The organism is Pseudomonas sp. S2_B07 (genome assembly GCF_054668435.1).
This window is the reverse complement of the sequence record NZ_CP162769.1, coordinates 628,763-1,546,246: the sequence shown is the minus strand read 5'-3', so window position 1 is coordinate 1,546,246 and position 917,484 is coordinate 628,763. Positions and strand designations below refer to the sequence as shown.

817 protein-coding genes, 11 tRNA genes and 34 pseudogenes (2 of these 862 only partly in view) are annotated in these 917,484 nt (G+C 59.1%); 422 read left to right on the top strand and 440 right to left on the bottom strand.

The genetic code is table 11. From position 1 onward, the window contains the following. The 6 genes from fadB to AB4N43_RS07185 all read left to right on the top strand — a co-directional run. Positions 1 to 1,696, top strand: partial view of a fatty acid oxidation complex subunit alpha FadB gene (gene fadB / locus AB4N43_RS07210; protein ID WP_027921690.1) — the 3' portion only. It extends 452 nt beyond the left edge of the window; 1,696 of the gene's 2,148 nt are visible here — the last part of the coding sequence; the start codon falls outside the window, past its left edge; it ends in the stop codon at positions 1,694 to 1,696. Positions 1,697 to 1,728: 32 nt separating this feature from the next. Beyond that, positions 1,729 to 2,904, top strand: a complete 1,176-nt coding sequence (gene fadA, locus AB4N43_RS07205; RefSeq protein ID WP_008007076.1) for an acetyl-CoA C-acyltransferase FadA — start codon at positions 1,729 to 1,731, stop codon at positions 2,902 to 2,904. 99 nt (positions 2,905 to 3,003) lie between these two features. Next, positions 3,004 to 3,234 carry a DUF1653 domain-containing protein gene (locus AB4N43_RS07200; RefSeq protein WP_027921689.1) on the top strand — a complete coding sequence of 77 codons (231 nt, stop codon included), beginning with the start codon at positions 3,004 to 3,006 and terminating at the stop codon, positions 3,232 to 3,234. Positions 3,235 to 3,354: 120 nt separating this feature from the next. Beyond that, the gene (gene topA, locus AB4N43_RS07195) at positions 3,355 to 5,982 is read left to right on the top strand and encodes a type I DNA topoisomerase (protein WP_027921688.1); all 2,628 of its coding nucleotides are present in this window, start codon (positions 3,355 to 3,357) and stop codon (positions 5,980 to 5,982) included. 141 nt (positions 5,983 to 6,123) lie between these two features. Further along, positions 6,124 to 6,648 (top strand): DUF6586 family protein, encoded by a 525-nt coding sequence (locus AB4N43_RS07190; RefSeq protein ID WP_027921687.1) that lies wholly within the window; start codon positions 6,124 to 6,126, stop codon positions 6,646 to 6,648. 152 nt (positions 6,649 to 6,800) lie between these two features. Then, positions 6,801 to 7,034, top strand: coding sequence for a hypothetical protein (locus AB4N43_RS07185; RefSeq protein WP_027921686.1), 234 nt, complete (start codon positions 6,801 to 6,803; stop codon positions 7,032 to 7,034). 93 nt (positions 7,035 to 7,127) lie between these two features. Here the strand turns inward: AB4N43_RS07185 and sulA are convergent, their stop codons facing one another. Together sulA and lexA are read right to left on the bottom strand one after the other, a co-directional pair. Next, the gene (sulA, locus tag AB4N43_RS07180; protein WP_027921685.1) at positions 7,128 to 7,601 is read right to left on the bottom strand and encodes an SOS-induced cell division inhibitor SulA; all 474 of its coding nucleotides are present in this window, start codon (positions 7,599 to 7,601) and stop codon (positions 7,128 to 7,130) included. A gap of 10 nt (positions 7,602 to 7,611) precedes the next feature. Further along, a complete protein-coding gene (lexA, locus tag AB4N43_RS07175; protein WP_007944149.1) occupies positions 7,612 to 8,220 on the bottom strand; it encodes a transcriptional repressor LexA in 609 nt (202 codons plus the stop codon). 229 nt (positions 8,221 to 8,449) lie between these two features. On the opposite strand from lexA, the gene AB4N43_RS07170 reads away from it, so the two are divergent. The 3 genes from AB4N43_RS07170 (at position 8,450) to AB4N43_RS07160 (ending at position 11,076) form a co-directional block, all read left to right on the top strand. Next, on the top strand, positions 8,450 to 9,157 hold the full coding sequence (locus tag AB4N43_RS07170; RefSeq protein ID WP_059181302.1) for a TetR/AcrR family transcriptional regulator: 708 nt from the start codon (positions 8,450 to 8,452) through the stop codon (positions 9,155 to 9,157). A 170-nt stretch (positions 9,158 to 9,327) separates the two neighbouring features. Continuing rightward, positions 9,328 to 10,326, top strand: coding sequence for a beta-N-acetylhexosaminidase (nagZ, locus tag AB4N43_RS07165; RefSeq protein WP_172825946.1), 999 nt, complete (start codon positions 9,328 to 9,330; stop codon positions 10,324 to 10,326). Between the two features lie 12 nt (positions 10,327 to 10,338). Beyond that, on the top strand, positions 10,339 to 11,076 hold the full coding sequence (locus AB4N43_RS07160; RefSeq protein ID WP_027921682.1) for an S-methyl-5'-thioinosine phosphorylase: 738 nt from the start codon (positions 10,339 to 10,341) through the stop codon (positions 11,074 to 11,076). A 116-nt stretch (positions 11,077 to 11,192) separates the two neighbouring features. Here the strand turns inward: AB4N43_RS07160 and AB4N43_RS07155 are convergent, their stop codons facing one another. Genes AB4N43_RS07155 through mfd form a run of 3 tightly spaced genes read right to left on the bottom strand, consistent with a single transcriptional unit; the run spans position 11,193 to position 17,924 of the window. Continuing rightward, the gene (locus tag AB4N43_RS07155) at positions 11,193 to 13,886 is read right to left on the bottom strand and encodes a DEAD/DEAH box helicase (RefSeq protein WP_027921681.1); all 2,694 of its coding nucleotides are present in this window, start codon (positions 13,884 to 13,886) and stop codon (positions 11,193 to 11,195) included. A gap of 11 nt (positions 13,887 to 13,897) precedes the next feature. Next, positions 13,898 to 14,464 carry a CsiV family protein gene (locus AB4N43_RS07150; protein ID WP_059181301.1) on the bottom strand — a complete coding sequence of 189 codons (567 nt, stop codon included), beginning with the start codon at positions 14,462 to 14,464 and terminating at the stop codon, positions 13,898 to 13,900. A gap of 10 nt (positions 14,465 to 14,474) precedes the next feature. Continuing rightward, positions 14,475 to 17,924 (bottom strand): transcription-repair coupling factor, encoded by a 3,450-nt coding sequence (gene mfd, locus AB4N43_RS07145; RefSeq protein WP_027921679.1) that lies wholly within the window; start codon positions 17,922 to 17,924, stop codon positions 14,475 to 14,477. 363 nt (positions 17,925 to 18,287) lie between these two features. On the opposite strand from mfd, the gene AB4N43_RS07140 reads away from it, so the two are divergent. Further along, positions 18,288 to 19,751 carry a glyceraldehyde-3-phosphate dehydrogenase gene (locus tag AB4N43_RS07140; RefSeq protein WP_027921678.1) on the top strand — a complete coding sequence of 488 codons (1,464 nt, stop codon included), beginning with the start codon at positions 18,288 to 18,290 and terminating at the stop codon, positions 19,749 to 19,751. A 160-nt stretch (positions 19,752 to 19,911) separates the two neighbouring features. Here the strand turns inward: AB4N43_RS07140 and tcuC are convergent, their stop codons facing one another. Beyond that, on the bottom strand, positions 19,912 to 21,210 hold the full coding sequence (gene tcuC, locus AB4N43_RS07135) for an MFS transporter (protein ID WP_059181300.1): 1,299 nt from the start codon (positions 21,208 to 21,210) through the stop codon (positions 19,912 to 19,914). Positions 21,211 to 21,369: 159 nt separating this feature from the next. Here tcuC and AB4N43_RS07130 point away from each other — a divergent pair, with 159 nt between their 5' ends. Next, entirely contained in the window at positions 21,370 to 22,419 is a 1,050-nt protein-coding gene (locus tag AB4N43_RS07130) for an FAD:protein FMN transferase (RefSeq protein ID WP_050590134.1), read from the top strand. A 208-nt stretch (positions 22,420 to 22,627) separates the two neighbouring features. Further along, a complete protein-coding gene (gene sthA, locus AB4N43_RS07125; protein WP_007907752.1) occupies positions 22,628 to 24,022 on the top strand; it encodes a Si-specific NAD(P)(+) transhydrogenase in 1,395 nt (464 codons plus the stop codon). A gap of 42 nt (positions 24,023 to 24,064) precedes the next feature. On the opposite strand, the gene AB4N43_RS07120 is transcribed toward sthA, so the two are convergent. Together AB4N43_RS07120 and AB4N43_RS07115 are read right to left on the bottom strand one after the other, a co-directional pair. After that, positions 24,065 to 24,787 carry a glycerophosphodiester phosphodiesterase gene (locus AB4N43_RS07120; RefSeq protein ID WP_027921675.1) on the bottom strand — a complete coding sequence of 241 codons (723 nt, stop codon included), beginning with the start codon at positions 24,785 to 24,787 and terminating at the stop codon, positions 24,065 to 24,067. A gap of 14 nt (positions 24,788 to 24,801) precedes the next feature. Then, positions 24,802 to 25,380, bottom strand: coding sequence for a PilZ domain-containing protein (locus tag AB4N43_RS07115; RefSeq protein ID WP_027921674.1), 579 nt, complete (start codon positions 25,378 to 25,380; stop codon positions 24,802 to 24,804). A gap of 94 nt (positions 25,381 to 25,474) precedes the next feature. Here AB4N43_RS07115 and AB4N43_RS07110 point away from each other — a divergent pair, with 94 nt between their 5' ends. The 3 genes from AB4N43_RS07110 to AB4N43_RS07100 all read left to right on the top strand — a co-directional run bounded on the left by AB4N43_RS07110 (position 25,475) and on the right by AB4N43_RS07100 (position 28,723). Continuing rightward, positions 25,475 to 26,725, top strand: coding sequence for a lipoprotein-releasing ABC transporter permease subunit (locus AB4N43_RS07110; protein WP_027921673.1), 1,251 nt, complete (start codon positions 25,475 to 25,477; stop codon positions 26,723 to 26,725). Between the two features lie 7 nt (positions 26,726 to 26,732). Beyond that, positions 26,733 to 27,416: a lipoprotein-releasing ABC transporter ATP-binding protein LolD gene (gene lolD, locus AB4N43_RS07105; protein ID WP_167360488.1), complete on the top strand. Its 684-nt coding sequence runs from the start codon at positions 26,733 to 26,735 to the stop codon at positions 27,414 to 27,416. Between the two features lie 62 nt (positions 27,417 to 27,478). Continuing rightward, positions 27,479 to 28,723 carry a lipoprotein-releasing ABC transporter permease subunit gene (locus tag AB4N43_RS07100; protein WP_027921671.1) on the top strand — a complete coding sequence of 415 codons (1,245 nt, stop codon included), beginning with the start codon at positions 27,479 to 27,481 and terminating at the stop codon, positions 28,721 to 28,723. Positions 28,724 to 28,849: 126 nt separating this feature from the next. On the opposite strand, the gene AB4N43_RS07095 is transcribed toward AB4N43_RS07100, so the two are convergent. Together AB4N43_RS07095 and AB4N43_RS07090 are read right to left on the bottom strand one after the other, a co-directional pair. Next, on the bottom strand, positions 28,850 to 30,199 hold the full coding sequence (locus AB4N43_RS07095) for a heavy metal sensor histidine kinase (RefSeq protein WP_027921670.1): 1,350 nt from the start codon (positions 30,197 to 30,199) through the stop codon (positions 28,850 to 28,852). Continuing rightward, positions 30,199 to 30,879, bottom strand: coding sequence for a heavy metal response regulator transcription factor (locus AB4N43_RS07090; protein WP_027921669.1), 681 nt, complete (start codon positions 30,877 to 30,879; stop codon positions 30,199 to 30,201). Before AB4N43_RS07090 ends, AB4N43_RS07095 begins: the two co-directional genes overlap by 1 nt. Positions 30,880 to 31,034: 155 nt before the next feature. On the opposite strand from AB4N43_RS07090, the gene copI reads away from it, so the two are divergent. Then, a complete protein-coding gene (gene copI / locus AB4N43_RS07085; RefSeq protein WP_410922272.1) occupies positions 31,035 to 31,559 on the top strand; it encodes a copper-resistant cuproprotein CopI in 525 nt (174 codons plus the stop codon). A 61-nt stretch (positions 31,560 to 31,620) separates the two neighbouring features. Beyond that, entirely contained in the window at positions 31,621 to 32,451 is an 831-nt protein-coding gene (gene queF, locus AB4N43_RS07080; RefSeq protein ID WP_027921667.1) for an NADPH-dependent 7-cyano-7-deazaguanine reductase QueF, read from the top strand. Between the two features lie 84 nt (positions 32,452 to 32,535). On the opposite strand, the gene AB4N43_RS07075 is transcribed toward queF, so the two are convergent. Together AB4N43_RS07075 and AB4N43_RS07070 are read right to left on the bottom strand one after the other, a co-directional pair. Next, positions 32,536 to 32,799 carry a DUF4404 family protein gene (locus AB4N43_RS07075; RefSeq protein WP_027921666.1) on the bottom strand — a complete coding sequence of 88 codons (264 nt, stop codon included), beginning with the start codon at positions 32,797 to 32,799 and terminating at the stop codon, positions 32,536 to 32,538. A 109-nt stretch (positions 32,800 to 32,908) separates the two neighbouring features. After that, positions 32,909 to 33,529: a hypothetical protein gene (locus AB4N43_RS07070; protein ID WP_027921665.1), complete on the bottom strand. Its 621-nt coding sequence runs from the start codon at positions 33,527 to 33,529 to the stop codon at positions 32,909 to 32,911. 200 nt (positions 33,530 to 33,729) lie between these two features. Between AB4N43_RS07070 and AB4N43_RS07065 the strand changes: the two genes are divergently transcribed. Continuing rightward, positions 33,730 to 34,419: an MlaA family lipoprotein gene (locus AB4N43_RS07065; RefSeq protein ID WP_027921664.1), complete on the top strand. Its 690-nt coding sequence runs from the start codon at positions 33,730 to 33,732 to the stop codon at positions 34,417 to 34,419. A gap of 60 nt (positions 34,420 to 34,479) precedes the next feature. On the opposite strand, the gene AB4N43_RS07060 is transcribed toward AB4N43_RS07065, so the two are convergent. Next, the gene (locus tag AB4N43_RS07060; protein ID WP_027921663.1) at positions 34,480 to 34,779 is read right to left on the bottom strand and encodes a PilZ domain-containing protein; all 300 of its coding nucleotides are present in this window, start codon (positions 34,777 to 34,779) and stop codon (positions 34,480 to 34,482) included. Positions 34,780 to 35,055: 276 nt separating this feature from the next. Here AB4N43_RS07060 and rssB point away from each other — a divergent pair, with 276 nt between their 5' ends. Together rssB and rssC are read left to right on the top strand one after the other, a co-directional pair. Beyond that, complete coding sequence (rssB, locus tag AB4N43_RS07055; protein ID WP_027921662.1) at positions 35,056 to 36,237, top strand: two-component system response regulator RssB; 1,182 nt, start codon at positions 35,056 to 35,058, stop codon at positions 36,235 to 36,237. Further along, positions 36,237 to 36,719 carry an anti-sigma factor antagonist RssC gene (rssC, locus tag AB4N43_RS07050; protein WP_007943680.1) on the top strand — a complete coding sequence of 161 codons (483 nt, stop codon included), beginning with the start codon at positions 36,237 to 36,239 and terminating at the stop codon, positions 36,717 to 36,719. The genes rssB and rssC overlap by 1 nt, the downstream gene beginning before the upstream one ends. Before the next feature lie 72 nt (positions 36,720 to 36,791). On the opposite strand, the gene tal is transcribed toward rssC, so the two are convergent. Then, positions 36,792 to 37,718: a transaldolase gene (gene tal / locus AB4N43_RS07045; protein WP_059181295.1), complete on the bottom strand. Its 927-nt coding sequence runs from the start codon at positions 37,716 to 37,718 to the stop codon at positions 36,792 to 36,794. Between the two features lie 283 nt (positions 37,719 to 38,001). Here tal and AB4N43_RS07040 point away from each other — a divergent pair, with 283 nt between their 5' ends. Beyond that, positions 38,002 to 38,406: a hypothetical protein gene (locus AB4N43_RS07040; protein ID WP_228758657.1), complete on the top strand. Its 405-nt coding sequence runs from the start codon at positions 38,002 to 38,004 to the stop codon at positions 38,404 to 38,406. 19 nt (positions 38,407 to 38,425) lie between these two features. On the opposite strand, the gene AB4N43_RS07035 is transcribed toward AB4N43_RS07040, so the two are convergent. After that, on the bottom strand, positions 38,426 to 39,397 hold the full coding sequence (locus AB4N43_RS07035; protein ID WP_059181294.1) for a glycosyl hydrolase family 5: 972 nt from the start codon (positions 39,395 to 39,397) through the stop codon (positions 38,426 to 38,428). 271 nt (positions 39,398 to 39,668) lie between these two features. On the opposite strand from AB4N43_RS07035, the gene AB4N43_RS07030 reads away from it, so the two are divergent. The 8 genes from AB4N43_RS07030 to AB4N43_RS06995 all read left to right on the top strand — a co-directional run bounded on the left by AB4N43_RS07030 (position 39,669) and on the right by AB4N43_RS06995 (position 49,228). Then, positions 39,669 to 40,109, top strand: a complete 441-nt coding sequence (locus AB4N43_RS07030; protein ID WP_027921658.1) for a low molecular weight protein-tyrosine-phosphatase — start codon at positions 39,669 to 39,671, stop codon at positions 40,107 to 40,109. 44 nt (positions 40,110 to 40,153) lie between these two features. Beyond that, the gene (locus AB4N43_RS07025; protein WP_460154202.1) at positions 40,154 to 42,382 is read left to right on the top strand and encodes a polysaccharide biosynthesis tyrosine autokinase; all 2,229 of its coding nucleotides are present in this window, start codon (positions 40,154 to 40,156) and stop codon (positions 42,380 to 42,382) included. Between the two features lie 104 nt (positions 42,383 to 42,486). Beyond that, the gene (locus AB4N43_RS07020; protein WP_027921656.1) at positions 42,487 to 43,569 is read left to right on the top strand and encodes a glycosyltransferase; all 1,083 of its coding nucleotides are present in this window, start codon (positions 42,487 to 42,489) and stop codon (positions 43,567 to 43,569) included. Between the two features lie 15 nt (positions 43,570 to 43,584). After that, positions 43,585 to 44,697, top strand: coding sequence for a polysaccharide pyruvyl transferase family protein (locus tag AB4N43_RS07015; RefSeq protein WP_059181292.1), 1,113 nt, complete (start codon positions 43,585 to 43,587; stop codon positions 44,695 to 44,697). Further along, the gene (locus AB4N43_RS07010; RefSeq protein WP_460153637.1) at positions 44,694 to 45,914 is read left to right on the top strand and encodes an MATE family efflux transporter; all 1,221 of its coding nucleotides are present in this window, start codon (positions 44,694 to 44,696) and stop codon (positions 45,912 to 45,914) included. The genes AB4N43_RS07015 and AB4N43_RS07010 overlap by 4 nt, the downstream gene beginning before the upstream one ends. After that, the gene (locus AB4N43_RS07005; RefSeq protein WP_027921653.1) at positions 45,914 to 47,017 is read left to right on the top strand and encodes a hypothetical protein; all 1,104 of its coding nucleotides are present in this window, start codon (positions 45,914 to 45,916) and stop codon (positions 47,015 to 47,017) included. The genes AB4N43_RS07010 and AB4N43_RS07005 overlap by 1 nt, the downstream gene beginning before the upstream one ends. 12 nt (positions 47,018 to 47,029) lie before the next feature. After that, on the top strand, positions 47,030 to 48,067 hold the full coding sequence (locus AB4N43_RS07000; RefSeq protein ID WP_027921652.1) for an acyltransferase family protein: 1,038 nt from the start codon (positions 47,030 to 47,032) through the stop codon (positions 48,065 to 48,067). 24 nt (positions 48,068 to 48,091) lie between these two features. Continuing rightward, a complete protein-coding gene (locus AB4N43_RS06995) occupies positions 48,092 to 49,228 on the top strand; it encodes an SGNH/GDSL hydrolase family protein (protein ID WP_460153635.1) in 1,137 nt (378 codons plus the stop codon). 4 nt (positions 49,229 to 49,232) lie between these two features. Here the strand turns inward: AB4N43_RS06995 and AB4N43_RS06990 are convergent, their stop codons facing one another. Beyond that, entirely contained in the window at positions 49,233 to 49,640 is a 408-nt protein-coding gene (locus AB4N43_RS06990; protein ID WP_059181289.1) for a phosphohexomutase domain-containing protein, read from the bottom strand. 72 nt (positions 49,641 to 49,712) lie between these two features. Next, a complete protein-coding gene (gene galU, locus AB4N43_RS06985; protein WP_027921649.1) occupies positions 49,713 to 50,546 on the bottom strand; it encodes a UTP--glucose-1-phosphate uridylyltransferase GalU in 834 nt (277 codons plus the stop codon). A gap of 308 nt (positions 50,547 to 50,854) precedes the next feature. On the opposite strand from galU, the gene galE reads away from it, so the two are divergent. From galE to AB4N43_RS06955, 6 genes are all read left to right on the top strand, one after another. Then, positions 50,855 to 51,877, top strand: coding sequence for a UDP-glucose 4-epimerase GalE (gene galE, locus AB4N43_RS06980; RefSeq protein ID WP_027921648.1), 1,023 nt, complete (start codon positions 50,855 to 50,857; stop codon positions 51,875 to 51,877). A gap of 136 nt (positions 51,878 to 52,013) precedes the next feature. Continuing rightward, complete coding sequence (locus tag AB4N43_RS06975; protein ID WP_027921647.1) at positions 52,014 to 52,253, top strand: hypothetical protein; 240 nt, start codon at positions 52,014 to 52,016, stop codon at positions 52,251 to 52,253. Positions 52,254 to 52,339: 86 nt separating this feature from the next. Further along, positions 52,340 to 53,449: a polysaccharide biosynthesis/export family protein gene (locus tag AB4N43_RS06970; RefSeq protein ID WP_456107245.1), complete on the top strand. Its 1,110-nt coding sequence runs from the start codon at positions 52,340 to 52,342 to the stop codon at positions 53,447 to 53,449. Positions 53,450 to 53,463: 14 nt separating this feature from the next. Next, entirely contained in the window at positions 53,464 to 54,129 is a 666-nt protein-coding gene (locus AB4N43_RS06965) for a YjbF family lipoprotein (protein ID WP_027921645.1), read from the top strand. After that, positions 54,126 to 54,887, top strand: coding sequence for a capsule biosynthesis GfcC family protein (locus AB4N43_RS06960; RefSeq protein ID WP_027921644.1), 762 nt, complete (start codon positions 54,126 to 54,128; stop codon positions 54,885 to 54,887). Before AB4N43_RS06965 ends, AB4N43_RS06960 begins: the two co-directional genes overlap by 4 nt. Then, the gene (locus AB4N43_RS06955) at positions 54,884 to 56,962 is read left to right on the top strand and encodes a YjbH domain-containing protein (RefSeq protein WP_460153632.1); all 2,079 of its coding nucleotides are present in this window, start codon (positions 54,884 to 54,886) and stop codon (positions 56,960 to 56,962) included. Before AB4N43_RS06960 ends, AB4N43_RS06955 begins: the two co-directional genes overlap by 4 nt. 178 nt (positions 56,963 to 57,140) lie before the next feature. Here AB4N43_RS06955 and AB4N43_RS06950 read toward each other — a convergent pair whose 3' ends face one another. The 4 genes and pseudogenes from AB4N43_RS06950 to AB4N43_RS06935 all read right to left on the bottom strand — a co-directional run bounded on the left by AB4N43_RS06950 (position 57,141) and on the right by AB4N43_RS06935 (position 61,125). Next, positions 57,141 to 58,535 (bottom strand): undecaprenyl-phosphate glucose phosphotransferase, encoded by a 1,395-nt coding sequence (locus AB4N43_RS06950; protein ID WP_027921642.1) that lies wholly within the window; start codon positions 58,533 to 58,535, stop codon positions 57,141 to 57,143. A 356-nt stretch (positions 58,536 to 58,891) separates the two neighbouring features. After that, positions 58,892 to 59,565, bottom strand: a pseudogene (locus tag AB4N43_RS06945) (winged helix-turn-helix domain-containing protein). Positions 59,566 to 59,594: 29 nt separating this feature from the next. Further along, entirely contained in the window at positions 59,595 to 60,197 is a 603-nt protein-coding gene (locus tag AB4N43_RS06940) for an EAL domain-containing protein (RefSeq protein WP_194939778.1), read from the bottom strand. A 187-nt stretch (positions 60,198 to 60,384) separates the two neighbouring features. Further along, positions 60,385 to 61,125, bottom strand: a complete 741-nt coding sequence (locus AB4N43_RS06935; protein WP_460153630.1) for a winged helix-turn-helix domain-containing protein — start codon at positions 61,123 to 61,125, stop codon at positions 60,385 to 60,387. Positions 61,126 to 61,611: 486 nt separating this feature from the next. Between AB4N43_RS06935 and AB4N43_RS06930 the strand changes: the two genes are divergently transcribed. Continuing rightward, on the top strand, positions 61,612 to 62,445 hold the full coding sequence (locus AB4N43_RS06930; protein ID WP_460153628.1) for an undecaprenyl-diphosphate phosphatase: 834 nt from the start codon (positions 61,612 to 61,614) through the stop codon (positions 62,443 to 62,445). A gap of 47 nt (positions 62,446 to 62,492) precedes the next feature. Here AB4N43_RS06930 and dusA read toward each other — a convergent pair whose 3' ends face one another. Next, the gene (dusA, locus tag AB4N43_RS06925; RefSeq protein ID WP_081743876.1) at positions 62,493 to 63,488 is read right to left on the bottom strand and encodes a tRNA dihydrouridine(20/20a) synthase DusA; all 996 of its coding nucleotides are present in this window, start codon (positions 63,486 to 63,488) and stop codon (positions 62,493 to 62,495) included. Between the two features lie 180 nt (positions 63,489 to 63,668). On the opposite strand from dusA, the gene AB4N43_RS06920 reads away from it, so the two are divergent. Further along, a complete protein-coding gene (locus tag AB4N43_RS06920) occupies positions 63,669 to 64,328 on the top strand; it encodes a hypothetical protein (RefSeq protein ID WP_123434357.1) in 660 nt (219 codons plus the stop codon). Between the two features lie 47 nt (positions 64,329 to 64,375). Here the strand turns inward: AB4N43_RS06920 and AB4N43_RS06915 are convergent. From AB4N43_RS06915 to AB4N43_RS06900, 4 genes and pseudogenes are all read right to left on the bottom strand, one after another. Then, a pseudogene (locus AB4N43_RS06915) lies at positions 64,376 to 64,579 on the bottom strand (hypothetical protein); the annotation flags it as partial. Positions 64,580 to 64,800: 221 nt separating this feature from the next. Further along, positions 64,801 to 65,424, bottom strand: a complete 624-nt coding sequence (locus AB4N43_RS06910) for a hypothetical protein (RefSeq protein ID WP_460153626.1) — start codon at positions 65,422 to 65,424, stop codon at positions 64,801 to 64,803. Position 65,425: 1 nt separating this feature from the next. Beyond that, positions 65,426 to 65,965: a hypothetical protein gene (locus tag AB4N43_RS06905; protein ID WP_460153624.1), complete on the bottom strand. Its 540-nt coding sequence runs from the start codon at positions 65,963 to 65,965 to the stop codon at positions 65,426 to 65,428. 600 nt (positions 65,966 to 66,565) lie between these two features. Then, entirely contained in the window at positions 66,566 to 67,171 is a 606-nt protein-coding gene (locus AB4N43_RS06900; RefSeq protein WP_027921636.1) for a transglycosylase SLT domain-containing protein, read from the bottom strand. A gap of 287 nt (positions 67,172 to 67,458) precedes the next feature. Here AB4N43_RS06900 and AB4N43_RS06895 point away from each other — a divergent pair, with 287 nt between their 5' ends. Then, a complete protein-coding gene (locus tag AB4N43_RS06895; RefSeq protein WP_460153622.1) occupies positions 67,459 to 67,677 on the top strand; it encodes a hypothetical protein in 219 nt (72 codons plus the stop codon). Between the two features lie 122 nt (positions 67,678 to 67,799). Here AB4N43_RS06895 and AB4N43_RS06890 read toward each other — a convergent pair whose 3' ends face one another. The 6 genes from AB4N43_RS06890 to AB4N43_RS06865 form a co-directional block, all read right to left on the bottom strand. After that, entirely contained in the window at positions 67,800 to 68,585 is a 786-nt protein-coding gene (locus AB4N43_RS06890; protein WP_460153620.1) for a transporter substrate-binding domain-containing protein, read from the bottom strand. 75 nt (positions 68,586 to 68,660) lie between these two features. Continuing rightward, on the bottom strand, positions 68,661 to 69,605 hold the full coding sequence (copD, locus tag AB4N43_RS06885; RefSeq protein ID WP_027921633.1) for a copper homeostasis membrane protein CopD: 945 nt from the start codon (positions 69,603 to 69,605) through the stop codon (positions 68,661 to 68,663). A gap of 3 nt (positions 69,606 to 69,608) precedes the next feature. After that, positions 69,609 to 69,980, bottom strand: coding sequence for a copper homeostasis periplasmic binding protein CopC (gene copC / locus AB4N43_RS06880; protein ID WP_027921632.1), 372 nt, complete (start codon positions 69,978 to 69,980; stop codon positions 69,609 to 69,611). A 38-nt stretch (positions 69,981 to 70,018) separates the two neighbouring features. Next, a complete protein-coding gene (locus AB4N43_RS06875) occupies positions 70,019 to 70,906 on the bottom strand; it encodes a copper resistance protein B (protein ID WP_027921631.1) in 888 nt (295 codons plus the stop codon). A gap of 11 nt (positions 70,907 to 70,917) precedes the next feature. Beyond that, positions 70,918 to 72,624 carry a copper resistance system multicopper oxidase gene (locus tag AB4N43_RS06870; RefSeq protein WP_059181228.1) on the bottom strand — a complete coding sequence of 569 codons (1,707 nt, stop codon included), beginning with the start codon at positions 72,622 to 72,624 and terminating at the stop codon, positions 70,918 to 70,920. A gap of 106 nt (positions 72,625 to 72,730) precedes the next feature. Then, on the bottom strand, positions 72,731 to 73,435 hold the full coding sequence (locus AB4N43_RS06865) for a murein L,D-transpeptidase catalytic domain family protein (protein ID WP_027921629.1): 705 nt from the start codon (positions 73,433 to 73,435) through the stop codon (positions 72,731 to 72,733). Positions 73,436 to 73,516: 81 nt separating this feature from the next. Here AB4N43_RS06865 and AB4N43_RS06860 point away from each other — a divergent pair, with 81 nt between their 5' ends. Continuing rightward, positions 73,517 to 75,268, top strand: a complete 1,752-nt coding sequence (locus tag AB4N43_RS06860) for a L,D-transpeptidase family protein (protein ID WP_460153616.1) — start codon at positions 73,517 to 73,519, stop codon at positions 75,266 to 75,268. A 40-nt stretch (positions 75,269 to 75,308) separates the two neighbouring features. Here the strand turns inward: AB4N43_RS06860 and AB4N43_RS06855 are convergent, their stop codons facing one another. Further along, positions 75,309 to 75,776, bottom strand: coding sequence for a hypothetical protein (locus AB4N43_RS06855; RefSeq protein WP_027921627.1), 468 nt, complete (start codon positions 75,774 to 75,776; stop codon positions 75,309 to 75,311). 308 nt (positions 75,777 to 76,084) lie between these two features. On the opposite strand from AB4N43_RS06855, the gene AB4N43_RS06850 reads away from it, so the two are divergent. Beyond that, complete coding sequence (locus AB4N43_RS06850; protein ID WP_460153614.1) at positions 76,085 to 77,656, top strand: sensor domain-containing diguanylate cyclase; 1,572 nt, start codon at positions 76,085 to 76,087, stop codon at positions 77,654 to 77,656. Between the two features lie 141 nt (positions 77,657 to 77,797). Then, on the top strand, positions 77,798 to 79,204 hold the full coding sequence (locus AB4N43_RS06845) for a DUF1254 domain-containing protein (protein ID WP_027921625.1): 1,407 nt from the start codon (positions 77,798 to 77,800) through the stop codon (positions 79,202 to 79,204). Positions 79,205 to 79,258: 54 nt separating this feature from the next. Here the strand turns inward: AB4N43_RS06845 and AB4N43_RS06840 are convergent, their stop codons facing one another. Then, on the bottom strand, positions 79,259 to 79,564 hold the full coding sequence (locus AB4N43_RS06840) for a hypothetical protein (protein ID WP_081743874.1): 306 nt from the start codon (positions 79,562 to 79,564) through the stop codon (positions 79,259 to 79,261). Positions 79,565 to 79,833: 269 nt separating this feature from the next. Then, positions 79,834 to 79,908 (bottom strand): annotated as a pseudogene (locus tag AB4N43_RS06835) (GNAT family N-acetyltransferase); the annotation flags it as partial. A 131-nt stretch (positions 79,909 to 80,039) separates the two neighbouring features. On the opposite strand from AB4N43_RS06835, the gene xth reads away from it, so the two are divergent. Both xth and AB4N43_RS06825 read left to right on the top strand, forming a co-directional pair. Then, positions 80,040 to 80,834, top strand: coding sequence for an exodeoxyribonuclease III (gene xth / locus AB4N43_RS06830; protein ID WP_059181225.1), 795 nt, complete (start codon positions 80,040 to 80,042; stop codon positions 80,832 to 80,834). Between the two features lie 111 nt (positions 80,835 to 80,945). Then, entirely contained in the window at positions 80,946 to 81,773 is an 828-nt protein-coding gene (locus AB4N43_RS06825; RefSeq protein ID WP_460153612.1) for an arylamine N-acetyltransferase family protein, read from the top strand. A gap of 33 nt (positions 81,774 to 81,806) precedes the next feature. Here AB4N43_RS06825 and AB4N43_RS06820 read toward each other — a convergent pair whose 3' ends face one another. Further along, the gene (locus AB4N43_RS06820; RefSeq protein ID WP_059181223.1) at positions 81,807 to 82,139 is read right to left on the bottom strand and encodes a BrnA antitoxin family protein; all 333 of its coding nucleotides are present in this window, start codon (positions 82,137 to 82,139) and stop codon (positions 81,807 to 81,809) included. A gap of 3 nt (positions 82,140 to 82,142) precedes the next feature. Beyond that, positions 82,143 to 82,444: pseudogene (locus AB4N43_RS06815) on the bottom strand (BrnT family toxin). 57 nt (positions 82,445 to 82,501) lie between these two features. Between AB4N43_RS06815 and AB4N43_RS06810 the strand changes: the two are divergent. The 3 genes from AB4N43_RS06810 (at position 82,502) to sorB (ending at position 86,186) form a co-directional block, all read left to right on the top strand. Further along, the gene (locus AB4N43_RS06810) at positions 82,502 to 84,019 is read left to right on the top strand and encodes a nucleobase:cation symporter-2 family protein (protein WP_027921619.1); all 1,518 of its coding nucleotides are present in this window, start codon (positions 82,502 to 82,504) and stop codon (positions 84,017 to 84,019) included. A gap of 250 nt (positions 84,020 to 84,269) precedes the next feature. Continuing rightward, positions 84,270 to 85,529 carry a SorA family sulfite dehydrogenase catalytic subunit gene (gene sorA / locus AB4N43_RS06805; protein WP_460153610.1) on the top strand — a complete coding sequence of 420 codons (1,260 nt, stop codon included), beginning with the start codon at positions 84,270 to 84,272 and terminating at the stop codon, positions 85,527 to 85,529. 9 nt (positions 85,530 to 85,538) lie between these two features. Next, positions 85,539 to 86,186, top strand: coding sequence for a SorB family sulfite dehydrogenase c-type cytochrome subunit (gene sorB / locus AB4N43_RS06800; protein WP_460153608.1), 648 nt, complete (start codon positions 85,539 to 85,541; stop codon positions 86,184 to 86,186). A 21-nt stretch (positions 86,187 to 86,207) separates the two neighbouring features. Here sorB and AB4N43_RS06795 read toward each other — a convergent pair whose 3' ends face one another. From AB4N43_RS06795 to AB4N43_RS06745, 11 genes and pseudogenes are all read right to left on the bottom strand, one after another. Next, complete coding sequence (locus AB4N43_RS06795; RefSeq protein WP_027921616.1) at positions 86,208 to 87,278, bottom strand: protein-glutamate methylesterase/protein-glutamine glutaminase; 1,071 nt, start codon at positions 87,276 to 87,278, stop codon at positions 86,208 to 86,210. Next, positions 87,250 to 87,769: pseudogene (locus AB4N43_RS06790) on the bottom strand (chemotaxis protein CheD); the annotation flags it as partial. The gene AB4N43_RS06795 and the pseudogene AB4N43_RS06790, both read right to left, overlap by 29 nt. Further along, the gene (locus tag AB4N43_RS06785) at positions 87,766 to 88,572 is read right to left on the bottom strand and encodes a CheR family methyltransferase (protein WP_407692645.1); all 807 of its coding nucleotides are present in this window, start codon (positions 88,570 to 88,572) and stop codon (positions 87,766 to 87,768) included. The gene AB4N43_RS06785 and the pseudogene AB4N43_RS06790, both read right to left, overlap by 4 nt. Before the next feature lie 108 nt (positions 88,573 to 88,680). Then, positions 88,681 to 89,211 carry a chemotaxis protein CheW gene (locus tag AB4N43_RS06780; protein ID WP_410922257.1) on the bottom strand — a complete coding sequence of 177 codons (531 nt, stop codon included), beginning with the start codon at positions 89,209 to 89,211 and terminating at the stop codon, positions 88,681 to 88,683. Between the two features lie 12 nt (positions 89,212 to 89,223). After that, positions 89,224 to 90,102, bottom strand: a pseudogene (locus tag AB4N43_RS06775) (methyl-accepting chemotaxis protein); the annotation flags it as partial. Positions 90,103 to 90,564: 462 nt separating this feature from the next. Then, positions 90,565 to 91,680, bottom strand: a pseudogene (locus tag AB4N43_RS06770) (PAS domain-containing protein); the annotation flags it as partial. 178 nt (positions 91,681 to 91,858) lie between these two features. Then, positions 91,859 to 94,066 (bottom strand): chemotaxis protein CheA, encoded by a 2,208-nt coding sequence (locus AB4N43_RS06765; RefSeq protein ID WP_460153605.1) that lies wholly within the window; start codon positions 94,064 to 94,066, stop codon positions 91,859 to 91,861. A gap of 23 nt (positions 94,067 to 94,089) precedes the next feature. After that, positions 94,090 to 94,416 carry an STAS domain-containing protein gene (locus AB4N43_RS06760; RefSeq protein WP_460153603.1) on the bottom strand — a complete coding sequence of 109 codons (327 nt, stop codon included), beginning with the start codon at positions 94,414 to 94,416 and terminating at the stop codon, positions 94,090 to 94,092. 22 nt (positions 94,417 to 94,438) lie between these two features. Next, positions 94,439 to 94,807: a response regulator gene (locus tag AB4N43_RS06755; protein ID WP_027921610.1), complete on the bottom strand. Its 369-nt coding sequence runs from the start codon at positions 94,805 to 94,807 to the stop codon at positions 94,439 to 94,441. A 12-nt stretch (positions 94,808 to 94,819) separates the two neighbouring features. After that, a complete protein-coding gene (locus AB4N43_RS06750) occupies positions 94,820 to 95,485 on the bottom strand; it encodes a methyl-accepting chemotaxis protein (protein ID WP_371258929.1) in 666 nt (221 codons plus the stop codon). Positions 95,486 to 96,532: 1,047 nt separating this feature from the next. Next, entirely contained in the window at positions 96,533 to 98,050 is a 1,518-nt protein-coding gene (locus AB4N43_RS06745) for an efflux transporter outer membrane subunit (protein ID WP_460153601.1), read from the bottom strand. Positions 98,051 to 98,137: 87 nt separating this feature from the next. On the opposite strand from AB4N43_RS06745, the gene AB4N43_RS06740 reads away from it, so the two are divergent. The 3 genes from AB4N43_RS06740 (at position 98,138) to AB4N43_RS06730 (ending at position 103,140) form a co-directional block, all read left to right on the top strand. After that, on the top strand, positions 98,138 to 98,758 hold the full coding sequence (locus AB4N43_RS06740; RefSeq protein ID WP_460153600.1) for a TetR/AcrR family transcriptional regulator: 621 nt from the start codon (positions 98,138 to 98,140) through the stop codon (positions 98,756 to 98,758). 177 nt (positions 98,759 to 98,935) lie between these two features. Beyond that, the gene (locus tag AB4N43_RS06735; RefSeq protein WP_027921608.1) at positions 98,936 to 100,057 is read left to right on the top strand and encodes an efflux RND transporter periplasmic adaptor subunit; all 1,122 of its coding nucleotides are present in this window, start codon (positions 98,936 to 98,938) and stop codon (positions 100,055 to 100,057) included. Then, complete coding sequence (locus AB4N43_RS06730) at positions 100,054 to 103,140, top strand: efflux RND transporter permease subunit (RefSeq protein WP_460153598.1); 3,087 nt, start codon at positions 100,054 to 100,056, stop codon at positions 103,138 to 103,140. The genes AB4N43_RS06735 and AB4N43_RS06730 overlap by 4 nt, the downstream gene beginning before the upstream one ends. A gap of 425 nt (positions 103,141 to 103,565) precedes the next feature. Here the strand turns inward: AB4N43_RS06730 and AB4N43_RS06725 are convergent. Beyond that, a tRNA-Asn gene (locus tag AB4N43_RS06725) sits at positions 103,566 to 103,641 on the bottom strand. A gap of 228 nt (positions 103,642 to 103,869) precedes the next feature. Here AB4N43_RS06725 and AB4N43_RS06720 point away from each other — a divergent pair. Beyond that, entirely contained in the window at positions 103,870 to 104,100 is a 231-nt protein-coding gene (locus AB4N43_RS06720) for a hypothetical protein (RefSeq protein WP_027921605.1), read from the top strand. Here the strand turns inward: AB4N43_RS06720 and AB4N43_RS06715 are convergent. Together AB4N43_RS06715 and AB4N43_RS06710 are read right to left on the bottom strand one after the other, a co-directional pair. Next, entirely contained in the window at positions 104,097 to 104,297 is a 201-nt protein-coding gene (locus AB4N43_RS06715) for a hypothetical protein (protein WP_027921604.1), read from the bottom strand. The genes AB4N43_RS06720 and AB4N43_RS06715 overlap by 4 nt on opposite strands. Positions 104,298 to 104,536: 239 nt before the next feature. Further along, positions 104,537 to 105,733: an amino acid aminotransferase gene (locus AB4N43_RS06710; RefSeq protein ID WP_027921603.1), complete on the bottom strand. Its 1,197-nt coding sequence runs from the start codon at positions 105,731 to 105,733 to the stop codon at positions 104,537 to 104,539. A gap of 338 nt (positions 105,734 to 106,071) precedes the next feature. On the opposite strand from AB4N43_RS06710, the gene uvrB reads away from it, so the two are divergent. Beyond that, complete coding sequence (gene uvrB, locus AB4N43_RS06705; protein WP_027921602.1) at positions 106,072 to 108,087, top strand: excinuclease ABC subunit UvrB; 2,016 nt, start codon at positions 106,072 to 106,074, stop codon at positions 108,085 to 108,087. Between the two features lie 89 nt (positions 108,088 to 108,176). Here the strand turns inward: uvrB and AB4N43_RS06700 are convergent, their stop codons facing one another. Together AB4N43_RS06700 and AB4N43_RS06695 are read right to left on the bottom strand one after the other, a co-directional pair. Then, the gene (locus AB4N43_RS06700) at positions 108,177 to 109,727 is read right to left on the bottom strand and encodes an MDR family MFS transporter (protein ID WP_027921601.1); all 1,551 of its coding nucleotides are present in this window, start codon (positions 109,725 to 109,727) and stop codon (positions 108,177 to 108,179) included. Continuing rightward, a complete protein-coding gene (locus tag AB4N43_RS06695; protein ID WP_027921600.1) occupies positions 109,717 to 110,766 on the bottom strand; it encodes an HlyD family secretion protein in 1,050 nt (349 codons plus the stop codon). The genes AB4N43_RS06700 and AB4N43_RS06695 overlap by 11 nt, the downstream gene beginning before the upstream one ends. Positions 110,767 to 110,985: 219 nt before the next feature. Between AB4N43_RS06695 and gltX the strand changes: the two genes are divergently transcribed. From gltX to AB4N43_RS06645, 10 genes are all read left to right on the top strand, one after another. Then, positions 110,986 to 112,467 (top strand): glutamate--tRNA ligase, encoded by a 1,482-nt coding sequence (gltX, locus tag AB4N43_RS06690; RefSeq protein ID WP_460153595.1) that lies wholly within the window; start codon positions 110,986 to 110,988, stop codon positions 112,465 to 112,467. Positions 112,468 to 112,758: 291 nt separating this feature from the next. After that, positions 112,759 to 112,834: transfer RNA gene (locus tag AB4N43_RS06685), tRNA-Ala, on the top strand. 79 nt (positions 112,835 to 112,913) lie between these two features. Next, positions 112,914 to 112,989 (top strand) — tRNA-Glu (locus tag AB4N43_RS06680). Between the two features lie 53 nt (positions 112,990 to 113,042). Beyond that, positions 113,043 to 113,118, top strand: a tRNA-Ala gene (locus tag AB4N43_RS06675). Between the two features lie 80 nt (positions 113,119 to 113,198). Then, positions 113,199 to 113,274, top strand: a tRNA-Glu gene (locus AB4N43_RS06670). Positions 113,275 to 113,458: 184 nt separating this feature from the next. Then, positions 113,459 to 113,998 (top strand): TetR/AcrR family transcriptional regulator, encoded by a 540-nt coding sequence (locus AB4N43_RS06665; RefSeq protein ID WP_027921598.1) that lies wholly within the window; start codon positions 113,459 to 113,461, stop codon positions 113,996 to 113,998. A gap of 31 nt (positions 113,999 to 114,029) precedes the next feature. After that, positions 114,030 to 114,863 carry an alpha/beta fold hydrolase gene (locus tag AB4N43_RS06660; RefSeq protein ID WP_059181212.1) on the top strand — a complete coding sequence of 278 codons (834 nt, stop codon included), beginning with the start codon at positions 114,030 to 114,032 and terminating at the stop codon, positions 114,861 to 114,863. A gap of 48 nt (positions 114,864 to 114,911) precedes the next feature. Beyond that, positions 114,912 to 115,367 carry an acyl-CoA thioesterase gene (locus AB4N43_RS06655; protein WP_027921596.1) on the top strand — a complete coding sequence of 152 codons (456 nt, stop codon included), beginning with the start codon at positions 114,912 to 114,914 and terminating at the stop codon, positions 115,365 to 115,367. Positions 115,368 to 115,520: 153 nt separating this feature from the next. Then, on the top strand, positions 115,521 to 116,480 hold the full coding sequence (locus AB4N43_RS06650; RefSeq protein WP_460153593.1) for a tRNA dihydrouridine synthase: 960 nt from the start codon (positions 115,521 to 115,523) through the stop codon (positions 116,478 to 116,480). Positions 116,481 to 116,600: 120 nt separating this feature from the next. Further along, positions 116,601 to 117,047 carry an Hsp20 family protein gene (locus tag AB4N43_RS06645; protein ID WP_007943514.1) on the top strand — a complete coding sequence of 149 codons (447 nt, stop codon included), beginning with the start codon at positions 116,601 to 116,603 and terminating at the stop codon, positions 117,045 to 117,047. A gap of 78 nt (positions 117,048 to 117,125) precedes the next feature. Here AB4N43_RS06645 and AB4N43_RS06640 read toward each other — a convergent pair whose 3' ends face one another. After that, the gene (locus AB4N43_RS06640) at positions 117,126 to 120,404 is read right to left on the bottom strand and encodes a sensor domain-containing protein (RefSeq protein ID WP_059181211.1); all 3,279 of its coding nucleotides are present in this window, start codon (positions 120,402 to 120,404) and stop codon (positions 117,126 to 117,128) included. A 69-nt stretch (positions 120,405 to 120,473) separates the two neighbouring features. Then, positions 120,474 to 121,364 (bottom strand): LysR family transcriptional regulator, encoded by an 891-nt coding sequence (locus tag AB4N43_RS06635; protein WP_027921593.1) that lies wholly within the window; start codon positions 121,362 to 121,364, stop codon positions 120,474 to 120,476. A 142-nt stretch (positions 121,365 to 121,506) separates the two neighbouring features. Between AB4N43_RS06635 and leuC the strand changes: the two genes are divergently transcribed. The 23 genes from leuC (at position 121,507) to AB4N43_RS06520 (ending at position 146,850) form a co-directional block, all read left to right on the top strand. Then, positions 121,507 to 122,925 (top strand): 3-isopropylmalate dehydratase large subunit, encoded by a 1,419-nt coding sequence (gene leuC, locus AB4N43_RS06630; protein ID WP_027921592.1) that lies wholly within the window; start codon positions 121,507 to 121,509, stop codon positions 122,923 to 122,925. Between the two features lie 11 nt (positions 122,926 to 122,936). After that, positions 122,937 to 123,581 carry a 3-isopropylmalate dehydratase small subunit gene (gene leuD / locus AB4N43_RS06625; protein WP_027921591.1) on the top strand — a complete coding sequence of 215 codons (645 nt, stop codon included), beginning with the start codon at positions 122,937 to 122,939 and terminating at the stop codon, positions 123,579 to 123,581. Positions 123,582 to 123,727: 146 nt separating this feature from the next. Continuing rightward, positions 123,728 to 124,495, top strand: a complete 768-nt coding sequence (locus AB4N43_RS06620) for a class I SAM-dependent methyltransferase (protein ID WP_027921590.1) — start codon at positions 123,728 to 123,730, stop codon at positions 124,493 to 124,495. 52 nt (positions 124,496 to 124,547) lie between these two features. Next, the gene (leuB, locus tag AB4N43_RS06615) at positions 124,548 to 125,630 is read left to right on the top strand and encodes a 3-isopropylmalate dehydrogenase (protein WP_194939771.1); all 1,083 of its coding nucleotides are present in this window, start codon (positions 124,548 to 124,550) and stop codon (positions 125,628 to 125,630) included. 66 nt (positions 125,631 to 125,696) lie between these two features. Further along, a complete protein-coding gene (gene asd, locus AB4N43_RS06610; RefSeq protein ID WP_027921588.1) occupies positions 125,697 to 126,809 on the top strand; it encodes an aspartate-semialdehyde dehydrogenase in 1,113 nt (370 codons plus the stop codon). A 266-nt stretch (positions 126,810 to 127,075) separates the two neighbouring features. Further along, entirely contained in the window at positions 127,076 to 128,086 is a 1,011-nt protein-coding gene (locus AB4N43_RS06605; protein WP_059181208.1) for an aspartate-semialdehyde dehydrogenase, read from the top strand. Between the two features lie 208 nt (positions 128,087 to 128,294). Next, complete coding sequence (locus tag AB4N43_RS06600; RefSeq protein WP_460153589.1) at positions 128,295 to 130,928, top strand: FimV/HubP family polar landmark protein; 2,634 nt, start codon at positions 128,295 to 128,297, stop codon at positions 130,926 to 130,928. 307 nt (positions 130,929 to 131,235) lie between these two features. Then, a complete protein-coding gene (truA, locus tag AB4N43_RS06595) occupies positions 131,236 to 132,060 on the top strand; it encodes a tRNA pseudouridine(38-40) synthase TruA (RefSeq protein ID WP_027921585.1) in 825 nt (274 codons plus the stop codon). Between the two features lie 63 nt (positions 132,061 to 132,123). Further along, positions 132,124 to 132,747 carry a phosphoribosylanthranilate isomerase gene (locus tag AB4N43_RS06590; RefSeq protein WP_027921584.1) on the top strand — a complete coding sequence of 208 codons (624 nt, stop codon included), beginning with the start codon at positions 132,124 to 132,126 and terminating at the stop codon, positions 132,745 to 132,747. A 209-nt stretch (positions 132,748 to 132,956) separates the two neighbouring features. Continuing rightward, positions 132,957 to 133,877, top strand: coding sequence for an acetyl-CoA carboxylase, carboxyltransferase subunit beta (accD, locus tag AB4N43_RS06585; protein ID WP_027921583.1), 921 nt, complete (start codon positions 132,957 to 132,959; stop codon positions 133,875 to 133,877). Beyond that, on the top strand, positions 133,874 to 135,181 hold the full coding sequence (gene folC, locus AB4N43_RS06580) for a bifunctional tetrahydrofolate synthase/dihydrofolate synthase (RefSeq protein ID WP_027921582.1): 1,308 nt from the start codon (positions 133,874 to 133,876) through the stop codon (positions 135,179 to 135,181). The genes accD and folC overlap by 4 nt, the downstream gene beginning before the upstream one ends. Next, the gene (locus tag AB4N43_RS06575; RefSeq protein WP_059181205.1) at positions 135,165 to 135,818 is read left to right on the top strand and encodes an SPOR domain-containing protein; all 654 of its coding nucleotides are present in this window, start codon (positions 135,165 to 135,167) and stop codon (positions 135,816 to 135,818) included. Before folC ends, AB4N43_RS06575 begins: the two co-directional genes overlap by 17 nt. A 274-nt stretch (positions 135,819 to 136,092) precedes the next feature. Next, entirely contained in the window at positions 136,093 to 136,653 is a 561-nt protein-coding gene (locus AB4N43_RS06570; protein WP_027921580.1) for a CvpA family protein, read from the top strand. A 41-nt stretch (positions 136,654 to 136,694) separates the two neighbouring features. Beyond that, on the top strand, positions 136,695 to 138,200 hold the full coding sequence (purF, locus tag AB4N43_RS06565) for an amidophosphoribosyltransferase (protein ID WP_010456022.1): 1,506 nt from the start codon (positions 136,695 to 136,697) through the stop codon (positions 138,198 to 138,200). 64 nt (positions 138,201 to 138,264) lie between these two features. Further along, the gene (locus AB4N43_RS06560) at positions 138,265 to 139,476 is read left to right on the top strand and encodes an O-succinylhomoserine sulfhydrylase (protein WP_059181204.1); all 1,212 of its coding nucleotides are present in this window, start codon (positions 138,265 to 138,267) and stop codon (positions 139,474 to 139,476) included. After that, a complete protein-coding gene (locus tag AB4N43_RS06555; protein ID WP_194939767.1) occupies positions 139,473 to 140,249 on the top strand; it encodes an SDR family oxidoreductase in 777 nt (258 codons plus the stop codon). Before AB4N43_RS06560 ends, AB4N43_RS06555 begins: the two co-directional genes overlap by 4 nt. Before the next feature lie 181 nt (positions 140,250 to 140,430). Further along, a tRNA-Val gene (locus tag AB4N43_RS06550) sits at positions 140,431 to 140,506 on the top strand. Between the two features lie 53 nt (positions 140,507 to 140,559). Further along, positions 140,560 to 140,636, top strand: a tRNA-Asp gene (locus AB4N43_RS06545). A 92-nt stretch (positions 140,637 to 140,728) separates the two neighbouring features. Next, positions 140,729 to 140,805, top strand: a tRNA-Asp gene (locus AB4N43_RS06540). Positions 140,806 to 141,275: 470 nt separating this feature from the next. Further along, positions 141,276 to 144,107, top strand: coding sequence for a xanthine dehydrogenase family protein molybdopterin-binding subunit (locus AB4N43_RS06535; RefSeq protein ID WP_027921577.1), 2,832 nt, complete (start codon positions 141,276 to 141,278; stop codon positions 144,105 to 144,107). Continuing rightward, positions 144,100 to 144,639: a (2Fe-2S)-binding protein gene (locus AB4N43_RS06530; protein WP_027921576.1), complete on the top strand. Its 540-nt coding sequence runs from the start codon at positions 144,100 to 144,102 to the stop codon at positions 144,637 to 144,639. Before AB4N43_RS06535 ends, AB4N43_RS06530 begins: the two co-directional genes overlap by 8 nt. A gap of 2 nt (positions 144,640 to 144,641) precedes the next feature. Then, a complete protein-coding gene (locus AB4N43_RS06525; RefSeq protein WP_460153586.1) occupies positions 144,642 to 145,877 on the top strand; it encodes a c-type cytochrome in 1,236 nt (411 codons plus the stop codon). A 1-nt stretch (position 145,878) separates the two neighbouring features. Next, positions 145,879 to 146,850 (top strand): XdhC family protein, encoded by a 972-nt coding sequence (locus AB4N43_RS06520; RefSeq protein ID WP_460153584.1) that lies wholly within the window; start codon positions 145,879 to 145,881, stop codon positions 146,848 to 146,850. Between the two features lie 49 nt (positions 146,851 to 146,899). On the opposite strand, the gene AB4N43_RS06515 is transcribed toward AB4N43_RS06520, so the two are convergent. Next, entirely contained in the window at positions 146,900 to 148,183 is a 1,284-nt protein-coding gene (locus AB4N43_RS06515; protein ID WP_027921573.1) for an NAD(P)/FAD-dependent oxidoreductase, read from the bottom strand. Positions 148,184 to 148,366: 183 nt separating this feature from the next. Here AB4N43_RS06515 and AB4N43_RS06510 point away from each other — a divergent pair. Beyond that, positions 148,367 to 148,443, top strand: a tRNA-Val gene (locus tag AB4N43_RS06510). Between the two features lie 90 nt (positions 148,444 to 148,533). Here the strand turns inward: AB4N43_RS06510 and AB4N43_RS06505 are convergent. After that, the gene (locus tag AB4N43_RS06505) at positions 148,534 to 149,160 is read right to left on the bottom strand and encodes a tyrosine-type recombinase/integrase (protein ID WP_460153582.1); all 627 of its coding nucleotides are present in this window, start codon (positions 149,158 to 149,160) and stop codon (positions 148,534 to 148,536) included. Between the two features lie 6 nt (positions 149,161 to 149,166). Beyond that, positions 149,167 to 149,316: a hypothetical protein gene (locus AB4N43_RS06500; protein WP_460153580.1), complete on the bottom strand. Its 150-nt coding sequence runs from the start codon at positions 149,314 to 149,316 to the stop codon at positions 149,167 to 149,169. 248 nt (positions 149,317 to 149,564) lie between these two features. Between AB4N43_RS06500 and AB4N43_RS06495 the strand changes: the two genes are divergently transcribed. Both AB4N43_RS06495 and AB4N43_RS06490 read left to right on the top strand, forming a co-directional pair. Next, positions 149,565 to 149,924: a hypothetical protein gene (locus AB4N43_RS06495; protein WP_460153578.1), complete on the top strand. Its 360-nt coding sequence runs from the start codon at positions 149,565 to 149,567 to the stop codon at positions 149,922 to 149,924. 430 nt (positions 149,925 to 150,354) lie between these two features. Next, positions 150,355 to 151,983: a hypothetical protein gene (locus AB4N43_RS06490; protein ID WP_460153577.1), complete on the top strand. Its 1,629-nt coding sequence runs from the start codon at positions 150,355 to 150,357 to the stop codon at positions 151,981 to 151,983. A gap of 132 nt (positions 151,984 to 152,115) precedes the next feature. Here AB4N43_RS06490 and AB4N43_RS06485 read toward each other — a convergent pair whose 3' ends face one another. After that, positions 152,116 to 152,403: a hypothetical protein gene (locus AB4N43_RS06485; RefSeq protein WP_460153575.1), complete on the bottom strand. Its 288-nt coding sequence runs from the start codon at positions 152,401 to 152,403 to the stop codon at positions 152,116 to 152,118. A gap of 462 nt (positions 152,404 to 152,865) precedes the next feature. Here AB4N43_RS06485 and AB4N43_RS06480 point away from each other — a divergent pair, with 462 nt between their 5' ends. Together AB4N43_RS06480 and AB4N43_RS06475 are read left to right on the top strand one after the other, a co-directional pair. After that, positions 152,866 to 153,288 carry an RDD family protein gene (locus AB4N43_RS06480; protein ID WP_460153573.1) on the top strand — a complete coding sequence of 141 codons (423 nt, stop codon included), beginning with the start codon at positions 152,866 to 152,868 and terminating at the stop codon, positions 153,286 to 153,288. A 62-nt stretch (positions 153,289 to 153,350) separates the two neighbouring features. Continuing rightward, positions 153,351 to 153,545 (top strand): hypothetical protein, encoded by a 195-nt coding sequence (locus AB4N43_RS06475; RefSeq protein ID WP_027921571.1) that lies wholly within the window; start codon positions 153,351 to 153,353, stop codon positions 153,543 to 153,545. A gap of 62 nt (positions 153,546 to 153,607) precedes the next feature. On the opposite strand, the gene AB4N43_RS06470 is transcribed toward AB4N43_RS06475, so the two are convergent. Beyond that, a complete protein-coding gene (locus AB4N43_RS06470) occupies positions 153,608 to 154,360 on the bottom strand; it encodes a carbonic anhydrase (protein ID WP_059181192.1) in 753 nt (250 codons plus the stop codon). 457 nt (positions 154,361 to 154,817) lie between these two features. Here AB4N43_RS06470 and AB4N43_RS06465 point away from each other — a divergent pair, with 457 nt between their 5' ends. Then, positions 154,818 to 155,273, top strand: coding sequence for a DUF2214 family protein (locus tag AB4N43_RS06465; protein WP_027921569.1), 456 nt, complete (start codon positions 154,818 to 154,820; stop codon positions 155,271 to 155,273). 188 nt (positions 155,274 to 155,461) lie between these two features. Here AB4N43_RS06465 and csrA read toward each other — a convergent pair whose 3' ends face one another. Beyond that, the gene (gene csrA / locus AB4N43_RS06460; protein WP_007938114.1) at positions 155,462 to 155,656 is read right to left on the bottom strand and encodes a carbon storage regulator CsrA; all 195 of its coding nucleotides are present in this window, start codon (positions 155,654 to 155,656) and stop codon (positions 155,462 to 155,464) included. Positions 155,657 to 155,906: 250 nt separating this feature from the next. Between csrA and AB4N43_RS06455 the strand changes: the two genes are divergently transcribed. Then, the gene (locus tag AB4N43_RS06455; RefSeq protein ID WP_027921568.1) at positions 155,907 to 156,272 is read left to right on the top strand and encodes a sporulation protein; all 366 of its coding nucleotides are present in this window, start codon (positions 155,907 to 155,909) and stop codon (positions 156,270 to 156,272) included. A 67-nt stretch (positions 156,273 to 156,339) separates the two neighbouring features. On the opposite strand, the gene AB4N43_RS06450 is transcribed toward AB4N43_RS06455, so the two are convergent. The 3 genes from AB4N43_RS06450 to AB4N43_RS06440 all read right to left on the bottom strand — a co-directional run bounded on the left by AB4N43_RS06450 (position 156,340) and on the right by AB4N43_RS06440 (position 158,582). Further along, complete coding sequence (locus AB4N43_RS06450; RefSeq protein WP_059181191.1) at positions 156,340 to 157,029, bottom strand: endonuclease; 690 nt, start codon at positions 157,027 to 157,029, stop codon at positions 156,340 to 156,342. Between the two features lie 4 nt (positions 157,030 to 157,033). Further along, positions 157,034 to 157,324, bottom strand: coding sequence for a DUF1654 domain-containing protein (locus tag AB4N43_RS06445; RefSeq protein ID WP_032833378.1), 291 nt, complete (start codon positions 157,322 to 157,324; stop codon positions 157,034 to 157,036). 169 nt (positions 157,325 to 157,493) lie between these two features. Then, positions 157,494 to 158,582, bottom strand: a complete 1,089-nt coding sequence (locus tag AB4N43_RS06440) for an asparaginase (RefSeq protein ID WP_027921565.1) — start codon at positions 158,580 to 158,582, stop codon at positions 157,494 to 157,496. Positions 158,583 to 158,930: 348 nt separating this feature from the next. Between AB4N43_RS06440 and AB4N43_RS06435 the strand changes: the two genes are divergently transcribed. The 8 genes from AB4N43_RS06435 (at position 158,931) to AB4N43_RS06400 (ending at position 166,571) form a co-directional block, all read left to right on the top strand. Next, positions 158,931 to 159,377 (top strand): hypothetical protein, encoded by a 447-nt coding sequence (locus tag AB4N43_RS06435; protein WP_460153570.1) that lies wholly within the window; start codon positions 158,931 to 158,933, stop codon positions 159,375 to 159,377. A gap of 188 nt (positions 159,378 to 159,565) precedes the next feature. Beyond that, a complete protein-coding gene (locus tag AB4N43_RS06430) occupies positions 159,566 to 160,522 on the top strand; it encodes a substrate-binding domain-containing protein (protein WP_460153568.1) in 957 nt (318 codons plus the stop codon). Positions 160,523 to 160,577: 55 nt separating this feature from the next. Beyond that, positions 160,578 to 162,131: a sugar ABC transporter ATP-binding protein gene (locus AB4N43_RS06425; protein ID WP_027921562.1), complete on the top strand. Its 1,554-nt coding sequence runs from the start codon at positions 160,578 to 160,580 to the stop codon at positions 162,129 to 162,131. Next, positions 162,128 to 163,105: an ABC transporter permease gene (locus AB4N43_RS06420; RefSeq protein WP_027921561.1), complete on the top strand. Its 978-nt coding sequence runs from the start codon at positions 162,128 to 162,130 to the stop codon at positions 163,103 to 163,105. The genes AB4N43_RS06425 and AB4N43_RS06420 overlap by 4 nt, the downstream gene beginning before the upstream one ends. A gap of 3 nt (positions 163,106 to 163,108) precedes the next feature. Then, the gene (locus AB4N43_RS06415; protein WP_027921560.1) at positions 163,109 to 164,128 is read left to right on the top strand and encodes a LacI family DNA-binding transcriptional regulator; all 1,020 of its coding nucleotides are present in this window, start codon (positions 163,109 to 163,111) and stop codon (positions 164,126 to 164,128) included. Between the two features lie 57 nt (positions 164,129 to 164,185). Further along, complete coding sequence (rbsK, locus tag AB4N43_RS06410; protein WP_059181189.1) at positions 164,186 to 165,103, top strand: ribokinase; 918 nt, start codon at positions 164,186 to 164,188, stop codon at positions 165,101 to 165,103. Continuing rightward, positions 165,100 to 165,504: a D-ribose pyranase gene (gene rbsD, locus AB4N43_RS06405; RefSeq protein ID WP_059181188.1), complete on the top strand. Its 405-nt coding sequence runs from the start codon at positions 165,100 to 165,102 to the stop codon at positions 165,502 to 165,504. Before rbsK ends, rbsD begins: the two co-directional genes overlap by 4 nt. Before the next feature lie 38 nt (positions 165,505 to 165,542). After that, a complete protein-coding gene (locus AB4N43_RS06400; RefSeq protein ID WP_027921557.1) occupies positions 165,543 to 166,571 on the top strand; it encodes a nucleoside hydrolase in 1,029 nt (342 codons plus the stop codon). 32 nt (positions 166,572 to 166,603) lie between these two features. Here the strand turns inward: AB4N43_RS06400 and AB4N43_RS06395 are convergent, their stop codons facing one another. Beyond that, the gene (locus AB4N43_RS06395) at positions 166,604 to 166,816 is read right to left on the bottom strand and encodes a hypothetical protein (protein ID WP_027921556.1); all 213 of its coding nucleotides are present in this window, start codon (positions 166,814 to 166,816) and stop codon (positions 166,604 to 166,606) included. Between the two features lie 132 nt (positions 166,817 to 166,948). On the opposite strand from AB4N43_RS06395, the gene AB4N43_RS06390 reads away from it, so the two are divergent. Continuing rightward, positions 166,949 to 167,254 carry a hypothetical protein gene (locus AB4N43_RS06390; RefSeq protein ID WP_460153564.1) on the top strand — a complete coding sequence of 102 codons (306 nt, stop codon included), beginning with the start codon at positions 166,949 to 166,951 and terminating at the stop codon, positions 167,252 to 167,254. A gap of 164 nt (positions 167,255 to 167,418) precedes the next feature. Next, on the top strand, positions 167,419 to 167,739 hold the full coding sequence (locus AB4N43_RS06385) for an I78 family peptidase inhibitor (protein WP_027921554.1): 321 nt from the start codon (positions 167,419 to 167,421) through the stop codon (positions 167,737 to 167,739). A gap of 72 nt (positions 167,740 to 167,811) precedes the next feature. Here AB4N43_RS06385 and AB4N43_RS06380 read toward each other — a convergent pair whose 3' ends face one another. Continuing rightward, positions 167,812 to 168,024, bottom strand: a complete 213-nt coding sequence (locus tag AB4N43_RS06380; protein WP_003179963.1) for a cold-shock protein — start codon at positions 168,022 to 168,024, stop codon at positions 167,812 to 167,814. A 281-nt stretch (positions 168,025 to 168,305) separates the two neighbouring features. Next, the gene (locus AB4N43_RS06375; RefSeq protein ID WP_460153562.1) at positions 168,306 to 168,614 is read right to left on the bottom strand and encodes a hypothetical protein; all 309 of its coding nucleotides are present in this window, start codon (positions 168,612 to 168,614) and stop codon (positions 168,306 to 168,308) included. A 384-nt stretch (positions 168,615 to 168,998) separates the two neighbouring features. Between AB4N43_RS06375 and thrS the strand changes: the two genes are divergently transcribed. The 9 genes from thrS (at position 168,999) to AB4N43_RS06330 (ending at position 176,454) form a co-directional block, all read left to right on the top strand. Continuing rightward, complete coding sequence (thrS, locus tag AB4N43_RS06370) at positions 168,999 to 170,921, top strand: threonine--tRNA ligase (protein ID WP_010455934.1); 1,923 nt, start codon at positions 168,999 to 169,001, stop codon at positions 170,919 to 170,921. After that, entirely contained in the window at positions 170,921 to 171,472 is a 552-nt protein-coding gene (gene infC, locus AB4N43_RS06365) for a translation initiation factor IF-3 (protein ID WP_172435341.1), read from the top strand. Before thrS ends, infC begins: the two co-directional genes overlap by 1 nt. A gap of 60 nt (positions 171,473 to 171,532) precedes the next feature. Beyond that, positions 171,533 to 171,727 carry a 50S ribosomal protein L35 gene (gene rpmI, locus AB4N43_RS06360; RefSeq protein ID WP_008145659.1) on the top strand — a complete coding sequence of 65 codons (195 nt, stop codon included), beginning with the start codon at positions 171,533 to 171,535 and terminating at the stop codon, positions 171,725 to 171,727. Positions 171,728 to 171,754: 27 nt separating this feature from the next. Beyond that, positions 171,755 to 172,111 (top strand): 50S ribosomal protein L20, encoded by a 357-nt coding sequence (gene rplT / locus AB4N43_RS06355; RefSeq protein ID WP_007905879.1) that lies wholly within the window; start codon positions 171,755 to 171,757, stop codon positions 172,109 to 172,111. A gap of 109 nt (positions 172,112 to 172,220) precedes the next feature. Beyond that, positions 172,221 to 173,237, top strand: coding sequence for a phenylalanine--tRNA ligase subunit alpha (pheS, locus tag AB4N43_RS06350; RefSeq protein WP_007905876.1), 1,017 nt, complete (start codon positions 172,221 to 172,223; stop codon positions 173,235 to 173,237). A gap of 26 nt (positions 173,238 to 173,263) precedes the next feature. Beyond that, positions 173,264 to 175,645, top strand: coding sequence for a phenylalanine--tRNA ligase subunit beta (pheT, locus tag AB4N43_RS06345; RefSeq protein ID WP_410922228.1), 2,382 nt, complete (start codon positions 173,264 to 173,266; stop codon positions 175,643 to 175,645). A gap of 3 nt (positions 175,646 to 175,648) precedes the next feature. Then, positions 175,649 to 175,951, top strand: a complete 303-nt coding sequence (gene ihfA, locus AB4N43_RS06340; RefSeq protein WP_002553164.1) for an integration host factor subunit alpha — start codon at positions 175,649 to 175,651, stop codon at positions 175,949 to 175,951. Beyond that, positions 175,932 to 176,288 carry a MerR family transcriptional regulator gene (locus tag AB4N43_RS06335; protein ID WP_003179985.1) on the top strand — a complete coding sequence of 119 codons (357 nt, stop codon included), beginning with the start codon at positions 175,932 to 175,934 and terminating at the stop codon, positions 176,286 to 176,288. Before ihfA ends, AB4N43_RS06335 begins: the two co-directional genes overlap by 20 nt. 89 nt (positions 176,289 to 176,377) lie before the next feature. Continuing rightward, positions 176,378 to 176,454, top strand: a tRNA-Pro gene (locus AB4N43_RS06330). Between the two features lie 89 nt (positions 176,455 to 176,543). Here the strand turns inward: AB4N43_RS06330 and AB4N43_RS06325 are convergent. Beyond that, positions 176,544 to 176,909: pseudogene (locus AB4N43_RS06325) on the bottom strand (site-specific integrase); the annotation flags it as partial. Between AB4N43_RS06325 and AB4N43_RS06320 the strand changes: the two are divergent. Further along, a pseudogene (locus AB4N43_RS06320) lies at positions 176,909 to 177,313 on the top strand (NlpC/P60 family protein); the annotation flags it as partial. The pseudogenes AB4N43_RS06325 and AB4N43_RS06320 sit on opposite strands and share 1 nt — an antisense overlap. A 768-nt stretch (positions 177,314 to 178,081) precedes the next feature. On the opposite strand, the gene AB4N43_RS06315 reads toward AB4N43_RS06320, so the two are convergent. Further along, positions 178,082 to 178,345 (bottom strand): protein L, encoded by a 264-nt coding sequence (locus tag AB4N43_RS06315; protein WP_460153559.1) that lies wholly within the window; start codon positions 178,343 to 178,345, stop codon positions 178,082 to 178,084. 109 nt (positions 178,346 to 178,454) lie between these two features. After that, complete coding sequence (locus tag AB4N43_RS06310) at positions 178,455 to 179,327, bottom strand: serine protease family protein (RefSeq protein WP_460153557.1); 873 nt, start codon at positions 179,325 to 179,327, stop codon at positions 178,455 to 178,457. Between the two features lie 1,155 nt (positions 179,328 to 180,482). Between AB4N43_RS06310 and AB4N43_RS06305 the strand changes: the two genes are divergently transcribed. The 3 genes from AB4N43_RS06305 to AB4N43_RS06295 all read left to right on the top strand — a co-directional run bounded on the left by AB4N43_RS06305 (position 180,483) and on the right by AB4N43_RS06295 (position 182,568). Next, positions 180,483 to 181,688, top strand: a complete 1,206-nt coding sequence (locus AB4N43_RS06305) for a hypothetical protein (RefSeq protein WP_460153556.1) — start codon at positions 180,483 to 180,485, stop codon at positions 181,686 to 181,688. Positions 181,689 to 181,814: 126 nt separating this feature from the next. Next, on the top strand, positions 181,815 to 182,237 hold the full coding sequence (locus AB4N43_RS06300; protein WP_460153554.1) for a hypothetical protein: 423 nt from the start codon (positions 181,815 to 181,817) through the stop codon (positions 182,235 to 182,237). A 43-nt stretch (positions 182,238 to 182,280) separates the two neighbouring features. Continuing rightward, positions 182,281 to 182,568, top strand: coding sequence for a tail assembly protein (locus AB4N43_RS06295; protein WP_460153552.1), 288 nt, complete (start codon positions 182,281 to 182,283; stop codon positions 182,566 to 182,568). Between the two features lie 3 nt (positions 182,569 to 182,571). Here the strand turns inward: AB4N43_RS06295 and AB4N43_RS06290 are convergent. The 3 genes and pseudogenes from AB4N43_RS06290 to AB4N43_RS06280 all read right to left on the bottom strand — a co-directional run bounded on the left by AB4N43_RS06290 (position 182,572) and on the right by AB4N43_RS06280 (position 185,076). Then, positions 182,572 to 183,675: pseudogene (locus AB4N43_RS06290) on the bottom strand (IS3 family transposase). Between the two features lie 143 nt (positions 183,676 to 183,818). After that, positions 183,819 to 184,385 carry a hypothetical protein gene (locus tag AB4N43_RS06285; protein WP_460153550.1) on the bottom strand — a complete coding sequence of 189 codons (567 nt, stop codon included), beginning with the start codon at positions 184,383 to 184,385 and terminating at the stop codon, positions 183,819 to 183,821. Between the two features lie 295 nt (positions 184,386 to 184,680). Continuing rightward, on the bottom strand, positions 184,681 to 185,076 hold the full coding sequence (locus AB4N43_RS06280) for a hypothetical protein (RefSeq protein ID WP_050590122.1): 396 nt from the start codon (positions 185,074 to 185,076) through the stop codon (positions 184,681 to 184,683). 161 nt (positions 185,077 to 185,237) lie between these two features. Between AB4N43_RS06280 and AB4N43_RS06275 the strand changes: the two genes are divergently transcribed. The 3 genes from AB4N43_RS06275 (at position 185,238) to AB4N43_RS06265 (ending at position 186,089) form a co-directional block, all read left to right on the top strand. Further along, positions 185,238 to 185,456: a hypothetical protein gene (locus AB4N43_RS06275; RefSeq protein WP_027921477.1), complete on the top strand. Its 219-nt coding sequence runs from the start codon at positions 185,238 to 185,240 to the stop codon at positions 185,454 to 185,456. 211 nt (positions 185,457 to 185,667) lie between these two features. Continuing rightward, positions 185,668 to 185,964: a DUF2513 domain-containing protein gene (locus AB4N43_RS06270; protein WP_027921476.1), complete on the top strand. Its 297-nt coding sequence runs from the start codon at positions 185,668 to 185,670 to the stop codon at positions 185,962 to 185,964. 49 nt (positions 185,965 to 186,013) lie between these two features. Continuing rightward, positions 186,014 to 186,089: transfer RNA gene (locus AB4N43_RS06265), tRNA-Met, on the top strand. Positions 186,090 to 186,408: 319 nt separating this feature from the next. On the opposite strand, the gene AB4N43_RS06260 is transcribed toward AB4N43_RS06265, so the two are convergent. Continuing rightward, positions 186,409 to 187,524: a Gfo/Idh/MocA family protein gene (locus tag AB4N43_RS06260; RefSeq protein ID WP_460153547.1), complete on the bottom strand. Its 1,116-nt coding sequence runs from the start codon at positions 187,522 to 187,524 to the stop codon at positions 186,409 to 186,411. Between the two features lie 179 nt (positions 187,525 to 187,703). Next, complete coding sequence (locus tag AB4N43_RS06255) at positions 187,704 to 188,624, bottom strand: MurR/RpiR family transcriptional regulator (RefSeq protein WP_027921474.1); 921 nt, start codon at positions 188,622 to 188,624, stop codon at positions 187,704 to 187,706. Positions 188,625 to 188,934: 310 nt separating this feature from the next. Here AB4N43_RS06255 and AB4N43_RS06250 point away from each other — a divergent pair, with 310 nt between their 5' ends. The 11 genes from AB4N43_RS06250 to AB4N43_RS06200 all read left to right on the top strand — a co-directional run bounded on the left by AB4N43_RS06250 (position 188,935) and on the right by AB4N43_RS06200 (position 203,250). Next, a complete protein-coding gene (locus AB4N43_RS06250; protein ID WP_460153545.1) occupies positions 188,935 to 190,872 on the top strand; it encodes a bifunctional 5-dehydro-2-deoxygluconokinase/5-dehydro-2-deoxyphosphogluconate aldolase in 1,938 nt (645 codons plus the stop codon). Between the two features lie 149 nt (positions 190,873 to 191,021). Next, positions 191,022 to 191,915, top strand: coding sequence for a myo-inosose-2 dehydratase (gene iolE / locus AB4N43_RS06245; RefSeq protein ID WP_460153543.1), 894 nt, complete (start codon positions 191,022 to 191,024; stop codon positions 191,913 to 191,915). Continuing rightward, positions 191,912 to 192,721 (top strand): 5-deoxy-glucuronate isomerase, encoded by an 810-nt coding sequence (gene iolB, locus AB4N43_RS06240; RefSeq protein ID WP_410921868.1) that lies wholly within the window; start codon positions 191,912 to 191,914, stop codon positions 192,719 to 192,721. Before iolE ends, iolB begins: the two co-directional genes overlap by 4 nt. A gap of 44 nt (positions 192,722 to 192,765) precedes the next feature. Then, positions 192,766 to 194,268: a CoA-acylating methylmalonate-semialdehyde dehydrogenase gene (locus tag AB4N43_RS06235; RefSeq protein ID WP_460153541.1), complete on the top strand. Its 1,503-nt coding sequence runs from the start codon at positions 192,766 to 192,768 to the stop codon at positions 194,266 to 194,268. A gap of 25 nt (positions 194,269 to 194,293) precedes the next feature. Continuing rightward, positions 194,294 to 195,115: a TIM barrel protein gene (locus tag AB4N43_RS06230; protein WP_027921469.1), complete on the top strand. Its 822-nt coding sequence runs from the start codon at positions 194,294 to 194,296 to the stop codon at positions 195,113 to 195,115. Positions 195,116 to 195,251: 136 nt separating this feature from the next. After that, entirely contained in the window at positions 195,252 to 197,183 is a 1,932-nt protein-coding gene (iolD, locus tag AB4N43_RS06225) for a 3D-(3,5/4)-trihydroxycyclohexane-1,2-dione acylhydrolase (decyclizing) (RefSeq protein WP_410921869.1), read from the top strand. 40 nt (positions 197,184 to 197,223) lie between these two features. Beyond that, complete coding sequence (locus tag AB4N43_RS06220; protein ID WP_027921467.1) at positions 197,224 to 198,234, top strand: bifunctional inositol 2-dehydrogenase/D-chiro-inositol 1-dehydrogenase; 1,011 nt, start codon at positions 197,224 to 197,226, stop codon at positions 198,232 to 198,234. 63 nt (positions 198,235 to 198,297) lie between these two features. Further along, positions 198,298 to 199,350: a Gfo/Idh/MocA family protein gene (locus AB4N43_RS06215; RefSeq protein WP_460153538.1), complete on the top strand. Its 1,053-nt coding sequence runs from the start codon at positions 198,298 to 198,300 to the stop codon at positions 199,348 to 199,350. Between the two features lie 154 nt (positions 199,351 to 199,504). Then, complete coding sequence (locus AB4N43_RS06210) at positions 199,505 to 200,431, top strand: sugar ABC transporter substrate-binding protein (RefSeq protein ID WP_027921465.1); 927 nt, start codon at positions 199,505 to 199,507, stop codon at positions 200,429 to 200,431. 70 nt (positions 200,432 to 200,501) lie between these two features. After that, the gene (locus AB4N43_RS06205; RefSeq protein WP_460153536.1) at positions 200,502 to 202,067 is read left to right on the top strand and encodes a sugar ABC transporter ATP-binding protein; all 1,566 of its coding nucleotides are present in this window, start codon (positions 200,502 to 200,504) and stop codon (positions 202,065 to 202,067) included. A 160-nt stretch (positions 202,068 to 202,227) separates the two neighbouring features. Then, positions 202,228 to 203,250: an ABC transporter permease gene (locus AB4N43_RS06200; protein WP_027921463.1), complete on the top strand. Its 1,023-nt coding sequence runs from the start codon at positions 202,228 to 202,230 to the stop codon at positions 203,248 to 203,250. 74 nt (positions 203,251 to 203,324) lie between these two features. Here AB4N43_RS06200 and AB4N43_RS06195 read toward each other — a convergent pair whose 3' ends face one another. The 11 genes and pseudogenes from AB4N43_RS06195 to AB4N43_RS06145 all read right to left on the bottom strand — a co-directional run bounded on the left by AB4N43_RS06195 (position 203,325) and on the right by AB4N43_RS06145 (position 212,087). Then, positions 203,325 to 203,726, bottom strand: a complete 402-nt coding sequence (locus AB4N43_RS06195) for a hypothetical protein (protein ID WP_059181166.1) — start codon at positions 203,724 to 203,726, stop codon at positions 203,325 to 203,327. Beyond that, the gene (locus tag AB4N43_RS06190) at positions 203,723 to 204,085 is read right to left on the bottom strand and encodes a P-II family nitrogen regulator (protein WP_460153533.1); all 363 of its coding nucleotides are present in this window, start codon (positions 204,083 to 204,085) and stop codon (positions 203,723 to 203,725) included. Before AB4N43_RS06190 ends, AB4N43_RS06195 begins: the two co-directional genes overlap by 4 nt. Further along, positions 204,082 to 205,866, bottom strand: coding sequence for a DUF1538 domain-containing protein (locus tag AB4N43_RS06185; RefSeq protein WP_460153532.1), 1,785 nt, complete (start codon positions 205,864 to 205,866; stop codon positions 204,082 to 204,084). The genes AB4N43_RS06190 and AB4N43_RS06185 overlap by 4 nt, the downstream gene beginning before the upstream one ends. Before the next feature lie 141 nt (positions 205,867 to 206,007). Further along, positions 206,008 to 206,442 (bottom strand): annotated as a pseudogene (locus AB4N43_RS06180) (response regulator); the annotation flags it as partial. Between the two features lie 75 nt (positions 206,443 to 206,517). Further along, a complete protein-coding gene (locus AB4N43_RS06175) occupies positions 206,518 to 207,018 on the bottom strand; it encodes an outer membrane beta-barrel protein (RefSeq protein ID WP_027921460.1) in 501 nt (166 codons plus the stop codon). A 295-nt stretch (positions 207,019 to 207,313) separates the two neighbouring features. Beyond that, positions 207,314 to 208,276: a helix-turn-helix domain-containing protein gene (locus AB4N43_RS06170; protein ID WP_027921459.1), complete on the bottom strand. Its 963-nt coding sequence runs from the start codon at positions 208,274 to 208,276 to the stop codon at positions 207,314 to 207,316. Next, a complete protein-coding gene (locus AB4N43_RS06165) occupies positions 208,273 to 208,644 on the bottom strand; it encodes a hypothetical protein (RefSeq protein WP_050590121.1) in 372 nt (123 codons plus the stop codon). Before AB4N43_RS06165 ends, AB4N43_RS06170 begins: the two co-directional genes overlap by 4 nt. A 584-nt stretch (positions 208,645 to 209,228) precedes the next feature. Beyond that, entirely contained in the window at positions 209,229 to 209,708 is a 480-nt protein-coding gene (locus AB4N43_RS06160; RefSeq protein ID WP_027921458.1) for a hypothetical protein, read from the bottom strand. Next, on the bottom strand, positions 209,705 to 210,538 hold the full coding sequence (locus AB4N43_RS06155; protein WP_027921457.1) for a transcriptional regulator: 834 nt from the start codon (positions 210,536 to 210,538) through the stop codon (positions 209,705 to 209,707). The genes AB4N43_RS06160 and AB4N43_RS06155 overlap by 4 nt, the downstream gene beginning before the upstream one ends. 302 nt (positions 210,539 to 210,840) lie before the next feature. After that, positions 210,841 to 211,302 (bottom strand): hypothetical protein, encoded by a 462-nt coding sequence (locus tag AB4N43_RS06150; protein ID WP_027921455.1) that lies wholly within the window; start codon positions 211,300 to 211,302, stop codon positions 210,841 to 210,843. Between the two features lie 104 nt (positions 211,303 to 211,406). Further along, positions 211,407 to 212,087, bottom strand: a complete 681-nt coding sequence (locus tag AB4N43_RS06145) for a DUF3313 domain-containing protein (RefSeq protein WP_027921454.1) — start codon at positions 212,085 to 212,087, stop codon at positions 211,407 to 211,409. A 285-nt stretch (positions 212,088 to 212,372) separates the two neighbouring features. On the opposite strand from AB4N43_RS06145, the gene AB4N43_RS06140 reads away from it, so the two are divergent. The 7 genes from AB4N43_RS06140 to AB4N43_RS06110 all read left to right on the top strand — a co-directional run bounded on the left by AB4N43_RS06140 (position 212,373) and on the right by AB4N43_RS06110 (position 218,764). After that, a complete protein-coding gene (locus tag AB4N43_RS06140) occupies positions 212,373 to 213,353 on the top strand; it encodes a quinone oxidoreductase family protein (protein WP_027921453.1) in 981 nt (326 codons plus the stop codon). A 13-nt stretch (positions 213,354 to 213,366) separates the two neighbouring features. Next, the gene (locus AB4N43_RS06135; protein ID WP_027921452.1) at positions 213,367 to 214,215 is read left to right on the top strand and encodes a TauD/TfdA dioxygenase family protein; all 849 of its coding nucleotides are present in this window, start codon (positions 213,367 to 213,369) and stop codon (positions 214,213 to 214,215) included. 84 nt (positions 214,216 to 214,299) lie between these two features. Further along, positions 214,300 to 215,352, top strand: a complete 1,053-nt coding sequence (locus AB4N43_RS06130) for a beta-keto acid cleavage family enzyme (RefSeq protein ID WP_027921451.1) — start codon at positions 214,300 to 214,302, stop codon at positions 215,350 to 215,352. Positions 215,353 to 215,443: 91 nt separating this feature from the next. Next, the gene (locus tag AB4N43_RS06125; protein WP_460153528.1) at positions 215,444 to 216,775 is read left to right on the top strand and encodes an MFS transporter; all 1,332 of its coding nucleotides are present in this window, start codon (positions 215,444 to 215,446) and stop codon (positions 216,773 to 216,775) included. Beyond that, positions 216,772 to 217,434: a DsbA family oxidoreductase gene (locus AB4N43_RS06120; RefSeq protein WP_027921449.1), complete on the top strand. Its 663-nt coding sequence runs from the start codon at positions 216,772 to 216,774 to the stop codon at positions 217,432 to 217,434. Before AB4N43_RS06125 ends, AB4N43_RS06120 begins: the two co-directional genes overlap by 4 nt. Continuing rightward, positions 217,431 to 217,757 (top strand): Rieske (2Fe-2S) protein, encoded by a 327-nt coding sequence (locus AB4N43_RS06115; RefSeq protein ID WP_027921448.1) that lies wholly within the window; start codon positions 217,431 to 217,433, stop codon positions 217,755 to 217,757. The genes AB4N43_RS06120 and AB4N43_RS06115 overlap by 4 nt, the downstream gene beginning before the upstream one ends. After that, positions 217,754 to 218,764, top strand: coding sequence for a YeiH family protein (locus tag AB4N43_RS06110; protein WP_027921447.1), 1,011 nt, complete (start codon positions 217,754 to 217,756; stop codon positions 218,762 to 218,764). The genes AB4N43_RS06115 and AB4N43_RS06110 overlap by 4 nt, the downstream gene beginning before the upstream one ends. 320 nt (positions 218,765 to 219,084) lie before the next feature. Here AB4N43_RS06110 and AB4N43_RS06105 read toward each other — a convergent pair whose 3' ends face one another. The 3 genes and pseudogenes from AB4N43_RS06105 to AB4N43_RS06095 all read right to left on the bottom strand — a co-directional run bounded on the left by AB4N43_RS06105 (position 219,085) and on the right by AB4N43_RS06095 (position 221,706). Beyond that, complete coding sequence (locus AB4N43_RS06105) at positions 219,085 to 219,315, bottom strand: DUF7683 domain-containing protein (RefSeq protein WP_027921446.1); 231 nt, start codon at positions 219,313 to 219,315, stop codon at positions 219,085 to 219,087. Continuing rightward, positions 219,312 to 220,289: pseudogene (locus AB4N43_RS06100) on the bottom strand (colicin E3/pyocin S6 family cytotoxin); the annotation flags it as partial. The pseudogene AB4N43_RS06100 and the gene AB4N43_RS06105, both read right to left, overlap by 4 nt. A 382-nt stretch (positions 220,290 to 220,671) precedes the next feature. Continuing rightward, positions 220,672 to 221,706: an AraC family transcriptional regulator gene (locus AB4N43_RS06095; RefSeq protein ID WP_027921443.1), complete on the bottom strand. Its 1,035-nt coding sequence runs from the start codon at positions 221,704 to 221,706 to the stop codon at positions 220,672 to 220,674. 353 nt (positions 221,707 to 222,059) lie between these two features. Between AB4N43_RS06095 and AB4N43_RS06090 the strand changes: the two genes are divergently transcribed. The 8 genes from AB4N43_RS06090 (at position 222,060) to AB4N43_RS06055 (ending at position 234,341) form a co-directional block, all read left to right on the top strand. Further along, complete coding sequence (locus tag AB4N43_RS06090; RefSeq protein WP_460153524.1) at positions 222,060 to 222,626, top strand: RBBP9/YdeN family alpha/beta hydrolase; 567 nt, start codon at positions 222,060 to 222,062, stop codon at positions 222,624 to 222,626. Between the two features lie 128 nt (positions 222,627 to 222,754). Continuing rightward, positions 222,755 to 224,758 (top strand): DUF1302 domain-containing protein, encoded by a 2,004-nt coding sequence (locus AB4N43_RS06085; protein WP_410921878.1) that lies wholly within the window; start codon positions 222,755 to 222,757, stop codon positions 224,756 to 224,758. Positions 224,759 to 224,799: 41 nt separating this feature from the next. Further along, the gene (locus AB4N43_RS06080) at positions 224,800 to 226,158 is read left to right on the top strand and encodes a DUF1329 domain-containing protein (protein ID WP_059181159.1); all 1,359 of its coding nucleotides are present in this window, start codon (positions 224,800 to 224,802) and stop codon (positions 226,156 to 226,158) included. Positions 226,159 to 226,306: 148 nt separating this feature from the next. Then, a complete protein-coding gene (locus AB4N43_RS06075) occupies positions 226,307 to 227,395 on the top strand; it encodes a WD40/YVTN/BNR-like repeat-containing protein (protein WP_460153522.1) in 1,089 nt (362 codons plus the stop codon). A gap of 15 nt (positions 227,396 to 227,410) precedes the next feature. Beyond that, on the top strand, positions 227,411 to 229,948 hold the full coding sequence (locus AB4N43_RS06070) for an efflux RND transporter permease subunit (protein ID WP_027921438.1): 2,538 nt from the start codon (positions 227,411 to 227,413) through the stop codon (positions 229,946 to 229,948). A gap of 6 nt (positions 229,949 to 229,954) precedes the next feature. After that, the gene (locus tag AB4N43_RS06065; protein WP_460153520.1) at positions 229,955 to 231,733 is read left to right on the top strand and encodes an acyl-CoA dehydrogenase C-terminal domain-containing protein; all 1,779 of its coding nucleotides are present in this window, start codon (positions 229,955 to 229,957) and stop codon (positions 231,731 to 231,733) included. 101 nt (positions 231,734 to 231,834) lie between these two features. Further along, positions 231,835 to 233,478: a fatty acid--CoA ligase gene (locus AB4N43_RS06060; protein WP_027921436.1), complete on the top strand. Its 1,644-nt coding sequence runs from the start codon at positions 231,835 to 231,837 to the stop codon at positions 233,476 to 233,478. Between the two features lie 539 nt (positions 233,479 to 234,017). After that, positions 234,018 to 234,341, top strand: coding sequence for a hypothetical protein (locus AB4N43_RS06055; RefSeq protein ID WP_027921435.1), 324 nt, complete (start codon positions 234,018 to 234,020; stop codon positions 234,339 to 234,341). A gap of 248 nt (positions 234,342 to 234,589) precedes the next feature. Here AB4N43_RS06055 and AB4N43_RS06050 read toward each other — a convergent pair whose 3' ends face one another. Together AB4N43_RS06050 and AB4N43_RS06045 are read right to left on the bottom strand one after the other, a co-directional pair. Continuing rightward, positions 234,590 to 234,796: a hypothetical protein gene (locus AB4N43_RS06050; RefSeq protein WP_027921434.1), complete on the bottom strand. Its 207-nt coding sequence runs from the start codon at positions 234,794 to 234,796 to the stop codon at positions 234,590 to 234,592. 291 nt (positions 234,797 to 235,087) lie between these two features. Next, entirely contained in the window at positions 235,088 to 235,828 is a 741-nt protein-coding gene (locus AB4N43_RS06045) for a hypothetical protein (RefSeq protein WP_027921433.1), read from the bottom strand. Between the two features lie 310 nt (positions 235,829 to 236,138). Between AB4N43_RS06045 and AB4N43_RS06040 the strand changes: the two genes are divergently transcribed. Both AB4N43_RS06040 and AB4N43_RS06035 read left to right on the top strand, forming a co-directional pair. Next, the gene (locus AB4N43_RS06040; RefSeq protein ID WP_027921432.1) at positions 236,139 to 236,354 is read left to right on the top strand and encodes a TOBE domain-containing protein; all 216 of its coding nucleotides are present in this window, start codon (positions 236,139 to 236,141) and stop codon (positions 236,352 to 236,354) included. Positions 236,355 to 236,433: 79 nt separating this feature from the next. After that, positions 236,434 to 237,453, top strand: coding sequence for an ABC transporter substrate-binding protein (locus tag AB4N43_RS06035; protein WP_460153518.1), 1,020 nt, complete (start codon positions 236,434 to 236,436; stop codon positions 237,451 to 237,453). 69 nt (positions 237,454 to 237,522) lie between these two features. Here the strand turns inward: AB4N43_RS06035 and AB4N43_RS06030 are convergent, their stop codons facing one another. The 3 genes from AB4N43_RS06030 to AB4N43_RS06020 all read right to left on the bottom strand — a co-directional run bounded on the left by AB4N43_RS06030 (position 237,523) and on the right by AB4N43_RS06020 (position 240,492). Further along, complete coding sequence (locus AB4N43_RS06030; protein ID WP_059181157.1) at positions 237,523 to 238,155, bottom strand: DsbA family protein; 633 nt, start codon at positions 238,153 to 238,155, stop codon at positions 237,523 to 237,525. A 104-nt stretch (positions 238,156 to 238,259) separates the two neighbouring features. Continuing rightward, a complete protein-coding gene (locus AB4N43_RS06025) occupies positions 238,260 to 239,159 on the bottom strand; it encodes a LysR family transcriptional regulator (RefSeq protein ID WP_059181156.1) in 900 nt (299 codons plus the stop codon). A gap of 115 nt (positions 239,160 to 239,274) precedes the next feature. Next, positions 239,275 to 240,492 (bottom strand): MFS transporter, encoded by a 1,218-nt coding sequence (locus AB4N43_RS06020; RefSeq protein WP_059181155.1) that lies wholly within the window; start codon positions 240,490 to 240,492, stop codon positions 239,275 to 239,277. Positions 240,493 to 240,732: 240 nt separating this feature from the next. On the opposite strand from AB4N43_RS06020, the gene AB4N43_RS06015 reads away from it, so the two are divergent. The 7 genes and pseudogenes from AB4N43_RS06015 to AB4N43_RS05985 all read left to right on the top strand — a co-directional run. Then, entirely contained in the window at positions 240,733 to 242,004 is a 1,272-nt protein-coding gene (locus tag AB4N43_RS06015; protein ID WP_460153515.1) for a c-type cytochrome, read from the top strand. Continuing rightward, positions 242,001 to 242,477, top strand: coding sequence for a (2Fe-2S)-binding protein (locus AB4N43_RS06010; protein WP_460153513.1), 477 nt, complete (start codon positions 242,001 to 242,003; stop codon positions 242,475 to 242,477). Before AB4N43_RS06015 ends, AB4N43_RS06010 begins: the two co-directional genes overlap by 4 nt. Beyond that, entirely contained in the window at positions 242,467 to 244,695 is a 2,229-nt protein-coding gene (locus AB4N43_RS06005) for a xanthine dehydrogenase family protein molybdopterin-binding subunit (RefSeq protein ID WP_460153511.1), read from the top strand. The genes AB4N43_RS06010 and AB4N43_RS06005 overlap by 11 nt, the downstream gene beginning before the upstream one ends. Positions 244,696 to 244,855: 160 nt before the next feature. Then, the gene (locus AB4N43_RS06000) at positions 244,856 to 246,040 is read left to right on the top strand and encodes an FAD binding domain-containing protein (protein ID WP_460153509.1); all 1,185 of its coding nucleotides are present in this window, start codon (positions 244,856 to 244,858) and stop codon (positions 246,038 to 246,040) included. 30 nt (positions 246,041 to 246,070) lie between these two features. Continuing rightward, on the top strand, positions 246,071 to 247,183 hold the full coding sequence (locus tag AB4N43_RS05995) for an alkene reductase (RefSeq protein ID WP_460153507.1): 1,113 nt from the start codon (positions 246,071 to 246,073) through the stop codon (positions 247,181 to 247,183). Between the two features lie 145 nt (positions 247,184 to 247,328). Then, positions 247,329 to 247,868: pseudogene (locus AB4N43_RS05990) on the top strand (XdhC family protein). A 69-nt stretch (positions 247,869 to 247,937) separates the two neighbouring features. Continuing rightward, a pseudogene (locus AB4N43_RS05985) lies at positions 247,938 to 248,006 on the top strand (hypothetical protein); the annotation flags it as partial. Between the two features lie 21 nt (positions 248,007 to 248,027). Here AB4N43_RS05985 and AB4N43_RS05980 read toward each other — a convergent pair. The 4 genes from AB4N43_RS05980 to AB4N43_RS05965 form a co-directional block, all read right to left on the bottom strand. Further along, positions 248,028 to 248,453, bottom strand: a complete 426-nt coding sequence (locus AB4N43_RS05980; RefSeq protein WP_027921429.1) for a hypothetical protein — start codon at positions 248,451 to 248,453, stop codon at positions 248,028 to 248,030. A gap of 126 nt (positions 248,454 to 248,579) precedes the next feature. Beyond that, a complete protein-coding gene (locus AB4N43_RS05975; RefSeq protein ID WP_027921428.1) occupies positions 248,580 to 248,993 on the bottom strand; it encodes a VOC family protein in 414 nt (137 codons plus the stop codon). A gap of 181 nt (positions 248,994 to 249,174) precedes the next feature. Further along, positions 249,175 to 249,777 (bottom strand): TetR/AcrR family transcriptional regulator, encoded by a 603-nt coding sequence (locus AB4N43_RS05970; RefSeq protein ID WP_027921427.1) that lies wholly within the window; start codon positions 249,775 to 249,777, stop codon positions 249,175 to 249,177. Then, a complete protein-coding gene (locus AB4N43_RS05965) occupies positions 249,764 to 250,615 on the bottom strand; it encodes a 3-hydroxybutyryl-CoA dehydrogenase (RefSeq protein ID WP_027921426.1) in 852 nt (283 codons plus the stop codon). Before AB4N43_RS05965 ends, AB4N43_RS05970 begins: the two co-directional genes overlap by 14 nt. 166 nt (positions 250,616 to 250,781) lie before the next feature. Between AB4N43_RS05965 and AB4N43_RS05960 the strand changes: the two are divergent. After that, positions 250,782 to 251,797: pseudogene (locus tag AB4N43_RS05960) on the top strand (AraC family transcriptional regulator). A 19-nt stretch (positions 251,798 to 251,816) separates the two neighbouring features. On the opposite strand, the gene AB4N43_RS05955 reads toward AB4N43_RS05960, so the two are convergent. The 3 genes and pseudogenes from AB4N43_RS05955 to AB4N43_RS05945 all read right to left on the bottom strand — a co-directional run. Beyond that, positions 251,817 to 252,722 (bottom strand): hypothetical protein, encoded by a 906-nt coding sequence (locus AB4N43_RS05955; protein WP_460153504.1) that lies wholly within the window; start codon positions 252,720 to 252,722, stop codon positions 251,817 to 251,819. A gap of 3 nt (positions 252,723 to 252,725) precedes the next feature. After that, a pseudogene (locus AB4N43_RS05950) lies at positions 252,726 to 252,857 on the bottom strand (integrase core domain-containing protein); the annotation flags it as partial. Between the two features lie 72 nt (positions 252,858 to 252,929). Further along, positions 252,930 to 253,037, bottom strand: a pseudogene (locus tag AB4N43_RS05945) (DUF6932 family protein); the annotation flags it as partial. A 219-nt stretch (positions 253,038 to 253,256) separates the two neighbouring features. Here AB4N43_RS05945 and AB4N43_RS05940 point away from each other — a divergent pair. Next, positions 253,257 to 255,071 (top strand): ABC transporter ATP-binding protein, encoded by a 1,815-nt coding sequence (locus AB4N43_RS05940; protein WP_027921423.1) that lies wholly within the window; start codon positions 253,257 to 253,259, stop codon positions 255,069 to 255,071. Here AB4N43_RS05940 and AB4N43_RS05935 read toward each other — a convergent pair. The 3 genes from AB4N43_RS05935 to AB4N43_RS05925 all read right to left on the bottom strand — a co-directional run bounded on the left by AB4N43_RS05935 (position 255,043) and on the right by AB4N43_RS05925 (position 258,478). After that, positions 255,043 to 255,978 carry an alpha/beta hydrolase gene (locus tag AB4N43_RS05935; protein ID WP_460153502.1) on the bottom strand — a complete coding sequence of 312 codons (936 nt, stop codon included), beginning with the start codon at positions 255,976 to 255,978 and terminating at the stop codon, positions 255,043 to 255,045. The two genes, AB4N43_RS05940 and AB4N43_RS05935, sit on opposite strands and share 29 nt — an antisense overlap. 231 nt (positions 255,979 to 256,209) lie before the next feature. Then, entirely contained in the window at positions 256,210 to 257,208 is a 999-nt protein-coding gene (locus tag AB4N43_RS05930; protein WP_027921421.1) for an NAD(P)H-quinone oxidoreductase, read from the bottom strand. A gap of 58 nt (positions 257,209 to 257,266) precedes the next feature. Continuing rightward, the gene (locus AB4N43_RS05925; RefSeq protein ID WP_027921420.1) at positions 257,267 to 258,478 is read right to left on the bottom strand and encodes a YbfB/YjiJ family MFS transporter; all 1,212 of its coding nucleotides are present in this window, start codon (positions 258,476 to 258,478) and stop codon (positions 257,267 to 257,269) included. 113 nt (positions 258,479 to 258,591) lie between these two features. Here AB4N43_RS05925 and AB4N43_RS05920 point away from each other — a divergent pair, with 113 nt between their 5' ends. Next, the gene (locus AB4N43_RS05920; protein WP_059181146.1) at positions 258,592 to 259,467 is read left to right on the top strand and encodes a LysR family transcriptional regulator; all 876 of its coding nucleotides are present in this window, start codon (positions 258,592 to 258,594) and stop codon (positions 259,465 to 259,467) included. 60 nt (positions 259,468 to 259,527) lie between these two features. On the opposite strand, the gene AB4N43_RS05915 is transcribed toward AB4N43_RS05920, so the two are convergent. Next, a complete protein-coding gene (locus AB4N43_RS05915; RefSeq protein ID WP_059181145.1) occupies positions 259,528 to 260,250 on the bottom strand; it encodes a pirin family protein in 723 nt (240 codons plus the stop codon). 345 nt (positions 260,251 to 260,595) lie between these two features. On the opposite strand from AB4N43_RS05915, the gene AB4N43_RS05910 reads away from it, so the two are divergent. Both AB4N43_RS05910 and AB4N43_RS05905 read left to right on the top strand, forming a co-directional pair. Continuing rightward, positions 260,596 to 261,546 carry a GlxA family transcriptional regulator gene (locus AB4N43_RS05910; protein WP_027921417.1) on the top strand — a complete coding sequence of 317 codons (951 nt, stop codon included), beginning with the start codon at positions 260,596 to 260,598 and terminating at the stop codon, positions 261,544 to 261,546. A gap of 185 nt (positions 261,547 to 261,731) precedes the next feature. Further along, complete coding sequence (locus AB4N43_RS05905) at positions 261,732 to 263,216, top strand: ATP-binding protein (RefSeq protein ID WP_410921888.1); 1,485 nt, start codon at positions 261,732 to 261,734, stop codon at positions 263,214 to 263,216. Here the strand turns inward: AB4N43_RS05905 and AB4N43_RS05900 are convergent. Next, complete coding sequence (locus AB4N43_RS05900) at positions 263,181 to 265,985, bottom strand: ATP-binding protein (protein ID WP_460153499.1); 2,805 nt, start codon at positions 265,983 to 265,985, stop codon at positions 263,181 to 263,183. The two genes, AB4N43_RS05905 and AB4N43_RS05900, sit on opposite strands and share 36 nt — an antisense overlap. Before the next feature lie 409 nt (positions 265,986 to 266,394). Here AB4N43_RS05900 and AB4N43_RS05895 point away from each other — a divergent pair, with 409 nt between their 5' ends. Beyond that, on the top strand, positions 266,395 to 266,970 hold the full coding sequence (locus AB4N43_RS05895) for a flavodoxin family protein (protein ID WP_027921414.1): 576 nt from the start codon (positions 266,395 to 266,397) through the stop codon (positions 266,968 to 266,970). Between the two features lie 32 nt (positions 266,971 to 267,002). Further along, positions 267,003 to 267,827, top strand: coding sequence for an alpha/beta fold hydrolase (locus AB4N43_RS05890; protein ID WP_027921413.1), 825 nt, complete (start codon positions 267,003 to 267,005; stop codon positions 267,825 to 267,827). Positions 267,828 to 267,885: 58 nt separating this feature from the next. On the opposite strand, the gene AB4N43_RS05885 is transcribed toward AB4N43_RS05890, so the two are convergent. After that, positions 267,886 to 268,326, bottom strand: coding sequence for a helix-turn-helix domain-containing protein (locus AB4N43_RS05885; protein ID WP_059181142.1), 441 nt, complete (start codon positions 268,324 to 268,326; stop codon positions 267,886 to 267,888). A gap of 208 nt (positions 268,327 to 268,534) precedes the next feature. Here AB4N43_RS05885 and AB4N43_RS05880 point away from each other — a divergent pair, with 208 nt between their 5' ends. The 10 genes from AB4N43_RS05880 (at position 268,535) to AB4N43_RS05835 (ending at position 278,223) form a co-directional block, all read left to right on the top strand. After that, positions 268,535 to 269,521, top strand: a complete 987-nt coding sequence (locus AB4N43_RS05880) for an MBL fold metallo-hydrolase (protein WP_027921411.1) — start codon at positions 268,535 to 268,537, stop codon at positions 269,519 to 269,521. Between the two features lie 47 nt (positions 269,522 to 269,568). Next, positions 269,569 to 270,489, top strand: coding sequence for a LysR family transcriptional regulator (locus AB4N43_RS05875; RefSeq protein WP_027921410.1), 921 nt, complete (start codon positions 269,569 to 269,571; stop codon positions 270,487 to 270,489). A gap of 191 nt (positions 270,490 to 270,680) precedes the next feature. Beyond that, complete coding sequence (locus tag AB4N43_RS05870; protein WP_460153495.1) at positions 270,681 to 272,441, top strand: hypothetical protein; 1,761 nt, start codon at positions 270,681 to 270,683, stop codon at positions 272,439 to 272,441. A 201-nt stretch (positions 272,442 to 272,642) separates the two neighbouring features. After that, positions 272,643 to 273,059, top strand: a complete 417-nt coding sequence (locus AB4N43_RS05865; RefSeq protein WP_059181138.1) for a DoxX family protein — start codon at positions 272,643 to 272,645, stop codon at positions 273,057 to 273,059. Then, positions 273,052 to 273,645, top strand: a complete 594-nt coding sequence (locus AB4N43_RS05860) for an antibiotic biosynthesis monooxygenase (RefSeq protein WP_410921891.1) — start codon at positions 273,052 to 273,054, stop codon at positions 273,643 to 273,645. Before AB4N43_RS05865 ends, AB4N43_RS05860 begins: the two co-directional genes overlap by 8 nt. Continuing rightward, complete coding sequence (locus AB4N43_RS05855; RefSeq protein ID WP_059181136.1) at positions 273,642 to 275,480, top strand: amidohydrolase; 1,839 nt, start codon at positions 273,642 to 273,644, stop codon at positions 275,478 to 275,480. Before AB4N43_RS05860 ends, AB4N43_RS05855 begins: the two co-directional genes overlap by 4 nt. Before the next feature lie 69 nt (positions 275,481 to 275,549). Continuing rightward, complete coding sequence (gene ycaC, locus AB4N43_RS05850) at positions 275,550 to 276,176, top strand: isochorismate family cysteine hydrolase YcaC (RefSeq protein WP_027921406.1); 627 nt, start codon at positions 275,550 to 275,552, stop codon at positions 276,174 to 276,176. A 203-nt stretch (positions 276,177 to 276,379) separates the two neighbouring features. Then, positions 276,380 to 277,276: a LysR family transcriptional regulator gene (locus AB4N43_RS05845; protein ID WP_460153492.1), complete on the top strand. Its 897-nt coding sequence runs from the start codon at positions 276,380 to 276,382 to the stop codon at positions 277,274 to 277,276. A gap of 182 nt (positions 277,277 to 277,458) precedes the next feature. Continuing rightward, positions 277,459 to 277,590, top strand: a complete 132-nt coding sequence (locus tag AB4N43_RS05840; protein WP_460153490.1) for a hypothetical protein — start codon at positions 277,459 to 277,461, stop codon at positions 277,588 to 277,590. Positions 277,591 to 277,731: 141 nt separating this feature from the next. Continuing rightward, the gene (locus AB4N43_RS05835) at positions 277,732 to 278,223 is read left to right on the top strand and encodes a hypothetical protein (protein ID WP_194939971.1); all 492 of its coding nucleotides are present in this window, start codon (positions 277,732 to 277,734) and stop codon (positions 278,221 to 278,223) included. Positions 278,224 to 278,388: 165 nt separating this feature from the next. Here the strand turns inward: AB4N43_RS05835 and AB4N43_RS05830 are convergent, their stop codons facing one another. Further along, complete coding sequence (locus tag AB4N43_RS05830; protein ID WP_027921403.1) at positions 278,389 to 279,576, bottom strand: type II secretion system F family protein; 1,188 nt, start codon at positions 279,574 to 279,576, stop codon at positions 278,389 to 278,391. A gap of 12 nt (positions 279,577 to 279,588) precedes the next feature. Continuing rightward, the gene (gene gspG / locus AB4N43_RS05825) at positions 279,589 to 280,023 is read right to left on the bottom strand and encodes a type II secretion system major pseudopilin GspG (protein ID WP_059181132.1); all 435 of its coding nucleotides are present in this window, start codon (positions 280,021 to 280,023) and stop codon (positions 279,589 to 279,591) included. Positions 280,024 to 280,218: 195 nt separating this feature from the next. Here gspG and AB4N43_RS05820 point away from each other — a divergent pair, with 195 nt between their 5' ends. The 20 genes and pseudogenes from AB4N43_RS05820 (at position 280,219) to AB4N43_RS05725 (ending at position 302,574) form a co-directional block, all read left to right on the top strand. After that, positions 280,219 to 280,827 carry a lytic transglycosylase domain-containing protein gene (locus tag AB4N43_RS05820; RefSeq protein ID WP_027921401.1) on the top strand — a complete coding sequence of 203 codons (609 nt, stop codon included), beginning with the start codon at positions 280,219 to 280,221 and terminating at the stop codon, positions 280,825 to 280,827. Between the two features lie 205 nt (positions 280,828 to 281,032). Continuing rightward, a complete protein-coding gene (mnxG, locus tag AB4N43_RS05815) occupies positions 281,033 to 286,855 on the top strand; it encodes a manganese-oxidizing multicopper oxidase MnxG (RefSeq protein ID WP_027921400.1) in 5,823 nt (1,940 codons plus the stop codon). Positions 286,856 to 286,949: 94 nt separating this feature from the next. Further along, positions 286,950 to 288,902 carry a cytochrome D1 domain-containing protein gene (locus AB4N43_RS05810; protein ID WP_460153486.1) on the top strand — a complete coding sequence of 651 codons (1,953 nt, stop codon included), beginning with the start codon at positions 286,950 to 286,952 and terminating at the stop codon, positions 288,900 to 288,902. 13 nt (positions 288,903 to 288,915) lie between these two features. Further along, the gene (locus AB4N43_RS05805; RefSeq protein WP_027921398.1) at positions 288,916 to 289,572 is read left to right on the top strand and encodes an SCO family protein; all 657 of its coding nucleotides are present in this window, start codon (positions 288,916 to 288,918) and stop codon (positions 289,570 to 289,572) included. Continuing rightward, positions 289,569 to 290,189, top strand: coding sequence for an SCO family protein (locus AB4N43_RS05800; RefSeq protein WP_027921397.1), 621 nt, complete (start codon positions 289,569 to 289,571; stop codon positions 290,187 to 290,189). Before AB4N43_RS05805 ends, AB4N43_RS05800 begins: the two co-directional genes overlap by 4 nt. Before the next feature lie 7 nt (positions 290,190 to 290,196). Continuing rightward, positions 290,197 to 291,747, top strand: a complete 1,551-nt coding sequence (locus tag AB4N43_RS05795) for a cytochrome c/ABC transporter substrate-binding protein (protein WP_460153484.1) — start codon at positions 290,197 to 290,199, stop codon at positions 291,745 to 291,747. 13 nt (positions 291,748 to 291,760) lie between these two features. After that, positions 291,761 to 292,717, top strand: coding sequence for a peptidylprolyl isomerase (locus AB4N43_RS05790; protein ID WP_194939712.1), 957 nt, complete (start codon positions 291,761 to 291,763; stop codon positions 292,715 to 292,717). A gap of 218 nt (positions 292,718 to 292,935) precedes the next feature. Then, a complete protein-coding gene (locus AB4N43_RS05785) occupies positions 292,936 to 293,469 on the top strand; it encodes a response regulator (RefSeq protein WP_059181129.1) in 534 nt (177 codons plus the stop codon). 85 nt (positions 293,470 to 293,554) lie between these two features. Next, entirely contained in the window at positions 293,555 to 295,261 is a 1,707-nt protein-coding gene (locus AB4N43_RS05780) for a GspE/PulE family protein (protein WP_027921393.1), read from the top strand. Further along, positions 295,242 to 296,045 (top strand): hypothetical protein, encoded by an 804-nt coding sequence (locus tag AB4N43_RS05775; protein WP_027921392.1) that lies wholly within the window; start codon positions 295,242 to 295,244, stop codon positions 296,043 to 296,045. The genes AB4N43_RS05780 and AB4N43_RS05775 overlap by 20 nt, the downstream gene beginning before the upstream one ends. A gap of 1 nt (position 296,046) precedes the next feature. Further along, positions 296,047 to 296,592 carry a PilN domain-containing protein gene (locus AB4N43_RS05770; RefSeq protein ID WP_027921391.1) on the top strand — a complete coding sequence of 182 codons (546 nt, stop codon included), beginning with the start codon at positions 296,047 to 296,049 and terminating at the stop codon, positions 296,590 to 296,592. Next, positions 296,579 to 297,127, top strand: coding sequence for a type IV pilus inner membrane component PilO (locus AB4N43_RS05765; RefSeq protein ID WP_027921390.1), 549 nt, complete (start codon positions 296,579 to 296,581; stop codon positions 297,125 to 297,127). Before AB4N43_RS05770 ends, AB4N43_RS05765 begins: the two co-directional genes overlap by 14 nt. Then, a pseudogene (locus AB4N43_RS05760) lies at positions 297,127 to 297,641 on the top strand (hypothetical protein). Before AB4N43_RS05765 ends, AB4N43_RS05760 begins: the two are co-directional and overlap by 1 nt. Then, entirely contained in the window at positions 297,638 to 299,512 is a 1,875-nt protein-coding gene (locus AB4N43_RS05755; RefSeq protein ID WP_027921388.1) for a secretin N-terminal domain-containing protein, read from the top strand. The pseudogene AB4N43_RS05760 and the gene AB4N43_RS05755 overlap by 4 nt, the downstream one beginning before the upstream one ends. A 2-nt stretch (positions 299,513 to 299,514) precedes the next feature. Continuing rightward, positions 299,515 to 299,988 carry a type II secretion system protein gene (locus AB4N43_RS05750; RefSeq protein WP_027921387.1) on the top strand — a complete coding sequence of 158 codons (474 nt, stop codon included), beginning with the start codon at positions 299,515 to 299,517 and terminating at the stop codon, positions 299,986 to 299,988. A 4-nt stretch (positions 299,989 to 299,992) separates the two neighbouring features. Next, a pseudogene (locus tag AB4N43_RS05745) lies at positions 299,993 to 300,366 on the top strand (type II secretion system protein). Continuing rightward, on the top strand, positions 300,341 to 300,880 hold the full coding sequence (locus AB4N43_RS05740) for a type II secretion system protein (protein WP_027921385.1): 540 nt from the start codon (positions 300,341 to 300,343) through the stop codon (positions 300,878 to 300,880). The pseudogene AB4N43_RS05745 and the gene AB4N43_RS05740 overlap by 26 nt, the downstream one beginning before the upstream one ends. Continuing rightward, on the top strand, positions 300,877 to 301,269 hold the full coding sequence (csgE, locus tag AB4N43_RS05735) for a curli production assembly/transport protein CsgE (protein ID WP_027921384.1): 393 nt from the start codon (positions 300,877 to 300,879) through the stop codon (positions 301,267 to 301,269). Before AB4N43_RS05740 ends, csgE begins: the two co-directional genes overlap by 4 nt. Next, entirely contained in the window at positions 301,266 to 301,685 is a 420-nt protein-coding gene (locus tag AB4N43_RS05730; RefSeq protein WP_027921383.1) for a curli assembly protein CsgF, read from the top strand. Before csgE ends, AB4N43_RS05730 begins: the two co-directional genes overlap by 4 nt. A 30-nt stretch (positions 301,686 to 301,715) precedes the next feature. Further along, a pseudogene (locus AB4N43_RS05725) lies at positions 301,716 to 302,574 on the top strand (CsgG/HfaB family protein). Between the two features lie 563 nt (positions 302,575 to 303,137). Here the strand turns inward: AB4N43_RS05725 and AB4N43_RS05720 are convergent. The 5 genes from AB4N43_RS05720 to AB4N43_RS05700 all read right to left on the bottom strand — a co-directional run bounded on the left by AB4N43_RS05720 (position 303,138) and on the right by AB4N43_RS05700 (position 309,384). Next, the gene (locus AB4N43_RS05720) at positions 303,138 to 303,395 is read right to left on the bottom strand and encodes a hypothetical protein (RefSeq protein ID WP_059181127.1); all 258 of its coding nucleotides are present in this window, start codon (positions 303,393 to 303,395) and stop codon (positions 303,138 to 303,140) included. 369 nt (positions 303,396 to 303,764) lie between these two features. Next, positions 303,765 to 305,213: a curlin gene (locus AB4N43_RS05715; protein ID WP_027921381.1), complete on the bottom strand. Its 1,449-nt coding sequence runs from the start codon at positions 305,211 to 305,213 to the stop codon at positions 303,765 to 303,767. Positions 305,214 to 305,240: 27 nt separating this feature from the next. Beyond that, positions 305,241 to 305,702, bottom strand: coding sequence for a curlin (locus AB4N43_RS05710; RefSeq protein ID WP_027921380.1), 462 nt, complete (start codon positions 305,700 to 305,702; stop codon positions 305,241 to 305,243). Positions 305,703 to 305,761: 59 nt separating this feature from the next. Then, positions 305,762 to 308,002 (bottom strand): Ig-like domain-containing protein, encoded by a 2,241-nt coding sequence (locus tag AB4N43_RS05705; RefSeq protein WP_460153477.1) that lies wholly within the window; start codon positions 308,000 to 308,002, stop codon positions 305,762 to 305,764. Between the two features lie 35 nt (positions 308,003 to 308,037). After that, complete coding sequence (locus tag AB4N43_RS05700) at positions 308,038 to 309,384, bottom strand: hypothetical protein (RefSeq protein ID WP_059181125.1); 1,347 nt, start codon at positions 309,382 to 309,384, stop codon at positions 308,038 to 308,040. A 289-nt stretch (positions 309,385 to 309,673) separates the two neighbouring features. Between AB4N43_RS05700 and AB4N43_RS05695 the strand changes: the two genes are divergently transcribed. The 5 genes from AB4N43_RS05695 to AB4N43_RS05675 all read left to right on the top strand — a co-directional run bounded on the left by AB4N43_RS05695 (position 309,674) and on the right by AB4N43_RS05675 (position 318,141). Then, on the top strand, positions 309,674 to 311,122 hold the full coding sequence (locus tag AB4N43_RS05695) for a sensor histidine kinase (protein ID WP_059181124.1): 1,449 nt from the start codon (positions 309,674 to 309,676) through the stop codon (positions 311,120 to 311,122). A 186-nt stretch (positions 311,123 to 311,308) separates the two neighbouring features. Beyond that, on the top strand, positions 311,309 to 314,116 hold the full coding sequence (locus AB4N43_RS05690; RefSeq protein WP_460153474.1) for a multicopper oxidase domain-containing protein: 2,808 nt from the start codon (positions 311,309 to 311,311) through the stop codon (positions 314,114 to 314,116). Continuing rightward, positions 314,113 to 315,147, top strand: coding sequence for an SCO family protein (locus tag AB4N43_RS05685; protein WP_410921903.1), 1,035 nt, complete (start codon positions 314,113 to 314,115; stop codon positions 315,145 to 315,147). The genes AB4N43_RS05690 and AB4N43_RS05685 overlap by 4 nt, the downstream gene beginning before the upstream one ends. A gap of 101 nt (positions 315,148 to 315,248) precedes the next feature. Further along, on the top strand, positions 315,249 to 316,742 hold the full coding sequence (locus AB4N43_RS05680; protein ID WP_027921374.1) for a sensor histidine kinase: 1,494 nt from the start codon (positions 315,249 to 315,251) through the stop codon (positions 316,740 to 316,742). Beyond that, a complete protein-coding gene (locus AB4N43_RS05675; RefSeq protein WP_027921373.1) occupies positions 316,711 to 318,141 on the top strand; it encodes a sigma-54-dependent transcriptional regulator in 1,431 nt (476 codons plus the stop codon). The genes AB4N43_RS05680 and AB4N43_RS05675 overlap by 32 nt, the downstream gene beginning before the upstream one ends. A 3-nt stretch (positions 318,142 to 318,144) precedes the next feature. Here the strand turns inward: AB4N43_RS05675 and AB4N43_RS05670 are convergent, their stop codons facing one another. After that, positions 318,145 to 318,528, bottom strand: a complete 384-nt coding sequence (locus AB4N43_RS05670; RefSeq protein WP_027921372.1) for a hypothetical protein — start codon at positions 318,526 to 318,528, stop codon at positions 318,145 to 318,147. 167 nt (positions 318,529 to 318,695) lie between these two features. On the opposite strand from AB4N43_RS05670, the gene AB4N43_RS05665 reads away from it, so the two are divergent. Further along, positions 318,696 to 319,505, top strand: coding sequence for a class I SAM-dependent methyltransferase (locus tag AB4N43_RS05665; RefSeq protein ID WP_460153471.1), 810 nt, complete (start codon positions 318,696 to 318,698; stop codon positions 319,503 to 319,505). Between the two features lie 13 nt (positions 319,506 to 319,518). Here the strand turns inward: AB4N43_RS05665 and AB4N43_RS05660 are convergent. The 19 genes and pseudogenes from AB4N43_RS05660 to AB4N43_RS05570 form a co-directional block, all read right to left on the bottom strand. Then, positions 319,519 to 319,743, bottom strand: a pseudogene (locus AB4N43_RS05660) (addiction module antidote protein); the annotation flags it as partial. A 227-nt stretch (positions 319,744 to 319,970) separates the two neighbouring features. Next, positions 319,971 to 320,813, bottom strand: coding sequence for a glutathione-dependent disulfide-bond oxidoreductase (yghU, locus tag AB4N43_RS05655; protein ID WP_194939708.1), 843 nt, complete (start codon positions 320,811 to 320,813; stop codon positions 319,971 to 319,973). Between the two features lie 170 nt (positions 320,814 to 320,983). Further along, positions 320,984 to 321,676 (bottom strand): GNAT family N-acetyltransferase, encoded by a 693-nt coding sequence (locus tag AB4N43_RS05650; RefSeq protein WP_027921369.1) that lies wholly within the window; start codon positions 321,674 to 321,676, stop codon positions 320,984 to 320,986. A gap of 156 nt (positions 321,677 to 321,832) precedes the next feature. Continuing rightward, a complete protein-coding gene (locus AB4N43_RS05645) occupies positions 321,833 to 322,627 on the bottom strand; it encodes a ChbG/HpnK family deacetylase (protein WP_027921368.1) in 795 nt (264 codons plus the stop codon). Then, on the bottom strand, positions 322,599 to 323,813 hold the full coding sequence (locus tag AB4N43_RS05640; RefSeq protein ID WP_460153468.1) for a GNAT family N-acetyltransferase: 1,215 nt from the start codon (positions 323,811 to 323,813) through the stop codon (positions 322,599 to 322,601). Before AB4N43_RS05640 ends, AB4N43_RS05645 begins: the two co-directional genes overlap by 29 nt. Positions 323,814 to 323,817: 4 nt before the next feature. Beyond that, a complete protein-coding gene (locus AB4N43_RS05635; RefSeq protein ID WP_059181118.1) occupies positions 323,818 to 324,504 on the bottom strand; it encodes a GNAT family N-acetyltransferase in 687 nt (228 codons plus the stop codon). Positions 324,505 to 324,587: 83 nt separating this feature from the next. Continuing rightward, complete coding sequence (locus tag AB4N43_RS05630) at positions 324,588 to 326,507, bottom strand: hypothetical protein (RefSeq protein WP_194939707.1); 1,920 nt, start codon at positions 326,505 to 326,507, stop codon at positions 324,588 to 324,590. Beyond that, a complete protein-coding gene (locus AB4N43_RS05625) occupies positions 326,504 to 327,808 on the bottom strand; it encodes a lipopolysaccharide biosynthesis protein (RefSeq protein WP_194939706.1) in 1,305 nt (434 codons plus the stop codon). The genes AB4N43_RS05630 and AB4N43_RS05625 overlap by 4 nt, the downstream gene beginning before the upstream one ends. Continuing rightward, entirely contained in the window at positions 327,805 to 328,806 is a 1,002-nt protein-coding gene (locus AB4N43_RS05620) for a polysaccharide deacetylase family protein (protein ID WP_460153465.1), read from the bottom strand. Before AB4N43_RS05620 ends, AB4N43_RS05625 begins: the two co-directional genes overlap by 4 nt. Before the next feature lie 12 nt (positions 328,807 to 328,818). Then, the gene (locus AB4N43_RS05615; protein ID WP_027921362.1) at positions 328,819 to 329,955 is read right to left on the bottom strand and encodes a glycosyltransferase; all 1,137 of its coding nucleotides are present in this window, start codon (positions 329,953 to 329,955) and stop codon (positions 328,819 to 328,821) included. Then, on the bottom strand, positions 329,948 to 330,916 hold the full coding sequence (locus tag AB4N43_RS05610) for a glycosyltransferase (RefSeq protein ID WP_027921361.1): 969 nt from the start codon (positions 330,914 to 330,916) through the stop codon (positions 329,948 to 329,950). Before AB4N43_RS05610 ends, AB4N43_RS05615 begins: the two co-directional genes overlap by 8 nt. Then, the gene (locus AB4N43_RS05605; RefSeq protein ID WP_460153463.1) at positions 330,913 to 332,280 is read right to left on the bottom strand and encodes an O-antigen ligase family protein; all 1,368 of its coding nucleotides are present in this window, start codon (positions 332,278 to 332,280) and stop codon (positions 330,913 to 330,915) included. Before AB4N43_RS05605 ends, AB4N43_RS05610 begins: the two co-directional genes overlap by 4 nt. Further along, positions 332,277 to 333,371: a glycosyltransferase family 4 protein gene (locus AB4N43_RS05600; RefSeq protein WP_027921359.1), complete on the bottom strand. Its 1,095-nt coding sequence runs from the start codon at positions 333,369 to 333,371 to the stop codon at positions 332,277 to 332,279. The genes AB4N43_RS05605 and AB4N43_RS05600 overlap by 4 nt, the downstream gene beginning before the upstream one ends. Continuing rightward, a complete protein-coding gene (locus tag AB4N43_RS05595; RefSeq protein WP_027921358.1) occupies positions 333,368 to 334,960 on the bottom strand; it encodes a GumC family protein in 1,593 nt (530 codons plus the stop codon). Before AB4N43_RS05595 ends, AB4N43_RS05600 begins: the two co-directional genes overlap by 4 nt. Before the next feature lie 17 nt (positions 334,961 to 334,977). Continuing rightward, positions 334,978 to 336,006: a polysaccharide biosynthesis/export family protein gene (locus tag AB4N43_RS05590; RefSeq protein WP_027921357.1), complete on the bottom strand. Its 1,029-nt coding sequence runs from the start codon at positions 336,004 to 336,006 to the stop codon at positions 334,978 to 334,980. 22 nt (positions 336,007 to 336,028) lie between these two features. After that, the gene (locus AB4N43_RS05585; RefSeq protein WP_027921356.1) at positions 336,029 to 336,676 is read right to left on the bottom strand and encodes a CpsD/CapB family tyrosine-protein kinase; all 648 of its coding nucleotides are present in this window, start codon (positions 336,674 to 336,676) and stop codon (positions 336,029 to 336,031) included. Continuing rightward, the gene (locus AB4N43_RS05580; RefSeq protein ID WP_027921355.1) at positions 336,677 to 337,423 is read right to left on the bottom strand and encodes a sugar transferase; all 747 of its coding nucleotides are present in this window, start codon (positions 337,421 to 337,423) and stop codon (positions 336,677 to 336,679) included. Beyond that, positions 337,420 to 338,478, bottom strand: a complete 1,059-nt coding sequence (locus AB4N43_RS05575) for an NAD-dependent epimerase (protein WP_027921354.1) — start codon at positions 338,476 to 338,478, stop codon at positions 337,420 to 337,422. The genes AB4N43_RS05580 and AB4N43_RS05575 overlap by 4 nt, the downstream gene beginning before the upstream one ends. Beyond that, entirely contained in the window at positions 338,475 to 339,827 is a 1,353-nt protein-coding gene (locus AB4N43_RS05570; RefSeq protein ID WP_460153458.1) for a UDP-glucose dehydrogenase family protein, read from the bottom strand. The genes AB4N43_RS05575 and AB4N43_RS05570 overlap by 4 nt, the downstream gene beginning before the upstream one ends. Positions 339,828 to 340,215: 388 nt before the next feature. Here AB4N43_RS05570 and AB4N43_RS05565 point away from each other — a divergent pair, with 388 nt between their 5' ends. The 6 genes from AB4N43_RS05565 (at position 340,216) to AB4N43_RS05540 (ending at position 347,402) form a co-directional block, all read left to right on the top strand. Next, positions 340,216 to 341,913, top strand: coding sequence for a sulfatase-like hydrolase/transferase (locus AB4N43_RS05565; protein WP_460153456.1), 1,698 nt, complete (start codon positions 340,216 to 340,218; stop codon positions 341,911 to 341,913). 190 nt (positions 341,914 to 342,103) lie between these two features. Further along, entirely contained in the window at positions 342,104 to 342,772 is a 669-nt protein-coding gene (locus tag AB4N43_RS05560) for an ABC transporter ATP-binding protein (RefSeq protein ID WP_027921351.1), read from the top strand. Between the two features lies 1 nt (position 342,773). Beyond that, positions 342,774 to 345,245 carry an ABC transporter permease gene (locus tag AB4N43_RS05555; RefSeq protein WP_460154201.1) on the top strand — a complete coding sequence of 824 codons (2,472 nt, stop codon included), beginning with the start codon at positions 342,774 to 342,776 and terminating at the stop codon, positions 345,243 to 345,245. After that, positions 345,235 to 346,299, top strand: coding sequence for a lipocalin-like domain-containing protein (locus AB4N43_RS05550; protein WP_460153454.1), 1,065 nt, complete (start codon positions 345,235 to 345,237; stop codon positions 346,297 to 346,299). The genes AB4N43_RS05555 and AB4N43_RS05550 overlap by 11 nt, the downstream gene beginning before the upstream one ends. Before the next feature lie 62 nt (positions 346,300 to 346,361). Beyond that, a complete protein-coding gene (locus AB4N43_RS05545) occupies positions 346,362 to 346,604 on the top strand; it encodes a hypothetical protein (protein WP_027921348.1) in 243 nt (80 codons plus the stop codon). Positions 346,605 to 346,814: 210 nt separating this feature from the next. Continuing rightward, positions 346,815 to 347,402: a hypothetical protein gene (locus tag AB4N43_RS05540; RefSeq protein ID WP_460153452.1), complete on the top strand. Its 588-nt coding sequence runs from the start codon at positions 346,815 to 346,817 to the stop codon at positions 347,400 to 347,402. A gap of 321 nt (positions 347,403 to 347,723) precedes the next feature. Here the strand turns inward: AB4N43_RS05540 and AB4N43_RS05535 are convergent, their stop codons facing one another. The 14 genes and pseudogenes from AB4N43_RS05535 to AB4N43_RS05470 all read right to left on the bottom strand — a co-directional run bounded on the left by AB4N43_RS05535 (position 347,724) and on the right by AB4N43_RS05470 (position 361,692). Further along, the gene (locus AB4N43_RS05535; protein ID WP_027921346.1) at positions 347,724 to 347,993 is read right to left on the bottom strand and encodes a hypothetical protein; all 270 of its coding nucleotides are present in this window, start codon (positions 347,991 to 347,993) and stop codon (positions 347,724 to 347,726) included. Positions 347,994 to 348,010: 17 nt separating this feature from the next. Further along, positions 348,011 to 348,286, bottom strand: coding sequence for a DUF6124 family protein (locus AB4N43_RS05530; protein ID WP_460153450.1), 276 nt, complete (start codon positions 348,284 to 348,286; stop codon positions 348,011 to 348,013). A gap of 691 nt (positions 348,287 to 348,977) precedes the next feature. After that, positions 348,978 to 349,040, bottom strand: a complete 63-nt coding sequence (locus tag AB4N43_RS05525; protein ID WP_460154200.1) for a hypothetical protein — start codon at positions 349,038 to 349,040, stop codon at positions 348,978 to 348,980. 144 nt (positions 349,041 to 349,184) lie between these two features. Then, positions 349,185 to 349,688, bottom strand: a complete 504-nt coding sequence (locus AB4N43_RS05520) for a DUF2247 family protein (RefSeq protein WP_081743841.1) — start codon at positions 349,686 to 349,688, stop codon at positions 349,185 to 349,187. 1,012 nt (positions 349,689 to 350,700) lie between these two features. Continuing rightward, positions 350,701 to 350,934 (bottom strand): hypothetical protein, encoded by a 234-nt coding sequence (locus AB4N43_RS05515; RefSeq protein WP_460153448.1) that lies wholly within the window; start codon positions 350,932 to 350,934, stop codon positions 350,701 to 350,703. 435 nt (positions 350,935 to 351,369) lie between these two features. After that, a complete protein-coding gene (locus AB4N43_RS05510) occupies positions 351,370 to 351,684 on the bottom strand; it encodes a hypothetical protein (RefSeq protein ID WP_460153446.1) in 315 nt (104 codons plus the stop codon). A gap of 160 nt (positions 351,685 to 351,844) precedes the next feature. Further along, on the bottom strand, positions 351,845 to 352,315 hold the full coding sequence (locus AB4N43_RS05505) for a hypothetical protein (RefSeq protein WP_460153444.1): 471 nt from the start codon (positions 352,313 to 352,315) through the stop codon (positions 351,845 to 351,847). Then, positions 352,312 to 352,578 carry a hypothetical protein gene (locus tag AB4N43_RS05500; RefSeq protein WP_460153442.1) on the bottom strand — a complete coding sequence of 89 codons (267 nt, stop codon included), beginning with the start codon at positions 352,576 to 352,578 and terminating at the stop codon, positions 352,312 to 352,314. The genes AB4N43_RS05505 and AB4N43_RS05500 overlap by 4 nt, the downstream gene beginning before the upstream one ends. A 28-nt stretch (positions 352,579 to 352,606) precedes the next feature. Continuing rightward, a pseudogene (locus tag AB4N43_RS05495) lies at positions 352,607 to 352,840 on the bottom strand (hypothetical protein); the annotation flags it as partial. 202 nt (positions 352,841 to 353,042) lie between these two features. Then, positions 353,043 to 353,468 (bottom strand): hypothetical protein, encoded by a 426-nt coding sequence (locus AB4N43_RS05490; RefSeq protein ID WP_460153441.1) that lies wholly within the window; start codon positions 353,466 to 353,468, stop codon positions 353,043 to 353,045. Beyond that, positions 353,465 to 358,276, bottom strand: a complete 4,812-nt coding sequence (locus AB4N43_RS05485; RefSeq protein ID WP_460153439.1) for an RHS repeat-associated core domain-containing protein — start codon at positions 358,274 to 358,276, stop codon at positions 353,465 to 353,467. Before AB4N43_RS05485 ends, AB4N43_RS05490 begins: the two co-directional genes overlap by 4 nt. Then, complete coding sequence (locus tag AB4N43_RS05480; RefSeq protein ID WP_460153438.1) at positions 358,273 to 359,058, bottom strand: DUF4123 domain-containing protein; 786 nt, start codon at positions 359,056 to 359,058, stop codon at positions 358,273 to 358,275. Before AB4N43_RS05480 ends, AB4N43_RS05485 begins: the two co-directional genes overlap by 4 nt. After that, complete coding sequence (locus AB4N43_RS05475; RefSeq protein ID WP_460153436.1) at positions 359,003 to 361,045, bottom strand: type VI secretion system Vgr family protein; 2,043 nt, start codon at positions 361,043 to 361,045, stop codon at positions 359,003 to 359,005. The genes AB4N43_RS05480 and AB4N43_RS05475 overlap by 56 nt, the downstream gene beginning before the upstream one ends. A gap of 131 nt (positions 361,046 to 361,176) precedes the next feature. Beyond that, positions 361,177 to 361,692, bottom strand: a complete 516-nt coding sequence (locus AB4N43_RS05470) for an Hcp family type VI secretion system effector (protein WP_007948242.1) — start codon at positions 361,690 to 361,692, stop codon at positions 361,177 to 361,179. 416 nt (positions 361,693 to 362,108) lie between these two features. Here AB4N43_RS05470 and AB4N43_RS05465 point away from each other — a divergent pair, with 416 nt between their 5' ends. Next, entirely contained in the window at positions 362,109 to 362,786 is a 678-nt protein-coding gene (locus AB4N43_RS05465; protein ID WP_059181102.1) for a type 1 glutamine amidotransferase domain-containing protein, read from the top strand. 49 nt (positions 362,787 to 362,835) lie between these two features. On the opposite strand, the gene hglS is transcribed toward AB4N43_RS05465, so the two are convergent. The 3 genes from hglS to AB4N43_RS05450 all read right to left on the bottom strand — a co-directional run bounded on the left by hglS (position 362,836) and on the right by AB4N43_RS05450 (position 366,824). Beyond that, positions 362,836 to 364,221, bottom strand: a complete 1,386-nt coding sequence (hglS, locus tag AB4N43_RS05460) for a 2-oxoadipate dioxygenase/decarboxylase HglS (RefSeq protein ID WP_027925203.1) — start codon at positions 364,219 to 364,221, stop codon at positions 362,836 to 362,838. 178 nt (positions 364,222 to 364,399) lie between these two features. After that, on the bottom strand, positions 364,400 to 365,347 hold the full coding sequence (locus AB4N43_RS05455) for an alpha/beta fold hydrolase (protein WP_027925204.1): 948 nt from the start codon (positions 365,345 to 365,347) through the stop codon (positions 364,400 to 364,402). A gap of 22 nt (positions 365,348 to 365,369) precedes the next feature. Next, positions 365,370 to 366,824, bottom strand: a complete 1,455-nt coding sequence (locus AB4N43_RS05450) for a flavin-containing monooxygenase (protein ID WP_059181101.1) — start codon at positions 366,822 to 366,824, stop codon at positions 365,370 to 365,372. A gap of 192 nt (positions 366,825 to 367,016) precedes the next feature. On the opposite strand from AB4N43_RS05450, the gene AB4N43_RS05445 reads away from it, so the two are divergent. Together AB4N43_RS05445 and AB4N43_RS05440 are read left to right on the top strand one after the other, a co-directional pair. Further along, positions 367,017 to 368,087 (top strand): diguanylate cyclase, encoded by a 1,071-nt coding sequence (locus tag AB4N43_RS05445; protein WP_027925206.1) that lies wholly within the window; start codon positions 367,017 to 367,019, stop codon positions 368,085 to 368,087. A gap of 117 nt (positions 368,088 to 368,204) precedes the next feature. Further along, on the top strand, positions 368,205 to 369,440 hold the full coding sequence (locus AB4N43_RS05440; protein WP_460153432.1) for a M20/M25/M40 family metallo-hydrolase: 1,236 nt from the start codon (positions 368,205 to 368,207) through the stop codon (positions 369,438 to 369,440). A gap of 122 nt (positions 369,441 to 369,562) precedes the next feature. On the opposite strand, the gene AB4N43_RS05435 is transcribed toward AB4N43_RS05440, so the two are convergent. The 7 genes and pseudogenes from AB4N43_RS05435 to AB4N43_RS05405 all read right to left on the bottom strand — a co-directional run. Next, on the bottom strand, positions 369,563 to 370,432 hold the full coding sequence (locus AB4N43_RS05435; RefSeq protein ID WP_027925208.1) for an isocitrate lyase/PEP mutase family protein: 870 nt from the start codon (positions 370,430 to 370,432) through the stop codon (positions 369,563 to 369,565). 196 nt (positions 370,433 to 370,628) lie between these two features. Further along, a complete protein-coding gene (locus AB4N43_RS05430; protein ID WP_172825910.1) occupies positions 370,629 to 370,805 on the bottom strand; it encodes a hypothetical protein in 177 nt (58 codons plus the stop codon). Next, a complete protein-coding gene (locus tag AB4N43_RS05425; protein ID WP_194939691.1) occupies positions 370,802 to 371,482 on the bottom strand; it encodes a transposase in 681 nt (226 codons plus the stop codon). The genes AB4N43_RS05430 and AB4N43_RS05425 overlap by 4 nt, the downstream gene beginning before the upstream one ends. Continuing rightward, positions 371,479 to 372,264 carry a hypothetical protein gene (locus AB4N43_RS05420; RefSeq protein ID WP_460153429.1) on the bottom strand — a complete coding sequence of 262 codons (786 nt, stop codon included), beginning with the start codon at positions 372,262 to 372,264 and terminating at the stop codon, positions 371,479 to 371,481. Before AB4N43_RS05420 ends, AB4N43_RS05425 begins: the two co-directional genes overlap by 4 nt. 273 nt (positions 372,265 to 372,537) lie before the next feature. Then, positions 372,538 to 373,572: an arginine N-succinyltransferase gene (astA, locus tag AB4N43_RS05415; protein WP_027925211.1), complete on the bottom strand. Its 1,035-nt coding sequence runs from the start codon at positions 373,570 to 373,572 to the stop codon at positions 372,538 to 372,540. Positions 373,573 to 373,633: 61 nt separating this feature from the next. Then, the gene (locus AB4N43_RS05410) at positions 373,634 to 374,650 is read right to left on the bottom strand and encodes an arginine N-succinyltransferase (protein WP_027925212.1); all 1,017 of its coding nucleotides are present in this window, start codon (positions 374,648 to 374,650) and stop codon (positions 373,634 to 373,636) included. Between the two features lie 251 nt (positions 374,651 to 374,901). Continuing rightward, a pseudogene (locus AB4N43_RS05405) lies at positions 374,902 to 375,033 on the bottom strand (MurR/RpiR family transcriptional regulator); the annotation flags it as partial. 340 nt (positions 375,034 to 375,373) lie between these two features. On the opposite strand from AB4N43_RS05405, the gene AB4N43_RS05400 reads away from it, so the two are divergent. Both AB4N43_RS05400 and cobF read left to right on the top strand, forming a co-directional pair. After that, entirely contained in the window at positions 375,374 to 375,946 is a 573-nt protein-coding gene (locus tag AB4N43_RS05400; protein WP_027925214.1) for a histidine phosphatase family protein, read from the top strand. Continuing rightward, entirely contained in the window at positions 375,946 to 376,701 is a 756-nt protein-coding gene (cobF, locus tag AB4N43_RS05395) for a precorrin-6A synthase (deacetylating) (protein WP_460153426.1), read from the top strand. The genes AB4N43_RS05400 and cobF overlap by 1 nt, the downstream gene beginning before the upstream one ends. A gap of 114 nt (positions 376,702 to 376,815) precedes the next feature. On the opposite strand, the gene ftrA is transcribed toward cobF, so the two are convergent. Next, positions 376,816 to 377,790, bottom strand: coding sequence for a transcriptional regulator FtrA (ftrA, locus tag AB4N43_RS05390; protein WP_410921925.1), 975 nt, complete (start codon positions 377,788 to 377,790; stop codon positions 376,816 to 376,818). 99 nt (positions 377,791 to 377,889) lie between these two features. Between ftrA and AB4N43_RS05385 the strand changes: the two genes are divergently transcribed. Continuing rightward, a complete protein-coding gene (locus AB4N43_RS05385; protein WP_460153424.1) occupies positions 377,890 to 378,324 on the top strand; it encodes a rhodanese-like domain-containing protein in 435 nt (144 codons plus the stop codon). Here the strand turns inward: AB4N43_RS05385 and AB4N43_RS05380 are convergent, their stop codons facing one another. Beyond that, complete coding sequence (locus tag AB4N43_RS05380; RefSeq protein WP_027925218.1) at positions 378,325 to 378,975, bottom strand: type 1 glutamine amidotransferase; 651 nt, start codon at positions 378,973 to 378,975, stop codon at positions 378,325 to 378,327. 245 nt (positions 378,976 to 379,220) lie between these two features. Between AB4N43_RS05380 and AB4N43_RS05375 the strand changes: the two genes are divergently transcribed. The 3 genes from AB4N43_RS05375 (at position 379,221) to AB4N43_RS05365 (ending at position 382,239) form a co-directional block, all read left to right on the top strand. After that, positions 379,221 to 380,000 carry an ABC transporter substrate-binding protein gene (locus AB4N43_RS05375; protein ID WP_027925219.1) on the top strand — a complete coding sequence of 260 codons (780 nt, stop codon included), beginning with the start codon at positions 379,221 to 379,223 and terminating at the stop codon, positions 379,998 to 380,000. Between the two features lie 203 nt (positions 380,001 to 380,203). After that, on the top strand, positions 380,204 to 381,316 hold the full coding sequence (locus tag AB4N43_RS05370; protein ID WP_027925220.1) for a M14 family metallopeptidase: 1,113 nt from the start codon (positions 380,204 to 380,206) through the stop codon (positions 381,314 to 381,316). 206 nt (positions 381,317 to 381,522) lie between these two features. Beyond that, on the top strand, positions 381,523 to 382,239 hold the full coding sequence (locus AB4N43_RS05365) for an alpha/beta hydrolase (RefSeq protein WP_027925221.1): 717 nt from the start codon (positions 381,523 to 381,525) through the stop codon (positions 382,237 to 382,239). A gap of 3 nt (positions 382,240 to 382,242) precedes the next feature. On the opposite strand, the gene AB4N43_RS05360 is transcribed toward AB4N43_RS05365, so the two are convergent. The 5 genes from AB4N43_RS05360 to AB4N43_RS05340 all read right to left on the bottom strand — a co-directional run bounded on the left by AB4N43_RS05360 (position 382,243) and on the right by AB4N43_RS05340 (position 385,794). Next, the gene (locus AB4N43_RS05360) at positions 382,243 to 382,815 is read right to left on the bottom strand and encodes a DcrB/PsbP domain-containing protein (protein WP_410921926.1); all 573 of its coding nucleotides are present in this window, start codon (positions 382,813 to 382,815) and stop codon (positions 382,243 to 382,245) included. 79 nt (positions 382,816 to 382,894) lie between these two features. Next, positions 382,895 to 383,221, bottom strand: a complete 327-nt coding sequence (locus AB4N43_RS05355) for a putative quinol monooxygenase (RefSeq protein ID WP_059181094.1) — start codon at positions 383,219 to 383,221, stop codon at positions 382,895 to 382,897. Between the two features lie 43 nt (positions 383,222 to 383,264). Next, on the bottom strand, positions 383,265 to 383,936 hold the full coding sequence (locus AB4N43_RS05350) for a glutathione S-transferase family protein (RefSeq protein ID WP_194939688.1): 672 nt from the start codon (positions 383,934 to 383,936) through the stop codon (positions 383,265 to 383,267). Positions 383,937 to 384,018: 82 nt separating this feature from the next. Continuing rightward, the gene (yddG, locus tag AB4N43_RS05345) at positions 384,019 to 384,942 is read right to left on the bottom strand and encodes an aromatic amino acid exporter YddG (RefSeq protein WP_059181093.1); all 924 of its coding nucleotides are present in this window, start codon (positions 384,940 to 384,942) and stop codon (positions 384,019 to 384,021) included. Between the two features lie 57 nt (positions 384,943 to 384,999). Continuing rightward, positions 385,000 to 385,794, bottom strand: coding sequence for a hypothetical protein (locus AB4N43_RS05340; RefSeq protein ID WP_460153421.1), 795 nt, complete (start codon positions 385,792 to 385,794; stop codon positions 385,000 to 385,002). A gap of 204 nt (positions 385,795 to 385,998) precedes the next feature. Here AB4N43_RS05340 and AB4N43_RS05335 point away from each other — a divergent pair, with 204 nt between their 5' ends. Beyond that, positions 385,999 to 387,318 (top strand): Nramp family divalent metal transporter, encoded by a 1,320-nt coding sequence (locus AB4N43_RS05335; protein ID WP_027925227.1) that lies wholly within the window; start codon positions 385,999 to 386,001, stop codon positions 387,316 to 387,318. A gap of 258 nt (positions 387,319 to 387,576) precedes the next feature. Here AB4N43_RS05335 and AB4N43_RS05330 read toward each other — a convergent pair whose 3' ends face one another. From AB4N43_RS05330 to AB4N43_RS05320, 3 genes and pseudogenes are all read right to left on the bottom strand, one after another. Continuing rightward, positions 387,577 to 388,758, bottom strand: a complete 1,182-nt coding sequence (locus AB4N43_RS05330) for an acetyl-CoA C-acetyltransferase (RefSeq protein ID WP_059181090.1) — start codon at positions 388,756 to 388,758, stop codon at positions 387,577 to 387,579. Between the two features lie 11 nt (positions 388,759 to 388,769). After that, positions 388,770 to 389,435: a CoA transferase subunit B gene (locus AB4N43_RS05325; protein WP_027925229.1), complete on the bottom strand. Its 666-nt coding sequence runs from the start codon at positions 389,433 to 389,435 to the stop codon at positions 388,770 to 388,772. A 36-nt stretch (positions 389,436 to 389,471) separates the two neighbouring features. After that, a pseudogene (locus AB4N43_RS05320) lies at positions 389,472 to 390,169 on the bottom strand (CoA transferase subunit A). 174 nt (positions 390,170 to 390,343) lie between these two features. On the opposite strand from AB4N43_RS05320, the gene AB4N43_RS05315 reads away from it, so the two are divergent. After that, a complete protein-coding gene (locus AB4N43_RS05315) occupies positions 390,344 to 391,243 on the top strand; it encodes a LysR family transcriptional regulator (RefSeq protein ID WP_027925231.1) in 900 nt (299 codons plus the stop codon). A gap of 129 nt (positions 391,244 to 391,372) precedes the next feature. On the opposite strand, the gene AB4N43_RS05310 is transcribed toward AB4N43_RS05315, so the two are convergent. Both AB4N43_RS05310 and AB4N43_RS05305 read right to left on the bottom strand, forming a co-directional pair. Further along, complete coding sequence (locus AB4N43_RS05310; protein ID WP_027925232.1) at positions 391,373 to 392,212, bottom strand: NAD-dependent protein deacetylase; 840 nt, start codon at positions 392,210 to 392,212, stop codon at positions 391,373 to 391,375. A gap of 88 nt (positions 392,213 to 392,300) precedes the next feature. Continuing rightward, positions 392,301 to 393,347, bottom strand: coding sequence for a class I SAM-dependent methyltransferase (locus AB4N43_RS05305; protein ID WP_027925233.1), 1,047 nt, complete (start codon positions 393,345 to 393,347; stop codon positions 392,301 to 392,303). A 368-nt stretch (positions 393,348 to 393,715) separates the two neighbouring features. Here AB4N43_RS05305 and AB4N43_RS05300 point away from each other — a divergent pair, with 368 nt between their 5' ends. From AB4N43_RS05300 to AB4N43_RS05290, 3 genes are all read left to right on the top strand, one after another. Further along, the gene (locus tag AB4N43_RS05300; protein WP_460153417.1) at positions 393,716 to 395,038 is read left to right on the top strand and encodes an acetamidase/formamidase family protein; all 1,323 of its coding nucleotides are present in this window, start codon (positions 393,716 to 393,718) and stop codon (positions 395,036 to 395,038) included. Between the two features lie 144 nt (positions 395,039 to 395,182). After that, on the top strand, positions 395,183 to 396,022 hold the full coding sequence (locus AB4N43_RS05295) for an HvfB family MNIO-type RiPP peptide maturase (protein WP_460154199.1): 840 nt from the start codon (positions 395,183 to 395,185) through the stop codon (positions 396,020 to 396,022). Then, positions 396,015 to 396,770, top strand: coding sequence for an HvfC family RiPP maturation protein (locus tag AB4N43_RS05290; RefSeq protein ID WP_194939682.1), 756 nt, complete (start codon positions 396,015 to 396,017; stop codon positions 396,768 to 396,770). Before AB4N43_RS05295 ends, AB4N43_RS05290 begins: the two co-directional genes overlap by 8 nt. 42 nt (positions 396,771 to 396,812) lie before the next feature. Here AB4N43_RS05290 and AB4N43_RS05285 read toward each other — a convergent pair whose 3' ends face one another. The 5 genes from AB4N43_RS05285 to AB4N43_RS05265 form a co-directional block, all read right to left on the bottom strand. Further along, positions 396,813 to 397,757 carry a phosphatidate cytidylyltransferase gene (locus AB4N43_RS05285; RefSeq protein WP_027925237.1) on the bottom strand — a complete coding sequence of 315 codons (945 nt, stop codon included), beginning with the start codon at positions 397,755 to 397,757 and terminating at the stop codon, positions 396,813 to 396,815. Continuing rightward, on the bottom strand, positions 397,754 to 398,353 hold the full coding sequence (locus tag AB4N43_RS05280) for a lysophospholipid acyltransferase family protein (RefSeq protein WP_027925238.1): 600 nt from the start codon (positions 398,351 to 398,353) through the stop codon (positions 397,754 to 397,756). The genes AB4N43_RS05285 and AB4N43_RS05280 overlap by 4 nt, the downstream gene beginning before the upstream one ends. Then, positions 398,340 to 398,972, bottom strand: a complete 633-nt coding sequence (locus AB4N43_RS05275) for a CDP-alcohol phosphatidyltransferase family protein (RefSeq protein ID WP_410921931.1) — start codon at positions 398,970 to 398,972, stop codon at positions 398,340 to 398,342. Before AB4N43_RS05275 ends, AB4N43_RS05280 begins: the two co-directional genes overlap by 14 nt. Before the next feature lie 94 nt (positions 398,973 to 399,066). Beyond that, positions 399,067 to 400,377, bottom strand: a complete 1,311-nt coding sequence (locus tag AB4N43_RS05270) for an ATP-binding protein (protein ID WP_194939681.1) — start codon at positions 400,375 to 400,377, stop codon at positions 399,067 to 399,069. Further along, positions 400,374 to 401,114 carry a response regulator gene (locus tag AB4N43_RS05265; protein ID WP_027925241.1) on the bottom strand — a complete coding sequence of 247 codons (741 nt, stop codon included), beginning with the start codon at positions 401,112 to 401,114 and terminating at the stop codon, positions 400,374 to 400,376. The genes AB4N43_RS05270 and AB4N43_RS05265 overlap by 4 nt, the downstream gene beginning before the upstream one ends. A 307-nt stretch (positions 401,115 to 401,421) precedes the next feature. Between AB4N43_RS05265 and AB4N43_RS05260 the strand changes: the two genes are divergently transcribed. From AB4N43_RS05260 to AB4N43_RS05250, 3 genes are all read left to right on the top strand, one after another. Continuing rightward, positions 401,422 to 401,685, top strand: coding sequence for a DUF2790 domain-containing protein (locus AB4N43_RS05260; protein WP_027925242.1), 264 nt, complete (start codon positions 401,422 to 401,424; stop codon positions 401,683 to 401,685). 48 nt (positions 401,686 to 401,733) lie between these two features. Beyond that, positions 401,734 to 401,988 (top strand): hypothetical protein, encoded by a 255-nt coding sequence (locus AB4N43_RS05255; protein ID WP_027925243.1) that lies wholly within the window; start codon positions 401,734 to 401,736, stop codon positions 401,986 to 401,988. Positions 401,989 to 402,139: 151 nt separating this feature from the next. Beyond that, positions 402,140 to 403,351, top strand: a complete 1,212-nt coding sequence (locus tag AB4N43_RS05250; RefSeq protein ID WP_059181082.1) for a cytochrome c biogenesis protein DipZ — start codon at positions 402,140 to 402,142, stop codon at positions 403,349 to 403,351. A gap of 9 nt (positions 403,352 to 403,360) precedes the next feature. Here the strand turns inward: AB4N43_RS05250 and AB4N43_RS05245 are convergent, their stop codons facing one another. Further along, positions 403,361 to 404,353, bottom strand: a complete 993-nt coding sequence (locus tag AB4N43_RS05245; protein WP_027925245.1) for an AraC family transcriptional regulator — start codon at positions 404,351 to 404,353, stop codon at positions 403,361 to 403,363. A gap of 181 nt (positions 404,354 to 404,534) precedes the next feature. Here AB4N43_RS05245 and AB4N43_RS05240 point away from each other — a divergent pair, with 181 nt between their 5' ends. Next, entirely contained in the window at positions 404,535 to 404,804 is a 270-nt protein-coding gene (locus AB4N43_RS05240; RefSeq protein ID WP_460153413.1) for a DUF4242 domain-containing protein, read from the top strand. Positions 404,805 to 404,840: 36 nt separating this feature from the next. Beyond that, the gene (locus AB4N43_RS05235; RefSeq protein WP_460153411.1) at positions 404,841 to 405,653 is read left to right on the top strand and encodes a class I SAM-dependent methyltransferase; all 813 of its coding nucleotides are present in this window, start codon (positions 404,841 to 404,843) and stop codon (positions 405,651 to 405,653) included. Positions 405,654 to 405,781: 128 nt separating this feature from the next. Here AB4N43_RS05235 and AB4N43_RS05230 read toward each other — a convergent pair whose 3' ends face one another. Further along, complete coding sequence (locus tag AB4N43_RS05230; RefSeq protein ID WP_027925248.1) at positions 405,782 to 406,168, bottom strand: DUF488 domain-containing protein; 387 nt, start codon at positions 406,166 to 406,168, stop codon at positions 405,782 to 405,784. 6 nt (positions 406,169 to 406,174) lie between these two features. Beyond that, on the bottom strand, positions 406,175 to 406,897 hold the full coding sequence (pcsA, locus tag AB4N43_RS05225; RefSeq protein WP_027925249.1) for a phosphatidylcholine synthase: 723 nt from the start codon (positions 406,895 to 406,897) through the stop codon (positions 406,175 to 406,177). Positions 406,898 to 407,158: 261 nt separating this feature from the next. Between pcsA and AB4N43_RS05220 the strand changes: the two genes are divergently transcribed. Next, positions 407,159 to 407,884, top strand: a complete 726-nt coding sequence (locus AB4N43_RS05220; protein ID WP_460153409.1) for a tellurite resistance TerB family protein — start codon at positions 407,159 to 407,161, stop codon at positions 407,882 to 407,884. Positions 407,885 to 408,018: 134 nt separating this feature from the next. Here AB4N43_RS05220 and AB4N43_RS05215 read toward each other — a convergent pair whose 3' ends face one another. Then, positions 408,019 to 408,453, bottom strand: a complete 435-nt coding sequence (locus AB4N43_RS05215; protein WP_460153408.1) for a cupin domain-containing protein — start codon at positions 408,451 to 408,453, stop codon at positions 408,019 to 408,021. A gap of 192 nt (positions 408,454 to 408,645) precedes the next feature. Between AB4N43_RS05215 and AB4N43_RS05210 the strand changes: the two genes are divergently transcribed. The 3 genes from AB4N43_RS05210 to ligD are packed head-to-tail and all read left to right on the top strand — an operon-like array spanning position 408,646 to position 413,604. Beyond that, positions 408,646 to 410,022, top strand: a complete 1,377-nt coding sequence (locus AB4N43_RS05210) for an iron-containing redox enzyme family protein (RefSeq protein ID WP_460153406.1) — start codon at positions 408,646 to 408,648, stop codon at positions 410,020 to 410,022. 10 nt (positions 410,023 to 410,032) lie between these two features. Continuing rightward, positions 410,033 to 411,028 carry a methyltransferase gene (locus tag AB4N43_RS05205; protein ID WP_194939676.1) on the top strand — a complete coding sequence of 332 codons (996 nt, stop codon included), beginning with the start codon at positions 410,033 to 410,035 and terminating at the stop codon, positions 411,026 to 411,028. Then, on the top strand, positions 411,025 to 413,604 hold the full coding sequence (gene ligD / locus AB4N43_RS05200; RefSeq protein ID WP_460153405.1) for a DNA ligase D: 2,580 nt from the start codon (positions 411,025 to 411,027) through the stop codon (positions 413,602 to 413,604). The genes AB4N43_RS05205 and ligD overlap by 4 nt, the downstream gene beginning before the upstream one ends. Before the next feature lie 69 nt (positions 413,605 to 413,673). Here the strand turns inward: ligD and AB4N43_RS05195 are convergent, their stop codons facing one another. The 5 genes from AB4N43_RS05195 to AB4N43_RS05175 all read right to left on the bottom strand — a co-directional run bounded on the left by AB4N43_RS05195 (position 413,674) and on the right by AB4N43_RS05175 (position 418,756). Continuing rightward, complete coding sequence (locus tag AB4N43_RS05195) at positions 413,674 to 414,354, bottom strand: DUF3313 domain-containing protein (protein WP_027925255.1); 681 nt, start codon at positions 414,352 to 414,354, stop codon at positions 413,674 to 413,676. Positions 414,355 to 414,404: 50 nt separating this feature from the next. After that, positions 414,405 to 415,673 (bottom strand): OmpP1/FadL family transporter, encoded by a 1,269-nt coding sequence (locus tag AB4N43_RS05190; protein WP_027925256.1) that lies wholly within the window; start codon positions 415,671 to 415,673, stop codon positions 414,405 to 414,407. Between the two features lie 68 nt (positions 415,674 to 415,741). Next, on the bottom strand, positions 415,742 to 417,355 hold the full coding sequence (locus AB4N43_RS05185; RefSeq protein ID WP_027925257.1) for an arylsulfatase: 1,614 nt from the start codon (positions 417,353 to 417,355) through the stop codon (positions 415,742 to 415,744). Between the two features lie 225 nt (positions 417,356 to 417,580). Next, positions 417,581 to 418,039 carry a glycine zipper 2TM domain-containing protein gene (locus tag AB4N43_RS05180; protein WP_460153402.1) on the bottom strand — a complete coding sequence of 153 codons (459 nt, stop codon included), beginning with the start codon at positions 418,037 to 418,039 and terminating at the stop codon, positions 417,581 to 417,583. A gap of 39 nt (positions 418,040 to 418,078) precedes the next feature. Next, complete coding sequence (locus AB4N43_RS05175; RefSeq protein WP_027925259.1) at positions 418,079 to 418,756, bottom strand: DUF3313 domain-containing protein; 678 nt, start codon at positions 418,754 to 418,756, stop codon at positions 418,079 to 418,081. A 276-nt stretch (positions 418,757 to 419,032) separates the two neighbouring features. Here AB4N43_RS05175 and AB4N43_RS05170 point away from each other — a divergent pair, with 276 nt between their 5' ends. Next, entirely contained in the window at positions 419,033 to 419,851 is an 819-nt protein-coding gene (locus AB4N43_RS05170) for a DUF2092 domain-containing protein (RefSeq protein WP_027925260.1), read from the top strand. 16 nt (positions 419,852 to 419,867) lie between these two features. Next, positions 419,868 to 420,656, top strand: a complete 789-nt coding sequence (locus tag AB4N43_RS05165; RefSeq protein WP_460153400.1) for a hypothetical protein — start codon at positions 419,868 to 419,870, stop codon at positions 420,654 to 420,656. Positions 420,657 to 420,700: 44 nt separating this feature from the next. On the opposite strand, the gene AB4N43_RS05160 is transcribed toward AB4N43_RS05165, so the two are convergent. After that, entirely contained in the window at positions 420,701 to 421,102 is a 402-nt protein-coding gene (locus AB4N43_RS05160; RefSeq protein WP_460153399.1) for a hypothetical protein, read from the bottom strand. A gap of 49 nt (positions 421,103 to 421,151) precedes the next feature. Further along, complete coding sequence (locus AB4N43_RS05155; protein WP_027925263.1) at positions 421,152 to 421,721, bottom strand: RrF2 family transcriptional regulator; 570 nt, start codon at positions 421,719 to 421,721, stop codon at positions 421,152 to 421,154. A gap of 247 nt (positions 421,722 to 421,968) precedes the next feature. On the opposite strand from AB4N43_RS05155, the gene AB4N43_RS05150 reads away from it, so the two are divergent. Beyond that, on the top strand, positions 421,969 to 423,171 hold the full coding sequence (locus AB4N43_RS05150; RefSeq protein WP_460153398.1) for an NAD(P)/FAD-dependent oxidoreductase: 1,203 nt from the start codon (positions 421,969 to 421,971) through the stop codon (positions 423,169 to 423,171). Between the two features lie 62 nt (positions 423,172 to 423,233). Here AB4N43_RS05150 and AB4N43_RS05145 read toward each other — a convergent pair whose 3' ends face one another. From AB4N43_RS05145 to AB4N43_RS05135, 3 genes are all read right to left on the bottom strand, one after another. Beyond that, positions 423,234 to 423,665, bottom strand: coding sequence for a nuclear transport factor 2 family protein (locus AB4N43_RS05145; protein WP_460153396.1), 432 nt, complete (start codon positions 423,663 to 423,665; stop codon positions 423,234 to 423,236). Between the two features lie 114 nt (positions 423,666 to 423,779). Next, a complete protein-coding gene (gene grxC, locus AB4N43_RS05140; RefSeq protein WP_059181074.1) occupies positions 423,780 to 424,031 on the bottom strand; it encodes a glutaredoxin 3 in 252 nt (83 codons plus the stop codon). A 30-nt stretch (positions 424,032 to 424,061) separates the two neighbouring features. Beyond that, positions 424,062 to 424,580 carry a carboxymuconolactone decarboxylase family protein gene (locus AB4N43_RS05135; RefSeq protein ID WP_059181073.1) on the bottom strand — a complete coding sequence of 173 codons (519 nt, stop codon included), beginning with the start codon at positions 424,578 to 424,580 and terminating at the stop codon, positions 424,062 to 424,064. A 135-nt stretch (positions 424,581 to 424,715) separates the two neighbouring features. Between AB4N43_RS05135 and AB4N43_RS05130 the strand changes: the two genes are divergently transcribed. The 3 genes from AB4N43_RS05130 to AB4N43_RS05120 all read left to right on the top strand — a co-directional run bounded on the left by AB4N43_RS05130 (position 424,716) and on the right by AB4N43_RS05120 (position 427,520). Then, positions 424,716 to 425,546, top strand: coding sequence for an AraC family transcriptional regulator (locus tag AB4N43_RS05130; RefSeq protein ID WP_059181072.1), 831 nt, complete (start codon positions 424,716 to 424,718; stop codon positions 425,544 to 425,546). An 87-nt stretch (positions 425,547 to 425,633) separates the two neighbouring features. Further along, complete coding sequence (locus tag AB4N43_RS05125; protein ID WP_460153394.1) at positions 425,634 to 426,845, top strand: helix-turn-helix domain-containing protein; 1,212 nt, start codon at positions 425,634 to 425,636, stop codon at positions 426,843 to 426,845. Between the two features lie 36 nt (positions 426,846 to 426,881). Further along, positions 426,882 to 427,520, top strand: coding sequence for a Vgb family protein (locus AB4N43_RS05120; RefSeq protein ID WP_027925270.1), 639 nt, complete (start codon positions 426,882 to 426,884; stop codon positions 427,518 to 427,520). On the opposite strand, the gene AB4N43_RS05115 is transcribed toward AB4N43_RS05120, so the two are convergent. Beyond that, positions 427,517 to 427,786 (bottom strand): hypothetical protein, encoded by a 270-nt coding sequence (locus AB4N43_RS05115; protein ID WP_027925271.1) that lies wholly within the window; start codon positions 427,784 to 427,786, stop codon positions 427,517 to 427,519. The two genes, AB4N43_RS05120 and AB4N43_RS05115, sit on opposite strands and share 4 nt — an antisense overlap. A 349-nt stretch (positions 427,787 to 428,135) precedes the next feature. Here AB4N43_RS05115 and AB4N43_RS05110 point away from each other — a divergent pair, with 349 nt between their 5' ends. Together AB4N43_RS05110 and AB4N43_RS05105 are read left to right on the top strand one after the other, a co-directional pair. Then, positions 428,136 to 429,221 (top strand): hypothetical protein, encoded by a 1,086-nt coding sequence (locus AB4N43_RS05110; protein ID WP_410921947.1) that lies wholly within the window; start codon positions 428,136 to 428,138, stop codon positions 429,219 to 429,221. 2 nt (positions 429,222 to 429,223) lie between these two features. Beyond that, positions 429,224 to 429,577, top strand: a complete 354-nt coding sequence (locus tag AB4N43_RS05105) for a DUF1428 domain-containing protein (RefSeq protein ID WP_027925273.1) — start codon at positions 429,224 to 429,226, stop codon at positions 429,575 to 429,577. A gap of 15 nt (positions 429,578 to 429,592) precedes the next feature. On the opposite strand, the gene AB4N43_RS05100 is transcribed toward AB4N43_RS05105, so the two are convergent. Continuing rightward, positions 429,593 to 429,787, bottom strand: coding sequence for a PIN domain-containing protein (locus tag AB4N43_RS05100; RefSeq protein WP_027925274.1), 195 nt, complete (start codon positions 429,785 to 429,787; stop codon positions 429,593 to 429,595). A 61-nt stretch (positions 429,788 to 429,848) separates the two neighbouring features. Here AB4N43_RS05100 and thpR point away from each other — a divergent pair, with 61 nt between their 5' ends. Beyond that, positions 429,849 to 430,388, top strand: a complete 540-nt coding sequence (gene thpR, locus AB4N43_RS05095) for an RNA 2',3'-cyclic phosphodiesterase (RefSeq protein WP_460153390.1) — start codon at positions 429,849 to 429,851, stop codon at positions 430,386 to 430,388. A gap of 256 nt (positions 430,389 to 430,644) precedes the next feature. Here thpR and AB4N43_RS05090 read toward each other — a convergent pair whose 3' ends face one another. The 5 genes from AB4N43_RS05090 to AB4N43_RS05070 all read right to left on the bottom strand — a co-directional run bounded on the left by AB4N43_RS05090 (position 430,645) and on the right by AB4N43_RS05070 (position 435,893). Then, on the bottom strand, positions 430,645 to 431,742 hold the full coding sequence (locus AB4N43_RS05090; RefSeq protein ID WP_027925276.1) for a polyamine ABC transporter substrate-binding protein: 1,098 nt from the start codon (positions 431,740 to 431,742) through the stop codon (positions 430,645 to 430,647). An 86-nt stretch (positions 431,743 to 431,828) separates the two neighbouring features. Next, entirely contained in the window at positions 431,829 to 432,713 is an 885-nt protein-coding gene (locus AB4N43_RS05085; protein WP_027925277.1) for an ABC transporter permease subunit, read from the bottom strand. Then, positions 432,710 to 433,591, bottom strand: coding sequence for an ABC transporter permease subunit (locus AB4N43_RS05080; protein ID WP_170219144.1), 882 nt, complete (start codon positions 433,589 to 433,591; stop codon positions 432,710 to 432,712). The genes AB4N43_RS05085 and AB4N43_RS05080 overlap by 4 nt, the downstream gene beginning before the upstream one ends. A gap of 29 nt (positions 433,592 to 433,620) precedes the next feature. Next, positions 433,621 to 434,763: a polyamine ABC transporter ATP-binding protein gene (potA, locus tag AB4N43_RS05075; protein ID WP_027925279.1), complete on the bottom strand. Its 1,143-nt coding sequence runs from the start codon at positions 434,761 to 434,763 to the stop codon at positions 433,621 to 433,623. A 368-nt stretch (positions 434,764 to 435,131) separates the two neighbouring features. Beyond that, the gene (locus AB4N43_RS05070) at positions 435,132 to 435,893 is read right to left on the bottom strand and encodes a gamma-glutamyl-gamma-aminobutyrate hydrolase family protein (RefSeq protein ID WP_027925280.1); all 762 of its coding nucleotides are present in this window, start codon (positions 435,891 to 435,893) and stop codon (positions 435,132 to 435,134) included. Between the two features lie 284 nt (positions 435,894 to 436,177). Between AB4N43_RS05070 and AB4N43_RS05065 the strand changes: the two genes are divergently transcribed. The 4 genes from AB4N43_RS05065 to AB4N43_RS05050 all read left to right on the top strand — a co-directional run bounded on the left by AB4N43_RS05065 (position 436,178) and on the right by AB4N43_RS05050 (position 441,487). Next, the gene (locus AB4N43_RS05065) at positions 436,178 to 437,554 is read left to right on the top strand and encodes a glutamine synthetase family protein (RefSeq protein WP_027925281.1); all 1,377 of its coding nucleotides are present in this window, start codon (positions 436,178 to 436,180) and stop codon (positions 437,552 to 437,554) included. Between the two features lie 204 nt (positions 437,555 to 437,758). Next, on the top strand, positions 437,759 to 439,249 hold the full coding sequence (locus AB4N43_RS05060) for an aldehyde dehydrogenase (protein ID WP_059181066.1): 1,491 nt from the start codon (positions 437,759 to 437,761) through the stop codon (positions 439,247 to 439,249). Between the two features lie 72 nt (positions 439,250 to 439,321). Further along, a complete protein-coding gene (locus AB4N43_RS05055; protein WP_027925283.1) occupies positions 439,322 to 440,605 on the top strand; it encodes an NAD(P)/FAD-dependent oxidoreductase in 1,284 nt (427 codons plus the stop codon). 333 nt (positions 440,606 to 440,938) lie between these two features. Next, positions 440,939 to 441,487, top strand: coding sequence for a cupin domain-containing protein (locus AB4N43_RS05050; RefSeq protein WP_007946335.1), 549 nt, complete (start codon positions 440,939 to 440,941; stop codon positions 441,485 to 441,487). Between the two features lie 131 nt (positions 441,488 to 441,618). On the opposite strand, the gene AB4N43_RS05045 is transcribed toward AB4N43_RS05050, so the two are convergent. The 11 genes from AB4N43_RS05045 to AB4N43_RS04995 form a co-directional block, all read right to left on the bottom strand. Then, positions 441,619 to 443,097, bottom strand: a complete 1,479-nt coding sequence (locus AB4N43_RS05045; RefSeq protein ID WP_460153387.1) for a hypothetical protein — start codon at positions 443,095 to 443,097, stop codon at positions 441,619 to 441,621. A gap of 221 nt (positions 443,098 to 443,318) precedes the next feature. Next, positions 443,319 to 443,609, bottom strand: a complete 291-nt coding sequence (locus AB4N43_RS05040; protein ID WP_027925285.1) for a hypothetical protein — start codon at positions 443,607 to 443,609, stop codon at positions 443,319 to 443,321. Between the two features lie 487 nt (positions 443,610 to 444,096). Next, on the bottom strand, positions 444,097 to 444,315 hold the full coding sequence (locus AB4N43_RS05035; protein ID WP_027925286.1) for a PLD nuclease N-terminal domain-containing protein: 219 nt from the start codon (positions 444,313 to 444,315) through the stop codon (positions 444,097 to 444,099). Between the two features lie 168 nt (positions 444,316 to 444,483). Then, a complete protein-coding gene (locus tag AB4N43_RS05030; RefSeq protein WP_410921955.1) occupies positions 444,484 to 445,899 on the bottom strand; it encodes a purine-cytosine permease family protein in 1,416 nt (471 codons plus the stop codon). Between the two features lie 320 nt (positions 445,900 to 446,219). Further along, on the bottom strand, positions 446,220 to 447,368 hold the full coding sequence (argE, locus tag AB4N43_RS05025; RefSeq protein WP_460153385.1) for an acetylornithine deacetylase: 1,149 nt from the start codon (positions 447,366 to 447,368) through the stop codon (positions 446,220 to 446,222). After that, positions 447,365 to 448,042, bottom strand: coding sequence for a DUF1028 domain-containing protein (locus AB4N43_RS05020; protein ID WP_460153383.1), 678 nt, complete (start codon positions 448,040 to 448,042; stop codon positions 447,365 to 447,367). The genes argE and AB4N43_RS05020 overlap by 4 nt, the downstream gene beginning before the upstream one ends. Before the next feature lie 162 nt (positions 448,043 to 448,204). Further along, entirely contained in the window at positions 448,205 to 448,621 is a 417-nt protein-coding gene (locus AB4N43_RS05015) for a RidA family protein (RefSeq protein WP_027925290.1), read from the bottom strand. A gap of 21 nt (positions 448,622 to 448,642) precedes the next feature. Then, positions 448,643 to 449,989: a flavin-containing monooxygenase gene (locus AB4N43_RS05010; protein WP_371258958.1), complete on the bottom strand. Its 1,347-nt coding sequence runs from the start codon at positions 449,987 to 449,989 to the stop codon at positions 448,643 to 448,645. Between the two features lie 143 nt (positions 449,990 to 450,132). Next, complete coding sequence (locus AB4N43_RS05005) at positions 450,133 to 450,558, bottom strand: hypothetical protein (RefSeq protein WP_027925292.1); 426 nt, start codon at positions 450,556 to 450,558, stop codon at positions 450,133 to 450,135. A gap of 122 nt (positions 450,559 to 450,680) precedes the next feature. After that, positions 450,681 to 451,154 carry a copper chaperone PCu(A)C gene (locus AB4N43_RS05000; protein WP_410921959.1) on the bottom strand — a complete coding sequence of 158 codons (474 nt, stop codon included), beginning with the start codon at positions 451,152 to 451,154 and terminating at the stop codon, positions 450,681 to 450,683. Beyond that, positions 451,154 to 451,759, bottom strand: a complete 606-nt coding sequence (locus AB4N43_RS04995; protein ID WP_460153380.1) for an SCO family protein — start codon at positions 451,757 to 451,759, stop codon at positions 451,154 to 451,156. The genes AB4N43_RS05000 and AB4N43_RS04995 overlap by 1 nt, the downstream gene beginning before the upstream one ends. A gap of 390 nt (positions 451,760 to 452,149) precedes the next feature. On the opposite strand from AB4N43_RS04995, the gene AB4N43_RS04990 reads away from it, so the two are divergent. Continuing rightward, complete coding sequence (locus AB4N43_RS04990) at positions 452,150 to 452,953, top strand: membrane protein (protein ID WP_027925295.1); 804 nt, start codon at positions 452,150 to 452,152, stop codon at positions 452,951 to 452,953. A 39-nt stretch (positions 452,954 to 452,992) separates the two neighbouring features. Here the strand turns inward: AB4N43_RS04990 and AB4N43_RS04985 are convergent, their stop codons facing one another. The 3 genes from AB4N43_RS04985 to AB4N43_RS04975 all read right to left on the bottom strand — a co-directional run bounded on the left by AB4N43_RS04985 (position 452,993) and on the right by AB4N43_RS04975 (position 454,841). Next, the gene (locus AB4N43_RS04985; protein WP_460153378.1) at positions 452,993 to 453,733 is read right to left on the bottom strand and encodes a hypothetical protein; all 741 of its coding nucleotides are present in this window, start codon (positions 453,731 to 453,733) and stop codon (positions 452,993 to 452,995) included. Between the two features lie 221 nt (positions 453,734 to 453,954). Next, positions 453,955 to 454,203, bottom strand: coding sequence for a hypothetical protein (locus tag AB4N43_RS04980; RefSeq protein ID WP_460153376.1), 249 nt, complete (start codon positions 454,201 to 454,203; stop codon positions 453,955 to 453,957). A 170-nt stretch (positions 454,204 to 454,373) separates the two neighbouring features. After that, positions 454,374 to 454,841, bottom strand: coding sequence for a hypothetical protein (locus AB4N43_RS04975; RefSeq protein WP_460153375.1), 468 nt, complete (start codon positions 454,839 to 454,841; stop codon positions 454,374 to 454,376). Between the two features lie 178 nt (positions 454,842 to 455,019). On the opposite strand from AB4N43_RS04975, the gene AB4N43_RS04970 reads away from it, so the two are divergent. Further along, the gene (locus AB4N43_RS04970; protein ID WP_460153374.1) at positions 455,020 to 455,688 is read left to right on the top strand and encodes an ATPase; all 669 of its coding nucleotides are present in this window, start codon (positions 455,020 to 455,022) and stop codon (positions 455,686 to 455,688) included. A gap of 14 nt (positions 455,689 to 455,702) precedes the next feature. Here AB4N43_RS04970 and AB4N43_RS04965 read toward each other — a convergent pair whose 3' ends face one another. The 4 genes from AB4N43_RS04965 to AB4N43_RS04950 all read right to left on the bottom strand — a co-directional run bounded on the left by AB4N43_RS04965 (position 455,703) and on the right by AB4N43_RS04950 (position 458,880). Then, entirely contained in the window at positions 455,703 to 456,584 is an 882-nt protein-coding gene (locus tag AB4N43_RS04965; protein WP_460153372.1) for a glycoside hydrolase domain-containing protein, read from the bottom strand. A gap of 290 nt (positions 456,585 to 456,874) precedes the next feature. Then, positions 456,875 to 457,066 (bottom strand): hypothetical protein, encoded by a 192-nt coding sequence (locus AB4N43_RS04960; protein WP_027925300.1) that lies wholly within the window; start codon positions 457,064 to 457,066, stop codon positions 456,875 to 456,877. Continuing rightward, positions 457,063 to 457,872, bottom strand: a complete 810-nt coding sequence (locus tag AB4N43_RS04955) for a DUF2092 domain-containing protein (RefSeq protein WP_027925301.1) — start codon at positions 457,870 to 457,872, stop codon at positions 457,063 to 457,065. The genes AB4N43_RS04960 and AB4N43_RS04955 overlap by 4 nt, the downstream gene beginning before the upstream one ends. A 126-nt stretch (positions 457,873 to 457,998) precedes the next feature. Next, positions 457,999 to 458,880: a serine hydrolase domain-containing protein gene (locus tag AB4N43_RS04950; RefSeq protein WP_460153370.1), complete on the bottom strand. Its 882-nt coding sequence runs from the start codon at positions 458,878 to 458,880 to the stop codon at positions 457,999 to 458,001. Positions 458,881 to 459,006: 126 nt separating this feature from the next. On the opposite strand from AB4N43_RS04950, the gene AB4N43_RS04945 reads away from it, so the two are divergent. Continuing rightward, the gene (locus AB4N43_RS04945; RefSeq protein ID WP_059181053.1) at positions 459,007 to 459,795 is read left to right on the top strand and encodes a DeoR/GlpR family DNA-binding transcription regulator; all 789 of its coding nucleotides are present in this window, start codon (positions 459,007 to 459,009) and stop codon (positions 459,793 to 459,795) included. Positions 459,796 to 459,966: 171 nt separating this feature from the next. Here AB4N43_RS04945 and yghX read toward each other — a convergent pair whose 3' ends face one another. Both yghX and AB4N43_RS04935 read right to left on the bottom strand, forming a co-directional pair. Continuing rightward, positions 459,967 to 460,854, bottom strand: coding sequence for a YghX family hydrolase (yghX, locus tag AB4N43_RS04940; protein ID WP_460153368.1), 888 nt, complete (start codon positions 460,852 to 460,854; stop codon positions 459,967 to 459,969). Between the two features lie 91 nt (positions 460,855 to 460,945). Beyond that, positions 460,946 to 462,709, bottom strand: coding sequence for an L-lactate permease (locus AB4N43_RS04935; RefSeq protein ID WP_027925305.1), 1,764 nt, complete (start codon positions 462,707 to 462,709; stop codon positions 460,946 to 460,948). A 200-nt stretch (positions 462,710 to 462,909) separates the two neighbouring features. On the opposite strand from AB4N43_RS04935, the gene AB4N43_RS04930 reads away from it, so the two are divergent. Beyond that, positions 462,910 to 463,146, top strand: a complete 237-nt coding sequence (locus AB4N43_RS04930) for a hypothetical protein (protein WP_027925306.1) — start codon at positions 462,910 to 462,912, stop codon at positions 463,144 to 463,146. A gap of 31 nt (positions 463,147 to 463,177) precedes the next feature. Here AB4N43_RS04930 and AB4N43_RS04925 read toward each other — a convergent pair whose 3' ends face one another. Continuing rightward, positions 463,178 to 464,029: a CAP domain-containing protein gene (locus tag AB4N43_RS04925; protein ID WP_027925307.1), complete on the bottom strand. Its 852-nt coding sequence runs from the start codon at positions 464,027 to 464,029 to the stop codon at positions 463,178 to 463,180. Between the two features lie 139 nt (positions 464,030 to 464,168). Between AB4N43_RS04925 and AB4N43_RS04920 the strand changes: the two genes are divergently transcribed. Beyond that, entirely contained in the window at positions 464,169 to 464,789 is a 621-nt protein-coding gene (locus tag AB4N43_RS04920) for a cell wall hydrolase (protein ID WP_027925308.1), read from the top strand. A gap of 27 nt (positions 464,790 to 464,816) precedes the next feature. On the opposite strand, the gene AB4N43_RS04915 is transcribed toward AB4N43_RS04920, so the two are convergent. Next, positions 464,817 to 465,311, bottom strand: a complete 495-nt coding sequence (locus tag AB4N43_RS04915; protein ID WP_460153365.1) for a PaaI family thioesterase — start codon at positions 465,309 to 465,311, stop codon at positions 464,817 to 464,819. Between the two features lie 312 nt (positions 465,312 to 465,623). On the opposite strand from AB4N43_RS04915, the gene AB4N43_RS04910 reads away from it, so the two are divergent. From AB4N43_RS04910 to AB4N43_RS04900, 3 genes are read left to right on the top strand one after another with little or no spacing between them, the layout of a single operon-like run. Beyond that, a complete protein-coding gene (locus tag AB4N43_RS04910; RefSeq protein ID WP_460153363.1) occupies positions 465,624 to 466,673 on the top strand; it encodes an isopenicillin N synthase family dioxygenase in 1,050 nt (349 codons plus the stop codon). A 1-nt stretch (position 466,674) separates the two neighbouring features. Next, positions 466,675 to 467,622, top strand: coding sequence for a hypothetical protein (locus tag AB4N43_RS04905; RefSeq protein ID WP_460153361.1), 948 nt, complete (start codon positions 466,675 to 466,677; stop codon positions 467,620 to 467,622). Positions 467,623 to 467,661: 39 nt separating this feature from the next. Continuing rightward, positions 467,662 to 468,741, top strand: a complete 1,080-nt coding sequence (locus AB4N43_RS04900) for a putative urea ABC transporter substrate-binding protein (RefSeq protein WP_410921970.1) — start codon at positions 467,662 to 467,664, stop codon at positions 468,739 to 468,741. A gap of 41 nt (positions 468,742 to 468,782) precedes the next feature. Here AB4N43_RS04900 and AB4N43_RS04895 read toward each other — a convergent pair whose 3' ends face one another. After that, on the bottom strand, positions 468,783 to 472,277 hold the full coding sequence (locus tag AB4N43_RS04895) for a hypothetical protein (RefSeq protein ID WP_194939658.1): 3,495 nt from the start codon (positions 472,275 to 472,277) through the stop codon (positions 468,783 to 468,785). A 262-nt stretch (positions 472,278 to 472,539) separates the two neighbouring features. On the opposite strand from AB4N43_RS04895, the gene AB4N43_RS04890 reads away from it, so the two are divergent. Beyond that, positions 472,540 to 473,478: a GlxA family transcriptional regulator gene (locus AB4N43_RS04890; RefSeq protein ID WP_410921973.1), complete on the top strand. Its 939-nt coding sequence runs from the start codon at positions 472,540 to 472,542 to the stop codon at positions 473,476 to 473,478. Positions 473,479 to 473,565: 87 nt separating this feature from the next. Beyond that, positions 473,566 to 474,534: a nitrilase-related carbon-nitrogen hydrolase gene (locus AB4N43_RS04885; RefSeq protein WP_460153359.1), complete on the top strand. Its 969-nt coding sequence runs from the start codon at positions 473,566 to 473,568 to the stop codon at positions 474,532 to 474,534. Positions 474,535 to 474,606: 72 nt separating this feature from the next. Here AB4N43_RS04885 and AB4N43_RS04880 read toward each other — a convergent pair whose 3' ends face one another. Genes AB4N43_RS04880 through AB4N43_RS04870 form a run of 3 tightly spaced genes read right to left on the bottom strand, consistent with a single transcriptional unit; the run spans position 474,607 to position 476,137 of the window. Next, complete coding sequence (locus AB4N43_RS04880) at positions 474,607 to 475,305, bottom strand: dienelactone hydrolase family protein (RefSeq protein WP_027925316.1); 699 nt, start codon at positions 475,303 to 475,305, stop codon at positions 474,607 to 474,609. 55 nt (positions 475,306 to 475,360) lie between these two features. Then, on the bottom strand, positions 475,361 to 475,876 hold the full coding sequence (locus AB4N43_RS04875) for an HvfX family Cu-binding RiPP maturation protein (RefSeq protein ID WP_027925317.1): 516 nt from the start codon (positions 475,874 to 475,876) through the stop codon (positions 475,361 to 475,363). A 57-nt stretch (positions 475,877 to 475,933) separates the two neighbouring features. Next, complete coding sequence (locus AB4N43_RS04870; protein ID WP_027925318.1) at positions 475,934 to 476,137, bottom strand: HvfA family oxazolone/thioamide-modified RiPP metallophore; 204 nt, start codon at positions 476,135 to 476,137, stop codon at positions 475,934 to 475,936. 284 nt (positions 476,138 to 476,421) lie between these two features. Between AB4N43_RS04870 and glsB the strand changes: the two genes are divergently transcribed. From glsB to AB4N43_RS04855, 3 genes are all read left to right on the top strand, one after another. Continuing rightward, positions 476,422 to 477,330 carry a glutaminase B gene (glsB, locus tag AB4N43_RS04865; RefSeq protein ID WP_460153356.1) on the top strand — a complete coding sequence of 303 codons (909 nt, stop codon included), beginning with the start codon at positions 476,422 to 476,424 and terminating at the stop codon, positions 477,328 to 477,330. Between the two features lie 74 nt (positions 477,331 to 477,404). Beyond that, positions 477,405 to 478,907, top strand: coding sequence for an aldehyde dehydrogenase family protein (locus AB4N43_RS04860; protein WP_027925320.1), 1,503 nt, complete (start codon positions 477,405 to 477,407; stop codon positions 478,905 to 478,907). A 74-nt stretch (positions 478,908 to 478,981) separates the two neighbouring features. Further along, complete coding sequence (locus AB4N43_RS04855; protein WP_027925321.1) at positions 478,982 to 479,323, top strand: BON domain-containing protein; 342 nt, start codon at positions 478,982 to 478,984, stop codon at positions 479,321 to 479,323. 50 nt (positions 479,324 to 479,373) lie between these two features. Here the strand turns inward: AB4N43_RS04855 and AB4N43_RS04850 are convergent, their stop codons facing one another. Both AB4N43_RS04850 and cynS read right to left on the bottom strand, forming a co-directional pair. Further along, a complete protein-coding gene (locus AB4N43_RS04850) occupies positions 479,374 to 480,033 on the bottom strand; it encodes a carbonic anhydrase (RefSeq protein WP_194939654.1) in 660 nt (219 codons plus the stop codon). A gap of 144 nt (positions 480,034 to 480,177) precedes the next feature. Beyond that, a complete protein-coding gene (gene cynS / locus AB4N43_RS04845; RefSeq protein WP_027925323.1) occupies positions 480,178 to 480,645 on the bottom strand; it encodes a cyanase in 468 nt (155 codons plus the stop codon). A gap of 121 nt (positions 480,646 to 480,766) precedes the next feature. On the opposite strand from cynS, the gene cynR reads away from it, so the two are divergent. Beyond that, entirely contained in the window at positions 480,767 to 481,639 is an 873-nt protein-coding gene (cynR, locus tag AB4N43_RS04840) for a transcriptional regulator CynR (RefSeq protein WP_460153353.1), read from the top strand. 70 nt (positions 481,640 to 481,709) lie between these two features. Here cynR and AB4N43_RS04835 read toward each other — a convergent pair whose 3' ends face one another. The 4 genes from AB4N43_RS04835 to AB4N43_RS04820 form a co-directional block, all read right to left on the bottom strand. Next, complete coding sequence (locus tag AB4N43_RS04835; protein ID WP_027925325.1) at positions 481,710 to 482,039, bottom strand: hypothetical protein; 330 nt, start codon at positions 482,037 to 482,039, stop codon at positions 481,710 to 481,712. A gap of 524 nt (positions 482,040 to 482,563) precedes the next feature. Next, a complete protein-coding gene (locus AB4N43_RS04830; protein ID WP_027925326.1) occupies positions 482,564 to 483,061 on the bottom strand; it encodes a GNAT family N-acetyltransferase in 498 nt (165 codons plus the stop codon). A gap of 53 nt (positions 483,062 to 483,114) precedes the next feature. Then, positions 483,115 to 483,744: a glutathione S-transferase family protein gene (locus AB4N43_RS04825; protein WP_027925327.1), complete on the bottom strand. Its 630-nt coding sequence runs from the start codon at positions 483,742 to 483,744 to the stop codon at positions 483,115 to 483,117. Positions 483,745 to 483,857: 113 nt separating this feature from the next. Beyond that, complete coding sequence (locus AB4N43_RS04820; RefSeq protein WP_027925328.1) at positions 483,858 to 485,807, bottom strand: DNA topoisomerase III; 1,950 nt, start codon at positions 485,805 to 485,807, stop codon at positions 483,858 to 483,860. 265 nt (positions 485,808 to 486,072) lie between these two features. On the opposite strand from AB4N43_RS04820, the gene AB4N43_RS04815 reads away from it, so the two are divergent. Further along, complete coding sequence (locus tag AB4N43_RS04815) at positions 486,073 to 486,441, top strand: DUF427 domain-containing protein (RefSeq protein WP_460153350.1); 369 nt, start codon at positions 486,073 to 486,075, stop codon at positions 486,439 to 486,441. A gap of 51 nt (positions 486,442 to 486,492) precedes the next feature. Here the strand turns inward: AB4N43_RS04815 and AB4N43_RS04810 are convergent, their stop codons facing one another. Together AB4N43_RS04810 and AB4N43_RS04805 are read right to left on the bottom strand one after the other, a co-directional pair. Continuing rightward, positions 486,493 to 488,115, bottom strand: a complete 1,623-nt coding sequence (locus tag AB4N43_RS04810) for an MFS transporter (protein ID WP_460153348.1) — start codon at positions 488,113 to 488,115, stop codon at positions 486,493 to 486,495. Between the two features lie 163 nt (positions 488,116 to 488,278). Continuing rightward, positions 488,279 to 489,928, bottom strand: a complete 1,650-nt coding sequence (locus AB4N43_RS04805) for a GMC family oxidoreductase (RefSeq protein WP_460153346.1) — start codon at positions 489,926 to 489,928, stop codon at positions 488,279 to 488,281. A 121-nt stretch (positions 489,929 to 490,049) separates the two neighbouring features. On the opposite strand from AB4N43_RS04805, the gene AB4N43_RS04800 reads away from it, so the two are divergent. The 7 genes from AB4N43_RS04800 (at position 490,050) to AB4N43_RS04770 (ending at position 496,455) form a co-directional block, all read left to right on the top strand. Next, entirely contained in the window at positions 490,050 to 490,934 is an 885-nt protein-coding gene (locus AB4N43_RS04800) for a LysR family transcriptional regulator (protein WP_027925332.1), read from the top strand. Between the two features lie 76 nt (positions 490,935 to 491,010). Next, entirely contained in the window at positions 491,011 to 491,226 is a 216-nt protein-coding gene (locus AB4N43_RS04795) for a DUF4287 domain-containing protein (RefSeq protein WP_027925333.1), read from the top strand. Between the two features lie 474 nt (positions 491,227 to 491,700). Beyond that, complete coding sequence (locus AB4N43_RS04790) at positions 491,701 to 492,063, top strand: DUF6124 family protein (RefSeq protein WP_460153343.1); 363 nt, start codon at positions 491,701 to 491,703, stop codon at positions 492,061 to 492,063. A gap of 98 nt (positions 492,064 to 492,161) precedes the next feature. After that, positions 492,162 to 492,539 carry a c-type cytochrome gene (locus AB4N43_RS04785; protein WP_310259227.1) on the top strand — a complete coding sequence of 126 codons (378 nt, stop codon included), beginning with the start codon at positions 492,162 to 492,164 and terminating at the stop codon, positions 492,537 to 492,539. 623 nt (positions 492,540 to 493,162) lie between these two features. Then, the gene (locus AB4N43_RS04780) at positions 493,163 to 494,035 is read left to right on the top strand and encodes a TauD/TfdA dioxygenase family protein (RefSeq protein WP_218186582.1); all 873 of its coding nucleotides are present in this window, start codon (positions 493,163 to 493,165) and stop codon (positions 494,033 to 494,035) included. Positions 494,036 to 494,141: 106 nt separating this feature from the next. Next, positions 494,142 to 494,621, top strand: coding sequence for a 2,4'-dihydroxyacetophenone dioxygenase family protein (locus tag AB4N43_RS04775; RefSeq protein ID WP_027925336.1), 480 nt, complete (start codon positions 494,142 to 494,144; stop codon positions 494,619 to 494,621). Between the two features lie 184 nt (positions 494,622 to 494,805). Next, positions 494,806 to 496,455 (top strand): 3-(methylthio)propionyl-CoA ligase, encoded by a 1,650-nt coding sequence (locus AB4N43_RS04770; RefSeq protein WP_460153341.1) that lies wholly within the window; start codon positions 494,806 to 494,808, stop codon positions 496,453 to 496,455. A gap of 107 nt (positions 496,456 to 496,562) precedes the next feature. Here AB4N43_RS04770 and AB4N43_RS04765 read toward each other — a convergent pair whose 3' ends face one another. Then, the gene (locus AB4N43_RS04765; RefSeq protein WP_081744000.1) at positions 496,563 to 497,624 is read right to left on the bottom strand and encodes an alpha/beta fold hydrolase; all 1,062 of its coding nucleotides are present in this window, start codon (positions 497,622 to 497,624) and stop codon (positions 496,563 to 496,565) included. A 358-nt stretch (positions 497,625 to 497,982) separates the two neighbouring features. On the opposite strand from AB4N43_RS04765, the gene AB4N43_RS04760 reads away from it, so the two are divergent. Next, complete coding sequence (locus AB4N43_RS04760) at positions 497,983 to 498,996, top strand: AraC family transcriptional regulator (RefSeq protein ID WP_027925338.1); 1,014 nt, start codon at positions 497,983 to 497,985, stop codon at positions 498,994 to 498,996. A gap of 158 nt (positions 498,997 to 499,154) precedes the next feature. Here the strand turns inward: AB4N43_RS04760 and AB4N43_RS04755 are convergent, their stop codons facing one another. Then, a complete protein-coding gene (locus AB4N43_RS04755) occupies positions 499,155 to 500,165 on the bottom strand; it encodes a YeiH family protein (protein WP_460153339.1) in 1,011 nt (336 codons plus the stop codon). Positions 500,166 to 500,262: 97 nt separating this feature from the next. After that, positions 500,263 to 501,588, bottom strand: a complete 1,326-nt coding sequence (locus AB4N43_RS04750; RefSeq protein ID WP_027925340.1) for an MFS transporter — start codon at positions 501,586 to 501,588, stop codon at positions 500,263 to 500,265. A gap of 151 nt (positions 501,589 to 501,739) precedes the next feature. Between AB4N43_RS04750 and AB4N43_RS04745 the strand changes: the two genes are divergently transcribed. Both AB4N43_RS04745 and AB4N43_RS04740 read left to right on the top strand, forming a co-directional pair. Next, on the top strand, positions 501,740 to 502,771 hold the full coding sequence (locus AB4N43_RS04745) for an AraC family transcriptional regulator (RefSeq protein ID WP_194940119.1): 1,032 nt from the start codon (positions 501,740 to 501,742) through the stop codon (positions 502,769 to 502,771). 286 nt (positions 502,772 to 503,057) lie between these two features. Further along, positions 503,058 to 503,915 carry a TauD/TfdA dioxygenase family protein gene (locus AB4N43_RS04740; RefSeq protein ID WP_027925342.1) on the top strand — a complete coding sequence of 286 codons (858 nt, stop codon included), beginning with the start codon at positions 503,058 to 503,060 and terminating at the stop codon, positions 503,913 to 503,915. 79 nt (positions 503,916 to 503,994) lie between these two features. Here the strand turns inward: AB4N43_RS04740 and AB4N43_RS04735 are convergent, their stop codons facing one another. Further along, a complete protein-coding gene (locus tag AB4N43_RS04735; protein WP_027925343.1) occupies positions 503,995 to 505,068 on the bottom strand; it encodes an NAD(P)/FAD-dependent oxidoreductase in 1,074 nt (357 codons plus the stop codon). A 663-nt stretch (positions 505,069 to 505,731) separates the two neighbouring features. Here AB4N43_RS04735 and AB4N43_RS04730 point away from each other — a divergent pair. Beyond that, positions 505,732 to 506,703 carry a transporter substrate-binding domain-containing protein gene (locus tag AB4N43_RS04730; protein WP_256218463.1) on the top strand — a complete coding sequence of 324 codons (972 nt, stop codon included), beginning with the start codon at positions 505,732 to 505,734 and terminating at the stop codon, positions 506,701 to 506,703. 205 nt (positions 506,704 to 506,908) lie between these two features. Here the strand turns inward: AB4N43_RS04730 and AB4N43_RS04725 are convergent, their stop codons facing one another. The 7 genes from AB4N43_RS04725 to AB4N43_RS04695 are packed head-to-tail and all read right to left on the bottom strand — an operon-like array spanning position 506,909 to position 513,254. Beyond that, positions 506,909 to 508,327 carry an ATP-binding protein gene (locus tag AB4N43_RS04725; RefSeq protein WP_027925347.1) on the bottom strand — a complete coding sequence of 473 codons (1,419 nt, stop codon included), beginning with the start codon at positions 508,325 to 508,327 and terminating at the stop codon, positions 506,909 to 506,911. Beyond that, positions 508,324 to 508,986, bottom strand: a complete 663-nt coding sequence (locus AB4N43_RS04720; RefSeq protein WP_027925348.1) for a response regulator — start codon at positions 508,984 to 508,986, stop codon at positions 508,324 to 508,326. Before AB4N43_RS04720 ends, AB4N43_RS04725 begins: the two co-directional genes overlap by 4 nt. 11 nt (positions 508,987 to 508,997) lie before the next feature. Further along, positions 508,998 to 509,642 carry a tetratricopeptide repeat protein gene (locus tag AB4N43_RS04715; RefSeq protein WP_027925349.1) on the bottom strand — a complete coding sequence of 215 codons (645 nt, stop codon included), beginning with the start codon at positions 509,640 to 509,642 and terminating at the stop codon, positions 508,998 to 509,000. Then, positions 509,639 to 510,448, bottom strand: a complete 810-nt coding sequence (locus tag AB4N43_RS04710) for an SDR family oxidoreductase (protein WP_059181038.1) — start codon at positions 510,446 to 510,448, stop codon at positions 509,639 to 509,641. Before AB4N43_RS04710 ends, AB4N43_RS04715 begins: the two co-directional genes overlap by 4 nt. Continuing rightward, the gene (locus tag AB4N43_RS04705; protein ID WP_027925351.1) at positions 510,435 to 511,109 is read right to left on the bottom strand and encodes a TenA family transcriptional regulator; all 675 of its coding nucleotides are present in this window, start codon (positions 511,107 to 511,109) and stop codon (positions 510,435 to 510,437) included. Before AB4N43_RS04705 ends, AB4N43_RS04710 begins: the two co-directional genes overlap by 14 nt. Then, the gene (locus tag AB4N43_RS04700; protein WP_027925352.1) at positions 511,106 to 512,587 is read right to left on the bottom strand and encodes an AMP-binding protein; all 1,482 of its coding nucleotides are present in this window, start codon (positions 512,585 to 512,587) and stop codon (positions 511,106 to 511,108) included. Before AB4N43_RS04700 ends, AB4N43_RS04705 begins: the two co-directional genes overlap by 4 nt. After that, the gene (locus tag AB4N43_RS04695) at positions 512,577 to 513,254 is read right to left on the bottom strand and encodes a thermostable hemolysin (protein WP_027925353.1); all 678 of its coding nucleotides are present in this window, start codon (positions 513,252 to 513,254) and stop codon (positions 512,577 to 512,579) included. Before AB4N43_RS04695 ends, AB4N43_RS04700 begins: the two co-directional genes overlap by 11 nt. A gap of 205 nt (positions 513,255 to 513,459) precedes the next feature. Here AB4N43_RS04695 and AB4N43_RS04690 point away from each other — a divergent pair, with 205 nt between their 5' ends. After that, on the top strand, positions 513,460 to 514,032 hold the full coding sequence (locus AB4N43_RS04690) for a cytochrome b (protein WP_460153334.1): 573 nt from the start codon (positions 513,460 to 513,462) through the stop codon (positions 514,030 to 514,032). A gap of 302 nt (positions 514,033 to 514,334) precedes the next feature. Here the strand turns inward: AB4N43_RS04690 and AB4N43_RS04685 are convergent, their stop codons facing one another. Then, complete coding sequence (locus AB4N43_RS04685) at positions 514,335 to 514,769, bottom strand: DUF2721 domain-containing protein (protein ID WP_032833640.1); 435 nt, start codon at positions 514,767 to 514,769, stop codon at positions 514,335 to 514,337. A 243-nt stretch (positions 514,770 to 515,012) separates the two neighbouring features. Next, a complete protein-coding gene (locus AB4N43_RS04680) occupies positions 515,013 to 517,538 on the bottom strand; it encodes an arylsulfatase (RefSeq protein ID WP_460153332.1) in 2,526 nt (841 codons plus the stop codon). A 191-nt stretch (positions 517,539 to 517,729) separates the two neighbouring features. Between AB4N43_RS04680 and AB4N43_RS04675 the strand changes: the two genes are divergently transcribed. After that, positions 517,730 to 518,845 (top strand): formylglycine-generating enzyme family protein, encoded by a 1,116-nt coding sequence (locus tag AB4N43_RS04675; RefSeq protein WP_410921987.1) that lies wholly within the window; start codon positions 517,730 to 517,732, stop codon positions 518,843 to 518,845. A 120-nt stretch (positions 518,846 to 518,965) separates the two neighbouring features. On the opposite strand, the gene AB4N43_RS04670 is transcribed toward AB4N43_RS04675, so the two are convergent. Then, positions 518,966 to 519,562, bottom strand: coding sequence for an eCIS core domain-containing protein (locus tag AB4N43_RS04670; protein WP_027925356.1), 597 nt, complete (start codon positions 519,560 to 519,562; stop codon positions 518,966 to 518,968). Between the two features lie 174 nt (positions 519,563 to 519,736). On the opposite strand from AB4N43_RS04670, the gene AB4N43_RS04665 reads away from it, so the two are divergent. After that, positions 519,737 to 520,213 carry a VOC family protein gene (locus AB4N43_RS04665; protein WP_059181033.1) on the top strand — a complete coding sequence of 159 codons (477 nt, stop codon included), beginning with the start codon at positions 519,737 to 519,739 and terminating at the stop codon, positions 520,211 to 520,213. A gap of 88 nt (positions 520,214 to 520,301) precedes the next feature. Here AB4N43_RS04665 and AB4N43_RS04660 read toward each other — a convergent pair whose 3' ends face one another. After that, positions 520,302 to 521,405: a DNA alkylation repair protein gene (locus AB4N43_RS04660; RefSeq protein ID WP_027925358.1), complete on the bottom strand. Its 1,104-nt coding sequence runs from the start codon at positions 521,403 to 521,405 to the stop codon at positions 520,302 to 520,304. A gap of 25 nt (positions 521,406 to 521,430) precedes the next feature. Further along, positions 521,431 to 522,042 carry a glutathione S-transferase gene (locus AB4N43_RS04655; RefSeq protein ID WP_460153328.1) on the bottom strand — a complete coding sequence of 204 codons (612 nt, stop codon included), beginning with the start codon at positions 522,040 to 522,042 and terminating at the stop codon, positions 521,431 to 521,433. A gap of 366 nt (positions 522,043 to 522,408) precedes the next feature. Between AB4N43_RS04655 and AB4N43_RS04650 the strand changes: the two genes are divergently transcribed. The 3 genes from AB4N43_RS04650 (at position 522,409) to AB4N43_RS04640 (ending at position 524,941) form a co-directional block, all read left to right on the top strand. Then, entirely contained in the window at positions 522,409 to 522,813 is a 405-nt protein-coding gene (locus tag AB4N43_RS04650; RefSeq protein WP_007907888.1) for a TraR/DksA family transcriptional regulator, read from the top strand. Between the two features lie 160 nt (positions 522,814 to 522,973). Beyond that, the gene (locus AB4N43_RS04645; protein WP_407692643.1) at positions 522,974 to 524,617 is read left to right on the top strand and encodes a methyl-accepting chemotaxis protein; all 1,644 of its coding nucleotides are present in this window, start codon (positions 522,974 to 522,976) and stop codon (positions 524,615 to 524,617) included. A 120-nt stretch (positions 524,618 to 524,737) separates the two neighbouring features. Further along, positions 524,738 to 524,941: a hypothetical protein gene (locus AB4N43_RS04640; protein ID WP_059181031.1), complete on the top strand. Its 204-nt coding sequence runs from the start codon at positions 524,738 to 524,740 to the stop codon at positions 524,939 to 524,941. Between the two features lie 9 nt (positions 524,942 to 524,950). Here the strand turns inward: AB4N43_RS04640 and AB4N43_RS04635 are convergent, their stop codons facing one another. The 3 genes from AB4N43_RS04635 to AB4N43_RS04625 form a co-directional block, all read right to left on the bottom strand. After that, entirely contained in the window at positions 524,951 to 525,190 is a 240-nt protein-coding gene (locus AB4N43_RS04635; protein WP_027925362.1) for a DUF2789 domain-containing protein, read from the bottom strand. A 130-nt stretch (positions 525,191 to 525,320) separates the two neighbouring features. Continuing rightward, positions 525,321 to 525,551, bottom strand: a complete 231-nt coding sequence (locus tag AB4N43_RS04630) for a hypothetical protein (protein ID WP_027925363.1) — start codon at positions 525,549 to 525,551, stop codon at positions 525,321 to 525,323. Positions 525,552 to 525,709: 158 nt separating this feature from the next. Continuing rightward, positions 525,710 to 525,958, bottom strand: a complete 249-nt coding sequence (locus AB4N43_RS04625; RefSeq protein WP_081744002.1) for a hypothetical protein — start codon at positions 525,956 to 525,958, stop codon at positions 525,710 to 525,712. A gap of 431 nt (positions 525,959 to 526,389) precedes the next feature. Here AB4N43_RS04625 and AB4N43_RS04620 point away from each other — a divergent pair, with 431 nt between their 5' ends. The 4 genes from AB4N43_RS04620 (at position 526,390) to AB4N43_RS04605 (ending at position 528,688) form a co-directional block, all read left to right on the top strand. Continuing rightward, positions 526,390 to 526,839, top strand: coding sequence for a hypothetical protein (locus AB4N43_RS04620; protein ID WP_172825907.1), 450 nt, complete (start codon positions 526,390 to 526,392; stop codon positions 526,837 to 526,839). Next, on the top strand, positions 526,839 to 527,042 hold the full coding sequence (locus AB4N43_RS04615) for a hypothetical protein (RefSeq protein WP_460153325.1): 204 nt from the start codon (positions 526,839 to 526,841) through the stop codon (positions 527,040 to 527,042). Before AB4N43_RS04620 ends, AB4N43_RS04615 begins: the two co-directional genes overlap by 1 nt. A 117-nt stretch (positions 527,043 to 527,159) precedes the next feature. Next, positions 527,160 to 528,176, top strand: coding sequence for an ABC transporter substrate-binding protein (locus tag AB4N43_RS04610; RefSeq protein ID WP_194939629.1), 1,017 nt, complete (start codon positions 527,160 to 527,162; stop codon positions 528,174 to 528,176). A gap of 74 nt (positions 528,177 to 528,250) precedes the next feature. Next, entirely contained in the window at positions 528,251 to 528,688 is a 438-nt protein-coding gene (locus AB4N43_RS04605; protein WP_027925367.1) for a DUF3995 domain-containing protein, read from the top strand. Between the two features lie 55 nt (positions 528,689 to 528,743). Here the strand turns inward: AB4N43_RS04605 and AB4N43_RS04600 are convergent, their stop codons facing one another. Further along, the gene (locus AB4N43_RS04600; RefSeq protein ID WP_059181027.1) at positions 528,744 to 529,403 is read right to left on the bottom strand and encodes a methyltransferase family protein; all 660 of its coding nucleotides are present in this window, start codon (positions 529,401 to 529,403) and stop codon (positions 528,744 to 528,746) included. Positions 529,404 to 529,455: 52 nt separating this feature from the next. Continuing rightward, a complete protein-coding gene (locus AB4N43_RS04595) occupies positions 529,456 to 530,403 on the bottom strand; it encodes a GlxA family transcriptional regulator (protein ID WP_460153323.1) in 948 nt (315 codons plus the stop codon). 124 nt (positions 530,404 to 530,527) lie between these two features. Here AB4N43_RS04595 and AB4N43_RS04590 point away from each other — a divergent pair, with 124 nt between their 5' ends. Next, the gene (locus AB4N43_RS04590; RefSeq protein WP_027925370.1) at positions 530,528 to 531,319 is read left to right on the top strand and encodes an SDR family NAD(P)-dependent oxidoreductase; all 792 of its coding nucleotides are present in this window, start codon (positions 530,528 to 530,530) and stop codon (positions 531,317 to 531,319) included. Between the two features lie 65 nt (positions 531,320 to 531,384). Further along, complete coding sequence (locus AB4N43_RS04585) at positions 531,385 to 532,314, top strand: pyridoxal-phosphate dependent enzyme (protein WP_410921991.1); 930 nt, start codon at positions 531,385 to 531,387, stop codon at positions 532,312 to 532,314. A gap of 52 nt (positions 532,315 to 532,366) precedes the next feature. Here AB4N43_RS04585 and AB4N43_RS04580 read toward each other — a convergent pair whose 3' ends face one another. The 6 genes from AB4N43_RS04580 to AB4N43_RS04555 form a co-directional block, all read right to left on the bottom strand. Further along, positions 532,367 to 532,684, bottom strand: coding sequence for a DUF2388 domain-containing protein (locus AB4N43_RS04580; RefSeq protein WP_027925372.1), 318 nt, complete (start codon positions 532,682 to 532,684; stop codon positions 532,367 to 532,369). Between the two features lie 95 nt (positions 532,685 to 532,779). After that, complete coding sequence (locus AB4N43_RS04575) at positions 532,780 to 533,553, bottom strand: hypothetical protein (RefSeq protein ID WP_027925373.1); 774 nt, start codon at positions 533,551 to 533,553, stop codon at positions 532,780 to 532,782. A 105-nt stretch (positions 533,554 to 533,658) separates the two neighbouring features. Then, positions 533,659 to 534,021 (bottom strand): DUF2493 domain-containing protein, encoded by a 363-nt coding sequence (locus AB4N43_RS04570; protein ID WP_460153320.1) that lies wholly within the window; start codon positions 534,019 to 534,021, stop codon positions 533,659 to 533,661. Beyond that, positions 534,009 to 535,664, bottom strand: a complete 1,656-nt coding sequence (locus tag AB4N43_RS04565; protein ID WP_410921992.1) for a Na/Pi cotransporter family protein — start codon at positions 535,662 to 535,664, stop codon at positions 534,009 to 534,011. The genes AB4N43_RS04570 and AB4N43_RS04565 overlap by 13 nt, the downstream gene beginning before the upstream one ends. 157 nt (positions 535,665 to 535,821) lie before the next feature. Next, positions 535,822 to 538,542: a magnesium-translocating P-type ATPase gene (gene mgtA, locus AB4N43_RS04560; RefSeq protein ID WP_460153318.1), complete on the bottom strand. Its 2,721-nt coding sequence runs from the start codon at positions 538,540 to 538,542 to the stop codon at positions 535,822 to 535,824. A 304-nt stretch (positions 538,543 to 538,846) separates the two neighbouring features. Then, positions 538,847 to 539,110, bottom strand: coding sequence for a hypothetical protein (locus tag AB4N43_RS04555; RefSeq protein WP_027925377.1), 264 nt, complete (start codon positions 539,108 to 539,110; stop codon positions 538,847 to 538,849). A 360-nt stretch (positions 539,111 to 539,470) separates the two neighbouring features. Between AB4N43_RS04555 and AB4N43_RS04550 the strand changes: the two genes are divergently transcribed. Both AB4N43_RS04550 and AB4N43_RS04545 read left to right on the top strand, forming a co-directional pair. Further along, positions 539,471 to 540,604: an NAD(P)/FAD-dependent oxidoreductase gene (locus AB4N43_RS04550; protein WP_460153316.1), complete on the top strand. Its 1,134-nt coding sequence runs from the start codon at positions 539,471 to 539,473 to the stop codon at positions 540,602 to 540,604. Positions 540,605 to 540,743: 139 nt separating this feature from the next. Beyond that, a complete protein-coding gene (locus AB4N43_RS04545; protein ID WP_410921995.1) occupies positions 540,744 to 541,340 on the top strand; it encodes a DinB family protein in 597 nt (198 codons plus the stop codon). Here the strand turns inward: AB4N43_RS04545 and AB4N43_RS04540 are convergent. Then, positions 541,252 to 542,181: a LysR substrate-binding domain-containing protein gene (locus tag AB4N43_RS04540; RefSeq protein ID WP_027925380.1), complete on the bottom strand. Its 930-nt coding sequence runs from the start codon at positions 542,179 to 542,181 to the stop codon at positions 541,252 to 541,254. The genes AB4N43_RS04545 and AB4N43_RS04540 overlap by 89 nt on opposite strands. A gap of 420 nt (positions 542,182 to 542,601) precedes the next feature. Here AB4N43_RS04540 and AB4N43_RS04535 point away from each other — a divergent pair, with 420 nt between their 5' ends. The 4 genes and pseudogenes from AB4N43_RS04535 to AB4N43_RS04520 all read left to right on the top strand — a co-directional run bounded on the left by AB4N43_RS04535 (position 542,602) and on the right by AB4N43_RS04520 (position 545,744). After that, on the top strand, positions 542,602 to 542,967 hold the full coding sequence (locus tag AB4N43_RS04535) for a DUF6124 family protein (protein WP_194939624.1): 366 nt from the start codon (positions 542,602 to 542,604) through the stop codon (positions 542,965 to 542,967). A gap of 261 nt (positions 542,968 to 543,228) precedes the next feature. Beyond that, the gene (locus tag AB4N43_RS04530; protein WP_194939623.1) at positions 543,229 to 543,492 is read left to right on the top strand and encodes a hypothetical protein; all 264 of its coding nucleotides are present in this window, start codon (positions 543,229 to 543,231) and stop codon (positions 543,490 to 543,492) included. A gap of 1,345 nt (positions 543,493 to 544,837) precedes the next feature. Then, a pseudogene (locus tag AB4N43_RS04525) lies at positions 544,838 to 545,044 on the top strand (transposase); the annotation flags it as partial. Between the two features lie 223 nt (positions 545,045 to 545,267). Further along, entirely contained in the window at positions 545,268 to 545,744 is a 477-nt protein-coding gene (locus tag AB4N43_RS04520) for a hypothetical protein (protein ID WP_460153313.1), read from the top strand. 569 nt (positions 545,745 to 546,313) lie between these two features. Here the strand turns inward: AB4N43_RS04520 and AB4N43_RS04515 are convergent. Continuing rightward, positions 546,314 to 547,210 (bottom strand): LysR substrate-binding domain-containing protein, encoded by an 897-nt coding sequence (locus tag AB4N43_RS04515; protein WP_027923255.1) that lies wholly within the window; start codon positions 547,208 to 547,210, stop codon positions 546,314 to 546,316. A 117-nt stretch (positions 547,211 to 547,327) separates the two neighbouring features. On the opposite strand from AB4N43_RS04515, the gene AB4N43_RS04510 reads away from it, so the two are divergent. From AB4N43_RS04510 to AB4N43_RS04500, 3 genes are read left to right on the top strand one after another with little or no spacing between them, the layout of a single operon-like run. Continuing rightward, positions 547,328 to 548,350, top strand: a complete 1,023-nt coding sequence (locus tag AB4N43_RS04510; RefSeq protein WP_460153311.1) for an aldo/keto reductase — start codon at positions 547,328 to 547,330, stop codon at positions 548,348 to 548,350. Continuing rightward, positions 548,347 to 549,144 (top strand): SDR family NAD(P)-dependent oxidoreductase, encoded by a 798-nt coding sequence (locus tag AB4N43_RS04505; protein WP_027923257.1) that lies wholly within the window; start codon positions 548,347 to 548,349, stop codon positions 549,142 to 549,144. The genes AB4N43_RS04510 and AB4N43_RS04505 overlap by 4 nt, the downstream gene beginning before the upstream one ends. Positions 549,145 to 549,167: 23 nt before the next feature. Then, a complete protein-coding gene (locus AB4N43_RS04500; RefSeq protein WP_460153309.1) occupies positions 549,168 to 549,578 on the top strand; it encodes an SRPBCC family protein in 411 nt (136 codons plus the stop codon). A 58-nt stretch (positions 549,579 to 549,636) separates the two neighbouring features. Here the strand turns inward: AB4N43_RS04500 and AB4N43_RS04495 are convergent, their stop codons facing one another. Both AB4N43_RS04495 and AB4N43_RS04490 read right to left on the bottom strand, forming a co-directional pair. Beyond that, positions 549,637 to 551,034 (bottom strand): sensor histidine kinase, encoded by a 1,398-nt coding sequence (locus AB4N43_RS04495; RefSeq protein ID WP_059181017.1) that lies wholly within the window; start codon positions 551,032 to 551,034, stop codon positions 549,637 to 549,639. Continuing rightward, entirely contained in the window at positions 551,012 to 551,695 is a 684-nt protein-coding gene (locus tag AB4N43_RS04490) for a response regulator transcription factor (RefSeq protein ID WP_027923260.1), read from the bottom strand. The genes AB4N43_RS04495 and AB4N43_RS04490 overlap by 23 nt, the downstream gene beginning before the upstream one ends. Positions 551,696 to 551,973: 278 nt before the next feature. On the opposite strand from AB4N43_RS04490, the gene AB4N43_RS04485 reads away from it, so the two are divergent. Beyond that, positions 551,974 to 552,903: a membrane protein gene (locus tag AB4N43_RS04485; protein ID WP_027923261.1), complete on the top strand. Its 930-nt coding sequence runs from the start codon at positions 551,974 to 551,976 to the stop codon at positions 552,901 to 552,903. 309 nt (positions 552,904 to 553,212) lie between these two features. Beyond that, on the top strand, positions 553,213 to 553,752 hold the full coding sequence (locus AB4N43_RS04480; protein WP_027923262.1) for a hypothetical protein: 540 nt from the start codon (positions 553,213 to 553,215) through the stop codon (positions 553,750 to 553,752). 131 nt (positions 553,753 to 553,883) lie between these two features. On the opposite strand, the gene AB4N43_RS04475 is transcribed toward AB4N43_RS04480, so the two are convergent. Further along, the gene (locus AB4N43_RS04475; protein WP_027923263.1) at positions 553,884 to 555,695 is read right to left on the bottom strand and encodes a monovalent cation:proton antiporter-2 (CPA2) family protein; all 1,812 of its coding nucleotides are present in this window, start codon (positions 555,693 to 555,695) and stop codon (positions 553,884 to 553,886) included. A 428-nt stretch (positions 555,696 to 556,123) separates the two neighbouring features. On the opposite strand from AB4N43_RS04475, the gene AB4N43_RS04470 reads away from it, so the two are divergent. Further along, the gene (locus AB4N43_RS04470; protein WP_059181016.1) at positions 556,124 to 556,432 is read left to right on the top strand and encodes an RcnB family protein; all 309 of its coding nucleotides are present in this window, start codon (positions 556,124 to 556,126) and stop codon (positions 556,430 to 556,432) included. A gap of 3 nt (positions 556,433 to 556,435) precedes the next feature. Here AB4N43_RS04470 and AB4N43_RS04465 read toward each other — a convergent pair whose 3' ends face one another. After that, positions 556,436 to 557,509, bottom strand: coding sequence for a sensor domain-containing diguanylate cyclase (locus AB4N43_RS04465; RefSeq protein WP_027923265.1), 1,074 nt, complete (start codon positions 557,507 to 557,509; stop codon positions 556,436 to 556,438). Positions 557,510 to 557,666: 157 nt separating this feature from the next. Here AB4N43_RS04465 and AB4N43_RS04460 point away from each other — a divergent pair, with 157 nt between their 5' ends. From AB4N43_RS04460 to AB4N43_RS04450, 3 genes are all read left to right on the top strand, one after another. Further along, complete coding sequence (locus AB4N43_RS04460; protein WP_460153305.1) at positions 557,667 to 558,401, top strand: hypothetical protein; 735 nt, start codon at positions 557,667 to 557,669, stop codon at positions 558,399 to 558,401. A 35-nt stretch (positions 558,402 to 558,436) separates the two neighbouring features. Beyond that, the gene (locus AB4N43_RS04455) at positions 558,437 to 558,955 is read left to right on the top strand and encodes a hypothetical protein (protein ID WP_194939617.1); all 519 of its coding nucleotides are present in this window, start codon (positions 558,437 to 558,439) and stop codon (positions 558,953 to 558,955) included. A gap of 70 nt (positions 558,956 to 559,025) precedes the next feature. Then, entirely contained in the window at positions 559,026 to 559,364 is a 339-nt protein-coding gene (locus tag AB4N43_RS04450; RefSeq protein ID WP_027923268.1) for an FKBP-type peptidyl-prolyl cis-trans isomerase, read from the top strand. Between the two features lie 8 nt (positions 559,365 to 559,372). Here the strand turns inward: AB4N43_RS04450 and AB4N43_RS04445 are convergent, their stop codons facing one another. The 4 genes from AB4N43_RS04445 to AB4N43_RS04430 all read right to left on the bottom strand — a co-directional run bounded on the left by AB4N43_RS04445 (position 559,373) and on the right by AB4N43_RS04430 (position 562,643). Continuing rightward, complete coding sequence (locus tag AB4N43_RS04445) at positions 559,373 to 559,717, bottom strand: pyocin S6 family toxin immunity protein (RefSeq protein WP_324188009.1); 345 nt, start codon at positions 559,715 to 559,717, stop codon at positions 559,373 to 559,375. Between the two features lie 190 nt (positions 559,718 to 559,907). After that, a complete protein-coding gene (locus AB4N43_RS04440) occupies positions 559,908 to 560,243 on the bottom strand; it encodes a hypothetical protein (RefSeq protein ID WP_059181013.1) in 336 nt (111 codons plus the stop codon). Continuing rightward, on the bottom strand, positions 560,240 to 561,481 hold the full coding sequence (locus AB4N43_RS04435) for an S-type pyocin domain-containing protein (RefSeq protein WP_460153303.1): 1,242 nt from the start codon (positions 561,479 to 561,481) through the stop codon (positions 560,240 to 560,242). Before AB4N43_RS04435 ends, AB4N43_RS04440 begins: the two co-directional genes overlap by 4 nt. A 130-nt stretch (positions 561,482 to 561,611) precedes the next feature. Further along, on the bottom strand, positions 561,612 to 562,643 hold the full coding sequence (locus tag AB4N43_RS04430; RefSeq protein WP_460153301.1) for a D-cysteine desulfhydrase family protein: 1,032 nt from the start codon (positions 562,641 to 562,643) through the stop codon (positions 561,612 to 561,614). Positions 562,644 to 562,760: 117 nt separating this feature from the next. Here AB4N43_RS04430 and AB4N43_RS04425 point away from each other — a divergent pair, with 117 nt between their 5' ends. Next, complete coding sequence (locus AB4N43_RS04425) at positions 562,761 to 563,645, top strand: LysR family transcriptional regulator (RefSeq protein ID WP_027923273.1); 885 nt, start codon at positions 562,761 to 562,763, stop codon at positions 563,643 to 563,645. A gap of 107 nt (positions 563,646 to 563,752) precedes the next feature. Here AB4N43_RS04425 and AB4N43_RS04420 read toward each other — a convergent pair whose 3' ends face one another. Further along, positions 563,753 to 564,859, bottom strand: a complete 1,107-nt coding sequence (locus AB4N43_RS04420) for a cytochrome P450 (RefSeq protein WP_460153299.1) — start codon at positions 564,857 to 564,859, stop codon at positions 563,753 to 563,755. An 82-nt stretch (positions 564,860 to 564,941) separates the two neighbouring features. On the opposite strand from AB4N43_RS04420, the gene AB4N43_RS04415 reads away from it, so the two are divergent. Next, complete coding sequence (locus AB4N43_RS04415) at positions 564,942 to 565,697, top strand: ArsR/SmtB family transcription factor (RefSeq protein ID WP_027923275.1); 756 nt, start codon at positions 564,942 to 564,944, stop codon at positions 565,695 to 565,697. Between the two features lie 100 nt (positions 565,698 to 565,797). Here AB4N43_RS04415 and AB4N43_RS04410 read toward each other — a convergent pair whose 3' ends face one another. From AB4N43_RS04410 to AB4N43_RS04390, 5 genes are all read right to left on the bottom strand, one after another. Further along, positions 565,798 to 566,817, bottom strand: coding sequence for a branched-chain amino acid aminotransferase (locus AB4N43_RS04410; protein WP_027923276.1), 1,020 nt, complete (start codon positions 566,815 to 566,817; stop codon positions 565,798 to 565,800). Positions 566,818 to 567,005: 188 nt separating this feature from the next. Further along, positions 567,006 to 568,391 carry a dihydrolipoyl dehydrogenase gene (gene lpdA, locus AB4N43_RS04405; protein WP_460153296.1) on the bottom strand — a complete coding sequence of 462 codons (1,386 nt, stop codon included), beginning with the start codon at positions 568,389 to 568,391 and terminating at the stop codon, positions 567,006 to 567,008. Between the two features lie 3 nt (positions 568,392 to 568,394). Then, positions 568,395 to 569,669 (bottom strand): dihydrolipoamide acetyltransferase family protein, encoded by a 1,275-nt coding sequence (locus AB4N43_RS04400; protein ID WP_059181007.1) that lies wholly within the window; start codon positions 569,667 to 569,669, stop codon positions 568,395 to 568,397. Continuing rightward, positions 569,670 to 570,728 (bottom strand): alpha-ketoacid dehydrogenase subunit beta, encoded by a 1,059-nt coding sequence (locus AB4N43_RS04395; RefSeq protein ID WP_027923279.1) that lies wholly within the window; start codon positions 570,726 to 570,728, stop codon positions 569,670 to 569,672. A gap of 1 nt (position 570,729) precedes the next feature. Continuing rightward, on the bottom strand, positions 570,730 to 571,965 hold the full coding sequence (locus AB4N43_RS04390; protein WP_027923280.1) for a 3-methyl-2-oxobutanoate dehydrogenase (2-methylpropanoyl-transferring) subunit alpha: 1,236 nt from the start codon (positions 571,963 to 571,965) through the stop codon (positions 570,730 to 570,732). 185 nt (positions 571,966 to 572,150) lie between these two features. Here AB4N43_RS04390 and bkdR point away from each other — a divergent pair, with 185 nt between their 5' ends. After that, entirely contained in the window at positions 572,151 to 572,639 is a 489-nt protein-coding gene (gene bkdR / locus AB4N43_RS04385) for a Bkd operon transcriptional regulator BkdR (protein WP_027923281.1), read from the top strand. Between the two features lie 174 nt (positions 572,640 to 572,813). On the opposite strand, the gene AB4N43_RS04380 is transcribed toward bkdR, so the two are convergent. Next, positions 572,814 to 573,677, bottom strand: coding sequence for an MBL fold metallo-hydrolase (locus AB4N43_RS04380; protein WP_027923282.1), 864 nt, complete (start codon positions 573,675 to 573,677; stop codon positions 572,814 to 572,816). A gap of 162 nt (positions 573,678 to 573,839) precedes the next feature. On the opposite strand from AB4N43_RS04380, the gene AB4N43_RS04375 reads away from it, so the two are divergent. The 3 genes from AB4N43_RS04375 (at position 573,840) to nahK (ending at position 578,519) form a co-directional block, all read left to right on the top strand. Further along, entirely contained in the window at positions 573,840 to 574,646 is an 807-nt protein-coding gene (locus AB4N43_RS04375) for a sulfite exporter TauE/SafE family protein (protein ID WP_059181005.1), read from the top strand. Between the two features lie 146 nt (positions 574,647 to 574,792). Continuing rightward, positions 574,793 to 575,956 carry a nitric oxide-sensing protein NosP gene (gene nosP, locus AB4N43_RS04370; protein WP_027923284.1) on the top strand — a complete coding sequence of 388 codons (1,164 nt, stop codon included), beginning with the start codon at positions 574,793 to 574,795 and terminating at the stop codon, positions 575,954 to 575,956. Then, positions 575,886 to 578,519, top strand: a complete 2,634-nt coding sequence (nahK, locus tag AB4N43_RS04365; protein WP_460153291.1) for a hybrid sensor histidine kinase/response regulator NahK/ErcS' — start codon at positions 575,886 to 575,888, stop codon at positions 578,517 to 578,519. The genes nosP and nahK overlap by 71 nt, the downstream gene beginning before the upstream one ends. A 128-nt stretch (positions 578,520 to 578,647) precedes the next feature. On the opposite strand, the gene AB4N43_RS04360 is transcribed toward nahK, so the two are convergent. The 6 genes from AB4N43_RS04360 to AB4N43_RS04335 all read right to left on the bottom strand — a co-directional run bounded on the left by AB4N43_RS04360 (position 578,648) and on the right by AB4N43_RS04335 (position 583,869). After that, on the bottom strand, positions 578,648 to 579,313 hold the full coding sequence (locus tag AB4N43_RS04360) for a response regulator transcription factor (RefSeq protein ID WP_027923286.1): 666 nt from the start codon (positions 579,311 to 579,313) through the stop codon (positions 578,648 to 578,650). A gap of 56 nt (positions 579,314 to 579,369) precedes the next feature. After that, positions 579,370 to 579,927 (bottom strand): PQQ-dependent catabolism-associated CXXCW motif protein, encoded by a 558-nt coding sequence (locus AB4N43_RS04355; protein WP_059181004.1) that lies wholly within the window; start codon positions 579,925 to 579,927, stop codon positions 579,370 to 579,372. A gap of 225 nt (positions 579,928 to 580,152) precedes the next feature. Continuing rightward, positions 580,153 to 580,944 (bottom strand): ABC transporter permease, encoded by a 792-nt coding sequence (locus AB4N43_RS04350; protein ID WP_460153289.1) that lies wholly within the window; start codon positions 580,942 to 580,944, stop codon positions 580,153 to 580,155. Then, complete coding sequence (locus tag AB4N43_RS04345) at positions 580,941 to 581,672, bottom strand: ATP-binding cassette domain-containing protein (RefSeq protein ID WP_027923289.1); 732 nt, start codon at positions 581,670 to 581,672, stop codon at positions 580,941 to 580,943. Before AB4N43_RS04345 ends, AB4N43_RS04350 begins: the two co-directional genes overlap by 4 nt. Further along, entirely contained in the window at positions 581,669 to 582,643 is a 975-nt protein-coding gene (locus AB4N43_RS04340) for a YVTN family beta-propeller repeat protein (protein WP_027923290.1), read from the bottom strand. Before AB4N43_RS04340 ends, AB4N43_RS04345 begins: the two co-directional genes overlap by 4 nt. A 41-nt stretch (positions 582,644 to 582,684) precedes the next feature. Continuing rightward, positions 582,685 to 583,869, bottom strand: a complete 1,185-nt coding sequence (locus tag AB4N43_RS04335) for an ABC transporter substrate-binding protein (protein WP_059181001.1) — start codon at positions 583,867 to 583,869, stop codon at positions 582,685 to 582,687. A 405-nt stretch (positions 583,870 to 584,274) separates the two neighbouring features. Between AB4N43_RS04335 and pedF the strand changes: the two genes are divergently transcribed. The 13 genes from pedF (at position 584,275) to AB4N43_RS04270 (ending at position 597,653) form a co-directional block, all read left to right on the top strand. Further along, complete coding sequence (gene pedF, locus AB4N43_RS04330; RefSeq protein ID WP_410922009.1) at positions 584,275 to 584,736, top strand: cytochrome c-550 PedF; 462 nt, start codon at positions 584,275 to 584,277, stop codon at positions 584,734 to 584,736. 4 nt (positions 584,737 to 584,740) lie between these two features. Then, on the top strand, positions 584,741 to 585,616 hold the full coding sequence (locus tag AB4N43_RS04325; protein WP_460153286.1) for a substrate-binding periplasmic protein: 876 nt from the start codon (positions 584,741 to 584,743) through the stop codon (positions 585,614 to 585,616). Between the two features lie 9 nt (positions 585,617 to 585,625). Then, a complete protein-coding gene (locus AB4N43_RS04320; RefSeq protein ID WP_027923294.1) occupies positions 585,626 to 586,387 on the top strand; it encodes a quinoprotein dehydrogenase-associated SoxYZ-like carrier in 762 nt (253 codons plus the stop codon). A 16-nt stretch (positions 586,388 to 586,403) separates the two neighbouring features. Continuing rightward, a complete protein-coding gene (locus tag AB4N43_RS04315; RefSeq protein WP_460153284.1) occupies positions 586,404 to 587,342 on the top strand; it encodes a quinoprotein relay system zinc metallohydrolase 1 in 939 nt (312 codons plus the stop codon). Between the two features lie 143 nt (positions 587,343 to 587,485). Further along, positions 587,486 to 589,261, top strand: a complete 1,776-nt coding sequence (locus AB4N43_RS04310) for a PQQ-dependent methanol/ethanol family dehydrogenase (RefSeq protein ID WP_027923296.1) — start codon at positions 587,486 to 587,488, stop codon at positions 589,259 to 589,261. Between the two features lie 247 nt (positions 589,262 to 589,508). Continuing rightward, positions 589,509 to 591,029: an acetaldehyde dehydrogenase ExaC gene (exaC, locus tag AB4N43_RS04305; RefSeq protein ID WP_059180998.1), complete on the top strand. Its 1,521-nt coding sequence runs from the start codon at positions 589,509 to 589,511 to the stop codon at positions 591,027 to 591,029. A gap of 256 nt (positions 591,030 to 591,285) precedes the next feature. Beyond that, the gene (pqqA, locus tag AB4N43_RS04300; protein WP_003253598.1) at positions 591,286 to 591,357 is read left to right on the top strand and encodes a pyrroloquinoline quinone precursor peptide PqqA; all 72 of its coding nucleotides are present in this window, start codon (positions 591,286 to 591,288) and stop codon (positions 591,355 to 591,357) included. Between the two features lie 55 nt (positions 591,358 to 591,412). Further along, entirely contained in the window at positions 591,413 to 592,327 is a 915-nt protein-coding gene (pqqB, locus tag AB4N43_RS04295) for a pyrroloquinoline quinone biosynthesis protein PqqB (RefSeq protein WP_410922013.1), read from the top strand. A 117-nt stretch (positions 592,328 to 592,444) separates the two neighbouring features. Next, a complete protein-coding gene (gene pqqC / locus AB4N43_RS04290; protein ID WP_027923299.1) occupies positions 592,445 to 593,197 on the top strand; it encodes a pyrroloquinoline-quinone synthase PqqC in 753 nt (250 codons plus the stop codon). After that, on the top strand, positions 593,194 to 593,466 hold the full coding sequence (pqqD, locus tag AB4N43_RS04285) for a pyrroloquinoline quinone biosynthesis peptide chaperone PqqD (protein ID WP_027923300.1): 273 nt from the start codon (positions 593,194 to 593,196) through the stop codon (positions 593,464 to 593,466). The genes pqqC and pqqD overlap by 4 nt, the downstream gene beginning before the upstream one ends. Next, positions 593,444 to 594,586 (top strand): pyrroloquinoline quinone biosynthesis protein PqqE, encoded by a 1,143-nt coding sequence (gene pqqE / locus AB4N43_RS04280; RefSeq protein ID WP_460153281.1) that lies wholly within the window; start codon positions 593,444 to 593,446, stop codon positions 594,584 to 594,586. Before pqqD ends, pqqE begins: the two co-directional genes overlap by 23 nt. 192 nt (positions 594,587 to 594,778) lie before the next feature. Then, positions 594,779 to 595,942 carry an alcohol dehydrogenase-like regulatory protein ErcA gene (gene ercA / locus AB4N43_RS04275; RefSeq protein ID WP_059180994.1) on the top strand — a complete coding sequence of 388 codons (1,164 nt, stop codon included), beginning with the start codon at positions 594,779 to 594,781 and terminating at the stop codon, positions 595,940 to 595,942. Beyond that, positions 595,926 to 597,653 (top strand): PAS domain-containing hybrid sensor histidine kinase/response regulator, encoded by a 1,728-nt coding sequence (locus AB4N43_RS04270; protein WP_027923303.1) that lies wholly within the window; start codon positions 595,926 to 595,928, stop codon positions 597,651 to 597,653. Before ercA ends, AB4N43_RS04270 begins: the two co-directional genes overlap by 17 nt. Before the next feature lie 5 nt (positions 597,654 to 597,658). On the opposite strand, the gene AB4N43_RS04265 is transcribed toward AB4N43_RS04270, so the two are convergent. The 6 genes from AB4N43_RS04265 to copC (AB4N43_RS04240) form a co-directional block, all read right to left on the bottom strand. Next, complete coding sequence (locus AB4N43_RS04265; RefSeq protein ID WP_460153280.1) at positions 597,659 to 598,531, bottom strand: aldose 1-epimerase; 873 nt, start codon at positions 598,529 to 598,531, stop codon at positions 597,659 to 597,661. Positions 598,532 to 598,708: 177 nt separating this feature from the next. Continuing rightward, positions 598,709 to 599,599 carry an SMP-30/gluconolactonase/LRE family protein gene (locus AB4N43_RS04260; RefSeq protein ID WP_460153278.1) on the bottom strand — a complete coding sequence of 297 codons (891 nt, stop codon included), beginning with the start codon at positions 599,597 to 599,599 and terminating at the stop codon, positions 598,709 to 598,711. 35 nt (positions 599,600 to 599,634) lie between these two features. Next, positions 599,635 to 600,456, bottom strand: coding sequence for an NAD-dependent epimerase/dehydratase family protein (locus AB4N43_RS04255; RefSeq protein WP_027923306.1), 822 nt, complete (start codon positions 600,454 to 600,456; stop codon positions 599,635 to 599,637). Between the two features lie 246 nt (positions 600,457 to 600,702). Then, positions 600,703 to 602,001, bottom strand: coding sequence for an OprD family porin (locus AB4N43_RS04250; RefSeq protein WP_027923307.1), 1,299 nt, complete (start codon positions 601,999 to 602,001; stop codon positions 600,703 to 600,705). Between the two features lie 157 nt (positions 602,002 to 602,158). Continuing rightward, a complete protein-coding gene (gene copD / locus AB4N43_RS04245; protein ID WP_460153275.1) occupies positions 602,159 to 603,019 on the bottom strand; it encodes a copper homeostasis membrane protein CopD in 861 nt (286 codons plus the stop codon). Between the two features lie 3 nt (positions 603,020 to 603,022). Next, positions 603,023 to 603,385: a copper homeostasis periplasmic binding protein CopC gene (copC, locus tag AB4N43_RS04240; RefSeq protein ID WP_059180991.1), complete on the bottom strand. Its 363-nt coding sequence runs from the start codon at positions 603,383 to 603,385 to the stop codon at positions 603,023 to 603,025. 138 nt (positions 603,386 to 603,523) lie between these two features. Here copC (AB4N43_RS04240) and AB4N43_RS04235 point away from each other — a divergent pair, with 138 nt between their 5' ends. Further along, positions 603,524 to 604,144: a TetR/AcrR family transcriptional regulator gene (locus AB4N43_RS04235; protein WP_027923310.1), complete on the top strand. Its 621-nt coding sequence runs from the start codon at positions 603,524 to 603,526 to the stop codon at positions 604,142 to 604,144. Positions 604,145 to 604,257: 113 nt separating this feature from the next. Here AB4N43_RS04235 and preA read toward each other — a convergent pair whose 3' ends face one another. The 3 genes from preA to hydA form a co-directional block, all read right to left on the bottom strand. Next, entirely contained in the window at positions 604,258 to 605,532 is a 1,275-nt protein-coding gene (gene preA, locus AB4N43_RS04230) for an NAD-dependent dihydropyrimidine dehydrogenase subunit PreA (protein WP_027923311.1), read from the bottom strand. Beyond that, positions 605,533 to 606,900, bottom strand: coding sequence for an NAD(P)-dependent oxidoreductase (locus AB4N43_RS04225; protein ID WP_460153273.1), 1,368 nt, complete (start codon positions 606,898 to 606,900; stop codon positions 605,533 to 605,535). It lies immediately after the preceding gene. A gap of 155 nt (positions 606,901 to 607,055) precedes the next feature. Beyond that, a complete protein-coding gene (gene hydA, locus AB4N43_RS04220) occupies positions 607,056 to 608,495 on the bottom strand; it encodes a dihydropyrimidinase (RefSeq protein WP_460153271.1) in 1,440 nt (479 codons plus the stop codon). 541 nt (positions 608,496 to 609,036) lie between these two features. Here hydA and AB4N43_RS04215 point away from each other — a divergent pair. The 6 genes from AB4N43_RS04215 (at position 609,037) to AB4N43_RS04190 (ending at position 615,466) form a co-directional block, all read left to right on the top strand. After that, positions 609,037 to 610,521, top strand: a complete 1,485-nt coding sequence (locus AB4N43_RS04215) for an NCS1 family nucleobase:cation symporter-1 (protein WP_027923314.1) — start codon at positions 609,037 to 609,039, stop codon at positions 610,519 to 610,521. 151 nt (positions 610,522 to 610,672) lie between these two features. Continuing rightward, a complete protein-coding gene (locus AB4N43_RS04210; RefSeq protein ID WP_027923315.1) occupies positions 610,673 to 611,956 on the top strand; it encodes a Zn-dependent hydrolase in 1,284 nt (427 codons plus the stop codon). A gap of 94 nt (positions 611,957 to 612,050) precedes the next feature. Next, positions 612,051 to 612,485 (top strand): carboxymuconolactone decarboxylase family protein, encoded by a 435-nt coding sequence (locus tag AB4N43_RS04205; RefSeq protein ID WP_194939607.1) that lies wholly within the window; start codon positions 612,051 to 612,053, stop codon positions 612,483 to 612,485. Between the two features lie 3 nt (positions 612,486 to 612,488). Continuing rightward, positions 612,489 to 613,382 (top strand): RNA polymerase sigma factor SigJ, encoded by an 894-nt coding sequence (sigJ, locus tag AB4N43_RS04200; RefSeq protein WP_410922020.1) that lies wholly within the window; start codon positions 612,489 to 612,491, stop codon positions 613,380 to 613,382. A 137-nt stretch (positions 613,383 to 613,519) separates the two neighbouring features. Next, on the top strand, positions 613,520 to 615,016 hold the full coding sequence (locus AB4N43_RS04195; RefSeq protein WP_027923318.1) for a helix-turn-helix transcriptional regulator: 1,497 nt from the start codon (positions 613,520 to 613,522) through the stop codon (positions 615,014 to 615,016). Positions 615,017 to 615,214: 198 nt separating this feature from the next. Further along, positions 615,215 to 615,466 carry a DUF1652 domain-containing protein gene (locus AB4N43_RS04190; RefSeq protein ID WP_027923319.1) on the top strand — a complete coding sequence of 84 codons (252 nt, stop codon included), beginning with the start codon at positions 615,215 to 615,217 and terminating at the stop codon, positions 615,464 to 615,466. Between the two features lie 474 nt (positions 615,467 to 615,940). Here AB4N43_RS04190 and AB4N43_RS04185 read toward each other — a convergent pair whose 3' ends face one another. From AB4N43_RS04185 to AB4N43_RS04135, 11 genes are all read right to left on the bottom strand, one after another. After that, complete coding sequence (locus tag AB4N43_RS04185) at positions 615,941 to 616,708, bottom strand: SDR family oxidoreductase (protein ID WP_027923320.1); 768 nt, start codon at positions 616,706 to 616,708, stop codon at positions 615,941 to 615,943. A gap of 44 nt (positions 616,709 to 616,752) precedes the next feature. After that, a complete protein-coding gene (locus AB4N43_RS04180) occupies positions 616,753 to 617,820 on the bottom strand; it encodes a phosphotransferase family protein (protein WP_027923321.1) in 1,068 nt (355 codons plus the stop codon). A gap of 144 nt (positions 617,821 to 617,964) precedes the next feature. Beyond that, entirely contained in the window at positions 617,965 to 618,930 is a 966-nt protein-coding gene (locus AB4N43_RS04175; protein ID WP_027923322.1) for a 2-hydroxyacid dehydrogenase, read from the bottom strand. A 103-nt stretch (positions 618,931 to 619,033) separates the two neighbouring features. Beyond that, on the bottom strand, positions 619,034 to 619,633 hold the full coding sequence (locus AB4N43_RS04170; protein WP_194939605.1) for a TetR/AcrR family transcriptional regulator: 600 nt from the start codon (positions 619,631 to 619,633) through the stop codon (positions 619,034 to 619,036). Between the two features lie 30 nt (positions 619,634 to 619,663). Next, positions 619,664 to 620,047, bottom strand: coding sequence for a tautomerase family protein (locus AB4N43_RS04165; protein WP_027923324.1), 384 nt, complete (start codon positions 620,045 to 620,047; stop codon positions 619,664 to 619,666). Between the two features lie 131 nt (positions 620,048 to 620,178). After that, entirely contained in the window at positions 620,179 to 621,651 is a 1,473-nt protein-coding gene (locus AB4N43_RS04160; protein ID WP_059180980.1) for an aldehyde dehydrogenase family protein, read from the bottom strand. Continuing rightward, a complete protein-coding gene (locus AB4N43_RS04155; RefSeq protein ID WP_460153267.1) occupies positions 621,644 to 622,471 on the bottom strand; it encodes an ABC transporter permease in 828 nt (275 codons plus the stop codon). Before AB4N43_RS04155 ends, AB4N43_RS04160 begins: the two co-directional genes overlap by 8 nt. Position 622,472: 1 nt before the next feature. Beyond that, complete coding sequence (locus AB4N43_RS04150; protein ID WP_046031379.1) at positions 622,473 to 623,390, bottom strand: ABC transporter permease; 918 nt, start codon at positions 623,388 to 623,390, stop codon at positions 622,473 to 622,475. 31 nt (positions 623,391 to 623,421) lie between these two features. Next, complete coding sequence (locus AB4N43_RS04145) at positions 623,422 to 624,564, bottom strand: ABC transporter substrate-binding protein (protein WP_460153265.1); 1,143 nt, start codon at positions 624,562 to 624,564, stop codon at positions 623,422 to 623,424. A gap of 39 nt (positions 624,565 to 624,603) precedes the next feature. Continuing rightward, the gene (locus AB4N43_RS04140; protein WP_059183012.1) at positions 624,604 to 625,719 is read right to left on the bottom strand and encodes an ABC transporter ATP-binding protein; all 1,116 of its coding nucleotides are present in this window, start codon (positions 625,717 to 625,719) and stop codon (positions 624,604 to 624,606) included. A 105-nt stretch (positions 625,720 to 625,824) separates the two neighbouring features. Continuing rightward, the gene (locus tag AB4N43_RS04135) at positions 625,825 to 626,634 is read right to left on the bottom strand and encodes a response regulator transcription factor (protein ID WP_460153262.1); all 810 of its coding nucleotides are present in this window, start codon (positions 626,632 to 626,634) and stop codon (positions 625,825 to 625,827) included. 353 nt (positions 626,635 to 626,987) lie between these two features. Here AB4N43_RS04135 and AB4N43_RS04130 point away from each other — a divergent pair, with 353 nt between their 5' ends. Further along, a complete protein-coding gene (locus tag AB4N43_RS04130) occupies positions 626,988 to 628,268 on the top strand; it encodes an HAAAP family serine/threonine permease (protein ID WP_027923347.1) in 1,281 nt (426 codons plus the stop codon). A gap of 94 nt (positions 628,269 to 628,362) precedes the next feature. Beyond that, complete coding sequence (locus AB4N43_RS04125; protein ID WP_460153260.1) at positions 628,363 to 630,015, top strand: SulP family inorganic anion transporter; 1,653 nt, start codon at positions 628,363 to 628,365, stop codon at positions 630,013 to 630,015. Between the two features lie 93 nt (positions 630,016 to 630,108). Here AB4N43_RS04125 and acnB read toward each other — a convergent pair whose 3' ends face one another. Next, on the bottom strand, positions 630,109 to 632,709 hold the full coding sequence (acnB, locus tag AB4N43_RS04120) for a bifunctional aconitate hydratase 2/2-methylisocitrate dehydratase (RefSeq protein WP_027923349.1): 2,601 nt from the start codon (positions 632,707 to 632,709) through the stop codon (positions 630,109 to 630,111). Positions 632,710 to 633,116: 407 nt separating this feature from the next. Between acnB and AB4N43_RS04115 the strand changes: the two genes are divergently transcribed. Further along, positions 633,117 to 633,587: a DUF1289 domain-containing protein gene (locus AB4N43_RS04115; protein WP_027923350.1), complete on the top strand. Its 471-nt coding sequence runs from the start codon at positions 633,117 to 633,119 to the stop codon at positions 633,585 to 633,587. Positions 633,588 to 633,706: 119 nt separating this feature from the next. Here the strand turns inward: AB4N43_RS04115 and AB4N43_RS04110 are convergent, their stop codons facing one another. Further along, positions 633,707 to 634,567, bottom strand: coding sequence for a universal stress protein (locus tag AB4N43_RS04110; RefSeq protein WP_410922049.1), 861 nt, complete (start codon positions 634,565 to 634,567; stop codon positions 633,707 to 633,709). A gap of 162 nt (positions 634,568 to 634,729) precedes the next feature. On the opposite strand from AB4N43_RS04110, the gene AB4N43_RS04105 reads away from it, so the two are divergent. Further along, positions 634,730 to 635,338, top strand: a complete 609-nt coding sequence (locus AB4N43_RS04105; RefSeq protein WP_027923352.1) for a MiaE family protein — start codon at positions 634,730 to 634,732, stop codon at positions 635,336 to 635,338. Positions 635,339 to 635,356: 18 nt separating this feature from the next. On the opposite strand, the gene AB4N43_RS04100 is transcribed toward AB4N43_RS04105, so the two are convergent. After that, a complete protein-coding gene (locus AB4N43_RS04100; RefSeq protein WP_460153257.1) occupies positions 635,357 to 635,845 on the bottom strand; it encodes a GFA family protein in 489 nt (162 codons plus the stop codon). Between the two features lie 37 nt (positions 635,846 to 635,882). After that, positions 635,883 to 636,308, bottom strand: coding sequence for a PaaI family thioesterase (locus AB4N43_RS04095; protein WP_460153255.1), 426 nt, complete (start codon positions 636,306 to 636,308; stop codon positions 635,883 to 635,885). A 230-nt stretch (positions 636,309 to 636,538) separates the two neighbouring features. Here AB4N43_RS04095 and AB4N43_RS04090 point away from each other — a divergent pair, with 230 nt between their 5' ends. From AB4N43_RS04090 to AB4N43_RS04080, 3 genes are all read left to right on the top strand, one after another. Beyond that, positions 636,539 to 637,423: a LysR substrate-binding domain-containing protein gene (locus AB4N43_RS04090; RefSeq protein WP_027923355.1), complete on the top strand. Its 885-nt coding sequence runs from the start codon at positions 636,539 to 636,541 to the stop codon at positions 637,421 to 637,423. 100 nt (positions 637,424 to 637,523) lie between these two features. Next, on the top strand, positions 637,524 to 638,648 hold the full coding sequence (gene aguA / locus AB4N43_RS04085) for an agmatine deiminase (RefSeq protein ID WP_460153254.1): 1,125 nt from the start codon (positions 637,524 to 637,526) through the stop codon (positions 638,646 to 638,648). A 2-nt stretch (positions 638,649 to 638,650) separates the two neighbouring features. Next, on the top strand, positions 638,651 to 639,748 hold the full coding sequence (locus AB4N43_RS04080; RefSeq protein WP_027923357.1) for an extracellular solute-binding protein: 1,098 nt from the start codon (positions 638,651 to 638,653) through the stop codon (positions 639,746 to 639,748). Between the two features lie 115 nt (positions 639,749 to 639,863). On the opposite strand, the gene AB4N43_RS04075 is transcribed toward AB4N43_RS04080, so the two are convergent. Genes AB4N43_RS04075 through AB4N43_RS04065 form a run of 3 tightly spaced genes read right to left on the bottom strand, consistent with a single transcriptional unit; the run spans position 639,864 to position 642,404 of the window. Continuing rightward, positions 639,864 to 640,481: a DNA-3-methyladenine glycosylase family protein gene (locus AB4N43_RS04075; protein ID WP_027923358.1), complete on the bottom strand. Its 618-nt coding sequence runs from the start codon at positions 640,479 to 640,481 to the stop codon at positions 639,864 to 639,866. Positions 640,482 to 640,486: 5 nt separating this feature from the next. Further along, positions 640,487 to 641,290: an isocitrate lyase/PEP mutase family protein gene (locus AB4N43_RS04070; RefSeq protein ID WP_027923359.1), complete on the bottom strand. Its 804-nt coding sequence runs from the start codon at positions 641,288 to 641,290 to the stop codon at positions 640,487 to 640,489. 31 nt (positions 641,291 to 641,321) lie between these two features. After that, the gene (locus tag AB4N43_RS04065) at positions 641,322 to 642,404 is read right to left on the bottom strand and encodes a bifunctional transcriptional activator/DNA repair enzyme AdaA (protein WP_027923360.1); all 1,083 of its coding nucleotides are present in this window, start codon (positions 642,402 to 642,404) and stop codon (positions 641,322 to 641,324) included. Between the two features lie 118 nt (positions 642,405 to 642,522). On the opposite strand from AB4N43_RS04065, the gene AB4N43_RS04060 reads away from it, so the two are divergent. Then, entirely contained in the window at positions 642,523 to 642,942 is a 420-nt protein-coding gene (locus AB4N43_RS04060) for a VOC family protein (protein WP_460153252.1), read from the top strand. A 495-nt stretch (positions 642,943 to 643,437) separates the two neighbouring features. Continuing rightward, the gene (locus AB4N43_RS04055) at positions 643,438 to 643,830 is read left to right on the top strand and encodes a DUF6124 family protein (RefSeq protein WP_027923362.1); all 393 of its coding nucleotides are present in this window, start codon (positions 643,438 to 643,440) and stop codon (positions 643,828 to 643,830) included. A 207-nt stretch (positions 643,831 to 644,037) separates the two neighbouring features. Here AB4N43_RS04055 and tspO read toward each other — a convergent pair whose 3' ends face one another. The 3 genes from tspO to AB4N43_RS04040 form a co-directional block, all read right to left on the bottom strand. Continuing rightward, on the bottom strand, positions 644,038 to 644,478 hold the full coding sequence (tspO, locus tag AB4N43_RS04050; RefSeq protein WP_027923363.1) for a tryptophan-rich sensory protein TspO: 441 nt from the start codon (positions 644,476 to 644,478) through the stop codon (positions 644,038 to 644,040). Between the two features lie 171 nt (positions 644,479 to 644,649). Continuing rightward, positions 644,650 to 645,270: a LysE family translocator gene (locus AB4N43_RS04045; protein ID WP_460153250.1), complete on the bottom strand. Its 621-nt coding sequence runs from the start codon at positions 645,268 to 645,270 to the stop codon at positions 644,650 to 644,652. 90 nt (positions 645,271 to 645,360) lie between these two features. Further along, positions 645,361 to 646,257: a DMT family transporter gene (locus AB4N43_RS04040; protein WP_194939577.1), complete on the bottom strand. Its 897-nt coding sequence runs from the start codon at positions 646,255 to 646,257 to the stop codon at positions 645,361 to 645,363. An 87-nt stretch (positions 646,258 to 646,344) separates the two neighbouring features. On the opposite strand from AB4N43_RS04040, the gene AB4N43_RS04035 reads away from it, so the two are divergent. The 5 genes from AB4N43_RS04035 (at position 646,345) to AB4N43_RS04015 (ending at position 651,513) form a co-directional block, all read left to right on the top strand. Beyond that, positions 646,345 to 647,676, top strand: coding sequence for an aminotransferase-like domain-containing protein (locus AB4N43_RS04035; protein WP_460153248.1), 1,332 nt, complete (start codon positions 646,345 to 646,347; stop codon positions 647,674 to 647,676). 150 nt (positions 647,677 to 647,826) lie between these two features. After that, on the top strand, positions 647,827 to 648,795 hold the full coding sequence (locus AB4N43_RS04030) for a tripartite tricarboxylate transporter substrate binding protein (RefSeq protein ID WP_027923367.1): 969 nt from the start codon (positions 647,827 to 647,829) through the stop codon (positions 648,793 to 648,795). 1 nt (position 648,796) lies between these two features. Next, positions 648,797 to 649,291, top strand: coding sequence for a tripartite tricarboxylate transporter TctB family protein (locus tag AB4N43_RS04025; protein WP_027923368.1), 495 nt, complete (start codon positions 648,797 to 648,799; stop codon positions 649,289 to 649,291). Between the two features lie 24 nt (positions 649,292 to 649,315). Continuing rightward, positions 649,316 to 650,824, top strand: a complete 1,509-nt coding sequence (locus AB4N43_RS04020; protein WP_027923369.1) for a tripartite tricarboxylate transporter permease — start codon at positions 649,316 to 649,318, stop codon at positions 650,822 to 650,824. Between the two features lie 101 nt (positions 650,825 to 650,925). Then, positions 650,926 to 651,513: a LysE family translocator gene (locus AB4N43_RS04015; protein WP_027923370.1), complete on the top strand. Its 588-nt coding sequence runs from the start codon at positions 650,926 to 650,928 to the stop codon at positions 651,511 to 651,513. 17 nt (positions 651,514 to 651,530) lie between these two features. Here AB4N43_RS04015 and AB4N43_RS04010 read toward each other — a convergent pair whose 3' ends face one another. The 3 genes and pseudogenes from AB4N43_RS04010 to AB4N43_RS04000 all read right to left on the bottom strand — a co-directional run. Then, positions 651,531 to 655,178 carry a hypothetical protein gene (locus AB4N43_RS04010; protein WP_460153245.1) on the bottom strand — a complete coding sequence of 1,216 codons (3,648 nt, stop codon included), beginning with the start codon at positions 655,176 to 655,178 and terminating at the stop codon, positions 651,531 to 651,533. Between the two features lie 176 nt (positions 655,179 to 655,354). Next, a complete protein-coding gene (locus AB4N43_RS04005; protein WP_059180968.1) occupies positions 655,355 to 656,188 on the bottom strand; it encodes an AraC family transcriptional regulator in 834 nt (277 codons plus the stop codon). 108 nt (positions 656,189 to 656,296) lie between these two features. Continuing rightward, positions 656,297 to 656,464, bottom strand: a pseudogene (locus tag AB4N43_RS04000) (VOC family protein); the annotation flags it as partial. A 255-nt stretch (positions 656,465 to 656,719) separates the two neighbouring features. On the opposite strand from AB4N43_RS04000, the gene AB4N43_RS03995 reads away from it, so the two are divergent. From AB4N43_RS03995 to AB4N43_RS03975, 5 genes are all read left to right on the top strand, one after another. After that, on the top strand, positions 656,720 to 656,968 hold the full coding sequence (locus AB4N43_RS03995; protein ID WP_027923373.1) for a hypothetical protein: 249 nt from the start codon (positions 656,720 to 656,722) through the stop codon (positions 656,966 to 656,968). Positions 656,969 to 657,319: 351 nt separating this feature from the next. Further along, positions 657,320 to 657,775: a (2Fe-2S)-binding protein gene (locus AB4N43_RS03990; RefSeq protein ID WP_027923374.1), complete on the top strand. Its 456-nt coding sequence runs from the start codon at positions 657,320 to 657,322 to the stop codon at positions 657,773 to 657,775. Positions 657,776 to 657,799: 24 nt separating this feature from the next. Beyond that, positions 657,800 to 659,968, top strand: coding sequence for a xanthine dehydrogenase family protein molybdopterin-binding subunit (locus AB4N43_RS03985; RefSeq protein WP_460153242.1), 2,169 nt, complete (start codon positions 657,800 to 657,802; stop codon positions 659,966 to 659,968). Position 659,969: 1 nt separating this feature from the next. Next, complete coding sequence (locus AB4N43_RS03980) at positions 659,970 to 660,548, top strand: hypothetical protein (RefSeq protein WP_059180966.1); 579 nt, start codon at positions 659,970 to 659,972, stop codon at positions 660,546 to 660,548. 74 nt (positions 660,549 to 660,622) lie between these two features. After that, entirely contained in the window at positions 660,623 to 661,228 is a 606-nt protein-coding gene (locus AB4N43_RS03975) for a GGDEF domain-containing protein (protein WP_460153240.1), read from the top strand. Here the strand turns inward: AB4N43_RS03975 and AB4N43_RS03970 are convergent. Further along, positions 661,219 to 662,496 carry an amidase gene (locus AB4N43_RS03970; RefSeq protein WP_460153239.1) on the bottom strand — a complete coding sequence of 426 codons (1,278 nt, stop codon included), beginning with the start codon at positions 662,494 to 662,496 and terminating at the stop codon, positions 661,219 to 661,221. The two genes, AB4N43_RS03975 and AB4N43_RS03970, sit on opposite strands and share 10 nt — an antisense overlap. Beyond that, the gene (locus AB4N43_RS03965; protein WP_460153237.1) at positions 662,493 to 662,918 is read right to left on the bottom strand and encodes a VOC family protein; all 426 of its coding nucleotides are present in this window, start codon (positions 662,916 to 662,918) and stop codon (positions 662,493 to 662,495) included. Before AB4N43_RS03965 ends, AB4N43_RS03970 begins: the two co-directional genes overlap by 4 nt. A 114-nt stretch (positions 662,919 to 663,032) precedes the next feature. Here AB4N43_RS03965 and AB4N43_RS03960 point away from each other — a divergent pair, with 114 nt between their 5' ends. Then, positions 663,033 to 663,899, top strand: a complete 867-nt coding sequence (locus AB4N43_RS03960; protein ID WP_027923380.1) for a LysR family transcriptional regulator — start codon at positions 663,033 to 663,035, stop codon at positions 663,897 to 663,899. 162 nt (positions 663,900 to 664,061) lie between these two features. On the opposite strand, the gene fabI is transcribed toward AB4N43_RS03960, so the two are convergent. The 8 genes from fabI to gloB all read right to left on the bottom strand — a co-directional run bounded on the left by fabI (position 664,062) and on the right by gloB (position 674,766). Further along, the gene (gene fabI / locus AB4N43_RS03955) at positions 664,062 to 664,856 is read right to left on the bottom strand and encodes an enoyl-ACP reductase FabI (RefSeq protein WP_027923381.1); all 795 of its coding nucleotides are present in this window, start codon (positions 664,854 to 664,856) and stop codon (positions 664,062 to 664,064) included. 24 nt (positions 664,857 to 664,880) lie between these two features. Beyond that, on the bottom strand, positions 664,881 to 666,488 hold the full coding sequence (locus tag AB4N43_RS03950; protein WP_194939571.1) for an ABC transporter ATP-binding protein: 1,608 nt from the start codon (positions 666,486 to 666,488) through the stop codon (positions 664,881 to 664,883). Between the two features lies 1 nt (position 666,489). Further along, a complete protein-coding gene (locus AB4N43_RS03945) occupies positions 666,490 to 667,509 on the bottom strand; it encodes an ABC transporter permease (RefSeq protein WP_027923383.1) in 1,020 nt (339 codons plus the stop codon). Position 667,510: 1 nt separating this feature from the next. Further along, a complete protein-coding gene (locus AB4N43_RS03940; RefSeq protein WP_027923384.1) occupies positions 667,511 to 668,584 on the bottom strand; it encodes a microcin C ABC transporter permease YejB in 1,074 nt (357 codons plus the stop codon). Between the two features lie 4 nt (positions 668,585 to 668,588). Next, positions 668,589 to 670,430 (bottom strand): extracellular solute-binding protein, encoded by a 1,842-nt coding sequence (locus AB4N43_RS03935; protein ID WP_027923385.1) that lies wholly within the window; start codon positions 670,428 to 670,430, stop codon positions 668,589 to 668,591. Beyond that, on the bottom strand, positions 670,427 to 672,259 hold the full coding sequence (locus tag AB4N43_RS03930) for an extracellular solute-binding protein (RefSeq protein WP_460153234.1): 1,833 nt from the start codon (positions 672,257 to 672,259) through the stop codon (positions 670,427 to 670,429). Before AB4N43_RS03930 ends, AB4N43_RS03935 begins: the two co-directional genes overlap by 4 nt. Before the next feature lie 194 nt (positions 672,260 to 672,453). Further along, positions 672,454 to 673,899 carry a transglycosylase SLT domain-containing protein gene (locus tag AB4N43_RS03925; RefSeq protein ID WP_059180962.1) on the bottom strand — a complete coding sequence of 482 codons (1,446 nt, stop codon included), beginning with the start codon at positions 673,897 to 673,899 and terminating at the stop codon, positions 672,454 to 672,456. 99 nt (positions 673,900 to 673,998) lie between these two features. After that, positions 673,999 to 674,766 carry a hydroxyacylglutathione hydrolase gene (gene gloB / locus AB4N43_RS03920; RefSeq protein ID WP_059180961.1) on the bottom strand — a complete coding sequence of 256 codons (768 nt, stop codon included), beginning with the start codon at positions 674,764 to 674,766 and terminating at the stop codon, positions 673,999 to 674,001. A 65-nt stretch (positions 674,767 to 674,831) separates the two neighbouring features. On the opposite strand from gloB, the gene AB4N43_RS03915 reads away from it, so the two are divergent. The 5 genes from AB4N43_RS03915 (at position 674,832) to AB4N43_RS03895 (ending at position 680,091) form a co-directional block, all read left to right on the top strand. After that, positions 674,832 to 675,590 (top strand): methyltransferase domain-containing protein, encoded by a 759-nt coding sequence (locus AB4N43_RS03915; protein WP_027923389.1) that lies wholly within the window; start codon positions 674,832 to 674,834, stop codon positions 675,588 to 675,590. A gap of 90 nt (positions 675,591 to 675,680) precedes the next feature. Continuing rightward, a complete protein-coding gene (gene rnhA / locus AB4N43_RS03910) occupies positions 675,681 to 676,133 on the top strand; it encodes a ribonuclease HI (protein WP_008028618.1) in 453 nt (150 codons plus the stop codon). A 158-nt stretch (positions 676,134 to 676,291) separates the two neighbouring features. Then, positions 676,292 to 677,050, top strand: a complete 759-nt coding sequence (dnaQ, locus tag AB4N43_RS03905; RefSeq protein WP_027923390.1) for a DNA polymerase III subunit epsilon — start codon at positions 676,292 to 676,294, stop codon at positions 677,048 to 677,050. A gap of 156 nt (positions 677,051 to 677,206) precedes the next feature. Then, positions 677,207 to 679,462, top strand: coding sequence for an Orn/Lys/Arg family decarboxylase (locus AB4N43_RS03900; RefSeq protein ID WP_027923391.1), 2,256 nt, complete (start codon positions 677,207 to 677,209; stop codon positions 679,460 to 679,462). A 14-nt stretch (positions 679,463 to 679,476) separates the two neighbouring features. Then, positions 679,477 to 680,091 (top strand): GNAT family N-acetyltransferase, encoded by a 615-nt coding sequence (locus AB4N43_RS03895; RefSeq protein ID WP_027923392.1) that lies wholly within the window; start codon positions 679,477 to 679,479, stop codon positions 680,089 to 680,091. Here the strand turns inward: AB4N43_RS03895 and AB4N43_RS03890 are convergent. Both AB4N43_RS03890 and AB4N43_RS03885 read right to left on the bottom strand, forming a co-directional pair. Next, positions 680,057 to 680,950, bottom strand: coding sequence for a LysR family transcriptional regulator (locus AB4N43_RS03890; RefSeq protein ID WP_027923393.1), 894 nt, complete (start codon positions 680,948 to 680,950; stop codon positions 680,057 to 680,059). The two genes, AB4N43_RS03895 and AB4N43_RS03890, sit on opposite strands and share 35 nt — an antisense overlap. A gap of 88 nt (positions 680,951 to 681,038) precedes the next feature. Beyond that, positions 681,039 to 681,299: a hypothetical protein gene (locus tag AB4N43_RS03885; RefSeq protein WP_027923394.1), complete on the bottom strand. Its 261-nt coding sequence runs from the start codon at positions 681,297 to 681,299 to the stop codon at positions 681,039 to 681,041. A 176-nt stretch (positions 681,300 to 681,475) separates the two neighbouring features. On the opposite strand from AB4N43_RS03885, the gene AB4N43_RS03880 reads away from it, so the two are divergent. Beyond that, positions 681,476 to 682,036, top strand: a complete 561-nt coding sequence (locus tag AB4N43_RS03880; protein ID WP_460153230.1) for an NADPH-dependent FMN reductase — start codon at positions 681,476 to 681,478, stop codon at positions 682,034 to 682,036. Between the two features lie 109 nt (positions 682,037 to 682,145). Here the strand turns inward: AB4N43_RS03880 and AB4N43_RS03875 are convergent, their stop codons facing one another. Next, positions 682,146 to 682,805: a TetR/AcrR family transcriptional regulator gene (locus AB4N43_RS03875; RefSeq protein WP_027923396.1), complete on the bottom strand. Its 660-nt coding sequence runs from the start codon at positions 682,803 to 682,805 to the stop codon at positions 682,146 to 682,148. A 55-nt stretch (positions 682,806 to 682,860) separates the two neighbouring features. Between AB4N43_RS03875 and AB4N43_RS03870 the strand changes: the two genes are divergently transcribed. After that, on the top strand, positions 682,861 to 683,964 hold the full coding sequence (locus AB4N43_RS03870) for a DUF2855 family protein (RefSeq protein WP_460153228.1): 1,104 nt from the start codon (positions 682,861 to 682,863) through the stop codon (positions 683,962 to 683,964). A 161-nt stretch (positions 683,965 to 684,125) separates the two neighbouring features. Further along, entirely contained in the window at positions 684,126 to 685,409 is a 1,284-nt protein-coding gene (locus AB4N43_RS03865; protein WP_027923398.1) for an arsenic transporter, read from the top strand. A gap of 38 nt (positions 685,410 to 685,447) precedes the next feature. Here the strand turns inward: AB4N43_RS03865 and AB4N43_RS03860 are convergent, their stop codons facing one another. Then, on the bottom strand, positions 685,448 to 686,398 hold the full coding sequence (locus tag AB4N43_RS03860; protein ID WP_460153226.1) for a DUF1853 family protein: 951 nt from the start codon (positions 686,396 to 686,398) through the stop codon (positions 685,448 to 685,450). Positions 686,399 to 686,506: 108 nt separating this feature from the next. Here AB4N43_RS03860 and AB4N43_RS03855 point away from each other — a divergent pair, with 108 nt between their 5' ends. The 9 genes from AB4N43_RS03855 to AB4N43_RS03815 all read left to right on the top strand — a co-directional run bounded on the left by AB4N43_RS03855 (position 686,507) and on the right by AB4N43_RS03815 (position 699,346). After that, positions 686,507 to 687,397 (top strand): NAD(+) kinase, encoded by an 891-nt coding sequence (locus tag AB4N43_RS03855; RefSeq protein WP_027923400.1) that lies wholly within the window; start codon positions 686,507 to 686,509, stop codon positions 687,395 to 687,397. Continuing rightward, positions 687,394 to 688,368, top strand: a complete 975-nt coding sequence (locus AB4N43_RS03850; protein WP_371258947.1) for a metallophosphoesterase — start codon at positions 687,394 to 687,396, stop codon at positions 688,366 to 688,368. Before AB4N43_RS03855 ends, AB4N43_RS03850 begins: the two co-directional genes overlap by 4 nt. Next, positions 688,365 to 689,234 (top strand): rhomboid family intramembrane serine protease, encoded by an 870-nt coding sequence (locus tag AB4N43_RS03845; protein WP_027923402.1) that lies wholly within the window; start codon positions 688,365 to 688,367, stop codon positions 689,232 to 689,234. The genes AB4N43_RS03850 and AB4N43_RS03845 overlap by 4 nt, the downstream gene beginning before the upstream one ends. A 34-nt stretch (positions 689,235 to 689,268) precedes the next feature. Beyond that, the gene (locus AB4N43_RS03840; protein WP_027923403.1) at positions 689,269 to 689,529 is read left to right on the top strand and encodes a YeaC family protein; all 261 of its coding nucleotides are present in this window, start codon (positions 689,269 to 689,271) and stop codon (positions 689,527 to 689,529) included. Next, positions 689,526 to 690,356, top strand: a complete 831-nt coding sequence (locus tag AB4N43_RS03835) for a DUF2797 domain-containing protein (protein WP_027923404.1) — start codon at positions 689,526 to 689,528, stop codon at positions 690,354 to 690,356. The genes AB4N43_RS03840 and AB4N43_RS03835 overlap by 4 nt, the downstream gene beginning before the upstream one ends. Before the next feature lie 10 nt (positions 690,357 to 690,366). Then, entirely contained in the window at positions 690,367 to 693,024 is a 2,658-nt protein-coding gene (pepN, locus tag AB4N43_RS03830; RefSeq protein ID WP_460153223.1) for an aminopeptidase N, read from the top strand. A gap of 360 nt (positions 693,025 to 693,384) precedes the next feature. Continuing rightward, positions 693,385 to 694,913 (top strand): IS3 family transposase gene (locus AB4N43_RS03825; protein ID WP_460153221.1). Its coding sequence is split into 2 segments (ribosomal slippage): positions 693,385 to 693,844 and positions 693,844 to 694,913, totalling 1,530 coding nucleotides; the frame shifts between segments, so codons are not numbered across the junction. A 979-nt stretch (positions 694,914 to 695,892) separates the two neighbouring features. Then, the gene (locus tag AB4N43_RS03820) at positions 695,893 to 696,945 is read left to right on the top strand and encodes a WD40/YVTN/BNR-like repeat-containing protein (protein WP_027923406.1); all 1,053 of its coding nucleotides are present in this window, start codon (positions 695,893 to 695,895) and stop codon (positions 696,943 to 696,945) included. Between the two features lie 25 nt (positions 696,946 to 696,970). After that, on the top strand, positions 696,971 to 699,346 hold the full coding sequence (locus AB4N43_RS03815; RefSeq protein ID WP_027923407.1) for an efflux RND transporter permease subunit: 2,376 nt from the start codon (positions 696,971 to 696,973) through the stop codon (positions 699,344 to 699,346). A gap of 180 nt (positions 699,347 to 699,526) precedes the next feature. On the opposite strand, the gene AB4N43_RS03810 is transcribed toward AB4N43_RS03815, so the two are convergent. After that, on the bottom strand, positions 699,527 to 700,246 hold the full coding sequence (locus tag AB4N43_RS03810; protein ID WP_027923408.1) for a FadR/GntR family transcriptional regulator: 720 nt from the start codon (positions 700,244 to 700,246) through the stop codon (positions 699,527 to 699,529). A 121-nt stretch (positions 700,247 to 700,367) separates the two neighbouring features. Next, positions 700,368 to 702,104, bottom strand: a complete 1,737-nt coding sequence (locus tag AB4N43_RS03805; RefSeq protein WP_027923409.1) for an IlvD/Edd family dehydratase — start codon at positions 702,102 to 702,104, stop codon at positions 700,368 to 700,370. Positions 702,105 to 702,297: 193 nt separating this feature from the next. Here AB4N43_RS03805 and AB4N43_RS03800 point away from each other — a divergent pair, with 193 nt between their 5' ends. The 9 genes from AB4N43_RS03800 to AB4N43_RS03760 all read left to right on the top strand — a co-directional run bounded on the left by AB4N43_RS03800 (position 702,298) and on the right by AB4N43_RS03760 (position 709,267). Next, complete coding sequence (locus tag AB4N43_RS03800) at positions 702,298 to 703,620, top strand: MFS transporter (RefSeq protein ID WP_027923410.1); 1,323 nt, start codon at positions 702,298 to 702,300, stop codon at positions 703,618 to 703,620. A 150-nt stretch (positions 703,621 to 703,770) separates the two neighbouring features. Further along, positions 703,771 to 704,763, top strand: a complete 993-nt coding sequence (gene araD1, locus AB4N43_RS03795) for an AraD1 family protein (RefSeq protein ID WP_460153217.1) — start codon at positions 703,771 to 703,773, stop codon at positions 704,761 to 704,763. A 10-nt stretch (positions 704,764 to 704,773) separates the two neighbouring features. Further along, the gene (locus tag AB4N43_RS03790; protein WP_460153215.1) at positions 704,774 to 706,354 is read left to right on the top strand and encodes an aldehyde dehydrogenase (NADP(+)); all 1,581 of its coding nucleotides are present in this window, start codon (positions 704,774 to 704,776) and stop codon (positions 706,352 to 706,354) included. A gap of 200 nt (positions 706,355 to 706,554) precedes the next feature. Continuing rightward, on the top strand, positions 706,555 to 706,851 hold the full coding sequence (locus tag AB4N43_RS03785) for a DUF5629 family protein (RefSeq protein WP_059180950.1): 297 nt from the start codon (positions 706,555 to 706,557) through the stop codon (positions 706,849 to 706,851). Next, entirely contained in the window at positions 706,838 to 708,013 is a 1,176-nt protein-coding gene (locus AB4N43_RS03780; protein ID WP_460153213.1) for a lactonase family protein, read from the top strand. The genes AB4N43_RS03785 and AB4N43_RS03780 overlap by 14 nt, the downstream gene beginning before the upstream one ends. 156 nt (positions 708,014 to 708,169) lie before the next feature. Then, on the top strand, positions 708,170 to 708,349 hold the full coding sequence (locus AB4N43_RS03775; RefSeq protein WP_027923415.1) for a hypothetical protein: 180 nt from the start codon (positions 708,170 to 708,172) through the stop codon (positions 708,347 to 708,349). A 210-nt stretch (positions 708,350 to 708,559) separates the two neighbouring features. Next, positions 708,560 to 708,685, top strand: a complete 126-nt coding sequence (locus AB4N43_RS03770; RefSeq protein WP_256218381.1) for a hypothetical protein — start codon at positions 708,560 to 708,562, stop codon at positions 708,683 to 708,685. Between the two features lie 115 nt (positions 708,686 to 708,800). Beyond that, a complete protein-coding gene (locus AB4N43_RS03765; protein ID WP_027923416.1) occupies positions 708,801 to 709,013 on the top strand; it encodes a hypothetical protein in 213 nt (70 codons plus the stop codon). Further along, on the top strand, positions 709,010 to 709,267 hold the full coding sequence (locus AB4N43_RS03760; RefSeq protein ID WP_027923417.1) for a hypothetical protein: 258 nt from the start codon (positions 709,010 to 709,012) through the stop codon (positions 709,265 to 709,267). The genes AB4N43_RS03765 and AB4N43_RS03760 overlap by 4 nt, the downstream gene beginning before the upstream one ends. 74 nt (positions 709,268 to 709,341) lie before the next feature. Here AB4N43_RS03760 and AB4N43_RS03755 read toward each other — a convergent pair whose 3' ends face one another. From AB4N43_RS03755 to AB4N43_RS03710, 10 genes and pseudogenes are all read right to left on the bottom strand, one after another. Continuing rightward, the gene (locus AB4N43_RS03755; RefSeq protein WP_027923418.1) at positions 709,342 to 709,938 is read right to left on the bottom strand and encodes a glutathione S-transferase; all 597 of its coding nucleotides are present in this window, start codon (positions 709,936 to 709,938) and stop codon (positions 709,342 to 709,344) included. Then, positions 709,935 to 713,576, bottom strand: coding sequence for an AAA family ATPase (locus AB4N43_RS03750; RefSeq protein ID WP_460153210.1), 3,642 nt, complete (start codon positions 713,574 to 713,576; stop codon positions 709,935 to 709,937). The genes AB4N43_RS03755 and AB4N43_RS03750 overlap by 4 nt, the downstream gene beginning before the upstream one ends. Next, positions 713,573 to 714,817, bottom strand: coding sequence for an exonuclease SbcCD subunit D C-terminal domain-containing protein (locus AB4N43_RS03745; protein WP_460153208.1), 1,245 nt, complete (start codon positions 714,815 to 714,817; stop codon positions 713,573 to 713,575). Before AB4N43_RS03745 ends, AB4N43_RS03750 begins: the two co-directional genes overlap by 4 nt. Before the next feature lie 255 nt (positions 714,818 to 715,072). Next, positions 715,073 to 716,713, bottom strand: coding sequence for a BatD family protein (locus tag AB4N43_RS03740; RefSeq protein WP_027923421.1), 1,641 nt, complete (start codon positions 716,711 to 716,713; stop codon positions 715,073 to 715,075). Positions 716,714 to 716,717: 4 nt separating this feature from the next. Further along, positions 716,718 to 718,448, bottom strand: a pseudogene (locus tag AB4N43_RS03735) (tetratricopeptide repeat protein); the annotation flags it as partial. Next, complete coding sequence (locus AB4N43_RS03730; protein WP_027923423.1) at positions 718,445 to 719,524, bottom strand: vWA domain-containing protein; 1,080 nt, start codon at positions 719,522 to 719,524, stop codon at positions 718,445 to 718,447. The gene AB4N43_RS03730 and the pseudogene AB4N43_RS03735, both read right to left, overlap by 4 nt. Beyond that, positions 719,517 to 720,011, bottom strand: coding sequence for a DUF4381 domain-containing protein (locus AB4N43_RS03725; protein WP_027923424.1), 495 nt, complete (start codon positions 720,009 to 720,011; stop codon positions 719,517 to 719,519). Before AB4N43_RS03725 ends, AB4N43_RS03730 begins: the two co-directional genes overlap by 8 nt. Then, the gene (locus tag AB4N43_RS03720) at positions 720,008 to 720,952 is read right to left on the bottom strand and encodes a DUF58 domain-containing protein (protein ID WP_027923425.1); all 945 of its coding nucleotides are present in this window, start codon (positions 720,950 to 720,952) and stop codon (positions 720,008 to 720,010) included. The genes AB4N43_RS03725 and AB4N43_RS03720 overlap by 4 nt, the downstream gene beginning before the upstream one ends. Before the next feature lie 5 nt (positions 720,953 to 720,957). Continuing rightward, positions 720,958 to 721,917 carry an AAA family ATPase gene (locus AB4N43_RS03715; RefSeq protein ID WP_027923426.1) on the bottom strand — a complete coding sequence of 320 codons (960 nt, stop codon included), beginning with the start codon at positions 721,915 to 721,917 and terminating at the stop codon, positions 720,958 to 720,960. A 290-nt stretch (positions 721,918 to 722,207) separates the two neighbouring features. Beyond that, positions 722,208 to 722,561, bottom strand: coding sequence for a hypothetical protein (locus AB4N43_RS03710; RefSeq protein ID WP_059180946.1), 354 nt, complete (start codon positions 722,559 to 722,561; stop codon positions 722,208 to 722,210). Positions 722,562 to 723,063: 502 nt separating this feature from the next. Between AB4N43_RS03710 and AB4N43_RS03705 the strand changes: the two genes are divergently transcribed. After that, on the top strand, positions 723,064 to 727,965 hold the full coding sequence (locus tag AB4N43_RS03705) for an NAD-glutamate dehydrogenase (protein WP_059180945.1): 4,902 nt from the start codon (positions 723,064 to 723,066) through the stop codon (positions 727,963 to 727,965). Between the two features lie 75 nt (positions 727,966 to 728,040). Here the strand turns inward: AB4N43_RS03705 and AB4N43_RS03700 are convergent, their stop codons facing one another. From AB4N43_RS03700 to pdxR, 4 genes are all read right to left on the bottom strand, one after another. Beyond that, entirely contained in the window at positions 728,041 to 728,751 is a 711-nt protein-coding gene (locus tag AB4N43_RS03700) for a hypothetical protein (protein WP_027923429.1), read from the bottom strand. Between the two features lie 227 nt (positions 728,752 to 728,978). Continuing rightward, complete coding sequence (locus AB4N43_RS03695) at positions 728,979 to 729,392, bottom strand: cupin domain-containing protein (RefSeq protein ID WP_194939978.1); 414 nt, start codon at positions 729,390 to 729,392, stop codon at positions 728,979 to 728,981. Positions 729,393 to 729,576: 184 nt separating this feature from the next. Beyond that, positions 729,577 to 729,870: an antibiotic biosynthesis monooxygenase family protein gene (locus AB4N43_RS03690; protein ID WP_027923431.1), complete on the bottom strand. Its 294-nt coding sequence runs from the start codon at positions 729,868 to 729,870 to the stop codon at positions 729,577 to 729,579. A 123-nt stretch (positions 729,871 to 729,993) separates the two neighbouring features. Further along, positions 729,994 to 731,427, bottom strand: coding sequence for a MocR-like pyridoxine biosynthesis transcription factor PdxR (pdxR, locus tag AB4N43_RS03685; protein ID WP_027923432.1), 1,434 nt, complete (start codon positions 731,425 to 731,427; stop codon positions 729,994 to 729,996). A 206-nt stretch (positions 731,428 to 731,633) separates the two neighbouring features. Here pdxR and AB4N43_RS03680 point away from each other — a divergent pair, with 206 nt between their 5' ends. The 3 genes from AB4N43_RS03680 to AB4N43_RS03670 all read left to right on the top strand — a co-directional run bounded on the left by AB4N43_RS03680 (position 731,634) and on the right by AB4N43_RS03670 (position 733,776). Next, a complete protein-coding gene (locus tag AB4N43_RS03680; protein ID WP_027923433.1) occupies positions 731,634 to 732,074 on the top strand; it encodes a carboxymuconolactone decarboxylase family protein in 441 nt (146 codons plus the stop codon). 87 nt (positions 732,075 to 732,161) lie between these two features. After that, positions 732,162 to 733,082: a LysR family transcriptional regulator gene (locus tag AB4N43_RS03675; protein ID WP_027923434.1), complete on the top strand. Its 921-nt coding sequence runs from the start codon at positions 732,162 to 732,164 to the stop codon at positions 733,080 to 733,082. 172 nt (positions 733,083 to 733,254) lie between these two features. Beyond that, positions 733,255 to 733,776: a GNAT family N-acetyltransferase gene (locus tag AB4N43_RS03670; RefSeq protein ID WP_059180943.1), complete on the top strand. Its 522-nt coding sequence runs from the start codon at positions 733,255 to 733,257 to the stop codon at positions 733,774 to 733,776. A 1-nt stretch (position 733,777) separates the two neighbouring features. Here the strand turns inward: AB4N43_RS03670 and AB4N43_RS03665 are convergent, their stop codons facing one another. Further along, a complete protein-coding gene (locus tag AB4N43_RS03665; protein WP_027923436.1) occupies positions 733,778 to 734,470 on the bottom strand; it encodes an aspartate/glutamate racemase family protein in 693 nt (230 codons plus the stop codon). 76 nt (positions 734,471 to 734,546) lie between these two features. Here AB4N43_RS03665 and AB4N43_RS03660 point away from each other — a divergent pair, with 76 nt between their 5' ends. Both AB4N43_RS03660 and AB4N43_RS03655 read left to right on the top strand, forming a co-directional pair. Further along, the gene (locus AB4N43_RS03660) at positions 734,547 to 735,317 is read left to right on the top strand and encodes a helix-turn-helix domain-containing protein (protein ID WP_460153203.1); all 771 of its coding nucleotides are present in this window, start codon (positions 734,547 to 734,549) and stop codon (positions 735,315 to 735,317) included. Between the two features lie 70 nt (positions 735,318 to 735,387). Then, positions 735,388 to 735,897: a hypothetical protein gene (locus AB4N43_RS03655; RefSeq protein ID WP_027923438.1), complete on the top strand. Its 510-nt coding sequence runs from the start codon at positions 735,388 to 735,390 to the stop codon at positions 735,895 to 735,897. A gap of 54 nt (positions 735,898 to 735,951) precedes the next feature. Here the strand turns inward: AB4N43_RS03655 and AB4N43_RS03650 are convergent, their stop codons facing one another. Both AB4N43_RS03650 and ccoN read right to left on the bottom strand, forming a co-directional pair. Continuing rightward, complete coding sequence (locus AB4N43_RS03650; RefSeq protein WP_027923439.1) at positions 735,952 to 736,173, bottom strand: hypothetical protein; 222 nt, start codon at positions 736,171 to 736,173, stop codon at positions 735,952 to 735,954. 15 nt (positions 736,174 to 736,188) lie between these two features. Continuing rightward, a complete protein-coding gene (gene ccoN / locus AB4N43_RS03645) occupies positions 736,189 to 737,616 on the bottom strand; it encodes a cytochrome-c oxidase, cbb3-type subunit I (protein ID WP_410921485.1) in 1,428 nt (475 codons plus the stop codon). A gap of 292 nt (positions 737,617 to 737,908) precedes the next feature. Between ccoN and AB4N43_RS03640 the strand changes: the two genes are divergently transcribed. Then, positions 737,909 to 738,877, top strand: coding sequence for a hypothetical protein (locus AB4N43_RS03640; protein WP_027923441.1), 969 nt, complete (start codon positions 737,909 to 737,911; stop codon positions 738,875 to 738,877). 90 nt (positions 738,878 to 738,967) lie between these two features. Here the strand turns inward: AB4N43_RS03640 and AB4N43_RS03635 are convergent, their stop codons facing one another. Then, positions 738,968 to 741,322: a tetratricopeptide repeat protein gene (locus AB4N43_RS03635; protein ID WP_460153200.1), complete on the bottom strand. Its 2,355-nt coding sequence runs from the start codon at positions 741,320 to 741,322 to the stop codon at positions 738,968 to 738,970. 215 nt (positions 741,323 to 741,537) lie between these two features. Between AB4N43_RS03635 and AB4N43_RS03630 the strand changes: the two genes are divergently transcribed. Beyond that, positions 741,538 to 742,209 (top strand): DUF3313 domain-containing protein, encoded by a 672-nt coding sequence (locus AB4N43_RS03630; protein ID WP_027923443.1) that lies wholly within the window; start codon positions 741,538 to 741,540, stop codon positions 742,207 to 742,209. A 121-nt stretch (positions 742,210 to 742,330) separates the two neighbouring features. Here AB4N43_RS03630 and AB4N43_RS03625 read toward each other — a convergent pair whose 3' ends face one another. From AB4N43_RS03625 to AB4N43_RS03595, 7 genes and pseudogenes are all read right to left on the bottom strand, one after another. Continuing rightward, the gene (locus AB4N43_RS03625) at positions 742,331 to 743,353 is read right to left on the bottom strand and encodes an HAD family hydrolase (protein ID WP_027923444.1); all 1,023 of its coding nucleotides are present in this window, start codon (positions 743,351 to 743,353) and stop codon (positions 742,331 to 742,333) included. 114 nt (positions 743,354 to 743,467) lie between these two features. Further along, positions 743,468 to 743,614, bottom strand: a complete 147-nt coding sequence (locus AB4N43_RS03620; RefSeq protein WP_155953725.1) for a hypothetical protein — start codon at positions 743,612 to 743,614, stop codon at positions 743,468 to 743,470. 78 nt (positions 743,615 to 743,692) lie between these two features. Then, complete coding sequence (locus AB4N43_RS03615; RefSeq protein WP_059180938.1) at positions 743,693 to 744,640, bottom strand: SphA family protein; 948 nt, start codon at positions 744,638 to 744,640, stop codon at positions 743,693 to 743,695. A gap of 12 nt (positions 744,641 to 744,652) precedes the next feature. Then, complete coding sequence (locus tag AB4N43_RS03610; RefSeq protein WP_059180937.1) at positions 744,653 to 746,059, bottom strand: DUF1254 domain-containing protein; 1,407 nt, start codon at positions 746,057 to 746,059, stop codon at positions 744,653 to 744,655. A gap of 27 nt (positions 746,060 to 746,086) precedes the next feature. Continuing rightward, complete coding sequence (locus AB4N43_RS03605; RefSeq protein ID WP_027923447.1) at positions 746,087 to 747,538, bottom strand: DUF1254 domain-containing protein; 1,452 nt, start codon at positions 747,536 to 747,538, stop codon at positions 746,087 to 746,089. 9 nt (positions 747,539 to 747,547) lie between these two features. Beyond that, positions 747,548 to 748,100 (bottom strand): annotated as a pseudogene (locus tag AB4N43_RS03600) (hypothetical protein). Between the two features lie 326 nt (positions 748,101 to 748,426). After that, the gene (locus AB4N43_RS03595; protein WP_059180936.1) at positions 748,427 to 748,852 is read right to left on the bottom strand and encodes a YciI family protein; all 426 of its coding nucleotides are present in this window, start codon (positions 748,850 to 748,852) and stop codon (positions 748,427 to 748,429) included. Between the two features lie 258 nt (positions 748,853 to 749,110). On the opposite strand from AB4N43_RS03595, the gene AB4N43_RS03590 reads away from it, so the two are divergent. From AB4N43_RS03590 to AB4N43_RS03545, 10 genes are all read left to right on the top strand, one after another. Next, positions 749,111 to 752,398, top strand: coding sequence for a hypothetical protein (locus tag AB4N43_RS03590; RefSeq protein WP_460153196.1), 3,288 nt, complete (start codon positions 749,111 to 749,113; stop codon positions 752,396 to 752,398). Between the two features lie 319 nt (positions 752,399 to 752,717). After that, positions 752,718 to 753,347, top strand: coding sequence for a hypothetical protein (locus AB4N43_RS03585; protein ID WP_460153194.1), 630 nt, complete (start codon positions 752,718 to 752,720; stop codon positions 753,345 to 753,347). Between the two features lie 104 nt (positions 753,348 to 753,451). Further along, positions 753,452 to 754,165, top strand: coding sequence for a hypothetical protein (locus AB4N43_RS03580; protein WP_460153192.1), 714 nt, complete (start codon positions 753,452 to 753,454; stop codon positions 754,163 to 754,165). A 316-nt stretch (positions 754,166 to 754,481) separates the two neighbouring features. Then, positions 754,482 to 754,982 (top strand): thiol peroxidase, encoded by a 501-nt coding sequence (tpx, locus tag AB4N43_RS03575; RefSeq protein WP_027923449.1) that lies wholly within the window; start codon positions 754,482 to 754,484, stop codon positions 754,980 to 754,982. A gap of 179 nt (positions 754,983 to 755,161) precedes the next feature. Next, complete coding sequence (locus AB4N43_RS03570; protein ID WP_059180933.1) at positions 755,162 to 756,478, top strand: MdtA/MuxA family multidrug efflux RND transporter periplasmic adaptor subunit; 1,317 nt, start codon at positions 755,162 to 755,164, stop codon at positions 756,476 to 756,478. Then, positions 756,475 to 759,579 carry an MdtB/MuxB family multidrug efflux RND transporter permease subunit gene (locus AB4N43_RS03565; protein ID WP_194939986.1) on the top strand — a complete coding sequence of 1,035 codons (3,105 nt, stop codon included), beginning with the start codon at positions 756,475 to 756,477 and terminating at the stop codon, positions 759,577 to 759,579. Before AB4N43_RS03570 ends, AB4N43_RS03565 begins: the two co-directional genes overlap by 4 nt. Then, a complete protein-coding gene (locus tag AB4N43_RS03560; RefSeq protein ID WP_027923452.1) occupies positions 759,576 to 762,683 on the top strand; it encodes an efflux RND transporter permease subunit in 3,108 nt (1,035 codons plus the stop codon). Before AB4N43_RS03565 ends, AB4N43_RS03560 begins: the two co-directional genes overlap by 4 nt. Further along, complete coding sequence (locus tag AB4N43_RS03555) at positions 762,680 to 764,161, top strand: efflux transporter outer membrane subunit (protein WP_027923453.1); 1,482 nt, start codon at positions 762,680 to 762,682, stop codon at positions 764,159 to 764,161. Before AB4N43_RS03560 ends, AB4N43_RS03555 begins: the two co-directional genes overlap by 4 nt. A gap of 153 nt (positions 764,162 to 764,314) precedes the next feature. Then, positions 764,315 to 766,396, top strand: a complete 2,082-nt coding sequence (locus tag AB4N43_RS03550) for a putative bifunctional diguanylate cyclase/phosphodiesterase (protein ID WP_027923454.1) — start codon at positions 764,315 to 764,317, stop codon at positions 766,394 to 766,396. 298 nt (positions 766,397 to 766,694) lie between these two features. Continuing rightward, on the top strand, positions 766,695 to 767,441 hold the full coding sequence (locus AB4N43_RS03545; RefSeq protein WP_027923455.1) for an SDR family oxidoreductase: 747 nt from the start codon (positions 766,695 to 766,697) through the stop codon (positions 767,439 to 767,441). A gap of 130 nt (positions 767,442 to 767,571) precedes the next feature. Here AB4N43_RS03545 and mapR read toward each other — a convergent pair whose 3' ends face one another. The 3 genes from mapR to AB4N43_RS03530 form a co-directional block, all read right to left on the bottom strand. After that, positions 767,572 to 768,981: a GntR family transcriptional regulator MpaR gene (mapR, locus tag AB4N43_RS03540; protein WP_027923456.1), complete on the bottom strand. Its 1,410-nt coding sequence runs from the start codon at positions 768,979 to 768,981 to the stop codon at positions 767,572 to 767,574. Between the two features lie 88 nt (positions 768,982 to 769,069). Next, a complete protein-coding gene (ccoG, locus tag AB4N43_RS03535) occupies positions 769,070 to 770,500 on the bottom strand; it encodes a cytochrome c oxidase accessory protein CcoG (protein WP_460153188.1) in 1,431 nt (476 codons plus the stop codon). Between the two features lie 195 nt (positions 770,501 to 770,695). Continuing rightward, on the bottom strand, positions 770,696 to 770,929 hold the full coding sequence (locus AB4N43_RS03530; RefSeq protein ID WP_027923458.1) for a DUF3203 family protein: 234 nt from the start codon (positions 770,927 to 770,929) through the stop codon (positions 770,696 to 770,698). 121 nt (positions 770,930 to 771,050) lie between these two features. Here AB4N43_RS03530 and AB4N43_RS03525 point away from each other — a divergent pair, with 121 nt between their 5' ends. After that, positions 771,051 to 771,551 carry an MgtC/SapB family protein gene (locus AB4N43_RS03525; protein WP_027923459.1) on the top strand — a complete coding sequence of 167 codons (501 nt, stop codon included), beginning with the start codon at positions 771,051 to 771,053 and terminating at the stop codon, positions 771,549 to 771,551. A gap of 10 nt (positions 771,552 to 771,561) precedes the next feature. Here the strand turns inward: AB4N43_RS03525 and AB4N43_RS03520 are convergent, their stop codons facing one another. Beyond that, a complete protein-coding gene (locus tag AB4N43_RS03520) occupies positions 771,562 to 771,726 on the bottom strand; it encodes a hypothetical protein (protein WP_172825905.1) in 165 nt (54 codons plus the stop codon). Between the two features lie 197 nt (positions 771,727 to 771,923). Between AB4N43_RS03520 and AB4N43_RS03515 the strand changes: the two genes are divergently transcribed. The 3 genes from AB4N43_RS03515 to glgB all read left to right on the top strand — a co-directional run bounded on the left by AB4N43_RS03515 (position 771,924) and on the right by glgB (position 779,651). Beyond that, a complete protein-coding gene (locus AB4N43_RS03515; RefSeq protein WP_027923460.1) occupies positions 771,924 to 773,918 on the top strand; it encodes an alpha-1,4-glucan--maltose-1-phosphate maltosyltransferase in 1,995 nt (664 codons plus the stop codon). A gap of 157 nt (positions 773,919 to 774,075) precedes the next feature. Continuing rightward, positions 774,076 to 777,417: a maltose alpha-D-glucosyltransferase gene (gene treS / locus AB4N43_RS03510; protein ID WP_460153185.1), complete on the top strand. Its 3,342-nt coding sequence runs from the start codon at positions 774,076 to 774,078 to the stop codon at positions 777,415 to 777,417. A gap of 2 nt (positions 777,418 to 777,419) precedes the next feature. After that, positions 777,420 to 779,651: a 1,4-alpha-glucan branching protein GlgB gene (gene glgB / locus AB4N43_RS03505; RefSeq protein ID WP_027923462.1), complete on the top strand. Its 2,232-nt coding sequence runs from the start codon at positions 777,420 to 777,422 to the stop codon at positions 779,649 to 779,651. A 126-nt stretch (positions 779,652 to 779,777) separates the two neighbouring features. On the opposite strand, the gene AB4N43_RS03500 is transcribed toward glgB, so the two are convergent. From AB4N43_RS03500 to AB4N43_RS03415, 18 genes are all read right to left on the bottom strand, one after another. Then, positions 779,778 to 780,851 carry an autotransporter domain-containing protein gene (locus AB4N43_RS03500; RefSeq protein WP_027923463.1) on the bottom strand — a complete coding sequence of 358 codons (1,074 nt, stop codon included), beginning with the start codon at positions 780,849 to 780,851 and terminating at the stop codon, positions 779,778 to 779,780. Positions 780,852 to 781,167: 316 nt separating this feature from the next. Next, positions 781,168 to 781,956 (bottom strand): endonuclease/exonuclease/phosphatase family protein, encoded by a 789-nt coding sequence (locus AB4N43_RS03495; RefSeq protein WP_460153182.1) that lies wholly within the window; start codon positions 781,954 to 781,956, stop codon positions 781,168 to 781,170. Between the two features lie 102 nt (positions 781,957 to 782,058). Then, positions 782,059 to 782,817, bottom strand: coding sequence for a PIG-L deacetylase family protein (locus AB4N43_RS03490; protein WP_059180926.1), 759 nt, complete (start codon positions 782,815 to 782,817; stop codon positions 782,059 to 782,061). 125 nt (positions 782,818 to 782,942) lie between these two features. Then, positions 782,943 to 783,602, bottom strand: coding sequence for a glycosyltransferase family 2 protein (locus AB4N43_RS03485; protein ID WP_027923466.1), 660 nt, complete (start codon positions 783,600 to 783,602; stop codon positions 782,943 to 782,945). After that, complete coding sequence (locus AB4N43_RS03480; protein WP_027923467.1) at positions 783,599 to 784,198, bottom strand: SAM-dependent methyltransferase; 600 nt, start codon at positions 784,196 to 784,198, stop codon at positions 783,599 to 783,601. Before AB4N43_RS03480 ends, AB4N43_RS03485 begins: the two co-directional genes overlap by 4 nt. Further along, the gene (locus AB4N43_RS03475; protein ID WP_027923468.1) at positions 784,195 to 784,953 is read right to left on the bottom strand and encodes a PIG-L deacetylase family protein; all 759 of its coding nucleotides are present in this window, start codon (positions 784,951 to 784,953) and stop codon (positions 784,195 to 784,197) included. The genes AB4N43_RS03480 and AB4N43_RS03475 overlap by 4 nt, the downstream gene beginning before the upstream one ends. Beyond that, positions 784,950 to 785,930: an acyl-CoA dehydrogenase family protein gene (locus tag AB4N43_RS03470; protein ID WP_460154198.1), complete on the bottom strand. Its 981-nt coding sequence runs from the start codon at positions 785,928 to 785,930 to the stop codon at positions 784,950 to 784,952. The genes AB4N43_RS03475 and AB4N43_RS03470 overlap by 4 nt, the downstream gene beginning before the upstream one ends. A gap of 1 nt (position 785,931) precedes the next feature. Next, positions 785,932 to 788,091, bottom strand: a complete 2,160-nt coding sequence (glgX, locus tag AB4N43_RS03465; RefSeq protein WP_027923470.1) for a glycogen debranching protein GlgX — start codon at positions 788,089 to 788,091, stop codon at positions 785,932 to 785,934. Between the two features lie 103 nt (positions 788,092 to 788,194). Then, complete coding sequence (locus AB4N43_RS03460; RefSeq protein WP_194939987.1) at positions 788,195 to 788,527, bottom strand: DUF2934 domain-containing protein; 333 nt, start codon at positions 788,525 to 788,527, stop codon at positions 788,195 to 788,197. Between the two features lie 21 nt (positions 788,528 to 788,548). Continuing rightward, positions 788,549 to 791,326 (bottom strand): malto-oligosyltrehalose synthase, encoded by a 2,778-nt coding sequence (locus tag AB4N43_RS03455; RefSeq protein WP_460153179.1) that lies wholly within the window; start codon positions 791,324 to 791,326, stop codon positions 788,549 to 788,551. Next, the gene (gene malQ, locus AB4N43_RS03450; protein WP_460153177.1) at positions 791,323 to 793,401 is read right to left on the bottom strand and encodes a 4-alpha-glucanotransferase; all 2,079 of its coding nucleotides are present in this window, start codon (positions 793,399 to 793,401) and stop codon (positions 791,323 to 791,325) included. The genes AB4N43_RS03455 and malQ overlap by 4 nt, the downstream gene beginning before the upstream one ends. Beyond that, positions 793,398 to 795,194: a malto-oligosyltrehalose trehalohydrolase gene (treZ, locus tag AB4N43_RS03445; RefSeq protein WP_027923474.1), complete on the bottom strand. Its 1,797-nt coding sequence runs from the start codon at positions 795,192 to 795,194 to the stop codon at positions 793,398 to 793,400. Before treZ ends, malQ begins: the two co-directional genes overlap by 4 nt. 13 nt (positions 795,195 to 795,207) lie before the next feature. Continuing rightward, positions 795,208 to 796,794 (bottom strand): glycogen synthase GlgA, encoded by a 1,587-nt coding sequence (gene glgA / locus AB4N43_RS03440; RefSeq protein ID WP_027923475.1) that lies wholly within the window; start codon positions 796,792 to 796,794, stop codon positions 795,208 to 795,210. A 565-nt stretch (positions 796,795 to 797,359) separates the two neighbouring features. After that, a complete protein-coding gene (locus AB4N43_RS03435; protein ID WP_194939990.1) occupies positions 797,360 to 798,313 on the bottom strand; it encodes a D-2-hydroxyacid dehydrogenase family protein in 954 nt (317 codons plus the stop codon). Between the two features lie 13 nt (positions 798,314 to 798,326). Then, positions 798,327 to 799,352, bottom strand: coding sequence for an alpha/beta fold hydrolase (locus AB4N43_RS03430; RefSeq protein WP_059180921.1), 1,026 nt, complete (start codon positions 799,350 to 799,352; stop codon positions 798,327 to 798,329). 85 nt (positions 799,353 to 799,437) lie between these two features. Then, the gene (locus AB4N43_RS03425) at positions 799,438 to 799,872 is read right to left on the bottom strand and encodes a YqaA family protein (protein WP_027923478.1); all 435 of its coding nucleotides are present in this window, start codon (positions 799,870 to 799,872) and stop codon (positions 799,438 to 799,440) included. Next, positions 799,872 to 800,318, bottom strand: a complete 447-nt coding sequence (locus AB4N43_RS03420; RefSeq protein WP_027923479.1) for a DUF411 domain-containing protein — start codon at positions 800,316 to 800,318, stop codon at positions 799,872 to 799,874. The genes AB4N43_RS03425 and AB4N43_RS03420 overlap by 1 nt, the downstream gene beginning before the upstream one ends. A gap of 232 nt (positions 800,319 to 800,550) precedes the next feature. Then, positions 800,551 to 802,542, bottom strand: coding sequence for a methyl-accepting chemotaxis protein (locus tag AB4N43_RS03415; RefSeq protein ID WP_027923480.1), 1,992 nt, complete (start codon positions 802,540 to 802,542; stop codon positions 800,551 to 800,553). A 381-nt stretch (positions 802,543 to 802,923) separates the two neighbouring features. Here AB4N43_RS03415 and AB4N43_RS03410 point away from each other — a divergent pair, with 381 nt between their 5' ends. Then, positions 802,924 to 803,454: a hypothetical protein gene (locus tag AB4N43_RS03410; RefSeq protein ID WP_027923481.1), complete on the top strand. Its 531-nt coding sequence runs from the start codon at positions 802,924 to 802,926 to the stop codon at positions 803,452 to 803,454. A 44-nt stretch (positions 803,455 to 803,498) separates the two neighbouring features. Here the strand turns inward: AB4N43_RS03410 and AB4N43_RS03405 are convergent. Then, positions 803,499 to 803,618 (bottom strand): annotated as a pseudogene (locus tag AB4N43_RS03405) (aldo/keto reductase); the annotation flags it as partial. On the opposite strand from AB4N43_RS03405, the pseudogene AB4N43_RS03400 reads away from it, so the two are divergent. Then, a pseudogene (locus AB4N43_RS03400) lies at positions 803,606 to 804,334 on the top strand (LysR substrate-binding domain-containing protein); the annotation flags it as partial. The pseudogenes AB4N43_RS03405 and AB4N43_RS03400 sit on opposite strands and share 13 nt — an antisense overlap. On the opposite strand, the gene AB4N43_RS03395 reads toward AB4N43_RS03400, so the two are convergent. Genes AB4N43_RS03395 through AB4N43_RS03375 form a run of 5 tightly spaced genes read right to left on the bottom strand, consistent with a single transcriptional unit; the run spans position 804,323 to position 811,410 of the window. Beyond that, positions 804,323 to 805,258: a GNAT family N-acetyltransferase gene (locus tag AB4N43_RS03395; RefSeq protein ID WP_027923484.1), complete on the bottom strand. Its 936-nt coding sequence runs from the start codon at positions 805,256 to 805,258 to the stop codon at positions 804,323 to 804,325. The pseudogene AB4N43_RS03400 and the gene AB4N43_RS03395 sit on opposite strands and share 12 nt — an antisense overlap. Next, complete coding sequence (locus AB4N43_RS03390; protein WP_059180918.1) at positions 805,258 to 806,547, bottom strand: phenylacetate--CoA ligase family protein; 1,290 nt, start codon at positions 806,545 to 806,547, stop codon at positions 805,258 to 805,260. The genes AB4N43_RS03395 and AB4N43_RS03390 overlap by 1 nt, the downstream gene beginning before the upstream one ends. 53 nt (positions 806,548 to 806,600) lie before the next feature. Then, a complete protein-coding gene (locus AB4N43_RS03385; RefSeq protein WP_460153172.1) occupies positions 806,601 to 809,015 on the bottom strand; it encodes an aldehyde dehydrogenase family protein in 2,415 nt (804 codons plus the stop codon). A gap of 1 nt (position 809,016) precedes the next feature. Continuing rightward, on the bottom strand, positions 809,017 to 810,147 hold the full coding sequence (locus tag AB4N43_RS03380) for a LuxE/PaaK family acyltransferase (RefSeq protein WP_059180916.1): 1,131 nt from the start codon (positions 810,145 to 810,147) through the stop codon (positions 809,017 to 809,019). A gap of 21 nt (positions 810,148 to 810,168) precedes the next feature. Further along, positions 810,169 to 811,410: an MdfA family multidrug efflux MFS transporter gene (locus AB4N43_RS03375; protein WP_027923488.1), complete on the bottom strand. Its 1,242-nt coding sequence runs from the start codon at positions 811,408 to 811,410 to the stop codon at positions 810,169 to 810,171. Positions 811,411 to 811,968: 558 nt separating this feature from the next. On the opposite strand from AB4N43_RS03375, the gene AB4N43_RS03370 reads away from it, so the two are divergent. Continuing rightward, positions 811,969 to 812,157, top strand: a complete 189-nt coding sequence (locus AB4N43_RS03370) for a hypothetical protein (protein ID WP_027923490.1) — start codon at positions 811,969 to 811,971, stop codon at positions 812,155 to 812,157. Here AB4N43_RS03370 and AB4N43_RS03365 read toward each other — a convergent pair. Beyond that, positions 812,147 to 812,548, bottom strand: a complete 402-nt coding sequence (locus tag AB4N43_RS03365; RefSeq protein ID WP_027923491.1) for a fe2+ zn2+ uptake regulation protein — start codon at positions 812,546 to 812,548, stop codon at positions 812,147 to 812,149. The two genes, AB4N43_RS03370 and AB4N43_RS03365, sit on opposite strands and share 11 nt — an antisense overlap. Before the next feature lie 226 nt (positions 812,549 to 812,774). On the opposite strand from AB4N43_RS03365, the gene pvdQ reads away from it, so the two are divergent. Next, on the top strand, positions 812,775 to 815,120 hold the full coding sequence (gene pvdQ / locus AB4N43_RS03360) for a bifunctional acylase PvdQ (protein ID WP_460153169.1): 2,346 nt from the start codon (positions 812,775 to 812,777) through the stop codon (positions 815,118 to 815,120). 75 nt (positions 815,121 to 815,195) lie between these two features. Here pvdQ and AB4N43_RS03355 read toward each other — a convergent pair. Both AB4N43_RS03355 and AB4N43_RS03350 read right to left on the bottom strand, forming a co-directional pair. Next, a pseudogene (locus tag AB4N43_RS03355) lies at positions 815,196 to 816,176 on the bottom strand (FecR family protein); the annotation flags it as partial. A gap of 95 nt (positions 816,177 to 816,271) precedes the next feature. Then, positions 816,272 to 821,124 (bottom strand): annotated as a pseudogene (locus tag AB4N43_RS03350) (dermonecrotic toxin domain-containing protein). Between the two features lie 226 nt (positions 821,125 to 821,350). Here AB4N43_RS03350 and AB4N43_RS03345 point away from each other — a divergent pair. Further along, positions 821,351 to 822,388: an Ldh family oxidoreductase gene (locus AB4N43_RS03345; RefSeq protein ID WP_059180913.1), complete on the top strand. Its 1,038-nt coding sequence runs from the start codon at positions 821,351 to 821,353 to the stop codon at positions 822,386 to 822,388. A gap of 103 nt (positions 822,389 to 822,491) precedes the next feature. Here the strand turns inward: AB4N43_RS03345 and AB4N43_RS03340 are convergent, their stop codons facing one another. Next, a complete protein-coding gene (locus tag AB4N43_RS03340) occupies positions 822,492 to 822,809 on the bottom strand; it encodes an ElaB/YgaM/YqjD family protein (protein WP_027923496.1) in 318 nt (105 codons plus the stop codon). A gap of 165 nt (positions 822,810 to 822,974) precedes the next feature. Between AB4N43_RS03340 and AB4N43_RS03335 the strand changes: the two genes are divergently transcribed. Beyond that, the gene (locus tag AB4N43_RS03335) at positions 822,975 to 823,229 is read left to right on the top strand and encodes a hypothetical protein (protein WP_027923497.1); all 255 of its coding nucleotides are present in this window, start codon (positions 822,975 to 822,977) and stop codon (positions 823,227 to 823,229) included. A gap of 9 nt (positions 823,230 to 823,238) precedes the next feature. Here AB4N43_RS03335 and AB4N43_RS03330 read toward each other — a convergent pair whose 3' ends face one another. Next, positions 823,239 to 824,147 carry a LysR family transcriptional regulator gene (locus AB4N43_RS03330; protein WP_194939999.1) on the bottom strand — a complete coding sequence of 303 codons (909 nt, stop codon included), beginning with the start codon at positions 824,145 to 824,147 and terminating at the stop codon, positions 823,239 to 823,241. 84 nt (positions 824,148 to 824,231) lie between these two features. Between AB4N43_RS03330 and AB4N43_RS03325 the strand changes: the two genes are divergently transcribed. After that, the gene (locus AB4N43_RS03325) at positions 824,232 to 825,155 is read left to right on the top strand and encodes a carbon-nitrogen hydrolase family protein (protein WP_460153167.1); all 924 of its coding nucleotides are present in this window, start codon (positions 824,232 to 824,234) and stop codon (positions 825,153 to 825,155) included. A gap of 110 nt (positions 825,156 to 825,265) precedes the next feature. Here AB4N43_RS03325 and AB4N43_RS03320 read toward each other — a convergent pair whose 3' ends face one another. The 3 genes from AB4N43_RS03320 to AB4N43_RS03310 all read right to left on the bottom strand — a co-directional run bounded on the left by AB4N43_RS03320 (position 825,266) and on the right by AB4N43_RS03310 (position 828,281). Continuing rightward, positions 825,266 to 825,754, bottom strand: a complete 489-nt coding sequence (locus tag AB4N43_RS03320; RefSeq protein ID WP_027923500.1) for an LEA/WHy family protein — start codon at positions 825,752 to 825,754, stop codon at positions 825,266 to 825,268. Between the two features lie 53 nt (positions 825,755 to 825,807). Continuing rightward, the gene (locus AB4N43_RS03315) at positions 825,808 to 827,283 is read right to left on the bottom strand and encodes a nucleobase:cation symporter-2 family protein (RefSeq protein ID WP_027923501.1); all 1,476 of its coding nucleotides are present in this window, start codon (positions 827,281 to 827,283) and stop codon (positions 825,808 to 825,810) included. A 98-nt stretch (positions 827,284 to 827,381) separates the two neighbouring features. After that, positions 827,382 to 828,281 carry a LysR family transcriptional regulator gene (locus AB4N43_RS03310; RefSeq protein ID WP_460153164.1) on the bottom strand — a complete coding sequence of 300 codons (900 nt, stop codon included), beginning with the start codon at positions 828,279 to 828,281 and terminating at the stop codon, positions 827,382 to 827,384. A gap of 100 nt (positions 828,282 to 828,381) precedes the next feature. On the opposite strand from AB4N43_RS03310, the gene AB4N43_RS03305 reads away from it, so the two are divergent. Both AB4N43_RS03305 and speB read left to right on the top strand, forming a co-directional pair. Further along, positions 828,382 to 829,473, top strand: coding sequence for a polyamine ABC transporter substrate-binding protein (locus AB4N43_RS03305; RefSeq protein ID WP_460153162.1), 1,092 nt, complete (start codon positions 828,382 to 828,384; stop codon positions 829,471 to 829,473). A 17-nt stretch (positions 829,474 to 829,490) separates the two neighbouring features. Next, entirely contained in the window at positions 829,491 to 830,450 is a 960-nt protein-coding gene (speB, locus tag AB4N43_RS03300; protein WP_059180910.1) for an agmatinase, read from the top strand. Between the two features lie 115 nt (positions 830,451 to 830,565). Here speB and AB4N43_RS03295 read toward each other — a convergent pair whose 3' ends face one another. After that, the gene (locus AB4N43_RS03295) at positions 830,566 to 831,618 is read right to left on the bottom strand and encodes an aldo/keto reductase (RefSeq protein ID WP_059180909.1); all 1,053 of its coding nucleotides are present in this window, start codon (positions 831,616 to 831,618) and stop codon (positions 830,566 to 830,568) included. A gap of 216 nt (positions 831,619 to 831,834) precedes the next feature. On the opposite strand from AB4N43_RS03295, the gene AB4N43_RS03290 reads away from it, so the two are divergent. The 5 genes from AB4N43_RS03290 (at position 831,835) to AB4N43_RS03270 (ending at position 835,387) form a co-directional block, all read left to right on the top strand. After that, positions 831,835 to 832,551, top strand: a complete 717-nt coding sequence (locus AB4N43_RS03290) for a helix-turn-helix transcriptional regulator (protein ID WP_059180908.1) — start codon at positions 831,835 to 831,837, stop codon at positions 832,549 to 832,551. A 52-nt stretch (positions 832,552 to 832,603) separates the two neighbouring features. Next, positions 832,604 to 832,945: a nuclear transport factor 2 family protein gene (locus AB4N43_RS03285; protein WP_027923507.1), complete on the top strand. Its 342-nt coding sequence runs from the start codon at positions 832,604 to 832,606 to the stop codon at positions 832,943 to 832,945. 129 nt (positions 832,946 to 833,074) lie between these two features. Beyond that, on the top strand, positions 833,075 to 834,193 hold the full coding sequence (zapE, locus tag AB4N43_RS03280; RefSeq protein WP_410921511.1) for a cell division protein ZapE: 1,119 nt from the start codon (positions 833,075 to 833,077) through the stop codon (positions 834,191 to 834,193). A gap of 18 nt (positions 834,194 to 834,211) precedes the next feature. After that, positions 834,212 to 834,793 carry a DinB family protein gene (locus AB4N43_RS03275; RefSeq protein WP_460153158.1) on the top strand — a complete coding sequence of 194 codons (582 nt, stop codon included), beginning with the start codon at positions 834,212 to 834,214 and terminating at the stop codon, positions 834,791 to 834,793. 102 nt (positions 834,794 to 834,895) lie between these two features. Further along, a complete protein-coding gene (locus AB4N43_RS03270; RefSeq protein ID WP_027923510.1) occupies positions 834,896 to 835,387 on the top strand; it encodes a GNAT family N-acetyltransferase in 492 nt (163 codons plus the stop codon). 50 nt (positions 835,388 to 835,437) lie between these two features. Here AB4N43_RS03270 and AB4N43_RS03265 read toward each other — a convergent pair whose 3' ends face one another. From AB4N43_RS03265 to AB4N43_RS03250, 4 genes are all read right to left on the bottom strand, one after another. Further along, positions 835,438 to 835,647, bottom strand: a complete 210-nt coding sequence (locus AB4N43_RS03265; RefSeq protein ID WP_027923511.1) for a hypothetical protein — start codon at positions 835,645 to 835,647, stop codon at positions 835,438 to 835,440. A 93-nt stretch (positions 835,648 to 835,740) separates the two neighbouring features. Then, positions 835,741 to 837,975, bottom strand: coding sequence for a TonB-dependent siderophore receptor (locus AB4N43_RS03260; RefSeq protein WP_027923512.1), 2,235 nt, complete (start codon positions 837,973 to 837,975; stop codon positions 835,741 to 835,743). Between the two features lie 168 nt (positions 837,976 to 838,143). Then, complete coding sequence (locus AB4N43_RS03255; RefSeq protein ID WP_027923513.1) at positions 838,144 to 839,880, bottom strand: phosphoethanolamine transferase CptA; 1,737 nt, start codon at positions 839,878 to 839,880, stop codon at positions 838,144 to 838,146. A gap of 194 nt (positions 839,881 to 840,074) precedes the next feature. After that, positions 840,075 to 840,257: a DUF6026 family protein gene (locus tag AB4N43_RS03250; RefSeq protein ID WP_081743948.1), complete on the bottom strand. Its 183-nt coding sequence runs from the start codon at positions 840,255 to 840,257 to the stop codon at positions 840,075 to 840,077. A gap of 274 nt (positions 840,258 to 840,531) precedes the next feature. Between AB4N43_RS03250 and gnd the strand changes: the two genes are divergently transcribed. The 3 genes from gnd to AB4N43_RS03235 are packed head-to-tail and all read left to right on the top strand — an operon-like array spanning position 840,532 to position 843,859. Further along, positions 840,532 to 841,512, top strand: coding sequence for a phosphogluconate dehydrogenase (NAD(+)-dependent, decarboxylating) (gene gnd, locus AB4N43_RS03245; RefSeq protein ID WP_027923514.1), 981 nt, complete (start codon positions 840,532 to 840,534; stop codon positions 841,510 to 841,512). Next, positions 841,509 to 843,032, top strand: a complete 1,524-nt coding sequence (zwf, locus tag AB4N43_RS03240; RefSeq protein ID WP_027923515.1) for a glucose-6-phosphate dehydrogenase — start codon at positions 841,509 to 841,511, stop codon at positions 843,030 to 843,032. The genes gnd and zwf overlap by 4 nt, the downstream gene beginning before the upstream one ends. Then, positions 843,029 to 843,859, top strand: a complete 831-nt coding sequence (locus AB4N43_RS03235; RefSeq protein ID WP_027923516.1) for a Cof-type HAD-IIB family hydrolase — start codon at positions 843,029 to 843,031, stop codon at positions 843,857 to 843,859. The genes zwf and AB4N43_RS03235 overlap by 4 nt, the downstream gene beginning before the upstream one ends. A gap of 112 nt (positions 843,860 to 843,971) precedes the next feature. Here the strand turns inward: AB4N43_RS03235 and nhaB are convergent, their stop codons facing one another. The 3 genes from nhaB to AB4N43_RS03220 form a co-directional block, all read right to left on the bottom strand. After that, positions 843,972 to 845,474 (bottom strand): sodium/proton antiporter NhaB, encoded by a 1,503-nt coding sequence (nhaB, locus tag AB4N43_RS03230; RefSeq protein ID WP_460153155.1) that lies wholly within the window; start codon positions 845,472 to 845,474, stop codon positions 843,972 to 843,974. Between the two features lie 73 nt (positions 845,475 to 845,547). Beyond that, positions 845,548 to 846,834 carry an NHL repeat-containing protein gene (locus tag AB4N43_RS03225; protein ID WP_059180902.1) on the bottom strand — a complete coding sequence of 429 codons (1,287 nt, stop codon included), beginning with the start codon at positions 846,832 to 846,834 and terminating at the stop codon, positions 845,548 to 845,550. A 270-nt stretch (positions 846,835 to 847,104) separates the two neighbouring features. After that, on the bottom strand, positions 847,105 to 847,371 hold the full coding sequence (locus AB4N43_RS03220; RefSeq protein WP_027923519.1) for a hypothetical protein: 267 nt from the start codon (positions 847,369 to 847,371) through the stop codon (positions 847,105 to 847,107). A gap of 344 nt (positions 847,372 to 847,715) precedes the next feature. Here AB4N43_RS03220 and AB4N43_RS03215 point away from each other — a divergent pair, with 344 nt between their 5' ends. Further along, entirely contained in the window at positions 847,716 to 849,041 is a 1,326-nt protein-coding gene (locus AB4N43_RS03215) for a sigma-54 dependent transcriptional regulator (RefSeq protein WP_194940004.1), read from the top strand. Positions 849,042 to 849,110: 69 nt separating this feature from the next. Here the strand turns inward: AB4N43_RS03215 and AB4N43_RS03210 are convergent, their stop codons facing one another. The 9 genes from AB4N43_RS03210 to AB4N43_RS03170 form a co-directional block, all read right to left on the bottom strand. After that, on the bottom strand, positions 849,111 to 850,424 hold the full coding sequence (locus tag AB4N43_RS03210) for a transporter (protein ID WP_027923521.1): 1,314 nt from the start codon (positions 850,422 to 850,424) through the stop codon (positions 849,111 to 849,113). Positions 850,425 to 850,469: 45 nt separating this feature from the next. After that, entirely contained in the window at positions 850,470 to 851,213 is a 744-nt protein-coding gene (locus AB4N43_RS03205) for a hypothetical protein (RefSeq protein WP_027923522.1), read from the bottom strand. 44 nt (positions 851,214 to 851,257) lie between these two features. Next, the gene (locus AB4N43_RS03200) at positions 851,258 to 851,938 is read right to left on the bottom strand and encodes a C39 family peptidase (RefSeq protein WP_027923523.1); all 681 of its coding nucleotides are present in this window, start codon (positions 851,936 to 851,938) and stop codon (positions 851,258 to 851,260) included. Positions 851,939 to 852,001: 63 nt separating this feature from the next. Continuing rightward, complete coding sequence (locus AB4N43_RS03195; RefSeq protein ID WP_460153153.1) at positions 852,002 to 853,021, bottom strand: heme utilization protein; 1,020 nt, start codon at positions 853,019 to 853,021, stop codon at positions 852,002 to 852,004. A gap of 63 nt (positions 853,022 to 853,084) precedes the next feature. Continuing rightward, the gene (locus tag AB4N43_RS03190) at positions 853,085 to 853,663 is read right to left on the bottom strand and encodes a hypothetical protein (RefSeq protein ID WP_027923525.1); all 579 of its coding nucleotides are present in this window, start codon (positions 853,661 to 853,663) and stop codon (positions 853,085 to 853,087) included. 1 nt (position 853,664) lies between these two features. Next, on the bottom strand, positions 853,665 to 854,120 hold the full coding sequence (locus tag AB4N43_RS03185) for a hypothetical protein (protein WP_027923526.1): 456 nt from the start codon (positions 854,118 to 854,120) through the stop codon (positions 853,665 to 853,667). A gap of 356 nt (positions 854,121 to 854,476) precedes the next feature. Further along, positions 854,477 to 855,001 carry an AAA family ATPase gene (locus AB4N43_RS03180; RefSeq protein WP_194940382.1) on the bottom strand — a complete coding sequence of 175 codons (525 nt, stop codon included), beginning with the start codon at positions 854,999 to 855,001 and terminating at the stop codon, positions 854,477 to 854,479. After that, positions 854,998 to 855,561 (bottom strand): nicotinamide riboside transporter PnuC, encoded by a 564-nt coding sequence (gene pnuC / locus AB4N43_RS03175; RefSeq protein WP_027923528.1) that lies wholly within the window; start codon positions 855,559 to 855,561, stop codon positions 854,998 to 855,000. Before pnuC ends, AB4N43_RS03180 begins: the two co-directional genes overlap by 4 nt. A 228-nt stretch (positions 855,562 to 855,789) precedes the next feature. Continuing rightward, complete coding sequence (locus AB4N43_RS03170) at positions 855,790 to 857,424, bottom strand: methyl-accepting chemotaxis protein (RefSeq protein WP_027923529.1); 1,635 nt, start codon at positions 857,422 to 857,424, stop codon at positions 855,790 to 855,792. A gap of 293 nt (positions 857,425 to 857,717) precedes the next feature. On the opposite strand from AB4N43_RS03170, the gene AB4N43_RS03165 reads away from it, so the two are divergent. Both AB4N43_RS03165 and AB4N43_RS03160 read left to right on the top strand, forming a co-directional pair. Then, positions 857,718 to 858,548, top strand: a complete 831-nt coding sequence (locus tag AB4N43_RS03165; protein WP_027923530.1) for an undecaprenyl-diphosphate phosphatase — start codon at positions 857,718 to 857,720, stop codon at positions 858,546 to 858,548. After that, positions 858,545 to 858,975: pseudogene (locus AB4N43_RS03160) on the top strand (DUF1294 domain-containing protein). The gene AB4N43_RS03165 and the pseudogene AB4N43_RS03160 overlap by 4 nt, the downstream one beginning before the upstream one ends. Here the strand turns inward: AB4N43_RS03160 and AB4N43_RS03155 are convergent. Then, entirely contained in the window at positions 858,972 to 859,331 is a 360-nt protein-coding gene (locus AB4N43_RS03155; RefSeq protein WP_027923532.1) for an MmcQ/YjbR family DNA-binding protein, read from the bottom strand. The pseudogene AB4N43_RS03160 and the gene AB4N43_RS03155 overlap by 4 nt on opposite strands. After that, positions 859,328 to 860,236, bottom strand: a complete 909-nt coding sequence (locus AB4N43_RS03150; protein WP_059180897.1) for a LysR substrate-binding domain-containing protein — start codon at positions 860,234 to 860,236, stop codon at positions 859,328 to 859,330. The genes AB4N43_RS03155 and AB4N43_RS03150 overlap by 4 nt, the downstream gene beginning before the upstream one ends. 129 nt (positions 860,237 to 860,365) lie before the next feature. Between AB4N43_RS03150 and AB4N43_RS03145 the strand changes: the two genes are divergently transcribed. Together AB4N43_RS03145 and AB4N43_RS03140 are read left to right on the top strand one after the other, a co-directional pair. Continuing rightward, a complete protein-coding gene (locus AB4N43_RS03145; protein WP_007949372.1) occupies positions 860,366 to 860,977 on the top strand; it encodes an FMN-dependent NADH-azoreductase in 612 nt (203 codons plus the stop codon). Between the two features lie 250 nt (positions 860,978 to 861,227). Next, positions 861,228 to 862,265 (top strand): alpha/beta hydrolase family protein, encoded by a 1,038-nt coding sequence (locus AB4N43_RS03140; RefSeq protein ID WP_027923534.1) that lies wholly within the window; start codon positions 861,228 to 861,230, stop codon positions 862,263 to 862,265. A 23-nt stretch (positions 862,266 to 862,288) separates the two neighbouring features. On the opposite strand, the gene AB4N43_RS03135 is transcribed toward AB4N43_RS03140, so the two are convergent. Both AB4N43_RS03135 and AB4N43_RS03130 read right to left on the bottom strand, forming a co-directional pair. Then, entirely contained in the window at positions 862,289 to 863,476 is a 1,188-nt protein-coding gene (locus AB4N43_RS03135; protein ID WP_460153150.1) for an MFS transporter, read from the bottom strand. Between the two features lie 190 nt (positions 863,477 to 863,666). Then, complete coding sequence (locus AB4N43_RS03130; RefSeq protein WP_080943075.1) at positions 863,667 to 865,256, bottom strand: ABC-F family ATPase; 1,590 nt, start codon at positions 865,254 to 865,256, stop codon at positions 863,667 to 863,669. 494 nt (positions 865,257 to 865,750) lie between these two features. Between AB4N43_RS03130 and lpxO the strand changes: the two genes are divergently transcribed. Next, entirely contained in the window at positions 865,751 to 866,650 is a 900-nt protein-coding gene (gene lpxO / locus AB4N43_RS03125; protein WP_194940007.1) for a lipid A hydroxylase LpxO, read from the top strand. Positions 866,651 to 866,781: 131 nt separating this feature from the next. On the opposite strand, the gene ku is transcribed toward lpxO, so the two are convergent. Continuing rightward, positions 866,782 to 867,630, bottom strand: a complete 849-nt coding sequence (ku, locus tag AB4N43_RS03120) for a non-homologous end joining protein Ku (RefSeq protein WP_460153147.1) — start codon at positions 867,628 to 867,630, stop codon at positions 866,782 to 866,784. A gap of 189 nt (positions 867,631 to 867,819) precedes the next feature. On the opposite strand from ku, the gene AB4N43_RS03115 reads away from it, so the two are divergent. Then, on the top strand, positions 867,820 to 868,170 hold the full coding sequence (locus tag AB4N43_RS03115) for a hypothetical protein (protein ID WP_059183009.1): 351 nt from the start codon (positions 867,820 to 867,822) through the stop codon (positions 868,168 to 868,170). 25 nt (positions 868,171 to 868,195) lie between these two features. Continuing rightward, a complete protein-coding gene (locus tag AB4N43_RS03110) occupies positions 868,196 to 869,347 on the top strand; it encodes a PQQ-dependent sugar dehydrogenase (protein WP_460153145.1) in 1,152 nt (383 codons plus the stop codon). 44 nt (positions 869,348 to 869,391) lie between these two features. On the opposite strand, the gene AB4N43_RS03105 is transcribed toward AB4N43_RS03110, so the two are convergent. Further along, the gene (locus AB4N43_RS03105) at positions 869,392 to 870,501 is read right to left on the bottom strand and encodes a GNAT family N-acetyltransferase/peptidase C39 family protein (protein WP_059183008.1); all 1,110 of its coding nucleotides are present in this window, start codon (positions 870,499 to 870,501) and stop codon (positions 869,392 to 869,394) included. A gap of 92 nt (positions 870,502 to 870,593) precedes the next feature. On the opposite strand from AB4N43_RS03105, the gene AB4N43_RS03100 reads away from it, so the two are divergent. From AB4N43_RS03100 to ilvA, 3 genes are all read left to right on the top strand, one after another. Next, a complete protein-coding gene (locus AB4N43_RS03100) occupies positions 870,594 to 872,168 on the top strand; it encodes a RimK family protein (RefSeq protein ID WP_460153143.1) in 1,575 nt (524 codons plus the stop codon). Between the two features lie 7 nt (positions 872,169 to 872,175). Next, entirely contained in the window at positions 872,176 to 873,099 is a 924-nt protein-coding gene (locus tag AB4N43_RS03095; protein WP_460153141.1) for a magnesium transporter CorA family protein, read from the top strand. A 330-nt stretch (positions 873,100 to 873,429) separates the two neighbouring features. Beyond that, positions 873,430 to 874,443, top strand: a complete 1,014-nt coding sequence (gene ilvA / locus AB4N43_RS03090) for a threonine ammonia-lyase, biosynthetic (protein WP_081743949.1) — start codon at positions 873,430 to 873,432, stop codon at positions 874,441 to 874,443. Between the two features lie 12 nt (positions 874,444 to 874,455). On the opposite strand, the gene eco is transcribed toward ilvA, so the two are convergent. Beyond that, positions 874,456 to 874,938 carry a serine protease inhibitor ecotin gene (gene eco, locus AB4N43_RS03085; RefSeq protein ID WP_027923544.1) on the bottom strand — a complete coding sequence of 161 codons (483 nt, stop codon included), beginning with the start codon at positions 874,936 to 874,938 and terminating at the stop codon, positions 874,456 to 874,458. A 284-nt stretch (positions 874,939 to 875,222) separates the two neighbouring features. Between eco and AB4N43_RS03080 the strand changes: the two genes are divergently transcribed. After that, positions 875,223 to 875,486 (top strand): DUF1652 domain-containing protein, encoded by a 264-nt coding sequence (locus AB4N43_RS03080; RefSeq protein WP_027923545.1) that lies wholly within the window; start codon positions 875,223 to 875,225, stop codon positions 875,484 to 875,486. Here AB4N43_RS03080 and AB4N43_RS03075 read toward each other — a convergent pair. Together AB4N43_RS03075 and AB4N43_RS03070 are read right to left on the bottom strand one after the other, a co-directional pair. Beyond that, positions 875,483 to 875,878 (bottom strand): hypothetical protein, encoded by a 396-nt coding sequence (locus AB4N43_RS03075; RefSeq protein ID WP_027923546.1) that lies wholly within the window; start codon positions 875,876 to 875,878, stop codon positions 875,483 to 875,485. The two genes, AB4N43_RS03080 and AB4N43_RS03075, sit on opposite strands and share 4 nt — an antisense overlap. Positions 875,879 to 875,968: 90 nt before the next feature. Continuing rightward, positions 875,969 to 876,229 (bottom strand): DUF2790 domain-containing protein, encoded by a 261-nt coding sequence (locus AB4N43_RS03070; protein WP_059183004.1) that lies wholly within the window; start codon positions 876,227 to 876,229, stop codon positions 875,969 to 875,971. Between the two features lie 505 nt (positions 876,230 to 876,734). Between AB4N43_RS03070 and AB4N43_RS03065 the strand changes: the two genes are divergently transcribed. Then, a complete protein-coding gene (locus AB4N43_RS03065) occupies positions 876,735 to 877,031 on the top strand; it encodes a hypothetical protein (RefSeq protein WP_027923548.1) in 297 nt (98 codons plus the stop codon). Between the two features lie 447 nt (positions 877,032 to 877,478). Here AB4N43_RS03065 and AB4N43_RS03060 read toward each other — a convergent pair whose 3' ends face one another. The 19 genes and pseudogenes from AB4N43_RS03060 to AB4N43_RS02970 form a co-directional block, all read right to left on the bottom strand. Beyond that, a complete protein-coding gene (locus tag AB4N43_RS03060) occupies positions 877,479 to 878,450 on the bottom strand; it encodes a tetratricopeptide repeat protein (protein WP_027923549.1) in 972 nt (323 codons plus the stop codon). 437 nt (positions 878,451 to 878,887) lie between these two features. After that, a pseudogene (locus tag AB4N43_RS03055) lies at positions 878,888 to 879,386 on the bottom strand (DUF2931 family protein); the annotation flags it as partial. Between the two features lie 18 nt (positions 879,387 to 879,404). Next, on the bottom strand, positions 879,405 to 880,058 hold the full coding sequence (locus AB4N43_RS03050; RefSeq protein WP_027923550.1) for a DUF2931 family protein: 654 nt from the start codon (positions 880,056 to 880,058) through the stop codon (positions 879,405 to 879,407). A gap of 21 nt (positions 880,059 to 880,079) precedes the next feature. After that, entirely contained in the window at positions 880,080 to 880,730 is a 651-nt protein-coding gene (locus AB4N43_RS03045) for a DUF2931 family protein (RefSeq protein WP_027923551.1), read from the bottom strand. Positions 880,731 to 880,748: 18 nt separating this feature from the next. Next, the gene (locus tag AB4N43_RS03040; RefSeq protein WP_027923552.1) at positions 880,749 to 881,402 is read right to left on the bottom strand and encodes a DUF2931 family protein; all 654 of its coding nucleotides are present in this window, start codon (positions 881,400 to 881,402) and stop codon (positions 880,749 to 880,751) included. After that, on the bottom strand, positions 881,395 to 884,889 hold the full coding sequence (gene tssI, locus AB4N43_RS03035) for a type VI secretion system tip protein TssI/VgrG (protein ID WP_460153136.1): 3,495 nt from the start codon (positions 884,887 to 884,889) through the stop codon (positions 881,395 to 881,397). Before tssI ends, AB4N43_RS03040 begins: the two co-directional genes overlap by 8 nt. 412 nt (positions 884,890 to 885,301) lie before the next feature. Beyond that, positions 885,302 to 886,486 (bottom strand): hypothetical protein, encoded by a 1,185-nt coding sequence (locus tag AB4N43_RS03030; RefSeq protein ID WP_410921527.1) that lies wholly within the window; start codon positions 886,484 to 886,486, stop codon positions 885,302 to 885,304. A 228-nt stretch (positions 886,487 to 886,714) separates the two neighbouring features. Continuing rightward, the gene (locus AB4N43_RS03025; RefSeq protein ID WP_460153135.1) at positions 886,715 to 887,653 is read right to left on the bottom strand and encodes a carbohydrate kinase family protein; all 939 of its coding nucleotides are present in this window, start codon (positions 887,651 to 887,653) and stop codon (positions 886,715 to 886,717) included. A 13-nt stretch (positions 887,654 to 887,666) separates the two neighbouring features. After that, positions 887,667 to 889,163 (bottom strand): xylulokinase, encoded by a 1,497-nt coding sequence (gene xylB / locus AB4N43_RS03020; RefSeq protein ID WP_460153133.1) that lies wholly within the window; start codon positions 889,161 to 889,163, stop codon positions 887,667 to 887,669. A gap of 60 nt (positions 889,164 to 889,223) precedes the next feature. Continuing rightward, positions 889,224 to 890,696, bottom strand: coding sequence for a mannitol dehydrogenase family protein (locus AB4N43_RS03015; RefSeq protein WP_460153131.1), 1,473 nt, complete (start codon positions 890,694 to 890,696; stop codon positions 889,224 to 889,226). 15 nt (positions 890,697 to 890,711) lie between these two features. Beyond that, entirely contained in the window at positions 890,712 to 891,815 is a 1,104-nt protein-coding gene (locus tag AB4N43_RS03010; protein WP_059182997.1) for an ABC transporter ATP-binding protein, read from the bottom strand. Between the two features lie 33 nt (positions 891,816 to 891,848). Further along, entirely contained in the window at positions 891,849 to 892,679 is an 831-nt protein-coding gene (locus AB4N43_RS03005) for a carbohydrate ABC transporter permease (RefSeq protein ID WP_027923248.1), read from the bottom strand. A gap of 10 nt (positions 892,680 to 892,689) precedes the next feature. Further along, entirely contained in the window at positions 892,690 to 893,589 is a 900-nt protein-coding gene (locus AB4N43_RS03000) for a carbohydrate ABC transporter permease (protein ID WP_228758773.1), read from the bottom strand. A 206-nt stretch (positions 893,590 to 893,795) separates the two neighbouring features. Continuing rightward, positions 893,796 to 895,106: an ABC transporter substrate-binding protein gene (locus AB4N43_RS02995; protein ID WP_027923246.1), complete on the bottom strand. Its 1,311-nt coding sequence runs from the start codon at positions 895,104 to 895,106 to the stop codon at positions 893,796 to 893,798. Between the two features lie 211 nt (positions 895,107 to 895,317). Continuing rightward, the gene (locus AB4N43_RS02990; protein WP_027923245.1) at positions 895,318 to 896,223 is read right to left on the bottom strand and encodes an AraC family transcriptional regulator; all 906 of its coding nucleotides are present in this window, start codon (positions 896,221 to 896,223) and stop codon (positions 895,318 to 895,320) included. 79 nt (positions 896,224 to 896,302) lie between these two features. Further along, positions 896,303 to 897,184: a PI-PLC domain-containing protein gene (locus tag AB4N43_RS02985; RefSeq protein WP_027923244.1), complete on the bottom strand. Its 882-nt coding sequence runs from the start codon at positions 897,182 to 897,184 to the stop codon at positions 896,303 to 896,305. 126 nt (positions 897,185 to 897,310) lie between these two features. Then, complete coding sequence (locus AB4N43_RS02980; protein WP_460153127.1) at positions 897,311 to 898,177, bottom strand: phospholipase; 867 nt, start codon at positions 898,175 to 898,177, stop codon at positions 897,311 to 897,313. Positions 898,178 to 898,321: 144 nt separating this feature from the next. Then, positions 898,322 to 899,617: a glycosyltransferase gene (locus AB4N43_RS02975; RefSeq protein WP_460153126.1), complete on the bottom strand. Its 1,296-nt coding sequence runs from the start codon at positions 899,615 to 899,617 to the stop codon at positions 898,322 to 898,324. A 62-nt stretch (positions 899,618 to 899,679) separates the two neighbouring features. Then, positions 899,680 to 900,039 carry a response regulator gene (locus AB4N43_RS02970; RefSeq protein WP_460153124.1) on the bottom strand — a complete coding sequence of 120 codons (360 nt, stop codon included), beginning with the start codon at positions 900,037 to 900,039 and terminating at the stop codon, positions 899,680 to 899,682. A 260-nt stretch (positions 900,040 to 900,299) separates the two neighbouring features. Here AB4N43_RS02970 and AB4N43_RS02965 point away from each other — a divergent pair, with 260 nt between their 5' ends. The 5 genes from AB4N43_RS02965 (at position 900,300) to AB4N43_RS02945 (ending at position 906,844) form a co-directional block, all read left to right on the top strand. Then, positions 900,300 to 903,791 (top strand): response regulator, encoded by a 3,492-nt coding sequence (locus AB4N43_RS02965; RefSeq protein WP_194940017.1) that lies wholly within the window; start codon positions 900,300 to 900,302, stop codon positions 903,789 to 903,791. Next, positions 903,791 to 904,624 carry a CheR family methyltransferase gene (locus AB4N43_RS02960; RefSeq protein WP_027923239.1) on the top strand — a complete coding sequence of 278 codons (834 nt, stop codon included), beginning with the start codon at positions 903,791 to 903,793 and terminating at the stop codon, positions 904,622 to 904,624. The genes AB4N43_RS02965 and AB4N43_RS02960 overlap by 1 nt, the downstream gene beginning before the upstream one ends. Next, entirely contained in the window at positions 904,621 to 905,214 is a 594-nt protein-coding gene (locus AB4N43_RS02955; protein WP_027923238.1) for a chemotaxis protein CheB, read from the top strand. Before AB4N43_RS02960 ends, AB4N43_RS02955 begins: the two co-directional genes overlap by 4 nt. Beyond that, positions 905,208 to 906,389 carry a hybrid sensor histidine kinase/response regulator gene (locus AB4N43_RS02950; RefSeq protein ID WP_059182994.1) on the top strand — a complete coding sequence of 394 codons (1,182 nt, stop codon included), beginning with the start codon at positions 905,208 to 905,210 and terminating at the stop codon, positions 906,387 to 906,389. Before AB4N43_RS02955 ends, AB4N43_RS02950 begins: the two co-directional genes overlap by 7 nt. 77 nt (positions 906,390 to 906,466) lie before the next feature. Next, complete coding sequence (locus AB4N43_RS02945) at positions 906,467 to 906,844, top strand: response regulator (protein WP_027923236.1); 378 nt, start codon at positions 906,467 to 906,469, stop codon at positions 906,842 to 906,844. A 28-nt stretch (positions 906,845 to 906,872) separates the two neighbouring features. Here AB4N43_RS02945 and AB4N43_RS02940 read toward each other — a convergent pair whose 3' ends face one another. From AB4N43_RS02940 to AB4N43_RS02930, 3 genes are all read right to left on the bottom strand, one after another. After that, positions 906,873 to 908,528, bottom strand: a complete 1,656-nt coding sequence (locus tag AB4N43_RS02940; RefSeq protein ID WP_410921530.1) for an ATP-binding protein — start codon at positions 908,526 to 908,528, stop codon at positions 906,873 to 906,875. Between the two features lie 14 nt (positions 908,529 to 908,542). Further along, complete coding sequence (locus AB4N43_RS02935) at positions 908,543 to 910,045, bottom strand: ATPase domain-containing protein (RefSeq protein WP_027923234.1); 1,503 nt, start codon at positions 910,043 to 910,045, stop codon at positions 908,543 to 908,545. A 144-nt stretch (positions 910,046 to 910,189) separates the two neighbouring features. Next, positions 910,190 to 911,245: a tetratricopeptide repeat protein gene (locus AB4N43_RS02930; protein ID WP_460153120.1), complete on the bottom strand. Its 1,056-nt coding sequence runs from the start codon at positions 911,243 to 911,245 to the stop codon at positions 910,190 to 910,192. Positions 911,246 to 911,429: 184 nt separating this feature from the next. On the opposite strand from AB4N43_RS02930, the gene AB4N43_RS02925 reads away from it, so the two are divergent. The 3 genes from AB4N43_RS02925 to AB4N43_RS02915 are packed head-to-tail and all read left to right on the top strand — an operon-like array spanning position 911,430 to position 914,725. Continuing rightward, positions 911,430 to 913,565: an FUSC family protein gene (locus AB4N43_RS02925; protein ID WP_460153118.1), complete on the top strand. Its 2,136-nt coding sequence runs from the start codon at positions 911,430 to 911,432 to the stop codon at positions 913,563 to 913,565. Continuing rightward, positions 913,555 to 913,755: a DUF1656 domain-containing protein gene (locus tag AB4N43_RS02920; RefSeq protein WP_460153116.1), complete on the top strand. Its 201-nt coding sequence runs from the start codon at positions 913,555 to 913,557 to the stop codon at positions 913,753 to 913,755. The genes AB4N43_RS02925 and AB4N43_RS02920 overlap by 11 nt, the downstream gene beginning before the upstream one ends. Before the next feature lie 4 nt (positions 913,756 to 913,759). Next, complete coding sequence (locus AB4N43_RS02915; RefSeq protein WP_460153114.1) at positions 913,760 to 914,725, top strand: HlyD family efflux transporter periplasmic adaptor subunit; 966 nt, start codon at positions 913,760 to 913,762, stop codon at positions 914,723 to 914,725. Between the two features lie 116 nt (positions 914,726 to 914,841). Here the strand turns inward: AB4N43_RS02915 and AB4N43_RS02910 are convergent, their stop codons facing one another. Both AB4N43_RS02910 and AB4N43_RS02905 read right to left on the bottom strand, forming a co-directional pair. Then, the gene (locus AB4N43_RS02910) at positions 914,842 to 916,263 is read right to left on the bottom strand and encodes an efflux transporter outer membrane subunit (protein WP_027923229.1); all 1,422 of its coding nucleotides are present in this window, start codon (positions 916,261 to 916,263) and stop codon (positions 914,842 to 914,844) included. Further along, positions 916,260 to 917,484: the 3' end of an efflux RND transporter permease subunit gene (locus AB4N43_RS02905; protein WP_027923228.1), read on the bottom strand. It continues 1,970 nt past the right edge of the window; 1,225 of the gene's 3,195 nt are visible here — the last part of the coding sequence; its start codon lies off the right edge, out of view; its stop codon occupies positions 916,260 to 916,262. The genes AB4N43_RS02910 and AB4N43_RS02905 overlap by 4 nt, the downstream gene beginning before the upstream one ends.

The following is a 917,484-nucleotide window of genomic DNA, read 5'->3' as shown; positions in this document are numbered from 1 at the left end:
CACTGTGCGTCTGCCGCGCCTGATCGGTGCCGACAACGCCATCGAGTGGATTGCTGCAGGCAAAGAAAACCGTCCTGAAGACGCGCTGAAAGTCGGCGCAGTGGACGCAGTGGTTGCCCCTGAGAAACTGCAGGAAGCGGCCCTGGAACTGATCAAGCGCGCCATCTCCGGCGAGTTTGACTACAAGGCCAAGCGTCAACCGAAGCTGGAAAAGCTGAAGCTGAACGCAATCGAACAAATGATGGCTTTCGAAACCGCCAAAGGTTTCGTAGCCGGTCAGGCTGGCCCGAACTACCCGGCACCGGTTGAAGCGATCAAGACCATCCAGAAAGCCGCGAACTTCGGTCGCGACAAAGCGCTGGAAGTTGAAGCCGCCGGTTTCGTCAAACTGGCCAAGACCTCTGCCGCGCAGAGCTTGATCGGTCTGTTCCTGAACGATCAGGAACTGAAGAAAAAGGCCAAGGCCTACGACGAAATCGCCAAAGACGTGAAGCAGGCTGCCGTATTGGGCGCCGGCATCATGGGTGGCGGTATCGCTTATCAGTCGGCCTCCAAAGGGACGCCGATCCTGATGAAGGACATCAACGAGCACGGCATCGAGCAAGGCCTGGCTGAAGCCGCCAAGCTGCTGGTCGGCCGCGTTGATAAAGGTCGCATGACCGCCGCAAAAATGGCTGAAGTGCTCAACGGCATTCGTCCGACCCTGTCCTACGGTGATTTCGGTCACGTGGACCTGGTGGTTGAAGCGGTCGTCGAAAATCCTAAGGTCAAGCAAGCCGTGCTGGCTGAAGTCGAAGACAAGGTCAAAGAGGACACCATCCTCGCGTCTAACACCTCGACCATTTCCATCACCTTGCTGGCAAAAGCTCTCAAGCGTCCGGAAAACTTCGTCGGCATGCACTTCTTCAACCCTGTGCACATGATGCCGCTGGTTGAAGTGATCCGTGGCGAGAAGTCCAGCGAGCTGGCTGTTGCCACCACCGTTGCCTACGCCAAGAAAATGGGCAAGAACCCGATCGTCGTCAACGACTGCCCGGGCTTCCTGGTCAACCGTGTACTGTTCCCGTACTTCGGCGGTTTCGCCAAACTGGTCAGCGCCGGTGTGGACTTCGTCCGTATTGACAAGGTCATGGAAAAATTCGGCTGGCCAATGGGCCCGGCGTACCTGATGGACGTGGTCGGCATCGACACCGGTCACCACGGTCGTGACGTAATGGCTGAGGGCTTCCCGGACCGCATGAAAGACGACCGCCGTACCGCGATCGACGTGCTCTACGAAGCCAAACGCCTGGGCCAGAAGAACGGCAAGGGCTTCTACGCCTACGAGACTGACAAGCGCGGCAAGCAGAAGAAAGTCGCCGACCCATCGGTGCTGGAAGTGCTCAAGCCGATCGTTTACGAGCAGCGCGAAGTCACTGACGAAGACATCATCAACTGGATGATGATCCCGCTGTGCCTGGAAACCGTGCGTTGCCTGGAAGACGGCATCGTCGAAACCGCTGCCGAAGCCGACATGGGTCTGGTCTACGGTATTGGTTTCCCTCCATTCCGTGGCGGTGCGCTGCGCTACATCGATTCGATCGGTGTTGCCGAGTTCGTTGCCCTGGCTGACCAGTACGCTGATTTGGGCGCGCTGTACCACCCGACCGCAAAACTGCGTGAAATGGCCAAAACCGGCCAACGGTTCTTCGGTTAAGCGTCCCAACACTTGAGCGAGAGTGAAATTTTATGAGCTTGAATCCAAGAGACGTCGTGATTGTCGACTTCGGTCGTACTCCGATGGGCCGCTCCAAGGGCGGCATGCACCGCAACACCCGCGCCGAAGACATGTCGGCGCACCTGATCAGCAAATTGCTGGAACGCAACGTCAAGGTTGACCCGAGCGAAGTCGAAGACGTGATCTGGGGCTGCGTAAACCAGACCCTGGAACAGGGCTGGAACATCGCGCGCATGGCGTCCCTGATGACTCAGATCCCGCACACTGCTGCCGGTCAGACCGTCAGCCGCCTGTGTGGCTCGTCGATGAGCGCGCTGCACACTGCTGCGCAAGCGATCATGACCGGCAACGGTGACGTGTTTGTCGTCGGCGGCGTCGAGCATATGGGCCACGTGAGCATGATGCACGGTGTCGATCCGAACCCGCACATGTCTCTGTACGCGGCGAAAGCCTCGGGCATGATGGGCCTGACCGCTGAAATGCTGGGCAAAATGCACGGCATCACTCGCGAACAACAGGACGCTTTCGGCGTGCGCTCCCACCAGCTCGCCCACAAGGCGACCCTGGAAGGCAAGTTCAAAGACGAAATCATCCCGATGCAGGGCTACGACGAGAACGGTTTCCTGAAACTGTTCGATTACGACGAAACCATTCGTCCGGAAACCACCCTGGAAAGCCTGGCGGCTCTGAAGCCAGCGTTCAATCCGAAGGGCGGCACCGTGACTGCAGGTACTTCGTCGCAAATCACCGACGGTGCCTCGTGCATGATCGTGATGTCGGCGCAGCGTGCTCAGGACCTGGGCATCCAGCCTATGGCCGTGATTCGTTCGATGGCAGTGGCAGGTGTGGATCCGGCAATCATGGGCTATGGTCCAGTACCGGCTACACAAAAAGCACTGAAGCGCGCGGGACTTGGCATTAACGATATCGACTTCTTCGAGCTCAACGAAGCTTTCGCCGCACAGGCCCTGCCAGTGCTGAAAGATCTGAAAGTGCTCGACAAGATGAACGAGAAGGTTAACCTGCACGGCGGCGCAATCGCCCTGGGTCACCCGTTCGGTTGCTCCGGTGCACGTATCTCCGGCACGCTGTTGAACGTGATGAAGCAAAATGGCGGCACCTTCGGGGTGGCTACCATGTGCATTGGTCTCGGCCAAGGCATCTCCACCGTCTTCGAACGCGTTTAAGCGATCCGTTGACGGAAGCCGGGGCCAAGTGCCCCGGTTTTTGTTTTTCTGAAATTATTTTTGTTTTTATTTTGAAAAGATTTGAGTGAGGGCCAAACCATGCCGATACAACCTGGGCTCTACCAACATTACAAAGGTCCGCAGTACCGCGTATTCAGTGTCGCGCGGCATTCGGAAACCGAAGAAGAAGTGGTCTTCTACCAAGCCCTGTATGGCGATTACGGCTTTTGGGTGCGTCCCTTGAGCATGTTCCTGGAGTCGGTCGAAGTTGACGGCGAACAGGTGCCACGCTTTGCTTTGGTGCAAGCCGAACCGAGCCTTTTTTCGTAGCCATAAGTTGAGTGCGCGCAAAACCCTGCGCTTGACCTCACCTTGTAGCCACTATATATAGCGGTGCCGCGTCAGGCGCCAACCGCCTTTCACTTCTAGAATTCAGGAATTTTCTGATCCATGGGCAAATCGCTGGTCATTGTGGAATCCCCGGCTAAGGCCAAGACCATCAACAAGTATCTGGGTAACCAATACGTGGTGAAGTCGAGTATCGGCCATATCCGAGACCTGCCCACCAGCGGTTCGGCTAGCGCCAGCAAAGAGCCAGCCGCCAAGCGCGGCAAGGCTGCCGCGGGTGAAGGTCCGGTGCTCACGCCGAAAGAGAAAGCGCGCAAGCAGCTGGTCTCGCGCATGGGTGTCGATCCCGATCATGGCTGGAAAGCCAAGTACGAGATCCTCCCGGGCAAGGAAAAAGTCATCGAAGAGCTGCGCCGGCTCGCCAAAGATGCTGACACCATCTATCTCGCAACCGACTTGGACCGCGAGGGGGAAGCCATTGCCTGGCACCTGCGCGAAGCCATCGGTGGTGACGACAGCCGCTACAAGCGCGTGGTGTTCAACGAAATCACCAAGAAGGCGATTCAGGAAGCCTTCTCCAAGCCGGGCGAGCTGGACATTGACCGTGTAAATGCCCAGCAGGCGCGTCGTTTCCTCGACCGCGTGGTGGGTTACATGGTTTCGCCTCTGCTGTGGGCCAAGATCGCCCGTGGCCTGTCCGCCGGTCGCGTGCAGTCGGTTGCGGTAAAACTGGTGGTTGAGCGCGAACGCGAAATCCGCGCGTTCAATCCGGAAGAATACTGGGAGGTCCACGCTGACCTCGGCACCGCCAAAGGCGCAACTGTGCGCTTTGACGTGGCGCGCGAGAAAGGCGAGGCCTTCAAGCCGCTTAACGAAGCCCAGGCCATGGCTGCACTGGAAAAGCTCAAAGCTTCCAGCTACAGCATCGCCAAGCGCGAAGACAAACCGACCAGCAGCAAGCCGTCGGCTCCGTTCATCACGTCCACCCTGCAACAGGCAGCGAGCAACCGCCTGGGCTTCGGCGTGAAGAAAACCATGATGATGGCCCAGCGTCTGTACGAAGCCGGCTACATCACTTACATGCGTACCGACTCCACCAACCTCTCGGCCGATGCCGTGACGATGGCGCGCACTTATATCGAAGGCGAATTCGGCAAGAAGTACCTGCCGGAAACCCCGAACGTCTACAGTAGCAAGGAAGGCGCACAAGAGGCTCACGAAGCGATTCGTCCCTCCGACGCCAACACCGAGCCAAGCAAGCTGTCGGGCATGGAGCGTGATGCAGAGCGGCTCTACGAGCTGATCTGGCGCCAGTTCCTCGCCTGCCAGATGCTGCCGGCGCAATACCTGTCGACCACCGTCACCGTGGGTGCCGGCGATTTCGAGCTGCGTGCCAAGGGCCGCATCCTCAAGTTCGACGGTTACACCCGTGTGATGCCGCAAATTGCCAAGCCGGGCGATGACGACGTGCTGCCAGACATGGCTCAGGGCGACGCGATGAAGCTGATCAAGCTTGATCCGACCCAGCACTTCACCAAGCCGCCTGCACGTTACTCGGAAGCAAGCCTGGTTAAAGAAATGGAAAAACGCGGCATCGGTCGTCCTTCGACCTACGCGGCGATCATTTCGACCATCCAGGACCGCGGCTACGTCGCGCTGCACAACCGTCGTTTCTATTCGGAAAAGATGGGTGACATCGTCACCGAGCGTCTGTCCGAGAGCTTCTCCAACCTCATGGACTACGGCTTCACCGCCGGCATGGAAGAGAACCTCGATGACGTGGCCCAGGGTGAACGTGACTGGAAAAACGTGCTGGACGAGTTCTACGGTGACTTCAAGAAAAAACTCGAAGTAGCCGAAAGCGCCGAAAACGGCATGCGTGCCAACCAGCCGGTCATGACCGACATTCCGTGCCTGACCTGCGGCCGTCCAATGCAGATTCGTACGGCGTCGACTGGCGTGTTCCTCGGCTGCTCGGGTTACAGCCTGCCGCCGAAAGAACGCTGCAAGGCCACCGTCAACCTAGTGCCGGGTGATGAAATTGCCGCGGACGACGAGGGTGAATCGGAATCCCTGGTGCTGCGTGGCAAGCATCGCTGCCCGATCTGCAGCACGGCGATGGACGCTTACCTGCTCGATGAGAAGCGCAAGCTGCACATCTGCGGTAACAACCCGGATTGCTCGGGTTACGAAATCGAAGAGGGCACCTATCGCATCAAAGGCTATGAAGGTCCGAGCCTGGAATGTGACAAGTGCGGCAGCGAGATGCAGCTCAAGACCGGCCGGTTCGGCAAGTTCTTCGGTTGCACCAACCCGACTTGCAAGAACACCCGCAAGCTGCTGAAGAGCGGTGACGCGGCGCCGCCGAAGATGGACCCGGTGAAGATGCCTGAGCTGAAATGCGAGAAGGTCAACGACACCTATATCCTGCGCGACGGGGCTTCCGGCCTGTTCCTGGCGGCCAGCCAATTCCCGAAAAACCGCGAGACTCGTGCTCCGCTGGTCATGGAAATTGTGCCGCACAAGGATGAGATCGATCCGAAGTACCACTTCCTCTGTGAAGCGCCGAAGAAAGATCCGGACGGTCTCCCTTCCGTGATCCGTTACAGCCGCAAGACCAAAGAGCAGTATGTGCAGACAGAAGTCGACGGTAAGCCGACTGGCTGGAAGGCGTACTACGACGGCGGCAAGTGGACGGTTGAAGACAAGCGTCCGGCAGCCAAGGCTTAAATAGAGCAGTACACAAAAGGCCGCATGACAACCCTCGGGTTTTCATGCGGCCTTTTTGTTTTGTGCTTGCGGTCGCCGCGGGTGATCCACGACACTGTCTGACCTGCGTGAAGCAATTATTTCGTTGTGGAGGCTGCCGTCATGGCCCACGAACTTTATACCCGTACCAATCAGAAGATTTATTTCGCCGGCCTGTCGCTGGAAGCGCTCGCCAAGGCAGAAGAGGGGCGGGCAATGAACTCGCTGGCGCTGATCCAGGCGGGGCGCGAATCGGCGTTGTTTCACCTGTACGGTGCCTTGCTTGGGCTGTGCCATGAAATCGCCGGGTTCTATCGCTTGCCACAGGCCAATGCGCCTCGGGCTGAGTTGTTGCTGACTCGCGAAGTCCTCGAAGCCATCGCGATTCCTGAAATGGCGGAGATGGTCGAGCTCGCGCAAAACCCTGAAACCTGGTTGGCCAAATTGCTGGCGGCCCATGCGGCGTTGTTTCAACCGCCGCGCGCGCCGCACAAGCCTAAAGGCGACGTGACTCAGCCGCTGATCCTGGCCGTTAATCTGGATGCAGAAGAGGCGCCTGAAGAATTGAGCCGGGAAGAGCTGGAAAGCTGGCGTCAGAACCTGAAAGGTCTGGCGATCCGGTTTCGCGAAGGATTGAACGAGTGCTGAAGGATTAAGCGTAAAGACGGATGCCCCGACAGGGTGTCCGCTCAGGGATGAGTGCAAAAAGATATTTCATTGCCATGACATCTGGTCAACTTGCTGAGCGAAGCCTGACCGATGCCTATATAATCCCCGCCTTTCGTGGAGAACAGACCTTTATGCCAACGTCCTTTCTAGAAATTGTCGAGTTACCAGACGGCCGTATCGAGCTGCGCAGGGCCGAGGACGAGGGTTCTCTGGTTACTTTGGATTTCTCCGAGGATGCCAAGGCGTTCCTGCAAGGCCAGTACGTGGAAGTCGCCAAGGCGATGTTGAGCGTCGGCGTTCAGATGGCGGGACGCCTGGTTGAAGGCGAATTTGAAAAGGATCAGGGAACTCGCGTCCTTCATTGATCCCGCCCGTCGGTTTTTACGGGTACCGCTACAGGTCGGCTTCTCTATCCTTGGAGAAGCCTTGCGCAGATCAAGGCGCGCATTGTTTCTCTGTTAACCCAATCGAATGTTCAAGCTCTGTGCGTCCCCGGTCCGGGCGGCGCTGATCAACTGTTGCCGTGATGTTGTGTTCAATGGGTTGAGCCAGCTGACCACTGTGTGGCTGCGGCCCAGGCGCAAGGCTTCGCAGGTCAACTGCTGAGCGCTTTGGGTGCCGCGAGGTTGCAGCAGCAGAATGCGTTCGCGATTGAGGCCGGCGTCCCGCAGCCAGGCCTGGGTCAGGCTCGCTGGTGGGGCAATCAGTGTCAGCCAGCGTGCGTCCTGGTCTTGGCTCAATTCCCTGAGAATCGGTGCCAGAAGGTTCAGGCAGTTTCCCGCTGCACCACGTAGCGACAGCTCACTGAAGACTTCGGGCTCGGCGCTCCAGGGCGACTCGACCACGTCTTTCAGGATCGGCGCCAGGGGTTGCGCCATGAATGCCTCGAACAGTGGCAGTTGGGCTTGCTGTGATGTGTGTGGGAACTGCATAAAGCCTCCTTTAGCGGCGAATCACGCCGACACTCAAGCCTTCAATCACCAGTTCCTGATCTTTCAGGTTCACTTCGATAGGGGCAAATTCAGGGTTTTCGGCAATCAACCAGACCTTGCTGCCATCACGCTTGAAGCGCTTGACCGTCACTTCATCGCCGATACGTGCGACCACGATCTGACCGTTACGGGCTTCACGCGTGGTGTGTACGGCCAGCAGGTCGCCGTCGAAAATACCGACATCCTTCATGCTCATGCCATGAACGCGCAGTAAATAGTCGGCGCGCGGATGGAAGAAAGCAGGGTTGATGTTGCAGGACTCTTCGATGTGCTGCTGGGCCAGAATGGGAGCGCCGGCAGCCACTCGACCAATGATCGGCAGGGTGGATTCATCAGCCTTGGCTTCGAAACCTGGAATACGAATGCCACGGGAAGCGCCCGGGGTCATCTCGATGGCGCCTTTGCGGGCCAGTGCCTTAAGGTGTTCTTCCGCTGCGTTGGGTGATTTGAAGCCCAGTTCCTGAGCGATTTCCGCGCGAGTCGGCGGGTAGCCGTTGTCTTCGAGGCAGCGTTTGATGAAGGCCAGAATCTCTGCTTGGCGTGGCGTCAGCTTTAGCATTTTGGTCGCTCTGTCTTTTTATACAGTGACTGGGATTATATACAGTGGAAGCGTCTTGGCAATGCCCCTTTTTTTATCGACCGCCGGACGGTCGAGCGACCCGCTGATTGAAGCTTTGCCGTTGTATGGTTAAATAGCTGACCGACCATTCCCAAAACGAACGGCCAAGCTTGACAATACACAGGCTGAAACGTATGTTTCAAACAAGTGTTTGTCAGGCGGAGTAGCCATGGCCCAGTCGGAAACCGTTGAACGCATTCTTGATGCTGCCGAGCAGTTGTTCGCGGAAAAAGGTTTCGCTGAAACCTCATTGCGTCTGATCACCAGCAAGGCCGGTGTCAATCTGGCGGCGGTGAACTATCACTTCGGCTCCAAGAAGGCGCTGATCCAGGCGGTCTTTTCGCGCTTCCTCGGACCGTTCTGCCTGAGCCTTGATAAAGAGCTGGAGCGGCGTCAGGCCAAGCCTGAAAACAAGCCGACCCTCGAAGAGCTGCTGGAAATCCTCGTCGAGCAAGCCCTGGTGGTACAGCCACGCAGCGGCAACGATCTCTCTATCTTCATGCGTCTGTTGGGTCTGGCATTCAGTCAGAGCCAAGGCCACTTGCGCCGTTACCTGGAAGACATGTACGGCAAGGTGTTCCGCCGCTACATGATGCTGGTCAACGAAGCCGCGCCGCGCATTCCGCCGATCGAACTGTTCTGGCGCGTGCACTTCATGCTCGGCGCTGCGGCGTTCAGCATGTCGGGCATCAAGGCCTTGCGCGCGATTGCCGAGACCGATTTCGGCGTCAACACCTCCATTGAGCAAGTGATGCGCCTGATGGTGCCGTTCCTGGCCGCAGGCATGCGTGCGGAAACCGGCGTGACCGACACCGCCATGGCCACCGCTCAGCTGCGTCCACGTAGCAAATCAGTCCCGGCTGGCGCCAAGGTTTAACCGCACACGGGTGGGCGCGGCAGCTGACATCCGCTAAGCTAGCCGCCCATGCCGACTCTCGTTCTGAACCCGTTCCCCATTCGTATCGCCGACCTGCCGGGCATCGCCCATGGCGGCGAATACGTGCGGGCCGGGTTTCTCGTTATCAAGGAATCTCTATGACTGCTGGCCTGCAAGGCTCGTTGATGGTGGACGTCGCCGGTACCTGGCTGACGGCTGAAGATCGCCAATTGTTGCGCCAGCCCGAAGTGGGCGGCCTGATCATTTTCGCTCGTAACATCGAAACTCCGCGCCAGGTGCGCGAGTTGAGCGCCGCGATTCGTGCCATTCGTCCCGATCTGTTGCTGGCGGTGGATCAGGAGGGCGGCCGCGTTCAGCGTTTGCGCCAAGGTTTCGTGCGCCTGCCAGCCATGCGTGCCATCGCCGACAATCCGAACGCTGAATACTTGGCCGAGCAATGTGGCTGGATCATGGCCACCGAAGTGCTGGCCGTCGGCCTCGACCTGAGTTTTGCCCCGGTGCTGGATCTGGATTATCAACGCAGTGCTGTCGTCGGCACCCGTTCATTTGAAGGTGATCCCGAGCGCGCAGCACTTCTGGCCGGCGCATTCATCCGCGGCATGAACAGCGCCGGCATGGCGGCCACCGGCAAGCATTTTCCCGGTCATGGCTGGGCCGAAGCTGATTCCCACGTCGCCATTCCGAATGATGAGCGCAGCCTCGACGAGATTCGCGCCAATGACCTGGTGCCGTTCGCCAAACTGAGCAAGCAATTGGCCGCTGTCATGCCGGCTCACGTGATTTATCCACAAGTCGACTCCCAGCCTGCCGGCTTCTCCCGGCGCTGGTTGCAGGACATCCTGCGCGGCGAGTTGCAATTCGATGGCGTGATCTTCAGCGACGACCTGTCGATGGCCGGCGCCCATGTGGTGGGCGATGCCGCCAGCCGTATCGAAGCTGCGTTAACCGCTGGCTGCGACATGGGCTTGGTGTGCAACGACCGCGCCGCTGCGGAATTGGCGCTGAGCGCAGCCCAGCGCCTGAAGGTCAAGCCGTCGGAGCGAATTGCGCGGATGCGCGGCCAGTCCTACGCCAATACCGAATACCGGCAGAACCCGCGCTGGCTGGCGGCTGTCGGTGCGCTCAAAGACGCTCAACTGATTGAATAAGGACTTTACGTTATGACGGTTTACGCGATTATCGGTGGCACCGGCCTGACTCAACTCGAAGGCCTGAGCATTCGTCAGTCACTGGCGGTGGACACTCCTTATGGTCCGCCTTCGGCCGAGGTTCATATCGGCGAATACGCCGGTAAGGAAGTGCTGTTCCTCGCGCGTCATGGTCATCCGCACCGTTTGCCGCCGCATCAGGTGAACTACCGCGCCAACCTCTGGGCATTGAAGCAGGCCGGCGCCGAAGCGATTCTCGCGGTCAACGCCGTGGGCGGCATTCATGCGGCGATGGGCACCGGGCATTTTTGCGTGCCGCATCAGCTGATCGACTATACCAGTGGCCGTGAACACACCTATTTCGCCGATGATCTGGAGCACGTCACCCACATCGACTTCAGCTATCCCTACAGCGAACCGTTGCGTCAGCAGTTGATCGCGGCGCTGGCGGCTGAAAGCGTGGGTTACAGCAGTCATGGCGTGTATGCCTGCACCCAGGGCCCTCGGCTGGAAACCGTTGCTGAAATCGCGCGACTTGAGCGTGATGGCTGCGACATTGTCGGTATGACCGGCATGCCGGAAGCGGCACTCGCGCGTGAGCTGGAACTGGATTACGCGTGCCTGGCGTTGGTGGTGAATCCGGCAGCAGGTAAGTCGACGGCGGTGATTACCATGGCCGAGATCGAGCAGGCGTTGCATGACGGGATGGGGAAGGTGAAGTCGACGTTGGCGCGGGTGTTGAAGGGGTAAGACAGCCTTTACACCGAGTTGACTCCATCGCGGGCAAGCCGCGCTCCCACAGATTCAGTGATTTCCTGTGGGAGCGTGGCTTGCCCGCGATGGCTATGAAACCGGCAACGCAAATTTCAGCGCTTTTCGAGCTTATCCGGCAACGGCGCAAACAACGCTTCAATATCATCACTCTGCAACTTCCAGTCCCCGGTCTTGCGTCCATCCAGTACGCCAGCCGCCAGGTCGGATTTTTCTTTCTGCAGATGCTGAATCTTCTCTTCCACCGTGCCTCGGGCAATCATCTTGTAGACGAATACCGGTTTTTCCTGGCCGATACGATACGCCCGGTCAGTCGCCTGATTTTCCGTCGCCGGGTTCCACCACGGATCGTAGTGAATCACCGTATCCGCTTCGGTCAGGTTCAAGCCAACACCACCAGCCTTCAGGCTGATCAGAAAAATCTGACGCTTGCCGCTCTGAAAGTCCTTCACGGGTGCGCGTCGGTCGCGGGTTTGTCCTGTCAGCAGTGCATACTCGACGCCGCGTTTCTTCAGTTCGACTTCGATAAGCGCCAGCATCGACGTGAACTGCGAGAACAACAGAATCCGTCGACCTTCTTCAAACAATTCATCAAGCATTTCCATCAGGCTGTCGAGCTTGCCTGATGTGCTGCCACGCGTCGGCAGTACGGCATCGTTGACCAGGCGTAAATCACAGCACACCTGACGCAGTTTCAGCAGCGCCTCCAGAATGATGATCTGGCTGCGCGCCACCCCTTTGCGGGTGATCTCGTCGCGGACTTTCTTGTCCATCGCCAGGCGCATGGTTTCATACACATCGCGCTGGGCTTCGTTGAGTTCGACCCAGTGAATGATCTCGGTCTTCGGCGGCAATTCCGTCGCGACCTGTTCCTTGGTCCTACGCAAAAGGAACGGTTTGATCCGGCCATTGAGGTGCTGAAGCCTGACTTCACTGGCACGCTTTTCAATCGGCACCCGGTAATCGCGGTTGAAGCTTTTCACGTCGCCCAGCCAACCGGGCAGCAAGAAGTGGAACAGCGACCACAGCTCGCCGAGGTGGTTTTCCAGCGGTGTGCCGCTCAGGCACAAACGCTGGCGTGCGTTCAGCTCGCGGGCTGCCTGGGCCGCCTTGCTATTGGGGTTCTTGATGTACTGGGCTTCATCCAGCACCAGCACGTGCAACGGCTGCGCGGCCAGGCGTTCGACGTCCTTGGGCAGCAACGCATACGTGGTCAGGATCAGGTCGTAGTCAGCCAACTGGTCGAAATGCTTTTTGCGACTGGCACCGTACAGTGCCAGCACTTTGAGTTGCGGCGTGAAGTGCGCCGCTTCGTCGAGCCAGTTCGGGATCAGGCTGGTGGGCATCACCACCATGCAGGGCCGATCGAGGCGCCCAGCCGCTTTTTCAGTGAGAACATGCGCCAGGGTTTGTAGGGTTTTGCCCAGGCCCATGTCGTCCGCGAGAATCCCGCCGACTTCCAATTGCCGTAGCGACTGCATCCAGCTCAAACCTTCCAGCTGATAAGGACGCAACGTCGCGTTCAAACCTTCTGGTGCAGTGGCGGTGTAGTCCTTGATGTCGCGCAAGCGTTGGGCAAACGTTCGGATCTGTTCGCCGCCTTCCCAAAGCAGCGGCAAGTCTTCCAGCGGATTCAAACGCGTGGCGTCCGCCTTGCTCAAACGTAGGGTGGTTTCGCCGGGCTCCTGCAGATAGAACTCGCCGAGCGTCGCCAACACTGGTTTCAAGCGGCCGAAGGGCAGGGCAACTTGCAGCGGACCGTGTTCGGAGTTCGGCCGATTGGGGATGTTCACCAGAATCAGCTCGTCGTCGCGACGTCGTGCGAGGCGCTCCGGGTTGAGGATTTCAGTGTGCGAGCGCATCAGATTCAACAGGATCGGCAGCAAACTCAGGCGCTCACCGTTAACAATGATCCCCAACTCCAGATCAAACCAGTCGCGCTCCGGTGCTTGCTCGACGGTGGCGTACCAGTCGTCCACAGCGGTCAGGTCGAAACCGAAATCCTCATCGATCTGCAACTCCCAGCCCTGAGTGCGCAGCTTCGGCAACTCGTTGAGCGTGAACGTCAGCCAGGCGCTGTCGTTGACCATCTCGTAGAGCTCACCGGCACTTTCCGGCAAGGCCTTGCTTTGCCGGGTGGCGATTTTGAAGCCGAGGATTCGCAGTTGTTCCCTGTAGGTTTGTTCCACATCCGGGTGGCGTTTTATCCGCAGCGTCTGGGTTTCCTGGCGGATCAGGATGTCAGTGTTCTTCTGCCCGGCAACGTACTCATCCAGATAGCTGAACGACAGGGCGGCGCGATGCTGAATGTAACGCTGCATTTTGCCGTTGCGTGGTTCGAAAGCACTGAACTCGACACTCGCCAGCCACAGGCGAGGCACCGGTTGCACGTTATCCACAAGCACTTGCGGAGGCGCTTTCGGTCCGCGGTTTTCCAGCACGGCCTGAAGTTTTTCCAGCAGGTCGGCGTCTTGGGCAGCTGCGGGGTAGGCCAGTGTTTCCTGGACTTTAAGCAACACCGCCGCGCAATGTTTGCAGTTGCTGTGAACCGGGCAGGTGCAGGTGGCATCGACCATCAGCAAGGTGGCTTTGGCTGACTCGCGCAGGCGAATGGTCTGACGGTACACATTACCGCCAGAGCCTTCGCACGCCGCAGTGATCGTGGCGTCTCCGACCTCGACGATCCTGACACGATTCTCCAGCGCGTAGCGGCGGCCACGCTCCAGGCTCTGTTCTTTGAATCGGCTGACCCAGGAAGGTGCCAGGGGTTTACTCAGGGTCGAGGGCATAGGGACTTCAATCAGTCCGGTATTTCATCGGGGACTGGCCGAGGCGCAGGGGCGGTGAGCGAGGTGATCTTGATCAGCAGGCCGAGGTGGCCGTTGTCGAGGAAGTTCAGCAGGCCGTTCTTGGTGTGGCTTTCTTGCTTGAGGCGTTCGCTGGCGGTGACCATACCATTGCCGTCGATCTGGTTGACCCAGAAGTCGGCATCAACGTCAGTGAAGCGCCCCAGTTTCAGGTTCAACGTGCCCTCGATCGGGAACTGACCATACTGATCCTTGCCATCGCTGATCGCCACTTTGCTGGCTTGTTCCCCGAGGGTTTGTTGCCAGGCTTTGTGCAGCAACACGGTGTAGTCAGCACTGGCCCTGAGTTTTTGCACTTCGTTATTCAGGTTCGGCGTACGCAAACTGTCCTTGCTGATGGGTTGCGCCCCGGCAGCCCAGTCTTCTGGCGCGGCGCGGCTGATGATAGCGGGTACGGCGTTTTGCCGGACCAGGATCATTTCAATCTGATACAGATCATCGGCAAACGCCGTGGGTGCGACCAGCGTTATCAGCAGGGTCAGTGAACGAAACAGGCGCATGCGGCGTCCTTCAAGCAGTTTTCGGGATAAGGAGCTCAAGCAGCGCCTCTACAGTATTAAAGCGTTCTTCCGAGCGCTCCATCGGCACCATGAATTTAAACATCGTGGCACCTTCGAATTTGTAGCGTTTGGGCTGGCCCTGAATCAGTTTGATCAGCGTCAGCGGGTCGACCGGTGTCTGTGCCGCGAACTCGATTCGGCCACCTTGCGGGCCGCCGTCGACTTTCTTGATGCCCAGCAATTCGGCCTGCAACTTCAGCGCCGTGATGCGCATCAGGTTCTTGGTCGGCTCCGGCAACAGGCCGAATCGGTCGATCATCTCGACTTGCAGGTCCTTGAGGCCTTCTTCGTCAGTGGCCGAAGCGATGCGTTTGTAGAGAATCAACCGAGCGTGAACGTCCGGCAGATAGTCTTCCGGAATCAACGCCGGTACGCGCAGATTGACTTCCGGGCCGCCGCCCAGCGGCTGATCGAGGTTCGGCTGCTCGCCTTTGCGGATCGACTTCACCGCGCGTTCGAGCATTTCCATGTACAGCGTAAAGCCAACCGCCTGGATCTGCCCGCTCTGACCATCGCCCAACAGCTCGCCAGCGCCACGGATTTCCAGGTCGTTGGTGGCAAGCACGAAACCTGCGCCAAGGTCCTGGGTGTTGGCGATCGCTTCCAGGCGCTTTTCCGCATCCGGAGTGATCTGCTGGCGTGGTGGTGTCAGCAGGTAAGCGTAAGCCTGGTGGTGACTGCGCCCGACACGGCCACGCAACTGGTGCAACTGCGCCAGGCCGAACTTGTCGGCGCGCTCGATGATGATGGTGTTGGCGCTCGGCACATCGATGCCGGTTTCGATGATGGTCGAGGCAATCAGCACGTTGAAGCGCTTGTGGTAGAAGTCGCTCATCACTTGTTCGAGTTCGCGTTCGCGCATCTGCCCATGGCCGATGCCGATCCGTGCTTCCGGCACCAGTTCGGCGAGGTCGGCGGCGCATTTCTCGATGGTCTTCACGTCGTTGTGCAGGTAATAAACCTGGCCGCCACGCAGCAGCTCGCGAAGCAGGGCCTCTTTGACCGTGCTCTTGTTCTGCTCCATGACGAAGGTCCGCACCGACAGGCGACGGGCCGGCGGGGTGGCGATGATCGACAGGTCGCGCATGCCCGACACGGCCATGTTCAGCGTGCGCGGAATCGGCGTGGCGGTCAGGGTCAGGATGTCGACTTCGCTGCGCAGGGCCTTGAGCTGTTCTTTCTGACGCACACCAAAGCGGTGTTCTTCGTCGATGATCACCAAGCCGAGGTTCTTGATCTTCACGTCATCTTGCAGCAATTTGTGCGTGCCGATCACGATGTCGATCTTGCCTTCGGCCAAGTCCGCGACCGCGGCGTTTACTTCCTTGGTCGACTTGAAGCGGCTCATCACTTCCACGGTCACCGGCCAATCGGCGAAGCGGTCGCGGAAGCTGTTGTAATGCTGTTGGGCGAGCAGGGTGGTCGGCACCAGAATCGCCACCTGCCGGCCGCCGTGCACCGCGATAAAGGCGGCGCGCATGGCCACTTCGGTCTTGCCGAAACCTACGTCGCCGCAGACCAGGCGATCCATCGGCTTCGGCGCGAGCATGTCGGCACGTACCGCTTCGATGGTGGTTTGCTGGTCGGGGGTTTCTTCGAACGGGAAGCCTGCGCTGAAGGTTGCGTAGTCGGCTTTCGGGTCTTCGAACGCATAACCTTCGCGGGCGGCGCGACGGGCATAAATGTCGAGCAACTCGGCGGCGACATCGCGCACTTGTTCGGCGGCTTTGCGCTTGGCTTTTTGCCAGGTTTCGGAGCCGAGACGGTGCAGTGGGGCCAAGGCATCATCGCTGCCGGTGTAGCGAGCGATCAGGTGCAGGTTGGCCACCGGCACGTACAACTTGGCGCCTTCGGCATATTGCAGCGTGAGGAATTCGGCGGCCTGATCGTCGATCTCCAGCGTGGCCAGACCGAGGTAGCGACCGACGCCGTGATCGATGTGCACCACTGGCGCGCCTTCGCGCAGCTCAGTGAGGTTCTTGATGACCGCATCGTTGTTGGCGTCGGCGCGTTTTTCGCGACGACGGCGCTGCATCACGCGCTGACCGAACAACGGACTTTCGGCCACTAACGCCAGGGCCGGATTGTCGAGCACCAGGCCTTCGTCGAGCGGGGCGATGGTGATTGCCAAGCGCTCTTTGCTCGCGACGAAGTCCGGCCAGCTGTCGACGGTTTTCGGCCGCAGTTTCAGGCGCTCGAGCAATTCCAGCAACACTTCGCGACGGCCCGCAGACTCGGCTGTGAACAGCACGCGTCCGGGGAATTCGTCAAGGAAACCCGCCAGCGCCGCCAATGGCTGAGTGGCCTTGGCTTCGATGGCCAGGTTCGGCAGTTCCCGCGCCGGGAAACGCTCGCGGCCGACACCGGGTTCCACGTCCTGTTGGCTGGCTACCACGCGGGGCCAGTTCTTCAGGCGGGCAAAGCAATCTTCCACCGGCAGGAACAACTCGGCCGGCGGTAATAAAGGACGGGACGGGTCGACGCGGCGCTCTTCGTAACGGTTGCGCACGTCGTTCCAGAAATTTTCCGCCGCTTGCTCGATGCCGGGCAGGGAAAACACTTGCGTGTCCTGTGGCAGGTAATCGAACAGCGTGGAGGTGTCGTCGAAAAACAGCGGCAGGTAGTACTCGATACCGGCCGGTGTGATCCCGCTGCTCAGGTCTTGAAAGATCGGGCAGCGGCGGAAGTCGACATCGAAGCGCTCACGGAAGCGTGCCTTGAAGCGAGTGACCGCATCTTTTTGCAACGGGAATTCACGCGCAGGCAACAGGCGGACGGTGTCAACTTTATCGATGGAACGCTGGTTTTCCGGATCGAACGTGCGCAGCGTCTCGATTTCGTCATCGAACAGATCAATGCGAAACGGCAGTTTGCTGCCCATCGGAAACAGGTCGATCAGCGAACCGCGCACCGTGAACTCGCCGTGCTCGTACACCGTGTCGACGTAGCGATAGCCGCTGGCTTCAAGCCGGGTGCGCATTTGCTCGACGTCGAGTTTCTGGCCGACGTCCAGCACCAGGCTGCTGCCGAGCAGGAACTTGGTCGGCGCCAGGCGATGCAGGGCCGTGGTGATGGGCACCACCAGCACGCCATGGCTCAGCTCCGGCAGTCTATAAAGGGCGGAGATGCGCTGGGAAATAATGTCCTGGTGCGGCGAAAACAGATCGTAGGGCAGGGTTTCCCAGTCCGGGAAATGCAGCACGGGCAAATCCGGGGCGAAGAAACTCAGCTCCTGTTCCAGCCGCTCGGCACTTTGGCTGTCGGCGGTCAGCAGTAGGGTAAAGCGCTTGGCAGCGCTGGCAGCCTCGGCGATGGCCAGGCTGAGGGCGGCACCGGGCAGGTTGCCCCAGTGCTGTTTACCTGCCGCGGCAGGGAGAAGCGGTAGACGCAGAACGGGCACGGAAGGTTGAGCTCCAAGCGTTGCGACAAAGTCGGTAATTGTAGCGGCCCCGGGTGCCGCCTGTCAGTTGCAGACTGTGTCTATTACGCAGGTTTGGCGAAATGTAGTGGTAAAGACAAAATCCGTCGGTTTTTTACTGATATTTGCCGATTATGTAGTGGCAAAACCAACCAGTGTTACGGAGGGTTACGGACAAGGTAGCGTTGTCTCCAAAAAATTGACTGCGCTGGAAGCCCCGGTTTTATTGGGCTTCGGCGCAGCGTGATTTTTTTGAACAAGAAAATGTTACGGATCGCACGACAAGCGCGCATTGCTACGGGAGGGAGTCGGCGGCATAATGTAGCCCCTTTTTTCTGCCCCTACATGTGGAAGGTTCCCGTGACTCAGAAGCCCGACCAGTGTCTTGGTGAATGGATCGACCGTGAAGCACTCGCAGAAGCGATGATTCCGCTTATCGGTCAGCTCTACCGCAATAACAACGTGGTGAGCTCGATCTATGGCCGCAGCCTGATCAACCGTTCAGTCATTGCGATTCTCAAAGCTCACCGCTTTGCCCGTCATCGTCAGTCCGATGACAGCGAATTGTCCGTCCACGAAACATTCCCGCTGCTCAAAGCGATGAGCGAGCTCAAGCTCGGCGCCGCTTCGGTAGACCTGGGCAAGCTTGCGGTCAAGTTCAAGGCCGAAGGCAAAGGTCGCACTGCCGAGCAGTTCGTCCGTGAAGAACTGGCTGACGTCGTTGGTCAGCAGAACGTTTCCGCTCGCAAAGGCACCGACGTTGTCCTGTACGGCTTCGGTCGTATCGGTCGTCTGCTGGCGCGTATCCTGATCGAGAAAACCGGTGGCGGCGACGGCCTGCGTCTGCGCGCCATCGTTGTCCGCAAGGGCGCCGAGAACGATCTGGTCAAGCGTGCAAGCCTGCTGCGTCGTGACTCGGTTCATGGTCCGTTCGACGGCACCATCACCATCGATGAAGCCAACAACACCATCACCGCCAACGGCAACCTGATCCAGGTTATCTACGCGAAGAACCCGACTGAAGTGGATTACACCCAGTACGGCATCAAAGACGCGCTGCTGGTGGACAACACCGGTGTATGGCGCGACGCCGAGGGCCTGGGTCAACACCTGGCTTGCCCGGGTATCGACCGCGTTGTTCTGACCGCGCCGGGTAAAGGCAAGCTGAAGAACATCGTTCACGGCATCAACCACGGTGATATCACTGCTGACGACAAGATCGTTTCCGCCGCTTCCTGCACCACCAACGCCATCGTGCCGGTGCTCAAAGCTGTGAACGACAAGTTCGGCATCGTAAATGGTCACGTTGAAACCGTTCACTCGTACACCAACGACCAGAACCTGATCGACAACTTCCACAAAGGCGATCGCCGTGGCCGTAGTGCCGCGCTGAACATGGTGATCACCGAGACCGGTGCTGCCACTGCTGCTGCCAAGGCACTGCCTGAGCTGGCCGGCAAGCTGACCGGTAACGCGATCCGCGTTCCGACGCCAAACGTGTCGATGGCCATTCTCAACCTGAACCTTGAGAAAGCCACCACTCGTGAAGAGATCAACGAGTACCTGCGCCAGATGGCCATGCACTCCGATCTGCATAAGCAAATTGACTACGTCAATTCGCAGGAAGTGGTGTCCACTGACTTCGTTGGCTCGCGCCACGCAGGCGTTGTGGATGCTGAAGCAACCATTACCCAAGACAACCGCGTTGTTCTGTACGTTTGGTACGACAACGAATTCGGTTACAGCTGCCAGGTCGTTCGCGTGATGGAAGACATGGCCGGTGTAAACCCGCCAGCGTTCCCGCGCTAAGCGTTAGCAACACTTGAAAACGCCCCGACCTAGGTCGGGGCGTTTTTGTTTGTGCGTTGATCGCTCCCATGCTCTGCGTGGGAATGCCTCAATGGACGCTCCGCGTCCGCTTTTCGGCAAGGACGCGGAGCGTGGGAGCGATCTTGCTGGAGAGTGCAGATCAGGCGCCGCCGACTACGGCCGCTTTCGCCGTCCGCAGCTCATGCTTATTCCCCCGGAACAACACCAGCGTCGCGATCAACCCCAGCACCGCCGCACCACTGAGCCAGATCCCCGGCGCAGCCTTGTTGTCCAGCACATGAATCAGATACGTACACGCCGCCGGGGTAAACCCGCCGAACGTTGCAGTCGCCAGGCTGTAGGCCAAAGAGAACCCGGTCGTACGAACCTCGACCGGCATGATCTCGGTCAGCGCCACCACCATGGCGCCGTTGTACGAGCCATACAGGAACGACAGCCACAACTCGACAATCAGCAAATGGCTGAAGCTCGGGTTTGCCACCAGCCACGACAGGGCCGGGTAAGCGGTGAGGATTGCCAGAATCGTCGCCGCCAACAGTAGGGGTTTGCGCCCGATCCTGTCGGACACGGTACCCATCACCGGCAGCCAGAAGAAGTTCGACAGGCCGATACACACCGTCACCAGCAGCGCATCCAGGTCCGACAGATGCAGTTCGGCTTTACCGAAAGTCGGGGTGTAAGCGGTGATCAGGTAGAACGACACCGTGGTCATTACCACCAGCGCCATGCCGGCGATAACAATGCCGAAGTTCTGACTGATCGAGCGGATGATGTCCCGCAGGGTAGGGCGGTGTTTACGCGCCTGGAACTCCGGCGTTTCTTCCAGCGAACGTCGAATCACGAAGATCACTGGCACGATCATGCAGCCGATCAGGAACGGCACGCGCCAGCCCCAGTCACCCATTTGTTCCGGGCTGAGCCAGTGGTTCAAACCGACGCCCAGCAGGCCGGCGAACACCACCGCGGCTTGCTGGCTGGCGGACTGCCAACTGACGAAAAAGCCCTTGCGACCCGGCGTCGAAATCTCGGCGAGGTACACCGACACGCCGCCCAATTCCACGCCGGCCGAGAAGCCTTGCAGCAGTCGACCGAACAAAACGATCAGTGGCGCCGCGACGCCCAGCGTGGCGTAACCCGGCACGCAGGCAATCAGTACCGTGCCAGCGGCCATCATGGCCAGGGTGATGATCAAGCCTTTGCGACGACCATGACGGTCGATGTAGGCGCCGAGGAAAATGGCCCCCAGCGGACGCATTAGGAAGCCTGCTCCGAACGTGGCCAGTGACAACATCAGGGAGGCGAAGGCGCTGTCGGCAGGGAAGAAGGTTTTAGCGATGGCCGTGGCGTAAAAGCCGTAGACCATAAAGTCGAACATCTCCAGGAAGTTTCCGCTGACGACGCGAAAAATTGCTTTGCCTTTGCTCGTATTGGAAGACATCTCTAGGTACTCACGCTGGATCTTGTTTGAAAACGCTGCGCCTGTGTGTGGCGGTCGTAAGTCCGGTCACCGCTATCGCGAGCAGGCTCGCTCCCACAGGTTTTGCGTTTGACTGACGGGCGCAGGCAGACCTCGCGCTCATGCGCTCTGATGCCCATAATGGCGGGCGCGGTTTTGAGGGGAGATGAAGATTTGTTAACTGGACGATGGGGTGGGCTTGTGGTGCTGGCCGGCATTTTGTGCGGTTGTGGCAACGGCGACAGCCTGGAAAGCTTCGGCGGCCCGACCATGGGCAGCACGTATTCGATCAAGTACCTGCGCCATCCCGGGCTTCCCGCCCCGACGGAAGTTCGTGTTCAGGTCGAAAAGATCCTCGCTGAAGTCGATCAACAAATGTCGACCTACCGCAGCGACTCCGACATCGAACGCTTCAACGATCTGCCCGCTAATCGCTGTCAGAAAATGCCCGCGCCGATCCTCAAGCTGGTGCGTGTCGGTGAGCGTCTGTCGGAACAAAGCGAAGGCTCCTTCGACCTGACGGTGGAACCGTTGCTTAACCTTTGGGGCTTTGGCCCGCAGGCCCGGGAAGAAAAAATCCCCACCGCTCAAGCGCTGGCCGAAGTGCGGCCGCGAGTCGGTTACCAGCACCTGCGTATTGATAATGATCAGCTGTGCAAGGACGCGGCGGTCGAGGTCGACTTCAACAGCATTGCCGCCGGTTACGCGGTCGATACGATTGCCGAAAAACTTGACGCAATGGGCATCCACAACTACCTCGCCGAAGCTACCGGCGAACTCAAGGCCGCCGGCAAGAAGCTCGACGGCTCACCCTGGCGCATTGCCCTGGAAGAGCCTCGAGATGACCAGCAAGTGGCAGAGCGCATCATTGCCGTCGACGGTTATGGCGTTTCCACGTCTGGTGACTACCGAAACTATTTCGTGCAGGACGGTCGGCGATATTCCCATACCTTTGATGCGCGAACCGGTACACCGATCCTGCACACCCTGGCGTCAGTCACGGTGATTCATCCTTCGGCGTTGATGGCCGATGGACTATCGACGCTGTTGCTGATTCTCGGCCCTGAACGGGGTTGGGACTATGCCCAGGCACATGACATTGGTGCATTCTTTGTGATTCGTGCCGATACAGGTTTCGTCACACGAACCAATCAGGCTTTTGAACGCCTCAGTGGCGGCAAAGTCGAGTGATGGCAATGATTCAAGCGGTGAAGACTGGCGTTGTAGTGCAGGCAAAACTAGCCTACGACGCGACCAAGGGTTAATGTGCGCGGCGTTGACGCTTCTATAGACTGTGTCCGGGTTCTGCACTGGCCCCAAATTGTTCCTTCACGCCGCAGATCGGCGTGATTTAGCCGCAGGGCGCCGATGGCGCCGCGGCCTGTTCTGAGGAGTACGCATGGCTGTCTACAACTACGACGTGGTGGTGCTGGGTTCCGGCCCGGCGGGAGAAGGCGCGGCAATGAACGCCGCCAAAGCAGGGCGCAAGGTCGCGATGGTCGACAGCCGTCGCCAGGTCGGCGGCAACTGCACCCACCTGGGTACCATCCCGTCCAAGGCACTGCGTCACTCGGTCCGGCAGATCATGCAGTTCAACACCAACCCGATGTTCCGGGCCATTGGTGAGCCGCGCTGGTTCTCGTTTCCGGACGTGCTGAAAAGCGCCGAGAAAGTCATCTCCAAACAAGTCGCCTCGCGCACTGGCTACTACGCCCGTAACCGTGTCGACGTGTTCTTCGGCACCGGCAGCTTCGCCGACGAACAAACCATCGAAGTGGTCTGCGCTAACGGCGTGGTCGAAAAACTGGTGGCCAAGCACATCATCATCGCCACCGGCTCGCGTCCGTATCGCCCGGCCGACATCGATTTCCACCACCCGCGTATCTACGATAGCGACACCATCCTCAGCCTCGGCCACACCCCGCGCAAACTGATCGTTTACGGCGCCGGCGTGATCGGTTGCGAATACGCATCGATTTTCAGTGGTCTGGGTGTACTGGTCGAGCTGGTGGACAACCGTGGTCAGTTGCTGAGCTTCCTCGACTCGGAAATTTCCCAGGCGTTGAGCTACCACTTCAGCAACAACAACATCACGGTCCGCCACAACGAAGACTACGACCGCGTCGAAGGCGTGGACAACGGCGTGATCCTGCACCTCAAGTCCGGCAAGAAGATCAAGGCCGATGCCTTGCTCTGGTGCAACGGTCGTACTGGCAACACCGATCAACTGGGGCTGGAAAACATCGGCGTCAAGGTCAACAGCCGTGGCCAGATCGAAGTCGACGAAGCCTACCGCACCTGCGTACCGAACATTTATGGTGCCGGGGACGTGATCGGCTGGCCGAGCCTGGCGAGTGCCGCCCACGACCAGGGTCGTTCGGCTGCTGGCAGCATCGTCGATAACAACAGCTGGCGCTTCGTGAATGACGTGCCGACCGGCATCTACACCATTCCGGAGATCAGCTCGATCGGCAAGAACGAGCAGGAGCTGACCCAGGCCAAGGTGCCGTACGAAGTGGGCAAGGCGTTCTTCAAGAGCATGGCGCGTGCACAGATCGCGGGCGAGCCTCAGGGCATGCTGAAGATCCTGTTCCACCGCGAAACCCTGGAAGTGCTGGGCGTTCACTGCTTCGGTTATCAGGCGTCGGAGATCGTGCACATCGGTCAGGCGATCATGAGCCAGCCGGGCGAACTGAACACCCTGAAGTATTTCGTCAACACGACGTTTAACTACCCGACCATGGCTGAAGCCTATCGGGTAGCGGCGTACGATGGCCTCAACCGGCTTTTTTGAGCGGCTCCGGCCGGTGGCCTGAGCCGGCCGGGGAGACCGATTTCAGCAATTCTCGAGCGTGGCGCTGGCCAAACCGGGAAAGTCTGTAATCAGGCTGTCAACGCCGAAGTCGGCGAGTCTGCGCATCAGCGCGGGCTCGTTGACTGTCCACACAGACACATGCAGCCCCTGACGTTGCGCCTTCTGCAGGCGTTCCGGCGTACACAGCGTCCAGTTCAACGCCAGAATGTCACAGCCATAGCTTTGCGCGACCTTCAGCGGGTCGAGCCAGGCGTATTCGGCTACCAGGCCGCGAGACACATCCGGCACCAGGTCCAGCGCAGCTTTGAGCACTTCGCGTGAACTGGAGGTGATCGTGACCTTGTCGAGCAGGCCGAAACGCTGAGCCATTTCACGAATTGCCAGCACCGTAGTCGCGGCGCGGGTGCGTGAAGCGCTTTTGACTTCCAGCTGCCAGTGATCGAAGTCGCACTTTTCGAACAATTCTTCCAGCGTCGGAATCGGGCAGGGTTTGATCCAGCCCGGGCCACCTTTGCGTGCGTCGTAAGTCACCAGTTCGGCCGCCGTGTGTTCGACGACTTTGCCGCGACGGTCAGTGGTGCGCTTGAGTGTCGGGTCATGGATGACCATCAACTCGTTGTCCATGGACAGGTGCAGGTCCAGTTCGCAACGGCGCACGCCGTGCTTGAGGCATTCCTGAAAGCTGGTCAGGGTGTTTTCCGGTGCTTCGCCCTTGGCGCCGCGATGGCCGTAGATGAGGGTCACGGTTCTTCCTTAAATTAGATGCCTGATTCGTTTTCGCGGGCCAGTCGTCGTTCCTGGGCCTGCTTCTGCAAAATGTAGCGGGCCAGCAATTGCCGCTGGGCATCGGTCGGGCGTTCGAACTCGGTGCCGACGTCAAAGGCGCCCGCCTTGCGGTCGCAATGGGTGACGCGGGCTCGCAGCAACAGGCCGAGGGCTTGCGGCATCAACACCAGTTTGACCGACAGGTGCGCGCCCACGGCGATAGGCGTCGGGTACTGAAAGTCGATGCCACCTTCGGAAATAATCACCGGCTGCGGCTCGCCAATCTGCCCGAGCACGGTGATTGCAATCACCTGGCTGAGTAAATCGATGCGTTTATTCTGGGATTTCAGGAACGCCGCGAGGTTGCGGTCACGTTCACTGATCTGGCGTAGCAGGTGTTGCGACTCGAATTCGCTCAGGTGCAGTTCGCTGAGCAAGTTGAACAGTGGAGAAGCATCCTGCAACACTTCAAGGCCTGCGGCCTCGGGAGCGGACAGGGTCCGAATTTCCAGTGCGATCGTGTCCTCGATACGGTAGTATTCGCGGCGATCTTCTTCATCTAATGTCGACATGGCGAACCCATGGTAGCGGCGGTGGTCTGAGTGTAAAGCTGGTTATCGACCCCCGCCACAAGGACGTTCCTTTTCCCTCCGAACAAGCCCCGACATGTTCAGACCTCTCTTCGTATTTATTGGCACGCGTTATACCCGTGCAAAGCGTCGCAATCATTTTGTGTCGTTCATTTCCCTGACTTCAATGATCGGTCTCGCCCTTGGCGTGGTGGTGATGATTGTGGTGCTGTCGGTCATGAACGGCTTCGATCATGAGATGCGCACCCGCGTGCTGGGCATGGTGCCTCACGCGACCATCGAGTCCAGTGAGCCGATCAGTGACTGGCAAAGCCTGGCCGCCAAGGTCAAGCAAAACCCGCAGGTGACGGCCGTGGCGCCGTTTACCCAGATGCAGGGTTTGCTGACCAACAATGGCAAAGTCTCCAAAGTCCTGCTCAATGCCATCGATCCTGCGCTGGAGCGCAACGTCTCGATCATTGATAACTTCATGCAGCAGGGCAAACTCGACGATCTCGTGCCGGGTGAATTCGGCATCGTCATCGGCGACAAGGCCGCGGCCAAGCTCGGTGCGGCCCTCGGCGACAAACTGACGTTTGTCGCGCCGGAAGTCACCGTGACCCCGGCCGGCATGTTCCCGCGCATGAAACGCTTTACCGTGGTCGGCATCTTCCATGTCGGTGCCGGTGAGCTGGACGGTTATCTGGGCATCACCAATTTGCAGGATCTGGCCAGGCTGCATCGCTGGAAGCCGGATCAGGTGCAGGGCATCCGCCTGAAGTTCGACGACCTGTTCCAGGCGCCACGCACCGCGTGGAGTATCGCTCAACAACTGGGCGAAGACCGTTATTACGCCCGCGACTGGACCCGTACCCACGGCAATCTGTATCAGGCCATCCGCATGGAAAAAGCCATGATCGGCCTGCTGTTGTTGCTGATCGTCGCCGTTGCCGCATTCAACATCATTTCCACATTGGTGATGGTGGTGAACGACAAGAAGGGCGATATCGCGATTCTGCGCACCCTGGGCGCCACGCCACGCACGATCATGGCGATTTTCATGGTGCAGGGCACCGTCATCGGCGTGGTCGGTACGCTGATTGGCGCTGTGGTCGGGATCTTCGCGGCGCTGAACGTCAGCGCCGCGATCTCGGCCCTAGAAGGCGTGATCGGCCATAAATTCCTCAACGCCGACGTGTACTTCATCGATTACCTGCCGTCGCAAGTGCAGAGCCAGGACGTCTTGATGGTCTGCGGCGCCGCGTTGGTCCTGAGTTTCCTCGCCACCCTGTATCCAGCCTGGCGTGCCGCGCGCACCCAGCCTGCGGAGGCGCTACGTTATGAGTGAGTCGGGCATGAGTGATAAAGCAATCTTGAGCTGCCGCAACCTGGGCAAATCCTACGAGGAAGGCCCGGAGTCGGTGGAAGTGCTGGCCGGTCTGCAACTGGAGTTGCACCCGGGCGAGCGTGTGGCGATTGTCGGCACCTCGGGTTCGGGCAAAAGTACCTTGCTCAACCTGTTGGGCGGCCTGGATACGCCGACCAAGGGCAGCGTCTGGCTTGACGGTGAAGAACTGTCGGCACTGAGCGAGAAGAATCGCGGTTTGCTGCGTAACCGCTCCCTCGGCTTCGTGTACCAGTTCCACCATTTGCTGCCGGAATTCACCGCGCTGGAAAACGTCTGCATGCCGTTGCTGATCGGCAAGACTGCGATCCCGGAAGCACGTCAGCGCGCCACGGCCTTGTTGGAGCGGGTAGGGCTGGGCCATCGCCTGGAGCACAAGCCGTCCGAGTTGTCCGGCGGCGAACGTCAGCGCGTCGCCATCGCCCGCGCCCTGGTGAACAAGCCAGGCCTGGTGATGCTCGACGAGCCGACCGGCAACCTCGACTCCCACACCGCCCAGGGCATTCAGGATTTGATGCTGGAACTCAGCACCTCGATGCGCACCGCGTTCCTGGTGGTGACCCATGACATGAACCTGGCTCGCCAGATGGATCGCGTCCTGCATTTGCAGGAAGGTTGCCTGACACCCATCTGATTGACCGAAACCCGGCGTCTTGAACGACGTCGGGTCTTTTATTTTTATACGGTGCCCAGCGAATGTTCAGACCGTTATCGATCTTCATCGGCGCGCGCTATACCCGCGCCAAGCGCCGCAATCGCTTTGTTTCCTTCATCTCGATGACTTCGATGATCGGCCTCGCCTTGGGTGTGCTGGCGATGATCGTGGTGTTGTCGGTGATGAACGGCTTTCAGCGCGAAATGAGCTCGCGAATCCTCGGCATGGTGCCGCACGCAACCATCGTCGGCGTGAACCCCATTGACGATTGGCAGCCGGTTGCAGCGGCCGCGATGAAAAATCCGGAAGTCACGGCCGCGGTGCCGTTCACCGAGATGGAAGGCATGCTGTCCTACAAGGGCTCGATGCAGCCGATCCAGGTCAGCGGCGTCGATCCGGCATTGGAAGGCGAGGTCTCAATCGTTGCCAAGCACATCGTTCAGGGGCGTCTGGATGCCTTGAAACCGGGTGAGTTCGGCGTGGTGATTGGCGAAATCACGGCGCGGCGTTTCCGTTTGAACGTCGGCGACAAGATCACCCTGATTGTGCCGGAAGTCAGCACTGCCCCAGGCGGGATTACCCCGCGCATGCAGCGCCTGAACGTGGTTGGCGTGTTCAAGGTCGGGGCTGAACTGGACGGTTCGATGGCGTTGATCCACATGGCCGATGCCGCACAAATGCAGCATTGGGAGCCGAATCAGGTGCAGAGCGTGCGCCTGGCGGTGAAGGATCTGTACGCCGCGCCGCAAGTGTCGAGCGACATCGCCAGCGGTTTGGGTGCTGCCTACAAGGCTGACGACTGGACCCACACCCAGGGCAGTCTGTTCAGCGCGATGAAAATGGAAAAAACCATGATCGGCCTGCTGTTGCTGATGATCGTCGCAGTGGCGGCGTTCAACATCATCGCGACCCTGATCATGGTGGTGAACGACAAGGGTGCGGACATCGCGATCCTGCGCACCATCGGCGCCACGCCGGGGCAGATCATGGCGATCTTCATGGTTCAGGGCACCGTGATCGGGATTGTCGGGACCTTGATCGGCGGCGTGTTGGGCGTGATTGCGGCGTTGAACGTCAGTGAACTGGTGGGCTGGATCGAGCGGGTGAGTGGGCAGCACATTTTCAGTTCTGACGTGTACTTCGTCAGTAACCTGCCTTCGGAATTGCAGGGCGGGGATGTGCTATTGATTTGCTCGGCGGGGTTTATCTTGAGTTTCCTGGCCACCGTTTACCCAGCGTGGCGTGCGGCGAAGATCGAGCCGGCTCACGCGTTGCGGTATTCGTAACGCCTGAAATCGCCATCGCGGGCAAGCCCGGCTCCCACAGTTGATCGAGTTGAATCACACCGTTGTGAACGACTCCAAACCCTGTGGGAGCCGGGCTTGCCCGCGATGAGGCCGGAACTGCTGGCCTCAACTTCCCTTAGGCAACTCAATCACAAAGCGCGTCCACCCATTCTCTGATTCGCAACGAATCTGCCCGCCATGGGCACGTACGATTGACTGCGTAATCGCCAGCCCCAACCCCGCATGTTCGCTGCTACCTTCCTGACGCGCCGGATCGGCCCGATAAAACCGGTCAAACAATCGCGGCAGCAATGCCCCGTCAATCCCATCGCCACTGTTTTCAACCGACAGGGTCAACCCTTTGGCCTGCTCGACAATCCGCACCCGAACCTCACCCTCGGCCGGCGTGAACCGCAACGCATTGTCCAGTAAATTGGACAGCGCCCGGCGCAACATGCTGCGATCACCCTCCATGTGCGCGTTACCTTCCCGCGTGAGCGTCACCTGAGCGTCTTCTGCCAGCGGCGCAAAAAACTCCAGCAACAGATCCACTTCCTGCGCCAGTTCCAGCGGTTCGCGCTTGGGCGACAGCAACCCATGATCCGCCTTGGCCAGGTACAACATGTCGTTGACCAGTTGCGCCATCCATTGCAGTTCTTCGAGGTTGCTGTGCAGCGCCTCGCGGTAGTCCTCGATGGGGCGGGGGCGGGTGAGGGTGACCTGCGTGTGGGTCAGCAGGTTCGACAGCGGCGTGCGCAGTTCGTGGGCGATGTCGGCGGAGAATGCCGAGAGTCGTTGAAAAGAGTCGTCAAGGCGTCCGAGCATGGCGTTGAAGCTGTGGGCCAATTCCGCGAGTTCTGGCGGCATCTTCTCTTCGGGCAGGCGCGCATTCAGTGATTGCGCTGACACCCCCCGGGCGACCGCACTCATGCGCCGCAATGGGCGCAACCCGCTGCGCGCGGCCCAGGCACCGAGTAGCGCAGTGGCCAAGGCGGATAAACCAACAGTCAGCCAGATCAAATGCTGCATGCGTTGCAGAAAATGCTGGTGATGGGTGATGTCCAGCAACAGGGTCAGCTGCGGGGAATCAGGTTTGTCGACAAACAACGGCGCATTCAGCACGCGGTAGTCGGTGTCGCCGTCGTTGAGGGTCGATAAGCCGGGTGTTTGCGGGAGCCTGTCCGGTAACTGCGTCGAACTGTCATACCAGCGCTGGCCATCGCTGCCGGTAATGCGCAGCGATAAATCGGCCTGGCGGCTCAATTCATCCGCGAGTCTGATTTTGCTCTCGCTGGATTGAATGTCGTGAAGTGCCCGGCGCAATCCAATCAGCTTGCCGTCCAGCAATTGCTGATCGAGCTCGACGAAGTGCGCCTCGCTGGCGCGACTGAACAACACCCCGGCGAACAGCGAAACCACCGCTGTGCAGGCCGCAAACAGCAATGCCAGACGGCTGCTCAACGAAAGACGCCGCATCAGGCGATACGCTCTTCAAGGACGTAGCCCATGCCGCGCACGGTGTGGATCAGCTTGTTGGGGAATTGATCGTCGATCTTCAGGCGCAAACGACGGATCGCGACTTCGATGACATTGGTGTCGCTGTCGAAATTCATGTCCCAGACCTGAGAGGCAATCAGCGATTTGGGCAGGACTTCGCCCTGACGACGCAGGAGCATTTCCAGCAGGGCGAATTCTTTGGCCGTGAGGTCGATACGCTGGCCGCTGCGCTCAACGCGACGGCGGATAAGGTCCAGGCGCAAATCGGCCAGTTGCAGGCTGGTTTCCTGTGGCGAAGCGCTGCCGCGACGCAATAGGCTGCGGACCCGGGCCAGCAGTTCCGAAAAGGCGAACGGTTTGACCAGATAATCATCGGCACCCAGTTCGAGGCCATGGACCCGGTCCTCGACTGCGTCACGCGCCGTCAGAAAAAGCACCGGCGTGTCGAGGCCGGCACTGCGCACCGCTTGCAGAATCTGCCAGCCATCGCGACCGGGCAACATCACGTCGAGAATCAACAGCGCGTAGTCGCCGCTCAGCGCCAGTTGTTGTCCGGTGCTGCCATCGGCCACCAGTTCCGCATTGAAACCGGCCTCGGTCAGGCCCTGGCGCAAGTAGTGGCCGGTTTTCGGTTGGTCTTCGACGATCAGTAATTTCATGGGCGACTCTGGGCAAATGGAACGAACGCTTTATACCGTGGGCGGCGTTATTTCAGGTCAACCTGACAAAGTTGTAATCTGGCTGTCAGGTTGCGGGCAGTGGCCGCAGTTTAGAGTTTTCCACAGGCTGAACCTTATCTTGTTGGAGTACGACTATGTTTTTGCGCAAATCTTTGCTGCGGATGGCGTGTTTGTTGGCGTTGAGTTCGCCGGTGTGGGCTGCCCCGGCGCAGTCCTACGACTTCGGCCAACCCGCTGCGGCGGCCAAGGCGACTCGCAGTGTAGAAGTGGTGATGGGCGACATGTCGTTCACCCCCAAGGCGATTGATATCAAGGCGGGTGAGACCATTCGTTTTGTGCTGGTGAATAAAGGCCAGTTGTTGCACGAATTCAACCTGGGGGACGCGGCGATGCATGCCAAACACCAGCAGGAAATGTTGCAGATGCAACAGAGTGGCATGCTGACGCCTAATGGCATGAAGGAAATGGACCACGGTGCGATGGCGGGCATGGATCATGGAATGATGAAACACGACGACCCGAACAGCGTCCTCGTCGAGCCGGGTAAAACCGCCGAGCTGACCTGGACCTTCACCAAGGCCAGCAGCCTGGAGTTTGCCTGCAACATCCCCGGCCATTATCAGGCGGGCATGGTCGGCAAGTTGACTGTCAGTCAGTAAGCACTCAATGGCGGGCGCAAAGGCTGGTAGAATCCGCTGATTCTTCAGTCAGGTTTCCGCCATGCATCCCGCAGCCGAACACTCGCCGCTGGGCAAATCCAGCGAATACATCGCCACTTACACGCCGTCCCTGCTGTTCCCGATCCCGCGTACCGCGAAATGGGCCGAGCTGGGTCTGACGGCTGAGACCCTGCCGTATAAAGGCGTGGATTTCTGGAACTGCTTCGAACTGTCGTGGCTGTTGCCGTCCGGCAAGCCAGTCGTGGCGATTGGCGAGTTCAGCATCCCGGCGGATTCGCCGAACATCATCGAATCGAAGTCGTTCAAGCTGTACCTGAACTCGCTGAACCAGACGCCGTTTGCCGATACGGCGAGCCTCGAAGCGACGCTGGCGAAAGACCTGTCGGCGGCTGCCGGCAAGCCGGTTGGCGTGCGCATTCGCAGTCTCAAGGACGTTGAAGCCGAAGGCGTGGTTGCGTTGCCGGGTGTGTGCATTGATGACCTGGACATCAGCGTCAGCAACTACGAACACCCGCGTCCGGAGCTGCTGCGTTGCGATGAGTCGCGCATCGTGGAGGAGAGCGTGCACAGCCATTTGCTCAAATCCAACTGCCCGGTCACCAGTCAGCCGGATTGGGGTAGCGTGGCGGTGGAATACCGTGGCGCGGCACTGGATCACGCGAGTTTGCTGGAGTACATCGTGAGCTTCCGTCAGCACTCGGACTTTCATGAGCAGTGCGTGGAGCGGATTTTTCTCGACTTGCAGCGGCTGCTGAAGCCGGAGAAATTGACGGTGTATGCGCGGTATGTGCGCCGTGGAGGGCTGGATATCAACCCCTATCGCAGCACCGAAACCGTTCAACTGCCGAACCATCGCCTGGTCCGTCAGTGAAGATCTAATGTGGGATAGCATTGCCAATCCCGGATATTAAAAAGCCCCGCTATCGCTAGCGGGGCTTTTTTGTATCCGGCGGGTTCAGATCCCCATGTTGCCCAGGGTTTGCGCGATGTTGCGCAACGTGCCGGCAATAACAGGGTGTTCGAGTTCAAAGCGTTCGACGGCCAGGTTGACGCCGTCAGCCAGACTGGAATCCTTGGTTTCCCGTTCCAGTTCAAGTTTCAGTTCGATCTGTTGCATCAGCGCGTGCAGGTCTTCGCGCTCGGCTTCGGACAGCGGTGGATTCTGTTCCAATTGCTCGCGCAGAGTATTGAGTTGTTCTTGCAGTTCGCGGGCAGGCATGGCGTTCTTCCTTTTATCGATAGGCACTGGCATAGACCGCAGCCTCGCGCCAAAGGTCTATGGCTGACCTTTAGATTAATCCACTTGCGCGCAACCTGCATGATCTCGGTCAGGGCTTTTCGCCCTTGAGCCGGCGCAGGCTGATATCGGCCAGGCAGGTGTCGAGGTCGCCGAGATGATCGATCACCGAATGCACGCCCAGCCCGAATAGCTGCATCGTCGCCTTGCCGCGCAAGTGCTCGCGCTCCTTTTGGGTCAATGCGTGCCATTCGCTGGGTGCGAGGCCGCAGAGCGAGCCGCAGGACGCCAGGCCAATCGTCCACAACCCGGCATTCAGCCCCGATTGCAGCAACCGGGGTTCGCCACTGACCAGCACGCAGCCATCCAGGCGTTCGACGTTCAACGCCATCAGGGCTTGCCAGCAAGCGTTCGGAGCGGGCCATGGGTTGATTGTTGCGGAATGTTGCGACGAGGTGATCCAGGAGGGCAGGGTGACGGCCAAGGAATGACTGAGGGTGGGAGGTAGTTCATCGAGCCAGGCGCAGGGAATTTGCTGGCGCTGCAAACTGCGCAGGCTGTCCAGCGCGCCGGGAGTGGCCTCGGCGTGCTCGGCAGAGTAAGCCCCGTTCTGACGCGTCCGGGCGCCGAAATCCACCAGGCAACCACTGAGGCCGAACAGGACGGCGGTCAAGCTGGGTGCTGCAACGGGCAAGGTTTCGGCGTGCGGCATAGGAGCGTCCCTGAAATAGTGACAAGGCTATGCGGCGTCAGTGACAGTTGAGTGACATTGATGTGAAGCGCTCTCAATCGGAGCGATTCATCTGTAGGCGAATGAGCGCGAGGCTGCCTAAACTGGCTTTTCCGTCTTATACTTGCCAGCTTAATGCCCGGGCCAAGTGCCCGCGCCAGTAAAATCCAAGGAGTTTTTTTATGCGCTGGAGCAATCATCTCGCTCAGCTTTTTGTGTGTGCCAGCGTGTTGCTGGTTCCGTTTGGGGCTCAGGCTGCTTCAGAAGACGATCCTTGGGAAAGCATTAACCGTCCGATCTACAAGTTCAACGATGTGATCGACACGTATGCACTCAAGCCTGTGGCTCAGGGCTATGAGTTCATCACGCCGCAGTTTCTGGAAGACGGCATCCATAACATGTTTCGCAACGTCGGTGACGTCACCAACCTGGTGAACAACATTCTGCAGGCCAAACCGGCCGCGGCGGGCACCGACACTGCACGTATCATCTTTAACACCACGTTCGGCCTGCTGGGCTTCTTCGATGTCGGGACCAAGATGGGCCTGAATCGTAATGACGAAGACTTCGGTCAAACCCTTGGCTACTGGGGTGTCGGTAGCGGCCCGTATGTGATGCTGCCGCTGTTGGGCCCAAGCACCTTGCGTGATGCGCCTTCCAAGTATGTCGACAGCTACACCGGCCCGTACCCTTACATCAACGATGTGCCGGTGCGTAACTCGGTCTTCGGCCTGAACATCGTCGACACGCGTGCCAGCTTGCTGTCGAGCGAGAAGCTGATCACCGGCGACAAGTACATCTTCATCCGTAATGCGTACTTGCAGAACCGTGAATTCAAAGTCAAAGACGGCAAGGTTGAAGACGATTTTTAATCTCGACCGGTAAAACGAAGAAGGCGGCCCATGGGCCGCCTTCTTCGTTTTGGATCCGGCTTATTTCATCTTCAAGATTGTAAGCCCGAGTTTCTGACCTTCACCGTCCAAAGGCTTCACCCACACCACTTCGGTGTCGGCCTCAAGACCTTTTAAGGCGGCGTGATCGGAATCGATGCGCACGTTGAGCCGGTCGCCCACCTTGAACTCACGCTTCGCTTCAACCTGCATGCCACTGCTGGAAAGGTCGATGCAGACGGCTGGCACCTCATCACCTTCATGAATCAACGACACATCGGCATCGACTCGCATGCGGATGAAATCGCGCTTTTCGCTGTAGTCCCGACCGGTTTGACTCATGGGCTCGATCCTTCCATTGGGTTACGGATTTGTCCGTTCTTATAACTCCCGGTGATTTGACAAGTAAAGACGCCAAGCGACCATCGGCGTGAGCTTGAAACGCCTCTCGGATGGGAGTACCGTCTGCGCCTTAGAAGGGCACCTCTGGTGTACAGGTGAGTAGGGCAAACGCTCGAAAACGGTGCAATAGAGAGGCTAGAAAGCGAATCCAGTAGTGTGAGCCGGGCTAAAACCCGTGCCTGCTACGCCAACCTAATTCTGGCGCCGTTTGCCCACATGCCAAAAACCAGTGCCACGCTGCTGATAATCGATGATGACGAAGTAGTGCGCGCGAGTCTCGCGGCCTATTTGGAAGACAGTGGTTTCAGTGTCCTGCAGGCCAGCAATGGCCAACAGGGTCTTCAGGTATTCGAGCAAGACAAGCCCGACTTGGTCATCTGCGATCTGCGCATGCCGCAGATGGGCGGACTCGAACTCATTCGCCAGGTTACCGAACGGTCCCCGCAAACGCCGGTGATTGTGGTTTCGGGTGCCGGCGTGATGAACGACGCGGTCGAGGCACTGCGCCTTGGCGCCGCGGATTACCTGATCAAGCCTCTCGAAGATCTGGCAGTGCTCGAGCATTCTGTGCGCCGGGCCCTTGATCGTGCGCGCCTGCTGCTGGAAAACCAGCGCTACCGCGAAAAGCTGGAAAAGGCCAACCGCGAGCTCGCCGCCAGCCTGAACCTGCTCCAGGAAGACCAGAACGCCGGTCGCCAGGTGCAGATGAACATGCTGCCGGTCAGCCCCTGGACCATCGACGAGTTTCAGTTTGCGCACCAGATCATCCCGTCGCTGTACCTCTCGGGTGATTTCGTTGACTACTTTCGGGTCGATGAGCGTAGGGTAGCCTTCTACCTGGCAGACGTTTCCGGGCATGGCGCCTCTTCAGCGTTCGTTACCGTGCTGCTGAAGTTCATGACCACGCGCTTGCTGTTCGAATCCAAGCGCAGCGGTACATTGCCGGAATTCAAGCCTTCAGAGGTCCTTGGTCATATCAACCGAGGCCTGATCAGTTGTAAGCTGGGTAAACACGTCACAATGGTCGGTGGAGTCATCGACGAGGAGACAGGTTTGTTGACCTATAGCATCGGTGGTCATTTGCCGTTGCCAGTGTTGTACACGCCAGACAGTGTTCGTTATCTGGAAGGGCGCGGTCTGCCGGTGGGGCTCTTTAATGAAGCCACCTACGAAGACCACGTGCTGGAGCTGCCGCCGACGTTCAGCCTGACGCTGATGTCTGATGGCATTCTGGACCTTTTGCCAGAAGCCACACTCAAAGAAAAAGAAGCGGCGTTGCCCCAACGGGTCAAGGCTGCGGGCGGCACCCTGGATGGGCTGCGGCAGGTTTTTGGATTGGCCACGCTGGGGGAGATGCCGGATGATATCGCCCTGTTGGTGTTGAGCAGGAATCTTTAATGAGTACCGGTAGAATCCAGTTCGCCGAGCAGGATGGCACCTTCGTCCTGAAATTCGTCGGTGAAGTTCGCCTGACCCTGTGTTCGGCGTTGGATGCGACTATTGATCGGATCTTCACCGCGTTGAATTTCAACGCGATCGTGATCGACCTGACCGAAACCCGCAGCATCGACAGCACCACCCTTGGCCTGCTGGCCAAATTGTCGATCCTGTCGCGGCAGAAAGTCGGCTTGCTGCCGACTGTCGTCACCACCCACGAAGACATCACCCGGCTGCTCGAATCCATGGGCTTCGAGCAGGTGTTCAACATTGTTGACCAGCCAGTGCCGTGCCCGGAATGCCTGGACGACCTGCCAGACCAGGACCAGTCCGAGGAAGTGGTGAGGATCAAGGTGCTTGAAGCCCACAAAATCCTCATGGGCCTCAATGATCACAATCGTGAAGCGTTCCATGACCTGGTGAACGCGCTGGAGCGTCACTGATCACTTAAGTAACTGGCACAAAAAAGGGCGAACCCATCAAGGTTCGCCCTTTTTGTATTGCGCTAACTCAAATCACAGCTTGGCTTGCAGCAGAGCTTCAAGCTTCTCCTGGTCGCGAGCAAACTGACGAATGCCCTCAGCCAGTTTCTCGGTCGCCATCGCGTCCTCGTTGGACAACCAGCGGAACTGCGCTTCATTCAAGCTCAGGCGCGCCTCACCGGCATGCCCAGGCGCCAACTTGCGCTCCAGCTTGCCAGTGTCCGTCGCCAGCTTCTCCAGCAGGTCCGGGCTGATGGTCAGGCGATCACAACCGGCCAATTGCTCAATCTGGCTCAGGTTGCGGAAGCTCGCGCCCATCACCACCGTCTTGTAGTCATTGGCTTTGTAGTAGTTGTAGATGCGGGTCACCGACTGCACGCCCGGATCATCCGCGCCGGTGTAGTCGTTGCCGTTGGCTTTCTTGTACCAGTCGTAAATCCGGCCCACGAACGGCGAGATCAGGAACACGCCTGCATCGGCACACGCGGCTGCCTGAGCAAACGAGAACAACAGCGTCAGGTTGGTTTGAATGCCTTCTTTTTCCAGTGTCTCTGCCGCGCGAATGCCTTCCCAGGTGGAGGCAATTTTGATCAGCACGCGGTCACGGCCAATCCCGGCCTTGTCGTACAGCTCGATCAGACGGTGCGCGCGCTTCAATACGGCGTCAGTGTCGAACGACAGACGTGCATCCACTTCGGTGGAAATGCGGCCCGGGACAACCTTCAGAATCTCTTGCCCGACTGCAACGCCAAAACGGTCGCTGGCCAGGCCCACATCGCCTTTGCAATCGTGAACGCAAGCGTTCAGCAATTCGGCGTAGGCAGGAATCGCTGCGGCTTTGAGCAACAGGGAAGGGTTAGTGGTGGCGTCCACCGGTTTAACGCGAGCAATAGCTTCGAAGTCGCCGGTATCGGCAACCACGGTGGTCATTTGTTTCAGTTGTTCCAGCTTGGAAGTCATGGGCGTGCTCTGTCCTGTGGGTCTAATGACATTACCCGAGCGCTGACAGCCACTCAAGGGCGCATGTACGTATCAATGGCCCCAGCGGCAACAACCTGAAAACGGCTGTTTGAATGGCGGGGCACCGTATCGGTTAATACGATGCCAAAACCGGGCACAGGTTCAAGGTAACTGACCGTTGACGCCTTATCTTGAGAGGAGGCGCTGTTAAAAAGGGTCGGGCCCCGCCGTTATAAGATGTCAAATAGCGAGGCCCGGATGCCGTGTAACGTGCTGCTGATAAATGGATGTATCGGACGGGAAGATGACTTCACAGGGGAAGCAGGTGTCTGGAAATGTGGAGGCCTTCGATGACCTTATCCTGGGTTATGTCCTGAAGAAACTCACCGAAGTATTTGAAGAGTTGATGGCCGTTTCAAAAAATAACCACCCGGATAATTTGCAGGGTGTGGTTGAAATGGGCAGGGTTAAAGCCGCAAAAAATATTCCCGGTTGGCTGCAGCGAGTGAAACACAGCGTGCCGTCTCAGGTCACCCGCGTAATGATGGAGCAAATGAACGACGCGCAACAACGTCAGCAAGACCTGCGCATTGAAGCGCAAGTCGTATTGTTGGAAGTGCTGGTGGAAGCCTCTCTGGCGCTCGACCCGACGAGTGATTCCGAATGCACGAACAAGAGCCCCCATTAACCACGGAGGCTGTTTTTCGCTAGGGTGCCTTTAATAGCGTCTTGACGGCCGCTTCCGCTGGTTTTGAGTTGCCATCAGAAGACTTTAATCCAAAACTTCGTTCACGGTCATTGCTGCCTGAGTCGCTGTTTTTCCATTCGTAAAGAGAGGTCAGCGGTATGTTCAGCTGCTTGACGTCGGTAATGAACTTGGTGATGCGTGTGGCCTGTCCGGTAGTTCCTCCGATGGAACTGAGCGATGGCACTCCCCATTCGGTAATCACGCCGGGTACATGGAAACTGTCGAGAATAAATGCTTGAGCACTGCTGATCTCAGTGCCCGACATACCATAGGGATGATAGGAGACAGCACTCAGGCATTTCGGATACGCAGTCATGATTTTAGTCAGTGCAGCGGTCGACTTGGAGCCTGTGGTGGGCGCCCGTGCGAATCCAAACCCGATCAGCGGTGTTGAGTGATCGCGCTTTTGCAATCCGTTGCACACTGCGCTCATGAACGGCACAAAGGTTACTTCAAAATCCTGTGTGGGCCAGTATTTTGGCAAGTCCGGTTCATTCCATATTTCAATGGCCACAAGCTGCGTGCTGTATGTGTTTTCCAGGCCAATGACTGAGTTTGAGAATGCCGCGCCTGCGTTGGCGAGTTCATCGTCACCGCTTTTCGATTTGCCGGTTAACGCTTTGGTTGAGCGAACGGTCATCAATACTGGCAAGTTGGCAGATTTGGCGGCAGCGAAAGCTTCATTGATCTGATTCTGGTACGCCGGGCTGTTCAAGCTGTTGGTCCATACGCCAAAACGCACGAACCCGAAGCCAGAGTCCTTGATTTGCCGGGCATCGGTGGCAGAGAAGTTTTGAATCTTTACCTGAACGCCTATGGTCTTGTTGCCCTCTGCCAATGCGGGAAAAGCCTGGCTGGCGTTAGCGTGATTGAAGGCGCCGAGTAACAATAGTGTTGAGACGCTAATACATCGAAAACACGTTAAGGTCATGTCTGATTCCTGAGGGGGCGAGTAATACAGCCATATCATCAATTCTCTATTGCCGGTGCGCCATTGTTATTTTTAGTCGGAAAATAATGCGCAGATTGCTGTCGTTATTTTTGGTCCGGCTATTCTGGTTGGGCGTTTTTTATGTGTCGTGGTATTTAATATCCTTGTATTTCCATGATCGATCCATCTCTGAATGCGGGACCGATCTTATCGGTTCACTCATATCCCCGCTACACATTGGCCGATTCGACACTACACGGGAAGAGTAGCCTTGTTCAGAAAGATTCTTATCGTCTGCGTGGGCAATATTTGCCGAAGTCCAACAGCTGAAATGTTGCTGCGCAACGCGCTGGAGCCTTCGGATATCTCGGTAACCTCCGCGGGGCTGGACGCGCGGGTGGGCGAGTCTATGGAGCCCAACGCACTTTCCGTTCTCGAAGAAAAGGGTCGCGCTGCCCAAGGGTTTAAAGCGCGGCAAATTACGCCTGCGATTGTTAATGAATCAGACCTGATTCTGGTCATGGAAAAAGAGCATGTAAAAGGCGTGCTGAATATTGCCTCGCACGCGAGGGGTAAAGTGTTTCTTCTGGGCAAGTGGCAGAGTGAGCGCGAAATAAAGGACCCGTATCGTCAAGGAAAAGCTGCTTTTGTCCATGCTCATGCATTGATTGAAGATGCTGTTTGCTCATGGGCACAGCGCCTCGGACGTTGATGGATGATTTTCAGATTAGTATTAAAGGTAAAAGAATAGACCTTATGCAGTTACCGTCAGTAGTCAGCACCCGGGATAAAGAAGGAGACGAGATTGATCTTCTCGGCTTACTGGGCACATTGATTGATCATAAATGGTTAATAGGTGCCATCACCGGTGCATTCATGGTGACCGGCGCCGCCTATTCGATACTATCGCCACCTGTGTATCTGGCGAACGCGTTGGTACAGGTCGAACCGAAAAAGAACGACATGTTGGGGTTTTCGGATATCAGCAGCATGCTGGGTGGCCAATCCCCGGCGGCGACCGAAATCGGGATTATCAAATCTCGAGCGGTCATCGGTAAAACCGTCGATGATCTGCGCCTGGATATCGTGATAACGCCCAACACCTTCCCTGTCGTGGGCGGCTTTATCGCGCGACGATACAAGAGTACTCCGACGGAAAGTGTTTCGCCTGCGCGCTTCGGCATGAGCAGTTATGCCTGGGGGGGCGAGCGTCTTGATATCGGGAAGCTCAAGCTGCCTGATGAACTGTTGGGTAAAAAATTGACCCTGGTGGCTGAAGAGCAGAACCGCTTCAAGCTCTACGATGACAATGGCGGTTTGTTGGCCGCCGGCACGACAGGCAACGCAGTTGTAGACAATGGGGTCGAGGTGCTTGTCGCGCGCATGGCCGCGAATCCGGGCACTAAATTCGAAGTCGTTCGCAATCCACGGATTGTCACCATTCAGAATTACCAGGACGCTCTCGATGTCTCCGAGCAAGGTAAAGAGTCGGGCATTATAAGCCTGGCCCTTGCCAGCACCGACTACACCCTGGCGGTGAAGATCCTCAACAAGATCTCGACACTTTATGTACAGCAGAATGTGCAACGCACCTCTGCCGAGGCGGCCCAGAGCCTGGACTTCCTGCAGGCGCAACTGCCTCAAGTCAAAGAGGATCTGGTCAAAGCCAGCAACGCGCTGAACAGCTATCAAACCCGCGGCAATACGGTAAATATCTCACTTGAAACCAAGTCTGTTCTGGAACAGATGGTGGTGCTGGATACGCGCATCTCCGATCTGAAGCTCCAGCAAGCGGACCTGGATCGAAAGTTCACCCGAGAACACCCGGCCTACCGCGCCTTGATGGCTCAAATCGCGGATTTGAACAAGCAGCGCCATGGTTTGGAGAAGAAGGTTCAGGATCTTCCGGCCACGCAGCAGGAACTGTTGAACCTCACTCGTGATGTGGAAGTGGCGACTCAGATTTATACCCAGTTGCTGAATAAATCCCAGGAGCTGGACATCATCAGGGCAGGGGCGGTTGGCAATGCGCGATTGATCGATACCGCCGACGTCGATACCACAACTCCGGTCAAACCACGCAAAGCCCTGATCGTTCTCATTGCAACTTTCCTTGGCGGATTTGTCGGTGTTGCCTTGGTGTTGGTGCGTAAATCCCTGAGCCGAGGCCTCGAGGGGCCGGAAGCCATCGAGCAGCTTGGGCTACCTGTTTATGCCTCCATTCCATACAGCGATTTGCAGCGGGAAGAAGACAGCAAAAAAATTCGGGTGGGTGACGCCGTCAACAACCAGTCTTTTCTGTTGGCCCTGCGTAATCCCACTGACCTGTCGATCGAGTCGATACGCAGCCTGAGAACCTGTCTGCATTTTGCAGGGCTGGATGCGACCAACAACCGGATCATGATTTCCGGGCCGAGTCCGCAGGTGGGCAAAACGTTTGTGTCTTCGAACCTGGCGGCGGTTATTGCTCAAAGCGGGCAGCGGGTCGTACTGATCGATGCCGATATGCGCAAAGGTCATCTGCACAAGACCCTGGCAACGCCGATCACCAATGGTTTATCCGATCTATTAACCAAACGCTGCAGTATTGAGCAGGCGATCAATAGAGTTGAAACGGACAACTTGCATTTTATTAGTCGCGGGCAGGTGCCGCCTAATCCATCAGAGCTGTTGATGCATGCCAACTTCAGAGAGCTCCTGGCAGAACTGAGTGAGCTCTACGATGTGGTGATCATCGATACGCCACCGCTTCTGGCAGTGACAGATGCTGCCATCGTCGGACGTGAAGCCGCCATTAATCTGATTGTGACGCGCTTTGGTGTGAATCCTGCCAAAGAGATCGAATTGACAATACGTCGATTTGCGCAAAACGGTATCGAGTTGAAGGGCGCCATTTTTAACGGCGTCGAGAAACGCGCGTCCAGCTATTACGGTAATGGCAGTTATGGCTATTACAACTATGAGTACGCCTCTGACAAGTCCTGATGCGAGTTCTATCTATCAGGTAATCGAGTTGAGAGTGGTTTAACGATCGTTAGCCACTTTCAACGCTGCTTGCCTGCGACTAAGTTCATGGAGATAGGTGGATTATGAAAAAAATACTGCACGTGGCGGAAACAATCAAAGGTGGTGTTGCGACGGTTATTCGTACGATATCGACCCCTCCTCAGGACCACGCACTGAAGTATGAACTGGTTTATCTGGTTCCGTTCGATCAGAAGAAAGAGCTGCACGGCATTGATGAGAAAAACATCAGGACCTTTTCCCGGAACAAGCGCGATGTCATGTCCCTGTTGCGATTTGCCTGGAAACTGGCTGGTGTTATTTTCAAGGAAAAACCGGACGTCGTGCACTTGCACAGCACGTTTTCCGGGGTGATCGGCCGGTGTGTCTGTCTGGTCATGCGCCCTTGGCGGTCCCCTAAAATTGTTTACTGCCCGCACGCATTTTCCTTCTTGATGGAGAGTTCTCCCGTCAAACAGAAAGTGTATTCACTGATTGAGCGGGTTTTGCAGAAAGTGACCGATGTCATTATTTGTGTCAGTCAGTATGAAATGGATAAAGCTGCATCGTTTGGTATTGATCGTCACCGCATGAAGCTGATCTACAACGGTATTCATTATAAAAGTGATGAGAGCAAAACCAGCGACAGTACGGACATTCATCTTCTGTTTGTCGGTCGACTGGACTACCAGAAAGGCTTCGATTTGTTGCTCAAGGCGTTCGCTGAGGTCGAGCGAACTGACTTGAGGCTCACTGTCGTTGGCAGTGCGGTCAACGAAGACACCGTCGAGTGCCCCGATATTGACGCCGTGGAATACCTGCCGTGGGTGACTCCCGCTGAAGTAAACGAGCTGTATAAAACGGCGGATGCCTTGATTGTGCCAAGTCGCTGGGAGGGCTTTGCCATGGTGCCTCTCGAAGGGATGGCCATGGGCGTGCCGGTGATTGCCAGTGACTGTACATCACTTCCTGAACTGGTGACGGACAACATCACGGGTTACCTGTTTTCCGCCGGCGACTACCAGGCACTTGCCCGCATTTTGCTGAATATCAAGAAGCAGAAGTTACTGGAACTTGGCACTGAAAGTCGCAAGAAAGTGCGCGAACAGTTCAGCGCGACGTTGATGATCCAGCAAACCTATGACGTGTATTCCGCTCAAACCTATTAAGTAGAAATCAAGATCATGAACGTAACTATTTTGCATGGCTACAGCGCGTCAAACTCGGGTGATGGACTGCTCGTGGATTTGGCAATCGCCATGGTGCTGCGCAACTTTGGCGCAGACACTTTAATTAACGTAGTTGCGTCCGACCCGCAGTCATTCAGTTATCTTCCGTATAAGCGGTATGACGCACCGGTTATGGCGGCGAAAGGGTTCGGAAGGGTGAAGGAGGCGGTTTTTCTCAACCAGTCTTACGCACCCCTTGCCGATCTCTTGAAAACCACTGATCTGATCGTCGGAGTCGGTGGCGGGTACATGCGCTCAAAAAGCGCTTTCGAACATATCAAGCTGAAACTGGGGCATGCCAAGCAACTTGAAACGGCGATCTTGAGCAAGGTGCCGTCGGTTTATCTTCCGCAAAGTATCGGCCCGTTCCATGGCGAGAGCAGTAAAATCGTAGAGCACTACACCAAGGCCGATGCCGTATTTGTCAGGGACAACAGGTCGTCGGCTATTTTCAAATCCAATGAAAACGTCTATCGGGCACCGGACCTGGCAGTTCAGGCGTTAGCGAAAAAGATCCTGGTGCAACCCAAGTTCACCCGCTGTGCACCATCTCCTGCTGTGGTCTGCGTTGTTTTACGCAAGCCGCCGGAATGGAGCAAAGAGAAGAAAGTTGCCTACGTCGCCAACCTGAAGCTTCTATTGCAGAGACTAAGGGCGAAAAGCAAAGTGGTCTGCGCTGTGCAAAGCGCTGTGCGTGGCAACGACGATGGTGCGTTTTACCGGGAGCTTGGCATTACCGAAGACCTGCTGCCCTTGAAGGCGACACTGGCGAAGTATCAGCCAGACCTGGTGATTTCCGTCCGGTTGCACGGGGCGATTGAGTCACTTCTCGCCGGCGTACCCGCTTTCCATATCAGTTATGAACGCAAAGGCTTCGGTGCGTATCAGGACATGGGCGTGGAAGACTGGGTGATCAATGGAGGCGACATCAATGTCGACACCATCATCGACACGGTCTACGCCCCCAACGCGCTCACCCGATTCGGCAAGAAACTCACGGACACCTGTAAAGAAATCGAAGCCAAAACGGTGCAGATGGACAATATCATCAAAGGGATTGTTCGATGATATTTCGGTTGTTGCTGCGGGGAGGTGCATTAGGCGCAAAGTTTTTGCTGGTGTTGGCCATCACTCATTATCTGGGTTATGACGCATTGGGCTTTTACGGCGTTGTGGTTGCTGCCTCTTTGATAGCCTCGAAATTTTACAGTGTCGGGTTCAGTTCTGAAATCAACCGGCTGATCAGTGTCGGGGGCAGTTCGCGGCTTGTCGTTGATAGGGTTCTGGTCCTGTACCTGGCCGTTGGTTTGTTGTTGTCGGTGGTCACGGTCGCCCTGTACTCGCTCTTCAGCGATGTGCAGGCGAGTGCCGCGTTGATCGCTTGTGTCACGCTTCTGCTGCTCACCGAGCATCTTTCCTTCGAAATAAACTCGTTTGTTTTTTCGGCGCAAAAAGCCAACTGGGGCGCGGTACTGTTTTTTATAAAAACCGGGCTCTGGGGGCTACTTGCTGTTGCGGGATTGATGGCGGGCGTAGTGTCCAGCATCGCCAGTGTTCTTTGGCTTTGGGTGGTCACCAACCTGCTGGTCATCGTCGCGGGTTACTTGATTGTGGTGAACGTTCACAAGGGGCGGGAAGTCAGTGTCGTCACCACCGTTTCGGTCTGGCGAGCAGGGCTGCCCTTTTATCTGGGTGGTGGCCTGATCGCACTCAGTCAGTACGCCGAGCGTTTTCTTATTCTGGACATTGAACCGTACGCCAGTCTCGGCAAGTACGTGTATTCCTGGTCTGCGGCCAACACCTTGCAAGCGCTGTCCTATGCGGTTGTTGCCGTCGTCGGCATTCCGGTACTTGCCAAGCGCTACAAAAATAATCAACAGGCGCTGACAGTCCGGCAACTGTTCCTGAATCAATGGGTGTTGCGCTCCCTCATCGTTTCCGGCGCGGTGGCTGTGCTGATTTATGCCTTCTTCAATGTCCTGCTGGATTACGTGGACGTGGCAGTCCCGCGTCCGGATAACAGGATTTTATCCATTCTGATTTTCTCCTTTGCCCTTCGGGCCGTCGGCGACATCGTTTGGGGAGGCCTTATTGCGTCGAAGAACAGTCGGGTGTCGCTGGCCAGTGCGGCGATATGCCTGATGGTTTCACTGCCTGTCAGCTATGTACTCATTAAACATTATTCAATTTATGGCGCGGCGTGGGGGAATGTCTTCTCGATTACGGTGCAGTTGGTTGTTATCGCTTTGCTGACCAGGTTTGTCCGGGCGAAGGGGGCGTTGTAATGGCTTTATCTCTGCCTTCCATAGAGTTTCGAGGGCGAAAACTCGACTCGTCGATCTCATTCCTGATTTTGTTCTGTGGCCTTTTTCTGTCCATTGCGATGCCGCTTTTGATGCACCGCGAACCAGGCCCGGATGCGATGACGTTGTGGTCGTCATACGTTCGTTCAGACAACTGCAACTTCTGGAATCCCTTCTCGCCAGACCGGTCTTCTTACGAATGCTCCGCTTACCTGCTACGTCCCACCGGCATAAACCTGACCAATGCATGGGCTTACGGGATGCTGTGCAATCTGTTTCTGACGTCGATCCCGATCTTTATCTTCAGAAGAATACCCATAACGATCTTCCTCACCTTGTGTTTGTGGGGCGTGGTCCGGTCGTTCTTCCTCGATAACCTGACCAAGGAAATCATTGTCTCGGTGGCGGTGATTGCCATTCTGGTTTTTTCATTTTCGAAGCGATACCGCGCAGGTTTTTTTCTGTCCGCGCTGTTTTACGGCGTGCTGATTAGGCCTTACTGGATCTTGTTTTCTCTGGTCTGGGTTGGCGTGTGCTTCATGAAAAAGCATGTGTCGCGTTTCAGCTTTTTCCTGATGTTGTTCGCGTTCTATCTGGCGATCGCAACGGCGATTCAGGTGTTGGTCGGCTATTCGGTTTCGTCCATTCGGGCCAGTAACAATGAACAGCGCACGTTGGGCGAGGAGGGCTCGAAGTCATTGATCGTGTCGTGGATCAACGGCGGTGATTTCGTATCGCAGGCAGTCGATTCGATGAGCATCTTTTTCAGGTTGTCGTTCCCGGTGGAGTTAATACTTTTATCGGGGCTGGGGCAGATCATCTTTGTCGTCCTGATGATGATGACCTCATTGCTGATGTTCAAAATGATGACGTCGAGTCACTACAAGGGCTCGCTCATCGAACCGAAAGTCAAAGAGCTTATTGCTATCCCACTGTCCTTTTTATTGGTGCAGGGGCTGTTCGAGCCAGACTTCGGCTCGTTTGCCCGACATTTCTCCATGGTAGTGCCGGTTCTGTTTCTGGGACTGGGGTTGCAGTTGCGCTCAAAAAAACCTGAGTCGGTTGATTCAAGCGTCTTGAACTGAGGTTTGTGGTTTATGCAAAGCAAGAAAAAGTCGTTGGAAATAGAAACGCTCAGAGGTCTGGCGTGCTTGCTGCTGGTGCTCTATCACGTGATAGGGCCGCTGGGCGGTGGACTGAAAATTGACCTGGGATCACCTTTCCGAATCCTGGCGGACTCAATGGTGTACGTCAGGATGCCGTTGTTCACTTTTATATCGGGCTATATCTATTCCATTTACAAAATCAGAGGCAATGACTTCTCTGCTTACTGTCTGGGCAAGGTCAGAAGGTTGATCGTGCCGTTGTTCTTTGTCGGTGTTCCATTTTCGGTGCTGCAGGCTGTGGCGCCGGGGGTGAACAAGGACGTCGGGTTGATGGACGCCTTGTTGTCGTTTTACCTGCCGGTTAACCATTTCTGGTTTTTGCAGGCGGTTTTTATCATCTTCATGTTTGTCGGATTTCTTCAGTGGCGCGGTCTGCTACAGACGCCGACTCGCCTGTACCTGTTGTTTTTGTTTTCCGCAGCCGTGTTCCTGATGCCGCTTTTTCCGGTCGATGCGTTTGGCATCAACGGTGCTATTTATCTGCTGCCGTTCTTTGTGACGGGGATGATTTGTCACGAGAATGTCGACGCGTTAAAGCGATCGCTGAAAGTGATCGGGCCCGTGGTGTTCGTCTTGATATCGGTCGCGTTGCTCTACATTGCTGCCGTGGATCGCGAACTCATCGTCGATCGCCGGAGCCTGGTCGGATTGCTCGTTGGCTGTATGTCCTGCGTCGCGCTACTGTCGACCGACATGCGCTCGAAAGTGCTGATCTGGCTCGGCGGTTACTCCTACGCGATATTCCTCTTTCACGTACTGTTTGCCGCCAGTTCACGGTTCGCGTTGGGTCGCTTGGGCGTCACGGATGAAAGTGTCCTGGTCTTCGGCGGTGTGTTGTGCGGATTGTTGGGGCCGGTGGTGCTGTCGAATGTGTTCAGCCGTTTCACCCTCACTTCCGTTCTGTTTCTGGGCGAGCGGACGAGCCGCAAAAAGACCCCGGCGTCAGGGCTGAAGGTGTCTCACTCCTGATTGCCGAATAGAAGGATGAGGCCAATGGTTTATATCGATGATGTACGTCCCGTTTCGACGCCGGTTATCGAGGTAAGAAGTTCAAGCGAACGTATTTCCGGCCTGAGCATGGGCAACTCGGGAGAAGTGCTGGACATCTCAGTGATTGGCGACAGCTACAGCGCCGGGCAGGATTTTTATCTGAATGAACTCACTCAGCGCCTGGCGAAAGACTTCAGTTTTGCCGGGCCTGGTTATGTCGGGTTTAACCACGGCGCTGCGCTCGGCGGTACGAACTTCAAGTACACCCGAAGCAACAAGCAGTACTTCGGTGGTGACTGGGATGTTTCCAGTCTTGGGCAAGCGAGTCCGGACAGTCGTACGGTTACCGGGCAGGCGGGTGCTTACATTGAGATCGACGCTAAGCAGACGGCCGTGATCAATACATCCATTGGCCAAGCCAAACTGCTCTACCTGGGCAACGGTAAAACCAGTGAGATGAGGTACCGGTGGGCACCTTCCGACACGTGGCAGTCGTTGACGATGTCGGGTTCCGGCGTTCAGGAAGTGCAATTAAGTGTCCCCACTCGAGACGATTGGGCGTTAAGGCTCGAAGTGGTGAAGGGCGCTCCGACATTGTTTGGCCTTTGGATGGCCAATGACCGTGGCGGTGTCCGGGTCTCAAAACTTGCTGCTTCGGGCGCCGCTTCCGCTGACTTTTATAACAGCGACAGCCAATGGCAGGCCCAGTGGAAGGGCGTCGTTTCAAAGATACCGGCAGACATCTACCTGATTATGTTGGGCGGTAATGACCAGGGGTTTGGCATTAAGCCCAAGGATTATCTGGAGAACATGAAAGGCTTGGTGCGGATGGTTCGCGAGGTTCATCCAGCGGCGAGCGTCAATGTGATCCTGCGCGAGGACACAACACGTTCCAGTGCGTATCCGATGTCGGACTATGCCCAGGTGCTTGAACCGTGGGCGCGTTCGCAGAACATTGCCTATTGGAGTTTGCAGTGTACGTTCGGACCCGACTTCAAACGCTACGCCAGTGACGGACCGAACCCCATGATCGGCCCTGACAAGATTCACCCCATCCCGGATTCGGGAGGTCGGCTTATTGCCGATTATGTCTATCGACTGCTTGTCGGCAAGTCACCGTGTGGTGCCGCTGCGAAGTAACCCTTCACCGCTCAAAGTGTTCCAGCTGACTCAGCAGCTCTGCAGTTTTCAGAGGCATGAGTTCGGGATCACACCGCGTTTCAACATTGATGACGATCGCCGGGTCGCTATAGCGGATGCGAACCCGGAATCGCCAATCGTTGAAAATCACTTTGAGCCCGTCGCGTTCATCGACATCCAGAGCCTGGTCGGCATACAGACTTTTCAGGTGAGCCAAGAGGGAGAGCGGGTCCCTGATCGGGCGATGAATATCGCCCGAAGAGGGGAATACTCCGATCCGCTCAACCAGCAGGGTTGTGCCCAGCCAGGCGGCCGTGTCGAAGGATAACGACGGCGCTTTTGACAGCCAGGCCATCATCCCGAAGTTGCTCGCTTTCAGTTCAGTGTCTACCGAGCGTTTTGCAGTGGTCATAGTGGCCTGCCTGGATGAAAGAGTGTGACGAGGGCTCCGCAAGGTGAGCGGTGATTGGGCTGGGTCGTTTGGTTAAAGGCCCTTGAGATACAGCTGCTCATAGCAAAAGTTGGTGGCATCGATATAGCCTTCTGCACCACCACAATCGAAGCGCAGGCCTTCGAACTTATAGGCCAGCACGCAGCCATTTTGTGCCTGCTTCATAAGCGCATCGGTGATCTGGATTTCGCCGCCCTTGCCGGGTTGGGTGTCGGCGATCAGATCAAAAATATCCGGGGTCAGAATGTACCGGCCAATGATTGCCAGATTGGACGGTGCGTCCTCAGGCGCTGGCTTTTCAACCATGCTGTTGACGCGGTAGATCCCTTCGGAAATCAGCTCGCCGGCGATCACCCCGTACTTGTGAGTCTGATCCCGCGGGACTTCTTGAATGGCGACGATCGAGCAGCGGAATTTTTTGTAGAGCTTGATCATCTGCGCCAGTACGCCGTCACCTTGCAGGTTCAGGCACAAGTCGTCCGCCAGTACCACGGCAAAGGGTTCGTCACCGATCAAAGGACGGCCGCTGAGAATCGCGTGCCCCAGGCCTTTCATTTCGACCTGGCGGGTGTAGGCGAACGTGCAGGTTTCTATCAGCTCGCGCGTGCCGGCCAGAAACTTTTCTTTCTCGGTGCCGCGAATCTGATGTTCCAGCTCATAGCTGATGTCGAAATGGTCTTCCAGTGCGCGTTTGCCCCGACCGGTCACGATGGCCATGTGCTGCAAACCGGCGTCCCGTGCCTCTTCAACGGCATATTGGATTAAAGGCTTGTTGACGATCGGCAGCATTTCCTTCGGCATTGCTTTTGTTGCAGGCAAGAAGCGTGTGCCATAGCCGGCGGCGGGGAACAAGCATTTACGAATCATAGATATATCCTGGAAAGACATTGTTCACAGTCACACAAAAGACGGTGGCCGTGAGTTTGGATGTTTTACGGTGGTTGTACTTTAATACCTGAGACATGGTTTGATGGCAATTAATGGCATGCGCAGAATGGGGTGAATGTTATTAGTTGTCGGGCCTGTCAGTGTTTAGTTAGTTTTGGTCGGTGTCTATTAATAGTATCGGTTCTTGTGAAGTGCTAATAAGTCATTGGCGTCAATTATTGCGTGCGCCAAAAGTTTTAAACGTGGCGCGCAGTTGAATACTTCAATACCCCACTATGGACCGCTCTATGAAGATTCTGGTAACGGGTGGAACCGGTTATATCGGTTCTCACACCACACTTGCGCTGCTTGAAGCGGGCTTCGAAGTGGTTGTGCTGGACAACTTGAGCAATAGCTCTGATGCAGCGCTGCATGCCGTTGAAGCCATCTGCGGAAAGTCCGCATTGATGATTCACGGGGACGTGTGCGACAGAGCCTTGCTTGACCGGATTTTCCAGGCGCACTCCATTGATGCGGTCCTGCATTTCGCCGGCCTCAAAGCCGTAGGCGAGAGTGTGCGCAAGCCGCTGGAGTATTACGAGTCCAACGTGTGCGGGAGCATTACGCTCTGTCAGGCCATGGCCGCGGCCGGGGTATTCCGGTTGGTGTTCAGTTCCTCGGCCACGGTGTACGGCGCGCCTGAGCAGATGCCGATTCGTGAAGACTTTCCGACGGGCACGCCCACCAATCCCTACGGGCAATCCAAGCTGATCATCGAAAACGTACTGCATGACCTGTGTGCAGCGGAGCCCCGCTGGAGTATTGCACTGTTGCGGTATTTCAATCCGATCGGCGCTCACGCCAGTGGGCAGATGGGCGAAGACCCCAACGGGATTCCCAATAATCTGGTGCCTTACATCAGTCAGGTTGCTGTCGGCAGCCTGCAGGAGTTGTCGATATTTGGTGACGATTACCCCACCGTCGATGGCACCGGCGTGCGCGACTACATCCACGTCGTGGACTTGGCGGACGGGCATCTCAAGGCGTTGCAGACGATCTCGACGCGCACCGGGATCAATATCTGGAACCTTGGCACCGGCGACGGTTACAGCGTTCTGCAAGTACTGCGGGCATTCGAGCAGGCTTCGGGCCGGGCGGTGCCTTATCGAGTGATGCCACGACGTTCGGGCGACATTGCCGAGTGTTGGGCTGACCCCTCCAAAGCGGCAAAGGAACTGGGTTGGAAGGCCACTCGAAATTTGCAGGAGATGATGGCCGATACCTGGCGTTGGCAATCGAATCATCCTCGTGGATATGCCGATCAAGGCTGACGGGCGGGCCTACAGCGTCCTGCTTTTCTGCTGAACTGTTATATAAGGACGCGATGTTAATTATGGTCGGGAAAATTGACTGGCAACCCATCCGGCAAGTCCGTAGATATAAAGAACTCGCAGGAAGGAGTTTGATATGAAAAAGATAATGGTAATCGCCCTGTTGTCCATGATGAGCAGTTGGGCACTCGCAGTCGAAGAAGAAGCCCTCACGCTGGATACCCAAGTTGTCGGTGATGTGACGGCGGGACAAGCAGTATTGGCCGGCACCGCGCTGGTTGCCGGTGCTGTGGCAGCGTCCAACAGCGGTGGAAGTTCCAATGGCGGGACCACCGGCACCACGGGTACTACCGGGACGACCGGCACCCATAACTAACAAATTTCGCACGTGTAATACAAGATTGCCCGGCTAACACTGGGCGATCTTGTTTTGGGTTTGCCCTTGAATAGCGTAGTGCCATTATGATTCGTAGTGTTCCTTTTTTAATGCTGGCAAGTATTGCTTTGCAAGGTTGTATGTTTTCGCCGGGGCAACATCTGAGCACCAGTGATATCACGCGCGAAGGTGCCAGCGAAAGCAGTCGGGTCGAGCTGATTCCGATCACCCCCAAGCTCATCGCCATGGACAGGGCAACACAGGTCCATGAGTCACTCCCTCCGGAGTTGTTGACCACACCCGCCGAATATCGCATTGGTAATAACGATGTCTTGTACATCACGGTATGGGATCACCCCGAGCTGACAGCACCTTCCGGCGCGCAGCAGCAGATCGATGCAAACGGCCGTCTGGTTCGTTCCGATGGCACGCTCTACTACCCCTACATCAAAGAAGTCCAGGCCGCCGGCAAGACCATCCAGCAACTGCGATCCGATATCGCCGAGAAGTTGTCGACCTTCATTTCGGACCCGCAAGTGGATGTCGCGGTGTTGCGCTTTGCCAGTCAGAAAGTGGTGGTGTCGGGCGCTGTGTTGAAAGCCGGTCCGCAAGCCATTTCCACCAATCCGCTCAACGTTGTTGAAGCCTTGGGTTCCGCTGGCATTGACCCGCTTAATGCTGACTTGTCCGGGTTGCTGTTGACGCGAAACGGGCGGGTATATCCGCTGAATCTGGATGCACTCAATCAACAGAACGCCGAGTTGCAAAAGGTCTACCTCAGAGGCGGCGATCAGTTGTACCTGCCGTACAACGACAGCAAGAAGATTTACGTCATGGGCGAGGTCAATCAGCCACGCGCGTTGACCTTCAAGACCCGCACCATGAATCTTTCTGACGTTATTGGCTCGGTAGGCGGGTTGAACCAGACCACCTCTAACGGCAACGCCGTGTACGTCATCCGGGGCGTAGAAAACCTCGATGTAGAACCCGCCAAAATCTACCAGCTGCAAGCCGAGTCGCCTTCCGCCATGGCGCTCGCCACCCACTTCGATGTTCGCCCCCAGGACATTGTTTATGTGGGCCCTGCCAACGTCACCCGCTGGAACCGCTTCATCAGTCAATTGGTGCCATCGGCCTCGATTCTGGGCATGGGCGCTGCCGCACAAAACAACTTAAGCGAAGCTAACTCCCGATAAGGTCTGGTCCAACTGTGAGAACGTTGAAAGTTAGCGTCTGCTTGATGGCGGCCTTGCTGTTGTGTGGATGTAACCCGCTGATGAAGGCCACGCTGGCGAACTTCAAAGCCGTGGCCGGCGGGCCCGACGACCTGGAATTGACCCCGGCGCAAATAGCCGAAGTTCGCTACCCCCAACTCAAGCTGACCACCCCTTCCGGTGTAGGGGTGTTGGCGATGGTGCGTGAACGAGGTGACTTGCAGTACTGGGTCGCATCCGGCAAGCAGGTGCTGTTACTGCGCGATGGCCTGGCCGTTCGCAGTGTCGGACTGGGCTTCGACGGGGATCTGGACGGGACCCGTTTTGAAGCGGTCTCGCCGTTCAAACAAGGGCTGCATTCGCTGCCCGATGGTTACACCAGCCAGCGCTGGATCGATCTCTATCACGGCTATGAAGTGGGGGTTGCCGTGAGCAGTCGCTTCACGCGACACCCCATGGAAACCATCAGGATTCTGGACAAGGAGTACGCCGTGATGCGTGTCGATGAGCGTATTGATGCACCGGCTATCGGCCTGCACGCAACCAATCATTATTGGGTCAATCCGCAGAACGGTTTCATCCTGCAGAGCGAGCAGCAACTGACTGCACAGCTCAGGGTCACGATCGTTCAGCTGACCTCTGAACGCAGGACTGTCCGTTGAAGTTTCCCAAGGTTTTATGGACGTGCCTGTGGTTGATCTCCGGCGGCGTGAGCGCGGCGGTGTCCGTCAGTGGCGACGTGCGCAATCCGGGGCCCGTTGAGCTGCAACCCGGTGCTCGCGTGCTGGATGTGATGCGCGTCGCGCAACCCAATCCTGAAGGCTACTGGCTGGCGGCGGCCTGGCTGCGACGGCCCTTGCTCGAAGAGCAGACTCGGCTTAAAGCCGGCGTCTTGTTCGATCTGAAAGTGCTGCAGCGTACCGCGTTGCTCCTGGATCTACCCAGTCGAGCGGCGCTGGCGTTGCGGTTGTACGAGCAAGTCAGCCATTTGCCCGTCACGGGGCGCCAGGTGGCCGTGCTGGACCCGATCTCGGTCGAGGTCGGGTTCGCGCTCAATTTTCGCGTGGCTGACGGCGACAGCCTGATCTACCCGATGCGTTCCGATGTTGTTGAAGTGTTGGGCGCTGTCGCCGCACCGTGCCGGGTTGCGTATCGCGCCATGCAGGAAGCGCGGGATTACCTGCAAGGGTGTTCGCCGCTGGCCGATGCTGAAGCCGATTACCTGTGGATCATTCAGCCCGATGGCATCACCCGTCGGGTCGGCATTGCGCCGTGGAATCGCGAGAGCGGGCAGGTGCCTGCGGCTGGCAGCAAAATCCTGGTCCCTGTCAAAAACGATGATCTTAGTCCGCCTATACCTGAACTGAATCAGCAGTTGGCCGAATTTCTTGCCACGCAACTGGCTGGGGTGGTTCCTTGAATTTACGTTTTGCTGCAGTACTGTTGTTGCCTTGTGGTCTGGCTCATGCAGAGCCGCGATTTACCCAGAGTGATTTTGGCGGCGTGGGCTTGATGCAGACGCCGACGGCCCGAATGGCGCCGGCCGGCGAGCTGAGCGTGAATGCCAGCCGCACCAGCCCCTATAGCCGCTACAGCGTGTCCTTGCAGCCCTTTGAGTGGCTGGAAGGCTCGTTTCGCTATACCGCAATCACCAACCGCAAATATGGCCCCGAGTCCCTGAGTGGCGACCAGAGCTATAAAGACAAGGCCGTGGACCTAAAGCTGCGCCTGTGGCAAGAAAGCCACTGGGCGCCCGAGTTGGCCGTAGGGTTTCGCGACATCGGGGGTACCGGTCTGTTCTCCAGTGAGTTCGTGGTCGCCAACAAGCGCTATGACGACTTCGATTTCAGCGCGGGTGTTGCCTGGGGCTACCTGGGCAATCGCGGCGATTTCGATAACCCGTTGGGGTGGGTCGATGATCGTTTCAAAACCCGGCCAGCCAGTGAAGGCACCGGCGACGTCAATACCAATGCCTACTTCCGTGGGCGTCCTTCGTTGTTCGGCGGCGTGACCTACCAGACGCCTTGGGAGCCGCTCAGCCTGAAACTGGAATACGAAGGCAACGACTATAAGAACGAGCCGAAGGACAACCAGATCAAGCAGGACTCGCCGGTGAACATCGGCGCGGTGTTCAAGCTGACCGATTCGGTTGATCTCAGCGCTGGCTGGGAGCGCGGCAATACCGCCATGTTCGGCATCACCCTGCACACCAACTTCGTCAGCCGCAAGGCACCCACCAAGACCTACGATCCACCTGCGGAGCGTCTGCCGGCCCATGCACCGGTCACCGCGCCGGATCAGGTCAACTGGGCCAACGTCGCCCAACGACTGCAGCAAAATGCAGGCTACAACGTTGAGCGCATTGCCCAGCGCGGCTCAGAGTTATTGGTGTACGGCGAACAGTCGAATTATTTCTATTCGGCAAAAGCTGTCGGCCGCGCCAGCCGGATTCTGGACAACAGCGTTAATGACGATATCGACTGGTTTACCTTGGTAAACAAGCGCTACGACATGCCGCTGGACGAAACCAGTGTGCCTCGCGAGACCTTTCGCGAAGTGGTCAACAATGAAGAACCACTGCAAAGCCTGCACCGTACGACCGAGGTCAACGCGCCGGTGCCGCACCGGGAGACCACGCTCTATACCGGCACGCTCCAACCCTTCAACTACGGGCTTGGGCTGGGTTACAAACAGAACGTCGGTGGCCCTGACGGTTTGCTCTATCAATTGACTGCCGATGCGGACGCCGAGTACCGCTTCACACGCAATACCTGGTGGAGCGGCCTGCTCAGTGCCAATCTGGTGAACAACTACGACAACTTCACCTACGACGCGCCGAGTGGCCTGCCCCGGGTGCGGACGGACCTGCGCAAGTACCTGACGACCTCGGATGTGACGATGCCGATGTTCCAGCTCAGTCATGCTGAGCAACTGGATAAAGACCTGTATGGCATGGTCTACGGTGGCTACCTGGAATCGATGTTTGCCGGCGTTGGCGGTGAGGTGCTGTTCCGTCCGATGGGGCAGGGCTGGTCTGTCGGCGCGGACCTGAACTACGTACGTCAGCGCGAGTTTGACCAAGGCTTTGGCCTGAGGGACTACTCGACCGTTACCGGCCACATCACGGGTTATACCGACCTGCCTTTCGAATCCCAGGCGGCCGTCAGCGTCGGTCGTTATCTGGCGCGGGATTGGGGCGCCACACTCGACTTGTCTCGGCAGTTCAACAATGGCGTGAAATTCGGGGCCTGGGCCACGTTGACCACTGCAACCAGCGCGGAATATGGTGAAGGCAGTTTCGACAAAGGCATTTACATCTCCATTCCATTCGATGAAATGATGAGTATGTCGACAATGCGTCGCGCCAATATCGTCTGGTCACCACTGACCCGCGACGGTGGTGCAAGGCTCAATCGCAGCTACTCGCTGCATGCCATGACCGAGAGCCGTGACAGCGATTTGTTCTATCGCAACTTCGGCAAGATCACCGAGTGAAAGGCGGGCGATCTACAGCGCAACTGACGTTGTAGATCGCACCGTATCCACTGCAAGACATGGCGCCGTATTCTCTGCGCTATCCCACGCTTGAATCAGCACTGCAACCTGATCGACGCCCATGAAAAAGGGGACTTGCGTCCCCTTGTGGTGTTGCTTGTGTCTGTCTACCAAGCCATCAATAAATGTCTTTGGACAGCAAGGTGAAAGGCGTCTTCACCAGGATCTTCAGGTCCAGCCACAACGACCAGTTGTTGATGTACTTAAGGTCGATCTCCACCCGTTTCTGCATCTTGTCCAGGGTGTCCGTTTCACCGCGGCAACCGTTGATTTGAGCCAGCCCGGTAATCCCCGGTTTGATTCGGTGACGGGCCATGTAGGCGAGGATTTTCCCGGAGTAGTAGTTGTTGTGTGCAACGGCGTGCGGACGTGGCCCGACCAATGCCATGTGGCCTTGCAGCACATTGATCAGCTGCGGCAATTCATCGAGCGAAGTGCGGCGGATAAAACGCCCAACCGGGGTAATCCGCGAATCGTTACGACTGGCCTGCTTGACCTCGTGATCATCGTGTACGCGCATCGAGCGAAACTTCCAGACCTGGATCACCTTGCCGTTCCAGCCGTGACGGTCCTGCTTGAAGAACACCGGGCCTGGCGAATTGAGTTTCACCGCCAAGGCAATGAGCAACAACAGGGGGCTTAGAAGGACAATGGCCAACAACGCCACGCTCTTTTCCAGCAGGCTTTTACTCAGTGCGGCGGTGGGCTGGCTGGTCAACGGGCTTTCATTCAGGTAGATCGCCGGCAAGCCGTCCACGACTCTTACTGAGTGATTGAGCAGCGTCAGACTATTCAAGTCCGGCACCCAGACCACGTCTACGTTGGCACCCAGCAAATCGATATACATGGCCTCGATTTTCGCCGCTTCGCTCAGGGGCAGCGTAATGTACAACCGTCGGATGTCATGGGCTTCGATCAACTCCAGCAGTTGCTCCTGGGGGCCCACGATACGCGGTGAGCCCGGCGCCGGCGGAAGCGTGGTGTCCGTGCTGACCAGGCCCACCAGCGGGAAGTGCTCCAGGCTGCGCAGTTTGCGGGCCAATCCCAATGCCAATTCGCCAGTCCCCACGATCAGGGTCTTATGCTCGCTTTGAAGCGACCGCTGATAGTATTGCGAGAATCCGTGTAACGGGACGTACAACAGCGCTTGCCCGAGGTAACCGCAGGCGGCCCAGACCAGGATAAGTTGACGAGAAAACAGTTCGTCAGCCTTACAGATAAACGCCACACAGGCTAACGCGGCCAATGTCATTGACCAACCCATGAACAAACGTCCCAAGCCCGTCAGATAGTTATCTTTCTTTGCATAGACGCCGCACCATGTATAGGCGGGAACCGAAGCAAGTACAGTCAGAATTGCACAGACTCGATAATAGAACTCTAGCGTTCCGGTGTGGTAATAAACCAATGAAAACAACAGGGCAACTACAAAGCCCTGACCCAGTGCCCATTGTCCCCAGAAGGTCAATCCTTTGAGGTGGGTATTTCGATTGATACGAAGATTGTTAACCATGCGATATCCCCAAAATACGTCCATTCGCGCGTCGACAGACAACAGCCAAAGTTGATGAAGCAAACGTTATTATTTTTATAAGATGGCAAAGCATTAGTGAGCGAATTGCCACTATGCGGTGCGCTCGCCAGTGAATAGATTAATTTATTGGGGAGAGGGCTGTCTGACGACTTCTAACGGCTGATAAGTTCTGCGGGTTGTTGATCTTGAACGGCGGGGTGTTAGAAATAGTCGATAAATGTAAGTTGGGGTGGCATGGCATGTTTGGAGGGGGATTTCAGCTGCGAGGGGGGGAGTATAAGATAGTGTGCTTTCTTATTTTTGTAATGCACTACCCGCAGGGTCGTTGCGTTTTTTCAGGTGAGGCTTTTCCCTCGTATGATTTTTTGTGTCAGGCAATAACCTCGGTTCCTGACCGCTCGGAACAGGCGTTCGCCGTTACTGGCGTTTTTAAACTTTTCCTGTAGTCGACTAAGGCACATCTCGAGACCTCGATAATGTTCCGGCTCCCTGCCGATGCTCCGAATAAGATCATCTTTGCTCACGACGCGATCATCATGGTTGAGCATTTTTTTGACCAGCGCGGCCTCGAGGCCAGTCAAGACAATCTCGATATCATCTCTGATCAGAGCTCCGTTGCCGTTGCTCAGTCGCCAGGCTTCTGCATGGGAATTGAGTGGCTTGGCCGCCGTGTACATGGCGTCCGAGGCTTCATCTGTACGAGCGTTGCTGTTATTGAATCGCGTGTCGGGCTGGACTGTTCGCCACTCGGATTCGAATGACGAAAGCATACGCTGTGTATCACGTTTGATAACAGGCGGGACAATACTGTCCAGGTGAGGGGAAAAAAACTCCATGAGCTTAGGGGGGAAGAAGGTGGGGCAACACCTTCGACAAACATTTTTGCCTGTGAGGTGCCAAATGAGTTGTATCGCTTGTTCGACAGCAATGCTTCCAGCTCAAGTTGTAATGCCGAGCTGTGAGTAACGACGACAAAATATTTTCTGGGGAGGGTTGTGCTGCTTTCCATGTCTTCTCTCCTGAAGTGCACTTTCGGTTTTAATTCAAAAGGATGTCGGCAGGGGAGTAATGGCTCCCTTGGAAGTAATCAAAGGGCAACGCGCGTGCCAGTACATGACTGGCAGACTGCTCGACTCTGTCGGCTATGAAGACGACTTTGGTGGTGTGAGTCAGCATGGTCATGCGTTCATGAAGTCGATTGAATAACTCAGGGTTGCCAGTTTGTTTAAGGTTCAAGTCTAGGGTTGGAAGGGGGATTTTTATATAGTCGAATAGATTCAGGGTGGTAAAGAGTTCGATACTTTCGTCGTGGATATCATAGCCGTCAAAAGCAATCTCTATCCCATGATCTTTCAGCAGATAAATGTTGTTGAGGATTTTCTTTTTGTCGGTGAAACTCACCGCCGAAAGAGGCAACTCATTGAGCGCGACAGCCAGTGTCTGGCCAAAGTTACTCAGCGCATCGTTGCACTGGATCAACTCTTCGGTGAGTGCAGGACTGGCGAGATCTGATTGCCCTACGCAAACGAATCGCCGGCTCAGGTATTTATTTTCGCTGGAAACATTGCGGTCTTTCAGCGAAAAGGCAATCAGCCGGGTCTGCATCAGTACTTCACTGTAGATGCCACTCATCTGCTTCATGGGTGGTGCACTGCAGGCACGTGCGGGCGGAACCTGACTGTCGTCAAATTGTATTCTGATCTCGCTGCCAAATGGGCAGTCATCGCGAGTGAGGATCAATTGTCGAGATAAATAATGACTCGCACGATAGATGTGAGACGCGCTCCCCGTTGCGTTCATACTGCAATTACTCCCTTGATACTAATCATCAGGCGGTCGAGATCAGACCCCTGATTAAACGATAACCATGGCCACGAATACTTTGAATAGCATTTGTGCCATATAGGCCTTTTATCTTTCCACGAAGGCGGCTGATGGATTTTTCCAAGGCCCTTGGGTCATAAAAATTAATATTAAGCCCCATGATTCTGGCGATTTCATCGTGGCTCAATATTTGATTTTTTGTGCCGGAAAATGCTTCTAGTATCTTCATTTCCGGAAACGATACGTCCAGTCTTTTACAGTCTCCAATCAGGCACATGCGAGTGGGGTCCAGAAGCAGATTGTGTTGCTTCTGCCATTCCGCGCTATTAAAAAACTCGGAAAGTACGTCCGAGTTTTCGTCTGCCAAAGTACCAAACTTAATACAATAGTCGGCCCCGGCAAGATAATATTTCATCTTGTTGTAGGTGCCTCTACCGGTGATCGCTACAAAAATAAGGAGTGCATGGTTGTCAGCACGCATATTTTCAACGAGGGCAAGGCTCTCAACAAACGCTTGAGGGCTGTCAATGACAATGAAGACAGCCCGGTATGAATGAACGTCTTGATTTTTTCTGAAAGAGTTGCTGTAGCACGTTGTATCAACAGGTATATCATTCGGGACGTGGCTTGCTAATAGAGTCTTAAAGTCCTCCACTAACGTTTGGGTCCACCCAATGGTGAGAATACCGATCACCTCCTTCGCGTGACTGTGGCTGGTAGTCGTTATTTTCCCTGTAAGCATCATGCTTTGACTCGGCTGGGTGCTGACGTTCGAATGTTAAAGCACTGATTCTCATCTGTGACTGACAATTGGTAACATTTCATGGGGTTTTCTCGCAGGCATCACATTTTTTTAACATTGCTGGTGAATTTGTTAGAAATCATTGCACTTCTGTGTAGTTGATGGTTGCAGGCAAAAGAGTGTCATTGTGCCATCTTTCGGCTTGTTCTCCCGCCTTTCCAGCGCAGTACCCTGTGCTTCTGGTTAACCCGGCCGCTGCGTGACTTTATGAGGGGAGTGTTATGAATGATCAGCTGGCAGGTTGGATTGAGCTTTTCTTTGGTGCTGAACTAACTGCTATTGATCCTTGTATAACATCAGGGTTGTCAGGTGTAGTGCTGGACAATAATTAACAAGGTGTTCTCATGCGCGGCTGAATGCGTTTTACTCTCTGTTTAACGATGCATTAAAAGCACGTCAGCGGACGTGTTTTTTTGATGGGGAGGATTGATGGATTTTTGGACTACTGTATCGGTATTGATTTTAGGCGTGGTCGAAGGGCTGACAGAGTTTTTGCCTATATCAAGTACAGGGCATCAAATTATTGTCGCGGACTTGCTCGATTTCGGTGGTCAGCGAGCAATGGCCTTCAATATCATCATTCAACTGGGTGCAATCCTGGCGGTGGTCTGGGAGTTTCGTCGCAAGATTCTCGAAATCATCACGGGCTTGCCAACTCAACGTAATGCACAACGTTTTACCTTGAACTTGCTGATCGGTTTTATGCCGGCCGTGGTCTTGGGCGTATTGTTCGCCGACAAGATCCATGAGTATCTGTTTAATCCCATCACCGTGGCAGTGGCGTTGGTAGTGGGCGGCTTTATCATGTTGTGGGCAGAGCGGCGGGAACATGTGGTGTATGTCGATCATGTTGACGACATGCGCTGGACCGACGCTCTAAAGGTCGGCTACGCACAGTGCCTGGCAATGATTCCGGGCACCTCACGCTCTGGATCGACCATTATCGGTGGGTTGCTTTTTGGCCTGTCGCGCAAGGCCGCCACCGAGTTTTCGTTCTTCTTGGCCATGCCGACCATGGTCGGTGCCGCGGTCTACTCAGGCTACAAGTATCGAGACCTGTTCCAGGCCGCCGACCTGCCAGTGTTTGCCCTGGGTTTTGTCACCGCGTTCTTGTTCGCCATGATCGCTGTGCGCGGCTTGCTCAAGTTCATCGCCAACCACAGTTACGCGGTATTCGCCTGGTACCGGATCGCATTCGGTTTATTGATCCTGGCAACCTGGGCATTTGGCTGGGTTAACTGGACTGAGGCGGCAGCGCTCTGATACACCAACCAGGCTGCGAGAAATGCAGCCTGGTTTTTCGCTAACCGTTAGCGCCCCTCAAGTAACTCCGCCGCCTGATCCAGCAACGCCAACGGCTCTTTAGCCTTGTGAATATCTACCGACAACAACTGCCGAAACTTGCGCGCTCCCGGAAACCCGGTGCCCAGGCCCAGCACATGCCGGGTGATATGGTGCATCGAGCCACCCGCATCGAGGTGTGCGGCAATGTAAGGCCGCAACTGCGCCAGCGCCTCGGCACGGCTGATCACCGGTGCCGTACTGCCGAACAGTTGCTGATCCACCTCAGCCATCACATAAGGATTGTGGTACGCCTCGCGCCCCAACATCACGCCGTCGAACGTCTGCAAATGTTCGTGACAGGCCTCCAGCGTTTTGATCCCGCCGTTGAGAATAATCTCCAACTCCGGAAAGTCCGTCTTCAACTGCGCTGCCACGTCATAACGCAGGGGCGGAATGTCGCGGTTCTCCTTGGGCGACAACCCCTCCAGAATTGCAATCCGCGCATGCACCGTAAAGCTCGTGCACCCGGCGTCCCGAACCGTGCCGACGAAATCACACAGCTCCTCGTAACTGTCCCGCCCATTGATCCCGATGCGGTGCTTCACCGTCACCGGAATCGACACCGCATCGCGCATCGCCTTCACGCAATCCGCCACCAACTGCGGATGCCCCATCAGGCACGCGCCGATCATGTTGTTCTGCACCCGATCACTTGGGCAGCCGACGTTGAGATTCACCTCGTCGTAGCCGTGTTCCTGGGCCATGCGGGCGCAGGCGGCGAGGTCCAGCGGGACACTGCCACCGAGCTGCAGGGCGAGCGGGTGTTCGGCTTCGTTGTGACGCAGGAAACGCTCGTGATCGCCGTTGAGCAGCGCGCCGGTCGTGACCATTTCGGTGTAGAGGAGGGCGTTTTTCGACAATAGGCGTAGGAAAAAACGGCAGTGTCTATCAGTCCAATCCATCATCGGGGCGACGGAGAAGCGGCGGGAGAGCGGGGCGGGTGCGGCAGTGATTGGGGGCATTGGGGGTCTGGAATCGGTGGGGCGAAAGACCGGAGTTTATCAGGAATGGGCTGGTTGGGTTGAGGCGAGTCGTGCGAGGTTAATCCTCCGGATGCCAGGAACGGTATTGAGCAAGACAGTTTTTAGACGGACTGATAGCATCTGGCTACTAATTACAAAGCTGTTCGAGGAAGGGATCCCATGCTCAAGAAGATTGCGTCACTTGCTTTAGTCACCGCCAGCATTTTTGTATTTGCACAAAGCGCGGCGGCCGAAGATAAGCTCTTCAAGAATTACGTCTATCAATCCCCCCTCGTGAACTACACCGAAGCCGCGGGTTACTACGACTGCTCTGAAGATGTCGGCGGAACGGCAAGGTGCATCGACGACGTCGACTTCCTCGAAGAGAAATTCACCGTCGCATTGGTGTTCTCGGGTGACAAGCTGATAATGGTGTCGTTGATCAGCCCGTTCGATCAGGATTTGTATGGCAAAGCCATCGCAGGTCTTTCCAAGACCTTCACATTGGTTTCCATGACCGATGACAAGTCGATGCTGGACGTGGTCGAAGTCGCGAAGAAGGTGAGCAGCAAAGACGAGTTGACCGCGAAGTTAGCCAACTTTGAACAGGTCGGCCTGACCTCTGGGAATTTGACCTATACGTTCCTGGAAGGTGTGAATGCCAAAGGGCAGTCGAATGCGATTGGCGCGTTGAATGCATCGGCTGAGAATACGAGGTCTGCTGAATTGGTGCTTGCGGGGGAAGGGGCTGACGCGGGGTTGTTGATTCGGTTTTCGTTTCCGCGGTTAGAGGCTAATAAGATTATTCAGGCGGCTAAGAAGCCGGTTGAGGCTTTTTGATTTTGAGGCTGGGTGGAACGGATTAAATATGTCTGTCCCCGTTCTCCAGGCGTCATTAGGACTGCGAGCGTTAGCTTGATGAACTCCTCATTTTTGTCGATGGTGTCCAGGGCGCCACGAACATTATCGGCGACGTCGGCCGATCCGCGCTGCTCAACCCAGTTCGAGATTTCCAGGATGGCGACTTCGAGGGCGAGCTGATTTTCGTTGATCTTGAATAGCGGGGAAGGGAGCAGATCTGTATTTGGCATCGCGATTCCTCTGTGAAAAGGAAAGCGTAGCAGCTTGAAATATTAATGGATCGGGTGGATTCATGGAGGTTGGGCGCCAATGCACCAAGGTATTTGACAGTAGCGACAGTGCTCGGGATTGGAGCCGAAAACGGTTGCTTAAAATTTGCTTCAACGGATTAAGAGGGGGGCAGAGTTTGCGGCGTCGAGCAAACCCAGTTATCAGTAGATCAAGAAAGAGGTCAGTCGTTGAGCTGGAATAGACTGCCGTCATCTTTCAGAGGTCGAAAAAATCCCTTTATGCAGCTGATTTCACGTACACAAATCTGTATGTGGGTTTTTTGTCTAAAGCTGGTTCCAGGGTAGAGCCCTTCACCCTCGTTGAAGGGAGATCGAACAGTCTCATATGCGGGCAGATCAAACTGGGCGCGAGCGGCATGCATATTCTGGAACACAGCGCAGTCTAAGTGACGCTTCAACAAATCGAGATCTCCTTCGAAACCAGGACTGTTTACCGGGAGGGGGTTTCCGGTTGCGCTCGCAGTAGCACTTAGAATTTCGAAAGCCCCCTGAAGCTCATTCAAGGCGCCTTCCTCTGTCAAATTGAAGCAGAGTCCAAGGTCGATGACTGCTCCAATTACATAAGGATGCTTGATAGATCCTTTCCCGCGCTTTTTGTAGCGTTTGATGCTTTGGGCATAGCTCAGGGCACGCTCTGGGCTATTTTCCCAAAAATATATGCCCTGTCCGAGCCAGTCGTAGTCGTTCGTGCTTGGTTCTAGTGGCTCGCCGGCAAGGACCGACTCCGCAACTGCACGGTCACATCCATGAAAGCCCAAAACGAATGAAGGTAGGTGTTGGTACATTTTATCGATACGCGGCTGTCAGGTCACCCGAGTTAGTGTACACACCCGTCTTCTTTCCAAATACCTTGGCTTCCTCCGGATCTTTTGCGATGAGTTGAGCCAGCTGCTTCATGAGTTGAGCAGACTCATTATGAGAATAATGCGTCCGCGCTGAAGCAGCAGTCGGCTTCGCCAGAGCAGCAACTGGTTTAGCCGCAACCTTTGGTTTAGCAGCAGCAGGTTTAGCCGCAGCCTTCGGTTTAGTAGCAGCAGGTTTAGCTGCAGCCTTCGGTTTGGCAGCAGCAGGTTTAGCCGCAGCCTTCGGTTTGGCAGCAGCAGGTTTAGCCGCAGCCTTCAGTTTGGGGGCGGCCGCAGGCCGATGGGCCTGTACCTTGGGATTAGCTGCGACAGCGTTCGGTGGGTTGCTCGCATCAGCTTTTGGGGCTTTTGCCTTATGGGCTTTTACCACTGCAACCTTAGGTTTTCTGGCCATTTGACCTCCTTTAGAGGTTAGCGTCTTGGAATTGATCTTATAGTCAGACAGATCAAATGTCAGCCACATTGACGTTCTGCCGCATCTAAGGATTCAAAGGGAAGCGGAAAAACCGCTACGTTTCGACGGCCCACGGCTGATTGAAGTCATCAGTTGCATGACTCAAATGGAAATTTGCCATAGTGACTTGATGGGTTGTGAGAATTTCGGTGGTACAGAATTGGTACGCAGCAAATTAGAAGGCTCCTAGAGGCCTTGATTTCTGGCGTTTTGATGTTTAGTTAGTCCAATCCATCATCGGGGCGACGGAGAAGCGGCGGGAGAGCGGGGCGGGTGCGGCAGTGATTGGGGGCATTGGGGGTCTGGAATCGGTGGGGCGAAAGACCGGAGTTTATCAGGAATGGGCTGGTTGGGTTGAGGCGAGTCCTGCGAGATAGCCCTCCGGACGCCGGGAATGGTCTTGAGCGAGACAGTCATCAGGCGGACTGATGGCATCTGGCTATAGATTGCAAAGCTGTTTAAGGAGCGTATTGGTCAGATTCGCAGAGGTCAGGCCGACCTGTTCAAAGTTGAGAGGCCTGTAGAGGCTTGCTGATTTTTGAACTGAAAGGGAGGCGACGCATTAAACAGCTCCGCCCCTTTCTCGTACATTCTCGTCAAGGGCCCCACTCAAAAAAACCAACTGCGATTATCTTCCAGTGCCTGGCGACAAAGCTTGAGCTGCGAATTATAACTTTGTGATTGTTGTTCCACTTTGCGCGCTACCTGTATGAGCCAAGGCTTGCTGAGGTGGGTGCCGTTACGATAGCCGCCACGCCCCTCGTGGTACGCCAGATATTGGTTGTAAGCATCCCATTTCGAGATCCCGAGTTGGCGCTGGGTGCCGGTTGTGTACCAGCCTATGAACATGATCGCGTCATCAAAGTTGTCACGCGAGCCGCCATTGCCAGTGCCGTTTTTGTACTCACCCCACACCGGGTCTTGCGCTTGCGCATAGCCGTAGGCGGAACTGACTCGACCCCAAGGGATGACCCACAACAGGTAGTCGCGGGGTGGCAAGGCATCGGAAATAAAACTGCTTTCTTGCTTCATGATGGCCATCGCCACATGTTGAGGCGTGCCCCACTTCTCCTGCATCTTCAGCGAGTCTTCATACCAGTCAGGGTATTCACGATAGATGTTGCAGAGGTTGTTCTGGTCTTTGGGGGGGGGCGTTGCGCAACCCGTCAAGGTCAGCAGCATCAATACAGGTAGCCATGTTCGCCATTGCTTCATTCATCGTGTCTCGGAAAAGAGTAAGGGCGACGTCAGCCCATCTATATTGCTCGTGGCTCGCGTGGAGCAAAGCACCGCTAGCAACGTCTGATGACATTTGGCTGGATGGGGTCACCCGTTAAGCGATTGGCTTTGTAACGTTCTGCGACCATTGAACTGACCAAAACTGCGATTCCTGAACCAACGCTGTCGCCCCGCAAAGTTTCATAATCCCTACCGACATTGCAGCCTAGGATGACAACTCAAGCTCGTATCACCGCGCCCTCCATCCCACAGGGAACTGAAAAATGATCTCGAATCTCTTCAAAGTTGTGCTAGTCGGTGGTGCAGTGCTGTTGAGCGCCTGTTCGGGTGCAAGTACCCATAGCGAATATTCGGAAGCCACGCTGCCGTCTGCCGGCTTTGGCCCGGGGCCGACCAACAACCCCAATAAGATGAATGTGCATGGCAGTGCGCTTGGTAACAGTTTCGGCGAGTACAGTTCGGGGTTGTTGCACGACGATTAACTAACGGCGGAAGTGTTTCCGCCGTTTTGCGTTTTGCCTGATAGGGCGTGTAGGTAGGCGAGGGCGACTGCTGCGCAGTCGGACGCTGGCTTCGCCAGCTGCTACAGGGGGGAGTTGGCGGGTTATTTAGTCTCGGGCGTTGCTATCCACTGACTCAGGACTTTTTGGTAACTGCCCGTCACCTTGGCCAGGTGCAGCCACTGATCGACATACAACTTCCAGGTGATGTCGTCGCGCGGTAGCAGGTAAGCCTTTTCCCCATACTGCATAAGCTTGCTCGGGTTCACTGCGCACAAACCGGGTTTGAGTTTCTGCTGGTACAGCGCTTCCGACGCATCGGTAATCATCACGTCAGCCTTCTTGTCCAGCAGTTCCTGGAAGATGCTCACGTTGTCGTGAAGGCTCAATTGCGCCTTGGGCAGGAAGGCGTGAACAAACGCTTCGTTCGTACCACCAGCCGGTTCAACCAGGCGCACTGAAGGCTGGTTGATTTGCTCGATGGTTTGGTACAGCGCCTGATCGTCGCAACGCACTAGCGGGATCTTGCCGTCGACGTCCAGCGTGGTGCTGAAGAAGGCTTTTTTCTGCCGTTCCAGTGTCACCGAGATACCGCCCATGCCGATGTCGCACTTACCCGCCAGCATGTCCGGCATCAGGGTTTTCCAGGTAGTGGGTACCCATTCAACTTTGACACCGAGGCTGTCCGCCAGTGAGCGGGCCATGGCGATGTCGATGCCTGAGTATTCGCCGTCCTCGGCTTTGGAGGTATAGGGTTTGTAGTCACCCGTGGTGCATACGCGAAGTTGGCCTTGCTGGATGATGCTGTCCAGATGCGAAGGTTCTGCCTGAACGCCAAACGATAGAGCGAACAAACCACCGAGCATCATTGTGCTTTTTATGTTCTTCATTGTTCTCGGACTTTTTTGATGGATTCTCATCAGCCCAGCGATAACGCAGAGCCGTCCCCGAACGCATCATAAACACTAAATGCTGTTCTGGGGTTTGAGTGCCAGTTCTGGACTCAACGTCCCCAACCACGCCACCAAACCTACAATCAATACCGCCGCTGCCAATTCCACCCACACGCTGCGCCGCAATGCATTGGCGGCGACCTGATATTGACCGTCTCGTAGCGACCGCTCCAAAAATGGCCCGAGGTGAAAGCGATTCAACGCCGCGAGCACCAGCATCCCGGCGAACAGTGCCACTTTGATGAACAGCAAAATCCCGTAGGTGCTGAGCAATACGTCATCCAGTGTCGGGCCCACGATAAACAGATAATTCACAACGCCCGTCACCGTAATGACCACGACGATCAGCGCACCTGCCGTTTCAAACCGCGAAACCGCACGGGCCAATATTTTGATGCGCTCGTCAGTTTGCAACGCATTGATCTTCGCCATCAACGCAAACGCCACCAGCGCACCCAGCCAGGCACCAGCGCCCCACAAATGCAGAATGTCGCTGGTGAAATGCCAGTGGCGCCGACTGCCTTCATCCATCGCCCCATGTCCGCTCCACGCGAGAGAGGCGAGGGCGACACCGCCGCCAATCGAGGCGATCAACAAACTCATGCCGGGCGCGCGGAGGTTGAGCGTCACGGCCAAACCACAGACAACCAGCGCGACGATGCGCACGATCCAGGCCCATCCGACATCCGTTTCAAACACCATCATCTCGATGTGCGGACGCAGTTCAGCGAGGTCTGACTCTCCGCTCATGGCGCTCGCCATCGCCACCATGCTGACGATGGACAGCAACAGCCCCAGCCCTGCCGTCCCCGTCAACAACGACCAAAACGGCAGCACCACCCCTGACAAACGCTCCCGTCCCTGAAGGCTGTAAATCCCAAACAGCGCCAGCCCGAACAGCAGCATCAAGTCCAGGTACAACGCAAACCGCAGCGCAATGCTGACCGAGTCGCTCATCGATCACTTCACTTTGAACGTGACATTGCCGGTAATCGGGTGGGTGTCCGATGACACTGCGCGCCAATCCACTTTGTAGGTGCCGGCGGGCAGTGGCGAGAGTGGTGTGATGACCATGGTTTTCGGGTCGCTGCCCCCGCTGACTTTGGCCTTCATCGGCATGGGCGAGTGGGCCATGCCGGGCATTTCGGTCATCACCAGTTTTGCGCCAGAGAACTGGGTCATGAGGTTTTCCGAGAAGTGCAGTTCGATGGTGTTCGGTGACGCGCCCTCCGCACCCTCAGTCGGGACGGAGGAGAGCAGTTTCGGGTGCGCTTGAGCGAGTGTGCTCATCAGCAATCCGACGGCGATAGCGGTGATGTTGATGGTGCGCATGCAAGACCTCATTAAAGTGTTGTTTTGGGTGAAGAGGTTTAAAACCACAGCCGAACCCCGAGGACCAGACGTGCTTCACTGCGATCCTCACCTTCGTCGCTGGCGTAGTCGGTGGTTTTGCCGTAGGTGCGGTTCCAGGTCACGCCAACGTATGGCGCGACCTCCCGGCGGATTTCATAGCGCAGGCGCAGGCCGGCTTCGGTGTTGGACAGGCCTGAGCCGATCCCCCGTTGCGGGTCGTTTTTGCCGTAGACGTTCAGTTCGGCGGTCGGCTGCAGGATGAGCCGGTTGGTCAGCAGAATGTCGTAGTCGCCTTCCAGTCGGGCGGCGGTTTGCCCGGCTTCGCCGATGAATGCGGTGGCTTTGGCTTCGAAGTTATACAGCGCCATGCCTTGCACGCCGAAGGCCGCCCAGGTTTGTGGGGCGCCGGGTTTGAAGTCCTGGCGCACGCCGCTGACCACGTCCCACCAAGGGGAAATCGCATGGCCCCACAAGGCCTGGACTTCGGCGTCCTCGGTCTTGCCATTGCTGCGCTCGCCTTCGGAGCGCAGCCACAGGCGATCGATGTCGCCGCCGACCCAGCCGGACAGATCCCAGGCGAGCGCGCTGCCGTCATCAGCGTCCTGCCATTCGAGTTTGTCGGCGAGAAAGTAATAATTGAGCGCAGAGTCATGCACCTTGTGCCCGCCGGGGCTGGCGAATACGGCAGCGCGATCGGCATCGGTCAGCGCCGCGATCGGCGTGCGACTTTCGGTCGGTGCGGCGGGCTGCATCTGGAATTCGTCCATGCTTTGCATCTGGCCGGGGTCCATGCCGGTCATCTGGCTGTGGTCCATGCCCTGCATGTCGTGGGTGGCGGCCATGGCCGAAGAGAGTGTCAGGCTCACCGTTATGAATGCCAAGGAAATCGGGGTAAGTCGGGTCATGGAGTAGCGCCTCATTCTTCCACGCGAACTTCACGGAACATGCCCATTTCCATGTGGTACAGGAGATGGCAGTGATAGGCCCAGCGGCCGAGCGCATCGGCCGTCACCCGGTAGCTGCGTCGAGAGCCGGGTGGCATGTCGATCGTGTGTTTGCGCACCATGAACTGGCCGTTTTCGTCTTCGAGGTCGCTCCACATACCGTGCAGATGGATGGGGTGAGTCATCATCGTGTCGTTGACCAGCACCACGCGGACCCGCTCGCCATACTTGAGGCGCAGCGGTTCGGCGTCGGAAAATTTCACGCCGTTGAACGACCACGCGAACTTCTCCATGTGGCCGGTCAGGTGCAGTTCGAGGGTACGACCGGGCTCTCGGCCATCGGGGTCTTCGAAGGTACTGCGCAGGTCGGAATAGGTGAGCACCCGGCGCCCATTGTTGCGCAGGCCCAAGCCCGGATCGTCGAGTTTTGGCGAGGTGGTCATGGCCTGCATGTCCACCAGCGGGTTGTCTTTTTCCGTGTCCGGATGAGATTGCATGCCCGGCATGGCCATGCCGCCGTGATCCATGCCCGCCATATCGCCCATGCTGCCGTGGTCCATCCCGCCCATGCCCATGTCATCCATGGTTACACGCGGGCGAGGGTCCAGCGCAGGGATCGGCGCGGATAAACCCGCCTTCGAAGTCAGCGTGCCACGGGCGTAGCCGGTGCGATCCATTGATTGGGCGAAGAGGGTGTAGGCCTCTTGCGTCGGCTCGACAATCACATCAAACGTCTCCGCCACAGCGATCCGAAACTCGTCGACGCTCACCGGTTTGACGTGCAGTCCATCCGCCGCGACCACGGTCATTTTCAGGCCGGGAATGCGCACGTCGAAATACGTCATGGCCGAGCCGTTGATGAAGCGCAGGCGCAGCTTCTCGCCGGGCCGGAATACGCCGGTCCAGTTCCTGTCCGGCGCCTGGCCATTCATCAAAAAGGTGTAAGTGGCGCCACTGACGTCGGCGAGATCGGTGGGGTTCATCTTCATCTCGGCCCACATCTTTCGATCCGCGACCGTCTCGCCCCAACCTTTTTCGCCGACGTCGTGGATGAAGTCACCCACGGTGAGTTTGTTGTAGTTGTAGTAATCGGACTGTTTTTTCAGCGTCTTCATCAGGTCGGCCGCGTCTTCGTCGGACCAGTCGGTCAGCATCACCACGTAATCGCGGTCGTACTGGAAAGGCTCCGGTTCTTTGGCGTCGATCACCAGCGGGCCGTAAACACCGGACTGTTCCTGAAGGCCCGAATGGCTGTGGTACCAGTAAGTACCGTTTTGCCGGACCTTGAATTGATAGACGTACATTCCACCGGGCTCGATCCCGTGGAAGCTCAATCCCGGCACGCCGTCCATGTTCGCCGGCAGCAAAATGCCGTGCCAATGGATGGAGGTGTCGTCCTTGAGCTGGTTCCTCACCCGCAGTGTGACGGTGTCACCTTCACGCCAGCGCAGCAGGGGGCCGGGGATGCCGCCGTTGATGGTCATGGCGGTGCGTGGGCTGCCGGTGATATTAACCGGGGTTTCGCCGATCAACAGGTCGAAATCGTTGCCCGCCAGGACCTGAGGTTCACCGGGGCTGGAGACGGCCCAGACTGGCGCACGCCATAAGCCGAGACCGCCGAGCAAGCCGCCGGCGGCCAGGCCCTTCACGAAAGTGCGTCTTGAGGTGTTGGAATGCATGCCGTTGTTCCCGGACCGTCAACGTGGAGTTGACGGCGAGACTAACGAGGGCTGCCTTTCAGAAGACTGAGGAGGGGATTACAGTTTTGACAGGTTCACGCGGTGTTTACTTGCGGAGGGTGGATTTTGACGCCGACGCGACCGTGCCACTGCCGCAGTTGATATACGAAGAGGTTTTCAACCAGCGCTGATCCGGATAGTAAGAGAACAACAGCTGCCCATCTTTCATCGAATCAATCAGCCGATGCGCAATCGCCGGCCTGACTGCCGGGCAGCCGAGGCTTCGGCCAATCCGGCCATTGACCCGGGCCAGCATTGGATTCACATAGGGCGCGCCGTGAATCACGATCGCCCGGTCAAAGGCGTTGTCGTTGAAACCGGGTTCCAGGCCTTCCATGCGCAGCGAGTAACCGTTTTGCCCGACATAACTTGACTGTGTCCGGTACAAGCCGAGACTGGTGGCGAAGCTTTCGTTTTGATTGGAGAAGTTGACGGCCATGTTCTCGCCGCTGTTTCGACCGTGGGCCACCAGTTCATGGAACAGCAGCTTGCGTTTTTTAAGGTCAAACACCCATAACCGTTGTTCGGTGGAGGGCAGGGAATAGTCGATGATCGCAAGCCTTTGGACAGGGGCTGCGCCTTGAGCGATGCTGCATTGTGAAGCGCGGACGGCCAGGTTAATGACTTTTGCGTCGGCACCCGGCGCTGCTTTGACGAGGGCGGCGGCCAGCGAATCGGCGTAGGCTGATGGTACGGACATTGCAGTCAGTAGCAGGGCCGCCAATGGAAGGCCAAAACGTAGTAGCGCCATATAGATGTCTCATCATGTTAAGTTCGAGTCTAGCAGTGCGTGGGAAGCTAGCGAGTGAATGCGGGAGATTAAGGATTATCCATGGTGCAATTAACAAGGTTATTCGTCATAAGCCGCGTATTTTTTATGGGCTTTCTGATCAGCGGTGCAGCAGTCGCCGAAACTTCGCCGATTGAGTCGGTAACTGAGCCGAACATCGTGATGGACGCCGCAGCGGACGACAACGTCGCTCAAACGATTCAGGCGTCGCTTGCGCCATTGAAAACCGCATTCCCGCCCTTGCTCACTTCAAAGCGCTATCGGCGGCTGGATGTCAGTCGTCTGGTCATGGATTTTTATACCCATCGTGCCTATCGCGCGGCGTGGACCAACGACAGCGATGTCGCACAGTTGATCAAAAGTTTGAACAACCTCCAGGCCGACGGTTTGAACCCGGCGGATTTTCATGTGGATGAAATTGTCCGGACTCAACCCTCGGTGCAAACCCTGACGGCCTCGACTGAGCAGCGCGCAGCGTTTGATATCGCCACCACCCACACTTTTATTACCGCGCTGCTGCAATTACGGCGCGGCAAGGTCGACCCTTCACGGCTGGACAATCACTGGAATTTTGATTCGAACGGCGTCGATCCCCGTAACGACATTAACGCCTTCTTCGCTGCGCTCGATAATCACGACGTGGCGAGTGCTTTCGCCCAGGCACCGCCACAAGAGGCGGTGTACGTCAGTTTGCGTCAGGCGTTGGCGCAACTGCGCGGTATTCGGGATCGGGGTGGCTGGCCGAAAGTGGTGGTGGACCATTCGCTCAAACCCGGCATGGACGAGCCTGCTGTCGCACAGTTGCGCGCGAGGATGGTCGCGGCAGGTTTTCTCGACCCACGATTGATCCGCGGTACGAAGTACGACGGCGCCGTCACCGCAGCGGTGAAGAAGTATCAGACCGAACAGTACCTTGGTGCGGATGGTATGGCGGGGGCGACCACCCTGGCGGCATTGAATGTGCCGGTTGAGGCGCGCATCGACCAGGTGCGGGTGAACATGGAGCGGGCGCGCTGGCTGCTTTATAAACTGCAGGGCACGTTCGTTATCGTCGATATCGCCGGCTACAAGGTGGCGATGTACCGCGATGGCCGACCGATCTGGCGATCCCGGGTGCAGGTGGGTAAAACGGCGCGCAATACCCCGATTTTTCAGGCGCAGATTACCTACATCACCTTTAACCCGACCTGGACGGTACCGCCGACGATCCTCAAGGAAGACGTGATACCAAAAATTCAGGCCAATCCAGGTTACCTGGCCAGCAACCGGATACGCGTACTGGATCGAGCAGGCAATGTGCTCGATCCGTCGACCGTTGACTGGAGCAATGCACGCGGACTGACCCTGCGTCAGGATGCCGGGCCTGATAGCTCGCTGGGCCAGGTCGTGATCCGCTTCCCCAACGACTATGCGATTTACCTCCACGACACGCCGCATCGCGAGTTGTTTGCCAAGACTGTCCGCGCAACCAGCTCGGGCTGCATTCGGGTCGAAAACCCGCTGCAACTGGTGGAGCTGCTGTTCAACGACCCGGTGAAATGGAACAGCGCCGGCATTCAAAAACAATTGGCCAACGGCAAGACCGAGAACATCCGGCTTCCCGTGAAAGTGCCGGTGTTGCTGGCGTACTGGACGGTGGACCTGGAGAGTGACGGGCGAGTGGCGTTCAAGCCTGATGTGTATGGTTATGACGCGCCGGTGTTGCAGGCACTGAACCGGCCGGCGCCAGTGCCGGCGCTGGATTTGCGTGCGGCGGCGGGTTCGGTGGTGGCGTCGGGGCCGGGTGTGCAATAAGAGGGGGATGTTAGGCTTGGACCCCTTATGTCGCGCGGGTCTAGAGTTCCAGGCCGTCTTGCACTGCCGTCAGCAAGATGTGTTCTGTTAATGCCACCGCATCGGCTTGTTCACCGGACTGCTCAATCGTCTGCAGCCACCAATGCGTCTCGCCGTGCTCATCCACTGTGCGCAACAGGGCGAGTTCTTTACCTTTGGAGTGAATCTCGATGCGCCCCTCGCCATCCGTGGTGAAGCGGGCGACCGGGTCGAACGTCAGGGTGTGGCGATTACCTTCGATTACCAGTTGGTCGATGGCATAGTCGAACGTTTCCCCGTCCTGACGGCTCTCGATGACATGAGTGGGGTTACGCCGCAGGACCAAACCCACCTCGGTCAGCGGATGCAACCAAACCTCGATCTGGCGATACAGGTCATAAACCTGGCTCGGCCAGCTGTCGATCGCCTGATCGGCACGGGTAGACCCGGTTTGTTTCAACTTCGTGGCGAGCTCGTCTGCCTTACTCATTTCGATTCCTTGTCATGATGTAAGAGTAATCGTAGCTCCTCCAGCGCCATCCGGGTCTTGCCTTGGGTCATGCCAGCCATACAAGCGTGACAATTCTTTTCAGGCCGACAGGACCGTCAATTCTCCCCGCAAAAACTCCACCAGCCCGCGTTGCAACCTGGGCGATGCCCAAAGTGCTCGTGCACAATTGGACAGTGCGATGCGGCGTCTGTCCAAAGGACAATTGCCCCTCACCACGGCGTAGACTAAGCTCACAAAAAATAAGGGTTTTGGGCCTTCGCCCACGCCTTACCCTTACAGGACGAGCTTTGCCTATTCCCCTTCACGACCCGCATCACGCCCCCGGCGGCACGTTGAAACGATTACCGCTGCTGACAGCTTCGGTGCTGTTCATCGCGACGGTGTGCCTGTGCCTCTGTGCTTTGTTGTACCTGCAACTGGAGCAGTCGCGCCGCCACGATCTGGACGAGGCGCAAGTGGCGTCGTCGAACCTGACCCGGGCCATGGCGCAGCAGGCTGAAGACACCTTCATGAAAGCCGACCTGGTGCTGACCAGCCTGGTGGACTGGATTCAAACCGACGGTTATGGCACTGCACAACGGGCGCGTTTGCAGAAAACCTTTGCCCGCAGGGTGCTGACGCTGGACCAGTTGCACGGGATTTTCCTGTTCGACAAGCAGGGGCAGTGGGTGGTGACGTCGTTCGAGGATCTGCCCCGGGGCGCGGGGGTTGCCGATCGTGAATACTTCAAGTTTCACCAGCAAAACGTGTCGTCGGTCGTGCACATCGGACCGGCCATCCGCAGTCGGCAGAATGGCGAGTGGATCATTCCAGTGTCCAAGCGCGTCAATGACAAGAGCGGCAAGTTTCAGGGCGTATTGCTGGCCGGCATCAAGATGGCGTACTTCGATCAATTCTTCAAAAGCTTCAGCATCGATGACAAGGGTTCGATGTTTTTGGCCCTGACCGACGGAACACTGTTGGCGCGACGGCCGTTTGTGGAGTCGCTGATCAACACGTCATTGGCCAAGGGCGACATCTTTCAGACGCTGCTGCCGAACGCACCGGCCGGCAACGCAATGATCAGTTCGATCGTGGACGGCATCGTCCGTCTGTACGGCTATCGTCAACTGGAAGGTTATCCGCTGGTGGTTTCCGCAGCGTCCTCACGGGACGCGGTGCTCAAGGGCTGGTACGACACGGCGTTTCAATCCAGCGTCATCGTGGCACTGGTGATCCTGGGGGTTGGGCTGTTTGGCTGGGTGTTCATCCATCAGGTGCGCGACGGTGAGCGAATCGAGGCTGATTTACGCAAGGCGCAAGAAGCGCTGGAGCTGATTGCCACTCACGATAGCCTGACCGGCCTGGCCAATCGTCGGTTGTTTGAAAGGGCACTGGACATCGAATTCGCGCGCGGGGCCCGGCAGTTGAGTTCATTGGGCCTGGTCATGCTCGATATCGATTTCTTCAAACGCTACAACGACACCTACGGCCATGTCGCCGGCGACCATTGCCTGGCCGAGGTGGCGCGAGCGTTGAAGAGTTGCTGCCATCGCAAGGCCGATCTGGCGGTGCGTTATGGCGGTGAAGAGTTCGCCGTGTTGCTGCCCAACACCGATATCCATGGCGCGTTGGCGATTGCCGAGCAAATCCGCCGCAGCGTCATGGACAAGAACATCACCCACAGTGGTTCGCCCACGGGCTATGTGACGGTCAGTCTGGGCTGTTACGCATTTATACCGACCGGGCGCGACAGCATTGAGGTGTTCATCGAACGCGCCGATGCCGCGTTGTATCAGGCCAAGCATTCGGGGCGTAACCGGTCCTGCGTGTTGTCGTTGGAAGGGGGCTTGGAGGCGCTGCTGCGCTCGGATCGTTGAGTCGCCCGCCTTGTTGTTTCAGTCTTGCAACACCCCGACAACCGGCCGTCCGCCTGTCAATTCTGGCTGAATCGATCGTCTAGAGTTCCGTAAGCCCTGCCGAACCCGGCAGCGCTCCCCAACGCACGGACGATCGCCTAAATGTTGATTACTCAAGCATTGACAGCCGTTGCTCTAACCCTCGCGGCTGCTGCCGTTTTCCCACTGGCCAGCCAGGCTCAACCGAAAGTCACACCCGAAGAAGCGCACGCCATTGGCGTCGACGCCTACCTGTATTTTTATCCGCTGCTGACCATGGACATCACCCGCAAACAGTTCACCAATATCGAACCCGGCAAAGCGTTTGGTAAAGGCCCGATGAACATGTTTGTGAGCGTGCCGCAGTACCCGCCCGCGGATTTCAAAGGGGTCGTGCGCTCGAATTTCGATACGTTGTATTCCATCGCCTGGCTCGACTTGACCAAGGAGCCATTGGTGATTTCCGCGCCGGACACGGCGGGGCGTTTTTATCTGTTGCCGATGCTCGACATGTGGAGCGACGTATTTGCCTCGCCCGGTTGGCGCACGACCGGCACGCAGGCCAGGCAGTTTCTGGTAACCCCGCCGGGCTGGACCGGAACGGTTCCGGCCGGATTGAGCCATTTGCCGGCGCCGACGCCTTTCGTCTGGATCATCGGTCGTACCAAGACCGACGGCGAAGCGGACTACGCGGCGGTGCACAGCATTCAGGCGGGTTACACGGTGACGCCGTTGTCGCAGTTGGGTAAAAAAGTGGAACCGGTCACGGTAAAAATCGACCCGGCGGTGGACATGAAAACCCCGCCGAAGATTCAGGTCGATACGATGTCGGCAGCACAATATTTTGCCTACGCAGCCGAGCTGCTCAAATTGCATCCGCCACATCTCACCGACCAGCCGATCCTGGCGCAGATGCAACGCATCGGCATTGAAGTGGGCAAATCGTTCAGCTTTGAGGCGCTGGACCCGGCCGTGAAAGCTGCGCTGCAGACGGTGCCTGATGAAGCGCAGACGCTGATGAAGTGGAAAGTGGCAACCCTTGCTCGGGTGGTCAATGGCTGGTCGATGAACACCGACACCATGGGCGTCTATGGCAACTACTACCTTAAGCGCGCGATCGTGGCACAGGTCGGGTTGGGGGCGAACTTGCCCGAGGACGCGATTTATCCGCTGAACCTGGGCGATGACCAGGGCAAGCCGCTCGACGGGGCCAACAAGTACGTGCTGCATTTCGATAAAGATCAAGTGCCACCGGTGAACGCTTTTTGGTCGATCACCTTGTACGATCCGGAAGGGTTTCAGGTGGGCAATTCACTCAACCGTTTTGCGGTCAGTAGCTGGATGCCGTTCAAGACCAATGCCAATGGCTCTCTGGATATCTACTTCCAGAACGAAAGCCCCGGCAAGGACCTGGAGGCCAATTGGCTGCCCGCTCCCAAAGGCGCGTTCAACTTGACCATGCGCTTGTACGGCCCGAAACCCGAGGCGTTGAACGGCAAGTGGAACCCTCCCGCAGTCAAGCGCATGTAATGGACGGGTAATGAAAGCGGGCCATGAATCGCTTCATGGCCTGCTTTTATTCGTTCAGCTGCCCGTTCCACCCCCGGCACCTCCGGTTCCGCCTCCCGCCGCCCCGGTTCCGCCACCTGCTCCGGAGCCCGAACCACTGGCGCCGCCATTAGTCCCGGTGCCGGTGCCGCCGCCCGAGTCCGTGTTACTTCCGGCCGGCGGCGTGCCGGGAGTGTGGTCGGTTGACGTGTTCGAGCCGCTGCTGGTCCCGGACTGGGAGCCGGTCGAGCGGGTGCCTTCGTTGGACGCTGCAAACGTGGCTGCCGAGGCGACGCCTAACAAGCCAGCGAGTAACAGTGACGTGAATTTTTTGGTCATCATGGTTCGTCTCCAAAAACTGAGTCGTTACCTGATGTTGGTGCGAAGGGCGGGGTGGTTGGTGCCGGTTGGATGACGAGTGGCAGTGCTTAACACCCTGGTTGGGAGTGAATCATTGTAGGAGTGAGCCTGCTCGCGATAGCGTCCTTTCATCCGACTCAGCTCTGACAGACCTGATGCCATCGCGAGCAGGCTCAGTCCTACAGTGTTTTGAGGTGTTATCGAGGGACGTATTCCGCCAGTTTCTTCTCGAGATTAAGCCGCACCGCCCCCTGGTTGTTTTCGCCGGTGGTGAATTGCACCCGCACACAGTCCAGCACCTCGAATGCATGGCACGGCATCAGGTACAAGGGGAGCCGTCGTCGATTGGCAAGTGCGCTACTGAGACCTTTAATCGCCTGCTGCGCGGGTCATGGCAACTGTCGCCACGCAATCAGGTCACAACCGGATACCGCCAATCCGTTGCGAGCCTCGGACCATGAAAAACCTGAAAATCGCTACCTTCAATGTCAACGGCCTGCGCGCACGCCTGCCCAACTTGTTGGCGTGGCTGGAACGGGAAAAACCGGACATCGCGTGTCTGCAGGAGCTCAAGTCGGTCGACTCGGCGTTTCCGGTTGCCGAGCTTGAAGCGGTCGGCTATGGCGCCCTCTGGCAGGGGCAGGCGTCGTGGAACGGGGTGGCGATTCTGGCGCGGGATGCGCAACCGCTGGAAAGTCGACGCGGTTTGCCGGGTGACGACACGGACACCCACAGTCGCTATCTGGAAGCGGCAGTGCACGGCGTGCTGGTGGGGTGTCTGTATCTGCCCAATGGCAACCCGCAGCCGGGGCCGAAATTCGATTACAAACTGGCGTGGTTCGAGCGGCTGATCGCCTATGCCAAGGATCTGCAGAGCAGCGAGCACCCCGTGGTGCTGGCCGGCGACTACAACGTGGTGCCCACCGATCTGGACATCTACAACACACGCTCCTGGCTCAAGGATGCGTTGCTGCAACCACAAAGCCGCGCGTGTTATCAACGCTTGCTGGATCAGGGCTGGACGGACTCTTTGCGTCATTTGTATCCCGAGGATCGGCTTTACACTTTCTGGGATTATTTCCGCCAACACTGGCAGACCAATTCCGGGCTGCGTATCGATCACCTGTTGCTGAACCCGGCGCTGAGTCCTTATCTGCAAGAGGCGGGTGTCGATGCCTGGGTGCGCAATGAGCCGCATGCCAGTGATCACGCGCCGACGTGGATTCGTGTGAGTTCGCGCAAGCGACATTGATGTTGGCCAGTGGGTTGATTGGCTAAATCAATTGTCAGTGGCACCGCGTTATCCCTTATACATGGCGGCCATCGGCGGAGAGATCCGCGGCCCAAGCATAAGGACTGAGCAATGAGCGAGCCACGCCTGACCCACCTTGCGTTGTATCTACAGCGCCTGGGTTTCGACGCCCCACCGGTGCCGACCCTGGAAACCCTGCGTCTGCTGCAACTGCGCCACACCGGTGCCTTCGCGTTCGAAAACCTCACCACGTTGTCGGGCGAGCCGGTGCTGATTGACCTGCCGTCCATCGAGCAGAAAGTCCTGTTCGATGGTCGCGGTGGTTATTGCTATGAACTCAACAACCTGTTTCTGGCCTTGCTCCAGGAACTGGGCTTCGACGCTCGCGGCATTACCGGCCGTGTCGTAATGGGCCAACCCGAAGGCGCGTGGACTGCGCGCACGCACCGCTTGAGCCTGGTTACGCTGGACGGCGTGCGCTACATCACTGACGTCGGCTTCGGCGGCATGGTCCCCACCGCACCCCTGATACTCGATACCGACGCTGAACAACTCACCCCCCATGAACCGTATCGCATTGAACGCCATGAAGACGGCTACACCCTGCGGGCCAACGTCGGCGGCGAGTGGCGGCCGATGTACATTTTCGACCTGCAGCGCCAGGAAGATACCGATTACACCGTCGGCAACTGGTACGTCTCCACCCATCCCGAGTCGTCGTTTGCGCGGCAGTTGATGGTCGCCCGGACCGGAGACGGCTGGCGCCGTACGCTGAATAACGGCAGCTTTGCGATACACCGGGTCGGTCGCGAAAGCGAACGGAGGCAGGTGGCGGATGTGGTCGAGTTGGTCGGGGTACTGCAGGACGAGTTCGCGATTCGGGTGCCGGAACACGAGGTATTAAGGACCGTGCTTGAGCGATTGATTCGCCCAAGCTGAGCCCGTGTTTTTTGCGGCCTCAGAGCGGTGTGTTCAAGGCGCCATCACCCGATGAATCTCACTGAGCACCTCGGTTAATTTTTTCTCGAGGTCCTTCAGTTCGCCAGGGGTTATCCCTTCCTTGAAATGCCTGGCATTCCCGACAGCCGTGCGCTGATCGAGCTCAACGGGTGTTTCCCGGCGATTGAGCAGCGCCTGACGCAAGGTGTTATTGATCACCGTCTGATAGCCAAAGCCCTCGCTCTCGGCAAGAGAGCGAGCCGCCTCTATGACGGCATCGTCCAGCATGATGGTTATTCGGGTTTTGCCTTTGCTGCTGGCGATGGCGCCACGCTTGGCATTGCTGAAGTCGTATTCGTCTTTCATTGGTCAATCCTCCATGTACCGGCGACGCTCGTTTTTGGTAGCGATACGCCGGAAATGATTCGAACGAAATTCGGATCTCGATAGGCAGCGACCAACAGGCGACCTTTTGCATCCATTCCCATGATGATCCACCGCTGTTCATCATGGTGGAGGTCCTGGAACGTAAGGGCCCGCTCGTCATAGAACACCGGTTCCGTTTCTGAAAGGCTGATGTCTTGGTGCTTTAATTTGTTGGCTGCGTTTAAGGCTGAAATGGACACCTGTCCATAATCTGACTGGGGAGTTGTATACAACTCTATAGACATTTGTCCTGAGTCTTGCATACAGTGTGCGCATAACAAAAACCAGGGAACCCCCTAACTATGAAAACGCCCCATGTTTCACACCAACGGCCCGAGGATGAAAACCTTGGGATCGGCGCGAATATGGCTTACGGCCTGCAACATGTTCTGACCATGTACGGCGGCATCGTTGCGGTGCCTTTGATCATTGGTCAGGCGGCCGGGCTTTCGCCGGCGGACATCGGTTTGTTGATTGCTGCTTCATTGTTTGCAGGGGGGCTGGCGACGTTATTGCAGACCCTTGGTTTACCGTTTTTCGGTTGTCAGTTGCCGCTGGTACAGGGCGTGTCGTTCTCTGGCGTCGCGACCATGGTGGCGATTGTCAGCAGTGGCGGGGAGGGCGGGTTTCAGTCGATTCTCGGGGCGGTGATTGCCGCGTCGTTGATTGGCTTGCTGATCACGCCGGTGTTCTCACGCATCACCAAGTTCTTCCCGCCGCTGGTCACGGGCATCGTGATCACCACCATCGGCCTGACGCTGATGCCGGTGGCGGCACGCTGGGCCATGGGCGGCAACAGCCATGCGCCGGACTTCGGCAGCATGGCGAACATTGGCCTGGCAGCGGTGACGCTGGTGCTGGTGCTGCTGTTGAGCAAGATTGGCAGCGCGACTATCTCCCGGTTGTCGATTCTGCTAGCGATGGTTATCGGTACAGTCATCGCGGTGTTCCTCGGCATGGCAGACTTCTCGTCTGTCACCCAGGGCCCGATGTTCGGCTTCCCGACGCCGTTCCATTTCGGCACGCCGACCTTCCACTTCGCCGCCATCCTGTCGATGTGCATTGTGGTCATGGTGACACTGGTGGAAACCTCGGCGGACATCCTCGCCGTCGGTGAAATCATCGGCACCAAAGTCGACTCCAAACGCCTGGGCAACGGCCTGCGCGCCGACATGCTGTCGAGCATGATCGCGCCGATCTTCGGTTCGTTCACCCAAAGCGCTTTCGCCCAGAACGTCGGGCTGGTGGCGGTGACCGGAATCAAGAGCCGCTTCGTGGTCGCCACGGGCGGTTTGTTCCTGGTGATCCTCGGTTTGCTGCCCTTCATGGGGCGGGTCATCGCCGCCGTGCCGACGTCGGTCCTTGGCGGCGCCGGTATCGTGCTGTTCGGCACCGTGGCGGCCAGTGGTATCCGTACGCTGTCCAAGGTTGATTACCGCAACAACGTCAACCTGATCATCGTCGCTACCTCCATCGGTTTCGGCATGATTCCGATTGCTGCTCCGAACTTCTACGACCACTTCCCAAGCTGGTTCGCAACGATTTTTCATTCGGGCATCAGCTCGTCGGCGATCATGGCGATTGTGCTGAACCTGACCTTCAACCACCTCACGGCCGGTAACTCGGATCAGCAGTCGGTGTTTGCGGCCGGTACGGAGCGAGTGCTGCGCTATCAGGATCTGGCAGCGCTGCGTGAAGGGGACTACTTCAGTGAAGGCAAGCTGCATGACTGCGACGGGAAAGAAATCCCGGTGGTGGAGGCTGACCATGGGCATGGCGAGCCGCGTGCCGCGCATGCGAAAAGCAGTGAACATGTCTGACAACACTCAAGACATGAAACTATGAATAAGGCGTCCTTCGGGGCGCCTTTTTTATTGCCTGAACTACGCTCTGGCGACGGTGCTGACCAACCAAGCCTGTCGTCAAATGTGAAGTCACTGACGTCAAATGAAAAGCGGTCGACGTGCTCGTGGCGATACTGGTTTCCCTGCGAGTCCCCGTTTACCCATCAAGCCTGGCGGGGGAGAGCGGTCAGTTGCATCTCAGTAAAACAATTATAGAGAGCGCAGAATGAAGTTCAGTTTTATAGACAACAGCAAGCCGAGCCGCCGGCGCGTGCTACGCGATACCTTCGTCCTGGCTTTTGCGGCTTCTCCGTTGGCAAGTCTTGCCAAGGCTGCCGAGCAAACCGGGCCAGTTGACGAAGCCGCCGAAGAAGTCACCTTCGCGGCTGGCCCACGGCCGTTGGTGCAATACCCGCAAAAGCGTCCGTTGACCTTGGTAACCACTCGCCCGCCGCACCTTGAGACGCCGTTCCCGGTTTTCAATGAAGGGCCGATCACGCCCAATGACGCCTTTTTCGTGCGTTATCACCTGGCCAATTTCCCTACCAGCATCGATCCGGACACCTTCCGTCTGACGATCAAGGGCTCGGTCAATACGCCGCTGTCCCTTTCCCTGGCGGAGCTGAAAGCCCTCGCCGAGCCGGTAGAAGTGGTCGCCGTCAATCAGTGTTCGGGTAACAGCCGTGGCTTCTCGATGCCGCGCGTGTTCGGTGCTCAATTGGGCAACGGTTCAATGGGCAATGCTCGCTGGGTGGGCGTCCCACTCAAGGCAGTATTGGAAAAGGCCGGTGTGAAAGCCGACGCTCAACAGGTGACCTTCCGTGGGCTCGATAAGCCCGTGCTGCCTAGCACTCCGGAATTCATCAAGGCGCTGGACATCAGTCACGCCATGGACGGTGAGCCGATGATCGCCTGGTCGATGAACGGCACTGATCTGCCATTCCTCAACGGTTACCCGATACGTCTGGTGGTGCCGGGGTATTTCGGCACGTACTGGGTCAAGCACCTGAGCGAGATCGAAGTCGTCGACCGCACCTACGACGGTTTTTTCATGGCCAAAGGTTACCGCGTACCCGACAACGATTGCTTCTGCATCGCCCCCGGCACTACGGCGGCGCAAACCAAGCCGATTTCCAAACTGCCGGTGCGCAGCTTTATCACCAGCGTCAAACATGGCGATGTGTTGCCGCTGAATAAAAGCGTGGTGCTCAAGGGCATCGCATTCGACGGCGGCGCAGGCGTCAACAAGGTGGAAGTTTCCATCGACGGCGGGAAAAACTGGCGCGAAGCCAAACTGGGTCAGGACCTTGGCCGTTTCTCCTTCCGGGAGTGGACGCTACCGATCACCTTTACCAGCAAGGGCGCCACGCAGTTGATGGTGCGAGCCAGTAACAGTGCGGGCGAAACGCAGCCGCTGCAAGCCGACTGGAACCCGGGGGGCTACCGCCGCCACGTCATAGAAACCAGCCACGTGACCGTCGCCTGAGGGGCCTGCATGAAACTTATGAAACGCATGACCACTTTGCTGTGCGCGGCTCAGGTTGGCTGGATTGGCGTGGCTGGCGCAGCGCCGCTCTCGATCACCTTGCCGCCCGAAACGGCAGTGCTCAAACCCAATGCGCTGCCAGGTTATCAACTGGCCCAACAGAAATGCTCCACCTGCCATTCCGCGGATTACATCAACTTCCAGCCTCCCGGCATGACCCTGGCGCAGTGGACTGGAGAGGCGAGCAAGATGCAGCACGTGTACGGCGCGCCGATCAGTGATCAGGATGTGAGCGTGATCGGCGCTTACCTGGCAGTCACTTACGGCAGTGCTCATGCGAACGATGCCGAGGTGCAGGCAGCCTCGAACCCGCCGGCAAGCCAGTCTCCGGCAGCGCCCGTGGCCAAAGTCGATGCCATGGCATTGCTCCAGGGCAACGCCTGTTTGTCCTGCCACGCCATCGATCACAAGATTGTAGGCCCGGCCTATCACGAGGTGGCAGCCAAGTACGCCAACGATCCGCAGGCTTTGGCCAAGGTCACGTCGAGCATTCAGCACGGCGGTACCGGCAAATGGGGGGACATTCCGATGCCGCCTTTCGCGCAGTTAAGCCCGGATGATCTGCACACCCTGAGCACGTTCATCTTGCAACAGTAAATTCCCTGCCAACGACGCGCGTTACCTGCCATTGGTGATCGCTCTGGGAATGTCGTCCAGGGCGATCACCCGGTCCACTCCACCCAGTTTGATCGCCTCTTTGGGCATGCCAAACACCACGCAGCTGGCTTCATCCTGAGCGTAGGTGCGTGCCCCGGTCGCATGTAATTCCTTCAAGCCACGGGCACCGTCATCGCCCATGCCGGTCATGATGATGCCGGTGGCATTTTTCCCGGCGAACTTGGCCACCGAACGAAACAGCACGTCCACAGACGGGCGATGACGGTTGACCAGTGGGCCATCGACGACCTCGACGTGATAGTAGGCGCCGCTGCGCTTGAGCAGCATGTGCTTGCCGCCGGGGGCGATCAGGGCCAGGCCGGGAATCACTCGGTCGTTGTTCTTCGCTTCGCGCACTTCTATCTGCGACAGCGTGTTCAAGCGCGCAGCAAACGAGGCGGTAAATTTTTCCGGCATGTGCTGCACGATGACGATGCCCGGGCAAACCCGTGGCAGTGCGGTCAGCACCCGTTCCAGTGCCTGGGTGCCACCGGTGGAGGTGCCGATGGCGACAATCCGCTCCGTGGTCTGCGCCATGGCCTGGCCGCTGGAGGGCGGCAGAATGGCGTCGGCATTCAATTTGGCGCCCACCGGCGTATGCGCTGCGGCGTTCCTGACCAGTTGCTTGACGTTGGCCTGGGCGGCGGCCCTGACCGCCGCCACCAGTTCGGCGGAGGATTGTTCCAGAAAACCTTTCAGGCCGGCCTTGGGCTTGGTAATGATTTCCACGGCCCCGGCGGCAAGGGCCTGGAGCGTGGTTTCCGCGCCTCGTTCCGTGAGCGTTGAGCAGATCACCACCGGAGTAGGGCGCTCGGCCATGATTTTTTTCAGGAAGGTGATGCCGTCCATGCGTGGCATTTCCACGTCCAGCACAATCACGTCGGGCCACTCTTTGGCCATTTTGTCCATGGCGAAGAGGGGGTCGGAGGCGGCGCCAATCACCTGGATATCCGGCTCGCGCTCCAGCAACGCCAGCACCACCTGCCGTACCACGGCAGAGTCGTCGACCAGCAGAACCTTGATTTTTTTCATAGGCGCTTTTAGCTCTCGTTCAAGTCTTGACGGCGGACCCAGACATGGCCGCTGCTGATATCGAAGATCACGTCACGGTGCCCGTTGCGTCCTAAATCCTCGGCGCTCAGGCGCAAATGGTGACGCGTGACCAACAGGCGCGCGGCGTTGATATTGCTTTGGGCGACGCTGGTTTCCTCGCTGTAGCCGGGGAACATGGTGCCGCCGCCGAACAGCTTGACCTGGTAATCCTCGGGCCGCGTGTGGTGGCGGGCCACCTCCAGCAGAAAAAGCGCCATGGCCTCGTTGGCATATTTGCCGTCGAGTGGCCCGCCGGGCTTCTGCCGGTTCGGCAGCATGTAGTGGCACATGCCACCAATCATGCGCGCCGGGTGCCACAGGGTAATGGCGACGCAGGAACCCAGCAGGGTGCGGATACGTGTGGCCGCATCGCCGAAATAGAACTCGCCGGGCTGCAGGAAAATCTCGTTGCCGCCGAGGGGCCTGTTCATGGCTTGCGGTAAATCGAGGGTGAGATCAGTTTCAAGGCATCGGTAATGCCGTTCAGGCTTTCCGAATGACTGACGATGAAATAGCCGCCGGGTTTGAGCCGTGGCAGCATGCGCGCGACCACCTTGCGCTTGGTTTCCTGGTCGAAATAGATCATCACGTTGCGCAGGAAAATCACCTCGAACTCGCCGATATCCGGCAGTGTTTCGTTGAGGTTGATCGGCATGAAGTGCACCCGGCTGCGCAGGCTTCGCTCGATCAGGAACGTACCCTCCTGGCTACCGGTCCCTTTCAGGCAATGTTTGGCCAACAAGGGGTGCGCAATGTGGCTGGCGCGCTCGATCGGGTAGTGTCCTGTGCGGGCCTTGGCCAGCACCTGACTGCTGATGTCGGAACCGATGATTTCCCAAGGGGTGCTGCCCAGGCCATCGGCCAGGGTCATGGCCAGGCTGTAGGGTTCCTCGCCGGAAGAGCTGGCTGCGCTCCACAGACGGAAGGTTTTGCCCGGAGCGGCCTTGGGTAAAACCTGCTGGCGCAGGAAATCGAAATGCTTGGGTTCGCGGAAGAAATAGGTTTCGTTGGTGGTGAGCAAGTCCAGGGCTATCTGCAGTTCCGCAGTGGCCCCATGGCCCATGATCATCTGGAAATAGTCGCCGTAGCTGTTCAGTTGATGGTGCTTCAAACGTTTGGACAAGCGCCCGGCAACCAGTGCTTTTTTCGCGGGGCTCAGGTTGATGCCGGCGGCACGATACAGCCAGCTTTGGAACTGCTTGAACTCGCTATCCTTGAGCGCTTCTGCATTCACGATCAAACATCCTTGCCAGGTCCAGGAACGACGTTGCAATGCACAATCGATCAAGGCCGAGGCGCACCAGACGCCTCGACCAGAATCGATGATCAGCCGGCCGGGCCGCTAGCCCGACACGGCGTCCGTCAGTGCGCCGACTTCGGATAACCTTGCCATCTCGTCGACCGACAGCACGCGGTCGGCATTGAGGACGATGACGAATTTACCCGCCACCTTGGCCATGCCACTGATGAAGTCGGACCGTATCCGCGCACCGAAGCTGGGTGCCGGTTCGATCTCGCTGGCGGGGATTTCCAGGACCGCCGAGACCGCATCCACCATCAGCCCCACATCCTGAGTGCCGGCGTCCGAGTCGGCCTCGATAATGACGATGCACGAGCGCCGGGTAATATCGGACTTTTGCCGGCCGAACCGCGCCGACAGGTCCACCACCGGCACCACCGCGCCACGCAGGTTGATCACCCCACGGACGAAGGCGGGCATCATCGGTACGCTGGTAATGTTGCCGTACTCGAGGATCTCCTTGATCCCGAGAATGCCGATGGCAAACATCTCGCCGCCCAGGAGGAAAGTCAGGTACTGCGCTTCCTCCTGGTGGAGGGCCTCGGGTCGATTGGTAGTAATCAGAGCACCCATGCTGACCTCCCGTTAAAACCGAGTGAATTCGGCTTCTGCGACGCTGCTGGTCGCGTAGTGAGTGGCCGCCCGGTGGGGCAGGTGCTTGGGAGGTTGTGGCGGTTTTTTGCCCGACAGCGTCCTGTGCGCGACGGCCTTGTGCAGGCTGTCGCTGACATCGGACTCCCGGGCAAAGAAGCTCATCGCCTGTTGCAGTTGTTCGGCCTGGCTGCTCATCTCTTCGGCGGTGGCGGCCAGTTCCTCACTGCTGGAGGCATTCTGCTGGGTGATCTGGTTCAGTTGGTTCATGGCCGTGTTGATCTGCGCCACCCCGGAAGATTGTTCTTCCGACGCTGCGCTGATCTCCTGCACCAGGTCTGAGGTCTTGTTGATCGAGGGCAGCATTTCGTTGAGCAATTTGCCGGCCTTCTCGGCCATCTCCACGCTACTGGAGGACAACTGGCCGATCTCCTGGGCCGCCACCTGGCTGCGCTCGGCGAGCTTGCGCACCTCGGCGGCGACGACGGCAAAGCCCTTGCCATGCTCGCCCGCCCGCGCGGCCTCGATGGCGGCGTTAAGCGCCAACAGGTTGGTCTGGTAGGCAATGTCGTCGATGATGCCGATGCGCTGGGCGATCTGTTTCATCGCGGCGACTGTCTGCTGTACCGATTCGCCACCCTCGGTGGCTTCCTTGGAGGCCTTGCTGGCCATGCCGTCGGTGACCTTGGCGTTTTCGGTGTTCTGATTGATGCTCGCGCTCATCTGCTCGATCGACGCGCTGGTTTCCTCGACGCTGGCCGCTTGTTCGCTGGTGGCCTGACTCATGGACTGGGCGGTGGCACTGACCTGTTCGGAGGCGGTAACCAACGCGTCCGCCGCGGCACTGACATCCTCGATAATCGTGGTCAGCTTCTCCGCCGTGGAATTTGCATCGTCTTTGACCTGAGTGAAGATCCCGGTCGACTCTCGCGTGATGCGCTGTCCGAGGTCGCCATTGGCAAGCCCGCTGAAGACACGACTGACATCCTCGATGACGTTCGAGAGTGCGTCACAGCTGGCATTCGCATCGTCTTTGACCTGGCCAAAGACACCCGAATAGTCGCGGGTGATGCGTTGTCCCAGGTCGCCCTTCGACATGGCGCCAAACAGGCGTCCCACGTCCGCGAAAATAACCCCGGTGGTTTCCATCAGCGAGTTGACGCCGGCGCATAGCACCTGGATCGGGCCGCTCTTACCTTCAAGGGGAATGCGTTGGCTCAGATCGCCATCCTTCGCCGCTGAAGTCACGTGCTGCGCTTGCTCTACCGCTTGCACCAACATGTTGTTGGCATTGACCTGCGCCGTCACGTCGGTGGCATATTTGACGACTTTGAAGGGCTGGCCGTTCATGTCCATGATCGGGTTGTAGGAGGCTTGAATCCAGATCTCCTTGCCGCCTTTGCCAATGCGCTTGTACTCGCCAGCATCGAATTCACCACGCCCCAGCTTGTCCCAGAACACACGGTATTCTGGAGAGGCGCGGTAGACCGGGTCGGCAAACATGCTGTGATGTTGCCCCTTGATCTCGGCGAGGGTGTAGCCCAGCGTGTTCAGGAAGTTGTCGTTGGCGTGCAGAATCTTGCCGTCGAGCGAGAACTCGATCACCGCTTGTGCCTTGTTGATGGCGCTGAGCTGGCCGGCGAAATCGGCTGCCTGCAACTTGCTCTGGGTGATGTCAGTCGCATACTTGACGACTTTGAAGGGCTTGCCGTTCATGTCCATGATCGGGTTGTAAGAGGCTTGTATCCAGATTTCCCTGCCGCCCTTACCGATGCGTTTGTACTCACCGGCATCGAACTCACCGCGTCCGAGTTTTTCCCAGAACAGACGATATTCAGTCGAGGCGCGGTAGGCGGGGTCGGCAAACATACTGTGATGTTGCCCCTTGATCTCGGCGAGGGTGTAGCCCAACGTGTTCAGGAAGTTGTCGTTGGCGTGCAGAATCTTGCCGTCGAGCGAGAACTCGATCACCGCTTGCGCCTTGCCGATGGCGCTGAGCTGGCCGGCGAAATCGGCTGCCTGCAACTTGCTCTGGGTAATGTCAGTCGCGTACTTGACGACTTTGAAGGGCTTACCGTCCATGTCCATGATCGGGTTGTAGGAGGCTTGTATCCAGATTTCCTTGCCGCCTTTACCGATGCGTTTGTACTCGCCGGCATCGAATTCACCGCGCCCCAGTTTGTCCCAGAACAGGCGATATTCAGGGGATGCGCTGTAGGCCGGATCGGCAAACATGCTGTGATGTTGGCCCTTGATCTCGGCCAGGGTGTAGCCGACTGTGTTCAAGAAGTTGTCGTTGGCGTGCAAGATCCTGCCATCGAGTGAAAACTCAATGACGGCCTGTGCCTTGTTGATAGCGTCGATTTGCCCTTTTAAATCCGATAACAGCGCTTGCTCTTTAAGGCGATCTTCCTGGTTATAACTGAACCGATTAATTAAACGGGTGATCATTGATTGATTAGCCTGATTCATGACAACTCCCAATGAAGTTCAATTTTTTATTCGGTGGCCTGTTGCATCGCTTCAGATGTTATTGAGCAGGTCAGTCATGCGCCCCTTGTTCGGCACGCGTCAGTTCCCCTTGAATCAGCGCTTTGCGCGTTCATCAACCGTGTTTTTCACGTCAGTTTCAGGCTTCAGCCAACGCCGGTTGCAGGTGGTTGTGTGCCTGCTGTTGGGTGACCTGTTGCAGCAAATTCGGTACATCGAGAATCAATGCCACCTCGCCGTTGCCCAGAATGGTCGAGCCGCCGATGCCGCGCAGGGCGCTGAACAGCTTGCCCAGCGGTTTGATCACGGTCTGGAATTCACCTTGCAGTTCGTCCACCACCAAACCGGCTTTCTGTTCGCCGCAACGCACCACCACCACGTTCTCGCGTCGGCCCGGGCTGCCTTCGGCGTTGAACTGTTCACGCAGGTACACCAGCGGCAGCACTTCCCCCCGCAAGTTCAGGTAGCTGCGCTCGCGGGTGGCTTGGCGATCTTCTTCGGTCAACTCAAGGCACTCTTGCACCATGTCCAGAGGCACCACGTAAGTGGCCTGACCGACGCCCACCAGAAAGCCATCGATGATCGCCAGTGTCAGCGGCAGGCGGATGCGCACCCGGGTGCCCCGACCCGCCTGGCTGTCGAGGTCGACGCTGCCGCGCAGGGCGGTGATGTTGCGCTTGACCACGTCCATGCCGACGCCTCGGCCGGAGAGGTTGGTGACGGTCGCCGCGGTAGAGAAACCCGGCTCGAAAATCAGGTTGTAGATGTCCTGATCGGACGGTGTGGCGGTGGCGGAGAGCAGGCCGCGCTCGCGGGCCTTGTGCAGGATGCGTTCGCGATCGAGTCCGGCGCCGTCATCGACGATCTCGATGACGATGCTGCCGGAGTCGTGGTAGGCGTTGAGGCTCAGCGTACCCGTTAGCGATTTACCCGCCGCCTGGCGAACCTCGGGCGATTCAATGCCGTGATCCATGGCGTTGCGCAGCAAGTGCATCAACGGATCGCCGATCTTTTCCACCACGGTCTTGTCCAGTTCGGTGTCGGCGCCGCTGATCTGCAGATCGATGTCCTTGCCCAGTTCGAGGCTGACATCGCGCACCACTCGCTGAAAGCGGTTAAAGGTGTCGCCGATCGGCACCATGCGCAGGCGCAGGGCGCTGTCGCGGATTTCCTCGACCAGGCCTGAGACCCGGGAACTGGCTTCCTGCAGCGCATCGTTGTGGCTGCGCTGAGCCAGCAAGTTGGCGCCGGCTCCCGCAATGACCAACTCGCCGACCAGATTGATCAGCTCATCCAGCTTGTCCGCATCCACGCGAACGTAGCGGTTCTCTTTGCTCTTGCTCTCCTGGATCTGGCTTTGCTTGTTCAGGGCGGCCTGCACCAGTGCGGGCGTCACCGAGCGCTGCTCGACGAGGATTTCGCCCAGGGGGACAGCCGGGTTGTTGGATTCAACAGGGGCGCGTTGTGCGTGCAGGGCTTTTTCCAGTTCTTGCGGGGTCAGGGCGCCGCTGCTGACCAGCAGCTCACCCAGACGGGCCGCATCTTCCGGCAGCCGATCAATCAGCTCGATGTATTCGGCGATCTTGCTGTGCGGCGGGAGGATGTGGATCAGGCAATCGTCGCGCACAAAGTCGAAGGCTTCGGCGATGGCCGCTTTGTCCGCTGTGGACTGGTAGTCAATCTCGAAGCCCAGGTAGCAGGCTTCGGCATCCATGGCATCGGCCTGCGGCATGCCGTCGGCCAGGGTGGTGATGCGGACGATCTCGCCCTGGCTGTTGAGATAGCGCAGGAACGACAGCGGATCCATGCCATTGCGCAGCACGTCCTGGCCAAAGCGCAGCGAGATGTGCCAGAGGTCGGAGGCCACGCTGTCATCCGCGCAAACCTCGGTCAGATAATCGGTATTGAACGGCGCAATTGAGGTAGAGGGTGGCTCCAGCGCCAGCGAGTTGCCCTGGTAAGTGTTCAGGCGTTGGCGCAGGCCGCTTTCCCGAGTCTGTGCCGGGGTATCCAGCTGACCACCTTGGGCGGCAACCACGTTGACCAGCTCCAGCATATGGTCGCCGCATTCCAGCAGAAGGGCGACCAGTTCGCTATTGATACCGACCGCGCCGTCACGCACGCGATCGAGCACGTCTTCGACGATATGGGTGAAGCCAACGACCGGCTCCAGACCGAACAGCCCGGCCGAACCCTTGATGGTGTGCGCGGCACGAAAGATGGCGCCCAGGGTGTCGCTGTCGCCCGGTTCGCTCTCCAGTCGCAGCAACGACTCTTCCATATCCTGCAGCAGTTCGCGGGCTTCGGCGATGAAGGTTTGCAGGGCTTGATCGAGATTTATACTCACGCTGAATTCCTTTTACGCTGAGGTCAGCTAGCGGCCGAGTTGGAAATAACCAGAGGATCGCCAAAGAACGCGGCGAGGTTGCACAGGTCGAAGACTTCCAATACCGCGCGGCTGTGCCCAACCAGGCGCAAGGTCGTGCCGACACGTGTGGCTTCGCGTTTGGCCAACAACAGTTGCTGCATGCCGGCGCCGTCCATCTCGCTGACCTGGGACAGGTCGATTTCCAGCTCGCCGGGCTCGGCCAGGTGGGGCAATAGCTGAGCCTTGAACTCGGCCGCGGTATAGATGTTCATCTCGCCTTCGATATGCAGCTGGCACAGGCCGTTGGTTGTGGCTACGCGGATGTTCATGCTCGCCTCCGGATTCGGTCGATCAAGGCAGGATCAGTTTGGCGACGGCGGCCAGCATTTGTGCCGGCTGGAAGGGTTTGACCACCCAGGCCCTGGCCCCGGCAGCCTGGCCTTCCTGTTTCTTCGCTTCCTGGGATTCGGTGGTCAGCATGATGATCGGGGTGAATTTGTAATTGGCCAGCTTCTTCACCTCCTTGACCAGCGTGATGCCATCCATGTTGGGCATGTTCACATCGCTGATCATCAGGTGGATTTTCTGTCCGTTCAGCTTGGTCAGCGCATCCTTGCCATCGCTGGCCTCGATCACGTCGTAGCCAGCCCCCTTCAAGGCAATGCTGACCACCTGGCGTACGCTGCTGGAATCGTCGACGACCATTACGGTTTTAGCCATGCTGCTCTCCTGCTAGAAGAAAGTGATTTCCTGTTCCTTGGCGGCGCTGGAACTGTGTCCGTGATGGATTTGCCGTTGCTCATCGGTGGCGTAGGTCAGCTCCATGCTCGCCAACCAGGCTCGGGCATCGATCTGTTCCAGCTGATCCGGATTGCGCTGGCCGTTCTGCAGGTGCTGGTGCAAGGCCTGCATGTTGTCGCGAACATGGGAGAGGATCTGGCTGACGCGATCCTGGAATTGCAGGCCGATCAGGACCTCGCTGATTTCGTCACGGATGCCGACGCTCTCTTGCTGGAGTAACTCGGTAGAACCCGACAGGCGCTGGGTAATGCTGTGAAAACGGTCCAGCACATGTTGAATGCTGGCTTCGGAGGCGGAGACCGAGTGCTGGTCATTCGCTGCAGTGTCGTCGGCGACTTCGACCAGGCGGGTGATGGCGCTGTTGATGATGCCGACGGTGGCCGACATTTTTTTTCCGGTGTCGCTGGAGAGGCTCGACAAGCTGCGCACGGCATCGGCCACTACGGCGAAACCACGCCCGGCTTCACCTGCTCGTGCAGCTTCAATTGCGGCGTTCAGTGCCAGGAGGTTGGTTTGCGCAGCAATCGCCGCAACCTCTTTAGACATGCTGAGCAGTTCGCCGGTGTAGTCGGTGAGGCTGCGGACTTGTTCCAGCATCTGGTCGCGACTCAGTTGCGTGGCCTTGAGGGAGTTGACCACCTGCGTCAGTTCCGTTTCGCTCTGCGCGAGCACCACCACTGCGCCGCTCTGGGCATCGCCGGCCAGGCCATCCGCCGCTTGTTGCGAAGTCTGTACGGCTTCTTCCAGCTTGCTGTAGATGCCTGAGAAGCGCTGGCTCAGCGTGACGATGGCCTGCTCGGTCTGGCTGCGGGAGTTCTCGATCTGCTTGGTCCAGATGGGCACCGCTTCCAGGCACACGGCCTCCAGACCGTTGGCTGCGGACGCGGCACTGGCGGCCTGGTGTTGGCTCAGGCTGCGGGCATGAGCCTGGCTCAACGCCTGGTCAAACAGCTTGCGCTGGCTGCGGACAATCCAGACGCTGGCAGCGCCGCCACTGGCGAGCAGGATCAGCGCGGCCGTTATCGGCAGTGCCGCCAACCCGGTCAAAACCAGGAGCGACACAGCGCCGCCCGAGGCAATGAACAGGACGGGCCAAACCAAGGAGGTGAAGTCAGGTCGAACGGAGGAATAATTGCGGTCAAAGTCATAAGAAGACAAGGGCTGGTCCTTATTCAAATCGCTCCATTCGAGCGGCTAAATGTGTCACCGATAGCGAAGTGTCTGTCCCTGTGCTTGCAGCTGAATCGTTTCAAATTCAAAGCCTTAGCCAGCGCTGGCACAGGTCATATTGCTTTGGAACTAATACAAAATGCTGCTGTCTTCGACGATAGCAGTAGGCCACTCTTTTGCAAGGCAGCCACTGCGTCAGCCAATGTTTTATTGCTGTTTTTTTGGTGCGGGCTGCTTATTTTTTGCGTGACTGCGAGGGGTTATTAATTGCGTTGCGGGGAAGGGCTGAGCGGAGGGCGAGTGGGACAACCCAATAAACAGGCACAAAAAAAGGCCCGCTAAGCGCTGACCTTTTTTGTGTATCTAGATGGCACGACCTGGACTCGAACGGAAAAATAAGCATTTGTTCTACAATGAAATTATTCTGTTTTTAAGTATATATATCCCTACGATTATCCTAATCCAGCCCGTATTTTATTGGAGTTCTTTCGATATCCCTGGATCAGGAAAAAACATTCGAGTTTCCGCTCTTTTTGAGACAACGCGAGCATCTGAGTCATCTCGCTGCCAACCGCCGCCCAATGCTTTGAACGTGGCCACTGCGGCGCGAGCCGATTCAGTTTGTGCCTGGGCTCTGCCATCAGATGCCGCCAGGAGATGTTCATCGGCATCCAGCACTTCGATCAAGCTGACCACGCCTTTTTCATAGGCGGCAAACGATGTCGCTCTGGCTTTCGCATACGCCGACTCGCCCTGGGCGAGCTGGGTTGATTGTTGCTCGCGGTTGATCCGTGCCGAAACAGCGCTTTCCACATCTTCGCAGGCCCGCAGAACGGACTGGCGGTAAGCGGCCAAGGCTTCGGCTTCTTGGCCTTTCGCCAAATCAATTTGAGCGTTGATGCGGCCAAAATCGAACAGCCTCCAGCGTAATCCCAGTGCCGCCGAAGCCTGACTGGCGCCGTTGCTGAACAGGTTTGCGCTGGATACCGAGGTAGCACTGCCGAGCAGCGCAGCCACAGACAGTTTGGGGTAGTACTCGGACATGGCTTCTCCGATGCGCGCGCTGGATGCCGCAAGACGGCGCTCCGCGACGATCAAGTCTGGACGCCGACGCAGCAGGTCGGCTGGAGCGCCCATGTCCGAGAGGCCTGGCACCTCAGGGATAGGCGCCAGCTTAGTCAACTGCGCGCTGTAAGTGCCGGGCGCCTTGCCCAACATGACATCCAGCGCGTTCATTGCCGCGTCAATGCCTGCTTGCAGTACCGGCACGGTGGCCTGCGCTTGATTCAGCGCGCCTTGGGTCTGGTTCAATTGCAGTTCAGCTGCCAGTCCTTTTGCATAGAGGTGTTCGATGGTGGTGAGCAGTTGTTGTCGCGTGTCTACTTGCTGCCGGGCAATTTCCAGGCGTGCTTGAAGACCACGGATGCTGATGTAAAGATCGGCTGTCTGCGCGACCACTGCCAGGCGCGTGGCAATCGCTCCGGCTTGCGAGGCCTGATAATCGGCGAAGGCGGCTTCTTTACCTCGGCGTAGCCCGCCAAACACATCCAGCTCCCAGCCGGCATTCAAGTTCGCCTCATAGGCACTGCCGTAGCGATTATAGGAAGGGTCTGAATTCAGCACTTGGCCCAACGGCGTCTCCAATGACTGACGGGCTCGGGCCGCCTGACCATTGACGGTAGCCGACGGCAGGAGGGCTGCGTTAGCTGCGCCCAAACCGGCGCGAGCCTGCTCGATCCTTGCGTTTGCCTGGGCTAAATCGAGGTTCTGTTCAAGTGCTCGATTTATCAGTTGACTGAGTATCGGGTCATTAAATGCATTCCACCAAGCGGCGAGATCGGCATTTGCAGCGTCCACTTGCCGTGCCTTGGACGTTTGCGCCGAGAAATGCTCGGGCAATTCCACACGGGGTTCCGAGTAGTCGGGGCCCACTGCGCAACCTGCAACCATACCCAAACACAGTAAGACGGCGAAACGAGGAGGAGGGTGCATGCTATGCCTGCGAAAGGGTCGGTTTGTGACGATATTACAATTTGGTCACAAGTTGTCAACCACCTTTGGGATGAGTAAGCTGCTCGCATGAATCAGCCATCAGTTTCTTCGCCCAGCGCCCGTGGCCCAGCCGATCACGACATTCGAGACCAGATTGTCGCGGCGGCCAACGAGCATTTCAGTCAGTACGGTTATGGCAAGACAACGGTTTCTGACCTAGCCAAAGCTATCGGCTTTTCCAAGGCTTACATCTACAAATTTTTTGAATCCAAGCAGGCGATTGGTGAAGCAATCTGTACAAATTGCCTGACTGAAATCGTTGCGGCAGTGGAGCAGGCCATCAATGTAGACGGCATCTCGCCGACTGAACGTTTTCGGCGCCTGGTCAAAACCTTAATCGCTACAGGTGTGAGCCTGTTCTTTAACGACCGTAAACTCTACGACATCGCAGCGTTCGCCGCGTCGGAGCGCTGGCCCAGCTCACAAGTCTATGACACTCAGATCAAGAGCTTCGTGTTGCAAATCGTGCGTGAGGGGCGAGAGCTCGGCGAGTTTGAACGCAAGACTCCGCTGGACGAGACGGTAGAGTCGATTCATCTCGCTCTGCGGCCCTTCATGAATCCTCTGCTATTGCAGTACAACCTCGATTTTGTTGAAGAAGCCCCTTCTCTCATCTCCAATCTTGTTCTGCGCAGCCTGATGCCTTAAACCTCTGCTGACGGATGCGCTGCGCATCCGTATCAGCGTGTGCGCCTGAAAAAACCAGATATCAAGCCTCTCTGCTTTGCTCTGATCAAGTGGGCGACGTTCATTCGTCTTGGTAGTGACTATTGACATAATTGGTCACTTGAATAAGCATGGCGCATCCGCTACCGAGAGGTCTTTATGATCCAGCGCCACCGTATGCCACTCATTTTCATTGTCTTGTTGCCGTTTGCCCTGGCGGCCTGCAACGAGGCCGCGCCTGCCGATCCTCGCCTTCAAGTGCCCTTGGTGCGCATCGGCGTGGTTCAACCCTCCGCACCTGCGGTACGAGTATTCACCGGTATCGTCGCGGCCCGAGTTCAGAGCGATCTCGGTTTTCGGGTACCTGGGAAGGTCTTGGAGCGTTTGGTGGATGCTGGACAGAGTGTCAAGCGCGGGCAGCCCCTTATGCGAATCGATGCCAACGACCTGACGCTGACCGCGCGGGCACAGCAGGAAGCGGTACTGGCCGCCATGGCCCGAGCTCGGCAGGCCTCCGATGACGAGCTTCGCTACCGTGATCTGGTGTCCGTCGGAGCGGTATCTGCTTCAGCTTACGCAGGGTTTAAAGCAGCTGCCGACTCGGCGAAAGCCCAACTCAACGCTGCCCAGGCCCAGGCTGATGTGGCGAAAAACGCGACCGGTTATTCGACGTTGCTGGCGGATGCTGACGGGGTGGTAGTGGATACCTTGGCGGAGCCGGGGCAGGTAGTTGGCGCAGGGCAGGTGGTGGTACGCGTTGCCCATTCAGGGCAGCGCGAGGCCGTGATCCAGTTACCCGAGACGCTACGTCCTGCGCTGGGCTCGGCGGCGACGGTTGAGCTATACGGCCAGCACCAGACTGCGGGTAAAGCGCGTTTACGCCAGTTGTCCGACTCTGCCGACCAACAGACCCGAACGTTTGACGCGCGTTATGTGTTGGAGGGGGCACTCTCCAACGCCACCCTGGGTTCGACGATCTCAGTGGTTATCGCTGACACGGATGTTGCTGATGCCAAGGAATTACAGGTGCCCATGGGGGCCCTCTACGACACCGGTAAAGGCCCGGGGGTCTGGGTGGTGGGCGGGGAACCTGAGCAGGTGGCATGGCGCCCGATTAAGGTTCGCGGCCTGAATAATGAGGCCAGCGTGCGCGTGACGGGGGATCTGCAGGTGGGTGATCGTGTTGTCGCATTGGGTGCTCACTTGCTGAGCGAGGGAGAGAAGGTCAGGACTGAACTCGCCGATGCTCCGCAAAATTCAGTGGTTGAGGTAAGTCGATGAGCGGCTTCAATCTTTCGGCGTTGGCCGTACGCGAGCGCTCAATCACCCTGTTTTTGATCCTGCTGATTTCTGTGGGTGGGTTGTACGCCTTCTTCAAACTGGGGCGTGCGGAAGATCCCGCATTCACCATTAAACAAATGACGGTGGTCACTGCCTGGCCTGGGGCGACGGCCCAGGAGATGCAAGATCAGGTGGTAGAAAAGCTGGAAAAACGCATGCAGGAGCTGCGTTGGTACGATCGGACCGAGACCTTTACCCGGCCCGGCTTGGCATTCACTACGGTGTACCTGCTCGACAGCACGCCGCCCTCAGCCGTCCAGGAGGAGTTTTACCAGGCGCGCAAGAAAATTCTGGATGAGCAGAAGGGGTTGCCGTCTGGTGTGATCGGCCCGATGGTCAATGATGAGTATTCCGATGTCACCTTCGCGCTCTATGCGCTCAAGGCCAAGGGCGAGCCCCAACGTCTGTTGGTGCGCGAAGCCGAGAGCTTGCGCCAGCGTCTGCTGCATGTGGCGGGTGTGAAGAAGGTCAACATCATCGGTGAACAGGCCGAGCGCATTTTTGTCGAGCTGTCCTACGAGCGTTTGGCGACACTGGGCATTTCCGCACGAGACATCTTCAGTGCGTTGAACACGCAAAACATGATAACCCCGGCAGGTTCGGTAGAAGCGAAGGGCCCACAGGTTTTCATCCGCCTGGATGGCGCGTTTGATGACTTGCAGAAGATTCGTAATACCCCACTGACGGTGCAAGGCAGAACCCTCAAGTTGTCCGATGTGGCTGAGGTCAAGCGTGGTTATGAGGACCCCGCGACGTTCCTGGTACGCAACAACGGCGAGCCGGCACTGTTGCTCGGCGTGGTCATGCGCGATGGCTGGAACGGCCTGGATTTGGGGACGTCGCTGGACGCTGAAGCCACAGCGATCAACGAGCAGATGCCTTTGGGTATGAGCCTGACCAAGGTCACGGATCAGGCGGTGAATATTGGCGCCTCCGTCAACGAGTTCATGGTGAAGTTTTTTGCTGCCTTGGGCGTGGTGCTGCTGGTGTGTTTTCTCAGCATGGGCTGGCGTGTCGGCGTTGTGGTTGCCGCGGCGGTGCCGCTGACCCTGGCGGCCGTGTTCATTGTCATGGCGGCCACAGGCAAAGATTTTGATCGAATTACCCTGGGCTCGTTGATTCTGGCGCTGGGACTGCTGGTGGACGATGCAATCATTGCCATTGAAATGATGGTGGTGAAGATGGAGGAGGGCTACGACCGAATCAAGGCCTCCGCTTATGCCTGGAGCCACACGGCCGCGCCGATGTTGTCGGGAACGTTGGTGACGGCGATCGGCTTTATGCCCAACGGTTTTGCCAAGTCGACCGCTGGTGAGTACACCGCGAACATGTTCTGGATCGTTGGCATCGCGCTGATCACTTCCTGGGTGGTGGCCGTGGTGTTTACACCTTATCTGGGCGTCAAACTGCTGCCGCAGATCAAGGTGCCTGAAGGCGGGCATACGGCGATTTACGGTACACCGAACTACCAGCGTTTCAGACGCCTGCTGGGCAGTGTGATCCGCCGCAAAGGCCTGGTGGCGACATCCGTCGTGGGCTTGTTTGTTGTTGCGATTTTGGGCATGGGCGTGGTCAACAAGCAGTTCTTCCCCACCTCCGACCGGCCTGAGGTGCTGGTTGAGGTGCAGATGCCTTACGGCACCTCTATCGAACAGACTGATGTGGCGGCGGCCAAGGTCGAGGCGTGGTTGGCTCAGCAGCCGGAGGCCAAGATCGTCACTGCTTACATTGGCCAGGGCGCGCCGCGCTTCTACTTGGCGATGGCCCCTGAACTACCCGATCCATCCTTCGCAAAAATCGTCGTCCTGACCGCGAATCAGCAAGAGCGTGAGGCGCTCAAGCTCCGCCTCAGACAAGCGGCGGCCGATGGCTTGGCGCCTGAAGCTCGGGTGCGGGTGACGCAGTTGGTATTTGGTCCTTATTCACCGTATCCGGTGGCCTTTCGGGTGATGGGCGCCGACCCCGCGGTGTTACGAGATATCGCCGCGCAGGTGCGTGCGGTCATGAGCGTCAGCCCCCAGATGAGGACCGTCAACACCGACTTAGGCGAGCGCGCCCCGGCACTTCATCTCACGCTGGATCAGGATCGCCTGCAAGCATTCGGCTTGACCTCGACCGATGTCGCGCAACAGCTGCAATTTCTGCTTACTGGGGTGCCTGTCACCGAGGTGCGTGAGGACATTCGTTCGGTTCAGGTGGTGGCTCGCTCGGCGGGTGAAACGCGTCTGGATCCGTCGAAAATTGCCGCCTTCACGCTGACCGGTGTCCAAGGCCAGCGCGTGTCGCTGTCCCAGGTAGGAGCGGTGGATGTGCGCATGGAGGAGCCCATCCTGCGGCGTCGTGATCGGACGCCGACCATCACCGTGCGCGGTGACGTGGCTGAAGGTCTTCAGCCTCCCGATGTCTCCAACGCCTTGATAACGCAGTTGCAACCCATCATCGAAAAGCTGCCGGCGGGCTACCGCATTGAGTTTGCCGGCGCGATCGAGGAGTCGGGTAAAGCAAACAAGGCATTGCTGCCGTTGTTCCCGATCATGATCGCGCTGATGTTGCTGACCATCGTCATTCAGGTGCGCTCGATGTCGGCAATGATGATGGTGTTCGCCACCGCGCCTTTGGGCCTGATTGGTGTGGTGCCAATTCTGCTGCTGTTCCAGCAGCCGTTCGGGATCAACGCCTTGGTGGGATTGATTGCCTTGTCAGGGATTCTGATGCGCAACACGCTGATCCTCATTGGCCAGATTCACTCTAATAAGCAAGTCGGTCTGTCGCCTTATGACGCCGTGGTCGAAGCCACTGTGCAGCGTGCACGGCCAGTGATTCTCACGGCGTTGGCGGCGATGCTGGCGTTCATTCCTCTGACCCATTCGGTGTTCTGGGGAACGCTGGCGTACACCCTGATTGGCGGAACGTTTGCCGGCACAGTGCTGACCTTGGTGTTCCTGCCAGCGATGTACGCCCTCTGGTTCAAGATCAAGCCTGAGCCCGCGCATGAGCTTGCAGCGAACACTCATGTTGCTTGATACCTGCGTGCCTGGATCGTCTCAAAAAGGAAAATCGATATGAGCTCGTTGGCCCAGATTACTCAACAGTTTGATCCCGCTGCGCCCTTCGTGGCTTCGGCCAACTGGCTCCAGGGAAGAACGGTGTTTGGCGGGCTATCTGCAGCCCTGTCATTGCAGACGGTGTTGTTTGAGGCATGGCCGGATTGTGGGCACGCCTGACCGTAGCGATTTTTACCTGGCGTGCAGTGAGCTCAGCGCAACGGTTGTTTCTGCTATTCCACCTTCAGTGATTACCGCTTGCCACCGATCACTGTGCGCTTTGACCGTGCCGTAAAATGGCTGGTACCCACCGGAATCCGACAGAACGCCAAAACGAAAAAACCCGCCAGAAGGCGGGTTTTTGGGGGGGCAGAGATTTTGAAAGCCTTCTCTGGAACCTTGTCTGGCTCCACGACCTGGACTCGAACCAGGGACCCAGTGATTAACAGTCACTTGCTCTACCAACTGAGCTATCGCGGAATGGCGCCTATGTTACTGATTCAAAAAGAGAAGTCAAGCGCCTGCTAGCAACTTGGGCGATTCGTCGGGACAGGCGGTGGTTTATCGACCATGAGCGGTTACCAGAATCGTCCCAGAGGTCTACCATGGCTGCCCGGAAGTGGTCACACGCGCTACCGGCCATTCGCCGAAACAGGTACGCGCCATGAATCATTCAATCCTTGCACCTCACACAAACGAGGTGTTCGCATGAGCATCGCTCAGATCAGCTTGCCCAAAGGTGTCGGCCCTCACGCCGAAAAACTGCTCGACGCAATCACGCAGGCCAGCACGGCCGAGGATTTGAACCGTGCCGGTGGCAAGGCCGAGGGTTTTGTTTTGGGCCTGGAAAGTGCCAAGGCGATCAAGAGTCAGATTGCCGAGTCGCTTTATGTCGCCTATGACGACGCCGCCAGCCAGCGTGCTACCGAACTGGCTTAACCGCCGAACGTGAAGGTGCCGAGCATCATTTTGGCGTAGAGCGTCGCGGCGGCCAGTTGTACCAGCCACAAGGCCAGGCCGCCGAGAAACACACCCGCAGCGACTTGCAGTACCAGGTTATTCCCGCGTTTGGCCGGGGTGCGAGGGACGAAGTCGTCCAGCTCATCGCGGTCTGCGCGTAGGTCATCGTTTTTCATGTGGGTTCTCGTAAAAATTCTCGGGTGTACACAAAACCTATAGGAGCCGGGCTTGCCCGCGATGGCGGTCGATCAGTCAACATTGATGTTAAATGTGATGGCCTCGTCGCGGGCAAGCCCGGCTCCCACAGTGGGATGGTGTGCAGTCTAGAGGGCTTGGCCGTCGGGTTGAGAGTTATCTGCGACAAATAAAAAACGGGAAGCCCATCGGCTTCCCGTTTTTCATATCACCGAACGACTCAGATCACCGCAACGATGGCCTTGGTCACTGCGTCGATGTTGCTCTGGTTCAACGCCGCCACGCAGATGCGGCCGGTGTCCAGGGCGTAGATGCCGAACTCGGTGCGCAGGCGGGTGACTTGCTCAACCGTCAGGCCGGAGTAAGAGAACATGCCACGCTGACGGCCGACGAAGCTGAAGTCGCGCTGCGGGGCGTTTTTCGCCAGGGTGTCGACCATCTGAATGCGCATGCCGCGAATCCGCAGGCGCATTTCAGCCAGTTCTTCTTCCCACTGGGCGCGCAGGACCGGGCTGTTCAATACCGCGGCGACGATGCTTGCACCGTGGGTTGGCGGGTTGGAGTAGTTGGTGCGGATCACGCGTTTGACTTGCGACAGCACGCGCGCGCTTTCTTCTTTCGATTCGCTGACGATCGACAGGGCGCCAACGCGCTCGCCGTACAGCGAGAACGATTTGGAGAACGAGCTGGACACAAAGAAGGTCAGGCCCGATTCAGCGAACAGGCGCACAGCGGCGGCGTCTTCGTCGATGCCGTCGCCAAAGCCCTGGTAAGCCATGTCTAGGAACGGTACGTGGCCTTTGGCTTTAACCACTTCCAGCACGTTGTTCCAGTCCGCCGGGCTCAGGTCCACGCCGGTCGGGTTGTGGCAGCAGGCGTGCAGCACAACGATCGAGCCGGAGGGCAGGGCGTTCAAGTCTTCCAACAGGCCGACGCGGTTTACGTCGTGGGTCGCGGCGTCGTAATAGCGGTAGTTCTGCACCGGGAAACCAGCGGTTTCGAACAGGGCGCGGTGGTTTTCCCAGCTCGGGTCGCTGATCGCCACGACAGCGTTCGGCAGCAGTTGCTTGAGGAAGTCGGCGCCGATTTTCAGTGCACCGGTACCGCCCACAGCCTGGGTGGTGATGACGCGACCAGCGGCGATCAGTGGCGAGTCATTGCCGAACAGCAGTTTCTGCACGGCCTGGTCGTAGGCGGCAATACCGTCGATTGGCAAGTAGCCACGGGAAGCGTGTTGAGCGACGCGAATCGTCTCGGCTTCGACAACGGCGCGCAGGAGTGGAATTTTCCCCTCCTCGTTGCAGTAAACACCGACTCCCAGGTTGACCTTGTTGGTACGGGTATCGGCGTTGAATGCTTCGTTGAGGCCCAGGATTGGATCGCGTGGTGCCATTTCGACAGCGGAGAACAGGCTCATTTTTGCGGCGGCTCTGAATGGAGTGTGGAGGGACGTGTGGCGCTCCAGCCGAATGCACTAGAGCGGTGCACAAACGGGGAGCTAGTATAGAGGCCATCAGCGACCGATGGCGACAGACGTTTCGGCTTTTCCGCTAAGTTTTTCCGATTATTTTTCGACCGTTAGTCGATTGCCGTCGTCAAAGGATTCACGGGATGTAGGACGTTTGCCTTGAAAGAGCAGGCAATCGACTCCACATTGAGCACAATCCAGTTTTTTCCTCGGGCGACGTCGGTCGTTTGCGGTCTTTCTCGTTGCTGTCCGGTTTGACCGGTCAGGCGCGACCCCAGGGGTATTGAATGTCTGAATTCCAGCTAGTCACCCGCTTCGAGCCCGCCGGCGATCAGCCGGAAGCCATCCGCCTGATGGTCGAGGGTATCGAAGCCGGGCTGGCGCACCAGACGTTGCTCGGTGTGACCGGTTCCGGCAAGACCTTCAGCATCGCCAACGTGATCGCGCAAGTGCAGCGTCCGACCCTGGTGCTGGCGCCGAACAAGACCCTGGCCGCGCAGTTATACGGCGAGTTCAAGGCGTTCTTCCCGAACAACGCCGTCGAATACTTCGTTTCCTACTACGACTACTACCAGCCCGAAGCCTACGTACCGTCGTCCGACACCTTCATCGAGAAGGATGCCTCGATCAACGACCACATCGAGCAGATGCGCCTGTCCGCGACCAAGGCGTTGCTGGAGCGCAAAGACGCGATCATCGTCACCACCGTGTCGTGCATCTACGGTCTGGGCAGCCCGGAAACCTATTTGAAGATGGTGTTGCACGTGGATCGCGGCGACAAACTCGATCAGCGTGCCTTGCTGCGTCGCCTGGCGGACCTGCAATACACCCGCAACGACATGGATTTCGCCCGTGCAACCTTCCGGGTGCGTGGCGATGTGATCGATATCCACCCGGCGGAATCCGATTTCGAAGCGATCCGCATCGAACTGTTCGATGACGAAGTGGAAAGCCTGTCCGCCTTCGATCCGCTGACCGGCGAAGTGATTCGCAAACTGCCGCGCTTCACGTTTTATCCGAAAAGCCACTACGTGACGCCACGAGAAACCCTGCTGGGTGCCGTCGAAGGGATCAAGGTCGAGTTGCAGGAGCGTCTGGATTACCTGCGCACCAACAACAAGCTTGTCGAGGCTCAGCGTCTTGAGCAACGTACGCGCTTCGATCTGGAGATGATTCTCGAACTGGGTTATTGCAACGGTATCGAAAACTACTCGCGCTACCTGTCCGGCCGTGAATCGGGCCAGGCGCCACCCACGTTGTTCGACTACCTGCCGGCCGACGCCTTGCTGGTAATCGACGAATCCCACGTCAGCGTGCCGCAGGTCGGCGCCATGTATAAGGGCGACCGTTCGCGTAAAGAGACGCTGGTGGAATACGGTTTCCGTCTGCCGTCGGCGCTGGATAACCGGCCGATGCGTTTCGACGAATTCGAAAGCATCAGCCCGCAGACGATTTTTGTCTCGGCGACGCCCGGCAATTACGAGGCGGAACATGCGGGGCGTGTCGTTGAGCAACTGGTGCGTCCGACGGGGCTGGTCGATCCTCAGATCGAAATCCGTCCGGCGCTGACTCAGGTCGACGACTTGCTCTCGGAAATCGGCAAGCGCGTCGCGCTCGAAGAGCGGGTGCTGGTCACGACCCTGACCAAGCGCATGTCCGAAGACTTGACCGATTACCTGGCCGACCACGGCGTTCGCGTGCGTTACCTGCACTCGGACATCGACACCGTGGAGCGGGTCGAAATCATTCGCGATTTGCGCCTCGGTACGTTCGATGTGCTGGTGGGGATCAACCTGCTGCGTGAAGGCCTGGACATGCCGGAAGTGTCGCTGGTGGCGATTCTCGATGCGGACAAGGAAGGCTTCCTGCGCTCCGAGCGTTCGCTGATCCAGACCATCGGCCGGGCGGCGCGTAACCTCAACGGTCGGGCGATTTTGTATGCAGATCGCATCACCGGCTCCATGGAGCGGGCGATCGGCGAAACCGAGCGTCGTCGCGACAAACAGATCGCCTTCAACCTGGCCAACGGCATCACGCCAAAGGGCGTGTTCAAGGACGTCGCCGACATCATGGAAGGCGCCACTGTGCCGGGCTCGCGCAGCAAGAAGCGCAAAGGCATGGCCAAGGCTGCAGAAGAGAGCGCCAAGTACGAAGCGCAATTGCGCTCGCCGGGTGAGATCGCCAAGCGGATTAAAGCCCTGGAAGAGAAGATGTACGCGTTGGCGCGTGATCTGGAGTTTGAAGCGGCGGCGCAGATGCGCGATGAGATTGGCAAGTTGCGGGAGCGGTTGATCACTGTCTGATATTTGCAGCGCCTGTCATGCCGCCATCGCGATCAAGCTCGGTTCCTGCGGTAGGAGCCGAGCTTGCTCGCGATGCTTGCGCCTCGCTCTCAGTGTGCTTCCCCAGCCTTAATCCCCTCCGGCAATTTCTTGGTCAACAAGATCGCCAGCATGCTCACCCCCAACGCAATCCCGACAAAGTGAAACGCATCGTTGTAGGCCATGATTGACGCCTGCTGATGCGCAATCTCACTGATTTTCCCCAGCGCCGCCGTCTCATTGCCCAGTCGGTCTGCCATCGACGCCAGTCGCTCGGCCACCTGCGGATTGCTCGGCACGATGGCTTCACGCAAATAATCAAAGTAGGTCTTTGTTCGCGCATCCAGCAGGGTGGCGAGGAGGGCGATGCCAATCGCACCGCCGAGGTTGCGCAGGATGTTGAACAGGCTCGACGCCGAACCCGCGTCCTGCGGCAGGATGTATGCGGTGGCGATCAGCGAAATGGTGACCATGATCAATGGCTGACCGAGCGCGCGGATGATCTGGATCTGATTGAATTGCGGTCCGGCGAAGTCCGGGTTCAGTACCCCCGATGAAAAACTCGCCAGCCCGAACAGTCCAAATCCCAGCGTGCACAGCCATTTCGGCGAAATGTACTTCATCAATTTGGGCACCAGCGGAATCAGAAACAGCTGCGGCACGCCCATCCACATGATCACTTCGCCGATCTGCAGGGCGTTGTAGTTCTGGATCTGCGCCAGGTACAGCGGCAACAGGTAAATCGAGCCATACAACCCGACCCCCATCCCCAGGCTGGAAATACTCGACAGGCCAAAGTTGCGGTTGCGCAGGATGCCGAGGTTGATCAGCGGGTTGGGTTTGGAAAACTGCACAATCACAAAGGTGATCAGGCTGATCAGCGCAATGCTGCCCAGGGTCACGATCAGGTTCGACTCCAGCCAGTCCTTGCGATGGCCTTCCTCCAGAAATACCTGCAAACAACCGAGCCCGACGCCGAGGGTGAGAATGCCCATGTAATCGGTGCTTTTCAGCAATTCCCAGTGCGCTTCCTTCTTCTCCAGGCCGTACATCAGGCCCGCAATCATGATCAGGCCTGGGGGCACGTTGATGTAGAAGATGTATTCCCAACCCCAATTCTCGGTCAGCCAGCCGCCCAGCGTCGGGCCGATCGAGGGCGCGAAGGTGGCAGTCATGGCGAACATGGCCATGCCTTTGGCGCGGTGATGCTCCGGGAGTTTGATCAGCGTCAGGGTGAATGCCAGCGGGATCAGTGCGCCACCAGTGAAGCCCTGCATGGCGCGAAAGACGATCATGCTTTCCAGGCTCCACGCCATGGAGCACAGCAGCGAGGAGGCGAGGAAACCCAATGACACCCACACCGCCAGTCGCCGCGCCGACAGCAACTGCACCAGCCAGGCGGTCAGCGGAATCATGATGATTTCCGCTACCAGGTACGAGGTGGAAATCCACGAGCCTTCTTCCAGGGTGGCCGACAGGGCGCCCTGAATATCCTTGAGCGACGAGTTGGTGATCTGGATGTCGAGCACGGCCATGAAGGCGCCGAGCATCACGCTCATGACCGCGATCCAGTCCCGCCGGGTCGGTTCGCCGGCCGGGCGGATCAGTTGATCACCGGCCATCGTCAGGGGCGTCTTTGATGTTCACTTTGGCGGTGACTGACATGCCCGGGCGGATCTTGCCGCGCAGCGGATTGTCCGCGTCGAACGTCAGTTTTACCGGAATCCGTTGTACGACTTTGGTGAAGTTGCCCGTGGCATTGTCCGGTGGCAACAGGCTGAACTGCGCGCCCGACGCGGCGAACAGGCTGTCGACGCGGGCCTTGATCGGCGTGTCGCTGTAGGCGTCGAAGGTCAGCTCGGCGCTCTGGCCGGGCTGCATGTGGCCAATCTGGGTTTCCTTGAAGTTGGCCTGAATCCAGATGTCCTGGTCCGGGACGATCGACAGCAAATACGCGCCGGCCTGCACCACTTGGCCCTCGCGGGCGGCGCGCTGGCCAATCAGGCCGCTGATCGGCGCGTGGATTTCGCTGCGGGTCAGGTTCAGTTCGGCTTGCGCCAGGTCGGCCTTGGCGTTGGCGATCTGTGCGTCGAGGCGCTTGATCTCGGCATTCAGGGCGTTGACCTGCTGGCGCTGGCCTTGAGCGTCGGCCTGGGCCTTGGCCACTTGCGAGCGGGCGATGTGGTTGTCGGCGGACAGGGTGGTCACCCGTTCTTCCGAGATGTAGCCGGGTTTGCGCAAGGTCTGGGCGCGGGTCAAATCGATGAGCGAGCGGCCGAGGCTGGCCTGGCTGGATGCCACTTGCGCTTCGCTGGCGGCGATCAGGCTGGATTGCTGGGTCAGTTTGCTTTGCGCTTGCAGGCGTTCGGCCTGGCGGGTGGCGAGGGTCGCGTTGGCGCGGTCGACGGCGAGGTCGAAATCGGCGCCTTCGAGCTTGATCAGCAACTGGCCTTTCTCGACGTGCTCGTTGTCGTGCACCAGCACCTGGTCGATGCGCGCGCCCAACTGGCTCGAGACACGGGTGATCTCGCCCTGGACATAGGCGTTGTCGGTGCTTTCATAAAACCGTCCCTTGAAGAACCACTGGGCAAAGAAGCCCCCGGCAATCAGCAGGACAATCAACAGGAAAATAAACAGGCGACGCTTGAGTTGGGCAGGCATGGGGCAGACTGTAGTCGAGAAATTGTAAGGAAAGTTAACAGCTGGTGAATCTGTCATACAGCCGACAAGCGGTAAATGCCATCGGCTGATATTCGGCCATTCACCAGGGTATACGCGCGTTGTAGGCGCAAACTTGGCTTAAATGCCCTGCTCACTGGAGCCGGGCGGGTATCGCCTGTTACCATTCGCCCTTTGTTTTATCTTCATTCGAGACTTGCCATGACCACCGTCCGCACGCGCATCGCGCCATCGCCTACCGGGGACCCCCACGTAGGTACCGCTTACATCGCTTTGTTCAACTACTGCTTTGCCAAGCAGCATGGCGGTGAGTTCATCCTGCGGATCGAAGACACCGACCAATTGCGTTCGACCCGCGAGTCCGAACAGCAGATTTTCGACGCCCTGCGCTGGTTGGGCATCGACTGGAGCGAAGGCCCGGACGTCGGTGGCCCGCACGGTCCATACCGGCAGAGCGAGCGCGGCGATATTTATCAGAAGTATTGCCAGCAACTGGTTGAAATGGGCCATGCCTTCCCGTGCTTCTGCACCGCCGAAGAGCTGGACCAGATGCGCGCCGAGCAAATGGCTCGCGGCGAAACCCCGCGTTACGACGGCCGTGCGCTGTTGCTGTCCAAGGAAGAAGTCGCGCGCCGCCTGGCCGCTGGCGAACCTCACGTGATCCGCATGAAAGTGCCGAGCGAAGGCGTGTGCGTGGTGCCGGACATGCTGCGTGGCGATGTCGAGATCCCGTGGGATCGCATGGACATGCAAGTGCTGATGAAGACCGACGGCTTGCCGACGTACTTCCTGGCCAACGTGGTCGACGACCACCTGATGGGCATCACCCACGTCTTGCGCGGCGAAGAGTGGCTGCCGTCGGCGCCTAAACTGATCCTGCTTTACGAGTACTTCGGCTGGGAACAACCGGAGCTGTGCTACATGCCGCTGCTGCGTAACCCGGACAAGAGCAAGCTGTCCAAGCGCAAGAACCCGACCTCGGTGACGTTCTACGAGCGCATGGGCTTCATGCCGGAAGCGATGCTCAACTACCTGGGGCGCATGGGCTGGTCGATGCCGGACGAGCGCGAGAAATTCTCGTTGCAGGAAATGGTCGATCACTTCGACCTGAGCCGTGTGTCGCTGGGCGGGCCGATTTTCGACATCGAGAAACTGTCCTGGCTCAACGGCCAGTGGCTGCGTGACCTGTCGGTGGAAGAGTTCGCTGCGCGCCTGCAGACCTGGGCGCTGAACCCTGAGTACATGATGAAGATCGCGCCGCACGTTCAGGGCCGGGTTGAAACTTTCAGCCAGGTGGCTCCGCTGGCCGGGTTCTTCTTTGCCGGTGGCGTGAATCCGGATGCCAAGCTGTTCGAATCCAAGAAGCTTTCGGGCGATCAGGTGCGTCAGTTGATGCAGTTGATCCTGTGGAAGCTGGAAAGCCTGCGTCAGTGGGAGAAGGACAGCATCACTGCGACGATTCAGGCGGTGGTTGAATCGCTGGAGCTGAAGCTGCGTGACGCCATGCCGTTGATGTTTGCTGCGATCACTGGCCAAGCCAGCTCGGTGTCGGTGCTGGATGCGATGGAAATCCTCGGTCCGGACCTGACTCGTTTCCGTCTGCGTCAGGCGATTGACCTGCTGGGCGGCGTGTCGAAGAAAGAAAACAAGGAATGGGAAAAACTCTTGGGCAACATCGCCTGACAGACTCACTCTTTGGCGTTCACGCGTAATTGATGACGTTCACCTGTAGCAGCTGCCGAAGGCTGCGTCGGGCTGCGGAGCGGCCCTTGAGGGCCGCCACCCAATGGGATGACGAGCGCTGCGCACTCGAACACAGTCTGCGGCAGCTACTACAGGAGCGGATACACCCCCGGATTTAGGGGGGAGGGCGGTAAGTGATTGTTATGTCGGCAAAAAACTTTGAAATATTTTAAAAATAAGTTTGACAGCTTTTCGATCCGCCATTAAGATTCGCCCCGTCCTCAGCGATGAGGGGCTATAGCTCAGCTGGGAGAGCGCTTGCATGGCATGCAAGAGGTCGACGGTTCGATCCCGTCTAGCTCCACCAATTTACACTTCAAGGTCTGGCCACACCGGCCTTGAAGCGATCAACACTCAGCGTTGATCTGTTGTATAGAAGGGTTTGCGTCCCCTTCGTCTAGTGGCCTAGGACACCGCCCTTTCACGGCGGTAACAGGGGTTCGAGTCCCCTAGGGGACGCCAGTTTTACAGAAGCGATGTTGCAAGATGTCGCTCCGCCGCGAGGCGAAAAATCCGGGGCTATAGCTCAGCTGGGAGAGCGCTTGCATGGCATGCAAGAGGTCAACGGTTCGATCCCGTTTAGCTCCACCAATTTTACAGTTCAAGGTCTGGCCACGCAGGCCTTGAATCGATCAGCTCTCAGCACTGATCAGTTGTATAGAAGGTTTTGCGTCCCCTTCGTCTAGTGGCCTAGGACACCGCCCTTTCACGGCGGTAACAGGGGTTCGAGTCCCCTAGGGGACGCCACGATTACCCGCTCTGCGGGATTTTATAAGGGTCATTCAATTATTGAATGGCCCTTTTGTTTGTCTGGCGTTTGGCCAAATCCCCCAATTTCTTTCAAACTGTTCTTCAGACCAGCGGTCACATCCACGACTTGCGAAAAATTATTATGAGAATAATATTCTAGTCGTAATATTCGGAGGCAACGATGAACGATAAAAAAGCTCAAACCCGCGAACGCATCCTCAAGGCTGCCAGCGCAGCGCTGATTCAGCGCGGCCCGGCAGAACCGAGCGTTGGCGAAGTGATGGGCGCAGCCGGCCTGACCGTCGGCGGCTTTTATGCGCACTTCGAAAGCAAGGACGCAATGATGCTCGAAGCGTTCCAGCAGTTGCTCGGTCACCGTCGAGGCATGATCGCCGACATGGATGCCGAGTTGACTGGCGAAGAGCGTCGCGCCTTGGTGGCGGCGTTTTACCTGTCGCGTAAACACCGTGACTCTTCTGAGTCGGCGTGCCCGATTCCGGCTTCGGTCGGCGAATTGGGGCGGCTGCCGGACGCGTTTCGTGTCGCACTGAATGAGCATGTGGAAATGATGGTCGCGCAGTTGGCGGCCAGCCCGGAAGACACCGACAAAGCCCTCGCTGACATGGCGTTGATGGTGGGTGGTTTGGCGCTGGCCCGCGCGCTGGGGCCAGGAGAGTTGTCCGATCGATTGCTGCGCGCCGCCAAGTCGGCGGTGCTGTGACCTGAAGGCATTGGCCTGAGGAGTGAGAGCGATGAGCACGTTGAAGTGGGTTCGTGGCGTTAATGGCACCTTGGGCTGGTTCGCACCACAACTGGTCGCGAGCAGAATGCGACTGGCATTCATGAGCCCGCGAGCACTGCCTCCGCGTGACTGGGAACTGCCGCTGCTGGCGAAGTCCGAACGTATCACGCTGCGCTTTGGGCTCTCGGCGCTGCGCTGGGGCCAAGGCCCTGCCGTGTTGTTGATGCACGGGTGGGAAGGGCGGCCGACGCAGTTCGCCAGCATTATCACTGCGCTCGTCGATGCCGGTTACAGCGTGGTTGCCCTCGACGGTCCGGCCCATGGTCGTTCACCGGGCGAAGAAGCGAACGTCGTGCTGTTTGCCCGGGCCATGCTCGAAGCTGCCGCCGAGTTGCCGCCGCTGCAGGCGGTCATTGGTCATTCGATGGGCGGCGCCAGTGCCATGCTCGCCGTGCAACTGGGTTTGCGTACCGAAACCCTGGTCACCATCGCCGCTCCGGCGCGAATTCTCGGCGTGCTGCGCGGCTTTGCCAAGTACGTGCGACTGCCGCCGAAGGCGCGTTCGGCCTTCATCCGTCAGGTCGAGAAAGACGTCGGCATGCGCGCAGCGGCGCTGGACGTAGCGCACTATCAGCTCGACATGCCAGGCCTGATCGTCCATGCCGAAGATGACCGCTTTGTGTCGGCCAAGGAATCGCAACTGATCCACGAGGCCTGGTTTGACAGTCGCTTGCTGCGTCTCGAAGAAGGCGGTCATCAGCGGGTACTGGCCGATCCCCGGGTCATTGATGGCGTGTTATCACTCCTGGCCGGTCGCAGCCTGCATTCGCGCCAATCGGCGTAAGCATCCGTTACACTGCCCCGGTCGACATTATCTGACCGGGAGTGGGGCATGAGCTGGGATCGGGCAACGCCATTTATCATTGATCTGCAAGTGGGCGCCGAGGACATCGACGGGCTGGGTCACGCCAATAATGCGGTGTACGTGACATGGCTCGAGCGTTGCGCCTGGCGCCACTCGCAGCGTCTGGGCCTTGATCTGGTCGAATATCGGCGACTGGACCGGGCGATGGCGGTGGTGCGGCACGAGATCGATTATCTGGCTGCCGCCTACGAAGATGATGAATTGCAGTTGGCGACCTGGATCGTCGATTGGGATCAGCGCCTGAAAATGACCCGACATTTCCAGTTGAAGCGCCCGCGCGACAACACCACGTTGCTGCGCGCGCAAACCACGTTCGTCTGCATCGAACTGTCGACCGGCAAGCCAAAACGCATGCCGACCGAGTTCATTGAAGGCTACGGCCCGGCGTTATTGTCGCAAGAATTAAATACCACCCAAATCTAATGTAGGAGTGAGTCTGCTCGCGATTCAGGCGGCGCGGTTTACCCGGTACGCCGCGTCATCGTTCATCGCGAGCAGGCTCACTCCTACAAGGAATCTGCGATTCCCCGCGCAATCCAGTAAACTGCCGCACGTTTTTCGTCGAGTGTGTTTTTCATGCAAATTGCTTTGGCGCCCATGGAGGGGTTGGTCGACAACATCCTGCGGGACGTGCTGACCCGTGTGGGCGGTATCGATTGGTGCGTGACCGAGTTCATCCGGATCAACGATCAGTTGCTCACGCCTGCCTACTACCACAAGTTCGGTCCCGAGCTGCTGACCGGTGCCCGCACCGCGTCCGGCGTGCCTCTGCGTGTGCAATTGCTCGGTTCTGATCCCGTGTGCCTGGCGGAAAACGCCGCGCTGGCCTGCGAGTTGGGATCTGAAGTCATCGACCTGAACTTCGGTTGCCCGGCCAAGACCGTCAACAAGTCTCGCGGTGGCGCGGTATTGCTCAAAGAGCCTGAACTGCTCAACGAAATCGTCGAGCACGTGCGTCGAGCGGTGCCTGCGCACATCCCGGTGACCGCCAAGATGCGCCTCGGTTTCGACAGTCCGGACGGTTCGCTGGTGTGCGCCACAGCCTTGGCTGAAGGCGGCGCAGCACACATCGTGGTGCATGCGCGGACCAAAACCGATGGTTACAAACCGCCAGCGCATTGGGAGTGGATTCCTCGTGTGCAAGAGGTGGTCAAGGTGCCGGTGTTTGCCAATGGCGACATCTGGAGTGTCGAAGACTGGCGTCGTTGCCGCGAGATCAGCGGCGTGGAAGACATCATGCTCGGCCGTGGTCTGGTCTCGCGCCCGGACCTGGCCCGGCAAATCGCGGCAGCGCGTGCCGGTGAAGAAGTGGTCGAGATGACCTGGGTCGAGCTGTTGCCGCTGCTCCAGGACTTCTGGCTGCAAGCCAAGGCGCAGATGACACCCCGCCAATCTCCCGGCCGCCTCAAGCAATGGTTGGCGATGCTGACCCGCAATTATCCGGAAGCAGTGGAGCTGTTTACTGTGTTGCGGCGTGAAACCGAGCTGGATCAGGTTTCCCGTTTGCTGGGTCTGACAGTCGCCGAAGCGGCGTAAAAAAATCTGAAAAAAGTCTCTTGAAATGCAATCAACGGTCCCTATCTAAGGGTTACGCGATGCCGAATTCGGGTCGCGGAGATAAAAAACCTTGCTGATTGTTTTCAGGAGATTTGAATCATGACTACTGCATTTTCCCTGGCCCCACTGTTCCGTTCCTCGGTAGGCTTCGACCGTTTCAACGACCTGTTCGAAACCGCCCTGCGCAACGAGCCAGGCAGCACCTACCCACCTTACAACGTGGAAAAACACGGCGATGATCAATACCGCATCGTCGTCGCCGCAGCCGGTTTCCAGGAGGAAGACCTGGACCTGCAAGTGGAGAAAGGTGTGCTGACCATCAGTGGCGGCAAACGCGAAGCGAACGAAAGCGTGACCTTCCTGCACCAAGGCATCGCCCAACGTGCGTTCAAGCTGTCGTTCCGCCTGGCGGACCACATCGAGATCAAGGCCGCTGACCTGCGTAACGGTCTGTTGAGCATCGACCTGGTGCGCATCGTTCCAGAAGAGGCGAAAGCCAAGCGTATCCCGATTAACGGGACGCAAAAACCGGCTCTGCAGCACTAAGCCAGAGCAACGAAAAGGGCGCCCTCGCGGCGCCCTTTTTTGTGCCCAAACATCACACATACCCCGTAGCAGGCCGGGTTATTTCAGGAGTTTTTGAAATGCTTCCACCGGCAACGGCCGGCTGTGTAAATACCCCTGATAGAAATGGCAGCCCAAGCCCTGCAAAAACTCCAGTTGCTCCGCCGTCTCCACCCCTTCGGCAATCACTTTCAACTCCAGACTCCGCGCCATGGCGACAATCGCGCGGATGATCTCCGCGTCGTTCGGATCAGTCGTGGCGTCACGGATAAACGACTGATCGATCTTCAATGTGTCGACCGGCAAACGCTTGAGGTAGGTCAGCGAGGAGTAGCCGGTGCCGAAGTCGTCCATCGCGAAACTCACGCCGAGTTTTTTCAGGCGGCGCATTTTACTGATGGTGTCTTCCAGGTTCTGGATGACGATGCCTTCGGTGATTTCCAGTTTCAGCAGCGAGCAGGGCAGGCCGTGGCTGCTGAGGCTGTGTTCGATGCGTTCGACGAAGTCGGTTTGGCGAAATTGCCTCGGACTGATGTTCACGCACAGGCTGAAGCTCAACGGGTTGACCAGGCCTTTGGCGACCAGTTGTTTGAAGGCCCCGCAAGCCTCGTCAAGAATCCAGGTGCCAACTTCGAGAATCAGCCCGCTGTCTTCCAGCACCTTGATGAACTCCGCCGGTGATTGCGGCCCGAGTTCGGGGTGGTCCCAGCGCACCAGCGCTTCGGCGCCGACAATGCGGTTGCCCCGGGCGTCGATTTGCGGTTGGTAATGCACATGGAATTCGCCGCGAGAAAGCGCCAGGCGCAGGTCGGTTTCCATGCGCAGGCGTTCGCTGGCGGCCTTTTGCATGGTGTTGTGATACATCTGCGTGGTGTTGCGGCCCGAGTCCTTGGCGCGGTACAGCGCGATGTCAGCGCGTTTGAGCAGGTCAGTCGGGGTCGAACCGTGGTCGGGAATCAGCGCGATGCCGATGCTCGGCGTCACTTGCAGGCGCTGGCCATCGAGGAACATCGGTTCCGACAACAGTTCTCGCAAGGTGTCGGCCAGCTCCCGGACCTGGGCGCTGACTTCGTTGCGCGAACCTTCCAGGCCGCTGAGCAACACCACAAATTCGTCACCGCCCAGCCGCGCCACGGTGTCTTCCATGCGCACGCTGGCTTCCAGTCGCGCGGTGATGATTTTCAGCACGGTATCGCCGACCGGGTGGCCGAGGGAGTCGTTGATGTGCTTGAAGTGATCGAGGTCGAGGAACAACAGCGCACCGCGCAGGCTGTGGCGCTTGAGCAGGGCGATCTGCTGGCTCAGGCGATCCATCAGCAGCGCGCGGTTGGGCAGGTTGGTCAGGGGGTCGTGGTAGGCCAAATGACGGATTTGCGCTTCGGCGTTTTTCAGCAGGCTGACATCGCGGGCGGTCAGCAACAGGCAGGCGGTTTCGTTGAGGGTGATCGGCTCGACCGAGACTTCGACGGTCAGCAATTCCCCACGTTTATTGCGCCCGAGCATTTCCTGGTGGTGCACGCGGCCCTTGAGCTGTAGCTCGGCGAGCAACGCTGAGCGTTGTTTCTCTTCGGCCCAGATGCCCACTTGATACACCGTGCGCCCGATCACTTCCTGGGCACGATAGCCAGTCAGGCGGCAGAAGCCGTCGTTGACCTCCAGATATCGCCCGGTATCGCGCTCGGTAATGGTGATGGCGTCGGGGCTGGAGTGGAACGCCTTGGCGAACTTTTCTTCACTGGCCTTGAGCGCCGCTTCGGAGCGTTGTTGCTGGGTGATGTCGCGCAAGGTGGTGACGATGCAGGGTTGGTTATCGACGTTGATCTTGCGGCTGGAAATCACGCAGGTCAGCGATTGCCCGTCCTTGTGCTGGGCGATGATGGCGACATTGTTCAGTCCTTGTTCGCGGATGACCTGTTCGATCCGTTGCAGGCTTTTCGCCGAGGCGTCCCACAGGCCGATTTCGTCGGCGCTGCGGCCAATCACTTCGGCGGCGCTCCAGCCGAAGGTCTGGGTGAAGCTGGAGTTGATCTCGATGAACTGGCCGGTGTCCTGGCGCGTCACGCAAATCGGGTCCGGGCTGACCTGGAACAGCGTGGCGAATTTTTCTTCGGAGGCCACCAGCCGCTGCTCGCGCTCCACCTGATCGGTGATGTCCAGGAGGGTACCGGCCATGCGCAACGGGAAACCGTTTTCATCGCGGTAGAGGCGGGCGCGGCTTTCCAGGTAGCGCGAGCTGCCGTCTGGCAGTTGCACGCGGTAAGTCAGCTGATAATTGCCGGCCGGGCCTTCGCGCAGGCTGCGGTAGGCGTCGCGCATGGTGTCGCGTTCTTCGCCGGGCACGCCTTCGAAAAATTCCTCGAAGGATTCATGGAAGGGCTTGGCTTCCAGTCCGTGCAACTGGGCGGCTCGAGCCGAGCCGTAGAGCATGCCGCTGGGGATGTGCCAGTCCCAGGTGCCGAGTTGCGCCGAGTCGAGGGCGAGGTCGAGACGTTCCTGGCTATCCTTGAGGGCTTGTTCAGCGATTTTTCGCTCGGTGGTGTCGAGGAAGGTGCTCAGCAGATACGGCTGGCCCTCGAGTTCGACTTTTTGTGCGCTGAGGATGCCATCGAGGACCTGTCCATTGCTGGCGCGAAACTGCACCTCCATGCTGATCAACTCGCCTTTGGCCTTGGTGGCCGTGACCAGTTTGGCGCGTTGCTCCGGGTGCACCCACAGGCCCAGTTCCAGCGTGGTGCGGCCTATCGCGTTTTGCACCGGCCAGCCGAACAGGCTTTCGAAATACTGGTTGGCTTCGGTGATCAGGCCGTCTTCCTGGCGGGTCAGCAACACCATGTTCGGGCACAGGTGAAACAGCGTGGCGAAGCGTTTTTCCGAACTGCTCAGGGCTTGTTCGCGCTGGCGCTGGTGGGTGATCTCGCGGATCACCCCGATCATGCGTGGTCGTCCGTGTTTATCCGGCAGCAGGCTGCCGCTGATTTCCAGCCAGTGCAGGCTGCCGTCGGGCCAGCGGATGCGGTGATGCATCGCTTGCTCAAGCGGCGCGCCGGCAATCACCGCATGGAATGCGCGAACGGTTTTCGCCCGGTCTTCGGGCGGCAGCAAATCGAGGTATTCCAGGTCCTCGGGCAATGGCACGTGCGGATCGAAACCAAACAGCGCCTGAGTCCCCCGCGACCAGCTGATCTGCCCACGTTCGATGTCCCAATACCAGGCCCCCAGCCGAGCGCCGTTGAGGGCGGCGAGCAATTGTGGCGCGCTTTCCCAGCTCAGTTCGGACCTTTTTGGGTCAAGCGCCTGGATGCGCGGCATCGGCGGAACACGGTCAACAGATTTCGGCATTGGCAGCAGGCCTTGGGCGGATATGGGCGTTAGGCACAGGAATTCGCAGCACTATAGGCGTAGCACACGTTAGCCTTGAGTCCCTGGCAAATCGAGTTGTGCATCCAGCAAAGCCATAAAAGCCCTTGCCGCATTCGATAGCGTCCTTTCGGTGTGCAAGATATAGCCTAGCTGGCGAGTCAGTTGTATGCCCGGCAAAGGTATTCGCGCAACCTGATCATCGAGCATCGTACGCGGCAACACGCTCCAGGCCAGGCCGATCGAGACCATCATCTTGATCGTTTCCAGATAATTCGTGCTCATGGCGATGTTCGGGGTCAGGCCCTGCGCCTCAAATAACCGCTGCACGATGTGATGAGTAAAGGTGTTGCCGCCGGGGAAGACGGCGGGGTGCAGGGCAATGTCGGCCAGGGTGACCGGGCCGTTGCTGATAAGCGAATGCTCCGGGGCGACCACGAAATCCAGCGGGTCGTCCCACACCGGTGTTGCCTTGACCAATGAATGGGGCTCCGGCGCCAAGGTAATCACCGCCAGTTCCGCGCGGCCATGGAGGATTTCTTCGTAGGCCACTTCCGAATCGAGGAACTGAATATCCAGCGCCACTTGTGGGTAACGTCGGGTGAACTCCCTTAATAAGGGCGGCAAACGGTGCAGGCCGATGTGGTGACTGGTCGCCAGGGTCAGGCGGCCGGTCACTTCGCCGGTCAGATTGGTCAGGGCGCGCCGGGTGTCGTCCAGCACATTCAAAATCTGATAGGCCCGAGGCAGCAGGGCGCGACCGGCCTCGGTCAGGCCGACTTCACGGCCGAGGCGATCAAACAGGCGCACCTTCAATTGCTGCTCCAGCCCGGCGATGCGTTTGCTGATGGCGGGTTGTGTCAGGTGCAGCCGCTCGCCGGCGCCGGAGAAGCTGCCGGTCTCGGCAATGGCGATAAAAGCATTGAGGTTGGCCAGATCCATTGCGGTATTCCAGTTGGTTATCCAAAGCATAAAAAATATGAATTTGAGTTATTTAATCTAACCCCCTAGGATCGACCTCACAAGCCAAAGGGTTATACAAACGGCCCGGGGCATAGAAACAAGCTGATGAGGAAACCGTCTGATGGCCGGCAAAACGCTCTACGACAAGCTCTGGGATTCGCATTTGGTCAAACAGCGCGACGATGGCTCTGCGCTGATTTATATCGATCGTCACATCATCCACGAAGTGACCTCGCCGCAAGCCTTTGAAGGCCTGCGTCTGGCCGGGCGCAAGCCTTGGCGCATCGATGCCAACATCGCGACCCCGGACCACAACGTACCGACAACCCCGGAGCGCAAGGGCGGCATCGAAGCGATTGTCGACCAGGTCTCGCGTTTGCAGGTTCAGACCCTCGACGACAACTGCGATGAATACGGCATCGTCGAATTCAAGATGAACGACATTCGCCAAGGCATCGTTCACGTCATCGGCCCGGAGCAGGGCGCGACCTTGCCGGGCATGACCGTGGTTTGCGGCGACTCCCACACCTCGACCCACGGTGCGTTCGGTGCCCTGGCTCACGGTATCGGCACTTCCGAGGTCGAGCACGTGCTCGCCACTCAGTGCCTGGTCGCCAAGAAAATGAAGAACATGCTGGTGTCGGTCGAAGGCAAATTGCCGTTCGGCGTGACCGCCAAGGACATCGTCCTCGCCGTGATCGGCAAGATCGGCACCGCCGGCGGTAACGGCCACGCCATCGAGTTCGCCGGTAGCGCAATTCGCGACTTGTCCGTTGAAGGCCGCATGACCATTTGCAACATGTCCATCGAGGCCGGCGCACGCGTAGGTCTGGTGGCGGCTGACGAAAAAACCGTGGCTTACGTGAAGGGCCGTCCATTCGCCCCGAAAGGCGCAGAATGGGACTTGGCTGTCGAAGCGTGGAAAGACCTGGTGTCTGACGCGGATGCGAAGTTCGACACCATCGTTGAACTCGACGCGACCCAGATCAAGCCGCAAGTCAGCTGGGGCACCTCGCCTGAGATGGTCCTGGCCGTGGATCAGAACGTGCCGGACCCGGCGAAGGAAATGGACCTGGTCAAACGCGATTCGATCGTGCGCGCCTTGAAGTACATGGGTTTGACCGCCAATCAGGCGATCACCGACATTCAACTGGACCGCGTGTTCATCGGCTCCTGCACGAACTCGCGGATCGAAGACTTGCGCGCCGCAGCCGTCATCGCCAAGGGCCGCAAAGTGGCGTCGACCATCAAGCAAGCCATCGTCGTGCCGGGCTCGGGTCTGGTGAAGGCGCAGGCCGAAGCCGAAGGTCTGGACAAGATTTTCCTCGAAGCCGGTTTTGAATGGCGCGAGCCGGGTTGCTCGATGTGCCTGGCGATGAACCCGGACCGTTTGGAGTCGGGCGAGCATTGCGCGTCGACCTCCAACCGCAACTTCGAAGGCCGTCAGGGCGCCGGTGGTCGTACTCACCTCGTCAGCCCGGCAATGGCCGCCGCCGCTGCTGTAAATGGTCGTTTCGTCGACGTCCGTGAATTGATCTAAAGGAGCGCAGCATGAAAGCTTTTACCCAGCACACTGGTCTTGTCGCGCCTTTGGATCGTGCCAACGTCGACACCGATCAGATCATCCCGAAGCAGTTCTTGAAGTCGATCAAGCGCACTGGTTTCGGTCCGAACCTGTTCGATGAATGGCGTTACCTGGATGTCGGGCAACCGTATCAGGACAACTCCAAGCGTCCGCTGAACAAGGACTTCGTCCTCAACGCCGAACGTTATCAAGGCGCCAGCGTATTGCTGGCCCGTGAGAACTTCGGTTGCGGCTCCAGTCGTGAACACGCGCCGTGGGCGCTGGAAGAATACGGTTTCCGCAGCATCATCGCGCCGAGCTACGCCGACATCTTCTTCAACAACAGTTTCAAGAACGGCTTGCTGCCGATCATCTTGAGCGACGCTGAGGTTGATGAACTGTTCCAGCAGGTTGAAGCGAATCCAGGCTATCAATTGCAGGTCGACCTGCAAGCCCAGACGGTGACCCGTCCGGATGGCAAGGTGCATAACTTTGAGATCGATGCGTTCCGCAAGCATTGCCTGTTGAACGGTCTGGACGATATCGGCCTGACGTTGCAGGACCATGAAGCAATTGCAACGTTTGAAGCCAAGCACCGGGCGAGCCAGCCCTGGTTGTTTCGCGACGCGTGATTAGGCTGAGATTTATGTAGATAGGGCTGGTCTCATCGCGGGCAAGCCCGCTCCCACAGGGGCTTGCGGTGTACACAAAACCTGTGGGAGCCGGGCTTGCCCGCGATGAGGCCGGAACTGGCACCACAAAATCAAAGGAAGTGACCATGACCAGCACCGCCCAGCACACCCAGGTCGTCCAAAAGCAATTCGGTGAGCAGGCTTCGGCCTACCTGAGCAGCGCCGTTCACGCTCAAGGTACCGAATTCGCGCTGCTACAAGCCGAACTGGCCGGGCAGGGCGATGCTCGGGTACTGGACCTGGGTTGCGGCGCCGGTCACGTGAGTTTTCACGTGGCTTCGCTGGTCAAGGAAGTGGTGGCCTACGACCTGTCGCAGCAAATGCTCGACGTGGTCGCCGGTGCTGCCGTTGATCGTGGCTTGAGCAACGTATCGACGGTCCTCGGTGCCGCCGAGCGCCTGCCGTTCGCCGATGGCGAGTTCGACTTCGTCTTCAGTCGTTATTCGGCGCACCATTGGAGTGATCTCGGTCTGGCGCTGCGCGAAGTCCGGCGGGTGCTGAAGCCGGGTGGGGTGGCGGCGTTCATCGACGTGTTGTCACCGGGCAGTCCGTTGTTCGACACTTACCTGCAAAGCGTCGAAGTGCTGCGCGACACCAGCCATGTGCGCGATTATTCCGCCGGCGAGTGGTTGCGTCAGGTCAGCGAAGCGGGGTTGCATACCCGTAGCACCACGCGCCAACGGCTGCGTCTGGAGTACACCTCCTGGGTCGAGCGCATGCGCACACCTGAAGTGATGCGCGCGGCAATCCGCGAGCTGCAGCAGTCGATGGGCAACGAAGTGCGCGAATATTTTGAGATTGAGGCTGATGGCTCGTTCAGTACCGATGTATTGGTTCTGATGGCCGAGCGATAGAATTTTTCCGGGTGTGCCCAAGGGGCGCACCGACTGATGACATGAGGAAAGCATGAGCAAGCAGATTCTGATTCTCCCAGGTGACGGTATTGGCCCGGAAATCATGGCCGAAGCGGTCAAGGTGCTGGAATTGGCCAGCGACAAGTTCTCCCTGGGCTTCGAGCTGAGCCACGACGTGATCGGCGGCGCTGCCATCGACAAGCACGGCGTGCCATTGGCCGACGAAACCCTGGAGCGCGCCCGCGCCGCCGACGCTGTGCTGCTGGGTGCCGTGGGCGGCCCGAAGTGGGACACCATCGAGCGTGACATCCGCCCTGAGCGCGGTCTGTTGAAAATCCGTGCGCAACTGGGCCTGTTCGGCAACCTGCGTCCGGCGATCCTGTACCCGCAACTGGCCGAGGCTTCGAGCCTGAAGCCGGAAATCGTCGCCGGCCTGGACATCCTGATCGTCCGTGAGCTGACCGGGGGTATTTACTTCGGCGCGCCACGCGGCACCCGCACCCTGGAAAACGGCGAGCGTCAGTCCTACGACACCCTGCCGTACAGCGAAAGCGAAATTCGCCGCATCGCCCGCGTCGGCTTCGACATGGCCATGGTGCGCGGCAAAAAGCTCTGCTCGGTGGACAAGGCCAACGTATTGGCGTCCAGCCAGTTGTGGCGTGAAATCGTCGAGGAAGTGGCCAAGGATTACCCGCAAGTCGAACTGAGCCACATGTACGTCGACAACGCCGCCATGCAGCTGGTGCGAGCACCGAAGCAGTTCGACGTGATCGTCACCGACAACATGTTCGGCGACATCCTGTCCGACCAGGCCTCGATGCTCACCGGTTCCATCGGTATGCTGCCGTCGGCGTCCCTGGACACCAACAACAAGGGCATGTACGAGCCGTGCCACGGTTCGGCGCCGGACATCGCCGGCAAGGGCATCGCCAACCCGTTGGCGACCATTTTGTCGGTGTCGATGATGTTGCGTTACAGCTTCAACCAGCAGGCTGCAGCCGATGCCATCGAGAAAGCCGTGAGCCTGGTCCTGGACCAAGGCCTGCGCACGGGCGACATCTGGTCGGCAGGTTGCACTAAAGTCGGTACGCAGGAAATGGGTGACGCAGTAGTCGCCGCGCTGCGGAATCTGTAATCTCTCGGGCCCGCTGCGAAATTCAATACAAAGCAGCGGCCCACTTTTTAAGAAGGTGTAGTTGCGATGAAACGTGTAGGTCTGATCGGTTGGCGCGGTATGGTCGGTTCCGTGCTCATGCAGCGGATGCTGGAAGAGCAGGATTTCGATCTTATCGAGCCGGTGTTTTTCACCACTTCCAATGTCGGTGGCCAAGGCCCGTCCGTGGGCAAGGACATTGCTCCGCTCAAGGACGCTTACAGCATTGAAGAGCTGAAAACCCTTGACGTGATTCTGACCTGCCAGGGTGGCGACTACACCAGCGAAGTGTTCCCCAAGCTGCGTGAAGCCGGCTGGCAGGGTTACTGGATCGACGCCGCTTCCAGCCTGCGCATGCAGGATGACGCGGTCATCGTCCTGGACCCGGTCAACCGCAAGGTCATCGACCAGCAGCTGGATGCGGGCACCAAGAACTACATCGGCGGCAACTGCACCGTCAGCCTGATGCTGATGGGCCTGGGCGGCCTGTTCGAAGCCGGTCTGGTCGAGTGGATGAGTGCCATGACCTATCAGGCGGCCTCCGGTGCCGGCGCGCAGAACATGCGTGAACTGATCAAGCAAATGGGCGCGACCCACGCCGCTGTTGCTGATCAACTGGCCGACCCGGCCAGCGCGATCCTCGACATCGACCGTCGTGTGGCCGAAGCCATGCGCAGCGAAGCGTACCCGACCGAAAACTTCGGCGTACCACTGGCCGGCAGCCTGATCCCATGGATCGACAAGGAACTGCCGAACGGTCAGAGCCGTGAAGAGTGGAAGGCCCAGGCTGAAACCAACAAGATCCTTGGTCGCTTCAAGAGCCCGATTCCGGTCGACGGTATCTGCGTGCGCATCGGCGCCATGCGTTGCCACAGCCAGGCGCTGACCATCAAACTGAACAAAGACGTGCCGATCGCCGACATCGAAGGACTGATCAGCCAGCACAACCCTTGGGTCAAACTGGTACCGAACAACCGCGACATCAGCATTCAGGAACTGAGCCCGACGAAAGTCACTGGCACCCTGAACGTGCCGGTGGGCCGTCTGCGCAAGCTGAACATGGGTTCGCAATTTGTCGGTGCTTTCACCGTCGGCGACCAACTGCTATGGGGCGCGGCCGAACCGCTGCGTCGCATGCTGCGGATTCTGCTTGAGCGTTGATCGGTTGAAGTAATGAAGAAACCCGTGCCTTGAAAGAGGTGCGGGTTTTTTTATTCCTGTAGCAACTGGCGAAGCCTGCGTTCGGCTGCGCAGCAGTCGTAAAACCTGAGTGTGCGGTTCTTCTGAATGATCGGGGATCCCCAAAGCGAGGACTTCGTCCTCGAACGCAGCCTTCGGCAGCGGCTGCAAGGTTTCGCGCGTCGAATTGCCTGTATCCCCACCACCCGGTAAAGTGCCGCTCCCCCCGTTTCGCCTGAGGTAGAACCATGAGCCAGTCCTTTGATATCGCCGTCGTCGGCGCCACCGGTACTGTCGGCGAAACGCTCGTGCAGATTCTTGAAGAGCGCGACTTCCCGGTCGGCGACTTGCACCTGCTGGCGAGCAGCGAATCGGCCGGTCATTCGGTACCGTTTCGCGGCAAGAACGTACGGGTGCGAGAGGTCGATGAGTTCGATTTCAGTAAAGTCCAGTTGGTGTTTTTCGCCGCCGGCCCGGCAGTAACCCTCAGTTTCGCCTCCCGCGCGACCGCTGCCGGTTGCTCGGTGATCGACCTGTCTGGCGCTTTGTCGGCTGATCAGGCGCCGCAAGTGGTGCCTGAAGCCAATGCCGAAATCCTCGCGACGTTGAAAAAGCCCTTTCAGGTCAGCAGCCCAAGCCCGTCCGCCACCACCCTGGCCGTGGTACTGGCGCCGTTGCTTTCGGTGATTGACCTGCAACGGGTCAACGTCACCGCCAGCCTGGCGGTCTCCGCCCAAGGTCGCGAAGCGGTGAAGGAGCTGGCCCGGCAAACCGCCGAGCTGCTCAATGTGCGCCCGCTGGAGCCAACTTTCTTCGATCGGCAGATGGCGTTCAACCTGTTGGCTCAGGTCGGCAAACCGGATGAGCAGGGCCATACGCTGCTGGAAAAACGTCTGGTGCGTGAGTTGCGTCAGGTGATTGCGCGGCCTCAATTAAAGATTTCCGTCACTTGCATTCAAGCCCCGGTGTTTTTTGGCGATAGCTTTAGCGTGACCTTGCAGTCAGGGAGCGCTGTCGACCTGGCGAAAGTCAACGCGGCGCTGGAAGATGCACCCGGTATCGAGCTGGTTGAAGCCGGCGATTATCCGACCGCAGTGGGCGATGCGGTAGGGCAGGACGTGGTGTACGTCGGTCGGGTTCGCAGCGGTGTCGACGACCTGTCGGAACTTAATCTGTGGCTGACGTCAGATAACGTACGCAAAGGCGCCGCGCTCAATGCTGTGCAGGTGGCTGAATTGTTGATAAAAGACCAGCTGTAAAAGATACTTGGCAACAATTCACAGAATGATTCTAGCCGGGCGCTATGCTTGGCCGCACTGCTGAAGGAAAGCCCCTCGATGGGGCTTTGCGGGGCAGGCAAGAAATGATCGCGCGCGATGACACTTCGACGCCGCGCGCAATGCCTTACGGCAGCGACTATCAATACCTTCTCGCTGGCCGAGGAATGTTCAAACAAAGGATGAGGCTATGGTTCAAGTTCGCAAACTGGTGTTAGCAATTGCGGCCGCCTCGGCGCTGTCATCCGGTATGGCGCATGCCCTCGGGCTCGGGGAACTGACCCTGAAGTCGACGCTGAACCAACCCCTGGTGGCGGAAATCGAGCTGCTCGACGTCAAGGATCTTACGGCCGCCGAAGTGGTGCCGAGCCTGGCCTCGCCTGAAGATTTCGCCAAGGCCGGTGTCGACCGTCAGGCCTTTCTCAATGACCTGACCTTCACCCCTGTGCTTAACGCCAGCGGTAAAAGCATCCTGCGTGTGACTTCCAGCAAGCCCCTGTCTGAACCGATGGTGAAATTCCTGGTTCAGGTCATGTGGCCTAACGGTCGCCTGCTGCGTGATTACAGCGTACTGCTCGATCCGTCCAAATTCTCGCCGCAGACCGCTGAAGCGGCTGCGCAGTCAGCGCCAACTTCAAACGTTGCTGCGCCGGTGACGGGTGCCAGCAAACCGGCTCAATACACCACCACCCCGCGCGATACCCTGTGGGAAATCGCTGCGAAGGCGCGTAACGGTGGTTCGGTTCAGCAAACCATGCTGGCCATTCAGGCACTGAACCCGGATGCCTTTATCGACGGCAACATCAACCGGCTGAAAACCGGCCAGGTGCTGCGCATGCCGGATCAGGCGCAAGCCACCACGCTGCCGCAACCCAAGGCAATCGCTGAAGTGGCCGCGCAGAACACCGCGTGGCGCCAGGGGCGTCGTTATGTGGCGAAACCCGGCACCGGGCAGCAACAACTCGATGCCACCAAGCGCGGTCGTGCTGACGCCGGTAGTGCAGAACCTGCCAAGGACAAGCTGAGCCTGGTCTCTGCCGAATCCGGCAAGGCCGGTGGTAAAGGTGTCGCGGGCGATGCCAAGAACCTGAGCAACAAATTGGCTGTGACCCAGGAAAGCCTCGACACGACCCGTCGTGACAACGCTGAACTGAAAAGTCGCATGACCGATCTGCAAAGCCAGTTGGACAAGCTGCAAAAACTGATCGAACTGAAGAACAATCAGCTGGCCAGGATGCAGGCAGAAGGCGCGGCGGGTGCACCTGCTGCTGCGACTGAGACCGCTCCGGCCATGTCGGCTGAGTTGGCAGCCAACCCTGCGCCGGCACCGGCTGAGGTGGCGCCGGCTCCGGCGGCGGCCCCTGAAGTGACACCGGCACCTGCCGAGCCGGCAATCGAGCCGACACCAGCGGTCTCCGACGACCAGAAGTTCAACGAACTACTGACCAATCCGATCCTGCTGGGCCTGATCGGTGGCGGTGCGGTGGTGTTGGCACTCTTGCTGCTGTTGCTGGCGCGTCGCCGCAAAGCCCAGCAAGAAGCCGAGAAACATCTGCGCATGGCCCGTGCGTTGTCTGAAGAACAGAACATGTCCTTCGACAACGACCTGCCGGAAAGCAGCTTCGAAGGCCTGGAAGTGCCGCCGCCTAGCGTGAAGCTCGCCACTGCGCCGACGCCTGCACCGGCTCCTGCACCTGCACCTGCTCCTAAGCCAGCGCCTGCACCAGTTGTGATGACTACGCCGATTGCAGCACCTCTGGTGTCGCCGGCTGGCGAGCGTGATGACGACGTGCTGACCAAGGCGCAGTCGCACATTGCTGCGGGTCGTCTGAACCAGGCTGCCGCGTTGCTGGAAGACGGTATCAAGCAAGAGCCGCAGCGCAGTGACCTGCGTTTGAAGCTGATGGAAGTGTACGGTCAGCAAGGCGACCGTGATGCGTTTGTGGGCCAGGAGCGCCAACTGGTCGCTAACGGCGATAACTTCGCCCAAGTCGAAAAACTCAAGACCCGTTTCCCGGCCATGGCCGTGGTTGCCGCCAGTGGCCTGGCTGCGGCCGCCATCGCTGCGGAACTGGATGCGCAGTACGTCAAGGACCTGCTGTTGGACGAGCCGCAAGCGCCGGCAGCCGCAGCCGATGACGACTTCGACAGCGCGTTCGACCTGAGCCTGGACGACCTGGAAGCCGCTTCCCCGGCTGTGGTTGCGCCTGAGGCAGACGTGTCGACCGAGCTGGACGAATTCCCGCTGGATGACGATTTGAGCTTTGAATCGGTGCTGCAGCAGCAAACCGACATCAAGGACAACCTCGACGACCTGTCGGACTTCGATCTGGACATGGACCTGGGTGCAGACCCGACGCCGGCCATGCTCGTTGAAGACGGCTTCCTGCTGGACCTGGACGAAGGCGTGAAAGACTTTCCGGTCGTGCCTGAAGCGCCTCAGGACGATCTGGAATTACCTGCCGATTTTGACCTGTCGCTGGCGGATGAAATGGACGCGGCTCCGGCCAAGCCTGCCATCGCTGATGTTCCGGATGACTTTGAAGCAGAACTGGATGACGTCAACGCCGAACTGGATCGTCTGTCCCAGAGCATTGGCGAGCCGCGCTTCACCGCAGAAGATGCCCTGGCGTCGGCGGCGGATGAGCCGGACTTCGACTTCCTCTCCGGCACGGATGAAGTCGCTACCAAACTCGATCTGGCCCAGGCCTACATCGACATGGGCGACAACGATGGTGCTCGGGACATCCTCAATGAGGTGGTAACCGAGGGTGATGCCGGGCAGAAGAGCGAAGCCAAGGAAATGCTTTCGCGTCTGGTTTGAGTGACCCGTCAGCAGTAAATAAAACGGCAGCCCATTGAGGTTGCCGTTTTTGTTTGAGTGGTGAGCAAGTGGGTGTCTGGTCTTTTGCTATCGTCGGAACGCCGCCCGGTGCCAGCTCGCTCCCACAGTGGATTTGCGCTGTTCACAGACCCCCTGTGGGAGCGAGCTTGCTCGCAATGAGGCCCTGACATTCGCCGCCGATGCTGAAGCCACTCTGGCGTCTCGGTCCGGCGGCCTTATAATGCCCGCCTTTGCGTAGATCAGCAGGCTGTACCCCTTGGCAAATATAGATAATCCGGCTGCGGAAATGGCGGCCGACGGCTTTTACCGGATCGCATTGGGCGTTGAATACAAAGGCTCGCGTTATCGCGGCTGGCAGCGCCAGGCCTCCGGTGTGCTCACGGTGCAGGAAACCCTTGAGAAAGCCTTGTCCAAAGTCGCCGACTCACCGGTGTCGCTGCTGTGCGCCGGGAGAACGGACGCAGGCGTGCATGCCTGTGGTCAGGTGGTGCATTTCGATACCCAGGTCGAGCGGTCGATGAAGGCCTGGGTCATGGGCGCCAACATCAATTTGCCCCACGACGTCAGCGTCAGTTGGGCCAAGGTCATGCCGGCGCATTTCCATGCGCGGTTCAAGGCCATTGCCCGGCGTTACCGCTACGTGATCTACAACGATCAGATCCGCCCGGCGCACCTCAACGAAGAAATCACCTGGAACCACCGTCCGCTGGACGTCCAGCGCATGGCCGAGGCCGCGCAGTACCTGGTCGGCACCCATGATTTCAGTGCGTTCCGCGCCGGTCAGTGCCAGGCCAAATCGCCGATCAAGGAATTGCATCACCTGCGCGTCACCCGTCACGGCAAGATGATTGTGCTGGATATCCGTGCCAGCGCGTTCCTGCACCACATGGTGCGCAACATTGCCGGCGTGCTGATGACCATCGGTGCCGGCGAGCGCCCGGTGGAGTGGATGAAGGAAGTGCTGGAAAGCCGCATTCGCCGATCTGGCGGGGTCACCGCACATCCGTTTGGCCTGTATCTGGTGCAGGTCGAGTACCGCGACGAGTTCGAATTGCCCGAGCGTTACATCGGCCCACACTTCCTGACCGGTTTCACGGAACTTGACGGCTGACGCCCTCGAACGCATTTGTTACCATCCGGGACTTTCCCGGAATTGCCCTGAGGATTTATCGACATGTCAGCCGTTCGCAGCAAGATTTGCGGGATTACCCGCATAGAAGATGCGTTGGCGGCGGTCGAGGCCGGGGCCGATGCCATCGGATTTGTGTTCTACGCCAAAAGCCCGCGGGCCGTGACGTTCCAGCAGGCGCGCGACATCATCAAGGCGCTGCCGCCGTTCGTCACCACCGTGGGGTTGTTCGTCAATGCCAGCCGCTGCGAACTGGGCGAATTACTCGATGCCGTACCGCTGGACCTGTTGCAGTTCCATGGTGACGAAACGGCCGCCGATTGCGAAGGCTGGCACCGTCCGTACATCAAGGCGCTGCGGGTCAAGGCCGGAGACGACATCGCGGCAGCCTGCGATGCATTCCCCAGTGCGAGCGGAATCCTGCTCGACGCCTACGTTGAAGGCGTGCCGGGCGGAACCGGTGAAGCATTCGACTGGTCTCTGATACCGCAAGGCTTGAACAAGCCGATCATTCTGGCGGGCGGTCTGACCCCGGATAACGTCGCCGGGGCGATTGCCCGGGTCCGGCCTTATGCGGTGGACGTCAGCGGTGGGGTAGAGGCGAGCAAGGGCATCAAGGATCACGCAAAGATTCAGGCGTTCATCAAAGCGGTACGCGGTAGTACATAGAGGATGTGACGGCTGGCAGACTGCCGCCGTCCCAAAATGCACTGCGCTGCACAAAGCAGGCACGGCTGAGGGTTGATGGGTTGTACGCAGGTCGCGTTTCGCTGACCCGGCCATCCACCGACCATCGCCACACACATGAATTTAGCTCAAGGGCATACGCGGGGCTGCGAACCAGAGTGTTCGGGCCGCCGGTACTGGAGAAAGAAAGCATGAGCAACTGGTTAGTAGACAAACTGATCCCTTCGATCATGCGTTCCGAGGTCAAGAAGAGCTCGGTGCCTGAAGGTCTGTGGCACAAATGCCCGTCTTGCGAGGCTGTGCTGTATCGTCCGGAGCTGGAAAAGACCCTGGACGTTTGCCCCAAGTGCAACCACCACATGCGTATCGGCGCCCGCGCCCGCATTGATATCTTCCTCGACGCTGAAGGCCGTGCCGAACTGGGTGCTGACCTGGAGCCGGTTGACCGTCTGAAATTCCGCGACGGCAAGAAGTACAAGGATCGCCTGACCGCCGCCCAGAAGCAGACGGGCGAAAAAGACGCACTGATCTCCATGAGCGGCACCTTGCTGGGCATGCCGGTTGTCGTGTCGGCATTCGAATTTTCCTTCATGGGTGGTTCGATGGGTGCCATCGTCGGTGAGCGTTTTGTTCGCGCCGCCAACTACGCCCTGGAAAACAAATGTCCGATGATCTGCTTCGCCGCTTCCGGTGGTGCGCGGATGCAGGAAGCCCTGATCTCCCTGATGCAAATGGCCAAGACCTCGGCGGTACTGGCGCGTCTGCGTGAAGAAGGCATTCCGTTCATCTCCGTACTGACTGACCCGGTCTACGGCGGTGTTTCCGCTAGTCTGGCGATGCTTGGCGACGTGATCGTCGGTGAGCCGAAAGCCCTGATCGGCTTTGCCGGTCCGCGCGTGATCGAGCAAACCGTGCGTGAAAAGCTGCCGGAAGGCTTCCAGCGCAGCGAATTCCTGCTGGAGCACGGCGCCATCGACATGATCATTCACCGTCAGGAACTGCGTCCGCGCCTGGGTAACCTGCTGGCACAAATGATGGGCCTGCCGACGCCGAAATTCGTCGCTGCGCCAATCGAGCCGATCGTTGTACCGCCGGTACCTGCGAACATATGACCGAGCGTACCCTTGGCGAGTGGCTCGCCTACCTTGAGCAATTGCACCCTTCGGCCATCGACATGGGGCTGGAGCGCTCGCAACAGGTAGCGTCCCGCATGGGGCTGGGCAAGCCGGCGCCGCGGGTGATCACGGTCACCGGCACCAACGGCAAGGGTTCTACCTGCGCATTCGTGGCTTCATTGCTACGGGCGCAAGGCCTGAATGTGGGTGTCTACAATTCTCCGCACCTGCTGCGCTACAACGAGCGGGTGCAGGTCAATGGCGTCGAAGCCTCTGACGCCGAGCTGTGCGAAGCCTTTGCGGCTGTCGAAGCCGGTCGTGGCGACACCTCTCTGACGTACTTCGAAATGGGCACCCTGGCGGCATTCTGGCTGTTTCAACAGGCCGGGCTTGATGCGGTGGTGCTGGAAGTCGGTCTGGGCGGGCGTCTGGACACGGTCAACGTGGTTGATGCCGACATGGCGCTGGTCACCAGCATCGGCGTCGACCATGCGGACTATCTGGGTGATACCCGTGAGTCCGTGGCCTTTGAGAAGGCCGGCATTTTCCGTCAGGGTGCGCCTGCGCTCTGTGGCGATCTGAATCCTCCACAACCTCTGCTGGATAAGGCGCGCGAGCTCAATTGCCCGTTTTTCCTGCGTGGGCGCGATTTTGACCTCGGCATCACCGATCACAACTGGCAATGGCGCGGCCTGGATGCTCAAGGGTGTGCGGTCGAACTGCGCGATCTGCCGTTGCTTGATCTGCCAATGGAAAACGCGGCGTTGGCGTTGCAGGCCTATCTGCTGCTCGGTTTGCCGTGGGTAGATTCACAGATTATTGATGCGCTGAAAGCGACGCGGGTGGTGGGTCGTCTCGACCGCCGTCAGTTCGACTGGCAGGGCAAGCGTTTGAACCTGCTGCTGGATGTGGGGCATAACCCGCATGCCGCCGAATATCTGGCGCGGCGTCTGGCCAGCCGTCCACCGGTCGGCAAGCGTCTGGCGGTGTTCGGTTTGCTGGCTGACAAGGATCTGGATGGTGTTGTCGGTGAATTGAATGCTAGTGTCCAGCACTGGGCCGTTGCGCCGCTGGATTCTCCGCGAGCGCGACCGGTTGCCGATTTGCAGGCAGCGTTGCAGAACGTTGGCGCGTCGGTAACGTCCTATGGCAGCGTGGCGGCCGCCCTGGAAGGGCAGAGCGCGCTGGCGACGAGCGACGACGAGATTCTGCTGTTCGGATCATTTTATTGTGTCGCCGAGGCCCTCGAATGGCTGGCCCGGCGCTCCACGGAGGAAGCGGCAAATGGCATTGCTGGATAAGGCCTACAAACAACGCATGGTTGGCGCGCTGGTGCTGGTGGCGCTGGCGGTAATTTTCCTGCCGATGCTGTTTTCCCGTCAGGATGAGCAGCGTCAGGTGGTGGTCGACGCCCCCACTGCGCCGCATGCCCCGGCGGTGCCGCAAGTGCAGGTCGAGCCAGTCGTGGTGCCTGAGCCGCAAGCGCTGCCTCAAGAGCCGGTGCCGAGCGATGATGAAATCGCTCAGCAAGAGGCGCCGACGGCACCGATTGCGCCGGCGGTCCCTGTAGCCCCGGCGCCTGCTGCCAAACCGGTCGCGCCTGCGCCAGCCGCCAAGGCTACGACGCCACCGGCCCAGCCGATCGCGGCAGCGCCGACTAAACCGGATACCACTCAAAGTCGCATCGATGCCAATGGCCTGTCGGTCAGCTGGTCGGTGCAAGTGGCCAGTCTGTCGAGCCGAGAAAACGCCGAAAGCCTGCAGAAAGACCTGCGCAGTCAGGGCTACAATGCTTACATTCGATCCTCTGACGGTAAAAACAGAGTGTTTGTCGGGCCGCTGATCGAGCGCGCCGAAGCCGACCGTCTGCGTGATTTGCTGGACCGCCAGAAGAAGCTCAAGGGCTTTGTCGTGCGATTCCAGCCAGAACGCGGCTAAAACCGACACCTTAATCTGTGTAGCAGCTGTCGAGCCCGCGAGGCAGCGTCTGGCGGCGAAGCGGCCGTAATCCCGGCCTCCGCGGTTTGTCTTTCACACCCAATTACCTGATTTTACGGCGGCTGCGCACCCGAACGCAGGCTTCGCCAGCTGCTCCAGGGTTGGGTGCGGTTTAAAACTATCGCCCCGATTTGAAAAGCACTGACAATCGCAGCTTACCGATAGCCATGCGCTCTGCTAAAATGCGCCGCCTTATCCGTCTGTAGGCTGCACTGTGCCATTTACCTGGGTTGACTGGGCGATCGTTGCAATCGTCGCCATCTCCGCATTGATCAGTCTGAGCCGCGGCTTCGTCAAAGAAGCACTGTCGCTGGTGACCTGGATCATCGCAGGAGCTGTTGCCTGGATGTTCGGTGGTTCATTGTCCGAGTACCTCGCCGGATACATTCAAACACCGTCGGCTCGTGTGATCACGGGCTGTGCCATCATGTTTGTTGCCACGTTAATCGTAGGCGCAATGATCAATTATCTTATCGGCGAATTGGTTCGCGTCACCGGGCTATCCGGGACCGATCGATTCCTCGGCATGGCCTTCGGCGCCGCGCGTGGCGTGTTGCTGGTGGTCGTGGCGGTCGGGCTGTTGAGCCTGGGGCCGGTACAGCAGGACGGGTGGTGGAAAGAGTCACAGCTCGTGCCAAAATTTCTATTGGTCGCAGACTGGTCCAAAAACCTGATTCTCGGGTGGAGCAGTCAGTGGCTTGCCAGCGGTATCAGCGTACCCGCTGAGATACCGTTCAAGGATCAACTCTTGCCGATGGCCAAAACGCCTCAGTGAGTGTTGTTCAGTTCAGATCCATTAAGTAGGGGTTGCGTCGCATGTGTGGCATCGTCGGTATCGTCGGTAAGTCGAACGTCAATCAGGCGCTGTATGACGCGCTAACCGTCCTCCAGCACCGCGGCCAGGACGCTGCCGGTATCGTGACCAGCCATGATGGCCGGTTATTCCTGCGCAAGGACAACGGCCTGGTACGTGACGTGTTCCATCAGCGTCACATGCAGCGCCTGGTCGGCCACATGGGCATTGGCCATGTGCGTTACCCGACCGCAGGCAGCTCGACGTCGGCTGAAGCTCAGCCGTTCTACGTCAACTCGCCTTACGGCATCACGTTGGCGCACAACGGTAACCTGACCAACGTTGAACAACTGGCCAAGGAGATTTACGAATCTGACCTGCGCCACGTCAACACCAACTCCGACTCGGAAGTCCTGCTGAACGTGTTCGCTCACGAGCTGGCCCAGCGCGGCAAGTTGCAGCCAACCGAAGAAGACGTGTTCGCCGCGGTGACTGACGTGCACAACCGTTGCGTTGGTGGCTACGCGGTCGTGGCGATGGTGACCGGTTACGGCATCGTCGGTTTCCGTGACCCGCACGGCATCCGCCCGATCGTCTTCGGTCAGCGTCACACCGACGAAGGCGTCGAGTACATGATTGCCTCCGAAAGCGTCTCCCTGGACGTGCTCGGTTTCACCCTGATTCGCGACCTGGCACCGGGCGAAGCGGTCTACATCACTGAAGACGGCAAGCTGCACACCCGTCAGTGCGCGACGAACCCGTCCCTGACCCCTTGCATCTTCGAGCACGTCTACCTGGCACGTCCGGATTCGATCATCGACGGCGTGTCGGTCTATAAGGCCCGTCTGCGCATGGGTGAGAAGCTCGCCGAGAAGATCCTGCGCGAACGTCCTGAACACGACATCGACGTGGTGATCCCGATCCCGGACACCAGCCGCACCGCAGCTCTGGAGCTGGCGAACCACTTGGGCGTCAAGTTCCGCGAAGGCTTCGTGAAGAACCGCTACATCGGCCGGACCTTCATCATGCCGGGCCAGGCTGCACGGAAAAAATCCGTACGCCAGAAACTCAACGCGATCGAACTGGAATTCCGTGGCAAGAACGTGATGCTGGTGGACGACTCGATCGTTCGCGGCACGACGTGCAAGCAGATCATCCAGATGGCTCGCGAAGCCGGCGCCAAAAACGTCTACTTTTGCTCCGCCGCACCGGCCGTTCGTTACCCGAACGTCTACGGCATCGACATGCCGAGCGCTCACGAGCTGATCGCCCACAACCGTTCGACCCAGGACGTTGCTGACCTGATCGGCGCTGACTGGTTGATCTATCAGGACTTGCCTGACTTGATCGAAGCGGTCGGTGGCGGCAAGATCAAGATCGAGAAGTTCGATTGCGCAGTGTTCGATGGCCAATACGTCACCGGCGACGTCGACGAGGCTTACCTGAACAAGATCGAGCAGGCACGTAACGATGCCTCCAAGGTCAAGACGCAGGCAGTCAGTGCGATCATTGATCTGTACAACAACTGAGTAACTACCGGCCCTGAGGGGCCGGTTTTGTATCTACTAAACGAGTAAGGCAAGGAGTGAGAGCATGAGTCAGGATTGGGATGCCGGTCGGCTGGACAGCGACCTCGAAGGCGTAGCGTTCGATACCCTGGCCGTACGCGCCGGTCAGCACCGCACGCCGGAAGGCGAACACGGTGATCCGATGTTCTTCACTTCCAGCTACGTCTTCCGTACCGCTGCCGACGCGGCGGCACGCTTTGCCGGTGAAGTGCCGGGCAACGTTTACTCGCGCTACACCAACCCGACCGTGCGGGCGTTCGAAGAGCGCATCGCCGCGCTGGAAAGCGCCGAGCAAGCCGTGGCCACAGCCACCGGCATGGCCGCGATCATGGCGGTGGTGATGAGTTTGTGCAGCGCCGGTGATCATGTGCTGGTTTCGCGCAGTGTGTTCGGTTCGACCATCAGCCTGTTCGAAAAGTACTTCAAGCGCTTCGGCATCGAAGTCGATTACGTGCCTCTGGCGGATTTGTCCGGTTGGGGCGCGGCAATCAAGACCAACACCAAATTGCTGTTTGTCGAGTCGCCATCCAACCCGTTGGCCGAGCTGGTGGATATCGCCGCGCTGGCGGAAATCGCTCACGCCAAAGGCGCGATGCTGGTGGTCGACAACTGCTTCTGCACGCCAGCGTTGCAGCAGCCGCTGAAGATGGGCGCGGACATCGTCGTGCACTCGGCTACCAAGTTCATCGACGGCCAGGGCCGTTGCATGGGCGGCGTCGTGGCTGGTCGCAGCGAGCAGATGAAAGAGGTGGTCGGTTTCCTGCGCACCGCGGGGCCAACCCTGAGCCCGTTCAATGCCTGGATCTTCCTCAAGGGGCTCGAAACCCTGAACCTGCGGATGAAGGCGCATTGCGCCAATGCCCAGGAACTGGCCGAGTGGCTGGAGCAGCAGGACGGCATCGAGAAAGTCCATTACGCCGGTCTGAAAAGTCACCCGCAGCACGAACTCGCCCAGCGTCAGCAGAAAGGTTTCGGCGCGGTGGTCAGCTTTGAGGTCAAGGGCGGCAAAGAGGGCGCCTGGCGCTTTATCGATGCGACCCGTCTGATTTCGATCACGGCCAACCTCGGTGATACCAAGACCACCATTACTCACCCGAGCACCACCTCCCACGGCCGTCTGGCGCCGCAAGAGCGTGAAGCCGCGGGCATTCGTGACAGCCTGATCCGCATTGCGGTCGGCCTGGAAGACGTGGCTGACCTGCAAGCCGATCTGGCGCGCGGGTTGGCGGCCTTGTGATCGAGTTGTCCACGCCGACCTCCGGGTCCAATGGTCGTGTCGCGCTGGTCACCGGCGCGGCGCGAGGCATCGGTCTGGGGATCTCGGCCTGGCTGATCAGCGAAGGCTGGCAGGTGGTGCTGAGCGACCTGGACCGGGTGCGCGGTTCGAAAGTGGCGAAGGTGCTGGGCGACAATGCCTGGTTTATCGCCATGGACGTCTCGAACGAAGGGCAGGTGGCGCTGGGGGTTGCCGAAGTGCTGGGGCAGTTCGGGCGCCTGGATGCACTGGTGTGCAACGCCGCGGTGGCCGATCCGCACAACATCACCCTGGAAAGCCTCGATCTGGCTTACTGGAATCGTGTGTTGGCGGTGAACCTCAGCGGGCCGATGTTGTTGGCCAAGCACTGTGCGCCGTATCTGCGCGCGCACAGCGGCGCGATCGTCAACCTGGCCTCGACCCGCGCCGGGCAGTCGGAACCCGACACAGAGGCTTACGCGGCCAGCAAGGGCGGACTGTTGGCGTTGACTCACGCCTTGGCCATCAGCCTTGGGCCGGAAATCCGTGTGAATGCCGTCAGTCCGGGCTGGATCGATACCCGGGATCCTTCCGTGCGGCGTGCCGAGCCACTGACCGATGCCGATCATGCCCAGCATCCGGCGGGCAGGGTGGGGGCGGTTGAAGACGTGGCGGCGATGGTGGCCTGGTTGCTGTCGAAGAATGCCGGATTCGTCACGGGCCAGGAGTTTGTGGTCGACGGTGGCATGACCAAGAAGATGATTTACGAGCAGTGAGAAGCCGTTTCAAGCTTCAAGCTGCAAGTTAAGGCTCGACAGTGTCATGCCGGCTTCACGCGTGACGGCTTCCACTTGTGGCTTGAAGCTTGCCTCTGGCAGCTGTTTTGAAAAAACTTCAATCCTGCTATTGACTTAGGTTCGGTACCTGCGTAAATTTCGCGGCCTCGGAGATGCAAACGGGTGATTAGCTCAGCTGGGAGAGCGTCTGCCTTACAAGCAGAATGTCGGCGGTTCGATCCCGTCATCACCCACCACTTCCGAGATACTTGCGAAAGCAAGAGGTAGGCTGAAATGCCTCCACCGACGCGCAGCGGTAGTTCAGTCGGTTAGAATACCGGCCTGTCACGCCGGGGGTCGCGGGTTCGAGTCCCGTCCGCTGCGCCATATTTTCCGAGTCAGATTTATCTGGTTCGAGATTGAAAAGCTTCTGAGTTTTCAATCAGACGAGTTACTTGGATGAAAGTCCAAAGCGATACGCAGCGGTAGTTCAGTCGGTTAGAATACCGGCCTGTCACGCCGGGGGTCGCGGGTTCGAGTCCCGTCCGCTGCGCCATATCTGCTACAAGGCCCACTGAACGCCTTGGAGCTACGAAGAAAACTGCTGGTTTTGCCAGTGTTACTTCGAGTCGATAGCAAAGACCCTGGTCGAAAGACCGGGGTTTTTTGTGTCTGGAATTTGGCTTTTTCTCCTCTTGCAGTGTCCCTTGCCGGGCCATCCTGGCCGCCTTCTTCTATGCTGCCTCAAAGGTTGTCGCGACGACGCCGTCCGGCCGGGCTGACCTTGGCGTTGCATTCGCTTGCCTGCTCAATTCTGTGCACTGAAAACACAGTATTTTGATTCGCTGGTCAGTTTTTTTGTGTGGGGCTGTTTGCCGCAGGCGCATAAGCCTATAAACTTAACCTTTCGGTCAGCTTTGCACTGTCATTTCAGCCCTTCGTTTCGTCAAAAAGGGCTTCTGCACGACTCGAGATTTCCAGAACATAACCAGAAGGGCGGGTCTATAACCGCCCAGAGGATGATCCATGTCCAACCGTGAAATATCCCGGCGCTCGTTCCTTCAGGGCGGGCTGGTGGCAGGTGTGAGCGTGACGCTCACGCCGCTCAGCAGTCAGGCGCTCGCTGCCTTGATGGAAAACAGCGTGACCGTGCCGTCCGAGCAATGGCTCGGCAACAACGGCAAGGCGCGCACGCGTAACGATGCCTTGTCGAAGGTCTGCGGCAGCAAAGTCTTTGCCCGCGACATCCGCGCCAAGGACATGCCGGGCTGGCCGCAGCAGCAAGGCCACGCCATGCTGCTGAAAACCATCAAGGCCGACCGCATCTACGCGGGCATGGAACTGTCGTGGCTCGGTGCCGAATTGCAGCCAGACCGCATCGTCACCGCCGCTGACCTGGAAAAGGACGGCATCGTCTTCCCGGAGGAGCATGCGCCGGATCCGCTGTTGCCGGAAGGCAAGGTGCCGATGTTTATCGGTCACCCGGTGGCCATCCTGATCTGGAACGACTTCGAGCGTTTCCGCCAGGCCAAGGCCAAACTCAAATTCAATGACAAAGCGATTCGTTACGGTGCTCAAGTGCCGTTCTACGAAGGCGATCCCTACGGCAGCTTCCGCTATGTGCGGGTGGGCGGTGCGACCTCGGCGGACGAAGACGAATTCGCCAGCCTCAAGGATTCGATCCTGTTTCCGATGCTGAAAAACCGTCGTCCGGTGTGGAATTCCCAACCGAACCTGCACGGCAACCTGACCGAGCGTGGATTGTTCTACGCCGATCGCATGAAACAGCAGATCGACACGCCGCCGGACAACTGGCTGGTGTTCGACGAGCGCTACAAAACCCCTTCGATCGAACCGGCCGCGATGGAGCCGGACAACGGCAATGGTTGGTACGACCCGGCAACCAAGACCCTGCATTTCGTGGTGGCGACCCAGTGCCCATTGGAAGCAGCGACCGAGACCGCGAAGATGATCGCGCCGTCGCGCTTCGGCCTGGCGAACCTGAACATGCACCCGGGTTACACCGTCGGTTACGGTTCCAAAGACCACAACATTTTCGTCTACTACGCCGCCCTCGCGGCGCTGTATGGCGCCGGTGTGCCGGTGCGTCTGGCCAACGACCGCTATGAGCAATTCCAGAGCGGCATCAAGCGTCACCCGTTCGACATCCGCTACCAATTGGCCGTGGACAAGACCGATCACAGCTTCAAGATTTTCCGCGCCGAAATGAGCGTCGACGGCGGTGGCCGGGTCAACTACAGCCCCTCCGTGGCGGCCGTTGGCGCCACGGCGGCGCAGTCGATCTACTACATGCCGCAGAACGATTTGCAGGTCACGGCCTACCATTCCCGCGCCGTTGAAGCCGGCTCGATGCGTGGTTACGGCACCCTGCAAAGCATGGCGTCCACCGAGATGATGGTCGACGAAATTGCCGGTCGCCTCGGCATCGACGCCATCGACCTGCGCAAGAAAAATGCCATGGTTTCGGGCATGAAAAACACCCAGGGCGCGGTGCCGGCGGGTGCGTTGCGCTTGCACGAGATTCTCGACAAGGCCGCCGTTCACGACGTCTGGAAAAACCGCGACGCGATCAAAAAGCAGCGCGAAGCGCAGGATCCGGACAATTGGTACGGCGTCGGTTTCGCCATCTGCCAAAAAGACTTCGGCACGGGCTCTGAAGCGCCGATGGCGAGCATCGAGTTCACTGCTCAGGGGCACATCACACTGCGCCACATCGGTATCGAAATCGGCACGGGCATGTCGACCTCGCAAGCCTTGGTCGTGGCCGATTTCCTCGGCATCGCGGCGACGGAAGTGAAGACCGGCGAGACTGAATGGAAAGAGTTGCAGCTGATCAGCGGCGGCAACCCTTACATCATGAGTCAGGCCGAACAGGACAGCCTGCTGCGCAATCCGCGCTGGGTCGGCAAGATCGCCTCGGCGTCGTCGGCCACCAACTCTGCCTACTATTTTAGCCACGCCACCCGTGAAGCGGCGCGTGTGCTGTTCAACCACGGCTTGTGGCCGGCAGCGCTGCAGATCTGGAGCCAGGGCCCTTACGGTGGTTCGGCCAACCCTTACGTGGTGCGTCGCGAAGATGCGCATTGGGTCGACGGCAAACTCACCGCCAACGGCATGCAGCCGCTGAGCTTTGAGCAGTTGGCCAAGCACGCTCACGAGAAGGGCCTGGTCACCGGCGCGACCGTGCACGGTTTCAACCGCTGGAGCTGGGCCGAGGCCGAGTTCAGCATCGACGGCGTGCGTGAACGTCTGCCGCTCGACGGCCTGGCGGTCAAGTACGGCGACGGCGCGCCGAGCGTGAAAAAGGCGCAAATGAACAGCGCCGGTTTCCACCTGCTGGATCGCCAGAACGTGCACTACCCGGACACGCAGTTGAACAACGCGGCAGTGACTTACTACAGCCCGGTCGCGACGCTGGTGGAAGTGAAAGTCAACAAGGGTTCGGCCGAAGTGCAAGTGCTCAACCATCACTCGTGGGTCGAGTGCGGTCGAGTGCTGGTGGAAGAGCTGGTCAAGGGCCAGATCGAAGGCGGGATTGCCATGGGTATCGGCCATGCGCTGATGGAAGAGATGCCGCTGTACGAAGGCGGGCCGGGGGAGGGTGACTGGAACTTCAACCGTTACCGCTTGCCGATGGCGCGCCACGTGGCGGTCTGGAAGCAGACGGCTGAAATCCTGCCGCCGCTGTCGCCGAGCGATCCATCGAAGGGCATCGCCGAAGTGGTGATGATCCCGGTGGTGGGCGCCATCGGTAACGCCGTGGCACACGCCATCGGCAAACGGGTCCGCGACCTGCCTATTACTTCTGCACGCATCAAGGAGGCCCTCAATGGCTAACCGTCCGCTTCAACTGACCCTCAACGGTCAATCCGTCGGCCCGGTGGAAATCCCTGATGACCTGCCGATGATCGATTACCTGCACGAATACAAAAACCTCACTGGCTCCCGCTTGGGCTGCGGTCAGGGCATCTGCCACGCCTGCGTTGTGATCGTCGACAACCCGGATGGCACCAGCGAAGAAGTACGCACCTGCATCACTGGCGCGCACTATTTCGAAGGCAAGAAAGTACGCACTATCGAAGGCCATGCGAAGCGCGACGAGGAAGGCAAAGTCACTGAGCTGAACCCGATCCAGCAGCGCTTCGTCGACGAATTCGCTTTCCAGTGCAGCTACTGCGCACCGGGGTTCGTGAATGCCGCGACCGTGCTGGTGGAGAAGTTGCAGCGTCAGCCGATCGTCAAAAGCCAGCTGGAAAAAGTCATCGAGGACAGCCTCGGTCACCACATCTGCCGCTGCACGGGCTACGTGCGTTATTACAGCGCGACACGTAACGTGCTGACCGATCTCGGCCTGGTCAAGGAGGGTTAAGCATGAAGCAACTACTTTCCCGCCTGGCATTGGCGGTCGGTCTGGCTGCGCCGGTGTTGCTGGCGCACGCGGAAGATCAGGTCAAGCGCGGCGAATACCTCGCCCGCGCCGCTGATTGCATGGCCTGCCACACCGCGCCGGGTGGCGCGCCGTACGCGGGTGGTCTGCCGATTGTCTCGCCGTTCGGTACGATCTACGGCACCAACATCACCCCGAGCAAAGAGCACGGCATCGGCCTCTACAGCGATGACGAATTCTTCGCCGCGCTGACCGAAGGCAAGCGCCGTGACGGCGCCAACCTGTACCCGGCGATGCCGTACACCTCGTATCACTTGATTCCGCGTGACGACTCGGACGCGATTCACGCGTACCTGAAAACCGTCGAGCCGATCGAGCGTGCAGCGCCAGTCACCAGCCTCAGTTTTCCGTTCAACGTGCGCCTGGGCCTGATGGGCTGGAACATGCTCTACGGCAAAGACGTGAAGCTTTCGTCCACCGAGGGCAAAAGCGATGCCTATAAGCGCGGCCAGTACATGGTCGACGTGCTCGGCCACTGCGGCGAATGCCACACCCCGCGCGGTTTGCCGGGCGCGATGCAGCAGGACAAGCGCCTGACCGGTGGCCTGCTCAATGGCTATCTGGCACCGAGCCTGCTGGCCAATGACCTCGCGGCTCGCGGCTGGAACCATCAGGACCTGAGCTCGTTCCTCAAGCATGGCATGAGCGCCCAGGGCACGATGTTCAACGAGATGTTTCCGGTGTTCCACAACAGCACCCAGGGCCTCAATGACCCGGACCTCGCGGCGATGGCGACCTTCCTGCTCGGCGATCAACCGCCGCAAGCCAAGGTGTTGACTGACGTGCCGTTGGACAAGCTCACCGCCAGCGCTCAACGCGGCCGTCAGGAATACCTGAATGTCTGCGCCGGTTGCCACGCGGTCGGTGGCGAGGGCAAACCGCACATCGCGGTGGCCATGCGCGGCAACACCACGCTGCGCCTGGAAGATCCACGCAACCTGGTGCGGGTGATCGACGACGGTATTGGCGAACAGAAGTTTGCCGGGTTTGAGCATATGCAGCCAATGCCTGGGTTCGCCGAGAAGCTCAGTCACGAGCAACTGACTGATTTGCTGAACTACCTGCGTCAGGGCTGGGGTGGTCAGCCGGATGATCTGGCGGTGAATGACGTGCAGAAGTTGCGGGCTGATGCGCCGCCGCTCGAGCACAAGGCGCACTGATATGCAGCATCTCGATCTGCAAGTCGTGCGCCGGGCGCTGCAATGGTCGTCGGCGGGTCAGCGCGTCTGGCTGTGCACGGTGCTCGCCACCTACGGCTCGGCGCCGCGTGCACCGGGTTCGCTGCTGGCGGTGAACGCTGACGGGCAATGGATCGGTTCGCTGTCGGGTGGCTGTGTCGAGGAGGACTTTCTCGAGCGAGTCGCCGAAGGGGCGTTCCTGGAAGCGGTCAGCGTCGTGCGTTATGGCGAGGGTGATGATCCGCGCTCGCGGGTGAGTCTGCCCTGTGGCGGTGTACTCGATGTGCTGGTGGAGAACCTTGGGCCGGATTGCGAGGTTCAGGCGCATCTGCGAGAACTGGAGTCGGCGTTGTTGGGTCAGCGTCGCCTGATCCGCGAAGTCGATCTGGCCAGCGGTGCGCGCAGCCTGTTCGATGATCGCGAGCAGGGCGTGCGCATCGAGCGTGAGATCGACCGGGTACGCGTGCGGATCGGTGCGGCTCAACGCTTGTTGCTGGCCGGGTATTCCTCGGTTGCGCAGGCGTGTGCAGCGTTCGCCGTCGGGTTGGGTTTCGAAGTGATTCTCTGTGATCCGCGCGACGAGGTGCTGGAAGGCGTGGTGCTGGAAAACGTCGAGATTCGTCGTCAGTTGCCCTCGGTGTTCATTGCTGACGGCGGTTGCCACAGCGACACGGCGGTGGTGGCGTTGACCCACGATCCCCGCATCGACGACCTGGCGATGATGGAAGCGGTGCGTACCGAAGCGTTTTACATCGGTGTGATGGGGTCCATGCAGACATCGCAAAAGCGCTTTGAGCGGTTGCGCAGGATTGGTGGTCTGGGGGAGGCCGAGCTGGCGCGGATTCATGCGCCGATCGGATTGAACCTGGGCAGCAAGACACCGGCTGAAATCGCCCTTGCGGTACTCGCCGATATCCTGCGGATCCGCAGCGGCATTGCACGGGACAAACTGTAAACACCACTCCTACAAAAAAGGGGCCGCATTCAGCGGCCCCTTTTTTGTATCAGTATCCGAATTTGTCCCGCAGTCCGTAGTACCAGGCGCCCAGCGCCGCAAACGGTGTGCGCAGCAATTGTCCGCCAGGGAACGGGTAGTGCGGCAGATCGGCAAACGCATCAAAACGCTCCGCTTGACCTCGCAGCGCCTCGGCCAGCACTTTGCCCGCCAGGTGCGTATACGTCACGCCATGGCCGCTGCAGCCTTGGGAATAGTAGATGTTGTCACCGATCCGTCCGACCTGTGGAAGACGCGACAGAGTCAGCAGGAAATTGCCGGTCCAGGCGTAGTCAATTTTCACGTCCTTGAGTTGCGGGAACGCCTTGAGCATCTTCGGCCGAATGATCGCCTCAATGTTTGCCGGATCCCGCGCGCCATACACCACGCCACCGCCGAAGATAAGGCGCTTGTCACTCGTCAGGCGGTAATAGTCGAGCAGGTAATTGCAGTCTTCGACGCAGTAATCCTGCGGCAGCAGGTTGTTCGCCAATTCCTCGCCCAGCGGTTCGGTGGTAATCACCTGAGTCCCGCAAGGCATCGATTTGGCTGCCAGCTCCGGCACCAGGTTGCCGAGGTAAGCATTGCCCGCCACGATGATGAACTTGGCCCTGACCTTGCCCTCTGGCGTATGCACCACCGGATTCGCGCCGCGCTCGATGCGCACTGCTGGCGACTGTTCATAGACAATGCCACCCAGCGACTCAACGGCTGCGGCTTCACCCAGTGCCAGGTTGAGCGGATGAATGTGCCCGCCGCTCATGTCGAGCATGCCCCCGACATACTGATCGCAATTCACCACTTCACGGATACGACGTTGATCCATCAGCTCAAGCTGCGTATGACCGAAACGTTCCCACAGGCGCTTCTGCGATTCCAGATGACCCATCTGCTTGGCCGTGATGGCTGCGAACACGCCACCGTCCTTCAGGTCGCACTGGATATTATATTTGGCGACCCGCTCACGAATGATCCGCCCACCCTCGAACGCCATCTGCCCCAGCAACTGTGCTTGCTTGGGGCCAACGCTGCGCTCGATCACATCGATATCGCGGCTATAGCTGTTGACGATCTGACCGCCGTTACGACCCGACGCGCCAAAACCAACCTTGGCCGCTTCCAGAACCGTTACCTTGAAACCGTTCTCCAGCAGAAACAGGGCAGAGGACAGACCGGTGTAACCGGCGCCGATCACGCAGACATCAGTCTCTACTTCACCCTGCAAGGCCGGGCGCGGCGGAACCGCATTGGCCGATGCGGCGTAATAGGATTCTGGGTAGGGAGTGTTCGCCATCCTGCTGCCTCTGTTTAATATATTTTACGAGTGCCTTGATCCTACCCGAGTTAAAAATCGACCGCCAGCTACCGGAAAATCTTCTTCATCGCTGCAAAATTAAATATTTTGCATATTCATAGGGTTAGCTCGAAAAAAGGTGTTGACACCCCTCCGGAATTCCGTAGAATGCCGCCTCACAGCAGGCACGTAGCTCAGTTGGTTAGAGCACCACCTTGACATGGTGGGGGTCGTTGGTTCGAGTCCAATCGCGCCTACCAAACAAAATCCGCTCTGCTGGGCGGTCTGGAGGGGTCACCGGTAACGGTGACCCCTTTTTGCTTCCTGCCTTTGGGCAAACGACCACCGCGCTACACCTTCAGGTCAGCTTTCACCTTCATATAAACCACTGCGTCATCGCCGTGCCCTGCCTGGCAGTGTTCGGTCATCTTCACGTCCGCGTGCCCCATCAAACCCTGAATGTATTCCTGCTCGAAACCCTGCCGCTCGTACAGCCATGCACCCAGCGCGCGGATCTCGTGGAAGGTGGGACGCTCGCCGACTGGCACGTCGTCGTAGGCGTGTGAATCGTCCCGAGCCTGGGCAAATGACTTGGTCAGGTAATCCGCTGTCACCGCGTTCCAGTGTAGCTTGGCGTCGAGCTGGGAGCGTTTGCGTGCCTTGGGCGAGTAGTGGATCAGGTACGGGTAAACAACCGACGATTTCATGCACTCCAGCACCACCTCCCGAAGCGCCTGGCCCATGACAATCTCCAGGTGCACAGGCTTCCCGTAGTTCTGCGTCATCCCGGGCGACACTTTGATCGTGTTCTGCTCGAGGCCCACGGCCGATTTCGGCCACACCACGATGTCCTCCCGCCGCTGAAGACTCAGTAACCCCAGCCGAATGGCCCGTTTGAGCCAGATCGGTGTCCCGACGTACTCCAGAATCTTGTTCAGTCCCTCAGCCAATGGACGCATGTCGTTCGTGTGCAGCATCAGCGCTTACAGGTGCTTGACGTTGAACCAGGCGCCGTCGTAATTCGCATTGGCACGCTGAAGCGGACTCACCGGGGGCATATTCATCAGTGTTGCCAAATTCTTGGTGTTCGCTTCGTCAACCACGCTGTCGCAGGCCTTCAGAAAATCGTGCATCCGTAAAACCCCAAGTTTGTTTATGTGGCTGCGCGCCATCACGCATTGCAAAATGTTTCTCACAGGCTAAGCGGCGCTGACCGATGGTTTTTGTTCAGCGCAGAGCTCACGAGCAGTGATAAGCCCCTTGGTCAACTCTTCTGCCTTAAACGCAGTCTTTGCGCCCTCATGGAGTAAGCACCGGTGATCTGAATCGGTTGAACGCTGCGAAAGCTGAAATCACTGCGCTCAGCAAAAACGTTATCGATATGACCCGCGAAGACTTCGATGCGACGTTGAACAACCTTCGCCGCATGGGCGCCAGCATCGACGGCGACAATACCTACAAGCGCGACCTGTGCGATTCGATCGTCGGTGCCATGGTGTTCGGCGCGCAGAACAGCAACCCGCCACCGCCTGGCCAATGGCAGCAACGCTTCTGGGACATCGCCCGCGGCGAAGCCGCTGCCCGCGAAGAGCTGATCACGGCTCTGAAACTCACTCGCGAGAACCTGCGCGCCTGCCAAGGAACCATTCATCTGGCCGGAGGATTCGATCCGGCCTATGTGAACGATGCCCAGGCAGCGATGAAGGTCGCAGACGCAGCGCTCGCCAAGTTCGCCCATTAACCACCTTCTGCCGCCACGCGCGGCATGGAGCATCATCATGGCAAAAGTCATTGCCCACATTACGGCTCGGCTGCCGCGCCTCATGGAGGCATTCGATCGCAGCGAGCGCCAGTATAAACGGCCATTTCACAAGGTCTTACAGAGGTGTTGCGTGCATGGGGTGCTCGGGGTCGAGTGTTCGAATCCCTCCGTCCCGACCTTATTTCCTGAGTAACATCAGACACATGAGCCCATCAGATAGATCGGATTTCCCGAGCGCTCCCATACAGATGCCATCTAAAAAGACCGCGGCATCCTCGCGCGCAAACCGCATCGCACAGAAGGCGTAAAACCAACGGAAATGTGATATTGATTATCTTTCCATATCAAAGCTGCTGAGAGTGAGAGGGTTTCGATGCGGCGAATTTGTTTATTTAAAAAGGAGAGGTCAATGGTAGACGATATCGGAAATGATGCAGTGGTTGATGCAGTGGTTGATGCTGCGGATGTATCGTATATATATCCGGATGGGGTTGTAAGGACGGTTCAGGATTTATCGAATAAATCTAACGATTTACTTGGCTTGAAAGGTCTCGGCTACCGCAGTCGTGACGCATGGATTGCTCTTAACTATTTGGGTGTTAGTCCGCTGGATTTTGGTGCGCCAGGTTACGGGAATACTGATGCGACTGCGGCAGTGAACCTTGCTGTTGCTGAGGCAAAGAGCAAAAGAATTCCGCTTAATATAGACGCGTTTTTCTTGGTTTCAGCGCCAGTGGTCATTGAAGATGCTAACGGTTTGGTAATTAAGGGGTCGGGCATAATTCGCACCAGTAGTGATACCGCTCAATATGTTCTTGATATAAAAAACTGCACAGGTGTGACCGCCTCCGGAAATATTACAATCGATGGGAACAGTAAGGTAAATATCATAGCGGCTATTAGGGTTGCAGCTATTGGAAGTGCTGGCGGTGTGATGAAAACTTGCTCTCTTCATCACTTAAAACTCGACGCGATAAACGCCTCCATTGGTTGGCAGATTGGTGATTTCTCCGCGCCAGATAATTTGATTTCAGAGATGAAGCTGAGCGGAACGACCTACAACACACCGGTCGGCATGCTTGTGATTGGATCACAGGCAGTGATCAACATTTCGGGTATGGACCTTGTAGCCGCTGGACAAGGTATCTTCGCAACGTACGCCCATTCCCTGGTAATCAATCACGGAGGCATCGTGATACTGGGTGATAGCGAGGCGCAAATGCCGGCTGTAAGCAATGGATTGGCGTTTGTTTCTTGCCCTATCGATTCTCCAGCATTCGCGAATAGTTATGGTGCGTTCACCTTGCAGTCGTGCCCTGTAGAAACTCCTAGCATACTCTTCCTCGCATATAATCCGCGAGCGGTTCCGAATCCAGAGCCAGGGACGGGTGGCATCATAATGAACGGCTGTCGGGGCTATCATAATTGTTCTGTTGAGTCATTTCAGGGGGCGGTTGATTTTTCGGGTAGCGTGTTAATCGGCGATAATGGCTTTTTCCGAACTACACCCAAAACAACACGGAATAGCTCATTCTCTGGTCCTGCGAAAGTTCGTATCAGCGATTCCGCTTTCGATGATCATTTCTTAAAGGGGCTCGGCGGGATTCTCGGCGGTATTGCTCTTTTTGATTATCAGAAAATATTTGAAGCTTCGTACATTCTTGGAGCAACGATGGCGTCGGGGGCGAACACGTTCTTGTATCAAGCTGTTCCTGCTACTTATGAGAACAGTCACTTTTACGCCAATTACAATTTAGCGAATGGGGTGTTCACAGTGCCAGTCGGAGGATTAAAAAGCGTTAGGATTCAATTGAATTTTATTAACTCTCAGCCGAATGCAGGATCAGCCCTCCAGGTGACGGTCAACGGTTTAATCCGAGCTTCAGCATCTGCAAACTCGACGTACAGCTCTGGCTCATTCGAGCTTGGGGATTTAGCTGCAGGTGACATGATCAGCGCCCAATTTCTGAACGCAGGATCGGCTTTCGCAGCAACTGGAGCAGCGCAAAACCAAATGGTGATTTGCGCTCGCAGATAGCCGAGCGCGCGATACGTTTCCCTCTCTCAGTTTTTCTGCTTTTAGCGGACGTTATTGTTCAGTTGATTGTGCTCTGGGAGAGGGAGTTTCATTTTGCAGTACAGCGGCGATCTGACCAGCTCGTCGGGCAGATCAGCGTAGCTCATCCGTTTTCGGCTTCGATACAAACCCTATTCCCGAACAGGTTTGACAGTCGTCTCGCAGGCCGAAGCTATCAAGGCAAGTCGGACAGGCGCCGAAGCTTGCCAGCTCGAGAAGTGGCCGTGCCTTTTCGAACACGCGGAGATTACGGCTTTCTCGGGCGAGTTGGGCTGTGTCGACCAGAGCGCGATACATGTCGGAATCTTCGATCGGTTCGTAGGTGACACCCTCGACAACGCGTTGAGTCTCGACGAGGTCGTACAGTCGCCCGTCGGACATCGCGATTTCTCCGTGAAGAGGTCAGCGTAGGCAGTCAATAAAGTATTCCGGATAGTTGGGATGATTGGTTGGCAGAACGCCAAGGAGGGGAGCTCCTGTAGGAATATACAACGCTAAGTTGTTGATTCTTATAGGGTGATATCGCGGTTTTGTATCTACTGGAAAACACTTATTTTTCTTTATAGATCATATGCTTGTACGAGTTTCGGGGGCACCTTGACATGGTGGGGGTCGTTGGTTCGAGTCCAATCGCGCCTACCAAACAAAATCCGCTCTGCTGGGCGGTCTAGAAGGGCTCACCGAAAGGTGGGCCCTTTTTTGTTGTTCGTGATATTACAAATTTTATAAACAATCCAGCTCGTTAGATCTGTTCCTCGCATCGTCTCAAATCTCAATGCGCCATTAAATGTTGCTAGCCAGCTGCCGATACGCCTGTAACCAAACACCAACAGGGGACGACGCATGGATGTCAGTAATAATCAAAACGAATATCAAAAGCCAAAAAACCTGGCGGGTCTGGGACGTCGGTGGGGTGGGCAAATGATCGACTCACTCATCACGTTCTTTCTGTTCTTGTTTGTGGGGCGAATGGGCGACTTCGTAGGTCTGCCTCCCACCGTGGTCGCTATCCTGGCGCTGGGCGCGGGTGCGGGTTATTACCTGTTTTCCGACGCTATGCCCAATGGTCAAAGCGTTGGCAAAAAATGGCTGGGCATGTCGGTGATAGATGAGCGCAGCTACCTTGACTGCAATCTTTATCAATCCTTTGTGCGCAATATCACCACACCGTTCCTGAGTATTCTTGACTGGATCTTTATTTTCTTTGGTTCGCGCAAACGTCTTGGCGATATGCTCGCGTCGACGATCGTGATTCGATCCAGGTAAAGGGCGGTTTGCAGCAATTGAGGCGTAAACTGGCGGTGCTACCTCATCAAAAGGAGCCGCATATGATCGCCGACCAAACGAACAAACAGATGTCTGAGACTAGAACTGTTTGGGATCAGTTTTTCTGCGCTGCATTGATTGCGGAGAGCAACCTGACGGCCCCGGTCGTAGGTGGGGCTACTCACGAAGACAGGCAGAACCTGTTGATCGAAAGAGCCAAGGCGCTCGCAGACAAGATGATGGAAAACAGAAGGTAACCAGGGCCCAGCCATTGCGCTGGGCTTTTCATGCCTGGCTATGCCAATGACTGGTGTTGGAATCAGGCGATCAGGTCTACTTTCCCGGTTGCCAGGCGATAAACGCCGCCCACTACTTTCAACGTGCCTTTGCTGAGGGCGTCCGTCAGCAAGGGGGAAGCATTTTTTAGTCGCTTGACCGAGTCTTTGACATTTTGCGCTACCGCATTAGCGGGAAGACTACCCGGCTCCTTGAGTACCGTCTCGATAGAGCCCTTGAGTGCCTCAGTCAGTTTCGGGATGTGGCCAGGAAAAACGGTGTGATCTTTTACCGCCTTGATACCTGCGTTAATCGCACCGCAGTCTTCATGCCCGAGCACGAGGATGAGTGGTGAACCAAGCACCGCGACAGCGTATTCAAGGCTGGCCAAACCCTCATCAGTGACGAAATTGCCAGCAACGCGTATGGCGAAAAGATCTCCCCGGGCAGTGTCAAAAGCGTACTCGGGGGCGATACGAGAGTCAGAACAACTGAGTACCGACACGAACGGGTTCTGGCCTGTGACCAGGGCTTCTCGTTCGGCCTTGAAGTCATGAGTCTTGGAGGTACCGGAAACATATCGCTCGTTTCCCTCCATTAGCCGTTGAAGGGCCATGTCGGGGTTGATTGAGTTTTGCGGTTTTGGGGGTGGCGCCGTTTTCTCGGCGGCCAGGAGGAGTTGGTCAGGCAGGGCGCCAGCCAATAGCAGGGCACCGGCTCCAAGGCCGGCATACTTCAGGAACTTACGGCGACCACCCGCGTTTTGAAGTGGTTTTGAATCACATGATTCACACATGGCTTGTGTACTCAGGTGAAAGGGGGGGCTTGCTGTCAAAAGCGAGTGCTTTCAGAAGCCTTCAGCTCTTGTGTGGTGGAGTCTAGCCCGTCTGTGACGTAATGTTTCTGGTGCTGTTTTCAGGCCTGTTGGTTTCGTTTGCGATGACTTGGTTTAGCCAGAGCCTTGCTCATGTTCCATAAAAAAAGTGTGGATATTTAAGGGCTTACGATTTTTTTTAACCGGCCGGTGGTCGAAAATATATTGTTACAAGTGGGTTGCTGGGATATTATCGCCCCGCGTTCACCACCACGGTTTATGCATTTTTAAGTCCCAAGCTTCCATCAGCTGCTTGGGATTTTTTTTTGCCTGAAATTTGTCCTGCCCCTTCGAACACCCGCCCAAACCGGGCAAGTCCTGGTCTTTTGGGCTACTACTGTCTGGCCAAACTCAAACTCGGTCTGATGGGGGTACATCGATGCTGGTTCATTGGTCTCTTGCGGCAATTCACCTGCTGGCCGTTGCGCTGGCATTCTGGGCCGTTTTAAACCGCGGCACGGCATTCAGTCGCCTGGCGGCCGGGACTGGGGAAGCTCGGCGCGTGCTGGTGGCCGATAACCTGTGGGGGATTTCTGCGGTCATCCTCCTGATCACCGGAGGGATGCGGGCCTTTGGCGGGTACGAAAAAGGCACCGATTACTACCTTCACCAGCCACTGTTCCACCTCAAGATGACGCTCTTCGTGCTGATCCTGCTGCTTGAAGTTGCCCCGATGGTGGCGTTGATCAAATGGCGGATTGCGCTTGGGCGTGGCGTGACGATCGATACCGCTCGGGCAAAACTGTTTGCTCGTTTCAGTCATATCGAAGGCTTGCTGGTGTTACTGATGGTCATCGCGGCGACGGGGATGGCGCGTGGGGTAACCTTTGGTTGACCGAGAGCGATCACGTCCTTCCTCGGGGTTATTCGGAAACGTCTGACAGCCATGGCATGAGATATGCCAGTAGTATCGGCTTCAAGTTTTGGCGGGAGAGGGGAGCGAGCCGGCGGGCATTGCGGCGCTCGAATCTTTAGCCAGCCGGTGTTCAGGGCGAACGGGCTGGCTACTGACTGCAACAGGATTCAGGGGGTTTGTGGCTTGTCTGGCGCGGTGAGGCCAGCCTGAATGCGCTGATAAATTTCTTCACGGTGCACTGCAACGTCTTTCGGGGCGTTGATGCCGATCCTGACTTGCTGGCCGCTCACGCCCAGAATGGTGATCGTAATGTCGTCACCGATATTTATGCTTTCACCGACTTTGCGGGTGAGTATCAGCATGGTCTTCTCCTTGATTGCTTTGTAGGGCACCTGATTCGAACAGTGCAGAGGTCGGTGGTATGTATAGATTAGTGCGAAGTCTCACGGTTTGGGTGCCTCTTTCTGACGCGCAGATGCTGCATTAATTCCCAAGGCGTAACTATACAGAGGCCGCAACCATCAATCTCGTTGTTTTGTGCCCATTTTGCGGCACTCGGGAAGTATTCATGAATGTTAAAATCACCGCTTTCGGCATTCAGAGGGAACCGTTGTGCGCAAAATGGTCTTGGTAATCGCTGTATTGGCGCTGGCTGGATGCGGTGAAGGGAAGGGTGTTGACGCTCAAAAAACGAAGCCGGCAGTCGTTTCCGCCCCCGCCGCGACAAACGGGCCGCAATGGGACCTCGAAGTGCGAGGTGAAACACCCCAGGCAGTGAGTGATCTGAGTGGCTGGCTGATTGAACACAGCTTCGTCTCCAACGTCATCATGGAAAACGGCAAGACGCGCATTCTGATGGGGCCATTCAGTTCGAAAGCCGAGACCGAGGCCAAGCAGGCAGAAGTGGCTGCAGCACTGGCGCGGGCTAAGAAACAGAATGTCGAATTGCTGGTGCTCGAGCGTCCTGCGGCCCAGTAACGCAGTGGCTGAAAAGGCAAAAGGCCTCGGGTTTTACGCCGAGGCCTTTTCACTTTCCAGCGGAAAGTCAGCCGCAGGCTTTCATGTTCACCGGCCCGACAAACTCGTTACCGCGACCCATGACGCACGCCACGCTCTGGTTACGCTGACGTTCCCAGGCTTCAACTGGATAAGTTTTGTTCCAGGCTTCGTACAGTTGGCGGTCTTGTTTCGACAGACTCAAGCCGTATTGCTTGCTCATGTAGAAATAAGTCCGGGCGATCATGCCGCGAATGGAAGGGCGGGGCATGACCTTCTTGGCCTTGAAATCGACCTGGGTCAGGCATGAGCCATATTGACCGGTCTGCACCGGCAGCCAGCCAAAACTGAAGTTGTTGCGGTCACCGTTCACCTCGCCAATGCTCGGCACCAGGTTGTGCAAATCGGCTTCGGCCTTCTGGAATACCGGATCGTAACGGGTGCAGTTCTTGCGCCCACCGGCCTGCCAGCACTGGCGCTGATGACCGATCTGCCACGCCGGGACAATATGCTCCCACTCGATGCGGGACGCGCGCTTGGCGTTTTTGCGCGGCACATAACCACAAGCAGCCAGGTTCACCTTGTTGCCAGTGTATTTGCAGCCGCAATAGAACTCGGTGGATTGCGGTGCATACAGTTTCCAGGCGACTTTTTTGGCTTCACTGAAGGTGCGTGGGGCGCCAGCCTGGGCCCCGAGGGAGATGAATAAAACCAGCAAAGCAAGCCAGCGGACACTCATTGACTCAATCTTCCTTCGGCACAACCCAGAAAATTTGCACACCGCCATCGTCGCGATAGGCGAGGGTGACGTTGTCGTTCTCGTCGATTTCTTCGAGCAATTGTTCCCACTCATCCACTGGTTCGTCCGGCAGGCGGAAGATCAGTGCTGCTTTGGCTTTTTGAGCGGTGGGGGAATTGATGATTTTCTGAACGCGCAGACCCATGCGTGCATAGGTATCAGGAGAAGCAGAGGGGGTGGCCACAGGATTATCCTTAGTAAGCTGTACGTGCATACAGTATTTAACTGTAAGCATTTTCGCAACTGCTTAAAATTCAAGAAAATCCTCTGACAGCGGTTTCTACCGTTTGCTGTAGGAAGAGGAGAAAACTTTTATCGGAGTTTTGCCAAGGGTGTTAACCACTCGTCAACGCTGACGAGTGGTTAAGAATGTGCCCGACCAGAACCGGTCGGGCGAGGGTGAATCAGTACTCCCAGAACATCCGTTGCAGCTCTTTGCTGTCGTTGGTCTTGGTCAGTGCGACCATGGCCAGGATGCGGGCTTTTTGCGGGTTCAAGTCATGCGCGACCACCCAGTCATATTTGTCGTCAGGCTGTTCGGCATTGCGCAGTACGAATCCGCCGGCGTTGACGTGAGACGAACGAATGATTTGCACGCCATCTTTGCGCAGGGCTTGCAAGGTCGGAACGACCCGCGAGGAAACCGAGCCGTTGCCGGTACCAGCGTGGATGATCGCCTTGGCCCCGGACTGAGCCAGCGCCTTGTACGCCGTGTCGCTCACGTTGCCGTAGGAATAGGCGATTTCTACGTCAGGCAGGCTCTTGATGGTTTTGATGTCGAATTCCGAGTCCATGGTGTGGCGCTTGGCCGGCAGACGGAACCAGTAGGATTTACCTTCGACCACCATGCCCAGCGGACCCCAGGCACTTTTAAACGCCTCGGTCTTGATGTTGATCATTTTGCTGACGTCGCGGCCCGACTGGATTTCATCGTTCATGGTCACGAGGACGCCCTTGCCGCGCGCTTCTTTGCTGCTGGCGACGGCGACGGCGTTGTACAGGTTGAGCATGCCGTCGGCCGACATCGCCGTGCCTGGGCGCATGGAGCCGACGACGATGATTGGCTTGTCGGTCTTCTCCACCAGGTTCAGGAAGTAGGCGGTTTCTTCCAGGGTGTCGGTGCCGTGGGTGATCACGATGCCATCGACGTCTTTGCTGTCCGCCAGTTCGGCCACGCGACGGCCCAGTTGAAGCAGGTTGTCGTTGGTGATGCTTTCCGAGGCGATCTGCATGACCTGCTCGCCACGAACGTTAGCCAATTGGCTGAGTTCCGGAACGCCGGCAATCAACTGGTCGATGCCGACTTTTGCCGCTTGATACGTTGCGCTGTTAGCAGCGCTCGCACCGGCGCCGGCGATGGTGCCGCCGGTGGCCAGGATGACCACGTTCGCCAGTTTCTGTTGGGTTTCGACTTCTTTTGCCTGAAGGGCGGTAGGGAGTAGCAGCAGGAGGGCCAAAGCGCCCGGAATAAAAGTGTTGAAGGCAGATTTCATTATTTTCTCTCTAGTAGTCAGACGGTGCTGATGCAAGTTCATCTAGATACGCCCCCGGCAGATCTGAACGCCGGGGGTGTAGGTGGAGAGCAGGATCTGTACCAGCCAAACGTTGAACGAGAAAAAGTTTTAACTAGTTGATTTATATCTGAAATTATCTTGGCTCTAGTCGAGGTTAAACATGAAGGCGTCCGGGTTTCCGAATAGGTTGAGCGTTTACGTTCGGCTCTCCGAAAATGCCTACGACGTTTGTAGAGAAGGTCACCTTGCCAAATCAGGAATCAATGCTAAAGAAACCCCCACGTCGGTCGATGCCCCGTTAAGGTTATTTTTCTTACAGGAGTTCCCATGTCATTTTCTGTTGGTTTTCCAAATGCGGGCGCGGTCACCATCGGCGGCAAGTCCCCGTCGACGATCAATGCCTTTAGCGAAGCGACGGCTGACACCGCGACTCAGGTGCAGGGGAAGGAAGAGGGCAGCGACAACCAGGTTCGAACCGGTGGCGGTGCTCAGGACGAAACCAAGTCCAAGGGCGGCAGCACTCAAAGTATTGCGGTGCAAGTACTGCTCAAGCGCATGCAGGAACTGCAACAGCAACTGCGTGAGCAACAGCAACAACTGGCGGCTGCACAGGCAGCGTCTTATCCGACCCCGGAAGCCAAGGCCACGGCGGTGATGTCGATCCAGGGGCAAATCGCGGAAACCAACGGCGCGCTGTCACAAGTGGCAGGCAATCTGGTGAAAGAACTGGCCAAGGACTCCAGTACAGGCGGTCTGATCAGCACCGTTGCCTAACGTGGCAGGTCGGTTTTGCCAACGGAGACACCAAACAGGGCGTTGACAAATAGCAGCAGGGTTCGCATAGTTCGGTCTACGCAAACGTTTGCGAGGTCTTGTCGGTGGTCATGCCGTCGACGATCGGAGTCCAGGCATTACTCCAGCGCAAGCATTGCTCACAATAATCATAAGATCGGAGTGAACCCATGAAGCTGCCATTCGCTGGACGTCTTCTTGCTGTCGCTATGCTGGCTGTCGCATCCGCCGCGCTGCCCGTCTCATCGGCCTTCGCCGAATCGCCTGAAAAACCCAAAGTCGCACTGGTCATGAAATCCCTGGCCAATGAATTCTTCCTGACCATGGAAGACGGCGCCAAAGCTTATCAAAAAGACCACTCCGGCGAATTCGACCTGATCTCCAACGGCATCAAGGACGAAACGGACACTGCTGGCCAGACGCGCATCGTCGAGCAGATGATCCTCGCCAAGGTCAATGCCCTGGTCATCGCACCGGCGGATTCCAAGGCCATGGTTCCGGTGATCAAGAAAGCCATCGATGCCGGCATCACCGTGATCAACATCGACAATCAACTCGACCCGACCGTCCTCAAAAGCAAGAACATGACGGTGCCGTTCGTAGGCCCTGATAACCGCAAAGGCGCGCGTCTGGTTGGCGAGTACCTGGCCAAGAAACTGAAGGTCGGTGACGAAGTCGGCATCATCGAAGGCGTGTCCACCACCACCAATGCCCAGGCCCGCACCGCGGGTTTCAAAGATGCAATGGAAGCGGCGCAGATCAAAGTCGTTTCGTTGCAGTCCGGTGACTGGGAGATCGACAAGGGCAACAAGGTTGCCGCCTCGATCCTAAGCGAATACCCGGACGTCAAAGCCCTGCTGGCCGGCAACGACAGCATGGCCGTCGGTGCCGTTTCCGCCGTGCGTGCAGCGGGCAAGGCTGGCAAGGTGCAAGTAGTCGGTTACGACAACATCAATGCGATCAAGCCGATGCTCAAGGATGGTCGCGTCCTGGCCACCGCCGACCAGTTTGCAGCCCGACAAGCCGTGTTCGGTATCGAGACTGCGCTGAAAATCATCAAGGGCGAGAAGGTCGACAGCGGCACCAACGGCGTGATCGAAACCCCGGTAGAACTGGTCACCCAGTAAGCCTTCTGGCGACACACTGGTGCTCGCCCGTCCGGGCGGGCACAGGGAGAGTTTTATGTCCGTTTGCGCTCCGAACGCTGTCCTCACGGTCAGCGGTATCGGTAAGACCTACGCTCAGCCGGTACTGACCGGCATCGACCTGACGCTGATCCGCGGTGAAGTGTTGGCACTGACCGGTGAGAATGGTGCCGGCAAAAGCACGCTGTCGAAGATCATCGGCGGGCTGGTCACGCCGACCACCGGCCAGATGCAATTCCAGGGTCAGGATTACCGTCCCGGCAGCCGGACCCAGGCTGAAGACCTGGGCATCCGCATGGTCATGCAAGAACTCAATCTGTTGCCGACCCTGTCGGTGGCGGAAAACCTGTTTCTCGACAACTTGCCCAGCAACGGTGGCTGGATCAGTCGCAAGCAGTTGCGCAAAGCGGCGATCGAGGCCATGGCCCAGGTCGGCCTCGACGCGATCGACCCGGACACCCTGGTCGGCGACCTCGGCATCGGCCACCAGCAAATGGTCGAGATCGCCCGCAACCTGATTGGCGACTGCCATGTGCTGATCCTCGACGAACCGACGGCCATGCTGACGGCTCGTGAAGTCGAGATGCTGTTCGAGCAGATCACCCGCCTGCAATCCCGTGGCGTATCGATCATCTATATCTCTCACCGTCTCGAAGAACTGGCGCGGGTTGCCCAGCGCATTGCGGTGTTGCGCGACGGCAACCTGGTCTGCGTCGAGCCGATGGCCAATTACAACAGCGAGCAACTGGTCACGTTGATGGTCGGTCGTGAGCTCGGCGAACACATGGACATGGGGCCGCGCAAGATCGGCGCTCCCGCGTTGACGGTCAAAGGCCTGACCCGCTCGGACAAGGTTCGCGATGTGTCCTTCGAAGTGCGTGCTGGCGAAATCTATGGGATCTCCGGATTGATCGGGGCAGGGCGCACCGAGTTGCTGCGCCTGATCTTCGGCGCCGACACTGCGGACAGCGGCACGGTCGCGCTCGGGTCTCCGGCTCAGGTGGTGAGTATCCGCTCGCCGGCCGATGCAGTGGGTCACGGCATCGCCCTGATCACGGAAGACCGCAAAGGCGAAGGCTTGCTGCTGACCCAATCGATCAGCGCCAACATTGCCTTGGGCAACATGCCGGTGATTTCCAGTGGCGGTTTTGTCAACAACGGCGACGAGATGTCTTTGGCTCGGCGTCAGATCGACGCCATGCGCATCCGCAGTTCGAGCCCGACACAATTGGTCTCCGAACTGTCCGGTGGCAACCAGCAAAAGGTCGTGATCGGCCGCTGGCTCGAGCGTGATTGCTCGGTGATGTTGTTTGACGAGCCCACCCGTGGCATCGATGTCGGCGCCAAATTCGACATTTATGCGTTACTTGGCGAGCTGACCCGCCAGGGCAAGGCGCTGGTGGTGGTGTCCAGTGACCTGCGAGAGCTGATGCTGATCTGCGACCGGATCGGTGTGCTGTCGGCGGGGCGCCTGATCGACACGTTCGAGCGCGACAGCTGGACCCAGGATGACTTGCTTGCCGCCGCTTTTGCCGGCTACCAAAAACGTGATGCGTTGCTCAACGAAGCAGCGCCTAGGGACCTTCCATGAAAACTGCATCTTCTGCCGGCAAACGTAGTGGCAACTTCTACGGCCTGGGCACCTATCTGGGCCTGGCCGGTGCCTTGCTGGCGATGATTGCGCTGTTCTCGGTATTGAGCAGCCACTTTCTTTCTTATGACACGTTCAGCACCCTGGCCAACCAGATTCCCGATCTGATGGTGCTGGCGGTCGGCATGACCTTCGTGTTGATTATCGGTGGCATCGACCTGTCGGTCGGTTCGGTGTTGGCGCTGGCGGCATCAACGGTCAGCGTGGCCATTCTCGGCTGGGGCTGGAGCGTCCTGCCCGCCGCATTGCTCGGCATGGCGGCGGCGGCATTGGCCGGGACCATTACCGGTTCGATCACCGTGGCCTGGCGGATTCCGTCATTCATCGTCTCTCTGGGCGTGCTGGAAATGGCCCGGGGCGTGGCGTATCAGATGACCGGGTCGCGCACCGCTTATATCGGTGATGCCTTCGCCTGGCTGTCCAACCCGATTGCCTTCGGCATCTCGCCATCGTTCATCATTGCCTTGCTGATTATCTTCATCGCGCAGGCCGTGTTGACTCGTACGGTGTTCGGTCGCTACCTGATCGGCATTGGCACCAATGAAGAAGCGGTGCGTCTGGCGGGGATCAATCCAAAACCCTACAAGATTCTGGTGTTCAGCTTGATGGGGCTGCTGGCCGGTATTGCCGCGTTGTTTCAGATTTCCAGGCTCGAGGCGGCGGATCCCAATGCCGGCTCCGGGCTGGAGTTGCAGGTCATCGCCGCTGTCGTCATCGGTGGCACCAGCTTGATGGGTGGCCGTGGTTCGGTGATCAGCACCTTTTTCGGCGTCCTGATCATTTCCGTGTTGGCAGCGGGCCTCGCGCAAATCGGCGCGACCGAGCCCACCAAACGCATCATCACCGGCGCGGTGATCGTGGTGGCGGTGGTGCTGGATACTTATCGCAGTCAACGCGCAAGCCGGCGGACCTGAATCATGGCAACGATCAAGGATGTAGCCGCACTCGCGGGCATTTCCTACACCACCGTGTCACATGTGGTGAACAAGACCCGGCCGGTCAGTCAGGAGGTGCGGATCAAGGTCGAAGAGGCGATCAAGACGCTGGACTACGTGCCGAGCGCCGTAGCCCGTTCGTTGAAAGCCAAAACCACCGCGACCATCGGGTTGCTGGTGCCCAACAGCCTCAACCCGTACTTCGCCGAACTGGCGCGAGGCATCGAGGATTACTGCGAGCGTAAGGGGTATTGCGTCATTCTCTGCAACTCCGACGACAACCCGGACAAGCAGCGCAGCTACCTTCGCGTATTGCTCGAAAAGCGCATCGACGGTTTGATCGTGGCGTCGGCCGGTGGCGATGCGGGGCTGGCGGAAGGTCTCGCCGGTGTACGCACGCCGATGGTCATCGTCGACCGCGGGCTGGAAGGTGTGAATGCCGATCTGGTGCGCATTGATCACGAATACGGCGCGTATCTGGCCACTCGGCATCTGCTGGAGCTGGGGCATCGGGACATCGCCATGATCGGCGGTCCGGTGGGTACCAGCGTGGCGCAAATGCGTCTGGCGGGTTATTGCCGTGCCTTGCAAGAGGCGGGCGTCGACGTCAATCGCGAGCGCATGCTGGAAAGCGACTTCACCAGCACCGGCGGTTACAACGCCGCAGCGATTTTGTTGGAGCGCAATCCGCCCAGCGCGATCTTTGCCGGCAACGACATGATCGGCATCGGCGTGCTGCGAGCGGCCGCCGAACGCAATGTTCGGGTGCCGAGCGAGCTGTCGGTGATCGGCTTCGACGATATCCAGATGAGCCGTTATGTCTATCCGGCGCTGACCACCGTGGGGCAGTCGATCCTGCAGCTCGGTGAGATGGCGGCTGAAGTGCTTTTGCGCAGGATCGCCACGCCGGACATGGCCACTGATCAGCGCATCGTGACGCCCAGTATTGTGCTGCGAGAGTCGACCGCGCCGCTCGCCGGCGTGTTCGCCCAGTTTCGTTGAAACACCGCGCCGCTAAACCAAAAGCACTGCAGACACAGAATTAATGAGTAGCAATGTATGCCAGCAAAAGTAGTGGTGATAGGCAGTCTGAACATGGACCTGGTAACCCGGGCGCCAAGGCTGCCGCGTGGCGGTGAAACGCTGATCGGTCAGTCGTTTGCCACGGTGTCCGGTGGCAAGGGTGCCAATCAGGCCGTTGCAGCAACCCGGTTGGGCGCCGAGGTGTCGATGGTCGGTTGCGTGGGAAACGATGCCTATGGTGCAGAGCTGCGCGAAGCCCTGTTGGTCGAGGGCATCGATTGTCAGGCTGTCAGTACCGTTGAGGATTCTAGTGGTGTTGCGTTGATCGTGGTCGATGACAACAGTCAGAACGCTATCGTCATCGTCGCGGGTGCCAACGGCGCATTGACTCCGCAGGTCATCGACCGTTTTGACGCCGTGTTGCAGGCGGCGGATGTGATTATTTGTCAGCTGGAAGTACCGGATGCAACGGTAGGCCATGCCCTCAAACGGGGGCGTGAGCTGGGCAAGACCGTCATTCTCAACCCGGCCCCCGCCAGTCGCCCATTGCCGGCGGACTGGTTTGCCGCCATCGATTACCTGATCCCCAACGAAAGCGAAGCCTCTGCCCTGACGGGGTTGACGGTGGATTCCCTGGAATCGGCGGAAACCGCCGCGACCCGATTGATCGCCATGGGCGTGGGTAAAGTGATCATTACCTTAGGCGCCGAAGGCTCGCTGTTCGCCGACGGGGCACGCCTGGAGCATTTCCCGGCACCGAAGGTCAAAGCCGTCGATACCACCGCCGCCGGAGATACCTTCGTGGGTGGATTTGCCGCCGCATTAGCGTCTGGCAGCAGTGAAGCTGAGGCGATCCGCTTCGGTCAGGTTGCCGCGGCCCTGTCGGTCACCCGCGCTGGGGCACAACCCTCGATTCCCACCTTGTCCGACGTACAGGCGTTTAAAGCACCATGAAAAAAACCCCATTGCTCAATATCGCGTTGTCGCGGCTGATTGCCTCGCTGGGTCACGGCGATACGATCGTGATCGGTGATGCCGGTCTGCCAGTGCCGGCAGGTGTCGAACTGATCGATCTGGCACTGACCCAGGGCATTCCGGACTTTGTCAGTACCTTGAACGTTGTGCTGAGCGAAATGCAGGTTGAAAGCCATGTGCTGGCTCGCGAGATTCTCGACAAGCAGCCACCTGCATTGAGTGTTCTGGACAAGTTGAACGCTGAAGGTGCTCTGGGTTCGCGCGAGTTGCTCAGTCATGACCAGTTCAAGGTCCTCAGCCGACAGGCGCGGGCGATTGTTCGTACAGGTGAGTGTGCGCCGTACTGCAACATCGTGCTGGTATCGGGGGTGACGTTCTAGCGCTGGATTCGTTTTCCCCCTCGCACAAGGAGTGCGTTATGCCCCGCTATGCTGTGAAACTTCACCACCTGCTCCGGAGTTTGCTGCTTTTGTCCCTGATTACTGCAACGAGCGCCCAGGCGGCGGAAAAAATCGATTTGATCATCGACACCGATCCCGGAACCGACGACGTGGTCGCTTTGCTGTTTGCCCTGGCATCGCCCGAAGAATTGAGTATTCGTGCGCTGACAACCGTGGCCGGCAACGTGCGTCTGGACAAGACATCGCGTAATGCTCGACTGGCCCGGGAGTGGGCAGGGCGCGAAGACGTGCCGATTTATGCCGGTGCGCCGAAGCCGCTGATGCGCACGCCGATCTATGCCGAGAACATACATGGCAAGGAAGGTCTGTCAGGCGTCACCGTGCATGAGCCAAAGAAAGGCCTGGCTGAAGGCACTGCGGTCAACTACCTGATCCACACTTTGAAAACGGCCAAACCCCATAGCATCACGATCGCCATGCTCGGCCCGCAGACCAACCTGGCCCTGGCGTTGATTCAGGAACCTGAAATCGTTCAAGGCATCAAGGAAGTGGTGCTTATGGGCGGTGCGCACTTCAACGGTGGCAACATTACGCCGATGGCCGAGTTCAACCTGTTCGCCGATCCGCAGGCCGCCGACATCGTGTTGAAAAGTGGCGTGAAACTGACTTATCTACCACTGGACGTGACCCACAAGATCCTCACCAGCGAATCGCGCCTGAAGCAGATCGCGGCGATCAACAACAATGCCAGTAAGTTGGTAGGTGACATTCTTAATGGATATATCAAGGATGACATGGAGCACTACGGTATTCCCGGAGGCCCGGTGCATGACGCCACCGTCATCGCCTACCTGCTCAAGCCTGAGCTGTTCAGCGGTCGCTTGGTCAACGTGGTCGTTGATAGCCGCGAAGGTCCGACCTTTGGTCAAACTATTGTCGACTGGTATGACGGCCTGAACGCGCCAAAGAATGCGTTCTGGGTTGAAAGTGGCGATGCTCAGGGCTTCTTCGACTTGCTGACTCAGCGTCTGGCCCGTTTGAAATAAACCTCACGCCCGCAGGTGCCAGCCTGCGGGTCTTACGCCCGTCCTGCCTCTACGGCGGCTTTTTGGTCCGCCAGGTGTTTTTCGAAGATTTGCTCGATGAACGATTGTGCGGCCTCGGTTCCAAGGTCCCGGACCAACAGATCGATACCGATAATGGCGAGCTCTTCCGTACTGCTTGGGCTGTAGGAGCTATGTCCGTCCTGCCATTTGGCTTTGATGTCGGCGTCGATGCTTACGGTGGTCATGATGGCGCTCGTGAAGTCGGGGAAGTCTGAGCGTCGAGTTAACCATTTTGCGCGGCGTTTGGCACTCCGACTTAGGCATGGGAGGAGGGCTATGCGACACTTGGTCTTTGACGAATTTTCAAGGACCGCGCTGTGCAGATCGATTTGAACACTCCTGACGGTTTGACCCTTGAGGCTGTGCGCCAGCTATTGGCCTGCGCCAGTGACGATGAACACACTCAGTTGCGGGTCACCAAGGGCGGCATCGCCTACATTTCGTCGGGCGTTGTGGGCGGCACAGACATCGACGGGCTGCGGTTTCGCCTGGAAACATGGGCCAAGGGTTCGGGTTATGTCGGGCGGGTCGCAGCCAGCGACGAGGTTTGGGTCATGCAGATTTTCAATGCGCTGAAAGAGAACTGGCCGAATCCGCCGTTCGACTACATCGACGTCTATTGAACGCTGTTCATATTCAGTCACGATTGCGGGATGAATGGTAGGGCGATGCTCAGGCACACTCGGCGCTTATGCGAATCGAGGGTCGGGTGAGGGCATTCACCTTGAAACCTATCGCCGAAATGGCGGTCGCACGATCTCTGCTTAATTATTGAAAAGGAGGCTTCATGCCTTGGAAGCTCGCGTCATTGGGTACTGTGTTTGCCGTCACTCTGCTGGCAGGTTGCAGCAGTCCGTCATCCGAGTCGGCAACTGACCCTGTAACGACGACTGACACGGGTCATAGCCGCTGCGAAGCAAAGGCTGCGCAATTCACTGTTGGCAAAGTGGCTTCGCCCGAACTGCTGGAGCAGGCGCGCACTCGCGCAGGCGCACAGAACGCACGGTTCCTGTCGCCCAACGACATGGTGACCCTGGAGTATCGCTCCGATCGCCTGAACCTGAACACCGATGCCAATCGGGTGGTCACTCGCGTCAACTGCGGCTGATCGCACCAGGCTTTTGTTTCGCCCATAAAAAACCCCGTCACATGGACGGGGTTTTTTTAGTGCGCCAGAAACTTACTCTGGGCGAACTTGTGCAGCTTGCATACCCTTTTGGCCTTTCTCAGCCACGAAGGAAACGGTTTGGCCTTCTTTCAGGCTTTTGAAACCGTCGCTTTCGATAGCTTTGAAGTGTACGAACAGGTCGTCACCGCCACCTTGAGGAGTGATGAAGCCGAAGCCTTTTTCATCGTTGAACCATTTAACGGTGCCGGTTTGGCGATTAGACATGGTGTATCTCCAAGAAACATATATTTTCAGTAGTGCTGTGCTGCTCAGGCCAACTGGGCACACCGGAGTATCATAGTCGAAATGTTCGCTTTGGGAGCCCCCGGACGTGCTGTTTACCCTCATGTAGCATGCTTTTCGTCACGTCGAATGGCTGGAAGCCCCGGTTTAAGCGGCTTTGCGCTAAAAAACAGGGCAGTAAAAAAAGCCATAAAACCTGCGTAAATTATGTAAATCAGCCCTTTTTGGGCTGGTTTTGACCTGCCAATCCTTCGGGATCCGAGCTATGCACCCTTATTTTGAACTCGGCACACCGCGATTTCTTTCAATGCGCGCTGACTCAATTCAGGGCCCGGCGGATTGTTGTTGTCCATCAACTGCGCGATCTCTTGGGTGGTGAATTTCTTCTCGAGAACTTCGGCACCACATGAACAGTGCTTCTGCGCTTCGGCCGGGTTGACGCTTTGGCTGGCCGCTTTGGTGCAATCGCTCATGTACTGGGCTTTCACACCGGCAGGCCAGGCAGCGTATGCGCTCAGTGGCAGCATCAAGGCAAGCGGGGCGGCGAAGGCGAAAAGACGGGTAAGACGCATGTCAGGAACTCCTTGGGGTCGATAATCTGTAGCGATTCTCAGCCTATTTGAGGTGGCCCGTACATCTCAAGTTCACTCTGCGCGGTAAAAGTGTGGAAATCTTCATTGTCTGAGCACGCAGGCGTCGACGACCGTTCATCTGTGCTAGCATGCCTCGCTCGGGCCTTTGCAAGCTCCGGATGACCTTCAGTCCCGGTGGCGGCAACAGCGCGAATAACCCTGATTTGAATCCCAGTCACTCTGGTTCGGTTTTCCGGTTGGCCGCAAGGCTCCTGCCGCTGTAAGGCAGGCGTTCGTCATTGAATGGCCTGGATCGGATCTTGTACTGGCTCATCCCAACCCACGTGACCTTTGGTAGGGGTCACCACTAGGAGAGGAGGCGCCATGCCAACTATTACTCTTCCCGACGGCAGTCAACGTTCATTCGATCACCCGGTTTCCGTAGCCGAGGTCGCCGCATCCATTGGTGCTGGCTTGGCCAAAGCCACCGTGGCCGGCAAGGTCAATGGCAAGCTGGTCGACGCCAGCGACATCATCGACAGCGATTCCACGCTGCAAATCATTACGCCAAAGGATGAAGAGGGGCTGGAGATCATTCGCCACTCTTGCGCCCACCTGGTTGGCCATGCGGTCAAGCAGTTGTACCCGACCGCCAAAATGGTGATCGGGCCGGTCATTGACGAAGGCTTCTATTACGACATCGCCTTCGAGCGTCCTTTTACTCCGGACGACCTGGCCGCCATCGAACAGCGCATGCAGCAGCTGATCGAGAAAGATTACGACGTGATCAAGAAAGTCACTCCGCGCGCCGAAGTGATCGAAGTGTTCAAGGCCCGTGGCGAAGACTACAAACTGCGCCTGGTCGAGGACATGCCGAACGAACAGGCCATGGGCCTGTACTATCACGAAGAATACGTCGACATGTGCCGCGGCCCGCACGTGCCGAATACGCGTTTCCTGAAATCCTTCAAGCTGACCAAGTTGTCCGGCGCCTACTGGCGTGGCGATGCCAAGAACGAGCAATTGCAGCGCGTTTACGGCACCGCCTGGGCGGACAAGAAGCAGCTGGCGGCTTACATCCAGCGCATCGAAGAAGCTGAAAAGCGCGATCACCGCAAGATCGGCAAGCGCCTGGGCCTGTTCCACACCCAGGAAGAGTCGCCGGGCATGGTGTTCTGGCACCCGAACGGCTGGACCCTGTACCAGGTTCTCGAGCAGTACATGCGCAAGGTTCAGCGCGACAACGGCTACCTGGAGATCAAGACGCCTCAGGTCGTTGACCGCAGCCTGTGGGAGAAATCCGGGCACTGGGCCAACTACGCCGACAACATGTTCACCACCCAGTCGGAAAACCGCGACTACGCCATCAAGCCAATGAACTGCCCTTGCCACGTGCAAGTGTTCAATCAGGGCCTGAAAAGCTACCGCGAGTTGCCGATGCGTCTGGCCGAATTCGGTGCTTGCCACCGTAACGAGCCATCGGGTGCGTTGCACGGCATCATGCGGGTGCGTGCGTTCACTCAGGATGACGCCCACATCTTCTGCACTGAAGAGCAGATGCAGGCTGAATCCGCTGCGTTCATCAAACTGACCATGGACGTTTATGCCGATTTCGGCTTCAAAGACGTCGAGATGAAGCTGTCCACTCGTCCGGAAAAACGCGTGGGTTCTGACGAATTGTGGGATCGCGCCGAAGCGGCATTGGCTGCAGCCCTTGATAGCGCGGGCCTGCCGTACGATTTGCAGCCGGGCGAAGGTGCGTTCTACGGTCCGAAGATCGAGTTCTCGCTGAAAGATTGCCTTGGCCGCGTCTGGCAGTGTGGTACCCTTCAGCTCGATTTTAACCTGCCTGTCCGTCTGGGAGCCGAATACGTCTCCGAAGACAACAGTCGCAAGCACCCGGTAATGTTGCACCGGGCGATCCTGGGCTCCTTCGAACGTTTCGTCGGAATCCTGATCGAGCACTACGAGGGTGCATTCCCTGCGTGGCTGGCTCCGACCCAGGCAGTGATTATGAATATCACTGATAAACAAGCCGATTTTGCTGCTGAAGTTGAAAAAACCCTCAACGAAAGCGGATTTCGTGCCAAGTCTGACTTGAGAAATGAAAAGATCGGCTTTAAAATCCGCGAGCATACTTTGCTCAAGGTTCCCTATCTCTTGGTTATCGGAGATCGGGAAGTCGAGATGCAGACTGTCGCTGTGCGTACTCGTGAAGGTGCTGACCTGGGCTCGATGCCCGTCGCCCAGTTCGCTGAGTTTCTCGCGCAAGCGGTTTCCCGGCGTGGTCGCCCAGATTCGGAGTAATTATTATTAAGCGTGAAATGAGACAAGATAAACGAGCTGCACCGAAAGCCCCGATCAACGAGAATATCTCGGCACGCGAGGTTCGGTTAATTGGGGCTGAAGGCGAGCAGCTTGGGATTGTGTCAATTGAAGACGCGCTTCTTAAGGCTGAAGAAGCCAAGCTCGATTTGGTGGAAATTTCCGCCGATGCAGTACCCCCTGTTTGCAAGCTGATGGACTACGGCAAGTCGATCTTCGAAAAGAAGAAGCAGATTGCTGCGGCCAAGAAAAACCAGAAGCAGATCCAGGTTAAAGAAATCAAGTTTCGTCCAGGGACGGAGGAAGGGGATTACCAGGTAAAACTGCGCAACCTGGTACGTTTCCTGAGTGATGGGGACAGGGCCAAGGTATCCTTGCGATTCCGCGGCCGTGAGATGGCCCACCAGGAGCTGGGGATGGAACTCCTCAAGCGAGTTGAAGGTGACTTGCTCGAGTACGGTTCGGTCGAACAGCATCCTAAGATGGAAGGACGCCAGCTGATCATGGTCATCGCCCCGAAAAAGAAGAAGTAATCAACAGGGCACGGCAGGCCTTCTGATTATGTTTATCAACTGAATGCGGAGTATCCGAACATGCCAAAAATGAAAACTAAAAGTGGTGCTGCTAAGCGGTTTCTGAAAACTGCTAACGGTATCAAGCACAAGCACGCTTTCAAGAGCCACATCCTGACTAAAATGTCGACCAAGCGTAAGCGTCAACTGCGCGGTAGCAGCTTGCTGGCACCGTGTGACGTGGCAAAAGTCGAGCGCATGCTGCGCCTTCGTTAATTTAGTCAAGAATAGAGGAAGTAACTCATGGCTCGTGTAAAGCGTGGCGTCATTGCCCGTAAACGTCACAAAAAAATTCTGAAACTTGCTAAAGGCTACTACGGCGCTCGCTCGCGCGTATTCCGTGTTGCCAAGCAAGCGGTAATCAAGGCAGGCCAATACGCCTACCGTGACCGTCGTCAGAAAAAACGTCAGTTCCGCGCTCTGTGGATCGCTCGTATCAACGCTGGTGCACGTATCAACGGTCTGTCCTACAGCCGTTTCATCGCCGGCCTGAAAAAAGCGTCCATCGAGATCGACCGTAAGGTTCTGGCTGATCTGGCAGTGAACGAAAAAGCGGCGTTTGCTGCGATTGTCGAGAAAGCTAAAGCCACCTTGGCTTAAGTACCCCCGACAGTCACCCGGCCTCACCTCTGTGGGGTCAGGTGTTAAACGTCATAAATAGGGGAAGAGCCTTCAAGCTCTTCCCCTATTTTGTATCTGGAGTCTGTACATGGAAAACCTGGACGCGCTCGTCTCTCAAGCACTAGAGGCTGTGCAAAGCGCTGAAGATATCAATGCCCTGGAGCAAATCCGGGTTCACTACCTTGGCAAAAAGGGTGAATTGACTCAGGTGATGAAGACCCTGGGGAATTTGCCGGCAGAAGAGCGTCCGCAAGTCGGCGCCCTGATCAACGTTGCCAAGGAGCGTGTCACAGAGGTTCTCAATGCTCGCAAGGCACTGTTTGAAGAGGCCGACCTGGCCGCCAAACTGTCTGCCGAGTCCATTGACGTGACCCTGCCTGGCCGCGGCCAGACTTCCGGTGGTCTGCATCCGGTTACCCGGACTCTGGAACGTATCGAACAGTTCTTCACCCACATTGGCTACGGCATTGCCGAAGGCCCTGAGGTCGAAGACGACTATCACAACTTTGAAGCGCTCAACATCCCAGGCCACCACCCTGCCCGGTCGATGCATGACACCTTCTATTTCAATGCCAACATGTTGCTGCGCACCCATACCTCGCCGGTACAGGTCCGCACCATGGAATCGAAACAGCCGCCGATCCGCATCGTCTGCCCAGGCCGTGTGTACCGTAGCGACTCCGATATTACCCACTCGCCGATGTTCCACCAGGTCGAAGGCCTGCTGGTCGATCGCGATATCAACTTCGCCGACCTGAAAGGGACCATCGAAGAATTCCTGCGCGTGTTCTTCGAAAAAGAACTGGCCGTGCGTTTCCGTCCTTCGTACTTCCCGTTCACCGAGCCATCCGCCGAAGTCGACATGGAATGCGTGATGTGCAGCGGTAAAGGCTGCCGCGTCTGCAAACAGACTGGCTGGCTGGAAGTCATGGGCTGCGGCATGGTTCACCCGAACGTGTTGCGTATGTCCGGGATCGACCCGGAAGAGTTTTCGGGCTTTGCCTTCGGCATGGGCGTTGAGCGTCTGGCCATGCTGCGTTACGGCGTGAACGACTTGCGTCTGTTCTTCGACAACGACTTGCGGTTCCTCGCGCAATTTCGCTAGTCGTAACGAATTCTTAGGAGAGCAGGATGAAATTCAGTGAACAATGGCTGCGTGGCTGGGTAAGCCCGCAGGTAAGTCGCGACGAGCTGGTTGCTCGTCTGTCGATGGCCGGTCTTGAGGTCGATAGCGTTACGCCGGCCGCCGGTGTTTTCAGCGGTGTGGTCGTGGGCGAGGTGCTGAGCACCGAGCAGCACCCTGACGCTGACAAGCTGCGTGTGTGCCAGGTCAGCAATGGCTCGGAGACCTTCCAGGTCGTCTGCGGCGCGCCAAACGTGCGCCCGGGCCTGAAGATCCCGTTCGCCATGATCGGTGCCGAGCTGCCGGGCGACTTCAAAATCAAAAAAGCCAAGCTGCGTGGCGTTGAGTCCAACGGCATGCTGTGCTCGCAAGCCGAGCTGCAAGTGGGCGAAGGCAACGATGGCCTGATGGAATTGCCGGTCGATGCACCGGTCGGTCAGGACATTCGCGAATACCTGAGCCTGGACGACGCCAGCATCGAGGTTGACCTGACCCCGAACCGCGGCGACTGCCTGTCCCTGGCCGGTCTGGCCCGTGAAGTCGGCGCGCTGTACGCCGCCACCGTCACCCGCCCGGTCGTTGCCACCGTTCCAGCCGCGCACGACGAAGTGCGTTCGGTTGAAGTGCTGGCGCCAGCCGCTTGCCCACGTTACCTGGGGCGTGTGATTCGTAACGTCGACCTGTCCAAGCCTACGCCGTTGTGGATGGTTGAGCGCCTGCGTCGTTCCGAAGTGCGCAGCATCGACGCGGCTGTCGACATCACCAACTACGTGATGCTGGAGCTGGGTCAACCGCTGCACGCCTTCGATCTCGCCGAAATCAATGGCGGCATCCGCGTGCGCATGGCCGAAGAAGGCGAGAAGCTGGTGCTGCTCGACGGCCAGGAAGTCACCCTGCGTAGCGATACGCTGGTGATTGCCGACCACACCCGCGCCCTGGCTATCGCCGGCGTCATGGGTGGCGAGCACAGTGGTGTGAACACCGCGACCACTCGCGATATTTTCCTTGAAAGCGCGTTCTTCGATCAGATCGCTGTCGCTGGCAAGGCCCGCTCCTACGGCCTGCACACCGACGCCTCGCACCGCTACGAGCGTGGCGTGGACTGGCAACTGGCCCGTGAAGCCATGGAGCGCGCCACTGGCCTGCTGCTGGAGATCACTGGCGGTGAAGCCGGCCCGATCATCGAAACCGTCAGCGAACAGCATCTGCCGAAGATTGCTCCGGTGACGTTGCGCGCACAGCGCATCACCCAAATGCTGGGCATGGAAATGGATTCAGCCGAAGTCGAGCGTCTGCTCAACGCTTTGGGCCTGACCGTTTCCGCCGACGGGGCAGGGCAGTGGCGCGTTGAAGTGCCAAGTCATCGCTTCGACATCAGCCTGGAAGTCGATCTGATCGAAGAGCTGGCCCGTCTGTACGGTTACAACCGTCTGCCGGTTCGCTACCCGCAAGCTCGCCTGGCGCCACAAGCCAAGGCCGAAGCGCGCAGCGATCTGCCTGAGCTGCGTCGCCTGCTGGTCGCCCGTGGTTACCAGGAAGCGATCACCTACAGCTTCATCGATCCGAAACAATTCGAACTGTTTAATCCGGGTGTGGAACCACTGCTGCTGGCCAACCCGATTTCGAACGACATGGCGGCCATGCGCTCGTCCTTGTGGCCAGGCCTGGTCAAGGCGCTTCAGCACAACCTGAATCGTCAACAGGACCGCGTCCGTCTGTTCGAAAGCGGCCTGCGCTTCGTCGGTCAACTCGAAGGCCTGAAGCAAGAGCCAATGCTCGCCGGTGTGGTGTGCGGTAGCCGTCTGCCAGAAGGCTGGGCACAGGGTCGCGATGTCGTGGACTTCTTCGACGTCAAGGCTGACGTGGAAGCGGTGCTGGGCTTCGCCGGTGCGCTGGACTCGTTCACTTTCGTGCCGGGCAAACACCCAGCGTTGCACCCGGGTCAAACCGCGCGCATCGAACGTGAAGGCCGTCTGGTTGGTTTTGTCGGCGCCATCCACCCTGAATTGTCGAAAACCCTCGGTCTCGACCGTCCGGTCTTCGTTTTCGAGCTGGTGCTGGCGGAAGTGGCGTTGGGCAAAATGCCTAAATTCCAGGAGTTATCGCGCTTTCCTGAAGTGCGTCGTGACCTTGCACTGATTGCCGAAAAAGACGTCGCAGCCAGCGCCGTACTGGACGTAATCCGTGAAAATGCAGGGGAATGGCTGACGGACCTCAGGCTATTTGACGTGTATCAGGGTAAAGGCATTGATCCTGATAGAAAAAGCCTCGCAGTCGGCTTGACCTGGCAGCATCCATCGCGCACTCTTAATGACGATGAGGTGAATACCACGACGCAAAATATCCTCACCTCGCTCGAACAAAGGTTGAACGCCACGTTAAGGAAGTGACGTATGGGGGCTCTGACGAAAGCTGAGATGGCGGAACGTCTGTATGAAGAGCTGGGCCTGAATAAACGGGAGGCCAAGGAATTGGTCGAACTGTTTTTTGAAGAAATCAGGCACGCTCTTGAAGACAACGAACAAGTCAAATTGTCCGGTTTCGGCAATTTCGACCTTCGGGACAAACGCCAGCGGCCTGGCCGCAATCCGAAAACGGGGGAAGAAATCCCGATCACGGCTCGCCGTGTGGTCACCTTTCGTCCAGGGCAGAAGTTGAAGGCCCGAGTTGAGGCTTATGCTGGAACCAAGTCATAACGACGAGCTCCCCGTCATCCCAGGCAAACGCTACTTCACCATTGGTGAAGTCAGCGAGCTGTGTGCGGTAAAACCGCACGTGCTGCGCTATTGGGAGCAGGAGTTTCCTCAACTCAACCCCGTCAAACGCCGCGGGAACCGCCGGTATTATCAGCGACAAGACGTGCTGATGATCCGGCAGATCCGCGCGCTTCTTTACGATCAAGGGTTCACCATCGGCGGCGCGCGCTTGCGCTTGTCCGGCGATGAAGCCAAAGACGACACCACCCAATACAAACAAATGATCCGGCAGATGATTGCCGAGCTGGAAGATGTGTTGGTGGTCCTCAAGAAATAATTTCATGCGTTTGAATACTTCCAGTTTTCAAAAGCTTGCGATATATTCTTGAGCGTCCTTCGAGAAGAGGGACGAGTTTCACGCCTAGTCGGGGCGTAGCGCAGTCCGGTAGCGCACTAGCATGGGGTGCTAGGGGTCGAGTGTTCGAATCACTCCGTCCCGACCATTATTCCTGAGTAAAATCAGTCACTTAAGCCGATCAGCTAGATCGGCTTTTTTGTGTCTGCGCAAAACCCGCGCAAAACTGGCGCAAAACTACCCGGTGATTTCGCTGATATTCAAGTCCGGAATTGCTTCGGACCAAACGATTTCCTCGTGGTCCCGCTGGTAGTTTCTGGTCATGCCCTCGCTCGCATGGCCAGCTATTTTCTGACCATCCTTTCCGGCTTTTTTGTACAGGTGCAGCGACAGCGCTCGCACTTCGTGGAAGCCCGGCATCTCTTCTTCCTTCTATCCCGCGTAGCAGTTCGCCGCCTCCCTGGCCTCCTTGAATGCTCGCGTCAAATACCTCTCCTCAACCTTTGTCCAGTGATCCTTGGTTTGCGCCTGTTTCTGTTTCCGGCGCTCGGGCTTTCGGTGTACCAGGTAGGGCGAAACGACATCGTCGCGGCATCGGCTGATGGGATTGCTGGCAGGTCTGCGCTGATTGGTATAAACGCGAGTGGGGACTGGGGTTCGAAGCCTTCAAGCGCGCCGATGGCTGGTGGGAGAGCAAGGACAACACCAGCCTGTACGAGGCGTACTACGAGGCCGCCGGCTTCTACAAGGTCGATCAGCCGCAGCGTGGCGACATGATCGTGATGGACGTGGGGCGGACGGTTCATCCAAACCACGCTGGGATATTCCTCGGCGGTGATCCGTCGATGCCTAGGGAGGATGTTATGACCTTTGGCCCCCGTCCTTTTCTGCTGCATCACCTATATGGTAGGCCCTCCGAAATTATCATTTTCGGAGGGCCGTGGCTCGACCAGACGCGCCTGATGCTCAGGCACAAATACGCAAAACCCACCACTAGCACGCGATAGTGAAACTTCTTGCGCGGGAGCTTACATGGATTTAATTTCAGTACTGGAAGAAAAGGGTCTACGAGAATTTCAGGACAGACCCTTCCATCCCTCGCTCTATACTTTTGAGCGCTTCAAGCAGACCATTAACCACGACTTCAAGGTTGCTCCATGTATCAGGATCCCCGTTACCATATGCACTGAAATAGACACAGAAGCGCACCCCTGTACGCTCACTCTCAGCCCCGGGCAGGTCGAGGTAATCCGTAGGAGCGCCGGCAATATCAAAGATGGCCTTGTGAAAGTCGGGCCGTTCTATTTGGAGGTGTAGACTTAGCATTCGGTAAAGCCACTGAGCTGTACCTTTGTTTATGTTGTGTTGCAAATCTCGAAAAAAAACTCTACTCTGCCTGTTACCTTGTTGGAAAAAACAAACTGTTCATCAGGATTTGTCGAGGGCGGTCGGAAATAGCAGTCATTTGTTTCCAACAGGCCTGAAGGTCTGTTCACCCACTCCAGTAGTTCATAAAACCGCAGAATAGTTTTTTGACTTTCGTGGGGCTTGAAGTCCTCCAGAACCTCTCGGATGAGTTCAGGTTTTTCTCGGAAGCTGCAATACTCCCCGGCGTTTTCACTGTAAGTAGTCTTACCCCAAGGGTGACTGCGTCCTGCTGACTCCTGTAGCTCAAAATGCGACACGACAAGCATATCCACCTCCTAGGTCGTAATCGCGCCGAAATTGGCGCAATCCCAGTCCTTGGGCTTGCAAGCAAAGGACTGGGAAATCGGTCATCCTTTGGTTTCGGTCTTGACGATTAGGCGCCACTTCACAGCTTTTGAATTTCCGGTGTGCTGGTGCTTATTCTGTGTTGGGAAGGGGTCATCCTTGTTTGATGTGATCTCGTGACCGCATCCCTCGCAGCGATAGATCCCCGATGCAGGAACCGTGTCCCCGATGTTATAAATCGTGGTCCAAAACGCACCACCTAGCAGTGTTGGAGCCGATCTTGTTTTTTCAAGATATTGTGCAGTTTCTTCTGTGAAGAGGGCCATATTGAATCCTTCCTGTGGCTCTGATTGGGGGCACAACGCTACTACGCTCGTATCTGATCCCGCCACTGGCCTTTCGTCCACGCTGGATGGGCAGACAGCAAGTAAACTTTCATTCGCTTTGAGCTGCCCTCAAGGCCGCTTTAGCTTCGCGCTCTTGGTTATCTTTTTCCGCCACACTGAAGATCTCCTCAAGAGCCGAAACGTGCCACACACGACCTAGGTCCGACTCGGCGTTTACTCGGCCTGCATAGATTCCAAGAAACTCCCATGTAGTATTGCCAGACATGATAGTACTTACTCTGTCTCCTACCTTTTTTCTAGACTGAGTAGTCCTATAGGCAACTACAGCCGAACCTGATTGGCCTTGGTGTGTACGGCAATCGATAAGAAAATAAGGGTTCTTCGGGTCGAGCAAACTCAAATCTTGCGCCAGGAATCCAGTTGCCCAAATGGGGAACTTTCCAGCTACAGACAAACCGAAAGGAAAACCGATAACACTTACAGTTTCGCTTGGGCTTACAAATAGCCCGTGCCTATCAAGACCTGGATTTAGGTAATAGGGCATTTTCCAGACATCTGAGCCCCATGAAAGGTTCAACGCTACTGCATCTACGATTTCGCCGAGTGTAGGATGCTCAAACCAATATGGAGATCCGTCATCGCGATAAAGTGGAAGCTTGATCTTCAGCCAAGAACCCGGCTGATCAGAGCTTTGATGGAAATATATAACGATATTATCCGGAATCGCGGCATTGCTACTAAGACACTCACCTGTATCCAACTTGCGACCGGTAACGTTATGCTTGTTGGTAAATAGGCAACAATGAGATTGCTGGTCTCTTGCCACTAAAAATGCTGTACCGCTACTGAGCAATGTTTCACCAAAGTACATCTCAATATATAGAGATTTCATAGTTGGCAGTTCAAGATTGATTCCGGCTTCAATTTTTTCGTGAGGCGCGTTATTTTCAGTGTGTGTCATATTCTCATCTAACTTGGAAAAATTGACCGAGCGCTGCAGTAGGGGGGTAAGTGCCTTTAGCAGAACAAGAGCTAATCCTACGAAAAATGGAGGCTACTACTCGGGAGTGCTACAGCGTTACTGGGGATTCGTACAGGCGAGAATGAGCTAAACATTTTTTGGGCGGTGCCGATATTCTCTGATCCATTACCAGCGGAGTAGCTGCTCCGTACCAATCAAAGGAATGAAGTCGTGACAATCAAGCACACTGCGACCTGTCCCCACTGTATGAGCAATGTCCCATGGGGCGCTCAAGTCTGCAGAGGTTGTCACGCTGAAGTGAGTTATGGCACACCTCGAGGCGTTGCATTTTTCCTCCTCATTCTCTGTTTTATCGCTGGAGGGTGGGTAACCGATCTGGCCCAAAACTACATCTGGGCTAACTCCACGTTTCTGTTTATCGTCTTCAGTGCCATCTTTCTGCTGTGTGCTTGGGCGTCTCGAAAAATTTGCGAGCGTTATGACGGAAAAGCGATTTTTCGGCGTTCCTATCGGAAATAGAAATACCACACCACGATGAGCCCAGCGCGCCCCGCTGGGCTTTTTCGTTTCTGGCAACCCAGCGCTACAGCCATCCTCTTTCATTGACGTCGCGTTACTGGGGATTCGTACAGGCGAAAGCCCTGCGTGCCGAGCTACGCCTGGATGATTTCAGGCTGTTTATCTAGAAGTGCGAGAAGCATCTGGTCGTGTGACGCCCGTGTTGCCCTATAGAACATGCACCGATCTAGAAGAATCCGTTTCATGCTCCGGGCCGACGCAAGGTGCCTGGGCTCGACAGAGAATGTCGCGGTCTTGCCGCTGCTACTGTCAGTCACTTCCAAGTGGTATCGCCCAATCAAGCCGTCGTCTCGTTTGGTGTGGCCGAGGCATTTGAAGTTGAAAGTGGTGTCTGTCATGCCTTTCTCCGAATTCAGAGTGTGAATGGTTCCTGCCTTCGGCTCGCAAAGGACTGGGGTATCCGTTGCGTGGAGGCAGGAAGGCTACCAGCAGGCGGGGACGGTGTGTTACTGGTGATACGTCCACGTTGGACTTGTAGACACGTTGTTCGGTCTCAGTTTCAATGCACGCCGATTGAAGTTGCTCGTCAGCATCCCATCTCAAAAGGAATTCATAATGCAGGTGAGCATGCTCACTGAGCGGGAGGCAACTCAAACGCTCAAACGATTAGTTCAGCAATGCACGAGATATGACGTCGCTGTGGCATGGGCAGGTGCAAACAAAGTAGTCGACACCATGCTGGACTCCACAGAAAAACTCAGGAAAGTCGTCATTGGTACGCACATGTACCAGACTGATCCTGCAGTGCTTCGTCGCTTTATGCCATTCGACGGAGCACGTTGCCTCCCTCCAAGTGGTCGTCTTTTTCATCCTAAAATTTATCTGTTTGAAATGCCTAAGGGGATAGCCGCCGTAGTAGGAAGTCACAACCTAACCGGCGGCGCTTTTGGCGGTAGGAATGTAGAGGTCAGCGTGCTACTCCATGGCGATGAGGGCAGCGAAGTCCTTGCTGACTTGAAATCGTTTATTGATTCGAGCTGGAGTTCTGCGGAACGCATCAGCGAGGATGGTTTCCTTTTTTCCTACGAAGCTCAGTACTTGGCCAACAAAGGTAAACTCGCTCAGCTGGAAAAATTTAATCGGTTAAAAAAGCCGCGGCCTGGTGCCAAGACATCACCGCTGGCTCTAACGTGGTCAAAGTTTGTTGAGGGCGTGAAAAACGATGGCAATCACAATTTAGTGGGGCGGCTTGCGATTCTTGAGCAAGCAGCATTGTTATTTGCTGAGAGTGGCACCTTTGCAAATATGTCTCTTTTAGAACGGAAAGCCATTTCAGGTACGTATGGGAGCAAAGAACCTAGACTGAGCAATCTTGATTGGGCATGGTTTGGGAACATGGTCGGTCAGGGGGATTTTAAAAGTTTGGTCAATCGAACTCCTCGGTTACTTTCGGCTGCATTGGACCATATTCCGGTGGAGGGGGACGTATCAGAGGAACAGTTCCAGGCTTTCGTTCGGGATTTCGATCGGGCCTTCCGGAACAAAACACATAAAGGTGGTGTAGCGACAGCTTCTCGGCTTTTAGTTATGAAACGACCAGATTTTTTTGTTGGCGTAAACCGAGCGAACAGAACTGGTATATGTGATGCATTTGGTGTGGCACACACAACCCTGAGTCTTGAGAATTATTGGGAACGCATCGTAATACCGATGCAGAGTAGTCCTTGGTGGTTACAAGCTCGGCCGCGAGGGAAGTCGGCTGCGCGTATTTGGGATAATCGGGCAGCACTCCTTGACAGTATTTACTACGAACCTATCTAACTTACTGTACAGATAATGCGAGGCCTCTTAGTCATGAGATGTAAAGTGATCGCCCAGCCCATAGAGCTTATTTCGTTTCCGGTATCCCCAGTGCTACAGTCAAGTGTTTTAGGACAAGGATGAATCATGCGGATTTTGATAGGGGCGGTGGCCATTGCGATGTTGGCGGGGTGTGCGACGTCGCCAACTCCATCGGGCGAAGCCAAGCAGGCGCGCGCCAGCCAGTTGTCGGCTTACCAGAGCAAACCATCAGGGGCCTACGGCACTCTCCAAGTTATCCGCGACTCTGGGCACACCGGAAGCCTTTGCTCAATGGCAGTCTTCATCGATGGAAAGCAATCAGCCAAACTCGATCCAGGACAGAAGGCTTCTTTCTATCTGCCACCTGACTCCGTTTCGGTGGGAGCCGCTTATACAGGATCCGGAATCTGCTCGATGGGCGCAGATCGGGTAGAGCGAGAGGCCACAGTCAAAGACGGTGCAGTGAAGAAGTACAGAGTTTTCACCGGCGGTGATGGGCAGATAGATATCCTTCCCACAACGCTTTGAACAAGACCGCCTCCGGGCGGTTTTTTATTGTCCGGAGAATGGCATGTGCTCAGTTATTAACTACACCCCAACAACGAACGTCATGCTTTTGGGCTCGCTGGCGAAAAGGTTTTTCCGCAATAAGACGTACCTCTTGGATGGCGGTTCTGCTGTGGAAGTATTCCGAGCGCTCAATGCGACGATCGAAGGATTCGCTGAAGAAATAAGGCGACTTGAACGTCTTGGGTTGAAGTTTGCGATCTTCCGTAACCGCAAAAACGTCGGAGTAGATGGCTTCGATCTCGGCGGCACAAGGGAAATCCGCATTGTTCCAGTAATCGGTGGTATGTAGTGGTCAACTAATCCCGGACACGACGTTAAGTTTTTCCTCGGCCCGCGCTGGCGCCAACCCATCGTTGAATTGGTGAGGCCGAATCCAGTTGTAGCGATGCATCAAAAAATGGCTGATATCGCGCTGTGCTTCCTGCGCAGTTCGATAGCCCACGATCGGTATCCATTCTGTTTTCAAGCTGCGAAATACGCGCTCCATCGGTGCGTTGACGCTCCTATGTCAACAAGATCGAGCTGAATCGGCTAAATCTGCCAGGATCAAAGGGTATAGCTCCCTGACGATATAGCGCTTTAAACAGCGCTTTGATCACCAGCTCAGCGTCTGGCTTTTCCGACAGCGCCCAGCCCACGATCCGACGTGTACAAAGATCCAGGACGACAGCCAGGTAATGCCACTTTCCTTGCGCCCAAATGTAGGTGATATCGCCGTACCAGACTTGATTGGGCGCTGGCACGTCGAACTCGCGGTTCAATGTGTTCGGGATATCCAGTCTTTCTACTGTTGCTCGTTTGTAGGCATGGGAGCCGGGTTGTTTGCTGACTAAATCAAGCTCGCGCATCAAGCTACGCACTTTGAATCGACCGAGTTGCTCACCGTCTTCACGCATCAGCGACAGGATGCTGCGACTGCCCGCAGAGCTGCGACTTTGCGAGAACAGCTCACTGACGCGACTACGCAATCGAAGCCGTTCAACATCGGGCGTGCGGCGCCGCAGGCGCTGGGCGTAGTAACACGAGCGAGTGACGTCAAACACCTTGCACAGCCAATCAATCGGCTCATGGGCGCTCAACTGGTCAATCAGCGCGAACGCTCGTGATCTTCCGACATCAAGAGCGCGGTAGCCTTTTTTAGTATTGATTTCTCTCGCTCAAGCCGAGCAATCCGGGCTTCCAGCTCCTGAATTTTTTGCTGTTCCGGAGTCAGTGCCTTGCTCTGCGGGGTGACGCCTTTAAGTTCTTTCTGAATCTGGTCAACCCAGCGGCGCAATGCCGATTCACCAATGCCGAGTGAACGGCTGGCTTCGATGTAGCTGTAGTTTTGTTTGAGCACAAGGTCGGCAGCCTCGCGCTTGAATTCAGGAGTAAAGGAGCGGCGTTGTTTGGTCATCTGACACCTCGATCTGGCGAGCATTCTCGCCTAAATGGGTGTCCGGTTTCATTAGACCACTACAGTAGATCATATGCTTGCGTTGGTTTCGGGGTCACCTTGACATGGTGGTTCCTTATGGTTTCGCCTTTAGAACAGTTTTATCACTCGACACGATAAAGAAGCCTTGCTACCGGATTTGCCGATTTGTAGCTGCCTTCTGACGGGTAGAGGCTATATGCGAGTCCGTTTGTTGGGAAATTTACGATGGTTTCTACTACCTGCGATTCCGCAGGAATGGTTGGAAAGGCGCCAGGCTTAGAAAGGAATGCTCGAAATGAGATGCGATAGCCTTCGTTTGATCGTGGCAAAGAAAAGCGTTCCCGCGACATGCCAGCCCCAAATTCTGCCCATACAGCAGTCGAGGGATAGGAGAAGTGGTGTCCGTTGACCTCAACGACAATACGTCCAACCTGAAATTCGTTTGATTCGACGCCTTCAATAGTGAGCCAGCGTTGTGGTTCTACTGTTGAGCGACCAACATACCCTGCCGCCACGAGCCCAACCGCAGTAATTACAGCAACCAGGATCGCCTGGAATGCTGTGATTTTCGCGGCGGCTATTTCTGGAGCCTGCGTCATAAACGACCTCGCAAAGACATGGTTTGTGAATATCGCCTCTATTTGACAATAGCTTGTCTTGAACAATATGAAGATGGTTAAACCAGCCAAAAGAAATTTCCACGCGATACACAAGATTTGCGCGCAAAACCACCGCTGGAAGCCGCGGTTTACCGTTTGCATAAGCACAAAAAATCGGATGTTTTGCCTTGCTCAGAAAGAGTTGTTATCCTTTAAAAACAATAGCTTGGATCGCCACAGTCCCCAGCATGGGGTGCTAGGGGTCGAGTGTTCGAATCACTCCGTCCCGACCATATAATTCAAGGGGTCGCGAGATTTTATCTCGCGACCCTTTTTTGTTTTAGACGTTTTTACCCCTACAAACGACTGGCTCTGGGTGGAATCTTCAGCGGATACCGAAGCCGGAATCGGTCTCTGCGCTTTGGCCCTCAGTTTGATAAGCGAGTTGCCGACGGTTACTAAAGATGAGTTTGCTATCGCTTACTTTCCACAAATATATGCATAGCGAGGCAACACAAGTTCCAACGTCGACATCATCGGTGTACTGACTAAGCTTGAGCTCAAACTTCAGACTACCGGTGGTCCAGCTGTATTGGTGACCCTTAATCAGACCGCGATAGTCCGACTCGCTCGACAAGTACCAGCACTTATCGGTTTCGGCGTAAGCCACCCATTTTTGGAGCGTGACTGTCAGGCCTTCCGGTCCGATCGTATCGACGTATCGACGTATCGACGTATCGACGTATCGGAGATGGTCAGGGCCTGGATTTTTGTTTTCCATGGGCAATACCTGTCCTTTGCCTCCATAGCGGCTGGCTTTTGAAGGAGAGGGACAAAGCTGACCAGTGGTCAGACTGTATGAATTATCTGAGGTGACCGTACTCGACCGTTCGAGGAGCGGCTGTTTCTCAATGGCGGTGAGTTCCGCCCAGGAGAAAGGCAATGGCTTCTATTGACGACTTCAGATTTGAGTCGCACCAGCTTCTATTAGAGCTTGACGCTGCCACCATGGGAATGATGACGCTGGTTTCATCTAGGTGTGTTTCAGGTCCCGAGTGGGATGCTGCAAACAAGAGGCAGCACGAAGCCTATAAATGCTGGGATGCCTTTATGAATGCCCCGCTCATCGCCGGCACCAACAATCTCCCGCCTGCTATCTGAGCGACTCATTCAGCGAATGGCGCTGACGTTTAAGGGGGAGGGATTTAAGGTTTCGTGTGGACGTCGAGAAGGTGCTCGACTTGATCCGACTGCATAAGTAGCGCGAAACGCACACGACACCCTGAACCCGGCCACTGCGTCGGGTTTTTTTATGGGGGCTCCATTCCCTGACTATTCTCATTTGACCTGAAACGGCAGAGGGAATTTACATATGAAGCGGAATTGGAATTACATCAAGGCACTTCTTGAGCAAGTCGAGCAGGCAAATAGAAAAGGAATTCTTCAAGAGCATGCTCTGAACGTAGTGTATGGTCACGACACTCATGACCAGGTCAAAAAGGAGCAGGCGACCCATGCACTCCAGCTCATCGTCAAGGAAGCATTCGTGGAGAGCACCGTGGACGCCTCAGGCGTGGAGACTTTGATCTCGCTCACATGGCGAGGCCATGACCTGCTTGATGACATGAGAGCGAACGTCGCCAAGTACGAATTCAAGCACTTTCATTAAGTCTCCTCCTACTAAGCCTCGCCATCGTGCGGGGCTTTTTCGTTTCAGATGCGTGGTAGAGCAGCGGTCAGCTTGTCGGGCTCATATCCCGAAGGTCGATGGTTCGAATCCATCCCTCGCAACCAATCCACTGCAGCCAGGGCAGCCTCACGGAAGGCTTGGACACTGATAAGCCGGCAATCGCAGTGCTACGACAAAACACCGACAGCCCGCGCATACAGATCTGACAGTGCTTTCTGAGTGGCGCGAGACTGAATCAGCGAGATTGATGCAATAGGGTGTCGACGTTAGGAAGTCGTTAGCTCGCCATCATAGGTTCGAATCACTCCGTCCCGACCCTATATTTAAAAAGGGTCGCGAGATTTTATCTCGCGGCCCTTTTTTATTTTCAGTGTCCCGTACTGATAGAAAAGCTACCGCCATTTAGCGCAGCCTTTTCAGCGATCACAGCTCGCTGATACTGACCCAGCGCCGTTCCCGTGCCGCCAGTCGAATCGCCGTCGCCAGTCGCTCCACTTCAAAGGCTTGCTCGAAATCAGTGCCGGCTTGTCCGTGCCCGGCCAAGGCCATGATCAGCTCATGCACTTCCAGCGTCTTCAACTCGTTGTAGCCCAGCTGATGCCCCGGCGCCGGACTGAACGCTGCGTAACCGGGCAGGTTCGGCCCGGCCAATAAACGCTGGAATCCGTCTTGCCCGGCGCGGCACAGGCGTAACTCATTCAAACGTTCCTGATCGAACGCAAGGGTGCCTTGTGTACCACTGATCTCGAAGCTCAGATGATTTTTGTAACCGTGCTTGAGCCAACTGCTGCTGAAGGTACCGCGCGCACCGCTGGAAAAGCGCAGCAAGGCATGAGTCTGATCATCGACAGCAATGTTACGCGGTTCCAGGCTACCGGCCGTGGCCGGGCGCTGACGATGCACGGTCTGGGAATCGGCGCACACTGCTTCGACAGTGCCGAGCAGATGGCGCGCCATGGCGAGCAAGTGGCTACCCAGATCGGCCAGGGCCCCGCCGGCATGTTCGGCCTCACAGCGCCACGACCAAGGGGATGCTGGATCGGCCATGAAGTCTTCGCTGAATTCGCCTTGAAAGCTGATGATCTCGCCGAGACTGCCGTTCAGTATCAGTTCCCTTGCCAGGCCGATGATCGGGTTGTGCTGGTAGTTGTAGCCGACACGCGTGACGACGCCTGCATTCTTGGCTGCCAGGTGCATGGCATTGGCTTGTTCAAGGTTCACCGCCAGCGGCTTTTCGCAGTACACCGCCTTGCCGGCGCGAATAGCGGACATCGCCATCGGGTAGTGCAGGTGGTTGGGTGTGGTGATGGCGATCAGGTTGACCTTGGGATCATCGACCAATTGCTGCCAGTCGTCATAGGCGTGCTCAAAGCCCCAGGCGGTGGCGCATGCTTGCGCACGAACGGGGTCGGCGTCGGCCAGGGCGGCGAGGTGAAGCGTGAAGGGCAGTTCGAATGCCGCACTGACGTTACGAAACGCCAAGGCATGGGCACGACCCATGAATCCCGTGCCGATAAGTCCGATTCCGAGTTCGCGCATGACAGATCCTTTGGATTCTTGTTTTCAGAGATCCAATTAATAGAATATTTATTCCTTTTTATCAATTTATGAAAATAATATTTACATCAGGCTGCTGGATCGCAGCCAGTGATTGGGCGCAGTGGGTTCGGTTCTGCCTCGACAGCCGCTGCGCGCGGAGCCAAACGTCAACGTCTCGGTCAGTCGTCGAACCCGACCTGCTCGTGAATATCGTCGACCTTCAACTCCAGTCGATAGGCCACGGCGATAAACAGCGCCTGGCACAGGCACAGAGTCGCACTCAATGAACGGAACGCAAACGAACTGCCTTCGTTGACGAGCAGAAGAGTGTTGGCACGCTTGGCCAGGGGAGAGAGATTGCTGTCGGTGATGATCAGGGTTTTCGCCTGTTGATGCTGGGCGATGCGCAGGCAGTGCTGCGTCTCCTTGCCGTATGGCGTGAAGCTGATGGCGATCACCAGGTCATTGGCGCGCACGCTGCGCATTTGCTCGCGGTAGCTGCCGCCGAGTCCCGAGACCAGGTGGATGCGCTTGTTGGTGTGTTGCAGGTTGTAGACCAGGTAATCGGCTACCGCGAACGAACGGCGCACGCCGACCACGTAGATGTTGTCGGCATTCACCACCATGTCCACGGCCTTGTCGAAGGCCTGATCATCAAGTTCCAGCCCCAGTCGTTCGATGCCCGACAGGGTCGCATCGATGCACTCGCGCGCCAGGTCGCCGCCGCTGGCTTTCTGCGATTTGTTGGCGATCATGCTGCGAATGCGCTGCTGGTAGTTCTGCACCGGCGTGGTTTTGTGGGTATACGCCTCACGGAACAACGCTTGCATTTCACTGAAGCCGCTGAAGCCGAAACGCTGGGAAAACCGCACGATGGCCGACGGGTGCACTTCGCATTCGCGGGCGATGTCGCTGATGCGGTCGACCATGATCCGGTCGCTTTGCTGGCTCATGTAACTGGCGATGCGTTTGAGCTGGCGCGGCAGGCTGTCGTATTCATTGGTGATCAGCTGCAGCAGACGCTCGGCATTGATCGGGGGGCTGGCGAAATCGCCCTCGGGCGTGCTCTCGGTCGATGCCGGCTGATCGGTGCGGGACATAGGGAATCCTTCAGGCTTGTTCTTATAGGGACGATGGTTCACCTCGTCCCCTGACAATAGGTTGGCTGTGCGCAGTCTACAGGGTAGGCCCGAACAAAATCATGAGCTTGCGGCCATGTGAAGCTTGCTGAATCGATGCACTGCCTCTGGAACGCTCGTATCAAAGTTTATTGGAAAAAATATTCCATGTAAAAAATATATAGAATAATTATTGATATTTCGGTCCCGTACGTTCTAGTCTGCATCCACCAAGAGTGTTCGGCGCGGCCATCGCCTCGAACACAGGCTGATAAAAATAACAGGAGCCAGCATGGGCCAGACTCGTTTTGCCAGTGGACGTCGGTTGGATCTGATTTGTCTGGGGCGCCTTGGCGTCGACCTTTATTCGCAGCAAATCGGGGCGCGGTTGGAGGATGTGAGCAGCTTCGCCAAGTACCTCGGTGGATCGTCCGCCAACATCGCTTTTGGCACGGCGCGCCTGGGTATGAAATCGGCGATGCTGAGCCGGGTGGGTGACGATCACATGGGCCGCTTTTTGGTGGAATCGCTGGCCCGCGAAGGTTGCGACGTCAGCGGCATCAAGGTCGACCCGGAGCGCCTGACTGCCATGGTCCTTCTGGGGCTCAAGGATCGCGAAACGTTTCCCTTGGTCTTCTACCGCGAAAACTGCGCCGACATGGCACTGCGGGCCGAAGACATCTGCGAAGCCTTCATCGCATCCAGCAAAGCGCTGCTGATCACCGGCACCCATTTCTCCACAGACGGCGTGTACAAGGCGAGCATCCAGGCGCTGGATTACGCCGAAAAGCACAACGTCAAACGGGTGCTGGACATCGACTATCGCCCGGTGCTTTGGGGCTTGGCGGGCAAAGCTGACGGCGAAACCCGTTTCGTCGCCGACCAGAACGTTAGTCAGCACGTACAGAAAATTCTCCCGCGTTTTGACCTGATCGTCGGCACTGAAGAAGAGTTTCTGATTGCTGGCGGCTCCGAGGATTTGCTCACGGCATTACGTAATGTCCGGCGGCTGAGCGCTGCGACCCTGGTGGTCAAGCTCGGCCCGCAAGGTTGCACGGTGATTCACGGGGTAATCCCGGAACGTCTCGAAGACGGCGCCATTTATCCGGGTGTGCGAGTGGAGGTGCTCAATGTGTTGGGCGCTGGCGATGCCTTCATGTCGGGCTTCCTTGCCGGTTGGCTGGAAGATGCCAGCGATGAGCGCTGCTGCCAGTTGGCCAATGCCTGTGGTGGTCTGGTGGTCTCCCGCCACGCTTGCGCCCCGGCCATGCCGACCCGCGCCGAACTCGACTATCTGTTTAACAGTCCGGTGCCGATAACCCGGCCTGATCAGGATGAAGTGTTGCAACGTCTGCATCATGTCAGCGTGCCGCGCAGACAGTGGAAGCAGTTGTTCATTTTCGCCTTCGATCATCGTAGGCAACTGGTGGAACTAGCGCACAAGGGCGGGCGCGAGCTGAGCGCCATCGGTGAACTCAAGCAACTGTTTATCAAGGCCGTGGAGCGCGTCGAAACCGATTTGCGCAAGCAAGGCATCGAAGCCGATGTCGGGCTGTTGGCTGATCAACGCTTTGGCCAGGACTCGCTCAACGCCGCCACCGGTCGCGGCTGGTGGGTCGCTCGCCCGGTTGAAGTACAAGGCTCGCGGCCATTGGCTTTCGAGCATGGTCGTTCCATCGGCAGCAACCTGATCGCCTGGCCGCAGGAACAAATCATCAAGTGCCTGGTGCAATTCCACCCTGACGACGAGCCGTTGCTGCGACTGGAGCAGGAAGCACAGATCAAGGGTTTGTATCAGGCCTCCCAGGTCAGCGGTCATGAACTGCTGCTGGAAATCATCCCGCCCAATGATCATCCGTCGACCCATCCGCATGTGTTGTATCGCGCCCTCAAACGCCTTTACAACCTGGGCATTTACCCGGCCTGGTGGAAGATCGAAGCGCAGAGCGCCGAACAGTGGCAGCAACTCGACGAGCTGATTCAGGCGCGTGATCCGTATTGCCGAGGCGTGGTGTTGCTGGGCTTGAATGCGCCGGCCGCAGCATTGGCCGAAGGGTTTCAACAGGCCAGCAAGAGCCAGACTTGCCGTGGTTTCGCCGTCGGCCGAACGATTTTCCAGGAGCCGAGCCGCGCGTGGATGGCCGGTGAAATCGACGATGAAACGCTGATCCGTCAAGTGCAGGACACGTTTGTAGAGCTGATCGATGCCTGGCGCACAGCCCGAAGCTGAACATTTTCAATGTACGAACACTGAACCTGTGGGAGCGAGCTTGCTCGCGATGGGGCCTTCAAAGGCACCAAGAGCAACGCGAGCAAGCGCGCTCGCACAGGGTTTTGTGTCGCTCTTACTGGTTAGAAAAAACAATAAAAGGTGCAGCCATGCCCGCTATTCGAATTGGCATCAACCCGATCTCCTGGAGCAACGACGACCTGCCGTCCCTCGGTGGCGAGACGCCGCTGAGCACCGCGTTGAGCGAAGGCAAGGAAATCGGCTACGAAGGTTTCGAACTCAACGGCAAGTTCCCCAAGGATGCCAAAGGCGTCGGTGACGTGCTGCGGCCGTATGACCTGGCGCTGGTGTCCGGCTGGTATTCCAGTCGTCTGGCCCGTCGCTCGGTGGCCGAAGAAATCGACGCCATCGGCAGCCATGTCGAGTTGTTGGCGAAGAACGGCGCCAAGGTGCTGGTATACGGCGAAGTCGCTGACTCCATTCAAGGCCAGCATATCCCGTTGGTCGAACGCCCGCAGTTCCACACCGAGCGCGCCTGGCAGGAATACGCCGACAAGCTCACCGAACTGGCACGTTTCACCCTGTCCCAAGGCGTGCGCCTGGCCTATCACCACCACATGGGCGCCTACGTCGAATCCCCGACCGACATCGACAAACTGATGGCGCTGACCGGCAGTGAAGTCGGTCTGCTGTTCGATTCGGGGCATTGCTACATGGGCGGTGGCGAACCCTTGCAGGTGCTGCGCAAACACATCAAACGCATCTGCCACGTGCATTTCAAGGACGTGCGCAAGCCAGTGGTGCAGTTGGCGCGCAACAACCTGTGGAGCTTCCCGGACTGCATCATCAACGGCACGTTCACCGTGCCCGGCGATGGCGATATCGATTTTGGCGCTTTGCTCGACGTACTGCTGGCTGTCGATTACCACGGTTGGCTGGTGGTCGAAGCCGAGCAGGATCCAGCGGTGGCGCCGAGTTATGCCTACGCCAAAAAAGGCTACGACACCCTGCACGCACTGCTCGACGAGAGGATTGCACTATGAGCCTGCTGGTCAAAAGCAATGCCCGTGGCCGGACCATGGTCGAGCTGGGCAAAGGTGAGCTGCAATACGTCGGCTTCGCCGCTTACCGCTTGAGCCTGGGCGAAACCCTGCCGGTGTCGGCCGGTGATAAAGAGCTGTGCCTGGTGCTGCTCAGCGGCCGGCTCAGCATCAAGGGTGAAGCGCCGGGGCAGGGCGCATTCGACTGGGACAACATCGGTGATCGTCAGTCGGTGTTCGAAGACAAATCCCCCTTCGCCGCGTACTTGCCACCGGGCAGTCAGGCGCAAGTGGTCGCGCTCAGCGACGTGCAAATCGCCGTGTGCGCCGCGCCCGGTTCAGTGAGCAACGGCCTCGGCCCACGGCTGATCAAGCCTGACACCATGAAGCGCAGCGTGCGCGGCAAAGACGCCAACACCCGTTACGTCTGCGACATTCTGCCGGACACCGAACCGGCTCATTCGCTGTTGGTGGTGGAAGTGCGTACGCCGTCGGGTCACTCCTCAAGCTACCCGCCGCACAAGCACGACACCGACGATTTGCCGCACCAGAGTTTTCTCGAAGAAACCTATTACCACCAGATCAACCCGCCCCAGGGCTTCGTATTTCAGCGGGTGTACACCGATGATCGCAGCATCGATCAAGCCATGGCCGTGGAAAACAGCGACCTGGTGGTTGTGCCGAAGGGGTACCACCCGGTCAGCGTTCCGTACGGCTATGAGTCGTATTACCTGAACGTGATGGCCGGACCGAAACGTGTCTGGCAGTTCCATAACGATCCGCAGCACAGCTGGCTGCTGGATCTCTGAACCAGACAGCCTGAATTCCAACTTCTGCACGGAGAACACGATCAATGAGCAATGCCCCGATCATCGGCCATTACATCCACGGTCAAGTGCTGGACAGCAGCAGCGAACGGTTCAGCAACGTCTTTAACCCGGCCACCGGCAGCGTCCAGGCGCGCGTCGGGCTGGCCAGCCAGAAGACCGTAGACGAAGCCGTCGCCTCGGCCCTGAAAGCCTTTCCGGCCTGGTCCGAACAGTCGTCCTTGCGCCGTTCTCGGGTGATGTTCAAATTCAAGGAATTGCTCGACCAACATCACGATGAGCTGGCAGAAATCATCAGCCGCGAACACGGCAAGGTGTTTTCGGACGCCAAGGGCGAAGTCACCCGGGGCATCGAAATCGTCGAGTACGCCTGCGGTGCGCCGAACCTGCTGAAAACCGAGTTCAGCGACAACATCGGCGGCGGCATCGACAACTGGAACCTGCGTCAGCCGCTGGGTGTGTGCGCCGGCGTCACGCCATTCAACTTCCCGGTGATGGTGCCGCTGTGGATGATCCCGCTGGCGCTGATCACCGGCAACTGCTTCATCCTCAAGCCGTCCGAGCGCGATCCGTCCGCCAGTGTGCTGATGGCCCGCCTGTTGAGCGAAGCCGGTTTGCCCGATGGAGTGTTCAACGTGGTCCAGGGCGATAAAACCGCGGTCGACGCCCTGCTGCAGCACCCGGACATCGAGGCCATTTCCTTTGTCGGTTCGACACCGATTGCCGAATACATCCACCAGCAAGCCACCTCGCGTGGCAAGCGTGTGCAGGCACTGGGCGGGGCGAAGAATCACATGATCGTCATGCCCGATGCCGATCTGGATCAAGCAGCGGATGCCCTGATCGGCGCGGCTTACGGCTCGGCCGGCGAGCGCTGCATGGCGATTTCGATTGCCGTGGCAGTGGGCGATGTCGGCGACTCACTGATTGCCAAACTGCTGCCGCGCATTGATCAGCTCAAAGTCGGCAACGGTCTGAAGGGTGACAGTGACATGGGGCCGTTGGTGACGGCCGAGCACAAGGCCAAAGTCGAAGGTTTCATCGACGAAGGCGTAGCCCAGGGCGCACAGCTGATCGTCGACGGTCGCCACTTTAAGGTGCCAGGCGCCGAGAACGGCTTCTTCGTCGGCGCGACGCTGTTCGACAACGTCACGACCGAGATGAGCATCTACCAGCAGGAAATTTTCGGACCGGTGCTGGGCATCGTACGGGTGCCGGATTTCGCCAGCGCCGTCGCGTTGATCAACGCCCACGAGTTCGGCAACGGCGTGTCCTGTTTCACCCGCGATGGCGGCATCGCCCGTGCCTTCGCCCGCACCATCAAGGTCGGCATGGTTGGCATCAATGTACCGATTCCGGTGCCAATGGCCTGGCACTCGTTCGGCGGCTGGAAACGCTCGCTGTTCGGCGATCACCACGCTTACGGCGAAGAGGGCATCCGCTTCTACAGCCGCTACAAAAGTGTGATGCAGCGCTGGCCTGACAGCATCGCCAAGGGCCCTGAATTCAGCATGCCGACGGCCAATTGATACACCTGTGCGGAGAATAACAACAATGAGCAAACCCCTGCGTTTCGCCCTGAACCGTATGGTCGCCCCACGCTTGTCCCTGCCGGCATTCATCGAGTTGGCGGTGGCCCTCAAGGCCGACGCCATCGAAATTCGCAACGACCTTAAAGGGGTCGAGATCGAGGACGGCACGGCACCCGAGCGCGTCCGTGAATTGTGCGCGGCCAAAGGCGTTACCGTGCTGTCGATCAACGCGTTGTATCCATTTGATGTGTGGAATGACGAGCGCCGTGCGCAGGCCCTGAAACTGGCGGCTTATGCCCGTGATTGCGGCGCGCAAGGGTTGGTCATGTGTCCGCTAAACGACCGTGCCGATCCGCGTACCGAGGCCGCACGCGCTTCAGGGCTGCGCACGGCGTTGACTGAACTGGCGCCGATCCTGCGTGAACACGGCATTGTCGGTTTCATCGAGCCGCTGGGGTTCGAAGAGTGCTCGCTGCGCCGCAAGCGCACAGCGGTGGACGCGATCAAGGCCATCGGCGGGCTGGATGTGTTCCGTCTGGTGCATGACACCTTTCATCACCACTTGGCTGGCGAACATGAATGCTTCCCCGAGCTGACCGGGCTGGTGCACATCTCCGGCGTCGAGGATGCCGAGGCCCCGTTGGCGACCATTCGAGACGGTCATCGGGTGCTGGTGGGCGAGGGCGACATTCTTGGCAACGCGGCGCAAATCGACGCTTTGCTCAGCAGCGGTTATAGCGGCTACCTGTCGTTCGAACCGTTTGCCGACAGCGTCCATGGCCTGGCGGATATCCAGCAGGCGATTGGGGCGAGCATGGATCACCTGCAAAAAACCCTGGCCTGAGGCCAACGCGGATCAAATGTGGGAGCGAGCCTGCTCGCGAAAGCGCTGTGTCAGGCGACATCGATATTGACTGTGCCGCGGCCTTCGCGAGCAGGCTCGCTCCCACAGGGTTTCTTCGTTTATTGAAGGATCGGTTATGACTACGACACGACTGACCATGGCCCAGGCCCTGGTGAAATTCCTCGATAACCAGTACATCGAGGTCGATGGGGTTCAAAGCAAATTCGTCGCCGGGATCTTTACCATTTTCGGTCACGGCAACGTGCTGGGCCTGGGACAGGCCCTGGAGCAGGACAGTGGCGACTTGATCGTCCATCAGGGCCGCAACGAGCAGGGCATGGCCCACGCGGCGATCGGCTTTGCCAAGCAGCACCTGCGGCGCAAGATCTACGCCTGCTCGTCATCGGTAGGCCCGGGGGCGGCGAACATGCTGACGGCCGCTGCGACGGCGACCGCCAACCGCATTCCCTTGCTGCTGTTGCCCGGCGACGTTTACGCCTGCCGCCAACCGGACCCGGTGCTGCAACAGATCGAGCAGTTCCACGACCTGAGCATCAGCACCAACGACGCGTTCAAGGCCGTGAGCAAATACTGGGACCGCATCAACCGTCCCGAACAACTCATGACGGCGGCGATCCACGCCATGCGCGTGCTCACCGATCCCGCTGAAACCGGCGCGGTGACCCTGGCCTTGCCACAAGATGTGCAGGCCGAGGCCTACGACTATCCTGATTACTTCCTGCAAAAGCGCGTGCACCGCATCGAGCGTCGTCCGGCGACTGAAGCGATGCTCGGTGATGCGCTGGCACTGTTCAAAGGCAAGCGCAAGCCGCTGATCATTTGCGGCGGTGGGGTTCGTTACTCCGGCGCCAATGCGGCCTTGCAGGCGTTTGCCGAGCGCTTCGATATTCCTTTCGCCGAAACCCAGGCCGGCAAAAGTGCGGTGGTGTCCAGCCACCCGCTGAACGTCGGCGGGATCGGTGAAACCGGCTGCCTGGCGGCGAATCTGTTGGCCAGGGACGCGGATCTGATTATCGGTATCGGCACCCGCTACAGCGATTTCACCACCGCGTCGAAATCCCTGTTCCAACACCCGGACGTGCAATTTCTCAACCTGAATATCAGCCCCTGCGATGCCCTGAAGCTCGACGGCGCGCAACTGCTGGCGGACGCCAAAGTCGGTTTGCAAGCCCTGGCTGAAGCCTTGGGCGATTACCGCTCCGCGTGGGGCGACCAACCGCATCTGGCCAAGGTGCAACTGGACGAAGAAGTCGACCGGATCTATCAGGTCGAATACCAGGCGAAAGATTTCGTCCCGGAAATCAACGACCACATGGACCCGGCCGTATTGCGTGAATTCATCGAGCTGACCGGTTCCTGCCTGACCCAGAGCCGCGTGCTCGGCGTGCTTAACAAAACCCTGGCCGACGACGCGGTGATCGTCGCCGCGGCCGGCAGCTTGCCCGGGGACTTGCAGCGCAGCTGGCGCAGCAAGGGGGTGAACACCTATCACGTCGAGTACGGTTATTCCTGCATGGGTTACGAGGTCAACGCCGCCTTGGGTGTGAAGCTCGCCGAGCCTGAACGAGAGGTCTACGCGCTGGTTGGCGATGGCTCTTACATGATGCTGCATTCTGAACTGGCGACCTCGATCCAGGAGCGCCGCAAGATCAACGTGGTGCTGCTCGACAACATGACCTTCGGTTGCATCAACAACCTGCAGATGGGCAACGGCATGGACAGCTTCGGCACCGAGTTCCGGTTTCGCAACCCGGAAACCGGCAAGCTCGACGGCGGTTTCGTGCCGGTGGATTTCGCCATGAGCGCGGCGGCTTATGGCTGCAAGACCTACAAGGTGAACACGGTCGAAGCGCTGCAAGCCGCATTGGCCGATGCGCGCTTGCAGACCGTGTCGACGCTGATCGACATCAAGGTCCTGCCCAAAACCATGATTCACGGCTACCTGTCGTGGTGGCGGGTCGGCGTGGCGCAAGTCTCCACCAGCGCCCGCACCAATGCCGCGGCCAAGACCCTGAACGAACGACTGGCCAAGGCCCGTCAGTACTGATTGCCCTGAAACGCACAACAACACATCTAGGAGTCTTTTCATGTCTTTGAAGCTTGGAGTCATCGGCACCGGGGCCATCGGCCAAGACCATATCCGTCGTTGCAGTCAAACCTTGCTTAACAGCCAGGTCGTTGCCGTCACCGACATCAACTTGCAACAGGCCGCCAATGTGGTGTCCGACTTGAAGCTGACTGCCGAGGTCTATCCCGACGGCCACGCGCTGATCAAGGCGCCTGAGGTCGAAGCGATCCTCGTCACCTCCTGGGGACCGAGCCACGAAGAGTTTGTGCTGGCGGCGATCGCGGCGGGTAAACCGGTGTTTTGCGAGAAGCCGCTGGCGGTCACCGCTGCAGGCTGCCGCAAAATCGTCGAGGCTGAAGTGGCTCACGGCAAGCGCCTGGTTCAGGTCGGTTTCATGCGTCCCTATGACGAAGGCTATCGGGCACTCAAAGCCGTGATCGACAGCGGTCAGATTGGTGAGCCATTGATGTTGCACTGCGCGCACCGCAACCCGACCGTGGGTGAAAACTACAAGACCGACATGGCAATCACCGACACGCTGATCCATGAGCTGGATGTGTTGCGCTGGTTGCTCGATGACGACTACGTCTCGGTGCAGGTCGTATTCCCGCGCAAGACCAGCAAAGCCCTCGCGCACCTGAAAGACCCGCAGATCGTATTGCTGGAAACCGCCAAGGGCACGCGCATCGACGTGGAAGTGTTCGTTAACTGCCAATACGGCTACGACATCCAGTGCGAAGTGGTGGGGGAGACCGGCATCGCCAAATTGCCGGAGCCTTCGCAGGTTCAATTGCGCAGCGGGGCGAAGCTGTCCAACGCGATTCTGATGGACTGGAAGGATCGGTTTATCGCCGCGTATGACGTGGAGTTGCAGGCGTTCATCGATGGTGTACGCGCCGGGCAGGTGGGTGGGCCGTCAGCGTGGGACGGCTTTGCAGCCGCAGTCGCTGCAGATGCGTGCATCGAGGCGCAGAACAGCGGGGCGATCGTCAACGTGGCTCTCCCTGATCGCCCGCACTTCTACGGCTAACCGGCCTCCCTGTAGGAGCAAGCTCGCTCCCACAGGGTCCGCGTTCTATAAGGAGAATATTCCATGCGTATCGGACTTGTCGGTTACGGCCATGGCGGCCGGTTTTTCCATGCTCCGCTGATCAGCAGTTTGCCGACGGCGACGTTTGTGGGGGTGGTCACCCGTTCGCCTGAGCGCCGACAGTTGCTGGCGGCCGAGCACCCTGGGGTGCCAGCGTTCGACAGCATCGGCCAACTGGTGGAGGCCGGGATCGATGTGCTGGTGGTGTCCACTCCGCTCAAGGGGCGTCCGGCGCTGGTACTCGACGGCATCGAACACGGTGTGGCGGTGGTCAGCGACAAACCGTTTGCCGCTGACGCGCAGCAAGCGCAAACCCTGATCACCATGGCCGAGCGCCAGGGCGTGCAGCTCAGCGTCTACCAGAACCGTCGCTGGGACTCGGACTTCCTGACCGTGCGCAAACTCATCGAATCCGGTGCGTTGGGCCAGGTCACCCGTTTTGAATCGCGGATCGAACGTTACTCACCACAGGCGGTGAACAACGGCAGTGGCGGCGGCTTCCTGCGCGATCTGGGTAGCCACCTGGTGGATCAGGCGTTGCTGTTGTTCGGCCCGGTAACAAAGGTCTACGCCGAACTGGAGTACCTGGAAAAAGGCCAGGTTTTCGATAACGGCTTCTTTGTGTCCCTGACCCATGCCAGTGGCGTGACCTCACACTTGGGCGGCAGTTGCCTGCAAAGCACTCCCGGCCCGCGCTTTCGGGTGACCGGCACCCAAGGCTGTTACAGCGTTGATGGCCTGGACGGGCAAGAAGCATTGGCACTCGCCGGGCTCTCGCCAAAGTCCGAAGGTGAACGTTGGGGGGTTGAAGAGCATCGCCGCTGGGGCTGGTTTGAACAGGGCGAACGGCGCGAACGGGTTCCGTCCGAGCGCGGTTGCTGGAATCAGTTCTATTTACAGCTGCAAGCCGCGCTGCAAAGCGGTGGCCCGCTGCCTGTGGACGCCTATGACGCACTGGCGACCACCCGCGTGCTAGACGCTGCGCGACTGAGTTTCGAGCGGCATCAAGTGGTGGAGTTGAGCCCGTTCAAGCGTCATGGAACAAAATCAGAATAAAATTCTAAAATGAGTTGATATGGAAATTATTTTCCAATAAAGTCATTTTCAGCGACCTGCCTCGCGACCCGTTTCAACCCTTTGCGCTTGCCTGCTTACTGAAATCGTCACGCCTCATCCATAAAACCAACAAGAATGTGGAGAAAGACTTTTCATGAAGACCAAGATCCGCTTTGCCTCTCTTGCCTTGTCCCTGATGTTCGCCAGCGGCGCGGCGCTCGCCGATATGAAAATCGGCGTCAGCATGTCCCAGTTCGATGACACCTGGCTGACCTACCTGCGCGAATCCATGGACAAAAAAGCCAAGTCCTATCCCGAGGGCGTGCAGTTGCAATTCGAAGATGCTCGCAGCGACGTGGTGAAGCAACTGAGTCAGGTAGAAAGTTTCATCAGCCAGAAGGTTGATGCCATCGTGGTCAACCCGGTGGATACCGCCGCCACCCGGAAAATCACCGAAGCCGCCGTCAAGGCCGGCATCCCGCTGGTCTACGTCAACCGCCGCCCCGATGATCTGAAGCTGCCCAAAGGCGTCGTGACTGTCGCCTCCAACGACCTGGAGGCCGGGGAAATGCAGATGCAGTACCTGGCTGACAAGATGGGCGGCAAGGGTGACATCGTGATTCTGCTGGGCGACCTCGCGAACAACTCCACCACTAACCGCACCAAGGGCGTCAAAGACGTACTGGCCAAATACCCGAACATCAAGATCGAGCAAGAGCAGACCGGTACCTGGTTGCGAGACAAGGGCATGACCCTGGTGAACGACTGGCTGACCCAGGGCCGCAAGTTTGACGCGGTCATCGCCAACAACGACGAAATGGCGATCGGTGCCGCGATGGCACTTCAACAGGCTGGCGTCGACAAAGGCAGCGTCCTGATCGCAGGTGTCGACGGTACGCCGGACGGCTTGAACGCGATCAAGAAAGGCAACATGACGGTGTCGGTGTTCCAGGACGCCAAGGGTCAGGCCGACGGCTCCATCGACACCGCCGTGAAAATGGCCAAAAACGAGCCGGTTGAACAGGCCGTTTGGGTGCCGTACCGCTTGATCACCCCGCAAAACGTCGACACGTTCAAATAGCCCGTCCGTTCAATAACAACAATAAATACGCAAGGTTGCGACCGCGACCTTGCTGATGGAGTACCTGATCATGTTCGCTTCAGCGACTGCTTCGAACCCCCCGTTGGTGGGTATCCAGCCAACTGCAACACCTGTCGATGAGCCGTACCTGCTGGAGATCATCAACGTCAGCAAGGGGTTTCCCGGTGTGGTGGCCTTGTCCGATGTGCAGCTTCGGGTACGCCCCGGTTCTGTCTTGGCCCTGATGGGCGAAAACGGCGCCGGCAAATCCACCCTGATGAAAATCATTGCCGGCATCTACCAGCCGGATGCCGGTGAACTGCGCCTGAAGGGCAAGCCGGTGGTTTTTGAAACGCCACTGGCTGCGCTCCAGGCCGGGATCGCGATGATCCATCAGGAACTCAACCTGATGCCGCACATGAGCATCGCCGAGAACATCTGGATCGGCCGTGAACAACTCAACGGTTTCCACATGGTCGACCACCGGGAAATGCACCGCTGTACGGCGAAACTGTTGGAACGCCTGCGGATCAACCTTGATCCGGAAGAGCAGGTGGGCAACCTGAGCATCGCCGAGCGGCAGATGGTCGAAATTGCCAAAGCGGTGTCCTACGACTCCGACGTCCTGATCATGGACGAACCAACTTCGGCCATCACCGACAAGGAAGTCGCCCACCTCTTTTCGATCATTGCCGACCTCAAAAGCCAAGGCAAAGGCATCATCTACATCACCCACAAAATGAACGAAGTATTCGCTATCGCCGATGAAGTGGCGGTGTTCCGCGACGGCGCCTACATAGGCCTGCAGCGGGCCGACAGCATGGACAGCGATAGCCTGATTTCGATGATGGTCGGTCGTGAGTTGAGCCAGTTGTTTCCAGTGCGTGAAAAGCCGATTGGCGATCTGCTGCTGTCAGTGCGCGACCTCACGCTGGATGGCATCTTCAAAGGTGTCTCTTTCGACCTGCATGCCGGGGAAATCCTTGGCATTGCCGGGTTGATGGGCTCCGGCCGGACCAACGTTGCCGAAGCGCTTTTCGGGATTACCCCAAGCGACAGTGGCGAGATGCGTCTCGATGGCGAGGTGGTGCGCATCAGCGATCCGCACATGGCGATCGAGAAGGGCTTCGCCTTGTTGACCGAGGATCGCAAGCTCAGCGGCCTTTTCCCATGCCTCTCGGTATTGGAGAACATGGAAATGGCGGTGCTGCCGCACTACGTCGGCCACGGCTTCATCCAGCAAAAAGCCTTGCGGGTCTTGTGTGAAGACATGTGCAAGAAGCTGCGGGTAAAAACCCCCTCACTGGAGCAGTGCATCGATACCTTGTCGGGCGGTAATCAACAGAAAGCCTTGTTGGCGCGCTGGCTGATGACCAACCCACGCATCCTGATTCTCGACGAGCCGACCCGCGGTATCGATGTCGGCGCCAAGGCCGAGATTTACCGCCTTATCTCCTACCTCGCCAGCGAAGGCATGGCCGTCATCATGATTTCCTCGGAGCTGCCGGAAGTGCTCGGCATGAGCGACCGGGTAATGGTCATGCACGAGGGCGACCTGATGGGCACCCTCGACCGCAGCGAAGCGACTCAGGAACGAGTGCTGCAACTGGCCTCGGGAATGTCCCCGTGTCATTAAATCAAGGGTGAGCACGGTTTCTGTGACGAGGGGGCTTGCTCCCGCCGGGGTGCCAAGCGGCCCCAATGTCTCGGATTGACCGTAGAACTGGCGAGCGCTGCGCACTCGAACGGGAGCAAGTTCCCTCGCCACACTGATTTCATTTGAAGGGTGAGTGGTTATGAACGCGATACTGGAAAACAAACCGGCAACCGCACAGGTCAAGAGTCGCCGGCGCTTTCCGACCGAGCTGAGCATCTTCCTGGTGCTGATTGGCATCGGCCTGGTGTTCGAGATTTTCGGCTGGATCGTGCGCGACCAGAGCTTTCTGATGAACTCCCAGCGGCTGGTATTGATGATCCTGCAAGTGTCGATCATCGGTCTGCTGGCGATTGGCGTGACTCAGGTCATCATCACCACCGGTATCGACCTGTCGTCTGGTTCGGTGCTGGCCTTGTCGGCGATGATCGCGGCCAGCCTGGCGCAGACCTCTGATTTTACTCGGGCGGTATTCCCGTCGCTGACTGACTTGCCGGTGTGGATCCCCGTGATTGTCGGGCTCGGTGTCGGACTGCTGGCGGGGGCCATCAACGGCAGCATCATTGCGATCACCGGGATTCCACCGTTCATTGCCACCTTGGGCATGATGGTCTCTGCCCGTGGCCTGGCGCGTTACTACACCGAAGGCCAGCCGGTGAGCATGCTATCGGATTCCTACACGGCCATTGGTCATGGCGCGATGCCGGTGATCATTTTTCTGGTAGTGGCGGTGATCTTCCACATCGCACTGCGCTACACCAAGTACGGTAAATACACCTATGCCATCGGTGGCAACATGCAGGCGGCGCGGACGTCCGGTATTAACGTCAAGCGCCATCTGGTCATTGTCTACAGCATTGCCGGGTTGCTGGCAGGACTGGCGGGCGTGGTGGCTTCGGCCCGTGCTGCCACTGGGCAGGCCGGGATGGGCATGTCCTATGAGCTGGACGCGATTGCCGCAGCGGTCATCGGCGGGACCAGCCTGGCGGGCGGGGTTGGACGCATCACCGGCACGGTCATCGGCGCACTGATTCTTGGCGTGATGGCCAGCGGGTTCACGTTCGTCGGCGTCGATGCTTACATCCAGGACATCATCAAGGGCTTGATCATCGTGGTCGCAGTGGTCATCGACCAATACCGCAACAAGCGCAAACTCAAGCGCTGAAATGGACTGCGAACAGCGGGAGCCTGTTCTGGCTCTCGCTTCCCAATACCCCGATCGTTGATCGATTGGGGGGGTTATTGGCGCTCCGAGCGAATGGGTATCGCTCCTTGCTCTTCCGCTACTCCCTCAGGCATCGCCACTGCCGTAGCGAAATTTAACGCCGTCATGTACATCAACCCTCTGCCAGGCTCGGTCAGCCTGGCGTTTACGCATATGAAGTCGAACACCTCTTCAGCCTGGGCTACTTCCACCACCACATTGACTACCCGGGTGAGCACCGCCTCTGGCACTTCGTCGCGGGGTGCTTTGGCGGCCTGCAGTATGGCCACGCCTCGGCAATTGACGCTGTCCGCGCGGGTAATGCCATGTGTCTCTCGCAATAGCTGCAGCAGCGTGCGCTCAGTGCCATCGTCGGGCAACACGCAGGTAATGAGTTTTGCAGCCCCACCCGGTACGCCTGCGACCACCAGACTCACGAGGCACTCTCCTGTTTCAGCATCTCGCGGGGGATGTAGGTCGCCACTTTTTCCACGGGGGTCGCATAGATCATTCCAGCTCCGGGAACATTCAAATTGGCCGCGTGATAGATCGCCTCCAGTACCGCATCCTGGTAGTCGGCGGCGACCAGCAGGCTCACCACTTCCTTCTCCGCATCGATGGCGATGCTGAGCAGGCCGAGTCGCTCACGGGGGCCGATCCCGTTGGCGTGGTAGACGATGGCACCTGGCGCGCCCATGCCCTGGGCCGCACGGATCACCAGATCTGCGCGCCCGACGGGGACAATGCAGGTGATCAGTGCAACGTCAGTGAGGTAGGTAATTCCTTCAGCTTTCATCCTGCTTCTCCCGTGCCCATTAATTGCTTCGCAGGTTGTTCCGCGGCGGCCTTTGTCTGTCTCCACAATTGGAAACGCGCCCACTGTCCGAGGAGCATGACGCTGATGACCGGGCCGACGGAGGCCATGCAAAGAATGCCGAAACCCTCGACGGCGTTGGTCGCATTGCCCAGTCCCAGGCCCATGGCCAGAACGAGCGGAACGGTGATCGGCCCCGTGGTGACACCTGCGCTATCCCAGGCCACGTTGACAAATTCTTCGGTCGAAAAAATCGTCAGTACCACCGCGAACAGGTAGGGCGGCACCACCAGCCAGACCAGTGGCAGGCCGAACACCAACTTGGCCACACCCACGGCAATGCCGCAGGCGACACCTATCGATACAGCACGGATAAGGCCGCGCTTGCGGATAAAACCGTTGGTCAGTGTCTCGGCGGTGACGCCGAGCGCATTCAGCGCGGGTTCGGCGACGGTCGCCCCATACCCGAGCACCCAGGCGAAAACCAGGGCCAGTACCAACCCCACCTCATACCGGTAGAGCGGGGAGTCGTCCGAACCCGGCGTCTGCATGAAGGCCGCTGGAATCAGCGAGCCCGCACTGCCTCCCAGCTTGGACAGGCCATAGGTCAGACCGAGATTAAACAGGCACATGCCCACCACAGTCAGGGCGATGCCGAGGAAGATCTCGCCGCGCCGTGGCAGGCTTTGGCGCAGCAGCAGTTTCAGGACGATCAGCAGGAATATCACCAGCGGCACGATGGCCCGCAGCCCGGAAACGATCTCCAGTCCGGGGCTGACGGTGTGCCAGTCAGCCGCCAGTTGTCCGGCGCTGGCCGCCGCCTGCGCCGCGGCGATGATGTCTGCCGGCGAAGAGATGGCCGCGACGTACAGGCCCAGCAGCATGACGCCGATCACGGGAAACAATGAGGCGAGGGTGACAATACCGAATCCGGACAGCCCGGAACCGCCCTTGCCGGCAGCCGCTGCGATGCCGATGCCCAACGCCAGCACCAGCGGGACAGTGACCGGCCCGGTGGTGACCGCGCCGGCATCCCAGGCCAGGCCGATAATCTTTGCCAGCTCAGGATCACTGCTCATGTACACCGTCAGCAGCAGAACGGGCGCCAGTGATAAATAGATCAGCGGCTTCAGGCTCCAGCCGTAGAGGAAGCGCAGCGTGCCGATGACAGCTGCCAGACCGACACTGGCCCCCACCACCAGAACCAGTGCGCTGGTCCATTGATTGAGGATCGCCCAGAGGTAGGGCGCGCGCTCTGCCGAAACGTTCTGCCCGGCGGCGCGCAGCGCACCGATAGCGGGCTCGGCGAACGTCACCCCGATGCCCAGCAGCAGGGTCACCAGCAACACCACTGGCAGCGATAACTTGCGCGGAAGGTTGCTGCCGATGATTTCGCCGAAAGGCATCAGGCCAAGTTTCAGGCCTTCCATGAACAGCATCAGTCCGACGATGACGGCGAACAGGCCTGCCGTGACAAGCACCGAGTCCTCAACCAACTGGCGCAGGATGATGATCTGAAACAGCACCAGGTACAGGGCCAGCGGCACCACGGCGCTAAGCTGCTCCATAAAACGGACATTGAGATAAGGCTTGAGGATGGCGGCGATCTCGCCGCCACGTAATTTCACTGCTTTGTAAGGGGCGGCCTGCCAGTGGCCATCGGCATCGCGAACCGGTGCGCAGACCAGTTCACGCATGGGAATTTCGCGGCGACCTGCTCCGATCTTATGCAAGTATTCGGCGTAACGAATGGTGTCTTTCATAGAGTCATCTGTTGAGGTTGATCTACGGGTGTTCGACCATCAGGCGGTCTCGTCTTTGTCGCGGTGTTCCCAGACCTCCGTTGAGTCATCAGCGTAGCAGGGGAGATGAGGAGTGACTCGATGTGAGCCCGTTCCCTTGAAACCCAGTTCGAACTGAACCAGGTTAATCAACTCGTACGCATCAATCGGCTTCAACAGAAAGTCGACCACATTCAAATGCATGGCCTCAATGGCATCTCGAACCTCTGCATCTCCGGAAACGATCACAACGGGCAGATCCGCCCACTCGGACTTGCGGATCTCGCGAATCAACGCCAAGCCACCCAGCGGATACATATGCAAGTCAGTAATCACCAGCCCGATCGAACTGTCGATTTCCAACAAACACAAAGCCTCGGCGACACTGTCAGCCGTCACACACGCGACGCCATTGACTTGAAGGATTTCGGCCAGCAACTCGCGTGTGGCGTCGTCATCGTCGACGATCAAGGCTGTTTGAAGTGGCAATCCCGGGGCCTGAATGGCGGCGTTGATTGCCGCTCGCTCGGCGTCACTTAAAAGGTCGTAGTCGATCATCGGCTTCTTGGTCGGGAAGAGGGTTTCGAGGGTTTGAATCGAGCGACCCACAGGGCCGCTCAATTCAACTGCGCATTACCAGAGAATGTAAGCAGAGGCCGTTGTTTGATTCAGATCGATTTCACCAACTTCCAGTACTTCATATTCGGCACGGATACCAATGTTGCGAAATACATCAAATTCAACGCCGGCCCCGTAGGTCAGGTCCACGCCAGTGTCGTCATCGCTGGCATTACCGTCAGCATCCCAAGCGTGAGCACCGACACTACCGAACACTCGCACGCGATCGCCTATCGGAAAGCCGATATGGGCCGCGGCCTGAACTGACTTGCCATCGAAATCAAGATCCTTGTCTTCGAATTGGCCGAGATCAACAAATGCGCCTTCGAACGCGAGATAACTGTTGAGGCGATAGCCTGCAAAAACCTTATAGCTGGTGTCGTCATCGCTCAGCTGGGATTTGTCGGTTTCAATGCTGCTGACGCCGGCGCCAAGATACAAACCCTTGTCATCCGCCAATGCCTGAAAAGACAGTAACGAAAGCAGCGAAACGAAGCCAAGGTTTCGAAATAACATGTGAGGTGAAGTCCTTCTACAGGTTGTCGGTGGTGAGGTGAACGCCAAGAATTTGAGTGATCGCGAAGGTTGATAGAAATCAATGATTGATATTTTGTGTGCGTTATAAGCTGTCAATCAGCCAGGCTAACGCGACGCCACATAGGTACGCGGCCAGGCAAAAGAAGATCTTTTGTTTGAGCGGTAATGAATTCAATCGATAGCGCATGCTGGTCCCTTCGGCTGAGAAATAAGCAATGTTGGCCATTCGGGGGAGCGGAGAAAAATTAATGATTGTTATTTTTTGATCTGGCGCTTATCGAAGTTGCAGTTTGGATGAGTGGCGCCGGGCGGTTTCCGAAGGCACTTCCCCATAAGCATCGTGATACGCCTTGGAAAACCTGCTCAGGTGGTGGAAGTTCCAATACATGGCCGTTTCGGTGACCGTTGGCCAAGTGTTGCGGATCAAGTCTCGGCGAACATTGGCGAGCCTTACATTTCTAATGTAGGCAATCGGCGTCACGCCGAACGTTTCAACGAAACCATGATGCAAGGTACGAGTCGTCGTTCTGAGTTGTTTGACCAGCGCTTTCATGCACAGCGCTTTTTTTGCATTGGCGTGGATGTATTCGATGGCTTCTATCGCCACCCTTCTTCGGGTCGGGGTTTTAAGCGCGGAGCGCCCAACCGGCGTGAGTGCCCGCAGCAGCGAAGTCAGCAATGCACTTTCAATGCCTGAAGCTTTCGAGCTGTCACGCTGTTTTAAAGAAGGGGTTTTGACGTCGATTGCGTAAGCGCTGATGGCTTGAATGGCAGACTGTATTAATTTGAAGTTGGCCACCTGAAAGCGCTGTTCCTTTCGATTGGCCAGGACGTCGATCGCGGGATGATTTTCCAGGCACTGGGCATAGTGTTCCAGCGTCGTGGTCAGGGTGAACAGCGTTTCATTCGGCTCACAGGTGTAACGCACGGGTTCATCGCTGTGCAGCGCGATGATTTCGTTGGGGCGCAGTTCATGATCATTGACGATGGGGCGGCCAACGGAAGTCTGTGAAATGGCAAAGCTTACACAGCCATGAGGCACAGAGCTGATCATCGTGACCGCCGAATCAAACTCCAGCCGACTGCATTGCACTCGGGGGCTATGCATGAGTTTGTGCTGTCGAATGTTCGCCTCATGTTCTGAGGTGATGAGGTTAATCTCCCATCGGCCAATGGTTCTATTGGCGTTGTCCGCAGGAGTAGCGGTTACATGAAAGACTTCATCAGGGATGCTCATGGAATTGAAGGCTCTTCAGCTAAATGGACGGTGCCAGGCGATGCCGGCATAAGCTCCAGCGCCGCGGCAAAAACGTACGCGTCGCTCAGGGGGGTATCCACCAGGCTCTGAAGTTTGCACGGCGCTAGCTTCGACCCGAAAATGGCCGATGTTTCACTGGCCGGGCCGATCGCGGCGGCATCAAAGGCAAAAAAATCGTCGACTCGATAGTCTGTGCAAATCTTGTAACGAGAGTGCTCATCGTCCTGCGACTTCTTGTTGCTTTCAACACGCGTCATGTCGGAATTATAAACTTCCTTGTCATAGGCCATGGCCTTGAGAGAAAGCAATACACCAAACGAAACGGTTGCGAAGTTTTTTAGCTGCATTGACGTGCTTTCCTTGTTAGTGATTTTTCAGTCAGAGCCTGGTGTCAGCCGCATGATGCTCACGGCTTGGTCTGTGGATGATCACGCGCCGGCGATGCTAATTAAAGTCAAAAACTCATATTGCCCAGGGTCAGGCAGTCAAGCGCAGAACAATTATCAAAGCAGGATCAGAGCAGGGTCGTCATTGATGACGTGTTGTGGCGGAGAAGGTCGGGGGGTGTTGTTTGTTCCTTCCTCGTCATGAGATTCATTCTCTGAGTAAATCTGAAGGTGCGACAATTTCAGCTTTTCATTCGGACTCAATTCTATTGAGTAGAAGTCAATCTCGGTGCTGCCGTTGGAGTATTCATCGTGTGCCACTGAATGAAAGGGCAATGCCGCTAGAGACAGGACTGCCAGCATCTTGGTCATCATCGGTATGACGGCTCGCAAAAATGTATGTGTCGGGATAAGCCTGGAGCCGTTGTTGTGCTGAGCGACAGCAGATCGGCTCCGAGAACGGTAGAGGAGGGACTTTGAAGGGGGAGATCGGTTGATACAAATTAGTAATTGTTATTTTTATTATTGACCCGGTTTCAGCAAACTCAGTGATTCATGCAGCGTAGGCGGCCAAGATCATGCACATAAAAACACACGGTGTTTTTATCATTCGTAGGGATCAACTCGTAATTTAGAACGGCGCCTTCTTGCAGAACATATTGACGTCTGAAAAAAAGATCAGGTGTTTTTTCAATCGCAAACAGTTCTGTGTCCTGGCTAAGTTTGACGTTGTTTATTTTTATCTGAACGTGATGGTTGCTTTCGCGAATGATGTCCGCCGTCAGAGTGGCGTTACGAATTTTTCCGTTCAGGCTTTCCAGAGTGGTTTGCGTCAGTCGACCGTGGCCAATGGTCAGATACTCTTCGGTATTGAGCTGATTGAGATCTTCCAGCCATTGACGGGTGATGGTTTGATAACTGATATTTTCCATGTAATAGGATGGCGAATAAACCAGGGAGAAAATGCAAACGGCGTTGATGATTGCCAGCACTGTCCAGTGCGCAATGGGCGGTATTGTTTTCATAGGGTCGTCTCCAGGCATTGGCGGATCATCAATGCGAGGTCTTTTTGATCACTATTTAATTGCAAGTTTACGGTGCTTTCATCCGGGCGAACGCATGAAACGGAATAGTTTGATTTAAACAAGTTCAGCCAGACCTGACCTTTCAAGTTCAGCGAAGCCTGTTGCACCTGTTTAGCTGAAAGATCCCTCAGTGATTCAGCTTCAGCGACGCTATTGCCGACTGCATGGATAGTCAGGTCGTTCTGTTTGAGGCTTGAAACCTCTACATTCCGCGTATCGAAACCAGAGTGGAAACCTGAGTGGAAACCAGCAAATGCGCAGACGCCCAAGGTCAGGACATAACCGACTGACAGCGCCTTCGTCATGTAAGTCGATTGTGTGGTTTTGCCAGGCCGTAGCGGGGCAGGCTGAATATCGGCTGGCGCAAGCTCCTCAGTAACGGGCGCAGAAGGTTGCACGGCTTCCTCTGCAGGCACCGGCAAATCCGTCTGTGCATCGACGACATACTGGCGGTTGAAACAATAACCTCGTCGAGGAACCGTCATCAGAATCTCATGATCCCGACTGTCATTAAGCAGGTTTCTAAGGGAAAAAACGGCCTGATTCAAACTGCCGGAGGCGACGACGCGGTCATTCCAGGTGTAGTCGATGATCTCATCGCGGCTTTTGGTCTGGCCGGGTTCCATCAGCAGCAGGTCCAGCAGACGGGATTCAGCCCGGCCTATCGTGGAACTTTGAACATCGCCATAGGGCGTGGTGATGGAAAGCAAGGCGGTATCGGGGTCGAAAAGGGCCATGGCACCATTTTTCAACTTGAAGGCGTAGCGCATGGGAGTCCTCCGTTCGGCGGTTCTGGCTGAGTATACAGACGGTTTGGATGGGCTGGATTTGACGCGATCCATACGGGTCAGGGAGCTGAACGGCTACAAGCGGACAAGCGCGGAAGGTGCGGAGGGAGCCCTTAGAGACGGCTGGGATAGCGCAAAAAAAGCATCACTGGAATCAAGCAAGGGTAACCCACGGAGTTTCTATCGAGGGCAGTGATGATGCTCGATACGGGTCATCGGCGCTAGCCGAAAACTGCGAGGCAGATTGTTCAGGCGGGCCAGCGCTCCATCAAGGAGCGCCTGGATCAAGGCAAAACGTTATAGCCACGCTGTTGCAGGCAGCTGCTGTACACGGAGTTGTTGGCGGTGACGCTTTGGTCGGTGGCGGCAGCGTCCTGACGGCGCTCCTGGCGTTGTCTGGATCCCCCGATCACCACACCGGCCGCGGCGGCACTGCGCGCATTGTTCTGGCGATAGTCTTGCTTGATATCGTCGTCGACCTGGTCGTAGAGGTTGTCGTGTTGGCGGCCTCGAACCTCCGCGGCAGTGGCTCCGACGACCGCCGCTTTGGTCGCGCCTTTTACCCGACCACCCGATGGCGTTGTGTTTTGGATCGGGAATTGGGCATTGGCCTGAGATTGGCAGGCGCTGGTGTCTTGCTGGATCGTCTGGGAAGTTTGGCTCTTCAGCGGCACCACGGTCACCGCCAATGCCTGCGAACTGGCGAGCAATGCCAGGGCCGATAAGGTAAACGTCAGTATTTTCATCAAACCGGACTCTCGTAAAACGTCGTTTCGTGGCCTTACAGTTTGTTCAGGCCAGAGGCTGAAACCCCATGCGCGTCTACTCGCAATGGGGTACTCCGCGGGGGTTACTGCTTGGAAAGCAGTGCGTGAATGTCGTTCGTCACGTCTTTAAGTGCGACCTTGAAGTCATTGGCAGCGATAGGCTGGCTGGCGTTTTTCAACGTCGCGCCGAACACCTTGCGTACCACCTTGGCGACTGCCAAACCGGTGTTGGCGTCGACCAGGTCGGCTTCAATAAACATCTCCGCCGTTTGATCGCGATGGCCGGTAGCGGCTTGAGTGGCCCCGATAATCCCGCCGATTGGAACGGCCTCATACCAATGCATGCCCTCGTTGTTGGCGCTGACATGGGTAATCGCCGCCTGCAAGATCAAGGTCCGCGAAGCGGCCGGTGCCTGTTTTGCAGTCGAGACAATGGTGTAGGAGGGGGCCAGGGCAGTCTTGATACTGTTGCTGGCCATCGTCTGCACGTCTTGCAGGGTTTTCAGGTTGACGCGTTCGGTCGGTTTCGGCGCCGGATACAGCTCTACTTCCTTGAACACGACAGTGGAATAGGCGTGAGGATCAAACCCGGGCGACACCCAGCGCAGCACTTTCTGTTCGCTCGGCGTCGTTTGTTCTTCCAGCCCCTGATAATTGGCCAGGAAGCCCGAATACTGCTCTTGCTGCGCCACTTTCGAGACGCAGCCGACCTGAAACACGCAGCTCAAGGCGATACCCGCAATCCATTTATTCGACATGCTCATGTGTTCTGTTCTCAAGTGATGAAAGTTGTCATTCAGGTTCCGGCAAAGCGGGGCGCATGCTGCCCGCACTGACTGGATAATCCGAATCAATAACCCTCAAAAACTATTAAACACGGCCGCCGGCGCATCTCCGGCCCTCAACCCGAATCTTTCCTCAAGGCGTGTGTCATGAAATGAAAAGCCATTGTCGTCTGATGAGAAGCGGTTCCCAGGGCGGCATCCTACAGTCCAATCAGCGCATTTCGACGCAGCAAGCCAACATTGCAGATTGGAGAATAAGAAATCATGGCCAAAGCCGTACGCTTCTACGAAACCGGTGGTCCCGAAGTCCTTCGCTATGAAGACGTGGAAGTCGGCGATCCCGGTCCAGGCCAGGTTCGTCTTCGTCATGTGGCGGTCGGCTTGAACTATGCCGACACTTACTTCCGCAATGGCACCTATCCGATCCCTATGCCCAACGGAATGGGGGTTGAGGCTTCCGGTGTGGTTCAGGCCGTCGGGGAAGGCGTGACCAATGTGCAAGTGGGGGATCGCGTCACCTACACCGGTTTTCTCAATACCCTGGGTGCCTACAGCACCGAGCGTCTGATCGCGGCCGCACCGCTGATCAAGTTGCCGGAAACTATCAGCTTCGAAACCGCCGCCGCCATGACCATGCGCGGCCTGACCTCGTCGTACCTGATGCGCCGCATCTACGACTTCAAGGCGGGTGACACTATTTTGCTGCACGCCGCTGCCGGTGGTGTCGGCCTGATCGTTTCGCAGTGGGCCAAGTTGCTCGGCGTGAACGTCATCGGCACCGTATCCACCGAGGCCAAGGGCGAAATTGCCCTGGCTCACGGTTGCAGCCATGTCATCAACTACAGCCATGAAGACGTCGCCCAACGCGTTCGTGAAATGACCGACGGCGTGGGTGTCAACGTGGTGTTCGACAGCGTTGGCAAAAACACCTTCGAGGGTTCGCTGGATTCGCTCAAGCGTCGCGGCCTGATGGTGTGTGTCGGGACTGCATCCGGTCCGATTCCGCCGTTCAATCCAGCGCTGCTGGCGATGAAGGGCTCGCTGTACATGACGCGCCCGGCCCTGGCTGACTACATCGCCGATCCGGCGGAAAAAGCCGAGCTGGCCGGCGAGCTGTTCGACCACGTCGGCAGCGGTCGCATCAAGATCGAAATCAACCAGCACTATGCCTTGCAAGACGCCGTCCAGGCCCATCGCGACCTGGAGTCACGCAAGACCACTGGTTCGTCGATTTTCGTCATTTAAGGAGCTGCCAGCCATGAAAGTCGAACAATTGACCTGCAGCATTGGCGCCGAGCTGATCGGCGTCAACCTGGCCGACGCGGTGCATGACGACGGTCTGTTTGCCGAGATTCGTGCCCAGCTGCTCAAGCATCGGGTGGTGTTCCTGCGCGATCAGGACATCAGCCGTGCCGACCACGTGGCCTTCGCCCGTCGTTTCGGCGAGCTGGAGGATCACCCGGTGGCCGGCAGCGACCCGGATCACCCGGGGCTGGTGCGCATCTACAAAAATCCGGACCAGCCAATGGACCGCTACGAGAACGCCTGGCACACCGACGCCACCTGGCGCGAAGCCCCGCCGATGGGCTGTGTACTGCGTTGCGTAGAGTGCCCGCCTGTGGGCGGTGACACCATGTGGGCCAACATGGTCCTGGCCTATGCGAACTTGCCGGAAGACGTAAAGGTCAAGATCGCCGACCTGCGCGCCCGCCACAGCATCGAAGCGAGCTTCGGTGCCGCCATGCCGATTGAAAAACGCCTGGCGCTCAAGGCGATGTACCCGGACGCCGAACACCCGGTGGTGCGCACCCACCCGGAAACTGGCGAGAAAGTGCTGTTCGTCAACGCTTTCACGACGCACTTCAGCAACTACCACACCCCTGAGCGGGTGCGCTTCGGTCAGGACGCCAACCCTGGCGCCGGCGAGTTGCTGCGTTACCTGATCAGCCAGGCGTACATCCCTGAGTATCAGGTTCGCTGGCGCTGGAAGCCGAACAGCATCGCCATCTGGGACAACCGCAGCACCCAGCATTACGCGGTCATGGATTACCCGCCGTGCCATCGCAAGATGGAACGCGCCGGGATTATTGGCGACAAGACGTTCTGATCGATCCCCTCTGAATTTTGTACTCGTAGACGCGCCTGCCAGGCATGACCGGCAGGCGGACAATCATAAAAACTGGAGTTACTCATGCAATTCTTCGACGATTCCCTGCACCCGGAAAACATGGAAAAAGTGGTCATCACCGTGGCCCCGTACGGCCCTGAGTGGATGCCCGAAGATTTCCCGGAAGACATCCCGCTGACCATGGACGAGCAAGTCCAGAAAGCGGTCGAGTGCTATGAAGCCGGCGCGACCGTGCTGCACCTGCACGTACGTGAACTGGACGGCAAGGGTTCCAAGCGCCTGTCCAAGTTCAACGAATTGATTGCCGGCGTCCGTGAAGCGGTGCCGGACATGATTATCCAGGTCGGCGGTTCGATTTCCTTCGCACCGGAAAGCGATGGCGAAGCCGCGCTGTGGTTGTCCGACGATACCCGCCACATGCTGGCCGAGCTGACGCCAAAACCGGATCAGGTCACGGTGGCGATCAACACCACCCAGATGAACATCATGGAATTGCTGTATCCGGAATACCTGGAAGGCACTTCCCTGGCCAACCCTGCCTACCAGGCGGCCTACAGCGAAATGACCGTACCGGCCGGCCCGGCCTGGGTTATCGAGCACCTCAAGCGTCTGATGGACAATGATATCCAGCCGCACTTCCAGCTGACCGGCATGCACGCTTTGGAAACGCTGCAGCGCATGGTGCGCAAGGGTCTCTACAAAGGTCCATTGAACCTGACCTGGATCGGCATCGGCGGCGGTTTCGACGGCCCGAATCCATTCAACTTCTTCAACTTCATCCACCGCGTACCGGACGGCTGCACCCTGACCTCCGAGTCGCTGCTCAAGAACGTGCTGCCGTTCAACACCATGTCGATGGCCATGGGAATGCACCCGCGCGTGGGCAACGAAGACACTATCATTGATCACAAGGGCGAGCGTTTTGGTTCGGTTGCCCAGATCAAGCAAACCGTGCGCATTGCTCATGAACTGGGACGTGAAATCGCTACCGGTAAAGAAGCTCGCGAGATTTATCGCATCGGTGTGAAGTACGACACCATCGAAGAAACACTGTTGGCCAACGGCATGGCCCCCAACCGCAAGGCTGGGCAAAAAGGTGTGCCGCAACGCGGCTGACCGACAGCGGGAGCGAGGGGGGTAGACCCCTCGCTCGCTGCAGTGAAACACGCTCGATAACAACAATAAAATAATGTTTCGAGGAGGCTGCATGGCCTTTCACCCTATCGCCGCCGACGATGACGACACCAGTGGTGTCGGTGTTGCGCGCAAATATGCCTGGATCGTCTTCGCACTGACGTTCGGCCTGTTGATTTCCGATTACATGTCCCGCCAAGTGCTGAACGCGGTATTCCCGATGCTCAAGGGCGAGTGGGCCCTGACGGACGGCCAGCTGGGTTTGCTCAGCGGCGTGGTGGCCTTGATGGTCGGCCTGCTGACGTTTCCGCTGTCGTTGATAGCTGACCGCTTCGGCCGGGTTAAAAGCCTGGCGCTGATGGCGTTGCTGTGGAGTCTGGCCACGCTGGGTTGTGCGCTGGCGCAGGACTACCAGCAAATGTTTATCGCCCGCTTCATGGTGGGTGTCGGTGAGGCTGCGTATGGCAGCGTCGGTATTGCCGTGGTGATTTCGGTGTTTCCGAAACACATGCGGGCCACCCTGGCCAGTGCCTTTATGGCGGGCGGGATGTTCGGTTCGGTGTTAGGCATGGCGTTAGGCGGCGCTATCGCGGCCAAGCTCGGCTGGCGCTGGTCGTTTGCCGGCATGGCCCTGTTTGGTCTGCTGCTGGCGGTGCTTTACCCGATCATCGTCAAGGAAGCGCGCATTGCCCCGCAACGCGCCGCCCAGGCGGGCAAAAAAGCCGTCGCGGTGGTCAAGCGTCCATTGCGCACGCTGTGCTCCAGCCCTTCGGTGATTGCGGCTTACATCGGCAGTGGCTTGCAACTGTTCGTGGGCGGCACCGTGATTGTGTGGATGCCCAGCTACCTCAATCGCTATTACGACATGGCGCCGGACAAGGCGGGCGGTGTCGCGGCGATCATCGTCCTGTGCAGCGGTGCCGGGATGATCCTGTGCGGCATGCTCAGTGATCGCATGTGTCGTCAGTCGGCCGAACGCAAGGTCGCTTTGGCCATCGCGTATTGCCTGGGCAGTTGCCTGCTGCTGTCGGCGGCGTTTGCCTTGCCGCCGGGACCTGCGCAATTGCTGTTGATTTGCCTGGGCATGTTGATTGCCGCCGGCACAACCGGCCCGGCCGGGGCGATGGTTGCCAACCTGACCCACTATTCGGTGCACGGTACGGCGTTTGCCACGCTGACACTGGCCAACAATTTGCTCGGCCTGGCGCCGGGGCCGTTCATCACCGGCAAGGTGTCCGACCTGATCGGTTTGCACGCGGCCTTCCAACTGGTACCGCTGGTGAGTATCGCGGCAGCGGCGGTGTTCTTTTTTGCCAAGTGTCATTACCACAAGGATATCGCCCGGTTGGCGGGTGAACGTGTCAACGATTCTGTAAGTGAAGCTGTGGTAGAGGTGAAGGTGTGAGTGTTCGTTTACGTATAGATGTGTTTTTCGATTTCATCTGCCCTTGGTGCTTGATCGGTAAGCGCCAACTGGAGCGCGCGCAAGCGTTGCTGCACGCGCAGCAACCGGATGTGCTGGTCACCACGGTATGGCACGGGGTGCAGTTGTTGCCTCACCTGCCGGTACAGGGTGAACCGTTCGCCGAGTTCTACCTCAACCGTCTGGGCAGCGCCGAAGCGGTCACCATGCGTCAGGCTCAGGTGCAGCAGGCGGCGAAAGCGGTAGGGGTAGACGTCGACTTGAGTCGCATCACCACCATGCCCAACACCGCGGACGCCCATCGTCTGTTGGCGCATGCCAACTCGCGGGGTAGCACGGCTCAACGCGACCAATTGCTTGAGCGTCTGTTCGCCGCGTACTTCCAGAACGGCGAGGACATCGGTCGCCGCGAGACGTTGATCACCATCGCCCAATCGTGCGGTTACGACGCCGACGCGGTGAGGGACTACCTGAGAGACGAATCCGGTCCCTTTGTCGGTAACGAGGTCGGGGCCTCCAGCGGTGTGCCGAGCTTTCTGTTCGACCGCCAGTTAACGTTGGTCGGCGCGCAGCCTGCCGAGGTGATGCTGAGCGTCATGTACGAAGCGCTGGAACGCCAGCGCATGCAGACCCCGTCATGACGCGTCGTGTCCCGGTGCCTGCCGCAAAACTCCCGCAGGCGGGTGGTCGTGCGCTGTTCGAATTCGAGAACAAAAGCCTCGCGCTGTTCAACGTCGAAGGCGACGTGTTTGCCATCGATGACAGTTGCCCGCACCAGGGCGCTTCGCTGTGCGGCGGGCGCCTGGATGGCCGGGTGATTCAATGCTGCGCCCATGGCCTGCGCTTCGATCTGCGCAGTGGTTACCTGCTCAATTCCACCCAGCTCAAGGTCAACAATTACCCGGTCGAGCTCGTCGACGGCCAGGCTTTTATCGTTATCGCTTCTGAGGAGTCCGCGCCATGAGCGCCATTGCTCTCACCCGTATCCATAGCCGAACACGCGAACTGGCCCCGGGTTTTATCGTCAGTCTGATCGTGGCCGCCGCCGCTTCGTTTTTGTCCGAGCACTACGGTGCACCGGTGATGCTGTTCGCCTTGCTGCTGGGCATGGCGCTGAACTTCCTGGCCGGGGAGGGCGTGTGCAAGGCCGGTATCGAATTTACCGCGCGCACCGTGTTGCGCCTTGGCGTGGCCCTGCTGGGCATGCGCATTACCCTTGAGCAGATTGCCGGTCTGGGCTGGAAGCCAGTGGCGCTGGTAGTGACGCTGGTGGTGGTGACCATTGGCGTTTCGGTGATTGCGGCCAAGATGCTGGGTTTCCAGCGTTTATTCGGCATGCTCACCGGTGGCGCGACGGCGATCTGTGGCGCTTCGGCAGCGCTGGCACTGGCGGCAGCCTTGCCCAATCATCCGCAGAAAGAACGCGCCACACTGTTTACCGTCATTGGCGTGTCGGCCCTTTCGACGATGGCGATGATTGTTTATCCAATGATTGCCAACTGGTTGTCATTGTCACCGCAAATGGCGGGTATTTTCCTCGGCGCCACCATCCACGATGTGGCCCAAGTGGTCGGTGCCGGTTACAGCATGTCGACCGAAACGGGCGACACGGCCACGGTGGTCAAGCTGATGCGAGTCGCCATGCTCCTGCCAGTGATCGTCTGTGCGGCCATGGTCACGCGCATGCAAGGCGCCGAAACGGGCGGCAAGCGACCGCCGCTGCTGCCGTGGTTCGCCGTCGGCTTTCTGCTGCTGGCGTGCATCAACAGTACGGGATGGATAGCGCCCGTCGTTCAAGGCACGGTCAATGACCTGTCGCGTTGGTGCCTGGTGGTGTCCATCAGTGCCCTGGGCATGAAGACTCAGCTCAAGGAGCTGGCCTCCGTCGGCATCAAGCCCATTCTCCTGATGGTGGGGGAGACGGTGTTCCTTGTCGTCCTGGTGCTGCTGTTGCTGCGCTGGGGGTTCTGAGCCCGGTCAACATCCGTTTTATGGCAGCGCCGCACCGGGTTTGACTCCTCAGCACTGTGCGGCTCTCGGTCGGTGTCACAAACGCCGGCTTTTCGCGGCGACTGTATAAGCAGTCGCCGCTTTTTTCGTTGGTTCGAAAACAGTTTGTGATGAGGTAGCTATTGTGGCGAGGGAGCAAGCTCCCTCGCCACAGGGCTGCGGTTACACAGTTGGCTCAATGCTTTTAGCAGCAGCGCTATCTAAAAGGGACGGGTTAAAGAAAATCCCGATCAGGTAATTAGGCCGGGGGGATTTGGCTTGAGAACTGAGCGCGGCTGTATCTAGGCGTTGCAGGTCAGCTGGAATAGATAGGCTGGATCATAAATTTTTTTGCCGAGTATTCCTTCCAACGCACCAAGCTGCTCGGCAGTGAGGTTATATCCCTCCCAGCCTTGTTGGTCCGCCGTCCATCCCATAATCGCTTTCAGCTCGTTATCGTAGCCACTCGGCAATTTTTCTTCGAATGCGATGAGCTCGGTTTTTTTATCAAATGCTTCTATGACGTAAATCATGGTTCCACACTCCTGGTCTTATCTGCGGGTTTGGTCTGCTCGCCCGTAGTTGGATCATATTCACCGAGATGACGACCACGTTTGTCGTACATCTCGACAGCTCCGTGCTGCGAGTCCCATTCGAAAATTATCCCTTTTGGGTTTTTCCATCGCTTCCTAAGTCCGCCACCGCCTTTTATGGGTGTTTTACGATTTGACTTCGTCGCGTCAGGAAAAGCAGTAAGGCCTGTCGGTGCCGGATGGTAATTGTGATCAGAAACACTCACCACAATGTAAACCGGCTTCACCCCCGACCCCACCGGGAACACCAGAATGAAATCCTTGTACTCCGGCGGATACACCGGATTCACTATGATGCTGGCCGCCGCCGGCGTCGGCGGGTACACCCAGATATGCGGCGCCGGTGGTGCCGTTTCCAGCGCAGGAATGCCGAGGATGTCCGAGCCATCCACGGCCGGTGTCCAGATCAGCTCGACGCCATCCCCAAGATCCGCCACCTGCTGACTGCCGCGCAGTGTGAACTGCACAACATCGACCATTTCCCAATCACGGTTTTTGCCGGTGTAAAACCCGTAGCCCTTGAGGCTGCCGTCAGCCTGTTGCTCGACCTGAAGCCTAACGCGGGTTCTGGCCTGTTTGAGGGTACGCAGTTGGTCTTCGGTATAGAGCGCGCTATCACCCAGGCTCGGCGTCCAGAACAAGGCGACGACACCGGCCAATGTCGCGGCTCCGGCAGCGTCAAGGCCCAGAACCGGGGCAGCAAGAGTTGGGGCGCTAAGGGCGAGCCGCCCAATGCCGAGGGAGACGGTACTGCCACTGATGGTTTCGAGATTCAGCAGCCCGGCGTCGTCTACGTCACGAGCGCCGAGCCACGCAATTTTGCCGTAATCCTTGAGGCTATCGGTCGGGACCACACCCGAAGGACTCGAGTAATTAATGATGGCGTCTGACTCCTTGATCATGGGAGCCAGCATCCATCGCTGCTAAACAAAGTGGGTGGCGGCTGTACGCGGGTTAGCAGACCAGGGATCAAGGAACCCGGCGCACCGAAGTGCCCCACGCATAGCCGCCATAACGCAGAGCAACTGACGAAACAGTGTCGGTTGATCAGAGGCGGCACTGACGTGCCTTGATATTTGTCCGAGCTGCTAAACCCGATCGCTGAATTGTCAGCGACCCGGAAACGATAGAGACCCGGACCAAGGCGCACAAGCCGGCGGATTCTGGCGTAGCCGTAGGCAACGGCGCAAGGTCTTGTGGCTTTCCGGAAGTAACCTGGAAGGGTTTTAAACAGGCGCTTTCGGGCGATGTTTAATACCCCGAATTCCCGGGGGGGGACTCAGGGGTTTGGCGGCCTCAGGATTCGTTATGACCCGGGACAGATTTGGCGCTGCCTTGCTTTTGTGCGCGCCACGCTGCCGGTGGCATGCCGAACTGGGTGATGAACCAGCGCGTGAAAGAGCTCGCCATCGAGTACCCGAGCATGTCGGCGATGCGCCCCAGTGAATAATTCGGATTCTCCAGGTAACGCAGGACCAGATCGCGGCGCACGTCGTTGATCAGGTCGTTGAAGGCGCAGCCATCGTCTTTGAGGCGTCGTTGCAGCGTCCGTACGTTCATTCCCTGGGTCTGGGCGATTTGCTCGATGGTGGCGCGACCCATGGGCAGCAGCAGGTAAATGGCCTTGCGCACCTCGAACAGCAACGACTCGCCTTCATGGCTCAGCAACGAGTCGAGGTAGCCCTGAGCGTAACGTGCCATGGCCGGGTCGGCGTGGGGGTTGGTCACGTCCAGGCTGGCATTGGGGCAGACAATGCCATTGAACTCGCTGCCGAACTCCACGGTGCAGCCAAACAGGCGACGATGCAGTTGCAGGTTGTCCGGAGGCTGGTGCGTGAAGTTGACGCTGTAGGGGTGCCAATGCGCGCCGAGCAGGGCGGCGCACAAACGGAACATCACGCCGATGGCCAGTTCGTTGGCTTGCCGTGAAGGCATCGGCGTATCGGTCACGACCTCTTCGCGAATGATCACCATCTTGCCGGCCTCTTCAATGAAGATGGCCAGCGAATCATTCATCAAGTGACGGTAATGCACCACCACCTGCAAGGCTTCGCGCAGTGTGCGCTGGTGCGTGAGCAGCAGGCTGACCACGCCGAAATCCGAGAGCTGGCGTGACTCGGCCATGCTCAGGCCGAAGCTCTGGCAACCACTGGCGACGGCGGAATCTTCCAGCACGCGCACGGCGGAATCGATAGGGATCCGGTGTTCCGGCGCCAGCAACTGAGCCCTGCTCAAGCCGTTGGCAGCCAATACATCACGCGGGTTGAAACCCAGGTAATTAGTGACCTCCAGGTAGTTGGTCAAGACGGCGGCGCGAACAAGCTTGGTCATGCGTGGGTCTTCCCTGGGCCGGTGAGGGTGGAAATGAGCGTGGCGACTATATCCAGCACGTCATGAAATGGAAAGTTGTTGGTTGAGTGTAGTCAGGCGCCCGGTTCTCCCTTTAAACGTAGCCATCTGATCGCGATAAATCCGTCCACGTATTGATTACAGTGGCCTTGGGCAAACCTGCCGTGGTTTTCGACCAGCGGGCACCTCACGTCGACGCCCCCGAATTTGTCATGAAAAGAAAAGCGACTGACGTCTAATGTAAAGCGTCCGGGGTGGGCGCTCTTTAATGTCAGCACTACAAAAACGTCTGACCAATGAGTCAGTCGAGTCATCGAGAAAGCGTAGGTGCTGACGTGGACAAACTGCAAACTGCTGCAACCGTTTTAATCGTACCGGGCTTGCGTGAGCACGTGGCCGAGCATTGGCAGACTTTGCTTGAAGCCAGGCTTGCCAAGGTACGCAGCGTCCCACCGCTTGAAACCGACAAACTCGACTGCGCTGCACGGGTCCGTGCGATCCAGCATGAACTGGAGCAAATCGACGGGCCGGTGATTCTGGTCGCCCACAGTGCCGGCGTATTGATGGTCGCGCACTGGGCCGCGTTGCACAGGCGTCCGATCAAGGGCGCTCTGCTGGCCGCGCCGCCGGACCTCGATGCCACCTGGCCGCAAGGCTACCCTTCTTCCGAATCGCTGCGGTCCCATGGCTGGAATCCGCTACCCGAAGGTCCGCTGCCGTTCCCAAGCCTGGTGATTGGCAGCACCAATGATCACCTGGCCAGTCTCGAAGCCGTCAATCGCATGGCTCGAGGCTGGGGTGCCGAACTGCGCAATCTCGGTGCAGTAGGTCATCTGAACCCGGCTGCAGGATTTGGCCACTGGCCAGAAGCCGAAGCTTTCATTCTCGAGCTGGATCGCTAATTCAGGCGCCGGCTGGCCGCAAGCCAACCGGCATTTGCCCTCAATCCTGAGCAACGCAAAACCCTGGTACAAGGGAATGCGTGAGGGCGGCTGCGCTTAAAACAAATACAAAAGGCGGAGACAACGCAATGCACAACAATAAGAGTCACGGGTTCACGGTTTCGCGTTACACATTGCTGGCCTCAGCCATTCTGGCCGCGTCCATGCCGACCGCCCACGCGGTTGAACTGGATACCGGTAACCCGGACTGGACCGCGCGCATCGATAACACCATCAAGTACAACTACGGTGTGCGCACCGAAAGCGCCGACAAGCGCATGTTGGGGACGCCAAACAACAACGATGGCGACTACAACTTCCGCAAGGCTGGCACCAACATCACCAACCGTATCGACCTGTTGACCGAGATGGACGTGGTCTACAAGAACACCATGGGCTTTCGTGTCAGTGCCGCCAGCTGGTACGACAAGGCGTATGAGAACACCGGCTCCAACTCCAACCCGTTCGTCAACGGCAACGATGCACGCTCCGGCCTGGTCGCCAACGACCCACGCCTGGCTGCCGTCACCAACGACAACGTCGGTTTTGGCAGCCCGCACCTGAGCAACTACGCCCAGCGTTACTACACCGGCCCGTCCGGTGAAATCCTCGATGCATTCGTGTTCTACAGCACTGAAGTGGGCGAAGAATCATTGCTCAGCATGAAGGCCGGTCAGCACAACGTGTTCTGGGGCGAGACCATTCTCAACCCGGTGCATTCGATCAGCTACGGCCAGTCCGGCCTCGACCTCGCCAAGCTGGCGGCGTCGCCTGGCACTGAAGCCAAGGAACTGTTCGTACCGCGTAACCAACTGTCGACGACCTTCACCGTTAACCCTGAGTTGACCATCGGCGCTCAGTATTTCCTCGACTGGGATGCAGCTCGCTTGCCTGAAGCCGGCACCTACTACGGTGGTTCCGATCTGGTGGGTTTCGGCGCGCAATCGTTCCTGTTGGGCAACACCAACGCCGTGGTTCCGGGCAGCCCGCTGGGTTGCGGCCTGGCGCCGTGCAACGGTTTGACCAACGTGGTGCGTGGGCATGACCTGACGCCGCACAGCAGCGGTGACTGGGGCGTCATGGCCAAGTGGTCGCCGGCCTGGCTGGACGGGACGCTCGGCGTCTACTACCGCGAGACGTCGGAAATCCTGCCGCAAGCCTGGCTGGATGCCCGAGGCATATCGTCGGCCAACCCGAACGGCACCCGACCAGCAGGGCAAGTGCCTGCCGTGGTCAACACGCTCAATTCGTTGAACACCGCCACTTATCAACTGGCCTATGCCGACGACATCAAGATTTTCGGCCTGAGCCTGTCCAAGGACGTTGGCGGCGTGAGTGTGGGTTCCGACCTGAACATCCGTCACAACATGCCGCTGGCCAGTATCCCGGCAATCGTCAGCTCCACCAGTCCGTTGGGCCTGGGCAAAGGCCTCGGCCTGTTGCCGGCGCGCACCGATGCCACGGGCGTGATCTACGACACCCCGAGCCGCGGCGACAGCATGAGCGCCACCGGCGAGACGTTGCACTGGACGTTGAACGGTCTGATGACCCTGCCTAAAACGCCGGTGTTCGATCAGGCGACAGTGCTTGCCGAACTGTATTACAGCAACCTGTTGAGCATCGATGACAAAAACAAGGCGCTCTACAAGGGTGAGGACAGCTATCGCGGTATCGACAAACCGACCCGTGATAACTGGGGTATCGCGGTCAACTTCACACCGACCTGGTACCAGGTATTCCCGGGCGTTGACCTCAACGCGCCAATGTCCGTCAACGTCGGCATCGACGGCGTGTCCCCGGTGTCCGGTGGCGGTGCCAAGGACACCGGCAACTATGCCTTCGGCGTGGGTGCCGTTGTGTACAACAAATACTTTGTCGACCTGAAGTATGTGGACTCTTTCGGCCAGACCGAGAAGTGCAATAAAAGCGGCGTGAGTACCGGCCCGACGGGGGGCGACGGCTCTACTCCCAACGCCTTTAGTGGTAACGAAAACTATGCGTGCTACGCCGGTGGCTACTCGTCCTTTTCCGGTGGCGGTGCCACGACTGAGGATCGTGGTGCTGTGTACCTGACAATGAAAACCACCTTTTGATTCATCACTCGCTTACTCGACGTAAGCAGGAGAACCTCAACATGAAATTTGTACAAACCGTGTTGGCTGCCTCGCTGGCGATGGTTGTTGCCGCCCAGGCACACGCTGCCGTATCTGCTCAGGATGCCGCCAAACTGGGCAGCAGCCTGACCCTCGTCGGCGCTGAAAAAGCCGGGAATGCCGATGGTTCCATCCCGGCCTATGACGGCGGCCTGACCACGCCACCCGCCAGCTTCAAGGCCGGTGACAGCATGCGCCCGGATCCGTTTGCCAATGAAAAACCGCTGCTGGTTATCGACGGTAAAAACGTCGATCAGTACAAGGGTCAGCTCACCGCAACCACCGCGGAACTGGCCAAGCGTTTCCCGACGTTCAAAGTCGAGGTGTACCCGACTCACCGCACCGTTTCGCTGCCTAAGGCGATCCTCGACAACGGCGTGAAAAACGCCACCGGCGCCAAGTCCCTTGAAGGTGGCCTGGCCATCGACAACGTGCTGCCGGGCGTACCGTTCCCGATTCCGCAATCGGGTAATGAGGCGATGTGGAACTTCCTGTTGCGCTATCAGGGCGTCAGCATCAACTCCAAGTACGACTCCTGGAACGTTGACTCCGCGGGCGTTCCAAGCCTGGCGACCACCGGGCAGGCATTCATCTCTTATCCGATCTACGAAAACCTGGCGCAGCCGATCAGCAGTGCCGACGTGTACTACCAGATGAAGCTGCAATACACCGGCCCGGCGCGTCGTGCCGGCGAAGCGGTGATGCTCAAGGACGCCGCCAACCCGCTGCAACAACCGCGTCGTGCCTGGCAGTACTTGCCTGGCCAGCGCCGCGTGAAGCTGGCTCCGAACCTGGCCTACGACACGCCTAACCCAGGCACCGCCGGCGCCGGTACTTACGATGATGTGTTCGTGTTCAACGGTGCGCTGGATCGCTACGACTGGAAGCTGGTCGGCAAGCAAGAAATGATCGTGCCGTACAACACCTACAAGCTGACCTACGTGCAGGATCCGAAGTCGATCACTACGCCTAATCACCTGGCATCCGATTATGTGCGCTGGGAAAAACACCGCGTGTGGGTCGTCGAAGGCACCCTCAAGGCCGGTGCACGTCACATCTACGCCAAACGTCGCTTCTACCTCGACGAAGACAGCTGGACAGCTTTGGCCTCGGACCAATATGACGCCCGTGGTCAGCTCTACCGTGGTTCCTTTGCCTTCCTCAGCCAGAGCTATGACAAGCAGGTGCCTGACTCCACGCCGTTCATGATTTACGACCTGGTGGGCGGTTCCTACAACATCAACGGTGTAGTCGGCCCTTACGGCGGCATCAAGTACATCGATCCGCTCTCCAAGGCGCAGTGGTCGTCGGAGTCCCTGGCGGGCGCCGGCATTCGCTAAGCAAACCGCAACAAGGCGTTCATCGGTCCACGGCCCGCAAGCCGTGTGACCGGCGACGGTCGGTGCTCGCCGATCGTCGCGGCGCCGGTTTTCAACGTCGGGCTGCACGCTTGCAGTCCCAGACGCGGTTTTCCCAAGAGGACGCGGTATGTGTTCGTACAAAAAGTACCTGCAGTTAACGCTCGGCGCCCTGCTTGTCATGTCGCAGGGCGTCACCCAGGCGGCCGGTTACATCGATGTGCTGGACCTGCCCGCCAGAGTCAGTCCGCTGGCGGTCAGCAGCCCGTTGACCGGCATGACCCGTGCGGGCGACCGATTGGTTGCCGTCGGGCAGCGTGGGCACATTCTCTATTCCGATGACAGCGGTAAACACTGGCAGCAGGCTGTCGTGCCAGTGAGTGCCGATCTCAGTGCGGTGAACTTTCCATCGGCCAGGGAAGGCTGGGCGGTCGGTAATGACGGCGTGGTGTTGCACAGCAGCGATGCGGGCGCGACCTGGACCAAACAGCTGGACGGCCGTCAGATCGGTGAGTTACTGATCAAGCATTATGGTGCGTTGGCCAGTGCCGAACCGGACAACGAACAATGGTCACACTGGGCCGCCGAAGGGCAGCGGCTGGTAGAGCAGGGCGCCGATAAACCCTTGCTCGACGTCTGGTTCGCCAATGAAAAACTGGGTTACGCGGTCGGCGTGTTCAACCTGATCCTGCGCACTGAAGACGGCGGCCAGACCTGGACCCCGTTTCAGGACCGCACCGACAACCCGCAAGGCTTTCACCTGAATGCCATCGCCTCCACGGGGGATGCGTTGTACATCGCCGGCGAGCAGGGTCTGTTGCTCAAATGGGACGACGCCAGCCAGCGTTTCGCTGAAGTGCAAACGCCTTATCAGGGCAGCTTTTTCGGCGTGCTTGGCAAACCCGGCGAAGTGCTGGTCTACGGCTTGCGCGGCAACGTATTGCGCAGCACCGATGGCGGCCAGAACTGGACCGCGCTGGACACCGGCCTGCACATCAGCGTCACCGCCGGCCTGATCGATAACCATGGCGACTACCGCTTGTTCACCCAGGGTGGGCAGATGCTGGTCAGCCAGGGTTCTGGCGCGCAACTGCAGCTGGTTCAGCAGCCTGTACCGACGCCGATAGCTGGCGCCACCGAAGCCTCCGACGGCTCGTTGGTCGTGGCTGGCAGCCGTGGCGCACTGGCGCTGTCCGTCGTTAAGACCTCGAACCCTTAAAGCGAGAACCCAGACATGGGCAACATAAAACAACAAGAAGCCATGCCGGTGATCCGCGACGTGCGCGATTTCGACCGTCGCTCCGGCAACCTGCTGGAACGCCTGGTCTTCAACTACCGCCCTCTGTTCATGCTGCTGATGGCGCTCGCCACCGTGGTGCTGGGCTTCATGGCGGTCACCCGTCTGGAGCTGCGCCCCAGCTTCGAAAAAATGATTCCGCAGAGCCAGCCGTACATCCAGAATTTCCTGGAAAACCGTGCGTCCCTGCGCGGCCTCGGTAACTCGGTGCGGGTGGTGGTGGAAAACACCCAGGGCGACATTTTCGACCCTGAATACCTGGACGTGCTCAAGCAGGTCAACGACCAACTGTTCCTCACCGAAGGCGTTGACCGCGCCTGGATGAAATCGCTGTGGAGCCCGGCGGTACGCTGGACCGAAGTCACCGAAGAAGGCTTCCAGGGTGGCCCGGTGATGCCCGACACTTACCAGGGCAAGCCTGAGCAAATCGAGCAGCTGCGCCAGAACATTTCCCGTGCCGGGATCGTCGGCAGCCTGGTCGCCAGCGACTTCAAATCCAGCATGCTGATTGTGCCGCTGCTGGATAAGGCGGGCGCCGGCGGAAAGCGCATCAACTACCACGAATTTTCGCAGATGCTCGAAGAGCAGTTGCGCGACAAGATCGAATACGCCGGTGACAGCGCCGCGCGCAAGTCCGGCGTCGAAGGCAAAGGTCACTACAAAGTCCGGGTGATCGGCTTCGCCAAATTGATGGGCGACCTGATCGACGGCCTGATTCAGGTGATGATGTTTTTCGGCCTGGCCGTGATCACGTCGCTGGTGATCATTTACGCCTACACCCGTTGCGTACGCAGCACCTTGCTGGTGGTCGGCTGCTCGCTGATTGCGGTGGTCTGGCAGCTGGGCATCGTCGCCTGGCTGGGTTACGCCATCGACCCGTACTCGGTGCTGGTGCCGTTCCTGATCTTTGCCATCGGCGTGTCCCACGCCGCGCAGAAGATGAACGGGATCATGCAGGACATCGCCCGCGGCACCCATAAACTGATCGCCGCGCGCTACACCTTCCGCCGTCTGTTCATTGCCGGGGTCACCGCGCTGCTGGCCGACGCCGTGGGTTTCGCCGTGCTGATGCTGATCGACATTCCGGTGATCCAGGACCTGGCGATCACCGCCAGCATCGGTGTCGCCGTCTTGATCTTCACCTCGCTGCTGCTGATGCCGGTGGCGCTGTCCTACGTCGGCGTCGGTGCGAAAGCCGCCGAGCGCGCGCTGAAAATCGACACCCGCGCTGAAAAGCACAAAGGCTTTGGCCGACTCTGGGATTTGCTCGACCGTTTCACCACCCGCAAGTGGGCCACGGGCGCCGTATTGGTCGCGGTGCTGATGGGCGTCGGCGGCTTCATGGTCAGCCTGCACCTGAAAATCGGCGACCTGGAAAGCGGGGCGCCGGAGCTGCGTGCCGACTCGCGCTACAACCGTGACAACGCCTACATCACCCAGCATTACGCACTGTCCAGCGACCTGTTCGCGGTGATGATCAAGACCGCACCGGAAGGCTGCCTGAACTACAAGACCCTGGTATTGGCCGACCGTCTGGCCTGGGAGCTGCAACAGAACCCGGGCGTGCGTGCGACCACCTCGCTGGTCAACGCCGTGCGCCAGATCACCGCCGGCACCTACGAGGGCAACCCCAAGCTCAACAGCATCCAGCGCAACCAGGACGTGCTCAACTACGCCGCGCAACAGGCCTCGGTCAACTCGCCGGAGCTGTTCAACAACAATTGCTCGCTGATGCCGGTGATCGCCTTCCTCAAGGACCACAAGGCCGAAACCCTGGACGAAGTGGTCGCCATCGCCGACAAGTTCGCCAAGGAAAACAGCACCGACGATCGTCAGTTCCTGCTCGCTGCCGGCAGCGCCGGGATCGAGGCTGCGACCAACATCGTGGTGCGCGAGGCCAATCACACCATGCTGCTGTACGTGTACGCGGCGGTGACGCTGTTCTGCCTGATCACCTTCCGCAGCTGGCGCGCGACGCTGGTGGCGCTGCTGCCGCTGGTGCTGACCTCGATCCTTTGCGAAGCCTTGATGGTGGCGATGGGCATCGGCGTGAAAGTCGCGACCTTGCCGGTGATCGCGTTGGGCGTCGGCATCGGCGTCGACTACGCGCTGTACCTGCTGAGTGTGCAGCTGCATTTCCAGCGTCAGGGGCTGTCGTTGTCCCAGTCGTACCGCAACGCCGTGTCGTTCACCGGCCGGGTGGTCGGGCTGGTCGGCATCACCCTCGCCGCTGGCGTGGTGTGCTGGGTCTGGTCGCCGATCAAATTCCAGGCCGACATGGGCATCCTGCTGACCTTCATGTTCCTGTGGAACATGCTCGGCGCGCTGATCCTGATTCCGGCCCTGTCGTACTTCCTGCTACGCGAAAAGTCCCTGGAAACGCGTCCTGTCGAGGACGCTCTGCTGGCGCCCGCCGAAGAAGCCGGCACCTCGCACACTTCACCTGTTCCACATGCCTTGAGCACACCTGAGTAAGTCACTATGTCCGAATACAAAGCTCCCTTGCGCGACATGCGCTTCGTCCTCAATGAAGTCTTTGAGGTGTCCAGCCTGTGGGCGACATTACCTGGCCTGGCCGAGGTGATTGATGAAGAGACGGCTGCCGCGATCCTCGAAGAGGCCGGCAAGATCACTGGTGAAGTGATTGCACCGCTGAACCGCAATGGCGACGAACAAGGCTGCACCTGGAACAACGGCGAAGTCATCGCGCCGGACGGTTTTGTCGCCGCGTACCAGGCGTTCGCCGAGGGTGGTTGGGTCGGCGTGGGCGGTGATCCGCAGTTCGGCGGCATGGGCATGCCCAAGGCGATTTCGGCGCAGGTCGAAGAGATGGTCAACTCGGCCGGCCTGTCCTTCGGCCTCTACCCGATGCTGACGGCCGGCGCGTGCCTGTCGATCAATGCCCACGCCAGTGAAGAGCTCAAGCAGCGTTATTTGCCGAACATGTACGCCGGCACCTGGACCGGTTCGATGTGCCTGACCGAAGCCCACGCCGGCACCGACCTGGGCTTGATTCGTACCCGCGCCGAGCCTCAGGCCGACGGCAGCTATAAAGTCAGCGGCAGCAAGATTTTCATCACCGGCGGTGAGCACGACCTGACCGAAAACATCATTCACCTGGTACTGGCCCGACTGCCGGATGCACCGTCCGGTCCTAAAGGTATTTCCCTGTTCCTGGTGCCCAAGGTGCTGGTCAACGACGACGGTTCCCTGGGCGAGCGCAACGCGCTGTCCTGCGGGTCCATCGAGCACAAGATGGGCATCAAGGCCTCCGCCACCTGCGTGATGAACTTCGACGGCGCCACTGGCTGGATCGTCGACGCGCCGAACAAGGGCCTGGCGGCGATGTTCACCATGATGAACTACGAGCGTCTGGGCGTCGGCATTCAGGGGCTGTCCTTGGGCGAGCGCTCGTACCAGAACGCTGTCGAGTACGCCCGTGACCGTCTGCAAAGCCGTGCGCCAACCGGTGCGCAGAACAAGGACAAGGCCGCCGACCCGATCATCGTCCACCCGGACGTGCGCCGCATGTTGTTGACCATGAAAGCCTTGAACGAAGGAGGCCGTGCGTTCTCCAGCTACGTGGCCCTGCAACTGGACACGGCCAAGTACAGTGAAGACGCGACCACGCGCAGTCGTGCACAGGAATTGGTCTCGCTGTTGACCCCGGTGGCCAAGGCGTTTCTCACCGACATGGGCCTCGAAACCACATTGCACGGTCAGATGATTTTCGGCGGCCACGGCTACATCCGCGAGTGGGGCCAGGAGCAGTTGGTGCGTGACGTGCGCATCACCCAGATCTACGAAGGCACCAACGGCATCCAGTCGCTGGACCTGGTCGGGCGCAAGATCGTCGGCAGCGGCGGGGCGCTTTACCGCTTGTTCGCCTCCGAGGTTCGCCACTTCGCCGCCAGCGCCAACGCCGAGTTCAGTGAGTTCAGCAAGCCGTTGAACGCCGCCGTGGACGTCCTCGACGAATTGACCGCGTGGGTGCTCGACCGGGCGAAAAACAACCCGAATGAAATCGGCGCAGCCTCGGTCGAGTACCTGCAAACCTTCGGCTACGTCGCCTACGCCTACATGTGGGCACTGATGGCCAAGACCGCCATCGGCAAGCAGGCCGAGGACGACTTCTACGTCAGCAAACTGGCCACCGCACGCTTCTACTTCGCCCGCCTGCTGCCACGCATCCATTCATTGAGCGCATCGGTCAAGGCCGGCAGCGAGTGCCTCTACGAGCTGGACGCCGCGCAGTTCTGATCGCCAGGCCCCCGCGACTCCCGACTCCGCGTCGGGAGTCGATTGCAACTGAGTGCATCGAGGGGCTCTGAGCCAATAACATAAGGACCAGGAACCCAAACATGATGGCGACAAAAATAATCCCGCCCGCCGATGGCGCCTACGCCTATCCCTTGCTGATCAAGCAATTATTGCTGTCCGGTGCGCGCTACGAACCGGGTCGCGAAATCGTCTACGCCGACAAACTGCGCTACGACTACCAGACCCTCAACAAACGCATCCGCAAACTGGCCAACGCCTTGACGGCCGCCGGCGTGAAAGCCGGGGACACCGTGGCACTGCTGGACTGGGACAGCCATCGTTACCTGGAATGCTTCTTCGCCGTGCCGATGATCGGCGCGGTGCTGCATACGGTGAACATTCGTCTGTCGCCGGATCAGGTGCTGTTCACCATGAACCACGCCGAAGACGATCTGGTGCTGGTGCATGATGATTTCCTGCCATTGCTCGAGCAGGTCCAGGATCGGTTGACCACCGTCAAAGGCTATCTCCAACTCACCGATGACAGCGCCGCCAGCACCTCGTTGCCGGTGCTGGGTGAATATGAGCATTTGCTGTCGCTGGCATCAGACCAGTACGACTTCCCCGATTTCGACGAGAACTCGGTGGCGACCCTGTTCTACACCACCGGCACCACCGGCGACCCGAAAGGCGTGTACTTCACCCATCGCCAACTGGTCCTGCACACCCTGAATGCCGTTGGCACGCTGGGCGTGTATCAAGGCCAGCCGCTGCTGCGTTCCGATGACGTGTACATGCCGATCACGCCGATGTTTCACGTGCATGCGTGGGGCGTGCCGTATGTCGCCACGCTGATGGGGCTGAAGCAGGTTTATCCGGGCCGCTACGAACCCAACAGCCTGGTCCGGTTGTATCGTGAGGAGAAGGTCACCTTCTCCCATTGTGTGCCGACCATTCTGCAAATGATCCTGAACTGCGAGGCCGGGAAGCAAACCCGTTTCGAGGGCTGGAAAATGCTCCTCGGCGGCAGTGCGCTGACCCTCGGTATCGCCAGCGAAGCCAGCGCCAAAGGCATGGTGGTGCACAGCGGTTACGGCATGTCGGAAACCTGCCCGTTGCTGTGCCTGAGTTACCTGCGTGACGACGTGCTCAAGCAACCCATGCAAGACCAATTGGCAACCCGCATCAAAACCGGCACCCCGGTGCCCATGGTTGACCTGAAAATCGTCGATGCCAGCGGCAACGATGTGGTCCATGACGGTGAGTCTCTCGGCGAAATCGTGGTCCGCGCACCGTGGCTGACCCAGGGTTATTTGAAAGAACCGGCAAAGGGCGCCGAGCTCTGGCTCGACGGCTGGATGCACACGGGCGACATGGCTTCCATCGACTCGATGGGCGGCGTGGAAATCAAGGACCGCATCAAGGATGTGATCAAGACCGGGGGCGAGTGGATCAGCTCGCTGGAACTGGAGAGCCTGATCAGCGAACACGCGGCGGTGATGTCTGTCGCGGTCGTCGGCATCGTCGATGAGCAGTGGGGCGAACGGCCCATGGCGATGGTGGTGTGCGAGCCGGGTCAGTACCTCGACAAGCAAATCCTCGAGACGCACCTGCAGACATTTGTCGAGAGTGGGCGTATCAACAAATGGGCGATTCCGAAGCAGTTCAAGTTCGTGGCCGAGATTCCCAAGACCAGTGTCGGGAAGATCAACAAGAAGCTGATTCGGGAGAGTGAGGCGGGCTGACGGTTGAAGCAGTTGTCCGGCTCGTTGGGTCGATAAAAGAACGTGGCGTGGGGGAGACCTCACGCCACGTTTTCGTTTGGGGTTGCTTGTTGATTGTGGGGTGTTATTTAAGGATTTGGCCTACGCCGTTTTCCTACTTCTCTGACTGCTTTCCTGATTGATCTCCCGCAAAGTCTCGCGCGCTCAAAACGCTGCGCGAGGGCGAAATTTCTGGGCAAGGTCGTCGGAAGTTTCCTTCAAGTTGTGGCGGCTTTGATGAACTGGTGCGAAGTGAGATCCATGGATAGTCTTTGGCTGTCGCTGCAAATGCAGTGGCAGGGTGTAGGAACCCTTGGATTTTCACCGCGCGTCAGCGCTGTCGTGTGATTGCGGCACTTACTTAGTGTCCGTAAGATCGTTCGCGGCGGCTGTGCGCGGGACACGCTTCGGCGTGGCTGAGTTTGGTGGATCCTCAGTTTCCTACTCCCGCGTACGGCTGCCACCCAAGCCCGTAGGAAGGCCGTTGGTAGCTTAAATTTATCCGCCCAAGGTCTGAAAAAATGAAAACCCTTCACCCCGATCCACCCTACGAAAAACCCATTCCCCACCCCAAAAGCCGCTTCATGGCGCTCACCAGCAACTGCACCGACATGCCCACGCTGTTCGTCGACACCCACGCGCCGCTCGATGTTTTATACGAAGCTGCCAACTACCGGATTCGCGCCGTCACCCAGGTACTGGAAAACATGTCGATGCGCGGTTCGGTCGAGTGCGAATCCTTCATCCTCAGCGACTTTGCGCTGCTGTGCGCCATCCCATTGCGCGATGGCTGTGATGTGCTGGATGTAGTGGGGCGGCGATTGCGGGCGCAGGCTTCGGATTAGCGCCGCTGAATAATCGTTCCCACGCTCTGCGTGGGCATGCAGCCCATGACGCTCTGCGTCAAACGGGTGCCCGGCTCGACACCGGCGGTATGGCTGGAACGCGGAGCGTCCCTTGAGGCGTTCCCACGCAGAGCGAGGGAACGATCATCGCAACGATCGATGCTTTCGCAATAGCGACTCACCGCAAAGCACATGCGCAAGGAGGGGTCACCCACCAGTGGGTGCCACTCCTTGGTGCAAAAACTCACTCAGAGCAAGTAACCCGCAGCCTGGGCGAGGTGGTTGTCCTGCACACCAGCGATCAAGTGCAAGGGGATGTGCTGTTGTTCTTCCATGACGGGCACTTCGAAGCACCCCACAATTTGAACGTGCCGCTCACTCAATCCGGACGACTCTTGTGCCTGTAATTTAGCCATTCTCGCGTGGTTCGCTGCGATTTCACTGAGGGTTGACACGTTAAATCTCCGGTGACTCACCAGGCGTTTCGCTGGGGTCCTTAAATGTTGAGTGGATTGTCGTCGCGTCAGATTTACGTCGTTTCCGGGCGGCTACGACCGGCCTTTGCAATCCCTGCGCCAGAGCGTCTCGTGCATTGCGCGACACGATTTACCAAGCGACGAATGGTTGAAAGGACAAGAAAGTTTCTGGGCGTGTCGTCGGAGAGTTTATGAAAGTTGCAGCGGTTTAAATGACCGTATGCGCCTTTCGACTGCGCATACGGTGTCGCGAATGCTCTGTAACGTCGCTTACTTGATCTCGACGTCGTTGAATTTCACGACGCTGTCATCGCCGTGATTGGTCCGCAGGCTCAGCTTGAGTGCAGGGGAATTTTGTAGATCACCGCGTCCTTGCTCAAACGCCAATCTCACCCGCGTGGGTACGCCGCGCACAACCGGGAAGGTTTCGCGGTTCATGAACTTTGAAGAGCCTACCTGCATCTTGTCGATGTTCAGCGCCCCACCGGTTTCTTCGAACAGACTTGTGTCGGAGTTGAAGTGAAATTCACCGTCCAGGCGGGTATTCGTCAGCTCGAAATCACAGTTGGGCGAACGCCCGATTTTCTCGCAGCCCAACAGTTCGATGCGCACACCGTCAATCACCTCGATGCGTTTGCCCAACATATTGGCACCGCCGTTCTCGATGAATTTCTGCTGGTTACGGGCGAAGTCGAAACTCGGTTTTGCGTATTCACCACCCAATGCGAAAAAAATTACCGCCAGGCCCGCCGAGAGGATCACCAGCATTGCACCTTTGAGCATCTGCGGGAGGCGGCTGGCGTACCAGCCCAGGAAAATGACCGACAGAAAAACAAAGGCGCTCATGAACAGGATCACGTTTTTCCAGTTCAGAAAGCTCAGCCCGAACACGGTAGGGTCTGGAAACACATAGGTGATCAACCCCCACATAGCAGCCAGCAGTGCACTGATGCCGCCCATGATGCGCGTGATAAGACCGGAGATTTTCTTCGGTGGCAGTGCGGTTTCCATGTAAATCCTTGAGTGATTTCGTCGACGGGCGTTGTTGCCCATCGAGAGAGATTGAAATAGGGAAGGGCGCTTCATGGAGTCCATTATCGAAGCGTTAGCTGTCAATTTTGAGCGAAATCAAGGGGGATGGCAATCTAATGGCCAAGGTCGTCTGTTTCGCCTGAAAGCAGGGAGCGAGAGTGGGCTTTGTTATATCAAAAAAGAATAAATAGATAATTATATATTCCTTTTATTGCTTGCCTGATGGGTGCACGTTGGAGGCCTGCACATTTTGTGCGTATTGGCCCGACATCAGACAGGAAGCCTCATCATGACCATCAAAGCGATTAACGTCCGGAACCAGTTCAAGGGCGTTATCAAGGAAATCGTCCAAGGCGAAGTGGTGTCCGAAATCGACGTGCAAACCGCCTCCGGCATCGTCACCTCAGTGATCACCACCCGTTCGGTGCGCGACCTTGAACTGAAAGTGGGCAGCGAAGTGATTGCCTTCGTTAAATCCACCGAAGTCTCGATCGCCAAGCTCTGAAGCCCCCAGCCAACACATACTTTGTAGGTTGTGCCATTCCTTAATTTATCGGCATTGGCCAGTCACCCCCGAGGTTTTCATGACGACACCTTTCAAGCGCTCCGCACTAACCCTGTTCGCCACTTCCGTGGTGGCGCTGAGCGCATTACTCAGCCCGGTGGTTCAGGCCGAAGGCAAAATCAGCATTGCCCAGCAATTTGGTATCGGTTACCTGATTCTGGATGTGGTGCGCGACCAGCAGCTCATCGAAAAACACGGCAAGGAGCAGGGCCTCGACATCAAGGTCGACTGGAACAGCATCTCCGGGGCCACCGCCATGAACGAAGCGCTGCTGGCCGGGGCGCTGGATGTGGTGTCGGCCGGCGTGCCGCCGATGCTGACGATCTGGGACCGGACCAAGGGCAAGCAAAACGTCAAGGCCATTGCCTCGCTGGGGTCGATGCCCAATTACCTGCTGACCAATAATCCGAATGTGAAAAGCCTCAAGGACTTCACCGAAAAGGACCGAATCGCGGTGCCGGCGGCGGGGGTAGGTTTCCAGTCGCGCACCTTGCAGATCGAAACGGCCAAACAGTTTGGCGTGGACAATTTCAAGAAGTTTGACGATATCTCGATCAGCCTGGCCCACCCCGATGCAACGTCGGCGCTGATCGCCGGCGGTTCAGAGATCAACTCACACTTCTCCAGCCCGCCGTTCCAGTACCAGGAACTGCAAAGTCCCAACGTGCACAAGGTGCTGAGTTCCTACGACGTATTGGGTGGCCCGGCCACGTTCAACGTGTTGTACACCACCGAAAAATTCCACGACGAAAACCCGAAAACCTACAAAGCGTTTTACGCAGCGCTGGCCGAGGCAGAGCAGATTATCAAGGCTGATAAGCCCGCAGCGGCCCAGACCTATATCCGCGTGGAGCAATCGAAACTATCCTTGCCATTGGTTGAGAAAATCGTCGCCGACCCGGAAATCGATTTCACCGTGGTGCCACAGCGAACCTATATCTATGCCGAGCAATTGCAGACGTTAGGGGTGCTGAAAAACAAGGCAGACAGCTGGAAAGACTATTTCTTTGAGGAAGCACATGGCGGTGCAGGCAGTTGAGACTTCAATGCCTCGAGGTTTTCGATCTGCAGCCGTAAGTCTGCGGGATTCTGAATCCTGGCCATCTGCTTACGAAGCTTTGCTTTTCAATTGCTTCAGAAACGTTACGAGTATTTCTGAAGGCTGTGCGCCGCTTATTAGCGTTTCACCTAACTTTATGGCGGGTGTAAGGCGTCCGCACCACTCGATCGTTTCACGCTCGGCCTTCAAGAGTTCACTAATGCCGTCTTCGCTAAGCAAGAAATTCAATGTCAACCGTCGCTCTTCGGGATCTTGCTCGAGTAATGCTAGAAGCGACACTGGATCGCTTATGTCCTTTGCCTCACAAAAACGCGCTTGGTAAATACCTTCGAACAGGGATCCAAGGCATTTGCCCTTATGCTTCTGCCACTGCATGAGCCGAAGAGCAGATTCTGTATTCGGCATCGTGGTAATCAAGCTTAAGTCCAACGAAATGCCACACTCCGCAGCCGCATGGAATAGTGCTTCTTCATGGCTTTTTGCTTGACTGCCAAAGCGGCTTTCCTGGTATGTCCGATAGTCCATGCCAGCCTGAGCTTTCGGATACGCTGATCTACAGGCCTGGTAATCAATAGGGAGCATTACCCCTGTTTTATTCATGGCTTGGCGTAGGCGCTTTTCACCTATCCAACACCAAGGGTCGAGGAAATCAAAGGCGAAGGCGATGAAATTGCTTTTCATGTTGGTCAACCAAAATGTCCAATGGCGAGACTTTAGGTGAGTTGACCCAATCTGAATACATATCCTCAACGCAATACTGCATTGCGTCTGCTTTGTTATCGCTTTCAGTAGCTCAGAATTTCTTCGAGAAAGGAAATAAAAACCTTTACTCGGCTAGATCTTCGATGATTTGGCAAATATAGCGCGTTGATCATGCCATTGGCGTCACCAGGGTTGGCCTCGTAATTGGCGAGCACCCGCGTCAGGCGCCCTTGGCGCACATCCTCTGCCACTAGCCAGTCGGCCAGCAACGCAGTGCCTCTACCATTCAGAGCCGCCTCACGCAGAATATCGGCATTGTTGCTTTCAAGGCGTCCCTGGACATTGATGCGAATGCAATCTTCCGAGCTGCGAAAATCCCAACCATGATGCATGTCCCCGTAATCGAAACGTAGGCACTCGTGATTTACAAGTTCTCGGGGCTGCAAGGGAATGCCGACTCTCGTGAAATATTCCGGGCTTCCTACTACCCATCGTTCGAATCGACCCAGCGGTTTACTGATGATGTCTTCGCTGGCTAAAGAAGAACCCAAGCGAACGGACAAATCGATCCGCTCTTTTAACAGATCGGTCATCTGGTCGCTCAGAGACAGGCTCACGTCGAGCTCAGGATACTGAGACAGCAAGCGTCCCATGTGTGGCGCTATGACTCTGCGCCCAAACTCGACCGGTACGCTGACCCTCAAACGGCCGCGAGCTTCGGAGCTGCGGTCGGCAATTGCCGTGTCTGCCTCGGCGAGGGCATCAAGGATAAATACAGCTTTATCAAAGTATATTTGTCCGGCAGCAGTGGGATTCGTGTTCCTGGTAGTACGATTGAGCAGTGCTACTCCCAGCTCCGCTTCGAGACTCGCGACTTGGCGAGTGACAGATGAGGTTGAGACGCTGAGCTTACGTGCTGCTGCGGAATATCCACCGCAACGCACTGTTTCGACGAACATGGTTAGCGCAAGCAACTTGTCCATGGCCCAGTCCTCGGTGTTATGAGCAACTGGATCCAGCAGCTCAACTCATATGCCTATTTGGACATATTCTGACCACGTTTTGCACCATTGCCTTGGATGTATGTGCTGGTATCAATCAAATTTTTCTACTTTTGAATAGCCGCGTGAAAAACAGCACCGCAGCAACGGCAGGTACGAAAGAGGCCAGACAAACAAACGAACTCCATCCCAATCGTTCGTAAAGCGGACTGGCTAGAAGTGAGCCCAACGCTCCACCAAGGAAAATACTGGTCATGTATACCGCATTCAAGCGAGCACGACTGTGCGGATCAAGCGCATAAACTTCACGCTGTCCCAGCACCATGCTCAGTTGAACAGCAAAGTCCAGCAGCACCGCGCAAACCACTAACCAGAGGTAACCAGAGGAGGGCAGCGCTGCAATCAAAAGCGAAGCCGGTGCAACTACCAGAGCGATGGCGGTACCCCGTTTTGAATAACCAGCATCCGCCAGGCGTCCCGCAATCGGAGCCGCTATCGCCCCCACTGCACCTACCAGAGTAAACAGTGCCAGTTGTGTTTGGCTGAAATGGTAATGACGGATAAGTTCGACAGGCGCAATGGTCCAAAAAATGCTGAAACTGGCAAAGAGTAATCCTTGATACAAAGACCGTTCACGCAGCACGGCGTAGCGACCCACCAAGGTAAAAATCGAACTGATTAACGCCCCGTAGCTGGCGCGGTGCGCGGGAATTCGTTGTGGCAGCGCGCACCCCATCAGGACTGCAATGATCGCCATAAGAGCGGATGCACCGAAAAACACACCGTGCCAACCGAATGACTCGGTGAGCGTGCTGGCGATCGGGCGTGAAAGAAGAATCCCCAACAGCAAACCACTCATGATATTGCCAACCACTTGGCCGCGAGATTCTTCTGGCGCCATATGCGCCGCCAGCGGTACCAGGATTTGCACTGCTACTGAAGTGAGGCCAATCAGTAACGAACAGATCAGAAACATTGAAGGCGTTTGGCTCAGGGCTGCACCGGCCATGCACAAGGAAGCAGCCAGCGTGAAGCCGACTACCAAACGACGATTTTCCATCAGGTCAGCCAGGGGAACCAAGAAGAACAGCCCCAATGCGTATCCGAATTGAGTCAATGAAACGATGAGACTGGCATGTTCGCTTGAAAGGTTAATTTGGGGCGCTATCAGTTCTACGATTGGCTGGGCGTAATACAGATTTGCGACAACGGCGCCACAACAGAAAGCGAGCAAAATCACCATCGCAGTGGACAGGGTTGGCGCCGATATCGGAGTCTGTTTCAGGTCGGTCGTTGTGGAGCTGCCAGAGGACATGGCGACACCTCATCAAGGGTTGAGTTGAGTCGCTAGCGTAGGCTGCTACTTCCAACTGAGGAATTGGTCTGCGGAGCAACACTGCGATGCGCTAAACGCAATGGCTCGTATACATAGCAGATGGCGCAACACACTTTTGCGCGGCGAAGCGATACCCCACATCATCATGCCTGCCTAACCTTTGCATCACGTGCACACCGCTGTTGGGGTGGTTAGTGCAGCCGCAAAGGATGACCCAGCATGAACAAAAAAGGTCTCTGGCTAGGAGGACTTACGCTCGTCGCCTGTGGCACCGCTATAGCCGTCGCTCTAATGTGGCGGCCATCTCTCGCTCCCGTAAAACAACACGCTTTACAGGAATCAGAGCAGATCAAGCGCGGAGCGCTCGTTGTCGAGACTGGCGATTGTGCGGTCTGCCATACGCGCCCGGGAGGCGAGTATTTGGCCGGCGGGCTACCGCTGGTGACGCCCTTTGGCACGCTCTACAGCACCAACATTACACCCGACGATCATACGGGCATCGGTGAGTGGTCTCTGGAGGCGTTCGAACGGGCCATGCGTCACGGGATATCCCGCGAGGGGCATTTTCTTTATCCGGCGTTTCCCTACGCACATTATCGCCGCATGAGCGAAGGCGATCTGAAAGACGCTTACGCCTATTTGATGAGCGGGCAACCAGTAGATTCGCCCGCTATGTCAAACCAAATGAACTTCCCCATGAACATTCGGCCGCTGGTTTCGTTCTGGAACCTGCTGTTCCTTCACGGCGAACAGCAGCAATCGGAGCCCCAGCAAACTGCCCAATGGAATCGCGGGCGGTATCTGGTAGAAGGCGCAGGACACTGCGCGGGCTGCCATTCACCACTCAACCTTTTGGGCGCTGAAAAGTCCGGTCAATCACTTTCAGGGGGCATGGTCGATGGCTGGGAGGCTCCTTCCCTGATTGGCTTGGCCAATGCGCGTAAGCCTTGGAGCAGCGAGCAACTGGTGGACTATCTGCGCGGCGATGTCGCTGCCAGCCACGGAGCGGCGGCAGGCCCAATGAGGCCGGTCAGCCTGAGCCTGGCGAAGGTACCTGTCAGCGATGTGGAAGCCATTGCTGAATACCTGCTCAGCTTGGGTTCAAACAAGCCAGTTGAACCACGGTCGCCTGCTCCAGGCAGCACAACTGTCGATCCGACTGCGCAAAATGAAGGTGCTGAACTCTTCCAGGCTTCCTGCGCAGGTTGCCATGGTTCAGGTGCCCCCATGCGATTGATCGACAGCCGTCCTGATCTTGCAGATACGTCAGCAATGCGCTCCGCCTCTTCGCGCAATTTCATCAAAACGGTACTGGATGGCATAGCTATACCCCCTGGAACCTCAGGCCCTGGCATGCCAGCCTTTGCCGCCACCTTAAACGGATCCCAACTCACTGTGCTGGCTACGTATCTGCGTGCCAGCGCTCAGCCGGATCATCCTTGGGCCGACCTCTCAGAAACTATCGAAGACTTACGCGAGGATGCGAAATGACCCACATGACCCTGAATGTCAATGGATCCCTCCATCATCTGGATGTCGACGCCGATACGCCTCTGCTTTATGCCTTGCGAAACCAGTTGGAACTCAATGGGGCAAAGTACGGGTGTGGGTTAGGCCAGTGTGGCGCCTGCACGGTGATCGTAGACGATAAGCCGATATTTTCATGCATAACACCTTGCTCAAGCGTGCAGGGAAAAGAAGTCCGTACCGTAGAAGGTCTGGGCACTGCCGATCAACCCAGTGCACTGCAAAAGGCGTTTATTGAGAAGCAAGCCGCACAATGCGGTTACTGCATAGCCGGTATGTTGATGCGAGCACAGGCATTGCTCGAGCGCAATCGAAACCCTGACAGGCAGACAATTACCGCTCATATGGTGCCGAACCTCTGCCGTTGCGGCACACACCTGCGAATCATCGATGCCATCCGCGCCGTCGCCGCGTCTGGAGCAGATCATGAAGACTGACGCTAACGTCGATCTTGGACGGCGTGCCTTCCTGCGCAACGGTTCGTTGCTGGTTGCGTTCTCGCTGCTGCCGGTTGCAGGCAATGTATTGGCTGACACTGAGGTGGATACGCTTGGCACCCAGGTTCTGGCTCCCGATCTGCCCGGTAGCTTGCGCTCCAACCCCTACCTGGATGCCTGGGTCCGCGTCGACGCCCAAGGAATAACCGTTTACACCGGCAAGGCCGAGCTGGGTACAGGGGTAAAAACCGCGTTGTTGCAGATCGCAGCCGAACGTTTGGAAGTAGCGCCCAATGCAATCCACATACTGACCGCTGACACCGCGTTAACACCCAATGAAGGGTATACCGCTGGTAGTCACACCATCGTTGACAGCGGAACAGCGTTATACAACGCCGCTGGCCAAGTGCGCCAATTGCTAGTGGAGTCTGCATCCAGGCTTTGGGGCGTTGAGCCTGATCAGTTGGTGACGCGCGATGCGATAATTCAAGAGCCTAGCGGGCGGCGCATGTCCTACTTCGAAGCCGTCAGCGGAGTGGATTTGCATCGCTATGCGGAGCCAAAGACTTCGGCAAAGCCCGCTGAAAAATTCAGTGTGATTGGGCATTCGCTGCCTCGCCTGGACATTCCGGCCAAGGTCAGTGGAGGTGCCGCGTTCGTACAAGACATGCGACTTCCAGGCATGCTCCATGCACGACTTATCCGACCGCCTAGACCAGGTTGCCGGCTGCAGTCGTTTGATGCCGGCGCCTTGCAGAACCTCCCTGGTGTTGTGCAGGTCGTTCGTGACGGCAACTTTCTAGCCGTCGTTGCAAAGGACGAATGGCTAGCAGTGAAGGCGATGCGCGCAGGGTATGAGCAGGCGAAATGGAGCGAAGGCGATGCGTTGCCTGACATGCGCAACATCCATGCATTGCTCCCTCAGCTGCCATCACGGCGTTACCCTATCAGTCACAACGGCAGCCCAGCTGTGGTAGCTGGATCGAGTTACCGGGCACGGGTGACCAAACAATATCTCATGCACGGCTCAATCGGACCGTCCTGCGCAGTGGCTTGGCTCAAGGACGGTATGCTTACCGTCTGGACTCATACTCAAGGCGTCTACCCACTTCGCGCGGGTATAGCGGAAATGCTGGGGTTAGCGCTGGATCGTGTTCGGTGCATCCATACCGAAGGGGCGGGTTGTTATGGCCATAATGGGGCGGATGATGCGGCGGCCGATGCTGCACTGATTGCCATGCGCATGCCTGGAAGTCCCGTGCGGGTTCAGTGGATGCGAGAGCAGGAAAACCTTTGGGAGCCCTACAGCTCCGCAATGATCACTGAGGTGCAGGCGAGCCTGGATCATAGTGGTCGACTTCAGGATTGGGCATACGATCTGTGGACGACCCCGCATAACGAACGCATTGTCAATGCAGGTCGATTGTTACCTGCACGTCTACTGGCCAAGCCATTCACCTCAGCCCCATCAGTTCCTATCGCGCAGCCGGAAGGGGACGGTGACCGTAACGCCGTACCTCTGTACACCGTGGCGTCGACCCGTATCGACATGAACTTTGTCACCCAGATGCCATTTCGCACGTCCGCGATGCGTTCCTTGGGTGCACACATCAACGTCTTCGCGATTGAAGCCTGTATTGATGAGTTGGCGACACGTGCCGGGGTGGACTCAGTCGCCTTTCGCCTCGCACATTTGGAAGATCCTCGTGCTCGAGCGGTAATAGAGCGAGTGCGGGACAACTTCGGTTGGGCAGCAAGACCCAACGCCCCAGGCGTAGGTGTCGGCTTCGCCTTCTCTCGGTACAAAAACATCATGGGGTACTGCGCTATCGCGGTGCAGGTACGTGTTCATCCTCAAACTGGCGACATAGCGGTTGATCGGGTGGTAACGGCAGTGGATGTCGGACAGATCGTTAGCCCCGACGGTCTACGTAATCAAATAGAGGGTGGGATAGTGCAGTCCACCAGTTGGACTTTATTCGAAGCCATCAAGTTTGATGCGGGTGGAATACGTAGTTATGACTGGAGCGGTTATCCGATTTTGCGGTTTTCGCAATTGCCATCGAATGTCGAAGTACATTTGATAGATCAGCCAGGCCAGCCATTTCTGGGGGCTGCGGAGATTGTACAAGGCCCTATGGCTGCCGCCCTTGGAAATGCAGTAACCGACGCTACGGGCCATCGGCCTTCGCAACTCCCTCTGACCCGATCGTTTTAAGCTCAGCCATCAATCACCGAACCTGACCGCTCCGAGAGAGCGGCCAGTGTTTCGTGCGCCGCGAACAGTGTTGCAACTCACGCAATACGGCATAGCGAAGAACGCTGATTATCACATTGCCGTGGAGTCCTTAAAGTAGGTCGAAACGGAGGATTCACCCATGAGCAAATTCAAGACTGTCCCTCAGCTACCCGTGACTTCACGTCGTGCAATGGTAATTGGTGGGTCATTGGGTGGGCTTTTCGCAGGTAATCTTTTGCGCCAGGCGGGCTGGAGTGTCGACATTTATGAGCGCTCTTCCCACGACCTCGACAGCAGAGGCGGCGGCATAGTATTGCAGCCAGAGGTGGTCGATGCGTTTCGCCAACTAAATGTTCCATTGGCCAATCTGGAGATGGGCGTTCGATCGCAATACCGTACCGTGCTGCATCCGGACGGTCGTGTCCAAAGCAAAACCTACGCTCCGCAAGTTCAGACGTCCTGGTCGCTGCTTTACACAACATTGCGTCAAGCTTTCGGCAATGAGCACTACCACCAGGGAAAAGTCCTGATTGGCGTTACTCAGCCAGAGGGCGGCCGTGTGGTGGCATCTTTTGATGATGGCGAGCGTGTTGAGGCTGACTTGCTCGTCGCAGCTGACGGCGGTAACTCGCAAGTACGCCACGTGCTTTGGCCAGAATACGAGCCAAGCTACGCCGGATATATTGCATGGCGCGGCCTTCTACCGGAGAGCAGTTTGCCCGGACTATCTCACCAGACTCTGGCGAGTGACTTCAGTTTCGCAAACAACCACGGCTCACACATTCTGGGTTACCTGGTGCCGGGCGAAAACAATGATATTCGACCTGGCCAACGCTATTACAACTGGGTTTGGTATCGGGTTCTCGAAGAGGATCTCATCGGCAATGTCATGACCGACGCAACCGGACACAGGCGTGAGTATTCGGTACCAGAGGGGCTCCTCGCACCTGCGTGGCGCGACCATATTTGGAGTGAGGCCGACAGCCTGTTACCACCCGCCTTTCGGGATGTGGTGCGAGCCACCCAGCAGCCTTTTGTCCAAAGCATCCGTGATTTGGCAATGCCACATTTAGTTGATGGACGGGTGGTTTTACTCGGCGATGCCGCAGCTATTCCCAGGCCTCACACTGCGGCCAGCACGTCCAAGGCAGCCTACAACGCACTCGAACTCGCCCGGCGCTTGAGCCAAACCCCAGACGATACGGATCGTGCCTTAGCGAACTGGGAACCCGAACAGATTGCCTTGGGGCAGCGCTTACTCGCCCAGGGTAAAGCCATCGGCGATCACTTGATGTTTCACCGTTCGACAATTAACGCTGGCTGAGTCCAGCCCGCTCAAAACTGGAGAAAAGTAATGCCACAGTCACTGTTCCAACCCATTGCCGTAGGCCCGTTGCAACTCAAGCATCGCATTGCGATGGCACCACTCACACGCTCACGAGCTGGTCAGCCTGGCGACGTCCCTACACAGCTGAACGTCGAGTATTATCGTCAGCGCTCCAGCGCTGCTCTGATCATTACCGAGGCGACTCAGATTTCTCGACAAGCACAAGGCTATGCCTGGACGCCGGGCATCTATAGCCAAGAGCAGATTGATGGCTGGCATGTCGTGGCTGATGAAGTACATAAGGCAGGCGGACAGATTTTCATGCAGCTATGGCATGTCGGGCGCGTTTCGCACCCCAGTTTCCAACCTGATGGCGGGCTTCCTGTTGCGCCGACTACGATGCCGGTTCCTGGCAAAACATTTATTGTGGACGAACAAGGCAACGGCGTATGGGGAGAGATTCCAGAACCTCAGGCACTGACCATTGGTGGCATCAGAGCAATCGTAGACGACTATCGTCGCGCTGCGCGTAACGCTATTGAGGCAGGAATGGATGGAGTTGAAATCCATGCAGGCAATGGTTATCTCCTTGACCAATTCATCAATAGCGCGAGTAACCAACGGGAAGACGCTTACGGTGGAAGCATCGAAAATCGCAGTCGTCTGTTGCTCGAAGTCGTGGCAGCTGTAGCAGCAGAAGTCGGAGCAGATCGAACTGCTGTCCGTCTCACCCCCATGGGACGTTTCATGGGAATGGGTGACGGCACGCCTGAAGACACCTTTGGTTATCTGGTTAACCGGCTTAACGACTGGTCGCTGGCTTATCTTCACCTGGTTGAGCCGGCCATCGTTGGCACTGTACGAGATGAGCAATTTGATCCCCGCTGGGACGCCATTATTCAGCAATTGCGTACCGCATGGCACGGTGTGTTGATGCTCGCGGGTGGCTATGACCCAGTAACCGCCGCCCAGGCAATCTCGGACGGCCGCGCAGATATCATCGCCTTCGGTCGTCCATTCCTGGCTAACCCCGATTTGCCGCGACGTATCCGCGAGGATCTGCCCCTCAATCCATCGGATCCTGCCAGTTTCTTTGGGGGCGATGCGCGCGGATATACCGATTATCCCGTCCATCCGTAGGTTGCCAGCATGCGACAGGAAAACGCATTCGCAGCTTGCCGGTCACCCAGGAAAAGTGGGTGACGACCTGAGGATCGATGTGATGAATCAGCTTGATCTACAAGTCGTTCAGAAAGCCCGCGACTGGATTGCTCAAGGCTAACCAATATGGCTTTGCACCGTCCTCGCCACGTTTGGTTCGGCGCCGCGTGGGCCGGGGGCCATGTTGGTTTGCCTGGGTTGCGGCGAGCATCGAGGGTCAGGAGGCTGCATTCGCCGGGGAGGGTTTGATCACGCGCCGAGTTCTGCTTGGTTGGGGTATGAGGTGATTCTGTACGAGCCACGAAAAGAAGTGATGAGTGGATTTACCTGTCGGGCGTTGAAGTGCATGAGTTGCTGCCAGCGGTCTACATTGCCAACGGCGGATGCCACGCATCAACATCAGTGGTGGCTCTGACTCAAGATCCGCGCTTGGGCGACCTGACGTTGCTTGAGGTGGTACACACTCAGGCGTTCTACATTGGAGCCATGGTCGCAGCGCACAAGCAGCAAGCGTTTTGAACGCCTGGCGCGGATTGGCGGGCTCGATCAATCGAGCCTGCAAAGGATCCATGCGCCCATCGGCCTTCGCTTGGGCAGCAAGACCCCGGCAGAAATCGCCATGGCAGTGATGGTTGGTTCTGAACGGTCTGCTGGCCCTTGGTAAAGGCATGACCCCAAGCGCTGACATGTTCGGGAAACCTCGACTATCGGCAGGTTCAGCGGGGGAAGCAGTTTGCACGCCCAGCGCGAACTGGTGGAAGTGCTGCACACCTTGCGCCAGGTGGTGTGCGTCAAGGGCTGAACACTTCCACTCACCGAGCGATTACTTGTACTTGATCACGATGCCTTTGAGCTTGCGGCCCTGAATCGTTTCGATGTCGCGGCTCCACAGCGGCCCGCTGACATACGCGCCGACGGTCCCGATATGGTCGTAAACCACGACCACGGCATCGCCGCCAAGCTTGGCGGATTCCTCCCGCAGCTTTTCTTCAACCTGTGTAATCGGCGGGGCTGGGTCGACGCTGGCATCGATCAGCACTTCACCCAACCGAACATGCGGGCGAAGGGGCTCGGTGCGCAACACCACCACTTCACTGGCCAGTGTTGGGGCCGGATGTTCGACACCCACATAGGCTGTGGTCTGGGCATCGACGGTGGCGCAGCCATTGAGCGCGAGCAGGGCGGCGGCGAGCCCTCCCGCCAGCAGCGACATTTTGCAGCGGGTGGACCAAGGGGCATGGGCAGGCATAGCGGGTGTCCTCCGAACAATCCGTTGCCACGCGGGTGGCTTGTTGACGGTAGCAGACGGTCCGGGAGTTGCCAGAAAGCCCAACGTTCGCAGGTTGGGCTTTTTCAGGCCGGAGGCCAAAGCGTGTTACTGATCCTTCTCGCAGTTGACCATCCACGACACGCCGAACCGGTCCACCAGCATGCCGAAACGCGCCGCCCAAAACGTCTGTTCCAGCGGCATTTGCACGGTGCCGTCTTCCGACAAGGCATTAAAGACCCGTTCCGCTTCGGCGATGCTGTCGACATTCAGCGACACCGAAAAACCGGCCATGTCATCGACGGGACGATCCGGTGTGGTGTCAGACCCCATGATCGCCTGATCGCCCACCACCAGGCGGGTGTGAATGATCAGGTTATGAAGGTCTGTCGGCACGTGCTCGCCGGCCGGGGTTTCACCGAAGGTCATCATGGCTTCGATCTTGCCGGGCAAACTTTTCTCATAGAAAGTGAACGCCGCTTTGCAGTCGCCGTTGAAGATCAGGTAGGGGTTGATTTTCATGGTGTGCTCCCGGTAACGAAGGAGGCCGGGCGTGGCTGATCGACCCCCGGCCCACAGTAATTGGACGCCATTAGCAAAGCGTTAGAGGGAGGGTTTGGCAAAATTCGTTTAGATGATTTTTCTATTGAAGCGGGGTGTTTTATCGCCTGGACACGCGTGCACCTGACCTTGCATCAGGTGCTCACGCCACCGCGCGTGGCGCCGAAGGCCGCAGTAGACGCTCAATGGCCCCGCTCACCATGTTTTCCAGCAGTTCATCGCGCTCATGGTCGTTCAGCGGATGTTGCATCAACCAACTGGGGGCGCTGTTGAGCAAATTGGCGATGGCGTGTGCTGTGGCGCGTCTCGCCTGTTCACCGACCCGCGGTTTGGTGCCGAGCATCAGCAGCAGGCGGTGTTCGTATTGCTCGCGCAATTGCCGGACGCGCGCCTGTTGCTCGTCATTGAGGCAACCGCTGTCGCGTTCCGCCAGACGAAAATGCCACGGCATTTCCCGGTGCAGATTCAAATGCGCACGGATCAGGTTTTGCAGCTTGTCGCGTTTCGCCGGGCCCTTTTGATCGAGGCGATCCAGGGTCGCCAGCAGCTCTTCGTAGAACTCCTCGATCAGGTCGAGCAGCAAGTGCTGCTTGCTCGGGTAATGGTGATACAACGAGCCCGCGGAAAGCCCCAGGCACGTCGCCAGCTCACGCATGCCGACCTGACCGAAACCCTTGCTGGCAAACAACTCCAGCACTTTGTCCCGGTACTCGGCAAAGCGCGAGCAACGCTCAGGCATAGGCATGGAAGCCACGTCCTGTTTTACGACCCAGATAACCGGCGGCGACCATTTCCTTGAGCAGCGGAGCTGGGCGGTATTTGCTGTCGTTGAAGCCGTCGTAGAAGGCTTCCATGATGGCCAGTAAGGTATCCAGGCCGATCAGGTCGGCCAGGGCCAGCGGGCCGATCGGCTGGTTGCAGCCCAGGCGCATGCCCGCGTCGATGTCTTCGGCACTGGCCAGTCCTTCCTGGAACACCAGAATGGCTTCATTGATCATCGGCACCAGAATCCGGTTGACCACGAAACCCGGGCGGTTGCCGGCGGTGATCGCGGTTTTGCCCAGGGTGGTCGCCATGTCCAGGGCCAGGGCATGGGTGGCGTCGCTGGTTTGCAGGCCGCGAATCACTTCAATCAGGCCCATCACCGGCACCGGGTTGAAGAAGTGCAGGCCGATGAAACGCTCAGGCTGGCTGACGCTGGCGGCGAGTTGGGTAATCGACAGCGACGAGGTGTTGGAGGCAATCACACACTCGGCACTGACCTGCGCGGCGATTTGTTGCAGCACGCGCAGTTTCAGGTCAAGGTTTTCGGTGGCCGCTTCGATCACCAGTTGTGCGTTTTTCAGGCTGTCGTATTGGGTGCTGGTGCGAATCCTGTCGAGGGCGACGTGCTTCTGTTCCTCGGTCAGCGTTGCCTTGGCGACCTGGCGATCGAGGTTTTTGCTGACGGTGGCCAGCGCTTTTTGCAGGGCGCTTTCGGAGATGTCGATCAGGGTCACGGTGAAGCCGGCCAGCGCACAGACCTGCGCAATCCCGTTGCCCATGGTGCCCGCGCCGATCACGCCGATGTTTTGCAGATTCATCTTGCCGTCCTTCCACTCATACCTTGCGATACCTTGGCCGTCACAACGGTCGAAGGCGTACTATTGGCCGCGAGTCTAGAACCGGCCGTTCAGTTGTCCTATGCCGCAACTGTTCAACGCTGCTGGTGTTTTTTGCCATTCAAGTGTCAGGGAGCGAAACGTTCACATGCGGGAAAACGACTCGGTTGCCGTTTATTTCGTGCAGGCCATGATCCACGCCCTGGGAGAGATTCGCAGCGCCTGACGGCTGTGCTGGAACAGGCCGGTATCGACCCGGCGTTGATGGCTGATCCCACGGCGCGGGTGCCGGCCAGCGCGTTCGCCGAGCTGTGGCTGATTCAGATCCGCGAGTTGAACGACGAGTTTTTCCGGCTCGACTCCCACGGCATGCCGCCGGGCAGCTTCGCCTTGATCTGCCGCGCCTTGATTCAAGAACCCGACCTGCACAAAGCCATGCGCCAGTGCCTGGCCAATTTCGGCCTGTTCCTGCGCGACTTCCGCGGCACCCTGAGCGTGCGCGGCAAGCGCGCAATCATCAGCCTCGACACCCACGCGCAAAACGACGACGTCAGCCGTTTCGGCGAAGAGACGTTCCTGGTGCTGATGATCAGCCTGCTGTGCTGGCTCGGCGGACGACGCATTCCCATCGACCGCGCGGACTTCCGCCATGAGCGCGTGTCCCTCAGTGACGACCGCCTGCTGTGGGGCCCCAACCTGACCTTCGGCGCCGAGCGCACCGAAATCGAATTCGCCAGCCACTACCTGCGCCTGCCGGTGGTGCAAGACCTGGCCTCACTCAAAGTATTCCTGCGCACGGCCCCGCAATGGCTGGTGATCCGTTTCCGCAACCAACACGGCCTGGCCTCGCAAGTCCACCAGCGCCTGCGCAACAGCGACTACAGCGAATGGCCGACCCTGCAGGATTTCGCCCTCGAACAACACCTGAGCCCCAGCACTTTCCGCCGCAAACTCGAGCGCGAAGGCTGCTCGTATCAGGAGATCAAGGACGAAGTACGGCGCGGCGTGGCGTTTGAACAATTACGCCAGAGCAAGGCGAGCATCAGCGACATCGCTGAACGGCTGGGCTTTCAGGAACCGAGCGCGTTTCATCGAGCGTTCAAGAAATGGACGGGGGAGAGCCCGGGGCGGTATCGGGCGCGGTTTCAGGTGGGTGTGGAGTAAAGTCGACTGTTCTGGTGTATCAGTCATTCCAAGGAAAGCGCTGAAGGATATAGCGAGGTTTGCTGGAGCCGATTCGCTTGGCGCTTAATGTTATGTCGTAGGTTTTATAGAGATTCGCGTTCACCTCATTCGGATTGGGGATCGCTCTTGGGATACCTCCGTAAATAACCAAACCGTCGATGGTCCGAAATTCGAATGCCCGCTTATCCGGGAGCGCTCCAATAAACTCACCCGTGAACGTCTCTGTCGTTTCCTGGATGTTATCCAGGCTTAGCCGAGTCTTGCTTTTGCGGACCTGTTCACTGTCTGTGAACTGAAATTGACGGGTGGGAGTGGTCAGAGAACAAGAAGCGTCGTAGCTGGACAGCTTCCCCAGAAAATCTGCGACGCTCGACAGGGCTCTATCGGCCAATCTCGACACCGGTTCGGAGAGTTCTTCATCACTCTTCGTCGTGGCTTCGAGCAACTCGGTCATAAGGTCGATGGCTTGTGAAACCAAAGAGATCCCTTCCATTTCCGCTTGCGCCGCAGAAGGGACTTCCTCCAGTTCGAAGCCAAAAGAGCCGAGCGCCGTTCCCGTTATGAGTAACTGATTGTTTGACCGATTTGGAATAGGGCCTTTATCGGCAAGAGTTCCGGAGATTGACGCCGCAATGGTAGCAATAGCTTCACTGAACGCTTGCGTTGCTGCCGTACCAAATTCGGCCAATACCCCCTGAGTACCTAAAACGGGGGCGCCACGATAGGTAATGACGACCTTCGCAGGTTGGTGCGTGTTCTGACTATTCGCTTCAAGCGCTGATGTCGCTTGCGCAATTCGAGAGCGAATGGACATTGCGGATAGCTTGCTGAGCCCAGGTTTGGCTAGCTGCTTCTCCAGAAAGAGGAGCTCTGCCGACGTGTGCAGGTATTCGTTTCTATTCATGTGCTAGCTGTGTAAACCCACCACGTTGTTCACGGATGCTATTCGGCTAATTGGTGGCAAATAACTCAGGCTGGCATGCGGGCGATGCCAGTTGTACTCGTGCAACCATGACGTCAGGTAGGTCGCGCGCTGATCAATCAGCTCAATGTTCTCTGCAAAACTACCGTTCAGCCATTGGAATCCTTCAGCCATGCCCATCCTGTGCAGCTCAGAGCGATGCGAGAGATAGCCATGCAGAATTTGACATCGATCCTGACTGATCGCGAAGCGTTCTATGAAGGCCAAGAGATCAACCTCATAGGGAGATCGATCCATCCCGGCAGGGTTTTGTTCATTGATGGGAGGGATAAGTCCCTCCGGGTTCCATTCAGGTATCAATCCCGGCTTCCTTGCTCAGTGATCTGAAAGTCGGTCGATCCTCATCCTGACGTCCTCTTGCGTCAAGCGAACAAACGTTACAGTTGATTCGCATCACGCACATTGCCGGGCTGAAGTACCCTGTCACCTTGTTTGCCCTCTGCGAGCTTTCCCCCCATGCCAGCGGCCCTTAACCGCCTCACCGCTCTGTTCGACCAGGCCCGACGCGCCTTGCTTCTGGTCTGGGGCACCTCCCGTGGATTGTTCCTCGGCCTGGTCCTGGCCACCCTGATTGCCGGTGTCCTCCCCGCGCTGGCCGCCTGGATCGGTCAACGCATCGTCGACGCAGTGGTCAGCGCCATGCAGTTGCACGCGCAGCAGGGCAGTGCGCCGTTGTGGCCGGTGGTGCGTTATGTGTTGATGGAGGCGGGGGTGTTGGCGTTGTTGTCCGGTACGCAGCGGGCGCTGTCGGTTCAGCAGTCGCTGTTGCGCGTGCAGTTGGGGCAGAAGGTCAACACGATGATTCTGGAGAAAGCCCAGACGTTGTCGTTGGTGCAGTTCGAGAACTCCGAGTTTTACGACAAGCTGGTGCGGGTGCGGCGCGAGGCGTCGACCCGGCCGCTGGCGTTGGTGATGAAGTCGTTGGGGCTGATCCAGAACCTGATTGTGCTGATCAGCTTTGGCGTGTTGCTGGTGCACTTTTCGCCGTGGGCGCTGGTGCTGCTGGTGGTCGGTGCATTGCCGGTGTTTTTCGCCGAGGCGCATTTTTCCGGGGATGCGTTTCGGCTGTTCACCCGCCGGGCGCCGGAGAGCCGGCAGCAGAATTACATCGAGACGCTGCTTTCCCACGAGGGGTACATCAAAGAGGTCAAGCTGTTCGGCTTCGCGCCGCTGTTGTTGCAGCGTTATCGCGACACCTTCGCGCGGCTCTACGCCGAAGACCGCCGCTTGACGTTGCGTCGCGATGGCTGGGGATTTGTCCTCGGCCTGCTCGGCACGGCGGCGTTCTACCTGGCGTATGCGTGGGTGGTGGTCGATGCCGTTCACGGCCAGATCACCCTGGGGCAAATGACCATGTACCTGGTGTTGTTCAAGCAGGGACAAACCGCAGTCAGCAGCAGCTTGAGCGCCATCAGCGGGCTCTATGAAGATGGCCTTTACCTGTCGAATCTCTACGAGTACCTGGCCGAACCGGTGGTGGCCGATACCGGGACGCTCACGGAAGGTGCCGTGCCTGGCGATGGTCTGCGATTCGAGAACGTCGGCTTCACGTATCCGGGGGCGAGTCATGCCGCATTGGAAAGCATTGACCTGCACCTGGTGCCGGGGCGCAGCCTGGCGCTGGTGGGGGAGAACGGCTCGGGCAAGACCACACTGATCAAGTTGCTGACCCGTTTGTACCGCCCCGATCAAGGGCGCATTTTGCTCGACGGCAGCGATTTGCAGACATGGCAGGAGGTCGCGCTGCGGCAGCGCATCGGCGTGATCTTTCAGGATTACATCCGCTACCAATTCTCGGTGGGCGAAAACATCGGGGTCGGCGACACCTTGGCGTTCAACGATGAACAGCGCTGGCAGGATGCGGCGGCCCAAGGCATGGCCGCGCCGTTCATCGAGCGTCTGGATCGCGGGTATGCCACGCAGCTGGGACGATGGTTTGCCGGAGGGCAGGAATTGTCCGGCGGGCAGTGGCAAAAGATCGCGTTATCGCGCGCCTACATGCGCCGCAATGCCGATATCCTGATTCTCGATGAGCCGACGTCGGCCCTCGATCCGGCGGCGGAAGCGGCGGTGTTCGAGCATTTCAGCGAGCACACCGAAGGCCGCATGACGTTGCTGATTTCCCATCGGTTTTCCAGCGTGCGCAATGCAGACCACATCATCGTGCTGGACCAGGGCACGATCCTCGAGCGTGGCGATCACGACAGCCTGGTGGAGGCGGGCGGGCGTTACGCGCAGCTGTTCAACCTGCAAGCCCGGGGTTACCGCTAGGTTTGGCTTTCATCAAACCATCGATTGCCTGGCGATACTGACTGCCACCCAGAATCATGCTGTTGTTATGCGTCCCACCGGGCACCAGCAGCAGGCGCTTGGGTTCATTGGCGGCATTGAATAATTGCTGGCTGAAGCGTGAAGGCATGAACGGGTCGGCCAGGCCGTGGACCACCAGCAGCGGCATGTCGATGCCGACGATCTTGTCGATGGAATCGAATTTCTGCGACACCAGCCAACGCACTGGCAGCCATTTCACGGGCAGGTTGCTGTCGGCCACTTGCGCCACGGCATCGCCCAGCGAGGTGAACGTGGACTCGATCACCAGGCCGCGCACGGGCACGGGGTCATGGTGCTTTTTCGCTTGTGCGGCCAGGTCTGCCGCGAGGTCGATGGCCACCGCGCCGCCCAGGGAATGGCCGTAGATCAGGCGCTTGTTGGCGTCCGGTTGCATCTGGGTGAAACGCTCCCAGGCCGCTCGGGCGTCTTCGTAAACACTGGCTTCCGAGGGTAAGTCACCTTTGCTTTGGCCGAACCCTCGGTAGTCGATGGCCAGCACCGAGTAACCCATGGCGCGCAATTGCTCGATGCGAAACGCCTGGCCCGTGAGGTTCCAGCGCACACCGTGCAGGTAGAGGATCGACGGCGCATCCCGGCGCGCGGCTGGCCACCACCAGGCATGCAGGTTTTGCCCGGCCTTGAAGCTGACGGGTTTGATGTCGAACTCCTGCACATCGCTCGGCAGGCCGCGGTACCAACCGGCGGTGCCCGGCTCGATGCGAAACAGCAGCTCGCGTTCCTTGTATTTGAGCACGCCACAACTCACCGGCAGTCCGACGATCAGCGCGGCCATGCACAGCAACGGTAGCCAGCGACGGCCTAAGCAGCTCAACCAATTCGACAACATGCGATGGTCCGGAAGATCAGCAGGAAAGGACGGGTTTTAACAGATGCGTGGTGGGGGCGGGAAGAATTTCGACAGCCGTACGAGGTTGTGGGGTGAACGATCGGGCCCCATCGCTGGCAAGTCGAATCGTCGCACCGTCGGTCCCACATGGGATCCCCGGTGTTCACAAAACCACTGTGGGAGCCGAGCTTGCTCGCGATGGGGCCATTGCCGGCAAAGCAAAAATCCCGATCAATCCACCTTCAACACAATCTTCCCAACATGATCCCCAGCCTCCATCCGCGCATGGGCCTGTGACGCATCGTTGAGTGCATACACCTTGTCGATCATCGGCAGGCAACGCCCGGCGGCGAGCACTGGCCAGACGTACTCGCGCAACTGTTCAGCAATCGAGGCCTTTTCTTCGCGGGTGCGTGAGCGCAACAGGGAACCGGTGATGATCGCGCGCTTGGCCATGATCGCCAGCAAATCGACATCCTTGGCGTGAGCACCACCAAGAAAGCCCAGCATCACCAGTCGACCCTCCATGCCCAGCGCCGCAATATTGGGATTCAGGTACGAACCGCCCATGATGTCGAGGATCACGTTTACCCCTTTGCCGGCGGTTTTTTGCGCGATGACCTCGGCGAAATCCTGGTCGCGGTAATTGATCGGCTCGGCCCCCAACTGGCGGATCACCGCACACTTGTCCTCGCTGCCCGCCGTGGCGAATGCCTTGACGCCGAACTCGCGGCACAACATCAACGCGGTGGTGCCGATGCCACTGGTGCCGCCGTGGATCAGGGCGCGCTGGCCTTTGCTGGCGCCGCCCATCTCGAACAGGTTGGCCCACACCGTGAAGAAGGTTTCCGGGACTGCCGCCGCGTGCACCCAATCCATCCCCTCAGGGATCGGCAGTGTCTGGCCGGCCGGTGCCACGCAATACTGCGCGTAGCCGCCGCCGTTGGTCAGCGCGCAGACCTTGTCGCCAACAATGAATTCGCTGACGCCGGCGCCGATGGCCACCACTTCCCCGGCCACTTCCAGCCCCGGGAACGGGCTCATGCCGGGTTTCAGCGGGTACTTGCCGGCACGTTGAAGCGCATCAGGGCGGTTGATCCCCGCAGCGTGTACGCGAATCAACACTTCGCCCGCCGCCGGGGTGGGCACCGGCTCCTGACGCGGCTTCAACACCTCGGGGCCGCCGGGCTCGGTGATTTCAATCAGGGTCATGGTTTGAGGCAAGGTCATGTCGAAGTCCTGGGACAGAGAAGTCATAACAGTGGGACCGCATTGAGGGAGCGGTGATTCAGTTCAAAACAGGCAGCAAATCATCACGACGGTTGAGCAAACGCATGCCCTGTTCCAGCAGCAGTGCAACCACAATCGCACCGGCCGCGATGACAAACAACAAGGCGTGATGACCGCCGCTGGCATTGAACAACGCCGAATAGGCAAACCCGGCGATGGCCTGAAAGGTGGCGAACGAAACCGTCGCGCGGCTCCAGGCCACTTGTTGCTGGTGATGCTGCGGGATCAGTTCGTGAACCCGTGCCAGCGCCAACGGGACGATGCCCGGCGGGAACGAGCCGAGAATCACCGCCAGCAAGGCCAGCGCCGTAAAGGAACTCGATATCGCCAACAGGCCAACGGCAATTGCTTGCACCACCAGCACCACGCGAATACTGACCTTCGCGCCGAACTGATCCGCCAGAAAGCCATAACTCACCGGCCCGATAATCGCGCCGAGGCCATACATCACCCAAATCAGTGCGCCGACGTGCGGCCCGGCACCGAGACCACGGGCGACGTAATCCACCAGAAACACCATGGCGGGCACCAGTCCGGCGGCCATGAACGCGTATTGAGCGAACAGCAGGTATACCCGTGGATCAGTGGCCGTCTTGGGCTCGTCGATTGACGGCGCGACGGCTGGGTGGTGCGCCTCTGACGGCCAGCCGAACCAACTGGCAGCGGTGAGCACCAGGGACAACAAACCGAGGCCAAACCAGGTCTGCTGCAAGCCAAGGCTCAGCAACGGCGGAACAATCGTCCCCGAACCGGCAATGCCCAGGCCAATCCCTAGAAAAATCGCACCGCTGGCCAACCCGCGGCGTGATGCCGGCACGTGGGGCAACACGGTCGCGGCCACCAGCACCATGATCGCGCCACCGGCAACGCCCGACAGCAGGCGCCAGCCAAAGAACCAACTCACCGACAAGGGAAAGCCACAGGCGAAAAACGACAATGTCACCGCCAACATCATCAGCCGCAGCGCGGTTTTGTTGGAGGTGCGTTGCGCGACAGGGCGGCCGATCAGGGCGCCAATCAGATAGCCCACGAGGTTGGCGGCGCCGAGGTAAACCACGTCGCTGGCGCAAAACCAGTGCGCCTGGATCAATGCGGGAATCAACGGCGTGTACGCAAACCGCGCCAGGCCAATGCTGACCAGACTGGCGCTGAGGCCGGCGAAGATCGGCAGCCAAATGGCGCGTCGCGAGGGGGTCGATGAGCTGTGCATGAGCAGGATCCTGAGAGGTGTTTGCTGGCCTTCAGCCTACCGCGATTATCTGATGCAATAACGCAGCGATTTTGCGTTATGGTGATGCGTATATGCATCGGTAGGAGAGCCGCATGAATTGGGATGACGCACGGGTATTTCTCGCGGTTTGCCGAGAGTCGACACTGCGCGGCGCCGCGCGGGTGCTGGGGGTCGATCAGGCCACGGTGGGGCGACGGATTACGGCGCTGGAAAAGTCATTGAGTGCCACGTTGTTCCTGCGCACCTCGGAAGGTTATGCACTGACCGCCGTCGGCGAGGCGGCGCTGGCGGCGGTGGAAAAAATGGAGCGCTCGGCGCTGGAGCTGCAGCGGCAGATCCAGGGGCTGGATGACCGCTTGACCGGGCTCGTCAGGGTCAGTACCACCGATTCCATGGCCATCGATTTTCTGATCCCGGCCATTGCGCGCCTGCATCAACAGCACCCCGACGTACGCGTGCAACTGGACGCCTCGACGCAGATTCTCAGCCTTGCCAAACGCGAAGCCGACATCGCCGTGCGCAATACCCGGCCGGATAACCCGGACCTGATCGCGCGACGAATCGCCCGCTGGCCGGTGGGGCTTTTTGCGTCGCAGGCGTATGTGGACGCCCACGGCGTGCCGGCGCCGGGCTCGGCGTTCGAGGGGCATGATCTGGTGGTGTATCAGCCGTACTTGCAAAACCAGAAGGACATGACGCTGGTGTCGGAGCCGTTGCATCGCGGGCGGATTGTGTCGAGCCTGAGCTCCAGCCTGTTGGTGCGTCGATCGATTGCGGCGGGTATCGGGCTGGGGGAAATTCCGGTGTACATGGGGGAGAGGGACGGGTTGGTCAGGCTGTGGCCGGAACGCACGCGACCGCTGCCGTATGACGTCTGGCTGGTGACCCACGCCGACTTGCGGCACACCGCGCGGGTGCGGGCGGTGATCGATGAAATTGTCGCGGTGTTCTCCGGCACCGGCGAATAACACACCTGTAGCCGCTGGCGAAGCCTGCGTCCGGCTGCTACAGGGATTTGCGTTTAACAGTTATGGCATTTCAGGCAGCTCTTGCGGGCGCAGGTCGAATACCAGCACTTCAGCATCCGCACCGTTGCTCAACGTCAGCACCTGCTCATTGCGAACCCGCACGCCATCACCTTCCTGCAACTGCACGCCATTGAGTTCAACGCTGCCACGGGCCACGTGCACATAGGCATAACGATTCGCCGCCAGTTCCAGCGCAGCGCTTTCCTTGCCGTCGATCAGCGCGGCGTACACACGTGCGTCCTGTCGCACTTTCAGCGAACCCTTGTCGCCGTCGGGGGAGATGATCAGTTGCAGACGTCCGCGTTTCTTTTGCGTGCTGAAGTGCTCTTGCTGATAACGCGGTTTGGCGCCGCTGACTTGCGGCACGATCCAGATTTGCAGGAAATGCACGGGCCGTGTCGCCGAGTGGTTGTACTCGCTGTGGGCCACGCCACTGCCGGCGCTCATCAACTGCACATCACCCGGACGGATCACCGAACCGGTACCCAGCGTGTCCTTGTGTTCCAGCGCGCCTTCGAGCACGTAGGAGAAAATCTCCATGTCGCGGTGAGGGTGTTGGCCGAAGCCTTTACCGGCCGCCACGCGGTCATCGTTGATCACCAGCAGGTCTGAAAAACCCTGTTCTTTGGGGTTGCGATAGTTGGCGAAGGAAAAGGTATGGAACGACTTCAACCAACCGTGATTGGCCGCGCCGCGATCAGAAGCTTTGCGAAGGGTCAGCATGATGAAATCTCCTGTTGGGACGTTGATTCGTCCGAGTGAGGAGAAGGTTAATGGTTACTGGTGGGTGCAATAAGTAGATGAAGATTGAAACACTGTCCCGATGAGGTTGACAGTAGTGTGCGGACGATCACGCATTCTTTCCCGACACAGGCGCCACGATTGGCCATAATGCACAGCACCCTTTTAACGCCTTACACACAACCCCCTGTAGGAGTGAGCCTGCTCGCGATCCCGGTGTGTCAGTCAACATTGATATCAACTGATACCCCGCCATCGCGAGCAGGCTCACCTACAGGGACCGGTGTCTGGCCGGTATTCTTTTTTGACTTCAGTGATTTCTAACCCATGAAAACCGTGGCAATGGTGTTATTCCCGGGCTTCCTCCTGCTCGACATGGCCGGTCCCATGGAGGTGTTTTCCATCGCCAACCGCTACCTGGCCCCGGCTGACCACTACGTCCTCACGACCATCGGCACCGAACCCGGCGCATTGCGTGCGTCCAACGGCGTCAACGTCCAGGCCGATCTGCACATTGATCAGGCAACTCAAGGCTACGACCTGCTGCTGGTGCCGGGCGGCCCCGGTGCCTATAACGAGAAACACCCGCCGTTGCTCAACTGGCTCACGGGCGCGGTGAATCGCGCCGGGCGATACGGTTCGATCTGCACGGGGGCTTTCGTGTTGGGGCACGCCGGTTTGCTCGACGGTTACCGCGTGACCACTCACTGGCACTACACCGAACGGCTGATCAAAGGCTTCCCCAAGGCCACCGTGGAGACCGATCAGATTTACGTGCTGGACCGTAACCTCATCACCTCCGGCGGCGTGACCGCCGGCATCGACCTGGCGCTGGCGGTAGTCGCCGAAGACCATGGCAAAAAAGTCGCGCAGGACGTGGCCAAAGTGCTGTTGGTGGTGATGAAGCGCCAGGGCGGACAGGCGCAATTCAGCCCGTTGATGGCCACGGTTGCCCCGCACGAAACGCCGATCACCCGGGTGCAAAACTATGTGCTGGAACACCTGGATGAAGCGTTCTGCATCGAGCGCATGGCCGGTCTGGCAACCATGAGTGCGCGGCACTTCACCCGGGTTTTTGCCCGGGAAGTGAACATGACACCGATGGAGTTTTTGCAAAACGCGCGCATCGACCGCGCCAGAAGCCTGCTGGAAACCAGTGACCTGCCGCTCAAGACGGTGGCGTTCAAAAGCGGCTTTGGCAGCGTGCGCCACATGCGTTTCCTGTTCGGCGAAAAGCTTGGCCTGACCCCCAGTCAGTACCGTGAACAGTTCAGCTAGCGTGTTGTGTCCGTCATGCGCACCTTGATGGCCGGGACGCTCCCTCCGTGGCCGTTGAACCGTCACGCAGGGCTGCCAAGATACCCCTGAACTCTTTGCAAGGGAGGTGCGGGAGCCTGGAAGGCGAGTGCGAAGGTGGGTTGTGGCACTTAGAGCCTGGCCAGGTTTTCAGCACGCGAACGTGCATGAACAGCCTTACAGATTTGATCAGCGAAGCGGTGCTGCATTTCGGCCCCTACGCGTTTCACCAACGGCAACGGCTGATCCTGGACGGTGATCGGCCGCTGCGCATGGGCGGGCGGGCCCTGGACATTTTGCAGGTGCTGGTCGAGCGCGCCGGGACGGTGGTCAGCAAGGACGAACTGATTGCCCGGGTCTGGCCGACGTCGGTGGTCGAGGAAATCAACCTGCGCGTGCACATTGCTGCGCTACGTCGCGCCCTGGGCGACGGGCAAAACGGTCAGCGCTACATCGTCAACATTCCCCAGCGCGGGTACAGCTTTGTGGCCCCGGTGCAGCACCTGCCGGCAGGCGCGCCTGTGTCGATCCAATCCATTCAAAAAGCTCAACACAACCTGCCGGCACGGCTCACGCCGGTGACCGGTCGTGACTCGATTGTCGGCAGTCTGGTGCGGCAGTTGCCGGTGCGGCGTTTGATGACGCTGGTTGGCCCCGGCGGCATCGGTAAGACTACCGTGGCGTTGCGCGTGGCTGAGTTGTTGTTGCAACACTATCAGGATGGCGTCTGGCTGGTTGATCTGGGGTCGATTGATGATCCCGCGCAAGTCGTTGACCATCTGACGCGCGCCCTCGAATCCGATGTCGGGACTGCCCTTGAGGCGTTGGCGCAGCGCCACGCGTTACTGGTGCTCGACAACTGCGAGCACCTGCTGCAGCGCTGTCGAACGCTGGTTGAAAGCCTGCTGATCGCGGCGCCCCGGCTGTCGATTCTGGCCACCAGCCGCGAACCATTGTTGGCCGCCGGGGAAACGCTGGTGCGTCTACCGTCGCTGGCGGTGCCGCCCAACTCCGAGTGGCAGAGTGTGGCGCAAGTCATGGGCTATTCGGCCGTGCAACTGTTCGTCAGTCGCGCCCGCGCCCGTCAACAAGGCTTTGCCCTGCGCGAACAAGACCTCAGCACCGTTGGTGATATCTGCCGCAGGCTTGATGGTTTGCCCCTGGCCATCGAGCTGGCGGCCGCGCAAATCGACGCACTGGCTTTGGTCGGGCTGCAATCCCAGCTCGACAATTGTTTTCAGCTGCTGACCCAAGGCCGGCGCACGGCCGTCCCCCGGCACCAAACCCTGAAAGCTGCGCTGGACTGGAGCTATGAGCAGTTGAACCCAAAGGAGCAAACGGTGTTGCAGCGCCTGGCCGTGTTCAAAATGGCCTTCACCCTGGACGCCGCCATGGCGGTGATCAATTGCTCGGTACTGCCGCCCGGATGTGTGATGCAAGCGGTAGAACACCTGGCACTCAAATCATTGTTGTCGGTGGAGGAGGGCCGCGGTGTGACCCGCTACCGTTTCCTCAACACCACTCGCCTCTATGCCTTGGAAAAACTCGAGCACAGCGGAGCGTTGCGCGATTTCGAAAGGCGCTACGCCCGTTTTATCAGCCGAGGGCGCTCCACGTCAGCTGGGCAACTGGCGTTGCAACTCGTCGAGTAACCGGCGGACGTTCATCAGGTCCGGTGTGGCAAAGCCTTCGGTGAATTGCTGGTAGATCTGTGCCAGCAGTTCATGGGCCTGTCGATAGCGACCCTGGCGCTGCCAGAGCCGTGCCATCGACGTGGCGCTTCGTAGCTCCCAGGCGAGGGCGCCCTGGGTTCTGGCCACGTTCAGTGCCCGCATCAGCACGGCCTCGGCCGCCTGGTTTTTCAACGGGCAATCCTCTTCCAGTAGCGCATTCGCTTTGGCCCGTAGAATTTCTGCCGTGCTCCAGCCGGCGATGCCGGTATCCGCGCGTTGCAACAAGGTGTCATCGACGAAACCGCTGTCCAGCGTGACCATGATGTCTTTGATCAACCCACTGCCGGGTGGGGGTGGCAAGTGCCCCTCTGCCTGGTCGATCACCTGCGCGTAGTGACGTGCCCACGTGTAGAACAACAGCACCGAATGTTTTTGTGCTTGCTCCAGCAGCAGGCGCAGGAGCTCGCGGGCGCTGCGGGTGTCGCCGTTGTAGTGGGCGATCAGGCAGCCGGCCAGGGCCAGGGTGTAACAAATGGAAGTGCCATGGTTGATCTGAATCGCGATGTCCAGTGCCTGGCGGGCCGTACGCCAGGCCTGCTCCGGTTGGCCCTGCAACCAGAGGATGCGCGCCAGAATCGTCAGGGACGCAACGCTTTGGTCGTATTGCACGCCAAAACCGTGGGTGAAGCGGTTGAGGTGACCACTGTGGGCCATGCGCTGGATCACTTCTTCGGCGTTGGCCCGGGCCCGCCCCTGATCCCCGGCAAAGTGCAACGCGAGCACGCGCAGTCGGTGGGTGCTCAACGCGAGCACGGCGTCGTCATGCCCGCCCAGTCGATCGAATTGCAGGCTCTGTTCCAACGCCAGTTGATAATTTCCGCAGCTTAGATTGACCGCCATGTGCCCGGACACCGCCCGCAACTGACCGGCCATGTCACGGCACTGTCTGGCCAACGTTCTGGCGCTGACGAAGGCGTCGATGGTTTCCACAGTGCCGCCCTGGGTGTGGTAGCAGGAGCTGCCGAGGGCCAGTTTCAGGCTCATTTTCAGCTGAGGGCAGGGCTCGGGTGTGGCATCGAGCAGTGCCAGCGCCTTGCGCACATAAATGCCATGTTCCTTGAGCAGCGACAGTTCCTGCCACAGCGGCATGGACGTTGCGGCCAACTGGATGGCCAATGTTTGCGAGCCGTGCCCGTTCAAGCCCCAATCAAGCGCCGCGCGAATGTCCTCCAGACCCCGGGCATACCGCTTGATCCACAGACTGGTCGGGATGAGCTCCCAGTCATTGCGTGCCTGGTGCATCAACGCCAGGCAGCGTTCGGCATGGCGGACTCGCGTGTCCGGCAGGTCGGCGGCCTGGTCGAGTTTTTCCAGGGCGTAGCTGCGTGTGGTGTCGAGCAGGCGATAGAACACGTCTTCGTCGCCCACTTCCACGTTCAGCAGCGACTTGGCCACCAGTTGGGTGATCGCACCAAACACCTTGTCGGGGTCGATGTGTTCACCAACGATCACCGCCGCTGCGGATTCCAGAGTGAATCCGCCCCTGAACACGCCCAGCCGGCGCAGGCAGGTTTGCTCGCAGGGCGTCAGCAGTTCGTAGCTCCAGTCGAGCGTGGCGCGCAGCGTCTGGTGCCGACCCAATGCCGGCTGACACCCTTGGGTCAGCAGGCGAAAACTGCCTTGCAGCTGCTCCAGCACGCCGCTCAAACCCAAGTGGCCGACTTGCGCGGCAGCCAGTTCGATGGCCAGCGGAATGCCGTCCAGGCGATGGCAGATGTCGATCAACAGTGGCAGCTCGTCATCACTCAGTTCGAAGGTGTCATGGCTGGCCATCGCCCGTTCGACGAACAATTGCAGCGCCGAGAACGTCATGGCCTGAGCGCGATCCAGCACGGCGATGGGCGGTGGGCAATCCAGCGACTCAAGGCGCTGGACGAACTCGCCTTCGGCCCGCAGGCTTTCGCGGCTGGTGGCCAGAATGTGCACCTCGGGCGCGGCGCGCAGGGTGCTTTCACAGAGCAGGGCGATGGCGTCGACCAGGTGTTCGCAATTGTCGATGACCAGCAGCATCTGGCGGTCGCGCAGGAAGGCCGCCAGTGCGCTCACGGGTTCGCCATCGTGCAGGGACAACTCGAGCAGCGTCGCCAAATGGGCGGTGATCATCAGCGGGTCGTTGATCGGTGCCAGGTCCAGCAGGCGAATGCCGTCCCGGTAGCGCCCGATCAACTGTTCGGCGACGCGCAGGGCCACGGTGGTCTTGCCGATGCCGCCGGGGCCGACGAGGGTGATGAAGCGCTGGCGTGCCAGTTGTGTCACCAAATGATCGACCAGGGACTGGCGCCCGATCAGTCGGGTGCGGCGCACGGGGAGGTTATGGCCGTTGGGCACCGGTCCTTCGAGTTCGGGGTGCTGCTCGATCCGTTCCAGCGAATAGGGCGCGACAAAGCTATAGCCGCGCTGTGCCACGGTGACGATGTAGCGCTGGCCGGCCTGGCCGTCGCCGAGGGCTTTGCGCAACGCCGCCATGTGCACCCGCAGGTTGATGTCCTCCACCACGCTTTTGGGCCAGACCGCCGCAATCAGTTGCTGCTTGCTGACCACGTGCCCGGCGTGCTCCAGCAGGATCAACAGAATGTCCATGGCACGTCGGCCCAGGCGCAGGGGCTGGTCGGCCTCCATCACCAGGCGTTGTCCGGGGTAGATCCGGTAGGGGCCGAAATGCACAGCCTGTTCGGGGGAAAGGGTCAACGTGTCGCTCCTGCTTGCATCCGTCTAGTACGCTGTTTTCGAGCATGTTCCGCAGGTTTTCGGATCAGTGCAATCCGGGTGGCGGATGACTGTCGGGTGTTCGCAGCGACTGTGTGTACCCGTCACCCTTGGCCGGTGCCGTGTTTACGGTAACAAAGCCGGGGTTACGGCTTTTGGCGCGCCAGGGAAAATTAACAACGTTTAACTCGTGCTGCGTCTGGTCTACGCCCAAAACTCTGGTTCTTCAACGTCCACCGGTCAGTCGTTGTAGGAATGAGCCTGCTCGCGATAGCGGTGTGTCAGTCACCAACCCTGTCGACTGATAGACCGCTATCGCGAGCAGGCTCACTCCTACAGGGGGTGTTGGTATTTAAGTCAAGCAGGGATTTATTGTCATGAGGACGCTGGAATGAGCAACGTGGTGGTGGTCTATCACAGTGGCTACGGGCACACCCGTGTCATGGCGCAGGCCGTGGCCCAGGGGGTGGAACGGCACTTGGGCAGCACCTGCCTGTTGATTCCGGTGGAGGAAGTGGACGACCACTGGGACCGCTTGCACAGCGCCGACGCCATCATCTTCGGCTCGCCGACCTACATGGGCAGCGCCTCGGCACCGTTCAAAGGCTTCATGGAAGCCACTTCGGCGTTCTACCTGGCCCAACCCTGGCGCGACAAACTGGCCGCCGGGTTCACTAACTCCGGCAGCCTGTGCGGCGACAAACTCAACACCTTGCTGCAAATGGCCGTGTTCGCGGCCCAGCATTCAATGATCTGGGTCGGCCTCGACCTGCTGCCCGCGCGCTCCGGCACCGGCGTGTTCGATGGGCAGATGAATCGCTTGGGCAGCTCGCTCGGTGCCATGTCCCAATCCAATGTCGAACAACCCCCCGAACTGGCCCCGCCACCCGAAGACCGCTGCACCGCCGCGCACTTGGGCGAGCGCGTGGCGCGGCTGGCCGAACGCATGAACCACTCACCGGTTTGATACACCCCTGACACTCGCAAAGGAGATAACCCATGACAACATTCACCACCCGCGACGGCACCGAGATTTACTACAAGGACTGGGGCACCGGACAGCCCATCGTCTTCAGCCACGGCTGGCCGTTGAATGCCGACAGCTGGGAGTCGCAGATGATCTTCCTGGCGTCCAAAGGTTACCGGGTCATCGCCCATGACCGCCGGGGGCACGGGCGCTCCAGCCAGCCGTGGTCCGGTAATGACATGGACCATTACGCCGACGATCTGGCGCAACTGATCGAGTTGCTGGACCTCAAGGATGCGGTGCTGTTCGGCTTCTCTACCGGCGGCGGCGAAGTGGCGCGCTATATCGGTCGCCATGGCACGGGCCGGTTGGCCAAGGCCGGGCTGATCTCCGCGGTGCCGCCGCTGATGCTCAAGACCGAAGCCAACCCCGGCGGCCTGCCGATCGAAGTGTTCGACGGCATTCGCCAGGCGTCCCTCGTCGACCGTTCGCAGCTGTACATCGACCTCGCCAGCGGTCCGTTCTTCGGCTTCAACAAACCGGGCGCGAAACCGTCCCAAGGCATGATCGACTGGTTCTGGATGCAGGGCATGATGGCCGGCCACAAGAACGCCTATGACTGCATCAAGGCCTTCTCCGAAACCGACTTCACCGAAGACCTGAAGAAATTCGACATCCCGACTTTGGTGGTGCACGGCGACGCCGATCAGGTCGTGCCGTTCGAAGCCGCGGGCGTTGCTTCGGCAAAACTGGTGAAAGGTTCTACGCTCAAGATCTACCCAGGCGCACCGCACGGCTTGACGGATACCCACAAGGATCAACTCAACGCTGATTTGCTGGCGTTCCTCAACGGCTAACACTCGCTGCTACAGGTGCCCGGGCCCCTGTAGCAGCTGTCGAGCCCCGCGTTGGGCGTTATTGTGCGTGAAGTTGAGCGGTGTAGGCGGGTGGATGAGGGTGTGAGCGTACCGTGCGGCAGCGCCAGGCAAACGGATTGATGCCTTCGCTGCGGGTGAAGATGTGGCAGAAGTGCGCCTGATCGCAGAAGCCGCATTCGAGGCTGATTTGCGTGAGGCTCAAGTCGGTGTCGCGGATCAGCTGCTTGGCCCGTGCAATGCGTTGCAGACGTATCCAGTCCTGAGGCGAATAACCGGTGCTGCATTTGAACGCGCGGGAGAAATGACTGCGCGAGAGGGCGCAGGCCCGCGCCAGTTCAGTGACCTCGACGGATTCATCGAGACGGTCGAGGATCAGTTGTTTCGCCAGGCTTTCGCGCCATGGGGTCAGGCCGCCGGTGGTCTTCTTTGGCGATTCAGTGACTGCCACGCGGGCGACGTTTTGCTGAGAATGGGCCATGACAAATGTCCGTGTCGGTGAGCTTCATTCTTCGTCGCGGGGTGTTGGCAGGCGAGTTAAACGTTGTTAATTCCGTCCTCGCGCAAATCCGGCAAAGGCGCTAACTCAGCACATTGCTGCAATTTCTTCAGACGCAGTACTTGCACTATTGATGTCATCCGGTGGCGTTAGGCGTGGCCGCTTTTTTTTATCGATCAAGGGTGAAGGCATGAAACATTCTCTGGTTTGCGCATTGGGGCTCGCGGTAGCGCTGGCATCAGGCACTTCCTCGGCGCAGGCACCGGCGCAAGTCGGCACACAGGCACCGGGCTACTTCCGCTTGGCGGTGGGCGACTACGAAGTGACGGCGTTATTCGATGGTTACAACGACCTGTCACCGAAACTGCTCAAGGGCCTGACACAAAGTCAGATTCGCGCATTGCTGGCCCGTCGCTCGATTGAAACGCCGGGTGTGCAAACCGCGTTCAACGCGTTTTTGGTCAACACCGGCAAGCAGCTGATTCTGGTGGACACCGGCGCCGGCCAGTGCATCGGCGCAACGGCCGGCATGCTCTCGGACAACATGAAAGCCGCCGGGTACGAGCCGTCCCAGGTCGATGCGATTCTGTTGACCCACCTGCACCTTGACCACGTCTGCGGGCTGGTCGACGCAGAGCAAAAACCAGTGTTTGCCAATGCCACGGTCTACGCGGCAAAAGCCGAGGCTGATTACTGGCTCGATCCTCAAGCCATCGCCAAGGCCCCAGAGGGCGCCAAGCCTTATTTCAAAATCGCCCAGGATTCCACCGCGCCTTACGTTGCGCAGGGTCGTTTCAAGACGTTCGAGGCCGGTCAATCGCCCGTGCCGGGTGTGGTCGATGCCACGCTGGAGAGCGGACACACCCCCGGCAGCACTACGTACCGCTTCACCTCTGAAGGGCAGAGCATTCTGTTCATGGGGGATCTGGTGCATAACCTCGCGGTGCAATTCGAGCACCCTGACGTGTCGATCGCTTTTGACGTCAACAGCCAGCAAGCGATCAAGAGCCGGGCCAAGGTGTTCAGTGACGCTGCCGCCAGCAAGACCTGGGTGTCGGCGGCGCACTTGCCGTTTCCGGGCATCGGTCACATCGCAACCGAGGGCAAGCACTTCCAATGGGTGCCGGTCGAATACGGGCCTTACAAACGTGCGGCCAAAGTACCGCTGATCGAGTAAAGTCCCAGCGTTTCGTGCCTGGCTCAACACACAAAGGAACCGTGCTTATGAACCGTAACGATCTGCGCCGCGTCGACATGAACCTGTTGGTGATTTTCGAGGCGCTGATGTTCGAAAAGAACCTGACCCGCGTCGCGGAAAAACTGTTCATGGGCCAACCGGCGGTGAGTGCGGCGCTGGGGCGGTTGCGCGATTTGTTTGACGATCCGTTGTTGCTGCGCAACGGGCGCGGCATGGAGCCGACCGCGCGGGCACTGGCGATTCTCAAGGAGTTGCAGCCGGCGATGGACACGATCTCGGGCGCCGTCAGCCGGGCCAAGGAGTTTGATCCGGCGACCAGTTGTGATGTGTTTCGTATCGGGCTGTCGGACGATGCCGAGTTCGGTTTGTTTCCGCCGTTGCTGCGGCAGCTGCAAGAAGAGGCACCGGGGATTGTGGTCGTGGTACGGCGCGCCAACTACCTGCTGATGCCGGCGTTGCTGGCCTCCGGGGAAATCTCTGTGGGCGTCAGTTACACCACCGACCTGCCGGCGAACGCCAAGCGCAAAAAACTGCGCGATATTCCCTGCAAAGTGCTGCGCGGGGACAAGCGTCCGGGCACGCTGACGCTGGATGAATACTGCGAACGGCCCCACGCCATGGTGTCGTTCTCCGGCGACCTGAGCGGCAACATCGACCTCGACCTGGCCAAGCTTGGACGTAGCCGTCGCGTGGTGTTGGGCGTGCCGCAGTTCAGCGGCTTGCGCGCATTGCTCGCCGGCACCGAGATGATCGCCACCGTACCGGACTATGCCGCGTGCGCGCTGGTGGAAGGCTGTGGGTTGCGTGCTGAAGACCCACCGTTTGCCATCGATGCAGCGCAATTGTCGATGGCCTGGAGCGGGGTGCATGACAACGACCCGGCGGAGCGCTGGTTGCGCTCGCGAATTAGTGAATTCATGTCGGGGCCTTTGCCCATTCCAGCCTGAACGTGGCGGCTTACGGACCGGGCAGATTCCCGCCTGCAGGAAACTGTGTGGGTATGACGGCCGGTTTCAAGGCAGAGCCACTCGTCTGAAAAAACCGTCTACCTGTCAGTTCTGACAGTAGCGACTATTCCCGATCCAGTGTGAGATAGGCCAGTACCCCAAGGGCAAGGTCGATCCCGCACTGAGAGCGAATGATGAATAATCTGACTGCCGTAACCACCCATGACTTGCCCCCTCCACGTATCAAGGAAAACCCGGTTTTCACCCTCCTGAGTCCGGTGGCGGTCAGGCATAACCTCACAGTCGTGGCGAACTACGACAGTCAGACCACGGACAGGATCCGCGTCACATGGCAAGGGGCACCGGGCACGCCGGCCGAGGGTTCCTATACCTCGGGCTTCGTCGAGGTCGGAAATACTCGCCCTGCGGAGCTACGAATTCCCAATTCGCTGGTGACCTTCAACCTGGGCCGTACGGTAACGCTGACCTACACCGTCATCAGTGAAGACGACCCGGAGCCCAGAACCTCGCAGCCATTGATTTTGTATGTGCTGCCACTGGCACAAGGCGATATGCCCAGACCGTTCATCCCGCAGGCGGACAACGCGGGTGAAGGCTTGGTTCTGAATGTGAATGACCTGACCGAATTCACGCTGCGAATAAATGGATGGCCCCTGATTGCCTACAATCAAAACCATTGGCTTCGGCTCAGGGGAACCAACGCCAACGGCAGTGCTTTCGAGGCTGTGTACTGGCCTCGCACGGTTGTCGATCAGCAATTGATCCTTCACGGCTTCTATGCCAAAAACTTTGTTGCCGATCCGCTTAAACGGCTCATGGATCGCAGCACTTTGATTCTGGAGTTCATGGCGACGCTGGATGGAAGCGATGATGAGGCCACAGCGCTGATTTTTGCGCCGCGCAACTACATTGTAAGAACGGATGCACCGAAAACGCCGGTGATCCTGTCGGTAAGAGATCCACTCGGTCAGGACATCGCTGATGGAGGTGATACCGAGTACGGCAGCGTGACCCTGGAAGGTACCGCTACAGAGGGTGAAGATGTGGAAGTCTTTGCCAGCAACATTCCAAAAGGCACGGCCACGGCCGATTCCGGTCGTTGGAAGCATCAGGTGACTGGACTGACCGACGGGTTACACGAGTTGAAGGCCAAAGCCTTGTATGGCGACGGCGCGGTATCCAATTCGTGGAGGATAAACGTGAGCCTGCAAAAGCGGCAGTTGTCGATCAAGGAAGCGCCCGATCACGTCAATCTGGATCCCCTGGCGGCGTTGCAAAGACTGACCGCTGTGCTGGATTCTGAAATGGCGCCTGGCGATCTGCTCACTGTGAGGTGGGCAGCCGCGCCCGGCACGCTGCCAGCGGGCTCACACACGACAAGCGCCGTTTTGGCCGGCAATACTCGACCCATCGAAATACCGCTGCCTGTTTCATTGGTCGCGTTTAGCCTGGGTAAAAAAGTAGAGCTGACGTTCACCTATACCCGCGGGACATCGGATCCGGTGACCTCTCAACCCTTTCCCCTTGATGTTCTGACGATCCCGGCGGTCGAGCTCATTGCTCCGGTGATTACCCAGGCGAACGGCACGACCGTGCTGGACCTGAAAGACGTCACGTCCGGCGCGACCCTCAGTTTTGGTGGCTGGCCACATATCGCCCAAGGGCAGCGCATCTGGCTGGATCTGGAGGGTGAAAACGTCAGTGGTGGCAGCCACAATCTCCAGACCTGGGCGGGCTCGCGCAACTCGGTGCACCGTGCTTGGGTCACGAACAATGGCTTTAGCATCACCATTGCGTACAGCTATCTATCGCTATTGAGGGATGGCAGCCGGTTGGCCATTCGCTTCCGGGTAAATATGGATCAGGTGGCAGATGACGCGACAGCGATGGTCTTCGGCACGCGTGAATATACTGTTCGAGCCGTTCCCTGAACCGGGCCGGTTTATCGATACCTTGATCGATCCTGCCCGTCATGCAGGTCCCCTGTGGGTGTGAGCCTGCGTCGCTTGGTAGATCTGTGCTCTTCCACAAAAAGAGCACACCCATCCAATTTTTCCCGTCCCCACACCGGCACTATCGAAAAACGTCCCGGCGCATCATTGCCGGTGGTTTTTCATTTGTGCAGGTAGCCCATGAACACGTCGCTACGGGATGAACGGGTCCAGGACTGGGGACTGCTGTTTCTGCGGGGCAGCGCCAGTCTGTTCCTGCTGTGGGTGCACGGCTTGCCGAAGCTGCTTGACTACAGCGCTCAACTGCACGTCATCGAAGACCCTTTCCACCTTGGCGCCAACCTGACACTGATGCTGGCGATTTTTGCCGAGGTGCTGTGCCCGTTGCTGATCATTGTCGGACTGTTGGTGCGTTTGGCGTGCCTGCCGATCTTGTGTGTGTTGCTGGTGGCGATGGTGGTGGTGCATCCGCAATGGAGCCTCGAGCAAGGGCAATTCGGCTGGTTGTTGTTGATCTTGTTCACCAGCATTTTCATCGCCGGGCCTGGTCGGCTGGCGCTCAATGTCCGATTCACCGGAGCGTTGCGTTATGCCTGAAGCCAAACCTTTTGAAGAAGTCGTGACCCTGATCATCAAGCACCGGGTCAAGTCGGGTTTTGAAGTGCCTTACGAAGCCTGGCTGCGCAACATTGTCAGCATCGCCGGGCAGCAGGAAGGGCACTTGGGCGTGGACGTGATGCGCGGCAAAAACGCCGGGCTCGACATGTACACCTGCGTGCTGCGCTTTTGCACCACCGAGGCGATGCAGCACTGGCTCGATTCGCCGCAACGCCTGGAACTGGTCCGCGAAGCGACGCCGATGCTCGCCGACGGCGACCAGACCGAGGTCAACCCGGTCAATGAATTCTGGTTCGCGCCCCAGGCCGACGCCGCGTCGCCACCGCCGCCACGCTGGAAGCAGGCCGTGGTGACCTTGCTGGTGATTCTGCCGCACACCTTGCTGGTGCCGCTGATCTGGGGACCGCTGCTGCAACTCAACGCGGTTCTCTCCAATTACGTCGTAGCGACGTTTCTGATCACGCTCACCATCGTGCTGTCGGTGGTGTACCTGTTCATGCCCATGGCGACCCGATTATTCGCGCCCTGGTTATCTCCTTCCCCTCAGCCCAAGGAAACGCGATGAACGCCGATCTGATTCTGTTCAATGGCCAATTTCATACCGTTGACCGTGAAAACCCGCTCGCCAGTGCCGTGGCGATCAGCGACGGCCGCTTTGTCGCGGTCGGCACCGATGCCGAGGCCATGGCCCTGCGCGGTTCGGGCACGCAGGTCATCGATCTCAAGGGCCGCTGCGTCATCCCCGGCCTCAACGACTCGCACCTGCACCTGATCCGTGGCGGCCTCAATTACAACCTCGAACTGCGTTGGGAAGGGGTGCCGTCGCTGGCCGATGCCTTGCGCATGCTCAAGGATCAGGCCGACCGCACACCAACGCCGCAATGGGTGCGCGTGGTCGGTGGCTGGAACGAATTCCAGTTCGCCGAAAAGCGCATGCCGACCCTCGAAGAACTCAACCAGGCAGCACCGGACACCCCTGTATTCGTCCTGCACCTGTACGACCGTGCCTTGCTCAACCGTGCCGCGTTGCGCGTGGCCGGCTACACCCGCAATACGCCGAACCCACCGGGTGGCGAGATCGTGCGCGATAGCAACGGCGAGCCGACCGGCATGCTGGTCGCGCGGCCCAACGCGATGATTTTGTACTCGACGCTGGCCAAGGGGCCGAAGTTGCCGCTGGAGTACCAGGTCAACTCGACCCGCCAGTTCATGCGCGAACTCAATCGTCTCGGTCTCACCAGCGCGATCGATGCCGGCGGTGGTTTCCAGAATTACCCGGACGATTATCAGGTGATCGAGCAGTTGGCCAAGGACCAGCAATTGACCATCCGTATCGCCTACAACCTGTTCACCCAGAAGCCCAAAGAAGAACTCACCGACTTCAAGAACTGGACCAGCAGTGTGACCCTGCACCAGGGCGACGATTACCTTCGGCATAACGGCGCCGGGGAAATGCTGGTGTTCTCGGCGGCGGATTTCGAAGACTTCCTCGAACCGCGTCCGGACCTGCCGCAAACCATGGAAGACGAACTCGAGCCGGTCGTGCGCCACTTGGTGGAGCAGCGTTGGCCGTTCCGTTTGCACGCCACCTACAACGAATCGATCAGCCGCATGCTCGACGTGTTCGAGAAGGTCAACCGCGACATTCCGTTCAACGGTTTGCCGTGGTTTTTCGACCACGCTGAAACCATCACCCCGCAGAACATCGAGCGGGTGAGGGCGCTGGGCGGGGGTATCGCGATTCAGGACCGCATGGCGTTTCAGGGCGAATATTTTGTCGAGCGTTACGGCGCCAAAGCTGCCGAAGCGACGCCGCCGATCAAGCGCATGCTGGCCGAAGGCGTACCGGTCGGCGCCGGCACCGATGCCACGCGAGTGTCCAGCTACAACCCCTGGACTTCGTTGTACTGGATGGTCAGCGGCCGGACAGTGGGAGGGCTTGAGCTGCATGCCGAAGGCCTGTCCCGGCAGACCGCGCTGGAACTGTTCACCCACGGCAGCGCCTGGTTCTCTTCCGAGCAGGGCAAGAAAGGCATGATCAAGGTCGGTCAATTGGCGGACGTGGCGGCATTGAGTGCGGACTTTTTCAGCGTCGACGAAGAAGCGATCAAGTGGATCGAGTCGGTGTTGACCGTGGTTGGCGGCAAGGTGGTGTACGGCGCCGGTGACTTCGAAAAACTCGGGCCGGCCAGCGTACCGGTGCTGCCGGACTGGTCGCCGGTGGTCAAGGTCCCGGGCCACTGGCGTCCGACCTCGCCGATGCAGGCGCAGGTTCACCATTGCAGCGGGCCGTGCGGCGTGCATGCCCACAGCCATGAAAAAGCGCGCTTGTCGACTGCGCCGGTCAGCGATTTTGCCGGTTTCTGGGGCGCCTTTGGCTGCTCGTGCTTCGCGTTCTGACGATCACAACAAAGCGCCGATGGACTGTGTCGGCGCCCGACGTAATACCCATCCACCGAGGAGTTTCACATGAGCAACGTTCCGTACAAACGCCTGAACAAGGATGATGCCGTGGTCTTGCTGGTCGACCACCAGACCGGTCTGATCTCGCTGGTTCAGGATTTCTCGCCCAACGAATTCAAGAACAACGTCCTGGCCCTCGCGGACCTGGCCAAGTTCTTCAAACTGCCGACCATCCTCACCACCAGTTTCGAAAACGGCCCGAACGGCCCGATGGTGCCGGAACTCAAGGAGCTGTTCCCGGACGCGCCGTACATCCCGCGTCCAGGCCAGATCAACGCCTGGGACAACGAAGACTTCGTCAAAGCCGTCAAAGCCACGGGCCGCAAGCAGTTGATCATTGCCGGTGTGGTGACGGACGTTTGCGTGACGTTCCCTACGCTGTCGGCGCTGGCAGAAGGGTTTGAAGTGTTTGTCGTCACCGACGCCTCGGGGACCTTCAACGAAACCGTGCAACAAGCGGCATGGGCGCGTATGACGGCGGCGGGTGCACAACTGGTCAACTGGTTCTCGGTGGCCTGTGAGCTGCAAGGTGACTGGCGCAACGACATGGAAGGCCTGGCGAATCTGCTGTCGCCGCGCATTCCGAACTATCGCAATTTGATGAACAGCTATTCGGCGCTGACGTCGAAGTAAGTCCAGCCCCAATGAAAAGTGCCCGCCAATGCGCGGGCATTTTTTTGCCTGACGAATGCGCTTTTTGTAGCAACCGCCGAGCCTAGTCCGACTCCTGTAGCCACTGCTCGTCAGCTGCTACGCGAATTGGGTGTGTAATTGTTGGGGTGTCGATACCCTGAAAAACGGCTATAAAGTGTTCGACTGTCAATCAGGCTGTGACAATGAACCCGTTCGAAGATATGCGTATTTTTTGCCAGGTCATGGACTCCGGCAGCTTCACCGCGGCGGCAGATCAATTGGGGTTGTCCAAGCAATTCGTCAGCCGGCGTTTGATGCAACTCGAAGAGCGCCTGGGCGTGCGCTTGCTCAATCGCTCGACCCGGCGGCTGGACGTCACCCCACTGGGGCAGAGTTATTACGAGTCGGCCTTGCGCCTGCTCGGTGAAGTCGAGCAAGTGGAGCAGGGCATCGCCGGGCAAACCACCGAGCCACGGGGCACGATTCGCATCAGCGCACCCTTGTCGTTTGCATTGGCGCATTTGGGCAGCCTGCTGCCGCTGTTCTTGCAGCGTTATCGCGACGTCACCGTGGAAGTGGACCTGAGTGATCGCCCGGTAGACTTGCTCAGCGAGGGGTATGACCTGGCGTTGCGTATCGGCATTCTTGAAGACTCAACGCTGATCGCCCGACGCATCGCCTCGATCCAGCGTGTGTACTGCGCCAGCCCGACGTACCTGGCCGAACGTGGCACGCCGCTTAAACCCGAAGACCTGCACGGCCATGACTGCCTGCCGTACGGCCACGGTCGTCAGGTGCAATGGCGGTTTGAAGGGCAGGGCAAACCGCTCACCGTCAATGTCACGGGCCGGATGCGGGTCAATAACGGCGAGTTGCTCAAGGACGCGGCGATTTCCGGGATGGGGATTACCTATTTGCCGACATTTATCGTCGGTGCAGCCTTGAAGGACGGCAGGCTGGTGCCGGTGCTGGAGGCGTTTCAGCCTGAGCCGCTGAGGTTGTCGGCGGTCTATCCGCAACACCGCCAGAGCTCGCGCCCGGTGCAGGCGCTGATCGAGTTTTTGCGTGAACAGCTGGATCAGACTGAAGACGAACTCTAATCCTCACACAGTTCCCCCTGTAGGAGTGAGCCTGCTCGCGATGACGGAGTGTCAGACGACATCAATGTTGAATGACAAATGGCTATCGTCGGAACGCTGCCCGGAGCAGGCTCGCTCCTACAGTTGGTTTGTGGATGACCTGGGCTTAATGGTGATCAGGTCCTTTTGTCATCGCCGTTGACATGAACACCACGGTCATCACCGACTTCGCCGTTGGCATGGACGCCACGGTCATCACCGACTTCACCATTGGCGTGGACGCCATGGTCATCGCCGATTTCGCCGGCGCGATGAACACCATTTTGGTTGTGTGACACTTCGCCGGAGCGATGAACGCCATTTTGGTTGTGGGACACTTCACCGGAGCGATGAACGCCGTTTTGGTGGTGGGACACTTCACCGGAGCGATGAACGCCGTTTTGGTTGTGGGACACTTCACCGGAACGATGAACACCATGGTCATCGCCTACTTCGCCGTTGGCATGAACGCCATGATCGTCGCCAGGTTCGGCGTGCGTGCCATTGCGACCGGAGTTGGAGGAGGCTGTGTTGCCGGCATTACCAGGGCCGTGGTCGCTGCCGCTGTGACTGCTGCCGCTATTGCCGCCGCTGCCACTGTTGCCGCCACTGCCGCTTCCACCGTGACCGCCGCTGTTGCCGCCGCCACCGTTTCCACCGCCGCCATTGCCTCCGCCGCCACCGCCATTACCGCCGCCACCGCCGCCATTGCCGCCGCCACCGCCGCCACCATTGCCGCCGCCACCACCACCATTGCCACCGCCGCCATGACCTCCGCCATTGCCGCCACCGCCACCGCCACCGCCGCCGCCGCCACCCCCTCCGCCGCCGCCACCATCCTTGGCCTGAGCAGTCGACATACTGGACAGACTGTCCGGTATCAATACGGTGGACGCCGACAAGACCGCGCCAATAGCTACTGCCAGTAAAAGCTTGTTGATGTGCATGTCGTTCTCCGTCTTATTCAGGGTTGGAACGTTGATGAACAATGCAACGTGCTGCTCGATTCAATAGGTGAACACCACACCTTCCGAATTTATTCAGCTGAATCGCCGAAAAAAACGCAACGTAGCGCTATGCCTCATTCCAGAGCCTTAGTGAATGCTTGAGGCAAGCTCGAAGATCGGCATGTACATCAGGATCACGATGACCCCGATCAACAACCCGATGAACGTCATGAGCAGCGGTTCGAACAACCTGACAAACCATTCGAGCCAGCGACTGATTTCTTCGTCGTAGAAGTCGGCGCTGCGTTCCATCATTTGCCCGAGGTTGCCGGACTGTTCGCCGGCGCGCAGCAAGCGCAGGGACACCGGGGTCACGAGGTGATTGAGCTCCAGCGCGGCCGACAGCGATTGGCCCTCGCGCACCCGTTCGCAGGCTTCGTCCAGGCGTGTGCGCGAAGCCACGGTGAGCAAACCGCGCACCATGCCCATGGCGGTGACGAGGGGAATGCCGCCCTGCAACAGAATCCCCAGCGAGCGATAGAAACGCGCCAGTTCGTACATGAAGATGCGTTGGTGGATGGCCGGGAGTTTTTCGATCAGGCGGTCCACGCCCCGACGAAAGGCCGGTTGGCGCTGGAGGAAGGCGAGGGCGACGATGATCGCCAGCAACCCGCCGAAGAATTCGCCCTGATGCGCATGGAGGAACATGCCGCTGGTCATCAACACTTGCGACAGCCACGGCAGGTTCGACCCCAGGCCTTCAAACACCAGGCTGAAACGCGGCACTACGTAACCCATCAAAAACAACACCACGCCACCGCCCACCACCAGCAACAGCATGGGGTAGATCGACGCGCTGACGATTTTTTGCCGAACCTCGTCCATGCGCTGGCGATAGCTGACATAGCGGCCCAGGGCTTCGCCCACGGCGCCGGTCTTCTCGCTGGACTGCACCAGCGCCACATACAACGGCGGGAATATGGCCGACAACTGACCCAGTGCCTGGGAGAACGATTTGCCCTCGTACAGCAAGCGCACCAACTCACTCAAGGTTTTGCGGGCCTGTGGCGCGCTTTCTTTTTCGGCCAGGCTTTCCAGTGCATCGATCAGCGGCAGGCCTGCATTGAGTAGGGTGGTCAGTTCCTGGCTGAACAACACCAGGTTGAAGGTCTCTCGCTGTTGCAGACGCAAGGCGCGCCAGTGCCGTTCGGCATGCAGGCTGACCACCCGCAACCCCTGGTCTTCGACGATGCGCCGAGCCTCGCTGTGACCGGGGGCCTCGACCGTCATCGAGACCACGCCGGCCTTGCCCACGGCTTTGAGATGAAAGCGCATGGTCTTCCCCCGTCATTGCCAACTGGTGACTTCGGCGTTTTCGCCTTCGCCACCGGGCTGCCCGTCCTTGCCCATGGACAGCAGATCGTACTCACCGTTTTCGCCGGGATAGCGGTAGGTGTAGTTACGGCCCCACGGGTCCTGCGGCAATTTTTTCTGCAAGTAAGGTCCGGTCCAGTGGGTTTCATCGCTCGGCGCAGTGACCAGCGCCTGCAAGCCCTGCTCGGTCGACGGGTAGTGCCCGACCTCCAGGCGATACAAATCCAGCGCCTTGCCCAGGCCTTCGATTTGCGCCTTGGCGACCTTGACTTCGGAACGGCCCAGTTGGGCGAAATACTTCGGCGCGACGATGCCGGCCAACAGCCCCAGCACCACCAGCACCACCAGCAGTTCGAGCAGGGTGAACCCGCGTTGCGTACGCGGGGCACAGCACAGACGTTGATTCATGATGACCTCACACAGTCGGCAGAAGGGTCGCGATAAAGGCTTATGCAATTGCCATGCAAAGCCCCTGGCAACCTTCTGAACCTCCCGTGCTACGGCCTTTCACGCTTACGGCACAGTGCTTGCGTATGGCTGATTAACGATCGGCCAGTGGGGCATTACCCCCAATTTTCGGGGCCGGCCAGGGGAGGTAGAACAATGAAAACACTCACCACTGGATTGCTCGGATGCCTGCTATTGACCAGCGTCGCACAGGCCGATGTCTTCGTTTCCGTGGACGCCAAGGGCAGCTACGTTTTGTCCAACGTTCACCGCCCCGGCCGCACCTATGAACGGGTTATTCACGAGCCCACCGCAGCGGTCGTCAGCCTCGACCAGCAACCGCAGATGATCGCCGCGCAACCCTACGCCGAGCTGGTCTCGGCCGCTGCCAAGGCCAATGAAGTTCCGGAGGCGCTGTTACACGCGGTCATTCGCGCCGAGTCCCGCTACAACGCCGACGCAACGTCCGCCAAAGGCGCTGGCGGATTGATGCAGTTGATGCCCGACACCGCGCGGGAGATGGGGGTCAAGGATGTCTACGATCCGAAGGCCAACATCCAGGGCGGCGCCAAATACCTCAAGCGTCTGCTGACCCTGTTCGACAACGACATTGCCCTCGCGGTAGCGGCCTACAACGCCGGCCCGCAAGCGGTGCTCAGCCGTGGCGGGGCGATCCCGCCGTTCGCCGAAACCCAGCGCTACGTGCCGGATGTCCTGCGCCAATACCGGCGTTTGCAGGGCCTGGCCGTGGACGCGCCGTTGTAGTCGAAACCCCGTGCCGGCTTGCCCCAATAGTGGGGAATGATGGCCCCGGCAGAAAAGTGGGGAATTAGTGGGGAATATCCCCCGAGTTATTAAGTCGTCAACTTAACTGACTGAAAAACAACACAATTATTTTTGGCATGGCGATTGCTCCAGTGCACTTGTCGAGAATTGTTCCTTGTGAGCACCCAATGCGAGGTCCGTGATCATGTCCGGCATACCCCACGCTCATTACCTGATTAATCTGCTGTTGTTTTTCGCGCCCTTGTTTGGCATCGAGATGGCCGAGGCGGCCGCCCGTTGCGAACGCAATCTGGTGGCGAACGTCGTGGCGCTGGATCAGCCGCTGATGTTCAACCGCCTCGGCGCGCAGAACGCCAACGGCATGATGTTCGCCCTGCGCCGCGACGTGGTCGACGACCACAACATGCCCCTCGCCCAAGGGGGCGCAGCGGTGCCGGGCAAAGTTTCGTTGCGGCCCGACAAGCGTCCGCGTCCACTGGTGCTGCGTGTAGCGGCGGGTGATTGCCTGACGATCAATCTGCAGAATTTGCTGGCGTATCAGGCCAACCCCGGCAAGCACGAAGAGACCGACGTCGAGGGCGCAGAAGGGGGAGCAACCGGTAATGCCGATCAGTTCAAGGTCGATGAGCAAGTCACTGACCGTCATGTCGGCTTCCAGGTCAACGGCCTGCAAGCGGTCAACAGCATTGACGACATCGCGTCCTTCACCGGGCGCAATGCCAACACGCTGATTCCGCCCGGTGCCACGCGGTCCTACACCCTGTACGCCGAGCGTGAGGGCGCGTTTGCCGCCAGCAGCCGTGGCGCCACATTTGGGGGTGAAGGTGATGCGGGCAACGTCGCCAACGGCCTGTTCGGTGAAGTGGTGGTGGTGCCCAAAGGTGGCCGTACCTATCGCAACACCGTGACCGAAGAAGAGATGCGCCTGGCCAGCACCGGCCGCACCCCGGCCGGTCAGCCGATTGTCGATTACCAGGCGCGCTACCCGCAGCGCGAACCGTGGATCCGTGAAGGCAAGGCCGGCACCCCGATCATCAGCATGGTCGATGGCAGTGAAATCATCTCCAGCGAGAGCGACGCGATCGTCATGGGCAGTAACGCCGATGGCAGCTTCCCGCCCGCGACTTATCCGCTGGAAGCTATCGGCAAACGCAACCCGGCGCTGCCTAACCGGCTGGAGCCGTTCCGCGATTTCGCCTCGCAGTTCCAGGATGAAGTGGCTGCGACTCAGGCGTTCCCGGCGTATTGGGCTGACCCGGTGATGGCCCATGTGCTGGAGCCGACCCGCGACGCGTTCATGATCAACTACGGTTCCGGCGGCATGGGCGCCGAGGTGGTGGCCAACCGACTGGGTGTCGGGCCAATGCACGATTGCCTGTCCTGCGCCTATGAAGAATTTTTCCTCAGTTCCCACACCGTGGGGGACGTGGCAATGCTGGTGGATGTACCGGCCAACGTCGGCCTGGAAAACATTCGTCCGGGCGAAACGCCACGCGCCGATCAGGTCGGGGTCAAGGCGACCATGGCGCTGTATCCCTCCGAGCCGGCCAACGTCAACCACAGCTACATCGGTGACTTCGTCAAATTCCGCAACACCCACAACGGCCACGAGCAACACATCTTCCACTTGCACGGGCACCAATGGCTGTTCAACCCCAACGACGATAACTCCGACTACGTCGATGCCCAGGGCATCGGTCCGGGCGCCGGCTACACCTATGAAATCGCCAATGGGGGTTCGGGCAACCGCAACCGCGTGGCCGGCGATGCGATCTATCACTGCCACTTCTATCCGCACTTTGCCCAAGGCATGTGGAGCATGTGGCGGGTACACGATGTGTTCGAGGAAGGCACCAGACTCGAAGTCTCCCAACAGGGCAACGACGGTTATCACAGCGAACCTTACGCGTTGCGCAGCGGTAAACCGGCGGCGGGCGCACGGGCCTTGCCGGATGGCGAGATCATTGCCGGCACGCCGATTCCTGCGGTCGTGCCGCTGCCGGGCAAAGCCATGGCGCCGATGCCGGGCAAAGTCGCGGTCGTCCCGAAGATCAGCGAAACCCTGGTGGCCGGTCATGACGATGACGACGAGGAGGGCGATGACGACGGCGAACATCACGGCGGTAGCGGTGGTGCCCAAGCCATCGGTTCCCTGGCCCTGGTGGATCGCAGTGAAGCCAACCGCAACGCTGACGGCAGCCTGAAAAACCCGGGCTATCCGTTCTGGATCGGTGGCATGGAAAGCTCGGTCGGCCAACGTCCACCAACTCCGCCGCTGGACATGCTCGACGCCGCCAAGGCGCAATCCCTGAAAACCAGTGGCAATGCCTTGTGGGCCAACCTCGATCCGGCGCAGTCCGGTGGCTGGGATGGCGGTCTGGGGCGGCATTCACTGGACGGGTTCTCATCGGGTGGTCAGGCGCACACCGTCACCACGTCGCTGGATTTCTCCAAGGAAGTGACCCGCGCCAAACCGATTTATATGCCCGAAGAGGGCACTGAAGTGGAACAGGCGGCCATGGCGTTCCACGCCCAAAAGGACCACCCGAGCTTCGCCGTGCTGCCGGGCAATCAAGTGGTGGCGCGCAACTTCCGCACCAACGGCGCGTTGCCGATGGCGGGTGCGCCGTATTACGAACCGTGCATGGATGATCGGCAAAAACGCCTGACCGCCAGCGCCGGCACCGGCGAGTTCAACAGCGGCGAACGGGTCGACGGGTTGTCGTTTACCGGTTCCTCGACCTTCACCGCCGACCGTCCGCGCATCTATAAGGCTGCGAACATCCAGTTCGACGCGGTGTACAACAAGGTCGGCTACCACTTCCCGCAAGCGCGCATCCTGGCGCTGTGGGAAGACGCCTGGCCGGTGATCACCAAACAGCGTCCGCCAGAACCGCTGGTGATGCGCATGAACACCTTCGACTGCGTGCAGTACCAGCAAACCAACCTGGTGCCGGCCATCTACGAGATGGATGACTATCAGGTGCGCACGCCGACCGACGTGATCGGTCAGCACATCCACCTGCCGAAATGGGACCTGACCGCCGCCGACGGCTCGGCCAACGGCTGGAACTATGAAGACGGCGTGCTTTCCCCGGGTGCCGTGCAAGAGCGCATCCACGCAATTCGTCTGTTCAACCAATGCGAAGGCACCGACCCGCGTGACGGCACACCGACTTGCCCGGTAGCCAAGCAGCATCCGTTCTTTGGTCAATATGGCCGGGCCGATTGGGTGGGCGCGCGCACAGCGATGCAGCGCTGGTTCGTCGATCCGGTGGTCAACAGCAAAGGCGTCGACCGTGGCCTGGGGACCATTTTCACCCACGACCACCTGGGCCCATCGACGCACCAACAGATCGGTCTGTACGCCACCGTGCTGGCAGAGCCGGCCGGTTCCACCTGGTTCCACGCCGAAACCGGCGAGCCGTTGTACAGCGGCGCGCGGCAGGACGGCGGGCCGACCTCGTGGCAGGCCGTGATTTCTACCGGTGACCTGGACGGCGACGGCAAGAACGACAGCTTCCGTGAGTTCTTCCTCGAATACAGCGACTTCCAGCACGCCTATGAAGCCGGTGTGTACGTGGGCGCCGGGCCGAATGGCGTGCCGGATGCGCAATCCTTCCCGGCCACCGCCGACAGCTTCCGTTATGCGATCAACCCGCCGGTGCGCAAGGAAGCCGCGACCCTGCTTGAACAGGTGGTTGAAGCCCGCGGCGGGCTGTCGCCGGGCTGCCCGAGCCGGCCTTGCCCGCAAGCCATCTCGGTGGATGACCCTGGCATGTTCGTGGTCAATTACCGCAACGAACCGCTGGCCCTGCGGGTGTACGACCCGAACAAGGTCGGCCCGGACGGCAAGCGCGGCATGCAGGCCGACGGCCTCGGTGGCGACCTGGCGTACGCCATGCAAAGCCGCACTGACCGGGCGATCCCGGCGATGAACCTGGCGCCCAACCTGGTCACTGCCGCCACCGGCCCCACCGGCGGCACCACGCTGTTCCCGCCACACATCAACAAGGGTGGCGCGGAGCCGGGGGACCCGTTCACGCCGATGCTGCGCACCTACACCGGTGACAACGTGCGGCTGCGGGTGCATGCCGGCGGTCATGAAGAGGAGCACAACGTGACCCTGCACGGCGTGAAGTGGCTGCAAAGCGGTTCCGGTTTCGGCAACAGCTCCAACTCCGGCTGGCGCTCGTCGCAAATGATCGGGATCTCCGAGCAGATGGGCTTCATCGCGCCGGTCTCGATGTTGTCCAGTTCAGCGGCGATCACCGGGGATTACCTGTACTCGATGGACGCATCCCTGGAAGGTTACTGGAGCGGAATCTGGGGGGTGATGCGCAACTACACCGCGCAACGCAACGACCTGTTTGCGCTGCCGAACAACCCGAAACCGGCGGGCATGCGCAACACCGTGGCCTTCGATGGCGCCTGCCCACGGTATGGCGCCAACCCGAACGGCATCGGCACCCGGCCGACCGTGCAACGCAACTATGAAGTGGTCGCGGCGCTGGCCAACGACATCCTCGGCAATCCGCTTAACCTGTCCATGGCGGACCCGGCGGGCCTCGGCCAGCATGTCGGCGGCCCGTTGAATCCGGCGGGCGGTACGCTGGTGTACAACTCCCGCGCGGTGAGCATTCCACAGGTCACGGTAAACGATCCCCAGGATGGGACGACCTTCACCATCGGCGGGCAAAGCGGCCCGCTGCATGACCCGACCGCGATTCTGTACGTGCGCAAATCCGACCTCGACCCGGTCACTGGCAAGCTGAAACCCGGTGTGCCTGTCGAACCGCTGGTGCTGCGCGCAGCGGCCGGTGACTGCATCAACATCACCCTGGAAAACCGTTTGCCGAGCGTGATGCCGGACCTGGCCCAGACCGCTTCGGTGATGGGCATGGTCAAGCGTGACCGCAACGGTGGCGAAGGTTCGACCACCTTCAGCAACAACCTGATGCGGCCGTCCAGCACGGTGGGCTTGCACGCTCAACTGCTGGCGTACGACATCACCAAATCCGACGGTACCAACGTCGGCACCAACCCGATCCAGACCGTACCGCCACGTGTGGGCAACAGCGGTGCATACCCGACGCGTACTTATCAGTACTACGCCGGACACCTGGAGCGTGAAGGCAAGCCGATTACCCAACTGGGCCGCAGCGTCGACAACATCAACGCCACGGCGGTGGAGTTCGGCGGGCTGAATTTCACCCCGGCGGACGTGATCAAGCAGCCACAAAAAGGCCTCGGTGGCGCGATGAGCATCCTGCCGATCGGTGCCACCTGGGTTGAGGACGCGCGCAAGGTCAATGCGACAGTCACCGCGCCAGGGCAAACCACCTACCGCGACTTTGCGATGGTCTGGCAGAAGGCGCTCAACATGCGCTGGGCCAATGGCCGGCCGGTGGAAGGCATTGCCTCGGAAGCGGGTGTGCCGACCGATCCGCAGGACAACTCGAGCATGGCCATCAACTATAAAACCGAACCGATGTGGTACCGCTTCGGCCTGCCGCCGGACGCGCCGTTCGGTCACGCCGATGGCAACGGTTACGGCGACGTGCCCAACGCGCACATGGCCTACAGCAACGCGCTGGTGGGGGGCGATCCACAGACACCGGTGCTGTATGCCAAACCGGGGCAACCGTTCCGCACCCACATCCTGATGCCTACCGGTGGCAGCCGTGGTTCGACGTTCCAGCTGGACGGTCACGTCTGGTCGGTCAACCCGTTCCAGTCGGAGAAGAGCGACACCGGCGGTTACCCGATGATGACGCCGGGCGTGGGTTCGGTGCGGTTCGGCTACAACCCGATGTCGATGTACATCGGCGCCCACGAAAGCATCCTGCCGGCCGCGCACTTCAGCTTCATGCACCCGAGCGCCGGGGGCAGCAATGCGATACCGGGCGACTACCTGTTCCGTGACTACGCCGGCTACGGCAATACCGCCGGGCTGTGGGGGTTACTGCGGGTGACCAACGAACCTGAACCGGCACCGGCGCCGTAGACCGAGGGGATGGGAACGACATCAACCCTGTGGGAGCAAGCGCGCTCCCACAGGGGCTCGGTGGGGCAGTAATTGATCTGAAGGGGAGAGAGGGATGAACAGGACCATCAGAATCGCCAGTGGTGCGCTGGTTTTAGGCGTCGCGCTGATTAGCCTTGGCGTGTGGCGCACCGTGCCGCCGAGCATGCTCAGCGAAGTCGCCTTGCCCAACACCTGGAGCGGCCAGAGTCTCTCCCGTGACGGGGTGTCGGTGGCGCTTGAGGTCAAGCCTTTGGCCAAGGACGGTGTACTGCGCGAAGGCGAGTTTGCCGACGTGCAGTTCCGGGTCAAGGACAGCACTTCGGGCCAGCCATTGTCTGGCGTCAACCCTGGCGCCTGGCTCGACCCCGAAACCGTTGCCGCCGACCAGGCCCAGGGCCGCGAGCAAAGCTGCAAATCCCGGGTCGGGGTGTTCCTCAAATCGAGCATTGGCGCGCGGCCGCTGCTGGATCTGAACAGCTACTTCCTGCTGGTGATGAACCGCGATGCCAGTGTTTCAGTGGTCGATCCGTCAGTGTCGGTGGGCGGCATCACCAGCACCATGGCCCGGATCGATCTAAAACAACCGCCGATGGATTGGGTCACCCCGAAGGACAACAAACGGGTGTTTTTGTCGATGCCAACGGCGGGGGAAGTGGCGGTGATCGACAGCGAACAATTCAAATTGCTGGCGTCGGTGAGCGCCGGCAGCAACCCGGTGCGCGTGGCCCTGCAACCGGATGAGCGTCTGTTGTGGGTCGGCAACAACGCGTCGACCGCCGACGAGTCCGGCGTCACGGTCATCGACACCCGCAGCCTCAAGCCCCTCAAACACCTGGCCACCGGGGCCGGGCATCACGAAATCGCCTTCAGCAAGGACAGCCGCTTTGCCTTCGTCACCAACCGCGACGACGGCACCTTGACCATCATCGACATCGCCAGCCTGACCGTCAGCAAGCAACTCAAGACCGGCTCGCACCCACTGTCAGTGGCGTACTCGCCGCTGTCCCAGGCGGTGTACGTCGCCGATGGCCAGGACGGCACCGTGACCGTGGTCGACAGCGCCAGCCTGGCGGTGCGCCGGGTGATCAAGGCGAAGCAGGGCTTGGGGCCGATGGGCTTCAGTGCTGACGGTCGCTTCGGCATTGTGCTCAACACCCTGGAGAACCAGGCCTCGGTGATCGACGCCGCCACCGATTCGCTGATCCATGAACTGGACGTGTCGGCCGAGCCCTATCAAGTGGTGTTCACCAAGGCCTATGCCTATGTCCGCGGTCTGGCGTCGGCCAAGGTCACGATGATCAACCTGTCGTCGCTGGGCCAGGGCCGTACGCCGATCAGCCAGGGTTTCGAAGCGGGGCCGCAAGCACCACGGCTGGCCGGTGATCTGCCGCTGGCGTCGAGCCTGGCGGTGTCGCGGGACGACAACGCGGTGTTCGTGGTCAACCCGGTGGACAACACCACTTACTTCTACGCCGAAGGCATGAACGCGCCGATGTCCGGGTACCCCAATCGCGGGCAAGTGGCGCGGGCGGCGATGGTCATCGACCGCAGTTTGCGCGAGGTCGAACCGGGGCTGTACAGCGCGCGGATCAAGTTGCCGTCGGCCGGGCGTTTCGACGTGGCGTTCCTGCTCAATCAACCGAACATCATTCATTGCTTCACCGCGTTGGTTGAGCCGGACCCAGCCATCGCGCAACACCCCGGCGTGCCCCAAGTGGAATTCATGCTCGACAAGTCCACGGCCACCCTCGGCAGTCCTTATGTGGTGCGCTTTCGCATCGTCCAGGGCCAGCAGCAGACCCGGCGCAGCGGGGTCAAGGATGTTCAGGTGCGCTACTTCCGTGCGCCGACGTCACGGGTGCAGGAAGTCGCGGCCCTCGACGTGGGCAACGGTATCTATGAAGCCCCGGTGACCCTGGACCAGAACGGCGCGTGGTACTTGCACGTTCGTGCGGCGTCGCTGGGTGCGAATTTCGACGACAAGACCTTTGCCAGCGTCCGGGTTCTGCCCGGCACTGCGAACTGAAGAGGACACCGACATGAACCGTATCGCACACCGGGGATGGCTGACGTTCTGCCTGTTGGCGGCCGGTATCGGTCAGGCCCTGGCGCATTCGGCGGACGAGCACGCCGGGCACGACATGCCAGCCAAACCCGCCACGTCCGAAAGCGCACAGGTCAAGTTCGCCGACGTGGCACTCGTGGACCAGAACGGCAAATCAGTGCGCCTGGAAAAGGACCTGATCAGCAACAAAATCGTGGTCATGAGCTTCATCTACACCAGTTGCACCACGGTCTGCCCGGTGGTGTCCTCGATCATGGGCAAGGTGCAAAAACAACTCGGTGCTCGGGTCGGTGGCGAGGTGCAACTGGTGTCGATCAGCGTCGACCCGCAGCGCGACGATGCCAAACGCCTGAACGACTACGCCCGCAATTTCCAGAACGGTCCGGGCTGGAGCTGGCTCACCGGCAGTTCGCAGTCGATCACTGAAACCCTCAAGGGCCTGGGCTCGTTCAGTGGCGACTTCAAGAACCATCAGCCATTGATCCTCGTCGGCGATGGCAACAGCCGTCACTGGACGCGCTACTACGGCTTCACCGACCCGGCCGTCCTGACCCGTGAAGTCGAGAAGATCAGCGGCCAGCGCAATGCCCACGCCAAACACACCGCCATTGCGATGGAGCAACAGCCATGAGAGCGCTCGCCCTGATCCTCTTCACGATGTGCTTTTGCATTGTCAGCTTGATGGCGTTTGCCCACGAAGGGCACCAAGAACCCGCGCCGGCGGTGGCCGGCGCGCAACCGGCGACCGGCACGCACGATGCGAAAACCTGGTTCACCGACACGCCGTTGCAGGATCAGAACGGCGAAACCCTGCGCTTCTACAGTGACGCGCTGCAAAACCGCGTGGTGCTGCTGAACGTGATTTTCACCCGCTGCAACGATGCCTGTCCGCTGATCACCCGCAAGCTCAAGGAAGTACGTGAGTTACTGGGCGACAAGGCCGATGGCATCACCTTTATCTCCCTTACCAGTGATCCGCTGCGCGACACGCCGGCGGTACTCAAGGCTTACACCTTGAAACAGGGCGTCGATGGGCCCCACTGGTTTTTTCTTACCGGTGACAAGGCACAAATGGACCTTGTCCTGAGTCGTATCGGCCAGATCGTGCCGACCCCCGAACAGCATTCCACGCAGTTGATCGTCGGTGACGTGGCGAACAAGCGCTGGAGCAAAATCCGTCCCGATGCCCCGGCCGCCGCCATTGCTCAGCGCTTGCAGTTGCTGACCATGCCCGTGGCCGGTCGTTGAGCGCGCCATGAAAACGTCCCTGGTCCTCGGCCTGCTACTGCTCGGCGGCATGCATTGCACCGCCCACGCGTCAGCGCTCACCCCCAGCGAAAGTGCGGGCAAACGCCTGTACCGCGAGGGGCTGTCCGAGAGCGGTGAGCCGGTCATGGCCCGGGTTGGCGCGGCCGACATGATCTTGCCGGCCAGCAGCTTGCCGTGCGCCAACTGCCATGGCGCCGACGGTCAGGGGCGCCCGGAAGGCGGGGTGCGCCCGCCGGACATCAGTTGGTCGCGGCTCTCCAGCCGTTATGGCCAGGAGCAAGTCAACGGCCGTGACTATCCGGCCTACACCGAGGGCGCGTTGGCCCGAGCCATTGCCGAAGGTCGCGATTCGGCCAACAACCGACTCGATCCGGCGATGCCGCGGTTCGTGCTGTCGATGAAGGACCAGCGCAACCTCACGGCCTACCTCAAGCGTGTGGCCGATGACCGCGACCCCGGTTTGACCGCCGACAGTCTGCACCTGGGCACCTTGTTGCCCAGTCAGGGGCCGCTGGCCGATGAGGGCGCCACGGTGGCGGCGGTGCTCAAGGGCAGCGTGGAACGCATAAATCAGGCGGGCGGCATTCATGGTCGACAAGTGAATTTGACCATCCTCGACCCTGGCCCGGACCGCGCCAGTGCCGAGCGGGCACTGGAGCAACTGATCGAACAGGAACAAGTGTTTGCCCTGATCTCACCGCTGGCGCCGGCGCTGGATGTGGACCTGGCGGCGCGCCTGGAACAGGCCGGGATTCCGTTGATCGGGCCGCTCTCGTTACAAGGCATGGCGCAGGCCAGTCGGCAAATCTTTGAACCGTTGCCGGGGCTGCGCGAACAGTTGATCGCCCTGGCCGACTACGGTACCGCCAATTTGCGTGTGCTCAAGGGGCCGACGCTGATTACCTTTCCGGACGAACCGAGCCAGCGGCAGGCGGCGCAGGACCTCGGCCAATACTTGCAGGATCACGGCTGGCAAGAAGTGCGGTTGCAAGCCTACGACGAGGCACAAGACGAACTCCCGCTGGGCTCGCGCTCAGTGTTTTACCTGGGCAGTGGCAGAGGCTTCAGTCGTCTGGCCGAGCGTTTGCAAAAAGCGGGGCAGGTGCCTTACCTGTTCGCGGCCTCGAATCAGGTGGCCGGTGACGTGTTGCAAATGCCCAGCGGGTTTTCCCGACGATTGTTTTTGGCCTACCCGTTCGTGCCCAGCGACTGGACGCTGGCCGGGCGCCTGGCGCTGACGCAATTGCGCGAAAATCAGGGATTGGGCGGTCAGCACGCGGTGCTGCAAGTGGGTGCCTACAGCTCAATGCTGCTGCTGAGCGAAGGCATGAAGCAGGCCGGACGCGACGCCAGCCGCGAGAAGCTCATCAGTGCCCTGGAGGGCTTGCATGATTTCGAGACCGGGTTGACCCCGTTGATCAACTTTGGCCCTGGCCGCCGTCTGGGCTTGAACGGTGCTCACGTCGTTACGGTGGACTTGCCCGACCAGCGCTTCTTTGTGGTTGCACCCTACAAACCCATTGCTGCCATGCCCTGACCGGAGGCCGATCATGAAACTCAACATTGCGCTGATGCTGCTGACACTGTGGGTCCCGGTCGCCTGGTGCAACAACGGCCCGGCCGCCGCGCGGGTCAATGGCGAGGAGATTTCCGAGTTTCGCCTGGAGCGCTATTTCGCCGAATTCCTCGAGGATCAGGGCAGGGCGGTGGGCAACATTCGCAGCCCCAAGGCTTATAAGCAGCTGCGGCAGAAAGCGCTGGACGCCTTGATCGACAAGGAGCTGTTGTGGCAAGAAGCCCTCAAGCGCGGCGTGGTGATCAGCGATGCCGACGTGCAACGCCAGGTTGACCAGACCCGACAAGCCATCGGCGGCCCCGAGGTGTTTGCCCGCCGGCTCCAGGACGCCGGTTTTGATGAAGCCAGTTTCACTGAATACACCCGCCGTGAACTGGCGGCCCAGCAAGTCTTTGCCGAACTCGTCCAGGCAGGGGGATCACCGGATGAAAAACAGGTCCGGGCGTTTTACGAAGAACACCGCGCCGACATGAGCCGGCCCGAAGAAATCCAGGCCCGGCACATCCTGGTCAAAGTGCCGCAAGGCGCCGATGCCGCCACAGTTGAAGCAGCGCGGCTACGCTTAGTAGAGATGCGCACGAAAATCAGCCAGGGCGAGGACTTTGCCAGTGTCGCCAAGGCCGGCTCCGAAGATGCCTCGGCCAGCGAAGGCGGGGACCTGGGCTATTTTCCTCGTGGGCGCATGCTGCCCGAGTTCGAAGCAGCGGCCTTCGCCCTGACGCCGGGGGCCGTCAGCGAACCGGTGCGCACGTCGTTGGGCTGGCATTTGATTTATCTCCAGAACCACTTGGAGGCAACCGATGTCTCAGAAACGCAGGGGCTTGAAATGGTCAGGGCTTACCTTGCCCGACAGCAACAGGCTCAAGCACGCCTGCAAGTCCTGGCGCAGCTTCGATCAAACAATCGAATCGAACGGATTGACGATGATTGAAGCTTCACCCCCAAATGTGGGGAAAGCTTCAGTGCAAATCCGGGCGCTTCCCCGTCTTTGGGGGACGGGGTTTGCGAGCGAAAAGGTTTTGTCATGGAAATCAACGCGATGTGTCGACCAAAAAGCGGCACTCAGTCTGGCATGAAGTGTGCGTTAGCCTAATTAAGGCGCGTACTCCCAGGCACGGATATCGGACCTGCGGTTTCAAGGAGTCCACCTTGTTGAACAAAATACTGGTTGTTGAAGACGAACAGCTGCTTGCACAAAACCTCCGGGATTATCTGGTGGCGCAAGGGCTGGATGTCCTGGTAGCGAACGACGGTGCGAAGGCCATCGGCGAAGCCGAAAAATTTGCACCCGATGTGATGGTGTTCGATTACCGCTTGCCCGATATGGAAGGCTTTGAGGTGCTCGATGCTGTCCGCCAGAACAGGAAGTGTCATTTTGTGCTGATTACCGGGCACCCCACCGCTGAAGTCTGTGAGCGGGCCCGGCAACTGGGAGTCAGCCATATCCTGTTCAAACCGTTTCCATTGGCGGAACTGGCCCGAGCAGTCTGTGACCTTTTAGGGATGGAGCGCGAACCCAAAACGGGCGTGAGCACCTCCGAAGGATTCGTCGAACGACGCCAGAGCAGGACCGAGAGTTTCCCGCTGCAGTTGTACGACGGGAGTTGGGTGCTTGCAGATCGCCGACGAAGTACATCGGCCTCCATGGCGCCAGACGACGAACAACTGCTCACCGGGGAGTAATTGGCGCGACCAGACGTTCCGGCACCCGCCGCGATGACTCGCCGCGCCGACAGGGCTCAAAGCCCCGGGCGTTGGAGAGCATGCCATGGACCGTCTATCCCTTGCCGTCGAACCGGCGTTGCTGGACTGCGTACCGTCTCGTTTTTCCAGTGAGCAACTGGCCCAGGCCCGGGCTCGAGCCACCAGTACCGGCGAACGGGTACTGGAAGCCCTCGGGGTGTTGTGCGAACTGGCTCCGATGCCCTTCATCCAGTGCCTCGGCACCACCCTGCATTATCCGGTGCTCGACACCGACAGCCTGTTCAAGGCCATCCCGGTATTTGACCGGGTCACCCTGGCCCAATGCCTCAAGCGCGAATTCATCCTGCTGCGTCACGAAGACGCGGTCATTGGCGTGTTTGCCGACCCCTTCGATACCTCGCGCCTGGCCTGGATCGACGACTGCCTGCACGGTGCGCCGCTGTACCTGGTGCATGCCGACGACCTGAAAGCCTACCTGGCGCGTCACGAGGAAAGCTTCCACGCGGTGGAATCGCTCAATGCCCAATCCGACACCGGCGTTGAAGTCGACAACCTGCAAAGCCTGTCCCTGACCAGCATCAGCGAAGACGCCAGCGTCGTCGTCAAACTGGTCAACTCGACCCTCTACGATGCCTTGAAAATGCACGCCAGTGACATCCACCTGGGCACCACCGGCAGCGGTCTGGTGATCAAGTACCGGATCGATGGCGTGCTCAACAACATCAGCAAAATCCAGGGCAGCGAGTTCGCCGAGCAGGTGATCTCCCGAGTCAAAGTCATGGCCGAACTGGACATCGGCGAAAAACGCGTGCCCCAGGACGGTCGCTTCAAGATCGGCATCAGCGGCCGGCAGATCGACTTCCGGGTGTCGATCATGCCGAGCATTTTCGGCGAAGACGCGGTGCTGCGGGTCCTCGACAAACAGGACCTGGCCGACAAAGTCAGTGGCGTGCAATTGCAGGCCCTGGGTTTTGAAGAGGAAACCCTGCGCCAACTGCGGCGCCTGGCCGCCGAACCCTACGGCATGGTGCTGGTGACCGGTCCGACCGGCAGCGGCAAAACCACCACGCTGTACGCGATGATCACCGAGATCAACCACGGCGTGGACAAGATCATCACCATCGAAGACCCGGTGGAATATCAACTGCCGGGCGTGCTGCAAATCCCGGTCAATGAAAAGAAAGGCCTGACCTTCGCCCGGGGTTTGCGCTCGATCCTGCGCCATGACCCGGACAAGATCATGGTCGGTGAAATCCGCGACCCGGACACCGCGCAAATCGCCGTGCAATCGGCACTCACCGGTCACCTGGTGTTCACCACCATCCACGCCAACAACGTGTTCGACGTGATCGGCCGTTTCACCCAGATGGAAATCGACCCCTACAGCCTGGTGTCGGCCCTCAACGCGGTGTTGGCGCAGCGGCTGATCCGCCTGGTCTGCGCCAGTTGCAGCGCGCCGGTCACCCCCACCGACGACGAATTGCTTGCCTCGGGCCTCGATCCCAAAGACGTCGGCCACTACCACTTTGTGCATGGCAAGGGCTGCGGCCACTGCCGGGGCACCGGGTATCGCGGGCGCAGTGCGATCGCCGAGCTGCTGCACCTGGACGACGAGCTGCGGCAAATGATTGTCGAGCGCCAACCCATTTCGAAGATCAAGGCCCACGCCTGTAAACGTGGCTTGCGGCTGTTGCGCGAGTCGGCCCTGGAACTGGTGCAACAGGGGCGTACCACGCTCGAGGAGATCAATCGTGTCACTTTTGTCTCGTGATCGGTATATCGCCGTGCTTGGCGCCAGCGGTGTCGGCCTCGGCCAACGCCGCGGCAGCGACACCCTGTGGCTGGGCAGCGTCGGCTTCATCGACGAAGGCTTCCACGCCTGGGCCGTCGCCCTCGAAACCCTCGACCGTTTGCTCGGCGAACACACGCAGGCCGGTGCGGAACTTTGCGTGGTGATCTCCGGGCACTTCAGCCGTTTCTGCCTGGTGCCCTGGAGCGAAGAAATCAGCAGCCCCGACGAACTGCTCGGCTTCGCTCAACTGTGCTTCGAAGACCTTTATGGCGTACCAACGCAGCCCTGGAGCATGGTGCTGTCGGCTGAGCCGGCGGGTTACGACCGGATCGCCACTGCACTGCCGCAAGACTTGCTGACGCGCCTGCGCAGTCTGGTCAGCGGTCGCGGCATGCGCCTGCGTTCGGTGCAGCCGTACCTGATGGCCGCGTTCAACCACTTCGACAAGAGCTTTGAGGGCGGCGACTTTCTGTTCGTCGTCGCCGAGCCGGTGCGCAGCGTGCTGCTGCTGGCACGGGAAGGGAAGTGGGCGGCGGTGCGTTCGGTGGGCAGCAGTGACAGCGATGCCGCACTGACCGCACTGATCGGACGTGAAAGCCAATTGCAGGCCTCCACCAGCGAACGGCCGCTCAGCGTCTACCTGCACGCACCGGCGCGCATCGACTCGCATCCCGACGTGCCGGGCGTGCAGTTGCGCACCCTTGAAGAAGACCAGACAGCCGTACGCGACAGTTTGTACGTGATGTCTCGGGCGGTGGCCTGACATGCGCCCGCTGATGCTCGACTTCCAGCCGCGTCGCCGTTCCGGCCCATTGGGCTGGAGCTTGCTGGCCGGTGGTGTGGTGTTGGCGCTGGTGTGTTTCTTCGTCCAGCAACACCTCGACGAAGAGGCCTCGCAACAACAAGGCCATCTGCAACATGCCCAGCGTGCACTCACCGGCGACAACGGCAGCAAGGTCTCCCTGACCCCGGCCGAAACCCGTGAGCAGGCTCAGAACCTGGCCGAAATGCGCAAAGTCTCCCAACAACTGCGCCGGCCTTGGGAGCGTCTGTTCGCCATGCTCGAAGCCATGCCACGCGACAACGTTGCCTTGCTGACCCTGACCCCGGATGCGCGCAAAGGTCAGGTACGCATCAGCGCCGAGGCGCGGGATCTGGAAGCCATGCTCGAATTCCACCAACGTCTGGAAGCCAGCGACGAGCTGTCCGACGTGTCGCTGCTCAGCCACGAAATCGTCGCCAACGTGCCGGAACACCCGGTGCAATTCAACCTGTCGGCCAGCTGGGAGATCGGCGATGCGAATCCCTAAATTGATCGTCCACGAATACCTGCAAGGCCTGGGCGTTCCTGGCCTGGTGGGCATGGCGCTGCTGCTGGTCGCTTTGGTGTATGGCCTGGGCGGCTTGATGCCGGACTGGCAAGCGCTGCAACAGCTGAGCCAGCAGACCCGTGAAGCCGGCGAGTACCTGGCCAAGGTTGAAGACGGCAGCGTCGCCGCCCCGGTGGTGCCGCAGCGTCAACTCGACGATTTCCGCAGCAAACTGCCGTCGCAGCCACAGGCCACCGTGGCCATCGACAAGATCTACGCGCTGGCCAGTCAGGAACACATCACCCTGTCGCGCGGTGAATATTCGCTGGGCATCGACCCCAAGACGCACCTGGCCCGTTATCAGATTTTGCTGCCGGTGCGCGGCAGCTATCCGCAATTGCGACGCTTCCTGCACGCCTTGCTCGGCCAGTTGCCGGCGGTGGTGCTGGAAGACGTGGAGTTGCAGCGCAAGAAGATCGCCGACACCGACCTGACCGGGCGGATCCGCATGACCCTTTACCTGTCGAGGTCATGATGAATACCAAGCGCGTACTGGGTTGGATGGCGTTCTTCGGTGTGGCCGCGGGACTGGCCTGGGGACCTCAATATTTCCAGAAAACCGATGAGGGCGACGAGTCTGTCGCCGCCTCAACCACCCCGGTCAAAAGCAAAACCGGCACGCTGCCGGCTGTAACGGCCAACGGCAAACCGGTGGTGATCAAGGACCTCAGCCCGTCCGGCGACCTGTTCACCGCCCGCAGCTGGAAGGTCGCGCCGACCCTCGCCAGCGTCATCGAACAACCCGTCAACCAGACCCCGGTGGTACAAGCCCCCAGCGTACCGCCGATGCCTTCCAGTTCATTGGCAAGCTCAATGACCGTTCCGACCTGCAAGTGTTTTTGCAGAACGGCGAAAAAATATACGTCGTACGCAAAGGGGATGTGATCGACGAAACCTGGCGGATCGAGCGGATTTCCGATGTGGAACTCAGTTTTGTCTACTTGCCTCTGCATTTATCCCAGACCTTGTCTGTGGGGAGCGCGCAATGAACACATCCCGTTTGCTGTTGAGTGTCTGCATCGCTGCAGCGCTGGCCGCGTGCAGTTCGGCGCAGCTCGCCAACCAGGAGGCGTCCCAACTGATCGAGTCGGGGCAATACGAGGCCGGCCTGGCCCGTATCGAAGAAGGGTTGCGTGAAGACCCTCGCGACACCGAACTGCACCTGGCCCTCAACAGCGGACGAGCGCTGGCGGTCACGAATTTATTGAGCCAGGGCGACATGGCCCGCGCCACGCGTGATTTCCCCTCGGCACGAATGGCCTATGGCCGAGTACTGAACATCGAGCCACACAACCGTCGCGCCCAAGAGGCGCTGAGCCAGCTCGACTACCTGCGCAGCATGGATGAAAAACTCGAACTGGCCCGTGGCGACCTGCGTCGCGGAGACATCTACGGCGCCGAACGCCAGGTCAAACAGATCCTCGAACTCGACCCCAAGAATGAAGGTGCTCTGGAACTGCAAGGCAACATCCGCCTGGTGCAGAGCCGCAACGTGGTCCCGTACCCACAACTGCGCACCCGCCTGGACCGCCCGGTGACCCTGGAATTTCGCGACGCCAACCTGAAAACCATTTTCGAAGTGCTGTCCCAGGTGGCCGGTCTGAATTTCATCTTCGACAAAGACCTGCGCCCGGACATGAAAGCCACGATCTTCGTGCGTGACGTGCGCATCGAGGACGCGGTGGAACTGCTGCTGCAACAGAACCAGTTGCACCAGAAAGTGGTAAACGAAAACACCTTGCTGATCTACCCGGACTCGCCGCAAAAGCTCAAGGACTATCAAGAGTTGGTGATGCGCACCTTTTACCTGACCAGCATTGATTCCAACACCGCGCTGAACATGATCAAGACCATGCTCAAGACCCGTGACGTGTTCGTCGATGAGCGCCTCAACACCCTGACCATGCGCGACACCGAAGACGCTGTGCGCATGGCCGAAAAGCTCCTGCAATCGCAAGACCAGTCCAACCCGGAAGTGGTGCTGGAAGTGGAAGTGATGGAAGTGGCCCGTCAACGGATTCTCGACCTTGGCCTGCAATGGCCGAACACCTTCGGCGTGATCAACACCGACGGTTCGCCGGTGACGATCCTCGATCAACTCAAAGGCATCGACTCCAGCCGGATCTCCATCTCGCCGTCGCCGCAAGCCAAGATCAACGCCCAGGACAACGACATCAACACCCTGGCCAGCCCGGTGATTCGTGTCAGCAACCGTGAGCAGGCGCGCATCCACATTGGTCAGCGCGTGCCGATCATCAGTGCGACCTCGGTGCCGTCGACCCAAGGGCCGGTGATCACCGAAAGCGTCACCTACCTCGACGTCGGTCTGAAGCTGGAAGTGCAGCCGATCGTGCACTTGAACAACGAAGTGGCGATCAAAATCGCTCTGGAAGTCAGTAACGCCACGCCGCTGGAACCGACCCGCCAAGGCACCATTCCGGTTCAGGTTGATACCCGCAACGCTCAGACCACGCTGCGTCTGCATGACGGCGAAACGCAGATCCTCGCCGGCCTGGTGCGTAACGACCACGGCGCCACGGGCAACAAGATCCCCGGTCTTGGCGACATCCCGGGCCTTGGCCGCTTGTTCGGCAGCAACAAGGACACCGTCGGCAAATCCGAGCTGGTGCTGTCGATCACCCCACGGATCGTGCGCAACCTGCCGTACCAGAGCCCGTCGGACATGGAATTCCCTACCGGCACCGAAACCAGCATGCACATCCAGGCGCCGGATCGGCGGATGGAGCCACGGATTCAGAACGAGCACATCGACCGCTCGGTGCCTGGCGTGACCACCGAAGTGACCGTCGGCCGGCCGGTGGCTTCCGCCACTCCTCAAGTCACTGTTGAGAAGCCTTGATCATGAACGCCTCGCAACGTGGTTTTACCTTGATCGAAGTCGTCGTGACGCTGGCCCTGATCGGCCTGCTGGCCGGTATGGCCGCGCCGCTGACCGAGACCGTGGTGCGCCGGGGCAAAGAGCAGGACTTGCGCACCGCGCTGTACCAGATTCGCGACGCCATTGACGCCTACAAGCGCGCCTTTGACGCCGGCTACATCGAGAAGTCGCTGAACAGCAGCGGCTATCCACCCAATCTTCAAGTGCTGGTCGAAGGCGTGCGCGATGTGCGCAGCGCCAAGGGTGCCAAGTTCTACTTCTTGCGCCGCGTGCCCCATGACCCGCTGACAGCGGTCAAGCGTGACGACGAAGGTGGCTGGGGGCTGCGCTCTTACGACAGCACGGCTCAAAACCCGCGGGAGGGTGAAGACGTCTTTGACGTTTACTCCAAGGCCCGGGGCAAGGGGCTCAACGGCATCGCCTACCGGGAGTGGTGAGCATATGCGTCGGCAAAAGGGCTTTACCTTATTGGAGCTGATGGTGGTCATGGCAATCATCGCGACGCTGATGACCATCGCCTTGCCACGCTATTTCAACAGCCTCGAAACGTCGAAGGAAACCACACTGCGCCAGAGCCTGTCGGCCATGCGCGAAGCATTGGATCACTACTACGGCGACACCGGACGCTACCCCGATTCCCTCGATCAACTGATCGAACAGCGTTACCTGCGCAACGCGCCGATGGACCCGATTGCCGAGCGTAAAGACACCTGGGTGCTGGTCGCGCCGCCGGATGGCGTGGCGGGCGGGGTGGCCGATATCAAAGTGGAGCCACAGGGAGGGCGCGCGATGGCAGCCTTTATTCCGAGTGGTAAGCCGGCTGACGAGGCGGGGTTCACCTACCTGGGCGTGCTGTTTCTGATCATGGTGATGGGCATGGGCCTGGCCAGTGCCGGCGAGTTGTGGGCAACCGCCTCGCGCCGCGATCGGGAGCGTCAGTTGCTGTGGGTCGGCACCCAATATGCCCAGGCCCTGCGCAGCTACTACCGCAGTTCACCAGGCCTGGCGCAGTACCCGAAAGAACTGGCGGACCTGCTGCAGGACGAGCGTTTTCCCTCGCCCAAACATCATCTGCGCCAGCTGTACCCGGACCCGATTGGCGGGGGTGAGTGGACGCTGATGCGCGGTTTCGACGGGCGCATCACCGGCCTCAACAGCCCCTCGACGGATACGCCGCTCAAGCAGAATGATTTCCCCAGCCAATGGTCGGATTTCGCCGGCATGGCCAGCTACAAAGACTGGCAGTTCGTGGCCGAGAAGGCCTTCCTCGACGGTACGTCCGGCCCGCCGAAAAGCCAGTCCGCACGGCCTCAGGGGCTGTCGCCATGAACAGACACTGGCTCGCTGTACTGATCCTCACGTGTGTAGCGTCTTTCGCCAGCGCTGGCGAAGAAGAGGAAATGCTCGGCTTCATTGTCGATGACACGATCTCGCACATCGGCCACGACTTTTACTACTCGTTTAGTGAGCGTCTGCGCGCCACCAGCCCGATGGATTTCAACCTGGTGGTACGTGAACGACCTTCGGCTCGCTGGGGCAGCCTGGTGACCGTGGAATATCGGCAGCGACTGGTTTATCGGCGTTTCTTGCCGCCGAACACCGTGGACCTTCAGGAGGAAGCCTACCAGGCGGCCGACATGGTTCGCGCACAGATAGCCCAGCAGAAGCTGGAGGCCTTGTTGCAAGACACCACGGACCTGGAGAGGGACGAATTATGAAGACGACAACGTTCTTGCAGTGCACCGGTTTTTTACTGTTCGGGCTTGGCAGCGCCAGCCTGGTCCAGGCCACGGAGCTGGTGTACACGCCCATCAACCCTTCGTTCGGCGGCAACCCGTTGAACGGCACCTGGCTACTCAACAACGCCCAGGCGCAGAACGACTATGACGATCCGGACCTGAAAAACCGTACCGCCGTGGCCGGGACCACAGCCCTGGAGCGATTCACCAGTCAGTTGCAATCGCGGTTGCTGGGGCAAGTGCTGGACAACATTTCCTCCGGTAATTCGGGGAGTCTTTCTACTGACGCTTTTATCGTCAACGTTGTCGACGACTCCGGTGCACTGACCATTGAGGTGACGGACCGATCGACCGGTGAAGTGTCGGAAATCCAGGTGAATGGCCTCGCTCCTTAAAGGGCTTTGGGTCGATGGGGAGTTAGGGACATGAAAAAAATAATTGCGCTAGGGCTGATGTTGGCAACCTTACAAGGGTGTGGTTTGCGCGAGCCGATGTCGGCCGAGCAGGACACCAAGACCCCGACCCTGACACCTCGGGCGTCGACCTATTACGACTTGTTGGCCATGCCTCGACCCAAGGGCCGGTTGATGGCGGTGGTGTATGGTTTTCGTGACCAGACCGGGCAATACAAACCGACCCCGGCCAGTTCGTTTTCAACCAGCGTGACCCAGGGCGCGGCGAGCATGTTGATGGATGCGTTGCAGGCCAGCGGCTGGTTTGTGGTGCTGGAGCGGGAAGGGCTGCAGAACTTGTTGACCGAGCGCAAGATCATTCGCGCTTCGCAGAAAAAGCCCAATACGCCGGTGAATATCCAGGGTGAACTGCCTCCGTTGCAAGCGGCGAACATGATGCTCGAAGGCGGGATCATTGCTTATGACACCAACGTTCGCAGTGGGGGGGGAAGGGGCGCGTTATCTGGGGATCGATATTTCCCGGGAGTACCGGGTGGACCAGGTCACGGTGAACTTGCGGGCGGTGGATGTTCGCAGTGGGCAGGTGTTGGCTAACGTGATGACCAGTAAGACGATCTACTCGGTGAGCCGTAGTGCCGGGGTGTTCAAGTTTATCGAGTTCAAGAAGTTGCTCGAGGCTGAAGTCGGTTACACCACGAACGAGCCGGCGCAGTTGTGTGTGTTGTCGGCGATCGAGGCGGCGGTCGGGCATTTGCTGGCGCAGGGGATTGAGCGGCATTTGTGGCAGGTAGCAGGTGATAACACGCCGGATGCCGATGCCACGCTTGACCGCTACCTGACTCAGTCGAAGGTTGATCCGGAGAGTGAGTAAACCGAGGCGGCCTTCGGGCCGACCTGGTTTTTGTTGTTGGGTGTACATATCCGTTGCTGCGGTAACGGCCGCTAATGGTTTCGCTCTTACAGCGAGTCCCTTTTGTCAAACGCGGTACGTGTCAAGGTACCTGTCGCCTTGGTACTTCCGCTGCTAACCCATTGCGCCGTTAACTTCAGGGCGTTCCTTCGTTCCGGTATCCATCCGGGGACACTGCCCTCCGGTCGGCTTCGCTTCGACCTACATGCAGCGTGTTCGACTGCGTCGAACGGCGCTGCGCGCCACCCCCCGGATGCACACCTCCACTCAGCCTCCCGAGGGGGCGGGTGGATCAAGATCAAGAGCTGCAGGCGAGCTAACGCTCGGCCTGATGAGTGGTGAGAAGCCAGGGCTGTACGCCGATTCATTGTAGGAGTGAGCCTGCTCGCGATGGCGGCCTGACAGCCGACCAATCCCTATCAGATGTACTCAATCCTACAATTGGATTGGTTTCTGCCGGGAATTTAGCGCTGTAGTGCGGGTTTTGGTAGTTCGAGGTTGTCCATCATTCGGTTCGCGGCCAGTTAGGCGGCAAAATCGCCGGCCATCACGCTGGCCTGGGCCAGGGATTCACAGGTGTGGGCCAGCAGGTCTTCGTCTTTGAGGTCCGGTGCGAAGAGGAACATGGTGCTGGGTTTGCGGGTGAGCGGTGATTTCAGGACCGAGGGATTGAGGTAGTGATTCAGTGCGCGTTCGGCGGCGTCGTGGAATTTTTTGGAATCGACGGATTCGTAGGGGGAAACGTCGTCGGTTTCGGGGAGATTTGGTGTTTCTTTGATCATGGTGAAGCTCCATTCGAAATAGGGAGTTCGCCACGACTGCGACCAAGCAGTGGGGTGGCAACCTGTACGCAGGTTGGTCGACCAGGGAATGGAACCCGGCAGGGCCTAAGCCCTCCCACGCACGGCTCGCCATGAAACAAGCATGAAAAGTGCGCCATTCCAAACCTGGGCGACCAAACCCGGTCGCTGAATTTGCAGCGTCGCGAAGGCTGTTTAACATTCAACATTGAAGTCGACTGACACTCCGTCATCGCGAGCAAGCTCGCTCCCACACTTATTTAATGATCGTTCCCAAGCAGAGCGTGGGAGCAATCACACGCAAAAAAACCGCGACCCTCACCAAAGGCCGCGGTTTTTTTCGCCTTGCGATTATTGCTGCAACACGGTTGCCTGGTTGGCGCTACCAAACTGCTGCACGGTCGCCGTCTGGCTTACGCCGCTTTGATCAACACTGGCAATGTTGCCGGTGCCGCCCTGGGTCACATAGGCGACGTTCATGGTGTCCGCCTGTTTGACGGTGATCATGTTGTCGCTGCCATACAGCTGTGTGGTGTAGGCCTGGTTGCCGCTGCCCGACTGGTCGAACTCGGTGCTGTTGCCAGTACCGTTGCTGCTGCCCTGGGCCAGGTTGGTGGTGCCGCGCTGGTCGGCGATGAGGATGTTGTCGCTGCCGTTCTGGTCAAAGTACAGCTCGTTGTAGGAGTCGGCCTGGCTGACCTTGGTTGAGTTGCCGGTGCCGGACTGGTTGGTGGTCATGATGTGGCCGGCGCCGTTCTGGGTGAAGTTGGCGACGTTGTTGGTGCCCACCTGATTGACGGTCGCACGCTGGTTGCTGCCGAACTGGCCACCCGTTTGCGGGCCTTTCCAGTTGCTGGCGTAGACCTTGTTGCCAGTCCCCACCGAATTGGCATTGAGCACATGGCTATTGCCGCTTTGGTAGGTGAAATGCACGTTGCCGGTGCCCGCTTGATACAGCGCGACGGTCGAGCCGAGGGATTCGAACTGGTCGGCATAGATCGCGTTGAGGTCGCCGACTTGCAGCACCGTCGCCACGTTGTTTTGGCCGAAGCTCTGGTCGACCACGGTTTCGTTGGTCTGCCCCATCTGATTGATGGTGGTCTGGCTGGCAGTCTGGCTGTCTTGCCAGACTTCGCTGCCGTTGCCATCGCCGAGCTGGTTGATGCTTATCGTGCCGCCCAGTCCGTTGCGTTGATCGCCATAGGCATAGTTATCGTTGCCCGACTGGTTGATGTTGATTTGGCCACCCACGTGAAACACCTGCTCGGCGGTGCCGTAGTTGGTGTTGCCGAGCTGGATGATGGACGCAGTGTTCTCCACGCCCAACTGCATCTGTTCGATGTTGGCCTCGTTGTTGTCGCCTTGCTGGAAGGTCGTGCCGGTGGAGCCGTCCTGACTGTCCTGATAGATAAACGAGAAGTTGCCGTTGCCCAGTTGTTGTTGCAGTGCCTGGCTGGCGCCCACGCCAATCGACTGACTGGCATGGCTGGTGTTGAACGTGCCGACCTGCTGCTGGGTGATGGTGCTGCCGTTTTCGTACAGTTGCTCACCATAACCGGCGTTGTAGTCACCGACCTGGGTCTGTTCGATGGTACTGCTGGCATTGTCCTGCAACGTCGCCGCATCGTTGCCCGATCCAGCCTGCTGCTGGGTGGACGTGCTGAAACTGGCCGTGGTCTGTTTCACGTTGGCGATGTTGGCATCGCCGTTCTGGTTCTGGATGGACGTGCTGTCGTCGGCCATCGCCTGGGCACTGAGGATGACCAGTATGGCGGCGGTGAGGGGCATTAATTTGAACATGATGGAACCTCCAAGTGGTGCAGTGCTTTAGCGATATTGTTTGACGGAGACGCTCATGCCGTTCCCGGACTGGGTCACGGCGCTGGAGAGCCCCGTGCCGGCCTGGACGATGCTGGCGTCGTTGTTATTGCCGTTCTGGGAAATCTGCGCACGGTTGTGGCTGCCGGTTTGTGTGATCGAGGCATCGTTGCCGGAACCTTGCTGGTTGATCATGGCCATCAGGTCGTTGCCTTGTTGCAGGATGTAAGCCTCCTGATTGCTGCCCGACTGGACGATATTGCCGAGCAACGACTGGCCGTTCTGTTGCACCAGTGCGATGTTGGCCTGGCCGTTCTGGTCGATCAGCGCGTGCTGGCCAACCGGTGGGGGTAACTCGCCCAGGTCGCCACCGGGACCGAGGTCGTTGTTGTCCATCAAGTCATCGGCGCGCACACCCGCGCTGCTGCAAAGCAGAAGCAGGCAGAGCAGGGCGGCGGTCGACGTTTTCATGGCTGAGTCCTTGGTTGAGGGCTTGCCCCACCGGCCATTGCGGTCGGTGGGGCGAGCGTTTACTGCACGGTGACGGAGACGTTGCGCACCGAGCCCGGGGTTGAACGGATGGTGGCCGTCGGGTTGAGCGATGGGGCGACCGTGGTGTTGGTGACCGTCAGGGTCCAGCGTCCGGTAATCGCCACGGTGGCGGTGCCCAGGGTGACCAGCCCGGCCGGTGTGGTGACCTGGACAGTGACCGTGTTGCCGACGATCGTCGACGAGGTACCGGCGAAGTTCCAGGTGAAGCGGTTGCCGGCACGGGCGGTGACCGTGGCAGCCGTCACGTTGAAGACTTCAAGGACCAGCGGTGGCGACACCTGCACGGTGACCGTGGCCGGTGCCGACAGGGCGCCGAAGCTGTCCCGGGCGACGTAGGTGAAGGTCGTGGTGAAAGGCAGCAGCACCGTAGCTGGAGGCGTATAGGTGATCGCCGTGCCGTTGATGGCAACAGTGCCGCGTCCTGCTGCCGGTTGGGTGAGGCTGGCGACGGCCAGCGGCAGGTTGCCTTCAGGGTCAGTGTCGTTGGTCAACACGTTGATCGTGACGGGTGCAGCCTGGGTCGAGACGCTGTCGTTGACAGCCACCGGCGACTGGTTAGGCGCCACAGTGACGGTCACGGTCACCGGATCGGTCGAGGCCAGGCCCTTGGCGTCTTGAACCTTGTAGGTGAAGGTCGTGGTCAACGGTGCATTGACGACGGCGGGCGGGGTATAGACCACGTTGTTGACGGCCAATGCCACGGTGCCCTGGCCAGCGGCCGGTTGTGCCAGTGCCGTGACGCTCAGTGGTGTGTTGCCGTCCGGGTCGCTGTCGTTGGCCAGCACGTTGAGGGTGACCGGCACGCCAAAGGTGGTGCTGCCCACATCGGCAACGCCGATCGGCGCCTGGTTCTGACCGGTATCCGGTGCGGTACCGACTACAACGACCGGCTCGGTGTCACTGCCGCCCGCGGCCGACTTGATCGTCACGGTGGCCGGTGGCTGCAGCAGATCCGGAACGGTCAGGCGTTGCAGCGTGCCGTTCTTCGACAGCCGCCCATAACCCTGAGCGACCATGTCCGGTATGCCCACTTCGTCGGTGGAAGTGGCTTCGATCAGCAGGCTGTGATTGCTCCAGTTGTAGCGGGCGGTCTGGATTTTCACCACATCGCTGAGTTTGCTCGACACGGAGGTCGGACGGGTCGAACCGGTCGGGTTGGTGGCGGTGATCACGACGACCGGAGGCACGGCGCCATTGGCCAGGAGGTGCTGGCCGAAGAACTGGCCGTTGTTATCGCCGACCATGGTGGTCTGACAAGGCGAAACAGGCGGGCCGGGGACCAGGGCGATGCTTTCGCGGAAGCACAGGGCCGAGCCGTTGTCGGCTTTGCCAAAGACTTCGACGCGGGTGCTGTTGCCTCCTGTTCCGCCGGTGCGCCGGTACGTGGCGCGGCTGATTTCCACCGGTGTTTGCGCGCGGCTGTCGAGCACTTTGCCGGACAGGGTGAAGAGGCTAGTCTCGATAGTCCCGGCGGGCCCCTGGATGCGCACGAAGTTGGTGTTGTTGGGGCTGCCGGTCACGGCTTCGGTGAGGTTCGGATCGCCGACGAAGGTTTCGACGGCGCCGGTTTCCGGGTTCACTTCCGTGTATGGGCCGTTCACGCTGCGCAGGAATGGCCCGATGGCACCGTTGACCGCACCGCTGAAGACCCCTGGCGCACCGACGCCGACGTCTCTGGTGATGTTGATCGCACGACGGCCGGGGGTGGTGACGTTGACCGTTTCCACGCCGTAAGGGTGGGTGATGGTGTAGGTGCCGGCGACGGGAATGTTGATCCTCATACGGATCCGCGCGAAGCTGATCTGATCACCGTCGAGCGGGTTCCCGCCGGCAAATGCCGCTTCTATCCCGGCGACGTAGGCGTCCATCCCGTAGCCTGCGGCGTTGTTGGGGATGGTGGTCTCGGCGAGGAACCAGAAGGATTCGTCTGGCCAGTTATCCGGGAACACCATCGGCTGGGTGTCGTCGAAAATGCCCGGTGCCGGCAGCAGGGTGCACATGTAGGCTGGCGGTACAGAGGCGCCTACCCGCGAGCTGACGGCTTTGGACTGGCACAGCTCCATCGACAGCAGATTGTTGTCCTGGTACCAGATCGGGAATTTCCCGGTGGCAAAGGTATAGGGGCCGGGGTCGACGGCAGCGAGTTGCGCGAAAGCACTGCCGGACAGCGATAGAGTCAGTCCCAGGGCGTTGAGCGCCAGGCGTGGCCAATTGTTCATGATGCCTCCTGATGAGGATCTGGGCATGTGAGCGTTCATTGCACGATGACCACTTCTTCGGTGTCGCTGCCGCCATTGGATGACGTCACCCGAACCTGGGCTGGCGGAATCGGCGAGATGCCGGTGGCCAGGCTTTTCACGGCACCATCACCACTGAGCGCGCCGATGGCGGCCCCGGTACCCGAGGTGGCGGTGAGCACCGGTGGCGAGGTTTCATCACTGGTCGAGGCGACGATGGTGATCTGGCCGTTGCTCAGGCTGTACTCGGCACGGGAAATCACCACCAGGTCACTCAGGGGCATGGGCAGGGTCGTCGGCGTGCTGCTGGCGATGGCCAGGTGGTTGTCGGCGGTCACTTGCAGGGTGTTCGGCAACGATGGATTGGTCGACGACTGCGCGTACCAATGGCCGGTACTGTCGGCTTCGGTGAAGTTCAACACCGGGTTGTTGCTGTCCAGGGTCACTGTCGCCGGTGCGGGCGGAGCCATGACGAAGACGTCTTGCTGAGCCACCGGTGCGCTGGTACCGGCATGCCGTGAGTAGGTGCTGCGCTGGGCGATGACCGGGGTTGGCCGGACCACCGTCGACAGCTTCCCGGAGACGGCAAAGAGGTTGGTGCGCAAGTCCAGGCCATTGGGGCCTTCGATGCGCACGAAGTTGGTGTTGAACGGACTGCCGGTGACGGCTTCCGTGAGGTTCGGGTCGCCAACGAATTGTTCGGCGGCACCGGTGACCGGGTTGGTCTCGGTGTAGGGGCCGTTGACGCTGCGCAGGAACGGTCCGACATCGCCCTTGAGCGCGCCGTCGTAGGTTTTCGCTGCGCCGATGCCGATGTCCCGGGTCATGTTGATCGCCCGCCGCCCGGGGGTATCGACGGTGAACACTTCGACGCCATAGGGGTGCGTCACGACGTAGGTCCCGGCCGTGGGCACATCGATACGGATGCGGATGCGCGCAAAGCTGATCTGGTCGCCTTCCACTGGGTCGCCGCCGCTGAAGGCTGCTTCAACCGCAGAGACATACGTCAGGTCGATGCCACGGGTTGCATCGACGATGGTGGTTTCGCCGGTCGCCCAGAACGCTTCGTCGGGAAAGTTGGTCGGGAAGACCATCGGTTGGGTGTCGTCGAAAACACCCGGTGTGGGGATCAACGAGCACATGTAAGTCGGGGCGCCTGGTGCGCTGGCCACCCTGGAACTGACGGCCTTGGACAGGCACAGATCAAGGGTGCGACCGTGCGTGTCTTGATACCAGGCGGCGAAATTGCCGTTGGCGGGCAGGTAAGGTCCGGTGTCGACTGCAAACAGCGCCGCCTGCGCAGCGCCTTGGGCCAGAGCGGACACGATCAGGGCGATCGTGGTTTTGGACAGTAAAGGGTGCATGAGTATTCCCTCTATCAGAAGACCTGCCCCTTGGGGGTGGGTCAGTTGAGAGGGCTTCGGCAACTTCCATACCAATCTTTGAAAACCACCGCCTCAGGCCCGCAGTGAAAGCCTGTGGCACTGGCGCAGCAAAATCGTGCCGGGCGTTGAAGCGGGCGACTGTCCCCAGTTTTGGGGGGCTATGGGGGCAGTGGGGCAAACGGGGGAAGTGGGGGGGACAAAACCCGAAGCCGGGCAAACATCGGGCAGTGGGCTATAAACCTATAGGGAGCACCCGGAAACCACATCGATGACTATTCAAGCCACAGCCCTGCTCAAAGAAGAAGGCGACATTCGCCTGAGTTCGCGCAAACAGCCGTTCAACCTGCTGCGCTGGTTTTCGCTGATCAGCATGGCGGTGATCGGCACGGTGGCTGTGGCGTTGGGCGCAGTGTCCACGCGCTTTGTGATTACCGAGAGCGTGCAGCGTGATGCGTTGCTGACCTCACAGTTCATTGAAGCGATTGCCTCGGCCGAGGTGCGCCATGTGTCCATTCCTCACGTGCGGACCATGGGCGAGTTGCTCGACCCGCGCAAAGACAAGGATTTCCCCGATGTCGACCCGCAGGCCCGAGCCAGTGCCCGGGGTGAATTCCTCGATCACATCCAGCATTTGCCCGATGTGATCCTGGCCAACATCTACGCCCCGGACCGCATGGTGATCTGGTCCACCAACCCTGAATTGATGGGCACCACGATCCATGCCGACGAGGACCTCGATCAGGCATTCGGCTCCAAGACCCCGGTGTCCGCCAGCTATCACAACGTAGACAAGGCGCGCATGGAGCAGAAGTTCGTCACGCCGCCGGACTACATCTTCATCGAGAATTACATCCCGCTGTTCGACGCCGACCGCAACAACGTCACCGCAATGGTCGAGATCTACAAGGAACCCAAGGACCTGATCGAGCGTATGGAGCGCGGCCTGGCCCTGATCTGGCTGGCCACGGCCCTGGGTGGCGGGCTGATCTACCTGGGCTTGTACTGGATCGTGCGGCGGGCGGCGAATCTGTTGGCCACGCAACAAAAACAACTGATCACCAACGAAACCTTTGTCGCCCTCGGGGAAATGTCTTCGGCGGTTGCCCATAGTTTGCGCAACCCGTTGGCGACCATTCGTTCCAGCGCCGAGCTGGCCCTTGAGTTCGACAGTGGCCCGGCCCACAAGAACATCAACGACATCATCGGTCAGGTGGACCGCATGTCGAAATGGGTCCGGGAATTACTGCAGTCTTTGCGACCGCTCAATGACGAAGCGGAGCCGGTGAACCTGGTTGCCTGCTTGCATGACAGCCTGCTCGCCTTCGAGCATCAGATCGCCAAGGCCAATGTTCACGTAGTGTTCGAGCCGAAGGAAACACCGATGGTGTTGAGCCAGCAGGTGCAGCTGACGCAGATCCTCAACAGCTTGCTGGCCAATGCGCTGGAAAGCATGGATAAGGGCGGCACGCTGACGATCTTGCTGGAACCGACCGATACCAAAGGTATTTGTGTGAGCGTCAGCGACACCGGCAAAGGGATGAACGAGGAGCAGCGCAGCATGGCGTTCCGGCCGTTTTTTACCACCAAGCAAGGTGGCTTGGGCGTCGGGCTGGTGCTGGTGAAGCGCATCATGGATCGTTTCGGTGGCGCGGTGACCCTGGACAGCCGTGAAGGCGAGGGCACGACCGTCCGTTTGTCGTTTAAACGATTCCCCTGAAACTGGGTGTGAACCTCCCCCGTTAGCGGGTGTCAGGACCCAGTCGTTTTTTCGGGGTATGGCACATTGATGTTGATAAGCCATTGTTTTTTCGGGTGTTAATACTTTCGTATAAATTAGTTACAAATCTGGCGAGCTCCTTGCAAAACCCCCATCACCCCCTTCATGACTTCGAGGCGGCTGGTGATGGACACAAAAGCGCGTTATCCCTTCAAGTGGTTTGGCCTGTTGACGCCTCTGGGCGTCCTTCTGACGATGACGCTGGGCACAGCGAATCTGCGTGCCAGCCCGATTGATGACGAGCGACAGCCAGAACCGTCCGACCCTTCGGCCTACTACGACGAACCGGCTGACGAAGCCACGGCGTTGAATGCGATTTTGACCATGCCGGAGGCCAACGAAGATTCCTTCGACCTGCCCGATGGTGTCAAAGGCACCCGCATGACCACGCGGCAGGAAAATATCCTGCCGCCGGCGGTGCAGACCAGTTTCAACTACCCCACCAATGGCAAGCCGAGCCCATTGTTTGGCGCCCAGCCATTCACTCAGCAGTTGGTGCTGTTCGAAGAGTTCGGCCCGGAAAAACTCGACCCCACCACACCGGCGGCGCCGCTGGGTTTTCCGCCGGCAGCGGTCGGCCCGTTGCCACAACAGGACCCGACCAATGCCGCCCGCAGTGCACCACCGAGCGCGGCACTCGATGCCTTCATGCGTCAACCGGGGCTGGCACCGTTCCCCAGCCAGTATTCCAACGTGGTGGATCGCAACCCGTGGCAGGCGCAGATTGAAGTGTTCCTCAACCGCCATATCGGCTCGTCGGCTGAAGGTCGTCCACCAGGAAAAGGCTGGTCGCATCAACGCTGGAACGAGTTCTACCCGCAAATGGCCTACAAAACCGTGCAAACCGGGGCGAGGCTCAACAGCGGTTGGCGTGACAGCCTGCAAATGCACCACTACGCCGTGGGCGAGTTCGGCCCCGGTGGCCTGTATCACAACGTCGCCGGGGTGCCGGCTACCGATGGCACAGCCAAAGGGGTCGACGCGCGTTTCCACCCGAGCATGCCGGTGCAGAATCACAATTCGGTCTGGACCTTCGACGGCACGCTGCCGCCTAAATTGCTGATGGTGCGTTATGGCCAACCGGTACTGATGCGTCACTACAACGGCTTGCCGATCGACCCCGCCGCCAACATGGGCTTTGGCTTGCACACCATCAGTACCCACGAACACAACGGTCATGCGCCGGCCGAAAGCGACGGTTATGCCAACGCGTTTTTCTTCCCCGGGCAGTATTACGACTATCGCTGGCCGATCCAGTTGGCCGGTTACGACACCATCAACACCGACGCTCATGATCCACGCGCGGCATTCCCTTGCTCGCCAGGTGAGACCCTGTGGACCAACGATATGAGCCCGAGCCGCAAGACGTGCGAGAACGGCACGATCAAGATCCGAGGCGACTGGCGCGAAACCATGAGCTCCCACTGGTTCCACGACCACATGCTCGATTTCACCGCGCAGAACGTCTACAAGGGCAACGCGGCGATGATGAACTACTACAGTGCCCTGGACCGTGGCAACGAATCGGTGAACGATGGCGTCAACCTGCGTTTCCCCAGCGGCAGTGCCTTGCCGTGGGGTAACCGTGACTATGACGTCAACCTGGTGTTCGCCGACAAGGCCTGGGATCAGAACGGTCAGCTGTGGTTCAACCCCTTCAACACCGATGGCTTCCTCGGTGACCAGGTGCTGGTCAACTGGCAGTGGAAACCGAGCCTCGATGTCCGCGCCCGCAGCTATCGGTTTCGCATGCTCAACGGCTCGGTATCGCGTTACTACAAGTTTGCGCTGGTGCGGGAAATCAAGGGCACCAGTGGCGAGTTCCAAGGGCCTAAAGGCTCGGGTGTGTCCTATGCCCGCGTGCCGTTCCACATGATTGCCAACGACGGCAACATCATGGAACACAGCGTGCCTTTCGACGGCTCCATGGACCTCGACGCCGACGGCGATAAACAGAACCACAACGCAATCCTGCCCACCCAGGGCATTGCCGAACGCTTCGACATCATCGTCAACTTCGCGAAAAACGGCATCAAGCCGGGGGACAAGATTTTCTTCGTCAACCTGCTGGTCCACGACGATGGCAAAGGCCCGAAAGAACCGGTGTCGCTGGCCGACGTGCTCTCTGAAAATTACAAAGCGGTGATCAAGCAAACCAGCAAAGGGCCGATGTGGGACAAGGGCGACCCTGCGGTGGGCAAAGTGTTGCAACTCAACGTCAAGGCCTACACCGGTCAAGACCTGGCGATGAACCCTGCAGCCTACGAACCGGCCAAACCGGGCAAAGCTGAAGGCCTGGTGATGATCCCGCTGAAGATCCATCGCGACAACGCTACTGACAAGGCACTGCTGGCCCAGGCACTTCACCGCACCTTTACCTTCGGCCGTTCCGACGGCACCGATGAAGCACCGTGGACGGTCAAGACCGACGGCGGCTTCGGCTTCCACATGGACCCACGGCGCTTGAACACGGCGACCCACTTGGCCAACGGTCCGACCGATGCCGGTGCTGCGGGTTTCGGCACCCTGGAGGTCTGGAACATCAAGGCCGGCGGCACGGGCTGGAGTCACCCGGTGCATGTGCACTTCGAGGAAGGGATCATCCTCAGTCGCGGCGGCAAGGCGCCACCGGAATGGGAAAAATGGGCACGTAAGGACGTGTACCGCATCGGCTCGGAAAAAGATGGCCTGGATAACGTCGAGATGGCGATCAACTTCCGCGAATTCGCCGGGACCTACATGGAGCACTGTCACAACACCCAGCACGAAGACAACTCGATGTTGCTGCGTTGGGACATTGAGAAACCCGGGCAATTCCAATTGATGCCCACACCGCTGCCAAGCTGGGATGGTGTGCGCTACGTCAACTCCGCCGCGCTGCCAACCTTCCGCACTGGCGACGGCTTCGGCCCTAAAGTGGTGGTCAAACCATGAAACGCCGCGAGGGAGCCGACCTGCACGTGCACACGCCGCGCTCCCGCGCCCTGGGCATGCACCTGATTCTGGTGCTGGTCACTTGTCTGCTGGCCAGTCAGGTGCTGCTGGCCCATGAGGGTGTGCTGTCGCCGACGGAATCGGCGACACCCTGGGGCGGCGACTATTTCCCCAACACTCTGCTGACTGACCAGGACGGTCAGCAGGTGCATTTTTTCGATGACCTGATCAAGGACAAGGTGGTGGTGATCAACTTCATCTTCACCTCGTGCAGCGACTCTTGCCCACTGGAGACCGCGCGCCTGCGCCAGGTGCAAAAGCTGCTCGGCGACCGGGTCGGCAAGGACATCTTTTTCTACTCCATCAGCATTGACCCCTTGAGCGATACACCCGAAGTGCTCAAGGCCTATGCGCAACGCTTCAAGATCGGGCCGGGCTGGAAATTCCTCACCGGGGAATTTGCCGACGTCACTGAGCTGCGCAAGAAACTCGGGCTGTTCATTGAAGGCGTCGACAACGGACGTAGCAAGGACCACAACCTGAGCCTGATCGTCGGCAACCAGAGTACCGGTCGCTGGATGAAAGCCTCACCGTTCGAAAATCCATGGATTCTGGCCGATCAGTTGGCCAACACCTTGCAGAACTGGAAAAAGGCCAGCGCGGAAGAAAGCTACGCCGACGCTCCGCAAATCCGCCCACCAAGCAATGGCGAAGAATTGTTCCGCACCCGCTGCGCGTCCTGCCACAGCCTGGGCCCAATGGACGGGCAGGGCCTCGGCATGCGCAGCATCGGCCCGGATCTGATCGGCGTGACCCGCCAACGCGACCCGGCCTGGCTCAACCGCTGGATTCGCGAGCCGGACAGGATGCTCAAGGAGAAAGACCCGATTGCCGTGGAGCTGTTTGAACGTTTCGACAAAATACCGATGCCCAACCTGCGCCTGGATGAGAAATCCGCGCAGTCGATTGTGGATTTTTTGCAGGAAGAAACCGAGCGCCAGCAGCCCTTGCAAGCGGCACAGGCGCAATAGCGGCGAAATACTATCATTGGGTCATCAGGCACGTTCAATGCGACCTACACTGATCCGTGACATGGCTGAACAGGCTAGATACGAGCATCCAGGACAACCCTATGGCGACAATAGAACAACAAAAAGAACCTGCGCCGGTCACGCCGGCAGCAAAGGGCCAAAACCGGTTGGGACAGTTCAATCTGCTGCGCTGGTTTTCCCTGGGCAGCTTTCTGATCATCGCCGCCGTGGCGCTGGGTTTGGGCTATGTGTCCACGCGTTTTGTCGTCGATGAGAGCATCGAACGTGACTCCATGCTGACCGCGCAATTCATTCAGGCCATCGGTGATGCGGAAATCCGTCACGCGGGCATCCCCCTCACAAGAACCATGGGCGAAATGCTCGATCCGCGCGATGACAACGCCTATTCCGACGTCAATCCAGGCGCCCGTGCTGCGGCCCGCATAGAGTTTCTCGATCATGTCGAACACTTGCCGGACACGCTGCTGGCGGTGGTGTACGCCCTGGATCGCACGGTGGTCTGGTCGACCAATCCACAAATGATCGGCATGCGCGTCGAAGGCGATGAAGAATTGGACGAGTCCTTTGAAATGAAGGAAACCGTCTCTACCAGCTATCACCAGATCGACGAGGAGCGTCCCGAACAGATGCTGTTGCGCGAGCCCAAATATCTGTTCGTCGAGAACTACATCCCGATGTTCAACGCCGACAAAAGCAAAGTAATCGCCATGGTCGAGATCTATAAGGAACCGGTGGACCTTGTGGAGCGCATCCAGCGTGGTTTCAAGGCAATCTGGATCGCGACAGTACTTGGCGGCCTGGTCATTTACCTTGGGTTGTTCTGGATTGTTCGTCGGGCTGCAACGTTGCTGCAGAGCCAGCAACAGCAACTGATTACCAATGAGACGTTTGTTGCACTGGGGGAAATGTCCTCGGCGGTGGCGCACAGTTTGCGCAATCCGCTGGCGAACATTCGCTCCAGCGCCGAACTGGCCCAGGAAATCGCCAGCCAGAGTGCGCAGAAGAACATCGGCGACATCATCAACCAGGTTGATCGCATGTCACGCTGGGTTCGGGAATTGCTGGTGTCGTTGCGGCCCATGAATGACGACTACGAAACGGTCGACCTGGTGCTGGCCATCGATGACACCCTGAGTGCCTTCGATGCGCTGATCAAACGTTCGAACGTGGAGGTGCACTTCACACCTCAAACCTGCCCACCGGTCGTCAGCCAACAGGTGCTGCTCACGCAAATTCTCAATAGCCTGTTTGCCAACGCCCTCGAAGCCATGCCCAAGGGCGGCCACTTGACCGTCGAGATCGAACAGGCGCAGCCGGGCCATGTGCGCATGACCCTCAGTGACACCGGCAAAGGCATGAGCACGCAGCAGCAACAGATGGTCTTCAAGCCGTTCTTCACCACCAAACAAGGCGGGCTGGGCGTAGGCCTGGCCCTGGTCAAACGAATAATGGAGCGTTTCGAAGGCTCGGTCGACCTGACCAGCCAGGAGCAGGAGGGAACCCGCGTCTGTCTCAATTTTAAAGTGGCAACGGGAGGGGAATATGGAGCACAGCATATTGCTGGTCGAGGATGACGAAATCCTCGCCGAGAATATTCAGACCTACCTGGAGCGCAAAGACTTCGAGGTGACGGTCTGCCACTCTGCTGAAGATGCACTGGAGCAATTGAGTACGTTCGCCCCGGACGTGGTGCTGACCGACAACTCGTTGCCTGGCATGAGTGGTCACGACCTGATCCAGAAGCTGCGCATCAGCGCGCCGGATCTGAAAGTGATCATGATGACCGGCTACGGCAATGTCGAAGATGCCGTGGTGGCGATGAAGGAGGGCGCTTTTCATTACGTCACCAAACCGGTGGCCCTTCCCGAGCTCAAGCTGCTGCTGGACAAAGCGTTGGCCACGGACCGCATGGAGCGCACGCTGTCGTTCTATCAGGAACGCGAGGCGCAGAAGTCCGGCGTGCAGGCCTTGATCGGCGAATCGGCGCCGATGAACTACCTGAAGAACACCATCGCCCAATTGCTCGACGCCGAGCGCCGCATGGCCAACGCCGACCTGCCGCCGGTGCTGGTGGAAGGCGAGACCGGCACCGGTAAGGAACTGGTGGCGCGGGCACTGCACTTCGACGGCCCGCGCAGCAAAGGCCCGTTCATTGAATTCAACTGTGCATCGATCCCGTCCAACCTTGTGGAGTCGGAACTGTTCGGCCACGAGAAAGGCGCCTTTACCGACGCCAAGGACCGACGGACCGGCCTGGTGGAAGCGGCCGATGGCGGCACGCTGTTTCTCGATGAAGTCGGTGAAATGGACCTGTTGCTGCAAGCCAAACTGCTCAAGCTGCTGGAAGACCGGACCATTCGCCGGGTCGGCGCGGTGAAGGAGCGCAAGGTCGATCTGCGGGTGATCAGCGCCACCAACTGCAACCTCGAACAAATGGTCCAGCAAGGCAAGTTTCGCCGTGACCTGTTCTTCCGCCTGCGGATCATTTCCATCAAGGTGCCGCGCCTGTATGCCCGTGGCGAAGACATCCTGCTGCTGGCCCGGCATTTCCTGTCGATCCACGGCAAACGCTATGGCAAGCCGAACCTGCATTTCAGCGATCAGGCCGAAGAGCTGCTGCTCAGCTACAGCTGGCCGGGCAACGTGCGCGAGCTGCGCAACATGCTCGAGCAAACCGTGCTGCTGGCTCAGAGCGATACCATCGCCGCGCACCAGTTGAACGTCTGCCTGAGCCTGGTGGACGACCCGCCGATGTATCAGCATGAGCCGCAACACCATGAACCGCGTCCGGTCTACAGCGGCACGGAGTCGATGAACCTGCCGGAAGTCGAGCGCGACATGGTGCGCAAGATGCTCGACAAGACCGACTGGAACGTTACCAAGTCCGCTCGGCTATTGGGCCTGAGCCGCGACATGCTGCGTTACCGGATCGAAAAACTCGGCCTGGCACGTCCGGATAAACGCCAGTGGTAGCGCTTATTGCAGCACCGGGCCCTGACGGCTGAGGCATTCGAGCAGGCAGGTCGGGTCGAGGACTTCCTCGTTCACATAGACGCCATGCTCGGCATCGTAGGTGCGAATGAACACCCGGGTGGAGGCATCGGCGATTGTCGGCAAGCGTGAGTCGGAGAACACGTGCTGGCTTGAAACCGGCACGAAAGTTTGGGGCGACGTCGGGATGTACGACCCCGGCGGAATGATGTTCATGGAGGGGGGAACCGGGTGAGCGAAGGGCTGGTCGGCCCCGTAATAGTTGAATTCACTGCTGTAGTCGGTGGTCGGCGTCAGGCTGTCGTCCGCGTGGGCGGCGCTCGCCAGTGTCAGGCAGACAGTGAGCAGCATCAGATCGGATTTTTTCATGGCAACACCTGTGCATTCGGTTTTCGCGCAATTCCCCAAGGTCATTAACTATAGCTGTCGTGCGGGCACGCGTTCGCGATGCCCGGTTTACAAGATTCCAACAGGTTTTTTCAGCACTCCGATCTAGACTTGGGCCGGTCAATCAAGACCCGAATCTGGAGCGTGCAATGGAAATGCCGACACAAGAACAAGCCATCGCCAGCAACCGCGAGGCGTGGAATGACTCCGCCCGACACCACAAAGACACCTGCGAATGGCGCGATTTGGTGAGTGCCGTGGGGCAGCGGGATTTTTCCTGTCTGGATGCAACGTTGACTGGCGTGCTGGAACAGGTGGGCGTCGACGGCCGGGATGTGGTGCAACTGGGCTGCAACAACGGCCGCGAAAGTCTCTCGCTGTATGCGCTGGGTGCCCGCAGCGTGGTGGGCGTCGATCAGTCGGCCGCGTTTCTCGATCAGGCGCGGGAGTTGGCGTCGCGCTCACCCCATCAGCCTGAATTTATCGAAGCCGATATCCATCAGTTACCGACCTCGTTGCATCAGCGTTTCGACGTGGCCCTGATCACCATCGGCGTGTTGAACTGGATGCCGGACATCGGCGAGTTCATGCAGCATGTCGCGCAAACCCTCAAGCCGGGCGGGGCGCTGGTGGTGTACGAAACCCATCCGTTCCTTGAAATGTTCGACCCTGAATCGGCCGATCCGTATCGCCCGCACAGCTCGTATTTTCGCAGCGAACCGTTTGTGCAGAATCAGCCGATTGTGTACGAAGGCAAGGTCGAACAGCCGGCTGCGGCGTCCTACTGGTTTGCTCACACCCTCGGGGACATCTTCACCGGTGCCCTCGATGCAGGGTTGCAGATCAGCCACTTCAAGGAATACCCGCACTCGAATCGGGAGGAAGTGTATGACCGGTATGAGCGGCAGGTGGCGCAGTTGCCGATGTGTTTTTCGTTGGTGGTGAGGCGAGCACTGTAGTCAGAAGCGGCTCTCAGTGAGCCGAGTGATTTACCGAATGACCCGGCTGCGCGCAGCGATCAATTCCAAGGGCATGAATGACTTTCAAGACCGTATCAAAACGAGGTTTTGCACCCGGAGCGAAGGCCTTATACAGGCTTTCGCGCCGCATACCTGAGCCCTTGGCTATTTGTGTCATTCCACGTGCTTTTACCACATAGCCGATAGCACGAAGAAACTCCTCGTTGTCGCCGTCGGATGTCCGCCAAAAATCCCCTGTAGGAGTGAGCCTGCTCGCGATAGCAATCGTTCAGTCACATCAGCTTTGAATGCGCCAGCGCCATCGCGAGCAGGCTCACTCCTACAGTTTTGACCTTCATGAGACACAGCGTTTGTGTCCGGCGTAGATCCCTGTGGGAGCGAGCTTGCTCGCGATGACCGCACCACGGTTTATCTGTCAGCCATCAAACCTGAGAGCCCGGATTTTCAGCGGTTCAAATCATCCGCCTCATGCCGTTCAGGCACCTGGCTTTCCTCATCGCCCCACGTACGATTGACGCGCTGCCCGCGCAGGACCGCAGGTCGCTTGGCAATTTCCTCCGCCCAGCGTTGCACGTGGGTGTATTCGTGTGCAGACAGAAACTCGGCCGCCGAGTACACCTTGTCCCGCACCAGTTGGCCGTACCAAGGCCAGACTGCAATATCGGCGATGGTGTAGTGATCGCCCGCCAGGTAGGGGCTTTCGGCCAGTCGGCGATCGAGGACATCCAGCTGCCGCTTGGTCTCCATCGTGAAGCGGTTGATCGGGTATTCAAGTTTCTCTGGCGCGTAGGCATAGAAATGCCCGAAGCCGCCGCCCAGGTAGGGCGCTGCGCCCATTTGCCAGAACAGCCAGTTCAAGGTTTCGGTGCGTCCTGCCACATCGGTGGGCAGGAAAGCGCCGAATTTTTCCGCCAGATACAGCAGGATCGAACCGGACTCGAACACGCGGATGGGCGGCTTCGCGCTATGGTCCAGCAACGCCGGGATCTTGGAGTTCGGGTTGATCTCGACAAAGCCGCTGGAGAACTGATCGCCGTCGTTGATGCGGATCAGCCAGGCGTCGTATTCCGCGCCGGTATGCCCAAGCGCCAACAACTCCTCCAGCAGAATGGTCACCTTCACCCCATTGGGCGTGGCCAGTGAGTACAACTGCAACGGGTGCTTGCCGACCGGTAAGGTCTTGTCATGGGTCGGTCCGGCGGTTGGCCGGTTGATGTTGGCGAATTCGCCGCCAGACGGGGCGTTGTTTTTCCAGACCTTGGGAGGAATGTAGGACGCTTTGCTCATGAGACGGACCCCCATTGTTGACGTGCTGTGATCACAGACTGCAGATGGACAATGCTGTGAACCATGGCAGAAGGCCGTTCAGATGTCACTGATGTCTGGTGAGGGGCCCCTGTAGGAGCGAGCCTGCTCGCGAAAGCGGTGTCACTGACACCGCAACGCTCAAGCACACATCAAGCCTGCGCCGCACTCGTCACCACTGGCCGGCCCGGTTTGCGCAGTGGGTCCAGGCGTGAGCCGGTATAGGTGGATTGGCGGTAGAAGCGCCAGCGGCCGAACAGACCATAGACGTGAGTCACGCGCCCCTGTTCTTGATACCCCATGCGGATGTGCAGTTTGAGGGCCGGGATGTTGTGGGTTTCGCAGGTGTCCACCACCTTGTCGCAGCCTTGCGCCTGCATCGCTTCCCACAGGGCGACCTGGACATCCACCGACAGGCTGGTGCCGAAGTAGGCTCGGGTCATTTCGCCGCCGAATTCAAAGAACTCACCGGGTTTGACCGGGAACCAGCAGCCGTAATAGTGACGGTCGTGATAGTCACGTGTACTGCCCCAGATGAACGCGCAGGCATGGCCTTCGTCGTCCAGGTACATGTGCCCGGTGTGACCTTCGGCGGCGAGTTCGGCCATGGTGCCGACGCGGTCACCAAAATGCTTGGCGAATGCCGTGGCGTTTTCCGGGGTGATGATCACCTTGCGTAAGCCCGAGTAGGGACGCAGTTTGTGCGGCGGCACCGGGCTGACCAGGTCGCGCTCCATCCACAACAGTTCCCAATGGAAAAACACGTAGCGCTTCCACAGCGTATTGAACGTGCGGCTCAGACCTTTTTGTTTGATGCGTTCGCGAAGCTTGTCGAGTGCGTTCATGAAGCCCTCCTTGACGAAGGAATGGTCTTGCGTGGATGAAAGTAGTGTGGGTATAGCGCACAGTGGCCATTTAATGGCGCTGCCATCTCTGGCCTTTTGTTTCAACGTATGTAACCGTTCGGACACATTTTCAGGCGTTAAAAATCCGTGTGGTGTTTATTCCATTACGGCCTCCGCACGCTCGCTGAACGACTTGCCCACCACGGTGTAGGCGACTCGCTCCACCCCCGGCAAACGTTGCTCCAGCAGGGCACTCAACGACTCGCCCTGATCCAGATAAGCATCGCCAAAATCGGCACCGAGCTGATTGGGGTGCGCGACAATTTCCAGCAACCCATCGAGCGGCGGCGCCGCATTGCGCAGATCAACCGGGGTACACACATAGTCAGCGGTGGCGCCGGCCAGATGGGTTAAGCGCCGATTGAGCAACTCCTTGAACACGCGTTTGGGCAGGCTCAGGTTTTGCCCAAGGTTGCGCGCCAGCCGGACCGGCACCCCTTGACGGGCAGCGAAGCGGGCGACGATTTCACCGATGGGCCAGATGTTGTGTACGTGTTGATGGGAATCCAGATGGCTGGGGCGCACGCCGTTGTCCAGGCACCGCTGCCATTGCGCTTCGAGTTCTTCGAGCACCGCCGCCCGATCCCGGCGACTGAGCCACAGACGGTGGCGGGGCAGGTTGAGGTCGAACACGCCGGCGCTGTCGCAGAACGTCCGGCGACCCAGAATCGACCGGCTCAGGGGCCGCCCGTACGTGAGGTTGAAGTGCAGCCCGATCCGCCCTTCGAGCATCGGGTGCCGTGCCATCACACACGCCGCTTCGAAGGCCGGCATGTTGGCCATGGCCGTGGCGGAACTGATGACCCCGGCCTGAAAGGCCCCGAGGATCACCGCGTTTTCGCAGGCACTAAGGCCGAAATCGTCAGCGTTGACTATGACTTGGCGAGGCATGTTCGCTCTCCATGATGGTTTTTGCCGGCTCGACGGCTTTGGCGACAGGCGCGGCAACCGGTGCGGGTTTGACCGCTGCTGCCGCACGCCGGGCTTTCCACTGTTGCCAGGCCGGTTTGAGTCGCTGCCAGAAGCGCAACGCCAGGCCCAAGGCGAGACCGCTGGGGCGCCAGGAATAGAAACTCCAGCGCCAGTGCTCCAGCTGTCCACTCATGCGTTCGTGCAGTTGATGGCTGGAGTTTTCCAGGCTGACCCGCGAGGCATCGATCCAGCGCCAGTTCTCGTCCAGCCCCCAGCGAATCCATTCTTCAAGCAGCACCCGGCCGCTGCCCAGGTCGGCGTATTGCGGCAGGAAGGCCAGGTTGTAGTCATACAGCCGACCTTGCTCCAGCAACCCGAGACGGTAGCTGATGCAACGGCCGTCCAGTTCCAGCACCACCACCCGCACCAGCCCCTGTTCGGCGAGGGCGGTGAAGGCGCGGTCCATCCATTGTCGATGACGCTCGTCAGAGAAAATCCCGACGCCTTCGTCACCTTTCCAGCTCACCGCTTCGACTTCGCTGATGGCCTGCAGCAAAGGGCCCATGGTCAAGGCGTCCGGGGTGATCCGTCGAACCTGAGCACCACACGCGGCGATGCGTTTACGCGCACGCCGCAGTTTGTAGCGCGGGTCGCCGGACACTTCCTGATGGTCGGCCTCGCTGATCAAGTGCACCGGCACCCGGCAGCTGAGTCGGCGTTCGCCGGTCGAGCTGTGGGTCATCCATTGCGTCAGCACGCTTTCCTCGCCAACTGGTTCCGGGAGTTCATTGAGTTGCAGCAAGGCATGGGGCAGCCGTCGACGAATCTCGACCAAGGCCTTGCGCATATCCTCGGCGTCCAGGTTCGTGAGCAAGGCGAGGCGGTCGGCGAGGGGATAACCCAAATGATGCAGCACCCGAAACGGCAACCCGGCGAACCGCTCGACGGACGCCACCAGCGGCAGGCACAACTGCAACTCATTGCCTTGCCAGCCCAGCAGCACGTGCAGGTGCTGCCCGGCAGTCAAAGCCTGTTCAGACGCGGCCATCCAGGCCAGCGTGTTGAACGGCGTGTGGTCCGTCACCCGCAGACGCAGCGCTTCGTAAGCCGCTGCCGGGAAGTCAGCGGCGCACAGTGAGGTGCGCCATTCCAATCGTGCCGCCATAAGGTCAGGTCGCCGAGGCTGGGACAGGTTCACGGGCCGGTTTGCGCAAGGCATCCAGACGCGAGCCTGTGTAACGGGTTTCGCGGAAGAAGCGCCAGCCAAACAGGCTGTACACGTTCATGATCCGCCCTTGCTCCTGATACCCCATGCGCATGTGCAGCTTGAGGGCCGGAATGTTGTGGGACTCGCAGACATCCACCACCTTGTTGCAGCCCTGGGCCTGCATGGCTTTCCACAGTTCCAGTTGCACGTCCACCGAGAGCGTGGTGCCCCAATACGCACGGGTCAGTTCTCCGCCGAATTCGAAGAACTCGCCTTCCTTCACCGGGAACCAGCAACCGTAGTAATGCTTGTCGTGATAGTTGCGCGCGGCCCCCCAGATAAACGCCACTGCATCGCCTTTATCGTCCAGGTGCATGTGCCCGGTGTAACCCTCGCGGGCCAGTTCGGCCATGGTCTCTACGCGGTCACCAAAGTAGCGGGTGAACGCCACGGCATTCTGCGCGGTAATGGTTTCCACCCGCAGTGGCGGGTACGGCCGCAGCTTGTGTGGCGGCACCGGGCTGACCAGGTCGCGTTCCATCCACAACAGTTCTTCGTGGAAAAACACGTAATGCTTCCAGACTTTTTTCAACGTGGCGCTCAGGCCTTTCTGTTTGATCTGTTCACTGAGTTTGTGCAAAGCACTCATGTTATGTCTCCTGACGGCGTTGGCCGTGTTGGGAGTGATGCATCGCGCGGCAAGGGCCTGCGCGGCAAACCAATTCAGGGTGTTCATGAGGCGCTCCAGCCCAGAGCGAACAGGGTTTCCCCTGGCAGATCGAAGCGGACGCGCCCGTTCTGGCAGGTGAAAGGCGCGTCGCGGCTGCGGTTGTCCGCGCCGAAGTAACGCAATGAGCCTTTGAGCAGCGGGCAGGTGATGCCGGCCAGGCTCACCTGCTGCAAACGCTTGCCTTTGTTGACCCCCAACAGGCTGCGTTTGACGTCGTCGGCCATCGCCAGTACGTCGACTTCGAAGGCGTTGTTTTCCATTTGCATCACGTTAGCGAGCCAGTGCTGCTGAATGAACTGCTGGGCAAAACCCACCGGTTTCAATTCGAAGTGATCGTCGCCGAGGACTTTCAACATGCCCTTGGGGTAGTTCGGTTCATCGGCGGCCTGGAACCAGTTGAGCATTTCCAGCAAACCGTCCTGGGACGAGTTGATGACCACAGATGCCCACCACAGCGAGGCGAAATGCGTGTCTTGATCGTAGGGGCTCAGGCTGGAACCGCTGGACATGTTGGTCTGGTCCAGCAACAAGGCTTTGCGTGGTCGGCCCTTGCCATCGAGCCCAACCAGATCGGCGGCGCGGCGCACGCTGTCACGGTAGACCCGGGTTGCCAGCAAGTCGCGAATCATCCATTCGTGCCAAGCGAGGGCATCGACGTTATCGCCCGATTCCGCCAGCAAACGCCGGGCCCAATCGATGCCGCGCTTGTCGGCGGCGTTGTCGGCGAACGGACCGTTGACCAGTCGTGAACTGGCCGGCATGGCGATGCGCACACCGGCCTTGGCATTGGCCGGATTGCTGCGCACTTGCCGGGCCATGCTATTGAAAATGCTTTGGTACTGGGCGTAGCTCGAATAGTTGAGATTCGGCTCGTCAGCGAAACCGATGTAGTGCGTGCCCTTGCCACCGAGGGCGCGGGTCGAGGCGAGCCAGGCGTCGAGGCCGGTGTTGCTCATGGTGTCGGCGCGCAAATCGGCCTGGCGCTGGCTGCCGGCCAACAGCGTGATGTCTTGATAAATGCCGAAGCGGTCCTGATACACCTGGCGGAACGCATCTTCGTACTGCGGCTTTTTCGCGGTGACGTCGACAAAGGTGTAGTAGGCGCCGGCTTGCGGCTTGAGCGCATCGAGCACCGCATAACTGGAGGGCGGCGGCATCACGTAGGGCAGGGCGATGCCGAGGTTCGGCGTCGGGCCGAGCACGTCTTTGCCCAGCGTCAGGCGCACATCACCTGCGTCTTCGCGCAGCGGTTTGAGCTGCTGCGGGTCCTGGGCGAACAGGTTGGCGGTGCCGTCGAGCCAGAACGCGACTTTGCCGCTGCCTTGCAGGCGCAGGCGCCACACTTGTTCGTTTGAGGTGACCGGTAACTCGACCTGATCGAACTGCCAATAGGCCCGATAAGGTTTCAGCGCCACCGACACCTGTTTGCCGTCGCTTACCCGTTGCGCTTGCAGGACGCTGACGCCGCCGTGGAACTTACCGGCCAGCACCGCGTGTTCACCCGGCGCGACCTTGAAAAACAACTCGTCGCCGTCATGGGTTTCGGCGCTGAAATGCACCTTGGCCGGGGCGAACAGCGCCACGGTGCTGTCGTCGTGTTCAACCTTGTAGCGGCGAAAGCTGTAACCCGGAATCTCCAGTTGATAGCTGGCGGCGTTTGGCACCAGCGGCCAGCTCTGGGTGCCGCTCAATTCACTGGCGGCAATCTTGCGTTCAGCCTGAAGCTTGCCTTTGCCGTCGAGCAGGTACAGCTGTTCTTCGTTGGCATCCGCTTGCCACGCCGGAGTCCAGCGCACCGTCAGCGTGTCGGGACGCTCCGGTTGCAGGTACAAGCTGCCGTCGCGAATGTCCGCCCAGCGCATCGGCCCGGCGTAGGCGTCGAGGGAAAGACCCAGGCTCACCAGCAGCGCGAAATGCCTCATGCCGATTTCCGTTGCAGCATCAGCAGCATCGGTGCCACGTCGCTGGGCAGGATGATCAGGGTTTGCCACACCGGCACGCCGCTCAAGCGGCAGTACATGACCAGCAGCGCGATGGTGACCGCCAGATAAGCGATGGACGAAGCGGCCGCCGCGCCGACGATGCCGTATGCCGGGATCATGATCAGGTTCAGCGCCAGATTCAGCAGGGCGCCAAGGCCCATCAACAGTGAGATGGTGCCGGGGCGGTTTTTGCCCAGCAAATCGAGGCGCAGGATGCTTGCATAGCACAGGCCGAGCAGGCCCGGCAGCAATGCCAGCAACGCCGGATACGCCGGTTGATACGCCGCGCCGAACAGCGTGACGATCAGCCATTCACCGATCACCGCCATGGTCAGGCAGGCGCCGAGCATCACCGTCGCGGTCAGGCGCAGCGCCAGCGGCGTGACCTTGTCGATGCCTTCTTCCTGTTGCAGCAGGCGTTTCATCAGCGGCGTGGTGACCGCTTCCGGCACGATCAGCAGCAACTCGGCGGCGGCGCTGGCCATGGCGTAATGACCGAGCGCGGTACTGCCGAGCAGGGCGCCGATGAACAGGTAATCGGAACGCAGAATCACTTGCTGGAACAACAGATCCGGATGGCTGCGAGCGCTGTAGCGCAGCAGTTCGTTCTGGCTGGCGCGGTCCCATTGCAACTTCAGCGGTTGATCACGTTTGAGCCAGACCCAGCCCGCCAGCACCACCAGACTGATCCCCGCCAGCCAACTGATCAGCGCCGCTTCGAGGGCCGACTCTTTCCACATCCAGAACAGCGCGAGGAACAGCAACAGCGGCGCCAGGGATTCCACCAGGCGCAAGGCGTTGAACGCAACCACGCCGCCCGAGGCGTTGTGCAGTGTCAGCAACCCGCTTTTGAGCACGGTCAACGGCACCGCCAGCAACAGCAGCCAGGCGAGCAGGCCCAGTTGCGTGGTGATGTCGAGTTCGCTGCCGAATTCGCGCACCAGCGCCACCACCAGCAAGGTCAACATTGCCGCCAGCAGACAGCCGAACACCAACACTTGGCTTAGCAGCAAACCCATCGGCCGCTGCTTGGCCGCTTGATACCCGACCGCCGAGTTCAGCCCGCCGCTGGTGGCGGCGCTGATCAGGTCAGGCAGGGTGCTGAGTAGGGCAAACAAGCCGCGTTCACTGGGGCCGAGAATCCGCGCCAGCAACACGTTGCGCAGCAAACGCAGCGCAATCATCGCCAGTTTGGTGCCCATGCTCAGGGCGAGGTGCTTGAGGTAATGGCTACGGCTCATGCGCGGGCCCCGCGATACAAACGCCATGACAGCAGTTGTGGGTTGCGCGCCACGCGTTGGCTGACGCCGAAACGCGGCAGGTTCAAAGGGTCTTCGCTGCCGCGATAAATCCCGGTGCCGGTGCCCAATGCAAACGGGAAGTCATGCAAGGCGACCTGATCGCGCACTCGCGCATCGTTGTCGCCGTTGGGGTAGCAATAGACCGGCAACGGCCGGTTGCAACCGTGTTGCAGGGCATCGCGGCTGCGGCTCAGCTCTTCATGCAAGCGTTGATCGTCGAGGCCGGTAAGGATTGCGTGACTGGCGCCGTGCGGGCCGAAACGCACCAACCCGGAAGCTTCCAGCGAACGCACCTGATGCCAGTCCAGCGCCTGGGGCAACGACTCGTCCGGGCAGGCATCGGTCAGTTGGTTCAACGTCATCGGGCTCAGGCTTTTCAGGCTTTGCAGAAAATGCAGCAGCGCCAGGCTGCGGCGTTCCTCATCCAGTTCCGTGAACCGCACCGGCAAGGGGCGGCCAGCCTGTTGCAGTGACTCGATCAAGCGCACTCGGGCGGGCTCACCGTGGCTGCCCCACAAGGTTTCACCGATGCTTTCCCACCAGAACCGCTGACGGCTGCCGATGAAATTGGTGGAGAGGAAAATACTCGCCGGCACCTGGTATTTTTGCAGCAGCGGGTAGGCATTCACCGCGTTGTCACGCCAGCCGTCATCGAAGGTCAGGGTGATTTTCGGCCGGTCCGAGCGGATTTTGCCCGGGTGCAGAATCTCCATCAGCGGCACGCAATCGAAGTGTTTTTTCAGCCACGCCAGCAAGTGCTCGAACGCCTTGGGCCCGACGCACAATTCATTGCGGTGGGGCAGGGCGGCGGCCTGATCGTCGGCCAGCACCCGGTGCAACATCAGGATTACCCCGGCGCCTTGCAGCTGACTACGCCCGACCGGCGAATTGAGGTAGAGCCAACCACTGGTGCGCTTTAGTAATTGTTTGATCGCCATGGCTCAATCCTTTCAACGATTCTGTTCGGGGTTCCACTGGGCGTACCGTTGGCCGCGCAGGAACTGCCACAGGCCGATGCTCATACCGGCCAGCGTCACCAGCAGGAACGCGGCGAGGCGAAAGGGCTTGGGCAAGCGGTGTTGCGAATCCAGCAGACCGGCGATGGCAATGGCATAACCAATCAGTTGCGCGATCAGGCTCAGGCGATAAAAACCGTGGTCGTCCCACAGCCAGAAATTGCTCAGCAGCAACGGCAACAACAGGATCGGTGCCAGACGCCGGATCAGCTTGTGGCTGATCAAGGCAATCGAATACAGGCCATGCTTGAGCGGATTGAGCAGCTCGCTGCGCTGCGCCAGGCTTTGCAGGCCGCCGACGGTGACACGCTGGCGGCGACGGAATTGCTTGTCGGCCTCATCGACGCCCTGGTCGATCACTTGCGCCTCGGGCACATAGACGATGCGTTTGAAGGCGACCGGCGCGCAGGTACTGATGAAGAAGTCGTCGTTGACCTCCGCCGGCACGTTCTGGAACAGCTCGCGACGCAAGGCCAGCAACGCGCCGTCAGCGGAAACCATGCAACCGGTGCGATTCTCGACCCGGCGCAGCCAGCCTTCGTAATGCCGATACAGGCTGTCGCCGACGCTCAGGCCACCGCCCGTCACGGGGATCACCATGTGCCCGGCACAGGCGCCGACCTGCGGATCGCTCAGCGGTGCGAGCAAATGGCCGAGGGTGTCGCGCGACCATTGGTTGTCGGCGTCGGTGAACACCAGAATGTCGCCGGTGCTCAGCGCCACGCCGGCATTCAGGGTCGCGGCTTTGCCCTGGCGCGGCAGGTCGAGCACGGTAATGCGCGGGTCAATCACATTGCGTGCGCAGGCCACCGTGTCATCGGTCGAGCCGTCGCTGGCCAAAATGATCTGCAGCGAGGCCGGCGTGTAATCCTGGGCGAGTAGGGTGCGCAACTTGTGTTCGATGTGCCGCGCTTCGTTGTGCGCGGCAATCACTACGCTCACGTTCATCGGTTCCGGCGCGCCATGACGGCGCGCCGCGAACAGCGGCGACAACAGCGTCAGCAACAAGGGATAACCGAGGTAGGCGTAAACCGGGAGCAGCAGGCACAACCAGAAAATGAATTCAGCCACGGGCGGGCCTCCTGGCATTCCAATGACACAGGCTGAGAACGAGCGCGGCCCCGGCCAGGTGCAGGCGCACCCAGTGCAGGCCCCAGAGTTGCAGGGTCAGGCCGACGTCGCGGTGTTTGCGGCTCTGGCGCAGGCTCATGATCAGCGCCGGCACGGTGGTGATGGTCAACATGACCGCCGCGTGATGCGGAAAGCCGTCGCACAGGGCAGAGATCGCCAGCAAATCGAGAAACCAGGCCCCCAACGACAACAACGGAAAGCGCAGCAGTCGCAGGCTCGCGCCATGGGTGCGGAGCAATTGCACGTGGCTGCTCTGGCGCCACATTTCCTTGCCCATCCACTCGCGCCAGTTCATTTCGTAACCCCAATGCAGGGCCACGCATTCATTGACTGCGAGAATCCGCGCGCCGGTCTGGTGCAGACGCAGGGTGAAGTCCTTGTCCTCGCCGGTGCGCAGGCTTTCGTTGAAGCCATCGACCTTGTCGAACCAGCTGCGACGCATCAGCAGGTTGGAACTGGGCAACCAATCCACCTTACGCAGGCTCTGACTCGCAGGGCGCAGTGTGCGGCGCTGCCAGGCCGTGGCGTACCACGGCGCTGCGGCCGGGGTGTGCAAATCCAGGCCGAACACATCGGCCTGCCCCTTGCTTTCGAGAGCGACCAGTCGCGTCAGCCAGTCTTCGGGCATCTCGACGTCGGCGTCGATGAACGCGAGCCATTCACCGGTGGCGATGGCGACTCCGCGATTGCGCAGGGCGCCGATCAGGATCCCCGGCTGCTCCAGGACTTGCGCACCGAATTGCCGGGCAATCTGCGGGCCTTCATCGTGCGAGCCGTTGTCGACCACGATCAGCTCGCAATCGAGGCCGGCCGCGTGGGCGGCTTTTTTCGCGGCCAGCAAAGTGCGGGCGATGTGGCGCGCTTCGTTGTACATCGGAATCACAATGCTGATTCGGCTCATGCCTTGGCCTCCCTTGGCGGGCTTTCTTCGGCTTTCAAACGCAGTACGCTGGTCAGGGCGAGCATGATCCACACGTACTTCTGGTTGGGCGCACTGAGGAACATCAGGAACAGGGTCAACGACAGAAAGCTCATCGCCAGGTGCGTCATCAAGTCCGCTTGCTCGCGGTTGGCTCGCTGCATCCAGATGCGTCGGGCGCGGATCAGGTTGTACAAGCCGAGGGCGAGCATGCCGACGAACAGCAGGCCGGCGGGAATCCCCAGTTCACTAAAGATTTCCAGGTAGGTGTTGTGGGCGCGGCGGTACAGGTCGCCGATTTTGCGGTTGGCCGAAAACGCCTTGGCATAACCGGTGGTGGCGTAGTGCAGCGGGAAGGTGCCGGGGCCGGAGCCGAGCAGCGGGTTCTCGCGGATCATCGCGCTGCCGACCACGATGTACGAGGCACGGCGGCCGAGGGATTCGTCCTGACTCTTGGCCCCTGCGCTCAAGATACTCAGGGACTGGATGCGGGCGATGTAACCGGCGGGCATTGCATAAATGGCCAAGGGAATCACGATCACCACGGCGAGCATGGCAAACCCCAGATGCCGTGGGCGGATCCGCGTCAACTCGGTGCGGTAGTGCCAGGCACCGATGATCAGGCTGAGAAACAACACCACCAGCCCGGAGCGCGATTCGGTCTTGGTCATGCCACCGAGCAACAGCAGGCAGCAACCGCCCCAGAACAGACGATGCAGCAGGTTCGGGCTGCGGATCACCAGCCACAGGCCGAGCGGCACGGCGAAGGCGATCAGCATGGCGAAGGCGTTCGGGTCTTCGAGCAACCCGGCGGCGCGCCCCTGATCCTGATATTTGCTGGAGAACATTGCCAGCACGCAGGTCATCGTGACGCTGGCAGTGACCAGTTTGGCGAACAGATCGAGATTCAAGTCCCGCCCGATCATCAGAGTGATCACAAACAGAATCAGGCCAACACTCAACTCCCGCAGATGCCCCAACGACATGCCCATGTCATCGGTGTTGAGCAGGCTGAGCAGGTACAGCACCAGAAACCAGATCAGGTAGCGCCAGGTATTACTGCGCAGGCGCTCGGACGGAATCTGCCGCAGGGCCAGTTGCAGCATCAGGATCACCGCCAGCGACGCGCCGATGAACTTGGTGCCCGACAGCGAACTGTCCTTGAAGAACCCTTCGAACGGCACCAGCGCCGCGATGCCGAGCAGACCCCAGGTGGGTTTGCGGTACAGCAACGCAACACCGACCAGACCCAGCACCGCCCCCGGCGCCAGAAAAGGATAAGGACTGGCCAGCAAACCGAGGCAGACAAGGCCGAGCAGACTGACGATCGAGAGCGGAAAGATCACGCGCGTGCCTCCCGTGCAGTACGGATATAAAGCTGCGACCAGCGTTCGGCCAGGGCCTTGAGGTCGTAACGATCCAGTTGGGTACGTTTTGCGTTGTCGATCAATTGCGCCGCCAGTGCCGGTTCCATCAGCAAGGTGTCGATCTGGCGGGCGAGGGCGGCGCTGTCGGCGGGCGTTGCCAGCAAACCGTTGTGCCGGTCTTGCAGCACATCGGGAATGCCGCCGACGCCGAACGCCACCACCGGCACTCCGGCCTGCATCGCTTCGAGCAGAATCATTGGCGTGCCTTCGGTGCGCGAGCTGATCACCAGCGCATCGAGTTGGCGCCACCACCGCCCCATGTCGGTCTGATAACCCGGCAAGGTGATGCGCGTTTGCAAACCGGCGGCATTGATCCGTCCCAGCAGCGTTTCCCGTTCCGGGCCGTCGCCGAGCATCACGGCGTCCAGTTGCGGGTGTTGCTGACACAACGGGATCAGCGCATCGAGAAACAGGTCCGGGCCTTTTTCACTGCTCAGGCGCCCGACGTATCCGGCCAGCCAACGCTGACGGTCAACGTTGGGTGACCACTGCGTGGCAGCGGCGGGCAAGCCATTGGGAATCACCTGCAACTTATCGGCCCGCACACTGGCCTGACGGCACAGCGTGGCGATGCTTTCGGCGACGCAAACCACACGATCCACCGAGGCGGTGCGGCACAGTTGCAGGCTCAGCCAGGTGTAGAACTTCTGCTTGCGACTGCGCGGAGTGAAACCGTGCTGGGTGATTACCAGCGGCAAGCGCAACAACGTCGCGCCGACCCAGCCAAACAACAGGCCTTTGAAATTGTGCGTATTGATCAGCGGTTTTTCCCCACGGCGCTGACGTAAATGCGCGAGCAACTCCCCCAGCCCGGCGCAACCACGGCAGTCCACCCCGGCCTCGCGAAACCGGGCGATCAATGCGGGCGGCGCATCGAGAAACAGCACTTGGTGCTGCCCCGGCGTCGCCAGGCAGTGGTCGAGCAGCATCCGCTCAGCCCCATAGAACCCACCGCTGCTGAGCAAATGAATGATCGGCAGGGCGGTGGCAGGGTTGAGCGGCGCGTTCAATTGCGCACCCAATGCACGAGGCGTGGCACGGACCAGTTCTTGTGTGGGTTGATCGGCTCCACGCTTTGATCGTTGATCACCAACAGCACCGGCAAGCCCAATTCGTGGGTGATTTGCGCAGGCGCCTTGAAGCGGTGATCGAAGAACTCACGCACGTAGACCAGGGCAATCGCCAGCAGCAGACCGGTGAGCAAGCCGAACGGGATGATCAGGAACGGCTTGGGAAACGCCGCTTCGGTCGGTTCATACGGTGGGCTCAGGACACGGGCGTTGGACAGGTCGGTGTCCAGCGATCGGGCGGTGCTGCTTTCGGCAAAGCGCTGGGCGTAGGTCGAGAACGCTTTGTGCAAGGCATCGATCTCGGTGTCCATCTGCCGCAGTTTGCTCTGGGTTTCCTGCAACTGGTGGATGCGGTTCTTGAACTCGGCAATGCGCGCGGTCTTCTGGTCGATCACCGAGCTGACAATCGCCAGGTCGTTGGTGCGTTCCTGAATCCGGTTGCTCACCACTTTCAAAAACTGCTGACGGGTGCGAGTGATCTGTTCGCGGGTCAGCAACATCGGCTCACTGCTGGGCTGGAAGATGGCCAGGTCGTTCATGTAGCGGCTGACCTGGTTGGTCAGTGCCTCACCCATCTGTTTGATCTCGCGATCTTCAAACGCCACGTTGTCCACGGTGGTGGTGAAGGTGTAGGGGAAGGTGTAGTCGTTGAGCTTGTTATTGCTGGCGGCGGCCAGACTGGTTTTCAGGTAGTCGAGCCAGCGTTGGCTTTGCAGGCGGCGGTCCTGATACAGGTTGAGCGCTTGCTCCTCGGTGTTGATCGCGTTGAGGCGGAAGGTGATTTCTTCCTTCGGATCAGACGAGCCGACACCTTCGAGCAACGCCAGCCGGGTGCCTTCCAGGCCATCAAGGCGCACCTGATATTGGTGCTTCTTGGTTTCGTAGAAGGTTTGTGGCAGGTCGATCGATTGCAGGTCCTGACGGCTGGCCAGGTAGTTTTGCAGCAAGGCCGCGACAAACTGCGTGCCTTGATGCGGATCACCGAAGCTGTAGATGATCGAGATCACGTTGGACCCCGGCAGGGTTTCAATCTTCAGTTTGTCGATGGCTTCCTGGGTCAACGTATCCAGCGTGGTGTCGCGCACCGGATCGGTTTCCATGCCCAACGCGGTTTTCACCGGGTTGATCACGTACTCACGCAGTGGCGAGGTGATGAAGCGTTTGATCGGTTGCAGCACCAGTGTGTTGAACACGCCGGGGGCCGGGGTGTACTCGCCCTTGTCGCGCAACTCGCTGATGGTCTGCCGGATCAGGGCCGGGGAGCGCAGGATATTGCTCTCGGTTTCCATGTCCGCCAGCGAGGGTGGAATGAAGGTGGCGTTGTCCACGGTCAGTGACGTGGTGGCGTCACCCTGGGAAAGTTTTTTCGACTGCACGATGACTTGCGCGGTGATGTCGAAGCTCTGTTTGAGCACCAGCGGCAAGACCAGGGCGATCACTGCAAAGACCAGGAATACCCGCTTCACCAACTGCTTGTTGGCAAAGAAGATCCTGAAGAACTCGTGCAGGTAGTTTTCCTTTGGATTCATGTCAGGTCACCTGAGAGTCAGTTGTTGTTATTGCTGTCTTTGTTGTCGACGCGGTAGCCGAAGCTGAAGCCCACACCCTGGAACAACACGACGTCTGCCAGTTGCCGCGCAAGCTCACCGGCGCTGGCCAGTTTGGTCTTGGGCACGAAGAGCATGTCGTCCGGTTGCAGGTAGGCGATTTGCGAAGCATCGCCGGCCAGGGCTTTTTCCACGTCATAATGCACGGCCTTAACCTGATTGCCGTTGCGGCGCATGATCACCACCGAATCGAGCCGTGCCTTGGCATTGCTGCCGCGTGCCAGCGTCAGCGCTTCAAGCACCGAGACCGGCCGGCGAATCGGGTAGGAGCCCGGTTGGCCGACTTCACCCAGCACATAGATTTCGTTGCCGGCGGTGGACTTGAGCAGTACGTCGACGGTCATCCGTCCTGGCAGATCGGCGTAGCGTTTGTTGAGGAAGGTTTCCAGTTGATTGACGGTCATGCCTTGCAGTGGCACGGCGCCGATTTCCGGGAAGCTGGCATAACCGTCGGTGCCAACAGTGATCTCCCGGCTCATGCCGGTAGCGGGGTGGTTCAGGGCACTTTTGAGGTTGGATTCGTTGCTCAGCGGGCTGATCACTTGCACGGTCAACTGGTTGCGGTTGGGCTGGAACAGCTGTTTGCGCTGATACGCCCGCTGGATTTCCTCACGCGCCTGCTCGCTGGACAGCCCGGCGATCTTCACTGAGGTGTTGGCGCCTGGCAGTTCGATGGTGCCGTCAGGCAACACCAGTTGATTGCCGTTGAGCTGGCTGGCGGCGGTGAAGTTCAGGCCGATCTGATCACCGGACTGGATGCGGTAGGCGTCCGAGCCGCTGGTGCTGATGTGGAAGATCACGTCCAACACGTCCTGTGGCCGCAAGGTCTGTTCGACCTTGGGCATGTCGGTGGCCTGGGCGTTGGCCGGTGAGGCCGTGAGGATCTGCACTGGCATTTGGGTTTCGGTCGAATTGCTGGTGCAACCTGCAAGCGGCAGCAACAGCAGGACAAGCATTCTGGCGTTCATGGCGTCATCCTTTTCTGGTTGCTTACAGGTTTTTGTACAGCCATTTCGGCATGTAGTACTTGCGACGGTTGAACACGCTGCCGACCATTTTTGCGCCGGCCTGGGTCAGGCGCTGGACCGCGGCTTGTGCCACTTCCCAGCGGGTGTCTTCCGCGCGCACGACCATGATCACGCCGTCCACCTGCGTGCTGATGACCAGGGTGTCGGCGGCGGAATACACCGCGTCGGCGTCGATCACCACAAAGCGATACTGGCTGCCGAGCTGATCGAGCAACGGGCTCATGCTTTCGGCAGTCAGGTGTTCATTGCCGCGGGCATAACGGCCGTTGGGCAAAATGTCGAAGGGCAGGCTGGCGACGTTCACCACACAGTCCTGCAGCATCGGCGGGCTCTGGTTGTTGAACATCAAGTCGCGAAAGCCGCGTTCCTTGGTCAACCCCAGTTGCTGCGTGAGGTTGTTCGAGGACTGGCTGGCGTCGACCAGCAGCACCTGGCCGCTGCTCATCTGGGCCAGTTGACTGGCCAGTGCCAGCGCGCTGGTGGTGGTGCCCGCGCCGGGGTTGGCGGCGGTCAGCAGTAGGATCCGCAGATCTTGATCCAGCACGGTCGAAGTCAGGTTGGACTCGCTCGGGTTGGCGATACTCAGGCTTTTGGTTGATGAACCGTCCATTTAACTCGCTCCGTGGCCGCTGAATACTTTGAAGGGGGTTTTCAACAGGATCTTCAGATCAAGCAAGAGGCTCTGCTCGGCGATATAGCTGAGATCCAACTCAACGCGCTGGTCGAAGTCGATATTGCTGCGCCCGGAGATCTGCCACAGGCCGGTCATGCCGGGGTAGATGCTCAGGCGCGCGAGGTGGTTATCCTTGTAGCGGTAGGCGTTGAACGAAGTAGGCCGTGGGCCCACCAGGCGCATGTCGCCGGTCACTACATTGATCAGGTTTGGCAGCTCATCCAGGCTACTGCGCCGCAGGAATCCACCGATGCCGGTGATGCGCGGGTCCTTGTCGATCTTGAAGTCGATGGCGTCGGCGCCATGCTTGTTCAAGTGCCGCAGGGACTCTTTGAGCTCCTCGGCGTTGGCCACCATGGTGCGGAATTTGTACATGCCGAAGGCGCGACCGCGGTAGCCGGTGCGTTTCTGCACGAACATCACCGGCCCCGGGCTGCTGAACTTGATCGCCAGCGCCAGGCCCAGCAGTACCGGCGAAATCAACACCAGAATCATCAACGCACCGAGGCAGGCGACCACCCGGTTGGTGCGTGACAACGTCCAGGGTCGACCGCCGTCACGGCCAGTCATCCAGCCACGCCCCTGCATGTGAATAGCCGCATCCATGCGAATCCGGTGCTCGGGATCGAGGCGTTTGTCCCTGCGCATTTGTTTGAGGGGCACACCTTTTTCATGTCCAGTCATAGAGTCCTCCGCTGAAGTTCAGCCGCAAGCGGCGCGTGGGCGATAGGCAGTTGGTAGTAATCGCGGAACCAGGCGATGAAACGCCCGAGTCCTTCATCCAGCTCGATACAAGGCTGAAATCCGGTAGCCCGCGCCAGGTCACTGGCGTCGGCGCAGGTATTGAGGACGTCGCCCGGCTGCAAGGGCAGCAACTCGACGATGGCCGGTTGACCAAGGTGTTTTTCCAGCAGTGCCAGGTAGTCCTTGAGTTCCACCGGGTGCTGGCCGCCAATGTTGTAAATGCGCCACGGCGCCATGCTGCTGGCCGGGTCCGGTTGCTCGCGGTCCCATTCAGCGTTGGCCTGCGGTGGGCGATCGATCAGACGGGCGATGCTTTCGATGATGTCGTCGATGTAAGTGAAGTCGCGCTGATGCTGGCCGTAGTTGAACAGCTTCAGCGGCTGGCCCTCGGCGATGGCGCGGGCGAACTGGATCGGCGACATGTCGGGCCGGCCCCAGGGCCCGTACACCGTGAAAAACCGCAGCCCGGTGCAGGCAATGCCAAACAGGTGGCTGTAGCTGTGGGCCATCAGTTCATTGGCTTTCTTGGTCGCGGCATACAGCGAGAGCGGGTGATTGACGCCGTCCTGCACGGAGTACGGCGTGTGCTGGTTGGCGCCGTACACCGAACTGGACGAGGCGTAGATCAGGTGTTGAACCGGGTGCCGGCGGCAGCTTTCGAGAATGTTGAGGAAACCGCTCAAGTTGCTGTCGAGGTAGGCCCGAGGATTCTCCAGTGAGTAACGCACCCCGGCCTGGGCGGCGAGGTGGATCACCACCTCGGGTTTTTCACGGGCGAACAGGGCTTCGATGGCCGACGTATCGGCCAGGTCCACCGTTGCGAGCTGGAAAGGGCCGACCTGCTCCTGCACCCAATCGACGCGATCGCGCTTGAGTTGCGGGTCGTAGTAATCGTTGAAGTTATCGAGGCCGAACACCTGGTGCCCGTCGCGCAACAACCGCAACACGCAATGGGCACCAATAAAACCGGCCGCTCCGGTGACGAGGATCTTCATGGGCGCGGCGCCTCGGGTGCAATGTGTCGCAAACCGATACCGCTGTAGTGCAAGCCGGCGGCAGCGACGTGCTCCGGGTTGTACAGGTTGCGACCGTCGACGATCACCCGCGAACGCAATTTGCTCGCCAGCAGGTCGAAGTCGACCACGCGGAAGTTCTTCCACTCGGTGCAGATCACCAGCGCATCCGCATCTTCCAGGGTGTCGTCGCGGGTGGCGCATAAATGCAGGTCTTTGCGATAACCGTAGAGACGCCGGCATTCGGACATGGCTTCCGGATCATAGGCCTGTACCGTCGCGCCTTCGGCCCACAGGGCTTCCATCAGGTAACGGCTGGGCGCTTCGCGCATGTCATCGGTGTTGGGTTTGAACGCCAGGCCCCAGATCGCGATGGATTTACCGGCCAGTCCATTCGGGAATTGTGCCTTGAGCTTGCCGAAGAGAATGTGGCGCTGGGTGTCGTTGACGTCGGTGACACTGCGCAACAGGCGCAGCGGCATGCCGTTTTGTTCGGCGGTGTGCAGCAGGGCGCGCAGGTCTTTGGGGAAGCACGAGCCACCGAAGCCGCAGCCTGGGTAGATAAAGTGGTAACCGATGCGCGGGTCGGAACCGATGCCCCGGCGCACCGCTTCGATGTCAGCCCCCAGCAGTTCGGTGAGGTTGGCCAGTTCATTCATGAAACTGATGCGCGTGGCGAGCATGGCGTTGGCGGCGTACTTGGTCAGCTCGGCGCTGCGGTTGTCCATGAACATGAGCTTTTCATGGTTGCGGCAGAACGGCGCGTAGAGTTCGCTCATCTGGCTGCGGGCTTCATCGTCGAGCGTGCCGACGATGATCCGGTCCGGGCGCATGCAATCGGCCAGGGCACTGCCTTCCTTGAGAAACTCCGGGTTGGACACCACCCGCACATTCAGCGCGCTCTTGCCACGGCGCTTGAGTTCTTCGTTGGCGGCGGCAGCCACCTGGTCCGCGGTACCGACCGGTACGGTGGACTTGATGATGACGGTGCGATCGGCCTCCATATGGTTGGCGATCTGGCGGGCGACACTCAGCACATGGCTGAGGTCAGCGGAACCGTCTTCATCGGCGGGCGTGCCCACGGCGATGAAAATCAGCTCGGCGTGTTCGACCGCATCGCTGGCCTGGGTGGTAAACAGCAGCCGACCGGCCTTGATGTTCTCTTCCAGCGTGCTGGAAAGCCCCGGTTCGCTGATCGGTGGCACTGCTTGTTGCAGTTGTTTTATTTTATTTGGATCAATGTCGACACACAGGACGCGATGTCCGACATCGGCCAGTGCCGCTGCTTGTATCAGGCCAACATAGCCCGTACCAAATACGCTCACGTCCATATTGGCGTGCCTCGTAAGACGGTTGAGATAACGAAAATAAGACTGTCAAAAGGGGTATAGCCCAGCGTTGGGAAAGCGTGTCAGCAAAATGACATTCTCTTGTGGTAGCCAAACCCCTATTTTGGGGGCCAAATGCCATCAAGTGCTTGTCGGTGCTGGATTTGTCGCGGTTTTGAGGGGTTTTTAAGGACCTGAAGAAAACGATGGACGGTCTAGTGCCTTGAAAGTCCGGGGAATTTTCCCCACAAGTGTGTCAGATTTGAGTCAACGTTTTTTTGACGCTTTGTGTAAAAGTCCGACAATTCTTGCGCTTTGATGGCCCGGTGCTAGTGTCAAAAAATGGCCGACAATCTATTGGCCAAAAGCCCTTCATGAGTACCTAAAGAGAATGATTCGATATCTCAAAGAAGTACTGTTAGTTCTCTATTTACTTAAGAACTACGACTATTACCTCGAACGTTTAAGTGCGATGGGCATCGGTTTTCCGGTGCTTCTTTTCGGCGGCATGTTTATCGCGCTGACGGTGGCGCTGTTTATGACGGCGTACATCCGGCAGACGCTGGTCCGCCATCTGTTCGCCCTGGTGATGTTCGTGTCGGCGGTGTTTTTCGATGTCTATACGCGGGTCACGGCTGATTACCTGACCTACAGCAGCTTCGTGTCGCTGGTGTATTCGGGCGGCTTCATCCAGGAAGCGATCTACCAGTACCGTGATGCAATCATCAGTGGCCTGCTCGGCGGCATGCTGCTGTTGTTCGGCATCGGCCTCAAACCGCGTCGGCGCATGCCACTGCCCGGTGCGATGCTGGTGGCGGCGCCGGTGCTTGGGGTGCTGCTGCTGAGTGCGGTGTTGTTCGTGCGGGCCGGCGAGGGCGCCCGGGGCTTGCCGATCATGTACACGCCGCTGGCCTACCTGAACCTGTTTACCTATGAAGCCCTGCACAACACTGTCGGCCCGCGTGAGCCGGTGAGCCTGGCGCGTAACGACGTACCGGTGGGCCACGACATCGTGTTGATCATCGACGAGAGCATTTCCGGCAACTACCTGGACATCAACGCGCCGTTCGGTGTGCACAGCAACCTCAAGGAACCGCGCCCGGGTGTCGATATTTTCAACTACGGGTATGCCGCCTCGATTGCCAATTGCAGCGCCGACACCAACGTCACGTTGCGCTACGGCGGTACCCGTGCCGACTACATGCGCATCAACACGACGATGCCGTCGATCTGGCAGTACGCCAGGAAGGCCGGTCTGCGCACCGTTTACATCGATGCTCAGCGCACCGGCGGCAACCTGCAGAACCTGATGAACGATGCCGAGAAAAAGGACATCGACGAGTTCGTGCAATTCGACCAGACCAGCGTGCGTGATCGCGACATGGCGGCGGCGGCCAAACTGGTTGACCTGCTCAATGACGGCAAGCCGGAATTGGTGGTGATCAACAAGGTCGGCGCGCATTTCCCGGTTCACGATAAATACCCGGACGGGTTCATGGCGTACCGTCCGACCTTGCCGCGCGGACAGTTTGTCGAAGTGGCCGATACCGGAAAGCGTGACGGGTTTAACGGTCAGCCGGATGACTGGGTGTTGTACCGCAATGCCTACAAGAACACCTTGCTGTGGAACGTCGGGGAGTTTTTCTCACGGGTGTTCGCCCAGGCTGATTTGAGCAATGCGCTGTTGATCTACACCTCGGACCACGGGCAAGACCTTCATGAACGGGGCAATCCCGGGCTCAATACCCATTGCGGCGGTGACCCGGTGGAAGAAGAGGGATTGGTGCCGCTGGTGGTGATTCAGGGCAGCGGGTTGAAGACTTTGGACTGGTCCGCGCAATTGGCCGCGAACAAAGATCGCTCCAGCCACTACAACATCTTCCCGACGTTGTTGCAGTTGATGGGGTATGACCTGGCGGGGGTTGAGGCGCTTTACGGAAAACCGTTGAGTGTGTCGACGGCTGATGAGTTTACGTTCAATTATCGGTTCAATGCGCGGCTGGGGGCGAAGCCGGAGTGGAAGCATATTGATTTGGAGAGCATTGTGACGCCGTCTCAGACGCCGACGAGTGTGGCGGTGGGGCAGTGAATTTTGTTGTTGTCTGGGCGGGCCTTTTCGCGAGCAGGCTCGCTCCCAGATTGGATTTGCGGTGTACACAACCCCCCCTGTGGGAGTGAGCCTGCTCGCGATGGCGTCGCCCATTCACCCGTGATCTGAAGGCTGAGCCCACCGCGTCCGATACACTATCCTTGCCTCACGCTTCTTCACGGAATTGCCCATGCTTCAGGTCCAAGGCGTCTTCAAAAGCTACGCCACCCCGCAAGGCCTGCTACCGGTGCTGCAAGGCGTCGACCTGATCCTGAAACCCGGCAGTAGCCTGGCGTTGATGGGCGAGTCAGGCAGCGGAAAAAGCACGTTGCTGCACCTGATTGCCGGGCTGGACAAGGTCGACCGGGGCAGCATCCGCAGCGGTGAGCATCGGCTGGAGCAGATGAGCGAAGGGCAACTGGCCCACTGGCGGCGTACCGAAATCGGCCTGGTGTTCCAGCAATTCAACCTGATCGGCAGCCTGCGGGTCGAGGACAACCTGGCGTTTCAGGCGCGGCTGGCAGGGCGGCATGACCCGCGCTGGCAGGCGCATCTGGTGCAACGCCTGGGGCTGAGCGATGTGCTGCGACGCTATCCCGAGCAACTGTCCGGCGGCCAACAGCAGCGCGTCGCACTGGGCCGCGCATTGGCTTCGCAGCCGAAATTGCTGCTGGCCGACGAACCCACCGGCAGCCTCGACGAAGCCACCAGCGACGAAGTATTGAAGCTGCTCCTGGAATTGCTCGACGACACGTCCACCACGTTATTGATGGTCACGCACAGCCCACGGGTGGCTGCGCGGCTGGCGGAAAAAGTGGTGTTGCACGGTGGCCGCCTGGCTGGCGCGGACGAGCGCTGAGGTGCGGGTTTTTCGCGAGACGTTACGGGCGCTGCTGAGCCATTGGCGGCAACACCCAGTGCAATTTTTCAGCGTGCTGACGGGGTTGTGGCTCGCCACCAGTTTGCTCACGGGCGTGCAGGCGTTGAACAGTCAGGCGCGGGAAAGCTACGCACGGGCCAGTCAATTGATCGGCGGCGAACCACAAGCCAGCCTCAGCGCGCCCGGTGGCGGGACGTTTTCTCAGGCGTTGTTTGTCGACTTGCGCCGTGCCGGGTGGCCGGTGTCGCCGGTGCTGCAAGGACGGGTGACGCTCAAGGGCCATGAAGAGCAGCGCTTGCAGTTGATGGGCATTGAACCGGTGTCGCTGCCGGCCGGCTCATCCGTGGCGGGGCAGGCGTTGCCGATTGAACAGGTTGTTGAGTTTTTCAGTGCGCCGGGCAGCACCTGGATCTCGCCGCAGACCCTGCAAACCCTGGGCTTGCAGGAAGGTGAGCGTCCGCTGAGTTCGAGCGGTGAGCCTCTGCCACCGCTGCACGCACAAACCGACATGGCCCCCGGTGTGTTGCTGGTGGACATCGGCTTCGCCCAGCAGATTCTCGGTCTGCCGGATCAACTGTCGCGCTTGCTGTTGCCGAAGGATTTCAGCGCTGCGTTACCCGACGCGTTCAAGGATCAACTCCAGCTCAAGACAAGCGGTGAGGAGAACAATCTCGCGCGCCTGACCGAGAGCTTTCACCTGAACCTCGATGCCTTGGGCTTTCTGTCGTTCGTGGTCGGCCTGTTCATCGTCCATGCAGCCATTGGCCTGGCACTGGAACAACGCCGAGGCCTGCTCAGGACCCTGCGCGCCTGTGGCGTCAGCGCGCGCATGCTCATCACCTGTCTGGCGGTTGAACTTGGCGGTTTGGCGCTGGTGGGTGGCCTCGCCGGTGTGGTCAGCGGCTACCTGTTGGCCAGCGTGCTGTTGCCGGATGTCGCCGCCAGCCTGCGCGGCTTGTATGGCGCTGAAGTGGCGGGGCAGTTGAGCCTCAGCTCGTGGTGGTGGCTCAGCGGTATCGGCCTGAGTCTGCTCGGTGCATTGCTGGCCGGTGCCAACAGCCTGCTGCGGGCGGCGCGTTTGCCGTTGCTGGCATTGGCCGATCCACAAGCCTGGCATCAGGCTCACGCACGCTGGTTGCGGCGCCAGGGTTGGGTGGCGGCGACGGCGGCGGTGATTGCGCTTAGCGCTTTGATCTGGGGCGACAGCCTGGCCAGCGGATTTGTGCTGATGGCGGCGCTGTTGCTCGGTGCCGCACTGGCGCTGCCGGTGTTGCTCAATGCCGTGCTCCACCTGGTTTTGCAGCGCAGCCATTCGGTGCTCGGCCAATGGTTTATCGCCGATTGCCGTCAGCAACTGCCGGCCCTGAGCCTGGCCTTGATGGCGTTGCTGTTGGCGTTGGCGGCCAACATCGGCGCTGGCAGCATGACCGCCGGTTTCCGCGAGACATTCAGCAACTGGCTCGAACAACGCCTGACCGCCGAGCTCTACGTCAATCCGCAAACCCCGGCGCAGTCCCGCGAGCTGAACACCTGGCTCAAACAGCAACCGCAACTCTCGGCGGTGCTGCCCAGCTGGCAGGTGTCGATCCAGTTGCAGGGCTGGCCGGCGGATATTTTTGGCGTGATCGATCACCCGACCTATCGCCAGCATTGGCCCCTGCTGGAGTCCTTGGGTGACAACCCGTGGGATCGACTGGCGAAGGACGACGCGCTGATGCTCAGCGAGCAATTGGCCCGACGCCTGAAGGTACGTCTCGGTGATCACCTGACGATTCCCACCCCAGGCGGCCCGTGGTCGCCGCGCATCGTCGGGATCTACGCCGATTACGGCAACCCCAAGGGCCACTTGCTGGTTAACGTCAACCATCTGCTGCACGGCTGGCCACAGCAGGCGCCCAACCGATTTAATCTGCGCATCGAGCCGGCATTGATCCCGGCGTTTGTCAGCGCGTTGCAGGCGCGTTTCGCGCTCGACGACAACCGCATCGTCGATCAGGCGCGGCTCAAGGGCTGGTCGACGCAAGTGTTCGAACGCACTTTCGCCGCCACGGCCGCGCTCAACAGCCTGACCCTGTGTGTGGCGGGCGTGGCGTTGTTCATCAGCCTGCTGACCCAAAGCCAAAGCCGCCTCGGGCAGTTGGCGCCGCTGTGGGCGCTGGGCGTGACGCGTCGGCAATTGATGCTGCTCAACCTCGGGCAAACCTGGCTGCTGGCAGTGTTGACGCTGGTGCTGGCGTTGCCGCTGGGGATCGCGCTGGCGTGGTGCCTGGATGCGGTGATCAACGTCCAGGCGTTCGGCTGGCGCCTGCCATTGCGGGTATTTCCGATGCAACTGTTGCAGTTGATGGGGCTGGCGTTGTTCGCGACGTTACTGGCCTCGGCGTGGCCGTTGTATTCGCTGTATCGCACGCAACCGGCGGACCTGCTGAGGACGTTTGCTCATGAGGATTAAGCTCGGCTTGCTGCTGGTCATTCTGTTGAGTGGCTGCGACAACTCCACACCTGTCGAGAAAGGCTTCGCCGGTCTCGGGGGCGAGGCGGCAACGTTTACTCCGGTGGTGCCCGGTCGTGTGTTCAGCTTCCCGGCGGATCACGGGCCCCATGACGGTTATCGCATCGAGTGGTGGTACGTCACCGCCAACCTCAAGGACGCGCAGGGCCGTGAATTCGGCGTGCAATGGACGCTCTTTCGCAGCGCCTTGAAAGCAGCGCCCGAAGTGGTTGGCTGGGCTAACCAGACGATCTGGCTGGGGCACGCGGCCGTGACCTCGGCGACGGTGCATCACGCGGCCGAACGCTACGCCCGCGGCGGCGTCGGTCAGGCGGGCGTGAGCGTGGCGCCGTTCAATGCGTGGATCGATGACTGGCGTTTCAGCAGTCAGGGATCTGATCCTTTAGCGGATCTTCAACTCAGTGCGCGGGACAAGGCTTTCAGTTACCAGCTTCGGCTGACATCCACGCGGCCGCTGGTGCTGCAGGGCGATAAAGGTTTCAGCCAGAAGTCCGAACAGGGCCAGGCGTCGTATTACTACAGCCAGCCGTTTTTTCAGGCCAGTGGCTCGCTGGACATCGACGGTAAAACCTACCAAGTCAGCGGCCCGGCCTGGCTCGACCGCGAATGGAGCAGCCAGCCACTGACTGCCAACCAGACCGGTTGGGACTGGTTTTCCCTGCACCTCGACAGCGGCGAGCAGGTGATGCTCTACCGCATGCGCAACAAGAACGGCGCGCCTTACCTCACCGGTACCTGGATCGACGCCGAGGGGCAGACTCAGCAACTGCACGCCGACGACATCCGCCTCACACCGCAAGACACCGCCAAAGTTGCTGGCCGTACGATGCCCGTGCGCTGGTCGATCAAAATCCCCGGCAAGCACCTCGACATTACCCTCAACGCCCTCAACCCCAACGCATGGATGGATTTGCGTATTCCTTACTGGGAGGGGCCGGTGCAACTGAGCGGCAGCCATGCCGGGCAGGGCTATCTGGAAATGACCGGTTATTGAGGCGGAACTCTCGGCTGATCGACGTCCTCCTACGTTAACAAGCCCGTTCACTGGAGCCCACCATGAGCGACGACCTCAAACCGCCAGACCTTGCCTCATGGCAGCGCCTGTTCGACGACAAAGCCTACTGGCAACAATCCCCCGACGCCCATTACGCCGAACTGCTGCGGGTGGCCGACGACTTGCTGGGGCAGGGCGCCATCGACCTCCAGCAGTGGCAAGACTTGAAGGCCAGGGCCGAGCAATCTCACAAAGACTCGCCGGCCGTGAACGTCGCCCAGGAAGTCGATGATCCTGAAGCCTGAGGCGGCCCCAACGAACGAGAAAGTGATGCCTTACAAGACACTTGGCTGACTTGGCGCAAGGAAAGTGGAAAAAGCACCGACCACAACGAGCCCACTGGGCAAGAAACTGCAAAAACTCTTTGAAGAGCGTCTATGCTCATTTGCACACATCGCGCTGACGCCTGTGCCAGAGCGGTCTGCTGCCCTTTATTACCAAGGAATGTATCGCCTATGAAACTCCATGCACTGACCAAAGCCATCACCCTTGCTACCTTGCTGTCCGCTGTCAGCCTCGGCGCCATGGCTGCCGATATCCCGCTGGCTGGCGTCGTGTTAGAGGATCAGACCACCGCCACCGTCGTCTCGGTCGACACCGCAAACCATCAAGTCGTGCTCAAAGGGCCTGAAGGTAAAGAAGTTTCTGTACAACTGACCGACAAGGCGAAAAACCTTGGCAACTTGAAAGCCGGCGATCAAGTCGATATCAAAGTCATTCACGCCGAAGGGGTCGTCTTCAATACCGACGTCTCGAAGGCCCTGCCAGGCTCCGCCGAACGCACGGGCGACGTTCGCGCAGCGCCAGGTTCCGCCAAACCGGCTGGTGAAGCTTACCGCCAGGTTGAAGTTCAGCTGAAAATCACCCACATCGACCTGAAGAAAAACCAGGTAACCTTCGAAGGTCCGAAGGGTAAATCCAAAACGGTTGACATCGTAAGACCGGAAGTTCAAGCCAAACTCAAAGACCTGAAAGTCGGTCAAACCGTTGTCGTCACCTACACAGACATCCTGCAAGTGCATACTCACACCCCTAAAAGCTGAGTATTGACTCTATAAAATGATTGTTCTTGTATAAGTTTTTTGTACAAGAACAATCAGTTTTAATGTTCTAGGTGGTGAGTTTTGGTGGCGGTTTAAATAGTATTGCAACCGACATTTTGTTAAACATTGTGTTTGAAAATTTCATGTTCGCTAAGCGGACATATTCGAAAACTTCTATTAAAATGCCCCCGTTCGCCCAGTGTCACGGCTCTTTACCAGTGCATGGAATGCCGAGGCCATCGCACTGGGCGGACACCTTCCTTTGAAGTGTTGGCAATGAATATATATATAAAACGGGCGATCGTATGATCGCCCGTTTTTTTATGCGGTGTGTTTTTGTAAGCGTCGGCCAATAACGTCCAGCAAATCGCAGCCGTCGCGCAGTGGAATTGCAATTACCCGGGCTAAGTCCTGAAGTAGCGCGTTGTCGGCTTTGAGCGAATCACCCAAGGATAGAGTTTCCACCAGTTGGGTGACGCTGCGGATTCGGTAGGCGGCTGTGTCGTGCAACACATCGAGGGGCGCTTCCGTATCAATCAGCAGGGAAGGGATCAGGCAGTCGATGCCGGTGATGGGCATGTATCGAGCCATGGGTGAACCTCCTTCTCTCAAGATTGGGTGCTTTGGGGGGCTTCGGATGCGTCGCCAGGAGGGTCGAGATTGTCCAGCGCACGGTTTACCAACAATTCACCCACTACCGCCAGCTGCTGGATTGATAGCGCGAGGCTGCGGTTTGAACCTTCGAGTTTGCAGGCCCGGTCGGTGGTGAGGACGTGGCTGATGGGGTCGGGGGTGTTCGGATCTCGGAGGCGGGCGCTGATGGTGCGTTGGGTAGCTTGGCTGAGATCGATTGGGTCGACGGAATCGGGTGGACATTTTTTCATGGTGAAGCTCCTGTAGGGACGGAGCCGCAAAGCGGCATTTGCATGCCTTGATCGTGTTCGGTCTGTCAAAACCGGTCGCTGAGGTTGCAGCGGCTGGGGGAGGTTATCTGGGGGAGTGGGGGAATGAAAAGGGACGGAATGAAAAGCAGTGAAAAGGGGACGGATTTATTTTCTTGCATGAAAAGCGTAAAAATAAATCTGTCCCCTTTGTTGTCCTTTGTTTTGAAATCCATTTTATGCTTTTGATTATCATGTGTTGCCACTTGGATGTTGTATTTTTTACTCCTGAATAGCATCGGAGTCTTTATCGTTCAGGTATACCGAGGGGCCGCAAAGTAAAGGGGATTTTGTTGTGAACTCGATCATTGAGTTTTTGTTTGATGCTTGGATTGTGAATATGTTTTCTTTTTTTGTAATTGTTATATTTAATTTTTCTGTTGTAGGTATATTTTTGATCAGGGCGTTTTTGATATCGCCACAGTTTAATCCGATTCGACATGTGTTGAAGTGGGTCTTTTTTCATTTTGTAGGAGGTGCGTCAGGGAGTTCTTCTATATCAAATTCCATTATTATCATTGGTCTGCTGTTATCAATATTTAAAGCAAAAAGCTCAATAGTTCCGATCGCTATGGGTGTCGTGAAAATCTGGTTAAAAAAATGCTGCCGTCAATATCATTCCAGAATTCCATAATTACTCCTTGAAGTAGAAGTGATCTTTTGCACCTGGGATTTTACCCGTTCTGGTGTTTTCAATCGGTCGTAGATTAAAGTGAGCAATGAAAAGGGGACGGATTTATTTTCTTTCGTAAAAATAAATCCGTCCCCTTTTTTTACTTTTTTTACTTTTTTTACTTTTACACGTTTTTTACAACTCCCGAAAACAGAGTGGAGTCACTTTCTACAAAGGCTTTCTATTTTGATTACTAAAAAAACTATTGTAATCTGATAAAGCTTTTTCCCAGTTTTTGAATAGCTGATCCTCAGATCCTTCGATGCCTTCTGAGGCCGGCATGTATCTAATTAGAGGTGAAAGTTCCTCTGGGTAATCGAAGTCTGAATATATCTGCTCCACTATATTTAATGGGTCGCTGTAGCTATCTTTATTATCAAACAAAAATGAAAGCAGTAAAAAAATCCATGGTTTTGCTTTGTCTGTTTCAATAGCTGGTTCGTTGGTAGCAAGTCCGCGGAGTAAATCGAGTGTCAAGTAGCTTTCTTTCGGTAATAAAGACGCAAGGCTAATGGCCTCTTGTGAAGATTTTTCAGTTAAACCCTCGCAAGCGAATTCAGATACTCCCTTTTCGTTTATGAAGCTGTGTTCCAGTCCATAAAGAAGCTCACTCCAGTTTAGCCAGGGTGCGTGTGCATATACGTAGGAGCCGTCAAGTAATAAGTCTTTCATACGTTGCCTACTTTGGCATTCTCGATGGTATTTGGTTTGGTGTGCCAGTAATTCTGCCCTCTGGTATGAATCTCTGGTGTGTTAATTGCAATTTCGAGTTCACAATCCATTCGAAGACTCCGCGTTTATCGCTCATTGTCCCTTCGAGTTGAGTAAGCGTATTGCTTGTGCCATCCCCTCCCTTGAGCGGGAATACTCTTCCTCTGTCAGGAATCTGATCAACGACATAGCTAGGAGCTCTATGCATTGGATCTTCTTTTAAAGCGCTGCCTATCGGTTCCGCGGCTTTTATTTCTTGTGCAGCATACCCAGCACGCTGTCTCTCAAAAAGTGCCACGTTGTGGGCCGAGTTGTCCCGGCGAAAAGGGGACGGATTTATTTTATTTCGTAAAAATAAATCTGTCCCCTTTGTTTTTCCTACGCTTCAAGCATGAAGGATTCTATTTTTTCAATAAATGCCTTTTTGTTTTTTGTTCTGAACTCTTCTAGGAATATTTCGGAATTTTTTATGGGTTTTCCTTTGTTGTCATATTTTATTGTTAAAAAATCAATCACAAACTCTCCTTCGGGATCTCCTTCTGGTTCGACCCTTGAGTCGAAGCAGTGACCTGTGCTGCGACGTACCCCCCCCCCCTAATAAAACTGCGCTACTAAACCAGCCTGTGGTTTGTGGTGTTAGTTCAACTTCGAATAAATTGTTGATTGTGATTGTCCACCCGCTGGGGACGCGGATCGGATGGAGTTTGTATTTCAGTTCGGTATTCATTTTACTTGATTTTTCCCATGTATTTTTGAACCTGTTCAGGTGAGGCTGGGAAGCTGTGTATTACTGGTTCCCCAGCTTTCGTTAATTCTATTCTCACCCAGTGGGTCAAATCACCATTGTTGTAGCCAACAGGAGTATTTGATCGATAAAACATGCGGCGAAAAGGGGGCGGATTTATTTTATTTCGTAAAAGTGAAAAGGGGACGGATTTATTTTCTTTCGTAAAAATAAATCCGTCCCCTTTTTTCACGTCCCATTTTTTTCATACATGTACAAAAGGTCGTCGATCAGCTTTAGCTCCTGCTGCGTGCACTGGACCTTGTTGTACCATCTAATGTTCTGAAGCACACCTCTGATCGGAACCTGCCGCGAAGGATTCTGAACAATTTCGATCAGACGGTCGTAATCGGGATCGTTTCCCTTGAGGTATTTTTCAATCAGTTCTTTGAGCGCTACGCGCGCGTCTAGATCGGTTAGCACTGTTACTTCTCCGGCAAGACAGTGACCTCATCCACTTTGATGATAGTGGTAGTACCTGGTTTCGGAATGAGTTATCGCCCACCACCTGTACCTTAGCCAGCATACGCTTTCGTGAAGCGTTCCAGATGCGGACTTTTACCATCAAGCTAATATGGTACTTTTACGGTTGGCACGTCGTCCTTATAGAGTTGCAGCGTGTCGAACTTCAATCGCAGGCAACCATCACTCCATGCAGGGGCGGGGCAGCACTACGGCCATCAAGCAGATTTGGTATCCATGTGGCGATTCAGTGGTTGCAGAGAACTCTGAATAATAGGGTAAATGTAGGGAGCCATTCCGGTCTGTGAGATGGTTTCAATCCCCGCGCGTGCTGCGGGGACTACTTTCCATAAGCTAGGAGCTACTGATAAAGTCCCGCAGAAGAATCCAGGGCGTTCAACAATTCCTGAGCTGGAATAGCGTACTGACCGAGGTTCGCCATATCCAGCCCCCCCAGTCTTGATCATCATCAATTTCCAATATCAGCAAATCAATTTTTTTGAGCTGGAAGAAACTGATGATGTCGCGAATCTCTTTCTCGCGTTGCACGTGATCATTTCCATAGAGCCCACCGGCATAGAAGAAGCCCTTATCACCCATGGCAAGTTTCTTCTGAGAGCCAATAAGGGACATTTTGAAGCGTTGGTGAAGAAATGTCGTGGCTTCCACATCACTCGTCGGTGATGCCGCTGCAATGCTTATTTTGGTCATGGTTTAAAAGCCCTCAGAGATCAGAGGGTTAAGGGGTTTGCCCATGGTGTCTTTCTGGTAGTTACCATCGTGCCACCTGTAGAGGTGTCATCGGCGACGTCGCGCACGCGGAGCGTGGTTAGCCCTGTCCTATTTTATTTGTTTTTATTTATTTAAATCTTTAAAGGGATTCGAGCTCGGTAGTGCAACCAAGTTTTTTCAGCCTTTGGATTTCTTGTTCGGATGTGTAGTTTGGCAGGTCTTTATTTTGTTTGTCATACTCGTTCCTTAGAAGTCTAAATAGCTTGCCTGTTTTTTCTTTTGTTTTACTGTCGATACTGTTAATAAGGTCATAGTTGTCGGCAGATAAAAACTCAAACTTGTGCTTTATTACGTAATAGGCTGTGATGTTCGAAAGTAATCCTGCCGCGTCTTCGTAATTTTCGCCGAGGTACTTTGCATACTCTTCAAATATATTTGTCAGTAAGCTTCGTGCTGCGCTTTGCGTTTTAAGTACGCCGCACATTTCCTGCCAGTTGCTGACATAAAGATGATCGCCCCAATCAGATCCCCTCGCGAAGTAAATGCCGTTTCCCTTGAAAAAATCGGCGATTTCATGCTGATCTAGAGCCGTTTCGAAAGTGGTTTTCATTGAAGCTTTTTCCAGTCATCAAAATTTTTCAACAACGTTCCCACGTCACTATTATGGGAAACGCTCTCTGATCCGATCAGAGCAGCTTCTTTTGTCCCACTTTTGGTTGCCCCGCCAGGAACCCATTCGTTCGGGTACGCACCATTTTCTTTTCCATTAGGCATTTCATAGCGGAATCTTGGGTCGTCAGGCTTGATTTTAACGATATATATGCCCTCGCCCTCTAGAGTTTTTGCGCCAAGGTTTAGCTCGCTATTTAGCACCCGCCAATCGTTGTCGGCAGCTCGGTATTTCGTCGCCGAACTCCGTTTTCTTTAGCAACTGGTCTTTGAGGTCGTATTCATAAGCGGTACGACGACCGTCGAAGCCGGTTTCCTGCTGGATTAGGCCGTTAGAGTAGTAATCGAGTTGGTAGTGTTCGCCACGTTCGTTTTCGATCTCACTGAGCAGTAGGCGCGCATTGTCGTAGCGATAGCGCAGTTGGCTACTATCCGGATTGATACGACGGCTGACTAGATGCAGGTTTACGACTTAGCTCAAAAAGCGGTCCCTTCCATTTTGTCTTAAGTAGTGCAACTGAAGCTGTTGAGGAACCGCATCCTTAATTATGTAATGAAGCGCCGCCTACTTTCGCTCTATCCAAATTCGACATGCCTTTAAACGAAAGAAGAAACTCTTTAGCCTTGACTGGAGACCGGCTAATGGGTGTCCCGTTTCATTAGGGTTTTTAGTTGTCTTTTTGGGCGTTGTAGGTTCGTAGCATTTCCTCTGAACCGTCCCAGTTCGGGGGCGTCTCCCAATTTTTATTTTTCTTTTGTCCAATTATTGCGCCAATAAATGTATTTTTTTCATCATAAAAAATGCGACCGTCCCAACTGGCACTGTCAATGAAACGCATTGATAGTATTGCGTCAGGCGCCATACTTGAAAGCGCATTTATAAGCTCTTCAAATCCAGGCATTACCGATGAAGTTGTGTTTGCAATTTCTTTTTGAGTGGTGAGTTCTTTTTTATACGCATCGCTAGTTTTTTTTATAATGTAATCGTTTTTAAAAATGAAACTTTCTTCAGTTGATTTTTTTAATAGTTGGGCCGATCTTATCCCGCCGTCTGCGAGATGAAAATTCTGCTGTAACAAATCTAATATATTCATGGCTTAAACACCTCGATATCCCCGCTGCGGGGTCCTTTCAAGAGAACTTCTTGCTCCCCCCAACGATCTTCCGAATACTGCCATGACCACTTATCTCCTTCTTTTGGGGCGCCAATTTTAACTCTCAGAATAAGTCCATCCTCTTTCGCAAATTGCCTGGCGATATCAGGTGATCTTGTCCATGAAGTATAGGGGCTGTCTCCCGAGTGTCCTCCATAATTGTGATCGTCAGGATTTACTACGCCATCAATTTTTCCGGGAGTTACCTTTCCGGAAAATGCGTCATTTTCGGCAGGATGGCCCTTATGAACACCGCGATACAGATATCCTTCCTCTGGAGTGCTTGGGAGACGAGGAAGACTCTCGTAGTCCGTTTCGCGAGATTGGTTTGATTGCTTCTCATCAGGACCGTCGCACGGTTCGCAGCTCAACCCTAATGGATCCACCCATCCTGTAGGGTTAGGCACGTACTGGTAGTTGTTCAACCCGCCTGCAAGCTTGATCGGATCCGGCGTCAGATACCGTCCAGTGCCAGGATTGTAGTAGCGATGCCGGTTGTAATGTAAGCCCGTTTCCGCATCGAAGTACTGACCCTGGAAGCGCAGCGGGTTGTCGATTTCCTCAACGTCGAGAGTGGCGAGGTTGCCATACGCGCGGTATTTCGCCGACCACATGATTTCGCCGCTGTAGTCGGTGAGTTCCTGTGGGGTGCCGAGGTGGTCGAGTTGGTAGTAGAACGGCTCGGCTTTGAGTGGGCCTTCACCGTCGAGCATCGCCAAAGGTCGGAAGGAGCCCGGCTCGTAGATGTAGCTGCGATAGCGGTTATTGGCGCTTTCGGCGATGAGGCGTTCCCCTTGCCACAGGAACTCTGTGGTTTGGCCGTTGACGGTTTTGGCGATACGGCGGCCGAAGGCGTCGTACTTGTAGCTTGCGATGCTGCCGCTGGGGAGGCTGACACCGATGAGGCGGTGTTGGCAGTCGTAGCGGTATTCGGTGACGAGCTTTTGCCCGGTGCCGCGGCGCTCACGGCTCAAATTGCCATAGGCGTCGTAGTCGTAATGTCGATCACCCTGCATCAGCAGGCGGTTACCTTTGACGTTGGCCAGGCTTGCAGCCTGCTGATCACCTTGGCCGAGCAGGTTGCCTGCCGGGTCATGGGCGAAACTTTCCGGCGTGGTGCCACGAACGTTGATCAGCCGGTCGAGCGGGTCGTAATGATAGCTACGATTGCCTTTTCGGCTGTCATCGATGCCGGCGAGGTTACCGTTGGCATCGTAAGCGTAGCGACGCTGGAACAGGTTGCGATCCTGCTGGTTGACGCTGTGAGCTTGCAGGCGGCCTTGTTCATCGTATTGGTATTGGCTGAGCAACAGACCCTGTTGACGCTGCTGTTCGCGACCTGCGCTGAACTGGTGAGTGGTCAGGCGTGAACCGTTGAGGTCGATGCTGCTCAGTTGACCGCCTCGTTGATGGCGATAATCAAGCTTGCTGCCGTCCGGGAGGCGACAGTGGCTCAGTTGGCCTACGGTGTCGTACTCGTAACGCAGGGTTCCCCAACCTTGGTGCTCGGTGATCAGGCGGTCTTGCAGGTCGTATTCGTAGGCCAGCGGCCAGTTTCCATCATCAACGTTCACCAGGCGCCCGAGGGCGTCGTAGCTGTAGTGAATTTCCTCGCCATCGGCCAGGGTTTTCACCAGCAAGCGGCCAGCGGCATCGCGCTGATATCCGGTAATCAGTTCGCTACCGTCATCACCGAATTCGGTTTTCTTGAGCAATTGGCCGTTGAGGTCGTACTCGTAGGCAGTACGGCGACCATCAAAGCCGGTTTCCTGCTGGATCAGGCCGTTCGGGTAGTAATCGAGGTGGTAGTGCTCGCCACGTTCGTTTTCGATCTCGCTAAGCAGCAGACGCGCGTTGTCGTAGCGATAGCGCAACTGGCTGCCGTCCGGGTTGATGCGGCGGCTGACCAGGTGCAGGTTATCGGCATATTCGTAGCGGGTGACTCGGCCCGACTCATCGCGCTGGGCGGTTACGCGGCCGTATGGGTTGTAAGTGAACGCGCGCGTGGCGCCACCGGGCAGGGTGATTTGCGTAAGCCGGTTGGCAGCATCCCATTGGTAGTGGGTGATTGCGCCGCTTTCGTCCTGACGGGTGATCTGCCGGCCCAACGCGTCGTAGCGGTACTTGCGCTGGCCACCATCGGGCAACTGTTCTTCGAGCAGTTGCCCGAGGTTGTTCCAGCCCAGTTGATGACGACTGCCATCCGGATGACGGATTTCTAGAAGACGGCCCTGGCGGTCATAGTTGTAGTGGGTTGAATTACCGTCCGGGTCAATTTGTTCGGTGATATCGCCTTGGTCGTTGCGCCAATATATCCACTTCGCCGGGCCACGATTCACCACACGAACGTAGCCATGGTAGTACTCGTAGGAGGTTGGGGCGTCTTCTGGTGGAATGACCGCGACCAGTCGGCCTGCTTCGTTGTATTGGTATTCGGTAACGGTGCCGAGTGGATCTTTCTCGGCGATCAAGCGACCCTTGTCGTCGTAGGCCTTGAGGTGTTCCGCGCCGTCCGGGTCGACCTTGGCAACCAGTCGTGCCTTATCGTCGTGGGTGTAGACCTCTTCGCTGCCGTCAGCATTGGTAACCGTGACGCTGCCTTTGTCATCCCAGGCGTAATGCGCGTCCATTTGCGAGAAGCTTGCCCAGTGATGGATGCAGCGCGCCGATTTACCTTCTCTTTCCCATTCCCAGTAGAAAATGGCGCCACCGGCGAGTTGCCGCTCAAGAATGACATTCTGGTCGTTGTAGGCATAACGCTCGGCTTCGCCGGCGGCGTTTTTGGCTTCGATCAGGCGGTGTTGGGCGTCGTAACTGTAGGTGACCAGGGTCTGGATGGTGCTCCAGGCGTCTTCCAGATTGTCAGCCGGGATGAACTGCTGGTAGTCGATGGCGACGATGTGCTTGCGGTCGTATCGCACGAGGAGGGCCCGACCGGCGCCGTTATCGACGCGTTTGATTCGCCCGTGAATGTCACGGGTGATGTGCAGGCGATTGCCGTAGTTGTCGCTGATGGCGATCAGCGTGGCGCCCTTGCTGTTGTAGCGAAAGTGGTAGAACTGGGCACGTTCTCCGGCCTGGGTGAGGATCAGTTCAGAGGGATCATCACCAAGGAAAATCGCTGCTTCCGACAGGCTATTGGTGATCGCTGGACGCTGCACACTCGGTAACGGGAACGTGGTGATACGGTTTTCGTGGTCGGTCCAGACCACCTCTTCATCTTTGACGTCCACCCGCTGGGCAAGTGCGTGGCTCCAACCGTAGCCGAGGCCGCAATCAATTTCCGCAGCGCTGGTGCGGTAAAGGCGAGTCCACTCGAAAGGTAGCAGCCCATCAAGCTGACCATCAGTCAGCGTCAGTAGCTCTTCACCGGTAACCATGGAAACCGGGCAATTGTTAGTACAGGTTTTCTTGGCGCAGGTTGAGCTTTTTTCGTCGGGTGTTTTTGACTGGGCCGGAGCGTCGCTGACCTTCTCCTTTGGCTCCAGAACGTAGTGTTTTTTTGCTTTCTTACGAGCAAATACGGAGGCGTTTTTTTCCAGCAAGGTAGGGGTGTCGCTGGTGATCGGAACCGGACCTTTGGCCGTAGCTGCGGTCGTTTGTTCGATTTTCAACGCGGCCTTTTTGGCGGTGTTCATCGGTACGCCTTGCGCACTGGCGACAAGAGGTTTCACGGTTTCGCCGTGAGCCTTCAAGGCGTGACCCTTACTCGCGGCCAAGAGTGTTTCCGCGAGCTCCTCTAGCATTTTTACCGCTGTGCCAGATTTGACCTTAGCCAAGGTTTTTGTGCCAACACGAATTGCCAGCCCTAGGCCGCCAGATAGACAGATACCCAGCACCACGTTGATCAGAAAGGATGCGCCGATGGCCGTAATCACTTCCACGCAAACTTGCGGCGGCAGCATGCCAACCCACGCGATAATGGCGGAGAGGTAGATGAACATCAGCGGTTCGTCGCTGAGAATCAGCAGTCCGGTGGCAATGGCTTCTTTCGACGCTGAGTAGAGTTTTTTGACTTCTTCCTCACTCAGGTACTGAAGAAGTTTTTTCACGTTTTTCAGAGGGTCGGCTAAGAGCTCGAACAGGCTCTTGATGTCATCCCAGACACCTAGAAGCGCTTTCTCAAGACTATCAAGTGCAGATTGCATCAGTATGAGTGAGCGACCCGCCCGGTCTGTCGCTGAGTAGCTCGCCCACTGCGGCTGGAACTTACTCGACCACTCGCTTTTCAACCAGCCGTCAAGATTGCCGATAACACCTTGGTATGACGCATACAGTGCTTTGACGTTGCTTTCAGAAACGTTAGGGAAAAAAGTAATCCGGTACATCTGCCCCGGTTTGCAGCCTTTGATGACTTCAATGCCGCTCGGGCCGATAGTCGCAGGAATCACTGGACCGACGACGTCGTATCCGAACATCGCTTTTTTGACCGGTTCTAGCTTAACCGGTGTATTGCCGATGGGCACGTACCGAGCGCTCTCAAACATATGGATGAGGGTGAAATCACCCATCAACGGGCAGGTGGCATAAGTTTCAACCGGCCCTGTCTTGGTCTTGCGCTCAGTAACGCTGACTTCGTTGCCCACCTTGAACTTCTGATCTACGTCCATTGCCCAGCCAGTCCAGAAACCGTCGGCCCAGGTCTTGTATTCGGTCAGGCAATTATTGAAGTCCTTGAGAATGACATTCACGTCAGGGGTCTTGGCGTCGAGAACTCGAATAACCAAATTGCCGATGGGATCAATCATGACGTGACTTCCTTTGTCAGCTCAGCAGCCAGACGCTCTGCCATATCTTCTGTATTGGATTGTTGGCGCACGAAGCGCTCGACTTTGTGGCGCAGATTACTTTCGGGGAAGGCGAAGAACAGTTCCGGGCAGTCCTCTCCCAACCACTGCATCAAATTGTCGACGACGGTGGTGTGATCTTTCTCTGCCAGCGTATCGACTAACGTCTTCGGCACTTCCCACCATGGCCAGGCTTTGGCCGGTGGCACGCCCCTCGCTCCCACTTCCAGCGTCTGGCCATTCATCAAGTAGCGGTCGAACACCGGCAAAACTTCACCTGCCCCGGCACCGAGTCCTTCGAGAATCGGGAAGATGTGTCGTCCATCCCAGAACCGGAAAAACACTTCGGTCCCATCGGGCATAAATACCTGAGTCAAACTGCGAAGGTGTTCAAACACAACGTTCGGGGGGCTGGTGGACACCGCTAGCCAACCCCAATCCTGAGCATCGGTTTCGGCGATCCACTGAAGAAAACCAGCGTTGGGTTTCAGTTCGGCGAGGTAGGGCATGACGGGCTGCCAATCGGCGTAAGGCGTGCCGCTCCAGATGGGAATCAGTTCCGGAGCCATGTCTTGCTGGTAGTAGGCCTTGAGCGCTTCAGCATCGCTGGCGGCGCTAACGATCAAGTACAACCGTTCACCGGTCTGCAACGGCTGCTCAGCCAACCAAGCCTGCGGAGTCAAAAGATCAGATCGCACAAGCACCTGCCTTGCATTTTTCACACTCTTCACAGAACGGCGCATTGCGTTTCAACGTATTGATCTGCGCCGGGGTCAGGACCGCACCCGCCTTATCCGCATCCGCCTGTTTCAACGCGCCGGGCATCAGCGGTGCCGCGCCAGTGCCGTTCCCCGGGCTGCCGCCGGAGTTCATGTTGATCACCGGCCCGCTTAGGGTCACGCCGCTGGCATCGATCTTGATGAAGCTGCCACCCCCGATGAGGGTCAGTTCACTGCCCGCTTCCAACACGACTTTCATGCCGCTGCTCAGGTGAATCTCCTGTCCAGCGTCGATGAATTGCCCGGTACCAATCTTGATGTGCTGATTCACGCCCACGGTCAGGTGGTCGTTGGCGCGGGCTTCGACTTTGCGATCGGCATAAACCGTGTGGTGTTCTTCGGCCTTGAATTCGCTGTAGCTGTTTTGCTCGACAGTGTCATGGCGTTCGTTGCCGACGCGGATTTTCTGGTCGTGTTCGACGTTTTCGTCCCAGTCGCGCTGGGCGTGCAGGAAGATTTGTTCCTGGCCCTTTTTGTCTTCGATGCGCAGTTCGTTGAAACCGCCGCCACCGGGGGAACTCAGGGTCTTGAAGGTGCTGCGGGTCTTGTTCGCCGGCAGTGGGTACGGGACGACGTTTTCCTTGTGGTACAGGCAGCCGCTGATCAGCGGTTGGTCGGGGTCGCCTTCGAGGAAGGTGACGAGCACTTCCATGCCGATGCGCGGGATGGCGATGCCGCCGTAGTGGGCGCCGGCCCAGGCAGAGGAGACGCGCAGCCAGCAGCTGGTCTTGTCATCGGCCTGGCCTTCGCGGTCCCAGTGAAATTGCACTTTGACGCGACCGTACTGGTCGCAGTGGATTTCTTCACCTTTGGGGCCGGTGACCACGGCGCTCTGGCTGCCGAGGATCCGTGGCTTGGGATGATGCAGCGGCGGGCGGTTCGGCACGTCCCACGGGGTGGCTTGAAAGCGGTTGCGGTAGCCCTGGTGGAAATCGTCTTTGAGGTTGGTTGTGCTGCTGGTGACCGATTCTTCCAGCACTTGCGGCTGTTTGCCTTCGTGGAGGATTTCGGTGAGCAGCCACAGGTCGTTCCATTTGGCTTTCGGGTGTTGGGTCAGGGCCAGGAAGTGGCCGCTGACCAGTATCGGCTGATCGCTTTTGCCTTCGGCGAGCTGGAAGTCGCTGCGGTGACGTTCGAGGGCGCGTTTGGCCAGGTGCTTGCCGCGTTCGCGGTCGAGGAAGCGGCCGGGGTAGTCGTAGTCTTCGAGGTCGGGCAGGGCGTCGCCACGGTTTTCGCTTCCGAGGGTCAAGCGTGGTTTTTCGAAGTCGTAGTCGCGGCGGGTGGTGCGGCTGGTGCGGGTTTCCAGGCGCAGGTCGAAGCGCTTGATCACCGGGTCGTTGGCGACCATGCCGGAGTCTTGCTGATAGGCCACAGGCGCGAGTTTCGGGAACACCGTCTGGTCATCGCCGAACACCAGCTTGTGGGCCGTGGCGCTGTGCTGGAAGTGGTAGTGGATACCTTCTTCTTCGCACAGGCGCTGGATGAATTGCAGGTCCGATTCATCGTACTGAACGCAGTAGAGGCGTTCGGGATAAATCGCCCCGACTTTGAATTCGTAGGCGTTGCTCTGGATGCCATGCTCTTCGAGGACTTTGCCGATGATTTTCGGCACGCTGAGGTTCTGGAAGATGCGCTGGTTGATGCGGTGCGCCAGGTAGGACAGTTGCGGGCGCAGGGTCACCGCGTAGCGGGTCAGGCGTTTGCCGGAATCACCCTGGGCGGCACGGTAGATCTGGCCGTGAATGCCGCTGCCGTCCGGCGAGAGCTGCAAGAAGGCCGGTTTGTGCAGCAGGGTTTCGAGGTCCAGGGACGGCTGTTCACTGACCAGCTCCACCTCAAACACGAACGGTTGGCTGATCGCCTCCCGGCCTTGCAAGGACAGCACCTGCAAATCGCTGGAGAGACCTTCGATGGTCAGGGCAAAGTGAGTCTGATTGGCCGGCGCGAACATCCCTTGTTCCTCGTGCAGTGCTGCGGCGTGCGCCAATGGCCGAAAAGGCCTCGGCAGACGCAAAAATTCTGGAAGGGCGAAAACAACATCGACCAGCAGAGCTGGCCGATGCTTGAGACGGTCGGCCTGATTTAGGCGACCGGCAGACGCCAGTCATCGGAACCCGAAGTACCGGAAACTTCGTGGGTCCAGGTGATTTTGCGGTAGGTGAACTGCACTTCTTCCAGGTGCGTGAAGTGCGAGTTCGACGGGTCCTGGCAGTTGTGCATTTTGTTGTTGATGGCGACGATGATGGCGTCTTCCAGTTTGGTGGTGTAGTAGTGCTCTTGGGTACCTTGAGCCGAAGTGCGGTACCACTGGATAACGATTTCGCTCATGCGCTCGCCGGAAGTCAGAGCGGCTTGCAGCAGTGGCGAGGACTTGTCGTAGACCTTGGTGATGACCACAGGCTTGTGAACGCGCTGACCGGTTGGCTGGCCGGATTGCGGGTCACGCGGGATGATCACGTCGTGGCTGAAAGCCTGAACCATGACCTGGTCTTCGTGGCCTTCCTGGTAGGTGTTGCCAACCGAATCGGCGGTGAACGCGCCGGCGGTGATCAGACCTTGTTTTTCGCCAGTGACGGACATGTACGCTGGTGTAGCCATGGGTGTGCTCCTTGCTAAAAATTTTGGGGTGCCCGGGAGGCGTGTATCGCCCGGTGGGTGCCTGACTGTTATCAAGGTCCGTGCCAGAAGCGGTTAACGTTATATAAATCAGTGGGTTGAGTCGGTTTTATAACGATGGAAAAGATTTTCATCTTGGAACCCAAAGGAATGTGCGCAAGAACTTGCACACCACTGCGCAACTTCTTGCGCACTCGGCTGGAGAGCCTGACAGGCCGGGCGATCAGCCGCAAGGAAGGACATTTTTGGAGGATGAGTGCGCAACTTCTTGCGCATAACGGCCTTGCGCCACCCGTCAACGGCGCCTGACATCCGGTGCAACGAATGGGCCGGCCGCAGGGTCCATAAAAACAGCGCCGTCGAGCGTCCGAACAACCCTGAAACGGAGTGAGAACGACATGAAAATCCTGATGGTTTTAACGTCCCACGATCAATTGGGTGATACCGGCAAGAAAACCGGCTTCTGGCTGGAAGAATTCGCCGCTCCGTATTTCACCTTCAAGGACGCCGGTGCTCAGCTGACCCTGGCCTCGCCCAAGGGTGGCCAACCGCCGCTGGACCCGAAAAGCGACGAGCCCGACTTTCAAACAGAAGCCACCCATCGTTTTCGCAAAGATTCCGCCGCCCAAGCGGCGCTGGCATCTACGGCGGTGCTGAGCACCGTGAGGCCGGAGGATTACGACGCCGTGTTTTATCCCGGCGGTCATGGTCCGCTGTGGGATTTGGCCGAAGACCGCTATTCGATTGCGCTGATCGAAGCGTTTATCAAGGCCGGCAAACCGGTCGCGGCGGTCTGTCATGCGCCGGGTGTGTTGCGTCACGTCAAAGGCACGGACGGCCAGCCGTTGGTCAAAGGCAAGCGCGTGACGGGGTTTACCAACTCGGAGGAAGAAGCGGTGCAACTGACAAAGGTCGTGCCGTTTCTGGTGGAAGACATGCTGAAGGAGAAGGGCGGGATTTATTCCAAGGGTGATGACTGGGCGAGCTATGTGGTTGAGGACGGGTTGCTGATCACCGGTCAGAACCCGGCGTCTTCGCAGGCGGGTGCTGAAGCGTTGTTGGCGAAGCTCCGCTAAACCCGCAGCCGCTGGCGCACGTTGCGCCAGCGGCTACATGGGGTGTGTCTCAGATGGCATGCCCCAATGTGGCATAGCATTCTTCTACCGAGCGCCGCTGCGTCTCGGCATACAACCCCAGCTCATCAATCGTTAATCGTCCCAGCGCCTGTTCAAACGCCTGTTGATTCGAATGCTCGCCATAGTGGGTTTGCGCCGCGTCTCCCAGGTTCGACTGGAAAATCCCCGCCGCACTCACCGGCAGAAAGTCCTCATACACCAGCGGTTCGACCCGCAGATACCCGCCGTCCAGCAAATCCTCCAGCGACAACGATTCCAGCTTGTCCGCCTGCAGGCCTTTTTCCGTCACGAAGTAGCGAAAGTACGCCAGTTCCTGTCGGCGCATGCCTTCGTACGTGTCAGGGAATTCGCCAAAGTGCTGGGTCATCAGCGCGTTGTAGCGTGCGGCATTGGCTTCATTGGGGAAGTCTTTCAACTCGTCCCGAGCGGCGTTGAGCAAACGGTCGTACAACGCCCGTCCCTTGGGTGTCAGCGCGGCGCCACGCTGCTCGATTTCACCGAAACGCGCGCTGTGGCTGCCACGGGTTTCAGCTTGATCGGTGAATGCAACCGGCTCGTCCAGCGCTTTGAAACTGGTCTGGCGCAGCAGGATCGGGCACTGCCGGCGGGGCGGGCCTTCGACCACCGCTTTAGGGGTGATGCCGTGGGCAGGCATCTGCGCCTGGACGATGTCGATGTCCAGCGTGCGCGGGGTCAGGTGGTTGATGTGCGGGCCTTTGAAGGCCACGACGTCAGCGATCAGGCGATGCTGGTGGCTGAGTTTCTGGTATTGCTCGGCGGTAACCGTGGCGCTGTGGTGCCAGCGGAAGGTTTCCAGCGCCTGTTCGACGAACTGCTGCGCTTCTTGTTCGGTAAGGCCGCCCTCGGTTTCCGCACGTTCGATCAGGGTCAGCGCTGCCGGGGTGAAGATCTGGCGTTTGTCCAGCACCGACTGGGCGAAGGCCCGCAGGTCCAGGTCTTCGATCAGTTCCAGGCGCAGCAGTGAGGTGAATACGCGGAAGGGGCTGACCTGCAACGCGTCTTCATGCACCGCGCGAAACGCCGTGGAATGAACCGGCACGCCGGCCGGGGTCAGGTCGTAATAACCCACCGGTTGCATGCCCATCACGGCGAACAAACGGGCGAGCGTGGCCAGTTCTGCGGCGGTGCCGACGCGGATTGCACCGTGACGTTCCAGATCCAGGCGTTCGATTTCGCCGGTGCTGTTCAGCTGACGGGCGATCTGCGGGTCGTTGTCCAGCACGTATTGGTTAGTCTGCTCCACTAACTCCATGAGTGCGCCGTACAGGGGCACTTCTTCGCGGTACATGTCGGACATCGCTTTGGAGAAGCGTTGACGGATCAGGTCAGGGCTGACGAAGGGTGACTGGCTCATGAAAGAAATTCCCGGCGCGGTGACGTAAAGGATGTGCGAAAAGATCGCAGCCTTCAGCGGCGCCGACAAACGAAGAATCTTACGGACTTCATTCTCCCCAGGACTGCTGCACTACCGCTCGTGTAGCCGCAGCCTCGCGTTGCTCGTCAGCGGCTAAGGGTCGCGTTAGAGGGTCGCGTTACAGGTGCGAGCGGCTTTCGGTGCGCAGCGATCCCAGGAACTCGCGATACAGACGTGCGGTATTGGCCGGCTGTTCGACCATTGGCATGTGCCCGACGTGGTCCCAGATATGCACCCGCAGATCGACGATGCCTTTGCTCCAGACGGCCACGCTGCTGACGTCGATCAAACGGTCCTTGTGCCCCCACAGCAGCAGCGCCGGGCATTTGATGTCAGCCAGTTTGGGTTCCATCGGCGGGCTGGCACGGAAGTCGTTGAAGATTTCTTCCAGCTCATCGCGACTTTGCTCATAGCGCTGGGCAACGGCGTCCAGCACCACGCCGGGCACCCACGGCGGTTCGGCCATGGTCATGGCGTAGAAACGCCGAAACTCTTCCCGCGAATGAATCAGAAAAGGGTTGTGCCCCTTGGCCAGGTGTCGCTCCAGATCACTGGCCTCGGGCGCAGTGACGCCGGCCGGGTCGATCAGCGCCACAGAAGCGATGCGGTCCGGGTAGGTGGCCGCCAGCCACGCCGCGATGTAGCCGCCCATGGAGTTGCCGATCACATGCACTTTCTCGACCCCGCAGACGTCGAGCAGCTGGATCATCCGCTTGGCCTGCAACGGGATGTCATAGCCGCCACCGGCCTTGAAGCCGGTTTCGCCATGGCCGGCAATGTCTGGAATGATCACCCGATGCGTACCGACAAAATGCCGGGCGAAGCGCAACCACAGGTTTTTATCGGCGCTGTAGCCGTGCAGCATCAGCACACTGCTGGACGCCTCATACGGCCCGCCTTGCCAGGTCGAGACGGTCATTTCGTTGATCGGCACGACGATCTTGTGCAGCCGATACAGCTTGGCTTCAATCGCCATGTTCCAGTCGTACAGCCAATAACCGATGGTCGGGTAGCTCAACCAGCTCCAGGCCACGATAACCGCGATAATGACGACCAATAGAAGCATCGGATGACTTCCTTAAACGTGATCAGGACAGAATGTGGTCGGCCGGTTTCAAGGCCCGGGTCAATCGGTGATAGCTGAAACTAAACCCCGGAAACATGGCGATCACATGACCGCTCTTGCTTTGATACCAGCTGTGACAGCCTCCAGACTTCCAAACGGTGCGCTCCATTTCCCTGTGGATCATTTCAGTGTAGGTACGTTCCGCTTCGGGGCGTACTTCAATGCTGCGTAAACCCTGTGCTTTTAACGTACGGATGCAGTCGAGGATGTAATTCATCTGCGATTCGATGATAAACAGCGCCGAGGTGTGGCCAATGCCGGTGTTGGGGCCGGTGACGATAAACAGGTTCGGGAAGTCCGGCAGGCTGGTGCCCAGATAGGCCCGCGGGTACTGCGCCCAGACGTCCTTGAGTCGTGTGCCGTGTTTGCCGGTGACGGGGTAGGAAATCACCCCGTCAGTGGCGTCGTAACCGGTGGACCAGACGATCAGGTCGAGGTCGATGTGCTGGCCGTCCTGAGTGACGATGCCGGTTTCATCGATGGACGCGATGCCCTGTTCGCGACTGTGCAACGTTACGTTGGGGCGGCTCAGCGCCGGGTAGTAGGTGCTGGAGACCAGCACGCGTTTGCAGCCGATGGTGAAGTCCGGAGTCAGTTTTTTGCGTAGTTCGGGGTCCGGCACCTGGCGCTTGAGAAAGCGCAAGGCCTGATGCTGAACCATGCGGATCGCCGGTTTCGAGTATTTGAAGGCAATCACGCGGGTTTCGAACTGCCAGTAGATCATCCAGCGCAGCAGTTTGTAGGCCGGTTTCAGGCCCAGCAGCCAACGCTGGAAAGGACCAAACGCGCGGTCAGCCCTCGGCAATACCCAGTGCGGCGTGCGCTGGAACACATGCAGGTGCGCGACGTCCGGGGCAATCGCCGGAATGACCTGCGCGGCGCTGGCACCGCTGCCGACGATGGCCACGCGTTTTTTCCGGTAATCGTAGGAATGGTCCCAGTTGTTGGTGTGAAAAGTCTTGCCCTGAAAGCGTTCCACGCCTTCGAAGTGCGGGACGACCGGTTGGCTCAACGGCCCCGTCGCGTTAATCAGAAACTGCGCGTAAAACGTGCCTTTGCTGCCGGTGTGCACGGCCCAGCGTTTGTTGGCGTCATCCCATTCGATGCGTTCGACATTGGCCTCCAGCTCGACCCTGTCGCGCAGGCCGAAGTGTTCCACCACGTACTGGGTGTAGTGGTGCAGTTCCGCCTGTTGGGCGAACATTTGCGTCCAGCGATAGGGCGCAAAGGACAGCGAATAAAGGGGCGAGGGCACATCCACTGCTGCGCCGGGGTAGGTGTTCTGGCACCAGGTGCCGCCAAAAAAGTCCCGCCGCTCCAGCAAGCGAAAATCGTCGATGCCGGCCTTGAGCAAATTGATCGCCGCGCACTGACCGCCAAAACCGCTGCCGATGATCAACACTTGAAAAGTCTGCATGGGCCTCCTTTTTTAGAGTTATTGATTGAACCCTCCCTTCATGTATAGCCAAACATTGGGGACTCGCCTCGTGGCAATACCCCGGTATTCAAGCCGCTCACCGGTGATGGCTATTTAACGTCGCCCTGATAGACTTCAAACGCACCTGCAAGCCCGGTGTAATCCGGTTCCGATGAGTGGCGCAGAGGCCCTATGGCAAAAGCGGGGAAAGGACTTTCATTAGCCAGGAGGCTTTATACATCGCGAACCCTGGGCCTGGCCTTGGGATTGTTGTGCGTGGGCGCGGCGATGTACCCGCTCGACCCGGCACCGTGGGTGTGGGGGCTGATGCTGTTCAACGGCGTGTTGTGGCCGCACGTTGCTTATCAGTGGGCACGTCGGGCCAAGGTGCCGTTTCACGCCGAGCACCGCAACATCCTGGTCGACGCCTTTCTCGGCGGTTTCTGGGTCGCGGCCATGCAGTTCAATCCACTGCCCAGCGTTGCAACGCTGTCGATGATGGCGATGAACAACGTCGCCATCGGCGGCATGCGATTCCTGTTGGTGGGCACCGTCGCGCAAATACTCGGGATGGGGGTGGGGTGGCTGGCGTTTACCCCCGCGTTCATTCCGTCGACAACACCGTTGCAGATGTTCGCCTGCATGCCGCTGCTGATCCTGTATCCCTTGGCGCTTGGCTGGATCTGCTTCCGTCAGGCCACCACCCTGGGTCAGCAAAAGCGCGAGTTGCTGGCCCTGAGCCGTACCGACAGCCTGACCGGCCTGCTGAACCATGGCGCCTGGAAGGATCAACTTGAAGTCGAATTCCAGCGCTGCCAACGCCTGCAGCAGGGCGGGGCGATTGCGCTGATCGACATCGACCATTTCAAAGCGATCAATGACACCTACGGCCACGTCGCCGGGGACATCGTGTTGCGCCAGTTGAGCAAAATGCTCAAGCAAAACCTGCGCGTCGCTGATGTGGCCGGGCGCTATGGCGGCGACGAGTTCTGCGTGATCCTGCCCGATATGCCGTTGAACAGCGCCGCTGCGACGATGGAGGCACTGCGCGACCGCTTTGCCACGTTGGGTTACGAGCAGAGTCCGGCGTTGAAAGTCAGTTTGAGTATTGGCCTGGCGTCTTTCAGTACGGCGCACACCGATGCGACGTTATGGCTCAACGATGCGGATCAGGCGTTGTATGAAGCCAAGACCACGGGCCGCAATCGCGTGATCTGCCGCACCAATGGCAAGCCCTATCGTGAACTGCTCGACCCGGTCTGACCCTTTACTGCAGGTTAATCTTCGGCCATGGATTATTGTGTGTCGCATTCGGTCTAGAGCCTTGCGTCGTAGTCAGGTAGGGTGTTTTTGACCCCGACACGAAACAAGGACCGATTCATGACGCTCAATCTCCCTCGCTCCCTTCTGGTCACCAGTCTGACCCTCGCCCTCGGCGCCTTCGCTCCTGCAGCCTTCGCCGAACCGCACAAACAAGTCCTCGCCGATTCCGAGCAATACAAGGGTGAAGCCCTGAAACTGCTGGAGCGGCTGGTCAACATCGACTCCGGATCCGGCTATGAGCCCGGCCTGACGCAAGTGCGCGACATCGCCATCGACGAGCTGAAAAAGCTCGGTGCGACCATTGAGCTGGTGCCCAACACACCCGACAAAAGCAGCCACGTGATTGCGACGCTGAAAGGCACCGGCAAGGCGAAAATCCTGCTGATGGCGCACATGGACACCGTCTTCAAGGAAGGCTCTGCCGCCGAGCGCCCGTTCCATATCAAGGACGGCCGCGCCTATGGGCCTGGCGTGATGGATGACAAGGGCGGCATCGTCGCCGGGATCTATGCGCTGAAAGTCCTGAAAAACCTCGACTTCAAGGACTACGCGCAGATCACGTTCCTGCTCGACGCCAGTGAAGAAACCGGCTCCGACGTCGCCACCGACCTGATCAAGAAAACCTCCAAGGCCCACGACGTGACCCTCAACCTCGAACCGGGTCGTCCGGCGGATGGTTTGGTGGTGTGGCGCAAAGGCAGTGCGACGGCGGTGGTGGAAGTCAAAGGAAAAGCCGCTCACGCCGGTGTCGCGCCGGAACTGGGGCGCAACGCTGCCATGGAAGCCGCGCATCAGATTCTACAACTCGGCAAGTTGGGTGATGAAGAGAAGAAAACCACCATCAATTTCACCGTGATCAAGGCCGGCGACCGGACCAACGTGATCCCGGACCAGGCCACGGCCAAGGCTGACGTGCGGGCGGCGGTACCGGAAGAATTCGACCGGATCGAGAAGGATCTGGCGCGGGTTTCCAAGGACAAGCTGATTGCGGATACCGAAGTCACCACCACCCTTCAGCGCGGATTACCGCCGATGCCGCAGACGGCGGAGTCGGATCGGTTGATGGCCATGGCGCAGGGGATTTACGGCGAAATTGGTCGCAAGTTGACCGAAGAAGGCAGCGGCGGGGCGGCGGATGCCAGTCTCTCGGCGGGTGTGGGTACGCCGACACTGGATGGGTTCGGGATTGTGGGCGGCAATATCCATACACCTGAAGAGTACGCGGAGGTAGAAAGCGTGGCGCCGCGGATTTATCTGTTGTCGCGGATGATTATGGAATTGACCAAGCAGTAATCCGCACCACTGATCGTTCCCACGCTCCGCTTCGGAATGCAGCCCTGGACGCTCCGCGTCCCTTCGAAGCCGAACGCGGAGCGTCCGTTGAGGCATTCCCACGCAGAGCATGGGAACAATCATCACTCCTTCACACGCATAAACTCTTCGGCCCAACGAATGTAGTCCTCAGGCTGCGTGTACGTATGCGTCAGCTCCGTCGCGCTCAAGTCGGACGCCTGGGTAAAGATCTGCCGCTGCTCGCGCAAGCTGTCGTACGTCGCCTTGATCGCCGCAAAGTAAGCACCATGCCCGTCAATGGTCACCCGCACGCCCAGTTCGGCCAGGCGTTTGTCGTCGCGCAGCGCCGGGTTGCCGTAGGTGACCAGCATCAGCGGCACGCTCAGGTGTTCGGCGATTTTTTCCAGTTGATCGAAGTCCTGCACGCCCACCATGCAGATCCCGTCTGCGCCGGCGGCTTGGTACTGCTGGGTGCGGCTGATGATTTCCTGGATCGGCAGAATGCCGGCGTTGGTGCGGGCGATGATGGCCATTTCCGAATCAACCCGGGCTTCCAGCGCGGCGCGGATCTTGCCGACGCCTTCTGCGACCCCGATCAGGTCGGTGGATTTGCGGCCGAATTGCGCCGGCAGCAAGGTGTCTTCAATAGTCAGGGCGGCGATGCCGGCGCGTTCAAGTTCGACGATGGTGCGCATCACGTTGAGCGCGTTGCCGTAGCCATGGTCGGCGTCGGCGATGACCGGTAGTTGCGCGACGCGGCCAATGCGCGTGGCCTGTTCGGCGAACTCGCTGAGGGTGATCAACGCAAAGTCGGGGGCGCCCAGCACCTGCAACGATGCGACGGAGCCGCCCAGAATTCCCACTTCAAAACCCAGGTCAGCGGCAATGCGGGCCGACATCGGGTCGAAGACCGAAGCCGTGTGATAGCAGGTGTTGGAAGCGAACAATTCGCGAAAGTTACGGCGCAAATCTTGATGGGAAAGCCTGGACATACGAGTTCCACCACTGCAATTGGAATGGAAGGGCTTGAGCAAAAGTGTCAACGCCGAAGGAACAAAAGGCTATCACGGGGGCGGGGGGCAAATGATGACGAATTTACAGGGATGCCGGTTTTTTCGTCGGTGCGTTCAGAAAAAGGCCGCAGACCTGATCGGTCTGCAGCTTGCGGCATGTTTAACGGTGGCGCTTTCAGCCGTTAGCCGTCACGTTCCAGATTTGCTTGATTTCATGGATGTTACCCACGTTATAGCGAAGCACGAATTCGCCACACGGGGATTGCTTGGTAGTCTCGACGGGAGTGTTGATCACGTTGGTACCTGCACGCAGCAGCGGGGTTTCATTCCAGTTGTTCGTTGGCTTGTTCATGTTTTCTTCCTTTGGTTTTTATCGGGTAGCGAATGACTACCACTATTAAGCAGTGCCAGCGTTTTTTCAAAGAACGCTGTTTCCTGCGTAGCAATACCGGGATAAGTCGGTATGTAGTTTTCGTCGAAGCACCACGCTTCTTCGTTTTTAACCGATCGTTGAGGATGGATCAGTAAACTCAACGAAGCGGACATTGTTTTCGGGGGGAGCTGCTTGTGTATTTCCTGTAGTGGAAGCATGTGCAGGACCTCGCCGGGTGCGAGTTTAAGTACTCGCTCTTCGCCGAGTATCGGTCTTGCATTCACGCGAATCGGTGTGTCATCAAGTATTTTTCGGGTCACGGTTATATAGCCGTCGCCGCTGTAACCCATGGCATAGATTTCAAAGTCGTGGGTGTGGTTCAAATCGTAGATGAACGTTTCACTTTCGTCTTGAGAAGAGACCGGTGACCAAAAACCCAAACGAACAGTAAACAGGTCGTTGTAATGCAGAACAAAAGCGTAAGCGCTATAGATACTGTTGCGTGTGCTGAAACCTTCTTGCTGAATAATGTTGTAAAGGTGCTCGCTCAGTAAGGTACGGTTGGTACTCAGTTGACGTAAGTCTTCTATTATTTGTGGCTTGTCTCGCTCTAGATCGTAAGCCGCCATTCGCTCAACAAATGTATTCAGCTTCATGCCGCTTCACTCTGTTGTTCGAGTAAAACATTCAGGCGACTGTTTTGCAGGTTTCTCAACAGTGGTACGAAATGCAGTGCGGCTTGCGGATCGATTTTATGAATGACCTGAAATGCTTTCCACGCGACGGCGGGGTGGTAGTGATAAATCAATTCTTCGGCCACTTTGCCAGCCCCTGGATCCTGCGCCGCTTCAAGTAGTTCAAGGCTCACCAGGTAGCGTGCGGCGCTATCGTCATGGGGAAACCAGGCGATTTTGTGTCGAGAGGCACGATCAAATACCCCGATATCTGCGCTTTTATCTGGCAGGTTGATACTGCCAATGAATGTCGCGTGCCCGTCGCCTGTGGGGTTGCTGTCGAACAGGACCTTCGTACCGTCGATGAATAACGGGTTGTTGGCGTCGACAATGACCTGCTTTCCAAGTATCAGATTGTTGGCTTCTACTCCATAGAGCTGGACAGGAAATGACTGGTCGTTGATGGCAAACAAAACACTGTTGCCTGGAACGGTGTACAGCTGCGGTGACGGCGGTGACGGCGGTGCGCGATCAGGTACTTTGAGACTGATGTTTCCACTGTCGTTGCAGTACAGTGTCAATGTTCCGGTGAGGGTGTTTGTTGACTTCATGATCGTCGCGCTTTTAGATGTTTCATGAGGGTGTTCAGGCGTGTTATGCAGCACGCTGACTAACTTATGAATTTCAGCGGATGTGTCCAGTGTTTTTAAAGTGGTTATCAGTTCGTTGGGTGATAAGGTTGCGTTTAAAAGTGTCTTGATCATGAAGTGTTCTGCTTCGGTTCTTTGGGGTGGGGCGATCAGCTGGTTTGAGGTTGTGCGAAATACCGGGGCGTAAGATCAATTGTCTATAGGACGTTGCGTGGTGGGCTCGTTTAATGTGGCTGGTTTGTGTTTTTAGTATGGGGAGGACGACCACTAAAGGCAATTTAGTAGTTGTTAGTTGATGTTGTCAGTTGTTAATGGATGTTTATGGTGGGCTGATCCGCTATGGCGGAACTTTGGTTTACATTGATTATTAACACCAAGGCGACACTGTTACGCCGCCACAGCCTGCTGCTGTTGCTTCAACAAAGGCACCGCACGCACCGAATTGCCAGGTTGCAGTTGCAGGCGTTTGGCGGTGAGGCGGTCGACCACCAAACTGTTGCCGACCAGGCGTGCCTTGGCCACGGTAATGCGGCAGTTTTCCAGGCGTCGGTTGTGGATCAGCCACACCGGGGCCTGTTCGTCGGGTGTGCCAATGGCCAGTACCAGCGCCTGGCTGTCGCGCACGCTACGGATTTTCGCCACCGGCGCTTCGATCACCGGCCCGGCGTCGAAGATGTCGATGTAACCCTGATGGGCAAAGCCCTCGGCATTCAGGAGTTTCATCGCCGGCACGGTGTTCGGGTGCGCTTTGCCGATCACCGCCTGGGCCTGCTCAGTCAGCAGGCAGGTGTAAAGCGGTTGGCGCGGCATCAGTTCGGCGATGAAGGATTTATTGCCCAGCCCCGACAGGTGGTCGGCGTAGCTGAATTCCTTTTTGAAGAAGTGCCGGCCCAGGCTGTCCCAGAACGGTGAACAGCCGTGCTCGTCGGCGCTGCCACGCAGTTCGGCGATGAGTTTGTCGCCGAACAATTGTGGGAACTCGGCGACGAACAGCAGCCGTCCCAGCGACAGCAGCCGGCCGTTCGTACCCTGGCGTTGATCGTGACGCAGGAACAGCGAGCACAGCTCCGATTGGCCGGTCATTTCGTTGTTCAGGAACAAGGTCGGAATCTGTCGCGCAATTCCAAGATCCGGCGAAGCGCTGACAGTCAGCCCCACCCGGTAGTTGTACCAGGGTTCACGCAGGCCTACGGCGCCAGACATTGCACTGACGCCGACCACTTGCTGATCGTCATCCTCCAGCACAAACAGGTAATCGGCATCCGCACGCTCCACCTGTTCGGCAAATGTCCGCTGGGCCCAGCGCACCCGGTGCACCAGGCGATCCTCGTTGGCCGGCAGGGTGGTGAACCCCGGGCCGGCCTGTTGCACCAGATCCATCAAGGCGGGCAGGTCGGTGACGCGAACCGGGCGGACAATCATGATGCAGCTCCTTCTTTGCGCCAGTTCGGGCGCTGTCGTTGGGCACAGGGCCGGGTGATGCTCACAAGGCGATCAGCCGGATCGGGCTGCCATCGGTCACGTTCAAGGCCTGACACATCTCGGCGCTCAACCCCACCGGTTGCCCGGTTACAACATCCAGTTCGACGACGATCGCGCGATAGCCTTCGAGCGCATCGTTGCTCACCAGGTAACGACCGCGTGCATCGATGGATGAGCGCCGTTGCACCGTGCCTGTCTGGCTTTGGGCGATGGAGAGCACGTTCGAAGTGCGCGCATACAGGGTAGGGCCACCGTCGAACAGGTCGATGTAGCTGTTGGTTTCAAAGCCTTCGCGCTCAAGAATATCGAAGGCCTCCTGGCCGTCCGGGTGAATCCGGCCAATGCAGTCCTGGGCCGCCTGGGGCAGCATCGGCACGTAGATCGGGTACTGCGGCATCAGTTCGGCGAGGAAGGTCCGGGTTTCCAGTCCGCACAGCCGTTCGGCCTCAGTGTAAGGCAGGTCGAAAAAGTGTTTGCCCACCGCATCCCAGAACGGCGATTGCCCCTCATCGCTGCTGTAGCCGACGATTTCGGTGATGACCGCGTCGGCAAAGCGCTGCGGATGGGCGGCGATGAACAGCAGCCGTGCCCGTGACAGCAGCTCCGAAAATGCAGTGCGCACCAGCGTGGTATCGATGTGAAAGCCGCGCAGCAAGGTGTGACCGTTGAGGTCCTGGCACAGCGACAGCGCCGGCACGCCATGTTCGATGTTCAGTTCCCGGGAGGCGCTGGTGAAGTGGCGGTTACGCAAGCTGTAGAACGGCTCGTTGAAGCCGGCGGTGGCCAGGAGCTCTGAACAACCTGCCAGGCGTTGGGTCGTCAGGTCCTCCAGCACGAAGAAGTAATTCTCCGGGCCCTGTGCCTCAACGTCTTTTTCGAATGAGGCGCAGGAATCGATAATCCTCTGGCGCAGGCGTTCGGTGTCGTCCGGCAACGACGTGACACCCACCAGGCTGTCGCGCGCCAGTTGTTGTAACTGGGGCAGGTCGGTTAACTCGACTGGGCGTAAGACCAGCATGGATGTACTCCTGTATCAAAGGGTTCGGCGATGTGTTCCGAACCTGACTATCACTGTCGGTTTCCACGCGTTGAAGCAGCGATCGGCTGATTTGTTGTCAGACGCCGCACTTTTTATCTTAAGCCGTTGCTCGGCTCGGACAGCACCCTGGGGGAGCCGGTTTTGTTGAGCAAAAAATAGGTCAGTCCCAAGGCTATGGCGCGGGGAGGGTGCGTAAACAGGCGGGGCCAGTGCAGATGGACTTGTTGCAGGTGGGGACGTGGTTGCAAGAGAGGGCCGAGCCCGTTACGCCGGTACGGGGCCAGCAAGGCGCGTGTGACCTTGCGTTCCGACGACGTCAGCTCCAGGCCGGCGTCGGTGATCAGGTCTCTGAAGGTGGGCATCCGGGCTCCTGCTGGATGGCGATGTCGGTTTCATTTCACAAATTGCGAAAGCAGTATTTATGTAGCCGAGCCTACAAGTCTAGTGAATTTTTCCACGCCTTTTTTGAGCCCTAAAACAGGGCGTAAACCGCGCGCTAAAGGGGCTACATGGTAGTCGATAGAGCTTGTAGGCTATCGCCCATAAACGTGTCGGAGATTGCCGAGTTTCACCGGCCTGCTGCAGGGGCAAGCCAGGCGTGCCGGTTGAAACGAAACGCCCTGAGTCGGGCTTCTTGCGGCACAATCAGGCGAATATCGTCGGCGCGTTGCCGTTTCCGTTTCATCGCCAGGGTGTTTATCCGTGCAAACAACCCGTTTGACCTTGATCTGTCACGCTCGAACCGTCGCACAGAAATTGGCGCGTTTTCCTACGAACGAACCGCTGGAAATGGATTGGCAATCGGCGAAGGGGTCGCGTCGTCATGCGTTCAAAGGGACGCCGCGTTTGCTCTGCGGTCCGGAATTGCGCACCCGGCAAACGGCCGCACTGTTTGGCGATGAAGTTGAAGTGGTCGATGCATTGAGCGATTGCGACTTCGGGCAGTGGCAGGGCGTGCGCATTGATGACCTGCAAACGTCGCAGCCCGAGGCGCTCCAGGCCTGGCTCGATGACCCAACCTCGGCGCCCCATGGCGGTGAGTCGGTGGCGCAACTGGGTCAGCGTGTGGCGCAGTGGCTGCACACCCTTGAGGCAACGCCGGGGCATGTTATTGCGGTCACCCATCCGTTTGTCATTCGCGCTGCGCTCACCCTGGTATTGCAGGGTGCGGCGTTCAACCAGATTGACGTTGAACCGTTGTCAGCCATTGAGTTGCGGTTCACCGGCCGCTGGCGCCTGCGCTTGCTCGGCACTGATGCCCAAGGAGTGCTGTGATGAGAAAACTGTTGGTCATCGGCATCGGCGCCGGCAATCCCGACTACATCACGATGCAGGCTGTGAAGGCGTTGAATCTCGTCGATGTGTTTTTCCTGATGGACAAGGGCCAGGACAAAGATTCACTGATCCACCTGCGTCGCGACATCTGCGAACGCTACATCACCGATCACGACTATCGCTTCGTCGAAGCCCACAGCCCCGAGCGTGAGCGCGGTGAGGTGGACTACACGAGCAGTGTCGAAGACCTCAACCTTGCCAGGCAATTGACCTTCGAACGCCTGATCAACGAGGAAATGACTGACGAGCAATGCGCCGGTTTCCTGGTGTGGGGCGATCCGGCGTTGTACGACAGCACGATCCGGATTTTGCAGGCGATCCTGGCGACGGGGCGCTGTGTGTTCGAGTTCGAGGTGATCCCCGGCATCACCAGCGTCCAGGCATTGGCAGCGCGCCATAAAGTGCCGCTCAATCGCATCGGTCGCTCGATTGAAATCACCACCGGGCGCCGTTTGGCCGCGGGGCAGGTGAGTGACGCGGACAGTGTGGTGGTGATGCTGGATGCGCAAGATGCCTACTGTCAGGTGGCTGATCCGCAGACCGTGATTTACTGGGGGGCTTATTTGGGGACGCCGGATGAGATGCTGATCAGCGGCAAGCTTGAAGAGGTAGCGGATGAGATTGAGCGGGTGCGCAAGGCGGCTCGATTGGCGAATGGGTGGATTATGGATACCTATCTGCTGCGCAAGCCTTGAATCCAGTGGTGTCTAGGCTGGCCTCATCGCGAGCGAGCTCCCACAGGAATTTCAGGCGTTATATCGATCCAATGTGGGAGCGAGCTTGCTCGCGATGGGGCCCTGAAGGTCAGCTCAAATACCAGCCATGTCCCCACGCCCAAACCGCTCCCGGTACACCGACGGCGGCACCCCCACCACCCCCCGAAACGCCACCCGAAAACTCTCCACCGACCGATACCCGCACTGCTCGGCAATCTGATCGGTATTGTGCCCGGTGCCCTCCAGCAACTCCCGGGCCCGCGCCAGTCGCTCATGCTGCAACCAGGCTTTTGGCGACATCCCGGTGGCTTCGGTAAAGCGGCGCAGAAACGTTCGCTCACTCATCGCCGCCTCGCTCGCCAGATCACGAACCTCCAGCGGCTGGTGCAAGCGCTCCCGCGCCCATTGCATGACGCGTGACACGTCACTGCGCGGCGTCGGGCTGACCGGTGTCGGAATAAACTGCGCCTGGCCGCCAGTGCGTTGCGGCGACATCACCAGCCGCCGAGCCACCGTGTTCGCCACTTGCGTACCGAAATCCCGCGCCACCAGGTGCAGGCAGGCATCGATGCCCGCTGCGCTGCCGGCCGAGGTAATCAATTGACCGGCATCGACATACAACACCTGCGGGTCCACCAGAATGTGCGGAAAACGTTCAGCCAGTTCAGTGGTGTAGCGCCAATGGGTGGTAGCGCAGTGACCGTCGAGCAAACCGGTCGCCGCCAGCACAAACACCCCGGAACAGATCGACAGCAATCGCGCTCCGCGTGCATGGGCCTTGCGCAAGGCGTCGAGCAAGTGTTCGGGCACCGGCGCATGACGGTCGCGCCAGCCGGGAATGATGATGGTCCGGGCATCTTCGAGCAGCTCCATGCCACCATCGGCCAGCACTTGAATGCCGCCCATGGCGCGCATCGGGCCTTGGTCCACGGCGACAATCCGGTGTTCGTACCACGGGAAGTCGAACTCTGGCCGTGCCAGACCGAAGATCTCCACGGCAATGCCGAATTCGAAAGTACAAAGGCCGTCGTAGGCCAGAATCGCGACCAATCCAGGGTTAGGCTGCATTTGGCGGAAAGTTCCCGGTGAGTGTCTTGTGCGCCACTGTAGCGGCAAGTGGCGGGCGGATAAAGTCTTCTCACGCCCACACACTATGGAGTACAGAACATGACCAGCCTGGTTCGCGAAATCCCCGCCGCCCCTTCGGCCATTGCCTTGATGCATTTCAGCAACCGCCTGACTTTCGAAACCGACTGTTCCGACGTCCACACCAGCCAACAGGCCGGCGAAGTGGATTTTGTGCTGGTGGACGTACGCGGTCCGCTGGCGTTCGAGCGCGGCCATGTGCCGGGCGCGATCAATATTGCGGGGCGATTGCTGACCGCTGAAGGTCTCGCGGCTTACCCGAAAAGCAGTTTGCTCGTGGTGTATTGCGCGGGCCCGCATTGCAACGGCGCCAACAAGGCCGCTGTGAAACTTGCGGCGCTGGGTTACCCGGTCAAGGAAATGATCGGCGGGGTGACGGGGTGGCTGGATGAAGGGTTTGAGTTGAGTGTGGCGGTGCAGCGGCCAGCCTCGACCGCCATAGGGTGTGAATGTTGATCAACCATTGCGCATAGCGGACGAAACGGTCCACCACCCATCCAGCGTCGCCTGCAACCAGTCATATACGGCGGTGTAGGCGGCGCTGTCCTGTTCACCCCGAGGCAACGGTGATTCCTCACCAAAGTGTTCATTGAGCATCGCCACCGACCCGGCATTCCACTCCGGATGGAACTGCAACCCCACACGCATCGGCCCCACCCGATACATCTGCTGTTCGCATTGAGCGCTGCTGGCGAGCAATTGCGCGCCGGGCGGCAGATCAATCGCGTCTTCGTGCCACTCCAGCACCTTCAGCCGCTGGCCATCGGCGAACGTCACCTCAGTCCAGCCGGTTTCGGTTCGATCCATCCGCCGCACCTGTCCGCCCAGACTCAACGCCAACAACTGCGCCCCCAGGCAAATCGCAAACACCGGAGCGCCCTGATTCAGGCTGCCCGCCAACCACTGCCGCTCGGCTTCCAGCCAGGCCGGGCCAGCACTGGATTCGTAAGGCCCACCCAACACCATCACCGGTGTCGCGCTCACCGGAGGCAATTGGCCGAGGTCTGCGCGAAAGACGTTCAGCGTCAAGCCTCGGGACGTGGCCCATTCAGCAATCGCCCCGGGACCTTCGGCGGGGTGGTGCTGGATCAGGTTCAATGTTGGCATCAGGATTCCCTGTCGTTTTTGTGTGTAGGTTTTGTCTGATTAAAGGACTTGTCCTACAGTCTGTGCACTGCGGTGGCGCACACTTCAAGGGACTCCGTTACGCGAGCCACTTTTCTGTAAGTATTTGTCGCTTAAACACAATTTGCCCATTTGAAGCCACTCTAGACTGCCGACCACTTCGGTTTTCACCGGCCGAAAGCCAATCGTAAGCTGCCAATAAAAGCCTCCGCACACGGGAGTTATAAATGAAAAAGCTAGTGATGTTCGGTGCCTTGGCACTGTCGATGTTGTCCCTGACCGCTGTGGCCGATGACGCCAAGCCGATCCGCATCGGTATTGAAGCCGGCTACCCGCCATTCTCGATGAAAACCCCTGACGGCAAACTGACCGGTTTCGACGTGGACATCGGCGATGCGCTGTGTGAGCAGATGAAAGTCAAATGTACGTGGGTCGAGCAGGAATTCGACGGCCTGATCCCGGCGCTGAAAGTGAAGAAAATCGACGCGATCCTGTCGTCCATGACCATCACTGACGACCGCAAGAAGAACGTCGATTTCACCATCAAGTACTACCACACGCCGGCGCGCTTCGTGATGAAGGAAGGCACCGACGTCAAGGACCCGCTGACCGATCTCAAAGGCAAGAAAGTCGGTGTGCTGCGCGCCAGTACCCACGACCGCTTCGCCACCGAAGTGCTGGTGCCGGGCGGGATTCAGCTGGTTCGCTACGGTTCCCAGCAGGAAGCCAACCTGGACATGGTCTCTGGCCGCGTTGACGCGCTGCTGGCCGACTCGGTCAACCTGGACGACGGTTTCCTGAAAACCGACGCCGGTAAAGGTTTCGCCTTCGTAGGCCCGGAATACAACGATCCGAAGTACTTCGGTGGCGGCGCCGGCATTGCCGTGCGCAAGGGCGATACCGCCCTGGCCGAGCAGTTCAATGCCGCTATCACCGAAATCCGCGCCAACGGCAAGTACAAGCAAGTGCAGGACAAGTACTTCAAGTTTGACGTTTACGGCGAGTAATCACGCTGTTCAAAAAAGTGGCAACCGTTGACGCGGTTGCCATTTTTTTTGTGCATTCTTTCTAGCAACAGAGAACGCTGTAGGAGTGAGCCTGCTCGCGATAGCAGTGGGTCAGTCGAAATTTAATGACATGACCCACCGCTATCGCGAGCAGGCTCACTCCTACAGGGGGATCTCACTGTTCAGATTTCAGGAGTTTATCCATGCAACGCACCGACCATTCACTGCCCTGGAGCCACCTGGGCACCGAACGTACCCTCAGCGTGTTTCGCTACGGCGCGGGCACGCGCAAGGTCTACATTCAGGCCAGCCTGCATGCGGACGAACTGCCGGGCATGCGCACGGCGTGGGAGTTGAAGAAACGCCTGGCCGAACTCGACACCCAAGGCCAACTGCAAGGCGTGATTGAACTGGTACCGGTGGCGAACCCGATCGGCCTCGATCAGCACCTGCAAGGCAGCCACATGGGCCGCTTTGAACTGGGCAGCGGCAAGAACTTCAACCGCTCGTTTGTCGAGCTCAGCGCACCGGTGGCCGCGTTGATCGGTGACCGATTGGGCGACGATGCGCAGGCCAACATCGCCCTGATTCGCCAGACCATGGGCCAGGTCCTTGATGGTTTGCCGGCACCGGCCTCGCAACTGGAAGCCATGCACCGCTTGCTGTTGCGCCATGCGTGTGATGCCGACATCACCCTCGATCTGCATTGTGATTTCGACGCGGCGATTCATCTCTATGCCTTGCCGCAGCATTGGCCGCAGTGGCAATCCCTGGCTGCGCGGCTGAAGGCTGGCGTAGCGTTGTTGTGTGAAGATTCCGGCGGCAGCTCGTTCGACGAATCGTGTTCTTCGCCATGGTTGCGTCTGGCGCGGGCGTTTCCTGACGCCGCTATTCCCCCGGCCAACCTGGCGACGACGCTGGAGTTGGGCAGCATGGGCGACACGCGGGTTGATCAGGCTCAGGCTAACTGCGAGGCGATCCTCGGTTTTCTGGCCGAGCAGGGATTCATCAAGGGCGCATGGCCGGCGGCACCGAGCGAATGCTGTGAAGGCATGCCGTTCGAAGGCACCGAGTACCTGTTCGCGCCGCATCACGGGGTGGTGAGCTTCCTGCGCAACGCCGGTGAATGGGTGGAGCGGGGCGATGCACTGTTTGAAGTGGTCGACCCGTTGAATGACCGGGTGACCACCGTGCGCGCCGGGACGAGCGGCGTGTTGTTCGCGATTGATCGCGGGCGGTATACACAGCCGGGGACGTGGCAGGCGAAAGTGGCGGGGCGCGAGCCGATTCGGGTTGGGAAGTTGATTAACGATTAACTTCGGAGTCTCTAGTGCTTCCCCGGGCCTCATCGCGGGCAAGCCCAGCTGCCACAGGGGATCAGTGTTGAACACACATCTGTGATTCAACAAAGCCCCCTGTGGGAGCAGAGCTTGCTCGCGATGGGGTCATCAGCAACACCTGATATATCAGGGCTCACAGTGCTAGGCTCACCCCCGAATCCTGTTTCTGTAAAGGAAGGCCAATGTTGAAATTTCTCGCCATGCTGACACTGCTGGCATCCGCCTCGGTCCACGCTCAAACCCCGCTGCAATCCGATCTGCCCCTCAAGTACCTGGAACAAGCCAACCCCGAGTCGCAACACCAGCCACTGGTGATTTTCCTCCACGGTTACGGCAGCAACGAGCAGGACTTGTTCGGCATCAAGGATGATCTGCCCGCGACTTATACCTACCTGTCGGTGCGGGCGCCGATGACCCTGGAAGAGGGCAGCTACCAGTGGTTTACCAAGAAGGGCGAGGGCGCCTATAACGGCAAAACTGGCGACTTGAAGTCCAGCGGTCAGGTGCTGCTGGATTTCATCGCTCAAGCAGCGAAAAAATATCACACCGAACCCGACAAGGTGTTCCTGGTGGGGTTCAGCCAAGGCGCGATCATGTCCTACGAAGTGGCGTTGCGTCACCCCGAGGCAGTCGGCGGGATTGCAGCGTTGAGCGGACGGGTTCTGCCAGTCCTGAAATCAGCGCTCAAACCGGATGAAAACCTCCAGAAACTGGCGATCTTCATCGGTCATGGCAAAGAGGACAACCGCCTGCCGTACAAGGACGGAACAGACGCCGACACCCTGCTGAAAAGCCTGTCCCTCAAGCCTGAGTTTCATGGCTACGAAGGACTCGGCCATAACATCAGCGAGGCCGAGATTGTGGATTTGAACGCCTGGCTGCAGCGCCTCAACCCTTGAAGCTTACTTGCCGGTGACGATCTGTTTGATCAGCGTTTCATGCGCGGCCATGTCACCCGGACGGGAAATCACCTGAACCACTGCCATGCGGTTACCCGACGCCGCCATCAGCGTGGTGTTGAGGGTCATGCCGCCCCCTTGCGTGGCGGTGCTGTCCACCTGACGCAACCCCAGGCCTGACGCTTTCTGTGTCAGGCTTTTTTCGCTGAGTTTGTTGAAATCCGGCAGGGCCTTGCGTTGTGCGGCTTCGAAATCGGCGGCCGTACCGTCGAGAAACGCGCCGTCGTTGTCTTTGACGGTGACGTCTGCCGGCAGGTTGTTTTCCGCGGCGATCACCACGGTCTTGGTGGTTTCGTTGGTGTACATGGTGCCGCTGGCGCCGGACGGGCTGGCCGGCAGCGTGTTGGCGGTAAAGCCCTTGGGCAGGGAGAAGGTGAACTTGCCGCCCAGCATCGAGACTTTCTGCGTGGACGATGGCGTGGTGGCCGTGGCCTTGGCGGCCTGTGCATTCAACGCGCCCAGACTGGCAACCGCCGTCAGCAACAGGACAACGGCTTTTTTACTCAACAGTGACATGCAAAAAACTCCAGGGATGATCGCGCTTTGAGGGCGATCATCCCATGGACGTTGTGAAGCATTCCAGCGTGGCGGTGGTTTACACCCCGCGTTGCGACGGATAGCTGCTGATCACATCAAGAAACTCGATCCGCCGATCCTCGGCCAGCAACTCCGGCAGCAGCGCTTCGTACACCTGGCGATAGGGTTTGCTCAGGTGACGGGCGATGAAGTCTTCCTTGCTGCAATTCCAGGTTTCGTACAGCACCAGGGTGTTCGGGTCGTCTTGCAATTGGTGGACCCAGGTGTTGACGAAATCCGGCTCGGCAGACATCTGGTGCACCACCTCCAGCAGCCGTTCCCTGGTTTCGGCGAAACGTTCGGGTTTGGCTGGCAGGTAAACGATAAACGCGACTTGATCACTCATTTCATCACCTTCAAATGCTGGAGTCGGGACCGGATCTGGAGACTCAGGCCTGGTTTTGCGGGAACAGGTTGCGACGGGTTTCTTCGTCGAACTCGGCCTTGAGCACCAATTGCTCTTTCAAGCCGTGGGCACGTTGAGCGGCTGGGCGGGCGCTGATTTCATCGAACAGGCGCTTGACGTTCGGGTACGCCGCCAGTCCGTTTTCGCCGAGGATGTACGGCGCGTAGTTGGCCCAGCCCCAGAGCGCCATGTCGGCGATGCTGTAGGTGTCGCCGGCGAGGTATTGATGATCGGCCAGGCGCTGGTCGAGTACGCGGTAGTGACGTTCCACTTCTTTCAGGTAACGGTTTTTCGCATAAGCGAGGTCTTCCGGCGCGTGGTGCAGGAAGTGCACGGCTTGACCCGAGAACGGTGACAGGCCGGTGGCGATGAACATCAGCCACGACAGCAGTTCGGCATTGCCGGCAGCGGTGGTCGGCAGGAAACGCTGATGTTTTTGCGCCAGGTGCAACAGGATGGCCTGGGAGTCAAACACTGTGGCGTCACCATCAACGAGTGCTGGAACCTTGGCGTTCGGGTTGATCGCCAAAAAGGCTGGCAGGTGCTGCTCGCCCTTGAAGGTGTCGACGCCGATCAATTCGTAAGGCGTTTGCAGTTCTTCAAGCAGCAGGGCAACTTTCATCGGGTTAGGCGAAGGGTGGAAAAAGAATTTCATGGTGCAGGCCTCAGTCGGGTGGGTTGTGAACTGAGGCTGATGTTGAGGGAAACCCGTTCGATTGACGTACGAGGTTGTTGCTTTACTCGTTCGATGTTATCGAACGTGTTGCGATAGCCGTCTCGGAGGATCGCGTGGTGGCAATCACCGCGCCACCAATGATCAACAGCGCGGGCACGATCAGGATCGGACTGGCCTGGCTATCGCCCACGGTGATCAACAGCAGCGTGGAAATCAGCGGCGCCAGGTAGGAAAGCGCCCCCAATGTCGCCAGACTGCCGTGCTTGGTGGCGTGGTCCCAGGCCAAAAACGCCAGGCCCACCGGTCCCAGGCCCAGGCAGAGGATCGCGGCCCATTGACCGGCATCCGGCCAGACCGTGGTTTCAAACAGCAGATGGCAGATCAGCCCGCCGATGGCCACCAGGCCGCAGACACCGCCGATGGTGTTGCTGGGCACGTCGCTGAAGCGTCGATTGAAGACTGAATAAACGGCCCAGATCAGCGCACACCCAAACGCCGCGAGATAGCCGGCCACCGGCATCGCCGCACCCGCCGCTGGTGCGTGTTGCTGCATGATGAACGCCGTGCCGGCGAGCCCTAGCAGCGCGCCGAGCATCTGTCGCTTGTGCAGCTTTTCCCCGGCCGATAACGCTGACAACAACACCAGCAACAAGGGCCAGAGGTAGTTGATCAGACTGGCCTCGGCGGCTGGGGCGGCTTTGAGCGCGAAAAAATACAGCGCGTGATAGACGAAGATTCCGCTGAACCCGGTCGCCCAGACGGCCCAGGGTTGTCGCCAGCTGCTGAAACCGGCGATGCCACGTCGCCCCAGAATGCCCACGCTCGCCGCGAAGGCCACACCGAAACTGAGCGCCATCAGCTGAAACGGGGGAATGCCTTGGGTGAGGGTGGTCAGCAGCGCGAGGCAGGACCAGAGGAATATGGCGACAACGCCCACGGCAGTGGCTGAGCGGGCAGTGCGCACGGGTAACGTGGCGTGATTCATGTCTGGTCCTTCAGCACGGTGAGCGGGCGACATCCTGGCCCGCAGCTGTGAAGGAGCTTAGCGGTTGATCGCGGATCGTCCAGGCGCGGTCGTCGGCTTGACCGGGCGTGCCAGCAATTGCCGGGTGACCCCGAGCATCGCCACTGAAACCGCGACGCCGAGGGCAAACGCGCTCAGCCCCATGTGCGGCAATGCCAACGCCAACACCAGACAAAACGCCGCGAACGAATACATGCCGGTCGCCGTTGCTCGAAGGAGTGCGGCGGTAAACGCCGGGCCCCGGGTTTGCTGGGAAAACACTGCCATCACGCTGCCCAACACCGGGAACACCGCGAGCAAGCCGCTCCAGCGTTCGCCGACGGTGCTCGCCAGCAACGTAACCGCGAGGGTGAGCAGGGCGCCGGCCATCATGCGCAGCAGCAATTTATCGGACTTCGGCGCCGGGCCGGACACCAGCGGCTTTACCTTGGGGAACAGGTAAGGCGCAGCGAGCAGCGCAGTCGCCGCGGCGATGACTGAGAACACCAGGGACGGCGGGATCAGCGACAGGATGACGGCCGCCAAGGCCCAGACGGACAGCGACACCAGCAGCGCCAACGACCAATTGGCGCGCTGGGCAACTTGGGCATAGGTCACGCAGAAGGCAATCATCGCGAACATCGCCGATAACGCGGCCGTCGCCGATTGGGCGGCAAACACTTCACCTTGCTCGATGGCGAGGAAGAACAGAATCGGCCCGACCACCACCGGCAACCCGGACAACCAACCGGCCACGCTTGGCCCCCAGCGTTTACCGGCCAGGGAGATCAGCAACAGAAATCCTGGAATCACCAGCAGTTTGAGCATCAGCACGCACGCATCTCCTTCCTGAGAGAGACGGCAACGTTAGCATCGCGCGCACTGAATTGCTCCATCGATTGCCTGTTTTTGTATACAAAGTCGCCAGCCCTTGAACATTCCCACGCTTTGCGTGGGAATGTTCATCAACTGCGGGCCCTTGGGTGTGCCGGGCGAAGCGTCTAAGCTGCACCCTCTCACCTGTTTCTGGATGTGTGTGTGAAATTCAGTCTACCCAAAGTCGCCACCGCGCCGTTCTGCCCGCCGGAAGTGGCCGGCACTGTTCCCGTTGATCCGCGCGCATCGTTCTTCAAGCGGGTGCTGAGCTTTGCCGGGCCGGGTTTGCTGGTGTCCATCGGCTACATGGACCCGGGTAATTGGGCGACCGCCATCGAGGCCGGCTCGCGCTTTGGCTACAGCCTGTTGTTTGTGGTGCTGCTGGCGAGTCTGGCGGGGATGGTGGTGCAGTGTTTGTGTTCGCGCCTGGGCATCGCTACCGGGCGCGATCTGGCGCAATTGTCCCGCGAGCGCTACAGCACGCGCACGGCACGCACGCAGTGGGTGCTGGCGGAAATCTCGATCATCGCCACCGACCTTGCCGAAGTGCTTGGCTGTGCGTTGGCGTTTCATCTATTACTCGGGTGCTCGCTGACGTTTGGCATCGCCCTGACGGCGTTCGACACGCTGCTGGTGCTGGCCCTGCAAAACCGCGGTTTCCGTCGTCTGGAAGCAATCATGCTGGTGCTGGTGAGCACCATCGGCGCGTGTTTCTTCGTCGAATTGCTGCTGATCAAACCTTACTGGCCAGACGTGGCGCGCGGCTTCACGCCGTCACTCTCGGCGATTGGCGATGCCGCGCCGCTGTACCTGGCCATCGGCATTCTCGGGGCCACGGTGATGCCGCATAACCTGTACCTGCACACCTCGATCGTGCAGACCCGACTGATCGGCAAGGACCTGGCCAGCAAGCAGGACGCGGTGAACCTGGCGCGCATCGACACCATCGGTTCGCTGGCGTTGGCACTGCTGGTCAATGCAGCGATCCTGATTCTCGCGGCGGCCGCGTTCCACAAGACCGGGCATACCGATGTGGTGGACATCCAGGACGCCTATCACTTGCTGGATCCGCTGGTGGGCGGGGCGTTGGCCAGCGTGTTGTTCGGCGTAGCGTTGCTGGCGTCGGGGCAGAGTTCGACCTTTACCGGGACCATCGCCGGGCAGGTGATCATGGAGGGTTTCCTGAACCTGCGGATTCCGTGCTGGCAACGGCGCTTGATCACCCGTGGGCTGGCGCTGATTCCGGCGTTCATTGGGGTGTGGCTGATGGGCGACAGTGCGGTTGGCAAGTTGCTGGTGTTGAGTCAGGTGGTATTGAGTTTGCAGTTGCCGTTTGCGTTGTACCCATTGATTCGCATGACCAACGATCGCCAGTTGATGGGGGCGTTCGTCAATCGCTGGCCGACTCGGGGTTTGGCGTGGGGGTTGTTTGTGGTGATCAGTGGGGCGAACAGCTGGTTGATCTTGCAGTTTCTGGGGTGACTGTCCGGGCCTCATCGCGAGCCGGCTCGCTCCCACAGTAGATCTTCGGTGAGCACAAACCCCCTGTGGGAGCGGACCTGCTCGCGAAGAATGATGACGCGGTCCCGGCCTGCTCACACAACTTGTAGCCGCAGGCTTCGCCAGCGGCTACAAGGGATTCGGGTATAGCGCAAGGACCCGGCGCGACGTGAATCGCGCCGGGGGTGTTGCCAGGCTGCAGCGGATCTTCGTGGGTCCCCGCGCAGTCTGAAGAACGCTTTACGCTCGTTCGATCGCCAATGCCACGCCCTGACCACCGCCGATGCACAGGGTGGCGAGGCCTTTCTTGGCGTCGCGCTTGATCATTTCATGCAGCAAGGTCACCAGCACGCGGCAGCCCGATGCGCCGATTGGGTGGCCCAGTGCGATGGCGCCGCCGTTGACGTTGACCTTGTTCAAGTCCCATTCCAGGTCCTTGGCCACCGCCAGCGATTGCGCAGCGAACGCTTCGTTGGCTTCGATCAGGTCGAGTTGATCGATGGACCAACCGGCCTTGCTCAGGCAACGACGGGTGGCCGACACCGGGCCGATGCCCATGATCGCCGGGTCTACGCCGGCGTTGGCATAAGCAGCGATTGTCGCCAGCACGGGCAGGCCGAGGGCCTTGGCTTTATCGGCGCTCATCAGGATCACGGCAGCGGCGCCGTCGTTCAGCGACGATGCGTTGCCTGCCGTCACCGAGCCGTCCTTTTTGAACGCCGGTTTCAGCTTGCCCAGCGCTTCAGCGGTGGTGCCGGCACGCGGTTGTTCATCGGTGGCGAAGGACAGCGGATCGCCCTTGCGCTGAGGAATCAGGATTGGCGTGATCTCATCGACAAAACGCCCGGCTTCGATGGCCGCCGTGGCTTTTTGCTGGGAGCTAGCCGCGAAGGCGTCCTGTTGCTCGCGGGTCAGGCTGTATTTCTCGGCGAGGTTCTCGGCGGTGATACCCATGTGGTAATCGTTGAACGCATCCCACAGACCGTCGCTGATCATGGTGTCGACGATTTGCGCATGACCCATGCGCAGACCGGTGCGAGCACCCGGCATCACGTAGTTGGACAGGCTCATGTTTTCCTGGCCGCCGGCAATGATCACGTCGGCATCGCCGCAGCGAATCGCCTGGGTGGCCAGGTGCAATGCTTTGAGGCCGGAACCGCAGACCTTGTTCAGGGTCATGGCCGGCACGGTGAACGGCAGGCCGGCCTTGATCGCGGACTGGCGCGCAGGGTTCTGCCCGGCGCCGGCGGTCAGGACTTGACCCATGATCACTTCATCGACTTCAGCCGGGTTCAGGCCGGTTTGCGCCAGCAGCTGACGGATCACCGCCGCGCCGAGATCAACCGCGGAAACGCCGGCCAGAGAGCCCTGGAAGCTGCCAATGGCAGTGCGGGTGGCGGCGACAATGACGACGTCTTGCATGGGGGAATTCCTCACTGGTCAGCGAACTGCATTTCTGGAACGTGATCGGGAACAATCAGTTTACCAGCGGTTTTGGCGACGATTTCCTCGACGCTGACGCCCGGTGCACGTTCCTTGAGAATGAACGCGCCGTTTTCGATTTCCAGATAAGCCAGGTCGGTCAATACGCGCTTGATGCAGCCGGCGCCGGTCAGCGGCAGGCTGCAGTGGTCCAGCAGCTTGGATTCACCGTCCTTGGACGCGTGGGTCATGATGACGATGATGTTGTCTGCGCCAGCCACCAGGTCCATGGCGCCGCCCATGCCCTTGACCAGTTTGCCGGGAATCATCCATGAGGCGATGTTGCCTTGCACGTCGACTTCAAAGGCGCCCAGCACGGTCAGGTCGACATGACCACCGCGGATCATCGCGAAGGACTCGGCCGAGGAAAAGATCGACGCGCCGGTACGTGCGGTCACGGTTTGTTTGCCGGCGTTGATCATGTCGGCATCAATGGTTTCTTCAGTAGGGAAAGGACCCATGCCCAGCAGGCCGTTTTCCGACTGCAGCATGACTTCCATGCCTTCAGGGATGTAGTTGGCGACCAGGGTCGGGATGCCGATACCCAGGTTGACGTAAAAGCCGTCCTGCATTTCGCGGGCGACGCGTTGAGCCATTTGTTCGCGGGAAAGTGCCATTGTTGTTATTCCTTCATTCGGTCCGGGGGCAGGGGATCACTTACGGATGGTGCGCTGTTCGATGCGCTTCTCGAACGTGCCGCAGATGATCCGGTCGACGTAGATGCCAGGGGTGTGGATCTGCGCCGGGTCCAGCTCGCCGGGTTCGACGATTTCTTCGACTTCGACCACGGTGATCTTGCCGGCGGTGGCGGCCAGCGGGTTGAAGTTCTGGGCGGTGTGACGGTAGATCACGTTACCGAAATGGTCGGCTTTCCAGCCTTTGACGATGGCGAAGTCACCGGTGATGGACTCTTCCATCAGGTACTTGCGGCCATGGAATTCGCGGACTTCCTTGCCGTCGGCAACCGGGGTGCCAACGCCAGTGGCGGTGAAGAACGCCGGGATGCCGGCGCCGCCTGCGCGCATTTTTTCAGCGAGGGTGCCTTGGGGGTCAGGACGACTTCGATTTCACCCTTGAGCAGTTGCTCTTCGAACAGCTTGTTTTCGCCGACGTAGGAGGCCACCACTTTGCTGATCTGGCGGTCGGTCAGCAGCACACCGAGGCCGAAACCGTCGACGCCGCAATTGTTGGACACCACGGTGAGGTCGCGGGTGCCTTTGCGTTTGATCTCGTTGATCAGGTTTTCCGGGATCCCGCACAGGCCGAAGCCGCCGGCGATCACGGTCATGCCGTCTTCCAGACCTGCCAGAGCTTCCTCGTAGGAACTCACGCGCTTGTCGAAACCTGCCATATGCACCTCTTTTATTCTTTGTGGGCGGCTGGCTAGCCGAATGAAGGGGAGTGTCTCGCTGTTGTATTCATTTGTTAAGTTGATTTTTAAGGTGGATTGATAGATAAAACTCACCAATCGGCGCTTCAATCTTGCCGCTTGAAGCTTATAACTTACCGCTGGAGCGAAGCGACCATGACAGTCAAGCAGATCCGCGCCTTCCTGGCGGTGGCCCAGAGCCTGAGTTTTGCCGTGGCCTGCGAACGCCTCCATCTGTCGCAATCGGCATTGAGCCTGACGATCAAGGCGCTGGAGGAGGGCCTGGGTGGGCGCTTGTTCACCCGCAACACACGCAACGTGGCGCTGACCGCCGAGGGTGAATCGCTGGTGCCACTGGCTCGCCGGTTGATCGCCGATTGGGACAATGCCGAGGACGAACTGCGCCAGCGCTTTACCCTCCAGCGCGGCCGCGTGACCCTGGCCGCGATGCCGTCGTTTGCCGGCAACCTGCTGCCGCCGATCCTCAAGACCTTCCGTGCGCGTTACCCCAAGGTCAACGTCACGGTGAATGACGTGATCAACGAGCAGGTGCTGGAAATGGTCCGCGACCGCCAGGTTGAGCTGGGCGTGGCGTTTGAGCCGACGCAAAGTTCGTCATTGGCGTTCATGCCGCTGTACATGGACCGCTTTGTGGCCATCGTGCCGAAGGATTCGCCGCTGACCGAGCATGATGATATCGATTGGCAAATGCTGCTCAAGGAGCCGTTCATCACCTTGCAGCGACCGTCGACGGTGCGGGTGATGCTGGAGGAACACCTACAGGCGCGGGGAATGAAGTTGCCGGTGGAATTTGAAAGTCATCAGTTGGCGACGGTCGGCAGAATGGTGGCCAGCGGGTTGGGGGTGAGCGCGGTGCCGGCGCTGTGCGCGGGGCAGATGCAAGAGCTCGGTGCGCGGTGCATCCCCCTGCGCGATCCGGTGGTGGAGCGGGCCATCGGCGTCTTGACCCAGCCTGGCGGTGAACTGTCGGCGGCGGCGCAGGCGCTGTTCGATATCCTCAAGGAAGAACTCGGCCAACCCATCTCCACGCACTGATCATCGGCTTGATAGCCAACACAAATCTAATGTAGGAGTGAGCGTGCTCGCGATGGCGGTGGATCAGTCGACATCAATGGTGAAGGTACTGGCTTCATCGCGAGCAGGCTCATTCCTACAGGGTCAGTGTTACGTCAGTTTTTGGGCCAGCAGGGGTAAAAGCTGTTCACACGAGCCTTCAATCTTCATATCCAGCAGGTCATCCGCCCGTGTCTTCCCCAGATTCATGGCAATCAACGGCTTCCCTTGATCCGCCACCGCCCGGCACAGCCGAAACGCGGAGTACGCCATCAACGAAGACCCGACCACCAGCAACCCCGCCGCCTTTTCCACCGCGGCCATCGCCTTGGCCGCCGTTGCCTGCGCGACGTTTTCGCCAAAAAACACCACGTCCGGTTTCATCCGCTCGCCTTTGCAATGCGGGCACTGTGGCACTTGAAACCGCGCTTCGAATGCCGCATCCAGCAAGGTGTCGCCATCCGGCGCCTGTACCGCATCGACCCCGGCCAGATAAGGATTGTGCGCTTCCATCAATCGCTGAATGACGTCCCGCTCGCTGTGTAGTCCGCAATCCAGGCACAGCACCCGGTGCAGGCTGCCGTGCAGTTCGATCACATCGTGACTGCCGGCCTGATCGTGCAGGGTGTCGACGTTCTGGGTGATCAGGCCGCTGATCTGTTGCTTGCTTTGCAAATTGGCCAACGCCTCGTGCGCGACATTCGGCTGCGCCAGACGCACACGCGGCCAGCCGAGCATGGCCCGTGCCCAATAACGTCGACGCGATTGCGGGGCGGAGAGAAATTCCTGATACATCATCGGTTGCCGGCCGCGACGCACGCCCTGGTGATCGCGGTAGTCCGGAATGCCTGACGGGGTACTGATGCCGGCACCGGTCAGCACCACGAACGGCTGTTCAGCCATGAGTTGCCGAAGCCGCTCGAGTTGTTCGCGCAGGAGGCTGTCGAGCATGTTCAACACTCCGCAGAGGGTCTTGAGAGTGTGCAGCGTAGCAGACCGATCACCCGGACAGCGCGGCTGTCCGGGTGAAGATTGAGGTTTATTTACGCGCTTCCAGAATCAGGTTGAACGGTGTTTCGGTGGCGCGCCGGAACGACTTGAATCCCGCCTCGGTGAACACCTTGCGTAACCGCGCTTCGCCAGCCTGGGCGCCGAGCCCGAGACCGACTTCCTGGGACAGCGAGTTCGGCGTGCAAATGAATGTCGAGGCGGCATAGAACAGCCGGCCCACCGGGTTAATGTTGTCGTCGAGCGAATCATTGGCGAACGGCTCAACCAGCAGCACTGTGCCGTCCGGTTTCAGCGACTCATAGGCATGTTTGGCCGCGCCCACCGGGTCGCCCATGTCGTGCAGGCAGTCGAAGTAGCAAATCAGGTCATAGTCGCCGCCAGGATAGCTCTTGGCGGTGCCCTGAAAGAACCGGGCCCGCCCGGCCACGCCGCCTTCTTCGGCACGTTGGGTGGCGACGGTGACGGAAGGGGCGTGGTAGTCGAAACCGACGAACCGCGAGTCCGGGAACGCCTGGGCCATGATCACCGTTGAGGCGCCATGCCCGCAGCCGATGTCCGCGACTTTCGCGCCAGCCTCAAGCTTGGCCACCACGCCCTCAAGGGCCGGCAACCACTCGGTGATCAGGTGCGCTTTGTAACCAGGCCGGAAAAACCGCTCAGTGCCGCTGAACATGCACGGATGGTGATCGCCCCAAGGCAGGGCACCGTCGCCGCGCATGGCTTTGACCAGTTTGTCCTTGTCGTGGAAAAACGACGCCACCACGCCGATACCACCGGCTATGTAAACCGGTGAGTCTTCGATGGCCAGGGCCAGGGCTTGTTCTTCGGGCAGGCGGAACTGGCCTTCACGGTGCTCCATGTAGCCGGAGGCGGCGTGGGCGCTGAGCCATTCGCGCACCAGGCGGGAGTTGCAGCCGGTTTTCTCGGCGAGTGTTTCGGGGCTGATTGGCTGACTGTCGGCCATGGCCCGGTACAGGCCGAGTTCTTCGCCGAGGATGACATTGGCAAGCATCGCCGCGCCGCCCATGTCATTTACCAGTTTGCCCATGAAATCATTGAGTCTGGCCTCGTCCATCACGTGTGCTCCTTTGGCAGGATCACGGTCCAGAGGCCGTATTTATCGAGGCATTCGTCTCTGGGCGGTGGTCGTGGGAATGAACAGGACGCCCATGCACGTCCTGGGTGCATTAAGTTTAGTTCGTGGCCCGCGCGCTGCGACCAGGAGCGACGAAAGCCCCGCTCCCACAAGGGGATTTGTGTTCCCACAGGGGAATGGCGGTGTGTATCGCACTGTATCTAAACCCGCACCCGATACAGTTTCTGCGACTGCCGGCCATTGCCGAACACAGCCCGGATACAAACCTGCGATGAACTGTACAAGCCATCCAGCGCCCGAACTCCGGTTCTGCCGAGGCATTCTCACTCCGTGAAGGGATCCCCCTGATGACTAAGCTTGTGTCTGAAACCAACCCCGTCAATCGCCTGCGCGTCGACCATTACACCCAAGGCATCATCGGCCCGAGCCAGCCCATGCTCGGGCCGCTGGCCGACGGTGGCACGCTGATCACCGGCACGCCGCCGGGCTGCTGGGGGCCGATGATCACGCCGGCGTTCGAAGGCGGCCACGAAGTCACGCAACCGGTGGCCATCGCCGGCGCCGAAGTCGGCGATGCGGTGGCGATCAAGATCAAAAGCATACGCGTGACCTCGCTGGCGACGTCGTCCGGGGTCATGAGTTTTGTCGAGGGGCGCTACAACGGCGACCCGTTCGTCTCCAAATTCTGCTCCAAGTGCGGCACCGACCACCCAGCCAGCCACGTTGAAGGCATCGGCGAAGACTCGATTCGTTGCAACAACTGCGGCGCCGAAGTCAGCGCGTTTCGTTTCAGCCATGGTTACGTGATCGTGTTCGATGGGCAAAACCAGGTCAGCCTCACCGTCAATCAGGACGTCGCCAACCGACTGGCCGGCAATGCCTCGCAGATGTCGGCCCTGCCGGAGTTCGCCGCCCAGCATTCGATCCTGTCGCTGGCCCGCGCTGACATTCCTGGCGTCGCCGCGCACATGCGTCCGTTTCTCGGCAACATTGGCACTACGCCGTCCCGTGACTTGCCCGACTCGCACAACTGCGCCGATTTCGGCCAGTACCTGATCAACGCGCCGCACCGTTTCGGCATGACCCGCGAAGAACTGCACGCGGCGAAAACCGACGGCCACATGGACACCAACTCGATTCGCGAAGGCTGTGTGCTGATCTGTCCGGTGAAAGTACCCGGCGCCGGGGTGTACATGGGCGACATGCATGCCCAGCAGGGCAACGGCGAAATCGCCGGGCACGCCACCGATTGCTCCGGGGAAACCGAAGTGCAGGTGGAAGTGATCAAGCACCTGACGCTGGAAGGCCCGATCCTCCTGCAAAACGTGGATGACCTGCCGCCCATGGCTCGGCCGATGACGGCCGAACAACGGCAGAAAGTCCGCGAACTGGGCGAGCGCTGGGGTCAGCACGAGATCGAGCAGAGCGGCCCAATCACCTTTATCGGCAGCGGTGAAAACCTCAACGTCGCCGTGGAAAACGGCCTGAAACGCGCGGCGTCGGTCACCGGCCTTGCGTATGACGAAGTGCTTAACCGCGCGACCATTACCGGCTCCATTGACATCAGCCGCTTGCCCGGCACCGTCCGCGTGACCTTCCTGTGCCCGATGACCGTGCTGGACCGGATCGGCATCGGTCACCTGGTGCGCGAGAAATACGACCTGGCATAACGCCCACTCACGGGTCTGTACCAAAGTGTGTACAGACCCGCTGCTGATACATCCACCCAGATTTTCTGCCGCAACCGAACACAGCCCCGATACAGCGCTTCGATTAACTGTGATTCCGTTATGGCAATCATTGAGATCGACACCATGCAGACCTCTTCCACACCCACCCAGGCCAGCGTCGGGCTCGGCCTGCGTCGCGGTTTATTGAAAGACCTTCTGGCCGCCCGTACCGGTGATTTCGACTTTCTGGAAGTCGCCCCGGAAAACTGGATCGGCATCGGCGGTGCCCATGGCCATGCACTGCGCACCCTGGCCGAACGATTCCCTTTGTCCTGTCATGGTTTGTCGTTGTCCCTCGGCGGGCCGGCGCCGCTGGATGTCGGTTTTTTGCAGGAAGTCCGGGTGTTCCTCGACCAGCACCAGGTGCCGCTATACAGCGAGCATTTGAGCTATTGCAGCGATGACGGCCATCTCTACGACCTGCTGCCGCTGCCCTTTACCGAAGAAGCGGTGCACCACGTGGCGGCGCGCATCCGTCAGGCCCAGGACATTCTCGGCCGACGCCTGGCGGTGGAAAACGTTTCCTATTACGCCGCGCCGCAGCAGGACATGGATGAGGTGACCTTCACCAACGCGGTGTTGCGCGAGGCCGATTGCGACCTGCTGCTCGACGTCAACAACGTGTATGTCAATTCGATCAACCACGGTTTCGATCCGCTGACCTTTTTGGCCAATGTCAATTCAGGCCGGGTGGTGGGCATGCACGTGGCCGGGCATTTCGACGAATCCGACACCTTGAAAATCGACACCCACGGCGCCTCGGTGAAACCGGTGGTCTGGTCGTTGCTGGCGCAAGCGTATGCCCGGTTCGGCGCGCAACCGACGCTGCTGGAGCGGGATTTCAACTTCCCGGCGTTTTCTGAACTGGTGGCCGAATTGCAGACCATTCGCCGCTTGCAAACCGAGGGGGTGAACCGTGGATAAGCCCAGCCTGTTGGAACAGCAAACCACCCTGGGCCGCTACCTGCGCGATCCCGAGCACTGCGCGCCGCCCGGCGAAATGAATGCCGCGCGGGCGCAGGTATATCGCGACTTGATTTTCGCCAACCTGTCGACGTTGCTCAGCGGGACGTTCCCGGTGCTGATCAAGATAATCGGTGATGAGCAGTGGCGCACGCTGGTGCGGATTTTCCTGCGGGACCACCGTGCACAGACGCCGAAGTTCGGCGAGATCGCCCAGGAATTTATCGGCTTTCTCGCGGCTGGTCCGCAGGCGCTGAGCGAGGGCACGTGGCCGCCGTTCATGGTGGAACTGGCGCATTACGAATGGGTCGAGATGGCGTTGCAACAATCCGATGCCGAGCCGTTGGCGCCGAGCGATGCGGCGTTGATCCTGCAGCGGCCGTTGCAGGTTTCGCCACTGGCATGGCCGCTGGCGTATGGCTGGCCGGTGCAGTGGGTCGGACCGGATTTTCAACCCCAGGCAGCACCTGCTCAGCCGACGTTGTTACTGGTGCGCCGGGCGGAAGACTGGAGTGTGAAGTTTTCCGAACTGAGCCCGTTGGCGTGGCGGCTGTTGCAGCGGATCGAGGCGTTTCCCGACCTGAATGGACAGGCGCAGCTGGAAGAGCTGGCGGTCGAGGCGGGTGCGCGCGGGTCGGCGGAATTCATGGAAAGTGGCGCGGCGTTGTTGCGCCAGATGCACGGAGAAGGAGTTTTGGGGGTGGCATGATCGTTCCCCGCGGAGCGTGGGAACGATCATTGGCGGTGCGGCTTACACGGAGAAAAAGTACCGCGTCAGGTGAAAGAAGATCGGTGCCGCGAAGCAGATTGAATCCATCCGGTCGAGCATGCCGCCATGCCCTTTGATCATGGTTCCCCAATCCTTGGCGCTCAGGCTGCGTTTGATCGCTGACATGACCAACCCACCGAGAAACCCCATCACCACAATCACCAGCGACATCAGCAACGACTGCCAGAAATTGAACGGCGTCATCCAGAACATGCACCCGCCGATCAGCGTGGCCGACAAGCCGCCACCCACCAAACCTTCAACGGTTTTCGACGGGCTCACCAACGGCGCGACTTTGTGTTTGCCAAAGAGCTTGCCGAACACGTACTGCAACACGTCACTCAACTGAACGACAAAGACCAGATAGAAGAGCAACAACGCGTTCTGCCCGGTGAACCCTTGCAGGTCCAGCAGCAACAGGGCCGGGGCGTGGCTGATGCAGTAGATGCAAATCATCACCCCCCATTGAATCTTGGCCGCGCGCTCCAGAAAGCTGTCGGTGTCCTGGCTCAGCACCGCAATCGCCGGCAGCAGCAGGAAGGCGTACACCGGAATCAACAGGGTGAACAGCGAATACCAGTGCGTGCCGATCAACACGTACTGCAGCGGGATCAGGATGAAAAACGCCGAGAACAGCGCGTTATGGTCGCCGGGGCGGGTGGGCGTCAGGGTGATGAATTCCCTGAGGGCGAACAGCGAAATGAAGCCGAATAGAATGACCGTCGCATTCCCGCCCAGCAGGTAGGAGACGAAGAAGATGATCACCATCCCCCACCAGGCATTCACGCGCTGATTGAGGTTTTCGATGGTCGAGATCGAGCCCTCGGTTTTCGCCCGTTTAGCCAGCACGCGACCAATAATCGAAGCCACCGCCAGCAGGCAGGCGATGGCGCCAAAGAACCACAGAAACTTTTGTTCGAGCGTCATGCCGACAACCTCACGATGGCGTCACGCGCCCGTTGCAGAAACACCTGTTTTTCCTCATCGACGAACCGTGGCATCGGGTCGCCGATGCGGATAGTGCAGATGATCGGCAGCGGCACGTGTTTGCCCTTGGGCATGGAGCGGTGCAGGTTTTCCAGGTAGATGGGCACCAGATCAACTTCCGGGAACGCCTCGGCCAATCGGTACAGACCGGATTTGAATTCCCCGGGCAAGGCCTGGCTGGAGCGCGTGCCTTCCGGAAAGATGATGATCGAATGGCCGGCGCGCACCACATCGAAAATCGGCTCCAGCACATTGGTCCCCGGTGTCGGGTTGCGGTCGATCAGCACGGCATTCAGGCCTTTCTGCGAGATGTAGCGCAGAAAGCGGTTTTTGCCCCAGTAGTCGGCGGCGGCCACCGGTTTCACATTGACCCGGGCTTCGGGGGGCAGGGCGGCGATAATGGCCAGCGTGTCCATGTGGCTGGTGTGATTGGCAAAATAGATGCGCTGGCGGGTCAGGTCCGGCGGGCTTTCCCAGCGGGCGGTGACACCGATCAGGAAACGCAGCACTGAAATCAGCGCATTACTGATCCACATGGAGATTCCCCTTGAGCTGACGCGAGATGGCCAGGGTTCGCGTGACACAGGTCGCGGCGGATCCGGCGGCGATGATCACCAGCGCGATCAACAGTGCGTAGTGCGTGCCATACATCGTGGCTTCGAACGCATTCAGCAGCAGCCCGGCAGTCATCACGGCCATTCGATGCTGCTTGGCCATGGGGCCGATGAAGGTCTGCTTGAGGCCCAGCGAACCGCCAAACACGCGAACATACGCCGTGAGCGCCGCGGCCAATGCGGCAAACCATCCGAGGTCGCCGTGCCCGATGGCATAACCGAGCCCGATGATCAGCAGGCTGTCGGCAATGCGGTCGGGGAATTCGTTGTAGAGGCTTCCGATGTCGGACTTCTTGCCGCCCTCGATGGCCACCATGCCGTCGAACAGGTTGCACAGCAGGCGCAACTGAATGCCGATGGCGCAGAGGATCGAGCCGATGAGGCCGTTATCGATATTCAGAGCCGCTGCCCCGGCGAGCGCAAATGCAATGCTGGCGACGGAGATCTGATTGGGGGAAATGTCGCGTTTCACCAACCGGTCGGTGATGCGTTTTGCCCAGCCCGCCGAACGTGTCTTGATGGGCCTTCTGTTGTCATCCATTTACCGATATCCCTATTCATGATGATGCGCCGCAGGGGCAAATCGCCCGGCAGCGCCCCACAATATAGAGGCTTTCCTGTGTCCCTGCGCCTGTTTACTGACTGACAGGTCGAATCGGCAACTTCAGCTCCGCACACAATCCCCCACCCTCACGATTACTCAATACCAGCGATCCACCGATGGCCAACGCCAGTTGCTGGGCAATCGCCAACCCAAGCCCGGTGCCGCCGGTGCTGCGGTTGCGTGAATTTTCCACCCGGTAAAACGGTTCCATCACCTGTGCCAGCTCTTCCTCGGCAATGCCCGGCCCGCGGTCCATGACTTTCACCGACAGGCTGCCGTTTTTGCTTTCGACCTTGAGTTCGGCCGCACCCGCGAACTTCAGGGCATTGTCGGTGAGGTTCACCAACACCCGGCGCAATGCATGGGGGCGAGTGTCGATGACGGCTTCACTTTTGCCGCCCAGTTGCACGTCTTTGCCCATGTCCTGATAGTCGAACACCAGGCTGTCGAGGAATGAGTCCATGTCGGTGCGCCGACTTTCTTCGGTCGAGCCGTGAATGCTGCGCGCGTAGGCCACGCCTTCGCGCACCAGGTGTTCCATCTCGCCGAGGTCGTTCCACAGTTTGTCTTTTTCGACCGAGTCGTCCATGAATTCGGCGCGCAGTTTCATGCGGGTGATCGGGGTTTGCAGGTCGTGGGAAATCGCCGCCAGCAGTTGCATACGTTCCTTGAGGTACGCGGCGATGCGTGCCTGCATGGCATTGAACGCCTTGGCCGCGTGGGCGACTTCGGTCGGGCCTTGTTCGTCCAGGTGCACGGCGTGGGTATTGGGGTCGAGGGTTTCCACGGCTTGGGCCAGGCGGGTCAGCGGACGGATGGCGATGCGCACGGCCAGCCAGGTGCAGGCGATCAGCAGCGCCAATTGACCGAGCAACACAAACGGCAGCCACGGCGACAGCGGCACCATCGCCGGTCGTACGTCGATGGTCACCGGGCTGCCATCGGCCAGTTTCAGGTGGACCTGGAAATGTTTGATCGGGCCGGGAATATCGGTCACGGTCATCGGGTAGTCCTTGCCGATGGCGTCCTTGATCGAGGTCACGGCAATCGGCGTGTCGCGCATGGCCGTGCCCGGCGAACCTTCATCCAGCAAATAGCGGTAGTTGCGCCGTTCCAGTTGCTGCAGCCAGCTCGCCCGCTCGGTGGCCGGCAAACGGTCGAGGATGGCGATGGAGGTCGAGACGTCGGTCTCGAGATTACCGAGCATGGTGTTTTTCGCGGTTTCGTAACGCTCGTAATACTGCGCGCCGAAGGACAGCGCCTGGGCGAGGATCAAGCCGATCAGGAAGATCAGCGACAGCCGCGAGGCGAGGGTACGGGGCCAGCGAATTGCCAGGTTCATGAGGGCGCACCGATGACTTCCACTGCCAGCGAAAACACATAGCCCTCGCTGCGCACGGTTTTGATGTAGGCCGGTTCGCGGGCGTCGTCCAGCAAGCGCTGGCGCAAGCGGCTGACCAGCAAGTCGATGGAACGGTCGAACAGGTCAGCGTCGCGGCCCTGGGTCAGGTTCAACAATTGATCGCGATTGAGCACCCGTTGCGGGTGATCGAGGAAGACCCGCAGCAGTCGGTATTCGGCACCGCTCAGCGCCACCATGGTGCCGTCCTCGTCCAGCAGGTGCCGGGCTGAAGTGTCCAGGCGCCAGCGACCGAAGGCCAGCAGCCGGCCGCTTTCGGTCACCACCAGGTTCGGCGGCAACATGCGTGTGCGGCGCAGCACGGCGTTGATGCGGGCGAGCAGCTCGCGGGCGGCAAACGGTTTGACCAGGTAATCATCGGCGCCCATTTCCAGGCCGATGATGCGGTCGGTTTCGTCGTTGCGCGCGGTGAGCATCAACACGGGCGTGGCCTTGTGTTTACCGGCGCGCAATTCGCGGCAGAGCATCAGGCCGTCGTCGCCGGGCATCATGATGTCGAGCACGATCAGGTCCACCGGCGTGGTTTCAAGGAAGGCACGCATTTGACGGCCGTCGGCGACGACTGTGGTGCGCAGGCCGTTCTTCTTCAGGTAGTTGCCTACCAGTTCCCGGATCTCGCGGTCATCGTCGACGATGAGAATGTGATCGACGTGTTCCATGGGGGCCTTGCCTCTGTAAATGGGGGATGTCGCGCAGTCTATCGAGCCTTGGCCCGCTTGCCCGCCACCCTTTGTATTGCAGTGTATCTGGCTTGGCGGCGGATACACGCAGACGCAAAAACACGGTTTTTCAGGGGTTTTGTATCGCTGTGTATCAGGGGGCGGCTTTGATACGTACCGATTTATCCGCGTCTGTTCTCGACACAGACCAGATACCTCGCGGGCTTCTAATAGGTTCCAACGAGGCAAACCACACCGCCTCGGCTCAATTGAACGACCTACCCATTGAAGCCTTGAGGAAACCGCCATGAACACCAAAGCCATTTACGCCGCTTGCCTGTTTGCTGCCCTGAACATCTGCACCTTGTCGGCCCGTGCCGAAGCAGACGTTACAGCCAAAACCTACACCTACGGCACCCATCTCGACATCAAGAAGGTCGTGTCGCTGAAACAGGATGCGACCCCAGTCTGCGGCGTGGTGGATGCGCAACTGACTTACCTGGATTCGCAGAACAAAACCCAGGTTCTGGACTACCGCAAAGTGGCTGACAACTGCAACTCGGACAACTGATTGCTGCACTCACCCAGTGCCCATCCCCTTTGAAACAGGAAGAACACCATGAACAACGTAAGCCGCTACCTGACCGCCATTGCCTTCTCCATCGCCGGCGCCGCCGCCCATGCCAATGCCGCTGTTGAACAGAACAGTTGTGGCAGCGCCACCTGCTTCCAGCTGACGCCGGTGGCGCACAAGGATTCCAACGCCTTTCTGGCCGAGGATGGTTTTAGCCGTACGCCGCAGGGGCAGATGGTTGCCGAGAACGGCGGCAGCCGGACTCCGCAGGGTCAGCAACTGGATAACCAGACGGCCTGAAAACCCCACCGCCCCCTTGTGGGAGTGAGCCTGCTCGCGATAGCGGTGTGTCAGACAACAATGATGCCGACTGATACACCGCTATCGCGAACAGGCTCACGCCTACAGGGATTGTGTGTTGTGTCGCCCTTCATTATTTCAAGGTGATCCTATGTTTCTCATCGCTTTCCTGGGCGGCGTATTGACCGTGCTCAGTCCCTGTATCCTGCCGGTTGTTCCGTTCCTGTTCGCCGGGGTCAAACGTAGCCGTTCCTCCATCCTGCTGACCCTCGGCGGCATGGTCCTGACGTTCGCCCTGATCTCCAGCCTGGCCGTGGTCAGCAGTGAGTGGGTGGTGCAAGCTAACAACACCGGTCGCCATGTCGCCCTGTTCGTGATGGTGCTGTTTGCCCTGTCGCTGATTTCCGCCCGGATCGGTGACTGGATGGCCCGTCCGTTCGTGGCCCTGGGCAATCGCCTGGACCCCGACACCCGCAAAATGTCCGGCCCGTTGAGTTCGGTGATGATCGGTGTGGCCACCGGGCTGCTGTGGGCACCGTGCGCCGGGCCGATCCTCGGCGTGATCCTCACCGGCGCCATGCTGCAAGGTGCCAATGCGCAGACCAGTCTGTTGCTGCTGGCCTACGGCCTGGGCAGCGCGCTGTCCCTGGGGACTTTGATCTTCGCCGGTCGCGGCCTGGTCAATCGCTTGAAAGCGTCAATCCCGGTCACCGGTTGGCTGCGCAAGGGGGCAGGTGTTGCGGTGCTGGCGGCTGCGGCCGTGATTTCCACCGGCGCTGACAAAACCCTGCTCGCCGGCACCTCGTCCGAAGGCGTCAGCAGCCTCGAACAAGGCGTGCTGGAAACCGTGCCGAAAGTCGTCGACTACTTCGTCAGCAAGGTCAAAGCGGACTCGTCGATGGACAACGCCCAAGGCGCCATGCCATCGCTGAACGGCGCCGTCGAATGGATCAACTCGCCGGCCCTGACCAACGAATCGCTGAAAGGCAAAGTGGTGCTGGTGGATTTCTGGACCTTCGACTGCATCAACTGCCAGCACACGCTGCCGTATGTGAAGGACTGGGCGAAGAAATACGAGAAGGACGGTCTGGTGGTGATCGGTGTACACACCCCCGAATACGGTTTCGAGCGCATCATCGACAACGTCAAGGATCAGGTGAAAAAGCTCGGCATCACCTACCCGGTGGCCATCGACAACAACTACGCGATTTGGCGCAACTTCGATAACCAGTACTGGCCCGCTCACTACCTGATCGACGCCAAGGGCCAGGTGCGTTACACCCACTTCGGCGAAGGCAGCTACGAGACGCAGGAGAAGATGATCCAGCAACTGCTGGAAGAGGCGAAAGCCCCGGCGGCGTAAGCGATCAAATCAATGGCTCACAGGCTCCGCGCCGTGGGCCATTGGTTTTTGCGCCTGACTGCGCCGCCACGCAGCCGGCGGTGCGCCGAACTCACGACGGAAGGCCCGGCTGAACGCGGTATCGGTCTGGTAACCCACCTCTTCGGCAATGCGCATCAATGAGCTGTTACTGCTGCGCAACAGGTTGGCCGCCAGCAGCATCCGCCATTGGGTCAGGTACTGCATCGGCGAACTCCCCACCAACTGCTGAAAGCGCTCGGCCAACACCGATCGTGAGGCGCCGGCCGTACGCGCCAGCTCATCCAGCGTCCAGGCGTGGCAGGGTTTGTTGTGCAGTGCGTTCAACGCAGCACCGACAATCCGGTCACCGACCCCGGCCAGCCAACCGGTCCGTCCTTCGCCCTGTTCGTTCATGTGCAGGCGCAGCACTTCGATGAACAACACCTCGGCCAGTTTCGCCAGCACGCCTTCGCCTCCGGGCCTCGGCGAGCGGGCTTCCGCCAGGGCATAACGCACGGAAGACTCCAGCCACATGCCGGCATGCGAGCCACGCACGTTGACCCGAACCACCGCCGGTAGCCCGGTCAGCAACATGCCGGCCAGCCGCGTATCGCACGCCAGATAACCGCACACCAACCGCGTGACTGCGCCACCTCCGCCATAACTCAATTGCCGTGGACGCCGTGCCAGCACCACGTCCAGCCGCGCACCTTTGGCGGGCGGCAGGCCAGGTTTGGAACTCATGCGATGGGCATCACCTTGCGGGAACACCACCACATCGCCCGCTGCCAGCAGCAGTGGCGGATCATCCCCGAGTTCGACGTAACACTCGCCCTCGGTGATCAGGTGGAAAATCACCACGCGTTCGGCACCGGGCTCCAGAAATGGCGCCGCCGTGTCGGCGCTGGGCGACTGGTAGCACCAGGGCGCGGTGAACCGGGCATTGATGAAAATCGCGCCGACCAGGCGTACGACCCGCAAGGTTTGGGACAGAGCGTCCATGGAGGTTTTCCGGTGTATGGATCGCATTGATTGTGAGCCTGTCGCCGGAAGGCGGCCAACCTCCGGACGATCGGACAAGGTTGGCCGACGATCGGGCAGGACGCGAGCGTGCGCCGGGGTGATAGTTGACTCACAGGGCCACTACCGACCCTGTCATCAATAACAAGAATGAGAGGTTGCCATGCCTAAGTTCATCATAGAACGCGAGATCCCCGGCGCTGGAACACTGTCAGAACGTGATTTGAAAGCCGCCGCGCTAAAGTCCTGCAACGTGTTGCGCGAATTGCCAGAGGTGCAGTGGCTTCAGAGTTACGTCACCGGTGACAAACTCTACTGCGTCTACATCTCCCCCAGCGAAGCGCTCATCAAAGAACACGCGACCCGCAGTGGTTTCCCGGCCAGTCGTATTTCCCAAGTGGCAAGCATTATCGATCCCACCACGGCGGAATAGGCCGCGGTCGGTTGCTATCCGTACGGAGCAGACTTCATGAGTACACCGATTGATCTCACTGCCCTGAAAAACCGCCAGATGGCCTCCTGGGCCAGCGGCGACTACGCCATTATCGGCACCACCTTGCAGATTGTCGGCGAGCAGCTTGCCGAAGCCTGCGACCTGCTCTGTGACGAGCGGGTGCTGGACGTGGCCGCCGGCAACGGCAACGCGACACTCGCCGCGGCACGTCGAGGCTGTCACGTCACCTCGACGGACTATGTGGCCGCCTTGCTGGAGCGTGGAGAGGACCGGGCCAGGGCAGAACGCCTGGAAGTGACCTTCCAGGTAGCCGACGCCGAAGCGTTGCCATTCGAGGACGCCAGCTTCGATGCCGTGCTGTCGACCTTCGGCGTGATGTTCACGCCCGACCAGCCCAAAGCGGCCGCCGAACTGGCGCGAGTCTGCCGCCCCGGCGGGCGGATCGGCCTGGCCAACTGGACGCCGGAAGGCTTTGTCGGGCAGGTATTCAAGACCCTGGGCCGGCACCTGCCACCACCGGCGGGGGCACAGCCGCCGTCCAATTGGGGCACGGAAGCCTGGCTGCATTCACACTTTGATGAACGCAACTTCCTGGTCCAGGTGACGCGCCGCACCTTCAACTTCCGCTATCGCTCGGCGGCGCACTTCATCGACACCTTCCGCAACTGGTACGGGCCGGTCCACAAAGCCTTCGCGGCGCTACCGCCCGAGGGGGCCAAGGCCTTCGAGCAAGACCTGACCGAGCTGCTGAACCGGATGAACCGGGCGGGAGAGAAGTCGCTGGTGGTGCCCAGTGAATACCTTGAAGTAGTCATCACAAAACGCTGATTTGGCTGAGATGAAAAGTAGGAGTGAGCCTGCTTGCGATGGCGGCGGCACAGTCAACATTGATGTGGCTGACAGACCGCTTTCGCGAGCAGACTCACTCCTACAGGAAATTGTGGTGTTTTTGAGATTTACGAGAGGCTGGCGCCTCGGGCCGTCAGCAGTTCGCGCAATACCGAGCGGTGGCAGTGCGCTTCGTCTTCGCAGTAACAACCAACGGCCAATGAGGTTTGATGGGAGAGGGCGGCCAGCAGGTCCAGTAACTGGCTCGGCGCGGGGTGGTTCATTTCAGCCTTGAACTTGCGCCTGAAGGCTTCCCAGGCCTTGTCGTCGGTGGCCGCTTTGGCCTCGGCCACCAATTCCGCACTGGGCGACAGCAGCGGCTGCCACACGTCATAAAAATCCCGGCTGGCAAACTCGGCCTTCGGTACGCCACGGGGTGGGCGGCGGACCGTGCCCAGGCGCAGGCCTTCATCGGGCGTGCGCGGTGAGCCGAGGCGAACGATATGAATGGCCATGGCGGGTTACGAGTGACGCGAGCCGTCAAACCATTCCAGTGCCGTGCGCCAGATGCAAATCCCCAGAAAGTAAGCCGACATCAGCAACCAAAGCCCCATCACCATTGGGTTGATCACCGGATGATTGATCACCAGGGACAGACTGCACAGCAGCCAGATCGCCGTCACGGCGATGTTGATCGGCATGAAGCGGCGCACGCGAAACGGGTGCAGGAACTTCATCCGGGTCACGGTCAGCAAGGCCAGGCCGATGACCGTAAGCAAGGTGATCCAGGGAGACGGGGCGATGATGTACAGGCACAGCGCAACCACGTTCCACGCGGCCGGGAAGCCCTGGAAGTAATTGTCTTTGCTCTTCATGTTGACGTTGCAGAAACAGAACAGCGACGACACCAGAATCAGCGACACGGTCAGCAGCAGCGTGTAGTCCGGCAGCGGGATGTAGCGGTAGATGAACAGCGCCGGAATAAACACATACGTCAGGTAGTCGATCACCAGGTCCAGGATTGAGCCATCGAAACTGGGCAGCACCGACTGCACATTGACCTTGCGCGCCAGTGCGCCATCCAGCCCGTCGACGATCAGTGCAACGCCCAGCCACAGCAGGCAATTGGTCGGTTGGTTTTCCAGCAGCGCCAGGGTGGCGAGGAAGGCGGTTACTACGCCGGTCGCGGTAAAACCATGGGCGCCCCATGCTTTGAGCCTGGCAATGTGTACAGTCGAAATCACGGGGGCGTTCTCCAAAAAGTGAAGCTAGCCTGTTATCACCCCTTCAGGTGGAGGTGTCGGCAAACCGGGTCGGGGTGCAGGTATCGACCGGAAATTCGGGCATAAGGTTCACCGTCAGTAAATCTTAGCCAATACCCCGGAAAAAACCGGCGTATTCATTGGGGCGAGCAGGTTTGACGTCAGCCCAACGGTGGTGGCGCATTGGCAGGCGAGGTCTATCGTTGCCTGACTGGGTCACTTTCGTTTGATGAGGACGTCGTCATGAACACCAGCGATTTGCTCGAACAATTACTGCGGGCCGGCCAGGGCTCGATGACGCAGCAGGGCGGCGGTGGCGCGTCGTCGCAAGACCCGCTCGGCGGCCTCGGCGGCTTGCTGGGTGGCCTGATGGGCGGCGGGACCGGCTCAAGTGCTGGCGGTGGCGGCCTGGGCGGCTTGCTCGGTGGTTTGCTCGGCGGCGGTTCACCGATGGGCGGCTCGACCCAGACTCGCTCCGGTGGCGGCACTAACTATGCAGCGCTGGCGTCGCTGGGGATGATGGCTTTTCAGGCGTATCAGGCCTGGCAGCGCAGTCAGGCCTCGGCCCCGCAACAGGCACCGCGCACGGTGGATCTGTTGTCCGGCCCGGAAGTCGAAGATCACAGCCATGCGGTGCTGCGCGCATTGATTGCAGCGGCGAAGGCCGATGGCCGGATTGATGACGCCGAGAAGGGGATGATCAGCGCTGAAATCGGCAAACACACCGATGACCCGGACCTTCAGCAATGGCTGGATGAGGAGGTCGCCCGGCCGCTGGATGCCAACGAAGTGGCGGTGTCGGCGACTGATCCGGCGATTGCGGCGGAGATGTACCTGGCGAGTGTGATGCTGGTGAATGACCAGGGCGAGGCTGAGCGTAATTATCTGGATGAGCTGGCCGGGGCGCTGAAGATAGATCCGCAATTGCAGGTGCATCTGGAGCAGCAGGCCAAGGGTGGTGGTGCCTGACACGGGAGCACAAAAGCTGTGCTGTTCATGAGATTGCTTTCGCGAGCAGGCTCACGCCTACATTTGACCGTGTTCTATCTGAAGTACGCGGTCAGATGTAGGCGTGAGCCTGCTCGCGAAGAACGATAACGCGGTCAACCGACCAAAAACCTCACGCCATACGACTCGGCAATCTCCAGTATCCGGGGCAGGTCTTGAGGCACTTTGAGCCGATCCACCGCCGCAAAAAACTGCCCACCTCGCGGATCCGACACCACACCAATCATCTTCGCCGTCGCGCTGATGTTCTTGTAAGCATGGATCGTCCCCCCGGGAATGTGCACATACCCCCCGGCCGAAACCGTATTGGACACACCCGCCACCGTCACTTCAACCTGCCCGTCGACCACATAAAACGCCTCGTCCCACGGATGAAAGTGCGGTGGCGGGCCGCCCCCTTGCACACCTTCCTGAATGTGCATTTCAAAGGGTTTGCTCAGATCACCGCCGGCCAGAATCGTGATTTTCTCGCCGACGACATTCACCGCAGCCGGCGATGTTGCCGACTCGATGACATGAACCGTTCGCATGATTGCTCTCCGAAGAATGAACCCGCACCTGCTGAGTATATTCACTGACATGACCGTCGGAGCTGCGCCACAAGCCCGTCTGTCCGGGCAATTTCAACGCCGATTGAATTTTTTTCCGGCGTCGTCGCTCTGCTGATGTAGAGACGTGTTGCTGAACGTCCTGCCACTGGCCATAGACCGAGAGATGCGCCCATGACTGCCCTGACACGACTCCACTCCCGGCCTGCCCATGCGCAGGCAATGACTGCCGTTGGCAGCCTGAAGCAAACCTACGAGCAGTTGCTGCTGAGCGATAATGCCCAGCCTCTTGCGCGCACATTTCTGCACGCACAACTCCAGCATGCAGAGCACCTTGCGCAGGACATGCCGCAAGACCTGTCGGCCCTGCAAGGCTTCGTCGAACAACACTTTGCCGAAGTGGCCCGCCAATACGCCGAGTACCTGAAAGCCCGCAAAGCCGGAGGCGGGCGACAGTACTTCAGCAACAAGGCTCACGCCCTGTTTTTCCTGCAAGCGGTTGCCCCCACCAAACTGGTCGACGGCGCCTGGCTGTCCGGGTTGCTGCAACACTGGCGCGATCCGCGTTTCGACGGACTGATTTGCACCTATCTGGAAGAGTTGGGCGACGGCAACCCGGCGCAGAACCATGTGGTGATTTATCACAGGCTGTTGGCCGATCTGGGTTTGCAGAACAGCGGCGTCATTGCCGACGAGTATTACCTGCAAGGCGCGATTCAGCTGGCGTTGGGTGAGTGCGCCGACGAATGCCTGCCCGAGGTGATCGGCTATAACCTGGGCTATGAACAACTGCCGCTGCACCTGCTGATCAGCGCCTATGAACTCGCCGAGCTCGGCATCGATCCGTATTACTTCACGCTCCACGTGACCATCGACAACGTCAGCACCGGCCACGCGCACAAAGCCGTGCAGGCAGTATCGCAACTGATGCCGCTGGAAGGTGATCGTGACGAGTTTTTGCGGCGGGTCGCGCTGGGCTATCGGCTGAATGATCTCGGGCAGGGCAGTCGGGCGATCATCGAATCGTTCGACCTCTACCGCGAAGTGCTGAACATGCTGGAGCGCAAACGCCCGTTCGGCCAGCACATGCATTCCGACTACTGCCGATTTGAAGGCAAGACCGTCAACCAGTGGTTATCGGCGCCCGAGCAGTTGCCCGGTTTCCTCACCGCCCTGGAAAACAAGGGCTGGATCAAGCGTCACCAGGACCCACAAGCCAGCCGTTTCTGGCAGTTGATCGAGGGTGACGGCGCGGCCATGTTCGGGGTGTTCAGCCCTTATGAAAAACAGCTGCTGCACGACTGGATTGCCGGCGACTGGACACCCGAGTGCCCACCACCGGCCTATCGCCGCAGCCAACACGACGACATCGAACCGCAATTGCCGGCCAGCGATCCGGATGTCCAGAGCCTGCAGTCCGCGCTGGGAGGACGACCCGCTGCCGAACAGATGCAAGTGCTGATCCCGTGGCTGTCGGCGCAGCGCCACGCGCATCCCGCCGGTCTGCTGGCCACGCGTCGTTTTATCGAGCTCAAGTCCAGCCTTCGCTAAGGAGCCTTACATGAATCAGGAAGAACACCTGAGCGCTGCCGACCTGGCGTTACTGCAACTGGGACGCCGCTTGCAGGCTGACGGCTATCGATTCATCACACCGACACCGCTGACGCATCAGCGCGTGCTTGATCGTGCCTTCGGGCGACAGGCCCAGACCCTGCGCGATGTGTTCGGTTGGTCGCGGCCGTTCGAGCCCGGTTTGTTGTCGGCGGATGAGCAGCTTCAATTGCAACGGGCTGGCGTGCTCGAGGAAGGCAACGGTCACCTGAAAAGCCGGGTGCGCTGGTCGAGCCTGGATGACCTGCTGTTTGTGCACTCCGCCTTTCCCACCGACGCGGCGGACGCAGTGTTCTTCGGACCAGACACTTACCGGTTTGCGCAACTGATCCATGCCCATCTGCAACAGAATTTCGCCCCGATCCGGCGCGCCGTGGACATCGGCTGTGGTGCCGGGGTCGGCGCGATTGTGATTGCCCGCGCGCGCCGGGAAGCCGAAGTGCTGGCCGTGGACATCAACCCGGCGGCGCTGCGCCTGACCACGATCAATGCCGCGCTCGCCGAAGTAGCCAATGTCAGCGTCGAGACCAGCGATGTGCTGCAAGACGTCGACGGTCAGTTCGACTTGATCGTCGCCAACCCACCCTACATGGCCGACCCGGCCGAGCGCGCCTACCGACATGGCGGCGGGGCGTTCGGTGCGCAACTGTCGCTGCGCATTGTCGAGCAAGCCTTGAATCGATTGGCGCCCGGTGGTTCGCTGGTGTTGTACACCGGGGTGGCGATGATCGATGGCCACGATCCTTTCCTGCAAGCGCTGACCCCGCGCCTTGAGTCGCCGATGTTCGGCTGGACCTACCGCGAGCTCGATCCCGACGTGTTCGGTGAAGAGTTGCTGACCCCGGGCTATCAACGGGTGGAGCGGATTGCGGTGGTGGCGCTGACCGTTACGCGAGCCGGCCCCGGTATCGGAGGGATTGTTGAGTCAGCAGCAGGTGCGCCATGAACAAGAACCTCGACGACTACAACCGCATGCGCGATTTTTCGGCGACCTCTGAGCCCGCCGCGAACCAACGCCGGGGTAAAAAAGCCGCGAAAGATCACGCGCTGCAATTCTGCATTCAGAAGCATGACGCCTCACACCTGCATTACGACTTTCGCCTGGAACTCGATGGCGCCCTGAAAAGCTGGGCGGTGCCCAAAGGCCCGTCGCTCGACCCCAAGGTCAAGCGCCTGGCGGTCCACGTCGAAGACCATCCGCTGGACTACGCGACCTTCGAGGGCAGCATCCCGGAAGGCCATTACGGGGCTGGTGATGTGATCGTCTGGGACCGTGGCGTGTGGATCCCGCAGGAGGATCCGGCCAAGGCCTACGCCAAGGGCAAGCTCAAGTTCGAGCTGCAAGGCGAGAAGCTCGGCGGGCTCTGGAACCTGGTGCGCACGCACATGCCGGGCAAGCAGGAGCAGTGGTTTTTGATCAAACACCAGGACAGCGCGGCCAAACCCGAGAGTGATTACGACGTGGTCGCGGCCGAGCCCGACAGCGTGCTGAGTGACCGGACCATCGTCGCCAAAAAATCCAGGTCAGCGGCTAAACCCAAAGCCGTCAAGCAACCCGCGCGCAAGGCTGTACCCAAAGTAAAATCGGCGCCGCTCACCGGCGCCCGCAAAGCCCAACTGCCCGACCAGCTCAAACCCGAACTGGCCACGCTAGTGGAGAAGGCCCCGGACGGCGAGTGGAGTTATGAAATCAAGTTTGACGGCTACCGGATCATGGCCCGCATCAATCACGACGAGGTCAAACTGTTCACCCGCAACGGTCACGACTGGACCCACAAATTGCCCAAACAAGCCGAAGCGTTAGCGGCGCTGGGCCTCGAATCGGCCTGGCTCGACGGTGAAATGGTGGTGGCCAACGAGCAGGGCGTGCCGGACTTTCAGGCGCTGCAAAATGCCTTCGACGCCGGTGCCAGCGCCAACATCCTGTACTACCTGTTCGACCTGCCTTACCTCAACGGCGTGGACCTGCGCGAGGTGCCGGTCGAAGAACGCCGGGTGGCGCTGGCGACTGTGCTCAACGCCAATCACGACCCGTTGCTGCGCTTCTCGGATTCGTTTGGCGAAGCGCCGGAAGCCTTGCTTAACAGCGCCTGCCAGATGCAGATGGAAGGGCTGATCGGCAAACGACTGGGTTCGCCTTACGTGTCCCGGCGCAGCAGCGACTGGATCAAGCTAAAGTGCAAACACCGCCAGGAATTCGTGGTGGTCGGCTACACCGACCCGAAAGGTTCGCGCAACGCATTCGGTGCATTGCTGCTCGGCTTGCATGACCGTGACAGCGGCAAGTTGCGTTACGCTGGCAAGGTCGGCACCGGGTTCAACGAGACGACCCTCAAACGCATCTACGCGCAGCTGAAACCGTTGCTGGCGAAGAAACCGTCGGTGGTCAATCCACCGACCGGTTTCGAGGCCAAGGGTGTGCACTGGCTCAAACCCACTCTGTTGGCGGAAGTGGCCTTCGCCGAGATGACCAAGGAAGGCTCGGTGCGTCATGCAGTGTTCCATGGCCTGCGCGATGACAAACCCGCTGAGAGCATCACTGAGGAGCGCCCGAACGTGGTGACGATCCCAGAGAAAAAACCCGCCCCGGCAGCGAAAAAGAAAACCGATTCACCCGCGCCGTCGCAGATCGGCCTGGGCGCGGGCAAGGTGCGCATCACTCATCCTGACCGGGTAATCGACGCCTCCAGCGGCACCACCAAGGTGCAATTGGCTGAGTATTACGCCAGTGTCGCCGAATGGATTTTGCCCGAACTCAAGGACCGTCCCGTGGCACTGGTGCGTGCGCCGGACGGTATCGGTGGTGAACTGTTTTTCCAGAAAAACGCCGAGCGCCTGGCCATTCCGGGCATCACCACGCTGGACAAGGAACTCACCGGCCAACCGGTGATGATCATCAACAACGTCGAAGCGCTGATCGGCGCCGTGCAGATGAGCACCGTGGAACTGCACACCTGGAATGCCACCTCGGACAACCTCGACCGGCCCGACCGCTTCGTGCTCGACCTCGACCCGGACCCGGCGCTGCCGTGGAAAAGCATGGTCGAGGCGACACAGCTAACGTTGTCGGTGCTCGATGAGCTGGGATTGAAAGCGTTTCTCAAAACCAGCGGCGGCAAGGGTATCCACCTGATGGTGCCGCTGACCCGCAAGCTCGGTTGGGACGAGGTGAAGGACTTCAGCCATGCGATTGTCAGCCACATGGCCAAGCTCTTGCCGGAACGGTTTTCCGCGGTGTCGGGGCCGAAGAACCGGGTAGGGCGGATCTTCATCGATTACCTGCGCAACGGTCTGGGCGCCACCACCATTTGCGCTTACGCAGCGCGCACCCGAGAAGGGTTGCCGGTGTCGGTGCCGATCTTTCGCGAGGAGGTGGCTGAACTCAAGGGCGGCAATCAGTGGAACGTGCACAACGTGCATGAGCGCCTGGCCGAAGTGGGCGATGAGCCATGGGCGGACCTCAGGAAAACCCGGCAGACGATTACGGCCGAGATGCGACGGCGGGTGGGGATGAAAAAATAATCGGCGTTTGAAATGCCAGCGCCCCTTTAATGGGGCGCTGGTCGTTTCTCTTTGTTCCTTGATAAACGGTTATTTTTTATTGATGAACGCCCACAAGTCGGAGTTCAGCTTGTCGATGGCCACTTTGAAATCCTTGGCAGTGACTTTCTGGCTTTCGTTTTCCAGTGTGGTGCCAAAGACCTTGCGCACAACCCGGCCTACGGTCTGATTGGTATTGGCGTCGACAAACTCAGCCTCGATGTACAGCTCGGTGTCCTGGTCACGGTGACCGGTCGCCGCCTGTGTCGCGCCGACGACGGCAGCGATTGGAACGACTTCATACCACTTCATGCCTTCGTTCGAGGCGCTGACCCCGGTGATGGCTGCGCGCAGGATCAAGGTCCTGGAACCGGCCGGTGCCGACGTCGAGTTGCTCACAATCCGGTATTTAGTGCCCAGCGTGGCTTTGGCCTTGCTGGTCATGTAGTTCTGGATGTCGGTCAGCGTCTGCTGATTCACCCGTTCATTGGGTTTCGGCGCCGGATAGAGTTCCAGCTTGTTGAACGCCACGGTGTCATACGCATTCGGATTCCACGACGGGCTCACCCAGCGCATCGCCGTGCCACCGCTTGGTGTTTCGACTTCTTTCAGGTTGTTGTAACTGGACAGGTAGCCGGAGTACTGCTCCTTCTCTGTGACTTTTGAAGTACAACCGCTTAGCAACACGCCGGTCAGTGCAGCACCGATGAACAGGTTTCGGGACAGATTCATAGTGGTGTTTACTCCATGGTTTGAGTCATTTTTTTTTCATTAACTACACATCAAAAACGCCAAGTCATGTTCCCGGTCAGCGCTTGTATCCAGGCGTTGTCGAATTGACCGGAAATTCGATTGCCCGAAACGGTTTTGGTCTGCTCGACGGGCATGTCACCCAGCCAGACCATGGCCCAACTGACATTGACGTCGGTGTCTTTGTTAAGAGCATAGGTGGCTCCTGTCGCAATGCGCCAGCTTTCGTTCATTGGCACGATGACGCTGCGATTGCTGTCGGAAACGGCACTGCTGTCGTACGCCACGCCGACGTTCCACAACCATTGTTCGGTGGCCTGGTATTGCGCGCCAAGGGAGAGGTGCCAGGTGTCCTTGAAGCCGGCATCGACCGTTTTTGATTGCGCCCCCGCTGCCGTGGTGTCGACCTGTACGCCGATGTCACCGAACTCCGACCAGTCCTGCCAGTTGGCCGAGGCCAGCAAGGCCCATTGCCGATCCAGTTGTTGATACAGGCTCAAGGTGACAGTTTGCGGCACCGTTATGTCGAGTTTGGTATTGGTGTTGTTGATGCGATCCAGCAAACGACCATCGCCTTTCACATCCAGTCGGTCTTCGAAATCCAGGTCTACCTTGCTGGTGTAGGTCAGGCCAATGCGCGTGCCGGCTTGCGGGGCATAGATCACCCCCACGTTAGCGCCGTAACCCCAGGTGCCGTCCTTGTATTTGTACTGGCCGTCCGCGCGGTCGGTGAGACCCAAGGGGGAGCGGTCGATGGCGGTGTCCGCCTGCAACATGCCGTACATGGCCTTGACGCCCACACCGACCGACCATTGCTCGTTGAAGCGATACGCCACGCTGGGCACCAGGGACAAACCCAGCAGGCTGGAGTTTTGCGCGAAGTAGCGGCCGGACCAGTCGTTGTCGTAATTGACCGCCAGACCGAAATCGCCGTACTGGCCGAAACCGACGCTCCAGTGATCGTCGAGTTCATGGGTGATAAAGAAGCTGCCGCCAGGAATCGGGTCGAGGGCATTGCCACTGCCGCTGCCGGGGGTATTGGTGCCGGAATCTCGATCGAAGGACAGGTCACCGTAAAGCACTTGCAAACCGCCCGTGATCTGCGTGCCCGGCAAGTAACTCATGCCCGCCGGGTTACTGGCGATGGTCGAGGGGCCTTGAGCGCGGGCGGCGGCGCCGGCGTTGGCCAGGCCGGTGTTATCCGTGCCGATTTCGTAGAGCATGATGCCCCCGGCCCAGGCTTGCTGGCAGCACAGCGCAAGGAGGGTGAAAGTGGGTAAAGCAACTGTTCTTGTTGTCATGGATTTCCCCCAGCATTATTCCCTTCGAACAAGGGTAGCTGACGCCAGCCACCCTTGGATTCGGCTGCTTACTTGCCCATGGCTGCCCGGGCCGCTTCGATCTTGGCTTTGACCGAGTCGAGGTTGAAGCTCGCGCCTTTTTGCATCGGCGGGAACTCGATGGCGGTCTCAGCCAGTTTGGCCACCTGTTGCTGGACAAACACAAAACGCCAGAACTGGAACTTGAACCAGTCAAAGTATTGCGTCGAACCTTGCGCAGCCCCATTGTTCGCCCACCCCATGCGCTCAAACGGGTCGAGTCGCAGGTTGGTCAGGTACGGCACGTCCACCGCCACTTTTGCTCCCAGCCATGCACTCGGCTGGTCAATGAAACGATATTTGTAGTCATCAATGCGCACTGCACCGAGGGTGCTCTCTCCAAAGTAGAAGATTTCATGCCGGTTGGACGGACCTTTGCCGGTAATCATCGGCGTCTGGTCGTAACCGTCGAGGTGCACCTTGTAGGTGGTATCGCCCAGTTGTTTGCCCTTGAGCAGTTCTGCGGTGATGTTCGGGTTGCCCGCCGCCGCGACCAGGGTCGGGAACCAGTCCATGCCCGAGATGATGCCGTTGGCGACCTGGTTGGCCGGCACTTTGCCCGGCCAGCGGATAATGGCCGGTACCCGGAAACCGCCTTCCATCACCGTGCCTTTACCCATCGCAAACGGGGTGGTGCCACCGTCCGGCCAGGTGAAGTTTTCCGCACCATTGTCCGTGGTGAAGACCACGATGGTGTTGTCATCCAGCCCGTCTTTTTTCAGCTTGGCCATGACATCGCCGACGACGTCATCGAGCTGAGCCATGCCGGCTTCCTGTTCCGACCAGCCGTTTTCTGCATTGCGCATGCCTTCGTACTTGTCGGAAAGGTGGGTAACGATGTGCATGCGGGTCGGGTTCAACCAGACGAAAAACGGTTTGTTGTCCTGCTTGGCCTTGTCGATGAAGCTGAAGGTCTTGTCACGAATTTCTTCGTCGACGGTTTTCATCCGCTCCGGATACAACGTGCCGGCGTCTTCGATTTTCTGTTTGCCGACCTTGCCCCAGCGCGGCATCACGGTGGGGTCATCGGTGGTGGTGGCCCAACTGTGGACCATGTTGCGTGGTCCGACCTTGTCCAGCAGCTCCTGCGGATAGTTGGGGTGCGCCGGGTCTTCCATGGCGTCGAGGTGATAGAGGTAACCGAAGAACTCGTCGAAGCCGTGGACGGTCGGCAGGAATTCGTTCAAGTCGCCCAGGTGGTTCTTGCCGAACTGGCCGGTGGCATAACCCATGGCTTTCAGGGTGGTAGCAATGGTCACGGCTTCGGCGGGAATACCGATGGGCGAACCGGCCTGGCCGACGGTGGTCATGCCGGTACGGATCGGCAGTTCACCGGTGATGAAGTTGGCGCGCCCGGCCGTGCAACTGGCCTCGGCGTAATAATCGGTAAAGCGCATGCCCTCATTGGCGAGCTGGTCCAGATTGGGTGTACGACCGGCCATCATCCCTTGGTTGTAGACGCCGATGTTGGACCAACCGATGTCGTCGCCCATGATCACCAGAATGTTGGGTGGCTTATCGGCGGCGTGAGACATGCCGGCAATAGACATCGCAGACAACAGTAGAGGCACGGCGAGTACGGAGGATAATTTTTTCCGGTTCATGTCGAGTTCCTGTGCAGGGCGTTAGCACTCGGAGAGAAGCCCCCCGGCCTCACTGAAATATTGGATCCCCCGCGAACAGCGTAGGTAAGGATCGTGAAATATCCAGAAACGGACATGCGAAAACAGGCCAGGCCGGCACACCAATGCGATTTATTCGGCAATGAGTTGATGTGCGTCATCACATTGCACCTTGGGCACCAGCCTGTTCGAGTTCAGCCGGGAAGGTTAACTGCCTTGCGGCACCACCCGGGCATCATTGCCTGAGCCTTCGATGTAAACGTTCATGCCTTTACCCAGGGCGGGATTGATCGGCTGGGTCACCGATACCAGCACGCCACTTTTGACGCGCACGATGATCTGCTGCGCCTCTACGGGTTGATCGTACTTTTTCTTCTCGGCGTAGTTACCGCCAACCGCACCGGCGAGCGCGCCGGCAACCATGGCGACATCGCGACCGGTGCCACGCCCGATCAGGCTGCCGATGCCCAGCCCGCCCAGGCCACCGAGCACAGCGCCAACACCGCTGTCGTGATTGGTCTGCATCTGTGTGAGGGTTATCTGCTCGATCTTTCCTGAGCGAATCTCCATCTCACCGGCACCACCACCGTTTGATCCAACGGCGGCACAGGCACTGATCAACACCATCGCTAACGTGACAGTCATCCAGGACAGGACAGTTTTCATGCTTCGATCCTCGTTATCAGGAGTGGTTTGGAACAGGACTCAACTGCTAATGAACGCCCGCAGATCGGCATTCAGTTTGTCGATCGCGTCTTTAAAGTCCTTGGCGGTGATTTTCTGGCTCTCGTTTTCCAGTTGGCTACCGAATACCTTGCGCACCACTTTGACCATGGTCTGATTGGTTCTGGCGTCAATGAACTCGGCTTCGATGAACAGGTTGGTGTCTTGATCCCGGTGGCCGGTGGCGGCCTGTGTCGCGCCGATAACGGCCGCGATCGGCATCACCTCGTACCACTTCATGCCTTCGTTCGAAGTGCTGACGCCCGTGATTGCCGCACGCAGGATCAGCGGATGCGACCCGGCCGGCGCGGCGGCCGCGCTGGACGCTCTGCGGTACTTCTGGCCCAACACGCTTTTGGCCTTGCTGGACATGTAGTTCTGCAAGTCGGTCAGTGTTTGCTGATTGACCTGCTCATTGGGTTTCGGCGCGGGATAAAACTCCAGCGTCCTGAACGCGATGGTGTCGTACGCATTCGGGTTCCACGACGGGCTCACCCAGCGCATCGCCGTTCCACCGCTGGGCGTCTCCACTTCCTGCAGGTTGTTGTAGTTCGACAGGTAGCCGGAGTACTGCGTCGTCTCGGTGACTTTCGAGGTGCAGCCGCCGAGCAGGAGCCCGGCCAATGCGGTGCAAAGGAGCAGGTTGCGGGACAGATTCATGGGGGTGCGTGCTCCATCGATGAAGCCCAATGTTCGGTCGTGACACAGCCGGCCAGCGCCCACCGGCTCTCGAAATCCAGAAACCTCTGCGGAGAGCGTAGGTAGCAATTGCCAAATATCCAGCATTTGCTTTCTTCGCTGATTGTTTACGTTCGTTTCGGCCCGCTATTTTTTCGATGGAATGGCGGATGCCATAAAACTGGGCTTTGCTGATAGGCGACGTCACCTCCGTCACCAGGCGTTCAACGCCTGACCTCTCTCTGCGGAGAACATCCGATGCCCACCCGCCAACAGCCTGTTCGCTGGCTCTCGATCAGCGTTGTCATCGCGGCGTTCACGACCCCGTTGTATGCCGGCCAGACACCCGCCGTCGATGCGCCGACGGCGCAGTTGGAGCCCAAAGCGCTGGATGTTCTCAAGGCCATGAGCGCCCGGCTGACCAGCACTCAGGGCCTGAGTTTCAAAGCCGTGACCACCTACGAAAAGCCCAGCCGGCTGGGGCCGGCCCTGGCCTACAGCACGGTGGCGCTGGTCAATGAACAGCGCCCGGATCGCCTGCGTGTCTTGACTTCGGGCGACGGTCCGGCCACCGAGTTTTATTACGACGGCAAGCAAGCCTATGCCTATGAGCGAAAAGACAACCTGCTTGCACAAGTCGATGCGCCGCCGACCATCGATGCGACGCTGGAGGCTGCGTATAAGCGCGCCGCCATCTATTTTCCGTTTACCGACGTGATCGTCGCTGATCCGTATAAAGACTTGTCCAGGGACATGCGTGTGGCGTTTTACGTCGGCCAGTCCACGGTGGTCGGCGATACCACCACCGATGTGATTGCCTACACCAGCGACACGGTGTTCGTCCAAGCCTGGATCGGTACCGAGGACAAGCTCCCGCGCCGGTTGCGGGCAGAGTTTCTCGATGACCCGAGCCGATCCCGGCATCAGGTCGATTTCAGTGACTGGAAGCTCAGTTCGGCGATGCCTGCGACGTTCTTCAAGCCCGACCAGATCGAATCGGCGCACCGTATCAAGTTTGCCCCGCCACCCAGCCTTCGTGCCCCACAAGGCGTTAAAGAGCCGGTCACAAAACCCTGAACGAGGAGGGTGAATCATGAACAGATCTACCTTGAAGTTCGCGGGGCTGCTAGTCGCCGCGCTGGTGTGTAACGAGGCGGCAGCCTGGTCGCACGCCGGTCGCTTTGGAGGGGGATACGGCGGAGGGGGTTCATGGAGTCGTTCCGGCGAATTCGGCTCGGCTTCGGGCGGCGATGGCAGTTGGAGTGGCGAAACCGATCGCGGCGGCTCGGTGTCCGGCGGTGACGGCAGTTGGAGCGGTTCAGACTATCGCGGCGGTTCGGCGTCCGGTGGCGAAGGGGCCTGGTCAGGCACGGGTGCCGAAGGTGGAACAGCGTCCGGCGGGGAGGGGGCCTGGCATGCACAAGGTGAAAATGGCGCCGCCGCTGCTGGCTACCACGCGGATGGTTATGGCACGACAGCCTACCGGGGACCCGCTTATGGTGGGGGTGCTTACCAGTCCGTTCCTTACGGGACGGCCTACTACCATCCGCCCGCCGCTGTGATTGCCAGCAGCGGCTGTTATTACTGCGGCGGCGGAGTCAATCCGGCAGCCGCCGTTGCGACGGGCGTGGCGGTGGGTGAGGCGGCGGGGACGGTGGTCGACGAGAATGCCGACGCCGACGATTTTAGCGCTGGCTATAACGCCGGGATGGTTGCTTCAGGACCGCCGACGATGCCCTTGGGCCAGACCTATGCCAGCCTGCCTCCCGGATGTCATTTGCAGACTTTTTCCCAGAACACGTATTACCAATGCGGCAATGCCTGGTTGCAACCCGCCTATGGCGCCAACGGGGTGTATTACACCGTGGTGACACCCCCGTGATCGGCGTTGCTCGGTCATTGGATTCCTGAATTGCGCCGCGACAGTCAGGCGTCCCGCAACAAGTCGTTGGCGTTGAGGATGTCGTAGGCGATTTCCGGGCGCTTCTCAAGGCCACGGCGAATGGCAGCGGGGATTGACTGGCGGGTCTTGCGGCACAGCCCCGGCTGCTCGCCGAGGGTGATGCCGATGCCGCGCATGGTCCGCACTTCGTTGAAACCTGGGGCAATCTCGACGCGGATGCCCAGTTGCTCGAACATCCGCTGTTGCAGGCGTTCGAGGTCGGCCAGGCTCTGGAGGTTTTCCAGGCGGTCGAGCAGGCGCTTTTCTTCCGGGCGGGTCAGAAACAGGATGCGCACGTCCGCACTCGGTGTTTCCAGCAGCGGGTCACGCCCGCAGGTGCAGGCGCCGGGCGGGCAGGGGGAGCGGATCGAAACAGGGGTCGTCATGGGCCCTAATCATAGAGCGCGCCAATCCGCTTTGCCCATAGCTGAATCGTCAGTCCGAGAGATCAGTCGTCGGGATGATCTGCGCATCCTCAACCGCCACACTGCTGGCGGTTTTCTTTTCCCGTCGATCACTCATCCAGGTGTTCAACTGCTCACCGAATTCGGCCGGGGCCTTGCGCCCGACTCTTCTGGCGAGGTCGAGAATGGTCTGCTGGGCGAGCGCTTCTTCCATGCGTTTTTGCGCGGTCATCATCACGGCATGTACCGAGCAAGGACCGTCGAGGGCCCACGCTGGCGGGGCGCCGTCGAACAAGGCGCAACGCCCGCGAATCTCGCGGCAATCGAAGATCAGTTTCTTGCCATCGATGGCGTTGACGATATCCAGCACGCTGATTTCGTCCGCCGGCCGCGCCAGTTTGAACCCGCCGCGCACGCCTTCGGTGGCCACCACCAGTTTGGCCTTGGCCAGGCGAGTGAAGATCTTGGCCAGGTAATCCAGCGGCACGCCTTGCAGTTCGGCGAGGTCGCGCACGCTTGCCTCACGGCTGTCGCCGTAATCGCCTACCAGAAAAATCAGGCAATGAATGCCGTATTCAACGCCCGCACTGTAAAGAGACATCGGGATCTCCGACTGAATGAGTCGCCAATGTTATCAGCCGATGGTGAGGCGGGCAACAATCCATGTTTGTCGCTATCTGCCCCGTGTTGCTTATAGATAAAAGCTGTTGGCGGGGTTGTCGAGGTATCGAAGTGAATGATGGCAACCATGGAAAAAAGAACGTTGCACACTGTAACTCGGATAACTATAGTCGCCGTTGTCCGCTCGGCAACGAGTTCAGTCTTTGGTCATCCTCGGAGTTAAAACCATGAAACAGCACATTCTGGTCATCGGCGCAGGTTTCGGCGGCATGTGGACGGCGTTGAGCGCTACACGCCTGTTCGACCTGCATGATCACAACGGGGTAGAGGTCTCGGTACTGGCGCCTCAGGCCGAGCTGCGCGTGCGTCCGCGCTTTTACGAACCGAATGCTCATCAACTGGCTGCACCGCTCGATGAACTGTTCGATGCGGTCGGTGTGAAGTTCATCAAGGGGGCCGCAGAGACCATCGACGTGGAGCAGAAAAGTGTCGGTTACACCGATGCTTCAGGCACCCGCCAGAGCCTCAGCTACGACAAACTCGTTCTGGCGACCGGCAGCCGTCTGGCCCAGGCGAACACCCCGGGCGTGTCCGAGCATGCCTTTGATGTGGACCAGATCGAACACGCCGTGCGTCTGGAAAACCACCTCAAATCCCTGGCCAACCAGCCAGAAAGCAAAGCCCGCAACACCGTGGTCGTCGCTGGCGGTGGTTTCACCGGGATTGAAACGGCGACTGAAATGCCGGCGCGTCTGCGGGCAATTCTCGGTGAGGGCGCCGACATTGAAGTGATCATCATCGACCGTGGCGAGAAGGTCGGGGCTTCAATGGGGGCCGAAATCAGCCAGTCGATTGCCGAGGCGAGCGCTGAACTGGGAGTGAAATGGCGCGTGAAGTCGTCGGTGGCGGCGGTCGATGCAAACGGTGTGACCCTGGCCGACGGCCAGCGCATCGAGACCCAGACCGTGATCTGGACCACCGGTGTGCGCGCCAGCTCGCTGACCGAGCAAATCCCTGCCGAGCGTGATGGCCAAGGCCGTTTGCACGTGGACAGCCATCTGAAAGTCATCGGCCAGGACGACATCTTTGCCACAGGTGATGTGGCTTACGCGGCCTGCGACGACATCGGCAACTTCGCGATGATGACCTGCCAGCACGCCATCTCGCTGGGGCGTCACGCCGGTAACAACGTGGCGGCGCAGATGCTGGGTGTGGACCCGACGCCGTACAGCCAGCCCAAGTACGTGACGTGCCTGGACCTGGGCGCCTGGGGCGCGGTCTATACCGAGGGTTGGGATCGTCAAATCAAACTGGTCAAGCAGGAAGGCAAAAACCTGAAGACGCAGATCAACACCGTGTGGATCTACCCCCCGGCAGCTGATCGTGCCGCCGCATTGGCCGCAGCGGACCCGATGATTCCGGTGGCTTAATAGCGCCCAAATGAAAAATCCCGCTCAAGTGACCTTGGGCGGGATTTTTTATATATGGAAAGCTAGATGTGGAAAGCCTGGCGGCCGACCAGCAGCCATTTCCCACCCCTCTTCTGCCAGATCTGGAAGTTCTCGATTTCGGTCGGGATCACTTCAGTGCCCTTGAGGGCCTGGGCCGAGAAATGATTGCGCACCAGCGCCACATCGCCGGAGACGTTGATGGTCTGGTTTTGCATTTCCAGGGTTTTGAACGCGCTTTTGCCGGTTTCGATATCGGCGATGAATTCGCTCTTGTCCTGAACCTTGCCGCTGGAATGCCCGTAGGTCAGGTTCTCGGCGGTCAGGGTTTTAAGTTCGGGAATGTTCTTGTGCAGCATGGCTTGGGTCAGATGGTCGACGGCGCTGGCGACCTCTTTCTCGCCCGGTGCAGGGGCGGCGGCGACGTAGCCACTGAAGAGGCAGAGAAAACCGGCCAGCAGTTTGACGTTCTTCATAGGTGTTTCCTTATTGTTGTGGGAAGGTGACTCGTCGGTCATCGTACAACCTATAAAGAATTTAGAGAATACCCGGCACGACCCGTCTTCCAGGTCGTGCACGGGCAGCGGGTTTCAGGCCAGCATCGACAGCAAACCGCCCTGGCGATCCAGCTTGGCCAGGTCATCGAAGCCGCCGACATGGGTGTCGCCGATGAAAATCTGCGGCACGCTGCGTCGACCGCTGCGGCTGAGCATCTCCTCGAATTTGCCGGGGCTGGACTGGACGTTTATTTCCTCGGCCGCGATGCCTTTACTGGCCAACAGCGCCTTGGCGTTGCGGCAATAGGGGCAGGTGTCGGTGGTATAGATCGTCACGCTGTTCATCGTCGATACTCCTGAATTTAGTGGCCGCGCTTATGCATCGATGGCGGGAAAGTCGATCTCGGTGAGGGCGAGGTTGTTGAGGTAGTTGGTCAAGGTTTGTGCTGCGATGTGGCCCACCACCTCAACGATCTTGGCGTCGGTGATGCCGGCCGCCCGTGCGGCGTCGAGCTGTTCGAGGCTCAGATGGCCACGGCTTTCGGTAATTTGTTGGGCGAGGGTGGCGTAGGCATTCAACTGGCCGTGTCGGGCGCTGACGATGTCTTGTGCGGACAGCCCGGCTTTACCGGCAAACAGCGTGTGCGCCGCCAGGCAGTAATCGCAGCCGTTGACTTGCGAGGTGGCCAAAAAGATGGCTTCTTTTTCCGTCGCGCTCAGGGACGTTTTGCCCAGCGTCGCGCTTTGTTGCAGGTAGGCCGCAAGTACCACAGGGGCGTGCGCCAGGGTTTTGAAGACGTTCGGCAAAAAGCCGATTTTTTTCTGTACGCCTTCCAGCAGTGGGCGGGTGGTGTCAGTCGCGTTTTCGAGGCTCAGGGCGGTGATGCGGCTCATGGGTATTGCTCCGTCGATTCAAGCGCGGTGTGCGCTGGGTACGGGGTCTATGCTATGGGGCGACGCTGGCTTTTAGGGTGCAAATCGTCGAGGATATGCGACAGATCGTCCAGATATTCACCCGGGAGCCGTTCCATGGATCGCTTGTCCACGTTACTCACCCACTTCGGCGTCAGTGCCGGGAGCTTCTACAGCGGGCATTTTTGCGGCTCCGTGGCGTTTGATGGCGACCAGTCAACCGGCCACCTGCACCTGTTGCAGGCCGGCGAAGTGATGCTGAAATTGGCCGATGAGCCCGACCAGGTGCTCACCGAGCCGACGCTGATTTTTTTCCCGCGACCTTACCGTCACCGTTTATTCGCCAGCGAAGACTCGGGCGCCCAGCTGGTGTGCGCGTCGCTGGATTTCGACGGTGGCGCCGGCAATGCCCTGGCCGCCGCGCTGCCGGACTTTCTGCTGCTCAAGCTCGACAGCATTCCGACGATGGCCGGCACGCTGGATTGGCTGTTCAGCGAAGCCTTCGGCGGCATTTGTGGCCGTGAAGCGATGATGGATCGACTGTTCGAATTGCTGGTGATCCAGCTGCTGCGGCATATCCTCAGCGACCGCGAACAGAGCCCCGGCATGATGGCCGGCCTCGCCGATCTGCGACTGGCACGGGCCATGAGCCTGATGCACGACGCGCCGGAAAAGTCCTGGACCGTGGCCGAACTGTCGGCGGCGGCGAACATGTCCCGCGCCAGTTTTGCCGAGCATTTTCGTCAGGTGGTAGGGCAGACACCGGTCGACTATCTCGTGAGCTGGCGCATCAGCCTGGCGCAGAAACGCTTGCGCGAAGGCAAGTCGATTGCGCTGATCGCCGATGAAGTCGGCTACGAAAGCCCCTCGGCACTGGCCCGGGCGTTTCGCCGAAAAACCGGGGTCAGCCCGCGGGAGTGGGTGCAGGCCGGCAAACGCCCGCGATGATCGGGTCTGCCGGGTGGTCTGAGGATCCTGAGATAGACTAACCAGCGGACATCCAACGAAGGGAGTGACCACCGTGGCGCGATTCACATGGACTCGCTGATCACCGCCGCCGCCCGTGCATTGGCCGCGGGTGATCCCCTCGGGGCGTTGAACCGGGTGGCCCTGCGCGAAGATGCGCCAGCGCTGGCACTGCGCGGTATCGCCATGGCGCAACTCGGCGATCTGGAGCGCGCCAAGGCATTGGTCAAACGGGCGGCGCGTGCATTTGGCCCCAAAGAGCCGATGGCCCGAGCCCGCTGTGTGGTGGCGGAGGCTGAAATCGCCCTGGCGTCTCGCGATTTGAGCTGGCCGGAAAAAGCCCTCGACGCCGCGCGGGCAACGCTGGAGGCCCATGGCGATTGGGTGAATGCGGCCCATGCGCGGTATCTGGAGATCCGGCGTTTATTGCTGATCGGTCATCTCGAACAGGTCGAGGAGCGGCTCGCCCGGCTAGACCCTGCGCCCTTGCCACCAGCCTTGCGCGCCGCCCATGAATGGGTGGTGGCCGGCATCGCTCTGCGCCGGCTGGAGATCAAAAAGGCGCGGTCCGCGCTGGAAAGGGCCGGGCGCTTCGCCGGCGAGGCGGGGATTCCGGCGCTGAGCGCAGAAATGGAGAGCGTCGTTAATGTCCTCAACGCGCCCGCCGCCCGGCTAATCAGCCGGGGCGAGGCGCGACCGGTGCTGCTGGATGAGGTTGAAACGCTGCTGACCTCAACGTCACTGGTGGTCGACGCCTGTCGATACACGGTGCGCGGCGCCGGCATGTCGGTGTCGCTGGCCAGGCGCCCGGTGTTGTTCACCCTCGTACGGGCATTGGCCGAAGCCTGGCCAGCCGATGTCACTCGCGAAACACTCATTGCCTATGCTTTTCGTTTGAAACTCAGTGACGAATCCCACCGTGCGCGGTTGCGCGTCGAAGTCGGACGGTTGCGTGCGGCGCTTCGACCGCTGGCCGGGATCACGGCGACGAAACGCGGCTTTGCACTGATGTCGGCGGACGTCGTGGTGCTGGCGCGGCCGGTCGAAGAACAGCACGCGGCGCTGTTGGCGTTTCTGGCAGACGGCGAGTCGTGGTCGAGTTCGGCGCTGGCGATGGCGCTGGGCACCGGTCAGCGCAGCGTGCAACGAGCGCTCGATTCGCTGGCGGTCGCCGGCAAAGTACAGGCGTTTGGTCGTGGCCGCGCCCGTCGCTGGATGACGCCACCGATGCCGGGATTCGCGACGACTTTGTTACTCACGGCTTTGTTGCCGGGTGATTAGGCTCCACTCCACACACCCAGTGAAGAGGATGCAACCATGAAACGTTCAACTGCTGAAATCATCCGTGAATACGGCCCGTTTCCCGGTGTCGACAGCGTGCACGGCGTCTCGTTTGACGGCCAGCACGTCTGGTTTGCTTCCGGCGAAAAGCTCAACGCCCTCGACCCGGACAGTGGCAAGCCGCTGCGTTCGCTGGATATCACCGCAGACGCAGGAACCGCTTTCGACGGCGAGCATTTGTTCCAGATTGCCGGGGAACACATCAACAAGATCGATCCCAAGAGCGGTCGCGTGCTGGCCACGATTCCGGCACCCGGCAGCGGCACCGATTCGGGGCTGACCTGGGCGGAAGGCACCTTGTGGGTCGGTCAGTACCGGGCGCGCAAGATTCATCAGATCAACCCCGACACCGGGGCCATTCTGCGCACCATTGAGTCCAACCGTTTTGTCACCGGCGTGACCTGGGTGGATGGCGATCTGTGGCACGGCACGTGGGAGGAAGATCAGAGTGAGTTGCGGCGGATTGACCCGACCACCGGCAAGGTCCTGGAGGCGGTCGAAATGCCGCCTGGGGTCGGGGTGTCAGGTCTTGAGTCGGATGGTGGCGAGCAGTTTTTCTGTGGCGGGGGTAACAGCGGCAAGGTGCGGGCCGTGCGCCGGCCCGTGGCTTCCTAGAACGTAAACTGACGCGACGAGCGGGGCGCACGTTGGGCCAGTTCGATCTCCAGCAAGTGCTCAACCAGCACGTCATTGAGAAAGCGGAACTGATCATTGAGACCGACCACTTCGTTGTTGAAGTGGTTGGAGGCTGCCGGCATCAGCAGCGCTTCGAAGTTTTTGTCGAACACCAGTGACGGTGCTTGGCGCGACAGGTATTCGTGCGCGTAGTAGTTGGTGCCGAACACCGGGAAGCTCACGGAAAGGCTCACGGAGTGGATCATGATGGTTGCTCCTCGGTCTGACCGATGTCCAGGAAGAAGCGGGAAAACAGGGTCAGCGAAACGGCCGTCAGGGCCAGGCAGGTCAGGAGATGGATCAACATGATGTGGCCCTCCGATGTGGGCGTAGCGTTGTGATGGAGTGATGTTGCTTCAGGTGGTTTTATTGCGGAAGGCATTCGTCGCGATGGTGAATATCAACATTAATGATGGTGTTCTTTCGGGCTCCATCGCGAGCAGGCGCTCAAGTTCACCCTCAACCCAGCGAACAAACCCCGACTCCTATACTCAAATCAATAGGCCTGTGAGTTCCGGGCATTCTGCCCAGGGGCGACTGTAGGAAACTGCGATCTTGAACCTGCGTTCGCTGATCGTCGCCGTGTTGGTGGTGTTGGCGGGTTGCGCCACGCCTGCGCGTGCTCCCGTGGTGGACGTGGTCGTGGTGGTGTCCGACAGCACGTGGCACCAGGTGGATCGCGAAATCGTCGAAGCCTCCCAATCAGCCACCGAACAGACCCGAATCTACTCGCGCGGGGCCATGGACTACTGGCGGACACGGGTCTACCAATTGACCGAAGAAAACTTCATCCCCTGGTTCAGCAGTTATTGGACCCAGGAGTGGCTGTCGATGAAGGTCAGCTGGTACACCATCAGCGCCAAAGGCGAGCAGGATGCCTCGGCCAAGCGCCTGGCGGAGTATTTGCTCGAGCAGTACCAGCAACGGGTGCTGGCGCCGGTCGCGGTCGAGATTGATCCCGATGCGATCCTCGGCCAGGCCACGGCGTTCTACGTGGACATTCTTCAGGAAGAGCTGCAGAAAATTTCCAAACGTCACGGCATACCGATGGCCCAGCTCAACGGGCGCATTCAGAAGATCCCCGCCATCGCCCTCGGACCGCCGCCTGCGCGTAATGCCTCGCTCTACCAGGTCGTCCATACGGCCCCCTTGAACTCGCTGCCGGCGTACGCGGCGCTGATCGACAAGATCCACAAGGCTGGCGGCGACAAAGGCGTTGGCTCGACCGACACCGCCATGGCCCCCGTGGCCAAGCGTGCCAGTCAGCGCATGGAAGCCGAAATGGCCCCGCGTGGGGCCGCCAGCGCCGTGGCCGCTGCGGCGGGGAAACTGGCCGGGGGCTTGATCACCGTCGGCGTGGCCGGCGTTCGCGCACTGATTCAAGCCGCCGACCGGCCCGACAGCGAGGCGCTGATTCGCAGCAGCCTGGGCAACACGTTCGACAAGGCCTGGCTGAAGCTGGTGCAGAATCCGACGACCGGCGTCATGGCGGGGACGCTGTACATGGCGGGGCAGATCGAGGGCAACCTGGCGGCGAGCGCTGCACCACCGTCGGTCGGTTCGCCAGGCGGTGACGTCGATTGGAACCCGACGCAATCGACTAGCCAGCAGACCGACCCTCAACCCCCCGCAGGAGAATGACCATGTCTTATGTCGATGGCTGTGTGATTGCCGTACCGACCGCCAACCGCGAGCAATTCAAGAAGCACGCCGAAATCACCAGTGCGATTTTCAAGGAGAACGGCGCCTTGAGCATTGTTGAATGCTGGGGCGACGATGTGCCGGACGGCAAAGTGACCTCGTTTCCGATGGCGGTGAAACTCAAGGCAGACGAAACCGTAGTGTTTTCCTGGATCATCTGGCCCGACAAGGCGACCCGCAATGCCGGCATGCAGAAAATGATGGCCGACCCGCGCATGCAACCGGACGTCAATTCAATGCCGTTCGATGGTCAGCGCATGATCTTCGGCGGCTTCAACATCCTCTACCAGTCCTGACACAACCTCACCGGATCACTCCGCGCTCGGGGTGATCCGGCAACTCTTGCGATGGCGGATTTCGTCATCCGTCGGCCGCTCCCTGACGAACTCGAAACGTGGCTCACCTTCGCTATAGTGAACCAGCCAGCCCCATTCCAGCTCGGACTCATCCTGCCCCGGTTGCGGTGGCATCGCCCACCATGGCTCTTTGCTGATGATCTGCCGCATGGCCCCCTCCCGTTGTTTTCGGTTGGTTCAACTATAACGTGCATGTCAGGAGGTGCCAGGCATGAACGACGAATCCCATGAACCGCTCAAGCGGCTGTTTTTTGCGCTGAACTGCCCGCCCGAACAACGCAGGGCGATTGCCCAGTGGCGCGGCGCACTTGAACTGCGCAGCGGGCGGCCGGTGCCGGCGGATAACTTTCACCTGACGTTGTTGTTTTTGGGTTCTGTCGGTGTGGCGCAGATCGGCGATATCTGCACGGCCGCCGCCAAGGTTCACGTACCGGGTGTGGCGTTGAGCGTGCTGCTTGATCGGCTGGATGTGTGGCGCAGGGCCGGGGTGTTGGTGCTCGCGCCGGAGCAGGCGCCGCCGCAGTTGTTGCGGCTGGTGTATGCGTTGGAACAGGCGATGTTGCCGTTTGGGCTGGAGGAAACGGCGAAGGAGTTTCGGCCGCATTTGACCTTGATGCGTGACTATCGGGTGCCGGTGCCTGAGTCCGTGACGCCGCCGGATTTTTTTCTGCGGGCGGATCGTTTTGTACTGTTTGAATCGCATAAGGGGCGTTATCGGGCATTGGCCGAATGGCCGCTGGTGCCCGTCTAAAAAAAGGCGCCCGAGGAGGGCGCCCAAATTCACCTTAACCGAGGAAGCCAGGTGAGGCCGTTCTGCTGCAGGGAGCGTGCAGCGGTGGTAAGGCGCTGCGGGAACGGAAAACGGTTGAGTCTTGTGTTGCGAGTGCTGGCCTCATCGCGGGCAAGCCCGGCTCCCACAGGGACTGGTGTCGTGCACTAACCTGTATTCCGACACAGAAACCTGTGGGAGCCGGGCTTGCCCGCGATGGCGGTCTCACATTCAGCGATTACTTCCCGAGCTTGACCCGCGTCCAGCCCCGGGTCATCACCCGCTGAATGCCGATCGGCATATCCGGAATTGCATACAACGTCGCCATCACCTCCTGCGGCGGATACGAACCCGGATCGTCGCGAATCGCTTCATCCACCAACGGCGTTGCCGCCGCGTTGGCGTTGCTGTAGCCGATGTTGTTAGTGATCTCGGCAATGATGTCCGGGCGCATCAGGAAGTTCATGAACAGGTAGGCGTTCTCGACGTTCGCCGCGTCCCGGGGAATGGCGACCATGTCATAGAAACTGCCGGCGCCTTCTTTCGGGATGCTGTAGTCGATCTTCACCGCATTGCCAGATTCCTGCGCGCGGGCCTTGGCTTGCAAGACGTCGCCGGAATAACCGACCGCCACACAGATGTTGCCGTTGGCGAGATCAGAGATGTATTTCGACGAATGGAAGTACGCCACCGAAGGGCGAATCTTCATGAACAGCGCTTCAGCTTCGGCGATCTGGCCCTTGTCCTGCGAGTTCACCGGGTAGCCCAGGTAGTGCAGGGCGGCCGGGAGCATTTCCGTTGGCGAATCAAGGAAACTGATACCGCAGGCTTTGAGCTTTTCCGCGTTTTCCGGTTTGAACAGCAAGTCCCAGGAGTTGGTCGGTGCATGGGCGCCGAGCACTTCCTTGACCTTGGCCGGGTTGAAACCGATGCCGATCGAGCCCCACATGTACGGGAAGGCGTGAGCGTTATCCGGGTCGCTGGCGGACGCATTTTTCAGCAGGACCGGGTTGAGGTTTTTCCAGTTCGTCAGCTTCGATTTGTCCAGCGTCTGATAGACGCCAGCCTTGATCTGCTTGGCCAGGAAGCTGTTGGACGGCACGACAATGTCGTAGCCGGATTTGCCTGCGAGCAGGCGAGCCTCAAGGGTTTCATTGCTGTCGAACACATCGTAGGTCACGCGGATGCCGGTCTCGTCTTCGAACTTCTTGACGGTGTCCGGGGCGATGTAATCCGACCAGTTGTAGACGCGCAGTACCTTGTCATTGGCCTGGGCGCCGGTAGCCATCGCGCCCAATAAGGACAGTGTCAGCAGAGTCCTGCCAAACATTTTCATCGGTACAACTCCATTCTTTTTATTTAGAACACAAAACCTGTGGCGAGGGCGCAAGCCCCCTCACCACAGTTAACTCAACAACGGTATTAAGCCGTTGCTCCAGCCATTTGCTTGTTCGGTTGCTGCCACGATTCACTGGCGGTCTGGTCCATCGCTTCCTGGATCGCACGTTTGCGGGTGGCTTCAGCGCGGCGGCTGAAGTACCAGACCATGAAGGTCACGATCGAAACGGCGAGCAGAATCAGGCTGGCCACGGCGTTGATCTCAGGCTTCACGCCCAGACGCACCGCCGAGAACACTTCCATCGGCAAGGTCGTCGAACCCGGCCCCGACACGAAGCTCGCCAGTACCAGGTCATCCAGCGACAGGGCAAACGACATCATGCCGCCGGCCGCCAGCGATGGCGCGATCATCGGAATGGTGATCAGGAAAAATACCTTGAATGGCTTGGCCCCAAGGTCCATGGCCGCTTCTTCGATGGACAGGTCCAGCTCACGCAAACGGGCGGAAACCACCACCGCCACATACGCCGCACAGAACGTCGTGTGGGCGATCCAGATCGTGACGATGCCACGTTCCTGCGGCCAGCCGATCAACTGCGCCATCGCCACGAACAGCAGCAACAACGACAGACCGGTGATCACTTCCGGCATCACCAGCGGCGCCGTTACCAGGCCGCCAAACAGCGTGCGACCCTTGAAGCGCGTAACGCGCGTCAGGACAAACGCCGCCAGCGTACCGAGTGCGACCGCGGCCACCGCCGTGTAGCAGGCGATCTCCAGCGAGCGCACCACCGAGCCCATCAGTTGCGTGTTGTCGAGCAGGCCGGCGTACCACTTGAACGACCAGCCACCCCACACCGTCACCAGTTTCGAGGCGTTGAACGAGTAGATCACCAGGATCAGCATCGGTAAGTAGATAAACGACAGGCCGAACACCAGCATCATTTTTGAAAAACCGAAACGTTTCATCCCCGTGCCTCCATCTCTTTGGCCTGGCTGCGGTTGAACAGCAGAATCGGCACAATCAGGATCAACAGCATCACCACTGCCAGAGCAGACGCCACCGGCCAATCGCGGTTGTTGAAGAACTCTTGCCACAGCACGCGACCGATCATCAGGGTTTCCGGGCCGCCCAGCAGTTCCGGGATCACGAACTCACCGACCACCGGAATGAACACCAGCATGCATCCGGCGATGATGCCGTTCTTGGCCAGCGGCACGGTGATTTTCCAGAAGTTGTTGAAGTTGCTCGACCCCAGGTCCGAACCCGCTTCCAGCAGGCTTTGATCGTGCTTGACCAGGTTGGCGTACAGCGGCAACACCATGAACGGCAGGTACGCATACACCACGCCGATATAGACGGCGGTGTTGGTGTTGAGGATCTCGATCGGGTGATCGGTCAGCCCGGTCCACATCAAAAACGCATTGAGAAGGCCGTTATTGCTGAGGATGCCCATCCACGCGTAAACGCGGATCAGGATCGCGGTCCAGGTCGGCATCATGATCAACAGCATCAGGACGTTTTGCGTTTCCTTGTTGGCCTTGGTAATGGCGTAGGCCATCGGGAAACCGATCACCAGGCACATCAGCGTGCTGAAAAACGCGACCTTCAACGAGCCGAGGTAGGCCGAGAGGTAGAGTTCATCGTCGGTCAGCAACAGGTAGTTGCCGACGTTGAGGAACAGCTGAAACTTCTGTTCGGCGTAGGTGTAAATCTCCGAGTAAGGAGGAATGGCCAGCGCCGCTTCCGAGAAGCTGATCTTCATCACCAGGAAGAACGGCAACAGGAAAAACAGGCACAGCCACAGGAAAGGAACCCCGATGACGAGCTTTCGACCACTCGGCATCAGCCGCATGAACTGCTGATTGAGTGTTTTCATGAGCGCAGTACCACGCCGCTGTCGTCTTCCCACCACACATAGACGGTGTCATCCCAGGTCGGACGCGCGCCACGGCGTTCGGCGTTGGCCATGAACGACTGCACGACTTTGCCGCTTGGCAATTCAACGTAGAACACCGAGTGACCGCCGAGGTAGGCGATGTCATGCACTTTGCCTTGGGACCAGTTGTAGCGGTTCTCGGGCTTGACCGTGCTGAGCAGCATTTTTTCCGGGCGGATGGCGTAGGTGATCGACTTGTCCTGCACCGAGGTGCTGACGCCGTGACCGACGTAAATCTTCTGCTCGAGGTCCGGGCTGTGGATGATCGCGTGACCTTCAAGGTCTTCCACCACGGTGCCGTCGAAGGCGTTCACGTTGCCGATGAACTCGCAGACCATGCGGCTGACCGGTGCTTCATAGATGTCGACCGGGCTGCCGATTTGCGCGATCCAGCCCAGGTGCATGATTGCGATGCGCTGGGCCATGGTCATGGCCTCTTCCTGGTCGTGGGTCACCATCACGCACGTCACGCCGACGCGCTCGATGATTTCAACCAGCTCCAGTTGCATCTGCGAACGCAGTTTTTTATCCAGTGCACCCATCGGTTCGTCGAGCAGCAACAGCTTTGGACGCTTGGCCAGGGAGCGGGCGAGGGCCACACGCTGACGCTGACCGCCGGACAGTTGATGCGGTTTGCGCTTGGCGTATTGGGTCATGTGCACCAGGCGCAGCATTTCTTCAACGCGGGCGTCGATTTCGCTGGCGGGCAAACGGTCCTGCTTGAGGCCGAAGGCAATGTTCTGCGCCACGGTCATGTGCGGGAACAAGGCGTACGACTGGAACATCATGTTGATCGGCCGCTCGTACGGCGGCATGTCGGTGATGTCCACGCCGTCGAGGAAAATCCGCCCCTCGGTCGGGCGCTCGAAGCCTGCGAGCATGCGCAGCAGGGTCGATTTGCCGGAACCGGAACCGCCGAGCAGGGCGAAGATTTCGCCTTGATGAATCTCGAGCGAGACATCGTCTACTGCGCAGGTTTCGTCGAATTTCTTGGTGACGCGGTCGACTTTCACCAACACCTTTTTCGATGTCTGGTGACCTTCAAGAGCCTTCCTGTAAATGCTGGAGGCGTTTGCCATGTGAAACTCCCAACAGGTTTCAGTCGTCGGGCCAACGCGGCCTGACTTAATAGTTGATTGCAAGCCTGAGCCGTGCGAAGTCAGTGAATTCGGCAGTGCCCCCCTGTGGGAGCGGGCTTGCCCGCGATGGCGGTGTGTCAGGCGACATCATCGTTACCTGATACACCGCATTCGCGGGCAAGCCCGCTCCCACAGGGATTTTCACCTGCTTCACTGGTATCGCCCGGCCTGGGCTTATTCGGCGCCGCCGTCCTGGCTGCCTGGTAGTACTTGTTGTTATCGCAGTGTGTTGCTGTCGCGAGGGGCGGGCGCGCGAAGGCACGCCCGTCTGACTCGCGGGGGCAGTAATCGGTTGTTTGTGTCTTGAGTCAGCGGCTTTTACGCAGCGCGGCCCGTCGCCGGCACGCATCGCCGAACGCCTGGAAAATACTCAAGTAAGGAGGATGGGTGAGCACCTGCCATTCCGGGTGCCATTGCACGCCGACGGCAAACGTCGGGCTGTGCTCCACCGAGATCGCCTCGATCAAACCGTCCGGCGCAATCGCTTCGGCACGCAGGCCGGGGGCGAGTCTGTCGATGCCCTGGCTGTGAATCGAATTGACCCTGAACTCGACTGGCAACTCCAGCGCTTCGAACACACCGCCCGGTTGCACGGTCACCGCATGCGCCGGTGCGTATTGCACCGCCAGCTCAGGACTGTCCGCTTCGCGGTGGTCGAGCATGCCCGGCAGTTCGTGGACCTTCTGGTGCAGGCTGCCACCAAACGCCACGTTCATTTCCTGGAAGCCCCGGCAGATGCCGAGCACCGGCACGCCAGCCGCAATGGCCGCACGTAATAAAGGAAGGGTCGTGGCATCCCGCGCCGGATCGTGATCCGTGCCGGGAGCGCTGGCCGGGCCTTGATAGTGGAAAGGTTCCACATTCGAAGGGGAGCCGGTCAGCAGCAGACCGTCGAGATGGGCGAGCACATCTTCGATTTCAGTCAATTCGCCTAAGGAAGGGATGACCACAGGCAGCCCCAGCGCCGCGACGCTGACAGCACGCAAGTACTTGTCGCCGCTGATGTGGTAGGGGTGCAGGCCAATCTGTTTGACGCATGCAGTAACGCCGATCAATGGCTTGAATGCCATTTTTATCACCTCGAAGTTTCACACTTGAACGAGCTTTTCCGGAGCTTAGCCTTGTTGATTTTAATTAACAACTCTCATGTAAAAAATTCTAAACGCCGCACGTCTGATCCTCAGCATTTACGCGGTGCCCAAGGCTGATCTGGCACTCTCGTCCCCTAAAAAGGCCCGAAAATAAAGGTTGAAGGGGCAAGTGTTCGCTATTGACTTCACTTTGCCGTTCGGGTTGACTGGGCTCGTGAAAGGGTAGTGAACATAATAATTAACAGCTAAAAAATAGGTGCATCATGTCGGTCCCTCTGCGTGCCGTTCAACTCAACGAAGCAAACGCATTCCTTAAGAAATATCCTGAGGTTTTGTACGTCGACCTTCTGATTGCGGATATGAACGGCGTGGTGCGCGGCAAGCGCATCGAGCGCACCAGTCTTCATAAGGTCTACGAAAAAGGCATTAACCTGCCGGCGTCCCTGTTTGCTCTGGACATCAACGGTTCCACGGTGGAAAGCACCGGCCTGGGTCTGGACATCGGCGACTCTGACCGAATCTGCTTCCCCATCCCCGGCACCCTCAGCATTGAGCCGTGGCAGAAGCGCCCAACCGCTCAATTGCTGATGACCATGCACGAACTCGAAGGCCAGCCGTTCTTTGCCGACCCGCGAGAAGTGTTGGCCAATATCGTGCGCAAGTTCGATGACCTGGGCCTGACCATCTGCGCAGCCTTCGAACTCGAGTTTTATCTGATCGACCAGGACAACGTGAACGGTCGTCCACAATCGCCACGTTCGCCGGTATCGGGCAAGCGTCCGGTGTCGACCCAGGTGTATCTGATCGACGACCTCGACGAATACGTCGACTGTCTGCAAGACATCCTCGAAGGCGCGAAAGAGCAGGGCATTCCTGCCGACGCCATCGTCAAGGAAAGCGCCCCGGCGCAGTTCGAAGTCAACCTGCATCACGTCTCCGACCCGATCAAGGCCTGCGACTACGCGGTGTTGCTCAAGCGTCTGGTGAAGAACATCGCCTACGACCACGAGATGGACACCACGTTTATGGCCAAGCCCTATCCGGGTCAGGCGGGCAACGGTTTGCACGTGCACATTTCGATTCTCGACAAAGAAGGCAACAACATCTTTGCCAGCGAGGATCCCGAGCAGAACGCCGCGCTGCGACACGCGATCGGCGGTGTGCTCGAGACCCTGCCGGCGCAGATGGCGTTCCTCTGCCCGAACGTCAACTCGTACCGTCGTTTTGGTGCGCAGTTCTACGTGCCGAACTCCCCGAGCTGGGGCATCGACAACCGTACCGTGGCGGTGCGTGTGCCAACCGGTTCGCCGGACTCGGTGCGAATCGAACACCGCGTTGCGGGTGCCGACGCCAACCCGTACCTGTTGATGGCCTCGGTGCTGGCCGGTATTCACCACGGCCTGACCAACCAGATCGAGCCGGGCGCCCCGGTGGAAGGCAACAGCTACGAGCAGAACGAGCAGAGCCTGCCGAACAACCTGCGCGATGCACTGCGCGAGCTGGACGACAGCGAAGTCATGGCCCGTTACATCGACCCGCTGTACATCGACGTGTTCGTGGCGTGCAAGGAAAGCGAGCTGGCCGAGTTCGAGAACTCCATCTCCGACCTTGAGTACAACTGGTACCTGCACACGGTTTGATGGGGCAAAACCCGGGTGAGGGGGTGTACACAAAACCTGTGTGCACCGCCAAACCTTGTGGGAGCGGGCTGCCCGCGATGGCGTCATCACAGTCTCCATTGATGTCGCCTGACCCGTCGCTATCGCGGGCAAACCCGCTGCCACAGGGATCTGCGGTGTACTGATACCCAACAAATACTTATTCCTCTGCGTCGAGTCACAACCATGACAAACACTCGCAGCGACTGGGAACAACGCTTCCAGTCCCTCACCATCGAAGCCCGTGCATTCATCGACGGCCAATACTGCCCGGCACTCAGCGGCGACACCTTTGAGTGCATGAGCCCGGTCGACGGCCGCTTCCTGGCCAACGTCGCCAGCACCGACGAAGCCGACGCCAATGCGGCCGTCGCCGTCGCGCGCCGCACGTTTGAATCCGGCATCTGGGCCAACCTCGCCCCGGCCGAGCGCAAGCGCACCCTGATTCGCTTTGCCGACCTGATCCTGGCCAACCAGGAAGAACTCGCCCTGCTCGAAACCCTCGACATGGGCAAGCCGATCAACGACTCGATGAACATCGACATTCCAGCGACCGCCAACGCGATCCGCTGGAGCGCCGAAGCCATCGACAAGATCTACGACGAAGTCGCCGCCACCCCGCACGACCAACTCGGCCTCATCACCCGTGAACCTGCGGGCGTGGTCGCGGCCATCGTGCCGTGGAACTTCCCGTTGATCATGGCCAGCTGGAAGTTCGCCCCGGCACTGGCTGCCGGCAACTCGTTCATCCTCAAGCCATCGGAAAAGTCGCCGCTCACCGCCATTCGCATTGCGCAACTGGCGCTGGACGCCGGCATTCCGAAAGGCGTGTTCAACGTTCTACCGGGCTACGGCCACACGGTCGGCAAGGCGCTGGCGTTGCACATGGACGTCGACGTGCTGGCCTTCACCGGCTCGACCGCGATTGCCAAGCAACTGATGATCTACGCCGGGCAAAGCAACATGAAACGCGTCTGGCTCGAAGCCGGCGGCAAGAGCCCGAACGTGGTGTTCGCCGACGCGCCAGACCTGCGCGCCGCCGCACAAGCAGCAGCCGGCGCGATTGCCTTCAACCAGGGCGAAGTCTGCACCGCGGGCTCGCGCCTGCTGGTGGAGCGTTCGATTCGCGAGCAGTTCATTCCACTGTTGGTGGAAGCGCTGCAAGCCTGGAAACCGGGGCACGCACTGGACCCGGAAACCACCGTCGGCGCGGTCGTCGACCAGCGTCAACTGGACAACGTGTTGCGTTACATCCAGGTCGGTAAAGACCAGGGCGCGCAACTGATCGCGGGCGGCAGCCGCACCCTCGAAAGCACCGGTGGCCTGTACGTGGAACCGGCGATTTTCGACGGTGTGACCAACGCCATGACCATCGCCCGCGAAGAAATCTTCGGCCCGGTGCTGTCGCTGATCACCTTCGACACCGCTGAAGAAGCGCTGGCGATTGCCAACGACAGCATCTTCGGCCTGGCCGCTGGCGTCTGGACCAGCAACCTGAGCAAGGCCCACACCTTCGCGCGCGGCTTGCGCGCCGGCAGCGTCTGGGTCAACCAGTACGACGGTGGCGACATGACCGCGCCGTTCGGCGGGTACAAGCAGTCGGGTAACGGTCGGGACAAATCGCTGCACGCGTTCGACAAATACACCGAGCTCAAAGCGACCTGGATCAAGCTCTAATACCTATAAAAAAAGCGACGGTCGCCGGCACGCTGCCGGTGGCCATCGGAGAACGCTATGAAACAAGATTCTGTGAAACAAACCCACGTAAACAGCTACTACGCCGCCACCCGTAACTTCACCGGCGACTTCCCGGTGCTCGAACAAGCGGTGGACTGCGACGTCTGCATCATCGGCGCCGGTTACACCGGTCTGTCCTCGGCCCTGTTCCTCGCGGAAGCGGGCTACAGCGTGACCGTCCTCGAAGCCGCCAAAGTCGGTTTCGGCGCCAGCGGTCGCAACGGCGGCCAACTGGTCAACTCCTACAGCCGCGACGTCGATGTCATCGAAGAACGCTACGGCGACAAAACCGCTGAAGTCCTCGGCAGCATGATCTTCGAAGGCGCCGACATCATTCGTCAGCGCATACAGCACTACGACATCCAGTGCGACTACAAGCCCGGCGGCATCTTTGCCGCGATGAACAAGAAGCAGCTCAAAGGCCTGGCCGAGCAGAAAAGCAGCTGGGAACGCTACGGCAACAAAAACCTGAAAATGCTCGACGCGGCGGACATCAAGCGCGAAGTCGGTTCCGATGCCTACGTCGGCGGCCTGCTGGACATGCAGGGCGGCCATATTCACCCGCTGAACCTGGCCCTCGGCGAAGCCTCGGCCATCATCGGCCTGGGCGGCAAAATCTATGAACAATCGGCCGCGGTAGAAATCACCTACGGCGAACCGATTACCGTGCGCACCGCCAAAGGCGTGGTGAAGGCCAAGTACCTGCTGATCGCCGGTAACGCCTACCTGCCGCAGGGCCTCGACAATCGCGTGACCAGCAAAAGCATGCCGTGCGGCTCGCAAATCGTCGTCACCGAACCGTTGTCGGAAAAGGTTGCGCGCAGCCTGATCAAAAACAACTACTGCGTCGAAGACTGCAACTACCTGCTCGACTACTACCGCCTCACCGCCGACAACCGTTTGCTGTACGGCGGCGGTGTGGTCTACGGCGCCCGCGAACCGGACGACATTGAACAACTGATCCGCCCGAAAATCCTCAAGACCTTCCCGCAACTCAAGGACGTGAAAATCGACTACCGCTGGACCGGCAACTTCCTGCTGACCATGTCGCGCATGCCGCAGTTCGGCCGCATCGAGAAAAACGCCTACTACATGCAAGGCTACAGCGGCCACGGCGTCACCTGCTCGCACCTGGCCGGCAAACTGATCTCGGAAATGATCCGCGGCGACGCCGAACGCTTCGACGCATTCGCTTCGCTACCGCACATGCCAATGATCGGCGGCCGCACCTTCCAGGCCCCGCTCACCGCCATGGGCGCCGCGTACTACGCGCTGCGCGATCGGTTCGGGATCTGATAAACGCTGCAAAACCTGCGGGAGCGGGCTTGCCCGCTCCCACAAGTTGATCCCGGTCGATCACAAGTTTTGCGGTCGCCACAGAACCCTGTGGGAGCGGGCTTGCCCGCGATGAGGCCCGACCAGCCACCATCAACCCCAACCAAACACCCTGATTTCAGGCCCAAACAACCTTTTCACCCACCCATTCATCGAACCTGCTGAGCAACACCACCAAACGTGATTTAATACCCGCCTTTCACATTTCCGGGACAGGGAAGCGGTACTTTCGCGGCCAAAAGTCGCCCGCCATCCACCCCCATAACCCTTAAGTATTCTTCGCATAAGGCTGTCATGGACACGGGCTCACGACTCAAACTAGTACGCGAAAGCTACAAACTGTCCCAGCGCGAGCTGGCCCGGCGTAGCGGCGTCACCAATGCCACCATCTCCCTGATCGAACAAAATCGCGTCAGTCCCTCCGTCAGCTCGCTCAAAAAACTGCTCGAAGGCATTCCCATGTCTTTGGCGGACTTCTTTACCTTTGATCAGCCGCCGCGTGAGCACCAATACGTGTTCCGCGCCAACGAACAGCCGGATCTCGGCCGTCATGGGCTGCGGTTGCTGCTGATTGGCGCTTCGGTGCCGAGCCGGCAGATGCGGTTGTTGCGTGAGCAGTACGCGCCTGGGGCGAGCTCGGGGGAAGAGCCGATTGTGCACTCGGAAGGCGAGGAGTGTGGGTTGGTTACGCGGGGGACGGTTGAGTTGACCGTGGACGGCCAAATCAGTGTGCTCAACGCCGGCGACGGCTACTACTTCCCGACAACCCTGCCGCACAAGTTTCGCAACATCGGCCAGGATGAAGCGGAAATCATCAGCGCCAACACGCCAGCCAACTTCTAATCTCAAAACGGACGCAACCCTGTAGCAGCTGCCGAAGGCTGCGTCCGCAGACGGAAAAGGTGACGACGGAAAAGGTGACAGATCTATTTGAATACACAGATCTGTTCCCTTATTTCGAACGGCCAGTCAGCTCAAATTTTTACAACCTCGATCGTCCATTCGCCCTGCACGTTCCGTGTGACGTATTGGAACGGCACAAACATTCCATACGTTTCGAGGTAGACGTAAATGTTGGTGCCGTATTGGTAGGTATCTTGGGTGCAGCTGAGTAGCTTGGCAGTCCCGGTCAAACTCGGGTGATACGCGCTGGCGGGTTTCTGCGACTGCACCTCACAGCTGAATCGGTTGTCGACCGGCACCAAGGCTCTGGGACCTTTCCCGCCGTTGGTATAAAGCATCTGCATATCCTGCGCCGTGTATCGCAGGAGGGCGCCGACCGGCATGTGCGCCCAATCGCCTTCGAAGCTGAGGTTCGTCAGCGCCTTATCCTCAATCGTTATCTCTCCTGCACGATTGCTGAATTCACTTTCAGCCAGGGTAATCAGTCCTCGGAACGTGGCTTTGACCCACTGACCGCGTCGGTCTTCATAACGCTCCGTCAGTTGATTACCCGCCCCGCCCAAAAGGTATGTCGAGTCACGCCCGTTGAGCCGTACCGCTTCATCGGAATACTGTCTTGGCTCGGAGTTGTCTTTGAACGCCCGGCGTAGCTGCTGAATGCTTTTCTCCGGTTTGGGCATATTCAATGCCTCGATGGCCTTCAACACCGGGGCGGCAACGACAGGGACCGGTGATTCGAAGGGCGACTGTTCGCGCCCTTCAAATGGTTTGTATTGGTCCAGCGATTGCGGTTTGCTACAGGCCACCTGAACCAACTGACGCTCATCGGCTGTGAGGCTTTGCGAGCCGATGGCTTTGAGATCTGTCTGCACGCTGCCAGCGAGCACACGACTGTGAGTATCCAGGTAGAAATGGCTTAACGCGGTCAGTTGTTGCAAGGCGCAATTGGCTGTCCACCGCTGGCGTACCTGCCCATACAAGACGTTTTTGCCGGGCACCAAGCTCTCGCCGGGCAGTACCCGAGCTGTCCAGAAAGTCACCTCATCACCTTTCACGTTCAGGCTGCTGCGGTCGATCATCTGCCAATCCTGATGCTCGGGGGCAGAGAACATGCGCCATTGAGGAGGTGCGGTCTGGGCACACACCTGCTTCAACTGCGCACTTTGCAGATACTGGCTCTTTTGTTCAGCCGGTAATTGCCAGGACTCCTGCGAACGCCCCCTCGGGTTGTCGGAGAATCGAGACATTCCCCCTTTGCTGCGGTAAGCCATTTGCGCATCGGGCTCGCTGCAGTTGGCGTCGAAACGTGCCAGATAGTGGCGTTCCGGACTTGGGGACGAAGCCACTAAATAGGTGATCCGGTCTCCCTCTCGCACGATCGAATTCGGCTCGGGTTTCTCGAGTATCACACTCTTGAAAACCGCCAGGCCCGGCTGGACCTCAGGTGTTGTGGTTTGAGCGGACGCGGGCTTTGTCGCTTGGCATCCAGAGAGGATCAAAGCAGCGGTCAGCAGTGAAAAAAGGCTGAAAGGGTGGGGTGTGGCGTCCATGCGGGTGTACTTCATTGATTATGATTGGGTGGTGGCATATTAACATGAGTGCTGGCTGCCAAAAGGACGCCGATGCTGGCAGCGTTAGATTTCGATGTTATGGCGCGCGAACAAAGTCAGCCGCGCTGATAGAGCAGACCATCCTCTCGCTAACTCGACAGGGGGAATGAAATAAAAAACCCGCAACTCGGTGCGGGTTTTTTTGGGCTTAGCTCTTATTACTAATTCTTTGGTGCCTCAAACCCGCGTTGCTCAATCACCCGAAACACATCACTCACATCCTGGATCAGGATTCGGGCGATGTTGGTGACGGTGTTGATGTCATTTTCGGCGTAGTCGGGGAGGCTGGTGCAGGCCGTGAGGTTGAGGTATTTGAGGACGGCGCTGAGGCGTTCGCTGACGCAGTTGTGGAGTTCGCGCAGTGGGGCATCGCTGTCGATGAGCAGGACGGGGTAGTTGGTGGCGAGTTGGGACATTGGGGTGAAGCGGCGGGGCGGGTTCTGGGTTGACATGCATATAGTCCTAAAAAATGAGTCAAAGTCGTCAAAATCCATTCACAGACAGAAACCGGCTGTGTCATGTCTGACGGTATTTGCTGATCTTCTTTTAGGGCTGCGAAACCCTGTCTCTGATGGTCGTCAGTGACGGGTCGAACTTTAAGCGAAGATTTTGGTGCCTGCAAACGGGGTTGTAGGACCGAAAGCGGGTTATTGGTTGATGTCGGAGGCAGAGCTTCCGGCGGGGTTACTGGCGTTAAATCAGAACGTGTTTAAGTGTCTGTGTACCTTGCTCGTTGGATTTACGGCTGCTGTGTAGCCGGACGCAGACTTCGCCAGCTGCTACAGGATGTGGGTGTGTTTAAAAACGCGGTGAAGGGTGGGGCGGCTTCGCTGCCCAGCGGGAGCAAGCTCCCTCGCCACAGAGGGTGGTTTCCTACACGATTTTCGGATGGCCAGAAACGACAAAGCCCCGAATCATCGAGGCTTTGATCCTTTGATGTCATTGCCTGGCTTGAGGCGAGTGCGGGTTGTGTTCGGTGTGTTTGGGGCCGGTCAGTGCCCATGCCACGACGCCGATCAGTGGCACGAAGACGATCACGACGATCCACAAGAGTTTGTTGCTGGATTTGCCTTGGGCTTTTCGGACTCGGTTGATGGCCCATAGCTCGATCAGCAGAAGCACTGCCACGAGTACGATCCAGATTGTTTCGGTTTGCATTGCTCACCCTCCTGATAGTCATTCAGTTAGGTGAGCTGCGGTGGGCGGGGTTCATTTAATTTTTGGTTAAGCGGGGTTGCTCGCGATGGTGGTCTGTCAGGCAATTCAGAATTGACTGTCAGGGCCTCATCGCGAGCAAGCTCGCTCCCACAGGGATTGTGGGGATAGTTAGAGGGAGGTGGCCAGTTTTCCGGTGGAGAGGCGACGCTTGTAGGCGCTGTCGCGGCTGGCCAGCCAGTAGTAGAGCGGTGAGGTGATCAGCAGGCCCACCAGCCAGGAAAGGTCTGCGCCGTTGATGTGTTCGGAAATAGGCCCGACATACAGCGGCGTGTTCATGAACGGAATCTGCACCACGATCCCGATTGCATACGCCAGCAGCGCCTGCGGGTTGTACCGACCGTAGATCCCGCCGTCGACCTTGAAGATCGAGTTGATGTCGTACTGACCTTTGTGAATCGCATAGAAGTCGATCAGGTTGATCGCGGTCCACGGCACCAGCACCACGAGCAGCACCAGGACCATGTCGACGAAGTGGCCGATGAAGTTGGCGGAGGCGCCAACGGCGGCGAAGCAGCACGCGGCGAGGACGATGACCGAGAGCACGGCGCGGCTTTTGGCGGTGGGGATCCAGCGGTAGGCGAAGGTTTGCACCAGGGTGATCAGCGACAGCACGGCGCCGTAGAGGTTGAGGGCGTTGTGGCTGATGACGCTGAGCAGGAACAGCACGAGCATCAGCGGGCCGATGGAGCCGGTGGCGAGTTTGACCGCGTCCATGGTGTCCATGCCGACGGGCGTGGCGAGGACGGCGACGGCGCCGAAGATGAACGAGAGGCTGGAGCCGAGCACGGTGCCCAGGTAAGTGGTCCAGAACGTGGCGGCGACCGGTACGTTGGCCGGCAGGTAGCGCGAGTAGTCGGAGACGTACGGCGCGAAGGCGATTTGCCAGAGCGCGGCGAGCGAAACGGTGGCGAGCCAGCCGGACAGGTTGAAGCTGCCACGGGTGAGGAAGTCGGCGGTTTGTACGTGGGTGAAGATGTAGCCGAAGCCGAGCACGATGCCGGCGCCGAGCACCCAGGTGCCGATGCGGTTGAGCACGTGGATGAAGCGGTAACCGATGATGCCGATGATGCCGGAACCGAGCGCACCGATGACAATGCCGACGGGCACCGGCACGCTGTCGACCACGCCATGCAGGGACTTGCCAGCGAGGACGATGTTGGAGGCGAAGAAGCCGATGTACATGACGCCGGCGATCAGCACCACCAGCAGCGCACCGAGGGAGCCGAACTGGGCGCGGCTCTGGATCATTTGCGGGATGCCCATCTGCGGGCCTTGCGCCGAATGCAGCGCCATCAGCACGCCGCCAACCAGGTGGCCGACGAGAATGGCGACGATGCCCCACACCAGGTTCAGGTGAAACATTTGCACGCCGAGGGCGCCGGTGACGATCGGCAGCGGCGCGATGTTGCCGCCGAACCAGAGGGTGAACAGGTCGCGGGTTTTGCCATGACGATCTTCGGGTGGCACGTAGCCGATGGTGTGTTTCTCGATGAGCGGGGCGGAGGTTGTTGCAGCGGTAACCATGACGAACTCCAAGGCAATGTGAGTACGTGGACGTACTTCGGTGAGCGCCGTATGGGGGCGACGCTTTTCTTGTTGGAGTTGATGATGGGCGGTGGGCGGGGAGAGATAAATTAGTAAGATTGTGGGTATAGACGTTAAAAAATGTATGCCGGTTGGTCGCTGGAAATCCGGGGCGAACAGGGGGGGTATTACGGACGCGATACTGTGGGAGCGGGCTTGCCCGCGATGGCAGTCTGTCAGCCAACTCAATATTGACTGTCAGGCCCTCATCGCGGGCAAGCCCGCTCCCACAGGGATTTCTGGTGTGTTCGGATGCTTTGCTAGCTGATCGATTGCAGCATCCGTTGCAGCATCGCATCGCAGGCGGTGAGTTGTTGGAGGCTGACGAATTCGTCGGGTTTGTGGCCTTGGTCCATGCTGCCGGGGCCGCAGACGACGGTGGGGATGCCTGCTGCGTCGAACAGGCCGCCCTCGGTGCCGAAGGCCACGGTGCCGAATTCTCGGGAGCCGGAGAACGCGGCAATCAACTCAGCCGCTTCACTGTGCGCATCGGTCGCCAGACCGGGGTACGCCGACAACTCGCTGAAGCGGATCTCACTCTGTTCACTTACGGCACGCATGCGCGGCAACACCTGTCGCTCGGCATAGGCCTTCAGTTCCTGCGCCACATCATTGGGATCAAACGAGGGCAGGGCACGGATTTCGAAGTCGAAGCGACAATCGGCGGGGACGATGTTCAACGCTTTACCGCCAGAAATCACGCCGGTTTGCACGGTGCTGAATGGCGGATCGAACCGCGCATCGTGAAGCTCCGGCGCCTTCAGTCGATGACCCATCCGCCCCAGTTCACCCATCAGTTCAGCCGCGTATTCAATCGCGTTGACCCCCTGCGGCGCGTACGCTGAATGGCACGCTTGCCCGTGAACATCACAACGCATCGCCAGTTTGCCTTTATGCCCGAGCACCGGTTTCAGTTCGGTCGGCTCACCAATGATGCAGAGCATCGGTTTGACCGGACGCTGTTGCAGTTCCGCCAGCAGCGAGCGCACGCCCAGGCAGCCGACTTCTTCATCATAAGAAAGCGCGATGTGCACCGGCACGCGCAGCGTGGCCTGCACCAGCGACGGCACCAAGGCCAGTACGCAGGCGATGTAGCCTTTCATGTCCGCCGTGCCGCGACCGTAGAGTTTGCCGTCGCGTTCGGTGAGTTCGAACGGTGGAACGGTCCACGGCTGGCCGTCGACGGGCACCACGTCGGTGTGCCCCGACAGCACGATGCCCGGCACGCCCGCCGGGCCGAGGGTGGCGAACAGATTGGCCTTGCTGCGTTGCTCGTTGTAGACCAGTTCGCACGGCACGTCGAAACCCGCGAGGTAATCGCGGACGAACTCGATCAGGTGCAGGTTGGACTCGCGGCTGGTGGTGTCGAATGCCACCAGCGTCTGCAACAACTCGCGGCTGTGGCTCATCGGTCGTCTCCGGCGACGCCGTAGCCAGGGGATTTGTCCGGGGCGAGGGCGCGGTCGATGTAGTCCTGAACCTGCGGGCGATAGGCGTCCCACAATTTCTCGAGCTCACTGATAGGGTTTTCGTCGGCCCAGTCGACCCGCAGGTTGATGATCGGCCAGGTCAGTTCACCCACGACGATCATCGCCGCCGAATGCACCGGCCCGGCTTCACCGCCGGCGGCAATCGCGGCTTTCATCGCGGCGAGCAAGCGGTCGGCCAATTGACCTTCGCCATGTTCGAACGCTGCGACCATCGCTTCGATCACCGAGCGGTCCGCGAGCATGTTGCCGGCCGCCACGCAGTGTTCACCGGACACCGCGTTGTGATTGCCCAGGGTCTGCGCGCCGCTGAAATGCGCGGTGCGGCCGAGGTGGTCGATGGCGGTGATTTGCCGATACTGGCTGTAGCCGTTGCGGGTCAGGACTTTGTCCAGCGCCTCGGCCGGTGCGAGGCCTTGCTCCATCAGGGCCAGGGTTTCGGGGCCAAGCGAGGGAAGGGTGATGTTTTGCGTCGAGACCGCGCCGACACCCGGCAGCAGCCAGGGGCAACGGGCGCCGACGGCGATGCTGGAGGAACTGATTGCGATGCCGAACTGACCGGTTTCGGGGCAACGGGCGGCGATGGAGAAGGTCATGGTTTTGCTCCTTGGTTAACCCTTGGCTATTGAGGTGTCTGGGGCAAGTCGAATCGTCGCACCGCCGCTCCCACAGGGATCTTCAGTGGCCACAGAATTGTGTGCGACGATAAACCTGCGGGAGCTGGCTTGCCTGCGATGGCCGCGACTCGGTGTACCTGCTTACTCAGGAATCACCGCAATCACATCAATCTCCATCAACCACTGCGGCTGCCCCAGTGCCGACACCACCAACCCGGTCGAAATCGGAAACACGCCCTTCAGCCACTTGCCCACTTCCTGATAAACCGGCTCGCGATACCGCGGATCAATCAGGTAAGTCGTGGTTTTAACGATGTGGCTCAGGTCGCTGCCAGCCTCTTCCAGCAACTGCTTGACGTTGCGCATCGCCTGCTCGGCCTGCGCACGCGGGTCACCCAATCCGACCAGTTTGCCTTCGAAATCAGTGCCGACCTGGCCACGAACATAAACGGTATTACCGGCCCGCACGGCTTGGCACAAATCATTGTCCAGGCTCTGGTTCGGGTAGGTTTCCTTGGTGTTGAACATGCGAATACGGGTATGGGTTGGCGTGGCCATGTGAAGCTCCTGAAAAAAGTCTTAAGCGCTGACAGTGGTTTTATGGGCGACCGGCACGGCTTCAGCCTGACGCTGCGCCGCGTCGTGGTAGTCGAGGTACGACCGCTGGATGGCGATGTGATCGGCCACGTATTTCGCGTCGTGCCAAACGCCCCAGATGAACGAAGACCCACGACGCGACTGCCACGGCAGTCCGAGGAAATAAACCCCGGGCTCGCTCGACACACCGCGCTGATGCTGCGGCTTGCCGTTGTCGTCGAAAGCATCCACCTTGAGCCAGCTGTAATCGGTGGCAAAACCGGTGGCCCAGATGATCGAGGTCACGCCGGCCTTGACCAGGTCGAGCTCAAGAATTGGATTCGTCACGCACGCTGGATCAGGGAAGGTCATGCGCGCTTCAGGTTCTTCCGGCAGGTCCAGGCCGTTGCGCTCGATGTAGGCATCGGCAGCGTTGAGCAGCGCCAGATAGTTTTCGTCACCGCGCGCCAGGTTCTCGGCCAGGTTTGGCTGGAACGTCGCCACGCCGCCATTGAACGATTGGGTCAGGCCGACCAGGGTCATGCCGCGATGGGCGAGGCCACGGAAGTCGACAGTTTTGCCGCCATGGGCACCGCTGACCGCGATGGTCACATGTTCCCGGCCGGGTTTCATCGCCGCCTGATCCCACTCGCCGAGCACGCCCAGCCACCAGCAGAAATCCCGGTTGCGATAAGCGCGAGGCGGGCGGTCGTGTGCACCGACCGAGAGGTAAACCTGCTTGCCCGAACGCTGCAGTTCATCGGCGATCTGCACGCCCGACGAACCGGCACCCACCACCAGCACAGCGCCTTCCGGCAGTTGCTCGGGGTTGCGGTAATCGGCCGAGTGGATCTGAATGAACGGCTGATCTTTTGGCGCGATGGGCGGAATCACCGGTTTCTGGAACGGCCCGGTGGCCGCCACCACACGGTTGGCTTCAATCACGCCGTCGGAGGTTTCAATGGTGAAGCCTGGGCGGCCGACATTGCGCTTGACGCTCAGCACGTCCACGCCGGTGCGCACCGGGGCGTTGAATTTCTTGGCGTAGGCTTCGAAGTAATCGGCGACACGTTCTTTCGGGGCAAAGCCGTCGGGGCTCAGGTCATCGAATTCCATGCCTGGAAAGCGGTCGTGCCACGCCGGACCGTTGGCCACCAGCGAATCCCAACGCCCGGTGCGCCAGCGCTCGGCAATGCGGTTGCGCTCCAGCACCAGGTGCGGCACGCCGAGTTTGCTCAGGTGTTCACTCATGGCCACGCCAGCCTGACCGGCGCCAACGATCAGCGTGTCTGTTTTTGTTTTTTCTGTGGTCATCTCTTTACCCTTCGAAGTGGGATTCAGGTCGCTAATGGCCTGCCATCTCTTGGGGTCAAGACTAGGGATCACCCTGGTATCGGTAAAATATTATTAAGCTGGCATTTGAGTATAAATAACTGAGGCAGAGCGCCCGAACCCGCCTGGGCAGCGGGTTTGGCGGGAGGCGTGTCGAATGGCTAGTGCGCTTTCCAGTGCCCGCCGCCCGATTCACAGTCAATCTTTGCCTGACTCAGGTGTTCGGCACTGTAGTAGTACGTCGTAACTTGCGCGTTATCGGGGATATTCAGCGAGGTGCTGTTTTTGTCCTTGCTGGTGGAGTGCGGGTTGGCCAACGATTCCTGGGTCAGTGTGGCAATGCAGGTGGCCTGGTAGTGATCGGCGCACTGCTCGACCTTTTTCTTGGTGCTGGTCAGCATGTCCTTGCTTTCGTTGCTGCACGACCAGTCGATGGCGTTGACGGGCATGCCGTCGTACTCATAGCAGCTATGGGATTCAACCACCGGCACGGAAGGGCTTTGGGAGCGGGTCAGGACGTCGCAGCTTTCAGCCATGGCCAGCGTGGGGCTGAGGCAGGCGAGCAGAAGCAGAAGTCGGGTGTTCATCGGGATTTCCTCTCCAATGGCGCCTGACTTCGTCGAAGTTCGGCGCTATAGGGTTTCGAAAACGCGATGGGCCGCAGGGTTCAATTCGATTGTTGATCCGCTGCAGCCATCAGGCCGGGGCCTTAATGCATCTTGCTGTGATCCATCGTGCCGAGTGCCCGCGCTTCGGCTTGCACTTCGATGGTTTCTTGCTCGCCCTTGGCGTTTTTCACGGTCAGGGTCAGCGGGACTTTATCGCCTTCCTTCACCTGGGCGGCCAGGTCAATCAGCATCACGTGGTAGCCGTGGGGATCCAAGGTCACAGGCTTGCCGGCCGGCAGCGCGACGGATTCGACCATGCCCATTTTCATCACATCGTCTTTCATGCTCATTTGGTGAATCTGTACCGTTTTTGCCACCGGGGACTGAACGCTTACCAGGGTGCTGTCGCTGTCAGCTTGCACGGTCATGAAGGCGCCGGTCGACGGTTGGCCGGCAACGGTCGCGCGGACCCAGGCGTCGTGGACTTCGGTTTGCGCCGACGCCTGGAACGCCAGGCCTATCAGCGACAGGCCCAGAGCCAGTTGTTTGATGCGTTTGAAGGATGTGGCAGTCATTAGCAGACCTCCATGACGGTGAGCAGGTCTTCTGCGCACTCTTGGGCGGTAAGGGACGCGGACAGGCCCAGGCGCAAGTTGCCCCGGGAGTCGAAGACGTAACTGGTCGCGGTGTGGGAGAGGGTGTAGCTGTCACCGTTCGGGACTTTTTCAAAGAACACGCCAAATTCCTTGGCGGTGGCGGCGGTTTCTTCCAGCGTGCCGTGCAGCGCCTCGAACGTCGGGTCGAAGGATTTGACGTATTTGTCGAGCATCTGCGGCGTGTCGCGTTCAGGGTCGAGGGTGATGAAGATCACCTGGAGCTTTTCGCCATCGCGGCCCATCAGTTTTTTCGCTTGGGCGGCGCGGGCCAGGGTGGTCGGGCACACGGCCGGGCATTGAGTGAAACCGAAGAAAATCATCGGCATCATCCCGCGATAGCTGGTCAGCATCCGGGTTTCGCCATCGACGTCCTTGAGCTTGAAGGTCCGGCCCATGATCTTGTCGCTGAGGTCCTTGCCGTACTTGAACGACAGTTTGCTGCTGTCATCACAACCGGTCAGCAGGCCGAGGCTCAACAGGCTCATGCCGCGCAGGACAGTGCGACGGGTATACAACGTACTCATGGGGGAAAATCCTGTGTAGCGACGTGAAATCTTGGGCGGCTGATGTATCAGACGAAAAATGCGCGTGGATATTAACAAACTGTAGTGGTCCGCTGGTCATTGTCGGACCGGCGCGGGTTGCGGTACAGAGACAGAACCTGCAGAAAACTACGGATCAGATACGATCCCTGTAGCCGCTGCCGACCCTGCGTTCGGCACCGGCTACAAGGTCGGCGTTGCAGCAGACACAATCTCCTCGCCGTTGCGTTACGGCTGCTAAGCTTCGACCTTGCAGCGTCCGAGCCTTCCCCGGCGGGAGCATTGCAGAGGTTCAAGGAGTACGACTTCAGTATCCATTCCACCTCAAAAGAGGTGGTGAGTGATTGTCGATAACCTGCACGGAGGCAGGCAATGGTAATCAAGCACGTTGGCCATTCGAGTGCCGAGGGTGTTCCCGAGCCACTTGATCGTGAAGAAATGGAGCGGGTGCTGGCGCAGTTGTTGGCCAGTCCGGTGTTTGCCAAGTCCAGGCGGATGGGCGATCTGCTGCGCTTCCTGGTCGATCATGACCTTCAACATCCGACCATTGCGCTCACTGAGCATGCCATCGGCCTGGCGGTGTTTCGCCGTGATCCGGCGATTTACTGCACTGGCGACGATCCGGTGGTGCGTGTGCAGGTGGGGCGATTGCGCCGCAAACTTGCGGCGCATTACGCCACCAGCGGTCAGCAAGACCCGGTACACCTGAGCCTTCCGGCTGGATGTTATCGCCTCGCCTATCAACGACTTCGGCCCAAGGCGATCGCGGCGCGCCACCCGGTGTTACAGATTCAGCCGTTCACCTGCATCACCCGCGACGGCGACGACTTTGCCCGGGGCTTGTGTGAAGAGCTGAGCTGCAGGCTGTTCGAATCGTTCGAACAGACACAAAGCCATGGCAATCACGTATTGATGAAGGTGCCACGCAGCAGCGTCAAAGCCTCGGACCTGGTGCGGGCCGGGCGCGGCAATTACTCACTGGAGGGCAGTGTGCGGGTTGAGTCGACCCGGGTTCGGGCTTCGGTGCGCTTGATTGATGTCGCACAGGGGCGGATTCGCTGGTCAGAACAGTTTGATCGTAATCGACCTTACGGCATCGCCACGCAGGAGGATCTGGCGGAGTCGATTTGCCAATCGTTGACGGGGTATTTCGCCCGTGGCGGCAGTGACGCTTGAATAGACGGGGCAACCGCAAGGTTGCCCCGGTTGCAGGGCTTACACGACGGTCCAGCTGCCTCCGGAGTAGAGGCGGGTGGCGTTGTTGTCGAACGTCAGGTCGATTTCGACGGATTGTGAGCGCGACGTGCTGAACATGGTGCTGGTCTGCACGTTCTGTTCGAACCACACCAATAGGGTTTCGATCGGGGTCAGCGCCGTAGTGCCGCGGACCACTGGGTTGGAGGCCACGTAGATCGGGGTGCTGACCTGCTTGCCATCGATGCCGGTGGACAATTGGCTGACGCCCGGGTGGATGTTGCCGTAATTGTTGATCAGGGTGATCGACGTGTCAGGGCCGCCGCTCGTCGCCGGGCCCATCAACCCCGAATTGTCGAGTATTGACTGTTGACCCAGACCAATCGTGACGATGTTGGTCGAGACTTCCACTTGCACGTTCGCCTGGAACGTATTGGAACCGAACAGCTGATACTGCGGGGTCCAGCTAAAGGTGTTGTTGCTCAGGTATTGGACATAGGACTGCCAGACCACATTGTAGGCTTCGTTACCGACCTTCTTGGCGAAACACAACTTGTAGCCTGATTGTTTCAGCGTGGTCAGGTCGCCGGCGGCGATCTGGATTTTGACCGACTTTTGAGTGGCCGCCAGCGTCGAAGTCAGGACCTTGGCGTAGTCAGTGCTTTTCAAGGCTGTTGGAGCGGCCAGCAGCGATTTGATGGCGGCCTGCACGTTGTCATGAAGTGTTTGTTGATGCTCGCTTACTGCAATGGATTTGCTCATGGTTTCCCTATTCCTTGGTGTGGTGTGTCGGGCAATCAATGGCTCATTGAGCACATCGACGGCTTCACTGTAGGCGGGCGGAGCGGGGCGGCGAAGTGTCTTGGCGTTACAGCCGGAGGGCTCATCAACACGGTTCCAGCCCGGCAGGTAACAGCGCGTGTAACGGCGGAGTATCAAGCGATGAAACAGCGGGGAGGCCTTTCGACCGCCCCGCCGTGGCCTCAGTGCGCGGCCGCACTCACCGTTGCGTCAGCAAAGGTGAAGTTCCCGCTGGTGCGTTTGCCTTTGGCGACCTCGATCAGCTTGTTCTCGAACACCGTGTGATTGACCAGGCCGGTGTAGGTCATTTTTCGGCTGGCGTTGTCGCCGGTCACGTCAACCGGCGTGCCGTCGGACTCGAACATGGCCTTTTTCAGATCGGCTTCCGACGGGACGCTGCTCTGGTTTTTTTCAACAATGACGAAACTCATGGTGTCACCTCTTCCGTGATGGGGGGATCGGCGGGCAGCCGGGCCGAACGTCCGTGCCTGCACACCGAAGGCACTACTCTATTGGCCGGCCAGGCCCCGCAGAAGTGACAACACGGTCGCTAAGGTAACAGCGTGGAGATCGTCGGAATCAGCCACGTAACAAGGGCGTATCACGGCACGCGTTTCTCCATGGTCGCCTTCAGCGCTTCCGTCACCAGCGCCGCCACAATCGGCTCTGACGTCGAACGCATCTCTCCACCGACGGTGGCTTGCTGGGCTTTGACCTTTTCCACGTATTGCGATGCGGGTCCATCGGCGACCAGCGATGACAGCTCTTCCTCGGAGAACGACTTCTCATAGGCCCGCGCCAGGTTCTCGTCCCATTCCGGCTGGTACTTGGGTAGTAACGCGGTGATTTCTTCGGAGACGATGCGGTTGGCGTCGTCAGCCCCCAGCTTCTCGGCAATCACCGACCAGGACACCGTTCCCTGCGCCGTCGACAGGGCGATGGCCGGGAGGTTGCTGCCCATCTGCGCTTTGGCGACCAAGGTGCGCGCTTCATTCAGGGCCGGGGTGTCCGCAGCGGCTGGATTTGAAAGTGTGAATAGCAGCGTTAATGCGAGGGCGCTAGTAGACATCCGATGCACGATTGGGCTCCGTGGTTGGGGAAACAGGGGCATCAGAGCAGCGTAGACCAGGCCCATCGACCAACCATTGGTTTAATCAATAATCACCATCAAGGAATGCAAGTTCTGTTTTTTCGCCATGGGAGGAGGATAGCCACATACCGAATTCGCCTTTGAAGGAACCTGTGCGATGAGAATGTCTACCTTGCTGGCTTTTGTCGCCGTATTCACCGGCAGCGTCGCCGCCACCGTGCCGGCCTACGCGGCTGAGCCGGCTTGCCATTTCCCCCCTGTAGCCGACAGCACCGCCAGCCTGCAACATGCCCAATCAGTGGGCGTGCTCTACAGCGAAAACACCGTCAACACCCTTCAATACCTTGAGCAATACCATGCGGTGGCGATGAACGGCGCGAAGAACCCGCAGCTGGATTCGCGCATCAGCAGCGCGTTCGTCAACAGCTCTGATCCGAAACTTGCGATCAACTGGCTCATGGGCTCGCTGCAAAAACAGTTCGGTTCGGTGACGGTCTACGACAACCTCGACGCACTGGTACAAGCCCACCCCGACGTGGTGGTGATGCTGGACACCTACAGCCGCCTGGTGTCCAAGCGCAATAATCAGGTCGAAGCGCGTTTCATGGCCAAGTTCTACGATGCGAACCTGCAGTACATCGGCCAGGCCGAAGGCTCACGCGCCCAACAAATGCCTTCGGTTTGGGTGCACGGCAAAGCGGCGCCGGACATTGCGGCGCAGATCGACCGGCAAACCGAATTGCAGGTAAATGCGCTGAAGCAGTTTGATGCTTCGCTGAAGGCGTTGGTGACCTCCGGCAACGTGGCGCAGGTGGCGAGTAACTAAACCTTGGCAGGTGTTCAGTTCAACTCTTTCAGGAAGGCCGACGCGGCAAACCCATCGATCAGGCCATCACCTTGAAGGTCGATACTGGACCATTCGGTGTTGGCCGGTTTGGCGATTACTTGCTGACCGGGCTTCAAGCTACTCACTACGCTGTACTCGGTTCCTGGGCCACCACGCAGCCTCAGACTGGTGCGCGCTATCACTTCGTGAGTGGCGGCAACTGGAGGTAGCGTATCGGTCGACGATTCGACCGCAAGCACGAACGCCCCGAAGTCGTCGGTGTGTTGGGGATTGATCAGGTTGAAGTCGAGGTCCAGGCCGCCCAGTTTCGCCGCCGGGGCTTTTTGCTGAATGTGATAGGCGCCATTCTTTATCGCCTCCTTCGTGCCACGAAACCCGGAAGACATCGCCAGCCAGATCAGTGAGCACAAGTTGCTTTTGGACAACGCGCTGGCGGTGGCACCCGAGCCATAGACACCGACCCGATAAGCTGGCTGCCCGCCGGAAACCTCGTTGAACGCCCGCTGCACTCCCTGGAAATACGGGACGATGTTGCTGGTGATTTCGTTGGCGCTGGCATCAAAGTCGACGGAAAAATAGATGCCTGACCCGTCAGGTTGGCCGATGTCGTTGTGGGCATAGCGGTAAGCTCTGCGTCCCGCCTCATACCCTTTGATTTCGGAAAAGTCGTCGGCGTTGTTTTGTCGCTGTTGGAACACCACGGCGATGTTCATGCCTTGTGCACAGATTGATTGCGCCTCAATCAGCGTCAAGCACTTGTCAGGGAACGTTCTCGAGTTGCTGAAGTTGTAGTAACGAATAATGGTTCGTACATTTTCTTTCGCCAGGTTGCGCAGTTTTGATGTGGTGTTGTAGGGGGTGTCGATAATGAACATGATAAGTTTCCTTTCGGCGATGGCGCACTTATACCGAGTGCGAGAGTCGATGGTTTTCGCTCAGGCATTAATAAGAGGCGCGTTTAGCGAGGCCGTCAACGCACTTAAATATTTATACTTTCAAGGTGTAAGGGGATTGAAGCAGCTGTTAAGTTGATGCAACAAGGTTTGATAAGTTTGTGAGAGGATTGAAGGTGTAATATGTTTTGTGCGTGTTGTTGTATTTATGCTTGCCGGGCTTTACAGCCCGGCAATGTGTTTGAAGTTATCGCGATCCGTTATAAACCCGATTAATCGCGCCGCGAACTGCGTCGCGCCACGCCGGCAACGCTGACCGGGGTGAGAGGGCGACCAACGACGGCTTCGGCCGGGGAAATGACACTGTGTACGCCGGGGATCGACAGGGTCTCACCGAGTTCTAGCGCGGCGCTCAGCACCAGGCCGCCGAGCAGCAACCCGCCTGTCTTTATCAAAAGGTTCATTTGGCGGGTCCTTTCACAAAGTTCTTCGGCAAATCATCGCCATTAGGAAGGTCCTTCAAGTCGATTTTCTTCGCATTCGTCGAGTTGTTGAAGGTGAAGTCGTCAGCCGCCACTTCACTGCCGGTCTTCCAGTCACTCAATCGAATGCTGAACTGCGGCCCACCCTCCACCCGTTTTGAGGTGATGACATAGCGGCAGGGGTAGGGGCGCTCACCTTGGGCGATCCAGATCTGCCAATCCACTTCCTTGGTTCTGAACGCCAGGTGATCGCACTCGACCCCACTGATGACGCCACTGCCCAGGTCTTTTATGTCGTTCACGCCCGTCATCAAGGACGCTTGAGGGTTGGACACGAACAGATCGGCGCCGGCTAAAGGTCGGTCGTATTTTTTCCTGAGTACATCAATCAAATTATCCAGGGTGCCGGGCACTTCCACTTGCGTATACGCGTTAACGTTTTTGCCAAACAGGGTCAGGGTTTTTCCGTCAAACAGTATTTCCATGTCGACAAATCCGCTGGCGCGAGTATTGCGTATCTTGTCTGGCCGGCTGATGACGGTTGTGCCGGAAGCGGACAGTGCAAGTTTCTGCTTCTCTTTGGTGGTGACTTCGTAGTCGGTGTCGTAATTGAACGATATGTTTTTTTGCGCTGACATATAGTCGGACATGCTCTTAAGCAAGTTTTTAGCGTACGCCTCATCGGCATGGGCCGTGATCGGACTGTTCAATCCGATGATTAATGCCAGACCGGCGCCAGTGATACGCAGTGTTGCGGATTCGATTAACTGTCGGGCGATCTTTTCCATGGAAGTTCACCGCTTGGAATTGCCGGGTTGCCCGGCCTGGACTTATAACGTTAGTCCCATCACCTACGTATTGAACGACCACTCATCCGGGCTGGTGTTTGAGCGATTAGCGCTCGATTATTCGGTCTATTGAATGACGGCGTTCAGCAAGCGACTCACGGCTTCTGCCTCGACCGCTCCTTCGGCGAAACCTTCGGCAAACACCGCGCAACTCGCGGTGTGGTCATCTTCACCGCAGCGATATACCGCGAGCACGCTGCCCGGTCCGCCGCCGGTGTGTCCGCTTAATACCCGCCCACCCTCGACCGCGCCTTGCATCAGGCCAAGCGCGTAACCCGGCGCAAGCCACGGACGCCCGGCTATCGGCCCGCCAAGCGTGCGAGCCGTCTGCATCTCGCGCAGCAACGCCGGCGGCAGCGTCTGGCCGGCCAGTAGACGATCGAGACAAACAGCGGCTTGATCCAGCGGGCCAACCAACAGCCCGTGATAAACCCAGCCCGGGTCGTACGATGGTGCGGTGCCCATGTTCACGCCCTGCAGATCGGCGGGCGTTTTGGCGAGGCGTACACCTGACAGACCGAGGGGTGAAAAAACCAGTCGGGTCAACGCTTCTTCCAGCGCAAGACCGCTCAGGCGTTCGATGAATTTCGTTACGTACAGGTAGCCAACGTTCGAATAGCGCCAGCCGTCACCGGGCGTGTAGCGCAACCGGGGCGCGTCCAGCCGGCGCAGCATTTCCTCGGCGGGCCACGGTGTTTCGTTGCTTGCGACGGCCGCGTGGTATTCCGCCAACTCTGCGTAATCCGCCAGCCCGGCTTCATGCCGCAACACTTGGCGCAAGGTAAACGGCCCTTCCGGCAGTGTCTCGTCCAGGTCGAACAGGCCATCACGCACCAGCGACAGCGCGGCGGCGCTGAGCACGGTCTTGGTGAAACTCCACCAAGGAACGATCACCTGAGGGTCTACAGGCATGGGCGTTGAACCGTTTGAGACAAGGGCAAAAAGCATGGGTAATGGCTGCTCTGGACGAAGGCACCGTGGGAGTTTGCCAGATACCTCATCAATCACCGCCTCGATTGTGTTTTTCCGGCGGCTTGGCTAATCTCGCATAAACACGCAAAAGCAGGCATAAACATGCAAGATCAGCACGCTGCATCCGAGCTCCCTTCCGTGCGCCGGCAGAAAATCCTCCTGATCCTTGAACGCGACGGCAAGGTCATGGCTTCGGAGTTGAGCGAGCATTTCGCCGTGTCCGAAGACACCATCCGCCGTGACCTGTCAGAGCTCGCCAGCGCAGGACTGGTGCAACGGGTGCATGGTGGGGCGTTGCCGCGACCGAAAGACACGGGCAAGGATTTCTTCACCCGGGTGGGTGAAACCGATGAGGTGAAAACGCGCCTGGCGCAACTCGCCGCGCGCCGGGTGCAGGATGGCCAGATTGTGCTGTTCGATTCAGGGAGCACCACGCTGCAGATCGCGCGGTCGCTGCCGGCGGACATTGCCATCACGGCGATTACCGCGTCGCCGATGATCGCCATTGCGTTGGCCGACTACAAAGGCATCAAAGTGATCCTGGCCGGCGGGCAACTCAATCCCGCGACGATGTCGGCCAGCGGGCAGGAAACCCTGCGGCTGATCGAGGGGATCAAGGCTGACTTGCTGTTCACCGGGGTCTGCGCGATTCACCCGGACGTCGGCATCAGCTCGCTGCATTTTGATGAGGTGCCGGTGAAACAGGCGATGCTCAATAGCGCATCGCACGTGGTGGCCGTGACCATGGCGGACAAACTGGGGGCGGTGGAACCGTTCGTGGTTGCACCGTGCAATCGCCTCCACACGCTGATCACTGAGCAACAGGTGGCGTCGGGCAACGTTGAGGATTATCAGCGGTTAGGTATTGAAGTGATTCAGGTCGATGCCTGAGCTCAACCATGACCCAGCGCAATCGCAAACGACACAACGATGAAGCAGGCAAAGGCAAAATTCAGGTTCATGAGGGTGTCGTCCGACTATCCGAGATGGCGACATCTTGAATAAGCCGGGGACAAATAAAAAATTCGTCTTCGTGATGTAAATGATCGAAGGAATTGATACCTAAACCAGGTACTTGTGAAACCACGTCACGGTGCGGTCCCACGCCAGTTTCGCGGCGGCTTCGTCGTATCGCGGCGTCGAGTCGTTATGGAAACCATGGTTGCAGCCCGGATAAATGTAAGCTTCATAGGTTTTGCCGGCGGCTTTCAGCGCCGCTTCATACGCCGGCCAACCGTCATTGACGCCCTTGTCCAGTTCACCGTAATGCAGCAATAGGGGCGCCTTGATCCTGGGCACGTCTTCAGCCTTTGGCTGGCGGCCATAAAAAGGCACGGCTGCCGCCAGTTCCGGATACGCCACGGCCGCTGCGTTGGCGACACCGCCGCCATAGCAGAAGCCGGTGATGCCGACTTTGCCGGTGGTGGTGTCGTTTTTCATCAGCCACTCGATGGCGGCGAAAAAGTCGTTCATGAGTTTTTCGGGATCAACCTTCGCCTGAAGCTCACGACCCTTGTCATCGTTGCCCGGATAGCCGCCCACCGAGCTCAAGCCGTCAGGGGCGAGGGCGATGAACCCGGCCTTGGCGACGCGTCGAGCGACGTCTTCGATGTAGGGATTGAGGCCACGATTTTCATGCACGACCACCACCGCCGGGATTTTGCCGCTGGCCTTGGCCGGGCGCACCAGGTAGCCGCGCACATTGCCGTGGCCCTTGGGTGAGGGGTAGGTGATGTACTCGGGCAGGATGTCCGGGTCGGTGAATTCCACTTGTTCGGCGAGCGCGTAACGGGGGCTCAGTGAGGCGAGCAGTGCGCTGGCGGTCAAACCGCCCAAAGCGAACAACGCCGCGCGATCGAGAAACTCGCGGCGGTTGATCTTGCCGTGGACGTAGTAGTCATAGAGTTCGAGCAGTTCGGGGGCGAAATCTTTGGCGGTGAGACGTTCCATCGAGGCGCTTCCCGTTTAATCAGAATTTGAATCAGTAAAGCAGTGTTTGGTACACCACCCGGGCCATGCGCCCGGGTATGCACAACGAGGGTTAATGCCCACCCACCACCATATGACTGAACGGTGCCACATACGCCTGCAACGTCACCAGCCCGCCGACCAGAATCGCCAGCACAATCGAGTGGAAGAACACATACCGCAGAATTTCCCCCTCATGCCCGTACCAGCGTGTTGCCGTGGACGCGACCACAATCGACTGCGCGTCGACCATTTTGCCCATGACCCCGCCAGAGCTGTTCGCCGCCGCCATCAGCACCGGGCTGATCCCGAGCTGTTCGGACGTTACCCGTTGCAAGCCGCCGAACAACACGTTGGACGCGGTGTCCGAGCCGGTCAACGCCACGCCGAGCCAGCCGAGGAGGGTGCCGAACATCGGGTAGAAAATGCCGGTCGCGGCGAAGGCCAGGCCCATGGTCGCGTCCAGTCCCGAGTAACGCGTGAGGTAACCCAAGGCCAACATCGCCGCGATGGTGATCAATGAGTAGCGCACCACCCACAGTGTTCGCAGGTATTGGCGAGCCAGTTGCGGGATCGAGTAGCCCATCAGCAGCCCGCCAAGGATGGCGGACAGCAAGATGCCGCTGCCGGTGGCGGTGAACCAGGTGAACTTGTAGATCGCCTCTTCGGTTTTCGGTGCCGGCACCACCGGTGGCACCTTCTCGACTTGCAGGTGCAGGGTGGTGAAGGTCAGGGCCGGCGAGAAGATCGGGTTGGCTTCGCGCATTGGTTTGCCCTGCGGGTCGAGCTTGACCGACTGGGTTTGCGGATCGATCGCCGGGCGGGTATCGAACATGTTTTTGAAACCCTGGGTGCCCCAGGCGAAGACGAAGATCGTGAGGATGATCCACGGCATCCAGGCGCGCATCACCGCCGGCTTCGCATCGCCGGAGAAGGTCCCGCCGACCGCCGGTGGTTGCTCATGTTCGGCATCGATTTTCGAGTTGTCGACACGCCCGGTCAGGGCGGCCGAGGTGTGGACCGTGGCCGGTTTCCAGACCTTGAGGAAACCCGTGAGGCAGGCCATGGAAATCAGCGCGGCGATCACGTCCACGAGCATCGGGCCGTGGTAGTTGGACACAAGGAATTGCGGGACCGCGAAGCTGACGCCGGCCACGAGGATCGCCGGCCAGATCTCCAGCATTTTTCGCCAACCGGCGAACGCCCAGATCAACCAGAACGGTACGAGCACCGAGAAGAACGGCAGCTGCCGACCGACCATCATCGACAGCTCCATTTCATCCAGTCCGGTGACTTTGGCCAGGGTAATGATCGGTGTGCCCAGCGCGCCGAACGCCACTGGTGCGGTATTCGCGATCAAGGCCAGGCCCGAAGCGGCCAACGGCGAGAAGCCCAAGCCGATCAGAATCGCACCGGTCACCGCCACGGGCGTGCCGAACCCGGCCGCGCCTTCAAAAAACGCACCGAAGCAGAAGGCGATCAGCAGCAGTTGCAGGCGTCGATCGTCGGTGATGCGCGCCAGGGAATCCTGCAGCACTTTGAACGAGCCGTTCTCGGTGGTCAGTCGGTGCAGGAAGATGATGTTGAGCACGATCCAGCCAATCGGCAGCAAGCCGTTGGCCGCCCCGAACAACGCCGCCGAGCCCGCCATGTTGGCCGGCATGCCGAAGGCAAAGATCGCGATCAGCAGGGCGGAGCCCAGTGCAAGCAGCGCCGCCATGTGCGCCTTGATGTGGAAAAACGCCAGGGAGGTCAGCATCACCACCACCGGCACGGCGGCCATGAGGGTTGAAATGACCGGGTTACCGAAGGGATCGTAGATTTGCTGCCAGACCATGTTCCACCTCTGCTTTTTATTGTGGGTAGCGCAGGCCCCGGGCGGGGTTGGTGAAATGCAGTATAGGTGGCATTACGCCGCTGTCTCGGCAGGTTCGTCGCCATTGAAACGTGCCGTGGCCGGCGATGATTCCGGGCGAACTTCTACTACGCTCAGAGGGATGACTGACCCGATCCACTCACCACGCGGGGGAGACAGCAATGACTGAACGCCACGAGGAACACAAGGAGACGCTTTCCAACGGATGCTCGATCAAAGTCACAGCCGAGATACTGAAAGACGGCTCCCTGAAAATGCTCATCGGGGTGTACCGGCCGGACGGTTCGGTGATCGAAGAAAACCACCATCCGTCCCCGCACCTGCTGGACATGGAGGCGGCGATGGACTGGGCCATCGAGCAAGCCAAGACCGTCGGCAACAGTCAGCAAACGTTGTAAGAGCGGCTCGTCACCGCTCTGTTCATCATCCTTATTGCGTACCGAACATGGCCGTCCAGTAGATGCCTGCATCGCTTTTCGGATCGTTCGCGTAAGCCGCGCCGAGCTCACGGAACTGTGGGTTCATCAGGTTGGCGCAATGACCGGGGCTGGCCAGCCAGCCGTCGACCACTTTACGCACGGTGTCTTGCCCGGCGGCAATGTTCTCGCCGATCTGCTGAAAGTTGTAACCCGCCAGTTCCGCGCGATCCCCTGGCGTGCGGCCGTCGCGGTCCTTGTGATCAAAATAGTTGCCGTTGGCCATGGCCCGCGAGTTGGTTTCGGCGGCGGACGCGAGGGTGGCGTTCCAGGCCAGCGGCGTGGTCGCGGCAAATGACTGGGCGCCGCACTGACGGGGTTTGCTGCGCGCGGCATTGAGCTCGACCAACAGCTTCTGGCCTTCGGCGGCGGCATCACCCAGGCGCGCGGTCAACAGCGGGCGGGCGAGCACGATGCGCCAGTCGTTGCCTTGGCGGCTGACGCCGATGTCGACGAATTTCAGGTTAAGCACCACCTGGCAGAAGCTTTCCTGTATCGCCATCATTGCCGATTGCGCATCACGCGGGCCGGTCAGGGATATCGCCTGCACATGGAGCATCGGATACGACGCACGCACCATGGCCTGCTGCAAGTCGACCTGTCCGCTGGCCGGCAAAATCAGGCGCGGATCGCTGGTCAGTGGTGGCAACTCCGGCGAGACCTGACCGGCGCAACTCTGCGGCAGGCTGCGAAAGGCGTTGATCGAATCGGCCAGTTGCGATTCCTCGGACGCCATGGCCGTTGTGGCAAGCACCAGACCCAACGACAACCCCGACAAGCGCATAGCGGATGAAAAGACGTGCATGGAAACCCCCTTGGACGGACTGCGCCCATGATGCGCGAATTCCCCCCGTACAAGGCAATGGCTTTTTGCAGTTTGTTGCTGAGTAGTTGATATGATTTGGCTACTACCCTAATCCGACACCTTTCAGAGTGTTTGCACCATGCCCGCTAAATGCATCGCCGCGTTTCTCGCTCTGTGTCTACTTACCGGTCAGTCCATGGCGGACGATCAACAACAAAAAAAGGAGGTTGCGCAAGACAAGGCGCAGGTGCTTGAACAGAAGGCCGCCGAGAAGAGCAGTAATGTACCGGTGCCCAAGTCCGAGGCCATCACCCAGTCCGAAGTCCAGGCCGTCGACCCGGCCGGCACGGCGCCGTTGGACGACGCGATTACCTGCATGGCGCGCTCCATCTACTGGGAGGCCAAAGGCAAGGACACGGCCGATATGGAAGCGGTGGCCAACGTGGTGATGAACCGCCTCGGCCACGAGGGTTTTCCCGATACGGTGTGCGCAGTGGTCAAGCAAGGTTCCGAAACCAAGAGCTGCCAGTTCTCCTGGTGGTGCGACGGGAAATCGGACTCGGTCCAGGAAGAAACGCAATATGCGCTGGCCAAGGAAATCGCGCGCAAGGCGCTGAACAAGCAACTGCCGGATCGCACCGGCGGCGCGATGTATTTTCACGACAAGACGGTGAAACCGGTCTGGGCCAAGGAGTACATCAAAACGGCGAGCATCGGTTTGTTCGTGTTCTACAAGCCCCATGACGGGTCGGCGAAGTAGCTCGGCCGACCCAGAGGCTCACAGCACTTAAACCTCGCGACCATGCGCTGCGGCGGCCAGTTGCCCGGTATCGACCCGGACAAACACTGAGTCGCCCACCGCCGTGAGCACGCCGTCGGCATAGACCTCGCAGATGACGCGGGTCTTGCGCCCGACCTCGCCCTCAACCCTGGCGCGCAAGGTCAGCGTAACGCCCATCGGCGTCGGCTTGATGAACTTGATGCCCAGGTTGCCGGTGACGCAGTCGATGCGCGGCAGGGAGCCCGGCTCGCGGTTTTCGGCCCGGTAGTGATACGCCATGGCTGTCCAGTTCGAATGGCAATCCACCAACATCGCAATCAAGCCCCCGTACACCAGATCCGGCCAGCCACAGTATTTGGCCTCGGGCAGGTGCTCGGCGACGACGTGGACGCCGTCCTCGTGCCAGTGGCTTTTGACGTGCAATCCGTGAGGGTTGCGGCTGCCGCAGCCGTAGCACACGCCATCCGGTGCGGCGCGGTCCTGCATGGAGATATCGAGCATGGTGATCCCTTGTTGTGCCTTGAAGTCCGTCTGCGATTAAAGCGCTGGAACGAGGGGAAGTCCATTGCGCCATCCTGGTGCTTTTTTAACAGCGCACGCCGAGCGCCATCGGCTTTCCCGTATGGAAACCGGTGCTTTCAAATCAATGAGATAGCGCGGTGATGCAAGTCGGGCGCAAACGTGGCATGCACATTGCTCCTGTCACAGCGCACCTTTTTCGGTGCGAATGATCCGGGACGACCCGGAGGCCTCACGGCTGTGCGATATCTGGACGACCAGGTGACATTTTGACTAATCATCAGGAGGTTACTTATGGCGCCCATGCCTCGAATTACCCCTCATTCAGCCTTTGAAACCTTGCCCCTCGTCGACATCAGCGGGCTGTTTTCGAACCTCGCATCCGAACGCATAAACGCAGCGATTGCCTTGGGCGACGCCGCCTCGCAGGCCGGGTTTCTTTATGTGACCGGGCACGGTATCGACCCGCAGATCATCCATCGGCTCAAGCAACGGGCAGCGGAATATTTCGCCCAGTCGGCCGAGCAGAAAATGCAGGACTACATCGGACTGTCGAGCAATCACAGCGGCTATGTGCCCGAAGGTGAGGAGCAATTTGTCGAAGGGGCTATCGACCACAAGGAAGCCTTCGACGTCGGCTTCGATTATGCGTCGGCGCTGGGGCGACGGCCGATGCTTGGGCCGAATCGCTGGCCGGTCTTGCCGGGTTTCAAGGACGACATCAAAGCCTACTACGACGCGGTGTTCAACCTCAGCCTCACCTTGTTTCGCGGCTTCGCACTGGCGCTGGGCCTGCCGGAAAACGCCATCAGCCAGCGGGTGAACAACCCGCCGAGCCAACTGCGCCTGATCCACTATCCCTTTTCGCCGAATGCCCCGGTGGATCGCCCCGGCATCGGCGCGCACACCGATTACGAATGCTTCACCATCCTGCTGCCGACTGCACCGGGCCTTGAAGTGTTGAACGGGGTCGGGCAGTGGATCGACGTGCCGGTGGTGGACGGCGCGTTTGTAATCAACATCGGCGACATGATGGAAGTGCTGAGCAACGGCCGCTACGTCGCCACCGCTCACCGGGTGCGCAAAGTCGCTCAGGAGCGCTACGCCTTCCCGATGTTTTGCGCCTGTGACTACGACACGGTGATCGAGCCCATCGCACAGTTGCTCGACCCGCAAACCCCCAGCCGTTATGGGCCACACGTCTGCGGCGATCACCTCTACGCGCAAACCCTGCAAACCTTCCGCTACCTCAAACAGCGACTGGCCGCCGGCGAGTTGAGCTTGCCCGACGGCGCCAAGGGTTTGTCTTCGTTTGGTCGCGTCGCCATGGCGGGGGAGGCTTGAGATGAATCTGCTGGATCTCGTTACCCAACATCCGCAACCCGCCGCTGATGGCGTACCGGACTGGATGCTCGGCTTCTACAAACGCCGCTCGATCAGTTTCGCTGACGGCCTGACTGACGTGGACACCCACGTCTGCTGGTTTCAAAGCCGCCACTTCACCATCGATCTGCGCCTGCCGCTGGAAGGCCAACAAGTGCCGGCCAAACCGCTGCTGGAATACAGTGCCGAAGAACTGCAGACCCTGGCCAATTACGAAGGCTGGGAAGCGTTGTGCTCATGGGAAGACGACGTGTTGAGTTGGCACACCGACACCTCGTTTCAGTTGCATAACCGTTGGCCCGAGCCCGGTGTGCTCAAGCGCATCGGCAACTGCATGATCGAGTTTTCCCCCAGTGGGGCCTATGTCGAGGACTGGCGACTCCAGGTATCAAAGCCGGGTGCGTTGATCGGCTTGCGCTTGATTGAGGAACGAGAGGTGCTGAGCGGTTTTGTGCTGCACCGTGGCGGTGGTTTGATCGTCTGCGGTGAGCATGCGGCGTTGGTGCTCGGGCGGGCTGATCCGCTCGAATCCAGTCCTGAGGGCGAACCGCTGCGGGATCTGATCGCCCGCCACGGTGAAGACCCGCAATGGCTCAAGCGTGCATTCAACTTTGAGACATCGGTGGCCGAAGGTTCTCTCGAAACAGGCTACAAAGTGACGCTTTCCACCTGCGCCGGGCGTGTCGGTCAGCCGCTAATTTCACTGGAGGGTTTCGAGCGGCTGGCCGACGGCAAGCACGTCTCGCAATCAGTCGCCGTCGATGGCGTTGCCCGAGAACGCCTGTTCGTCATCGACACCCTGGAACCCGACGTCAGCTACACACAAACCACCGGATTCACCGCCAGCGCCGCGCAATGGTACGCACGTGAATCCCCGACCTTGAGCCGCTACACCCAGCCGCTCGTTTGACATCAACGCGTCACCCATTTCATAACCCGTGAGGTTTCCATGAAGGCATTCTCGTGCGTGTTTTACCGTTTCGCAGCGGTGTTGCTGGCCGTCTCCTGTCTCGCGTTCGGCGCTTCGGCGGCGGAGAAAAAGCAGGAGTTCAAGGTGGCGTGGTCGATCTATTCCGGCTGGATGCCCTGGGGTTACGCCAGTGAACACGGGATCATCGACAAGTGGGCGAAGAAGTACGGGATCAAGATCGAACTGGTGCAGCTCAACGACTACATTGAGTCGATCAACCAATACGCGGCTGGCGCGTTCGACGCCTGCGGCATGACCAACATGGACGCCCTGACCATTCCGAGTGCCAATGGCGTGGACACCACCGGCCTGATCCTCGGCGACTATTCCAACGGCAACGATGCCATCGTGCTCAAACACGGCAAGACCTTCGCCGACATCAAGGGCCAACAGGTCAACCTGGTGGAGCTGTCGGTCTCCGACTATCTGATGTCCCGGGCCCTGGACATCCATGGCCTGTCGCAGCGGGACATCAAGATCATGAACACCTCGGACGCCGATGCCGTGGCGTCTTTCACCACCCCCGGCGTGACCGCAGCGGCGCTGTGGAACCCGCAACTGAGCATGGTGATGAAACAGTCACCAACGGCGGTGGAAGTGTTCACCTCCAAGGAAATCCCGGGCGAGATCATCGACATGATGGCCGTCAACACCGAGACCCTGAAGGCCAACCCGGAACTGGGCAAGGCACTGGTCGGTGCCTGGTTCGAAACGCTGCAGTTGATGTCTGGCGACAACGGCCAGGCCATCGCCGCACGCACCTCGATGGCTGAACGTTCGGGCACCGACCTCAAAGGCTACGAAGATCAACTGACGCAAACCATGCTGTTCTATACACCGGCCACGGCGTTCGAATTCGCCAATTCCGACGCGATCCGCCACACCATGGACAAGGTCCGCACCTTCTCCTTTGCCAAGGGCTTGCTGGGTCAGGCGGCGACCAGCGCCGATGCCGTGGGCATGCAATTCGCCGATGGCTCGACGTTGGGTGACAAGAACAATATCAAGCTGCGGTTTGATACGCAGTTTGTGAACATGGCGGTGGCCAATCAGCTGTGACCGTTCGGGGGGCGTTCGAAGGAGTGCCCCCTTATTGGCGGTCAGAACTTGGCGTAGTTCAAGGCATCGACAATGGCTGAACCCCCGATGCCGGTCAGCGACAGCAACAGCGCACGAATCAGCGGGTCTTCGGAATAGCGGGAGAACGAGCCCGTGTTGAGCGTGGCGATGCGGTCGCGGATCATCTGGAATTTTTCGTAGTAGCCCGGCTTTTTGGGGGTCTCCAGTAGATAGGCATCGATACGCAGCAATGCCAGCGTACGAGCCTTTTCGGCCGCCCGACGCAGCGACAGTGCGGACGCGAGCAGGATCAGCGTGGTCAGCAGGAATGAAATGACCACGCTGGGAGGCGTCGGCCAGTTGTCGAACAGGCTGCTGCGCGACGCCAGCAGAATCAACATGACCACCGTCGGCGCATAGATCAGGCGGCTGACCGCTGATGTGCGCTTGGCGATCAACTGCAAGTCCACCCATTCATCGATGCAGGGATGCCTGAGAACGCCGAAAATCTTCCCGTGTTCCTGCTGCAGCTTTTCGGGCCAGATCGCATGGTGATTGCTCAGATGCCGTATGAACCGGGTCAGTAGCAGATTGGCGTCCACGACCCAGAACACCAGCACCTGGAAAGCCAGGGTCGGGATCAGCCAAACGAACATCCACCAACTCGACTGACCGCGCACCGGAACCTGTTCCATTGGCCAGATCACAAACAAGACGCTGGTGACCACGATGAACACCCAGGTCGCGAGCAAGGCGCGCAAGAGGCGGGCACCGAACGCTCCGCAGATGCAGTGCTCTCCCCAGAAGCGCGCAATGGAAATCATATTTCGTTCGTCGTCGCAGTTGGCCTGGAACGTTGTGCACGTCTTTGACCAGTTGTCATTGGTACTGACCAACGGGAAAAAAATCAGCAACAGGAAATGCCCAAACTCATTGCACCAACGACGAAAGCTCCAGCGCCTGCCTTTGTGAAAAAAGTGCAGTACCTGGCGGCACAAACCCAATCGGTATCTGCGCATGTAGGCGTGCAACTGGTAGGCGCTTTCTATCTCGGCCCTGTTGATGCGCAGGTTGCGCCAGCCCCATGCCAGTGCCGAAAGGCAGATCAGCACGGCGGCGACGCGCAGCGCTACCGTCGGCCAGGCACTGATGCCTTCAAACAGGAACATCGGCTCGCCGAGCCCATTGTTCGTCAAGGTGCTGCGCATTTGGTACGCCAGCATCAACGCGAGCACGAACCCCACGAGAGGGACGACGATGTACCACGTTGGCGAATCGTACACGCCGCTGCTGGCGCTGGCCGTTGCGTTATTTTCCAGTGTCTGCTGGTCGAGGTGACGGGTCCAGTTCGAGGTAATGATGCCCAGCAGGATCAGCACGAACGTGAACCAGAGAAACTCGGCATGCCAGAAGCGGGTGGCGATAAATGCGCAGGCTGCCGCGATCATATAAAGCGTCATGGGCACGCCGCGTACCCAGTCAAGCTTCGTCTCGTGGGCCATTTTTGGCCCCGACACCCATCGCCAGGCAATGAACCCGCCAAGTAGCAGAAGGGTAAACGTCAGCGGCCCAGCCCAGAAAAATGCTTGGGTTCTTTTGAATTCTTCGCGCATGGATTGAGAAGCATCAGGGTAGGGCGGTGGCGATGGATCCTGCAGGCAGTTCAAAGACATCAGATCGTGAGGACGTATGTCTTGATCCGAAACGGTCAGCAGGGTCGCTGCCTCGCAACTCGTCGGGCGTTCATGGATTACCGGGCTGGCCAGCGGGATGAAGCCGCTGATACCCACCTCATACATACCGGGCGAGAGCAGGTTCGATTTCGAATAGTGAAATTTCGCAAACTTGGCGTCGAAGGGTTGTGGTGCCAATGCCGCCAGCACGGACACGAAAACCGAACTTTGCAGACTGTCGCGAAACGGCGGCACGTCTTGTTGCAGGGCGCGCGTCAGCGTCAGCCCATAAGGCGCCGCCAGAATCAGGTTGCGGGTGGTTTCGGCCTGACCTCGTTGCAACATGCGCGCGTCGAGGTCGGTGGAAAAATACAGCTTGTATGGCATCCGGCTCTTGAGCGCCTGCAATACCAGGAGTTTGTCGTAGGTATCGACACCTAATATGCCGATGGCGCCGATGCCTGGTTCGCCGTTTTGTCGATAGACCGCGTCCTCGCGCGCGATGTGGTCGGCAAGGCGTCGCAGGTAGTCGAACTGGGAGTTTCCGTCGGCTTTCTCCAGTGGGCTGAGGTCAATTTTGTTGGCGTCCTTGCTGTTTTTGCCGGCATCGCTGCTGGCGGTTTTGTCATTGCTCGCGGCTTCCTCGGGGAGGCGTCCGTCCAGTCCCCGTAGATAGCTGTAACGTAAAACCCACTTGTCGACTGCTGTCTTGTCGTCGCGTTCGTTCAGGTCGGCCTTGTCGACCACCCAGGCCTTGAAACTTTCGATCAGCGCGCGACTGTAAAAGCTGTCCCATTCGGAAATCAGTGCGATTCGGTCTGGCGGCAGCGGCCAACTGTTCTTTACGCAGAGTTGTCCGTTTCGCTGCCGCTTGTCTTTGCTGCAATGCAGGCTGGTGGCCGGATCGACATTGCGCAGTTTCAGTTCCTCCAGTGTCAGTTGCGCCATGGTGCCGTCGTCGCTGACGGTGCGCAGCAACTTCATGGGTTGTTTGTTCTTTATTGGCGGCTCGGGAACATTGAGGTGGTTTTTCAGTGTCAAGTTGTCCGCAGTGGCCAGGGGCGAGTAGATCTCGACATTGGATGTTGCCCGGGCGTTGGCTTCATCCTGATACATGCCACGCAAGATGGTTGAAGTGGCGGGGCCGATGACTTTGAGCACCGTACGATCGTCAGGCACGCCGGTGCAGGCCAATGGGTAACTGTTTTCGACCGTGCTGCACGCCAGGCTTTGACGCAACTTCTCCAGTTGCTCCAATGGCCGTGGACCCAGTGCGTCCTGCTTGAGCCAGAACACGATGGTGTGGTCGGCGGGTTCGGGGGCGCCTTCAAGAGGTTTGGGTGGATCGAATGGATTGGAAACAAATATTTCATACGGCACATCGATGAAGCGTTGGTCCGGCGAAGGATCAACCGAGAGATCGGCGGCCAGTCTCAAACAATGGATGTACTGCTCCTGATCCGGCACCCGGTGGGAGTTTTTGAACCCGGCAAGCAGGGCATAGCGAGTGCGCCGCCGGCGCTCGACCTCGTCGGCGTAAGGGCCGCCTTCCACCAACGACACCATGATGTCGGGCGGGGTGGAAGTTCCGGGCGGCGAGGAAGCCCTGGGCGTGCACAATTGCGCGGCATCCGGACTCTTGATGTCGTCAAGTTTCTTGCGATAGCGCTCCAGTGCATCAAACGGGTCTTGCCATAACCGCGCCTCAATGGGCAGTTGCGCCTGAAACTGCGCACCGATGGGCCGCGGCTCGAGGAACGGTTCGCGAGTCAGTGCAAACGTCGATACGACCAGACTGAGGATGACCGCACTACCCGGTAGCCAAAACGCCAGATTAGTGCCTGAGTCCTTATTAATGTCCATGGCCTTTCCCTCGAATGGCCGACAGCAACACGTTAGTTATAGACCCGATTGGCAAGTTGGATTTTGAACATGAGTTAGTTTCTGTAGTTGAAACTATTGTTGCGACGGAAAGTTGTAACGCGGTTAATACACTAGTGTGAAATAACCAAAGTTGAAGTATTCGATCCGCTGATCGCCGAATTCTTTCCCCCACGCTAACTGGCGTAGAGTGATGGCTTGAAATCATCTATGCCGCTTTTAAGGTCAAAGGGATCAACAGCCCATGCACCACATCGGACTCATCGTCTACCCCGGCTTCCAGGTCCTCGGCCTCGCCATGTGCGCCACCTTCGAACTGGCCAATAACACCGCCGAAGAGCCGGTGTACAGCCTTTCCCTGCTGTCCGAGCACGGCGGCACGGTGCAGACCTCCGCCGGATTCGGCGTGGAAACCCAGGCATTCGATCAACGGGCGTTCGATACGCTGCTGGTGATGGGCGACAACCTGATCCGGCCCACGTCGCCAGGCATGGTGGCGTTTTTGCGCCGTGCCAGCGAATCCACCCGGCGGCTGGGGTCGATTTGCACCGGTGCGATTGCGCTGGCCGAGGCGGGTTTGCTCGATGGGCGGCGAGCGACCACACACTGGTGTCATGCGCCGGCCTTGCAACGGGCGTTTCCAAAGGTACTGGTCGAAGAGGACCGCATCTTCATCAACGACGGCAACCTCTGGACTGCCGCCGGCATGAGCGCCTGTGTCGACCTGGCGTTGGCGCTGGTGGAAAAAGACCTTGGCGCCCAGGTGGCGCGCACGGTGGCTCGGCAGTTGGTGGTGTATCACCGCCGCGCGGGTGGGCAATCGCAGTTCTCAGTGATGCTGGAATTGGAGCCGAAGACCGATCGCATTCAGGCGGCGTTGACCTACGCCAAACAGCACCTGAAATCCGCGTTGTCGGTGGAAGAGTTGGCGGGCGCTGCGAATTTGAGCCCTCGGCAATTCAGTCGAGTATTCCATGCGGAAACCGGTCAATCGCCCGCCAAAGCCATCGAAAACCTTCGCGTGGAAGCCGCACGGTTGATGATGGAAACCGGTCGCCATGCCATCGATGTGGTCGCCACCGAGACCGGTTTTGGTGACCGGGAGCGTATGCGTCGGGCCTTTATCCGCGCCTTCGGCCAACCACCGCAGGTGATCCAGCGGGCGAATCGGGTGATGACCTGAAAAGTGGTGTATTCGACATTTAAGACAAAATATGATTACCGTAATCTGAATCTCGTTGAAGCCCATTCCCTCAGTGAGATCACCGCCATGACCATCGTCAAAGCCGCTGCCGTCCAAATCGCACCTGTGCTCTACAGCCGTGAAGGCACCGTAGAGAAGGTCGTCAACAAAATTCGCGAACTCGGCGAGAAGGGCGTGCAGTTCGCCGTCTTCCCGGAAACCATCGTGCCGTACTACCCATACTTTTCCTTTGTGCAGTCGCCATTCGACATGGGCTCCGAGCACTACAAGTTGCTCGATCAGGCTGTTGTCGTGCCGTCGGCAACCACCGATGCAATCGGCAAAGCGGCCAAAGACGCCAACATGGTCGTGTCCATCGGCGTCAATGAGCGCGATGGCAGCACCCTGTACAACACGCAGTTGCTGTTTGATGCCGACGGCACGCTGATTCAAGCGCGTCGCAAGATTTCGCCGACCTATCACGAACGCATGATCTGGGGCATGGGCGATGGCTCCGGCCTGCGTGCCATCGACAGCGCTGTTGGCCGTATCGGTCAACTGGCCTGCTGGGAACATTACAACCCGCTGGCCCGGTATGCCCTGATCGAAGACGGCGAACAGATCCACGCCTCGATGTACCCCGGCTCGTTCGCCGGTGAGCGGTTCACCCGACAGATGGAAGTCAGCATCCGCATGCATGCCCTGGAATCGGCGTGCTTTGTGGTCAACTCGACGGCGTGGTTATACCCGGAACAGCAAGCACAAATCATGGCCGACACCGGTTGCGAGATCGGCCCGATCTCCGGCGGTTGCTACACCGCGATCGTCGACCCACAAGGTGAAGTCATCGGCGCGCTGACTGAAGGCGAAGGCGAGGTCATCGCTGACATCGACCTGTTCCAGATCGAGATTCGTAAACGTCAAATGGATGGTCGCGGTCACTACAGCCGTCCGGAAATCCTCAGCCTGAACATCGACCGCACACCGCACCGCCATGTGCATGAGCGCAATGCCCAGCCGACACGGGCGGTCACCGGTCAACCGGAAGCGGTGTGATCGGGTAAACGCGAAGTACAAAAAAGGCCCCTTCATCAATCGATGAAGGGGCCTTTTCCGTGGAGGGCAGTTTTACAGTTCCTGGGCCAGGAAGATCAACGTGTTGCCATGCGCCTCAGCCGCTGCGCGCTGGTTGTAGCTGTCGCGGTGCGAGCAGTTGAAGCCGTGTTCGGCTTCCGGGTACACGACAATTTCCACGTTGTCGTTGGTGTCGAAACGTTCGGCGATTTTCTCCACGGCTTCGAGGGAAATGTGGCTGTCCTGTTCACCGAAGTGCATCAGCAAAGGCACTTCAATGTCGTCGGCGCGGTCCAGGTGATTCTGGATGCCGCCGCCGTAATAGGCGATCGCTACATCCACCAAACCATTGGTGGCCGTGAGGTACGACAGCAGGCCGCCAAAGCAGTAACCGATGGAAGCGATGCCGCCATCCAGCCCCGGCTGGGCATCAAGGGTGTCGATGGCCAGTTTGATGTCGGCCTGGGCCTTGGTGATGTCGGTGGCGTTCATCAGCTCGACGGCGCGTTTCCAGCCGGCTTCGTCGTAGGTCAGTTCGATGCGGTGGCCGTTGCGCCAGAACAGGTCCGGCGCGATCACCAGATAACCATCAGCGGCGTATTGCTCGGCGACGGAGCGGATGTGCTCGTTGACGCCGAAGATCTCCTGGATCAAGACGATCCCCGGGCCACGCTGGGTATGCGGAATGGCCAGGTAAGCGCCAAATTTACCGTCGTCGCTGTCGATCTCGATCCATTGGGTGGTCACGCTCATGGTGGCTCCTGTCTACGCAAGTGAGGTGGAAGGTGAAGCGTGTCACGGTAGCATTTCAACGATTGTGACGGCGCCAGAAAAATCGCGCCAGCAGCGTATCGAGGCTCAGCTTGCCGGCACCCGAGAGCAGCAAGGGCAGGAGGGCGGCGAGGTAGATCACCGGCAGTTTGAAGTTGCCGTGGCCTTTATTGCTGATGGCGTAACCCTGGGCAAGCTCACTTAATGTAGACCAATCGGCCGGCCAGTGAACGGCGGCAGTGGCGACAACGGTGACCACGATCAGGATGATCGCCGAGACCCGCGTGCCCACACCCACCAGTATCGCGAGGGCGCAAATCAGCTCCGCCCACATCGACAGTTCCCAGTTCAACGTGGCAGGCACGTGATCGAACGGAAATGGAAAACGGTCCTGGATGTCGGCAAACCAGTTCTCGCCGTTCCATTTTTCCAGGCCCGACTCAAAGAATTCCCAGGCAATGAACAACCGCAAGGTCAGGGGCGCGAGCCAGCTACCGGCACGGTCGAGGTTCAGGTGCAGGCCTTTGACGGCCGAAGAGATTGAAGTGTTCATGGGCTTGATCTCCGTCAGGTCAGGAATGCGGGGCATCGAGTGCCCCGCGCAAGGGGACTACTCGGCGGCACCGCACTTGCCTTCGCCACATTTGCCTTCGGCCGGTTTTTCCGCGGTGTCGGCCTGGACCTGGCTGTAACCGTGGGCCAGTTGTTTCATGCTGAACGCTTCGGATTCGGAGGCCGAAGCGATGTTCGACAAGGCCAGGCCACCGGCGATGAGCAGGCCGAGGGTCAGGGAAGAAGTGGAGAGCTTGAACATGGTGATACTCCGTACAGTGAGTGAGTTGAGCGCTTTGATCGGCTTGGCCAATCGACCGGTGCAGTTGACCAAGCCGGTGTATCTGCGATGTGTCGTTGGGGCGGGGTTTTATGGACGGGGTGTGTCAGGGGCGGGTCTGTACACACGCTGATACACAGCCACCGCAAATCCCCTGTAGGCGTTGGGTTTTGGATTGGGGTGAGGCCGCTGTGATTCCTGGCCGACGCGCAGCGTCTAGCCTCAGTGTCCCCGCAATCCCATGGGGCGTGACTTTGGAACCTCGCATGCAAGCGCTGTTGAACGAGATCCTCGACGCTGTCCGGCCGCTGATCGGGCAGGGCAAGGTGGCGGACTACATTCCTGCCCTCGGCACCGTGCCGGCCAATCAATTGGGCATTGCCGTGTACAGCAACGACGGTGAGTTGTACTGCGCCGGCGATGCCGAGACGCCGTTCTCGGTGCAGAGTATTTCCAAGGTCTTCAGCCTGGTGCAGGCCATCGAACACTCCGGTGAGACGATCTGGGAACGTCTGGGCCACGAACCTTCCGGTCAACCGTTCAACTCGCTGGTGCAGCTGGAATTCGAGCGCGGCCGTCCGCGTAATCCCTTCATCAATGCCGGCGCCCTGGTGATCTGCGACATCAACCAGTCGCGCTTTGCCGCCCCGGCGTTGTCGATGCGTGATTTTGTCCGTCGGCTGTCCGGCAATCCGCAGGTCATGGTCGATGGCAAAGTCGCCGAGTCCGAATACCAACACCGTGCGCGCAACGCCGCCATGGCCTACCTGATGCAGTCGTTCGGCAACTTTCACAACGACGTCGAATCCGTGCTGCGCAGCTACTTCAGCCACTGCGCGTTGCGCATGAATTGCATCGACCTGGCCCGGGCGTTCTGCTTTTTGGCCAACGACGGGTTCTGCAAGCACAGCGGCGAACAGATCCTCACTGCGCGCCAGACTCAACAGGTCAACTCGATCATGGCCACCAGCGGGCTGTACGACGAGGCCGGCAACTTTGCCTATCGCGTGGGTTTGCCGGGCAAGAGCGGGGTTGGCGGCGGAATTGTCGCCGTGGTGCCGGGGCAATTCACGGTGTGCGTCTGGTCGCCGGAACTGAACGCCGCCGGCAATTCCCTGGCCGGGATGGCCGCGCTGGAATTGCTGAGCCAGCGGATTGGCTGGTCGGTGTTTTAACGGGCAGGATTAATGACGCTCCGGAAAATTTCCTATACATTTTCCGGCCGCCCCCTGCATGGTGAAACCGCTTCATGTCTCTTGCGCTCGAACGTCTAGTCGCTGGTACGCCGATTCCTTTTGCCGGTAATCGTGTCACGGTCGTCAGCCCCGAACTGGCCGCACGCTTCCAGCCCGGCGACCACCTGCTGGTGGAACAGGTCAGCGGCGAATTGTTGCTGATCCCGGTGGCGGACCAGCAAGCGGCCAGCGTTGCGATAGAGCGCGCAGAAGCAGCCTTCATCGCGATGTCGGCGGTGTCGGATCAAGCGATCAGCCACTTCTTCGACCTGTTTGCCCAACGTCTGGAAACCCCGCAATGCTGGGACTTGATCGCGGCCGCCAACCTCGCTGACATCGAGCGCGCCAAAGCCCGTGGACGCTCAACCACGCGCTTGCTGGCCGATGAACGCATGCGCCGCGACATGATCGCCGGCCTACGGGCGTGGCGCGATGCGTCGGCCACGCGCGGCAAAGTGATCAGTTGCGTCGAACATGACGGCTGGAAAGTCGAGCAAGTGGTGTCGCCGCTGGGCATCGTCGCGTTTGTCTTCGAAGGTCGACCGAACGTGTTCGCCGATGCCGCCGGTGTCTTGCGCACCGGTAACACCGCGGTGCTGCGTATCGGCAGCGATGCATTGGGCACCGCCCAGGCCATCGTCACCCATGCGCTGAACCCGGCGCTGAGCGACGCCGGATTGCCGGTCGGCGCGGTGTCGCTGGTCGAAAGCGTCAATCACGCGGCCGGTTGGGCGATGTTCGCCGACCGGCGTCTGTCCCTGGCCGTGGCGCGGGGTTCGGGGCGTGCGGTCAGCCAATTGGGCAGCATCGCCCAGCAAGCGGGCACCGCCGTCAGCCTGCACGGCACCGGTGGCGCCTGGCTGATTGCCGACCAACACGCCGACGCGACGCGCTTCGCCGCCGTGGTGCGCAATTCCCTGGACCGCAAGGTCTGCAACACCCTCAACGTCTGCCTGATCCAGCGCGACCGCGCCGCCGATCTGGTGCCGCTGTTTCTCGATGCGTTGCAACAGGCCGGCACTGCACGGGGCCAGGGCTGCAAATTGCACATCGTCGAGGGCAGCGAGGCATGTTTGCCGACGGAATGGTTGAGCGCGAGCGTCGAGGTGTACCGCGCCGAAGGCTACCGCACCGAAGCCATGGCCGAGCCACTGCCGGAGGAGCAATTGGGCCGCGAGTGGGAATGGGAAGAAACCCCGGAAGTCAGCCTGATGATCGTCGATGACCTGGACCGTGCGATTGCCTTGTTCAATCGCTATAGCCCGCAGTTCACGGTGTCGTTGATCAGTGAGGATGACGCGGCGCATGAGCGCTTCTACAACGCGGTCAACGCGCCATTTGTCGGCAACGGCATCACGCGTTGGGTCGACGGACAGTACGCCTTGAACAAGCCGGAGCTGGGTCTTTCGAATTGGGAGAGTGGTCGACTGTTTGCGCGCAGCGCGATTCTCTCGGGAGACGGTGTGTTCACCATTCGCAGCCGCATGACGCAGACCGATCTGTCGGTCAAGCGCTAGGGATTCCGACCGCAGGCGAGGGGGCACACTATAATTAAGGTGTTTGCTCCTTCGTTCTGAAAGAGGGATCCATCATGAAACTCCGTTCCTTCGAGCAATATTCCCATCACCTGGAATCGGTCGCTCACGATACCTGGCTGACGGCCCGGGTGAAGTCGGCCCTGGCCATGGGCGAACCCACCCTCGCCATGCACATTCACGTCAAAACCCATGCGGGCACCGTGGCGTTGAGTGGTCGGGTCAACACCCATCGGCAATGTGAACAGGCTGTGGCACTGGCCCGCTCGGTTCAAGGTGTGGTCGACGTCGATGCCCGGGAATTACTGACACACGTGTTCAAACCAGGCACTTTTCCCGAAGCGCCCAACGCTGAGGAGAGCGCTGAGCAGCGGCCACGTTCGTCAGACGACCAATGACCCTGTCAGCAGCGCTTCCGGGATCGGGAGCGCTGCGCAAGGGCTGATCATCAAGCGGCTTCGACCGCTTTGCCGTACACCGCGCACGTCGTCGGATGTTCCGCCAGCGAGACGAAGGTGCGGGTGCTGGCCTCCAGGGCGTCAATCGAACCGGTTTCGATGTCGTAGACCCAGCCATGCAAATTCAACAGGCCTTTTTCCTGCGCCAGGCGCACGCTCGGGTGTGTCTGGATGTTGGCCAGTTGCGCAATGACGTTTTCCCGGACCATTGAACTGACCTTCGCCGCATCACTGGCGTGAGGGCGGGATTCGTTGATGACTTTCGCCGATTCGGCGTGCTGCAACCAGCCGCTGACTGCCGGCAGGTGATCCATGCATGTGCACTTGGCGATGGCGGTCATGGCGCCGCAATCCGAATGGCCGCAGATCACAATGTCGGTCACACCGAGCACTGCGACCGCGTATTCAACCGTGGCCGACACACCGCCCGGATGAGGGCTGTAGGAGGGCACGATGTTGCCGGCGTTGCGGATGACGAACAATTCACCGGGTTCTTGCTGGGTCAGTAATTCGGGCACTACACGGCTGTCGGAACAGGTGATGAACAACGTGCCGGGATGCTGGGTGGTGGCCAGGTGTTTGAACAGGTCGGTGCGTTGTGGAAAAGCTTCGTTCTGGAACTTCAAAAAACCGTCGATGAGCGCTTTCATGCTGATGTCCTCATTGTGTTTGTAGCCGCTGTCGAGCCCGCGAGGCTGCGTCCGGCTGCGAAGCAGTCGCCTGTATTGGCGAGGACTGCGTCCTCGGACGCAGCCTCGCGGGCTCGGCAGCGGCTACAGGGGGGTTGTGTCGGGTTAGAACGGGCGCAGTGGCAGGAACTTGCCGTCCAGGGTGATCACCGCACGGGAGCCGCCTTCCGGGTCTTCGACTTTTTTCATGTCGAGCTTGAAGTTGATCGCGCTGATGATGCCGTCGCCAAATTGCTCATGAACCAGGGCTTTGAGGGTGGTGCCGTAGATCTGGATCATTTCGTAGAAACGGTAAATGGTCGGGTCGGTCGGGACACCGGAGAGGCTGCCGCGCAGGGGGATGATCTGCAGGCGGGCCACCGCGTCGGCGTCCAGTTCCAGCTTGTCGCCGATCACTTCGGCAGCGGCTTTGGGCAACGGATGCTGACCGAGGAGGGCGGCGGTGACGTAGGCCAGGCCCAGGCCGGTGCCGTCGGTCAGGTCCTGCCAGGACAGATTCTTGCGGGCCTTGGCATCGAGGATCGAGGTGGTCAGGGCCAGGCTTGGGTCGTTGTAGGCGTGGGACTGTTGCATGGTGATTCTCCTGTCGGCGTGGTGTTGCTTGGGTGTGAAGCCATCTTCTGCCGATTGATCCATAGCGTCCAAGATCGATATACAATGCTGTGCATAAGCCCTGCCTATAGATGGAATCCCCATGCTGCTACGACATCTGCGCTATTTGCTGGCGGTCGCCGACCACGGCGGCTTCACCCGGGCCGCCGAGGCGTTGCATGTGTCGCAGCCGACCTTGTCCCAGCAAATCCGGCAGCTGGAAGAAACCCTGGGCGTAAGCCTGTTCGACCGCACCTCGCGCACCGTCAAACCGACCGATGCCGGCGCGGCCTACATCGAGTGTGCTCGTCGCGTATTGGTGGAACTGGAGGCTGGAAAACGTGCGCTGCATGACGTGAAGGACTTGTCCCGCGGCACCTTGCGCCTGGCGATGACGCCGACGTTCATGGCATATCTCGTGGGGCCGCTGGTGCGCGATTACGTGGCGCGGTTTCCGAATATCCATCTGGAGATTTTCGAACTGTCGATGGGTGACATTGAAGCGGGGTTGGCGGATGACTCACTGGACATCGCCATTGCGTTCAATGAAGTCAGAAATGCCGACATTGAATCGATTCCAGCGTTTACCGAGACACTGGGGGTGATGGTGGGGCGCGCTCACCCGTTGTATGACAGTCAGCTCGCATTGCCCGCTGAAGAACTCGCTCAACTGGAGTTCGCGCTGTTGACCCCGGACTTCATCACCCGCACCCGCATCAATGAGTATTTTGCCCAGGAGCAGATCACGCCGAAGGTGGTGATCGAGGTCAATTCTGTGAGCACCTTGCTGGAAGTCATTCGGCACACGGCAATTGCCACCATCCTGCCGGAAGCCATCGCCAGCCAGGAGCGTGCGCTGCGCAAGATTCCATTGTTGGGGGAGGCGCCAACCCGCGGGGCGGCGTTGTTGCGTCGTAAAAACAACTACCACAGCGCGGCGTCGGTGGCGTTTATGAATCTGGTGTTGGGGCTGTAAGACACTCAGGCACAAAAAAGGGCCTGCTCTTTAATGGGAGCAGGCCCTTTTTTATCAGTGAGTCAGTTTATTAGTAGAACCGATCAATCACCCGAACTTCGTTTTGGTTCTGCAGCGAAGCCCATGCCTGTTTCAGCGTTTGCAGAACATTACCGATGAAGTCCTTGTCGGCCGCGGCTTTCTTGCCGACATAGCCCTGGCCGCGACGGTACATCTTCAGTCGGGCGAGCAGGTTCTGGTTGTTCTGGTCGAACTCCGCTTCATGAGCGTGAGGCGACAGGCAGTCGATATGAACCTGGCCCGATTTGCTGATCCACAGAATGTGGCTGTCGTGGCTGTCTTTTTGCGCCGCGAACAGACGAGCCAGTTCATCGATAGAAGGTTGATTGTTCAGATTCATAATTTGCCCCTTGACCATTTGGTGATCTTTCAAAGTTGGTTCGCTAATACAAGTAGCCCATCGGTTAGTTGATCCCTGGCACCGAAACCAGGACGTCAGCGGTCGGCCGTCAAATTCAACGGGTCTCGCGTCTGTTGCATGTAGTCGTGTTGAATAACTGCTACGCGTTAGCGTCACAACGAAGAGAAGCAGCGAATACCTGGAGGCCACTGCCGACTTTTCAGGGTCGGCCACAAGCTTCATGAGGATTGATCGCCAGCGCTTCTCGTCCTTGTACTGGACGTTCGGGCCAGGTCAGCTTCTTCAATCTGCCTTGTGGGCAGCGTGTATCCGGGAAAAACAGCTCGGCGGTCAGACGAGCTTGCTCAAACATGTTGCTGTACTCCCGATCGGGGAGATGTCTGCATCATGCAAGGGCAAAACGGAGGCGTCAACCGTTATGTAGTGATTTTTTTCAGTCACTACATATTGTCGGACAAAACGGATTGGAATGAAAAAGCGAGGCCGGGACACGCCCCTCAGGCCTACGGCTGCGGGCTCTGAAAGCGGTAGAACGTGCAGGGATAACCGTCTACTGGCTGCTGATGCAGGGTGAATTGATTGCCCGTAAGATCAGGCATCACTTTGGCCCAGAACCGCCGTGCAGGCGGGTTCGCATCGATGTGGAAAATCTGCCATTGACCGGGGAATTGGCTCAAGAGGGTGGAAACGACAAACTTCGCGACACCTTGGCCACGGAAGCGCCGACTGACAAAAAAATAGCCGATGTTGTACTCGGCGCCTTCGAGGTGGGTGTCGTCGTCCACGGTCACGAAACCGGCCAGCTCACCGTCGACCCGGATCAAAAACGCTCGGGTCGCGGGCTTGCGCCAGTAATCGAGTTTGGGCTGGATGTTGAAAAAGCCATGCTCACCCAGTTCCAGCGGCAGCCATTCGCTGAAGTCGTAGACGTAGAACTGCATCAGGTTTTGGAGGGTGTCGAAGTCGTCACGCTGGGCGGCGTGCAGTTCTATCGAAGGCATTGTGCGGGGCGCTCCAGGTTACGCAGGGCCATCCGTGGCCCTGTAAGGATCACTCAGTGCGGCGCGAAGTCGTACTGGCCGCCTTTCTTCAATGCAGCGAGGTAAGCCGGGCGCGCCTGGAAGCGTTGGACCCAGGCCGCCACATGCGGGTAGTTGGCCAGTTTGCCTTGGGCCCGGGCGATCTCGCCGATGAAGCTCATCTGGATATCGGCGGCGCTGAACTCGTCACCGAGCAGGTAATCGGACTGGCTCAGTGCGGTGTCGAGGTAGCCCAGGTAGTTCGCCACTTCCGAGTTGATGCGCGGATGCAGCGGCGCCCCGGCTTCACCGAGGCGTCCGACATACAGGTTCAGCATCAGCGGCAACATCGCAGAGCCTTCGGCGAAGTGCAGCCACTGGACGTATTCGTCGTAGGCAGGGGTGGAAGGATCGGGTTGCAGGCGACCCTGGCCATGACGGCGGATCAGGTAATCAATGATCGCCGCGGACTCGATCAGCTTCTGCTTACCGTCTTCAATGACCGGCGATTTACCCAGCGCATTGATCGCTTTCAGTTCCGGCGGGGCAAGATTGGTTTTCGGATCGCGCTGATACAGTTTCAGCTCGTAAGGAATCGCCAATTCTTCCAGCAGCCAGAGAATGCGCTGGGAACGCGAGTTGTTCAGGTGATGCACGATAATCATAAATATAATTCCTGTAGCCGCTGTCGAGTGAAACGAGGCTGCGATGTCTTTTCAGAACAGGCAGTCGCCGGGCTTGAAGAACACTAGACCATCCCGGTCCGTTCGAAGTGCCATCAAGCCTTGCTTGTCGGTTTCGCGGCGCGTTTGCTGCCCGTCGAGGGTTTGCGTGTCGCCGGTTTGCGTTTTTTCTTCCACGGTGCGGCACCTCGCCCGGCCGGGCTGGCGGGGCCGCTGATGGTCAGGCTCAAACCGGCGCAACGGGCGACTTGTTTGCTCATCCACGCCGCCTGTTTGGTGACGAACTCTTCCAGGCTCATTTCGCCACTCTGCACCATGTCCAGCGCTTGTTCCCAGATCGCGGTGGTGCCGGGGTCGGCAATCGCGCGCGGCACCGCATCGATCAGGCTGAAAGCTGCCGGGGTAGCGGCCAGCGCTTTGCCGTTCTTGATCAGGTAACCACGGTCGAGAAGGCCCTGAATGATCGAGGCGCGTGTCGCCTCGGTGCCGATGCCGGTGGTGTCCTTGAGCTTCTGTTTGAGCAGCGGGTCTTCCACAAGTTTGGCCACGTTTTTCATGGCCTTGATCAGGTCGCCTTCGGTGAACGGTTTGGGCGGCTGTGTCCACAGGTCCTTGAGCTTCACATCGGCCACGGTGCAATCCAGCCCCTCGGCCAGTGCCGGCAAGGTTTGTGGCGCAGGCGCCTCACGGCCCTTGGCGGGGGCGAGGGCTTCCGGCAGGGCACGCTTCCAACCGGGTTCGACGATCTGTTTGCCGACGGCACGCAGGGCTTCGCCGGCGCAGTTGAAGTCGGCCTGGGTGCGGTCGTATTCATGATTGGGCAGGAACTGCGCCAGATAACGCGCACGAATCAGCGTGTAGACCGCCCGCTGTTTGCCCACCAGCCGATCCAGATTCTTTGCCGCCGCGGTGGGGATGATGCCGTGGTGCGCGGTGACCTTGGCATCGTTCCAGGCCCGTGAGCGCCGTTGCGGTTCCAGGTAATCGTTCAGCGCGTTCAGGGACGGATCGGCCTGGCGCAGTGCGGCGAGAATGCCGGGGGCTTCGCTGTGCTGACTCAGCGGCAGAAAACCGCAATCACTGCGCGGGTAGGTGATGACTTTGTGGGTTTCGTAGAGCGCCTGGGCGATATCCAGAGTTTCCTGGGCGCCGAGGCCGAGCTTCTTCGAACAGACTTCCTGCAAGGTGCCCAGATCGAAGGGTAGCGGGGCGACTTCACGCATGCGCTCGGTGCGCAGTTTGATCACTCGTGCGCTCGCGGCGTTGCCAAGCGCTTGTGCGGCGGCTTGCGCGAGGGGCTGGTTCAGGCAGCGATCCTGGTCATCACAAGCATCGGACGTTGCACGCCATTGGGCTGTGAACGCCGTACCTTCGTGCAGCAGCTGCACGTCGATGGCCCAGTAAGCCACGGGGACGAAATCGGCAATGCTGCGATCGCGGTCCACCACCAGCCGCAAGGTCGGCGTCTGCACCCGACCTACCGGCAACACGCCCTGATAACCGGACTGACGGCCCAGCAACGTAAACAACCGGCTCATGTTCATCCCGATCAGCCAGTCGGCCCGGGAGCGGCCCAGCGCCGAATGATAAAGGCTGAATGTTTCGGCCCCCGGTTTCAGCGCAGACAGTGCCTTGCGGATCGACGCATCGTCCAGCGCCGACAGCCACAGCCGACGGATCGGCCCGCGATAGCGGCAGTGCTCGACCAGTTCGCGAGCGATCATCTCGCCTTCGCGGTCGGCGTCGGTGGCGATCACCAGCTCATCGGCCTCGCCGAGCAAGCGTTTGACGGCTTTGTACTGGCTGGCCGTGCGCGGCTTGACGGTCATCTTCCATTTCTCGGGAATGATCGGCAGGTCGGCCAGTACCCAGCGTTTGTAGCGCGCGTCGTAGGCGTCCGGCGGTGCCGTTTCCAGCAAATGGCCGATGCACCAGGTCACCGTGACGTCTGTTCCCAGCCAGCAGCCATCGCCCCGACGCTTGGCGCCGAGCACGGCTGCAATGTCTTTGGCCTGGGAAGGTTTTTCACAGAGGTACAGCCGCATAACCACCATCGTTCATCAAGTGTGCAAGAGGCGCACAGAATGGCCGGTGATGAGCGCCGGATCAATCTTTATCTGTATGGATGTACAGCAAAGCTGTTGCGTCGGGTTGCGGCGGTCAAAACGGCCCGTTCGGCTGCGGGGCCGCGGCGATGCCGAATTTTGGGTTATACCTGACAGTTGTGGTCTCAGGTTTCGGGGCAACGGCGCACGCCATCAAGGGCGGGCCACGCTCCCAGGTTCATCACCGTCATGAGGAACGTATTCCATGAAAAGCTCCGGTCCCAGTCCTGTCATCACCATCGCCGAGCAGCCGGGTTGCCTGCTGGTGAAGTTTCATGGCATTCAGGTCGCCGCGTCCGCGCGCGCTCTGGTGCTGTTGGAGGCCAATTACCCGCCGGTGTACTACGTGCCGCGAGAGGACATCGACGAAAAGTATTATGCCCGCACCGACCACACCAGCTATTGCCCCTACAAGGGCGATGCCAGCTATTACAGCTTGCAAGTCCCGGGGCATGAAGGCGCCAATGCGGTCTGGAGTTACGAGAACCCTAAAATATCCGTCAATCAGATTCGTGGATACGTGGCGTTCTACCCGGATCAGGTGAAATTCGAATTGCTCGATGCCGAAGCCTGAGGATCGTTTTCCAAGGTGTGTGGCGAGGGAGGCCCTCGCCACAAAGCCCCGTCAGTTTTTATCGAGATCGACGTTCTTGGTCTCGCGCAAACAGATCATCCCCACCACCAGGCTCACCGCGGTAATCACCACCGGGTACCAGAGCCCGTAGAAGATGTCGCCGGTGTAGACCACCAACGCAAACGACACGGTCGGCAAGAACCCGCCAAACCAGCCGTTGCCGATGTGATAGGGCAGCGACATCGAGGTGTAGCGGATGCGCGTCGGGAACAGTTCGACCATCAACGCCGCCAGCGGGCCATAGCACATGGCGCTGATGATGATCAGCGCGACGATCAACGCAACGATCATCGGCTTGTTGATTTGCTGCATATCAGCCTGTGACGGATAGCCGGCCAGTGTCACCGCGCCACGCAGGGCCGCTTCGTCGTAACCGTCGATTTTCACGTCACCGACACTGACCTGTACGCCACTGCCCGCGGGTGCTTCGGCGCTCGCGTAAGGCAGGCCTTGTTTGACCAGGAAGGTTTTGACCTTGTCGCACGGGCTATCAAATTTCGCCTTGCCCACCGGGTCGAACTGGAACGTACAGGTCGCCGGGTCGGCCAATACGGTAATCGGTGCCTGACGGCTGGCCTGGTCAATGGCCGGGTTGGCGTAATGCGCCAGCGATTTGAAGATCGGGAAATACAGCGCGGTGGCCAGCAGCAGGCCGATCATCAGCACCGGTTTGCGCCCGACCTTGTCCGACAGCCAGCCAAAGAAAATGAAGAAAGGCGCGCCAATGATCACGCTGACAATCAGCAAACCGTTGGCCACCGCCGGGTCCATCTTCAGGAACTGGGTGAGGAAAAACAGCACGTAAAACTGCGCGGCGTAAAAGGTCACCGCTTGCCCGGCGTTGATGCTGAACAGGGCAATCAACACGACCTTGAGGTTTTCCCACTTGCCGAAGGAATCACGCAGCGGCGACTTGCAGAGTTTGCCTTCCTCTTTCATTTTCACAAAGGCCGGCGACTCGTGCAGGCTCAGGCGAATCCAGGTCGAGATGCCCAGCAAAATGATGGAAAACAGAAACGGAATGCGCCAGCCCCAGACTTCAAACTGGTCGCCAGTGAAGTAACGGCAACCGAGCACCACCAGCAGCGACAGCAATAAACCGAGGGTCGCCGTGGACTGAATCCAGCTGGTGTGGAAACCACGTTTGCCTATCGGTGCATGCTCAGCGACATAGGTGGCCGCGCCGCCATATTCACCGCCCAGGGCCAGACCCTGAAGCATGCGCAGCACCACGAGGATAATCGGCGCGGCGATGCCGATGCTCGCGTAGGTCGGCAGTAAGCCGACGCAGAACGTCGCCAGGCCCATGAGTACGATGGTTGCGAGGAAGGTGTATTTGCGTCCGATCATGTCCCCCAATCGACCGAACACCAACGCGCCGAAAGGCCGCACGATGAAGCCTGCGGCGAAGGCCATCAGCGCAAAGATGAACGCCGTGGTGTCGTTGACCCCGGCGAAAAATTGTTTGCTGATGACCGCCGCGAGGGCGCCATAGAGGAAAAAGTCGTACCACTCGAACACCGTCCCCAGTGACGAGGCGAAGATGACTTTGCGGGTGTCGTGGGTGAGCGCCGCGACGGGCGCGGCTTCCAGGGTCTGAACATGTTCTGACATATCGGTATCCCTCACAGTGATTGTTTTTGTTGTTCCACTGGTGTTGCGTGTTCCATGTAGAGCTCAATGCCCACAAGCCAAGCTCATTACCCTTGTAGGCGTGAACCGGCTCCGGGCGGCGTTCCGACGATAGCGGTGTAGCAGTCACCATAGATGTTGAATATCAGTCAGTCATCGCGAGCAGGCTCACTCCTGCAGGAATGGTGTTGGCTGTTGATTCGAGGATTAGCTGGGCGGCTTTTTCAGCAATCATCAACGTCGGCGAACAGGTATTGCCCGAGGTAATGCGCGGCATGATCGAGGCATCAGCTACACGCAAACCGGGAATGCCACGGACCCGCAACTCGGCATCCACCACCGCTTCCGCGTCATTACCCATCCGGCAAGTACCCACCGGATGGAAAATAGTCGTGCCGATCTGCGCAGCCGCCTCCTGCAATTCCTCTTCAGTCTGCAAACGGTCACCGGGCAAATACTCGACCGGTTTGAACGCATGCAGCGCCGGCGCAGCAACGATGCGCCGGGTCAGGCGAATGGCATCAGCCGCCACGCGCAAATCTTCCGGGTGACTCAAATAGTTGGGTTGAATCACTGGCGCGTCCTGCGGGTTGGCAGAACTGATGTCTACTCGGCCACGGCTCTGCGGCCGCAGATCGCAAACCGAGGCAGTAAAAGCAGGGAAGGGGTGCAACGGCTCGCCGAAGCGCTCCAGCGACAAGGGCTGCACGTGATATTCGAGATTCGCCGAGGTCTGTTCCGGACCCGAACGGGCGAAGGCCCCCAGTTGACTCGGCGCCATGGACAGCGGGCCGCTGCGGTCATACAGATAGCGCAAACCCATGCCCATCTTGCCCCACACGCTGCCGGCGATCTGGTTCAGCGTTCGCGCATTTTCCAGTTTGTAGATCAACCGCAATTGCAGGTGATCCTGCAGATTGCCGCCCACCCCCGGCAGCTCATGGGCGACGCCGATTCCGAGTTTTTGCAGCAGCGGACGCGGACCGATCCCCGAGCGCTGAAGGATACCCGGTGAGCCGACAGAGCCGGCGCACAAGACGATTTCCTTGCGCGCCTTGAAGGTTTTCGCCTGACCTTGCCAGCGCGTTATCAGCGCTGAAGCGCGACCGTTTTCCAGCAATACGCGGTCCACTTCGACGTCGGTCAGCACGGTGAGATTGGCGCGATGGCGGACCGGTTTGAGAAAAGCCTTGGCCGCGTTCCAGCGGATCCCGGCCTTCTGGTTGACCTGAAAGTAGCCGCAGCCTTCGTTATCGCCCTGGTTGAAATCATCAATGCTGGCAATGCCGCTTTGCTCGGCAGCGTTGCGGAAGGCGTCCAGAATCGGCCACGACAGCCGCTGCCGCTCGACCCGCCAGTCGCCGCTGGCGCCGTGAAACTCGGAGTCGCCGGCAAAATGGTTTTCGCTCTTTTTGAACAACGGCAACACGTCGTTCCAGCTCCAGCCCGGATTGCCATCGGCAGCCCAGCGGTCGTAGTCGCCGGCCTGGCCACGCATGTAGATCATGCCGTTGATGGAAGAACAGCCGCCGAGCACTTTGCCGCGCGGGTAACTCAGGGTGCGACCTTGCAGGCCGGCTTGTGCCTGAGTCTTGAAACACCAATCGGTGCGCGGGTTGCCGATGCAGAACAGGTAACCCACGGGAATGTGAATCCACGCATAGTTATCGCGGCCGCCGGCCTCGAGCAGCAGCACCCGGTGTTGCGGGTTGGCCGACAGTCGATTGGCCAGCAAACAACCCGCCGGCCCGGCGCCGACCACAATGTAGTCGAATTCATCCAGGAGAGTCTTCATCCCTGACCTCGTCTTGTTGTTCTTGTTGTCGGTCATCCTAGTTGTTCGCTTTCGTCAAAAGAATGTTAGTTTTTGCGCAGCCGCTGTGCGTTTTTAAACAGCATTGCCTCAAGGACGGATCATGTTCGACTGGAATGACCTGCGGTTTTTTCTCGAGTTGCAGCGCAGCGGGCGTTTGCTCACCGCTGCCCGCCGTTTGAACACCACCCACGCCACAGTCGCGCGGCACATCGAGGCCATCGAAAAGAGCCTCGGCACGGCGCTGTTCGTCCAGCATGCCCAGGGTTACGAAATGACCCCGGCCGGCGAAGCGCTGCTCAAACACGCCGAAGCCATGGAAAACGTCGCGTTGCTGGCCCAGGAAGAAATCACCCAGTCCACCGCGCCGCTGGGCAAGATTCGCGTCGGCGTCACGGAAGGGCTGGGTATCATGTTCCTTGCCAGCCGCATGAACGGCTTGTTCGAACGCTATCCGGGGCTGGAAGTGGAACTGGTGGCGGTGCCGCGCTTCGTCAGCATCCTCAACCGCGAAGCCGAAATCAGCATCCACCTCGAACGCCCGGCCGCCGACATGCTGGTCACCCGCAAACTCACCGACTATCGACTGGGGCTCTACGCCAGCCAGGCGTATCTCGACCGCTCACCGCCATTGCGCAGCCGCGAAGACCTCGGGCGCCATGCCTGGATCGGCTATGTCGACGACTTGCTGTTCAGCCAGGAATTGATGTTCCTTAATAGTTTCTGCCGCAATCCACGGGTGGTGTTTCACAGCACCAGCGTCATTGCCCAGCAACAGGCTGCGCGCTCCGGGTTGGGGATTGCGGTGTTGCCTTGTTACATGGCAAGTGCAGATGCGGACCTGGTGCCGTTGTTGCCGGACGAGAGTATTGAGCGAAGTTACTGGATCAGTACCCGGCGCGAGTTGCACAAGTCAGTGCGGCTGCGGGTGGTTTGGGACTATGTGGTGGGGTTGTGTGAGGCGGAGCAGGGGTTGTTGCTGGGATAGCCAATCGCGGCCACTCTATGGGCTGACGACAAGGAGCGTTATCCGACACTCCGTCGTGACAAAGGGAGCTTGCAGCATGGCCGAAGACACAAAAGTAAAAGGACCGGCGTCGTACTTCCCGTCCATTGAGAAAAAGTATGGGCAGCCGATTAGCCACTGGCTGGCGTTGCTCGGAACAGTGAGCGACAAGAAGCACATGGAAATCGTGGCGTGGTTGAAAGATGAACACGGCATGGGCCATGGCCATGCCAATGCGTTGGTCGCGCACTATCTGGCCGCCAACAAAAAGTGACCGGGCAGGGGGGCAGGGCATGTTTGTGCCCCCCCGATCCCTCAGACAAAACACAAAACCCTGTGGGGGTGAGCTTGCTCGCGCCCACAGGGATTTCATTTGTCTGGTGCTTAAACAACAAAACCCGCATCTGTTTAAGCGAAGCCTCCTGTTACCAGCCAAAGGCTACAACGCCTTGCGCCATCGCCTACGGGTAAGACAGAATTCGCCGGCTTGTGCGTCTGGGGCGCGGGTTTTATCGTGGCTGGGTCACTGAAAAACAGTGATCGGGTTTGGTAGCCCGGTATGTCCAGGCGTATAGCGCCACCTTTTACAGAGATCGTTTTAATCTCTGTTTTTTATGGTGCCCATGCGCAGGGCTCCCTCGGGAGCGCCGGGTTCCTGGACCGGTCTACCAACCTGTGTATGGTCACCACCATTCGTTTGGTAGCGAAGGGTGATGGCTCCTCAATAGTTCTTCCAGGAGTTTCATCTATGTTCAAACCAACACCCAACCCACCCGACACCGATCCGGCATCGCCCTACGAATCCCTCGATTCGAAAAAACTCCACGAAGCGGCCGAACGCGCCCTCGACCACTATCTCGACCCGGCCGCCCAGATCATGGCCAGCACCCACGAACCCGAACCGATGTTCCTCGCCAACCCCAAGTGCGACTCAGAATCCCTGCTGGTCAACGCCAGCGAATCACTGGGCTCGGCGACCACCATGCTCAGCAATCTCGCGGCGTTGTTGGAGAACTCACACCGCAAGACGCTGCTGGGGATTACGCAGGTGGTCATGCTGGGGGAACTGGCGGTGAATCAGGCGCTGGATAAGGTTGAAGTGAAGGAGTAAGCACGGCCCCTCTGTGGCGGGAAACTGATTGCTCGCCACAGAGCGCAACCACCAATCGCACCCAGTCAACGCTGATTCCATCAAGGAAGATAAAAACCATGAAACTATTATTCATCACTTTTCTAGGGGGGTTGTCGTTAGCTCAAACATCACTATCCTTCGCTGAAAATGTTAATGGAAAAAACCTCTATTTACAGCGATGCGCCATGTGTCACGGAATAGATCTCAAAGCTACAGGGCCATTGGCTAATAAAAGCAATCCTCCTACACCTGATCTAACAACCTCCGCTTTCAAAAAACGATTAAATGATTATCCGGGCGTGATTGTGTCATCGATAATACTTCGTCCCAATGGAGACTTAATTCCAAAAACGTTACGAGAGAACGGTGTAAAGCTATCGCCGTACTCATGGAGCATTAAAGATCTGCGCGATTTGAATCAATACATGGGTGGTGTTATTTCAAAAAATCGGTGATGTTTGAGATGAGAGACAGGCACAGACAGCTAAAAGCCATTTCAGGTTTGAGGACGTGTGGGGCAATGCAAATGAGCCAGCCGACCTCTCGCAGGTAAATCGCTCATGAGCAATCTCGGAATACAACCTCGGGTGGCTCATCGCATCCAGCAGCAGTCGGCTGCGGTTGTGACAGGCAAATAACGGCCAAAAGGAGACGTTCGATTTTTTTGAGAACCTCAAGTCCTTCGATGAAAGCAGCAGATCTCGCACTGGTTGCGCTGCCAATTCGACCAATCGCTCGCACACGGTCGATCTCAACTAATTCCGGCCTCGCAAGAAAGACAGCGCCGGAGCATGGTCATCATTCACCTGAGTCCTGACCGCTCGGCTCGTTGTCCCAACATGCTAAGAAACTGTCCCGCTGCGCTCATAGCCTCGTGCCTGGGATATCTACGATAGGACCACTACCTCCGCCCCATCAGCGGGGGCCGGTTACCTATAACGGGCGCATATCTTGCGCACCGACGTATAAGCACGGAGTGGAGACAACAATGACAAAAATCGCCGAAATCCAGGACACCCCTTCACCAACCTCTCCCTCGGCACCGGCCATCATCCGGTCGTCGGTGCGCCAGCATTCGATCAAGGTGGAGCTTTGCACGCCCGCCATCGGCGCCGAGCTCAGCAACGTCAGCCTTGTCGACGCCGCTGAGGACCCCGAACTGATCGCGCAAATCCGGGAGCTGTGGCTCAAGCACAAAGTGCTGTTCTTTCGCGATCAGAACATCACTCCAATGGAGCAACAGCATTTCGCCGCGCAATTCAGCGAACTGGAAGCACATCCCCTGGCGCCCAGCCATCCGGAGGCGGACAAGTTGCTGATGCTGTACCGCAACCTCGATCCGAGCAAGCCCAAGAGCTATGTCGAAAAGGCCAGCCGCGAGAACCTCTGGCATGCCGATGTCACTTACAAGAAGGCGCCGCCCCGCGGCGCGGTGTTGCGCTGCGAACTGGGTCCGGAAACCGGCGGAGACACTCTGTTTTCCAACATGGTGATGGCCTACGACAATCTGCCCGACACCATCAAGCAGCGGATCGAGGGTTTGTATGCCAAGCACGGTGCCGAGCAGACCTTTGGCGCCCAGTTGCCACGCGAAGAACGTCACGCGATGGCCCTGAAGACCCCCGGCGCTGAACACCCGGTTGTGCTGATCCATCCCGAGACGGGTGAAAAGGTGCTGTTCGTCAACTCCGCGTTCACCACCCATTTCTCGAATTTCTTCAACTTCGAGGACATCCGTTACGGCCAGGACTTCATGCCCGAGGCTCATCATCTGATGAACTACCTGATCTCCCAGGCCGCCATTCCTGAATATCAGGTACGCCTGAAATGGCGCACCAACACGGTTGCCATGTGGGACAACCTGCAAGTCCAGCACTACGCGGTGGCTGACTACGGCAATGCGCCAAGAAAGATGCTGCGCGCGACCCTGACGGGCACCCCGCTGAACTGACCCTGACTGCCTGACAGGCTGCCAGAACACCCGACCCTCCGTGATGGTCGGGCGATCCCGGCCGCCGAAAAATTCCCGCTCACAACAACAATCAACGGAGATACCTATGCTCTACGAACACGTCGACACCGCCGTCATCGATGGCGAATCCCTGCCCTGGATTCCGTTTACCCCGTATGCGGATAACGTCCTGCTCAAGTACTTCAAACTCGACCCGATCCGCGGCGAATGGATCGTCATGATGAAGGCGCCGATCGACATGCAACTGCCCAAGCACCATCACACGGGCACGGTGATGGTCTACACCTTCGAAGGCCAGTGGAAATACAAGGAACATGACTGGGTCGCCGGCCCGGGCAGCATTGTCTACGAGACGGCCGGGTCGACTCACACCCCGGAAGTCGTCAGCACCGGCAATGGCGACGGCTATGTGCTGACCCTGGTCCAGGTCAATGGCGACCTCGCGTTTGTCGATGACAACGACAATATCGTCGCGCTGGAAAACTGGAAGTCCGGCCTCAAGCGTTACCTCGCTTATTGCGAGCTGCACGACATCGCGCCGAAAGATCTCACAGCATTTAACTGATCCGGTTCCAGCAACGCTCCCGGCAGGCCCCGATTCACGGGGCAGCCGGGACGGTTACCTGATCGCCAATATCCAGGGGAGGAAAACAGGCTGTCCCGGTTCGCGGTCTTGACGTGGAATCTGACAGAGAGCCCTGGCCGCCTGTCCGCTCCCCGATCTCAGACTTATGAACGGAGCGATGCCCATGCATGGCTTGATGATGCACAAGCAGCTGTTGATTTCTTCTCTGATAGAACATGCCGACCGCCATCATGGCGATACACCGATTGTGTCCCGCAGGGTCGAGGGCGATATCCATCGCTACACCTTCCGAGACTGCCACCGTCGCGCGCGCCAGATGGCCAGCGCCCTGACCGGCCTGGGCGTGCTGCCAGCCGACCGCATCGGTACGCTGGCCTGGAACGGCTATCGTCACCTGGAGTTGTACTATGGCATCGGCGGCATGGGTGCCATCGTGCATACCATCAACCCACGCCTGCATGAAGACCAGGTGGCCTACATCGCCAATCATGCCGAAGACCAGTACATCTTTTTCGACATGACCTTCCTGCCGTTGATCAAGCTCATCGCTGGCCGCTGCCACACGGTCAAGGCGTTCATCGCCATGACCGATCAGGCCCATATGCCGACAGACGCCGGTATCGACAACCTGCTGTGCTATGAAGATCTGCTTCAACAGGGTTCCTGCGACTACGCCTGGCCGGATCTCGACGAAGATGCCGCGTGTACGCTCTGCTACACCTCCGGCACCACGGGCAACCCAAAAGGTGTCTTGTACAGTCATCGCTCATCGCTGCTGCACACTTATGCGGCGGCGCTACCGGATGCCCTGAATTGTTCGGCGCGCGACGTCATCCTGCCGGTTGTGCCGATGTTCCATGTCAACGCCTGGGGGCTCCCGTATATCGCCTGCATGGTCGGCGCCAAGCTGGTATTTCCGGGACCTGCGCTGGACGGCCAATCGCTGTTTGAGCTGCTCGAAGCCGAGCAGGTGACGCTGTCCGCCGGCGTACCGACGGTCTGGCAAGGCCTTCTTGGGCATCTTGAGGTCACAGGTCAGCGGTTCTCCAGCATGAAGCGCACCATCATTGGCGGCGCAGCCTGCCCCACGGCCATGCTGCACACGTTTCAGGAGATCTTCGGCGTAGCAGTGCTGCACGTCTGGGGGATGACGGAATTGAGCCCGATCGGAACCATTGGCACCCTCAAGGCCAGGCACCTGGTCATGTCCCCGGCCGAGCGTAATGCCGTGCAGTCCAAACAAGGCCGCGCAGTATTTGGCGTCGACATGAAGATCGTCGGTACGGACGGCGTGGAACTGCCTTGGGACGGCGCGACCTCGGGTGACCTGATGGTGCGTGGACCCTGGGTGGTACGCGACTATTTCAGAAACGAAGGTGAGTGCTCGCCGCTGCTCGAGCACGCCGGCCAGACATGGTTCCTGACCGGCGATGTGGCGACCATCGATGGCGATGGCTTCATGCAGATCACCGATCGCAGCAAGGATGTGATCAAGTCGGGTGGCGAGTGGATAGGCTCCATTGACCTGGAGAACATTGCGCTGAGCCACCCGTCAGTCGCCCAGGCGGCCTGCATCGCGGCCAAACATGCGAAGTGGGATGAACGGCCCTTGCTGATCATCGTCAGGAAAGCGCAGGCAGCCCTGACGCGGGATGAACTGCTGGCCTTTTATGAAGGCAAGATTGCCAGGTGGTGGACGCCGGATGATGTGGTCTTCGTCGACACGATTCCACTGGGTGCTACGGGCAAGGTCTTGAAGAACTGTCTGCGCGAGCAGTTCGGCGATCATCTGCTGGTCAAGGTTGTCAGCTGAGTAGCCAGGTAAAAATCCAGCCCTGTCCATGTGCAAAGGCAGCGCGGACGTTACGGCAGATGCCGCTAGCGTTCGCCCTGCCTTTTGCATTCACGCTATGCAGTGGCTTAGCGTGCCGCTGGCTCACAGGACATCGACTGCTCGAGAAACTCCAGCAGCAATTCGTTGACCTGGGCAGGGCTTTCCTCTGCGGCGCTATGGCCTACACCGGGTAGCAGCACCTTTTTGCACAGTGCGGGCAGATAGGCGTCCATCTGGTCGTAGAGACCACGGATTTCGACCGGCTCCAGGGAAGGGTCGGCAGCACCACCGATGAACAGGCTCGGCTGGCTGACCTTCGCGCCGTCGAGAAACGCGGTGATTTCCCAGTTGCGGTCACGACAGCGGTAATAGTTGAGGGCTCCGGTAAAGCCCGTGCGTGTGTACTCGGCGACGTAGTAGTCCAGCGACCGCGGGCTCAACCAGGACGGAAACTCCCCCTTCGGCTCGGTGAAGGCATTGAGAATGGGTTCACCGGCCTCGACGAACAGACGCCAGCGTTCGGCGCCGACGGCGCTGCCGGAGATCGAATAGAAGACGCTGCTCAAGGTCTTGCGCGGATCATGGGCCAACTCGCGATCCGGCTTGTCGAGCTGCTGGAAATACAGGTGGTGGTAGACCCTTCCTTTCGCCATGGCCTGCAGACCCGCGGTCGGCTTGACCTTGCTGCGCGGTGGCACCGGCGTATTGAGCATCACCAGGCCACGGAACAGATCCGGTCGCAACAGGGCCGACGCTTGAGCCACCCAGGCCCCCAGGTCATGCCCAATGATGACCGCGGACGTTTCGCCCAGGGCCCCCATCAAGCCCACCATGTCGCCGACGGCCTGGCTCATGTCATAGGCTTCGATGGCATCGGGTCGGTCCGACTGCCCGAACCCGCGTTGATCGGGCACGACAACCCGAAAGCCGGCCTCGGCCAAAGCCACGATCTGGCGCCGCCACATGTACCAGAGGTAGGGGAAACCGTGCAGCAGGATGACGAGCGGGCCCTGGCCCTCGTCGATGTAATGCATGCGGATGCCGTTGACTTCGGCAAAGCAGTGGTTGAATGCATCAGGATCGTCGGCATCCGCAGGCGCCATTGCAGCGAGCGGCTGACCGATACGCATCGAAGTGCGCGTCTCCATTTTCTACCTCCATCTTATCAATTGTGGGCCTGAAGGTAGCGCCATGTGGGTGCCCTGCACTGAGCTTCCCGGGACACAATCTTGTGAAATTGGGACATCGTCCACCTAAAGCGCAGCGCCTTACGCCATCGTTCCCGGCTCTTCGCCTGTGTCCCAATATGCTAAGAAATTATCCCGCCATGCCCATGGCACCGGGCCCATGCTCCCTAAAATGGATCCGCGCTACCTGCTCTGCATCACGCCAGACCAGGGTTGAAGATCGCTGGCGCCAGCAGTTCCGCCACAAGCGTCCTCTTCACGCGCAAAACACCTTCGATGAAAAAAGCAACGCCGCCATCGGCCGAGGGAGATCCTGCACATGCCCAAGCTTGTTCGCGCCGCCGTCTTGACCAAATACCTGGAAGTCACCCAGGACCTCGGATTCAACCCGTGCGACATCATGACCGTCGTCGGGCTGAGCAAGGCTCAACTGCGAGTCCCGGAAAACCGTATACCCATCGATTCCGCCATGCGCCTGCTGGAAGATTCTGCCGTCGCCAGTGGTTGCCAGACCCTCGGCCTGCGCATGGCCGAGTCGCGCCAGCTTTCAGACTTCGGCGCGGTCAGCCTGCTGCTCAGCCAGCAACGCACCCTGCGTGAGGCCTTTCAGGTAATGGAGCACTATCGTCATCTGATGAATGACTCCCTGGGGATCTTCGTTGAAGAAGCCGGCCGGATGGTGATCATTCGTGCCGAGATGGTCACCGAATCGCTGCTGCCCAGTCGCCAGGCCTCGGAACTGGTCATCGGCGTGCTGTTCGGCATGTGCTCGACACTGCTCGGCGTGCAGTGGCGCCCGTACAGCGTTAACTTCATGCACCAGCCGCCAGAGAACCTGCATCTGCATCGACGCCTGTTCGGCTGCAACCTGGAGTTTGGCAGCGATTTCAACGGCATCGTCTGCTCCGATGCCAGTCTGGACATGGTCAACGCCAATGCCGACCCGGCCATGGCAAGTTATGCCAGACACTACATCGACTCGCTGCAAAGCGATGTAAACACGTCGTTGTTGTTCGAAGTGCGCAAGGCCATCTACCTGTTGTTGCCCATGGGGCGCGCCACGATCGAACAGATCGCGCTGTCACAGGGCATGAACGTGCGCACCTTTCAACGCCGTCTGCAGGACGACGGCTGTGCCTTCAACGACCTGATCAACGAGGTGCGCCGTGACCTGGCGCTGCGTTATCTGGAAAACCCGAACCACTCGATGAGCAGCATCGCCGACATGTTCGGCTTCTCCATGGCCAGTTCCTTCACGCGCTGGTTCATCAACCAGTTCGGCATGCCGCCAGCGGCGTGGCGTCGCGCGCAGAAACAAGCGGTCGCTCCCTGACAGGGAGCGCTGTTCCCGCCTTTCAACGCACACAAAAAAACGGCGACTGCTGGTACAGTCGCCGCGAAAACCGGTGCTTGTCACACCGGTGGTGAGCCTCACTGTAATGAGGAGCCAGCCCAGTGAAGCCCTGCCATAAACCTGTGTGAAGCCTGTTTTCAGGAACCCCAGTGCAGTAACAGAAGCACCAGCACCACGAGAAACACAGTTTCCCCGACCATCAGCAGGATCGGCTTGATCCCGACCGCCGCCAGTTCCTTGAGCCGGGTTTTCATGCCCAGGGCACTGATGGAAATCACCAGGCACCAGCGCGAGAACTCATTGACCCCGCCTTGCACCGCCGGCGCGATCCAGCCGGTGCTGTTGATGCAGGCCAGCATCAGAAATCCCACGGCGAACCATGGCAGCAGCGGTGGGCGTTTGCCTGTCGGGTCGGCACCTTGCATGCGGGTAACCATGGCCGCAGCGACGATGACCGGCAGCAGCATGGCGACGCGTATCAGCTTGACCACAGTGGCGGTATCGCCGGTCTCGGTCGACATGCCGTAACCGGCGCCCACGACCTGAGCGACATCGTGGATAGTCGCGCCGAGGAACACTCCGGCAATTTGCGGCGACAGTGATAACCCGTGAGCAATCATTGGATAGACGATCATTGCCAGGGTCGACAACGCCGACACGCCGATCACCGTGAACAGGGTCGCACGCTCTTTCTGCGGATGGTTAGGCAACGCTGCGGCCAGGGCCAAGGCTGCCGAAGCACCGCAGATGGCGGTGGCGCCACCGGTGAGCATGCCGAACAATCGGGAAAAGCCGAGCAGCCTGGCAGCGATCACCGAGACGCCGATGGTCACCACCACCAGGATCACCACCAGCGCCATCGGCTTCCAGCCCAACGCCGCCATTTGTTCCAGGGTGATACGCATGCCCAGTAGCGACACGCCGATGCGCAGCACCATACGCGCGGTGAACTCGACACCGGCCTTGCACGAGCCTTCGTCCGCCAGAAAGTTCAGCGCCATGCCCAGCAACAAGGCGAACAGCATGACCGGAGCACCATAGTGCTCAGACAAAAACGAAGCGGCAGCCGCCACGATCAGGCTGACGGTAAAACCCGGTGCCAATTCGCGCACGCGGGTATGGGCTTGGGTGAGAGCAATGGCGCTCATGGCATGGATTCCTCACCAATCAGCATCTGCTCCAGCTTGCGCTTGCCGATCAGGTCCCAGGGGCGATCGAAAAACACATCAACACTTGAAAATCGACTCACAACTTCACCTCTAACGCGCCGCCACTGACAGGTGCTGCGACGCTGTCACCCGTTAAACGGGCAATATCTTTGTGGTAGTGACACTTGGCGTAAAAGAACACCGCCGCGGCCGCGAGGCTGACCAGTGGCACCAGTTGAAACGCGGCATGCAGGCCGATCAGGTCGGAAACCCGGCCGGTAATGAATGGCCCCGGGGCCAGGCCCAGCAGATTATTGGCCAGGGTCAGCGTGGCAAATGCGGTGCCGTGCACCGAGTAATGGGTCAGGTTGGCGACCATCGCCCCGCTAGGGCCGGTGGTCCCGGTGGCAATCAGCATGCCCAGGCAGATCAACAGCAATTGCACGGGCCCCGCCTGCAGCGCGAACGCCGCCGACAAGAGCAGGCAACTGCCCAGGCAGAAGGCAATGGCCAGGCTGACTTTGCGCTCCGGTAAGTTGCGACACAGCCGGTCGCTAAGCATGCCGCACAGAATCATCCCCACACCGCTGCACAGCACAATGAGGGCAGCCAGCCCGCCTGCCTTGTCCGTCGGCATGTCGTAGTAGCGGTTCAGGTAGCTGGGAATCCACACCATCACCGTGCCGCCGACAAACAACTGCAAACCACTGCCGACATAGGTCGCTACTACCGAACGGCTGGACCACAGGGTGCGCAACGGGCGCAGGTCCTGCGTCCCCTGGTTCAGGGCCTGCGCCGCACGTTGCGGCGCAATGCGTGCTTCCTTGACGATGATCGGGTACAGCACCGCCAGGCACAGGCCGAACAACGCCATGCCGGCAAATGACCAGCGCCAGCCCAGCTTGGCGGCGATCGCGCCGCCCAGGGCCATGCCCAGCACAGCGCCGAACAAGCCGCCGGCCATGAACGCGCTGGCCAGGGTGGCTCGCATGTGTTTTGGGAATACCGAAATCACCACCGCTATGCCCACGCTGCCGTAGGCGGCTTCGCCGACGCCGACCATGAACCGGGCGATGAACATCTGCGGGTAGTCCTGCGCCAAGGCGCAGCCCAAAGTGGCCACGCTCCACAGCATCGCCATCAGCGCCAGGCTCTTGACCCGGCCGAAGCGGTCGGCCATCAGCGACAGCGGGAACGTCAGCAGGCCGACCATCAGGGCGACAATGCCACTGAGCAGGCCGAGCTGGCCGTCACTCAGTGCCCACTCGCTCTTGAGCAGCGGGAACACCGCATTGAGCACCTGGCGCGACATGTAATCGGAAATCAACATGCCGAAGGTCAGTGCAAAGACAATCCAGGCATATCTACGCGCAACGTTGACGCAACCAGCGTCATCATCGTCGGCGATTGGGTGAAAGGCCATGTAGCCTCCTCATGGGTTTTATTGTTGTTATCCAGCGGATGGCCAATACGGCGCTGCCTCCACTATTTTCAGTGACCTGAAGGTAGCTCTGGCGGGGCGTCCTGCACTAAGCTTCGCAGGACACACTCTTGTGAAATTGGGACAGCCCAGCATGTACACCCTGACCCGCAGTGCCAGCCTGACCCACTATGAGCAAGTGGCCCGCTCCGTAGGGCTGGACCCGTTTCGCATGCTGCGTCTAGCCAAGCTGCCAGCCAGTACCCTGGCCGATCCGAACATCATGATCAGCAGCGATTCGGTCGGCTGGCTGCTGGAAGAGTCGGCGCGCCTGTCTGGCCATGAGGCGTTCGGGCTGTTGCTGGCGCAATCGAGGCAACTGTCCAACTTCGGCATGCTCGCGCTGCTCATTCGCGAAGAGCCGACACTGCGCGCAGCCTTGCTGTCCTGCGCGCGTTACGCCCGGTTGCATAACGCCGGCGTGGAGCTGCGGCTTGAAGATGTCGGGGACCTGGTCCTGTTGCATATGGGTGTGAACATGCAGGGTCATCATGGCGTCTGGCGCCAGGCGATCGAACAGGCGACGGGGATTATCGTGCGCACCTTGAACAATCTCAGCGGCCAGACTTTCCGGCCAGTCAGGGTCAGCTTTACCCACGAGCGACCCACCAGCCTGGAAGTCCATCACCGCGTGCTGGGCACGGCGATCGAGTTTTCCCAGGAGTTCAATGCCATCGTTTGCCGCGCCCGCGATCTCGACGCGGCCATTCCCGCGGCAGACCCGACGCTGCATCGCGAAGTGAAGCGATCCCTGGACCTGCTGTTGGCCAACCTGCGCGACGAGCCGGCGCAGCAGGTGCGCCAGGTGGTCAAGATGTTGTTGCCGGGCGGGCTGTGTTCCGTCGATGGCGTTGCCCAGCATCTCGGCGTGCATCGACGCACGCTGAACCGGCACCTCGCGGAGGAAGGGCAAAGCGTCACCACCATCATCAATGCCGTGCGTGCCGATCTCGCCGAAGAGTACCTGGCCAACAGCAAGCGCCGGTTATATGAGGTCGCCGAGCTGCTTGGTTTTTCCTCTGCCGGTGACTTTTCCCGCTGGTTCCGTGGCCAGTTTGGCCAGACGCCATCGAGTTGGGTCACAGCCTACCGAGAGAGCCAGGTGACACCCGGGTCACTCACCTGAGTAAGTGGAACGGGCGGTCCCAAGGGAGCGCGCCTGCGAGCGGACGACCTTGTCCCAATACGCTAATAAAATGTCCTGAAATGCACAGGATTGCCCGTGCCTGCCAATTAGGATAGGCGCGCGGCATCGCTGTCGGCTCCTGCCGCAGCCTCCCGCGGATTCACCTGTCCCACACCGCCGCAGCCAAAAAACTGGATCAACAATAACAAGCGCCGCCGTCACTCAAGGCATGACTTTCACCTGTCACGCCCACGGCCCGGCCATAGACCAATTAAATGGAGACGCAATGCGAGTCGAACAACTGACCTGCGCCATCGGCGCGGAACTGCTCGATGTGAACCTGGGCGACGCAGTGCGCGATGACGACATGTTCAACGAAATTTACGCCGCACTGCTCAAACACAAGGTGCTGTTCCTGCGTGACCAGGATCTGGACAAACTTTCCCGTCGCGATCACGAGGCTTTTTCCCTGCGCATGGGGCAGCTCGAAACCCACCCGATGCTGCCCAGCCATCCCGAAGCGCCCGGCCTCGTGCAAATCTACAAGACCCCCGAGAACCCGGCGGACCGCTATGAAAATGCCTGGCACTGCGATGCCACCTGGCGTGAATCGCCGCCGATGGGCGCGGTGCTGCGTTGCATCGAATGCCCTCCGGTCGGCGGCGACACCATGTGGGCCAACATGGTGCTGGCCTATGACAAGCTGCCGGCGGACGTGAAACAGGAAATTGGCAACCTGATCGCCAGCCATAGCTTCAACGCCTCCTTCGCCGCCGCCATGCCCAGGGAAAAGCGCCTGGCGATGAAGGCGCAGTACCCGGATTCTGAGCATCCGGTCGTGCGCACCCACCCGGAAACCGGCGAGAAGGTGCTGTTCGTCAATGCCTACGCCACACACTTCGTCAATTACCACCGCGATGGCCGTGTCCGTTTCGGCCAGGATTACAACCAGGCCGGCGTCGACCTGCTCAAGTACCTGATCAGCCAGGCCTACAATCCTGAGTATCAGGTGCGCTGGCGTTGGAAGAAAAACAGCGTGGCGATTTGGGATAACCGCTGCACCCAACACTATGCCGTGATGGACTATCCGCCTTGCCATCGCAAGATGGAGCGCGCGGCTATTATCGGTGACACACCCTACTGATCAGTCAACCGGTTCAAACCCCAGAGACGCTGCTGGGCGTCTCCTTTGGGTCGATTTCTGCCTCACAAGAGGATCCCCCCTACGCTTGCAAAAATCGATCGGGCCGGCATGGACAAAGGGCACTGGACGCCTTGTCATCGATGATCTCCTCGCTGGCCAGACGTCCCACTGTCGCAGCCAAAGTAATTCCAGGGTGCATTGCACAAACGTAGACGCCACCCACTTTGGGTAGATAACCGATGATGGGGATGCCATCGGCAGGCATGGGCCTGAGTCCGACACAAGCCCGTTCCGGATCTATGGAAACAACACCATGGAGTTCGTTCTGGATTGTCTTGGCAGTTCGAAGCGCTATCGCTGCCGGTTGATTTTCCATGGCGTCGTCCAGGTAATCTTCTGCCGCCAGCAACGCATCATCCGAACTTTGCCTCACTTCCATTTCAGGGCTGGAGATGAGGGTGTGCACGAGGTTGGGTTGTGACTTGTAACGAATGAAAATGGCAGGCGAGGCCTCTATTGGCAGGGACACTCCAAGCATGTCTGTCAGTTTCGTGATGCCTGTCCCGGCTGCCAGTACGACAATATCGGCATCGAGGATGCCTATTGTTGTTTCGACTCCGGTCACCGTTGCACTCTGGGTTACAAAACCGAGCACTCGCGTCTGAGTGAGAATCTTCGCCCCATACGCCTGGGCACCTGCGATCAACGCATGCGTAGCTGCCACTGCGTCCAGCGCTCCTTCTTCAGCCGCATACAGAGCAGACTGGGGAGGGTTCTTGAGATTTGGTTCCAGGTCGAGAATCTGCGATCGAGACACCAGGTTTGCCGAAGCTTGGTGACCTGAGATCGGCAGCGCTCCAATCGCCATCACGCTGTAAGACAAGGCACCTGTCCATCTTATCTCCAGACCTGGCAGCTGCGTTTCGAGTCGGCGGTACTCCTTGATGGCAGAACCGCGCAGTTGCGCAATTGGGTCAGGTTCGGGGTGTGAGGCATTGAGCCAAGCGAATGAGCTGCCAGTCACTCCCGAAGCTATATCTTCAGCTTCTACCAAAGTGACATTCGCGCCTTTACCTGCCAAGTGATATGCCAATGACGCGCCAACGATGCCTGCACCAATGACAACGACTCGTTTGTCCTGACCATTTCCCATATCAACCTCCGTTCTGTCGATGTGCCGATGGTACGACAGCTGGATGATTTCATGACATGAGAACCTGATCGTTCAGCTTTTTGAGTGTCTGCTTCTGGTCGAGGCTGTGTAAAAACGTTTTTGAGTGCGACAGATACTCAAAACCGGACTGGAAATCGCGTTTCTACGCGAAATCCACATCTGCTGACGTGCCGATAAATTTCAGATTTAACGTAGACGCACGCACTTCAATTTTGGCGAAGCGTTTTTACACACTCTGGGCCGAAAGCAGCCATCCACTAACAACCTCTTTCGACCAAAGCTGAAGTGGCCAGCTTGGGGAGCAGACATTCAAGGTCTGGCCTAACCCGGCGCTACGCGGCTTTTCGCCCGGCGCGCCATATCGATCGATACGTTAAGCCCCAGGCTTCAAATGCGCCTAAGTGTCAGCGAAACATCTTCCCTCGTTTCCAACCCCAATACTCCAATCGGCAGCGTGACGTCTGAAGCTGACGCGCCGGCAATCCGAGCGGTATTAATAAAATAAAAACTACCTGTTCTGCGCCTGAACGTCGCGATGGAGTTCGCGCGACTTTGCACATGACTCGGTTTTCTGATCTGGCTCAACGTATCTACCGTACCTGGGCGTAGTGTTTGCAATAACGTTTCGTAGACACGGCGGAAATGGGTGCTTACGTCCTTTACGGTTTTCAGTGTGTTTTTGAGATGTTTTTGCCTTTTTCATACTTTAAAGGGTGTCCGATGAAAACCTCATATTTCGTAGCAACGACAATCCTCGCCGCAGGCTTGTCTGCCCTTGCATCTCCCGCCAACTCGCAGACACTCGAAAAAATTGCCGACAGTAATAAAATCACCGTGTCTTACCGGGAGGCATCGATACCTTTCAGCTACTTGATCGGTCCTACCGAAGCGGTGGGTTTCTCAGTCGATTTAACTGATGCCATCGTTGATGATGTGCGCAGGAAGCTCAAGAGGCCGAACTTGGAAGTGGCTTACATTCCTGTGTCTTCGCAAACCCGCATTCCGTTGCTGGTTAATGGCACATACGATCTGGAGTGCGGATCCACCACCAACAACGCTGCGCGTGGCAAGGACGTGGCTTTTGCAATTAGTCATTTCTACACCGGCACGCGTCTATTGACCAAGAAGACCTCCGGCATAAAGAACTACGCCGATCTCGCAAAGAAGACGGTCGCCAGCACCGTCGGCAGCACGAACGAGAAGGTTCTCCGCCAATACAGTGCCGACAACAATCTAGACATACAGGTCGTCTTGGGCAAAGACTATGACGACTCCTTGGCGCTGGTTGAAAATGATCGTGCCGTGGCGTTTGCCATGGACGATATCCTGCTGTTTGGCCTCATGGCGAACTCCAAAAATCCCGATTCGTACGAAGTCGTGGGTGATGCGCTGCAAGTCGAACCCTACGGCTGCATGCTTCGCAAAGATGATCCTGAATTCAAGCAATTGGTCGATGGCACCATCACCCGCCTCATGGAGTCGGGCGAATTCGCGAGGCTGTACACCAAGTGGTTTCAATCACCGATTCCTCCAAAAGGAATGAATCTGAATATGCCGATGAGCGAACAGCTCAAAGCCAATCTCAAGGCCCGCAGTGACAAACCAGCGCTGTAAAGCTTGACGAGTACCTGAGCAAATGACACAGAAGTCCGATTTGACTCGGTCATTGCGAGCAGCTGCCGGCTCCACATCGCATCGGGTCGGCACTAAGGCTCGTTGAGAGCGGTTCCAGCCGCAAACTCAGATTAGAGTGGGCTCTATTCACCTAATTGAGTACAAAGCCGATCGGTTGCGTAATCTCATACTCGCGGGACTTTACTTAAACGGTGGGAGGCAACTCCCGTGTCATGTGCGGTAAAGACGTGCGTGGCGAGCTATCCGGAATAGCCAGCGTCGCACGTAACCCGCCTTCCGGTCGGTTGACCAGCGTGATGTGTCCGCCCAGCCGGGTCGCGATGGTGTTGACGATGGTCAGCCCCAGTCCCGCACCCTGGACATTGCCGCGACTGTAAAACCGTTCGAACAACCGCTCGCGGTCCGCTTCATCAATGCCAGGGCCCTGATCCTCGACACTCAGCAAATAGAAGCCATCGGCCTGACCTAACTGCACGGTGATCACGCCTTTATCAGGGGAAAAATTTACCGCGTTGCTGATCAGGTTGTTCAGTGCGATGTCGATGGCGGCAGCGTCGGCCACCACTTTGAAGGGGCGGTCCTGGACGTCGAAGGCCAGCTCAAGATTTTTACTCAGTATCCAGGGCGTAAGCTGAGCCAGGCTGCCGCGCACAATTTCGGCCAGGTCGATGCCGTGCTGCAGCGGCGCCATGGCTTTGGGTTCCAGGCGAGCCATGGTCAGCAATTGATTGACCAGGCGGCTGGTGCGGTCGACGCCGGCGATCAGAAACTCCAGCGAGTCACGGCGCTCTTCTTCGGTGCCAGCCTCCAGCAGATTTTGCGCATGGACCCGCAGCACCGCCAAAGGCGTGCGCATTTCGTGGGCGGCATCGGCGATGAAGCGGTGTTCGCGGGCCAGCACTTCCTGAATCTGCGCCAGCATGCGATTGAGCGCTGCTTGCATCGGCTCCAGTTCACTGGGCAGCGGGGTCAGTTGCAACGGTTCCAGCGAGCCGCTGTGCCGTGCCCGCAACGTCGCCGCCATGTTTTCCAGCGGCTTGAGGCCCCAGCCGATAGCGATCCAGATCAGCACCGCCAGAATCAAGCTGCCCAGCACATTGGGCCACAAGGTATGGCGCATGATCCGATCCACCAGGTCCGCGCGCACGTCGTCCCGTTCTCCTACCCAGATTTTCAGCTCGTTCTGTTTGTCATCCAGCAGGAACGCGCGCCAATGGCGATTGTTCAGGTCGACCACATCACTGAAACCGGGTGTTGCTGGCGGTGTGCTGAAAGAGGGCGCGCTGGCCGTGTGTACCAGCACTTCGCCGTGACGATTCCAGACCTGAAACGCCAGTTTGGTTTCATAAGGATGGCCGTCGACCCTGGGGTCTGCTTCGCCCAAGGCTTTATTGAAGGCCTGATACAGGTCGGCGTGTTCCTTGTTGGCCAAGGGCATGCGCATCACGCCTTGCAACAGCCGGGCGTTTTGAGCCAGTTGGGCATCATAGACTTCGGCGATTTCATGATTGCTGTCGTGCAGATTGAACAGGCTGATCACCGCGACGCCGACCAGCATCAGGCCAATGATGAGCGTGAGGCTGCGGCGTCGAATCGACGTCATCGACGCTCCTCCACCAGATAACCGACACCGCGAATGGTGCGGATCAGGTCGGTGGAGAATTTTTTGCGCAAGTGGTGGATATGCACTTCCAGGGTGTTGCTTTCGGCTTCCTCGCTCCAGCCATACAACAACTGCATCAGGTGATCGCGGGTCATGACCCGGCCTGGCGGCGAGAGCAATTCGTGCAACAGCTGATATTCCTTGGGCGTCAGTGCTACCGGTTCGCCGTGATAACTGACTTGCTGGGTGCCAGGGTTCAGGCTGATGCCGGCGTGCTCGATCAGCATTTGCGCGCGCCCGACACTGCGGCGCAGCAAGGCCCGCAAGCGCGCCTTGAGTTCTGCCAGGTCAAAGGGCTTGATCAGGTAATCGTCGGCCCCGGCATCCAGCCCGGCAATGCGGTCTTCGGTCGCGTCGCGCGCGGTGAGGATCAGCACCGGCAGGTTGGAACCGCTGTCACGCAAGCGCCGTAATACCTCAAGCCCGTCCATGCGCGGCAGACCGAGGTCGAGCACGGCCAGGTCAAACGTTTCGCTCAATAGCGCGTGCAAGGCGCTGGCACCATCCTGTAGCCAATCGACGGTGTAACCCTCGCGGCCCAAGGCCTGATGGATGCCCTCGCCGAGGGCAACGTCGTCCTCGATCAGTAATAAGCGCACACGAACTCCTGTCAGTCGAGTTTCTTGTTCACGTCCACCAGCAACGCTTCAATCTCTTTGCGTCGCCCCGCGTCGGCGGTTTCCCGTCCGGGTCTTGGCGCTGCCTGCAACGCTTTCTGCAGCGCGCTTTTGGCTTCGTTGTAGCGCTTTTGACGGTAGAGGTGATCGCCCCAGAAGTACAGACTATCGATGCCGTCCGGGTTGAGTTGCAAGGCCTGTTTGAGCAACTGTTCGGCCTTGTCCGAATCACCAAAACCGATGGGCCAGCCCGGCACGCGGTCATACAGCGCACCCAGACTTGTATAAGCCGAGCCTTGCAGGGCTTTCGGGTCCAGGGTCAGGGCTTTTTCCAGATCGGCTTTTGCCGCCTTGACCTTGCTCAGCGCGCCGAGGCCGCCTTGGGCACCGGCCCAACTGCTGTTGACGATGCCGGACCAGATCCAGGCTTCTGCCACCGATTGGCGTTGCTGGGTGAACGCCGACGCCTGGGCCGCCAGTTGTTCAAACGCTGCAGTGCGTTGCGCTTCGGGCACTTCGTATTGAATGTGCGCCCAGCTTTGCTGGATGCCTTTGAGGCGTTGCTGGTCGGCGGGGTCGAGGGCCCAGGCACTTTGGCTCAAGGCGCCGAGTATCAGGCAAGCGATGACTTTTTTCATGGTTTCAAGTGCTCGTTGTCAGGTTTTTCGCTCAGACGACGGATCAGCGGCAATTGCTTGCGCAAGCCCTTGTCCACCAGATGGGGCAGCAGACTGTTCAGGCGCACGAAAAAGCGTTCCGGCCAGCCCAGGTACAAATCGCGGTGATCACCGGCGATGGCATGGATCACAGCAGCCGCGACCGTTTGCGGGTCATCGACGTTGGCTTTGAGTGCATCATTCAAGGCTTGGGCCGCCGGGCTGTTCATCCGGGTGCGGGTGGCGCGCGGGGCGACATACAACACGTTGACGCGGGTGTCCGCCAGTTCCCGGCGCAAGGCTTCGGAAAACCCGCGCAGGGCAAACTTGGTGGCGCAATAGCTGGCATAGCCGGGGTAGCCGATGGAACCGTAGGTTGAGCCGACGTTCACCACCATCGCGCTTTCGGCTTCCTTGAGCAGCGGCAGCAAGAGTTTGGTCAGGCAGATCGGCGCGCTGATGTTGACCGCCATCATTGCGTGGATTTCGCTGTCCTCGAGTTGTTCGAGCATGGCGAAGTGATTGATTCCGGCGGCGTTGATCAACAGGTTGATCCCGCCAATGGCTTGGGCAGCAGCCAACACCTTGCGCCGATCGGTGAGGACGGTCAGGTCCGCGCCGATCCAGCACAGCTGCTGCGGATAGCGCGCCAGCAACGGCGCCAACGGTGCCTCTTGCCGCGCGACCGCCAGCACTCGGGCACCGCTGGCGCACAGGGCGGTTGCGATCGCCAGGCCGATGCCACCGCTGGCACCGGTGAGTACCACACGAGCTTCAGACAGGCGCATGCAATGTCTCCCCGTCGCGTGGCAAGCCACGGAACATGTCGGTGTACAGCGTGTACACCACCTTGGACGCGTGAATGACCGCAGCCTGGTCGGCCGGATCATCGAGGGTGTTCATCAGGCGGCGATAAGTCTGCATGTGCTCGATGTCCAGGGAGCCATGGGAGCTGAGGTAGCTGAAGGCACTTTCCGGCAAGTCCAGCCGCTCGCGAATACTGCCGGCGGCGTGAGTGGCCAGGGCGATGCTGGTGCCTTCCAGCACGTTGACCATCCCGAACAGGCCGACCGGGTTGTCCCGGGCAATCAGGTCGTAGAGAAAACTGACCATCAACTCGATGGGCAGGCTCGGATGACCGTCGCGCACCGCAACCTTGTCGCCGCCGCAGGCCTCGATGTCATTGAGGATCCATTGTTCGTGGCCGTATTCATCCTCGATGTATTCGCAAACGGCTTTGCGCAGCCATTCCAGACGCAACGGCAGACGCGCGCCGCAGGCCATCATCAAGGGCACGGTGTGGCGTACGTGGTAATAGGCTTGCGCCAGAAACGCGCGGTAACTTTCCAGGCTGACCTTGCCCTCCAGGGCGTCGATAATGATCGGCAGATTGAACAGCGCATGGCGTTCTTGTTGCGTGGCTTCTTGCAGCCTGTCGAAAAAACTCATGATGCGGATTCCTCGGAAAAGACAGATTCAGACAGTTGCGCCCGGTAACGCTCGACGATGGCGTCACGGCGCAGTCGGCCATTGGCGGTAAGCAGGCCATTGGCGGGGGTGAAGGGTTGATCCAGTCGGGTCCAGTGGTGGACCTGGGCGTAATCGGGCAAGGCTTCGTTGGCCTGGGCGACGGTGGCGGCGAGTTCGTCGTCGGTGCATTCAGGACGCGAGGGCCAGAGCAGCGCATGGTTGTAGGGCAGGGCTTCGCCGTAGACGAAGGCCTGGGCGATGTGGCGGCGCTGGGTCAATTCGGACTCGACCCACTCCGGGTTCACGTTGCGCCCGAAACTGGTGACGAATTGATGTTTCTTGCGCCCGTTGAGGTAGAGAAAACCTTCGGGGTCAAATTCGCCGAGATCACCGGTCGGCCACCAATCATCGGTGGGCGGTGCTTCGCCCAGATAGCCCAGCAAGGTCGAACCCTTGACCAGCACTTCGCCGTCCTGAGCCAAGCGAATCTCTACATGGGGCAGGGGCTGGCCCACGCTGCCGGGACGGCGCGCGCCGGGCCGATTAAGGCACACCACCGAGGCGCACTCCGACAGTCCGTAGCCTTCGTAAACCGGCAGGCCGATACGTCGAGCACGGTGCAGCAATTCCTCGGACACCCGTGCGCCACCCACTGCGGCAAAACGCAGCGTGCCGGGGTTGAAGGCTTTCTGCTCGGCGGCACTGACCAACATTAGTAACAGCTGCGGCACCAGGATCAGGCTCTCGGGGGCGCGGGCGGCCAGGCAACCGAGCAGCTGTGGCACGTCCACTCCGCTGGCCCCTTGGATGCCGAGGGATTTCTGGCTGGGCACGCTCAAGGTCGCGCCGGCATACAACGCGGCATAACAACCGAGGTTTTCCAGCAGGATCGCCAAGGGCAACAGCGCCAGGTGATGCTGCGGATCGGTGGGTTTGCTGGCCTGATCCAGTTCGCGAGCGACCGTCAAAATACTCTCCGCGCTCAGGCACACGCCTTTGGGCGTACCCGTGGTGCCGGAGGTGAAGGTCAGTTTGGCGGTCCCCTCGGGCAGGCGATTCGCGTCCATGAAGGTCCGGCACCAGAACCCGTCGGCTTTCTCGTAGCCGGCCTCCTGCAGTTCGGCGTCCAGCTGCGGCTCGGCAATCACCCGTTCGGCGTGACTCTGTTCCAGGCAGTGGCGGCGCTGGGCCGGGCTGAAAAACGGTGGCAACGTCAGGCAGGTCAGGCCTTCGAACAACGCGGCCAGGTCCCAGAGCATCGCTTCAACGCCATTGTCCAGGGCCAGCGCAAGCACCCTGACGTGTTCATCGCGCAGACGCTGCTGGCGAGTCAGCACTTCGGCGTACAGCGTGGCGTAGTCCACCTTCACCTGATCGCCCCACAACGCAATCGCGCTGGGTGTGCGTTCGGCATGGTTGCGCAGGGTCTGTTTGAACCGTTCGGTTTCAGGCGACATGGCTGGACTCCTCATTGGACGTTGGCAACCCCAGGCGACTGAACATCCCGCTGTTGTGCAAATGGATGAAGCCGGCGCGAATGTTGCCCACGTGTACCCAGGGCTTGCTTTCGTAATAACTGCCCCAGTGGTGGCGCTCATCACCCAGCCGCTCGGGATCGGCGGCGCACAGCGTCACGGGTTTCAAGCCCAGGCGATGAAAGCTGTTGACCAGGCCGACATTGCCGGTGAACGCCACCCACTCCAGGCCACCCATGGCCAGAAGGTAGGTGATGGCGATGATGCTCATCCGTGCGCTGCCGGTGTCACTGGCGGCCAGGTTGCCGACTTCGACGATGCCGGCACGGTCCACGGGGCGATCGGCGGCCGCGCTGATCAGCGGGTCGATCGATTCGTCCAGATAACGCTCCAGAAACAACTGCCCAAGACTCGCGAGACGAATCCCGGCCACCGCACACAGTTCGCCCGCCGCGTTGCTCATGCCGAACAGTTCGGGCATGAAATGACGGATGTCGGCACCGTGGGCCTTGCGAAAGCGTTGCTGGATAAAGTCTTCAAAGAGGGGGCGCCGGGGCTCGTCCGGCAGCGCTCTGTGCAAACTCATCTGTTCGGTTTCGGATTGGCCGAAACGCAGGGGGAGCGCGATGTTCCACTCAAAATCGGGCATGGGAAGACGCCTCCACGGTTCAATTGAGGAAGAGTATTGAAGGCAATACTTAAGAGAGTCTGAAGGTGGAAAAAAGGAGGAGGGCAGCGGTCTTCAGACTGCCTTAAGACTTGGCGGGCAATGTGCGGCCAGTCAGTTCGGTGACACATCGGACCCAGGTAAGGCGAATGACTCGCCAGCCGGCAACAACTTTACGAGGCCCCTTATGACCCGCGACTCAGCAGCACCTCGCTATGGAAAACTGTCGATGATCATGCACTGGCTGATGCTGGGCTTGTTTGTCGGCGTCTACACCAGTATCGAGCTCAAAGGGATGCTCCCCCGCGGGCATGCGTTGAAGGGCCTGTTTCTGGGGCTTCATGGGCTGTTCGGGTTGAGCATTTTCATATTGGTCTGGGTGAGGCTGCTGGGGCGACTCACGCCTCGTCCGCCCATCACCCCGGCATTGCCCCTGTGGCAGACCGGCATTTCGCACCTGATGCATCTGGCGTTGTACGGATTGATGATCGCCACCCCGCTGCTGGCCTGGCTGATGCTCTCGGCCGGCGGCAAGCCGATGCCCTATTTCGGGTTCTACCTGCCGTCATTGGTGGCGGTTGATCCTGATCTGGCCCGGCAGTTCAAGCATTGGCACGAACTGCTCGGCAGCGCCGGTTACTGGCTGATCGGTTTGCACGCGGCGGCGGGGCTGTTTCATCACTATTGGGTCCGCGACAACACCCTGATCCGTATGCTGCCGGGCCGATCCGGCAATGTGGTCAATCAGCGCCAGCGATGATCTTGAATTTGGTGCGGGCCAGGCAAAAAGACAATACACGGACTATTGAAGTCCCCTGAATACCCCTCAGGCAAAACACAACCCCCTGTAGGCGTGAGCCTGCTCGCGAAGACGGCCGCCCATCCAGCACCGATGCTGAGTGACACATCGCCATCGCGAGCAGGCTCACGCCTACAGGGATTTCGTTCGCCTGAGGCAGTGCGTCATTTGCCTCTGTTCCGCTGACGATGAGCACGGCGATAGCGTTACACCATCGCTCTGTGTCTCGGGACTCCGGACTGGGTATTTGCAATTTGAATCGGTCACAGGTGTTCATCTGCCGAACTAACACTGATTTTAGCTTCCTGGGCGAATCGAAAAAGACCTACACCGAGGAAGTACGTGGCAACGACGAAAAGTAGACCGGCACCATAGGCGTACTTGAAGCCAATGAACTCGGTTAAAAAGATAATAGCGAGCAGCAGGGTGGCGCACAGTCCGCCGCGTAAAGAAGACAGGATACCGGCGCTCAATAAGTCAGCCCTCCGCCGCAATCGCTCCAGGTCGACCCTGAGGTGCGCACGGCTCAGGTCGTCTTCGGGGATCGCATTGAGTACCCGTGTACGGTCGATGACAACTGATAACCTCGAAGACATTAACGAAACGAACGCCGCTATTGCACCCAAGAAAAACGTAGGGGCTGTTGCTTGTGAAAAGATGTGGGACAACCGTACAGCGTCAGGAATGAACTCGTTCAATTGAGAGCCCCCCTATAGGCCGAGTATCTGCCATTTTCCAGGCTGGAATAAGGCGCCACTTGGAACTCACTGCCTCCTCCAGATCGCATCGCCGCAACAAACACAGCTTTGGCATCCCGTTTCGCGGAGGTTGGCCGGCGGTTGGATAGCGACGGTTTAATTGCAACCGTCGCCGGGTCAATTTACTCCTTGGTTCGTCGGCGCGCGTGCAACCTGTATCGCCGCGTATTTTGAATTCATGCGTTACTCTTTGCCGCTTTCGATGGCTTGCTGGGCCTGCTTCAACTTCTCGATATCGGCTTGGGTCAACTCGGGGCGGTCAATCTTCAGCGTCAGTTTGTTCAGCTTGCCGGTGAACGTGAACGGCGGCAGATAGTCAGCGTCGTTGACCCCGGTGAGGGTGTCAGATCCGATATCCAGACTTTCATCCCAGGCCAGGGTGAAGGGAAGGCTGTGCTCCATTTTGTGTTGGTCGACGACTTTGCCGTCCACCTTGAGCGTGCCCATTCCGCCGAGACCGACGCCCGAAAAACTGTTGAACGCCAGCGTTGCAGCGCCGAGACCGTCGTACTTGAAGTCGAATTCCAGCACATGTTTGCCCGGTGTAAGCGCGTCGGCACCAGCCCAGCGTACCCGCTCCAGATCGATCAGGTTCCACAGGAACACCGGTTTGCTCTTCAGAAGGTAGAAGCCGTAGCCAGCGAAACGTCCGCCCTGGGTGATCAACATGCCTTCGGCACCGTTATCGCCAACTTCCACCTCGGCTGTGTAGGTGTAGGACGTATTCAGCACGCTCGGCGCATCGCCATTGGGTGTGCCCTTCAGAGGATGTTCCCAGGTGAACACGTTGCGTCCGGCCGTAATGCTCGGCCTAGGGGCTATCATCCGCGGCAGTACTGAAGTGTCGAGCGGCAGTACCTGATACTTGCGCGCTTCATCCATGAACATGGCCTGCAGCTGTTTGAGCTTCTCCGGGTTCTGAAACGCCAGATCGGTGGACTGTGAGTAGTCCTCGTTCAGGTTGTACAACTCCCATTGCATCTGCATGGGGTCGGAGGCTTTGGCGGTCATATTCCAAGGGGCCCGCACCACTTTGGTACTGGCCATCCAGCCGTCGTGGTAGAGCGCGTGGTCGCCGAGCATTTCGAAGTATTGAGTCTTGTGGGCGGAGGGTGCCTGGGCGTTTGTCTTGTCGAAGGTGTAAAGCAGGCTGTTGCCTTCAATGGGCTTCTGGGCAATGCCATTGACCGTGTTCGGCGCACTGACGCCGGTGGCCTCCAGGATGGTCGGCACAATGTCGATGACGTGGTGGAACTGGGTACGGATGCCGCCCTTGTCGGTGATTCGCGAGGGCCAGGAAATGGCCATGCCCTGGCGCACGCCGCCCAGGTGCGATGCGATCTGCTTGACCCATGTAAAGGGCACATCAAAGGCCCAGGCCCAGCCAGCAGCCATGTGGTTGTAGGTCTGGTCGCTGCCCCAGGCGTCGTAGTATTTCTTCAGTTGCAACTCGACCGGTATTTGCACGCCGTTGAACATGGCGACTTCATTAGGTGTTCCGAACATCTGCCCTTCAGCACTGGTGCCGTTGTCGCCGGTGATATAGATGATCAGGGTGTTGTCCAGTTTGCCCATGTCCTCGATGGACTGGATCACGCGGCCGATCTCATGGTCGGTATAGGCCTCGTAAGCGGCGAATACCTCAACCTGGCGGATATACAACTTCTTCTGGTCGGCGCTCAGGCTGTTCCAGTCGGGCAACAGATCGTTGGGCCAAGGGGTCAGTCGGGTGTCCGGCGGAATCACACCGAGCTTTTTCTGGTTGGCAAAGATAGTCTCGCGCAGCTGGTTCCAGCCGCCATCGAAGAGGTGCATGTCGCCGATCTTCTTGATCCACTCCTGCGTAGCGTTATGTGGCGCGTGGGTGCCGCCGGGTGCGTAGTAGACAAAGAATGGACGGTCCGGGGTCAGGGCGTTCATGCGTTGCATGTAGTCGATCGCATCGTCGGCCATTGCCGTGGTCAGGTTCCAGCCAGGCTTGCCCTCGAATGGATAGATTTGTGTGGTGTTGCGGAACAGGTTGGGCTGCCACTGATTGGTGTCGCCACCGATAAAGCCATAGAAGTACTCAAACCCCATACCGGTTGGCCACTGACCGAAGGGCCCGGCCTGGCTGGCCTGGAAGGCTGGGGTGTTGTGATCCTTGCCGAACCAGGAGGTGTGGTAACCGTTATCTTGCAAAATGCGGCCGATCGTCGACGTGTTTTTTTCGATGATGCTGTCATAGCCGGGATAACCGGTGGCCGTTTCGGAAACAGTCCCGAAACCGACCGAGTGGTGGTTACGTCCGGTAATGAGTGCCGCGCGGGTCGGTGAGCACAGCGCGGTGGAGTTGAATTGGGTGTAGCGCAGGCCGTTGGCCGCGATGCGATCCATGGCGGGCGTTGGAATCACCCCGCCAAAGGTGCTGGATACCCCGTAGCCAGCGTCATCGGTGATGATCAGCAGCACATTCGGCGCGCCCTTGGGCGGCACGATGGTCGCCGGCCAGTAGGGTTTGGAGCTTTGCGCAATGTCCGTGATCGTGCCCCCGAACGGTATGTCGGGCGCCGGTAGCTGATCGCCGGAAATGATTCGGGTGGTGCTGGTCGTGCCCGGCGGACCATTGAGTTGATCGGCCTGAGGGTTGTTGGTGTACACGCCGAGGGCAAGGCATAGCAGCAGGGGAGAGACGGTTCGCCGCACCGAGGTTGAACGAGGAGGGATCATCATTGGCTCCTGTTTGGGAACACACCGCTGCAAACGGGTTGCCGCTCGGACAGGGAATGTGCGCGATTAAAAGTGGCCTGTGTTGGTGTTGCCTTTATTGATATTTGTCAATTGAACCAGTCTTTGCAGGTGCGCTCGGTCAGCGATCAACCGCACAATCCTCGCAGCCAGACAAACCCGTGGACGCGCCGATGCAGCTCAAGAACAAACGCTGGAGCAATGCCATTGTTGCAGTCGGACTTCTGACTGTCGGCCTGGCTTTCGCGGTGTATCAGCACCTTCGTGATCCATCGCCCATGACGCTGGGTGATGGAAAAAATGGCCCCCCGGAGATGGTCTGGATTCCTGCCGGCGAGTTCTTGATGGGGAGCGATAACAAGAAGGCGAAGCCCAGTGAGGGGCCGGCTCACAAGGTTCGGCTCGATGGTTTCTGGATTGACCGTCATGATGTCACTAATGCCGATTTCGCCCGCTTCATTGCTGAAACACATTACGTCACTACTGCCGAACGCAAGCCTGAATGGGACGATCTGAAAGTACAGCTACCCGCAGGTACTCCAGAGCCGGACGACAGTGTCATGGTGCCTGGCGCATTGGTTTTCGTGGGCACGGACAGGCCAATCCCCCTGGATGATTTCAGCCAGTGGTGGGCATTTGTTCCCGGGGCCAACTGGCGTCATCCGTCAGGCCCGGGCAGTAGCATCGAGGGCAAGGAAACCCATCCGGTCGTTCAGGTTTCACATGAAGACGCGGAGGCGTACGCGCAGTGGGCACATAAACGTCTGCTGACCGAGGCGGAATGGGAATACGCCGCAAGAGGGGGGCTGAAACAAGCGGACTATGCGTGGGGGAATGATTTCACGCCGGGCGGCCAAAAAATGGCCAACACCTGGGATGAGGTACAACCGTTTCCAGTGACCGGGTCCGGCAATACATTCAAGATTGGCACCCAACCGGTAGGAAGTTACAAACCTAACGCGTATGGGCTGTACGACATGTCCGGGAACGTTTGGCAGTGGGTCGCCGATTGGTATCGTACTGATGCCTTTAACCTTGAACTCAAACGTCAGTCAGCTGGCGGAGTCTCGTCTAACCCAGTGGGTCCGCCGGACAGCTATGACCCAGCACTCGGGGCAACGGCCAACGCGCCTCAGCGTGTGATTCGAGGTGGATCTTTTCTTTGTAGCGACAGCTACTGCACGAGCTTTCGAACCAGTGCCAGGCAGGGGGCGGATCCGATGAATGCCATGTCACATCTCGGATTTCGCTTGGCGATGAGCAATGATCAATGGAAAAAGATCCGCTGAATACAATCCGCACGCCGGTGTCGCGTAGTGCCGTCAAAAATGTTCGGCCAAGGCGCCCAACCCCTTGAGGGTTCTCTGGTATCGACAGCTCCCCTGGACAACAACCAGCTTTGCAACGCTTCAGTCATTGCCTTCCCGCACCCACCGCCTGACTTCACCCTGCACGGCATACGCTGGCGCCTCCACCGCATTGAAATCCTGCGTATACCGCTGGGCAAATCCCTCAACTCCCCATTCCTGAAACTGCTGGACATGCTTCAGCTCATGAGCCCAGAGCGCAATGTTCACTTCTGCCGTTTGAGCATCCCGAAAGAGGATGACGTCGATCAGCGTCACCGCACCGACATCGGGGTTTTGCAGCATGGCCGTGGCGGCGGTGAATTGGCCGTTATCGCTCACTTTATAGCGCGCGGCATCGAGCACGCCGGGGTCATACCAGCGCAACAGTTGCTCGCGAATGTGCGGTGGAATGGGTTGAGTATCGGCAGTGGCTGCTTCAGCCCGGGCTTGAGTCAGCCACATCGCCAAGGCGGGTGCGGCGATCTGGTAGATGCCATCAGGTGGCAGGCCGAGCAGTTGCCCCACGTCTGGCAGGCAAATGCAGCTGTCCAGGCACACTTGTTTTTCACCCGCAGGGCAGGGACTGGTCTGGGCGGGCACTTCAAGGGGCAGGTAAAGAAAAAGCAGCGTCATCAGGCGCTTGGTGATGGGCGGCATTGGGCGCTCCAGGGACGGATGCGGCGCGAACAGTGGATCAAAATTGATCGACGACCCGGATCGCTTTAGCCTAGACCCGAATCAACCCCATCAGCATAATTCCAAAAAAGGGGGGACTTGTTTTCCATGTCTCATCCAAGGGTCGACAGGACGCCGGGGCGGCAGGAGCATGCAATGGAACTGAAGTTCAGCCACATCGATGTACTGGTCAATAGTCTCGACGAAGCCTGTGCTTACTACGCGAACATACTGCAAGCCAGGATCTCTAGAACCCTCATTTGGGAACGCGGTGGTCTGCACGTGCGCTACGCGATTGCGCTGATCGGTCAAGAGCGCTTCATGTTGGTACAGCCGTTGGCGGGGAACCTGAAGGAACTGTTGGACGCCTCGGGCGAGGGGATGATTTATCGCCATTGCTACTCGACACCGGACATCGAGAAGGCCTTTGACGAATTGATAGCCGCCGGTGTTCAGCCGGAAGATGAAAACGGCAAGCCATTGGCCCGCGCGAACCTGCAATCCCCATCCGGGGCACGCATCCTCTGGTTGCCCAAGCGTTTCGGGCACTTCTCTATCGAAATCCTGGAAGAGAAGGCGCTGGAGGCATTTGTTGCGGCGGCGTTCGAGGACGAGGTCCTCCCAGTCCGGTAAGCGCGGTACTCCTGTGGTAATGGGGTGGCTGATTGGCGACTGCTTCGCCGCCGAACGCAGCCTCGCGTTGCTCGTCAGCGGCTACAGGTCAGGGGAGGATTTCGAATGCGGTGCTGGCCAGGCGTTCGCCGTTTACGAGGATGTGCACGGCATGCACGCCCATGTAGTGTTTGCGGGTGGTGAGTTCTTTGATCTGCTGGCCACGGCTGACGAGTTCGCTGGCGTTGCCGGGCAGCGTCAAGGTCTTGAGCTTGAACACCTTCGCCGACGTGCTGCCATTGGCTTTGACGTAATCAATCGCATAGTCGATCACCAGTCGTTGGCTGTCGGGTACGGTGGATTTCACACCAAACGACAGGGTGATTTTCTCTCCGAGCCGAATCACCGCCGGCTCGACCGTCACCCCGACAATCTCGACCTCAGCCTTGCCACTGGCGCCAATAATCGCCAGCGCTCGCTGATTGCCCTGTTTGATCAAGCTGCGCAACGCATGCCTGGCAATCCACGCCGTGTGCTTGTTATCCAGCGCCCAACCCTCGATCAGGTCCAGCACCCATTCCGGATGATCCTTGGTGATGTCATTGAGGTGGTTGGCCACGGACTTGCGCACATAAAGGCTTTCATCCGCCTTCAGGTTGTCGAGAATCGGCGCCGCCAGCGTCGGATCTGCCTGGACCTGCTCCAACCGGAACGACCACGGCAAGCGCGGTCGGCTGCCTTCGCTGGCCAGGCGTCGGACATGCTCATTCTGATCCCGCGACCATTCCTGCATCAGCGCCAATGAACGCTGCAAATCACTGCGCAGAAAATACCGAACCGCAAACTCCGCCGAGCCAAACGCGGTGAAATACTTGAGCGCCTCCATCGACTGCTCGAAATCATGTTCGCCATACATCGCCACATAATGCGGCAGCGAAATACTGACGAAACCACTGTTCAGCCGAGGGGCGAGGGCGCGCAGCACCTCAAGCGACTCGTCATACCCCAGCGGCAGCACCGCATGCAGGCATTCACTGACCCGCGCCATGCGCTGCATGATCGACAGGTCGGCGAGGCCGTCGTTGGCCATCCTCAGGAAGGCCTTGGCCTTGAACCCGGGGTAAACCGCCGTCATTTCGGTTGCGATGTGCTTGAGGCGCTCGGCGTTGAAGATTTCCTTCAGCGCCGGGGCGGGTTGTTCGGCGGCGGTCATGGTTGAGTCCGGTCGGGTGGGCGGCTCAGGTTATCGGGGTATTGATGAACGCCTCAAGCTTTTCTGCCTGCGCGGTGAAGGCGGCAATTCGCGGGAAGCGCTCGGCATCGACCTGATCCGGGATCACCAGATGGGTGAAGCTCCAGGCGACGGCCACTGTAATCCCGTCCTGCGCGATCAAGGCGCCATTCGCTAACGGCTGCTTTTCCAGTTCACGTTCAAGTGATGAATAAGCGGCGGCCAATTGGCCTTCGACGCGTTCGACCCACGGTTGAAACTGGATCTCGGCGGGACGCAGGTTGCGCTCGTAATAAAGCTGCACTGATTTTTCGCACGCCGCCAACGCCAGGCCGATCACCCGCAAGGCGCGCAGCCGCTGCTTGAGGTCGCCGGGCATCAGGCTTTTGCTGGGGCCGGCGAGGGCTTCGAGATAGTCGATGATCAGGGTTGAATCCATCAACACGTCGCCGTCGTCCAGCACGAGCGTCGGCGCCTTGACCACCGGGTTGATCTGTTGAAATTGCTCGAAGTGCCGAAACACTGAGACCGATTGGTGCTCCAGGTTGATGCCCAGGTGTTGGGCAGAAATGGCCACGCGCCTTACGTAGGGTGAATCCAACATGCCGATCAGCTTCATTAATACACTCCTGCAGAGGACCCATTCGGGACGGTCAACCTTAGCTGAGGATCCGCGCCCTGCAAGCAAAGGGAGGGCTTGTGCGGCCGTTTGTCTTCTATATACAGCCGCTCGATTGAATTTCTTGCTATAAACGCACTCCGATAACCGCCGCAACGGTCGCAGTAGAGCACTTTGCGTACCTTGGCGGACAAATTCGCTGACTTTTCAGTTGCTGGGGCCTCAAGTCGGCCTTAGACTGCCGCCCCTCGTAAATTGAGTGCCGGGTGGCGCTTGGAATAAACGGCGCCTTTCCGATGGCCTTGAACAGGTCCGCCGGAACGCTCCCTAATTCGCCTTAATGCACGTTTTTTTATAGAGATATCAATGACAAAGGACAAGTTGCTGGCCATGCCGGCGGATGACTACATGAATGCTGAGCAACATGCTTTTTTCAGCGAGCTGTTGCAGAACATGAAAGTCGAAACCCATGAGCGCATCGAGCAGAACCGCATCGCCATCGAGAGCCTGGACACCCCGGCCGATCCGGCAGACGCGGCTTCGGTCGAAGAAGAGCGCACCTGGCTGGTCAACGCGATCGATCGCGACCAGCGCATGCTGCCTCAGTTGGAACAGGCTCTGGAACGCATCAAAGAAGACAGCTTCGGCTGGTGCGACGACAGCGGCGAGGCCATTGGCCTGAAACGCCTGCTGATCAGCCCGACCACCAAGTACTGCATCGAAGCGCAAGAGCGTCACGAACAGATCGACAAGCACCAGCGTCAGGCCTGATTTCGTAGCGCCCCGCATCGCGGGCGAGCCTCACTCCCAAAGGAGCAAGGCTGGCCCGCGATGCTTTTTTTCGTCTGTAAAAAAGCTCATGCGCCTCTATTGATCTGCTGCACTACCCACGACTAATGGACCATAGATAATGGCCTTGTAGTGGCGTTTAATGCGAAGACAACAATTAGAAGATCGTGGGGTGACGAAGATGACGAGAGACGGATCTCTGGCGACGGCCGCGCCTGCGCCAGTACTTTTGCCGAAAAACCCCTGGCTGACGCCGACCCTGCAAAGCATCGCCCTGATGCTGTTGTTGTGCGGCATGGCGCTGGGTGGATGGCCGCTTTACCTCGGCTTGCCGTTGGCGGTGATGATTATCTGGTTGCCGCGTCTGCGTTCCCGCGCTGCGCCTCAAGACTCGCCGGCGGAAAACGCCAGCGCCATCACCACATTGACCCGCGATCTTTCCTACACCACCAGCCATAACGCACTGTCTGCGGCCGGCGTGGCCTTTTCAGTCAAGCAACTGGCGGACAAGCTGCAATCGCAACTCAGCGCGGCGGCGCAGATTGTCCGCAATGCCGAGGCGATGATCGCGACCGAAGAAGTCACGTCCAAGCTCAGCCGCGAAGCGCTCGGCGCCGCCAGTGAGGCGCATCAGAGCGGTGCCGCTGGGCGTAAGGAGTTGATCGAGTCCATCGCCCGCATGCATCAACTCAGCGAACGCGCCAGCAACAGTCGCGAGCTGATCGAGGCCCTGAGCCTGCGCAGCGACGATATCCAGCGGGTGACGCTTGTGATCCAGTCCATCGCCAGCCAGACCAATCTGCTGGCATTGAACGCCGCGATCGAAGCGGCGCGGGCCGGGGAGCACGGGCGCGGTTTCGCGGTGGTGGCCGATGAAGTACGGGGCTTGGCCGCGCGGACCGCGACGGCGACCGGTGAAGTCGGCGAGATGGTCGCCGATATCCAGCAACGCACCGCCCAGGTCGTCGAGCAGATCCGCCAACTCTCCAGCGACCTCGATACAGGTGTCGAGCAAGTCGAGCATACCGGTCAGCACCTGGAAAACATTGCGCGCCTGGCGGCGGGTGTCGAGCATCAGGTCGGGGAAATCGCCCGTGGCGCCGACACCAATCGCGAACAACTCGACAGCCTGTTTCACGCCATCGAACAGATGCGCAGCGATCTGGCGATCAGCGACCAGCAGACCCAGCGTCTGGCCCAGGCCGCCGTGCAAATGGAAGGGCAGGCCGAATCCATCAGCGAGCGCCTGGCCGAAGTCGGACTGGATGACTATCACCAACGGATTTATGACCTGGCCCGGGAAGGCGCAAGCCAGATTGCCGCGCGTTTCGAAGCGGATATCGACCAGGGACGTGTCAGTCTCGATGACTTGTTTGATCGCAATTATCAGGCGATCCCCAATACCAGCCCGGCCAAGTTCCAGACCCGCTTCGACCGATACACCGATCAGGTCCTGCCGACGATTCAGGAGCCGTTGTTGCCGCGTCATGAAGGGCTGGTGTTTGCCATCGCCTGCACACAGCAGGGTTATGTGCCGACTCATAACACGGTCTTCAGCCAGCCGCTGACGGGCGATGCGACGGTCGATACTTTGCAAAACCGCACCAAGCGCAAATTCGCTGATCGCACCGGTATCCGCTGCGGCAGCCATCAGCAGCCGGTGTTGTTGCAGACGTATACCCGCGACACCGGCGAACTGATGCACGATCTCTCTGTGCCCATCCTCGTCAAGGGCCGGCATTGGGGCGGTTTGCGCCTGGGTTACAAACCACAAGGGCCACGCTAGCCGCTGGCGATTGTTACGATTCCGGCAACGAAGCTGTGCAGCCTCGTTGCTGTTTCCTCTCGGATGAACTCATTAACATGCCTTCATTGTTAGGTTGCTAATGAAATTCGAGAGGCCAGCATGCAAAGCAAATTGGATATCGCGGTGATGATTGGCAGCGGGGTGCCCGCCTGTTTGCGCGCGATGGGACAGAGCGTTTGTTGGGTGGTACTGCTCAACGGCGAGCGCCGGGGGACGGCGTTTTCCAGTCGCGGTGAGGCAGAGGAGTGCAGGGCTGCCTGGCTGGCGCAATTGAACGTCGAATCAGCGGGCAGCCTGCACTGACTGTGCTGGCTAGTGACGCTGGTGCAGGCGCAAATTCAGGTCGTCGACCACTCGCGCCCAATCGGCGTCTTTACGTATCTGTTCTTTGAGGAAGCCGGCTTGCTGCGGGGTCCAGAACTCGGCGTCGATCATTTTTTTGTCTCCGGCCAACGGTGAATGGCTGGCGATGAAATCGTCGATGCCTTTTTGGCTGGAGTCCAGACCGAGTTGGTCGAACAAACCTTTCAAGTCGTGTGTAGGTGAATCCATGTTCATCTCCTGGTGGGTCGCGTCGAATGCGAGATCTGAAGGGCGGCTTCATTGCATCTGAGGCGGCCGCGCTTCAGGAGTTCGATGGATGTTCAAAAACAGGAGTGAGCATAGACGGCAAATTTGATGATCAGGCTTTCAATGCCCCTGCATCGACGGCAGCCTTCAGTTCAATGGCCGCTTCCTGAGCGGCGATGGCGGCGACATCTGCCGTTTTGAACCAGCGATCTTTCTCGACCTGGTGATACGTCACCGTGGTCAATTTTGGTTTGGCGCGCATGACTATCACTGCCTGGAATTCGCCGTCGATCTCTCTGGCTTCGCCCCGGATAATAAATTCGCCGATATCAAATTCCGTCACGTAGCAGCCTTCCCTTGGAAATGTTTTGTTGTTTTGAGCGCCGTCCGACGTGGGAACGGGTTTCATGGGGCGGGCAGTATGGCAGTAGTTGCCCGCCGACGGCTGAGTTAACTCGACGGTGTGACGAAACGTCTATTGGAATGAACTCAGGCGTGGCTTTATTCGCGTGATTCAAGTGAGCGAGCAAGCGCACACGCCTGGTTGTGGTCACCGCGGAAACCTCTGACGCGTCCTGTGGAAGTTTCCTTGATATGGAAAAACGCGTTACCGGCCAGGACGACCTGGAACCTGGGTCGGGCAGGGCTTACAGGAGGGAAGGGCGGTTGTTCGTATAACGCCTGCGACAGCGCTAAGGCGTCGTGCGTGTAAGGCGATTGGTCGGTTGCAAAGTGAGTCATTGTGCACATATGAAGTCCTTTTCATTGTTTTGCCGACGTATGTATGCCGTTTTGGCTAGTCTCTGTCAGCATCGCTGCTCTAGAATCGCCATCAAGGGTGGGCGAATGGTGTCCATCTAAAGCAATTTTTTGCGTGCGATATGTCGGAAAAGTGCTTTTCTTGTAGGGTTTTTTCCTTAAAGTTGGTAGTCCTGTTTTCTCTGGCAGCAAGAAGGGCATTTTCCTTCAACATCTGACGACGTTGAGGGAAGACGGCGCGAGTGTTATTCCAGTACGCTCACTGACCTCGCGATGCATAAGCCCTCTGCCCGGATCAGGATTTCAACCCGGTTTATTTGCTAGACCCTCGGCATGGCCGCTTTTTTCTGCTGCGCGTTTGTCCTGCGTGCGGCATCCATTTCAGATGTGGGGATGTTTCCTTGGCAGTAAGTAATCTCGATATGCATGCTTTGTTCGTGCTGGGTGATTTGCGCGCAAAGTTGGTTAAACAGTTTCAATCTCGTTTCGTCTATGTCACCGAACAGAACGCCGAAGGCATTTACATTGCCGAGATCGACACCGAAGAAGCACTGGTGGTGGATGACAAGCCAGGGCTCAAACTCAAGGTTGGCGATCATTTCAGCGCCTCGGTCCTGCCCAGTCGCGAAGGCGGCAAACTGGACATCAAGTTCCGCGAGATCAAACTGACGGTGTATGGCTTGGGCGATTACGCGTTTGTCACCACCGCCGATGGCCAGGCGATTGTGTTCAAGGAAGGTCATAGCGTGGTGATGGTGTTTGCCGCTCATCAACAGTTGCAGGAAGGCCTGACCAAAACCCTGAAAGCCGTGACCGCCAAAGCCGCCAAGTGGCGCAAGGGCGAGCTGGTGACCTTCAAGGCCAGCGAGTAATGACCCTGACCCGCGCCGACTTCCACGAACAGAACCAGGCCAGTGCCCACACTGAAGCCCTTCGGTTGTTCGAGCAGAAGGCTGTTCTGCAGGGAGCCTGGCTGAATTGGGTGGCGTCACAGCTCTATACGCTGCGCCCGGCGGCGTACGCCAGCATGGTCAGAAGAGAGCTATCCCTCTTGCAGGAATCTTCCGAAAATTAAATCCCGTCCCTCGAAATCAGGATCCTCTACTACAGTCAATTGACTGAATATTTTGAGGCTTGCGGTCTTTCATCAGGCCATCCTGCTATTGCTGTGAACAGCACGAGGTGCAAAAGCATGAAAGGATTTCGACGGTTACTGGCTGCGTCCGTGGCCAGTTTCGGGTTGTTGACGTCACCTGTTCCGGTGTTCGCCGCCCAGGCACCGATCCACTTCGCCGACCTGAATTGGGAAAGCGGCAGCCTGATCACCGATATCCTGCGGATCATTGTCGAGAAGGGCTACGGGCTACCGACGGATACCTTGCCGGGCACCACCATTACCCTGGAGACCGCCCTGGCCAATAATGACATTCAGGTCATTGGTGAAGAATGGGCCGGCCGCAGCCCGGTCTGGGTCAAGGCTGAGGCCGAAGGCAAGGTCGCCAGCCTGGGCGATACGGTCAAAGGCGCGACCGAAGGGTGGTGGGTTCCGGAGTACGTGATCAAGGGCGACCCGGCCAAAGGCATCAAGCCACTGGCGCCGGGGCTGCGCAGTGTCAGCGACCTGCCCAAGTACAAAGACGTGTTCAGCGACCCGGAATCCCCTGGCAAGGGCCGCTTCCTCAACAGCCCGATCGGCTGGACCTCGGAAGTGGTGAACAAGCAGAAGCTCACCGCCTATGGCCTGAACGACAGCTATGTGAATTTTCGCAGCGGTTCCGGAGCGGCGCTGGACGCGGAAATCACCTCATCTATCCATCGCGGCAAGCCGGTGCTGTTCTATTACTGGTCACCGACGCCCTTGCTCGGACGCTTCAAGCTGATCCAGCTGGAGGAGCCACCGTTCGACGCCGACGCCTGGAAGACCCTGACCGACGCTGACAATCCAAATCCCAAGCCAACCCGTTCACTGGCCTCGAAGCTGTCCATCGGTGTGTCTACGCCGTTTCAAAAACAGTACCCGCAGATCACCGAGTTCTTCAGCAAGGTCGATTTGCCCATCGATCCCTTGAACAAGGCCCTGGCCGAGATGAGCGAAAAACACACCCCGCCACGCCAGGCTGCGGAAGCATTCATGAAGGCGCACCCGGATGTCTGGAAGGCGTGGTTGCCCAAGGAGGTGGCCGATAAAGTTTCCGCCGAACTGAAGTAAACCGCTGATCCACACAACTTCATTCGCTATCGCCGCCCGGAGCACGTGTGCTCTCACTGGATGGATAACTGAATATGAACCTGTTGGTTGCGCAATGGATGGCTTCAATCTTTTTGATGATCAGCCTGGTCCATGTGTATTGGGCGTCGGGTGGCAAGTTGGGCAGTGAGGCGGCGGTACCGCGATTGCCCGGGGAGGGGGGCGCGCAATCAAGGCCTGCGTTCAAGCCGTCGGGGTTGGTGACGTTGCTGGTGGCGGTGGGATTGCTGCTGATCGCGATGCTGGTGTGCCTGCGGGTCGGGCTGTGCTTGCCGGCGGTGCAGGACGTGTGGCTGCAATGGGTGATCAGTGGCATCGCGATACTGATGTTCGCCCGGGCGATTGGCGATTCGAACCTGGTCGGGTTTTTCAAAGAGGTGAAGGATTCGAAGTTTGCCCGGCTCGATACGTGGGTGTATTCGCCGTTGTGCGTGGCGTTGGGGGCGGGGTTGTTGACGGTGGCCTGGATTTGAGTGGCTGCTGATATCGCTATCGCGAGCAAGCTCGGCTCCTACATCTATGGGGGGGCTAATAGAGTCCAGGTATCAGCCGCCAGGTCGTGGCGCAATACGCCTCATACTCCCCACCAAACTGCGCCCTCAACAACGCCTCTTCCGAGTGAATCCGCGCAATCAGCGGAATCACCGTCAACGCCGCCAGCAACAGCCCGACCCCCGAACGAAAGGCCAGCGCCCAGCCCACGGCAATCACCAGCATCCCCAGGTAACTGGGGTTGCGCAGGCACCGGTAAATTCCGTCGGTGACCAGCGTGTGCCCCGGCTGAATCGCCACCAGGCCGCTGAAGCGCTTGCCCAGTACAAACACCGGCCACATGCGTAGCGCGCCGCCGAGGCAGAACAACAATGCGCCCATCCAGCGCAGGCCTTCGCCGCCAAAGGTCCAGAAGTCGATCCGGTCGGTGTAGGCTGGCAGGAATCCGCTGAGCAACCCGATCACCCCGAACGCCGGCAGCACCCAGCGATTGGCCCGGTCTTCCCGTTCGCCGGAACTCAGATTGACCTCGGTGAACAGCGACAACACGGTCATGACCACGGTTGCGAGGGCAACCACCACCAACGACCCATGGGCAAAAAACGCCGCAAACCCGCCCATGCCCCACACGGCAAGACCGAGGTAGGCAAGGGTGCCGACGATGGCGAAGAACGCCAGTTTGGCCGAGATTTTCATGGGCGCCTCCTGATGAGCCTTGGCCCGTTTCAGTTTAGATGCCCACGGTTGTTCACGCGTTCAACTCGGCCCTGGCATTGCGCCGGATCACTTGCGGCGGTTGGCCGAATGCCCTTAAAAAGGCTTCGCGCATGCGGCGTCGGTCGGTAAAACCGGCCTCGGTGGCGATCTGGTCGAGGGTCAGGCGCCCGCGTTCGAGCATCTGCCGTGCCGCTTCCAGACGCAGGTTTTCGATGGCCTTGGCTGGCGTCTGTCCGGTCTCGGCGCGAAAACTGCGGCTGAATTGCCGCGGGCTCAGGCGCGCCACGTCGGCCAGTTGCTCCACCGAGAGCGGCGAGGCCAGGTGTTCCTGGGCGTAGCCAAGAACAGTCTGAATGCGGTCAGATTTTGGCGCCAATTCGAGCAATGCCGAATGCTGGGACTGGCCACCCGCACGACGCTGGTACATCACCAGTTTCTGCGCCACGGAACGCGCCAGTTCCGCGCCGTGATCCTTCTCGACCATGGCCAGCGCCAGGTCGATGCCGGCGGTCATGCCGGCCGAGGTCCAGATCGGGCCGTCGACCACGTAGATGCGGTCTTCTTCCACCTTGATCGAGGGAAAACGCGCTTGCAGGTCTCGGGCATACGCCCAGTGAGTGGTGGCCCGCCGTCCGTCGAGCAGACCGGCCTGCGCCAGCACGAACGCCCCGGAACAAATTGACGCCATCCGCCGTGCGGTGCTCACGCTGTCGCGCAGGTAGGTCAGCACGCTGTCGGGCGCCTGTTGGACGATGCAATCGCCGCCGACCACGATCACCGTATCAAATACCCGCTCACCGAACGCCAGGGTTCCGACGCTCAATCCCCCGGAGGCGCGCAGGGTGCTGCCATCTTCGGAGACTACGCTGACGTGATACAGCGTCTCACCGGCGCTGAAGTTGGCGTACTCGAACACCGGCATGGCGGCCAGCGCCATGGACTGGAAACCCTCGAACACCACAAATGCCACGCTAGTCATTGCCAGACCCTCAAAAGGACATGTCCTGAAAACGTACTTTAAACGTCATTTGAGACAAGTGTAAGAGCCTCTATAACTGTTCGCACCCGGCGAACTGATCGCCTCACTGTGAAGGAAACTCGACATGGCTCTCTCATCCAAAGGCACCGCATTGATCACTGGCGCATCGTCGGGCATCGGCGCGGTGTATGCCGACCGTCTCGCGCGTCAGGGTTACGACCTGATTCTGGTCGCCCGCAGTCAGACCAAACTGAACGCTCTGGCGAACCACTTGAGCAATGAAACCGGGCGCGCGGTGGAGGTGGTCGCCGCCGATTTGAAAGTCAAAGCCGATGTGCTGCGAGTCGAGGACATCCTGCGTAACGACGCCAGCATCACCTTGTTGGTCAACAACGCCGGCGTCGGCGCTGTCATGCCATTGCTGGGCAGCCCGGTCGATGAGATGGAAGACATGATCACCCTCAACGTTACCGCGCTGATGCGTCTGGCCTACGCCGTGGTGCCAGGCTTCGTCGGCCGTGGCACCGGCACTGTGATCAACATTTCGTCGATCGTTGCCGTCGCGCCAGAAATCCTCAACGGTGTGTACGGCGGAACCAAGGCTTTTGTCTTGGGCTTGAGTCAGTCGATGCACCACGAACTGGCGGACAAAGGCATTCGTGTCCAGGCGGTATTGCCCGGCGCGACCGCAACCGATTTCTGGAACGAAGCCGGCAACCCGGTGGAAAACCTGCCGCAAGAGATCGTGATGTCGGCGCAAGAAATGGTTGATGCCGCGCTGGTAGGTTTGGCAAACGGCGAAGTGGTGACCGTGCCGAGCCTGCACGACGGCGAACAATGGGACCGTTACGAAGCGCAGCGTCAGACTCTGTCGGGGTTGTTCGGCAACTCCAGCGCCGCAGCGCGCTATCGCTAAACCGGGGGCGGCGGGCAGGGTGAACTAAGCTTGGATAAGAATGGTTCACCTTTGGGACACCCGCGATGCTTCACATCAAGACACCGTTGATCCTGCACCTGGGCCTGTCGACACCGACCCGACGAATCTGGTTGAAGATGGAAAACCTGCAACCCAGCGGTTCGTTCAAGCTGCGTGGCATGGGGTTACTGTGCAGTCAGGCCAAGGCGCAGGGAAAAAGCCGAGTGGTGTGTCCTTCGGGGGGCAATGCCGGTTTTGCCACTGCTATTGCTGCCGCCAGCCTCGGGTTGAGCGCCTGCATTGTGGTACCGCACACCACCCCTGAATCAACCCGCGCGAGGATCCGCAAAACCGGTGCCGAAGTGATTGTGCACGGCAAGGTCTGGGACGAGGCCAATCAACGGGCCAAAGAACTTTCACAGGACGCCGACACCGAATACGTACCGGCCTTCGATCACCCCGTATTGTGGGAAGGGCACAGCACGCTGGTCGATGAAGTGCTGGAGGTGTGTCCTCAAGTGGATGTGATGGTGACGTCGGTGGGGGGCGCAGGCTTGCTGGCGGGCATTCTCACAGGGCTGATGCGCCATGGGCGCACGGATTGCCGGATCATCGCTTGCGAAACCGAGGGTGCCGCTTCTTTCGCGGCGGCCATGAAAGCCGGGCATCCGGTCCGGTTGCCGCGCATCGATACCGTGGCGACCTCGCTGGGCGCGGCGAAGGTGGCGGCCTGGCCGGTGCGGCACCTGCGCGATTTCCGTCACCAATGCGTCGTGCTCCGCGATGAGGACGCGATCATGGGGGTCGTCCGTTTTGCCAGCGACCTGCGTCAGCTGGTGGAGCCAGCGTGTGGTGTGTCATTGGCGGTGGCGTACCTCGACCATCCCGCCATAGCCGATGCGCACGACGTGGTGATCGTGGTCTGTGGCGGGGTGAGTGTCAGTGCGCAATTAGTCGCCGGGTGGGCACGTTTGTCCGCAGGGAAAGCGAAGTAGGGCTGTAAACGCACTCCAGGTGTCACAAGCCCCACCGCTGTTTCCACGGACTTTATTGGCCGGCAGCATCGCCTTCCTGGATCAGGATGGCGCGAGCCAGGTCTTCATCGGTGGCGTTGAGTCCGGGATTGTCCTGACGGATTTTTTTCAGCACCGATTCCAGATAAACCCCGCGAATAGCACCACCACTGGCCACGAAGCTGGAAGCGTCATCCCGCGCGGGAATCATGAGTTTATGGTCCTTGAAGGTCGAGTACAGCGAAGCGGAGACCCCGGCCGACGTGGCAACATCGCCCGCATCCACTTTGGCCATAGCCGAGCCGAAGGGTAAACACAGCATCAGGGAAGAGATGATAATCAGACGGCGCATGACGGTGTCCTCTGAAAGCGTGAAGCAAATAGGAAGTACCTCATAGTTTAGGATGCGCGGCGAGCGCCAGGAGTTCCTTGACCGAAAAATTTCGTTCAAAAACGCACTATTGCTCCGGTGGTCAGCCACTGATCACGTTCCCCTGTCAGATTGCGTCCCGCCACCACATCAACGTCGATACGCTCGCCAAGGTGAAACCGTGGACCGGCCTGCCATGCCTGTTCAGCACCTCGTTGGCCATAGCGTTCGGCAATCAGCGTCAGTGACCGGGCCAGGTCGTATTCGACGCCGGTGCCCCAGGTCCAACGATGGTGTTGTGCCCCGTCGTCATAGGCCTGAGCCCATCCCGTGTTGAGGTTCAGGCGCAGTGCTCGAATCGGCTGGTAGGTGAACGGAAGGTTCAATTCGCTGCCATCGAAAACGTGTGCCCGGTTGAAAGCGAAATGCGCCGTGCCTGCCAGCGCCCATTCAAGACCGAGATCTTCTCGCGCAAACAGTGAGGTCTTGAACTGCGGGCTCAGTTGAGTTTCCGAGTCTGCGTCATCGCGACTGTGCGCAATGGCCGCGCCGAGTTGCAGGGTGGGCAGCCCCTTCAACGTGCAGTCCTGGGACAACGATGCGTTGCTCGATGAGTGATTATGGCGACCGCTCTGGTACCAGGTGTCGATGTTGCATTCGCCCGGTGCATTGATCGCGGCATCATCCACCACGTACGCACCGCCGGCCGCTTTGGCTTTGGACATCACTGTCAGGAGTGCGATCAGGCTCAGGGTGATACTGACGAACCACAGATTGCGCCGCACCCTTCGACCTTGCACGGGTGGCAGGTTGCGCACAAAAGACATGAATTCACGAGTCGGTTTCTGCATGAGGTTTACCTCGAAGTTTTCATTTGAAAAGCAGCTCCCTTTTAACCACACCCCCCTGTAGCAGCTGTCGAGACCCGGCGAGGCTGCGTCCGGGCTCGACAGCTGCTACACCGGGCGTGCGGGGGTGGCAAGCGACAGGGTTTGCAAACCGGCCGCCCGGGCTTGGGCGAGCAGCTCTTCGGTGTCTTCGCCGCCGGGCAGGGCGATCACCACGTCCGGTCGGCTGTCGCGCAACATGAAGTGGTTGCGCAAGCGCTCTGCTGACTTGCCGTGGCGCTGCCAGTTAGGCGGGTAACGCACAAGGTCGATGCCTTGTTCTCGCGCCCATTCTTCGATTTCGCCGCCCAGATGCCGGTTACCGCCGTGGATCAGCACACGCACCGGGTGCGTGCGTTGGAAGGCGTCGAGCACCCGTCGGCAATGGCCGCTGTCGGCGTAATGGCGTCCCGCACAAATCAGCAGGCGCATGACGGGGTTTCCTTCGCCGGATCGTTGTTCTCGATCACTCGCTCACCGACGCGTTCAAGCAAGGGATAGGCGAGGGCGGCGATGTGGTGGTGCACGCGGCGGTAATCGCGCAGCACGCGTTGGAAGAGGTCTCCGGACTCGGCCCAGGTGTTTTTGTCATCCTGCAGTTTGCGAAAATGCTCACGGCTGGCGTGCGCTTCCAACTGTCTGACGGTTTCCTTGCGACTGATCAATTGATGGGCGATGGCGATGTCTTCGCGCAGGAATACGCTGATCGCCAGGCTCAGGCTTTCCAGCAAGGCGTCGTGCAGCGGGGCGATGTTGCCCAGCTCGAACGCCGAGAACTGTTCGCCACGGCGCACCCTGCGCATCGCCAATTGCGCGAGGCTGCTGGAGAGAATGTCCGCCGCGTGTTCGAGGTTGATCACGAACAGGAGGATTTCCTGGGCGCGATCGGCATCGTCGTCGCTGAGGCCTTCCTTGCCGATGTCGGCCAGATAGGCACGAATCGCTGCGCTGAGCAGGTCCAGGGATTGATCGATGCGTCGTACGTCGTCGACACAGGTCGGCGCCGAGGTGTGGAACAGCTGCAACAGGCGCCCGAGCATCGCCGAGAACATATCGACCATGCGCAGCGCTTCCCGGGCCGCGTTGGACAAACCGATATTGGCCACGTCCAGGCCGGCCTCGTCCAGATAGTGCGGCATGCCGGGATCGACTTCCCGCACCGGATCCGGCAGCAGCCGGGTCAGGGCATTGGCAAGTACGTCGGTCAAACCGATGAACACCAGCGCCAACAACAGATTGAAACCGCTGTGCAGGACCACCACCAGTGTCGTCGGATTCAGGTTCGTCTCGGCCAGCTCCCTGGCAAACGGCAACACCGCCAGCGCACCGACCACCCGCACCAGCAGATTACCCAGCGGCAAACGTCGACCGACGCTCGATCCAGCGTTGATCACTGACGGCAAGGTCCCGCCAATGTTTACACCCAGGACCAACGCCACCAGGGTGGTCGCGGAGAGCATGCCGGTCGCGGCCAGCGAGACGATCAGCAACACCACGGCCACGCTGGAATGGCAGAGCCAGGTGAGCAGCAGCGCCACCAGCAGGGCAATCAGCAGGTCGCCGTCCAGGCTTTGCATGATCAGTTGAAACACTGGCGTGGTTTCGACGTGCGCCAGGGTTGAACCGAGCATGTGCAGGGCCAGCAGCATCAGCCCCAGGCCGATCAGCGCACAGCCGATACTTTCAAAGCGTGAGTCATCGCGCAGGCGAAAGACGATCAACCCCGTCAGTAGCATCAGTGGCATGAGCATCGACAGGTCGAGGCTGAGCAATTGCACCACCAGGGTCGAACCGAAATTGGCGCCCAGCATCATCGCCAGCGCCGGGGCGAGCGCGAGGGTGCCGGCGGCGGTGAACGAGGTCGCCATCAGACTGACGGCGGTGCTGCTTTGCAGGAGGCCGGTGATGCCGATCCCCGACAGCAACGCCATCCAGCGGTTGTTCAGGTGGTGGCCGAGCCACTGGCGCAACGGCGAACCAAAGCCGCGCAGCAACGCCGAAGAAATCATGTGAGTGCCCCACAGCAGCAATGCGATGGCACCTGCGAGGTTGACCAGTAGAGTCGTTCCCGACATGAGAACTCTCCTTATTCCGTGTTGCATTGATTGAAAATCCAACCACAAAAACCTGTGGGAGCGAGCTTGCTCGCGATAGCGGTGTGTCAGTCAACACGGATGTTGAATGTGCTGATGCCATCGCGAGCAGGCTCACTCCTACAGGGGGTGGCTCAAATCAGAACCACTGCTTGAAGCGGCGGATGTAGAGGGTTTTCATGACCTGCGCGAAGACGCAGTAGCTGAGCAAGGTGCCGACCAGCCAAGGGAAATACGCCCACGGTAATGGCTGCAAACCGACCAGCGTGCCCAGTGGCGAGAACGGAATGTAGATGCCCAGCACCATCACCAGTCCGGTCATCAGAATCACCGGCAATGCCGCCGTGCTCTGGAAGAACGGGATCTTCTGCGTGCGCAGCATGTGCACCACCAGCGTCTGCGACAGCAGCCCTTCGATGAACCAGCCGGACTGGAACAGGCCCTGCATTTCCACACTATTGGCGGCGAACACGTACCACATCAGCGCAAACGTGGTGATGTCGAACACCGATGACGTCGGCCCGATCCACAGCATGAAACGGCCGATGTTCTTCGCGTCCCACTTGCGCGGTTTGCTGAGGAATTCCTTGTCCATCTTGTCCCACGGCAGCGCCAGCTGAGAGATGTCGTACATGAGGTTTTGCAGCAGCAGGTGAATCGACAGCATCGGCAGAAACGGAATGAACGCACTGGCCACTAGCACCGAGAACACGTTGCCGAAGTTGGAACTGGCAGTCATGTTCAGGTACTTCATGATATTGCCGAAGGTTTCGCGGCCCTTGAGCACGCCTTCTTCGAGCACCATCAGGCTCTTTTCCAACAGGATGATATCGGCCGATTCCTTGGCAATGTCGGTGCCGCTGTCCACCGAAATACCGACGTCGGCATCGCGCAGGGCGGGGGCATCGTTGATACCGTCGCCGAGGAAACCCACGGTATGACCGTTGGCCTGCAACGCCTTCAGCACCCGCGACTTTTGCAGCGGCGTCAGCTTGGCGAACACCGTGCGTTCTTCGACGCGCAGCTTGAGGGTGGTGTCGTCCATGCTTTCGATGTCCTGGCCGAGCAGCGGGGTGCCCGGTTCCAGGCCGACGTCGCGGCAGATCTTGCAAGTGACGACCGCGTTGTCGCCGGTCAGCACCTTGACCGTCACGCCCATGTCCCGTAGCGCCGCAATGGCCGGGCCAGCGGTTTCCTTCGGTGGATCAAGGAAGGTCAGGAAGCCGCGAATCACCAGTTCGCGCTCATCCTCGGTGGTGTACTGGTTTTTGCTCTGTGCTGTCGGGAACTCGCGGGTGGCGACCAGCAGCACGCGGAAGCCGTCTTCGTTGTACTCGTTGGCGAGGGCCAGCAGGTCTTTGCGGCGTTGATCATCGAGGGCGACGATGCTGCCGTTTTCATGGAGGTGACTGGCGATGGACAGCATTTCCTCGACCGCGCCTTTGCACACCATCAAGTGGTCGTCGCGGCTGTCCTTGACGATGATCGACAGGCGCCGGCGGACGAAGTCGAATGGCAATTCATCGACCTTGCTGTAGGCGAATGGCACACGGAACTTCGGGTTGCTGTTGGCAAATTGCACCACCGCCTGATCCATCAGGTTTTTCAAACCACTCTGGTGATGGCTGTTGAGCCACGCCAGTTCGAGGATCACATCGTCGCGCCGGCCATGGCTGTCGACGTGGTGCTCGAGAATGATCTTGTCCTGGGTCAGGGTGCCGGTCTTGTCGGTACACAGCACGTCCATCGAACCGAAGTTCTGGATCGCGTTGAGGCGCTTGACCACCACTTTGCGCTTGGCCATGGCCATCGCGCCTTTAGCGAGGTTGGCGCTGACAATCATCGGCAGCATTTCCGGGGTCAGGCCGACCGCGACCGCCAGCGCAAACAGAAACGCGTCGCTCCAGTCGCCCTTGGAAAAGCCGTTGAGCAGGAACACGATCGGCACCATCACCAGCATGAAACGGATCAACAGCCAGCTGACACTGTTCACCCCACGGTCGAACGCCGTTTGCACCCGCGAGCCGACAATCGCTTTGGCCAGCGAACCGAAGTAAGTGCGCGAGCCAGTCGCGACCACCACGGCTTTGGCGGTGCCGCTGACCACGTTGGTGCCCATGAAGCAGATGTTTGGCAGGTCGAGCAGGTTCGATTGATCGGCGGCGTTGCCGGTAGCGGACTTCTGGGCGACGTTGCCCAAGGTGTCGTATTTCTCCACCGGCAAGGCTTCGCCGGTGAGCACGGCCTGGCTGATGAACAGGTCGCGGGATTCGATCAGGCGGATATCCGCCGGGATCATGTCACCGGCGCTGAGTTGCACGATGTCGCCGGCCACCAGCTCGCGCATCGGTACTTCACGAAGCGTCGCCTCCTGGCCACGTTGCCCGCGCCGCAACACGGTGGCGGTGGTGCGCACCATGGCCTTGAGGGTTTCGGCCGACTTGGCCGAGCGGTATTCCTGCCAGAACCGCAGCAGGCTGCTCAAGGTAACCATGGTCATGATGATAATGACCTTGGTCAGGTCGGCGTCGTCGCTTTCACCCTGGCTGATCGGCAGCCAGTAATCGGTGAAGAAACTGATGCCAGCCAGGGTCAGCAGTACATAGATGAAAGGATTGTTCAGGGCTTTGAGCAGCTGGACGAGGGCGTGAGGCGGCTTGTCGTGGGCGACTTCGTTGTAGCCCCCACGCGCCAGACGGCCCTCGACTTCCAGTTCGGTGAGGCCGTCCGGGGTTGCATTGAGGTTGGCGAGGGTGATGGCGAGGCCGTTCTGGGCTTCTCGTGCGGCGCGCATCGACAGTTTGGCGTTGTCGCTGCTGGCACCTTTGGCGCGGGTATTCGGGGTTTTTACGGTGGTCATCGCGTGTGCTCCTGCCGCTGACTGGCGGCACGACACACAGCCGGCTCACCCAACTACAGGCGAGCGAATGTATGTCGAGCCGCAAACAAGCGATCGATGTCAGAAGTATTGGTTTGTTGTTTTAACGTTCGCTGGCTATCAATAGGGAAGTGATAGGCAGCGAACCGTCTACTGGCTTCGTCCATAACTAACTCCAATTAACGTGTGTTTTAAAAGGCAATAAGAAGTTGTCGGTTTCCCTTGTCAGGAAACCGTTGAAGGAAGGACTTTAAAGTGCCTTCAAATCAACTGAATGTGCGGTTTGTCAGGCTCGGCTTCGCAGCCGGACGCGACGCGCGATGCGTCGACTCGGTGGTTCCTGGCTGTCGTCCAGGTTCCAGCGTTGCTGAAGTCGACCCGTCATCGGGCAGACGCGCCAGTTGGCACGCGGATGTGCCTTGGAAGTGGACGAAGGGCTGGAAAACGGCGCAATGGCGCGCTTCGCGAGCGTAGGCTCACGGCAGGGCTTGACCCGCATGGTCGAAGCAAAGGCGCGTACGCCGGGCATTACGATGGTGTTGAAGTTCATAACATGCCTCTGGACCGGACGGACACCGGTGAGGCAAGTTACGGTGGAGCATCAAGCTCTAGCGCAGCTCACCCGACCGAAAAGTCGAGTCCCGTCATTTTCTGGGTTATGTGCCAGATTCTGCAGTTTCGCAGCAACCCGACAGCGACTAGATACTGTGTCCATTGGATTCCGTAGTGAATTGAAAAGGGCCTTCGTCGAAGGCCCGGGCAATTTACTCAGCGAGGTGAAGTCCGTCAACCTTAAAGGCCCGATTAATAGTGTATTAAATGGAAAAGTTGCACATTTGATTATTGAGTTCAGCCAAATGACAGTAAGTTGTCATTCATGTGAAGGCGTGCAGCGAGGGCCGGTTTGAAAATGAGCACAGGACAATCGAGCATCGATACCGACTGCGTAGTGGTTGGGGCCGGCGTGGTCGGGCTGGCGGTTGCCAGGGCGCTGGCTGGGACCGGGCGGGAAGTGATCCTGATCGAAGCCGGCGAGGGGATTGGCGTGGGCATCAGCTCGCGCAACTCGGAGGTGATTCACGCCGGTATTTACTACCCGACCGGTAGCCTCAAGGCACAGTTGTGCGTTGAAGGCAAGCAACGGTTGTATGCCTTCTGCGATGCGCGCGGGGTTGATTATCAGCGCCTGGGCAAGCTGGTCGTGGCCACCGATGACAACCAGTGCGCGGCGTTGCGGGCATTGTTGGAACAAGGGCGACGGAATGGCGTCGATGATTTGCAGTGGCTGGATGCAGCGCAGGCCCGAGTGCTTGAACCGGCACTGTCCTGCGTCGCCGCGCTCTGGTCACCTTCTACGGGAATTATCGATTCCCATGGGTTGATGCTCGCGCTTCAGGCGGATGGGGAAGCCAGCGGGATGTCGATTGCCTTTCATACACCGCTGGAATCCGCTCGTTGTACGGCACACGGTTTTGATCTGGTCATCGGCGGTGCGCAACCCATGCCCCTGAGTTGCCGCGAGTTGATCAACTGCGCCGGGCTTTCTGCGCCTGACGTGGCGAGCCGGATCGAAGGGTTGCCCTCGCAGCACGTTTCAGTGGCCCGATTGTGCAAGGGCAGTTATTTCAGTTTCAGCGGCCGCGCGCCGTTCCGGCATCTGGTCTATCCGGCGCCGGAAAGTGCCGGGCTCGGCGTGCACATGACCCTCGACCTCGGCGGCCAGGCACGTTTCGGGCCGGACGTCGAATGGGTCGATCAGGTCGATTACCGCGTGGACTCGCGCCGCGCCGATGGATTTTACGAGGCGATCCGCCGTTACTGGCCCGGTCTTCCCGATAACGGCCTGCAACCGGCCTACAGCGGCATTCGCCCGAAAATCACCGGTCCGACCGAACCTGCAGCGGATTTCATCATCAGCGGTCCGGCCGAACATGGCGTGCCGGGACTGGTGAACCTGTTCGGCATCGAGTCACCGGGCCTGACCAGTTGCCTGGCACTGGCCGAGCGGGTGGTGCAGCGCCTTACGCAAACCCGTAGCAGCTGACGAGCCGAACGCAGCCTCGCGGTGCTCGTCAGATGCTACAACGGGGCACGAAGCGCAGGTGCCGGTTATCAGTCGTTGCGATGCCCGGAGCCATGAGGGCTATGCTTTGCAGTGCGCCCATCACCATGGGAGACCTCTGATGATCAACGTACGCACTGCCCGCATGCTTGCCGATTACAAAAACTGGGCCGACCAGCGCCTCTTTGACAGCCTGGCCACATTGCCGGCGGGTGAGGTCAGTAAAGATCGCGTGTCGGTGTTCAAGAACATGATCGGCACCCTGAACCACATCTACGTCGTGGACTGCATCTGGCAGGCCCACCTCGAAGGCCGAGGCCACGGCTTCAAAACGTCGCATGATCTGTTGCACGCCGACCTTGCCGAACTGCGCATGGCGCAACGGGAGATTGATCACTGGTATTGCGACTGGAGCGAAAGCCAGACCGAAACGTCGCTGGATAAACCCGTTGAATTCACGTTTGTCTCTGGCGAAAGCGGCACCATGAGCGCTGGCGCGATACTGATGCACGTGGTCAACCACGCCAGCTATCACCGTGGCTGGGTGATCCAGATGTACTTCGAAATCCCGGCCATGCCACCGGTCACGGACTTGCCGGTGTACCTGCGCGAAACCCAGCCGACCGCTTTTAAGTCGCCGCATGCCCCGGCAGTGGAGCCGCCATGTACTGTGCAATTTTCGAGCGCAACCAGCGTTCTGCCGGGTCGTTATCGTTGACGCCGTTCCAGACCATGGACAGTTCGGACAGCACGATATCAAACGGCGGGTCGTCGGCCCGCAACTGGCTGCTGCCTTCGATCAGCGCACACGCGGCATAATCCGGCACCGAGGCGAGCAAATCGGTGCCGGCCAGTAATGAGCGCAATCCGGCAAACTGCGGCACCGCCAGCACTACCCGCCGCGAACGACCGATGCGCGCCAAGTCGTTATCGATGGCCCCGGTCAAGTCCCCGGAAAACGACACCAGCGCATGAGGTCTTTCGCAGAATTCATCCAGTGTCAGAACACCGGGGCGGTCGTCGCCGCGCAGGATTTTTACGCTCAAGTCGCGCAATTTCTTGCGCTTGGCGTTGGCTGGCAGTTCCGTGGTGTAACTGATCCCGACAGAAATCTCGCCGCTGGCGAGCATCGACGACATCAGCAGAAAATTCACCCGCCGCACCACTACCACGACGTTCTGCGCTTCCTCGCGAATCTGCTTGAGCAACGGCGGAAACAAGCCGAACTCAGCGTCGTCGGACAGGCCGATGCGAAACACATCACGGCTGGTGGACGGGTCGAAATCCTTGGCCCGGCTGACCGCGCCGGAAATGGTGTCCATCGCCGGTTGCAGTTCCTTGAGGATCGCCAAGGCGCGCAGGGTCGGCTCCAGCGTACGGCCGTTGCGCACCAACAGCGGGTCGTCGAACAAATCGCGCAATTTGGCCAGTGAGGCGCTGACGGCGGGTTGGCCGAGGAACAGCTTCTCCCCGGCGCGGGTGAGGTTTTTCTCGAACATCAGGGTTTCGAAAATCACCAGCAGGTTCATGTCCACACGGCGCAGGTCGTTGCGGTTCATGTTGGAGGCTCGCAGGATTTTGAGGGTCTGTTCAGTAAAGCATCAAACCTGAGAGGGTCATTAAACGGCGATGTTTAACACACATCTCCAGACACTCTGCGAGGCTACACAACCTTGCGCCATTGCCTACGACTGCGCCAGAATCCGCCGGCTTGTGCGCCTTGGGCCGGGACTCTATCGTTTGCGGGTCGCTGACAAATCAGCGATCGGGTTTAGCGACCCGAACCTTTGTAGGCGCAACAGCGCTCCAAACTCTCTTGCAGAATGTTCATCTCTGCGATTGATGTCATGGCGGCTGTGCGCGGGAGACCTTCGGGTCTGCCGGGCGCCTACACCCGGTTCGCTAACCTGTGTACAGCCGCCACCCTTTCTTGTTTAGCGACAGGTTCAGGTGGCTCCATTGATTGTAGGAGTTTCACTATGTTCAAGATCACACCCAACCCGCCAGAAACCGACACCGACGACGTTTCCCCCTACGAATCCGCCGATTCCAAAAAGCTCAACACCGCCGCCGACCGCGCCCTCGACTACTACCTCAAACCGGTCATCCCCAAAGACACCCCGCGTAAACCCAGTACCCTCTACTTTGTAGGGCACGACACCGATCACGAAACCCTGCTGGTCAACGCCTGCGAGACATTGGTGTCAGCGAGTGTGATGTTGAGCGACTTCGCCGGGCAGTTGAACGGCACTCAGCGCCATACCCTGCTGGGCATTCAAAACTCCGTGATGTTGGGCGAACTGGCGGTGAATCGGATGCTGGATAACGTCGACCCGCATGGCTAATGCCACTACTGCACTGATCGTTCCCACGCTCTGCGTGGGAATGCAGCCCGGACGCTCCGCGTCCTTCTGAAGCTGGAGCGCGGAGCGTCCCTTGAGGCACTCCCACGCAGAAGCGAGCCCCTACAATCCTTTTTTTGAGGCGAAAAGTAATAACGTTAATAGCAAACTGTTCTTAATTACTGTCATTTATCGCAGGTGTTGATATTTTGAGTTTGATTTAACTTTGCATGGCAGCTTACTTTAATAATTGTGGAGGTTGTTATGGCGATTGATAGAAAGCTTGACGATATGTTGGCTTGTAGTATTGTTTATGATGAGCGCATAGATGTCTGGGATATGAATGCGGCTATGGCAGTTGTTATAGAACGAAATGTAGACTCCGAACAACGCTATAATGATCTTCTGATAGAAATTCCCAGTGGGAAACGTGCCGTCGAGCCGCCGACTTACACTCCGAAGCCTCCTGGGGATGACACCCCTCAATGGATTTGGGATAACTATAAAAATGGTGGTCGTACGAGCTAGCTAAGTGTAATGGCTTGCGTTTGAAAACACGCTGGCTCGGAGTCCAGTGTGTTATTGAACGACGCCTTTAACTCGCGCGTTTTGGCGCTGAATTGTTCCACCACGTCCTTCATACGTAACCAATGCGTGTCAACGTAGTCTCCAAGTCGTAGACTAAGAAGGTGGTAGATATATCTAGCAAATAGATCTGCCACCTTTTTTGTCGTTTGAAGTTTATTAAGTAAAGCATCAATCCGGGATTAGCCATTAAACAGCGATGTTTCTCTGCGAGGCTACACAATCCCTGCCAGGCATTCCGCATTCCATGATGTCGGGCGAACTGGCGGTGAACCGCATGCTGGATAAAGTCGATCCACAAAGCTAACGCTGATCTAAGGCGAGGCGAGGTCCTGTGGCGAGGGAGCTTGCTCCCGGTGGGCAGCGCAGCGGCCCCACTCACTGGTGACGCGTTCTATCAGGCACGCCGCGGCAAAGGTTTTACGACTACTGCGTAGCCGAACGGGAGCAAGCTCCCTCGCCACACTGGTCAAGTTGACCTTGAATTTTGCAGTGTTTGTTCGGGCCTCATCGCGAGCAGGCTCACTCCCACAGGGATTTTTGTGGACTCACTAGTTAAAAGGTGACAGATCTATTTGGTAAACAGGTCTGTCGCCTTTTTTGTCGTTTTTTTTTGTATGTCACAGTAATTAGGAATAAATGATTCCGCTTCCTTATTGCTGTTATGCCTTGTTGGGCCCGCAGGTCGCGCATATACGGCGGTTAATAAGGATGATTTAATTCAAGCTCGTTCTCAATGTTTGCTTTTTTCTTAAGATTAGAACATCAATGATGGATGCTGTAGAGCGTTTCGCCTTTGGGGCCCAGGGTGCCAGAGTAAGTTATTTTTTGTCCCTTGTTATAAGTTCGTCCTTTCCGACTTTCTGTAATGCATATGGCTTTCCCACCGTCATCAGGGATGATCGTAATGGAGTAAATCGTGGTGTCGATATGAGGGTTTGGAGTCGGATTGGACTCGCGGAAATACTAAACTGTTCCTGTTAGGTTTGGCATGGTATTGCCTCATCGATTGAGAGTTGATTTAGGCGCTGGTTCCTGATGGTTCAGTGCGAGGCTAGATTGCGAGCAGTGATGATGACTTTAGCGTGTTTAATTTCAGTATTTAACTGTAATAAGTGACAGTTTTTATGGTGTTTTGTAATATCTGAGGTGGCCAGATGAAAGTATGTGGTTTTCCTGATGCCAGGAACATTAATAAAATTAATCTGGGTTGTACGCAGCAGGATGGGGGAGATGGCGGGCTGTTCGGGATTCACCTCGCGGTGATTCAGTGCGATCAGCGCGGAACTTTTGCGAGCTACCGTTGGAGATTCCCCGTGACCGCCAGGGCATGTTCGAACCCCAACTCGTCTCCAAACAGCAGACACACTGGACGGGCTTCGACGACAAAGTCCTCTCGCTGTACGCCCGAGGCATGACCGTGCGAGAAATTCAGGGGCACCTGGAGGAGATGTACGGCACAGAAGTCTCCCCCAGCCTCATCTCAGCGATTACCGTGTTAAGTAAGTGCCTTCAGGCCTGTCACCTTTTTGCTAAAACCTATAGCCAAAAATTCTTAAAAACTGTTATTTGTTACAGGTGTCAATTCGTACAGGCAGTTCTATATTTATTTACGTAACAAATGAATAAATCGTTTGAGTGATCAACTTTTCTTGCGCGTCTATTTTTCGCCAGAAAGGCAACAAGACCTAATTATCTCCTTGTAATTGGAGCCTATCGTGACAGATAAAAAAAACGACCGGATTGACCTTGTCCTCGGAACTAATATCATGTCGGGCAATGAGTCCTTCGAAATCAATCCAAAATTTGACGAAGCTTCTGTGCACGTCGGAAGTGGGGCTGTCGTATTAGTATTAACTGGTGCCTACCCAGCGATATTAGGCGAGAAAATAGATATTGCAATCACTGCTATAGATGCTGGCATAGCAGCGATAGGAGATACTCGGGTAAAACGAGGGATTCCTCTAAATCGATCATTCATTCTTTCAGAAGAAAACTGCGTAGACCATATAATCAGCCAGAAAAACAGCACCTACTCGCACCGATTCCCAGAAGGTTCGACACTCTTAGACGATAAAAATTACGCCTTTACAATTTTAAACGATTTAAAAAATGGAATTTACCTGGACGGAGAAGGCAATCTTTACTCATATAAAGATTTTTTAAGCGGTTTATACAATGCCAGCAAAAAATAATAAAACAGCTGGAAAATAGCTGGAAAAGGGGATGGCTGGAAAAGGGAACGCATTTATTTATCTCTGTCGTTTGAAGTTTATTAAGTAAAGCATCAATCCGGGATTAGCCATTAAACAGCGATGTTTAACACACATCTCCAGACACTCTGCGAGGCTACACAATCCCTGCCAGGCATTCCGCATTCCATGATGTCGGGCGAACTGGCGGTGAACCGCATGCTGGATAAAGTCGATCCACAAAGCTAACGCTGATCTACGGCGAGGCGAGGTCCTGTGGCGAGGGAGCTTGCTCCCGGTGGGCAGCGCAGCGGCCCCACTCACTGGTGACGCGTTCTATCAGGCACGCCGCGGCAAAGGTTTTACGACTACTGCGTAGCCGAACGGGAGCAAGCTCCCTCGCCACACTGGTCAAGTTGACCTTGAATTTTGCAGTGTTTGTTCGGGCCTCATCGCGAGCAGGCTCACTCCCACAGGGATTTTTGTGGACTCACTATTTGTGATCAACACAGAACAATTGTAGGAGTGAGCCTGCTCGCGATTACGGTGTGTCAGATACAGATCATGTCGGCTCAGGCGGGCGGCGCCTCAGTCAATACCTTGCGGAACGTCTCCACCAACGGCCGCAAATTGATCCGGTGCCACGCCGCCCACAGGGGGCGGGTGAGGGCAATCCACGGCACTTCCCGCAGCACCACACCCGGCGGTGCATTGCGGCTCAAGCCTTTCTGAATCATCGCAATGCCCAGTCCCGAGGCCACCAGGGCCATGGCAGTGAAGGGGCCGGTGGCTTCCATGCGGATGTCCGGGGTGAAGCCGGCGCGAATGCAGGCGCTGACGAAGTCTTCGCGGTTACTGACATTCTGGTGGTGCTGCACGCCGATCCACTCTTGATCGGCGAGGTCGGCCGGGGTCAATGTCGTCTGGTTGGCCAATGGATGATGCTCAGGCAATGCCAGCAGCATCGGGTCGTCCAGCACTTGAAAGCCCAGCAGATCCGGATCGTTTTTGGCCGGTGGTTCGCTGACCAGTGCGATGTCGAGGCTGCGCTGGCGCAGGCCTTCAAGCTGTTCAGTGGAGCGCAGGTTGTACAGCGCGACATGCACGTTCGGCCGCTCGACCCGCAACACACGCAGGGCATTTGGCAACACGCCGGCGTGCATGGCGTTTTCGATGTAACCGACGCACAAACCGCCTTCTTCACCGCGACCGAGGCGTTTGCCGAGGGATTCCAGGCGACTGGCGTGGGTCAGCAGGGCGCGGGTTTCGGCGAGGAAGGTCTGGCCGTCGCGGGTCAGGCGAATGCGTTGTTGGCTGCGTTCGAACAGGGTCAGCCCCAGGCGTTCTTCGAGTTGGGCGATTTGCCGGCTCAGCGGTGACTGGGAAATGTGCAGGCGTTCGGCGGCGCGACCGACGTGTTCTTCTTCGGCGACGGCGACGAAGTAGCGCAATTGGCGGATGTCGATCATGTCAGACCTCTGGGGACTCAAGTGCTGCACATTATGTCTTGGACGGTCCGACCGTCGCAATCTAGGATCTGCTCAACGGTCAGGCCACTGGCCACTGAAACTGACGAGGATTGAATCATGAGCTTGAAAGACAAACTGCCCGGCGCGCTGGGTTTCGGCACCGCCCCCTTGGGCAACATGTTCCGCGCCATTCCTGAAGATGAGGCGCTCGCTACCGTGCACGCCGCCTGGGATGCCGGCGTGCGTTCCTTCGACACCGCGCCGTTCTATGGTTCGGGTCTGTCGGAAATCCGTTTGGGCGCCGCGCTGTCCCGATACAACCGTGACGACTATGTGCTGAGTAGCAAAGTCGGTCGGGTCATTCTGGATGAAGTCGAAGACACGGCGGCCCGTGACCTGGGCGAGAAGAGCGGGGTATTCGAACACGGCCTCCCGAACAAGATCGTCAACGACTACAGCGCCGACGCGACGATGCGCTCCATCGAGGACAGCCTCAAGCGTCTGCAAACCAACCGTCTGGACATCGTCTGGGTGCATGACATCGCGCAGGACTTCTACGGCGATCAATGGCTGGAGTACTTCAACCAGGCCCGCACCGGCGCGTTCAAAGTACTGACCCGCTTGCGCGAAGAAGGCGTGATCAAGGGGTGGGGCCTGGGCGTGAACAAGGTCGAGCCGTGCGAACTGACCCTTGATCTGACCGAAGCACAACCGGACGGTTTTCTGCTGGCGGGTCGCTACACTCTTCTCGACCACGACCGCGCGTTGCAACGCCTGATGGACGCAGCCCTGGCGCAGAACGTCGAGATCGTGGTCGGTGGTCCTTACAGCTCGGGCATTCTGGCCGGCGGTACGCACTTCGAATACCAGAAAGCCAGCCCGGCGATTATCAACAAAGTCGAGCACATCAAACGCATCGCCGCCGCGCACGGTGTCGACATAAAAGCAGCGGCCTTGCAGTTCTCGTTGGCCAACCCGGCGGTGGCGGCGGTGATTCCAGGTTCCAGCCGTCCGGAGCGTATTGCTGAAGACGTTGCCGCGCTGTCGGCGGTCATTCCCGCCGCGTTCTGGCAGGCGATGCGTGAGGCAAAACTGATCTCCGAGCGCGCGCCATTGCCGATCACAGGAGTTAGAGCATGAAGATTGATCTGAGTGGAAAACTCGCCATTGTCAGCGGCAGCACCGCCGGCATTGGCCTGGGCATCAGCAAGGCGTTGGCCGAGTCCGGCGCCACGGTGGTGGTGATCGGCCGGGAGACGGCCAAGGTCGAACAGGCACTGGCGAGCATTCGTCAGCGCGTGCCGGGCGCGCAGTTGCGTGGCCTGACCGCGGACCTGGGCACTGCCGAAGGCGCCGAGGTGCTGTTCGCCGCCGAACCGCGTGCGGACATTTTGGTGAACAACCTCGGCATCTTTAACGACGTGGATTTTTTCGACACGCCAGACAGCGAGTGGACACGCTTTTATGAGGTCAACGTGATCTCCGGCGTGCGTCTGTCCCGGCATTACGTGCCGGACATGGTCAAGCAGGGTTGGGGCCGGGTGATCTTCGTGTCCTCGGAATCCGGCATCTCGATCCCGGCCGACATGCTCAACTATGGCGTGACCAAAAGCGCCAACCTGGCAGTCTCCCATGGCCTGGCCAAACGGCTGGCGGGCACCGGTGTGACAGTCAATGCGATCCTGCCCGGCCCGACGCTCACCGATGGCCTGGAGCAAATGCTCAAGGACGCCACCGCCGCCTCCGGTCGGGGTATACGCGAAGAAGCCGATGCGTTTGTGCGCAAGGCGCGGCCGACGTCGATCATCCAGCGTGTGGCGGATGTCGAGGAGGTGGCGAACCTGGTGGCCTACATTGCTTCCCCGCTGTCCTCGGCCACCACCGGCGCGGCATTGCGCGTTGATGGCGGTGTTGTCGACAGCATGGCAATCTGATTTTTTTTAACAGAGAGGAATACATGGCAACTGCATCAGCGACTATTGAGATCCCGGCTTCGGCCGACGAAGTGTGGCAATTGATCGGCGACTTCAACTCGCTGCCAGACTGGCTGCCGTTCATTCCGCAAAGCGAACTGAGCGAAGGCGGGCGGGTGCGCAGCCTGAAAACCGCGGATGGCGCGGGGATCGTTGAGCGGCTTGAGGCGTTTGATAACGCCGGCAAGACGTACAGCTATTCGATTGAGCAGGCGCCATTTCCGGCTACTGCGTATCTGGCGACGATCAAGGTTGAAGCGCAGGGGCAGGGGGCTCGGGTGACGTGGTCGGGTCGGTTTACGCCTGTGGGGGTGAGTGAGGAGGAAGTGGTCGCGTTGTTCGACGGGATTTATCAGGGTGGGCTGCAGGCATTGCGGGCCAACTACCCGGCTTAGTCAGTACGCTTAAACCTTGTAGCAGCTGTCGAGCCTGCGAGGCTGCGTTCGGCAGCTGCTACAGAGGTTGTGTCAGGGCCGGGTTTTTGCAATCCAGCACCAACCGCGCGCCACCGAGTTCGCTGCTACCCACCTCCAGCGCAAACCCATGCAAACCGGCAATCGCCGCCACAATCGACAATCCCAAACCAAACCCGCTTTTCTGATTTCCACCCTCGGCGCGATAGAACCGCTGAAACACTGCTTCGCGCTCGGCCTCCGCAATCCCGGGGCCGGAATCCAGCACTTCGATCCGCGTAAACCCGCCTTCACTCACCCCACGCAAAATCACCTCGCCCCCCGGCGGTGTGAACTTGATCGAGTTGCTCAGCAGATTCGCCACGGCTTCGAACAACAACGCCCGATCCCCATTAAGCGCTGGCAGCGTTGCCGGCAATTGCAGCTTGAAAACCAGTTCGCCTTCTTCCGCCAGTGGCAGGTAGAAGTCGTGCAGCTCTTGCAGCAAGGGCACCGGGTCCAGTTGCACGAAACCCGAGCGGCGCTGGCGATCTTCCAGTTCGGAAATCCGCAGTAACCCGCGAAAACGTGCCATCAAGGTGTCCGCTTCACCGAGCACGGAATCCAGTTGCACAGCCAGCGTCGAGTCATCTGCGGCCTGTTGCTGAATCCGGTACAGCTGCGCCCGCAGGCGTGTCAGCGGGGTGCGCAGGTCGTGGGCGATGTTGTCGCAGACTCCCTTGACCTCGTGCATCAAGCGCTCGATGCGTTCGAGCATGGCGTTGACGATGGTGGCGAGCATGTCCAGTTCATCGCGTCGATTGGACAAGGGCAGACGCCGGGTCAAATCCCCGGCGATGATGGCTTCGGCACTGGCCTGGATCGCGCGGATGCGCCGCAGGGGGCGTCGGCGCAACAGGTGCCAGCCGGCGATGCCGGGAATGATCGTCAAGGTCACGCCCCAGAACAACGCATGAAGGATGATCCGGGTGACGGCGAACAACGAACCGTTGTCACGCACCAGCACCAGCCAGCGACCGTCGCGGGTCTGGGTCGCTACCGCGTCGCAACTGTCGGCGGGCAGGATCGGGTCGTCGGAGTCGGAACAATCCTTGAGCATGTGAATCTTGCCGTCCAGCGGCAAGTCTTCGGGGATAAAACGCAGGGCGCCGCTGAGGTAGCGATGCTGGTGATCGAACAGGCCGTAGGCGTCGATGCCACGGATGTCGAAGGTCATGCTGACGGCGAGGGCGTCCACCAGTTGCTCGCCCTGGAAGCGCGAAAACAGATGCTGGCGTTGCATCAGCGAGTGCTTGGCCAGGTTGTCGAGGTAAGCGGACACTTCGTAGTACATGACGCCCATCAGGATTGCGCTCCAGATCACGAACAGCGAACTGTAGAGCGCCAGCAAGCGGCTGCTGGAAGAGCGCCAGCCTTTAGACGGGTTCGGCAATGACATAACCCGAGCCTCGCACGGTCCGAATCAGTGGGGCCTGGCCTTGTGGGTCGATTTTCTTGCGCAGACGACCGATGTGCACGTCGATCAGGTTGGTGCCGGGGTCGAAGTGGTAGCCCCAGACTTCTTCGAAAATCATCATGCGCGACAGAATCTGCCCGGTGTTGCGCATCAGGAATTCGAGCAATTTGTATTCGGTCGGCAATAGGGTCAGCAACAGGCCGCCGCGGCTGGCTTCATGGCTGATCAGGTTGAGTTCCAGGTCGGCCACTCGCAACGTCGTGGCCTGGGCGGTCACCGTGTTCTGGCGGCGCAGCAATACTTCAACGCGGGCGGCCATTTCATCGGTGGCGAATGGCTTGGTCAGGTAGTCGTCACCGCCGGCGCGCAACCCCCGCACGCGCTCATCGACGTCGGAGAGGGCGCTGATCATCAGGATCGGCGTGGCCACGCCCATGGTCCGCAGCGTGGTGACAATCGCCAGGCCATCGAGCTCCGGCAGCATGCGGTCGAGGGTGATCAGGTCATAGTCACCACTGACCGCACGCTCGAGGCCTTCGCGGCCATTGTCGACCCAGTCGACATCGAGGCCGTGGCTGCTCAGTTCGGCGACGATTTCCCGGGCGGTCACGGCGTCGTCTTCGATAGTCAAGATGCGGGTCATAGGGCTGGCCTGATTAGCGGTTCTCAATGATGTGCAGCATTTTGCCAAGAAATGATCGGAGTCTTTCTAAATAAAACTTCATGCACTGAATATTTTGATCAATGCAGAAAACCCGCTGGGTTGAGGCATTCCTTGCAAATTGCATGAGAAAAGGAAGTTCAATCTTTATAGGTTATTGAAAACAGAAGAAAAATTTAGAAATCGTGACTGGCACGCTGACTGCAATGGTGCATTTGCAGAGTTGTAACACCATCTTTCCTGCCTGGAGCGATACAACAATGAATAGATCTTCTGATGGTTTCTATCCCGTCGCAGAAGAAACGAGCACGCTCTCGGGTGTGTCCTGGGGGGCGATCTTCGCCGGGGCCGCTGCGGCGGCAGCGTTGTCGCTGATTCTGGTGCTGCTCGGTTTCGGCCTGGGTTTTTCGGCGGTGTCGCCGTGGGCCAATGAAGGTGTGAGTGCCAAGGGGCTGGGCATTTCAACCATCGTGTGGCTGGCGGTGACGCAAATTCTGGCGGCCGGGGCCGGCGGTTACATTGCCGGTCGCTTGCGGGTCAAGTGGGCCTACCTGCACGGGGATGAAGTGTATTTCCGTGATACCGCCCATGGCTTCCTCGCCTGGTGCGTGGCGACGCTGGTGACCGCGACCCTGGTGGTCGGCTCGGTCAGCAGTGTTATCAGTGGCGGCCTGCAAGCCGGGGCCAATATGGTCGGCGGGGCAGCCAGTGCGGCCACTCAAGCCGCCGGCACCGCTGCTGCCAATACCAATAGCGATCAGTACGGCTATTTCGTCGACAGCCTGTTCCGTGACGATCGTCCGGCCGCCGTCAGCGATGACGCCGCGCGTGGCACCGTAACGCGCATATTTGTGCGCAGCCTGGGCAACAACGGCTTGAGTGCCGAAGACCGGACTTACCTCGCACAAATGGTCGCCCAACGCACCAACCTGACTCAGGCCGACGCCGAACGTCGTGTTGATGAAGTCTATGCCCGTACGCAAAAAGCCGTGGCCGACGCCAAACTGGCTGCCCAGCAAGCCGCTGACAAAGCCGCGAAAGTCGCCGCCTGGACGTCGCTGTGGATGTTCATCGCACTGCTGATCGGCGCGTTTTTTGCCAGCCTTGCCGCCACTTTTGGTGGTCGTCGTCGGGACGCCGTTGTGTACGTGGAAACCGATACTTACGTCACCACCACCCCTGTCCGCTAACCCGGGAGAATCATCATGCGTTCATTACTGCTGTTCTTTCTTGGCGTGCCGATCCCGATCATTATCCTGATCGCCCTGTTCATGCATTGATCCGCTGAGGCTCATGCCTCTGCCGCTTCCGCCTCTGGTGGAAGCGGCGTTTTGCTTTGTGGCCCCCAATAAAGCGAAGATGCCCAGGCCTGTAGGAGTGAGCCTGCTCGCGATAGCGATGTAACTTTCACTGTTTGCAGCGACTGACACTCCGCTATCGCGAGCAGGCTCACTCCTACAAGTTTTGATTTGGGTTGTTTTAAGAAGGGGAGACGTGCGTTGGACAAAAAGGAAATCAAGCGGCAACTGATGGCGGCGCTCGACGCCGGGCACTCCAAAACCGCGACGTTCAAGGCGTTCTCCGGTGGCGTGGTCAAGGACCGGGTGCTGGCTTACTGGATCGGCGCCAGGCCGGATCCGGCGTTGCGGGAAAAACATTCGCTCAAGGTCAACATTCTGCTCGCACTGACCTGCCTTCAGGCCTTGTTGGGGGCCGTCACCGGATTCTATCTGGGTTCGATGATCGGCCCCGGTGCCGTGGTGTTTTTCACCCTGTTTGCGGCGCTGGTGCCGCTGGCGTTTGCCTGGGGTTTCTACAAGAACTCGGCGCAGGTCTACACCCTTTACATGATTCTGACCGTCAGCCAGATCGGGCGGATGTTTCAGGGGTATGAGGAAGATCCGGTGATGACGGTGGTGGGTGTGGTGATCACGTTGGCCATGGTGTTTTATGTTGCCTGGTTGAAGGCGCTGCTGTTCCCGGACCTGGGGTTTGTCGGGTCGAAAAAGGTTAAGGGGCAGTTTGTGTTTTCCAACTGATGCTCGGGTGGGGGCCAGGCATTGCACCGCGTTATCGTTCATCGCGGGCAAGCCACGCTCCCACAGGGGAATGCAGTCTACTGTGGGAGCGTGGCTTGCCCGCGATGGCGGCATACCTGCCGCCACACCACTTAAGCCTTGCCCGCTTCCTGCTCCTCCAACTGATCCGACTCAAACAATTTAGCCAGTTCTGCCCGCGCTTCCTGCGCCGTCTGCAACACCTTCGCCGCATCGTCATACACCGCGTGCTGCGCCTCCAACACCTGTTCATCGTGATGCTTGAACCGTTTGATCCGCGCATCGGCCTGTGCCTGGGTCAGCCCCAGGCCAATCAGCGTGCGCCGGCTCATTTCCAGGCTCGAATAATAGGTTTCACGAATCGCTTCCGCCCCCAGGTCCACCAGGCGATGCACATGCTGACGGTTACGTGCGCGAGCGATGATTTTGATGTGCGGGTACAACCGGTGCACCACCTCGGCGGTCTTGATGTTGGTGTCCGGGTCATCGGTGGCGATGATGAAGTATTCCGCCTGTTCGACCTTGGCTGCGCTGAGAATCTCCGGGCGCATCGGGTCGCCATAGAACACCGGTACGCCGCCGAAACTGCGGGACAGTTCGATGGTTTCCACCGACGTATCGAGCGCCACAAACTTGATGTTCTGCGCCCGCAGAATCCGCGCAACGATCTGACCCATCCGGCCCATGCCGGCGATCACCACGCGTGGCGCATCGGTGTCGATGTCGCGGAATTTTTCCGGCACCACGACGGGCTGCACCTTGGGTGAATACAACCGGGCGCACAGCAGCAACAACAGCGGTGTCACCGCCATGGACAGGGTGATGGTCAGCACCAGCAAATCGTACAGGTGCGGCTCGAACAGGCCTTGATCACGGCCAATCTTGAACACCACAAACGCGAACTCACCGCCGGCCGCCAGCACGATGCCCAGGCGCAGCGCACTGACTTTGCCAAGGCCGCCGGCCAATCGGCCGACCACAAACAGCAGCGGCAATTTGATTGCGATCAGCAGCAGGGTCAGCCCCAGGACCGCAAGCGGGGCGCTGAGCAGCAGGCTGAGGTTGGCGCCCATGCCAACGCTGATGAAGAACAGCCCCAGCAGCAGGCCTTTGAACGGCTCGATCTGCGCTTCCAGTTCATGCCGGTATTCAGAGTCCGCCAGCAGCAACCCGGCGAGAAAAGCGCCGAGCGCCATGGACACGCCGACCAGGTCCATCAGCCATGCCGTGCCGATCACCACCAGCAACGCCGTGGCGGTGGACACCTCGGGCAAACGGGTTTTGGCGACGATGCGAAACACCGGACGCAACAGATAGCGTCCACCGATGACTACCACCGCAATGCTGCCCAATACCCGCAAACCGTGATTCAAATCTTCCGCGGCGGTGGAGGTGTGATCACCCCCGGCCAGGAGCGGGACCATGGCAATCAGCGGAATGGCAGCGATGTCCTGAAACAGCAGAATTGCAAACGCCAGTCGACCGTGGGGGCTGGTCAGTTCCTTGCGCTCGGCCAGGCTTTGCAAGCCAAACGCAGTGGACGACAGGGCAAGGCCAAGGCCGAGCACGATGGCGCTGTTCAGCGGCTGGCCGAAGACGAGTAGCGCCAGCACACCGATCACTGAACCGGTCAACAACACCTGCGCCAGGCCCACGCCGAACACCGATTTGCGCATCACCCACAGGCGTCGCGGCGAAAGCTCCAGACCAATGATGAACAGCAGCAACACCACGCCGAGTTCAGAAATATGGCTGACGCTTTGCGGATTACCGATCAGCCCCAGCACCGACGGCCCGATGAGGACGCCGGCAAACAGATAACCCAGCACGGCTCCCAGTTGCAGGCGCTTGGCCAAGGGCACGGTGAGCACCGCTGCGAACAGAAACACGACAGCGGCTTGCAACAGGTTGCCTTCATGGGGCATGGCTTACTCCAACACTCGATACGGCGGAGCGCCAAGGATAAAGGGTGCGGCGGGATGCGTCAGCGGTGTTGGCCGACAAACCGTGAATTCCGCTATCGCGGGCAGGCTCACTCCTACAGTCGACCGCGTATTCCCTGTAGGCGTGAGCCTGCTCGCGATAGTGGTCGGTCGGGCAACCGGGCAATCCGATAAACGCCCTGATATGCCCCATCCCCCCGTAGGCGATCAGGGAATCCAGTTCGTTAAAACCGTCAAAGGTCAGATGGCAATGTGCATGGCAATAAATCCTGAGTGTCTTCACGCAGCCTACGCCGACCCGGGGCGCGCCTCCCGGTACAAGTCCGGCACAGATTCATCGCAACGGTATGGAATGATTCAGAGCGAGCACAGTCGGAGTTCAGGTGCCATAACATGACTGGAGGATCACCATGAACCGCAAAACGCTCATCGCCGCCCTGACCATTGCCGCCGGCGTTGCCGGTATCAACCCCATCGTTCAGGCGGCCGAGTCCCCTCAGAAAACCGTTCAGCCCGGCGTCAACAACTCCCGTGAACTGGTGGTCGGCGACCGCGCCCCGGACATCTACCAACGCCGCGAAAAAGCCCTCGGCAATTGGCAGGCCAAAGGCCTGAAAGCCCCGAAGGATCAGGCGCAGTGGGTGCAGATCAATGACAAGTACATGATGGTGATGATCACCAACGGGACGATTGTGGACATCACGCCGGTGGAGCGTTAGAGCCTATTGGCTGTGAGCCCGCACCGGGCTTTCGCCGCCCAACCGATACTGATTATTGCCACTGCGCTTGGCCTCATACATCGCCAGGTCCGCAATATGAATCAGCCGGTCCATGCTCGGCGCGTGGTCCGGGTACACCGCGACACCGAGGCTGGTGCCGATGTGGCGCTGGTCGTTGCCGATGGTGATGGGCGGTGACAGTTCGACGAAGATTTTCTGGCAGATGCTGCGCGCTTCATCCTGCAGGTTGATGCCTTTGGGCAACCCTTGAAGGATGACCACGAATTCGTCACCACCGATGCGGGCGACGGTGTCGGTTGAGCGCAGGATTTTCTTCAGGCGTGTGGCAGTGGTGATCAGGACGCGATCGCCGGCCGCATGGCCGTAGTGATCGTTGATGGCCTTGAAACCGTTGAGGTCGACAAACACCAACGCCACCCGGGTCGCGCCGATACGCGCCTGTTCCAATGCCTCGGACAACCGTTCCTCCAGCACCAGGCGATTGGGCAGGCCGGTCAACGGGTCGTAGTGAGCCAGGTGCTGGAGGTAACTGGCGGAGGCTTTTTCCTCGGTGATGTCGCGCACCACGCCCATCATCTTGATGGTGGCGTCGTGGTCGTTCTTGACCACATTGCCGGTCTCTCGCAGCCAGTGAATACTGCCGTCGGGCCAGACGACGCGGTATTCCTCGTCATGGTTTTCGCCGGTTTCCAGGCAGCGCAGCTCCCCGGCCCGCACGCTGGCGCGGTCCTCCGGGTGAACGCAGGCGCAAAACAGGGCGTAGGAGGGCGTCACTTCGCCGATCTTGAAGCCGAACATGCCGTAGATCGCATCCGACCAGTAGAGCTTTTCGGTGTCGACGTCCCAGTCCCAGGTGCCGATGCGGGCGAAGTATTGGCTGCGTTTGAAGCGTTCGGCATCGCCGTCCTGGCGCACGGACGGTCCCTCGGCCAGGCTGGCGATCAGCGCACGACTCTCGGCCAATTGCTGTTTCAGCGAGCGCACGCGACAGATCATCGCGATGAGCAGGGCAAACATGACTGAGCCGACGGCTGCGCTGGTCCAGACCAGATTCATTCAGGGATCGTCATTGGGCATTAAACCGAGGGATACGTTGGTGCTTATGTTAGTTCACCGCGCTGTTGGGTTGCAGTCGCTTTCTGTCTAACGAGCGCTAGACTTTCTGTGCACGCCATCTGCTTCGTGATCATCCGTCAGCCAGGAGATCCTCAGCATGACTCAAGTCAACCCGTCTGGCCCGACGCCCCCACCGCCTGCGCCGGAGAGTTCACAGTTGTCGGCGCACTTTGGTGGGCCAACGCTGCTGTTTGCGGCCTATCTGTTTTTCTATTCCTGGCTGCATTTGTTTTATTACTTCAAGACGTTCGGCATACCGCTGGTATCGCTGGATATCTCGCTCTATTTCTATCTGGCGTTTGCCTGGACTGCGGTGAAACAGTTCGGGGCCTGGATCCCCCTCATTCTGGGCGGCGGTGCCATCCTCTATGTTGCGCTTAACGGCGGCTGGTCTTCGGACCACAGGCTGTTTCGGCATTTTTTGCACAAAGCGCTATTCGCACTTTTTTTGGTTTTGGGACTTTGGGCCACGTCTGTCATGGCCGAGTACCTCGGTACGTTACAGGCCCAGCAAGTCCGCGATGGCGGTGTATTGCACCCGATTCGCCTGCACTTCGAAGAAAAGCAGGCGAAGAACTTTCCGACTGAGTTGTCGACGGCCACCGTTAGCAAGGATGGCGGGATTAAAGAAGCCGTGCTGCTGATTGAAACGGACGAGACGTACTACGTGCTGATTCAAAAGGTGCTGATGAAAACCGATAAGCAGCCGCAACGTTACGATTCATTTGGCACGGTGTACCAAGTGCCGAAGAAGCAGGTGATTTACGTTGAAATGGATGTGCCCAATATGCCGCGTGTTACCAGGACATTGTTTTTAGACGAGTTCCTGTAATCACCACGCGGGACTGGACTAATGGCAGGTGCGCTATGACCAGATGGAAAATTGCCCTGACACTCGCTCTGTTTGTGAGTGCGGCGCAGGGCGAACAGATCTTGATGATGCCCAGTGGCGATCAGTACCTGGGCAACGAAACCGTGGACCATTCGGGCATTTTTGTTGATTGCGCAAAATTTCCCCATAGTTCGGCGGACGGCAAGATCCAGCCGACGAGCCAGCGGTGTGACAACAATGTCATCGTTGTCATGGCGCCCTCGTTGATCACTCGCTCACCGCTGGAGGTGGTCAGCGTGGACCCGACCGCCAAAAAAATTGAAGTGATGGAGGGCAATACGGTCCAGACCCTAGATTTGAAACAGTTCCCGGATCTGCATTGGTTTGATTTCACCAAAGGCGACCAGATCGGCATTGTGACTGACAAGAAAAGCAGTACAGGCAAGTGGATCCTTCCAGAAGCGATCTTCGGCAAAGACTTCGCGGTCGATGCGAAGCAGAAGGAAGACAAAAAAGTCGTGGAAATGTTGACCCACCCCGATAAAGGCACCTGAACGGTTGCCAACAAGTTGATTTTCTGGGAAAACCACGACCCTCGAATTCTGCAAACAGATAAACACCGTCATGAATAACGAACTGCAAATCATCGACCTCCAGCCAGGCGATGGCAAAGCCGCCGTCAAAGGCGCGCTGATCACCACTCAATACCGTGGCTGGCTGGAAGACGGCACGGAATTCGACTCTTCCTACAGCCGTGGCAAACCTTTTCAGTGTGTGATTGGCACGGGCCGGGTTATCAAAGGCTGGGATCAGGGAATCATGGGGATGCAAGTCGGCGGCAAGCGCAAGCTGCTGGTGCCTGCACATCTGGCGTATGGCGAACGTTCGATGGGAGCGATCACGCCGAATTCGAACCTGATTTTCGAGATTGAATTGCTGGAAGTGCTGACGCGGGATGATTGACTGAAAACCTACCCCCGCAACCCTATGAAAAGGTCCAACTCAGTCGGGAGCTGCTCATTGAGCGCTATGGCGATTTGTTGGACCTGCCCGGCCGTCAGTAAACAGTCCCCGTCCTCGCTTTGATCAAGGTTCTTCCAGCCCAGTACGCCCAGTATCACGACTTCTGACTCGGGCGGAACGGTGAGTTCGTATATTAGAAAGTCACCCTCCTGATCACCTTTTAAAAATCCGCTGATCCAAAAAAAATGAAAGGGCTCCTGAGTGGTTTTCGGGTGGCCGTGGTTGTTGCAGGCGCGGTACCCATCGTTGAACGGTGGATTTTGAATCTGAGACATGTCTGTTTCGCGAGCCATGGGTGGTCCTTGTTTCATCCTTTAGAAGCGATGCGAACGCTATCTCAATGGGCAATTGATAGATGTAGGACTGTTCTGAATTTATTGTCATTGTTTCAGATGAAGCTCCTCTCCATAGCTCAGCCTGTTGCGATGCTCTGAGCTCAAGTGAGGAAAACCTCAATGGTTGTCCCTTCGTTCTCCCGGTGGGTCAGGTGAATACGTCAATATCGTCAAGCGTGTCCTCAACAACCCCGTCCAGGGAAGGGAACTTGTGCTTCACCTTTTCGAGTGCTGGCAACACCGTTTCTCTGTCCACTTCGCCATGACGGCGAGCAATGTGGCCGAGAGCGGTGATAGCGGATGCTGTAACTGACTCGTTTTCACTGACGAGATATTTCAGGCAAATGCTCTGAGCCCAGATTCTGTTTTCTTCGTTCAGACCGATGGAAATCAATGCCGCAATAACATTCGCGTCCACGTCGCTGGCAAGAAGTCTCACAGCTTCATCGTGGCTTACTGATGGATCTTGATAAAGAAGGCTCACTTTTTCACTCCCGGAATTTTGCCCTTGTTGTCTACCTTCCTAGCTTTCATCAGAGCATTTTTCATATCTTGATGGAGTTTATCCCATGGCCTGACGTGGCTGTGGTAGAGGTCTCCTCCTGTACGGTCAAAGACTACAAACTCATTCGCCCCTGAATCGATGCCGATTCTGCGTGGCGATGTAGGCTTTACCTGAACTGAGTTCTCCAGCGCTTCTTGTCCGTTGGAGGGACCTTTACTTTTGACCGGGGTATCCGTCTTGCCATGGTAGCTAGCTGCATCGAATTCCAGCGCCAATACAATATAGAGAGGCTTGATACCAGAATCGGCCGGGAATACGAGAATGAAATCCCTGTATTCAGGCGGATAAATCGGGTTAACGATGATGTTATCTGCCTGTTCTGTAGGCGGATAAATCCAGATGTGCGGGGCTTGTGGGGCTGCCTCTAGCGGTGGAATTGCTGATGTGTTGGACGGGTCGACGGCGGGCGTCCAAATCAGTGTTGTCCCGTCGCCAAAGTCGGCAACTTGTCGGGCGCCTTCTGCTACGAACTGTATGACAGGAATCAACTCCCAATCGCTGCGTTTCTGGGTGTTGTATCCGTATCCTTTCAGCGTGCCATCGGCTTGTTGTTCAAGATGAAGTCGAACACGTGTACGTCCTTCTTTAAGCGACTTGAGCTGTTCTTCCGTGTACAGGGAGCTGTCGCCGAGATTCGATGGCCACAGCAGTGCAACCATTCCCAGCAAGGCACCGGCTGCAACACTGCCCGTTACTGCAGCCGCACTACTAGCAGTATTTGTCACTGTAGCGACAGAACCTGCCCGACCAAGAAGAAGCGTTCCCAGTTCAGCAGGTAGTGCGCTGCCGCTGATTTTTTTGAGAGGTATGTTCCCCGCTGTATCGGTATCGCGGCCACCTAATAAGGAAAACTCTCCGTAGTCGGTCAATTTCTCAACAGGGACAAACCCGGCGGGATTGTCATGGTTGATCACGCCGTCGGGAAGATTGCAGCTTTTGGCGAACACGCAACCTATGACGTCGGGGTAATCCTGGTGTTGGGGTTGCCTGAGGAGACGGTCTTCAAATTCCTGTTGTCGGGCCAACATGTCGTCATAAGATTTTTGCCTGGCGTCCCGCTCTGCCAGTTCGGCGGGGGTCATGTAGCGGCTGGTGACATGATGCCGGTCGCCGGACGGAGGGTTTTGAACCCGAGGGATGTCTGTTTTACGAGCCATGAGCGTCCTTGTTTCATCCTTTAAAAGCGATGCGAACGCTATAGCAATGGACACTTGATAGATGTAGGACGGGTCTGAAACTAAGGCCGTTGTAACAAGTCGGTGCTCTGTTACAAATGATGACTAACCCTCAACCCTGAAACGTCTCCCGATACGCATACAACCCTGGTGTACCGCCAGTCATCACAAACAACACATTGTCCCCGCGTTGGAAGCGCCCATGCCGGAGATCGGCCACTAACCCGGCAAATGCCTTGCCGGAATACACCGGGTCAATCAGCAACCCTTCAGCCCGAGCCATCAAGCGCACCGCCTCCTGCATGGCGGGCGTCGGCAGGCCGTAACCGTCGCCCAACTGACTGCCGTCGATAACAATATCCGAAGCCTGAACAACCGCGCTGCTCCCCAGCAACGCCAATACCTCCTGGGTCAATTGCCGGGTTCGGGCCGCTGACGACTCTCTGTCGGACAACACCGAGTACGACTTCACCAGCGAAGTCCCTCGTTCCAACAGCTCAAACCCCGCCGCAAGACCGGCGTGGGTGCCGGCGCTGCCGTTGGGCACCACGACCTGGTTGAAGGTGAGGCCGAGTTCGCGTTCCTGTTGCGCGATCTCCGCCGCGCAGCGCGCATAGCCAAGACTGCCCAAGGGTGTCGAGCCTCCCGTGGGAATCACCAGCACCTTGTGTCCTTCAAGCCGTAGCTGTTCGGCACGCTTCTCGGCTTCAGCCAGCGAATCGCTGCCGCCGGCCAACACGCGGAGGGCGGCGCCAAACAGCTGGTCGAGCAGGACGTTGCCGTTGAGTTCGTAGTCCACTTCCGTTTTGGGCACCGAACGGGTCAGGATCAGTTCGCAGGCAATCCCGAGACGAGCGCACACGGCAGCGGTCAGGCGCGCATGGTTGGATTGGAGGCCGCCGATGGTGATGATGGTGTCGACCCCGGCTGACAGCGCTGCGCCCAGATGAAATTCGAGTTTGCGCAGTTTGTTGCCACCGTCGCCGATCAGCATGTGATCATCGCGCTTGAGAAACAGGCCGATGCCTTGCGCCTTCAAACCCAGTTGCTGTTCGAGGCGTTCGGCGCGCGGGATCGGTGTCGGGCTTTGCAGAAGGTCGGCGCGGGTAAAAGAACTCAGTGACGTGTCCAGTAGGGTTTGCATCAATGACGCCTCGTTGTTCAGTGTTATGACCGCGACTCTAGGGAGAAAGCCCCGACGGATAAACGCATCGCCGGTTATTACTCCTTTAACCTGATGTATTTAATGCAAGGCATGTTCATGAGCAAACTCAGGCAAATGGAAGTCTTCGTCGCGGTGGTCGAGGCGGGCAGCTTCTCCGATGCGGCCCATGCAGTCGGCATGTCGGCGGTGATGGTCGGGCGGCATATCCAGGGTCTGGAGAAAACCCTCAACACCAAGCTGATTCAGCGCACCACGCGGCGGCAATCGATCACGGCCGAGGGGCGGCTGTTTTATGACGAGGCCAAGCTGGCGCTGGAACAGGTGAAGTACGCGTTCAGTCGGGTCGAAGCGTCGAACCCTGAGCCCAGTGGGCTGTTGCGAATCACCGCGCCAATGAGCCTGGGCGTGTCGTTGGTCGGCCCGTTGGTGGCGGAGTTCATGCAGCTTTATCCGCAGATTCAGGTTGAGCTGATTTTGAGCAATGAAGTGGTGGATCTGTACGAAACGTCGTTCGACCTGGCCTTCAGGATTTCTGAGCTCATTGGGGTCAATCTGTTGGCCAAGCCCTTGCCGCCGTATCGCATGGTCATCTGTGCATCGCCCGGTTACCTGCAAAAATGGCAGGAACCCAAGTCCCCCGAAGACCTGCATCGGCATCGGATTCTCACGCATACCTCGTGGAACAACCGGTTTGCCTGGCCGCTGCGCAACGGCGCCAGCGAGGTGCCCTGGCCGGAAGGTGCGGTGTTGAAGAGCAATGACGGGCAGGTGTTGTTGCAAGCGGCGGTGGCTGGGGAGGGGATCTTGATGCAGCCGGATTTTTTGGTGGCGGCGGCGTTGGTCAAGGGGGAACTGGTGCGGATCATGGAGGACTATGGTCCGCCGCCCAAGCCGGTACAGATGGTGTATCCGCGGTCGAGGAAGTCATTGCCCAAGTTGAAGGCGTTTGTGGAGTTTGTGGTGGGGCGCTTGGTGATGTAGTGGTTCTTAGAACGCCATCGCGAGCAGGCTCACTCCTACAGGGGATCTCCAGTGTTCACAAATTCCTTGTAGGAGTGAGCCTGCTCGCGATGAACGATAACTCGGACTTAAGCCAGATCACGAAACACCGGAATCCGCCCATTCAGCGAAGGCCGATACGCCCAGGCCAACCGCCCGAGCGCAGACCGGTGCAGCAGAATTTCCCGCAACGTCGCACTGGCAATCCCCAACGCCAACACTTGCCCCGGACACTGATGCCGCCCCGCGCCAAAGGTAAAACTGCGACGCTGCGGGCGATCCAGTAGAAACTCGTCTGGACGATCATTTAACTGCGGATCGCGATTGGCCGACGCCAACAGCAGCAAAATCACATCGCCCGATTGAAGGCTCACGCCCTCGATTTCACACGGTGCCGCCACAAACCGCCGTGTATTCTGTACCGACGGGTCAAAACGCTGGATTTCGGCAATCAGATCATCCACCCGCGCCTCGTGTAGCAATGGATTTCGCATCACCGCCAACAGCGCATTGCCGATCAGCCCTGCAGTGGCCTCGAAAGTCTGGGAAAACAAGCCGATCAGATTGGCAATCAGCGTTTCGTGGTCACCGCTGAAGCGCCCGCGAATCCCGCCGAGCAGCGGGCTTTTATTGTCCGGGTCATCCAGCAATTCAACGAAGTAACCCTGTAAATGCTCAGCGGCCGCCTGTGCAGCGTCGAGTTGCGCCTGATTGCTAAGCGGCGACAGGCACGCCACGAACTCCGCCGTCAGCGCACTGAGCATCCGCCCCTGAGCCGGCGTGAACCCCAACAACGCTGCCACCACGCACACCGGCCCGCGAAACATGGCGTTGTACAAGCCGTCGGCGTCCGGCGTGATCAGCCGCGCGGCCACCAGCGCATTGGCTTCATCCCGATCAATCAACCCCAGCCCCGGCTCAATCGCCGACCTCGGGCAACGCTGCCGTTCGCCTTCATTCATCCGCATCAACTGCCCGAACACCTTGCCCGCCATGCCACCGGCAATCGCCTTGGGCACCGGTTCAGCGCAAGGGCGGACATGGCAATCAGGATGGGCCAGCACGGCGGCGACTGTTCGGGCGCTGCTGGCCACCCACAGGTTCAGTCCGGTGTGAAACATCAGACCTCCTTGGGCACGCAATTGCGCGTAATAGGGATAAGGGTCGGCATGAGTCGCAGCGATGATCGGGTCCATGGGTCGCAGCCTTGTTCGGGGTGGGGAAAGTGTTGCTACTATCTCCAGTCCCAAAGGCCCTTGATTCGTCCGGGAGCGAAATATGAACGCAGAACAACACGACATCCGCGTCTCTCAGGTCGCGGCCGCCATCGCGGAGCCGGCCCGGACGAAAATCCTCTGTTCGCTGATGGACGGCCACGCCCGCACCAGCACCGAGTTGGCGGCGATTGCCGAAGTCAGTGCCTCAACCGCCAGCGCACACTTGGCCAAGCTCAAGGAGCAGGCGCTGGTGCGGCTGCACGTGCAGGGCCGCCATCGCTATTACAGCCTGGCGGACAAGCGCGTGGCCCAGGCGCTGGAAGCGCTGATGGTGATCGGCCAGAACAGCGCGCCGGCGTACAACTCGCGCACGCCGGATCGCCTGCAATTCGCCCGGACCTGCTACGACCACATGGCCGGCACGCTGGCGGTGTTGCTGCATGACCGGATGCTGGAAAAAGGCTGGTTGCTGGAAACCGATGAGCAGGCGTATCGGCTGAGTGACAGCGGCGAGGCGCTGTTTGAAGGGTTGGGTATCGAAGTCAAGGACCTGAGCACGCTGCGCCGCCGTTTCGCCTGCCCGTGTCTGGACTGGAGCATGCGTCGGCCACACCTTGGCGGCTCGCTGGGAGCTGCGTTGCTGCAATCGGCGATCAAGCGCAAATGGGTGACGCAGGATCTGGACAGTCGGGCGCTGACGTTGACGGCGGTAGGGCGCAAGGCACTTGGCGTGCAGTTCGATCTTGTGCTGCCGTCTTCAAGTGGATCTACGGTTTCTATTGATAAAAAACATCAGGATATTGCTGTTAGTCATTGATTCATTAGACTGGCTGTTGCTGGCTCCAGGCGAAAAAAGCCCGGTTATCCAATCGATAACCGGGCTTTTTGCTCAAGCTCAAGCGAACAGCAGCGTCAGATCAAACCTTGACGATCCAGCCCGCTGGCGCTTCGATGTCACCCGTTTGTACACCGGTCAGCTCCTTGTAGAGCTTCTGGGTAACCGGGCCGACTTCGGTTTCGCTGTGGAACACGTGCAGGTGGTCGTTGTAGCTGATGCCACCGATCGGAGTGATCACGGCCGCGGTACCGCAAGCGCCGGCTTCCTTGAAGTCGGAGAGCTTGTCGATGAACACGTCACCTTCGATCACTTCCATGCCCAGACGCGATTTGGCCAGCTCGATCAGCGACAGGCGGGTGATGCCTGGCAGGACCGACGGCGAGTTCGGGGTGACGAACTTGTTGTCGTGGGTGATCCCGAAGAAGTTGGCCGAGCCGACTTCCTCGATTTTGCTGTGGGTCATCGGGTCCAGGTAGATGCAGTCGGCGTAGTGCGCCTTCTTGGCCTGGGAACCTGGCATCAGGCTGGCGGCGTAGTTGCCACCGACCTTGGCCGCGCCGGTGCCTTGTGGGGCTGCACGGTCGAAGCTGGAGATCAGGAAGTTGTGCGGGGTCAGGCCGCCCTTGAAGTAGGCGCCGACCGGGATGCAGAAGATCGAGAAGATGAACTCGGGGGCGGTACGCACGCCGATGTTGTCACCCACGCCGATCACGAACGGACGCAGGTACAGCGCGCCGCCGGTGCCGTAAGGCGGGATGAAACGCTCGTTGGCGCGGACCACTTCCTTGCAGGCTTCGATGAACTGTTCGGTGGACACCTGTGGCATCAGCAGACGGGCGCAGCTGCGTTGCATGCGTGCGGCGTTCTGATCCGGGCGGAACAGGTTGATCGAACCGTCCTTGCAACGATAGGCCTTCAGGCCCTCGAAGCATTGCTGGCCATAGTGAAGGGCAGTCGAGCCTTCGCTGATGTGCAGCACATTGTCTTCGGTCAGGGTGCCTTTGTCCCACTCGCCATTACGCCAGTGCGACAGATAGCGCTTGTCTGTCTTGATGTAGTCAAAACCCAACTTGTCCCAATTGATGCTTTCGTTACCCATGACACCCTCTATCACTGAACAACCGTCGAAACGGTTCAAGGCTTCTGACGTTTTTTGGATGGGGACAACAATACTTCATTCCGAGGTGGTTTCGCAGCCTGCAATTCGATCTCTGCGACCATCGATACGTCCCGTGTAGCAGCGGCCTCGCGGGGCTCGTCAGCTGCTACAGGGTTTTGTGTCCGGTCTTACAGGTGCAGCGCATGGCCTAAAGCACGCAACGCCGCTTCCTGCACAGCCTCGCCCAGCGTCGGATGCGCATGGATGGTACCGCCGATGTCTTCCAGCCGCGCGCCCATTTCCAGGCTTTGCGCGAACGCCGTGGACAGCTCGGACACCCCGACCCCGACGGCTTGCCAGCCGACAATCACGTGATTGTCCCGACGAGCGACCACTCGCACGAAGCCGCTTTTCGATTCCAGCGTCATTGCCCGGCCATTGGCCGCGAACGGGAAACTTGAAACGATGCAGTCCAGGCCGGCGGCCTTGGCCTCGTCCGGGGTCTGGCCGACCACCACCAGTTCCGGGTCGGTAAAGCACACGGCGGCGATGGCGGTAGGGTTGAACTCACGGGTTTTACCGCTGATGAGTTCGGCCACCATCTCGCCCTGAGCCATGGCCCGGTGCGCGAGCATCGGTTCGCCGCTCAGGTCGCCGATGGCGTACACGTTGCGCATGCTGGTCTGGCAGCGGTTGTCGATCTTGATCGCCGAGCCGTTCATGTCCAGGTTCAGCGCTTCGAGGTTCCAGCCCTGGGTGTTTGGCTTGCGGCCCACGGCGACCAGGACCTGATCGGTTTCCAGGTCCAGGGTGTCGCCATCCGGAGCCAATACTTGCAGGGAGTTATTCGAGGAATCAAAACCTTGAACGCTATGTTTCAAGTAAAGCTTCACGCCGAGTTTCTTCAGTTCGTCGTGGACCGGCTGAGTCAGTTCGGCATCGTAGGCCGGCAGGATGCGCTCCTGTGCCTCGACCACGCTGACATCGGCGCCGAGCTTGCGATAGGCAATCCCCAGTTCCAGGCCAATGTAGCCACCACCGACTACGGTCAGCCGCTTCGGCACGGAGGTAGGCGCCAGGGCTTCGGTGGAGGAGATGATCGGGCCGCCAATTGGCAGCATCGGCAGGTTCACGCTTTTCGAACCGGTGGCCAGCACCAGGTGCTCGCACTGAATGCGTGTGTCGCCGACGTCGACGGTTTTGCCGTCGACGACCTTGGCCCAGCCTTGAATGACCTGAACCTTGTTCTTTTTCAGCAGTGCCGCGACACCGGTGGTCAGGCGATCAACGATGCCGTCCTTCCACTCGACGCTCTTGGTGATGTCGAGGGTTGGCGCCGAAACGCTGATGCCCAAGGCCGAATGCTGGCTGTGGTGTTGCGTCTGGTGAAACTGCTCGGCCACGTGGATCAGTGCTTTCGACGGAATGCAGCCGATGTTCAGGCACGTACCACCGAGGGATTCGCCTTCCACCAGAATGGTTGCAATGCCCAGCTGACCGGCACGAATAGCCGTCACGTAACCGCCAGGGCCGCCGCCAATGATCAGCAGCGTGGTGTTCAAAGACTGTTGCATGACTTACTCCACAAACAAGGTGGCAGGTTGTTCGAGCAAGCCACGAACGGCCTGGATGAATTGCGCCGCGTCCATGCCGTCGACCACGCGGTGATCGAAGGAGCTGGAGAGGTTCATCATCTTGCGAATCACGATCTGGCCTTTGACCACCATCGGGCGTTCGACGATTTTGTTGACGCCGACAATCGCCACTTCCGGCAGGTTCAGCACCGGGGTGCTGACGATGCCGCCCAAGGCGCCGAGGCTGGTCAGGGTGATGCTCGAGCCGGACAATTCGTCGCGGCTGGCCTTGCCGTTGCGTGCAGCGGTGGCCAAACGGGAGATTTCGCTGGCGTTTTCCCACAGGCTGCGGGCTTCGGCGTGACGCACCACCGGCACCATCAAGCCGATGTCGGCCTGGGTGGCGATGCCCACATGCACCGCGCCGAGGCGGGTGATGACCTGGGCTTCGTCGTCGTAACGGGCGTTGATCTGCGGGAAATCGCGCAGTGCGACGACCAGGGCACGGACGAGGAACGGCAGCAAGGTCAGCTTGCCACGGGTGGCACCGTGTTTTTCGTTCAGGTGCGCACGCAGTTCTTCGACGGCTGTCACGTCGATTTCTTCGACATAACTGAAGTGGGCGGCACGCTGGGTGGCGTCCTGCATGCGCTGGGCGATCTTGCGGCGCATGCCGATGACCGGGATTTGCTCTTCGTCGTTACGCTGGGCGTAAGCAGAGGACACGGTCGATACATTCGACTGACCTTGCGCCAGATAGGCGTCGAGGTCTTCGTGCAGCACGCGACCGGCAGGGCCGCTGCCACGCACCAGACGCAATTGAATGCCGAGGTCCAGCGCGTGTTTGCGCACGGCCGGGGAAGCCAGTGGCCGTTCGTTGGCCTCGCGAGCCACCATCGGGCCCTGGCAAACAGCAGCTCGCGGCGCGGCGGCAGCTGCGACCGGTTTGCTTTCCACCACGGCTGCCACTTTAGAGGCTGCAACCGGCGCTTCTTTAACAGGAGCAGGCTGCGTGGACTCTTTAACGTTGCCCGCGCCTTCCACTTCAATGCTGATCAGGATGCTGCCCACCGCCATGACTTCGCCCGGCTCACCGCCTAGCGCAATCACCTTGCCGTGGACCGGCGAAGGGATGTCGACCATCGCCTTGTCGGTCATCACATCGGCCAGCACCTGATCTTCGACGACCATGTCGCCGACCTTGACGTGCCACACCGACAATTCAACTTCTGCAATGCCTTCACCAATGTCCGGCATTTTAATAACGTGCGTGCCCATTCAGACCTCCATAACCCGATGCAAAGCCGCGCCCACTCGGGACGGACCAGGGAAATACGCCCACTCTTGTGCGTGCGGGTAGGGAGTGTCCCAACCGGTGACGCGTTCGATAGGCGCTTCCAGGTAGTGGAAGCAGTGCTCTTGCACCAAGGCGACCAGTTCGGCACCGAAGCCACAGGTACGGGTCGCTTCGTGAACGATCACGCAACGGCCGGTTTTCTTCACCGATTTGACGATGGTCTCCAGGTCCAGCGGCCACAGGCTGCGCAGGTCGATGACTTCAGCGTCGATGCCGGTTTCTTCAGCCGCCACTTGCGACACGTAAACGGTAGTGCCGTAGGTCAGGATGGTCACGTCCTTGCCCGGACGGGTGATGGCGGCGACGTCCAGCGGCACGGTGTAGTAACCGTCCGGCACTTGAGCGGCCGGGTGTTTCGACCACGGCGTTACCGGACGTTCGTGGTGACCGTCGAACGGGCCGTTGTACAGGCGTTTTGGCTCAAGGAAGATCACCGGGTCATCGTTTTCGATGGAGGCAATCAGCAAGCCTTTGGCGTCGTACGGGTTGGACGGCATGACCGTGCGCAGACCGCAGACCTGGGTGAACATCGCCTCGATGCTCTGGCTGTGGGTCTGGCCGCCATAGATGCCGCCGCCGCAAGGCATGCGCAGGGTCATCGGGGCGGTGAACTCGCCAGCCGAGCGATAACGCAGGCGGGCGGCTTCGGAAATGATCTGGTCTGACGCCGGGTACACGTAGTCGGCGAACTGGATCTCGGCGACCGGGCGCAGACCGTAGGCGCCCATGCCCACGGCGGCACCGACGATACCGCTTTCGGAGATCGGTGCGTCGAACACGCGGGAGGTGCCGTACTTCGCCTGCAGGCCTTCGGTGCAACGGAACACGCCGCCGAAGTAGCCCACGTCCTGGCCGAACACCACGACGTTGTCGTCACGCTCAAGCATCACATCCATGGCCGAGCGCAGGGCCTGGATCATGGTCATGGTGGTCGTGGTCATGGCGGTTTCCAGCTCGATATTGTTGTTGTGGTCGTTCATGTCAGATCCCCAACTCTTGACGCTGGCGCTTCAAGTGCTCCGGCATCTCTTTGTAGACGTCTTCGAACATGGTCGCGGCGCTTGGAATCTGGCCGCCAGCGAGGGTGCCGTACTGTTCGGCTTCTTTCTGCGCGGCGATGACTTCGGCTTCCAGTTCAGCGCTGACGGCGGTGTGTTCCTCTTCGGACCAGTGACCGATCTTGATCAGGTGCTGCTTGAGGCGTGCAATCGGGTCGCCCAACGGGAAGTAGCTCCAGTCGTCGGCAGGACGGTACTTGGACGGATCGTCGGAGGTGGAGTGTGGGCCGGCGCGGTAGGTGACCCATTCGATCATGGTCGGGCCGAGGTTGCGGCGCGCACGTTCGGCGGCCCAGGCAGAGGCGGCGTAGACCGCGACGAAATCATTGCCGTCGACCCGCAGGGAGGCAATGCCGCAGCCGACGCCACGACCGGCAAACGTGGTGGCTTCACCACCGGCGATGGCCTGGAAGGTGGAGATTGCCCACTGGTTGTTGACCACGTTGAGGATCACCGGCGCACGGTAAACGTGGGCGAAGGTGAGGGCGGTGTGGAAGTCCGATTCAGCCGTGGCGCCGTCGCCGATCCAGGCCGAGGCGATTTTGGTGTCGCCCTTGATCGCCGAGGCCATGCCCCAGCCTACTGCCTGGACGAACTGGGTCGCGAGGTTGCCGGAAATGGTGAAGAAGCCATAGTCCTTGACCGAATACATGATTGGCAACTGGCGACCCTTGAGCGGATCGCGCTCGTTGGACAGCAGTTGGCAGATCAGGTCGACCAGCGGAACGTCACGGGCCATCAGGATGCTTTGTTGGCGATAGGTCGGGAAGCACATGTCGTCGACGTTCAAGGCCAGGGCCTGGCCGCTACCAATGGCTTCTTCGCCGAGGCTCTGCATGTAGAAAGACATTTTTTTCTGACGCTGGGCGACCACCATGCGGTTATCGTAGATCCGCGTCTTGAGCATGGCGCGCATGCCTTTACGCAGGATCTCGACCGGTACGCCTTCAGCCCACGGACCGAGGGCATTGCCTTGGTCGTCGAGCACGCGAATCAGGCCCTTGGCCAGATCAGCCGTGTCGGCCGGTTCAACGTCGATGGAAGGTTTGCGCACCGTGCCGGCGTCGGTCAGACGCAGGTAGGAGAAGTCGGTTTTGCAGCCAGGACGGCCCGATGGTTCGGGAACGTGCAGGTGCAGCGGTTCGTACGCTTGGTTCATGGCTTCTACGCTCGATCTTGTGAATTTCTTGTAGTGAGCTGACCGTCATTCTTCTGTGGAAGAAATCTTGTCCTACAACAATCATAGGCCCGGCGAAGAAGAATATTTATCTCTGTTTCGTTGCGCTGGCGATCATTTGAGGATAAAAAATCTGCATAAACACAAAAAACAGGTGGTTTTGTCTCATGCGCAAACTGGACCGTACCGATATCGGCATTTTGAACAGCCTTCAGGAGAACGCGCGCATCACCAACGCCGACCTCGCACGCTCGGTCAACCTGTCGCCGACGCCGTGCTTCAACCGGGTCAAGGCGATGGAAGAATTGGGGCTGATTCGTGAACAAGTGACGCTGCTGGACGCTGATCTGCTGGGGCTGCACGTGAACGTGTTCATTCATGTGAGCCTGGAGAAACAGGTGGAAGAGGCATTGCAGCATTTCGAGGAAGCGATCTCGGATCGCCCGGAAGTGATGGAGTGCTATTTGATGGCCGGCGACCCGGACTATTTGATTCGGGTATTGGTGCCGACCATTCAGTCGCTGGAGCGCTTCATGATGGACTTCCTCACCAAAGTCCCCGGCGTGGCGAACATTCGCTCAAGCTTTGCGCTCAAGCAAGTGCGCTACAAAACTGCGCTGCCGTTGCCAGCCAATGGCTTGACCCTTTCCAGCTAAACCCCGAAACCCCTTTAGCAGCTGTCGAGCAACGCGAGGCAGCGTTCGGCGGCGCAGCCGTCGCAAACCTGACAATCGGGTTTTGTCAGGCAGACCGCATTCGCAGCCTCGCGGTGCTCGTCAGCTGCTACGGAGAATGATGATCGCCCCAATGTTGTGGGAACGATCGAGATCTCAGAGTTTGTTGATGGGGATTTTCAGGTAGGTCACGCCGTTACTCTCGGCGGGTGGCAGATTCCCGGCCCGCACATTCACCTGAATCGCTGGCAGCAACAGGGTTGGCATGCCCAACCCGGCATCGCGTCGGGTGCGCATGTCGACAAACGCCGCCTCATCAACGCCGTCATGCACGTGAATGTTGCTTCGGCGTTGTTCGCCGACGGTAGACATGCACCGGGATTCCCGGCCTTCAGGTGGGTAATCGTGGCAGACGTACAAACTCACACTGGCCGGGAACGCCAGCAGTTTGCGAATCGAGGCAAACAACTGATTGGCGTTGCCGCCCGGAAAATCGCAACGCGCGGTGCCCACATCAGGCATGAACAGCGTGTCGCCCACCAGAATCTGCTCACCGTCAATCAGGTAAGCCATGTCCGCCGGCGTGTGGCCGGGCACATGCAGGGCGGTGGCCTTGAGATTGCCGATCATGAACGACTCGTCCGGTGCGAATAGATGATCGAACTGCGAACCGTCAACGCGAAACGCCGGCTCAAGGTTGAACAGGCTTTTGAACACCCCCTGAACCTTGCTGATCGACTGCCCGATCGCGATCTTGCCCCCCAGCTCGCGACGCAGATAAGGCGCGGCAGACAAGTGATCGGCATGGGCGTGGGTTTCCAGCAGCCATTGCACCTGCAACTGATGTTGGCGAACAAAGGCGATGATTTTGTCGGGCTGAACGGTGCCCGTTCTGCCGGCCGCCGGATCGTAGTCGAGCACCGGGTCGACGATGGCGCACTGGCCGCCATCGGCTTCGTAGATCACGTAGCTGTAGGTCGACGAGGCAGGGTCGAGGAAAGCTTCAATCAAGGCAGGCATGGTGAATATTTCTATCTGAACAAGCACTGAGGGTAGATTCATTCTCCCTGCATTGGCCAGCACTGCATCAATTCATTTGATGAAAAAATCTGCGCGGGCTCTATCCTGTCAGTCATCGAAACCGGGCGCTCCCGGCCTTGTTGAGCTGATTACGAGTGCTTTATGTTGCTGGCGAGTTTTTTTGGGGTGGTCATGGGCCTGGTCCTCGGGTTGACCGGGGCGGGCGGCGGGATTCTTGCGGTGCCGGCCCTGGTCCTGGGGCTGGGGTTGACCATGACCCAGGCGGCGCCCGTCGCCTTGTTTGCGGTCGGGAGTGCGGCGGCGGTCGGGGCGATTGACGGCTTGCGGCATGGGCTGGTGCGGTATCGCGCGGCGCTGTTGATCGCGCTGCTCGGCGCGGTCTTTTCACCGGTGGGCATTTATTTTGCCCATCAGTTGCCGGAAAAAATCCTGATGATTCTGTTCAGCCTGCTCATGGTCATGGTCGCCTGGCGAATGCTGCGTCGTGAGCGCCAGGACGAGGGGCCGAGCGATCACGGTCACGCCAACTGGGGGCAGAAGAACTGCATGCTCGATCAGCAGACCGGGCGCTTTTCCTGGACCGCCAAATGCACCGCGACGCTGGCGGCGCTCGGCGCGGTGACGGGCGTGGTGTCAGGGCTGCTGGGCGTGGGCGGCGGTTTTCTGATTGTCCCGGCGTTCAAGCAACTGACCGATGTGCAGATGCGCGGGATCGTCGCCACGTCCTTGATGGTGATCAGCCTGATTTCCGCGATCGGCGTGGTCGGCGCGTTTCACGCGGGCGTGCGCATCGACAGCCTTGGGGCATGCTTCATCGGCGCCAGCATTGTCGGCATGATCATCGGCCGCAAGCTGTGCGCCCACGTGCCGGCGCGAGCATTGCAAATCGGCTTTGCCAGCGTCTGCCTTGTGATTGCCGCTTATATGCTGTTCAGGGCTGGCGTCTAAAGCAACACCTGCCTGTGGGCCGGGGCGGATCCACACCACCGCTCTCATCCCATTGAAGCGTCTGACTGCTACCCAAGTAGCATTCGTTGCACGCCACGGGTTTCGTAAACTCCCTGCTCAACCATACGCACCTGCGGGAGGCGACGATGCAGCAGGTCCAGGGTGAAGGTGTCGTCAGCGCAATGTCCCAGGCCACCGATGCCCGGCAGGTGGCGCAGGAACTGGCGCGTCAATTGCTGCATCCGCATCTGGGCTTCGTGCTCTTTTTCTGTTCCGCCGAGTATGACTTGCAGGCCCTGGGGCAAGCCCTGCAAGACAGTTTCGGGGGGATTCGCCTGGTGGGTTGCACCAGCGCCGGGGAAATCACCCCGTTGGGCTATGGACGCAATTGCGTGACGGCGGTGGGGTTCGATCACCGGCACTTCTCCATTGCGCTCGAGTTGATCGACGAGATGGAGCGCTTCAGCCTGATCGATGCGCAGCAGATGGTCGAGCGCCTGGTCAGTGGCTGTCGCAGTAACACCCTGGCACCGATCAAGGGCAACAGTTTTGCCCTGACCCTGCTCGATGGTTTGTCCAGCCGTGAAGAAATGGTCCTTGCAGCCTTGAGTGCGGCATTGGGCGACATTCCGCATTTCGGTGGTTCCGCTGGCGATGACAATTACCTGACCCACACCCATGTCTACTTCGACGGCGAGTTCCACAGCGGCGCGGCGGTCGTCGTGCTGGTCAACACCTGGCTGGATTTCGAAGTGTTCACCACCCACCACATGCTGCCCCGGGCCGAAAAACTGGTGGTTACCGGGGCCGACAGCGCCTCGCGCCGTGTTTATGAACTCAATGCGGAACCCGCCGCCGCCGAGTACGCGCGGCTCATCGGCGTGCCGGTGAATGAACTGGATCACCGGATTTTCGCCGCGCACCCGTTGGCCGTGAGGATCAACGAACAGTATTACGTGCGGGCCATCCAGCAGGTGCACGCGGACCTGAGCCTGAGTTTTTACTGCGCCGTGGAGAATGGCATCGTGCTCACCGCCATGACGCCGGGCCCGATGCTGCCGAACCTGAAAAGCCTGTTCGAAGGATTGGAAGAACGCTTGGGTGAACTGTTGCTGACCATCGGTTGCGACTGTTTTCTCCGGCGTCTGGAGCTGGAGGACGACGGCAGTCTCGACGAGATCGGGACGTTTTTGCGCGAGCAACGGGTGATGGGTTTCAACACCTACGGAGAACAGTTCAATGGCATGCACATCAACCAGACCTTCACCGGCGTTGCCATTGCCCGCGGCCGTGCCCCAGGACATCGCTGAGCTGCAGGCCGAACTGGCCAGCCTGCGTCACGACAACCATAAACTGCAGCGCATCAACGCGGCGCTGATCGAGCGCATCGAGTCAGGCATCACTCGGGGCAATGACCCGTACGCGGCGTTCCAGCACTCGGTGGTGCTGGCCGAGCAGGTCCGTGAGCGCACCGATGCCTTGAACCAGGCCATGGCCGAACTCAAGGCCGGTAACCATTTGCTCAGCGAGGCCCGCCTGCGCGCCGAGACCGCGCATCGACACCTGATCGATGCCATCGAGAGCATTTCCGATGCCTTCGTATTGTTCGACGCCGAGCAGCGCATCGTCTTGTTCAACAGTCGCTTCAAGGCGTTCTGGCGCAACAGCCGGGTGCGGATCAACGCGGGCATGCGCCTGGCCGAGGTCAAGCGCCTGATGATGAGCAATGGGCTGTTCACCGAAGAACCGCGCGGGCATGCCGACGAGAGTCTGCTGTATCGCTTGCAGAACGGGCGTTGGCTGCAAGTCAGCGAGCGGCCGACCCAGGAAGGTGGGCGGGTGATTCTGTTCACCGACATTACCGAGGTCAAACTCAGTGAAACCGTACGCCGCGAACAGGCTGTGGCGCAGAAGTCGCATTTGTTACAGCGGGCGGTCGATAACCTGTCCCAGGGTGTGGCGATGGTCAATGCCGAGGGCATTCTGGAATTGTGGAACCGGCGTTTTCTCGAATTGAGCGGGTTGGCGCCCGTCGCGGCCCATCGACCGTTTGCTGAAGTGATGGTGGACAGCGAATTGAACCTGCTGACCCCGCTCAGTCACGATGGCAATGGGCGGCCAGTACAGGAATGCGAGCAACGCCTCGATGACGGACGAGTCCTGGAAATCCGCACGCACCCGTTGCCGACTGGCGGTTTCGTCAACACCTTCACTGACATCACCGAACGCTACCAGCACGCCCAGACGCTGAGTGAAAGCGAGCGCTGGATTCGCCTGATCACCGACCACGTGCCGGCATTGATCGCCTACCTCAATGCCGATCTGGTGTACGAGTTCACCAATAAGGTCTATGAGGAATGGTATTGCTGGCCCCGAGGCGTGATGCTCGGCCAAAGCCTGCGCGAAGTGCACAGCGAACAGCACTACCAGCGTCTGGAGTCTTACGTGGCGAGAGCGCTGGCCGGCGAGAGCGTGACGTTCGAGTTCGCCGAGACCAACGTCAATAACCAGGAGCGCTACATGCTGCGCTCCTACGTGCCCAATCGCCTGGCCACCGGGGAAGTGGTGGGGATTTTCGTGTTGATCCGCGACATCACCGAGCGTCGCCGCACTGCCGAGGCGCTGCATCAGGCGTATCAGAATCTTGAGCTGCGGGTGCGTGAACGCACGGCGGAATTGACCACCCTCAATGATCAATTGTTGCGTGAAATCGAAGAGCGCCGCCAAGTGGAATCACGTTTGCGCGAGGCCAAGCTCGAAGCCGAGCACGCCAATCTGTCCAAGACCAAATTTCTGGCGGCTGTCAGCCACGATTTGCTGCAACCACTGAACGCCGCCCGTTTGTTTACCAGTGCGTTGCTGGAGCGACGTGAACCGGTCTGCAACGAGGTTCTGGTGCGTAATGTCAGTAATTCCCTGGAAGATGTAGAGAACCTGCTGGGCACGCTGGTGGACATTTCCAAGCTCGATGCCGGAGTCATCAAAGCCGATGTCGCGCCGTTCGCCCTGAGCGAACTGCTGGAAAATCTCGCGGCTGAATACACCCAGGTGGCACGCAGTGAGGGCCTTGAACTGCATTTCATTGCCTGTTCGGCGCTGGTGCGCAGCGACATCCAGTTGCTGGCACGCATCCTGCGCAACCTGCTGAGCAATGCGATTCGCTACACCTACAGTGGACGGGTGGTGCTCGGGTGCCGGCGCCTGCAACAGCGCTTGTTGATCCAGGTCTGGGACACCGGCATGGGCATCGCCGACAATCGCCTGGAAGAGATTTTCCAGGAGTTCAAACGCGGTGACGTACAGCGTCCGGACCAGGATCGTGGGCTGGGGTTGGGCCTGGCCATTGTCGAGAAAATCGCCGGCATCCTCGGGCATCGGATTCATGTGCGCTCATGGCCGGGAAAGGGCTCGATGTTCTCGGTCGAAGTGCCGTTGAGCGCAACGGCCCCCAAGCCGTTGCCGGCCTTGCAGATGAGCGAGCCGATGCTTGAACGCCTGCGCGGGGCAAGGGTGTGGGTGCTGGACAACGACGCCACCATTTGCGCCGGCATGCGCACCTTGCTCGAAGGCTGGGGCTGTCGGGTGGTGACGGCGCTGTCGGAAGAGGACCTGGCGCGAAAAGTGGACAACTACCACGCCGAGGTTGACCTGTTGATCGCCGATTACCATCTGGACAACGATCAGAATGGCTTGGACGCCGTGGCCCGGATCAATGCCTGTCGCACGTCACCCATCCCGGCCTTGATGATCACCGCCAACTACAGCAACGAACTCAAACAGCAGATCCGCGAACTGGGCCACACCCTGATGCATAAACCGGTGCGGCCGATGAAACTTAAAACGGCGATGAGCCATTTGCTCGGCAGGCCTTGAGGCGCATCTGCGTTAGTACCACCGTCGTCGCGGGCAAGCCCGCTCCCACAAGGACAGCGTGGTACCTGTGGGAGCGGCGGTGCGGCGATCCGACTTGCCCGCGAAGGGGGCGCCAAAGTCTTGCTGTCTCAACGTCGCATGTAAGACCCGAAATCAATATCCCCGGCACTCAAGATCGCCTGCACTCGATTGTGCACATTGAGTTTGCGCAGGATCGCCGAGACGTGAGCCTTGACGGTGGTCTCGGCGATTTCCAGGGTGTAGGCGATCTGTTTGTTCGATTCGCCTTTGGTCATGCGTTCAAGCACCTGCAATTGCTTGCGGGTCAGGGCCTGGAGCAGTTCAGGGGGAAAGCTCGGCGTGTCGTTCATCCGGCGGGGAGTGTTGGTTCGGGTGGTGCGGATAATGTCCGGCGGCAAATACACGTTGCCATTGAGGATTTGCTGGATGGCCTCGGTCATTTGCGTGCGTGGGGACGACTTGGTAATGAAACCTACCGCGCCGTAGGTAATGGCTTGCAGGACGATCTGTTTGTCCTGCTCGGCCGAGACAATCACTACCGGAATGGTCGGGGCTTCATTGCGCAGGTTGATCAAGCCATTGAGCCCATGCATGCCGGGCATGTTCAGGTCGAGCAGGATCAGGTCCAGGTCGTCGTGTTCCTGGGTCAGGGCCAGGGCACTGTCGAGGTCGGCGGTTTCCATGACTTCGGAGCCCGGGAAACCGTCGCTGATGACGTTATGAATCGCTTCGCGAAACAGCGGGTGATCGTCGGCAATCAGAATTTTGTACATAGCCTTTCACCTCATTATTTTGTTTAGGGTGTGGCAACAACACGCCAGCGTAAAGATCAGGGGAAAGGCTCGGGCCGGGCCGGTGTCACGGCAAGCCCGGCCGCTTGCCAGGCATCAAGGCCGTCGCGATACCAATACAGTGTCTTATAGCCCATGACGGACGCTCGTTTGACGGCGTTCCAGCTCAGCCAGCAGTCGGCGCGGCAATAAAAGACCAGCGGTCGTGCCGAGTCCCCGGCGGTCAATGCCTTGAGGTTACGCGCAAAATAGCCTTGCCAGTCGGGCGTCAGGTCACCGTCACCAGTATTGGCCAGCCAGTGGCTGCCGGGCAGGTTTTCATGGGGCTGGTCTTCGATGAACTGGCCTTGCAGCCATTGGCGACGGTAGACATCGATCAGCACCGGTGGCGGCGTTTGACTGAGCAGTGTTTGCAAGGCCGGGGTGTCAACGATGGTCGCGCCTTGCAGGCTGTCCGGCGTCGGGCTGCGGTACAGGTTGATGCGATAGCCTTCCGCGGAAAACAGCGGTGATTCGGCGTGCGCAGCATTCAGCAACAGGCAGAGCGGCAGCGCTGCGAGAGAAGGGCGCAACAGACAACGTCGGGCACGGGGCATGGGTTCGATCCTTATAGTTATGGATCTATTACAGGCCAGGCGGGGTGCTTTGTGAATGCGACGATAGACAGGGAAACCAGTACTAAAGTAGTAATTTCTCCCCTGCTCATGGAGATCAATTGTAGGAGAGAGCCTGCTCGCGATAGCTATCCGTCATTCAACATCAATGTCATCTGATACACCGCTATCGCGAGCAGGCTCACTCCTACAGTTGGATTTGGGTGGTCAGGTGGATTTGCGCAGGGCTGCGTGCTGAGGGTTGAAGGTGAGTACGGCGAGTAGCGCGAACACTACGGTCAACCCTGCACACACCGCCAGCGCCAGCGGATTGAAGCGTTCATAAAGGGCGAACCGCACCAATTCCACCGCATGGGTGAACGGGTTCACCGCGCACAACCAGTACAACCACTCGCTGGCTTCATGCATTTTCCACAGCGGATACAGCGCCGAAGACAGGAAAAACAGCGGAAAGATCACGAAATTCATGACCCCGGCAAAGTTCTCCAGTTGCCGAATGGCGTTCGACAGCAACAGGCCCAACGCGCTGAGCATCAACGCCACCAACAGTAATGCCGGCAACGCGATCAATAACCCCATGGCCGGCGGTTGCACGCCATAGAGCCAGGCGATCGCCAGAAAGGCATACACCTGCAACAGGGAAATCAGCGACGTGGCCAACAGCTTGCTGCACAGCAGAAAAGTCCGGGGCAGCGGGCTGGTCAGCAGCACGCGCATGCTGCCCATCTCGCGGTCGTAGACCATCGACAGAGAGCCTTGCATGCCGTTGAACAGCAGGATCATGCAGGCAAGACCCGGGATGATGTAGACCTCGTAAGGAATGTAGGTGTCATAGGGTTCGATAATGGCGATCCCCAAGGCTGCCCGGAAACCGGCCGCGAACACCAACAGCCATAACAGCGGCCGCACCAGGGCACTGAGAAACCGCGTGCGCTGCAACACAAAACGTAGCCATTCGCGCAGCACGATGCCGCTGAAGCAATGCCAGTACGCATTCATCGCGCCGCTCCTGAAGTGGTCAGGTGAGTGAAGGCTGAACCCAGATCACCGCCATGTTCCAGGCTCAGTGCATCGGCCTGTCCGCTGGCCACCAGCCGACCTTGATGGAGGATCAGCAAATCGTCGCTGGACTGCACTTCATCGAGCAAATGCGTGGTCCAGAGCACGCTGATGGCGTGGTCGCTGCACAAGGTGCGCAGGTGTTGATTGAGCGCCAGGCGACTGGCGGGATCGAGGCCGACACTGGCTTCGTCAAGCAGCAACAGGCGCGGCTCATGCAGCAGGGCCCGGGCGATTTCCACCCGGCGGCGGTGGCCGCCATTGAGTTCGCGCACCCGTTCGCGGCGGCGTTCGGTCAAGGCTTGACGGGCCAGCTCGGCGTCAACCCGGACACTGCTCTGGCGCCGGGACAGACCATGCAGCGCGGCGTGATACCGCAGGTTCTGCTCGACGCTGAGGTCCAGGTCCAGGGTGCTTTGCTGGAACACTACACCCAACTGCCTGAGCGCCGGTCGGGGCGCATCGCGCAATGAACAGCCGCCGACCCGGATGTCGCCGTGCTGAAGATCATAAAGCCGGGTCAACAGGGCGATCAGGGTCGATTTGCCGGCACCATTGGGCCCCAGCAATGCGGCGAAACGCCCCGGAGCCAACTCGAAGTTCACGTGACGCAAGGCTTCCCGAGTCCCATAGGCAAAACTCAGGTCGCTGACTTCCAGGGCGTTCATGGGGTCACCACCACGCCCCAGGGGTAGCGTCCGACTTTCACCGATTTGCTCACCTTGAGGCTGTCGACATCAATCACCGACACGTCACCGCTAACGCCGTTGGTGGCGAGCAGTTGCTTTTGATCGGGGGTGAACGCCAGCTGCCAGACCCGACGTCCGACCAACAGATAGTCGAGAATCTCGAACGTCCTGGCATCGATCACCGCCACATGGTTAGCCGGGCCCAGTGCGACGAAAGCGTACTTGCCGTCGGCGCTGAGCTTGATGCCCACGGGTTGGACCTTGTCCGGGTGCACGCCTTTGATCTGGAAGTTCAGGGTCTTGAGGGTCTTGCGGCTGGCGACGTCGAGAATCGTCACCGTGCCGCCGATTTCCGCTGACGCCCAGAGCTGTGAACCGTCCTGATTGAATTCGACAAAGCGTGGCCGCTGGTCCACCAGCGTGCTGTCGGCCAGGGTCTGGGTGCTGGTGTCGATCCAGTGCAGCATGTTCGTGGTTTCGCTGGTGTTCACGGCCCACTTGCCATCGGGACTGACGGCCATGCCTTCGGGCTCGACGCCGACGTTGATCTGGCTGAGTACCTTGGAGGTTTCGGTGTCGATCACCGTGACCAGCGCATCGTCTTCGTTGGAGACGTACAGCCAGCGGTTGTTGGGGTGCAGGGCGAATTGCTCGGGGTCTTTGCCCGAGGGCAGTTCCTTGATGATCTTGCGGGTGGCCACGTCCATTACCTGGACCCGGTCCGAATCGCTGGCGCAGATGTACAGCAGCTTGTTGTCATGGGACAGCAACAAGCCGCGTGGGCGCTGGCCGACGGGCAGGGTGTCGGTGACTTGCAGGGTCTGCATGTCGATCAGGCTCAGGCTGTTGTCCTTTTCGTTGGAGACCCACGCGGTGCTGGCCGCGGCATGCCCGGCGGCGAACAGCAGGGCCCCGGAAAGCAGGGAGCGGCAGAGCAGGGTGCGGCGCATGGCAGATTCCTTTTTTTTTGTCGTTCTTGTGGACAGTTGGATCAGGGAAAGCGGCAGCTGACCTCGGGTTTGTCGTAACCCAGGCTGTCCATTTCGTTGAAGGGATGCAGAAAGCCGTCCTGCGGCGACGTGCTGACCAGGGCGCGGGGCTGGACGATGGGAATCGGTTGGCGCAACTGGCCGTTCCACGCGCGATAACTGAGCTTGCGTCCCTTGAAACCGTCCAGCGGCAGTTGATCGCTGAGTTCCAGCTGACGGATCGCCATCGGCTCGGTCTGGCGCAATTTGCTCACCGCGCTGGCGACGCTGCGCACGGCCATCCAGGCCGCGAAATCGCGGTCGTTCATCCAGCGACCGGTCAGGGCTTCAAAACGCTTTTGCAATTGCGCGGCGCCGTAGGTTTCCACGGTTTTGTGCCAACCCACCGGGGTCAGCCCTTGCGTGCCGGCGACGGGGCGCGGGTACCAGGTCTGGTAGGGCACGTATTCGCCGAAGTCGCCGCGTTCATCGGCCACCAGCACCACGTCATATTCGGCGGTCTGGGTGAACAGCGGCATGTCCGCCTGAGCACTGCGACGTTGGTCGTTATCAAAGCTCCAGGCCTTTTCCGCCACCAGTTGCAGGCCGAAGCGTTTTGCCGCGCGGCGCAGGGCAGCAGCGTAGGCTTGATCGTCGGCGGTCGGGCCAACGATCAGCAGCGCGCGTTGCCATTTGCGCACCACCAGAAATTGCGCCAGCGCATCGGCGAGCATCGCGCGACTTGGCAGGGTGTGCAGCACGTTCGACAGGCAATCGGTGGTCCGCAGGCGATCGTCGGGACTGCCGGCGTTGAATATCAGGCTGTCGGGCAGGGCGGCGCTGAGCTGGCGCAAGCTGTCGGCCGGGGCGTTCACCACAAACAGCCGCAGACCCTGCGCGTGCTGGGCGTTGGCCGCATCGAGCAAGGCTTCAGGGCTGTCGACGCTGGCGCTGACCAGCGCGTAGCTGTGGTTGAGAAAACGTCCGGTGCTGTTGCTGTCGGTGATCGCCAGTTCGGCGCCGCGCAGTCCGGCATCGCTCGGTTCGGGAATCACGTTCGACAGGAGCGGCCCAGGATCGGGCCGATAACCCAGGTAGCCGATCCGCACCTCCAATGGCGCCTGCGCAGCCTGGCTCTGAGTAGCCACGCCGGCGGCGCAGGCAATCGCCAGCAGGTAGAGCAAGGCGTAAGGGGCAAGCAGGCGCATAGGGCACTCCTTTACAGGTAGCGCCAGCATAGGAAGCCTGTGGAGCAGAGGAAATATGCAGAAAGTAGCGGAGAGCCAGTACCAAGGTAGTAACCCCTGCGTACCTGCGCGGTTTTAGCATGGAGCGACCACGGTCATCGCCCCGGAGGAGAACATCCGATTTCAGCGGTAACACAATTTTTGTAGCCGCTGGTGTTATGGCTTAACTGGCCGTTACTGACGCTGCCCGCTTCGCCGGGACACCAGGCCTGTTGGCGACGTACCCGAGGTGTGCATCCATCGCCTTACTACCAAGGGACTAGAAGGCGACCACCAAAGCAGCATGGGGTGTTGGCGATGCCGTTTCTAAGATGAGTGCCATAGCCTCTGCCAAGAGGTTTTGCGTGCAATCCTGAGGGCATAACAATGACAACAAAACGCAACGCCTTGCTCGTCGTCGGTCTGCTGGCCGGCTTTATCAGTTCAGGTTCCGTGTGGGCTCATGGCAACGTGGTGCCGCAAGCGGTTGAAACCCAGGGCCTGACACCGATCAAGGACGCCGGTGTAACGGTGGATGGCGATGGCTGGGCCGCGGCCAACCCCTATCGAGCCTCCCCGGAACACGACAGAGCCCTGGAAATCGGCTCGTCGGCCTACAACCAGAACTGCGCGGCGTGTCATGGCCTGGAAGCCAAGTCCGGCGGGATCGCCCCTGACCTGCGCCTGCTTGATGTCGGCGAGGCGGGTGACGAGTGGTTCGTCGAACGCGTGCGTCATGGCGCCGTGCGTGACGGTCGGGTCTACATGCCGAAAATGGCTGATTACCTGAGCCAGGAAGCGTTGTGGGCAGTGCGCACTTACCTGGACAGCGTTCACGTCGAGGAGTGATTCCATGCGTCTGCTCGCGGTGTTGATCAGTGCGCTGTGGCTGTGTTGCCAGACGGTGCAGGCGCAGGTTCGAAACTATGACGAAATGATTGCTGCCGGGGAGCTGAAAGTGGCGGTTTACAAGGACTTCGCCCCCTACAGTTTTGAGCAGACCGGCCAGCCCCGAGGCGTCGATGTCGAACTCGCCGAGGCGCTGGCCAAGGCGCTCGGCGTACACCTGACGCTGATCTGGGCCCCTGCCGGGGAAAAACTCGATGACGATCTGCGTGATTACATCTGGCGCGCCAGTGCCTTGCACAACCAGCAATTGGCCGACCTGATGATGCGTGTGCCCTATGACCGTGACTACGCCCAGAAGCGCAACGAGTTTGGCGAAATGGAAAACGGGCATGTGGTGATGTTCGGGCCCTATCAGACCGAACAATGGCAGGTGGCTTACGATCAACGCCGATTGGACAAGGTCGGCAGCGTGGCCGTGTTCGACTCGCATCCGATCGGCGTCGAGGTCGACAGCGTGCCGTCGTTCTACCTGACGTCGGTGTTCAACGGCATGCTCGCGGGCAAAACCCACCACTACCCGGGCGTACCCCAGGCCTTTGCGGCGATGAAGGCCGGTGAGGTCGACGCGGTCATGGCCATGCGTGGCGAAATCGACTGGCAAGTGCATGAGGCGGCCGACCCGCAATGGGCGTTGGCGCAAAACGCCTATCCGAACATGGGCAAGCAACTCTGGGAGATCGGCATGGCCGTGCACGAAAGCAATCGGCAATTGGCGTATGCCGTGGAAGAGGCGCTGGAAGGCCTGATCCGCGAGGGTTCCGTGAAGACGATCTACAGCCATTACGGCCTGCGGTATGACGTGCCGGAGATGTACCAATAGGAGCGGGTGATGAGCTGGCGAATCAAGTGTCTGTTGGCCTGCTGGTTACCTTTGGCCGCGCACGCCGCGAGTATCGATCCGGGCAAAGACCCGGTGCCCTCGGTGATGTGGGCGTTCTATCACAAGCAAATGCTCGGCGACGCGCCTTTTGTCTTCGATGACCGGGTCAAGCTGCTGGCGCCGCCGTTCGCCGAAGATGCCCGGCAGGTGCCACTGGAAATCGATGCGCGAGCGTTCAAGGGCGAGGTGGTGAAAATCCTCGCCTGGGCCGAGCTCAATCCGCTGCCGAAGATTGTCGACTTCCAGCCGCTGGATCGCGTGTTGCCGTGGTTGTCGATCCGTATCCGGATTGAACAGGCCACCCCTTTACGCGCCGCGGTCCTGACGCGCGATGGGCTGTGGCATGTCGGTTCGACCCTGATCGATGCGGCGGGCGGTGGTTGCACCGCACCCAGTGTGGTGCGTACCCAGCCCGGCTGGGAGGAACACCTCGGCGAGGTTTTGGGCGCGCGCTATCCGCGCACTGACTTCAGCCGTTTGCGCGTGCAGGTGGCGCATCCGATGGACAACGGCATGGTCAACGGCATCCCGGAATTTTTCATCAACCATGCCGAACTGCGAAGCGCGGATGATCAGCTGTTGGCGCGGCTGGAGCTGTTTCCTGCCGTCAGTGAAAACCCCAACCTGGCCTTCGACATCGAAGGGGCAGGGCAGACGCGTCTGATTATCCGGGACAACAGCGGCAATGAATTTGATGCGTCGATTCCCTGAGCCGAAGGAGTATTTCATGCGCTGGATACTGCTGATGGTGTTGAGCGTCAGCCTGCCGGCCATGGCCGACCTTGAGTATTCGCTCAAGCCCCGGCAGATCGCCGAAGACACCTGGCTGCTGGAAGGCAGTACGGATAATTTCGCCAAGGCCAACGGCGGCAATATCGTCAACACCGCGTTCATTGTCACCGAACGTGGCGTGGTGGTCATCGACACCGGGCCGTCGAAACGCTACGGCGAGGCGATGCACCAGGCGATTGCCGAGATCACCGATAAACCCGTGGTTCAGGTGTTCCTGACCCACCATCACCCGGACCATGTGCTGGGCAATCAGGCGTTCGCTGACGTGCCCATCGGCGCGCTGGCGGGGACGACCGAGCTGTTGCATCAACAAGGCGATGCGATGGCAGAGAATATGTATCGAATGGTGGGTGACTGGATGCGTGGCACCGAAGTGGTGTTGCCCAATCAAGTCGTGACGCCAGGCGTACGCAGTTTTGGGAATCACGATTTACGCTTGCTGGGCCTGGGTGGGCATACGGGAGCGGATCTGGCTATTCTCGACCAGCGAACCGGCGTGCTGTTTGCCGGGGACCTGGTGTTTTATCAACGGGCCTTGACCACGCCCAACAGCCCCGGGCTGTCTGTGTGGCTGGCGGACATCGCGACCCTGCAGGGCTTGCCCTGGACGCTGATCGTGCCGGGTCACGGCCCCGTGTCCAGCGACCCACAACCCTTCGAACAAATGCGCGACTACCTGACCTGGCTCGACCAGTTGCTGCAAGCGGGTGCAGCGAATGGCAGCGACATGGCCGAGATGATCCGCAGTTCGATCCCCGAACGTTTCGCCGGGATCACGCTGAGCCGTTATGAATTGATCCGCAGCGTCAGTCATTTGTACCCGCGCTACGAGCGTGGGCAGATGACCCGGGTGGATTCCGGCGCAGCCAGATAATGCTTGAACCCATGCGACCCGCTACTAAGGGATTAGGAATCTCCATATTGCGGGTAATTGTTGTCGGGGCGACGGCGCCCAAGAATCTGCACTACGCCGGGAAACTCTCCCGCGAATAACAAAAAACCGCAGAGGTAGCCGTCATGACTCAACCCGCACGTCGCCAGCCCTTCGTCTTGAGCCTGCTGCTCAGTGCCATGCTGTTGTCTGGCCAGGCATTGGCCGCGGTCACCGACCAGGACATTCTCCAGGACCCGAAAAACCCGGAGCAAATTGTCACCAACGGCCTCGGCGTCCAGGGGCAACGCTACAGCCCGCTGGATATTCTCAACGTCGACAACGTGAAGGAGTTGCGACCTGCCTGGGCATTCTCCTTCGGCGGCGAAAAACAGCGTGGCCAGCAGGCACAGCCGATGATCAAGGACGGCGTGATGTACATGACCGGTTCTTACTCGCGGGTGTTCGCGGTCGATGCGCGCACCGGCAAGAAGCTCTGGCAGTACGATGCGCGCCTGCCGGATGACATCCGTCCGTGCTGCGACGTGATCAACCGTGGCGTGGCGCTGTATGGCGACCTGGTGTTCTTTGGCACGCTCGACGCCAAGCTGGTGGCCCTGAACAAAGACACCGGCAAAGTGGTGTGGAGCAAGCAGGTGGCCGACCACAAGGAAGGCTATTCGATCAGCGCCGCGCCCTTGGTGATCAACGGCAAGCTGATTACCGGCGTGGCCGGTGGCGAGTTCGGTGTGGTGGGCAAGATCTCGGCGTACGACCCGAAAAATGGCGATCTGTTGTGGGTCCGCCCAACCGTCGAAGGCCATATGGGCTACGTCTACAAGGACGGCAAGGCCATCGAGAACGGCATCTCCGGCGGTGAAGCCGGCAAGACCTGGCCGGGTGACTTGTGGAAGACCGGCGGTGCCGCCCCGTGGCTCGGCGGTTACTACGACCCGGAAACCAATCTGCTGCTGTTCGGCACCGGCAACCCTGCACCGTGGAACTCGCATTTGCGTCCTGGCGATAACCTCTACTCGTCGTCGCGCCTGGCGCTCAACCCGGACGATGGCACCATCAAATGGCACTTCCAGAGCACGCCCCACGACGGTTGGGACTATGACGGCGTGAACGAGCTGGTCTCGTTCAACTACACCGAGGGCGGCAAAGAAATCAAAGCGGCGGCCACGGCGGACCGCAACGGTTTCTTCTACGTGCTGGACCGTACCAACGGCAAGTTCATCCGCGGTTTCCCGTTTGTGGACAAGATCACCTGGGCCACCGGCCTGGATAAAGATGGCCGGCCGATCTACAACGAAGCCAGCCGCCCTGGCGCTCCGGGTTCCGAACCCAAGGGCAGTTCAGTCTTTGTAGCGCCTGCGTTCCTGGGCGCGAAAAACTGGATGCCGATGGCCTACAACCGCGACACCGGCCTGTTTTACGTGCCATCCAACGAGTGGGGCATGGACATCTGGAACGAGGGCATCGCCTACAAAAAAGGCGCGGCATTCCTCGGCGCCGGGTTCACCATCAAACCGTTGAATGAAGACTACATCGGCGTGCTGCGCGCCATCGACCCGATAACCGGCAAAGAAGTCTGGCGCCACAAGAACTATGCGCCGCTGTGGGGCGGGGTACTGACGACCAAGGGCAATCTGGTATTCACCGGCACGCCGGAAGGTTTCCTCCAGGCGTTCAATGCCAAGACCGGCGAGAAAGTCTGGGAATTCCAGACCGGTTCCGGCGTCCTCGGCTCGCCCGTGACCTGGGAAATGGACGGCGAACAGTACGTGTCTGTCCTCTCCGGCTGGGGCGGCGCCGTACCGTTGTGGGGCGGGGAAGTGGCCAAGCGCATCAAGGACTTCAACCAGGGCGGCATGCTCTGGACCTTCAAGCTGCCGAAAGACCTGGTGGCCAAGCACTAACCCCCAGTCCACCGCATAACCCCTGTGGGAGCGAGCTTGCTCGCGATAGCGGTGTCTCAGTCACAGCAGTTCTGACTGAACAGACGCCATCGCGAGCAAGCTCGCTCCCACAGTGTTTTGTGTGAAACCTACGACCAAATAACGAGAGCCCTCCTGCCAACGGCGCATTCGTCCGGCACGCGGGGCTCTCTAGTATCGGTTCATCGCTTGTCGGCCCGACAGGCATCGACCCAGACAGAGGCCCACCATGATCTACGCACAACCCGGAACCCCAGGCGCCGTTGTTTCCTTCAAACCGCGCTATGGCAACTTCATCGGCGGCGAGTTTGTCGCGCCGGTCAATGGCGAATACTTCACCAATACCTCGCCGGTGAACGGTGAGGTGATTGCCGAGTTCCCACGCTCCAGCGCCGCCGACATCGACAAGGCCCTCGACGCGGCACACGCCGCTGCGGATGCCTGGGGCAAGACCTCGGCCCAGGACCGTTCGCGGGTGCTGCTGAAAATCGCCGATCGCATCGAACAAAACCTGGAAATCCTCGCCGTCACCGAAACCTGGGACAACGGCAAGGCCGTGCGCGAAACCCTGAACGCCGACGTGCCATTGGCTGCCGACCATTTCCGCTACTTTGCCGGGTGCATTCGCGCCCAGGAAGGCGGCGCTGCGGAGATCAATGAACTGACCACCGCCTATCACTTTCACGAGCCTCTGGGCGTGGTCGGGCAAATCATTCCATGGAATTTCCCGCTGCTGATGGCGGCCTGGAAACTTGCCCCGGCCCTGGCCGCCGGTAACTGCGTCGTGCTCAAACCGGCCGAACAGACGCCACTGTCGATCATGGTCTTCGCTGAGCTGATCGCCGATTTGCTACCGGCGGGCGTGTTGAACATCGTCCAGGGCTTCGGTCGTGAAGCCGGCGAAGCGCTGGCCACCAGCAAGCGCATCGCCAAGATCGCCTTCACCGGTTCCACCCCGGTCGGCGCGCACATCATGCATTGCGCCGCCGAGAACATCATCCCGAGCACCGTCGAACTGGGCGGCAAGTCGCCGAATATCTTCTTCGAAGACATCATGAACGCCGAGCCGCAGTTCATCGAAAAAGCCGCTGAAGGCCTGGTGCTCGCGTTCTTCAACCAGGGCGAAGTCTGCACCTGCCCATCGCGGGCGCTGGTGCAAGAATCGATCTACGAGCCGTTTATGGCCGAGGTGATGAAGAAGATCGTCAAGATCAAACGCGGCAACCCGCTGGACACCGAAACCATGGTCGGCGCCCAGGCGTCGGAGCAGCAATACGACAAGATCCTCTCGTACCTCAAAATCGCTCAGGAGGAGGGGGCCGAACTCCTCACCGGTGGCGCCGCCGAACGGCTTGAAGGTGACCTGTCCAGCGGCTATTACATCCAGCCGACGCTGCTCAAGGGCCACAACAAGATGCGCGTCTTCCAGGAAGAAATCTTCGGTCCGGTGGTGGGTGTCACCACCTTCAAGGACGAAGCTGAAGCGCTGGCGATTGCCAACGACAGCGAGTTCGGCCTCGGTGCCGGCCTCTGGACCCGCGACATCAACCGCGCCTACCGCATGGGCCGGGCGATCAAGGCCGGGCGCGTGTGGACCAACTGCTATCACCTGTACCCGGCGCACGCCGCGTTCGGTGGCTACAAGAAGTCCGGCGTCGGTCGGGAAAACCACAAGATGATGCTCGATCACTACCAGCAGACCAAGAACCTGCTGGTCAGCTACGACATCAATCCGCTGGGGTTCTTCTAACCCTCGAACACACCGTAACCCCTGTGGGAGCTGGCTTGCCCGCGATGAGGCCTGCACATTCAACATTGATGTTGACTGTCACGCCGCCATCGCGGTCAAGCCTGCTCCCACAGGGGTACTTCGGTGAATTTGAAAGTCCCGGACACCCCCTACCAACGCACCCCGCCATCTCCTTCGAAAGTAGCATTCGGGCGCCCGATGCCCCGTGCATTAATGGCTTTACCGGAATCGCCCGGCACAAGAAGAGGATTGACCCATGTGGACTAAACCCGCGTTTACCGATCTGCGCATTGGCTTCGAAGTGACGATGTATTTCGCCAACCGTTGATTGCTCACCCGGCCAGCCGTCGGGTTGGCCGGGCCTGCCTTTTGGAGCCTCATTCATGCACATTCGCGTTCTCGGCTCGGCTGCTGGTGGCGGTTTCCCGCAGTGGAATTGCAATTGCCACCAATGCGCCGGGATGCGCAATGCCAGCCTGCGGTCACAACCGCGCACCCAGTCCTCGATTGTCCTGAGCGACAACGATGTGGATTGGGTGCTGTGCAATGCTTCGCCGGACATTCGTGCGCAGCTTGCGAGTTTTCCGCTGTTGCAACCGGCTCGCCAGTTGCGTGACAGCGCCATCGCGGGTGTCGTGCTGCTCGACAGCCAGATCGATCACTGCACCGGTTTGCTGAGCCTGCGCGAAGGCTGTCCGCATGCCGTCTGGTGTACCGAACGGGTTCACCAGGACCTGAGCAGCGGCTTCCCGCTGTTCAACATGCTGCGCCACTGGAATGGCGGGCTGCAGTGGCAGCCGATCGGCCTGGATCGTCAGCCGTTCAGCATTCCTGCCTGCCAGCACTTGCGCTGGCGGGCGATTCCCTTGGTGAGCAACGCACCGCCGTACTCACCCAATCGCGGCCATCCGCAACCGGGCGATACGATCGGCTTGTTCATTGAAGACCGACGCAGCGGCGCATCGCTGTTTTATGCGCCGGGGCTGGGGCAAGTCGATGACGAAGTGCTGGGCTGGATGCAGCGTGCCGATTGCCTGCTGCTGGACGGCACTTTGTGGCGTGACGACGAAATGCGCGTCTGCGAAGTCGGCCAAAGTCTGGGCAGCGAAATGGGCCACCTGTCGCAAAGCGGCCCCGGCGGCATGCTTGAGGTGCTCGAAGGTTTTACCCGCCAGCGCAAGGTGCTGATTCACATCAACAACACCAATCCGATCCTCGATGAAGACTCGGCCGAGCGGGCCTTGCTGGAACGGCGTGGAATCGAAGTGGCTTATGACGGCATGAGTATTGAGCTGTAGCGGATGGCCCCATTGCGGGCAAGCCACGCTCCCACAGTTGATCGCGTGAACCTGTGGGAGCGTGGCTTGCCCGCGATGAGGCCAGACCCGGCAGCACAAATCCATCGGAGAACCGCAATGACCGGCACTGCAATGACCCCCACCGAATTCGAAGCCGCCCTGCGCGCCAAAGGCGCCTACTACCACATCCATCACCCGTTTCACCAAGCCATGTACGCCGGCCGCGCGAGCCGCGAGCAGATTCAGGGCTGGGTCGCCAATCGCTTCTATTACCAGGTGAACATTCCGCTCAAGGATGCCGCGATCCTCGCCAACTGCCCGGACCGCGACGTGCGCCGTGAGTGGTTGCAACGGATTCTCGACCATGACGGCGTGCCCGGCAGTGAAGGCGGCATCGAAGCCTGGCTGCGTCTGGGCGAAGCGGTGGGGCTGGATCGCGAACAGATTCTGTCCCAGGAACGGGTGCTGCCTGGCGTGAGGTTCGCCGTCGATGCCTATGTCAATTTCGCCCGTCGCGCCTGCTGGCAGGAAGCGGCGAGCAGTTCGCTGACCGAGCTGTTCGCCCCGCAGATCCATCAGTCCCGACTCGACGCTTGGCCGACGCATTACCCGTGGATCGACGTTGCCGGTTATGACTATTTTCGCAACCGTTTGAGTCAGGCCCGACGCGATGTGGAGCACGGCTTGCGCATTACCTTGGCGCACTACGTCACACGCGAGGCGCAGCAACGCATGCTCGAGATCCTGCAATTCAAACTCGATGTGCTGTGGAGCATGCTCGACGCCATGAGCATGGCCTACGAGCTGGAACGTCCGCCTTATCACACCGTCACGGCCGATAAAGTCTGGCACCGGGGGATTGCCCTGTGAGCCTGATCCAACGCGGGTGGTTGCCGTCGTTGCGCCAGGGCTTTCGTTTGCAATGGGAGCCCCGCCAGGACTGTCACGTGCTGCTGTACCCCGAAGGCATGATCAAACTCAACGCCAGCGCCGGGCAGATCCTCGATCTGGTGAATGGCCGGCGCAGTGTCTCGGCGATCATAGAGCGACTGACCGCGAATTTTCCCGGCGTACCAGGGATTGATGAGGATGTGCTGGCATTCCTGGAGGTGGCCCATGCGCAATTCTGGATTGAATGATTCACCCGTCGGCCCACCGCTGTGGCTGTTGGCCGAGCTGACCTACCGCTGCCCGCTGCGATGCCCGTATTGTTCCAACCCGCTGGATTTTGCCCGGCATGGCGAGGAGCTGAGCACCGAGGAGTGGATTCGGGTGTTTCGTGAGGCCCGCGAAATGGGGGCTGCGCAATTGGGGTTTTCCGGCGGTGAGCCATTGGTGCGACAGGACCTGGCCGAACTGATCAAAGCCGCGCGAGACATGGGCTACTACACCAACCTGATCACCTCGGGCATCGGCCTGACCGAGCAGAAAGTCCGCGACTTCAAGGTGGCCGGGCTGGACCATATCCAGATCAGCTTTCAGGCGGCTGACGAAGCGGTCAATAACATGCTCGCCGGCTCCCGCAAGGCCTTCGCCCAGAAACTGGCCATGGCCCGCGCGGTGAAAGCCCAGGGGTATCCCATGGTGCTGAACTTCGTCACCCATCGGCACAACATTGATCAGATCGCACAGATCATCGACTTGTGTCTTGAGCTGGAAGCGGATTTTGTCGAGTTGGCCACGTGCCAATTCTACGGCTGGGCCGAACTCAATCGCGTCGGCCTGCTGCCCACCCGCGAGCAACTACAGCGCGCCGAGCGCATCACCAACGAGTATCGCGCGCGGCTTGAGGCCCAGGGCCATCCGTGCAAGCTGATCTTCGTCACCCCGGACTATTACGAAGAGCGCCCCAAAACCTGCATGAACGGTTGGGCCAATCTGTTTCTCGACATCACCCCGGACGGTACCGCGCTGCCTTGCCACAGCGCCCGTCAGTTGCCGGTGCAGTTTCCCAATGTGCGAGAGCACAGCATTGAGCACATCTGGACTGATTCGTTTGGCTTCAACCGTTTTCGTGGCGATGACTGGATGAAGGAGCCGTGCCGCTCGTGCGATGAAAAGCACAAGGACCTGGGCGGCTGCCGTTGCCAGGCGTTCATGCTCACCGGCGATGCCGCCAATGCCGACCCGGTGTGCAGCAAGTCGCCGCACCATGGCGTGATCCTCAAGGCCCGGGAAGAAGCCGACGCGCCGGGGCAGGGCATGGAACACCTGACGTTGCGTAACGAAAAGGCTTCGCAGCTGATCTACCGCGGATGAATCTGGCAACACCAATCCCTTGTAGCAGTGAGCCTGCTCGCGATAGCGGTTTAACATTCAGCATCTTTGTTGGCTGCCACTCCGTCATCGCGAGCAAGCTCGCTCCCACAGTGTTCTTTGGTCTGATTGCATTCGCAGCCGGATGGTTTAGTGTGGGTTCTATCTTCCAAAACAATAAAAACAGGCTTTCCAATGAGCCAGAGTCTCAGCCAGCTGCGTAAGTTCGTGTCTCCAGAAATCATCTTCGGTGCCGGCTGTCGGCACAATGTCGGTAACTACGCCAAGACCTTCGGTGCCCGCAAAGTCCTGGTGGTCAGCGACCCCGGGGTGATTGCCGCCGGTTGGGTCGCCGACGTCGAGGCCAGCCTGCAAGCGTTGGGTATCGATTACTTCCTGTACGCCGATGTCTCCCCCAATCCGCGGGTCGAAGAAGTGATGCTCGGCGCCGAGCTGTACCGGGAAAACCATTGCGATGTGATCGTCGCCGTCGGCGGTGGCAGCCCGATGGATTGCGGCAAAGGCATCGGCATTGTCGTTGCTCACGGACGCAGCATTCTCGAATTCGAAGGCGTGGACACCATCCGCGTGCCCAGCCCGCCCCTGATCCTGATTCCGACCACCGCCGGCACGTCGGCTGATGTGTCGCAGTTCGTGATCATTTCCAACCAGCAAGAACGCATGAAGTTCTCCATCGTCAGCAAAGCGGTGGTGCCGGACGTCTCGTTGATCGACCCGGAAACGACCCTGAGCATGGACCCGTTCCTGTCGGCGTGTACCGGCATCGATGCGTTGGTGCACGCCATCGAAGCCTTTGTCTCCACGGGCCACGGGCCACTGACCGATCCCCATGCACTGGAAGCGATGCGGTTGATCAACGGCAACCTGGTGCAAATGATTGCCAACCCGACAGACATCGCCCTGCGCGAGAAGATCATGTTGGGCAGCATGCAAGCCGGGCTGGCGTTCTCCAACGCGATTCTCGGCGCTGTGCACGCGATGTCCCACAGCCTGGGCGGGTTCCTCGATCTGCCCCATGGCCTGTGCAACGCGGTGTTGGTGGAACATGTGGTGGCGTTCAATTACAGCTCGGCGCCGGATCGCTTCAAGGTAATCGCCGAGACCTTCGGCATCGATTGCCGTGGCCTGAACCACCGTCAGATCTGCGCGCGACTGGTGGAGCATCTGATTGCGCTCAAACACGCAATCGGCTTCCACGAGACCCTTGGCTTGCACGGGGTCAGTACAGCGGACATTCCGTTCCTGTCGCAACACGCCATGCACGACCCGTGCATCCTGACCAATCCGCGCGAATCCAGTCAGCGTGATGTCGAGGTCGTCTATGGCGAAGCCCTCTGACGATCAGCAACGGGCACTGGCGGGGTTACTCGGGTTAGGCAGCCATTCGGCGCGCAAGAGCCATTACCCGGAACTGGCCGCGCGGCTCGACGAGCTGGAAGCCGAACGCAATCGCTACAAATGGTTGTTCGAAAACGCGGTCCAGGGGATTTTCCAGGCCAGCCTGCACGAAGGCATGCGGGCCGCCAACCCGGCGTTGGCGCACATGCTCGGCTATCAGGACCCGCAAGAGGTGCTGTTTTCCCTGGCGGACCTGGCGAGCAACCTGTTTGTCGGCGGGGCCAGTGAGCTGGAAAACATCGGCGAAATCCTCAAGCATCAACGCAGCCTGCACGGCTATGAAACCCAGTTGCGGCGCAAGGACGGCAGCAGCCTCGATGTCTTGATGAACCTGTTGCTCAAGCCCGATCAGGAAGGCCTGGTTGAGGGGTTCGTCGCCGACATCACCGAACGCAAACAAGCCCAGCAGCGTTTACAACAACTCAACGATGAGCTGGAGCAACGGGTCGCCGCGCGCACCGATGAATTATTGGAAGCCAACCGCAACCTGCAACAGCAGATCACCCAGCGCAAGCAGATCGCCGAGGCTTTGCGCGATGCCCGCGACGCCGCTGAGGCCGCCAATCGCAGCAAGGACAAATACCTCGCGGCGGCCAGTCACGACCTGCTGCAACCGCTTAACGCTGCGCGCTTGCTGATCTCGACGCTGCGTGAACGAAAGCTGCCTGACGTTGAACAGGTCCTGGTCGAGCGTACTCATCAGGCGCTGGAGGGGGCCGAAGATTTGCTCACTGATTTGCTGGATATATCCCGGCTCGATCAGGCGGCGGTCAAACCCGACGTTGCCCTTTATCGTCTCGACGAATTGCTCGGGCCGCTGGTGTCCGAATTTCAGTCGGTCGCCGAAGCGGCAGGGTTGAACCTGCGCGTGCAGGTGGGCGAGTACGCCATCAGCACCGACCTGCGCCTGATGACGCGCATCCTGCGTAACTTCCTCAGTAACGCCTGCCGCTACACCGACGAGGGCAGCATCCTGCTGGGCGCAAGGCGTCGCGGCGAGATGCTGCGCCTGGAGGTCTGGGACACCGGGCGTGGCATCGCCGCGGACCGACTGGATTCGATTTTCCTGGAGTTCAACCAACTCGACGTCGGACGCGCCGCCGACCGCAAAGGTGTGGGGTTGGGGCTGGCCATTGTTGAGCGCATCGGCAAGATTCTCGGTTATCGGATTGGGGTTAAATCGGTGCCGGGACGAGGGTCGATGTTCAGCATCGACGTACCGATTTCCCATGAGGTGCCGCTGCCGATCAGTCAGGCTGCGCCTCAGTTGACCACGGGCAATCCCTTGCCGGGCCGACGCCTGCTGGTGCTGGACAACGAAGTCAGCATTCTCGAGAGCATGAGCGCGCTGCTTGGGCAGTGGGGGTGCGAGGTGGTCACGGCCACGGATGAATCCTCGGCGCTGGCGGCGCTGCGTGGGCAAGCGCCGGAACTGATCCTGGCGGACTATCACCTCGATCATGGCGTAGTGGGCTGCGATGTGGTCAGGCATTTGCGTGAGCATTACGGCCAGGTGATTCCGGCGGTAATCATCACGGCGGACCGCACGGATCAGTGTCGACGCTCATTGCAGCGACTCGGCGCGCCGCTGCTGAACAAGCCGGTGAAACCCGGCAAGCTGCGTGCGGCGCTGAGTCAGATGCTCGGGTAATGGCGTTATCCGAGCGCGCGATACTGCAGGCTGAACCCAAGCTCCGCCGACTGACCTTGCTCCAGCAACCGTAACCCTGGCCGGCCGGGCAGGTGATGCGCGTTGACGGGGTGGCTCACCGGTTCGATGCAGAAAAACTCCAGACCGACCGGGCAGTAGAGCAGGTAATAATCGCTGCCGGTGGCCTGGCATTCCAGCGCATAACCGAGGTCAGGTTGCTGGATCAGGCAATGGCCGTCCCAGTGGCAGAAACCGTTGTCGACCAGGGAGGCGGGTAAGGCGCGCGGTTGACGGAAATCCCAGTCAGCGGGCAACTCGATCAACTCGGTTGGCAGTTTCGAACCATCGCATAACCAGACTTTCTCGGCCTTGGCCTGTAGCTGTGTGTTCGCCGTGCGCGGACAGTAGGGGTGCAAACCGAGGCCATGCCACGCGGCGCGGTCGGCCAGGTGGGTGACCTGTAATTCGATGCTCAACTGGCCCTTGCACAGATGAAACCGCTGCCGGGCGCGATAGGCGAACGGCGTGCTGCTGTCGAGTTGCAGGACCACTTCGTTGGCCGATTGCGACACCACTTGCCACGGTTGCTGCCAGGCGCTGCCGTGAATGGGCAGCGGATCGGTGAGGCTGTTGGGCGTCAACGCCAGCCAGCCCTCGGGGCAATCGAAACCACCCTCGGCGATGCGGTTGGACCACGGCGCCAGGGGATAGCAGCCGAGTTTGCCCGGCAGGCCGGTGTTCAGCGCATGGGCGTCAGTGTGACGGAGCAGCGGTTGGCCGGTGCTGCGAACCGTCCAGTTGACGAGGCTGCCGCCGAGCTCGGGGGCGAGGGTGAGGTGGGTCAGTTCGTCTTCGAGTTCGAGAAGCGTCATTGTCATTGTGAAATGCCTGGCTCAATGGGGACATTGTGGCGAGGGAGCTTGCTCCCGCTCGGCTGCGAAGCAGTCGCCAATACAGCTGCCTCGATACAAATGAAAGATTGTCGGGGCCGCTGCGCGACCCAGCGGGAGCAAGCTCCCTCGCCACATGGGAAGGCGCTTATTTTCTTCATTCAGTCAGGGAACATTGAACAGCGGTTCCGGCAACCCGGTAACACCCGGATCGAGGGCAAACACGCCACCGGCCAGGGACTGCTCATCTTGGTCGTCACCGGGGCGAATCGAGGTCACAAACAGCGTGTCCAGGCGGCTGCCACCGAAGGCGCACATGCTGGGTTTCTTCACCGGGACGGCGAGGGAGCGATCCAGTCGGCCGTCAGGGGTAAAGCGGTGAATCAACCCGGCGTCATTACCGCAGATCCAGTAGCAACCGTCGGCATCCACCGCCGCACCGTCAGGGCGACCGGGGAACTGGTTCATGTCGACAAACAGCCGCCGATTGGACGGCGTGCCGCTGTCGATGTCGTAGTCAAAGGCCCAGATTTTCTGAACGTGGGGATGCGAGTCGGACAGGTACATCGTCCGCCCATCCGGGCTGAAACCCAGGCCGTTTGGAACGATAAACCCGCCTAGTTGTGCCTCCAGCGGCCCTCGTTGACCGGCGCTGTAGCGGTAAAGCGTGCCGTCAGCCGCGTTGGCGCCCATGTTCAACACCATGCTGCCCGCCCAGAAACGCCCCTGACGGTCGCAACGACCATCGTTCAGGCGCATGTCCGTGCGGGCGTGGTCGACGTGGGCGAGCAATTGACTGTCGAGGCTGCCGTCGGTGTGCGGGTGCAGATGGAAAAAGCCGCTTTCCATCCCGGCTACCCAGCCACCGTCACGGTGGCGGGTGATGCACGCGAGCATTTCCGGCGCGGTCCACGTATCGACGTGTCCGCTGGCGGCACTCCAGCGTTGCAGGGCGCCGGCAGGAATATCGACCCAGTACAGGGCGTTTTCCTCGGGGACCCACACCGGGCATTCACCGACAGCGTTTCGGGCATCGACAATCAATTCGGCTTGCATGGCCACTCATTCCCTTGGTTTTTTGTTGTTGGGGGTCAGTCGCCGAACGGGCCCGACGCGACAAACGCACCACCTTGGTAAACCATCGCCGGGTCATCAGCGGCCGGCATCGGTTGGGTCTCGATTTTTTCGCGGAATACTTCGGAGTTGTCCTGTGGTTGATAACCCAGGCCGGATGCGAAACGGTTGTCCCACCAAACGTGCTTGTTGTCGGACACGCCATACACCACCGTGTGGCCGACGTTCGGGGCGTACAAGGCGCATTCCAGCAATTGGGTCAGGTCGCCGAAGCTCAACCACGTGCTCATCATGCGGCGGTTTTGCGGTTCCGGGAACGATGAGCCGATACGCACGCTGACGGTCTCGATGCCGTAGCGATCGAAGTAAAAACTGGCCATGTCTTCGCCGTAGGACTTGGACAAACCGTAGTAGCTGTCCGGACGACGTGGGGAGTGGGCGTCGATGACCTGGTCTTGCTTGTAGAAACCGATGACGTGGTTGGAGCTGGCGAAGATCACGCGCTTCACACCGTGGCGGCGCGCGGCTTCGTAGATGTGGAACACCCCGCAGATATTGGCGCCGAGGATCTGCTCGAATGAGTGCTCGGTCGACACACCGCCAAAGTGCAGGATCGCATCCACGCCTTCGACCAATTGATGCACGGCTTGCTTGTCTGCCAGATCGCACGGCACGATTTCTTCGCGGTCATCGATCGCCGGAGCGAGGTCGACGATGTCCGACAGGCGAATCACATTGGCATAGGGGCGCAGGGTTTCGCGCAAGACTTTACCCAGGCCACCGGCGGCACCGGTCAGCAGCAGGCGATTGAAAGGGAGGCGGGTGGTCGTAGTAGTCATGGGAATCCTGGACAAACAGTTGTTGTTATTGGGTCGTTGTAGGTTGTCGTACGACTTTGCTGAAGTATCGTAAGGGTCTCCGGGTCTTGTCAACGCGACGTTGGTTGAAATGGACGGAGGGTCAATTCCTGATTGGAAAACCATCCTTGCAGGAGTGAGCCTGCTCGCGATGGCGGTGGATCAGTCAACCAAAGTGCTGATTGAACGATAGCTATCGCGAGCAAGCTCGCTCCCACAGGGTCGGTGTTACAACAGCGAAATCGGGTAGTTGATGAAAATGCGGTTCTCATCGAACTCGTTGGTGCTGAAACTCTTGCGAATGCTCGCGTTGCGCCATTTCACGTTGAGGTTTTTCAACGGCCCGCTCTGTACGGTGTAGGCCAGTTCGGATTCACGGCCCCATTCTTCGCCGTCGGTGATCTTCCCGGTGTGCACGTTATCACCGCTGATGTAGCGGTTCATCAGGGTCAGGCCAGGAACGCCGAGGGCGACGAAGTTGTAGTCGTGACGCACCTGCCAGGATTTTTCCTTGGCGTTATCGTAGCTGGAGTTGTAGCTGTCGTTGGCCAGGGTGCCGCCGCTGGTACCGTTGACGCGCATCCATTGATCGTCACCGGTGAGTTTTTGCAGGCCGACGTAGAAGGTGTTGCCGCCGTATTTGGCCGAGAGCAGGGCGAACGCGGTTTTGTTGTCGAGATCGCCGGCCAGGGCGCTGCCGTTTTCCTTACCGATGAAGTAACCAAGGTTGGCGCCGAGGGTCCAGTCGCCAAGCGGTTGGGTGTGGTTCAGGTTGAAATACTGTTGCTGGTAGATGTCGCTGAGCTCGTCGTACCAGACGCCGATCTGGGTGTGTTTGTCGTTGAACGTGTATTCGCCGCCGCCGAAGTTGAAACGATCTGAAGTAATGGACGCGGATTTACCGTTCATGAACATGTCTTCCATGCTCGAGTCATTGCGCGGGCTGTTTTTCTGGAACTGGCCGCCATACAGCGTCAGACCGCTGATCTCGCTGGACGTCACCTGGCCACCGCGGAAGGTTTGCGGCAGGGAACGACCATCATCGGAGCGCAGGATCGGTAGCACCGGCATCCAGTCACCGATCTTCAACTCGGTCTTCGACAGCCGGGTCTTGAACGCTACGTCGGTGCGACCGAAGGTGTCCGCCGGGCGGCCATCATGGTCCAGCGGCAGCAGTTGGGTACCGCCGGTGCCTTTACCGCCATCGAGCTTGACCGAGTACAGTCCCAGCACATCCAGGCCGAACCCGACGGTGCCCTGGGTGAACCCGGATTTGGCGTCGAGGATGAAGTTTTGCGTCCACTCTTCAGCCTTGCCCTGCGGATACGCCGGGTTGGTGTAGTTGCGGTTGAAGTAGGCGTTGCGCAGGTTCAGCGTGGCCTTGGCGTCGTCGGTGAAACCTTCGGCATGGCCGGCCATCGGCAGGGCGAGGGCCAGGCCGCTGCAACCAATGAGGCCCAGGGTATGACGGCGTTTGAACATCGGATGTGGGGTGCAGGCGGACGAATTGCGGACGAGCTTGCTCACAGTAACGCTCCCAGACTTCTTGTTGTTTTTATTTTTGTTATACGTCGTCGTACAACATTGGCGGCGATTATTTGCGAGGGTTTGAGGGCTTGTCAATCAGAAGTTGTACGATGACATGGCGCCATGGGTCAGGACGCCGAAAAACCTGTGGGAGGGGTCAGCTGGAGATCATGGGGGGCAGGGTGCCGAGGAGGGACACTGCTGCGACTGCACCCATCCCCAGCATCCATTCGAGGATTACACTGGTTTTGAGTGTCGACAGACGCTGCTCGCTATCGTTGATGCGCAGGCGATTGAACAGCGCCAAACCGAGCATCGCCGCAATCAGCGCCACCTTGATTAACAGGATCAACGCAAAACCAGTGAACAACGGCGTCGGCCAGAACACTCCGGTCAGGACCCGAACATTGATCAACCCGGTGATCAGCAGCCCCGCCACCAAGGCGTAACCGACACCACTAAAGCGCTGCAATATCGCTTTGACGGGCTGCTCTGCCGGTTGACGCAAGATCATCACCAACAGCATCAACCCGCCGAGCCAGGCACCCACGCAGGTCAGGTGAACGACTTGATTGAGCATCAACAACTGGCCATTGAGCCCGTCCAGTATGGCGCCGTGACCGACCGGTGCGAGGGTCGCCAGCAACAGGCTGGCGAGGCCGATTCGCAGCGACTTGTTGGCCCGCCAAGGGCTCATCAGCAACGCCACCAGCATCCCATTGAGCAACAAGTGCCAGCGCCAGACCTGGCCAAAAAACGTGTTGCCCAACACCAGGTGCAGGGTCGACGGATCGAATGCCGCTTCCCATGCTCCGGCCATGCTCGCGGTGATCAGCAGCAACCAGGCAACGCCGCTGGCCAATGCCACGGCGGCCAGCCAGCGACTGGTCAACGCCAGCTTGCGATCAAGGTGCTCAGCGTTGCCATTGAGCAGCAAGGGCCGAAACACCCACGCCCCGAACAGCATCAGCACCATGGTGAAATGCAAAAAGCGACACAGCACCATCGCGCTCGTCATGAATTACTGGCCAACCTTGAAGCTGTAGGCGCCTTCGCTTTTGTGGGTGTCGACGGACACCGCGTGCCACTCGACTTTATAGGTGCCTGCGGTCAGCGGTGCGGCAGGCGTAACGACCAGGGTTTTCTTGTCACTGCCTTCGGTGGCGAGACTCTTCACCGGCACTGCGGCGCCGTCCTTGGTGAGCGTGACCTTGGTGAAGGTCGCTTCAACGCCTTCGGAAAACTCCAGGCGCAACTCCGCTGGCGCGCTCACGGTGCTGTCGGCGGCCGGGGTCTGGCCTTTGAGATGGGCGTGAGCCCACACCGATGAAGCGGCCAGCAGCGAGCCGAGGAGGGCGGTGGTGACCAGGGCTTTCTTGAGCATCGTGAATACCTCTGAGGCAGGTTCGAAGTGGCGCCAGTTTACCCGCCGACAGCTGAGTGTCGAAGTTTCGTTTTAGCCTGTCGCCCTGACGTGGAGCCGGATGCTAGTCTTGGTCAACGCTGGCGTCAGGGAGCCCTCATGGGCAATCACAAGATCGGGATTCGTCGCAGTAACGTCGAGAAAATTCTGCTGGGGGCGGAAAAGGTCTTCGCCGAAAAAGGCTTTGGCGGCACCGCCATGGCCGACATCGCTGCCGAAGTGCAACTGCCACGCTCCAACCTCCATTACTACTTCAGCACCAAGACCGAGCTGTACAGCGCCGTGCTGTTCGATCTGCTGGAAGTGTGGAAGCAGGACGCGTTGTGCTTCGAGATGTTCGACGATCCGCGCGTGGTACTCAGCAGCTACATCCGCGCCAAGATGAACCACTCACGCAGCCGGCCTTACGGGTCGAAAGTCTGGGCCAACGAAATCATCCACGGCGCGCCGACACTCGGTGAGGCGCTGGACGCCAGCCTGTATGACTGGGCGAAGATGAAAGAAGCGAAAATCCGTCAGTGGGTGGATGACAAACGCATCCTGCCGGTGGAGCCTTCGAGCCTGCTGTACATGATCTGGGCGTCGACCCAGCACTATGCGGACTTTGATCATCAGGTGAATATATTGAATGATCACCAGCCGCTGTCGGACATGCAGTTCGAGCGGGCGGTGCAGACGGTGACCAGCGTGATTTTGCGGGGGATCGGGTTGGAGCCTTGAGCCTGTGGTGATGCTGCCGGCCCCATCGCGAGCAGGCTCACTCCTACCTGGAACGCATTTCAACTGTAGGAGTGAGCCTGCTCGCGATGGGGCCAGTTCAGGCTCAGCAAATCTCAGACCGCTACATGGTACGGATTCCTCGGATCATGATTCCAATCCAGAAACGGCTTGCCCGTGTCCATCGGCACCATCTCGATGCAGTCCTGCACCGGGCAAGTGATCTGGCACAGGTTGCAGCCCACACACTCCTCATCAATCACTGAATACTGATGCGTCCCGTCCGCCTGCTTCACGCTGGCAATCGCCTGGTGCGACGTATCCTCGCAAGCAATGTGACAGCGACCACACCCGATGCACGCCTCCTGATCAATCTTGGCGATCACCTGATAGTTGATATCGAGGTACTTCCAGTCCGTGGTGTTGCCCACCGCCCGCCCGGAAAATTCCGAAATGCTGGCGTAGCCCTGACTGTCCATCCAGCGTGACAGACCGTCCTTCATCTCCTCTACGATCCTGAAACCGTGCAGCATCGCCGCCGTGCACACCTGCACCGAACCGCTGCCCAACGCAATGAATTCCGCCGCATCGCGCCAACTGCCAATGCCGCCAATGCCAGAGATCGGCAGGCCCTGGGTCTGCGGGTCACGGGCGATTTCGGCGACCATGTTCAGCGCAATCGGCTTGACCGCCGAGCCGCAATAACCGCCATGAGTGCTTTGGTTGCCCACGACCGGGTTGGCGACCATGCGCTCCAGATTCACGCTGGTGATCGAGTTGATGGTGTTGATCAGCGACACCGCATCCGCCCCCCCGCGATGAGCCGCGCGGGCGGCGACGCGGATGTCGGTGATGTTCGGCGTGAGCTTGACGATCACCGGCAGCGAGCAATACGTCTTGCACCAGCGGGTCACCTGTTCGACGTACTCCGGCACCTGGCCGACCGCCGCGCCCATGCCGCGTTCCGGCATGCCGTGGGGGCAGCCGAAGTTCAGTTCGATGCCGTCGGCGCCGGTGGCTTCTACCAGTGGCAGGATGAATTTCCAGGATTCTTCGACGCAGGGCACCATCAGTGAAACGATCAGCGCGCGGTCCGGCCAGTCCTTTTTGACCTGAGTAATTTCCCGCAGATTGATCTCCAGCGAGCGGTCAGTGATCAGCTCGATATTGTTGAAACCCACCACCTCACGGTTGGCGCCGAAATGCGCCGAGTAGCGCGATGACACGTTGACCGCCGCCGGGTCTTCACCCAGGGTTTTCCAGACCACGCCACCCCAACCGGCCTCGAAGGCACGGACCACGTTGTAGGCCTTGTCGGTCGGTGGCGCGGAGGCCAGCCAGAACGGATTGGGGGCTTTGATGCCGGCGAAGACAATCGAGAGATCGGCCATTTACGCAGCCTCCACGTTGAGCATCAGTTGAGCGTTGATCGCCTCGGCGGCGCGTTTGCCGTGTTGCACCGCTTGCACGGTGAGGTCCTGATCGAGGCTGGTGCAGTCGCCGCCGGCATACACGCCGGGGATGCTGGTGCGCAGCTGTTCGTCCACTTCAATCCGCTCGCCCTGACGCTTGAGCTCACGGGCCAGCGGGTCGGCGAGGGCGCTGCCGTCAAAGGCCTGGCCGATGGCTTTGAAGATGGCGTCAGCGGCCAGTTCGAAGGTTTGCCCGGTGGTTTGCAGGCGACCCTCCACCAGATGGGTGCGGGCGAAGCGCATGCCGCGCACCTTGCCTTGGTCGTCGAGCAGCACTTCTTCCGGCTGCGCCCATGTCAGTAAACGCACTTGATTGGCCTTGGCGATGTCCTGTTCGTGACCGGTGGCGCCCATGTCTTCCACGCCACGGCGGTACACCAGATTCACATCGCGAGCGCCGAGACGGGCCATTTGCACGGCCATGTCGATGGCGGTGTTGCCGGCGCCGAGGACGATGCAGTGGTCCGCCAGCGGCAGTTGAGTCAGGTCATCGGCCTGGCGCAGTTCGCGAATGTAATCGGTCGCCGCGATCAAACCGGGTGCCTCTTCGTGGGCCAGGCCGAGTTGTTTGCTGGCATTCAGGCCGAGGCCGAGAAACACCGCGTCGAATTGTTGATGCAAGTCGCTGAGGCTCAAGTTATCGCCGAGCTTTTGCCCGTGGTGGATTTCGATGCCACCGATTTGCAGCAGGAACTCCAGCTCCTTCTGCGCGTAGTCATCCACCAGTTTGTACTTGGCAATCCCGTATTCGTTGAGGCCACCGGCCTTTTCCCGGGCTTCGAAAATCACCACGTCATGGCCGTGCATGGCGCTGCGGTGCGCACAGGACAAACCGGCCGGGCCGGCCCCGACCACGGCGATGCGTTTGCCGGTTGAGGGCGCACGCGAGAAAGGGTGTTCGCTGAAGTGCGCGTTGTCGACGGCGTAGCGTTGCAGCAAGCCGATCAAGACCGGTGCGCATTCATGGTCGTTGTTGCGCACGCAGGCTTGCTGACAAAGGATTTCCGTCGGGCACACCCGAGCGCAACTGCCACCGAGGATGTTCGCCGAGAGGATTTTCTGCGCGGCGCCCTGAACGTTTTCCTGATGGATATTGCGGATGAAAGACGGGATGTCGATCTCGCTGGGACAGGCGTTCACGCAGGGCGCGTCGTAGCAATACAGGCAACGCGAGGCTTCCAGATGGGCCTGGCGGTCGTTGAGCGGCGGCGCCAGGTCGGTGAAATGGCCGGCGAGGGCGGCGGCATTCTCGTAAGGATGCGGAAGGTGGTTCAGGGTCTTGATCACGGTAGTGGCCTCACGGTGATGGAGGTGCTGCCTCTGTCGGGCATTGGTTTTTGTGTTGTCAGGGCTGCCGCCATCGCGGGCAAGCCACGCTCCCACATTTGAAATGCATTCCCCTGTGGGCGGGTGGCTTGCCCGCGATAGGCCGAAGGCCGCTTTCAGCGTTTCACAGCAGTAGGCCTGTTCAACTCAGCCCGCTTGCTCAGCAAATCAAACACCGCCGGATACGCCGGCCGTTCGACATACCGCCCCGCCCCCCGCTCGGCGCGCAAGTCGCCCTCGGCCCAGACCACGCGGCCCTGGCTGACGGTGTGGCTCGGCACGCCGCGCACGGTCTTGCCTTCAAAGATGTTGAAGTCGACCTGCTGGTGATGGGTTTTGGCTGAAATCGTCCGCGTGCCTTCCGGGTCCCACAGCACCAGGTCGGCATCGGCACCGACCCGAATCGCGCCTTTGCGTGGGTAGAGGTTGAAGATCTTCGCGGTGTTGGTGGACGTCAGCGCCACGAAGTGCTGCATCGACAGGCGCCCGGTGTTGACCCCTTCATCCCAGAGCACCGCCATGCGGTCTTCGATACCGGCGGTGCCGTTGGGGATTTTGCTGAAGTCGTCGCGGCCGGCGGCTTTTTGTTCGGCGCAGAAGCAGCAATGGTCGGTCGCGGTGGTGTGCAGATTGCCGGACTGCAAGCCATGCCACAGTGCCTCTTGATGGCCGCGAGGACGGAAGGGCGGGCTCATCACGTAACCGGCGGCGGTCTGCCAGTCCGGGTGTTGGTAAACGCTGTCGTCCAGCAGCAGATGCCCGGCCAGCACTTCGCCGTAGACTTGTTGACCCTTGCTGCGGGCGTAGGTGATTTCGTCGAGGGCTTCTTTGGTCGAGACATGCACCAGGTACAGCGGCGTGCCCAACGTCTCGGCAATGCGGATCGCCCGACTGGCGGCTTCGCCTTCCACCTGCGACGGACGCGACAGTGGATGCGCTTCCGGTCCGGTGATGCCCTGCGCCATCAACTTGCGTTGCAGGTGATAGACCAGTTCGCCATTTTCGGCATGCACAGTGGGCACCGCACCCAATTCCAGGCAACGCTCAAAACTCGCCACCAGCGTGTCGTCGGCGGCCATGATCGCGTTTTTGTACGCCATGAAGTGCTTGAAGCTGTTGACCCCGTGGTGGTTGACCAGCTCCGCCATCTCCTCGCGCACCTGCTCGCTCCACCAGGTGATCGCGACATGGAAGCCGTAATCCGACGCCGACTTCTCGGCCCAGCCGCGCCACTGGTGAAACGCTTCCATCAGCGATTGCTGTGGATTGGGAATCACGAAGTCAATGATCGACGTGGTACCACCGGCCAGTCCCGCCGCCGTGCCACTGAAAAAGTCTTCGCTGGCCACGGTGCCCATGAAGGGCAATTGCATGTGCGTGTGCGGATCGATGCCGCCGGGCATCAGGTACTGGCCGCTGCCGTCGAGCACTTCGGCACCTGCCGGAACATCAAGATTATCGCCAATGGCTTTGATCACGCCGTCGTAGCAATAGACGTCGGCGCGATAACTTTCATCATGGGTAACAACGGTGGCGCCACGGATCAACAGAGACATTCCGAGTTCCTCGCAGGCAATGACCGGCTTATGCCGGTTCTAGGTGTTTTATATGAAACTGTCGCCAACAGGTGTATTCCTGTCAGTGCTGTCAGGAATTGAAGCTAGTCTGAGTTTATGAATTCAGCAAGAATATTTTTTATAAGCTTATGACTGTTTTAAATAATTGATTAATAACGATTAAATAAATAATTCACCAAAATGGTGAGGCTTCTCACCATTTTGACGCACTTGACAGGTTCCAAAAATAGACGAGATTTTCTATGTGAAATCAGCCGCTTGAGGATGGTCTATGGTTGATGCGCAACGTTTCAAAAAAGTTTGATGCACCAGTTTGAGTCCTGACGGTTCGGACAACGTGGCTGGCAAGCAGCCTGAGTGAACAGGCATACCGTCCGGGACTTGCCGGATATATGAATAAAAACAGTTGGTTGTAACGTTTTATGGAACTGCCCGATGCGTAATCGAGTGGCCCGGCACGTTTATTGATGCCCCGGCTGCTTGATGAGCAAAAAATAATTCAAAGAACAGTGGAGCGGCCATGCAACAGATCAGATCGCAAGTGACCGAGCGTAACGGCTTGTATGAACTCGAAGCCGGTAGCGACGTTCTCGACAGTCCCCGTTACAACCACGACATGGCACCGACCAAGCTGCATGAGCGAACCTGGAACAAATGGCACATCACCGCGCTGTGGATCGGCATGGCGATTTGTGTGCCGACCTACACCCTGGGCGGCGTGCTCACGGCGTATTTCGGGCTGACCGTGGGTGAGGCGCTGCTGGCGATCCTGTTTGCCAACATCATTGTGCTGATCCCGCTGACACTGAACGCTTTCCCCGGCACCAAATACGGCATTCCGTTTCCGGTGTTGCTGCGTTCCAGCTTTGGCGTTCTCGGTTCCAACATTCCCTGTCTCATCCGCGCCCTGGTGGCGTGTGGCTGGTTCGGGATTCAAACGATGTTCGGCGGGTTGGCCATTCACCTGTTCCTGGGCTCGGTGTTCGAGGGCTGGAAGTCGTTGGGCGGCACCGGTGAAGTCATCGGTTTTATGGTGTTCTGGGCGCTGAACCTGTGGGTGGTGATTCGCGGCGCCGAGTCGATCAAGTGGCTGGAAACCCTGTCCGCGCCGCTGTTGATTTTGGTCGGTGCGGGTTTGCTGGTGTGGGCGCTGCCGAATGTGTCGATGACCGAGTTGCTGGCGATCCCGGCCAAGCGTCCTGAGGGCGCGAGCGTGGCGGGTTACTTCGCCGCCGGCCTGACCGCGATGGTCGGTTTCTGGGCCACCTTGTCGTTGAACATCCCGGACTTCAGCCGTTACGCCAAAAGCCAGAAAGACCAGATCATCGGGCAGATTATCGGCCTGCCTCTGACCATGTTCCTGTTCGCCTCGCTGGGTGTGGTCATGACCGCCGCGTCGGTGAAACTGGTGGGCGTGACCGTCTCCGACCCGGTGACGCTGATCGGGCATATCCAGAGCCCGGTCTGGGTGGCGCTGGCCATGGCGCTGATCATCATCGCCACGCTGTCCACCAACACCGCGGCCAATATCGTCTCGCCGACCAACGATTTCCAGAACGTCGCGCCCAAGTTGATCAACCGTACCAAAGCGGTGTTGCTCACCGGGGTGGTGGGGCTGGTGTTGATGGCGCATGAACTGCTGAAAAAACTTGGGTTGATTGTTTCGGACCTGAGCCTGGAAACGGTCTATTCGAACTGGCTGCTGGGGTATTCCAGCTTGCTCGGGCCGATTGCCGGAATCATGGTGGTGGACTATTTCCTGATCAAGAAACAGCAACTGGATCTGGCCGGGTTATATCGCGATGACGTGTACCCGGCGTGGAACTGGTTCGGTTTTATCGCGTTCGGTGTGCCGGTGGTATTGACGCTGTTGTCGCTGGGCAGCGATGCGTTCAGCTGGTTCTACAGCTACGGCTGGTTTACCGGCTCGGCGTTGGGCGGGGTGATTTATTACGGGTTGTGCTCGTTGCGGCCTAGCCCATCCGTGGCGAAATCTGCGGTGTAAGTGATGGCCCCATCGCGAGCAAGCTCGCTCCCACAGGGTTTTTGTGAGCACTGAAAATTCCCTGTAGGAGCCAGGCTTGCCCGCGATGGCGGCCTTAAGAACACCCAGAAAATACCTGAATAACCTATAACAACTGCCTGAGGAGATCACCATGAACGCAGCCGTAGACGTTCTGCAATCCACCCATCAGCACATCAACCGCGACCGCCTGTGGCAATCCCTCATGGAGCTCGCCAAACTCGGCGCCACGGTCAAGGGCGGCGTCTGTCGCCTGGCCCTGACGGACCTCGACCGCCAGGCCCGCGACATTTTCGTCAACTGGTGTGAAGAGGCCGGCTGCACCGTCAGCGTCGACGCCGTCGGCAATATCTTCGCCCGCCGTCCGGGCCGTAACCCGAGCCTGCCACCGGTCATGACCGGCAGCCACATCGACACCCAGCCCACCGGCGGCAAGTTCGATGGCTGCTTCGGCGTGTTGGCCGGCGTCGAAGTGCTGCGCACCCTCAACGACCTGAACATCGAAACCGAAGCGCCGCTGGAAGTCGTGGTCTGGACCAACGAAGAAGGCTCGCGCTTCGCCCCGTGCATGATGGGCTCCGGGGTCTTCGCCGAAAAATTCACCCTCGAGGAAACCCTGGCCAAGGTCGACGCCGAAGGCATCACCGTGGGCCAGGCACTCAACGCCATTGGTTACGCCGGTCCGCGTCAGGTCAGCGGGCATGCGGTCGGCGCTTATTTTGAAGCCCACATCGAGCAAGGCCCGATCCTCGAAGACGAACACAAAACCATCGGCGTGGTGATGGGCGCGCTCGGCCAGAAGTGGTTTGACCTCAAACTGCGCGGCGTCGAAGCCCACGCCGGCCCGACCCCGATGCACCTGCGCAAGGACGCCCTGGTCGGTGCCGCCGTGATCGTCGGAGCGGTCAACCGCGCCGCGCTCGGCCACCAACCCCACGCCTGCGGCACCGTCGGCTGCCTGCAAGCCTACCCCGGCTCACGCAACGTCATCCCCGGCGAAGTGCGCATGACCCTCGACTTCCGTCACCTGGAGCCGGCACGCCTGGACTCGATGATCGCCGAAGTCCGCCACGTCATCGAAACCACCTGCGATGAACACGGCCTGACCTTCGAACTCACCCCCACGGCAGACTTCCCGCCGCTGTACTTCGACCCAGGCTGCGTCGACGCGGTACGCAACGCCGCTCAAGGCCTGGGCTTGTCGCACATGGACATCGTCAGCGGAGCGGGGCACGACGCAATCTTCCTCGCCGAACTCGGTCCTGCCGGGATGATCTTCGTGCCGTGCGAAGGCGGCATCAGCCACAACGAAATCGAAAACGCCGCGCCGGATGATCTGGCGGCGGGGTGTGCGGTGTTGTTGCGGGCGATGCTGGCGGCGTCGGCGGCGATTGCCAGCGGTGAACTGGCGGCCTGAAACACCTGACGTGCGCTGAAAAAATCAGCGCACGTCACAAACCCCAATCCTCAATCGTCATCCTGTTGAACCCTTTAAACAGTGGAGCAATACGATGTCGTCCAACACCCAACCGGTCAACTTGCTGCAATCGATCCCACAGGTTTTCGAAAGCCTGACTCAGGTCCACGTCACCCTCGATAACCACGACCTGGCACCCACCCTCAAACACCTGATTCATCTGCGCGCTTCGCAGATCAACCAGTGTGGTTTCTGCGTGAAAATGCACACCCGCGAAGCCCGTGAGGCCAATGAACGCAACGAGCGTCTCGACCGCTTGATCGTCTGGCGCCACGTCAGTGATTTCAGCGCCGCCGAATGCGCTGCGCTGGCCTGGACCGAAGCCCTGACCGTGCTCGATGAAAAGACCGATTACGCCCGTTTGCGCGGTGACTTGCGTGAGCACTTCACTGACGCGCAGATCGGTGCCTTGACGGCCGAGATCGGCATGATCAACCTGTGGAACCGTTTGCAGGTGTCGAGGCACTGATCGATGAATTGCGCTGAAAACGCCGCCGCTGTGTTCGAGCAACGTCGGCCCTTTTTGCTCGGTCTGGCGTACCGCATTCTCGGCTCACGCGCTGAAGCCGAGGATGTCGTGCAAGAGCTGTTCATCAGATGGCTGGAGGCTGATCGGGCCTCCATTGCCACGCCGGCCGCCTGGCTCACCACAGCGTGCACCCGGCACTGCATTGATCTGCTGCGGTCGGCGCACAAGTCGCGGGTCGATTACATTGGCACCTGGCTGCCGGAACCGATTCACACCACCCATCAGGATTCACCCGAGCACATGCATGAACTGGCCTCGTCGCTGTCCACGGCGTTCCTGTTGTTGCTCGAACGGCTGACCCCCAAGGAGCGTGCGGCGTACCTGCTCTACGAAATATTCGACATGGATTACGCGCACGTCGCGGATGCGGTCGGGGTTCAGGAAGCGGCTTGTCGAAAACTGGTGTCCCGGGCCAAAACCAGCCTCGGCGCCGGGCACGCGCGCTACCAACCGGAGCCGATGCGTCAGGATCAACTGTTGAACGCTTTCCACAGCGCCATCGCCAGCGGCTCGACCACAGCGTTGACCGCGATGCTGAGCGAAGACGTCGAACTTTGTGCGGACAGTGGTGGCAAGGCCTCGGCCATCCGCGAAACCCTGCTGGGCATTACCCGCGTTGCTGATTTCATTGGCCAGTCGCTGCACGCCTATTGGCAGACCTGCGAATGGTTGCCGATGGAAATCAATGGGGCCCAAGGTGTGATCATCAAGGCTGACGGGGTTATCACAGCGTCAATGACCTTCGGTTTTGACGAGGCGGGGTGCGTGAGCCGGATTTTCATCATGCGTAATCCGGACAAGCTGGCGGGGTTACAGAATTGGTTGCACTTGCAATAACCGGCCCAACGGATACCTACAAAAACCTGTGGGAGCGAGCTTGCTCGCACACAGGTTCTTTGCACGATCCCGCTTCTGCGTGGTCGTAATCTTCACTGGGCGCCGTGCATGGGTGCCGCTAAATGTGTGGAGATCCAATGAGTCAGGACGTCCTGAGCACCGAAACCAATCGTCGCCAGTTGCAGCAGATTATTGCCGGTTTGTCCGACGGCGTGATTCTGCTGGAACTCGATCAGACGATCCTCTGGGCCAATGACGCCGCGCTGGCCATGCACGGTGTCGAGCAGATCAACGAACTGGGCGCCAATGCCCGGGAGTACGCCAAGCGCTTCGCCTTGCGCTATCGGAACAATCACCCGGTGCCGAAGGACAATTACCCGGTCAGCCGCGTCGCCCGGGGCGAAACGTTCAGCGATGTGCTGGTTGAAGTCAGTCCGACCGACGATGAAGAGCACATGTGGGTGCACCGGGTGCGCAGCTTGGTGGTGGCCGACAGCGCCGGTGAGCCGGAGTCGCTGGTGCTGATCATGGACGACGTCACCGAATGGGCCAGCGCCGAGCAGCGTTTCGAAAAGACCTTCAACGCCAACCCGGCCCCGGCGGTGATTTGTCGCCTCAGCGATTTGCGTTACATCAAGGTCAACGGCGGTTTCCTGGAGATGACCGGTTTTACCCGCGATCAGGTGATCGGCGTGTCGACTTATGAATTGGACATCCTCGAAGGCGCCGAAAAGAAAGACCTGGCCATCGAGCGTCTGCGCGAGCACGCCACGATTCCACAGATGCAGGCCGAGCTGCGCTTGGCTGACGGTGGCAGCAAACAGGTGATCGTTGCGGGGCAGCCGCTGGAGTTGAACGAAGAAGACTGCATGCTGTTTTCGTTCGTCGACATGGAGCCCCGGCACAAAGCCGAAATTGCCCTGCGCCAGAGCGAGGAGCGCTTCGCCAAGGCCTTTCGCCTGACACCGGTGCCGACGCTGGTATGCAGTGCGCAGGATCAGGTGGTGATCGACGTGAACGAGGCCTTTCTCGACACCCTCGCGTATCCCAGCGAGGAAGTGCTCGGCAAGACGCTCGCGGAGATCGACTTCATCGACGACAAGGCCGCGCGCACGCAGCTGTTTGCAGCGCTGGAGAAGGCCGGGAGCCTGGACCGCGTCGATGTCAGGATCCGCAAAAAAGACACGCTCCTGATTGACTGCACGATCTCGGCTGACACCGTGAATATTCAGGACAGTCCTTGTTACCTGCTGGTGTTGATGGACATCACCGAACGCAAACGCACCGAGCTTGAACTGGTCGCGGCCATCGAGGAGGTGATGAAAGACGCTTCCTGGTTCAGCCGTACGCTGATCGAAAAACTCGCCAACGTGAAAAGCGTCAACTCGCCGAAGTTACCCAGCGTGTCCTTCACCGACCTGACCGCTCGCGAGCGCGATGTACTCGGCCTGATCTGCGAGGGACTGGCCGACAAGGAGATCGCCGTGCGCCTGAAACTGGCGCTGAACACGGTGCGCAATCACGTATCGACGGTGTATTCCAAGCTTGGCGTTCACAGTCGCAGCGAGGCGATTGTCTGGTCCCGCGAGCGCGGACTGTTCTCCAGTGAATGGCGCCCCAAGGGCCAGCGCTAGGGTGCAAATGCACTAGTGGAGGCAGTGCAAATGGACGTGTTGGGACCAGACGCCAGTCCTTAGGCTGTAAGGGTGCGAAAAGGGGGCTTTGACCCCTTCGCGTCCTCTACGAAACAGCTCAAGGAATTGCCCTATGCGTCGCCCACTTAATTTCGTTTCTATCGACGAGGTTGCCAGCCAGCTTAAGGGGGAATCGCAATGATTTACCTGACGCAATTGCGTGCGCTGCTGGAGCAGCACTTTTCACCACGCGCCTGCGAATGCAGCGTGTCGGGAGACAACTCGGTGACGGTAAAGCTGTATCACCCGGAGTCGGGTGAGGTTGACCTGGTGGTCAGCGGGTTGAAGGTGTCGAGCCTAAATTCGCCACAAGCGCTGGCGTCGCTGATTGAAGAGCTGCGTTACGAGTTGCAGAGCAATAGTTTGCATCACCCAGGCGAGAATCAATAAGAGCTGTCGTTTTTCGGGGTAAAAATCGACTTGAGTGGCTTATTTGCTGGCATTGGCCGGTGACTGGGCTATAAGAAATGCGAGGGTAAAATTTTCTGTGACCGGTCCGCGACTTCGCGGTGTTGTCGTCGAGTCGCGGAAAACATCGATTACTTACCGCAGGTCAGCCTATGAACAGTCTTGGAAAACGTGCTTTTTCGCCGCTGTCGCTTGCCTTCTGCATTGCGATCCTCAGCGGCTGCTCCAGTCCACCGCCACCGCCGCCACCGTTACCCCCGGTAGAGCGCCACTGCGAAACCATCGACAAGACCGAAGTGTTGGGTGATGCGAGAGCGGAGGGGGAAGTGAAGCGGATGACCACGACCACGCGCTGCATTACCCAATAGACCCCAAACACAGAACCTGTGGGAGCCGAGCTTGCTCCCACAGGGTTTGTAGTGTGCCAACCCTTAACAGGGTTGCTGACGAATCAAATCAGGACAAGTACCCACCGTCCACATTCAACGAAACCCCAGTGGTGTAGCTCGACGCCTCACTCGCCAGGTACAGCACCGCGCCGGCCATTTCACTCGGATCAGCAACACGCTTGAGCGGAATCTGCTGCAACGCGGTTTTCAGAATCGCATCGTTCTTGACCAGTGCCGAGGCAAACTTGGTGTCGGTCAGGCCTGGCAGCAGGGCGTTGCAGCGGATGCCGAACTGTGCGCATTCCTTGGCGAATACTTTGGTCATGTTGATCACGGCGGCCTTGGTCACCGAGTAGATGCCCTGGAAGATACCCGGCGAGACGCCGTTGATCGAGGCGACGTTGATGATGCTGCCGCCACCGTTTTCGCGCATGATTTTGCCGGCTTCCACCGACATGAAGAAGTAGCCGCGGATGTTGACGTCGACGGTTTTCTGGAAGGCGCTGAGGTCGGTGTCCAGCACGTTGCAGAACTGTGGGTTGGTCGCTGCGTTGTTGACCAGAATGTCGAGACGGCCGAACTGTTCCTTGATACCGGCGAAGACCTGGCTGATCTGCTCCATTTCACCGATGTGGCAAGCGACGGCGGTGGCTTTGCCGCCGGCGGCGATGATCGCGTCGGCCACATGCTGGCAGCCGTCGAGCTTGCGGCTCGAGACGATGACGTGGGCGCCTTGCTGGGCCAGGAGTTTGGCGATGGCTTCACCGATGCCACGGCTGGCGCCGGAAACGAAAGCGATCTTGCCGTCGAGGTCGAACAACTGAGTCTTGGACATGGGGTTCTCTTATGGAAAGTCTTGTTATTGGGCCAGGCGCGTAATCAAAGGCTGGATTTCTGGATGACTTGCAGGCTCATTTGCTCCAGCAGTTTGTTCATGTGAATGAACTGCGCGAAGCGTTTGTCCTGGGTCTGACCATGGAAGAAGCGGTAGTAGATTTGCTGCACGATACCGGCCAGGCGGAACAGGCCGTAGGTGTAGTAGAAGTCGAAATTGTCGATCTGGATGCCCGAACGTTCAGCGTAGTAGTCGACGAATTCACGGCGGGTCAGCATGCCCGGTGCATGGCTGGGCTGGCGGCGCATCAGTTGCACCGGTGCCGGGTCGCTGGCTTCGATCCAGTAGGCGAGGGTGTTGCCCAGATCCATCAGCGGGTCGCCGAGTGTGGTCAGTTCCCAGTCGAGCACACCGATGATCTGCATCGGGTTTTGCGGGTCGAGGATCACGTTGTCGAAGCGATAGTCGTTGTGGACGATGCTGGACGTCGGGTGATCGGCCGGCATTTTGTCGTTGAGCCACGCTTTGACCACGTCCCACTGTGGCGCGTCCGGGGTCAGGGCTTTCTCGTAACGATCACTCCAGCCTTTGATCTGGCGGGCGACATAACCTTCGGGTTTGCCGAGATCACCCAGGCCGTAGGCGGTGTAGTCGACACGGTGCAGTTCAACGAACTTGTCGATGAAGCTTTTGCACAGGGCCTCGGTTTTTGCCGAATCCAGACCCAGTTCCGGCGGCAGTTCGGAGCGCAGGATGATCCCGTTGACCCGTTCCATCACATAGAACTCGGCGCCGATCACCGATTCGTCGGTGCAGTGCACGTAGGCTTTGGGGCAATACGGGAAGCCGTCCTTGAGCTGGTTGAGAATGCGGAATTCACGGCCCATGTCGTGGGCGGACTTGGCCTTGTGGCCAAATGGCGGCCGACGCAGGACAAATTCCTGTTCGGGGTATTCCAGCAGGTACGTCAGGTTCGATGCGCCGCCGGGAAACTGGCTGATCTGCGGCAAACCACTGAGGCCCGGAATGTGTGCCTTGAGGTACGGATCGATCAGGCTGGCATCAAGTTCTTCGCCAGAGCGGATACGGGTGGACTGGTCAGTAAGCGCCATGCTTATCCCTTCTGCTTATTTTGGAGGCCTGCGACTATTGGCTAATCTAATCCGCGCACCCGGCACCCACAACCATGAACGGCCCTTATAGGTGAGCGTGTTGCCGGGCAATCATTGCTTTTGATACACCTGTTTGAATGAACCTCAAATCGCAGCGCTGCTCAGCGATGACGGCAGTTCGATGGGGGTCAAGACCGGGTGGCCGGAGAAGAACGCCATCAGATTGCGTCCCACCAGTTCGACAGTGCCTTGAGTCGCCTCCGGGGACAAACCCGCCACATGAGGCGTCAGGATCACGTTGGCCAGCGACTTGAGCGCCTCCGGCACATGCGGTTCGGCATCGAACACGTCCAGCGCGGCCCCGGCAATGCGTCGTTGTTCAAGCGCACTGATCAGGTCGGTGCTGACGATCACGCTGGCGCGGGCGATGTTGACGAGGAACCCGTTGGGCCCCAAGGCGTCGAGGACTGGCTTGTTGATCAAATGTCGGGTGCCAATGCCGCCAGGGGTCGCGATGATCAGGAAGTCCGAGGTGCGCGCCAGTTCGGTGGGCGTTGAGCAGAAGGTGTACGGCACATCGCTGCGATGCTGGCGGTTGTGGTAACTGACCGTCATGTCGAAGCCATTGGCGGCGCGTTTGGCGATGGCCATGCCGACGGCGCCGAGGCCCAGGATGCCCAGGCGCTTGCCGGCCAGGGAAGGGCGCATGATCTTCGGCCACTCACCACGACGCACTGCCGCATCACAGCGGGGGATGTCACGCACCAGCGCGAGCAGCATGGCCATGGCGTGGTCGGCGACTGATGAGGCATTGACGCCGGCACCGTTGGTCACCGTGATGCCGCGGTCAGCGGCGGCCTGCAGGTCGACGTGTTCGTACCCGGCACCGATGACGCAAATAATCTTGAGATTGGGCAGGGCGGCGATTTCATCGGCGTAAAGACCCAACGGGCCGCGTGTCAGCACAGCATCGATCTGCGCTCCATGACGGCTGATGGCCGCCGCGCGTTCGGCGGGTGTGGGGGCAAGAATCAGGTGAAAACCCTGATGTTCGAGAATCGGCAAGTAATCATTGATGGTTTCAACCAGTACCAGAACGGTTGCAGGCATGTTGCGCTCCTGTGGGCATCGAAATTGTCGGGGCTCGAACGTTGCTTCAGATTGCGGACTCCCGAACAGTTTAGCAACGGCCAACAGTCGCACACGCGGATGTTCAGTTTGATGAACCTTTTGACGTCAGAAAGGTGCGGGCGGCGTCGAGAATTTCATCCGATACGGCCTCACCGCGGGTGGCGCGGGCGAGGGTCAGGGCGCCCACCATCAGCGAGTACTCCACCAGTGCCTGTTGCCGATCGGCATCGACATCGCCCGAATCGAGCAGCGAACCATAGGCTTTCAGCAGCCGGTTGAGCCCCTCCATGAAGGTCTGGCGCAAACCACTGTCGGCTGCTTCGTGGCACATGTCCCCGGCAAAAGCCGCCACCGGGCAGCTGTCACCCGGGTTGTCGCGGCTGGCTGGCGACAGGTAAGGCTCGATCAGCGCACGACGGGCGGCGTCCTTGTCGTCGACATGGGCGGCGATCCGTTCCCGCCAGCGTTCAGCCGATTGCTCGAACGCCCGACCACTGGCTTCCTGCGCCAATGCCTCCTTGGACTCGAAATGCCCATAGAAGCCGCCATGGGTCAGGCCTGCGGCGCCCATGACGTCGACGACACTGATGCCGTGTACGCCTCGCTCGCGAAACAGCCGCGTGGCGGCCTCGACGATGATTTCGCGGTTGAGGTCGGCTTGCTTGCGGGAAACTCGCGGCATCAGTGGCTCACAGGTATGAAAGGTGGGGAATCAAAGGGCGTATTGGGCAATCCCGTTGCCGAACGACCAGTTCTCTTTTTTAACTTCCACCAGATTGATGAACACATCCTCCAGGCGTACCGCCAGCTCGCGATTCAGGCTCTCGGCGATGGTTTTGTAGAGCAGCTTTTTCTTCTCGTCCGTCCGGCCTTCGCTCAGCGTGATCTGGATGATCACCAGATTGTCGGTGCGGTTGATGCCCAGGTATCCAGGGTCGAAGATGAAATGGTGTTCATCGTGTTCCGTCAGGATCTGGAAGTTATCGTTCTCCGGTACGGCAATGGCGCTGTGCATGGCCGCGTAAATCAGCTGGCCGACGCGTTTGGCGAAGGTAGGGTCTTGGTGTTTTTTGATGTCGACACGAACCAGTGGCATGGGATGTCTCCAGAAAAAAGGCCGGTCAGTTAAAAATACATGACGGAGGTCCTTTATCAAGTCAAAGCTGTCATCTGGCGATGAAACATCCACAGGCCGTTTGTGGGAGTGAGCCTCTGATTCGAAATCGACTATTTCAAGTACCAGCCCCACGGTTGGTCACTGATGTACTCGGTGACTTGCTTCACCTCCAAGTAATTGTGCAGTCCCCACTGGCCCAACTCGCGGCCAATCCCGCTGTGTTTCATCCCGCCCCACGGGGCTTCGACGAAGGTCGGCTGCGAGCAGTTGACCCAGATGATCCCCGCGCGTAATTGGTTGGCGACGCGGGCGGTGCGTTGCACATCAGCGCTCATGACCGCGGCGGCGAGGCCGAAGCGGCTGGCGTTGGCCATTTGCACCGCTTGCTCTTCGGTCTTGAAACGCTTGATGCACAGCACCGGGCCGAACACCTCTTCGCGCCAGAGAATGCTGCTGTGTCCCGGCTCGTCGAAGATTGCCGGTTCAATAAAGTAACCTTCAGGCAGATGCGCCGGTCGCCGACCACCGATGAGTAGACGGGCACCGCTGGCGAGGCCTTGATCAATGAAACCAAGGACCTTGTCATGCTGGCTTTGACTGACCAGTGGGCCGAGCAGGACACCGGGTTCCATGCCCGGGCCGATACTGATCTTGCGGGTTTCCTCTACCAGTCGTTCGACCAGTCGCGGGGCAATGTTTTCCTGCACCAGCAGGCGTGACGTGGCGCTGCACACCTGGCCCTGGTTCCAGAAAATCCCGAATAGAATCCATTCCACCGCCGCCTCTACATCGGCGTCGTCGAAGACGATGAATGCAGACTTTCCGCCCAGTTCGAGGCTGATGTTCTTGATGTCGCGGGCGGCCGCCGACATGATTTTCGCCCCGGTGGGCACGCTGCCGGTGAAGGCCAGTTTGTCCACGCCGGAATGCTCGGTGAGCGGGCTGCCGGCGTCGGCACCGAGGCCGGTGACCACGTTCAATACCCCGGCGGGCAAACCAATATGGTCGGCGGCAGCGGCCAGCTCCAGTGCGGTGAGCGGCGTCAGTTCGGACGGTTTCAACACCACCGTGGCGCCTGCAGCCAGGGCCGGCGCGACTTTCCACGCCGCCATCAACAAAGGGTAGTTCCAGGGAATGATCTGCCCGACGACGCCAATCGGCTCATGACGGATACGGCAGCGGAAGCGTGCGTCCGGCAACGCCAGCGGTTGATCCTGCTGGTGATCCAGTTCGCGGGCCAGGCCGGCGTAATATCGGAAGCAACCAATGGCATCGCCGACGTCCCATTGCGCTTCGGGCAATGGTTTACCGTTGTCACGCACTTCCAGTTCGGCCAGGGCCGCTTGGCTGTTTTCCAGTTCATCAGCCAATGCCTCCAGCCATTGCGCGCGTTCGGCGCCGGTGGTCTGGCTCCAGCCATTATCAAACGCTCGGCGTGCGGCGCGCACCGCGTGATCGATGTCTTCTTCGGTGCCCGCGGCTACCCGATGGAAAACGGCTTCGGTGGCCGGGTCGATGACGTCCAGATAACCGCCCAGGTCCGGGCTGACCCACTCGCCGTTGATATAAAGCTGATCACGCATGGTCGGACTCCTGGACGCCGGTGCGGCGGTTTTGCAGAGAGCGGGAAGTGAATAGCAGGGCCAGCGAGGCGCAGATAATGACGGTCGAGACCGCGTTAATTTCTGGCGTCACGCCGCGGCGGATCGATGAAAAGATGTAGATCGGCAACGTCGTTTCAGAACCGGCTACGAAGAACGCGATGATGAAGTCGTCGAAGCTGAAGGTGAACGCCAGCAGGAATCCGGCCATGATTGCCGGGCTGATCTGCGGCAGGGTGACCCGCCAGAACGTTTGCATGGGTGGGGCATAGAGGTCCGCCGAAGCTTCGAGCAAGGCCTTGTCCAGCGAGTCGACGCGGCTGCGCACGATCACCATGACCAGCGCCATGGTAAACAGCGAATGCGCAGCAATCACCGTGGCAAAACCCATGTTCAGACGCGGCACATTCGGTATCCAGCTTGCCAGCAGCGGGTTGATCAGGTCGAACAGGGTAATGAACGCAATCAGCGTCGAGATGCCGATGACGATGCCCGGCACGATGATCGCGCAATAGGTCAGTGCATCGAACAACAGGCGTACTTTTTTACCCGCGCGTTGCAGGCCGAACACGGCCAGGGTTCCGAACAATGTGGCGATCACTGCCGAAGTAAAGGCGATGAACGCACTGTGCCCCAGCGCTTCCATGATGAACGGGTTGCCGAAGGCGCGACCAAACCATTGCACCGAGCAGCATTCGAAGGCCAGGCCACTGCGCCCGGCGTTGAAACTGAACAGCACGATCAACGCGATCGGCGCGTAGAGAAACAAGTACAGCGAGGTCGAATAGCTGCGCAGCCACATGTCACAACCCTCCATCTGCAGGGCGGCCGCCGTAGCGCGCCACCAGTTTCAGATACACGCCGATGATCAGCAGCATCATCGCCACCAGTGTCATTGCCAGGGCACTGCCGAACGGCCAGTTGCGCGACTGCAAGAACAGGTCGACCAGCGCGTTGCCGACAAAGAACACTTTGCCGCCGCCGAGAATCGCTGGGATCAGGAACTCGCCCATTAACAGGATGAACACCAGCATCACTCCGGTGATGATTCCCGGCGCGGACAGCGGCAAGGTGATCCGCCGGAAGCTCTCGAATGCGCTGGCACCAAGATCGGCAGAGGCTTCGAGCAGGCGTTTGTCGAGTTTTTCGAGGCTGACGTAAATCGGAAACACCATCAGTGGCAGGTAGCCGTAGACGATACCGATCAGCACCGCCCACGGCGTGTTGATCAGCCGCACGTCTTCCAGGCCCAAGCTGGCGAGCAGGGCGGGGATACCCTTGCCGCTGAGGATGAAGATCCAGGCGTAGGTGCGGATGAGGAAACTGGTCCAGAACGGTACGATCACCAGCGTCAGCAACAGCGAGCGGTTACGGGTGACCTTGACCGCCAGGAAGTACGCCAGCGGGTAGGCCGCGACCAGGCACACCAGGGTGCCCAGTGGCGCCAGCATCAGCGTGTTGCTGAATGCCGCGCCACGCGAGCCGAGGTTCAGGTAGTTGGCCAGGGTGAAGCCACCGGCGTAGCCACCCACGGCACTGCGCTCGCCGAAACTGAAGACCAGGATGATCACCAGCGGCATCAATAACAGCAGCAGGAACCACAAGGTCGAAGGCAAGAGCATCAGCAGGGTGATCCGCCGACCGAGGCTGCGCCGTTGGCGTACCTCGATTGACAGGGCATTGCCTGGCTGCACCGTTTGCGGGTGGGCGGCAGCATTCATGGGTGACTCCTCATTGGCCATGATCAGGCGATCAGGCGGACTTGAAACGCGCCATCAGTTCGGCGCGCGCCGGGCTGGTGAGCGTTGCGGCGGCGCCGAACTCTAGTGGGCTGAGTGCTTCGGCGGCCGGGTACATGATCGGATCGTCGAGCATCGCGGTGGGAAGCAATGCATCGACCCGTTTATCACCGCTCGGATAGCCGTGACTCAACACTTCGAGCTTGTTGTGCTGCGGGTCGAGCAGGTAATTGATGAAGGCGTAGGCCGCGTCCTTGTGCTCCGAGCTTTTCGGGATGGCAAAGAAATCACTCCACAGTTCGCCTCCTTCCTTGCCCAATTCGAACTGCATCTGCGCGTTGTCGCGGTGCAATTGCGAGGCGTCGCCGGTCCACGACATCGCGAGCCAGGCATCGCCGCTGCGCATTGATGGCTGAATGTCGGAGTTGATGGCGAACAAGTGCGGTTTAACTTCGATCAGCAGTTTTTCCGCGTCGGCCAATTCTTTTGGGTCGAGGGAGTTAAAGCTGTAGCCGAAACTTTTGAGGGCGTTGCCGATGGCGGTCAACTGGTAATCGTGAACCATCGTCCGGCCGCTGGCAGGGCCTTGGGTGGCGGCCCAGAACTCTTTCCAGCTGCTCGGCCCGTTCTTCAGTTTGCCGGCGTCGTAGAGCATGCCGGTGGTACCCCAGTTTTTCGGCACGGCGTACACCTTGCCGTCCACGGTGCCTTGGGCCATGAATTTTTGCTGGAATGCCGAGGCATCGAAGTTGGGGATGCGCGACAGGTCCAGCGGCTCGATCAATCCCAGGCCGACGTAAGTGCTGATGGTGTAGTTGGTCGGAACCAGTACGTCCCAGCCACTGCCACCGGCTTGCAACTTGGCGAGCATTTCTTCGTTGGAACCGAACACGCTCATCGAGACGCGGGCGCCGGTGGTTTTGCCGAAAGTGTCGAGGTTTTCCTGGCTGTGGTAGTTCGGCCACGTCGCGAGTGACAGGCGATCCCCCAGCTTGGCCTGTTCGGCCGCTTCTGCACTGGACGTCAGCAGGCCGGGCATGTTGGTGGCGACCACGGCGGCGGCAATTCCCAGGCCGGTGCGACCAAGAAATTCGCGACGACTGATCGAGCCGTTCTGCCAACTGCGCAGGGTTTTGATAAACGTCTTCTGGTCCATAGCACGCTCCACATCCGGTTGATGAATCGAGTCGATGATTTACAACGCCATGGCCAAGCCATTGGCGTGATCCCAGCCGACGCTCACTGCCGCGCCGTGTTCGAATGCATTGGCGCCGTGATCCTGCTGGCGAGGCACCCGCACGCAGACCACGCCAAAGGCCTGGGTGCGTACGCGGTATTCGGTGGAATTGCCGAGGTAGATGCGGTCTTCCACGCAGCCTTGCAGCTTCACTTCACGGGCCAGTTCGGCGTGGGCGCCGGCAATGCTGATCAACTCCGGGCGCACCGCGATGCACCCGGCGGCGTCTGCGCTCAGGGCCTTGCCGGTTGGCGTCAGCGGGCTGGTCAGCTCCAGGCCTTGCTCGGTACGCAGCACCACCGAATTGCCGTGCAGGTGGCGCACGGTGCCGTTGAACAGATTGGATTCGCCGATGAAGTCGGCGACGTAACGGCTGGCCGGCGCTTCGTACAGTTGTTCCGGGGTGGCCGTCTGGATGATCGAACCGTTGTGCATCACGCTGATGCTGTCGCTCATCGACAAGGCTTCTTCCTGGTCGTGGGTGACCAGCACGAAGGTGATGCCGACCTCGCGCTGCAGACGCAGCAGTTCGGACTGCATTTCCTTGCGCAACTTGCGGTCGAGCGCCGCCAGGGGCTCATCGAGCAATAGCACGGTCGGTTTGTTGACCAGCGCCCGGGCGAGGGCGACGCGTTGCTGTTGGCCGCCGGAGAGTTCGCTCGGTTTACGCTGGCCGAAGCCGCTGAGGCGAACCATTTCCAGGGCCTCATCGGCCATGTGCAATTGGGTTTTCTTATCCGGGCGCGGGGTGCGATAACGCAAGCCATAGGCAATGTTCTGCGCCACCGTCAGGTGAGGGAACAGGGCGTAATGCTGGAACACCATGTTCACCGGCCGTTCGAACGCCGTTACGCCAGCGACGTTTTTGCCGGCCAGACGTACTTCGCCGCTGGTAGGTTGTTCGAAGCCGGCAATCATGCGCAGGGTCGTGGTTTTGCCACAGCCCGAACCACCGAGGAAAGAATGGAACGAGCCACGGCGCACGGCGAAATTCAGGCCGTTGACGGCCGCCACCTCGCCATAGCGTTTGACCACATTGCAGAATTCGATATCGCTTGGCTGGTTGTCATTCACGGTGCGGCTCCCCTTGCAGTGATCAATCATTGCGTCGGGAGCCAAACTAGCAATCGTGGTTTTGCGCTGTATATATCCCTTGGGGGATAGAGTCGTTTTCAGGTGTCAGGCTTCGGCGTGCAGTTCCTGGCCGGTGAGATCGCGGATAAACAGCCCGAGCAACTCAGACTGGCTGCCGATGCCGAGCTTGGCGTAGATGTTCTTGCGGTGAATCTTCACCGTGCCAGGGCTGATGCTCAGTTGCTCGGCCACCGAGGCACTGGAGTGACCGCGCAGCAGCAACTGCACCACTTCCTGTTCACGGCCGGTAAGGATGTGCGCACCGAACTGATCGAACGCTTCGCGGATCTTGAAGTCGAGGTCTTGTGCCGGGCGCGGCTGTTGCGCCTGACGCAAGCGCCAGGCTTCGTTGACGACTTGTTCGACGACGGCCTGTGCGCACTCGATCAACTGCATTTCGTCACGACTGAACGCGCAACTGGCCGAGGAGCGCATCAGCGATAGAACGGCCATGGCGTCGTCGCCCAGCTCGACAAAAAATGCCACTTCTTCGGCCAGGCCGGTCTGCTGGTAATAAGTCAGGTAGTACTCGCCGAGGTAGAAGTGGTCGGGCGCGAACTGGCGCAAGCGCCACAGTCCCGCCGCTTGTCCGCGGGTGCAGGCGAGGTAGAACGGATCGAGCAGATACGGACCGCACTGGTAGTCATCGACATACACCGCACGCTTGTCGGCGGCAAAGGTGTCGAACAGCGCCAACGGTCGGTGATTACCTTCGTAGACGAACAGGACGAAATGATCGACCGGACACACTTGGCGCAACCAATGGCTCAACGCCGATAACCGCGCATGCCCTGCAGGCAGGTCAAGCAGGTGAGCGACACCGCTGGTCCAGAGTTTGAGTTCCTTGGGGCGCATGGCGGTTTCAGACAGGAGTGGAGTGCGATTGGATGCACAAACTACGCCATGGCGGGTTGCGCCTTGCCTCGCGGGACGGGCGCCGGTACGTCAGGGAAAAGACGCACTGCAACAGGGCTGTATGTTACCTAGTGCTACACGTTGGTATCAGAAACGACCGTATCGGCACGCAGCCCTGCTCCTGCGTAACACCCTGAACACTGATCCGCACAACCATTCTTCAGCTAAGTCTTTGCTTCTGTTGATTAATCCCGGACAATCGCGCCCCTGTTTCGGCCAGGGCGCTGCCTGTCGGGTTTTTCCGACTCGTCCTGGCCGGGTAGCAACTGACCGGAATGCGGAGATCCCACCGGATGAATGATCAGGCCAATAGCGTCGACAAACGCTATGTAGCGGCGGCACCAGCGACTCTTTCGAGCTGGAATCGTCATGACACCACCTGGATGCTGGGCCTGTTTGGCACGGCCATCGGGGCCGGCACGCTGTTTCTGCCGATCAATGCGGGGCTGGGCGGCTTCTGGCCGTTGCTGGTCCTGGCGGTGCTGGCGTTCCCCATGACTTTCTACGCGCACCGTGGCCTGACCCGCTTCGTGCTGTCCGGACGCGAAGGCGCGGACATCACCGAAGTGGTGGAAGAACACTTCGGCATCAAGGCCGGTGCGCTGATCACCTTGCTGTATTTCTTTGCGATCTTCCCGATCCTGCTGATCTACAGCGTGGCACTGACCAACACCGTGGGCAGTTTCCTTGAGCATCAACTGCACATCATGCCGCCCCCGCGCGCGGTGTTGTCGTTCGTGCTGATTCTCGGTCTGCTGGCGGTGGTGCGTTGCGGCGAACAGGCGATCGTCAAGGCCATGAGCCTGATGGTGTATCCGTTCATCGTTGCACTGCTGTTTTTGGCGGTGTTCCTGATCCCGCACTGGAACGGCGGCATTCTGTCCACCGCCAGCACGCTGCCTGAGCCGTCGGCGCTGCTGCATACCTTGTGGCTGGCGATTCCGGTGATGGTGTTCTCGTTCAACCACTCGCCGATCATCTCGGCGTTTGCGGTCGACCAGAAGCGTCGTTACGGCGAACACGCCGAAGAGCGCAGCTCGCAGATCCTGTCCCGCGCCCACCTGTTGATGGTGGTGATGGTGCTGTTCTTCGTCTTCAGTTGCGTGCTGACCCTGTCGCCAGCACAACTGGCCGAAGCCAAGGCGCAGAACCTGTCGATCCTGTCGTACCTGGCCAACCACTTCAGCAACCCGACCATCGCCTTCGCGGCGCCGTTGATTGCCTTCGTGGCCATCTCCAAGTCGTTCCTGGGCCACTACATCGGTGCCAGCGAAGGTCTTAAAGGCCTGATCGTCAAAAGCGGCAAGCGCCCGGCACCGAAGACGCTGGACCGCATGACCGCTGCGTTCATGCTGGTGGTGTGCTGGATCGTTGCCACGCTCAACCCGAGCATTCTCGGGATGATTGAAACCCTCGGTGGCCCGGTCATCGCATCGATTCTGTTCCTGATGCCGATGTACGCGATCCGCAAGGTGCCGGCGATGGCGCGTTATCGCGGGCAGGCGTCCAATGTCTTCGTGACGGCGGTGGGCCTGGTGGCGATTACAGCGTTGATCTACTCGCTGACCGCGTGATCGTTCGGCCTGCTCGCGCAGCGCCGGATTGACAGCTACAGTGGCCGCTGCGCGTATTGCGCGCAGCGGTTTTTTTTCGCCTGGAGACACCGGATTGCCCAGCGCCTCACCCCAAAATTTCACTGAACAACCCAATCGCTGGCAGGACCTGCTGGCCGGGTTGTCGATTGCCGGCCTGTTGTTGCCGGAAGCGGTCGCGTATTCAAGTATTGCCGCCGTGGCGCCGCAGGCCGGGGTGATCGCCTTGTTTGCCGGTTTGCTGTGTTACGGGCTGTTCGGCACCAGCCGTTTCGCCATTGTCTCGGCGACATCGTCGTCGGCAGCGGTATTGGCTGCCGCCACCGCGACGCTGGCCAACGGCGATCCGCAACTGCGCTCTACCCTGGCCATCGGCCTGGTGCTGGTGACTGGCGCGTTCTTCCTGCTGGCCGGGTTGTTCAAGCTGGGCAGCGTGACTTCGTTCATCGCAAAACCGGTGCTGCGCGGCTTTGCCTTTGGCCTGGCGCTGACCATCATTCTCAAGCAAGTCGCCAGTGTGGTCGGGGTGCCCCTGACCAACGGCATTCTGGTGCACTTTCTGCCGCAATTGCTGGAGCAACTGCCGCAATGGAATTGGGTGGCGGCGGGTGTCGCCGCCGTGGCGTTGGCCTTGCTGGTGCTGTGTGCAAGGTTCCGGCGCTTGCCGGGCGGCTTGCTGGTGGTGGTGATCGGCATTGCGGCGAGTCAATGGCTGAACCTGCCGGCGTATGGCGTGAAGCTGATCGGCGTGATCGATCTGAGCCTGGAGGTACCGAAGCTGCCAGAGTTGCCTTTCACTGACTGGTTGCGCCTGGGTGAATTGGCCTTTGCCATGGTGATGATCCTGTACGCGGAGTCTTACGGCTCGATCAGCGCCTACGCGCTCAAGCACGGCGACCGGATCTCGTCGAATCGCGATTTGCTGGCACTGGGGGCGTCCAACCTGTTGTCCGGGTTGTTTCATGGCATGCCGGCGGGGGCAGGGTACTCGGCAACGTCGGCCAATGAAGCGGCCGGCGCCACGTCGCGATTGGCGGGTGGCGTGGCGGCGCTGGTGGTGTTGCTCATCGTTTTGACCGTGTTGCCCTACATCGCCCTGACCCCGGAGCCGATTCTCGCCGCCATCGTCATCCATGCTCTGGCGCGAGGCTTGAGCCTGCAACCGCTGGGACGCTATTTCATCTGGCGACGCGATCGGTTGCTGGTCATTTGCGCGGTGGCCGCCGTGCTGGTGCTGGGTGTGCTGGACGGGTTGCTGCTGTCGGTGGCGATCAGCGTGGTGTTGATGCTCAAGCAAATGTCGGCAGCGGACATTCAGATCCTCGGGCGCATTGATGGCGGTCACGACTTTGTCGACCTGCACCTTCATCCGACGGCGCAAACAGTGCCAGGGGTTTTGATCGTCCGGCCGGGGGAGGCGTTGTTCTTTGCCAACGTCGAGCGGATTCTGGGCAGCACGTTGCACTTGATCCGTCATTCGCAGACGCCGATTCATTCGGTGGTTCTTAGCCTGGAGGAGTCGCCGGACCTGGATGGCACCAGTATTGAGGCATTGCAGGAATTTTTTGTGCGGGTGCGGGGGGAAGGGAAGCAGCTGGTGCTCGCCCGGCTCAAGGACTCGGCGCAGGCCGCATTGGCGGCGTTGCCGGAAGTGCAGGATACACAGGTGATCCTCAGCGGTTTGAGCGTGGATGACGCGGTGCAACAAGCCCTCAAGACCAGCGCATAACCCTTGTAGGAGTGTGTAAGGGCATAGCCATCGCAGGCATAAAAAAACGCCGCTCATCTCACGATGGGCGGCGTTTTCTATTGCGTTGCAGCGTTAGGCTTGAACGACCGGAATGTTGGCGTTCGCAGCAGCTTCACGGAACTCGGCGATCTGGTCGAAGGACAGGTAGCGGTAGACATCAGCCGCCATGCTGTCGATCTTGCCAGCGTATTCCATGTACTCCTCGACGGTCGGCAGGCGACCCAGGATGGAAGCCACAGACGCCAGCTCAGCCGAAGCCAGGTAGACGTTCGCGCCGTCACCCAGACGGTTCGGGAAGTTACGGGTCGACGTCGACACCACAGTCGAATTCGGTTCTACGCGAGCCTGGTTACCCATGCACAGCGAGCAGCCCGGCATTTCCATGCGTGCGCCGGCCTTGCCGTAGATGCCGTAGTAGCCTTCTTCGGTCAGCTGGTGAGCGTCCATTTTGGTCGGTGGCGACAGCCACAGACGGGTAGGAAGCTGACCCTTGACCTGATCCAGCAGCTTACCGGCCGCGCGGAAGTGACCGATGTTGGTCATGCACGAACCGATGAACACTTCGTCGATCTTCTCGCCAGCAACGCTGGACAGCAGACGGGCGTCGTCCGGATCGTTTGGCGCGCAGAGCACAGGCTCTTTGATGTCGGCCAGGTCGATTTCGATGATTTCAGCGTATTCGGCGTCAGCATCGGCCACCATCAACTCAGGGTTGGCGATCCAGGCTTCCATCGCTTGAGCACGGCGTTCCAGAGTCCGTGCATCGCCGTAGCCTTCGCCGATCATCCAGCGCAGCAGGGTGATGTTGGAGCTCAGGTACTCGGTGATCGACTCTTTCGACAGCTTGATGGTGCAACCGGCAGCCGAACGTTCGGCCGAGGCGTCGGACAGCTCGAAAGCCTGTTCGATGCTCAGGTTGTCCAGGCCTTCGATTTCCAGGATGCGACCGGAGAAAGCGTTCTTCTTGCCTTTCTTCTCAACGGTCAACAGGCCAGCCTGAATCGCGAAGTAAGGAATGGCGTGAACCAGGTCACGCAGGGTGACGCCCGGTTGCATCTTGCCTTTGAAGCGCACCAGGATCGATTCCGGCATGTCCAGCGGCATAACGCCAGTGGCTGCGGCAAACGCCACCAGGCCGGAACCGGCCGGGAACGAAATGCCCATCGGGAAACGGGTGTGCGAGTCACCACCGGTACCGACGGTGTCCGGCAGCAGCATACGGTTCAGCCAGCTGTGGATGATGCCGTCGCCCGGACGCAGGGAAACGCCGCCGCGGGTCATGATGAAGTCTGGCAGGGTGTGGTGGGTGGTCACGTCGATCGGCTTAGGGTAAGCCGCGGTGTGGCAGAAGGACTGCATCACCAGATCAGCGGAGAAGCCCAGGCACGCCAGGTCTTTCAGTTCGTCACGGGTCATTGGACCGGTGGTGTCCTGGGAGCCGACGGTGGTCATCTTCGGTTCGCAGTAGGTGCCTGGACGCACACCGGCTACGCCGCACGCCTTGCCGACCATTTTCTGCGCCAGGGTGAAGCCCTTGGTGCTTTCGATCGGGGCATCCGGTTTCTTGAACAGGTCGAACGCTGGCAGACCCAGTTCGGCGCGAGCCTTGTCGGTCAGGCCACGGCCGATGATCAGCGGAATACGACCGCCGGCACGGACTTCGTCCAACAGCACCGGGGTCTTCATTTCGAAGGTGGTGATGACTTCGTCGGTACCGTGCTTGCAGACTTTGCCTGCGTGCGGGTACAGGTCGATCACGTCGCCCATGTTGATGTTGGTCACATCAAATTCGATCGGCAGGGCGCCGGCATCTTCCATGGTGTTGTAGAAGATCGGAGCAATTTTGCTGCCGAAGCAGAAACCGCCAGCGCGCTTGTTCGGTACGTAAGGAACGTCGTCGCCGAAGAACCACAGCACCGAGTTGGTCGCGGATTTACGCGACGAACCGGTACCCACTACGTCACCGACGTAGGCGATCGGGAAGCCGCTGTTGCGCATTTCTTCGATCTGCTTCATCGGGCCGATGGAGCCTTGTACGTCGGGCACGATGCCGTCGCGGGCCATTTTCAGCATGGCCAGGGCGTGCAGCGGGATGTCCGGGCGGGACCAGGCGTCCGGAGCAGGGGACAGGTCGTCGGTGTTGGTTTCGCCGGTGACCTTGAACACGCGCAGGCTGATCTTGTCGGCCAGTACCGGGCGGTTTTTGAACCACTCGCCGTCAGCCCAGGATTGCAGCACGCCTTGTGCGTGAACGTTACCGTTCTTGGCGCGTTCAGCGACGTCGTGGAAGGCGTCGAACATCAACAGGGTGTGCTTGAGTTCTTTGGCAGCCACTGGCGCCAGTTCGGCGTCGTCCAGCAGGTTGACCAGGGTCACGATGTTGTAGCCGCCCTGCATGGTGCCGAGCAGTTCTACAGCGCGCTTCTTGTCGATCAGGGGGGATTTGGCTTCGCCTTTGGCGAGGGCAGACAGGAAGCCGGCCTTGACATAGGCTGCTTCGTCCACGCCAGGTGGAACGCGATTGGTGATCAGGTCAACGAGGAAAGCTTCTTCGCCAGCCGGAGGATTCTTCAGCAGCTCGATCAGGCCTGCAGTTTGTTCGGCGTTAAGCGGCTGGGGAACGATACCCAGTGCTGCACGCTCTTCGATATGTTTGCGGTAGGCTTCAAGCACAGTTATTACCCTCATCAGTGGTCCCAAATGGGTGTCCGGGACGCTCATCCCGAAATTGCCGTACTCATGCGCTGCGTGGCGTTGTGGGCCACTTAGCCAGAATTACCGACAATTCCTTACAGAAGCTGCTTTCAAAGTTTTACGCCTGCAGAACGGGAGCTGATGAGGGTTGGCGTTGGGCTTTTCCCCGCTGGAAAAACCCTTCGCCAACACCGCTCTGAAGGAACGACTGTGCTCGTGACGCTTTGAAAACAGCTTCTAACGGACATTGGCGCCTTAAAAGGCTGGCTGATTCTACGGCAAAAAAAAATTAAAGGTAAGTTAGCCCCCGAATTTTGAGGGGTGATCAATGTTAGACAAAGGGCTAACATGCCGACCTGTTCTGCTTTCCCGTGTTTTGCCTACCTATGCCCAATCAGACCATCAAGACTCCCTGCGTCGGCCTCTGCTCCACCGTTTACGGTGACCTGGTGTGCCGCGGCTGCAAGCGTTTCCACCACGAAGTGATCAACTGGAATGGTTACAACGAGGAGGAGAAGCGCGCGGTATGGCTGCGTCTTGAGCAATTGCTGTCCCAGGTGATGGCCAGCAAGCTGGAGGTTTTCGATCCCCAGCGCCTGCGCTTGCAACTGGAGCAACGCAAGATTCGCTTCGTGCCGCATCAGTCGGAGTATTGCTGGGCGTATCAGCTGATTGCCCGTGGGGCGCGGGTGATCAATAACCTGGAGGCTTACGGGATGGTGCTGATGCCGGAGTTTCGTGACTGGAACCTGCCGGAATTGCGTGATGCCATTGATCGGGAATTCTTTTTGCTGTCTGAGGCGCATTACCAACGGTACATCGCACCGGGCTTTCTAAAAGACGCCTTCGGCGCCTGAAAGCATCGTCGGAACGCCGCCCGGACCACGCCCGGCTCCTCCAGTCAAGCTCCGGTGCCCACAAAACCCTGTGGGAGCCGGGCTTGTCCGCGATGGCGTCCGACCAGGCGCCACAGATTTCAGTGCTGAGCCAACTCGTCAAGGTGATCCTCAATCTCCTGCGGTTTGAGCACCAACACATCACTTTCCACCGAATCGAGCACCACTTCCGCCGTATTGCCGATCAACGCCCCCGACACCCCCGACCGCGCCACGGTGCCGATCACGGTCACCGCCGCCTGCAGCTTGTGCACCATGAACGGAATCAACACATCCGCCGGACCTTCCTCGATATGCAAATGCGCATCGTCGATGTCGAACTCCGCCTGGAACGCCTTGCATTGTTCGCGATAGCGCGCCTCGATGGTTTCGCTGAGTTGAAACGTCGGGTCGGCCGCCGACAGCATCGGCGATGGATGCGCGCTGATCACGTGCAGATGCGCCTTGGCCAGACTGGCGATGTCATAGCCGTAATCGATGATGGTGTTGTGCAGGTGACGGTGCTCACCGTCGGTGTTGCCCACATCAATGGCGGCCAGAATGACTTTGTCTTTCCAGGAACCGGACGTTTTCACCAGCAGCACCGGTGTCGGGCATTTACGCAATAATTTCCAGTCGTCCGGGGTCAGCAAAGCTTTTTTCAGCGGGCTGTCCGGGTAATGCTGCTTGATCACCAGCCCGCAGCCTTCGGCTTGCTGCACGTCGATGATGGTTTGGTACAGGCTTTCGTTCCAGGCCTGTTCGGTGGTGACGCTAAAGCCGTCCTCCAACAAGGCTGCCTTGAGCACGCCCAACATAGCGCTATGGTCATGTTTGCGGTCACCGACCAGCAGGTGCAAGTGGGCCCGGGTCACTCTGGCAATCAATTTGGCCCGTTTGAGCGCCAGGCTCTCCGAGTGTTCGGGTTCGAGGACCACCAGGATGCTGCGAATGGCTTGCATGAGCGGGATCTCCATAAACGGCTAAAAAGCACGGCGTTGCACAACTATAGTTCCTGCTCGCCAACCAGGTACTTGATGCATATCAACGGTTGGCGACTGGTGGTCTGGCGGCAGGCCGGTATAATCGGCGCCCTTCGTTTTGACCATTTATCCGTGAGCCCCATGATCCTTCCCGAAATTCACGAGTTCCTCGGCTGCCGCACCCCTGACGGCTGGGTGCAGGCCGCACTGGCTGATCAGGAAACCTTGCTGATCGACCACAAGAACTGCGAATTCAAGGCCGCCAGCACCGCGCTGAGCCTGATTGCCAAGTATCACTCCCACGTCGACCTGATTAACCTGATGTCGCGCCTGGCCCGGGAAGAACTGGTGCACCACGAACAGGTCATGCGCCTGATGAAAAAGCGCAAGATCGAGCTGCGCCAGTTGTCCGCCGGGCGCTACGCCTCGGGCCTGCGCAAAGTGGTGCGCAGCCATGAGCCGGTGAAACTGGTCGATACGCTGGTGGTGGGGGCCTTCATCGAAGCCCGCAGCTGCGAACGTTTCGAGGCGCTGGTGCCGCATCTGGACGAAGAACTGGGCAAGTTCTACTTCGGCCTGCTGAAAAGCGAAGCCCGGCATTTCCAGGGTTACCTGAAGCTGGCTTACCAGTACGGCGACGCCAAGGACATCGCCCACGTGATCGACAAGGTGCGCGCGGCCGAGCAGGAACTGATCGAGTCACCGGACGTGGAATTCCGTTTCCACAGCGGTGTACCGGCTGCGGCCTGACACAACCGGAGAGGCGCTTTAGCAGCTCAAACCCAACCGTTCGTGCCATTCGGCAATGGACTCCTCGGGATAAACCTCGAACTGCTGATCACCCGCGTGCGCCTCAACCTCTACCCACGGTGCTTTTGAACCGAGCATCAAGTGCGTGTGCTCCGGTGGTACCGGCAGCGAAGTGTCGATGGCGGAGGCGAACGGGTGGATCAGCTCCGGCCATTCCGGGCTGAACAGCCACAGTCCCGTCCCGCACAGCGAGCAGAAATGCCGCTCGGCGCTGCTGCTGTGCGCCCGTTTATCGCCTTCGTCCTTCAGGCGCGCATGGTAGATCGCGATGTGTTTGCGACCGCGAACCTTGAGGCTTGCGGCCTCACCGCCGAGGTTGATCGCAAACCCGCCACCGCCCTGGGTCTTGCGGCAGATCGAGCAATAGCAACGCTGATAAGGGTAGGGGTGGGCACTGTTCAAACTGAACGACACCGCGCCGCAATGGCAGGAACCTTCGAGTTGCATGGCAACCTCCGACTGGTCTGGGGTTTATCCAGACAGACTAGACCGGCACCAGAATCGCATCCCCCGTCGCCACCAGCTTGAGTTGATCACCGCTCTGGGCAAACAGCTCGGCGCGGGCGAATACCTGTTTCTTGCCGGCCTTCACCACCCGGCCGCGAGCGAAGAACACTTCACCGACAGCGGGCGCCAGGCAGTTGACCGAGAAGTGCGAGGCCAGCACGTTGCCGGCGACCGTGCCAGCAGCAAAACCGCAAGCGGTGTCGAGCAGCGCGCCGATCAGGCCAGCGTGCAGAAAGCCTGCGTATTGCGCCATATCGGTGTAGCGAAAAGCCATGCTCAGCTCGGCTTCGCCGCTGGCGGCATGGGTCACCTCAAAACCGGCCCAGCGGTTGAAGGCTGAGGTTGAGTTGATCTGTTTGAGTGCGTCGAGCATCGCGAATCCCTCCAGTTGAGGCACCAACATGCGCCCGGTCTGGAGGGAAGTCATGGTGGATAAGGGAGGGTGATGGGCCTAGGGATTTGTGGTGAATGGGCTGCCGCCATCGCGAGCAAGCTCGCTCCCACAGGGGATTTTGTGAACGCCCGAGGTCCCCTGTGGGAGCGGGCTTGCCCGCGATGAACGATAACGCGGTCCTGCTGGACGCCCGCGAATGGCCAAGGCAGCATGGGCGCCTCCATCACCGGGGCTGAATCATGCGACGACTACCCTCTCTGGCCGCACTGCGAACCTTCGAATGCGCCGCCCGCCACGCGCATTTCGGCCGGGCCGCCGCCGAGTTGTGCGTCACCGACAGCGCCGTCAGCCATCAAATCCGCCAACTCGAAGAACACCTCGGTGTTTCGCTGTTCATCCGCGAAGGCCGACAGATTCGCCCGACCATGGCCGCCGGCCGACTGATGCAAAGCTTGCAGCAAGCCTTCGAACTGATCGGCGAGGCCTGCGATGAGCTGCGCGATCCGTCATCCCTGGCGGTGTTGCGCCTGGCCGTTACCGCCGAGCTGGCGCAAAAATGGTTGATGAGCCGCCTCACGGATTTCTACGCGCGCTACCCGCACATCACCCTGCACCTGTACGAACAACCGATTGACGGCACGGCGCCGGGTGAAGACATCGACCTGGCGATTACCTACGGCACCGGTCCGGTGGACAGCAGTGCGTACTTCGTCAGGCCCTTGCCGGCGTTGCAGTTTTTCCCGGTGTGCAGCCCCGGCCTGTTCAATCAGGGCACGCTGAAAACGCCGAAAGATCTGGCGCGGCATTGCCTGTTGCACGACGATCAGGACGGCAAGACCTGGACGGCCTGGCTGACCAGTCATGCCGGTGATCAACGCCCCGAACGGCAGCTGTATTTCGCTCACGCCGGCCTCGCGCTGGAAGCCGCGGCCCAGGGGCAGGGCGTCGCGATGGGCGATAACCTGACGGCGCAGGAAGATTTGCTCAACGGGCGTCTGGTCCGGCCTTTCACCTCGAGCATGACTGCTCTTGGCCAATACGCACTGGTGTGCGAGCGGGTGCGACTGGAGCGTCCGGCGGTGGCGCAGATGCTGGAGTGGTTCAACGATCAGTTGATCGATTGATGAGTTGAATTCAACTATTCCGAAATAATCATCGTTGGCGAGGACGGCGCCAGCGACCTTAGCCTGTGGTCATTCCAATCCCCGCTGACGAGGTTTGACCATGGCACGTTTGCTCGATTCCACCCCCAAACAAGACGGTTTCCGCTTGCCCGGCGAATTCGAAACCAAGTCCGGTTGCTGGCTCGGCTGGCCGGAGCGCACCGACGTCTGGCGCAACGGTGCCAAGCCTGCGCAGAAAGTCTGGGTGCAAATCGTCACCGCGATTTCCCACAGTGAACCGGTCACTGTTTGCGCCTCGGCCGCGCAATTCGCCACTGCCCGCCGCCAATTGCCGCCGCAAGTGCGCGTGGTGGAAATGACCTGCAACGACACCTGGTTTCGCGACAGCGGGCCATGCTTCGTGGTCAATGACCACAGTGGCGAAGTGCGCGGTGTTGACTTTGAGTTCAACGCTTACGGCGGTCTCGATGGCGGTTTGTACTACCCGTGGGACAAGGACGATCAGATCGCCAGCAAAATCCTCGAAATCGAACGTTTCGACCGCTATCGCGCCCCGCTGATCGCCGAGCTGGGCGGCATCCAGAGTGACGGCCAGGGCAGCATCCTCACCACCGAACAATGCCTGCTCAACCGCAATCGCAACCAGCATCTGGGCAAGGAAGAAGTCACGCGGCGCCTGACCGATTACCTCGGTGCCGAGCAAGTCATCTGGCTGCCACGGGGCTGCAAATTCGACGAAACCGACGGCCATGTCGATGACCTCGCGTGCTTCGTGCGCCCCGGCGAAGTGGTGCTGCAATGGACCGACAACCGCAATGACCCACAATGGGAAATCTATCAGGAGGCCTACGACATTCTGCGCAGCACCCGCGACAGCCGTGGCCGTGAATTGATCGTGCACAAACTGCCGCAACCGGACGTGCTGGAGTGGACTGCTGAAGAAGCCGAGGGCCTGGATCAGCAGGACAGTACACACACGCGTCAGGCCGGGACGCAAATCTGCGCGTCGTACATCAACTACTACGCCGGCAACACCTCGATCGTGGTGCCGCTGTTTGGTGATCGCAACGATCAGGCCGCCCTGGCGACCCTGGCCGAACTGTTTCCGCAGCACAAGATCGTCGGCATCGAAAACTCCCGGGAAATCCTCCTTGGCGGCGGCAACGTGGCTTGCATCACCATGCCTCAGTACGCCGCGCCTGCCAGCCACAAAAAGGGAGTATGAACATGGGCCTGCACAAACTGACTCAAGCGTTAATGCTGGTGCTTGCACCCCTGTGTGTGCAGGCCGCCGACACCGCCAAACCGGTGGTCAACCTGTACATCTGGGGCGAGTACCTGGCGCCGGATACGCTGAGCAATTTCGAGAAAAAAACCGGCATTCATGTGGTGGCCGATCACTTTGATTCACTGGAAACCGTCGAAACCAAATTGCTCACCGGGCGCAGCGGCTATGACCTGGTGCTGACCGCCGGGCAGCATCTGTCCAGAGCGATTCAGAGCGGCGCGATCCAGACGCTGGACCGCAAGCAAACGCCGCACTTTCAAGGCGTCGGCGAGGAGTTCCGCCAACACATGGCGGTGTTCGATCCGGGCAACCGCTACGCCGGCATTTATGCCTGGGGCACCACCGGCGTCGGTTACCAGGAAGAAGCGGTGAAGCAGCGCCTGGCCGACGCGCCACGAGACAGTTGGGCGATGCTGTTCGACCCGGCGGTGGTGTCGAAATTTGCCGATTGCGGGGTCAGCCTGCTCAACGATCCCAACGAAGTCTTCGCAGCGGTCATGAAGTACATGGGCCTGGACATCAATCGCCAGAGCCTCGATGACCTGAAACTGGCCGAGCAGCAATTGGCCAAGATCCGGCCGTACATTCGCTACTTCGACAATGACCTGAACATCAGCGACCTGGCCAACGGCAACACCTGCGTGGCGATGTCGTGGAACGGCAACGTGGCCATCGCGGCGGGGCAGGCCGAGGCGGCGAAGAAACCGTTCACGCTGAAGTACCGGATACCCAAGGAAGGCACGTTGATCTGGTTTGACGCCATGGTCATTCCCAAGGATGCACCACACCCCGAGGCGGGGCTGGCGTTGATGGATTACCTGATGACGCCTGAAGTGATTGCGCCGATCACCGACACCATTCACTACGCCAATGCGATTACGGCCGCGGACGGGCTGGTTGATCCGGCGATTCGCGATGATCCGGGGACGTATCCGTCGGCGCAGGTGCGAGCTTCGTTGTATAGCAAGAATGACAATGGAAAGGCGTTTAACAGGGCGTTGATCCGGGCGTTTAGCCGGTTGAAGTCGGGGTTGTGACATGAGGTGGATGTGATTCCGCCATCGCGAGCAAGCTCGGCTCCTACATTGGATCTTCGGCGTTCACGAAGTCCCTGTGGGAGCCGGGCTTGCCCGCGATAAACGATAACGCGGTCTACCGGCTAGGCACCCGCCACAAATACCACGCCGCCACCGTCCGGTACGGGCTCCACCCCAACCCGATCTCCACCATCTGCTTGCGCGTCGGTTGCACCTCCAGCCCCTTCATCCGCCGATAGCCCTCACGTACGCCAAAGTCATCGGCCGGCAAAATATCCGGCCGTTCAAGGCTGTAAATCAGCAACATCTCAACCGTCCAGCGTCCGACCCCGCGCAAGGTGATCAAGCGCTCGATCAACGCCTCATCGTCCATGGCCAACGCCGTCGCATAATCCGGCACCACGCCGTCCAGCGTCGCTTGGGCAATCCCCTGAATGGTCGCGATTTTGCCCGCCGAAAACCCGCAACTGCGCATCTGATCAAACCCGGTCGCCAGAATCTGCTCCGGTCGTGGAAACGCCACTGACGGAAACAACCCCAGCAAGCGACCGACAATCGCATCCCCGGCCTTGGCGTGCAGTTGCTGGTAGGCAATCGCCCGCACCAGCGACTCGTACGGATCGCGAGCCGCATGGGGTTGATGCAGGCACGGGCCGACGGCGGCGATGTGGCGCGCCCAGTCGGCGTCGAGGGACGCCAGAAATTCGGTCGCGGGCCGATAGGGATCGGGCATGGCGATCAAGCGTTCCCGGCCGTTTTCAGCAGGGCGTTGACTTCACCGTACGTAAACGCCTTGAGGTGGCTGCTGTCGAGTTTGCCGGTTTCCAGAAAACCCTTGGCTAGCCCGGCCATGGCGCCATACAAAAACTCGGCGATGCCCGAACCGGCACTCAAGCGCCGCACGCCCAAGGCTTTCAGCGTTTCGGGCGATGGCAGGCTCGCAAGCCCCAGCACGTTCACCGGCAACGTCGTGCCCTGGCACAGTGCGGCGATTTCGTACTCCGCCGACACGCCCGCGGCGAACAACCCGTCGGCCCCCGCCGCTTGATACAACGCGGCACGCTTGAGGGTCTCGGCAACACGGTCCTCGGCCGGCACCAGTCCCTTGAGGTACACATCGGTGCGCGCATTAATGAACAGCTGCACATTGCGCTGATCCGCCACCTTGCGCGCCACTTCGATCTTGCGCACCAGCAACTCGGGCGGGGACGCGCCGTCCTCGATATTGATCCCGACCGCACCGGCAGCAATCACCGCTTCAATCACTTGCGCGACCCGCGTCAGGTCATCGGAATAACCGGCCTCGACGTCCACGGTCAACGGCACGGAAATCACTCGCGCGATGGACTCGACGGTTGAGACCAGACGGTCGAGGGGCAGGGCGTTGCCGTCCGCGTAACCATGGGCCCAGGCCACCGCCGCGCTGCTGGTGGCGACGGCTTTGCAGCCCAGTTGCTCGACGATGCGCGCCCCGGTGGCATCGGCGACGTTGGTGAGGATCAACAAGCCTTCGTGGTGCAGTTGGTGGAATTGCTTGTCCATCGAATGTCCTTCCTTATGACGATTGAGGCAATCAGAACGCCAGTTGTTGGGTCATCTGCAGCGCAGCGTTTTCCAGCCGGAGCAGAAACGCCTTGCGCGGTTGTCCTCCACCATAGCCGGTCAATGAGCCGTCTGCACCGATCACCCGGTGGCACGGCACCACGATGGCCAGGCGGTTGTGCCCGTTGGCCAAACCCACTGCGCGACTGGCGCCGGGTTTGCCCAATAACCTGGCGATGCTGCCGTAGGTGCTGGTCTGGCCGTACGGGATCTGTGCCAGTGCAGCCCAGACCTGCCGGGCGAACTCGCTGCCGGGCGTGTGCAGCGCGACCGTGAATTCGCTGAGTTTGCCGGCGAAGTACTGCGCCAGTTCGGCTTCGATTTGCTGCAAGTGCGCGTTATGCCCCGGCGCGACCGCGTAGCCGTAACGGTTCTGCAGTTCTTCGACTTCACGGGTCAGTGCCGGGCGGTCGAGGAACTCCAGCAACACCAGCCCGCGACGCTCGGCCATGGCAATCATCGGCCCCAGTGGCGTGGTCAGCCGGGTGAAGAGCAGGGGTTCACTCTGTGCGGCCCGGCCCGGGGTGATGTGGAACGACTTCTGGAACGCGTCACGAAAACCGCTGAGGGATTCATAACCCGAGTCGAAGGCTGCGCTGTCGATGGAATCGCCCTGTTTGATCCCGCCCAGCGCCATGCCGAGACGGCGGGTGCGCAGCCAGGCGTGAAACGTCATGCCGAAATGCTGTTTGAACCAGCGCCGCAACTTCAGCGGCTCGATGCCCTCGGCCAGCAACTGGGCGTCGGTCCAGCGCTGCTCGGGGTCGGCGTCCACCGACTTCAGCAGTGTCTGTACCCAGTCGGGCGCGATGGCGGCTGCATCCAGCGGTTTGCAGCGCAGACACGCGCGATAACCCGCCGCCATGCATTCATCGGCGTGCGCAAAGAACTCGACGTTCTCCGGTTTCGGCGAACGCGCCGTACACCCGGGGCGGCAGAAGATCCCGGTGGTTTTCACGGCCGTGAAGAACACGCCTTCGTAGGCAGTGTCGCGTTCGAGCATGGCGCGAACCATTTCGGCGTGGGGCGGCAGCACAGCGGTTTGTATGTTCATGGGCTGAGCATAAAACCCTGCGGGCGGTGACTCCACCGGAAAATCGACAGTGAATTTTTGTGGTGCTGGACTACAGTATCCGGGCTACCGGTCATGTAACCCTTCAGGAACTGATTTCATGCATCCGTTCACGATTCAACACATTGATCACATCGTACTGCGCGTCCAGGACCTGGAGCGCAGCATCACGTTTTACGCCCAGGTATTCGGCGCTGAACTGGTCAAGCGCCGCGATGATCTGGGGCTGGTGCATCTGCGCGCCGGGACCTCGATGATCGACCTCGTCAGCCTGGACGGTGAGCTCGGACGCAAGGGCGGCGCTGCCGCCGGTCAGGAGGGGCGTAACCTCGACCATGTCTGCCTGCGCATCGAACCGTTTGATGAAGCGGCGCTTGTCAGCCATTTGCAGTCGTTTGGTTTGACGACGGAGAAAGCGGCTAAGCGCTTTGGTGCTGAGGGTTATGGCTTGTCTCTGTATTGCTTCGACCCGGATGGCAACCAGGTCGAGCTCAAGGGGGCGTCCACTGATCAGCCTTGAGCATCCTCAAGCCGCTCTCGTAAAAACTCGATTGGGGAACACGTGAACTTCAAGGGATCAAACTGGCCACTCGATAGGATCCGATCATTTTCTGAAATATGTCGGACGTTTCTTTGATCTTTTTTGAGGCCTTCACGCGTTTAACTTGGCGTGTTTAAAAAACACTTGCGGTTACGTCCCGAAGGCTACAAAACCTTGCGCCGTTACCTACGATCAAGCCAGAATCCGCCGGCTTGTGCGGCTACGGGGTGGGCTATATCGTTTCCCTGTCACTGAAAAACAGTGATCGGGTTTGGTAGCCCGTCTAGAAGCCGCATGACAACACCTTATGTAGTCTCTTTTTGGGACTCTGTTTTTATGGTGGTCATGCGTGGGGCTCCATTGTGAGCGCCGGGTTTCCAGCTTCTACCGGTCTACCAACCCACGTATGGCCGCCACCCCTTCGTTTGGTAGCGAGGGTGATGGCTCCTCAATATTAGAAGTTGGAGTTCATCTATGTTCAAAGTAACACCCAACCCGCCAGACACCGATTCACCCGATGCCGATCCGCCAAACGCCGATTCAGTGTCCCCGTACGAAACCCTCGACCCCAAAAAACTCCACGACGCCGCCGAACGCGCGCTCAACTTCTATCTCAATCCGGCGGCGCTCATGAACAACACCCCACGTAAACCCAGCACCATTTACATGATTGCCCCAGACGTCGACCATGAAACCTTACTGGTTCAAACGTGCGAGAACATGGCGTCGGCCAGTGTCATGGCCAGCAACGTGGCGGCCTCGCTAGAGGGGACTCATCGCAGTAACGTCCTGGCATTGCAGCAGGTCATCATGCTGGGGGAGTTGGCGGTGAATCGAATGCTGGATAACTTCGTTCCGCCTAAGTAATCGCTGCATCACGTTGGCGGGGGAGTTTGCTTCCTCGCCAACGGTGCGTGGTGGGCGAGGAAGCCCGCGTGCTCAACTCAACACCGCTTGGCGTACCAGGTCTGTTCACTGCGCAGAAATGGTTATCTTCGAACCCGGTAGCGGGATCGTGACGCTGAAGGCCATGCACCGGGATGTGATTTTCGTGATCGGTTCAGCGGAACCTCATCAGCGGTTATTGCGCAAGATGGAAAAATTCAACGCCGCTGCCACGCAAAGCCACCCAAGGTAAGGCAGCAGAATCAAGCCAGTGATCACATCCAACTGCAACGCCATCACCACCATCACCGCGACCACCAGCCAGAGCAGCATCAGGATCACCATGCTGGCGAAAACGCGATGCGCGCCGAAGAATACCGGCGTCCACAGCGTATTGAGCGCAATTTGCGCGGCCCACAAAGCCAGCACCTCCTGACTGCCAGGGATCAGGGTCAATCGGTACCCGGCCCAGGCGAGCAAAAGGTAGATCGTCGACCAGGCGACCGGAAACACCCAGTTGGGTGGGGTGAAGCCGGGTTTGACCAGCGATTCGTACCACTGGCCCGGTTTGAAAAAGAAGCCTGTGCTTGCGGCGGCACCGCAGGCTAGAAGAAAAACGAGAAAGGTCATCGGCGATCCTTGGCTGAGGTCAGTTGTCTGGGAGCTGCGAAGCCCTGTCGGCAGCATTAAAGAGATGACGCCCGGTGACGCGAAAAGTTTGGAGGGAGGGATGACATTTCTCAGACGCAAAGGAGCGAAGGGGGTGATGCCGTGCTTAAAGAACCATCGCCCCCCGTTTGATCACGCTCGCTTCGCCATCAACAACACCGAAGCCGCCGCCGACAACAACCCCGCGCAGCACCGGTTGAAAATCCGCTTGCCACGCGGCTCGGCGAACCAGCGACGCATGTGCAATCCCATGTAGGCGTACGCGCTGATGGCGATCCATTCCAGTATCAAAAACAGCGCACCCAGCAACGCAAATTGCGGCGTCACGGCGCGGGTCGGGTCGACGAACTGGGGCAGGAACGCGGTAAAGATCAGGATGGCCTTGGGATTGCCGGCCGCGACCAGAAACTCCTGCCGCGCCAGGGCCATCACACCGACGGGTGGCCGGGTGTCAGCGCGCTCAGCGCCCGGATCGGCACGCCACAATTGCCAGGCGAGATAAAACAGATACGCCGCGCCGACGATCTTGATTCCGTAGAACAGCATTTCGGAGGTTTGCAGCACCACGGCCAACCCGGCGGAGGCGAGGGCGATCATGCCGGCGAAGGCCAGCAACCGACCGATCCCGGCCACGCAGGAGATGCGGTAGCCGTAGCGAGTCGAGTTGCTGACCGACAGCAGATTATTCGGGCCGGGCGCCATGTTCAGGGCAAAGCAGGCGGGCAGGAAAAGGGTGAGGGTGGCGAGGTCCATGGCGAGTCTCCGCAAACGAGAACGCCATTTTTATCATGGGCGGTGGACGGACCGCCCGGTACAGCCATGGACACAAGCCGCAGTACACTTTTATTTGGCGAACTTCCTCGCGCCTGCCACGCAGAGAATCACCGCCACGGTGACCCCGAGCATGCCGAGGCTGACCTGTTCGTGCAGCAACGTCGCCGCCAGCGCCAGGCCGAAAAACGGCTGCAGCAGTTGAAGCTGTCCCACCGCCGCAATCCCGCCCTGCGCCAATCCGCGATACCAGAACACGAAACCGATCAGCATGCTGAACAGCGACACATACGCCAGGCTCAACCAGGCCGGCATCGTGATCCCGGACAATGAAACGGGCATCCGCCACACCGTCAGCGCGACCATCAGCGGCAGCGACAACACCAAGGCCCAGCAAATCACCTGCCAGCCGCCCAGTGTTCTGGAGAGTTTGGCGCCTTCGGCATACCCCAGGCCACAGGCCAGAATCGCCAGCAGCATCAGCAAATCACCGACAGGCGACGCGGTAAGGCCTTGGGAAACGGCGAAGCCGATCACCAGCAAACTGCCCAGCACCGAGAAAAACCAGAACGCCGGCCGTGGACGTTCGCCACCGCGCAACACGCCAAACGCGGCCGTGGCGAGCGGCAACAGACCGACAAAGACGATGGAATGCGCCGACGTCACGTATTGCAACGCCAATGCCGTCAGCAGCGGAAAGCCGACTACAACTCCCAGCGCCACAATGACCAAAGGCAACAATTGACTACGCGCCGGGCGCTTTTCCTTGAACAGCCACAGCATGCACAGCGCCAGCACGCCGGCGATGGTGGCCCGGGCGACGGTCAGGAACACCGGGTCGAGTTCGAGCACAGCCACGCGGGTGGCGGGCAGTGAGCCGCTGAAGATCAGCACGCCGATGAAGCCATTGATCAGCCCGCTGGCGTGCTTGTCCAGTGTCGGTCTGTTGAGCGTTGAGGTCCTGTCCATGTGGCGTCTCCGAGGCAGGTTGCGTGAAAGGCATCTTATGAGCCAGGATTAAGAACAATCAAAAAATTGTCATGGATACACCCCACGATGCCACGCTCCCGTTACAAGTCCCTGGTGGACACCCTGGCCGCCGATATTCACGCGGGGCGCTTGCTGCCGGGCACACGCTTGCCGACGCACCGTCAGTTGGCCGCCAGCGAAGGCCTGGCGCTGGTCACGGCCAGCCGGGTGTATGCCGAACTGGAAGCGATGGGATTGGTCAGCGGTGAAACCGGGCGCGGGACCTTTGTCCGGGAGACGTCGTTGCCGCCCAGCCACGGCATCGATCAGCCGGACATTGCGCCAGGGGTGATTGACCTCAATTTCAACTATCCCGCGCTGCCGGGGCAGGCCGACCTGTTGCGCAATGCCTTGCGCCAACTCGCGTTGTCCGGCGACCTGGAATCGCACCTGCGCTACCAGCCTCACTGCGGACGGGCGCATGAGCGCGCCTCCATTGCTCGACATTTGCTTAGCCGTGGCCTGACGGTTGAAGCCGACAACGTGTTGATTGTCAGCGGCGCTCAACACGGTCTGGCAGTGACGTTGATGGCATTGCTGCGACCCGGTGACGTAATCGCGGCGGACGCGCTGACCTACTCGGGTTTCAAAGTGCTGGCCGCCACGCTGCACCTTGAAATCGTGCCCATTCCCGTCACGGAACACGGTCCGGATCTGCAGGCGCTGGAGGACCTGTGCCGCCGCCGGACGGTGCGCGCCGTCTACACCATGCCGACCCTGCATAACCCGATGGGCTGGGTGATGCCGGCCGAGCAGCGCGAACATCTGGTGTCGATTGCGCGCAAGCACGACCTGCACATCATTGAGGACGGGGCTTATGCGTTTCTCGCCGAAGACGCGCCGCCGCCCATCACTGAGTTGGCCCCGGAGCGGACGATTTACGTGTCCGGTTTTTCCAAGAACGTCGCCACCGGTTTGCGCGTTGGTTTCATTGTGGCCCCTGCGCAGAAGGTCGCCGAGCTCGAGCGCACGATCAGGGCGACCACCTGGAACACCCCGGGCGTTATGACGGCCATCGCCTGCGCCTGGCTTGAGGATGGCACCGTCACCCGGCTCGAAGCGCAAAAACGCGAAGACGCACAGGCACGACAGAAGCTGGCCGATGAGGCGCTCAGCGGACTTGCGGTGATCCGCCATCCGTCGTCCTACTTTCTGTGGCTGCCTTTGTCGGAAGACGCACGGGCAGACCAGATTGCCGTGGCGTTGATGCGTGAGCAGGTTTCTGTGTCCACCGCCGAACCCTTCGCGATTTCGCTCCATGTACCGCACGCCTTGCGGTTGGCGTTGGGCTCGGTGGACATGGACACACTTCGACAAGCACTGGTGAAAGTGAAGTGGGTGGTGGACGCGCATACGTAAAAAGTCCAAGGCCCCGGGCGATCTGGACAACAACACACCCTCAATCAAAACCATGGCCTACGCTTGTTCACAGACGCATGTTCAGTGAGCAGGGGTTGCTCCTGAGCGCGATTCAACGGCACCTACAAAAACAAGATCAGGAGACCGCTCATGTTCGCTTTGTTCCGTCGTTTCAACTACGCCGCTGCTGTGGCGATTACCGCTGCCGCACTCTCGACACCCGCCATGGCGCTGGACACCGTCAAGTTCATGGCCCCGGGTTCGGTCGGTGGCGGCTATGACCAGACCGCCCGCGAACTGGGCAAAGCCTTGATCGAGGCCAAGGTCGCTAAATCCGCCACCTTCGAAAACAAGGGCGGGGCGGGTGGAACGCTGGGGCTGGCGCAGTTTGCCAACAGCACCAAGGGTGATGGCGATGCGTTGCTGGTGGTGGGCGCGATCATGGTCGCGGGCATTGAACAGAACAAACCGCAAATCACCTTGAAGGACGTGACACCGATTGCCCGGTTGTTCACGGAGTACAACGTGATTGCAGTGCGCAAAGAGTCCGAGTTCAAAACCCTGGAAGACTTGCTCAAGGCCTTCAAGGAAAAACCGACCAGCATCACGTGGGGCGGCGGCTCCAAAGGCTCGGTCGATCACATCGGCATCGCCGAACTGGCCGGCAAAATGGACATCCCGGTGAACAAGGTCAACTACGTCGCTTTCGCCGGTGGTGGTGAAGTGGTTGCCCAGGCGCTCGGCGGGCAGATCAAGGTGATCACCGGCGGTTATGCCGAACTGGGTCAATACATCAAGAACGGCCAGTTCCGTGTGCTCGCCATCGGCGCGCCGGAGCGTGTGCCTGGCATTGATGCACCGACCCTCAAAGAGAAAGGTTACGACGTGATCATCGGCAACTGGCGCGGTGTGTACGGCGCGGCAGGCCTGAGCCCGGAGCAGCGTAAAGAACTGACCGACGCCGTTGTCGCGGCTTCCAACAGCCAATCCTGGAAGGACAACATCCAGACCAACGCATGGTCGCCGAGCGTGTTGACCGGCGATGAGTTCGGCAAGTTTGTCGCCGAAGAACACGTGCGGTTGCACGCGATGCTGGTCAACGTCGGGCTGCTGAATTGACATGGCCGGCCCGCGCAACATCGTGCCGCCACAGTTGGCGATCGGCCTTGGCCTGATCGCCATCAGCGCCGTTCTGGCGGTCGGTGCCTTCCGGTTTCCGCCCGAGATGGGCTTCGTCATTTTGGGCGCGCATGTCTATCCCTATGGGTTGGCGGTGTTCCTTGGCGTGGTCGGTTTGCTGCTGAGTTATCAGGCCGTTACCGGTGGTTTTCGCGAGCTGGCGGATCACCATGACGAATCGGCCAAAGCGCTGCCCGGCGGCAAACGGGGTGTGGCGTGGGTGACGGCGGGACTGGTGGGGGTGGCGGTGCTGATCAACCTGATCGGTTTCGTCCTCGCCGCCGGGCTGTTGTTTGTCTGTGCCGCACGCGGGTTTGGCAGTCGCCATCCACTGCGCGACCTGGCCATCGGCATTGCCCTGACGCTGCCGATTTATTGGCTGTTCAACGCCGGGCTCGGGGTTTCCCTGCCGCCCCTTGTCAACGCCTGGATCTGATCCGGGCCACAGGAGATCAACCCGGTGGATATTCTTGCAAGTCTGGCGATGGGGTTTTCCGCCGCGCTGTCGCCGATCAATCTGATGTGGGGCTTTATCGGCTGTCTGCTCGGCACGGCCATTGGCGTGTTGCCCGGCATTGGGCCGGCGCTGACCGTGGCGCTGTTGCTGCCGATCACCGCCAAGGTCGATCCGACCGGGGCGCTGATCATGTTTGCCGGTATCTATTACGGCGCGCAGTTTGGCGGTTCCACGACTTCCATTTTGCTCAACACGCCGGGTGAGTCGTCCTCCATGGTCACGGCCCTGGAAGGTAACCTGATGGCCCGCAATGGCCGGGCCGGGCCGGCACTGGCCACGGCGGCCATCGGTTCATTTGTGGCCGGGACGATTGCCACGATCCTGCTGACGCTGTTTGCCCCGGTGGTTGCCACACTGGCGCTGAAATTCGGCCCGGCGGAGTATTTCGCGATTCTGGTGCTGTCGTTCACCACCGTGTCGGCGGTCCTCGGCGCGTCGATGCTGCGCGGTTTCGCCTCGCTGGGGGTGGGCCTGGCCATTGGCTTGATCGGCCTGGATTCGACCTCGGGCATTGCCCGCTACACCCTGGGGGTGCCGGAGTTGGTGGATGGCATTGAAGTGGTGTTGGTGGCAGTGGGTCTGTTCGCGGTGGGGGAAGCGTTGTACAGCCTGTTGTATCAAAAAGAAGAAGCCGGCAACCGACACCGCTTGACCTCGTTGTGGATGACCCGCGCTGACTGGAAACGTTCGGTTCCGGCCTGGCTGCGCGGCACCCTGATCGGCTTCCCGTTCGGTTCAATTCCGGCCGGTGGCGCCGAGATTCCGACGTTTCTGTCCTATTCGGCCGAACGCAAGCTGAGCAAATACCCGAAAGAGTTCGCTGGCAGTAAAGGCGAGGGCGCGATTGAAGGCGTGGCCGGGCCTGAGGCGGCCAACAATGCCAGTGCGACCGGCTCGTTGGTACCGCTGCTGACGCTGGGCATTCCGACTTCCGCCACGGCGGCCATCCTGTTGGCCGCGTTCCAGAACTACAACCTGCAACCCGGCCCGATGCTGTTCCAGACCTCGGGCGACCTGGTCTGGACCCTCGTCGCTTCGCTGTACATCGGCAACGTCATCCTGCTGGTGCTGAACCTGCCGCTGGTGGGTTTGTGGGTCAAGCTGCTGCAGATTCCGCGACCTTACCTGAACGCTGGCATCCTGGTGTTCGCCACCATCGGTGTGTACGGCATGCGTCACTCGTCGTTCGATCTTTTGCTGATGCTCGGCATCGGCTGGGGCGGAGTGCTGATGCGGCGTTTTGATTTCCCCGTGGCGCCGGTAATCGTGGGGATGTTGCTCGGGCCGATGGCTGAAAAGCAGCTGCGTAATGCGCTGTCCATTAGCGAAGGCGACTGGACAACCTTTCTCACGCAACCCATCGCCGCATCGTTCCTCGCCCTGACGTTGCTGGTGCTGATCGTCCCGCATTTGCTCCACGCCCGAGGCATCAAGCTGCACGAGGATGATTGAACCCATACGTGTCGCAATGCTTTGGGCAGTTTTCTTCAATACGCGCAGCAGGGTGCTCAGTAACTTGAGCGCTGATTTCCCTGAATTGAAGAAGGTGCGCGATGAGTCTGTTGATTTCCATGGCAACGTTTGCACTGGTGGCGTCGATAACGCCGGGGCCGGTGAACATTGTGGCGTTGAGCTCGGGCGCGCAGTTCGGCTTTCGCGCCAGTCAACGGCACGTCGCCGGGGCTACGCTGGGGTTCGTGTTGTTGCTGGTGTTGATGGGGCTCGGGCTGCATGAGGTATTGCAGGTGTGGCCGGCGCTGACGCGGGTGGTGCAATGGGCGGGCGTGGCGTTTCTGTTGTTCATGGCCTGGAAACTGGCGGCGGACGATGGCCGACTGGATGTGAACGGGTCCGCAAAGGCGCCTTCGATGGTGTACGGCGCAATCATGCAATGGCTCAACCCGAAAGCCTGGCTGGCCTGCGTGGCAGGGATGGGCGCCTTCGTCGCGGACGGTGAGGCGCGGCTGATCTGGCAGTTTGCGGCGGTGTATCTGGTGATCTGTTATGTGTCGGTGGGCTGCTGGGTGTATGCCGGAACATTCCTGCAGGGTTATTTGAATAATCCGGCAGGAATGCGCTTGTTCAATCGGGTCATGGCGCTATTGCTGGGGGCGAGTGCCGTGTATCTGCTGGTTTCCTGACCCCCGGACAACTCGCCTCAATCGAGGCCGTGCAGCAAACTGAACTCGTTTTTTGTCAGCGCGGTGAAGCGGTTGTTTCGCAGTTGGCTGATGGCATACAGCGCGCGACCTGTGCGGCCATTGCCGTCGCCCAAACCGTGGAAACCCACGACAGTTGCCAGCAAATGTTTGTCGAAGTACTCATGGCCGGTGTCCAGCGTTTTCAGGTGCTGTTCCATTGCGGCGAAGCCACTGATGTTGCTGGCGTACTTCTTGTCATTGACGCCAATGCGCACGACGTCAGAGGTCGCGGGGGCAATCCGTGCGTGCACCTCTTTGATCACCGCCGGATCGGTCAGCGGTTTGTTGTTGCCTGCATAGTCACGCAGGACCTGAACGATGCTCTCAACGTCATTACCGGGAGAGGTCGAACCGTTGACAATCCAGGCACCGGCCCTGCGCGAATTATCCGTAAAGCCGTTCGGGTTGAACGTTGCTTCCGGCATGGCCTGGTTAAACGGCGCCTTGCCCAGATCCTGTTTCAGCACGTTTTGCTGGTAGCCCTTCATGTAATTGACGTTTTTTGCTTCGAACTGGGCATAGGTGGCCAGCGTGTCGGCATAACCTTGGGCACCCGATGCGGACCGTGCGGTGGTGTAGCCATATTGCGATTTGTCCAGGACTGCGGCGAACAGGTCATCGACCGCCGTTCGGCCTATCAATGCCTCCAGATCCTGCGCTTGCTTGAATGGGATCGCCGATTCGATGACCGCTTTATTGAACAGATGCTCAAGTTCAAGGTGGGTCGCACCCTCCGGTAATCGAATGTTCTTGTCCCCCAGACGGGCGACAATCTGTTCGACCGTCTGAAGGCTGTCGTCCTTGAACAGCGCACGCCCATGGGCAACTGTGTCCAGCGACATGCGAAGCCGGGGCCCGACACCGGTATGGTCGACGGCCTTGATCAAGTTGTAGCTGTTGGCACCGGTTATGTAACGCAGTTGCTGTCTGGCGGCGTGTGCCGCGGAGAGGCCGCTGCCGCTTAGTTTTGTTACGCCCCGGCCGAGTAGCTTGGCGCCCCCCTTGAGCAGATGTGATGCACCGCTGACCGGATTGACCAGACTGACGGCGGTACCGGCCACAACTTTGGACGCAGACAACAGTTTCGATACCAGGGTCGAGGCTTTTGCACTGATCGCGACGACTTTGACGCCGATAATCGCGAAGGACACGACCAGCGCTGCGGCGTCGATGACACACCCCAGTATCGCGTTACGTTGTCTGGATGGAACACCTGAGGACAGATCCTCAATGCACCCTTTGAACGGAACGATCAGGTTCAAAATGACGTTAAAGGCGGCATCGGAACTGGCAATGGCTTGTTCGCGCGCCGTTTCGTCAAGGCTCAACGTTTTCAAGGCGGCTTTGTTGAAGTACGGGTTCTGCTTGGCAATAAAATCGCTGATTTCATTTTTCCGCTGGGAGCGGAAGTAGCGGTTCGGCGAAGTAGTGTCGGTATTGTCAGAAGGTACATTGAACTCGCCGAGTTTGTGGAAGATAACCTGAGAGCGCTGGTCGCTACGGGGTGCCAGGTTTTTATAATACGCCTCGTCGTCTATGGGTGCCTCGTGAAAGACTCTTTTTTCTGGATAGCTTTTTTCGAAGTCAATATCGACGCCTTTTAACCAATACGCTTCAGTCAGTTGTTTGTTTACGACGCATTCCATTCTGAGTGGGAAAAGTTCATAGCCACGAATTTGCGAGTCCTTTCGTGCATAGATAATGACTCCATAAGGGCCTCTTTCGCCCAATGGGACGACGCCATCAAGTCCTCCCGGCCCCCACGAATTGACTTGGTAAATCGCTAGATACCCTTCTTCGATGAACTGCCTGTCCAGGGGGCGAAGTTGCGAAAAAGCAATGTTGATCGAGGCAGATAACGCGTGGGTCATCGTATCGATATGGTCGTCAAAGACGGGCTCGTACAGTTCGGCAACGGGAGGCATGCGGACCAGGTGAGGGAAAGACTTGTAAATACTTTCTCCTGAAATCCGGTCCCAATCCTCAGTATGAAGTTCGTCCCCCATATAAAGGTCTATCACCGATACCTTTCTTCCCGCCCCTCCACCGGTACCGCGATGTTTGACCAACAACTCCTCAGGGTCGCAGTCCGATTCCCAGGATTTCAACTCTTTCAACGCAAGTGCCTTGCGATGGGGTAATGGCTTGCCGAGTTGTTTCACGGCGCTGTTGATCATATCGATGTGCTGTTGATATTCATCCATGGCCAGGGTGACAGCATCCTTACTCAGGTTGCCTTCGGCGTCCCGGGAGACAAGTCTGTTCATCAAGGCCCAGGTGATGACCGGATCGACCGATACCGTCGTCGACAGGTTTTTTACAGCCGGGCTCAATTCCGATATCCGGCCAAACCCGAGCAACTGCTGATACGTCATGCTTCGAGAAACGCCGGGAACAATCGATTCGGCAAAGTGCACGGCTTGGGTGAATACAACCCAGCCGGGCGTTCCAAGGCGTAGTTCGGGCGGCAGATCATGGACCAGATATTCCGGTGCCATGCCTCCCAGGATCAGCTCTGCCACCAGCGGCGAAAAGAGTTCATGCAGTTTGAATGTAGAAACCAAATGCTGTTCAAGTTGCGTGCGCACGTCGGCCGGACTGGCCAGCAAGTATCGTTTGGAATAGAGGTCGAAGCCGGCAAATGTGGTATTGGCCCGATCAGCAGCGGGGTCCAGGTCAAGCAATATCGCCGCGATGACCAGTTGCTCAATAAACGGCTCTGCGGGTTTGAGGCCCGTCTCATCGGCGAACCATCCCAAGGCATCGATGTACGCTTGCCCATTGTCGGAGGCCCACACGGCGATGTCGATCAGCCGCGCCATTCGGTAACTTTGGCTGGTGGGCAATCCATCGGAGGAACCGCTTTCGAGCCTCAGCGAATCGCCAAGCAGGGCAACCAGAGAAACTTCGCCTGCGGTTTGCTCCTCGGAGACCTGGCGAATGATTGCACGGTTTTCTTCCGTGAGATTGAACGGAGAGTCTTCCGGTGAATCCAGTAGTTGCCAATAATCTTCATACGCAGGGCTGTCTGGCAGTGTCGAGTGATTGATCAAGTCGATCAGCTCTTTGGCGCTTTCTACGGTGCCAGGCAGTGGCAAGCCGTGAATGTTTAACCACTGACTGACCGCCATTTTCTCGGTGGCGGTCACCCACCCACCGGTCAACCTGGCCATACTCGCCAACAGTTGAAGGTCTTCTTCGAACGATTCAAGACCGGCGACATAGTGAGTGATGTCTGTGCGGGCAGAGAAGTAGCCGACGGTGATAACGTCAGTTTCGATGGTGCGGCTGCTGACGTTCTCATGGGTGTAATAGAGATGACCCGACTCATTGACTTGAAAAGAACTTGTCGGGGGGATGGACCGTTCAGCGCGAATCTTTAAAAAGTCGGGGTGACGAATAAGCCTGGATAGGCATATGGCGGCAGGGCGATGCAAGTTATCCAGATGAGAGTTTGCCATGCGTGTGACCGATAAGCGGTCCCACGACCAACCGATGGTTTCCATGACGTCTGCATCACTGAGGAAGTTGGCAATAACCTCGGTAATTGATTGTTTCTCTTGTTGGTTGTTGGGGTTAAAAAGGTTGTTGTATGAATTGCTCAAATGAGAAGTTCCATCTTCTGGTGTTGGTTTCGGGTGTGACTTGGAAGAGGAGCTTAAATAAGTGGGCGCTGCGTTGTCATTTTAGTTGTATGTCTTTGTATGACTTGTGTATGGCTTTAGTGCGGTTTCAATAGTTTCCATGCAATTAAATAACGCTCTAAGTGCAGAGTGTTTTCTTAACCGCGATACTGCCCGGGTGTCGCTGCCAGGTGCTGTTTGAAGACGCGCTGGAAATGCGCCTGATCAGCAAATCCCGCTTCCAGGGCAACATCAGCAATCAACTTGCCAATGCGCAATTGATCACGAGCGAACTGGATACGCCGGTTAACCAGAAAGGCATGGGGTGTCATGCCGTAATGTTGCTTGAAGGCGCGAATCAGGTAGGACGGCGACAGTTGAGCCGCGTCGCAAATGTCTTCGAGCTTGAGTGGGTGTGTGCAGTTGTCACGAATGTAGTCGGCAGCCCGCTCCAGCTTGAAATTGGGTTCGCGCGGCGCTTGATCGACCGGGTTGAGCCGCTGTTGTACCTCGGTAAAAAACTCTACCGCCGCGCTGTGTTTGCACAACACATCCTGCAGAGGATCAACCAGTATTTCGTACAAATCGTTGAGGCCGGCGAACAGGTTGCCGTCGCGGGTGTGGGTGATGGAAAAGCGTCTGAAGGCCGAATCCTGGCTGAAACCGAGCTGATGTTGCAGATCGGTCAGCCAAGGCGTCTCGACGTACAGCATCAGGTACGACCACGGCTGGTCGTCGATCGGATTGCAGGCATGCACATCATCAGGGTTCATCAACACCACGGTGCCGGTGCTGACCTCGAACTGCGCTTGCTCGTGAAGGTAGGTGCTGCGCCCGGCGGTGATCGCACCGATGGAAAAGTGCTCATGGGAATGCCGGGTGTAGCAGACCTCGCGGCCGTCGGCGATGGAGCGGGCTTCGATGAAGGGCAGGGCATCGTCACGCCAGAAGCGGGGGGCTTTGTCAGCGTCTTTGGCAACGGTGTGCTTCATCGTCAATGTCCTCGGCAGGCCAGCAACGGAGTGTATTAGCTCTCGCCGTCAAAGGCTCGTTGAGACTTGGTGGTGTTCGAGCTTTTCAGCATTTCCGTGCGCTGGATCGGTCAGCACCATGCCCTCGGGCATGGCGTGAATCTCTTGGCCAGCCTTGCCGTAATGGGGGGTGCCAGTGATTTTTGAGTGATCGAAGATCGAACAGTAAAACTTTGCCGCCTCTTCGGCCTGAGTGTCAAACCAAAGGCAGGGAGTCAGTTTTTGCACGCGTTGCAGGCTGGCGCTCCTCTACGGGTTACTCATGCTGGACTATCAGCGTAGTCAGCCTGGCGCTGACTGGTCGGACCGTAGATCGCAAATCTTGCCGAAGTATCGAGTCAATATGACTTGTTTGTGGGTCATAGTGACTATTTTTTGGTTTGGTCGATATGACTCTTATGCGTTCAACGTATTGATTTTAAAGGGCGCAATATCTGGCACGGCGCTTGATACTCCCAACGTACAACTGACCCGATTCAGGAGTACGACAATATGTTCGATTTTCTGAACAACCCTCTGCGCGTTCTGTACCTGTCGAGCAAAGTGCTCGGTGCCGGCCTGGTCATGCTGTTTGCCGGGATCTATGGCGCCTACCTGTACGACGGTCATATGCCCATCGCGTTGTTGGTGGCGATGCATGCCATGACCATCATCGGCCCTACATTGCTCAAGATCGGCTACGTCATGCGCTTGCTGGCCCAATACCGGTTGTCTAAAGCCCTGATCCCTGTGGTGGCTTGAAGTGAGAAAACGCTGTTACTGGTGTGGCTGCTGGCGCGATTGGCGTGGTTGCTGCCGATACCTGCGCCCATCCTTATTGCCTGATGGGCACTTTGCATCTGGGGCGCTTGTGGCGCTGGCATGATCGAGGGATCTGGCGGGTGCCGACAGCTGCTACAGGCGAACGCAGTGTCGCGGGTTTGGCGGCGGCAAAACAGCCATCAGATTGGGGTTCAAGGTGTGACCGGTGGTCGATGAACCGGTCTCGCCCGGCATTTTGCGCTTAGCTGAAGGGATAACCCAAGGCGCGCACAGGCATTTGATTGTCATGGCGACGCCCTTCAGAACACCGTGAGTCTGAGGAAATTCGCAATGCTGACCCTCAACATCAATGGCAAGGATCAGGCGCTGGATGTCCCCGCGGACATGCCGCTGCTCTGGGTCCTGCGCGATGTCGCGCACCTTACCGGCACCAAATTCGGTTGCGGCATGGCCCAGTGTGGTGCCTGCACCGTGCACGTCGATGGTGCGCCATTACGTTCCTGCATCACGCCCGCGACCGCCGTGGCCAACGGGCAAAAAATCCTCACCATCGAAGGCCTGTCCACTGATGGTTCGCACCCGGTGCAGCAAGCCTGGGCCGAACTCGACGTGGTGCAGTGCGGTTACTGCCAGTCCGGGCAAATCATGTCCGCCGCCGCATTACTGGCAAAAATTCCCAAGCCCACCGACAGCGACATCGATCAGGCGCTCTCCGGCAACATCTGCCGTTGTGGCACTTACCCAAGGATTCGTGCGGCGGTCAAACGCGCCGCCGAGATCGGTTGATGCCATGTGGAGGGAATCAGAACGATGAACAGTATCCTGGATGTCTCACGTCGCCGTTTTCTCAAGGGCAGTGTTTTGTTGGGGGGTGGGCTGGTGGTGGCGTTCGTCATCCCCGGCGCCCATCGTTTCGCCGTGGGCGCGGAGAATGAGGGCAACATTTTTGCACCCAATGCTTTCCTGCGCATTGGCAACGACAACAGCGTCACCGTACTGCTCGGCCATTCGGAAATGGGCCAGGGCATCTGGACCGGCCTGACCATGTTGATCGCCGAGGAGCTGGACGCCGACTGGACGACCATTCGCGTCGAGCATTCACCAGCCTCGGCCGCTGATTACGGTTTGGCCGGGTTTGGTGGCATGCAGATCACTGGCGGCTCGACGTCGACCTGGATGGAGTTTGACCGCTACCGGCAGGCCGGTGCAGCGGCGCGTTTGATGCTGATCCAAGCGGCGGCCAAGCGCTTCGACGTTGCGTCTTCGCAGATCCGTACCGAGTCGGGTGTGGTCATTGCCGGTGACAAGCGCGCCACCTACGGCGAACTGGCCGACGACGCCGGCAAGTTGCCGGTGCCGGATCCGGCCTCCATCAAATTAAAAGAGGCCAAGGACTGGAAGGTCATCGGCAAACCCACCAAGCGCCTGGACACGCCGGAGAAAATCACCGGGCGGGCCACGTTCGGCATGGACGTGCAGTTCGACGGCTTGATGACCGCCATGGTCGCCCGCTCGCCGGTGTTCGGCGGCAGCGTCAAATCCTTCGAAGGCGCAGAAGCGCTGGTGGTACCGGGCGTGCATAAAGTGGTGCAGGTGCCCACGGGCGTGGCGGTAATTGCCGATCATTACTGGGCCGCGAAGCTGGGGCGCGATGCGCTGAAAGTCGACTGGGACCTGGGGCCGAACACCGGGCTCGACAGCCAGAAGCTGCTGGAGAGTTTCCGCAAACTGGCTGCCACGCCCGGTCGTTCGGCGAGCAAGGCAGGCGATGCAACGGCGGCACTGGGCAAAGCAACGAAGAAGATCGACGTTGAATACAGCGTGCCGTACCTGGCCCATGCGCCGATGGAGCCGCTCAATTGCACGGTGAAAATCTCCGAGGACAAGTGCGAAATCTGGACCGGTACGCAGTTTCAGACACTGGATCAAATGATCGCGGGCAAGATCACCGGGCTCAAACCCGAACAGGTCGAAATCCACACCGAATTCCTCGGTGGCGGCTTCGGTCGCCGGGCCAATCCGACCTCGGATTTTGTCGCCGAAGCCGTGCAGGTTGCCAAAGCGGCGGGCGCGCCGGTGAAAACCGTGTGGTCACGCGAGGACGACATTCGCGGCGGTTACTACCGCTCGATGTTCCTGCATCAGGCCAATATCGGCCTGGATGCCGGCGGTATGCCGATTGCCTGGAAACACGTGATGGTCGGGCAGTCGATCATGGACGGTACTGCGTTTGCGGCGACCATGGTCAAGGATGGGGTCGACAAGACTTCGGTGGAAGGTGTCGCCGACAGCCCTTATCTGGAAGACCTGGCCAATCACCAGGTGGAGCTGCACTCGCCGAAAACCGGTATCAGTGTGTTGTGGCTGCGCTCGGTCGGGCACAGCCACACGGCGTTCGTCATGGAATCGTTGATCGATGAGCTGGCCGAGGCGGCCGGCAAGGATCCGGTGGAATACCGACGAACCTTGCTCAAGAACCATCCAAGGCACTTGGGCGTGCTCAATCTGGCGGTTGAAAAAGCCAACTGGACCGCGCCGTTGCCGGACGGCCACGCCTTGGGCGTCGCGGTGCACGAGTCGTTCGGCAGCTACGTGGCGCACGTCGCCGAAGTGTCCCAGGACAACCTCAAAATCCGTGTGCACCGGGTGGTGTGCGCGGTGGACTGCGGGATTGCGGTCAACCCGATGAGCATCGCGGCGCAAATGGAATCCTGCATCACCTTCGGCCTCGGCTTCGCCTTGCACAGCAAACTGACCTTCAAGGACGGGGAGGTGGTGCAATCCAATTACCACGATTATCAGGTGTTGCGGCTCAACGAAATGCCGGTGGTGGAGGTGCATATCGTGCCCAGTACCGAACGGTCCGGCGGCATCGGTGAGGCCGGCGTTCCACCCACCGCACCGGCCGTCGCCAACGCAGTGTTTGCCCTGACCGGGCAGCGCTTGCGCGAGCTGCCGCTGCAACTGTCGGGGGTGTGACATGAAACGACATCTGATGTTGGGCGCGGTGCTGTTGATTGGTCTGGCGGGCTACGCCGAAGACCTGTTTGCGGACGACAAGGAAGCGATCAAGGCATTCGATACGGTGCAGAAAGTCTTTCAAAGTCCGCGTTGCCAGAACTGCCATATTCCGGGGGATTCGCCGTTGCAGTTCGATGCCGGAACCCCGCATGCCATGAACGTGGTGCGCGGGATGGACGGCAAGGGCGCGGCCGGACTGCCCTGTGCAACCTGTCACGCCGAGGCCAATCCGCCGGCCAGTTACGGGCCGCACGCGCCACCGGGCGCGCCGCACTGGAGCCTGCCGCCCGCGTCGCACAAGATGGCCTGGATCGGCCTGCCGGCGGACAAACTGTGCGCGATGATCAAGGACCGCGCCAGCAATGGCGACCGTGATTTCGCTGCACTGATCAAACACGTCAGCGACGACAAACTGGTGCTGTGGGGCTGGAATCCTGGTGAGGGCAGGGCACCGGTGCCGGTGCCGCACGACATTTTTGTCACGCAATTCAAGCTGTGGGCCGAGGCGGGTGGCCCTTGTCCGGTGCTGGGTAGCTGACCGGCGGTCCGTTAACAGGGAGTCAATGCAGGTATGGCCGACTCTAAAGACCATACCCGCCACTGGAGTGAGTCATGTTGATCCCAGGCAAACCGGTGAAAAACGGCGTTCGCGCTGATCCATTGCGTTCGCCACAACAGGAGCGTCAATTACTGCGCGACCTGGCCCACAAGGCTGAGCAAGAGCTGATGGGCGTGCAGATGGCGAGCATGGATGAGTTGACGCTGCTGCCCAACCGCCACGGTTTCACCGTATTGGCCCAACAGGGGCTGGACGCCTGCCAGCAACTGGACAAACCGACGACGCTGTTGCATTTCAAGCTCGATGAGCTCAAGCACATCAACTATCTGTATGGCCGCGCCGAGGGCGACCGTGCGCTGAAAACCTTCGCGGATGTGCTGCGAATCGCGTTTCGCGAAAGCGATGTGGTCGGCCGGCTCGGCAGCGACAAATTCGTTGCCTTGCTGCTGGGTTCAAGCATTGTGGATATCGCCGCTATCCGGGCGCGACTCGAAGAAATACTCGCTGAGCGTAACGCCACGGTGCATCGCCGTTCTGACCTGCACTTCAGTCTCGGACAGATCGAATGTGAGCAGCAGTTGCATCAGTGCGCGGAAGAACTGCTGGCTGTGGTCGATGAGGCCATGCGCGATGGAAAATCGCTGTCAATTCAGGGTTGAGCGATACTTTGCAAGTCCGCGGCTACGTGCTCGGCGGTACGCAATAAGTGACCATCGTCTCTGAACCGTCCGATCAGCTGTAACCCGATCGGTAGACGACCTTCGACGCGATTCAAGGGAAGGTTGATCTGCGGCCAGCCAAACGCTCCCCAGAACTTGATGAAGTCTGACGGTCCGGTGCTTTCAAGGCCGACAGGCGCGACCATCCCGCAGGAGGCGCCGAGCATGGCGTCGAAGGGTTGGCAATGCTCTTCCAAAACTGGTGCAAGTCGGGCCAGACGTGCCTTGGCAGCTGACTCCTGTTCCCAGCTGGTCGCCGCCGCTCGCTCGAACATGGCCAATGTCGAAGGGCTCAATTGAGTCCGGTGCCGTTGAAATTCCTTTGCCAGCGAACGGGCGCCTTCGCAGTCATTGATCAGCTGATGGTTGTCGAACACCCCGGCAAATTCATCGGGTAGCCGGACGTCGCTCACTTGATGACCGGCGTTTCTTAGCTGATCCGCAGCCTGTTCCAGAGCTTGAGCCACTTGCGGGTCAACTTGAACCCAGCGTGATGTGCGGCAGAAACCCAATCGCAGTGGACGCCGCTCGACGTCAGGTACGACGAAACCAGGGATCAGCACTCGCGCCACCAACTGCAGATCGCGCACCGATCGACCATACCAACCCACGGTGTCGAAGCTCGGCGCCAGCGGTTTTACCCCTTCCAGCGACACCAGCCCCAGCGACGGCTTGAAGGCAAAGAGGCCGCAGTAGGACGCCGGCTTGAGCAATGAGCCAGCGGTCTGGGTGCCCAGCGCCAATGCAAAGAAACCCGCTGCCATCCCTGCAGCCGAACCCGCGCTGGAACTGCCTGGCGTGCGAGCGAGGTCATGGGGGTTGCGGGTTGGACCGGTCTGCATATAGGCAAACTCGGTGGTGTGGGTCTTGCCCATGATCAGCGCGCCGGCCTGGCGCAGCAGTGTAACGACGTGGGCATCCCGGGACGGTTGATGGCCGGTATAAATGGGTGAGTGAAATTGCGTGGGGTACTCAGCGGTGTCGAAGATGTCCTTGATGCCCACGGGCACGCCGGCCAGCAGCCCTTGACCCTTGTTCTGCGCGGCATCGGCGCGTACCTGTCGGGCGTCGAACGAGACGAAGGCCTGAATATCCGGTTCCTGCGCAAGAATGCGCTCGATCATCGATTCTGCAATGGCGAGAGGCGTCGTCTCACCGTTGATCACCGACTCGCTGAGACGCGTGGCGTCCGGGGCGAGGCGGGTCATTTGGCAAACAACTGACTGATGTCCTTGAACGCCTTGAACTCCAGCGCATTCCCGCAAGGGTCGAATAGGAACATGGTGGCTTGTTCGCCCACCAGGCCCTGAAAGCGAATGCCCGGTTCGATCACGAACGCCGTGCCCAGCGCGGTCAGCCGCTGCGCCAGCGCTTCCCATTCATTCATGCTCAAGACCACGCCGAAATGCGGGACAGGCACGTTATGGCCGTCCACGGCATTGGTGTGCGCGGCTTCCTGAGAAGCGTTTTTCGGCGCGAGGTGAATCACCAGTTGATGGCCGAAAAAGTTGAAATCGACCCAGTGATCGCTGCAACGACCCTCTTCCAGGCCAAATACCTCACCGTAAAAATTTCGCGCGGCGGTCAGGTCATACACCGGGATCGCCAAGTGGAAAGGGGACAATTGCATCGATCAAGCCTCGGATGGTCGTTGTGTGACGCTGAGTTTAGCGCTGTGCTTTTTGATTAAAAGACGATAGTTTTTGCGTCGAGCTCAAATTATTTCGATCAATCAGGGGCGATCATGCTGCGCGAACTCAAGACGTTCATTGCCGTGACGCGGTACGGCACCTTTGCGGCGGCCGGGATGCACATTGGCCTCACGCAGTCGGCGGTCAGCGCGCAAATGCGCAATCTGGAGCAGGCGCTGGGTATCCGGTTGTTCGACCGTACGGGGCGCCAGGCGATTCTTAATGCGGCGGGGCAACGGGCGTTGCCGATGGCCAGGGAGATGCTGGAAACGTTCAGCCGCATGGCAGTCAGTGATGACGTCAGCGAGTATCGCGGCGAGTTGAAGATTGGTGCTGTGGCCACGGCTCAGACCGGGTTGTTGCCCCAGGCGTTGTTGCGCTTGAGGCAGCAGGCACCGCTGCTGGAGCCGAAACTGGTGCCGGGCGTGTCGCTGAATCTGTTGAGTCAGGTGGACACCAGTGAGGTGGACCTGGCCATTTTGATCAAGCCGCCGTTTGAGCTGCCCAAGGAGTTGTCGGCGCAGGTGATTCGCCGGGAACCGTTCGTGCTGATCGTTCCGATGGACCTTGAGGGCGATGACCCATTACACATCCTCGCCAGTCATCCCCATGTGCGCTATGACCGCAACTCGTTCGGCGGACGTCTGGTGACACGGTTTCTGCGTGAACAGCAGATTGACGTGCACGTGGCGCTGGAGCTGGATGAACTGGAAGCCATTGTGAAAATGGTTGAGTGTGGGTTGGGCGTGTCGCTGCTGCCGGAAGCGGGATTGTGGCTGGAGTATGGGGCGAAGGTCAGGATCATTCCGTTGGGTGAGTTGACGTTTTATCGGGAGATCGTGCTGCTGCAGCGTTATAGCCAGCGTACGCAGCCGATCCAGCAACTGTTCGCCCAGTGCCTAAACACAAATCCCGTGTAGGAGTGAGCCTGCTCGCGATAGCGGCCTAACATTCAAAACAGATGTCGACTGATACACCGCTATCGCGAGCAGGCTCACTCCTACAGTGGGATCGCATGGTTTCTGGAATCGCAGGCAAAAAAAACCCGCCAGATCGGCGGGTTTTTCACGACTAACCGAAGATCACTCTTCGATGTTGCCCATGGCGGTGGTGTTGAAGCCGCCGTCTACGTACATGATTTCGCCGCTGATGCCGGACGCCAGGTCCGAGCACAGGAAGGCGCCGGCATTGCCGACTTCGTCGATGGTGACGTTGCGACGCAGCGGGGTTTGCGCTTCGTTGGCAGCCAGCATCTTGCGGAAGTTCTTGATGCCGGAAGCGGCGAGGGTGCGGATCGGGCCAGCCGATACGCAGTTGACGCGGGTGCCGTCCGGGCCCAGGGAACCGGCCAGGTAACGTACGCCAGCTTCCAGCGAAGCCTTGGCCATGCCCATGACGTTGTAGTTCGGCATGGTGCGCTCGGCGCCCAGGTACGACAGGGTCAGCAGGCTGCCATTGCGGCCTTTCATCATTTCGCGGCCGGCTTTGGCCAAGGCCACGAAGCTGTAGGCGCTGATGTCGTGAGCGATGCGGAAACCTTCACGGGTGGTGGCTTCGGTGAAGTCGCCGTCCAGTTGGTCGCCCGGAGCGAAGCCGACGGAGTGCACGATGCAATCCAGGCCGTCCCACTTCTTGCCCAGTTCAACGAAGACCTTGGCGATTTCTTCATCGCTGGCCACGTCGCACGGGAAGCACAGGTCAGGGTTGGAACCCCAGCTCTGGGCGAACTCTTCGACACGACCCTTGAGTTTGTCGTTCTGATAAGTGAAGGCAAGCTCAGCGCCCTCGCGATGCATGGCGGCAGCGATGCCGGATGCGATGGACAGCTTGCTGGCGACACCGACGATCAGTACGCGCTTACCGGCGAGAAAACCCATGTGTTGCTCCTCTCTTTCAGGTTATTACGCAGTGGCTGGTGCCAGGAAAGCGGCTTCCAGCAACTGCTGTGTATACGGATGTTGGGGGGCGGCAAAGATACTTTGCGCGTCTCCCTGTTCGACCACTTGGCCATGCTTGACCACCATCAGCTGGTGGCTCAGCGCTTTGACGACAGCCAGGTCATGGCTGATAAACAAATACGTCAGGTTGTACTTGGTTTGCAGTGAACGCAGCAGCTCCACCACTTGGCGTTGGACGGTGCGGTCGAGGGCCGACGTCGGCTCGTCCAGCAAAATCAACGCCGGTTTTAGCACTAATGCCCGGGCAATGGCGATTCTCTGCCGTTGCCCGCCGGAAAATTCGTGGGGGTAGCGGTGCCGGGTTTCCGGATCCAGACCTACCTCCTTCAATGCCGCAATAATCGCCTGTTCCTGCTCCGCCTCGGTGCCCATCTTGTGGATCCGCAGGCCTTCGCCAACGATCTGGCTCACGCACATCCGCGGGCTCAGGCTGCCGAACGGGTCCTGAAACACCACCTGCATCTCGCGGCGCAACGGTCGAACTTCGTTCTGCGTCAGGCAGTCTAGCTGCTTGCCTTCAAAACGGATCGTGCCTTTGCTGCCGATCAACCGCAAAATCGCCAGGCCGAGCGTCGATTTGCCCGAACCGCTTTCACCCACGATCCCCAAGGTCTGCCCCTGAGGCAGGCTGAAATTGATCCCGTCCACCGCTTTGATGTGGTCAACGGTCTTTTTCAGCAGGCCTTTCTTGATCGGGAACCAGACTTTCAAGTCCTCGACTTGCAGCAATGGCGGCCCGATAACATTGGTCGCCGGCGTGCCGCTGGGCTCCGCTGCCAGCAGTAACCGAGTGTACGGATGCTGCGGCGCGCGGAACAACTCTTCGCACGATGCCTGTTCGACGATGCAACCGCGCTGCATGACACATACGCGATGTGCAATTCTTCGCACAAGGTTCAAATCGTGGCTGATCAGCAGCAGTGCCATGCCCAGACGGGCCTGTAATTCCTTGAGCAATTCGAGGATTTTCAGCTGAACGGTCACGTCCAGCGCGGTGGTCGGCTCGTCGGCGATCAGCAATTCCGGCTCATTGGCCAAGGCCATGGCGATCATTACCCGCTGGCGCTGGCCACCGGACAATTCGTGGGGCAGGGCTTTCAGGCGTTTTTCCGGCTCGGGAATCCCGACCATCTCCAGCAGTTCCAGGGTGCGCTTGGTCGCCACTTTGCCGATCAGGCCCTTGTGGATGCCCAGCACCTCGTTGATCTGCTTTTCGATGGAATGCAGCGGGTTGAGCGACGTCATCGGCTCCTGGAAGATCATCGCGATCCGGTTGCCGCGGATGTGGCGGATCGTCTTCTCTCCCATGTTCAGCAGGTTGTGCCCGGCGTACTCGATGGTGCCGGTCGGGTGCCGCGCGATCGGGTAGGGCAGCAGCCGCAGGATCGAGTGGGCCGTGACCGACTTGCCGGAACCGCTTTCACCGACCAGCGCCAGGGTTTCGCCGCGGCGGATGTCAAAGCTCACACCTTCGACCACGCGCTGAGCACGCTCGCCGATACCAAACTCGACGGACAGGTCGCGCACTTCGATCAGATTGTCCTGATTCATTTCACTTCCTCGGGTCGAAGGCATCGCGAGCGGACTCGCCGATAAACACCAGCAAACTCAACATCAATGCCAGCACCGCAAACGCGCTGATGCCGAGCCATGGGGCTTGCAGGTTGGATTTGCCTTGGGCCACCAGCTCGCCCAGCGACGGCGCGCCGGGCGGCAAGCCGAAGCCGAGGAAATCCAGCGCGGTCAGGGTGCCGATGGCGCCGGTCAGGATGAATGGCATGAAGGTCATGGTCGAGACCATGGCGTTGGGCAGGATGTGGCGGAACATGATCGCGCCGTTCTGCATCCCCAGCGCCCGCGCCGCGCGCACGTATTCGAGGTTGCGCCCGCGCAGGAACTCGGCGCGCACCACATCCACCAGGCTCATCCACGAAAACAGCAGCATGATCCCCAGCAACCACCAGAAGTTTGGCTGCACGAAACTGGCGAGGATGATCAGCAGATACAGCACCGGCAACCCGGACCAGATTTCCAGGAAGCGTTGCCCGGCGAGATCCACCCAGCCGCCATAAAAGCCCTGCAAGGCCCCGGCAATCACGCCGATGATCGAACTGAGAATGGTCAGGGTGAGGGCGAACAACACCGAAATCCGGAAACCGTAAATCACCCGCGCCAACACATCGCGCCCCTGATCGTCGGTGCCCAGCAGGTTATCCGTCGACGGCGGCGCCGGGGCCGGGACTTTCAGGTCGTAGTTGATGCTTTGATAGCTGAACGGAATCGGCGCCCACAGCACCCAGGCGTCCTTGGCCTTGAGCAGTTCGCGGATGTACGGGCTCTTGTAGTTGGCTTCCAGCGGGAATTCGCCGCCGAAGGCGGTTTCCGGGTAGCGCTTGAGCGCCGGGAAGTACCAGCCGTTGTCGTAATGCACCACCAGCGGTTTGTCGTTGGCGATCAGCTCGGCGCCGAGGCTCAGGCCGAACAGCAGCAGAAACAGCCACAGCGACCACCAGCCACGCTTGTTGGCCTTGAACAGTTCGAAGCGACGTCGATTGAGCGGGGACAGGTTCATCTCAATGCTCCCGGCTTTCGAAGTCGATGCGCGGATCGACAAAGGTGTAGGTGAGGTCGCCGATCAGTTTCACCACCAGGCCGAGCAAGGTGAAGATAAACAGCGTGCCGAACACCACCGGGTAATCGCGATTGATCGCCGCTTCAAAACTCATCAGCCCGAGGCCGTCGAGGGAGAAAATCACTTCCACCAGCAACGAGCCGGTAAAGAAAATCCCGATGAATGCCGACGGGAATCCGGCGATCACCAGCAACATGGCGTTGCGGAATACATGGCCGTACAGCACGCGATGGCGGGTCAGACCCTTGGCCTTGGCGGTGACCACGTACTGCTTGTTGATCTCGTCGAGGAAGCTGTTTTTGGTCAGCAGGGTCATGGTCGCGAAGTTGCCGATCACCAGCGCCGTCACGGGCAAGGCCAGGTGCCAGAAGTAGTCGAGGATCTTGCCGCCCATGCTCAGTTCGGCAAAATTATTCGAGGTCAGCCCACGCAACGGGAACCAGTCGAAATAGCTGCCGCCGGCGAACACCACGATCAGCAGGATCGCAAACAGGAACGCCGGAATCGCATAGCCGACGATGATCGCCGAACTGGTCCAGACATCGAAGTGGCTGCCGTGCCGCGTCGCCTTGGCGATCCCCAGCGGGATCGACACCAGGTACATGATCAGCGTGCTCCACAACCCGAGGGAGATCGATACCGGCATCTTTTCCTTGATCAGGTCGATCACCTTGGCATCGCGAAAGAAGCTGTCGCCGAAGTCCAGCGACGCATAGTTCTTCACCATGATCCACAAGCGTTCCGGCGCCGATTTGTCGAAGCCGTACATGTGCTCGATTTCTTTCACCAAGGCGGGGTCCAGGCCCTGCGCGCCGCGATAGGCGGAACCGGCCACCGACACTTCGGCACCGCCACCGGCAATGCGGCTGGTGGCACCTTCAAAGCCTTCGAGCTTGGCGATCATCTGCTCCACCGGCCCGCCGGGCGCAGCCTGGATGATCACGAAGTTGATCAGCAAGATGCCGAACAAGGTCGGAATGATCAGCAGCAGTCGCCGAAAAATATACGCCAGCATCTGATTACTCCGTGCCCGCAGGGTCGGCTTGCAGTTTGGTTTCGACTTCTATCGCCGGTGTCGCGTCTGGCTTGACCCACCAGGTGTTGATGCCGATATCGTACTTGGGGGAGATTTTCGGATGACCGATGTGGTTCCAGTACGCCACGCGCCACGTCTTGATGTGCCAGTTGGGGATCACGTAATAACCCCATTGCAGCACGCGGTCCAGTGCGCGGGCATGGGCCACCAGACTTTTGCGTGAATCGGCGTTGATCAGTTGCTCGACCAATTGGTCCACCACCGGGTCCTTGAGGCCCATGGAGTTGCGGCTGCCGGGTTTGTCAGCGGCGGCCGACATCCAGAATTCACGCTGTTCGTTGCCGGGTGAACTGGACTGCGGGAAGCTGCCGACGATCATGTCGAAGTCCCGTGAGCGCACGCGGTTGATGTACTGCGAGACGTCGACGCGGCGGATCACCAGGTCGATCCCGAGGTCGCTGAGGTTGCGCTTGAACGGCAGCAGCACGCGCTCGAATTCGGTCTGGGCCAGCAGGAACTCGATGGTCACCGGTTTGCCGGTGGCGTCGACCATTTTGTCGTCGACGATCCGCCAGCCGGCCTCTTGCAACAGGTGATAGGCCTGGCGCTGGTGGTCGCGAATCATGCCGCTGCCGTCAGTCGTCGGGTTCTCGAAGGCTTCGCTGAACACTTGCTCGGGGATCTTGCCGCGAAACGGATCGAGGATCGCCAGTTGATCGGCATCCGGCAGGCCGGTGGCGGCCATTTCCGAGTTCTCGAAATAGCTGCGGGTGCGCGCGTAGGCGCTGTTGAACAACTGTTTGTTGGTCCATTCAAAGTCCAGCAACAAGGTCAGGGCCTGGCGCACGCGCACGTCCTGGAACACCGGGCGACGCAGGTTGAACACGAAACCCTGCATGCCGGTGGGGTTGCCGTTGGGGATCTGTTCCTTGATCAGCCGGCCTTCGGTAACGGCCGGAACGTTGTAGGCGTTGGCCCAGTTCTTCGCAGTCATCTCCAGCCAGTAATCGAACTGCCCGGCCTTGAGTGCTTCCAGCGCCACGGTGTTGTCGCGGTAGTAATCGGTGGTCATCACATCGAAGTTGTAGAACCCGCGATTGACCGGCAAGTCCTTGCCCCAGTAATCCTTGACCCGCTCATAGCGAATCGAGCGTCCAGCCTTCACTTCGCTGACTTTGTACGGGCCGCTGCCCAACGGCATTTCCAGGTTGCCCTTGTTGAAATCGCGGTTGGCCCACCAGTGTTTGGGCAATACCGGCAACTGGCCGAGGATCAGCGGCAGCTCTCGGTTGTTGGAGTGCTTGAACTTGAACAGCACGGTGAGCGGGTCTTCGGCGACCGCTTCCTCGACGTCGTTGTAGTAACCGCGATACAGCGGGGCGCCGTCCTTGGTCAGCATCTGGAAGCTGAACACCACGTCTTCGGCGCGAATCGGATGGCCGTCGTGGAAGCGCGCTTCAGGGCGCAGGTAGAAACGCACCCAACTGTTGTCCGGGGCTTTCTCGATCTTGCCGGCCACCAGGCCATATTCGGTGAACGGTTCGTCCAAACCTTGCCGGGCGAGGGTGTCGTAGATCATGCCGATATCGTCGGCCGGCACGCCCTTGCTGATAAACGGGTTGAGGCTGTCGAAGCCACCGAAACCGGCCTGGCGAAAGATCCCGCCCTTGGGTGCATCCGGGTTCACGTAGTCGAAATGCTTGAAGTCGGCCGGGTACTTCGGCGGCTCGTTGTAGAGGGTCACCGCGTGTTGCGGGGCGGCGCAGGCCAGCCCGGCGAACAGCAGTCCGCTGGCCTGCAACAGCAGGGTGCGTACGGGTTTCATTGATCTTTCTCCGAAGACTTCAGCCACCACGCGCTCAGGCCCAGGGTGTAGGGCGGCGTGGTCACAAAGGCGAACCGGTTGCGGTAGGCCAGGCGATGATAATTGAGGTACCAGTTGGGAATGATGTAGTGCTGCCACAGCAGCACGCGGTCAAGGGCTTTGCCGGCGGCGACTTGTTCGTCGCGGCTCTGGGCGGCGAGCAGTTGTTCGAGCAAGTGATCGACCACCGGGTTGGCGATACCGGCGTAGTTTTTACTGCCCTTGACGCCAATCTGGCTGGAATGGAAATACTGCCATTGCTCCAGACCCGGACTGAGGGTCTGGTTGAGGGTCATCAAGATCATGTCGAAGTCGAACTGATCGAGGCGCTGTTTGTACTGGGCGCGGTCAACGGTGCGCAGTCGTGCGTCGATGCCAATGCTCGCGAGGTTTTCGACGTAGGGCTGGAGGATGCGCTCCAGGTTCGGGTTGACCAGCAGGATCTCGAATCGCAGGGGTTGCCCGACGGCATTCTGCAATCGCTGGCCATTGAGCTTCCAGCCGGCCTCAGCGAGCAGCCCAAGGGCTTTGCGCAGGGTTTCCCGGGGGATGCCGCGACCGTCAGTGTGCGGCAGGCTGAACGGCTCGGTGAAGAGCTTGGCGGGTAACTGCTCGCGATAGGGCTTGAGCATCAGCCATTCGTGCCCGACCGGGAGCCCGGTGGCTTCGAATTCACTGTTGGGGTAGTAACTCATCGCGCGCTTGTAGGCGCCGCTGAACAGCGTGCGGTTGGTCCACTCGAAATCGAACATCAACCCCAGGGCTTCGCGGACTTTGGTCTCGGCGAAAGTCGGGCGTCGGGTGTTCATGAACAGGCCCTGACTCTGGGTCGGGATCTGATGCGGGATCTGCGCCTTGATCACGTCGCCGCGGCGCACGGCCGGGAAGTTGTAGCCGTTGTCCCAGTTCTTCGCCTGATGCTCGATGTAAACGTCGAACTCGCCGGCCTTGAACGCTTCGAAGGCGACGTCGCTGTCGCGGTAGAACTCGACTTCCATGCGATCGAAGTTGTACTTGCCGCGATTGACCGCCAGGTCCTTGCCCCAGTAATCCTTGACCCGTTCGAAAACGATCTGCCGTCCGGGCGTTACTGATGTGATGCGATACGGCCCGCTGCCCAGAGGCGGCTCGAAGGTGGTGGCCTTGAAGTCGCGACCTTTCCAGTAATGTTGCGACAGGACCGGTAATTCGCCGAGGCGCAGGATCTGCAATGGGTTGCCGGCGCGCTTGAACACAAAACGGATGCGTTGCGGGTTAAGGATGTCGACCCGCGCGACTTCCTGAAGGCTGGTGCGGTACTGCGGATGACCCTCCTTGAGCAACAAGCGGTAGGAGAACGCGACGTCGTAAGCGGTGATCGGCGAACCATCGTGGAACCGCGCTTCGGGCCGCAGGTTGAACACCACCCAACTGCGGTCCTCGCTGTATTCCACCGATTGCGCGATCAGGCCATAACTGGAGGTCGGTTCGTCGCCGGACGGTGCGTACTGGCCGGTGCCGACCATCAGTGGCTCATTGAGCTCGTTGATGCCGTACTGCAGGAAGTTGGGGGTGGAAACCGGGCTTGAGCCCTTGAAGGTATAAGGATTGAGCGTATCGAAGGTGCCAAACGCCATCACCCGCAACGTACCGCCCTTGGGCGCTTGCGGGTTGACCCAGTCGAAGTGGGTAAATCGGGCCGGGTACTTGAGCGTGCCGAACTGCGCATAACCGTGGCTTTCGCTGATCGTCGCGCTTGCGGGGGAGCTGAAGGCCAGGCTGATCAGGAGCAGGAGGAGGGGACGCTTCAAGTCAGAGATCCGATCCAGGCGGCTTGGGCATTGTGGCCCGTACAGTAACAGCTTGTATCGACAGGAAAAAGACAGGGGGTTAATGCAGGGTTAATTGAACTTGCGGGCCCATGTGGCAGCTGGCGAAGCCAGCGGCTACAGGGCATAGTGAAAACCTTCAGGCGAAAAAGAGCCCCTGAATTCAGGGGCTTTTTTTAGCGTGGCGAAGACACCACCAGCATCTGCCCAGGCTTCAACGCCTGGCCAACGCGCGGGTTCCAGCGCTTGAGGTGCTGCATCTCGACGTTGAAGCGCTTGGCGACGATGTACAGCGAATCGCCTTGCTGGACCTTGTACTGGGTCTGCGGCTTCTTTTTGTCGGCTTTGCTGTTGGCGGCGACGACCGTGTTGACGCGACCGTTGCTGCGCTTGGTCGTGTCCTGCATCACCAGGGTCTGCCCCGTCTTGAGGTGCTTGCCCGTCAACTTGTTCCAGCGTTGCAAGTCTTCGACGTCGACTTTATTGGCCTTGGCGATCGTGCCGAGGTTGTCGCCGCGTTTGACCCGGTAAGTGGTGCGCTTGACGCTGGCGAGTTGAACATCGTCTGCGCCTTCAAAGACCGGTTTGCGAGGCTTCTTGCTGATCAATTCTTCCGGACGCATGGTCGACAGACTGGTGGTCAGCAACTGCGCCTTGGACGTTGGCACCAGCAAGTGCTGGGGGCCATCGAGCGTGGTGCGCTGTTTGAACGCCGGATTGAGCTGGAACAGTTCGTCTTCGTCGATGTTGGCAACCTCGGCAACCTTGGACAGGTCCATGCGCTGGTTGATTTCGACGACCTGGAAGTACGGTTCGTTGGCGATCGGGCTGAGGTTCACACCATAGGCTTCGGGCGACAGGACCACTTGCGACAAGGCCAGCAGCTTCGGCACGTAAGCCTGGGTTTCCGCTGGCAGCGGCAGGTTCCAGTAATCGGTCGGCAGGCCGAGCCTTTCGTTGCGCTCGATGGCCCGGCTGACGGTGCCTTCACCAGCGTTATAGGCGGCGAGGGCGAGCAGCCAGTCACCATTGAACATGTCGTGCAGGCGGGTCAGGTAATCCATGGCCGCGGTGGTCGAGGCGGTAATGTCGCGTCGGCCATCATAGGCACGGGTCTGGCGCAGGTTGTAGTAACGCCCGGTGGAAGGGATGAATTGCCAAAGACCCACCGCGTCGGCCCGGGAATAGGCCATCGGGTTGTAGGCGCTTTCAATCACTGGCAGCAGCGCCAGTTCCAGCGGCATGTTGCGTTCTTCAAGGCGTTCGATGATGTAGTGAATGTAGAGGCTGCCGCGCTCGCCAGCGTTTTCAAGGAACGACGGGTTACTGGCGAACCACAGTCGCTGTTGCTCGATACGCGGGTTGACGCCCAGGCCGTCCTGCAACTGGAAGCCCTGGCGCATGCGCTCCCAGACGTCCTGCGGTACTTGCGGCGAGGGTTTTTCGCTGAGCCAGATCGGTTTCTGTTTGGCGCGAGCGGCGATATTCGGGGTATGTGCCGCGTCGGTCTGCGGCACATGGCTGGAACAGCCCGCCAGAGTGGCGGACACAGCCACCGCGATGGCTTGAGCCAAGCGGGTCAATGCGTCTGAATTGATGGCTTTACGAATAGATGACGACATTGGCTGGAAGTAAGTTCCGGGCAAAAATGTCGGCCGATTCTAGAAAGGGTACCCCCTGCGGTCAACCATTCAGAATTTTCATTGCAATAGCATGACGGCCTAGAACGTATCTTTCCAAGCCCGCAACGCAGCAAAAACCGCACTCGGAGCCCGGTTATCGGGACCATTCCGTTCGTCCACTTTTTCTTTAACAGATGTTTCATCAACCCTTAAAAACGGGTTGGTGAGCTTTTCCAGGGCCAGGGTCGACGGCAGGGTCATGATTCCGGCTGCGCGTTGTTGGGTCACTTTGGCGAGGCGCTCGGCGGTGTCGAGGTTTTCTGGCTCGACCGCTGCGGCAAACTTGAGGTTGCTCAGGGTGTATTCGTGGGTGCAATACACCAGCGTATCTTCGGGCAACGCCGCCAGGCGTGCCAGAGAGGTGTGCATCTGTTCCGGCGTGCCTTCGAACAAACGGCCACAACCGGCGGCAAACAGGGTGTCACCGCAGAACAGCAAGCCATGGTGGTAGTAGGCAATGTGCCCCAGGGTATGGCCGGGGACGGCGTACACGTCGAAGTCCCAGCCGAGCACGCTGACCCGGTCGTTGTCCTTGAGCGCGACGTCCCGCGCCGGGATGGATTCGCTGGCGGGGCCGTAGACGGTCGCGTCTGTCGCTTTTTTCAGCTGCTCGACGCCACCGACGTGGTCATGGTGGTGATGAGTGATCAGAATATCGCTCAATACCCAACCCGGATGCGCCGCAAGCCAGGCCTGCACGGGCGCGGCATCGCCCGGATCGACCACGGCGCAGCGCTGGGTGCGGTGGTCTTGTAACAACCAGATGTAGTTGTCGGTGAAGGCGGGCAGGGCACTGATCTGTATCATCGTCGGATTCGCCAAGCGGAAAACAATGGCGCATCTTAGAACTTCCTGGCGCGTTGGAGAATGCAATGACCGATAAAGCGTTCGCTCAGGCTGATCCCGAGTGGCTGACATTGATCAGCGCGGCCCGTGAATGGCTGTCCGGCCCTATCGGGCAATTTTTGCTGGACGAAGAACGACGCATGCTCGAAGACGAGTTGGGGCGTTTCTTCGGCGGTTACCTGGTGCATTACGGTCCTTCGGCCCAGACGCCACCGTCTGCTCCGCAAGTACAGCGCAATGTGCGCCTCGGTGCGCCATTGCCCGGTGTCGAGATCGTGTGTGAAGAGCAAGCCTGGCCGTTGAGCGAGCACGCCGCTGACGTCGTGGTGTTGCAGCATGGGCTGGATTTCTGCCTGTCGCCCCACGGTTTGCTGCGCGAAGCGGCGAGCAGCGTGCGGCCCGGCGGGCATTTGCTGATCATTGGCATCAACCCCTGGAGCAGTTGGGGCCTGCGCCATGTGTTCGCCCATGACGCCCTGCGCAAGGCGCGCTGCATCTCGCCGTCACGCGTCGCCGACTGGTTGAACCTGCTGGGTTTCGCGCTGGAGAAACGCCGCTTCGGGTGCTATCGTCCGCCGCTTGCGTCACCCGCCTGGCAAGCTCGTCTGGCCGGTTGGGAGCGCAAGGCCGGTGACTGGCAACTGTCGGGCGGCGGCTTCTATTTGTTGGTGGCGCGCAAGATTGTCGTGGGTTTGCGTCCACTGCGTCAGGAACGACGCGAACCGATGGGCAAGCTGATTCCCTTGCCGATGGCCAAGGTCAATCGCCGTCGCATCGACCCGTAATACCTTTTATTTTCCCGGCCGGGTCAGTCCCGGCCTCGGGCATCGTCGATCACGAATCGGCGAGCCACCGCATTTTCTGGATAGATTGGCATGAGCGATAGCGTAGAACTCTTCACCGACGGCGCCTGCAAAGGCAACCCGGGCCCTGGCGGCTGGGGCGCACTGCTGGTGTGCAAAGGCGTTGAAAAGGAACTGTGGGGCGGCGAAGCCAATACCACCAACAACCGCATGGAACTGATGGGTGCGATTCGTGGCCTCGAAGAGCTCAAGCGCTCCTGCGACGTGCTGCTGGTGACCGACTCACAGTACGTGATGAAAGGCATCAACGAATGGATGGACAACTGGAAGAAGCGCGGCTGGAAAACAGCGGCGAAAGAGCCGGTTAAAAATGCTGATTTGTGGAAGCTGCTGGATGAGCAGGTCAATCGCCACAACGTCACCTGGAAATGGGTGCGTGGGCACATCGGTCACCACGGTAACGAGCGGGCTGACCAGTTGGCCAACCGGGGCGTGGATGAAGTGCGCGGCTACAAACAGGCATAAATCTACACTGATCGTTCCCTTGTTCCGCGTGGGAACGATCAATCCCTGCAGGAGCGAGCTTGCTCGCGATAGGCAAAACGCGGTGTCTCTGAAAGACCTGGGCGAGCGTGTTAACATCGCCGCTTTTGCACGATTGACCCGTTGAGAGCTGAGCACTGATGGCCACCAGATCCGTTGTACTCGATACCGAAACCACCGGCATGCCGGTGACAGACGGCCACCGGATTATCGAAATCGGTTGTGTCGAGTTGATCGGTCGGCGCCTGACCGGTCGGCATTTTCACGTTTACCTGCAGCCGGATCGCGAGAGTGACGAAGGCGCCATTGGCGTCCACGGCATCACCAACGAATTCCTGGTGGGCAAGCCGCGTTTCACCGAAGTGGCCGATGAGTTTTTCGAGTTCATCAAAGGCGCGCAGCTGATCATCCATAACGCGGCGTTCGACGTTGGTTTCATCAACAACGAATTCGCCCTGATGGGCCAGCACGAGCGTGCGGACATCACACAACACTGCTCGATCCTCGATACCCTGATGATGGCCAGGGAACGTCACCCTGGGCAGCGCAACAGCCTCGACGCCTTGTGCAAACGGTATGGCGTCGACAACTCGGGCCGTGAACTGCACGGCGCTTTGCTCGACTCCGAGATCCTTGCCGACGTTTACCTGACCATGACCGGTGGCCAGACCAGCCTGTCGCTGGCCGGTAATGCGTCAGACGGTAATGGCTCCGGCGAAGGCGCGGACAACTCCGCCACCGAAATCCGCCGCTTGCCAGCCGACCGCCCACGCGCCCGAATCATCCGCGCCAGCGAAGATGACCTGGCCCAGCATGTCGCACGTCTTGAAGCCATCGCGAAAGCCGCCGGTGCCCCGTCACTGTGGCAGCAACTGGCGGACGCCAAGGCCCAGGCCTGATTTGTAGCAGCCTTGCGGTGCTCGTCAGCTGCTACGGGGCGTGTTTGGGCTGCCGGTGACCCAGTTTGGGGCATCGCCACTCGCCACATTTGCCTCAACCCTCTACCCTGAGGGTATTGGCAGGCCACGGTCTGCCGCCTCAGGACACTGAGCCCCATGTATAAAGATTTGAAATTCCCGGTCCTGATTGTCCACCGCGACATCAAGGCCGACACCGTCGCCGGTGATCGCGTGCGGGGCATCGCCCGGGAGCTGGAACAGGAAGGCTTCAGCATCGTTTCGGCGGTGGATTACGCCGAAGGGCGGCTAGTCGCGTCGACCCATCACGGCCTCTCCTGCATGTTGATTGCCGCCGAAGACCCCAGCACCCACTCGCATTTGTTGCAGAACATGGCCGAACTGATTGGCCTGGCGCGAGTGCGGGCGCCGGACCTGCCGATTTTTGCCCTCGGCGAACAAGTGACGCTGGAAAACGCGCCGGCCGATGCCATGGCCGAGCTCAATCAACTGCGCGGGATTCTTTACCTGTTCGAAGACACCGTGCCGTTCCTGGCCCGGCAAGTGGCCCGGGCTGCGCGCAAGTACCTGGACGGTTTGTTGCCACCGTTTTTCAAGGCACTGGTGCAACACACCGCCGACTCCAATTATTCCTGGCACACCCCGGGCCACGGCGGTGGCGTGGCGTATCACAAGAGCCCGGTAGGGCAAGCGTTTCACCAGTTTTTCGGGGAGAACACCCTGCGTTCGGATTTGTCGGTGTCGGTGCCCGAACTGGGCTCTCTACTCGATCACACCGGTCCGCTGGCCGAGGCGGAAGCTCGCGCTGCGCGCAATTTTGGCGCCGATCACACCTTTTTCGTGATCAATGGCACCTCGACCGCCAATAAAATCGTCTGGCATTCCATGGTTGCGCGCGATGACCTGGTGCTGGTGGATCGCAACTGCCACAAGTCGGTGTTGCATTCGATCATCATGACCGGCGCGATCCCGTTGTACCTGTGCCCGGAACGCAATGAACTGGGGATCATCGGCCCGATTCCATTGAGCGAATTCAGCCGCGAATCAATCCAGGCCAAAATCGATGCCAGCCCGCTGACCAAGGGCCGAGCGCCCAAGGTCAAACTGGCGGTGATCACCAACTCGACCTACGACGGCCTCTGCTATAACGCCGAGTTGATCAAGCAGAACCTCGGCAACAGTGTCGAGGTGTTGCATTTCGACGAGGCCTGGTACGCCTACGCGGCATTTCACGAGTTCTTCGCCGGACGCTACGGCATGGGCACCTCGCGCAGCGAAGATAGCCCGCTGGTGTTCACCACGCATTCCACGCACAAGTTGCTGGCCGCATTCAGCCAGGCCTCGATGATTCATGTTCAGGACGGTGGGGCGCGGCAACTGGACCGCGACCGTTTCAATGAAGCGTTCATGATGCACATCTCCACCTCGCCGCAGTACAGCATCATTGCCTCGCTGGACGTGGCCTCGGCGATGATGGAAGGCCCGGCCGGGCGTTCGCTGTTGCAGGAAATGTTCGACGAGGCCCTGAGCTTTCGTCGCGCCCTGGCTAACCTGCGGCAACACATCGCGGCGGATGACTGGTGGTTTTCCATCTGGCAGCCGCCGTCGGTGGAAGGCATCGACCGCGTGGTCACCGAAGACTGGCTCTTGCAGCCCGATGCCGACTGGCACGGCTTTGGCGGTGTCACCGACGATTACGTGTTGCTCGATCCGATCAAAGTCACCTTGGTCATGCCCGGGCTAACCGCGGGCGGTGCGCTCAGCGAGCGCGGGATTCCGGCGGCAGTGGTCAGCAAATTTCTCTGGGAGCGCGGGCTGGTGGTCGAGAAGACCGGGCTGTATTCGTTCCTGGTGTTGTTTTCCATGGGCATCACCAAAGGCAAATGGAGCACGCTGTTGACCGAGCTGCTGGAGTTCAAGCGCAGCTACGACGCTAACGTCAGCCTGGCCAATTGCCTGCCCTGTGTGGCGCAACAGAGTGTCGGGCGCTATCAAGGCATGGGCCTGCGCGATTTGTGCGATCAACTGCACGCCTGTTATCGCAGCAATGCCACGGCCAAACACCTCAAGCGCATGTACACCGTGCTGCCGGAAATCGTCATGAAGCCCGCTGACGCCTATGATCATCTGGTACGGGGCGAGGTAGAGGCGGTGTCGATCGATGCCCTGGACGGGCGGATCGCTGCGGTGATGCTGGTTCCGTATCCGCCAGGCATTCCGCTGATCATGCCGGGTGAGCGGTTCACCGAGTCGACCCGGTCAATCATCGACTATCTTTCATTTGCAAGGACGTTTGATAGCAGTTTCCCAGGATTCGTCGTCGATGTGCATGGATTGCAACACGAAGACGAGGGCAATGGACGGCACTACACCGTCGATTGCATCAAGGAATGAGGACCTTTCCCAGTATGCAACCTGTCATTAATCCCAAGTACCCCGGCCTGTCGGTGCGTGTCGCCGATGACGGCTTTGCGGCCTATATCTGGGGCAGTGATTTCAGTTTTGAAGTTGCCGCCTATGGTGCTGCCGAAATCGGCAAACCAGTCGAACAGTGGTTGATTACGCCGATCACCCCTTATCGAAAGTGCTACGGCATCGACCCGGAAGAATTCAGCAGCTTTCGCGATGCCGCCGACAGTGCGATTTTCATGGCGTACCTCGACGATGAGCCGGTCGGTCATCTGGTGGTCAGCACCAATTGGAATGGCTTTGCCCATATCGACGAGCTGGCGGTGCATGCCCCGGCGCGGCACCACGGGGTGGCCAAAGCCTTGCTGGACGTGGCTCAGTTCTGGAGTCGCAAGAAAAAACTGCCGGGCATCATGCTCGAAACCCAAAACAACAACCTCGGCGCCTGCCGGCTCTATGAGCGTTGTGGTTACGTGATTGGCGGGATGGATCATCTGCGCTATCGCGGAATCGATCCGAACACTGCCGAAGTGGCGCTGTTCTGGTATCGCTTGTTCGATAATGCGCTGGAACACCCGATCAGTTCGCCAGCATCGCCGCGGCTTGTTCCGTGACAATGTCCAGCAGGGTCTGAATGGCGGCGGCTGGCTCGCCGTTTTTCAGGGTCAGGGCGTAGAGGCTGACTGGTACCGCCGGGGCCAGCGGACACACATCCAGTCCACTGGTTTTGGCGCCCAGGGCGGTAAACGGGTCGACAATCGCCAGGCCTTCACCGGCCTCGACCATGCTGCGCATCATCTGATGCGTCTGCACTCGAATATGCACAACCGGGGCTGGACGCAACGCCTGCAATTTGTTCTCCAGGGCACGGCTCAGCGGATCGTGGCCTTCGAGGCCGACCATCGACTGGCCCGCCAGATCCTGCAATGAAATGTATTTCTGCTTGGGTTGCAGCCAGCCATGGGGCGCCAACAGCTGGAGCTTGCCTTGGGCAATCACCTGGCAATGGATGTCGGCGTGATCGGGATCGTGCAGGCTCAACCCCAAATCGCTTTCGCGCAACAACAGGGATTTTATGATTTCGCGGGTTGGTTGGCTCAGCAGGCTGCAAGGCGCATCGGGCAGGCGACGGCGCAGCGTGGCGATGCTCTGGGGCAACAAGTGTTGGGCGAGCGGCGGAGTGCAGATGATGCGCAGGGGCGGTGCCTGATACTGCTTGAGGCTGGCGGCCAAGCGTTGAACAGGCTCCAGCGCTTCATAGATGTGGGCGATTTGTGCCTCTAGCTCCCGCGCTTCGCGGGTCGCCTGCAAGCGCCCACGCACGCTGGAGAACAGCATGAAACCCAACTGACCCTCGGCCTCGCGCAAAATGCCTTCAACCTCGGTCACCGGCAACTGCAGCCATTCGGCGGCGGTGCCCAGGTGACCGGTCTGCACAAGCGCGTGGATCACTTCGATATGGCGTAAACGCATGCGTGAAGTCCATGTTCAGCAGGTGAGGGAATCAGTGACTGAATCCTAACTCAAGTGCGCGCATATGACTTCTGCTCATAACGCGGGGTTATGAAGCGACGTTGGCGTCCGGCACGCTACCGACGAATTTGTTGGGTTCACGCACGATGGTCACGTCCGATTGAACCAGCACAAACTGGTTGTCATCGAGTTTCCTGACGCGATCGCCAATGGCCAGTTTGTAGGTGGTGACAGGCTCCGAGCCGCCGAGGCCGTCCGCCGACGGGGTGGATTCCTCGAACTCATGCACGGAATAAACGCGGCCTTCCGCATCTCTTGCATGGAACTGACTGACAAGTACTGCTGCCATCTGTTTAGAACCTCTGGAGATAATTCACTCAATTTTCGGTTCTGTAGACCGTGGTTGGGCGAAGTAAGTTTTCCTACAAGAAAAAAATAGTCAGGGGCGGTGAAATTCAGAGCCCGCTGGGTGATTCGTCATCTATACCTACAAGTTCTCTCCATCGGACAGTCGAGACATCTTCCATGAGTAACGTCTATACGATCGCCGTCGTGGTCGGCAGCTTGAGAAAGGCATCGATCAATCGCAAGGTAGCATTGGCCCTGGCTGACCTCGCACCGGCCAATCTCAAGCTACAAATCGTCGAAATCGGCGACTTGCCGCTCTACAACGAAGACATTGATGGTGTTTCACCGCCGGCAGCCTACAGCACTTTCCGGCAACAAGTACGTTCATCCGACGCAGTGCTGTTCGTCACCCCGGAATACAACCGCTCGGTACCCGCGCCGTTGAAGAATGCCATCGACGTGGGATCGCGGCCCTATGGCCAGAGCGCCTGGAGCGGAAAACCGGGTGGGGTGATCAGTGTTTCACCCGGCGCAGTCGGTGGATTTGGTGCCAACCACCACTTGCGCCAGTCCATGGTGTTTCTGGATGTGCCGTGTATGCAGCAGCCGGAAGCCTATCTGGGCGGGGCGGGTTCGGCGTTTGACGAGGCGGGTAAATTGTCCGAGTCGGTGAAGCCGTTCCTGCAGAGCTTCATCAATGCCTATGGCAAATGGGTCGAACAACACAAAAAAGTCTGAAAACACCGTTCTCCCCTGTAGGAGTGAGCCTGCTCGCGATGGCGGTGTGTCGGCCAAATCAATGCCAACTGACACACCGCTATCACGAGCAGGCTCACTCCTACGGGGATTAGGGGGAGGGCAGCAATCGGCCGCAGATCATCGACTCGATTTCCGCCAGCCACGCAGCCGTTTGTGCCGCCGCCGGTTGCACAGTCACGCAGTAACGCCGGCCACCCCAGGCGGTGATCAACCAGGCATCGATGGTTGTATCTGACGGATGCTCAGGCAAATCACTACACGCGGCAAACGCTTCGCGCCATTTCTGCGACAACTCCTGGAACACCCGTCGGTGGTGTTTGGGTTCGGCGATCTGGTGTTCAAGGGTCATCCATTCATAGTCGAACAACGGCTGATCAGCATCCGTCGGGTCGCAGGTCATGCGGATCAAGCGTTTGATTCGCACCTGCCAATCCAGATGCGTGGGTCGTACGACCTGTTCATCGATGTGCTGTAACAGATTGTCCAGGCAGTGGCGGACATACCCTGACAGCAGCGCTTCCTTGCTCGGAAAATAATCGTACAACGTCCCGATGGCGACGCCAGCTTCCAGCGCCACCGCTCGGGTGGTCAGCCCGGACCAGCCATCGCGCCGCCAAATCCGAACAAACGCCTCGTAAATCGCTTCCACGGTGAAGATCGCCCGGGCCTGACTCGGCCGTTTCAGCGGTTTGGCGCGGGGATTGAGGGTGGGCGCAGTGCCCCTGGTGTTTCCGAACCCGCTCTTCATCGGCTGCCACTACTCTGGTGCTACCCGCCACTCACTCGCAGCAGGAGTCTGAAAGATGCAAAGTCCGAGCACGGTAACACGGCTGATCACCCGCAAAAACGCCCTCGACCAGAGTCGAATCGAACAGGAGCAGCGCAGTCTCGTTCCTGCCGAAGGGGAGGTGATTCTGAAAATCGACCGCTGTGCGCTGACCACCAACAACATCACCTACGCCGCTTATGGCGATTCGATGAACTACTGGGGGTTCTTTCCTACAGGGCTTGAGGAATGGGCACACATTCCGGCGTGGGGATTTGCCGATGTGATCGCGTCAACCGTGGAGGGGGTCGCGGTCGGAGAACGCTTCTACGGCTACTTTCCGATTGCCAGTCATCTGTGGATGCATCCCGAGCGCGTCACCGACCGAGGTTTCTATGACGCCGCCGAACACCGGCAGGCATTGACCTCGGCCTACAACCAGTACACCCGGTGCAGTTGGGATCCGTACTACAGCCCCGACACCGAAAACCTGCAGATTTTGCTGAAACCGCTGTTTCTGACGTCGTCGATGCTGGCGGATTTCCTGCAAGACAATCAGTTTTTCGGTGCGACCCGGCTGGTATTTTCCAGTGCTTCGAGCAAAACCGCCTATGGCACCGCCGTGTGCCTGGAAAACCACCCCAACATTGAACGGGTTGCGCTGACTTCGGCCGGCAACAAGACCTTCGTCGAAGCGCTCGGTTGTTATGAGCGCACGGTGTCGTACGCCGAACTGGCGAGCCTGGCCAATGATCGTCCCACGCTGTACGTGGATTTTTCCGGCGACCTGGGTTTGCGTGACCGGGTGCATCAGCATTTCGCCGGGCAACTGGTGTACAGCTGCTTCGCCGGTTCCGCGCAAAGCACCGACGAGGCACAACTGAGCGCCATTGAAGGGCCGCAACCGGTGTTCTTTTTCGCCCCGGTCCAGCTGCGCAAGCGCAACGCAGAGTGGGGAGCGGAACGGGTCAGTCAACATATCGGCGAGGGGTTGCAGCGGTTTTATGGGCAAGTGACCGCGCCTGCCAATCCACTGCTGGAGGTGGTGGAGAGTGACGGTTATGAGGCGGCGCAGACGGTGATCACACGGCTGTTCAACGGCCAGGTCGCGCCAATGCAAGGCCATGTCATCCGACTGTAACCCTCCTGTTGTAGCCGCTGACGAGCAGCGCGAGGCTGCTACGCGAGCCTCGCGCTGCCCATCAACTGTTACGGGATCGTGGTGTGTCGAAATTGGGGCTTTACTCTGGTCGAGCGTTGCGGCTGAATCGCGGTTTGTTTTTCCGCGCAAGGTTGCTTTGCATGCTCATCGCCTCACTCATTTTCCTGCTGACCATCACTCTGGTGATCTGGCAACCCAAAGGCCTGGGCGTGGGCTGGAGTGCGGTATTCGGTGCCGTGCTGGCGCTGATTTTCGGTGTCGTGCACCTGAGCGACATCCCGATCGTGTGGCAGATCATCTGGAATGCAACCGGCACGTTCGTGGCGCTGATCATCATCAGTTTGCTGCTGGATGAGGCGGGTTTCTTTGCCTGGGCTGCGTTGCATGTGGCTCGTTGGGGGCGGGGCAGCGGGCGCAAACTGTTTGCTTATATGGTGTTGCTGGGGGCTTTGGTCTCGGCCTTGTTCGCCAATGACGGCGCGGCGCTGATCCTCACGCCCATCGTGATTTCCATGCTGTTGGCGCTGCGGTTCTCCCCGGCGGCGACCCTGGCGTTCGTGATGGGCGCCGGTTTCATCGCCGACACCGCGAGCCTGCCGCTGGTGGTGTCGAACCTGGTGAACATTGTTTCCGCCGACTTCTTCCACATCACGTTCAACCGTTACGCGGCGGTAATGATCCCGGTCAACCTGGTGAGCGTCGCGGCCACATTGGCGATGCTGCTGTGGTTCTTCCGTCGCGACATTCCGAAGGACTATGACCCCGAACAACTGGAGCTGCCCGCCACGGCGATCCATGACAAGGCGACGTTTTATGCCGGTTGGGTGGTGTTGGTGATCCTGCTCGTGGGCTGTTTTGCCTTGGAACCACTGGGTATTCCAATCAGCGCCATTTCCGCGGTGTGCGCCGCGTTGTTGCTGGGTATCGCCGCGCGCGGCCACAAGATTTCCACGCGCAAGGTGATGAAAGAAGCACCGTGGCAGATCGTGATTTTCTCGCTGGGCATGTATTTGGTGGTGTATGGCCTGCGCAATGCCGGCCTGACCGGGTATCTGGCGGGATGGCTCGATGGCTTTGCCCATTACGGCGTATGGGGTGCGGCCATGGGCACGGGCGTGCTGACGGCGATTCTGTCTTCGATCATGAACAATTTGCCGACGGTGCTAATTGGTTTGCTGTCGATCGATGCCAGTCAGGCCAGTGGTGTGGTGAAGGAGGCGATGATTTACGCCAACGTCATCGGCAGCGACCTGGGGCCGAAAATCACGCCGATTGGCAGTCTGGCGACGTTGTTGTGGCTGCATGTGCTGGAGCGCAAGAGCATCCGGATCGGGTGGGGGTATTACTTCAAGGTCGGGGTGGTGTTGACGGTGCCGGTTTTGCTGGTGACGTTGGCGGCGTTGGCATTGCGGTTATCCGTTTAGACCGAGTTGGCTTCATCGCGAGCAGGCGCTACAAAACCTCAACCATTACCCGGCACATTCGGCCAAAGATTCGCCACCAGAAACAACCGCTCCGCTTCCTCCCAATCCCCCTCGGCATTTTCGGTCAGGCGCACCAACAACTGCGCCGGCGCCAACGGCTCCAGAGCACCGAGCCACGCATTCAATTGCTCGACGCTCCAGGTCTGCTCCGCAGGATAATGCGCCGGCGCCAGCCAGGCATGGCGGGGCAGGGGCTGCCAGCGACCGAAAGGGCGCTGCACGACAAAATCCGCCCAGTCCTTCTGATGCAGCCAGCTACCGCGCAAATGCTGCGGATGGGCGCCGCCGGGCGGTTCGGCCTGTCCCGGCCACGGATACAGCAGGTAACCGCCGAGCCACAAGTGGGCGCTGAACTGCTGGATATCCAGGGCCGCCAGCACTTCGCGGCTTTCGACGCGGGCAGAAATGGGCAATTGATGCTGAGCCAGGTGCGCCAGTTTTCGGTCCAGTCGATCATGGCAGCCGGGGCCGAGCCACTGCGCGGTGTCGTGTCCGTCGCCATGTTGCGGCCCCAGATAGAGCTTGATCGCCAGTTCCAGGTGATGCACGCCGTCGCGGTCACGCAGCAGCATGTCCAGTTCGCCCAGCGTGTGGCCTTCACGGCGAATCGGCAGGTTGGCGGCGATCAACTCGATTCCCGGCGCGTGACGCACCGCGTACTGCCAAAGCCGCTCGTAATACAGGCCCAAGCGCCGGGTTCGGGCCTGGGACAGCCAGTGCAGCAAGTCATAACTGTCACGGTCCAGTTGCCGCAACCAGCGTTCCAGGCGTTGCGGTTCTTGCACCCATTCACTGCCGGCCAGCGGATGCCGCTGCGGCCAGGGCGTATCAACGAGCATCGGCGGCGCGAGGATGACCCAGGCCAGGTCGCGCACTTCGGGGTGGCGCAACTGATGGGGCAACGAGAGCAAATCGGGAAATAGGATCATCTTGCGAGCATAGCCCTAAACATGAGTACACCCTTGTGGCTGAAAGGATTTTGTCTATCTCGCGCTTTCGCCCATAATCGTCTTTTTCGCCGTCCTTGCAGGAACCCCATGGAGCAATTTCGTAATATCGGCATCATCGGTCGCCTGGGCAGTTCCCAAGTGCTGGATACCGTCCGCCGACTGAAACGGTTTCTGCTCGATCGTCACTTGCATGTGATCCTCGAAGACACCATCGCCGAAGTCCTTCCCGGTCATGGCCTGCAAACCTCGTCCCGCAAGATGCTCGGCGAAGTGTGTGACATGGTGATTGTGGTCGGCGGCGACGGCAGCCTGCTGGGCGCCGCTCGCGCGCTGGCCAAGCACAACATACCGGTACTCGGCATCAACCGTGGCAGCCTCGGTTTCCTCACCGATATTCGCCCTGATGAGCTGGAAGTCAAAGTCGCCGAAGTGCTCGATGGCCACTACCTGGTGGAAAATCGCTTCCTGCTGCAAGCCGAAGTCCGCCGGCACGCCGAAGCCATCGGTCAGGGCGATGCCCTCAATGATGTGGTGCTGCACCCCGGCAAATCAACGCGAATGATCGAGTTCGAACTCTACATCGACGGCCAGTTCGTCTGCAGCCAGAAGGCCGACGGCCTGATCGTCGCGACGCCCACCGGTTCGACGGCCTATGCGCTGTCGGCGGGCGGACCGATCATGCACCCCAAGCTTGACGCTATTGTGATTGTGCCGATGTACCCCCATACCTTGTCGGGCAGGCCGATTGTGGTCGATGGCAACAGTGAGCTGAAAATCGTCGTGTCCAAAGATATGCAGATCTACCCGCAAGTCTCCTGTGACGGGCAGAACCACTTCACCTGCGCGCCGGGTGACACCATCACCATCAGCAAAAAAGCGCAGAAGCTGCGGCTGATCCATCCGCTTGACCACAACTACTACGAAGTCTGCCGGACCAAGCTCGGTTGGGGCAGTCGATTGGGTGGTGGAGGCGACTGATGCTCGATCCCGCGCGTAGCTACGACCTGATCGGTGACGTGCACGGTTGCGCTCTGACCCTTGAGCACTTGCTCGACCGGCTCGGTTACCACAAGCAAGGTGGCGTCTGGCGGCATCCGTCGCGCATGGCCGTGTTTGTGGGCGACATCATTGATCGCGGCCCGCGGATTCGCGAGGCGCTGCACATCGTGCATGACATGGTCGAGGCCGGCCAGGCGCTGTGCATCATGGGTAACCATGAATTCAACGCGCTGGGCTGGAGCACGCCGGCGCCACCGGGCAGCGGCAAGCAGTTCGTCCGTGAACACACGCCGCGTCATGCCCGGTTGCTGGGTGAAACCCTGACCCAGTTCGAAGACCATCCCGGTGACTGGCATGACTTCCTGCAATGGTTCTACGAGATGCCGTTGTTCGTCGATGCCGGGCGCTTCCGGGTGGTGCATGCGTGCTGGGATTCGGGCCTGATCGAGCCGTTGCGCGGATTGTTTCCCAACGGTTGCGTCGATGAGCATTTCCTCCAGGCCTCGGCCGTGCCGGGCAGTTTCGCCTGCACCGTGTTCGACCGGTTGCTGCGCGGCACCGACATGCGCTTGCCCGATGGCTTGACCATGACCAGCGGCGACGGTCTGGTGCGTTCGTTCTTCCGCACCAAATTCTGGGAGGACGACCCGCAAACCTACGGAGACATTGTGTTCCAGCCCGACGCATTGCCTGAGCCCGTGGCCAGGACGCCACTGTCGTCCACGGAAAAAAATACCTTGCTGCGCTATGGCGTCGACGAGCCACTGTTGTTCGTCGGCCACTACTGGCGCAGCGGCAAACCGGCGCCGATTCGCCCGAACCTGGCCTGCCTGGATTACAGCGCCGTGCTCTACGGCAAACTGGTCGCCTACCGGCTGGATCAGGAAACCCGGCTCGATCCGCATAAATTTGTCTGGGTCGATGTCGAACGGCCGGAGGTGCTGCAATGAGTGTGGTTGCCGTTTTACGCCTGCCGCTGGCGGTGGATTTGAGCGGGTTCGTCAAACTGCTGCAGCGCATGCAGGTGCCGCACCGCGTCAGCGAGGAGGCGGGCGAGCAAGTGCTGTGGGTGCCGTCCAACATCAGCGAAGACGTGCGTTCGCTGTACGAACGTTTTCCGGCCGGTGATCCCGATCAGCAGCTCGACATTCCGGCAGCGCAAACCACTCGGCGCCCCGGTTTCGTCGAGCAACTGCGTTACGCCAGGGCGACCGCGGCGATTTTGCTGCTGAGTATCCTGGTGGGTGCGGTGACGCTGCTGGGCGAAAACCTCGACACGATGCGCTGGCTGACCTTCCTCGATTTTCGCGTGGTCGGCGAGTACATCCGTTTCGTACCGTTGGCCGACAGCCTGGCGGCAGGGCAGTGGTGGCGCCTGATAACGCCGATGCTGATCCACTTCGGCATCCTGCACCTGGCCATGAACGGCATGTGGTACTGGGAGCTGGGCCGGCGCATCGAATCGCGTCAGGGCAGCATCAACCTGATCGGCCTGACGTTGCTGTTCAGCCTCGTCTCAAACTATGCCCAGTATTATTTCAGTGGTCCGACCTTGTTCGGTGGCTTGTCCGGCGTGCTGTACGGCTTGCTCGGGCATTGCTGGATCTTCCAGTTGTTGTCGCCGAACCCGGCTTATCGCCTGCCGCGCGGCGTGCTGGTGATGATGCTGGTGTGGTTGGTGCTGTGCCTGTCCGGGCTGGTCTCGATGATCGGCTTCGGTGAAATTGCCAATGCGGCGCACGTCGGCGGGTTGCTCGTCGGATGCCTGACCGGTTTGTTGGGTGGTTTGTACAACCGCCGTAAACTGGCCGCCTAAATCAGTTTATGTAGTAAAGAGCGCGGAGACCCTGATGTCCTCTTTTAACGAAATGATCCAAAACATCACCCCCGAGATCTACCAGAGCCTGAAACTGGCGGTGGAAATCGGCAAATGGTCCGACGGTGGCAAACTCACCGCCGAACAACGCGAACTGTCGCTGCAAGCGATGATTGCCTGGGAAATCCAGAACCTGCCCGAAGACCAGCGCACCGGTTACATGGGCCCGCAGGAATGCAGTTCGAAGTCGATCAGCGTACCGAACATTTTGTTCAAATCGGATGCCATCCATTGATCGAGATTGGCCGCGGTGCAATCAGTAAAATGTCGTCGCGTCTTGACGGGTCCGACGTGCAGTATGCGTTTCGCCTGGGCGATGTCGAGGTGCCGGTCAATCCAATGATCGGCACCACCGTACGCCTGGAATACCTGGGGGCGATCTTTTGCTCCCATTGCGGGCGCAAGACCAAAACCAGTTTCAGCCAGGGCTATTGCTACCCGTGCATGACCAAACTGGCGCAGTGTGACATCTGCATCATGAGCCCCGAGCGTTGCCACTACGACGCTGGCACCTGCCGTGAGCCGGAGTGGGGCGAGAAGTTCTGCATGACCGACCACATCGTGTACCTGTCCAACTCGTCGGGGGTGAAAGTCGGGATTACCCGCGCCACCCAGCTGCCGACCCGCTGGATCGATCAGGGTGCCCGTCAGGCGTTGCCGATCATGCGCGTGTCGACCCGCCAGCAGTCGGGTTTCGTCGAAGACCTGTTCCGCAGCCAGGTGGCGGACAAGACCAACTGGCGCGCCTTGCTCAAGGGCGAAGCGGTGTCGGTGGACCTGGCCGAAGTGCGTGATCAACTGTTCGACAGCTGCGCCGAGGGCCTGCAAACCCTGCAGGAACGATTTGGCCTACAAGCGATTCAGACCATTGCCGACGTAGAAACCCTCGAAATCCGCTATCCGGTCGAGCAATACCCGGCCAAGATCGTCAGCTTCAACCTGGACAAGAATCCGATTGCCGAAGGCACGCTGTTGGGAGTCAAGGGCCAATACCTGATCTTCGACACCGGCGTGATCAATATTCGTAAATACACGGCTTATCAGCTCGCCGTGCATCAGTAAGGACTCCAGCATGCGCACCGAACAACCGAAGATGATTTACCTGAAAGACTATCAGGCGCCCGAGTACCTGATCGACGAGACGCACCTGACCTTCGAGTTGTTCGAGGACCACAGCCTGGTCCATGCGCAACTGGTGATGCGCCGCAATCCCGAGCGCGGCCCTGGCTTGCCGCCGCTGGTACTGGACGGTCAGCAGCTGGAACTGCTGTCGGTCACCCTGGCTGATCGCGAGCTGAGCGAAAGCGACTATCAGTTGACGGACAATCACCTGACCCTGCACCCGACCAGCACCACGTTCACGGTCGACACCAGCGTGCGGATTCACCCGGAAACCAACACCGCGCTGGAAGGCTTGTACAAATCCAGCGGCATGTTCTGCACCCAGTGTGAGGCCGAAGGCTTTCGCAAGATCACCTATTACCTCGATCGCCCGGACGTGATGAGCAAGTTCACCACCACGGTCGTCGCCGAGCAGCACAGCTATCCGGTGCTGCTGTCCAACGGCAACCCGATTGCCTCGGGCCCTGGCGAAGACGGCCGGCACTGGGCGACTTGGGAAGACCCCTTCATGAAGCCGGCGTACCTGTTTGCGCTGGTGGCCGGTGATTTGTGGTGCGTTGAAGACACCTTCACCACCATGACCGAGCGTTCCGTGGCACTGCGCATCTACGTCGAGCCGGAAAACATCGACAAGTGCCAGCACGCCATGAACAGCCTGAAGAAGTCGATGCGCTGGGATGAAGAGGTTTACGGTCGCGAGTACGACCTGGACATCTTCATGATCGTCGCGGTCAACGACTTCAACATGGGCGCCATGGAGAACAAGGGCCTCAATATCTTCAACTCCAGCGCCGTGCTGGCTCGCGCCGAAACGGCGACCGACGCTGCGCACCAGCGCGTCGAAGCCATCGTCGCCCACGAATACTTTCACAACTGGTCGGGCAACCGCGTGACCTGCCGTGACTGGTTCCAGCTGTCGCTCAAGGAAGGCTTCACCGTGTTCCGCGATGCCGGATTCTCCTCGGACATGAACTCGGCCACGGTCAAGCGCATCCAGGACGTGGCTTACCTGCGCACACACCAGTTCGCCGAAGACGCTGGTCCCATGGCCCACGCCGTGCGCCCGGACAGCTTCATCGAGATTTCCAACTTCTATACCCTGACCGTGTACGAAAAGGGTTCGGAGGTGGTCGGCATGATTCACACCTTGCTCGGGGCCGATGGCTTCCGCAAAGGCAGTGACCTGTATTTCGACCGCCACGACGGCCAGGCGGTGACCTGCGACGACTTCATCAAGGCGATGGAAGACGCCAATGGTGTCGACCTGACGCAATTCAAGCGCTGGTACAGCCAGGCGGGTACACCGCGCTTGGTAGTGAGCGAGTCCTACGACGCGGCGGCGAAAACCTACAGCCTGACCTTCCGTCAAAGCTGCCCGGCGACCCCGGACAAGGTTGAAAAACTGCCGTTCGTGATTCCTGTGGAATTGGGCCTGCTGGACGCCAAAGGCGCGGCGATTGCCTTGCGCCTGTCCGGCGAAGCCAGCGCTCAGGGCACATCGCGGGTGATCTCGGTGACCGAGGCCGAGCAGACGTTCACCTTCATCGACATCGCTGAACAGCCGTTGCCTTCATTGCTGCGTGGTTTCTCCGCGCCGGTGAAACTGAGCTTCCCGTACAACCGCGATCAACTGATGTTCCTGATGCAGCATGACAGCGATGGTTTCAACCGCTGGGATGCCAGTCAGCAACTGTCGGTGCAAGTGCTGCAAGAGCTGATTGCCCAGCATCAGGCGGGGGAAACGCTGGTGCTGGATCAGCGCCTGATTTCTGCTTTGCGCACGGTGTTGTCGGACGAGACGCTGGACCAGGCCATGGTTGCGGAAATGCTTTCGTTGCCGGGTGAGGCGTACCTGACTGAAATCAGCGAAGTGGCTGATGTCGATGCGATTCACATTGCCCGTGAGTTTGCTCGCAAGCAATTGGCTGAAGGGTTGTTTGAGGCATTGTGGCTGCGTTATCAGGCTAATCGTGACCTGTCGAAGAAGACCCCTTATGTGGCCGAAGCCGAGCACTTTGCTCGTCGCGCGTTGCAGAACATTGCGCTGTCGTACTTGATGCTCAGCGGCAAGCCGGAAGTGTTGGCGGCGACGCTTGAGCAGTTCGAGGCGAGCGATAACATGACCGAGCGCCTGACGGCGTTGGCGGTGCTGGTCAATTCGTCGTTTGAAGCAGAAAAGGCCAAGGCACTGGCGAGTTTTGCCGAGCACTTCAAGGACAATCCGCTGGTCATGGATCAGTGGTTCAGTGTTCAGGCGGGCAGTGCGTTGCCGGGTGGTCTGGAGCGTGTGCGTCAGTTGATGCAGCATCCGGCCTTCAACATGAAGAACCCGAACAAGGTACGCGCGCTGATCGGTGCGTTTGCCGGGCAGAACCTGATCAACTTCCATGCGGCGGATGGTTCAGGGTATCGCTTCCTGGCGGATCTGGTGATCGAGTTGAACGGGTTTAACCCGCAGATCGCTTCCCGGCAGTTGGCGCCGCTGACTCGCTGGCGCAAGTATGATGATGCGCGTCAGGCATTGATGAAAGGCGAGCTGGAGCGGATTCGTGCTTCGGGTCAGTTGTCCAGCGATGTGTTTGAAGTCGTGAGCAAGAGTCTGGCCTGAGTCTGGTTTTTTCTCCCTCAGGGTTCACTCGGACCCTGTGGGAACTGACTTTCTGCTTTGACTGCCTACTGATGTACACCGTCCAAAACTGTAGGAGTGAGCCTGCTCGCGATGGCGTCCTGACAGACGACCAATCTCCATAAGATGTACCCAGATCAAACTGTGGGAGCTGGCTTGCCTGCGATGGCGTCCTGACAGACGACCATTCTCTTCCTCGGTGTACATATCCATTTCTGCGGTAACGGCCGCTGGCGGTTTCGCCCTTACGGCGAGGCACTTTTTTCAAACGCCCTCCGTGTCAGGCTACCTGTCGCCCTTGTTGATTGACTCACTCATGCAAGAGGGCGAAGGTGTTTAGCAATGTCCAAGCGCTATAACGAAGACTTCAAAGATTGGGTCGTCCTGCAAATGATGCCGCCCCTCAATCGCTCAGTGGCGGAACTCGCCGTTGCACTTAATCTCACGCCTCAGTCACTGCGAAACTGGAGACAAATGGCTAGAGATAAAGGTTTGATCGTGCCAGGAAATGGCAAGACCAGTGATCAATGGTCCAGCGCCGATAAATTCAACGCTGTGATGGAAACAGCACCGTTGAGTGAGGTGGAGATTTCTCAGTACTGCCGGCTCAAGGGCATCTACCCGGAGCAAATCCGTCAATGGCGCGAGATCTGCCAAAACGCCAATATTCTTGCTGATCTGAAACCCAATGTAGAGAAAACTGCCGAACAACGGCGGATTAAAGAATTGGAGCGTCAGTTGATCCGGTCAGATGCTGGGCGTGCTGAGGCGGAGGCTTTGCTGGCACTCAGAAAAAAAGCCAATGCGATCTGGGGCAAGGACAAGGAAGACTGATCGACGCCTTTGATCGCACGCAAGCCATGAAGTTGATTGCAGACGCGGTACTGAATGGCGCTCGTCGATATCGAGCGTGCAATGAGTTGGGGTTGAGCCTGCGCACAGTCCAACGCTGGCGACACACTGGTTGTGATCGACGACGACTGGCTCAACGGGCAGCTCCGGCTAATAAGCTCAGTGAGACGGAGCGCCAAGCAGTGCTTGATGCCGCCAATCAGGCTGGCTACGCCAGCCTCACCCCGCACCAAATCGTTCCTAAGCTGGCCGATGAAGGCATCTACCTTGCTTCGGAGTCGACGTTTTATCGTGTGTTAAAAACCGCCAACCAAAACGTGCGTCGTGGCAGAACCAAAGCCCCGAAACGCAGGGTGCTGACGACTCATCGCGCTGACAGCCCCAATCAGGTGTGGTGCTGGGATATCACCTGGTTGCCAAGTACCGTCAGAGGCCGGTTTTTCTACTGGTACATGGTCAAGGATGTCTACAGCCGCAAGCTGGTCGCCAATGAAGTACATGAGGTGGAGTGCGCCGAACACGCGTGCGAACTGCTCAGAAAGGGGTGCTTACGTGAACACACAGCGGGTCGCCCGCTGGTGCTGCACTCGGATAACGGGCACGTGATGAGAGGTTCTTTGTTGCGTGAAAGTATGGTTGCGCTGGGCGTCGAGCCATCCTTTAGCCGGCCTAGGGTGAGCAACGATAACGCTTATGCCGAGGCACTGTTCCGCACCGCTAAGTACTGCCCACTCTGGCCGGATCAACCTTTTGAAACGGTGACTGATGCAAGGCTTTGGGTGCAGAAATTCATCGAGTGGTACAACGAAGATCACCGCCACAGTGCCTTGAAATACGTGACACCAAACGAGCGACACGAAGGCAAAGCGACGGCTTTATTACAAGCTAGAGCAGCGCTTTATGAAGAGGCCAGGGAAGCGAATCCGAGCCGCTGGAGTACCAGGACACGCAACTGGAAGCTGGCAGATGCGGTGTATTTGAACCCAGAACGCCCTGAAGTTAACGGCGCAATGGGTTAGCAGCGGAAGTACCAAGGCGACAGGTACCTTGACACGTACCGAACGCCAAAAAAGTACCCAAAAAGGCTCGCCCCGAGCGTCCGGCCCCTCGCTAAGGCTCGGCGTTCCTTCGCTCCGGTATCCATCCGGGGACACTGCCCGCAGGTTGGCTTCGCTACGACCTACATGCAGCGTGTTCGACTGCGTCGAACGGCGCTACGCGCCACTCCCCGGATGCACATCTCCACTCAGCCTCCCGAGGGGGCGGGTGAATCAAAAGCCAGATCAAAAACTTTCAGGCGAGCTAACGCTCGGCCTGTTGAGTGGTGAGGGGCGGGAGGTAATTACTGTAAGGGTTGTGGGAGGCTGGATATTTTAGTTTGGCTTTGGCTTTGGCTTTGGCTTTGGCTTTGGCTTTGGCTTTGGCTTTGGCTTTGGCTTTGGCTTTGGCTTTGGCTTTTGATCTTGATCTTGATTTGCTTTTGATCTTTCGCCCCTTCGGCAGGCCGAGCGTAGGTGTTCATCAGGGGGGTAGGCGCGTAGCGCCGTGCGGCGAAGCCGCACACATCGAGAGGAGGTCGTAGCGAAGCAGACCGTAGGCGATGCCCCCTGATGGACACCGTAGCGAGGGAACACTGAGCCTTAGCGAAGTGCCGTACGCCGGGGCGAAGCCTTTTGCTTACTTTTCGGCGTTTGGAAAAGTGAGTCGCTGTAAGAGCGAAACCGCCAGAAGCCATTACCGCAGCAACGGATATGTACACAAAGCAATCAGCCTGCCTGATACCCTGACATTCAGCCAAACCCCATCCCCGTCAGGTTAACAAAAGATAACGTGGCGTCGATTGTCAGACCTTTCCAAACCCCGATAGGATAAGCCAGCTTCCGAAGGGGCTCTAGATTGCGCGTTTCAGGACTAAGCTCCAAACAGCCAATCACCACGAGCCACCTTACGGCGCCCTGAAAGGTTGAACGACCTAACAATAATAATGGGGGAAGGTCTATGAGTGAGCCTGTCATGGGTGTGGGTATCTGCCGCCCGCCGGCACTGCGCAAATTCGCGTTGCTGGCTACAGCGCTCTCGCTGTTGGGCTGTGCCGCCTTGTCGGCACCTGCGCTGGCCGCTGCCGCGCCAGCATCCGATACTGTTTTTGCCATTGAATCTGCCAAGGCCGTCAAAAGCCTGATGCTCGATGTCGTCCACGCCGGCAAGCGCCTGGTGGCGGTCGGTGATCGCGGGCATATCCTGTATTCCGACGATCAGGGCGCAACCTGGGTTCAAGCCAAGGTGCCAACCCGCGCACTGCTGACCTCGGTGTTTTTCGTCGATGACAAACACGGCTGGGCCGTCGGCCATGACGCTCAGATCCTCGCCAGCGAGGACGGTGGCGCCACCTGGACCAAGCAATTCGAAGATTTGAAACGCGAAGCTCCGCTGCTCGACGTCTGGTTCAAGGACGCCAACAGCGGCTTTGCCGTGGGCGCGTATGGCGCGCTGCTGGAAACCACCGACGGTGGCAAGCACTGGGAAGACGCCAGTGATCGCCTGGACAACGAAGACCAGTTCCACCTCAACGGCATCGCATCGGTCAAGGATGCCGGGCTGTTCATCGTCGGCGAACAGGGCAGCATGTTCCGCTCTGCCGACTGGGGCCAGACCTGGGAAAAACTCGAAGGCCCGTACCAAGGTTCGCTGTTCGGCGTGATCGGCACGGCACAAGCCAATACGCTGCTGGCTTACGGTCTGCGCGGCAATCTCTACCGCTCTACGGATTTCGGCAGCACCTGGGAACAGGTTGAACTCAAAGCCACTCGCGGCGCGCTGGAGTTCGGGTTATCCGGTGCAACGCTGCTTGACGACGGCGCCATCGTGATCGTCGGCAACGGCGGCTCGGTCATCCGCAGCAACGACAACGGCGAAACCTTCAGCGTGTTCAACCGTCCGGATCGCATTTCCGTTTCGGCAGTGACGGCGGCGGGCAACGGCAATCTGATTCTGGCAGGACAGGGCGGCGTTCGCGCTACTTCGCCAACCGGCTCAGAGCTGGGCAAATAATAAGAAGGGCGGAGCTATGACATCCATGACAAGTCATCACCAGGACAAGGCGACGTTTCTAGAGCGCCTGATTTTCAACAACCGTCCGGCAGTGATCACGATCTGCCTGCTGGTCAGTATTTTTCTGTTCTGGCAGGCGACGCTGATCCGGCCGTCCACCAGTTTCGAAAAAATGATCCCGCTCGAGCATCCCTTCATTCAAAAGATGATGGAGCACCGCAACGATCTGGCGAACCTGGGCAACACCGTGCGCATCTCGGTGGAAGCCACTGACGGCGATATCTTCTCCAAGGAATACATGGAGACCCTGCGTCAGATCAACGACGAGGTGTTCTACATTTCCGGCGTCGACCGTTCCGGCCTCAAGTCGCTGTGGAGCCCGAGCGTGCGCTGGACCGAGGTGACGGAGGAGGGCTTCGCCGGGGGTGAAGTGATTCCGCAAAGTTACAACGGCTCCCAGCAAAGCCTCGATCTGCTGCGCAACAACGTCCTCAAGTCCGGGCAGGTCGGGCGGCTGGTGGCCAACGACTTCAAGTCGAGCATCGTCGACATCCCGTTGCTGGAGTCCTACCCGGACCCGCAGGACCAAGGCAAGTTGCTGGCACTGGACTATCGCCAGTTCTCCCACCAGCTGGAAGAAAAGATCCGCGACAAGTTTGAAAAGCAGAACCCTAATGTGCAGATCCACATCGTCGGTTTCGCCAAGAAAGTAGGTGACCTGATCGATGGCCTGGTCATGGTGGTAATGTTCTTCGGTGTCGCCTTCATCATCACGCTGATCTTGCTGTACTGGTTCACCAACTGCATGCGCAGCACCGTGGCGGTACTCAGTACCACCCTGGTGGCGGTGGTCTGGCAGTTGGGGTTGATGCACTTCTTCGGCTTCGGGCTCGATCCTTACTCGATGCTGGTGCCGTTCCTGATCTTCGCCATCGGTATTTCCCACGGCGTACAGAAGATCAACGGTATCGCCTTGCAATCCAGTGAGGCCGATAACGCACTGACCGCTGCGCGACGCACGTTCCGTCAGCTGTTCCTGCCGGGGATGATTGCGATCCTCGCGGATGCGGTGGGTTTCATCACGCTGCTGATCATCGATATCGGTGTGATTCGTGAGCTGGCCATCGGCGCGTCCATCGGCGTGGCGGTGATCGTGTTCACCAACCTGATCCTGCTGCCGGTGGCGATTTCCTACGTCGGTATCAGCAAGCGAGCCGTTGAACGCAGCAAGAAAGACGCACACCGCGAACACCCGTTCTGGCGCCTGCTGTCGAACTTCGCCAGCAAAAAAGTCGCGCCGGTGTCGATCTTCCTCGCCTTGATCGCCTTCGGTGGTGGCCTCTGGTACAGCCAGAACCTGAAAATCGGTGACCTCGATCAGGGTGCACCAGAACTGCGTCCGGACTCGCGCTACAACAAGGACAACAACTTCATCATCAGTAACTATTCCACCAGTTCCGATGTGTTGGTGGTGATGGTCAAGACCAAGGCCGAAGGTTGCTCACGCTATGAAGCCATGGCACCGATCGATGAGCTGATGTGGAAGATGCAGAACACCGAGGGCGTGCAGTCGGCGATTTCCCTGGTGACCGTGTCCAAGCAGATGATCAAGGGCATGAACGAGGGCAACCTGAAATGGGAAACCCTGTCGCGTAACCCGGACGTGCTGAACAACTCCATCGCCCGTGCCGATGGCCTGTACAACAACAGCTGCTCCCTGGCGCCGGTGCTGGTGTTCCTCAACGATCACAAGGCGGCAACGCTGGATCGCGCCGTGCATGCGGTGCAGGACTTCGCCAAGGAGAACAACAAGGACGGTCTGGAATTCATCCTCGCCGCCGGTAACGCCGGCATCGAGGCGGCCACCAACGAGGTGATCAAGGAATCCGAGCTGACCATCCTGATCCTCGTCTACATCTGTGTCGCGACCATGTGCATGATCACCTTCCGTTCGTGGGCGGCGACCTTGTGCATCGTGTTGCCACTGGTGCTGACCTCGGTACTCGGCAACGCCTTGATGGCCTTCATGGGTATCGGTGTGAAAGTGGCGACCCTGCCGGTGGTTGCGCTGGGTGTAGGGATTGGCGTGGACTACGGCATTTACATCTACAGCCGTCTGGAAAGCTTCCTGCGTGCCGGTCTGCCGTTGCAAGAAGCCTATTACCAGACGCTGAAGTCCACCGGTAAAGCCGTGCTGTTCACCGGTCTGTGCCTGGCCATCGGCGTGTGCACCTGGATCTTCTCGGCCATCAAGTTCCAGGCTGACATGGGCCTGATGCTGACCTTCATGCTGCTCTGGAACATGTTCGGCGCGCTGTGGCTGTTGCCGGCGCTGGCACGCTTCCTGATCAAACCGGAGAAACTGGCCGGGCAGAAGGGCAACTCGCTGTTCGCTCACTGATCCTTGCCTGAAACAAAAAAGCCGCAACCCTGGTTGCGGCTTTTTTACATCCCGAATTCAACACTAACCCCCCTGTAGGAGTAGAGCTTGCTCGCGATAGCGGTCTTACATTCAACATCTATGTTGAGTGACCCTCCGCCATCGCGAGCCTAGCTCTGCTCCTACAGGGGATGTGTTTTTTCAGGAAGGATCGCTACCCAACACCACATTCAACGCACTGCGCGCATCGTCCAACTGCACCAGCGTCGCATGCCGTGCGCCGAGGGCATCGCGGTTTTCGATGGCGGTGAGAATCGCCTTGTGCCGGGGCAGCGCCAGTTCATGCAGGTTCGGCCGCTGGTTGGAATGCTTCAAGGCTTCGGCAATCGCCACCGACAGCATGTTGCACAGGTTGGCCAGCAAGTCGTTGTGGGTTGCATCGGCGATGCGGCTGTGGAAGTCCAGGTCCGGTTGCAGCAACGCTTCCGGGGTCGGCGCCGCTTCCATGCGCTGGTAGGCTTCGCCGATGGACGCGATGTCTGCCTCCGTGGCGAACTGCGCGGCGAGTGCAGCGGCGGCGGGTTCGATGATGCTGCGCACACTGGTGAGCAAATCGAAAAACTGATTCTGCGGGCTGCTTTGCATCAACCAATGCAAAACGTCCGGGTCGAGCATGTGCCACTCCTTGCGCTGCTTGACCACCGTACCCACTCGCGGACGGGAATACACCAGGCCTTTGGCAACCAACACTCGGGTGGCCTCGCGCAGCACCGGGCGGCTGACCGCATACTCCTCACACAACAGGGCTTCGGCGGGCAGTTTGTCGTCTGGCTTGAAGCGCCCGGAAACGATCTGCATGCCCAGTTCCTGGACAATGCGCGAGTGCATGCTTTTGCGGTCGGAGGGTTTGCGGTAATCCATGGGGAACGGCGCGGTCCTGTGCGAAGGGGGGGCTGCATGATAACAGGCACGACGGGATCTTGAGGCAGGTGCAAAGCAATTGTGGGAGCGAGCCTGCTCGCTCCCACAGGGGGACAGTGAGTTAGTGAGAGTGGCGCGGCACTTCGGCGCCGCGGCAGCCGACCAGGAAGTCGAAGTCGCAACCCTGATCCGCCTGCAGCACATGGTCGATGTACAGCTGACGATAGCCGCCCAGGATCATCTGTTGCGGTGGCTGCAAGTCCGCCATCCGCGCGGCCAGTTCAGCATCCGGAATATCCAGGTGCAAACGGCCGCTGCCACAGTCCAGCTCAATCCAGTCACCTTCTTTCACCGCCGCCAATGGCCCACCTGCCGCCGCCTCCGGTGCAACGTGCAACACCACGGTGCCGTAGGCGGTGCCACTCATGCGCGCATCGGAAATGCGCACCATGTCGGTCACGCCTTGGGCGAGCAACTTGGCTGGCAAACCCATGTTGCCGACTTCAGCCATGCCCGGGTAACCCTTCGGCCCGCAGTTCTTCATTACCAGGATCGAGTTGGCGTCGACGTCCAGTTCCGGATCGTTGATTCGCGCCTTATACATGTCGAAGTTCTCGAACACCACCGCGCGCCCGCGATGCTGCATCAGTTCTGCCGTGGCCGCGGACGGCTTGAGCACCGCACCGAGTGGCGCCAGGTTGCCGCGCAACACGCAGATGCCGCCGTCGGCACGGATCGGGTTGTCGAGGGTGCGGATCACTTCGTCCTCGCCGTAGATCGGCGCGTCTTTGGTGTTCTCGCCGAGGGTCTTGCCGTTGACAGTCAATGCATTCGGATGCGGGATCAGGTTGGCCTCACCGAGACGGCGCAGCACGGCGGGCAGGCCGCCGGCGTAGTAGAACTCTTCCATCAGGAAGCGCCCGGACGGTTGCAGGTCGACGATGGTCGGCATGCCGCGACCGATACGGGTCCAGTCGTCCAGCTCCAGGTCCACGCCGATGCGGCCGGCGATGGCTTTTAAATGGATTACGGCGTTGGTCGAACCGCCAATGGCGGCGTTGACACGAATGGCGTTTTCGAAGGCTTCTTTCGTGAGGATTTTCGACAGCTTCAAGTCTTCTCGAACCATCTCCACCGCACGCATGCCGGACATGTGCGCGAGGACATAGCGGCGTGAATCAACCGCCGGAATCGCCGCGTTGTGGGGCAGGGAAGTACCCAGTGCTTCGGCCATGCAGGCCATGGTCGATGCCGTGCCCATGGTGTTGCAAGTGCCCGCCGAACGGGACATGCCACCCTCGGCTGCGAGGAAGTCGTCGAGGGTGATGGTGCCGGCTTTCACTTGTTCGCTGAGCTGCCAGACCACCGTGCCCGAACCGATGTCCTTGCCCTTGTGCTTGCCGTTGAGCATCGGACCGCCGGTGACGACGATCGCCGGCACGTCGCAACTGGCCGCGCCCATCAGCAGCGCCGGGGTGGTTTTGTCACAACCGGTCAGCAATACCACGCCATCAATCGGGTTGCCGCGAATGGCTTCTTCGACGTCCATGCTCGTCAGGTTGCGGGTAAACATGGCAGTCGGGCGCAGATTGGATTCGCCGTTGGAGAACACCGGGAATTCAACCGGCCAGCCACCGGCCTCGATCACCCCGCGTTTGACGTGCTCCGCGATCTGGCGGAAGTGCGCGTTGCACGGGGTCAATTCCGACCAGGTATTGCAGATGCCGATGATTGGTTTGCCCTGGAACTGGTGGTCGGCGATGCCCTGATTCTTCATCCAGCTGCGGTACATGAAGCCGTTCTTGTCGGCGGTGCCAAACCATTGGGCGGAGCGCAGGGTGGGTTTCTTATCAGACATGATCGATTCTCTTATTGTATGACTATATTGTTGCGACTACGGCGTAACATAAGCTCAAATTCACAGGTTTGGAAGTGTTGTTGGGTAATTAGTATTACTATATAGTCGATTTCAACGGAGGGTTGGCCCTGGTTGTTTTCGGCGAGAGGCGGCCCCCGAGGTTCTATAACAACAACAATCGGAGACCGATCTCATGAGCCAGGAACTGCGGCTTATCCGTCGCATCACGCTGAAACTGATTCCCTTCCTGATCCTGCTGTACCTGATCGCCTATGTGGATCGCTCCGCCGTAGGCTTCGCCAAGCTGCACATGGGCGCCGACATCGGCCTCGGCGATGCCGCTTACGGCTTGGGTGCCGGGCTGTTCTTCATTGGTTATTTCCTGTTTGAAATCCCCAGCAACCTGATGCTCGATCGCTTTGGCGCACGACGCTGGTTTGCGCGGATCATGATCACCTGGGGCGCGATCACCATCGGCATGGCGTTCGTTCAGGGACCGCAGAGTTTCTACGTGATGCGCTTTCTGCTCGGTGCGGCGGAAGCCGGGTTCTTCCCCGGCGTTCTGTACTACATCACGCAGTGGTTCCCGATTCGCCATCGCGGCAAGATCCTCGGTCTGTTCATCCTGTCCCAGCCTATCGCGATGATGGTCACCGGCCCGGTGTCCGGCGGCTTGCTCGGCATGGACGGCACCCTCGGTTTACACGGCTGGCAGTGGTTGTTCATCGTCATCGGTACACCGGCGATCCTGCTGACCTGGCCGGTGCTGCGTTACCTGCCTGACGGTCCACAGCAAGTGAAATGGATGGACCAGGCCGAGAAAGACTGGCTGTCCGGTGAGTTGAAAAAGGACCTTGAGCAATACGGCCAGACCCGTCACGGCAACCCGTTGCACGCACTCAAGGACAAACGCGTGTTGCTGCTGGCACTGTTTTATCTGCCAGTGACGTTGAGCATTTATGGCTTGGGTCTGTGGTTGCCGACGTTGATCAAACAGTTCGGCGGCAGCGACCTCGTCACCGGTTTCGTCTCGGCAGTGCCGTACATCTTTGGGATTGTCGGTTTGCTGATCATTCCGCGCAGCTCCGACCGATTGAATGACCGCTACGGTCACCTGGCCGTGCTGTATGTGCTGGGTGCCATCGGCCTGTTCCTCAGCGCCTGGCTGACGGTGCCGGTGTTGCAACTGGCGGCGCTGTGTCTGGTGGCGTTTGCGCTGTTTTCCTGCACGGCAGTGTTCTGGACTTTGCCGGGTCGATTCTTTGCCGGGGCCAGTGCGGCGGCCGGGATCGCCTTGATCAACTCGGTGGGCAACCTGGGCGGTTACATCGGTCCGTTCGTGATCGGTGCGCTCAAGGAGTACACCGGCAACCTGGCGTCGGGGCTGTATTTCCTGTCGGGTGTGATGGTGTTCGGGCTGGTGCTGACGGGCGTGGTTTACCGGTTGCTGGAGCGCAAGCACGTGCTGCCGGCGGATCAATTTGCGGCCAGTGCGCGTGGTGCAACCCGCACCTGAGTTTCAGGGTTAACGCCGATCAACTGTAGGCGTGAGCCTGCTCGCGATAGCGGTGTATCAGTCGCCATCAATGTTGAAGGTGATGGCCTCATCGCGAGCAGGCTCACTCCTACGGGGATCGGTGGTGTTTCGAATAAACAGGAGAAAATCATGCGTTTGGTTCAATTCGAATTAAGTCATGGCGAGCGCCGCGTCGGTGTCGTCGAGGACGGTCTGGTCCGTGAAGTGCAGAACGCGCATACCGTTCGCGATCTGGCACTGGCAGCCATTGAAGCCGGCACAACTCTGCAGGAGCAAGTAAACGCCCTGGGCCTGGGCATCAGCCACAACTACGCCGAACTGCTCGCCGCGCTGCGCATCCTGCCACCGCTGGACCACCCGGACCCGGCTCACATGCTGGTCAGCGGCACCGGCCTGACCCATTTGGGCAGCGCCTCGGCCCGGGACAAAATGCATCAACAGGCCGGTGACGAAGCGGCCATGACCGACACTATGCGCATCTTCAAATGGGGCGTGGAGGGCGGTAAACCGGACGCAGGGCAGGCCGGCGTACAACCGGAGTGGTTCTACAAGGGCGACGGCAGCATCGTCGTTCGGCCGGGCCAACCGTTCCCGCTGCCACCGTTCGCCGAAGACGCCGGCGAAGAGCCCGAGCTCAGCGGCCTCTACGTGATCGGTCACGACAGCAAGCCTTATCGCCTCGGTTATGCGGTCGGCAACGAGTTCTCCGATCACGTCATGGAACGTAAGAATTACCTGTACCTGGCACACTCAAAATTGCGCAGTTGCAGCTATGGGCCGGAGCTTCGGGTGGGCGAACTACCCCAACATCTGGCCGGCACCAGCCGCATCCTGCGCGACGGCGAAGTGCTGTGGCAGAACGAGTTTCTCAGCGGCGAAGCCAACATGTGCCACAGCCTGGAAAACCTCGAATACCATCATTTCAAGTACAGCCAGTTCCTGCGTCCGGGGGACGTGCACATTCATTTCTTCGGCACCGCGACCCTGTCGTTCGCCGACGGTATTCGTACGCGGCCGGGTGATGTGTTTGAAATCAGCCAGGTCGAGTTTGGTGCACCGTTGATCAACGGCATCGAGCCTGCGCCAGCAGCGTTCGAACCCGGCACCGTCGTCACCCTTTAAGGAGATACGCATGACCCTGATCCTTGGACACAACTACATCGGTGGCCAGCGCAGCGCTGTCGGCTCGCTCAAACTCCAGAGCCTCGATGCCAGCACCGGCGAAGCGTTGCCGCATGATTTCTACCAGGCCACTGCGCAAGAAGTGGACGCCGCCGCCAAGGCTGCCGCGACGGCTTACCCGGCCTATCGTAGCTTGAGCGCGGAACGTCGCGCCCAATTCCTCGATGCAATTGCCGATGAACTGGACGCTCTGGGTGACGAATTCGTTGCCGTGGTCTGCCGCGAAACCGCGCTGCCTGCCGGCCGTATTCAAGGCGAACGCGGTCGCACCAGCGGCCAGATGCGCCTGTTCGCCAAGGTGCTGCGTCGCGGTGATTTTTACGGTGCACGGATCGATAAAGCATTGCCCGAACGCACGCCACTGCCACGTCAGGACTTGCGCCAATACCGTATCGGGCTCGGCCCGGTGGCCGTGTTCGGGGCCAGCAACTTTCCGTTGGCGTTCTCGACGGCGGGCGGCGATACCGCCTCGGCCCTGGCGGCGGGTTGCCCGGTGGTGTTCAAGGCGCATGGTGGTCACATGGCCACGGCCGAATGGGTGGCTGACGCAATCCTGCGTGCCGCGGAAAAAACCGGCATGCCGGCCGGTGTGTTTAACATGATCTACGGTGGCGGGGTCGGCGAAGCGCTGGTCAAGCACCCGGCAATTCAGGCCGTCGGCTTTACCGGCTCGTTGAAGGGCGGGCGCGCCTTGTGCGACATGGCCGCTGCACGCCCTCAGCCAATTCCGGTGTTCGCGGAAATGTCGAGCATCAATCCGGTGATCGTGTTGCCACAGGCGTTGCACAGCCGCGCTGATACAGTCGCCCGTGACCTGACGGCGTCAGTGGTTCAGGGCTGTGGTCAGTTCTGCACCAATCCAGGGTTGGTGATCGGGATTCGTTCCCCGCAGTTCAGCGCATTCGTGCAGCAGGTCGTGTCGTTGATCAACGATCAGCCGGCGCAAACCATGCTCAATGCCGGAACCTTGAGCAGCTACGGCAAAGGCCTGGAAAAACTCCTCGCGCATCCGGGTATCGCGCACCTGGCGGGCAACGCGCAACAGGGCAATCAGGCTCAGCCGCAACTGTTCAAGGCGGACGTCAGCCTTTTGCTCAAGGGTGATGAAGTCTTGCAGGAAGAGGTGTTCGGTCCGACCACGGTGGTGGTGGAAGTGGCCGATCAGGCACAACTGAGCGCTGCACTGAACGGGCTGCATGGCCAGCTCACGGCAACGATCATTGGCGATCCGGCGGACTTTGAACAGTTCGGCGAGCTGACCGCGCTGCTGGAGCAAAAAGTCGGGCGGATTCTGCTGAACGGGTATCCGACCGGTGTGGAAGTTTGCGATTCGATGGTCCACGGCGGACCGTACCCAGCGACGTCTGATGCACGCGGCACGTCAGTGGGCACCTTGGCGATTGACCGCTTCCTGCGCCCGGTGTGCTTCCAGAACTACCCGGACAGCCTGCTGCCGGACGCGTTGAAGAATGGCAATCCGCTGCGCATCCAGCGACTGGTGGATGGCCAGCCATCACGAGAAGCCCTCTAACGGTTAAACACAATCCCTGTAGGAGTGAGCCTGCTCGCGATAGCAATCTAACATCCAACATCAATGTTGAATGAAAGACCGCCATCGCGAGCAGGCTCACTCCAACATTGTTTTGTGTTGCTGGTGAGTTTTGTGGTCGGCATCGGGCCGTGAGCACATTGAGCTATCATTGCGTCTTTCTCATTCAAAGATTGATTGCCATGACTGCCGTAGCCGACACCTTGCTTAACACCCTCGAACACTGCGACATGGTGGAAATCGACGGGTTGCATGCTTTCGAATTCTCCCTCGATGAAGACGACAACTTGCACATTGAATGCATGGACGGCCGAGCGGCCAAGCATTGGGAGTTCACCCCGGCCGAAGTCGAGGCCGCGACCTTCGATCCAGACCTGCAAAGCTGGGTGATCACCGGCAGTTCCGGTGAGCATCGTCTGGTGTGTACGAAAGCATTCGGCGGCGGTGACGACGAGGATGACGAGCATGAGGATGCGTAAAATCTGGCCTCTGTTGATGGCTGGCAGTATCGGCGCGATGGGCACTCAGGCCGCCTCGGCCGAGGACTATCAGTTGCTGGTGGGTTCCTACACGGCGGGGCAGAGCCAGGGCATTTATCGCCTGAACTTCGACAGCTCGACCGGGCAGATCAACCCCAAGCCACTGCAAGTGATCAAGACTGAAAATCCGTCCTGGCTGACGCTGTCCAAGGATCAGCATCGGCTGTTCGTGGTCAACGAAAACGGCCCAGGGCAGAAAGATCCGGTCGGGCGCGTCAGCAGTTATGCCATTGATCCCAAAACCCATGCGCTGAGCCTGATCAATCAGGTGCAGAGCCTGGGTAATGAGCCGACTCATTCGAGCCTGAGCGGCGATGGCCTTCATCTGTTCGTCAGCAACTACTCGGTGGTGGAAGATCCGGGCGGCACCCTTGCGGTGTTGCCGGTGGGCACCGATGGCAAACTCAACACCGTGGTGCAGATGAGCAGCCATCTGTCGAGTCGGGTCAACCCCGAGCGGCAGATGTCGGCTCACGTGCACTCGACGATTTCCTCGCCAGACGGTCGGTACGTGTTCTCCAATGACCTGGGCGCTGACAAGGTCTTTGTCTATCGCTTCGACCCCAAGGCCAACCCGGACCTGCCATTGACGCCGGCCAAACCGGCGTCAGTCCAGTTGCCGCCAGGCAGCGGGCCGCGTCATCTGTTGTTCAGCGCCGATGGCAAGCATGCCTGGCTGACCATGGAAATGAGTGCTCAGGTGGCCGTGTTCGATTACAAGGACGGCACACTGGAGCAAACGCAGATGGTTGACCTCGCGGCGGGCCAGCCCACGTCTGATAAGGCCGCGGCGGCGCTGCATGCCTCCGCGGATGGCAAATTCCTCTACGTCAGCAACCGTGGCACCGCCAATCAGTTGCTGGTGTTTGCCATCGACCCGGCGACTGGCCACCTCAAGGAATTGCAGCGACGCTCCGTGGATGGCGACCATCCGCGCGAATTCAGCCTCGATCCCAGTGGCCAATTCCTGTTGATTGCCAATCAGAAGAGCAACGAGATTGTCGTCGTCGAACGCGATGCCAAGACCGGTTTGCTGGGTAAAACCGTGCAAAAGCTGCCGATGGACGCGCCAAGCGACCTCAAGTTCATGCTGCGTCAATAGGCCGCAGGCCCCGGTACTAGGGGCCTGCATCCTTCTATTAATGATGCTGATATCTGCTAATGCTACAAAGCATTTCAAGACGCGGACCCTCGAAGGTTAAGTTTGCTTCACGGCCCCACCGGGCAAGCAAGCCAACTGAATCCGAGGAATACCGGCATGAACTTCAATCTCTTCTCTGTTATCGCCGCTTCAGCTATCTCCGCCACCGTTGCTCTGCCAGCCAGCGCCAACGTTGAAATCAACGAGAAAAAATCCCACGCTCAGAGCTACACCCAGAAATACCTGCAACAGAGCGCCAACTTCTACGCCGCTCTGGATCACAAAACCCAAGCCTGAAATTCCAGCCCTGCACCTTTTATGCAGGAGCGAAGTCACTTGCGTCGATCAAGCTGAAACGCTTTGAGAAACCTGAGTGATGTCGCTCCTGCATAACGCGTTTACGACAGCATCACATTGCCATCATTTTCTGGCTTGATATCACATGGCCACGAGTCTAGATTTGACGCTGAGTTTTTGACTCCTTTTCTAATAACAAGGATCGACAGCATGGCGATGCGTCTGGCAGTGGTTCTTCTATTTCTGTATTCCACCCCCATTCTTTCGGACGCACAGCCCGTTTCGTCCGAGCCGGACGCGGCCCGCGAACGCATGATGAGTTTTATCAACGACTGAAATAGATTGGCTTAATGATCAACGAAGCTGATGGTCACTATGGATAACCCTGAGTGGTTACCACAGCATTTTTGATTGATTCTGTGGGCATCGAAACATGCCCACGGAGAACACCATGGCCAGCTCAATCCTCACTTCTGCCAAACACGGCGCCTACCTGGCCATCGGTCTTTACGTCGCAATGGTGCTGGTGGTCAGCCTTTCGGCTCAATCGCAACACTCCGTAGACGCGCCGATTCAGGTCGCTTATCCCGCTATCCAGTTCGAACACCGCGCTCAAGACGTCGTGGTCGATCACGCAGAACTGGCGGGAGTGGTCGGGGCATGAAAGGGCGCAAACTCTGGGTAATCGCCTTTCTGGCGTTCATGACCAACGGCGCTTCGTTGCTGGGCATCGGGCAGGGCTCGGCCGGTTCCGTGGCCCGGTCGATAGAAGCCAATCACAACCTTGCACGCAACATTGAAACGCAGAAGGCGATGGGGCTGTTGGCGGGTAATCCACCGATCAAGCGCCAGGTCGATTTTTTCGGGCCATTCCAGGTGGATTGCTCGGTGTTGCAGATGTGTGAAGTGCTTGCCTGAATCGCCTGCCCGGCACGCACTTTGTAGCAGCCGGACGCAGGCTTCGCCAGCGACTACGGGGATCGGGGGTGTGCTTACTTCTTCATCACACCGGTAAACAGGTCCGACTCCAGAAACCGCTGCAACCAGTTCTGCAACCGCGCATAAGGCGTCTGCGCGAACCACTCGCGATCCACGTGGGCGAACTGCCGAACGAACGGCATCAACGCTACATCCGCCAGGCTTGGATGTGCTGCCAGCAAGTATTCGCGCCCCTGCAACCCTTCATCAAGCTGACGCAAAAACACCTCACCTTGCGCCCGATAAACCTCCATCGGCTGCTCGGGATAACGTTCGGCGTACTTGTAGTGATTCAAATGCACCTTGAACACTTGATCGTTTGTTTCGATCAGGGCGGCGATCTGCGCCTGCCCGGCGGGATCATCCTTGAGCAACCAGTCCTGCGGATCGTTGTGCGCCAACGCCCAGTGCATGATCGCCAGGCTTTCATCAATCACCCGGCCATCAGCGTTCAGCACCGGCACCGTGCCTTTGCTCGACAGGGCGAGCATCTCGGCGGGTTTGGCCTTGAGGCTGACCTCGACGATATCAACCGCGACCCCTGAGTAGCGCAGGGCCATGCGCGCACGCATGGCGTACGGGCAGCGGCGGAACGAATACAGCGTATTCATTTCACCTCCAGCGTACTCAGGCCGTTGCCCTGGCGATGAACCTGAATCTGCACCGGAATCCGTTCATGCATTTCCTGCACGTGGGAAATCACTGCGACTTTACGACCCTGAGCCTGCAAGCCATCGAGCGCGTCCATGGCCAGTTGCAGGGATTCCGGATCGAGGCTGCCGAAGCCTTCGTCGATGAACAGTGATTCGATTTTCAGCGTGCTCGAGGCCATCGACGCCAGGCCCAAGGCCAACGCCAGCGACACCAGGAACGTCTCGCCGCCGGACAACGAATGCACCGAGCGCAGTTCATCGCCCATCTCGGTGTCCATCACCAACAATCCGAGCATGCTGCCGCCGCGCTTCAACCGATAACGGCGCACCAGTTGGCGCAGTTGCACGTTGGCGTGATGCACCAGCAGGTCGAGGTTGTAGGCCTGGGCGATCTTGCGGAAGGTGTCGCCGGTGGCCGAGCCGATCAGGGCACTCAAACGCGCCCAGCGCTGATACTCGGTGTAGGCATCGGCAATCTGCTGTGCCAGCGCCTGATTGGCGTTTTGCCGACGCTGATCTTCGGCCTGTTCGGCGCGCAGCTCGGCGCAGCGGTGTTCGCTGGCGGCAAACAGGTTTTGCAGTTCGGCAAGCGCGCTAGCCAGTTGTTCGGCGTCGAGGTTGCCGTTGTGCTGCGCTTGATGGTTGAGCAGGCGCTTGTCGCGCTCCTGCAACAAAACCTTGGCCTGTTCGATGGCTTTTTCGCTGTGCTGCAATTGCTGGCGCAGTTCGCTGACCTGTTGGTCGTCGACGCTCAGCAACGCTTCCAGACCACCGTCATCCAGCTCCGGATGCAGCGCGCGCCAATCAGCAATCTTGCTGTTCAACTCGCGGTCTTCGGCTTCCAGTGCCAACGAGCGTTCCTGCAGGGCCTTGAGTTCGGCTGCCAATTGCACCAGGCGCGTGCGCACGGTTTGCAGTTCCTGATTGGCGGTCGATTCTGCGGTGCGTGCCTGTTCGACCGCTTGATCGAGTTGCTGCTGCCATTGCTCGGCACTGGCGTGTGCGCCCAACAATTGCGTCAGGGTCTGCTGACAGGCTTGCTGTTGCTCGGCGAGGGTATCGAACTGCTGCTTGGCAACTTCCAGTTGCTGAAGGCGCGTCTGCTGGCGGTCCTGTTCTTTCTCCAGCGTCTGCTGGCGTTGCAGCTGTTCGCTGAGTTCATCGCGTTGCTGGTCGAGTTGCTCCAGGCGCTGAGCAATCTGCCGGTCGAGTTGCATGAACGTCGCGGCGGGTTCGTTGCGCAAAGCCTTCAGCGTCTCGCTCGGGAGCAAGGTGCTGAACGCCGTCAGTTCTTCATCCAGACGCTGGCGATCGCTGCTCAACTCGCGTTGCTGAGTGCTCAAGTGCTGCGCTGCTTGCTGGCTTGCGGTTTCGGCGCTGCGCAGTTGATGCTGAAGGCGTGCGGCGTCCTGTTGCAAGGTGAGCAGGGCGGTTTGCCGCTGTTCGTCCTGGGTGATGCTCTGGTTCAACTGATGGTTTTGCTGTGTCAGCCAGGCATCGCGTTTGTTCATGTCCTGCGCCAGCAATTGCGCCGACAAGGGATGCGCGTCGAGGCTTGGCGTCAAGGCTTGTTGCTGGGTGGCGAGCTGCTCTTGCTGCTGTAACAGCTCTTTTTGCTGAGCGATCAAGCCACCGACTTCGCCGCGCAAGTCAGTGAGCTTTTCCTTCAGTTGGTCGACGACTTTCTGCGCGTTGGCCTGCTCGCTTTCATCATGACGACCGAGGCTTTGCAGCAGCGCTTCCGGCTGATGATAGGGATGGTCGGGGCTGCCACAAACCGGGCACGGTTGATCGTCCTGCAACTGCTCACGCAATTCTTCGACGCTGGCGCTGCGGGCCAGACGCTGACGCTCCAGCAGTTCGCGGGTGACGGTCAGGGTCTGTTCGGCGACCGTCAGTTCGTTCCTGGTTTTTACCCCGTCCTGGGTCAGCCGATCCCGTTCTTGCTGAGCGGTCGACTGGCGTTGTTGAAGCTCCGCGCCACGGCTGTCCAGTTCCCGCTGCTGGGTCCATAGTCGTGTCAGCTCTTCGAAGGCTCGCAGTTGCTTGCGGTTGTCCTGCAACAGATTGCCGAGTAACTGGATCTGTTCAGCCACGGCCTCGGGCTCGGCGCCTGCCTCTTTGTAGAGCACTTCCAGCTGCTGCTTTTGCACGGCGAATGCTTGTGCTGCGCGTGTGGCGCTGTGCTCAAGGTCGGCCATTTCGGCCTGGCCCTTGTTCAGCCGATTGCCGATCAACATCAGCTGTTGAAGGCGATCGCGATAGGCATTCCACGCCTCGCTGAGCGGCGCCAGAGCGGCGCTTTGTTCAAGCTCGCCGGCGATGCGTTGCAGGCGTTCGGCGACGAGTTTCTGTTGGTCCAGCAAACCTTGAATCGTGTTCTGACCCTGAGTGCAGGCCAACTCGGCTTGCTGCTTGAGATCGGCGCTGAGGCTCGTGTCCTTGACCAGACGGGCGAGGGTGCTTTGCGCTTCAAAGGCCTGGCGCAGCAACGGCGCACTGTAGGTGTGCTGATGTTGCGCTTCGGTCAGTGCGGTGTGGGCGCTGCTCAGGCTCTGCTCGAGTTGCGTCTGGCGCTGCGTCAGTTCCTGTTGCTGTTGCGTGTGGTGCTGAATTTGTTCGGCCAACGGAGTGAGCTGGCCGGTGAGTTCGGTTTTGCGAGCGAATTGATGCCGTTGCGGGGCCAATTGCTCCAGGCGGGTCAGTTTCAGGCGTTCGCCGTCCTGGCTTTCCCAATGCTGCTGCGCGCCGCTCAATTGCTCCGTGGCGCTCAGTTGTTCGTCCTGCAACTGGCGCAGGTCTTTGAGCCAGGTGTGTTGCAGCTCAAGCTGCTTGAGCTGCGCCTGCTGTGTCTTCAGTTGTTGGTGTGCTTCATTGAAGCGTTCATCCAGTTCGGCGCGGGCTTCGGGCGCCAGCGGCGTCACGCCGGTGGCCTGGTCTTGCAACAGCTTGTGCGCTTCACGCGCTTCTTTGGTCTTGTCGAACGCACGGCGACCGAGCCGGGTGTACAGCGCGGTGTCGGTGAGCTTTTCCAGCAGTTCGCTGCGTTCGTTGTCGTTGGCCTTGAGAAAGGCACTGAACTCGCTCTGGGCGAGCAACACGGCGCGGGTGAACTGCTCGAAATTGAGGCCCAATACGGATTCGAGCTGGGTTTTGAACTCGACTTTCTGGCTCGCCAGCAGTTGATCCTGATCGATGTCGCGCAAGCTCTGGCGACTGGCTTGCAACTTGCCGCCAGCCTTTTCCCGGGCGCGATTGGCTTCCCAGCGCGCGCGGTAGCGGCGACCGTCGATGCCGACGAAATCCACTTCGGCATAGCCTTCGCCGGTGCCGCGACGCAGCAGCGTGCGCGGGTCGCCGGTGCTGATTTCGCCATCGGCATCCGGCGCTTTTGCGGACACCTGGGCATTGCTCAGACGCGGCACAGCGCCAAACAGGGCCAGGCACAAAGCATCGAGCAAGGTGCTTTTACCGGCACCGGTCGGCCCTGTAATCGCGAACAAACCGGCGCTGGCCAAGGGTTCGGCGGTGAAGTCGATCTCAAACGGACCGGCCAGGGAGGCGAGGTTCTTCAGGCGGATCGCGAGGATCTTCATGGTTGTTCGCGCTCCATCTGCACGTCTTGCAGCAACTCGGCAAAATCCTTCAGCGTTTGCTCATCGACCTCACTGCCGTAGCTGTCCTGCCAGGCGCGACTGAACAATTCCTGAGGTGTGAGCTGGTCCAGTTCCACCAGCGTGGTGCCGTCGTCGACACCATCGCGGCTGCCATTGCCGGCGTATTCGGCGGCGATGCGCACCAGACGCACGGCTTTGCCCTGCAGGGCGGTTTCAACCTGATGACGCAGGTCGGGTTGTGGTTCGTCGAGTCGCACCCGGACTTCCAGCCACGGTTGGCGCTGGATGTCGGCCAGCAAATCGATGTTGGGCAGGTCCGCCAGTTGCAGGAGGATCTCTGTCAGCGGCGCCGGGCCGATGCGTTGCAGGTTCACTGCCCGTGGTATCAGTTTGGGTTCGACGCTGACCAGGGTTTCGCCGTCGAGGGTGACGTCGAGAATCTGATGCTGATAACCGATCTCGGAGAACGACAGCGGAATCGGCGAGCCGCTATAGCGGATGCGCTCTTCGCCGTTGACCTTCTGCGGCTTGTGCAAATGACCAAGGGCGACGTAGCTGATGCTGGGGCCGAACAGGCTGGCGGGCAAGGCCTCGGCGTTACCGATGATCAGGCTGCGCTCGGAATCTTCAGACACCGAACCGCCGGCCATGTGCGCGTGGCTGATGGCGATCAATGCCTGGCCAGGTGTGCGCTTGGCGTTGGCCGCTTCGATCAGCCATTCGTGAACCTGGCCAATCCCGCGCAGATAATTGTCGCCCAGCTGCGCGCCGGTGACTTCGGCAGGGCGCAGGAACGGCAGCGCCAGGCACCAGGCGGCAACCTCACCGCGCGCATCCGGTAACGGTAGCAACAGGCGTTCAGCATCCAGTTGACCGTCATCCAGCCACAACACGCGGCCGAGCGCATGGGTGCGCAGACGTCGCATCAAGGGCGCGGGCAGTTCGATTCGTGAGCCGGAATCGTGGTTGCCGGCGATCATTACGATGGTCAGCAACGGCTGCTGCTCGTGGGCGCTGACGATGAAATCGTAGAGGCGTTCCTGGGCTTTGACCGGCGGGTTGACCGTGTCGAAGATGTCGCCGGCGATCAGCAGCACATCGGGCTGGTCCAGCTTCAGCTGGCGCAACAGCCACTCGAGAAAACAGGCGTGCTCGAAATCGCGTTCCTGGCCGTGCAGATTCTGCCCAAGGTGCCAGTCGGAGGTGTGGAACAGACGCAAGGCGGACTCCGTTGTAAATAAGGTGATGGCCGCGTGGGGAATGAAGGCGGCTAAAGGGGAGGGAGTTTACTGGCAAACACCCCCGATGTGGCCAGCGACACCAAAACCCCGTAGCAGTTGGCGAAGCCTGCGTCCGGCTGCGCAGCAGTCGTAAAATCGGCACAGGCGGTATTTCAGATAGACCGCGTCAGCAGGATTTACGACTGCCTCGCAGCCGGACGCAGCCTCGCGCTGCTCGTCAGCTGCTTCAGAGGGTTATTTGGGGTAAAGGGGAGGCAGGCCGCTATCACCCACCGGGTCCTGGATCCGTTCGGCAATCGGGATGGCCTTGATCGCGCGCCACAGTTCTTCGCCTTGCCAGTGCTGGCCGGTTTCGCTGTAGAGTGCGCCGTTCAAACCGTCCAGCGCATCGGACAAGGGCACGAAGCGGGCGGCCATGTCGGCCAGGGTTTCCGGTTGTTGCCGCGCCCAGGCGTCGAGCGCCTGGCGGGTGGCGTGTGGATCGTTCGCCAGGCAGGCGCGCTTGAGGTCATCCAGTACGGTGCGCGGGCTTGGGCCGGTCTGCGTGGCACGCAGGATCGCCGGTTGCCAGCGCGCTCGCCACCAGAGGCCGAAGCCGAGCAGGGTGGTGCAGGCCAGGATCAGCGTGCTGAGTTTCCAGCGCCACAGGGTTTCGCTGTCCGCGGCGGAACCGACCTGAGGCATCCCGGTTGGTGTATCGACCTGCATGCTCGGATTATTCGCGACCTGCAGGGTGCGCGCCGGCAGGCTGCTGCGTTCCAGATGATCTTCGAAGGTGTTCCACCAGACCACGTCCACCGCCGGCAACTCGATGGCACCGCTGCGCGCAGGCACCAGGGCCTCACGGTCTTCACGACTGCCGATCAGGCCGCGTTCGCTGTTCTGGTTGCCCAGTACCGGTTGATCCGGGTAGCGCCGCAAGCCGTTGACGTCGGTGGCCGGCAGCGGTGGCAGTTGCGAACTGGCCAGGCCTTCAACCTTGAGGATCAGGCTGCGGGTCAGCGAGTCGCCGACCTGCGCGTGGTCCGGTTCCGGATTCCAGCTTTCGCTCAGGGTTACGCTGCGGGCCGGCAACCAGGGCAGATCGGCAGGGTAGGTGATCGGTTTGGCCTTGACCGTCAGCAACATTTGCGTGGAGCTGACGCGCATCAGCTTGCCGGACTTCGGCACTTGGGCGGCGGCGTCCTGCGCCGGCTGGGTGTCGACCAGTGTGGCGCTGAAGATCTGCGCCGGAATCGCCAATTCGCCACTGTGTTGCGGATAAATCGCGTAGCGCATTTCGATCACGCCATGGCGCAGACCGTTGATGACTTTCTCGTAGGTACGCGACTCGCCCAGCGGTTCGATGCGCGCATCGGGCACCTGCAACGGGGTCAGGCTGCTGTCGTCGTACAGCGACACCGAATGGTAGATGCGCAAAGTCAGGATCGCCTGGGCCTGCACGTACACACTGCTCTGGTCGAGGCTGGCGTCGATGAACACCGGGGCGAGTTTGGTCGCGGTGTTCTGGTCTTCGCTCTCGACCACTTGCAGCGTGATCGACTGGCTCTGCGCCTCGCCCAGTTGCAACGGCGGAATGGTCACGCTGCCGTTTTCCTTGGGCAGCAAGGTAATGATCCAGCGCGTGGTCGCGCGGTTGTCGCCACTGAGGGTGTTCAACTGGTTGACCTGTCGGGTGCCGCGCACTTCGAACAGCGGCTCCAGCGGGTTCAGGTCCGGCTTGCCGAACTGGGTGACGTCGCTGGATTCAAGGGTCAGCTCGACCGTCTCGCCGGAGTTCAGGCGACTGCGATCAACGCTGGCAACCAGCCCCTCTGCCTGTGCCTGAACGGCACAGCACAGCAGGGCGAGCATGAAGAGGGTGAAGCGGGTCATCGAGTTTTTCCTGATCCTGATGTTGTTGCTGTTCGTACCAGAATTTGCGCCGGAGCAGTTCACCCGGATCATCCGGGATCTTGCGCAACCATTGCTCCAGTGCTTGAAGCTGTTCGCCTTCGATCGTGTCGCTGGTCGGGCGCGGTGGCGGCCGGGTGCTTTGCTCGTCGCCCAACTCGCTGCCCGGCACTTCATTGGCGCCCGGTTTCGGTGGCGAGGTGGCCTGTTGTTCGGCGTCCGGTGTGGTCTGTTGGACGCCGGTCTGCGGTTCACCTTCGCTCGTCGGTTGCGTGGCTGCGCCGGGCTGCGATTCTTGCGCGGCGGACGGTGCCTTGTTGTCGTCAGGCGTTTGGGGCTCTACCGGCGGCGGGGTGTTTTTCTGTTTGAGCAGACTCTCCACGAACGCTTTGTTGGTCAGGGCCGGGCGCAGATCCGGTTGCAATTCCAGCGCCTGTTCGTACGCATCCAGCGCAGCTTCCAGCTCACCGCTTTTGGCCAGGGCATTGCCTCGATTGTAGTGGGCGTGGGCGTCACTGCCTTGGGCAAACCGCTGGGCGGCGCCACTGTAGTCGCCGGCTTCATACAGCGCCACGCCTTGCCATTGCGGGTCCTGGAAATACTGCGCAGCCCTGGCCGGATGGTCTTGCCTGAGCAAGTGCAGGCCCCGTTGATCGGGGCGCAGCCACAAGTCTTCGAAGTCGAAGGCATAACTCGGTTGTGGCAGCGCCAACAGCAACGGCAGGCAGAACAGCCAGCCGCGCCGCCCGGCACACGCCGCCAGCAGCAACAGCGGCAGCAACAGCCAGTAACCCTGGTCGGCCCAGGTATCGAGACGCAACAGTTGTCCGTCATCGCGTAGCATGCGCGGGCCATCCAGCAGGCCCAGCGCACGCAGGTCGGCCTCGTCCAGTTGCGCCTGGCGATAGCGTCCGCCGAGATCATGGGCAAAAGCTTTAAGGCTTGAGTTGTCCAGGCGCGGCACCAGAATGGCGCCCTCGCTGTCCTTGAGGAAGCTGCCATCCTCCTGAGCCACCGGCGCCCCCTCGGCGGTGCCGATGCCCAGCATCAGGAATTCGGTTGAGTGACCGTCCAGAGCCTTATGGATGCCTTCGCGTTCCTGTTCGGTCAGGGTTGAACCGATCAGCAGGATCCGGCCATCGCCCAGGGCGCCCTGGCTCAGCAACGCAAGGGCCTTGCTCACCGCGAGGTCGGCGCGATGGCCGGCCTCGGGCATCAGCGACGGTTTCAGCGCATCCAGCAGGTTGCGGCTGGTCGACAGGTCATCCGACAGCGGCACCAACGTGTGAGCGCTGCCGGCGTAGACGACGATGGCCGTCTGGGCGTCGCTGCGCACCTCAAGCAGATCAAGGAGCTTGCGCCGCGCCTGCTCCAACCGGTTCGGTGTCACGTCGGTGGCGAGCATTTCCGGGGTCAGTTCAAGCACCACCACCAGCGGGTCGGCGGGCTTCTGACTGTTTTGTTCGACCCGTTGCCAACTCGGGCCGAGCAGCGCCAGCACGGTCAACACCCAGGCCAGGCCAAGCACGACCCACGGCAGTTTGCTGTCGCGTCCATTGCCACCGCTGAGCAGTGCGGCGTGAAAGGCCGGCGGCAGAATCATCTGCCAGCGCCCGGCACGCTTTTGCCGGTGCCAGAGTTGCCACAGCAGCCAGCCGAGTACCGGCAACAGCAAGAGCCACCACGGACGGAACCAGAACGGCCAGAGCGCGCTCATCGGCGTCTCCGCAGGCGCAGGCGTTTGAGGCGCTGGCGCCAGTCAGGCAGGGGTGATTGCAAGAACAGATCCTTGGTGAACAGGCGTTGCAACGGGTTGTGTGGCCAGCGCTCGCGCACCACTAACAGCATGCTCAGCAGCAGCGCCATGGCCAGCGGCCAGTGATACAACGCCTGCGCCGGGCGGGCCTGGGTCGGTTGTTGCGTTACGGGCTCGAGTTGGTCGAGGGTGTCCTTGATAATCTGCAGTTCGTTGCCGTCATGGGCGCGGAAGTACTGACCGCCAGTGGCTTCGGCGATGGCTTTCAGGGCCGGCTCATCGAGGTCCAGGCTCGGGTTCACGCCCAAAAAGCCCAGCGTGCCGCTTTCTTCCGGGTTGGCGCCAATGCCGATGGGGTAGATTTTTACCCCTTCGCTGGCCGCCAGTCGCGCGGCGGTCAATGGGTCGATTTCACCGCCGTTGTTGGCGCCGTCCGTCACTAGAATCAACACGCGGCTCTGTGCCGGGCGCAGGCGCAGGCGTTTAAGGGCCAGGCCGATGGCATCGCCGATGGCGGTGTTCTTGCCGGCGATGCCGATCCGCGCTTCGTCGAGCCACACGCGCACGGTGTGTCGGTCAAAGGTCAGCGGCGCTTGCAGATAGGCCTGGCTGCCGAACAGGATCAGGCCGACCCGATCGCCATCGCGGCTTTCCAGGAAATCACCGAGCAAATGCTGCACCAGGCTCAAGCGGCTGACGTCCTCGTCCTGCCACTGCATGTCGGGGAAATCCATCGAGCCGGACACGTCCACCGCCACCAGCAAGTCGCGGCCACTGGCGGCAATCGGCAGCGGCTCACCCAGCCATTGCGGACGTGCGGCGGCGATCAGCAGCAACAGCCACAGCAGCATGAACGGTGCCTGCTGACGCCAGGCCGGCAGGTTCGCCCGGGCGCGGCGGCGGGCCAGGCCTTCGAGGTCATTGAGGAAGCTGACTTTGAGGGCCGGCTCGCCGCTGTCGGCCACTGGCAGCAAGACGCGCATCAGCCACGGCAAGGGCAGCAAGGCAAAGATCCACGGCCAGGCGAACTCAAACATGTTTGCGAATCCAGGTGTCGACGGCTTGGGTCAGGCCGGCAATGGCCTTGTCGTCGAGTTTGCATTCGGGTTTGTAGGCGCCTTCCACCAGCACCATCCAGCGGGTCAGACCGGCCGCCGGGCAGCGGTTGTCGAGAAAGGCCAGCCATTTGCGCCCGTTGAGGGTGTGGCTCTGGCTGTAGGGGTAGTGGTTGCGGCACAGGCGTTTGAGCAAGCCATTGAGCTGCTGCAGCCAGGCACCGGCCGGCGCGCCGTCGTAGGGCTTGGGCATTTGCGCCAGTTCGGCCAGCGCGGCGAGACGCACCGGGTCCAGCGGTTGTTCGGCGCGAACGATGGGACGTTTGCGCACGACCAAGTGGCGCATCCGCCACAGACCAAATCCGATCAGCGGCAGCACTGACAGCAACAGCCACCAGCCCGGCGCGGGCGGCCAGAATTCGATGGGCGGCGGGCTAATCAGCGGTTGCAGTTGATCGAGGCTGCTCATCGACCTTTCCCCGGTTTCTGTGGGTTCAGAAATTCGCGCAGTTGTTCGACCATCTCGCTCTGGGTGCTCAACGGCATCAGCAACACGCGCAGCTTCTGGGCGAGCAATTCCCAGCGGGCGATGCGTGCTTCGGCCTGGGCGCGATAGGTCTGGCGCAGGTCGAAATTCAGGGTGTCGAGTTCCAGTTGCGCGCCGCGTTCGGCGAATCGCAGCAAACCGGCGGCGGGCAGGGCGTGATCCAGCGGATCGGAGAGGGGTAGCAGCAACAGGTCGCAATGGCGCGACAGCAGGCTCAGTTGTTGCTCCGAACCCTCGGTCAAGGCGCGCTCGTCGCAGATCACGATCACCAGGCTGCCGGGGCGCAACACTTCCCGCGCCCGACGCAGGGCCAGGTTGAGGGAGTCGCGGTTCTGCTCGGTTTCGGTGTGCAGCGATTGATTGACCCGCACCAGCCGGTTGAGCAATTGCAGGAGGCTCTGTTTGCTGCGCCGCGGCTTGATTTCGTAATGCTCGTTGTCACCGAACACCAACCCGCCCACCCGGTCGTTATGACCCAGCGCGGCCCAGCCAATCAGGCTGGCAGCCTGAGCGGCGAGCACCGATTTGAACATCAGGCCCGAACCGAAAAACAACCGGCAACTTTGCTCGACCATGATGAAAATCGGCCGTTCGCGTTCTTCATGGAATAGTTTGGTGTGGGGCTCCTGGGTGCGCGCAGTCACGCGCCAGTCGATGGTGCGCACATCGTCGCCGGCCTGATACACCCGCACCTGGTCGAAGTCCACCCCGCGCCCGCGAAATTTCGAGTGGTGCAGGCCGATCAGCGGGCTGCGCTGGCTCGGCGTGGAAAATAACTGCACTTCCCGCACGCGATGGCGCATGTCGATCAGCTCGGCGAGGCTGACACGGATGCCCGGCTCGGGCGGCAGTAGGGCGTTCATCGGGGTCAAGCGACGGCTACGACGTCGAGAATCCGCTGGACCACCCGGTCCTGGTCGATACCAGCAGCTTCGGCTTCAAAGGACAGAATGATGCGATGGCGCAGCACGTCAAACAACACGGCCTGGATGTCTTCCGGGCTGACGAAGTCGCGGCCGGCCAGCCAGGCATGCGCGCGGGCGCAGCGGTCGAGGGCAATAGAACCGCGAGGGCTGGCGCCGTAGGCAATCCAGTCGGCCATTTCCGGGTCGAACTTGCCCGGGTTGCGCGTGGCCATGACCAGTTGCACCAGGTATTCCTCTACGGCGTCGGCCATGTACAAACCGAGGATTTCCTTGCGTGCGGCGAAGATCGCCTGCTGGCTGACCCGGCGTTCCGGCTTGGTTTCGCCGTTCAGGGCTTCGCCACGGGCTTGCTGGAGGATCTTGCGTTCAACCGCGGCGTCCGGGAAACCGATTTTCACATGCATCAGGAAACGGTCGAGCTGCGCTTCGGGCAGCGGGTAGGTGCCTTCCTGCTCAATCGGGTTTTGCGTGGCCATTACCAGAAACAGCGGCGACAGTTCATAAGTGCTGCGCCCGACGCTGACCTGACGCTCGGCCATGGCTTCGAGCAGCGCCGATTGAACCTTGGCCGGGGCACGGTTGATTTCGTCCGCCAGCACCAGGTTGTGGAAAATGGGACCTTGCTGGAAGACAAAGCTGCCGGTTTCCGGGCGATAGATTTCGGTACCGGTAATGTCGGCAGGCAACAGATCGGGGGTGAACTGGATGCGGTGGAACTGCGCTTCGATGCCTTCGGCAAGTTCTTTGATGGCCTTGGTCTTGGCCAGGCCCGGGGCGCCCTCGACCAGCATGTGGCCGTCGGCAAGCAACGCGATGAGCAAACGCTCGATGAGTTTTTCCTGGCCGAGAATCTGCGTTGAAAGAAAGGTTCGCAGCGCGAGCAGCGCTTCACGATGTTCCATCGATGACTGTTCCTGGAGAAGGTGGCCGAAGTCGTTCGAATAACGCTTGGGCTGGGGGCGTTACTTTAATCCATCGCGGGGGGCGGGGACTAACGGCATTTTGTGCAAAGTGCGGGAAATGGTTGGCGAAATTGTTGGATTTTTGTAGCAGGGGAGCGTTGAGGTGGCAGTTCTGGCCTCATCGCTGGCAAGCCAGCTCCCACAAGTTTCAGCGTTGAGCATGCGATTTGTGCAACACATCGACCACCGTGGGCGCTGACTTGCCAGCGATGAGACCCATCCAGACGCTATCAAACTTCGTTAATGAAGGTCCCGGTCCCGTCGAGGATGTTCTTCAGGGTCTCTACAACCTCATCCATATCCACCATATCCGGGTTGAAAGTGATCTCCAGCACATCGTTCCCGTTCAATGCATCGGCATCCGCCGCCGCAATCTCGATCTTCAACAGATTCGAACTCAGGGTGACTTTCACCCCATCCAGGGTCGAAGGCTCGCCATCCAGGGTGATTTCCAGTTCGTCCTCGTCCGGGTAGCGACTCATCAGGAACATGTCGCCCTCCTCACTGTGGCAGCAGAGCATGGCCATGTTGTCTTCCTCGTCATCGCAAGGGTTCACAATCAAGAGGGCGGTGGTCATTTGCATGGGAAATTCCTGGCTCGACGAGCGTGGTGAAGACGCACAAAGCGCAATTCTGCCAGCCCAACGGAATTTCTGCTCGGCTGAGTGTCAGAGCAGGGGCGTGGACACTTGGAGTGTTACTGGTCATTTCTGGTACGCAGGTGCCGGAAAACCGGGGATAAAACGCCCGTTTTTGCCCACGGCTGCTAGTGTTGTTCGAGGCGTGTGCCGCCAGTTGCGTACCGATGACCGAATATGTCGCAGCACCGCAAGCACGGGCCTCGCCGCACTCGTTAAGCTGCGCAACGGATGAGCACCTGTAAAGACATTGCGCTGTTCGCAGCCCAGTCGGTTTTGCAGATGCCCATTCATGGAAGGTGAATGTGACCTGAGTGTCTCGTCCAGCTTCACCCACCTGTCCCCTGTTTCCTCTGCCCGAGAATCAGGAACAGGGTGACGGATCGCCCCGAAAGGGGTTTTGCACGCGACGCTTCCATCAATAACAAGCCCAAGCGGAGTACCACAGATGGCGTTCTTCACCGCAGCCAGCAAAGCCGACTTCCAGCACCAACTGCAAGCGGCACTGGCACAGCACATCAGTGAACAGGCACTGCCACAAGTGGCGCTGTTCGCTGAACAATTCTTCGGCATCATTTCCCTGGACGAGCTGACCCAGCGTCGGTTGTCCGACCTCGCCGGCTGCACCCTTTCTGCGTGGCGCCTGCTTGAGCGCTTCGATCACGCGCAACCGCAAGTGCGCGTCTACAACCCCGACTACGAACGCCACGGCTGGCAGTCGACCCACACTGCGGTCGAAGTGCTGCACCACGACCTGCCATTCCTGGTGGACTCGGTGCGTACCGAGCTGAACCGTCGCGGCTACAGCATTCATACCCTGCAAACCACTGTGCTGAGCGTGCGTCGCGGCAGCAAGGGCGAGTTGCTGGAAATCCTGCCCAAAGGCACCCAGGGCGAAGGCATTCTTCAAGAATCGCTGATGTACCTGGAAATCGACCGTTGCGCCAACACCGCCGAGCTCAATGTCCTGAGCAAAGAGCTGGAGCAGGTACTCGGTGAAGTCCGCGTCGCCGTCGCCGATTTCGAACCGATGAAAGCCAAGGTCCAGGAAATTCTCACCGGTCTGGACAACAGCCAGTACGCGGTCGACCCTGAAGAAAAAGGCGAAATCAAAAGCTTCCTGGAATGGCTGGTGGGCAACCACTTCACGTTCCTCGGCTACGAAGAGTTCGTGGTGCGCGATGAAGCCGACGGCGGCCACATCGTCTACGACCAGGATTCCTTCCTCGGCCTGACCAAACTGCTGCGTACCGGCCTGACCTACGATGACCTGCGCATCGAAGACTACGCCGTGAACTACCTGCGCGAACCGACACTGCTGTCGTTCGCCAAGGCTGCGCACCCAAGCCGTGTACACCGTCCGGCTTACCCGGATTACGTGTCGATCCGTGAAATCGATGCTGACGGCAACGTCATCAAGGAATGCCGTTTCATGGGCCTGTACACCTCTTCGGTGTACGGCGAGAGCGTGCGGGTCATCCCGTACATCCGCCGCAAGGTCGAAGAAATCGAACGCCGTTCCGGCTTCCAGGCCAAGGCTCACCTGGGCAAGGAACTGGCGCAGGTGGTTGAAGTGCTGCCGCGCGATGACCTGTTCCAGACCCCGGTCGACGAACTGTTCAGCACCGTGATGTCGATCGTGCAGATCCAGGAACGCAACAAGATTCGTGTGTTCCTGCGCAAAGACCCGTACGGCCGTTTCTGCTACTGCCTGGCCTACGTGCCACGGGACATTTACTCCACCGAAGTGCGCCAGAAGATCCAGCAAGTGCTGATGGATCGCCTGAAAGCCTCGGATTGCGAGTTCTGGACGTTCTTCTCCGAATCCGTGCTGGCCCGCGTGCAACTGATCCTGCGCGTCGACCCGAAGAACCGCCTCGACATCGACCCGGTTCTGCTGGAAAAAGAAGTGGTGCAAGCTTGCCGCAGCTGGCAGGACGACTACGCGAGCCTGGTAGTTGAAAGTTTCGGCGAAGCCCATGGCACCAACGTGCTGGCCGACTTCCCGAAAGGCTTCCCGGCCGGTTACCGCGAGCGTTTCGCCGCCCACTCGGCTGTGGTCGACATGCAACACCTGCTGAGCCTGAACGAAAAAAATCCACTGGTGATGAGCTTCTATCAGCCACTGGGTCAGGTGTCCGGCCAGCGCATGCTGCACTGCAAGCTGTATCACGCCGACACGCCGCTGGCGCTGTCCGACGTGTTGCCGATCCTGGAGAACCTCGGCCTGCGCGTGCTGGGTGAATTCCCGTATCGCCTGCGTCACACCAATGGTCGCGAGTTCTGGATTCACGATTTCGCGTTCACCGCCGCCGAAGGCCTGGAACTCGACATCCAGCAACTCAACGACACGCTGCAGGACGCCTTCGTCCACATCGTGCGTGGCGATGCCGAGAACGATGCGTTCAACCGCCTGGTGCTGACCGCCGGCCTGCCGTGGCGCGATGTGGCGCTGCTGCGTGCTTACGCTCGCTACATGAAGCAGATCCGTCTGGGCTTCGACCTGGGCTATATCGCCAGCACCCTGAACAACCACACCGACATCGCTCGCGAGTTGACCCGGTTGTTCAAGACCCGCTTCTACCTGGCGCGCAAGCTGTCGGGCGATGATCTGGAAGACAAGCAGCAACGCCTGGAACACGCGATCATTGCCGCTCTGGACGAAGTCCAGGTGCTGAACGAAGACCGCATCCTGCGTCGCTACCTGGACCTGATCAAGGCCACCCTGCGCACCAACTTCTACCAGACTGATGCCAACGGCAAGAACAAGTCGTACTTCAGCTTCAAGTTCAACCCGCACCAGATTCCAGAGCTGCCGAAGCCGGTACCGAAGTTCGAAATCTTCGTTTACTCGCCTCGTGTCGAGGGCGTGCACCTGCGCTTCGGCAACGTTGCTCGTGGCGGTCTGCGCTGGTCCGACCGTGAAGAAGACTACCGCACCGAAGTCCTGGGCCTGGTAAAAGCCCAGCAAGTGAAGAACTCGGTCATCGTGCCCGTGGGCGCGAAGGGCGGCTTCCTGCCGCGTCGCCTGCCACTGGGCGGCAACCGTGACGAGATCGCGGCCGAGGGCATCGCCTGCTACCGCATCTTCATTTCGGGCCTGCTGGACATCACCGACAACCTGAAAGACGGCGCGCTGGTGCCGCCGGCCAACGTCGTGCGTCATGACGACGATGACCCATACCTGGTGGTGGCCGCGGACAAGGGCACTGCGACCTTCTCCGACATCGCCAACGGCATCGCGATCGACTACGGCTTCTGGCTGGGTGACGCGTTCGCTTCCGGCGGTTCCGCCGGTTACGACCACAAGAAGATGGGCATCACCGCCAAAGGCGCATGGGTCGGCGTTCAACGTCACTTCCGCGAACGCGGCATCAATGTCCAGAAAGACAACATCACCGTGGTCGGCGTCGGCGACATGGCCGGCGACGTATTCGGCAACGGCCTGTTGATGTCCGAGACGCTGCAACTGGTGGCTGCGTTCAACCACCTGCACATCTTCATCGACCCGAACCCGGAGCCGGCAAACAGCTTTGCCGAGCGTCAGCGCCTGTTCGACCTGCCGCGTTCGGCCTGGTCGGATTACGACACCAGCATCATGTCCGAAGGCGGCGGGATCTTCTCCCGTAGCGCGAAAAGCATCGCGATTTCCCCGCAGATGAAAGAGCGCTTCGACATTCACGCTGACAAGCTGACCCCGACCGAGCTGCTCAATGCCTTGCTCAAGGCACCGGTAGACCTGTTGTGGAACGGCGGCATCGGGACCTACGTCAAAGCCAGCAGCGAAAGCCACGCCGATGTCGGCGACAAGGCCAACGATGCACTGCGTGTGAACGGCAACGAACTGCGCTGCAAAGTCGTGGGCGAGGGCGGTAACCTCGGGATGACCCAACTGGGTCGTGTCGAATTCGGTCTCAATGGCGGCGGTTCCAACACTGACTTCATCGACAACGCCGGTGGCGTGGATTGCTCCGACCACGAAGTCAACATCAAGATCCTGCTGAACGAAGTGGTTCAGGCGGGCGACATGACCGACAAGCAACGTAACCAGTTGCTGGCGAGCATGACCGACGAAGTCGGCAGCCTGGTGCTGGGCAACAACTACAAGCAGACTCAGGCTCTGTCCCTGGCTGCGCGTCGTGCCTTGCCGCGTATCGCTGAATACAAGCGTCTGATGAACGATCTGGAAGGCCGCGGCAAGCTGGATCGCGCCATCGAGTTCCTGCCGAACGAAGAAGCGATCAACGAGCGCGTTTCAGAAGGCCACGGCCTGACCCGCGCCGAGCTGTCGGTACTGATCTCCTACAGCAAGATCGACCTCAAGGAGGCGCTGCTCAACTCCCTGGTACCGGATGACGACTACCTGACCCGCGACATGGAAACCGCTTTCCCGCCGACCCTGGTGAGCAAGTTCTCCGAAGCCATGCGCCGTCACCGTCTGAAGCGCGAAATCGTCAGCACCCAGATCGCCAACGACCTGGTCAACCACATGGGCATCACCTTCGTTCAACGACTCAAAGAGTCGACCGGCATGAGCCCGGCGAATGTTGCGGGTGCCTATGTAATAGTTCGGGATATCTTCCACCTCCCGCACTGGTTCCGGCAGATAGAAGCCCTGGACTACCAGGTTTCCGCTGACGTGCAACTGGAGCTGATGGACGAGCTGATGCGTCTGGGCCGTCGCGCCACGCGCTGGTTCCTGCGCAGCCGTCGCAACGAGCAGAACGCCGCTCGTGATGTTGCGCACTTCGGTCCACATCTGGCAGCGCTGGGCCTCAAGCTCGACGAACTGCTGGAAGGCCCGACCCGCGAAGGCTGGCAGACCCGCTATCAGGCTTACGTCGCCGCTGGCGTACCTGAGCTGCTGGCGCGCATGGTTGCAGGCACTACTCACCTGTACACCTTGCTGCCAATCATCGAAGCGTCGGACGTGACCGGCCAGAACGCAGCAGACGTGGCGAAGGCTTACTTCGCCGTCGGCAGCGCGCTGGACATCACCTGGTACCTGCAACAGATCAGCGCTCTGCCGGTTGAAAACAACTGGCAGGCCTTGGCCCGTGAAGCGTTCCGTGATGACGTCGACTGGCAGCAACGTGCAATCACCATCTCCGTCCTGCAACAGGGCGACGGCACTCAGGACGTGGAAACCCGCCTGGCGCTGTGGATGGAAGCGCACGAAGGCATGATCGAACGCTGGCGCGCGATGCTGGTGGAAATCCGTGCCGCCAGCGGCACGGACTACGCCATGTACGCGGTGGCCAACCGTGAGTTGCTGGACCTGGCATTGAGCGGGCAAGCGGTGGTGACCACCACTGGTGCCGTCAGCGAAGAGCTGGAACCGGCGGCCTGATCAGGCGCTGAATGAAAAAAACCCGCATGGAGACATGCGGGTTTTTTTTGCCTGATCGCGATGGGGTCATATGCCTTAATACAACTTCCGCCCCGAATTATTATCCAGCATCGATACTTTATCTGTCGGGCTGGTCAGTAAATTACTGAGCGACTGGTCAAACTTCTGCAGCGCCCTGACTTGCACATTCTGTTGCTCATTAATATCCGCCACTATCTCCGAGCTCGGTTTAAAGTCCGCCCACAGAGGCGTCAGCGCTTTAGCGTCATGCCCTTGTGCAGTGCCAATATAGTTGAGATTAGCGTCGTAAAAGTCTGCACTGACATCCGCCGCTATATCCGAACTTCGCGAGGTCATCAACTGGCTGCGGCTGTCGACAATCGCGACCACGTCCGGTTTCGCCGCCTTGAGGCTCTGCATGTCCGGGTACACCGTGACCGAGCCGAACTGGCGCTGCAACGAGGCCTTGACCCAATCCACGGCCAGGTCGGGTTTAGAGGTGGCGACGTAGGCGTCATGAATCGGCTGCACCAGCAAACTCTGGCCGAAACCGGTGCCCGCGTTGGCCTGGTAGTCCTGGAGGTAGGCGCGATTGGTCTGGGTGTTATGGCTGTAGACGATGCCAAGCGACACATTATGGCCATTAGGAATGCTCGTGGCATTGCTGCGGCCAACAGGCGCGGTAAAGATGCCGTCCAGTGAAGAGACCGCACTTGGCGCAGTGGGGATCGAGCAGCCTGATAAAACAACGGTCATCGTCAAGGTACTGACAAGCGCAAGTTTCATGGTGTTACTCCAGTGAAACAACTTGAGTCGGGAAGTTTGAGTGCCGGTAGGGGCGGCGGTGATTCCAGACTAAACCTGTCTTCACAGAATTAAATAACCAATAAGCAGGCTTATCGTCAGTTCAATAGTTTTATTTGGTTTAAACAGGGTCGTTTGATTGCTTCAAGAAATAAAAAGGCCCGAAATCAAAGTTCGGGCCTTTTTATTTATGGTTGTACGTTCAGCCATCAGTTTTCCAGTGGGATCAACACTTTCTCGTCGGGCGACAACACCATGAACACCAGCAGTTTGGCGGGCTGGGTGGCGCTGGCGTTTTTCGAGACCAAATGTTCCGATCCTGCCGGCTCGTACCAGTATTGGCCGGCCTTGTAGGTGATCGCTTTTTCACCCTTCACCTGGGAGGTGATCGAGCCGGAAATGACATACGCCATGGCCGTGCCTTCATGCTTATGGGCAATCGAGGATTGGCCAGGCTTGTAGTCGACTTCAATCATCATGGCTTTTTTGCCAGGGACGTTTTTCAGCAATTGGTCCTGCAGCACCGTGACCTTTTCTGAAGGGCCTTCGTGGGCGAGCGCGGTGACTGAGGCGGTCAGGGCGAGGACAGCAAGCGGGGCAGCAAGGAAACGCAAAGCTTTCATGGTTCAGTACCTGCGGTGGTTATCATCAGCAACAACGATAGTCCGCAGGGTGGACCAATCAAACAGCCAATATTCGGGAAGGTGAGGGGACCAATCCAGCCCCCGAATTACGTATGCCTTGTAGCAGCTGTCGAGCAACGCGAGGCTGCGTTCGGCGGCTGCTACAGAGCGGCTACAGGGTGCTTTAGCGGATCGGGAAGCTGTTGAAATCCACGGCGTTCGCCAGTTGATTGTCAATCAGGCCGATGAAGCCCTGGACTTCCGGGCAGTTGAAATGCGAGTGCATCGCCGCTTCCGATTGCCAGCGCGCGCTGACGGTCCAGCGGTTGGTGTCCTCGGGGCAGCGGTCGACCATATAGGAGTCGCAGCCCGGTAGTTCGCGCAGGGTTTCGACAATCTTTTGCAGTTGCTTGCCCAGTTCATCCGAGCGGCCTGCGGCAGCCTGCACCTGTACGGTATTGATCACTTCGTGGGACATTGCTCACACTCCTGAATCAGGCCGGACGAATCCTGCTCATTGAGGGATAACGCTTATGCAGGATAGGCCTGCAACCCCGGACCACCAATAGCCAATCGCCCGGTAAAGGCGCAGACCAATCCGTCAGGCCACCTGCTGCAAAATGTCGCGCAGACGATCCAGGGCGGTGTCGATGTCCAGCGTGTCAATGGCGCCAAAACCCAGCAAAAGCCCGTCCTGCGGCGCTTGCTGGAAGTAAAAGGCCTCGATCGAATAGAGCCCGACTTCGACCTTTTTCGCCAATTCAATCACCAGGGCCAGATCGATAGGCACTTTGCACATCACCACCATGTGGAACCCGGCCGTGGTCGGCACTGGCTCGAACCACGGCGACAGGTCGCCCGCCATGCGCGCCAGGATGCGTTCGCGACGCCCGGCATAGATCGTGTGGCAGCGCCGGATATGTTTGAGCAAGCAGCCTTCGGCGATGAATTTGGCCAGCGCCCATTGGGGCATGGTCGACGTGTGCAGGTCGGTGAGTTGTTTGGCGCGGATCACGGCTTCGAGAATCGCCGGCGGTAAAATCGCATAGCCGAGCCGCAACTCCGGCAGCAGGGTTTTCGAGAAGGTCCCGACGTAGGCGACGATCCCGCGCTCATCCATGCTTTGCAGCGAATCGGTAGGGCGGCCCTCGTAGCGAAATTCGCTGTCGTAATCGTCCTCGATGATGATCGCGCCCAGTTCATAAGCGCGCTCCAGCAGCGCCGCCCGGCGCTCCTGGCTCATCGGCAGGCCCAGCGGGAACTGATGGGACGGTGTGACGTAGATCAGCCGCGTACCAAGGGGGATTTTGTCCACCTGAATGCCTTCTGCGTCCACCGGTACGCCAATCACCGTGGCACCGTGCGAGCCAAACAACAGGCGCGCCGGCGGGTAACCGGGGTCCTCCATGGCGACGATGCTGCCGGGGCGCGTGATCACCCGGGAAATCAGGTCCAGCGCCTGTTGCGCGCCGTTGCACACCACCACGTCTTCGTCCTGGCAATTGACCCCGCGCGAGAACGCGATGTGCCGGGCGATGGCGTTGCGCAACGCCGGCAGGCCCTCGGGCAGGCTATAGAAGCCCTTGGAACCGGCAATCTGGCGCAAGGCATGGGAGGTGCAGCGGCGCCAGTCATCCTGCGGGAACTGGCCCTTGCTGGTGGCGCCACCAATGAAGTCATAACGCAACGAGCCTTCCAGCGTCGGGTGCCGCAGGAATACGGGCAGCTGGCGCCAGGATTCGATGACCTCAAAACTCGCCAGTTCGGAATGGCTTTGTTTGCGGTCGATTTTCGAGGGGCGCGCATTCACGTAAGTGCCTTTGCCGATCACCCCGGTGAGGAAGTTTTCGTAGGTCAGTTGCGCGTAGGTGTCGGAAATGGTCTTGCGCGAAATCCCCAGCTGTTCGGCCAGCAAGCGGCTGGGCGGCAGCTGGGTCCCGGCGGCGAGGCGCCCGGATTCGATGGCGCTGCGCAACTGGTTGTACAACTGGCCCGTCAGGTCCTTGCGGCCGTTGATGACAACATGAAGTTCCATACCGGCGAGGCTCCTGCAGCGGTTGAGGCGCGTGTGCGTCGCGCCAGATTACCCGCATGCGCGGCCGTGCAGAAGTTGCGCAGGTGAAAAACCCGGGATTGGTCTGGCGCCGAGTGGTCCATGGTTATTTCGCCGAATTGGCTCTGTCACGTCGCGACCTCGACGACTACCGTGAAATTCACATCATCGCGTCACGAGGTCGCCCCATGAGTTCCCGCCTGGATTACTACAGCGCGTCGCCCAAAGCGATGAAAGCGATGATTGCCATGGAAGCCCTGACCAGCAACCTCAGTATTGAGCCCGCGTTGCTGCACCTGATCAAGATCCGCGCCTCGCAGCTCAACGGCTGCGCCTTTTGCACCGACATGCACTCGGTGGACGCCCGCCGCCTGGGTGAGACGGATCGGCGCCTGTATTCGATCGTCGTGTGGCGCGACAGCGGCTTTTTCAACCCTCGGGAACGGGCGGCGCTGGCCTGGACCGAAGCGGTGACGCTGCTCTCCGAAAGCCACGTGCCGGATGACGTTTTCGCGCTGGCGAGGGAGCAATTCAGCGAAGCGGAGCTGGTCGATTTAACGATTGCCGTGACCACCATCAACAGCTGGAATCGCCTGGCGGTGAGTTTTCGGCAAACCCCTGGCGGCTGAATCGATTATCCGCGCCGAGTGTCACATCAGGTTCATACACGCTGCGCAGGATGAGGTTTTCAAGGATAGATCGACAGGGAGTCACTGATGTCATTGATGGAATCCACCTATGCGGCCGGCATCGACCCGGTGCTGGCGCAGTCCTTTCGGGTGAGCGCCCGTTGCGGGTGCTTCATGCAGGCCGCTCGCAGCCTCAACATCAAATCCACGCAGTTGCGCAAACACCTGGCGCAGCTGGAGTCGCAATTGCAATGTTCGCTGTTCAATCATCAGGACAATGGCCTGGCCCTGAGTCGTGAAGGGTTGGCGCTTCAGGCGCAACTGATCGCGCTGGCCCATGAGCGCGATGCACCGGTGATCGAGCAACCGCTGATACGTCTGGCGGTGGCCGAGTCGATCCTGCATGACATCCTCGGCCGTGACCTGGTCGCCTTGTTGCGCCGCAACGCCAGCGTGCGCCTGGACATCATTACCCTCGACAGTGAGCTGAGCCTGCAAGCAATCAGCGCCGATGTGGTGCTATGGCTGGCCGGCACGGATTCGCCGCTGCCGGGGCCGAGTTTTGCGGTCAGCGAACCGCAGCGACTGGCGCGTCTGGAGTATCTGCCGCACATCGCCAAACGCTATTCGCGGGTCGCGGCGCGGCCGGGCAGCCTCGATGACCTGGCCGACTTCATGCTCGTGCAGTGGCAGCATGACCGTCAGGTCGAGAGCTTTCGGCCATGGAACAGCGTGGTGGATCAGCGTCTGGCTGGCGTGGTGCAGTTGCATTCCTATGAACTGATGCTGGAGATGATCCGCTGCAGTGCCTGCATCGGGTTGTTGCCGCGCTACATCAGCCAATTCGACCGTGGTTTGATTGCGTTGCCTGAACTGTTCGAGCAGCCGATGCCGCGTCAGGTCTGGATGGCGGTGAATGCCGACACTCAAGGTCAGGCCGATGTGCAGATGATCGTCGAGCTGATCCACAACACCTTCAACGAGCGCCGGGAGTGGTTCGAGAGCTAACCACGGTTAACTGTAGGAGTGAGCCTGCTCGCGATAGCGGTGTATCCGTCGACATTTATTTTGAATGTTAGGCCGCTATCGCGAGCAGGCTCACTCCCACAGGGAATGTCGCCATATTGGGAGATAGCGTTGTAGAGTAAGCGGCCATGTCTGCCTCAAGGATGAATCACCCATGCCTGCCACCGAACCGGTCATCACCCTCGAACGTTTCAGCGAAGCCCACATCGAGGGCGTCACCGCGCTCTACAATGACCCGGCCATTACCCGTCAGGTCCTGCAAATGCCGTTTCAATCCACCGAGATCTGGCGCCAGCGCCTGGCCTCGGATAACGAGCGCCTGGTGAAACTGGTTGCGCTGCATCAGGGCACGGTCATCGGCAACATTGGCCTGGAACAATTCTCGCGGATCCGCCGCAGCCATGCCGGCAGTATCGGCATGGGCGTCGCGGTGGCATGGCAGGGAAAAGGCGTGGGTTCGACGCTGTTGGCGGCGGTGCTGGACATCGCCGACAACTGGATGAACCTGCGGCGGGTCGAACTTTCGGTGTACGCCGACAACGAAGCGGCCATCGGCCTGTACCGAAAGTTCGGTTTCGAGACCGAAGGCCTGCTCCGTGACTACGCCGTGCGTGACGGCCGACTGGTCGACACCCTGAGCATGGCGCGTCTGCGTCGCATGCCTGACACCGAGTGACTCAGTCGCCCAGTGCAAACGCCACCGCCGCCTGCGCATGCAGTTCGGTGGTGTCGAGCAGGGGCAGGGCGCTGTGTTCGGGTTTGATCAGCATGCCGATTTCCGTGCAACCGAGGATGATCGCCTGGGCGCCGCGTTGGGTCAGCGATTCGATCACCTGCTGGTAAACCTTGCGCGATGTTTCGCTGATCACCCCGACGCACAACTCGTCGTAGATGATCCTGTGCACGGCGTTGCGTTGCTCGGCTTCCGGCACCAGCACGGTCAAGCCCATCGCGCTCAGACGATCCTTGAGGAAGTCCTGTTCCATGGTGAACGCGGTCCCGAGCAACCCGACCTTCAGCGCACCGGCATCGACGGCTGCCTGACCGGTCGGGTCGGCGATGTGCAGGAACGGAACAGTGATCGCGGCCTGAATCTGTCCGGCCACCTTGTGCATGGTATTGGTACACAGCACCACACACTCGGCGCCGCCAGCCTCAAGCCCTCGCGCCGCGTCCACCAGAATCGCCGCCGCATCGTCCCAGCGCCCGGCATGCTGGGCCTGTTCGACAGGCCCGAAGTCGACGCTGTACATTAGCAACTGCGCCGAACGCAACGGCCCGAGCCGGTCACGAACCTGCTGATTGATGAGGCGATAATATTCGGCGCTGGACTCCCAGCTCATGCCGCCGATAAGGCCGATGGTGCGCATGCGGTGCTCCCTGTGAATGGCTAACCTTGCGAGAGTATCCCGTGGATCTTGACGGTCATCTATCAGGAAATTTCACATGCCCGGCGTGCTGAGCCAGCACGTGCTGAGCGCTAGAGCTTGCCTGCAACTGTTGCCCCGTGCGGCCTACAGTGTTCGTGATCCGGCGCAGTCGTTGACCCTGGGCGTGACGCTTGAGCGCCAGCAAGGCGTACACGCCATTGATTCAGACCGGCGGGTGGATTTCGATACTTTGCCCGGTGTGCTGGCGTTCACGCCGGTGGGCGTCGAGGTGTTTTCCGAATCGGCGAGCGGTGGTGAATACCTGTTGATGCGCCTGGATGAGCCGTTTGCGGATGAGATGCTGCCAGCCGTCCGCCAGCGTGTTCAGTCAGCCGGTGATCGACGGGCGCTGACGTTCGCACGCGAGATCCGACGCCTGTTGCTCAACCCTCAACCTGATCTGATGGCGCTTGAGCAAGCCGCCCTGAGCCTGATTGACCAGGCGCCTGTGACGACTCGATCCAGACTGCACGCCAAAGCGTTCGCCCCGGTACTGGATCAGATCGCCGAGCAGTTCCATGAACCGCTGACGCTGGACCAGTTGGCCGCGACTTACGGGCACAACGAACTGCGTTTTCTGCGCGACTTCACCCGGGTCATGGGCCTGACACCGCATGCGTATCTCGTTGAGGTGCGCCTGCAAGCCGCCCGACGGATGATCGAACACACGGACCTGCCGTTGGCCAGCATCGCTCTGGACAGCGGTTTCGCCCATCAGTCGCACATGGGCAGCGTTTTTCGCAAACACCTGGCCATGACCCCCAGCCAATACCGCTCGCGCTTTTAGTCGTACGCCGGCGGCCTGCATCTGCCATGCTCAATGTCCGCAGCACCGCTCCAACCAAAGGAACACCGCAATGGACGACGTACAACAACTGGGCGAAATGCTTCGCCACTACGCAGAAAGCGAAGCGCACAAAAAGCAGACGTTCGAGTCGCAATCGGCGCTTTGGGCGACGCGTATCGGCGAGCTGTTCGATCAGATCCAGCAGTGGCTGGAACCGGTCCAGGCGCCGCATCTGCTGGAAGTGAGCCGTGAGGCGTATGTGGCTTCGGGGCCTAGCGTGCCGGTGGAGACGTCGCCGTTCAAGACCGAGAAATTGTCCATTGTCATTGCCGGCAAACCGGTGGAGTTCGTGCCGGACGTGATGGGCGCTGGCGGTCAGATTTCCCTGGCGGTGATGGGGCTGACGGCCGCGCGCTATGGCAGCGTTTCGCTGGTGTGCCTGCCGCCGTCGACCAGCTGGCAGTGGCGCAAGACCAATGGCCTGAAAGACCCGGACACGTTTGCATTTGATGCGAATTTTCTGGCGCAGCAGTTGCAGGGCCTGATCCCGCGTGATCGCGGCCAGGTCCTCCCGGACTGAACTAAACCCCCTTGCAGGAGCCGAGCTCGGCTCCTGCATTGGATAGGGTGTGGGTCAGATTTTGAGGTTGCCCCAGCCGGGCTTGACCTCTTCTGGCGCTACCGCCTTCACCTTCTTCCCCGTGGCCGATTCCACTCGCCGCGCCACCTCGGGATCATCCGCAAACGGAATCAGACTGGCATCCTCCAGGCTCTGCGCCGTCTCCCGCTTCAGGCAATATTCAACCCCCAGCCAAAGCCCCAGCACCGCCATCACATTCAATAGCACTTCAAACATTCCAGGCTCCTTGCCTCAGGCAATCTGTGCTTCACGCTCAGCCATCGCCACGTCCGCAACCCGCACAGTGCGCCAGGTGTTGTAGGCCATCAGCAGCATGCCGCTGAGGAAGAACACCCCGCCGGTAAAGCGCACCACAAACCCCGGGTGGCTGGCCTGCAAGGCTTCGACGAACGAATACGTCAGCGTGCCGTCGTCGTTGATTGCGCGCCACATCAGGCCTTGGGTGATGCCGTTGACCCACATCGACGCGATGTACAACACGGTGCCGATGGTCGCCAGCCAGAAGTGTGCATTGATCAGGGCGATGCTGTGCATCTGCTCACGGCCAAAGACTTTCGGCACCATGTGGTAGACCGCGCCGAAGGTGATCATCGCTACCCAGCCGAGCGCCCCGGCGTGAACGTGGCCGATGGTCCAGTCGGTGTAATGGGAGAGGGCGTTGACGGTCTTGATCGCCATCATCGGACCCTCGAAGGTCGACATGCCGTAGAAGGCCAGGGACAACACCAGAAAGCGCAGGATCGGGTCGGTGCGCAACTTATGCCAGGCGCCCGAGAGGGTCATCATACCGTTGATCATCCCGCCCCAGCTTGGCGCCAGCAGGATCAGCGACATCGCCATGCCCAGCGACTGTGCCCAGTCCGGCAGCGCGGTGTAGTGCAAGTGGTGCGGACCGGCCCAGATGTACAGGGTAATCAGCGCCCAGAAATGCACGATGGACAGGCGATAGGAGTACACCGGGCGCCCGACCTGTTTCGGCACGAAGTAATACATCATCCCGAGGAACCCGGTGGTGAGGAAAAAGCCAACGGCGTTGTGGCCATACCACCACTGCACCATGGCGTCGGTCGCCCCGGAATACACCGGATAAGACTTGAACCAGTCCACCGGGATCGACAGGTGATTGACCACATGCAGCATCGCGATCACTACGATGAACGCGCCGAAGAACCAGTTACCGACGTAAATGTGTTTGGTCTTGCGCTGCACCACGGTGGTGAAGAACACGACCGCGTAAGCGACCCAGACCACCGTCATCCATACCGCGCCGGTGAACTCGATCTCGGCGTATTCCTTGGTGGTGGTGTAGCCCAGCGGCAGGGTGACCAGCATGGTCACGATCACCGATTGCCAACCCCAGAAGGTGAACGCGGCGAGGGTGTCGGAGTACAACCGCACCTGGCAGGTGCGCTGCACCGCGTAGTAACTGGCGGCGAACTGCGCGCTGCCGGCAAAGCCGAAAATCACCAGGCTGGTGTGCAGCGGACGCAAGCGACCGAAGGTGGTCCACGGCAGGTCAAGGTTCATCTCGGGCCATACCAGTTGCGAGGCGATCCACACCCCCATCGCCATCCCCACGACACCCCAGACGATGGTTGCCACGATGAATTGGCGCACAACCTTGTAGTTATAGGCCTGTCCGATTGTTGCTGTGCTCATGGTCAATGCTTCCACGGTTGCAAAGGCTTCTACTGTAGAAACCCCGTCGGAAACAAAACAGACTCAGGAAAACTTCATTTATACGGATCAGATCCGAGGCCACCCTGCAGTCATCTGCCACAAACTGATACGTTTTTTTAGCGTTTAGGTGAATCTGTAGCACGCTGCGTCGCAGGTCCATAGTCCCCCCTCACAATCAGCGGCTACACGGGTGTGTTTTTGCTTGGGACAGTGATGGCAGTTTGGTAGAGTCCGCGGCTTGTCAGGGAGCAAGTGAAGAAAGGAGTCGGGTGTGAGTGCGGGCAAAAAGATTTTAGGGTTGATATCGCTAATGCTGATGCTGGCCCTGTGGGCCAGTTACGTTTATGTGTTCAAGGACAACCGTGACGGGCTGTTGGGCGGCGCCTTCGACAGCACGGCCTGGTGCGGTACGCCACCGGCCAGTGATAGTGCTGCGCTGGGCAAGGATCAACTGACCCTGCGGATCACCAACAACCTGCGCGGCGAGTTCATGCTCAGCGGCGCCATCGTGGTTTCCGAACGCACGTTCAACCGCTACGACCTGGCCCGCAACGAGCTGCGCCTGCGTCTGGAGCCGTTGCAATGGTCGTACGGTGTCACGCCGATTTTCCTCGAACAGGTCAAGGTCCAGCCACTGACGCGTAACCTGTCATCGCTGAACAAGAGCGCCTATGCCGAACTCGAACCGCGCCCCATTGGCGTTCAGGGGCGGGCGGCGGACTTCCCGTTCGACACTTACCGCTACGGCTACAAACCAGTGTTGTATTACCTCAAGGGTAACGATCGCATCGACCTCAAGTTCAAGCACATCACCACCAGCATGGAGATGTCGAACACCTTCACGCCGATCCAGAAGTACAACCGCGCGGAGTACATCAACGAGAAAAACTCGCTGGCGCGTGAGGAAGACTACAAACCTTATGCAACCACTGAGTGTGCGTTCAGTGTCGAGCGCAAGGGCTCGTTCAAGATGATCGTCTTGATGTTGCTGCTGGTGATCGGCTTGCCGTTGCTGCATGTGTTTTATCGCGACGAGCCGGGTATCGACTTTCTGGCGACGCTGGTCAGCATCGGGGCGATTCGGGTGTTGCTGGTGGGGCCGCTGAATGACTTCCAGTTGTACAAAATCGACTTTCTGTTTGCCGGAGTGATTTTACTGGTGGGCACGGTGTCGCTGATCAAGGCGATGCGGGCCAACAGTCGGCGGGAGTTGGCGTTGAAGAGTGGTTCGTCCTGGTAATCCCACGGTCGATGTAGCAGCTGCCGAGCCTGCGAGGCTGCGTTTGGCGACGCAGCCTCGACAGCTGCTACAGGCGGAGCGTATCGAGGGCTACTTCAACGCCGGATCCCCCATGTTCATTTTCTTCCAGCCCTGCAACAGCACCTGCGCTTTCGGTTCCTGCCCGTTGTCCAGGTAATACTGGATCAACGACAGCCGCGCATTGCGGTTGGCCGGCTGCACTTTCAGCAAGCGCTCCAGCACTTCGCAGGCCTCTTCAACCTTGCCGCGGTCATGCAAGGCCACGGCCAGCACGTAGCCGTATTGCGCGTTCTGCGGTTCCAGTTGCGCGGCTTTGCGAAGCGCCGACATGGCCTGGTCCGATTTGCCAGCACGCACCAGCGACAAGCCCTGGGTGTGTTGCAGCAGCGCGGCGTCCGGGTGGTCTTTTAGCCCTTGGGCCAGCAGCGCCTGTGCTTCCTGGCTGCGGCCATTGGCTTCGAGCCATTGCACCAGCGTCACCAGTGCCGGGTAGAAATCCGGATCGCGCCTGAGCGCCGTGCGCAGGTACGGTTCGACCTGGTCATTGCGTCCGCTGGCCTGGTAGAGCATCGCCAGGTTGAGGTTGGCTTCGGCGCGTTCCAGCAGGTTTTTCTGTGCTGCTTCGTACTCGGCAATCGCCGCATTCCAGTTCGCTTGGGCAGCGCCCAAACCATTGCGTGCGGCTCCCAGCAGGTCCCGGGCTGCAGCAATACGCACGGCCATCACCGGGTCTGTCAGCAACGGCGTCAACAGCGGTGCCCGCTCAGGTGGTGGCAGGAACGCGCTGATTGCGTGCACGGCACTTTCACGCACTTGTGGCGCGGGATTGCTCAGGTCCTTGGTGGCCAGTTTCAACGCCTGTTCACTCGGGTACAGCGGCAACTCGGCGAGCAGGGTGGCCCGCTGAATCGCTGGCAGCTTGCTGCGTTGCAATTGTTCATACAGAGCTTGCGCCGCGCCGGGTTGACCGTTGCGAATCAGCCACAGGCTTTCGTCATACCGCGGGGCCTGTACGGTCGGCGCGCTGTTCCACCGTTTGAATTGTTCGGTGACTTTGTCGCCGTCCTTGCCCTGGTGACAGGTGAGGCAGGCGTCCGGGGTGCCGAGTTTTTTCGCCCGCTCAGGGTTGGGAATACTGAAGCTGTGGTCATGCCGGAAGTCATTGCCCATGTAGAACTTGCCGGGCATGTGGCAATCCACGCACTGCGAACCCGGCTGACCCATGGTGTGACGGGTGTGCTCGATGGCGTCGTAGTTTTTTGCTTGCAGGCCTTTGCCGTCGACGCCTTCCACCGGCGTTTTTCCCGTGGTGTTGTGGCATTGCAGGCAAACGCCGTTGCCCGGCGCCTTGAGTTCAGTGCTGTGCGGGTTGTGGCAGTTGCTGCAGCGCACGCCCTTGTCGAACATTTTGCTTTGGGCAAAAGAGCCGTGTTCAAACACCTCGTCCTTGATCTTGCCGTCCAGCGCATACAACTCGCGGGTCAGGGGGCTCGGCAGGTAGTCATCCATCAGGCGTTTGCCGGCGGTGTAGCCATCGCTCAGCGGTGCCCGGCGCGAATGGCAGCGGGCGCAGGTTTCGATCTCGACGGTGGCGTTCTTGTCCTTGAGGTCGACGGCAAAACCGGCATGAATCAAATCACCTTTTTTCGCCGTCCATTCCAGGTGATTGGAAGCCGGGCCGTGGCAGGCCTGGCAGCCAACGCCGAGGCTGTTCCATTGGCTGTCGAAGGTGTTTTTCGCGGCATCGAAATTGCGCTTGTAGCCAGTGGTATGGCACTCGACGCACATGAAGTTGGCGTTCTGGCTCGGCTTGCTCCAGTGCAGCGGGTTCTTGAAATTCACACCCTGACCCGGATAGAGGTGGAACCAGCGGTTTTTCTCGGTATCCCAGGCCACGCCCAAGGGTTGCAAGCGACCTTCGCCCACTTCGATCAGGTATTGCTGCAACGGCGCGATGCCGAAGGTATAGGCCACCTTGAAGTCGGCGTTCTTGCCATCGATACCCGGCGTGTTGACCCAGAAGCCGTCGTCCTTGCGCGAAAAAATGGTGGTTTCGTTTTCCGCTTTGAAGGTGACGTTATTGAAGTCGCCCAGCATCGTCTCGGCAGAGGCTGCCTGCATCGCCAATTGGTGATGGGAGCCTTTCCAGTCCTTGACCTGTTCGCTGTGGCAGCCCTGGCATTGCTGCTCATCGACCATCTTCGCCGGGGCCAGCGCGACCGGTTGCGGTTTGGCCGGTGGCGCGACAGGGGCAGTGACGGGAACGGGTCTCAGCGGTGCCGGTGTGCTGCTAAACAGAAACCAGCCGATGCCGATGACCGCCAACAGTAATGCACCGATGGTCACGGGAAAAAGAGAGCGGTTAATCAGGTTCGGTGGTGAATCAGGGTTGGGGCTTGGTGCTTTATTTTTATGTTTCAGCATTGCGACTTCCGTAGTCGAGGTGCGTTTGCCTTGAGGCGCGCGATCAAGCTGGAGTGCAGCTTTGCCGCATGCCGGGCATCTGTCAAATGACGGTTGCGAGAGCGTCCGCAGCGTTAGATGAAATGTGTGCTTTTTTTGAGTTTTTTATCGCGAAATGCCTTGACTCCAGTCGCCTTTGCACTAGGGTGTTCGCCCTTCAAAACAGGAGTTCAAGCATGAAGCTTGCGTTAATGATGAGCACGTTGTGCATCGCCACCATCGCGGTGACAGGGTGTGCGAGCAAGGTCGTCGAGCCGGAGCAGTATTCCGGCTTCCTCAAGGATTACGGCCAGCTGCAGGAAGCCAAGTCGCCGTCCGGCGCGACAGTGATGCGTTGGGTCGATCCAGCGCTGGATGTCAGCAAATTCACCAGCGTCTATATCGAACCGACCCAGCTTTACCCGGCCCCCCAGCCAACGGTGAAAATCCCCCAGGCCACGCTGAGCGGGATCACCGGTTATTACGACCAGGCGCTCAAGCGTGAAATGGCCAAATCGCTGCCATTGGCCGCCGGCCCTGGCCCAGGCGTGATCGTGGTGCGTGCCGCCATTACTGCGGTCAGCAGCAAGACCGAAGGCTTGAAGCCTTACGAAGTGATCCCGATTGCGTTGGTTGCCGCAGCCGTGAGCACCGCCAGCGGTATTCGTGATCAGGAAACAGACCTGGCCACCGAAGCGGCATTCATCGACGGCGGCAGCAACAAAGTCATCGCTCAGGTCGTGCGCAAGGGCACCGGCAAGCCGCTGGAAAACGATGCGCAGGTGATGAAGGCGGATGACGTCAAAGGCGTGATGGATGGCTGGGCGTCGGATTTGAATCAGTCGTATTTGAAGATCAAATCCAAGTGATGTGCCGAGGCTGATGGCCTCATCGCGAGCAAGCTCGCTCCCACACTGGATCTGTGTAAACCACAAGTCCGATGTGGGAGCGATGGAGTAAACCTTTGGTGCCGTCGGCGTTACGCTCCTTTTACTTCCCTTGCTCGGCTGTGGCGGCGTCGTAGGGATAGATCCGGCGCCATTCGGCGGCCATGTCCACGACGGTCCAGTCACGTGTTTTTGCTTCGTCCAGGGCCTTGTCCAGGCGACCGAAGTCGGACTTGCGGTCGTAGGCCCATTCGCGTTTGGCGTCGGTGTGATGCACCAGCCCCATGAATCGTTTGCCCGGTCCTGCGGCGGTCCATTGCAACATCTGCAAGTCGCCGTCGGAGTTGCCGAAGGCGAGGATCGGCCGCTTGCCGATGACCGCGTCGATGCTTTCCGGTTTGCCCGGGCCGTCATCGTTGTGGGCCAGTTTCGGCGTGCGCAGGATCGAGGCCTTGCCGTCCTTGTACTGGAAGGCTGTGACGAATGTGGTGCCGATCACCTGTTCCGGCGGGATGCCGTAGACCTTCTCGGCAAAGGCGCGCATGAACCCGGTGTCACCGCCGGAGACGATGTAGGTCTTGAAGTTCTGCTCGCGCAGGTAGTCGAGCATTTCCAGCATCGGCTGGAACACCATCTCGGTGTACAGCTTGCCGGTTTTCGGGTGTTTGGCCTGGCTCAGCCAGGTCTTGGCGTAGTCATCGAAGGCTTCGGTGGTCATCCCGGTGTGGGTCGCCCCGAAGATTTTCATGATGCCGCCCATGCCGGAGGCGGCCAGCGCCTTGTGATCGTTTTCCAGCACGGCCTGGAACGGCTGGGTGGTTTTCCATTCCGGGTGTTGCGGCGCGGTGCGCTTGACCTCTTCGAGGGCAAACAGCAACTCGAAGTACATCGGCTGCTCGCTCCACAGGGTGCCGTCGTTGTCGAACACGGCGATGCGGTCTTCGGGTTTGACGAAGTCCCTGCTGCTTTGATCGGTGACCGCCTGGACGAACTCGATGATGTGCTTCTTCGAGGGGCCGTCATTCCACGAAGGCAAGGGTTCGGCTGCTTGCGCGAGAAACGGCAGGGCCAGCGCGAAGAGCAGGCTCAGCCCAAAGCAATTGCGGATCGAGATCGGGTTCGTCATGGGACATCCTTTTGGTGTAACAGCCGTAATGCCGAGTCGGGTATCGCCTGCCGTTGTTCGGCCTGACTATGCAGCGTAGACAACGAACCCTTGAGTTGCCGCAATGCCTGGTTTTCAGTAGGCGAACGACCGTAGCAGGCGCGCAGGCGGTCTTGCCGTCGAGAACTGGGCGTGCACAATTTCACGGCACAGGTGATGTCCGTTGGCAGCGCTTTCGGCGATGCTGGCTTGCAGGGCGTTGAGATCATTGAGTGCAGTCATGGCGCATCCTTGATTCAGAACGTGAACGTTGGAATGACGGGAATGAGCCTGGAACCGGTAGCCATCCCTGGTCACTCCTTAGAAAAACGCTAATGTCAGGTTGACGCTGATGCCGTTGCCTTCCGGCCGGTTTTTGGTATCGAACTCCGGCACCCAACGGGCGCTGACGCTGGCCTGCGCATCGTTGAACTTGCCGGCCCAGCCGACCGCCGGGCCAGCACCGACCGAGCGGCCACGGAAGCCGCTGTTGGCACCACTTCCCGAATCATCGGTCACCTGCTGGATGTAACCCGCCGCGATACCGGCATTCCAGCCGTTGCCGAAGCCGTGGGTCCACAGTGCATCGAGGGTGAAAATGTTGCCGTTGCGATAGTCGGTGGCGTTATTTTCGGTGTAGAACTCCAGCGCGCTGGACAGGGTGAACTCGCCACCCTTGCCGTCCAGATGGGTGAAGGCCACGGTGGGCATGAAGGTGTAATTGTTCTGGCCAGCGTTAGCCAGGCGGTCATCGTTGTAGGCACCGGTCGGCACATAGATCGGCAGCGAGAAGGAGACGTGGTTGACCTCGTCGATGTGGTAACCCGCCGCAATCGGTGTCACCAGAATATCGGCGAACTGGGTCCCGGTATCACCGGATCCCAGGGTTCTGCCACGGGGACCGGTGACACTGGCGGTGACGTCGGTGTATTGGACCGGCACGCCAATGGCCGAGGCGTAGTTCCAGCGCCCTTTGCCGGTGTCCCAGATATGCGTGAAGTTGGCCATGGTGTAGGACACTTTCATGTCCAGCCCGGTACTCAGGGCGCCGGCGATCGGTACTTGCGCTTTGCCCTTGAGGTCGCCGTCGTACCAGATGCTGGTCAGGGACATCACCCAACCGGCTTCCGGCGGCACAATCCCGGCGTTGGAAAATACCTGTTGCCCCGTAATCGGCCGCCCGACACCGCCCTCGGCCGCCAGCGTCAACGGGCTTGCGCCGATGATGCACAGCGCCAGTAAAGGACGCACTACAAAAGGCCTGACCATGACTGACTCCGCTTATTGTTTTTGTTGTGAATCGACCGGCGTCAGCAGCGGCATCTGCCATTGGCCGCTGGTGACTTCCGGTTTTGGCAGGTACAAGCGCAAGATCCCGTAGAACGGGCCTTTCGGGGCGGGCAGCCAGTTGTTTTGCAATTCTTTGGCCGGGGCCTTGTTCTGCACGTACAGGGTCAGGCCGCCGTCGGCGTCGAGCTTGAGATCGGGCAGCATCCGCGAGTTGATCAGGTAGCGATTCAACGGGTTGGCCACCAGCAGTTTGTTCTTGCCGTCGTACATCGTCAGCGACCAGAAGGCATCGGCCGGGGGCAGGGAGCCCTTGTCGAAATGCAGGGTGTAATCGTGCTTCGAGGCATCGACCGGCTGGCCGTCCTTGTCGACGAAGTAGCCGATGTAATCCGCTTCTTCGGCCGAGTTGCCGAAAATCCCCATGTTGGCGCCGGCGTAGCGGTACAGGTAGTTGCCGTTAAGGTGATCACGGGTGCCGAAGACGTCGCCGCTGGTGATCTGGTGCGTGTCGACCTTGTCCTTCTTGAACTGGGCGAACTCGGCCTTGGCGTCGCTGATGCCGTCTTCCAGTGCCTGGCGCTGTTCAGCGCTGAGGTCATGCAGATTGAACGGCTTGCCGGCTTCGATGCCGATCTTGGCAAAGCGCGCGAGCAGGTCCTTTTCCGCGTCCTGCGCCGGGGCGAACGACAACATGAAATTCAGGTAACGGAACAGGTCCGGGGTGTCGCTCATGGTCGGCAGCGGTTTTGGCCAGTCAATCTTTGGTGCCGCTGGCGGTGCCTTCTGTTTGACGTAGTGGCTCAGGGATTCAACCTTGTAGCCTTTCTGGATTTGCTTGACCTTGGCCAGGTCCTTGTCATCGAACAACTGCGTGCGATACAGCGCGTAGGCAATGTTGGTTTCGCTGCGCACCAACCGGTCCATTTCCACCGGTTGCTGACCTTGCCAGTTCGGCCCGGCGATCATGAAGTGGCCGCCGTTGTTGCCCGTGCTGCGGGTGCCCAGGTACGCAAAGTTCTGCGTATACGCGTCAATCAATTGCACCGAGTAATAACGGTGTTCTTCGATAGCCGGCAGGGTCAGCACGACGGGTTCTGCGCGCAGGTCCATCCACACAAAGGAGTAGGGCGTGTCGGCGTTTGGCGTGACGAAGGCGGTGTCTTTGGCGGTGAATGCCTTGGCGGTGTTGCCGATCTGGTTCAGCGGCGCCTTGAAGTTCGGGCTTTTCTTGTCGATGGCCTGGGTGTAGAGGGTCTTGTACATCTCCACTACCGGGAAGCCGTACAGATAGGCTTCCTTGGCGATGCCCCGGGCTTCTTCAGGCGTGGCGCTGAAGTCGGCCCAGACACTGGTGCTCAGGGAGAGTGCGAGTGCGGTGAGCAAAAAACGGTTATTCATAAAGCGTCCTTATTGACCTTTTGGGCGTCATTCCACAGCCGTGATGTCGTCGAGCTTCCAGCTTTTATCGAAGTAAGCTTCGGTCGGCGCGTACAGACGGAAATAGCTGAACCAGTGTTTGCCCGGTACGGTTTGCACCCAGTTGTTCTCGAAGCCTTTGGGCGCGGTCGGACCGAAATACAGGTCCACGGAGCCGTCATCATTCTTTTTCAGATCCTGACGGGACGACAGGTCGGCCTTGCGCTGCGGGTTATCGATCAGGCAACGGCTGTCGGTGTCGTACACCGTCATCGACCAGAACTGCTTGGCCGGCGGATTGGCGCCGACGTGCAGGCGATAATTCTTACTGCCGTCGAGCCAGTTGCCCTTGCTGTCGGTGTAGGCGCCCAGATAGGTCTGACCGAGGCCCGGGGTCTTGGAGACCATGCCCTTGGTGTTGGTGACTGCTTCGTAGAACCAGGCGCTGCGTTCCCACAACTGATCGTAATAGGCCACGCGTTGCGACGGTTCGGCGATATTCAGCACGGTGTCCCATTGACGGTCCGGCCAGTATTGCGCACCGGGGAACCGCTTGGCGAAGGTGTTGGCCTTGGCGATCAACTCGCCGACCTGGGCGCCTTGTTCCAGTGCCTTGCGCTGGTTGTCATTGGGGTTGAAGGGCTTGTCTTTCTCGATGCCGAGGCTGGCGAGCATGGCCATGTAGAAGCGGTCACGTTCGTTGACCGGTTCTTTCTGGATGATCTGGTGCAAGCGCTCCCAGTACGCCATCCCGCGCGGTTGGGTGCCGGACCAGGCTTTGCCCCCAGGGCTGAGCAGTTTGGTTTTGCTTGGCTCATTGCGCTGGGCGTACGGGTACATCTTGAAGTGTTCGACCAGTGCCTTGCCTTTGGCCGGGTCCGGATCAAGCACGCGGAAGCCCACCAGCACGTTCATGGTCTCCGATTTGGCCAGGTAGTACTTGCCGGCATCGGCGGGAGGTTCGGCACCCGGCGGCAGGACCAGGTACTTGCCGCCCTTGCCTTTGTCCGGGCCGGTCTGGCCCATGTCGATGATCGCGCGTTGCCAGAAGTCCCCGACGCCGCCGGCAGTCGGGCCGGGTGGCAATTCGATCACCAGCGGCCCGGTTTCATTCAGGTCGACAAAACCGAGGATGTACGGCGTGGTGGCATTGGCGGTGATGACGCCCAGTTTGTCTTCATAACTGTTGAGCACCATCAGGTCGCCGCTGCGGGCGCCGAGTTTGTCGCGAAACTCTTCCTGCCATTGCGCGTAGGACACCAACGGCAGCGCCCAGAGGTAGCTCTGGGTGGCCTGCTGAAAATCCAGCTCCGCATAGAGTTGGGCGATCGATTCATGGGCGGGCAATTCGCCTTCCATCGCGATCTTGCCGATCCGCGTATCAAGATCCTGGGCGCCAACGCCGCAGCTGACGAACATGGTCATCAGGCTGAAACCGGCCGCGCGAATTGCACCGTGCATAAAGAGTCCTTATTTACCGAACGTAACGTTGATCCCGGCGAACAATGTGAACTGCGGCAAGCCATCGCCTTTGCGTTCCACCGTCCACTGCGGCTCGATGAATGCGTTAAGAATATTAGTCACGGATTTGCACGCCGTGCCGCCAGCCCAGCAGGCCGCGAGGTGAGGAGTCGAGGGCCGCGGCCGTCAGGCCTGCTTGCCACTTGCCTGTGCCCAATTCGTCCTGCTCAGCGGTCGGCGCGGTGATTTGCGGGCCGATGCCCGGCTGTACGCCGTCGGTCTTGGGGATGAAGATGTCGAACAGGTTGAGGTCGCCGATGCCGGTGCTACAGCCGCTGTGCGGGTCGGGTCGGGTGCTGATCGGCAAGGTGCCGCGCAGCAAGCCATCGTTGGTGTGGACGTCGGTGTCGTAGCGCTTGGGGGTGTAGTAATCCAGAAGGTTGGCGCCAGGGGCCAGACTCAACGGGTTGTTACTTTTGTTGGCTACGTCGGCGTTATCGGCGAACGCACAAACGACAGGCGTAAACCATGCCGCCATCAGCAACAAAGCGTTTTTTTCCATAGCGGCTAACATGATTCCCCCGGTTCCTTGGTGGCTCATTGGTCGACTCGGCACTTCCCGGCCGTTGTTGTGTAATCTCTTTCCGGTCAAGCCTGTAGGAATGATCTGAAGCTAGCAGCTAACCATAACTTAGCCAATCCAATGAGTTTTTTCTTTCGAATTGTGTGCAAAATCTCGCTGTTTTTTGTACTGATAAGTTAAAGCGAAACTTGTCCGGCATTCGAATAGAGGTTGAACGAAACCCTGTGGGAGCGAGCCCGCTCGCGATAGCGTTGTGTCAGGCAAATCGCTCTCGCGAGCAGGCTCACTCCTACATTAAGTAATGCTCAGCGTTTCTTCGCCTCTGCGCGAATCCGTTCTTCCTGCTTGCGCAGTTCCGGGGTGAACTCGGCACCAAAATCCTCGGCCTCGAATACCTGACGAATCTCGATCTCTGCGTCGGTGCCAGGCATCGGGTTCGGGCATCGCTTGACCCAGTCGATAGCCTCTTGTTTCGACTTCACCTGCCAGATCCAGTAACCGGCGATCAGCTCCTTGGTTTCGGCGAAGGGGCCGTCGATGACGGTGCGTTTGTCGCCTGAAAAGCGCACGCGCGCGCCTTTACTGCTGGGGTGCAGGCCTTCGCCTTCGATCATGATGCCGGCGTTGACCAGTTCTTCGTTGTAGTTGCCCATCGCTGTCAACAGTTCTTCGCTGGGCATGACGCCGGCCTCGGAGTCGGGGCTGGCTTTGACAATGATCATGAATCGCATGGGGTTGTCTCCAATGGATGTGAGTGATTCACAGCATGGTCGATTGGCCGAGGTTTAAATCGACAGCACTTCCCAAAGATATTGCCCGTCATCGGAACAACGCGGCTCAAGCCCTTATTCCAATACAACGGTCTTTCTCGAACATTTATTATGAATGGATCTCGTTAACTGTCATTTCTGACAGTGCCCTTCGCTGCTTTTTTTCTCGATAGTCGAGTGGCCAGTTTTTTGTCCACTTTCAGCTATCGGAAACGCGTCATGACCTCGAACCTTAAAATCGGAGCTACCGAAACTTCTCCCGTTTATTTTTGTTACGGGGCTTCAGGCGAACGCGGGCATACGCTCACCGCAGTCGGCGAAGCCAGCAGTCCGTGGGTCGGACACGGCGTCAGCGTAAATCCCGCTGCCGGGCAAACCCTTCCGTTCCAGGCCGTCCCCGCGTCTGGCGAGTACCAGACGTTTTCGGAGCTGGGATGTGAGTGGAAGATCAATTGCCAGGACGACGGCGAAGAACTCGCTGTCGATTGCTGGTTACAGACTGAGTTCACCGCCAAGCCCTACAGTATTCCGGTGAAGTTGGGGCATTACCTGCGTGAATTCCTAGGCAGGCGCAATCCGATCGGTGCGCCCCTGATCGGTGATGAAGTCACCGCCGAGGTTCAGGTAGTGTCTGCCTACACCCAAAAACTACTGAAAGATGTCGAGGTTCAGTGGTTCGTCGGTGGGGAACCAGCAGGCCGCATTAACACTAACGATTCAGGCTGGAGCAAGTTCAGTTACACCTTCACAACGGTCGGCGAACAGTCGATTACGGCCAAGGTGTTTAACCCCTATAACGACACGTGGGTCGAACATAGTTTTCCAATCAAGGTGTATGCCGAAAGCCCTTGGAAACAGGCGGAGTTTAAAGTCAACGGTGAACGCGTAGAGTGGCGCTCACCCGCTCTATTGCATCGCGGGCAAGCGAACGAAGTGACCGTGAAAGTTGAGCCCGCAATCGCAAAAACACTCAGGCTGGCGCTCATTAATGACGAAGGGCTGAACATTGTTGCCGTGCCTGCAGACACTGTATGGCAACAACCGGATCCAGTGTCCGGAGAGTTCAAATGGACCGTCACCTCGAACGAGCAGAAAAGTGGTCGGGTCAAGTTAGTCGTCTATAGCCAGGAAGTGGCTCAGCCTTGGGAGCACGACGGACGGTTGCTTGCAGGCGATCTCGCTGATGAGGTTGAGGTCCGGATTGACGGCAAACCTGTCACGTCGGGCGTCAACTTCTTCTTCCGCGGTCGGCCTGGTGTTATTACGTTAGTCTCCAAGGAGAGCAGTTCGGTAACAGTAGGCCTTGAGGTGACGCTGACACGCGTGATCACCAGCGGTCTCGATGAAGCAGACTTGGTGTCCAGCCCTGGATTTGGCGTTTCAACGCCAGATCATCGCTGGAGCGTCACCGGATCCAACAAGAGTGGTACTTTCCAGCTGATATTCACGTGTCAGGGCATTGCCGTGCCGCTTACGCTGGCACTCAACGCCTTGTTGTCGGCTGATCTGAATAACGAAGCCGATGTGCGGATCGGCGGCTTGGAAATCCCGGCAGAAGGGCAGATCTTTTTCAGGAGCGAGGCACAAACGCTGACAGTGGTTGCCAAATCAGGCAGTCCACTGGGCCGTCTACCTCTGAAGTTGCGATGGATCAAAGGGGAAGGGCTGCGGGCCGAAGAATTTAATTGCGAGCCTGCCCTCGACACCTATGCCGCAGACCACAGCTGGAGTATCACTGGCCCCGCAGACAAGAGCGGCACGTTCCAGTTCGAGTTGGTTGGCGAGGGCATGAATACGCCCATTGAGTTGCCAGAGTGTGTATTGCTGTCGAAGAACTTCGCCGATGAGGGCGCGTTCTTGGTCGACGGTGTGGAGCTATCGGACAGTGTGGTTTTCACCAGAAGCGTTGCAAGAACCCTGACCCTGGTGCCGAACACGGGCAGCCCGCTCGCCAACTTGACCAAAAGCTTGCAGTGGCACGCCGGCACGGGATTGGTCAAAGCAGATCTGACATGCACCCCGGCGCTTGACCTGCCCACAAAGCTCAATAGTTGGCAAATTACCGGTTCCGCCACCAAGAGCGGTACGTTTCAGTTGAAACTGGTCGGCCCGAGTGGGGTGACGCTGGGCCAACTGGCAGTTTGCATGTTGTTGTCGCGCAACCTTGAGGACGACGTGACCGTCAAGCTTGATGGCTCCGTCCTCCCGGCCGAGGGCAAAGTGTTCATCCGTGGCAAACTGCGTACGTTGACCCTGGAGCCGAAAGCGGGCAATCCGGTGGCCAACTTGCCGATGAGCTTGCGATGGGGCAGTGGCACCGGCTTGGTCGAACAGGACTTCCAATGCGTGCCGGCATTGGGTCAGGCGATCAAACCTCATAGCTGGAACATCACGGGCCCCGCGACTAAAAGCGGCACCTTCCACTTTACAGTGGCCGGTCCGAGCGACGTTACATTGATCACCCTCGCGCTCAGCACCGTGCTGTCGGCCAACCTGCGCGACGAAGCCGACCTCCTGTTTGCCGGCCAGCCGCTGCCGGCTCAAGGGGTCGTGCTGTTGCGGGGCCAGCCGGGAACGTTTTCATTGGTGCCAAAGGCAACCAGCCCCATTGCCGGTAAACCTCTGGCGATGAAATACGCGGGGGGCACGCTGCCTGTGAGTGATGTGACTTGCCAGCCTGCATTTGGCCAATCAACAACTCAGTATCAATGGGCGTTTACTGGCCCTGCCAATCGAAGCGGTACATTCATTGCGGAAGTTGGTTACGGGCAGGATGCGAAGCTGGTTATGGAGCCGGTTGTTGTTCTGTCGCCCAAATTAAACGATGAATTGAGTTCTTTCGAAATCATCCCGCAGGGTGGAATCGCGTCTCCGGTTGACCTTGAGGATGAGGGCCTGACGCTCACCAAAGACTCAGCAGGTTTGACGCTGAAAGTGCCCGATTCAAGCCCGCTTATTGGAAGGACAGTTGCATTTAAGTGGGAGGGCGACGCGAATCCATCTGTCGTGTTGCCTGCTCCGTTTGTAATGAAGGCTTCCACTGTCGTCGAAATCAAGGGGATGGATAATCCAGCTTCGCTCAAGCGCCATCAGTTGTGTCTGGACTACGGTGGCGCGGTTACAGCGTCCTGGACGTTCAGGTACTTCAGGGGGCAGCCTTCCAGCGGATTGAGCATCTGGTGCGACGGCGTGAACCATGGGGCGAATTCCTTATTGCTTAATTTCAATAAAAGCTACGAACTTTCTATCAGGCCGAAAACCGAGGACAGCGTTTTTGTGGGCTGGAAGTGCAAGTTTGTCGGCGTTACAGAACCAGGGGTTGTTGTCGAGTTGTTACCCCCTTCTGTCGAGTTCGTGGAGATTGGTTCGCCTGCGACAGGGGGCGCGAAGAAGACGATACGAGCGAGGGATACTGGAGGGTTCGATTATCGGAAGGTTTATATGGATGTGCAGATTAAAGACTTTGGCGTATTGAAAGTTCCAATTGAGATTGTCTCGGTGCTTTAAGTGTGAGCGGTTTTTTTAGGGGTTTTGTATGTGGTGGTGATACGTGCTGGGCTTTAGTGTTTCAGTGCTCTTTAAACGAAATCGAGGAAGCGGACATGAGTAATAAAACACCTGAAAATAAATATGAGTTGAGGGCCAGTAGTGGTAAGTCCGGCGCAAAAAAAAATAGTAGTGCTTCGGATTTTTTCGAGTCGTGTACTTTGTTTGAGGTTCAGAGGGGGGAGGCTGGGGTCAACCGGACTTTCGATACCCGGTTGACTATAGCACCGGCAGAATGGTTATAGCTGGTCTAGGGACGCACAAGCAGTTTGAGTTGACGATGAAAGCACCGCTGGATTCAAAGCTTATTTATCTCGTTGGTCGCGGTCTTGGTAGAAGTTGGTATGGGTTTCCGAATGATCAGGGTGCGCCTGTTAAAATTCGACCTGATTTTAACGATGGCAGTGCAGGGAAGTATGTCTTGGAGTTTAGTGCGGAAGGTGCGGAAGGTGCGGAAGGTGCGATATCTTTAATGGATCTTTTTATTGCGCCTCGTTATTTGACGGATTTTGTATCATACAAATTGAATGGCGAAGATTATGGTCAGCAAGATTTGTTGTTATATTACAATGAGTTTTACACCTTGGGTTTCTATAATTTGGATGAGAAATATAAGTTTCTTGAGTCGAGCAAGGTAATAAGTGTTTCATATCCTGAGGGTGCGCCTTACGATATTGATTTTATAGAGGATGAAGAATTAGTAGAAAATACATTTGGCAAATCGAGCCTTGATGGTTTGTCGTCAGAGAAAAATAAGACGGCGAAGATGGGCGGTGGGGTCAAGGGGTTGAGAGTACGTTATAAAAATCCGGACAATCCATATTTTGGACGGATTGACGTGACCTTGCATTTTCAAGAGGGGATGGAGCTTAAGCCTCCCATCGAGGTCGTAAAAAGAGTTGATGTGTAAACTATTCGGCTCGCCCCTGCGGTTCGGGAGGGCTAGCAGTATTGTTTTTAATGTTATCGCGTCAGCCATAATTAATTTTCAAGCGAGAATACAAAGGTGATGCTATGAGTAATAAGCCCGACTTTTTTGAAGTAACTGCAGGTATTGAAATCCATCCGAATGTCGATACGGGATATGGAGCGTATCCATTTGATTATAGAGCTGATAAAATGGTTGTGAAGGAAGGTTCCACGATAAGAATTGTAATCCCGCCTGAACAGGCGGGGCAAACTTATCTCACCAGCAAAAAACGTCATCCTGGGGGGTATTCTGATGGTCGGATTCACATAACCGTGTCTGATGAGGCGCCAGATAAGCCAGAGGTTGTTTCTTCTGTGTTCGAGACTAATACTGTGTCCTCCTCGATTGATATTCTTTATGTTCCTCGCGATATGACACGCTTCGCTTCATACATTTTTGATGGGGTGGATCATGGGGATAAAATTTTGCAGCTGAATTACAGTAGATTCTACCCATTAGATGTCAGTTTCTTGGACAGTGAAGTGAATGAGCGTCTTGCTTTTTCCGAGCAAAAAAGAATTTCATATCCCGAGCGCTCACCCTATGATGTAGATGTGGTGGCCAATGGTGTGTTAGTTGAAAATGTGGGTGGTAAGTCATCGGCTGATGGTGTTGATGCACTGGAGGCGGAAGGTGTTTATATTAGAGTTCGCTACAAGAGTGTCGATGATCCTTATTATGGTCCGCTTGAAATTACGTTTATTATAAAACAGGGGGTGACATTTGTTCCTTCTATGGAAGTGGTGAAGCCGATTTGAATTTGGCTGGATTTATAAGTGTAATGAATAGCTTTGGTTGCTCTGCGAAGAGGGGGTGTACTAAGCCTCCTTTTTGCTGAGGATATGCGTCACGCTTTTTGCAATTTCTGGAATAAATTTTCCCGTAAAAACATCATCGATGACGCCCCGCTTTTTGTTTGTTTTCGCTCGTCTCGCTGCAACGGGCTCTCTGTACGATCCAGTTTGCGCAAGGACTACACATGATTTGTATCCACCCATAGGCCCCCACCCCCATTTCATGCTTAACTTCTGCCTCGTCGAATTTTCCACATCAACGTTCAGAAGGACTCCGTTCATGGCTCAAGTCACCCTTAAAGGCAACCCGGTTCAAGTCAACGGCCAACTGCCACAAGCCGGTTCCAAGGCGCCAGCCTTTTCCCTGGTTGCCGGCAATCTGTCCGACGTGACCCTGGCGAGCTTCGCCGGCAAGCGCAAAGTGCTGAACATCTTCCCAAGCGTCGACACCCCGACCTGCGCTACTTCGGTTCGCAAGTTCAACGCCCAGGCCAACGATGTCGCCAACACCGTTGTACTGTGCATCTCCGCTGACCTGCCGTTCGCCCAGGCACGCTTCTGCGGCGCCGAAGGCCTGGAAAACGTGCAAAACCTGTCGACCCTGCGCGGTGCCGAGTTCATCGAGAACTATGGTGTTGCCATCGCTGACGGTCCGCTCAAAGGCCTGACCGCTCGTGCGGTCGTGGTTCTGGATGAGAACGACAACGTGCTTCACAGCGAGTTGGTCAAGGAAATCGCTGAAGAACCGAACTACGAAGCGGCACTTTCCGTTCTGAAGTAAGCGGCGTCATTACAATTGTTAACGGCCTGGCCCTGTCCAGGCCGTTTTCATTTGTGCTTCAGTGCCTTAGACAAATCTCCTGTTACGTAAGCCGAAGGTAAATTGCCGGTAAAGCCGCTTTGCTTAATAGCCGCCAGTGCTTATCGTTCAGCCTCATGTAAAAGAAGCCCACGCGCCCAATGGTTGATTATTCAATGCGATCCTCCGCTTCCCGTAGTCCTCGTCGCTGGCTGTTCGGCCTGCTTGTCCTGTTGGTCATCGCTGGCGTGTGCTGGAAATTCTGGCCCACCGGTGCTGCTCAAAAGGAGGGCGCAGGGCAGAAAGCCGTGGCCGGTCATACCGGCAGGTCCGGAGGGATGCGCCCAGGGTTCGGCGGGGCGACTGGCCCGGTGCCCGTGCGCGTTGCGCCTGCGGTCAAGGGTGACTTCCCGCTGTATTACAAGGCGCTGGGCACCGTGACTGCGCTAAACACCATCAACGTGCGCAGCCGTGTGGGCGGCGAGTTGACCAAGGTGGCGTTCGAGGAAGGGCAAATGGTCAAGGCCGGCGATTTGCTGGCTGAAATCGACCCGCGTCCGTATCAGAACGCCTTGCTCCAGGCCGAAGGCACGTTGCTGCAGAACCAGGCGCAACTGAAAAACGCTCAGGTCGATGTCGAGCGTTATCGAGGGCTGTTCAAGGAAGACAGTATCGCCAAGCAAACCCTGGACACTGCCGAGGCGTTGGTTGGTCAGTATCTGGGCACCGTCAAGACCAATCAGGCGGCGGTCAACGACGCCAAGCTCAATCTCGAATTCACCAGGATCCGCGCGCCGATTACCGGGCGTGTCGGTTTGCGTCAGCTTGATGTCGGCAACCTGGTCGCCGCCAATGACACCACGGCGCTGGCGATCATCACCCAGACCCAACCGATCAGCGTCGCCTTCACCTTGCCGGAAAACAACCTTGACGTGGTATTGGCCCGCTATCGCACCGGCGCCAAACTGCCCGTCGAAGCCTGGGACCGCAGCGACACCAAACTGCAGGCCACTGGTGTCTTGCAGAGCCTGGACAACCAGATCGACACCACCACAGGCACCCTGAAATTCAAGGCGCGCTACGACAACCGCGATCAGACCCTGTTCCCTAATCAGTTCGTCAACGTCCACTTGCTGGCCGACACCCTCAAGGGGGTGGTGCTCGCACCGTCGGCGGCGATTCAGTTTGGCACCAACGGCACCTTCGCCTATGCGCTGGACGGCGACAAGAAGGTCACGATCCGTCAGTTGAAAGTCGGCGCCAGCGATGGCACGAACACTGTGATCACTGAAGGCCTGGCGCCCGGGGATCGTGTGGTCCTGGAAGGCACCGACCGCTTGAAGGAAGGCAGCGAAGTCGAAGTGGTCAATAGCCCCGAGGACGTGCCTGCTACCCCGACCGGTCACCTGCAAGGCAAATCGGCGGCGGACGCCAATGAGCCGGCCGCTGCCGACAAGGCGAAAAAGGGCGGCGCATGAACATCTCGCGGCTGTTCATCCTTCGTCCGGTCGCCACGACCCTGAGCATGCTGGCCATTGTACTGGCCGGTTTGATCGCCTATCGGTTGCTGCCGGTGTCGGCGTTGCCCCAGGTCGATTACCCGACCATCCGCGTCATGACGCTGTATCCCGGCGCCAGCCCGGATGTCATGACCAGCGCAGTCACTGCGCCACTGGAGCGTCAGTTCGGGCAAATGCCCGGCCTGACCCAGATGGCGTCGACCAGTTCGGGCGGCGCCTCGGTGCTGACCTTGCGGTTCAGCCTCGACATCAACATGGATGTCGCCGAACAGCAGGTGCAAGCCGCGATCAACGCCGCGACCAATTTGCTGCCCAAGGACCTGCCGGCACCGCCGGTGTACAACAAGGTCAACCCGGCGGACACCCCGGTGCTGACCCTGGCCATTACGTCCAAAACCATGCTGTTGCCCAAGCTCAATGACCTGGTCGACACGCGCATGGCCCAGAAAATCGCCCAGATCAGCGGTGTTGGCATGGTCAGCATTGCTGGCGGCCAGCGTCAGGCGGTGCGGATCAAGGTCAATCCCGAGGCCCTCGCGGCCAACGGTCTGAACCTGTCGGACGTGCGCACGCTGATCGGCGCTTCCAACGTCAACCAGCCCAAGGGCAACTTCGACGGCCCGACCCGGGTGTCGATGCTCGATGCCAACGATCAACTGACGTCGCCCAAGGACTACGCCAACCTGATCCTGGCTTATGCCAACGGCGCGCCGTTGCGGCTCAAGGACGTGGCGGAAATCGTCGACGGTGCGGAAAACGAACGCCTGGCGGCATGGGCCAATGAAAACCAGGCCGTGCTGCTGAACATTCAGCGCCAGCCGGGTGCCAACGTGATCGAGGTGGTCGACCGGATCAAGGCGTTACTGCCGAGCATCACTGACAACCTGCCGGCCGGTCTCGACGTCACCGTGCTGACCGACCGCACCCAGACCATTCGGGCCTCGGTCAAAGACGTGCAGCACGAGTTGCTGATCGCCATTGCCTTGGTGGTGATGGTGACCTTTCTGTTTCTGCGCCGTGCCAGTGCGACGATCATTCCATCGATTGCCGTGCCGCTGTCGTTGGTCGGTACGTTCGGCGTGATGTACCTCGCCGGGTTTTCGGTCAATAACCTGACCCTGATGGCCCTCACCATCGCCACCGGTTTTGTGGTGGACGATGCGATCGTGATGCTAGAGAACATTTCCAGGTTTATCGAAGAAGGGGACACTCCGTTGAATGCGGCGCTCAAAGGCGCGAAGCAGATCGGTTTCACCCTGATTTCCCTGACCCTGTCGCTGATCGCGGTATTGATCCCGCTGCTGTTCATGGCCGACGTGGTAGGGCGCTTGTTCCGCGAGTTTGCGATCACGCTGGCGGTGGCGATCCTGATTTCGCTGGTCGTGTCCCTGACCCTGACGCCGATGATGTGCGCGCGATTGCTCAAGCGTGAACCGAAGGAAGAAGAGCAGGGGCGTTTCTACCGGGCCAGCGGCGCGGCGATTGACTGGATGATCGCGGCCTACGGGCGCAAATTGCAGTGGGTGCTCAAGCACCAGCCGCTGACATTGCTGGTGGCCATCGGCACGCTGGCGTTGACCGTATTCCTCTACATGGTGGTGCCCAAGGGCTTCTTCCCGGTGCAGGACACGGGGGTGATCCAGGGCATTTCCGAGGCGCCGCAGTCGATTTCCTTCGCGGCGATGAGCGATCGTCAACAGGCGCTGGCCAAGGTAGTCCTCGCCGATCCAGCGGTGGAAAGCCTGTCGTCCTACATCGGTGTCGACGGTGACAACTCGACGCTGAACAGCGGGCGCCTGCTGATCAATCTCAAGTCCCACAGCGACCGTGATCTGAGTGCGACCCAGGTGATTGCCCGCCTGCAACCGCAACTGGACAAGCTGGTCGGCATCCGCCTGTTCATGCAGCCGGTGCAGGACCTGACCATCGAAGACCGTGTCAGCCGCACGCAATATCAGTTCAGCATGTCGTCCCCGGATTCGGAATTGCTCGCCCTGTGGAGCGGTCGTCTGGTCGATGCATTGTCCCACCGGCCAGAACTGACCGACGTTGCCAGCGATTTGCAGGACAAGGGCTTGCAGGTCTATCTGGTGATTGACCGCGATGCCGCTTCACGGGTCGGGGTCTCGGTGTCGAACATTACCGATGCGCTCTACGATGCTTTCGGTCAGCGGCAGATTTCGACCATCTACACCCAGGCCAGCCAGTACCGCGTGGTTCTGCAATCGCAGTCCGGGGAGAGGATCGGTCCGGATGCGCTGAATCAGATTCACGTGAAAACCACGGACGGCGGGCAGGTTCGCCTGTCCAGCCTGGCGCACATCGAAGAGCGTCAGGCGCAACTGGCAATCACCCACATCGGCCAGTTCCCGGCGGTGATGATGTCGTTCAACCTGGCGCCGGGTGTGGCGCTGGGGCATGCGGTCGAGATCATCGACCAGGTGCAGAAAGACATCGGCATGCCGATTGGCGTGCAGACCCAGTTCCAAGGGGCGGCCGAGGCGTTCCAGGCGTCGCTGTCCAGCACCTTGCTGCTGATTCTGGCCGCGGTGGTGACCATGTACATCGTGCTCGGCGTGCTGTACGAGAGCTATATCCACCCGATCACCATTCTCTCGACCTTGCCGTCTGCGGCGGTCGGCGCCTTGCTGGCATTGATCCTGAGCGGCAATGACCTGGGCATGATCGCGATCATCGGCATTATTTTGCTGATCGGTATCGTGAAAAAGAACGCGATCATGATGATCGACTTCGCCCTCGATGCAGAGCGCAATCAGGGCATGGACCCGGAAACCGCGATCTATCAAGCCGCGTTGCTGCGCTTCCGGCCGATTCTGATGACGACGCTGGCAGCGTTGTTTGGCGCGGTGCCGCTGATGCTGGCCACCGGCTCCGGCGCAGAATTGCGTCAGCCGCTGGGTCTGGTGATGGTCGGTGGGTTGCTGGTGAGCCAGGTGCTGACCTTGTTCACCACGCCTGTCATCTATTTGTACTTCGACCGACTCGGCCGGCGCTGGGGCCACAAGGCTGACACCGTGGAAGCGGTAGAACAGCCATGAACCTGTCCGGACCGTTCATCAAGCGCCCGGTCGCAACGATGTTGCTGAGCCTGGCGATCATGCTGCTGGGCGGGGTGAGTTTCGGCCTGTTGCCGGTATCGCCGTTGCCGCAAATGGATTTCCCGGTGATCGTGGTGCAGGCCAGCCTTCCCGGCGCGAGCCCCGAGGTCATGGCCTCGACCGTGGCCACGCCGCTGGAACGATCCTTCGGCGCCATCGCCGGGGTCAACACCATGAGCAGCCGTTCCAGCCAGGGCTCGACCCGGGTGATCCTGCAATTTGACCTCGACCGCGACATCAACGGCGCGGCGCGGGAAGTGCAAGCGGCGATCAACGCCTCGCGCAACCTGCTGCCGAGCGGGATGCGCAGCATGCCGACCTACAAGAAGGTCAACCCCTCCCAGGCGCCGATCATGGTGCTGTCGCTGACGTCGGATGTGCTGGAAAAGGGCCAGCTCTACGATTTGGCCTCGACCATCCTGTCCCAGAGCCTGTCGCAGGTGCAGGGCGTGGGCGAAGTACAGATCGGCGGCAGTTCGTTGCCCGCGGTGCGTATCGAGCTCGAACCGCAAGCCCTCAACCAGTACGGCGTGGCCCTCGACGATGTGCGCAACACCATTGCCAACGCCAACGTGCGCCGGCCGAAGGGCTCGGTCGAAGATGGCGAGCGGTTATGGCAGGTCCAGGCCAACGATCAACTGGAAAAAGCCAAGGATTACGAGTCGCTGATCATCCATTACAACGGCGGTGCAGCCTTGCGCCTCAAGGATGTGGCGAAGGTCAGCGACGGCGTCGAGGACCGCTACAACAGCGGGTTCTTCAATGACGACGCAGCGGTGCTGCTGGTGATCAACCGCCAGGCCGGCGCCAACATCATCGAGACGGTCAATGAAATCAAGGCGCAGCTGCCAGCGTTGCAGGCGGTGCTGCCGGCCAGCGTCAAGCTGAACCTGGCGATGGACCGCTCGCCGGTGATCAAGGCGACCCTGCATGAAGCGGAAATGACCCTGCTGATCGCCGTGACGCTGGTGATTCTGGTGGTGTTCCTGTTCCTCGGTAATTTCCGTGCCTCGCTGATCCCGACGCTGGCGGTGCCAGTGTCGCTGGTCGGCACCTTTGCGGTGATGTACCTCTACGGATTCTCGCTGAACAACCTGTCGCTGATGGCGCTGATCCTCGCCACCGGGCTGGTGGTCGACGATGCCATCGTGGTGCTGGAGAACATCTCCCGGCACATCGACGAAGGCGTGCCGCCGATGAAGGCCGCGTACCTCGGTGCTCAGGAAGTCGGGTTTACCTTGCTGTCGATGAACGTCTCGCTGGTGGCGGTGTTCCTGTCGATCCTGTTCATGGGCGGGATCATCGAGAGCCTGTTCCGCGAGTTTTCCATCACTCTGGCCGCGTCCATCGTGGTGTCGCTGGTGGTCTCGCTGACCCTGACGCCAATGCTCTGTGCCCGTTGGCTGAAGCCACACACGCCAGGCCAGGAAAACCGATTGCAGCGCTGGAGCCAGCGCGCCAACGAATGGATGGTCGGCAAATACGCCACCAGCCTCGATTGGGTATTGCGTCACCGTCGACTGACCTTGCTCAGCCTGTTGGTGACGATTGGCGTGAACATTGCGCTGTATGTGGTTGTTCCTAAAACATTTCTTCCGCAACAAGACACCGGTCAACTGATTGGTTTTGTGCGCGGTGACGACGGCCTGTCGTTCAACGTAATGCAGCCGAAGATGGAAACCTTCCGCCGTGCCGTACTCAAGGACGACGCGGTGGAAAGCGTCGCAGGGTTCATCGGCGGCACGAACGGCACCAACAATGCCGTCATGATCGTGCGACTCAAACCGATCAAGGAACGCAGCATTTCCGCGCAGAAAGTCATCGAGCGCCTGCGCAAGGAAATGCCCAAGGTTCCCGGCGCACAGCTGATGTTGATGGCGGACCAGGACCTGCAGTTTGGCGGTGGCCGCGAACAAACCTCGTCGCAGTACTCCTACATCCTGCAAAGCGGTGATCTGGGGGCATTGCGCGAGTGGTACCCGAAAGTCGTCACCGCGCTCAAGGCGTTGCCGGAATTGACGGCGATCGACGCTCGGGAAGGTCGCGGTGCGCGGCAGGTCACGCTGATCGTCGATCGCGATCAGGCCAAGCGCCTGGGTGTCGACATGAGCATGGTCACGGCTGTACTGAACAACGCCTACAGCCAGCGGCAGATTTCGACGATTTACGACAGCCTCAACCAGTATCAGGTGGTGATGGAGGTCGACCCGAAATACGCCCAGGACCCGGTGACGCTCAAGCAAGTGCAGGTGATCACCGCCGATGGCGCGCGGATTCCGTTGTCGACCATCGCTCACTACGAAAACAGCCTGGAAGACGATCGGGTCAGCCACGAAGGTCAGTTTGCCTCCGAAAGCCTGTCGTTCGACATGGCCGAAGGCGTGACGGTCGAGCAGGGCACCGCTGCCATCGAACGGGCGATTGCCAAAGTCGGTTTGCCTGAAGACGTGATCGCGAAAATGGCCGGCACCGCCGATGCGTTCGCCGCCACCCAGAAGAGCCAGCCCTGGATGATTCTCGGCGCACTGCTGGCGGTTTATCTGGTGTTGGGTGTGCTGTATGAAAGCTACATCCATCCGCTGACCATTCTGTCCACCTTGCCGTCAGCCGGGGTCGGCGCGTTGCTGTCGATCTACGCGCTGGGCGGCGAGTTCAGCCTGATCTCGTTGCTGGGGCTGTTTCTGCTGATCGGCGTGGTGAAGAAAAACGCCATTCTGATGATCGACCTCGCACTGCAACTTGAACGCCATCAAGGCCTGGCACCGTTGGAGTCGATTCGCAGTGCGTGCCTGCAACGTTTGCGTCCGATCCTGATGACCACCCTGGCGGCGATCCTCGGCGCCGTGCCGTTGCTGCTGAGCCGGGCCGAAGGGGCGGAAATGCGCCAGCCACTGGGCTTGACGATTATTGGCGGGCTGATCTTCAGCCAGGTGTTGACCCTTTACACCACCCCGGTGGTTTACCTCTATCTCGACAAACTGCGCCATCGCTTCAATAAATGGCGTGGGGTGCGTACCGATGCTGCTCTGGAAACTCCGCTATGACTGACCGTTCGCTTATCAATCTGGCTGTCCCGCTGGCTGCCGCCCGAGGCTCGCGTCTGCTGAGCCTGGCGCTGTGCGTGGCGATGCTCAGCGCTTGTGCTGTCGGCCCGGACTATCAGCGCCCGCCAGCGGCTGCGCCGGTGCAATACAAGGAAGCGGCAGGCTGGCGTCAGGCCAGTCCGAGCGACTCCCTGGCGCGCGGTGCCTGGTGGGAGTTGTATGGCGATCAGCAGCTCAACGGCCTGATCGAGCAACTCAACCGCTCCAACCAGACAGTGGCCCAGTCCGAGGCCCAATACCGTCAGGCCCAGGCGTTGGTGCGCAGTGCGCGCGGGGCGTTTTTTCCGACAGTGGATTTGACCGTCGGCAAAAACCGCTCCAGCCAGGGCACCGGCAGCAGCAGTTCGAGCCTGACCAGCTCCTCCAGCGGTATTCGTGACACCTACACCGCCCAGGCTGGAGTCAGTTGGGAAGCAGACGTGTGGGGCAAACTGCGCCGAGGCCTTGAAGCCGACACCGCCAATGCCCAGGCAAGCTTTGCCGACCTGGCCGCGATGCGCCTGAGCCAGCAGTCCGAGCTGGTGCAGAACTACCTGCAATTGCGGGTGATCGACGAACAGAAACGTTTGCTGGAAGCCACGGTCGAGGCCTATCAACGTTCGCTGACCATGACTGAAAACCAATACCGCGCTGGCGTTTCCGGCCGGGACTCCGTGGCGCAGGCGCAAACCCAGCTCAAAGGCACCCAGGCCGACATGGTTGACCTGATCTGGCAGCGTGCCCAGTTCGAGAACGCCATTGCCGTGTTGATCGGGCTGCCTCCCGCCGAGTTCAGCCTGGCAGAAACCACCACCATCCCGACCCTGCCCGAAGTGCCGGTGGGCCTGCCTTCGCAATTGCTGGAACGTCGTCCGGACATTGCCTCCGCCGAGCGCTCGGTGATGGCCGCCAACGCCAATATCGGCGTTGCCAAGGCGGCGTATTACCCGGATTTCACCTTGAGCCTGAACGGCGGGTATAGCAGCAGCACCTATTCCAACTGGATCAGCGTGCCGAACCGCTTCTGGTCGGTCGGGCCGCAACTGGCCATGACCTTGTTTGATGGCGGCCAGCGTTCGGCAGAAGTCGATCGCAGTGAGGCGGCCTACGACGAGACGGTGGCCAAGTACCGCCAGACCGTGCTCGACGGCTTCCGCGAAGTGGAAAACTACCTGGTGCAACTCAAGGTGCTGGAGCAGGAAGCCGGCGTGCGCCAGGAAGCGCTGGAGGCCGCGCGTATCTCGTTGCGCCTGACCCAGAATCAGTACAAGGCCGGTCTGATTGCTTATCTGGATGTGGTGGTGGTTCAAGCCACGGCGTTGAACAACGAACGCAACGTGCTGGATCTTTTGCAGAGCCGGTTGATTGCCAGTGTGCAATTGATCGCTGCGCTGGGCGGCGGTTGGGACGGGGCGTTGCAGGTCAGCGAAAACAAATAACCCCGTAGGGTTGCTGGGCATCAAACAAGCGTTTCATCGGGTTGATGGCCAATTGCTTATTTTGTCAGTGCGTTCTTTTGCGCAATCAGTACAATCGCCCGCATTTGCCCCCCGAGTAAGGACGCTCTACGGCGGGCGCTCGCGAGAAGTCTCATGCTGATCGGTAGCTATTCACCCACCCTGGTTATCATTTCGCTCTGTGTGGCGATTCTTGCGTCCTATACCGCGCTCGACCTGACCGGGCGCATCGCCACGGCCAAAGGTCGGGCGGTGCATCTGTGGACGGCGGGTGGTGCCTTTGCCATGGGCATTGGCGTGTGGTCGATGCACTTCATCGGGATGCTCGCGTTCAATTTGCCGATTGACCTGGGCTACGACCTCACGATCACCGTCCTGTCGCTGCTGACCGCCATTCTCTCTTGCGGATTTGCCCTTTGGCTTGTCAGTCAGCCGAAGTTGCCAGCCTGGCAACTGGCGTTTGGCGCGCTAGCGATGGGCGCCGGGATCAGTGCGATGCACTACACCGGCATGGCTGCCATGCGCATGCAACCGGGCATCGATTACGATCCGACATTGTTTGGCACCTCGTTGCTGATCGCCGTTGGCGCGTCCGGCGCGGCACTCTGGATCGCTTTCCGTCTGCGCCAGTACACGCCTTACGTCGGCCTGATCCGCGCGGGCGCGGCGGTGATCATGGGCATCGCCATCGTCGGCATGCACTACACCGGCATGGCGGCAGCGCGTTTCCCGGACGGCAGTTTCTGTGGGGCGGCCGTCAGCGGCTTGAACGGCAAGGGCCTGGACAATCTGGTGCTGATCACCACGCTGGCGGTGCTGAGCATCGCCTTGCTGACATCGGTGCTGGATGCACGTCTGGAAGCGCGCACCGCGGACTTGGCGCGTTCGCTCACCGAAGCCAACCGCGAACTGACGCAACTGGCTTTGCACGACCCTCTGACCGGTTTGCCCAATCGCGTCTTGCTGGCCGATCGCATCGAGCAGGCGATGTCGAAGGTAAAGGAGCAGGGCGGTTGTTTCGCGTTGATGTTCATCGACCTCGACGGCTTCAAGCCGGTCAATGACGCCTTTGGCCACCACATGGGCGATCAGTTGTTGCGCGAAGTCAGCCTGCGTTTGCGCGAAGATTTGCGCAGTCAGGACACGTTGGCGCGCATTGGCGGCGATGAGTTTGTGCTACTGGTGCGGCTTGCCGAGCCGGATGATGCGCTGAGCCTGGCGGCGCGTCAGGTCGGTTTGATTGCTCGCGCGTTCCGGGTGGCTGAACATGACTTGCAGATTTCCGCCAGCGTCGGCATCGCGCTGTACCCGGGCAATGGACAGACCGCCCAAGACCTCCTGATGAACGCTGACGCTGCGATGTATCACGCCAAGGGTGCCGGGAAAAACGGCTACAGCTTTTTCGACGCCTCAATGAACAGCAATGCGCGCAAGCAGCTGCAATTGCTGCAGGATTTGCGCAATGCGCTCGAACAGAAACAGTTCAGTCTCTATTACCAGCCCAAGTTCGACGCGATGGATGGTCGGCCAGTGGGCGCCGAAGCACTGCTGCGTTGGGCGCATCCGACGCGTGGCATGATCCTGCCGGACACGTTTATCGACCTGGCGGAAAAAACCGGATTGATCATTCCGATCGGCGAGTGGGTGCTCAACGAAGCCTGCCGTCAGATGCGCGAATGGTATGTGCTGGGCTACACCGACTGGCGGATCGCGGTGAACCTCTCGGCGTTGCAGTTCTGCCATGCCGGGCTGGTTCAAAGCGTCGCCAGGGCCCTGAGCGCCCATCAACTGCCGGCCAATAGCCTGACCCTGGAAATCACCGAAACCACCGCCATGAGCGACGCCGATGCGAGCATGACGGTGTTGCAGGAACTCTCGGCCATGGGCGTCGACCTGTCCATCGATGACTTCGGGACGGGCTATTCGAGCCTGATGTACCTCAAGCGCCTGCCGGCCAATGAGTTGAAGATCGACCGCGGTTTCGTCCGCGACCTCGAACACGACAGCGACGACGCGGCGATTGTCTCCGCGATCGTCGCACTCGGGCAGGCGCTGGGCTTGCGGATCGTTGCCGAAGGCGTCGAAACCGGCGTGCAGCAAGACTTCCTGACCAAGCTGGGATGTGATTCGTTGCAGGGCTATCTGCTGGGGCACCCGCTGCCGGCGGACCGCTTCATGGTCGACATCCTGCGCGCAGAACAACTGACCACCGCCTGAACCCGTGCGACCTGTAGCAGCTGACGAGCAGCGCGAGGCTGCGTCCGGCAGCGAAGCTGTCGTGAATTCAGGCGGCGCGGTGTTTCAGACAGATCGCGTGCGTAGGGTTCACGACTGCTGCGCAGCCGGACGCAGCCTCGCGCTGCTCGTCAGCTGCTACGGTCGGGTGGTCGGTCGGGGCGGGCAGTCGGCGGTGTGGAGGTGTTGGTCGTATCTGTTGATGTGAGCCCATGCAAAAGCCGGCAATGGCGGTTATTCTTGATCCCGACTGCTTATGTTGGATTGGGGGAACGCTTACATGGACAAAGTCATCGTCATCACCGGTGGCGGCCGCGGCATTGGTGCCGCCACCGCCTTGCTGGCCGCCGAACAGGGCTATCGGATCTGTATCAACTACCAGTCTGACGAGTCCGCCGCGCAAAGTGTGCTGGAGCAAGTCCGCGCACTGGGCGCCCAGGCCATTGCGGTGCGCGCCGATGTCAGCATCGAAGATGAAGTGATCGCCATGTTCCGCCGCGTGGACGCCGAACTGGGCCGGGTCACGGCACTGGTGAACAACGCTGGCACCGTCGGGCACAAGTCCCGGGTCGACGAAATGTCCGAGTTCCGCATTCTCAAAATTCTCAAGACCAACGTCCTGGCGCCGATCCTCTGCGCCAAGCACGCGATCCTGCGCATGTCGCCAAAACACGGCGGGCAGGGTGGCAGCATCGTCAACGTGTCGTCGGTGGCCTCGCGTTTGGGCTCGCCCAACGAGTACGTGGATTACGCCGCGTCAAAAGGTGCGCTGGACAGCTTCACCATTGGTCTGTCCAAGGAAGTGGCGGGTGAGGGCATTCGCGTCAACGCCGTGCGGCCGGGGTTAATCTTCACCGACTTCCATGCGCTGAGCGGGGATCCGGACCGGGTCAGCAAGCTTGAGTCGGCGATTCCGATGGCTCGCGGTGGTAGGCCGGATGAAGTGGCGGAGGCGATTGTGTGGTTGCTGTCCGATAAAGCTTCTTATGCGACCGGGACTTTTGTTGATCTTGGCGGTGGGCGTTAATCCATAGCTTTTGTATTGCCTTTACTGGCCTCATCGCGAGCAAGCTGGCTCCCACAGGTTTTGTGGACACTGAAAATCCACTGTGGGAGCGAGCGAGCTTGCTCGCGACAGTCAAGACAACGTCAAAACGTCAGAACGACCGCACAATCCTTCCCAGTGTTTCCATCGCCTTCTCCGAATCCTCGGTCCAGGGACTGCCATAGTTCAGCCGGATACAATTGCGAAACCGCTGCGTCGGCGAAAAGATCGGCCCCGGCGCGATGCTGATGCCTTGCGCCAAGGCCATCTGGAACAATTTCAGCGAATCCATCTGCGGCGGCAATTCCAGCCACAAGAAGTAGCCGCCGGCCGGCTGACTGACGCGGGTCTGGGCCGGGAAGTAGCGGGCGATGGCGGCGAGCATGGCGCTTTGCTGTTCTTCCAGTGCATAACGCAATTTACGCAAATGCCGGTCGTAACCGCCGTGTTGCAGGTAATCGGCGATGGCGGCCTGCGCCGGCATCGAAGCGCAGAGTGAGGTCATGAGTTTCAGACGTTCAATCTTCTGCGCAAAACGCCCGGCCGCGACCCAACCGATGCGGTAGCCGGGGGCCAGACTTTTGGCGAACGAGCCGCAGTGCATCACCCACCCTTCGGTATCAAACGCCTTGGCCGGTTTCGGCGCCTGTTGCCCGTAATACAGCTCGGCGTAGACGTCGTCTTCGATCAGCGGCACTTGATGGCGGCGCAGCAATTCCACCAGTTCCTGCTTTTTCGCCTCGGGCATGGTCGCGCCCATCGGGTTCTGGAAACTGGTCATGCACCAGCAGACCTTGATTGGATGACGCTCCAGTGTCTGCGCCAGTACCCCGAGGTCGATGCCGTCCCGAGGATGCACCGGGATTTCCACGGCCTTGAGTTTCAGCCGTTCGAGTATTTGCAGGCAGGCGTAGAACGCGGGCGCTTCAATGGCCACCAGGTCGCCGGGTTCCGTGACCGCTTGCAGGCACAGGTTCAAGGCTTCGAGGGCGCCGTTGGTGATCAGCAACTCTTCCATCGGCAGCATCAGCCCGCCGACCATGTAGCGCAGGGCGATTTGCCGACGCAATTGCGGGTTGCCGGGCGACATGTCGGTGACCACCATGCGCGGGTCCATCTCCCGGGAAGCACTGGCCAGCGAGCGCGACAGGCGCTGCAAAGGGAACAGGGTCGGGCTGGGAAAGGCAGAACCGAACGGGACGGTGTTCGGGTCCTTGATCGAATCGAGCACCGAAAACACCAGTTCGCTGACGTCGACTTCGGTGGACTCGCTGACCTGGCTGCTGATCACCGGCTCCGAGAACGGGCTCGGTGCGTGGACGTTGACGAAGTAGCCGGAGCGCGGGCGGGCGCGGATCAGGCCTCGGCGTTCGAGCAGGTAGTAGGCCTGGAATACCGTGGACGGGCTCACGCCGTAGGTCTGGCTGGCGTAGCGCACCGATGGCACGCGCTGGCCGGGCCCAAGGACGCCGGAGCGGATCAGTTCAGCGATGTCGTCGGCGAATTTTTCGTAGCGTTTCATCGAGTGCCCGAGTTGGAGTGATTCATGTGGTGCACCGTTGTGGCGAGGAGGATTGCCCCCTCGCCACAGGGCACCGCAGTCTAAGGGATCAACGGTTCATCGGCGCAACAAACCGGCTCTTGGCTTCGCTATAAACATCCGGCTCATCGCTGTCTTCAATCTTGAATATGATCGTCTGCGAACTGCTGCTCGGCCGTTCTGTGGTCATCGCCACCGACACCGGCACATCGACAATCTCGCCCGGCGCCAGGCTCAGTTGCGTCTTGCCTTGCAGCTGGAAGCCGTCGCCATCGACCAGACTCAAATGATAGTCCTGACGCAGCTGGGTTTTATTGATGACCTTGAGGCTGTAGATGTTTTCGATCTGCCCCTGACTGTTTTCACGGAACAACCCACGGTCTTTGCTTACGTCCAGCGACACCATCGGCCGTTCCACCAAGGCAAAAGCGAGGGCGCCGATCATCACCAACAGCACCGCCGTGTAACCGATCAGCCGTGGCCGCAGCAGGTGGGTCTTGCCTCCCTGCAATTCATGCTCGGAGGTGTAGCTGATCAGCCCACGGGCATAGCCCATTTTGTCCATGATCGAATCACAGGCGTCGATACACGCGGCACAACCGATGCACTCCATCTGCAAGCCATCACGGATGTCGATGCCGGTCGGGCAGACCTGCACGCACAACTGACAGTCGATGCAATCGCCCAGCCCGACCTCGGCCGGTTTCACTTCACGTTTGCGCGCACCACGGTTTTCGCCACGGGCCGCGTCATAGGAAATGGTCAGGGTGTCCTTGTCGAACATCACACTCTGGAACCGCGCATACGGGCACATGTGCATGCACACCGCTTCGCGCAGCCAGCCGGCGTTGATGTACGTGGCGCCGGTAAAGAACAGCACCCAGAACAGACTGACGCCGCCCATTTGCCAGGTCAGCAGCTCTTCGGCCAACGGCCGGATCGGGGTGAAATAGCCGACGAAGGTCAGGCCGGTGAGCAGGCTGATCGCCAGCCACAGTGTGTGCTTGGCGGAACGCCGCAGCAGTTTGTTCAGGCCCCATGGCGCGGCTTGCAGCTTGATGCGCTGGTTGCGCTCGCCTTCGGTGATTTTCTCGCACCACATGAAGATCCAGGTCCAGGAACTCTGCGGGCAGGTGTAGCCGCACCAGACCCGACCGGCGAACACGGTGATCGCAAACAGGCCGAACGCGGCGATGATCAACAGCGCCGACAGCAGAATGAAATCCTGCGGCCAGAAGGTCGCGCCGAAGATGTGAAATTTGCTCTCGGAAAGGTCCCAGAGCACCGCTTGGCGGTCACCCCAGTTCAACCACACCGTGCCGAAAAACAGCAGAAACAGACAGCCTGCACCGCTCAATCGCAAGGTGCGGAACAGGCCGGTGAAGCTACGGGTGTGGATCAGGTTGTCGCTGGACTTGGCCTTTATCTTCGGTCTCGTAGGCTCAAACGTCTGGACCGCAGGGGGGCTTTCAACTAATCGGACGGGGATTCTATCGCTCATGGTCTGTCGCTCATCAGCCTCCATCAGGCCAGTGCACTATGAGCGTCGATCTGTTTGCATAACAGACTCAGGTATTGCAATAAAAAGCGGATCAGATGAGCGCTGATCCGCCCTGTGCGACAACTTGAAGCACCTGCCCTGACAGGACGCAGACCTCTATCCCAAGCCTGCGCCGGGGTTGTTGATCGGTGTCAGTCAAATCACCGAATCACTGTCCGTGGCCTTCAAATGCCGGCGACCGTCCACCGCGCCTGCTACGGTCAATGCATCGGCTTCTGCTTCGGTGATGTAAATACGCTGGTCGTTGAGGTCCACCGCTGACATGGATTTTTCCGAGTCAGTGATGATGGTGACGTCGGGACCCAAACGAATTTCCTCGCCGTTTTCGGTGGTAAAGAAGCAGGTCTTGTTTTCGATGCGCACGGTCATGGTGTTTTCCTTTTTTCTGCGGGTACTTAAACGTTAGGGCGCATTCGCCGGCCATCGTTCGGTGCAACTGATTAATGGTCGGCGCGGTCCATCCTCAAACAACCCGCACAAGGACCACAGCATGAACGCCTGGTGGCATGAAGTTTGGGTGACGCTGCAAGGGGAGTTCGCCGACATCGGTGACGCGTCCCAATTGACGCGTATTACTGTGCGCCTGCTGATAGCGGCGGTGCTGGGTGGAATTCTCGGTTTCGAGCGCGAGCACAAAGGCAAGGCCGCCGGGGTGCGCACCCACATGCTGGTAGCGCTGGGGGCGGCGCTGTTTGTGCTGGTGCCGCAGATGTCCGGCGCTCAGGCCGACGCCATGAGCCGTGTGGTGCAGGGCGTCATCGCCGGGATCGGCTTTCTCGGCGCCGGGACTATCCTGAAAAACAACGAAGGTGATGAAGGTCATGTCAAAGGCCTGACCACCGCCGCCGGGTTGTGGATGACCGCCGCCATCGGTGTGTCGGCCGGGCTGGGGCGCGAGGCGACGGCGGTGTTCAGTACGTTTTTGGCATTGGCCATTTTTAGCGTGATGCCGAGGATCGTGCGCCTGATCGACAAGGACCGCACCCCGTAAATTGTCATGATCAGGGCTTCACAATCACCGGCGGCAGGGTGCTCGGTGGTTCTTCCCGAGGTGGCGGTTGAGTGCCGGGCGGGTCTTGCTCGGGCACGGGTTGCGGCTCGGTCGGCGGAATCACCGGGCTGTCGATGTTCGGATCAGGTGTTTCGGCAGGGATTGGAATACTCATTGTTCAAGCCTCCAGTGGCACATGGCGTAAGTCGTGCTTAAGTGGATTGACCTCCCGACGCGGGATTTGATTCCCCTTAAATGCCGAGGCAAATCCCTCTGAACTTTTAGTGAAGCCGGTGGCTCCCAACCTAAGTGAATCTATTCAGGGACCATCCGGTACAAGAGCGTCCATGGGGCGTAAAGGAGAGATGCTCGATGACTGCTGAAAAACCGACAGAGCTGAACTACAACCCTCACATGCCGCTGTCGCAGGCGTTGCTGCTACCGCGAATCGCGATTGAAAACACCCACCCGACCCTCGATGGCGGACAGTTCGCCGTCAAGGCCGTGATCGGTCAGGACGTGGTGGTGACCAGCAAAGTGTTTGCCGACGGTCACGACAAACTGGCCGTGCGGGTGCGCTGGCGTGCCGAAGGCGACGAGGTCTGGCAAAGCGCAGTCATGGCGGAGCTGGGCAATAACGGCTGGCAAGGCCAGTTCCGTGTCGTGCGTGAGGGGCGCTACCTCTTTTGCATCGAAGCCTGGATCGATCAGTTCGCCAGCTTCTGTTATGAGCTTGGGAAGAAGCACGCGGCGCGAGTCCCGGTCAGTCTCGAGTTGCAGGAAGGGCGCACGCAGGTCCACCTGGCGGCCGAACGTAGCGACGGCGAGTTGAGCGAACAACTGGCGGCGCTGCACCACGAATTGTCCGGCCTGCTCGAAAACGAGCAGGTGGCGCTGTTTCTGCACCAGCGTAGCGCCGACCTGATGGCCCAGGCCGACCATCGTGCTTATCTCAGCCTCAGCCCCGAGTTCCCGCTGGATGTCGAACGGGAACTGGCGCAGTTCGCCAGTTGGTATGAGTTGTTTCCGCGCTCGATCACCGACGATCCGGCCCGTCATGGCACCTTCAATGATGTGCACTCGCGGTTGCCGATGATTCAGGACATGGGCTTCGACGTCCTGTACTTTCCGCCGATCCACCCGATCGGCCGCAGTTATCGCAAAGGCCCGAACAATTCCCTGACCGCCGGCCCCGACGACCCCGGCAGCCCCTATGCGATTGGTGGCGAAGAGGGCGGGCACGAGGCGATTCATTCAGAACTGGGGACCCGCGAAGACTTCCGCCGACTGGTCGCCACGGCGGCGGACTACGGACTGGAAATCGCCCTCGATTTTGCCATTCAGTGCTCACAGGACCACCCCTGGCTGCAGCAGCACCCGGGCTGGTTCAACTGGCGGCCGGACGGCACGATCAAATACGCCGAAAACCCGCCGAAGAAATACCAGGACATCGTCAACGTCGATTTCTATGCGGCCGAGGCGATTCCCAGTCTGTGGGTCGAATTGCGCGACATCGTGGTCGGCTGGGTCGAGGAGGGCGTTAAGATCTTTCGCGTCGACAACCCGCACACCAAGCCGCTGCCGTTCTGGCAATGGCTGATCGCCGATGTACGCGCGTTGTACCCCGAAGTGATTTTTCTCGCGGAAGCCTTTACCACCCCGGCGATGATGGCGCGGCTGGGCAAGGTCGGTTACTCGCAGAGCTACACCTATTTCACCTGGCGCAACACCAAGCATGAGCTCGCGACGTATTTCACCGAGCTCAATGAATCGCCGTGGCGCGAATGCTACCGGCCGAATTTCTTCGTCAACACGCCGGACATCAACCCGTTCTTTTTGCACGAGTCCGGGCGTGCCGGTTTTCTGATCCGTGCGGCGCTGGCGACCATGGGCTCTGGCCTGTGGGGCATGTACTCGGGTTTTGAACTGTGTGAATCGGCGCCGATCCCGGGCAAAGAGGAATACCTGGACTCCGAGAAGTACGAAATTCGCCCAAGGGACTTCAATGCGCCGGGCAACATCATTGCCGAGATCGCGCAGCTCAACCGCATCCGCCGGCAGAACCCGGCATTGCATACGCACCTGGGCCTGAAGGTCTACAACGCGTGGAACGACAACATTCTGTATTTCGGCAAGCGCAGCGCGGACGGCAGCAACTTCATTCTGGTGGCGGTCAGTCTCGATCCGCATAACGTCCAGGAAGCGAATTTCGAATTGCCGCTGTGGGAAATGGGTTTGCCTGACGACGCCATCACCCAGGGCGAAGACTTGATGAACGGGCATCGCTGGACCTGGTATGGCAAGTACCAGTTCATGCGTATCGACCCGGCGTATCAGCCGTTCGGCATATGGCGAATAACCGTCTAGAACGCAGAACCTGTGGGAGCGAGCCTGCTCGCGAAAGCGGTGATCCAATCGCCAAAGATGGATCGGATGTACCGGCCTCTTCGCGAGCAGGCTCGCTCCCGCAGGTAATCATTGTGTTTGGGCTCAGCGGCTTTTTCGATTTCAACAGGAGTTTCAAATGGCGAAGAAACCCAAGGCAGCCACCTTCATCAAGGACCCGCTCTGGTACAAGGACGCGGTGATCTACCAGGTTCACGTCAAATCATTTTTCGACTCCAACAATGACGGGATCGGCGACTTTCCCGGCCTGATCGCCAAACTCGACTACATTGCCGACCTCGGCGTCAACACCATCTGGCTATTGCCGTTCTACCCCTCGCCACGCCGCGATGATGGCTACGACATCGCCGAGTACCGAGGTGTCCACGCCGACTACGGCACGATGGCCGATGCCAAGCGCTTCATCTCTGAAGCCCATGAACGCGGCCTGCGTGTGATTACCGAACTGGTCATCAACCACACCTCGGACCAGCACGCCTGGTTCCAGCGTGCGCGCAAGGCCAAACCCGGCTCGACGGCGCGGGACTTTTACGTCTGGTCCGATGATGACCACAAGTACGACGGCACCCGGATCATCTTTCTCGACACCGAGAAATCCAACTGGACCTGGGACCCGGTGGCCGGCCAATACTTCTGGCACCGTTTCTACTCCCACCAGCCGGACCTGAATTTCGATAACCCGCAGGTCATGAAAGCCGTGCTCTCGGTGATGCGCTACTGGCTCGACATGGGCATCGACGGCCTGCGGCTGGACGCCATTCCGTACCTGATCGAACGGGACGGCACTAACAACGAAAACCTCCCCGAGACCCACGACGTCCTGAAACAGATCCGCGCCGAGATCGACGCCAATTACCCGGACCGCATGCTGCTGGCCGAAGCCAATCAATGGCCGGAAGACACGCAACTGTATTTCGGTGAAACCGACGCCCAGGGCTTGAATGGCGACGAATGCCACATGGCCTTTCACTTCCCGTTGATGCCGCGCATGTACATGGCGTTGGCCCAGGAAGATCGCTTCCCGATCACCGACATCCTGCGCCAGACCCCGGAGATCCCGGCCAATTGTCAGTGGGCGATTTTCCTGCGCAACCACGATGAGCTGACCCTGGAAATGGTCACCGACAAGGAGCGCGATTACCTGTGGAATTACTACGCGGCCGACCGTCGGGCGCGGATCAACCTGGGGATTCGCCGTCGACTGGCGCCGCTGGTGGAGCGAGATCGCCGTCGCGTTGAGCTGCTCAATAGCCTGCTACTGTCGATGCCCGGCACGCCAACCCTGTATTACGGCGATGAAATCGGCATGGGCGACAACATCTACCTCGGCGACCGCGATGGCGTGCGCACGCCGATGCAGTGGTCGATTGACCGCAACGGCGGGTTCTCCCGCGCCGACCCGGCGAGCCTGGTGTTGCCACCGATCATGGACCCGCAATACGGCTACCTGTCGGTCAACGTCGAAACCCAGGCTGGCGATCCGCATTCGCTGCTCAACTGGACCCGACGCATGCTCGCGGTGCGCAAACAGTCCAAGGCGTTCGGGCGCGGTACGCTGAAAATGCTTTCGCCGAGCAACCGCCGGATTCTGGCCTACACCCGTGAATTCACTGGCGAGGATGGCAAGCACGAAATCATCCTCTGTGTAGCCAACGTCTCGCGCAGTGCCCAGGCGGCGGAACTCGACCTGTCGGCGTACGTCGGCATGGTGCCGGTGGAGATGCTCGGTGGTAATGCGTTCCCTCCGATTGGACAGTTGAATTTCCTCCTGACCCTGGCGCCATACGGCTTCTATTGGTTCGGGCTCGCGGCGGAAAACCAGATGCCGAGCTGGCACGTGGAACCGGCACAAAGCCTGCCGGACTTCACCACGCTGGTGTTGAAGAAACGCATGGAAGAACTGCTCGAAACGCCGTCTCGCGGCACGCTGGAACAAGGCATTCTGCCGAATTGGCTACAGAACCGCCGCTGGTTTGCCGGCAAGGACGCGGCCATCGAACAGGTCAACCTGGCCTATGGCGTACGCTTCGGCGATCCGCTGCACCCGGTGCTGTTGAGCGAAATCGAAGTCACCAGCGCCGGCCAGACCCACCGCTACCAGTTGCCATTCGGCTTTATTCCCGAAGATCAGGTCGGCGCCGCACTGCCTCAGCAGCTGGCGTTGTCGCGGGTGCGTCGGGGCCGTCAGGTGGGTTTGATTACTGATGCCTTCAGCCTCGAACCCTTTATCCATGCCGTGCTGGCTGGTATGCAGAACGAGACGGTGTTGCCGTCGAGCGCGGGTGACATCCGCTTCGAGCCGACCGTGGAGCTGGCGAAACTCGGACTGACGCAAGAGTCGCCTGTTCGCTATCTGTCGGCCGAGCAATCCAACAGTTCGGTGGTGATCGGCAACAGCCTGGTGCTCAAACTGATCCGCAAACTCGCCTCGGGCGTGCACCCGGAACTGGAAATGAGCGCCTACCTGACCAACGCCGGGTTCCAGAACATCTCGCCACTGCTGGGCTCGGTGGTGCGCCGTGACGAACACGGCGAAGACACCTTGTTGATGATCGCCCAGGGTTATTTGAGCAATCAGGGTGATGCCTGGGAATGGACCCAGAACAACCTTGAACGCGCGCTGCGTGACGAGTTGGCTGATGCGATCTCCGAGCAGGAACAGCACTACAACGCCCTCGGTGAGCTGAGGGATTTTGCCGGCATGCTCGGCCAGCGCCTGGGGGAAATGCACCAGGTGCTGGCAGCGCCGACCCAAGACAAGGACTTCGCGCCGCAGGTGACGACGGCGAAAGAGGCACTGGCCTCGGCCAAGGACGTGGCGGCGCAGCTGGAGCACGCGCTCAAGTTGCTCAAACAGCATCAAAATCAACTGAACCCGGCGGACCAAGCCTTGGTCAGTCGTTTACTGGACGAGAAAAAAGCCATCCTCAGCCACGTTCAGGAACTGGGCAGGAAAGCCGTCGGTGGCTTGCGCATCCGCGTCCACGGCGACTTGCACCTGGGCCAGGTGTTGGTGATCAAGGGCGATGCCTACCTGATCGATTTCGAGGGTGAGCCGGCGCGGCCGCTGCGTGAACGACGGGGCAAGCACAGCCCGTACAAAGACGTCAGCGGCGTGTTGCGTTCATTCGATTACGCCGCCGCGATGACGATCAATGTGCACAACGTCGACAACACGGCTGAGGCTCAGGGGGCGCGCCATCGGGTCGCCGAGCGTTACCTGATTGAAGCAAAACAGGCATTTGTCGACGCTTATCGGCTGGCGGCAGCTAGTCTTGCTCATGCGTGGCAAGATCCGGAAGGCGAGGACGCCGCGCTGGCGTTGTTCGGTCTGGAGAAGGCGGCCTATGAAGTGGCGTATGAGGCCGAAAATCGACCCACTTGGCTGCCGGTGCCGTTGCACGGTTTGTATGGATTATTAAGTGGGCTTAAACCCTTTTCCGATCTTGGTGGAGAGTAGTCATGAGTTTCTCGAACAAGGAACAGGGTCACGCTAAAGAGGCGTTACTGCCCAGATCGCGGGACATCGACGCGCTGGTGCGCGCCGAGCATCACGACCCCTTTGCAATTCTCGGCCCCCATGGCGATGGCGCCGGTGGGCAATTCATTCGTGCCTATCTGCCGGACGCCTTGAGCGTGCAAGTGTTGGCCAGGGACTCCGGGGAAGAGCTCGGCCACCTTGAAGCCACCCAGACACCGGGGCTGTTTGTCGGGCATTTCGACCGCGCCCAGGCGTACCTGTTGCGCACCCGTTGGGCCGGTGGCGAACAAGTCAGCGAAGACCCTTACAGCTTTGGCCCGCTGCTCGGCGAGATGGATTTGTACCTGTTTGCCGAAGGCAATCACCGCGACCTGAGCAGTTGCCTCGGCGCGCAGTTGAAGACGGTCGACGGCGTCGACGGCGTGCGTTTCGCCGTGTGGGCGCCCAACGCCAAGCGCGTGTCGGTGGTCGGTGATTTCAACAACTGGGACGGTCGTCGCCATCCCATGCGTCTGCGCCATCCGACCGGGGTCTGGGAGCTGTTCATCCCGCGTCTGCGAGCCGGTGAGGCGTACAAATACGAAATCCTCGGCAGCCACGGCATATTGCCGCTCAAGGCTGACCCGATGGCGTTGGCCACTACCTTGCCGCCAGACACGGCCTCGAAAGTCGCTTCGCCGCTGAACATCGACTGGCAGGATCAGGCGTGGATGGCGTCGCGTGGCGAACGTCAGCGACCTACGGCGCCGCTGTCGATCTACGAACTGCATGCCGGTTCCTGGCAATGTGAGCTGGACGATCTGGGCGAGGTCGCCCGCCAGTACACCTGGCACGAGTTGGGTGAGCGGCTGATTCCGTATGTGAAGGACTTGGGCTTCACTCACATCGAACTGATGCCGATCATGGAGCACCCGTTTGGCGGCTCGTGGGGTTATCAACTGCTGTCGCAATTCGCCCCCAGCGCCCGTTACGGTTCGCCGGATGACTTTGCCGCGTTCGTCAACGCCTGCCACCAGGCGGAAATCGGCGTGATTCTCGATTGGGTGCCGGCGCATTTTCCGACCGACACCCACGGCCTGGCGCAATTCGACGGCACGGCGTTGTATGAATACGGCAACCCGCAGGAAGGTTTTCATCAGGACTGGGACACGCTGATCTACAACCTCGGCCGCACCGAAGTGCACGGTTACATGTTGGCTTCAGGGTTGCACTGGCTCAAGCATTTCCACGTCGATGGGCTGCGTGTCGATGCGGTGGCGTCGATGCTCTATCGCGATTACTCGCGCAAGGCTGGAGAATGGGTGCCGAACCGCCACGGCGGTCGTGAAAACCTCGAAGCCATCGACTTCTTGCGTCACCTCAACGACGTGGTGGCGCTCGAGGCGCCGGGTGCGCTGGTCATCGCCGAAGAGTCCACCGCATGGCCGGGTGTCAGCCAAAGCACGCAACAGGGCGGTCTGGGCTTTGCCTACAAATGGAACATGGGCTGGATGCACGATTCGCTGCATTACATCCAGCAGGACCCGGTGTACCGCGCCCATCATCACAACGAATTGAGTTTTGGCCTGGTGTACGCCTGGTCCGAGCGTTTCATCCTGCCGATTTCCCACGATGAAGTGGTCCACGGCAAGCACTCGCTGATCGACAAGATGCCCGGCGACCGCTGGCAGAAGTTTGCCAATTTGCGCGCCTACTTGAGCTTCATGTGGACGCACCCGGGCAAGAAGCTGTTGTTCATGGGCTGCGAATTTGGCCAATGGCGCGAGTGGAACCACGATCAGCAACTCGACTGGTACCTGCTGCAATACCCCGAGCACAAAGGGGTGCAGAAGCTGGTCGGCGACCTCAATCGGCTGTACCGCGAAGAGCCGGCGCTGCATGAGCAGGACGATGCCCCGCAAGGCTTCCAGTGGCTGATCGGAGACGATGCGATCAACAGCGTCTACGCGTGGTTGCGCTGGAGCAAGGAGGGGCGGCCGGTGCTGGTCGTGGCCAACTTTACGCCGGTGCCGCGTGAGGGCTATCGCGTCGGCGTACCGTTTGCCGGGCGCTGGACCGAATTGATCAACAGCGATGCGGCGATGTATGCCGGTTCCAATTATGGCAACAGTGGCGGGGCGTTTACGGAGGAGGAACCGAGCCATGGGCAGGCACTGTCGCTGGTATTGAATCTGCCGCCGCTGGCGGTATTGATCTTGCGGCCTGAGGGCTGATCTGAGACCGAGTCGCTCCCATCGCGGGCAAGCCACGCTCCCACAGGGGTACGCATTCCAACTGTGGGGGCGAGGCTTGCTCGCGAAGGCGTCAGCCCTGACAAAGCCTCTTTTGATGTCTGGCGCTCACCACCGCATCCGCACCCCCAGACTCCCGATCAACCCATTCAAATCATTGTCATCCACATCACTGCTGTAATCCGCACTGACGTAGAAACTCACCGCTGGCGTGACCTTGGCCACCAATCCCAGCCCCACCTCAACCGTGGATGAATTGCGGCTGCTGCTGATCTTGTCGACCTGATCGAGGGTCACGGTATTGCCGGTGTACACGGTGTGCCACAAGTTGGTCCGCACGTAGGGTTCGACGCCCAGGCCATTGATGTCGTAACTCCCTTTCAATCGCGCACCGACCCGGCCGCTCCAGGACGTCAGGTCGCTGGATGACGCGTTCCCTGAGCCGGCATACGGCGTATCCAGTGTGATGCGTTGATTGATCAACTGAGCCTGGGGTTCGACGACCCAGTTCTCACTCAGGCCAATCGGGAAACCGCCTTCCACCGACAACGTCATCGCACTGCCTTCGGTGGCTTGCCGCGCGCCCTGGTCATTTCGGCTGAAGCCGTTGACCCGGCCACCGCTGGCGGTCAAATCCACGTGCCAGCCTTGAGGGCCGGTCAGGCTCCAGTAAGCACCGAGACTCTGGCCTTGAAGGTTGAGGGTATCGTTGTTGGGGTCGGCCAGGGCTGGACTGGTCAGCAAGCCGTTGCTATTGCCTTGTAATCGGGTGGTGCCGCCGACCAGTCCGACCTGCTGGGTATGACCGCTACCACTCTGCAAGGTGAGGATCGCCGGCCCTTTGAATTCAGTGCTGCCCGTGATCGAAGAGCCCTGTGACAGAAAATCGGTTTGCGCCTGCCGCGACGGCTTGCCGTAGACCTGGTCCCAGGTCGAAGGCGCTTCGTCTTCGATGGTCAGGTGTGAACTTCGACTATCGGACGCGGCGCCGAAGTGACCGGGGTACAGCGAGGTGAAATGCGTGGTTGGCAAGGTGAGGACGGGAACATCCTGGCGATACCATGGAAGGGTTTCTTCCTCCGCGGGTGCCGCCTGGGCCTCGAGGGTCGAGCACAGCAGGATAGAGCTCGAGACAGTGCAAAAAGTGACTTTTATCTCTTGTTGGGTGAATGAAGTCTTCATGGGGGTCTACCTTGCAATCGCATGCGGTATCTCGCTGTGGCGTCTCTCCTACCCCGAATGAGGGGCGGCCGAATGGAGTGAGGGCAAGCCGCTGGGCGCCCGGATTGGCGGGTGTCTGGGGGGGATGCCCCCTGATGGTACTTCGGGGGTAGTAAGGTGTAGCTAAGAAGACCGTTGACGGTGCGTCAAGAAAATGCCCGATAAATGGTATGGGTATTTTAGGCGCTGCAAGTGACTGATTTTCGACGCAGATCTAAGCGCTTGTTTGTTCGACAAAACGTCAAGAAAGCCGCTAATCAGAGCTTTTACTCAATTGCTAGAGGTGTACCTCCACCGCCAGCGGCAGGTGATCCGACAGGTGCGTCCAGGGTTTATTGCCGAGGATTTGTGGTTCATGGCTACTGGCATTGCGCAGGTAAATCCGGTCCAGGCGCAGCAACGGAAAACGCGCGGGGTAGGTTTTGGCCGGTCGCCCGTTATGGCGTTCGAACGCTTCGTGCAGGTAGTCGCGACGGGCGAGGGCGGCATTGCCGTGCAACTGCCAGTCGTTGAAATCGCCGGCAATAATCACCGGGGCATCGTCTGGCAGGGAGTCCAGCAGTTGGCAGAGGAGCTGCAACTGCAACTGACGATGACTTTCGAGCAGGCTCAGGTGTACGCAAATCGCATGCACTTCAGCGTGCCCAGGCACCTCCAGCACACAATGCAACAACCCGCGTCGTTCGGGACCGGTGATTGACACGTCAAGGTTACGGAACTCGCGGATCGGGTATTTCGACAGCAAGGCATTGCCGTGGTGGCCATCCGGGTAGACGGCATTGCGCCCATAGGCGAAATCGCTCCACATGCTGTCGGCGAGGAATTCGTATTGCGAGGTCTGCGGCCAGTTGTAATAACGCGAAGAGTGCCGATCGTGTTCGCCGACCACTTCTTGCAGGAACACAAGATCTGCCGACGTACTGCGCACCGCCTCGCGCAGCTCCGGGAGGATGAAACGCCGGTTGAAGGCGGTGAAGCCCTTGTGCGTATTGACCGTCAGCACCCTCAGGCGATGAATCGCCGGGGACGGCTTGAGGGTGGCCCGCTGCTCGGAATCGCTGGTCACGATGGCTCCTCTGAAATTTGGCTGCTTATGCATGCGACTGATGCAGTGCCGTGCAGTTCAGCGGGATCCTCGCATTACCGCGATTTTGGGTTTTGCGGTGTGTCAGACGAAGACGATTTCATAGGGCAAGCGCATGCGGTCCAGGATCACCCGGGGCAGCAGCGGTGCGATGCCCAAGGCCGGTTCGCCGTCGAGCTGGCTGGCGTAGGCATGGGTGGCGTGGCTTTTGCGCGCGACCGTCCAGGTGTCGAGGCGGACTTTGCGGGCCCGATGCCAGGGCATCAGCCCCTGGTCACGAGCCGGCCAGTGCCAGGCCCACACCGGTATTTCATGGAATGTCGCACCGACCATGCTCGCCGCAGCGGCGCTGGCACGGCCGACGGCGTCGTGGTCGGGCGTGCCGTCTTCGCGCCAGGTGCTGAACACCACGTCGCCGGGACGCAGGTAGCGGGCGATGAAACGGGTCAGTTGCGTCTCGTATTCCGCCAGGACGAAATCAGTGAAGCCCCCCCGAATCCATTTCAGGCTGTGCATCGGCAAGCCGAGCCGGCGCAAGGCCTCGACGCTTTCCTGACCGCGAAACACGCTTAGGCGCTTTTCCGACCATTGTTGTGAGCCCGGTTGAGTGGCACTGCCATCGGTGACCGAGATCAATTGAAGGGGATGACCGAGGGTCGAGAGCAACTGCAACAGGCCGCCGCAGGTGACCACTTCATCGCCGGGATGCGGCGCGATCACCACGGCGCGAGCGCCGGCGGGGACCAGGGTCTGGGTGTTGATGACGGGGATGTTGTCCAGTTGCAGCGCGCTGTTCCAGATTTGTGCTGGCTGGCTGCTGTCGATGATGGAGACGGATTTCATCGGGCTACGTCCTTGTTCTGTTTGATAGCAATGTGCGACTTCTCCGTACCCTGGATCGTCGCGTGCTGAGTATTGCTCAAGTAATCCTATTCGTCGCGTAACGGTTCCACCTAAGCCGGTTTTTTTTAGTCGATCTTTGCCAGATCGTGTAAATAGTCGCCGAAACCACCCCGAGCGCGACTGTCCAGGCGGGCGCTGGTGAGCACTTGCGGGCGATGACTCCAGGCAATTTTCGCGCCGCAGCGCTCCAGTTGTCGCACCAGTTGCACATCTTCATGGCAGGCCAGCGGTTCGAACCCGCCGGCGCGCCGATAGGCATCGGCACTGATGCCCAGGTTGGCGCCGTGAATGTGCCGATGGCCGTCGCGGGCGTGGTAATGCTGGTGGTAGCGAATCTGTGCCGATTCGTCGAATGACTCGTGCCACGCATCGACCGTGACCGTGCCGCACACCGCGTCCGCATCCAGGGACAACTGCGCCACCAGCCAATCCTGCGCGACTCGACTGTCGGCGTCTGAGCAGGAAATCCAGCGCACCCCCAATGCCAGCAGAAAGCTTGCCCCGACCGCGCGTGCCTGGCCGACGTTGCGGGCCTCGATGCTCAGACTGTGGACCGGGTAGCGCTGGACAATCTCGCCCGATCGATCGGTGCAACTGTCGAGCACCACCAGCACCGCGACGCTTTCACCGCGCAGCAACTCATGTTGCGACGCACACAGGGCGGCTTGCAGGCAATCGGCGAGCAAGTCTTCTTCGTTATGCGCGGGGATCAGAATGCCAATCATCGCAGGCCCTCAAGTGTCGCCACGGAGCGCGGTTCGCGGCTCCAGAGCTCCAGCAGGAAATCCGCTTCCTGATGCAAGACCAGACGCGGCAACGGCAAGTGTTCGTGGAGCAAGTCGTGCACTTGTCGTGCGTTCAACGGGCAGCCGTCGATGGGCGGGCGCCAGTGGCAGGCCAGCAGTTGGCCGTCGGCGGTGAGTGACTGTTCGGCTTGTTGGATCAGGCGTTTCAAGTCCTCGGCATCGAGGTAGTAACCGATTTCACTGAGCACGATCAGGTCGAATTTTTCCTCCGGCCAATCGACTGGCAAGCGCGCGTGGCGCACTTCGGCGTGATCGAACGGGCCGAGGCGGGTGCGCGCCAACGCAACGGCTGCGGCGGCGGTGTCGCAGCACAGCAGGCGATCGCAACGGCTGGCCAGTTCAAAACTCAGTTCGCCATTGGCGCAGCCGGGTTCAAAGATCGCGCGGTAATGCGCACGGGGCAGGGCGGCGAGGGTGATGGCGCGTTTGCGTTGCTCGTACCAGCGCTGACGAAACGCCCACGGATCATCGTTACCGGCAAACAAGCCGTCGAAATAACGATCGTCGACACTCATAGGAACACCACCTCGAACGGCTGCAACAGGCGGTCCAGCACGTAGGGCGCCAGTACGGGCGGCAGGCCGATGTGCGGGTCACCTTCCAATTGGCTGGCGAAGGCGTGAATCGCATGGCGTTTGCGCGCGATCAGCGGCGGTGTCAGGAGGATTTTTCGTGCGCGGTGCCACGGTACAAACGCGTCTTCCGGCGTTGCCCAGTGCCAGGTCCACACCGGCAGTTCATGCAGGGTTGCACCGACGCGTCTGGCGGCGGTGGCACTGGCTCGCCCCACGGCTTCATGATCGCAATGGCCGTCTTCGCGCCAGGTCGTGAACACCACGTCGTTGGGGCGCAGATGCTGTTCGATGAACGCGCTCAACTCGATTTCGCGCGCGGCGACCTGGCTATCGCTGAAACCGCCGCGCAGCCATTTCAGCTGGTGCAGCGGCAAACCGAGACGGCGCAGCGCTTCAGCCGATTCTTGCGGACGCACGGCGCTCAGACGTTCCACGGGCCAGCGTGTCGAACCGGGATGACTGGCGCTGCCATCGGTGACCGAAATCAGTTGCAACGCCCGACCCGCCGCCGCAAGCACTTGCAGGAAACCACCGCAGCCCAGCACTTCATCGTCCGGGTGCGGAGCGATGATCACCGCGCGGGCGCCTTCTGGCACCAGGCTGAGGATGTCGATCACCGGTAATTGCGCCAGCTGAAGGGAGGTTTGCCACAGGTGCAGGGGCGTGCCCTGGCCGACGATGGGGTTGGTTTTCATAACGTCCATGTTCCGTTGATGGTGTGTTTGCCCAGTGCGGCAAGGTCCCGCTCGGCATGGCTTTGTCGCAGGAACACCGGCAGGTCGGCAATCAGCCGGGCGAATTGCCGGTCCTTGCAGTAAGGCCCGGCGCCGAGGGCGTGGCCGACGTGCAGGATCACCTGTTCGGCGGCCTGTTCGACCACCGCCCGGGCGCGGCGAGCCAGCAACTCGGCGTTATCCAGCGGCGAAGCGTCGATGCTCATGGCGCTGGCGCGCAACACCTGCGCGGCGGCGAAAAGAGCACGGTCGACCGCGCCGAGGTGGGCGAGGGCGTGGGGTTCTTCACGTTGCGCACAGTGCGTGCGCAGGCGTTCGGCGAGGCTGCGTGCGGCGCCGTACCAGCAGGCGGCAATGCCGATCCCGCCCTGCCAGAAACCGGGCCGTTGCAAGTAATCACCGGGTTGGCCAATGAGGTGCGTGTCAGCATGGTCGAACAGCACGTCGACGCTGCCGGTGGCGGCCATGCCGACGGCTTGCCAGCCTTGATCCGTCACGCTGACGCCGGGTTGATCCAGTGCCACCGCGACCAATTGCTGACAGTCGTTTTCATCCCACGCGGTGAGCAAGGCATGGCTCAACACCGCCGCGCCCGAGCACCAGGCTTTGCGCCCGTTCAGCAAACCTTGGGGGCTGACCCGCACCCGCGCATTCGGCGGTTCAGCGGCCCACATGCCCCACGTGCTACCGGGTGTGGGCTCGCCACCCCGTTGCGCGATGATTGCGAGCGCATCGGTGTGACCTTCGTACAGTTTGCACAACCCCAGATCATGCCCGCCTACCTCGGCCAAACGCTGAAAGCGCTGCAGCGTCCGACCACTGCCCGGCAGCGGAAGCTGATCCAGTCCAGCTTCCACCAGCGCCCGCAGGCAACGACCTAACGCCTGAGTGTCAGCGTAATCCGCGGGTTGGCGAGCGAGAAACGCCTGAAGGTCCATTTCACTCTTCTTCCTCATGCTGCAATTCGAACAGCAGCAGCGAACGCCCGGTCACTGAATATTCGTGGCCGATTTCAAAGCGTTCCTGCCCGCGAATCGACGGTTGATTGGTGTCGATCATGCAGGTCCAGAACCCGCCGTCCGGCACTTCCGGCAAGGTGAAGTTGACGATATCGTGGTGCGCATTGACCACCAGCAACAGGGTCGCGTCAGCACCTTTGCGGCGGATGCCGGTTTCCTGAGCGCGGCCATCAAGCAAGATCCCCAGACAACGGCCGTGGGCCTCGCCCCATTGTTCCTGGGACATTTCACTGCCGTCCGGCGCGAGCCAGGTGATGTCCTTGACCCCGATGTCCTCGTTGTAATTGCCCACCAGGAAGCGCCCGCGACGCAGGATCGGGTAGGCCAGGCGCAACTTGATCAGACGTTTGACGAATTTGAGCAGCGCCTTGCCGTCCTCGCTGAAGTCCCAGTTGACCCAGCCGATCTCGCTGTCTTGGCAGTAGGCGTTGTTGTTGCCTTCCTGAGTACGGGCGAATTCGTCGCCGGCCACCAGCATCGGCGTACCCTGGGACAGCAACAGCGTGGCAAAGAAGTTGCGCATTTGCCGTTGGCGCAACTCGTTGATCTCGGGATCGTCGGTCGGGCCTTCGACACCATGGTTCCAGGACAGGTTGTTGTTGCTGCCGTCCTGATTGTTCTCGTCGTTGGCTTCGTTGTGCTTGTCGTTGTACGACACCAGGTCGTTGAGGGTGAAGCCGTCGTGGGCGGTGATGAAATTCAACGAGGCATAAGGCCGGCGGCCGCGCTGGTTGAACATCTCGCCCGAGGCGGTCATGCGGCTGGCGAAATCGGCGAGTTGGCCGTCATCACCTTTCCAGAACGCGCGCACGGTGTCGCGGAACTTGTCGTTCCATTCCACCCAGCCCGGCGGGAAGTTGCCGACCTGATAGCCGCCGGGGCCGCAATCCCACGGTTCGGCAATCATCTTCACCTGGCGCAGCACCGGGTCCTGACGACAGGCCACGAGGAAGCTGTGACGTTCATCGAAACCGTCGTGGTAGCGCCCGAGAATGGTCGCCAGGTCGAAGCGGAAACCGTCGACGTGCATTTCCGTCGCCCAGTAGCGCAAGGAGTCAGTGACCATTTGCAAGACGCACGGATGGCTCAGGTCCAGGGTGTTACCGGTCCCGGAATCGTTGATGTAGAAGCGTTTGTCGTCGGGCATCAAGCGGTAGTATGAGGCGTTGTCGATGCCGCGCATGGACAGGGTCGGCCCTTGTTCATTGCCCTCGGCGGTGTGGTTGTAGACCACGTCGAGAATCACTTCCAGGTTGGCTTCGTGCAGGTGCGCAACCATCTCCTTGAACTCGGCTATCTTGCCGCTGGCCAGATAGCGCGGGTCCGGGGCAAAGAAGGCGATGCTGTTGTAACCCCAATAATTGGTCATGCCTTTGTGCAGCAAGTGCTGGTCATTGACGAACGCATGGATCGGCAGCAACTCAACCGACGACACCCCGAGTTTGCGGATATGTTCCAGCACGTCATCGACCATCAACCCGGCAAAGGTGCCACGCACGTTCTCGGGGACGGAAGGGTGACGCATGCTGATGCCGCGCACGTGGGTTTCGTAAATGATGGTTTTGTCCCACGGCACGCTGACGCGATGGTCGTGGCCCCAGGTGTGCGCCGGGTCGATGACTTTGCATTTGGGCACGAAGGGCGCGCTGTCGCGTTCATCGAAACTGAGGTCGGCGTCGGGGTGGCCGATGGTGTAGCCGAACAGCGCTTCGGACCATTTCAACTGACCGACCAGTTGCTTGGCGTAAGGGTCGATCAGCAATTTGTTGGGGTTGAAACGATGACCATTGGCCGGGTCGTAAGGGCCGTAGACGCGATAACCGTAAATCAGCCCCGGATGGGCGTCCGGCAAGTAGCCGTGGTAGATCTCGTCGGTGTATTCGGGCAGTTCGATCCGTTCAAGCTCCACTTCGCCGGCGTCGTCGAAGATGCACAATTCGACGCGGGTGGCGTTGGCGGAAAACAAGGCAAAGTTGACCCCCAGACCATCCCAGGTTGCGCCCAGCGGGAAGGGCAAGCCTTCACGGATTCGCGAAGCCTCGGCGTGAGGTTCTGGCGCGGATTTTTTTGGCGTGGTCATACGTGCTCCTGCAAGAAAGAATCGGGTGTTTTTCGAGGGCGAGCGCGCCCTCAGTGGCGAGCGAACTCGCCACGTTTGCGATCAGGACAATTCGGTTGGCGCGTCAGGTTATCGGTGGTTTTTTCGCCACGCGAGGCTTCTTCTCGACGGCTTTTTCACCCGGCGGGATCACTTTCGACGCCGCTGCGGGTTTGGCCTTGGCCTTCGGTTTGGCGACGCTGGCTTTACCGTCCAGTGCGCCATTGCCTTTGGCTGCCGCAGGCTTGGCAGCGGTTTTACTGCCACTGGCCTTCGGTGTTTTTTTCGGTGCCAGGGCTTCCGCTTCGGCCAGCTTGCGCGCCATCTCCCAGTGGCGGGCTTCCTGACCCTCGGGTTTTCCTTCCGATTCCCAGATCTGATAGGCAAATTCGCGAACGCGTTTATCGTCGGTACTCATCGCAATGCTCCTGAACTGAACTCAAGCTTGGGTAAAGAGTTGGATAAAGAGATTGACCGGGACAACCCCCAGCGCGGCGCTGATGTTCAGCTCCCTGTTTTTTGTGACTGCGACGCTGGAAAAAAGTCCCTTCAGATTTTCATCGGAGGAGGCGAACGGCAATTTGACCCGTGTATCGCCCCACAGCGGCGCATCAATCTGTGGTTGGGCACTGTTTTTCAGCAGTTCGGCGCAGCGTATCGGGACGATCACGATGGCGCGTTTTCCCTCCAGCACGCGGGTAAATGCCAGCACCCGATGGGCCTGACTGCCGATCACTTCAAGGGCCTGATAGCGCCCTCGGGAAAACAGTTCGGCATGCTCGGCGCGCAGGTGCAGCACCTCGGCGATCAGCGTCTGCTTGATGCGCCCGTCACGCCAGCTCGACAACAGTTCGGGCCCCTCCGGTGTCGCTTGAAGGGCTCGTTCACGACTGGCGTAATCCACCGGCCGGCGGTTGTCCGGATCGACCAGGCTGAAGTCCCAGAAGTCGTTGCCCTGATAGAGGTCCGGCACCCCCGGCACGGTCATTCGCAGCAAGGTTTGCGCCAAGCCGTTGATGGCGCCGGAAGGCGCAATGGCCTGAACGGCTTTGCCGAGGGCGGCACGTAACAGCTCACCTTCAGGCGCCAGAAACAGTCGCTCGATAAACCCCTGCATCGACTGTTCATACGGTTCGTTCGGCGCGCTCCAGCTGCTTTGCAGTTTGGCTTCGCGCAGGGCTTTTTGTTGCCACTGCCAGAGGCGTTTGGCGTAATCCGCCAGCGCTGGTTGATCGTCAATGTGCAGGGTCAGCGGCCAACTGCCGAGGATCGCCTGATACAGGATCAACTCATCGCCCGTAGACGGCATGTGGTCGTCGTCGCGCAGCGGTCGGGCGAGCGTGCGCCAGAGCGGGACTTGCTCGGCGTACCAGGCGCTGCGTTCGCTCAACACCGCCAGGCGTGCGCGGGTGTCTTCGCCGCGTTTGTGGTCGTGGGTGGCGGTGGCCAGCAGGTTGTCCGGGAATTCGGCCAGGCGATTGGCGCAGGCCCCATGAAAGTCCGACACCGGGGCGCTGAACTGTTCGGTGCTGAACCCCACGTCATTGCGTGACAGCAATACCGCCGAGCGATAGAACGCGGTGTCTTCTACCGCCTTGGCGGCAGCCGGCGATGTCAGTTGCTGAAAGCGTACGCAGGCATGCTTGAGCATCTTGCGCTGGCGACCCACCGGACGTTTGCGCCACGGTTCGCCGCCGAGCCAACCGGCCAGGCAATCGAGCACTGGCCAATCGGCTTCGCTGAGGGTGTGGCGTGCACCGTCCATGGCCTGCTGGAAAAACACATCGTCTTCAGCGGAGCGGCCACGGGGGCTGATGTAGGTGCGGTACACCGGGAAGTGCACGATCAATTCCTGTAACGCCCGGCGGATCGCACCGAGGGTCAGGTCGCGGGTCATCAGGTCGTCCCGGGCCACCTGCAGCAAGGCCTGAGCGACACTTTCGAAATCACCGGCCAGCGAGCCATTGAGGATCTGCTGCCGCGCCAGTTGCGCTTCCTGCTGGAAGTCGGCCGGCCGTTCGCTGTAGCGCTGCCAGAGTTCGCCGAGGGTGTGTGCGCCTTGCGGATCGTGTTGCAGCAGCGACAACTGGTTCATGAACTCGTAACCGGTGGTGCCGTCCACTGACCAGTCGCGGTGCAAGGTTTCGCCTTCGCCGAGGATCTTCTCGACGTAGATTGGCAAGTGCCGCCCCGGTGACAGGCGATCGACCCGGCGGCGCAATTTGCGGCAGTAGCCACGGGGATCGGCGAGGCCGTCGATATGGTCGATGCGCAGACCGTCCACCAGCCCCTCAGCCACCAGTTCGAAGATTTTTGCGTGGGTGGCTTCGAACACGGCGGGGCGTTCGACGCGCAGGCCGCCCAGTTCGTTGACATCGAAAAAACGACGCCAGTTGATGTCATCTGCTGCGGTGCGCCAACTGGCCAGACGATAGCTCTGGCGTTCGAGCACGTTGTGCAGGCGTTGGAAACCGTCGGGTGTGAGCGAGTCGTAAGCGCCGAGGTGCTGTTCGATGGACTTGAGCAGCGAAGGAGCGCTGGCCAGTTCGCGCAATTCGGCTTTCAGTGGCACCGCCAGGCTGTGTGCGTCGGTCTGGTAACTCAGGGTGGTGAAGCGTTCCGCCAGTGACTTCAGCGGTTCGACCTCGGTGGGCAGCAACTCGCCGTAGTTCATCGGGCAGATCGGGAAACGGTGGTCGTAATGCTGCACATAAAAGCTGCCGTCCTGCGCATCGAAGCGCAAGGGCAGGGTGCCGTCCTGCAAGGCGATGCCGTAGTCGCTGCCGAGGAACGGCAGCAACAGCTGACCTTCCATCAAGGGGTCTGGTGAGTGCCATTGGATGTCGAAAAACTCGCCGAACGGACTCAGGCGCCCCCATTCCAGCAAGTCGAGCCACCACGGATTATCCGCGCCACCGACGGCCATGTGGTTGGAGACGATGTCGAGGATCAGCCCCATCCGCTGTTCGCGCAGGGCACTGACCAGACGTCGCAGTGCGGGTTCGCCACCCAGTTCGGGGTTGACGGTGGTCGGGTCTACCACGTCGTAGCCATGCATCGAGCCGGCGCGCGCGGCCAGCAGCGGCGAAGCGTAGACGTGGCTGATGCCCAGTCGGGCGAAGTACGGCACCAGCGGCACTGCTTGATCGAGGGTGAAGCCTTTATGAAACTGCAGCCGCAAGGTCGCCCGCAGCGGTTGGATATTCGACGCGGTCATTGGTCACGCTCGCCCGCCTGAAGCCGCGCGCAGGCGAGCAATTCGAGGCGTCGGGCCGCGTCCGGGTCATCGAGCAGGGCTTCGCTGTCGCCGGGCAGGCGTCGTGACCAGTTGGGATGGGCGTCGATGGTGCCGGGCAAGTTGGCCTGCTGTTCAATGCCCAAGGCATCTTCAAGCGGCAGCAACACCAACGGCGCGCGGGTATGCCCGAGGAAACGGACACTGGCGTCGAGCACCTGATCGGTTTCGTGGGACTCTTCGCGAAAGTTCTGTGGGTCCTGACTCAACACGCGGCGCAGGCCTTCGCGTTCGCGTTCGCGGTGTTGGCGCCACTCGATTTCACTGCTGGCGTCGGTCAGGCCGAGCCGGGCGTTCCAGTCGATGTCACGGCCGTGCCACCAGCCATTGAGCGTCGGCAAGTCATGGGTGCTGGTGGTCGCCAGTGCGTTGTCCGGCCAGTCGAGGATCGGTTTGAAGTGGGCGTTGTCCTGTTCAAACAACAGCACGCGCATGCCGAGGATCGAACGTGCAATGAGTTTTTCCCGCAGGCCATCCGGCACGGTGCCAAGGTCTTCGCCCAGCACAATCGCTTGATGACGGTGGGACTCGAGCGTGAGCAAACGCAGCAAGTCGTCAACCGGGTAGTACAGGTAGGCGCCATCGCGGGGCAGTGCGCCGTTCGGGATCACCCACAAGCGTTGCAGGCCCATGATGTGGTCGATCCGCAAACCGCCGGCGTGGGCGAAATTGGCGCGGAGCATTTCGATAAACGCACGGAATCCATTGCGCACCAGACCTTCTGGCGAAAACGCAGAGATGCCCCAGCCCTGGCCGGTCCGGTTGAGGATGTCTGGCGGCGCACCCACTGTCAGCGAGGCGAGCAATTCGTCCTGGCGGCTCCAGGCCTGACTGCCACCGCCGTCAGCGCCCACCGCGAGGTCGGCGATCAGGCCAATGCTCATCCCGGCACCGCGGGCCGCGGTTTGCGCGCGCTCCAGGCAACGGGTGATCAGCCACTGGCAGAAGGCGAAGAAACCGATGCGTGCGGCGTTCTCTTCAGCGAATTCGGCCAAGGCAGCGCTGCGCGGGTCGCGCCATTGCTCGGGCCATTCGCGCCAGTCGAGGCTCTCGCCTTTGGCGGCGCGGGTCTCTTGCAGGGCTTCGAAGCGGCAATGATTTTCCAGTGCTTCGCCCGAGGCATGACGGAAGCTGCTGAAGTCTTCGTGCAAGGGATGTTCACCGTGGACGAAGCCTTCGTACAACGCCTGCAGAATGCGGTGTTTGGCTCGTGCGGCTACGGGCCAGTCAATCAGCGGCCGTTCTTCAAGCGCTTGCAGTTCGGCGGCAAGCCCCGTGGCGTCAATCGCCGCGCGCATGGCGCGCTCGCCGAGGATCGCACCGGGCGCGGCATACAGGCTGTTGAGAAACAAACGGCTGGAAGGGGAATAGGGGCTGTACCGCTGGGTGTCGCTGCCGAACATGGCGTGCAACGGACTGATCGCCAACGCCTCGGCGCCGCGTTCACCGGCCACCCGTGCAAGGTCTTCCAGCGCCTGGGTGTCGCCGAAACCGCCATCGCCGGCCCGTCGTAGGGAGTACAGCTGCACGCTCAGGCCCCAGGTGCGCGGTATCGGATTGTCGACTGCGTCGCCGACGCTGTAGCAGCGCTCTGGCGCCACCGCCAGGGTGAAGGACTGTCCGTCGATGCTGACGTGTTGGTAGCCGACCGGAATCAGCCCCGGCAGCACTGCTTTTGCATCGAGTTTCAGGTAGATCTTCGAACCGTCTTCGAGGTGGATGTCGCACGGGGTTTCGGGCTCGAAGTAACGCGCCAGATCGAGACCGGCACCGACATCGACCGTCAACAGCGGCGGCAGGCGGTGGGTCTGCTGGACGGCTTGCAGTTCCAGCAGGCTCGCGTCGATTTCCTGGGCACTGCCGGCCGGGTGGCCGAGGCCGGTGAGCACGGCGCGCAGCACCGACGGGCCGACTTTTTGCGGGCGGCCATTGGCGTCGATCCAGTCGACGGCCAGGCCAGCGCGGCTGGCCAGTATTTCAAGTTGCGCATCGCTCATAGGCGCTCTCCATCCGGGGGTAGCAAAGGGGCTGCGGCCGTGAGACTGACTAGCGCGCAATACGGGGCAAGTTTGCCCTCGTGCAACAGGCCGGCCGAGTGGGGCGGGTGTTCGAACAGCAAGATCGTGTCGGCCTGTGGGGTGTGGACCACTGGCGTGTCGCTGAGGTTCAGGTCAATGCGCAGCTCACTGCCATCGCCCAGTCGCCAGCGAGCGCTCACCGCCCCGTGGCCGAGCACGTCGGCGCCCAATGCCTGGGCACCGGGCAGGCGAGGGATGAGGTGCTGATGGCGCAGCTGTAACAGGCGGCGATAGAGGTCGTGAATGGACGGCAGTGCGCTGGCCCCCAGCTTCGGTCGCGACACGTCGAAGGTCCGGGGCGCATTCGGGTCCGGAATCTGTTCACGTTTGTGCGGATCGGCAAAGGCGCTGAATGCCGCAAACTCATTGCGTCGACCTTCGCGCACCAGTTCTGCGAGTTCACCGTGGTGGCTGGTGAAAAACAGAAACGGCGCCTGCGCGGCGAATTCGTCCCCCATGAACATCAGCGGGATCATCGGCGACAACAGCAGCAGTACGGTGGCCGCGTAGAGCGCATCGGGATGAGTCAGTTGATGCAACCGTTCACCTAACGCACGGTTGCCGATCTGGTCATGGTTTTGCAGAAACAGCACGAAGGCGGTCGGCGGCAAGTGACCACTGGGCTCACCTCGCGGCGTGCCGTGGCGATTGAGGTGACCCTGAAACACAAAGCCCTGGCTCAGGCAGCGGGCCAGTTGTTCGGTCGGCTGCTCGGCATAATCGGCGTAGTAGGCGTCGGTTTCACCGGTCAGCAACACATGCAGGGCGTTGTGGCCGTCATCGTTCCACTGCGCGTCGAAGCCTTTTTCCAGCAGGCTCGCCTCATTGTGCTCGTTTTCCACCATCAGCCACACATGGCGCGAGGGTTCGGTTTGCTGGCGAACGCGCTGCGCCAACTCTTCAAGGAAATCCGGGCTTTCAATGGCGTGCACCGCATCCAGGCGCAAGCCGTCGAAGCGGTACTCCAGCAACCACATCAACGCATTGTCGATGAAGAAATCCCGCACCTCGCGCTGCCGGAAGTCGATGGCCGCACCCCACGGCGTGTGTTTGTCTTCGCGGAAAAAGGCCTTGGCGTAGCGGTGCAGGTAATTGCCATCCGGGCCGAAGTGGTTGTAGACCACGTCGAGAATCACCGCCAGGCCAAGGCCATGGGCGGTGTCGATCAGGTGCTTGAGTTGTTCCGGCGAGCCATAGGACGCCTGTGGCGCGTAGGGCAAGACGCCGTCGTAGCCCCAATTGCGATCACCGGGGAATTGCGCCAGCGGCATCAGCTCGATGGCGGTGATGCCCAATTCGACGAGGCGCGACAAGTGTTGCTCGACCGCACTGAAACCACCGAGCACACCGACGTGCAGCTCGTAGATGATCGCCTCGTTCCATGGCCGGCCCTGCCAGGTATTGTGTTGCCAGCGATAAGCCAGCGGATCGACCACCACGCTGTGGCTGCCAATATCGCCGGCCTGCGCGCGAGAGGCCGGGTCCGGCACCTCCAGCTCGCCATCGATGTTGTAACGGTAGCGGGTGCCCGCGGGGCAGCGGGTCTTGATCACGAACCAGCCGTCAACCTGAGGCAACAGCGGCAAGGATTGTCCATTTTCCAGTTCGACACTGACGTAAAACGCATCCGGCGCCCACAAGGCAAAACGCGTGTGCTCTGCGTCCAGCATGATTGCGCCGTGGGGCCAGGTCTCAAGGGTCCGTAACGGCATCGTTGAAAACCTCTTACTGTCGGCCTGATTTACCCAAGGCCTTGGCCACAAGTTGTTCGTAGAGTTCGGCGTAGGGTTCCACTGCCTTGCACCAGTTGAACGGCGCAGCCATGGCCCGGCACCGCATGGCATGCAGCAGGTCGGGGAAGGCGAACACCTTGAACGCACGGCTCAGGGCTTCCTGATAACTCTCGACGGTGGATTCATCGAAGAGGAAGCCGGTCACGCCATTTTCAATGGTGTCAGCCAGGCCGCCGGTGTTGCGCGCGACCGGCAACGAGCCGAAGCGCTGGGCGTACATCTGGCTCAGGCCGCAGGGTTCGTAGCGCGAAGGCATCAGCAGGAAATCGCTGCCGGCGAACATGCGTCGGGCATCGGTCTCGTTGAAGCCAATGCGCACGCCGATCTGTCCTGGAAAACGCAGGGCCAGTTCACGCATCGCTTGTTCTTCTTCCGGTTCGCCACGGCCGATGATTGCAATCTGCCCGCCGGATTTAACGATGTACTCGGAGACCGCTTCGGTCAGGTCCAGGCCTTTTTGATAGACCAGGCGCGAAACCACGGCAAACAGCGGACCTTCGGAATCGGCCAGGCCGAACAATTCGCGTACGTGCGCGGCGTTCACCGCTTTGCCGTCCCAATCACCAATGCTGAACGGGCGGAACAGGTGCGAATCCGTGGCCGCGTCCCAGCTTTCATCAATACCGTTGGGAATACCGCTGAGCAGGCCTTGCTGGGTCTTGGCAGCGAGAAAACCGTCCAGACCACAGCCGAAGGCCGGTGTGGTGATTTCCTGGGCGTAGGTGGCGCTGACGGTGGTGATGTGGCTCGAGTAGGCCATGCCGGCCTTGAGGAACGACATCTTGCCGTAGAACTCCATACCCTCCTGTTGCAGGGCGTGCGCGGGAATTCCCAGTTCAGGGCAGGAGCCGAGGCTGGTGACGCCTTGATAGGCCAGGTTATGAATGGTGAACAACGTTGGGGTGCGCTGCCCACGCCAGTGCATGTAGGCCGGCGCCAGGCCAGCAGGCCAGTCATGGGCGTGCACCAGATCCGGGCACCAATGAATTTGTGCGAGATTGGCGGCGATATCGGCGGCAGCGAGGCCCAGGCGGGCGAAGCGAATGTGGTTGTCTGGCCAGTCGCGGCCATTGTTGGCGCCGTAGGGCGAACCTTCACGCTCGTAGAGTTCGGGGCAGATCAACACGTAGATGACCAGACCGTCCGGCATGTCCATGCGCCCGATCTTGCAGGGCGGCAGTGCGGCGTGCCCACCCAGTTCACCAATGATGTGGATCGGGTTTTCGCTGTGCAGCACTTGCGGGTAACCGGGAATCAGCACCCGCACATCGTGCAACTGCGCCATGGCCCGTGGCAGGGCGGCGGAGACGTCGCCCAGGCCGCCGGTCTTGACCAGGTCGGCAATTTCGGAGGTGACGAACAACACTTTCTTTCTATTTGGATTCTGACTGGCAGCCGGTGCCAGCGTCTTGGTTCCCGGGACGCTGATGGGGTGCGCGCTCGGTGCATTGACGGCGCTCGATTCGCCGACCTGCTGATGAGCACGCTCTCCCTGAATATCTAAAGCCGCACTAATCATATGAATCTCCCGTGGTGTTGATCTAAAGCTTAGGTCTGGCACAAACGGTGTGGCCAATTCCTGTGGCCGGGCGCAAACGCGCACGCATCGTGGCAAATGCTGCCCAATGCGGTGAAGCAGATGGGTTGGAGGGGCCGTTGCAAGGAATGCACCAGTCGCGTTAGCCCTACCTTTAACCTGACCCCTGGCCAGGACTGAAAGTTTCGAGTTTTTTACAACCAGATGACCGACCGGTTTTACCTCGCGAAATTGAGTCTAGGCCAGATCCTAGAGCGGGGCGGGTCATCTGGTGAAATTGTTCGACAATCAGTTTCAAGAGGGTAAAAGAACCGCGCGCGCAGGGGGAAACGCACCGACGAAGGGCAGGTTTATTTTTGGGAGTGGGTCAAAATGGGACTGGTGAGTCACGAAAATGGGCGAATTGGGAGGGGGTGGTGCACTGTTGCGGTGCGTTTGGTTCGGGTTGATGGGGGGATTTGATGGCCTCATCGCGAGCAGGCTCACGCCTACAGGTATGCGGTCCCTTGTAGGCGTGAGCCTGCTCGCGAAGAACGAAAACTCGGTATCAGGTGAACAACCGAATGGGTTTACCCGCCGACCACGCCTGAATGTCTTCGATCATCTGCGAAAAGAACAGCTGGTAGTTCTGCCGGCTCACATACCCCACATGCGGCGTCGCCAGCACATTTTCCAGCGTCCTGAACGGATGATGTTCAGGCAGAGGCTCCACTTCAAACACATCCAGCGCCGCACCGGCCAGGCGATTCTTCTGCAACGCCTTGATCAGCGCTGCCTCATCCACAATCGGTCCACGGGCGGTATTGACCAACAGTGCCGTGGGTTTCATCCAGTCCAGCGCCTGGGCGTCGACCAGGCCACGGCTGCGGTCGCTGAGCACCAGATGCACCGACAGCACGTCGGCCTGCTCGAACAGTTCCTGCTTGCTGACATAGGTCACGCCGACTTCGGCAGCCGCCTCGCTGGTCAGGTTCTCGCTCCAGGCAATCACCCGCATGCCGAACACTTGCCCGAACTGGGCGACGCGCTTGCCGATGCTGCCGAGCCCGAGGATGGCCAGGGTTTTGCCGTGCAGGTCACCGCCCAGACCCTGCTGCCAAAAACCCGCGCGCAAGGCGTTGGCTTCGGCCACGAGGTTGCGGGTCGCTGCCATGATCAGCGCCCAGGTCAGTTCCGGTGCAGCATGTTTGTAGCTGTCGGTGCCGCAGACCTGAATCCCCAATGCAGCGGCTGCTTTGAAGTCCAGCGCCGCATTGCGCATACCGCCAGTCACCAGCAGCTTGAGTTTTGGCAACCGACGCAGCAGGTCCTCATCGAACCGGGTGCGTTCGCGCATCACGCAAATCACCTCGAAGGCACCCAGATGCTCGGCCAGGGTTTCGTTGTCGGTGGGGTAGTCATGGACGAAACTCACCTCGCCAACGCTGTCCAGCACCGACCAGTCCACCACGTCGCGTGCGACGTCCTGCCAGTCATCGATCACCGCAATCTGCACCGCCATCAGCCTTACCTCATCAATGAACGGGGTTGGTTTTGTTCAGCCAGTCGAGCAAGGCCTTGTGGAATTGCGCCGGTTCTTCCATTTGCGGCGCGTGGCCCATGCCGGGGAATTCAATCAGGGTCGACTGTGGAATCAGTTTTGCCACTTGTTTGCCCAGCACGTCGTAGTGACCGAGCTTCGCCTTGACCTCAGGTGTGGCGATGTCACTGCCGATGGCCGTGGTGTCGGAGGTCCCGATCAGCAACAGCGTCGGCATCTTCAGGTCTTTGAATTCGTAATACACCGGTTGAGTGAAGATCATGTCGTAGATCAGCGCCGAGTTCCACGCGACCTGCGTATGCCCCGGGCCTTTGTTCAGGCCGGCGAGCATGTCGACCCAACGATCGAATTCCGGCTTCCAGCGGCCACCGTAATAGGTGTTGCGCTCATAGGTGCGGATGCCGTCGGCGGTGAGTTTGAGCTCACGCGAGTACCATTGATCGACGGTGCGGTAGGGCACACCGAGGGCTTTCCAGTCTTCCAGGCCGATGGGATTGACCAACGCCAATTGCTCGACCTGCTCGGGGTATTGCAGCGCATAGCGGGTAGCGAGCATGCCTCCGGTGGAGTGGCCGAGAAGGCTGGCTTTCTGGATGCCAAGGGCTTTGAGCAGTTGCTGGGTGTTGGTTGCCAGTTGCTGGAAACTGTACTGGTAGTGCTCGGGTTTGCTCGAGGTGCAGAAACCGATCTGGTCCGGGGCGATGACCCGATAGCCCGCCTCGCTGAGGGCTTTGATTGAACTGTCCCAGGTCGCACCGCAAAAGTTCTTGCCATGCATCAGCACCACGCTGCGGCCATTGGCCTTGCCATGGGCGGCGACGTCCATGTAACCCATTTGCAAGGATTTGCCTTGGGACTCAAAGGCGAAATGCTTGACGGTGTAGGGGTAGTCGAAGCCCTGCAATTGAGGGCCGTATTCCGGCCCGTCGGCGTGGGCGACGAGGGGCAGTGCGGCGGTCAGCAGCAGGCTGGGCAGCCAGCGGGAGAGGGCGAGGGGCATGGGTGAACTCCAAAGAAAACCTGCCGATGCTGGATCGGCCTGATTAGGGCGACATTAAACACAGGCAATCGCCGCGCTCGATCGTTCAACCCATCCAGCCCAGCGTGGCCAGGGCCAGCACGCCATAACGGGCGGCCTTGGCCAGGGTCACCATCAGCAGAAATCGTCCCAAAGGTTCGCGCATGACGCCGGCCACCAGCGTCAGCGGGTCACCGATAATCGGCACCCAGCTCAGCAGCAAAGACCAATGGCCGTAGCGCTGATAGTGCTGTCGAGCCTGTTCCAAGTGACGAGGGCTGACCGGAAACCAGCGTCGGTCGCGAAACCGTTCGATACCGCGTCCCAACCACCAGTTCACCAACGAACCGAGTACGTTGCCCAACGTGGCGATCGCCAATAGCGACCAAAGCCAATACCGGTCGCTGAGCAACAACCCCACCAGCACCGCTTCGGACTGTAGCGGCAGCAGCGTCGCGGCACCGAACGCTGCGAGAAACAGCCCGAGGTACGCACCGGACATCAATGGGCGGGGTAGTCCGCCACCACCACATCACTGCCGTCCTTTTTCAGGCCGATCACTTGATAGGCATCGCTCATGCCATCCATTTCCATCCCGGGCGAACCCATGGGCATACCGGGTGCGGCAACGCCCAGCAGGTCGTCACGCTTGCTCAGCGCCACCACCTGGTCCGCCGGGACATGGCCTTCGACGAACTTGCCATTGATCAGCGCGGTATGGCACGACGCCAGACGCGGTGGCACACCGTGCTGCTGCTTGAATTCGCTCATGTTGGTTTCGACGTGGTCTTCAACCTTGAAACCGTTAGCTTCGAGGTGGCTGATCCATTTTTTGCAGCAGCCGCAATTGGCGTCGCGGTGCACTTCGATGGGGATCAGGTCGGCGGCCTGAGCCAGGGAGGATATAAAAAGGACGCTCAGGGCGGCCAGACGCAGAGGGGTTCGCATGGGAAGGTCTCGACTCGGTGGCGGTCAAAAAAAGAGGCATTTTGACCAGTTTAGCCACGGATGAGGGGCGAGATTGTTTCCAAGTAATGCAAAGACAATGCAGCCAATGCAAAACCCTGAGGGAGCGAGCTTGCTCGCGATGGCGGTGTGTCAGTCAACAATGATGCTGACTGGAGGGCCGCTATCGCGAGCAAGCTCGCTCCCACAGGTTTGCTCCAGGCTTTTCAGGTACTCAACGAACCTTGAACCGCCCCATGATCGAACTGACGCGCGCATTGGCGTCCACCAGTTGCCGGGTATTCAACTCGCTGGCCTGACCGCTTTTCACCAGTTCATCCACCATGTGCCGGATCTGCACCATGCTGCGGTTGATCTCTTCGGTCACCGCACTTTGCTGCGAGGCCGCGGTGGCGATCTGCGTGCTCAGGCCGTTGATGTGGCTGACGGAACCGGCCATTTCATCCAGGCCCGAGTTGACCCGCGCTGTCGCGTCGGCGGCGGACTGGCAACTGGCCTGGGTGTTTTCCATTGCGGCGACCGACGAACTGACGCCTTGGGTCAGGCGCGTGAGCATTTCATTGATTTCCGAGGTGCTGGCCTGGGTGCGGCCGGCGAGGGCACGGACTTCATCGGCGACCACCGCAAAGCCTCGGCCTTGTTCACCGGCCCGGGCCGCTTCGATGGCTGCGTTCAATGCAAGCAAGTTGGTTTGCCCGGCGATGGCACCAATCACCCCGAGAATCTCGGTGATGCGTTGCGCGTCCTGCTGCATGCTTTCGACTTTGTGGGTGGCACTCGCCACTTCCTCGATCAACGCAACCACGCTGCTCGACGCTTCGCCCACCACCACCCGCGAACGGTCGGCGTTTTCGTTGGCGCGCTTGGTGAAGGCCGCTGTCTCGGCGGCATTTTGTGCGACGCTTTCAGCGGTCGAACTCATCTCGGTAATGGCGGTGACGGTCTGATCGGTTTCCGAGGCATGGCGCACCAGAATCTGACTGGTGTGGGCCGAGGTGCGTTGCAGGTTGTCCAGGCTCGAGGCCATGGCGCCGGTGGCCTGGGTCACTTCGCCGATCATGTTCTGCAAGTAGACGATAAAGGCGTTGACCGAGTGGCCGATGGCGCCCAGTTCGTCTTCGGCGCGGATGGTGATGCGTTTGGTCAGGTCGGCGTCGCCGGCAGACAGCGCATCGATATTGGTCTTGAGGATTTTCAGGCGCTGGACCAGTTGGCGAATCGCGTAGATCTGCAACAGCGCCAGCAGAATGACCATCGGGATTTGCAACAGGCTCAGGGTGCTGAGCACGTCATCACGCTGGGCGGTGATCAGTTTGCTCGGCAGGGCGGTGGCGAGGAACCACGGTGAGCCTTCGATGGGGCGCATGAAGAAGGTGCTGTCTTCGCCGTTGTTGTCGAATTCGACGCGCTGCGATTGGTCACGGTTTTGCAGGCCGGCTTTCACTTGGCTGGCGAACGGTGAGTTGCCCGCCAGTTCACTGATGTTTTTCAGAACGATGGGGCCGCTGATACGCGAACTGTTGCTGATGATCTTGCCGTCGGCTTCGACAATCAGCATCTCGGCGCCAAGGTCTTTTTCCTTTTGCGCGATCAAGTCATTGAAGAAGCCCAGCGTCACGTCGATGGTCGACACGCCGTACGCCACGCCATTTTTCTGAATGGCCATGGCGCAGTTGGTGCGCGGCTCGGCACTGGCGTCATCTTTATAGGCCGCCGCCCAGGCACATTGGCCACGTGGCGTTTGCATGCCGCCCTTGTACCAGGCCTGGTCGTAGTAGTTCGGTGCGGCGTCACTGTTCCAGAACGTATTGACCGCCAGTTTGCCCGAGGCGTCACGGTGCCAGAAGGTGCTGAATTTATTGCGCCCGGCTTCACGTTGGCCCGGCAACGGCCAGATCCCGCCGCCAAAGACTTTCAATTCACCGTACTGATCCACCAGGCCTGGCAATACCGTGTCAATGCCAGCGCTGTCGAGTAAGGGAATGGTTTGGGTGATGCTGCGCTGTTGTGCCTGAACCTTGTTCAGTTCGCCCTGGATTTGTCGGGCGACGTCGGCGATGCGGTTGAGGGCCACCTGTTCTTCGGTATGGCGCAGTTTAGGCGCGACCAACTGGCTGATTCCGACCACCGTCAGCGCGAACAGCAACAGGATAAACAGGACCAGAAACAGCGTGTAGCGAGCCTGGATCGAACGGAATGTGGGCATGGGACCGGTCCTTGTGTGCAGCATTTTTATTATTAGGTTTGGAGGGGGCATCGCTGCTTCATCGGGCTATCGGCTTGGGCAGGGATAGCTTTAGGCACGATCGTCCAGGAACGGGCATCAGCGGAAAGCGGTAGGTATCGAAACGGATACAAACAAACTAACCGAGACGTACAAATCGCTGGGTTAGTTGTCTAGACCCCTCCAGGAAAGTTCGTCTAGGGCAATAAAGCCGGGCACTTGCCAGTTTGTATCTGAAATGTACGGAAATTGTAAAAATGAGCAAATAGGGGTTGGAGTGGCCAGTTGCCAGACCCGATACTCGCCCGCTCCAAACCCACTCAAGAAGGATCTGAATATGGTCACGCAGTCGGAAGCTCAGTCATGACAATCGGCAATACTGGGGGATGGACGGCCAAGGCGGGTCTACTGGTGCAGAACACTGGCGGCGGCAAGCCCGTGACGCACAGCGCCAGGGTCAAGCAAATGCTCGCGCTGGTGGGCACCAATCCAAATGCGCTGAACGCGGCGAGGATGGATGAGCAGAAAATATTCAGGAACGTAAAAGGCTTCGACCCGGAAAATGTATCGTCCAAACAATTGGGCAATCTCAGTGCATTTTTACGTGGCAGAGGCCTGATCTCCGATATTACGTCGATGACCTTGATGAACGCCGGGGACAAGTTTGACCGGTTCGGGGTACAGAATGATCCGGATGCGAAGTTCAATGCGCTGGAATACTTCGCCACGCAACTGGACACCATCCAGAACAACAGCATCAAGGGCGATAAATACGCGGTTGGCCTGATCCCGGAATACAAGACCGCCATCTACGTCCTGCAAAACCTGGCCACTTATGGCAAGGGCAATGGCACGACCGCTCCTACGGACAAGGGTGTCAGCTCCAAGGCGTGAAAGGTTGCCGGCCCGCTCAGGGTGGAGCGGGCCAGGCACTGTTGCTAGCGGTCCAGCAACTTCATGACTTCCTCGGGGTAACGCAAGCCTGCGGTGGCATTGGCGGGGAATATCGACTCCAGCGCTTTCAATTCATCTGCGCTGAGTTTGACCTCCAGTGCTGCGGCTATTGGCGGACCTGGAAGAAACTGAAGCGGTGTTTTCCGCCGCTCGACACAATCCCAAAGGGTTGCTGCGGGTGGACATGCCGGCAGGAATTGGGCGCTTGATCGTGATTCCGGCATTGCCGGCGTTCACCCGACGTTATCCCTTGATCGAGCTGGAAATCGGTTTGAATGATCGCCCCATCGATCTGATCCGCGAAGGGGTCGATTGCGTGTTGCGTGGTGGCTGCGCGCTGGATGATTCATTGGTGGCGCGGCCATTGGTCATGCTGGACCAGGTCACCTGTGCCAGCCCTGACTACTTGCAACGCCATGGAATCCCTCAATGTCTGGCAGACCTGGAAGGGCACCGGATGGTGGAGTATTTCTCCGGCACGACCGGTAAGCGTTTTGGACTGGAATTCCAGGTTGATGACGAAGTGCAACTCATGGATTTGCCCAAACAGGTGGCAGTCAACAGCGCCGACGGTTACCTGGCGGCGTGTGAGGCGGGGTATGGGCTGATTCAGACCCCGTATTACCACGTTGCTCGCCAACTCGATGAAGGCCGATTGTGTGAAATGCTCGGGAACGTGCCGCCACCGGTGATGCCGTTGACGGCGCTGTATCCGCCTCACCGCCAGTTGTCCCGGCGGGTGAGGGTGTTTGTCGATTGGCTGGTGGAGCTTTGCGCGCAGCCGGGCCTTAACGTTTACCGGAAGGGTTCAAGCGGCTGAACAGGTGTTGGCCTGTGCGCTGGCGTCGCGCTGCAAGTTATCGTGCAACTGTTGCATGTCAGGGCAATGCAGGGAGAGATGACGCGGCTGCGCCCCTCGGTGAAACAGCGCAAACCACCCGTTGCTGCGCAGGGCGGGCATCAATCCGCTGAAGGTGAAACCCAGCAGGGTCAAACGGTGCAGGTCCTCGGCAAAGTGGCGTGACAGCTCGATTTTGGCCGAGATGAGCCAATGGCTGGGCAACCTCCGGAGTTGGTCCAGCAATGCGTCGCTCAAACGCTGAATGACGACGACGTAGCGTTGGTGATTTTGCCTGATTTGCAACGGCATCGACGCTGGCGACAGCGTGGCCCGATAAGTCCCGAACACATCACACAAGCGTTGCATAAGCGTGCGACAACTTTCAGGCCACTGAACTTCGGGTAACGGACGTGTGTGCCCCTCGGCCAGATAACAGCCGAGCACCATGGTTTCCGGCAGCGGCCTGGTGAGCGGGGACGGCGCGTAGTCGGGAAGCAATCCCGTGCTGTGAAACCCGATGCTGTGGGCCATGCGTTGCGTGTGGGGATGGTGCGTGACTTGTTTGATCAAGACGTTCTTGACCTGTTGCGCCTGCGACTGCAACAACAATTCCCGACCCAGGTGTGTCGCGATACGCTGACCTCGCGCAGCGGGATGGACCACGCTCAGTGCCAGCTCGGGGATGTCCGACAGTGAGTCACGGCATAACGCGGCGTGCCCCAACACGCATTCGCCGTCGACCGCCAGCATCGAGAACCATTGGCCGCAGGCGTTGTGCTGACTGATCATGTTCGGCAGATAAACGTCCGGTCGAGGGTAATGATCCCCATAGATCTGGCGAAACAACTGACTTACGGCGCGTGCATCACCTGGCTGGAAGCGACGATAAACGAGGGTCGACATTACTGACGCTCCGTTGACGGCGAGTCATACGCGCGCACGTCCAGAACCCGCATCTGTTTGCCAGAGCGCGGGTGAAGGTTCAAATCGGTGGTTGCACAGGGCACCACGCGCAGTTCCATCAACCCTTGGCGATTCAGTTGCTCAATGCCGGGATAATGGGCGATCAGCGCTTCATGCAGCGCGCTGCAGATGGGGAGGGTGTCGGTGGATGGCATGGTGGGCACCCACTTCACCGTCACAAGGTCTATGACGCCCTCTTGCTCGATCACCAACTGCCATTGATCGCTGCCAGCGATGTGCTGCACGATCAACAGGATTTCGTCGATCAGCAACGACAATGTCCCGACCCGAACCCGTTGACTGTGGGCACTGCGTCCCTTGAGCGCGAATTTGCGCATCGGCGTGGCGCTTGGCTCGCGCCAGCAAGCGCGGTCACCCACGGGATACCGCAGCAGGGGCATGAGCCGGCGCGTAAGGTTGGTGACCACCAGCAAACCGGTACGGTCACACTCTTCGATGACTTCGCCGGTGTGTTCGTCGACAATTTCCAGCAGTGTGTGGGGTTCAAACGTCCGATGCTCTCCCAAGGCACAGTCACGGCTACTGGCCCCTATCAGGCCGGCATCGACGCTGGCGTAGCCGGCGGAGGCGATGCGCGCATTGGGAAGCGCTGTCTTGAGCATGGCGATTTGCGCGGGGAACAGGCTTTCGCCGCCGTACAGCAATGTATCGACGCCGCACAACACCCGTTGATGCCGACTCAGGTAGGCGGCAAATCGCAACAACTGGGCTGGAACGCCGGCAAGCACGTTGATCCGATGCTGATCTACAGCATCAGCCAGCACGTCCAGGTCGACATTGCCCGTGAAGGGAAACTCGCAAATGGAGTGTGTGACGTGCGCCAGTGAGTCGTGGAAGAACACGAAGCTGGCGTAAAGATCACCGGAAAAAAACAGATTGGCGACCCGGTCGCCGTTCTTCAGTTGAGAGGAAATGCTGTGTGCAAATGTGGTTACCAATGTCCGCCATTCATTGGGGGTATAAACGCTAAGTTTGCCTTGACTGGTCGAGCCCCCGGTTTTAAATACCAGGCCATCGTCGATACGTCCTGTCAGCACGGCCCAGTTATTCAAGTCGTGACTGTCTGCCCAATACTCATCCACGTTTATTAATGGCAGCGCGTTCAAGGTAACTTCGCACATGGGCAAGTCTTGCAGATGATTGCGGTAAAAGTTCGAGTGTTGCCTTATGAAAGGCACGAGTTGTTCAAGCGAATACATGGAATTCACGGGGCTCTCTTTATATCAGGCATGTCTACGGTTAAGAGACAGGATGTTGCTGATCAGCGGTGTATTTGTATTCGGTTATCAATAACCAAGGGTGTTTTGCCGCTGTGTTTGTTTCTTGTGAAGGCCGATTCCGCACATTCGTGAACTTCTACCATTAAAAAGCAGTTGTTTACCGCGCTCGACAAGGCTTCATCGGTCAATAGGGACTGGCGAACGCTACCCCTGTCTGAATCGATGAAAACCCGCAGCCGTTCCATGCCGTTCGGTGCATGATCCAGCTGAATTTGAATCGGTCTGCCGACACGCTCTTGCAGCGCCGATGGCGAGATGAACTCTGTGCCTATCCGCAGCAGCTTGCCGTGGCGCTGAAGCAATTCGAACCGCGGCGATTCAAGTCCGCAAGGACAGGGGCCGGGTACCCAGCGACCGGTATCGCCCACGTCATACCGGCGTACGTCCTGACCTTGCCGCGCCCGGGAGGTAAACAGCAATCGTCCGATTTCATCAGCCTGGACGGGCACATCCTGTTCGATCTCGACGATTTCCAGATGCTGGGTATCGCCCATCAAATGAAACACCCCATTGGCCGTCGATGCGCAGGCATGCCCCAGGGGACCGGCATCGACCGAGCCATAAATCGCCGAGCGAATCTGCAACACCCCACAACTTTCCATCAGGCGCAGGCTGGCCTCTGCCGGGTGTTCACCGCCGAGGAACACTTTATGGATGCCGCCGTAAACGCGCAGGCGCTCCTGCTCGTTGAAGAACAGGCGGTGCAAGGTGCTTGGCATGCCGATCAGCACGGTGACACGCTGGTCCGCGATCATTTGCGCAATTTCGCTGAAGTCGTCATTCGGCGGTGCCCCCATCGGGAAATGGGTCACCTCCATCAGCTCAAGCACCTTGGTAAAACTGGAAAACCCGCCGTACAAGCCGCCGCCGTAAAACAGGTTCATCACCCGGTCCGTAGAAGGGTCGAGGCCGGCGGCGAACATACCATCGGCTGCCGCGCGCATTTGCCGCTCGAAGTCGCGATAGCTGTACCCGGCCACCGCCGGCGTGCCACTGCTGCCCCCCGAACGAAAATACAGTTGGGCTGAGCCGCTGATGGGCTGGGCCATGAACGCGTTTTTATCCATGATTGGCGTTTGGCTTGAAGGGGGAGCCGGTGGCGGCATGTCGAGTGTTGCCCGGCCAGTCGCTGTTTCTGCCGGCAGGCTCACCGAGAGGCGACGACTCAGACGCGACAGCGCGTAGACACCGTCGTGCGGTTCACCGGCGTAACCATCATGAATAGAGCCGCAAGGCGCAATGCGCGTGACCCCCGCGTTGACCAACGTGCGTACCAGCTGTGGCGCTTGTGCGGGTGAACAGATCAGCGCGCAACTCTGCAGCACGGTACGCCACGGCAGCAGCGTCTCGGCGATCAAGTGTTGCGGCACGGGTTTGAGCATCAGCGTGCGGAACAGTGGCGAGGGGGCCAGTGTTTGATCATGCTCCCAGATGATCCGCCATCCTGAGCCGTTCCAGACCTGGCCGGTCTGGTTTGCAAAGCAGAGATCCAGTCGAGCCATGGCGCAACGGGTGGTGATTTCCGAGGCTTCCTGATCGGTCGGGGTCAGCGCCGGCCACTGCAGGGCACGGCGTTCAAACGCTTCGACCAGTTGTTCACCCAGCCCCTGCAACACCACGGGATCGTCACTGTCGACCAACAGCCATTGCGGGCTGGAGCAGGCCTGTTGATCCAGACTGCAGACTTCATCCACCAAGGCATCCAGCGTAGATGCAGTGGTCGCGTCTGGCGACAGGTAAGCGAAACTGATTCTGTGCCCCCAGTCGATCCAGCGACATCCGGCCGGGATGTGCTGACGAATGGCTTTAAGGGACGCTTCGCCGCCCCAGGCTGACACGCCATCGGCGCGAGTGCAGAGTTCAGGGATCTGTGCCGTACTGACAGGCAGCACCGCAACGAAATCTGCCAACCTGTCGCTGGTGTCACACTTAACCAGTGCCGCGAGTAACCGAGCGGTCACGCCTTCGTCGCTGGAACTGGGGCGCAGCCAATTGATGTTACCGGCCAGCAGGCTTTCGACGATCGCGCAGAACGCCAATAGCGGTGCATTGCCTGGCGTCACATGCACCACCAGCCCCAGCGGGTGCCAGCTTTCAAAACTTGTTTGGCGGTAGTCGATACGTCGCAGCGAACGGGGTTGGTCGCCCAGTTCTCGTTCAAGCTTGGTGCTGAGGTTGCTGCGCTGACAGAAGTCGACAAGCCCTTGGCGTTGTTCATCGTTGAGGGGCAATTCAACTGTTCGAGTCTGCAATTGCAGGGCAAAACGAGTGACGGTTTCGATCACGGTACCGCTGTCGATCGGTGCACTCAGTAGCCGTGGCAGTTGTTGGTGCAGGCGCTCAAGGGTTGCCTCAAGGGTGACATCGTCACGCAGTTGGCCATTGATCAAGTACATGTCATGCCTCTCCCATCAGTTCGGACGCGGCCATTGCGCAGCTTCGGCTAGCGGTTGTTCCGGCGCGTCCATGCAGTTCAAACCAGTCGGTCGTCAAGCCGCACCCGCAGCTTGCGCCGGGGTGTAATGTCGCCAGATCACTCATCACCACGGCATGCGCCGGGCTTGAAGAAATGTAGGGCGATACGAACTCCAACAAGCCGCGTTTGCCGTAGGGCTGGACGCTGAAGTCGGCGGGATTGCGCACGAAAACCTTCGAATAAACCGGCACATGAAAATGCTGGTGAGCACACTGAACGTAAGGCACGGCATGCTCGACGGCGCCGTAACCATCCCGGCAGCGCGCCAGGTCGATACCCAGTTGGCGGTTGATCCGTTGGTACAACCGCGACAGAGGCATTTCCTGCGCCGCCTGGGTTTTCCAGCCGCCCCCGAGAATCACCAATGACTCGGCCGGTAGCTTGAGGTCCGTCAGGCCGGTGTCTTCCATATGTTGCAACGCATGGGACAGGAACGCTGGAAATCCGAGAATGCGCACGGGCAAGCCTTCTTCAGCAAATTGCTGCAAGGCGTGGACAACCCCGAACGGGTCGAACGCGTGCCCATTTCCAGTGCGGCGCAATCCATAGGCGACTCGATTGACGGGGGCATAGCGGCATAAAAACTGATCGGTGAAAGCGGTTCCAAGGCTGATGACTGCGTCGGGTTCATAGCTCAGCAGCAAGTAGTTGCAGGGGCTGTCTGGAGTGTCCCAGCCGTAGTGCCGGAAAATGTGGTTCACCATGCCTTGGGCGGCGGCCATGCTGCGAGTGTCATAGCGCATGCGACTTTTTTGGCCGCTGGTGCCAGACGATGTCAGCTCAAGCGCGTCCTTTCCCGAGGAACCCAGTAATAAATGGCGCTTGAAATAGTTGGCAAAAATCGGCGGCAGTCTTGACCAGTCATCCATCGATGCCAGCGCGTTGGCATCAAGGCCATTGGCGTGCAGCCAGCGTTCATAGCCCGGCGTGTGCTGACAATGGAACAGACTGATTTCACTCATCGCCCGATCAAACAGGCCGTCTGGTACCGAATCCAGGCAATAGGGTTTCGTTAACGCGCAAAGCGCATCGGTATGGGGTAAATGGATCATCAATGGACCTGTGCTTGGGGATCAGACGGTAAGTGCGACAGCGTTGCGGCGAAGAAAAAACCGCAAGGGCAACAGGGATAGAAGCCCGGCGATGCCCGCCATCAGGGAGAAGGATTCATGGCTGTAACCAGCGCCGACTGCCGCAAGCAACGAACCACCGCCCCCCATGACAAGGATCGAGATCATGCCGATCATCGCCGAGACCAGGCCTTTGCTGTCATCGCTTGAGAACAATGCAAGGCGATAGAGTGCGGCGTTGCTCATGCCAAGACCGACCGCGTAAAGCCCAAGGCAACCGATCAGCAAGGGCGTCGAGACGCCGTAGAAACTGAGGACGACCAATGCGAAGAGCCCACCGCACAACGGCCAGAGCGAGTATCTAATCAGTTGTGGGATGTCGGTCTTGGCGATCAATCGATTGAGTATCAGGTTGCCAAGAATGACCGCGGCAAACACCGGGATTTGCCACAGGCCGTAAGCAAGTGGCGAAAGCCCTTGGTTATGCATCAGCAGCAGTGGCGCCAACCCGATCCAGGCAATCAACGGCAAACTCATGATGCCCAGCGCGACACTGGCGCTCAGGAATCGCGTGTTACCGAGCAGTGCGGCATAACGGCGCACGGTACCGCCCCATTCAAACGGCACGGCCATCAGGCGTTGACCGTCATGGCGTAACGTTCCCACGGTTTCCGGCATGTACACAAAAAGTGCCAGCCAGACCGCCATGCCGCTCATGCCCAGCAGCAAAAACAGTTCCCTCCAGGTTAACCATTCCAGCAGCAGGCTGCCCAACAGCGGGCCGAGAAGGGGAGAAAGCAGTGCGACATTTCCCAGCAGTGCCATGATTTTTACCGCGTCCGCTTCGCAGAACACTTCCTGCAATGCCGGGTAGCTGACGGCGATGACAAACCCCAATCCCAAGCCCTGGATCAGGCGTAATCCATTGAACGCATAAATGCTTTGCACACTGAATGCGGCACTGCAGGCGAGGGCGAATACCGCAGAACCGATAAGTAACATTCTACGGCGACCAAAGTGATCGGACAGTGGTCCGATAAGCCACTGCAACAGGATGCCTCCTGCCAGATACAGATTGAAAGCGAATGGGACATGTTGTGCACTTGCATTCAAGTCGTGAGTGACAGTCAACATGGCCGGCATGATCATATCGCTGGCCATATAAGTCAGTAGTTCGAAAAGCGTTATTGCGAAGCAAAAGCCAAGCAAATGACACGCGCTTATATTGATCAAAGGCCTGTCCATATATTCCCAGTTTTTTGCTGCGAGTTAATTGATGTGTGCTCTTGTTGCGCAGTAAGAGTATCCAACGATCAGGGAGGGCTCTAATAAAGGATTGAAACAGGGCGTTTCAACTGTTTGCGAGATGATGCAATGTGAGTCGCAGGGTGAAAAACATTAATGGGTTTAACGAAAATGCCCGCGACAGCGCGGGCATTAGTTAAGAGCTTGTCGGATTTGTCCTACGTACTAAAGTAAATAATGAATAGCTCTTGTCCCGGTCGTAAGTTATCGATGCTCGTAATAACCGGGCCCGCCACGATTATAGTGGTGATCCCCGTGCCAACCGCCGTGGGGGAAAATGATGCAGCCACTCAAGGCCAAAATTGCGATCAGGGGAATCAGCTGTGTGATTCGACGAAACATTTCGAAATCCTCATGGTTAGCGCCGCTATGAAGCCAAATCTCTTCATCGGCTGTAACATGAGACCCCGTTTACAGCTCGCCATCCCCGAAGAAAGGTAGGGGGTTGGCATGCGTTCGGATACAAAGCGGATACATTTTCAGGTTCAGGAACTCGCAATGACTCAATCGCAACGTTTGAAATACTCGATTCTGATCTCCCTGGTCGTGCTGGGGATCATGTTCGGCCTTTCGTATCTGCAAAACGAAGGTGTCATCAGCGAGAAGCTGTTTCAGTACATCGCCATTGGTGTGGCGGTGGTCGTGGTGGTGATCAACGGCGTGATGCGTCGCAAGGTCAAGGCTTGAGCGACGTATCTTCAACGGGTGAATCGCGATGGAGCATGGCTACAGCGTGCGGATGCAGACTGTAGCTTTTGTCCGGATTGAGCGTGATCACGCCTTCGCTGCACAAACGTTTCAACACTTCACGCACGCTGAGAAAGGACAAGGGAATGTCCAGGTCCAGCAACTGGCTGTGCACGCCGCGCACGCCGAGACTACGATCGCTTTCAGCGGCAACCAGTAAGGCGTCAATGACTTTGAGGCGAATCAGGCTGGTGCGCAGGCCAAAGCTTTTGAGCAGCAACCGGATGCGCTCATTGCCGTTGCGCTCGCCGCGCGGCTCGAAAATACCGGAGCCCATGGCAGGGCCCGAGGGTGCATTGCTACCGTCCATTGGCAATTGCGAGTTGTACATGCAAAAACTCCTTTTCCGAGCCGGCCAGAAAATGTGAAGGGGGCTCTCAGTCATTTAGACGAACGAGCACGACAAATAATGAAGGCCCAAATGTAGAAAATTTGTCGGTGCCATGTGAGCAGCCCGTTAGAAGGCCATTTGGAATGGCTTTGCGAGCCTAAATTTTTGTCTTTTGTTTCGTTCCTGAGAGAAGGCAGCGTGTTTGTCTATTCGATCAGGAGCGAGTGTGATTATTTTCAGGCAGTTAACCAGGCTAAGCCTTGCGGGTTTGTTAGTGGCGCTGAGTCTTGTGGCACACGCCCGCAGTCAGACAGAACAGGCGAGCGCTGACATTCGCCGCACCAGTTTCGGCGTGCCTCACATTCGTGCCGACAACGAACGGGGGCTCGGTTATGGCATCGGGTACGCCTACGCGCAGGACAACCTGTGTTTGTTGGCCAACGAAATTGTCACTGTCAATGGTGAACGCTCACGCTATTTCGGCCCGGAACAACTGACTGTCGAAGAGCGTGAGAATCTGGTCAGCGACCTGTTTTTCATCTGGCTGAACACACCCGATGCCGTCGCCGGTTTCTGGCAGGCGCAAACGCCCGAAGTGCAGCAACTCATTGACGGTTATGTCGCCGGCTACAACCGTTCGCTGGCAGAACGCCGGGCCCAGGGTTTGCCCGCGCAGTGTCAGGGGGGCTGGGTGCGCGAGATTACTGCCCAGGACCTGGTCAAGCTGACCCGTCGTCTACTGGTCGAAGGTGGAGTAGGGCAGTTCGCCGAAGCGTTGGCGGGTGCCACTCCACCCCAAGCCGTCACGCAAGTGATCGCTGAGCCATCGTCCTTCCAGGTGGCGGCCTCGCGCATGCAGCGGTTTGCGCTGGATCGCGGGAGTAACGCCGTGGCCATCGGCAGCGAACGTTCGTTCAATGGCCGCGGGATGCTGCTGGCCAATCCGCATTTTCCCTGGGTCGGCGCAATGCGCTTCTACCAGATGCACCTGACAATTCCCGGCAAACTGGATGTGATGGGCGCTGCGCTGCCAGGGTTGCCGATGATAAACATCGGGTTCAACCAGCACTTGGCCTGGACCCACACCGTGGACTCATCCAAACACTTCACGCTGTATCGACTGCAACTTGATCCCAAGGATTCGACCCGCTACCTGCTCGACGGCAAGTCCTTGCCGATGAAAAAACAAACCCTCACGGTGAATGTGCAGCAACCTGATGGTCAGACCACGCCGGTTTCTCATGTGGTGTACAGCACGTCCTTCGGCCCGATCGTGCAATGGCCTGGAAAACTGGATTGGAATCATCAATACGCGTACAGCCTGCGCGATGCCAACCTGGATAACGACCGGGTCCTGCAGCAGTGGTATGCGATGAACCAGGCGAACAGCCTCAAGGAGTTGCAGGCCTCGGTGCACGCCCTTCAGGGCATCCCGTGGGTCAACACCCTGGCCGTGGATGATCAGGGGCAAACGCTGTACATGAACCTGTCGGTGGTGCCAAACGTCAACGCGGAAAAACTGGCCAAGTGCAGCGATCCACGGGCCGGGTTGCAAATGATCGTGCTCGACGGCTCCAACAGTGCCTGTGCCTGGGACATTGACCCGCGAGCAGCGCAAAAAGGCATTTTTGCCCCAGACAAATTACCGCAGTTGTCGCGAAAGGATTTTGTGCAGCACTCCAATGATTCCGCCTGGATGGCCAACCCGGCGCAACCGCTCACCGGGTTCTCGCCATTGATCAGCCAGGAAGGCCAGCCGTTGGGTTTGCGCTCGCGTTTTGCACTGGATCGCTTGGCCACGCTGGAGCAGTCCGGGCCTTTGACGACAGGGGATTTGCAACGGATGGTCATGGACGATCAGGTGTACCTGGCCGCACAGGTGATGCCGGATCTGCTGCAGTTTTGTGCCGGTAACCTTGGCGCCGATGCCGCGGCGCTGACGCCGCTGTGCGGCCATTTAAAGGCGTGGGATCGCCGGGCGAATCTGGACAGCGGGCTGGGCTTTGTCCACTTCCAGAATGTCATGGAACCGTTGCAGCAAAACCCCGGTATCTGGCGCGTGGCATTTGATCCCAAAGATCCGCAAAACACCCCGCGTGGTCTGGCCATTGACCGGGCGGATGTCGCCAAGGCTCTTCGCGAGGCCATGCTCGTTTCGGTTGAACAGGTAAAAGCCCAAGGGTTGAAGCCAGACGTACGCTGGGGCGATATTCAGGTGGCCAGCAGCGGCGGCCAGCAAACGCCGATCCATGGTGGACCCGGCACGTTGGGCGTCTACAACGCCATACAAAGCGTGCCGAGAACAGACGGCAAACTTGAAGTGGTCAGTGGCACGAGCTACTTGCAGGTAGTGACCTTCGATGACGAGGGGCCGCACGCTCAAGGTTTGCTGGCGTTCTCGTTGTCCAGCGATCCGGGTTCGAAGTACGCGCGGGATCAGACGCTGGCTTTTTCGAAGAAACAGTTGAGTGTGCTGCCGTTTACCGAGCAGCAGATCACGTCAGACCCGCAGTACCAGGCGCAGACAATTCGCGAGCAGGATGGAAACGCCGGGACGGTGGCAGCGCAGTAACAGCAAAGGCACTTGGATCAAAAACGAAGGCCGCACCCCACAAGGGTTGCGGCCTTCAGCTTTTAGGGGGGTTAGCGGAATGGAGTTGAGGACCGGATTGCCGTCCTTGTTGCGGGTCAGGTAAACCGGCAGCACCTTGGGCAAGGACGCCACCAGGTTGTTGAGCTCTTTGATGTTGTAGATTCCGCCGAGACGGATCTGACCGGTACTGTGATCGGCCACCATCACGGGTTTGCTCAGGTAACGATTGATCAACGGCAGGGCATCGATGAGTGCCAGGTTATCAAGCACCAGTTTGCCACTGCGCCAGGCCAGCGAATTATCGTTGGCGTAGGTCTGACTGATTTGTGGCGTGTAGTCACCCTGTTTAAAGCACGCCTGCATGGCGGGGCCTAGACGTACGCCATCGCCGGGGAGGTCGTCGTTGCTGGTGACCAGCACCGACCCTTCGATCAGGTTCACACGAACCTGGTCCTCGTACATCCAGACGTTGAATCGGGTCCCGGTGACCCGGATACTGCCGCTGGCGGCCTTGACGACAAAAGGGTGAGTCGTGTCATGGCTGACGCTGAAGAAGGCTTCGCCTTTTTTCAGCGTCACCCGCCGCTGATCCTTGTAGTTGCTGAATGTCAGCTCACTGCCAAGATTCAGTTCAATCTGGCTGCCGTCGCTCAGGGTGACCTGACGGACCGTATCACGGGCTTCAAAGTGTTGGTACGAGTTGGGTAACCAACCCAAACTCCACCCACTGTATGCCGCCAGTGGCAACGCCAGGGTGCACACCGCAGCGGCAATGCCGAGACTGCGCCAAGGCGTAGTGGATTTGAGGCGCGCACCGTGATTGACGGGTTCAGGACGCGGCAGATCCCCGGCAACCTCCCAGATCTCCAGCATGGCTTCATATTCGAATGCATGCAGCGGATGGGCGTCATGCCATCGTTCGAAAGCTACACGTTCTTCAGCCGTGCAGTCGACTGCATGCAGGCGCATGCACCAATGCGCTGCGGCATCGGTGATCGCATCATAGTCGGCTGGCGATAGAGAATTGTCGGTCATTGACTCATCCTGATTTCCGGCATTCTAACCTTGCGAGGAAGCTGGCGAGAACAGCCGTCATGGCAATTAACTATCAAACACGCCTTTTTTTAAGTTCAAGGGGTACTGGCGTGCAGTTGCCGTCCCAAATGACCGATCAACCAGGCGACGCTGTCGGCGTTGCCAAGTAGTACTTTCAACCTGATCAGTGGGTCCCTTTTAAACGTGTGGCGGGCCTCGCTCAGGTTTTCTGCGCCGGTCAGCGTCAAAACGTGTTCTTTGATCAGGTCAGTGTCTTCACTGGCTGTATGACCCAGGTCTTCCCACTCACCAGTGTCAGGGTTTTGCGCCATGAACAGTTGGGTATAGGGCGTCTTTATGGACAGTGCGGTGTCTTGAAGCGTGGTCAACGCGCTTTTGAGCTGTTTGGCATCCTGTGTCACTGTTCCGATCAGGTCTGCGAATGGGCGGCCGGTGTCGAGGTATGAAATATCGAGGGTTTTACAGACGATGTGTGAGAGCTCATGAATGAGGGTCATCGAACGGCTATGGGCGCCGATGGGGAAGTGCACGTCGCTGAGGTGCGAGCGGTAGTGTTCGTAGCTGGAAGCGAAAAATTTTTCCGCCAGGTAAATTTTGCGTTTTGGGTCTTTCGGCGTAATGAAGCCGAAGGTGTTTTCTGCATCCTCGATCACCCTGCCGATCGTAAATCGACTGGAGTTGGCCGTTCTGAGCGTCGGGTCGAGCAACGCTGAAAATATTTCCTCCACGACTTTTTCAAGCTGCTCCACATGCGCGGGCAGAACTTGCGACACGCCTATAAAGTCGGTGATGAGTTGGTGCACCGGGGTCACCGCAGTGTCGGTAGTCTTTAGTAATTGCAGGTTTCGAAAGCTGTTCCAGGCATAGGTGGTTGCCAGGTCCAGTGCTTCATCGATCTGACGTGCCTTGTACGGAAACAATCGCCGGATCTGAGCCATCCCGCGGGCATCGACGTTCATGCCTCCCCAAACGGCCATTACGGTGTCCAATCGGTCGATAAGGTTGAAGCGGGACGCCAGCCTCTGGCGGTCCAGGACCCATTGTTTTACGGTGTTTTGGCGCAGAAAAGGCACACTTTTTTGGCTGCCTGCAATGCGCCAACGGGTGTCAAGCTTGACGACCGGATAGACGTTTCCTTCAACGGGCGCGTAGTGTTTTCCGGAGGCTGGATGAGTGTAGAGCCCAAGTGTCGAGTCGGAGGTCAGTGAATTGAGATCGACGTCGATGCTTTCATGGCGCTTTAACTGCGTGCGTTCGGGGGCGGTGGTATTGACCTCATGCCAGCTAAATCGGTTAGCGGACGACGTCGGAGGCGCTGCCCCCGTTACTGCGGGTAATTGCACTTGATCGCCAGCTAATTGCCGCAACGAAGCCAGTTGAGCAATACCGTCGATGAAGGCACTTATTGCAGCCCCCCATTTATGGGTTTGAAGGTCTTCGGCAGATTGCTTGATGTCGCGGTAACTGCGCCACACGGTCATGGGGTAAGTGAGTTTCCCCATGAAAAACGAATAAGCCTCGTGCAGGTCTTCGCCCAGTACGTGTTTGATGGTTTCCCATTCGCCCTGGTTTTTGTCGTCGGACTGACAACCGAGCAGTCGGCCCAGTAGCGCAGCGTTGTCTTTGAACAACTGGCTGAAGAGGTGGCCCTTGATCGGACTGGACGCCAATGTGACTTCTTGAGGCGGCTTGTCGGAAGTAGTCGTTACGGCTCGAGTAACGCGGTTGTGAGTGGTCGCCATCCGGTTTTCAAGCACCGTCCGGTCAGACGGCGTCAGGTTCATGAGGATCCAGTCAAGCAGCGGTCCGCGAGTCTTCAACTCTGTCAGTAACTGAACTTCACTTTCATATTCCTTTATCCCATGACGGGGACTGTGCGGTGCGACAAGGACGTGGGGGGCTGCGCTATCGGTGGCTGAGCCGATCAGGTAGACACCGGGCACTTTGATCGTCTGTGCGCTCTTGATCCCCAAAAGCTCGAGCGGGCGGATAATGGCATGGGCACCTTCGACCGCCGCGCGAGCGATGGCGTCGGGCATGTCCATGATTTGCCGGATCAGATCAAAGCCTTTTTCGCTCAGGCGTTCCTGCAGTTTTTCCGTGTGAGCGTAATGCATCAGTTGCCAAGGCAATTGTCTGTAAAAGCACTTTCTGCGATCGGCGTTGGCCGGGGTATCAGCAAGGGCTTCACTCAGTATTTTCTGCTGATGCTCCCCCGGCTTAAGATTTCGTATCAGGTCTTTGATGTACTGTTCGTTCATCCCCTCGGGAATGACACTGGTATCCAGCGATTGCAGTTTGAATTGGGCCTGATCCAGCTCCTTCATAGCCGTCAATGCGAAGTCGGTCAGGGTTTGAGTCCGGGCCGGCGACGTCAGACGTGCGCTGATCTGGACCTGGACCTTGTCCGGATCAATGTTGAAGGCGTCCGCCTTGAGTTGTTTTTCAAGCGCTGCGTGAGCCGTACGCTGCAGTGATCGCAGGCCGCTCAGGTAATCCTCGTCGTCTTTGACGTTGTCGAGGTATTGCTGAAGCAGTTCGCCATGCAGCACCAGATCTTCAATGGACGCTTTGGCGAGCCATGCCGGAAGTTTTTGCTGCGTCGTCAGGGACTGGGCAATGTCCGACGCGCGACCTAACCCTGTCAGCGGCTCACGTAGCGCCACCAGATTCAGAAGATCAGGCAGCCGCGCGGGGGGAGTGGCGTGGCCAATGCGCGGGTAATGCATACCTGGTCCAGATGGACGTAAGGCTTTTGGAGGTGATCGAGAAAGTGCCCGTGTATCCGCTGCAGTGGCGCCAGCACATACGTCCTGCCGGCCATTCGCTCGCTACGACCAAGGTTTTCCAGAAGGGTTAAACGCAGAGTGTCATCCTTGAGGCGCTGATCAAGTTCGGTCTGCAACTGTGACAGTGTCTTGAACGCTTCGAATCCCGATGCCGGCGTCCACAAAATCGCCTTGCCCGAGTGCTTCAGGTCCAGGCCTCCTCGTTCAGTCAGCACAAAACAACTCGCCAGCTTCAATGGGGTCGTCACGTCGCCGGCCTTCAATGCCAGGGAAAATACGTCTGGCAAGAAACCGTTTAACGCCGCTCGCTGCAGGTGTATCGGGCTATCGAGCACCGTTTTGATGATTGCCTGCTCGGTCGCGCCCAAGGTGCGTGTCACCGTGTGTAGCTTCAATTCGCTGCGCAATGCCGTTGACAGGGTATGCGTAAAACTCGATTGCAAGTCCGCCACGGATGAGTCGAGGAGGCTTTCTACTCGAGCGAGTGTATTGACGCCGACGGGAATGACCGGGTGTTGTTTGCGCCGTTGATCGAGCGCCTGCCCAACCGAATCGAGGAGTGTCATCTGCTCTTTGGCTGAATCGGCTCGCACCGTTGCCGGTTGCCCGCTAATGCGCTGATCGACCCGTGTACTCCAGCGGCCTGTGGAAGCGGTGGCCAGCAGTCGACCATCAATAAGACCACGCACGTCCAGAGCATTATCCAGCAGGGCATGTGGGGAGAGCGTGCCTTCACTTTCACGGTAACGACTCAAGGCATGACTGAGGTTGTCCTGTTGCTTGTGAAGGATGTCGGTCATGACTTGGTCAAATACCGGGCCGACGAGGGGACTGCCTTCAATCAGGCGCTCCTGCGGCTCCATGCCCAGAAGGGTGAGACGTTCATCCAGCGACATGAAGTTGAGCAGCGCATCTTCGTGACCTTCACTGTTCATCATCTGCAGTACGATCTTTTTGACCGCTGACAAATTGTCAGTCGCTTCGATACCTCGGGAGGGGGTGTATAGAAACCCCAAGGTGTCGGCGCCCCCGATCATCAAGGTCGAGGCCAGTTCCACGAAATGCTTGAACGGGGCCGTCACCCTGACTTTTTCGATGCGCAACGTCGCATCCCCGGGTTCTTGGCAGACCTTCATCAGTTGGAGATACTCCTGCGTGGTCAAAATGCCGTCCTGGCGCTGGAGCAGAAGTTTCAGTTGGAACGTATCGCGCAGGCCCTCGCTGAAAAACGCCAGGCGTGGCATCCCATTGCTCATGGCGGTGTTCCAGAACATGTCGAGCAGGCTGTACAAGTGAGGGGTGAAACTTTGGGCGATCTCTTTGACTGCGCTTTCCCAGGCCTGGTTATCGGCGTCACTGCTCACGCCGTGACCGGGATGCTCAAAGACCCTGGAGTCGCCGGGGGGCCACTGGTTGGTCAGGTAAAAGTGCAGGAGGGCATCGCCCAGTGAAAGCGAAGAGGTCGTGTGCTCATAGTCACCCCCGTCGAAGGCTGACACTGTACTGATAAACGTCTTCAGTCGAGTCAGGCGCTGGTCCAGTGCTGGAAACGGCTTGTACAACGCGTTTTTCAGGGTGTCGTTGAGCATAGACTGCAGCGTGGGCATCTTGAGCAGCTCGCCCATCATCGTCTTGATGTTTTGAGCTTGATTGGTATCAAGGGTGAGCTGCTGGTCCTGGAACACCGCGCCTTCGATTGTTGTTGTGCAAATGTCAGGCACTGTGGCAACGGCTATAGCGCTACGTTGTTCAATGGAGAGGAAACGCAGCAGAGCAACCTTGTCGGTCGGCGACGCCAACCACTCCTTGAGCTTGCGTTTCAGCTCGTTCATGTCCGCAAACTTGATCAAGCCTTTCCATGGCGTGTAGAGCGTGACTTCTCCATCCTTGGGGCGGCCCATGGCGAAAGCGCCGGCCAGTGGGACGTCCGCGGTGTCCGGCACGGTCAGCCACAGCCGGGAGACGTGCATGGGGTTGTTATGCGCGGTGCGGGCTACTTCGGTGGCCAGGTAAACGTTCTTGAGCCATTGCAGGTCATCGAGCGTGAAGTTCAGCGCTTTTTCGCGGTTACCGGGTTCTCGGGCATTGGAGGCAGTTTGTGCCTCGTCGAAAAAATACGGCATTGAAGGAGCGGTCATGATGTCCTCGATGTGCGGGGATCCGCAGGTCGCAGTCGTTAAGTCGAGGAATAACGGTACGGCCGCTATCTGGCTCATGTGCGGTACATATTGCTTGAGCCAATCTGGCTGCCGAGACTTGACAGGACGCCGGTACAACAGCGCTTAATCGGCGACTCTTTTCAGGTTGCCTTGCAACCTCGCTTCACCCTGTTGCCCGCACCCAATAATAAAACTGGAGCTTCAGATGACCGCATCGCCCGAAATGGCCGTCAGTTCGAACACCCAAACGCTCGATTTCGACGCGCTCGTTCAATTGCTCGAACAGATTTTTCTACGTCATGGCACCTCTGCCGACGTCGCCAAAACCCTGGCCCTCAACTGTGCCGGCGCCGAGCGCGACGGTGCTCACAGCCATGGCGTGTTCCGCATTCCGGGTTATGTCTCGACCCTGAACAGCGGCTGGGTCAATGGCCAGGCCGTGCCAGTGGTCGAAGACGTGGCCTCAGGATTCGTGCGCGTCGACGCCGGCAATGGTTTTGCCCAACCGGCCCTGGCGGCTGCACGCTCCCTGTTGATGGAAAAGGCGCGCAGCGCCGGCATTGCGGTGCTGGCGATTCGCAACTCGCACCATTTCGCCGCCTTGTGGCCAGACGTCGAGCCCTTTGCCTACGAAGGGCTGGTGGCGCTCAGCGTGGTCAACAGCATGACTTGCGTGGTGCCGCACGGTGCCGATCGTCCGTTGTTCGGCACCAACCCGATCGCGTTCGCCGCCCCGCGCGCGGATGGCGAGCCGATTGTCTTTGACCTGGCCACCAGCGCCATCGCCCATGGCGATGTGCAGATCGCGGCCCGCAAGGGCGAGCGTTTGCCGGAAGGCATGGGTGTGGACAGCCTCGGCCAGCCGACACAGGACCCGAAAGCGATTCTCGAGGGTGGCGCACTGCTGCCGTTTGGCGGGCACAAAGGTTCTGCCCTGTCGATGATGGTGGAATTGTTGGCGGCGGCGCTGACCGGCGGCAATTTTTCCTTTGAGTTCGACTGGTCGAACCATCCCGGCGCCAAGACACCATGGACTGGCCAACTGTTGATCGTCATCGACCCGAGCAAGGCCGCCGGGCAAAACTTTGCCGAGCGCAGCCAGGAACTGGTGCGGCAGATGCACGGCGTGGGGCTCAAGCGCCTGCCGGGTGATCGCCGCCATTCGCAACGGGCCAAGTCCGCGGCTCAAGGTATTGCGCTCGACACCGAGACGCTGGCGAACCTGCGGGCACTCGCGCAGTAACACAAGCCTGTATAGCCTTCGGGAGCTGCTACGAGTCGGTGTTAGGCGGGTATGAAAAAGGCGAGCCAATGGCTCGCCTTTTTACTGTGCAAAGCGGGGAGGCTTAGCGCCGACCCAGCAACAACCCGACCACCAGCCCGAATCCGGCAGAAATGGCCACGGTTTGCCATGGATGACCGCCGATGTAGGTTTCGGTGGCTTCGACGGCAGGTTTTGTGCGGTCACGCACGCTGCTGACCGAATCCCGTGCCTGCTGGAGTTTCTGGGCGATTTGCTCACGCAGGGTTTCTGCTTCCTCGCCGACCAGCGCGGCGCTGCTGTTCAGCAGTTTTTCCGATTCTTCGATCAGCGTGGTCAGCTCGCTGAATGCCAGATCCTTGATTTGGTCTTCGGCGGTTTGTGCAGCGGTTTTGCGAGCCATTGAGGTACTCCTTGCAGGTAAGTAGGCAGTGAACAATGGAGTCTGGCGCGGGTGAAAAAGTTGCAGTGGATTTCCCCGTCGAGCCTGCCGGACAGAAAATTCCTGAGTCGGACGTTTCGTCCTACAGTGTAAGATGTCGCCTATTTTACGCAGCAGGACATTCCAATGAGTTTCAATCTGGCCGACAAACCCCTCGCCGAGCGCGCGGCGCTGGAAGATGAAAAATCCCGTCTGTTCGACCTCTGGCAAAGCAACCTGGGCAAATCCAAGGGCGAAGCCGCGCGGCTATTTGGTGAACGCGCCAAACGCAAAGGCAAGTGGTCCGAATGGGTCCGCGCCGAACTCGACGCAATGTCGCCGCCGGAATACGCCAACATGGTGCGCAGTGAAGTCAATCGCCTCATGGCGGCCAACAAGTAAGGCGCGGCTTCAGGCGAAACACGCGACAATTGCTTCGCGCACTTTCAATACCACCGGGTCGAGTTGGGTGCTGGTGCGCCAGCCCAGTTCGATCGGGTAACGCGGCAAGGCCAAAGGGCAGGGCAGCAGCGCCAGACCACTGAGCGCCGCAATGCTCTGAGCGGCATGCGCGGGAATGGTCGCCACCGCCTGACTGCCTTTGAGCAAGTGCGGCAGCGCGGCAAAATGCGTGGTCGACGCACACACCCGACGACTCAAGCCCAGCGCCGCCAGCCCTTCATCGGTGATGCCGATAAAACCACCGGACGAGACCAGGAGGTGTTCGCGTGCGACGAATTCTTCAAGGCTGAGGGTTTGTTGTGCTTCGGCGAGGCTGGCGCGATCCACCAGACACAGATATCCGCCTTCTCCCAATACTTGACGGCTGAGCAAACGCTCGGCAAATCCACCGGCGGTGACCGCCAGATCGATGCTGCGCTCCATCAAGGCATGGCCGACGATCTGGCTGTGGGTTTGGCGGAAGATCAGCCGCAGCTTTGGCGCAGTCCGCGCGATTTCATCGATCAATCGCCGACCATAGGCGATCTCGAAATCGTCCGACATCCCCACCGACACTGAACGGCCATCGTACTGATGGGCCGCCGGATCGACCATCGCCAGGCTCTGGCGGCATTTGTTCAGCGCATCGCTGACCACCGGTTTCAATTGATTGGCCTTGAGCGTCGGTGCCAGTCCGCGGCCGGTGCGCACGAATAGCTGATCGCCATAGACCTCGCGCAACCTGCGCAAGGCGGCACTGACTGCCGATTGCGTCACGCCCAGACGCAAGGCCGCTCGGCTGGCGCTGGACTCTTCATGCAGGGCTTCGAAGACTTTGAGCAGGTTGAGGTCGACGTTGGCGATATTCATAGTGTTCATATCATTCAGCAACGAATCGGGCTTTATTCATGATCCCGTGGCGCCGGAGAATGAGCAATACCTGATGCCAATGGAGTCACTGCGATGCCCAAATCAATCGTTGCTGCGCTGCAAATCGGTGCCTTGCCCGGTGGCAAGGCCGACACTCTGGAACAGATTCTTGCCTGGGAAAAAGCCATTACTGAATCCAACGCCCAATTGGTAGTAATGCCCGAAGCATTGCTCGGCGGTTACCCCAAGGGCGAAGGATTTGGTACGCAACTGGGTTATCGATTGCCAGAAGGGCGTGAAGCGTTTGCCCGGTATTTCGCCAACGCCATCGACGTACCCGGCGCCGAGACTGAAGCCCTGGCCGGGTTGTCGGCACGGACCGGGGCCAACCTGGTGATTGGCGTGATCGAACGTGCGGGCAGCACGCTGCACTGCACGGCGCTGTACTTCGACCCGCAGGCCGGACTGGTCGCCAAACACCGCAAGCTGATGCCCACTGGCACCGAACGGTTGATCTGGGGCAAGGGCGATGGCTCGACGTTGCCTGTGATCGACAGTCAGGTCGGGCGTATCGGTGCGGTGATTTGTTGGGAAAACATGATGCCGCTGCTGCGCACCGCGATGTACGCCAAAGGCATTGAAGTGTGGTGCGCGCCGACGGTAGACGAGCGCGAGATGTGGCAGGTCAGCATGCGTCACATCGCCCATGAAGGACGCTGCTTTGTGGTGAGCGCCTGCCAGGTTCAGGACTCACCCCTGGCCTTGGGTGTGGAGATTGCCAACTGGCCGGCGGATCGGCCGTTGATTGCTGGCGGGAGTGTGATTGTCGGGCCGATGGGTGACGTATTGGCGGGGCCGTTGCGTGACGGCGCAGGTCTGCTCACGGCGGAAATCGACACGGACGCTTTGATTCGTGCGCGGTATGACTACGACGTGGTGGGGCATTATGCGCGGCCGGATGTGTTTGAGCTGACGGTGGATGAGCGCGCCAAACCCGGTGTCCGCTTCAACACATAACCCCCTGTAGGAGTGAGCCTGCTCGCGATAGCGGTGTAGCAGTCGACAAGTGTATTGCCTCAAACGACGCCATCGCGAGCAGGCTCACTCCTACAGGAGAATTGTGGTGTTTACGATTGCGGGGTTTGCCGGGGGATTGCCGCCGCTCCCGGCAGGCTGAGTTTGCCCGTGTCCGTGAAACGCATCGTGCCAAACAATCCGCCAGCCAGCTTGCCGCGCAACACGTAAGGCAAGTCATTCAGCGATTGCGTCTGGCTCAGCCCGAGGGTTTGGCGCAGCACCGAAAACGCCGAAACGCTGACCGGCACCGTCAGCACCGTTTCAGAGAAGCGCGCAATCGACCCCGACTGATCGCTCACCCCCGAAGCCAGCGGCTGTCCATTGACCTCCAGGTCCAGCGCCACGCCGTTGTAGTCGATGGAGCTGTCATTGGGGTTCTGCACGCGGATTTTCACCGCAAAACGAATTTCCATGCCCTGGCTTTGCAGCGGTTCGATGCCCACCACATTGATGTTCAATGGATCACGATTGGGGAGCAGGGCGCAGGCGCTCAGAGACAACAACAGCAGGGAAAGGATGATGGCGTGAACGCGGCGCATAAAAACTCTCGAAAAGAAAAGGGCTGAACCGCTCAAGATTAAGCCCTTGAGCCTTACGGGCGGTCCAACGGTGCGACAGCCCCAGGCGTTGCGGGTTCAGCCTTGGCCGGCACATCAGGGTTTTCCATGACCTGCAGGATCGAGGCTTCCGGATCGAAATCGTCTTCTTCCAGCGCCATGAACTCCTCGGGCAGGAAGATGTTCAGCACGATAGCGCACAACGCCCCGACGGTAATGGGCGATTCAAAAATGTTGTGCAGTGCCAGCGGCAACTCGCGCAGCACCTCAGGCACCGCCGCCACGCCCAGGCCCAGGCCGAGGGAAATCGCCACGATCAGCATGTTGCGTCGATGCAGGCCGGCTTCGGCGAGGATCTTGATCCCGGCTACCGCGACGGTGCCGAACATCACCAGTTCGGCGCCGCCAAGCACCGGTTTTGGCATCAGTTGCAGCACCGCGCCGATCATCGGGAACAACCCCAGCAGCACCAGCAAACCGGCAATGAAGAACGCCACGTAACGACTGGCCACGCCGGTGAGCTGGATCACGCCGTTGTTCTGCGCAAACGTGACCATCGGCATGCTGTTGAACACGGCGGCCATGGCGGAGTTGAGGCCGTCGGCGAGCAGGCCGGACTTGATCCGGCGAATGTAAATCGGGCCCTTGACCGGTTGCCGGGAAATCATCGAGTTGGCGGTCAGATCACCCGCAGCTTCCAGTGGCGAGACGAGAAAAATCACCGCGATCGGCACAAACGCGACCCAATCGAAGTTAAAGCCGTACTTGAACGGCACCGGCACGCTCATCAGCGGTACGTCGGGCAGGCTGGCGAAATTGACGTCGCCCATCAGCCACGCCACGACGTAACCCAGGGTCAGGCCGATGACGATGGCGCCGAGGCGTAGAAACGGCACATCGACCCGGTTCAGCAGCACAATCGTGCCGAGCACCAAAGCCGCCAGCGCCAGATGACTGGCCGCGCCAAGGTCCGCCGCACCGAAGCCGCCAGCAATGTCAGTCATGGCCACTTTGACCAACGACAGGCCCATCAACGTGATGATCGTGCCGGTGACCACCGGGGTGATCAGCATCCGCAACTTGCCGATGAACTGGCTCAGCGCGACCTCAATGAACGCCGCAAAAAAGCACACGCCAAAGATCGTCGAGAGGATTTCATCGGTGCCGCCACCGCGAGCCTTGACCATGAACCCGGCACTGAGAATCACACTAATGAAGGAAAAACTGGTGCCTTGCAGGCACAGCAAACCAGAACCGACCGGGCCAAAGCGCCGGGCTTGAACAAAGGTGCCCAGGCCGGAAACGAACAACGCCATGCTGATCAGGTACGGTATTTCGCTTTGCAGGCCGAGGGCGCCACCCATGATCAGGGTCGGGGTGATGATGCCGACAAAACTCGCCAATACATGCTGCAGGGCGGCGAAGACGGTGGCGGTCAGGTGCGGGCGGTCGTTGAGGCCGTAAATCAGGTCGTTGTTGCGCAAAACGGGGGCTTTTTCAGAGGCGGTCATGGTGGGTTGCGTGCCAAACGGCGGGCCGGGTCAGAAAATGGAGGCGCAGAATGCCAGCAGTGGGCACTGAGGGCAACGAACAATAACTGCCTGAAAGGTCAGGTTTTACTGAAGGCTGCGAGCAAATCCTGCTCAAACGCCTTCTGCGCATCCCCCGGCACTTGAGCGCGATGCCGTGCGAGATGAAACGCCACTTCAAAACTCATATCGCTCTGGCGCACGGCACGCAATAAACCTTTGTCTTCCCAACTGCGGGCGAAGTGATTGGGCAAATAACCGACATGCTTGCCGGACAGAATGAAGGCAAGGGTGCCTTCGACCTGTTCCGAGCGCGCCGAACATAATTTGCCCTGGAACGGCTCGTCACTGCGCAGGAAACGGTAAGGGTGATCGACTCGGTCGCAGGCTTGCAGCGCTTCGTCGGTCGGCGCGTCATCCGTGAACAATGGGTGACCGGGAGCGCAATACAGGTGCTGGGTTTCAGTGAACAGTTCGCGATAGTCAAACGCGCTTTGCACCTGAGAGAAATAGCCGATGGCCAGGTCCAGCCGTTGCTGCAGCAGCAAGCGTTCCATTTCGCCGGGCATGGCACTGATCAGTTCGATGCGCACCGACTCGTCCCGTTCGCGAAAACGCCGGATCGCATCGGCCACGTGTTGCAGCACCGATTGATCAAGGGCTTCGGACAGCCCCAGGCGCACTTCGCCAATCAATCTGCCGGCCACACCGTTGGATTGATGTCGAAACGCTTCGATGGATTCAAACAGTCCGCGTGTCGCGGTCAATAGCTGCTCGCCCTTGGGCGTAATCTTGAATCCACCCTTGCCGCGACTGCACAGGCGATAACCGAGCCGGGTTTCCAGTTTGGCCATTTGCTGGCTGATGCTGGATTGGCTCAGGCCCAGTTCACCCTGGGCCGCGCTGAAGCCGCCGCACTCGACCACACGGACAAACAGGCGCAGCAGTTGCAGGTCGAGGTCGTGCAGTTGCCCGAGCATCAAACATTACTCCGCCATAAAGTCAGGTTAACAAACTTGATATTTCGCCAATGTAACCGAGCGCGCAACCTGCAACCACTTCTCTGGTCAGGTGTTCGTCATGGCTCCCATGTTCAAGCTGTGTTTCCCCACGTTGTTCCTCGCCATGGCGGTGTCGGCTCAGGCGCAGGAAAAGACCGTCAACCTCTACAGCTGGTCCGACTACGTGGCGCCCGAAACCTTGCAGGCGTTCGAAAAGGAAACCGGGATTCACGTGCGCTACGACACGTTCGACTCTTCGGAAGTGCTGGAAACCAAACTGCTGACGGGCGGCAGCGGGTATGACGTGGTGGTGCCGTCGTCCAGCGTGCTCGCCCGTGGTCTGGTGGCAGGTGCGCTGAAGGAAATTTCCCACGAAGGGCTCAAGGGTTACGCCAATCTTGACCCGGACCTGCTGGAAAAACTGGCCGCCGTCGATCCCGGCAATCGCTATGGCGTGCCCTATACCTGGGGCACGCTGGGTTTGGGGATGAACGTCGAAGCGGTGCAGAAGCATCTGCCGAATGTACCGCTCAACAGCCTCGACCTGCTGTTCAAGCCGGAATACGCCAGCAAGCTGAAAGACTGCGGCATCGCGATTCTCGATTCGCCGCAGGAAGTCATCGGCCTGGCGCTGCACTATCTGGGTAAAGATCCCTACAGCACCGATAAAGCCGATCTGACAGCCGCCGAGGCGTTATTACATAAGCTGCAGCCAAATGTGCTGTACGTCGCCTCCGGCCGGCAGATCAACGACCTGGCCAATGGCAGCATATGCCTGGCGCTGACCTACAACGGTGATGCGAGCATGGCCGCTGATCAGGCACGCAAGGCCAACAAGCCGTTTGAGGTGGCGTACCGGATTCCCCAGGAAGGCACGCTGGTCTGGCAAGACAACCTGGCGATTCCCAAGGACGCGCCGCACCCCGAAGAAGCCCGGGCCTTCATCGAGTTCATGTTGCGCCCCGAATCCGTTGCGGCGTTGACCAACACGCTGTTCTTCGCCACGGCCAACCAGGCGGCAACTCCGCTGGTGGATGAAGCCGTGCGCACCGACCCGGACATCTTTCCACTGCCCGACATGCGCGCACGCCTGTACGCCGACCAAAGCATGAGCCTCAAGGACCTGCGGTCGCGCACGCGCCTGTGGACCACATTCCGTAGCCGCCAATAATTTAAAAGGAGATCACCATGGACGTCCCGATGCAAAACGATCAGGCCATGACCCGCGACAGCCTCTACGGGACTGCCGCCGAAAGCACCTACGCCGGTATCACCAGTTTCATGCGCCGTCGCTACAGCCGTGACTTGCGCGGGGTCGACGTCGCGGTCAGCGGCGTGCCGTTCGACACCGCCACCAGCAACCGTCCCGGCGCACGTTTCGGGCCACGTGGAATACGCGCCGCGTCCACCGCAATTGCCTGGGAACGCCACTGGCCGTGGACGTTTGATCCGTTCGATCATTTGGCCGTCATCGACTACGGCGATTGCGACTTCGATTACGGTTCGCCACACACGGTGCCAGAAAGTATTGAGGCCCACGCCGAACACATCCTGAACAGCGGCAGCGCGATGCTGACCTTCGGCGGCGACCACTTTATTACCTACCCGCTGCTCAAGGCTCATGCGCGTAAACATGGTGCGTTGTCGCTGATCCACTTCGACGCCCACAGCGACACCTGGCCGGATGAAGAGGGCAAGCGGGTCGACCACGGCACCATGTTCTGGCACGCGGCGAAGGAAGGGCTGGTGGATCCGTCGCGTTCGGTGCAGATCGGTTTGCGCACCACTAATGACGATCACCAGGGGTTCCAGGTGCTGGATGCGCGGCAGGTGCATCGTGAGGGTTGCGAGGCGATTGTCGAAGCGATCCGGGCGAGGGTAGGGGATAACCCGGTGTACCTGACGTTCGACATCGATTGCCTCGACCCGGCTTTTGCACCCGGCACCGGGACACCGGTTTGCGGGGGCTTGAGCACCGTGCAGGCGCTGGAGATTCTGGGTGGGTTACGCGGGATCAATCTGGTGGGCATGGACGTGGTGGAAGTCGCACCGGCCTATGACCACGCAGACATTACCTCGCTGGCGGCGGCGACATTGGCCATGGAAATGCTGTGCCTCTATGCCGCCCGCCACAAGGTCGACCGGTAAATACCGTAAAACCTGGAGGCGTGAGCCTGCTCGCGAAGAAGCCATCACATTCAATATTGAGGTTGAATGTCAGTCTGCTTTCGCGAGCAGTCTCGCTCCCACATTCTGATGGGTGTCAGGCCACCGGGATGATCGGCAGGTCGAGGGTATGGTCACCGCTAAACCGCGAAAAAGAGCCGGCAAGCGTTTCGTGCGGCACGCCTTTGGCCACATCGCTGGCGCCATCGAGTCGTGATAACTGATCCGCGTTCAACTGCACGTTCAATGCCCCCAGCGTCGCATCCAGTTGCTCACGGGTGCGCGAGCCCAGAATCGGAATCAGCGCAGTGCTCGAGCGCTGGGCTTTTGCCCGCAACCAGGCAATGGCCACATGCGTCGCGCTCGCTTCCAGTTCGGCTGCAACGGCGAGCAGGGTGTCAAGAAGGGCCGTTTCCCGGGCGCCTTTTTCCGCATGAATCAACATGCCGAGTTTGGTCGCGCGATTGTCGCCATCGCTGGATCGGTACTTGCCAGTGAGAAAACCGCCACCCAATGGCGACCATAATGTGGCGGCCAGGCCCAAGGCTTCGGCCATTGGCAGTTGTTCACGTTCGGCCGTGCGTTCAGCCAGGCTGTATTCCACCTGAATCGCTGCAATCGGCGAAAAACCACGCACCTCGGCCAACACGTCGGCACGGGCGATACGCCACGCGGGGAAGTTCGACAGCCCCGCGTAATGGATCTTGCCGGCGCGCACCAGATCATCGAAGCCGCGCAGGATTTCTTCCATGGGCGTCACGCCATCGCTCATGTGCGCCCAGAACAGGTCCAGGTGATCGGTCTTGAGCCGGGTCAAGCTTTCTTCCACGGCGCGAACCATGTTTTTGCGGTTGTTGCCGGTGTGGGAAATGCTCGCGGACGGTGTCGTCCCCAAGGTGTACTTAGTGGCGATGACCAGGCGATCGCGCTCTGCCGCGATAAATTCGCTGAGCATGACTTCCGACTGACCTGCCTGATACCCGTTGGCGGTGTCGATGAAGTTGCCGCCGGCCTCCAGATAACCATCGAAAATACGCTTCGCTTCGTCACGCTCGGCGCCATGCCCCCAACCCGTGCCGAAATTGCCGGCGCCCAGTGCCAGTTCCGAAACCCGCAAGCCGGTTTTGCGGCCGAACACTTTGTAATGCATGGAGTGACTCCTGAGAAAAGACGTCGGGATTGAATATAGATGTTTATCAACATGTATTAAATATGATGCTGATAATTTATGCCGTCAATACGCTTTTCCTGAAGTGGCAAGACAGGCGACCACCGGACGTATCGCTGCTGCCACTTTCTGACAGGGGCCTCTGCTAAGCTCCGACAATTAAGCCCCTACAACTTTTTCAGACCGAGCCAGCCCATCGTGTCGCGAACCACTCGTTTACTCACATTGTTGCAAGTGCTGCGGGGCAAGAGTCGTCCGGTGACCGCCGCCACGCTCGCCAGTGAACTGGAGATTTCCGAACGCACGCTGTACCGCGACATCGCCGAACTCACCGCGCTCGGCGCGCCGATCTTCGGCGAAGCGGGGGTGGGTTACGTGCTGCGCAGCGGTCTGTTTTTGCCGCCCTTGATGCTCAATGCCGACGAGACCGAGGCGATCGTGTTGGGTTTGCGCTACGTCGATCAGCGTGGCGACGAGGTGTTGAGCAAAGCGGCGGCCGACGCATTGGCCAAGATTGCCGCCGTGTTGGCGCCTGAAGCCCAGGACGCGCTGCGCAACCCGACGGTGCTGCCCGGGCCACCCGGTTATGGCTATCCGGAAAATGTGGTGCCGTTGAGCGTGTTCCGCCAGGCTATCCGCGACCAGTCCAAGCTGAACATCGACTACGCCGACGCCAACAAAGTGCCCAGCCAGCGGCTGATCTGGCCACTGGCGTTGGGTTTTCTCAATGAAGTGCGGATCATTGTCGCCTGGTGCGAATTGCGCAGTGCCTACCGGACCTTTCGCACCGACCGGATTTGCGCCGCCAATGAGCCGGGCGAGCGTTATCCGGGGCGGCGCAGCGACTTGTTACGGGTCTGGCGCAAACAGATGCAACTGGATGAAGCGGGGCGTTTCACTCCTGACAAGAATTGACACAGGCTTGTCTTAGCATGGGTGCAGAATCAATAAACAAGGAGCCGCAACCATGTCCAATCCCGCCTCTTTACTGGCCCCCGCGATCGCTGCCTACATTGCCGCCGCCAATGCTCGCGACACCTCCAGGGTCGCCAGTTTTTTCGCCGAGGATGCCAATGTGTTCGATGAAGGCCAGCACCAGATCGGCACCCGCGCAATCGCCCAATGGATGGAAGAGACCGCGCAGCGCTATCAGCCCCGGGTCGAGGTGCTGAATGTTCAGCAGCGCACCGGCAAGGTGCTGGTGCACAACCTGATCTCCGGCACCTTTCCCGGCAGCCCGCTGGAACTGCGCTACATGTTCCGCCTCAACGAACAGGGGAAGATCGCCCGACTGGACATCTCGCTGTAGCTCAATCCAACCCCGATCTTGTAGCAGCTTGCGTTCGCACGTCGCCGCAGCCTCGCGGTGCTCGACAGTTGCTACGGTCCTGATGCAGCCCTGAGGCGGTGGCGACAGTTCGGACGTATACTCCCGCGCATGAATGTCGACTCTCCGTTAAGCGCCTGGCAACACGCCATTGAAACCAAGGGTTTCGTCCAGGACGAAGCCCAGGAACACGCCGTGTGGGCACTGCAAAAATGCCACGAAGCCTTGCATGAAGGGCGAACGCCGATCACCGGCGTTTACCTGTGGGGACCGGTCGGGCGGGGCAAGACCTGGTTGATGGATCAGTTCTATCAAACCCTGCGCGTGCCGGCCCGGCGTCAGCATTTCCACCACTTCATGGGCTGGGTGCATCAGCGTTCGTTTCAACTGACCGGCACCGCCGACCCCTTGAAGGCGTTGGCGCGGGAGTTGAGTGAGGACGTGCGCGTCCTGTGTTTCGACGAGTTGTTCGTCAACGACATCGGTGACGCGATCATTCTCGGGCGCTTGTTTCAGGTGATGTTCGAGCAGGGCGTGGTGGTGGTATGCACCTCCAACCTGCCGCCGGATCAGCTCTACGCCGATGGCTTCAATCGCGACCGCTTTATGCCCGCGATCGAGGCGATCAAGCGGCACATGCAGGTGATCGCGGTGGAGGGCGGCGAAGATCACCGCCTGCATCCTGGCACCGCGTTGCAGCGCTACTGGGTGAGCGACGCCGCGCATCCCGATGCACTGGGTGATGTGTTCAAGGCCTTGACCGTGGGCCAGTCCGTGTCCCGCGATCCGGTGACCGTCGGCTACCGCCACGTCAATGTCCTGCAGGCCAGCGCTGGCGTGCTGTGGTGCCGTTATGCCGACCTGTGCGAACAACCTTTCTCGGCCATGGACTTCATGGCCCTGTGCGACACCTACAGCGCTATTCTGTTGAGTGAAGTGCCCAACCTCAGCGCACAAAAACGCGAAGGGCGCATCGCCCGAGGCACCGAAGATGCGGCCGAACACGTCGTTGCGGGAGACCGCGAGCTGCCGCAGCTGTCCGTGCACGACGATGGCGTGCGGCGCTTCATCGCGCTGGTGGACGAGTGCTACGACCGCAAAGTGCCGCTGTACCTCGAAGCGCAGGTGCCGATGGACGCCCTGTACACCGAGGGTTATCTGGAATTCCCGTTCCGTCGCACGTTAAGCCGTTTGAAGGAAATGCAGCTGCAACGCTTTGCTGAAGCCTGATTTTCGGGAGCCGTGAACATGAATCAGCCCCTGTCTCACCATTTGCTGACCATGGCGTATCAAAACGCCTGGGCCAATTACCGACTGGCCAAGGCCTGGAACCAGTTGACCCCGGCCGAGCTCGCGGCCCCGCGAGTCAGTTTCTTCCCCAGCCTCGTCGCCACCCTCAATCACATCCTGACCTGCGACTGGTTTTACGTGGACGCGTTGGAGCGCGAGTTGCGTGGTGATGATCCACACCCCGACTGCTACGTTTTTTTCAAGGAAGACGAGCCATGCAGCGTCGGTGCAGACCTCAAGCGCGAGCAATCGCTGGTGGACAATCGGTTGATTGCCTACTGCGAGCAATTGCGCGATACAGACCTGGGACGAATCGTCACCATCGCCCGGGACACGCCGCAACATGACAGCCGTTTACGTCTGCTGTCCCATCTGTTCGAACACCAGCTTCATCATCGTGGCCAGGTCCATGCCATGCTCAGCGGCACCTCGGTGGCACCGCCGCAACTGGATGAGTTTTTCTGCTCTGGCGAGTCGGGTTTGCGGGCGGCGGATTTTGCCGAACTGGGCTGGACCGAGACGCTGATCTGGGGTGTTTGAGGCAGGATCGGGTTGTCGGCGATGGCGACTCACGCTAATGTCCTTCGACTTCGCGGCGCGAGTGACGCGCCGGGATAACTCGACGGGATAGCAACGATGGAAATGGAATCCGCAGACATTCTGGTACTTCAGGCCAGCTATACCAACCCGGTGCACGCCGAGGCGATTGGCGTGGTGCTCAATGCCTATGCCCAGGACCCGATGGGCGGCGGGCATGCACTGCCCGAAGATACCCTGCAGCAGTTGCCCGGAGAGCTGGCCAAACGTCCCCACGCGTTCAGTGTACTGGCCTTCGTCGACGGCGCGCCGGCCGGGTTGGTCAATTGCTTCGAAGGTTTCTCGACCTTTGCCTGTCGGCCACTGGTCAACGTGCATGACGTGTCGGTGGTCCCGCAGTTCCGCGGTTTGGGGCTGAGCCAGAAGATGCTGCAAAAGGTTGAAGACATTGCCCGTCAGCGGGGTTGCTGCAAGATCACCCTGGAAGTCCTCGAAGGCAATGCGGTCGCACAGGCGTCCTACGGCAAGTTCGGGTTTGCCGCCGGCATGTTCGATCCGGCCCATGGCCGCATGCTGTTCTGGACCAAGGCGCTTTAACTGCTCAGGCATAAAAAAGGGCGCCCCTCAGGACGCCCGGCTGGCTTCGATTACTTCGGTTTGTAGTTTTCGGTCACCTGTGCGGTTTGATCGCTCGGAACACGCAGTTCAATATTTTTGATCTCGAAGCCATTTGCCTTTTGCTGGGCGAGATGCAGCGTCTCGTAGTAATACCGCATGCGTTCGGAGCCGTATTCTGCAAATGCAGAGACTGAGCCGAACATCATCAGGCCAGCAACGATCAGGGTCGTACATTTCATGGGTGCCTCCCATTACGGGTTAAGGGCCTTTCGTCCATGAAGCAATGTCGCAGGGACATTATCTGCCGATTCCGCCAAATGGGAATGAGCACGCTAGAGCTTCCAGTCCAGGCTTAACGTGACGGTGCGCGGGTCGCCCCAAAACACGCCGTTGTAGAACCCGACGTTGTCGTAATACTTCGTGTCGAACAGGTTATCGACGTTCAGCGATGCCGAGAGGTGCCGGTCGAACTCATACCGCGACATCAACTTCACCACGCTGTAGGCCTCCTGGCGAATGTTCGCGCTGGTGGTGATCACTTCACCATTGGCGCCCCGTCCGATCGGGCGCCTGGCCGCGCGGTAGACGTCACTTTGCCAGTTCACCGCGCCACCGACGGTCAGGGCCTGCCATTCGCCGGGCAGGCGATACGCCGTGGACAGCCGCACCATATTCAGCGGTTGAGGGGTGTTGGTGCGTTGCTTTTCACCATTGACCGAGTGGGTGTAGGTGTAGCCGGCCGTCATGTTCCAGCCCGCCATGAGCTCGCCCGAGACCTCGGCTTCAAACCCCTGGACCTTGTTGCCTTTGCCGCCGGATTTGAAAAACTCCTCGCCGGTGACCGGGTCCGGCGGTACAGAGTCGTCGAGTTCGGCGACGTTATCTTGCTTGCTCCAGAACAGCGCCGTGGCCAGGTTCAGGCGTTCTTCCAGCAGGCTGCCCTTGAGCCCCAGTTCATAGTTGCTGCCCACTACCGGTTCCAGGTATTTGCGGTTGCTGTCGCGGGCGTCTTGCGGCTTGAAGATGTCGGTGTAGCTGACGTAAGCGGTGTACTCAGGCGTGATGTCGTAAAGCAGACCGGCGTAGGGCGTCCACATGTCGTTGTGCTGCTGGCGGGTGGTTTCGACGCCGGCCAGTTGCAGGTTGTTGTCGTAACTGTTGGACTTTTTCGAGATTTCCCACGTGCCATAACGACTGCCCAGTACCGCGTGCAGGTCGTCGGCCAGGGTCAGGCGCGTGGCCAGGTAGCCGGCTTTTTGTCGGGTCTTTTCATGAGCGCCTTGCAGGCTGGTGACGGTGTCGGGGAATTTTGGAATGCCGCCCATGTATTTCCAGTCAGGCACATTTTCGTAATCCGACCGCCGTGCGCCATCCACCGTGTAAGGATTGTCTTCACTGCGTTGCGACTCGCCATAGCCGATCATCATTTCGTGTTCACGCCCGAACAGTGAGTAAGGCCCGGCCACGTTGAAGTCATACACGTCCATCTTTTGCGTGCCGACCATGTGGCTGACGTTGGCGACCATACCGCTGCGATCCGCCTCGGGGAAACCGCCACCGGCGTAGTAAATCTTGCCGTCAGTGTCACTCTCGCGATGGGTGTAGGCCGCCTTGAAGTGCCAGCCCGCACCGAGTTGCTGCTCCAGCGTGGCGAATGCTGTCTTGTCCTTCAGCGGCCAGGAACTCCACGGCGTGGCCATGTTGGTGGAACGGCCCAGATGGGCTTTGCTGCCGTCGGCGTTCCAGTACGGGACCGTGCCCCAGGACGTGCCTTGCACCTGTTTGTCCTGATAGTCGTAACCCACCGCAAGCAGGGTGTCGTCGGTCAGGTCGGCTTCAATAATGCCGTAGCCGACTTCCCGTTGCAGTTGGTACTTGTCACGGTAGGAATGGCTGTCGCGATACGCCAGCACGCTGCGCCCGCGCAAGCGGCCATCGAAGGCCAGCGGCCCGCCGACGTCCACGTAACTGTAGTAATCGTCATAGCTGCCAGCGCTGACCCCGCTCAGCGCTTCCCACTGCGCGGTCGGTCGTTTGCGTACCATGTTGATCGTTGCCGACGGATCACCGGCGCCGGTGGTCAGGCCGGTCGCGCCGCGAACCACTTCGATGCGGTCGTAGATGATGGTGTCCGAATCCGACTTCATGTAGCTGAAAGTATTGAGCATCCCGTCGATCTGGAAGTTGGTGATCGAATACCCACGGGACGAATAGCTGACCCGGTCCGAGTCATTGTGCTGGACCACGATGCCGGTGGTCTGGCCCATGGCTTCGGACAGCGTGCCGAGTTTGAAATCGTCCATTTGCTGACGGGTGACGACGGACACCGATTGCGGCGTGTCCTTGATCGACAGGTTCAAGCGCGTCGCGGTGCTCATGGCGCCGGTGGTGTACGACTCGGTGTTTTCGGTGGTGCTGCCCAGGCTGTCGGCGGAAATGCTGGTGGCGGCCAGTTCAAGGGTGGCGGGCTGTTTGTCGGGATCAGTCTCGGCCAGCACATCAGGGCTGAGTGCGGCGCTGCACAGGCCGAAGGTCAAAGTCATGGAACGGGTGATGGGCGCGAACATCGCAGCCGACTCCTTGTCGTCAATGGAAAATTTCCGTTTGTTCAAAGACGAAGAGAGGAGAGGGGATTTAGCAATAAACGAGAATTAATCTCGTTTTAAAGTGTATCGAAGAGGGGAGGTTTTGCGCAGGGCGCAACAAAAGGGGCCGGAATCGGCCCCTGAATGGATCTACTGTTGAACGATTTTCGAATCAACTTTCGGCTTCATCAGGCTGAAGTCGATCAGAGGGCGCACCTGGCGCTCATAAGGGTTGCCGATCATCAATGGGCGCGGCTTGAAGTTGGCGCTGACCAGGCTCTTGCTGCGGTCCAGTTCATCAGCGCTCAAACCGGCGAGGTCAGCCCAGGTGTGAATCAGCTGCGAGCTGCTGTAAGGCCGGCTCAGGTCTGCGGCAAAACTCCAGTCATGGTTTTCGCGCCATTTCGGCGATGCCCAGGCCATGAACGGGATGGTGTACATCGGCGCGGTCGGCTTGTTCTCGTTACGGCCGAGGGTGGTGTGGCCGACGGAGTCGAACACGTCTTCGCCGTGGTCGGAGAGGTACAGCAGGAAGCCGTTCGGATCGGACTTGGCGTAGTCCTTGATCAGGCTCGATACCACGAAGTCGTTGTACAGGACTGCGTTGTCATAGCTGTTGTATGTCGGCACCTGGTCGTCGCGCACGCCGTCCGGCACCCCTTTACGGTCGGTGAACTTGTCGAACGTCGGCGGGTAGCGGTACTGGTAGCTCATGTGTGTGCCGAGCAAATGCACCACGATCAACTTGCGCGGCGCGGCATCGGCCAGTGCCTTGTTGAACGGCTCGACCACGTCGCCGTCGTACTGCGCAGCGTTCTGGTTACGGTTGTTGTTCAGGTACACCTGCTCGTCGGCCTGCTCGGAGAAGGTCGTCAGCATGGTGTTGCGCTTGGTCATGGTTTGCTGGTTGGTGATCCAGAACGTCTTGTAGCCCGCCTGTTTCATCATGCTGACCAGCGATGGAGTGGACAGGTAAAGGTCCGGATTTTCTTCGTCAGCGAAGGTCAGCACCTGCTGCAACGCCTCGATGGTGTAAGGGCGCGGGGTGATGACGTTGTCGAAGACCGTCAGTTGATCCTTGAGCTTGTCCAGTTCCGGTGTGGTTTCACGCGGATAGCCGTAGAGGCTCATGCGCTGACGGTTGGTGGACTCGCCGATCACCAGCACCAGGGTCGCCGGCTGGTTGGCCATGGTGTCCGTCAGGTTTTTCAGCGGTGCAATCTTGCTCGCGCTGTGCAGCATGTCTTGCATGCCCGCCAGGGTTTCCAGATAGCGGTGATAGGCCACGGCCATCTGCCAAGGCACGGCAGGCTCGATGCGGGTTTCGAACTTGTCGAAACCTTCTGCAAAACTGCCGGTGCGCGCGGTCTGTTTGGCCAGCGGGTAGCCGACCACGGCAATCACAATGGCCGTCGCGGCAACCAGTGCCTGCCCGCGCGGCAATACGACCGGGCGCAGGCGAGTCCACAGGAAATAAGCGAACAGTGTGTGGGCGAGGAACGCCGCGACCATCCACCAGGCGAAATACTGGGTCATGTACTCGCCAGCTTCAGAGATGTTCGACTCGAACATGATGAAGATGACGCTTTGGGAAAACTCCTGCTGGTAAATAAAGAAGTAACCCAGGCTGGCCATCGAGCAGGCCCACAGCACGACACCGATCACCGCCGCCATCACGCGCGTCTGTTTAGGGAACAACAGCATCGGCGCAAGCCAGATGGCGCTCATCACAAACGCCTGGCGGAACCCGGTAAAGCCCGAGGTGCCAGTCAGTTGAATGAGTAATTGGGTGATGCCGGAAAAATACCAGAAGAACAGGAATAGCCAGAGGAATCCTGCCCAATCGAAACCTTTCGCAGACGCAGTGCTGCGTTTAAACAAAGCCATTCAACGCTCCAGCCAGAAATCACTTCGACGTCGTGCCATCCCTTGCCGACGAACGGAAACCACACGAGAACCGAGTGGCCATAATGGAAGGAATTATCAGTCAGTATTTGTGAAAAATTTGTGAACTGGCAGAGATCGCGGGGGCAAAACGAGGTCGGAAACAGCGCAAGGCTGTCTCCGATTCACCTGAAAAATCAGGCGTGAGGTGCGCGTTGGGTAACGGGCAAGGAGGGCGATTGAGTGCCTTGAGTCAGCTGGCGCAGTTGCGCGAGTTCCTGCTTCAAGAGGTCGCGCTCTTCTTTCAATTGACGCAATTCATCCCGACGAATCGTAACGTAAAGGGTCTGTGCTGGCCGTGCTGCGTGTACTGTGCCCATTGCTCACCTCGCAAATGGTTGTCTCAACTGTAGAACCGCCCCTTGCAAGCGGGTGCTGATCTACTATCGGCGCTGATTTTGATTTCTTTTGCCTCACAAGGGAACTTTTTTATTTTTCATGGTCGTTGTGTCTTCGGCGCGATTACCGACGTTATCAATCAGGATCGGGCACAATGCCCGGAAACTATGTGCCAACGCTCTGGACTAACCCCCCATGACTCACGTTGGGCTATAACCTTTGACACACATTATTTGTAGTAGGGAGCATCAGCACATGCAACTCGGGATCATTGGACTGGGCCGCATGGGCGGCAATATTGCGCGGCGCCTGATGCTCAATGGGCATACCACTGTCGTTTACGACCGCAATACCGCCTTTATCGATACCCTGGCTGCCGAGGGCGCCACGGGCGTCGCAGACTTGCCGGCCCTGGTCGCCGGCCTGGCCAAACCGCGAGCGGTCTGGGTCATGCTGCCAGCCGGCGCACCGACCGAAGACACCATCGAGACCCTGAGCAACCTGCTCGAAGCTGGCGATACCATCATCGACGGCGGAAACACCTTCTATAAGGACGACATCCGTCGGGCCAAGACCTTGTCGGAAAAAGGCCTGCACTACATCGACGTCGGCACCTCCGGCGGCGTGTGGGGCCTGGAGCGCGGCTACTGCATGATGATTGGCGGCGATGCCAAAGAGGTTCAACGCCTTGACCCGCTGTTCGCCAGCCTGGCGCCAGGCATGGGTGACATCCCGCGCACCAAGGACCGCAAGTCCGATGACGATCGCGCCGAGCGTGGCTACATCCACGCCGGCCCTGCAGGTTCGGGGCATTTCGTGAAGATGATTCACAACGGCATCGAATACGGAATGATGCAGGCCTTCGCCGAAGGTTTCGACATTCTCAAGACCAAGGCCAGCACCAACCTGCCGGAAGACCAGCGCTTTGACCTGAACGTCGCCGACATCGCCGAAGTCTGGCGTCGTGGCAGCGTGGTCTCGTCCTGGTTGCTCGACCTGACCGCCGACGCACTGGCCAGCGATCCGAAACTCGATGGCTATTCCGGCTCGGTGGCTGACAGCGGTGAAGGTCGCTGGACCATCGAAGCCGCCATGGAACAGTCGGTGCCGGTACCGGTGCTGTCGAACTCGCTGTTCTCGCGCTACCGTTCGCGCGGTCAAGGTACCTTTGGCGACAAGATTCTCTCTGCCCAGCGCTTCGGCTTCGGCGGCCATGTGGAGACTTCGAAAAAATGACCCGTCTGATCCGCAATAAATCCAAGGCAGAACCCGCACCACCGACCACGCTGTTCCTGTTCGGTGCCCACGGTGACCTGGTCAAGCGCTTGCTGATGCCGGCGCTGTACAACCTGAGTCGCGACGGTCTGCTGGGGGATGGATTGCGGATCATCGGCGTTGACCACAACGCCATCACTGACGATGCCTTTGCCCGCAAGCTCGAAGACTTCATTCGAACCGAAGTGGCCGCCAAGGTCGGCAAGGGCGATCAAGCCCTTGATCCGCAGGTGTGGGACAAACTGGCCCAAGGCATCAGCTACGTCCAGGGCGACTTCCTGGACGACAGCACTTATCAAGCGCTGGCGGCCAAAATCGCCGACAGCGGCACCGGCAACGCGGTCTTCTACCTGGCGACCGCGCCACGTTTCTTCAGCGAAGTGGTGCGTCGGCTAGGCGCGGCGGGTTTGCTGCAGGAAACGCCTGAATCGTTCCGAAGGGTGGTCATCGAAAAACCGTTCGGCTCCGACCTGCAAACCGCCGAAGCCTTGAATGCGTGTTTACTCAAGGTGATGACGGAAAACCAGATCTACCGGATCGATCACTACCTGGGCAAGGAGACCGTGCAGAACATTTTGATCAGCCGGTTTTCAAACAGCCTGTTCGAAGCCTTCTGGAACAACCATTACATCGACCACGTGCAGATTACCGCCGCCGAAACCGTCGGTGTCGAAACCCGTGGCAGTTTTTATGAACACACCGGCGCCCTGCGGGACATGGTGCCCAATCACCTGTTCCAGTTACTGGCGATGGTGGCAATGGAACCGCCGGCCGCGTTTGGCGCCGATGCGGTACGTGGGGAGAAGGCCAAGGTGGTGGGGGCCATTCGCCCCTGGTCCACCGAAGAGGCTCGGGCCAACTCGGTCCGCGGTCAATATGCCGCCGGCGAAGTCGACGGCAACCCGCTGCCGGGTTATCGCCAGGAAAACAACGTGGCACCCGACAGCACGACCGAAACCTACGTGGCGCTCAAAGTCATGATCGACAATTGGCGTTGGGTCGGCGTGCCGTTTTACCTGCGTACCGGCAAACGCATGAGCGTGCGCGATACCGAGATTGTGATCTGCTTCAAGCCGGCGCCGTATGCGCAGTTCCGCGACACCGAGGTCGATGAGTTGCAACCGACCTACCTGCGCATCCAGATTCAGCCCAACGAAGGCATGTGGTTCGACTTGTTGGCCAAACGGCCTGGCCCGGCGTTGAAGATGGCCAATATCGAACTGGGTTTTGCCTACAAGGACTTCTTCGAGATGCAGCCGTCTACCGGCTACGAAACGCTGATCTATGACTGCCTGACCGGCGACCAGACGCTGTTCCAGCGCGCCGACAACATCGAAAACGGCTGGCGCGCCGTCCAGCCGTTCCTCGATGCCTGGCAGCAGGACGCAACGGTTCAGCCATACGCGGCAGGTGAGGACGGCCCGGTCGACGCCGACAAGCTGCTGACCCGTGACGGTCGCGTCTGGCACAGCCTCGGATGACAGGCGCCACGCAACAGCCCATCCGTTTTCTGCTCAGTGACATGGACGGCACGTTGTTGCTGCCTGATCACACGCTCAGTCAGCGCACCATTGCTGCGGTCCGTTCGTTGCGCGAGGCGGGCGTGCTGTTCAGCCTGGCCACCGGGCGCCCGCCGAAAGCGATGTTGCAGCAGATCGAAGCATTAGGCGTCGATGTGCCGACGGCGGCGTTCAATGGCGGCACGATCGTCAACCCGGACGGTAGCTTGCTGGTGGCCCATTACTTGCCGGCCACCGCTGCGCTCATCACCCTGACGCAGTTCGCCGATCTGCCGGACATTGAAGTCTGGGTGTTCAGCGGTGGCGACTGGCTGTTGAAGGACGCCAATGGCCCGATGGTTCCCCGGGAGCAGCATGGCCTGGGGTATCCGCCAGTGGTGGTTGAGAGTTTCGAACCGTACCTGGAACGCATCGACAAAATTGTCGCGGCCAGCCATAACACCGGGTTGCTGATCGAGCTGGAGGCGCAATTACTGCCCAAGGTTGAGGGGCAGGCCCAGGTCTCGCGTTCACAGCCGGTGTACCTGGACGTGACGGCGATGCAGGCGAACAAGGGCGCGGCGCTGGCAACACTGGCCGAGTACCTCGGGGTTGCGCTGGAACAGACCGCCGCGCTGGGCGATGGTGGCAACGACCCGGCGATGTTTCATCGCGCCGGGCTGTCGATTGCCATGGGGCAGGCGGAAGAGGCGGTCAAGCGTCAGGCCGACGTGGTGACGGGCGCAAACACCGAAGACGGTGCGGCCCAGGCGATCGAGCAATACATCCTCCCTCGCCAACCCACATAAATCCCCCTTGCAGGAGTGAGCCTGCTCGCGATGAGGCCCTATCAGTCAACATCATCGTTGAATGTATGACCGCTATCGCGAGCAGGCTCACTCCTGCAGTTTTTGGTCAGGGTTACAGCCAGTAGCTGACCGCATACCAGCCCAACACACCCATCACCACTGTGTACGGCAACGCCATCCACACCATCCGCCCATACGACAAGCGAATCAGCGGCGCAATCGCCGAGGTCAGCAGAAACAGAAATGCTGCCTGGCCATTGGGGGTCGCCACGCTGGGCAGGTTCGTCCCGGTATTGATCGCAATGGCCAGCGTCTCGAAGTGCTCGCGGGACATATGACCGGCAATGAACGCCCGTTTCACTTCCGTGATGTAAATGGTCGCCACAAACACGTTGTCGCTGATAGCCGACAGCAAGCCGTTGGCGATATACAACATGCCCGGTTGCTGGTCGGCCGGCAGCGCCAGGACCCACTGGATCAGCGGCGTGAACAGTTGCTGATCATGAATCACCGCCACCACCGCAAAAAACACCACCAGCAACGCGGTGAATGGCATGGCGTCCTTGAACGCGTTGCCGATCCGGTGCTCGTCGGTGATGCCGGTGAATGCAGTGATCAAGATGATCACCATCAGCCCGATCAGGCCGACCTCCGCGATATGAAACGCCAACCCTGCAATCAGGATCAACGCCGCGGCGCCCTGGACCAATAAGGCGGCGCGCTGGCGTGGGGTACGTTCGGCGTTGTCTTCGGCGGCATAGTTGGCCAGCACGGTACGCACGTTGTCCGGCAGGAGAGTGCCGTAACCGAACCAGCGCAGTTTCTCCAGCAACACACAGGTCACCAGGCCGGCCACCAGCACTGGCAGCGAAACCGGGGCCACTTTCAAAAAGAATTCGGCGAAGTGCCAGCCCATCTCATGGCCGATCAGCAGGTTCTGCGGCTCACCCACTAACGTGCATACACCGCCTAACGCCGTGCCCACGGCACCGTGCATCAACAGGCTGCGCAGGAAGGCGCGGAACTGTTCGAGGTCTTCATGGTGGAGTTGCGGCAGGTGCTGGTCATCGCTGAACTCGCTGTCCTGGCGGGGATCATTGCCCGAGGCGACGCGGTGATACACCGAATAAAACCCCACGGCCGCGCTGATAATCACCGCCGTCACGGTCAAGGCATCCAGGAATGCCGACAGGAATGCCGAGAGGAAGCAGAACATCAACGCCAGCAGCGCTTTGGAGCGAACCCCCAGCAACAAGCGCGAAAACAGGAACAGCAGCAGGTCTTTCATGAAGTAGATGCCGGCCACCATGAACATCAGCAGCAGGATCACCGGAAAGTTGTGCACCAGTTCGTCATACAGTGCCTGCGGTGTGGTCATTTTCAGCAGCAGGGCTTCGATCAGCAGCAGCCCGCCAGGCATCAGTGGATAGCACTTGAGCGCCATGGCCAGGGTGAAGATGAATTCCAGCACCAGCAACCAACCGGCCACGACCGGACCTACGGTCCAAAGCACCAGTGCGTTGAGAATCATGAAACCGAGAATGCTCACCTTGTACCAGCGAGGTGAGTGGCCGAGAAAGTTATGCGCGAACGCCTGGGCCATTGAACCGGACATCGGCTACTCCTTGTATTAAGAAGCGCGCAACTTGCCGTAACAAGATGGGAATATCAAGTGCGGAAATGCCGGTCTAGCCCAAGTGTCGCACGACAATGGCCTTATAGTTGCCATCCAGCGAATAACCGCCGACGACGATTCTTCCGTCAGCCTGAGCGGCCACCGACGTGGCCGTGTCCAGGCTGCGGCCCAGACGCGTGCGAACCCAGCAGCTGCCTTCGGCAAACCCTGGGTCCAGCTGTCCACCCGGTAAGTACCGGGCTAACAGAAAGTCGGCTTCAACCCCACCGATCGTGGCGCCGACCGCTAATACACGACCGTCGCTCAGGCGCCGGGCGGCTGTCCATTGGCACCCGCTGCGGCCGATTTTCAATAGTTGGGGATGGCCGCTGTTGCAATGGGCGTCCGGGCGGCCGTTGCTGTGTACTTTGAAGGCGAGGCAATGCATGGGGTCGCGGCTGCTGCCGAAACACTGCAAGTCGCCATTGTCCTGCTCGATGATCTGGCTGACCTGAGCGCCACGTTCCTCGGCCTTGAACGTCATAAAACCATCCACGGCGAACGTGTCATCGAGGCGGCCATCGGGGAGGTAACGGGCGAGCAAGCCTTCTTCGGGAAAATTGATCGACCCACCCACCATGATCCGGCCGTCACGTTGCACCATCAGGCTGCTGAGCCAGGAGTTCATCAATAAATGCCGGACGATGACAAAGCCCCGGCCGTTGAAGGACGTGTCCAGTTCACCTTGGCGGGTGAGACGTATCAGCAGACCGACGTGATCGGCCAGTTCAAAATGATGGTTGGCCAGCAGCAGAATCCGGCCGTCTGCCTGGACCTGGACGTCGCAGGCTTCGGCCCCCGGAACCCCCGGAGGCAGCCAGAGGTCGCGCATGCCCTGGGACAGGTTTCCCGGCAGGCGGACGACACAGCGCCCGTTGTCACCGAAATGTTCGACGGGGTGACCTTGCGAGTCGAACAGTGCCAGCGCGGGTAGCGTTCGGTGAGCGTTTTCATAGTGCAGACCGGCCACCAGCAGGTGTCCGTTGGCGAGGACGTGGACTTTGCCCGCCATGGCCTCGTGACCGCGCTGGAATTGCCCGATAACGCTGCCGTCAAGGCCGAATGCCAAGTCTGCCGAGCCGTCCTCCAGTAAGCGGGCCAGGCCAAAGCAATTGCCGTCTCGCATGCCGACGGTTGCCGCCACCAGCACACGACCATTCGAGTCGATTTCCACGCTGTTGGCGATGCTTGAGGTACTGCCTGCGAAATACACTTGGGCTTTACCGTTGGCGGCAAAACCTTTATCGAGGTCGCCAGCGATGTTCTGCGTTGGTAGGGCAAAAGCCGTCTGGTGTGGCATTCGCGCATCTCCTTGCAAGCTGACCGAAACCCGGATGCGGGAGGGCAACTGCCTGCGAAACATTCAATCCCTGAATGAGCGATCGCACAACTGTCATAACTAACAGACGGAGGGTCACTGTGTGCCAGAACAGTGTCTTTTCGAACCACTGACAAGGCAGCCAAGTAATACGTGGCGAGGAAGTTGAAGTATTAAGTGGGCTGTTACTGTCGCAATCAGCCAGATAAACGGGGGAAGGGCGGATGACCCGAAAGTAATCCGCAAACACCCTTAATGCGGCATGGACCACGATTGCAGTTTATAACCTTCCTGGCTCAGTTCGGCACGGGCCTGCTCCAGCAGGTGTTCGAGTTGTGCAGGATCGGTATAGGCGCTGCAAGGGATCTGGGTGCGGCCGATATGGGTTTTGGTGCGGTCGATGACGGTGATGCAGAGCTCGCCGTTGCCGTCTTGTTGAGCCCAGGCAACGCATTGGAAAGGTTGAAATGCGCGGTCGGCAATCAAAAGAGCTTCGTTGATACGGAGCGGGGCGGTCATGGGGTCTTCTCTCTGTATGCCCAATCAAGTGATGTGCCGTCGGTTGGGCTTACCGTTCGGCTGGTTACTTGTACTGATGCCCCCAATAGGGGGTCAGGTCACACCCAAACAAAAGAAATTTCAACTTTCTTTCATATACTCAATAGCAGGGGCTTCTTCTGAAAGCTAAATGAAAGGTTCAACTCGTTAGGTAACTAAGCAAGTCGTTGCTTATAACTTATTAAGTGGCTGCTCTATAGTCAATCGATACAAGGCCGTGTCAAATTCTTGCTAATGTTACAGCCAGGTCCGCCAAATGACTGTTTTTACTAATATTTCCTAATATTTGGCGCCAAGGAACAGTCATGATCGAAACGCCCGCGTTACGACGTCTGTTAGTAGTAGACCCCTGTGACGACTGCCATCGTCTGTTACCGGGTTTACGTTCTGTGGGTTGGGATGTTGATAGCTGTTCTCTGGAGAATGCCGGCGATAAAACCTGCGACGTTGGCCTCCTGCGATTACAACCTTTCCACCTGGAACGCCCGGAAGCCGTCAAAGAGCTCATCAGCCGCAGCGGCACCGAGTGGATCGCCGTACTCAATCAGGAAGTCCTGCGTTTGCAGAATGTCGGGGACTTCGTTTGTGAATGGTTTTTCGATTTTCACACGTTGCCGTTTGACGTCTCCCGGGTTCAGGTCACCCTGGGGCGGGCCTTCGGTATGGCGCGCCTGCGTGGCCAGGGCACGATTCACATCGATCAGCCTGAGCACGAATTACTGGGCGACAGCAAACCGATCCGCGAACTGCGCAAGTTGTTGAGTAAACTGGCGCCCACCGAATCTCCGGTCTTGATCCGCGGCGAAAGCGGCACCGGCAAGGAGTTGGTCGCCCGCACCCTGCACCGACAATCCCAACGCCACAGCAAACCTTTTGTGGCGATCAATTGCGGCGCGATTCCCGAACACCTGATTCAGTCCGAGTTGTTCGGCCATGAGAAGGGCGCCTTCACCGGCGCCCATCAACGCAAGGTCGGGCGGATCGAAGCGGCGAACGGCGGCACGTTGTTCCTCGATGAAATCGGCGATTTGCCGCTGGAACTGCAAGCCAATCTGTTGCGCTTCCTACAGGAAAAACACATTGAACGTGTAGGCGGCAGTCAGCCGATTCCGGTGGACGTGCGGGTATTGGCGGCAACACACGTCGACCTTGAGGCCGCCATCGAGAAGAAACGCTTCCGTGAAGATTTGTACTACCGCCTGAACGTGCTTCAGGTGGTCACCGCGCCGTTGCGTGAACGCCACGGCGATCTGTCGATGCTGGCCAACCACTTTTCCCATTTCTATAGCCATGAAACCGGCCGCCGTCCGCGCAGTTTCAGTGAGGACGCGCTGATTGCCATGGGCAAGCATGATTGGCCGGGCAATGTCCGCGAACTGGCCAACCGGGTACGGCGTGGACTGGTGTTGGCCGAAGGGCGGCAAATCGAAGCGCGGGATCTTGGGTTGATCAGCCAGCAAGCCTTCGCTACGCCCATGGGCACGCTCGAAGACTACAAGACGCGCGCCGAGCGCCAGGCGTTGTGCGATGTACTGAATCGGCACAGTGACAACCTCAGTGTCGCCGCCAGAGTATTGGGTGTTTCACGCCCGACGTTCTACCGATTGCTGCACAAACATCAGATCCGCTAGGGCGCGGCAAAACGAAAAGGCCCGCTGCGACTTGCATCGCAGCGGGCCTTTTCCATTCCTTGTCAGGGGTTAGAAGTAGTAAGGGAATTTCAGGCTGAACTGGAAGTCCGGGGCATCGTCGGTCATACCCATGGACAGGTTGGGAACAATTGTGAGGTTGTCGGTGGCCGCAATGGTCATGCCGATGTTGAAGTAGCCGGCGTTTGCATCGCTGGAGACCACGGATTCCCAGTCCCCGCCATCCTGTTTCAGCTTGCTTTTGCGTTGCACCAGGTCAGACACCGAGAACGACATACTCATCTTTTCGTTCAGGGCAAACGCAATACCCGCGCCGATCTGGAAGCTGTCGCCGATTTGCACCTTGCCCGGGGTTTTCTGGTTGACCGTCGCGCTGATGTCGTCGAAGGATTCTTCGAAGTTGTGCGTGTAAGACAAGCTGCCGAACAACACCGCAGGGTCAAAGGTTTTGACCAGCGAAATGCCCGGGGTGACGGACCATACGCCGTTACCGGTTGGCAGGGAGTCAGGTACGAACAGGTTGGTATTGGCGTCGGTCTGGCGAAGTTTGATCCCGAACGGATCCTTGCCCGTAGGCGCCTTGACCCTGAAGGTGAACACGGCATCCGGGGTGTTCACCGACTCGTCCATAAACTTGTAGGCGACACCAAAGTTCACGTCACCAATTTCCGGATCCTGGGTGACAGTCGCTTCAGTGGTGACGTTAGCCGCGCCCTGATTGCCGCCACCGGACTGGTACGTCGACTCGCGGTAAATGACTGGCACGTTCAGGTCGAACTGCCAGCGGTTGTTGAAGTTGTAGCGACCGGTGAGGTCGAGCGTCCAGGTATCAGCCTTGATCCGATCGAGGTTGATGTTGCCAAGGAAGATCGAGTCCAGTGCGAGAAAGCCGTTGAGGATCAGCTGGCGGGTGTCGTATCGGGAGTAAGTGAGCCCGGTTTCGACGCTGAATTTGCCGCCGCCGAAGAACCCGCTGGCTTCGTCGTACAGGTTGGAAACGCTCTGTGCCGGTTGTGAATCGTCAGCCAGCGATTGGCCATAAGAACTGCCACTGCCCCCTGCGGCTCCCCCCGATGCGGCTGCGGCGCCAGTCCCTGTGGCTACCGCGGTCCCCGCGTTCCCCTTCATGTCGGCTGGCGACTTGGCCAGGCGTTTTGGTGGGGGAGCTACGGGTTGGTCCTCTACCTGGCGGACCCGTTGTTCAAGTACCGCCAGGGCTTTTTGTTGTACTTCGTATCGTTGCTTTAGCTCCAGAAGTTCCTGTTTCAGGGCCTCTACGTCGGCGTTGGGTGCTGCTTGCAACATCGCCGCCGGAAACAGAGTGCTCAAACAAACTACTGCGCGCAGTGACACTGATCGATACATGAATTAGCCGTCCCTTAAAGCCCAATGGTCGAGAGTCAGCGTAGTTCAATATCCTAAGGTGCGTAGGGCGTTAAGTTGGGTCAGGTTGCAGTCCAATGCGCCAGCACTCGGGCCATTATTATTGAGCACCACGTTGAGTTGAGTGAGGTTATTGACCATGTTGCTGTTGCCCAGCAATCGGGTGTTCTGCAGCAATCCGCCCTGGGCGACTTGTTGCAGTGCAGTGCCTTGGTTGCCGCTGGCCTGAATAGCCATTTGTATGCCACCCCCGGTGGCTGACACGGCGACACTGCCGGCGGCGTTGCTGCCGGTGATGGTTTGTCCGGCCATCAGGGCTTGTCCTTGACCTGGCACAAGCGCAGGAGCCTGGTTGGCTTCCTTCACGTCGATCGAGACGTTGTTGTAGGCGGTGTTGCCGTCCCCGGCGGCGCGAACACTTTGGGTAACGCCTTGGCTGGTCGCCAGGCCTGCTCCACCAATCACACTGCCGGCGCCTTGGTCAGGCGTAGTGCCATTGCCGTCGATCTTGATGGTTGATACGTAGAATTCGGGTTTGATCGTTGTTGCCTGGATCTGCATGGACGACGTTGCGCCGATGACGTCTCCGCTGGCGTTGCGCCAGGTACTGCTCATGACCACGCCGAAGCTGATAATCCGGCCGGGCATTACATAACGGCCGCGCAACTGGGCGAGTTCCTGATCCTTTATTTCGATGGGTTTGAATCCATTGGCATAGCCTGATGCGCTCGCTGCCAGACAGGCAACGGCCAGCCAGTATGAACTTTTCATCTGCTGCTCCCGGAGCATCCTGCCCCACTATCATCTTTTGGCGATTAAAAGAAGTCGCTCTGTATGAAACCAAAATCCATCAATTCAGCGTCTCTGACAGGATTGAAAGTATCCAGCTTGTTCTTGGCTGTCAGTGGTACCGGTGGACTGCGCAATGCATTGGTTTTGTCGTAACCGGGACCTACGATAGCGAAGACAATGCCGTTCCAACCTTTGACAAAGTCATCGTGGGAGTAGCGTTTGTGTCCGAGTACCGGGTCGCCGATATAGACCCAGTTCTTGTCAGCACGCTGCAACACCACGAAGTGCTTGTAGCCGCGAATTTCCATCAGTACCACCACCGGAATCGTTACAGCATCCAGCTTTTCAGGTGGGATCTTGTAGCCCCTGGCGCGCATGCCGATGCTTTCTATGTAGCGCTTCATGTCCAGCATGGAGAAACCTTGCGTACGAACAAGGTTCTGGTCAGCGTTGACCAGCATGCCTTTGATGATGTGCTCCTCATCGACGTCGAGCCAATAGGCCTGGCGTAACACCGTCGCCAGTGCGGCAGCGCCACAGCTGAAGTCGGTTTTCTGTTCGACGATGTCGGCAAACTTGCGCTCACGCAAACTCTGCACCTGCTTATAGACCAACACGCCGCCAGGCAGGGCGGCAACTGGCATCTGTGCGGCCTGAGTCAGGCCAGACAGGCAGAGGAGGGCGAAAAGGGCAGTCTTACGCATGATCGATACGCCTTGGCGGACTGTGGAAAAGCCCCGTTGCCGGGGCTTTCATTTCGATCGCGATTACAGGCAGGCTTTGCAACCTGCGGCGATGGACAGCGAGTTGCTTTGTTGGTTGCCTACACCAGACGATACGTTGGCTCCGCCGTTGCCGGAGAAGTTGTTCATCGAGTTTTGCATTACAGCAGTGTTGGTCACAGGGTTTTTCCAGCCATCTGGAGTCAGGTATTGCTGAGTGGTTACGCCAGCCAGACCGAAGACGCCAACTGCAACGAAGTCGGAATTGACTTTGCCATCGTCATGGCCGCCATGACCACCACCTCTGTTGTCGTTGCCATAGCCACCGTGGCCATGATCATCGTCAGCAGGAGTAGACACTGCTTTACCCGCTGCTACAAACGCGCCAGCAGCAGTGAAGGTGCCTCTGAGGGTGTCGGTTTTGTAGGTCTGAGTGCCGTTGTTGGCCACTTGCAGACCACTGGAGCTTTGGTCAGCCGATGCGGCTGCTGCGGCTACACGGCCACCCGATACAGCAATCGCCAGGTTGTTTTTCTGTTGGTTGAAGTTGCCAGCGGTCACGTTCATCCCGATGTTGCCGGAACCATTGTTGCCTGCATTGGTGAGCGTGGCGGTGTTGGTATTAGAGTAGTTGTTAACGGCGTTGTTGGTGTTGTTTTGTGTGGCGCTGGAAGCCGCCACTGCAGAACCGAAAATGAAGCTTTCGTCAGCAGTAGCCAGTGCGGCGGCGTTGTCTTGTTGGTTGCCGTCGCCGGCGGCCACGTTAGCGCCCATATTACCGTTGGAACCATTGAGCGAGTTGTCGGTTGCTGCACCGTTTTGGGTGCCTTGGTTCAGCACTGTGTTGCCATCGCTGTCCTGTGTATCCAGAACAGTAGCGCCGGCGCCAGCCGTAATTGAAAGAATTTGATCCAGGGTTGGGCCTTTAGGCTGATGACTGCCATGCCCGTTTCCGTGACCATTGCCATGACCGTGATCATCATCACGACCGCCTGCTTGTGCTGCGATTGCCATCACTGCTGCGAGAGCGAAAACCAGTGGTTTGAGAGCCATTGTAGGTTTCATGGTGTTTCTCCGTGCTTATTAGTTGGTTAAGTGTTGGTACTTTCTAATCGCACTGCGTTTGGGTCAGTCAGCGACCCGGATGCTCAGGGTGTTAGCCATTCGGTTCCCCACCCCGGCACTCTGGTTCACCTGGATAATCCCTCGGCTGCCGGTGAAGGCCTGGTCGCTGGTAACGACCTGGCGACTGCCGGTTTGGGACCCAGTTGCTCCTGAGCTTGGTAGCAACGCCACGTTCTGTTGAGAAAGGGCGCTATCGTCGACGCTCTGCGGTCCAGCACTGATGCTGATCCGCGCAGCGTTGGCCATCTGGTTGTTGGCCCCGGCGCTCTGGTTGACGCCCAGTACACCGTTGCCATTACTGAAAGAGGTTCCGCCGATGGTGGCCGTCGCATTCATGGACGGATTGGCGGAGGTGTCGATTGACTGGTGAATCTTGGTGCTCGCCCCGGCATTGGTACCGATTGCGATGGCGCGAACGTTGGTTTGTTGTTGTTGATCGCCGGCCGCCTGGTTGACGTTCAAGTTGCCCTTGTACTGAACGCCGGCATCCTGGATGGTGGCGTTGTTCACGGTTGGAACACCGGAGTCGGCCATGGCGCTGGCACTGGCGAACAAGGCGAGAAAGATCAGGCTACGATTCATGTCATTGACCTCCGGCCATTCTGGTCAGTGGGGCCATGCCGGAACTCATGGCCCGATTGATGGTTCCGGAAATCGCGGCACCGCTGCCGCCACCGTGGCCGGCGCTCATGCCAGGCATCCCGTTGGGATTGGTCACGACATTGAGGCCTGGCATGCTGCCACCGGTTGAGTTTGGATTGATGTTGCCGCTGATGGTCGAGCCGCTGGCAATGCTGGCGAAATCACCGTCAGTCAACTCGGTGTTGCTCATGGTCGACGTGATGCGTGCTGAAGGGTTGGCATTGACGGTGGTCGGGTAGGGGTCTTTGCCGCCAGTGCGGCCAATTGGGACGGGTTGGACATCACGTGTGAGAACGATGACGCCATTGCCATCAGCCTGAGCGTTGAGGCTGAGTACCGACGTAGCGGCACATCCGATCAGCAGTAGGCAAGTCATGCCTTTATTGAAAGTCCCCACGGCAGCAATTCCTTCTTTTGTGGGCTGGCCCTTGTCAGCGTTGGGAAGGAGAGAGCGAAAGCTGTGCCGCTTTTGAATTGTCGTTTTAATTCAACGGGTTAACTTTTTGTGAAAAGCGCGCGATACGTCCGCTGTTTCATGGCTGAGACAAGCTCGATAGGGCTTGGCTGAACAATCGCGACGCAAAGCTCTGGAACAAGGGTTTGCGAGGATGTGTTTCAAGCGCTTAACAAGAGTCATGACAAGATGATGAAGGGCGCTGAAATGGCCTGTTTGCGGGTAGATGAGTGTTTCACGAATGGACACTCTTGCCCCAAAGCAGGGGAAATGGCTGGGGAAATCGACCCAAAACCGGCTCAGGAAACCAGCAGTCGGGTGACCGCATCAAAGGCCTGCCCCCGGCGGTTTTCCCAGCTTCCCCGCAGGACCTGAAACGGTTGGCGGTGCTGTTCGAGCCAAAGGTGAGTTGCCTTGAAAAATTCCAGGCGCTCACTCAGTTCGGGCTGACAGCGCTGGCCGTCATCTGTCCAGTCGACGTGCTCCGGCGATAGCAGCAGGTGAAAATCGTAATGGCGAGCCAATAATGCCGGCTCAAGCCATTCAGGGCAGTCGCCAAACAAGGTCTGGCTCCAGAGGATATTGCTCAGCAAGTGAGTGTCGAGAATCAACAGCCGGGGCTGCCGGGAGCGGGCTTCATCTTCCCATTGCAACTGGCCGCGGGCGATGTCGGAAATATCCCCCAGGCAGGTGTCGCGTGGGTTCTGCTCAATGAACCAGCGCACGTATTCATCAACCCGCACACCGCCGAAATGGCCCTGTAACTCAGCCGCCAGCCAGCTCTTGCCACTGGATTCGGGCCCCGTGAGCACCAGCACCTTCATGCGCGCAGTACCGGGTCGGCACGCCATTCACGCCAGCCTTGCACGGCCAGCAGCAGGAACAGCGCATAGAGGGCCGACGTGAGGTACATGCCTTTGTAGATGAACAGCCCGACGAAAATGACATCGACGGCGATCCACAGCGGCCAGCATTGCACGCGTTTTTGCGCCATCCACAGTTGCGCGACCAGGCTGAACCCCGTGAGTGCAGCGTCGAGCCATGGCTGGGCAGCATCGGTCCAGTGCGCCATGGCGGCGCCCAACAGCACACTGCCCAGCGCGCCGACCGCGAGGCCCAAAGCGACTGATTTCGAGTCAAGCCGGCTGACCTGCCGACCGGTATTCGCTTCGCCTGCACGGGTCCATTGCCACCAGCCATAGAGTTGCAGCGCGGCGTAGATCACTTGCAGGAGCATGTCCGAATAGAGCTTCACCTCAAAAAAGATCCAGCTGTACAGCAGGACCATGACCAGGCCAATTGGCCAACACCAGGGGTTCTGTTTGACCGTCAACCAGACGGCGATCACACCGAGGGCAGCGGCAAACAGTTCAAGCCCGGACATGGAGGTTCCTTGGGGAGAGCGAAGTGGGGGGCGGATTGTACCGGCAGCCGCCGCCAAGTAGAACCTGCTGGCTAGTAGCAGCTGTCGAGCAGCGCGAGGCTGCGTTCGGCAGCGCAGCTGTCGTAAACCCTGTACACGCGGTCTGACTCAAACACCGCGCTGCGTGAATTCACGACGACTTCGTCGCCGAACGCAGCCTCCCGTTGTTCGACAGCTGCTACAGGGGGGTTACACGCGAAATTGCTTGAGCAAACCGTTCAACTGCTCGCTCAGGTCTTTCAGCCGAACACTGGCCACACTCGATTGCTCCGCCGCCAACGCGGTGCTGTGGGACAAGCCCGCGGCCTGGGTCACGTTCTGATTGATGTCTTCCACCACATGGGCCTGCTGCAACGTCGCGCTGGCGATAGACGCGTTCAGCCCGTTGAGGTTGCGTAACGCCTGGCCAATCGCATTCAGGCTCGCACCGGCCAGACCGGCTTGTTCGATGGTCAGTTGGGAGGCGCGGCTGCTGTCGCCGATGACCTTGACCGCCGCCTCCGAATGGCTTTGCAGGCGTTCGATCATCGACTGGATTTCCGCCGTGGACTTCTGCGTGCGCTGGGCCAGCAGGCGCACTTCATCGGCCACCACCGCGAACCCGCGACCCTGCTCACCGGCCCGGGCCGCTTCGATGGCGGCGTTGAGGGCGAGCAGGTTGGTTTGCTCGGCGATGGAGCGGATCACCTCCAGGACGCTGCCGATCTGCGTGCTTTCCGTTGCCAGGGTACGAATCACCTCGACTGCCTGATCGATGGTGCCGGACAGTTTGTCGATCTGCTGCAAGCTGCCGTCGATGTTGATCTGGCCTTGCTGCGCCTGGGATTCGGCATCGCGCATTTCGCTGGCCGCATGCTCGGCGTTCTTCGCCACATCCTGCACGCCATAGGTCACTTCATTAATCGCCGTGGCCACCAGTTCCATCTGCTGCGACTGTTGCTGGCTGCGTTGCTGAGCCTGGGCAGCGTCATTACCCAACTCACTGGACGACTGACCCAACGCACTGGCGGACACCTGCAGCTCGGTGATCACCAGGCGCAGCTTGGTGGTAAACGCGTTGAAGTGTCGTGCCAGTTGCGCCACTTCGTCCCGGCCGTGGGTATCGAGGCTGCGGGTCAGGTCACTTTCACCGCTGGCGATATTGGCCATGGCGTTCACGGTGTCTTGGAGCGGGCGCACAATACTGCGGGCAATCAGGATCACCAACAGCGCCATCACCAGCGCGATGACCACGCCGAGGAAAGTGGCCTTCCATACCTGGCCGTTAAATTCGGCCTGCGTGTCGTCGATGTACACGCCCGAGCCAATCACCCAGCCCCAAGGCTCGAAGAGTTTGACGTAAGAGGTTTTTTCCACCGGGGCACTGGCGCCCGGTTTCGGCCAGCGGTAGTTGACCATGCCGGCGCCCTTGGCCTTGGCCACGGCGACCATTTCGTTAAACACCGCAAAACCATCCGGGTCGCGGATGGCCGAGAGGTTCTGGCCGTCCAGCTTGGGGTTGGCCGGGTGCATGATCATCACCGGCGTCAGGTCGTTGATCCAGAAATAGTCGCTCTGGTCGTAGCGCAGTCCGCGAACCGCGGTCAGTGCCTGTTTCTGCGCGGCCTCGCGCGTGAGGGTGCCGGCCGTTTCCAGGTCATGGTAGTAATTCAAAATGCCGCTGGCGGTCTGTACCACGTGCTGGGTTTTCAGCGCCTTGGCCTGATAAAGGTCGTCGTGAATCTGCTTGAGCATCAACATGCCCAGTGTCAGCAGCATCACCACCGACACGATCAAGATGAGCCACAAGCGTCGGCTGATCGACACACTGCGCAAGCTGTTCATAACGCGGTTACTCCAGTTTTCTTTTTATTGTCATAAACCAATGCCCGCATCCAACCACGCTTTGCCGGTCGGGCCTATGCGACCCAAGTCCTATTCCGCAGCAGCGTTTTAAAGGCTTGTCTGATAGGATTTCGGCCCCGCGCGGAAAAACCTGAATCACGCTCGATTTTTCACGGAATTTTTACGGTTTCGTCTGGATCCTGTGCGCGCGGAACTTCAACTACGCTCAGCGCGATGAACGTTTAAACAAAACTAACGGGGCATGCCTGGGGGCATTGCTTTTTGGGGGATTGATGGATCTTTGGACCGCCTTTCAGGCATTGATACTTGGCGTAGTAGAAGGGCTGACAGAGTTTCTGCCCATTTCCAGTACCGGGCACCAGATCATCGTCGCCGACTTGCTCAACTTTGGTGGTGAGCGGGCTATCGCGTTCAACATCATTATCCAGTTGGGTGCAATCTTGGCGGTGGTGTGGGAGTTTCGTCGCAAGATTCTCGATGTGGTCACCGGTTTGCCAACGCAACCGAGCGCGCGTCGCTTCACCGCCAACCTGCTGATCGCCTTCATGCCGGCGGTGGTATTGGGGGTGATTTTCTCCGACCTGATTCACCATTACCTGTTCAACCCGATTACCGTCGCGACGGCGTTGGTGGTGGGCGGTGTGATTATGTTGTGGGCCGAGAAACGCCAACATCAGGTGCATGCCGAAACCGTCGACGAGATTACCTGGCAAGATGCGCTGAAAGTCGGTTTCGCCCAATGCCTGGCCATGATTCCAGGGACATCGCGTTCCGGGTCGACCATCATCGGCGGGTTGCTGTTCGGCCTGTCGCGCAAGACCGCTACCGAGTTCTCGTTCTTCCTGGCGATGCCGACCATGGTCGCGGCGGCGGTGTATTCGGGGTTCAAATACCGCCACCTGTTCGTGCCGGCTGATTTTCCAGTGTTCGCGATCGGTTTCGTGACAGCCTTCATCTTCGCGATGATCGCGGTCCGTGGCCTGCTCAAGTTCATCGCCAGCCACAGCTACGCAGCGTTCGCCTGGTACCGCATCGTGTTCGGCCTGGTCATTCTGGCCACTTGGCAGTTCGGCTGGGTTGACTGGTCCGCGGCCAAGCCATGAGTGACGCCGGCAGGCACCACGACCCCGGACGCAGGTCCGGGGAGAGCGCATCCAGAACCTGCGGCTCAAACTGCTGGTTTTCGCAGTGCTGTGCGCGTTGCCGCTGTTTGGGTCGGTGTCACTCTGGCTGCGTGGGGTGTCGCTGATTCCGCTGGCGGCATACGGGATCGTCAGTGTGCTGGCGTTTTTCCTGTACTGGAGCGACAAACGCAAGGCCCGCACCGACGCCTGGCGCACGCCGGAAAACGTCTTGCACGCGGTCGAAATGGCCGGTGGCTGGCCCGGCGCCTTGCTGGCCCAGCAGGTGTTTCGGCACAAGACCCGCAAAGTCTCCTATCAACTGCTGTTCTGGCTGATTGTGTTGCTGCACCAGGTGTTCTGGATCGACCAGATGTTTCTCGGCGCAAACCTGTTGGCTTTGTTTTAAAGCAGCAGTCCCACCTGGGTGCGCTTGGGCAGTTTACTCACCACCAATTGGTGGGACCGTTGCAATAAGCCTTGCAGTTCTTCGGCGCCCAGCGGGTAGGGCGTTTGCATGATGATCCACTGGGCTCTCGCCAGATAGGGAGCCGGGTGGATGCCCGGTCGATCGCAATGCCCCAGGAACAGGTCCTTGTCGACTTTGAAGGCCAGGGAATCGCCGCGCAAGTTCTGCAACGCGAACATCTTGTTTCCGGCAATCGAAAATACCCGTACACCGCCCCATTTATAGTCTTCCCGCGCACCCGGCAGCGCGAGACAGAACTGCGCGACATCCTCTTCGTTCATACGTCCAGCCTTCATATCAAACGGTCCCCACAGGCGCTGAATGTTTCGATCAAATGGTCGAGCCAGGCACGAACCGCCGGCATCACCCCGCGCCGGTGAGGGTAGACCGCTTGCAGCCAGCCGCCAGGCAACGACCAATCGGGCAACAGTTGAACCAGCGAACCGTCTTCCAGCTCCGGCTCGCAATACATCATCGGCAACAGGGTAAAACCCTGGCCGGCGAGGGTGCAGGCCTTGCGCACGATAAAGTCATCAATGCCCAGCCGCGCCTCCATGCTGAGATCGACACTTTTGCCCTGTTGATCCAGCAGGCGGATATGCACCATGCGGTCGGCTTCAAGGGCGCCGAGCACGGGCAGGGTTTTCAGGTCTTCGGGGTGATTGATTTCACGTCCGTGCAAAAACGCCGGGGTGGCGACCATGGCCATTTGTGCCTGGCGCAGGCGTCGGGTCACCAGCAGCGGATCTTCGTCGCCGAGCTCTCGCACGCGCAAGGCGACATCGACGCCTTCAGTCACCAGGTCGACCCGGCGATTGAGCAGCATCACTTCCAGTTGCACCTGCGGATACTTCTCAAGAAATCGGGCGATGACCGTCGGCAACATTTCATGCGCGAGGCCCACGGGGCAGGACACTCGCAAGCGCCCACGTGGTTCGCTGGACATGCTGGCCACCGCTTCATCGGCCATTTCCGCTTCCAGCAGCATCGCCTGACAGTGCCGCAGGTAGCGCTCGCCCACAGCGGTCAGCTTGAGTTGCCGGGTAGTGCGTTGCAGCAGGCGCGCACCGAGGCGTTCTTCCAGTTCGGCGATACGCCGCGACAGGCGCGACTTGGGTATCCCGAGCAAACGCCCGGCGGCCGCGAAACCGCCGGCTTCCACCACCTTGGCGAAATAGTAGAGATCATTGAGGTCTTGCATGACGGCAGTCCGATTGTTCTATCAGTGGGACGAACTATCGCATTGTTGCGGTCTAATCAGCCATTGGTTTCGTCTGTAGGATTCACTCCATCAGATCGCCCCGTGGCGGTCCTCACCTGGAGATCCCACATGAAACTGTTGCATATCGATTCGAGCATTCTTGGTGACAACTCGGCTTCCCGCCTGCTGAGCAGCGAAGTCGTCAAAGCCTGGCAAACCGCAGAGCCAAACGCCGTGGTCACTTACCGCGACCTGGCCGCCGATGCCATCAGCCATTTCTCCGCCACGACCCTTGTTGCCGCGGGCACTACCGCCGAACTGCGCAACGCCGCCCAGCAGCACGAAGCCGAGCTGAGTGCCACTACCCTGGCCGAATTCCTCGCCGCCGATGCCGTGGTGATTGCCGCACCGATGTACAACTTCACCATCCCGACCCAACTCAAGGCCTGGATCGATCGCATCGCTGTTGCCGGTCAGACCTTCCGTTACACCGAAGCCGGCCCTGAAGGCCTGTGCGGCGGCAAGAAAGTCGTGATTGTCTCGACTTCCGGTGGCCTGCATGCCGGTCAGGCCACGGGTGTGGCTCACGAAGAGTACTTGAAAGTACTGTTCGGCTTCATCGGCATCACCGACATTGAATTCGTCCGTGCCCATGGCCTGGCTTACGGTGATGAAGTGCGCACCAAAGCCATGAGCGACGCTCAAGCGCAAATCAGCGAGCAATTGTTCGCCGCCGCGTAAGGCTTGCGTAAAAACGCAAAACAGCTCAGGCAACACCCCAAAAAACTCTGTATTCTGGTCACGCAAGTGCCAGATACGGAGTTTTTTGTTTCTGGCCGTTTCAGGTTGTGGCCCAGGTTATGCAGCAGGGGGTTAACGCTCCCGTTCTGCAACGACCTTGGTGGCCGCGATTGCTGGTACAAGGCCGCTGCCTCGATCAACCGAGGAGAACGGGCTTTCCGGTCAAGTAACAAAATGGTGGGGCATCCTTATGGTGCGTCTTTGTGCAACGTTACTGTTTTGCCTGCTCAGCAGCCTGAATTCAGTGCACGCCGCGCCTGCGCCCCATCCTCACTGGAGCGTCGGCTTCCATGAGATGAGTTTTCTCGACCCTCTCGATTTGCAACCGATGCACGCCATCGCGTTCTATCCCTCCAGTGACCGCGAACACACCAGCAGAATCGAGGGCTACACGGTCGAAGCCGGTGAAGACATCCCGGTGGCTATCGGCCGTTTCCCGATGCTGATGCTGTCCCATGGCAACACCGGAACCCCGTTGGCCCTGCATGACCTCGCCACCTCGCTGGCGCGCAAGGGTTTTGTGGTGGTGGCGGTGATCCATCCCGGCGACAACTCCAAAGACCACAGCCGTCTTGGTACGTTGAGCAATCTTTACGGACGCCCGATCCAGATTTCCGAAGCCATTACCGCCACCCTGGGCGATCGCATGCTTGCGCCGTTCGTCAATGCCAATCAGGTCGGGGTCATCGGCTATTCGGCGGGCGGTGAGACGGCGTTGATCCTGTCGGGTGCCACGCCTGATCTGGATCGTCTGCGTCGTTATTGCGAGGAACGCCCGGACGACCGCGATGCTTGCAACACTAAGGGTGAATTGATTGTGGATCGTGACGATCTTCAACCCGTGGCCGACCCGCGTGTGCGTGCCTTGCTGTTGATGGCGCCGTTGAGTTTGAAGTTCGGCCGTCACACCCTGTCCGAGGTGCATGTGCCGGTGCTGCTTTATAGCGGCGACGGCGACAAACTGGTCGCATTCGACAAGAACGCCGCTGCACTCGCGCGTAAGTTGCCAATTGCCCCTGATTTCAAATTGCTGGCGGGAGCCGGGCACTTCGTGTTCATGGCGCCGTGCAACGAAGAGCAGATCGCCGCCATGCCGGCGCTGTGTACCGACGCCGACGGTGTCGACCGCGAGGGCATCCATCGCGACATGATTTCCGAGGCCGGGCGATTCTTCTCTCGCACCCTGGGCATCGCCACCCGCGCAGGCCTGCAAACCGCAGATCAGTGAAGCACAACCCTTGTAGCCGCTGGCTAGGCCATTGCGCGGCGTTTGAGTAGCAGGGTCAACGCCAATCCGGTCACCGACAACAACGCCGCGCTAAAGAAAATCCACGTGTACCCCAGGTTCAACGCCACTGCGCCCATTAATGGTCCGGCGATGGCCAGTGCCAGATCAAAAAACACCGCATAAGCACTCAACCCCGCGCCACGACTGGAATTGGGCACCTGTTTGATCGCTTCAACCCCCAGCGCCGGATAAACCAGCGACAAGCCAAAACCGGTCAGGCCCGCGCCGATCAGCGCATAACCCGTCGAAGGCGCCAGCCACAACAGCACCAGACCCACGGTTTCAATGCTCATACAGGCAATGGCCGAGGTGAATCCGCCGAAACGGCTGATGCTGGAGATGAACAACAGCCGGGCCAAAATGAAGCAGGCACCGAACACGGTGAGGCAATACGCGGCACCGGCCCAGCCACGGCTGACGTAATACAGGGTAATAAAGGTAGTCAACGTGCCATACCCGATGGACGCCAGGCTCAGGCTCGCCCCAAACGGAGCGATTCGCCCGAACACCGCCCAAAAGGGCAGCCGCTCGCCACGAATGACCGGCACTGAGGGTTTATTGCGGATCAGCAGCAGCGCGGCAAGCGCCAACAGCGACAGCGCGATCCCCAGACTGACAAAACCATACTCGGCGACCATCACCACCCCCAATGGTGCGCCGATGGCGATGGCGCCGTAAGACGCGATGCCGTTCCAGGAGATGGAACGGGCGGTGTGCTCGGCGCCGACCTGGCCCATGCACCAACTGATGGTGCCGACGCCGATCAGTCCCTGGGCGATCCCGAGCAGCAAGCGACCGGCGATCAGGATCAATAGACTCAGCAAGGGCATGCTCTGCAGCAACGTCGACATCAGCGTCAACGCGCCGCTCAGCACAATCCCCGACAACCCGTAGACAATCGCCCGCTTGGTGCCAATGCTGTCCGACATGCGCCCGGCCATCGGCCGGCTGAGCAGGGTGGCCAGGTATTGCGAACCAATGGTCAGCCCCGCGATGATCGCACTGAAGCCCAGTTGCTCATGAACATAGCCTGGCAACACCGCAATCGGCAGGCCGATGCAGAGGAAGGCAATAAAGGTATAAAAAACGATGGAGACGATCTGCAGGGTGATCGCCAGGGAGCTTTGCGGGGGCTGTTGCTGCGCAGACATGTGGGCTCGTTCGCGGGCGGCGGTGGGAGAGCTGCATCATGGCGTGGGCTGGGAATAAAAGGAAGCAGGCTAACTATATTCTCCACGCCGAGCGTGGGAACGATCACCACTTGGCCCTGAAATGCAAAAAGCCCCGTCACATGGACAGGGCTTTTACTTGCCGCTTGCAGCTTGAAACTAATCGCTGCTCTTAAAACACCACACCCTGGCTACGCAGGTAATCGTCATAAGTACCGCTGAAGTCGATCACGCCACTAGGGCTCAACTCGATGATGCGGGTCGCCAACGACGATACGAACTCACGGTCGTGGCTGACGAAGATCAGCGTGCCCGGGTAGTTCTCCAGCGCCAGGTTCAGCGCCTCGATGGATTCCATGTCCAAGTGGTTGGTCGGTTCGTCCATGATCAGCACGTTCGGCTTTTGCAGGATCAGCTTGCCGAACAGCATGCGACCTTGCTCACCACCGGAGATGACCTTGACCGACTTGAGGATCTCGTCGTTAGAGAACAGCATGCGACCGAGGGTGCCGCGAACGATTTGCTCGCCGCCCTGAGTCCACTGACCCATCCAGTCGAACAGGTTGCAGTCGTCTTCGAAGTCGTGCGCGTGGTCCTGAGCGTAGTAGCCCAGTTCTGCGGCGTCGGTCCACTTCACCGTACCGGCATCCGGGGTCAGTTCGTTGACCAGGGTGCGCAGCAGGGTGGTTTTACCGATACCGTTCGGGCCGATGATCGCCACGCGCTCGCCGGCTTCAACCTGGAAGCTGAAATCCTTGAACAGGGTCTTGCCGTCGAAGCCTTTGGCCATGCGCTCGACGATGACCGCCTGACGGTGCAGCTTCTTGGTTTGTTCGAAACGGATGAACGGGCTCACACGGCTCGAAGGCTTGACCTCGGCCAGTTGGATTTTGTCGATCGCCTTGGCGCGGGAGGTCGCTTGCTTGGCTTTCGAGGCGTTGGCCGAGAAGCGGCTGACGAACGATTGCAGCTCGGAAATCTGCGCCTTCTTCTTGGCGTTGTCCGACAGCAGTTGCTCGCGGGACTGGGTCGCCACGGTCATGTACTCGTCGTAGTTGCCCGGGAACAGACGCAGTTCGCCGTAATCCAGGTCAGCCATGTGGGTGCACACGCTGTTCAGGAAGTGACGGTCGTGAGAGATGATGATCATCAGGCTGGAGCGCTGGGTCAGAATGTTTTCCAGCCAGCGGATGGTGTTGATGTCCAGGTGGTTGGTCGGTTCGTCGAGCAACAGCACTTCAGGATCGGAGAACAGCGCCTGCGCCAGCAATACGCGCAGTTTCCAGCCTGGGGAAACTTCGCTCATCGGGCCAAAGTGCTGCTCGATGCCGATACCCAGGCCCAGCAACAGCTCGCCGGCACGGGATTCGGCGGTGTAGCCGTCCATTTCGGCGAATTCGGTTTCCAGCTCGGCCACGGCCATGCCGTCTTCTTCGGTCATTTCCGGCAGCGAGTAGATGCGATCGCGCTCGGCCTTGACCTTCCACAGCTCTTCATGACCCATGATCACGGTATCGATCACGGTGAATTCTTCGTAGGCGAACTGGTCCTGGCGCAATTTACCCAGACGCACGTTCGGCTCGAGCATGACCTGGCCGCCGGATGGCTCGAGGTCGCCACCGAGGATTTTCATGAAAGTCGACTTGCCGCAACCGTTGGCGCCGATCAGGCCGTAGCGGTTGCCCGCGCCGAACTTGACCGAAACGTTTTCGAATAGCGGCTTGGCGCCGAACTGCATCGTGATGTTAGCTGTAGAGATCAAAGGTTTTTCCTGCGAAGCATTCAGAGTAGCTAGGGTTGCGGCAGTACCGATTCAGTACCCGTTTCCGGTATTCAAACCACGGGAAATGCATCCCGGTCAGAAGCGGAAGGTCCATCTGGCAATAAGTGGACAGCAGCATATGGAGCGCTTGGCCCGAGTCGAAGTGCGCTGAGACGGGGTTCATTCCCGTCATCAACCAAGGGGGGCGCGTAATGTTTGGCGGCGATTGTACTGGTCTGGCTCTCTAAACGATAGGGCGTTGAGACCGCTTGGGCGCATTGACAGTACCAGCGGACAGATTTTCGCATTTGCAAGCTAACTATTTGTTACAGAGAGTGGCTAAAATGCGATTTTTCACCCGATGCCGACAGCCGGCGCAGGCTCAAGGACGCGCTACCGGGTTCGCTGTCTGGTTTTCAGACGCTGCACAAGACCCTTGGCCAATGGGTTGGCCGGGAAGGCAGTTTGTTCACTTCAGACGTGTGACGATTTCTGTGAAACTGATCATCGCCCTTGTTTACATAGTTTCCATTGCGTACGTCCACCTGCGCGGTCGCGTGCGCCACAAGCTGGGGCGCCAGTTGAGTGATCACTCTTCGTTTCTGGCGCCGCTCAATTGCTTCCTTTATCTGTTCTCGAAAATTCCGGGCAAGCCCTATCTCAATCCGGCGGATTTCCCAGACCTGAGCCCGTTGCAGGCGCATTGGCAAGAAATTCGTGCTGAAGGCCAAAACCTGCTGAAGGCGGGGGAGATCAAGCGCGCGGATCAGTACAACGACGTTGGCTTCAACTCGTTCTTCAAGACCGGGTGGAAGCGGTTTTACCTGAAGTGGTACGGCGACAGCCATCCTTCGGCAATGAAACTCTGCCCGCGTACCACGGAGCTGGTCCAGGGCATCGGCTCGATCAAGGCCGCGATGTTCGCCGAACTGCCGCCGGGTTCGAAACTGGTCCGTCACCGTGACCCTTATGCCGGTTCTTACCGTTATCACCTGGGGCTGGAGACGCCGAACGATGCCGGTTGCTACATCAATGTCGATGGCGAGAAGTACCACTGGCGCGACGGCGAAGCGGTGATGTTCGACGAAACATTCATTCATTACGCCGAGAACACCACGCAACAGAACCGGATCATTCTGTTCTGTGACGTCGAGCGTCCGATGAAGTATGGCTGGGCGGCGGCGTTTAATGGGTGGTTCAGCCGTAACGTGATGTCGGCGGCCGGGGCGCCGAATGATGAGGGCGACAGGACAGGGGGGATTAACCGTCTGTTCACCAGAATCTACAAGATTCGTTTGCGGGGCAAAGCGCTGAAGAAGCGTAATCGCAGGCGTTATTACCTGGAAAAGTGGGCGATCTTTGGCGGGTTGCTGGCGGTGTTTGTGCTGATCTGAGTTTAGTGGTGTGGCGGATTAAGCCATCCCGAGCAGGCTCACTCCTGCGTTTGATCTGTGGCGTGCACAAATCAACTGTGGGAGCGAGCTTGCTCGCGATAGGGCCATAACAAACACCACAACATTCGAAACTAACCACGCGAACTTTTCGTGGCTTTTTTCTGCGCCGCCGGCTTGGATTTCCCGGCACCTTTACTTCCCAGGCTACGTTTAAGCAACTCAGTCAAATCAATCACATCCGCCGTTTTGCGCTCCTCTTCACCCGTCGCCGTCTCGACATCCTCGATCTTGCCTTCATTGGCCTTTTTCTCGACCAGCGCCATGATCTTGTCTTCGAAACTGTCGCGGTAGTCTTCGGGTTTCCAGTCTGCACTCATGTCCTGCACCAGGCGCTTGGCCATATCCAGTTCACCCTTGGCCAGTTCGGGCTTGGTCACTTCGCTGCCCAGTTCAAGGGTATCGAGGCTGCGCACTTCTGCGGGCCAACGCAACATCACCAGCACCATCGCCGACTCCAGCGGCATCAAGGCCGCCAAGTGCTGGCGCGTGTGCAACACCACGTGGGCCAGGGCGACTTTGTTGGTTTTGCTTAGCGTTTCCCGCAACAACGCGTACACCTTGCCGCCGCGTTTATCCGGGGCGAGGTAGTACGGCGTATCGATGTTTTGCAAGGGGATCTGTTCACTGTCGACAAAAGAAAAGATGTCGATGGTTTGCGTGGACAGCGGGTGCGCCGACTTGATTTCCTCTTCACTGAGGACCACGTACCGGCCCTTTTCATACTGCACGCCTTTGACAATATGCTCCTTGGTGACTTCCTTGCCGGTGACCTTGTTCACGCGTTTGTACCCGACCGGCTCCATGCTGCGGCTGTCCAGCCAGTCGAAATCCACCCCTTGGGAAGACGTCGCCGAGACCAGCGCCACAGGGATATGCACCAGCCCGAAACTGATTGCGCCTTTCCAGATTGCCCGTGCCATGGTCGTCTTCTCGCGAGTGATGATCAGGTGACCCGTGGCCTGAGGCAAAAGTTTCAGCCGCTTGAGGAGCCCGGCCGGGCGGCGTGGTCGTCTTGTGTTACATCTTGTGAAGGAGGTTTTAGTTAACAAAACCGAACCCCGGGCGTAGCGTGCTATCGAAGACCCTATCCACGTCGAGAGGCTCGCCCCATGAACAGATATGTACTCGGCTGCTGCACCGTGCTGGCGCTGAGTGGTTTGCTGAGCGGCATGGCCCAGGCTTCGCCACCCTCAGCATGGCTGCTGGCCCAAAGCCCAACGGGAGCCTCGAGCAACCCTTACAACAGCCCGATTCGCCGCGCCAATCCGAACAGCATGCAAGGCTCTCAATCCAGCGCCCCGGCCATTCGCGGGCCCAACACCATGCCGGTTCCACGCCCACCGACGCTGGATAACGGCGGCATCGGCAACCGCTATCCGCAAAGCCAGCCGGCCCCCGCCAGCCCACCGAAATTCATTCCCAATCCACCTCAGCGAGATACAGGCACTAGCAACCGTTGAGCCGGAACGACAAAAGGAAGCGTGCATGTTGCGTAAAACCCTCCTGGCCACCCTGTGTGCCAGCGCATTGATCACCGCTGCTGCGCCCGTTTTCGCGGCATCGACTCAGGAACTGGACAGCGAACAGGGCACCCTCGAAGTCACCACGATCACCAAGGGACTTGAACATCCCTGGTCGGTCGCCTTCCTGCCGGATCGCAAGGGCATGCTGGTCACCGAACGGCCCGGCAACCTGCGCGTCGTCAGCGTCGACGGCAAACTCTCCGGCCCGATCGATGGGGTGCCGAAGGTCTGGGCCAAGGGGCAGGGCGGCTTGCTGGATGTGGTGCTGTCCCCCGACTTCCGGCAGGACCGCACGGTTTATCTGTCGTATGCCGAAGGGGGCGGCGCGGGTGACAAGGCAGGCACGGCGGTCGGTCGCGGGCAATTATCTGAAGACCTGAAAACCCTCAAGGACTTCAAAGTGATCTTCCGCCAGGAGCCGAAGCTCTCTGTCGGCAACCATTTCGGCTCGCGCCTGGTGTTCGATCGTGACGGGTATCTGTTCATCACTCTCGGCGAAAACAATGACCGGCCAACCGCTCAGGACCTCGACAAGCTGCAAGGCAAAGTCGTGCGGATCTACCCGGACGGCAAGGTGCCGGACGACAACCCCTTTGTCGGTCAGGCCGGCGTACGCCCGGAAATCTGGTCTTATGGCCAACGAAACCCGCAAGGCGCGGCGCTCAATCCGTGGACCGGGGTTCTCTGGGAGAACGAACACGGGCCACAAGGCGGTGATGAGCTGAACATCATCGAACGCGGCAAGAATTACGGCTGGCCACTGGCAACCCACGGCATCAACTATTCCGGCGATCCGATCCCGGAAGCCAAGGGCAAGAGCGCCGAAGGCACCGTGGCGCCGCACCATGTCTGGGAAAAGTCCCCGGGACTGAGCGGGATGGCGTTCTACGATGGGGATCGCTTCAAGGCCTGGCAGCACAATGCGTTTATCGGTGCGCTGGTGAGCCAGGAGTTGATTCGCTTGCAGTTCGATGGCGATAAAGTGGTTCACGAAGAGCGCTTGCTCGGTGAGCTCAAGGCGCGGATTCGCGATGTGCGGCAAGGCCCGGACGGGTACTTGTATGTATTGACCGATGAAGACGACGGCGCGCTGTACAAGGTTGGCCTGAAATAACCCCAATCGCCGCGCGGCCCTGTAGCCGCTGGCGAAGCCTGCGGCTACAGGGAGGATTGCGCGTTGGGATAGAGAATCACCGCCGCCCGCAACTTGCCCCGGCCAAAGCTGCTCATCTTCTCGAACTCCCCATGGCTCACCGGCAGATGCTGGCAATCCATAGGCTGGCGATGCTGGCTATGGTCGACATCCGGATCATGCAGATAAACAAACTCCTCATCGCAGTCAGTGACGATGACCCAATGCGGTGATTTGGAGCGGGTCAGCCGATAGCTGCTGATCAACACCAGCGGCTGGCCACCGTCATTCAGCAAGCGTGGCAAGTCCAGCAGGCCGCCGATCACCTGTTTCACATCGGTGGCCTGCAACTGCACGGTGAACTCTTCGTGCACCAGGCGCATGACGTCTTTTTTATGCTCGTTACGCACCCCATCGAGAAACAACGGCCCCGTCATGCTCAGTTGCAAACGCACGCCAAATCCACGATTCCAGGCGGCCAACGCCAGGCCTTGCGGGCTGCATCCTCCGTGACCTGAGGTCATGAACACCGTCGTCGCCTCGCGCCAGATCTGCAGCTCTTCGCGGCGTTCCAGTTTCCGGTCTTTTTGCAGTGCGCCCATGGCCATTAGCAGGCAGGCCGGGCCGCAGGTGAAATCGGTGGTCTGCGGGTAATACGGCACTTTGATGTTTCTTGAGTCTCGGTGCTGGAGAATGCGTTTCTCCAGACGCAACGCATCGGCGTGGTCCTGGTAATAGTCATGAATCAGCGCAAAACGCCGGTAACCGTTGCACTCATAAAGGGCAATCGCCGCCGGATTGTCCATGCGCACCTCCAGCCGAACGTAGGCACAGTCGTGTTGCAGCGCACAGGCTTCGATGCGTTGCAGCAGCTGCTTGCCCAATCCGCTGCCACGCGCTTCGGCGGCAATCGCAATCGAATAGAGACGGGCCAGCGACGTGCCCCGATGAAACAACACCACCGCGTAGCCGACCAGATGCTCGTCGCGCTCAGCCACCAGCAACTGCCCATGGGCCCGAGTGATCATCCATTGAAAGCTGCGACTGGTGAGCCGGTCCGTGGTGAAACATTGCTGTTCAAGTGCCAATAACGCAGGTAAGTCTTCAACTACCGCCAAGCGAAAGACAAGGTTCATATGACCGCCGTAAAAGTTGCGTAACGAAACGGGACTTTCGAAAAAGTTCGTGCTTAATAGGAAAGGTCTTGTTCTCCAACGGATCAATCACTATGTCAGCGGTACAAGGTCATTGGCGCGAAGTATCCGAGCAAACTTCGCCGGCGGCAACTTTTTTAAATACAGCAGTCAGCACTTCTAGCCAGTTGATTATCATTGTCGAACGCAAGGAAGACTGGGCCTCCTACTTTCCCAGTGAAGACATCGTCACCGCCCAGGAATACCTCGAAAAGGCCCACGACAACGGGCAAGGCAAACGGGTCCAGGTGATCAACCTGTGCCGCAGCTACAAGTACCTGGGGCACGGTTATTACTGCTCGCTGCTGGCGGAAGCGCGGGGGCACAAGGTCATTCCGTCGGTGCGGACCATCAGCGAGCTGACCAAAAAGTCCTTGTATGGGCTGTCATTGAATGATTTGGAAAAGCCGCTGGAAAAAGCCCTTACGCATCATCTTTACAGCGACACCGAAGGCTTTACCCTGACCCTGTATTTCGGCAAGACCAATATCGAACCCTTGCAGGACTTGGCGCGGCAGTTATTCGAAGTATTCCCCTGTCCGATCTTGTTAGTTGAGTTTCGTCGAACTAACGGTTGGCACATTGAAGGCATCAAGTCCGGTGCGCTGCATAAGTTGCGAGAAGATCAGGAAGATCAATTCGCCCACTCACTGGACAGTTTCAGTCGCAAGATCTGGCGAATGCCACGCTCGCGACGTCTGGCCCGTTATGACCTGGCCATCCTCCACGATCCCCAAGAAGCATTGCCCCCATCCAACCCCAAGGCGCTGGATAATTTCATACGCGTCGGCAAGACCTTGGGCATCGATGTAGAGCTGATCGAGCGCAAAGACTACGCACGCATCGCCGAGTACGACGGCCTGCTGATCCGCGAGACTACCAGCGTGGATAACCACACCTACCGTTTTGCCAAGAAAGCCGAGAGCGAAGGGCTGGTCGTGATGGACGATCCGGCGTCGATCCTTCGCTGCACCAACAAGGTCTACCTGACCGACCTGCTCAAGAGCCATCAGCTCGGCATGCCGGCCACCGAAATTCTCTACAAGGAGCGACCGGAAGACTTCGAACGGGTCGGCGAGCGCCTGGGCTTTCCATTGGTACTGAAAATCCCCGACGGTTGTTTCTCTCGGGGCGTGATCAAGGTTGAAAGCCAACAGGCGTTGCTGGAAGCCACCGCCGAACTGTTCGAACATTCGGTGCTGTTGCTGGCGCAGGAGTTCTTCTACACCGAGTACGACTGGCGCATCGGCGTACTGAATCGCAAACCGATCTTTGCCTGCCAATACTTCATGTCCAAGGGCCATTGGCAAATCTACAACCACAAGGCCAAGGGACAGGACATCAACGGCGAATGCCGCACACTGGCCGTCCACGAAGCCCCGCGAGCGGTGGTGGAACTGGCGGTGAAAACTGCCAACCTGATTGGCGACGGACTGTACGGCGTCGACCTCAAACAGTCCGGCGACAAAGTGGTGGTGATCGAGGTCAACGACAACCCGAACATGGACGCCGGCATCGAAGACGCTTACTTGCAGGACGACTTGTATTCGTTGGTGCTGGAAGAGTTCGTCCGCCGGCTCGAGCTCAAGCGTCGCGGCCAGGCCTGGTGATCGCTCGATGATCAAGAGCTTTCAACTTTCCCACGGCGCCCTGCAATCAGTCGAACGGCTGGATGCCGAAGTGATGCTGTTCAGCAACCCGGACGCCGCCGAGCGCGATCTGCTGCACAGCCATTTCAAACTCGATGAACACGCGCTGGCTTCGGCCCTCGACCCGGACGAGGTGTCGCGCATCGAGTTTCATCCCGACAATCTGTTCCTGATCTGGAAGCGCCCGGAAAACTATTCCGGCGCCGACAGTCTGGCGTTTGAAGTGTCGTCCTGTGGGTTGTTGTTTTGCGAGCACCGGTTGCTGGTGATCGCCACCGACGACTCACCGCTGCACGGGCTCGGCACCCGGCAGCGGTTGAACACGCCGCTGGATGTCTTGCTTGACCTGCTGTTCAACAACATCCATCACTATTTGGGTCACCTGAAGGTGATCAAACTGGTTGCCCGGGAGTTGCAGCAGAAATTCAACGCCTCGATGCAGAACCAGCACCTGATCCAGATGTTCAACCTCAGCGAGAGCCTCATCTATTACATCAACGCGATTCACAGCAACGGCGCGGTCCTGACGCGGCTGCGCAATCACGCGGCCAAGGAACACTTCAGCGCCGAAGCCGTCAGCCTGATCGACGACCTGATCATCGAAAACAACCAGTGCTACAAACAGGCGGAAATCTACTCCACGGTGTTCTCCGGGCTGATCGACGCCCGGGGCAACCTGATGAACAACAGCATGAACAACCTGCTACGCAAACTGACGCTGATCAACGTGGTGTTTCTGCCGTTGAACCTGATCGCCAGCATTGGCGGCATGTCCGAGTTCAGCATGATGACCGCGGGCACGCCGTGGTGGGTGTCGTATCCGTTGTTTCTGAGCGCGATGATGCTGGGGGCGGGGGTGATGGTGTTGGGGCTCAGGCGGTTGGCTAAGTGAATGGGGTGGCAGATCAACCGCTATCGCGAGCAGGCTCGCTCCTGCACTGGATCTTCATCTGGCACAGATTGTGTGTATGACAAGAATCATCTGTAGGCGTGAGCCTGCTCGCGCTAGCTATCTTCAAACTGATGACAGTTGACCATTGACTTGCCATCCGCCCACGGCTAATTTCCAGTCATGACTTCCACCGTATTGCGCTGCCAGCCAAGCATTATTACCGCCATTCCTTATCTGGCGGGCTAGCTCACGACTGCAGCACCCAACCCGCCCTAGAGGCGGGTTTTTACTTTCTGTCTCCAGGGCCCCGAACACAGCCAGGAGACGACCATGACCAGCACGCTCGCCCAGCAGACCTTGCTTGAGCATTACGTAAAAAAGATCCTTGCCGCGCCGGTGTATGAACTGGCGGTGCGCACGCCGTTGCAAGCGGCGCCGGCGCTCTCCGAGGCGTTGGGTAATCAGGTGCTGCTCAAGCGCGAGGACCTGCAACCAACCTTTTCCTTCAAGATTCGCGGTGCCTACAACAAGTTGGTGCAGCTTAGTGATGAGCAAAAGGCACGCGGCGTGATCACCGCGTCAGCAGGCAATCATGCCCAAGGCGTGGCGCTGGCGGCGAAAACCTTGGGGATTGCCGCGACCATTGTCATGCCACTGACCACGCCGGAACTGAAAGTGCTCGGGGTGCGCAGTCGCGGGGCGGAGGCGGTGCTGTACGGCGAGAGTTTTCCGTTCGCCCTCGACTATGCGCTGAACCTGGCCGAACAAACCGGTCGCACCTTTGTATCGCCCTTCGACGACCCGGACGTGATTGCCGGGCAGGGCACCGTGGCGATGGAGATCCTGCGTCAGCATCAAGGCCCGATCGACGTGATCTTTGTGCCGGTAGGCGGTGGAGGTTTGATTGCCGGTATCGCCGCATACGTCAAATACCTGCGACCTGAAGTGCGCATCATCGGCGTCGAGTCAGAACATTCGGCGTGTTTGGCGGCAGCGCTGCAGGCGCACGAACGGGTTGTGCTGCCGAGCGTCGGCACTTTCGCCGATGGCGTGGCGGTGGCGCAGATCGGCGCTTATGGCTTCGAAGTGTGCCGGTTTTGCGTCGATGACGTGTTGACGGTCAGCAACGACGAACTGTGCGCCGCGATCAAGAACATCTATGACGATACCCGATCGATCACCGAACCGTCGGGCGCGCTGGCCGTGGCCGGAATCAAAAAGTACGTCGCGCAAACCGGTGCCCGTGGCCAGACACTGGTGGCCATCGACTCGGGGGCCAACATCAACTTTGACAGTTTGCGCCACGTGGCCGAGCGCGCCGCCATCAGCGGCGTCCCGGCGTGAGGCAGGAAGGGGTTACTCCTGAACGGCTTTCTCGACCTTGCTCGACGCTGACCAGATCCGGTAGCGCACTTCGATGTCTTTTGGCACGTACAGCACGATCGGCAGCTTACTGTTGTAACGCAGCAAGAAGCCATCGCCGACCACCGGTACGAAGTCTTTTTTACTCTTGCTATCCGGGCAGGCCATCAGCGTGCTCATCGGGCCGATGACTTTATCCAGTCGGTAGAACGGGTAGCCCCAACCCTCGAGGTTTTTCTCCTCAAGCATCCCACCCAGACGCTGGCGATTGCAGTCCACGGTCAGGGTTTTACCGGCGAGGATTTCGACTTGAAAGTCGTCTTCTTTCGTTTGCGGGGCAAGATGAATGACCTGGCGGGTAAAACCGCTTTCAGGCTTGGGGAAGGGGGCGACGGTTTCGAGCGTTGCAGCATTGGCGATGGTCGACAGCCCGGCAACCATTAGTCCGACAGTCGTAGTAAAGGTCAAAGAACCCATGATGCCTCCTTGCGTGTATTCAATTCGTGGCGCCATTCTTACTGTGCTCAGGCCCCAATGCAAACCCGGCGCTGTCAGACGGTAATTTGCAACGCCTTTCACGTCCCTTCATGCAAATTGCACGGTGGTTTCATTAAGTCTTGCGGCTAAATCATTGATTTGCCGATGAACTGCACGGCGAAATTCAAGGCATGTTTTATGCTTCAGTTGTTCTTAATCTGGCCGGGACTGCACACGAGCCAGCGTCGATTGTTGATTGGCTGTCTCACAAAGGAGGGGTCGCCATGTTTCTTTCTGCCTTGGAACTTCGCAACATCATCGAAAACAGGTTTTTGCCCAAGCGTTGCGAATGCACGCTGTCCCCGGATTTGTTGATGACGATAAAAGTGTACGCGGACGATCAGACCGATCGGCTGGATCTGCACGTGACCGGGATTGATGCCTCGGCGCTCAATGGTTGTCGGGAAATCAACGAATTAATCGACGGGCTGCACGCCCGGCAACATCCTGAGGTCATTTCTCCACGCCGGGCGACCAGGGCGCTTTAACGCACCGTTTCGAGTTCCACCGACAGGCGCCGGGTCTGAAGAAAACCCAGGCCTAGCGCCAGCTCCACCAGGACCGCCAGCAAAATACCCGGCCCGGTATGGCCGTTGAGCCATTCGCCGAAACCCAGTGCCGCCAGTCCGAAACAGCCGACCATAAAGCCGCTGCTTAATGCGCTTCGGATGACCGAGGGTGGCTCGTTTCGAACCCAATAAAAAATCAACCCCAACGCCGCGAACACCACCGCGATGCGTCGCGAAACAACGCCTGTCGCCGAGGAGTATTCAATACCCCAAATCGCCAGCAGCCAATCCGGCATCAAACCCCAGACCAGCGCCAGCACCAGACACAGGGCGGCGGTGAATATCGATAACGTGCGAAACGAAAACTGCATAGCGAATCCTTGCGGCAGTGAGGGAGGCGCTAAAGCATAACGCCAGAACCCTCACAGTAAAACCGCTTGGTTTCGAATCAGACCTTTCCGTCAGTTTTGCAAACTGCACGCGTCGGAAAGTTTCCTGTAGCTGATTTCTTCAGGCTTGCCCGACGTATCGATGTACTTCATGTCGGCGGTAATCACTTTGCATTCATTGGTCGTCGGCTCTGTCAGCGCCACGACTTTGCCGACATTGAGCGGCATGCCGTAGTGATAGGGCGTGGCTTTGGACGTGTCATTGGCCTGGGCAAGCCCGGCAAACGCGGTGCAGGCGAGGGCGGAGGCAAGGAGCAGCATGCGAGTGTTCATGTGACGATCTCCAGTGCGGACGGAAAGTCAGTTCGACGATCAACGTCAAACCTGCCGCACTGGGCATCAGAGGAATCTGAGGGCGTGCGGTCCAGTGAAGTTTTGGACCGCGGGGTTAAGCAATGGTTAACCCACCTGAACGCCGCCTGTCGCGAGGGACGGTGTCTGACGGAGGTTTCGTTAGGAAAGGGGGTACGGAGTCTTCGGCCTGGTCCTACAGAACCAGACGCCTTATCGACTTTCGCCTGATGGGCGGAGCGATTACTGTTTGGGCTCGCTGCAAAATCAGCGATCGGGTTTGGTCACCTGAAACAACGCACTTAAGTGTGCCATTATTCGCCCCGCGGACTTCTACGTCCTCATGTCGAGTAGTTATGGCGGCTGTGTGCCGGACGCTTTCGAGCGAGCCGATGGTTGTTTCGGTTGACCAAGCCTGTACACAGTCCGCCTCCCACCGTTTGGTCACGGTGTTAGCGGTTTTTTTAAAAACAACCGAGTAATTACTATGCCAACGTTCAAACCGTTTCCAGATCGCTATCGTCCACTCAACAGCGGCGTTACCGATTCAAGTCCTTTGCTGATCGACACCGAAGCCAACCCCCAAGACATATTCGAAGCCGGGTTACAGCGCGTACGAGCCTCTACCCAGCTACTTGAAACGCTTCATTGCCTATGTTTCAAGCACAGCGATGTTCAAGATATTCCGCACATTACTCACGCGCTCTACTTGCTGACCCAGGACGGGTTTGACCTGTTAGCAGTTGCGCAGCAGCGGATGATGGGGTGGAAGGCGCCGGTCTGACGCTGTCTCACATTGAACAGGCCGATCTCTTAGGAGGCTTGGCCTGTTTAGGAAAAAAAGGCGCTCTGAATCCAGTGGCCGAAAGAAGTTAGATACACGAGATATCCTCTCGCTTCTACAAAGTAGAAGTGAAACTCAGTACCCAAGCTTGTCTGGGTAAAATGACAGTGGCGGATGTGTGCTTTTCCACTTCTCCGCAAATATCTTAGCTTCCGCAATTTGTTCAGGATTCATTTTTGCCGCGATTTCAGGCAAAACCACGTCTACATATGTTTTAACATTCCCGCCACCATCAAATTCTGAGACTAGTGATGTCAGTGCGTACCCTTTAACAAAATCGAGTGGGACGTCGTAAAGTGATGGCGCGTGTGCCAAGTAAGCTTCATAGGGATTTCCAGCAGTTTCGACTGCGTACCTTAAAGCGTGCGTGAGAAATACTACGCAACGTTACAGGCCTAGTTTTTCTGGGTAGAAAGAAAGTGGTGGGTGCGTAGCTTTCCATTTTTTTGCAAAATCATTGGCTTCGAGTATTTGTTCAGGTGTCATTTTTTTCGCAATAACAGGAAGCTTTCCTTCGACATAAACCTGAACGTTTCCACCACCGTCTAGCTCTTTCAATAACGATACCAAGGCAAACCCTTTTACCAGGTCAATAGGGTATCCGACTTTATCTGGGGTATGAGAAAGGTAAGCTCCGTAACTGCTCACCGCGTCTTGGTAACCAGTATTGGCAGCAACCTCAAGCCAGTGACGAACTCCCTCCATGTCACCGCGCTCATACAAAATAGAAATGTATTCAATCATGGCCTTAGGGAAACCGCCTTCGGCTGATGCTTTCAGCCATTTCTCTTCGGCTGACTTACGATTCCAAGGCAAGAAACTACCTTCGCCCTCGGAGTAACGATTTGCCAATAGCCATTGTGCGGGCGCATATCCCGCTTCAGCTGATTTTTCTAGCCATGTCAAATCCGACTTTGCGTGATACATAATAGCCATTGCTTCGGCATCACCTTTCAGTGCTCGAGGCTCCGCTGTTTTTATTAACAGCTCTAACCATGCACCAGCACTTTTACTTCCGGCTGGACATTTATTAGCTGTCGCACACAGATCCCCTTCAGATGTGGCGAGTTTAAACATAGAGTAGTAATCGCCCTGGGCGGCCGAAGCTTCATACCATTTTTGGGCGTCGGCGGTCAGAAATTGCGTTTCTTTACGCAACTCCTCAGCTAAATAAAACTGAGCTTCTGCGTCTCCTGCTTCCGCTGCGATGCGTAATTCTGTTGCAGCAGCTTTGTACTGGTTGAAGAGGGTGATCCCGCGATCTTTAGCCGTTTGCTGCTCAGCCGTAAGTTCCGCGGATGCATGGGGGGCGAACACCAGTAATAAGAGTGCCGCAGAAAGAATTGAGTTACGCAGCATTTGCTTCACCTTAAGATTACTTGATTGCACCGGTATACGTCGCTTTCCCGCCTGGTATGTAAGTCCTTCCATAGTATTGGGCGCGACTACATGTACCGTCTAATCGGGAGCCTAACGAACTTACGTGCGTTTTGTATCGAGCACGCATCTCATCGTTTTGGTCACCAAAAAGTCGTTGGACTGCTTCCGACATAAAATTGTCCATTCTGAGTCTGTTTTCGCAGTAGCTTTGCTCCGCATTATTCGAAGCTTTCGTGCCAAATCGATTCATGCTCATGCATGCTTCTTCAAATTGTGCCTGTGCAAGTGGAAGGGTTCCTTGCGTCTTGGCCTGGTTCACGATCCAGCCTAGTATTCGCTCAACGGCTTGTTGTTGCAGTAAGTGACACTGATCTTTCGTATAGGCTTTTTCAACGGGTTTGGATTCCTCAGCGAGATCCCATCACCCACATTTTGGCTATCCCGCCTGGCGCCAAATTGATAACCAACGCGTTGCGGTAGTCTGTAATCCACTTACCATCAAATGCGCAAAAAGCTTTTTCCTTCCTTGCGCATTATCGCCCTTGTCGTCTCGGGGGCGTCGATCACCATTTGGTAAGTTTGCGGTTCGACAAGAGACTGCCAGCGTACGTAAATCTTTTTTGGCAAGTCCGCCCCAGTTACATTCTTACCTTTGCCGATTCCTGGCTTTTCGGGCCACCCTCTAGGGTCGCCAGTGTTGTTAGGAGGCGTCTGTATGGCAGCAGTGCCACTCATCGCTCGCGGATAAACCTGCTCTTTGATATCGACTACATCAGCCGATTCAATCCACACTTCCATGTAATTCGGCGCTGAAAAGCCCAGGCGCCATGATTTGTAAGGCATTGCCTCGCTGTTGGCGAAAGTGTAACCACTGAGCAAAAATGCACAAATCGTACTTCGCAAGAAACTCCTCATCAGACTGCGTTGGCTCTTTCATTTCCAGGAATCATAAGGCACGCCATATTTTTCAACGTAGGCTTTGGAAACGCCGGAAAGGGGGCGGTAGTGACCTCCAGACTTACCTTCGTATGGGCCACGCGGATCAATCACGGCTTTTACCGTGGTCACCTCGATCGGCGTCATGCATGGACCGCCAACCCAGACTTTGGCAATACCTCCGGGGACCAGCCTTATACCGATTGACTGACGATAGCCAGTGATCCATTTCCCATCGGCAGCGCAGAAAACCTTTTCACCCTTAAGCATAATCTCCCGAGTAGCCTCAGGGATTTTAACCACCATCAAGTAGGTTTGCGGTTCGACCTGCGACTGCCAGCGGACATAAATCTGCTTGGGCAAGTCGGCCCCTGTCACATGCTTACCGCTGCCGATGCTAGCTCTTTTCGGCCAACCTCGCGGATCGCCAGAATTGTTGGGAGGCTTTAACATGGAGGCAAGACCACTCATCGCACGTGGGTATACATGGTCCTGAATATCGACAACATCGGCGGTTTCGATCCAAACCTCCATGTAGTCAGGAGCCGAGAATCCCAAGTACCAGGATTTGTAAGGCATTGAGTTGCTGCTAGCAAATGCGCAGCCACTGAGTAAGAGCGTGGTGAGGCTGAATTGTAAAAATTTTCTCATTAGGACGTCACGACTCTGTCGCTACCAAGAACCATAGGGCACACCAAACTCTTTGACATAAGCTTTGGATTCATCAGATAGAGAATCGTACTTGCCACCGGATTTCCCTTCATATGGGCCTCGCGGATCAATCACGCCCTTTACCCTAATTACCTCGATCGGAGTAAGGCATGACCCTCGTACCCAAACCTTGGCTATGCCACCGGGCGCCAAATTGATAACCAATGCGTTTCGGTAGTCTGTTATCCACTTGCCATCGGCAGCACAAAAAGCCTTTTCGCCCTTGCGCATGATCTCCTGAGTCGCCTCGGGTAAGTTGATCACCATCTGGTAAGTCTGGGGTTCGACCAAAGATTGCCAGCGGACATAGATTTTTTGGGGTAAATCCGCCCCAGTCACATTTTTACCTTTTCCAATGCCAGGTTTCTGAGGCCATCCTTTAGGGTCACCTGAATTGTTGGGAGGTCTTTGTATCGCGGCGGTGCCACTCATTGCACGGGGATACACCTGTTCCTTTACATCGACCACATCAGCTGACTCGATCCAAACCTCCATGTAATCGGGCGCCGAGAATCCCAAGTACCAGGATTTGTAAGGCATTGGCTCGCTGTTGGCGTATGTGCAACCACTGAGCAAAAATGCGCAAATCGTAGTTCGCAAGAAATTACTCATCAGGCTGCTTTGGCTCTGTCACTTCCAAGAATCATAGGGCACACCAAACTTTTCGATGTACGCTTTGGACTGGTCGGATAGCTTGTCGTACTTGCCGCCAGACTTACCTTCATAAGGTCCTCTTGGGTCAATTTCGGCTTTTACCTTAGCCACTTCTATCGCTGGCAGGCACGATCCCATTACCCACACTTTAGCCATCCCTCCGGGTGCCAGATTTATTACCAATACCTCGCGGTAGCCTGTTATCCATTTTCCATCAGCAGCACAAAAGGCTTTTTCACCCTTGCGCATAAGTTCCCTGGTCGACTCGGATATCTCGATAACCATTTTATAAGTTTGAGGTTCAACCAATGATTGCCATCGGACGTAGATTTTTTTGGGTAAGTTTGCTCCAGTTACACTCTTACCTTTGCCCGGCCCCGGCTTTTCCGGCCAGCCTCTAGGGTCGCCCGTGTTATTGGGAGGACTCTGTATCGCAGCAATGCCACTCATGGCACGTCTGTATACTTGGCCTTCGACATCAATAACATCAGCTGTTTCGATCCAGACGTCCATGTAGTTAGGTGCTGAGAAACCCAGGCGCCAGGCTTTGTAAGGTAGCGTTTCACTGTTGGCTAACGTGCATCCACTGAGCAGAAAGGCGGCGATAGCGACGCGTAAAAAGTTACTCATTTGGATGTACCGTACGTACAGAATTTACGTCTGGTCGATTGATGAAGACTATATTCAAGTCACTATTGTTTCGATTTTTAGCGGCGTTCCAGTTGTCAGATAAATGAACGTAACGTTGGAAGAGCAGTTCCTCTTCCTGTGAGGTCAGCCCTATTGTTTTGCTTTTCCCCTGAGCGTACGACAACAATTTTTCGGAGATAGGTATGAGCTCCGCAGGTAGCGCCAGTCTTGGGTTGCTCTCGGGGATTTGTCCAAAAGGCACTCCATTTTCAACGGCTAGTTCGCGCATGATCCGAAAGTAGATCAAGGACAGTTCACTGCGGACCTCTCGTTGACTGCTGACAGCGGCATAAACGTGTTTCATATCTTTGCGGTTTTCTTTGCCCGTAGTACGAAACGGCACCTCCCACGTACGGATCTCCAATGGGAGGTTATATTGGGCCAATTGATCCTGTAGCCGCCTCAAGTCCTCTTGGGCAACTTTGTAACTGTTAGCTTCAACAAAAGATGTCCTTTCGTCTACCGGGCTCCTACGCGGTTTGCTGAGCAGTATCCGCTCTCTCGCCTTAGGTAGATAGCCGCCACCGAGGTCCGAGTGCACGCCCGGCAAAATAATATCGGCAGCCCCAAGACTGTTTAACGCAAAATTGTAACGTCGCTCATTTCGAGCGACTAATTGGACTACTTTCTTCGCGGCGCCTGGTGCTAGATGGATATTGATCCCTGGGTTAAAAGCATTATTACCATTCCAATCTCCTACCAGCGGGTTGGCAATGGCTGCAACTGTGTCGTAGACGCCGATGAAATTTATGGAGATGTCGGTATTTGGCTTCCATGCGAAGCTGTCCGATAACATTGGCGATCCCGCCGGCAGCGCTTTAGCGAGAATACTTTGGCTACCTTTTAGTATTTCATTAGCAAAGTCTCTTGCCGCCGCAGAGCCTCGACTGAATCCGAAAATGTCGAACTCAATGTTCGAAATACGCTTATCAGGATTGTTGTTTTTAAAGAGTCGGATCGCCTGAATAAATAGCTCGGGAGTCTCTTCTACCCGCGCCCGGACACCTTGTGCACCTATGCCTGTGCCTTGTGAAAAAGTCGAGTCCTCCTCGATACTGCTGGTGCCGATCCCATCCACATAAATCGATAAACTCGCCCTTTCTGCATCAATAGGCAGCGCTTCATCCACTTGGTTCTGATAAAGGTCATACAGTCTGGCTACGTTACTGACATCATTGCCATAACTGTTGTCCGGGCTACTTCCTTTGCCGTCGTAGCCTAAAGAAGCGCAGAACTGACGGATGTCCTCGGCCATATCTTGCAGGTTTACATCCGGAGCGAAGCAACCATAAACACGCTCGCTATTGTTACGGTTATTCCCCGTACCATCAAAGAACATCCCAATCCGCAACGTAATTTCTTCCAGCTCAACCTCTTCTTCCTCTTCCTCCAGCTCTTCCTCCTCAGCCGGACGTGCTGCCTTAGGCTCCAAATCAGCCACCGCATTAAACTTGCCAACCGGCGGAGCACTCAGCAGTTTCCCTGCTGCGGCCGCCGCTGCTGCACCCGGAATAATCGGCGGAAGAATCTTAATCCCGCTCCCCGAACCCGGCGCCCCACCCGAATTGGTCTTCACCTCAGCCCCACTAATCGTCACGCCCCCGGCATCCACCTTGACGAAACTCCCGCCAGCCTTGGCCGTCAGTTCCATCCCGCCTTCAACCACCACCTTGTCGCCAGCGTTGTAGTGAATCTCTTCTCCCGCCTCGACGAACTGCGCCGTGCCGACCTTCACATGCTGGGTCGCTGCCACCGTCAGGTGATCATCGGCCCGCGCTTCAGTCTTGCGGTCCAGGTGAGTGATGCGGTGTTCTTCAACCTTGAACTCGCTGAAGACATTGGCCTCGACCGTGTCGTGCCGTTCGTTGCCGATGCGGATTTTCTGGTCGTGCTCGATGTTTTCATCCCAGTCGCGCTGGGCGTGGAGGTAGATCTGTTCCGCGCCTTTTTTGTCTTCGATGCGAAATTCGTTGTAGCCCTTGCCGCCCGGTGAGCTGAGGGTCTTGAAGGTGCTGCGGGTTTTGTTTGCCGGCAGGTCGTAGGGGACGACGTTTTCCTTGTGGTACAGGCAGCCGGTGACCAATGGCTGGTCGGGGTCGCCTTCGAGGAAGGTGACGAGCACTTCCATGCCGACGCGCGGGATGGCGATGCCGCCGTAGGCACTGCCGGCCCAACCGGTGGCGACGCGCAGCCAGCAGCTGGTTTTGTCGTTGGCCTGGCCGTCGCGGTCCCAGAAGAATTGCACTTTGACGCGACCGTATTCGTCGCAATGGATTTCTTCGCCCGGCGGGCCGGTGACGATGGCGGTCTGGCTGCCGAGGACTTGCGGTTTCGGGTGTTCGAGGGCAGGGCGGTAGTGCGCGTCCCACGGCGTGGCGAGGAAGCGGTTGCGGTAGCCCTGGTGGAAATCGTCTTTGTTGTGGGTGACGTCGCTGGTGATGTTCTCGCCGAGCACTTGCGGCTGTTTGCCTTCGTGGACCACTTCCAGCAGCAGCCAGAGATCGTTCCATTCGCTGCGCGGGTGTTCGCTGAGGGCCATGAAGTGGCCGCTGACCAACGTCGGTTCGTCACCTTTGCCTTCAGCGAGTTTGTAGTCGCTGCGATGGCGTTCCAGCGCACGGGTCGCCAGTTGTTTACCGCGTTCGCGCGTGAGAAAGAGGCCGGGGTAATCGTAGTCTTCGAGGTCCGGGGCGACGCCGCTCTTGGCGGCGCCTTCGGGCAGGATGCGTGGCTTTTCAAAGTCGTAGTCGCGGCGGCTGACGCGGCTGGTGCGGGTTTCCAGGCGCAGGTTGAAGCGTTTGATCACCGGTTTCTCGGCGGCCATGCCGGAGTCTTGCTGGTAGGCCACGGGCGAGAGTTTGCGGAACACGGTCTGGTCATCGCCGAACACCAGTTTGTGGCCGCTGGCGCTGTGCTGAAAGTGGAAGTGAATGCCTTCTTCTTCGCACAGGCGCTGGATGAAATGCAGGTCGGATTCGTCGTACTGCACGCAGTAGTCGCGGTCCGGGTAAACCGCACCGAGCTGAAAACTGTAGGCGTCCGCGAGGATGCCGCGCGCTTCCAGGACCTGCGCGATGATCTTCGGCACGCTTAACTGCTGGAAGATTTGCTGGTCGTGGTTGTGGCGCAGGTACGCCAATTGCGGGCACAGGCTGATGCTGTAGCGGGTCAGTTTTTTACCCGAGTCGCCTTGCTCGATTCGATAGACCAGGCCGTGGATGAGGCCTTTGCCGGTTGCGCCGAAGGTCAGGCAACCTGGTTTGTGCAGAATGTCTTCGAGTTTCAGGTCGGGGCGGGCGCTGACCAGCTCGATGTCGAAACAGAACGGCTGGTTGAGGGCTTCACGGCCGACGAAACTGAGGACTTGCAGGTCGGCGGAAACACCTTCCAGCGTGAGGGAAATATGGGTTGCGTTAGCGTCCAGCATGCCTTGAATTCCGTCCTTTGGATAAGCTGGGGCGGATGGTGCAGGATTAAACGGCCTCGTTCAAGGCGCAAATGGCGTAGGTGCGGATGCCTTGTGCTATCAGGAAAACCCTTAGGCACAAGGTATGGGTCAATGAATGCGGGGCATATTTCGTCATCTGTTCCTGAACACGACAGCGTCACGCAATTGCGGCGACCGGGAATCGACAGTCATTTTCAGACTTTCGGGGTGGTGACCCTGAGATTGGCGGTGTGTGTTACACCGCCATCGCGAGCCGGCTCGCGATGAGGGCCTTACATTCAGCGCAATTCCAACTGCCCGCCTGGAACGTATCACCTGAGCCTACGGTGTCGGCGCCCTAAGTATTTGTATTGCGCGAAGGTTTCAACATGGGCCTCTTCGCGACGTCGTCTCAGGGCAGGACTTCAGCCATGAACGCTCCATTCGGAGAAATGGCAGTGAATGGACTGGGTTCACCCCCTCCCACCATAGTGAACTCCGGCGGCTCCGACCCCACGATATTGCCAACCACTTTGCGTCCATCGTTTTCTTTTTTCAGCAGCAGGACATTATTATCGCTGACCCGTTTGACCCGACCGTAAGTCTGACCTTTTGGCGCAGTGACAATGTTGATGGCAATGTCTTGAGGGTGCCAAAAGCCGGGGTTTGGAGTGCCGTCCAAAGTGTGGTAGTCGAGGGCAATGTTCCCGCTGCTATTAACGGCCACACCAACAACGCTTGACATAAAATTATGCAAGTCTAGGACTTTGGGCTCGGAATTTTCCCCATCCCAGTAGGTTGCCATGGGCTTGTTGTTCGATGAAACACAACTCCCTACATATCGGTTTGCATTATTGACCGCTCGAATCTCGCAAGACGAGTAATTCGCCGGGACGTTTACATTGACGGCGATGAAGCCAGAAATATCTCTGTAGGCAATTTTCGCAACGCCTTTCCCCGCCTCATCACGGCAGTTGAGCGCGACACGAGGCGCGTCAGGTGCCATCTGATCGTTGATCGCAACCGCTTGGCAGTTATCCCTGGGGGTTGACACCGTCATCGGGGTTTTAGCGTCTACTGAGGTCCACATCGTTGCAGTGGCACGACCATTTTTGTCGATGCTTTGCCCCACAACAAACCCACTGTTGTTGTAGGCAACTGCTTTTGTACTGACATCGTCCGGGTTTCTCTGGTCCTGAAAAATGCTGCGAAGTGGCTCCAGTTTAGTGGCGACGGTATAGGGCGGTTTCCAGATTGTCCCGAATTCCAGGCCGTTGGTTTCTTTACAGTTGCCTGAGACAGTTCCGTCGATACCAATTCCCAGAACTCTACAATCCTGCCCTTGCACAAGGCTTGGGAGGACGATCGAACCGGTAATGTTATCTGAGCTCCAGACGATCACCGCTCCGTTGGATGCCGTGCAGTTACCCACCGCACGTTTATAGTTGTTGATGTCGATCACTTCGCACGAGGAAAACTCTTTGGCCATGCGAACTTGCAGATTAGTAGTGGCCATCGTGTCCGTTCCGTACGCCAAAGCAAATGCGGCCAGTATCGCGTTCAGCGACGTTAGATTTTTAATGATCTTCCGTTTCATTTTCTGCTCCATCTTGTTAGCGTGTGGGCTCGAACCAGACTGTTGTTCAGGTCCGTAACAGCAACACTGCAAGAAGAGTTAATATCAAAAAATGAAGCTCGACTACTGTCAGATCTAACAGTGGACGGCCACTGTTAGAGTGTATGTACTGGCGGGTTGAGATCGTTGTTTTCTGGTCGTGAAGGACTCACCCCCGGCAGTTTCCGTTTATGGCGGGGGGACGATTTATCAGATGAGTTGCTGCCGATACGGCAAATCCGGCCCGGTCTTGCTGCACGTCAACGCCGCCGCCGTCACCGCGAACGTCAACATCCCGGCAATCTGTTCACGGTCGAGCGATTGCACACCTTCCACCGAATCCAGCTGTTGCTCGGTCAACCACGTAATCAACGCCGCCTGGAACGTATCGCCAGCCCCCACCGTGTCGGCAATCTTCACCGAACTGGCCGGCACCGACCACGAACCATGAGCCCGGCTAAACACCGTCGCGCCTTCGCCACCCCGGGTCAGGAACACCAACTGACAGCGATGCTGCAGCCAGCCTTCAATCACCCGCTGTGGGTCCTGCTCGGGATACAACAGGCTCAAATCCTCATCGCTGACTTTGATCAGGTCCGCGTATTCGACCAGCGTCGCGATCCGCGAACGCCACAGGTCAATGTTCGGTTCAGGATTGAGCCGTACGTTCGGGTCGAGGCTGATCAGGCGTTTACCGCTTTCACGCTGAACCAGCGCCAGCAACGTGTCGGCTATCGGTTGCACCACCAACGAGAACGAACCGATGTGCAAGCCGCGCACTTCAGTCCCCAGTTCCGGCAGGTGTTCCGGTTTCAACTGACGGTCCGCGCAGCCTTCACCGCGAAAGCTGTAATGCGGCGAGCCGTTGGCGCCCACCGCAACCATCGCCAATGTCGTGGGTGCGGCGAAGTCCACGAGGAAGTCCGGGCGCACGCCTTCGTTCAATAGCACTTGCTGCAAGCGCCGGCCGAGGTAGTCGGTGGACAGTCCGGCAAACAGCGCCGAGTCCACACCCAAACGGCGCAAACCGACGGCGACATTGAACGGCGAGCCACCGGCAATCGCCTTGAAATTCACTTTTGAAGCCAGGCCGCTGGCGTCGTCTTCACTGAAGAAATCGAACAGCGCTTCGCCACACACCAGATACATAATTGTTCACTCTTTAAAGGGTTGCGACATGCTGTTGATAGCGTTCGTAGGCCTGCTGACAGGCCGCCACATGCTTTGCAATCGGCAAGGTTTCGCTGGCCAGGTCGAGTTTGACGCAGCGCTCGCACAGGTCCGCCAGACTGTCTTCCTGCCCGTTCGCCCAGGACCTGCACCACGCTGCTTGAATCGCCGCGCCGAGGGCGGCGGCTTCGCTTTGTTCGGTGCAGATTACGGGCGTATCCATGATGTCGGCGACGATCTGTCGCCACACCGGGCTCTTCGAGCCGCCGCCGATCAGGCAGATGCTGCGGCTTTGTAAGCCATTCTGGCGCAGCAGGTCCAGCCCATAACGCAAACCGAAGGTCGTGCCTTCCACCACCGCGCGGCACAGGTTGGCCGGCGTCAGGTTGGTCATCGTCAGCCCCAGCAGGCTGCCGGTAGCGTGGGGCAGGGCGGGGACGCGTTCGCCGTTGAGGAACGGCAGCATGCTCACGCCTTCGGCCCCGATGGGGGCTTGCGCGACTAAATCGTTGAACTGCTGGATATCCAGGTCGAACAACTCGCGAATAATACCCGTCGCGTTGGTCAGGTTCATCGTGCAGATCAGCGGCAGCCAGCCACCGCTGGAGGAACAAAAGGTCGCCACCGAGGCGTCCGTGCTGACTTTCGGTTGATCGGCATAGGCGTAAACGGTGCCTGACGAACCGAGGCTCATGGTGATCGCGCCGGGCTTGATGTTGCCGGTGCCGATCGCGCCCATCATGTTGTCGCCGCCGCCGCTTGAAACCAGCGCATGCGGGTTGATGCCCAAGCGTTCGGCGATGCTCGGCAGGACCGTGCCGACGGCTTGATGGGCGTCGATCAACTCCGGCAGGGCGGCTTGCAGGCGTCCGCTCGGGTCGATGTCGCGCAGCAGCTGCAAGTCCCACTGGCGGCTGCGCACGTTGAAATACCCGGTGCCGGAGGCGTCGCCATACTCGCTGCAGCTACGGCCGGTGAGCCAGTAATTCAGGTAGTCGTGGGGCAGCAGGATGCGGGTGATTCGGGAAAAAATCTCGGGATGCTGCTCTTTGGTCCAGAGCAGTTTTGACACGGTGTAGCCGGGTGCGATGACGACGCCGAGGCGCTCGAGTGAACCCTTTTCACCGCCGAGGTGCTCCAGCAGGCGGTCGTTTTCGGCTGTGGTTTCGGTGTCGCACCAGAGTTTGGCGGGGCGCAGGACCTGGTCCTGATCGTCGAGCAGGACCAGTCCGTGTTGCTGGCCTGAGACGCCGATGCCGAGGAGGTGTTGACCGTCGACGTTGGCGGCGAGCAGGGCGTTTCGGGTGGCGAGGGTGAAAGCTTCCAGCCACTGATGTGTGTCCTGCTCACGGCGGCCGTTGGCGCCGCTGATCAGGGGGTGGGCGGCGGCGCCCTGGCCCAGCACTTGGCCGCTGACTGCGTCGAGGACAATGGCTTTGGTGCCTTGGGTGCCGCAGTCGATGCCCAGGAAAAGGTGTTGGTTTGCCATGTCAGGTCCTTGGAGTGTCAGGTCGATCTCGCGATGACGGTAGTCCATTCACCGCAGTACTTAAGCCAGCACCCGCTCCAACGTCCGCGTCACCCCCACCTCCCGCAAGCTGTTACAGCACCACTCAAACGCCGCCACAAACTCGGCCGAATGCGGAATCGCGGTGCCAAAAATCTCCTCGACCGCCAGCAACCGCTGGGTAATCAACACATCATCCGCCACCAGCCCCTGAAAAAAAGCCGCCCGTGGGTCCGGAATCGAATAGGTATCACCGTTTTCATCCACCCCCTTCAAATACAGCGCCCACGCCGCCACCACCAGCGCCGCACGCTTGGTCTCTCGACCGTCGGCAATCAAGCGGTTGATCGTCGGCACCGTGAATTTGGGAAATTTCGACGAGCCGTCCGAACACACTCGCTCCAGTTGATCGGCAATCGCCTGATTGGAGAAGCGTTCAACCAAGGTGTTTTTGTAGTCTGTCAGGTCAATCCCCGGCACCGGCGACAGTTGTGGCGTGACGTCCAGGTCCATGTAAGCCCGCATGTAGCGCACAAACAGCGGGTCGTTCATGGTTTCGTGAACGAAGCGATATCCCTTCAAGAACCCGAGATACGTCAGCGCCAGATGACTGCCATTGAGCAGTTTGATCTTCATCTCTTCATAAGGCGTGACGTCGTCCGTGAACTGCACGCCGACCTTTTCCCAGGCCGGGCGACCGTTGACGAATTTGTCTTCCAGCACCCATTGCACAAACGGTTCGCAGACCACGGGCCAGGCATCGTCAACCGCGTGTTTGTCAGCCAGTTGCAGGCGATGTTCGGTGCTGGTCATCGGCGTGATGCGGTCGACCATGGCGTTGGGGAAACTCACGTTGCGGTCGATCCACTCGCACAGATCGGCATCGCGCAACGCGGCGAAGGCCAGTAGCGCTTTGCGGGTCACCGCGCCGTTGTGCGGCAGGTTATCGCAGGACATCAGCGTGAACGCCGGGGTGCCGGTAGCGCGCCGTTTGGCCAGGGCGGCGCAGAGGAAACCGAACACGGTTTTCGGCGCATCCGGGTGCGTCAGGTCGTGCTGGATTTGCGGCAAGTGCGCCATGAACTCGCCGTTGCTGTCATCGATGCAGTAACCGCCCTCGGTGATAGTCAGCGAGACGATGCGGATCTCGGGGCTGGCGAGTTTTTCGATCAGTGCGGTCGCGCCGTCTTCGGCCAGCAGCATGTCGCGAATCGCACCGATCACCCGGACTTCGGTGTCATCGGTATCGCCGAGTTCGAACAGGGTGAACAGGTAATCCTGCTCTTTGAGATCGTCCCGGGCGCGCCGGTCTTCGGCGCGCAGGCCGACCCCGCAAATCGCCCAGTCCAGGCCTTCGCCAGTGTTCATCAGCGCGTCGGTGTAATACGCCTGATGGGCGCGGTGAAAACCACCGACGCCAATGTGCGCGATGCCTTGGCGCGTATCGCTCAGGGCGTAGGCGGGCAGGACCACCTCGGGTTTGAGATGGTGGAGATTCTGTTTATTGAGTTTCATCACATAGTCTCGATATCAGGCCGCAGCGCGCAACGGACGGGTCAACGCCACGCCGTCGGCATCGAATAAATGGCAGTGTTCGGCGTCCAGGTGCAGGCTCAGCGACTCGCCGTAACGGCTGGCGAGGTCGCCGCGAACACGCATCGTCAGGGCCTCGCCGGAGGAAGTCACGACGTGGCAGAACGTGTCGCTGCCCAAACGCTCGCTGACGTCGGCGGTGACTTGCAGCGTGCAGTCGCCGGGTTGTGCCAGTTCCAGGTGTTCCGGACGAATGCCCAGGGTCACTGCGCCACCGACGCTCAAGTTGGCGCCGGTCAACGGCAGGGTGATGCGAGCACCGGCGTCGAGCAGCACTTCACAGCTTTGGCTGTCGATGCGGGTGACGTTGCCCTTGAGGAAACCCATTTTCGGCGTGCCCAGAAAGCCCGCGACAAACAGGTTGGCCGGTTGGTGATACAGGTCCAGCGGCGAGCCGACCTGTTCGATTTTGCCGCCGTTGAGCACCACCACCTTGTCGGCCATGGTCATGGCTTCGACCTGATCGTGGGTCACGTAGATCATCGTCGCTTGCAGTTCTTTGTGCAGTCGCAGCAGTTCCAGGCGCATCTGCACCCGCAGGGCGGCGTCGAGGTTGGACAGCGGTTCGTCAAACAGGAAGATTTTCGGGTTGCGCACAATCGCCCGGCCGATGGCCACGCGCTGACGCTGGCCGCCAGACAGCTGTTTCGGTTTGCGTTCCAGCATTGGACCGAGTTCGAGGATGCGCGCAGCTTCGCCGACTTTCTTCTCGACTTCCGCTTTCGGCACGCCGGCCAGATCGAGGGCAAACGACATGTTCTTTTTCACGGTCATGTGCGGGTACAGGGCGTAGGTCTGGAACACCATCGCCAGGTCGCGCTTGGCCGGGCTGACTTCGGTGATGTCGCGGCCGTCGAGCTCGATGGTGCCGCCGCTGACTTCTTCCAGGCCGGCGATCAGGCGCAGCAGGGTCGATTTGCCGCAACCCGACGGGCCGACGAACACCACGAATTCCTTGTCGTTCACTTCCAGGTCGATGCCTTTGATGATGGAAAAGCCTTCGAAGCCTTTTTGCAGATTCTTGATTTTCAGGTTGGCCATGGTGGCGCTCCTTTTGTGCTTATTCTTTGAGGGCTATTTCACGGCACCGAACGACAGGCCGCGGACCAATTGTTTCTGGCTGATCCAGCCGAAGATCAGGATCGGCGCGCAAGCCAGGGTCGACACCGCCGACAACTTGGCCCAGAACAAGCCTTCAGGGCTTGAGTAAGAGGCAATCAACGCGGTCAGCGGCGCGGCTTTGGATGAGGTCAGGTTCAAGGACCAGAACGCCTCGTTCCAGCACAGGATCAGCGACAGCAAAACGGTTGAAGCCAGGCCGCCCTTGGCGATCGGCAGCAGCACCCGGACCATTTCCTGCCACAGCGTGGCGCCGTCGAGGCGCGCGGCTTCGAGGATGTCTTTGGGGATGTCTTTGAAGTAGGTGTAAATCATCCAGACCACAATCGGCAGGTTGATCAGCGTGTAGATCACGATCAGCGCGATGCGCGTGTCGAGCAAGCCGAAGGTCTTGGCCAGCAGGTAAATCGGCATCAGCACGCCCACCGGTGGCAGCATTTTGGTCGAGAGCATCCACAGCAGCGTGCCCTTGGTGCGCTGGGTTTCGTAGAACGCCATCGAGTAGGCCGCCGGCACGGCGATCAGCAGGCATAACGCCGTGGCACTGAAGGAAATCACCACCGAGTTCCAGGCGAAGCTGAAGTAGTCGCTGCGTTCATTGATGTGCAGGTAGTTCTCCAGCGTCGGCGTGAAGATGAACTGCGGTGGCGTGGCGAACGCGTCGATTTCGGTTTTGAAACTGGTCAGCACCATCCAGAAGATCGGGAAGAAAATCACGATGGCAATGGCCCAGGCCAGCGTGCCGAGCAGCAGGCTTTGCAGGCGGCGGGATTGTTGAAGGGTCATGGCGCAGGCCTCAGGCTTTGTCTGTCAGGTTTTTGCCGATCATGCGCACCAGCACGATGGCCGCGATGTTGGCAATCACCACCGCGATCAAGCCGCCGGCGGATGCCATGCCGACGTCGAACTGCACCAACGCCTGGTTGTAGATCAGGTAGGCGAGGTTGGTCGAGGCGTAGCCGGGGCCGCCGTTGGTGGTGGTGAAGATTTCGGCGAACACCGAGAGCAGGAAGATGGTTTCGATCATCACCACCACCGCAATTGGCCGCGCCAGGTGCGGCAAGGTCAGGTGCCAGAAGATGGCGACAGGCCCGGCGCCGTCGAGGCGTGCGGCTTCCTTCTGTTCCTGGTCGAGGGACTGCATGGCGGTCATCAGGATCAGGATCGCGAAGGGCAGCCATTGCCAGGACACAATGATGATGATCGACAGCAGCGGGTAGTGCGCCAGCCAGTCCACCGGTTGCGCGCCGAACAGTTTCCAGACGTAGGCGAGAATCCCCGACACCGGATGGAAAATCAGGTTCTTCCAGATCAGCGCACCGACGGTGGGCATGATGAAGAACGGCGAAATCAGCATGACCCGCACGATGCCGCGGCCCATGAACTCACTGGCTTCAAGCAGTGCACTGATCAGCACACCGAACACCACGCTGATCAGCAACACGCTGCCCACCAGCAACAAGGTGTTGGTGGCGCCGGGCAGGAAGCCGGAATCCGTCAGGAAGTAAGTGAAGTTCTCCAGCCCGACGAACTCGTTTTCACCCGGATTGAGCAGGTTGTAGCGAATCGTCGAGAAGTAGACGGTCATGCCCAGCGGCACGATCATCCACAGCAGCAACAGGGCGACCGAAGGACTGACCAGAAACCAGCCGGGATTGGCCAACCGGCTTTTACGCACCGGTTGGGGTATGTCCATGTGAGCGTTGGCAGTTGAAATATTCATGGCATTAAACCAATTAGGAACAGACATACGAAGATCGACATGTGGGAGCGGGCTTGTGTGGCGAGGGAGCTTGCTCCCGCTGGGTCGCGAAGCGGCCCCAATAGCTTTGCGACTGCTGCGCAGCCGAGCGGGAGCAAGCTCCCTCGCCACAAAAGCCCACTCTGGATCGGTTGCGAGAGTTACTTGGGATAACCGGCGCGCTTCATCTCGCGTTCGGTGGTTTGCTGGGCCGCAGCCAAGGCTTGATCGACCGTGGTTTGCCCAATCAGCGCCGCCGAGAACGACTTGCCCACCTGGGTGCCAATGCCCTGGAACTCAGGAATGGTCACCAACTGAATACCGATATACGGCACGGGCTTGAGCGTCGGCTTGCTTGGGTCCGCTGCCTTGAGCGATTCCAGCGTGACCTTGGCGAACGGCGCGGCATTCATGTAGGCCTCGCTGTAGGTGGAGGCGCGAGTGCCGGGCGGCACGTTGGCGATGCCGTCTTTCTCCGCGACCAGCGCGCCGTATTCCTTGGAGGTGGCCCAGGCACTGAACGTTTTGGCGGCGTCCTTGGCCTTGGAGCTGGTCGGAATCGCCAGCGCCCAGGAATAGAGCCACGCCGAACCCTTGTCGGTGGTTTCGTGCGGGGCGTAGGTGAAGCCAACGTGGTCGGCCACCTTGCTTTGGGTTTTGTCAGTGACGAACGAGCCGGCAACGCTGGCATCGACCCAGATTGCGCATTTGCCGCTGTTGAACAGTGCGAGGTTTTCGTTGAATCCGTTGCTGGAAGCGCCCGGCGGACCGGATTGCTTCATGGTCTCGACGTAGAAGTTCAGGGCGTTTTTCCACTCTGGACCGGTGAATTCCGGCTGCCATTTCTCATCGAACCAACGTGCGCCATAGGCGTTGGCGACGGTGGTGATCAGCGCCATGTTCTCGCCCCAGCCGGCCTTGCCACGCAGGCAGATGCCGTACTGTTCTTTATCCTTGTGCGTGAGTTTGCTGGCGAATTCGCCGATCTGGGTCCAGGTCGGGCGCTCGGGCATGGTCAGCCCGGCCTCCTTGAACAGGTCGGTGCGGTAATAGGTGATCGAGCTTTCGGCGTAGAACGGCAGGGCGTACAGGGAGCCCTTGACAGAAAGGCCCTCACGCACCGACGGGAAGACGTCGTCCAGGGCATAAGACGCCGGTAAGTCCTTCATCGGCTCCAGCCAACCCTTGGCACCCCACAGTGCGGCTTCGTACATGCCGATGGTCAACACATCGAACTGTCCGCCCTGAGTGGCGATGTCAGTGGTCAGGCGTTGGCGCAGGACGTTTTCTTCCAGTACCACCCAGTTGAGCTTGATGTCCGGGTGCTCGGCCTCGAAGGTTTTCGAGAGCTTTTGCATGCGGATCATGTCGCTGTTGTTGACGGTGGCGATGGTCAGCGTTTGAGCGCCGAGGCTGATGCTGCTGAGGGTCATGCAGGTGAGGGCAAGCAGAGCTTTTACAGAAGGTTGCATCGTGCACTCCTTTTCTGCGACCCAAGGGTTACAGAAGGACAGTTATTGTTTTTGTGTCTTCCTGCGGCAGGAAGAATGTGCGCTGATTACAGCCCTCAATTGAAGATGAGACAAATCATCCATCGCACTTGGATCGATACTATTTTGCACTCGGGTTAGAGAAAGGCAGGATTTAACGCGCTGCACTCTGTAGCAGCTGCCGGACAAGGTGTCAGTGCTGATTTTGCTCAGTAAGGCGCTGCACTGCCAGCCGCCGGTAGTGCGATGGTGTCATGCCCTTGAGTTGCTGAAAGCGCCGGTTGAAGTTGGAAATATTGTTGAAACCCGACTCGAAGCACACGTCGGTCACCGGTTTGTCGCCATCGGCCAGCAACTCACAGGACTTGCTGATGCGCAGACGATTGACGAATTCGATGAAGCAGCGCCCGGTGGCTTGCTTGAAGACGCGACTGAAGTAAGTCGGCTTCATGCCCAAATGCTCGGCGACTTCTTCGAGCGACAGCTCCCGGGCGTAGTGGGCGAAGATGTAATCCACGGCTCGGTTGGTGCGATCGATATTATGCTCATCAGCCAATTGCGGCGTCGTTGCCCCTGACAGCAATTGAAAATCGTCGGAGGCCGCCAGCAGCTCCAGCAGAATGAAAAAGTGTCCGAGGCGGGTCACGCCTTGGGTGTCGGCGATCCGTTGCATCAGTGTCATGGCCTGGCGGATGGTGCGCTTGCATCGGAACTCGATGCCGTACTGCGCGCGCTCCAGCAGTGGCGCCAAGGTCTTGAGTTCGGCGAACACCTGATGGCCGCTTTCGAACAACTCGTCAGTGAAGTTGACCAGCATGTCGCGCTTGGGCACCACTTCGTCTTCCTCGACCTGGCTGATCCAGTTGTGCGGCAGGTTGGGGCCTGTAAGGAACAATGTCTCCGGATAGAAGTTGCCGATGTAGTCGCCGATGAACACTTTGCCGGAGCTGGCGACGATCAGGTGCAGTTCGTATTCCTTATGAAAATGCCAGCGCACCAAAGGGCAGGGGAACCCGTGCTGGCGGTAAATGATGGACAACCCGTTATGGTCATCCATCAGTTCATAGGAGGGGTCTGTCACGCGGGCTGTTCGGGTCATGTCAGGACGCTTTTCTTGTTATCGCTACCGGATCATGCCCCTTTTGGCACCTGCGATGCCAGCCTGCAATGACGATCACTTATGCCGGCTCATGCAATCGGTGCCCGTATACCGCCTTCATGCTGGTGGCACTCCAGCAATAGCGGACGATGTCCGCTTCATCAAAGAAGTCGGTGCTGATAATGCTGCACCGCGTGACCCAATCGCGAGAGCTGTGGAACCAATCGTTGATTTGATTTTTTAAGTGTTGCGGGCCACCCAGCAGCGAATAGCAGGTTGCTGGCAACGACCAGAGGAAGGTCTCGTAAGGGGCTCCCGCGAGGGTGGTCTCGATGTGTGATTTTAGATCGATGGCATCGGTGAATGCGTTGCCGTTCCACTTATGAGGAATCTGCGGCCAGAAATATTCATTGTCCAGTCCGGGTTTTGCGCGCGCCGCCAAGACGATGCGGCGCCGCGAACTGGCACGTTTGAGTTGTTCCACGGTGCTGAATGCATCCGAATAGGGAATCAAGCGCGAACCCAGGCGGCGCATCAGCAAGTCATTGAATTGCCGGTAGTCGAAAATCTTTGGCCCATCTTCCAACTGATGGAAATCGAGGACGATGAATTCGTCCGGGTTTTGAGTCAGGAATGTCGCTACCGCTTCGATCAGCTCATCAAGAATGCGGTGGGACTGAAAGCCGTTGTGATGAAAATAATAGACCGGCACTTCCGGGCCGGCGGTACAGCCGAGCCGGATATCGAATGCCCGTGCGCCGTTGGCCAGTTGCCAGGCAAATGAATCGTTCTGGCACGTCGTCCAATTGCCGACCACGACCTCGTAGTTGGGGGCCTTTTTGTCCATCCCGGCGTTGTGCGTGCCGGGCCAGACAATATCGGTCAACTTCAAATGGCCGATGTCCAGTACGTTGCTCATCCATTTTTGTGTGTCGAGTGCGGTTGCAGTGTTATAGGTCATGACGTTTCCTTGTCGGTGATTTGCCCCATCCGTGGGGGAGACTTCATGACCCAGCGTAGAAGTGCCTGCCAGCATTGCCAGTCACAGAAACACTTGCACAAAAATAGCGATTTAGTGGCGCGGCAACTAAGCATTGCGCCAGCCGGCTTTTTTCAGGTTGACGGTTTTGCAATAAGAAACCAGTTGGGATTCTTCAATGAAGTCGACATTGATAATGTTGCACTTCTCGGCCCAATTACTGGTCTTTGGATCAAACCAGGAATCAAGTTTTTCGTGTATATCTACCGGGCCGCCGAGCGCGCTGTAGCTGGTGGCGGAAAGCGACCAGGGTGCCCACGTTCCTGGCGGGTTTTTCAACACGTCAGCAATGTGTTTCTCCAACTCCTTGGCGTTGGTGATGCCACTGCCGGACCATTGGTGTTCGATTTGCCGGATAAACAAATTTTCATCAAGTGCGGGATGCCATGGGGCTGCGACCAACACCCTTTGTAGGGGGCTGATTTTTTTGAGTTGATGCAGACTCAGGGATTGGTTTTTTCTGGGGATCAGGCAATGGCCGAGAAATAGCTTGATCATATTATTGAAGTAAGCGTAATCAAACGGGTCCCCCTTCAAATCATGGAAGTCCAGAATGATGAACTCATCGGGGTTCTCCCGAAGAAAGTGTTGCACATCGGTGACAAGGTTCCCCAAGGTACGGTTATTGCGGTAGCCATTGTGGTGAATGCGAAATTTCCCTGGATCGGGTGCACCCGCGTCGTACATCAGACGAATGTCGAGTGCTCGAGCCCCATGGTTCAGTTGCGCGGAAAAGGATTGATGCTGGCAGGCCAGCCAGTGAGCACCCGGAATAAATGGCCAGGACGCTTTCCAGTCGCTGCCAGCGTTGTGAGTGCCCGGCAGTGTTAATTCAGTGAGCGACAATGTATCAATTACCGGATGGGCGGACATCCAGTTGTTGAGCGCGTCATTATTTTGAATGGCGGAATTCATGGGGTGCATCCCTGCATTGAAAGATTAAATAAAAAGACTGTGCCGAACGTGACTGAAAGTTTGCACGTTCGGCTTGGTATTAAGAAGGGGGATGCCGGGCGGGGTCAATAATACGGCTGATGCAAAATGTTTATTGTTAAAGTGTTATAGCGGAGTTCTGTTTTTTGCTTCAATCCATTGGGCCATATACTGCGTACTTTTATGGTGGTGGTGACGCAACATGCTGCCTGTAAAGTTATCACTTCTAAGTTGCGACAGATGTTGCTGGCAGTACAACAATTTATCGATCAATGCTGGACCATGTACAGACGGTTGATAGCGATCGGCCAACAACGTCCGCCCCAGGGATTGGGCTTCTATCCAAAGTGTCTCATCCTTGTACAGTCGAACCGCGCTATCGGCGAACGCCTGAGCTGTCTGGGTCACTGCGCCGGGCCAGAGATGTTCGCCCTGCATCGCTTCGGCGCCGATGGGCGTTGTGACCGTAGGCGTGCCACACAACATCGCGTCGACGATCTTGCCTTTGATACCTGCACCGAAACGCAGCGGTGCCAGACACACCCGTGCCGCCGACATGACTTGCAAGGCATCTTCAGCCCAGTTCATTACATGAAAGCCCTGCGCCGGGTTGTGCAGGGCCGTGGCCTTGGGCGGTGTGTAAGCGCCGTAGATATGCAACTGCGCCTTGGGCAATTGTTCGCGGATCAATGGCCAGATGGCCGTTTTCATCCAGAGCACCGCATCCCAGTTCGGCGCATGGCGAAAGTTACCGATACTCAAAAAATGTGCCCGGTCTGCAAACGGCAACGGTGGCGCACTGGGCGGATCGACCATCAGGGGGCACCAGTGCAACAGGTTGCACGGCAACTTGAATTGCTCGACCAGCAACTCGATTTCCACCTCGGAAATCATCAGGTTCACGTCGCAACGATACAGCGCGGCAATTTCGCGTTTGGCCAGGTCCGTATCCGCCATCAACTCGAACTCTTCGCGCAATGCCGGGGCAAACAACTCGCTGAAGTCGTTGGCGTCATCACGGTCTTTCAATCGGTCTTTGAGTCGTTGATGCCGGGCATGACGCAGACTTTGCAAATCCGACGTCTCAAGCACACGCAACGCGTCGGGGCAGTGCTTTTCAACGCGCCAGCCAAACTGTTCTTCCATCATGAACTGATCGAACAGCACGATATCCGGCGCCAGCTCGGTGATGAACGCGTCAAAGCTGCTGTTGTTCAACTCGATGGCGACTTCACGAATACCCAGCGCCGTCAGGTCCGCCCGGTGTTCACCGGTGCCGGCCGGGCTGCTGAAAGTGATGTCCCAGCCTTGCTGCAAGAACGTATCGAGGATTTGCATGACATGCCCGCTGGCCGCTGAAGAGCGGGGCTCGGGCCAAACGTAACCAATAACCAGAACTTTGGTTGCGCGGGGCTGACTCATTAACGGGTATTCCTTGGTGCGGGTAATAGGGAGGGGCAGTACTGAGAAGCAGAACTGAGAAGTCAGGCGAGCATCGACTTGACCTTGTCCCGCAACTGATCGATCGAGAACGGTTTGCCGATCACCTGCATGCCGTAAGGCACCTCAATGCTTTCGGCATAGCCGCTGGCAAACAGGATGGGCAACTCAGGGCGCAGCATTCGCGCCTGGGTGGCCAATTCTCGGCCGTCCATCACGGGCAGGCCGACGTCGGTCATCATCAAATCGATGTATTGGTCTTCGTCGTTGAGAAACTCCAACGCCTGTTCGCTGCCATCCGCTTCAAGGACGTTGAACTCCAGCTCCTCCAGCACGTCAACGATCAGCATGCGCACAATGGCATCGTCTTCGACTACTAAAATGATGGAGGCGTCGGTGGACATAATGGTTACTCGCAAAGATTGAATTCAGGGGGGCCGGTCGATTGAAATCACCGGGCTCTTGCATGAGTAAGTGGCGGATCCCGACAAGTTCCCAGCGTTGTGCAAAAAAGAACAGCTGTACAAGATGGCAAGGATAACCGCTCCCTTCGCGCTCGCGCAGCTAAATGCGGGATTTACCCTGATACAAGGCAGAAAATTGGATCAACGTTCTTCTTTTGGGGCAAACTCCGTGCTTTTGAACAGTTCGACAAGGCCTCCCCATGACCACTGCGTCTTCGGTAGATGAGCAACGATTCCGCAAACTCCTGAGCCGCAACGTCAGCCTGCCATTGGGCGTCGGTGTCATCAGCGCGGTATTTTTTGTTTCGCTGATCACTTATCTGTTGTCGGTAATCCAATGGGTCGAGCACACCGACCGGGTGATCAATAACGCTAATGAAGCGGCCAAGTTGACCATCGACCTGGAAACCGGCATGCGCGGTTACCTGCTGACCGGTGACGAGCACTTTCTTGACCCCTACGAAACGGCCAAGCCGAGAATAGCGGTGGCCCTTGATACCTTGCTTGAACTGACCGCCGACAACCCGGCGCAAACCGATCGCTTGCGTCGTCTGCAAGCGTTGCAGAGCGAGTGGGCGAGCTACGCGCAATCGATGATCGATTTGCAGCGTAACAGCGGCGATTATCGCGGTGCGGTCAAGGCCGGGCGCGGTAAGCGCCTGACCGATGAAATCCGCAAGCAGTTCGAAGACGTGGTCGACATGGAGCAGCAGCTGCGCGCCACGCGCAGCGACGAAGTGCGCCGTACCACGCTCTGGAGCATCGGCCTGTACCTGCTGTTCGTCGCCGGTGTCAGCGCCATGCTCGCCTTCATTGGTCGACGCGACCTGCTCAATCTCTCGCAAATCTACAGTGCCAACCTCGCGGCGCAGCAATCCAGCGCCTTGCGCCTGGAGCAACAAGCCTGGCTGCGTAACGGCCAGACCGAGCTGGCCGAACAAGTATTGGGGCAACTGAGCCTCAATCTGTTGGGTCGCAACATTCTGCAGTTTTGCGCGCAGTACCTGGGCACCGCCGTCGCCGCCATTTATGTTCGCGAAGACCACGGTGGCCTTAAGCGTATTGCTTCCTACGGTTTCTCTCGCGAGCAGGAAGAGCGAAATCAGCAGATCTACAGCGATGAAGGCATCGTCGGCCAGGTCGCGAACCAGGCCCGCCTGATTCGTCTGGATGATGTGCCGAGCAATTACTTCAAGGTCAGTTCCGGCCTGGGCGAAGGCCTGCCGCACAGCGTGCTCGTAGTGCCGACCAGTGACGACGACCGGGTCAACGGTGTGATCGAGCTGGGCTTCTTGCGTCCGTTGTCTGATCGTGACATCGAGTTGCTGGAGTTGATTGCCGGCAACATCGGCACCTCCATCGAAGCTGCACGCTATCGCCAGCGCTTGCAGGAGGTGTTGGCCGAAACCCAGCAGCTCAACGAAGCGCTGCAAGTGCAGCAAGAAGAGCTCAAGACCGCCAACGAAGAACTCGAAGAACAGTCGCGGATTCTCAAGGAGTCCCAGGCGCACCTGGAAACCCAGCAGGTGGAACTCGAGCAGACCAACGAGCAGCTCGCCGAGCAGGCGCAGATCCTCGCAGACCAGCGCGATGCCATGGATCAGAAGAACACCGAGCTCAACCTGGCCCAGGTGCAGCTTGAGGACCGCGCCCTGGAGCTGCAGCGCTCCAGCAAGTACAAGTCCGAGTTCCTCGCCAACATGTCCCACGAACTGCGCACGCCGCTGAACAGTTCGTTGATCCTGGCCAAATTGCTCGCCGAAAACCCTCAGGAAAACCTCAGCGCTGAACAGGTGAAATTCGCCGAGTCGATTTATTCCGCCGGTAATGACTTGCTCAACCTGATCAACGACATTCTCGATATTTCCAAAGTCGAGGCCGGCAAGCTGGAGATGCGTCCGGAAAACGTCAGCGTCGAGCGTCTGGTTGACGGCTTGCGCGGGATGTTCGAGCCGATGGCGGCTGACAAGCACCTCGCGTTTCACGTTGAACTGCAACCCGGTGCGCCGAAGATGCTTTTCACCGACCGCCAGCGTCTGGAACAGGTGATCAAAAACCTGCTGTCGAACGCGGTGAAATTCACCGAGAAGGGCTCGGTCAGCGTTACCGTGGCCTCGCAACCGAATGAGGGCGTGGCCTTCATCATCCGCGACTCGGGCATCGGTATCGCCGAAGACCAGCAGGACAGCATTTTCGAAGCGTTCCGTCAGGCGGATGGCACCACTAATCGCCGCTATGGCGGCACCGGCCTGGGCTTGTCGATTTCCCGGGACCTGGCGGCGTTGCTTGGTGGTTCGATCAGCGTCAGCAGTGAGCCGGGGCAGGGCAGTGTGTTCACGCTGGTGTTGCCTCAGCAATACGTCGAGCCGGGCGACGAGCCTGTCGAGCCGATGCAGGCTTCACCCGTCGCAATCACCCCCCGCGCGGCACCGGCGGAGTTGGCTCCACTGGTTGCCCCGGTTGATATTCCTCGTTTCAACGACGACCGCGGCCAGGCGCCGTTCAAGACACGGTGCATTCTGATCGTGGAGGATGAGCCGAACTTTGCGAACATTCTTTTCGACCTCGCGCACGAACTGGGCTATCAGTGCCTGGTTGCTCACGGGGCCGACGAAGGGTATGACCTGGCCAAGGAGTTCATTCCCGACGCCATTCTGCTGGACATGCGCCTGCCCGATCATTCCGGGCTGACCGTGTTGCAGCGCCTGAAAGAGCACGCCGAAACCCGGCACATTCCGGTTCACGTGATTTCCGTTGAAGACCGGGTCGAGGCCGCCATGCACATGGGCGCCATCGGTTACGCGGTCAAGCCGACGACTCGCGAAGAACTCAAGGATGTGTTCGCCCGCCTCGAAGCCAAGCTGACCCAGAAGGTCAAGCGCGTGTTGCTGGTGGAAGACGATGATCTGCAGCGCGACAGCATTGCCCGGCTGATCGGTGACGAGGACATCGAAATCACGGCGGTAGGCCTGGCTCAGGACGCGCTGGACCTGCTGCGCACGACGATTTTCGATTGCATGATCATCGACTTGAAATTGCCGGACATGCTCGGTAACGACTTGCTCAAGCGCATGTCCACGGAAGACATCTGCTCGTTCCCGCCGGTGATTGTCTACACCGGGCGCAACCTGACCCGCGATGAAGAGACCGAACTGCGCAAGTATTCGCGCTCGATCATCATCAAAGGCGCGCGCTCGCCTGAGCGTTTGCTGGACGAGGTCACACTCTTTCTGCACAAAGTCGAATCGAAGTTGTCCCATGAACGGCAGAGGATGCTCAAGACCGCGCGCAGCCGCGACAAGGTCTTCGAGGGTCGCAAGGTGCTGCTGGTGGACGACGATGTACGCAACATCTTCGCCCTCACCAGTGCACTGGAGCAAAAGGGCGCAGTCGTGGTCATTGGCCGAAACGGTCGTGAAGCGATTGAAAGGTTGAATGAAGTCGAGGACATCGATCTGGTGTTGATGGACGTGATGATGCCGGAGATGGATGGCTTCGAAGCCACTATCGAGATCCGCAAGGACCCGCGCTGGCGCAAGCTGCCGATCATTGCGGTGACGGCCAAGGCCATGAAGGACGATCAGGAGCGCTGCCTGCAGGCCGGCTCCAATGATTACCTGGCCAAGCCTATCGACCTGGATCGTCTGTTCTCGCTGATTCGCGTGTGGTTACCGAAGATGGAACGCATTTAGTGGAAGGCATTTATTCAGTGGAGCGAAACAGCGACATCGAATTGCGCTTGTTGATCGAGGCGATTTACCTCAAGTACAGCTACGACTTTCGCGACTACTCCGGCGCGTCGATCAAGCGTCGGGTGAATCATGCGCTGGTTCAGTTCGAGTGCAACACCATCTCGGCCTTGCAGGAAAAGGTCCTGCACGACCCGACGGCGTTCATGCAGTTGCTGCAACTGCTGACGATCCCGGTCAGCGAGATGTTCCGCGACCCTTCGCACTTCCTCGCGATCCGCAAGGAAGTGGTGCCGCTGCTCAAGACCTATCCCTCGATCAAGATCTGGATTGCCGGGTGCAGTACCGGTGAAGAAGTCTATTCGATGGCGATTCTGCTGCGTGAAGAAGGCTTGCTGGAACGCGCCATCATTTATGCCACCGACATCAACCCACACTCGCTGGACAAGGCCCGGCAAGGGATTTTCTCCATGGAGAATGTCCGGGCCTACACTGCTAATTACCAGCAGGCCGGTGGCCAGTGCTCGTTCGCCGATTACTACACGGCGGCCTATGGCTACGCCATTTTCGACAAGAGCCTGTGCGAGAACGTGACCTTCGCCGACCACAGTCTGGCGACGGACAGTGTCTTTTCAGAGACTCAGTTAATTTCGTGTCGTAACGTATTGATTTATTTTAATAAAAAACTTCAGGATCGTGCGTTCGGATTGTTTCATGAGTCGCTGTGTCATCGCGGGTTCCTGGTGTTGGGCAGTAAGGAAACCCCGGATTTTTCGGCCTTCGGCAACCAGTTCGAGCCGCTGGTCAAACAAGAACGGATCTACCGCAAATCATGAACAACGCTGCAGCTGTTCCTTCTATTGAAGCCATCGTGATCGGCGCTTCGGCCGGCGGCGTAGCGGCGTTGCTGACTATTCTCAGCCCGTTGCGCGAAGGCTTCGCGCTGCCGATTATCGTCGTGTTGCACCTGCCCGACGAGCGTAGCAGCCTGTTGGCCGAAGTATTTGCGCGCCGGGTTTCGATGCCTGTTCGGGAAGCGAGCGATAAAACCCGGATTGAAGCCGGGACGTTGTATTTCGCCACGCCCGGTTATCACCTGTCGGTGGAACATGACCGCAGTTTCTCGTTGAGCCTGGAAGAGCGCGTCCACCATTCGCGACCCGCCATCGATTACCTGTTCGAGTCCGCTGGCGACACCTACGGTTCAGCACTGGCCGCCGTGTTGTTGACCGGGGCCAACCGTGACGGCGCTCGTGGTTTGTCCCACGTCAAAAGTCGCGGTGGAATGACCATCGTGCAAGACCCGAATGAAGCCCAGGTCGCAACCATGCCCCAGGCGGCGCTGGATATTCATGAGCCGGACCATATTCTCCCTATCGGCGGCATCGGCCGTCTGCTTGTCGAGCTGGAACGAATAGCATGCTAAGTAACATCCAAGCCAAACTGCTGATCGTCGACGATCTGCCGGAGAACCTGCTGGCGCTCGAAGCGCTGATCAAGCGCGAAGACCGCATGGTCTACAAGGCCTTGTCCGCCGACGAAGCCTTGTCGCTGCTGTTGCAGCACGAATTCGCCATGGCGATTCTCGATGTACAGATGCCCGGCATGAACGGCTTCGAGCTGGCTGAATTGATGCGCGGCACGGAAAAAACCAAAAACATCCCGATTGTGTTCGTCAGCGCCGCCGGCCGGGAGTTGAACTACGCGTTCAAAGGCTACGAAAGCGGTGCAGTGGATTTCTTGCACAAGCCGTTGGACATTCACGCGGTCAAGAGCAAGGTCAATGTGTTCGTCGACCTGTACCGCCAAAGCAAAGCGATGAAACAGCAGGTTGAAGCGCTGGAGCAGAGCCGTCGCGAGCAGGAAGCGTTGCTCAAACAATTGCAGAGCACTCAACTGGAGCTGGAGCAAGCAGTGCGCATGCGCGATGACTTCATGTCGATTGTCGCCCACGAAGTGCGCACGCCACTCAACGGCCTTATTCTTGAAACCCAGTTGCGCAAGATGCACCTGGCCCGGGATAACGCCTCGGCGTTCACCCTGGACAAGATGCACGCCATGGTCGACCGTGACGAGCGGCAGATCAAAAGCCTGATCCGCCTGATCGAAGATATGCTGGATGTGTCGCGCATTCGCACCGGCAAGCTGTCGATCCGTCCCACAAAGTTCGACCTGGTGCAATTGGTCGGCAATCTGTTGGATAACTTCAAGCCGCAAGTCGAGGCCGCCGAGTGTTCCACGCGCTTTACTGCCGAGCAGCCAGTGGTCGGCCACTGGGATGAATTTCGCATCGAGCAAGTGATTTCAAATCTGCTCACCAACGCCTTGCGTTATGGTGGCAAAAGCCAGATTGATGTGCGGGTGTACGTACAGGACGGTCAGGCGCGGGTCGAGGTGCAGGATCAAGGGATCGGCATCAGTGAAGAAAACCAGAAGCGTATTTTTCAACAGTTCGAGCGTGTTTCCGCCAAGACCGTGGTCGCGGGGCTGGGTCTTGGACTGTTTATTTCCGAGCAGATTATCGCCGCCCATGGCGGTTCCATCGCCGTCGAGAGCAAAATCAACGAAGGCGCTCTATTTCGCGTTTGTCTGCCGCTTTAGGAAATGAGCCAGATAAACGCAACCTCTGAGCGACCCCACGGTCGTATCAGCAGCTATTGACCGAACAAAGGCTTCCCATGAGTGAAGATGCACAAGATGTAGTACTTGTCGTCGAGGATGACCCCTCGATTCTGATGGTACTGTCCGCGTACTTGTCGGGTGAAGGTTACCGGGTGCTGCAAGCCGAAAATGGCGAGCAGGCCTTTGAAATTCTGGCGAGCAAGCCACACCTGGACATGATGATCACCGACTTTCGTCTGCCCGGCGGGATTTCCGGCGTGCAGATCGCCGAGCCGGCAGTGAAACTGCGACCGGAACTCAAAGTGATTTTTATCAGCGGTTATCCGCAGGAAATCCGCGAGACAGACAGCCCGATCACCAAGACCGCGCCGATCCTGGCCAAGCCATTCGACCTGAATGAACTGCAAGAGCTCATGCAGCGAATGCTGTCCTGAGCTCTTTGCCATAGGCCCTCGGGGCGCATCAGATACTGATCATCTCCCGCACCTTGGCCGTCAGCAGGTCAAAGGTGAAGGGTTTGGTGATCATCTGCATGCCGGGGTCCAGAAACCCACCCCGCACGGCCGCGTGTTCGGCATAACCGGTGATGAACAGCACTTTCAGGTCAGGCCGATACTGCCGACCGATTTCCGCCAGTTGCCGGCCGTTCATGCCCGGCAGCCCGACATCGCTGATCAACAGATCAATCCGTTGCGCTGAATCAAGAATCGGCACAGCACTGTCGGCATCACCGGCTTCCACGAAGGCATAACCCAACTCACTCAGCACGGCACTGACCAGCACGCGAACCGCCGGGTCGTCTTCGACAATCAACACGGTTTCACCGTCCTGAGCATAAGGCGCCTGCTGGATGTCCATCAGGTTTTCCTCGGCCTGGTCCCCGCCGCTGTAGCGCGGCAAAAACACACTCACTGACGTGCCGTGACCCACTTCGCTGTGGATGGTGACGTGACCGTTCGACTGCTTGCTGAACCCGTAAATCATCGACAACCCCAACCCGGTGCCCTGACCAATTGGCTTGGTCGTGAAGAACGGGTCAAAGGCACGACTGATCGTGCTTTCGGCCATGCCACAGCCCGTGTCGGTCACGCGCAGCACCACGTAATCACCGGGCTGTAGATTACCGTGGGCCGCAACGAATCCCGAATCGAGCTTTTGATTGGACGTATTGACCACCAGCGTGCCGCCTTCGGGCATGGCATCGCGGGCGTTGAGCACGAGGTTGAGCAGGGCGCTCTCGAGTTGATTGGGATCGGCCTCGGCCACCCATAAGTCATCGCTCAACTGCATGTCCAGATGAATACTTTCATTGATGCTGCGTTGCAGCAGTTCGCCCATGGACACCACGAGGGTGTTCATTTCCACGGGTTTGGAGTCCAGTGATTGACGGCGCGAGAATGCCAGCAGCCGATGAGTCAGGCCTGCGGCGCGGTTGGCAGAGGTCACGCCCAGGTCGATCAACCCGTCGAGGTCCTCGGTGCGTCCTCTGGCGAGGCGCCGACGCAACAACTCAAGGCTGCCGATGATGCCGGTCAGCATATTATTGAAGTCATGGGCAATGCCGCCGGTAAGCTGGCCGACCGCTTCCATCTTCTGGGATTGTCTGAGGGCTTCTTCGTTGTGGCGCAACTGTGCAGTGCGTTCCTCGACTTGTTGTTCGAGGGTTTCGAGGGTGTTTTGCAGGCGCAGTTCACTTTGGCTCAGATCGATCAACCGGTCCCTGGCTTCATACTGTCGTCGACGACCGCGCAACGCGGTGGTGACGAGGCTGATCAAGGTCACCGGATGAAAAGGGCGCTCAAGAAAGGTGACGTTGCCTAATTGCGGGCCGAGTCGTGACGCAGGGTTCTGCTCCGGGCCACCGTGGTGCGTCAGTAATACAATCGGCAGATCGGACCAGGCCGGTTGCTGATCGATCAGCAACCGCAGAGGGTCAAGATCACACCCTATCAGGGCTTCCGAAGAAATCAGCAGCAGGCCGGCACCTTTGACCAACTCCCCGCACAGCGCCACCAGATCCCGGGTCACAATGCCTTCGAATCCCGCCTCGTTGAGCATCATCAGCGCAATCTGGCTGTCACGTCCCAGTGGCGCGAGAATGATTGCGCGCTCAGACATAGCCTCGACAATACTCACCGGACATCGTCCTGGAGCAGCGGTTGGCTGGCGCCCAGATAGGTCGGTACGCCGCGCAATACGCCCTGGAACGCATCCAAAGGTTCACCGATGGTCATGCCCCGGCTGCCGATGCGGTATTCGCGAATGGTCGATTCGTGGCTGCCGGTGCGTTTCTTGATGATTGAGATCGCCCGGCGAACCTTGCCCAGGGCTTCGAAGTAGCGCAACAGGATTACCGTGTCAGCCAGGTACGTGATGTCGACCGGCGCTTGCATGTCACCGACCAGCCCATGTTGGGCGACGGTCATGAACGTCGCAGCGCCTCGGCGATTGAGGTACAGCAGCAACTCGTGCATGTGCAGTACCAGCGCATTTTCCTCAGGCATCGCGGCCTGATAGCCATTGATGCTGTCGATCACCACGGTTTTGATTTGACGTTCATCGACACAGCGGCGCACCCGGTGGGAGAACTCGCCGGGGGACAGTTCGGCGGCGTCGACTTGCTCGATCAGCAGGTTGCCGGTGTCTTGCAGGGCCTGCAGGTCGATGCCCATGTTTTTCATGCGCTCGAACAGTAACCCCAGCTCTTCATCGAAAATGAACAGCGCGGCTTTTTCGCCACGCGCCACGGCAGCGGCGGCGAAGATCATCGAGATCAGCGATTTGCCGGTACCGGCCGGCCCCAGAATCAGCGTGCTGGAACCGGTCTCGATACCGCCGCCGAGCAGAGCGTCCATTTCTTTGATGCCGCTGGTCAACTGTTGGCGGATGTAGCCACCTCGGTGTTCGGCCGCGACCAGGCGCGGGAATACGTGCACACCGTCGCCCATGATGGTGAAGTCGTGATAGCCGCCGCGATACTTCTGACCGCGGTACTTCACCACGCGGATGCGGCGGCGTTCGGCGCCATAGTTGGGTGTGAGTTCTTCGAGACGAATCACGCCATGCGCGACGCTGTGTACGGTTTTATCGAGGGATTCGGTGGTCAGGTCATCCAGCAACAACACGGTAGCGTCGTAACGCACAAAGTAGTGTTTGATCGCCAGAATCTGCCGCCGATAACGCAGTGAACTCTGGGCCAACAGGCGGATTTCGGACAGGCTGTCGAGCACCACGCGCGTCGGTTTGACCCGCTCGACCACTTCGAAAATCTGCTTGGTGGCTTCACCCAGTTCAAGGTCCGAGGAGTACAGCAGACTCTGCTGGTGCTCGGCGTTGAGCAGGCTTTCCGGCGGGGTCAGTTCGAAGATGTGGATGTTCTCATCCAGCTCCCAGCCATGGGACAGGGCGCCTTGACGCAGCTCACGCTCGGTTTCTGACAAGGTGATGTACAACGAGCGTTCGCCGGCTCGGGCGCCGGCCAACAGGAAATGCAAAGCAACGGTGGTTTTGCCGGTACCGGGTTCGCCCTCCAGCAAAAATACATGTCCACGAGACAAGCCTCCGGCCAGGATGTCATCCAGACCTTCGATGCCGGTGGCGGCTTTTGCACTGAACAGCTCGGTTGATGTAGACAAGAAAAACCCTCTCATGACCAGGGGAAGCGAGGCAGCAGGCTTGAGGTGCCTGTTTGGACTGCCTTTTCTCTTGACCTTTGGCCGTGACGACGGTTCAACCTTTTTGCAGAACTGACCTTCGGCAGCTGCTACAGAGGGGGGCTGTTACAAGCCTTGCTGCAACGCGGGGTCATCCGGGTTGAGCTGTTCCAGCTGAGCCAACAGGATCTGCACGTTCTGCAACTGTCCGCTTTCTTTCCAGTAATTGATCAGCAGCACACGCGCCTTACGGTCGGCCGGGTGGCGCTGGACGATCTCTTGCAACTGCTTCTGCGCGGCTTCCAGCTCCTGCTCAAGGTGCAAGGTGGTCGCCAGGTCATAGCGATAATCCTTGTTGTCGGGCTCCAGCTCCACAGCTTTGGCAAGGCCGAGCACGGCAAACTCACTTTGCCCGTGATTCAGCAGCCAGAGCCCCAGGGCATGTTGCAGGTAGGCCGAGTCGGGCTGCGTTTTGAGCTGTTTCGCCAGCAATTGGCGTGCGGCATCGCTTTGGCCCTGGCGGTCGAGCACATCGATCTGCATCACCAGCGCCGGCAGATTGCCGGGGTCCAGCTGTAATGTGCGATCCAGCGCTTCTTGTGCCTCTTTCAATTCGGCGTTGTGCAGGTGCAGGCGCGCCAATTGATATTGGTTTTGCGCGCTGGGTGGCTGACTGTTAAGGGCCAGTTCCCAGGCATCGATGGCTTGCTCCAGTGGCGCGAAATATAACCCCAGGTCATCCGGTGACAGTCCCAACAGTGCATTGACGGCGGCAAATCGCACGCTTTCTACGCTGTCATCGAGCAATGGGCCGATCAACAAGCTGCGTTGGCCGGCAGACACCAGGCCGCTGATGCTCTTTATGGCGGCGATCCGTACGTTTTCATCCGGATGCTGCAGGTCCGCATCCGCCAGTTTCAAGGCCTGCGGGCTTGGGTAGTTGGGGAGTTCGGCGAGCAACCAGATACGCCGCTTGGGCGACAGATCAGGTCGCCCCAGTTGCTGATATAACACCCGTGCGGCACCCGGCTGACCGGAACGGGCCTGGGTCAACGCTTCGCTGTAACCGCGCTTGATCGCTTCGGGCACCTCAGGCGTTGTGCTGCGCAGGAACAACCAGGCCATAACAATGGCAAACAGCACACAGAGACTGATGAGCAAGTAGCGGCGGGACTGGGGCATGCAGGAATCCGGGAGCTGGCAAGCTTGTGCAAAGGCCGTCAGCTTCGGTCAGCTGGGGCTGTGAGTCAAACCCTGAGGGGGCTCAATGTCGAGGATTTTGCCTACAGCTTGCGTCGACATCGAAACCTGTCGAGGCCTTGAAGCAGTGACTACGCTTGCTGAAGGTGAATCGAAGGGAGCTCCCATGCAACCGCTGCTTCAATACTTCAAGGCAATCCTCAACCCCGGGCCCGGTGTGCTGCTTTTTGCCTTGAGAACCATCGCCGCCGGGCTACTAACCCTGTACCTAGCGTTCCTGTTCGACCTCGATCAGCCCAAATGGTCGATCATGGCGGTGGTCATCGTCAGCCAGCCATTGGGCGGCATGGCGCTGGCCCGCAGTCTCGGGCAGGTCATCGGCACCACCTTGGGCGCTGTCGCGGCAGTCGTGATCATGGCGATCTTCCCCCAGGCGCCGTTGCCTTTCATCATTACCCTGGCACTGTGGCTGGCACTGTGCACCGCTGGTGGCACCTTATTGCGCTACACCAGTTCCCAAGCCTTTGTGCTCAGTGGTTACACGGCGGTGGTGGTGGCGCTGTTGGCCGTGCCTGATCAGGACGGCACCTTCCTTTTGGCGGTGACGCGCTTGACCGAGACGCTGCTGGCGGTGGCGTGTGTCTGCGTCGTCAGCCTCCTGACCGCACGACCCGAGACCGTGGCCCGGAGCTACTTCGCCAAGATCGATCAGGTGATCAAGTTGTTGGCGACTCACGCCGCGGCGGTCATTCGAACCGAAGAAAGCGAAGCCGATTTTCATCGCAGGCAAATGCAGCTGTTAGGCGAAATCAGCGTTCTGGAAGGATTGCGCCGGCACCTCTATTACGATGCCCCACGATTACGCAGCGCCGATGAGCTGGTGCAACTGCTGGGAAACCAATTGGTTTTACTGACGTCCCGGCTGACGGCGCTGCGCCACCAGCGTGAGCTGCTGACCGAGCGCTGGGAGGGGGATTTGCCCTTGGAAATACAGCATTTACGCGCCGAAGAATTGGCGTTTCTCGATGAGCTGGCCCAAAAGGGCCGCTCGCTATCGGCCGATGCGCGTCATCATTTTTCGGCATTGCAGCAGCGTTTCGACGATCAGGCGTACAAGGCAGAACAACTGACCGAAACAATGCCGGCCACATTGCGATCGCTGGCGTGGGCCCTGCGTTGGGAGCAGGCGCGGTTGCTACAGCAACTGGAACAGATTCTGGAGCTGAGTGACGCCATTCAGGAGGAACGCCAGGCCAGTTGCGTCTACCGGGGACAGGCGAATCCGCTGCATCTGGATTTCACCCTGGCGGGGATGAACGCCATTCGAGCCTTTATTGCATTGCTGGTGGCCGGACTGATCTGGATCGAGACCGGCTGGGACGGAGCGCGGGGCGGCATGGTGCTGGTCGGGATTCTTTGTTCGCTGATGGCAACCTTCCCCAGACCGCTGCTGGCGGCGCAGAGCTATGCAAGGGGGCTATTCCTGGCGTTGATTGTGTCGGCGCTTTATCAATTCATGCTGGTGCCCATGATCAGCAATTTCGAGCTAATGGCCTTGTTGTTGGCGCCATTGCTGTATGCGGTCGCGGTGGGTCTCTCCACGCCGGCAACCACCGGGACAGGCATCGGCTTTGGTCTGTCGACCTTTCTGTTGTTAGGTCCACAAAACGTCGGGATCGGCCAGAACAGTGCGATTCAGTGGTTCGAGTTTGCCGGAGCTTACGTCAGCGCAACGGTCCTGGCATTGAGCGTCTTCGCCTTGATCTTCCCGTTCAGGCCTGTTCTGCGGATTCGCCGGCTGTTCAAGGAAAACGCGGAGCAGGTCTACGCCTTGATGAAGACGCCGGCTACCGATGCACAGCAATTTGCCTTCGAAAGCCGCATGGTCGATCGACTGACCATGATGCTGGGGTTGTTGCCGGCGACCAGCGATAAGCAGTCCGACGAGTTATTTCAGGTCAGCCTCGGGTGCATGGCCCTGGGCGTTGCGTTGAACCAGCTCAGGCAACAGGGGCAGGGCAATACCTTATTGAGTTCGGAGCAACAGCAGCGGTTGTCGGCTGCGGTCCGCGATTGCGCAAGATGGGTGGCCGGGCGGTCCGGGACAGACCCCGATCGGCTGCTTGGGGAATTGCGCGTACTGGGCGACGAATTGGACGATTTGCACCTGATGGTTCACGAGCACTTGTGGTCGGTGTTCCGAATGCGCGTGGCGCTGCTGATCGTGGAGTCGTTCGTGCGGCGATATCGCGAATACTTTCAACCGGTAGTTGCAACAGGAGTGCCGGTCCTTGCCCATTGATTTTGAACTGGGTGGCGTGTACTTGCCGCCCATCGCCCAAGCGCTGTTATTGGCGCTGCCGATTTTTCTGGCGCTGGACTGGGTGTTACGCCGCCTCGGTGTGCTGCGTTTAGTCTGGCATGAAGCTTTATTCGAGGGCGCGTTGTATGCCTGCGTGTGCGCGACGTTGATTCTGGTAATGGGAGCCTGATGCCTTGAAGAAATTTCTTCCCCGACTCGCCACACTGGTCGTTGTGCTGTTGGCCTTCATTCTTGGCTGGTTTGCCTGGGAGCATTACACCCGAGCTCCCTGGACACGGGATGCACGGGTTCGCGCTGACGTGGTGACGTTGTCTGCCGATGTCTCGGGGCGCATCGTCAAACTGGGTGTACAAGACAACCAGCATGTTGAAAAAGGCCAGCTGCTGCTGGAAATCGATCCGGCTCGCTACACCCTGGCCGTGGATCGTTCCAAACGCTCGGTGGAAGTGGCGAAAGCTTCACTGGGGCAGTCACAGGCGGCGATCGTTGCCAGCGAAGCACTGCTCAAACAGCGGCAGAGCGAGGAGCAACGCCGGCGTACGTTGAAGGAACGCTCGGCCGTCTCTGGTGAAGAGTGGGAAAAAGCCAGCACGGAAGTGGCTGTGGCTCAGGCCGATCTGCTGCGTAACCAGGCCATCCTGGTGTTGGCTCAGGCTAACGTGCAACTGGCCATCGCAGCATTGACCCAGTCCGAACTGGACTTGCAACGCACTCGCGTTGAATCGCCGGTCACCGGTTTTGTCACCAACCTGCTGACCCGTCAAGGCGACTACGCCACCGCTGGCGGCCCGTTATTGGCACTGGTGGACAGCGATTCGTTTTATGTCAGCGGTTACTTCGAAGAGACCAAGTTGCCGCGAATCGCAGAGGGTGACCGGGTCGACATCAAATTGATGAGCGGCGAAACCTTTGGCGGCACCGTGCAAAGCATCGCTTTCGCCATCGCCGACCGGGAAAACCTGCCGGGCGGACGCTTGCTGGCCAACATCAACCCCAGCTACACCTGGGTCAAACTGGCGCAACGGGTGCCGGTTCGGATAAAGATTGATGATGACTATGCCGGCAAAAACCTCCTGCGCGCCGGCACAACTGCCACCGTAACCGTCCTCGAAAACCGCACCCCCCAAGATCACCGCTAACCCCCCTGTAGGAGTGGATTCAAGAATCAGCAGACAAAAAAAAGCCCCGCGACCGAATGAGACGCGGGGCTAAAAAAATGGTCGGTTGCGGCCAACCAAAGGAGCGCTTTAACAACTTACTTGCTGGCGACGGTCTCCGGTTGCCAGCCACCGCCAAGGGCTTTGTAAATCGCGACAATGCCGCTATACAGTTCGGTTTCGGCCGATGCCTGGGTGTCTTCCGCTGCCAGTCGCTCGCGTTGCGCGTCCAGCAGGACGAGGAAGTCCGCCGTGCCTTCGCGATAGCGAATTTCGGCGAGGTCGGCGGCGGCTCGACTCGACTCGCTCTGACGAATCAGAGAGATCAAGCGTTGCTGACGCTTGCCGTAATCACTGAACGCGTTTTCCGACTCTTCCAGTGCCAACAACACTTGCTGCTCATAACTGGCCAGCGCGCCTTCGGCATCCGCATCCGCACCGCGAATACGGGCTTTTACACTGCCCAGGTCAAACGCGGCCCAGGTGATGCTTGGGCCCAGTGCCCAGGCGTTGGCTGCCGAGGACCCAATTTGCGAACCGCGTCCTGCCGTAAAACCAAGGAAGCCGCTGAGGCTGACCTGTGGGAACAAATCAGCCGTGGCCACGCCGATACGGGCGGTGGCAGACGCCAGTTTGCGCTCGGCGCTAAGGATGTCCGGACGACGTTGCAGCAGTTGACCCGGATCGCCAATCGGCAGCGCTTTGGCGATGGCCGGCAGGCTCTTGGGACTCAGGTCGACCGTCAGCTTGTCCGGGCGCTCACCCAGCAGGGTGGCGATACGGTTTTTTTGCCGAACCTGTTCGGCCTGCAATTGCGGCACGCTGGCTTCGACGGACGCCAAACGTGCATCGGCGCGCTCCACGTCCAACTGATCACCGACGCCGGCATCACGCAGGCTGATGGTGATCTTGCGTGACTCCTGTTGGTTCTCCAGGTTCGCCAAAGCGATCTTTTCGCGCAGTTGTGCACCCCGCAATTGACCGTAGGAATCCACCAGTTCGGCAATCATGGTGACTTGCAGTTGGTACAGATCGGCCTCGATGGCTTGCTGTTCGGCGTTGGCCGATTCCAGGTTGCGCTGGATACGGCCAAACAGGTCGATCTCCCACGCCATGTCCAGGCCCAGGTCGTAGCGTTCGCTGTTGACCCGTTTGGTGGTCTGGCCAGGGATTTGCCCTTTGCCCAGTTCACTGCTGGCCCGGCTGGTGATGGTCGGCATGGCGTCGTTGCTGATGTCATCGCGAATCGCCCGGGCCGCTTTCCAGCGGGCGAAGGCCACGCGCAAATCACGGTTGCCTTGCAGCGATTGAGTCACCAACTGATTAAGGGTCGGGTCCTCGAACTGCTGCCACCAGATGCCTTCGAAGTGCGAGCGGTCGAAGTTTTTCTGGCCGGCAGCGCCATCGGTAGCTGTGGTGATATGCGCCGGTTCAGTCGCAGGGGTCTTGTAGTCCGGGCCGACGGCACAGGCACTCAGGGCCAGTACCAGCAGGCTCGGAAGAAAGGCTTTCAAGCTCATTGTTGCGACTCCAGTTGCTTTTGAAGATTCAGCGCCTTGGCCGCCTTGCGCTTTTCACCGCGCTCCACAAAGTTGCGAATCAATACGTAGAACACCGGCGTCAGCAACAGACCGAAGAAGGTCACCCCGAGCATCCCGGAGAACACCGCTACACCCATGGCGTGACGCATTTCGGCACCGGCACCGCTGGAGAACACCAGAGGCACGACACCCATGATGAACGCGAAGGACGTCATCAGGATCGGCCGCAGACGCAAGCGGCAAGCTTCCAGCACCGCAGCGAGCGGGTTGAGGCCTTCGTCCTGCTGTTTGTCCTTGGCAAACTCGACGATCAGGATCGCGTTCTTACACGCAAGCCCCACCAGTACGATCAAGCCGATCTGGGTGAAGATGTTGTTGTCTCCACCCGAAGCAATCACACCGGTGATGGCCGACAGCAAGGTCATCGGTACGATCAGGATCACTGCCATTGGCAGGCTCCAGCTTTCGTACTGAGCCGCGAGTACCAGGAACGCCAGCAGTACGCAGAGCGGGAAGACGAACAGGGCGGTGTTGCCGGACAGAATCTGCTGGTAGGTCAGGTCGGTCCATTCGTAGGTCATGCCGTTCGGCAGTTCATCCTTGAGCAGTTTCTCGATGGCTTTTTCGGCCTGGCCAGAGCTGTAGCCCGGGGCGGCGGCGCCGTTGATTTCAGCGGTGATGAAGCCGTTGTAGTGCATCACGCGGTCCGGCCCCGAGGTGTCGCTGACCTTGATGAAGGTCGCCAGCGGGATCATTTCGCCTTTGTTGTTGCGCACTTTCAGCTGACCGATCTGGTCCGGTTCAAGACGGAATTGTTGTTCAGCCTGAACGTTGACCTGGTAGGTACGACCAAAGCGGTTGAAGTCGTTGGCATACAGCGAACCCAGGTAGATCTGCAGGGTGTCGAAGATGTCACTGACGGCCACGCCATGAGTCTTGGCTTTTTCCCGGTCGATGGCGGCATCGACCTGCGGCACGTTCACGGTGTAGCTGGTGAACAGGGCGGCCAGTTCCGGCACGTTGTGGCTTTTGTTGATGATGTTCATGGTTTCTTTGTACAGCTCGTCGTAGCCGAGGTTGCCCTTGTCTTCGATCTGCAGGCGGAAACCACCGATGGTGCCCAGACCCTGTACTGGCGGCGGCGGGAAGATCGCCATGTAGGCTTCTTGAATCCCGGCGAACTGGCCGTTCAAGGCACCG

Coding starts and splice junctions, on each gene's coding strand:
- AB4N43_RS04465 (WP_027923265.1), bottom strand. CDS start 557,509: ATGAATCTGGTCTGGACCAGCGCAGCCGTCGGCTCAGTCATGTTTGCC.
- AB4N43_RS04965 (WP_460153372.1), bottom strand. CDS start 456,584: ATGTTCATTATCGACACCCCCTACAACACCACATCAAAACTGCGCAAC.
- bkdR (WP_027923281.1), top strand. CDS start 572,151: ATGCGCAAACTGGACCGTACCGATATCGGCATTTTGAACAGCCTTCAG.
- AB4N43_RS07010 (WP_460153637.1), top strand. CDS start 44,694: ATGATATTTCGGTTGTTGCTGCGGGGAGGTGCATTAGGCGCAAAGTTT.
- AB4N43_RS05740 (WP_027921385.1), top strand. CDS start 300,341: ATGGCAGCCTTTATTCCGAGTGGTAAGCCGGCTGACGAGGCGGGGTTC.
- AB4N43_RS06845 (WP_027921625.1), top strand. CDS start 77,798: ATGTTGATTACTCAAGCATTGACAGCCGTTGCTCTAACCCTCGCGGCT.
- AB4N43_RS03180 (WP_194940382.1), bottom strand. CDS start 855,001: ATGAAGGTGCTGGTGCTCACGGGGCCCGAATCCAGTGGCAAGAGCTGG.
- AB4N43_RS03690 (WP_027923431.1), bottom strand. CDS start 729,870: ATGTCCCACGAAGTGATCAATACCGTACAGGTGCAGGCTGCCGCAGGC.
- AB4N43_RS03515 (WP_027923460.1), top strand. CDS start 771,924: ATGACTGCTGAAAAACCGACAGAGCTGAACTACAACCCTCACATGCCG.
- AB4N43_RS04605 (WP_027925367.1), top strand. CDS start 528,251: ATGAACCTGTTGGTTGCGCAATGGATGGCTTCAATCTTTTTGATGATC.
- AB4N43_RS06260 (WP_460153547.1), bottom strand. CDS start 187,524: ATGCGCGAACTCGGAATCGGACTTATCGGCACGGGATTCATGGGTCGT.
- galE (WP_027921648.1), top strand. CDS start 50,855: ATGAAGATTCTGGTAACGGGTGGAACCGGTTATATCGGTTCTCACACC.
- AB4N43_RS04920 (WP_027925308.1), top strand. CDS start 464,169: ATGCCCGCTAAATGCATCGCCGCGTTTCTCGCTCTGTGTCTACTTACC.
- pedF (WP_410922009.1), top strand. CDS start 584,275: ATGACAACAAAACGCAACGCCTTGCTCGTCGTCGGTCTGCTGGCCGGC.
- AB4N43_RS04255 (WP_027923306.1), bottom strand. CDS start 600,456: ATGACTACTACGACCACCCGCCTCCCTTTCAATCGCCTGCTGCTGACC.
- AB4N43_RS06415 (WP_027921560.1), top strand. CDS start 163,109: ATGGCAACGATCAAGGATGTAGCCGCACTCGCGGGCATTTCCTACACC.
- AB4N43_RS06840 (WP_081743874.1), bottom strand. CDS start 79,564: ATGATGACCAAAAAATTCACGTCACTGTTACTCGCTGGCTTGTTAGGC.
- AB4N43_RS06535 (WP_027921577.1), top strand. CDS start 141,276: ATGTCCAACCGTGAAATATCCCGGCGCTCGTTCCTTCAGGGCGGGCTG.
- gspG (WP_059181132.1), bottom strand. CDS start 280,023: ATGAATCAACGTCTGTGCTGTGCCCCGCGTACGCAACGCGGGTTCACC.
- AB4N43_RS05300 (WP_460153417.1), top strand. CDS start 393,716: ATGACTAAGCTTGTGTCTGAAACCAACCCCGTCAATCGCCTGCGCGTC.
- AB4N43_RS06335 (WP_003179985.1), top strand. CDS start 175,932: ATGCTGGAACCAAGTCATAACGACGAGCTCCCCGTCATCCCAGGCAAA.
- AB4N43_RS06895 (WP_460153622.1), top strand. CDS start 67,459: ATGATCTCGAATCTCTTCAAAGTTGTGCTAGTCGGTGGTGCAGTGCTG.
- AB4N43_RS03030 (WP_410921527.1), bottom strand. CDS start 886,486: ATGAAACGGAAGATCATTAAAAATCTAACGTCGCTGAACGCGATACTG.
- AB4N43_RS07160 (WP_027921682.1), top strand. CDS start 10,339: ATGACGGTTTACGCGATTATCGGTGGCACCGGCCTGACTCAACTCGAA.
- aguA (WP_460153254.1), top strand. CDS start 637,524: ATGGCACGTTTGCTCGATTCCACCCCCAAACAAGACGGTTTCCGCTTG.
- AB4N43_RS06500 (WP_460153580.1), bottom strand. CDS start 149,316: ATGCACGATTTTCTGAAGGCCTGCGACAGCGTGGTTGACGAAGCGAAC.
- cobF (WP_460153426.1), top strand. CDS start 375,946: ATGAGAAAACTGTTGGTCATCGGCATCGGCGCCGGCAATCCCGACTAC.
- ercA (WP_059180994.1), top strand. CDS start 594,779: ATGAGCCAGAGTCTCAGCCAGCTGCGTAAGTTCGTGTCTCCAGAAATC.
- AB4N43_RS04420 (WP_460153299.1), bottom strand. CDS start 564,859: ATGGACCCGATCATCGCTGCGACTCATGCCGACCCTTATCCCTATTAC.
- AB4N43_RS06020 (WP_059181155.1), bottom strand. CDS start 240,492: ATGTCCTCTGGCAGCTCCACAACGACCGACCTGAAACAGACTCCGATA.
- AB4N43_RS04680 (WP_460153332.1), bottom strand. CDS start 517,538: ATGATCCCTCCTCGTTCAACCTCGGTGCGGCGAACCGTCTCTCCCCTG.
- AB4N43_RS06145 (WP_027921454.1), bottom strand. CDS start 212,087: ATGAGCATGTCGAATAAATGGATTGCGGGTATCGCCTTGAGCTGCGTG.
- AB4N43_RS06745 (WP_460153601.1), bottom strand. CDS start 98,050: ATGCACCCTCCTCCTCGTTTCGCCGTCTTACTGTGTTTGGGTATGGTT.
- AB4N43_RS05480 (WP_460153438.1), bottom strand. CDS start 359,058: ATGCGCCGTTCTGTGAAGAGTGTGAAAAATGCAAGGCAGGTGCTTGTG.
- AB4N43_RS05270 (WP_194939681.1), bottom strand. CDS start 400,377: ATGAACCTGGCAATTCGCTGGCCCCGTACCCTCGCCTCGCGGCTGTCG.
- hydA (WP_460153271.1), bottom strand. CDS start 608,495: ATGTCTCTGTTGATCCGTGGCGCCACCGTTGTTACCCATGATGAAAGT.
- AB4N43_RS06385 (WP_027921554.1), top strand. CDS start 167,419: ATGCCTTGGAAGCTCGCGTCATTGGGTACTGTGTTTGCCGTCACTCTG.
- AB4N43_RS05040 (WP_027925285.1), bottom strand. CDS start 443,609: ATGTCAACCCAGAACCCGCCCCGCCGCTTCACCCCAATGTCCCAACTC.
- AB4N43_RS04375 (WP_059181005.1), top strand. CDS start 573,840: ATGTTGCTGGCGAGTTTTTTTGGGGTGGTCATGGGCCTGGTCCTCGGG.
- AB4N43_RS03530 (WP_027923458.1), bottom strand. CDS start 770,929: ATGACCGTGCGCATCGAAAACAAGACCTGCTTCTTTACCACCGAAAAC.
- AB4N43_RS03895 (WP_027923392.1), top strand. CDS start 679,477: ATGCAACCTGTCATTAATCCCAAGTACCCCGGCCTGTCGGTGCGTGTC.
- AB4N43_RS06505 (WP_460153582.1), bottom strand. CDS start 149,160: ATGCTGCACACGAACGACATGCGTCCATTGGCTGAGGGACTGAACAAG.
- AB4N43_RS03380 (WP_059180916.1), bottom strand. CDS start 810,147: ATGATCCATTTACCCCATACCGATGCGCTTTGCGCGTTAACGAAACCC.
- pheT (WP_410922228.1), top strand. CDS start 173,264: ATGAAATTCAGTGAACAATGGCTGCGTGGCTGGGTAAGCCCGCAGGTA.
- AB4N43_RS05550 (WP_460153454.1), top strand. CDS start 345,235: ATGAGGATTAAGCTCGGCTTGCTGCTGGTCATTCTGTTGAGTGGCTGC.
- AB4N43_RS05245 (WP_027925245.1), bottom strand. CDS start 404,353: ATGGACGCTCTGTCCCAAACCTTGCGGGTCGTACGCCTGGTCGGCGCG.
- AB4N43_RS03565 (WP_194939986.1), top strand. CDS start 756,475: ATGAACATCTCGCGGCTGTTCATCCTTCGTCCGGTCGCCACGACCCTG.
- AB4N43_RS03555 (WP_027923453.1), top strand. CDS start 762,680: ATGACTGACCGTTCGCTTATCAATCTGGCTGTCCCGCTGGCTGCCGCC.
- truA (WP_027921585.1), top strand. CDS start 131,236: ATGGCGGCCGACGGCTTTTACCGGATCGCATTGGGCGTTGAATACAAA.
- AB4N43_RS04320 (WP_027923294.1), top strand. CDS start 585,626: ATGAGCTGGCGAATCAAGTGTCTGTTGGCCTGCTGGTTACCTTTGGCC.
- AB4N43_RS07000 (WP_027921652.1), top strand. CDS start 47,030: ATGCAAAGCAAGAAAAAGTCGTTGGAAATAGAAACGCTCAGAGGTCTG.
- AB4N43_RS03025 (WP_460153135.1), bottom strand. CDS start 887,653: ATGTATCTGGTGTGTGGCGAAGCGCTGTTCGATTTCTTCAGTGAAGAC.
- hglS (WP_027925203.1), bottom strand. CDS start 364,221: ATGAGCCAGTCACCCTTCGTCAGCCCTGACCTGATCCGTCAACGCTTC.
- AB4N43_RS04400 (WP_059181007.1), bottom strand. CDS start 569,669: ATGGGCACGCACGTTATTAAAATGCCGGACATTGGTGAAGGCATTGCA.
- AB4N43_RS05845 (WP_460153492.1), top strand. CDS start 276,380: ATGAACCCGTTCGAAGATATGCGTATTTTTTGCCAGGTCATGGACTCC.
- AB4N43_RS05315 (WP_027925231.1), top strand. CDS start 390,344: ATGACAGTCAAGCAGATCCGCGCCTTCCTGGCGGTGGCCCAGAGCCTG.
- AB4N43_RS04550 (WP_460153316.1), top strand. CDS start 539,471: ATGAGCACAGGACAATCGAGCATCGATACCGACTGCGTAGTGGTTGGG.
- AB4N43_RS06780 (WP_410922257.1), bottom strand. CDS start 89,211: ATGGGTGCTCTGATTACTACCAATCGACCCGAGGCCCTCCACCAGGAG.
- accD (WP_027921583.1), top strand. CDS start 132,957: ATGAGCAACTGGTTAGTAGACAAACTGATCCCTTCGATCATGCGTTCC.
- AB4N43_RS03340 (WP_027923496.1), bottom strand. CDS start 822,809: ATGGCTCGCAAAACCGCTGCACAAACCGCCGAAGACCAAATCAAGGAT.
- AB4N43_RS03330 (WP_194939999.1), bottom strand. CDS start 824,147: ATGAACACTATGAATATCGCCAACGTCGACCTCAACCTGCTCAAAGTC.
- leuD (WP_027921591.1), top strand. CDS start 122,937: ATGAAAGCTTTTACCCAGCACACTGGTCTTGTCGCGCCTTTGGATCGT.
- AB4N43_RS04530 (WP_194939623.1), top strand. CDS start 543,229: ATGGCGATTGATAGAAAGCTTGACGATATGTTGGCTTGTAGTATTGTT.
- AB4N43_RS03140 (WP_027923534.1), top strand. CDS start 861,228: ATGGTGCGTCTTTGTGCAACGTTACTGTTTTGCCTGCTCAGCAGCCTG.
- gnd (WP_027923514.1), top strand. CDS start 840,532: ATGCAACTCGGGATCATTGGACTGGGCCGCATGGGCGGCAATATTGCG.
- AB4N43_RS02910 (WP_027923229.1), bottom strand. CDS start 916,263: ATGAGCTTGAAAGCCTTTCTTCCGAGCCTGCTGGTACTGGCCCTGAGT.
- AB4N43_RS04735 (WP_027925343.1), bottom strand. CDS start 505,068: ATGGGAAATGGTCAGGACAAACGAGTCGTTGTCATTGGTGCAGGCATC.
- AB4N43_RS03680 (WP_027923433.1), top strand. CDS start 731,634: ATGAGTTCCCGCCTGGATTACTACAGCGCGTCGCCCAAAGCGATGAAA.
- AB4N43_RS04710 (WP_059181038.1), bottom strand. CDS start 510,448: ATGCGCCTGTCTGAAGCTCGTGTGGTACTCACCGGTGCCAGCGGTGGC.
- AB4N43_RS03705 (WP_059180945.1), top strand. CDS start 723,064: ATGGCGTTCTTCACCGCAGCCAGCAAAGCCGACTTCCAGCACCAACTG.
- AB4N43_RS06490 (WP_460153577.1), top strand. CDS start 150,355: ATGGTAGACGATATCGGAAATGATGCAGTGGTTGATGCAGTGGTTGAT.
- AB4N43_RS04905 (WP_460153361.1), top strand. CDS start 466,675: ATGAATCTGCTGGATCTCGTTACCCAACATCCGCAACCCGCCGCTGAT.
- AB4N43_RS06375 (WP_460153562.1), bottom strand. CDS start 168,614: ATGCGTCTTACCCGTCTTTTCGCCTTCGCCGCCCCGCTTGCCTTGATG.
- AB4N43_RS05880 (WP_027921411.1), top strand. CDS start 268,535: ATGAAACATTCTCTGGTTTGCGCATTGGGGCTCGCGGTAGCGCTGGCA.
- AB4N43_RS03800 (WP_027923410.1), top strand. CDS start 702,298: ATGAGCCAGGAACTGCGGCTTATCCGTCGCATCACGCTGAAACTGATT.
- AB4N43_RS04380 (WP_027923282.1), bottom strand. CDS start 573,677: ATGCCTGCCTTGATTGAAGCTTTCCTCGACCCTGCCTCGTCGACCTAC.
- AB4N43_RS04105 (WP_027923352.1), top strand. CDS start 634,730: ATGATCCTTCCCGAAATTCACGAGTTCCTCGGCTGCCGCACCCCTGAC.
- AB4N43_RS04855 (WP_027925321.1), top strand. CDS start 478,982: ATGAAACTCCGTTCCTTCGAGCAATATTCCCATCACCTGGAATCGGTC.
- AB4N43_RS03365 (WP_027923491.1), bottom strand. CDS start 812,548: ATGTACAACTCGCAATTGCCAATGGACGGTAGCAATGCACCCTCGGGC.
- AB4N43_RS04725 (WP_027925347.1), bottom strand. CDS start 508,327: ATGACGTCGATTCGACGCCGCAGCCTCACGCTCATCATTGGCCTGATG.
- AB4N43_RS05220 (WP_460153409.1), top strand. CDS start 407,159: ATGAACACCAGCGATTTGCTCGAACAATTACTGCGGGCCGGCCAGGGC.
- AB4N43_RS05530 (WP_460153450.1), bottom strand. CDS start 348,286: ATGAAAAAATGTCCACCCGATTCCGTCGACCCAATCGATCTCAGCCAA.
- AB4N43_RS02945 (WP_027923236.1), top strand. CDS start 906,467: ATGAGTGAAGATGCACAAGATGTAGTACTTGTCGTCGAGGATGACCCC.
- lpdA (WP_460153296.1), bottom strand. CDS start 568,391: ATGCAACAGTCTTTGAACACCACGCTGCTGATCATTGGCGGCGGCCCT.
- AB4N43_RS04170 (WP_194939605.1), bottom strand. CDS start 619,633: ATGCCGCGAGTTTCCCGCAAGCAAGCCGACCTCAACCGCGAAATCATC.
- AB4N43_RS05195 (WP_027925255.1), bottom strand. CDS start 414,354: ATGAATCTGTCCCGAAACCTGTTCATCGGTGCTGCACTGACCGGCGTG.
- AB4N43_RS06950 (WP_027921642.1), bottom strand. CDS start 58,535: ATGGTTAACAATCTTCGTATCAATCGAAATACCCACCTCAAAGGATTG.
- AB4N43_RS03725 (WP_027923424.1), bottom strand. CDS start 720,011: ATGAGCAGCCTCGATCAACTGCAACCGCTGATTAGCCCGCCGCCCATC.
- iolB (WP_410921868.1), top strand. CDS start 191,912: ATGAGCCTGCTGGTCAAAAGCAATGCCCGTGGCCGGACCATGGTCGAG.
- AB4N43_RS05585 (WP_027921356.1), bottom strand. CDS start 336,676: ATGGACGGTTCATCAACCAAAAGCCTGAGTATCGCCAACCCGAGCGAG.
- AB4N43_RS07115 (WP_027921674.1), bottom strand. CDS start 25,380: ATGTCGACATTAGATGAAGAAGATCGCCGCGAATACTACCGTATCGAG.
- AB4N43_RS05305 (WP_027925233.1), bottom strand. CDS start 393,347: ATGGACGAGGCCAGACTCAATGATTTCATGGGCAAACTGGTAAATGAC.
- AB4N43_RS04595 (WP_460153323.1), bottom strand. CDS start 530,403: ATGACTAGCGTGGCATTTGTGGTGTTCGAGGGTTTCCAGTCCATGGCG.
- AB4N43_RS04650 (WP_007907888.1), top strand. CDS start 522,409: ATGACAAAGGACAAGTTGCTGGCCATGCCGGCGGATGACTACATGAAT.
- AB4N43_RS05425 (WP_194939691.1), bottom strand. CDS start 371,482: ATGAAGCTGAATACATTTGTTGAGCGAATGGCGGCTTACGATCTAGAG.
- potA (WP_027925279.1), bottom strand. CDS start 434,763: ATGGCAAACGCCTCCAGCATTTACAGGAAGGCTCTTGAAGGTCACCAG.
- AB4N43_RS05710 (WP_027921380.1), bottom strand. CDS start 305,702: ATGAAAACGTCGACCGCCGCCCTGCTCTGCCTGCTTCTGCTTTGCAGC.
- AB4N43_RS05755 (WP_027921388.1), top strand. CDS start 297,638: ATGAACACATCCCGTTTGCTGTTGAGTGTCTGCATCGCTGCAGCGCTG.
- AB4N43_RS05810 (WP_460153486.1), top strand. CDS start 286,950: ATGAACAGGACCATCAGAATCGCCAGTGGTGCGCTGGTTTTAGGCGTC.
- AB4N43_RS06190 (WP_460153533.1), bottom strand. CDS start 204,085: ATGAAAGCTGAAGGAATTACCTACCTCACTGACGTTGCACTGATCACC.
- AB4N43_RS04185 (WP_027923320.1), bottom strand. CDS start 616,708: ATGTCCAAGACTCAGTTGTTCGACCTCGACGGCAAGATCGCTTTCGTT.
- AB4N43_RS04150 (WP_046031379.1), bottom strand. CDS start 623,390: ATGAATGCTGCCGCCCACCCGCAAACGGTGCAGCCAGGCAATGCCCTG.
- AB4N43_RS04985 (WP_460153378.1), bottom strand. CDS start 453,733: ATGAGCAAATCCATTGCAGTAAGCGAGCATCAACAAACACTTCATGAC.
- AB4N43_RS04775 (WP_027925336.1), top strand. CDS start 494,142: ATGCTCTACGAACACGTCGACACCGCCGTCATCGATGGCGAATCCCTG.
- AB4N43_RS03770 (WP_256218381.1), top strand. CDS start 708,560: ATGGCGATGCGTCTGGCAGTGGTTCTTCTATTTCTGTATTCCACCCCC.
- AB4N43_RS07155 (WP_027921681.1), bottom strand. CDS start 13,886: ATGCCCTCGACCCTGAGTAAACCCCTGGCACCTTCCTGGGTCAGCCGA.
- AB4N43_RS06005 (WP_460153511.1), top strand. CDS start 242,467: ATGAAGACTGACGCTAACGTCGATCTTGGACGGCGTGCCTTCCTGCGC.
- AB4N43_RS06975 (WP_027921647.1), top strand. CDS start 52,014: ATGAAAAAGATAATGGTAATCGCCCTGTTGTCCATGATGAGCAGTTGG.
- AB4N43_RS04610 (WP_194939629.1), top strand. CDS start 527,160: ATGAAAGGATTTCGACGGTTACTGGCTGCGTCCGTGGCCAGTTTCGGG.
- AB4N43_RS07015 (WP_059181292.1), top strand. CDS start 43,585: ATGAACGTAACTATTTTGCATGGCTACAGCGCGTCAAACTCGGGTGAT.
- AB4N43_RS03785 (WP_059180950.1), top strand. CDS start 706,555: ATGACTGCCGTAGCCGACACCTTGCTTAACACCCTCGAACACTGCGAC.
- AB4N43_RS04325 (WP_460153286.1), top strand. CDS start 584,741: ATGCGTCTGCTCGCGGTGTTGATCAGTGCGCTGTGGCTGTGTTGCCAG.
- AB4N43_RS05910 (WP_027921417.1), top strand. CDS start 260,596: ATGAAAACCGTGGCAATGGTGTTATTCCCGGGCTTCCTCCTGCTCGAC.
- ligD (WP_460153405.1), top strand. CDS start 411,025: ATGAACAAGAACCTCGACGACTACAACCGCATGCGCGATTTTTCGGCG.
- AB4N43_RS06935 (WP_460153630.1), bottom strand. CDS start 61,125: ATGATGCTTACAGGGAAAATAACGACTACCAGCCACAGTCACGCGAAG.
- AB4N43_RS05780 (WP_027921393.1), top strand. CDS start 293,555: ATGGACCGTCTATCCCTTGCCGTCGAACCGGCGTTGCTGGACTGCGTA.
- AB4N43_RS05230 (WP_027925248.1), bottom strand. CDS start 406,168: ATGGCCATTCATATCGTTCGCCTCGGCTCACCGCGCACGCCCGATGAA.
- dusA (WP_081743876.1), bottom strand. CDS start 63,488: ATGCCCCCAATCACTGCCGCACCCGCCCCGCTCTCCCGCCGCTTCTCC.
- AB4N43_RS03255 (WP_027923513.1), bottom strand. CDS start 839,880: ATGGCTTTGTTTAAACGCAGCACTGCGTCTGCGAAAGGTTTCGATTGG.
- AB4N43_RS03470 (WP_460154198.1), bottom strand. CDS start 785,930: ATGGACCTTCAGGCGTTTCTCGCTCGCCAACCCGCGGATTACGCTGAC.
- AB4N43_RS03415 (WP_027923480.1), bottom strand. CDS start 802,542: ATGCCCACATTCCGTTCGATCCAGGCTCGCTACACGCTGTTTCTGGTC.
- AB4N43_RS05080 (WP_170219144.1), bottom strand. CDS start 433,591: ATGCCGAGTGGTCGAAAGCTCGTCATCGGGGTTCCTTTCCTGTGGCTG.
- AB4N43_RS02990 (WP_027923245.1), bottom strand. CDS start 896,223: ATGACCCGAACAGCCCGCGTGACAGACCCCTCCTATGAACTGATGGAT.
- AB4N43_RS05935 (WP_460153502.1), bottom strand. CDS start 255,978: ATGTTGTCGAATTGGTTGAGCTGCTTAGGCCGTCGCTGGCTACCGTTG.
- AB4N43_RS03820 (WP_027923406.1), top strand. CDS start 695,893: ATGAGTGAGCCTGTCATGGGTGTGGGTATCTGCCGCCCGCCGGCACTG.
- AB4N43_RS04045 (WP_460153250.1), bottom strand. CDS start 645,270: ATGGACCTCGCCACCCTCACCCTTTTCCTGCCCGCCTGCTTTGCCCTG.
- AB4N43_RS04060 (WP_460153252.1), top strand. CDS start 642,523: ATGCATCCGTTCACGATTCAACACATTGATCACATCGTACTGCGCGTC.
- AB4N43_RS03370 (WP_027923490.1), top strand. CDS start 811,969: ATGACTCAATCGCAACGTTTGAAATACTCGATTCTGATCTCCCTGGTC.
- AB4N43_RS05085 (WP_027925277.1), bottom strand. CDS start 432,713: ATGAAACGTTTCGGTTTTTCAAAAATGATGCTGGTGTTCGGCCTGTCG.
- AB4N43_RS03310 (WP_460153164.1), bottom strand. CDS start 828,281: ATGCTCGGGCAACTGCACGACCTCGACCTGCAACTGCTGCGCCTGTTT.
- glgA (WP_027923475.1), bottom strand. CDS start 796,794: ATGATTAGTGCGGCTTTAGATATTCAGGGAGAGCGTGCTCATCAGCAG.
- tpx (WP_027923449.1), top strand. CDS start 754,482: ATGGCTCAAGTCACCCTTAAAGGCAACCCGGTTCAAGTCAACGGCCAA.
- AB4N43_RS04695 (WP_027925353.1), bottom strand. CDS start 513,254: ATGCCCGATTTTGAGTGGAACATCGCGCTCCCCCTGCGTTTCGGCCAA.
- rplT (WP_007905879.1), top strand. CDS start 171,755: ATGGCTCGTGTAAAGCGTGGCGTCATTGCCCGTAAACGTCACAAAAAA.
- pheS (WP_007905876.1), top strand. CDS start 172,221: ATGGAAAACCTGGACGCGCTCGTCTCTCAAGCACTAGAGGCTGTGCAA.
- AB4N43_RS06875 (WP_027921631.1), bottom strand. CDS start 70,906: ATGACCCGACTTACCCCGATTTCCTTGGCATTCATAACGGTGAGCCTG.
- AB4N43_RS05135 (WP_059181073.1), bottom strand. CDS start 424,580: ATGAGCCGCATCACCGCCCTGAGCCTCGAAAACGCGACTGACACCACC.
- AB4N43_RS04740 (WP_027925342.1), top strand. CDS start 503,058: ATGCGAGTCGAACAACTGACCTGCGCCATCGGCGCGGAACTGCTCGAT.
- AB4N43_RS03015 (WP_460153131.1), bottom strand. CDS start 890,696: ATGAAACTCAATAAACAGAATCTCCACCATCTCAAACCCGAGGTGGTC.
- AB4N43_RS05675 (WP_027921373.1), top strand. CDS start 316,711: ATGGAGCACAGCATATTGCTGGTCGAGGATGACGAAATCCTCGCCGAG.
- AB4N43_RS03715 (WP_027923426.1), bottom strand. CDS start 721,917: ATGGAACATCGTGAAGCGCTGCTCGCGCTGCGAACCTTTCTTTCAACG.
- AB4N43_RS03885 (WP_027923394.1), bottom strand. CDS start 681,299: ATGGCAGCAGTACTTGTCAGTCAGTTCCATGCAAGAGATGCGGAAGGC.
- AB4N43_RS06900 (WP_027921636.1), bottom strand. CDS start 67,171: ATGAAGCAATGGCGAACATGGCTACCTGTATTGATGCTGCTGACCTTG.
- AB4N43_RS06640 (WP_059181211.1), bottom strand. CDS start 120,404: ATGCCGAAATCTGTTGACCGTGTTCCGCCGATGCCGCGCATCCAGGCG.
- AB4N43_RS05310 (WP_027925232.1), bottom strand. CDS start 392,212: ATGCTCGACAGCCTCCTGCGCGAACAACTCGAGCGGCTTCGGCAACTC.
- fabI (WP_027923381.1), bottom strand. CDS start 664,856: ATGGGTTTTCTCGCCGGTAAGCGCGTACTGATCGTCGGTGTCGCCAGC.
- AB4N43_RS04135 (WP_460153262.1), bottom strand. CDS start 626,634: ATGCGCCCCAAGGAACTCAAACTCTGGACCAGCGGTGTCGCTCACCTG.
- AB4N43_RS05925 (WP_027921420.1), bottom strand. CDS start 258,478: ATGCACAGCTCATCGACCCCCTCGCGACGCGCCATTTGGCTGCCGATC.
- AB4N43_RS03975 (WP_460153240.1), top strand. CDS start 660,623: ATGTTGATCCCAGGCAAACCGGTGAAAAACGGCGTTCGCGCTGATCCA.
- AB4N43_RS06055 (WP_027921435.1), top strand. CDS start 234,018: ATGAAAACCCTTCACCCCGATCCACCCTACGAAAAACCCATTCCCCAC.
- copC (WP_027921632.1), bottom strand. CDS start 69,980: ATGCGCACCATCAACATCACCGCTATCGCCGTCGGATTGCTGATGAGC.
- AB4N43_RS05635 (WP_059181118.1), bottom strand. CDS start 324,504: ATGAGTGCTTTGCACAAACTCAGTGAACAGATCAAACAGAAAGGCCTG.
- AB4N43_RS03845 (WP_027923402.1), top strand. CDS start 688,365: ATGAGTGTGGTTGCCGTTTTACGCCTGCCGCTGGCGGTGGATTTGAGC.
- AB4N43_RS05970 (WP_027921427.1), bottom strand. CDS start 249,777: ATGCCTATGCCTGAGCGTTGCTCGCGCTTTGCCGAGTACCGGGACAAA.
- AB4N43_RS06715 (WP_027921604.1), bottom strand. CDS start 104,297: ATGAAAAACGATGACCTACGCGCAGACCGCGATGAGCTGGACGACTTC.
- ihfA (WP_002553164.1), top strand. CDS start 175,649: ATGGGGGCTCTGACGAAAGCTGAGATGGCGGAACGTCTGTATGAAGAG.
- AB4N43_RS04495 (WP_059181017.1), bottom strand. CDS start 551,034: ATGTCATTGCCGAACCCGTCTAAAGGCTGGCGCTCTTCCAGCAGCCGC.
- AB4N43_RS03650 (WP_027923439.1), bottom strand. CDS start 736,173: ATGTTTGAAGTGCTATTGAATGTGATGGCGGTGCTGGGGCTTTGGCTG.
- AB4N43_RS05410 (WP_027925212.1), bottom strand. CDS start 374,650: ATGCTGGTCTTACGCCCAGTCGAGTTAACCGACCTGCCCCAGTTACAA.
- AB4N43_RS07020 (WP_027921656.1), top strand. CDS start 42,487: ATGAAAAAAATACTGCACGTGGCGGAAACAATCAAAGGTGGTGTTGCG.
- AB4N43_RS04425 (WP_027923273.1), top strand. CDS start 562,761: ATGAGCAAACTCAGGCAAATGGAAGTCTTCGTCGCGGTGGTCGAGGCG.
- AB4N43_RS03080 (WP_027923545.1), top strand. CDS start 875,223: ATGTTTCTTTCTGCCTTGGAACTTCGCAACATCATCGAAAACAGGTTT.
- AB4N43_RS05790 (WP_194939712.1), top strand. CDS start 291,761: ATGAAACTCAACATTGCGCTGATGCTGCTGACACTGTGGGTCCCGGTC.
- leuC (WP_027921592.1), top strand. CDS start 121,507: ATGGCCGGCAAAACGCTCTACGACAAGCTCTGGGATTCGCATTTGGTC.
- AB4N43_RS03550 (WP_027923454.1), top strand. CDS start 764,315: ATGCTGATCGGTAGCTATTCACCCACCCTGGTTATCATTTCGCTCTGT.
- csrA (WP_007938114.1), bottom strand. CDS start 155,656: ATGCTGATACTCACCCGCAAAGTCGGTGAAAGCATAAATATCGGTGAC.
- AB4N43_RS04945 (WP_059181053.1), top strand. CDS start 459,007: ATGCAAGATCAGCACGCTGCATCCGAGCTCCCTTCCGTGCGCCGGCAG.
- AB4N43_RS02925 (WP_460153118.1), top strand. CDS start 911,430: ATGCAACCGCTGCTTCAATACTTCAAGGCAATCCTCAACCCCGGGCCC.
- dnaQ (WP_027923390.1), top strand. CDS start 676,292: ATGGCCACCAGATCCGTTGTACTCGATACCGAAACCACCGGCATGCCG.
- AB4N43_RS04155 (WP_460153267.1), bottom strand. CDS start 622,471: ATGTGGCTGCGCAGCTATTCGACCTCGCTGTACTTGTTTCTCTACGCG.
- ycaC (WP_027921406.1), top strand. CDS start 275,550: ATGAGCAACGTTCCGTACAAACGCCTGAACAAGGATGATGCCGTGGTC.
- AB4N43_RS04935 (WP_027925305.1), bottom strand. CDS start 462,709: ATGGTCTGGCAGCAAATCTACGATCCCTTCGGTAACCCGGTCATTTCA.
- AB4N43_RS05680 (WP_027921374.1), top strand. CDS start 315,249: ATGGCGACAATAGAACAACAAAAAGAACCTGCGCCGGTCACGCCGGCA.
- AB4N43_RS05155 (WP_027925263.1), bottom strand. CDS start 421,721: ATGTCTCTTTACAGTGCGGGCGTTGAATACGGCATTCATTGCCTGATT.
- AB4N43_RS05285 (WP_027925237.1), bottom strand. CDS start 397,757: ATGACGCTCGAACAAAAGTTTCTGTGGTTCTTTGGCGCCATCGCCTGC.
- AB4N43_RS04080 (WP_027923357.1), top strand. CDS start 638,651: ATGGGCCTGCACAAACTGACTCAAGCGTTAATGCTGGTGCTTGCACCC.
- AB4N43_RS04475 (WP_027923263.1), bottom strand. CDS start 555,695: ATGCCCCATGAAGGCAACCTGTTGCAAGCCGCTGTCGTGTTTCTGTTC.
- AB4N43_RS02955 (WP_027923238.1), top strand. CDS start 904,621: ATGAACAACGCTGCAGCTGTTCCTTCTATTGAAGCCATCGTGATCGGC.
- AB4N43_RS07035 (WP_059181294.1), bottom strand. CDS start 39,397: ATGACCTTAACGTGTTTTCGATGTATTAGCGTCTCAACACTATTGTTA.
- araD1 (WP_460153217.1), top strand. CDS start 703,771: ATGCGTTTGGTTCAATTCGAATTAAGTCATGGCGAGCGCCGCGTCGGT.
- AB4N43_RS04490 (WP_027923260.1), bottom strand. CDS start 551,695: ATGACCCGCATCTTGACTATCGAAGACGACGCCGTGACCGCCCGGGAA.
- AB4N43_RS06420 (WP_027921561.1), top strand. CDS start 162,128: ATGAAAACTGCATCTTCTGCCGGCAAACGTAGTGGCAACTTCTACGGC.
- AB4N43_RS06235 (WP_460153541.1), top strand. CDS start 192,766: ATGAGCAATGCCCCGATCATCGGCCATTACATCCACGGTCAAGTGCTG.
- AB4N43_RS05035 (WP_027925286.1), bottom strand. CDS start 444,315: ATGCAAACCGAAACAATCTGGATCGTACTCGTGGCAGTGCTTCTGCTG.
- AB4N43_RS03935 (WP_027923385.1), bottom strand. CDS start 670,430: ATGAAACCCGTACGCACCCTGCTGTTGCAGGCCAGCGGACTGCTGTTC.
- AB4N43_RS05650 (WP_027921369.1), bottom strand. CDS start 321,676: ATGAACGCACTCGACAAGCTTCGCGAACGCATCAAACAAAAAGGTCTG.
- AB4N43_RS03460 (WP_194939987.1), bottom strand. CDS start 788,527: ATGAGTACCGACGATAAACGCGTTCGCGAATTTGCCTATCAGATCTGG.
- AB4N43_RS03010 (WP_059182997.1), bottom strand. CDS start 891,815: ATGGCCAACCTGAAAATCAAGAATCTGCAAAAAGGCTTCGAAGGCTTT.
- AB4N43_RS05090 (WP_027925276.1), bottom strand. CDS start 431,742: ATGAAAATGTTTGGCAGGACTCTGCTGACACTGTCCTTATTGGGCGCG.
- AB4N43_RS06065 (WP_460153520.1), top strand. CDS start 229,955: ATGTCCGAATACAAAGCTCCCTTGCGCGACATGCGCTTCGTCCTCAAT.
- AB4N43_RS03105 (WP_059183008.1), bottom strand. CDS start 870,501: ATGAACCTTGTCTTTCGCTTGGCGGTAGTTGAAGACTTACCTGCGTTA.
- AB4N43_RS03810 (WP_027923408.1), bottom strand. CDS start 700,246: ATGGATTACCGCAAACCCTCCGACCGCAAAAGCATGCACTCGCGCATT.
- AB4N43_RS05440 (WP_460153432.1), top strand. CDS start 368,205: ATGACGCTCAATCTCCCTCGCTCCCTTCTGGTCACCAGTCTGACCCTC.
- AB4N43_RS03960 (WP_027923380.1), top strand. CDS start 663,033: ATGCTGCGCGAACTCAAGACGTTCATTGCCGTGACGCGGTACGGCACC.
- AB4N43_RS06990 (WP_059181289.1), bottom strand. CDS start 49,640: ATGACCACTGCAAAACGCTCGGTAGACACTGAACTGAAAGCGAGCAAC.
- AB4N43_RS05920 (WP_059181146.1), top strand. CDS start 258,592: ATGAATTGGGATGACGCACGGGTATTTCTCGCGGTTTGCCGAGAGTCG.
- AB4N43_RS07185 (WP_027921686.1), top strand. CDS start 6,801: ATGCCAACGTCCTTTCTAGAAATTGTCGAGTTACCAGACGGCCGTATC.
- AB4N43_RS03860 (WP_460153226.1), bottom strand. CDS start 686,398: ATGATCCTATTTCCCGATTTGCTCTCGTTGCCCCATCAGTTGCGCCAC.
- AB4N43_RS03925 (WP_059180962.1), bottom strand. CDS start 673,899: ATGTCGTCATCTATTCGTAAAGCCATCAATTCAGACGCATTGACCCGC.
- AB4N43_RS03395 (WP_027923484.1), bottom strand. CDS start 805,258: ATGTCGACCCTCGTTTATCGTCGCTTCCAGCCAGGTGATGCACGCGCC.
- AB4N43_RS03525 (WP_027923459.1), top strand. CDS start 771,051: ATGAACGCCTGGTGGCATGAAGTTTGGGTGACGCTGCAAGGGGAGTTC.
- AB4N43_RS05930 (WP_027921421.1), bottom strand. CDS start 257,208: ATGACCTTGCCTCAAACCATGACCCTGATTGAAATCACCGAGCCCGGC.
- nahK (WP_460153291.1), top strand. CDS start 575,886: ATGGCATGCACATCAACCAGACCTTCACCGGCGTTGCCATTGCCCGCG.
- AB4N43_RS03135 (WP_460153150.1), bottom strand. CDS start 863,476: ATGTCTGCGCAGCAACAGCCCCCGCAAAGCTCCCTGGCGATCACCCTG.
- sorB (WP_460153608.1), top strand. CDS start 85,539: ATGAAACTTATGAAACGCATGACCACTTTGCTGTGCGCGGCTCAGGTT.
- AB4N43_RS03305 (WP_460153162.1), top strand. CDS start 828,382: ATGGCTCCCATGTTCAAGCTGTGTTTCCCCACGTTGTTCCTCGCCATG.
- AB4N43_RS04825 (WP_027925327.1), bottom strand. CDS start 483,744: ATGATTATCGTGCATCACCTGAACAACTCGCGTTCCCAGCGCATTCTC.
- AB4N43_RS03665 (WP_027923436.1), bottom strand. CDS start 734,470: ATGCGCACCATCGGCCTTATCGGCGGCATGAGCTGGGAGTCCAGCGCC.
- preA (WP_027923311.1), bottom strand. CDS start 605,532: ATGGCCGATCTCTCGATTGTCTTCGCCGGCATCAAAGCCCCCAATCCG.
- AB4N43_RS07075 (WP_027921666.1), bottom strand. CDS start 32,799: ATGCCTGCCCGCGAACTGCAAGAACAACTCAATACTCTGCGCGAGCAA.
- AB4N43_RS05705 (WP_460153477.1), bottom strand. CDS start 308,002: ATGAACAATTGGCCACGCCTGGCGCTCAACGCCCTGGGACTGACTCTA.
- AB4N43_RS05505 (WP_460153444.1), bottom strand. CDS start 352,315: ATGAAAACCACTTTCGAAACGGCTCTAGATCAGCATGAAATCGCCGAT.
- AB4N43_RS03970 (WP_460153239.1), bottom strand. CDS start 662,496: ATGACCCGCCTCGCCCCGGACGCCACGCGTCTCAGCGAGTCGGTGATC.
- csgE (WP_027921384.1), top strand. CDS start 300,877: ATGAACAGACACTGGCTCGCTGTACTGATCCTCACGTGTGTAGCGTCT.
- AB4N43_RS04830 (WP_027925326.1), bottom strand. CDS start 483,061: ATGCCTTCGATAGAACTGCACGCCGCCCAGCGTGACGACTTCGACACC.
- AB4N43_RS06825 (WP_460153612.1), top strand. CDS start 80,946: ATGAGCGAGCCACGCCTGACCCACCTTGCGTTGTATCTACAGCGCCTG.
- AB4N43_RS05260 (WP_027925242.1), top strand. CDS start 401,422: ATGAACACCAAAGCCATTTACGCCGCTTGCCTGTTTGCTGCCCTGAAC.
- AB4N43_RS05275 (WP_410921931.1), bottom strand. CDS start 398,972: ATGGATGACAACAGAAGGCCCATCAAGACACGTTCGGCGGGCTGGGCA.
- AB4N43_RS06070 (WP_027921438.1), top strand. CDS start 227,411: ATGGGCAACATAAAACAACAAGAAGCCATGCCGGTGATCCGCGACGTG.
- AB4N43_RS04585 (WP_410921991.1), top strand. CDS start 531,385: ATGCTTCACATCAAGACACCGTTGATCCTGCACCTGGGCCTGTCGACA.
- AB4N43_RS04655 (WP_460153328.1), bottom strand. CDS start 522,042: ATGAAGCTGATCGGCATGTTGGATTCACCCTACGTAAGGCGCGTGGCC.
- AB4N43_RS06215 (WP_460153538.1), top strand. CDS start 198,298: ATGCGTATCGGACTTGTCGGTTACGGCCATGGCGGCCGGTTTTTCCAT.
- AB4N43_RS04460 (WP_460153305.1), top strand. CDS start 557,667: ATGACTCAAGTCAACCCGTCTGGCCCGACGCCCCCACCGCCTGCGCCG.
- AB4N43_RS04580 (WP_027925372.1), bottom strand. CDS start 532,684: ATGCGCCGTCTGATTATCATCTCTTCCCTGATGCTGTGTTTACCCTTC.
- AB4N43_RS04310 (WP_027923296.1), top strand. CDS start 587,486: ATGACTCAACCCGCACGTCGCCAGCCCTTCGTCTTGAGCCTGCTGCTC.
- AB4N43_RS02985 (WP_027923244.1), bottom strand. CDS start 897,184: ATGACCTATAACACTGCAACCGCACTCGACACACAAAAATGGATGAGC.
- AB4N43_RS04930 (WP_027925306.1), top strand. CDS start 462,910: ATGACTGAACGCCACGAGGAACACAAGGAGACGCTTTCCAACGGATGC.
- copD (WP_027921633.1), bottom strand. CDS start 69,605: ATGAGCGACTCGGTCAGCATTGCGCTGCGGTTTGCGTTGTACCTGGAC.
- pqqB (WP_410922013.1), top strand. CDS start 591,413: ATGCACATTCGCGTTCTCGGCTCGGCTGCTGGTGGCGGTTTCCCGCAG.
- AB4N43_RS06315 (WP_460153559.1), bottom strand. CDS start 178,345: ATGGCCCTCTTCACAGAAGAAACTGCACAATATCTTGAAAAAACAAGA.
- AB4N43_RS04470 (WP_059181016.1), top strand. CDS start 556,124: ATGAACCGCAAAACGCTCATCGCCGCCCTGACCATTGCCGCCGGCGTT.
- AB4N43_RS05695 (WP_059181124.1), top strand. CDS start 309,674: ATGACTATTCAAGCCACAGCCCTGCTCAAAGAAGAAGGCGACATTCGC.
- AB4N43_RS04005 (WP_059180968.1), bottom strand. CDS start 656,188: ATGAAGCACACCGTTGCCAAAGACGCTGACAAAGCCCCCCGCTTCTGG.
- fadA (WP_008007076.1), top strand. CDS start 1,729: ATGAGCTTGAATCCAAGAGACGTCGTGATTGTCGACTTCGGTCGTACT.
- AB4N43_RS06760 (WP_460153603.1), bottom strand. CDS start 94,416: ATGAACATCCGCGTAGCCACAACCAACGGCCTGTGCCAGCTGCATATC.
- AB4N43_RS06395 (WP_027921556.1), bottom strand. CDS start 166,816: ATGACCACCGTAAGCATCGACGCCGACATCAAAGCCAAATGGCAGGAC.
- topA (WP_027921688.1), top strand. CDS start 3,355: ATGGGCAAATCGCTGGTCATTGTGGAATCCCCGGCTAAGGCCAAGACC.
- AB4N43_RS06430 (WP_460153568.1), top strand. CDS start 159,566: ATGAAGCTGCCATTCGCTGGACGTCTTCTTGCTGTCGCTATGCTGGCT.
- grxC (WP_059181074.1), bottom strand. CDS start 424,031: ATGAACAGCGTGACGATCTATACCACCGACACCTGCCCCTATTGCCGC.
- zapE (WP_410921511.1), top strand. CDS start 833,075: ATGAATGTCGACTCTCCGTTAAGCGCCTGGCAACACGCCATTGAAACC.
- AB4N43_RS06530 (WP_027921576.1), top strand. CDS start 144,100: ATGGCTAACCGTCCGCTTCAACTGACCCTCAACGGTCAATCCGTCGGC.
- AB4N43_RS03005 (WP_027923248.1), bottom strand. CDS start 892,679: ATGACCCTTCAACAATCCCGCCGCCTGCAAAGCCTGCTGCTCGGCACG.
- AB4N43_RS05670 (WP_027921372.1), bottom strand. CDS start 318,528: ATGAAAAAATCCGATCTGATGCTGCTCACTGTCTGCCTGACACTGGCG.
- pnuC (WP_027923528.1), bottom strand. CDS start 855,561: ATGTCCGGGCTTGAACTGTTTGCCGCTGCCCTCGGTGTGATCGCCGTC.
- AB4N43_RS03940 (WP_027923384.1), bottom strand. CDS start 668,584: ATGCTGGCGTATATTTTTCGGCGACTGCTGCTGATCATTCCGACCTTG.
- rbsK (WP_059181189.1), top strand. CDS start 164,186: ATGCCAGCAAAAGTAGTGGTGATAGGCAGTCTGAACATGGACCTGGTA.
- yghU (WP_194939708.1), bottom strand. CDS start 320,813: ATGAGCAAAGCGTCCTACATTCCTCCCAAGGTCTGGAAAAACAACGCC.
- AB4N43_RS06905 (WP_460153624.1), bottom strand. CDS start 65,965: ATGTGGCTGACATTTGATCTGTCTGACTATAAGATCAATTCCAAGACG.
- AB4N43_RS03430 (WP_059180921.1), bottom strand. CDS start 799,352: ATGCCCCTCGCCCTCTCCCGCTGGCTGCCCAGCCTGCTGCTGACCGCC.
- AB4N43_RS04955 (WP_027925301.1), bottom strand. CDS start 457,872: ATGGAAAAGATCGCCCGACAGTTAATCGAATCCGCAACACTGCGTATC.
- purF (WP_010456022.1), top strand. CDS start 136,695: ATGTGTGGCATCGTCGGTATCGTCGGTAAGTCGAACGTCAATCAGGCG.
- AB4N43_RS03060 (WP_027923549.1), bottom strand. CDS start 878,450: ATGCTGCGTAACTCAATTCTTTCTGCGGCACTCTTATTACTGGTGTTC.
- AB4N43_RS04035 (WP_460153248.1), top strand. CDS start 646,345: ATGCCACGCTCCCGTTACAAGTCCCTGGTGGACACCCTGGCCGCCGAT.
- AB4N43_RS05210 (WP_460153406.1), top strand. CDS start 408,646: ATGACTGCCCTGACACGACTCCACTCCCGGCCTGCCCATGCGCAGGCA.
- AB4N43_RS06525 (WP_460153586.1), top strand. CDS start 144,642: ATGAAGCAACTACTTTCCCGCCTGGCATTGGCGGTCGGTCTGGCTGCG.
- AB4N43_RS05795 (WP_460153484.1), top strand. CDS start 290,197: ATGAAAACGTCCCTGGTCCTCGGCCTGCTACTGCTCGGCGGCATGCAT.
- AB4N43_RS04215 (WP_027923314.1), top strand. CDS start 609,037: ATGCAACAGATCAGATCGCAAGTGACCGAGCGTAACGGCTTGTATGAA.
- AB4N43_RS06220 (WP_027921467.1), top strand. CDS start 197,224: ATGTCTTTGAAGCTTGGAGTCATCGGCACCGGGGCCATCGGCCAAGAC.
- AB4N43_RS03345 (WP_059180913.1), top strand. CDS start 821,351: ATGACCGCATCGCCCGAAATGGCCGTCAGTTCGAACACCCAAACGCTC.
- AB4N43_RS05020 (WP_460153383.1), bottom strand. CDS start 448,042: ATGACCTTCTCCATCGCCGCCCGTTGCCCCGAAACCGGTCAGTTCGGC.
- AB4N43_RS04770 (WP_460153341.1), top strand. CDS start 494,806: ATGCATGGCTTGATGATGCACAAGCAGCTGTTGATTTCTTCTCTGATA.
- AB4N43_RS04160 (WP_059180980.1), bottom strand. CDS start 621,651: ATGCGTGATCAGCTTTATATCAACGGCGAGTGGGTCAGCCCGGACCTG.
- AB4N43_RS03100 (WP_460153143.1), top strand. CDS start 870,594: ATGTCAGCGGTACAAGGTCATTGGCGCGAAGTATCCGAGCAAACTTCG.
- ccoG (WP_460153188.1), bottom strand. CDS start 770,500: ATGAGCGATAGAATCCCCGTCCGATTAGTTGAAAGCCCCCCTGCGGTC.
- AB4N43_RS04415 (WP_027923275.1), top strand. CDS start 564,942: ATGAACGCAGAACAACACGACATCCGCGTCTCTCAGGTCGCGGCCGCC.
- AB4N43_RS05750 (WP_027921387.1), top strand. CDS start 299,515: ATGAACGCCTCGCAACGTGGTTTTACCTTGATCGAAGTCGTCGTGACG.
- AB4N43_RS04545 (WP_410921995.1), top strand. CDS start 540,744: ATGATCAACGTACGCACTGCCCGCATGCTTGCCGATTACAAAAACTGG.
- AB4N43_RS03500 (WP_027923463.1), bottom strand. CDS start 780,851: ATGAAGACTTCATTCACCCAACAAGAGATAAAAGTCACTTTTTGCACT.
- AB4N43_RS06185 (WP_460153532.1), bottom strand. CDS start 205,866: ATGAAAGACACCATTCGTTACGCCGAATACTTGCATAAGATCGGAGCA.
- AB4N43_RS05235 (WP_460153411.1), top strand. CDS start 404,841: ATGAGTACACCGATTGATCTCACTGCCCTGAAAAACCGCCAGATGGCC.
- AB4N43_RS04070 (WP_027923359.1), bottom strand. CDS start 641,290: ATGGACAAGCAATTCCACCAACTGCACCACGAAGGCTTGTTGATCCTC.
- AB4N43_RS05475 (WP_460153436.1), bottom strand. CDS start 361,045: ATGTTCGCGCCGGCCAATCAGACTCACTTTGCCCTGACCATCGAAGGT.
- ilvA (WP_081743949.1), top strand. CDS start 873,430: ATGACCAGCACGCTCGCCCAGCAGACCTTGCTTGAGCATTACGTAAAA.
- AB4N43_RS04505 (WP_027923257.1), top strand. CDS start 548,347: ATGAAGATTGATCTGAGTGGAAAACTCGCCATTGTCAGCGGCAGCACC.
- AB4N43_RS04095 (WP_460153255.1), bottom strand. CDS start 636,308: ATGTTGGTGCCTCAACTGGAGGGATTCGCGATGCTCGACGCACTCAAA.
- cynS (WP_027925323.1), bottom strand. CDS start 480,645: ATGCAACAGTCCCACGCCTACAACGACCCAAGCCTGGCCCTGACCACC.
- AB4N43_RS06125 (WP_460153528.1), top strand. CDS start 215,444: ATGGCCTTTCACCCTATCGCCGCCGACGATGACGACACCAGTGGTGTC.
- pepN (WP_460153223.1), top strand. CDS start 690,367: ATGCGCACCGAACAACCGAAGATGATTTACCTGAAAGACTATCAGGCG.
- AB4N43_RS03195 (WP_460153153.1), bottom strand. CDS start 853,021: ATGAAACCTACAATGGCTCTCAAACCACTGGTTTTCGCTCTCGCAGCA.
- AB4N43_RS05070 (WP_027925280.1), bottom strand. CDS start 435,893: ATGGCATTCAAGCCATTGATCGGCGTTACTGCATGCGTCAAACAGATT.
- AB4N43_RS06425 (WP_027921562.1), top strand. CDS start 160,578: ATGTCCGTTTGCGCTCCGAACGCTGTCCTCACGGTCAGCGGTATCGGT.
- AB4N43_RS04270 (WP_027923303.1), top strand. CDS start 595,926: ATGGCGAAGCCCTCTGACGATCAGCAACGGGCACTGGCGGGGTTACTC.
- AB4N43_RS05185 (WP_027925257.1), bottom strand. CDS start 417,355: ATGAACCGGAAAAAATTATCCTCCGTACTCGCCGTGCCTCTACTGTTG.
- AB4N43_RS03870 (WP_460153228.1), top strand. CDS start 682,861: ATGCAAAGTCCGAGCACGGTAACACGGCTGATCACCCGCAAAAACGCC.
- AB4N43_RS04815 (WP_460153350.1), top strand. CDS start 486,073: ATGAAAAGCTCCGGTCCCAGTCCTGTCATCACCATCGCCGAGCAGCCG.
- AB4N43_RS04430 (WP_460153301.1), bottom strand. CDS start 562,643: ATGCAAACCCTACTGGACACGTCACTGAGTTCTTTTACCCGCGCCGAC.
- AB4N43_RS06660 (WP_059181212.1), top strand. CDS start 114,030: ATGAGCACGTTGAAGTGGGTTCGTGGCGTTAATGGCACCTTGGGCTGG.
- AB4N43_RS03595 (WP_059180936.1), bottom strand. CDS start 748,852: ATGCGATTCATGATCATTGTCAAAGCCAGCCCCGACTCCGAGGCCGGC.
- AB4N43_RS05450 (WP_059181101.1), bottom strand. CDS start 366,824: ATGCAGACTTTTCAAGTGTTGATCATCGGCAGCGGTTTTGGCGGTCAG.
- AB4N43_RS04360 (WP_027923286.1), bottom strand. CDS start 579,313: ATGTACAAAATTCTGATTGCCGACGATCACCCGCTGTTTCGCGAAGCG.
- copI (WP_410922272.1), top strand. CDS start 31,035: ATGTTTTTGCGCAAATCTTTGCTGCGGATGGCGTGTTTGTTGGCGTTG.
- AB4N43_RS06250 (WP_460153545.1), top strand. CDS start 188,935: ATGGGCCAGACTCGTTTTGCCAGTGGACGTCGGTTGGATCTGATTTGT.
- AB4N43_RS03660 (WP_460153203.1), top strand. CDS start 734,547: ATGCCCGGCGTGCTGAGCCAGCACGTGCTGAGCGCTAGAGCTTGCCTG.
- AB4N43_RS04205 (WP_194939607.1), top strand. CDS start 612,051: ATGTCGTCCAACACCCAACCGGTCAACTTGCTGCAATCGATCCCACAG.
- AB4N43_RS06200 (WP_027921463.1), top strand. CDS start 202,228: ATGAACGCGATACTGGAAAACAAACCGGCAACCGCACAGGTCAAGAGT.
- AB4N43_RS04335 (WP_059181001.1), bottom strand. CDS start 583,869: ATGCGCCTGCTTGCCCCTTACGCCTTGCTCTACCTGCTGGCGATTGCC.
- AB4N43_RS04675 (WP_410921987.1), top strand. CDS start 517,730: ATGCAGCTCAAGAACAAACGCTGGAGCAATGCCATTGTTGCAGTCGGA.
- AB4N43_RS03115 (WP_059183009.1), top strand. CDS start 867,820: ATGAACAGATATGTACTCGGCTGCTGCACCGTGCTGGCGCTGAGTGGT.
- AB4N43_RS05800 (WP_027921397.1), top strand. CDS start 289,569: ATGAGAGCGCTCGCCCTGATCCTCTTCACGATGTGCTTTTGCATTGTC.
- AB4N43_RS05430 (WP_172825910.1), bottom strand. CDS start 370,805: ATGAACAAGCCAACGAACAACTGGAATGAAACCCCGCTGCTGCGTGCA.
- AB4N43_RS05640 (WP_460153468.1), bottom strand. CDS start 323,813: ATGGCGGCACGATTGGAATGGCGCACCTCACTGTGCGCCGCTGACTTC.
- AB4N43_RS06095 (WP_027921443.1), bottom strand. CDS start 221,706: ATGACCAAGCTTGTTCGCGCCGCCGTCTTGACCAACTACCTGGAGGTC.
- AB4N43_RS04265 (WP_460153280.1), bottom strand. CDS start 598,531: ATGACAATGACGCTTCTCGAACTCGAAGACGAACTGACCCACCTCACC.
- AB4N43_RS04665 (WP_059181033.1), top strand. CDS start 519,737: ATGGAACTGAAGTTCAGCCACATCGATGTACTGGTCAATAGTCTCGAC.
- AB4N43_RS03065 (WP_027923548.1), top strand. CDS start 876,735: ATGCCAACGTTCAAACCGTTTCCAGATCGCTATCGTCCACTCAACAGC.
- AB4N43_RS06590 (WP_027921584.1), top strand. CDS start 132,124: ATGTCAGCCGTTCGCAGCAAGATTTGCGGGATTACCCGCATAGAAGAT.
- AB4N43_RS06130 (WP_027921451.1), top strand. CDS start 214,300: ATGCAATTCTTCGACGATTCCCTGCACCCGGAAAACATGGAAAAAGTG.
- AB4N43_RS05645 (WP_027921368.1), bottom strand. CDS start 322,627: ATGCCTCGCCAAGTCATAGTCAACGCTGACGATTTCGGCCTTAGTGCC.
- AB4N43_RS05665 (WP_460153471.1), top strand. CDS start 318,696: ATGGAAATGCCGACACAAGAACAAGCCATCGCCAGCAACCGCGAGGCG.
- AB4N43_RS06295 (WP_460153552.1), top strand. CDS start 182,281: ATGTGCTCAGTTATTAACTACACCCCAACAACGAACGTCATGCTTTTG.
- malQ (WP_460153177.1), bottom strand. CDS start 793,401: ATGAGCGATGCGCAACTTGAAATACTGGCCAGCCGCGCTGGCCTGGCC.
- AB4N43_RS05240 (WP_460153413.1), top strand. CDS start 404,535: ATGCCTAAGTTCATCATAGAACGCGAGATCCCCGGCGCTGGAACACTG.
- AB4N43_RS04975 (WP_460153375.1), bottom strand. CDS start 454,841: ATGTCTACTAGCGCCCTCGCATTAACGCTGCTATTCACACTTTCAAAT.
- AB4N43_RS06620 (WP_027921590.1), top strand. CDS start 123,728: ATGACCAGCACCGCCCAGCACACCCAGGTCGTCCAAAAGCAATTCGGT.
- AB4N43_RS04950 (WP_460153370.1), bottom strand. CDS start 458,880: ATGCTTTTTGCCCTTGTCTCAAACGGTTCAACGCCCATGCCTGTAGAC.
- AB4N43_RS04970 (WP_460153374.1), top strand. CDS start 455,020: ATGAGAATGTCTACCTTGCTGGCTTTTGTCGCCGTATTCACCGGCAGC.
- AB4N43_RS03335 (WP_027923497.1), top strand. CDS start 822,975: ATGAGTTTCAATCTGGCCGACAAACCCCTCGCCGAGCGCGCGGCGCTG.
- AB4N43_RS05455 (WP_027925204.1), bottom strand. CDS start 365,347: ATGCTTCTATTGGTCGTCATTATCGCGGTTATCGTGGCCTGGAGCTGG.
- AB4N43_RS04555 (WP_027925377.1), bottom strand. CDS start 539,110: ATGAACTTCAACACCATCGTAATGCCCGGCGTACGCGCCTTTGCTTCG.
- AB4N43_RS04645 (WP_407692643.1), top strand. CDS start 522,974: ATGCGAAGACAACAATTAGAAGATCGTGGGGTGACGAAGATGACGAGA.
- sorA (WP_460153610.1), top strand. CDS start 84,270: ATGAAGTTCAGTTTTATAGACAACAGCAAGCCGAGCCGCCGGCGCGTG.
- AB4N43_RS04055 (WP_027923362.1), top strand. CDS start 643,438: ATGTTCAAAGTAACACCCAACCCGCCAGACACCGATTCACCCGATGCC.
- AB4N43_RS04180 (WP_027923321.1), bottom strand. CDS start 617,820: ATGGCGCTTACTGACCAGTCCACCCGTATCCGCTCTGGCGAAGAACTT.
- AB4N43_RS03945 (WP_027923383.1), bottom strand. CDS start 667,509: ATGAACCTGTCCCCGCTCAATCGACGTCGCTTCGAACTGTTCAAGGCC.
- AB4N43_RS05130 (WP_059181072.1), top strand. CDS start 424,716: ATGGATCGCTTGTCCACGTTACTCACCCACTTCGGCGTCAGTGCCGGG.
- AB4N43_RS05325 (WP_027925229.1), bottom strand. CDS start 389,435: ATGGCACTTTCCCGCGAACAAATGGCTCAACGCGTCGCCCGCGAAATG.
- AB4N43_RS03675 (WP_027923434.1), top strand. CDS start 732,162: ATGTCATTGATGGAATCCACCTATGCGGCCGGCATCGACCCGGTGCTG.
- AB4N43_RS06750 (WP_371258929.1), bottom strand. CDS start 95,485: ATGCTGGAACAAGTCCGCAGCCTCACCGACTACACCGGCGAACTGCTC.
- AB4N43_RS05350 (WP_194939688.1), bottom strand. CDS start 383,936: ATGAAATTCTTTTTCCACCCTTCGCCTAACCCGATGAAAGTTGCCCTG.
- AB4N43_RS04880 (WP_027925316.1), bottom strand. CDS start 475,305: ATGAGCGTGACCACCCAATGGATCGAGATCGACAGCGACGACGGTAAA.
- AB4N43_RS04835 (WP_027925325.1), bottom strand. CDS start 482,039: ATGAATCTGAACAATCAACCTTCTATCGATGAACTGGCTCGTCTGTTC.
- AB4N43_RS06635 (WP_027921593.1), bottom strand. CDS start 121,364: ATGGATCTGGCCAACCTCAATGCTTTTATCGCCATTGCCGAGACCGGC.
- AB4N43_RS03635 (WP_460153200.1), bottom strand. CDS start 741,322: ATGCTGAAACATAAAAATAAAGCACCAAGCCCCAACCCTGATTCACCA.
- AB4N43_RS04960 (WP_027925300.1), bottom strand. CDS start 457,066: ATGAACCTTTTGATAAAGACAGGCGGGTTGCTGCTCGGCGGCCTGGTG.
- AB4N43_RS05860 (WP_410921891.1), top strand. CDS start 273,052: ATGCCTGAAGCCAAACCTTTTGAAGAAGTCGTGACCCTGATCATCAAG.
- yghX (WP_460153368.1), bottom strand. CDS start 460,854: ATGGAACGTCTCACCGCCAAAGATTTCGCCCCCGAACTGCTCGAACTC.
- AB4N43_RS03385 (WP_460153172.1), bottom strand. CDS start 809,015: ATGTACTTGATCAATGGCCAACTGCGTGACGATGTCACCCTTGAGGCA.
- AB4N43_RS04130 (WP_027923347.1), top strand. CDS start 626,988: ATGAATGATCAGGCCAATAGCGTCGACAAACGCTATGTAGCGGCGGCA.
- AB4N43_RS03040 (WP_027923552.1), bottom strand. CDS start 881,402: ATGAGTAACTTTTTACGCGTCGCTATCGCCGCCTTTCTGCTCAGTGGA.
- AB4N43_RS03475 (WP_027923468.1), bottom strand. CDS start 784,953: ATGAAAACCAACCCCATCGTCGGCCAGGGCACGCCCCTGCACCTGTGG.
- AB4N43_RS06655 (WP_027921596.1), top strand. CDS start 114,912: ATGAGCTGGGATCGGGCAACGCCATTTATCATTGATCTGCAAGTGGGC.
- AB4N43_RS05120 (WP_027925270.1), top strand. CDS start 426,882: ATGAAACGTTCAACTGCTGAAATCATCCGTGAATACGGCCCGTTTCCC.
- AB4N43_RS06560 (WP_059181204.1), top strand. CDS start 138,265: ATGAGTCAGGATTGGGATGCCGGTCGGCTGGACAGCGACCTCGAAGGC.
- AB4N43_RS03480 (WP_027923467.1), bottom strand. CDS start 784,198: ATGAGTGTCGACGATCGTTATTTCGACGGCTTGTTTGCCGGTAACGAT.
- AB4N43_RS03150 (WP_059180897.1), bottom strand. CDS start 860,236: ATGCAAGACCTCAATGATCTCTACTATTTCGCCAAGGTGGTGGAAGCC.
- AB4N43_RS04100 (WP_460153257.1), bottom strand. CDS start 635,845: ATGCAACTCGAAGGTTCCTGCCATTGCGGCGCGGTGTCGTTCAGTTTG.
- galU (WP_027921649.1), bottom strand. CDS start 50,546: ATGATTCGTAAATGCTTGTTCCCCGCCGCCGGCTATGGCACACGCTTC.
- AB4N43_RS06445 (WP_032833378.1), bottom strand. CDS start 157,324: ATGCTTACAGTTAAATACTGTATGCACGTACAGCTTACTAAGGATAAT.
- AB4N43_RS03900 (WP_027923391.1), top strand. CDS start 677,207: ATGTATAAAGATTTGAAATTCCCGGTCCTGATTGTCCACCGCGACATC.
- AB4N43_RS03295 (WP_059180909.1), bottom strand. CDS start 831,618: ATGCATTACAAAGTGTTCGGCCGCAAAACCGGCTTGCGGGTTTCGGAA.
- AB4N43_RS04785 (WP_310259227.1), top strand. CDS start 492,162: ATGAAACTATTATTCATCACTTTTCTAGGGGGGTTGTCGTTAGCTCAA.
- AB4N43_RS04860 (WP_027925320.1), top strand. CDS start 477,405: ATGTCTCTTGCGCTCGAACGTCTAGTCGCTGGTACGCCGATTCCTTTT.
- AB4N43_RS05420 (WP_460153429.1), bottom strand. CDS start 372,264: ATGATCAAGACACTTTTAAACGCAACCTTATCACCCAACGAACTGATA.
- AB4N43_RS05805 (WP_027921398.1), top strand. CDS start 288,916: ATGAACCGTATCGCACACCGGGGATGGCTGACGTTCTGCCTGTTGGCG.
- AB4N43_RS05375 (WP_027925219.1), top strand. CDS start 379,221: ATGAAAAAGCTAGTGATGTTCGGTGCCTTGGCACTGTCGATGTTGTCC.
- AB4N43_RS06255 (WP_027921474.1), bottom strand. CDS start 188,624: ATGTCCCGCACCGATCAGCCGGCATCGACCGAGAGCACGCCCGAGGGC.
- AB4N43_RS05385 (WP_460153424.1), top strand. CDS start 377,890: ATGACCAGCCTGGTTCGCGAAATCCCCGCCGCCCCTTCGGCCATTGCC.
- AB4N43_RS04500 (WP_460153309.1), top strand. CDS start 549,168: ATGGCAACTGCATCAGCGACTATTGAGATCCCGGCTTCGGCCGACGAA.
- AB4N43_RS06000 (WP_460153509.1), top strand. CDS start 244,856: ATGAGCAAATTCAAGACTGTCCCTCAGCTACCCGTGACTTCACGTCGT.
- AB4N43_RS05105 (WP_027925273.1), top strand. CDS start 429,224: ATGTCTTATGTCGATGGCTGTGTGATTGCCGTACCGACCGCCAACCGC.
- AB4N43_RS05580 (WP_027921355.1), bottom strand. CDS start 337,423: ATGACTGGACATGAAAAAGGTGTGCCCCTCAAACAAATGCGCAGGGAC.
- AB4N43_RS04795 (WP_027925333.1), top strand. CDS start 491,011: ATGGCCGAAGACACAAAAGTAAAAGGACCGGCGTCGTACTTCCCGTCC.
- AB4N43_RS05895 (WP_027921414.1), top strand. CDS start 266,395: ATGAGCAACGTGGTGGTGGTCTATCACAGTGGCTACGGGCACACCCGT.
- AB4N43_RS06115 (WP_027921448.1), top strand. CDS start 217,431: ATGACGCGTCGTGTCCCGGTGCCTGCCGCAAAACTCCCGCAGGCGGGT.
- AB4N43_RS03270 (WP_027923510.1), top strand. CDS start 834,896: ATGGAATCCGCAGACATTCTGGTACTTCAGGCCAGCTATACCAACCCG.
- AB4N43_RS06600 (WP_460153589.1), top strand. CDS start 128,295: ATGGTTCAAGTTCGCAAACTGGTGTTAGCAATTGCGGCCGCCTCGGCG.
- AB4N43_RS04455 (WP_194939617.1), top strand. CDS start 558,437: ATGACCAGATGGAAAATTGCCCTGACACTCGCTCTGTTTGTGAGTGCG.
- AB4N43_RS04025 (WP_027923368.1), top strand. CDS start 648,797: ATGGCCGGCCCGCGCAACATCGTGCCGCCACAGTTGGCGATCGGCCTT.
- AB4N43_RS07065 (WP_027921664.1), top strand. CDS start 33,730: ATGCGCTGGAGCAATCATCTCGCTCAGCTTTTTGTGTGTGCCAGCGTG.
- AB4N43_RS07170 (WP_059181302.1), top strand. CDS start 8,450: ATGGCCCAGTCGGAAACCGTTGAACGCATTCTTGATGCTGCCGAGCAG.
- AB4N43_RS05005 (WP_027925292.1), bottom strand. CDS start 450,558: ATGAACACCCGACTTCTGCTTCTGCTCGCCTGCCTCAGCCCCACGCTG.
- AB4N43_RS03880 (WP_460153230.1), top strand. CDS start 681,476: ATGAGTAACGTCTATACGATCGCCGTCGTGGTCGGCAGCTTGAGAAAG.
- AB4N43_RS04090 (WP_027923355.1), top strand. CDS start 636,539: ATGCGACGACTACCCTCTCTGGCCGCACTGCGAACCTTCGAATGCGCC.
- AB4N43_RS06645 (WP_007943514.1), top strand. CDS start 116,601: ATGACTACTGCATTTTCCCTGGCCCCACTGTTCCGTTCCTCGGTAGGC.
- AB4N43_RS05915 (WP_059181145.1), bottom strand. CDS start 260,250: ATGCTGACCCTTCGCAAAGCTTCTGATCGCGGCGCGGCCAATCACGGT.
- AB4N43_RS03670 (WP_059180943.1), top strand. CDS start 733,255: ATGCCTGCCACCGAACCGGTCATCACCCTCGAACGTTTCAGCGAAGCC.
- AB4N43_RS03815 (WP_027923407.1), top strand. CDS start 696,971: ATGACAAGTCATCACCAGGACAAGGCGACGTTTCTAGAGCGCCTGATT.
- AB4N43_RS05255 (WP_027925243.1), top strand. CDS start 401,734: ATGAACAACGTAAGCCGCTACCTGACCGCCATTGCCTTCTCCATCGCC.
- AB4N43_RS07110 (WP_027921673.1), top strand. CDS start 25,475: ATGTTCAGACCTCTCTTCGTATTTATTGGCACGCGTTATACCCGTGCA.
- AB4N43_RS05560 (WP_027921351.1), top strand. CDS start 342,104: ATGCTTCAGGTCCAAGGCGTCTTCAAAAGCTACGCCACCCCGCAAGGC.
- AB4N43_RS05955 (WP_460153504.1), bottom strand. CDS start 252,722: ATGAATAGAAACGAATACCTGCACACGTCGGCAGAGCTCCTCTTTCTG.
- AB4N43_RS03205 (WP_027923522.1), bottom strand. CDS start 851,213: ATGAAAAGTTCATACTGGCTGGCCGTTGCCTGTCTGGCAGCGAGCGCA.
- AB4N43_RS03325 (WP_460153167.1), top strand. CDS start 824,232: ATGCCCAAATCAATCGTTGCTGCGCTGCAAATCGGTGCCTTGCCCGGT.
- AB4N43_RS06720 (WP_027921605.1), top strand. CDS start 103,870: ATGAGCATCGCTCAGATCAGCTTGCCCAAAGGTGTCGGCCCTCACGCC.
- AB4N43_RS03250 (WP_081743948.1), bottom strand. CDS start 840,257: ATGGGCACAGTACACGCAGCACGGCCAGCACAGACCCTTTACGTTACG.
- AB4N43_RS06305 (WP_460153556.1), top strand. CDS start 180,483: ATGCAGGTGAGCATGCTCACTGAGCGGGAGGCAACTCAAACGCTCAAA.
- AB4N43_RS03580 (WP_460153192.1), top strand. CDS start 753,452: ATGAGTAATAAGCCCGACTTTTTTGAAGTAACTGCAGGTATTGAAATC.
- AB4N43_RS06940 (WP_194939778.1), bottom strand. CDS start 60,197: ATGAAGCAGATGAGTGGCATCTACAGTGAAGTACTGATGCAGACCCGG.
- AB4N43_RS06040 (WP_027921432.1), top strand. CDS start 236,139: ATGACCATCAAAGCGATTAACGTCCGGAACCAGTTCAAGGGCGTTATC.
- AB4N43_RS07100 (WP_027921671.1), top strand. CDS start 27,479: ATGTTCAGACCGTTATCGATCTTCATCGGCGCGCGCTATACCCGCGCC.
- AB4N43_RS06470 (WP_059181192.1), bottom strand. CDS start 154,360: ATGTGTGAATCATGTGATTCAAAACCACTTCAAAACGCGGGTGGTCGC.
- AB4N43_RS06650 (WP_460153593.1), top strand. CDS start 115,521: ATGCAAATTGCTTTGGCGCCCATGGAGGGGTTGGTCGACAACATCCTG.
- AB4N43_RS05125 (WP_460153394.1), top strand. CDS start 425,634: ATGGACTCGCTGATCACCGCCGCCGCCCGTGCATTGGCCGCGGGTGAT.
- AB4N43_RS02965 (WP_194940017.1), top strand. CDS start 900,300: ATGACCACTGCGTCTTCGGTAGATGAGCAACGATTCCGCAAACTCCTG.
- AB4N43_RS03915 (WP_027923389.1), top strand. CDS start 674,832: ATGACCGATAAAGCGTTCGCTCAGGCTGATCCCGAGTGGCTGACATTG.
- AB4N43_RS06870 (WP_059181228.1), bottom strand. CDS start 72,624: ATGCATTCCAACACCTCAAGACGCACTTTCGTGAAGGGCCTGGCCGCC.
- AB4N43_RS05100 (WP_027925274.1), bottom strand. CDS start 429,787: ATGCGGCAGATCATCAGCAAAGAGCCATGGTGGGCGATGCCACCGCAA.
- AB4N43_RS05720 (WP_059181127.1), bottom strand. CDS start 303,395: ATGATCAAAGAAACACCAAATCTCCCCGAAACCGACGACGTTTCCCCC.
- AB4N43_RS04590 (WP_027925370.1), top strand. CDS start 530,528: ATGGCTCTCTCATCCAAAGGCACCGCATTGATCACTGGCGCATCGTCG.
- AB4N43_RS03315 (WP_027923501.1), bottom strand. CDS start 827,283: ATGACCGCCTCTGAAAAAGCCCCCGTTTTGCGCAACAACGACCTGATT.
- AB4N43_RS03585 (WP_460153194.1), top strand. CDS start 752,718: ATGAAAGCACCGCTGGATTCAAAGCTTATTTATCTCGTTGGTCGCGGT.
- speB (WP_059180910.1), top strand. CDS start 829,491: ATGGACGTCCCGATGCAAAACGATCAGGCCATGACCCGCGACAGCCTC.
- AB4N43_RS05905 (WP_410921888.1), top strand. CDS start 261,732: ATGAACAGCCTTACAGATTTGATCAGCGAAGCGGTGCTGCATTTCGGC.
- AB4N43_RS05690 (WP_460153474.1), top strand. CDS start 311,309: ATGGACACAAAAGCGCGTTATCCCTTCAAGTGGTTTGGCCTGTTGACG.
- AB4N43_RS05265 (WP_027925241.1), bottom strand. CDS start 401,114: ATGGAACACGTCGATCACATTCTCATCGTCGACGATGACCGCGAGATC.
- AB4N43_RS04540 (WP_027925380.1), bottom strand. CDS start 542,181: ATGAACCGCAACGACCTGCGCCGTGTGGACATGAACCTGCTGGTGATT.
- AB4N43_RS04705 (WP_027925351.1), bottom strand. CDS start 511,109: ATGAGTTTTTTCGACAGGCTGCAAGAAGCCACGCAACAAGAACGCCAT.
- AB4N43_RS05835 (WP_194939971.1), top strand. CDS start 277,732: ATGGTCATCGCCTACTTCGCCGTTGGCATGAACGCCATGATCGTCGCC.
- AB4N43_RS04390 (WP_027923280.1), bottom strand. CDS start 571,965: ATGAACCAAGCGTACGAACCGCTGCACCTGCACGTTCCCGAACCATCG.
- AB4N43_RS04040 (WP_194939577.1), bottom strand. CDS start 646,257: ATGGACAGGACCTCAACGCTCAACAGACCGACACTGGACAAGCACGCC.
- AB4N43_RS05715 (WP_027921381.1), bottom strand. CDS start 305,213: ATGTTCAAATTAATGCCCCTCACCGCCGCCATACTGGTCATCCTCAGT.
- AB4N43_RS05980 (WP_027921429.1), bottom strand. CDS start 248,453: ATGCCTGCCCATGCCCCTTGGTCCACCCGCTGCAAAATGTCGCTGCTG.
- AB4N43_RS05870 (WP_460153495.1), top strand. CDS start 270,681: ATGATGAATAATCTGACTGCCGTAACCACCCATGACTTGCCCCCTCCA.
- AB4N43_RS03995 (WP_027923373.1), top strand. CDS start 656,720: ATGTTCGATTTTCTGAACAACCCTCTGCGCGTTCTGTACCTGTCGAGC.
- AB4N43_RS03740 (WP_027923421.1), bottom strand. CDS start 716,713: ATGACCCGCTTCACCCTCTTCATGCTCGCCCTGCTGTGCTGTGCCGTT.
- AB4N43_RS03985 (WP_460153242.1), top strand. CDS start 657,800: ATGAACAGTATCCTGGATGTCTCACGTCGCCGTTTTCTCAAGGGCAGT.
- AB4N43_RS05545 (WP_027921348.1), top strand. CDS start 346,362: ATGAGCGACGACCTCAAACCGCCAGACCTTGCCTCATGGCAGCGCCTG.
- AB4N43_RS06035 (WP_460153518.1), top strand. CDS start 236,434: ATGACGACACCTTTCAAGCGCTCCGCACTAACCCTGTTCGCCACTTCC.
- AB4N43_RS04850 (WP_194939654.1), bottom strand. CDS start 480,033: ATGAAAGCGCTCATCGACGGTTTTTTGAAGTTCCAGAACGAAGCTTTT.
- AB4N43_RS03865 (WP_027923398.1), top strand. CDS start 684,126: ATGCTCATCGCCTCACTCATTTTCCTGCTGACCATCACTCTGGTGATC.
- AB4N43_RS04395 (WP_027923279.1), bottom strand. CDS start 570,728: ATGAACGACCACAACAACAATATCGAGCTGGAAACCGCCATGACCACG.
- AB4N43_RS07090 (WP_027921669.1), bottom strand. CDS start 30,879: ATGAAATTACTGATCGTCGAAGACCAACCGAAAACCGGCCACTACTTG.
- AB4N43_RS04895 (WP_194939658.1), bottom strand. CDS start 472,277: ATGGACATTAATAAGGACTCAGGCACTAATCTGGCGTTTTGGCTACCG.
- AB4N43_RS05940 (WP_027921423.1), top strand. CDS start 253,257: ATGCCAGCGGCCCTTAACCGCCTCACCGCTCTGTTCGACCAGGCCCGA.
- rnhA (WP_008028618.1), top strand. CDS start 675,681: ATGAGCGATAGCGTAGAACTCTTCACCGACGGCGCCTGCAAAGGCAAC.
- AB4N43_RS03215 (WP_194940004.1), top strand. CDS start 847,716: ATGATCGAAACGCCCGCGTTACGACGTCTGTTAGTAGTAGACCCCTGT.
- asd (WP_027921588.1), top strand. CDS start 125,697: ATGAAACGTGTAGGTCTGATCGGTTGGCGCGGTATGGTCGGTTCCGTG.
- AB4N43_RS03560 (WP_027923452.1), top strand. CDS start 759,576: ATGAACCTGTCCGGACCGTTCATCAAGCGCCCGGTCGCAACGATGTTG.
- rssB (WP_027921662.1), top strand. CDS start 35,056: ATGCCAAAAACCAGTGCCACGCTGCTGATAATCGATGATGACGAAGTA.
- AB4N43_RS04450 (WP_027923268.1), top strand. CDS start 559,026: ATGAATAACGAACTGCAAATCATCGACCTCCAGCCAGGCGATGGCAAA.
- AB4N43_RS04565 (WP_410921992.1), bottom strand. CDS start 535,664: ATGTCGGGAACGACTCTACTGGTCAACCTCGCAGGTGCCATCGCATTG.
- AB4N43_RS03375 (WP_027923488.1), bottom strand. CDS start 811,410: ATGGACAGGCCTTTGATCAATATAAGCGCGTGTCATTTGCTTGGCTTT.
- AB4N43_RS03730 (WP_027923423.1), bottom strand. CDS start 719,524: ATGTTTGAGTTCGCCTGGCCGTGGATCTTTGCCTTGCTGCCCTTGCCG.
- AB4N43_RS04760 (WP_027925338.1), top strand. CDS start 497,983: ATGCCCAAGCTTGTTCGCGCCGCCGTCTTGACCAAATACCTGGAAGTC.
- AB4N43_RS06865 (WP_027921629.1), bottom strand. CDS start 73,435: ATGGCGCTACTACGTTTTGGCCTTCCATTGGCGGCCCTGCTACTGACT.
- AB4N43_RS06175 (WP_027921460.1), bottom strand. CDS start 207,018: ATGTTATTTCGAAACCTTGGCTTCGTTTCGCTGCTTTCGTTACTGTCT.
- AB4N43_RS05150 (WP_460153398.1), top strand. CDS start 421,969: ATGAAACAGCACATTCTGGTCATCGGCGCAGGTTTCGGCGGCATGTGG.
- AB4N43_RS07130 (WP_050590134.1), top strand. CDS start 21,370: ATGGCGGGCGCGGTTTTGAGGGGAGATGAAGATTTGTTAACTGGACGA.
- exaC (WP_059180998.1), top strand. CDS start 589,509: ATGATCTACGCACAACCCGGAACCCCAGGCGCCGTTGTTTCCTTCAAA.
- AB4N43_RS06080 (WP_059181159.1), top strand. CDS start 224,800: ATGAAATTTGTACAAACCGTGTTGGCTGCCTCGCTGGCGATGGTTGTT.
- AB4N43_RS06155 (WP_027921457.1), bottom strand. CDS start 210,538: ATGCGCTACGCCTTCAAGTTGAAAAATGGTGCCATGGCCCTTTTCGAC.
- AB4N43_RS05160 (WP_460153399.1), bottom strand. CDS start 421,102: ATGACGACCCCTGTTTCGATCCGCTCCCCCTGCCCGCCCGGCGCCTGC.
- AB4N43_RS03435 (WP_194939990.1), bottom strand. CDS start 798,313: ATGGCGGTGCAGATTGCGGTGATCGATGACTGGCAGGACGTCGCACGC.
- mnxG (WP_027921400.1), top strand. CDS start 281,033: ATGTCCGGCATACCCCACGCTCATTACCTGATTAATCTGCTGTTGTTT.
- AB4N43_RS03890 (WP_027923393.1), bottom strand. CDS start 680,950: ATGCGTTTACGCCATATCGAAGTGATCCACGCGCTTGTGCAGACCGGT.
- copC (WP_059180991.1), bottom strand. CDS start 603,385: ATGCTCAAGAAAGCCCTGGTCACCACCGCCCTCCTCGGCTCGCTGCTG.
- AB4N43_RS06140 (WP_027921453.1), top strand. CDS start 212,373: ATGGCCAAAGCCGTACGCTTCTACGAAACCGGTGGTCCCGAAGTCCTT.
- xylB (WP_460153133.1), bottom strand. CDS start 889,163: ATGGCAAACCAACACCTTTTCCTGGGCATCGACTGCGGCACCCAAGGC.
- AB4N43_RS06485 (WP_460153575.1), bottom strand. CDS start 152,403: ATGTCCGACGGGCGACTGTACGACCTCGTCGAGACTCAACGCGTTGTC.
- AB4N43_RS05015 (WP_027925290.1), bottom strand. CDS start 448,621: ATGGCCACGCCAACCCATACCCGTATTCGCATGTTCAACACCAAGGAA.
- queF (WP_027921667.1), top strand. CDS start 31,621: ATGCATCCCGCAGCCGAACACTCGCCGCTGGGCAAATCCAGCGAATAC.
- AB4N43_RS03590 (WP_460153196.1), top strand. CDS start 749,111: ATGACCTCGAACCTTAAAATCGGAGCTACCGAAACTTCTCCCGTTTAT.
- tcuC (WP_059181300.1), bottom strand. CDS start 21,210: ATGTCTTCCAATACGAGCAAAGGCAAAGCAATTTTTCGCGTCGTCAGC.
- AB4N43_RS03170 (WP_027923529.1), bottom strand. CDS start 857,424: ATGAACAGCTTGCGCAGTGTGTCGATCAGCCGACGCTTGTGGCTCATC.
- lolD (WP_167360488.1), top strand. CDS start 26,733: ATGAGTGATAAAGCAATCTTGAGCTGCCGCAACCTGGGCAAATCCTAC.
- AB4N43_RS06085 (WP_410921878.1), top strand. CDS start 222,755: ATGCACAACAATAAGAGTCACGGGTTCACGGTTTCGCGTTACACATTG.
- AB4N43_RS05630 (WP_194939707.1), bottom strand. CDS start 326,507: ATGAGGCATTTCGCGCTGCTGGTGAGCCTGGGTCTTTCCCTCGACGCC.
- AB4N43_RS04030 (WP_027923367.1), top strand. CDS start 647,827: ATGTTCGCTTTGTTCCGTCGTTTCAACTACGCCGCTGCTGTGGCGATT.
- AB4N43_RS04435 (WP_460153303.1), bottom strand. CDS start 561,481: ATGGCTCGTAAAACAGACATCCCTCGGGTTCAAAACCCTCCGTCCGGC.
- AB4N43_RS06045 (WP_027921433.1), bottom strand. CDS start 235,828: ATGGAAACCGCACTGCCACCGAAGAAAATCTCCGGTCTTATCACGCGC.
- AB4N43_RS03990 (WP_027923374.1), top strand. CDS start 657,320: ATGCTGACCCTCAACATCAATGGCAAGGATCAGGCGCTGGATGTCCCC.
- tal (WP_059181295.1), bottom strand. CDS start 37,718: ATGACTTCCAAGCTGGAACAACTGAAACAAATGACCACCGTGGTTGCC.
- ccoN (WP_410921485.1), bottom strand. CDS start 737,616: ATGAGCACAGCAACAATCGGACAGGCCTATAACTACAAGGTTGTGCGC.
- AB4N43_RS04065 (WP_027923360.1), bottom strand. CDS start 642,404: ATGAACATACAAACCGCTGTGCTGCCGCCCCACGCCGAAATGGTTCGC.
- AB4N43_RS04990 (WP_027925295.1), top strand. CDS start 452,150: ATGGTAATCAAGCACGTTGGCCATTCGAGTGCCGAGGGTGTTCCCGAG.
- AB4N43_RS07095 (WP_027921670.1), bottom strand. CDS start 30,199: ATGCGGCGTCTTTCGTTGAGCAGCCGTCTGGCATTGCTGTTTGCGGCC.
- AB4N43_RS07150 (WP_059181301.1), bottom strand. CDS start 14,464: ATGCGCCTGTTTCGTTCACTGACCCTGCTGATAACGCTGGTCGCACCC.
- gloB (WP_059180961.1), bottom strand. CDS start 674,766: ATGATACAGATCAGTGCCCTGCCCGCCTTCACCGACAACTACATCTGG.
- AB4N43_RS06280 (WP_050590122.1), bottom strand. CDS start 185,076: ATGGAAAACAAAAATCCAGGCCCTGACCATCTCCGATACGTCGATACG.
- AB4N43_RS06440 (WP_027921565.1), bottom strand. CDS start 158,582: ATGAAATCTGCCTTCAACACTTTTATTCCGGGCGCTTTGGCCCTCCTG.
- AB4N43_RS03625 (WP_027923444.1), bottom strand. CDS start 743,353: ATGACGAACCCGATCTCGATCCGCAATTGCTTTGGGCTGAGCCTGCTC.
- AB4N43_RS06495 (WP_460153578.1), top strand. CDS start 149,565: ATGACCCGCGAAGACTTCGATGCGACGTTGAACAACCTTCGCCGCATG.
- rssC (WP_007943680.1), top strand. CDS start 36,237: ATGAGTACCGGTAGAATCCAGTTCGCCGAGCAGGATGGCACCTTCGTC.
- AB4N43_RS05050 (WP_007946335.1), top strand. CDS start 440,939: ATGGACACGGGCTCACGACTCAAACTAGTACGCGAAAGCTACAAACTG.
- AB4N43_RS03610 (WP_059180937.1), bottom strand. CDS start 746,059: ATGAATAACCGTTTTTTGCTCACCGCACTCGCACTCTCCCTGAGCACC.
- AB4N43_RS06465 (WP_027921569.1), top strand. CDS start 154,818: ATGCTGGTTCATTGGTCTCTTGCGGCAATTCACCTGCTGGCCGTTGCG.
- AB4N43_RS03275 (WP_460153158.1), top strand. CDS start 834,212: ATGAATCAGCCCCTGTCTCACCATTTGCTGACCATGGCGTATCAAAAC.
- pqqE (WP_460153281.1), top strand. CDS start 593,444: ATGCGCAATTCTGGATTGAATGATTCACCCGTCGGCCCACCGCTGTGG.
- AB4N43_RS03695 (WP_194939978.1), bottom strand. CDS start 729,392: ATGAAAGCTTTGCGTTTCCTTGCTGCCCCGCTTGCTGTCCTCGCCCTG.
- AB4N43_RS04890 (WP_410921973.1), top strand. CDS start 472,540: ATGCACCACATCGGACTCATCGTCTACCCCGGCTTCCAGGTCCTCGGC.
- AB4N43_RS03225 (WP_059180902.1), bottom strand. CDS start 846,834: ATGCCACACCAGACGGCTTTTGCCCTACCAACGCAGAACATCGCTGGC.
- AB4N43_RS07040 (WP_228758657.1), top strand. CDS start 38,002: ATGGATGTATCGGACGGGAAGATGACTTCACAGGGGAAGCAGGTGTCT.
- AB4N43_RS04730 (WP_256218463.1), top strand. CDS start 505,732: ATGGGTGCTTACGTCCTTTACGGTTTTCAGTGTGTTTTTGAGATGTTT.
- AB4N43_RS04875 (WP_027925317.1), bottom strand. CDS start 475,876: ATGAACACTTCAATCTCTTCGGCCGTCAAAGGCCTGCACCTGAACCTC.
- AB4N43_RS04600 (WP_059181027.1), bottom strand. CDS start 529,403: ATGAAAATCTCGGCCAAACTGGCGTTCTTCGCCATCGTCGGCACCCTT.
- AB4N43_RS03320 (WP_027923500.1), bottom strand. CDS start 825,754: ATGCGCCGCGTTCACGCCATCATCCTTTCCCTGCTGTTGTTGTCTCTG.
- AB4N43_RS07190 (WP_027921687.1), top strand. CDS start 6,124: ATGGCCCACGAACTTTATACCCGTACCAATCAGAAGATTTATTTCGCC.
- rbsD (WP_059181188.1), top strand. CDS start 165,100: ATGAAAAAAACCCCATTGCTCAATATCGCGTTGTCGCGGCTGATTGCC.
- AB4N43_RS05000 (WP_410921959.1), bottom strand. CDS start 451,154: ATGACTGCCACATCCTTCAAACGCATCAAACAACTGGCTCTGGGCCTG.
- AB4N43_RS05205 (WP_194939676.1), top strand. CDS start 410,033: ATGAATCAGGAAGAACACCTGAGCGCTGCCGACCTGGCGTTACTGCAA.
- treS (WP_460153185.1), top strand. CDS start 774,076: ATGGCGAAGAAACCCAAGGCAGCCACCTTCATCAAGGACCCGCTCTGG.
- iolD (WP_410921869.1), top strand. CDS start 195,252: ATGACTACGACACGACTGACCATGGCCCAGGCCCTGGTGAAATTCCTC.
- AB4N43_RS04900 (WP_410921970.1), top strand. CDS start 467,662: ATGAAGGCATTCTCGTGCGTGTTTTACCGTTTCGCAGCGGTGTTGCTG.
- AB4N43_RS06230 (WP_027921469.1), top strand. CDS start 194,294: ATGAGCAAACCCCTGCGTTTCGCCCTGAACCGTATGGTCGCCCCACGC.
- AB4N43_RS03700 (WP_027923429.1), bottom strand. CDS start 728,751: ATGAAACTTGCGCTTGTCAGTACCTTGACGATGACCGTTGTTTTATCA.
- AB4N43_RS03965 (WP_460153237.1), bottom strand. CDS start 662,918: ATGCAATTGTCCCCTTTCCACTTGGCGATCCCGGTGTATGACCTGACC.
- AB4N43_RS05830 (WP_027921403.1), bottom strand. CDS start 279,576: ATGCGCTTTCATCTCAAAGCCGTGGGCAAGGCCGGCGTGGTCTCGATG.
- AB4N43_RS05045 (WP_460153387.1), bottom strand. CDS start 443,097: ATGGACGCCACACCCCACCCTTTCAGCCTTTTTTCACTGCTGACCGCT.
- AB4N43_RS03720 (WP_027923425.1), bottom strand. CDS start 720,952: ATGAACGCCCTACTGCCGCCCGAGCCGGGCATCCGTGTCAGCCTCGCC.
- AB4N43_RS04115 (WP_027923350.1), top strand. CDS start 633,117: ATGCCCAATCAGACCATCAAGACTCCCTGCGTCGGCCTCTGCTCCACC.
- AB4N43_RS05470 (WP_007948242.1), bottom strand. CDS start 361,692: ATGGCTACACCAGCGTACATGTCCGTCACTGGCGAAAAACAAGGTCTG.
- AB4N43_RS02950 (WP_059182994.1), top strand. CDS start 905,208: ATGCTAAGTAACATCCAAGCCAAACTGCTGATCGTCGACGATCTGCCG.
- AB4N43_RS05380 (WP_027925218.1), bottom strand. CDS start 378,975: ATGCCAACATTGAACCTGATCCAGCACCACCCCGCCGAAGGTCCCGGG.
- AB4N43_RS06030 (WP_059181157.1), bottom strand. CDS start 238,155: ATGAAAAGCAATTTCATCGCCTTCGCCTTTGATTTCCTCGACCCTTGG.
- AB4N43_RS06205 (WP_460153536.1), top strand. CDS start 200,502: ATGTTCGCTTCAGCGACTGCTTCGAACCCCCCGTTGGTGGGTATCCAG.
- AB4N43_RS04805 (WP_460153346.1), bottom strand. CDS start 489,928: ATGAAGACTCTCCTGGATGAATTCGACTACATTGTGGTCGGCGCCGGG.
- AB4N43_RS05885 (WP_059181142.1), bottom strand. CDS start 268,326: ATGGCCCATTCTCAGCAAAACGTCGCCCGCGTGGCAGTCACTGAATCG.
- AB4N43_RS06795 (WP_027921616.1), bottom strand. CDS start 87,278: ATGAAAAAAATCAAGGTTCTGCTGGTCGACGACTCTGCCGTGGTACGG.
- nosP (WP_027923284.1), top strand. CDS start 574,793: ATGCAGCAGGTCCAGGGTGAAGGTGTCGTCAGCGCAATGTCCCAGGCC.
- AB4N43_RS04790 (WP_460153343.1), top strand. CDS start 491,701: ATGTTCAAACCAACACCCAACCCACCCGACACCGATCCGGCATCGCCC.
- AB4N43_RS06810 (WP_027921619.1), top strand. CDS start 82,502: ATGAAAACGCCCCATGTTTCACACCAACGGCCCGAGGATGAAAACCTT.
- AB4N43_RS05520 (WP_081743841.1), bottom strand. CDS start 349,688: ATGAAAGACTTATTACTTGACGGCTCCTACGTATATGCACACGCACCC.
- AB4N43_RS04485 (WP_027923261.1), top strand. CDS start 551,974: ATGAATAGATCTTCTGATGGTTTCTATCCCGTCGCAGAAGAAACGAGC.
- AB4N43_RS04355 (WP_059181004.1), bottom strand. CDS start 579,927: ATGCCCCGTGCCCGACGTTGTCTGTTGCGCCCTTCTCTCGCAGCGCTG.
- AB4N43_RS03790 (WP_460153215.1), top strand. CDS start 704,774: ATGACCCTGATCCTTGGACACAACTACATCGGTGGCCAGCGCAGCGCT.
- AB4N43_RS05170 (WP_027925260.1), top strand. CDS start 419,033: ATGCCCACCCGCCAACAGCCTGTTCGCTGGCTCTCGATCAGCGTTGTC.
- AB4N43_RS03755 (WP_027923418.1), bottom strand. CDS start 709,938: ATGAATACGCTGTATTCGTTCCGCCGCTGCCCGTACGCCATGCGTGCG.
- thrS (WP_010455934.1), top strand. CDS start 168,999: ATGCCAACTATTACTCTTCCCGACGGCAGTCAACGTTCATTCGATCAC.
- AB4N43_RS05490 (WP_460153441.1), bottom strand. CDS start 353,468: ATGAATATATTAGATTTGTTACAGCAGAATTTTCATCTCGCAGACGGC.
- AB4N43_RS05445 (WP_027925206.1), top strand. CDS start 367,017: ATGGCAAAAGCGGGGAAAGGACTTTCATTAGCCAGGAGGCTTTATACA.
- AB4N43_RS03775 (WP_027923415.1), top strand. CDS start 708,170: ATGAACTTCAATCTCTTCTCTGTTATCGCCGCTTCAGCTATCTCCGCC.
- AB4N43_RS02940 (WP_410921530.1), bottom strand. CDS start 908,528: ATGTCTGAGCGCGCAATCATTCTCGCGCCACTGGGACGTGACAGCCAG.
- AB4N43_RS03875 (WP_027923396.1), bottom strand. CDS start 682,805: ATGAAGAGCGGGTTCGGAAACACCAGGGGCACTGCGCCCACCCTCAAT.
- AB4N43_RS06010 (WP_460153513.1), top strand. CDS start 242,001: ATGACCCACATGACCCTGAATGTCAATGGATCCCTCCATCATCTGGAT.
- AB4N43_RS06300 (WP_460153554.1), top strand. CDS start 181,815: ATGCGGATTTTGATAGGGGCGGTGGCCATTGCGATGTTGGCGGGGTGT.
- AB4N43_RS03260 (WP_027923512.1), bottom strand. CDS start 837,975: ATGTTCGCGCCCATCACCCGTTCCATGACTTTGACCTTCGGCCTGTGC.
- AB4N43_RS05875 (WP_027921410.1), top strand. CDS start 269,569: ATGAACCGTAACGATCTGCGCCGCGTCGACATGAACCTGTTGGTGATT.
- AB4N43_RS06855 (WP_027921627.1), bottom strand. CDS start 75,776: ATGAGTAAGGCAGACGAGCTCGCCACGAAGTTGAAACAAACCGGGTCT.
- AB4N43_RS03630 (WP_027923443.1), top strand. CDS start 741,538: ATGAAGCTTGCGTTAATGATGAGCACGTTGTGCATCGCCACCATCGCG.
- AB4N43_RS04235 (WP_027923310.1), top strand. CDS start 603,524: ATGGGCAATCACAAGATCGGGATTCGTCGCAGTAACGTCGAGAAAATT.
- AB4N43_RS02975 (WP_460153126.1), bottom strand. CDS start 899,617: ATGAGTCAGCCCCGCGCAACCAAAGTTCTGGTTATTGGTTACGTTTGG.
- AB4N43_RS05625 (WP_194939706.1), bottom strand. CDS start 327,808: ATGAGCCGTAGCCATTACCTCAAGCACCTCGCCCTGAGCATGGGCACC.
- AB4N43_RS03410 (WP_027923481.1), top strand. CDS start 802,924: ATGACAATCGGCAATACTGGGGGATGGACGGCCAAGGCGGGTCTACTG.
- AB4N43_RS06105 (WP_027921446.1), bottom strand. CDS start 219,315: ATGATTTACGTCATAGAAGCATTTGATAAAAAAACCGAGCTCATCGCA.
- AB4N43_RS07200 (WP_027921689.1), top strand. CDS start 3,004: ATGCCGATACAACCTGGGCTCTACCAACATTACAAAGGTCCGCAGTAC.
- AB4N43_RS06135 (WP_027921452.1), top strand. CDS start 213,367: ATGAAAGTCGAACAATTGACCTGCAGCATTGGCGCCGAGCTGATCGGC.
- AB4N43_RS05215 (WP_460153408.1), bottom strand. CDS start 408,453: ATGCGAACGGTTCATGTCATCGAGTCGGCAACATCGCCGGCTGCGGTG.
- AB4N43_RS06890 (WP_460153620.1), bottom strand. CDS start 68,585: ATGAAGAACATAAAAAGCACAATGATGCTCGGTGGTTTGTTCGCTCTA.
- AB4N43_RS05175 (WP_027925259.1), bottom strand. CDS start 418,756: ATGAATCTGTCCCGCAACCTGCTCCTTTGCACCGCATTGGCCGGGCTC.
- AB4N43_RS03420 (WP_027923479.1), bottom strand. CDS start 800,318: ATGCGAACCCCTCTGCGTCTGGCCGCCCTGAGCGTCCTTTTTATATCC.
- AB4N43_RS04750 (WP_027925340.1), bottom strand. CDS start 501,588: ATGGCCTTTCACCCAATCGCCGACGATGATGACGCTGGTTGCGTCAAC.
- AB4N43_RS03045 (WP_027923551.1), bottom strand. CDS start 880,730: ATGAGTAATTTCTTGCGAACTACGATTTGCGCATTTTTGCTCAGTGGT.
- AB4N43_RS05840 (WP_460153490.1), top strand. CDS start 277,459: ATGAACACCACGGTCATCACCGACTTCGCCGTTGGCATGGACGCCACG.
- AB4N43_RS03155 (WP_027923532.1), bottom strand. CDS start 859,331: ATGAAGGCTGGACGTATGAACGAAGAGGATGTCGCGCAGTTCTGTCTC.
- AB4N43_RS05730 (WP_027921383.1), top strand. CDS start 301,266: ATGAAGACGACAACGTTCTTGCAGTGCACCGGTTTTTTACTGTTCGGG.
- AB4N43_RS03455 (WP_460153179.1), bottom strand. CDS start 791,326: ATGACCGCGTCGAATATCCAACCGCTGCGGGCGACCTTGCGGCTGCAG.
- AB4N43_RS05180 (WP_460153402.1), bottom strand. CDS start 418,039: ATGAAAACTGTCCTGTCCTGGATGACTGTCACGTTAGCGATGGTGTTG.
- AB4N43_RS07070 (WP_027921665.1), bottom strand. CDS start 33,529: ATGCCGCACGCCGAAACCTTGCCCGTTGCAGCACCCAGCTTGACCGCC.
- AB4N43_RS06480 (WP_460153573.1), top strand. CDS start 152,866: ATGGATGTCAGTAATAATCAAAACGAATATCAAAAGCCAAAAAACCTG.
- AB4N43_RS04765 (WP_081744000.1), bottom strand. CDS start 497,624: ATGGAGACGCGCACTTCGATGCGTATCGGTCAGCCGCTCGCTGCAATG.
- AB4N43_RS04690 (WP_460153334.1), top strand. CDS start 513,460: ATGACCCGCGACTCAGCAGCACCTCGCTATGGAAAACTGTCGATGATC.
- AB4N43_RS04510 (WP_460153311.1), top strand. CDS start 547,328: ATGAGCTTGAAAGACAAACTGCCCGGCGCGCTGGGTTTCGGCACCGCC.
- AB4N43_RS06820 (WP_059181223.1), bottom strand. CDS start 82,139: ATGAAAGACGAATACGACTTCAGCAATGCCAAGCGTGGCGCCATCGCC.
- AB4N43_RS06380 (WP_003179963.1), bottom strand. CDS start 168,024: ATGTCTAATCGCCAAACCGGCACCGTTAAATGGTTCAACGATGAAAAA.
- AB4N43_RS04015 (WP_027923370.1), top strand. CDS start 650,926: ATGAGTCTGTTGATTTCCATGGCAACGTTTGCACTGGTGGCGTCGATA.
- AB4N43_RS04670 (WP_027925356.1), bottom strand. CDS start 519,562: ATGCCGCCCATCACCAAGCGCCTGATGACGCTGCTTTTTCTTTACCTG.
- AB4N43_RS04660 (WP_027925358.1), bottom strand. CDS start 521,405: ATGACCGCCGCCGAACAACCCGCCCCGGCGCTGAAGGAAATCTTCAAC.
- AB4N43_RS06450 (WP_059181191.1), bottom strand. CDS start 157,029: ATGAGTGTCCGCTGGCTTGCTTTGCTGGTTTTATTCATCTCCCTCGGG.
- AB4N43_RS06160 (WP_027921458.1), bottom strand. CDS start 209,708: ATGAAAACAATACCGCCCATTGCGCACTGGACAGTGCTGGCAATCATC.
- AB4N43_RS03615 (WP_059180938.1), bottom strand. CDS start 744,640: ATGGTCAGGCCTTTTGTAGTGCGTCCTTTACTGGCGCTGTGCATCATC.
- AB4N43_RS05570 (WP_460153458.1), bottom strand. CDS start 339,827: ATGGACGTGAGCGTATTTGGTACGGGCTATGTTGGCCTGATACAAGCA.
- AB4N43_RS04570 (WP_460153320.1), bottom strand. CDS start 534,021: ATGCGCCTGCTGATTTGTGCGGGACGCCATTACGCCGACAGCGGCCAT.
- AB4N43_RS06310 (WP_460153557.1), bottom strand. CDS start 179,327: ATGACACACACTGAAAATAACGCGCCTCACGAAAAAATTGAAGCCGGA.
- AB4N43_RS05295 (WP_460154199.1), top strand. CDS start 395,183: ATGCAGACCTCTTCCACACCCACCCAGGCCAGCGTCGGGCTCGGCCTG.
- AB4N43_RS06575 (WP_059181205.1), top strand. CDS start 135,165: ATGGCATTGCTGGATAAGGCCTACAAACAACGCATGGTTGGCGCGCTG.
- AB4N43_RS03075 (WP_027923546.1), bottom strand. CDS start 875,878: ATGCAGTTTTCGTTTCGCACGTTATCGATATTCACCGCCGCCCTGTGT.
- AB4N43_RS03145 (WP_007949372.1), top strand. CDS start 860,366: ATGAAACTGTTGCATATCGATTCGAGCATTCTTGGTGACAACTCGGCT.
- AB4N43_RS03620 (WP_155953725.1), bottom strand. CDS start 743,614: ATGACTGCACTCAATGATCTCAACGCCCTGCAAGCCAGCATCGCCGAA.
- lexA (WP_007944149.1), bottom strand. CDS start 8,220: ATGCTAAAGCTGACGCCACGCCAAGCAGAGATTCTGGCCTTCATCAAA.
- AB4N43_RS03750 (WP_460153210.1), bottom strand. CDS start 713,576: ATGAAGATCCTCGCGATCCGCCTGAAGAACCTCGCCTCCCTGGCCGGT.
- AB4N43_RS02970 (WP_460153124.1), bottom strand. CDS start 900,039: ATGTCCACCGACGCCTCCATCATTTTAGTAGTCGAAGACGATGCCATT.
- AB4N43_RS03605 (WP_027923447.1), bottom strand. CDS start 747,538: ATGCACGGTGCAATTCGCGCGGCCGGTTTCAGCCTGATGACCATGTTC.
- AB4N43_RS04340 (WP_027923290.1), bottom strand. CDS start 582,643: ATGCGCCGCACCCTGCTCTGCCGCTCCCTGCTTTCCGGGGCCCTGCTG.
- AB4N43_RS04345 (WP_027923289.1), bottom strand. CDS start 581,672: ATGAACGCCCTGGAAGTCAGCGACCTGAGTTTTGCCTATGGGACTCGG.
- AB4N43_RS03570 (WP_059180933.1), top strand. CDS start 755,162: ATGGTTGATTATTCAATGCGATCCTCCGCTTCCCGTAGTCCTCGTCGC.
- AB4N43_RS06910 (WP_460153626.1), bottom strand. CDS start 65,424: ATGTACCAACACCTACCTTCATTCGTTTTGGGCTTTCATGGATGTGAC.
- AB4N43_RS04640 (WP_059181031.1), top strand. CDS start 524,738: ATGCAAAGCAAATTGGATATCGCGGTGATGATTGGCAGCGGGGTGCCC.
- AB4N43_RS03220 (WP_027923519.1), bottom strand. CDS start 847,371: ATGACCGCCCCGCTCCGTATCAACGAAGCTCTTTTGATTGCCGACCGC.
- AB4N43_RS04925 (WP_027925307.1), bottom strand. CDS start 464,029: ATGCACGTCTTTTCATCCGCTATGCGCTTGTCGGGGTTGTCGTTGGGT.
- AB4N43_RS05865 (WP_059181138.1), top strand. CDS start 272,643: ATGAACACGTCGCTACGGGATGAACGGGTCCAGGACTGGGGACTGCTG.
- AB4N43_RS03545 (WP_027923455.1), top strand. CDS start 766,695: ATGGACAAAGTCATCGTCATCACCGGTGGCGGCCGCGGCATTGGTGCC.
- sigJ (WP_410922020.1), top strand. CDS start 612,489: ATGAATTGCGCTGAAAACGCCGCCGCTGTGTTCGAGCAACGTCGGCCC.
- leuB (WP_194939771.1), top strand. CDS start 124,548: ATGAGCAAGCAGATTCTGATTCTCCCAGGTGACGGTATTGGCCCGGAA.
- AB4N43_RS06165 (WP_050590121.1), bottom strand. CDS start 208,644: ATGCAGCTAAAAAACTTCGCAACCGTTTCGTTTGGTGTATTGCTTTCT.
- AB4N43_RS03095 (WP_460153141.1), top strand. CDS start 872,176: ATGATCAAGAGCTTTCAACTTTCCCACGGCGCCCTGCAATCAGTCGAA.
- AB4N43_RS06695 (WP_027921600.1), bottom strand. CDS start 110,766: ATGCCTGCCCAACTCAAGCGTCGCCTGTTTATTTTCCTGTTGATTGTC.
- AB4N43_RS02930 (WP_460153120.1), bottom strand. CDS start 911,245: ATGCCCCAGTCCCGCCGCTACTTGCTCATCAGTCTCTGTGTGCTGTTT.
- AB4N43_RS05765 (WP_027921390.1), top strand. CDS start 296,579: ATGCGAATCCCTAAATTGATCGTCCACGAATACCTGCAAGGCCTGGGC.
- AB4N43_RS02980 (WP_460153127.1), bottom strand. CDS start 898,177: ATGAATTCCGCCATTCAAAATAATGACGCGCTCAACAACTGGATGTCC.
- AB4N43_RS07005 (WP_027921653.1), top strand. CDS start 45,914: ATGGCTTTATCTCTGCCTTCCATAGAGTTTCGAGGGCGAAAACTCGAC.
- AB4N43_RS03710 (WP_059180946.1), bottom strand. CDS start 722,561: ATGCAAATGACCACCGCCCTCTTGATTGTGAACCCTTGCGATGACGAG.
- AB4N43_RS04175 (WP_027923322.1), bottom strand. CDS start 618,930: ATGCCTGCAACCGTTCTGGTACTGGTTGAAACCATCAATGATTACTTG.
- AB4N43_RS05330 (WP_059181090.1), bottom strand. CDS start 388,758: ATGCAAGACGTCGTCATTGTCGCCGCCACCCGCACTGCCATTGGCAGC.
- AB4N43_RS05700 (WP_059181125.1), bottom strand. CDS start 309,384: ATGCACCCTTTACTGTCCAAAACCACGATCGCCCTGATCGTGTCCGCT.
- copD (WP_460153275.1), bottom strand. CDS start 603,019: ATGACGAGCGCGATGGTGCTGTGTCGCTTTTTGCATTTCACCATGGTG.
- gltX (WP_460153595.1), top strand. CDS start 110,986: ATGACCACCGTCCGCACGCGCATCGCGCCATCGCCTACCGGGGACCCC.
- sthA (WP_007907752.1), top strand. CDS start 22,628: ATGGCTGTCTACAACTACGACGTGGTGGTGCTGGGTTCCGGCCCGGCG.
- AB4N43_RS04745 (WP_194940119.1), top strand. CDS start 501,740: ATGTACACCCTGACCCGCAGTGCCAGCCTGACCCACTATGAGCAAGTG.
- AB4N43_RS03050 (WP_027923550.1), bottom strand. CDS start 880,058: ATGAGAAAATTTTTACAATTCAGCCTCACCACGCTCTTACTCAGTGGC.
- AB4N43_RS03285 (WP_027923507.1), top strand. CDS start 832,604: ATGTCCAATCCCGCCTCTTTACTGGCCCCCGCGATCGCTGCCTACATT.
- AB4N43_RS06970 (WP_456107245.1), top strand. CDS start 52,340: ATGATTCGTAGTGTTCCTTTTTTAATGCTGGCAAGTATTGCTTTGCAA.
- AB4N43_RS05165 (WP_460153400.1), top strand. CDS start 419,868: ATGAACAGATCTACCTTGAAGTTCGCGGGGCTGCTAGTCGCCGCGCTG.
- AB4N43_RS06475 (WP_027921571.1), top strand. CDS start 153,351: ATGATCGCCGACCAAACGAACAAACAGATGTCTGAGACTAGAACTGTT.
- AB4N43_RS05975 (WP_027921428.1), bottom strand. CDS start 248,993: ATGAAAATCAACCCCTACCTGATCTTCAACGGCGACTGCAAAGCGGCG.
- AB4N43_RS06605 (WP_059181208.1), top strand. CDS start 127,076: ATGAGCCAGTCCTTTGATATCGCCGTCGTCGGCGCCACCGGTACTGTC.
- AB4N43_RS03490 (WP_059180926.1), bottom strand. CDS start 782,817: ATGAAATCCGTCTCCATCATCGACAGCAGCCAGCCAGCACAAATCTGG.
- AB4N43_RS06665 (WP_027921598.1), top strand. CDS start 113,459: ATGAACGATAAAAAAGCTCAAACCCGCGAACGCATCCTCAAGGCTGCC.
- glsB (WP_460153356.1), top strand. CDS start 476,422: ATGCAAGCGCTGTTGAACGAGATCCTCGACGCTGTCCGGCCGCTGATC.
- mgtA (WP_460153318.1), bottom strand. CDS start 538,542: ATGACCACCGTAAAAACCCCGAATACCCGCGCCAAAGGTGCCAGCAGC.
- AB4N43_RS04995 (WP_460153380.1), bottom strand. CDS start 451,759: ATGAGTACGTTGTATACCCGTCGCACTGTCCTGCGCGGCATGAGCCTG.
- AB4N43_RS06110 (WP_027921447.1), top strand. CDS start 217,754: ATGAGCGCCATTGCTCTCACCCGTATCCATAGCCGAACACGCGAACTG.
- AB4N43_RS03805 (WP_027923409.1), bottom strand. CDS start 702,104: ATGTCTGATAAGAAACCCACCCTGCGCTCCGCCCAATGGTTTGGCACC.
- AB4N43_RS06755 (WP_027921610.1), bottom strand. CDS start 94,807: ATGGCTAAAACCGTAATGGTCGTCGACGATTCCAGCAGCGTACGCCAG.
- AB4N43_RS05190 (WP_027925256.1), bottom strand. CDS start 415,673: ATGACAACAAGAACAGTTGCTTTACCCACTTTCACCCTCCTTGCGCTG.
- uvrB (WP_027921602.1), top strand. CDS start 106,072: ATGTCTGAATTCCAGCTAGTCACCCGCTTCGAGCCCGCCGGCGATCAG.
- AB4N43_RS04810 (WP_460153348.1), bottom strand. CDS start 488,115: ATGTCAGAACATGTTCAGACCCTGGAAGCCGCGCCCGTCGCGGCGCTC.
- AB4N43_RS03855 (WP_027923400.1), top strand. CDS start 686,507: ATGGAGCAATTTCGTAATATCGGCATCATCGGTCGCCTGGGCAGTTCC.
- AB4N43_RS04910 (WP_460153363.1), top strand. CDS start 465,624: ATGGCGCCCATGCCTCGAATTACCCCTCATTCAGCCTTTGAAACCTTG.
- AB4N43_RS05465 (WP_059181102.1), top strand. CDS start 362,109: ATGAAAATCCTGATGGTTTTAACGTCCCACGATCAATTGGGTGATACC.
- sulA (WP_027921685.1), bottom strand. CDS start 7,601: ATGCAGTTCCCACACACATCACAGCAAGCCCAACTGCCACTGTTCGAG.
- AB4N43_RS04110 (WP_410922049.1), bottom strand. CDS start 634,567: ATGCAAGCCATTCGCAGCATCCTGGTGGTCCTCGAACCCGAACACTCG.
- AB4N43_RS04820 (WP_027925328.1), bottom strand. CDS start 485,807: ATGCGGCTGTACCTCTGTGAAAAACCTTCCCAGGCCAAAGACATTGCA.
- AB4N43_RS04350 (WP_460153289.1), bottom strand. CDS start 580,944: ATGAATGCGTACTGGCATTGCTTCAGCGGCATCGTGCTGCGCGAATGG.
- AB4N43_RS03780 (WP_460153213.1), top strand. CDS start 706,838: ATGAGGATGCGTAAAATCTGGCCTCTGTTGATGGCTGGCAGTATCGGC.
- AB4N43_RS05995 (WP_460153507.1), top strand. CDS start 246,071: ATGCCACAGTCACTGTTCCAACCCATTGCCGTAGGCCCGTTGCAACTC.
- AB4N43_RS06015 (WP_460153515.1), top strand. CDS start 240,733: ATGAACAAAAAAGGTCTCTGGCTAGGAGGACTTACGCTCGTCGCCTGT.
- ftrA (WP_410921925.1), bottom strand. CDS start 377,790: ATGCAGCCTAACCCTGGATTGGTCGCGATTCTGGCCTACGACGGCCTT.
- AB4N43_RS05030 (WP_410921955.1), bottom strand. CDS start 445,899: ATGGTTACCGCTGCAACAACCTCCGCCCCGCTCATCGAGAAACACACC.
- AB4N43_RS03165 (WP_027923530.1), top strand. CDS start 857,718: ATGGATCTTTGGACCGCCTTTCAGGCATTGATACTTGGCGTAGTAGAA.
- AB4N43_RS03070 (WP_059183004.1), bottom strand. CDS start 876,229: ATGAACACTCGCATGCTGCTCCTTGCCTCCGCCCTCGCCTGCACCGCG.
- AB4N43_RS05820 (WP_027921401.1), top strand. CDS start 280,219: ATGAAAACACTCACCACTGGATTGCTCGGATGCCTGCTATTGACCAGC.
- AB4N43_RS06920 (WP_123434357.1), top strand. CDS start 63,669: ATGCTCAAGAAGATTGCGTCACTTGCTTTAGTCACCGCCAGCATTTTT.
- AB4N43_RS05115 (WP_027925271.1), bottom strand. CDS start 427,786: ATGATCCACTCCGTGAGCCTTTCCGTGAGCTTCCCGGTGTTCGGCACC.
- glgX (WP_027923470.1), bottom strand. CDS start 788,091: ATGACCACGCCAAAAAAATCCGCGCCAGAACCTCACGCCGAGGCTTCG.
- AB4N43_RS04195 (WP_027923318.1), top strand. CDS start 613,520: ATGAGTCAGGACGTCCTGAGCACCGAAACCAATCGTCGCCAGTTGCAG.
- AB4N43_RS06930 (WP_460153628.1), top strand. CDS start 61,612: ATGGATTTTTGGACTACTGTATCGGTATTGATTTTAGGCGTGGTCGAA.
- AB4N43_RS03485 (WP_027923466.1), bottom strand. CDS start 783,602: ATGATTGGCATTCTGATCCCCGCGCATAACGAAGAAGACTTGCTCGCC.
- AB4N43_RS04915 (WP_460153365.1), bottom strand. CDS start 465,311: ATGCTCGATATCTCCATGCAGGACCGCGCCGCACCGGATGGCGTGTGC.
- AB4N43_RS03110 (WP_460153145.1), top strand. CDS start 868,196: ATGTTGCGTAAAACCCTCCTGGCCACCCTGTGTGCCAGCGCATTGATC.
- AB4N43_RS05365 (WP_027925221.1), top strand. CDS start 381,523: ATGTTGAAATTTCTCGCCATGCTGACACTGCTGGCATCCGCCTCGGTC.
- AB4N43_RS06210 (WP_027921465.1), top strand. CDS start 199,505: ATGAAGACCAAGATCCGCTTTGCCTCTCTTGCCTTGTCCCTGATGTTC.
- AB4N43_RS04700 (WP_027925352.1), bottom strand. CDS start 512,587: ATGTCGCCTGAAACCGAACGGTTCAAACAGACCCTGCGCAACCATGCC.
- AB4N43_RS06995 (WP_460153635.1), top strand. CDS start 48,092: ATGGTTTATATCGATGATGTACGTCCCGTTTCGACGCCGGTTATCGAG.
- pdxR (WP_027923432.1), bottom strand. CDS start 731,427: ATGGAACTTCATGTTGTCATCAACGGCCGCAAGGACCTGACGGGCCAG.
- AB4N43_RS04165 (WP_027923324.1), bottom strand. CDS start 620,047: ATGCCACTGGTTCGTGTCGACATCAAAAAACACCAAGACCCTACCTTC.
- AB4N43_RS04800 (WP_027925332.1), top strand. CDS start 490,050: ATGTTCGACTGGAATGACCTGCGGTTTTTTCTCGAGTTGCAGCGCAGC.
- AB4N43_RS03265 (WP_027923511.1), bottom strand. CDS start 835,647: ATGAAATGTACGACCCTGATCGTTGCTGGCCTGATGATGTTCGGCTCA.
- AB4N43_RS04210 (WP_027923315.1), top strand. CDS start 610,673: ATGAACGCAGCCGTAGACGTTCTGCAATCCACCCATCAGCACATCAAC.
- AB4N43_RS04575 (WP_027925373.1), bottom strand. CDS start 533,553: ATGCAGAAACCGACTCGTGAATTCATGTCTTTTGTGCGCAACCTGCCA.
- pqqC (WP_027923299.1), top strand. CDS start 592,445: ATGACCGGCACTGCAATGACCCCCACCGAATTCGAAGCCGCCCTGCGC.
- AB4N43_RS06435 (WP_460153570.1), top strand. CDS start 158,931: ATGTCATTTTCTGTTGGTTTTCCAAATGCGGGCGCGGTCACCATCGGC.
- AB4N43_RS03950 (WP_194939571.1), bottom strand. CDS start 666,488: ATGAATCAGGACAATCTGATCGAAGTGCGCGACCTGTCCGTCGAGTTT.
- AB4N43_RS06075 (WP_460153522.1), top strand. CDS start 226,307: ATGTGTTCGTACAAAAAGTACCTGCAGTTAACGCTCGGCGCCCTGCTT.
- rpmI (WP_008145659.1), top strand. CDS start 171,533: ATGCCAAAAATGAAAACTAAAAGTGGTGCTGCTAAGCGGTTTCTGAAA.
- AB4N43_RS03840 (WP_027923403.1), top strand. CDS start 689,269: ATGTCCTCTTTTAACGAAATGATCCAAAACATCACCCCCGAGATCTAC.
- AB4N43_RS06270 (WP_027921476.1), top strand. CDS start 185,668: ATGAAGCGGAATTGGAATTACATCAAGGCACTTCTTGAGCAAGTCGAG.
- AB4N43_RS05355 (WP_059181094.1), bottom strand. CDS start 383,221: ATGAGTGATCAAGTCGCGTTTATCGTTTACCTGCCAGCCAAACCCGAA.
- thpR (WP_460153390.1), top strand. CDS start 429,849: ATGAACGACGAATCCCATGAACCGCTCAAGCGGCTGTTTTTTGCGCTG.
- AB4N43_RS04885 (WP_460153359.1), top strand. CDS start 473,566: ATGACCATCGTCAAAGCCGCTGCCGTCCAAATCGCACCTGTGCTCTAC.
- zwf (WP_027923515.1), top strand. CDS start 841,509: ATGACCCGTCTGATCCGCAATAAATCCAAGGCAGAACCCGCACCACCG.
- AB4N43_RS05370 (WP_027925220.1), top strand. CDS start 380,204: ATGCAACGCACCGACCATTCACTGCCCTGGAGCCACCTGGGCACCGAA.
- AB4N43_RS06735 (WP_027921608.1), top strand. CDS start 98,936: ATGATCCAGCGCCACCGTATGCCACTCATTTTCATTGTCTTGTTGCCG.
- AB4N43_RS05855 (WP_059181136.1), top strand. CDS start 273,642: ATGAACGCCGATCTGATTCTGTTCAATGGCCAATTTCATACCGTTGAC.
- AB4N43_RS03980 (WP_059180966.1), top strand. CDS start 659,970: ATGAAACGACATCTGATGTTGGGCGCGGTGCTGTTGATTGGTCTGGCG.
- AB4N43_RS05065 (WP_027925281.1), top strand. CDS start 436,178: ATGTCGGTCCCTCTGCGTGCCGTTCAACTCAACGAAGCAAACGCATTC.
- AB4N43_RS03425 (WP_027923478.1), bottom strand. CDS start 799,872: ATGTCCGGTGCGTACCTCGGGCTGTTTCTCGCAGCGTTCGGTGCCGCG.
- folC (WP_027921582.1), top strand. CDS start 133,874: ATGACCGAGCGTACCCTTGGCGAGTGGCTCGCCTACCTTGAGCAATTG.
- AB4N43_RS06860 (WP_460153616.1), top strand. CDS start 73,517: ATGGTGCAATTAACAAGGTTATTCGTCATAAGCCGCGTATTTTTTATG.
- AB4N43_RS06520 (WP_460153584.1), top strand. CDS start 145,879: ATGCAGCATCTCGATCTGCAAGTCGTGCGCCGGGCGCTGCAATGGTCG.
- AB4N43_RS04615 (WP_460153325.1), top strand. CDS start 526,839: ATGACCCTGACCCGCGCCGACTTCCACGAACAGAACCAGGCCAGTGCC.
- AB4N43_RS05510 (WP_460153446.1), bottom strand. CDS start 351,684: ATGACCAAAATAAGCATTGCAGCGGCATCACCGACGAGTGATGTGGAA.
- AB4N43_RS05485 (WP_460153439.1), bottom strand. CDS start 358,276: ATGATTGATCCCATCGGCAATTTGGTTATTCGAGTTCTCGACGCCAAG.
- AB4N43_RS04870 (WP_027925318.1), bottom strand. CDS start 476,137: ATGTTCAAGCTCTCCACTTCTTCCCTGACCCTCGGCCTGCTCATCGCC.
- AB4N43_RS05360 (WP_410921926.1), bottom strand. CDS start 382,815: ATGTCACTGTTGAGTAAAAAAGCCGTTGTCCTGTTGCTGACGGCGGTT.
- AB4N43_RS06400 (WP_027921557.1), top strand. CDS start 165,543: ATGCCCCGCTATGCTGTGAAACTTCACCACCTGCTCCGGAGTTTGCTG.
- AB4N43_RS04515 (WP_027923255.1), bottom strand. CDS start 547,210: ATGATCGACATCCGCCAATTGCGCTACTTCGTCGCCGTCGCCGAAGAA.
- AB4N43_RS03655 (WP_027923438.1), top strand. CDS start 735,388: ATGGACGACGTACAACAACTGGGCGAAATGCTTCGCCACTACGCAGAA.
- AB4N43_RS06150 (WP_027921455.1), bottom strand. CDS start 211,302: ATGAAAATACTGACGTTTACCTTATCGGCCCTGGCATTGCTCGCCAGT.
- AB4N43_RS06710 (WP_027921603.1), bottom strand. CDS start 105,733: ATGAGCCTGTTCTCCGCTGTCGAAATGGCACCACGCGATCCAATCCTG.
- AB4N43_RS04625 (WP_081744002.1), bottom strand. CDS start 525,958: ATGTGCACAATGACTCACTTTGCAACCGACCAATCGCCTTACACGCAC.
- AB4N43_RS05565 (WP_460153456.1), top strand. CDS start 340,216: ATGATTCGATATCTCAAAGAAGTACTGTTAGTTCTCTATTTACTTAAG.
- AB4N43_RS04620 (WP_172825907.1), top strand. CDS start 526,390: ATGCATGCTTTGTTCGTGCTGGGTGATTTGCGCGCAAAGTTGGTTAAA.
- iolE (WP_460153543.1), top strand. CDS start 191,022: ATGCCCGCTATTCGAATTGGCATCAACCCGATCTCCTGGAGCAACGAC.
- AB4N43_RS03235 (WP_027923516.1), top strand. CDS start 843,029: ATGACAGGCGCCACGCAACAGCCCATCCGTTTTCTGCTCAGTGACATG.
- AB4N43_RS04715 (WP_027925349.1), bottom strand. CDS start 509,642: ATGAAAAAAGTCATCGCTTGCCTGATACTCGGCGCCTTGAGCCAAAGT.
- AB4N43_RS05965 (WP_027921426.1), bottom strand. CDS start 250,615: ATGAATCTGCAAAACATCGGCGTGATCGGCGCGGGCACCATGGGCAAC.
- AB4N43_RS06170 (WP_027921459.1), bottom strand. CDS start 208,276: ATGAGCATCCCTGATGAAGTCTTTCATGTAACCGCTACTCCTGCGGAC.
- AB4N43_RS05610 (WP_027921361.1), bottom strand. CDS start 330,916: ATGAGCCGAATCAGCATTGTGATTCCGATGTACAACGAAGCGCGCCAC.
- AB4N43_RS04410 (WP_027923276.1), bottom strand. CDS start 566,817: ATGGGTAACGAAAGCATCAATTGGGACAAGTTGGGTTTTGACTACATC.
- AB4N43_RS05535 (WP_027921346.1), bottom strand. CDS start 347,993: ATGGCTCGATACATGCCCATCACCGGCATCGACTGCCTGATCCCTTCC.
- AB4N43_RS03210 (WP_027923521.1), bottom strand. CDS start 850,424: ATGTATCGATCAGTGTCACTGCGCGCAGTAGTTTGTTTGAGCACTCTG.
- nhaB (WP_460153155.1), bottom strand. CDS start 845,474: ATGTCCGGTTCAATGGCCCAGGCGTTCGCGCATAACTTTCTCGGCCAC.
- tspO (WP_027923363.1), bottom strand. CDS start 644,478: ATGACCTTTCTCGTTTTTCTTCTAGCCTGCGGTGCCGCCGCAAGCACA.
- AB4N43_RS03200 (WP_027923523.1), bottom strand. CDS start 851,938: ATGCGTAAGACTGCCCTTTTCGCCCTCCTCTGCCTGTCTGGCCTGACT.
- AB4N43_RS05595 (WP_027921358.1), bottom strand. CDS start 334,960: ATGAATCCAAAGGAAAACTACCTGCACGAGTTCTTCAGGATCTTCTTT.
- AB4N43_RS03520 (WP_172825905.1), bottom strand. CDS start 771,726: ATGAGTATTCCAATCCCTGCCGAAACACCTGATCCGAACATCGACAGC.
- AB4N43_RS06060 (WP_027921436.1), top strand. CDS start 231,835: ATGATGGCGACAAAAATAATCCCGCCCGCCGATGGCGCCTACGCCTAT.
- AB4N43_RS03765 (WP_027923416.1), top strand. CDS start 708,801: ATGGCCAGCTCAATCCTCACTTCTGCCAAACACGGCGCCTACCTGGCC.
- treZ (WP_027923474.1), bottom strand. CDS start 795,194: ATGCCGTTACGGACCCTTGAGACCTGGCCCCACGGCGCAATCATGCTG.
- tssI (WP_460153136.1), bottom strand. CDS start 884,889: ATGCTGGACGCTAACGCAACCCATATTTCCCTCACGCTGGAAGGTGTT.
- AB4N43_RS05590 (WP_027921357.1), bottom strand. CDS start 336,006: ATGAACGCCAGAATGCTTGTCCTGCTGTTGCTGCCGCTTGCAGGTTGC.
- AB4N43_RS05280 (WP_027925238.1), bottom strand. CDS start 398,353: ATGTGGATCAGTAATGCGCTGATTTCAGTGCTGCGTTTCCTGATCGGT.
- AB4N43_RS04980 (WP_460153376.1), bottom strand. CDS start 454,203: ATGAGTTTCGTCATTGTTGAAAAAAACCAGAGCAGCGTCCCGTCGGAA.
- AB4N43_RS04315 (WP_460153284.1), top strand. CDS start 586,404: ATGCGCTGGATACTGCTGATGGTGTTGAGCGTCAGCCTGCCGGCCATG.
- AB4N43_RS04075 (WP_027923358.1), bottom strand. CDS start 640,481: ATGCCCGATCCCTATCGGCCCGCGACCGAATTTCTGGCGTCCCTCGAC.
- AB4N43_RS05770 (WP_027921391.1), top strand. CDS start 296,047: ATGCGCCCGCTGATGCTCGACTTCCAGCCGCGTCGCCGTTCCGGCCCA.
- AB4N43_RS05250 (WP_059181082.1), top strand. CDS start 402,140: ATGTTTCTCATCGCTTTCCTGGGCGGCGTATTGACCGTGCTCAGTCCC.
- AB4N43_RS05620 (WP_460153465.1), bottom strand. CDS start 328,806: ATGGCGATCAAACAATTACTAAAGCGCACCAGTGGTTGGCTCTACCTC.
- AB4N43_RS03760 (WP_027923417.1), top strand. CDS start 709,010: ATGAAAGGGCGCAAACTCTGGGTAATCGCCTTTCTGGCGTTCATGACC.
- argE (WP_460153385.1), bottom strand. CDS start 447,368: ATGAGCCACAGCCGCGAGTTGTTGCAGACGCTGGTGGCATTCGACACC.
- astA (WP_027925211.1), bottom strand. CDS start 373,572: ATGATTGTCCGCCCGGTTCGCGTCACCGACCTGCCCGCCTTGATGGAT.
- AB4N43_RS05435 (WP_027925208.1), bottom strand. CDS start 370,432: ATGTCCAGGCTTTCCCATCAAGATTTGCGCCGTAACTTTCGCGAATTG.
- AB4N43_RS06275 (WP_027921477.1), top strand. CDS start 185,238: ATGGCTTCTATTGACGACTTCAGATTTGAGTCGCACCAGCTTCTATTA.
- AB4N43_RS04535 (WP_194939624.1), top strand. CDS start 542,602: ATGTTCAAGATCACACCCAACCCGCCAGAAACCGACACCGACGACGTT.
- AB4N43_RS07025 (WP_460154202.1), top strand. CDS start 40,154: ATGCAGTTACCGTCAGTAGTCAGCACCCGGGATAAAGAAGGAGACGAG.
- ku (WP_460153147.1), bottom strand. CDS start 867,630: ATGGCACGGGCAATCTGGAAAGGCGCAATCAGTTTCGGGCTGGTGCAT.
- AB4N43_RS05890 (WP_027921413.1), top strand. CDS start 267,003: ATGACAACATTCACCACCCGCGACGGCACCGAGATTTACTACAAGGAC.
- AB4N43_RS03190 (WP_027923525.1), bottom strand. CDS start 853,663: ATGAATCGTAGCCTGATCTTTCTCGCCTTGTTCGCCAGTGCCAGCGCC.
- AB4N43_RS06700 (WP_027921601.1), bottom strand. CDS start 109,727: ATGGCCGGTGATCAACTGATCCGCCCGGCCGGCGAACCGACCCGGCGG.
- eco (WP_027923544.1), bottom strand. CDS start 874,938: ATGGGTTCTTTGACCTTTACTACGACTGTCGGACTAATGGTTGCCGGG.
- AB4N43_RS04755 (WP_460153339.1), bottom strand. CDS start 500,165: ATGAGCGCCATTGCTCTCACCCAAGCCCATACCCGCGTGCGCGAATTG.
- AB4N43_RS03000 (WP_228758773.1), bottom strand. CDS start 893,589: ATGGACATACCCCAACCGGTGCGTAAAAGCCGGTTGGCCAATCCCGGC.
- AB4N43_RS05575 (WP_027921354.1), bottom strand. CDS start 338,478: ATGAAGATCCTCGTCACCGGAGCGGCCGGTTTTATTGGTGCCCATTGC.
- AB4N43_RS04635 (WP_027925362.1), bottom strand. CDS start 525,190: ATGGATTCACCTACACACGACTTGAAAGGTTTGTTCGACCAACTCGGT.
- cynR (WP_460153353.1), top strand. CDS start 480,767: ATGCTGCTACGACATCTGCGCTATTTGCTGGCGGTCGCCGACCACGGC.
- mapR (WP_027923456.1), bottom strand. CDS start 768,981: ATGAAACGCTACGAAAAATTCGCCGACGACATCGCTGAACTGATCCGC.
- AB4N43_RS06740 (WP_460153600.1), top strand. CDS start 98,138: ATGAATCAGCCATCAGTTTCTTCGCCCAGCGCCCGTGGCCCAGCCGAT.
- glgB (WP_027923462.1), top strand. CDS start 777,420: ATGAGTTTCTCGAACAAGGAACAGGGTCACGCTAAAGAGGCGTTACTG.
- AB4N43_RS05145 (WP_460153396.1), bottom strand. CDS start 423,665: ATGAAGAACGTCAAACTGCTGGCCGGTTTTCTCTGCCTCTTCAGTGGC.
- AB4N43_RS05060 (WP_059181066.1), top strand. CDS start 437,759: ATGACAAACACTCGCAGCGACTGGGAACAACGCTTCCAGTCCCTCACC.
- AB4N43_RS04260 (WP_460153278.1), bottom strand. CDS start 599,599: ATGCAAGCCGAATTGATTGTCGATGCCCGAAACGCTGTCGGTGAATGC.
- AB4N43_RS06515 (WP_027921573.1), bottom strand. CDS start 148,183: ATGGCGAACACTCCCTACCCAGAATCCTATTACGCCGCATCGGCCAAT.
- AB4N43_RS06730 (WP_460153598.1), top strand. CDS start 100,054: ATGAGCGGCTTCAATCTTTCGGCGTTGGCCGTACGCGAGCGCTCAATC.
- AB4N43_RS04145 (WP_460153265.1), bottom strand. CDS start 624,564: ATGGACCAGAAGACGTTTATCAAAACCCTGCGCAGTTGGCAGAACGGC.
- AB4N43_RS06025 (WP_059181156.1), bottom strand. CDS start 239,159: ATGGACAAGTTGCTTGCGCTAACCATGTTCGTCGAAACAGTGCGTTGC.
- AB4N43_RS07140 (WP_027921678.1), top strand. CDS start 18,288: ATGTGGAAGGTTCCCGTGACTCAGAAGCCCGACCAGTGTCTTGGTGAA.
- xth (WP_059181225.1), top strand. CDS start 80,040: ATGAAAAACCTGAAAATCGCTACCTTCAATGTCAACGGCCTGCGCGCA.
- yddG (WP_059181093.1), bottom strand. CDS start 384,942: ATGAATCACGCCACGTTACCCGTGCGCACTGCCCGCTCAGCCACTGCC.
- AB4N43_RS05540 (WP_460153452.1), top strand. CDS start 346,815: ATGAAACTCCATGCACTGACCAAAGCCATCACCCTTGCTACCTTGCTG.
- AB4N43_RS02995 (WP_027923246.1), bottom strand. CDS start 895,106: ATGCAACCTTCTGTAAAAGCTCTGCTTGCCCTCACCTGCATGACCCTC.
- AB4N43_RS04190 (WP_027923319.1), top strand. CDS start 615,215: ATGATTTACCTGACGCAATTGCGTGCGCTGCTGGAGCAGCACTTTTCA.
- AB4N43_RS05685 (WP_410921903.1), top strand. CDS start 314,113: ATGAAACGCCGCGAGGGAGCCGACCTGCACGTGCACACGCCGCGCTCC.
- AB4N43_RS07060 (WP_027921663.1), bottom strand. CDS start 34,779: ATGAGTCAAACCGGTCGGGACTACAGCGAAAAGCGCGATTTCATCCGC.
- AB4N43_RS04445 (WP_324188009.1), bottom strand. CDS start 559,717: ATGGCTCGCGAAACAGACATGTCTCAGATTCAAAATCCACCGTTCAAC.